General features: G+C 64.4%; 810 protein-coding genes, 11 pseudogenes and 3 riboswitches (1 of these 824 cut by a window edge). Of the genes and pseudogenes, 360 read left to right on the top strand and 461 right to left on the bottom strand.

Going from position 1 to position 922,746, the window contains the following annotated elements; translation table 11 throughout:
• From ACSHT2_RS33440 to ACSHT2_RS33420, 5 genes are all read right to left on the bottom strand, one after another.
• Window positions 1-6,654, bottom strand: partial view of an amino acid adenylation domain-containing protein gene (locus ACSHT2_RS33440; protein WP_440639275.1) — the 5' portion only. 3,093 nt of this gene lie to the left of the window's left edge; the window shows 6,654 of its 9,747 coding nt (coding positions 1-6,654); its start codon is at window positions 6,652-6,654; its stop codon lies beyond the left edge, outside the window.
• Window positions 6,655-6,711: 57 nt separating this feature from the next.
• Entirely contained in the window at window positions 6,712-7,680 is a 969-nt protein-coding gene (locus tag ACSHT2_RS33435) for a TauD/TfdA family dioxygenase (protein ID WP_440639274.1), read from the bottom strand.
• Window positions 7,649-8,404 (bottom strand): thioesterase II family protein, encoded by a 756-nt coding sequence (locus ACSHT2_RS33430; RefSeq protein WP_440639272.1) that lies wholly within the window; start codon window positions 8,402-8,404, stop codon window positions 7,649-7,651. The genes ACSHT2_RS33435 and ACSHT2_RS33430 overlap by 32 nt, the downstream gene beginning before the upstream one ends.
• Window positions 8,405-8,425: 21 nt before the next feature.
• Window positions 8,426-8,653 carry an MbtH family protein gene (locus ACSHT2_RS33425; protein ID WP_440639271.1) on the bottom strand — a complete coding sequence of 76 codons (228 nt, stop codon included), beginning with the start codon at window positions 8,651-8,653 and terminating at the stop codon, window positions 8,426-8,428.
• 355 nt (window positions 8,654-9,008) lie between these two features.
• Window positions 9,009-11,384 carry a TonB-dependent receptor gene (locus ACSHT2_RS33420; RefSeq protein ID WP_440639270.1) on the bottom strand — a complete coding sequence of 792 codons (2,376 nt, stop codon included), beginning with the start codon at window positions 11,382-11,384 and terminating at the stop codon, window positions 9,009-9,011.
• Between the two features lie 463 nt (window positions 11,385-11,847).
• On the opposite strand from ACSHT2_RS33420, the gene ACSHT2_RS33415 reads away from it, so the two are divergent.
• Window positions 11,848-12,087, top strand: coding sequence for a hypothetical protein (locus ACSHT2_RS33415; RefSeq protein WP_440639269.1), 240 nt, complete (start codon window positions 11,848-11,850; stop codon window positions 12,085-12,087).
• Window positions 12,088-12,283: 196 nt separating this feature from the next.
• Here the strand turns inward: ACSHT2_RS33415 and ACSHT2_RS33410 are convergent, their stop codons facing one another.
• From ACSHT2_RS33410 to ACSHT2_RS33345, 14 genes are all read right to left on the bottom strand, one after another.
• Window positions 12,284-13,126, bottom strand: coding sequence for an urease accessory protein UreD (locus tag ACSHT2_RS33410; protein ID WP_440639268.1), 843 nt, complete (start codon window positions 13,124-13,126; stop codon window positions 12,284-12,286).
• Entirely contained in the window at window positions 13,123-13,773 is a 651-nt protein-coding gene (gene ureG / locus ACSHT2_RS33405; protein ID WP_440642985.1) for an urease accessory protein UreG, read from the bottom strand. Before ureG ends, ACSHT2_RS33410 begins: the two co-directional genes overlap by 4 nt.
• A complete protein-coding gene (ureC, locus tag ACSHT2_RS33400) occupies window positions 13,770-15,476 on the bottom strand; it encodes an urease subunit alpha (RefSeq protein WP_440639267.1) in 1,707 nt (568 codons plus the stop codon). Before ureC ends, ureG begins: the two co-directional genes overlap by 4 nt.
• 2 nt (window positions 15,477-15,478) lie before the next feature.
• Window positions 15,479-16,177: an urease subunit beta gene (gene ureB, locus ACSHT2_RS33395; RefSeq protein ID WP_440639266.1), complete on the bottom strand. Its 699-nt coding sequence runs from the start codon at window positions 16,175-16,177 to the stop codon at window positions 15,479-15,481.
• Between the two features lie 16 nt (window positions 16,178-16,193).
• Window positions 16,194-16,874, bottom strand: coding sequence for an urease accessory protein UreF (locus ACSHT2_RS33390; RefSeq protein WP_440639265.1), 681 nt, complete (start codon window positions 16,872-16,874; stop codon window positions 16,194-16,196).
• Window positions 16,864-17,316, bottom strand: coding sequence for an urease accessory protein UreE (gene ureE / locus ACSHT2_RS33385; RefSeq protein ID WP_440639263.1), 453 nt, complete (start codon window positions 17,314-17,316; stop codon window positions 16,864-16,866). The genes ACSHT2_RS33390 and ureE overlap by 11 nt, the downstream gene beginning before the upstream one ends.
• Window positions 17,317-17,349: 33 nt before the next feature.
• Window positions 17,350-17,652 carry a putative quinol monooxygenase gene (locus ACSHT2_RS33380; RefSeq protein ID WP_440639261.1) on the bottom strand — a complete coding sequence of 101 codons (303 nt, stop codon included), beginning with the start codon at window positions 17,650-17,652 and terminating at the stop codon, window positions 17,350-17,352.
• On the bottom strand, window positions 17,652-19,166 hold the full coding sequence (locus ACSHT2_RS33375; RefSeq protein ID WP_440639260.1) for an amidase: 1,515 nt from the start codon (window positions 19,164-19,166) through the stop codon (window positions 17,652-17,654). The genes ACSHT2_RS33380 and ACSHT2_RS33375 overlap by 1 nt, the downstream gene beginning before the upstream one ends.
• Window positions 19,167-19,250: 84 nt before the next feature.
• Complete coding sequence (locus ACSHT2_RS33370; protein ID WP_440639259.1) at window positions 19,251-19,952, bottom strand: ABC transporter ATP-binding protein; 702 nt, start codon at window positions 19,950-19,952, stop codon at window positions 19,251-19,253.
• The gene (locus ACSHT2_RS33365; RefSeq protein WP_440639258.1) at window positions 19,949-20,677 is read right to left on the bottom strand and encodes an ATP-binding cassette domain-containing protein; all 729 of its coding nucleotides are present in this window, start codon (window positions 20,675-20,677) and stop codon (window positions 19,949-19,951) included. The genes ACSHT2_RS33370 and ACSHT2_RS33365 overlap by 4 nt, the downstream gene beginning before the upstream one ends.
• 2 nt (window positions 20,678-20,679) lie before the next feature.
• The gene (locus ACSHT2_RS33360) at window positions 20,680-21,744 is read right to left on the bottom strand and encodes a branched-chain amino acid ABC transporter permease (protein WP_440639257.1); all 1,065 of its coding nucleotides are present in this window, start codon (window positions 21,742-21,744) and stop codon (window positions 20,680-20,682) included.
• Complete coding sequence (locus ACSHT2_RS33355; RefSeq protein ID WP_440639255.1) at window positions 21,744-22,610, bottom strand: branched-chain amino acid ABC transporter permease; 867 nt, start codon at window positions 22,608-22,610, stop codon at window positions 21,744-21,746. The genes ACSHT2_RS33360 and ACSHT2_RS33355 overlap by 1 nt, the downstream gene beginning before the upstream one ends.
• Window positions 22,611-22,670: 60 nt before the next feature.
• On the bottom strand, window positions 22,671-23,909 hold the full coding sequence (locus tag ACSHT2_RS33350; RefSeq protein WP_440639253.1) for an urea ABC transporter substrate-binding protein: 1,239 nt from the start codon (window positions 23,907-23,909) through the stop codon (window positions 22,671-22,673).
• Window positions 23,910-23,974: 65 nt separating this feature from the next.
• Entirely contained in the window at window positions 23,975-25,024 is a 1,050-nt protein-coding gene (locus ACSHT2_RS33345; protein WP_440639251.1) for a substrate-binding domain-containing protein, read from the bottom strand.
• A gap of 245 nt (window positions 25,025-25,269) precedes the next feature.
• On the opposite strand from ACSHT2_RS33345, the gene ACSHT2_RS33340 reads away from it, so the two are divergent.
• Window positions 25,270-25,725, top strand: coding sequence for a MarR family winged helix-turn-helix transcriptional regulator (locus ACSHT2_RS33340; RefSeq protein ID WP_319326346.1), 456 nt, complete (start codon window positions 25,270-25,272; stop codon window positions 25,723-25,725).
• A gap of 79 nt (window positions 25,726-25,804) precedes the next feature.
• Here the strand turns inward: ACSHT2_RS33340 and ACSHT2_RS33335 are convergent, their stop codons facing one another.
• A complete protein-coding gene (locus tag ACSHT2_RS33335; protein ID WP_440643047.1) occupies window positions 25,805-25,975 on the bottom strand; it encodes a hypothetical protein in 171 nt (56 codons plus the stop codon).
• A 428-nt stretch (window positions 25,976-26,403) separates the two neighbouring features.
• On the opposite strand from ACSHT2_RS33335, the gene ACSHT2_RS33330 reads away from it, so the two are divergent.
• Entirely contained in the window at window positions 26,404-26,631 is a 228-nt protein-coding gene (locus tag ACSHT2_RS33330; RefSeq protein WP_440639250.1) for a cold-shock protein, read from the top strand.
• A gap of 39 nt (window positions 26,632-26,670) precedes the next feature.
• Here ACSHT2_RS33330 and ACSHT2_RS33325 read toward each other — a convergent pair whose 3' ends face one another.
• The 4 genes from ACSHT2_RS33325 to ACSHT2_RS33310 all read right to left on the bottom strand — a co-directional run bounded on the left by ACSHT2_RS33325 (window position 26,671) and on the right by ACSHT2_RS33310 (window position 31,551).
• Window positions 26,671-27,417: a hypothetical protein gene (locus ACSHT2_RS33325; protein WP_440639248.1), complete on the bottom strand. Its 747-nt coding sequence runs from the start codon at window positions 27,415-27,417 to the stop codon at window positions 26,671-26,673.
• 420 nt (window positions 27,418-27,837) lie between these two features.
• The gene (locus ACSHT2_RS33320) at window positions 27,838-29,022 is read right to left on the bottom strand and encodes a glycosyltransferase family 4 protein (protein WP_440639246.1); all 1,185 of its coding nucleotides are present in this window, start codon (window positions 29,020-29,022) and stop codon (window positions 27,838-27,840) included.
• 38 nt (window positions 29,023-29,060) lie between these two features.
• A complete protein-coding gene (locus ACSHT2_RS33315) occupies window positions 29,061-30,194 on the bottom strand; it encodes a radical SAM/SPASM domain-containing protein (RefSeq protein ID WP_440639244.1) in 1,134 nt (377 codons plus the stop codon).
• Between the two features lies 1 nt (window position 30,195).
• Entirely contained in the window at window positions 30,196-31,551 is a 1,356-nt protein-coding gene (locus tag ACSHT2_RS33310; RefSeq protein WP_440639242.1) for a glycosyltransferase family 4 protein, read from the bottom strand.
• A 347-nt stretch (window positions 31,552-31,898) separates the two neighbouring features.
• Here ACSHT2_RS33310 and ACSHT2_RS33305 point away from each other — a divergent pair, with 347 nt between their 5' ends.
• Together ACSHT2_RS33305 and ACSHT2_RS33300 are read left to right on the top strand one after the other, a co-directional pair.
• Entirely contained in the window at window positions 31,899-34,040 is a 2,142-nt protein-coding gene (locus ACSHT2_RS33305) for a type I secretion system permease/ATPase (RefSeq protein ID WP_440639240.1), read from the top strand.
• Between the two features lie 66 nt (window positions 34,041-34,106).
• Window positions 34,107-36,140, top strand: coding sequence for an HlyD family type I secretion periplasmic adaptor subunit (locus tag ACSHT2_RS33300; protein ID WP_440639238.1), 2,034 nt, complete (start codon window positions 34,107-34,109; stop codon window positions 36,138-36,140).
• A 195-nt stretch (window positions 36,141-36,335) separates the two neighbouring features.
• On the opposite strand, the gene ACSHT2_RS33295 is transcribed toward ACSHT2_RS33300, so the two are convergent.
• From ACSHT2_RS33295 to ACSHT2_RS33285, 3 genes are all read right to left on the bottom strand, one after another.
• Window positions 36,336-37,697: a DUF4910 domain-containing protein gene (locus tag ACSHT2_RS33295; protein ID WP_440639237.1), complete on the bottom strand. Its 1,362-nt coding sequence runs from the start codon at window positions 37,695-37,697 to the stop codon at window positions 36,336-36,338.
• A gap of 27 nt (window positions 37,698-37,724) precedes the next feature.
• The gene (locus tag ACSHT2_RS33290; RefSeq protein WP_440639235.1) at window positions 37,725-39,014 is read right to left on the bottom strand and encodes a methyltransferase domain-containing protein; all 1,290 of its coding nucleotides are present in this window, start codon (window positions 39,012-39,014) and stop codon (window positions 37,725-37,727) included.
• A gap of 115 nt (window positions 39,015-39,129) precedes the next feature.
• Window positions 39,130-39,711 carry a dTDP-4-dehydrorhamnose 3,5-epimerase family protein gene (locus ACSHT2_RS33285; RefSeq protein WP_440639233.1) on the bottom strand — a complete coding sequence of 194 codons (582 nt, stop codon included), beginning with the start codon at window positions 39,709-39,711 and terminating at the stop codon, window positions 39,130-39,132.
• Window positions 39,712-40,281: 570 nt separating this feature from the next.
• Here ACSHT2_RS33285 and ACSHT2_RS33280 point away from each other — a divergent pair.
• Window positions 40,282-41,691: a glutamate-1-semialdehyde 2,1-aminomutase gene (locus ACSHT2_RS33280; protein WP_440642984.1), complete on the top strand. Its 1,410-nt coding sequence runs from the start codon at window positions 40,282-40,284 to the stop codon at window positions 41,689-41,691.
• Window positions 41,692-41,816: 125 nt separating this feature from the next.
• Here the strand turns inward: ACSHT2_RS33280 and ACSHT2_RS33275 are convergent, their stop codons facing one another.
• The 5 genes and pseudogenes from ACSHT2_RS33275 to rfbF all read right to left on the bottom strand — a co-directional run bounded on the left by ACSHT2_RS33275 (window position 41,817) and on the right by rfbF (window position 46,341).
• The gene (locus ACSHT2_RS33275) at window positions 41,817-42,089 is read right to left on the bottom strand and encodes a helix-turn-helix domain-containing protein (RefSeq protein WP_440642983.1); all 273 of its coding nucleotides are present in this window, start codon (window positions 42,087-42,089) and stop codon (window positions 41,817-41,819) included.
• A 96-nt stretch (window positions 42,090-42,185) separates the two neighbouring features.
• Window positions 42,186-42,482: pseudogene (locus ACSHT2_RS33270) on the bottom strand (hypothetical protein); the annotation flags it as partial.
• Between the two features lie 913 nt (window positions 42,483-43,395).
• Entirely contained in the window at window positions 43,396-44,166 is a 771-nt protein-coding gene (locus ACSHT2_RS33265) for a LuxR C-terminal-related transcriptional regulator (RefSeq protein ID WP_440639232.1), read from the bottom strand.
• 260 nt (window positions 44,167-44,426) lie between these two features.
• The gene (locus tag ACSHT2_RS33260) at window positions 44,427-45,485 is read right to left on the bottom strand and encodes an NAD-dependent epimerase/dehydratase family protein (protein WP_440639230.1); all 1,059 of its coding nucleotides are present in this window, start codon (window positions 45,483-45,485) and stop codon (window positions 44,427-44,429) included.
• A gap of 13 nt (window positions 45,486-45,498) precedes the next feature.
• Window positions 45,499-46,341 carry a glucose-1-phosphate cytidylyltransferase gene (rfbF, locus tag ACSHT2_RS33255; RefSeq protein WP_440642982.1) on the bottom strand — a complete coding sequence of 281 codons (843 nt, stop codon included), beginning with the start codon at window positions 46,339-46,341 and terminating at the stop codon, window positions 45,499-45,501.
• 326 nt (window positions 46,342-46,667) lie between these two features.
• Here rfbF and ACSHT2_RS33250 point away from each other — a divergent pair, with 326 nt between their 5' ends.
• The 4 genes from ACSHT2_RS33250 (at window position 46,668) to ACSHT2_RS33235 (ending at window position 53,469) form a co-directional block, all read left to right on the top strand.
• On the top strand, window positions 46,668-47,324 hold the full coding sequence (locus ACSHT2_RS33250; RefSeq protein ID WP_440639229.1) for a hypothetical protein: 657 nt from the start codon (window positions 46,668-46,670) through the stop codon (window positions 47,322-47,324).
• A gap of 732 nt (window positions 47,325-48,056) precedes the next feature.
• Window positions 48,057-50,546, top strand: coding sequence for an Ig-like domain-containing protein (locus ACSHT2_RS33245; RefSeq protein ID WP_440639228.1), 2,490 nt, complete (start codon window positions 48,057-48,059; stop codon window positions 50,544-50,546).
• A 393-nt stretch (window positions 50,547-50,939) separates the two neighbouring features.
• Window positions 50,940-51,959: a glycosyltransferase family 2 protein gene (locus ACSHT2_RS33240; RefSeq protein ID WP_440639226.1), complete on the top strand. Its 1,020-nt coding sequence runs from the start codon at window positions 50,940-50,942 to the stop codon at window positions 51,957-51,959.
• A 223-nt stretch (window positions 51,960-52,182) separates the two neighbouring features.
• Complete coding sequence (locus tag ACSHT2_RS33235) at window positions 52,183-53,469, top strand: lipopolysaccharide biosynthesis protein (RefSeq protein ID WP_440639225.1); 1,287 nt, start codon at window positions 52,183-52,185, stop codon at window positions 53,467-53,469.
• Window positions 53,470-54,093: 624 nt separating this feature from the next.
• Here the strand turns inward: ACSHT2_RS33235 and ACSHT2_RS33230 are convergent.
• Window positions 54,094-55,074: a glycosyltransferase family 2 protein gene (locus ACSHT2_RS33230; protein WP_440639223.1), complete on the bottom strand. Its 981-nt coding sequence runs from the start codon at window positions 55,072-55,074 to the stop codon at window positions 54,094-54,096.
• Window positions 55,075-55,087: 13 nt separating this feature from the next.
• Complete coding sequence (locus ACSHT2_RS33225; RefSeq protein ID WP_440639222.1) at window positions 55,088-56,728, bottom strand: hypothetical protein; 1,641 nt, start codon at window positions 56,726-56,728, stop codon at window positions 55,088-55,090.
• Window positions 56,729-56,843: 115 nt separating this feature from the next.
• On the opposite strand from ACSHT2_RS33225, the gene ACSHT2_RS33220 reads away from it, so the two are divergent.
• From ACSHT2_RS33220 to ACSHT2_RS33205, 4 genes are all read left to right on the top strand, one after another.
• Window positions 56,844-58,085, top strand: a complete 1,242-nt coding sequence (locus ACSHT2_RS33220) for an O-antigen ligase family protein (RefSeq protein WP_440639221.1) — start codon at window positions 56,844-56,846, stop codon at window positions 58,083-58,085.
• Complete coding sequence (locus tag ACSHT2_RS33215; protein WP_440639220.1) at window positions 58,086-59,105, top strand: hypothetical protein; 1,020 nt, start codon at window positions 58,086-58,088, stop codon at window positions 59,103-59,105.
• A gap of 192 nt (window positions 59,106-59,297) precedes the next feature.
• Complete coding sequence (locus tag ACSHT2_RS33210) at window positions 59,298-60,185, top strand: hypothetical protein (RefSeq protein WP_440639218.1); 888 nt, start codon at window positions 59,298-59,300, stop codon at window positions 60,183-60,185.
• A 251-nt stretch (window positions 60,186-60,436) separates the two neighbouring features.
• On the top strand, window positions 60,437-61,786 hold the full coding sequence (locus ACSHT2_RS33205; protein ID WP_440639216.1) for an undecaprenyl-phosphate glucose phosphotransferase: 1,350 nt from the start codon (window positions 60,437-60,439) through the stop codon (window positions 61,784-61,786).
• Between the two features lie 77 nt (window positions 61,787-61,863).
• Here the strand turns inward: ACSHT2_RS33205 and ACSHT2_RS33200 are convergent, their stop codons facing one another.
• A complete protein-coding gene (locus ACSHT2_RS33200; protein ID WP_440639215.1) occupies window positions 61,864-62,079 on the bottom strand; it encodes a hypothetical protein in 216 nt (71 codons plus the stop codon).
• A 150-nt stretch (window positions 62,080-62,229) separates the two neighbouring features.
• Between ACSHT2_RS33200 and ACSHT2_RS33195 the strand changes: the two genes are divergently transcribed.
• The 20 genes from ACSHT2_RS33195 to ACSHT2_RS33100 all read left to right on the top strand — a co-directional run bounded on the left by ACSHT2_RS33195 (window position 62,230) and on the right by ACSHT2_RS33100 (window position 84,274).
• On the top strand, window positions 62,230-63,480 hold the full coding sequence (locus ACSHT2_RS33195; protein ID WP_440639214.1) for an ABC transporter substrate-binding protein: 1,251 nt from the start codon (window positions 62,230-62,232) through the stop codon (window positions 63,478-63,480).
• A 120-nt stretch (window positions 63,481-63,600) separates the two neighbouring features.
• A complete protein-coding gene (locus ACSHT2_RS33190) occupies window positions 63,601-64,428 on the top strand; it encodes a helix-turn-helix domain-containing protein (RefSeq protein WP_440639213.1) in 828 nt (275 codons plus the stop codon).
• A 193-nt stretch (window positions 64,429-64,621) separates the two neighbouring features.
• A complete protein-coding gene (locus ACSHT2_RS33185) occupies window positions 64,622-65,632 on the top strand; it encodes a branched-chain amino acid ABC transporter permease (protein ID WP_440639211.1) in 1,011 nt (336 codons plus the stop codon).
• A 1-nt stretch (window position 65,633) separates the two neighbouring features.
• Window positions 65,634-66,716, top strand: coding sequence for a branched-chain amino acid ABC transporter permease (locus ACSHT2_RS33180; RefSeq protein ID WP_440639209.1), 1,083 nt, complete (start codon window positions 65,634-65,636; stop codon window positions 66,714-66,716).
• The gene (locus tag ACSHT2_RS33175) at window positions 66,709-67,491 is read left to right on the top strand and encodes an ABC transporter ATP-binding protein (protein ID WP_440639208.1); all 783 of its coding nucleotides are present in this window, start codon (window positions 66,709-66,711) and stop codon (window positions 67,489-67,491) included. The genes ACSHT2_RS33180 and ACSHT2_RS33175 overlap by 8 nt, the downstream gene beginning before the upstream one ends.
• Complete coding sequence (locus ACSHT2_RS33170) at window positions 67,484-69,694, top strand: ABC transporter permease (protein ID WP_440639207.1); 2,211 nt, start codon at window positions 67,484-67,486, stop codon at window positions 69,692-69,694. The genes ACSHT2_RS33175 and ACSHT2_RS33170 overlap by 8 nt, the downstream gene beginning before the upstream one ends.
• A 3-nt stretch (window positions 69,695-69,697) precedes the next feature.
• Window positions 69,698-70,531 carry a phosphoenolpyruvate hydrolase family protein gene (locus tag ACSHT2_RS33165; protein WP_440639206.1) on the top strand — a complete coding sequence of 278 codons (834 nt, stop codon included), beginning with the start codon at window positions 69,698-69,700 and terminating at the stop codon, window positions 70,529-70,531.
• Window positions 70,532-70,557: 26 nt separating this feature from the next.
• Window positions 70,558-73,458 carry a flotillin domain-containing protein gene (locus ACSHT2_RS33160; protein ID WP_440639205.1) on the top strand — a complete coding sequence of 967 codons (2,901 nt, stop codon included), beginning with the start codon at window positions 70,558-70,560 and terminating at the stop codon, window positions 73,456-73,458.
• 9 nt (window positions 73,459-73,467) lie between these two features.
• Window positions 73,468-73,905, top strand: a complete 438-nt coding sequence (locus tag ACSHT2_RS33155) for an SRPBCC family protein (protein ID WP_018318067.1) — start codon at window positions 73,468-73,470, stop codon at window positions 73,903-73,905.
• A gap of 2 nt (window positions 73,906-73,907) precedes the next feature.
• Window positions 73,908-74,351, top strand: a complete 444-nt coding sequence (locus ACSHT2_RS33150; protein ID WP_440639203.1) for an SRPBCC family protein — start codon at window positions 73,908-73,910, stop codon at window positions 74,349-74,351.
• A gap of 2 nt (window positions 74,352-74,353) precedes the next feature.
• On the top strand, window positions 74,354-75,172 hold the full coding sequence (locus tag ACSHT2_RS33145) for an FAD binding domain-containing protein (protein WP_440639201.1): 819 nt from the start codon (window positions 74,354-74,356) through the stop codon (window positions 75,170-75,172).
• Window positions 75,173-75,178: 6 nt separating this feature from the next.
• A complete protein-coding gene (locus tag ACSHT2_RS33140) occupies window positions 75,179-75,655 on the top strand; it encodes a (2Fe-2S)-binding protein (protein ID WP_440639200.1) in 477 nt (158 codons plus the stop codon).
• Between the two features lie 12 nt (window positions 75,656-75,667).
• Entirely contained in the window at window positions 75,668-77,260 is a 1,593-nt protein-coding gene (locus ACSHT2_RS33135) for a xanthine dehydrogenase family protein molybdopterin-binding subunit (protein WP_440639199.1), read from the top strand.
• Window position 77,261: 1 nt separating this feature from the next.
• Complete coding sequence (locus ACSHT2_RS33130) at window positions 77,262-78,284, top strand: xanthine dehydrogenase family protein molybdopterin-binding subunit (protein ID WP_440639197.1); 1,023 nt, start codon at window positions 77,262-77,264, stop codon at window positions 78,282-78,284.
• A gap of 9 nt (window positions 78,285-78,293) precedes the next feature.
• Entirely contained in the window at window positions 78,294-79,175 is an 882-nt protein-coding gene (locus ACSHT2_RS33125) for an AAA family ATPase (RefSeq protein ID WP_440639196.1), read from the top strand.
• Window positions 79,172-80,290 carry a vWA domain-containing protein gene (locus ACSHT2_RS33120; protein WP_440639194.1) on the top strand — a complete coding sequence of 373 codons (1,119 nt, stop codon included), beginning with the start codon at window positions 79,172-79,174 and terminating at the stop codon, window positions 80,288-80,290. The genes ACSHT2_RS33125 and ACSHT2_RS33120 overlap by 4 nt, the downstream gene beginning before the upstream one ends.
• Entirely contained in the window at window positions 80,287-81,171 is an 885-nt protein-coding gene (locus ACSHT2_RS33115) for an amidohydrolase family protein (protein WP_440639193.1), read from the top strand. Before ACSHT2_RS33120 ends, ACSHT2_RS33115 begins: the two co-directional genes overlap by 4 nt.
• 30 nt (window positions 81,172-81,201) lie before the next feature.
• The gene (locus ACSHT2_RS33110) at window positions 81,202-82,050 is read left to right on the top strand and encodes an MBL fold metallo-hydrolase (RefSeq protein ID WP_061882122.1); all 849 of its coding nucleotides are present in this window, start codon (window positions 81,202-81,204) and stop codon (window positions 82,048-82,050) included.
• 19 nt (window positions 82,051-82,069) lie between these two features.
• Window positions 82,070-83,644, top strand: coding sequence for an isochorismatase family protein (locus ACSHT2_RS33105; protein WP_440639192.1), 1,575 nt, complete (start codon window positions 82,070-82,072; stop codon window positions 83,642-83,644).
• Between the two features lie 3 nt (window positions 83,645-83,647).
• The gene (locus tag ACSHT2_RS33100; protein ID WP_440639191.1) at window positions 83,648-84,274 is read left to right on the top strand and encodes an FMN-dependent NADH-azoreductase; all 627 of its coding nucleotides are present in this window, start codon (window positions 83,648-83,650) and stop codon (window positions 84,272-84,274) included.
• A 29-nt stretch (window positions 84,275-84,303) separates the two neighbouring features.
• On the opposite strand, the gene hydA (ACSHT2_RS33095) is transcribed toward ACSHT2_RS33100, so the two are convergent.
• The 5 genes from hydA (ACSHT2_RS33095) to ACSHT2_RS33075 are packed head-to-tail and all read right to left on the bottom strand — an operon-like array spanning window position 84,304 to window position 89,081.
• Window positions 84,304-85,764 (bottom strand): dihydropyrimidinase, encoded by a 1,461-nt coding sequence (gene hydA, locus ACSHT2_RS33095; RefSeq protein ID WP_440639189.1) that lies wholly within the window; start codon window positions 85,762-85,764, stop codon window positions 84,304-84,306.
• Window positions 85,725-86,456 (bottom strand): maleate cis-trans isomerase family protein, encoded by a 732-nt coding sequence (locus tag ACSHT2_RS33090; protein WP_440639188.1) that lies wholly within the window; start codon window positions 86,454-86,456, stop codon window positions 85,725-85,727. Before ACSHT2_RS33090 ends, hydA (ACSHT2_RS33095) begins: the two co-directional genes overlap by 40 nt.
• Before the next feature lie 9 nt (window positions 86,457-86,465).
• Window positions 86,466-87,242, bottom strand: coding sequence for an ABC transporter ATP-binding protein (locus ACSHT2_RS33085; protein ID WP_440639187.1), 777 nt, complete (start codon window positions 87,240-87,242; stop codon window positions 86,466-86,468).
• Window positions 87,242-88,093: an ABC transporter permease gene (locus tag ACSHT2_RS33080; RefSeq protein ID WP_440639186.1), complete on the bottom strand. Its 852-nt coding sequence runs from the start codon at window positions 88,091-88,093 to the stop codon at window positions 87,242-87,244. Before ACSHT2_RS33080 ends, ACSHT2_RS33085 begins: the two co-directional genes overlap by 1 nt.
• Window positions 88,077-89,081, bottom strand: a complete 1,005-nt coding sequence (locus tag ACSHT2_RS33075; RefSeq protein ID WP_440639185.1) for an ABC transporter substrate-binding protein — start codon at window positions 89,079-89,081, stop codon at window positions 88,077-88,079. The genes ACSHT2_RS33080 and ACSHT2_RS33075 overlap by 17 nt, the downstream gene beginning before the upstream one ends.
• A 128-nt stretch (window positions 89,082-89,209) precedes the next feature.
• Between ACSHT2_RS33075 and ACSHT2_RS33070 the strand changes: the two genes are divergently transcribed.
• Together ACSHT2_RS33070 and ACSHT2_RS33065 are read left to right on the top strand one after the other, a co-directional pair.
• Window positions 89,210-89,989, top strand: coding sequence for a GntR family transcriptional regulator (locus tag ACSHT2_RS33070; protein WP_440642981.1), 780 nt, complete (start codon window positions 89,210-89,212; stop codon window positions 89,987-89,989).
• 3 nt (window positions 89,990-89,992) lie between these two features.
• A complete protein-coding gene (locus ACSHT2_RS33065) occupies window positions 89,993-90,742 on the top strand; it encodes an aspartate/glutamate racemase family protein (protein ID WP_440639183.1) in 750 nt (249 codons plus the stop codon).
• Here ACSHT2_RS33065 and ACSHT2_RS33060 read toward each other — a convergent pair whose 3' ends face one another.
• Window positions 90,743-92,122 (bottom strand): amidase, encoded by a 1,380-nt coding sequence (locus tag ACSHT2_RS33060; protein ID WP_440639182.1) that lies wholly within the window; start codon window positions 92,120-92,122, stop codon window positions 90,743-90,745.
• 88 nt (window positions 92,123-92,210) lie between these two features.
• On the opposite strand from ACSHT2_RS33060, the gene ACSHT2_RS33055 reads away from it, so the two are divergent.
• From ACSHT2_RS33055 to ACSHT2_RS33040, 4 genes are read left to right on the top strand one after another with little or no spacing between them, the layout of a single operon-like run.
• Window positions 92,211-93,305, top strand: coding sequence for an ABC transporter ATP-binding protein (locus ACSHT2_RS33055; protein WP_440639180.1), 1,095 nt, complete (start codon window positions 92,211-92,213; stop codon window positions 93,303-93,305).
• A 30-nt stretch (window positions 93,306-93,335) separates the two neighbouring features.
• A complete protein-coding gene (locus ACSHT2_RS33050; protein ID WP_440639178.1) occupies window positions 93,336-94,382 on the top strand; it encodes an ABC transporter substrate-binding protein in 1,047 nt (348 codons plus the stop codon).
• A gap of 2 nt (window positions 94,383-94,384) precedes the next feature.
• Window positions 94,385-95,248: an ABC transporter permease gene (locus ACSHT2_RS33045; protein WP_440639176.1), complete on the top strand. Its 864-nt coding sequence runs from the start codon at window positions 94,385-94,387 to the stop codon at window positions 95,246-95,248.
• Window positions 95,248-96,063, top strand: coding sequence for an ABC transporter permease (locus ACSHT2_RS33040; RefSeq protein WP_440639174.1), 816 nt, complete (start codon window positions 95,248-95,250; stop codon window positions 96,061-96,063). Before ACSHT2_RS33045 ends, ACSHT2_RS33040 begins: the two co-directional genes overlap by 1 nt.
• Here ACSHT2_RS33040 and ACSHT2_RS33035 read toward each other — a convergent pair whose 3' ends face one another.
• On the bottom strand, window positions 96,064-96,399 hold the full coding sequence (locus tag ACSHT2_RS33035; RefSeq protein WP_440639173.1) for a hydroxyisourate hydrolase: 336 nt from the start codon (window positions 96,397-96,399) through the stop codon (window positions 96,064-96,066). It abuts the gene before it with no gap.
• A gap of 26 nt (window positions 96,400-96,425) precedes the next feature.
• Here ACSHT2_RS33035 and ACSHT2_RS33030 point away from each other — a divergent pair, with 26 nt between their 5' ends.
• Both ACSHT2_RS33030 and ACSHT2_RS33025 read left to right on the top strand, forming a co-directional pair.
• Window positions 96,426-97,622 (top strand): MFS transporter, encoded by a 1,197-nt coding sequence (locus tag ACSHT2_RS33030; protein ID WP_440639172.1) that lies wholly within the window; start codon window positions 96,426-96,428, stop codon window positions 97,620-97,622.
• On the top strand, window positions 97,603-98,970 hold the full coding sequence (locus ACSHT2_RS33025; protein ID WP_440639170.1) for an amidase: 1,368 nt from the start codon (window positions 97,603-97,605) through the stop codon (window positions 98,968-98,970). The genes ACSHT2_RS33030 and ACSHT2_RS33025 overlap by 20 nt, the downstream gene beginning before the upstream one ends.
• Window positions 98,971-99,098: 128 nt before the next feature.
• Here the strand turns inward: ACSHT2_RS33025 and ACSHT2_RS33020 are convergent, their stop codons facing one another.
• Both ACSHT2_RS33020 and ACSHT2_RS33015 read right to left on the bottom strand, forming a co-directional pair.
• A complete protein-coding gene (locus ACSHT2_RS33020) occupies window positions 99,099-99,353 on the bottom strand; it encodes a hypothetical protein (RefSeq protein WP_440639169.1) in 255 nt (84 codons plus the stop codon).
• Window positions 99,350-100,204 carry a helix-turn-helix domain-containing protein gene (locus ACSHT2_RS33015; protein WP_440639168.1) on the bottom strand — a complete coding sequence of 285 codons (855 nt, stop codon included), beginning with the start codon at window positions 100,202-100,204 and terminating at the stop codon, window positions 99,350-99,352. The genes ACSHT2_RS33020 and ACSHT2_RS33015 overlap by 4 nt, the downstream gene beginning before the upstream one ends.
• 509 nt (window positions 100,205-100,713) lie before the next feature.
• Here ACSHT2_RS33015 and ACSHT2_RS33010 point away from each other — a divergent pair.
• The 6 genes from ACSHT2_RS33010 (at window position 100,714) to ACSHT2_RS32985 (ending at window position 107,240) form a co-directional block, all read left to right on the top strand.
• Window positions 100,714-102,537 (top strand): PAS domain-containing sensor histidine kinase, encoded by a 1,824-nt coding sequence (locus ACSHT2_RS33010; RefSeq protein ID WP_440639166.1) that lies wholly within the window; start codon window positions 100,714-100,716, stop codon window positions 102,535-102,537.
• A complete protein-coding gene (locus tag ACSHT2_RS33005; protein WP_028179426.1) occupies window positions 102,534-103,205 on the top strand; it encodes a response regulator transcription factor in 672 nt (223 codons plus the stop codon). The genes ACSHT2_RS33010 and ACSHT2_RS33005 overlap by 4 nt, the downstream gene beginning before the upstream one ends.
• A 106-nt stretch (window positions 103,206-103,311) precedes the next feature.
• Complete coding sequence (locus ACSHT2_RS33000; RefSeq protein WP_440639164.1) at window positions 103,312-103,689, top strand: response regulator transcription factor; 378 nt, start codon at window positions 103,312-103,314, stop codon at window positions 103,687-103,689.
• A 175-nt stretch (window positions 103,690-103,864) separates the two neighbouring features.
• Complete coding sequence (locus tag ACSHT2_RS32995; RefSeq protein WP_440639162.1) at window positions 103,865-105,733, top strand: FUSC family protein; 1,869 nt, start codon at window positions 103,865-103,867, stop codon at window positions 105,731-105,733.
• Window positions 105,730-105,933: a DUF1656 domain-containing protein gene (locus tag ACSHT2_RS32990; protein WP_440639160.1), complete on the top strand. Its 204-nt coding sequence runs from the start codon at window positions 105,730-105,732 to the stop codon at window positions 105,931-105,933. The genes ACSHT2_RS32995 and ACSHT2_RS32990 overlap by 4 nt, the downstream gene beginning before the upstream one ends.
• Window positions 105,934-105,944: 11 nt before the next feature.
• Window positions 105,945-107,240 (top strand): biotin/lipoyl-binding protein, encoded by a 1,296-nt coding sequence (locus tag ACSHT2_RS32985; RefSeq protein ID WP_440639159.1) that lies wholly within the window; start codon window positions 105,945-105,947, stop codon window positions 107,238-107,240.
• Window positions 107,241-107,589: 349 nt separating this feature from the next.
• On the opposite strand, the gene ACSHT2_RS32980 is transcribed toward ACSHT2_RS32985, so the two are convergent.
• The 9 genes from ACSHT2_RS32980 to ACSHT2_RS32940 form a co-directional block, all read right to left on the bottom strand.
• Window positions 107,590-108,525, bottom strand: a complete 936-nt coding sequence (locus tag ACSHT2_RS32980; protein WP_440639157.1) for an ACP S-malonyltransferase — start codon at window positions 108,523-108,525, stop codon at window positions 107,590-107,592.
• 9 nt (window positions 108,526-108,534) lie between these two features.
• A complete protein-coding gene (locus ACSHT2_RS32975; protein WP_440642980.1) occupies window positions 108,535-109,485 on the bottom strand; it encodes an AEC family transporter in 951 nt (316 codons plus the stop codon).
• Window positions 109,482-110,363 carry a triphosphoribosyl-dephospho-CoA synthase MdcB gene (gene mdcB / locus ACSHT2_RS32970; RefSeq protein ID WP_440639156.1) on the bottom strand — a complete coding sequence of 294 codons (882 nt, stop codon included), beginning with the start codon at window positions 110,361-110,363 and terminating at the stop codon, window positions 109,482-109,484. Before mdcB ends, ACSHT2_RS32975 begins: the two co-directional genes overlap by 4 nt.
• Window positions 110,360-111,040: a malonate decarboxylase holo-[acyl-carrier-protein] synthase gene (gene mdcG, locus ACSHT2_RS32965; RefSeq protein ID WP_440639155.1), complete on the bottom strand. Its 681-nt coding sequence runs from the start codon at window positions 111,038-111,040 to the stop codon at window positions 110,360-110,362. The genes mdcB and mdcG overlap by 4 nt, the downstream gene beginning before the upstream one ends.
• Window positions 111,015-111,737, bottom strand: coding sequence for a biotin-independent malonate decarboxylase subunit gamma (mdcE, locus tag ACSHT2_RS32960; protein ID WP_440639153.1), 723 nt, complete (start codon window positions 111,735-111,737; stop codon window positions 111,015-111,017). Before mdcE ends, mdcG begins: the two co-directional genes overlap by 26 nt.
• Window positions 111,724-112,662 carry a biotin-independent malonate decarboxylase subunit beta gene (locus ACSHT2_RS32955; RefSeq protein ID WP_440639152.1) on the bottom strand — a complete coding sequence of 313 codons (939 nt, stop codon included), beginning with the start codon at window positions 112,660-112,662 and terminating at the stop codon, window positions 111,724-111,726. The genes mdcE and ACSHT2_RS32955 overlap by 14 nt, the downstream gene beginning before the upstream one ends.
• Entirely contained in the window at window positions 112,659-112,976 is a 318-nt protein-coding gene (gene mdcC / locus ACSHT2_RS32950; protein ID WP_319326233.1) for a malonate decarboxylase acyl carrier protein, read from the bottom strand. Before mdcC ends, ACSHT2_RS32955 begins: the two co-directional genes overlap by 4 nt.
• Window positions 112,977-112,985: 9 nt before the next feature.
• Window positions 112,986-114,632: a malonate decarboxylase subunit alpha gene (gene mdcA, locus ACSHT2_RS32945; protein ID WP_440639151.1), complete on the bottom strand. Its 1,647-nt coding sequence runs from the start codon at window positions 114,630-114,632 to the stop codon at window positions 112,986-112,988.
• 172 nt (window positions 114,633-114,804) lie between these two features.
• Entirely contained in the window at window positions 114,805-115,590 is a 786-nt protein-coding gene (locus ACSHT2_RS32940; protein ID WP_440639149.1) for an alpha/beta hydrolase, read from the bottom strand.
• A 254-nt stretch (window positions 115,591-115,844) separates the two neighbouring features.
• Between ACSHT2_RS32940 and ACSHT2_RS32935 the strand changes: the two genes are divergently transcribed.
• The 6 genes from ACSHT2_RS32935 to ACSHT2_RS32910 all read left to right on the top strand — a co-directional run bounded on the left by ACSHT2_RS32935 (window position 115,845) and on the right by ACSHT2_RS32910 (window position 123,156).
• Window positions 115,845-116,204, top strand: coding sequence for a hypothetical protein (locus ACSHT2_RS32935; RefSeq protein WP_440639148.1), 360 nt, complete (start codon window positions 115,845-115,847; stop codon window positions 116,202-116,204).
• Window positions 116,205-116,362: 158 nt separating this feature from the next.
• Complete coding sequence (locus ACSHT2_RS32930) at window positions 116,363-116,839, top strand: hypothetical protein (RefSeq protein WP_440639147.1); 477 nt, start codon at window positions 116,363-116,365, stop codon at window positions 116,837-116,839.
• 20 nt (window positions 116,840-116,859) lie between these two features.
• On the top strand, window positions 116,860-118,032 hold the full coding sequence (locus ACSHT2_RS32925; protein ID WP_440639146.1) for an efflux RND transporter periplasmic adaptor subunit: 1,173 nt from the start codon (window positions 116,860-116,862) through the stop codon (window positions 118,030-118,032).
• Complete coding sequence (locus tag ACSHT2_RS32920; RefSeq protein ID WP_440639144.1) at window positions 118,029-121,172, top strand: efflux RND transporter permease subunit; 3,144 nt, start codon at window positions 118,029-118,031, stop codon at window positions 121,170-121,172. Before ACSHT2_RS32925 ends, ACSHT2_RS32920 begins: the two co-directional genes overlap by 4 nt.
• Window positions 121,159-121,617 carry a thioesterase family protein gene (locus tag ACSHT2_RS32915; protein ID WP_440639142.1) on the top strand — a complete coding sequence of 153 codons (459 nt, stop codon included), beginning with the start codon at window positions 121,159-121,161 and terminating at the stop codon, window positions 121,615-121,617. The genes ACSHT2_RS32920 and ACSHT2_RS32915 overlap by 14 nt, the downstream gene beginning before the upstream one ends.
• 57 nt (window positions 121,618-121,674) lie before the next feature.
• On the top strand, window positions 121,675-123,156 hold the full coding sequence (locus tag ACSHT2_RS32910; RefSeq protein ID WP_440639141.1) for a sensor histidine kinase: 1,482 nt from the start codon (window positions 121,675-121,677) through the stop codon (window positions 123,154-123,156).
• A 23-nt stretch (window positions 123,157-123,179) separates the two neighbouring features.
• Here the strand turns inward: ACSHT2_RS32910 and ACSHT2_RS32905 are convergent, their stop codons facing one another.
• Window positions 123,180-125,468 carry an FdhF/YdeP family oxidoreductase gene (locus ACSHT2_RS32905; protein WP_440639140.1) on the bottom strand — a complete coding sequence of 763 codons (2,289 nt, stop codon included), beginning with the start codon at window positions 125,466-125,468 and terminating at the stop codon, window positions 123,180-123,182.
• Window positions 125,469-125,717: 249 nt separating this feature from the next.
• On the opposite strand from ACSHT2_RS32905, the gene ACSHT2_RS32900 reads away from it, so the two are divergent.
• The gene (locus tag ACSHT2_RS32900) at window positions 125,718-126,965 is read left to right on the top strand and encodes an oxalate decarboxylase family bicupin (RefSeq protein ID WP_440639139.1); all 1,248 of its coding nucleotides are present in this window, start codon (window positions 125,718-125,720) and stop codon (window positions 126,963-126,965) included.
• Between the two features lie 97 nt (window positions 126,966-127,062).
• Here ACSHT2_RS32900 and cydB read toward each other — a convergent pair whose 3' ends face one another.
• The 9 genes from cydB to ACSHT2_RS32855 form a co-directional block, all read right to left on the bottom strand.
• Complete coding sequence (gene cydB / locus ACSHT2_RS32895) at window positions 127,063-128,049, bottom strand: cytochrome d ubiquinol oxidase subunit II (RefSeq protein WP_440639138.1); 987 nt, start codon at window positions 128,047-128,049, stop codon at window positions 127,063-127,065.
• Between the two features lie 2 nt (window positions 128,050-128,051).
• Window positions 128,052-129,452 carry a cytochrome ubiquinol oxidase subunit I gene (locus tag ACSHT2_RS32890; RefSeq protein ID WP_440639137.1) on the bottom strand — a complete coding sequence of 467 codons (1,401 nt, stop codon included), beginning with the start codon at window positions 129,450-129,452 and terminating at the stop codon, window positions 128,052-128,054.
• A gap of 28 nt (window positions 129,453-129,480) precedes the next feature.
• Window positions 129,481-130,416 carry a YoaK family protein gene (locus tag ACSHT2_RS32885; protein ID WP_440639136.1) on the bottom strand — a complete coding sequence of 312 codons (936 nt, stop codon included), beginning with the start codon at window positions 130,414-130,416 and terminating at the stop codon, window positions 129,481-129,483.
• Complete coding sequence (fdhD, locus tag ACSHT2_RS32880) at window positions 130,340-131,176, bottom strand: formate dehydrogenase accessory sulfurtransferase FdhD (RefSeq protein WP_440639135.1); 837 nt, start codon at window positions 131,174-131,176, stop codon at window positions 130,340-130,342. The genes ACSHT2_RS32885 and fdhD (ACSHT2_RS32880) overlap by 77 nt, the downstream gene beginning before the upstream one ends.
• Before the next feature lie 3 nt (window positions 131,177-131,179).
• Window positions 131,180-131,770, bottom strand: coding sequence for an HdeD family acid-resistance protein (locus tag ACSHT2_RS32875; RefSeq protein WP_440642979.1), 591 nt, complete (start codon window positions 131,768-131,770; stop codon window positions 131,180-131,182).
• A 192-nt stretch (window positions 131,771-131,962) separates the two neighbouring features.
• On the bottom strand, window positions 131,963-132,538 hold the full coding sequence (locus tag ACSHT2_RS32870; RefSeq protein ID WP_440639134.1) for a histidine kinase dimerization/phosphoacceptor domain -containing protein: 576 nt from the start codon (window positions 132,536-132,538) through the stop codon (window positions 131,963-131,965).
• A gap of 86 nt (window positions 132,539-132,624) precedes the next feature.
• Window positions 132,625-133,125, bottom strand: a complete 501-nt coding sequence (locus ACSHT2_RS32865; RefSeq protein WP_440639132.1) for a Dps family protein — start codon at window positions 133,123-133,125, stop codon at window positions 132,625-132,627.
• Window positions 133,126-133,234: 109 nt separating this feature from the next.
• A complete protein-coding gene (locus ACSHT2_RS32860; protein WP_440639131.1) occupies window positions 133,235-133,798 on the bottom strand; it encodes a cytochrome b in 564 nt (187 codons plus the stop codon).
• Window positions 133,795-134,847 carry a catalase family peroxidase gene (locus ACSHT2_RS32855; RefSeq protein WP_440639130.1) on the bottom strand — a complete coding sequence of 351 codons (1,053 nt, stop codon included), beginning with the start codon at window positions 134,845-134,847 and terminating at the stop codon, window positions 133,795-133,797. Before ACSHT2_RS32855 ends, ACSHT2_RS32860 begins: the two co-directional genes overlap by 4 nt.
• 908 nt (window positions 134,848-135,755) lie before the next feature.
• Between ACSHT2_RS32855 and ACSHT2_RS32850 the strand changes: the two genes are divergently transcribed.
• Together ACSHT2_RS32850 and ACSHT2_RS32845 are read left to right on the top strand one after the other, a co-directional pair.
• Window positions 135,756-135,998: a hypothetical protein gene (locus tag ACSHT2_RS32850; RefSeq protein ID WP_440639128.1), complete on the top strand. Its 243-nt coding sequence runs from the start codon at window positions 135,756-135,758 to the stop codon at window positions 135,996-135,998.
• 233 nt (window positions 135,999-136,231) lie between these two features.
• On the top strand, window positions 136,232-136,465 hold the full coding sequence (locus tag ACSHT2_RS32845; RefSeq protein WP_440639127.1) for a hypothetical protein: 234 nt from the start codon (window positions 136,232-136,234) through the stop codon (window positions 136,463-136,465).
• A 323-nt stretch (window positions 136,466-136,788) separates the two neighbouring features.
• Here ACSHT2_RS32845 and ACSHT2_RS32840 read toward each other — a convergent pair whose 3' ends face one another.
• The 6 genes from ACSHT2_RS32840 to ACSHT2_RS32815 all read right to left on the bottom strand — a co-directional run bounded on the left by ACSHT2_RS32840 (window position 136,789) and on the right by ACSHT2_RS32815 (window position 145,329).
• Window positions 136,789-137,499, bottom strand: a complete 711-nt coding sequence (locus tag ACSHT2_RS32840) for a hypothetical protein (RefSeq protein WP_440639125.1) — start codon at window positions 137,497-137,499, stop codon at window positions 136,789-136,791.
• Window positions 137,496-138,782, bottom strand: coding sequence for an efflux RND transporter periplasmic adaptor subunit (locus ACSHT2_RS32835; protein WP_440639123.1), 1,287 nt, complete (start codon window positions 138,780-138,782; stop codon window positions 137,496-137,498). The genes ACSHT2_RS32840 and ACSHT2_RS32835 overlap by 4 nt, the downstream gene beginning before the upstream one ends.
• A complete protein-coding gene (locus tag ACSHT2_RS32830) occupies window positions 138,779-141,961 on the bottom strand; it encodes an efflux RND transporter permease subunit (protein WP_440639122.1) in 3,183 nt (1,060 codons plus the stop codon). The genes ACSHT2_RS32835 and ACSHT2_RS32830 overlap by 4 nt, the downstream gene beginning before the upstream one ends.
• 64 nt (window positions 141,962-142,025) lie before the next feature.
• Complete coding sequence (gene rpoH / locus ACSHT2_RS32825) at window positions 142,026-143,063, bottom strand: RNA polymerase sigma factor RpoH (protein WP_440639120.1); 1,038 nt, start codon at window positions 143,061-143,063, stop codon at window positions 142,026-142,028.
• Between the two features lie 146 nt (window positions 143,064-143,209).
• The gene (locus ACSHT2_RS32820) at window positions 143,210-144,634 is read right to left on the bottom strand and encodes an ATP-binding protein (RefSeq protein ID WP_440639119.1); all 1,425 of its coding nucleotides are present in this window, start codon (window positions 144,632-144,634) and stop codon (window positions 143,210-143,212) included.
• A gap of 17 nt (window positions 144,635-144,651) precedes the next feature.
• Window positions 144,652-145,329, bottom strand: a complete 678-nt coding sequence (locus ACSHT2_RS32815; RefSeq protein WP_124158495.1) for a response regulator transcription factor — start codon at window positions 145,327-145,329, stop codon at window positions 144,652-144,654.
• A gap of 485 nt (window positions 145,330-145,814) precedes the next feature.
• On the opposite strand from ACSHT2_RS32815, the gene ACSHT2_RS32810 reads away from it, so the two are divergent.
• The 3 genes from ACSHT2_RS32810 to ACSHT2_RS32800 all read left to right on the top strand — a co-directional run bounded on the left by ACSHT2_RS32810 (window position 145,815) and on the right by ACSHT2_RS32800 (window position 147,783).
• Window positions 145,815-146,060, top strand: a complete 246-nt coding sequence (locus tag ACSHT2_RS32810) for a hypothetical protein (RefSeq protein WP_440639118.1) — start codon at window positions 145,815-145,817, stop codon at window positions 146,058-146,060.
• Between the two features lie 265 nt (window positions 146,061-146,325).
• The gene (locus ACSHT2_RS32805) at window positions 146,326-146,709 is read left to right on the top strand and encodes a hypothetical protein (RefSeq protein ID WP_440639117.1); all 384 of its coding nucleotides are present in this window, start codon (window positions 146,326-146,328) and stop codon (window positions 146,707-146,709) included.
• A gap of 213 nt (window positions 146,710-146,922) precedes the next feature.
• Window positions 146,923-147,783 (top strand): alpha/beta hydrolase, encoded by an 861-nt coding sequence (locus tag ACSHT2_RS32800; protein ID WP_440639116.1) that lies wholly within the window; start codon window positions 146,923-146,925, stop codon window positions 147,781-147,783.
• 132 nt (window positions 147,784-147,915) lie between these two features.
• Here ACSHT2_RS32800 and ACSHT2_RS32795 read toward each other — a convergent pair whose 3' ends face one another.
• From ACSHT2_RS32795 to ACSHT2_RS32750, 10 genes are all read right to left on the bottom strand, one after another.
• A complete protein-coding gene (locus ACSHT2_RS32795; protein ID WP_440639115.1) occupies window positions 147,916-148,263 on the bottom strand; it encodes a Rieske (2Fe-2S) protein in 348 nt (115 codons plus the stop codon).
• A complete protein-coding gene (locus ACSHT2_RS32790; protein WP_440639114.1) occupies window positions 148,235-148,939 on the bottom strand; it encodes an ABC transporter ATP-binding protein in 705 nt (234 codons plus the stop codon). The genes ACSHT2_RS32795 and ACSHT2_RS32790 overlap by 29 nt, the downstream gene beginning before the upstream one ends.
• A complete protein-coding gene (locus ACSHT2_RS32785; protein WP_440639113.1) occupies window positions 148,932-149,714 on the bottom strand; it encodes an ABC transporter ATP-binding protein in 783 nt (260 codons plus the stop codon). Before ACSHT2_RS32785 ends, ACSHT2_RS32790 begins: the two co-directional genes overlap by 8 nt.
• On the bottom strand, window positions 149,714-150,760 hold the full coding sequence (locus tag ACSHT2_RS32780) for a branched-chain amino acid ABC transporter permease (protein ID WP_440639111.1): 1,047 nt from the start codon (window positions 150,758-150,760) through the stop codon (window positions 149,714-149,716). Before ACSHT2_RS32780 ends, ACSHT2_RS32785 begins: the two co-directional genes overlap by 1 nt.
• Window positions 150,757-151,629, bottom strand: coding sequence for a branched-chain amino acid ABC transporter permease (locus tag ACSHT2_RS32775; protein WP_199751317.1), 873 nt, complete (start codon window positions 151,627-151,629; stop codon window positions 150,757-150,759). Before ACSHT2_RS32775 ends, ACSHT2_RS32780 begins: the two co-directional genes overlap by 4 nt.
• A gap of 332 nt (window positions 151,630-151,961) precedes the next feature.
• A complete protein-coding gene (locus ACSHT2_RS32770; protein ID WP_440639110.1) occupies window positions 151,962-153,116 on the bottom strand; it encodes an ABC transporter substrate-binding protein in 1,155 nt (384 codons plus the stop codon).
• 74 nt (window positions 153,117-153,190) lie between these two features.
• Window positions 153,191-154,378, bottom strand: a complete 1,188-nt coding sequence (locus ACSHT2_RS32765; protein WP_440639109.1) for a xanthine dehydrogenase family Fe-S subunit — start codon at window positions 154,376-154,378, stop codon at window positions 153,191-153,193.
• Window positions 154,375-155,211 (bottom strand): FAD binding domain-containing protein, encoded by an 837-nt coding sequence (locus ACSHT2_RS32760; protein WP_440639108.1) that lies wholly within the window; start codon window positions 155,209-155,211, stop codon window positions 154,375-154,377. Before ACSHT2_RS32760 ends, ACSHT2_RS32765 begins: the two co-directional genes overlap by 4 nt.
• Window positions 155,208-157,601, bottom strand: coding sequence for a xanthine dehydrogenase family protein molybdopterin-binding subunit (locus tag ACSHT2_RS32755; RefSeq protein WP_440639107.1), 2,394 nt, complete (start codon window positions 157,599-157,601; stop codon window positions 155,208-155,210). Before ACSHT2_RS32755 ends, ACSHT2_RS32760 begins: the two co-directional genes overlap by 4 nt.
• 9 nt (window positions 157,602-157,610) lie before the next feature.
• A complete protein-coding gene (locus tag ACSHT2_RS32750; protein ID WP_440639106.1) occupies window positions 157,611-158,888 on the bottom strand; it encodes an amidohydrolase/deacetylase family metallohydrolase in 1,278 nt (425 codons plus the stop codon).
• A gap of 156 nt (window positions 158,889-159,044) precedes the next feature.
• Between ACSHT2_RS32750 and ACSHT2_RS32745 the strand changes: the two genes are divergently transcribed.
• Together ACSHT2_RS32745 and ACSHT2_RS32740 are read left to right on the top strand one after the other, a co-directional pair.
• Window positions 159,045-159,539 (top strand): MarR family winged helix-turn-helix transcriptional regulator, encoded by a 495-nt coding sequence (locus ACSHT2_RS32745; RefSeq protein WP_440639105.1) that lies wholly within the window; start codon window positions 159,045-159,047, stop codon window positions 159,537-159,539.
• A gap of 266 nt (window positions 159,540-159,805) precedes the next feature.
• Window positions 159,806-161,224, top strand: a complete 1,419-nt coding sequence (locus tag ACSHT2_RS32740; protein ID WP_440639104.1) for a cytosine permease — start codon at window positions 159,806-159,808, stop codon at window positions 161,222-161,224.
• 27 nt (window positions 161,225-161,251) lie between these two features.
• Here the strand turns inward: ACSHT2_RS32740 and treZ are convergent, their stop codons facing one another.
• Complete coding sequence (treZ, locus tag ACSHT2_RS32735; RefSeq protein WP_440639103.1) at window positions 161,252-163,081, bottom strand: malto-oligosyltrehalose trehalohydrolase; 1,830 nt, start codon at window positions 163,079-163,081, stop codon at window positions 161,252-161,254.
• A 184-nt stretch (window positions 163,082-163,265) separates the two neighbouring features.
• Here treZ and ACSHT2_RS32730 point away from each other — a divergent pair, with 184 nt between their 5' ends.
• From ACSHT2_RS32730 to ACSHT2_RS32710, 5 genes are all read left to right on the top strand, one after another.
• Window positions 163,266-163,547 (top strand): DUF3606 domain-containing protein, encoded by a 282-nt coding sequence (locus ACSHT2_RS32730; protein ID WP_440642978.1) that lies wholly within the window; start codon window positions 163,266-163,268, stop codon window positions 163,545-163,547.
• A gap of 20 nt (window positions 163,548-163,567) precedes the next feature.
• Window positions 163,568-165,805 carry a glycogen debranching protein GlgX gene (gene glgX / locus ACSHT2_RS32725; RefSeq protein ID WP_440639102.1) on the top strand — a complete coding sequence of 746 codons (2,238 nt, stop codon included), beginning with the start codon at window positions 163,568-163,570 and terminating at the stop codon, window positions 165,803-165,805.
• A 300-nt stretch (window positions 165,806-166,105) separates the two neighbouring features.
• Entirely contained in the window at window positions 166,106-166,342 is a 237-nt protein-coding gene (locus ACSHT2_RS32720) for a DUF3551 domain-containing protein (RefSeq protein WP_319326160.1), read from the top strand.
• Between the two features lie 66 nt (window positions 166,343-166,408).
• On the top strand, window positions 166,409-166,903 hold the full coding sequence (locus tag ACSHT2_RS32715; protein WP_440639101.1) for a patatin-like phospholipase family protein: 495 nt from the start codon (window positions 166,409-166,411) through the stop codon (window positions 166,901-166,903).
• Between the two features lie 764 nt (window positions 166,904-167,667).
• Window positions 167,668-167,850, top strand: coding sequence for a hypothetical protein (locus ACSHT2_RS32710; RefSeq protein ID WP_440639100.1), 183 nt, complete (start codon window positions 167,668-167,670; stop codon window positions 167,848-167,850).
• 39 nt (window positions 167,851-167,889) lie between these two features.
• Here the strand turns inward: ACSHT2_RS32710 and ACSHT2_RS32705 are convergent, their stop codons facing one another.
• Window positions 167,890-168,360: a metallophosphoesterase family protein gene (locus ACSHT2_RS32705; RefSeq protein ID WP_440639099.1), complete on the bottom strand. Its 471-nt coding sequence runs from the start codon at window positions 168,358-168,360 to the stop codon at window positions 167,890-167,892.
• A gap of 217 nt (window positions 168,361-168,577) precedes the next feature.
• Between ACSHT2_RS32705 and ACSHT2_RS32700 the strand changes: the two genes are divergently transcribed.
• Complete coding sequence (locus tag ACSHT2_RS32700; RefSeq protein WP_440639098.1) at window positions 168,578-168,787, top strand: hypothetical protein; 210 nt, start codon at window positions 168,578-168,580, stop codon at window positions 168,785-168,787.
• 26 nt (window positions 168,788-168,813) lie between these two features.
• Here ACSHT2_RS32700 and ACSHT2_RS32695 read toward each other — a convergent pair whose 3' ends face one another.
• The 10 genes from ACSHT2_RS32695 to ACSHT2_RS32650 form a co-directional block, all read right to left on the bottom strand.
• Window positions 168,814-169,815, bottom strand: a complete 1,002-nt coding sequence (locus ACSHT2_RS32695) for a formate dehydrogenase subunit gamma (protein WP_440639097.1) — start codon at window positions 169,813-169,815, stop codon at window positions 168,814-168,816.
• Window positions 169,816-169,855: 40 nt separating this feature from the next.
• Complete coding sequence (fdh3B, locus tag ACSHT2_RS32690; RefSeq protein WP_027571966.1) at window positions 169,856-170,452, bottom strand: formate dehydrogenase FDH3 subunit beta; 597 nt, start codon at window positions 170,450-170,452, stop codon at window positions 169,856-169,858.
• A 13-nt stretch (window positions 170,453-170,465) separates the two neighbouring features.
• Complete coding sequence (locus tag ACSHT2_RS32685; RefSeq protein WP_440639096.1) at window positions 170,466-173,408, bottom strand: formate dehydrogenase subunit alpha; 2,943 nt, start codon at window positions 173,406-173,408, stop codon at window positions 170,466-170,468.
• A gap of 14 nt (window positions 173,409-173,422) precedes the next feature.
• The gene (locus ACSHT2_RS32680) at window positions 173,423-173,632 is read right to left on the bottom strand and encodes a twin-arginine translocation signal domain-containing protein (RefSeq protein ID WP_440639095.1); all 210 of its coding nucleotides are present in this window, start codon (window positions 173,630-173,632) and stop codon (window positions 173,423-173,425) included.
• Between the two features lie 29 nt (window positions 173,633-173,661).
• Window positions 173,662-174,441, bottom strand: coding sequence for a molecular chaperone TorD family protein (locus ACSHT2_RS32675; RefSeq protein ID WP_440639094.1), 780 nt, complete (start codon window positions 174,439-174,441; stop codon window positions 173,662-173,664).
• A 132-nt stretch (window positions 174,442-174,573) separates the two neighbouring features.
• A complete protein-coding gene (locus ACSHT2_RS32670; protein ID WP_440639093.1) occupies window positions 174,574-175,185 on the bottom strand; it encodes a DUF3306 domain-containing protein in 612 nt (203 codons plus the stop codon).
• Window positions 175,182-175,697, bottom strand: coding sequence for a DUF3305 domain-containing protein (locus ACSHT2_RS32665; RefSeq protein ID WP_440639091.1), 516 nt, complete (start codon window positions 175,695-175,697; stop codon window positions 175,182-175,184). Before ACSHT2_RS32665 ends, ACSHT2_RS32670 begins: the two co-directional genes overlap by 4 nt.
• Entirely contained in the window at window positions 175,694-176,701 is a 1,008-nt protein-coding gene (locus ACSHT2_RS32660; protein WP_440639089.1) for a DUF6352 family protein, read from the bottom strand. Before ACSHT2_RS32660 ends, ACSHT2_RS32665 begins: the two co-directional genes overlap by 4 nt.
• Entirely contained in the window at window positions 176,698-177,237 is a 540-nt protein-coding gene (locus ACSHT2_RS32655) for a DUF6505 family protein (protein ID WP_440639088.1), read from the bottom strand. The genes ACSHT2_RS32660 and ACSHT2_RS32655 overlap by 4 nt, the downstream gene beginning before the upstream one ends.
• On the bottom strand, window positions 177,234-177,941 hold the full coding sequence (locus ACSHT2_RS32650) for a biotin/lipoate--protein ligase family protein (protein WP_440639086.1): 708 nt from the start codon (window positions 177,939-177,941) through the stop codon (window positions 177,234-177,236). The genes ACSHT2_RS32655 and ACSHT2_RS32650 overlap by 4 nt, the downstream gene beginning before the upstream one ends.
• Window positions 177,942-178,138: 197 nt before the next feature.
• Here ACSHT2_RS32650 and ACSHT2_RS32645 point away from each other — a divergent pair, with 197 nt between their 5' ends.
• Window positions 178,139-180,109 (top strand): 4Fe-4S binding protein, encoded by a 1,971-nt coding sequence (locus tag ACSHT2_RS32645; RefSeq protein WP_440639085.1) that lies wholly within the window; start codon window positions 178,139-178,141, stop codon window positions 180,107-180,109.
• A gap of 40 nt (window positions 180,110-180,149) precedes the next feature.
• Here the strand turns inward: ACSHT2_RS32645 and ACSHT2_RS32640 are convergent, their stop codons facing one another.
• The gene (locus ACSHT2_RS32640; protein ID WP_440639084.1) at window positions 180,150-181,439 is read right to left on the bottom strand and encodes a c-type cytochrome; all 1,290 of its coding nucleotides are present in this window, start codon (window positions 181,437-181,439) and stop codon (window positions 180,150-180,152) included.
• A gap of 495 nt (window positions 181,440-181,934) precedes the next feature.
• Between ACSHT2_RS32640 and ACSHT2_RS32635 the strand changes: the two genes are divergently transcribed.
• Complete coding sequence (locus tag ACSHT2_RS32635) at window positions 181,935-182,171, top strand: hypothetical protein (RefSeq protein WP_440639083.1); 237 nt, start codon at window positions 181,935-181,937, stop codon at window positions 182,169-182,171.
• 230 nt (window positions 182,172-182,401) lie between these two features.
• Here the strand turns inward: ACSHT2_RS32635 and ACSHT2_RS32630 are convergent, their stop codons facing one another.
• From ACSHT2_RS32630 to ACSHT2_RS32580, 11 genes are all read right to left on the bottom strand, one after another.
• A complete protein-coding gene (locus ACSHT2_RS32630) occupies window positions 182,402-183,397 on the bottom strand; it encodes a Bug family tripartite tricarboxylate transporter substrate binding protein (protein ID WP_440639081.1) in 996 nt (331 codons plus the stop codon).
• Between the two features lie 173 nt (window positions 183,398-183,570).
• On the bottom strand, window positions 183,571-184,332 hold the full coding sequence (locus ACSHT2_RS32625; protein ID WP_440639080.1) for an SDR family NAD(P)-dependent oxidoreductase: 762 nt from the start codon (window positions 184,330-184,332) through the stop codon (window positions 183,571-183,573).
• 35 nt (window positions 184,333-184,367) lie between these two features.
• A complete protein-coding gene (locus ACSHT2_RS32620; protein ID WP_440639079.1) occupies window positions 184,368-186,107 on the bottom strand; it encodes a nitrilase-related carbon-nitrogen hydrolase in 1,740 nt (579 codons plus the stop codon).
• Between the two features lie 13 nt (window positions 186,108-186,120).
• Complete coding sequence (locus tag ACSHT2_RS32615; protein ID WP_440639077.1) at window positions 186,121-187,110, bottom strand: acetamidase/formamidase family protein; 990 nt, start codon at window positions 187,108-187,110, stop codon at window positions 186,121-186,123.
• Window positions 187,111-187,143: 33 nt separating this feature from the next.
• On the bottom strand, window positions 187,144-187,872 hold the full coding sequence (locus tag ACSHT2_RS32610) for an ABC transporter ATP-binding protein (protein ID WP_440639076.1): 729 nt from the start codon (window positions 187,870-187,872) through the stop codon (window positions 187,144-187,146).
• Window positions 187,865-188,581: an ABC transporter ATP-binding protein gene (locus ACSHT2_RS32605; RefSeq protein WP_440639074.1), complete on the bottom strand. Its 717-nt coding sequence runs from the start codon at window positions 188,579-188,581 to the stop codon at window positions 187,865-187,867. Before ACSHT2_RS32605 ends, ACSHT2_RS32610 begins: the two co-directional genes overlap by 8 nt.
• Window positions 188,581-189,627, bottom strand: a complete 1,047-nt coding sequence (locus ACSHT2_RS32600) for a branched-chain amino acid ABC transporter permease (RefSeq protein ID WP_440642977.1) — start codon at window positions 189,625-189,627, stop codon at window positions 188,581-188,583. Before ACSHT2_RS32600 ends, ACSHT2_RS32605 begins: the two co-directional genes overlap by 1 nt.
• A gap of 33 nt (window positions 189,628-189,660) precedes the next feature.
• Window positions 189,661-190,533 (bottom strand): ABC transporter permease subunit, encoded by an 873-nt coding sequence (locus ACSHT2_RS32595; RefSeq protein ID WP_061883165.1) that lies wholly within the window; start codon window positions 190,531-190,533, stop codon window positions 189,661-189,663.
• A gap of 94 nt (window positions 190,534-190,627) precedes the next feature.
• Window positions 190,628-191,881: an urea ABC transporter substrate-binding protein gene (locus tag ACSHT2_RS32590; protein ID WP_440639073.1), complete on the bottom strand. Its 1,254-nt coding sequence runs from the start codon at window positions 191,879-191,881 to the stop codon at window positions 190,628-190,630.
• A 10-nt stretch (window positions 191,882-191,891) separates the two neighbouring features.
• Window positions 191,892-192,557, bottom strand: coding sequence for an ANTAR domain-containing response regulator (locus ACSHT2_RS32585; RefSeq protein ID WP_440639071.1), 666 nt, complete (start codon window positions 192,555-192,557; stop codon window positions 191,892-191,894).
• Window positions 192,554-193,714 carry a transporter substrate-binding domain-containing protein gene (locus ACSHT2_RS32580; RefSeq protein WP_440639069.1) on the bottom strand — a complete coding sequence of 387 codons (1,161 nt, stop codon included), beginning with the start codon at window positions 193,712-193,714 and terminating at the stop codon, window positions 192,554-192,556. Before ACSHT2_RS32580 ends, ACSHT2_RS32585 begins: the two co-directional genes overlap by 4 nt.
• Window positions 193,715-194,369: 655 nt before the next feature.
• Between ACSHT2_RS32580 and ACSHT2_RS32575 the strand changes: the two genes are divergently transcribed.
• A complete protein-coding gene (locus ACSHT2_RS32575; RefSeq protein WP_440639067.1) occupies window positions 194,370-195,506 on the top strand; it encodes a GNAT family N-acetyltransferase in 1,137 nt (378 codons plus the stop codon).
• 28 nt (window positions 195,507-195,534) lie between these two features.
• On the opposite strand, the gene ACSHT2_RS32570 is transcribed toward ACSHT2_RS32575, so the two are convergent.
• Together ACSHT2_RS32570 and ACSHT2_RS32565 are read right to left on the bottom strand one after the other, a co-directional pair.
• Window positions 195,535-196,758 (bottom strand): FAD-dependent oxidoreductase, encoded by a 1,224-nt coding sequence (locus ACSHT2_RS32570; RefSeq protein WP_440639066.1) that lies wholly within the window; start codon window positions 196,756-196,758, stop codon window positions 195,535-195,537.
• Window positions 196,759-196,832: 74 nt separating this feature from the next.
• A complete protein-coding gene (locus ACSHT2_RS32565; RefSeq protein ID WP_440639064.1) occupies window positions 196,833-197,135 on the bottom strand; it encodes a hypothetical protein in 303 nt (100 codons plus the stop codon).
• 84 nt (window positions 197,136-197,219) lie between these two features.
• On the opposite strand from ACSHT2_RS32565, the gene ACSHT2_RS32560 reads away from it, so the two are divergent.
• From ACSHT2_RS32560 to ACSHT2_RS32550, 3 genes are all read left to right on the top strand, one after another.
• Window positions 197,220-198,566 carry a lipopolysaccharide biosynthesis protein gene (locus ACSHT2_RS32560; RefSeq protein WP_440639063.1) on the top strand — a complete coding sequence of 449 codons (1,347 nt, stop codon included), beginning with the start codon at window positions 197,220-197,222 and terminating at the stop codon, window positions 198,564-198,566.
• A 238-nt stretch (window positions 198,567-198,804) separates the two neighbouring features.
• Window positions 198,805-199,980, top strand: a complete 1,176-nt coding sequence (locus tag ACSHT2_RS32555; protein WP_440639062.1) for a glycosyltransferase family 4 protein — start codon at window positions 198,805-198,807, stop codon at window positions 199,978-199,980.
• Window positions 199,981-200,009: 29 nt separating this feature from the next.
• The gene (locus ACSHT2_RS32550; protein WP_440639060.1) at window positions 200,010-201,545 is read left to right on the top strand and encodes a glucosamine inositolphosphorylceramide transferase family protein; all 1,536 of its coding nucleotides are present in this window, start codon (window positions 200,010-200,012) and stop codon (window positions 201,543-201,545) included.
• A 55-nt stretch (window positions 201,546-201,600) separates the two neighbouring features.
• Here the strand turns inward: ACSHT2_RS32550 and ACSHT2_RS32545 are convergent, their stop codons facing one another.
• Window positions 201,601-202,524, bottom strand: a complete 924-nt coding sequence (locus tag ACSHT2_RS32545) for a LysR family transcriptional regulator (RefSeq protein ID WP_319326106.1) — start codon at window positions 202,522-202,524, stop codon at window positions 201,601-201,603.
• 107 nt (window positions 202,525-202,631) lie between these two features.
• Here ACSHT2_RS32545 and ACSHT2_RS32540 point away from each other — a divergent pair, with 107 nt between their 5' ends.
• The 11 genes from ACSHT2_RS32540 to ACSHT2_RS32490 all read left to right on the top strand — a co-directional run bounded on the left by ACSHT2_RS32540 (window position 202,632) and on the right by ACSHT2_RS32490 (window position 213,500).
• A complete protein-coding gene (locus tag ACSHT2_RS32540) occupies window positions 202,632-202,955 on the top strand; it encodes a Dabb family protein (RefSeq protein WP_440639059.1) in 324 nt (107 codons plus the stop codon).
• Entirely contained in the window at window positions 202,952-204,031 is a 1,080-nt protein-coding gene (locus ACSHT2_RS32535; RefSeq protein ID WP_440639057.1) for a maleylacetate reductase, read from the top strand. The genes ACSHT2_RS32540 and ACSHT2_RS32535 overlap by 4 nt, the downstream gene beginning before the upstream one ends.
• Before the next feature lie 4 nt (window positions 204,032-204,035).
• Entirely contained in the window at window positions 204,036-205,409 is a 1,374-nt protein-coding gene (locus ACSHT2_RS32530; protein WP_440639055.1) for an amidohydrolase family protein, read from the top strand.
• Between the two features lie 21 nt (window positions 205,410-205,430).
• The gene (locus ACSHT2_RS32525; protein ID WP_440639053.1) at window positions 205,431-206,333 is read left to right on the top strand and encodes an NAD(P)-dependent oxidoreductase; all 903 of its coding nucleotides are present in this window, start codon (window positions 205,431-205,433) and stop codon (window positions 206,331-206,333) included.
• A 15-nt stretch (window positions 206,334-206,348) separates the two neighbouring features.
• Window positions 206,349-207,233, top strand: a complete 885-nt coding sequence (locus tag ACSHT2_RS32520) for an intradiol ring-cleavage dioxygenase (RefSeq protein ID WP_440639051.1) — start codon at window positions 206,349-206,351, stop codon at window positions 207,231-207,233.
• A 54-nt stretch (window positions 207,234-207,287) separates the two neighbouring features.
• Complete coding sequence (locus ACSHT2_RS32515) at window positions 207,288-208,682, top strand: FAD-linked oxidase C-terminal domain-containing protein (protein WP_440639050.1); 1,395 nt, start codon at window positions 207,288-207,290, stop codon at window positions 208,680-208,682.
• Window positions 208,679-210,202, top strand: a complete 1,524-nt coding sequence (locus tag ACSHT2_RS32510; protein ID WP_440639049.1) for a sugar ABC transporter ATP-binding protein — start codon at window positions 208,679-208,681, stop codon at window positions 210,200-210,202. Before ACSHT2_RS32515 ends, ACSHT2_RS32510 begins: the two co-directional genes overlap by 4 nt.
• On the top strand, window positions 210,195-211,145 hold the full coding sequence (locus ACSHT2_RS32505) for an ABC transporter permease (protein ID WP_440639048.1): 951 nt from the start codon (window positions 210,195-210,197) through the stop codon (window positions 211,143-211,145). Before ACSHT2_RS32510 ends, ACSHT2_RS32505 begins: the two co-directional genes overlap by 8 nt.
• The gene (locus ACSHT2_RS32500) at window positions 211,142-212,119 is read left to right on the top strand and encodes an ABC transporter permease (RefSeq protein WP_440639047.1); all 978 of its coding nucleotides are present in this window, start codon (window positions 211,142-211,144) and stop codon (window positions 212,117-212,119) included. Before ACSHT2_RS32505 ends, ACSHT2_RS32500 begins: the two co-directional genes overlap by 4 nt.
• A 42-nt stretch (window positions 212,120-212,161) precedes the next feature.
• A complete protein-coding gene (locus ACSHT2_RS32495) occupies window positions 212,162-213,136 on the top strand; it encodes a sugar ABC transporter substrate-binding protein (RefSeq protein ID WP_440639046.1) in 975 nt (324 codons plus the stop codon).
• Window positions 213,137-213,212: 76 nt separating this feature from the next.
• A complete protein-coding gene (locus tag ACSHT2_RS32490; protein ID WP_271526241.1) occupies window positions 213,213-213,500 on the top strand; it encodes a YciI family protein in 288 nt (95 codons plus the stop codon).
• A gap of 3 nt (window positions 213,501-213,503) precedes the next feature.
• Here ACSHT2_RS32490 and ACSHT2_RS32485 read toward each other — a convergent pair whose 3' ends face one another.
• From ACSHT2_RS32485 to hydA (ACSHT2_RS32425), 13 genes are all read right to left on the bottom strand, one after another.
• Window positions 213,504-214,481 (bottom strand): ABC transporter ATP-binding protein, encoded by a 978-nt coding sequence (locus ACSHT2_RS32485; protein WP_440639045.1) that lies wholly within the window; start codon window positions 214,479-214,481, stop codon window positions 213,504-213,506.
• Window positions 214,478-215,467, bottom strand: a complete 990-nt coding sequence (locus ACSHT2_RS32480; RefSeq protein WP_440639044.1) for an ABC transporter ATP-binding protein — start codon at window positions 215,465-215,467, stop codon at window positions 214,478-214,480. Before ACSHT2_RS32480 ends, ACSHT2_RS32485 begins: the two co-directional genes overlap by 4 nt.
• Before the next feature lie 19 nt (window positions 215,468-215,486).
• Window positions 215,487-216,410 carry an ABC transporter permease gene (locus ACSHT2_RS32475; RefSeq protein ID WP_440639043.1) on the bottom strand — a complete coding sequence of 308 codons (924 nt, stop codon included), beginning with the start codon at window positions 216,408-216,410 and terminating at the stop codon, window positions 215,487-215,489.
• Complete coding sequence (locus ACSHT2_RS32470; RefSeq protein ID WP_440639042.1) at window positions 216,407-217,348, bottom strand: ABC transporter permease; 942 nt, start codon at window positions 217,346-217,348, stop codon at window positions 216,407-216,409. The genes ACSHT2_RS32475 and ACSHT2_RS32470 overlap by 4 nt, the downstream gene beginning before the upstream one ends.
• Before the next feature lie 17 nt (window positions 217,349-217,365).
• Window positions 217,366-218,967, bottom strand: a complete 1,602-nt coding sequence (locus ACSHT2_RS32465; RefSeq protein WP_440639041.1) for an ABC transporter substrate-binding protein — start codon at window positions 218,965-218,967, stop codon at window positions 217,366-217,368.
• A gap of 142 nt (window positions 218,968-219,109) precedes the next feature.
• Window positions 219,110-220,780: a nickel ABC transporter ATP-binding protein NikE gene (nikE, locus tag ACSHT2_RS32460; protein WP_440639040.1), complete on the bottom strand. Its 1,671-nt coding sequence runs from the start codon at window positions 220,778-220,780 to the stop codon at window positions 219,110-219,112.
• The gene (locus ACSHT2_RS32455) at window positions 220,777-221,625 is read right to left on the bottom strand and encodes an ABC transporter permease (protein WP_440639038.1); all 849 of its coding nucleotides are present in this window, start codon (window positions 221,623-221,625) and stop codon (window positions 220,777-220,779) included. The genes nikE and ACSHT2_RS32455 overlap by 4 nt, the downstream gene beginning before the upstream one ends.
• Entirely contained in the window at window positions 221,622-222,656 is a 1,035-nt protein-coding gene (locus ACSHT2_RS32450; protein ID WP_440639037.1) for an ABC transporter permease, read from the bottom strand. The genes ACSHT2_RS32455 and ACSHT2_RS32450 overlap by 4 nt, the downstream gene beginning before the upstream one ends.
• A 28-nt stretch (window positions 222,657-222,684) precedes the next feature.
• The gene (locus ACSHT2_RS32445) at window positions 222,685-224,304 is read right to left on the bottom strand and encodes an ABC transporter substrate-binding protein (RefSeq protein ID WP_440639036.1); all 1,620 of its coding nucleotides are present in this window, start codon (window positions 224,302-224,304) and stop codon (window positions 222,685-222,687) included.
• Between the two features lie 97 nt (window positions 224,305-224,401).
• A complete protein-coding gene (locus ACSHT2_RS32440; protein WP_440639035.1) occupies window positions 224,402-225,838 on the bottom strand; it encodes an NAD(P)-binding domain-containing protein in 1,437 nt (478 codons plus the stop codon).
• Window positions 225,835-226,584: an SDR family oxidoreductase gene (locus ACSHT2_RS32435; protein ID WP_440639034.1), complete on the bottom strand. Its 750-nt coding sequence runs from the start codon at window positions 226,582-226,584 to the stop codon at window positions 225,835-225,837. Before ACSHT2_RS32435 ends, ACSHT2_RS32440 begins: the two co-directional genes overlap by 4 nt.
• A 1-nt stretch (window position 226,585) precedes the next feature.
• On the bottom strand, window positions 226,586-227,560 hold the full coding sequence (locus ACSHT2_RS32430; RefSeq protein WP_440639033.1) for an NAD-dependent epimerase/dehydratase family protein: 975 nt from the start codon (window positions 227,558-227,560) through the stop codon (window positions 226,586-226,588).
• A gap of 16 nt (window positions 227,561-227,576) precedes the next feature.
• Window positions 227,577-229,046 carry a dihydropyrimidinase gene (gene hydA / locus ACSHT2_RS32425; protein WP_440639031.1) on the bottom strand — a complete coding sequence of 490 codons (1,470 nt, stop codon included), beginning with the start codon at window positions 229,044-229,046 and terminating at the stop codon, window positions 227,577-227,579.
• 56 nt (window positions 229,047-229,102) lie between these two features.
• Between hydA (ACSHT2_RS32425) and ACSHT2_RS32420 the strand changes: the two genes are divergently transcribed.
• Window positions 229,103-229,765 (top strand): aspartate/glutamate racemase family protein, encoded by a 663-nt coding sequence (locus ACSHT2_RS32420; protein WP_440639030.1) that lies wholly within the window; start codon window positions 229,103-229,105, stop codon window positions 229,763-229,765.
• Here the strand turns inward: ACSHT2_RS32420 and ACSHT2_RS32415 are convergent.
• The 8 genes from ACSHT2_RS32415 to ACSHT2_RS32380 form a co-directional block, all read right to left on the bottom strand.
• The gene (locus tag ACSHT2_RS32415; RefSeq protein ID WP_440639029.1) at window positions 229,762-230,421 is read right to left on the bottom strand and encodes a flavin reductase family protein; all 660 of its coding nucleotides are present in this window, start codon (window positions 230,419-230,421) and stop codon (window positions 229,762-229,764) included. The genes ACSHT2_RS32420 and ACSHT2_RS32415 overlap by 4 nt on opposite strands.
• Before the next feature lie 5 nt (window positions 230,422-230,426).
• Complete coding sequence (locus ACSHT2_RS32410) at window positions 230,427-231,359, bottom strand: N-carbamoyl-D-amino-acid hydrolase (RefSeq protein WP_440639028.1); 933 nt, start codon at window positions 231,357-231,359, stop codon at window positions 230,427-230,429.
• A gap of 112 nt (window positions 231,360-231,471) precedes the next feature.
• Window positions 231,472-233,154, bottom strand: a complete 1,683-nt coding sequence (locus tag ACSHT2_RS32405; protein WP_440639027.1) for a long-chain fatty acid--CoA ligase — start codon at window positions 233,152-233,154, stop codon at window positions 231,472-231,474.
• A complete protein-coding gene (locus tag ACSHT2_RS32400) occupies window positions 233,151-234,446 on the bottom strand; it encodes an aminotransferase class III-fold pyridoxal phosphate-dependent enzyme (RefSeq protein ID WP_440639025.1) in 1,296 nt (431 codons plus the stop codon). Before ACSHT2_RS32400 ends, ACSHT2_RS32405 begins: the two co-directional genes overlap by 4 nt.
• 10 nt (window positions 234,447-234,456) lie before the next feature.
• The gene (locus ACSHT2_RS32395) at window positions 234,457-236,037 is read right to left on the bottom strand and encodes a hydantoinase B/oxoprolinase family protein (protein ID WP_440639023.1); all 1,581 of its coding nucleotides are present in this window, start codon (window positions 236,035-236,037) and stop codon (window positions 234,457-234,459) included.
• Entirely contained in the window at window positions 236,034-238,043 is a 2,010-nt protein-coding gene (locus tag ACSHT2_RS32390; protein WP_440639022.1) for a hydantoinase/oxoprolinase family protein, read from the bottom strand. Before ACSHT2_RS32390 ends, ACSHT2_RS32395 begins: the two co-directional genes overlap by 4 nt.
• A gap of 449 nt (window positions 238,044-238,492) precedes the next feature.
• The gene (gene pdxR / locus ACSHT2_RS32385; RefSeq protein ID WP_440639021.1) at window positions 238,493-240,016 is read right to left on the bottom strand and encodes a MocR-like pyridoxine biosynthesis transcription factor PdxR; all 1,524 of its coding nucleotides are present in this window, start codon (window positions 240,014-240,016) and stop codon (window positions 238,493-238,495) included.
• Between the two features lie 78 nt (window positions 240,017-240,094).
• Window positions 240,095-241,528, bottom strand: coding sequence for an NAD-dependent succinate-semialdehyde dehydrogenase (locus ACSHT2_RS32380; RefSeq protein ID WP_440639020.1), 1,434 nt, complete (start codon window positions 241,526-241,528; stop codon window positions 240,095-240,097).
• Window positions 241,529-241,797: 269 nt separating this feature from the next.
• On the opposite strand from ACSHT2_RS32380, the gene ACSHT2_RS32375 reads away from it, so the two are divergent.
• The 3 genes from ACSHT2_RS32375 to ACSHT2_RS32365 all read left to right on the top strand — a co-directional run bounded on the left by ACSHT2_RS32375 (window position 241,798) and on the right by ACSHT2_RS32365 (window position 244,204).
• Window positions 241,798-242,616: an AraC family transcriptional regulator gene (locus ACSHT2_RS32375; protein WP_440639019.1), complete on the top strand. Its 819-nt coding sequence runs from the start codon at window positions 241,798-241,800 to the stop codon at window positions 242,614-242,616.
• 106 nt (window positions 242,617-242,722) lie between these two features.
• Window positions 242,723-243,415 (top strand): O-methyltransferase, encoded by a 693-nt coding sequence (locus tag ACSHT2_RS32370; RefSeq protein WP_440639017.1) that lies wholly within the window; start codon window positions 242,723-242,725, stop codon window positions 243,413-243,415.
• Between the two features lie 105 nt (window positions 243,416-243,520).
• Window positions 243,521-244,204 carry a siderophore-interacting protein gene (locus ACSHT2_RS32365; RefSeq protein ID WP_440639016.1) on the top strand — a complete coding sequence of 228 codons (684 nt, stop codon included), beginning with the start codon at window positions 243,521-243,523 and terminating at the stop codon, window positions 244,202-244,204.
• On the opposite strand, the pseudogene ACSHT2_RS32360 reads toward ACSHT2_RS32365, so the two are convergent.
• Together ACSHT2_RS32360 and ACSHT2_RS32355 are read right to left on the bottom strand one after the other, a co-directional pair.
• Window positions 244,201-244,785, bottom strand: a pseudogene (locus tag ACSHT2_RS32360) (PepSY domain-containing protein); the annotation flags it as partial. The gene ACSHT2_RS32365 and the pseudogene ACSHT2_RS32360 sit on opposite strands and share 4 nt — an antisense overlap.
• Before the next feature lie 21 nt (window positions 244,786-244,806).
• Window positions 244,807-247,182, bottom strand: a complete 2,376-nt coding sequence (locus ACSHT2_RS32355; protein WP_440639014.1) for a TonB-dependent receptor — start codon at window positions 247,180-247,182, stop codon at window positions 244,807-244,809.
• Window positions 247,183-247,281: 99 nt separating this feature from the next.
• Window positions 247,282-247,483, bottom strand: a riboswitch (cobalamin riboswitch).
• A gap of 72 nt (window positions 247,484-247,555) precedes the next feature.
• Here ACSHT2_RS32355 and ACSHT2_RS32350 point away from each other — a divergent pair.
• On the top strand, window positions 247,556-248,128 hold the full coding sequence (locus tag ACSHT2_RS32350) for a histidine phosphatase family protein (RefSeq protein WP_440639013.1): 573 nt from the start codon (window positions 247,556-247,558) through the stop codon (window positions 248,126-248,128).
• Window positions 248,129-248,134: 6 nt separating this feature from the next.
• On the opposite strand, the gene cobT is transcribed toward ACSHT2_RS32350, so the two are convergent.
• From cobT to cbiE, 8 genes are all read right to left on the bottom strand, one after another.
• Window positions 248,135-249,187 (bottom strand): nicotinate-nucleotide--dimethylbenzimidazole phosphoribosyltransferase, encoded by a 1,053-nt coding sequence (gene cobT / locus ACSHT2_RS32345; protein WP_440639012.1) that lies wholly within the window; start codon window positions 249,185-249,187, stop codon window positions 248,135-248,137.
• A gap of 10 nt (window positions 249,188-249,197) precedes the next feature.
• Window positions 249,198-249,947, bottom strand: coding sequence for a precorrin-6A synthase (deacetylating) (gene cobF / locus ACSHT2_RS32340; protein ID WP_440639011.1), 750 nt, complete (start codon window positions 249,945-249,947; stop codon window positions 249,198-249,200).
• A gap of 46 nt (window positions 249,948-249,993) precedes the next feature.
• A complete protein-coding gene (locus ACSHT2_RS32335) occupies window positions 249,994-250,671 on the bottom strand; it encodes an energy-coupling factor ABC transporter permease (RefSeq protein WP_440639009.1) in 678 nt (225 codons plus the stop codon).
• Window positions 250,672-250,708: 37 nt separating this feature from the next.
• Window positions 250,709-250,927, bottom strand: a riboswitch (cobalamin riboswitch).
• A gap of 45 nt (window positions 250,928-250,972) precedes the next feature.
• Window positions 250,973-251,704: a uroporphyrinogen-III C-methyltransferase gene (cobA, locus tag ACSHT2_RS32330; protein ID WP_440639008.1), complete on the bottom strand. Its 732-nt coding sequence runs from the start codon at window positions 251,702-251,704 to the stop codon at window positions 250,973-250,975.
• Window positions 251,701-253,011: a cobyrinate a,c-diamide synthase gene (locus ACSHT2_RS32325; protein WP_440639007.1), complete on the bottom strand. Its 1,311-nt coding sequence runs from the start codon at window positions 253,009-253,011 to the stop codon at window positions 251,701-251,703. The genes cobA and ACSHT2_RS32325 overlap by 4 nt, the downstream gene beginning before the upstream one ends.
• The gene (gene cobM / locus ACSHT2_RS32320; RefSeq protein ID WP_440639006.1) at window positions 253,011-253,793 is read right to left on the bottom strand and encodes a precorrin-4 C(11)-methyltransferase; all 783 of its coding nucleotides are present in this window, start codon (window positions 253,791-253,793) and stop codon (window positions 253,011-253,013) included. The genes ACSHT2_RS32325 and cobM overlap by 1 nt, the downstream gene beginning before the upstream one ends.
• Window positions 253,790-254,158: a cobalamin biosynthesis protein gene (locus tag ACSHT2_RS32315; protein WP_440639005.1), complete on the bottom strand. Its 369-nt coding sequence runs from the start codon at window positions 254,156-254,158 to the stop codon at window positions 253,790-253,792. Before ACSHT2_RS32315 ends, cobM begins: the two co-directional genes overlap by 4 nt.
• Window positions 254,155-255,336 (bottom strand): precorrin-6y C5,15-methyltransferase (decarboxylating) subunit CbiE, encoded by a 1,182-nt coding sequence (cbiE, locus tag ACSHT2_RS32310; RefSeq protein ID WP_440639003.1) that lies wholly within the window; start codon window positions 255,334-255,336, stop codon window positions 254,155-254,157. Before cbiE ends, ACSHT2_RS32315 begins: the two co-directional genes overlap by 4 nt.
• Here cbiE and ACSHT2_RS32305 point away from each other — a divergent pair.
• On the top strand, window positions 255,335-256,081 hold the full coding sequence (locus ACSHT2_RS32305; protein WP_440639001.1) for a cobalt-precorrin-6A reductase: 747 nt from the start codon (window positions 255,335-255,337) through the stop codon (window positions 256,079-256,081). The genes cbiE and ACSHT2_RS32305 overlap by 2 nt on opposite strands.
• On the opposite strand, the gene cobJ is transcribed toward ACSHT2_RS32305, so the two are convergent.
• The 7 genes from cobJ to ACSHT2_RS32270 are packed head-to-tail and all read right to left on the bottom strand — an operon-like array spanning window position 256,057 to window position 263,964.
• Window positions 256,057-256,791, bottom strand: a complete 735-nt coding sequence (cobJ, locus tag ACSHT2_RS32300; protein WP_440639000.1) for a precorrin-3B C(17)-methyltransferase — start codon at window positions 256,789-256,791, stop codon at window positions 256,057-256,059. The two genes, ACSHT2_RS32305 and cobJ, sit on opposite strands and share 25 nt — an antisense overlap.
• On the bottom strand, window positions 256,788-257,519 hold the full coding sequence (locus ACSHT2_RS32295; protein WP_440638999.1) for a precorrin-2 C(20)-methyltransferase: 732 nt from the start codon (window positions 257,517-257,519) through the stop codon (window positions 256,788-256,790). Before ACSHT2_RS32295 ends, cobJ begins: the two co-directional genes overlap by 4 nt.
• Before the next feature lie 2 nt (window positions 257,520-257,521).
• Window positions 257,522-258,151: a precorrin-8X methylmutase gene (locus ACSHT2_RS32290; RefSeq protein WP_028177790.1), complete on the bottom strand. Its 630-nt coding sequence runs from the start codon at window positions 258,149-258,151 to the stop codon at window positions 257,522-257,524.
• Window positions 258,151-259,314, bottom strand: coding sequence for a precorrin-3B synthase (gene cobG / locus ACSHT2_RS32285; RefSeq protein WP_440638998.1), 1,164 nt, complete (start codon window positions 259,312-259,314; stop codon window positions 258,151-258,153). The genes ACSHT2_RS32290 and cobG overlap by 1 nt, the downstream gene beginning before the upstream one ends.
• Window positions 259,311-262,559 carry a cobaltochelatase subunit CobN gene (gene cobN, locus ACSHT2_RS32280; protein WP_440638997.1) on the bottom strand — a complete coding sequence of 1,083 codons (3,249 nt, stop codon included), beginning with the start codon at window positions 262,557-262,559 and terminating at the stop codon, window positions 259,311-259,313. Before cobN ends, cobG begins: the two co-directional genes overlap by 4 nt.
• A complete protein-coding gene (gene cobW / locus ACSHT2_RS32275; RefSeq protein ID WP_440638995.1) occupies window positions 262,559-263,593 on the bottom strand; it encodes a cobalamin biosynthesis protein CobW in 1,035 nt (344 codons plus the stop codon). The genes cobN and cobW overlap by 1 nt, the downstream gene beginning before the upstream one ends.
• A complete protein-coding gene (locus tag ACSHT2_RS32270) occupies window positions 263,590-263,964 on the bottom strand; it encodes a DUF1636 family protein (RefSeq protein ID WP_440638993.1) in 375 nt (124 codons plus the stop codon). Before ACSHT2_RS32270 ends, cobW begins: the two co-directional genes overlap by 4 nt.
• Window positions 263,965-264,058: 94 nt before the next feature.
• Window positions 264,059-264,277: riboswitch (cobalamin riboswitch) on the bottom strand.
• Between the two features lie 39 nt (window positions 264,278-264,316).
• On the opposite strand from ACSHT2_RS32270, the gene cobO reads away from it, so the two are divergent.
• Together cobO and ACSHT2_RS32260 are read left to right on the top strand one after the other, a co-directional pair.
• On the top strand, window positions 264,317-264,952 hold the full coding sequence (gene cobO, locus ACSHT2_RS32265) for a cob(I)yrinic acid a,c-diamide adenosyltransferase (protein WP_319326013.1): 636 nt from the start codon (window positions 264,317-264,319) through the stop codon (window positions 264,950-264,952).
• A 12-nt stretch (window positions 264,953-264,964) separates the two neighbouring features.
• A complete protein-coding gene (locus ACSHT2_RS32260) occupies window positions 264,965-266,413 on the top strand; it encodes a cobyric acid synthase (RefSeq protein ID WP_440638992.1) in 1,449 nt (482 codons plus the stop codon).
• On the opposite strand, the gene cobD is transcribed toward ACSHT2_RS32260, so the two are convergent.
• Both cobD and cbiB read right to left on the bottom strand, forming a co-directional pair.
• Window positions 266,402-267,367: a threonine-phosphate decarboxylase CobD gene (gene cobD, locus ACSHT2_RS32255; RefSeq protein ID WP_440638991.1), complete on the bottom strand. Its 966-nt coding sequence runs from the start codon at window positions 267,365-267,367 to the stop codon at window positions 266,402-266,404. The two genes, ACSHT2_RS32260 and cobD, sit on opposite strands and share 12 nt — an antisense overlap.
• A gap of 11 nt (window positions 267,368-267,378) precedes the next feature.
• Window positions 267,379-268,320 carry an adenosylcobinamide-phosphate synthase CbiB gene (cbiB, locus tag ACSHT2_RS32250; protein WP_440638990.1) on the bottom strand — a complete coding sequence of 314 codons (942 nt, stop codon included), beginning with the start codon at window positions 268,318-268,320 and terminating at the stop codon, window positions 267,379-267,381.
• 126 nt (window positions 268,321-268,446) lie between these two features.
• On the opposite strand from cbiB, the gene cobU reads away from it, so the two are divergent.
• The 5 genes from cobU (at window position 268,447) to ACSHT2_RS32225 (ending at window position 272,438) form a co-directional block, all read left to right on the top strand.
• On the top strand, window positions 268,447-268,950 hold the full coding sequence (gene cobU, locus ACSHT2_RS32245) for a bifunctional adenosylcobinamide kinase/adenosylcobinamide-phosphate guanylyltransferase (RefSeq protein ID WP_440638989.1): 504 nt from the start codon (window positions 268,447-268,449) through the stop codon (window positions 268,948-268,950).
• Window positions 268,947-269,729: an adenosylcobinamide-GDP ribazoletransferase gene (cobS, locus tag ACSHT2_RS32240; protein WP_440638987.1), complete on the top strand. Its 783-nt coding sequence runs from the start codon at window positions 268,947-268,949 to the stop codon at window positions 269,727-269,729. Before cobU ends, cobS begins: the two co-directional genes overlap by 4 nt.
• A gap of 4 nt (window positions 269,730-269,733) precedes the next feature.
• Window positions 269,734-270,366 (top strand): 5,6-dimethylbenzimidazole synthase, encoded by a 633-nt coding sequence (gene bluB / locus ACSHT2_RS32235; protein ID WP_440638986.1) that lies wholly within the window; start codon window positions 269,734-269,736, stop codon window positions 270,364-270,366.
• 421 nt (window positions 270,367-270,787) lie between these two features.
• Window positions 270,788-270,955, top strand: a complete 168-nt coding sequence (locus tag ACSHT2_RS32230; RefSeq protein ID WP_319326005.1) for a Flp family type IVb pilin — start codon at window positions 270,788-270,790, stop codon at window positions 270,953-270,955.
• A 493-nt stretch (window positions 270,956-271,448) separates the two neighbouring features.
• On the top strand, window positions 271,449-272,438 hold the full coding sequence (locus ACSHT2_RS32225; RefSeq protein ID WP_440638985.1) for a phosphatase PAP2 family protein: 990 nt from the start codon (window positions 271,449-271,451) through the stop codon (window positions 272,436-272,438).
• Window positions 272,439-272,546: 108 nt separating this feature from the next.
• On the opposite strand, the gene ACSHT2_RS32220 is transcribed toward ACSHT2_RS32225, so the two are convergent.
• Window positions 272,547-273,458, bottom strand: a complete 912-nt coding sequence (locus ACSHT2_RS32220) for a LysR family transcriptional regulator (protein WP_440638984.1) — start codon at window positions 273,456-273,458, stop codon at window positions 272,547-272,549.
• A 129-nt stretch (window positions 273,459-273,587) separates the two neighbouring features.
• Between ACSHT2_RS32220 and ACSHT2_RS32215 the strand changes: the two genes are divergently transcribed.
• Complete coding sequence (locus ACSHT2_RS32215; protein ID WP_440638983.1) at window positions 273,588-274,526, top strand: ring-cleaving dioxygenase; 939 nt, start codon at window positions 273,588-273,590, stop codon at window positions 274,524-274,526.
• Window positions 274,523-275,164, top strand: coding sequence for an alpha/beta hydrolase (locus ACSHT2_RS32210; protein WP_440638982.1), 642 nt, complete (start codon window positions 274,523-274,525; stop codon window positions 275,162-275,164). The genes ACSHT2_RS32215 and ACSHT2_RS32210 overlap by 4 nt, the downstream gene beginning before the upstream one ends.
• A 141-nt stretch (window positions 275,165-275,305) precedes the next feature.
• Here the strand turns inward: ACSHT2_RS32210 and ACSHT2_RS32205 are convergent, their stop codons facing one another.
• Window positions 275,306-276,280 (bottom strand): magnesium transporter CorA family protein, encoded by a 975-nt coding sequence (locus ACSHT2_RS32205; RefSeq protein WP_440638980.1) that lies wholly within the window; start codon window positions 276,278-276,280, stop codon window positions 275,306-275,308.
• 453 nt (window positions 276,281-276,733) lie between these two features.
• The gene (locus ACSHT2_RS32200) at window positions 276,734-278,242 is read right to left on the bottom strand and encodes a tetratricopeptide repeat protein (protein ID WP_440638979.1); all 1,509 of its coding nucleotides are present in this window, start codon (window positions 278,240-278,242) and stop codon (window positions 276,734-276,736) included.
• Window positions 278,243-278,382: 140 nt separating this feature from the next.
• Between ACSHT2_RS32200 and ACSHT2_RS32195 the strand changes: the two genes are divergently transcribed.
• Both ACSHT2_RS32195 and ACSHT2_RS32190 read left to right on the top strand, forming a co-directional pair.
• A complete protein-coding gene (locus tag ACSHT2_RS32195) occupies window positions 278,383-279,042 on the top strand; it encodes a DUF1003 domain-containing protein (protein WP_440638978.1) in 660 nt (219 codons plus the stop codon).
• Between the two features lie 523 nt (window positions 279,043-279,565).
• Entirely contained in the window at window positions 279,566-279,730 is a 165-nt protein-coding gene (locus ACSHT2_RS32190; protein WP_440638977.1) for a hypothetical protein, read from the top strand.
• A gap of 186 nt (window positions 279,731-279,916) precedes the next feature.
• Here ACSHT2_RS32190 and ACSHT2_RS32185 read toward each other — a convergent pair whose 3' ends face one another.
• From ACSHT2_RS32185 to ACSHT2_RS32120, 14 genes are all read right to left on the bottom strand, one after another.
• On the bottom strand, window positions 279,917-280,216 hold the full coding sequence (locus ACSHT2_RS32185; RefSeq protein ID WP_440638976.1) for a hypothetical protein: 300 nt from the start codon (window positions 280,214-280,216) through the stop codon (window positions 279,917-279,919).
• A 268-nt stretch (window positions 280,217-280,484) separates the two neighbouring features.
• Window positions 280,485-281,981: an ABC transporter substrate-binding protein gene (locus ACSHT2_RS32180; RefSeq protein WP_440638974.1), complete on the bottom strand. Its 1,497-nt coding sequence runs from the start codon at window positions 281,979-281,981 to the stop codon at window positions 280,485-280,487.
• A gap of 57 nt (window positions 281,982-282,038) precedes the next feature.
• Window positions 282,039-283,049, bottom strand: coding sequence for an ABC transporter ATP-binding protein (locus ACSHT2_RS32175; RefSeq protein ID WP_440638972.1), 1,011 nt, complete (start codon window positions 283,047-283,049; stop codon window positions 282,039-282,041).
• Window positions 283,046-284,059: an ABC transporter ATP-binding protein gene (locus ACSHT2_RS32170; protein WP_440638971.1), complete on the bottom strand. Its 1,014-nt coding sequence runs from the start codon at window positions 284,057-284,059 to the stop codon at window positions 283,046-283,048. The genes ACSHT2_RS32175 and ACSHT2_RS32170 overlap by 4 nt, the downstream gene beginning before the upstream one ends.
• A 2-nt stretch (window positions 284,060-284,061) precedes the next feature.
• A complete protein-coding gene (locus ACSHT2_RS32165; RefSeq protein WP_440638970.1) occupies window positions 284,062-284,955 on the bottom strand; it encodes an ABC transporter permease in 894 nt (297 codons plus the stop codon).
• Window positions 284,952-285,902, bottom strand: coding sequence for an ABC transporter permease (locus ACSHT2_RS32160; protein WP_440638969.1), 951 nt, complete (start codon window positions 285,900-285,902; stop codon window positions 284,952-284,954). Before ACSHT2_RS32160 ends, ACSHT2_RS32165 begins: the two co-directional genes overlap by 4 nt.
• Before the next feature lie 99 nt (window positions 285,903-286,001).
• A complete protein-coding gene (locus tag ACSHT2_RS32155) occupies window positions 286,002-287,423 on the bottom strand; it encodes an amidase (RefSeq protein ID WP_440638968.1) in 1,422 nt (473 codons plus the stop codon).
• A 120-nt stretch (window positions 287,424-287,543) separates the two neighbouring features.
• Window positions 287,544-288,479, bottom strand: coding sequence for a carbohydrate kinase family protein (locus tag ACSHT2_RS32150; protein WP_440638967.1), 936 nt, complete (start codon window positions 288,477-288,479; stop codon window positions 287,544-287,546).
• A 137-nt stretch (window positions 288,480-288,616) separates the two neighbouring features.
• Window positions 288,617-290,533, bottom strand: a complete 1,917-nt coding sequence (locus ACSHT2_RS32145; protein WP_440638965.1) for a nitric oxide reductase activation protein NorD — start codon at window positions 290,531-290,533, stop codon at window positions 288,617-288,619.
• Between the two features lie 10 nt (window positions 290,534-290,543).
• A complete protein-coding gene (locus ACSHT2_RS32140) occupies window positions 290,544-291,353 on the bottom strand; it encodes a CbbQ/NirQ/NorQ/GpvN family protein (protein ID WP_440638964.1) in 810 nt (269 codons plus the stop codon).
• A 61-nt stretch (window positions 291,354-291,414) separates the two neighbouring features.
• Window positions 291,415-292,761, bottom strand: coding sequence for a cbb3-type cytochrome c oxidase subunit I (locus ACSHT2_RS32135; protein WP_440638963.1), 1,347 nt, complete (start codon window positions 292,759-292,761; stop codon window positions 291,415-291,417).
• A 37-nt stretch (window positions 292,762-292,798) separates the two neighbouring features.
• Complete coding sequence (locus ACSHT2_RS32130) at window positions 292,799-293,251, bottom strand: c-type cytochrome (protein ID WP_131870107.1); 453 nt, start codon at window positions 293,249-293,251, stop codon at window positions 292,799-292,801.
• A gap of 96 nt (window positions 293,252-293,347) precedes the next feature.
• The gene (locus tag ACSHT2_RS32125) at window positions 293,348-293,608 is read right to left on the bottom strand and encodes a cytochrome C oxidase subunit IV family protein (RefSeq protein ID WP_440638962.1); all 261 of its coding nucleotides are present in this window, start codon (window positions 293,606-293,608) and stop codon (window positions 293,348-293,350) included.
• Between the two features lie 2 nt (window positions 293,609-293,610).
• Entirely contained in the window at window positions 293,611-294,186 is a 576-nt protein-coding gene (locus tag ACSHT2_RS32120) for a cytochrome c oxidase subunit 3 family protein (protein WP_440638960.1), read from the bottom strand.
• A gap of 170 nt (window positions 294,187-294,356) precedes the next feature.
• On the opposite strand from ACSHT2_RS32120, the gene ACSHT2_RS32115 reads away from it, so the two are divergent.
• Window positions 294,357-294,512 carry a hypothetical protein gene (locus tag ACSHT2_RS32115; protein WP_091892367.1) on the top strand — a complete coding sequence of 52 codons (156 nt, stop codon included), beginning with the start codon at window positions 294,357-294,359 and terminating at the stop codon, window positions 294,510-294,512.
• Window positions 294,513-294,600: 88 nt separating this feature from the next.
• Here the strand turns inward: ACSHT2_RS32115 and mmsB are convergent, their stop codons facing one another.
• The 16 genes from mmsB to ACSHT2_RS32035 all read right to left on the bottom strand — a co-directional run bounded on the left by mmsB (window position 294,601) and on the right by ACSHT2_RS32035 (window position 312,500).
• The gene (gene mmsB / locus ACSHT2_RS32110) at window positions 294,601-295,791 is read right to left on the bottom strand and encodes a multiple monosaccharide ABC transporter permease (RefSeq protein WP_440638957.1); all 1,191 of its coding nucleotides are present in this window, start codon (window positions 295,789-295,791) and stop codon (window positions 294,601-294,603) included.
• On the bottom strand, window positions 295,788-297,365 hold the full coding sequence (mmsA, locus tag ACSHT2_RS32105; protein WP_440638955.1) for a multiple monosaccharide ABC transporter ATP-binding protein: 1,578 nt from the start codon (window positions 297,363-297,365) through the stop codon (window positions 295,788-295,790). Before mmsA ends, mmsB begins: the two co-directional genes overlap by 4 nt.
• 193 nt (window positions 297,366-297,558) lie before the next feature.
• Window positions 297,559-298,629, bottom strand: coding sequence for a multiple monosaccharide ABC transporter substrate-binding protein (gene chvE / locus ACSHT2_RS32100; RefSeq protein ID WP_271526313.1), 1,071 nt, complete (start codon window positions 298,627-298,629; stop codon window positions 297,559-297,561).
• A gap of 72 nt (window positions 298,630-298,701) precedes the next feature.
• Window positions 298,702-299,580 carry an SMP-30/gluconolactonase/LRE family protein gene (locus tag ACSHT2_RS32095; RefSeq protein WP_440642976.1) on the bottom strand — a complete coding sequence of 293 codons (879 nt, stop codon included), beginning with the start codon at window positions 299,578-299,580 and terminating at the stop codon, window positions 298,702-298,704.
• On the bottom strand, window positions 299,580-300,656 hold the full coding sequence (locus ACSHT2_RS32090; RefSeq protein ID WP_440638953.1) for an aldose epimerase family protein: 1,077 nt from the start codon (window positions 300,654-300,656) through the stop codon (window positions 299,580-299,582). The genes ACSHT2_RS32095 and ACSHT2_RS32090 overlap by 1 nt, the downstream gene beginning before the upstream one ends.
• Window positions 300,657-300,658: 2 nt before the next feature.
• Complete coding sequence (locus ACSHT2_RS32085) at window positions 300,659-301,585, bottom strand: Gfo/Idh/MocA family protein (RefSeq protein ID WP_440638951.1); 927 nt, start codon at window positions 301,583-301,585, stop codon at window positions 300,659-300,661.
• A complete protein-coding gene (locus ACSHT2_RS32080; RefSeq protein ID WP_440638949.1) occupies window positions 301,582-302,358 on the bottom strand; it encodes a FadR/GntR family transcriptional regulator in 777 nt (258 codons plus the stop codon). Before ACSHT2_RS32080 ends, ACSHT2_RS32085 begins: the two co-directional genes overlap by 4 nt.
• Window positions 302,355-303,335 (bottom strand): galactofuranose ABC transporter, permease protein YjfF, encoded by a 981-nt coding sequence (gene yjfF / locus ACSHT2_RS32075; RefSeq protein ID WP_440638947.1) that lies wholly within the window; start codon window positions 303,333-303,335, stop codon window positions 302,355-302,357. Before yjfF ends, ACSHT2_RS32080 begins: the two co-directional genes overlap by 4 nt.
• Window positions 303,332-304,324 carry an ABC transporter permease gene (locus ACSHT2_RS32070; RefSeq protein ID WP_440638945.1) on the bottom strand — a complete coding sequence of 331 codons (993 nt, stop codon included), beginning with the start codon at window positions 304,322-304,324 and terminating at the stop codon, window positions 303,332-303,334. Before ACSHT2_RS32070 ends, yjfF begins: the two co-directional genes overlap by 4 nt.
• Window positions 304,321-305,865, bottom strand: a complete 1,545-nt coding sequence (locus tag ACSHT2_RS32065; protein ID WP_440638943.1) for a sugar ABC transporter ATP-binding protein — start codon at window positions 305,863-305,865, stop codon at window positions 304,321-304,323. The genes ACSHT2_RS32070 and ACSHT2_RS32065 overlap by 4 nt, the downstream gene beginning before the upstream one ends.
• Window positions 305,866-305,986: 121 nt before the next feature.
• Window positions 305,987-306,952 carry a galactofuranose ABC transporter, galactofuranose-binding protein YtfQ gene (gene ytfQ / locus ACSHT2_RS32060; RefSeq protein WP_440638941.1) on the bottom strand — a complete coding sequence of 322 codons (966 nt, stop codon included), beginning with the start codon at window positions 306,950-306,952 and terminating at the stop codon, window positions 305,987-305,989.
• A 403-nt stretch (window positions 306,953-307,355) separates the two neighbouring features.
• Complete coding sequence (locus ACSHT2_RS32055) at window positions 307,356-308,528, bottom strand: fumarylacetoacetate hydrolase family protein (protein ID WP_440638939.1); 1,173 nt, start codon at window positions 308,526-308,528, stop codon at window positions 307,356-307,358.
• A gap of 111 nt (window positions 308,529-308,639) precedes the next feature.
• Window positions 308,640-309,617, bottom strand: coding sequence for a HEAT repeat domain-containing protein (locus ACSHT2_RS32050; protein WP_440638937.1), 978 nt, complete (start codon window positions 309,615-309,617; stop codon window positions 308,640-308,642).
• Between the two features lie 2 nt (window positions 309,618-309,619).
• Window positions 309,620-309,853, bottom strand: a complete 234-nt coding sequence (locus tag ACSHT2_RS32045) for a 4Fe-4S dicluster domain-containing protein (RefSeq protein WP_007593252.1) — start codon at window positions 309,851-309,853, stop codon at window positions 309,620-309,622.
• 28 nt (window positions 309,854-309,881) lie between these two features.
• On the bottom strand, window positions 309,882-311,624 hold the full coding sequence (locus ACSHT2_RS32040; protein ID WP_440638936.1) for a fumarate reductase/succinate dehydrogenase flavoprotein subunit: 1,743 nt from the start codon (window positions 311,622-311,624) through the stop codon (window positions 309,882-309,884).
• 102 nt (window positions 311,625-311,726) lie between these two features.
• Complete coding sequence (locus ACSHT2_RS32035; RefSeq protein ID WP_440638935.1) at window positions 311,727-312,500, bottom strand: ferredoxin--NADP reductase; 774 nt, start codon at window positions 312,498-312,500, stop codon at window positions 311,727-311,729.
• A 205-nt stretch (window positions 312,501-312,705) separates the two neighbouring features.
• Here ACSHT2_RS32035 and ACSHT2_RS32030 point away from each other — a divergent pair, with 205 nt between their 5' ends.
• The 5 genes from ACSHT2_RS32030 to ACSHT2_RS32010 all read left to right on the top strand — a co-directional run bounded on the left by ACSHT2_RS32030 (window position 312,706) and on the right by ACSHT2_RS32010 (window position 317,379).
• Window positions 312,706-313,002 carry a gamma-butyrobetaine hydroxylase-like domain-containing protein gene (locus tag ACSHT2_RS32030; protein ID WP_440642975.1) on the top strand — a complete coding sequence of 99 codons (297 nt, stop codon included), beginning with the start codon at window positions 312,706-312,708 and terminating at the stop codon, window positions 313,000-313,002.
• Between the two features lie 223 nt (window positions 313,003-313,225).
• Window positions 313,226-314,002 (top strand): Crp/Fnr family transcriptional regulator, encoded by a 777-nt coding sequence (locus tag ACSHT2_RS32025; protein WP_440638934.1) that lies wholly within the window; start codon window positions 313,226-313,228, stop codon window positions 314,000-314,002.
• Window positions 314,003-314,183: 181 nt separating this feature from the next.
• Window positions 314,184-315,605, top strand: coding sequence for an ABC transporter substrate-binding protein (locus ACSHT2_RS32020; protein WP_440638933.1), 1,422 nt, complete (start codon window positions 314,184-314,186; stop codon window positions 315,603-315,605).
• The gene (locus tag ACSHT2_RS32015) at window positions 315,602-316,510 is read left to right on the top strand and encodes an ABC transporter permease (protein WP_319325937.1); all 909 of its coding nucleotides are present in this window, start codon (window positions 315,602-315,604) and stop codon (window positions 316,508-316,510) included. The genes ACSHT2_RS32020 and ACSHT2_RS32015 overlap by 4 nt, the downstream gene beginning before the upstream one ends.
• A complete protein-coding gene (locus tag ACSHT2_RS32010) occupies window positions 316,507-317,379 on the top strand; it encodes an ABC transporter ATP-binding protein (RefSeq protein ID WP_440638931.1) in 873 nt (290 codons plus the stop codon). Before ACSHT2_RS32015 ends, ACSHT2_RS32010 begins: the two co-directional genes overlap by 4 nt.
• Before the next feature lie 131 nt (window positions 317,380-317,510).
• Here ACSHT2_RS32010 and ACSHT2_RS32005 read toward each other — a convergent pair whose 3' ends face one another.
• The 7 genes from ACSHT2_RS32005 to ACSHT2_RS31975 all read right to left on the bottom strand — a co-directional run bounded on the left by ACSHT2_RS32005 (window position 317,511) and on the right by ACSHT2_RS31975 (window position 323,799).
• Window positions 317,511-318,569 carry a YeiH family protein gene (locus tag ACSHT2_RS32005; protein WP_440638929.1) on the bottom strand — a complete coding sequence of 353 codons (1,059 nt, stop codon included), beginning with the start codon at window positions 318,567-318,569 and terminating at the stop codon, window positions 317,511-317,513.
• 111 nt (window positions 318,570-318,680) lie between these two features.
• Window positions 318,681-318,899: a hypothetical protein gene (locus ACSHT2_RS32000; RefSeq protein ID WP_194388310.1), complete on the bottom strand. Its 219-nt coding sequence runs from the start codon at window positions 318,897-318,899 to the stop codon at window positions 318,681-318,683.
• Window positions 318,900-319,065: 166 nt separating this feature from the next.
• Entirely contained in the window at window positions 319,066-319,779 is a 714-nt protein-coding gene (locus ACSHT2_RS31995) for an ABC transporter ATP-binding protein (RefSeq protein ID WP_440638927.1), read from the bottom strand.
• Window positions 319,776-320,531: an ABC transporter ATP-binding protein gene (locus ACSHT2_RS31990; protein WP_440638925.1), complete on the bottom strand. Its 756-nt coding sequence runs from the start codon at window positions 320,529-320,531 to the stop codon at window positions 319,776-319,778. The genes ACSHT2_RS31995 and ACSHT2_RS31990 overlap by 4 nt, the downstream gene beginning before the upstream one ends.
• A 2-nt stretch (window positions 320,532-320,533) precedes the next feature.
• Window positions 320,534-321,553 (bottom strand): branched-chain amino acid ABC transporter permease, encoded by a 1,020-nt coding sequence (locus ACSHT2_RS31985; RefSeq protein WP_440638923.1) that lies wholly within the window; start codon window positions 321,551-321,553, stop codon window positions 320,534-320,536.
• Complete coding sequence (locus ACSHT2_RS31980) at window positions 321,550-322,452, bottom strand: branched-chain amino acid ABC transporter permease (protein ID WP_061883279.1); 903 nt, start codon at window positions 322,450-322,452, stop codon at window positions 321,550-321,552. Before ACSHT2_RS31980 ends, ACSHT2_RS31985 begins: the two co-directional genes overlap by 4 nt.
• Before the next feature lie 87 nt (window positions 322,453-322,539).
• The gene (locus ACSHT2_RS31975) at window positions 322,540-323,799 is read right to left on the bottom strand and encodes an ABC transporter substrate-binding protein (protein ID WP_440638920.1); all 1,260 of its coding nucleotides are present in this window, start codon (window positions 323,797-323,799) and stop codon (window positions 322,540-322,542) included.
• Window positions 323,800-323,971: 172 nt separating this feature from the next.
• Between ACSHT2_RS31975 and ACSHT2_RS31970 the strand changes: the two genes are divergently transcribed.
• The 3 genes from ACSHT2_RS31970 to ACSHT2_RS31960 are packed head-to-tail and all read left to right on the top strand — an operon-like array spanning window position 323,972 to window position 328,010.
• Complete coding sequence (locus ACSHT2_RS31970; protein WP_440638918.1) at window positions 323,972-325,465, top strand: AMP-binding protein; 1,494 nt, start codon at window positions 323,972-323,974, stop codon at window positions 325,463-325,465.
• A complete protein-coding gene (locus ACSHT2_RS31965) occupies window positions 325,462-326,103 on the top strand; it encodes a TetR/AcrR family transcriptional regulator (protein ID WP_440638916.1) in 642 nt (213 codons plus the stop codon). Before ACSHT2_RS31970 ends, ACSHT2_RS31965 begins: the two co-directional genes overlap by 4 nt.
• Window positions 326,100-328,010, top strand: coding sequence for a flavin-containing monooxygenase (locus ACSHT2_RS31960; RefSeq protein ID WP_440638915.1), 1,911 nt, complete (start codon window positions 326,100-326,102; stop codon window positions 328,008-328,010). The genes ACSHT2_RS31965 and ACSHT2_RS31960 overlap by 4 nt, the downstream gene beginning before the upstream one ends.
• A gap of 140 nt (window positions 328,011-328,150) precedes the next feature.
• On the opposite strand, the gene ald is transcribed toward ACSHT2_RS31960, so the two are convergent.
• Window positions 328,151-329,266 (bottom strand): alanine dehydrogenase, encoded by a 1,116-nt coding sequence (gene ald / locus ACSHT2_RS31955; protein ID WP_440638913.1) that lies wholly within the window; start codon window positions 329,264-329,266, stop codon window positions 328,151-328,153.
• Window positions 329,267-329,411: 145 nt separating this feature from the next.
• On the opposite strand from ald, the gene ACSHT2_RS31950 reads away from it, so the two are divergent.
• The 5 genes and pseudogenes from ACSHT2_RS31950 (at window position 329,412) to ACSHT2_RS31930 (ending at window position 333,782) form a co-directional block, all read left to right on the top strand.
• Window positions 329,412-329,891, top strand: a complete 480-nt coding sequence (locus ACSHT2_RS31950) for an Lrp/AsnC family transcriptional regulator (RefSeq protein WP_197965164.1) — start codon at window positions 329,412-329,414, stop codon at window positions 329,889-329,891.
• Window positions 329,892-330,029: 138 nt separating this feature from the next.
• Window positions 330,030-330,521: a (2Fe-2S)-binding protein gene (locus ACSHT2_RS31945; RefSeq protein ID WP_440638911.1), complete on the top strand. Its 492-nt coding sequence runs from the start codon at window positions 330,030-330,032 to the stop codon at window positions 330,519-330,521.
• A pseudogene (locus tag ACSHT2_RS31940) lies at window positions 330,518-330,679 on the top strand (FAD binding domain-containing protein); the annotation flags it as partial. The gene ACSHT2_RS31945 and the pseudogene ACSHT2_RS31940, both read left to right, overlap by 4 nt.
• A gap of 174 nt (window positions 330,680-330,853) precedes the next feature.
• The gene (locus ACSHT2_RS31935; RefSeq protein WP_440638909.1) at window positions 330,854-333,211 is read left to right on the top strand and encodes an Orn/Lys/Arg decarboxylase N-terminal domain-containing protein; all 2,358 of its coding nucleotides are present in this window, start codon (window positions 330,854-330,856) and stop codon (window positions 333,209-333,211) included.
• Window positions 333,212-333,218: 7 nt separating this feature from the next.
• Window positions 333,219-333,782, top strand: coding sequence for an N-acetyltransferase family protein (locus tag ACSHT2_RS31930; RefSeq protein WP_440638908.1), 564 nt, complete (start codon window positions 333,219-333,221; stop codon window positions 333,780-333,782).
• A gap of 3 nt (window positions 333,783-333,785) precedes the next feature.
• Here the strand turns inward: ACSHT2_RS31930 and ACSHT2_RS31925 are convergent, their stop codons facing one another.
• The gene (locus ACSHT2_RS31925) at window positions 333,786-333,998 is read right to left on the bottom strand and encodes a hypothetical protein (protein WP_319325908.1); all 213 of its coding nucleotides are present in this window, start codon (window positions 333,996-333,998) and stop codon (window positions 333,786-333,788) included.
• Window positions 333,999-334,153: 155 nt separating this feature from the next.
• On the opposite strand from ACSHT2_RS31925, the gene ACSHT2_RS31920 reads away from it, so the two are divergent.
• Window positions 334,154-335,095 (top strand): ornithine cyclodeaminase family protein, encoded by a 942-nt coding sequence (locus tag ACSHT2_RS31920; RefSeq protein WP_440638906.1) that lies wholly within the window; start codon window positions 334,154-334,156, stop codon window positions 335,093-335,095.
• 73 nt (window positions 335,096-335,168) lie between these two features.
• Here the strand turns inward: ACSHT2_RS31920 and ACSHT2_RS31915 are convergent, their stop codons facing one another.
• Both ACSHT2_RS31915 and ACSHT2_RS31910 read right to left on the bottom strand, forming a co-directional pair.
• Complete coding sequence (locus tag ACSHT2_RS31915) at window positions 335,169-335,618, bottom strand: flagellar basal body rod protein FlgC (protein ID WP_440638905.1); 450 nt, start codon at window positions 335,616-335,618, stop codon at window positions 335,169-335,171.
• A 122-nt stretch (window positions 335,619-335,740) separates the two neighbouring features.
• Complete coding sequence (locus ACSHT2_RS31910) at window positions 335,741-336,790, bottom strand: hydroxyacid dehydrogenase (RefSeq protein ID WP_440638903.1); 1,050 nt, start codon at window positions 336,788-336,790, stop codon at window positions 335,741-335,743.
• A 244-nt stretch (window positions 336,791-337,034) separates the two neighbouring features.
• On the opposite strand from ACSHT2_RS31910, the gene ACSHT2_RS31905 reads away from it, so the two are divergent.
• The 3 genes from ACSHT2_RS31905 to ACSHT2_RS31895 all read left to right on the top strand — a co-directional run bounded on the left by ACSHT2_RS31905 (window position 337,035) and on the right by ACSHT2_RS31895 (window position 338,660).
• Window positions 337,035-337,601: a thiamine pyrophosphate-binding protein gene (locus ACSHT2_RS31905; protein WP_440638901.1), complete on the top strand. Its 567-nt coding sequence runs from the start codon at window positions 337,035-337,037 to the stop codon at window positions 337,599-337,601.
• Between the two features lie 8 nt (window positions 337,602-337,609).
• A complete protein-coding gene (locus tag ACSHT2_RS31900) occupies window positions 337,610-338,206 on the top strand; it encodes a thiamine pyrophosphate-dependent enzyme (protein WP_440638900.1) in 597 nt (198 codons plus the stop codon).
• 76 nt (window positions 338,207-338,282) lie between these two features.
• A complete protein-coding gene (locus tag ACSHT2_RS31895; protein WP_440638898.1) occupies window positions 338,283-338,660 on the top strand; it encodes a VanZ family protein in 378 nt (125 codons plus the stop codon).
• Window positions 338,661-338,700: 40 nt separating this feature from the next.
• Here ACSHT2_RS31895 and ACSHT2_RS31890 read toward each other — a convergent pair whose 3' ends face one another.
• From ACSHT2_RS31890 to ACSHT2_RS31840, 11 genes are all read right to left on the bottom strand, one after another.
• On the bottom strand, window positions 338,701-339,084 hold the full coding sequence (locus ACSHT2_RS31890; protein WP_440638896.1) for a DUF1236 domain-containing protein: 384 nt from the start codon (window positions 339,082-339,084) through the stop codon (window positions 338,701-338,703).
• A gap of 114 nt (window positions 339,085-339,198) precedes the next feature.
• The gene (locus tag ACSHT2_RS31885) at window positions 339,199-340,086 is read right to left on the bottom strand and encodes a 2-hydroxy-3-oxopropionate reductase (protein ID WP_440638894.1); all 888 of its coding nucleotides are present in this window, start codon (window positions 340,084-340,086) and stop codon (window positions 339,199-339,201) included.
• Between the two features lie 103 nt (window positions 340,087-340,189).
• Window positions 340,190-340,975 (bottom strand): hydroxypyruvate isomerase, encoded by a 786-nt coding sequence (gene hyi, locus ACSHT2_RS31880; protein WP_440638892.1) that lies wholly within the window; start codon window positions 340,973-340,975, stop codon window positions 340,190-340,192.
• An 11-nt stretch (window positions 340,976-340,986) separates the two neighbouring features.
• Window positions 340,987-342,777 carry a glyoxylate carboligase gene (gene gcl, locus ACSHT2_RS31875; RefSeq protein ID WP_440638891.1) on the bottom strand — a complete coding sequence of 597 codons (1,791 nt, stop codon included), beginning with the start codon at window positions 342,775-342,777 and terminating at the stop codon, window positions 340,987-340,989.
• Between the two features lie 152 nt (window positions 342,778-342,929).
• Window positions 342,930-344,732, bottom strand: coding sequence for an adenine deaminase C-terminal domain-containing protein (locus ACSHT2_RS31870; protein ID WP_440638890.1), 1,803 nt, complete (start codon window positions 344,730-344,732; stop codon window positions 342,930-342,932).
• Between the two features lie 85 nt (window positions 344,733-344,817).
• Window positions 344,818-345,618 carry an NYN domain-containing protein gene (locus ACSHT2_RS31865; protein ID WP_440638888.1) on the bottom strand — a complete coding sequence of 267 codons (801 nt, stop codon included), beginning with the start codon at window positions 345,616-345,618 and terminating at the stop codon, window positions 344,818-344,820.
• Window positions 345,619-345,671: 53 nt separating this feature from the next.
• Window positions 345,672-347,171 carry a tripartite tricarboxylate transporter permease gene (locus ACSHT2_RS31860; protein WP_440638886.1) on the bottom strand — a complete coding sequence of 500 codons (1,500 nt, stop codon included), beginning with the start codon at window positions 347,169-347,171 and terminating at the stop codon, window positions 345,672-345,674.
• Window positions 347,171-347,656 carry a tripartite tricarboxylate transporter TctB family protein gene (locus ACSHT2_RS31855; RefSeq protein WP_440638885.1) on the bottom strand — a complete coding sequence of 162 codons (486 nt, stop codon included), beginning with the start codon at window positions 347,654-347,656 and terminating at the stop codon, window positions 347,171-347,173. The genes ACSHT2_RS31860 and ACSHT2_RS31855 overlap by 1 nt, the downstream gene beginning before the upstream one ends.
• Window positions 347,653-348,621, bottom strand: coding sequence for a Bug family tripartite tricarboxylate transporter substrate binding protein (locus ACSHT2_RS31850; RefSeq protein ID WP_440638883.1), 969 nt, complete (start codon window positions 348,619-348,621; stop codon window positions 347,653-347,655). The genes ACSHT2_RS31855 and ACSHT2_RS31850 overlap by 4 nt, the downstream gene beginning before the upstream one ends.
• 108 nt (window positions 348,622-348,729) lie before the next feature.
• The gene (locus ACSHT2_RS31845; protein ID WP_440638882.1) at window positions 348,730-349,572 is read right to left on the bottom strand and encodes an IclR family transcriptional regulator; all 843 of its coding nucleotides are present in this window, start codon (window positions 349,570-349,572) and stop codon (window positions 348,730-348,732) included.
• Between the two features lie 150 nt (window positions 349,573-349,722).
• Complete coding sequence (locus tag ACSHT2_RS31840; RefSeq protein WP_440638881.1) at window positions 349,723-351,852, bottom strand: acetate--CoA ligase family protein; 2,130 nt, start codon at window positions 351,850-351,852, stop codon at window positions 349,723-349,725.
• A gap of 350 nt (window positions 351,853-352,202) precedes the next feature.
• Between ACSHT2_RS31840 and ACSHT2_RS31835 the strand changes: the two genes are divergently transcribed.
• The 3 genes from ACSHT2_RS31835 to frc all read left to right on the top strand — a co-directional run bounded on the left by ACSHT2_RS31835 (window position 352,203) and on the right by frc (window position 356,048).
• Window positions 352,203-352,898, top strand: coding sequence for a GntR family transcriptional regulator (locus tag ACSHT2_RS31835; protein WP_440642974.1), 696 nt, complete (start codon window positions 352,203-352,205; stop codon window positions 352,896-352,898).
• 73 nt (window positions 352,899-352,971) lie between these two features.
• Window positions 352,972-354,705, top strand: a complete 1,734-nt coding sequence (gene oxc / locus ACSHT2_RS31830; RefSeq protein ID WP_440638880.1) for an oxalyl-CoA decarboxylase — start codon at window positions 352,972-352,974, stop codon at window positions 354,703-354,705.
• Between the two features lie 65 nt (window positions 354,706-354,770).
• A complete protein-coding gene (frc, locus tag ACSHT2_RS31825) occupies window positions 354,771-356,048 on the top strand; it encodes a formyl-CoA transferase (protein ID WP_440638879.1) in 1,278 nt (425 codons plus the stop codon).
• A 310-nt stretch (window positions 356,049-356,358) separates the two neighbouring features.
• On the opposite strand, the gene bioB is transcribed toward frc, so the two are convergent.
• Window positions 356,359-357,360 carry a biotin synthase BioB gene (gene bioB / locus ACSHT2_RS31820; protein ID WP_440642973.1) on the bottom strand — a complete coding sequence of 334 codons (1,002 nt, stop codon included), beginning with the start codon at window positions 357,358-357,360 and terminating at the stop codon, window positions 356,359-356,361.
• A 184-nt stretch (window positions 357,361-357,544) separates the two neighbouring features.
• Here bioB and ACSHT2_RS31815 point away from each other — a divergent pair, with 184 nt between their 5' ends.
• Entirely contained in the window at window positions 357,545-358,234 is a 690-nt protein-coding gene (locus ACSHT2_RS31815) for a hypothetical protein (protein WP_440638878.1), read from the top strand.
• Between the two features lie 173 nt (window positions 358,235-358,407).
• Here the strand turns inward: ACSHT2_RS31815 and ACSHT2_RS31810 are convergent, their stop codons facing one another.
• The 4 genes from ACSHT2_RS31810 to ACSHT2_RS31795 all read right to left on the bottom strand — a co-directional run bounded on the left by ACSHT2_RS31810 (window position 358,408) and on the right by ACSHT2_RS31795 (window position 364,380).
• Window positions 358,408-360,513: a tetratricopeptide repeat protein gene (locus ACSHT2_RS31810; protein WP_440638876.1), complete on the bottom strand. Its 2,106-nt coding sequence runs from the start codon at window positions 360,511-360,513 to the stop codon at window positions 358,408-358,410.
• A gap of 335 nt (window positions 360,514-360,848) precedes the next feature.
• Entirely contained in the window at window positions 360,849-361,301 is a 453-nt protein-coding gene (locus ACSHT2_RS31805; RefSeq protein WP_440638875.1) for a DUF2721 domain-containing protein, read from the bottom strand.
• Between the two features lie 34 nt (window positions 361,302-361,335).
• Window positions 361,336-361,611, bottom strand: a complete 276-nt coding sequence (locus ACSHT2_RS31800) for a hypothetical protein (protein WP_440638874.1) — start codon at window positions 361,609-361,611, stop codon at window positions 361,336-361,338.
• 75 nt (window positions 361,612-361,686) lie between these two features.
• Window positions 361,687-364,380 carry an arylsulfatase gene (locus tag ACSHT2_RS31795; RefSeq protein ID WP_440638872.1) on the bottom strand — a complete coding sequence of 898 codons (2,694 nt, stop codon included), beginning with the start codon at window positions 364,378-364,380 and terminating at the stop codon, window positions 361,687-361,689.
• A gap of 314 nt (window positions 364,381-364,694) precedes the next feature.
• Between ACSHT2_RS31795 and ACSHT2_RS31790 the strand changes: the two genes are divergently transcribed.
• The 4 genes and pseudogenes from ACSHT2_RS31790 to ACSHT2_RS31775 all read left to right on the top strand — a co-directional run bounded on the left by ACSHT2_RS31790 (window position 364,695) and on the right by ACSHT2_RS31775 (window position 368,540).
• Entirely contained in the window at window positions 364,695-365,747 is a 1,053-nt protein-coding gene (locus ACSHT2_RS31790; protein WP_440638870.1) for a SphA family protein, read from the top strand.
• 199 nt (window positions 365,748-365,946) lie between these two features.
• Window positions 365,947-366,390 (top strand): SRPBCC family protein, encoded by a 444-nt coding sequence (locus ACSHT2_RS31785; protein ID WP_440638869.1) that lies wholly within the window; start codon window positions 365,947-365,949, stop codon window positions 366,388-366,390.
• A 294-nt stretch (window positions 366,391-366,684) separates the two neighbouring features.
• A pseudogene (locus ACSHT2_RS31780) lies at window positions 366,685-367,948 on the top strand (serine hydrolase domain-containing protein).
• 142 nt (window positions 367,949-368,090) lie between these two features.
• On the top strand, window positions 368,091-368,540 hold the full coding sequence (locus tag ACSHT2_RS31775; protein ID WP_440638867.1) for a c-type cytochrome: 450 nt from the start codon (window positions 368,091-368,093) through the stop codon (window positions 368,538-368,540).
• Window positions 368,541-368,580: 40 nt separating this feature from the next.
• Here ACSHT2_RS31775 and ACSHT2_RS31770 read toward each other — a convergent pair whose 3' ends face one another.
• Both ACSHT2_RS31770 and zigA read right to left on the bottom strand, forming a co-directional pair.
• Entirely contained in the window at window positions 368,581-369,894 is a 1,314-nt protein-coding gene (locus tag ACSHT2_RS31770) for an Hsp70 family protein (protein WP_440638865.1), read from the bottom strand.
• Between the two features lie 122 nt (window positions 369,895-370,016).
• Window positions 370,017-371,222 carry a zinc metallochaperone GTPase ZigA gene (zigA, locus tag ACSHT2_RS31765; RefSeq protein WP_440638863.1) on the bottom strand — a complete coding sequence of 402 codons (1,206 nt, stop codon included), beginning with the start codon at window positions 371,220-371,222 and terminating at the stop codon, window positions 370,017-370,019.
• Window positions 371,223-371,485: 263 nt separating this feature from the next.
• On the opposite strand from zigA, the gene ACSHT2_RS31760 reads away from it, so the two are divergent.
• The 15 genes from ACSHT2_RS31760 to ACSHT2_RS31690 all read left to right on the top strand — a co-directional run bounded on the left by ACSHT2_RS31760 (window position 371,486) and on the right by ACSHT2_RS31690 (window position 389,009).
• On the top strand, window positions 371,486-371,623 hold the full coding sequence (locus ACSHT2_RS31760) for a hypothetical protein (RefSeq protein WP_167406555.1): 138 nt from the start codon (window positions 371,486-371,488) through the stop codon (window positions 371,621-371,623).
• A 459-nt stretch (window positions 371,624-372,082) separates the two neighbouring features.
• Window positions 372,083-373,087 carry a Bug family tripartite tricarboxylate transporter substrate binding protein gene (locus tag ACSHT2_RS31755; RefSeq protein ID WP_440638861.1) on the top strand — a complete coding sequence of 335 codons (1,005 nt, stop codon included), beginning with the start codon at window positions 372,083-372,085 and terminating at the stop codon, window positions 373,085-373,087.
• An 86-nt stretch (window positions 373,088-373,173) separates the two neighbouring features.
• A complete protein-coding gene (locus ACSHT2_RS31750) occupies window positions 373,174-373,671 on the top strand; it encodes a tripartite tricarboxylate transporter TctB family protein (protein WP_440638860.1) in 498 nt (165 codons plus the stop codon).
• Between the two features lie 43 nt (window positions 373,672-373,714).
• Complete coding sequence (locus ACSHT2_RS31745; RefSeq protein WP_440638859.1) at window positions 373,715-375,214, top strand: tripartite tricarboxylate transporter permease; 1,500 nt, start codon at window positions 373,715-373,717, stop codon at window positions 375,212-375,214.
• 409 nt (window positions 375,215-375,623) lie between these two features.
• Window positions 375,624-376,913 carry an oxalate/formate MFS antiporter gene (gene oxlT, locus ACSHT2_RS31740; protein WP_440638857.1) on the top strand — a complete coding sequence of 430 codons (1,290 nt, stop codon included), beginning with the start codon at window positions 375,624-375,626 and terminating at the stop codon, window positions 376,911-376,913.
• Between the two features lie 256 nt (window positions 376,914-377,169).
• The gene (oxlT, locus tag ACSHT2_RS31735; protein WP_440638855.1) at window positions 377,170-378,492 is read left to right on the top strand and encodes an oxalate/formate MFS antiporter; all 1,323 of its coding nucleotides are present in this window, start codon (window positions 377,170-377,172) and stop codon (window positions 378,490-378,492) included.
• Between the two features lie 178 nt (window positions 378,493-378,670).
• Entirely contained in the window at window positions 378,671-379,099 is a 429-nt protein-coding gene (locus ACSHT2_RS31730; protein WP_440638854.1) for a CBS domain-containing protein, read from the top strand.
• A 225-nt stretch (window positions 379,100-379,324) separates the two neighbouring features.
• A complete protein-coding gene (locus tag ACSHT2_RS31725) occupies window positions 379,325-380,344 on the top strand; it encodes a 2-dehydropantoate 2-reductase (RefSeq protein ID WP_440638852.1) in 1,020 nt (339 codons plus the stop codon).
• Window positions 380,341-381,129 carry a fumarylacetoacetate hydrolase family protein gene (locus ACSHT2_RS31720; RefSeq protein ID WP_440638850.1) on the top strand — a complete coding sequence of 263 codons (789 nt, stop codon included), beginning with the start codon at window positions 380,341-380,343 and terminating at the stop codon, window positions 381,127-381,129. The genes ACSHT2_RS31725 and ACSHT2_RS31720 overlap by 4 nt, the downstream gene beginning before the upstream one ends.
• A gap of 460 nt (window positions 381,130-381,589) precedes the next feature.
• Window positions 381,590-381,793, top strand: a complete 204-nt coding sequence (locus ACSHT2_RS31715) for a hypothetical protein (protein WP_440638849.1) — start codon at window positions 381,590-381,592, stop codon at window positions 381,791-381,793.
• A 56-nt stretch (window positions 381,794-381,849) separates the two neighbouring features.
• Complete coding sequence (locus ACSHT2_RS31710) at window positions 381,850-382,500, top strand: hypothetical protein (RefSeq protein WP_440638847.1); 651 nt, start codon at window positions 381,850-381,852, stop codon at window positions 382,498-382,500.
• A 379-nt stretch (window positions 382,501-382,879) separates the two neighbouring features.
• Window positions 382,880-383,875, top strand: coding sequence for an NAD(P)H-dependent flavin oxidoreductase (locus ACSHT2_RS31705; RefSeq protein ID WP_440638845.1), 996 nt, complete (start codon window positions 382,880-382,882; stop codon window positions 383,873-383,875).
• Between the two features lie 25 nt (window positions 383,876-383,900).
• Window positions 383,901-384,869 carry a quinone oxidoreductase family protein gene (locus tag ACSHT2_RS31700; protein WP_440638843.1) on the top strand — a complete coding sequence of 323 codons (969 nt, stop codon included), beginning with the start codon at window positions 383,901-383,903 and terminating at the stop codon, window positions 384,867-384,869.
• A gap of 209 nt (window positions 384,870-385,078) precedes the next feature.
• Window positions 385,079-386,452, top strand: a complete 1,374-nt coding sequence (locus ACSHT2_RS31695) for a cation-efflux pump (RefSeq protein ID WP_440638842.1) — start codon at window positions 385,079-385,081, stop codon at window positions 386,450-386,452.
• A gap of 226 nt (window positions 386,453-386,678) precedes the next feature.
• Window positions 386,679-389,009, top strand: coding sequence for a PAS domain-containing sensor histidine kinase (locus ACSHT2_RS31690; protein ID WP_440638840.1), 2,331 nt, complete (start codon window positions 386,679-386,681; stop codon window positions 389,007-389,009).
• A gap of 224 nt (window positions 389,010-389,233) precedes the next feature.
• Here the strand turns inward: ACSHT2_RS31690 and ACSHT2_RS31685 are convergent, their stop codons facing one another.
• Window positions 389,234-390,127, bottom strand: coding sequence for a LysR family transcriptional regulator (locus tag ACSHT2_RS31685; protein ID WP_440638838.1), 894 nt, complete (start codon window positions 390,125-390,127; stop codon window positions 389,234-389,236).
• Between the two features lie 224 nt (window positions 390,128-390,351).
• Between ACSHT2_RS31685 and ACSHT2_RS31680 the strand changes: the two genes are divergently transcribed.
• Genes ACSHT2_RS31680 through ACSHT2_RS31660 form a run of 5 tightly spaced genes read left to right on the top strand, consistent with a single transcriptional unit; the run spans window position 390,352 to window position 396,317 of the window.
• On the top strand, window positions 390,352-390,825 hold the full coding sequence (locus ACSHT2_RS31680; protein WP_440638836.1) for a formate dehydrogenase subunit gamma: 474 nt from the start codon (window positions 390,352-390,354) through the stop codon (window positions 390,823-390,825).
• Window positions 390,822-392,378 (top strand): formate dehydrogenase beta subunit, encoded by a 1,557-nt coding sequence (locus tag ACSHT2_RS31675; protein WP_440638834.1) that lies wholly within the window; start codon window positions 390,822-390,824, stop codon window positions 392,376-392,378. The genes ACSHT2_RS31680 and ACSHT2_RS31675 overlap by 4 nt, the downstream gene beginning before the upstream one ends.
• 10 nt (window positions 392,379-392,388) lie before the next feature.
• Window positions 392,389-395,262: a formate dehydrogenase subunit alpha gene (fdhF, locus tag ACSHT2_RS31670; protein WP_440638832.1), complete on the top strand. Its 2,874-nt coding sequence runs from the start codon at window positions 392,389-392,391 to the stop codon at window positions 395,260-395,262.
• Between the two features lie 4 nt (window positions 395,263-395,266).
• A complete protein-coding gene (gene fdhD / locus ACSHT2_RS31665; protein WP_440638830.1) occupies window positions 395,267-396,094 on the top strand; it encodes a formate dehydrogenase accessory sulfurtransferase FdhD in 828 nt (275 codons plus the stop codon).
• Window positions 396,084-396,317: a formate dehydrogenase subunit delta gene (locus ACSHT2_RS31660; protein ID WP_319325799.1), complete on the top strand. Its 234-nt coding sequence runs from the start codon at window positions 396,084-396,086 to the stop codon at window positions 396,315-396,317. Before fdhD (ACSHT2_RS31665) ends, ACSHT2_RS31660 begins: the two co-directional genes overlap by 11 nt.
• On the opposite strand, the gene ACSHT2_RS31655 is transcribed toward ACSHT2_RS31660, so the two are convergent.
• From ACSHT2_RS31655 to ACSHT2_RS31590, 14 genes are all read right to left on the bottom strand, one after another.
• Complete coding sequence (locus ACSHT2_RS31655; protein WP_440638828.1) at window positions 396,274-399,261, bottom strand: bifunctional [glutamine synthetase] adenylyltransferase/[glutamine synthetase]-adenylyl-L-tyrosine phosphorylase; 2,988 nt, start codon at window positions 399,259-399,261, stop codon at window positions 396,274-396,276. The genes ACSHT2_RS31660 and ACSHT2_RS31655 overlap by 44 nt on opposite strands.
• Entirely contained in the window at window positions 399,258-400,712 is a 1,455-nt protein-coding gene (locus tag ACSHT2_RS31650) for an ATP-binding protein (RefSeq protein WP_440638826.1), read from the bottom strand. Before ACSHT2_RS31650 ends, ACSHT2_RS31655 begins: the two co-directional genes overlap by 4 nt.
• Window positions 400,696-401,376 carry a response regulator transcription factor gene (locus ACSHT2_RS31645; RefSeq protein WP_440638824.1) on the bottom strand — a complete coding sequence of 227 codons (681 nt, stop codon included), beginning with the start codon at window positions 401,374-401,376 and terminating at the stop codon, window positions 400,696-400,698. Before ACSHT2_RS31645 ends, ACSHT2_RS31650 begins: the two co-directional genes overlap by 17 nt.
• Before the next feature lie 275 nt (window positions 401,377-401,651).
• Complete coding sequence (locus ACSHT2_RS31640; protein ID WP_440638822.1) at window positions 401,652-403,229, bottom strand: Do family serine endopeptidase; 1,578 nt, start codon at window positions 403,227-403,229, stop codon at window positions 401,652-401,654.
• Between the two features lie 222 nt (window positions 403,230-403,451).
• On the bottom strand, window positions 403,452-404,795 hold the full coding sequence (locus ACSHT2_RS31635) for a methyl-accepting chemotaxis protein (protein WP_440638820.1): 1,344 nt from the start codon (window positions 404,793-404,795) through the stop codon (window positions 403,452-403,454).
• A gap of 113 nt (window positions 404,796-404,908) precedes the next feature.
• Window positions 404,909-405,391 carry a cytochrome c-type biogenesis protein gene (locus ACSHT2_RS31630; RefSeq protein ID WP_440638818.1) on the bottom strand — a complete coding sequence of 161 codons (483 nt, stop codon included), beginning with the start codon at window positions 405,389-405,391 and terminating at the stop codon, window positions 404,909-404,911.
• 4 nt (window positions 405,392-405,395) lie between these two features.
• Window positions 405,396-407,378 (bottom strand): heme lyase CcmF/NrfE family subunit, encoded by a 1,983-nt coding sequence (locus ACSHT2_RS31625; protein WP_440638816.1) that lies wholly within the window; start codon window positions 407,376-407,378, stop codon window positions 405,396-405,398.
• Complete coding sequence (gene ccmE / locus ACSHT2_RS31620; RefSeq protein WP_440638814.1) at window positions 407,375-407,902, bottom strand: cytochrome c maturation protein CcmE; 528 nt, start codon at window positions 407,900-407,902, stop codon at window positions 407,375-407,377. Before ccmE ends, ACSHT2_RS31625 begins: the two co-directional genes overlap by 4 nt.
• A gap of 37 nt (window positions 407,903-407,939) precedes the next feature.
• On the bottom strand, window positions 407,940-409,046 hold the full coding sequence (gene ccmI / locus ACSHT2_RS31615) for a c-type cytochrome biogenesis protein CcmI (RefSeq protein WP_440638812.1): 1,107 nt from the start codon (window positions 409,044-409,046) through the stop codon (window positions 407,940-407,942).
• Between the two features lie 130 nt (window positions 409,047-409,176).
• Window positions 409,177-409,446 carry a hypothetical protein gene (locus ACSHT2_RS31610; RefSeq protein WP_319326378.1) on the bottom strand — a complete coding sequence of 90 codons (270 nt, stop codon included), beginning with the start codon at window positions 409,444-409,446 and terminating at the stop codon, window positions 409,177-409,179.
• 98 nt (window positions 409,447-409,544) lie between these two features.
• Window positions 409,545-410,945 (bottom strand): hypothetical protein, encoded by a 1,401-nt coding sequence (locus tag ACSHT2_RS31605; RefSeq protein WP_440638810.1) that lies wholly within the window; start codon window positions 410,943-410,945, stop codon window positions 409,545-409,547.
• 160 nt (window positions 410,946-411,105) lie between these two features.
• Complete coding sequence (locus ACSHT2_RS31600) at window positions 411,106-412,482, bottom strand: ATP-binding protein (RefSeq protein ID WP_440638808.1); 1,377 nt, start codon at window positions 412,480-412,482, stop codon at window positions 411,106-411,108.
• 106 nt (window positions 412,483-412,588) lie between these two features.
• Window positions 412,589-413,263 (bottom strand): response regulator transcription factor, encoded by a 675-nt coding sequence (locus ACSHT2_RS31595; RefSeq protein ID WP_011085905.1) that lies wholly within the window; start codon window positions 413,261-413,263, stop codon window positions 412,589-412,591.
• A 244-nt stretch (window positions 413,264-413,507) separates the two neighbouring features.
• Window positions 413,508-413,663, bottom strand: coding sequence for a hypothetical protein (locus ACSHT2_RS31590; RefSeq protein WP_196232375.1), 156 nt, complete (start codon window positions 413,661-413,663; stop codon window positions 413,508-413,510).
• 231 nt (window positions 413,664-413,894) lie between these two features.
• Between ACSHT2_RS31590 and ku the strand changes: the two genes are divergently transcribed.
• The 6 genes from ku to ACSHT2_RS31560 all read left to right on the top strand — a co-directional run bounded on the left by ku (window position 413,895) and on the right by ACSHT2_RS31560 (window position 419,792).
• Window positions 413,895-414,878 carry a non-homologous end joining protein Ku gene (gene ku / locus ACSHT2_RS31585; RefSeq protein WP_440638806.1) on the top strand — a complete coding sequence of 328 codons (984 nt, stop codon included), beginning with the start codon at window positions 413,895-413,897 and terminating at the stop codon, window positions 414,876-414,878.
• Window positions 414,879-414,937: 59 nt separating this feature from the next.
• Window positions 414,938-415,174 (top strand): hypothetical protein, encoded by a 237-nt coding sequence (locus ACSHT2_RS31580; RefSeq protein WP_440638805.1) that lies wholly within the window; start codon window positions 414,938-414,940, stop codon window positions 415,172-415,174.
• A gap of 264 nt (window positions 415,175-415,438) precedes the next feature.
• Window positions 415,439-415,603 carry a Flp family type IVb pilin gene (locus tag ACSHT2_RS31575; protein WP_271528502.1) on the top strand — a complete coding sequence of 55 codons (165 nt, stop codon included), beginning with the start codon at window positions 415,439-415,441 and terminating at the stop codon, window positions 415,601-415,603.
• A 138-nt stretch (window positions 415,604-415,741) separates the two neighbouring features.
• The gene (locus ACSHT2_RS31570) at window positions 415,742-417,283 is read left to right on the top strand and encodes a thymidine phosphorylase family protein (RefSeq protein ID WP_440642972.1); all 1,542 of its coding nucleotides are present in this window, start codon (window positions 415,742-415,744) and stop codon (window positions 417,281-417,283) included.
• Window positions 417,280-418,200, top strand: coding sequence for a ribose-phosphate diphosphokinase (locus ACSHT2_RS31565; RefSeq protein ID WP_440638803.1), 921 nt, complete (start codon window positions 417,280-417,282; stop codon window positions 418,198-418,200). Before ACSHT2_RS31570 ends, ACSHT2_RS31565 begins: the two co-directional genes overlap by 4 nt.
• Complete coding sequence (locus ACSHT2_RS31560) at window positions 418,197-419,792, top strand: MBL fold metallo-hydrolase (RefSeq protein WP_440638802.1); 1,596 nt, start codon at window positions 418,197-418,199, stop codon at window positions 419,790-419,792. Before ACSHT2_RS31565 ends, ACSHT2_RS31560 begins: the two co-directional genes overlap by 4 nt.
• Window positions 419,793-419,815: 23 nt before the next feature.
• On the opposite strand, the gene ACSHT2_RS31555 is transcribed toward ACSHT2_RS31560, so the two are convergent.
• From ACSHT2_RS31555 to ACSHT2_RS31545, 3 genes are read right to left on the bottom strand one after another with little or no spacing between them, the layout of a single operon-like run.
• Window positions 419,816-420,448 carry a hypothetical protein gene (locus ACSHT2_RS31555; RefSeq protein WP_440638800.1) on the bottom strand — a complete coding sequence of 211 codons (633 nt, stop codon included), beginning with the start codon at window positions 420,446-420,448 and terminating at the stop codon, window positions 419,816-419,818.
• Between the two features lie 8 nt (window positions 420,449-420,456).
• Window positions 420,457-422,712, bottom strand: coding sequence for a xanthine dehydrogenase family protein molybdopterin-binding subunit (locus ACSHT2_RS31550; protein WP_440638799.1), 2,256 nt, complete (start codon window positions 422,710-422,712; stop codon window positions 420,457-420,459).
• 1 nt (window position 422,713) lies between these two features.
• Entirely contained in the window at window positions 422,714-423,178 is a 465-nt protein-coding gene (locus ACSHT2_RS31545) for a (2Fe-2S)-binding protein (protein ID WP_440638797.1), read from the bottom strand.
• A 270-nt stretch (window positions 423,179-423,448) separates the two neighbouring features.
• Between ACSHT2_RS31545 and ACSHT2_RS31540 the strand changes: the two genes are divergently transcribed.
• Together ACSHT2_RS31540 and ACSHT2_RS31535 are read left to right on the top strand one after the other, a co-directional pair.
• Window positions 423,449-425,197, top strand: a complete 1,749-nt coding sequence (locus tag ACSHT2_RS31540; RefSeq protein WP_440638795.1) for a thiamine pyrophosphate-requiring protein — start codon at window positions 423,449-423,451, stop codon at window positions 425,195-425,197.
• 201 nt (window positions 425,198-425,398) lie between these two features.
• Window positions 425,399-427,879, top strand: a complete 2,481-nt coding sequence (locus ACSHT2_RS31535) for a GAF domain-containing protein (RefSeq protein WP_440638793.1) — start codon at window positions 425,399-425,401, stop codon at window positions 427,877-427,879.
• Between the two features lie 7 nt (window positions 427,880-427,886).
• On the opposite strand, the gene ACSHT2_RS31530 is transcribed toward ACSHT2_RS31535, so the two are convergent.
• Complete coding sequence (locus ACSHT2_RS31530) at window positions 427,887-429,467, bottom strand: MDR family MFS transporter (protein ID WP_440638791.1); 1,581 nt, start codon at window positions 429,465-429,467, stop codon at window positions 427,887-427,889.
• A gap of 155 nt (window positions 429,468-429,622) precedes the next feature.
• Window positions 429,623-430,138: a YcgN family cysteine cluster protein gene (locus ACSHT2_RS31525; RefSeq protein WP_440638789.1), complete on the bottom strand. Its 516-nt coding sequence runs from the start codon at window positions 430,136-430,138 to the stop codon at window positions 429,623-429,625.
• Window positions 430,139-430,433: 295 nt separating this feature from the next.
• Here ACSHT2_RS31525 and ACSHT2_RS31520 point away from each other — a divergent pair, with 295 nt between their 5' ends.
• From ACSHT2_RS31520 to ACSHT2_RS31485, 8 genes are all read left to right on the top strand, one after another.
• A complete protein-coding gene (locus ACSHT2_RS31520; protein ID WP_440638788.1) occupies window positions 430,434-432,722 on the top strand; it encodes a transglycosylase domain-containing protein in 2,289 nt (762 codons plus the stop codon).
• Between the two features lie 10 nt (window positions 432,723-432,732).
• The gene (locus tag ACSHT2_RS31515; RefSeq protein WP_440638786.1) at window positions 432,733-433,311 is read left to right on the top strand and encodes a DUF1214 domain-containing protein; all 579 of its coding nucleotides are present in this window, start codon (window positions 432,733-432,735) and stop codon (window positions 433,309-433,311) included.
• A complete protein-coding gene (locus tag ACSHT2_RS31510) occupies window positions 433,308-433,892 on the top strand; it encodes a DUF1254 domain-containing protein (protein WP_440638785.1) in 585 nt (194 codons plus the stop codon). The genes ACSHT2_RS31515 and ACSHT2_RS31510 overlap by 4 nt, the downstream gene beginning before the upstream one ends.
• A 445-nt stretch (window positions 433,893-434,337) precedes the next feature.
• Window positions 434,338-434,721, top strand: a complete 384-nt coding sequence (locus ACSHT2_RS31505; protein ID WP_440638784.1) for a DUF2946 family protein — start codon at window positions 434,338-434,340, stop codon at window positions 434,719-434,721.
• 194 nt (window positions 434,722-434,915) lie between these two features.
• On the top strand, window positions 434,916-437,207 hold the full coding sequence (locus ACSHT2_RS31500) for a TonB-dependent receptor (RefSeq protein ID WP_440638782.1): 2,292 nt from the start codon (window positions 434,916-434,918) through the stop codon (window positions 437,205-437,207).
• 797 nt (window positions 437,208-438,004) lie between these two features.
• Entirely contained in the window at window positions 438,005-439,939 is a 1,935-nt protein-coding gene (locus ACSHT2_RS31495; protein ID WP_440638781.1) for a TonB-dependent receptor, read from the top strand.
• Complete coding sequence (locus ACSHT2_RS31490) at window positions 439,936-440,724, top strand: DUF4198 domain-containing protein (RefSeq protein ID WP_440638780.1); 789 nt, start codon at window positions 439,936-439,938, stop codon at window positions 440,722-440,724. Before ACSHT2_RS31495 ends, ACSHT2_RS31490 begins: the two co-directional genes overlap by 4 nt.
• A gap of 226 nt (window positions 440,725-440,950) precedes the next feature.
• On the top strand, window positions 440,951-441,358 hold the full coding sequence (locus ACSHT2_RS31485; protein ID WP_440638779.1) for a GFA family protein: 408 nt from the start codon (window positions 440,951-440,953) through the stop codon (window positions 441,356-441,358).
• A 68-nt stretch (window positions 441,359-441,426) separates the two neighbouring features.
• On the opposite strand, the gene ACSHT2_RS31480 is transcribed toward ACSHT2_RS31485, so the two are convergent.
• From ACSHT2_RS31480 to ACSHT2_RS31435, 10 genes are all read right to left on the bottom strand, one after another.
• A complete protein-coding gene (locus ACSHT2_RS31480) occupies window positions 441,427-441,909 on the bottom strand; it encodes a hypothetical protein (RefSeq protein WP_440638778.1) in 483 nt (160 codons plus the stop codon).
• A gap of 191 nt (window positions 441,910-442,100) precedes the next feature.
• The gene (locus ACSHT2_RS31475) at window positions 442,101-442,583 is read right to left on the bottom strand and encodes a DUF411 domain-containing protein (protein ID WP_440638777.1); all 483 of its coding nucleotides are present in this window, start codon (window positions 442,581-442,583) and stop codon (window positions 442,101-442,103) included.
• A 54-nt stretch (window positions 442,584-442,637) separates the two neighbouring features.
• Window positions 442,638-443,249, bottom strand: a complete 612-nt coding sequence (locus ACSHT2_RS31470; RefSeq protein ID WP_440642971.1) for a class I SAM-dependent methyltransferase — start codon at window positions 443,247-443,249, stop codon at window positions 442,638-442,640.
• 111 nt (window positions 443,250-443,360) lie between these two features.
• Window positions 443,361-446,552, bottom strand: a complete 3,192-nt coding sequence (locus tag ACSHT2_RS31465) for an efflux RND transporter permease subunit (protein ID WP_440638776.1) — start codon at window positions 446,550-446,552, stop codon at window positions 443,361-443,363.
• Complete coding sequence (locus ACSHT2_RS31460; RefSeq protein WP_440638775.1) at window positions 446,549-447,970, bottom strand: efflux RND transporter periplasmic adaptor subunit; 1,422 nt, start codon at window positions 447,968-447,970, stop codon at window positions 446,549-446,551. The genes ACSHT2_RS31465 and ACSHT2_RS31460 overlap by 4 nt, the downstream gene beginning before the upstream one ends.
• Window positions 447,971-448,053: 83 nt before the next feature.
• On the bottom strand, window positions 448,054-448,446 hold the full coding sequence (locus ACSHT2_RS31455) for a FixH family protein (RefSeq protein ID WP_440638774.1): 393 nt from the start codon (window positions 448,444-448,446) through the stop codon (window positions 448,054-448,056).
• Between the two features lie 101 nt (window positions 448,447-448,547).
• Entirely contained in the window at window positions 448,548-448,913 is a 366-nt protein-coding gene (locus ACSHT2_RS31450) for a hypothetical protein (RefSeq protein ID WP_440642970.1), read from the bottom strand.
• Between the two features lie 203 nt (window positions 448,914-449,116).
• Complete coding sequence (locus ACSHT2_RS31445) at window positions 449,117-450,304, bottom strand: MFS transporter (RefSeq protein ID WP_440638772.1); 1,188 nt, start codon at window positions 450,302-450,304, stop codon at window positions 449,117-449,119.
• Window positions 450,289-451,653: an FAD-dependent oxidoreductase gene (locus ACSHT2_RS31440; RefSeq protein WP_440638770.1), complete on the bottom strand. Its 1,365-nt coding sequence runs from the start codon at window positions 451,651-451,653 to the stop codon at window positions 450,289-450,291. The genes ACSHT2_RS31445 and ACSHT2_RS31440 overlap by 16 nt, the downstream gene beginning before the upstream one ends.
• A gap of 48 nt (window positions 451,654-451,701) precedes the next feature.
• Window positions 451,702-452,019 (bottom strand): ArsR/SmtB family transcription factor, encoded by a 318-nt coding sequence (locus ACSHT2_RS31435; protein ID WP_100230259.1) that lies wholly within the window; start codon window positions 452,017-452,019, stop codon window positions 451,702-451,704.
• Window positions 452,020-452,146: 127 nt separating this feature from the next.
• Here ACSHT2_RS31435 and ACSHT2_RS31430 point away from each other — a divergent pair, with 127 nt between their 5' ends.
• The 4 genes from ACSHT2_RS31430 to arsC all read left to right on the top strand — a co-directional run bounded on the left by ACSHT2_RS31430 (window position 452,147) and on the right by arsC (window position 454,556).
• Entirely contained in the window at window positions 452,147-452,509 is a 363-nt protein-coding gene (locus ACSHT2_RS31430; RefSeq protein ID WP_440638768.1) for an ArsR/SmtB family transcription factor, read from the top strand.
• Window positions 452,502-453,029 (top strand): arsenate reductase ArsC, encoded by a 528-nt coding sequence (locus ACSHT2_RS31425; protein WP_370114498.1) that lies wholly within the window; start codon window positions 452,502-452,504, stop codon window positions 453,027-453,029. The genes ACSHT2_RS31430 and ACSHT2_RS31425 overlap by 8 nt, the downstream gene beginning before the upstream one ends.
• A 2-nt stretch (window positions 453,030-453,031) precedes the next feature.
• Window positions 453,032-454,087: an ACR3 family arsenite efflux transporter gene (arsB, locus tag ACSHT2_RS31420; protein ID WP_440638766.1), complete on the top strand. Its 1,056-nt coding sequence runs from the start codon at window positions 453,032-453,034 to the stop codon at window positions 454,085-454,087.
• A gap of 67 nt (window positions 454,088-454,154) precedes the next feature.
• Complete coding sequence (gene arsC, locus ACSHT2_RS31415) at window positions 454,155-454,556, top strand: arsenate reductase (glutaredoxin) (protein ID WP_440638765.1); 402 nt, start codon at window positions 454,155-454,157, stop codon at window positions 454,554-454,556.
• Window positions 454,557-454,644: 88 nt separating this feature from the next.
• Here the strand turns inward: arsC and ACSHT2_RS31410 are convergent, their stop codons facing one another.
• Window positions 454,645-455,406 carry a hypothetical protein gene (locus ACSHT2_RS31410; RefSeq protein WP_440638763.1) on the bottom strand — a complete coding sequence of 254 codons (762 nt, stop codon included), beginning with the start codon at window positions 455,404-455,406 and terminating at the stop codon, window positions 454,645-454,647.
• 17 nt (window positions 455,407-455,423) lie between these two features.
• Window positions 455,424-455,612: a hypothetical protein gene (locus tag ACSHT2_RS31405; protein WP_440638762.1), complete on the bottom strand. Its 189-nt coding sequence runs from the start codon at window positions 455,610-455,612 to the stop codon at window positions 455,424-455,426.
• A 253-nt stretch (window positions 455,613-455,865) separates the two neighbouring features.
• Here ACSHT2_RS31405 and ACSHT2_RS31400 point away from each other — a divergent pair, with 253 nt between their 5' ends.
• Window positions 455,866-456,825 carry a DUF2336 domain-containing protein gene (locus ACSHT2_RS31400; protein ID WP_440638760.1) on the top strand — a complete coding sequence of 320 codons (960 nt, stop codon included), beginning with the start codon at window positions 455,866-455,868 and terminating at the stop codon, window positions 456,823-456,825.
• Window positions 456,826-457,062: 237 nt separating this feature from the next.
• Here ACSHT2_RS31400 and ACSHT2_RS31395 read toward each other — a convergent pair whose 3' ends face one another.
• The 4 genes from ACSHT2_RS31395 to ACSHT2_RS31380 all read right to left on the bottom strand — a co-directional run bounded on the left by ACSHT2_RS31395 (window position 457,063) and on the right by ACSHT2_RS31380 (window position 460,391).
• Window positions 457,063-457,407 carry a DUF1491 family protein gene (locus tag ACSHT2_RS31395; protein WP_440638759.1) on the bottom strand — a complete coding sequence of 115 codons (345 nt, stop codon included), beginning with the start codon at window positions 457,405-457,407 and terminating at the stop codon, window positions 457,063-457,065.
• Between the two features lie 53 nt (window positions 457,408-457,460).
• Window positions 457,461-457,673, bottom strand: a complete 213-nt coding sequence (locus tag ACSHT2_RS31390) for a hypothetical protein (protein WP_319325693.1) — start codon at window positions 457,671-457,673, stop codon at window positions 457,461-457,463.
• A gap of 155 nt (window positions 457,674-457,828) precedes the next feature.
• Window positions 457,829-458,530 carry a peptidoglycan-binding domain-containing protein gene (locus ACSHT2_RS31385; protein ID WP_440638757.1) on the bottom strand — a complete coding sequence of 234 codons (702 nt, stop codon included), beginning with the start codon at window positions 458,528-458,530 and terminating at the stop codon, window positions 457,829-457,831.
• A complete protein-coding gene (locus ACSHT2_RS31380; RefSeq protein WP_440638756.1) occupies window positions 458,523-460,391 on the bottom strand; it encodes a PAS domain-containing sensor histidine kinase in 1,869 nt (622 codons plus the stop codon). The genes ACSHT2_RS31385 and ACSHT2_RS31380 overlap by 8 nt, the downstream gene beginning before the upstream one ends.
• Before the next feature lie 410 nt (window positions 460,392-460,801).
• Between ACSHT2_RS31380 and ACSHT2_RS31375 the strand changes: the two genes are divergently transcribed.
• On the top strand, window positions 460,802-461,239 hold the full coding sequence (locus tag ACSHT2_RS31375) for a DUF5330 domain-containing protein (RefSeq protein WP_440638755.1): 438 nt from the start codon (window positions 460,802-460,804) through the stop codon (window positions 461,237-461,239).
• 67 nt (window positions 461,240-461,306) lie between these two features.
• A complete protein-coding gene (locus ACSHT2_RS31370) occupies window positions 461,307-461,735 on the top strand; it encodes a SufE family protein (RefSeq protein WP_440638753.1) in 429 nt (142 codons plus the stop codon).
• A 4-nt stretch (window positions 461,736-461,739) separates the two neighbouring features.
• Here the strand turns inward: ACSHT2_RS31370 and ACSHT2_RS31365 are convergent, their stop codons facing one another.
• Together ACSHT2_RS31365 and ACSHT2_RS31360 are read right to left on the bottom strand one after the other, a co-directional pair.
• Complete coding sequence (locus ACSHT2_RS31365; protein ID WP_036005917.1) at window positions 461,740-462,156, bottom strand: MucR family transcriptional regulator; 417 nt, start codon at window positions 462,154-462,156, stop codon at window positions 461,740-461,742.
• Window positions 462,157-462,301: 145 nt separating this feature from the next.
• A complete protein-coding gene (locus tag ACSHT2_RS31360) occupies window positions 462,302-463,126 on the bottom strand; it encodes a DUF308 domain-containing protein (RefSeq protein ID WP_440638752.1) in 825 nt (274 codons plus the stop codon).
• Window positions 463,127-463,439: 313 nt separating this feature from the next.
• On the opposite strand from ACSHT2_RS31360, the gene ACSHT2_RS31355 reads away from it, so the two are divergent.
• Together ACSHT2_RS31355 and ACSHT2_RS31350 are read left to right on the top strand one after the other, a co-directional pair.
• Window positions 463,440-465,089 carry a glycosyltransferase family 39 protein gene (locus ACSHT2_RS31355; protein ID WP_440638750.1) on the top strand — a complete coding sequence of 550 codons (1,650 nt, stop codon included), beginning with the start codon at window positions 463,440-463,442 and terminating at the stop codon, window positions 465,087-465,089.
• A gap of 185 nt (window positions 465,090-465,274) precedes the next feature.
• Window positions 465,275-466,054, top strand: coding sequence for a class II aldolase/adducin family protein (locus ACSHT2_RS31350; protein ID WP_440638749.1), 780 nt, complete (start codon window positions 465,275-465,277; stop codon window positions 466,052-466,054).
• A 408-nt stretch (window positions 466,055-466,462) separates the two neighbouring features.
• On the opposite strand, the gene ACSHT2_RS31345 is transcribed toward ACSHT2_RS31350, so the two are convergent.
• From ACSHT2_RS31345 to ACSHT2_RS31335, 3 genes are all read right to left on the bottom strand, one after another.
• Window positions 466,463-467,857 carry a M20/M25/M40 family metallo-hydrolase gene (locus ACSHT2_RS31345; protein WP_440638747.1) on the bottom strand — a complete coding sequence of 465 codons (1,395 nt, stop codon included), beginning with the start codon at window positions 467,855-467,857 and terminating at the stop codon, window positions 466,463-466,465.
• Between the two features lie 23 nt (window positions 467,858-467,880).
• Window positions 467,881-469,209, bottom strand: coding sequence for a glycosyltransferase family 87 protein (locus ACSHT2_RS31340; RefSeq protein WP_440638746.1), 1,329 nt, complete (start codon window positions 469,207-469,209; stop codon window positions 467,881-467,883).
• 155 nt (window positions 469,210-469,364) lie between these two features.
• On the bottom strand, window positions 469,365-470,987 hold the full coding sequence (locus ACSHT2_RS31335) for a helicase HerA-like domain-containing protein (protein WP_440638745.1): 1,623 nt from the start codon (window positions 470,985-470,987) through the stop codon (window positions 469,365-469,367).
• 345 nt (window positions 470,988-471,332) lie between these two features.
• Here ACSHT2_RS31335 and ACSHT2_RS31330 point away from each other — a divergent pair, with 345 nt between their 5' ends.
• From ACSHT2_RS31330 to ACSHT2_RS31285, 10 genes are all read left to right on the top strand, one after another.
• On the top strand, window positions 471,333-471,698 hold the full coding sequence (locus ACSHT2_RS31330) for a DUF2267 domain-containing protein (protein ID WP_194388471.1): 366 nt from the start codon (window positions 471,333-471,335) through the stop codon (window positions 471,696-471,698).
• 25 nt (window positions 471,699-471,723) lie between these two features.
• Window positions 471,724-472,131, top strand: a complete 408-nt coding sequence (locus tag ACSHT2_RS31325) for a DUF4332 domain-containing protein (protein ID WP_319325669.1) — start codon at window positions 471,724-471,726, stop codon at window positions 472,129-472,131.
• A gap of 125 nt (window positions 472,132-472,256) precedes the next feature.
• Window positions 472,257-473,117, top strand: coding sequence for a dihydropteroate synthase (gene folP / locus ACSHT2_RS31320; RefSeq protein WP_319325667.1), 861 nt, complete (start codon window positions 472,257-472,259; stop codon window positions 473,115-473,117).
• On the top strand, window positions 473,114-473,482 hold the full coding sequence (gene folB, locus ACSHT2_RS31315; protein ID WP_028176687.1) for a dihydroneopterin aldolase: 369 nt from the start codon (window positions 473,114-473,116) through the stop codon (window positions 473,480-473,482). Before folP ends, folB begins: the two co-directional genes overlap by 4 nt.
• Before the next feature lies 1 nt (window position 473,483).
• Complete coding sequence (gene folK, locus ACSHT2_RS31310; RefSeq protein ID WP_440638744.1) at window positions 473,484-473,975, top strand: 2-amino-4-hydroxy-6-hydroxymethyldihydropteridine diphosphokinase; 492 nt, start codon at window positions 473,484-473,486, stop codon at window positions 473,973-473,975.
• Between the two features lie 81 nt (window positions 473,976-474,056).
• Window positions 474,057-475,928 carry a methylmalonyl-CoA mutase family protein gene (locus ACSHT2_RS31305; RefSeq protein ID WP_440638743.1) on the top strand — a complete coding sequence of 624 codons (1,872 nt, stop codon included), beginning with the start codon at window positions 474,057-474,059 and terminating at the stop codon, window positions 475,926-475,928.
• Window positions 475,925-476,389, top strand: coding sequence for a GFA family protein (locus ACSHT2_RS31300; RefSeq protein ID WP_271528561.1), 465 nt, complete (start codon window positions 475,925-475,927; stop codon window positions 476,387-476,389). Before ACSHT2_RS31305 ends, ACSHT2_RS31300 begins: the two co-directional genes overlap by 4 nt.
• A 23-nt stretch (window positions 476,390-476,412) precedes the next feature.
• A complete protein-coding gene (scpA, locus tag ACSHT2_RS31295) occupies window positions 476,413-478,569 on the top strand; it encodes a methylmalonyl-CoA mutase (protein WP_440638741.1) in 2,157 nt (718 codons plus the stop codon).
• A 34-nt stretch (window positions 478,570-478,603) separates the two neighbouring features.
• Complete coding sequence (locus ACSHT2_RS31290; protein WP_440638740.1) at window positions 478,604-478,894, top strand: nucleotidyltransferase family protein; 291 nt, start codon at window positions 478,604-478,606, stop codon at window positions 478,892-478,894.
• Window positions 478,895-478,916: 22 nt separating this feature from the next.
• Window positions 478,917-479,696 carry an RsiV family protein gene (locus ACSHT2_RS31285; protein ID WP_440638738.1) on the top strand — a complete coding sequence of 260 codons (780 nt, stop codon included), beginning with the start codon at window positions 478,917-478,919 and terminating at the stop codon, window positions 479,694-479,696.
• Window positions 479,697-479,703: 7 nt separating this feature from the next.
• On the opposite strand, the gene ACSHT2_RS31280 is transcribed toward ACSHT2_RS31285, so the two are convergent.
• Window positions 479,704-480,183 (bottom strand): SRPBCC family protein, encoded by a 480-nt coding sequence (locus ACSHT2_RS31280; RefSeq protein WP_440638737.1) that lies wholly within the window; start codon window positions 480,181-480,183, stop codon window positions 479,704-479,706.
• A 217-nt stretch (window positions 480,184-480,400) separates the two neighbouring features.
• Here ACSHT2_RS31280 and ACSHT2_RS31275 point away from each other — a divergent pair, with 217 nt between their 5' ends.
• The 6 genes from ACSHT2_RS31275 to ACSHT2_RS31250 all read left to right on the top strand — a co-directional run bounded on the left by ACSHT2_RS31275 (window position 480,401) and on the right by ACSHT2_RS31250 (window position 486,773).
• Complete coding sequence (locus ACSHT2_RS31275; RefSeq protein ID WP_440638736.1) at window positions 480,401-481,396, top strand: tripartite tricarboxylate transporter substrate binding protein; 996 nt, start codon at window positions 480,401-480,403, stop codon at window positions 481,394-481,396.
• 84 nt (window positions 481,397-481,480) lie between these two features.
• Window positions 481,481-481,954, top strand: coding sequence for a tripartite tricarboxylate transporter TctB family protein (locus tag ACSHT2_RS31270; RefSeq protein ID WP_440638735.1), 474 nt, complete (start codon window positions 481,481-481,483; stop codon window positions 481,952-481,954).
• Between the two features lie 7 nt (window positions 481,955-481,961).
• A complete protein-coding gene (locus ACSHT2_RS31265) occupies window positions 481,962-483,470 on the top strand; it encodes a tripartite tricarboxylate transporter permease (RefSeq protein WP_440638734.1) in 1,509 nt (502 codons plus the stop codon).
• A 62-nt stretch (window positions 483,471-483,532) separates the two neighbouring features.
• Window positions 483,533-484,519 (top strand): methylmalonyl Co-A mutase-associated GTPase MeaB, encoded by a 987-nt coding sequence (gene meaB / locus ACSHT2_RS31260; protein ID WP_440638732.1) that lies wholly within the window; start codon window positions 483,533-483,535, stop codon window positions 484,517-484,519.
• A complete protein-coding gene (locus tag ACSHT2_RS31255) occupies window positions 484,516-485,172 on the top strand; it encodes a pyroglutamyl-peptidase I family protein (protein WP_440638730.1) in 657 nt (218 codons plus the stop codon). The genes meaB and ACSHT2_RS31255 overlap by 4 nt, the downstream gene beginning before the upstream one ends.
• Before the next feature lie 230 nt (window positions 485,173-485,402).
• Window positions 485,403-486,773: a TIGR03808 family TAT-translocated repetitive protein gene (locus ACSHT2_RS31250; RefSeq protein ID WP_440638729.1), complete on the top strand. Its 1,371-nt coding sequence runs from the start codon at window positions 485,403-485,405 to the stop codon at window positions 486,771-486,773.
• Here the strand turns inward: ACSHT2_RS31250 and ACSHT2_RS31245 are convergent.
• The 4 genes from ACSHT2_RS31245 to ACSHT2_RS31230 all read right to left on the bottom strand — a co-directional run bounded on the left by ACSHT2_RS31245 (window position 486,770) and on the right by ACSHT2_RS31230 (window position 491,142).
• Window positions 486,770-487,468 (bottom strand): TIGR03809 family protein, encoded by a 699-nt coding sequence (locus ACSHT2_RS31245; protein ID WP_440638728.1) that lies wholly within the window; start codon window positions 487,466-487,468, stop codon window positions 486,770-486,772. The two genes, ACSHT2_RS31250 and ACSHT2_RS31245, sit on opposite strands and share 4 nt — an antisense overlap.
• Before the next feature lie 686 nt (window positions 487,469-488,154).
• Entirely contained in the window at window positions 488,155-489,864 is a 1,710-nt protein-coding gene (locus tag ACSHT2_RS31240) for a S8 family serine peptidase (protein WP_440638726.1), read from the bottom strand.
• A gap of 16 nt (window positions 489,865-489,880) precedes the next feature.
• On the bottom strand, window positions 489,881-490,576 hold the full coding sequence (locus ACSHT2_RS31235; protein WP_440638724.1) for a hypothetical protein: 696 nt from the start codon (window positions 490,574-490,576) through the stop codon (window positions 489,881-489,883).
• A complete protein-coding gene (locus tag ACSHT2_RS31230) occupies window positions 490,573-491,142 on the bottom strand; it encodes a sigma-70 family RNA polymerase sigma factor (RefSeq protein ID WP_319325639.1) in 570 nt (189 codons plus the stop codon). Before ACSHT2_RS31230 ends, ACSHT2_RS31235 begins: the two co-directional genes overlap by 4 nt.
• 425 nt (window positions 491,143-491,567) lie before the next feature.
• On the opposite strand from ACSHT2_RS31230, the gene ACSHT2_RS31225 reads away from it, so the two are divergent.
• Window positions 491,568-492,725: a GGDEF domain-containing protein gene (locus tag ACSHT2_RS31225; RefSeq protein WP_440638722.1), complete on the top strand. Its 1,158-nt coding sequence runs from the start codon at window positions 491,568-491,570 to the stop codon at window positions 492,723-492,725.
• 63 nt (window positions 492,726-492,788) lie between these two features.
• Window positions 492,789-493,892, top strand: coding sequence for a DUF2336 domain-containing protein (locus ACSHT2_RS31220; RefSeq protein ID WP_440638720.1), 1,104 nt, complete (start codon window positions 492,789-492,791; stop codon window positions 493,890-493,892).
• A gap of 109 nt (window positions 493,893-494,001) precedes the next feature.
• Here ACSHT2_RS31220 and ACSHT2_RS31215 read toward each other — a convergent pair whose 3' ends face one another.
• Window positions 494,002-494,640, bottom strand: coding sequence for an NrsF family protein (locus ACSHT2_RS31215; RefSeq protein ID WP_440638718.1), 639 nt, complete (start codon window positions 494,638-494,640; stop codon window positions 494,002-494,004).
• 2 nt (window positions 494,641-494,642) lie between these two features.
• Complete coding sequence (locus ACSHT2_RS31210) at window positions 494,643-495,188, bottom strand: sigma-70 family RNA polymerase sigma factor (protein WP_440638717.1); 546 nt, start codon at window positions 495,186-495,188, stop codon at window positions 494,643-494,645.
• A 290-nt stretch (window positions 495,189-495,478) separates the two neighbouring features.
• On the opposite strand from ACSHT2_RS31210, the gene ACSHT2_RS31205 reads away from it, so the two are divergent.
• From ACSHT2_RS31205 to ACSHT2_RS31190, 4 genes are all read left to right on the top strand, one after another.
• Window positions 495,479-496,153 carry a hypothetical protein gene (locus tag ACSHT2_RS31205; RefSeq protein ID WP_440638716.1) on the top strand — a complete coding sequence of 225 codons (675 nt, stop codon included), beginning with the start codon at window positions 495,479-495,481 and terminating at the stop codon, window positions 496,151-496,153.
• Between the two features lie 145 nt (window positions 496,154-496,298).
• Window positions 496,299-497,078 carry an enoyl-CoA hydratase gene (locus ACSHT2_RS31200; protein ID WP_440638715.1) on the top strand — a complete coding sequence of 260 codons (780 nt, stop codon included), beginning with the start codon at window positions 496,299-496,301 and terminating at the stop codon, window positions 497,076-497,078.
• 187 nt (window positions 497,079-497,265) lie between these two features.
• Window positions 497,266-498,696, top strand: coding sequence for a TolC family outer membrane protein (locus ACSHT2_RS31195; protein WP_440638713.1), 1,431 nt, complete (start codon window positions 497,266-497,268; stop codon window positions 498,694-498,696).
• Window positions 498,697-498,932: 236 nt separating this feature from the next.
• Entirely contained in the window at window positions 498,933-499,844 is a 912-nt protein-coding gene (locus ACSHT2_RS31190) for an amidohydrolase family protein (protein WP_440638712.1), read from the top strand.
• A gap of 3 nt (window positions 499,845-499,847) precedes the next feature.
• Here ACSHT2_RS31190 and ACSHT2_RS31185 read toward each other — a convergent pair whose 3' ends face one another.
• The 3 genes from ACSHT2_RS31185 to ACSHT2_RS31175 form a co-directional block, all read right to left on the bottom strand.
• Window positions 499,848-502,964 (bottom strand): efflux RND transporter permease subunit, encoded by a 3,117-nt coding sequence (locus ACSHT2_RS31185; RefSeq protein WP_440638711.1) that lies wholly within the window; start codon window positions 502,962-502,964, stop codon window positions 499,848-499,850.
• A gap of 29 nt (window positions 502,965-502,993) precedes the next feature.
• The gene (locus ACSHT2_RS31180) at window positions 502,994-504,238 is read right to left on the bottom strand and encodes an efflux RND transporter periplasmic adaptor subunit (RefSeq protein WP_440638709.1); all 1,245 of its coding nucleotides are present in this window, start codon (window positions 504,236-504,238) and stop codon (window positions 502,994-502,996) included.
• A 145-nt stretch (window positions 504,239-504,383) separates the two neighbouring features.
• Window positions 504,384-505,784: a CoA transferase gene (locus ACSHT2_RS31175; RefSeq protein ID WP_440638707.1), complete on the bottom strand. Its 1,401-nt coding sequence runs from the start codon at window positions 505,782-505,784 to the stop codon at window positions 504,384-504,386.
• Between the two features lie 139 nt (window positions 505,785-505,923).
• Here ACSHT2_RS31175 and ACSHT2_RS31170 point away from each other — a divergent pair, with 139 nt between their 5' ends.
• On the top strand, window positions 505,924-506,211 hold the full coding sequence (locus tag ACSHT2_RS31170) for a hypothetical protein (RefSeq protein WP_124160822.1): 288 nt from the start codon (window positions 505,924-505,926) through the stop codon (window positions 506,209-506,211).
• A 198-nt stretch (window positions 506,212-506,409) separates the two neighbouring features.
• On the top strand, window positions 506,410-507,180 hold the full coding sequence (locus ACSHT2_RS31165) for an SDR family NAD(P)-dependent oxidoreductase (RefSeq protein ID WP_440638706.1): 771 nt from the start codon (window positions 506,410-506,412) through the stop codon (window positions 507,178-507,180).
• Window positions 507,181-507,454: 274 nt separating this feature from the next.
• Here ACSHT2_RS31165 and ACSHT2_RS31160 read toward each other — a convergent pair whose 3' ends face one another.
• From ACSHT2_RS31160 to ACSHT2_RS31145, 4 genes are all read right to left on the bottom strand, one after another.
• On the bottom strand, window positions 507,455-508,144 hold the full coding sequence (locus tag ACSHT2_RS31160; protein ID WP_440638705.1) for a hypothetical protein: 690 nt from the start codon (window positions 508,142-508,144) through the stop codon (window positions 507,455-507,457).
• Between the two features lie 136 nt (window positions 508,145-508,280).
• On the bottom strand, window positions 508,281-511,739 hold the full coding sequence (locus ACSHT2_RS31155) for an error-prone DNA polymerase (protein ID WP_440638704.1): 3,459 nt from the start codon (window positions 511,737-511,739) through the stop codon (window positions 508,281-508,283).
• Window positions 511,736-513,331, bottom strand: coding sequence for a Y-family DNA polymerase (locus ACSHT2_RS31150; RefSeq protein WP_440638703.1), 1,596 nt, complete (start codon window positions 513,329-513,331; stop codon window positions 511,736-511,738). The genes ACSHT2_RS31155 and ACSHT2_RS31150 overlap by 4 nt, the downstream gene beginning before the upstream one ends.
• Window positions 513,228-514,016 (bottom strand): ImuA family protein, encoded by a 789-nt coding sequence (locus tag ACSHT2_RS31145; RefSeq protein WP_440638701.1) that lies wholly within the window; start codon window positions 514,014-514,016, stop codon window positions 513,228-513,230. The genes ACSHT2_RS31150 and ACSHT2_RS31145 overlap by 104 nt, the downstream gene beginning before the upstream one ends.
• A 162-nt stretch (window positions 514,017-514,178) precedes the next feature.
• On the opposite strand from ACSHT2_RS31145, the gene ACSHT2_RS31140 reads away from it, so the two are divergent.
• Both ACSHT2_RS31140 and ACSHT2_RS31135 read left to right on the top strand, forming a co-directional pair.
• On the top strand, window positions 514,179-515,414 hold the full coding sequence (locus ACSHT2_RS31140; protein WP_440638700.1) for a putative DNA modification/repair radical SAM protein: 1,236 nt from the start codon (window positions 514,179-514,181) through the stop codon (window positions 515,412-515,414).
• Window positions 515,414-516,856, top strand: coding sequence for a UdgX family uracil-DNA binding protein (locus ACSHT2_RS31135; RefSeq protein WP_440638698.1), 1,443 nt, complete (start codon window positions 515,414-515,416; stop codon window positions 516,854-516,856). The genes ACSHT2_RS31140 and ACSHT2_RS31135 overlap by 1 nt, the downstream gene beginning before the upstream one ends.
• Window positions 516,857-516,939: 83 nt before the next feature.
• On the opposite strand, the gene ACSHT2_RS31130 is transcribed toward ACSHT2_RS31135, so the two are convergent.
• Window positions 516,940-518,109 carry a M20 aminoacylase family protein gene (locus ACSHT2_RS31130; protein WP_440638696.1) on the bottom strand — a complete coding sequence of 390 codons (1,170 nt, stop codon included), beginning with the start codon at window positions 518,107-518,109 and terminating at the stop codon, window positions 516,940-516,942.
• A gap of 173 nt (window positions 518,110-518,282) precedes the next feature.
• On the opposite strand from ACSHT2_RS31130, the gene ACSHT2_RS31125 reads away from it, so the two are divergent.
• From ACSHT2_RS31125 to ACSHT2_RS31110, 4 genes and pseudogenes are all read left to right on the top strand, one after another.
• Entirely contained in the window at window positions 518,283-519,902 is a 1,620-nt protein-coding gene (locus tag ACSHT2_RS31125; protein ID WP_440638695.1) for a GMC family oxidoreductase, read from the top strand.
• Window positions 519,903-519,932: 30 nt separating this feature from the next.
• On the top strand, window positions 519,933-520,814 hold the full coding sequence (locus ACSHT2_RS31120) for an alpha/beta fold hydrolase (protein ID WP_440638694.1): 882 nt from the start codon (window positions 519,933-519,935) through the stop codon (window positions 520,812-520,814).
• A pseudogene (locus ACSHT2_RS31115) lies at window positions 520,801-521,051 on the top strand (type II toxin-antitoxin system RelE/ParE family toxin). Before ACSHT2_RS31120 ends, ACSHT2_RS31115 begins: the two are co-directional and overlap by 14 nt.
• A gap of 13 nt (window positions 521,052-521,064) precedes the next feature.
• Complete coding sequence (locus ACSHT2_RS31110; RefSeq protein ID WP_440638692.1) at window positions 521,065-521,370, top strand: HigA family addiction module antitoxin; 306 nt, start codon at window positions 521,065-521,067, stop codon at window positions 521,368-521,370.
• A gap of 8 nt (window positions 521,371-521,378) precedes the next feature.
• Here the strand turns inward: ACSHT2_RS31110 and hpnO are convergent, their stop codons facing one another.
• Complete coding sequence (gene hpnO, locus ACSHT2_RS31105) at window positions 521,379-522,770, bottom strand: aminobacteriohopanetriol synthase HpnO (RefSeq protein ID WP_440638691.1); 1,392 nt, start codon at window positions 522,768-522,770, stop codon at window positions 521,379-521,381.
• Window positions 522,771-522,912: 142 nt separating this feature from the next.
• Between hpnO and ACSHT2_RS31100 the strand changes: the two genes are divergently transcribed.
• The gene (locus tag ACSHT2_RS31100) at window positions 522,913-523,557 is read left to right on the top strand and encodes a DUF2147 domain-containing protein (RefSeq protein WP_440638689.1); all 645 of its coding nucleotides are present in this window, start codon (window positions 522,913-522,915) and stop codon (window positions 523,555-523,557) included.
• On the opposite strand, the gene ACSHT2_RS31095 is transcribed toward ACSHT2_RS31100, so the two are convergent.
• On the bottom strand, window positions 523,525-526,113 hold the full coding sequence (locus tag ACSHT2_RS31095) for an MMPL family transporter (RefSeq protein WP_440638688.1): 2,589 nt from the start codon (window positions 526,111-526,113) through the stop codon (window positions 523,525-523,527). The two genes, ACSHT2_RS31100 and ACSHT2_RS31095, sit on opposite strands and share 33 nt — an antisense overlap.
• Window positions 526,114-526,566: 453 nt before the next feature.
• Here ACSHT2_RS31095 and ispH point away from each other — a divergent pair, with 453 nt between their 5' ends.
• Window positions 526,567-527,493 (top strand): 4-hydroxy-3-methylbut-2-enyl diphosphate reductase, encoded by a 927-nt coding sequence (gene ispH / locus ACSHT2_RS31090; protein ID WP_440638687.1) that lies wholly within the window; start codon window positions 526,567-526,569, stop codon window positions 527,491-527,493.
• 35 nt (window positions 527,494-527,528) lie between these two features.
• Entirely contained in the window at window positions 527,529-528,689 is a 1,161-nt protein-coding gene (hpnH, locus tag ACSHT2_RS31085; protein WP_440638685.1) for an adenosyl-hopene transferase HpnH, read from the top strand.
• A gap of 247 nt (window positions 528,690-528,936) precedes the next feature.
• Here hpnH and ACSHT2_RS31080 read toward each other — a convergent pair whose 3' ends face one another.
• Together ACSHT2_RS31080 and ACSHT2_RS31075 are read right to left on the bottom strand one after the other, a co-directional pair.
• On the bottom strand, window positions 528,937-529,497 hold the full coding sequence (locus ACSHT2_RS31080; protein ID WP_440638683.1) for a hypothetical protein: 561 nt from the start codon (window positions 529,495-529,497) through the stop codon (window positions 528,937-528,939).
• Between the two features lie 67 nt (window positions 529,498-529,564).
• Window positions 529,565-529,921, bottom strand: a complete 357-nt coding sequence (locus ACSHT2_RS31075) for an ATP-binding protein (protein WP_440638682.1) — start codon at window positions 529,919-529,921, stop codon at window positions 529,565-529,567.
• A gap of 193 nt (window positions 529,922-530,114) precedes the next feature.
• On the opposite strand from ACSHT2_RS31075, the gene ACSHT2_RS31070 reads away from it, so the two are divergent.
• Window positions 530,115-530,528, top strand: a complete 414-nt coding sequence (locus ACSHT2_RS31070) for a cupin domain-containing protein (protein ID WP_440638681.1) — start codon at window positions 530,115-530,117, stop codon at window positions 530,526-530,528.
• Between the two features lie 180 nt (window positions 530,529-530,708).
• Here the strand turns inward: ACSHT2_RS31070 and ACSHT2_RS31065 are convergent, their stop codons facing one another.
• The 6 genes from ACSHT2_RS31065 to ACSHT2_RS31040 all read right to left on the bottom strand — a co-directional run bounded on the left by ACSHT2_RS31065 (window position 530,709) and on the right by ACSHT2_RS31040 (window position 536,865).
• Window positions 530,709-531,458 (bottom strand): phosphorylase, encoded by a 750-nt coding sequence (locus ACSHT2_RS31065; RefSeq protein ID WP_440638679.1) that lies wholly within the window; start codon window positions 531,456-531,458, stop codon window positions 530,709-530,711.
• Window positions 531,455-533,407: a squalene--hopene cyclase gene (shc, locus tag ACSHT2_RS31060; protein ID WP_440638677.1), complete on the bottom strand. Its 1,953-nt coding sequence runs from the start codon at window positions 533,405-533,407 to the stop codon at window positions 531,455-531,457. Before shc ends, ACSHT2_RS31065 begins: the two co-directional genes overlap by 4 nt.
• 52 nt (window positions 533,408-533,459) lie before the next feature.
• On the bottom strand, window positions 533,460-534,728 hold the full coding sequence (hpnE, locus tag ACSHT2_RS31055) for a hydroxysqualene dehydroxylase HpnE (protein ID WP_440638675.1): 1,269 nt from the start codon (window positions 534,726-534,728) through the stop codon (window positions 533,460-533,462).
• Window positions 534,728-535,567: a presqualene diphosphate synthase HpnD gene (gene hpnD / locus ACSHT2_RS31050; RefSeq protein WP_440638673.1), complete on the bottom strand. Its 840-nt coding sequence runs from the start codon at window positions 535,565-535,567 to the stop codon at window positions 534,728-534,730. Before hpnD ends, hpnE begins: the two co-directional genes overlap by 1 nt.
• On the bottom strand, window positions 535,557-536,441 hold the full coding sequence (gene hpnC / locus ACSHT2_RS31045) for a squalene synthase HpnC (RefSeq protein WP_440638671.1): 885 nt from the start codon (window positions 536,439-536,441) through the stop codon (window positions 535,557-535,559). Before hpnC ends, hpnD begins: the two co-directional genes overlap by 11 nt.
• Before the next feature lie 190 nt (window positions 536,442-536,631).
• A complete protein-coding gene (locus ACSHT2_RS31040; protein ID WP_319325597.1) occupies window positions 536,632-536,865 on the bottom strand; it encodes a cysteine rich repeat-containing protein in 234 nt (77 codons plus the stop codon).
• 458 nt (window positions 536,866-537,323) lie between these two features.
• Here ACSHT2_RS31040 and ACSHT2_RS31035 point away from each other — a divergent pair, with 458 nt between their 5' ends.
• Window positions 537,324-537,821 (top strand): hypothetical protein, encoded by a 498-nt coding sequence (locus tag ACSHT2_RS31035; RefSeq protein WP_440638670.1) that lies wholly within the window; start codon window positions 537,324-537,326, stop codon window positions 537,819-537,821.
• Window positions 537,822-537,963: 142 nt separating this feature from the next.
• On the opposite strand, the gene ACSHT2_RS31030 is transcribed toward ACSHT2_RS31035, so the two are convergent.
• From ACSHT2_RS31030 to ACSHT2_RS31015, 4 genes are all read right to left on the bottom strand, one after another.
• Window positions 537,964-540,330 (bottom strand): efflux RND transporter permease subunit, encoded by a 2,367-nt coding sequence (locus ACSHT2_RS31030; protein ID WP_440638668.1) that lies wholly within the window; start codon window positions 540,328-540,330, stop codon window positions 537,964-537,966.
• Between the two features lie 209 nt (window positions 540,331-540,539).
• A complete protein-coding gene (gene eutC, locus ACSHT2_RS31025) occupies window positions 540,540-541,325 on the bottom strand; it encodes an ethanolamine ammonia-lyase subunit EutC (RefSeq protein ID WP_440638667.1) in 786 nt (261 codons plus the stop codon).
• Window positions 541,326-541,331: 6 nt separating this feature from the next.
• Entirely contained in the window at window positions 541,332-542,918 is a 1,587-nt protein-coding gene (locus tag ACSHT2_RS31020) for a B12-binding domain-containing radical SAM protein (protein ID WP_440638665.1), read from the bottom strand.
• A 150-nt stretch (window positions 542,919-543,068) separates the two neighbouring features.
• Complete coding sequence (locus ACSHT2_RS31015) at window positions 543,069-544,451, bottom strand: ethanolamine ammonia-lyase subunit EutB (RefSeq protein WP_440638664.1); 1,383 nt, start codon at window positions 544,449-544,451, stop codon at window positions 543,069-543,071.
• A 224-nt stretch (window positions 544,452-544,675) separates the two neighbouring features.
• On the opposite strand from ACSHT2_RS31015, the gene ACSHT2_RS31010 reads away from it, so the two are divergent.
• Window positions 544,676-546,415 (top strand): methyl-accepting chemotaxis protein, encoded by a 1,740-nt coding sequence (locus ACSHT2_RS31010; protein ID WP_440638662.1) that lies wholly within the window; start codon window positions 544,676-544,678, stop codon window positions 546,413-546,415.
• Between the two features lie 275 nt (window positions 546,416-546,690).
• Here ACSHT2_RS31010 and ACSHT2_RS31005 read toward each other — a convergent pair whose 3' ends face one another.
• Entirely contained in the window at window positions 546,691-547,494 is an 804-nt protein-coding gene (locus ACSHT2_RS31005) for an IclR family transcriptional regulator (protein WP_319325585.1), read from the bottom strand.
• Window positions 547,495-547,675: 181 nt separating this feature from the next.
• Here ACSHT2_RS31005 and ACSHT2_RS31000 point away from each other — a divergent pair, with 181 nt between their 5' ends.
• The 8 genes from ACSHT2_RS31000 to arsA all read left to right on the top strand — a co-directional run bounded on the left by ACSHT2_RS31000 (window position 547,676) and on the right by arsA (window position 557,949).
• A complete protein-coding gene (locus ACSHT2_RS31000) occupies window positions 547,676-549,229 on the top strand; it encodes an ABC transporter substrate-binding protein (protein WP_440638660.1) in 1,554 nt (517 codons plus the stop codon).
• 67 nt (window positions 549,230-549,296) lie between these two features.
• Window positions 549,297-550,214, top strand: coding sequence for an ABC transporter permease (locus ACSHT2_RS30995; protein WP_271528620.1), 918 nt, complete (start codon window positions 549,297-549,299; stop codon window positions 550,212-550,214).
• A gap of 4 nt (window positions 550,215-550,218) precedes the next feature.
• Window positions 550,219-551,124: an ABC transporter permease gene (locus tag ACSHT2_RS30990; protein WP_319325581.1), complete on the top strand. Its 906-nt coding sequence runs from the start codon at window positions 550,219-550,221 to the stop codon at window positions 551,122-551,124.
• Window positions 551,121-552,143, top strand: coding sequence for an ABC transporter ATP-binding protein (locus tag ACSHT2_RS30985; protein ID WP_440638659.1), 1,023 nt, complete (start codon window positions 551,121-551,123; stop codon window positions 552,141-552,143). The genes ACSHT2_RS30990 and ACSHT2_RS30985 overlap by 4 nt, the downstream gene beginning before the upstream one ends.
• Window positions 552,140-553,129 (top strand): ABC transporter ATP-binding protein, encoded by a 990-nt coding sequence (locus tag ACSHT2_RS30980; RefSeq protein WP_440638657.1) that lies wholly within the window; start codon window positions 552,140-552,142, stop codon window positions 553,127-553,129. The genes ACSHT2_RS30985 and ACSHT2_RS30980 overlap by 4 nt, the downstream gene beginning before the upstream one ends.
• Entirely contained in the window at window positions 553,126-554,643 is a 1,518-nt protein-coding gene (locus ACSHT2_RS30975) for a M81 family metallopeptidase (RefSeq protein WP_440638656.1), read from the top strand. The genes ACSHT2_RS30980 and ACSHT2_RS30975 overlap by 4 nt, the downstream gene beginning before the upstream one ends.
• A gap of 292 nt (window positions 554,644-554,935) precedes the next feature.
• Window positions 554,936-556,123: an acetyl-CoA C-acyltransferase gene (locus tag ACSHT2_RS30970; RefSeq protein WP_440638655.1), complete on the top strand. Its 1,188-nt coding sequence runs from the start codon at window positions 554,936-554,938 to the stop codon at window positions 556,121-556,123.
• A 71-nt stretch (window positions 556,124-556,194) separates the two neighbouring features.
• On the top strand, window positions 556,195-557,949 hold the full coding sequence (arsA, locus tag ACSHT2_RS30965; RefSeq protein ID WP_440638653.1) for an arsenical pump-driving ATPase: 1,755 nt from the start codon (window positions 556,195-556,197) through the stop codon (window positions 557,947-557,949).
• Window positions 557,950-557,969: 20 nt separating this feature from the next.
• Here the strand turns inward: arsA and ACSHT2_RS30960 are convergent, their stop codons facing one another.
• A complete protein-coding gene (locus tag ACSHT2_RS30960; RefSeq protein WP_440638652.1) occupies window positions 557,970-558,212 on the bottom strand; it encodes a hypothetical protein in 243 nt (80 codons plus the stop codon).
• Between ACSHT2_RS30960 and ACSHT2_RS30955 the strand changes: the two genes are divergently transcribed.
• Together ACSHT2_RS30955 and ACSHT2_RS30950 are read left to right on the top strand one after the other, a co-directional pair.
• Window positions 558,202-558,675 carry a response regulator gene (locus tag ACSHT2_RS30955; protein WP_440638651.1) on the top strand — a complete coding sequence of 158 codons (474 nt, stop codon included), beginning with the start codon at window positions 558,202-558,204 and terminating at the stop codon, window positions 558,673-558,675. The genes ACSHT2_RS30960 and ACSHT2_RS30955 overlap by 11 nt on opposite strands.
• A 32-nt stretch (window positions 558,676-558,707) precedes the next feature.
• Entirely contained in the window at window positions 558,708-559,142 is a 435-nt protein-coding gene (locus tag ACSHT2_RS30950; RefSeq protein ID WP_440638649.1) for a response regulator, read from the top strand.
• Window positions 559,143-559,301: 159 nt separating this feature from the next.
• On the opposite strand, the gene ACSHT2_RS30945 is transcribed toward ACSHT2_RS30950, so the two are convergent.
• From ACSHT2_RS30945 to ACSHT2_RS30915, 7 genes are all read right to left on the bottom strand, one after another.
• Window positions 559,302-560,264: an alpha/beta fold hydrolase gene (locus tag ACSHT2_RS30945; protein ID WP_440638648.1), complete on the bottom strand. Its 963-nt coding sequence runs from the start codon at window positions 560,262-560,264 to the stop codon at window positions 559,302-559,304.
• Between the two features lie 141 nt (window positions 560,265-560,405).
• Complete coding sequence (locus ACSHT2_RS30940; protein ID WP_440638646.1) at window positions 560,406-561,635, bottom strand: acyl-CoA dehydrogenase family protein; 1,230 nt, start codon at window positions 561,633-561,635, stop codon at window positions 560,406-560,408.
• 238 nt (window positions 561,636-561,873) lie between these two features.
• Window positions 561,874-563,085: an ABC transporter substrate-binding protein gene (locus ACSHT2_RS30935; RefSeq protein WP_440638644.1), complete on the bottom strand. Its 1,212-nt coding sequence runs from the start codon at window positions 563,083-563,085 to the stop codon at window positions 561,874-561,876.
• Between the two features lie 192 nt (window positions 563,086-563,277).
• Entirely contained in the window at window positions 563,278-563,853 is a 576-nt protein-coding gene (locus ACSHT2_RS30930; RefSeq protein ID WP_440638642.1) for an HdeD family acid-resistance protein, read from the bottom strand.
• 152 nt (window positions 563,854-564,005) lie between these two features.
• Window positions 564,006-564,902, bottom strand: coding sequence for an alpha/beta fold hydrolase (locus ACSHT2_RS30925; protein ID WP_440638640.1), 897 nt, complete (start codon window positions 564,900-564,902; stop codon window positions 564,006-564,008).
• A 36-nt stretch (window positions 564,903-564,938) separates the two neighbouring features.
• Window positions 564,939-565,766, bottom strand: a complete 828-nt coding sequence (locus tag ACSHT2_RS30920; protein WP_319325557.1) for an HD domain-containing protein — start codon at window positions 565,764-565,766, stop codon at window positions 564,939-564,941.
• Between the two features lie 218 nt (window positions 565,767-565,984).
• A complete protein-coding gene (locus ACSHT2_RS30915) occupies window positions 565,985-566,884 on the bottom strand; it encodes a LysR family transcriptional regulator (RefSeq protein WP_440638639.1) in 900 nt (299 codons plus the stop codon).
• Between the two features lie 154 nt (window positions 566,885-567,038).
• Here ACSHT2_RS30915 and ACSHT2_RS30910 point away from each other — a divergent pair, with 154 nt between their 5' ends.
• The 5 genes from ACSHT2_RS30910 (at window position 567,039) to ACSHT2_RS30890 (ending at window position 572,164) form a co-directional block, all read left to right on the top strand.
• Window positions 567,039-568,190, top strand: coding sequence for an ABC transporter ATP-binding protein (locus tag ACSHT2_RS30910; RefSeq protein WP_440638638.1), 1,152 nt, complete (start codon window positions 567,039-567,041; stop codon window positions 568,188-568,190).
• The gene (locus ACSHT2_RS30905) at window positions 568,183-569,130 is read left to right on the top strand and encodes a carbohydrate ABC transporter permease (RefSeq protein ID WP_440638637.1); all 948 of its coding nucleotides are present in this window, start codon (window positions 568,183-568,185) and stop codon (window positions 569,128-569,130) included. The genes ACSHT2_RS30910 and ACSHT2_RS30905 overlap by 8 nt, the downstream gene beginning before the upstream one ends.
• Complete coding sequence (locus tag ACSHT2_RS30900; protein ID WP_440638635.1) at window positions 569,127-569,963, top strand: carbohydrate ABC transporter permease; 837 nt, start codon at window positions 569,127-569,129, stop codon at window positions 569,961-569,963. The genes ACSHT2_RS30905 and ACSHT2_RS30900 overlap by 4 nt, the downstream gene beginning before the upstream one ends.
• 28 nt (window positions 569,964-569,991) lie before the next feature.
• On the top strand, window positions 569,992-571,272 hold the full coding sequence (locus ACSHT2_RS30895) for an ABC transporter substrate-binding protein (RefSeq protein WP_440638634.1): 1,281 nt from the start codon (window positions 569,992-569,994) through the stop codon (window positions 571,270-571,272).
• A 67-nt stretch (window positions 571,273-571,339) separates the two neighbouring features.
• The gene (locus ACSHT2_RS30890) at window positions 571,340-572,164 is read left to right on the top strand and encodes a phosphodiesterase (RefSeq protein ID WP_440638632.1); all 825 of its coding nucleotides are present in this window, start codon (window positions 571,340-571,342) and stop codon (window positions 572,162-572,164) included.
• 283 nt (window positions 572,165-572,447) lie between these two features.
• On the opposite strand, the gene ACSHT2_RS30885 is transcribed toward ACSHT2_RS30890, so the two are convergent.
• From ACSHT2_RS30885 to hpaR, 11 genes are all read right to left on the bottom strand, one after another.
• The gene (locus ACSHT2_RS30885; protein ID WP_440638629.1) at window positions 572,448-573,485 is read right to left on the bottom strand and encodes a cytochrome-c peroxidase; all 1,038 of its coding nucleotides are present in this window, start codon (window positions 573,483-573,485) and stop codon (window positions 572,448-572,450) included.
• 106 nt (window positions 573,486-573,591) lie between these two features.
• Window positions 573,592-574,338 (bottom strand): cytochrome b/b6 domain-containing protein, encoded by a 747-nt coding sequence (locus ACSHT2_RS30880; protein ID WP_440638627.1) that lies wholly within the window; start codon window positions 574,336-574,338, stop codon window positions 573,592-573,594.
• 269 nt (window positions 574,339-574,607) lie between these two features.
• The gene (locus ACSHT2_RS30875; protein WP_440638625.1) at window positions 574,608-575,486 is read right to left on the bottom strand and encodes a transglutaminase family protein; all 879 of its coding nucleotides are present in this window, start codon (window positions 575,484-575,486) and stop codon (window positions 574,608-574,610) included.
• Window positions 575,483-578,005, bottom strand: coding sequence for a circularly permuted type 2 ATP-grasp protein (locus tag ACSHT2_RS30870; protein WP_440638624.1), 2,523 nt, complete (start codon window positions 578,003-578,005; stop codon window positions 575,483-575,485). The genes ACSHT2_RS30875 and ACSHT2_RS30870 overlap by 4 nt, the downstream gene beginning before the upstream one ends.
• Before the next feature lie 27 nt (window positions 578,006-578,032).
• Window positions 578,033-581,302, bottom strand: coding sequence for a DUF2126 domain-containing protein (locus ACSHT2_RS30865; RefSeq protein WP_440638622.1), 3,270 nt, complete (start codon window positions 581,300-581,302; stop codon window positions 578,033-578,035).
• 271 nt (window positions 581,303-581,573) lie between these two features.
• The gene (locus ACSHT2_RS30860) at window positions 581,574-582,878 is read right to left on the bottom strand and encodes a methyl-accepting chemotaxis protein (RefSeq protein ID WP_440638620.1); all 1,305 of its coding nucleotides are present in this window, start codon (window positions 582,876-582,878) and stop codon (window positions 581,574-581,576) included.
• Entirely contained in the window at window positions 582,856-583,377 is a 522-nt protein-coding gene (locus ACSHT2_RS30855; protein ID WP_440638619.1) for a PAS domain-containing protein, read from the bottom strand. Before ACSHT2_RS30855 ends, ACSHT2_RS30860 begins: the two co-directional genes overlap by 23 nt.
• 186 nt (window positions 583,378-583,563) lie before the next feature.
• The gene (locus ACSHT2_RS30850) at window positions 583,564-585,087 is read right to left on the bottom strand and encodes a UxaA family hydrolase (protein ID WP_440638617.1); all 1,524 of its coding nucleotides are present in this window, start codon (window positions 585,085-585,087) and stop codon (window positions 583,564-583,566) included.
• A gap of 96 nt (window positions 585,088-585,183) precedes the next feature.
• Entirely contained in the window at window positions 585,184-585,960 is a 777-nt protein-coding gene (locus ACSHT2_RS30845; RefSeq protein ID WP_035709283.1) for an HpcH/HpaI aldolase family protein, read from the bottom strand.
• 162 nt (window positions 585,961-586,122) lie between these two features.
• Window positions 586,123-587,208 carry a malate/lactate/ureidoglycolate dehydrogenase gene (locus ACSHT2_RS30840; protein WP_440638615.1) on the bottom strand — a complete coding sequence of 362 codons (1,086 nt, stop codon included), beginning with the start codon at window positions 587,206-587,208 and terminating at the stop codon, window positions 586,123-586,125.
• 117 nt (window positions 587,209-587,325) lie between these two features.
• Window positions 587,326-587,856 carry a homoprotocatechuate degradation operon regulator HpaR gene (hpaR, locus tag ACSHT2_RS30835; RefSeq protein WP_440638614.1) on the bottom strand — a complete coding sequence of 177 codons (531 nt, stop codon included), beginning with the start codon at window positions 587,854-587,856 and terminating at the stop codon, window positions 587,326-587,328.
• 111 nt (window positions 587,857-587,967) lie between these two features.
• On the opposite strand from hpaR, the gene hpaH reads away from it, so the two are divergent.
• From hpaH to ACSHT2_RS30805, 6 genes are all read left to right on the top strand, one after another.
• The gene (hpaH, locus tag ACSHT2_RS30830) at window positions 587,968-588,774 is read left to right on the top strand and encodes a 2-oxo-hept-4-ene-1,7-dioate hydratase (protein WP_440638612.1); all 807 of its coding nucleotides are present in this window, start codon (window positions 587,968-587,970) and stop codon (window positions 588,772-588,774) included.
• Window positions 588,775-588,804: 30 nt separating this feature from the next.
• A complete protein-coding gene (locus tag ACSHT2_RS30825; protein ID WP_440638611.1) occupies window positions 588,805-589,203 on the top strand; it encodes a 5-carboxymethyl-2-hydroxymuconate Delta-isomerase in 399 nt (132 codons plus the stop codon).
• Window positions 589,196-590,734, top strand: coding sequence for a 5-carboxymethyl-2-hydroxymuconate semialdehyde dehydrogenase (hpaE, locus tag ACSHT2_RS30820; protein ID WP_440638610.1), 1,539 nt, complete (start codon window positions 589,196-589,198; stop codon window positions 590,732-590,734). The genes ACSHT2_RS30825 and hpaE overlap by 8 nt, the downstream gene beginning before the upstream one ends.
• A gap of 125 nt (window positions 590,735-590,859) precedes the next feature.
• Complete coding sequence (hpaD, locus tag ACSHT2_RS30815; RefSeq protein WP_440638609.1) at window positions 590,860-591,843, top strand: 3,4-dihydroxyphenylacetate 2,3-dioxygenase; 984 nt, start codon at window positions 590,860-590,862, stop codon at window positions 591,841-591,843.
• On the top strand, window positions 591,843-592,712 hold the full coding sequence (locus ACSHT2_RS30810) for a fumarylacetoacetate hydrolase family protein (RefSeq protein WP_440638608.1): 870 nt from the start codon (window positions 591,843-591,845) through the stop codon (window positions 592,710-592,712). Before hpaD ends, ACSHT2_RS30810 begins: the two co-directional genes overlap by 1 nt.
• A gap of 25 nt (window positions 592,713-592,737) precedes the next feature.
• Window positions 592,738-594,366, top strand: a complete 1,629-nt coding sequence (locus ACSHT2_RS30805; protein WP_440638607.1) for a thiamine pyrophosphate-dependent enzyme — start codon at window positions 592,738-592,740, stop codon at window positions 594,364-594,366.
• Here the strand turns inward: ACSHT2_RS30805 and ACSHT2_RS30800 are convergent.
• The 5 genes from ACSHT2_RS30800 to ACSHT2_RS30780 form a co-directional block, all read right to left on the bottom strand.
• Entirely contained in the window at window positions 594,344-595,588 is a 1,245-nt protein-coding gene (locus ACSHT2_RS30800; RefSeq protein ID WP_440638606.1) for an MFS transporter, read from the bottom strand. The genes ACSHT2_RS30805 and ACSHT2_RS30800 overlap by 23 nt on opposite strands.
• Before the next feature lie 54 nt (window positions 595,589-595,642).
• On the bottom strand, window positions 595,643-596,296 hold the full coding sequence (gene alkB / locus ACSHT2_RS30795; protein WP_440638604.1) for a DNA oxidative demethylase AlkB: 654 nt from the start codon (window positions 596,294-596,296) through the stop codon (window positions 595,643-595,645).
• Between the two features lie 9 nt (window positions 596,297-596,305).
• Window positions 596,306-597,052 (bottom strand): 2OG-Fe(II) oxygenase, encoded by a 747-nt coding sequence (locus ACSHT2_RS30790; protein WP_440638603.1) that lies wholly within the window; start codon window positions 597,050-597,052, stop codon window positions 596,306-596,308.
• A 154-nt stretch (window positions 597,053-597,206) separates the two neighbouring features.
• The gene (locus ACSHT2_RS30785; RefSeq protein ID WP_440638601.1) at window positions 597,207-597,893 is read right to left on the bottom strand and encodes a DUF2848 domain-containing protein; all 687 of its coding nucleotides are present in this window, start codon (window positions 597,891-597,893) and stop codon (window positions 597,207-597,209) included.
• Entirely contained in the window at window positions 597,886-599,235 is a 1,350-nt protein-coding gene (locus ACSHT2_RS30780) for an amidase (RefSeq protein WP_440638600.1), read from the bottom strand. The genes ACSHT2_RS30785 and ACSHT2_RS30780 overlap by 8 nt, the downstream gene beginning before the upstream one ends.
• Window positions 599,236-599,413: 178 nt before the next feature.
• Between ACSHT2_RS30780 and ACSHT2_RS30775 the strand changes: the two genes are divergently transcribed.
• From ACSHT2_RS30775 to ACSHT2_RS30760, 4 genes are all read left to right on the top strand, one after another.
• Entirely contained in the window at window positions 599,414-599,827 is a 414-nt protein-coding gene (locus tag ACSHT2_RS30775) for a Zn-ribbon domain-containing OB-fold protein (protein WP_440638599.1), read from the top strand.
• 3 nt (window positions 599,828-599,830) lie between these two features.
• Window positions 599,831-600,970 (top strand): thiolase C-terminal domain-containing protein, encoded by a 1,140-nt coding sequence (locus ACSHT2_RS30770; RefSeq protein ID WP_440638597.1) that lies wholly within the window; start codon window positions 599,831-599,833, stop codon window positions 600,968-600,970.
• Window positions 600,971-601,076: 106 nt separating this feature from the next.
• On the top strand, window positions 601,077-601,991 hold the full coding sequence (locus ACSHT2_RS30765) for an SDR family NAD(P)-dependent oxidoreductase (protein WP_319334213.1): 915 nt from the start codon (window positions 601,077-601,079) through the stop codon (window positions 601,989-601,991).
• Between the two features lie 116 nt (window positions 601,992-602,107).
• A complete protein-coding gene (locus ACSHT2_RS30760; RefSeq protein WP_440638595.1) occupies window positions 602,108-603,271 on the top strand; it encodes an SMP-30/gluconolactonase/LRE family protein in 1,164 nt (387 codons plus the stop codon).
• 81 nt (window positions 603,272-603,352) lie between these two features.
• On the opposite strand, the gene ppc is transcribed toward ACSHT2_RS30760, so the two are convergent.
• On the bottom strand, window positions 603,353-606,151 hold the full coding sequence (gene ppc, locus ACSHT2_RS30755) for a phosphoenolpyruvate carboxylase (RefSeq protein WP_440638594.1): 2,799 nt from the start codon (window positions 606,149-606,151) through the stop codon (window positions 603,353-603,355).
• A 1,018-nt stretch (window positions 606,152-607,169) separates the two neighbouring features.
• On the opposite strand from ppc, the gene ACSHT2_RS30750 reads away from it, so the two are divergent.
• On the top strand, window positions 607,170-607,814 hold the full coding sequence (locus ACSHT2_RS30750) for a cation transporter (RefSeq protein ID WP_440642969.1): 645 nt from the start codon (window positions 607,170-607,172) through the stop codon (window positions 607,812-607,814).
• 1,898 nt (window positions 607,815-609,712) lie between these two features.
• Here the strand turns inward: ACSHT2_RS30750 and ACSHT2_RS30745 are convergent.
• The 5 genes from ACSHT2_RS30745 to ACSHT2_RS30725 form a co-directional block, all read right to left on the bottom strand.
• On the bottom strand, window positions 609,713-610,519 hold the full coding sequence (locus ACSHT2_RS30745) for a transglutaminase-like domain-containing protein (RefSeq protein ID WP_440638592.1): 807 nt from the start codon (window positions 610,517-610,519) through the stop codon (window positions 609,713-609,715).
• 306 nt (window positions 610,520-610,825) lie between these two features.
• Window positions 610,826-611,230 carry a YccF domain-containing protein gene (locus ACSHT2_RS30740; RefSeq protein ID WP_239622281.1) on the bottom strand — a complete coding sequence of 135 codons (405 nt, stop codon included), beginning with the start codon at window positions 611,228-611,230 and terminating at the stop codon, window positions 610,826-610,828.
• 90 nt (window positions 611,231-611,320) lie between these two features.
• A complete protein-coding gene (locus ACSHT2_RS30735; RefSeq protein WP_440638591.1) occupies window positions 611,321-612,124 on the bottom strand; it encodes an enoyl-CoA hydratase/isomerase family protein in 804 nt (267 codons plus the stop codon).
• Window positions 612,125-612,222: 98 nt separating this feature from the next.
• Window positions 612,223-613,767, bottom strand: coding sequence for an acyl-CoA synthetase (locus ACSHT2_RS30730; RefSeq protein ID WP_440638590.1), 1,545 nt, complete (start codon window positions 613,765-613,767; stop codon window positions 612,223-612,225).
• 162 nt (window positions 613,768-613,929) lie between these two features.
• Window positions 613,930-614,739: a crotonase/enoyl-CoA hydratase family protein gene (locus ACSHT2_RS30725; protein ID WP_440638588.1), complete on the bottom strand. Its 810-nt coding sequence runs from the start codon at window positions 614,737-614,739 to the stop codon at window positions 613,930-613,932.
• 106 nt (window positions 614,740-614,845) lie between these two features.
• Between ACSHT2_RS30725 and ACSHT2_RS30720 the strand changes: the two genes are divergently transcribed.
• Both ACSHT2_RS30720 and ACSHT2_RS30715 read left to right on the top strand, forming a co-directional pair.
• Window positions 614,846-615,718 (top strand): SDR family oxidoreductase, encoded by an 873-nt coding sequence (locus ACSHT2_RS30720; RefSeq protein ID WP_440638586.1) that lies wholly within the window; start codon window positions 614,846-614,848, stop codon window positions 615,716-615,718.
• A 229-nt stretch (window positions 615,719-615,947) separates the two neighbouring features.
• Complete coding sequence (locus ACSHT2_RS30715) at window positions 615,948-617,525, top strand: fatty acid--CoA ligase (RefSeq protein ID WP_440638584.1); 1,578 nt, start codon at window positions 615,948-615,950, stop codon at window positions 617,523-617,525.
• Between the two features lie 192 nt (window positions 617,526-617,717).
• Here the strand turns inward: ACSHT2_RS30715 and ACSHT2_RS30710 are convergent, their stop codons facing one another.
• A complete protein-coding gene (locus tag ACSHT2_RS30710; RefSeq protein WP_440638582.1) occupies window positions 617,718-618,992 on the bottom strand; it encodes an acyl-CoA dehydrogenase family protein in 1,275 nt (424 codons plus the stop codon).
• Window positions 618,993-619,205: 213 nt separating this feature from the next.
• Here ACSHT2_RS30710 and ACSHT2_RS30705 point away from each other — a divergent pair, with 213 nt between their 5' ends.
• Window positions 619,206-619,985 (top strand): enoyl-CoA hydratase-related protein, encoded by a 780-nt coding sequence (locus ACSHT2_RS30705; protein WP_440638581.1) that lies wholly within the window; start codon window positions 619,206-619,208, stop codon window positions 619,983-619,985.
• A gap of 200 nt (window positions 619,986-620,185) precedes the next feature.
• Here ACSHT2_RS30705 and ACSHT2_RS30700 read toward each other — a convergent pair whose 3' ends face one another.
• The 3 genes from ACSHT2_RS30700 to ACSHT2_RS30690 are packed head-to-tail and all read right to left on the bottom strand — an operon-like array spanning window position 620,186 to window position 622,338.
• Window positions 620,186-620,563: a DUF6285 domain-containing protein gene (locus ACSHT2_RS30700; protein ID WP_440638579.1), complete on the bottom strand. Its 378-nt coding sequence runs from the start codon at window positions 620,561-620,563 to the stop codon at window positions 620,186-620,188.
• Between the two features lie 3 nt (window positions 620,564-620,566).
• Window positions 620,567-621,553, bottom strand: a complete 987-nt coding sequence (locus tag ACSHT2_RS30695; protein WP_440638577.1) for a phosphotransferase family protein — start codon at window positions 621,551-621,553, stop codon at window positions 620,567-620,569.
• Window positions 621,550-622,338, bottom strand: a complete 789-nt coding sequence (locus tag ACSHT2_RS30690; protein ID WP_440638576.1) for an enoyl-CoA hydratase/isomerase — start codon at window positions 622,336-622,338, stop codon at window positions 621,550-621,552. The genes ACSHT2_RS30695 and ACSHT2_RS30690 overlap by 4 nt, the downstream gene beginning before the upstream one ends.
• 179 nt (window positions 622,339-622,517) lie before the next feature.
• On the opposite strand from ACSHT2_RS30690, the gene ACSHT2_RS30685 reads away from it, so the two are divergent.
• The 6 genes and pseudogenes from ACSHT2_RS30685 to ACSHT2_RS30660 all read left to right on the top strand — a co-directional run.
• Window positions 622,518-623,297 (top strand): SDR family NAD(P)-dependent oxidoreductase, encoded by a 780-nt coding sequence (locus ACSHT2_RS30685; RefSeq protein ID WP_440638575.1) that lies wholly within the window; start codon window positions 622,518-622,520, stop codon window positions 623,295-623,297.
• A 127-nt stretch (window positions 623,298-623,424) separates the two neighbouring features.
• Window positions 623,425-623,805 carry a VOC family protein gene (locus ACSHT2_RS30680; RefSeq protein WP_440638574.1) on the top strand — a complete coding sequence of 127 codons (381 nt, stop codon included), beginning with the start codon at window positions 623,425-623,427 and terminating at the stop codon, window positions 623,803-623,805.
• A 292-nt stretch (window positions 623,806-624,097) separates the two neighbouring features.
• A complete protein-coding gene (locus tag ACSHT2_RS30675; RefSeq protein ID WP_440638572.1) occupies window positions 624,098-625,375 on the top strand; it encodes an acyl-CoA dehydrogenase family protein in 1,278 nt (425 codons plus the stop codon).
• A 315-nt stretch (window positions 625,376-625,690) separates the two neighbouring features.
• Window positions 625,691-626,308 carry a flavin reductase family protein gene (locus ACSHT2_RS30670; protein ID WP_440638570.1) on the top strand — a complete coding sequence of 206 codons (618 nt, stop codon included), beginning with the start codon at window positions 625,691-625,693 and terminating at the stop codon, window positions 626,306-626,308.
• Between the two features lie 16 nt (window positions 626,309-626,324).
• Window positions 626,325-626,582: pseudogene (locus ACSHT2_RS30665) on the top strand (GNAT family N-acetyltransferase); the annotation flags it as partial.
• Window positions 626,583-626,648: 66 nt separating this feature from the next.
• A pseudogene (locus ACSHT2_RS30660) lies at window positions 626,649-627,053 on the top strand (GFA family protein); the annotation flags it as partial.
• Window positions 627,054-627,330: 277 nt separating this feature from the next.
• Here the strand turns inward: ACSHT2_RS30660 and yghU are convergent.
• Together yghU and ACSHT2_RS30650 are read right to left on the bottom strand one after the other, a co-directional pair.
• Window positions 627,331-628,206, bottom strand: a complete 876-nt coding sequence (gene yghU, locus ACSHT2_RS30655) for a glutathione-dependent disulfide-bond oxidoreductase (protein ID WP_440638569.1) — start codon at window positions 628,204-628,206, stop codon at window positions 627,331-627,333.
• Between the two features lie 235 nt (window positions 628,207-628,441).
• Window positions 628,442-630,097 (bottom strand): flavin-containing monooxygenase, encoded by a 1,656-nt coding sequence (locus ACSHT2_RS30650; RefSeq protein ID WP_440638567.1) that lies wholly within the window; start codon window positions 630,095-630,097, stop codon window positions 628,442-628,444.
• A 254-nt stretch (window positions 630,098-630,351) separates the two neighbouring features.
• On the opposite strand from ACSHT2_RS30650, the gene ACSHT2_RS30645 reads away from it, so the two are divergent.
• Window positions 630,352-631,485 (top strand): nitronate monooxygenase, encoded by a 1,134-nt coding sequence (locus ACSHT2_RS30645; protein WP_440638565.1) that lies wholly within the window; start codon window positions 630,352-630,354, stop codon window positions 631,483-631,485.
• A 137-nt stretch (window positions 631,486-631,622) separates the two neighbouring features.
• A complete protein-coding gene (locus ACSHT2_RS30640) occupies window positions 631,623-633,128 on the top strand; it encodes an acetyl-CoA acetyltransferase (protein ID WP_440638563.1) in 1,506 nt (501 codons plus the stop codon).
• A 149-nt stretch (window positions 633,129-633,277) separates the two neighbouring features.
• Here the strand turns inward: ACSHT2_RS30640 and ACSHT2_RS30635 are convergent, their stop codons facing one another.
• From ACSHT2_RS30635 to ltnD, 8 genes are all read right to left on the bottom strand, one after another.
• On the bottom strand, window positions 633,278-634,474 hold the full coding sequence (locus tag ACSHT2_RS30635; protein WP_440638561.1) for an efflux RND transporter periplasmic adaptor subunit: 1,197 nt from the start codon (window positions 634,472-634,474) through the stop codon (window positions 633,278-633,280).
• Window positions 634,461-637,640 carry an efflux RND transporter permease subunit gene (locus tag ACSHT2_RS30630; RefSeq protein ID WP_440638560.1) on the bottom strand — a complete coding sequence of 1,060 codons (3,180 nt, stop codon included), beginning with the start codon at window positions 637,638-637,640 and terminating at the stop codon, window positions 634,461-634,463. Before ACSHT2_RS30630 ends, ACSHT2_RS30635 begins: the two co-directional genes overlap by 14 nt.
• 168 nt (window positions 637,641-637,808) lie before the next feature.
• Window positions 637,809-639,503: a methyl-accepting chemotaxis protein gene (locus tag ACSHT2_RS30625; protein WP_440638558.1), complete on the bottom strand. Its 1,695-nt coding sequence runs from the start codon at window positions 639,501-639,503 to the stop codon at window positions 637,809-637,811.
• Between the two features lie 226 nt (window positions 639,504-639,729).
• On the bottom strand, window positions 639,730-641,418 hold the full coding sequence (locus tag ACSHT2_RS30620; protein ID WP_440638557.1) for a methyl-accepting chemotaxis protein: 1,689 nt from the start codon (window positions 641,416-641,418) through the stop codon (window positions 639,730-639,732).
• 295 nt (window positions 641,419-641,713) lie between these two features.
• Window positions 641,714-643,405: a methyl-accepting chemotaxis protein gene (locus ACSHT2_RS30615; protein ID WP_440638555.1), complete on the bottom strand. Its 1,692-nt coding sequence runs from the start codon at window positions 643,403-643,405 to the stop codon at window positions 641,714-641,716.
• 168 nt (window positions 643,406-643,573) lie between these two features.
• Window positions 643,574-644,845, bottom strand: coding sequence for a 3-oxo-tetronate kinase (gene otnK / locus ACSHT2_RS30610; protein ID WP_440638554.1), 1,272 nt, complete (start codon window positions 644,843-644,845; stop codon window positions 643,574-643,576).
• Complete coding sequence (otnI, locus tag ACSHT2_RS30605; RefSeq protein ID WP_440638552.1) at window positions 644,842-645,624, bottom strand: 2-oxo-tetronate isomerase; 783 nt, start codon at window positions 645,622-645,624, stop codon at window positions 644,842-644,844. The genes otnK and otnI overlap by 4 nt, the downstream gene beginning before the upstream one ends.
• A gap of 15 nt (window positions 645,625-645,639) precedes the next feature.
• On the bottom strand, window positions 645,640-646,557 hold the full coding sequence (gene ltnD, locus ACSHT2_RS30600) for an L-threonate dehydrogenase (RefSeq protein WP_440638550.1): 918 nt from the start codon (window positions 646,555-646,557) through the stop codon (window positions 645,640-645,642).
• Between the two features lie 104 nt (window positions 646,558-646,661).
• Between ltnD and otnC the strand changes: the two are divergent.
• Window positions 646,662-647,336, top strand: a pseudogene (gene otnC / locus ACSHT2_RS30595) (3-oxo-tetronate 4-phosphate decarboxylase); the annotation flags it as partial.
• 373 nt (window positions 647,337-647,709) lie between these two features.
• Here the strand turns inward: otnC and ACSHT2_RS30590 are convergent.
• From ACSHT2_RS30590 to ACSHT2_RS30565, 6 genes are all read right to left on the bottom strand, one after another.
• Window positions 647,710-648,414 (bottom strand): ABC transporter ATP-binding protein, encoded by a 705-nt coding sequence (locus ACSHT2_RS30590; RefSeq protein ID WP_440638549.1) that lies wholly within the window; start codon window positions 648,412-648,414, stop codon window positions 647,710-647,712.
• Window positions 648,398-649,129, bottom strand: a complete 732-nt coding sequence (locus ACSHT2_RS30585; protein ID WP_440638547.1) for an ABC transporter ATP-binding protein — start codon at window positions 649,127-649,129, stop codon at window positions 648,398-648,400. Before ACSHT2_RS30585 ends, ACSHT2_RS30590 begins: the two co-directional genes overlap by 17 nt.
• Window positions 649,126-650,109 carry a branched-chain amino acid ABC transporter permease gene (locus ACSHT2_RS30580; protein ID WP_440638545.1) on the bottom strand — a complete coding sequence of 328 codons (984 nt, stop codon included), beginning with the start codon at window positions 650,107-650,109 and terminating at the stop codon, window positions 649,126-649,128. The genes ACSHT2_RS30585 and ACSHT2_RS30580 overlap by 4 nt, the downstream gene beginning before the upstream one ends.
• Window positions 650,109-650,942, bottom strand: coding sequence for a branched-chain amino acid ABC transporter permease (locus ACSHT2_RS30575; RefSeq protein ID WP_440642968.1), 834 nt, complete (start codon window positions 650,940-650,942; stop codon window positions 650,109-650,111). The genes ACSHT2_RS30580 and ACSHT2_RS30575 overlap by 1 nt, the downstream gene beginning before the upstream one ends.
• Window positions 650,943-651,138: 196 nt before the next feature.
• Window positions 651,139-652,383 (bottom strand): ABC transporter substrate-binding protein, encoded by a 1,245-nt coding sequence (locus ACSHT2_RS30570; RefSeq protein ID WP_440638544.1) that lies wholly within the window; start codon window positions 652,381-652,383, stop codon window positions 651,139-651,141.
• A gap of 89 nt (window positions 652,384-652,472) precedes the next feature.
• Window positions 652,473-653,288, bottom strand: a complete 816-nt coding sequence (locus tag ACSHT2_RS30565; RefSeq protein ID WP_440638542.1) for a putative hydro-lyase — start codon at window positions 653,286-653,288, stop codon at window positions 652,473-652,475.
• A 120-nt stretch (window positions 653,289-653,408) separates the two neighbouring features.
• Between ACSHT2_RS30565 and ACSHT2_RS30560 the strand changes: the two genes are divergently transcribed.
• The 4 genes from ACSHT2_RS30560 to ACSHT2_RS30545 all read left to right on the top strand — a co-directional run bounded on the left by ACSHT2_RS30560 (window position 653,409) and on the right by ACSHT2_RS30545 (window position 657,705).
• Window positions 653,409-654,326 carry a LysR family transcriptional regulator gene (locus ACSHT2_RS30560; RefSeq protein WP_440638541.1) on the top strand — a complete coding sequence of 306 codons (918 nt, stop codon included), beginning with the start codon at window positions 653,409-653,411 and terminating at the stop codon, window positions 654,324-654,326.
• A gap of 118 nt (window positions 654,327-654,444) precedes the next feature.
• Window positions 654,445-655,695: a Zn-dependent hydrolase gene (locus ACSHT2_RS30555; RefSeq protein ID WP_440638539.1), complete on the top strand. Its 1,251-nt coding sequence runs from the start codon at window positions 654,445-654,447 to the stop codon at window positions 655,693-655,695.
• 12 nt (window positions 655,696-655,707) lie between these two features.
• Complete coding sequence (locus ACSHT2_RS30550; protein WP_440638537.1) at window positions 655,708-656,619, top strand: NAD(P)-dependent oxidoreductase; 912 nt, start codon at window positions 655,708-655,710, stop codon at window positions 656,617-656,619.
• A 12-nt stretch (window positions 656,620-656,631) separates the two neighbouring features.
• Complete coding sequence (locus ACSHT2_RS30545; RefSeq protein WP_440638535.1) at window positions 656,632-657,705, top strand: malate/lactate/ureidoglycolate dehydrogenase; 1,074 nt, start codon at window positions 656,632-656,634, stop codon at window positions 657,703-657,705.
• An 82-nt stretch (window positions 657,706-657,787) separates the two neighbouring features.
• On the opposite strand, the gene ACSHT2_RS30540 is transcribed toward ACSHT2_RS30545, so the two are convergent.
• Window positions 657,788-658,861 (bottom strand): tartrate dehydrogenase, encoded by a 1,074-nt coding sequence (locus tag ACSHT2_RS30540; RefSeq protein WP_440638533.1) that lies wholly within the window; start codon window positions 658,859-658,861, stop codon window positions 657,788-657,790.
• A 154-nt stretch (window positions 658,862-659,015) separates the two neighbouring features.
• On the opposite strand from ACSHT2_RS30540, the gene ACSHT2_RS30535 reads away from it, so the two are divergent.
• From ACSHT2_RS30535 to ACSHT2_RS30525, 3 genes are all read left to right on the top strand, one after another.
• Window positions 659,016-659,792 carry an SDR family oxidoreductase gene (locus ACSHT2_RS30535; RefSeq protein WP_440638531.1) on the top strand — a complete coding sequence of 259 codons (777 nt, stop codon included), beginning with the start codon at window positions 659,016-659,018 and terminating at the stop codon, window positions 659,790-659,792.
• Between the two features lie 86 nt (window positions 659,793-659,878).
• Window positions 659,879-661,297, top strand: a complete 1,419-nt coding sequence (locus ACSHT2_RS30530) for an amidase (RefSeq protein ID WP_440638529.1) — start codon at window positions 659,879-659,881, stop codon at window positions 661,295-661,297.
• A gap of 10 nt (window positions 661,298-661,307) precedes the next feature.
• Window positions 661,308-661,958 carry an aspartate/glutamate racemase family protein gene (locus ACSHT2_RS30525; protein WP_440638528.1) on the top strand — a complete coding sequence of 217 codons (651 nt, stop codon included), beginning with the start codon at window positions 661,308-661,310 and terminating at the stop codon, window positions 661,956-661,958.
• Here ACSHT2_RS30525 and ACSHT2_RS30520 read toward each other — a convergent pair.
• Window positions 661,955-662,602: a TetR/AcrR family transcriptional regulator gene (locus tag ACSHT2_RS30520; protein WP_440638526.1), complete on the bottom strand. Its 648-nt coding sequence runs from the start codon at window positions 662,600-662,602 to the stop codon at window positions 661,955-661,957. The genes ACSHT2_RS30525 and ACSHT2_RS30520 overlap by 4 nt on opposite strands.
• A gap of 137 nt (window positions 662,603-662,739) precedes the next feature.
• Between ACSHT2_RS30520 and ACSHT2_RS30515 the strand changes: the two genes are divergently transcribed.
• From ACSHT2_RS30515 to ACSHT2_RS30495, 5 genes are read left to right on the top strand one after another with little or no spacing between them, the layout of a single operon-like run.
• Complete coding sequence (locus ACSHT2_RS30515) at window positions 662,740-662,949, top strand: ferredoxin (RefSeq protein ID WP_440638524.1); 210 nt, start codon at window positions 662,740-662,742, stop codon at window positions 662,947-662,949.
• Window positions 662,950-663,005: 56 nt separating this feature from the next.
• Window positions 663,006-664,226 carry a cytochrome P450 gene (locus ACSHT2_RS30510; protein ID WP_440638522.1) on the top strand — a complete coding sequence of 407 codons (1,221 nt, stop codon included), beginning with the start codon at window positions 663,006-663,008 and terminating at the stop codon, window positions 664,224-664,226.
• A gap of 34 nt (window positions 664,227-664,260) precedes the next feature.
• Window positions 664,261-665,583, top strand: coding sequence for an MFS transporter (locus tag ACSHT2_RS30505; protein WP_440638520.1), 1,323 nt, complete (start codon window positions 664,261-664,263; stop codon window positions 665,581-665,583).
• Between the two features lie 3 nt (window positions 665,584-665,586).
• The gene (locus ACSHT2_RS30500; RefSeq protein WP_440638518.1) at window positions 665,587-666,246 is read left to right on the top strand and encodes a sulfite oxidase-like oxidoreductase; all 660 of its coding nucleotides are present in this window, start codon (window positions 665,587-665,589) and stop codon (window positions 666,244-666,246) included.
• Window positions 666,247-666,271: 25 nt separating this feature from the next.
• Complete coding sequence (locus ACSHT2_RS30495; protein ID WP_440638516.1) at window positions 666,272-667,495, top strand: bifunctional alpha/beta hydrolase/OsmC family protein; 1,224 nt, start codon at window positions 666,272-666,274, stop codon at window positions 667,493-667,495.
• 111 nt (window positions 667,496-667,606) lie between these two features.
• On the opposite strand, the gene pdxR (ACSHT2_RS30490) is transcribed toward ACSHT2_RS30495, so the two are convergent.
• Complete coding sequence (pdxR, locus tag ACSHT2_RS30490) at window positions 667,607-669,055, bottom strand: MocR-like pyridoxine biosynthesis transcription factor PdxR (RefSeq protein ID WP_440638514.1); 1,449 nt, start codon at window positions 669,053-669,055, stop codon at window positions 667,607-667,609.
• 81 nt (window positions 669,056-669,136) lie between these two features.
• Between pdxR (ACSHT2_RS30490) and ACSHT2_RS30485 the strand changes: the two genes are divergently transcribed.
• The gene (locus ACSHT2_RS30485) at window positions 669,137-670,051 is read left to right on the top strand and encodes a DMT family transporter (RefSeq protein ID WP_440638512.1); all 915 of its coding nucleotides are present in this window, start codon (window positions 669,137-669,139) and stop codon (window positions 670,049-670,051) included.
• On the opposite strand, the gene ACSHT2_RS30480 is transcribed toward ACSHT2_RS30485, so the two are convergent.
• From ACSHT2_RS30480 to ACSHT2_RS30405, 16 genes are all read right to left on the bottom strand, one after another.
• The gene (locus tag ACSHT2_RS30480; protein WP_440638510.1) at window positions 670,030-671,085 is read right to left on the bottom strand and encodes a YeeE/YedE family protein; all 1,056 of its coding nucleotides are present in this window, start codon (window positions 671,083-671,085) and stop codon (window positions 670,030-670,032) included. The two genes, ACSHT2_RS30485 and ACSHT2_RS30480, sit on opposite strands and share 22 nt — an antisense overlap.
• A 47-nt stretch (window positions 671,086-671,132) precedes the next feature.
• Window positions 671,133-672,137, bottom strand: a complete 1,005-nt coding sequence (locus tag ACSHT2_RS30475) for a quinone oxidoreductase family protein (RefSeq protein WP_440638509.1) — start codon at window positions 672,135-672,137, stop codon at window positions 671,133-671,135.
• A gap of 51 nt (window positions 672,138-672,188) precedes the next feature.
• Window positions 672,189-673,520 carry a phenylacetate--CoA ligase PaaK gene (gene paaK / locus ACSHT2_RS30470; protein ID WP_440638507.1) on the bottom strand — a complete coding sequence of 444 codons (1,332 nt, stop codon included), beginning with the start codon at window positions 673,518-673,520 and terminating at the stop codon, window positions 672,189-672,191.
• Window positions 673,521-673,563: 43 nt separating this feature from the next.
• On the bottom strand, window positions 673,564-674,013 hold the full coding sequence (paaI, locus tag ACSHT2_RS30465; RefSeq protein ID WP_440638505.1) for a hydroxyphenylacetyl-CoA thioesterase PaaI: 450 nt from the start codon (window positions 674,011-674,013) through the stop codon (window positions 673,564-673,566).
• A 101-nt stretch (window positions 674,014-674,114) separates the two neighbouring features.
• Window positions 674,115-675,197 carry a 1,2-phenylacetyl-CoA epoxidase subunit PaaE gene (gene paaE / locus ACSHT2_RS30460; protein WP_440638503.1) on the bottom strand — a complete coding sequence of 361 codons (1,083 nt, stop codon included), beginning with the start codon at window positions 675,195-675,197 and terminating at the stop codon, window positions 674,115-674,117.
• A gap of 2 nt (window positions 675,198-675,199) precedes the next feature.
• Entirely contained in the window at window positions 675,200-675,703 is a 504-nt protein-coding gene (gene paaD / locus ACSHT2_RS30455) for a 1,2-phenylacetyl-CoA epoxidase subunit PaaD (protein ID WP_440638502.1), read from the bottom strand.
• Entirely contained in the window at window positions 675,697-676,473 is a 777-nt protein-coding gene (gene paaC, locus ACSHT2_RS30450) for a 1,2-phenylacetyl-CoA epoxidase subunit PaaC (RefSeq protein WP_440638500.1), read from the bottom strand. Before paaC ends, paaD begins: the two co-directional genes overlap by 7 nt.
• Window positions 676,473-676,760: a 1,2-phenylacetyl-CoA epoxidase subunit PaaB gene (paaB, locus tag ACSHT2_RS30445; RefSeq protein ID WP_028135228.1), complete on the bottom strand. Its 288-nt coding sequence runs from the start codon at window positions 676,758-676,760 to the stop codon at window positions 676,473-676,475. Before paaB ends, paaC begins: the two co-directional genes overlap by 1 nt.
• 10 nt (window positions 676,761-676,770) lie before the next feature.
• Window positions 676,771-677,763 carry a 1,2-phenylacetyl-CoA epoxidase subunit PaaA gene (paaA, locus tag ACSHT2_RS30440; RefSeq protein ID WP_319334060.1) on the bottom strand — a complete coding sequence of 331 codons (993 nt, stop codon included), beginning with the start codon at window positions 677,761-677,763 and terminating at the stop codon, window positions 676,771-676,773.
• A gap of 76 nt (window positions 677,764-677,839) precedes the next feature.
• Complete coding sequence (gene paaX / locus ACSHT2_RS30435; protein WP_440638497.1) at window positions 677,840-678,706, bottom strand: phenylacetic acid degradation operon negative regulatory protein PaaX; 867 nt, start codon at window positions 678,704-678,706, stop codon at window positions 677,840-677,842.
• Between the two features lie 196 nt (window positions 678,707-678,902).
• Window positions 678,903-679,673: an esterase/lipase family protein gene (locus ACSHT2_RS30430; protein WP_440638495.1), complete on the bottom strand. Its 771-nt coding sequence runs from the start codon at window positions 679,671-679,673 to the stop codon at window positions 678,903-678,905.
• 203 nt (window positions 679,674-679,876) lie between these two features.
• Window positions 679,877-681,163 (bottom strand): DUF445 domain-containing protein, encoded by a 1,287-nt coding sequence (locus ACSHT2_RS30425; RefSeq protein WP_440642967.1) that lies wholly within the window; start codon window positions 681,161-681,163, stop codon window positions 679,877-679,879.
• Window positions 681,164-681,279: 116 nt separating this feature from the next.
• Window positions 681,280-681,735, bottom strand: a complete 456-nt coding sequence (locus tag ACSHT2_RS30420; protein WP_440638493.1) for a phasin — start codon at window positions 681,733-681,735, stop codon at window positions 681,280-681,282.
• Window positions 681,736-681,950: 215 nt separating this feature from the next.
• Window positions 681,951-682,544, bottom strand: coding sequence for a GNAT family N-acetyltransferase (locus ACSHT2_RS30415; protein ID WP_061878178.1), 594 nt, complete (start codon window positions 682,542-682,544; stop codon window positions 681,951-681,953).
• Complete coding sequence (locus ACSHT2_RS30410) at window positions 682,541-683,623, bottom strand: PHA/PHB synthase family protein (protein WP_440638491.1); 1,083 nt, start codon at window positions 683,621-683,623, stop codon at window positions 682,541-682,543. Before ACSHT2_RS30410 ends, ACSHT2_RS30415 begins: the two co-directional genes overlap by 4 nt.
• On the bottom strand, window positions 683,620-684,000 hold the full coding sequence (locus ACSHT2_RS30405) for a hypothetical protein (protein WP_194388722.1): 381 nt from the start codon (window positions 683,998-684,000) through the stop codon (window positions 683,620-683,622). The genes ACSHT2_RS30410 and ACSHT2_RS30405 overlap by 4 nt, the downstream gene beginning before the upstream one ends.
• Window positions 684,001-684,166: 166 nt before the next feature.
• Here ACSHT2_RS30405 and ACSHT2_RS30400 point away from each other — a divergent pair, with 166 nt between their 5' ends.
• A complete protein-coding gene (locus ACSHT2_RS30400; RefSeq protein WP_440638489.1) occupies window positions 684,167-685,081 on the top strand; it encodes an alpha/beta fold hydrolase in 915 nt (304 codons plus the stop codon).
• A 96-nt stretch (window positions 685,082-685,177) separates the two neighbouring features.
• On the opposite strand, the gene ACSHT2_RS30395 is transcribed toward ACSHT2_RS30400, so the two are convergent.
• From ACSHT2_RS30395 to ACSHT2_RS30370, 6 genes are all read right to left on the bottom strand, one after another.
• Window positions 685,178-685,852 carry a spermidine synthase gene (locus ACSHT2_RS30395; RefSeq protein WP_440638488.1) on the bottom strand — a complete coding sequence of 225 codons (675 nt, stop codon included), beginning with the start codon at window positions 685,850-685,852 and terminating at the stop codon, window positions 685,178-685,180.
• A 54-nt stretch (window positions 685,853-685,906) separates the two neighbouring features.
• Window positions 685,907-689,140 (bottom strand): bifunctional cytochrome P450/NADPH--P450 reductase, encoded by a 3,234-nt coding sequence (locus tag ACSHT2_RS30390; RefSeq protein ID WP_440638486.1) that lies wholly within the window; start codon window positions 689,138-689,140, stop codon window positions 685,907-685,909.
• A gap of 115 nt (window positions 689,141-689,255) precedes the next feature.
• On the bottom strand, window positions 689,256-690,251 hold the full coding sequence (locus ACSHT2_RS30385; protein WP_440642966.1) for an alpha/beta fold hydrolase: 996 nt from the start codon (window positions 690,249-690,251) through the stop codon (window positions 689,256-689,258).
• A 10-nt stretch (window positions 690,252-690,261) separates the two neighbouring features.
• The gene (locus ACSHT2_RS30380) at window positions 690,262-691,812 is read right to left on the bottom strand and encodes a wax ester/triacylglycerol synthase family O-acyltransferase (RefSeq protein ID WP_440638484.1); all 1,551 of its coding nucleotides are present in this window, start codon (window positions 691,810-691,812) and stop codon (window positions 690,262-690,264) included.
• A gap of 47 nt (window positions 691,813-691,859) precedes the next feature.
• Window positions 691,860-692,660 carry an esterase/lipase family protein gene (locus ACSHT2_RS30375; RefSeq protein WP_319334028.1) on the bottom strand — a complete coding sequence of 267 codons (801 nt, stop codon included), beginning with the start codon at window positions 692,658-692,660 and terminating at the stop codon, window positions 691,860-691,862.
• A complete protein-coding gene (locus ACSHT2_RS30370) occupies window positions 692,660-692,917 on the bottom strand; it encodes a DUF6489 family protein (RefSeq protein ID WP_440638483.1) in 258 nt (85 codons plus the stop codon). Before ACSHT2_RS30370 ends, ACSHT2_RS30375 begins: the two co-directional genes overlap by 1 nt.
• 304 nt (window positions 692,918-693,221) lie before the next feature.
• Here ACSHT2_RS30370 and ACSHT2_RS30365 point away from each other — a divergent pair, with 304 nt between their 5' ends.
• The 12 genes from ACSHT2_RS30365 (at window position 693,222) to ACSHT2_RS30310 (ending at window position 706,960) form a co-directional block, all read left to right on the top strand.
• Window positions 693,222-694,817: an ABC transporter substrate-binding protein gene (locus ACSHT2_RS30365; protein ID WP_440638482.1), complete on the top strand. Its 1,596-nt coding sequence runs from the start codon at window positions 693,222-693,224 to the stop codon at window positions 694,815-694,817.
• Between the two features lie 104 nt (window positions 694,818-694,921).
• Complete coding sequence (locus ACSHT2_RS30360) at window positions 694,922-695,902, top strand: ABC transporter permease (RefSeq protein WP_440638480.1); 981 nt, start codon at window positions 694,922-694,924, stop codon at window positions 695,900-695,902.
• Window positions 695,903-695,912: 10 nt separating this feature from the next.
• The gene (locus ACSHT2_RS30355; RefSeq protein WP_440638478.1) at window positions 695,913-696,884 is read left to right on the top strand and encodes an ABC transporter permease; all 972 of its coding nucleotides are present in this window, start codon (window positions 695,913-695,915) and stop codon (window positions 696,882-696,884) included.
• 13 nt (window positions 696,885-696,897) lie between these two features.
• Window positions 696,898-697,884: an ABC transporter ATP-binding protein gene (locus ACSHT2_RS30350; protein WP_440638476.1), complete on the top strand. Its 987-nt coding sequence runs from the start codon at window positions 696,898-696,900 to the stop codon at window positions 697,882-697,884.
• Window positions 697,881-698,870 carry an ABC transporter ATP-binding protein gene (locus ACSHT2_RS30345; RefSeq protein ID WP_440638475.1) on the top strand — a complete coding sequence of 330 codons (990 nt, stop codon included), beginning with the start codon at window positions 697,881-697,883 and terminating at the stop codon, window positions 698,868-698,870. Before ACSHT2_RS30350 ends, ACSHT2_RS30345 begins: the two co-directional genes overlap by 4 nt.
• Before the next feature lie 81 nt (window positions 698,871-698,951).
• On the top strand, window positions 698,952-700,757 hold the full coding sequence (locus ACSHT2_RS30340; RefSeq protein WP_440638473.1) for a gamma-glutamyltransferase family protein: 1,806 nt from the start codon (window positions 698,952-698,954) through the stop codon (window positions 700,755-700,757).
• Window positions 700,758-700,767: 10 nt separating this feature from the next.
• Entirely contained in the window at window positions 700,768-701,478 is a 711-nt protein-coding gene (locus ACSHT2_RS30335) for a DUF1028 domain-containing protein (RefSeq protein WP_440638471.1), read from the top strand.
• The gene (locus ACSHT2_RS30330; RefSeq protein ID WP_440638470.1) at window positions 701,475-702,464 is read left to right on the top strand and encodes an ABC transporter ATP-binding protein; all 990 of its coding nucleotides are present in this window, start codon (window positions 701,475-701,477) and stop codon (window positions 702,462-702,464) included. Before ACSHT2_RS30335 ends, ACSHT2_RS30330 begins: the two co-directional genes overlap by 4 nt.
• Window positions 702,464-703,570: an ABC transporter ATP-binding protein gene (locus tag ACSHT2_RS30325; RefSeq protein WP_440638468.1), complete on the top strand. Its 1,107-nt coding sequence runs from the start codon at window positions 702,464-702,466 to the stop codon at window positions 703,568-703,570. The genes ACSHT2_RS30330 and ACSHT2_RS30325 overlap by 1 nt, the downstream gene beginning before the upstream one ends.
• A 17-nt stretch (window positions 703,571-703,587) precedes the next feature.
• On the top strand, window positions 703,588-705,099 hold the full coding sequence (locus ACSHT2_RS30320) for an ABC transporter substrate-binding protein (RefSeq protein ID WP_440638466.1): 1,512 nt from the start codon (window positions 703,588-703,590) through the stop codon (window positions 705,097-705,099).
• Window positions 705,100-705,130: 31 nt separating this feature from the next.
• The gene (locus ACSHT2_RS30315; RefSeq protein WP_440638465.1) at window positions 705,131-706,072 is read left to right on the top strand and encodes an ABC transporter permease; all 942 of its coding nucleotides are present in this window, start codon (window positions 705,131-705,133) and stop codon (window positions 706,070-706,072) included.
• A 3-nt stretch (window positions 706,073-706,075) separates the two neighbouring features.
• Window positions 706,076-706,960 (top strand): ABC transporter permease, encoded by an 885-nt coding sequence (locus ACSHT2_RS30310; RefSeq protein ID WP_440638463.1) that lies wholly within the window; start codon window positions 706,076-706,078, stop codon window positions 706,958-706,960.
• A gap of 27 nt (window positions 706,961-706,987) precedes the next feature.
• Here the strand turns inward: ACSHT2_RS30310 and cnbZ are convergent, their stop codons facing one another.
• The 9 genes from cnbZ to ACSHT2_RS30265 form a co-directional block, all read right to left on the bottom strand.
• Window positions 706,988-707,734, bottom strand: coding sequence for a 2-amino-5-chloromuconate deaminase CnbZ (gene cnbZ, locus ACSHT2_RS30305; RefSeq protein WP_440638462.1), 747 nt, complete (start codon window positions 707,732-707,734; stop codon window positions 706,988-706,990).
• A 9-nt stretch (window positions 707,735-707,743) separates the two neighbouring features.
• The gene (locus ACSHT2_RS30300; RefSeq protein WP_440638461.1) at window positions 707,744-708,988 is read right to left on the bottom strand and encodes an adenylate/guanylate cyclase domain-containing protein; all 1,245 of its coding nucleotides are present in this window, start codon (window positions 708,986-708,988) and stop codon (window positions 707,744-707,746) included.
• Window positions 708,985-709,374, bottom strand: coding sequence for a response regulator (locus ACSHT2_RS30295; RefSeq protein WP_440638459.1), 390 nt, complete (start codon window positions 709,372-709,374; stop codon window positions 708,985-708,987). The genes ACSHT2_RS30300 and ACSHT2_RS30295 overlap by 4 nt, the downstream gene beginning before the upstream one ends.
• Entirely contained in the window at window positions 709,371-711,977 is a 2,607-nt protein-coding gene (locus ACSHT2_RS30290) for an ATP-binding protein (protein WP_440638458.1), read from the bottom strand. Before ACSHT2_RS30290 ends, ACSHT2_RS30295 begins: the two co-directional genes overlap by 4 nt.
• Window positions 711,978-712,104: 127 nt before the next feature.
• Window positions 712,105-715,200: a MexW/MexI family multidrug efflux RND transporter permease subunit gene (locus ACSHT2_RS30285; protein WP_440638456.1), complete on the bottom strand. Its 3,096-nt coding sequence runs from the start codon at window positions 715,198-715,200 to the stop codon at window positions 712,105-712,107.
• A 68-nt stretch (window positions 715,201-715,268) separates the two neighbouring features.
• Window positions 715,269-716,462: an efflux RND transporter periplasmic adaptor subunit gene (locus ACSHT2_RS30280; RefSeq protein ID WP_440638455.1), complete on the bottom strand. Its 1,194-nt coding sequence runs from the start codon at window positions 716,460-716,462 to the stop codon at window positions 715,269-715,271.
• A 1-nt stretch (window position 716,463) separates the two neighbouring features.
• Entirely contained in the window at window positions 716,464-717,150 is a 687-nt protein-coding gene (locus tag ACSHT2_RS30275; RefSeq protein ID WP_440638453.1) for a TetR/AcrR family transcriptional regulator, read from the bottom strand.
• A 156-nt stretch (window positions 717,151-717,306) separates the two neighbouring features.
• Window positions 717,307-717,897, bottom strand: a complete 591-nt coding sequence (locus ACSHT2_RS30270; protein WP_440638451.1) for a thiamine pyrophosphate-dependent enzyme — start codon at window positions 717,895-717,897, stop codon at window positions 717,307-717,309.
• The gene (locus tag ACSHT2_RS30265) at window positions 717,894-718,436 is read right to left on the bottom strand and encodes a phosphonopyruvate decarboxylase (RefSeq protein WP_440638450.1); all 543 of its coding nucleotides are present in this window, start codon (window positions 718,434-718,436) and stop codon (window positions 717,894-717,896) included. The genes ACSHT2_RS30270 and ACSHT2_RS30265 overlap by 4 nt, the downstream gene beginning before the upstream one ends.
• 105 nt (window positions 718,437-718,541) lie before the next feature.
• On the opposite strand from ACSHT2_RS30265, the gene ACSHT2_RS30260 reads away from it, so the two are divergent.
• From ACSHT2_RS30260 to ACSHT2_RS30250, 3 genes are all read left to right on the top strand, one after another.
• A complete protein-coding gene (locus tag ACSHT2_RS30260; protein ID WP_440638448.1) occupies window positions 718,542-719,774 on the top strand; it encodes a cytochrome P450 in 1,233 nt (410 codons plus the stop codon).
• A 228-nt stretch (window positions 719,775-720,002) separates the two neighbouring features.
• Entirely contained in the window at window positions 720,003-721,217 is a 1,215-nt protein-coding gene (gene rocD, locus ACSHT2_RS30255; protein ID WP_440638447.1) for an ornithine--oxo-acid transaminase, read from the top strand.
• Window positions 721,218-721,647: 430 nt separating this feature from the next.
• Window positions 721,648-723,108 carry a Spy/CpxP family protein refolding chaperone gene (locus ACSHT2_RS30250; RefSeq protein WP_440638445.1) on the top strand — a complete coding sequence of 487 codons (1,461 nt, stop codon included), beginning with the start codon at window positions 721,648-721,650 and terminating at the stop codon, window positions 723,106-723,108.
• A gap of 339 nt (window positions 723,109-723,447) precedes the next feature.
• Here ACSHT2_RS30250 and ACSHT2_RS30245 read toward each other — a convergent pair whose 3' ends face one another.
• From ACSHT2_RS30245 to ACSHT2_RS30205, 9 genes are all read right to left on the bottom strand, one after another.
• Window positions 723,448-724,311, bottom strand: coding sequence for a sugar phosphate isomerase/epimerase family protein (locus tag ACSHT2_RS30245; protein ID WP_440638444.1), 864 nt, complete (start codon window positions 724,309-724,311; stop codon window positions 723,448-723,450).
• Entirely contained in the window at window positions 724,311-725,501 is a 1,191-nt protein-coding gene (locus tag ACSHT2_RS30240) for a dihydrodipicolinate synthase family protein (protein WP_440638443.1), read from the bottom strand. The genes ACSHT2_RS30245 and ACSHT2_RS30240 overlap by 1 nt, the downstream gene beginning before the upstream one ends.
• Window positions 725,502-725,510: 9 nt before the next feature.
• Window positions 725,511-726,662, bottom strand: coding sequence for a Gfo/Idh/MocA family protein (locus ACSHT2_RS30235; RefSeq protein WP_440638442.1), 1,152 nt, complete (start codon window positions 726,660-726,662; stop codon window positions 725,511-725,513).
• Window positions 726,659-728,056 (bottom strand): hypothetical protein, encoded by a 1,398-nt coding sequence (locus ACSHT2_RS30230; RefSeq protein ID WP_440638441.1) that lies wholly within the window; start codon window positions 728,054-728,056, stop codon window positions 726,659-726,661. Before ACSHT2_RS30230 ends, ACSHT2_RS30235 begins: the two co-directional genes overlap by 4 nt.
• A gap of 242 nt (window positions 728,057-728,298) precedes the next feature.
• On the bottom strand, window positions 728,299-729,141 hold the full coding sequence (locus ACSHT2_RS30225; protein ID WP_440638439.1) for an ABC transporter ATP-binding protein: 843 nt from the start codon (window positions 729,139-729,141) through the stop codon (window positions 728,299-728,301).
• Window positions 729,142-729,280: 139 nt separating this feature from the next.
• Window positions 729,281-730,273 carry an ABC transporter substrate-binding protein gene (locus tag ACSHT2_RS30220; protein ID WP_440638438.1) on the bottom strand — a complete coding sequence of 331 codons (993 nt, stop codon included), beginning with the start codon at window positions 730,271-730,273 and terminating at the stop codon, window positions 729,281-729,283.
• 54 nt (window positions 730,274-730,327) lie between these two features.
• Window positions 730,328-731,137, bottom strand: a complete 810-nt coding sequence (locus ACSHT2_RS30215; RefSeq protein WP_440638437.1) for an ABC transporter permease — start codon at window positions 731,135-731,137, stop codon at window positions 730,328-730,330.
• A 286-nt stretch (window positions 731,138-731,423) separates the two neighbouring features.
• A complete protein-coding gene (locus tag ACSHT2_RS30210; RefSeq protein WP_440642965.1) occupies window positions 731,424-732,083 on the bottom strand; it encodes a TetR family transcriptional regulator in 660 nt (219 codons plus the stop codon).
• A 248-nt stretch (window positions 732,084-732,331) separates the two neighbouring features.
• On the bottom strand, window positions 732,332-733,180 hold the full coding sequence (locus tag ACSHT2_RS30205; RefSeq protein WP_440638436.1) for a VOC family protein: 849 nt from the start codon (window positions 733,178-733,180) through the stop codon (window positions 732,332-732,334).
• Between the two features lie 212 nt (window positions 733,181-733,392).
• Between ACSHT2_RS30205 and ACSHT2_RS30200 the strand changes: the two genes are divergently transcribed.
• Both ACSHT2_RS30200 and ACSHT2_RS30195 read left to right on the top strand, forming a co-directional pair.
• A complete protein-coding gene (locus ACSHT2_RS30200; RefSeq protein ID WP_319333938.1) occupies window positions 733,393-734,286 on the top strand; it encodes a sugar kinase in 894 nt (297 codons plus the stop codon).
• Window positions 734,287-734,303: 17 nt separating this feature from the next.
• Window positions 734,304-735,218, top strand: coding sequence for a ribokinase (locus ACSHT2_RS30195; RefSeq protein ID WP_440638435.1), 915 nt, complete (start codon window positions 734,304-734,306; stop codon window positions 735,216-735,218).
• A gap of 4 nt (window positions 735,219-735,222) precedes the next feature.
• Here ACSHT2_RS30195 and ACSHT2_RS30190 read toward each other — a convergent pair whose 3' ends face one another.
• Window positions 735,223-736,443 (bottom strand): NAD(P)/FAD-dependent oxidoreductase, encoded by a 1,221-nt coding sequence (locus tag ACSHT2_RS30190; protein ID WP_440638433.1) that lies wholly within the window; start codon window positions 736,441-736,443, stop codon window positions 735,223-735,225.
• Window positions 736,444-736,671: 228 nt separating this feature from the next.
• Here ACSHT2_RS30190 and ACSHT2_RS30185 point away from each other — a divergent pair, with 228 nt between their 5' ends.
• Entirely contained in the window at window positions 736,672-737,466 is a 795-nt protein-coding gene (locus ACSHT2_RS30185) for an enoyl-CoA hydratase/isomerase family protein (protein ID WP_440638432.1), read from the top strand.
• Window positions 737,463-738,038 carry a histidine phosphatase family protein gene (locus ACSHT2_RS30180; protein ID WP_440638431.1) on the top strand — a complete coding sequence of 192 codons (576 nt, stop codon included), beginning with the start codon at window positions 737,463-737,465 and terminating at the stop codon, window positions 738,036-738,038. The genes ACSHT2_RS30185 and ACSHT2_RS30180 overlap by 4 nt, the downstream gene beginning before the upstream one ends.
• A gap of 67 nt (window positions 738,039-738,105) precedes the next feature.
• Here ACSHT2_RS30180 and ACSHT2_RS30175 read toward each other — a convergent pair whose 3' ends face one another.
• Window positions 738,106-739,824 carry an IlvD/Edd family dehydratase gene (locus tag ACSHT2_RS30175; protein WP_440638430.1) on the bottom strand — a complete coding sequence of 573 codons (1,719 nt, stop codon included), beginning with the start codon at window positions 739,822-739,824 and terminating at the stop codon, window positions 738,106-738,108.
• Window positions 739,825-740,322: 498 nt separating this feature from the next.
• Here ACSHT2_RS30175 and ACSHT2_RS30170 point away from each other — a divergent pair, with 498 nt between their 5' ends.
• Window positions 740,323-741,300, top strand: a complete 978-nt coding sequence (locus ACSHT2_RS30170; protein ID WP_440638429.1) for a hypothetical protein — start codon at window positions 740,323-740,325, stop codon at window positions 741,298-741,300.
• Window positions 741,301-741,318: 18 nt separating this feature from the next.
• Here the strand turns inward: ACSHT2_RS30170 and ACSHT2_RS30165 are convergent, their stop codons facing one another.
• Window positions 741,319-742,251 carry a LysR family transcriptional regulator gene (locus ACSHT2_RS30165; protein WP_440638428.1) on the bottom strand — a complete coding sequence of 311 codons (933 nt, stop codon included), beginning with the start codon at window positions 742,249-742,251 and terminating at the stop codon, window positions 741,319-741,321.
• A 105-nt stretch (window positions 742,252-742,356) separates the two neighbouring features.
• Between ACSHT2_RS30165 and ACSHT2_RS30160 the strand changes: the two genes are divergently transcribed.
• The 5 genes from ACSHT2_RS30160 to ACSHT2_RS30140 are packed head-to-tail and all read left to right on the top strand — an operon-like array spanning window position 742,357 to window position 745,133.
• Window positions 742,357-743,169, top strand: coding sequence for an SDR family NAD(P)-dependent oxidoreductase (locus tag ACSHT2_RS30160; protein WP_440638427.1), 813 nt, complete (start codon window positions 742,357-742,359; stop codon window positions 743,167-743,169).
• 30 nt (window positions 743,170-743,199) lie between these two features.
• Entirely contained in the window at window positions 743,200-743,733 is a 534-nt protein-coding gene (locus ACSHT2_RS30155; protein WP_440638426.1) for a YkgB family protein, read from the top strand.
• A gap of 51 nt (window positions 743,734-743,784) precedes the next feature.
• Window positions 743,785-744,231, top strand: coding sequence for a cupin domain-containing protein (locus ACSHT2_RS30150; RefSeq protein ID WP_440638425.1), 447 nt, complete (start codon window positions 743,785-743,787; stop codon window positions 744,229-744,231).
• Entirely contained in the window at window positions 744,224-744,679 is a 456-nt protein-coding gene (locus ACSHT2_RS30145; RefSeq protein ID WP_440638423.1) for a carboxymuconolactone decarboxylase family protein, read from the top strand. Before ACSHT2_RS30150 ends, ACSHT2_RS30145 begins: the two co-directional genes overlap by 8 nt.
• 43 nt (window positions 744,680-744,722) lie before the next feature.
• Window positions 744,723-745,133, top strand: a complete 411-nt coding sequence (locus ACSHT2_RS30140) for a cupin domain-containing protein (protein ID WP_440638422.1) — start codon at window positions 744,723-744,725, stop codon at window positions 745,131-745,133.
• A 7-nt stretch (window positions 745,134-745,140) separates the two neighbouring features.
• Here ACSHT2_RS30140 and ACSHT2_RS30135 read toward each other — a convergent pair whose 3' ends face one another.
• Window positions 745,141-745,965 (bottom strand): NAD-dependent epimerase/dehydratase family protein, encoded by an 825-nt coding sequence (locus ACSHT2_RS30135; RefSeq protein WP_440638421.1) that lies wholly within the window; start codon window positions 745,963-745,965, stop codon window positions 745,141-745,143.
• Window positions 745,966-746,054: 89 nt separating this feature from the next.
• Between ACSHT2_RS30135 and ACSHT2_RS30130 the strand changes: the two genes are divergently transcribed.
• Window positions 746,055-747,032, top strand: coding sequence for an SMP-30/gluconolactonase/LRE family protein (locus tag ACSHT2_RS30130; RefSeq protein ID WP_440638420.1), 978 nt, complete (start codon window positions 746,055-746,057; stop codon window positions 747,030-747,032).
• A gap of 220 nt (window positions 747,033-747,252) precedes the next feature.
• On the opposite strand, the gene ACSHT2_RS30125 is transcribed toward ACSHT2_RS30130, so the two are convergent.
• Window positions 747,253-748,683, bottom strand: a complete 1,431-nt coding sequence (locus ACSHT2_RS30125; protein ID WP_440642964.1) for an aldehyde dehydrogenase family protein — start codon at window positions 748,681-748,683, stop codon at window positions 747,253-747,255.
• Between the two features lie 249 nt (window positions 748,684-748,932).
• On the bottom strand, window positions 748,933-751,296 hold the full coding sequence (locus tag ACSHT2_RS30120; RefSeq protein WP_440638419.1) for a transketolase: 2,364 nt from the start codon (window positions 751,294-751,296) through the stop codon (window positions 748,933-748,935).
• Window positions 751,297-751,428: 132 nt separating this feature from the next.
• Between ACSHT2_RS30120 and ACSHT2_RS30115 the strand changes: the two genes are divergently transcribed.
• On the top strand, window positions 751,429-751,890 hold the full coding sequence (locus ACSHT2_RS30115; protein ID WP_440638418.1) for an Lrp/AsnC family transcriptional regulator: 462 nt from the start codon (window positions 751,429-751,431) through the stop codon (window positions 751,888-751,890).
• 87 nt (window positions 751,891-751,977) lie between these two features.
• A complete protein-coding gene (ppk2, locus tag ACSHT2_RS30110; RefSeq protein WP_440638417.1) occupies window positions 751,978-752,898 on the top strand; it encodes a polyphosphate kinase 2 in 921 nt (306 codons plus the stop codon).
• A gap of 111 nt (window positions 752,899-753,009) precedes the next feature.
• Here the strand turns inward: ppk2 and ACSHT2_RS30105 are convergent, their stop codons facing one another.
• From ACSHT2_RS30105 to ACSHT2_RS30055, 11 genes are all read right to left on the bottom strand, one after another.
• Window positions 753,010-754,089 carry a zinc-binding dehydrogenase gene (locus ACSHT2_RS30105; RefSeq protein WP_440638415.1) on the bottom strand — a complete coding sequence of 360 codons (1,080 nt, stop codon included), beginning with the start codon at window positions 754,087-754,089 and terminating at the stop codon, window positions 753,010-753,012.
• Between the two features lie 60 nt (window positions 754,090-754,149).
• On the bottom strand, window positions 754,150-755,091 hold the full coding sequence (locus ACSHT2_RS30100; RefSeq protein WP_440638414.1) for a DMT family transporter: 942 nt from the start codon (window positions 755,089-755,091) through the stop codon (window positions 754,150-754,152).
• A gap of 184 nt (window positions 755,092-755,275) precedes the next feature.
• Window positions 755,276-756,115 carry an aldo/keto reductase gene (locus ACSHT2_RS30095; protein ID WP_440638413.1) on the bottom strand — a complete coding sequence of 280 codons (840 nt, stop codon included), beginning with the start codon at window positions 756,113-756,115 and terminating at the stop codon, window positions 755,276-755,278.
• Between the two features lie 18 nt (window positions 756,116-756,133).
• Window positions 756,134-757,030: an SMP-30/gluconolactonase/LRE family protein gene (locus tag ACSHT2_RS30090; RefSeq protein ID WP_440642963.1), complete on the bottom strand. Its 897-nt coding sequence runs from the start codon at window positions 757,028-757,030 to the stop codon at window positions 756,134-756,136.
• A gap of 231 nt (window positions 757,031-757,261) precedes the next feature.
• The gene (locus tag ACSHT2_RS30085) at window positions 757,262-759,967 is read right to left on the bottom strand and encodes a nitrate reductase (RefSeq protein WP_440638411.1); all 2,706 of its coding nucleotides are present in this window, start codon (window positions 759,965-759,967) and stop codon (window positions 757,262-757,264) included.
• A 15-nt stretch (window positions 759,968-759,982) separates the two neighbouring features.
• Window positions 759,983-761,200 carry an NAD(P)/FAD-dependent oxidoreductase gene (locus tag ACSHT2_RS30080; RefSeq protein WP_440638410.1) on the bottom strand — a complete coding sequence of 406 codons (1,218 nt, stop codon included), beginning with the start codon at window positions 761,198-761,200 and terminating at the stop codon, window positions 759,983-759,985.
• 10 nt (window positions 761,201-761,210) lie between these two features.
• A complete protein-coding gene (locus ACSHT2_RS30075; RefSeq protein ID WP_440638409.1) occupies window positions 761,211-761,639 on the bottom strand; it encodes a globin family protein in 429 nt (142 codons plus the stop codon).
• Between the two features lie 129 nt (window positions 761,640-761,768).
• The gene (locus ACSHT2_RS30070) at window positions 761,769-763,148 is read right to left on the bottom strand and encodes an MFS transporter (RefSeq protein WP_440638408.1); all 1,380 of its coding nucleotides are present in this window, start codon (window positions 763,146-763,148) and stop codon (window positions 761,769-761,771) included.
• Window positions 763,149-763,489: 341 nt separating this feature from the next.
• The gene (locus tag ACSHT2_RS30065) at window positions 763,490-764,284 is read right to left on the bottom strand and encodes an ABC transporter ATP-binding protein (RefSeq protein WP_440638407.1); all 795 of its coding nucleotides are present in this window, start codon (window positions 764,282-764,284) and stop codon (window positions 763,490-763,492) included.
• 13 nt (window positions 764,285-764,297) lie between these two features.
• Window positions 764,298-765,194, bottom strand: a complete 897-nt coding sequence (gene ntrB / locus ACSHT2_RS30060; protein ID WP_440638406.1) for a nitrate ABC transporter permease — start codon at window positions 765,192-765,194, stop codon at window positions 764,298-764,300.
• Window positions 765,195-765,254: 60 nt separating this feature from the next.
• On the bottom strand, window positions 765,255-766,577 hold the full coding sequence (locus ACSHT2_RS30055) for a CmpA/NrtA family ABC transporter substrate-binding protein (protein WP_440638405.1): 1,323 nt from the start codon (window positions 766,575-766,577) through the stop codon (window positions 765,255-765,257).
• 671 nt (window positions 766,578-767,248) lie between these two features.
• On the opposite strand from ACSHT2_RS30055, the gene ACSHT2_RS30050 reads away from it, so the two are divergent.
• The 3 genes from ACSHT2_RS30050 (at window position 767,249) to ACSHT2_RS30040 (ending at window position 770,573) form a co-directional block, all read left to right on the top strand.
• Window positions 767,249-768,088: a formate/nitrite transporter family protein gene (locus tag ACSHT2_RS30050; protein WP_440638404.1), complete on the top strand. Its 840-nt coding sequence runs from the start codon at window positions 767,249-767,251 to the stop codon at window positions 768,086-768,088.
• 60 nt (window positions 768,089-768,148) lie between these two features.
• Window positions 768,149-769,885: a protein kinase domain-containing protein gene (locus ACSHT2_RS30045; protein WP_440638403.1), complete on the top strand. Its 1,737-nt coding sequence runs from the start codon at window positions 768,149-768,151 to the stop codon at window positions 769,883-769,885.
• A gap of 145 nt (window positions 769,886-770,030) precedes the next feature.
• Complete coding sequence (locus tag ACSHT2_RS30040; protein ID WP_440638402.1) at window positions 770,031-770,573, top strand: 2'-5' RNA ligase family protein; 543 nt, start codon at window positions 770,031-770,033, stop codon at window positions 770,571-770,573.
• Between the two features lie 127 nt (window positions 770,574-770,700).
• On the opposite strand, the gene ACSHT2_RS30035 is transcribed toward ACSHT2_RS30040, so the two are convergent.
• Window positions 770,701-771,618 (bottom strand): intradiol ring-cleavage dioxygenase, encoded by a 918-nt coding sequence (locus ACSHT2_RS30035; RefSeq protein ID WP_440638401.1) that lies wholly within the window; start codon window positions 771,616-771,618, stop codon window positions 770,701-770,703.
• A gap of 163 nt (window positions 771,619-771,781) precedes the next feature.
• On the opposite strand from ACSHT2_RS30035, the gene ACSHT2_RS30030 reads away from it, so the two are divergent.
• Window positions 771,782-773,056: a serine hydrolase domain-containing protein gene (locus tag ACSHT2_RS30030; RefSeq protein WP_440638400.1), complete on the top strand. Its 1,275-nt coding sequence runs from the start codon at window positions 771,782-771,784 to the stop codon at window positions 773,054-773,056.
• A 66-nt stretch (window positions 773,057-773,122) separates the two neighbouring features.
• Here the strand turns inward: ACSHT2_RS30030 and ACSHT2_RS30025 are convergent, their stop codons facing one another.
• The 3 genes from ACSHT2_RS30025 to ACSHT2_RS30015 form a co-directional block, all read right to left on the bottom strand.
• Complete coding sequence (locus ACSHT2_RS30025; protein WP_440638399.1) at window positions 773,123-774,442, bottom strand: TRAP transporter large permease; 1,320 nt, start codon at window positions 774,440-774,442, stop codon at window positions 773,123-773,125.
• Window positions 774,439-774,954 carry a TRAP transporter small permease gene (locus ACSHT2_RS30020; protein WP_440638398.1) on the bottom strand — a complete coding sequence of 172 codons (516 nt, stop codon included), beginning with the start codon at window positions 774,952-774,954 and terminating at the stop codon, window positions 774,439-774,441. The genes ACSHT2_RS30025 and ACSHT2_RS30020 overlap by 4 nt, the downstream gene beginning before the upstream one ends.
• 82 nt (window positions 774,955-775,036) lie before the next feature.
• A complete protein-coding gene (locus ACSHT2_RS30015; RefSeq protein ID WP_440638397.1) occupies window positions 775,037-776,035 on the bottom strand; it encodes a TRAP transporter substrate-binding protein in 999 nt (332 codons plus the stop codon).
• 379 nt (window positions 776,036-776,414) lie between these two features.
• Here ACSHT2_RS30015 and ACSHT2_RS30010 point away from each other — a divergent pair, with 379 nt between their 5' ends.
• From ACSHT2_RS30010 to ACSHT2_RS29980, 7 genes are all read left to right on the top strand, one after another.
• Window positions 776,415-777,863 carry a sensor histidine kinase gene (locus ACSHT2_RS30010; protein WP_440642962.1) on the top strand — a complete coding sequence of 483 codons (1,449 nt, stop codon included), beginning with the start codon at window positions 776,415-776,417 and terminating at the stop codon, window positions 777,861-777,863.
• Window positions 777,864-778,043: 180 nt separating this feature from the next.
• Complete coding sequence (locus ACSHT2_RS30005) at window positions 778,044-778,865, top strand: FadR/GntR family transcriptional regulator (RefSeq protein WP_440638396.1); 822 nt, start codon at window positions 778,044-778,046, stop codon at window positions 778,863-778,865.
• Window positions 778,866-779,016: 151 nt separating this feature from the next.
• Entirely contained in the window at window positions 779,017-779,838 is an 822-nt protein-coding gene (locus ACSHT2_RS30000; protein ID WP_440638395.1) for an ABC transporter permease, read from the top strand.
• Entirely contained in the window at window positions 779,835-780,641 is an 807-nt protein-coding gene (locus ACSHT2_RS29995; protein ID WP_440638394.1) for an ABC transporter permease, read from the top strand. Before ACSHT2_RS30000 ends, ACSHT2_RS29995 begins: the two co-directional genes overlap by 4 nt.
• Window positions 780,638-781,396: an ABC transporter ATP-binding protein gene (locus tag ACSHT2_RS29990; RefSeq protein WP_440638393.1), complete on the top strand. Its 759-nt coding sequence runs from the start codon at window positions 780,638-780,640 to the stop codon at window positions 781,394-781,396. Before ACSHT2_RS29995 ends, ACSHT2_RS29990 begins: the two co-directional genes overlap by 4 nt.
• On the top strand, window positions 781,393-781,725 hold the full coding sequence (locus tag ACSHT2_RS29985; RefSeq protein ID WP_440638392.1) for a hypothetical protein: 333 nt from the start codon (window positions 781,393-781,395) through the stop codon (window positions 781,723-781,725). Before ACSHT2_RS29990 ends, ACSHT2_RS29985 begins: the two co-directional genes overlap by 4 nt.
• 4 nt (window positions 781,726-781,729) lie before the next feature.
• Window positions 781,730-782,785 (top strand): ABC transporter substrate-binding protein, encoded by a 1,056-nt coding sequence (locus tag ACSHT2_RS29980; RefSeq protein ID WP_440638391.1) that lies wholly within the window; start codon window positions 781,730-781,732, stop codon window positions 782,783-782,785.
• Window positions 782,786-782,895: 110 nt separating this feature from the next.
• On the opposite strand, the gene ACSHT2_RS29975 is transcribed toward ACSHT2_RS29980, so the two are convergent.
• Together ACSHT2_RS29975 and ACSHT2_RS29970 are read right to left on the bottom strand one after the other, a co-directional pair.
• Window positions 782,896-783,627: a cytochrome c biogenesis CcdA family protein gene (locus ACSHT2_RS29975; RefSeq protein WP_124159513.1), complete on the bottom strand. Its 732-nt coding sequence runs from the start codon at window positions 783,625-783,627 to the stop codon at window positions 782,896-782,898.
• Window positions 783,628-783,830: 203 nt separating this feature from the next.
• The gene (locus ACSHT2_RS29970) at window positions 783,831-784,097 is read right to left on the bottom strand and encodes a hypothetical protein (protein WP_440638390.1); all 267 of its coding nucleotides are present in this window, start codon (window positions 784,095-784,097) and stop codon (window positions 783,831-783,833) included.
• A 481-nt stretch (window positions 784,098-784,578) separates the two neighbouring features.
• On the opposite strand from ACSHT2_RS29970, the gene ACSHT2_RS29965 reads away from it, so the two are divergent.
• The 4 genes from ACSHT2_RS29965 (at window position 784,579) to ACSHT2_RS29950 (ending at window position 787,519) form a co-directional block, all read left to right on the top strand.
• The gene (locus tag ACSHT2_RS29965; RefSeq protein WP_271530016.1) at window positions 784,579-785,628 is read left to right on the top strand and encodes a LysR family transcriptional regulator; all 1,050 of its coding nucleotides are present in this window, start codon (window positions 784,579-784,581) and stop codon (window positions 785,626-785,628) included.
• Window positions 785,629-785,657: 29 nt separating this feature from the next.
• Window positions 785,658-786,029, top strand: a complete 372-nt coding sequence (locus ACSHT2_RS29960; RefSeq protein ID WP_014497036.1) for a helix-turn-helix domain-containing protein — start codon at window positions 785,658-785,660, stop codon at window positions 786,027-786,029.
• 282 nt (window positions 786,030-786,311) lie between these two features.
• A complete protein-coding gene (locus tag ACSHT2_RS29955) occupies window positions 786,312-787,133 on the top strand; it encodes an enoyl-CoA hydratase (RefSeq protein ID WP_440638389.1) in 822 nt (273 codons plus the stop codon).
• 104 nt (window positions 787,134-787,237) lie between these two features.
• The gene (locus ACSHT2_RS29950; RefSeq protein WP_440638388.1) at window positions 787,238-787,519 is read left to right on the top strand and encodes a hypothetical protein; all 282 of its coding nucleotides are present in this window, start codon (window positions 787,238-787,240) and stop codon (window positions 787,517-787,519) included.
• Between the two features lie 34 nt (window positions 787,520-787,553).
• Here the strand turns inward: ACSHT2_RS29950 and ACSHT2_RS29945 are convergent, their stop codons facing one another.
• The 8 genes from ACSHT2_RS29945 to ACSHT2_RS29910 all read right to left on the bottom strand — a co-directional run bounded on the left by ACSHT2_RS29945 (window position 787,554) and on the right by ACSHT2_RS29910 (window position 796,544).
• Window positions 787,554-788,633, bottom strand: a complete 1,080-nt coding sequence (locus ACSHT2_RS29945; protein WP_440638387.1) for an isocitrate/isopropylmalate dehydrogenase family protein — start codon at window positions 788,631-788,633, stop codon at window positions 787,554-787,556.
• 126 nt (window positions 788,634-788,759) lie between these two features.
• Window positions 788,760-789,827, bottom strand: coding sequence for an alcohol dehydrogenase (locus tag ACSHT2_RS29940; RefSeq protein ID WP_271530020.1), 1,068 nt, complete (start codon window positions 789,825-789,827; stop codon window positions 788,760-788,762).
• A gap of 83 nt (window positions 789,828-789,910) precedes the next feature.
• Entirely contained in the window at window positions 789,911-790,882 is a 972-nt protein-coding gene (locus ACSHT2_RS29935) for an ABC transporter ATP-binding protein (RefSeq protein ID WP_440638386.1), read from the bottom strand.
• On the bottom strand, window positions 790,879-791,871 hold the full coding sequence (locus ACSHT2_RS29930; protein WP_440638385.1) for an ABC transporter ATP-binding protein: 993 nt from the start codon (window positions 791,869-791,871) through the stop codon (window positions 790,879-790,881). Before ACSHT2_RS29930 ends, ACSHT2_RS29935 begins: the two co-directional genes overlap by 4 nt.
• Window positions 791,868-792,740 carry an ABC transporter permease gene (locus ACSHT2_RS29925; RefSeq protein ID WP_440638384.1) on the bottom strand — a complete coding sequence of 291 codons (873 nt, stop codon included), beginning with the start codon at window positions 792,738-792,740 and terminating at the stop codon, window positions 791,868-791,870. Before ACSHT2_RS29925 ends, ACSHT2_RS29930 begins: the two co-directional genes overlap by 4 nt.
• Window positions 792,727-793,677 (bottom strand): ABC transporter permease, encoded by a 951-nt coding sequence (locus ACSHT2_RS29920; protein WP_440638383.1) that lies wholly within the window; start codon window positions 793,675-793,677, stop codon window positions 792,727-792,729. The genes ACSHT2_RS29925 and ACSHT2_RS29920 overlap by 14 nt, the downstream gene beginning before the upstream one ends.
• Window positions 793,678-793,684: 7 nt before the next feature.
• Window positions 793,685-795,220 (bottom strand): ABC transporter substrate-binding protein, encoded by a 1,536-nt coding sequence (locus tag ACSHT2_RS29915; protein WP_440638381.1) that lies wholly within the window; start codon window positions 795,218-795,220, stop codon window positions 793,685-793,687.
• A gap of 127 nt (window positions 795,221-795,347) precedes the next feature.
• On the bottom strand, window positions 795,348-796,544 hold the full coding sequence (locus ACSHT2_RS29910) for a CaiB/BaiF CoA transferase family protein (RefSeq protein ID WP_440638379.1): 1,197 nt from the start codon (window positions 796,542-796,544) through the stop codon (window positions 795,348-795,350).
• A 192-nt stretch (window positions 796,545-796,736) separates the two neighbouring features.
• Here ACSHT2_RS29910 and glgA point away from each other — a divergent pair, with 192 nt between their 5' ends.
• Window positions 796,737-798,152: a glycogen synthase GlgA gene (gene glgA / locus ACSHT2_RS29905; protein ID WP_440638377.1), complete on the top strand. Its 1,416-nt coding sequence runs from the start codon at window positions 796,737-796,739 to the stop codon at window positions 798,150-798,152.
• 156 nt (window positions 798,153-798,308) lie between these two features.
• Here the strand turns inward: glgA and ACSHT2_RS29900 are convergent, their stop codons facing one another.
• Entirely contained in the window at window positions 798,309-799,256 is a 948-nt protein-coding gene (locus ACSHT2_RS29900; protein ID WP_440638375.1) for an oxygenase MpaB family protein, read from the bottom strand.
• A gap of 79 nt (window positions 799,257-799,335) precedes the next feature.
• A complete protein-coding gene (locus tag ACSHT2_RS29895) occupies window positions 799,336-800,472 on the bottom strand; it encodes a DUF3734 domain-containing protein (protein ID WP_440638374.1) in 1,137 nt (378 codons plus the stop codon).
• Window positions 800,473-800,673: 201 nt separating this feature from the next.
• On the opposite strand from ACSHT2_RS29895, the gene ACSHT2_RS29890 reads away from it, so the two are divergent.
• On the top strand, window positions 800,674-801,561 hold the full coding sequence (locus ACSHT2_RS29890) for a LysR family transcriptional regulator (protein WP_440638372.1): 888 nt from the start codon (window positions 800,674-800,676) through the stop codon (window positions 801,559-801,561).
• Between the two features lie 56 nt (window positions 801,562-801,617).
• Here the strand turns inward: ACSHT2_RS29890 and ACSHT2_RS29885 are convergent, their stop codons facing one another.
• Both ACSHT2_RS29885 and ACSHT2_RS29880 read right to left on the bottom strand, forming a co-directional pair.
• Window positions 801,618-802,334 carry a peroxiredoxin-like family protein gene (locus tag ACSHT2_RS29885; RefSeq protein ID WP_440638370.1) on the bottom strand — a complete coding sequence of 239 codons (717 nt, stop codon included), beginning with the start codon at window positions 802,332-802,334 and terminating at the stop codon, window positions 801,618-801,620.
• Window positions 802,335-802,417: 83 nt separating this feature from the next.
• Window positions 802,418-802,702, bottom strand: coding sequence for a hypothetical protein (locus ACSHT2_RS29880; RefSeq protein WP_440638369.1), 285 nt, complete (start codon window positions 802,700-802,702; stop codon window positions 802,418-802,420).
• A gap of 238 nt (window positions 802,703-802,940) precedes the next feature.
• Here ACSHT2_RS29880 and ACSHT2_RS29875 point away from each other — a divergent pair, with 238 nt between their 5' ends.
• Both ACSHT2_RS29875 and ACSHT2_RS29870 read left to right on the top strand, forming a co-directional pair.
• The gene (locus tag ACSHT2_RS29875; RefSeq protein WP_440638368.1) at window positions 802,941-803,423 is read left to right on the top strand and encodes a cupin domain-containing protein; all 483 of its coding nucleotides are present in this window, start codon (window positions 802,941-802,943) and stop codon (window positions 803,421-803,423) included.
• Between the two features lie 144 nt (window positions 803,424-803,567).
• Window positions 803,568-804,770: an MFS transporter gene (locus tag ACSHT2_RS29870; protein ID WP_440638367.1), complete on the top strand. Its 1,203-nt coding sequence runs from the start codon at window positions 803,568-803,570 to the stop codon at window positions 804,768-804,770.
• Here ACSHT2_RS29870 and ccoS read toward each other — a convergent pair.
• The 10 genes from ccoS to ACSHT2_RS29820 form a co-directional block, all read right to left on the bottom strand.
• On the bottom strand, window positions 804,767-804,934 hold the full coding sequence (ccoS, locus tag ACSHT2_RS29865) for a cbb3-type cytochrome oxidase assembly protein CcoS (protein ID WP_008138466.1): 168 nt from the start codon (window positions 804,932-804,934) through the stop codon (window positions 804,767-804,769). The two genes, ACSHT2_RS29870 and ccoS, sit on opposite strands and share 4 nt — an antisense overlap.
• Complete coding sequence (locus tag ACSHT2_RS29860) at window positions 804,934-807,123, bottom strand: cation-translocating P-type ATPase (RefSeq protein WP_440638365.1); 2,190 nt, start codon at window positions 807,121-807,123, stop codon at window positions 804,934-804,936. Before ACSHT2_RS29860 ends, ccoS begins: the two co-directional genes overlap by 1 nt.
• Before the next feature lie 11 nt (window positions 807,124-807,134).
• Window positions 807,135-807,620 carry a FixH family protein gene (locus ACSHT2_RS29855; RefSeq protein WP_319333800.1) on the bottom strand — a complete coding sequence of 162 codons (486 nt, stop codon included), beginning with the start codon at window positions 807,618-807,620 and terminating at the stop codon, window positions 807,135-807,137.
• A gap of 17 nt (window positions 807,621-807,637) precedes the next feature.
• A complete protein-coding gene (ccoG, locus tag ACSHT2_RS29850; protein WP_440638364.1) occupies window positions 807,638-809,104 on the bottom strand; it encodes a cytochrome c oxidase accessory protein CcoG in 1,467 nt (488 codons plus the stop codon).
• A gap of 118 nt (window positions 809,105-809,222) precedes the next feature.
• The gene (gene ccoP, locus ACSHT2_RS29845) at window positions 809,223-810,098 is read right to left on the bottom strand and encodes a cytochrome-c oxidase, cbb3-type subunit III (RefSeq protein ID WP_440638363.1); all 876 of its coding nucleotides are present in this window, start codon (window positions 810,096-810,098) and stop codon (window positions 809,223-809,225) included.
• 6 nt (window positions 810,099-810,104) lie between these two features.
• Complete coding sequence (locus ACSHT2_RS29840; RefSeq protein ID WP_028179361.1) at window positions 810,105-810,269, bottom strand: cbb3-type cytochrome oxidase subunit 3; 165 nt, start codon at window positions 810,267-810,269, stop codon at window positions 810,105-810,107.
• 13 nt (window positions 810,270-810,282) lie between these two features.
• Complete coding sequence (gene ccoO, locus ACSHT2_RS29835) at window positions 810,283-811,017, bottom strand: cytochrome-c oxidase, cbb3-type subunit II (protein WP_440638362.1); 735 nt, start codon at window positions 811,015-811,017, stop codon at window positions 810,283-810,285.
• A 12-nt stretch (window positions 811,018-811,029) separates the two neighbouring features.
• The gene (gene ccoN / locus ACSHT2_RS29830) at window positions 811,030-812,679 is read right to left on the bottom strand and encodes a cytochrome-c oxidase, cbb3-type subunit I (RefSeq protein WP_440638361.1); all 1,650 of its coding nucleotides are present in this window, start codon (window positions 812,677-812,679) and stop codon (window positions 811,030-811,032) included.
• Window positions 812,680-813,016: 337 nt separating this feature from the next.
• Entirely contained in the window at window positions 813,017-813,442 is a 426-nt protein-coding gene (locus tag ACSHT2_RS29825; RefSeq protein ID WP_319331986.1) for a CBS domain-containing protein, read from the bottom strand.
• Between the two features lie 38 nt (window positions 813,443-813,480).
• Complete coding sequence (locus ACSHT2_RS29820; protein WP_440638360.1) at window positions 813,481-814,314, bottom strand: universal stress protein; 834 nt, start codon at window positions 814,312-814,314, stop codon at window positions 813,481-813,483.
• 215 nt (window positions 814,315-814,529) lie between these two features.
• Here ACSHT2_RS29820 and fixL point away from each other — a divergent pair, with 215 nt between their 5' ends.
• The 4 genes from fixL (at window position 814,530) to ACSHT2_RS29800 (ending at window position 817,930) form a co-directional block, all read left to right on the top strand.
• Entirely contained in the window at window positions 814,530-816,047 is a 1,518-nt protein-coding gene (gene fixL / locus ACSHT2_RS29815) for a sensor protein FixL (protein ID WP_440638359.1), read from the top strand.
• 3 nt (window positions 816,048-816,050) lie between these two features.
• Window positions 816,051-816,668 (top strand): response regulator FixJ, encoded by a 618-nt coding sequence (gene fixJ, locus ACSHT2_RS29810; protein ID WP_440638357.1) that lies wholly within the window; start codon window positions 816,051-816,053, stop codon window positions 816,666-816,668.
• A gap of 43 nt (window positions 816,669-816,711) precedes the next feature.
• Window positions 816,712-817,128, top strand: a complete 417-nt coding sequence (locus ACSHT2_RS29805; protein ID WP_440638356.1) for a response regulator transcription factor — start codon at window positions 816,712-816,714, stop codon at window positions 817,126-817,128.
• A 103-nt stretch (window positions 817,129-817,231) separates the two neighbouring features.
• Window positions 817,232-817,930, top strand: a complete 699-nt coding sequence (locus ACSHT2_RS29800; RefSeq protein ID WP_319331979.1) for a helix-turn-helix domain-containing protein — start codon at window positions 817,232-817,234, stop codon at window positions 817,928-817,930.
• A 66-nt stretch (window positions 817,931-817,996) separates the two neighbouring features.
• On the opposite strand, the gene ACSHT2_RS29795 is transcribed toward ACSHT2_RS29800, so the two are convergent.
• The 4 genes from ACSHT2_RS29795 to ACSHT2_RS29780 are packed head-to-tail and all read right to left on the bottom strand — an operon-like array spanning window position 817,997 to window position 823,879.
• The gene (locus ACSHT2_RS29795) at window positions 817,997-819,283 is read right to left on the bottom strand and encodes an MFS transporter (protein WP_440638354.1); all 1,287 of its coding nucleotides are present in this window, start codon (window positions 819,281-819,283) and stop codon (window positions 817,997-817,999) included.
• Between the two features lie 23 nt (window positions 819,284-819,306).
• Window positions 819,307-819,828, bottom strand: a complete 522-nt coding sequence (locus ACSHT2_RS29790) for a PRC-barrel domain-containing protein (protein WP_440638353.1) — start codon at window positions 819,826-819,828, stop codon at window positions 819,307-819,309.
• Window positions 819,829-819,851: 23 nt separating this feature from the next.
• Window positions 819,852-822,056 (bottom strand): amylo-alpha-1,6-glucosidase, encoded by a 2,205-nt coding sequence (locus ACSHT2_RS29785; RefSeq protein ID WP_440638352.1) that lies wholly within the window; start codon window positions 822,054-822,056, stop codon window positions 819,852-819,854.
• Window positions 822,057-822,115: 59 nt separating this feature from the next.
• Complete coding sequence (locus tag ACSHT2_RS29780) at window positions 822,116-823,879, bottom strand: ABC transporter ATP-binding protein (protein WP_440638351.1); 1,764 nt, start codon at window positions 823,877-823,879, stop codon at window positions 822,116-822,118.
• A gap of 276 nt (window positions 823,880-824,155) precedes the next feature.
• On the opposite strand from ACSHT2_RS29780, the gene ACSHT2_RS29775 reads away from it, so the two are divergent.
• Window positions 824,156-825,226, top strand: a complete 1,071-nt coding sequence (locus tag ACSHT2_RS29775; protein WP_440638350.1) for a glycosyltransferase family 4 protein — start codon at window positions 824,156-824,158, stop codon at window positions 825,224-825,226.
• Window positions 825,227-825,253: 27 nt separating this feature from the next.
• Here ACSHT2_RS29775 and ACSHT2_RS29770 read toward each other — a convergent pair whose 3' ends face one another.
• From ACSHT2_RS29770 to ACSHT2_RS29745, 6 genes and pseudogenes are all read right to left on the bottom strand, one after another.
• A complete protein-coding gene (locus tag ACSHT2_RS29770) occupies window positions 825,254-827,197 on the bottom strand; it encodes an alkyl/aryl-sulfatase (RefSeq protein WP_440638349.1) in 1,944 nt (647 codons plus the stop codon).
• A gap of 122 nt (window positions 827,198-827,319) precedes the next feature.
• Window positions 827,320-828,477 (bottom strand): diguanylate cyclase domain-containing protein, encoded by a 1,158-nt coding sequence (locus ACSHT2_RS29765; protein WP_440638348.1) that lies wholly within the window; start codon window positions 828,475-828,477, stop codon window positions 827,320-827,322.
• A gap of 163 nt (window positions 828,478-828,640) precedes the next feature.
• Window positions 828,641-829,921 carry a TRAP transporter large permease gene (locus ACSHT2_RS29760; protein ID WP_440642961.1) on the bottom strand — a complete coding sequence of 427 codons (1,281 nt, stop codon included), beginning with the start codon at window positions 829,919-829,921 and terminating at the stop codon, window positions 828,641-828,643.
• Between the two features lie 219 nt (window positions 829,922-830,140).
• Window positions 830,141-830,617 (bottom strand): annotated as a pseudogene (locus ACSHT2_RS29755) (TRAP transporter small permease); the annotation flags it as partial.
• 150 nt (window positions 830,618-830,767) lie between these two features.
• A complete protein-coding gene (locus tag ACSHT2_RS29750) occupies window positions 830,768-831,769 on the bottom strand; it encodes a DctP family TRAP transporter solute-binding subunit (RefSeq protein WP_440638347.1) in 1,002 nt (333 codons plus the stop codon).
• Window positions 831,770-831,966: 197 nt separating this feature from the next.
• Window positions 831,967-832,737 carry a methyltransferase domain-containing protein gene (locus ACSHT2_RS29745; protein WP_440638346.1) on the bottom strand — a complete coding sequence of 257 codons (771 nt, stop codon included), beginning with the start codon at window positions 832,735-832,737 and terminating at the stop codon, window positions 831,967-831,969.
• Window positions 832,738-832,878: 141 nt separating this feature from the next.
• Between ACSHT2_RS29745 and ACSHT2_RS29740 the strand changes: the two genes are divergently transcribed.
• From ACSHT2_RS29740 to ACSHT2_RS29720, 5 genes are all read left to right on the top strand, one after another.
• Window positions 832,879-833,622 (top strand): SDR family NAD(P)-dependent oxidoreductase, encoded by a 744-nt coding sequence (locus ACSHT2_RS29740; RefSeq protein ID WP_440638345.1) that lies wholly within the window; start codon window positions 832,879-832,881, stop codon window positions 833,620-833,622.
• 237 nt (window positions 833,623-833,859) lie between these two features.
• Complete coding sequence (locus ACSHT2_RS29735) at window positions 833,860-834,462, top strand: TetR/AcrR family transcriptional regulator (RefSeq protein WP_440638344.1); 603 nt, start codon at window positions 833,860-833,862, stop codon at window positions 834,460-834,462.
• A 238-nt stretch (window positions 834,463-834,700) separates the two neighbouring features.
• Window positions 834,701-836,287 (top strand): ABC transporter substrate-binding protein, encoded by a 1,587-nt coding sequence (locus tag ACSHT2_RS29730; RefSeq protein ID WP_440638343.1) that lies wholly within the window; start codon window positions 834,701-834,703, stop codon window positions 836,285-836,287.
• 65 nt (window positions 836,288-836,352) lie between these two features.
• The gene (locus tag ACSHT2_RS29725) at window positions 836,353-837,777 is read left to right on the top strand and encodes an amidase (RefSeq protein WP_440638342.1); all 1,425 of its coding nucleotides are present in this window, start codon (window positions 836,353-836,355) and stop codon (window positions 837,775-837,777) included.
• A gap of 30 nt (window positions 837,778-837,807) precedes the next feature.
• Window positions 837,808-839,082 carry an aminotransferase class III-fold pyridoxal phosphate-dependent enzyme gene (locus tag ACSHT2_RS29720; protein ID WP_440638341.1) on the top strand — a complete coding sequence of 425 codons (1,275 nt, stop codon included), beginning with the start codon at window positions 837,808-837,810 and terminating at the stop codon, window positions 839,080-839,082.
• 226 nt (window positions 839,083-839,308) lie between these two features.
• On the opposite strand, the gene ACSHT2_RS29715 is transcribed toward ACSHT2_RS29720, so the two are convergent.
• Window positions 839,309-840,370, bottom strand: coding sequence for an isocitrate/isopropylmalate dehydrogenase family protein (locus tag ACSHT2_RS29715; RefSeq protein ID WP_440638339.1), 1,062 nt, complete (start codon window positions 840,368-840,370; stop codon window positions 839,309-839,311).
• Window positions 840,371-840,555: 185 nt separating this feature from the next.
• Here ACSHT2_RS29715 and ACSHT2_RS29710 point away from each other — a divergent pair, with 185 nt between their 5' ends.
• On the top strand, window positions 840,556-841,944 hold the full coding sequence (locus ACSHT2_RS29710; RefSeq protein ID WP_440638338.1) for an MFS transporter: 1,389 nt from the start codon (window positions 840,556-840,558) through the stop codon (window positions 841,942-841,944).
• 37 nt (window positions 841,945-841,981) lie between these two features.
• Here the strand turns inward: ACSHT2_RS29710 and ACSHT2_RS29705 are convergent, their stop codons facing one another.
• Window positions 841,982-844,174 carry a hypothetical protein gene (locus ACSHT2_RS29705; RefSeq protein WP_440638337.1) on the bottom strand — a complete coding sequence of 731 codons (2,193 nt, stop codon included), beginning with the start codon at window positions 844,172-844,174 and terminating at the stop codon, window positions 841,982-841,984.
• Window positions 844,175-844,378: 204 nt separating this feature from the next.
• A complete protein-coding gene (locus ACSHT2_RS29700) occupies window positions 844,379-845,998 on the bottom strand; it encodes a B12-binding domain-containing radical SAM protein (RefSeq protein WP_440638336.1) in 1,620 nt (539 codons plus the stop codon).
• A gap of 341 nt (window positions 845,999-846,339) precedes the next feature.
• Between ACSHT2_RS29700 and ACSHT2_RS29695 the strand changes: the two genes are divergently transcribed.
• The 7 genes from ACSHT2_RS29695 (at window position 846,340) to soxA (ending at window position 852,565) form a co-directional block, all read left to right on the top strand.
• Window positions 846,340-846,789, top strand: a complete 450-nt coding sequence (locus ACSHT2_RS29695) for a (2Fe-2S)-binding protein (RefSeq protein ID WP_440638335.1) — start codon at window positions 846,340-846,342, stop codon at window positions 846,787-846,789.
• Window positions 846,790-846,800: 11 nt separating this feature from the next.
• Window positions 846,801-848,987: a molybdopterin cofactor-binding domain-containing protein gene (locus ACSHT2_RS29690; protein WP_440638334.1), complete on the top strand. Its 2,187-nt coding sequence runs from the start codon at window positions 846,801-846,803 to the stop codon at window positions 848,985-848,987.
• A 105-nt stretch (window positions 848,988-849,092) separates the two neighbouring features.
• Complete coding sequence (locus tag ACSHT2_RS29685; RefSeq protein ID WP_440638332.1) at window positions 849,093-850,364, top strand: NAD(P)/FAD-dependent oxidoreductase; 1,272 nt, start codon at window positions 849,093-849,095, stop codon at window positions 850,362-850,364.
• A 192-nt stretch (window positions 850,365-850,556) separates the two neighbouring features.
• On the top strand, window positions 850,557-851,000 hold the full coding sequence (gene soxX, locus ACSHT2_RS29680; RefSeq protein WP_440642960.1) for a sulfur oxidation c-type cytochrome SoxX: 444 nt from the start codon (window positions 850,557-850,559) through the stop codon (window positions 850,998-851,000).
• 4 nt (window positions 851,001-851,004) lie between these two features.
• A complete protein-coding gene (locus ACSHT2_RS29675; RefSeq protein WP_440638331.1) occupies window positions 851,005-851,472 on the top strand; it encodes a SoxY-related AACIE arm protein in 468 nt (155 codons plus the stop codon).
• Entirely contained in the window at window positions 851,472-851,789 is a 318-nt protein-coding gene (gene soxZ, locus ACSHT2_RS29670) for a thiosulfate oxidation carrier complex protein SoxZ (RefSeq protein ID WP_440638330.1), read from the top strand. The genes ACSHT2_RS29675 and soxZ overlap by 1 nt, the downstream gene beginning before the upstream one ends.
• Window positions 851,786-852,565: a sulfur oxidation c-type cytochrome SoxA gene (gene soxA / locus ACSHT2_RS29665; protein ID WP_440642959.1), complete on the top strand. Its 780-nt coding sequence runs from the start codon at window positions 851,786-851,788 to the stop codon at window positions 852,563-852,565. The genes soxZ and soxA overlap by 4 nt, the downstream gene beginning before the upstream one ends.
• A 52-nt stretch (window positions 852,566-852,617) precedes the next feature.
• Here the strand turns inward: soxA and ACSHT2_RS29660 are convergent, their stop codons facing one another.
• The 3 genes from ACSHT2_RS29660 to ACSHT2_RS29650 all read right to left on the bottom strand — a co-directional run bounded on the left by ACSHT2_RS29660 (window position 852,618) and on the right by ACSHT2_RS29650 (window position 856,249).
• Window positions 852,618-854,285: a regulator gene (locus ACSHT2_RS29660; RefSeq protein WP_440638329.1), complete on the bottom strand. Its 1,668-nt coding sequence runs from the start codon at window positions 854,283-854,285 to the stop codon at window positions 852,618-852,620.
• Window positions 854,282-854,995, bottom strand: coding sequence for a cysteine hydrolase family protein (locus ACSHT2_RS29655; RefSeq protein ID WP_440638328.1), 714 nt, complete (start codon window positions 854,993-854,995; stop codon window positions 854,282-854,284). The genes ACSHT2_RS29660 and ACSHT2_RS29655 overlap by 4 nt, the downstream gene beginning before the upstream one ends.
• 306 nt (window positions 854,996-855,301) lie before the next feature.
• Window positions 855,302-856,249: a hypothetical protein gene (locus ACSHT2_RS29650; protein WP_440638327.1), complete on the bottom strand. Its 948-nt coding sequence runs from the start codon at window positions 856,247-856,249 to the stop codon at window positions 855,302-855,304.
• 163 nt (window positions 856,250-856,412) lie between these two features.
• Between ACSHT2_RS29650 and ACSHT2_RS29645 the strand changes: the two genes are divergently transcribed.
• Window positions 856,413-859,889, top strand: coding sequence for an indolepyruvate ferredoxin oxidoreductase family protein (locus ACSHT2_RS29645; RefSeq protein ID WP_440638325.1), 3,477 nt, complete (start codon window positions 856,413-856,415; stop codon window positions 859,887-859,889).
• 141 nt (window positions 859,890-860,030) lie between these two features.
• Here ACSHT2_RS29645 and ACSHT2_RS29640 read toward each other — a convergent pair whose 3' ends face one another.
• From ACSHT2_RS29640 to ACSHT2_RS29625, 4 genes and pseudogenes are all read right to left on the bottom strand, one after another.
• A complete protein-coding gene (locus ACSHT2_RS29640; protein WP_440638323.1) occupies window positions 860,031-861,764 on the bottom strand; it encodes an FAD-dependent oxidoreductase in 1,734 nt (577 codons plus the stop codon).
• Window positions 861,765-861,823: 59 nt separating this feature from the next.
• Window positions 861,824-862,835: pseudogene (locus ACSHT2_RS29635) on the bottom strand (S1C family serine protease).
• Between the two features lie 130 nt (window positions 862,836-862,965).
• Window positions 862,966-863,415, bottom strand: coding sequence for a hypothetical protein (locus ACSHT2_RS29630; protein WP_440638322.1), 450 nt, complete (start codon window positions 863,413-863,415; stop codon window positions 862,966-862,968).
• Between the two features lie 195 nt (window positions 863,416-863,610).
• Entirely contained in the window at window positions 863,611-865,209 is a 1,599-nt protein-coding gene (locus tag ACSHT2_RS29625) for a GMC family oxidoreductase (RefSeq protein WP_440638320.1), read from the bottom strand.
• Window positions 865,210-865,410: 201 nt separating this feature from the next.
• Here ACSHT2_RS29625 and ACSHT2_RS29620 point away from each other — a divergent pair, with 201 nt between their 5' ends.
• On the top strand, window positions 865,411-866,199 hold the full coding sequence (locus tag ACSHT2_RS29620; RefSeq protein ID WP_440638319.1) for a thermonuclease family protein: 789 nt from the start codon (window positions 865,411-865,413) through the stop codon (window positions 866,197-866,199).
• A 316-nt stretch (window positions 866,200-866,515) separates the two neighbouring features.
• Here the strand turns inward: ACSHT2_RS29620 and cyoD are convergent, their stop codons facing one another.
• Genes cyoD through ACSHT2_RS29600 form a run of 4 tightly spaced genes read right to left on the bottom strand, consistent with a single transcriptional unit; the run spans window position 866,516 to window position 870,363 of the window.
• The gene (gene cyoD / locus ACSHT2_RS29615; RefSeq protein WP_440638318.1) at window positions 866,516-866,902 is read right to left on the bottom strand and encodes a cytochrome o ubiquinol oxidase subunit IV; all 387 of its coding nucleotides are present in this window, start codon (window positions 866,900-866,902) and stop codon (window positions 866,516-866,518) included.
• Window positions 866,899-867,540, bottom strand: a complete 642-nt coding sequence (locus ACSHT2_RS29610; RefSeq protein ID WP_440638317.1) for a cytochrome (ubi)quinol oxidase subunit III — start codon at window positions 867,538-867,540, stop codon at window positions 866,899-866,901. The genes cyoD and ACSHT2_RS29610 overlap by 4 nt, the downstream gene beginning before the upstream one ends.
• Window positions 867,540-869,540 carry a cytochrome o ubiquinol oxidase subunit I gene (gene cyoB, locus ACSHT2_RS29605; RefSeq protein WP_440642958.1) on the bottom strand — a complete coding sequence of 667 codons (2,001 nt, stop codon included), beginning with the start codon at window positions 869,538-869,540 and terminating at the stop codon, window positions 867,540-867,542. The genes ACSHT2_RS29610 and cyoB overlap by 1 nt, the downstream gene beginning before the upstream one ends.
• Complete coding sequence (locus ACSHT2_RS29600) at window positions 869,530-870,363, bottom strand: cytochrome ubiquinol oxidase subunit II (protein WP_440638316.1); 834 nt, start codon at window positions 870,361-870,363, stop codon at window positions 869,530-869,532. Before ACSHT2_RS29600 ends, cyoB begins: the two co-directional genes overlap by 11 nt.
• Before the next feature lie 260 nt (window positions 870,364-870,623).
• Between ACSHT2_RS29600 and ACSHT2_RS29595 the strand changes: the two genes are divergently transcribed.
• The gene (locus ACSHT2_RS29595) at window positions 870,624-871,424 is read left to right on the top strand and encodes an SDR family NAD(P)-dependent oxidoreductase (RefSeq protein WP_440638314.1); all 801 of its coding nucleotides are present in this window, start codon (window positions 870,624-870,626) and stop codon (window positions 871,422-871,424) included.
• A gap of 291 nt (window positions 871,425-871,715) precedes the next feature.
• Here ACSHT2_RS29595 and ACSHT2_RS29590 read toward each other — a convergent pair whose 3' ends face one another.
• Complete coding sequence (locus ACSHT2_RS29590) at window positions 871,716-873,053, bottom strand: PQQ-dependent sugar dehydrogenase (protein ID WP_440638313.1); 1,338 nt, start codon at window positions 873,051-873,053, stop codon at window positions 871,716-871,718.
• A 226-nt stretch (window positions 873,054-873,279) separates the two neighbouring features.
• Here ACSHT2_RS29590 and ACSHT2_RS29585 point away from each other — a divergent pair, with 226 nt between their 5' ends.
• From ACSHT2_RS29585 to ACSHT2_RS29575, 3 genes are all read left to right on the top strand, one after another.
• Window positions 873,280-874,482 (top strand): urate hydroxylase PuuD, encoded by a 1,203-nt coding sequence (locus ACSHT2_RS29585; RefSeq protein WP_440638312.1) that lies wholly within the window; start codon window positions 873,280-873,282, stop codon window positions 874,480-874,482.
• Window positions 874,483-874,627: 145 nt separating this feature from the next.
• Window positions 874,628-875,485, top strand: coding sequence for a VOC family protein (locus tag ACSHT2_RS29580; RefSeq protein WP_440638311.1), 858 nt, complete (start codon window positions 874,628-874,630; stop codon window positions 875,483-875,485).
• A 78-nt stretch (window positions 875,486-875,563) separates the two neighbouring features.
• The gene (locus tag ACSHT2_RS29575; RefSeq protein WP_440638310.1) at window positions 875,564-875,839 is read left to right on the top strand and encodes a hypothetical protein; all 276 of its coding nucleotides are present in this window, start codon (window positions 875,564-875,566) and stop codon (window positions 875,837-875,839) included.
• Here the strand turns inward: ACSHT2_RS29575 and ACSHT2_RS29570 are convergent.
• Window positions 875,836-876,867: a L,D-transpeptidase family protein gene (locus ACSHT2_RS29570; protein WP_440642957.1), complete on the bottom strand. Its 1,032-nt coding sequence runs from the start codon at window positions 876,865-876,867 to the stop codon at window positions 875,836-875,838. The genes ACSHT2_RS29575 and ACSHT2_RS29570 overlap by 4 nt on opposite strands.
• Before the next feature lie 181 nt (window positions 876,868-877,048).
• Here ACSHT2_RS29570 and ACSHT2_RS29565 point away from each other — a divergent pair, with 181 nt between their 5' ends.
• A complete protein-coding gene (locus ACSHT2_RS29565) occupies window positions 877,049-878,011 on the top strand; it encodes a lytic transglycosylase domain-containing protein (RefSeq protein ID WP_440638309.1) in 963 nt (320 codons plus the stop codon).
• 268 nt (window positions 878,012-878,279) lie between these two features.
• Window positions 878,280-878,741 (top strand): NUDIX domain-containing protein, encoded by a 462-nt coding sequence (locus tag ACSHT2_RS29560; protein WP_440638308.1) that lies wholly within the window; start codon window positions 878,280-878,282, stop codon window positions 878,739-878,741.
• A gap of 77 nt (window positions 878,742-878,818) precedes the next feature.
• Here ACSHT2_RS29560 and ACSHT2_RS29555 read toward each other — a convergent pair whose 3' ends face one another.
• Window positions 878,819-879,802 (bottom strand): Bug family tripartite tricarboxylate transporter substrate binding protein, encoded by a 984-nt coding sequence (locus tag ACSHT2_RS29555; RefSeq protein ID WP_440638306.1) that lies wholly within the window; start codon window positions 879,800-879,802, stop codon window positions 878,819-878,821.
• Between the two features lie 427 nt (window positions 879,803-880,229).
• Between ACSHT2_RS29555 and ACSHT2_RS29550 the strand changes: the two genes are divergently transcribed.
• Together ACSHT2_RS29550 and ACSHT2_RS29545 are read left to right on the top strand one after the other, a co-directional pair.
• A complete protein-coding gene (locus tag ACSHT2_RS29550) occupies window positions 880,230-880,880 on the top strand; it encodes a hypothetical protein (protein ID WP_440638305.1) in 651 nt (216 codons plus the stop codon).
• Window positions 880,877-881,152, top strand: a complete 276-nt coding sequence (locus tag ACSHT2_RS29545) for an HGGxSTG domain-containing protein (RefSeq protein WP_440638304.1) — start codon at window positions 880,877-880,879, stop codon at window positions 881,150-881,152. Before ACSHT2_RS29550 ends, ACSHT2_RS29545 begins: the two co-directional genes overlap by 4 nt.
• 60 nt (window positions 881,153-881,212) lie before the next feature.
• On the opposite strand, the gene ACSHT2_RS29540 is transcribed toward ACSHT2_RS29545, so the two are convergent.
• Window positions 881,213-881,395 carry a hypothetical protein gene (locus ACSHT2_RS29540; RefSeq protein WP_440638303.1) on the bottom strand — a complete coding sequence of 61 codons (183 nt, stop codon included), beginning with the start codon at window positions 881,393-881,395 and terminating at the stop codon, window positions 881,213-881,215.
• A gap of 727 nt (window positions 881,396-882,122) precedes the next feature.
• On the opposite strand from ACSHT2_RS29540, the gene ACSHT2_RS29535 reads away from it, so the two are divergent.
• From ACSHT2_RS29535 to ACSHT2_RS29520, 4 genes are all read left to right on the top strand, one after another.
• Complete coding sequence (locus ACSHT2_RS29535) at window positions 882,123-883,367, top strand: MFS transporter (RefSeq protein ID WP_440638302.1); 1,245 nt, start codon at window positions 882,123-882,125, stop codon at window positions 883,365-883,367.
• Between the two features lie 33 nt (window positions 883,368-883,400).
• Window positions 883,401-884,594 carry a M20/M25/M40 family metallo-hydrolase gene (locus tag ACSHT2_RS29530; protein ID WP_440638301.1) on the top strand — a complete coding sequence of 398 codons (1,194 nt, stop codon included), beginning with the start codon at window positions 883,401-883,403 and terminating at the stop codon, window positions 884,592-884,594.
• A gap of 74 nt (window positions 884,595-884,668) precedes the next feature.
• Entirely contained in the window at window positions 884,669-885,757 is a 1,089-nt protein-coding gene (locus tag ACSHT2_RS29525) for a mandelate racemase/muconate lactonizing enzyme family protein (RefSeq protein ID WP_440638300.1), read from the top strand.
• Window positions 885,758-885,956: 199 nt separating this feature from the next.
• Window positions 885,957-887,105 carry an amidohydrolase gene (locus tag ACSHT2_RS29520; protein WP_440638299.1) on the top strand — a complete coding sequence of 383 codons (1,149 nt, stop codon included), beginning with the start codon at window positions 885,957-885,959 and terminating at the stop codon, window positions 887,103-887,105.
• A gap of 5 nt (window positions 887,106-887,110) precedes the next feature.
• On the opposite strand, the gene ACSHT2_RS29515 is transcribed toward ACSHT2_RS29520, so the two are convergent.
• Entirely contained in the window at window positions 887,111-887,356 is a 246-nt protein-coding gene (locus ACSHT2_RS29515; protein WP_440638298.1) for a hypothetical protein, read from the bottom strand.
• 62 nt (window positions 887,357-887,418) lie between these two features.
• Between ACSHT2_RS29515 and ACSHT2_RS29510 the strand changes: the two genes are divergently transcribed.
• Window positions 887,419-888,141 carry a DUF72 domain-containing protein gene (locus ACSHT2_RS29510; RefSeq protein WP_440638297.1) on the top strand — a complete coding sequence of 241 codons (723 nt, stop codon included), beginning with the start codon at window positions 887,419-887,421 and terminating at the stop codon, window positions 888,139-888,141.
• A 107-nt stretch (window positions 888,142-888,248) separates the two neighbouring features.
• On the opposite strand, the gene ACSHT2_RS29505 is transcribed toward ACSHT2_RS29510, so the two are convergent.
• The 4 genes from ACSHT2_RS29505 to ACSHT2_RS29490 form a co-directional block, all read right to left on the bottom strand.
• Complete coding sequence (locus tag ACSHT2_RS29505; RefSeq protein ID WP_440638296.1) at window positions 888,249-889,601, bottom strand: ferredoxin reductase family protein; 1,353 nt, start codon at window positions 889,599-889,601, stop codon at window positions 888,249-888,251.
• Between the two features lie 207 nt (window positions 889,602-889,808).
• On the bottom strand, window positions 889,809-892,127 hold the full coding sequence (locus ACSHT2_RS29500) for a heavy metal translocating P-type ATPase (protein WP_440638294.1): 2,319 nt from the start codon (window positions 892,125-892,127) through the stop codon (window positions 889,809-889,811).
• Between the two features lie 146 nt (window positions 892,128-892,273).
• A complete protein-coding gene (locus ACSHT2_RS29495) occupies window positions 892,274-892,534 on the bottom strand; it encodes a hypothetical protein (protein ID WP_440638293.1) in 261 nt (86 codons plus the stop codon).
• 361 nt (window positions 892,535-892,895) lie between these two features.
• Window positions 892,896-893,147 (bottom strand): hypothetical protein, encoded by a 252-nt coding sequence (locus tag ACSHT2_RS29490; RefSeq protein ID WP_440638292.1) that lies wholly within the window; start codon window positions 893,145-893,147, stop codon window positions 892,896-892,898.
• Window positions 893,148-893,406: 259 nt separating this feature from the next.
• On the opposite strand from ACSHT2_RS29490, the gene ACSHT2_RS29485 reads away from it, so the two are divergent.
• From ACSHT2_RS29485 to mgtA, 5 genes and pseudogenes are all read left to right on the top strand, one after another.
• Complete coding sequence (locus ACSHT2_RS29485; RefSeq protein WP_440638291.1) at window positions 893,407-894,087, top strand: helix-turn-helix domain-containing protein; 681 nt, start codon at window positions 893,407-893,409, stop codon at window positions 894,085-894,087.
• Between the two features lie 364 nt (window positions 894,088-894,451).
• Complete coding sequence (locus ACSHT2_RS29480) at window positions 894,452-894,745, top strand: hypothetical protein (protein ID WP_440638290.1); 294 nt, start codon at window positions 894,452-894,454, stop codon at window positions 894,743-894,745.
• A 435-nt stretch (window positions 894,746-895,180) separates the two neighbouring features.
• A complete protein-coding gene (locus ACSHT2_RS29475; protein WP_440638289.1) occupies window positions 895,181-895,645 on the top strand; it encodes a hypothetical protein in 465 nt (154 codons plus the stop codon).
• Between the two features lie 47 nt (window positions 895,646-895,692).
• Window positions 895,693-895,899 carry a hypothetical protein gene (locus ACSHT2_RS29470; protein ID WP_440638287.1) on the top strand — a complete coding sequence of 69 codons (207 nt, stop codon included), beginning with the start codon at window positions 895,693-895,695 and terminating at the stop codon, window positions 895,897-895,899.
• 203 nt (window positions 895,900-896,102) lie between these two features.
• Window positions 896,103-898,648, top strand: a pseudogene (gene mgtA, locus ACSHT2_RS29465) (magnesium-translocating P-type ATPase).
• An 81-nt stretch (window positions 898,649-898,729) separates the two neighbouring features.
• Here the strand turns inward: mgtA and ACSHT2_RS29460 are convergent.
• Together ACSHT2_RS29460 and ACSHT2_RS29455 are read right to left on the bottom strand one after the other, a co-directional pair.
• On the bottom strand, window positions 898,730-898,927 hold the full coding sequence (locus ACSHT2_RS29460) for a hypothetical protein (RefSeq protein ID WP_440638285.1): 198 nt from the start codon (window positions 898,925-898,927) through the stop codon (window positions 898,730-898,732).
• Between the two features lie 199 nt (window positions 898,928-899,126).
• Complete coding sequence (locus ACSHT2_RS29455) at window positions 899,127-899,345, bottom strand: DUF6894 family protein (RefSeq protein ID WP_319331897.1); 219 nt, start codon at window positions 899,343-899,345, stop codon at window positions 899,127-899,129.
• Between the two features lie 356 nt (window positions 899,346-899,701).
• Here ACSHT2_RS29455 and ACSHT2_RS29450 point away from each other — a divergent pair, with 356 nt between their 5' ends.
• Window positions 899,702-900,040, top strand: coding sequence for a hypothetical protein (locus ACSHT2_RS29450; protein WP_440638284.1), 339 nt, complete (start codon window positions 899,702-899,704; stop codon window positions 900,038-900,040).
• Between the two features lie 64 nt (window positions 900,041-900,104).
• On the opposite strand, the gene ftsH is transcribed toward ACSHT2_RS29450, so the two are convergent.
• The 4 genes from ftsH to ACSHT2_RS29430 all read right to left on the bottom strand — a co-directional run bounded on the left by ftsH (window position 900,105) and on the right by ACSHT2_RS29430 (window position 905,279).
• Complete coding sequence (ftsH, locus tag ACSHT2_RS29445; RefSeq protein WP_440638283.1) at window positions 900,105-901,949, bottom strand: ATP-dependent zinc metalloprotease FtsH; 1,845 nt, start codon at window positions 901,947-901,949, stop codon at window positions 900,105-900,107.
• 153 nt (window positions 901,950-902,102) lie between these two features.
• Window positions 902,103-902,789 (bottom strand): ABC transporter ATP-binding protein, encoded by a 687-nt coding sequence (locus ACSHT2_RS29440; RefSeq protein WP_319331893.1) that lies wholly within the window; start codon window positions 902,787-902,789, stop codon window positions 902,103-902,105.
• The gene (locus tag ACSHT2_RS29435; RefSeq protein WP_440638282.1) at window positions 902,782-904,008 is read right to left on the bottom strand and encodes an ABC transporter permease; all 1,227 of its coding nucleotides are present in this window, start codon (window positions 904,006-904,008) and stop codon (window positions 902,782-902,784) included. The genes ACSHT2_RS29440 and ACSHT2_RS29435 overlap by 8 nt, the downstream gene beginning before the upstream one ends.
• Window positions 904,005-905,279 carry an efflux RND transporter periplasmic adaptor subunit gene (locus tag ACSHT2_RS29430; RefSeq protein WP_440638280.1) on the bottom strand — a complete coding sequence of 425 codons (1,275 nt, stop codon included), beginning with the start codon at window positions 905,277-905,279 and terminating at the stop codon, window positions 904,005-904,007. Before ACSHT2_RS29430 ends, ACSHT2_RS29435 begins: the two co-directional genes overlap by 4 nt.
• A gap of 270 nt (window positions 905,280-905,549) precedes the next feature.
• On the opposite strand from ACSHT2_RS29430, the gene groL reads away from it, so the two are divergent.
• The 7 genes from groL to ACSHT2_RS29395 all read left to right on the top strand — a co-directional run bounded on the left by groL (window position 905,550) and on the right by ACSHT2_RS29395 (window position 909,860).
• A complete protein-coding gene (groL, locus tag ACSHT2_RS29425; RefSeq protein WP_440642956.1) occupies window positions 905,550-907,172 on the top strand; it encodes a chaperonin GroEL in 1,623 nt (540 codons plus the stop codon).
• 78 nt (window positions 907,173-907,250) lie between these two features.
• On the top strand, window positions 907,251-907,469 hold the full coding sequence (locus ACSHT2_RS29420; protein ID WP_440638279.1) for a ChaB family protein: 219 nt from the start codon (window positions 907,251-907,253) through the stop codon (window positions 907,467-907,469).
• Window positions 907,470-907,715: 246 nt separating this feature from the next.
• Window positions 907,716-908,237: an Hsp20/alpha crystallin family protein gene (locus ACSHT2_RS29415; RefSeq protein WP_440638277.1), complete on the top strand. Its 522-nt coding sequence runs from the start codon at window positions 907,716-907,718 to the stop codon at window positions 908,235-908,237.
• A gap of 79 nt (window positions 908,238-908,316) precedes the next feature.
• Complete coding sequence (locus tag ACSHT2_RS29410) at window positions 908,317-909,039, top strand: CBS domain-containing protein (protein WP_440638276.1); 723 nt, start codon at window positions 908,317-908,319, stop codon at window positions 909,037-909,039.
• Window positions 909,040-909,062: 23 nt separating this feature from the next.
• Window positions 909,063-909,242: a hypothetical protein gene (locus ACSHT2_RS29405; RefSeq protein ID WP_124159616.1), complete on the top strand. Its 180-nt coding sequence runs from the start codon at window positions 909,063-909,065 to the stop codon at window positions 909,240-909,242.
• A gap of 224 nt (window positions 909,243-909,466) precedes the next feature.
• Entirely contained in the window at window positions 909,467-909,667 is a 201-nt protein-coding gene (locus ACSHT2_RS29400) for a hypothetical protein (protein ID WP_440638275.1), read from the top strand.
• A 28-nt stretch (window positions 909,668-909,695) separates the two neighbouring features.
• Complete coding sequence (locus ACSHT2_RS29395; protein WP_440638274.1) at window positions 909,696-909,860, top strand: hypothetical protein; 165 nt, start codon at window positions 909,696-909,698, stop codon at window positions 909,858-909,860.
• Window positions 909,861-909,910: 50 nt separating this feature from the next.
• Here ACSHT2_RS29395 and ACSHT2_RS29390 read toward each other — a convergent pair whose 3' ends face one another.
• The gene (locus tag ACSHT2_RS29390; protein ID WP_440638273.1) at window positions 909,911-910,669 is read right to left on the bottom strand and encodes a CBS domain-containing protein; all 759 of its coding nucleotides are present in this window, start codon (window positions 910,667-910,669) and stop codon (window positions 909,911-909,913) included.
• A gap of 116 nt (window positions 910,670-910,785) precedes the next feature.
• On the opposite strand from ACSHT2_RS29390, the gene ACSHT2_RS29385 reads away from it, so the two are divergent.
• The 3 genes from ACSHT2_RS29385 (at window position 910,786) to ACSHT2_RS29375 (ending at window position 914,013) form a co-directional block, all read left to right on the top strand.
• On the top strand, window positions 910,786-911,508 hold the full coding sequence (locus tag ACSHT2_RS29385; protein WP_440638272.1) for a c-type cytochrome: 723 nt from the start codon (window positions 910,786-910,788) through the stop codon (window positions 911,506-911,508).
• Between the two features lie 164 nt (window positions 911,509-911,672).
• Window positions 911,673-913,067, top strand: coding sequence for a GH1 family beta-glucosidase (locus ACSHT2_RS29380; RefSeq protein WP_440638271.1), 1,395 nt, complete (start codon window positions 911,673-911,675; stop codon window positions 913,065-913,067).
• A 4-nt stretch (window positions 913,068-913,071) separates the two neighbouring features.
• The gene (locus ACSHT2_RS29375) at window positions 913,072-914,013 is read left to right on the top strand and encodes a 1-phosphofructokinase family hexose kinase (protein WP_440638270.1); all 942 of its coding nucleotides are present in this window, start codon (window positions 913,072-913,074) and stop codon (window positions 914,011-914,013) included.
• Here ACSHT2_RS29375 and ACSHT2_RS29370 read toward each other — a convergent pair.
• A complete protein-coding gene (locus ACSHT2_RS29370; RefSeq protein ID WP_440638268.1) occupies window positions 913,991-915,133 on the bottom strand; it encodes an SbmA/BacA-like family transporter in 1,143 nt (380 codons plus the stop codon). The genes ACSHT2_RS29375 and ACSHT2_RS29370 overlap by 23 nt on opposite strands.
• A 119-nt stretch (window positions 915,134-915,252) precedes the next feature.
• Here ACSHT2_RS29370 and ppsA point away from each other — a divergent pair, with 119 nt between their 5' ends.
• A complete protein-coding gene (ppsA, locus tag ACSHT2_RS29365; RefSeq protein WP_440638266.1) occupies window positions 915,253-917,673 on the top strand; it encodes a phosphoenolpyruvate synthase in 2,421 nt (806 codons plus the stop codon).
• A 124-nt stretch (window positions 917,674-917,797) separates the two neighbouring features.
• Here the strand turns inward: ppsA and ACSHT2_RS29360 are convergent, their stop codons facing one another.
• Together ACSHT2_RS29360 and ACSHT2_RS29355 are read right to left on the bottom strand one after the other, a co-directional pair.
• Window positions 917,798-917,992 (bottom strand): hypothetical protein, encoded by a 195-nt coding sequence (locus ACSHT2_RS29360; RefSeq protein WP_440638264.1) that lies wholly within the window; start codon window positions 917,990-917,992, stop codon window positions 917,798-917,800.
• A gap of 24 nt (window positions 917,993-918,016) precedes the next feature.
• Window positions 918,017-918,838 carry a universal stress protein gene (locus tag ACSHT2_RS29355; RefSeq protein ID WP_440638262.1) on the bottom strand — a complete coding sequence of 274 codons (822 nt, stop codon included), beginning with the start codon at window positions 918,836-918,838 and terminating at the stop codon, window positions 918,017-918,019.
• A gap of 154 nt (window positions 918,839-918,992) precedes the next feature.
• Here ACSHT2_RS29355 and ACSHT2_RS29350 point away from each other — a divergent pair, with 154 nt between their 5' ends.
• Both ACSHT2_RS29350 and ACSHT2_RS29345 read left to right on the top strand, forming a co-directional pair.
• Window positions 918,993-919,679 carry a CBS domain-containing protein gene (locus ACSHT2_RS29350; protein WP_440638260.1) on the top strand — a complete coding sequence of 229 codons (687 nt, stop codon included), beginning with the start codon at window positions 918,993-918,995 and terminating at the stop codon, window positions 919,677-919,679.
• Between the two features lie 37 nt (window positions 919,680-919,716).
• Window positions 919,717-919,929, top strand: a complete 213-nt coding sequence (locus ACSHT2_RS29345; RefSeq protein ID WP_370138679.1) for a hypothetical protein — start codon at window positions 919,717-919,719, stop codon at window positions 919,927-919,929.
• 434 nt (window positions 919,930-920,363) lie between these two features.
• On the opposite strand, the gene ACSHT2_RS29340 is transcribed toward ACSHT2_RS29345, so the two are convergent.
• Window positions 920,364-922,118 (bottom strand): glycoside hydrolase family 17 protein, encoded by a 1,755-nt coding sequence (locus ACSHT2_RS29340; protein WP_440638258.1) that lies wholly within the window; start codon window positions 922,116-922,118, stop codon window positions 920,364-920,366.
• Window positions 922,119-922,746: the final 628 nt, after the last annotated feature.

The raw sequence follows: 922,746 nt of genomic DNA, 5'->3' as shown, positions 1-922,746 counted from the left end.
AACCTGGTTCACATAGGAGCCGTTGGCACCGTCACGCAGCGCATGGAACAACATGCCCTGCTGCATCGGGGAGAGCGGATAGATGTCCTCGACACCGCGAAGATCCAAGGTCGTGGCTAGCCGATCGAGGTCAGCCTGAGCGAGCCCCGACAATGGAACGTCGGACGGCGTGACGCCAACCGCTCCATTGCAGCAATGCGCGACCAATTCGCGCAGCGCATCCTGAAAGTGCGCTGCCAGCCGCTCGATCGTGGCCTGCCGGTAGCGCTTGCGTCCGTACCCGAAAGACAATTCCAGCCGGCCGTCGCGCACGAGAGCGTTGATGTTCAGCCATCCGCGCATGGGCGCCGCGGCGCTGCGCGAGGGACCCGCGTTCTCCGGCGCGAAAGAGAAGCGATGTGTGGCGCCAACGCTCGCGTCGAACCGGCCCAGATAGTTGAAGACGATCTGCGGCTCCGCCAGTTGCACCAGGGCATGGCGCTGCTGCTCGGAGCCAATGTGGCGCAGCACGCCATGACCGAGCCCGCGATTTGGAATCGCACGCAACCTCTCCTTGACCGCCTTGATCAATGACGCCTCGTCGGCGCCTGCATCGCTCAGCCGGACCGGAAATGCCGTCGTGAACCAGCCGACGGTACGGGATATGTCCGCGCCCGGGAAAATATCCTCGCGGCCGTGGCCTTCGAGCTCCACAGTGACCTCGTCGTGTCGGCTCCAGCGCGACACCGCACGCACGAGACCGGCCAGCAATAGGTCGTTGACCTGGGTCCGATAGGCGGCGGGCGCCTGTTCGAGCAGCCGCAACGTCAAATCGGCATCGAACACCAACGAAACTTCGCCGCCGTCACCGACGCGATCGATGCCGCCATGGTCATCGTCACACGGCAAGCGCCTACCGGCACCGCAATCCAGCCAATAGGGCAATTCGGCCGCGATCTCCGCAGTCGCCGAATAGGCATGCAGCCTCTCGCTCCACGAGCCATAGGAATCGCTCTTCGGAGGCAGCATGACCGGACTGCCGCGCTGCAGCTGGTCGTAGGCCGACGCCAGGTCTTCGACCAGAATGCGCCAGGACACGCCATCGACGACGAGATGATGAATCGCGAGCAGCAGCCGTTGGCTGCCGTCCAAGAGGTCCATGCCTACGGCGCGCAGCAGCGGCCCTGTAGACAGCGAGAGGCTCTCCTGCGCGGCGCGGGCGAGCTCCGCGATCTCCGTCGCGCCGCCGACGTCCGCATGAATCCATAGCAGTTCGGAGGACGCCGGCGCCGGGCCCTGCTCCGCCCGCCAGGCGCCATCCACTTGCTTGAACCGCAGGCGCAATGCATCATGATGCTCCACAATGGCAGCGAGCACGCTTCGCATTGTCTCCCAGTCGACTGGCATGTGGGGCAACAGCAGAACCGCCTGGTTCCAGTGATCCCGGTTGCCGATATCCTCGGCGAAGAAGCGCGCCTGGATCGGCGTCAGGTGACGCATTCCAGATGCAGTGGCGCCGCCGGTCGACGCCTTCGCCTCTGGATTCTCTTTCTTCGCACTCGTCCCCGTCGATATGACGGCCACCGCCGCCAGTCCGGCAACCGTCTGCTGACTGAATATCTGCTTCGGCGTCAGGCGGATGCCGCGCTTACGCAGGCGGGCGATGATCTGCAGGCTGAGGATCGAATCGCCACCGAGCTCGAAGAAATTATCATTGCGGCCCACACGCTCACGACCGAGCAGATCGCACCAGACCGCCGCGATCGCGACTTCAATGTCTCCCGCAGGTGGGGCATAGCCGGCGGACGCCTCGTCTTCCTCCGGCACGGGCAAGGCGCGACGATCGATCTTTCCATTGGGCGTCAGCGGCAATCGCGCCAGCATGACGACGTGTGAAGGCACCATATAGTCCGGCACGATCGCAACCAGCTGTTGCCTGATTGCGTCGGCGTGCAGACCAGCGCCACTCTCGGGCACACAATAGGCGACCAGCTCCTGGCGTTCGGCATTCGCCCCGATCGCGCGCGGGACCACCACCGCATCGTCGATTCCCGGCAGCGCCTTGATGACGCGCCTGATCTCGCCGAGCTCGATGCGATAGCCGCGCAACTTGATCTGATCATCCGTGCGGCCCAGGAATATCAGCCGGCCCGCTTTGTCGCAGCGGACACGATCCCCCGTTCGATAGAGACGCTCGCCTGCTGCCGTGAACGGATCCGGCACGAAGCGTTCCGCAGTCAGGGCAGCCGCACCGCGATAACCGCGAGCGAGCCCAGCACCGCCGATATAGAGCTCTCCAACAACGCCGATCGGCACTTCGTTCAGTGCGTCATCCAGGACATGGGCGCGCAGATTGGCTATTGGCAGACCGATCGGAACCGGGTTGTTACCGCGTTCGGCCGAGCACTCATGCGTCGCCGCACCGACGGTCGTTTCCGTAGGCCCATAGTGATTCAGAATCCGGCATTCCGGACGCAAGCGCCGGACTTCGTCGAGCAGTGCCTGGTCGGAAGCCTCTCCGCCCAGGATGAGCGCCGCGCGAGGCAGAAGATCGGCCGTCCGCGAGGCCTTCAGCAGCCCTCGCAGATGGCTCGGCACGATCTTGAGAATGTCGACCTCGCCTTCGCGCATCGCTTGGGCGAATGCATCCGCGTCGAACACGGCATCCGGAGGCAGCAGATGCAGCGTCCCGCCGGAGGCGAGTGCGCCGAACAGGACGGTGTGACCGAGATCGGCCGCCACCGTCGAAACCATCGCCAAGTTCGCTGACGGACGCGGCTCCAGGCGTTGGAGCAGAGCCTGCACATAGTTGGCCAAGGCGTTGTGCGAAACGCTGACGCCTTTCGGCACGCCGGTCGATCCCGAGGTATAAATGACGTAGGCGGTCTGCTCCGGGTGTATCGTCGCGCCGACCGGCAGGCTCGATACGTCCTCGCGCGAGGCTTCTGCCTCAGCATCCAGCACCAGACAACCGAGCCCTCGCGTTTCAGACAACTTTTCATCCGCCGCCAGTATGATGTCGATGCCACTGTCTGTCAGGATGCGGCGGACGCGCTCCAGCGGCCATTTCGGATCCAGCGGGACGTAAGCGCCGCCGGCCTTCAGCACACCGAGCAAAGCAACGACGAACGTTGGCGAGCGCTCGATCCACAGCGCGACCGCTGTCTCGCGCGCTACGCCCTTGGCCCTGAGCACATGCGCGATACGGTTCGACCTGCGCTCGAGATCCGCGAAGCTCAGTTGCTCCTGGCCGCACCGGACGGCCGTGGCGGTCGATCGATCTGCGGTCGCCGCACCGTAAAGGCTGACGACGTCGGTGAAGTCGAATGCGGCGGCCTCGCTCGGCACGGTCTGCCGGTGCCCTTCGTCGATGACGAGGTCCGATATCCGCTGCTCGGAATTGTCGGCTATCTGGCGCAGCATCGAGCCAAATTGCGCAGACAGCCGCGCGATGGTCGGACGATCGAACAGTTCAATGGCATAGTTGAACGTGGCCTTCATGCCGACGCCGCTGTCGATAACGTCGAGCGCGAGATCGAAATGCGCCCCCGCGAGATCGACGATGTCGATTTCGGCGGTGAGCCCTTCGACGCCGGCGAATCCTTCCGGCGCTGTCATGTAGTTGAACTTCGCCTGGAACAACGGATTGTGGCCACCGCTGCGTCCGGGCCTGAGGCCTTCAACCAGCATTTCGAAAGGAAGGTCCTGGTGCGACAGCGCCTCGACCACCGATTCCTTAACCTGATTCAGCAGGCTCGGGAAGCTCGCTTCGCCGGCAATCTCGGCTCGCAACACCAGCGTATTGACGAAACATCCGATCGATCGCTCGAGCTGCGTATGCCGGCGCCCTGCGATCGGCACGCCGACGCGCAGATCGCTCTGCCCGGTGTAGCGATGCAGCAGCGCGTAATATGCACCGAGCAGCAGCATGAAGATGCTGACCCGCTGCCTTCCGGCGATCGCCCGGAGCCGGGCGGCGAGCACGCCATCGATCGCAAGACCGATCGTCTCGCCGGCATGGCTCTGGATTGCCGGGCGCGGCCGATCATGCGGTAACGCCAGGACAGGATGAACATCGCCGAGCTTCGCGCGCCAATACGCGAGCTGCCGATCGCCCTCGCCTCCCGAAAGCCAGTTTCGCTGCCAGGCCGCGAAATCAGCATATTGAATTGCCGGGATCGCCGGCGCGCCGGCGCCCTGACCGATACCGCTGCGATAGAGAGCGGCCAGCTCTTCGAGCAACACGTCGAGCGATCGGCCATCGACGATGATGTGATGGGCGAGCAGCAGCAGTTCGTGCGTGTCGTCCGCGAGCCGAAGCAACACCGCGCGCAACAGCGGACCATTCACGAGATCGAACGGCTTGGCGAGCTCGGATCGCTTGAGTTTCTCAGCGCACTCGGCGCGTTCACGCAGAGAATGGGAACGAAGATCCTCGTCCCGGATGTCGATCCTCATCACATCGTGGATGAGTTGCGTTCCACGACCGTCCTTGGCGGCGAACGTGGTGCGCAATATTTCGTGACGACGGACGATCTCGCCGAGCGCGCGCGACAGCACGGCATGGTCGAGCAGCCCCTTCAAACAAATTGTGCTTGCAACGGTGTAGGCCGTCCCGGCCGGATCCATATTCCAAAGGAACCACAGCCGCTCCTGCGCGTGCGACAGCATCGCGCGATCGGCCGACGCGGCCCACGGGATCGGCGGTAGCGTCCGCCCAGCACCAGTGCCCACCAGGACGTCGATCCGGCCAGCGATGGCCGCGAGCGTCGGCGCGTCGAAGAAGGTGCGCAGCTCGATCTCCACGTTCAGGCGATCGCGGATCGCCGCGGCGACCTGGCCGGCTGCGATCGAGTTTCCGCCCAGCACGAAGAAATCGTCCTCGCGATGCACCGTCGCGACGCCAAGTGCATCGCACCAGATCGCGGCGACGGCGCGCTCGGTATCGGTCGCCGGCAACGTCAACGTTGCGCTGCCGCGGCGACGCCCCCTCTCGAACACCATGAAGCTGTCGAGCGTGTTGTCGGCGAGGCGTGCCGCGCAGGCGGACCGCTGCAGCTTGCCGCTCGTGGTCAGCGGCATCGCTTGCGGGTTCAACAGAACGATCACGGCCGGATATTCCTGCGCCTGCCGGAGTACCGCTTCGCCGATCGCATGTGCGAGCGCTTCCGGATCGCTGCGCTTGAGCACGGCGCGGCTGAACTCCGCCGCCACGCCGATGGCTTCACGCCCGTCCATTTCGACCGGAAAGGCGGCAACTCGCCCGCTGCGGACAGTCTCGACCTCGGCTTCGATCGCCTGTTCGACGTCCGTCGGATAGACGTTTTGCCCCCGAACGATCAGCAGGTCCTTGAGGCGCCCGGCCACGACCAGCCCGCCATCGCGAATGAAGCCGATGTCGCCGGTCCGCAGCCAACGTGCGCCATCCCGCTCGACGAAGGCTTGGCGCGTCGCCTCCGAATTCTTCCAGTATCCAAGCCCGACACTGGGGCCACTCACCCAGACCTCGCCGACCTCATCGGCCTCGGTCGCCGCCGATCCGTCGACGCGCATGATGCGTATAGCGTGATCTAAATCCGTTCGGCCGCATGCCACGAGGTCGGTGCCTTCGCTGGCAACCGCGATACGGCCTGCGGCGAGTTCCGCGGTGTCGAGCGTATAGCTGACGGTGTCAGCGGTGATGTCACCGGCCGTGACCAGCAGCGTCGCCTCGGCGAGACCATAGCAAGCCGTCAACGCCTGGCGATTGAAGCCAGCCCGCGCAAACCGGTCACCGAACTTCTCGAGGGTGGTCCGGCGGACAAACTCCGAGCCCGAGAACGCGAACTTCCACCGGCTCAAGTCCAGTCGACTGATGGTCTCGTCCGAAATGCGGTCGGCGCACAGCGAATACGCAAAGTCGGGACCGCCGCTCATCGTGCCGCCGTGACGATCGATCGCCTCGAGCCAGCGGCGCGGCCGCTCCAGGAAATTCCGCGGTGACATCAGGACGCCGGTAAAACCCGTGAACAGCGGGTTCAGGAGTCCGCCGATCAATCCCATGTCGTGATAGAGGGGCAGCCAGCTCACAAAAACGTCGTCGGGCGCGCCACCGGCAACCGCTTCAATAGCTCGCTCGTTGGCAACCAGATTGCCATGGGAGACACAAACGCCCTTCGGCTGCGAGGTCGACCCGGACGTATACTGGAGGAACGCGATCGCATCGGCCGCGGGTCTTGTCTCGCGCCAGTCCGCTGCGAGTTCGGACGGAATGGTATCCACCGCGACAATCTGCACGCCACTCGGTGCGGGCAGCGTCACTTCGATGAGATCTTGCACAGCCGCCTCTACCAGGATGAAGCGCGGCGCCGCATCCCGCAGGATGCCGTGGAGACGTCCTGCATAGCGCTCGGGGCCGCCCTCCGGCGGATAGGCCGGAACGGCGATCACGCCCGCGTACAGGCAGGCATAGAACGCCACGGCATAGTTGATCCCGCTCGGAAGCAGGACGACCGCCCGCTCGCCTGCACCACCCGTCTGCTGCAGCCATGCAGCCAGCGCCCTAATCCGACCATCGAGCGCGGCAAACGTCAGCTCATCGGCGACGTCGTCGCCTTCCAGGAACCGCAACGCCACCTTCTCCGGTCGCAAGGTGGCGTGCTCCCGCAAGCGTTCGACGAGGTTGGCTCTGTCCATGTTTTCGAATCCCTGTCCGGCCGCGAGCCGGAAATCCCCACTGACGATTGCCGCCGATCACCCCTGCCGATGAGCCTCGGCCATCGCGACAATCACCTTGCGCGGGCCCTTGAACGGAGCACGCGCATGCGCCGTGAGCATGTTGTCCAGCATCACGACGTCGCCGGCTTGCCAGGGAAAGCTGATCTTGTGCTTCTCGAGAACGGCTCGGACCGATGACAGCGTCTCATCGTCGATGGCAGAACCATCGCCGTAGAAGACGTTGCGTGGCAAATCGGCCTCGTCATCGACCACCTCGAGCAGACTCTCGCGGACCTCAGGCTCGAGATTGGAGACGTGAAACAGATGTGCCTGGTTGAACCAGACCCACTCACCCGTGACCGGATGCTGCGCCGTGCCCTGACAGATCTGGCGCGTACGGAGCTCGCCATCCTCCTTCCATTCGCATTCGATGTCGTGGCGAGCGCAGTAAGCCTCCACCTCCGACCTGGAGCCGGTGCCGAACACCTGTTTCCAGTCGACGTCGAGCCCGTTGCCGTAGTTCCGCACATACATCACCCCCTTGTCGGCAAACCGTTCGCGAATAGCCGGCGGCATGTCGCGATAGATAGCTCGGCTGTCGGCGATCGGCGTCTCCCCGCCTTCCAGCGCTGGCTGCATGCAATAGAACCAAATCTTCATCGGCCAATCGCGGGTATAGGCCTGCTCGTTATGCAGCGGGATATGCTGGTGCGGCGGGTATTCCGTGGAGGTGTATACCCCGGAGGTCACCTGCGAACGCGGCGTCGATCCGAACTCGTAGGTGAGCAGCGGATGACCGAAATCGGCCGCGAAGGCTCGAAACGCATCGGGACCATCGAGCGAGAAATCTCGGAACACAATGCCGCCGCTCTGGATCAGGTGCCTGTCGATCGTCTCGCGCAGCATGGGAAGTGCTTTGCCGAGCGGCTGCCCGGCCTCACCGGCCTTGAGCAGCAGGGGAAGTGCTCTGCCCTCAATGAGTGGTTGGACGGAGAACGCGCTCATGATCCTCACTCCGATGCAAATCAATCGATCGCCCCGATTGCCGGGCCAGCGCCGCGCCGATCCGCTCGATCAACTCGGCCTGCTGCGTGTGAATGAAGAAGTGATGACCGGGCAGCATATCGAGCGTGAATGACGCGGAGGTCTCCCGCCGCCAGGCCTCGAGCGCTTCGCAGCGGGTCTCGTCGTCCGCTCCGGCAAAGACGTGCACGGGGCACGGCAAGGGACGACGCGGCCGATAGACGTAGGCCCCGCACATCAGGAAGTCGGCGCGGAGCACCGGCAACGCAGATCGCATCAGCTCTGCGTTCGACAGCGCCTCGTCGGGCGTGCCCTGAAGATTACGCAGCTCCTGCATCAGTGCATCGTCGCTCAGCGCCTCGCGCCACTTGCTGCCATCTCGAACCGCAGGCGCTTCCGCACCGGATGCGAATAGAACGGCCGGCGCAGCCGCGCCGCGATCGAGCAGACCGTGCGCGAGCTCGAATGCGATCACGGCACCGAGACTGTGCCCGAACAACGCGTAAGGCCCGTCGAGCCGGCCGCCGAGCTCGCCAGCGAGCTTCGCGGCCAATACGTGCGGATCAGTTGTCAAAGGCTCATCGATGCGCGCTCCGCGCCCGGGCCACTCCACCGGCCGCACGTCGATCCACGATGGCAGCAGCCTGCGCCACCGCGCGTAGAACATGGCGCTGCCGCCGGAGTAAGGCAGACAAAGAAGCCGCATCGGAAGACCAGGCTCCGCCGACTACACCGACCGCTGAGGCGTCGCGTCGTCCATGAATTTGCGCAGGCTGAGCGGGCGCATGTCGGTCCACACCTGCTCAATGTGGTCGAGACATTCCTTTTTGCTGCCGGTCTTCCCCACCGCCTTCCAGCCCGCCGGAATCGCCTTGAACGTCGGCCAGATGGAATATTGCTCTTCGTGATTGATGACGACGGTGAAGGTGACGTCGTCTCTGTCGAACACCATCATGGCGCGATCCTCTTTCAGCAAGCGAAAGCAGAGACATTTGAGTAGGTCAGAAGCAGACGATGGTCAAAGCAATATCGACGCGACTTTTTTTAAGACCTCAAAACTGGCGACGCGGAGACACAATGCAACCTCCGCGCTTGCGCGCCAACGCGCAGGAAAATATCGAGATTTCAGGACACGTGGCAGTTTACTGCGATTCTAACTGGACAAGCAGGAACTTTTCGGATGCGGCATGATCGCGCGTTCTGTCGCGGGATCTTCTTCATCGCAGTGTCATGAATTACGTTGCTCATGTCGAAACAATGCCGCCGCGGATCGTCCGCGGCGGCATGAATTCCGACTCCAAGACAGCGATTCAGAAATTGAACGTGGTAGACACCAGATAGGTCCGAGGCGCACCAAGCGTGATAACCCCGCTATATGCCGAGGCCCAGTAGGCCTTGTTGCCGACGTTCTCGATATTGGCACGCACGACGATCGGCTTTCCGTTCCAGGGGGACGTAAAGGTGTAGCGCGCCCCGATGTCGACACGTGTCCATTCGGGCAACGTCAGCGTATTCGTGACGTTGACGTACTGCGAGCCCGTATAGATCACCCTGCCCGTTAACGTAAGACCCCGCACGAACGGCGTATCCCATTCCGCGCCCATATTGACATTCACCACGGGCACGCCGACCGCACTCTTTCCGTCGTTGATCCCACCCTGAGTTTTCTCTTGCACACCATCAATCAGGGCGACGCCGCCGAGAACGCGGATGTCGGGAGTGATCTCGCCGAACACGTTGAGCTCCGCACCCCGATTGCGCTGTCTGCCGTTGAGTTGCTGGGTCGCGGTAACGCCGGACGCCACCGAAATGATGCTCGGTTGACTGATGTCGAATACGCTCAACGTCGTCGTGAATCGACCTGCGTCGATCTTCATGCCCACCTCGGCCTGCTTCGTCTGCGCGGGCGGAAACACGGTTCCAACGTTTGCAAACGCGCCGCTGACCACAACGGGGGTCTGAAGGCCTTCGATATAGTTCGCATAGAGCGCGACATTTTCGACCGGCTTGACGAGAACCGCATATGCGGGGCTCCAGACGGAGGTGTCTCGTTCCGGACGGCTCGATGCCGGTGTCAGGAAGTTCGTCACTTCCGTTCCAGCGGTCTGACGGCGAACGCCAAGTGTGAACTGAACGCGTTTGTCCAGGATCGACATGGTGTCGGAAACGCCGACACTCGACAGGGACACTCCTGTGGACTGGCTGGCGGACAAGGTCGAGAAGTTGGGCTTCGCTATGCTCGTCGGCTCGGTGTACAGATTCCAGAAGATCAGATCGGCAAGAGCACTGTTCGAGCGGGTCCAGACGTTCTGATTGTAGGTCCGTTCGTTGATCGAGTAGTTGACATTCAGCGCATGATTAACCGGACCAGTATCTGCCGTTGCCCGGACACCGGCCTCACCTGCCAGCGTCTCGAATGTTTCCTTGCCGGCAAATGGTCGCGACCACAACCCTCCCAACTGGGACACGCCGGGCGGAGACGTCAATGCCCCCGGTGCCACATTGGAGATGTTGGGAGATGGATAGGCGTAGTTGATGTTGCTGTCGTGATAGCCGAACGCCCCATACGCGGTTATCCAATCGGTGACATCCACTTCGCCTCTGGCGGTCGTGAAAAAATCGGTCGGGGCATAGTAGGCCCACGGGACCTGGAAGTTCAGCCCGGCTTTTGGTGGTGGAGGAATGACCGTCGTTGTGGTCGGGACATTGAAGAAGCGCAACGGTGAGCTCAGATTGTCCGCTTGGTAGCCGATATCGACGGCCGCACGCACGCGCTCTCCGCGATAATCGAGGCCAAGAACTGCGTTTCCAAATTCATCGTTCTGACGGTTCCAGGGCGTGTTGCCGTTCGAGTAAGTGCTATTCAGGCGAACACCCCACTCCTTGTGCTCACCGTAGCGGCGGCTCACGTCAATATTCTCGCCGAACTGCGATTTCGAAACGTAGGTTGCCGTGAGCTGCGTAATGTCCACGTCGGGCGCATGCTTTGTGATCAGATTGACGCTGCCACCGACCGCACCACCGCTTGCGACGCCGGTACCACCGGCTGTCATACCGTTGAGGAGCGCACTCGGCCCCTTCAGCACTTCGACGCGCTCGACGAAATTTGCTCCCGTAGAATAATAGGGAGCGATTCCGTACAGTCCGTTCAGCCCATAGTCGCCGCTGTCATAGTAGAAGCCACGAATGAAGAGACCATCCGCACCACCGCCCGCCGCTTGAATGGCCCTGACGGAGGGATCGTTGGCGAGAACGTCACGGATCGTACGGGCCTGCTGGTTCTGTATCAGCTCCGCCGTATAGCTTGTCTGGTTGAACGGCGTGTTCATCACGCCGCGATTGCCGAGAAGACCGAGACTTCCGCCGCTTGCGACCTGGCCGCCTGCATAGGCGGGCGGCACCGTGCCGAGCGTGCCGGTCGAAGGCACCACGTAGGGAACGGGCGCGGCCTGGCGCGGAGCCGCCGCGGCGACGGATCTCTGTCCCCGCGATGCGCGGGTCGACTGGGACCTTTGAACGGACTGCCGTGCTCTCGGCTTGGGTGCATCGACGGTCACCGGCGGCAGGTTCGTTTGCGCAAACGCTTGCTGAAGGTCACCCGACGATTCCAGCGACAGTGCGAGATAGCTCACCGCTCCAAGCGATAGCGTACGCACAATTTTCCTGGCCGAGAGTTCACGCGTCATTCCTGCACCCCAATTCCACTACAGGTCCCCGCGCTTCCTAACATACGCGGGTGCTCCGAGAAGGGATGGAGAACTAGAAGTTATCTAAGGTTGTACGACAGACCATCTCGATTTGAGGACTCGGTCTCGCCTCCAGTGGAGCCGCCACACTTTGAATGTTTCTATTCTGAAATCGTTCTAATCATTGATCTGGATACGGCAGGTCGCGCGACACTCTGCCGGCTCTGTCTCGAATTTCCCGTCTCGCCAAGCAGGTTGCGTATCGCTCGCGTGAACATTCCTGCGCCAATTCCTATCAGTTCATCGAGAAAGTCGTCACGCGATTCATGAAGCACGAGATGCTCCTCGCCCGAACATCGCGGCCTTGGATCGCGCGCCAGAATGGCCGAAGTCCTCAGAGCCGCGCAGTGGATAACCATGCGCAGGATGTCGTCCGCTTTTCCAAATCTAGTTCGCTTCTTAGATGGACAACGACATCGACATCGTTTGTGCAATGATTGAACACGTCGCGATAGGCGATGCCCACGTTCAGTCCCTGATCGGACGCTACGCACCGAATCAAGATTTCCGCTTCCGGGCCGCCTCGTTCCATCACCGCGTCGGTCGGGTGTTCTCATTGTCGCTCATAGCTCGCCATGCCTCGGATGCCAATCTAGGCAAAGTTGAAGCGTACGGGCGGCTAATTGGAAAAAGGCTTGAGTAGCGACCAGCATCGCCCGCGGCCGTGCCGCCGGTCTTGCGGACTTTTGGCTTTGGCCTTTGGCGTCAGCTTTCAGATTGTCACGTCGGGGCAGTGGTCCGTCACCGTCGGGCTCGTCATAAGCGATGAGCCCTTCCTTAAACGGCCCGTCCATCGCCCGATCTGGAGGTGCGTGATATCGTGTTGGATCAAAGGGCGCCTAACCGGTGGCGGACAGGTTCTCAGAACGGAGTTGGTCCACTATTGCTTCGCGGTAGATTGGTTTGATGTTCTCAAAAGCTTGACGGAGATATCTCAAGTCCAGGGCAGCGAGACGGATCGCGAGTCCCGCCTGCGCCGGCGACGCGCTCACTGCGCCATAGAGCCCTTTGATTCGCTCAAGCGCTGCTGTTAACTTCCCTTGTAGCTTCCGCAGATCATGTGCAGGGGGCAGCACAATGAATACTGATCCGAAGGCTCCGTAGCCACAGAAGATGCGGCGGTCCGGACGAAACAAACGCGTCCGCTCCATCAGTAGCGGCTCGCCGCCAGATCTTCTCAGGCAAAACGTCGACTCCAACTCCCGGAAGTAGCGCGCTCCGCCACAAGGGTCGTGCATCGTGAATGCATCGAAGATCAACGCATAGGCGTCGGTCGCGCAGTCAAGTTCGATCGTCTGTGACAATGCCGCATCGGGAAACAGGATCCGCGGCTCGGGCAGATATTCGAGACTGGCGCTGCTCGCGACATCAAGCCTCACCGTCTCGACCGCGCGCACCGTGGGGTCGGCGCGATGAACCGACGTCGCGCCCTGATTGGTCAGGCAAACGGCCGTCCCGGGGCCAAGCATGAGGCGTTGTGCAAGGCTGTCCTCTCCGTGAACTGCCCCGCTTGCCGTCTGCACAATCACGCTGAGGCAATCCGGCCGATCTGGATCGACATGAAAGCTGCGCGTGAGCACAAATGGCCAAGCGAACATCCGTCGGTCGATCACAGTACGGTCGGCACGCCGAACGAAGCTCAGATCGAGTCGCGCTGCGTCGCTCGCCGTTGCGTTGTTCATGTCCTGAACAGCACGTCGCGCTCAAGGAGATCGACGATCGATTCGATACCCTCGCCGCGGCGACAGTTGGTAAGCAGTACCGGACGATCTCCGCGGACGTCCAATGCGTCGCGATGCATGCACTCCAAATCCACGCCAACGTAAGGCGCCAGATCGACCTTGTTGATGACAAGAAGGTCGGCGCGAATGACACCCGGACCGCGCTTGCGCGGAATATCGTCGCCTCCGGCCACATCGATCACAAACATCCAAAAGTCCGCCAGATCGCGCGAGAACGTCGAGGCGAGATTGTCACCACCACTTTCGAGCAGGATCAGCTCGACTCCCGGGAAGCGACGTTCGAGCTCATCTGCGGCTTCAATGTTAAGCGTGGGATCCTCGCGAATGACGGTGTGCGGACACGCACCCGCCTCGACCGCCGACACCCGTGCCGGATCGATCAGCCCGGAGCGCCTGATCCGTTCGGCGTCCTCGGCCGTGACGAGATCGTTGGTGATGACGGCGATATCGATGCCCCGCGCAGTGAGTGCTGGAATCAAGCACTCCACCAACGCAGTCTTGCCTGAACCGACCGGTCCTCCGATTCCAACCCGTGCGGCTGCGATCCGTGGCTGCGCCAGTCCATTGCTGAGCGAGGCCCGGCTCATCGGAGCATATACCGTCTCGCCAACGGCACCTTCGTCGCTGGCGGGCACATCAGAAGCTTCCCATCAGCACGAACCTCGAACGTTTGTGGGTCGACCTCGACATGCGGCGTCGCGGTGTTGCGCAACATGTTTGACTTGCGCAATTTCCGTACATTCTTGATCTGGACGGGGGCACGTTCGAGGCCAAGCTTGCGGGTCACATCGGCATCCATAGCGAGCTTCGACATGAAGTTGACGCCCAGTCTTTGCGGTGCGGCACCGAGCGCCCCCCACATCCGCTTCTGGATCATCGGTTCCGACAAACCGAGGCTGCCGTTGCCGTCGCCCATGGCTGCCCAGACGACGAAGCCGTTCTTGATCACCATATAGGGCTTGATGCCGAAGGAAGCGCGTGGCCAGAGAATGAGATCGGCCATCTTGCCGGGCTCGATCGAACCGACCAGGTTATCGATGCCCACCGCGATGGCCGGATTGATGGTAAGCTTGGCAATGTAGCGCTTGATGCGCTCATTGTCCGCACGTGCCGTCTTTTCCTCGGGCAGACGACCGATCCGATCCTTCATCACGCTCGCCAGCTGCCAGCACTTTGCGACGTTCTCCGCGAGGCGGCCCATGCCTTGCGTATCCGTGCCGAAGATCGATATCGCCCCCATGTCGTGCAGAAAGTCTTCCGCCGCCATCGACTGGGCGCGCACCCGTGCCTCACCGAACATCACGTCCTCGGGCGCATTGTAATTGAGCTGATGACAGATCATCGTCATCGGCACGCCCTCTTCCATGCCGTAAGACGTGTACGGATTGGTCGGATTGGTCGACGAGGGAATAACGTTGTCCCACGACACAACCTTGAGCAGGTCCGGGGCGTGACCGCCGCCGGCGCCCTCCACGTGATACATATGGATGGTGCGGCCCTCGACGGCCGCCATCGTATCCTCGCAGAAACCGTATTCGTTGATCGAGTCGGTGTGGAGGTGAACCGCGAAATCATTGCGATCTGCCGCAATGAGGCTCTGGTCAATCACTGCGGGGGCGGCGCCGAAATCCTCGTGAATCTTCACGGACATGCCGCCGGCCGCAACCGCTTCCTCGATCGCCTCGGGATTGGACCCCGCACGTCCGAACAAGGCGAAATTGAGCGGCGAAAATTCGATCGCCTGAAGGAAGCACGCAAAGGTCGAAGCGGCCCCACTGCCGACATCAAAGACCGGCCCTGATCCGTTCCCGACCAGGGTGGTCGTCCCACCGGAAAGCGCATGGTCGGATTGCTCGGGCGAGATCAGGTGCGCGTGCGACTCAATGGCCCCGGCGGTGACGATGAAAGGACCGCCAGCAATCGGCGCCGTAGTGTGACCTACGACCATGTCGGGATGCACATCGGGCATCACGTCGGGATTTCCGGCCTTGCCAATGCCAACGATGCGCCCGTCACGGATGCCGATGTCGGCTTTAACGATGCCGGCAACTGCGTCGACGATGGTGGCGTTCTTGATGACGACGTCAAGAGCCTTGTGTGAGGCAGTCCTGTAGGCGTTGACGCCTTCGCCATCGCGCAGGTTCTTTCCCGCACCAACCAGCAATTCGTGCCCGTAGGTGGTGTAGTCGTGCTCGATCTCGGCGAGTAGACTGGTGTCGGCCAATCGCACGAGGTCACCCTTGGTCGGTCCGTAGAGCTCGCCGTAGGCTCTGCGTGATAGTATGGCCATGGTCAGGCTCCCAGATAGCCGCGGGCGCGAGCCCGCTTCAGCGCATCATCCCTCGCCGACGGCGCATCCAACGAACCGTTGACGAGGCCCGCCTGCCCATGCACGACGCGATCACCCGAAATCGGAACAAGCCGCACGGACTTGGTGACCCCCGGCTCGAAACGGATACCGGCCCCCGCGGGACGGTCGACTTTCCTGCCCCAGGCTGCCGCGCGATCGAAGAGCAAGGCACGATTGACCTCGAAGAAGTGGGTGTGGCTGCGAACCTGAACGTCACGGTCGCCGGTATTCGTGACATCGATAGTGATCGCGGCCAGGCTTGCGAAACTCTCAATGTCCCCATCGCCCGCGATGATCTCACCGGGCACGATATCGTCTACGACAGATGTGTCACTGGGACCGATCGGCTCGAAAAGCGCCATCACCTTGGTACCTTCCGCGAACATGCATTCGATATAGAGCATCGGAATCATCTGTCCGACGCCGGGCTCGACGTCGTCCCACGTCAACAATCGGCCTGCCATGTCGCGGATCTCTGCATAAGGCACGTTACGGCGCGCCGCGGTCATGACCTCGTCTGTAATGTAGGCGACCGCCTCCGGATGGCTCAGCCGGATTCCAAGTGACCGATTGCGGCGCGCCATTTGCGCGGCATTGAAGATGACGAGGCGATCCATCTCGGTCGGTGAAAGGTTCATCATGGAAACGCATCCTCTCTCAAGTCGTGAACATGCGGACGTGTCGCAGCGGTCCACGCGAAACCGCGATGTCGATGAACGGCGTGAAGCTCGCAGGCAGCGCATCGGGCGGCGGAGTTTCCTCAAGCAGTCCCGCCAACAACATGCGTGCGGCTTCCTGGCTGCGCTGCGCCTCGATGTGGCCGACAATCCCGAGCCGCACGGCTGCACTGACGAGGCCGGTTACGAGCGTCCAGCCCGAGACCAGTTCTGCTGCCTCCAGGCTGAGCCCCGCGTCCCGGCCGACGACGGCCTGCACAACGGCCAGATGGCCCAGCCTGGTGTCCGACGACACCAAGCTACGGTAGGCGACCGATAGCGGTCCATCGAGCTTGAACCATACCCCGAGTAGCGCCCTGCCTGCCCGCCGCGATCCTTCCCGCATTTCGGCCGAAGGTGTTGCCGCCTCAGCCAGGCGATCCCCGCGCGCGATGGCTACACAATCCTCTGCCCGAAAGGCCTGCCGCAGCAGAACACGGTCCATACTCGCCCAGCGCCGCTCAAGCTGGTCAGCAATGATCCGATCGAGTTCGTTGCGATTGGCTAGCATGCCGTCTGCAGCAAGTCCTTCCAGCCCCCAGGAGAATGCAAAGCCACCGGCCGGGTAGGCACTGTCCCCGAGCTGCAACAAAGCCAGCGTCTGCAACCTGTCAAACAGCATCGCTCTCCACGATCTCGCCCGCCTCGAGCAGCGGCTTAATTCGTGCCCGGTAAGTGTCGAGCGGCCCGTCCAGAAGGACAACAAGGAGATCGCCCTCGAAACGAACCCGCCAATGCAGATTTCCGGCATTCCAGCCGAGCTTCAGCGCGGCAGCTTGGCTGACTGGCTTCAATCGCCAGCATTCCTGCTCGCCGAAGCGGACAATGATGGCGCGATCGTGTGCGAGAAATAGCAGCGCCCCGTCGACCAGGTCCTCGTCCCGGCCCAGGCTGACGGCGCAATCGGTTCCGCGATCGGTCGTCAAGCGAAAGCGCTTGCGGCCAGCGTCGGACGGCGGCACGAACAAGAGCTCGATCCCGCCGTGATGTTCGACGTGGTGGAGACGATCTGCATAGGCCGCGTCGTCGGATCGTCCGATGATGCCATGAAGCCGCAACGTCACGATATTCTCCCGTAAATGACGAATGAGACCAGCTCACCGCATTTTTGCCGACACCTCCTTCGAGGTCACCAATGTGACCTCGCCATCCAGGATGGGCTTGGCAATTCCGAAGAAGGTCGCGACGACCGCCGAACCGTTGTGGCGATCCATCGCGGCCTTGTCGGCAAATCGCTCGTACGTCGTGAACACACGCGGATCTTCTTCGCTCTGCGAGATGAAAAATCCGATCGTATCAGGCTCGTTATCCGCGACATTTTCGGCGACGGCTATCAACGCGTCGCGCATCGTGATCTCGTGCCCGGACTTTGCCTTGATGACGGCGGTGATCGTGATCATCAGAATTTCTTCCAATCACCGTCGGCTTCGAAGGCGCTGGCCGCCTGATAGATGGTCGCCTCGTTATAGTCCTTGGCGATCAGCATCAGGCCCACCGGAAGACCGTCCGACAGGCCGCAGGGAATGGTCATCGCGGGATGGCCGGTAACGTCGAACGGACTGGTCGTGGCCGTCATTTCAAAGGCACGCTGGACGATTTCGGAGAGCGGCGCATCCTTGGCCGGGATCGGCGTGGCGACACAGGGCAAGGTCGGCATCAGTAGCAGATCGTAAGAGCCGAATACTGCGTCATAGGCCGCCTTGGCAGCGATCGCGATGTTGCGTGATTTGGCATAGTAACGACCGCGATAATGGCTGACGCCCCACTGCCCAACCAGCATGGTGAGCTTGAGCGTTTCCGACAGGTCGTCGGCACGGCTACGCCAACCGGAATGGGCGTCGAGCAGGCCCACGTCATAGAGTCCCTTCCAGTTGAAGCCCATGCCGTTGCCGATCATCATCTGGACCAGGAAGCCTTCCAGCGTGATCGGGTTCCAGGCCGCTAGTGCATGAAGATGTTCGGGAATCGAAACTTCCGACACGCTGGCGCCGAGCTTTGCGAACCGCTCCGCACCGGCCTTCACCTTGGAGGCCACCCCTTCCTGCATGTTCGCAACGGCAAATCCTTCCTGGAGGATACCGATCTTCATGCCTTTGACGCCCCTGCGAAGCATCTCGGTGTAGCTCGTCACCTTCGGCGCATATTGGCGCGGATCGAGCCCGTCGGGCCCGGCCAGTACCTCCAGCAACAGCGCGTTGTCGGCGACGTTGGCCGTCATCGGGCCGGTGTGGTCGATGGTCGATTCGATCGGCATTACGCCCGTATACGGCACGAGCCCGTGCGTCGCCTTCATGCCGTAGATGCCGCAATAGGATGCCGGGATACGGATCGAGCCGCCTTGATCGCCGCCGATCGCCATGTCGACCTCGCCGGCTGCGACCAGCGCGGCGCTTCCCGACGAGGAGCCGCCGGCCGAATACCCCATCTTGAGGGGATTATGAACTGGTGCAGGATTGGAGGTATGGCTGCCGCCCGACAGGCAGAAGTGCTCGCACACGGCCTTGCCGACGATGGTGCCGCCGGCATCGAGAATGCGGGTCACGATCGTTGCGTCGGCGGCGGGAATGAAGCCTTCGAGCGTGGTCGAACCGTTCATCATGGGGACGCCGGCCAAGGCGACGTTGTCCTTCAGCACGATGGTACGACCCGCGAGCTTGCCGGTGGCTGCGCCCTTGACCTCGGTTTTGATCGCCCACGCGCCGTACTTGTTGTCCTTCGGCATCGGCTTGGAGCCCGGCATGCGCGCATATTTGACTGGCGGCAGCGGGTTCGGCAGCTCGTCGATGACGTCGTACGCGTCGAACATCCCGCCCATCAGCGCAAGATAGCTTCCGGCTTCTTCGACCGTCATGTTCATGTGCAAGCTCGCGGCGAGCTCGGCAACATCTTCGGCAGTCGGGCGTTTGATAGACATGAGTCATCCTTTCTTGAGAAGCCAAGCTGGCAACAACAGAATCAGCGATCGTAACGACCGGCGCGGCCGCGCCGGAAATTGAACCTAGTTTGGATGCATGGCGCTGTCCCGAACCAGAAGGCTTTCTCGGTCGAGCTCTCCGGTGATGCGCCCTTTCTGGATATTGAGGATCCGGTCCGACAGGGATGTGATAAAATCGAGGTTTTGCTCGACGACGATCAGCGACAAGTTCCACCGCTTCTTCAGCGCGAGCAGCGTCTCGACGATCTCTTCGATGATCGATGGCTGGATACCCTCGGTCGGCTCGTCCAGCAGGATCAGCCGGGGTTTCGTGCAGAGACAGCGCGCCAATGCCAGCAACTGCTGCTCACCGCCCGACAGGGCCCCACCACGCCGATCGAGCAGTCGCACCAGGCGCGGAAAGTCCTGAAGCACCGCGTCGATGACCGATCGGTCCTCCTTCGGCGCCGCCGCCAGGCCCATTCGCAGGTTCTCAAGGACGCTCAGGTCCGGGAATATCTCTCGTCCTTGCGGCACAAGTCCGATCCCAAGCCTGGACCGCTCGTGTGGCTTAAGATGGGTAATCGGCTTGCCGGCGAACGTGACGGTGCCACCAGTCGTCGGCAAATGCCCCATCAGCGCACGCAGCGTCGTGGTCTTGCCCATGCCATTGTGGCCGAGAATGCCGAGATATTCGCCATCCTGAACCGTCATGTCGAGACCAAACAGGATTGGGATGCGGCCGTAACCGGACCGCAAATCGCTGACCTCGAGAAGCGCGCTCATGCCGCCACCTTCTTGCCGAGATAGACGTCGCGCACGCGCTGATCGGCCATGACCTTGTCCACGGTGTCTTCGACCAGCACCCGGCCTTGATGAAAGACCGTCACCTTCTTTGCGATCTGCTTGATGAACTCCATATCGTGCTCGACGACGATGATGGCGCGGGTCTGATTGATCTCGCGGATGATGGCGGCAGTGTGCAGGGTCTCCTCGTCGGTCATCCCGGCGGCCGGCTCATCGAGCAGGATCAATTCCGGCTCAGCCGCAAGCACCATGCCGATTTCCACCCATTGTCGTTGGCCGTGTGACAGCGTCGCCACGATGCGATCTGCATGATCTGTCAATCGGATCATTTGCAACACCGCATCGACCGCGGGCCCCTGGGCGCGCGGCGTCGCTTTCCGCCGGACGGCGAGCCAGATGTTCTCTCGCACCGAGAGACCGTTGAAGACGTTCGGCACCTGGGTCTTGATGCCGATTCCCATGCGGGCGATCTCGTGCGACAGCTTGCCGGCGATCGGCTGGCCGCGAAACGCAATTGCGCCCGAAGTTGGAACCAATTGTCCGGTCAGAGTCTTGAAGAACGTGCTCTTGCCGGCGCCATTCGGTCCGATCAGACAGCGCAGCTCCATCTCTTCCAAAGTAAAAGTGATGTCGTCATTGGCGACTACGCCGCCAAAACGCATCGTGAGGTGCTCGGCCTTGAGCAGGGGTACGAGGTCCGCCATGGTCATTCGGCTCCGGCCATGTGGGACGCGGCCACCGACGGCGATAACTGCTCGTCTGCAAGTTGCGCCTTCGGTTTCGATACGGGCACGAGCCGCATCAGCAGGTCGCGCGCCGTCGGCACCAGTCCCTTGGGAAGCAGCAGCACAAAGACGACCAGCACGGCGCCGAGCACGAGGTTAGAATTCAGAGCCTGCTGCGAGCCGATATAGGCGACGATGTATTCGATGAGCACACAGCCAACGATGGGACCAAGCAAGGTACCAAGCCCACCCACCGTGATCCAGATGATGATCTCCGCCGACAACGACAGGCTGAAGATGGTCGGCCCGACGAACGCGCCCCAATTGACGTAGAGCGCACCGGCGAGACCCGCGATCGCGCCGCTCAGAATGAAAGTGAGCAGCTTGACCTTCCGCGGGTCGTAACCGAGCAGCGAGGCACGAACCTCGTTCTCACGCACCGCCACGATGACGCGTCCAGCCGGAAGGGACAGCAGCAGACGCAGCAGCAGGAATATCCCGAGCAAGGTCCCACCCGTCACCCACCAGGATTGTTCGGGCGACAGGATTTGGTCGGGATAGAATGGGACATTGAAGGTCGGCACTGCCGGAATGCCATTGAAGCCGCCGAGCAATGCCTTGCCAATCCTGTACTCGTCGCCCGAGGTCGAGTTGACGCAGTTGAACAGGATCAGCGTTACGGTGAGCGTGATCACACCGAGATAGACGTCGGAGATACGGCCGAAGAAGATGAAGTAGCCGAGGATCGCGGCGAACAACGCGGGAATGATAATGGCGAGCAGGATCGACGGCGTGGAATCCTGAAAATTGATCGCTGATATCGCGTAGGCATAGCCGCCGAGGCCGAAGAAGGCCGTCTGTCCGAAGGACAGGATGCCGCCAAAGCCCCAGATGAAGGCGAGGCTGAGCGCCAGCACCGCCATTGCCGCGAACAACGTCAACTGCATCATTGCGAACAGCTCGATGACGCTCGGGATCAGCACGATCGCGATGATCGCGATGAGGACGGCAACCGCCTGAGCCACAAGGCGAAAGCGGACGGTCATTACAGATTCCCCTTGAAGAAGCGGCCGGAAATTCCCTGCGGCAGCAGGCGGATCAGCACGATCGCCGCCGTGAACACCAGGACCTCGCCATAGACCGGCGTGGTGAAGAAGGCGCCGACCTGATTGACAGCACCGAACAGGCTCGCCGCCGACATCGTCCCCGACAGAATGGCGGCGCCTCCCCCGACGACCGTCATGAAGGCCTTGGCGACGTAGGCGCCGCCCATGCCGGGCGTGATACCCGAAACCGGAGCCAGCAAGCCTCCGGCGAGCCCAGTGATGGCCGCTCCGACCGCGAACGTGCTCATGTAGACCCGCGCCGGATTGACGCCCAGCGTGGCCGCCATTGCGGGGTTCTGCATCGTGGCGCGGGCGATCAGGCCGAAGCGGGTGTAGCTCATCACGCCATAGACCACGGCCATCATCACGATCGCCATCCCGGCCAGGAACAGCGTGTAATAGCTTGACTGATACGACCCGATCGAGAAACCGCCGAGCGGGGTCGGCACACCCTGCTGCGTGTTGCCGTAGATCGTGGTGATAATTCCGATGATCAACAGGCTCAACCCCCAGGTCGCAAGCATCGAATCTACGAGGCGACCGTAGAGAAAGCGAATAAGGCAGCGCTCGATGACGAGACCGACGAGACCGACAAAGAGCGGAGCAACGACCAGCATCGCGATCCAGATATTGACGCCCGCATTGGCCGATACGACAGTCGCATAGGCGCCGAGCATGATGAACTCGCCATGGGCGAGATTGATGATCTTCATCATGCCGAAGATGATCGCCAGTCCGAGGCACAACAGGAACAGCGACGATATCCCATTCAGGACGTCGAGCGCGACGATGAGGTAGATCGCCATTCTTGGATTCTTTCGCCCCTCAAGGCAGCGGGCCCCGCCGCTGGGCGAGGCCCGACTGTGTCAGAGATTGATGATGTACTGCTTGGTGTCGTTCGGGTTCTTGACGAGATCGCAGACACTAGCAGTATCGGCCGGCTTGACGTCCGAGTAACTCTCCAGCACCGACCATTTGCGGTCCTTCACCTCGGCGAGAAATGCATTGCGGGTGGTGTGATGGGTCGGCTTGTCCAACGTGACCTTGCCGCTCGGGCCCTCGAAAGCGATCCCGTCCTCCAGCGCGGCGATCACCTTCATGCGATCGATGCTGGCGGCTTTCTTTACGCCGGTGGCCCAAAGCATGACGCCCTCATAAGTGCAGGCAGCCAACTCGCTGACATAGGGTGAGTCGGGGTGGGCCTTCTTGATCTTCTCGACGAAGCTCTTCGAGGCCGGCGTGGTAAGCTCCTCGAAGTAGCCATAGGCGCCGAGAATGGAATCGCTTTCGGCCGCATCGAGTGTGGTCGGCTCGTTGACGAGACCGAAAGTGGTCGACGCGATCGGAATCTTGCCCTTCATGCCGGCCGAGGTCCATTGCCGGTAGAAGGCCGTATGATTGCCGCCGACCAGTGCCGACAGGATGAGGTCGGGCTTTGCCGCCTGGATCTTCGAGATGGTCGTACCGAAATTGGTGACGTCGAGCGGGAAGAAGTCGGTCGCCAGCACCTCGCCGCCATTGTCCTTGACGTACTTCGTCATCCACTTCGCGGTGATCTGACCGTAATTATAGTCGGCGGCAATGATGTAGGCCTTCTTGCCCGCCTTCTTCATCGCGCTCGGCACCAGCTTTTCCACGGTCTGCGCAGGCGTTGTGCCGGTGCAGAAGGTGTTGCGATCGCAGACGCCCCCCTCGTAGAGAACGTTGTAGAAGTACAGCACCTTGAAGCGATCGAAGGTTGGGCGCACTGCCTCGCGCGAGGCCGAGGTGATGCCGCCATGAACAACATCGACCTTGTCTTTCACCGCAAGTTGCTGAGCAAATTGCGAGTACATCTGAATATTTGACTGTGTGTCGTAGTGGATCACCTTCAACGGCCGGCCCAACAATCCGCCGCCGGCATTGATCTCATCCACGGCAAGCTGGAGCGCGTAGACCATGGGCGTGCCGGACGCTGCGATCGGACCAGACTGGTCATGAAGGCTGCCGACGACGATCGGGTTTTCGGCACCAAAGGCGCCGGAACAGAAGATTGCAGGCGCAGCAACCAACGTCGTCGTTGCAATTGCTGATCGCTGCAGGAAGCGACGGCGGGAGAAAGTCATAAACGTCCCCATCAGTTCTTGAGATGGAAAATATTAAGAGTACAATATTTGAAAAAGCAAGCGTTTTATCGCCGAGCAACGATGGAGAAATCGTACCCATCGAGCTCAGCCAGATAGATGGGATGGCGGCCGCCGACCACCGATTGCGCCAGGTCACCTCGTGCCGTGCGTCGCTGGAACGTCCTTCCGTACAGGCGCGTCAATTTGCGCGTGTCGAGGCTGGCGGCCTCCTCGATCAAGGACGCGAGCGAGTAAATGCCTTCGTAGCAGGACTCACCAAAGGCATTCACGGGAGGCGGACTATCGCCGAATGCCGTATGATAGCGCTCCAGAAACGCGCCATTGTTGCGCGAGCTTATTGAGCCAAAATAGCTCGATGCGGCGTAGAGATTCTCGGTTTCGTTCAAACCGAGTCCGTACACGACGGTCTCGTCGACCGCCGAGGAAAATCGCAACACGCGCGAACTAAGCCCTGCCGCGTAGAAGGCCCGATTGAATGCGATGCAATCGTCTCCAAGGAAATACGGGAGAACGACGTCCGAGTGCGTTGCCTTGATCCGCTCCAGGATCTCGTCGAAGTCGTGTTGGCCAACAGGCAAGTAACATTCACCCGTCACCGTGCCGCCAAGACAGGCGATCAACGCACGCGCAATCTGAAGGGATGAGCGAGGCCATACGTAATCATTGCCGCAGAGAAAATAGCGGCGTGCACGCCTCGTTTCCGAAAGCCATTGAATCGCGGGAATAAGCAGCTCTTCGGCTGTCTCGCCGGTCGCCATGACGTCAAGCGCCGATGAACGGCCCTCGAACTGCGGGGTATATATGAACGGAACGCGACCACGGGCCGCGCGCGCCACGAAATCGCGCGCGAAGCTCGGCAACATTCCGACGATGCCGTCGACACAATCGATTTCAATCGCATCGCGCGCGGCCCGTCCTGCGCTCGGGCCGGTTTCTCCGGCGTTCACGACGTGCAATTCGACGGGCCGTCGCAGGACTCCGGACACTGCGTTAATCTCGTCGACGGCCAGGCGTCCGCACGCCTCGGCTGACGGGGCCCAAAGCCCCGCGGCGCCGCTCTGCGGGATGAGCAAACATATCCGGACGCTACGCAACGATGGTGTCTCCGCACTTTCCGTGCACAGAACACTCACGAATCGTGCCAACGACAAACTGTGCCGCTACTGCCCGTTTGACGACGAAAACGCTCTATCCCGAAGGGAACATGCCTTTTTTCGAGGCGCCAGCCGACGCATTCGCCCCTTCCCTAGGCATTTGCGCGTAAATCTGCTTTTCGCTTGCTCCTCGTTACATTCCAAGGCAAATATTGAAATCTCAAATAATTCGCTGAGGGTGCAACGTGGACCTCCCCGAACTCATCCGAGGTGTGAATCGCCGGCTTGAGCAGATGCTGGAAGCGGAGCTCAAGCCACGAAGCATATCTCTTCACCAGTACCGCGTGCTCGAGGCGCTGACCGACGGAAACGGGCTGCCGATGGGCGATCTGGCAACCCGTCTCTTGGTCGACGGTCCAACGCTCACAAAGATTATCGACAAAATGGTCGAGTCGGCGCAGGTCTACCGCGCTCCCGATCCACATGACCGGCGCAGGGTACTGATTTTCCTCTCGCAGCGAGGGGCAGAGCAATTCAAAGACATCGGTCCAATTATCAAATCCATTCAGCAGAACCTTTTAAACAGGCTGGGGGCATCAGATGCCACAGTTCTGACGAGCCTGCTCTCGGAGCTGCTTAGTGACCGTGCCTCTGCGCATTCATACCCTGTTCGCGGACATGAAACACTGATCTACGATTGATGCCCTACACCCGCGGGCAGCTTCGTCGCTGCGGAGTACAGTCCGATCCCGCTAACTCCAGTCTTCAACATTGTGATCGTCAAGCCACGATGGTGTCGGCGGCGACTGCGATGGCAAGGCCGCGGAAGCTCCTGATCGAGGCCCAGCGTTTGATGGCCGACCACCACGGCGTCGTTTGCAGCATGAGCCGCTCGGGCAACGTCTGGGACAACGCGCCGATGGAGAGCTTCTTCTCCTCGCTCGCAGGCACACGACCATCGGCTATCTCAACCCGGTTGAGTTCGACCGCAACGGGGATTAGCTTAACCGGCTGTCCATCAAACCGGCAGCAGCTCACCCGACGATTGGATCGCAATCAATTTTCACTGAGTTTTGCAGCCAGAGCGAAATGCGGCGCAGCCCTCCAAGTTCATCGGCCAACGCAGTTTCTTGAGACGCTTGCGCCTACAGCGTATGCAAACCAGGAGGCACATCTGCACATCAACGCGGAATATTGGCTACGCGCGCAGCAAGACACGGCTTATTGAGAATGTGAGGCTGCGCGCTTTCGATCCCGAGTTCCGGATTTTGCGTGGCATTTTGCAGCACCGGCTCAATCTAGATGAACGAAACTCAGCCCCTCCCCCGACTAACGCGTAGCAAGCGGGGTTAAAGCAAGTAGAGGTCTAGGTTCGACGTATGGCTAACGGATTCGTGGTCTGGTTCAACAAGTTCAAGGGCTACGGCTTCATAAGGCCCGACGGCGGAGGCAAGGACATATTCGTTCATATGTCCGCCGTCGAGGAAGCTGGACTGTCAACGCTCATCGAAGGACAAAGAGTGAGCTACGAACTCGTCTCCATTGCAGACAGGGTAACAGCCAGTCGTCTGCGCGTCGGAACCCATGACTCCAAATCTGAAGGATGAATGCAATCTTCTTGCTATCGATAGTTCGACCTCTTCGTGTCACTTCCGGCTAGAGCGGAGTTGGAGGTTCTCGATCATGTCGTTGTAACGACCAATGAGGTCTACCAGCTCGCCCTCATGGCGCGACAAGAAACCAGCAATGCCGGAACCAACGATTTGTATGGTCGCGTCGATTTGTTCCAATAGCTCGCGCCGCGCAGCGTCACAATACTCCACAACGAGTACGTCAGCATTCGCCAGCTCGCTTGCGATCCTCATGGTCGCCAACGTTGACGCTTCGCACTGCGGCATAACTTCGAACCAACGATCTGCCCGCGTGCTCCGCTCAACCGCTTGAGGAGAGTCATCAGCAATATTCCTTTCGACGTCGATAGAAAGCAACTCCAGCGTTTCGATGTGAAGGCGATCAAGCTCAGTCATGGACCGATCAAACATGCTGCTCAGCTGCGTGAGCTGAAGCCACGCGAGCCTCAAATGTTGATACAGCGACAATTGGTTATGGATCCAGGGATAGTTGTCGGCAACAACCCGACAAACAATCAGATCGCCGTACACGGTCCGCAGACTGAGTAGCGCTGCAAGCTCAGCTTTCAGGCGCTGATGAACGGCAGATATCCCCCCTTTCATCTGCTCGGGCACGAACTCGAATGACGGATCGGACAAACGCATTAGTCCTTCACCCGCCAGTTCGATGATCGAAGCAATTCGCTGGTCAATCTCACCGGTCGTTAGCGCATCCACCCTGCTCATTTTCACATAATCCAGCAACGCCCGGCGCATCGACACCTGGCCAGCTTCATTGGGCTGCGAATCCCCAATGCGGAGCGTCTCAGGGTTCCACGGCTTTCGGAAGCCCCAATCTATGTCTATTATCTAGGCAATGGGAAGAGATCCAGCTTGAGCCGGCGGCCGGTCGGATCCGGTCGCAGAGCTCGTGGCTAGCCAAGATTTCGATCGCGGGCTGCTGCGGGCTTTGGACGCCACGCCCCTCGACCATGACCGGCGCCATCGCCAATAGTTGCTGGACGACGACAAAAGCCGGGATCTCAGAACTGAGAACCGGGGACGCCCGACCTGAAATCGGGCTCTGAGCAGCCGCCACAATCCGCTGCGCCGCCGGCCCGGCGCCACATCAGTTCAAGCGGATCAACGCATGGGGGGGCCAATAAGCGGCCAGATCTTCTCGTCGAGCGCGCAGGCAACACCTCAATTGTTGGCTGGTCTGCCGTACGCCGATTGTTGCGAGCTTGCGCTGCCGGCCCAGCTTGCGCGCGGCAGATTACCTTGCTGCCGTTTGCGGCCGAGCAGGTCATCGTAAATATCCAGCGTTCGCAATGCGATATCGGACCAATCGTACCGCACGGCGCTCTCGCGGCGTACTATTTCGCGCTCGGTTGCGCTCAGGCGCGTCTTCGTCAGGGCTAGCAGCTTCGCACCCAACTCCTCACAATCACCGACATGGAAAATGTGTTCGGGATCACCCACCACCTCCAGGTTGGGCGCGATATCGCTAACCAGCACCGGCAATCCATAGCTAAGCGCTTCAAGCAGCACGATCGGCAACCCCTCATGCGACGACGGCAGGACGAACAGCGCGGCGTGGGCATAGAGTTGTCGCAAGCCGTCGCCGGTCTGAAATCCGGCCATGACAACATTCTGGTGGCCGGCCGCTTCTCTAACCAGCTGATCTGCGTACTCGTTCCGGTGGTCGATCTTTCCAACTATGGCGAGTTTCCATCCCGGCAGTGCCGCAGCCAGGAATGCGCGCAGCAGATCGAGTTGTCGCTTCTCAGGAACAAGCCGGCCGACCGTCAATACGTATCGTCCTGGCTCCAATCCCAACTCGACCACCTTTTCGCTTTGCTGTGGCAAGTCCGAGAATACCACGCCATTCGGCACCACTTCGCAGGGTTTGCCATACTTGGACATGACCAGGTCACCAATGCTGCGGCTGACCGCGATGCGCTTGCTGGCGTAGCGCATTCCGAGAGCTTCGCCGGTCCTCAGCACCATGCGCGCCGCCCACCCCCATTTTTCTCGATTGTAGTCCTCGCCATGATGCGTGACGACGACCCGCAGGCCGACAACGCGAAGCAACGGCGTTACAATTGCAGGACCTATGCCATGAATGTGGACCAATGCCGGACGCCGCACCATTGCAACCAGCGCGCAAACAACGGAGTGGAGCAGAGTCTCGAGGTACTTGTTGCTTAGAGTCCACAGCCGCAGTACCCGCACTCCCCTCCATACTTTGGGGACATCCGACGCAACATAGGGTGACCGCATGCAGACGGTAACCCGCCTGCCGAGCTCGACCACCCTTGGTGCAAGATTTTCTGCATGTGTCTCGATACCACCCTGAACTTGAGGGAAGCCACGGAAGCCGAACATGTATATCTCACGCCTGCTCATCTGGACTTCCTCTCAATCTAATTGTTCATAAAGCTTCGCAACGGGTAATGCTCGTCCGGGGTCACGCGGCCTTTGACCAGCCGGGCCTTGACGGTCTTGTTCAAAAACGACGTCCGCTCGACGTGCGGCGACGGGCGCACGTCGGAATAATTGATGTAACTATCAAAGCATATGTTCCTGCCGATCGAAACCTTGAGCTTGTTCTTGATGACCCATAGCAGCGGGTCGCTTTTCGGAAGCTGCGGGACCAGGTTGGACCGCATCGCGGTCCGCGCGGTGGTCACCATCCAGCAGTTCTGTCCACAGCCCGCGACCTTCTTCCGCGTCTGCTGAGCGGTCTCGCTGTTCATGATCTCGTTCCATGATTCCCGCGCAAGATTTCCCATCGGCAGATCCGAGCGGACGTTGCAGGCCCACACGTCAGACCAGGGATCGATAAAAGCGAAATCCTTGCCTGCGGTGCATGGGATCAGCCGATCATGACCAAGAATCTTCTCGATCAGGCCAAGATTCAGATAGGCCCGAAACCAGTTCTTTGGCTTCGGACTTCGCAGCATCGCCGAAATGAGCCCCTCAACCTTCCGCGCGACTGCCTTCCGATCGTAGAAGTAATTATCGTTCTTGTAGAATTGCCACGCATTGTGAAGCGCGGAGGTTGCCAGCTCGAATCCCTCCTTGCGAGCAAACTCGTAGACGTTGACGAGCTGATCGACGTTCTCGTCCTGGATGACCATGGCAAAGCCGAGGTCTGTGCCCCCTGCTTCGCGCAGCATACGAAGCCCAGCGATCTTGGTGTAGTAACCGTCCTTCTCGCCGCGGATTCTGTCGCTCGTCTCCTGATCGCCCTCGAGCGAGAAGCGGACCTTGATATTGGGGTGCTTCTTGATGATCGGAACGAGACGCTCCGGATGCAGCCCGTTCGACGATATCTCCGTCACTCTTGCCTTCGGATAGAGAAGATCGATCATCTCGCCGAGGTCTTTGCGAAGCGTCGGCTCTCCACCCGACACATTCAGATTGTCGAATCCGGACGGAAGCTTCGACAGCGTGGCCAGCGACACCTCTTCCTTCGGCTCGGTCGGATTCTGCCAGATGTAGCACATCTGACACTTGGAGTTGCAGCGGAACGTGGAAATGACGGTAAGGTCCATTTTATGATCCAACTTTCCTGTGTGAGCCGGCTGATGCAATCAGATCCTCGTATAGCGAGAACAACGCCGAGCCATGTTCCTCGAGCGAGTACTCGTCCTCGACGATTCTCCGTGCGTTGCGACCGAACGCTTCGCGACGGCTGCGATCAACGAGAAGATCTCTGACTTTTTCGGAGAGTTGAGACGCATTGCCGGGATCAAACAACAGACCTGTCGTCCCGTCCCTGACCATCTCGGGAATTCCGCCGATGCGCGACGCAATTATCGGCTTACCGTGCGCCATCGCTTCGAGGATCGAGAGCGGGCTGTTCTCGTGCCAGACTGAAGGCACCACGATCACCCCGGCTTCGCTGATCGTTCGTTCAAGGTCGGTGCCCGTAAGATGCCCCCTGAACTCCGCCGCAGGGTACTTCCGCCGAAACTCATCGAGAAGCGGCCCAGTGCCGGCGACTACCAGCCGCCAGGCGCCTCGAGCTGTGGCATGAGCCTTAAGGAGATCCTCAACGCCTTTCTCGGGCGACAGGCGACCAAGATACAGCGCGTATCCGTCGTCGCCGACCGACGTATCGATGCGCGATGCATCTATTCCATTCGGAATATGAACCACCTTAGCCGCACCGAACCGACGGACGATGGCTTCATACATGAACCTGCTCGGCGCAATGAATTTTTCGACGCGATGATAGCTTCCGAGCAGCGCGTGATAGCGCGCCTCTGCCCAAAGCAGAGCGCTGCGCCCAAGAGAACCATCGGCGCAGCGGCGCGCGAGAATCGTCTCGAACGCGCCGTCCCCGCATCTTGTACACACCTGCCCGTTGCTGAGCTGCGTGTACACGGGGCACACCGGCTTGTAGTCGTGAAGTGTGAGAACGACGGGAACCCCCATATCCGCGGCCGCCGTGACGATTGAGGGGGTTAGCTGGTGATAGATGTTGTGACAGTGCAGTACATCCGGCTTCTGATCTCGGATGAGGCGCCTGATTTGCGACACAGCTTCGGATGAATGAATAAAGGACAACGCCGATCTCAGCTTTTCGCGTCTGGATGATGCGCGATACGATTTCTGCGAAACGAAGTACGATTGGAAGCGTGATGGAATATTTCGATCGTCGTTCATGGAGAACTCGACAACGTCGACATTCCGCCTGCGCATCAACTCCATCTCGTCGAACATCACGACTTCGGAGCCGCCGTTACGAAAGAAGAACTTGTTCGCAAACAACACTTTCAGAGCGCGTCGACCCGATCCGTCAGACCGTTCTCGTCTCCAGGACGGAACCTCTGTCTCCGGACCCAGCCTCGAGCGCGCCACCGAAACAGCGACATCGTCGGTGAGATCGAACGAAGGCTCCGTCATCGCCGCGGTCCTCGTCTAAAGATCGAAACAGGCCGCGCTGCAAGGCGGACACCAACGCCTGCAGAATGGTGTTCGGTCAGGCGGTGCAAGGTTGATCTCGTCGCAACTACAACCATCGGCAGGATGATAGGCGGCCGCTATGCGCCGATATTGACGGCCGTCAACTTGGTACCGGTGCGCGACCTAGGATGAGGCTGGCCCATTTTCTCGTCGGAATGCTGCCCAATTCTGCGGATACCGGCTGCGTCCAGGACGCGCTCGAGCGTCAAAACGACATATCTTCATGATCAGCGAGAACTGCACCGTGACTGCCGGAGCGCAACTGCTCGATACAATGCGGAGCCAGGATGCCCGAGCACCTTGAGCCAACTGGCGCAACCCCCGATCAGGGGTTGATCGCGTTGGTCATGATGCTCCGATTTAACGGCCTTGCCGTAGATCCTGAGCGCATCCGTCATCAATTCGGGACGATTATCAGGGTCGCCGAGGTTCTCCGCTGTGCCAAGGAACTTGGGCTGAAGGCCCGTGTCGTCAGGACCAGTTGGTCTAGGCTTTCCCGTCTGCCGATGCCCGCGCTCGCCATCCTTCGAGAGGACAGATTTCTCATCTTCGGAAAGGCCACCGACGAGCGGGTCATCGCGCTCGAGCCGGGTCGTCCACAACCGGTCATGATGTCGCGGATGGAACTCGAAGCCATCTGGGACGGCGCGGTCATTCTGATGACGCGTCGAGCTTCTCTTTCCGATCTTGCGCGGCGTTTCGACATAACGTGGTTTCTCGGCGCAATTCGAAAATACCGCCGATTGCTCGTCGAAGTCCTTGCGGCATCGTTCTGCCTTCAGCTGTTTGCCCTCGTATCGCCGCTCTTCTTCCAGGTGGTCATCGACAAGGTTCTCGTGCATCGCAGCATGAGCACGCTGGACGTACTCGCCATCGGCCTCGTAGCGACCGCGTTGTTTGAAACGATCCTTGGTATTCTACGTACGTACCTTTTCTCTCATACCACCAACCGAATCGACGTCGAACTCGGCGCTCGGCTGTTCCGTCACCTGTTGGCGTTGCCGATCGGCTACTTCCAGGCACGGCGGGTGGGTGACTCTGTCGCGAGGGTCAGGGAACTCGAAAATATCCGCAATTTCCTGACGAGCTCGGCTCTGACCTTGATCATCGACCTGTCCTTTTCGGTTGTCTTCATCGCAGTGTTGGCCTTCTACTCACCAACGCTCACCCTGATCGTTCTCGCCTCCCTTCCGGTCTATGTCGCGATTTCTGCCGGAGCGACGCCTTTGTTTCAGCGACGGCTCGACGAGAAATTTCAGCTGGGTGCGGAGAACCAGGCCTTTCTTGTTGAGAGCGTCACCGCCATGGAAACGCTCAAGGCGATGGCCGTCGAGCCTCAGATGCAGCGCCGCTGGGAGCAACAGCTGGCCGGATACGTCGCGGCGAGCTTTCGTGTCATCAGCCTGGCGAACGTATCCAGCCAATCGGTCCAGCTTGTGAATAAACTGGTCGGCGTGGCCATCCTCTATTTCGGCGCCCGGTTCGTCATGGCTGGCGATCTTACCGTCGGCGAGCTGGTTGCCTTCAATCTGATCTCCGGTCGCATCAGCGCTCCGGTCCTTCGATTGGCTCAAACCTGGCAAGATTTTCACCAAGCCAGACTCTCGATCGCGCGCCTCGGCGACATCCTGAATACAGAGCCGGAACCGGTTTACAGCCCCGGAAAAATGGCGCTGAGTAGCATCCGAGGCGATATTGCGTTCGAACAGGTGACCTTTCGCTACCGCATCGATGGGCCAGAGATCCTTCGGGATGTGCAGCTGCACATTCCGGCAAGGCAGGTCCTTGGAATAGTGGGCTCCTCGGGATCGGGAAAGAGCACCTTGGCCAAACTGGTGCAGCGCCTGTATATCCCGGAGCGAGGCCGGGTTCTGGTCGACGGGATCGACGTGACTCAGGTCGACCCCGCCTGGTTGCGCCGACAGATTGGTGTCGTTCTCCAGGACAGCGTCCTCTTCAACTGCTCGATCAGGGAAAATATCGCTTTCGCAGATCCCGGGACATCGACGGAGCGTGTAATTGAAGCAGCCACGATGGCCGGTGCACACAATTTCATTCTACAGCTACCGAACGGATACGACACCGTAGTCGGCGAACGCGGGAGCAGCCTGTCGGGCGGACAGCGTCAGCGCATTGCGATCGCACGCGCGCTCGTGACCGATCCCCGGATCCTGATCTTTGACGAGGCGACCAGCGCACTCGACTATGAGAGTGAGCACATCGTTCAACAGAACATGGCAAAGATCGTACAGGGCCGCACCGTACTCATCATCGCGCATCGGCTATCGGCCTTACGAATGGCCGACCGGATCATCACGATTGAAGATGGCCGCCTGGTCGAGGATGGTCCTCATCAGCAGCTGGTCAAGAGCGGAGGACGTTACTCAAAGCTTTACCGCCTACAGTCGGGCTTCCATGACCTTACATAGTCCGCATTTCGCGAGCGATACCAACAGGCGAGACGGTCGAGCTCACGTCAGCATTGACGAGGCCGCATGAAACAGACAACCGCAAGAACGTTCGACGATCCGGGGTTGTTTGTGCTCGACCTCCTGCTCCGACTGCGTGGTGTCGACAGCAGCCTCGACCATATTCGCCAGCGCTTCAATCATGCGCCCATCGATGTCCCGGAGATGCTCGCTTACGCGAGGGAGCTTGATCTTTCTGCAAGCTGTGTCCTGACCGATTGGGATGGACTGTCGGCATCGACCTTACCCGGCATCCTGCCGATTCGCGGCGGAGGCTTTCTCTTGCTCGGAAGGGTGCATGGCCACGAGGCTGTGGTGATGACATCTGGCGCCGAGAGGCCGTCTATCATTTCCAGACACGATCTCGAGGCGAATTGGGACGGGCGACTGGTCGTGGTCGCACAACGACGCGCCCTCACCGTTCGGCTCCTGCGCTTCTCGCGATACTGCCTGGAGTTCATCCGGCGTTCAAAGGAGCGCTCCCTGATCGTCTGGGCACGGCTGGCTGGTATGCTTTCGTCTCTCGCCGATCGCGCGCCAGCAATGTTCAAGCAGCGGCCAGCCGCGCCGACGGAGCCTCCCCGGAATGCGACCAGCGGGAGCGCCGTCATTGTATTCGCGGATCACGCACGCAAGCTCGGACGCGCCGTCGCGGGGCTGACGCCTTCCCGCGGGACTCATCCGAGCGAAGCACTCGCATTCCTCCCGGCAGCGCTCGAAATCGTCGAGAGTCCTCCTTCGCCGGTTGGACGTACCATCGTCATCAGCATCACGGCCGGTTTCGTCGTCGCGTTGCTCTGGGCCAGCCTTGGCACCATCGATATTGTCGCTATCGCTCCCGGCAAGATCATTCCGAGCGATCGAACCAAGACCATCCAGCCATTCGAAACCGCCGTTGTGCGAGCAATCTACGTTCAAGATGGCCAAACCGTCAGAGCCGGCGAGCGCTTGATCGATCTGGATGCGACCATGTCGGCCGCAGAACTGAACCGCCTCAAGAGCGACCTAACGAGTGCGCAGCTCGACGCCGCCCGTTTGACGGCGTTGCTGTCGAACAAGACTGATCCAGCTTCGGCGTTCAGCCCGCCACCGTCGACCACACCTGCCCTGACCGAGATGCATCGTCGCTTTCTCGTCAGCCAGAACACCGAGCAGGCCGCCAAGATTGCCGCGATCGACCGCCAGATCTCGCAAAGGGAAGCTGAACGAGCCACTTCGAAGGCGTCGATCGACAAGCTGAAGGCTACAATCGGTCCGCTGCAACAGCGCGTCGAGATACGCGAGCAGCTGTACCAGAAGGAACTCGGATCCAAGCTGCAGTATTTGGCGGAGTACCAGGAGCTAGTCGGCCAACGGCAGGAAATACTCGTTCAGCAAAGCCGATTCAGCGAAGCGGATGCCGCCATCGCGGTCCTGGTGGAGACTCGCAACAAAACCATTGCCGAGTACGAACGCGCATTGTTCGAGGAACTCGCAAAGGCGGAACAGAAGGCTGCCGGCCTGAGCCAGGACGTCATCAAGGCCGAACGGCACACCGGCCTGCAAAATCTGACGGCACCGATCGACGGCATAGTACAGCAGCTCGCCGTTCACACGGTTGGGGGTGTGGTCACTCCGGCGCAACCAATCATGATGATCGTTCCAATCGACAGCAATCTCGAAGTGGAGGCCATGATCTCGAACCAGGATATCGGCTTCGTCGAGGCGGGCCAGGACGCCGCCATAAAGATCGATACCTTCAATTTTACCCGGTACGGACTGCTACATGGCAAGGTCCTTAGCATCTCCCAGGACGCCATTCCGCGCAACAAGCCACCGGAGAACAGTAACGCGAAGTCTTTCGGTGCCGGGACAACAAGCAGCGAACCCATTGGACAGGAGCTTGTCTACGCGGCGCGGGTGTCGCTCGACCGCAGTTACATGAACATCGAGAACAAGCGTGTCAGCCTTTCTCCCGGCATGGCCGCCACCGTCGAGATCAAGTCTGGATCGCGCAGTGTCATCAGCTATCTCTTGTCACCGATCATGCGGTACAAGCAGGAAAGCCTGCGGGAGCGGTAGCGTGTGAGCACTATGAAAGCGCACTCGCCGCCAACCCGGCAATGAGCGCCGCCCTTTGGATCACGAGCTCTCGCTGGTCCGGGAATGCTCAAGTTCGACCTGCTGGTGAGCGACTTCCAGCGGACACCATCAACTCGTCACCCTTCAGCAGTCTCAACCTCCATCGGCGACGAAACACCACCCGCCCTGACGAAACTAGCTTGTCAGGCCCGGCTCGGTTTGCTTGATGAGACCAGCTCGGCTCAGCGCGGCGGCCGCTCCCTTTATCACCGCCCAAGGCAACTTGGATCGTTCGGCGATGTCGAGGAGTGAATGATCTCCGTCCGACATGTTCAGGACCCACAGCAGCCCCATCTGGAAGTCTCCGGCCGCGAGCCCGCCCAATCCACCGTAAAGGCCATAATTGCCCAATTTTGGCTCGCAGAATGGCTTTTCGTTCCGAAAGCAGGCGTTGTTCTCGATGACATCGATCGCTGCTATCGCCTTCGTTAGAGTATCGTACAGCGCAGCAGGGCGAACGAAGTCCAGATTGTCGGCCGAGCTGTGATACTCCGCGAATTTACCGAAGGGCGTTCGCATCACGGTCCCAATCGGCAGGTTAAAGCCAGGCGAGCAATATTGCCGCTCGTCGTAGCCGTAAGGTGAGAACTCCTGAATCTCGTAGGGGTCGCCGCTCTGCTCAAGCACATAGGACCAGGCTCGATCGATCTCTGTGTTGCCGCGGCGGCTCCTTTTGTAGGTCATCGCCCCCGAATCGCCGGCGCAGGTCAACACAAATCCGTGCTTCACCCGACCGACATGAGCTTCGTTGAGCGCCAACCAGGTGATCGCTCCGATAGTGCCGGGGATAAAGACGAAGCGATAGGTATACCTGAGCTCCATCCTCCGCAGGTACTGCGCCAGCGCGGTTGCGACCGCGATCCCGGACAGGTTGTCATTGCAGAGCGACGGATGACAGATATGGCACGAGATCAGCACCTCGTCCGAGGTGCGGCCGAGCAGTCTCAAATCCCCGTAGGTCAGATGGCCTGAGGCAAGATCCGCATCGATACAAATCTCGTAGTCACCGTCGGGCATTGCCAATAGTTGATTGTGCGGCAGACAGAAGCCCCAGGTCTTCTGGTAGTAGCTTGTCCGATAGGGGATCCAGTCCGGCTTTTCCGGATCCGAGTAGAGGTGAGGCCTGAGCTCGTCGAGCGTCATGTGCGCCCTCACCGGTACGCTGTAACCAAGAAGATGCAGGTTCGACTTCTTGAAGTCGATCACGCGCTCGCCGGCGCTGTTCTTGACGTATGCATCACGCACGTTCCACTCCGGTGGAACGGTCCAATCAAATACCTGGAGGCCGGACGGTACTTCGCACGTGGTAAGCGGGATATAGTTTCGGATGAGATCGATCGTTCTTCGGGTCCCCTCTCCCGTTATGCTGCGGGAGATGGGATACATATCTGCGATAAACTCGTGGAGTGCACGTCCGGTCTTGTCTGCTGATAGGTCAACGGCCGCGTCACTCTCCCTGAGATCCGCGAGGTCTGCATGCCCTGCGATATCGTCCATGCGTCCTCTCCCTTGGATCCTATGGGCTCAATCCACGATCCTGGGCTCTGGAATCGGCACCACGAACTGAGCTCCCCAGCTGCGGGCGAACGACAATTGGCTGACGATCTCCCGCTTTAGGTTCCAGGGTAGAATGAGTATGTAGTCCGGCTTTGTCACGTTGATGCGTTCAGGCTCGAAAATTGGAATGTGAGATCCCGGCAACAACGACCCCTGCTTGTGCGGGTTTCGGTCGACCGTATACTCAATGAGGTCCGCGGTAATGCCGCAGTAGTTCAAGAGAGTGTTGCCCTTGGCAGGGGCGCCGTACCCGACGACGCGCTTGCCCTGTCGCTTTGCCTCTTCAAGAAACGACAGAAGCTTTTGCCTGGTTTCCAAGGCGCGCTCTTCGAACGCGTCGTAGTGATCAAGATTGGCATATCCGGCGTCGATTTCGCGACGCCTGAGATCCAGGACCCGGTGGGAGATCGGATGCCATCCCTTGTTGGCGTGCTGAGCATAGATTCGCAACGAACCACCATGGGTCGGCAACTCTTCGACATCAAACAGCGTCAGGCCATGTGCTGCAAAGATCTTCTCGACGGCGATGAACGAGAAGTATGAAAAATGCTCGTGATAGATCGTGTCGATCTGACATTCGTCGAACAGGCGCATCAGATGGGGGAATTCCATCGTGATAACCCCCGCATCAGCGAGAAGAAGGCTCATGCCTTTGACGAAGTCGTTCAAGTTTGGCACGTGAGCCAGGACATTGTTTCCAATCAACAGATCGGCGCGCAGCCCCTCGCGTCGCAAGGTACGGGCTGCGCGTTCGCCAAAAAATTCCACACGCGTCGGAATGCCCTTCGCGCGCGCCACGGCAGCGACGTTCTGAGCCGGCTCGATGCCCAGAACCGGCACATCGGCCTCGACAAAATATTGCAGCAAATAGCCGTCGTTGCTTGCGATCTCGACGACCTTGCTGTTCGCCCCGATTCCGAACCTGTCGATGACTCGCGTGACGTAGGACTTAACATGCTGCAGCCATGAATCGCTGTAGGATGAAAAGTAGGCATAGTCTCCAAAGATGTTCTCCGGCGCCTCCCATTCCTCGAGCTGGACAAGGAAGCACTCGCCGCAGACATAGGCCCGTAATGGAAAGAAGCGCTCGTCCTCTTTGGCTTTCTCGTTCCGAAGATAGGAGTTTGCCAACGGGGACATTCCGAGATCGATAAACACACGTTCAAGAGGCGCACTGCAGAAGCGACAACAGCTCAACTCCGTTGCACGTGCAGTTGGTGCTTTGACGTTAAGGGTGGATGCCGCTTCTTTCAGCATTATATGGCTCCTGCCGGTGGCAATCTGTGATGTCACCGACACGCTAACGTTGGTCGGAGCAGAGCTATTGACGGTCGTCAAGTCACGTTCGGCTTTTCCAAACGTGGGGGCTCACCTACGACCTCGTGGGGACAGCGATATTCATGCGGGCCTTCAATTCGTCCCCGATATTGCTGTGGGGCTTCCATGCCCTGTCACGATCCGAGAGCACGCGCACCTCTGCCGGCCAGGAAATCCCAAGCGAGGGATCATCATGCGGCAACCCGCCCTCCGCGCCTGGCGTGTAATAGTTGCTGATCAGATAAATCAACTCCGTATCGTCAGTGAGCGTGATGAATCCGTGCGCGAAGCGCTCTGGTATGTAGAGCCCGCGGCCATTGTCCGCGGAGAGATTCACGATGACATGTCGCAAATAGGTTGCCGATTCCGGCCGCAGGTCGACGATCACGTCGGCCACCGCCCCCTTGGTGCATCGGACATACTTGTTTTCTGCCGCGGGCGGATACTGAAAATGCAGGCCCCGCAGGGTACCGCGTTTTGCGTTGTAGCTGATACTTGCCTGCGCGACGGCAGGCTTGAGACCGTGCGCCAGGAATGTGTCGGCGCAAAACACCCGAGCGAAGTATCCTCGGTTGTCCTGATGCCTGTCTATCTCCACGGTGTAGGCGCCCGCGAGGATTGTTTCGGAGAATATCATGCGGTGAATGAGATGGCTGGGCTGCTATAGGAACACGATCCAACAAAGCTTGACGGCAAGCCACAGCAGGGCCAGGTCCCACGCAACGACGCTAACCAGCGCAACTGCGATACCGAGGACGGGCCAGTCGAGAGCTCGGCTCGCAGCTTTCGCGGCCCTGAACTGGGTTGCATAGCTTGCGGTCCTGAGTTGATCGAATTCAGACATTGCCCGCTCAATCTGTGACGTGACCTCACGACACCTTAGCCAGACCGGGGCTCGATAATCTGACGAAGCTCAATAACGGCGGCTATGCGACGGTGGCATCCAAACGATGCTGTGGGACAGTGTGTGATGCCCCCGCCCCGGCCGCTGCGTCCGTCCAGCCAGGCGCTGCGCCAAAAGGTCGAGTATTCTTGTGCGTCGCCCGAGCGCACCTGCAGCAATTGGAAAGATCGCCTGGAATCCTGGTCGCCGCTGATAGCAAAGTTGAGAACCCTCAAATACGGGAACCTTCTTGCATCCTCAAATGTGGCGCGGGCGGCGCGCAACGGCATTCTTCATCAATCACGCGTTGAGAGGGACTTGACAATGAATATTCGGTCGCGTTTTTTCTCCGAAGAGAACCCGGACAACTTTGCAAGGTCAGGAGAGCTGCGGCTTCGAGCGCGGGCTGCGATCCCGGGCGGAGCACATACCTACGCGAAGGGCGACGATCAGTATCCGCTCCTTGCGCCAGGCTTCATCTCGAGAGGCTTGGGCTGCCATGTATGGGACGTCGACGGCAACGAATTTATCGAGTACGGAATGGGACTGCGCGCAGTGTCGCTGGGCCATGGCTTTCCAGCCGTCGTGAAAGCCGCAGTTGAGCAATTGTCTCGAGGCACAAACTTTACACGACCATCGGCACTCGAGGTCGGATGCGCCGAACGCCTGATCGAGCTCGTCCCCGGCGCCGACATGGCAAAGTTCACCAAGGACGGATCAACGGCCACGACGGCTGCAATCCGGCTTGCCCGAGCTTACACGGGCCGGGACATGATAGCGCTTTGCTCCGATCAGCCCTTCTTCTCTTACGACGACTGGGCGATCGGCGCGACACCGATGAACGCCGGCGTTCCCCAGGCCGTGGCGCAGCTGACACAGGGATTTCGGTACAATGACCTGTCCTCGGCGGAGGCGCTCTTTGCGCAGCATCCGGGTCGGGTAGCAGCCCTGATCCTCGAAGCCGAAAGAGAGGTCCCGCCGGCGCCGGGATATCTCGCCACGCTGCGTGAACTCTGTCATCGGAACGGCGCTCTCTTGATCATGGACGAGATGATCACGGGCTTCCGATGGCCGGAGTGCTCCGCCCAACGTCACCATGGAGTTGAGGCCGACCTATCGACGTTCGGCAAGGCGATGGGCAACGGCATCGCAATCTCTGCGCTGCTCGGCAGACGCGAGATCATGGAGCTGGGTGGCCTCGACCATGATCGCGATCGCGTCTTCCTGCTTTCGACAACACACGGTGCCGAGACTCACGCTTTGGCTGCGGCCCTGGCCGTCATGAACACCTATCGTGACGAACCAGTCATCGAGACGCTACACCGCCAAGGAAGTCGCCTGAAGGCCGGCATCGAAAGCTCCGCGCAGCGCCACGGACTAGCCCGGCATTTCAAGCTCGTCGGCCGGACGTCCAATATGGTCTATGCTTGTTGTGATCGTGACGGAGTGCCATCGCAGACCTTCCGCACATTGTTTCTCCAGGAGACGATCCGCCGCGGCGTGCTAGCGCCCTCACTGGTCACAAGCTATTCGCATAGCAACGATGACATCGACCGAACCATAGAGGCGATCGACGGCGCATTCGCCGTATATCAGAAGGCGTTGGAGGACGGGCCGGAAGCCCATCTGATCGGCCGACCGGTCGCGCCGGTGTTCCGCCGACGAGCCACTTCGACTTCGGCTGGAACGCCGAGAGCGAAAGTTCGCGGTTCAAGCGAAGCGAAAGCCAGTTGATCGATCAGGGACTGGCACGCGGCGAGTTGTATTGTAATGGCCGAAATCTGATCACGTCGGCATCCAAAGACCCCGCCGCGAACACAAGGAACGGTTCGCGGCGAGATGCTCAAGACATGATCGGCCTAATCAAGTCCTCGCCCGTTGGAAATCCGCGCGAGCCCTTCGAGATCGGTGAACTTGATCGTCTTGCGATTGGGAAGGTCGATGACCTTCTTCGCCTTGAACTCGGCCAGCGTACGACAGACCGTTTCGAGCGACGTTCCGACGTGATCTGCGATATCAGCCCGGGGCAACTGAAGTCGGAGTGCGCCAGGACGCTTGGGGTCTGCAGGCAAGTGTGGGCGAATGCGCAGCAACAGCCAGGCGATGCGCGCCACACAATTCTTCTGGCTCATGGTCATCACCAAGGTGAGGGTATCTGCCAGGACCTGATGGGCACCACAGGGCTCATCGCTCCGGCAAACGCCAGAAGTCCGCGATCGGATAACGCGACAATCTGTCACGGCCTCCGCAGTAAACTGCTGATGGGTTGAATGGGTCGGCATGACGACATCGCCGGGCCAATAGAAAGCGAGGATCTGGCGATTTCCGTTCTCGAGAAGGCGGACTGCCCGTACGACTCCCTCGACGATCTCGATCTTCTGAGCTTCTTCCTCTCCCTCCCAAAAGAGAGCTCTGCAGCGAGGTACGAAGGACGTAGACGGGCGTCGAAAATCGGGAAGCTTGTTCGATTTATAAACTTGTGAGGGGGGGTTACCATTCTGGAGGAAAGTAGATTCTGTAAACATTTGAAATCACCTCAGGACGTAATCCAATACCTGAAGTGTAGGCTTACTTGATCCGAAGGATATTCAGGCTAAAGCGTTAGGATTATGCCGGTTCCGCATAAGCCGGTTGGACTAGTCCGTCAGTCGTCAAAATTATTCGCTGCCTATGCGGCATTCAAAAGCGCAAAAAACTCATGCTACTTCGCGGAAAACGTGCTCACGCGTGTATCAACTCTGCCTGCTGTAAAAGCGCCTTTTCTGTGGTCAGATTATTGGGAAGAGTTACGTTTTGTGACGAGCGGTTGTCCTTGCCGCATGACATCCTTCGAAGCTGCGAGCCTCACGAGAGGTTCCCACAAATTCCATCACAGCCAGTCGCCTGCGCCAGAGCGTTGCTCAGGAGGTTGCCCCAGCAGCGCTGCCAGCTCGCGTCAAGAACCTTGCCCTTGCGAGGTCCCCGAGACAACGCCAGGAAGGCCACGTGGACCTCGAGGAGAACGAACTTCCGTGGGCCGAGACCTCGCTCCGGCCGCCGCTGTTGGCGCCGACCACAACGATCACCGGGACGATGCATCCCTGGCGGCGTGCCTTCTACTGATGTGACGTCGAACCACGGATGTGGCCAGTCACCTTCGACCGGACGACAAGTTTTTGATCTTGTTCATCCGCGCGCGTGCGGAGCTCCATGATACTGCGGATCGTCGGTGGCGCCTCGGTTGCGTTGGCGTATGGCAATCCGATCCCACTGGTGACTCTCCAGCGTCCACCACAAGGCCGCCGAACCGCAACGACGAGATCTCAGGCGCTCGGGAACGGCTTTGCTGCACCGAGCTTACACCATCACCGGGACGCGGCCTCCGGGAAGCCATCTCCAATAGGTGGCCGCCAAACGAGACTCTACTGCCAAGCGCGCACAGGTTGGAAAATGCGCCGATCACCCGGCTGGTCTTCGAAAGACAAACCTGTCCGTGGGCGGCGCCCATCGATCACCAACGATCGGCTCTGAGCCTGGACCTGAGCCATTACCCCCGTCCATCGCGAACCTCTTGCTTGTCATTCTGCGAGGCAGCTTGTCCCTGGGCCCGACCAATTTCGCGGCGATAAAGGCCGCCTCCGTCCGATTACGAGCACAAAGCGCGCGCAGGAGCGCCGCTGTATGGATCTTGCTGGTTCCTTCCGCGATACTCAGTTCGCGCGCAATCTCTTTGTTCGACATTCCCTGAGCCAGCAGCGGAAGAATTTCGCTCTGCCGGCGTGTTAATCGCAGAGCCTCCAAATTGAAGTTGACGGTCTGTGGGGGCTCTGGTCGGCTCACATCATCATCCGCCAACCATCGCGGAACATAGATGCGCCCAGACAGCAGATCGCCGACCGCGGACAGCAATTCCTCATCCGACTGAAGCTTGGGCAAGAATCCATGAAAGCCAGCCGAAAGACATTTCAACACATCCGAACGGCTGCTCGAACCCGACATCACTGCAATACGAGTTGCGGGCCTCAAGTCGACGACTTCCGAGAGGACCGCGAGCGAACGTTGGTTGAGACAACCAAGGTCGATCAGGATCAAATCGATGCTTGTCTCAAGCTCGCAATTCTCGAGCTTTGACGCGTCAATGACGCGGGACTTCTCAAAACGGGCCTCCACCACATCTCGGAGGCCACTGCGGTAAACACTATGCTGATCAACTATTAGAATGACAGCCACTGCTCAATCTCCGAACAATCCCGTACTTCTTACCCGGGACTCTCACATCGTTGGCAGTCTGAAACAAAGAAACGACAATATGAATTCGATACCTTGCTCGGTATTCCTTCCCTTCTGCATTGCGGAAAATATTATGTTTAGTTGGGAAAGAGTCAACTGATTATGAAGATTTGTTTCCCGACGCGGCCGCGCCGATGGGCCCGATATGGTTCCCTCGGCGTCGGCAGACAAATACGTGAACCTTTTCGCCGCAGAGCACACTAAGTGCGCGCAATCGCCGGAAGGAATTCGGGAATTGGCGTCCATCGCAAGTGAGGATCCAACTGCTCGGTGTGCTGCAGGTGGCGAAGCTCTGACAGGCGCGTAAATGGCGCGGCATTGAAGGTGGCTTCGTCCAGTTGGATGCGCTGGAATACCCCCCTTAACTGTCGCGCACCACGTTGCGCATTCCACTGGCAACGAAAACTCGGCATGTGGGCCTTGATCTTCGCAAAGGAGACCCGATAGCTGCGATTATCTGGACCACTCGGACCGAAGGAAAGATCGCAACCGGTGAAGGTGTCGTTCACGATCTCCGCGATCTCTCGCACCGTATAATTCTGACTTTCATCGCCGACATTGAACGCCTCGGCGCAAACCGCTTCGCGTGGCGCGATCAAAGCGCACAGGATAGCCTGACAGATGTCCTCGATGTGGACCAATGGGCGACAGGGGGTGCCGTCGCTCATGACGCGAATCTTTCCCGTTGTGAACGCCCACCCTGCCAGGTTGTTCAAGACGAGATCGAAGCGCTGTCGGGGGGACGCTCCGAACGCGGTGGCGTTACGTAGAAGCACGGGCGTGAACCGGGAGTCAGTCAGTTCGACGAGGTCGCGCTCGACGAGCACCTTGCATCGCGCATAGGCCGTCTGAGGCTCGCAAGAGGACGTCTCGGATTTCACCTCGCTGCCCGCCGCTCCATAGATGCTGCACGAGGACGCATAGATGAATCGGCCGATGCCCGCCTGTTTGCATTTGCGGGCAAACTCTACGGAGCCACGATGGTTGATCTCCATCGTGATCGCAGGATCATTCTCTCCCAGCGGATCATTAGAGAGCTCCGCCAGGTGGACCACAGCGTCAAAGCCCTCCAAATCAGACGGTGACAGCTGCCGCGTGTCGCGCGACATGACCATTGGACGTGTTCTGCCGTCGTCGAACAGCCAGCCGCGGCGGTAGAGGCCGGTGTCGATCCCGATTGCATCGTAACCCTGCTCAAGCAACCTCGGGCCGAGCACCGCTCCGATATATCCGTCAGCTCCAGTGAAGAGAACGCGCATCTGATTCATCTCCTCAAAGGGTTGCCCGATCGGGGATTGCAGGGGACTGTACCTTGGTGCTTTCATTCGCGGTAGCGCCCTTGTTCCAGACGCACCAGGGTGGATCTCCACTATCCCAGAGATCCTGCAGAACGGCCTTGTCGCGCAAGGTGTCCATGTTCTGCCAATAACCACGGTGCCTGTAGACAGCCAGTTGGTCCTGCTCGGTCAGACGGGCGAGCGGCTCGTTTTCCCAGCTCATGCTGTCGTCGTCGATGAGATCGAGGGCCTGAGGTTCGACGACGAAGAAACCACCGTTGATGACCTGACCATCGCTCGCGTCCTTCTCGCGGAAGCCGGCCGCGCGGGGGCGGTCAGACGAGAGATTGATCGCGCCAAAGCGGCCGGGCAACTGGACCGCGGTGACCGTCGCCAGGGCGCCCTGTTGATGGTGGAACTTGATGAGCGCGCGTATGTCGACGTCGGCGACCCCATCGCCGTATGTCATGCAGAAGGTCGAATTCCCGAGATGCTCGCGCACTCGCTTGATGCGTCCGCCGGTCATCGTCTTCTCTCCGGTATCGACCAGCGTCACCTGCCAGGGCTCCGATCCGTTTCGATGCATTTCGATACGGTTGCGCTGAAGGTCGATCGTGAAGTCTCCCTGATGAGACAAGTAGCTCATGAAATAGTCTTTGATCACCGCACCCTTGTAGCCACAGCAAATGACGAACTCGTTCAGGCCGTGATGGGAATACAGCTTCATGATATGCCACAGGATCGGACGACCGCCGATTTCAACCAGCGGCTTCGGGACCACCGAAGTGTGCTCGCTCAATCTCGTACCGTAGCCACCGGCGAGAATAACAACCTTCATAGGGATCTCCTGTCCTAGGTTCCCGACCGAAACATGCGCAGATGCATTTTCGGATGGCGCAGTTCGAACCGTAGTTCGCTGCGGCACGACCGAGTTGATGACCGTCAACTCGGCAAAGCGGCGTCGGTCGATGCCGCGCACCGCGTCATCACAAGCGTTCGCGCCCATGACGATCTGACGTTCGTCAACTTGCCGATCTGAGCTACCAATGTTCGAAGTTCGAGGCGAACGCCTACTACCCTGGCGGGCACGCGACGAGGTCGATTGGTGACAAGTGGGAAGCGGCGAAGAGACGACCCGCAGGATTCGATCTCCTGCGCGTCTCATTGGCGGTCGCCGTCATCCTTTGTCACTCAGCCGCAGTCTGCTGCGGTCTGCCCGCCGAACAATTGTTCTATGATGGCCTGTTGAAGCCCGTTGTCCGGCTCATCGTCCCCGCTTCCCTCCCCCAGCGGACTCCTCGTTGCAGGAAGCCTCGAGCAGAACGGCCTGCTGGCGTTCATCACGCTGCGGGTTATCAGATATTCCCTGCTCAGACGTTTGCGGTCCTGTTCGTTGCAACCGCATTGGCGCTACGTGACATTGTTGGCGGGCGGCCCGCCTCGCCTGCCGCTCCTCCGGGCGGGATGCTGGCTCTCGCCTTCCTGTGCGGAGTGGCGCTGTTCCTCAATCGAACCCGGATCGCTTTTTCGCGCCGGCTGCTTCTCCTCAGCCTTATCGGGTTCGTTGCTTCCGTGCTCGCCTCGAACCGCAACAGAGAGGATCTGGCCGCACTCTTCGTCAGCTATCTCGCGGTGTATCTCGGATTACCTCAATTTTCAACGTCGGACCTGTCGCTCGGCGGCCGATTGCGCATGGCATCTACCTTACGCATTTACCGTTCAGCGGACGGTTGCCCAGCGCGCGAAAGCCAATCACCTGATGCCTTTCGTATCGAGGCCCTTTCGGCGAACCACAGAAGAGAGGCCATTCTTCACACTTAGCTCCAACGTTTCCGATCGAGTTGACGATGCTCAAGAGTGAGCGGCGCAATGGTAGCGGACGCGGCAACCTCTCGTCGCACCGATTCTGGCCACCACACTCCGATGCCCGAAGTCTCAAATATCAGAGGCTGCATGCGCCTCGCTGAGGCGGGACAATTGGACGCAACGCGCTCACGTGTAGCCACTGCACAGTGCGCGAAAGACGAGAACGGCCGATATTTCCTCGCGATAGCAGGGCTGGCGATCCATCGGCTGCTGCTGCCTCGAGAGGTAAACGCGACCATATGACGGCAATGATGGGAGAGCGCCTCACTGCCACCCCATTCGGCAACAAATCAATCACATTGACGACAGATTCTGTTGCAAGCGTGAACTCGCGAAATGCGCCGGCATACATTTGCAGGTCTCTGACGACCGGTTGCAATAAGTGAGTGCAGTCACAGAAGCTGCGAAGAGTTCATCGCGACACGGTCGATTGAACTTTTTCTGGCTTGGTTCATGCTTGCGGGGAAGGCTCAGGGTGATTCGGTAAGTCCGATTTCGGTAGTGCAAGAGATGGCCGCAGGGCGTTCGGCCCAGCTCTTGCAATTCTCGAGTATCAGCAGAAGCAGCAGGCGAGCGGCGTGAGGTCGAGCATGCGTTCTGGCTGTCCGCCTTCGCGGTCGGCGTCGAACGCTTGTCTCACAACACAGTCATCTCACATCACACATTCGAACGACTAGGAAAGGTGCAATGGGGATTTCGTTATCAGAGCTGATCAAACAGAACACGCTTGGGCAGAGCGAGGGTTATCCTTCCGGTGTTCCGCACAGCTACAATTGGTACAAGGGTTGGAATCCTGATGGACTGTTGACCCCGCCTGCCGGCTTCACGGCGGTCGAAGGTTGGGGGCAAGTCTATACGGAGGAAGGGGCTCCCGCGTCCCCAAATGCCGACATCGAAGTCGCGAACGCAAAAACCTACGTCCATATCAAGGAGACCGGCCAGTGGTTGCTGGTTCAGGACCAGTCAAAGCTGGGAATCGGAGGCGGACATTTCGTCCCTGATTTCAGCGGTAACTCAGGTTACCCGATGAAGGTGACTTCCCTATCGAACGGAGCGGTGAGCTTTGATGCGCCTTCGGCCGGATACAACGATCATTTCTGGTATGGATCGCGTGGGACCTATGCGGCTGGTACGGTCGACGGCGTTTACGTCCAGATGGACATGAGGCAGACCGACCCCAACGCGAAGCTGGTGGGTATGGTTGGCGTGGACTGGTGGCGCGACGCGTCAGCGCCGTATCTTAACGACCACAGCAACAATCCGGGTGTTGGAAGCAGCAACTGGGTTGAGCTATCGACCCAATGGAAGACGATCGGTTACTATTCCATGAGCACTTCGGCGTTCCAGGCAAACTTGCCGCCGCCGCTGCTTGGGTCCACTCAACCGCCTCCAGTCGAGTCTCCTGACACGTTAGCACCGGCATCGCCCAAGATAGTCGCAATCACGCCGGATGCGGGTACCGTCGGAGACCGGATCACCAATGCCAAGCAATTGACGTTGAACGGAACGGCAGAAGCGGGCAGCACCATCAAGATATTTGAGGGCTCGACCGTAGTCGGTACGACCAAGGCCAATTCGAGTGGCACTTGGAGCCTGACCACCGCCCAATTGGCAGATGGGAACCATGCCTTCACCGCGACCGCCACAAACGCTGCAGGCAAGGTCAGTCCACAATCGGCCTCTCTTGCCATGCGGGTGGACACGCTCGCGCCGGTAGCACCCAGGATCACGGCATTCACACCGGATACTGGTACCGTCGGGGACAAGGTGACCAACGTCAGCCAATTGACGCTGACTGGCACAGCGGAAGCAGGCAGCACGGTCAAGGTCCTTGAGGGAACGACCGTCGTAGGTACGACCCAAGCTAACGCAGGGGGCGCCTGGAGCCTGACAACGGCCCAGTTGGCTGTCGGGAACCACGCGTTTGCTGCGATGGCCACCGATGCTGCAGGCAATGTCAGCACGAAATCTGATGCCCTGAATGTGACGGTGAGCGCGCCCGTCATCTCACCGCCGGCAAACGGAAAGAACTTGCTGGTCAATGGGTCGTTCGAGACGACGGACTCGTCGCCCCTCGGTGACGGCCGCTGGGGAGCTTACAAGTCGATTTCGGGCTGGACCGCGATCTCCGGCGGCACGATAGAGCTCTGGAACAATCTCAATGGAGTCAGGGCGAGCGATGGTGGCAATTTTGGCGAGCTCGACTATCTCGGTGCTCAAGATGGATTCTACCAGGACGTAAAGACCGTCGCGGGACAAGTTTACCAACTGTCCTTCGATGCACGCTCGCGACCCGGATTCACCGGTGCAACCTGCTCGATCGAGGTGTTGTGGAATGACTCGGTCATCGCGACCGTTCCACCTGGCAGCGACTGGACCGCCTATGATTTCAAGGTCGTGGGCACTGGCAGCAACGATCGCCTGACCTTCCGCGAAGTGGCCAGCCAAGGTAGCGATGGTTTGGGTGCCCTCTTCGACAATATCGAGCTCACCGCCGCCACAGCGGCACCAACCACTCCGCTACCGGAGCCTGCGGATACGAATCTCCTGTTGAACGGGTCTTTCGAGTCATCTTCGCTGGCGCCCGGCGGCTGGGTGGCCTTCGATGCCATTCCAGGCTGGCACGCCATCAGTGGCGGAACCATCGAGCTCTGGAATGATCTGAACGGCGTGACAGCAAGTGACGGCGCCAATTACGGCGAACTGGACTATGTCGGAGCCCGTGATGGACTTTACCAGGACGTGAAAACGGTGGCCGGTCAGCAATATGTTCTTTCCTTCGACGCACAATCACGGCCGGGGTTCTCAGACTCGACATGTTCGATCGAAGTCCTCTGGAATGGCTCGGTCGTTGGGGTAGTTCCGCCAGACGCCGACTGGAAGAACTATGATTTCACGGTGACCGGGACAGGCGGACAAGACCGCCTGACATTCCGCGAGGTTGCGAACCAGGGTAGTGACGGGCTTGGTGCGCTCTATGACAATGTGTCCCTGGTTGCTAAGCCGGCAAACCCTGCCTCGGCGTCCCTGCTGAGCAGCGCAAGCCAGGCAGTCGCGCTGATGAACCAGTACACCGCGACCGATGCGATCACTACCGGTGCGGTGACGAGTGGTCCCCTTGCAACCGACACGACCACTTTACTCTCGCAGACGCTCTCGTTGCCGGCACAGCACTAATTTCCGGCGATAGGCCATAACCAAATCGCGGGGCGCCGTTTACGGCCCCCGCGTGTTGCGCTGCGACCGCCCGCGAGGAGCGCCCTCCATCCAGCAAGTGCCGCTCTACGAGACCCTAGCAGAATTGATAGCCGTCAACTCGGACATGCCTGTTTCATCTTAGATGATGCTGGGCGCGCCCATTGCCGTTAGCCGTCCATGACTTTTGTACGATATCGCACATGGAAGGAGCCGGCCATGCATTACAGCAAGTCCACTTCCGTTCGGAAGCCAAGCAACACCGGGTCGAGCCTCTCGTGGCGGTTGCCGCGGCGACAGGCCTGACAATCGAAATCCATGACACACTTGGGAAATATCACGGAGCGTTCGCCCGCGAGCCATGCTAACAGGGCCGTGAGGAGCGTACTTTCGGCAAATTCGGACCATCCTTACGTCACGATTGCAATTCCTACATACAACAGGGCCGCGTTGTTGAAAGGATGCATCGCATCTGCCTTGGCGCAGACCTACCCTCATTTCGAGGTTCTCGTCTCGAACAACGCCTCGCCGGACGATACGGCACAGATCTTGGGCGAGTTTGGCGACCTGCGATTGCGCGTCATCACCCAGGAAACGAATATCGGCCTGCTCCCGAATTGGAATGCGTGTCTCGCGAATGCCCGAGGCGACTACATCATCTTCGTATCCGATGACGACAGGATCATGCCGGCGCTGCTCGAGCGATGCGTGACGCTCATTCGCCAACACCCGCAACTTCCGATCGTCATTACCCTAAGCAATTTACACGCGGCCTCACTCGGTCAAACGCGTTCCCCGCGCGTCAGCCGGACTCTCGATACCGGCGTTCGGGACGGCACAGCGATTCTGAATGCGTTCCTCACTGACCAGATCACCGTCAATATGTGCGGCGTGGTGATGCGCACCGCCCTTCTGCGCGAACGGGGCGGCATCCCGCTCGATCTGCCGCACACCGCCGACGTCGCTGCATGGGCGCCGCTGCTGCTTCTCGGCAAGGCCGGTCTCGTCAACGAGGCCTGCGCAACCTACACCTATCACGACGATTCCGAGACGGCTCGATTGGGGGTGGAACGGCTTCTGCTCGACGGACGCAAGGTCGCTGATTTGATCGCGCACACTGCGGAGACTTGTGTTCAGGACACACAGCTGCGCAAGACCATCCAGCTCCAGGCTTGGCGTTGCTTCGCACGTCGCGGGCTGATCGCGCTGACAGACGTTCGTAGGAACGGAGCAAGCATGCTCGATATGTTGAGCATGGCCTGGCACTTTCGCCGCGATCTCCACGGCGTGAGCCTGCAAGCTGTCCTTCGCTTCGTTGTTGTCGCCCTTTGTCCGCCGCATCTCGCCGCTCGCCTGCGTCGTCTGAGGCGCAGCACCCCGGAACAACTCGCTTAGCGGCAACGGCACGAGTTATGGTCGGTCTCCCCGCACACGATTCCGATACCAAGTGCAAAACGGTCGGCCACAATTTATCGGCTTGAACCGTTATTGATAGGCCTCAAATTCGTCCGGCTCTTGCACCCATAGGCTGACCCTAGATTCACTGGTTTTCCGATCAAGCGGACCGAACGCAAGATCAAGGCGATGGTGACGTTATGCCTAATTCACTGCCTGCATCATGAGCACACCAGCTCTGCCCGGCTCACCCAGCCGCCTCCTCGTCGATCTCATGGTCATGGCCATGCGGGCGAGCGTCATGGGCTGCAAATTCGGTCTCGCCCTGTTCATTGCCCGCTATCTCGACTTGTCGTCGCTGGGTCTTTATGGCCTCGCCGCCGGCGCGATCGCAGCCGTTCCAACCGTGGTCAATCTTGGCATGAACCACCTGCTGATGCGCGACGCCGTCACGGCCTCCACCAGCGAAACGATCGACGGCATGCGCCACCATTGGTGCTTCGTGGCCTTTGCGTACGCCGTCCTTCTGACGATCACGACGCTGGTCACCGTCCTCTTCGGCACGCCGCCTCTCTGGATCATCATCGTCGCCGTGATCATGTTCGAGCATGTTGGCAACGACATTTTCTACCTCCTTTCCAGCCTGCAGCGCCACGTCTGGGCAAACGGCATCAGCTTCATCCGCGGTGCGGCCTGGATCCTGATTTATGTTCCACTCGCTATCTGGGACCCCAGCTTCAGATCTCTTACGTATCTGTTCGGTTTCTGGTTGTTGGGAGGCGTTGCCTCGGTGGGGCTGTTCGCATCCCTGAGCCGGTCATGGCCATGGCTGGCATCCTTCTCTCAGCCGTTCAGACTTGCGGTAATCACCGACGCGATCCAGAAGTCCTTCCTCATGCTGCTGAGCGACCTCGGCTTTATTACGAGCCAATATATCGACCGCTACCTGATCACACTGTTCCTGGGTTTGAAAGTCGCCGGCATCTACTTCCTCTTCTGGACGGTCGGCAATTCTGCAACCACCTTCCTGGCTCTCGTCCTCCAACAAAAGCAACGCCCATCGCTGATCAGCGCATATCGGACTAGCGGCCCCTCCGCGCACCGCCAGTTGGCCTGGCGCTTCCTGCAGACAACCGCACTCGCGACTGCTGCGCTCAGCACGGTGATCGGATTGACTTTCCAGGTGCTCCTGCCATGGGTCGCTCAGCCTGCGCTCGTCGCCCAGTGGCCGGCATTCTGGTTAATCGTAGCTGGACTGGCGGTCCGCTATATGGCCGATTTCGGCGCCTTGGCCTTGTTTACAGCGCATTTGGACCGTCTGACAACGGTCACGAACCTGGCCTCGGTAGGCATTCTGGTGTTAGTGCAACTGGCGCTGCTGCCGATTGCCGGACTCCATGGCGCCGGAGCAGCAATCCTGCTGACGTCGCTTATCATAGCACTATGGCGCTACTGGTTGCTGTTCGGCTTCCCGAACTCGAACGTCTTTTCTCGGCGAGTGGGCGCCTAATTGCAGATTCGGGGCGATTCCAGAAATGTTCAGCAATTAGTCGTCGCTAAACCCATTGGGCGTAGTCAGTCCGCCTAAGCAGGCAATCTACCTCGAGCAGCGACGCGGGGATCCCGGGAGTAATACGTCACCGGACGCAACTGGCTCAACGTAAAGCCAGCCTCGCGCATGAGGCGGAGCGCTTCGTCGAACTTCCAGGTATCCTCATAGAGATGGATCAGCAATTCGAGTTTACACCCCCGCGCGGACGCCTTCCCAAATTCCCTGCGTATCAACCTTCAAGAATACACGCTTGCCGGCAAACTCCTCAAAACACGAATCGAGCGTGGCGATCTTGACCTTTGTCGATGCGAACTACTTCGGATTCGTAGATGCTGTTCCGACCAATTTCGGTCTGGTTGGCTATCGAACTCATAGCCGCGTTCTTGCTCGCATTCATCGTGCGCGAACTGCCCCTCGTTCGCCCCGACATCCAGAACAAGCCTCACTAAACGAGATTAAAGGAACTCCGCCAAATCGGATGATGACGGCGACTTTCGTAGCTGGCCGACCTCACAAACGATGCTCCTGCCAATTTCAGTCAAGCGGCCAGGCCGTTGATCTTGAGCAGGTGGAGCAAACGGCTCACCGCCAGCCGAATTGGCTTCGACGCCATCTCACGAGCGTTGACAACATTGCTCTCCCCACCTGGGTCCGCCGCAGGCCGACCTTCACCAGATCCACGGCCGGCGATGGAAGTGGAGGCATCAGGTCATCGCGCGTGAGGAACATTCCATCGCCCCGATCAACGTCACATTCGGCCGCCTCCCTCACGCGATCGCGCCAGGAGGCCAGCTCATGCACGGGCATCGGGTCCTTATCTATCCAGTCAGACCGCCCACCCTTCGCGAGCGCTCGGTTCGCCTCGTGCTTGAACAGTCCCGGCTGTTGTTGGCGTATCGCCAGTCGCTTGGATATCTGCGCCGGCGAGCGATATGGGAAATGCTTCAAACGTATCCGCGATGACAATGTCCGCCCGCGGTTGTGGGGCCAGATCAGTCCACCCCAGCGCAGATCCCTCCGATGGCGAACGAAGCGCGGCTCGCTCCAATTGTTCTGATAGTATCTGAGCCGCTCTTGCACGGGACGGGCGAGCCATGCCGCCGGATTCTCTTCGTAGTTCTTCAAATCGGCATCCGTGAAGTAGAAGTTCATTGTTGCCGAAAAGACGAAGCCATAGCTTTGGGGCACGTTCCCAAGAAACTGTGTCGGGTCATCGATAAAGAACTCGTCGGCATCGAGCCTGCACCACCAGTCCCCCGGCGACGCTACATACCGTCGGGCCTCAAATATCTCTCCGCGGAGTTCATCGGTGAACGTGCGATCGTCGTGGCCAACGAGCTCGATCTTGGGATAGCACTTCGCGAGGTCCTGAAGCGTCTCCCAGGTTCCATCGGTGCTTCCATTGTCGAAAACGAAGATCCGATCGCTCCATTCGAGAGCCGCTTTCAGCGTCTCGCCGACAATGTCGTTCTCGTCTCGAACACAACAAATGCTGAATATTTTCATGTCGGGATTGCCCTTGGTACCGGCGGCGGCTACCGACGTCTCACACGGCGCGCGCATGACATCACTGTTCTCACCCCCTTAACGGAGGCATTCTGGATGATCGCGCATCACTCCCGACACCGCCCTCCTCGTAGTCGGCCCGCCCGGCAGCATGTAGCCCCCTCACGCCATCTCCTCTTTGAGCAGCCATTAACAAGCTCTTGATAGGATCGTGATCTTCAGCGCCGGTGACCGAGCTCGACGCCGGATGCATGGTGGTCTTGGCAAGCGCGGGACCGAAGATGGCGCCTAAGCCGAGCAGCACTCCGCCAGCGGCCGCCAACGCGATCAGATGCGAGACCTGCGGAAACACAGGCGCTGTCGGCGTTATGGCCTTCTGCACCACTCTAAGGCTGGAGAGCTGGCTCTTCTTGGCAACCTCGGAGCTGATCTGCTCTTCGAGAATACGAGCTGCATACTGTGCAGCGGCAGACGATGCGGTCGTGAGAACTCGTTTCAATCTTCCGTACTCTGCTTCCTTCGCGGAAAGCGAGGCCAGCTCCGCGTTCACCTTCTCGAGCTCCATGCCGAGTTGATTCAGGAGCTCCGTCTGCCCATTGAGTTCGGCATTCAGCTTCATCAGCGTTGCCATGTTGTCCTGGTAAACCTTGATCAGAAGTATCGGCGGCTGCTCCTCAAAATGCTCAGGCGGCTTGGCGACCGAATCAAGACTCTTACGGCCGTCTTGCCCTCCGAGCGTAGTCACCATCCGACTTACGGCCTTGTTCTGGGCAACGGGCCGCAATATGGCCAACTGATCGGCGATCGACAGTTTCTGTCCCTTCTTGTCCTCGATCGCTCCTCGCGTCGTGGCAATCAGCGCAGACAGATCGCTAGCGCGTTTGAGCAGCAGCTGCCGCTGGTCGTCGACGGCATAGATTGAGGCTTCGACGGAGAAGCGCTTCAGGCCCGCAGCTGCGATCTCGGCCTCCTCCTCCAGCCGCTTCGTTTGTTGCTGGAAGAACTCCTGTGCACCTGGCATTTGCACGTCCAGGCTTTGCACCGTGACCAATGCGCTCGCGAGCTCGTTCAAATAGCTCGCGGCGACCACCGGATTCTTGTGACGGAACGTTATCCTCAATAGATCAGAGCGCCCCTCCTGTTTCGCATTCACGCGGTCTCGCAAGCTGAGAATCCCCGCCTGGTTACGCTCGATATCCTCTTCGGTCTCGTCGACGGGCTTCGCCCGCGCCTTCGGTTCTGCAGATTCCTTGGCGAACACGTCCCGAAGATCAATCTCCTTGCCCCAGGCCATAAACCTGGCCAGAAGCGTTGGATTTGCGTCGGACGATAGCCTCTCGTAGCCGACGTTCTTCGCCGCCTCCAGGATGACAAGATCGATCTTGGCGATGCGCGACAGGGATTCCATTCGACTTTGGAGGTCAACGCCTTCCCCGAATGGCGAGGCTGCGTTGCTCGAAGATCGCTCCTTGATCCCCTGCCCGGCACGGAGCAAGACATATGCCTCGTAACGGTCTCCAACCGCTGCGTAGTAGAGAAAGGCCGCGCCGGACGTCAGCAATAGGCACAGATATATGACCCATTGCCGCCGCCATAGCAGACCGAACGCTCTGGCGAATGCACTGCTCGTGTCACGTTCCACCGCCGGCTCCACTTCTTTTGACGGCTTAGGGTCTACCGAAGCGTTCGGGCAGGTATTGACGACCGTCAACTCAGACTTGGCAATTCCCGACAACTTGGGCCGACCGGTCGGTCCCTGGCAGGTCGCTCCCGCTCGGAGTGGCGCCGCGGAACCGAAACCTTCAGAAGCGCGGAGTACGCCTGCCGTGAACGATCTGGCTCTGGGAAGAGAGGGTACACCGCACCTCGCTTCCGGTTCGATGACCATGCACGGTCGCTTCTTCGTGGTGACCTGCTTTGGCCTTGTGTTCCTGAACTTCCTGACCTTTCTCTATCACTTCACCGGATCGACCATATTCAACGTCCTGAGCAATTCGACGAGCCTGCTTCTGATCCTGTGGTCTGCGCGCCACGTGCTGATCGCGAACGACAGGAGCTACTTCTACAACCTTCTCTTGGCGCTTGCCTGCATCTTCACAGGTGCCAGCTACCTGGTGAACTTTGGTTCCTTTGAGCTATCCGATGGGTTGAAGCTCGTCTCAATCTACTCATTCTACGTCGCCGGCCGCGGCATGGCCGAGCAGATACAGCCAGCCGAAAAGCGTTGCATCTACGTGCTTGCGGCACTGCCGCTCCTGTTCAAGGCGATCGGCCAGACTCAAGTCTACACCGGCATCGAGTATCCCGACGTGTTCTCCTACTTTCCGAACACAAATACGGCAGCGCTATACTTCTCCGCCTTACTGTTTGCCCTTTCTCCCTGGTTCGGAAATAAGGTCTTGATTGCCCAGTTCGTAAACGCCGCGATCATGAACCGTGTCGGGCCCGCCCTGGCGACCATCATCTCGATTGGCCTCTGGTCCTTTTTTCCATTGCGACCACAAATCTTCGTCGTGATCATCCTGTTGGCGTGCGCCAGCGTCGCCGCCTACGCCCTGGGCGCGCTCGATCGACTGATGACAGGTTTGAACGCAATCTCGGTCATCTGGAGCCTCGACCCCAGCACTGTCGCCAGAATGACGACGAAGCAATTGATCGATTTGACCGGAACGACGGACATGTCCGCGTTCTTCCGCATCAGCCATTGGACGAACATCTGGCAGATATACTCGTCGCTGGGGCTCGGCGGAATATTGTTCGGATATGGTGCGAGTCAGACCGGCATCCTTACCGTCTTGCCGCTACCGCCGCACAATGACTATCTGCGCGTCTTGGCAGAGTATGGACTTCTGAATTGCATTGTTTTCGTCGTCTTCGTCTTCAGCATCGTGTTTTCACTGAAGGATCGGGCTGCCAAGACGATGTACACAGTGCTTCTCATCTACTTTCTCTCCGAAAACCTCATCGACAATTTCACGTCGATGGCGCTGTTCTTTTCTTACGCGGGCCGGTTTACGTCTCCGAAATGGCTGGAACGCAACTCGTCCGGCGCGAGCAAGAAAGCGTAATTGATGGAGTTCTCACTTTCCGAACTCATCAGGCAGAACACTCCCGGGAACAGCGAAGGCTTTCCCGCAGGCGTGCCTCCGAGCTATAATTGGTACCAAGGTTGGAACGATGGCGGGCTCTGGTCGCCGCCCGCAGATTTCACCGCGGTCGAAGGCTGGGGACAAATCTATCCGAAGGTAGGGGCACCACCCTATTCAAATCCGGGCGCGACGGTCGAGGTCGCCAACGCCAAGACCTACGTTCGCATCAAACAAGCCGGCGAATGGACGTTAGTCCAGGACCAGTCGAGAACGCAGCTGACTGGGGGACATTTCGTCCCGGATTTCGCTGGCAACGTCGCCATTCCCATGAAGGCGACCCCTCTGACCGGTGCGACGATCGCTTTTGATGTGCCCCCGGCCGGTTACAACAACCACTTCTGGTACAAGGCGCGCGGAACTTACCCGGCCGGTGCGGTGGATGCCGTCTACGTTCAAATGGAGATGAGGGTCACCGATCCGAACTTGCATCTCGTGGCTATGGTAGGCGCCGACTGGTGGCGCGACGCGCAAGCGCCCTATCTCGACGATCACAGCAATAATCCAGGCGTCGGTAGCACCAACTGGATCGAACTTTCGACCCAGTGGAAGACGATCGGATTCTATTCCATGAACGCTGATGGCTTTCGCGCGAACCCAGCTCCGCCGCTGCGCGACTTGGTGAGGGAGACGCCGCCCACGCGCCCTCCCACACCAACGCGGAGCGGCGAGAACTTCATCCCGAATGAGCCGGATGGACCTGCCTCCACCTCGAGAGAGCAAAAACACACCACCACAAACGGAACCGCCGAATCTCCACTCGCGGAAGAGATCTGGCTTCAGTCGATCAACTCCGGTTCACGCGCCATGCTTGCCTATCCAATCACAGCAGTCCAAGCCTTATCGAACGACTGCCTTTTGGCTTTCGCCCTGACCATGGGAGCACTGGCCAAGGTGCGCTGGAGCAACCTGCAGAGTCGCAAACGTTTAGACCGGGCGTGACGAGCATTACGGCTCCAGGCGTGCACCGATCTATCGGCACCCCAAATCGCATGCCCATTCTTGACGTTCGTCAACTCTGCAGCGCCACCAATGCCTACGATATGAAAAGACGTTTAACTGGTTATGGGTCGGTCTATGTCTGGCACCTCCCATTTGATCCCGTCCTGCTCGCCGCCCGCTGCTATTGCGCGCATGATTTACATCCTCGAGCGATCCGTCTCGGGCTTGCTCCTGCCACTCGGTCTCATCGGAATTCTGGCCGTCTCTCCGAAGAGTGCCGATGCGGCCAGCGGGGGATCGAACGCCGTCACCTCCGTGGGTCTCGCCTCGAGTGTCATCGAGCAAAACAGCATTGGTTACAGCCAGGCATATCCAGCAGGTGTCCCCAAGACTACTTCCTGGTGCAACGGCGCCTCAAAGCCCGAGAACGGCGAACCTCCCGCCGACTTCACTGCCGTCAGCGGAATGGCATCAATATTTCCAAAGTTTGGGACGACCACACCGAACAAGGACGGCAAGATCCTCGTCGCCAACGGAAAGACATATGTACGCCTTCGCAGCACGAAGGAATGGATCCTGGTACAGGATCAGGCAGAGAATGAGTTCGTCGGAGCGCATTTTGATGCGATGGTCCCCAAGAATGCTGCTGTCGAGATGAAGATTGAAGTTCAGACGGATGGAGCTACCCTTGTTGACGGTCCCCCTCCCGGCCGCAACGACCTGATGTGGCTCGTGAGACGCGGCGGCTTCGCCGCCGGAGCTGTCGATTCTGTCTACGTTCAGATAGACATGAAGACGACCGACCCCGAAATGAAAGTGGTTGCCAACGTTGGAGCCGACTGGTGGCGTTCTTCGGACTCGCCGCACAGCGGCGCCAATAATCGGGGGGCCGGCAACAGCAACTGGGTCGAGCTCTCCCCCAATTGGTCAACACTCTACTTCTTTTCGGGCAGCACAGCGCAGTTTGTCGCAGACCCACCCCCACCCCTGGCTGAGTCTCCGCTTCCTGTTACAGCCACCAGCACGCGACGCACTGCAGCCGGACCCTCGCCGTGTCTGCGGACCTTGGCGCCGCGATAGGTACACTAGGTACAGTTCATATTTGCGATCGCCGTCTTCGAAATGTCGCGAGGAGCTACACCGATATCATCGGACCTGTAACCTCTCGATCTAGGCTTTTGAACGCACCCTCGCTTTAGCCAATGCATTGCCACGTGACGTTTTTTGGAATGAGGCATTTAATGTCATTAACCACATACGGTTCGAAGTCCTCATCCTCGATGTTGATAAGACGCGGCGTCTCACTACAGAGACCGCTTCAATTTGCCGTTATGGCAGGCGACTTCCTGCTCATTTTGCTCAGCTATGTCGCCGCCAACCTAGTTCACCGCAAGTTCATAACGACACTGGCCGAGCGAGAACTTTCCGTCGGTGTCGCGTTGCTTGTGGCGACCGCATTCGTCGCGATCGCGTTTTTCAGGGGATGCTACGATAACCACAACCTGACCAATACGAACTGGCAGTTGCGGAAGGCCTCATCCGTCTGGCTTCTCTCGCTTGCGATTCTTGTATTCTCTGCCTTCCTGCTGAGATCGACCGCCGAGCTGTCCCGTATCACCATCGTTCTGTTCGCAGTAATCGGCCTCGCTGGTCTCGGCGCGCATCGCGTGATCTTGCGATTCGCTCTGATCTCTTCTTTCGCGCGGAGACACTCCGTCAAACGAAGGGTCGTGTTGATCAGCGGAGAGCCGCTCGACTTTACCGCAATCCGCTTCAAGGATTTGCGTAGGAACGGCTTTCAGGTGGTACGCCACTTCGTTCTGGACGCTACGTTGAAGTCTGACGACGCAGCAATGGAGCGCGAGCTGGCGAACATCATTCGAAATTCGCGCGGAGCAGGCGTCGACGAATTCCTTCTGGCCTTCAATTGGCGCGATCTGCCGCTGTTTCAGCGCCTCAGCCAATCTCTGCGCCAGGTACCAGATCCGGTTCGTCTCCTGCCAGATCTTGAGATCGCCGACCTTGTGTCGCGGCCGTTCACGCCCGTAGGCGACTCTGTGGTGATCGAAGTCCAGAGAGCGCCTCTTTCGGTCAGCGAACGAGCCTTGAAGCGCAGCGTCGATATCTGTCTAGCCTCGCTCGGCCTTCTATGCCTCGCACCTCTACTCGCCATGACGGCGCTCCTAGTCAGGCTCGATTCGCCAGGCAGCATCATTTTCCGTCAGACACGCCGGGGCTTCAACGGCGAGTTGTTTGATATCTGGAAGTTCCGCAGCATGACGGTGTCGGAGAATGGCTCCGAGATCAAGCAGGCCAGCAAACAGGATGCGCGGGTTACCCGGGTCGGGCGGATCTTACGCAAGACCAGCATCGACGAGTTGCCTCAGCTGTGGAACGTGCTGCGCGGAGAAATGTCGCTGGTGGGTCCGCGGCCGCACGCTCTCGCGCATGACAACTACTACGATCAGATGATTGGCAACTATGCCTGTCGTCGCCATGTCAAACCCGGCCTTACGGGTTGGGCTCAGGTGAACGGTCTCCGCGGCGAGACACCGACCATCGAGCTGATGAAGAAACGCGTTGAGTACGATGTCTGGTATGTCACCAATTGGAGCATTTGGTTGGACATTCGCATCATGATCCGGACCGTAGTAACGCTCTCGGGTCAGGACGTTTATTGAGGCACTGGTGATCGTAGGCTCGCCTACGCCAGCTCGATGCCCTGCTCGAATGCTCGAACCGAGTTGCGCTCGCGCAATCAATCAGCGCCAGCTACGAGCGGTTTGGTCAGGGTCGATCGGGTCCTGGTTCGCGACGCGTTGCGCTTGGCGATTCCGCCGCGGCAATCGTCGGTGCGCGGATCGGCATCACGATCATCGGCGGACGACGACTTGTTCAGGCCGACCGCGACAGGATCTTTCTGCGGCACGAGCGCCTGCTGCACCGCGAAAACCACCTGCGCCGCAGCATTCAAAAATGAGACTGCCAGTCAAGCCGAACGAGACATCGATGCGTGCACCGCATTCGACTTCGGCTAGCTTCCCTCTAAAGCCGAGGCCTTCGAGAGCCACGGGCGTCGCGCAGGTCGGCGCGGCAACAAAACGACGACACAGGGGAGGAGCAAATGTCGAAATGCAGCATGGGACTGCTCGCGTTGAGCAGCCTGTTTCTTTCAGGCGCAGCAATCGCCCAGGAAAAGATCAAGGTGGGCGTGACCGCAACACTCGAAGGCACTTACACAGTGCTTGGCGAAGATGGGATGCGCGGCCATCAGACGGCACTTAATGTGTTGGGCAAGAAGATCGGCGATAAGGAGCTCGAATTCATCGTCGCCTCGACCGATGCAACGCCGGACTCAGCCGTGCGTGCTGTGCGCAAGCTGATCGAGCAGGACAAGGTCCAGATCCTGCTCTCGCCGCTCTCCGGCGACGAGGGCATCGCGGTAAAGAACTTTGCGAAAACCCATCCCGAGCTGACCTTCATCAACGCAGCGTCCGGCGCGCAGGAAACCACCTATGTCGATCCGGCCCCGAACTTCTTCCGCTACAATATGGACGGCGCGCAGTGGCAGGTCGGTCTCGGCAAATACGCCTATGAAGAAAAGAAGTATCGTAAGATCGCGACGGTTGGCGAGGACTATTCCTTCATCTACACCCAGGTGTTCGGGCTTGTGCTTGAATTCTGCGGCCTGGGCGGACAGGTCACCAACCGACAATGGGTTCCGCTCGGCACCAAGGATTTCGCCTCGGTCATCGCCGCCCTGCCCGACGACGTCGATGCGATCTATCTCGGTCTCGGCGGCGCCGACGCCGTCAACTTCCTCAACCAGTATCAACAGGCCGGCGGCAAGGCCCATCTGATGGGCGGATCCATCATGATCGACCAAACCATCCTCTCGTCCAAGGGCAACGCCAAGAACGCGCTGATCGGAACCATTGCGGCGAGCGGCCAAGCCGACACCTGGGAGGATCCAGGCTGGCAGAAGTTCGTGAAGGCCTATCAGGATGCCTTCCCGCCCAACAAGCGTTTCCCAAGCCCTTCGCTGCTGGCCACCAACTACTATGATTCAACCATGGCGCTGATCCTCGCGCTGCGCCAAGTCAATGGCGACCTCTCCAACAACCAGGCGAAATTCAAGGAAGCGCTGGCGAAGATCGAGCTCGATGCGCCGAACGGCAAAATCAAGCTCGACTCCAACCGCCAGGCGATTGGCACCAACTTCGTTACCGAGGTCGTCGACGACGGCAAGGGCGCGCTGTTCAGCAAGGTCGTGAAGGTGATTCCGAACGTGAACCAGACGCTCGGCTACGATCCGGCCGTCTTCTCCAAGATCGGACTGCCGAGCCGTACCGTCCCGGAATGTAAGAAGTACTGACGCATCACCTCGGCAGTACGCAATCGGGGGCGACTTGCTGACGCGGTCGCTCTCCGCTCTTGCAATCTCGTCGGCGTTGTTGAACGCTGGCCGAAAAGAGAACATTCGGGAGGGGAAGGCATGAGCCGTGCGCTCGCCGTCTTCCATGGCCGGTTCGGCCGGGCGACGGTTTACCAGTTGAACCGCCCTTTCAATATCCACGCCCATCGTGAAGGTCATCTGATCTTTCATGTCGGCGGCATGCCCGCATGCATTGATGTCTCCAACGGGCATTTTGATCTCACCGAATCGTCCGTCGTCGCCGTCAATCCGTGGGAGCCGCACAACTTCCTGCCGGCCGATCTCGATGGCGGCGCCATCTTTTTCGTACTCTACGTCAACGCCGAATGGTTTGCGCCCGATGCTTCGGGCAGCGACCGGCTGCGCTTCGGCCGCACCCAGTTCAGGCGTACTCCTGCACTCGACAAGCATATCAGGCGGACCGCCGCGCTCGTGTGCGGCGCACCATCGCTCTCCAGTCTCGATTCCGAGCTGAGGAGGCTGATCGATATCTGCTATGATGAGAGCTGGCAGCAGGCCGATATCGCGCGCGATCCGCGCGCAAGCGGCTCCGTCACCGACTTTCGCGTGCGCAAATGCATCAAGATGATGTCGGAAAGCCCCGGCGCCGAGATCGAGCTTGACACCATCGCGCGCGAATCCGGCCTGTCGCGGCCCCACTTCTACCGATTGTTCCGCGTGCAGACCGGCCTCACGCCGAACCTCTATCTCAATACGCTGATCATGGAACAGGCGCTCGAAGCGCTGGTCGCGAGCGAAACGCCGATCGCCGACATCGGCTACGATCTCGGCTTCTCCTCGCAAAGTGGATTCACCCGCTTCTTCGCCGCCAATGTGGGGATGGCCCCGACCGATTATCGTCGCGCAGCCAAGGTTTTGCGCGCCTGAGCGCGGGCCACGAAAAGATACTCACGATCAAACGCCGCCGTCGCCGCCCGGGTAGGATGTAGGCAACGCGATCCCGAGATGATCGCGACCGACGGGAGCGCACGTCCATGGCAAGGCCTGCAGCCGCTGCAAGGCTGTTCGACCTGCATTCAGTGAACCTTCGGCCTGTGGCCCGGACAACCGGACGGCGCATATGAGCCGCTTTGTCGAACGCCATCCCGCTTGGGCGCTGATCGTGATCATTGCCATAGCCGTCGCGCTCTGGCTGATCTTCGCGATCTGGCCGCCGGGTCTCGAACAGGCCGTCGGCCGCAAGCGCGTCTTCCTCAACGCCGTCTTCAACGGCATCACGCTCGGGGGCCTCTACTTCCTCGTCGCCAGCGGCTTCACGCTGATCTTCGGCCTGATGCGCAATGTCAATCTCGCCCACGGCTCGCTCTATCTGTTCGGCGGCTATGTCGGCTACGCCGTCAGCGCCTCGACCGGGTCCTGGGTCCTCAGCTTCATCGCCGCCTTCATCCTGACCGCCCTCGTCGGTGTCCTGCTTCAGGTCATCGTATTCCGCCGAATGGAGGGACAGGATCTCAGGCAGACCATGGTGACGATCGGGCTTTCGATCGTGTTCGCCGACCTCATGCTGTGGGCCTGCGGCGGCGACTTCTACCAGATCCAGACCCCGAACTGGCTGATCGGGCCGGTGGAGCTGCCACTGATCACCGCGATCAAATCCTCCGGCGAGCCGGTCTATCTCAGATATCCCTCGGTGCGGCTCGTGATCTTCGTGGCGTCCGTGGTCATCGGCGTGGCGATGTGGCTCGCGCTCAACCGCACCCGGATCGGCATGATCATCCGCGCCGGCGTCGACGATCGCGATATTCTGGCTGCGACCGGTGTGCGTATCCAGCTCGTCTTCGTTCTGGTGTTCGCGTTCGGCGCCGGACTCGCCGGTATCGCTGGCGTCGTCGGCGGCACCTTCCAGTCATTGTCGCCGGGCGAGGACATTCGCTTCCTGCTGGCTTCCCTCGTCGTCGTGATCGTCGGCGGAATGGGCTCGATCCCCGGTGCGGCCCTCGGCGCGCTGATCATCGGCCTCGCCGAGCAGCTCGGCTCGGTCTACATCCCGACCTACGCCATCGTCGTGACCTTCCTGATCATGGTGCTGGTGCTGGCGATTCGGCCGCAAGGCCTGTTGGCGAGGCGCTAAGATGTCGCTCGCTCACGATGCCCGCGTTGCCGTTCGCCCCGCCGCCGTGGCGGAACGCCCGACGCGGTTATGGCCGGAAGTCAACCATCCCGCCGCCTGGATCGTCGCGGCCGTTCTCCTGATCATGCCGTTGATCGCCAACGGATTCTTCCTGATCGAAATTTTTGCGACTACGCTGATCCTCGGCATCATGGCACTGAGCCTGATGTTCCTCGCCGGCTATGGCGGCATGGTCAGCCTGATGCAGCTCACCATCGCCGGTTTCTCGGCCTATATGGTCGCCGTGTTCGGCGTCAGCGGCAACGCCAATATCAGCCTCGGCTGGCCATGGTGGCTCGCTGTGCCGATGGCGTTGGCGCTGGCGACCGCCTTCGGCACGCTCGGCGGCGCGCTCGCGGTGCGCACCGAAGGCATCTACACCATCATGATCACGCTCGCGATCGGCGCGGCCTTCTACTATTTCACTAACCAGAACTGGGCGATCTTCAACGGCCATACCGGCATCAATACCGTGGCGACGCCGCACTTCTGGGGCGTCAACTGGCGCGCTGACATTCCCTTCTACTATGTCGTGCTCGCGGTCGCCGCGCTCTGCTATTTCGCGGTCGAATACCTCTCGCGCGCGCCCTTCGGACTTGCACTTCAGGGGGTGCGTGACAATCCGCGACGCATGGCCGCGCTCGGCTTCAACGTCAACGCCCACCGCGTCGCAGCCTATGCGTTCGCCTCCTTCGTGGCTGCGCTCGCCGGCGTCCTCCAGGTCTGGAACTATCGGCAGATTTCGCCGGGCACGGTCAGCGTCGGCGCCTGCATCGACGTGCTGATCATCGCGGTCGTCGGCGGCATCACGCGCCCGATCGGTCCCTTCATCGGCGCGCTGATCTTCGTGCTGCTCCGCACCTTCGCGCTCGACTTCCTGGTCCGGCTTGGGCTCGACGGCAACCGCTTCCGCCTGCTGATCGGGCTCGGCTTCCTCGCCATCGTGTTCTGGTCGTCGGATGGCGTCATCGGCCTATGGCAGCGTTGGCGTCAGAGCCAGCGCCCCCGAACGGATCGCCCAGGCGGAGGACGCGGCCATGGATAGCATCGCTCAACGCCTCTCCGCCGTTGGCGCCGGTGCCGCTCTCGAGCTGCGAGGAGTGACACGGCTGTTCGGCGCGCTGTCGGCGCTGAGCGACGTCACCATCACCGTGCGTCCGGGCGAGCGGCGCGCCGTGCTCGGCTCGAACGGCGCTGGCAAGACCACGCTGTTCAACTGCATCACCGGCGACTTCCCGCCCTCCTCCGGCACCATCCGCTTCTTCGGCGAGGACGTCACGCACTTCCCGCCCTATGAACGCATCCGCCGCGGGCTACGCCGGACCTATCAGATCTCGGCGCTGTTCCCCGGCCTCACCGTGCAGGACAACGTCTATCTCGCCTGCCGCGGCGTCTCGCGCGGGCGCTTTTCGTTCCTGCGTCCGGGACAGAACGATGTCTTGATGCATGCGGCGGACAACCTCGTGCAGGCCGTGCATCTTTCCGCCGTGAAGGACCAGCGCGTGGCCGAGCTCGCGCACGGCCAGCAGCGCCAGCTCGAGATCGCGCTCGCGCTCGCCGGCGCGCCGCGCTTCGTCCTGTTTGACGAGCCGGCTGCTGGCCTGTCGCCGACCGAACGGGCCGAACTGATCGAGATCCTGACCTCGCTGCCCGCGCATATCGGCTACATCATCATCGAGCATGACATGGACGTTGCCTTGCGCGTCGTCGAGAGCGTCACGATGATGCACAACGGCCGCATCTTCAAGGAGGGCCTGCCGGAGGAGATCCAGTCGGATCCCCAAGTGCAAGAGCTCTATCTCGGAGGCGGCCATGAATGAGGCCCGCCGCAGCAGTGCAGCACTCGAGGTCCGCGGCCTCGACGTCTATTACGGCCACTCCCACGCGCTGCAAGGAGTCGATCTCACGCTGGAGAGCGGCGTGTTCTCCGTTGTCGGCCGCAACGGCATGGGCAAGTCCACCCTGTGCAAGGCCATCATGGGTCTGGTGGAGGTGAGCGGCGGCTCAATTCGCGCCCATGGCGAGGACATCACACGGAGGCCGCCGGCGCAGATCGCCCGTCTCGGCGTCGGCTATGTGCCGCAAGGCCGCCGGCTCTGGCGCTCGCTGAGCGTCGACGAGCATCTGCGGCTCGCGGGAGGCATGCGCTCCGGCGCCTGGACCGTCGAGCGCATCTACGACACCTTCCCGCGTCTCGCCGAGCGCAAGGATCACGGCGGCGGTCAACTCTCCGGCGGCGAACAGCAGATGCTGGCGATCTCGCGCGCACTGCTCACCAATCCTCGTTTGCTGATCATGGACGAGCCGACCGAGGGCCTCGCGCCCGTCATCGTGACTCAAGTCGAGGAGATGCTGCTGCGGCTCGGTGAGGACGGCGACATGTCGGTGCTCGTGATCGAGCAGAATATTGGCGTCGCCACCGCAATCTCGCGCAACGTCGCGATCATGGTCAACGGCCGCATCAACCGCATCATCGACTCCGCGCGCCTTGCCGCGGACCGCGAGCTTCAGCAGCGCCTGCTCGGCGTCGGGCTTCACGCCGATCTCGAGCCCGATGTCGACGTCGCCGCATTGGCCGCCGAAGCGAAGCCGACGCCGGCACCACGCCGCGACGGACCGGTTCGCATCTACGTCTCCAACCCGACGCTCCCGACGCGATGGTCGCAACCAGTGCCGATCGCGCGCATCGAAGCCGCGGCGCGTACGCTCTCGACGCAAGTCGCACGGCTCGACGACACGGCGCGGCGCAAGCGCGAGCCGGTGGCGGCCCAGACCTCGGGCCCGCCTGTCGTGCTGGTCGTCGGCACACTCGACACCAAGGGCCCCGAGCTGCGCTACATCCGCGACATCATCGCGGAAAGTGGACTGCGCACGCGGCTGGTCGATGTGTCGACCAGCGGCAAGCATTCGTCGTGCGACGTCTCCGCGCAGGAGATCGCGCTGAATCACGGCCGCGGCGGCTCCGCCGTGTTCGGCCCGGATCGCGGCACCGCTGTGACGGCAATGGCCGATGCATTCGCCAGTTGGCTGCGGCGCCAGGGCAATGTCGCCGGTGTGATCTCGGCCGGCGGCTCGGGCGCGGCGTCGCTGGTGGCGCCGGCCATGCGCACCCTTCCCGTCGGCGTGCCTAAGCTGATCGTCTCCTCCGTCGCCTCCGGCGATGTCGGGCCCTATGTCGGACCAGCCGACATCACCATGATGTACTCGGTCACCGATGTGCAGGGGCTGAACTCGATCTCGCGGGCGGTGCTGGCCAACGGTGCCAATGCGCTTGCCGGCATGGTGAAGGCGCGGCTCGAGGCGCGCGCCGCAACGGCGCGCGAGCCACGCGGCCTGCCCTCGGTCGGCATCACCATGTTCGGCGTCACCACACCGGCGGTTCAGAAGATCGCGGCGGAGCTGCGCGATGATTTCGAATGTCTCGTGTTCCACGCCACCGGCGTCGGTGGCCGTTCCATGGAGAAGCTCGTCGAGTCCGGTCAGCTCGCCGGCGTGATCGACCTCACCACGACCGAGATCTGCGACCTGCTGATGGGGGGTGTGTTTCCTGCGACGGAAGATCGTTTTGGCGCGATTATCCGCAGCCGCCTGCCCTATGTCGGCTCGGTTGGCGCGCTCGACATGGTCAATTTCGGTGCGCCGGACACCATTCCCGAACGATACCGCAGCCGCAAGTTCCACGTTCACAATCCGCAAGTGACGTTGATGCGGACGACCGCCGACGAGAACGAGCGCATGGGCCGCTGGATCGCCGATCGGCTCAACCAGATGGACGGCCCCGTGCGCTTCTTCCTGCCGGAGGGCGGCGTCTCCGCGCTCGATGCGCGAGGCCAGCCGTTCTGGGACCCGGAGGCTGACGCTGCCCTGTTCCGTGCGCTGGAGCGCAACGTGCGGCAGACCGGCAACCGGCAGATCATTCGCGTCCCCAAGAACATCAACGATCCCGACTTCGCCGCCGCCATCGTCGGCGCGTTCCGAACCCTGTTCGGCCGCGCTGGCGCGCGACGGAGACTAGCGAGGTGACCGATGGCCAGATTTGAACGCGCAGCCCTCCTGAAGAAGTTTCGCGACATGGCGAGGCGCGGCGTGCCGATCGTTGGTGGAGGTGCTGGCACCGGGCTGTCGGCCAAATGCGAAGAAGCTGGCGGTGTCGATCTCATCGTCATCTACAATTCCGGCCGCTATCGTATGGCTGGCCGTGGCTCGCTCGCGGGCCTGATGGCCTACGGCGACGCCAATGCCATCGTGCTGGAGATGGCCTGCGAGGTGCTCCCCGTGGTGGGCCAGACCCCGGTGCTCGCGGGCGTCAACGGCACCGATCCATTCCGCGACATGGATGTCTTCCTCGACCAGCTGAAGGCGCTTGGTTTTGCAGGCGTGCAGAACTTCCCGACTGTCGGCCTGATCGACGGCACCTTCCGGGCCAATCTCGAAGAGACCGGCATGTCCTATGCGCTCGAGATCGACATGATCGCGAAGGCACACGACAAGGACATGCTGACCACGCCCTACGTGTTTAGCGAGAAAGAGGCGACCGCCATGGCGATCGCCGGCGCCGACATCATCGTCTGTCACATGGGCCTGACGACCGGCGGCACTATCGGTGCGCACACCGCGCCAAGGCTCGGGGACTGTCCCGCGCGTATCGACACCTGGGCTTCCGCAGCGCTCAGCGTCAACCCGGACATTCTGGTGCTCGCGCATGGCGGTCCGATCGCGGATCCCGCCGACGCCGATTTCATCATGAAGAACACCCGCCATTGCCACGGCTTCTACGGCGCCTCCTCGATGGAGCGACTGCCGGTCGAGCGGGCGCTGACGGAGCAGGTACGTCAGTTCAAGGCGATCGGCGCGCGGTAACGCCGGAAGGTTCGAGGGAGGGAAAGATGTCAGGGATGCTGGTCGGTGAATTGATCCTCTGGCTGATCGTCGCGATCGTCGTGATCGTGGTTGGCGTCTACATCGTGAACTGGCTCTACCATCGTTCCTCCAAGGAGACGTCGTTCGTCCGGACGGGTTTCCTCGGCGAACGCGTGGTGATCAATGGCGGCGCCTTCGTGCTGCCATTCATCCACGATTTCACGCCGGTCAACATGAACGTGCTGCCGATGGGTGTCGTGCGTTCCCGGCAGGATGCTGTGATCACCCGCGACCGCATGCGCGTCGACATCGAGGCCGATTTCTACGTCCGTGTGCAGCCGACCCGGGAGGCCGTCTCGATCGCCGCGGCGACGCTCGGCCGCCGCACCATGGCGCCGGAGCAACTTCATGCGCTGCTCGCCGGAAAATTCATCTCCGCGATCCGCTCGGTCGCCTCCGAGATGACCATGGAAGAGATGCACGAGCGACGCGGCGACTATGTCGCGCGCGTCAAGACCGAGGCGGCGGAAGCCCTCGCCCAGAACGGCCTCGAGCTGGAATCGGTCGCCATCACCGATCTTGATCAGACCGACCTCGAATTCTTCAACCCCTCGAACCGGTTCGACGCCGAGGGTCTGACCCAGCTGATGCAGGACATCGAGGCCAAGCGGAAGCTGCGCAACGACATCGAGCAGGACTCGATGATCAAGATCCGCGCCCGCAATCTGGAGGCCGAGCGGCAGGCGCTCGAGATCGAGCGCGAGAGCGAGACCGCGCGCCTGGAGCAGGAGCGCGACATCGAGATGCGCCGCGCGCTCCAACGGACGGAAGTCGCCCGCGAACGGGCACTCCGCGAGACCGAGGCCGAACAGGCGCAGATCTCTGCCCGCGAGACCATCGAGCGCGCCCGCATCGCCAATGACCAGGCGATCGCCGAGACCCGCATCGCCTCGGAGCGCGAGACCCGCCAGAAGGAGATCGAACGGACCCGCACCATCGAGGAGAAGGAACTGCTGGCGCGCGAGGAGATCGAGAAGACCCGGATCGCCAACCAGCGCGCGATCGACACCACCCGCATTGCCTCCGAACGCGAGGTGCGCCAGCGCGAGATCGAGCGGATGCGCACGGTCGAGGAAGCCGAGATTGCGGCCCGCGAAGCCATCGAGAAGGCGCGGATTCAGCAGGACCGCGTCGTCACCGATGCGCGGATCGCCAACGAGGAAGAGACGAGGCGCCGCGAGATCGAGCGCACCCGCGCCGTCGACGAAGCCGAAATCGCCGCGCGCGAGGCGACCGAAAAGGCCCGCATTGCCCAGACGATGACCGTCAATGTCGAGCGCATCTCCTCCGACGAGCGTACCCGCGCGCTGGAGATCCAGCAGGTGCGCATCATCCAGGAGGCCGAGATCGAGGCGCAGCGCGCGGTCGAAGCCGCCCGCATCGCCCGAGAGCGAACGCTCGCCGCCGAGCGTATCGCCGCCGAGCAGAACACACGGCAATTGGAAATCGAGCGAAACCAGGCGCTCGACGTCGCCGGCATCGCCGCACGCGAGGCCACCGAGGCGACGCGTATCGCCCAGGAAGAACGTGTCCGTTCGCTGGAGATCGCCCGCAACCGCGCCGTCGAGGAGGCCGATATCGCCTCGCGCGAGGCGATCGAGGCGGCCCGCATTGCCCAGGAGAAGGCGGTTGCGGCCGAACGCATCCAGGCCGAGCGCGCAACCCGCGCACTGGAGATCGAACGGACCGGCGTATTGGAGGCGGCCGAGTTGAAGCGTCGCGACGCGATCGAGCGTCAGCGTATCACGGTCGACCTGGCGCTCGAGGCCGAGCGTATCAATTCCTCGAGGCAACGCGAGGTGCTCAACATCGAGCAGAAGAAGGCGATCGAGATTGCCGACGAGGACCGCGTCATCGCCCTCTCGACCAAGCGCTCGGAACGGATCGATGCCGACCGCCAGGTAAAGCAGGCCGAGATCGTCGCCCGCAAGGAGGTCGAGACCACCGATGTCTCCCGAGAGCAGGCGCTGGAGGCGGCGCGCATCGAGCGGCGACGCGCCATCGAACAGCTCGAGGTCGCCCGCGTCCAGTCGCTGCAGGAAGCCGAAATCGGCGCGCGCGAGGAGGTCGAGCGTGCCCGCATCGCCTCCGACCGAGGTCTCGACGAAGCCCGCATCGGCCGCGAGCGCGAGCTGCGCAAGCTCGAGGTCAATCGCGAGAAGGAGGTCGAGACCGTCCTGATGGAGAAGGCGATTGCGATCCATCTGAAGTCCCTGGAGGAATCTGCGGCCAAGGCGTCGGCCGAGGAAGCGCGCATGCGCGCGACGGAAGCTACCGAGCGCGTCGTCACGGCGCGGGAGAGCGAGATCGCCAAGCGGCGCAAGACCGTCGAAATCCTGCTCGCCGAGAAGCAGGCCGAGGAGACGCGCATCGCGGCCGAAGCCGAGCGCGTGCGCTCGGCGGTCGAGGCCGAGGCGCAGCGGATGCTCAACGAGGCCGAGAACGTGCTCACCGACCAGGCGCGATACTCGCTGTTCCGGCGCAAGCTGCTCGACCGCATCGAGGGCATCGTGCGCGAGAGCGTCAAGCCGATGGAGAAGATCGAGGGCATCCGCATTCTCCAGGTCGATGGCCTCAACGGCCACGGAAATGGCAATGGCGGCCGCAGCGCCACCGACGAGGTGATCGACTCCGCCCTGCGCTACCGGGTTCAGGCGCCGCTGATCGATTCCATCCTGTCGGACATCGGCGTCGAGGGTGGCAGCCTCTCGAAAATGCCGGGCCTGATCCGGGAGGCCCGCGACATGCAGGGCATCAAGGAGTCCGCACGCAAGAGCGGCGGTGCCGGCGACAAGCCGGTGGCCTCGCCGCCTGCGGTCGACGGTGGCGAACCGCCGGCCGAGCGCGGGCCGAGGAAGAAGAGCTGAGGTCGCATCATGGCCCGCGTCTACGTCTCCACCGTCGTCAACGCCCGCAACGACCGCGTCTGGGCACGGGTGCGCGATTTCAACGGCTTGCCGAACTGGCATCCGGCCATCGCCGAAAGCCGGATCGAGGGTGGCGAGCCCGCCGACAAGATCGGCTGCGTCAGGGATTTCCGCCTGCGCAACGGCGATCGCATCCGCGAGAAGCTTTTGGGCCTCTCCGACTACGACATGTTCTGCACCTATTCGATCCTGGAATCCCCGATGGGCGTCGAGAACTACGTTGCGACGCTGCGGCTGACGCCCGTCACCGACGGCGACCAGACCTTCATGGAATGGACCGCGGAATTCGATTGCGCGCCGGAGCGCGAGACGGAGCTCGTCAGCAACATCGGCGGCGGCGTGTTTCAGGGCGGCTTCGACGCCTTGAAGCGTGTGTTTGGAGGTTAGCCGTGCCGCATGTCGTCAAGAGCACGATCCTGAACACGCCGACAGAGGCGGTGTGGAGCGTGCTGCGCGATTTCAACGGGCACGATCACTGGCATCCCGCGGTCGCGACCTCCGCCATCGAACGCGCGCAGTCGGCCGACAAGATCGGCTGCGTCAGGCGGTTCAAGCTCAAGGACGGCTCCGAGCTGCGCGAACAGTTGCTCGCGCTGTCCGACCTCGAACAGACCTTCAGCTATTGTCTGCTCGATACGCCGATCCCGATGTTCAACTACGTCGCCCATGTCCGCCTGCTGCCGGTCACCGATGGTGACCGCACCTTCTGGCATTGGGAATCCCGCTTCACCACGAAGCCCGATGACAGGGACCGCATCGCCCACATGGTCGCGGAAGACATCTACCAGGCGGGATTCGAAGCGATCCGCCGCCATCTGAAGGAGGCCGCCTAGCCATGGCTGTGACCGTAAAGACCTTTGCCAGCGCCAGCGAAGCGGCCGGGGCGATATCCTCAGATCGCAGCGCCCGCTATCTCGGCGGCGGTACGCTGGTGATGCGGGCGCTGAACGAGGGCGATGTCGCGATTTCGACGATCGTTCGTGCGCAGGACCAGGCACTGGCCCGGATCGATGCGTCCGGCCCCCGCATCACGCTGGGCGCCGGCGTCACTTTCGCGCGCGTCCTCGCCGAACGGGACCTCGCCTTCCTGCATGCGCCCGCCCGCTCGATCGGAGGCCCCGCTGTGCGCAACATGGGCACCGTCGGGGGCAATCTGTTCGCGCCAAACCCCTACGGCGACTTCACCGTGGCGCTGCTGGCGCTCGACGCCACGGTGGCGGTGCAAGGCGGCTTTGGCGCCCGCGACATCGCGATCGAGGAGTTCCTGCAATCACGCGAGCGGCAATCCGGAGCCTTGGTGCTGTCAATCTCCTGCACGCGACCGGCCAGCGCGGAGGCCTTTCGCTATCGCAAGGTTGCCCGCATCAAACCGAAGGGCGGCTCGGTCATCACGCTTGCCGCTCATCTGCCAGTCAGCGGCGGCCGCATTGCCGGTGCTCGCGTTGCGCTCGGCTCGATGGCGCCGACGCAGATCCGCGCCAAGGGGGCGGAACGCGCGCTCGAGGGGCGTTCGCTGGATGCCGCGACCATCGCGGCTGCCGCATCCGCGGCGACCGAGGGAACATCGCCGTCGGATAATGCGCTCGGCAGCGCCTGGTATCGCCGCGAGATCGTCGGTGTGCATCTCCGTCGTTTGCTGTCCGGCCAGGAATAGAGCTCCATGTCCAAGACTCCTCTTCAGTTTCGTCACAACGCTCGGGACGTCGCGATCTTCGTCGACGGCGGCACCAACCTGCTGGTCGCCCTGCGCGACCTGATCGGCGACATGACCCCAAAATTCGGCTGCGGCCAAGGCGGCTGCGGCACGTGCAGCGTGCTGATCGACGGCGAGCTCCACCTCTCCTGCCTGACCCTGGCCGAGAGCGTCGCCGGTCGCTCCGTCGAGACGCTCGACGGCCTCAAGCAGGGCCCGAACCTGCATCCGCTCCAGCGCGCCTTCGCCGACAATTTTGCCGCCCAGTGCGGCTATTGCACACCGGGCATGCTGATGGCCGCAAAGGCGCTGCTTGACCGCAATCCCTCCCCGAGCCGGGCCGACGTGATCGAGGCGATCTCCGGCAACATCTGCCGCTGCACCGGCTACGAGCCGATCATCAACGCCATCCTCGCCGCCGCCGGCGGCCGGGTCAGCGCCTAGAGGGACGCGACCATGCTGGAACTGCGCAAAGACATCTTCGCCGACGAGCGCGACGACAACCTGAATGAAATCGGCAAGGGCACCCAGCGCCAGGACATGCTCGGCCATGTCACGGGTACGTCCAGCTATTTTGGCGACCACAAGCTGCAAGGCATGCTGCATCTGAAGGTCGTGCGTTCGACTCAAGCGCATGCGAGACTGCGTCGCATCGACACCACGGAAGCGGAGCGCTCGGGGGGCGTACGGCGCATCATCCGCGGCGCCGACGTGCCACGCAATCTCAACACGCTGCTCAGCCTCATCAACTTCGGGAGGGACGACGAGCCGTCGCTTGCGGTCGACAAGGTGCGTTACAAGGGCGAGCCGATCCTTGCCGTCGTCGCCGACAGCGAGCGCGAGGCCTTCGAAGCCATCGCCAAGGTCCGGATCGACTACGAGCCGCTGCCGACCGTATTCGACGTCGAGGACGCGCTCAAGCCGGGCGCGCCGGTGGTCAACGAGACCTATCCGAAGAACGCCTTCATCTATCATGACGTCTACGATCACCAGCGCCTTCGCTTCGGCGATGCCGATGCGGCCCTTGCGACCGCCGACCACGTGCTCGAACAGCGCTACCAGATGTCGCCGATCGAGCACGCGCCGACCGAGACCAATGGCGCCATCGCGGCGCCCGACACCAACGGCCGCTACGTGGTTTACACCTCGACGCAGGCGCTGTTCTTCTCGGTCGACACCTGCGCCAAGATTTTGGACGTGCCCTCCAACACCTTCCACTTCATCGGCGGCACCGTCGGCGGCGGCTTTGGCGGCAAGGTGGACACCTTGACCGAGCCACTTGCGATCCTCGGCGCGATGCTGACCGGACGTCCCGTCCGCTACGTGTTCGGGCGCGAGGAGGAGATGCAGTACGGCCCGCCACGCGGCGCCGAGCGCATCTACATCAAGGACGGCGTGATGCGCGACGGCCGCATCGTCGCGCGCAAGATCCGCGCCTATTTCGACAGCGGTGCCTATACGCGGCTCTCCAGCTATGCCGCGGTGAAATGCGCCGCACATCTGCCTGGTCCCTACACGATCCCAAACGTCTATGGAGACGTCTATTGCGTCTTCACCAACCGCACGCCGGCAACCGCCATGCGCGGCTTCGGCGTCACAGCGATGGACTTTGCGATCGAATGCCAGATGGACAAGCTGGCAAACCTCGTCGGCATGGACCCGATGGAGTTCCGCATCCTCAACGCCTATCGCGACGGCGACATGAAGGCGCACCGGCGCGAGGCCAAGAACACGGCGCTGATCGAATGCGTGCAGGTCGCCGCGGAAAAGGCCAAATGGCCGATCCGCGACGAGTTCAGGCGCGCGTCCTCACGCAAGGACGGCGGCGGCAGCCGCGCCGTGATCCCGCCAACGCCGGCGGATGCGCGTGCGAGGGCGACGGCTCCGGCACAGCAGCGCACCAGCTACGATCGGCTCCCGCCCACCGTCACCCGCGAACCGCCGCGCGAGCCACCTCCGCCGGCGCCACCACCTCCCCCGCCGCGGCCGGCCACGCCATCGCATGGCGCGACCCGCTTCTCCTCCGTGTTTGGTACAAGGAGACGCTGAGATGACCCGGCATCGCGGACGCGGCATGGCGTCGATCAACTATCCCATCGGCATGAACCTCGGCGGCGATCCCAGCCAGGCGCTGGTGCATTCCAATCCGAGCGGCAAATTCACGGTGGCTTTGTCGTCGATCGACCTCGGTCAGGGCATGAAATCGGTGACGCGGCAGATCTGCGCGGAGACGCTGGGCGTGCCCGTCGAGGACGTCTACGTCGACACCGCCGATTCCGACACCGGCCCGCACTGCATGGGCTCGTTCGCCTCGCGCGGCACCCATCGCGTCGGCAACGCCGTGATGGCTGCGGCGCGCGAGGCGCGCGGCGTGATGATGGAGGCAGCGGCCGAGGAGCTCGAGGTCAACGCCGCCGATCTCGAACCCGACGGCCGCGGCAACATCCACGTCAAGGGCGCCCCGCACCGCTCGATCTCGACCAAGGACGTCGCGATCGCCGCACAGTTCAAGCAGGGCAAGACCATCTCCGGGCGCGGCATCTTTCTCGTCCCCCTCTCCAATGTCGATCCGGAGACCGGCGAGATGTCGCCGGCAACATGTTATGCCCATGCCTGCCTCGTCGCCGAGGTCGAGGTCGACGACGAGACCGGCGAGGTCGCAATGGTCCGGATGGACTCCGCCTATGAGCTCGGCCGTGCGCTCAACCCGCGCCTGGTCGAGCAGCAGCTAGTCGGTGGCGCCTGGATGGGCGTTAGTCACGCACTCTACGAGACGCCAGAACCCTACTACCCCGATCCAGCTCACGGGCCGCGCGACTTCGTCGAATATCTGATGCCCGGTCCCGGCGACATCTGCCCGCACGACATCGCGGTGCTGGAACGTCCCGCGCCCGACGGGCCGTTCGGGGCCAAGGGCCCCGGCGAGATGTGCGCCAATCCGGTGCTGCCGGCGGTCGCAAATGCGATCTTCAACGCCGTCGGCGTTCGGATCGACGATCTGCCGATCACGCCCGAAAAGGTGCTGCGAGCGATCAAGGCCCAGGGCGGCGCGCGGCCGCAGGCAAGGCGCTGAGGCCAGCCAATGGCGGTTCGCAGCAACATTGCCGGCATCGATAGCCCCGAAGCGCTGGAGAAGGCGCTTCGGGCAGCCTACTACCTTGCCGACGAGGGTCTTGCGACCGCGGCCTATCTCGGACTCGCACTTGGCAAGCCGCTGCTGCTCGAGGGTGCACCCGGCGTCGGTAAGACTGAAGCCGCGAAGGCCATTGCGGCCGTACTCGGCCGGCGCCTGATCCGCCTGCAATGTTACGAAGGCATCGACTCCTCCGCTGCGCTCTACGAATGGAACTATCCGCGCCAGATGCTCGCGATTCGGCAGGCCGGCGACGACAGTATCGACATCTACGGCGAAGCCTTCCTGATCGAACGGCCGATGCTGGCGGTGCTCCGCGCGCCCGATTCCACCGTGCTCCTGATCGACGAAATCGACCGTGCCGATCAGGAGTTCGAAGCCTTCCTGCTCGAATTCCTCTCGGACTTCCAGATCTCCATCCCCGAGCGCGGCACGATCCGCGCGGCCGAGCGTCCCGTGGTCGTGCTGACCTCGAACCGGACACGCGATTTGCACGAAGCTCTGCGCCGCCGCTGTGTCTATCACTGGATCGATTATCCTACCGCCGAACGGGAGGCACGGATCATCATGATGCGCGCTTCCAGCGTCGCCGAAACCACGGCGCGCGCCGTCGTCGCCGCCGTCGAGAAACTGCGGCGCGAGCCGCTGAGCAAGGCGCCCGGCATCGCCGAGGCTGTCGATTGGGCCGAGGCCGCGACGCTCCTCAACAGGGGCGGCGCGCGCTGGCCGGACGCCTTCAAACGCTCGATCGGCGTAGCGCTGAAGGATGAGGAAGACCTGCACTTCATCGCACCCCGGCTCGATGCCATGCTCGCGGAGGCGACCGCATGAGCACCGAGCTGCAGCTTCCGCGCGCTGCCCGCATCTTCGTTTCCTTCGCCGCGCTGCTGCGCGTCAACGGCTTCGCCATTGCGCCGGAGCAGACCACCGCATTTCTTACCGCAATCGCACTGCTGGGCCCGCGCGACCTCGCCGACATCAGGCAATCTGCGCTCGCCACCCTCGCCCCGCCGCCCGAGCGCCGCGCCACCTTCGACCGGCTGTTCGACCTCCATTTCCGCGGCAGCGAGGCGATCGAGCATGCCGAAGACGGCGAGGACGACGAGACCGTCCGTCTCCAGGAGGAAGGTCGCGGCGACGAGGAGCCCCTGCTCTCCGACGATGCCAATGAGTCCGGCCTTGCCGCGACGCGCGCCGAGGCGCTGGTCGAGCGGCGCTTCGCCCAACTCTCCACGATCGATGCGCTCCGGCGCCTGGCACGAGAGGCCCCTCGCCGCCTGCCGCGGCGACGCGGGCACCGCCGCATGCGGGCACGCCGCGGCCCCTTCGCCGATCTCCGCCGCACCTTGCGCGACAGCGTCCGCAGCGATGGCGAGATCCTGCGTCTCGGCCATTTGAAGCGGCGTCAGCGCCCGAGAAAAATCCTGCTGCTGATCGACGTTTCCGGCTCGATGAAGACCCGCACCGAAGAGAACATGAAGCTCGCGCACGCACTGGTGCAGGCCGCTCCGAACGTCGAGGTCTTCACCTTCGGCACGCGGCTGACCCGTGTCACCCGCGCGCTGCGGCTGAAACGCCGCGAGCAGGCGCTGAATGCGGCAGCGCATCTCGTCAGCGATTGGGACGGCGGCACCCGCATCGGCGACGCGCTGCAAGCCTTTCTCGCGGTCCCGCGGTTCGGCGGCTACGCCCGCGGCGCCGCCGTGGTCATCTTGTCCGACGGACTCGAGCGCGGCGAACCGGACGCCCTTCGCGACGCCGTCGCGAAACTGTCGCGGCGGGCTTGGCGCCTGAGCTGGCTGACGCCCCTCGCGACAGGCCCCGGCTTCCGCCCGCAGACCGAAGCGCTGGTCGCGATCGAGCGCTTCGTCGACGATCTCGTGGACGGCGGATCGAGCGCCTCGATCGTCGCCCATGTACTGGCCCTGGGAAGGAGAGCGGCGTGAACGATATTGTCGACGGCCATCATCACATCTGGCGGCAGGCCGATCTGCCCTGGCTGACCGGCCCCATGCAGCCCCGCATCTTCGGCCCCTACGAGCCGATCCGGCGCGATTATCCGATCCAGGAATATCTCGACGACCTCAAGGGCACCGGCGTCACCCGCTCCGTCTACGTCCAGACCAACTGGGCCAATGACCGTTTCGAGGACGAGGCTGCCTGGGTGCAGCAGACGGCCGATGAGCACGGCTGGCCGCACGCCATCGTCGCCTACGCCAACTTCGCAGCCGACGACGTGCGCCCGCAGCTCGACCGCCTCAGACGCTATCCACTGCTGCGCGGGGTGCGCATGCAGCTGCATTGGCACGAGAACCCGCTCTACCGCTTTGCGGCTCGCTCGGATCTTTGCGCCGACCCCATGATCCGCCGCAACGTCGCGCGTCTCGCCGACTACGGCTGGAGCTTCGATCTGCAGGTGTTCACGCCACAGATGCCGGAGGCCGCGGAGCTGGCCGACGCTTGTCCAGAGGTGACCTTCATCCTCCAGCATGCCGGCATGCTGGAGGACCTCTCACCGTCTGGCCGCAGCGCCTGGCGCGCCGGCATGGCGCGACTTGCGGCCTGTCCGAACGTGGTCTCGAAGCTCTCAGGTCTCGGCACCTTCATCCATCGCAACGATCCCGCGCACATCGCCGCCGTGCTCGCCGACACCGTCGCGATCTTCGGCGCCGAGCGCTGCCTGTTCGGCTCCAATTTCCCGATCGAGAAATTGTGGACCAGCTATCGCGAGCTGGTTGGCGCGTTTCGCGCGGCTGCCGCGCCGCTGAGTCCCGCGCAACAAGACGCGATCTTCAGCGCGACCGCGGCGCGCGTGTATCGGCTTTGAAAGAAAAGAAGCAAGGCAGGAGGAAACCGAATGGCGCTGGAGATCAAGATCCTGGACTACGGCGATATCGAACTGGAATCGAGCTTCCTGGTGCTCGGCCGCGACTGCGGCCGCACCCGCCGCGTCCTCACGCTCGGCTTTTTGATCCTCGGCGGCAAATATCCGGTCGTGGTCGATACCGGCTATCGTTCCAACCAGATCATGGAGACGCTGGGCATGCGGGGGCTTCAGTACCATGAGAACATGATCGAGAACCAGCTCGCGCGCCACGGCGTGCGCATGGGCGACGTCCGCTTCGTCTGCCACACGCATCTGCACATCGACCATGCCGGCAAGGACGATCTGTTTCCGATGAACACGACCGTCGTGCTCAACCGCAAGGAGCTCGAATATTCCGTCTCCGGCCTGATGCATCCGCAATATCCGGCCCCCGACATCAAGCACCTGATCGACCGCCTGCATACCAAGAGCGCGCTGCGCTTCCTGGACCTCGAGATCACCGGCCCGATCGAGCTGATGCCTGGCGTCTATTGCGACGCCGCCAATGCGCACACCGAGGGCTCGATGAACATCATCGTCGAGACCGCCGACGGCATCGCCACCATCTGCGGCGACGTGATCTACGATTTCAACGACCAGATCGTCACCCCTTTCCATGAAATCCACGATTGGGAGCCGCGCACCACCGGCAACCACGGCACCAGCAAGCGCGCGGAAAAGGCGGCGATCAAGAAGCTGCTGAGCAGCTCGCGCTACCTGCTCCCGGTCCACGACCGCCCCGCCAAGATCGAAGGCGGCAATGTCGTGGGACGTCTGCACGATCAGGTCCCGGGCCCGATCGTGCAGTCGCTGCCCGAGCGCAACTGGTTCCCGGCCTGATGTTGTCGAGGATCAACCGATGACGCATGTGACGTTGCGAAGCGAGTTCGACAACCTGATCGACCCCTATGCACCGGTCGCACAGATCGGCACCGGCTTCGATTTCACGGAGGGGCCGATCTGGCATCCGGTCGATCATTATCTGTTGTTCTCGGACATGCCGGGCGATGTGCGCCGGCGCTGGGATGCTCGACGGGGCGTCGTCGAAGTCAAGCGCCCGTCGAACAAATGCAACGGCATGACCTACGACGCCGAGCTCAACCTGATCGTCTGCGAGCACGCGACATCGTCGCTGGTCCGCGAACGCCCCGACGGACGACGCGAGGTGCTGGCCTCGCATTTTGGCAGCCAGGAGCTCAACAGCCCGAACGATCTCTGCGTGCACTCTTCGGGCGCGATCTATTTCTCGGATCCCTGGTACGGGCGGATGCCTGTCTATGGCGTCGAGCGGCCGCGCCAGCTCGGCTTCCAGGGCGTCTATCGGGTCGTGCCCGGCAGCGAACCGAAGCTTGTGGTGGAGCGAAACCTGTTCGATCAGCCGAACGGGCTGTGCTTCTCGCCGGACGAGAAGCTGCTCTATGTCAACGACACCGTGCAAGCCCTGATCCGCGTATTCGACGTCAACAACGACGGTTCGCTCTCGAATGCACGGGTGTTTGCGAGTGGCATCAAGTCCGAACTCGAATCCGGGCTGCCCGATGGCATGAAGTGCGACCAGCACGGCAATATCTGGGTCACTGCACCCGGCGGCGTCTGGGTCTATTCGCCGCGCGCCGAACTACTCGGCAAGGTCCGCGTGCCGGAGCTGGTCGCCAATCTTGCCTGGGGCGGGCCGGATTTCCGCACGCTTTATCTCACCTCGACGCATTCAGTGTACGCAATCCCGACCAGGGTCGGGCCCCGCCACGAGCCCTACATGAGCGGCAGGCGCACCGGCGGCGGAGCAGGCCCGAGCTCATCGCCAGCCTCGCCTGTTCTGACCGAAGGCGAGATGCGGCTCGATCCGCAGCGCTGCGCCATGATCATCCAGGATCTTCAGAACGACGTCATCATGGACGGCGGCGCTTTCGCCGAGTCAGGCGCGCCGGGTCATGCAAAGCAACAGCATGTCGTGGAGAATGTGCGACGTCTGGCGGAGGCCGCACGCGCCCGCGGTGTCGCCATCATCCATGTCTGGTTCGTCGTTGAGCCCGGCGCCCCCGGCGTCACGCTGAATGCACCATTGTTCGAGGGCCTCGTCGATAGCAAGGCGATGGTGCGCGGAAGCTGGGGCGCATCGCCTGTCTCCGGCCTCGAGCCGCGGCCGGGCGATTTCGTCGTCGAGAAGATGCGCATGAGCGCCTGGGAAGGCACGCGGCTGGAGACGATTCTCAAGGCCACCGGCCGCGACATGATCATCAATACCGGCGCGTGGACCAACATGTCGGTCGAACACACCGCTCGCACCGGTGCTGACAAGGGTTATTTCATGATCGTGCCCGAGGATTGCTGCTCGACGATGAATTCCGACTGGCACAATGCCTCGATCAATTTTGCCATGCAGAACGTCGCGGTCGTGACCAGGGCCGATACCGTCATCAGAGCGCTGGGATGAGCTGTGGCGAAGCTGCTGCATCTGACCTGCTCGCCCCGCGCCGATTCCGAGTCGAGTGCCGGGGCGCGCATCTTTCTCGACGGATTTCGCCAGGCGCGCCCGGATTGGGACGTCGACGTCATGGACATCTGGCGCGAGCGGATGCCGGAATTCACGGGCCCGATCGTCGAAGCCAAATATGCACGCATGAAGGCTCAGGCCTTCAACGACACCCAACGCGACAGCTTCGCCGAGGCCGAGCGAATGGCGCTGCGTTTTTCGCTTGCCGATCGCGTTCTGATCTCGACCCCGATGTGGAACTTCGGCATCCCCTACAAGCTCAAGCAGTGGTTCGACATCATCGTCCAGCCCGGGCTCACCTTTCGCTTCGATCCGTCGCAGGGATATTTCCCACTGCTGCAGGATCGGCCGACACTTGTAATCCTCGCCAGCGGCAGCGATTTTTCCACCGGCATGAACCGCGGCCGCACCGATATGGCAACGCCTTACTTACGGGAAATCCTGCGCTTCATCGGCATCAACAATGTCCGTTTCGTTCTGATCGGTCCAACCACCGGACCTCAGCAGCCGATCGATGCCGCCCGTAAAAGAGCCCATCAACGCCTCGCTGCAATGGCCACGACCTTCTAGAACTCCGCCTGACGGCGCATCGAGCTGGATCAGAGCAGGCTCGACTTGCCCCGGCTCAGCACATTACCTGCCCCCTTGGCGCCGACGATCCGACCCTGGTGATAGACCACTTGGCCGCGGGCGATCGTCGTCACCGGCCATCCCGTGACCTCGAAGCCTTCCCATGGCGTGTAGTCCGAGCCGTGATGCAGATCGGCCTGCCGGATCGGCTTCTTCAATTTGGGATCCCAGAGAACGATGTCGGCATCAAAGCCGACGCCGACCGAGCCCTTGCGCGGATAGAGGCCGTAGATCCGGGCGTGGTTGGTCGCGGTCAGCTCGACGAACTTTTGCAGGGTGATGCGTCCCTTCGAGACGCCCTCGGAGAACAGGATCGGCAGCCGGGTCTCGACGCCGGGGATACCGTTCGGCACCCAGCGGAACGAGGTGCGCGCATTCGGCGTCAGCTTGCCTTTGGGATCGTCATAGCGGAACGGGCAGTGATCGGACGAGAAGGTCTGGAACACGCCAGTCGTGATGCCCTCCCAGATCGCGTGCTGGCTCTCGACGTCGCGCGGCGGCGGCGAGCAGACATATTTCGCGCCTGATATGTCCATGTTCAGGCCCTTCATGTCTTCGGCCGTCAGCGTGATGTATTGCGGGCAGGTTTCCGCATGCACTGGCAAGCCGCGCTGCTGGGCCCAGCGCACCTGCTCCATCGCCTCTCGGCCCGAGACGTGCACGATCATGATGGGAACGCCGATCACCTCGGCATGGCTGATGGCACGATGCGTCGCCTCGCGCTCGACGGCCTGGGGCCGCGAGGTGCCGTGATAATAGGGCGCGATATGGCCTTCACGTTCCAGCTTGCTGGTGAGAAAGCGGATGGCGTCGTAGCCCTCGCAATGGACCATGACCAGCGCCTCCTCGCGGCGCGCCACCTCGAACACCTCGAGCAGCTGCTTGTCGCTGAGCACGAGGTCGTCATAAGTCATGAACACCTTGAACGAGGTATAGCCGTCCTTGACGAGAGCCGGCAGCTCCTGGCCGAGCACGACCGCAGTCGGATCGGAAATGATGAGATGGAACGCCGTGTCGATATAGCACTCGCCTTCGGCAAGCTTGCGGTAGTTCTCGACGCAGGTCCGCAGGGAGGTGCCCTTCTCCTGGAGCGCGAAGGGCAGCACCATGGTGTTGCCGCCGGCAGCAGCCGCGCGCGTCGCCGAGGCAAAGTCGTCGGCCATCACCACATCGGGGCCCGACGGCTGGGAGATGTGGACGTGGCTGTCGATGCCGCCCGGCAGCGCGAGCAATCCCGTCGCATCGATCTCGCGTGCCGCGCCCTCGATGCTGTCTGCAATGCTGACGATACGGCCGTCACGAACGCCGATATCGGCGCGAAACTCGTCGCTGGCCGTCACGATGGTGCCGCCGCGAATGGCGAGATCGAGCTGCGTCACTGAGGCCTCCGTCACTTGATGGCTGGCATTGTCTGGAAGATCCGGCCCCATTGCGCAAGGGCCGTCATGTCGCCGCCGGCGAGGCCGAGGGATCGCCAAAGCGTCACCGCGACCGAGTCGAGCACGGCGATGTCCAGCTCCCGCTCCAGCGTGGCCGCCAGCGCGGCGCCGTCGAGGTTGGTGCAGAGGATGACGATCGCGTCGGCACCCTCCGCCGCCACGGCCCGGATCATCTCGGCGATCGTCGCAGGTGTGACCTCGCCGAAAGAAAAATTGTCGCGCAAGCCGAGATGCCGCTCGGCATGCGGCGCGACTCCCTCCCCGGCCCAGACGTCCACGATGCGTTGCTGCACGTCATCGGTGTAGGGCGAGACCAATCCGACACGTCTGGCGCCGAGCGCGCGAGCGGCGTCAATGCAGGCAAGCGTGGACGTTGTCGCGGGGATACCCGTGCGCGCCGCGATCGCTTCGCACAGGCTTCTGTCGCGGCCGATCCCGAGCCAGCTCGCGGAGGTGCCGTTCCAGGCGATGGCGTCAACCTTGGCATCGGCCAGCAATTCCGCGGCCGGAAGCATCACGGATACGTCAAACTGGTTCAGTGCGGCGGCGTCGAGCGCAATCTCCGTGACGCGGAAGCGCGAGAAATGCGCAGTGACGCCGGGAGCGCCGGCCAGCATGGCGCTGGTGACGGGCTCAAGCACCGAATTGGAGGACGGCGTGATCATGCCGAGACGCTTGCGCATGCCGAAACCTTACGACGCCTGAGCAAAGCGCGTCGACTCCTCGCGGATCAGGGACAGGATGTGGCGCTTTGCGTCGTTGAACTCGGGGCTGGTGATATCGCGCGGGCGCGGCAGGTCGAAATTGACGGCCTCCCGGATCCGCCCCGGCCGCCTGGTCATCACCACGATCTTGTTGCCGAGCACCAGCGCCTCGTCGACACTGTGGGTGACGAACACGATGGTGCAGCGGCGCTTCTGCCAGATCGCGACCAGTTCCTCCTGCATTTCGAGCTTGGTCTGGGCATCCAGCGCCGCGAACGGCTCGTCCATCAGGATGACGCTCGGGTTCATCAACAGTGCGCGGGCGATGCCGACGCGCTGATTCATGCCGCCCGACATTTCGGCGGGATGATGATGCTCGAAACCGCGCAGGCCGACGAGATCGATGAACTCCATGGCACGGTGGTGCCGCTCGGCCTTGGCGACGCCCTTGAGCTTGAGATGGAAGGCGATGTTGTCGATTGCCGTCAGCCACGGCATCAGAGTCGGCTGCTGGAACACCACGCCACGGTCCGAACCGGGCCGCTCCACTTGCTTGCCATCCACCAGCGTGCGGCCGGAGGTCGCCTGCTCGAAGCCGGCGATGATGTTGAGGAGGGTCGACTTGCCGCAGCCCGACGGGCCGAGCAGGCAGACGAAATCATTAGCCTCGATGTCGAGATTGATGTTGTCCAGCGTCAGCAGGTCGCGGCCGCGCCGCTTATCGGAGAACACCTTGACGATGTTGCGAAGCTCGATTGCCGCCATCAGCCCGCCCTGCCCTGCACGGTGGTTGTCTGCTGCCAACGCAGCGTGCGCGCCATGATCGCCTTGAGGCCGAGGTCGGAGAGATAGCCGAGCAGCCCGATCGATATCATCGCCGAGAGGACGATGTCGTAGCGCAGGAAGTAGTAGGAATCCCAGAGCACGTAGCCGAGGCCGCTCTTCACCGCGACCATCTCGGCCGTGACCGTCAGCATCCAGGCCGAGCCGACCGCGATGCGCAGCCCAGCGAAGATCGACGGCAACGCCGCCGGCAGCACGATGTCGGTCAGCATCTGCCGACCGTTGGCGCCCATCATCGCGCCGGCCCGCACGAGATTGTGGTCCACGGTCTTGACGCCATGAATACTGTTCATCAGCACCGGAAAGAAGGCGCCGAGGAAGACCAGGAAGATCGCCGGCTTGTCGGCGATCCCAAACCAGATGATGGCGAGCGGAATCCAGGACACCGGCGGGATCGGGCGCAGCATCTGCAATGTCGGCTCCAACATCTTCTCGAACAGGCGCGACCAGCCGATCGCGACCCCGGCAACGATGCCGAGCGCGCTTGCCAGCGCAAAGCCGCCAAAGACGCGAAGAGCGCTGGCGAGTGCGTCGCGCAGCCAGTGGCCGGAATAGGTCTGAGTGGTCTCGTCGAAGCCGAACACCCAGTCGCCGAGCGCATGCAGCACCGCACTCGGCGCGGGCAGCAGCGCGGATGGAAGCAGGCCACTGCGGGCAAACGCCTCCCAGCCCGCAATCAGCAGCGCGGGGACGACGAGGCGTTCGAGCCCCTGGAACGCTCGCGTCAGCCGGAACGTCGGCCGCGCCGGCGAGACGTCAGTAACCGAGGTCATTCTTGGCCTTTCCCGTGGCCTTTTCCAGGAACGAATAGTCCATGTTCTTCTCCGCTTCCGCGGAGACGTCCTTGGAGATGTACTTGAGGTCGCGCATCATCGCCGCGATCGCCAGCGTCTGCGAACGATGGATCGCGGGATCGGGCGATGCATTTTTCAGCGCCTCGGTCGCGACCGTCTTGTCGAGGCCGGTGAGCTTGTTGATGACGTCGACCCACGGCGCCTTGTCGGCAATCAGTTTGTTGTCGAGTTCGACCACGGCGCTGACAACGCCCTGGACGCCGGCGCGCTGGCCCGCGATCACGTCGGAGCGGGTGACGATCAAATTGGTCAAATTGCCTGCGGCCTGTTCATACGGCAGCACGAAGTGCTTGCCGGCACCGGCGAGCCGGATCTGCGATGCAAACGGCTCGACCGAACAGATCATATCGACCTCGCCGCGCTGGAGTGCTGCGAGATGATCGGACGGATTGGGGATGTTGATGAACTGAACGTCCTTGTTGGGATCAACGCCCTGCTTGAGGAACGCCCCGCGCATGTGGATGTCCTGCGCATTGCCGCGGGAAGCCGCAACCTTCAGCGGCTGGCCGCCGCTCTTCGCCTTCGCAACGGTCGCCTTGAACGTGGCCCAGTCCTCGGGCGGCAGGCTCAGCTTCACGGAGGACAGGCATTCCGAGCCGCCATTGATCTGTCCGGACACGGCAACGACATCGAAGCCTTTATCGAGCGCGGTGATGTAGTGGAGATAGGTGACCTGCGCGACGTCGATGCTCTTCGATATCAAGGCGGTGAGAACGTCATTCCCCGAGTTGAAGCCGGTGGCCTCGACCTCGACGCCCTTGGCCATGCCTGGGATCAGCGACATCGGCAGGCAGTGCGCGCATTTGGCGTAGCCGAGCTTGATCTTCGCCGTCTGCGCCGAGGCGAGATCGCTTCCGCCTAGCATTGCCGCCATTGCCACTAGACCCAGTCGCAAACTCGTCCGCATCGCTTACTCCGCTTCGAAGGCGCGATATCCGCGCGTTGCGCAGGATCATCCGCCGCCCTTCGCCGCAGCGCAATCCATTTTCTGCATGCTGCATACAATTTGCGCGTTGTGCTATTGTTTTCAGCGAGATACGTCGGTATTTTAGGCAAGCCAACGAGCCGGAAACGGCTAAGATCAACCTGAAAAGTGAGGCATGCGTGCAGCCAAAACCGGAAGCGCCAAAGGGACGAAAGTCGCCCAAACTCAAGCGGATGGGCCTGCATGAGCGTGCCGCGGCGCGGATGCGGACGATGATCATTCGCGGCGAACTGCCGCCGGGTTCGCAGACCCAGGAGACCTGGCTGTCGAAGGAGCTCGGCGTGTCGCGCACCCCCTTGCGTGAGGCGATGAAAGTGCTTGCCGCGGAGGGGTTGATCGAGCTTCGACCCAACCGCAGCCCGCGCATTGCCGATATCGCGGCGGACGGCATCTCGGAATTGTTCGAGGCGCTCGCCGGTATCGAGCGACTCGCCGCCGAGCTCGCTGCGGAGCGCGCGACCGAGCGCGACCTCGCCCGCCTGCGCACGCTTCAGGCCCGCATGGAGGGTCATCACCGCAACGGCAAGCTGGACGACTATTTCGCCATCAACGGGGAGATCCACAACACCATCGTCCGCATGGCCCGCAACACGCCGCTGCGGGAAGCTCACGAAACGCTGATCTCCCGGGCCGAGCGCGCGCGATATCTCGCCCTCGGCGCCGATCGCCGCTGGAGCAATTCGGTCGACGAGCACGCCGATATCCTGGCCGCCCTCGAAGTGCGCGACGGCGAAGCGGCCGGCCGGCTGCTCGGCGCGCATGTCGCGCGCACCGGCACGGCCCTGCTCGAAGTCCTCGCCGCCTCTCAAACAAAGCGGACGGCGGCCTGAACCATGAAGCTGCTGTTGCTCAACCCGAACACCAGCGCCGAGATCACGCACCTGATGATGGGTGTCGGGCAGCGCGCGGTCTCGCCCGGGACGGAGCTGATCCCCTGCACCGCGACCCGCGGCGTGCCCTATATCGCGACGCGCACCGAGGCGCAGATCGGCGGGGCCATCGCGCTGGAGATGCTGGCCGAGCAGCACAAGACGGTCGATGCCGCGATCATCGCGGCCTTCGGCGATCCCGGCCTGTTCGCCGCGCGCGAGACCTTCGACATTCCCGTGGTCGGCATGGCGGAAGCGGCGATGCTGACCGCCTGCATGGCCGGGCGGCGCTTCGCCATTGTCACCTTCGCCCAGGCGCTTGGCCCTTGGTACGAGGAATGCGTCCGCGCCCACGGGCTGTGGGAGCGCTGCGCCGGCATCCGCATGCTCGATACGCCTTTTCAGGCCGTCTCCGAGGTCGGCACCGAGAAGGAGGACGTGCTGGTTGATCTCGCCCAGCGCGCCATCGTCGAGGATGAGGCCGATGTGCTGATTTTTGCGGGCGCCCCGCTCTCGGGCCTCGCCGAGCGCGTCGCCGACCGGATTTCAGTCCCCGTAGTCGACCAGGTCATTGCTTCAGTGAAGCAGGCCGAGGCGCTGGTGGCCCTGCGCCTGCGCAAGGCAACGGCGGGCACGTTCCGCCGGCCCGCCGCCAAACCGACCCTTGGTCTCGCCGCTGCGCTCGCCGCCCGGCTCGAGCATCGCGACAGCTGATCAGAAAGGCGGCCGCCGATGCGAAAAACCCAGTTCGTTCTCGAGGACACGGCCGAAGGCAAACAAGCGGGATTCGCCGCCCGGCGGCGCGATGATCTGGATGCCGAAGGGCAGTTCGCTCGCTTCTCGTCGTACTGGCATGGTCAGGACCGGAAAGCCGACCAGGGACACGATGAAAGTGACCGCGAGATAGTCGATCGGCGTCTCCAAAGCCGCCCCGTCAATTGCGGTGACATCGCCGATCTCGTTCGGCCAGGGGAAGACGGACGCGGCCGGCGCAATCAAGAAATCGGTACGGATGAACAGCTCGCGAAAGCTGCGGTAGATGGCGGTACGACGCCGTTCGGCGTTGAGGTAATCCTGCGCCGAGAGGTTCGCGCCGGCTTCGATATTCCAGATCACCGTCGGAGTGAGCTCCGCACGCCGGGTCCTCAGCAACTCGCCATAGCTGTTGGCGATGTGCGCGGCGCGCAGCATGCGGAAGGTTTCGACCGCGCCGATACAATCGGGCGAGGACGGCACGACGTCGGCAACCCTGGCCAGCGCCTCACACGCGGTAGTGAACCGCGCGCGAACGTCGCGTGCGACCGGTGCGACACCGAAATCGGGTGTGACGGCGATCCGGGGACGTCCAGCGATCGACCAATCGTCGCTGCTGACGCCGATCGATACGGGGTCGCGCACATCGCTTCCCTCGCACACGGACAGCGCAAGCGCGAGGTCATCGACACCGCGAGCAAGGAAACCGTGCGTGGCGAGCATGTCCCAGCCGAGCGGACGGAGCGGCGACGGAATGCGGCCGGGCGTCGGCCGGATCGAGGCGACGTCACAGAAGCTTGCGGGCGTGCGCACCGAACCGCCGAAATCGGTGCCGTGCGCCAGCGGCACCATGCCGGCCGCAACCGCGACGGCAGAGCCGCCGGACGACCCGCCGGAGGTCAGCGAGAAATCGAAGGGATTTCGCGTCGGTCCGCACAATCTGTTGGTACAGACCGCACCGAAGCCGAACTCCGGCGTGTTGGTCTTGCCGAGAATAATCGCGCCGGCGCGGCGCAGCCGCGCGACCACCAGATCGTCCTCCGCCGGGATATAGTTGCGGAACAGGGCCGATCCATAGCTGGTCGTCAGCCCAGCGGTGTCCGTAAGGTCCTTGATCCCAACGGGCACGCCGTGCAACGGCCCGGTCGGCGCAGGCGCCTCATCGCAGATTTGCGCGGCGCGACGGGCCCCCTCTGCGTCGACCGTGACGAATGCCGCCAATTGCACGTCACTGTGCGCAATCCGTTCGAGATGGGCATCGACCACCTCTCGCGAGGACAGTTCGCGCTTCGCGATGGCGCGCGCGATGGTTGTGGCGGAGAGGTCGCAAATCGATGTCATCGAGCCACCATGCCAAAACCCGCGCCGAAAAGCGACAGGCGCGGGCACGAGACTTGCTTACTCTTCTGGGGCAACGGGAGGCAACACCATGGCTGATGCGCCAAGCGGGCGTTCGCTCGTCGTCGACGCGGTCACTCACCGCTATCCGAGCGGCGCACTCGCGGTCGAGGACATCAATCTCGACATCAAGGGCGGCGAGATCATCGCCCTGCTCGGTCCGTCCGGCTGCGGCAAGACAACGCTCTTGCGTATCATCGCCGGCTTCATCGCGCAGACGCAAGGACGGATCATCATCGGCGACGACATCGTAGACACGCTGCCGCCGAACCGCCGCGCGGTCGGGATCGTGTTCCAGAACTACGCGCTGTTTCCGCACCTGTCGATCAGTGAGAACGTCGCTTACGGCCTCGCCGCCCGCGGCATCGACAAGGCGACGCGCCAGCGCGAGGCGCAACGCCTGCTGGAGCTGGTGCAGCTGCCTGCAATGGCCGAGCGGCTGCCGCGGCAGCTCTCCGGCGGCCAGCAGCAGCGCGTCGCGCTCGCCCGAGCGCTCGCGATCAAGCCGTCGATCCTACTCCTCGACGAGCCCTTTGCCGCGCTCGACAAGAATCTGCGGCTCGACATGCAGATCGAGGTCAAGCGGCTGCAACGCGTTTCCGGCATCACCACGCTCATCGTCACTCACGATCAAGAAGAGGCGCTGTCGATGGCGGACCGGGTCGCCGTGCTGAGCCACGGCAAGCTCGAACAGTTCGGCACACCGTCCGACGTCTACGACCGGCCGCAGACCTTGTTCGTCAACACCTTCGTCGGTTCGACCAACCGCATGCCCGGCGTGGTGGTCTCGGCGGACCGTACCGCCGCCAAGATACGCCTCGACGCCGGCACGGAGATCATCGCGCGGCCCGCTGGCGGAGCGCTCCGCGAAGGTGGCCGCGTCACCGTCTGCATCCGTCCCGAGCATCTGCAATTCGTCGGCGACGAGACCGGCTTTGCCGGCGTCGTCGGCATGTCGCTGCCGCTGGGAGCCACTGTCGTGCACGAAGTCACCACTGCCGACGGCTCCGGCGTCAAGGTCTCCCAGGCGCGCATCGGCGAGACGCGCGCCCTGGAGAACGGTGCCGCGGTGCGCCTCGCACCGCTCGCGCCGTCGCTCGCCAACGCCTTTCCCGCAACGCTTTGAAATGCAGTCATAGTCCAAATGGAGTTCGACATGATCCTCAACCGCCGAAGCCTGCTGACCACCGCCCTCACACTCGGCGCCATGAAAGCGTTTCCCGGACTGAGCTTCGCCCAGGCCCGCCCACTGGTGTTTGCGACCTTCACCGGAAGCTGGGAGGAAGCGCACAAGGCGGTGCTGGTGCCGGCCTTTCGCAAGGCGAACGCGGACGCTGCGATCGTGCTCGACCCGATGCTCTCGGTCGACCAGATCGCGAAGGTCAACGCCGCCAAGGCCAATCCGCCGATCGACGTGATGCTGCATGATCCCGGTCCTGCTCTCGTCGCCATCGGCCAGGGCCTGGTCGAGCCCTATCCGGTCGAGAAGAGCGCCTACTACAAGGACCTGATCGCCGAGGCACAGGAACCGATGGGCCCTGCCCCGTTCTTCCAGGTCGTCGGCCTCACCTACAATCCGGAAGCCGTCAAGACGCCGCCGACGTCGTGGGCCGATCTCTGGAAGCCCGAATTCAAGGGCCGCGTCGGCATCACCAACCTCAACTCGACACTCGGCACCGGATGGCTGGTCGAGATTGCCAAGATGCGCGGTGGCTCCGAAGCCAATGTCGATCCCGGCTTCAAGGCGCTGGAAGAGCTCAAGCCCAATCTCGCCGCGGTCGCCGCCAATCCTGGCGCGCTCGCGACCCTGTTCCAGCAGGGCCAGATCGACATCTCGCCAGGCAATTTCAACGCCATCCAGATCCTGAAAGCGCGCGGCGTGCCGGTCGAGTTCGTGGCGCCGAAGGAAGGCGCCATCGCCTTCAAGACCACGATCCACATCGTCAAGAACTCGCCCAACCGCGAGCTCGCCTTCAAGCTGATCGAGGCCGCGCTGACGCCCGAAGTGCAGACCACGCTGATGAACCCGCCCTATCTGATCGTGCCGACCAATTCCAAGGTCACGATGGGCGGCGAGATCGCGCGCGTGCTGGCCAAGGACACCGTCGAGCTGAAGAAGAAGTTCGTGTTCCAGGACTGGAAGAAGATCAACGAGCAGCGCTCGGCCTGGATCGAGCGCTTCAACCGCGAGATCAAGATCTAACAATGGGTGCAGCGCCGGCATCACGAGATGTGACGTCCTACGGGATGGGATTGGCAGCGCCGCTGGCGCTGTTCTTCCTTTTCTTCTTCGTTGCGCCGCTGCTGCAACTGTTCTGGCTCTCGCTGCACAACGACACGGCCGGGCTCCATTGGGGGCTCGGCCAGTACCTGCACTTCCTCACCGATCCATTCAGCCTGGGCGTGCTCGGCTCGACGCTGCTGCTGGGCGCCGAGGTAACCGCCGTCTGTCTCGTGCTCGGCTTTCCCATCGCGTGGCTCTATCAACGAGTCGGACCAAAGCTTCAGACCATCATCATCCTGATCGTGCTGCTGCCGCTTTTGACCAGCGTGGTCGTCCGCACTTTCGCCTGGATCGTCATCCTGGGCCGCCAGGGCATCATCAATGCGACACTGCAATCGCTCGGGATCATCGATACACCGTTGAAGCTGCTTTACACACAGTTTGGCGTCGTGATCGCTCTGGCACAGGTGCAGATGCCCTTGATGACCCTACCGCTGATCACCGCGCTCGGCCGCATCGACCCCAATCTCAACGATGCGTCCTGCTCGCTCGGCGCCGGAAGCTGGCGCACCTTCTTCAGGATCGTGCTGCCGCTGTCCCTGCCCGGCGTGATCGCCGGCTGCACGCTGACCTATGCCGCCGCGATCACCGCCTTCATCACCCAATCGCTGGTCGGCGGCGGGCAGATGCTGTTCATGCCGATGTATCTCTATCAGCAAGCCTCCACGCTGCAGAACTGGCCGTTTGCTGCGGCGATCTCGATCATCTTCCTGCTCGCCGTGCTCGCGGTCGTCTCGGTCTTCACCACGCTCGGCCGCCTGTCGCGCGGCTATGGAGGAGCGTGATGAGCGGCCGCAGGCGTACCCTGGAAGCCCTGAGCTTCGAGCTGGTCATGACCGTGATCGCGCTGATCGCACTGATCATCATCATCGCGCCGTCACTGATCGTTGTGATCGTCTCCTTCACGAGCGGCTTCTCGCTGCGCTTCCCGCCGCCGGGCTATTCGCTGCGCTGGTATATCGAGCTCTGGAATGCCTGGCAGCTGCATTTCGCGGCCAAGAACAGCCTGATCGTGGCGTTGTGGGCGACCGGCCTCTCCGTCGTGCTCGGCGTCGCGGCCGCGCTCGCGATCTCGCGGTCGCGGACGCTGTCCGCACGGCTGCTCGATTCCCTCTTCATGTCGCCGCTGGTCTTGCCGGCGCTCGCCTTCGGCCTTGCCGCCCTGATGCTGTTCTCGCTGGTCGGCCTGCCGGTGTCGCCGCTGACGCTGGTGATCGGACACACCGTGGTCTGCGTCCCCTATGTCGTGCGAAACACGGTCGCGGCCCTCGCCCAGCTCGAGCCGACCCTGCTCGAAAGCTCGGCCGTGCTGGGGGCAAGCCGTCTCTACACGTTCCGCCGCATCGTGCTGCCGCTGATCCGGCCCGGCATCATCGCCGGCGCCTTCATCGCCTTCATGTCGTCCTTCGACAATGTGCCGGTCTCGCTATTTCTGCGCGATGCCGCGACCGACATGCTGCCGATCCGGATGTGGCAGGACCTCGAGGGCAAGCTCGACGTCACCATCGCTGCGCTGTCGGGCGTGCTGATCATCGCGACCGTCGCGCTGGTCGCGGTCATGGAGCGCGTCACCGGCCTGTCGCGGCGGCTGACGAACTGATCAGGCGCCGCGGAACAGCGAATAGCCCCAGCGCGTGAATTTCAGCGGCAGATGAAAATGCTCATCGACATGCTTTATGCGGAAACGGAACGGCGACACGGTCAGAAAGCCGTCGCTGTCACCAAAGAACTCTCCGAGATGAAACAGGACCTCGTACTCGCCTGCCGTCACACCAACGCCTTGCGCGACGGCATGATCGAGCACGCCATTGGCGCCGAGTCTCCCGTCGGCGATGCGCGAGGAGTCCGGATCGATCCGCCAGATCTCGACGCGCAGCCCCTGCGCGGGGCGCCCGCTCGCCACATCGACTGCGTGAATGGAAATGCCGCCTGCCACGATGTACCTCCCATGAGCACGCCGCCATGGTAGACGGAAACGCGGCCGTTCGACCAGCACCCGCATTGCTGCCCGCCCTTGGCGCGATGACCTCGCTGCAGGCCCTCGTTGCGCTTGCCTTGTTCGCGCCTGGCGTGGTCGCGCCGCGCGCCCATATCGAGGTCTGGCAGCTCTCGATGTTCTCCTGCGCCGTGTTCGCCGTCGGCATCCCAGCCTCGTTCTGGGGCGGCAGCTTCATCGCGCGGGTTGGCTCGCTGCGGATCGCGAGCCTGTGCGCGGCGGCCATCGTCGTCGGCATGGCGCTGGCCGCGCTCGGATCGACCGCCGCCCTGCTGGCCGCGGGCCTCTGCCTCGGCTTTGCCATGGGGCCCGAGACGCCGGCGAGCGCGGCGCTGCTGGCACGGCTCGTGACCGCCGAGCGCCGCGCCTTCGTCTTCTCCGTGCGCCAGACCGGCAACCAGATCGGCGCGGTCTGCGGCTCGCTGGCGCTGCCCGCGATCGCCATCGCGTTCGGGCCGGCCTGGTGCTATGCGGCCGTTGCTGCCTTGGCGCTGCTGGCAATCGCGCTGTTCGAACGGCTGCGGCCAGCCTACGCCGGCAAGCTCGTCCCGCCCCCGAAGCTCGATCTCCGCGCGCGGCTGGCGCTGATGACGGCAGACCGACGCATCGCGATGCTGGCGCTGGCCTCGATGCCGTTCAGCGCGATGCAGGTGTCGCTCAACACCGTCTTCGTCATGCTCGGCACCCGCGAGCTTGGCCTTAGCCATATCGAGGCCGGCATGGCGCTAGCCTGCGCGCAGGCCGGCGGGCTGGTCGGACGGCTCGGCTGGGGCTTCGTGGCGATGCGCCTCAATGCTTCGCGTATGGTGCTCATCGTCATCGGCCTCGGTATGGCCTTCTGCGCCGCGCTGCTGGGCCTCGAAGGCGCCTCACTCGGCCGTACCGGTCAGTTCGCAATTGCGGCATTGTTCGGCCTGACGGCATCGGGCTGGAACGGCGTTTTCATCGCCGAGATCGCCCGCCTCGCGCCGCAGGACCGGATCGGCGAGACCACCGGCGCGGTGCTGACCGCGTCCTATGCCGGCCTGCTGGCGGCACCCGCGCTGGTGTCGATCCTGGATGGTGTGGCCGGCCTCGGCACAGCCTTCTTTGCCTTGGCCTGCCTGGCCCTCTGCGGCACGGTGGCGCTGATCTGGGGAGGCCATGACAATGCCAGCGCATAATGCCCGCGGGATCACCGCCGATGTCGCCGCTGGACGGACGAGCGCCGTCGAGACTGCAAAGACCGCGCTCGCGCGCATCGAGACAGCCAGGAAGTTGAACGCGGTCGTCACGATCGATCCCGAACGCACGCTGGCCGACGCTGCGGCGGTCGACGATCGCCTGCGTGCCGGCGAGACAATGCCGCTCGCCGGCGTCCCCGTCATCGTGAAGGACAACATCTGGGTCGGCGGCTGGCGTGTGACGCAGGGCTCGCGCCTGTTTTGCGATTTCATCGCACCGCACGATGCCATCGCGATCGAGCGCCTGCGCAAGGCCGGAGCGGTCGTCGTCGGCATCGGCGCAACATCCGAGTTCGCCTGCAAGGGCGTCACCACCTCGCCGCTGTATGGACCAACGCGGCATCCCCTCGATCCTGCGCTGACCCCGGGTGGCTCGTCGGGGGGCCCGGCGGCTACAGTTGCGGCCGGCCTCGTGCCGCTCGCGATCGGCACCGATGCGGGTGGCTCGAGCCGCAGGCCGCCAGCCCATGTCGGGGTCGCCGGCTTCAAGCCGTCCTATGGCGCGATTCCCTATGGGCCAGGTTTCGCCGAGCCCTTCTTCGGCCTCTCCGTCATCGCACCGATCGCATCTGATGCGGCCGATATCGCACTGGCGTTCGAAGCCATGGTCGGCGCTGATCCGCGCGATCCGGATTCTGCCGTCGTGGGGCAGCGGGCCGAAGACATCGGCGGCCAGCGCATCGCGTTCTCGCCGCGCCTCGGCCTCGATGTCGCGATTGACGACGTCGTCGCGAATGGGCTCGCCGCCGCTATCGACCGTCTTTCCGCGGCGGGTTTGCGCATCACACAACGCGATCCCGTCTGGCCGGCAGGCGCCACGGAAGACGCCATCATGCCGCTTCAGCATGCGGGTCTCGCGGCGCTCTATGGCGACTCCTTCCGCAAGGATCCGACCGTCTTCGATCCCGATGTCGCCAAGCAGATCGAGCGGGGTCTCCTCTGGTCGGGTGCGGAGGTCGCCGGAGCGCTGCTCGCGAGCGCCGCGATCGCCAATGCCTTCGCAGCCTTCTTCACCGAGGTCGACCTGCTGCTGACGCCCACCGTTCCATGCGTCGCGTGGCCGCTGACGCAACTCGGCCCGGACATGATCGGTGGAAAAGTCGTAAGCCCGCGTGCCCACGCGGTGTTCACGCCCTTTATCAATCATGCCCACCTGCCGGCGATTTCGATTCCGTGCGGAACGGATCGGTGCGGGCTTCCATTCGGCCTTCAGATCATCGCCGCGCGCGGACAAGACCGCTCGCTGCTCGGAGCAGCGCAAGAGATTGAGGCCATCCTGCGAGTGTAAGTCCTGCCGTCACTGAGCGGCACATCGACCTCGAACCCTGCTCGCCATGCGCATCTCGGAGCGCTCGGCAATAATGGGCCCGTCGAGCCGACTGCGGAACCGCTCGTATCGGTCCAATGCCTTCTGTTTCAAGGCTGCGGGATCGCCTCCTCGATCGACCGGTCCATCAATGCATAGTGCGCAATGCCTCCGACAATAGTCCTGCAGAAGTTCAGAGTGAAGCGACCGTAAAGAGCGCCTAACCCGGATCCTGAGGTTGCAAAGCGATAGGAGGCACCGAGGACACGAGCGATCTCGAACAATCCCATGAGCTCGTGGTACACCAGCGCCGACTGAATGCCGAGCAGCGGCAGCAACAGGGCCTGCATACCGACGCCACTCATGACACCCTCGCTTCGGGGCGCGGCAGCGGCAGGAATTGCGCAAGATGAGCACTCCTCCACTGATATGGCGTATTGCCGGCGAAGCGCTTGAACACTGTCGTGAAATGAGCCTGCGTCTGGAACCCGACGGTCAAGGCGATGTCGACGAGCGAGATGTCCGGCCGCTGCAGCAATTCCTGAGCACGCTCGATCCGCCGCTTCAGCAAATATTCGTGCGGCCGCATGCCGACGGCCGCCCGGAACTGCGCGGCGAAGTGCATCCGGCTGAGGCCGGCAACGGCAGCCAGATGCTGCAAGGTGACCTTCGCCTCCAGATTGTCGTCGATGTATTGCATGACGCGCTTGAGGCGCCATTTTTGCAGCGACCGCACCGCCCGGCAGGCGTGCCCTGCGCGGTCACTCTCGGCCGGCTCGGACTGGCCTCGTCCGACCGTCGTCCCCCCGCTGGCCTTGCGGGTCAGAATGGCCAGGCGCAATGCGTCGACGAGAATGGCGGAATGCGGATTGTGCATGGCTTTGGTTGCCGCGAGGGCATCCGAGAGGCGCCGCATCACCGGGTCCGCGCCCTCCTCCGCACCCGTCTCCCGATCGGACTCTGCGGACGCGTGCGCAAGGCGTTTCGCGGACACCCTGAAGCTCGGCCCGCCACTGGCAGATCCCTGCACATCCGGTGCTGGTGGCTCGATGGCCAGCGCAACATCCAGATGCACGAGGGAGAGCATCACCGCCTCCTCGCCGGAGCGCGACGAACGTTTCGATAACCGCAGCTGCGGGCCGTCGATGGGAGAGACGTCCATCGTGGCGGCGACATGATCCTTGGCATTTTGCGAGTATGATATCTGCAGCGACATCGTCGAAGCTCCTTGTCCCAATTCGCACCAGCAATGCCTGGCCGGCTTGTCCGAATGCTATGGGAGCAGAGTAGTTCGGCGATCCGCCCGCTCCATTCTACGCGCGGGTGCATGGATAAGGTCTCGGGTTGACCGCGTCATACGTAGGTATGATCCCGGGCGAGAGGGCGAGCGGAACACTTCGCCTGCATCTACCCGAGGCCTGCAGCTCCGCCCGCCTGCGGTAAGTTGACGCGTCCGCGACCGGCAAAATCACCGATAAGCCGTGTTCCGCTGGGGAATCTCCGTGCCGGCGCCCACGCCGGATCGACTATCCACGAGGTCTTCCAAGAGAGCACGAAAATCAGCTGACGGGATATTGTGGGCGCGATCAAATCGCGGCATCAACGCCGCTGCAATGAGAAGAAGCCCCGCCTGCGACGATGACGAACTTTGATCGGCCCACAGGTTCATCCATGAGCCGCGCCGGTTTGCGGTTCTGGTCCGCCGTCCTCGCCCTTGCGGTCTTCATGGTCGACGTGCTGACGCCGCTCGAGGGCGCGGTCGCGGTTCTCTACGTCGTTGCGATCCTGCTCGCTGCGAGTACGAACCGGCGCAACGACATCATCGTCGCCGCGATCGGCTGTGCCGCCCTGACGGTCACGGCGTATCTGTTGTCGCATGATCACGAGCCCATCGGCTCACCGGCCCTTCGTGCCCTGGTGAGCCTCGCGGCCATCGCCATCACCACGCTGCTCGCGCTCCAGAATCATGCCGCAACCAATCGTCTGGCGGCGCAGGCGCGCCTGCTCAACCTCTCGCATGACATGATTTTCGTCCGCGATCGCGCCGGCGTGATCAATTTCTGGAACAGGGCCGCGGAACAGACCTACGGCTGGTCGGCCGACGAGGCGCTCGGGCAGCTCGCCGACAAGCTTCTGCGAACCAGCTATCCCGACCGGAGGGAAGCCATCGAGGCCACCCTGCTCGATACGGAGCGATGGGAAGGCAGGGTTGAACAGCGCACGAAGACTGGCGCCACCCTCGCGGTCGATGCCCGCTGGGCCCTGCAACACGACCATCTCGGCAAACCCGTTGGAGTGCTCGAAACGCACACCGACGTCACGGACCACGTGGCGGCGCACAGCGCGCTGGTGCAGAGCGAGCAGCGATACCGCCGAATGTTCGACGCAAGCCGGATCGGCGTCGTCGAGGAAGACTGGAGCGGACTGCGGACCGCGCTGGATTCGTTACCTACCCGAGGCGCGGAACTGCGCGATTACCTGGCACGACATCCCGATTTCGTCCGTCATGCCCGCGGACTCGCCAAAATCACCGACGTCAATCCTGCCCTGCAGAAGATGGCGGGGGCAAGCAGCTCTGCGGAATTCATCCAGAACGTGGACAAGCTGCTGGGCGAGAACGATCGCAGTTTCCTCGACGCGCTGGTGGCATTCGCGGAAGGAGAGCGGTTCCACGAAGGGGAGACCGAGCTCGTGCGCCTCGATGGACGCAAGGTTCCCGTGCTGTTCACGATCACCTTTCCGCCTCAATCCGACGAAGATCATAACGTGCTCGTCTTCGTCGTCGACATTACCGAGCGCCGGCAGGCGCAGGATGCGCTGCTCGCGGCGCAAGCCGAGCTCGCTCATGCTGCGCGCGTGGCAACCCTCGGCGAGCTCAGCGCGTCGATTGCGCATGAGGTGAACCAGCCGCTCGCGGCGATCGTCACAAGCGGCGAGGCCGGCTTGCGGTGGCTGCGGCGCGACGTACCCGACCTCAAGGAGGTCACGACGTCGATCGGCCATGTCGTCGCTCAGGGGCGCCGCGCCAGCGAGATCGTGACCCGCATCCGCACCTTCCTGAAGAAGGACGCGCCCCAGCGGGATATGCTGCAAATCGGCGAGATCATCGAGGAGGCGACTGCACTGGTCGCGCGCGAACTCGCCAAGGACAAGGTCACCCTCACCGTCGAGTCGCAGCCCAGCCTGCCACCGATTCGCGGCGACCGGGTCCAGCTGCAACAGGTCCTGGTCAACCTTCTGATCAATGCCGGCCAGGCCATGTCAGGCCAGCCCGGTTCCCGCACCATCACGCTGCGCGCCGGCAGCGAGGACAGTGAAACCCTCGCCATCATGGTACAGGATAGCGGCCCGGGCATCCAACCTGAGGACCTGCCGCGCCTGTTTGATCCGTTCTTCACGACGAAGGATGGCGGAATGGGCATGGGGCTTGCGATCTGCCGAACCACGGTGGAAGCTCACGGCGGCCGGTTGTCGGTGGCGAGCACTCCGGGCTCGGGAACGACATTCCACCTGACATTGCCATTTAGCCAAGAACACGCTCTGCCATGACACGACCAAACCAGGCGCAGCCGCCCGCCCAACCCTCCAGTGCATTGGTGATCGTCGTCGACGACGACGAAGGCATCCGCGCCTCGCTCGACAGCCTGTTCCGATCCGTCGGCCTGCAGACGCGCCTGTACGGCTCGCCCGCCGAATTGCTGGCCGGCTCGCTGCCCGACGGTCCCGGCTGCATCGTGCTGGACGTCCGCCTCCCGGGCGTGAGCGGGCTCGATCTGCAGAGCCAGTTCGTCCGGCAAGGCATCAGCTATCCGATCATCTTCATGACCGGCCACGGGGACATTCCGATGTCGGTGCGTGCCATGAAGGCCGGCGCCGTCGACTTTCTTTCCAAGCCGTTTCGCGACCAGGACATGCTGGATGCCGTGACCGCGGCGCTCGAGCGCGATGCGCAGCACCGTGCCGAAGCCGCGGCCAAGGAGGACATCCGCGCCCAGTACGAGACCCTGACAGCGCGCGAACGCGAGGTGATGGGCCATGTCACCGCCGGCCTGATGAACAAGCAGGTGGCGGCCCTGATCGGCCTCAGCGAGATCACGGTCAAAATCCACCGCGGGAACGTCATGCGCAAGATGGGGGTTAGGTCATTGGCCGACCTCGTTCGCAAGGCCGAGGCGCTCGGAGTTTCCCAAACCCGCAGGACTACGGACCAAACCTGAGTATAATTTCGGCGGTCCGGGCCCCGGGTGCATAAGGCGTTATCGGCCGCGCAACGGGAGATATCCTCCTTGCCTTGCGGAACACCGCGGTCAGGATTGAGCGCAAATGGCCAAGACCCCTGTGATTGCAATTGTGGACGACGACGAAGGCGTTCGCGCTTCGCTTGCGAGCCTAGTGCGTTCGCTCGGCTACGAGGCCGATGCCTACGAGTCCGGCCTGGACTTCCTGCGGAATGCGCCGGGAGACGATCCGGCATGCATGATCACCGACGTGCAGATGCCGGTCATCACAGGCGATGAGTTGCAGGCCCAATTGAATGCCGCCGGCCGCCGCTTCCCGATCATCTTCATGACCGCATTTCCAAGCGAATCCGTGCGCCAGCGTGTCATGGCTGCGGGCGCGCATTGCTATCTCGACAAGCCCTCCAGCGGCGATGAGATCATCCGCTGCCTCGAAGAGGCGCTGGCAGGCCACGCGCCGTAGCCCGTCTATCCGTCCCTGGCGCAACAGCCCTCTTCCCCAACCAGACGTGCATTCCGGCAACTGGGTTGGTGGACCGGAAATACCGGCAAGCCCTGCAAACCTCATAGTCTGCGTCGACTTTATGGATTTCGGTCGGGCGGCACGCTCTGCCGAGAACGGATGGGGCTGGATTCCCGTGAACACCACCAGTGCTGCCGCGCCGTCCGCATTGGCCTTCGCCGGCTTCCCGGCGAGTTCCTGGGCTTTCGCGTTGCGGGTATGGCTGGCGATGATGCTCGCACTCTATGCGAGCTTCTGGCTCGAGCTCGAATCCCCCTCGTCGGCGGCCTTGACCGTGGCGATATTGGCCTTGCCGACACGCGGTCAGGGCATGGAAAAGGCCGGCTACCGGCTGCTCGCGACGGCGATTGGGGTCATGGCATCGATTGCGATCGCCGGCGTGTTTTCTCAGACCGACGGTCTCCTGCTCGCCGTGCTCGGCATCTGGGTCGGGCTCTGCGTCTATGTCGCCGCCATGCTGGACGGCAATCGCGCCTATGCGGCGGCGCTCTGCTGCATCACCGTCGCCCTGATCGCCATCCAGCAGATCGACACGCCGCTTCAGGTGTTTCCGACCGGCATCGCGCGCGGTGCCGCCATCGGCATCGGGGTCCTTGCGGTGGCGCTGGTCAACGAGGTGCTGGCCGCGCCGGACTATCATCCGGTGCTGGCAGGCCGCATCGAGGCGCTTCACCGCCGGGTCACGGACCTCACGCAAGGTACCGAGCATGCCTCCGCAGCGACTGCGGCGATCCTGCTGCATGACATCGCGGCGGTGCGTCCGGAGATCGCCAGCCTTGCGACCGAATCGAGCATCGGAACGGCGAGATCCGAGGCCGCGCGTTCCGCGTTGGTCGACCTCGTCAGCGCGTTTTCTCTCGGCCGCATGCTCGCGGCGCTTCCCGCCACCTCCGCCGCGCCCCCCCACACAGCTGGGTTGATAGCGATTACCAGATCCTGGCTCCGGGCCGAGATCAGCCGAAAGAACGCGCAGGTGCGTAGCAGCCTCGATGCACTGCATGAAGGGAAGCGCCCGTATCATGCATGGCGCGCGCCGCTCTACCGCTCGCGCCGCATCGCGGCAGAAACCGGCGCACGGGCCGCGATCTCGTTCGCGCTGATTGGGCTCTTCTTCGTGTTGACAGGCTGGCCGACCACCGAGCTCTGCCTCTCGCTCGTCGCAGTGATCCTCGGCCTCGGCTCGACGGCGCCCGCGCCACGCACCTTCACGATGGTGACAGTAATGGCGATGCCGATCGCCTGCGCGCTGGCCGGCATCCTGAAATATTTCGTCTTCAACGGCGTGTCCGAATTTCAACTGCTGGCGATCGGTCTCGCGCCTGTCGTCATCGGCTTCGCGCTGCTGATCTCGTTGCCGAACCCGCTGCTGTCTTCCCTCGGCCGGCTCACCCTGGTGTTCACGATCGCCGTACTCGCACCGACCAATCCGCAGAGCTACGACCCCGAGGTATTTCTCGTGACGAGCTTCTTTGCCTGCCTGTCCTCCCTGCTAGTGCTCGCAGCCCAGATGCTGCTGCCTCCATTGTCGGGCGACCAACGAGTTCGTCTGCTGCTGCGAGAGGCCAGGTGCGAGCTGGGCCACCTCCACCGCTGGGAAGTTCGAGACCTCGCGCCAGAGGAAGCCGCGTTTCGCGACGCGGCGCGAATCGAACAGATTCTGACCGCAAACGGCGCCTTCGCTCTCAATGGCGATAATGCAGCAAAGGCGATGCGCTGCTTCGACCAGGCTGAGAGCTTGCGGCGCTGCGGCACCGAACTGCAGCAGCTGACGCAGGAGCCGCTCGCCCGGGTGGTGCAGGACGCGCGAGAGGCCCTCGCCCAGCGCAACGGTGCCGCGATCCTCGCTGCTGCCGAGGCGATACGCCAAGTGGCATCGCGAAGCAACTTGTCTGCCAATTCGGCCATCGCCGTGCTGGTTCCGGCAAGCACCGTATTTGCACCGTCGCAGTCTCCAACCGCCCCCAGCCAAGGCAAACAGTCATGACGAACACATATCGGGAGTTCGTCGTCGGTGGCGTGCTCATTGCCCCCATCGTCTCCTATGCCGCAATCGCGCTGCTAGCGTTCCTGATGCTTCGCCCGCTACTGCGCTTCGTCGGCTTCGCGAGAGTCTTCAGCAACCCGTCGTTGGCCGAACTTTGCCTCTACGTGGCGATGTTCGGCACGCTCGCGCTGTTCTTCTAGGGAGAAGTGCCATGGAAGCTACCCTGCCTCGGGACGTCACCCCGCTTCATGGCGATGCCCCAGCCGAAGCACCGGTCGTTGCCGCGGACTCCGTGGACGGTTCAAACGCGCCGGAGACCGTGGCGCGCGACACCAGCGATCGGACACTGGACAGCATCAGACCTTCGGCCTGGGCGACGCCCGCCACGAGGCCACTGCGCCAAGCGGTCGGCCGTTTCATGCGCGGTGCCGGCAAGCACCTTGCGACTCTCGGCATCGCACTTGTCGCAGTTCTCATAGCGGCGGCGACCTGGCAGCACTACGTCACCGCGCCCTGGACACGGAACGGCAGCGTCCGCGTCCAGGTCGCCAACGTGGCGCCGCAGGTGGCAGGCAAGATCGTGGAGCTTCGGGTGGCCGACAACCAGTTCGTCCACAAGGGCGACGTCCTCTACGTGATCGATCCGTTCGACTTCCAGGTGGCCGTCCGGGTTGGCAAGGCTCTGGTCGACCAGCGGGCGGCGGACCTCGTGGTGAAGCAGGCCGAGTTCCACCGCCGGCAGCACCTGTCCGATCTTGCGACGACGCCCGAAGAACAGCAAATCTATGCAGGCAACGCGGCGCAGGCGAAAGCTGCCTACGAGGCTGCGGCGCACCAGCTCGCGCAGGCGGAGCTGAACCTGAAGCGCACGAGCGTGGTCAGTCCCGTCGATGGCTACGTCACCAACCTCTTGTTACGTGCGGGAGACTATGCCGTCACCGGCGTCAGCAACGTTTCCGTGATCGATTCCAACAGTTTCTGGATCGACGGCTATTTCGAGGAAACCAAGATGGCGCGGGTTTGCATCGGCGATCGCGCCGAAGCACAACTGATCGGCTATCCCAAGCCGATACTGGGACATGTGAAGACCGTGACGCGCGGCATCAGCGTGTCGAACGCCGCCGCAGGCACACAGGGCCTGCCCGCCGTGGACCCGATCTACACCTGGGTGCGGCTCGCGCAACGCGTACCGGTTCGCCTCGCCATCGACACCGTGCCACCCGATGTGCCGCTCGTCTCCGGCATGACAGCGACGGTTACGATCCGGCAGCCCGCCGGGGACGAGGGCCAAACCTGGCTCGACCGGTTCCGCGCGAACTTCGTCGATCCCGTCTCCGATCTGTTCGGCGCAGGCCGCCCGCCTCGTCCGGACTGCCTGAAGGCGACATCACAGCAGGGCCCCGAGGTGGAAGCACTTCCCTATACGCGCGAGCCCGCGGTTCCGCCGGCAGAGACGATCGCACCCGGCCTGACACCCGGCATCGGCGCCTCGCCACGCCTGCCCTGACACGTGCGCGCTGGCGCAGCGCCATCCGGAACACGTCGGGCCTCGTCCAAGTTCTCAGGCGGCGGACTGACGTCGGCACGCAAAGGCCCCATCTCGCGTGCTGCGCACGGGCCCCTCGTAAATCATGCGAAATGAGAAGCGGCGGGGGTTTATGAAATACTCTCGCTGCGGGATCGGCGATGGTGTGCATGTTAAGTGACTGAGACCCCCAAGTCACGGCTCGAGCCTCCCTCCTCCCTAGGCATACGAGCATTCTAGGGGCCGTCCTCCCCCAAGGGACGGCCCCCTTTTTTCGACAGCACAAAGCGCGATTGAGGGCATCGTCCCGATCGGGACTTGCCGGCGCTAGCTAGAGGCTGACCTGACGCGTGAGCCAGGTGCGGACACCCTCAAGGCTCCTGAAATCATCCAGCGCGTGCGCCGGAAGTCCGGGCGCGATGTCCGCAACCATGCCGCTCAGCGCATGTCCCGGCCCGAGTTCGAGAAACCCCGTCGCGCCCGCTTCGACACAGGCTTGCAGGCAATCGGCCCATTGCACGGTCTGCGAGATCTGCGCTGCGAGTTTGTCGAGACCAGTCTCGCGCGAGACGACCGGAGCGGCATCGATTCCGCTCAGAATGCGCGCACCGCTCCTCGGCGGGAATATCACCGATGCCTCGCGCAAGGTCTCACGAAAGACGGCAGACGCCACGGCGAGCCGTTCGGTGTGGGAGGCGACCTCAACCGGCAGCGCGACGATCCTTGCGTGCATCGCCCGCGCGTCTCGGGCAAACTCGCCTAGCGCCTCACGACCGCCGCCAACGACAAAGGCATCGCCCGGATTGACGATGGCAACCGCCGTGCCGTGACGCTCGCAAAGGCGATCGACCTCGTCCCGGGAAGGACCGCGGACGAAGATCAGTCCGTCACCGGCGCGCGTGGCCGCATCCATGGCCTCTGCGCGGCGCACCACCAGATCGAGCGTTGCGGTCGCATCGAACAAGCCGCCGACACCCCAGGCCGCGACTTCGCCGACACTATAGCCGGCAATGATGACGCCACGCGGAATGACATCTGCGAGCGCACACGCCGCAGCGAGCGGATGCAAGGTGCAGAGAATCTGGCCGCCACGGTTGCGGTGCAGAGCCTCATCGGCTTCGTCGCGGACGAAATCGCGTGGATCCCTGCCACCGAGCAATGCCGCCGCGTGCGCAAACAGGTGCGCGGCCTCCGGCGCGCCGCCCGTGAGGGCGAACATGTCCCGATGCTGCCTGCCTTGCCCCGAACAAAGGATCGCCAATGTCATGGTCGCGCCCTAGTGTGGAAAGAGCAGCGCGATCACAATCGCCAGCGTCGGGACGCTGAATGCGGTGCTGGCGATAACCATGGATCCAACCCTTGCGGAATCCAGCCGGTAGTTGACCGCGAACAAAATCCCGAAAAAGCCCGACGGCACGGCGGCGAGCAGAATGGCCGTCTTCGCTGCATCCTGCGCGATCGGAAGGACGAGAATGACCGCGACAGCCAACAACGGGCGGACGATGTCCGAGGCCACCGTTGCAGCGCTGATCTTCCAATCCAGCCGAAACGATTGCGCCGACAGAATGGCTCCGGTGAGGAACAGGGCGACGCCGGCAGCCGAACTTCCGATCAGCGCGAGGCTCGCATGAGCCAGCGCGTCGAGGCTCACATCCGACAACGAGAATACGATGCCGAGCGCGGGCGCGAGCACCACCGGCTTGGTGATCGCGCGCCGAATTGCCGTCAGGACCTGCCGCGCCGCCATTTCTTCGCCACGAGCCTTGGCGGCACCCATCTCCGCTACGATCAGAGTCAATGGGCTGATGAGGATCGAGCCCGCCGCCAATGCAACGGCAACCGGAACGGCGCCGGTTGGCCCCACGACTGAGGTCATGATCGGAAGACCCACCCCGGCGAGATTCGGGAAGCCAATCGTCAGCGCCTGCAGGGACGCCTCGGACTGGGAAAGCTTGGAGAGCCGACGTGCGGCGAAATACCAGGCAAGATAGAGCAGCAGCATCGTGACGCCGAGCACCAGGAAGAGCGGGACCTGCTCGATCATCTCACGGCGCGACGCTGAGGCGGTCGCGGCGAACAGCGAAGCGGGCAGTGCAAAATCCATCACCAGCGCGTTGAGAGCGTCGACATGGAGATTGTCGACGACATGAAGTTTGCCGGCGGCGTATCCCAGCAACAGAACGAAGAAAACCGGCACGAGCGCCATCAGGATTGCATTGGACATCATCGGCATGGGCTTTCATGGGCGTCGACAAAGAGCGTCATCGCAAGCAGATCGGCCGATCCACCCGGGCTGAGCCGACGGGCGACGAAGCTGTCATGGATCAATTGCGCCAGCGTACGCCAACCAGGCGCGCTGACGCCGCCGGCGTCGATGAAGCGGCGCGCCGCATCATGCGCAAAGCGAAGGCCGTCGACCCCACCGCGATGCAGGAGGTTGGTGTCTTCTACGGAGGCGATCAGGGCAAAACATGCCTCGACCCGGGCGGCTTCCGTATCTTCCGGCTCGGCATGCGTCGCTCTGCGCAGCGCCGGCAATCCGACCAGGTAGATGCTGGGAAATCCGTTCGCGGCCTCGGTACGCGCACCGCCGGCATGAAAACGGCGGCGGGCCACGCTGCCGTGGCTGTGCAACAGCACCGGACCGTCGAGGATGCTCTCGCCCCAAAGGCGCCTCACGACCTCGCCAAGCGAAAGCTCGGGCTCGACCAACCCGCCGGCCCTCGCACCGGCCGCCGCACACAACAGGCCGAGTCCGAAGATGGCGCCGCGATGCGTGTTGACGCCCGAGGTCGCTGCAAACATCGCGCGCTCGGCCTCGAGGCCGATGATCCGCAGCCGCCCCATGCCGCAACCGCGCGCGCCCGCATCGGCTAGGCGCTGAAGATGGGGCTTGATGGCCGCGGCGCTGCGACGGAACGTGCCGGCATCCATATCAACGTGACTGCCATTGTCGATATGACTTACGAGCCCCGGCTTCGGCCAGGTCTCCAGCTCCTCGACGAGGCAGCGGGCGGCGATGGCGCCGATGGCGGAAACGTCGGGCGCGATGCGTGCCCGACGCGGAACCGACCTCTCCAAACCTCGTACAGCCGCGGTGATCATGATCCCCTCGCTCCCGAAATGAATCGATTCCTGTCGAGCAGGATCACGCTCTCGATGCTCTTCACCAGAAGCTCGCGCGCGCCACCGTGGAGCTCGCGCCAGTTCACGGCAGCACCATCGGCGCGCATGAGTTCACCATCTAGCCGCATCGGCGCCTCGATCTCGATCGCAGCCACATCGGCGACGAAGCGATCGACGTCGGTTTCACGGCGAAACTCGAACAGCACATCGAGGTCCGATCGGTCTGTCACGTAGTCGAGCCCGGTCAGCGATTGCCAGGCCAGGCTGCCGAAGACGCGCGCGTCCACCGAGTGACGAAGCTCCAACCGGTCGAGCCGATCGAGCGTCGGCCACCAGTTGCGCGGTGCGTAAGCCCGCGCCTGCCGCAGCGACGGCGGCCTCGCGACCGAGGCGACCTGGCCGATATCAACCAGGAGGGAGATCCGCTTCTTGCCGGCCGAGGGCGGCAAGGGCAGGCCCAAAGCAAGACCGGCTTCCTCGCATGGCAGGGCGCGCCGCCTGATCGCCGGCCAGCCCATTCTGGACCAACGTGCGACCAACACGTCGGTAGCGAGATCGCTGCGCGCTTCCAGCATCGCGCGCCACCCTGCCGGGCTGACGAAGACGAGGTCATGACGACCCGGTGAACGCTCACCGTGCTTGCAGGGCCAGGTCACGAACACGCTCCGCAATATCAGCGGCTTTCAGCCTGCCACCGCGCGCCTTACCGAGCGCATCCCGTTGGTCTCGCCCGGCCGGCATGTCAGCCAGCAGCGCCTCCAGCTGATCGGCAAGCGAGGCGGCATCGCTCCATGTCATGTGAACCGCGCCCATCTGCATGAGATTGGACAGCCCCGGCGCGAACACCGGCGTCGACTTCGCCTTCTCCTCAAGCGCTTCCATCGACAGCTTGGTGACCTTCGCCATCGACGGCAGATCCATCACCGCGGGGTGTGCACCGGGCAATCCGACAAGCACGCGAGTTGCAAGTCCCGTCGCAAGCAGAGCGCCCGCCGCCGAGTGGCCGTAGAGCAGGCCGATAGTCGGGCGGCCGTTCATGTCCGCGTGGATCAACACCTTCGCCAGATGCGCGAGGAATTCGTTCAGCCCAAGCAACTCGTCGCGCTTGCTCATGCGTTGGCTGTCGCTGTCGACGAGCACCAGGATCGGACCAGAGTCCCGGCCGATCGACGCCAGGAGATGGCCGGACAATCTGATCGCCTCGTCGACGCCCAGTGCGGTTCGATCCGCGACACCAAGGACGAGCATTTTGTCGCCGCGTCGCAGCGTCGCCGAGCCGAGAAGGACGCCTTTGTCGTTCTTGATCTCATGGCCGTCGGGGAAGAGTGAGGCGAGAATGTCATCGAGCGTCACGGCTGGTCCTCCCGATCCTGTCGGCGAGCGTAATGAACTGTTCGGCCGGCAACTCCGGAACCGTTTCAGCATGCGCGATGCCTTGCGCCGCCCAGATGTCGACGGCATCCAAGCAGGCACCGTAGCGGCTTAGCCGGTCGGCAAGCCGCTCCTGCTCTGCCTTCAAGCTGTCGAGGCCGAAAGGTCCGATCAGACCCAGCAGTTCCAGCGCGGCCTCGCGAAAATCCTGCACGTTGTCATCGGCAAAGACGTCGGCGGCGCCGAGCAGCCGGCGATGCTTACCGCCCATGGTGCGCCAGACCAGCGCGCGGTCGCGGGAGTCGAACTCCTCGACGCCGCGATTGGTCTCGATGACTTCGGGGCCGGACACCGCAATGCGCCCGGGTTCAGACACGGCGAGCGCCGAACAGCAGCCTGCGATCAATCCACCTCCGCCGTAACATCCGGACCGGCCGCCGATCAGGCCTATCACCTTCACGCCGGCGCTGCGCGCCTCCATCACCGCGCGCATGATCTCGGCAATGGCGAGCTCGCCGGCATTGGCTTCCTGCAACCGGACGCCGCCGGTGTCGAACAGGATCAGGACCGGGACCGAGGCGATCTGGCGCGCCGCGCGGAGCAACCCGGTCAGCTTGGCGCCGTGCACCTCGCCGAATGCGCCGCCCATGAAACGTCCCTCCTGTGCGACGACGAACACCGGCGAGCCATCGAGGCGGCCATGGCCGACGACGATGCCGTCGTCGAACTGCTCGGGCAGATCAAAAATCTTCAGATGCGGACTGACCTCGCGCTGCTCCGGACCGATGAACTCGACGAAGCTGCCGGCGTCGAGCAGCAACTCCAGCCGCGTGCGGGCCGACGCTTCGTAGAAGCTGGTGCTGCGGGCGCGCTCGGCCGGTGTGATGTCCTTGAGTGGTGCGGTCATTGGCCGTTCTCCGTGATCGATCGCACCGCCTGCGCCAACCGAAGCGAGACCGTATCGGGGCGCGCGCCGCCATCGTTGATCGAGAATCTCAGCCCGCCGGGCGAATAGCGCTCGACGAAATCGCCGATTACAGCGGTCCAGACCTCGCCGAAGCCAACCGCCGCGGTCCTGATCTCGATGGCGCATTCCGCATCCGGCAGGACGCGTTCCACCAGCACCTCCAGATTGCCCGAGGCGACAACGCCGACGATCGCGCTCTGCCTGGTGCCGCCGGCCCTGGTGCGAACGCTGTGCTCAAACCTAAGATCTTCCATGACCCCTCCTCACCAGTTCCTGAATTTCGACGGCGGCGCGTAGAGTCCGCCGGACCAGCGCACGAGATCCTTGATGGAGCGCGCTGCGAGCAGGCTGCGATCCGCATCGAGCGGATTGATGCCGATATCCTCCGGGCGGCGGATCACCCCGCGTTCGCGCAAGTGCGTGACCATGCCGTGATCCCGCCGACGGCCGACATCGGTGTAGCCGGCAACGCCGCGAATGGCCTGCTCACGCTCCTCCGCGGTACGGCACAGCAGGAGGTTGGCCACGCCCTCCTCGGTGACGACGTGCGTGACGTCGTCGCCATAGATCATGATCGGCGCGAGCTCGAGCTCCAGCTTCTCCGCAAGTTCGATGGCATCGAGCTTCTCGACGAACAGCGGTACGTTGTTGTCTCCGAACGTCTCGCCGATCTGCACCACCAGTTTGCGGCCGCGGCGCATCAGGGAGGAGCCATCAGGATCAGCCTCCGCTCCGGCTTTCAACCAGGGCTCGCTCGGATGACGCCGGCCGCGCGCATCCGCTCCCATGTTCGGTGCACCGCCGAACCCGGCGATGCGGGAGGTGGTGACGGTCGACGAATTTCCCTGCAGATCGATCTGCAAGGTGGAGCCGATGAACATGTCGCAGGCATAGAGCCCGGCGGTCTGGCAAAAGGCGCGGTTGGAGCGCAGCGAGCCGTCGGGGCCGGTGAAGTAGACGTCGGATCGGGCGCGGATGTAGTCATCCATGCCGACCTCCGAACCGAACGAGTGGATCTGGCGGACCCAGCCGGATTCGATCGCGGGAATGAGTGCGGGATGCGGGTTCAAAGCAAAATGGGTCGCGATTTTGCCTTTGAGGCCAAGCCGCTCGCCGAAGGTCGGCAGCAGGAGCTCGATCGCGGCCGTACTGAAGCCGATGCCGTGATTGAGCCGCTGCACGCCATAGGGAGCATAGATACCCTTGATCGCGAGCATCGCGGTCAGGATCTGTCCCTCGGTGATCGCGGCCGGATCGCGCGTGAACAGCGGCTCGACGAAGAACGGCTTGTCGGACTTGACGACGAAGTGGACGCGATCCGCCGGGATGTCGACCCGGGGAACCTGCTCGACGATCTCGTTGACCTGGGCGATCACGATGCCGTCCTTGAAGGCCGTTGCCTCCACCACGGTCGGCGTGTCCTCGGTGTTCGGACCGGTGTAGAGATTTCCGTCATGGTCGGCGCTGACGGCAGCGATCAGCGCGACGTGCGGCGTCAAGTCGATGAAGTAGCGCGCGAACAGTTCGAGATAGGTGTGGACCGCGCCCAGCTCGATCTTGCCGCCGAACAGCATGCGCGCGATGCGGGCCGATTGCGGCCCGGAATAGGCATAGTCCAGCCGCTTCGCGACGCCGCGGTCGAACAGATCCAGATGTTCCGGAAGAACGACGCCCGACTGCACCATGTGCAGGTCGTTGACCCTGGAGAGATCGACCGCGAGCAGCGCGCGACTGAGCAGATCGGCCTGCTTCTGGTTGTCGCCTTCCAGGCAGATCCGATCGCCCGGCCGGATCACAGCCTCGAGCAGGCGCGTGGCATTGCCCGCTTCGACGACTTTGCCGCGGGCAAGCTCGGCACCTGCAGCGATGCGGGCATCACGCCTAGCGCGGTTGTTCTGCCAGCTCGTCATGGCCTCTGCTCCTTGGCGCGCATCACCGTCACGGTCCGGTCCGCGATTGGTGCTGATCGTCTCGATCAGGTTGATTGAACATTCCGGATGGGCAGTCAGGCCGGCGGGAGTGCTGCCTCTCCCGCCGGCCCTCCTTCCGCCGGCCGTGCGTCAGGACCGGCAAGATGCGGCCTCAGCGGGTGACCGGTTGATCGATGCTGCGCGCTGCGCGCGTGATGACAGCCGCCACTTCCTTGGGATGTGACTCGTAGACCGAGTGGCTCGCGCCCGGGATCACCGTGGTATGGCTCTTGGCACGCTCGTAGTACCAGCGCTCCAGATCGGGATTGATGATCTGGTCGCTGCCAGCAACGATGCCCCAGCTCGGCTTGGTCTTCCACGCGGCCGCCGTCAGTGGGGTGCTGAACACCTGTGCCGCGGCCAGGACCTGGGAGCGTGCCACGAACTCGGCGCGCTCACGCGGCAGATCGGGCGCGAACAGTTTCGGGAACTGCACGGGATCGAGATAGGTGAACTTGTCCGGCGTGACCTTGATGACGCCCTCGGTCTTTCCAAGCACGCTCGGCGTCTTCTTGCCCAGCGCCGATTCATCCTCGCCGACGTCGGGGGCGTGCGCGGCGACGTAGACAAGGCCTGCGACTTTGGGATGGACGCCGGCCTCGGTGATGATCGAGCCGCCATAGCTGTGGCCGACGAGGAGTGTCGGACCATCCTGGAGATCAAGAATCCGCTTCGCCGCCGTGACGTCGTCGGCGAAGGACGTTTCCGGCTCCTGCACCATGGTCACGCGGAAGCCTTCCCTGGTCAGGATTTCGTAGACCGGCTTCCAGCCCGATGCATCCACCCAGGCGCCGTGCACCAGGACGATGTTCTTAAGGGGGTCCGCACGCGCCGGGGCGACGCTCGCGAACAGGGAAAGGGCTGCAGCAAAGGCGAGACCTGCGTTGAGGTGTTTCATGTCGGGATCACTCCGGGTTGGAACGATGCGACAATACGTTGGCCGCTTGCCTGCGTATTTCGGCAAACAACGGCCCTTGCCACTTCGCACGCCGGGAGTTATCGGCCACAGCTCTGATCCAGCTCATGCTCCGGTTTCTCTGATGGCACGATCTCGTGCACATGCAAAGCAGCCGACGTTCGCAAGCGAAAGACAGCGCGTATCGGTCCTGTCATTCGCGACAGACGTCCGCTACCGACACGAGAGGATCGACAATGACATCGAATTCACTCATCCGGATTTCAGCCGCCACTATATTCCTCCTGCAGGCGGCATCCCCGGCTCGTGCTGCGTCCTGCGAGGATTCGGTCGGGCGTGTCCAGGCACAGCTGGACGCCGCGATTGAGAAGAATGCCGGCGCACATGGCTGGAGTCCGGAGAGCCTCGACGCCTTGCGCGGTCATCAGCCGACGCCGCGGTCGCTGGCACAGGCGGAAGGCGCGAGCGGAGTGCACCTTCGGCTCGCGCTCGATGCCCTCGACCGCGCACGCGCCGCGAGCCGTTCCAGCGACATCGCCACGTGCCGCCGGGAGCTGTCCGAGGCAAAGCGACTGCTTCGGAAGCGGCCCCAATGATCCCGAAGGCGATCGTGCGGCCAGACAGCGGGACGTGCGTTCAGGGAATACCGGCACGCCGGCCGCTCCCTATCGTCCCGCACAAATGAAAGGATCCGGAGCAGCCCATGCGAGAACAGCTCTCCTTGAATAGGTTCAGATGCCGCCGATTTGCATCGATGCATCTGGGCGTGGCGCTCGCAACCAGCCTGATATGGCTGATCCCGGCCGCGGCAAATGCGCAGATGACGCTGCCGACGACGCTGCCCCCTGTCGGCATGTCTGCAACCTCGCCGCTCAACCTGAGCGCCACGCGGCCTGAAGGCATTCCGCTGGGCTCGACCGAAATCGCCACGCCCGGCGTATCCCCGATCAATCCTTCGCAAGCAATGACGAACTGCCCCCTATCAGGCAATACCGGATCGTCGGGAGCCCTGTTTGACGGCGGCGGGCTCTCCGGAAGCCCGTCACTCGGCTGCCCCAACGACACGACGACCCAATCGGCCCTGCCTCCCTCGACATCGGCGGTCGGACGCGTCGGAATTCCGCTCGGATCCACCGAGCTCGGCGGCGCCGGAATCAGCCCGTCCCTGCCGGTGCCCGGTCCTACCTCCATGGGCAGCACGAGTTCAGTCAGCGTTTCCGGCAATCCCTGAGATCAAGAAGGACCATCACCGTGAAACGGAACCTCACCATTGCGCTGGTTGCTCTCGCCGCGATCCTGATCGGCGCAGGCCTCTGGTTCTTCGGCACCGACCACAGGCCGGCCGTGGCAGCCGCGCCGGTGCCCGCTGCCGTGCCGGTCGTCGCAGCCACCGTCACCGGCAAGGACGTCCCGATCTACTTGCGCGGCATCGGCACCGTGATCGCGTACAACACCGACGTCGTGCGCAGTCAGATTCAGGGGCAGATCGTCAAGATTGCCTTCACCGAGGGACAGACCGTCAAGGCCGGCGACCTGCTCGCCCAGATCGATCCTCGTCCTTACGAGGCACAGATCGAGCAGCTGACAGCCAACCGCGACAGGGACCAGGCGCAACTCGTGAACGCCGAGGCCAATCTCTCACGCTACAATCAGCTCGGCGACAAGGGCTACGCGACCCCGCAATTGATCGAGACGCAGACGGCGCAGGTGGCGCAGCTCAAGGCCGCCGTCAAGGCCGACCAGGCGCAGATTGATCAGGCCAACGTCCAGCTCAGCTACACGCGCCTGACGTCGGCCATTCCCGGCATCACGGGCGTCCGCCAGATCGATGTCGGCAACGTGATCCATCCGACCGATCCCAATGGCCTCGTCGTCGTCACCCAGATCGAACCGATCTCGCTGCTGTTCACCCTGCCGCAGACCGACCTGCCCGTAATCCAGGAGCACGCTGCAAAGGGATCGCTGAAGGTCATTGCCTACAGCCAGGACAACAAGATGAAGCTCGACGAGGGCACGCTGCTGCTGGTCAACAACGAGATCGCAGGAACGACCGGTACGGTCCAGCTCAAGGCGGTGTTTCCGAATCGTGAGCACCGCCTGTGGCCGGGCCAGCTTGTGAACGCGCGCCTGCTGCTCGAGATTCAGAAGGACGCGCTCACTGTCGCGGGCTCGGCCGTGCAGCAGGGACCAAACGGCAGCTATGTCTATGTCGTGACCGACGGCCAGACGGCGGCCTTGCGCCCCGTTCACGTCGCACAGATCAGTGATGGTCAAGCTCTGATCGACCAGGGGCTGAAGTCAGGTGACGTGGTCGTGGTCGACGGCCAGTATCGGCTGACGGAAGGCAGCCGCGTCCGGGAACTGCATGGCAAAGCTGCGCAGGAAGCCGACCTGCAGAGCGCCGTGCAGGACGCGATCCCATGAACCTCTCGGCGCCATTCATCCTGCGACCGATCGCAACCGCCCTGCTGATGGCCGGCCTGCTGCTGTGCGGCCTTGCGGCTTATCCACTGCTGCCGGTCGGTGCGCTGCCGAACGTCAATTACCCGACGATCCAGATCTCGGCGCAACTGCCCGGCGCCGATCCGGGCACCATTGCTTCGTCGCTCGCCACACCGCTCGAGCAGCAGCTCAGCCAGATCCCCGGCATCACCCAGCTCACCTCGTCCAGTGCGCTCGGCGTGGCCCAGCTCACCGTGCAATTCGAACTGTCGCGGACGGTGGACAGCGCGGCGGTGGACGTGCTGGCCGCGATCAATGCCGCCAGCCCCTTCCTGCCGCCGAACATCCCCTACCCGCCGACGATCAGGAAGGTGAATCCGGCGGAGACGCCGATCATGCTGATCGCGCTGACGTCGGACTCGCTGCCGCTGACCACGGTCGATGCCTATGCGGAAAATATCCTGTTGCCGAAAATTTCGCAGGTGCCCGGTGTCGGGCTCGTCGGCATCGGCGGCCAGCAGAAGCCGGCGATCCGTGTTCGCGTCAATCCGCAGGCGCTTGCTGCCCGTGGCATCGGCCTCGAAGACGTTCGCAACGTGATCGCCGGCGCCAATGTCGACCTGCCCAAGGGCACGCTCAACAGCCCGCGCGTCACCTACACGCTGAACACCAACGATCAGCTGCTGAAGCCCTCCGCCTATGAAAACCTCATCATCGCCTATCGCAACGGCTCGCCGGTGCGAATCCGCGATATCGGCACTGCGATCGAGGCGCCGGAAAACGACCTCCTGGCCGGCTGGTACGGCAAAGAGCGCGCCATCATTCTGGCAGTCCAGCGCGTGCCCGGCGCCAACGTGATCGAAACCGTCGACCGGATCAAGAAGCTGCTGCCGCAGCTGCAGGCTTCCGTTCCGCCGGCGATCAAGGTGACGATTGCCGCCGATCGCACCGCCACCATTCGCGCCGCGATCTCCGACGTTCAATTCACGCTGATCCTGACGGTCGCCCTGGTGGTGATGGTCATATTCCTGTTCCTGCGGAATTTCTGGGCCACCGTCATTCCCGCGATCACTGTTCCCCTGGCGTTGATCGGAACGTTCGCGGTGCTCTATGTGCTTGGCTACAGCCTCGACAACCTCTCGCTGATGGCACTGTCGATCGCGGTCGGCTTCGTGGTGGACGACGCCGTCGTGGTCATCGAGAACATCGTGCGCCATCTCGAACAGGGCATGACGCCGCTGGAGGCCGCACTCAAGGGCTCCGCCGAGATCGGCTTCACGATCGTCTCCATCACGCTTTCGCTGATCGCGGTGTTCATTCCGCTCTTCCTGATGGGCGGCTACGTCGGCAAGCTATTCCAGGAATTCGCCGTCACCATCACCGCCGCGCTACTGCTGTCGTTGGTCATCTCGCTCACCCTGACGCCCATGATGTGCGCGCGCCTTCTGAAGGACGATTCGCGAAGGAAGCACGGCCGGATCTATCTCCTGTTCGAACGCGGCTTCGATGCCCTGCTTGCGCTCTACGCGCGGGGCTTGCGTGTGGTGCTGCGGCATCGCTTCGCGACGCTGCTCGTCATGCTCTCGACCGTCGCGTTGACCGGCTACCTCTACGTGATCATCCCGAAGGGTTTCTTTCCGCAACAGGACACCGGACAGATCGTCGGCATCACCGAGGCTGCCCAGGACATCTCCTTCCCCGCGATGTCGGAACGACAGCAGGCGATCGTGGACATCCTCTCAAAGGATCCCGCGATCCAGTCGGTGGCGAGCTATATCGGTCCGGGCGGACCGACCGCGACGCTCAACCAGGGACGCATCTTCATTGTGCTGAAGCCGAAGCCGGAGCGCAAGGCGAGCGCCGATCAGGTGATCAACCGGCTGCGCCCGCGACTCGCCCGCATCCAGGGCATCACGCTCTACATGCAGGCGGCGCAAGACATCACGATCGGCGCACGCTTGTCGAAGACACAATATCAATACACCCTGACGGATGCCGATTCCAACGAGCTGACCAACTGGTCGGCGATCTTCCTGGAAAAGCTCCGCGCGCTCGACCTCATCAGCGACGTCGCAAGCGACCAGGCCAATGCCGGCCCACGGCTGGAGGTCACCGTCAATCGCGAGGTCGCCTCGAGCTTCGGCATCCTGCCCGCGACGATCGACAATGCGCTTGACGACGCTTTCGGCCAGCGCATCGTCTCCACCATGTTCACCTCGCTGAACCAGTACCACGTCGTGATGGAAGTCGATCCGCGCTTCCAGTACGGGCCCGAAGCGCTCAAGGACATCTACCTGAACTCGGCCTCCGGCCAGCAGGTCCCGCTCAGCACGCTGGTCCATGCCGTCATCAAGCCTGCGCCCATCCTGATCAACCACCAGAGCCTGTTTCCCTCGGTGACGATCTCGTTCAACCTGCGTCCAGGCGTCGCGCTGGGCGATGCGGTGACGGCGATCCAGAAGATCGAGAAGGACATGGGAAAGCCCGCCTCGCTGTCGACCTCGTTCCAGGGCAACGCCCAGGCCTTTCAGTCCTCCCTGTCCGGCACGCCGCTGTTGATCGGGGCCGCGTTGATCGTGATCTACATCATTCTCGGCGTCCTCTATGAGAGCCTGATCCATCCGATCACGATCCTGTCGACGCTGCCCTCGGCGGGTATCGGCGCGCTGCTGCTGCTGCTGGCGGTCCACATGGACCTCAGCGTCATTGCCATCATCGGAATCATCCTGCTGATCGGCATCGTCAAGAAGAACGGCATCATGCTGGTCGATTTCGCCCTCGAAGTGGAGCGCCGGCATGGGCTCAGCCCTGAGGAGGCAATCTACCAGGCCTGCACGCTGCGCTTCCGCCCGATCCTGATGACCACGATGGCTGCGCTGCTCGGTGGCGTGCCGCTGATGATCGGCTCCGGCACCGGCGCGGAGCTGCGCCAGCCGCTCGGCTACACAATCGTCGGCGGACTGATGCTGTCGCAGATCCTGACGCTCTACACCACGCCAGTTGTCTATCTCTATCTCGATCGGCTGGGCAACTGGTTCACCGGGCGCAAGCCGCAGGCCGCCGAGACACCCACCCCATCCAAGACCGAGGCAGAGACGGAATTGAGTCATGAATCCGCTTGAGAAGGTGACGACCGGCATGACCGCCGAAAAACTGGTGACCGTCACGAGCGAGATGACCGTCGGCCATGTGGTGCCGGGCATGCCTGAAGTCTACGGCACGCCGATGATGATCCTGCACATGGAAATGGCTGCCGGATCGGCGGTTCAGCCGTTCCTTCACGCAGGTCATGTCAGCGTCGGGATGATGGTCAATATCCGCCATCTGGCCGCGACAGCGGTCGGCCGCACGGTGCGCGCGACGGCACGGGTCGTCGCGATCGACGCCAGAAGCGTCCTGTTCGAGGTCGAGGCCTGGGACGGCAGCCGCAAGATCGGCGACGGCACCCACCGCCGTGGCGTCGTCAATGTCGCCGAGTTCGAGCGGCGATTCGGCGTCACGAGGCCAACCGCCGAGATGGCCCCGGATCGCACCCAGCAAGCCCGATCGCAGTTTCGTGCGTTTTGACAAGACGCCTGCGAAAACACAAAAGACCTCCCGTCGGCGGCGCGCTAGACCTTCCGCATGATGCTCGAACGCCTGGATGGCTCACCCCCCGTACAGCCCCAGCGATGGTGGCGGCGTTTGCTGCCGATCCAGACAATACAGGATCGGATTCTGCTGTGGGCTTGGGGTAGCCTTGTTCTGACCCTGCTGTCCTTCGCCTGTTCACTGCTTGGCGACAATTTCACGGCGATCGCTTTCGCTGCTTTTTTGGCCGCTTCGCTGACGCTCGTCGGCGCGATCATGGATATCACGGCCCTGAAGAAGACCAATGCCGAGCTGGAGCGGAGCGAGCAGCGCTACCGCCAGCTGTTCAGCCGCATGCCGATCGCATTCCGGCAGCTCGACGCCAGCAGACTCGTCGCGCTGTTCCGAAAACTGCGTGCCGAGGGCGTCAAGGACCTCGGCGCCTATTTCGACAGCCATCCCGAATTCCTCCGCACCTGCATGGATGCGCTCACGTTTCAGGAGGCCAACGAACGAGCCATCCAGATGTTCGGGGGAGGCGTCGAAGGCTTCGTTGGACGTTCCATGGCGGACACCTGGAGAGAACGGCCCGATACGTTCCGCCGGGCGATGGAGTCCCGCTATCGCGGCGAGACCAACTTCGAGGAGGAGACCAAGATGGTCACGTGGGACGGTCGCATCGTCGACGTTCTCTTCACGACCGCGCGCGTCGGCCCTATCAATGATCTCGAAATAAGCCTGGTCGGCACGATCGACATCTCACAGCGTCTTCGCGCCCAGCAGAAGCTCCAGCAGGTACGGGCCGAGTTCGCGCACGCCGCGCGGGTCTCGATGCTCGGCGAGCTCACCGCATCCATCGCCCACGAAGTCAATCAGCCGCTCGCAGCCATCGCCACCAATGGCGCCGCCGGACTGCGATGGCTGAATAGGCCCACTCCCGATATCGTCGAGATCCGCAAGACCATCGAAAACATCGTCGTAGATGCGCAGCGGGCGGCGAAAATCGTGGCACGCGTTCACGGAATGGCTTCGCGGAGGGCCCCCGAACAGGCATCCCTGTCGTTTGACGAAGTCATTCGCGAAGCGCTTCTCTTCCTCCGGCATGAACTCGAATCCCGCGCGGTGACGATCGTGCACCGGCCCGACCCGAGCGCGCCCCAAGTGCTCGGTGATCGCACCCAGCTCCAGCAGGTGATCGTCAATCTGGCCATCAACGCGGTGCAGGCGATGACCCAGGCCGGATATGACGATCGCCGGATCGTCATCAGCACGGTCACGCCCGACGCGTCGACACTGTGCTGCTCTGTTGAGGACAACGGGCCTGGCATCGCTGCCGAACATGTCGGCCGGCTCTTCGACAGCTTCTTTACGACCAAGGAGACCGGGATGGGCATGGGACTGCCCATCTGCCGGTCGATCGTCGAAGCGCATGGAGGCCGGATCGGCGCGGAAGGCAATGGCGCGCACGGCGGAGCCCGCTTCTGGTTCACACTGCCGGTCTCCGTCCGGGCGGATGCGCCGCGCTGCGATGCGTAATCGCAACGCGCCCAGCGCTGGCTCTATTCCCCGGCCGCCGCCGAGCGCACAAGGCGGATCGGAACGCCCTTGTATGACGGCGTGAAGCTGAGGGGATCCCGGGCATAGAGCGGGACCAGCGGATTGGTCTCCGGATAGTATGCGGCACAGCAGCCGGTCGGGAACGAATAGGCCACGACGCGGAAGTTGCGCACGATACGCTCGGCGCCATCGGTCGATGCGGTTATCAGGTCGACGCGGTCGCCGTCGACCAGTCCCCGCTTCTTCAGCTCATACTCGTTGAGGAAGACCACGTCGCGCTGGCCGAACACACCGCGGTAGCGGTCGGACATCGAGTAGAGCGTGGTGTTGTACTGGTCGTGGCTGCGTATGGTGGTGAGCCAGAGGGAATCGGCATCGCTCTGCGGGTCTTCGCCACACCCCGGGAACACCAGGAAGTTCGCCTTGCCCGACGGCGTCGCCCAGATCCGCTCGCGCGCCGTCGATGTGAGGTGGAAGCCGCCGGGGACACGAATACGGGCATTGTAGCCCTGGAAGATCGGGAACACCGCCTCGATCGCATCGCGGATCCGGTCGTAGTCGGCAACGAAGCCGTCCCAGTCGACCACCGTGCGCTCCCCCAGCGTCGCCTTGGCGACGCCGGCAATGATCGCGACCTCGCTGCGCAGATGCTCGGACGCAGGCTTGTTACGGCCTCCGGACGCATGCACCATCGACATCGAGTCCTCCACCGTGATCGACTGTGGCCCCGACGCCTGGACATCGATCTCGGTGCGTCCGAGGCATGGCAGGATCAGAGCCGCGCGGCCATGGATCAAGTGGCTGCGGTTGAGCTTGGTCGAGACGTGGACGGTGAGATCGAGCCTGCCAAGTGCCGCCTGCGTCGCCTGCCAGTCCGGAATGGCTGCGGCGAAATTGCCGCCCATCGCGAAGAAGGCCTTCACCTCGCCGCGGATCATCGCCTCCAGCGCTGTCACGACGTTGTGTCCCGGCGCGGCCGGCGGCTTGAAGCCGAAGCGTTGCTCCAGGCGCTCGAGGAAGTCCGCCTTGGGAACCTCGGTGATCCCCACGGTGCGATCGCCCTGCACGTTGGAATGGCCTCGAACCGGGCAGACGCCGGCGCCTTCGCGCCCGACATTGCCGCGCAGCAGCGCGAGATTGGCGATCTGCTGCACATTGTGCGCACCGCGCCAGTGCTGGGTGATGCCCATACCGTAGACGATGATGGCGCGCTCCGCCTTCATGTACGCGCCGGCCGCATATTCCATGTCCTCGCGCGTCAGGCCGGACTGACGTTCGATGTCGGGCCATTGCGTGCGCTTGAGATCGTCGATCAGGGCTTCAACGCCGACGGTGTGACCGCGAATGAAATCCCAGTCCAGGATCTCCGGCTGCTCGGCGGCGCGGGCGGCCTCGTCCGCCTCGACCAGGATCTTCATGATCCCTTTGAGGACAGCGACGTCGCCGCCGACCCGCACCTGGAAGAGCTTCGAGCTGATCGTCGTCGAGCTCAGCGTGATCATCTCGATCGGGCTCTGCGGCGCCTGAAAGCGCTCCAGCGCACGTTCGCGGAACGGATTGAACGAGACGATCGACGCGCCCCGACGCGCGGCATTGCGCAGGCTGGTCATCATCCGCGGGCTGTTGGTGCCCGGATTCTGGCCGAAGATGAAGATGCAATCGGCCTTGTCGAAGTCCTCCAGCAGCACCGTGCCTTTGCCGACCCCGAGCGAGTGCGGCAGGCCGACGCTGGTCGCTTCATGGCACATGTTCGAGCAGTCGGGGAAATTGTTGGTGCCGTATTCGCGCACGAAGAGCTGATAGAGGAAAGCTGCTTCGTTCGAGGTGCGCCCGGAAGTGTAGAACTCCGCCATGTTCGGATCCGGCAGTGTCCTGAGCTCCCGTCCGATCATGTCGAACGCAGCGCTCCATTCCACCGGGAGATAGCGGTCGGATGCGGCATCATAGGCCATCGGATGCGTGAGCCGCCCGACCATTTCGAGATCATAGTCGCTCCAGCTTGCGAGCTCGGTGACGCTGTGCTCCGCGAAGAATTCCGGCGTGCAGCGCTTTGACGTCGCCTCCCATGCGATCGCCTTGCCGCCGTTCTCGCAGAATTCGAACGACGAAGTGTGCTTCGGATCGGGCCATGCGCAGCCGGGACAATCAAACCCCTGCGGCTGATTCATCCGGCTCAGCGTCGCCGCGCCCTTCAGCGGCACCCGCTGCACCAGAAGCGCCTCGCTGAGCGCCTTGAGTGCACCCCAGCCGCCGGCAGGTTCACGGTAGGGACGAACCGATTTCGTGGTCATTTCGATGTCTCTCGATCTCGCGCTTCTGCGGGTCAGTTAAGGATCACGCGGGCGGAGCCGTCTTTTCAAAACGAAGCCGAATTTCTCAATTGCACACGTTCGAACCCGGCCGGCTTGCCGCAACAGCCCGTGCATTCCGGCAAGAAGAGCGCCGTTCGCGGAAGCTGAAACGGCAAGCGGAAACTAGGCTGGGCGGTTGAAGCCCCGTCGTGACAGAGGGCTTTGGACAATCTTCAGGAGCGACCCAACATGTTCTCACGACGTGATCTGCTGGCTATGTCCGCGGCAGGCGCCGCCATGGTCGGCGCAAGTGCGCAGGCCGCAAGCTTCGGCAATCCGGACGAGCCACCGCAAGGTGCCGTAAACGCCACGAGTCCAGGAAGCCTGACCGATCCCGGTCCGCAGAATCCCGCGCTGGCCAAGCAATTCCCATCGGTGCAGAGCCCGCCCGCGACCGATGTCGGCGGCCTGCCGATGGATTGGGCCTCGTTCAACAACGCGCCGAAACGCATCCAGAATGGCGGCTGGGCCCGTCAGGTCACTGTCGAGGACTTCGCCATCTCCAAGGAGATCTCCGGCGTCAACATGCGGCTATCCGCCGGCGGCATCCGCGAGCTGCATTGGCATCAGGCCGCCGAATGGGCGATCATGACCTACGGCACCTGCCGCATCACGGTGCTCGACACCCAGGGGCGCCCCTATGTCGCCGACGTCAAAGCCGGCGACCTCTGGTATTTCCCATCGGGCGCGCCTCATTCGCTGCAGGGATTGGGTCCCGACGGCTGTGAGTTCGTGATTTGCTTCGATGACGGCCACGCCAATGAATTCAACACGCTGCTGGTGACGGATTGGCTCGCCCATACCCCGCCCGAGGTCCTGGCGAAGAATTTCGGCGTCCCAGCCGAAGCCTTCGCGAAGATCCCGCTGCACAATCTCTGGATTTTCCAGGGGACCGTGCCCGGCGATCTCGCCGCCGATCGCGCCGCAGTCGCCAGGCACGCCGAAGCGCCGCCCTACCCCTTCGTCCACTCGCTCGGCGGCTCGACCCCGGTCAAGGAGAGCTCTGCCGGAAGCATCCGCGTCGCCGACAGCAACAACTTCAAGGTGTCCACGACCATCGCCGCGGCGCTGGTGACGATGCCGCCGGGAGCGGTCCGGGAAATGCACTGGCACCCGAACGCCGACGAGTGGCAGTACTACATCAAGGGCAAGGCGCGGATGACGGTGTTCGACACCGGTCCGAACGCGCTGACGACGGATTTCGCGGCCGGCGACATCGGCTATGTCCGGCGCAATCTCGGCCACTATGTCGAGAACGTCGGCGACACCGAGCTGCAATTCATCGGCGTGTTCCGTGCGCCGCGCTACGAGGAGGTCTCGCTCTCCAACTGGCTGACACACACGCCGCCCAAGCTCGTCGCCCAGCATTTCAACATCGACGAGAAGCTGATCGCGCAATGGCCGGACAACAGTCCTGGCGTCATGCCCAAGTCCTGAAGCCGCTCAACGAGAGCGGTTCAGCGAAAAAGGCGCCGGAAACGGCGCCTTTCTTCTTGTCCGCTGTAATTCGCGGCAAGTTCGAGCCGTGCAGCCGTCAGTAGTGGTCGACGGCGGGGGCAGACTTGCCGCGGAAGACACGATAGCCCACCGCGAGATAGAGCAGCATCAGCGGAAAGACGAACAGGCCGGCGCCCCAGAACATGAATGCGAGACTTGCATGAGGCGCCGCGGCCTCGTCGATCGTCACGACGAACGGGATCATATAGGGCCAGAACGACAGGGCGAGCGTGCCGAACGCCGCCGCGAAGATCAGCGCGACCATGTGAAATGGCCAGTAATCGTCGTGGCGCAGGACACTCGTGGCGAGCACGGCAGCGGCACAGGCGCCGACGAGCGGAAACAGGAACAGATAGGGCCGGTCGGTCCAGCGCTGCAGGATCGGCAGATGTTCGGCAAGCGCATAGGCGAAGACGACGATCAGGAAGATCAGGACGCCGATCGCCAGCGGCGGGATCTGGCGCCGCGCGGCATCCCGAACGAGACCATCGCACTTCCTCACCAGCCAGCAGGCGCCGAGCAGCGAATATCCGAAGCAGAGTCCGATCCCGCACAGGGTAGAAAAGACGGTGAGCCAGCCGAACGTCCCGCCGGCGTAGTCGCCGTTGGAGAATTGAAGTCCTTCCACGAGCGCGCCCACCATCGCGCCCTGCATGAAGCTGGCGGCAAACGAGCCCGCGACGAAGCTGACGTCCCAAACCCAGCGCGAACGAAGCGCCTTGCCGCGAAACTCGAACGCCACGCCGCGCAGGATCAATCCGAGCAGCATCACGACGACAGGGATATAGAAGGCTGACATCACCGTGGCGTATGCCAGCGGAAACGCGCCCCACATGATCACGCCGGTGACGACCAGCCAGGTCTCGTTGCCATCCCAGACCGGAGCGACCGTGCGCAGCATCGCCTCCCGGCTCGCCTCGCTGCCTGCGAGGCCGAACAGCATCCCGACCCCGAGGTCGAAGCCGTCCAGAAGGAGATAGATCAGGATGCTGATGGCAAGAAGCGCAACCCAGAACGTCACCATGGCTATTCTCCCGCCTCGACGATTGTCGGCATTTTGTCGGCGAGCGACATCGGCCGGTTGGGCACGGGAACGTGCAGCGGCTTGCCGCCGAGTCCCGCCGGTCCGGCGCGCAAGAGCCGATAGATGTAATAGGTTCCGAACGAGAAGATGAAGGCGTAGACCGCGACGAAGAGGATCAGTGAAGCCGTGGCGGCCGACGCGGTCAGGAACGGCGTCACGGCATCTGCCGTGCGTAGCACCCCATAGACCGTCCATGGCTGGCGGCCGACTTCCGCGGTGTACCATCCCGTGAGGATGGCGATCCAGGGCAATGGAAAGCTGAGAAAAATGCCCCACATCAACAAGCGGCTGCGCTCGAGCCGATGCTTGAGCCCGAGCCAGGTCCCGAGCCAGGCAAGCCCCAACATCACGAAGCCGCAGCCGACCATGATGCGGAAGGCAAAGAACGGGATTGCCACCGGCGGGCGGTCCTGCGGCGCGAAGCTGCTCAGGCCGATCTCCTTCGAGCTCAGGCTCATGCTTGCGATAATGCTGCCGAGCACCGGGATCGAGATGGCATATCTGTTCGACTCGGTGCTTGAATCCGGGATTGCGATCAGCACCTCCGAGGCCGGTTGCTCGTCATGCCAGCGTGCTTCGATCGCGGCGAACTTGGCCGGCTGGTGATCGTGAACGTAGTCACCGACGAGATGCCCGATGAACAGCTGGACCGGAAGCAGCACGGCCGCGAGTGCGAGGCCCATGCGCAACATCACATGCGCCTCGGGCCGATAGGTCCGCCGCAGCACATACCATGCGCCGGTCGCCGCCACGCAGAACGCGCCCGTCAGATAAGAGGCGAGCAGCATGTGCGGAAACCTGACCCAGACCACCCGGTTGAAGATGATCTGCGCCCAATCGTCAGGCACGAACTGGCCGTTTTGCAGGACATAGCCGGTCGGCACCTGCATCCAGCTGTTGTTGACCATGATCCAGAACGCCGACAGCGTGGTTCCGAGCGCGACCATCGCGGTCGAGAACAAATAGAACCAGGGCGGCACCCGAGACCGTCCGAAGATCAGGATGCCGAAGAAACCCGCCTCCAGCATGAAGGCGGTGAACGTCTCGTAAGCCAGCAGCGGACCCTGGATCGGCCCTGACATCTTCGAGAGCACGCTCCAGTTCGTTCCGAACTGGAACGCCATCACGACGCCCGATACGACGCCCATGCCGAAGGCGACGCCGAAGATCTTGAGCCAGAACTCGAACAACGTCCGGTACACTGGCCTGCCACTGTACTGGTGCATCGCTTCGAGCACAGTCAGCCAGGCGGCAAGCCCGATCGTGAATGCCGGGAAAATGATGTGGAACGAGATGGTGAAAGCAAACTGCAGCCGGGATAGGAGAAGCGCCGTTGGATCCATGGGTAAGCCCCCTCTTTTCTCACGCTCGCTACGCGAGCTTGTCCGCGGAAACGGACACTTCACCGAGGCTGACTGTCTCTTTGCGGAGGTCGTTCATCCCTGGCTCTCGCGGCGGTAGATCTCGGAAAGTGTCATCAAGGCACGTGCTGGAAATGATACGTTGCGCCCGGCAGGCCTGCTTTCGCGAACGAACGCCCCTTTGCCGAATGGCATGGCTCCGCAAGCACAGCAGCAGGGCGCACGCCGACAATGCGATCGGCACCGCAATACTGGCCGCCCCGAGCCACGTCGTCGCATAGCCGCCGAGGGCTGCGCCGCAGAGGAATATCAGGCAGAGCACGAGCATGGCCACGCCACCACGTAAGGCGTCGCGATCGGAGGTCGACACGAATTGATCGATAGCGCGCAACATGTTGCCCGTCACGGTGACGGAGAGATAGCTCCAGCGATCGAGGTGCCTGAAGCTGGCCGACTGCAGCGCGATACCAAAAGAGATTCCGAGGATGGCGATCGGATCGGGGATCCGATGCAACAACAACATCGCTGCCGCGAGGCAGACGATATGCGCAGTGAGACAACGCAACGGCGCCTGGATGCGGACCGCCACCCAGGCGCCGAGAACAAAGCCGACGATCGGCAGCAGATGGTGCGCCGCTTGCTGCCATCGCCCGGACAGGGCGTCGATGCCAAGAAAGACGACATTGCCGGTTTGCGAGCTCGCGAACACACCACCGAGCGAGAGCCAGGTGAAGGCATCGAGGAAGCCGCCCGAAAAGGTTAGCAGAGCAGCAACGAGGAGCGATCGTTCCGGAGCATAGGCAACGGCGCGCAATTCGGCCGCGGCGTCCGGAGATGCAGCCTGCATCGCCATGCTGATCGGCCCAGTGTCAGCCCCCCGCGCGCGGCGCAGCCTCGTCAGGCAGCAGAACGCGTCGCGGGTGCGTGAACACACCGTATCCGTCATCGCGGGCAATCGCCACAAGCGTGATGCCCGCTTCCTTCGCGGTCTGGATGGCGAGCGCAGTCGGAGCGGATACGGCGACGACGACCGGCACGCCCATCATCGCCGCCTTCTGCACCATCTCGACCGAGACGCGGCTCGTCAGGAGCACGGCGCCGTCGCCGGCCGAACCGCCGTCGCGGAGGATCGTACCCGCAAGCTTGTCGAGAGCATTGTGGCGTCCGACGTCCTCCCTGACCGGGCCAATGCCGGTGCGAGGCGTCCAGAACGCCGCCGCATGAACGGATCGCGTGTGCTGATTCAATGTCTGGAGCGGAGACAGGGCCTGCATCGCGTTCAGCAGATCCCGTGCGCGGAAGACAATGCTACGATCCCGCACCCGCGAGGGCGCGCGGCGCGCCTGTTCAAGGCTTTCGATGCCGCATAGCCCACAGCCGACCGGACCGCTGATGGCTCGGCGTCGGGCGGCCAGAGAGGCCGCGCGGTCACCATCGAGCCACATCCGCACCTCCACGCCGAGATCGTTTGGGATCAGATCGATGCTCCTGATTTCGTCTCTTCGTCTCACGATGGCTTCGGTGAGGCTGAAGCCGATGCCAAAGTCCTCGAGATCAGCGGGCGTTCCCATCATCACGGCCTGGGTCGAGCCGTTATAGGTGAGCGCGATGGCCGTCTCCTCGGCAATCAGCCGCGAGGTCGCCCGCGTCTGACCGCCGCGCCAGGCAATCTCCGAGTGCCGTGTGAAAGTCGAACCCGTCATCATGGCTCACACCGTCGCCGGCTGGGCCGCGTGCCGGGAAGCCCGGCTTCTGAGCGCCATCCCGAATGCAATGAAACCCCAGCCCTGGAAGATCAGGTCGACCACCAGCATCGCACCGAGCAGCCACAGACCGATCCCGGGCCAAGCCGCCACCAGCACAACGCCGACGCAGAATGTCAGAACACCGGCGGCGACGATCCAGCGCCAACCCGCAGCTGGTCGCATCTGAAATCCTACCCAGACCCGCATGGCACCGGCGACGACGAGGAAGGCACACACCGCGAGAGACAGCGTGAACGAGGCGAGCACCGGATCATACAGGATGATGATCCCGGCCGCACCGTAAACAACGCCCGCGAGCAGCCAGAACAGGAATCCCCGCATGGCGCGCACCGAGAAGGCATGCACAATCTGGAAGATGCCCGCGGCGGCCATGGTGACGCCAATGACCAGCACGGAGGCGAGACTGGCGGCCATCAGATTTGCGGACGCAATGCCACCGAGGACCAATTCGCCTGCGCCCAGCGCAACGAACCAGCCCCATTTTCCGCTGATCGCGTGGATGGCTCTTCCGAGCGACGCCTTCGAATTCGACATATCCGTCATGGCTTGACCCTTGCACGTATGACCGCTTTCCCGGTCATGAATGAAAGCAAGCGTACAAGCGGGTCCACGCCCCATCTTTCGCAAAAACGACGATATTGTTGATCTGCACGATGCGGAGCGTTGGCGCGGTGAGCTTGCGGGGCACGACCGGGACGTTTCCCGTCGTCGCGCGTCGGGAGCGCGCTAGCTCCGATGCGGGATCTCGATGACGGTTCTGGCTCCGTCGGGTCCGAAGCAGATATCCATCGTTCCATTCAGACGCGCAACGAGCATATCGACGATGGAACGGTCGAGCCGGGGCCCGCCCTCGTCGGTTGTCCCATTGTCGACGACGCAGCACGTGACCGAACTTGCCGTTCCCCAGACTTCGAGCCGGATGGCGCCGGTCCCCTCGAAGGAGATGCGGCGCGCCGAGGCGGTGATCAGTTCGAAGACGATCATGCCCAGCAGCCAGCACCGCTCGGAGTTAATCTTGAGCGGCTGGAGCAGGAGGGAAAGCGCGATGCCTTCATACTCAAGCCGTGAGCGGCTGATCGACCTGCACAATTGCTGGAGGTAGGACGCCAGATCGATGGTCGTGACGAACTGGGGCATCTGCAATGCGTGGTGGAGGCACACATGGCTTTCCAGTCGATCCTGCACGGAAGCGAGTATCACTCTCGCCTCCGTGCCGTCGCAGCGACGGGTAGCCTCCGACAGGAACTCGATCACGGACACGAATTCGTCCTCGATCTGATGGGCGAGCTCGCGCAGCAGCATGCGCTCCGCGTTTGCGCCGCTATCAGGCAAGAGCTCCGAGAGACTGCTCATCCTTCACCCGCCTCCCGGCCGAACGGCTCGCCTTCTTACGAATTCGGCCCGCTCCGCCCGGTCTCGTACAGGAACCAGATCCGCCGTTCCGTCTCGTCGATCCAGTTCTCCAGCAGGCTTGCGGTGGCAACATCGCCATATTCGTCGCAGAGCTCGTGGACCCGGCGCATTTCCCGTGTCAGCTGCTGATTGTCGCTGCGCAGCTCGGCCAGCATATCCTGCGGATCGACATAATCCGCGTCGTTGTCGAGAATGCGCTGCTCGCGGGCGATGTGACCGATCGATCGCAACGTGGTGCCGCCGATCTTGCGCGCGCGCTCGGCGATATCGTCGGTCATGGCGAAGATCTGCTCAGCCTGCTCATCGAGCATGAGATGGTAGTCGCGAAAATGACTGCCAGATACGTGCCAATGGAAGTTCTTCGTCTTCATGTACAGCGCGAAAACGTCGGCCAGCAGCGCTCTCAACGCGGCGGGAACGTCACGGTTCGCATTGGCTCCCAGATCCGTTGGGCTCTGCAGGTCTGCTTTGGTCATGGTTGGCTCCTTGTTGGAAAGTGGACAATTTCTAGCCGGAGGACGGGCAGCCGGTCTTTCCGTGCCGAAGCATCGTTCCCGGATTGCACGCCCGCCGGCGCGCGATCGCTTATTCGGTAGGCTTCATCTGCTGACGCTGCGGCAGAGGCGACATCGTCCCGAACACGCCATCGCGACGGATCAAGGCGTGGAACAGCACGGCTGCCAGATGCAGCAGCACGAGGGCGAAGAACGTGAGCCCCAGATAGACATGCGCATTCCAAAACAGCGTGTGCGCGTAGTCACTCTGCGGCAGCAACGCCGGAATTTGAATCCCGCCGTACAGGACGACCGGATAGGCCGCGGCCCAGAGCATGCCGAGACCAAGCAACGGCATGACGATCATGAAGCCATAGAGCGCCAGATGCGACAATCGCGCTCCCAGCTTCATCGCCGGCGGAAGGTCGGCCGGCAGCGGCGGCGCGCCGAGATGAAGTCGTAGCGCCAGCCTGACCAGGACGAGCACGAGGAGCACAACGCCGAGCGTCTTGTGGATCAGGATGAGCGGCAGGTATTTCTGCGCCACGGTGGACACCATGCCCACGCCGATGAAGAGCATGGCGATGATGCAGAGCGCCATCAGCCAGTGCAGCAGCCGCTGGATCGGGGCGAAGCGTTGCGGGACATCGGTCATGGCTTGGCAACCTCGGTTCTCGGATAGTCGCTGGCTTCGGCTGCGCGCAGATCGTAGGATTTGCGGTAGACGGACGAGCGCGCAGCCGGGAAGGGATCGTCCGACACCCGGACTCCCTGCGGCAGCACGGTCGGATCGAAGTTGATGTCGCGACAGGGTCCATCCCGCTCAGGTTCAATTCGCTGCACGACCAGCGTTCCGACCTGCACCTTGCGCCGGCTCTCCGGCCAGGCTTTGCTCGGATCAGCGGTCGGATCGCCCGGCTCGGCCACAGTGGTGACCATGGTCCACCGTTGCGGCGCGGACTTCACCCGGGTCGTGATCTCCTGCTCGAGAAAATCCGGGCCGCGCTTCTCCAGCTCCGCCTGGGTGATGGCAGTGGGCTCCGCCGTGGGCACCAGCGACCACCGCACGGTGTGCTCATCGCCCTTCGCGTTCGTGAAGACGAAGCTGTTGAGACTGTTATACGAGTCCTCCGCGTAGCTTCCGGTCCAGGGCGCCGCCTTCGCCCAGGCTGCGAAAGCGGCGAACTCCGGATTTGCGCTGATGAACGTCTTCATCGCCTCCGGATCCTTCTTGCCGGCCGCAACCAGCAGATCGTGAAACGCGTCAGGCGTGGACACCGCAAAGAATGGCGGGTTGATCATCGCCATTCGCCACTCCTCTCCGTCCGCCGCCGATATCTGGAGCCCCATGCCGCGCACGCGCACGGTCGCGTCCACCGCGTTCGGATCGGCCGTACCGAGATTGAAACGGCCCAGAACCGGATAGCGGCCCTGCACGAACACCTTGGCGCGGGACAGCTCGACACCATTTCCGTTCGCTTCGAACATGCCGGTGAAGCAGATTCCCTTGGCATGATTCCGCCGGTGCCCCAGCGGCGGGCCGCTCGGAGGCGTCAACGCTGCAATCATGCGATCCGGCGTAAGACGCCCCGGCGTGAGCCACCCCGCGGTATACGCAAAGGCGGCGGCGCTGCCGCCGACCACGGCGGCAATCAGAACGAGCCATCCAAGGCTCGAACGCTCTACTCTACCTGGCTGATCCATCAAGTCCTCTCGCAACGCGGCGGCCGCCCGGCGCTCGAACGCGCGCAGCTCTCCGCTCGATGACATGAGCGGAACTTAGCGGACCGCCGCTATACCGATCTTCCCAAACGCACCGTCAATTTCGTGAAGGCACGCACTTTCTGAATACCGTGAGGCCCTGCCCCGCCCAATCACGAGGGCTGCGCGGTCGCGTGCAATCCCGATACAAGCGCGCGGAATGGCAAGATCGCCTCAATTCGTCATGGCATCCTGATCCGGCAATGAGGCGTCGAAACCGTCCGCGCACTTCTCCGTGACGGAGTGCTGAGCGGCGAGCGCGTTGCGGAACGTTCCGGAGCACGGGGGATGCGGTGCTTGCCGAGGCCGCAATGTATCCGATCGGTGGATCGGATGACGCCCCCGGGGCATCCGCTGCCGCTCGAAGAGAGCTCATCCCCTCGAACGATGAAGTCGCCGCTGGACGAATTACTTCTGGCCCTGCCGGGCATTCTCACCGAGCGCACCGCCACTTGCCATCAACATCGGCGAGCCGCCGCCGCGGGCGGACGCGACGCCGGAGAGCACAAACCAGGTTACAACAGTGCAACGAGATTGACCTCATGGCTCGCAGTCCCGCCTGATGCGTCTAGAACCGGGCACCGCGCGCGATCTGACCATCGCACGATGACGCGATCGATTCTGACATCGCTGACGGAATTCTGTTCGACGACGTATGAGGTATTCGTCGAAAGCCTGGGCTCCATGTCTTGCACTCGGCCATCTTCTCGCAACAGTGATGCCCAATCGCGGGCCTTGCGGACGAGGCGGCTTATATATCTGAGCATAGAATACAATTCTGGAAACGCCGTCAGCCGAGCAGCGATCCCCACAAAGCGACTCTCCGCACGAGATAGCAATGGAGACTCGCTATGAATGCATTCAAGATCCTGATCGCCTCGGCGCTGATCTCAACTGCGACAGTGTCGTCGGCCTCCGCCGCCTGGTCCTTCGCGGACCAGGAGCCCGCAACCTTTGCCTCGATGTATCCCGACCGCGACGTGCTGAATGGTGGTGCGTTGACCCCGGCAGGACGAATGGGGCTCGAGCGCCCCGGTGGCGCGGCTCCCGTGTTTGGCGCGGTTCAGGTTCGCAACCACCACTGGCGCCGATGACAAGCCGAACGAGCAATCAAGTACAGCTACCAGATTCAGATGACCATCGTTCACGTCTCGAACGGAGTACGACCGCGCGATGCGGCGTACCCGCGGCGTGGATGTGCATGCATCCCCTTCGTGCAACGACGAAAATGATCGTTCAATTGATACTGCCGATCCGGCGCACGCATGCACATGTCTGATGCGCGAGCCGAGGCGTTCCCGGCGTCGCTTTGTCAAGGAGATGTACGATGACTACACTGAAGCTGTTCTCGGCCGGGTTGATCGCTGCGGCCATGGTTGCTTCCCCGGCGATCGCGCGTGAAGGCCATACGAACGCGCGGCGGACGAATGTCGATGCCTACGCGTCGGCTCAACGTGTTCCGGTTACCTCCAAGCGCGGTTGCACGCGGGCTCCGGACGTCGGCGCCTATGCATCTGCCCCGTGGCGTCGACCGCCCTGCGAGCCCAAGTCCGGCTATTGAGCGCACCGGCCGGACAACGCTGCCTCGGCAGAACGCAATTGCGCGTGCTGAACTGAACCGGGTCGTTGCGCGTCTCGGGGCCTTTTGGCTTACGCGGAAAAGAGGAATGGCAGCTCCTCATGCTGTCATTCCTCCAGTTCGATCGACAACTCTCGAGTCGTCCGCTCTGTCACCGCCGCTGCACGGGCGATGGAGGTGCCGACATCAGGAATGATTGCCGCCGCCCGGCAGAGCGGCGACGACCGTTTCGGGTGACGCATCCATCCTTCTGTCGCGATGGTCGCGACATGGCGATGCGGCGGTTGCGCTGCACGGCTGCCCCTTCAGCACCCCGGCGGCAAGATCGGCGAGACTCCCGGCGTCGGCGCCGCACCTGACGCGTTGGCCGGCAGCACTGTCGCAGGAGATGCCAGATTCATCGTCATGCTTTCCGCACAGGTCGAGGTGTTGGGGCTGGGCGCGACCACAGCACTTGGATCGATGCCCGTTCCGACGTCGCCGCTGATCGCGACCGGGATCGTACCCGGCGGCGGCCCGGCCTGCACTTGCGGGATCGAGAGCGGCAAACTTGCAGCGCTCGCCACAGTCCCGCCCGGCGTTGAGCTGCACGCCACCGTCACTCCTGTCCCTGACGGCGCGGCCGCGGAAATTGTCCCGATCGAGCTCCCGTTTTGTCCCATGAGCGGTATGATTGGAGCAACATTGCCCGTCGTCGGCGACCCCGTGCTCGATGCGGTCGGCATTGTGGGCATCGACGTCGGAGACATCGGAGACGTCGATGGTGGCGCACAGACGACGACCGTACCTGGCGTCGTCGGATCCGAGGCGAGCGGAACGGGTGCCAGCGTGGTGTCGGGCGCGCCCTGCACGGTCGTTGCGGAGAACGGACCTGGGCTATTGAGCGGTGAGGTGACGATCGCGCCCGGTACGGTCGGCAGGCTCATCGCCGTGCTGCCGGTCGTTGCGACCTGGGCTTGGCTCGCAGAGCAGCCGAGCAGCACGGCGGCGAACGCCGCGCAAACGATGCGGATCATGTCTGCCCTCCCTGGCTCGCCTCATTCTTGCGAATGGAGACGTGGCTGCCCTCCACCAGATTGACCGCCGGATTGAGCACGACTTGCTCGCCGGGCCGCACACCTTCGCGCACTTCCACCGACGTGCCGAAATCTCGCGCGATCGAGACCTTCTGCAAATGAACGGTGCCGTTGCGCACGACTGCGACATGAAGGCCGTTCTGGTCGAAGACCAGCGCGTCGGCCGGAATCGACATCGACGGCGTCTTGCGCGGGATCGACAGTTCGACCGTGCAGTAGATGCCGGGGTTCAAGGCGCCATCGGGATTGGGCACGTCGATCTCGGTCAGCAGCGTTCGGCTTCCCGGCTGCAGCGCATTCGCGATGCGCGTGACCTTCCCTGGAAATACCCGGTCCGGGATCTCGGGAACGTGAATCTCGGCCTCGACGCCCGGCGCGATGCCGAAGGCCTCGTCCTGCGGCACGAAGACTTGCGTTCGGATCACGTTTGAATGCATCAGCGTGAACATGAAGGTCGATCCCGCCTGGACGAGGCTGCCATTGTCCACGTTGCGTTGCGTGATCACACCGTCGAACGGTGCCACCACGCGCTGGTAGGCCTTCTCCTGCTGAAGGACACGAATCTGCGCCTCCTGCGCCGTGATGTTCGACTGTGCGACGCTCACGGCCGCCTGCTGGGCGCGCAGCGTGAGACGGTCGTTGTCGCCTTGCTGGGCCGTCAACCAGCCCTGCTTGACCAGATTGCTGTCCCGCGTGTTGGTGACGTCGGCAAGCTCACGACTTGCCTGCGCCTGCTGCAACGCAGCCTGGTTCTGCGCGAGCGTCGCCTGCGCCTGCGCGATCTGCTGGTCGAGTTCCGGCGCGGTGATCTCCGCAAGCAGATCGCCCTGCTTCACGTGATCGCCGATGTCGACGTAGCGCTTCTCGATGTAGCCGCTGGCCCGTGCGAAGATGTTCGCCGCCTCGAATGCCGTCGTCGTCGCCGGCAGGGTGACCTTCATGAACTCGCCGCTGGCGCGGACCGTGGCCACCCGAACCTCCGGAACGGCGGTCCTGATCTGCTCTGCCGATACAGCCAGATCGCGTGCGGCCTGATAATGTCGCCAGCCGCCCACGCCGAGACCGCCGGCAAGGAGCAGCAACATGGCGCCGCCGAGCCATGCGCCGCCGTACCGGCGGCGCGGTCGCGCGTCCTTGCCTGGCAGCTCCACGATGCGGCCGCTTTCCGCATCGGGCGGCTCGCTCACGTCGTGGCTGTTGGTCCGCACGCGAACATCGCTCATTCCGGAGACTCCTCGAACACGCCGTGGTGAGGCTTGCCGTCGTTGCGCTTGCGTAGCCAGGCGAAGAGATAGGGCACGATCAGCAATGTCGTCGGCGTTGCGAACAGCAGCCCGCCGATGACGGCACGGGCGAGCGCCGCGTTCTGCTCCTCGCCCGGGCCTCCTATCGCCATCGGGATCATTCCCACGATCATCGCGGCAGCCGTCATCAGCACGGGGCGAATTCGCGTGCGGCCCGCGCTCAGCGCAGCCTCGAACGCGGTGTGCCCATTCAGTTGCGCGTCACGCGCGAAGGTCACGAGCAGGATGGAGTTGGCCGATGCGACGCCCACCGCCATGATCGCGCCCATCAGTGAAGGTACGTTCAACGTCGTCCCCGTGATGAACAGCATCGTCACGATACCGCAGAAGGTCGCAGGCAGCGCCATGATGACGACAAAAGGGTCGCCGAAGTTCTGGTAATTCACGACCATCAGCAGATAGACCAGGATGGCGGCAAACAGCAGCCCGATCCCGAGGTCGCGGAACGATTGATGCATGCTCTGGATCTGCCCCAGGACTTGAATCGAATTTCCCGGCTGGAGCTGCTTTTGAAGCGTCGACGTGACCTTGTCGATATCGGCAGAGACGCTGCCGAGATCGCGCCCCTGCACGCTCGCATAGACGTCAAACACCGGCTGAACGTTCGCCTGGTTCAAGTTCGTGGGCACCGTCCCCCGCTTGAAGGTCGCGACATTGCTGAGCAGGCCAGGCACCGTCTGCCCGCTCGCAGCCGACGAGGCCGACACCGGCGTGTTTCCCAATGCGTTGAGCGAGTTGGCCCTGTACTCCGGCGTCTGAACGGCAAGATAATAGGGGATGCCCGACGTCGGATCGGTCCAGAAATTCGGCGAGACCTGGGCGGACGAACTGAGGCTGACATTGATGTTGGTTGCCACCGTGCTGGCATTGAGCCCCAGCTGTGCGGCCCTTGTGCGGTCGATGTCGGCGTAGAATGCGGGAGCGTCGACCTCCTGTTGAAGATGCGCGTCAACGACTCCCGGAATGGCCGCCAGGTTCTTTTGCAGCTCCTTTGCCACGGACAGATTGTTGGCGCCGTAGCCGACGGTACGGACGTCGATTTGCGCCGGCAGGCCGAAATTCAGGATCTGGGTGACGATATCCGCCGCCTGGAAATAGAAGACGTCCTCGGGGAATGCCGCCGGCAATACCTGGCGCAGCTTCTTGACGTAATCCGCGGTCGGCCTGTGGCCGTCCTTGAGCGATACGAGGATCGTGCCGTCGTTCACTCCTATCGTCGAACCGTCGGTGAATGCCAGATTGTAGGGACGCGCCGGCAGACCGATATTGTCGACGATCAGCCCACGATCCCGGTCCGGAATGACTTCGCGGATCTTGTCCTCGACCGCCTGGAAGATGGCCTCGGTGCGCTCGATCCGGGTCCCGGCGGGCGCACGAACATGGAGCTGGATCTGACCGCCGTCGATCAGGGGATAGAAATCCCTACCCACGTAGACGAACATGACGGCCCCGAGCGCCAGCACGAGCACGGCAGCGATCGGCACGATGCTGCGGCTCCGGAGCAGGGTCGTCAGGAGCTCGGAATAGCCGTCGCGCAGGCGCTCGAAGCCGCGCTCGAACGCGGCGGACGCGCGCGAGAACATGCCGGACGAACTCTCGCCCTCGCCATGGCGCCTCTCGCCCTTCAGCAGCAGACCGATCGTGATCGGCGTGAGAGTCCGCGACAACCCGTACGACGCCAGCATGGCAAACACCACCGCTAGGCCGAGCGGCGTGAATAGGTATCGGGCCGGTCCTTCGAGGAATATGACCGAGGTGAAGACGCAGCTGATGGCGAGCGTGGAGACGAGCGTCGGTACGGCGATTTCGGCCGCGCCATGCAGCGTCGCTTGCGACAGCGGCATCCCCTCCTCAGTCCAGAGCCGATGCGTGTTCTCGATCGTCACCGTCGAATCGTCGACCAGAATGCCCACTGCGAGCGCCAGCCCACCCAGCGTCATCGTGTTGAGGGTCTCGCCGAGGAAATGGAGCACGATGAGCGAGGACAGCATCGCGAGCGGGATGGAGATCAGGACCACGAGCGTCGACCGCCACGATCCCAGAAATGCCAGGATCATCAGCGCCGTGAGACCGGCCGCGATCGCTCCTTCGCGCAGCACACCGTCGACGGAGTGGGTGACGAAGACCGATTGGTCGAACAATTCGCTGATCTTCAGCCCGGCCGGCGCCGACGCCCGAATCGACTTCAAGGCCTGCTTGACCCCGTTGACGACGGCAAGCGTCGAGGCGTTGCCATTCTTGATCACGCTGAGCAGAACCGAACGGTGACCATCCTCGCGCACGATATTCTGCTGGACCTGCGATCCGTCCCGAACCTGGGCGACATCCTTCAGCAGGATCGTCGCGCCGTTCACGAACTTGACCGGGATCATGTTGAGATCCTTGATCGAGGCCGGCGTCGCGTTGGTTCGCACGGTGTACTGGGTATCGCCGATCTTCGCCGTTCCGGTCGGCAGCGTCAGGTTCTGGGTATTCACCGCATTGACGATGTCGAGCGGCGTCAATCCGCGCGACGACAGCTTGTTCGGGTCGATGTCGACCATGATCTGGCGATACTTGCCACCCGCAGGCGTCGGCAGCGTCACTCCTGGAACGGGAGCCAGTTGCTGCCGGATCCGGTAAATGCCAAAATCGTAAAGCTGCTCCTCGTTCAATTTGTTGGACTCGAGGCTGAGCTGCAGTACCGGTACGCTCGACGCATTGAACTGAACGATGACGGGCGGCTGAATGCCCGGCGGCATCAGGGCGCGGATGGCGTTCGTTGCCGATACGATCTGCGAGATCGCGAGATCCAGATTGACGTCCGGCTGGAAGTAGATCTTTTGAACCGACAGGCCATTGAGCGTCTGCGCTTCGATGTTCTTGATGCCGCTGACATTGGCACTGATCGAATACTGGCTATACGTGGAGACGCGCTGCTCCATCTCCGGGGTCGAGAGACCGGTATAGCTCCAGATGACGGTGACGACGGGAATGCGGATCTCGGGAAAGATGTCCGTCGGCATCGACCAGACCGAGATGCCGCCCAGAAACAGGATCAGCGCCGCGAGCACATAGAATGTGTGCGGAAACCGGAGCGCAAAGCGGACAATTCCCATGGAGACGACTACCTGCAGCAGGTTGCGGGAAATTTCAGTTCAGATGGCGACGATGCTTGACCGTTCAAATGAGAACGAGTTCAGCATCGCTACCTCTCGATCGCTCACGTCGCGGCGAACGCCTCGCACTCGAGATACTGTCGGGATAAGTGGGTGGCGACAGAGACGACGCCACGCGCCGCCCCTGTCCGCGGGCGGTCGCCGCTGGCTCCTGGGTGGCACGGATGGCGGCACGCCTGACCTTGGCAAAGGCGCGAATCTCGATCTGCCGGACGCGCTCGCTGGAGATCGAAAGCTCGCGGGCGAGCTGATCGAGCGTCGGGGGATGCTCCGCCAGCCGCCTTGCCTCCAGCACGCGCCGCTCGCGCGACGTGAGGCCATTCAGCGCAATGCGCAAGGCATCGGTCCGATATTCCATCTGATCCTGATCGGCAAGGACGGTCTCGGCGTTGCTCGCCTCGTCCACAAGCAAGGCCTCCCACTCGGTACCTTGCTCGTCACCGCCAACCCGCGCATTCAGCGATAGGTCGCCGTGCAGGCGGCAATCCATCTCCATCACGTCGCGCGCCGAAACTTCGAGCTTGGTGGCGATCGCCTCGGCGGCATCAGGGGTAAGCCGCGCCATCCCGCCTTGGCCGGCCTTTCTCATCTCGCCGCGAAGCCGGAAAAACAGCTTCTTTTGAGCGGCCGTCGTTCCGATCTTGACCAGCGACCAGGAGCGCAGGATGTATTCGTGGATGGCGGCCTTGATCCACCACGTCGCATAGGTGGAAAATCGCGAATTTCGGTCGGGCTTGAACCGCGACGCGGCAATCACCAGCCCGAGATTGGCCTCGGCCATGAGATCGGCGAACGGAAGGCCGTATCCCCTGTAGCTCCGCGCGACCTTGGCGGCGAGCCGGAGGTGGCTCGTGACGAGCGCGTTCGCGGCATCGCCGTCTCTCGTCTCCTGCCAGCGACGCGCAAGCTGCTGCTCCTGCTCGCGTTCGAGCAGGTCGTATCGACCGATGACTGACGAATACGCATTGAACACAGCGGCCGCCGTACGCCTGCCCGGCACGGCCGTATCGATATTGCTCAAACCCGCGTGTCGCGTTCGCATCCTTTGCTCCCACGTTCGAACCGCAAACGGAGCGTAAGAGGCCTCCGACTGACGGCGCCAGTAAATTGGACTTAACTAGCCTGAATTCGCTTTCAGATATCTCGCTGCTCTTTCCGCTTCGCACGTGTCGCACATGGCACCTGTGGTCACATCGGCGCGAGGCTCGCGTGAAGCGAACGAGCCGGTGCGGAAATCGCGGCTTCGCGTGATGTCGCGCCCGTCCTGGCGAGGATCTCCACCCGTCCGCCGGGTGCCGGGCAAATGGTCAGGCAGAAGCCGTGCAGCTTGACGATGGCTGCGACGAGGCTCAGTCCAAGTCCCACTCCCGGCGTGTTGCGCATCTTGTCGGAGCGATAGAATCGGCGCAGCACCGCTTCGCGCTCCCCCTCGCCGATGCCGGGCCCGGTATCGATCACGCGCACGAGCGCGGCCCTGTCGTCCGACACCAGCTCGAGCGTCACTCTTCCGCCCGCGGGGGTGAATTTGACGGCATTGTCCACGAGATTGGCAACCGCCTCGAATAGCAGGTCCCGATCACCCCGCACCTGCACCTTGCCGTCGATCTCGACGTCGATTTCGATACCCTTGTCTTCGACGATGGGTTCGTAGACGTCGCACACCTGTCGCAGGATCTCGTCGAGCGCGACGTCGCCGAAACCGGCCGTCCGGCTGCTGCTCTCGATTTCGGCCAGGCGCAACAGCGCGGTGATGATTGCGAGCGATTGGTCGATTCCGGCCATTGCCTTGTCCACGATGTCCTGAAGGTCCTCCAGCGTGGCTGCGTGCGAGCGGCCGCGCTCCAGCGCCAGGCGGACTCGCGTGAGCGGCGTCCTGAGATCGTGAGCGATATCGTTGCCGACACCGGCCAGCGCGTTGATCGTGGTCTCCATTTCATCGAGCATGCCGTTGACGATCCTGGCCAGCCGCGCGAACGGATCGTCGGCGTTGGTCTGTGGGAGCCGCTCGCGGAGATCGCCGGCCACGATGCGCTGAACCCTCTGATTCACCTGCTCCACGCGCCTCTGGGCGCGAACGCTCAGCCAGGCCCCGGCCAGCAGGCAGAGGCAGAATGCCGGCAGCAGACCGAGCAGCAGCGCCTGCCCGACGACGTTCGATATCTCGCGCGTCTCGTCGACGTTCCTCCCAATCACCAGGATATGGCCGTTGCCCAACCGCCTGCCGGCGGCTTTGACAACGGTATCGCGAACCGCCGACGGCCCGGTCCGTGCGAACCGCACGCTCTGGACCGGCCCGCCGAGATCGAGCCGTGATGGCAATCGCCCGATGTTGCCGGCAAGCGGAGTCCCCGCTGCATCGAACAACCCGGCATATTGCACGCCCCTGGAATCCTGCTTGAGATGATCGGAAATCGCGTCGATGAGGCGGCCGGGCGGCAGCTCGGCCATGAAGTTGAGCTGCGTTGCGATCATGCGGTCGGATCGCACGATCAGGTAGTCGTCGATCTTCCAGTAGATGAAGGCGAATAGCCCGACGACGAACAACGCCAGCATGGCCGCCATCGCAGCGGCCCAGAGGAACGTGTTGGAGCGAATGAACTGAATCTGGCGCATCGATCCGCCGGACCTGTTTAGCGAACGCGCAGCACGAAGCCGGAGCCGCGAACGTTGTGGATGAGCGGCGTCTCGCCGGGACCGTCGACCTTGTGACGAAGGCGGCCCATGTGCACATCGATGAGATTGGTGGTCGCCGGGACGAATTTGTAGTTCCAGACCTCCTCGAGCAGCATCGCGCGGGTGAGCAGCTGATCGCTCCGGCGCATCATGTATTCGAGCAGACGGAATTCGCGCGGCAGCAGATCGATCTCGCGCTCGCCTCGCCGAACGGTCCGCTCGATCAGGTCGAGTTCCAGCGGCCCGGCGCGCAACGTGGTCTCGCGGCTGTCGATCGGACGCCGCAGCAACGCCTCCACTCGCGCGACGAGCTCGATCAGCGCGAACGGCTTGGTGAGATAGTCGTCTCCGCCGACGCGCAACCCGCGCACCCTGTCGTCGACCGCGCCGAGCGCACTCAGCACCAGGACGGGCGTCCTGACCTGGTCCTTGCGCAGGGCCTCGATGACGGTCAACCCGTCCATTCCGGGCAGCATGCGATCGACGATCAGGGCATCGGGAGACGATTCGCGCGCCCGATCGAGACCGCCTATTCCGTCAGGCGCCCATCGCACCTCGAACCCGCGCTCGGTGAGTTCGGCGACGATCGCGTCGGCGGTCTCGGCATCATCCTCGATCAGGAGTATCCGCGTCATTGTGCTGGTCCCACGTCCTGCGAGGCCTCGAGGCCGGCGGCGAAGCATGGGCTCGGTGATCCGCGACGACATGTTCAATGCCCGCCCGGGCCGAACATGCGAGGCAGGACCGGCACGCGACGCACCGCGCTCTCGCAAGAGAAGTAATTCTGCGGGGAATGAAGCTCCATTAAATTGCATGTCAGGGAGCCCGGAAGCGCGGCCACCGCTGGCGCCGGTGTGAAGGCGATCGAATGTGCTGTCGCGATGATCATCTCTCATCTCCATGCAGCAGGACGTTGCAGCAGATATGTCCTCAGCGAGGCCGCCGTTACGCGCCGACATCGGGAACGTTGCGAGTTTGCACGATCGTGCTTGCCGGCAAGGACGGGATCACGGGCCGTTGAAGGCGGGTGAGCAATTCGTGCATTTTGTCGACGCGCGCTCGTCCGCACCTCCTTCGCAGGCCGGCTTGGACTGCCAGCTGTCATCAAAGGAGAAGCCAAATGACCACTCTCAAGCTCTTGTCGACCGGACTGATCGCAGTCGCCATGCTCGGCGGACCCGTCATGGCGCGGGAAAGCCATTCCGGCGCCCGGCCATCCGCCATGCAAGCCGATCCGGTTGCATCGGACGGGCCGATCTATCAGGTCGACCGCGCCTGCGTTCCAGCGCCGCGTGTCGGCGCGTTTGCGACGGCGCCGTGGACCGGCAACAACGTTCCCTGTGAGCCGGGCACCGGCAGCTTCTGATCCCGACGACGTCGCGGCCGGCCGGGCAGCTCGCTCGGCCGCCGCCGCTCAGCGATGGGGACGGGCCTGACACTGAGCCCGTCCCCGCCCGGTGGTCGCGTCGGCAGATCACCTCGCCGATGCGCAGCGCCCCGCTCCTGAAATCGAATTCAGTGGGATTGCCGCACGACCTTCCTACCTTCCCTTCAAGACGGGATTTGCTGACGGCACGACGCTGAGGCGACGGCATCGGCGGCCGGGCATCCGGACACGAAAGGAGTTTCTCATGAAACGAGCATTGATGATCATGGCGACAGCGGCGCTTGCCTCAGCGCTGGCGGTCGGAACAGCCGAGGCACATGGCGGCGGTGGCGGTGGCCACGGCGGCTTCGGTGGCGGACATATGGGCTTTGGCGGCGGCCACATGGGCTTCGGTGGCGGCGCGCATTTCGGCGGCATGGGACATGCCGGCGGATTCGGCGGCGGAGCCCGATTCGGCGGCGAGCACCTCGGCTTCGGCCATCATGTCGCAATCGGCGGCCTGCGGCAGCACGCGTTTCACCGCTTTGACCGCTTCCGGTCCGGATATGGATTCTACGGCGCCTATCCGGATTGCTATGACTGGTACGAGCTGCATCCGGGCCAACCGTTGCCGCTGAGTTGCAGCTAGGTCCGCACGCACGGTGCCGATCGGTCCGGACCACGCGAGCGCGCGGTCCGGATCGATCCAATATCGGCGGATGGCGCCTGTGCGTCATCTCGGGAGGATGCTGGCATGCCGGATGCATCGAGTGAGGTAAGCCGGATTGCATCCACGCACGGAATCGCCGATCCAAGTTGGACAGGCGCGCCACCCGGGGGCGCAGGCGCAACGGAGAGTTTCATGGCTGAGAACGCTCATTCGACAATTCGGGCGCCCGACCCCCGTGGCAGGTGGTCCGAGCTGTCCCAGGCAGAACGCGATGCTGCCTATGACAACAACGCGGCGGTCAAGAACAGCGCGGCCCTGATCGCCGAGCGCAACGAGGCCTCCAGCCGGCTGCGGGGCACTCTGAAGTCCCACCTCGACCTGCCCTATGGCGAGCGGGCCAACAACAAGATCGATCTCTACCCCGCCGCCAGGCCGGATGCGCCCTGCCTGGTGTTCCTGCACGGCGGCTATTGGCAGCGCAATTCGCGCGAATTGTTCGCCATGCTGGTCGAAGGCGTCGCCGCGCATGGCTGGTCGGTTGCCATACCCGGCTATTCGCTGGCGCCCGAGGTGTCGCTGACCGATATCGTCGGCGAAATCCCGCGCGCACTCGACTGGCTCGCCGCGCATGGCGCGTCCTATGGCATCGCCGGGCCGGTCGTGCTGTCGGGCTGGTCCGCCGGCGCCCATCTCGTTGCGATGGCGCTCGATCATCCGCGCGTCCACGCGGGGCTGGCGATATCAGGCGTCTATGATCTCGTGCCGATCCGCGATACCGGGCTGAACAAAGCGCTGAAGCTGACGGATCAGGAAGTCGCCACGCTGTCGCCGCTTCGCCTGCCCGTAACGCAGAAGCGGCTCGACATCGCCTATGGAAGCAACGAGCTGCCGGCCCTCGTGAACGATTCAATCGATTTCCACGAGAAGCGCGCGGCAGCCGGAGCGCCGGGCAAGCTCATCGCGGTCGAAGGCGCCGACCATTTCACCATCCTCGGGGCGCTGCGCCGGCCGGACGGCATTCTCGTGGACGCCGCTCGGCGACTGCTGGACTAAAGACTGCGAAAACAACCCCATGCACAGTAGAGATGCCGTTGTTTTCAAACGCAAATTTTTGAGGGCAGAACGACGCCGCCACTGCTTTGACTTGTCGGGCAAAACAGGGGCATAGTGGCACCATCGCCCCGATCATCGCTGCTGCACCTCGATCGAGATTCGCTCGTCCGTGACTCGCACCGGATAGAGCCGCAGCGGCGGGCTCGGCCATCCCACGTTGATCGCTCCGTCGCGCAAATCGAACGATGCCGCGTGGCGCGGGCAATACAGCCGCCCCGCTCTCACCTGCCCAAGGCCGAGATCCGCCTGTTCGTGCGGGCACGCGCGGTCGCACGCAACGATATCGCCGTCGTTCCAGATCACGAGCATATCGAGGCCTGCGACATGGACGCGAACGATCGTCTCAGCCTTCAGCCGGTCGAGACCGCAGACCGGAGTCCACCCGGCCCCATCACCCACCGAGATAGGCCTTGCGCACATGCTCGTTCGCGATCAGCTCGGAGCCGGCTCCGGACAGCACGATACGACCGTTCTCGAGCAGATAGGCATGGTCGCACATCTCGAGCGCGGCGAAGGCGTTCTGCTCGACCAGCAGCACCGTGGTGCCGGCATCGCGGATGCCGCGGATGATGGCAAAGGTGCGCTCGACGATGTTGGGCGCGAGCCCGAGCGATGGCTCGTCGAACATGATCAGCCGCGGTCGCGACATCAGCGCGCGCCCGATCGCAAGCATCTGCTGCTCACCGCCGGACAACGTCCCCGCCGCCTGCCGGCGCCGCTCGGCGAGCCGCGGAAATTCCGCGTAGATTCGATCGCGGTCGGCCGCAATCTCACCCGAACCACGACGGAGGTAAGCCCCCATGTCGAGATTCTCCTCGACGCTCATGTGTGGAAACACGCGCCGCCCTTCCGGACAATGCGCGATTCCGCTCGCCAGCACGCGCGGGGGCCTCGCCCCGGTGATGTCGATGCCCTCAAACCGCATCAGGCCCGAGCGTGGCGGCACGAGGCCGGAGATCGCGCGCAACGTCGTGCTCTTGCCGGCGCCATTGGCACCGATCAGCGCGACCAGCTGGCCGGCCTTCACGTCCAGCGAGATGCCGCGCAGCGCGGTGACGCCGTCATAGCCACAAACCATCTCGCGGATCTCAAGCACGTCCCGCTCCATGTCCGAGATAGGCCTCGATCACCGCCGGATCGTTGCGGATCACGTCGGGGGTCCCTTCCGCGATGATGCGGCCGTAATTGAGCACCACGATGCGATCCGAAACGGTCATCACCATTGGCATGTCGTGCTCGACCAGGAGGATCGTGATGCCGCGGTCGCGGATGCTGCGGATCAGCTCGACGAAGCGGTGGGTCTCCGAGGCGTTCATGCCGGACACCGGCTCGTCGAGCAGCAGCATCGATGGTTCCGCCGCGAGCGCTAGCGCGACACCGACGAGACGCTGCTCGCCGTAGGACAGTGAGCCCGCGGCATCGTGCGCTCGGCGTTCGAGCCCAACCCATTCCAGCAGTTCGCCCGCCCGCTGCCGCAGCCTGCGCTCCGAGGCGCGCGCGCCTGGCAGGCCGAGGATGGCGTCGAGCAGCCGGACCCGGCCCTGGCGGTGCAGGCCGATCAGCAGATTGTCGTGGACGGTGTCGTTGGGGAATACGCTGGTGCGCTGGAAGGTACGGATCAGACCGAGATCGGCGATCTGGTGCGGCTTCAAACCGGCGAGCGCAGCGTTGCGATAGGTCACGCGGCCGGCGCTCGGCGTCAGGAAGCCGGTCATGACGTTGAAGGCGGTGGTCTTGCCGGCGCCGTTCGGCCCGATGAGGCTGACGATCTCGCCCTCCCCGACCGTGAAACTCATGTCGGAGATTGCGACCAGGCCGCCAAAGCGGACCGCCACCTGATCGATCGTCATGGCAATGCTGCGCGCCGTCATCACGCCGGCTCCTTGGCAGCGGTCTCGGCCAGAGCGACGGGCGGCAGCGCCGTCCTCCCGTTCCGTCGCCGGCCAAATCGCTGCGCGAGCGAGGGCACGATGCCACGCGGGACCACGAACAGGATGGCGATCAGCACGCCACCATAGGCGATCCACTGCGCTTCCGGCGCCATGACCGGCCGCAGCGCGACCGGAAGCAGCCCGAAGATCAGGCCGCCGACGACGGGCCCAGCCAGCGAACCCTTGCCGCCGCTGATCACCATGATCACCATGGTGACGGTGTTGATGAAGGCGAACACTTCGGGATCGATGATCCGGATGTAGTGCGCATAGAGGCTGCCGGCCGCACCCGCGATCGCCGCCGAGATCACCGCCGCGGTTGTCAGCGTCCTGGTCACGTCGATGCCGACGGAGACCGCCAGCGTCTCGTTCTCCATCAGCCCGCGCATCGCGCGGCCGAAATGCGAATGAACGAGGCGCGCGATGAGGAGATAGGCGATGAGCGCGACGACCAGCACGAGATAATAGTTCTGCATCTTGGTGCGCAGCGTCAGCTCGCCAAAGCCTGGCAAAGGCAGCGCGATAGAGGGAATGTTGGTCAGCGCCAGCGGCCCCTGCGTCAACTCGACCCAGTTCAGCGCGACCAGCCGGACCACCTCTGCAAAGGAGATCGTGACGATGACGAAATAGGCGCCGCGGACGCGGAACGAGAGCAGCCCGACGAAATAGCCGCACAAACCAGCAATGACGATCGCCAGCACGAAGCCCGCGATCGGCGGCCAGGGTTCATGAACAAGGCGCACGCCTCCGGGCAGGCCGATATCGAAACCGAGCGAGGTCGGCGCACTGACATAGGCGCCGATGCCGAAGAAGGCGATGTGACCGAGGCTGAGCTGGCCGGTGAAGCCGAGCAGCAGGTTGAGGCTCATCGCACCGATGACGAAGATCCCGGTCGTGATCAGCGCATTCAGGAGATAGGGATCGCGCAGCCAGAGCGGGATCGAGACAAGCACCGCGACGGCGAGAATGGTGATGATCGCTCTCATCCGACGCGCTCCGCACGCGCGAACAGGCCGGTCGGCCGGAAGATCAGCACCGCGATGATGATGAGGAAGCCCATGGCATCGCGGTAGCCCGACGAGACGTAACCGGCGCCGAGCTCTTCGGCGAGCGCCAGGATGAAACCGCCGATCACGGCGCCCGTGATGTTGCCGAGGCCGCCGAGGATGACGATGGCGAAGGCCTTCACCGCGGCGAGATCGCCCATCTGCGGGAAGATCACATAGACCGGCCCGAGCAGGGCGCCCGCGGCGGCGGCCAGGCTGGAGCCGATCGCGAAAGTCGAGGTGTAGATCATGTCGACATTGACGCCCATCAGCGAGGCGGTGTCGTGGTCCTGGAACGTCGCCCGCATCGCGCGGCCGAGGCTGGTCTTGTTGATCAGGAGATACGTCACGAGGATCAAGAGGGCCGCGGCGGCGAGAACGAACAGCCGCAGCCAGGACACCGACACCGGACCGAGCACCAGCGGCGCCTCCGGAAACGGCGTTGCCACCGATTTGGCGACGCCGCCCCAGATCCACAGCGTGCCCGACTGCATCGCGATCCAGGCGCCGATCATGACCAGCATCGTGGTGTCGATGTCTGAGCCGCGCAGCGGTCGCAGCAATGTCAGCTCGATGACCGCCCCGAGCAGCCATCCGGCCAGCACGGCCACGGGCAGCGCGAGAAAGAAGTTCAGCCCGAGCTGCTGCACCACGATGAACATGATGTAGGCCCCGAACGTGTAGAGCACGCCATGCGTGAAGTTCACCACGTTCATGATGCCGAAGATCAACGTGAGCCCGATGCCCAGCAGCGCATAGGTGCCGCCGAGCACGAGCATGTTGATCAGATGCTGGAGGAATTCGCTCAAGACCGTTCCCGTCTGTTCTGGATGGCGGCGAGGGCCGCAACGTGCCGCCCTCGCCCGGGATTGACTGATGCTAAAGCGGAATGGCTTTAGGTTGGATCGATGACCGTGGCGGCTCGTTCACCTCTCCCGCTTGCGGGAGAGGCGTAGGCCGCCTTCGGCGGCCGTTTGGGGAACGCCGAGGCGACGCCTCGGCTGTGGCGGAGCGCCGGGTGAGGGCTTTCTCCTCTTGGCGACAATCCCATTGCGGAGACACCCTCTCCCCACCCTCTCCCGCAAGCGGGCGAGGGAGCGCACCTCCTTCGTTGCTGCATCGAACCTAATCTCATCGCGCTTTAAAGCGTCTTCATCCCGACCTTGCCGTCGTTGATCTCGATGAGATAGACGTTCGGCTGGCTCTGCCCGCTCTCCTTGCCCTGGGGACCGGACTTGCGGAACACGATGTCGCCGTTCAGCCCCTTGATGTTGATCTCCCAGAGCGCGGCCTTGATCGCGGCAGGCTCGGCCTTGCCGGCCTTCTCGATCGCGGCCGCCGCGGTGCGGATGCCGTCATAGCCGCGGAAGCTCTCGGTGCAGCCGGCGAAGTCGAAGCCGCGCTTCTTCCATTCCGTGATGAAGTAATTGGTCGCTTCCGGATTCGGCGTCTTGTCCGGGAACCAGGGCAGGAAGGTCGTCAGATGCATGGTGCCGTTGGCGGCAGCTCCCGCCTGGGCGATGATCTGGTCCGGATTCTGCGAGCCGCCGGTGGTGATGATGCGCTTCTTCAGGCCCAGCGCAGCCGCCTGCTTGAAGATCAGCGTCAACTGATCGACCGCGGTCGTGACGATGACCGTCTCGGAATCCGAGCTCTTGATCTTGGAGAGCTGGGCGCTCATGTCCTGCGCGCCCTGGTCCATGGTCTCGACTAGGCCGATGCTGATCCCCTTCTCCTTCATCATCTTGCTGAAATCCTCGGCGGTGCCGCGGCCCCAGTCGTTGTTGATGACGAGGAAATCGACCTTCTTCAGCGCGAGCTTGTCGACGATGCCCTTGAACGCCGCGGCCTCCACCGCCGAGGGCGGCGAGATGCGGAAGATGAAGGGATTGCCCGTCGTCGTGATCTTGCCTGAGGACGAGGTCTCGACCACCATCGGGGTCTCGTATTCCATCAGCTTCGGCATCACCGCGAGCGTCAGGCTCGAGCCCCAGGCGCCCATCAGCACCGGCACCTTGTCGCTGGTGATGAGCTTTTCGGCGACGGCGGCAGCTTCCGTCGGGTTGCTCTTGTTGTCCTCGATCACCAGCTCGATCTTCTTGCCGAGGATGCCGCCCTTGGCGTTGATCTCGTCGGCGGCGATCTTGGCGCCGTTGACGACGTAAGTGCCGGAGGCTGCGAACGCGCCGGTGAGCGGCTCGTTGACGCCGATCTTGATGGTCTGCGCCCCCGCGGCGCCGCCGAACAAGGCCGTCGCCAGCGCGATTGTCCGAACCAGTCCGAGTGCTCGTGTCATGTTGTCTCTCCAATCCAACGCTGTTGATGTCTAGGCAGTCCAGGCTTCGTCACTTCCGGTGTACGAGCACACCGTCACCCCGCCTCGCTCCGGCGGCCAAAGATGCAGGCGATCCGTGCGCGCAAAACGTCCGACGCAATCGACCAGAAGCTCAGCTCCGCCGGCGTCCCCGGCCCTGACGGCACGCCGGACATGTGGCGATCGAGATTGGCGGCGAACTCCGCGACCAGGCGCCGAGCGAGATCCCGCACCAGGCCGGGACGGCCGATCTGGGCCAGCATTCCCGTGAGCGTGTAGCCGATCGACAGTTCGACCGCGGTCGCCGCACCGCCTTCGAGCGGAAGCAGGCGATAACGGATCTCGCCTTGCGTTGCCGAATGGCTGCGGTGGTCGGTGCCGATGCCGACGATGCGCCCGGAGAGCGACGCGGGATCGCGCTCGACGCGCGCTGCACCCTCGAAGGCCGCGGCGATCGGCCCGAGCTTCACGCGGATCGCGCCCTCCACGCGCTCCGGCTTCGGCGGCGATGTCAGCGATACGCCAGGAAGGCAGGCGGCAATGCCCGCGATATCATCGAACATCGCGAACACCTTTGCCGGTGCGTGCGGCAGCGTGAAGCGCTGGTCGAGAATGGTCGCCGGGGTGAAATCGGGAATGGTGCCAGGCGCGACGCTCTCGGACGCCGGAGCCGCCACCGTGTGCGCAGGCTGCGGGTCGTATCGGCCGGATTCAGCTCGCCCCGAGCCAGCCGGACCGAGGACGGTCCTGCCGCCGTCGACCAGCGGCGCGACATTGCGCGCGCGCCTCGCCTCGATCACGGACTGCACCGCGCGCACGATGCCGACATAGCCGGTGCAGCGGCAGAGGTTGCCGCTGAGACCGACGCGAATGCGCCGCTCGTCGGCATCGGGCAGCCGCAGCACGAGGTCGCGGGCGGAGACCAGCATCCCCGGCGTGCAGTAGCCGCATTGCAGGGCATGCTCGCGGGTGAATGCGGCACGCAGCTCGGTCGTGACCTCGTCCTCGTCGAGGCCCTCGATCGTGGTGACGTCGGCGCCCTCGCAGGCCGCCGCATAGGTGATGCAGGAGCGCGCCGGCACACCGTCGAGCAGCACGGTGCAGGCGCCGCAGACGCCGTGCTCGCAGCCGAGATGCGTGCCGGTCAGGTCGAGCTTTTCGCGAACGAAATCGGCAAGGCTGGTGCGCGGCTCGGCCGACAGCTCCACCGCGCGGCGATTGACGTGAAGCGCGATCGTGCTCATGCCGCGGCCTCCTGGACGGCGCGCTTCAACACGCTGACATGGATATGGCGCTGCGCGGCATCATCGATGCCGGCCTTTGCCAAAAGAGCGTCCGCAGCGCGGACGTCGAAGCGCTGCCTGTAATCGGCTGCAATCCGGCCGCCGAACAGCTCCGCGGCGTCGGTGATGACCAGGGGAGTCGTGTCGATCGCGCCGATCACGATGCGCGCCGAGGCCGCGGCGGGATCGATCAGGACCGCGCCGATGGCATGGGCGAACTCGCCCGTCTTGCGGCAGCTCTTGGCATAGCCCCAATGCGCCGATGCCGATCGCGCCGGTACGTGCACCGCCTCGACGATCTCGCCCGTATGCAGCGCAGATTCCAGGGCACCAACCACGAACGTTTCGACTGGCATCGTGCGTGCACCGGCAAGACTGCGCAACGTCACCCGCGCACCCAAGGCGGCAAGTGCCGAAATCCAGTCCGCGGCGGGATCGGCATGGCTGAGCGAACCGCCGATCGTGCCGCGGTTGCGCACGGCGCGATAGGCAATGTTGGCCGCGACGCCGCGCATCGCGCCGCGGGTCACGTCAGCCGTGCGGCCGTCTTCGATATCGGCATGCGTGACCAGGGCGCCGAGCACGAGCTCGCTGTCGGAGACCTCGGCGCGCTTGAGCTCGGCAAGGCCGGAAATATCCACGATCAGTTCCGGCTGCACCAGCCGCAGATTGAGCATCGGCCCGAGCGACTGGCCGCCGGCGATGATTTTTGCCGAGCCGCTGCTGGCTGCCAGCATCGAGAGTGCTGCAGTGAGATCGCGTGGGCGTTCATAGGCGAAGGGAGCCGGCTTCATGCCGCACTCCTTTCGGTCGCGCGGGCGGCCAGCACGGCCGCGACGATCCGGTGGGGCGTGATCGGCGACTGCATCAGCTCGACGCCGAGCGGGCGCAGCGCGTCGTTGACGGCATTGGCGATCGCGGCTGGCGGCGCAATCGCCCCGCCCTCGCCGATGCCCTTCACGCCGAACTGCGTATAAGGGGATGGCGTCTCCATGTGGTCGAGGCGCGCGGCGGGAACCTCGGTCGGCCCGGGCAGCAGATAGTCGGCGAGCGTCGTCGCCAGCGGCTGGCCGGAGGCGTCGAACGGCATTTCCTCGTAGAGCGCGGTGCCGATGCCTTGCGCGAGGCCGCCATAGATCTGGCCGTCGACGACGAGCGGATTGACCAGCACGCCGCCGTCTTCGACGATCACGTAGTCAAGGATCTCGACCTCGCCGAGATCAGGATCGACCGCGACCACCGCCGCATGCGCGGCGTAACTGAAGGTGCCGCTGTCGCGCACCGGCTTGTAGCCTTGCGTCACTTCCAGCCCGCCGGGATCGACGTCGGCCGGCAGATCCTGCGGGCGGCGGTACCAGGTGTGGGCGATCGCCTTCAGGCTGATGCTGCCATTGACGCCGCGCACCTCGCCGTTCTGCAAGACCACCGAAGCAGGATCATGCTGCAACAGCTTGGCGCCGATGCGCCGGGCGCGTTCGCCGAGCTCGCGGCAGGCAGTGGCCACCGCGCCGCCCGCCATCACCATCGAGCGCGAGCCCCAGGTGCCGGTCGAATAGGGCGTCATCGCGGTGTCGCCGAGGATGATGCGGATCTTCGCGACATCCACCCCAAGAATCTCATGGGCGACCTGGGCAAGCGTGGTCTCCATCCCCTGGCCGTGCGAATGCACGCCGACGCGCAGTTCGAGGCCGCCATCGGGCGTCAGCCGGGCCGAGGCCTGCTCATGGCCCGGAACCATCGGAATGCCCCAGCCGGAATAGACCGACGTGCCGTGGGCGGCCTGCTCACAATAGATGGAGACGCCGACGCCGATGCGGCGGCCGTCGGCTTCTCCCTTGCGCTGGCGTCCACGAATGGCATCGATATCGATCTGTGCCAGCGCGCGGCGCATCGCTTCCGGATAGTCGCCGCTGTCAAAATGCTTCCTGGTGATGTTGTCGAACGGCATCTGCTCCGGCCGCACCAGATTGCGTAGCCGGACCTCGCCGGGCTCGAGCCCGGCCTCCGCCGCCACGAGATCGAGCATCAATTCCAGCGCGAAGCAGACGCCGGTGCGCGCCACGCCGCGATAGGGCAGGATCGGACATTTGTTGGTGGCGACCGAGAAGGTGCGGCAGCGATAGGCCGGCATCTTGTAAGGACCCGGCAGGATGCTCGCGACCTGCGCGGCTTCGAGGCAGGCCGAGAACGGATAGGACGAATAGGCGCCGGAATCCACCGTCGCCTCGCAATCGATGCCGCGCAGCGTGCCGTCGCTGTCAGCATAGACCGTGATCCTGTAATGGTGCTCGCGGCAATTGGAGCTGGCGACCAGATGCTCGCGGCGATCCTCGAGCCAGCGCACCGGGTGGCCGCAGCGCATCGTCAGCCAGGACAGGCAGACCTCTTCGGGCAGCAAAATGCCCTTGTGACCGAAACCGCCGCCGACATCGGGCGAGATGACGCGGATCCGGCCCTCCTCCATGCCGAGACATTCGGCAAGGCCGCTGCGCGTGATGTGCGGCATCTGCGCCGCGGAGTGCAGCGTCAGCTGGTCGAGTCTCGGATCGAACGTCGCGACGACGCCGCGGCCTTCCAGCGGCGACATGCACTGCCGCGCGGTCGAGATCTCGCGCGTCACCTTGATCGGCGCATCCAGCGCGGCTGAGATGTCGACCTCGTAGTTGGTTTCGAGGAAGACATTGTCGCCCCAATGCTCGTGCACCAGCGCCGAGCCGGGCTCGCGCGCTTTCAGCATGTCGTAGACCGCGGGCAACTCTTCGAGATCCAACGTCACGGAGGCCGCGATGTCCTCCGCTTCGGCACGTGTCGGCGCAAGGCACATCGCGACGAGTTCGCCGACCTGCCGGACCTTGCCGGTGGCGAGCACCGGCTGCTCGGAAATCTTGAAGCCGGGAAGCCCCGAGACCGCGCGGATGGGCTTGATGCCGGCGAGATCGGCCGCCGTGTACACGCTGCCGCGATAGCGATCAGGCACATGAATCCCGCGGATGCGGGCATGCGCCAGCGGGCTGCGCACGAAGGCGACATCCTGAAGGCCCGCGAGCCTGATGTCGCCGACATACTGGCCGCGGCCGCGCATCAGGCGATCGTCCTCCTTCCGAGGCAGCCGTGCGCCCACGCCCTGCCCGGACTTCCCAGAAGGAAATTCTCGCTCGTTGCGCACGCCGGCGTTCTCCTTCACCGCCCGCCCTTATGCCGCGACAGCTTGCGGCAGGATCGGCGCAACCGCGTCGAAGCGCGTGCCGGCGCGCAGGCAGAAGGCCGGCTGCAGCAGGCGCTCGGCGATCACCTCGTTCTTCTCATTGTCCTTGAGGACGAAGCGGCCGTTCTGCTCCGAGAGCACGGAGACGTCGGCATCCATGCCGACCTTGAGCGCGCCGATCTCCCCGCTGCGGCCGAGTATTTTGGCGGCATTGGAGGTGACCATCGGCACCACCTGCTCCAGCGACAGGCCGAGCGCCATCATCGAGCTCATCGCCTGGACCAGGCTGAACTTGGCCTGGCCCGCGAACGGATGGTTCTCGTCGTCCTCATGCTGGTCGGGCGTCCCGGCCGGCGCGGGCACGTGGGTGTTGTAGCCATGGATGTCGGCGCCGAGCGTGGTCGGAATAATGCCGGCGGCGATCGCCTTCTTTGCGAGCCGATAGGAGAAATGGCTGCCGTGACCGACATCGACCTTCAGGCCGCGGTCGAGCGCAGCCCGGATCACCGGATGCACCTCGCCCTCGCGATTGACGAAGCCGCCGGGATGGCGCGTGAAGGGATGGGCGAGAATGTCGCCCTCGCGCAAGAGCGGAATGACGCGGGTGAGGATGGTGTCGGCATCCTCGCCATTGGCGCCGCTCTCGGGCAGGCCCCAGAGCTGGCCGAAATGCACATAGACCGGCAGATCGGCGCGCTTGCCGATCTCCGCCGCCATCTCGATGACGCGAATGCCCCAGCGCGCGAAGCCGCCGATCTCGGCATGGGCCTTGATGCCGCGCACGATGTCGAGATTGGCGGTCGCCGCCTTGACGGTCGCGTCGATGTCGACGCCGTCGGGGCTGTAGAGCTGCGGATAGAAATGCCCCTCGAGGCCGCCGACGAGATAGGCAGACAGAAAGGCATAGACGCGCGAGGCCGCGGGCTCGGCAATGAAATGGCGAAAGCCCGGCAGCGTCATGCAGGACGGACCGCCCTGGTCGACCAGCGTCGTCACGCCCGACTGCACGCCGACCATGTCGGGGTTCATGCCGAAGCGGCCGGAGACATATTGATAGACATGGGCGTGAGTGTCGATCAGCCCGGGCAGCACCAGCTTGCCGCTGACGTCGACGACCGCCCTGGCGCTGGTCGGCAGAATGTCGGACGCAACCGCTGCAATCTTGCCGTTGCGGATCGCGACATCCTTGATGCCATCGATCCCGGAGGCCGGACAGATCACGCGACCGCCTCGCAGCAGAAGGTCGAAGCTGGCAGTGACGGACATGATGCTCTCCTCTTCTTGCACGGGCGACGGCTTCGCCCGAATTACGAAGCATGCTTCGCATTTTGACAAAAGCAAGCATCGTGCCATGATCCTGATGTGGCAGGCGCACTCGAATCGAGCTAAGCGCGGCAGGGTTTCGGCTTGGGAGAGTGTGCATTGCGGCAGGCGAAGACACGTCGCGGCGGGACGAGGCACCGCCCCTGGCCCTTGTCGGAACGGCCCGGCTATCTGATCCGCCGGCTGCATCAGATTCACGTCGCGCTGTTTCAGGAAGCCTGCGGCGAATTCGAGGTCACGCCGCTGCAATACAGCCTGCTCTCGGCGCTGGCGGTGCGCGGAACCGCCGATCAGACCACTTTGGCGGCCGATATCGCACTCGATCGCACCACGACGACCGGCGCCCTGAAGCGGCTCGCCGCCCGAAACCTGGTCGAGCGCGCGGTGAACAAGGACGATCGCCGGGCCCGGCTGTGCCGGCTGACACCGGCCGGAGCCGCGCTGCTGGTCAAGATCGAGGGCGCGGCGCGACGGGCGCATCGTGCGACGCTCGGCGATCTGAGCCAGCGGGAACAGGCGCTCTTCATCGAGATGATGCAGCGCATCGTGGCCGGCCACCCCAGTCGCGACAGCGCCGCTGCCCTATTCGATTAGGAGCCACTGCTGCGCTTTTGAGTTGGGCTGCTCAATTTATCATCGTACCGCTGCCTGGCCGAGCAACATCGCCCGCCTCTCACCGGCGCGCCAGACGTGCCGCAGCGTACTCACGCGCAAGATCGGCCAGCGCTTGAAAACGCAGTCGCATCCGGCGCGACGCGCGTAGCCGCCGGCGTCGACGCCCGCGTGCCGGGCCGCTCCGCAATTCCATGGCACGATTTATGCTGCGATGATGCGAAGCGTGCTTCGTATTGGGGGATGTCATGACGGATTCCGAACTTCGCGCTGATATTCACAGCATCGAGCCAATTCCCGACGCGGACCGGGACTCCACCGGGCCGCAACAGATGTGGATCTGGGCCGGCGCCAACATCGCGCCGGTCAACTGGGCGCTCGGCGCGCTCGGCATCATTCTCAAGCTCGGGCTGATGGAGACCATCGCGGTCATCGTGCTCGGCAACATCGTCGGCTGCGCGATCTTCGCGACCTTCACGGTGATGGGGCACAAGACCGGCGTCAACCAGATGGTGCTGAGCCGGTCCGCGTTCGGCGTGCGCGGCGCCTATCTGCCGAGCATCCTGATGTTCCTGATGACGCTGGGCTGGATCGGCGTGAACACCTACTTCCCGGTGAAGGTCTCGATGGGCATCCTCGGCCAGTTCGGCATTCCCGACACATGGCTGGTCCAGCTCGTCGTCATCACGCTGGTGATGGCGGTGCAGGTGCTGATCGGGATCTACGGCTTCTATGCGATCCGCACCTTCGAGAAATACACGGTGCCGCCGACCATCGCCATCATGGTGCTGATGAGCGTGCTGGCCTGGACGCAGCCCGGCGTCGTCAACTGGAACCTCACGACCTCGCTGCCGCCCGGCGCGCATCTTGCGATGCTGACGCTGCTGACGACCGCGATCGGCGTCGGCTGGGGCATCTCCTGGGTGACCTGGGCCTCCGACTATTCGCGCTTCGTGCCGAGAAGCGTGCCGTCGAAATCCGTGTTCTGGTACAGCTATGTCGGCATGTTCGTGCCGACGGTCTGGCTCGGCATTCTCGGCGCGACGATCGCCTCGACGACGCTGGACACGGACCCCGCCAAGATGGTCAGCGCGGTGTTCGGCGGTCCCGTCAGCATCCTCGTCCTCCTGATGGTGCTGCACGGCCCGATCGCCACCAACATCCTCAACGTCTATTCGGCGACGCTGGCGGCGCTGAGCGCGGGGCTGAAATTCTCGCGCTTCTGGCTCACCGTCATCGTCGGCATCGCCGGCTATCTGGTCACCTTGTATTTCATCTTCGCGCCGTCCTTTGCGAAGGCGTTCGACAACTGGATGATCGGCCTCTTGCTTTGGATGAGCCCGTGGGCCGGGGTGGTGCTCGCCGACTTCTTCATCAAGCGCAAGGGCAGGATCGACGTCGCCGAGCTCTACCGGTCGCCGGAGACCAGCGCCTATGGCGACATCAATTGGGCCGGCATGATCGCGTTCTTCGCCGGCCTCGTCGCCGGCTGGCTGGTGCAGGACGGCCTGGTCAGTGCGCTGCAGGGGCCGATCTCGATCAATCTACTCGGCGGTGCCGATCTGAGCTGGCTGTTCGGGATCGGAGTTTCGGGCCTCGTCTATCTTGCGCTCGGCAAGTTCGCGACCTCACCGTCATCGGTCGTCGCGAGCAGTGCTGGCAGGTAGCGAGAGGACACGGACCTCGTCCCGCGATCAGCCCTTCTGGCGAAGCCTCACGATCATGTCGCCGGGCACAAGTGCCTCGGCGGCATGGGGGTGCAGTCGCCACAGGCTTTCGCCCTCGACCAGCGGCGGCATGGGAAGTGAGTGGCCGGCGAAGTTGGCGACGATCTGCAGAACGTCGCCCCTCTCCGTCTGCCAGCGCACATCCGCGCCGCCCGTGCGGGGATCCGCGCCCAATAATTGTCGCTGCGCCGAAACGAAACCCCGTTTGACGAGCGGCACGATCTTCTCACGCCGTATCGCCAGCAACTGCGCTGTCAGCTCTCGAAACCTCGCGCCGGCAGGAGATTGATCGATGCTCGTCCAATCCAGCTTGGAGGCCAGGAAGGTTCTTTCGTCGCACGGGTCCGGAATTCTGGCGCGCGTTTCAGGGGTTGCGAAAGCCTTGAAGTGCGAAAACTCCCTGCGGCGGCCGTCCCGTGTCAGCTCGGCCGCTTCGCCCGTCCAGTCTGCAAAGAACAGGAAGGGCGTGTCGGCGGCGGCTTCCTCACCCATGAACAGCATCGGAATGTGCGGGCTCAGCAGAACCAGCGCCAGGGCGAGCTCCAGCTTTTCCGAGCCGACCAATCGGGAAAGCCGCTCCCCGAATGCGCGGTTGCCGACCTGGTCGTGGTTCTGGGCGAAGAAGATGGTCGCTTCGGGCGGCAGATGGGCGCTCGGCTCGCCGCGCGGCTCCTGGTGCAGAGGAAAGACTTCGCCCTGATAGGCAAAGCCTTCGGTCAGGGATCGCGCGAGATGTTCGAGCGGCTTGTCTGCGAACGCCCGGTAATAGCCTTCGCCCTCGCCCGTGAGCAGCACGTGGAGCGCGTTGTGAAAATCGTCGCCCCACTGCGCGTCGTAGTAGCTCGCGCGTCCCTGCGAACGCGCGAGCAGGTGCGCCTGATTGGCCTCGTTCTCCAGCATCAGATGGACGTGCCGGCCCACCAGCTGACTGCGCACGGTCTCGGCTAGTTCGATCAGGAAATGCCGGTCGGAATCGTCCTTCAGCGCGTGGACCGCGTCGAACCGCAGACCGTCGAACCCATAGTCGCGCAGCCACATCAGGGCATTCTCGATCAGGAACCCGCGCACGAACGCACCGTCGTGACCTTCGAGGTTGACGGCAGGCCCCCAGCCTGTGGTGTGGCGCGCGGTGAAGAAATTTTCCGCATAGAGGTGCAGATAGTTCAGCTGCGGCCCGAAATGATTGTAGACGACATCGAGATAGACCATGATTTCGAGAGCGTGCGCGGCCTTCAGCAGACGCTTGAGATCCTCCGGCCGGCCATAGCGGGCATTCGGCGCGTTCAGGAGCACGCCGTCATAGCCCCAATTGTGCCGGCCGGGGACGTCGTTGAGCGGCATCAGCTCGATGGCGGTGATGCCGAGATCGCGAAGATAACGCAGCCTCTTCTCGACGCCGGCATAGGTGCCCTCCTCGCTGAAGGTGCCGACATGCAGCTCGTAGATCACCGCCTCCGCCCAGGGACGGCCCGGATAGAGAACCGGGTCCCTCAGTGCGGCGGTATCGATCACCTCGCTTGGCGCGCCGACGTCGTCCGGCTGGAAGAGCGAGGCGGGATCAGGAACGACGAGGTCTTCGTTGATCCTGAACTGATAGCGCGTGCCGGCCCGCGCGGTTTGGCTCAGCAGCTGATACCAGCCATCGTCATCGCGCGGCATCCCGCGGGGCGGCTGGCCGACTTCGAGCAGTTCGACCGATCGGGCCGTGGGCGCCCATAGGTTGAACGAGACCCCATGATCGACGATCTGAGGACCATGGCGCCGACTTTGCTCGGCCGTTCCCAGTCTGTGCCTCAAACCCGTCCCCTTTCACCCGCATGCCCCGCCTCGGCATGCTTCGAGATCGCTTGCACCCGTCCGGACCACAAAGCGGAGCTGAGTGCGTTCGTTCCTCCACGGCGTCGACGCCGGACATTTGCAGCACGTGGAGGAACGGAATCAGCGGCGCGACGGTTACCCTCGTACACAGGAGCTGTTCGCAATGCGCCGCCCGAAACCGCAAGCCATCCGTAACAAACTGGACCTGACCGACCGCAGCCAGGTGCGCCTCCTCAGGAAGCGCCTCGGACTGTCGGACGCGGAGCTGACCGTGATCGTCGGGCGGATGGGCAACTCGATTCCGGCCATCAGCAAGGAAGCGGCTCAGCAAAGAGCCAACGCGCTGCCCAAGCCGGCGGACGTGGCGCCTGCCGCCGTGATCGCTTCGGCGACCGCCGGCGAGCAGACGACGACCGAGGTCGCAGCGACTGCGCCGTCATCCTGACGGACTATTCGGGGGGAAGGATGGACCAACCAATACATTCAGACGACGCCCTGACGCGGGCGGCCTCGAGCCTGCGCCGCACCCGGATCACCGAGGGCAGACCGTTTCCGCTCGGCGCCACCTGGGATGGACTCGGCGTCAACTTCGCGCTGTTTTCCGCGCATGCCACCAAGGTTGAACTCTGCCTGTTCGACGATACCGGCGAAACCGAGCTCGAGCGCATCGAGCTTCCCGAATATACCGACGAGGTCTGGCACGGCTATCTGCCCTCCGCCCGCCCCGGGACCGTCTACGGCTATCGCGTCCATGGCTCTTACGTGCCCGACGCCGGCCACCGCTTCAATCCCAACAAGCTCGTGCTCGATCCCTACGCCAGGCAGCTCGTCGGCCAGCTTCGCTGGGGACCGGAGCTGTTCGGCTACCGGCTCGACCATGCCGACAAGGATCTCTCCTACGACGAACGCGACAGCGCGCCCTTGATGCAGAAATGCCGCGTGATCGATCCCGCCTTCACCTGGGGCGCATCGCGCAAGCCGGAAGTACCGTGGGAGCGGACGATCGTCTACGAGATGCACGTCAAGGGTTTTACCCAGTTGCATCCGCTGGTGCCGGAAGCCGACCGCGGCACGTTCTCGGGCCTGGCACATTCGGAAGTCCCGGCCTATCTACGCTCGCTCGGCATCACCAGCGCCGAGCTGCTGCCTATCCATGCCTTCGTCGACGACAGCTATCTGGTCGAGAAAGGCCTGCGCAACTACTGGGGCTACAACTCCATCGCCTTCTTCGCGTCCGATCCGCGTTACCTCAAGACGCCGTCCGCGAACGAGTTCAAGGCCATGGTCAATCAGTTTCACGCCCACGGCATCGAGATCATTCTCGACGTCGTCTACAATCACACCGCGGAAGGCAACGAGCTCGGCCCGACCCTGTCGTTCAAAGGCATCGACAATGCCAGCTATTACCGCCTGCTGCCGGACAAGAAGCGCTACTACATCAACGACACCGGCACGGGAAACACCGTCAATCTTTCGCATCAGCGCGTGCTGCAACTCGTCGCCGATTCCTTGCGCTACTGGGCGACCGAGATGCGGGTCGACGGCTTCCGTTTCGACCTCGCCACCATCCTGGCGCGCGAACCGTATGGCTTCGATGAGGGCGGCGGCTTCCTCGACGCCTGCCGCCAGGATCCCGTGCTCTCCAGCGTCAAGCTGATCGCAGAGCCCTGGGATATCGGACCCGGTGGCTACCAGGTCGGTCGGTTTCCGCCCGGTTGGGCCGAGTGGAACGACAAGTTCAGGGACACGGCGCGCGCCTTCTGGAAGGGCGACCCGGGCACGCTGGCCGACTTTGCCAAGCGCGTATCGGGATCCGGCGACCTCTTCAACAAGCGCGGACGGCGGCCCTGGGCCAGCGTCAACTTCGTCACGGCCCATGACGGCTTCAACCTGAACGATCTCGTCTCCTACAACGACAAGCACAACGAGGCGAATGGCGAGGACAATCGCGACGGTCACAGCAACAACCACTCCTGGAACTGTGGCGCCGAGGGGCCGACCGACGACCCCGAGATCACCGCGCTGCGCGAGCGCCAGAAGCGGAATCTGCTGGCGACGATGCTGCTCTCCCACGGCACCCCGATGCTGCTCGCCGGCGACGAGTTCGGGCACACCCAGAATGGCAACAACAACGCCTACGCCCAGGACAACGAGACCACCTGGCTCGGCTGGATGGGTATCACTGCGAACGGCCGCAGCCTTCGCGAATTCGCCCGCAAGCTGATTGCGACCCGCAAGGCGTTCCCGATCCTCTACCGCAGCCGCTTCCTGGTCGGCTCGCAAAACGAGGAGCTCGACGTCAAGGACGTGACCTGGTTGTCGCCATCCGGCGAGGAGATGACGACCGAGCAATGGCAGGACGGCAATGCCAAATGCTTCGGGATGCTGCTCGACGGCCGCGCGCAGGAAACCGGGATCAAGCGTCGGGGCTCGGATGCGACCATGCTGCTGGTCTACAACGCGCATCATGATGTCGTGAACTTTACCCTGCCGGAGGTCACCGACGGGCGCAGCTGGCTGACCCTGATCGACACCAATCGGCCTGACGCGCCCATGGCCGAGTTCGAGTTCGGGCACGCCTTCGCGGTGACTGCCCGCTCGCTCGTGATGTTTGGCCTCGCGAATGATACCATCGCGACGCGACGCCTACGCCACGGGCTCGGCGCACTGCTGGACGTCGCCGATACCCCTCTGCCGGGCTAGCTAGACCATGATCCGGAAAAGTAGGCAGCGGTTTTCCGAAAAGATCATGCTCGAACAATAACCTAAAACGCGATGACGATTGATCCTGATCTCATCGCGCTTTAGGCTATCCGCCGCCTACTCGCGATCGGCGATCATCTCGCCGAGCACGATGTCCGGCGAGCGCACCTTAGCCGCGATGCGCACCGAGCGACGTTACATGGGTTGATGGCTCGCCTCAAATGACGAGCATGCGCGCCGCGCGCGCCATTGGAACCCCGCATCACGAGCCGCGTTCAATGTCGGAATTGGAGACCCAAGATGAAACATCTATTGCTCACGGCGACCGCCGCTCTCGCGATCATGGGCAGCTTCGCCTCCTCGACCGCCGCGGTGGCGCAAGATCGCTACTGCCTTCAGGGCCGGATCTGGGGCTATCCAGGCAATTGCCAGTTCGCCAGTTACGCTCAATGCATGGCAACCGCATCGGGAACGAACGCCTATTGCGGCATCAATCCCCGTTACGCCTATGCGCGCCGTTACAGAGGATACCGGTGATCAGCCTGACTTCCAGGCTGGCAAACGGCGGCGGATTTGCCTGATCGCGCTGAACCGGGTGGCGCAATGGCAGCAGAGCTGCTGCTCACCGCTGTCGTCTTCTCCGGCGGTCTCGGCCTCGGTGCATGTCATGCCGGTGTGTTTGAAGCGCTCAGCTCTCTTCGCTCACCGATCGATCGGGTGACCGGTTCATCGGCAGGCGCCATCACGGGGGCGCTGATCGCGGGGAGCCCGAGCGCCGATCGGCTAAGTAACCTGCGGGGCTTCTGGCACTGGCCAGATCGCGTGCCTGCAATACCATACGCCAGCCGCATCTCTTTGCTTGGCTCAGCTCGATCGATCAATGCCCGCCTCCTCGGTCATACCGGCTTCTTCCATCCCCGCATCCCGATCCCGGCATCTCACTTCGGCGGTCTCTACGATCTCGGCCCGACCCGCGAACGCCTTCAGCAGATGATCGCTTTCGGACGTCTGAACGGCGGCGATCCGCGCATCACGATCTGCGCCACGGACCTCGAAAGCGGCGATGCCGGACGAGCCGGCGTCCTGATCATCCGCTAGCATCCCTTGCAGATGCTCTTGATCTTTCGATCGGCCTCGGAATTCTGCGAACTCTCTGACCGGATCTGATCGTCGCCCGGCAAGGAGGGCCCCGGGGTGACCGTGCCGTCAATACGTCCTATGTTGGTGCCCCCCGCCGGATTGCCGGGCCGTCCCACGGTGATCGATCCCCGCGGGCCGGGTCCACCGCCAGATTGCGCGGTTCCGGCCGCATTGGTTCCAGGAGCCGACGAAGTGCCGCCGCTACCTCCGAGGGCAGCGGCTCCTGTGCCTCCTCCGGCACCGCCGCCCGAAGCTCCACCGCCTCCCTGTCCCGATGCGGGTCCGATGGAAACACTTGCCAGCGTGACGACCAGCACGAGGTTCGGCACGCGCATTGCCCCTCTCCTGTCGCATCTGTTCTGCCGAAGCATCATCGATCCTGCTGATAGCCCTGGTTGGTCGTGTTCTGCTTGATGTTGCCGTGACGTCCCTGGGTGTCGAAATTCTCGCGGCCCGGTACTCGTTCTTCCGCCACGGTCGCCGGATCCGAACCAGGTCCTTTATTGCTCCGCTGCTCTTCGGGTACGGGAGGCATTCTTGACATTTCTCGCTCCAATGTCGGTCTTCGACATGAGAAATGAGCAGGCGCCGCGGTCGTTCCCGCGCCGATTGCCGCAGCGCGGGCGCATGCAACGGCCACGGGGAACGAGCTGCCGTTGCCTGGGTTGGTCAGCAGACCGAGCGCGGCCATAGATCATCGTGCGAACTCGCCAGGAGAATATATGCCAAAGGCCACCGAGAACGATCCGCGAGAGACACCGCTTGACGACCCGCGCCAGCAGACGGACATGCCTACTCACCGCCAAACGAATGAGCCCTGGCAAGGCAATCCCGAGAAGGACCAGATTGATCCGAAACGGCCGCCGCTGGACCTGGAGCGTTGGCACAAATCAAATACGCATTAGGCAACAGCCACAATTATGGCAGTGCCTGTGTCTCTCGCGTCAACCCCGGTCGAGATCATGAATGACAGTCCGTAGCGGGCCGCCCGGATCGAGCTCAAGCGTCGCCAGCGTAATCGGCAGCTTGAAGCGTCGCTTCCCTGCACTTCCCGGATTCAAGTAGAGCACGCCTTCGGCGGTCTCGATCCGCACGCGGTGGGAATGGCCGGACACCACGACGTCGACCCCGAGCTCCGCGGGATTGATCGTCAGTTCCTTTAGATCGTGCAGGACGTAGAAGCAGCGGCCAGCTAGGCGCAGCGTTCGAGTTTCAGGAAAACGTTCCGCCCAAGCACCGCGATCGACATTTCCTCTGATCGCGGTGACCGGCGCGATCCGGCAAAGTCCGTCCATGACGGCCTGGGCACCGATGTCGCCGGCGTGGATGATGTGCGAGACGCCGGCGAGGCAACGCTCCGCCTCTGGCCTCAGTAGTCCATGCGTATCGGAGATCACCCCAATCCTGAACGTCATGTCAGCTCATGCTTCGATGCAAGACGTCGGCCTCTCTGCCCAGTTGCTGCACCGCCTGCGCATCGGTGACGTCAGTCGGAACAACCAACGCCCGGCCTCCGAGCCTCACATTCGCGCTCCGTTTCAACGCATGTGGAACCGATCGCTGTGAAGTGGCTCACATCCGGCCGGACAATCTGGATGTATTCGTCATGCCGGGTGGAGATGGCAGACGGAGATGCGCATGAAACCCCTCATGCTCTCGCTCATTGCAGCCATGCTTCTCGCCGGTGCGGCCAGCAACGTGTTCAGGTCGCATACGGTGTTCCATTTCGGTCAGCACGGCATGGCATCCATTCAAGACATGCAGACAGGCCAGGCGAACAAGCTTCCCGAGCAGGAGCTGCAGGACCGCTCCGTCCTGTTTGCGAAAGAGCCGGCTCAGTAGGCCGGAGCGCCCGCGTCGGGCTCCGCTTATTCGGCCGCGGCCGTTGCGGGTTGCGGTTGTCCGTCGTTCGGTCCGGTTCGCGCCTTCTGCTCGTCGAGCCAGAGGCTATGGTGCTCGCGAGCCCAGTTGACGTCGACTTCGCCCGAGCCCATGGCCTCGAACGCGCCTTCCATGCCGATGGTGCCGATATAGATGTGCGCAATCATCGCCGCGACGAACAGGACCGCCACGATCGAGTGGACGATCTGGGCTATTTGCATGCCCTCGATCCCGGTGCCGTAGAACGGGAACATCAGCGCATAGCCGGACGCTGCGACGAGTCCGCCGCCGATCACGACGATCCAATAGATCATCTTCTGGCCGCCATTGAAGCGGTAGGCCGGCGGATGGTCATGTCCGATCAGGCCGCCGCCGCGCTTCGCCCATTCGATATCCACCTTGCTCGGGATATTGCCGCCGATCCACATCAGGAAGATCAGGACGACGCCGATGGTGAACGGGAAGCTCAGATAGTTGTGAGCGTACTTGGCCCATTGCGACCATTCCGAGAAAGCCTCGAAGCCGATCAGCGGCAACAGCAACGGCCGGCCGAACGTGATGTTCAGCCCGGAAATGGCGAGGACGATGAAGCAGCTTGCCGTCATCCAGTGCACGAACCGCTCGAAGGCGTTGAAGCGCACGATGGTGCGGCCCGACCGTCCGGCTTCGAGACGCACCATCCCGACGGTCAGATAGAAGATCACGATGGCCACGGTCACGCCGAGGATGGCAATGCCGCCGATCCATCGCAGCGTCACATTGCGGAATTCCCGCCATTCCCGCCCCTGCGGCTGCTCGAGAACGCGGGAGCGCTGATCGGGAATGCTGACACGGCCCTGGATGCGGTTGAGCTCCTGCAGAAGCTGCTGCTCCTTGACCGCGCTCGCGGTCGGGTTGACCTGCTGAGCACTCGCGGGCACCACCGTCATCAAGAGAAGCAGCGCCCAGGCGCCCAACGCCAGACGAATGAACCTTCCAAACGTCGTCATCACGTCCTCCCCGGTATTGCGCGCCCTTCGGCTGCCCACGTCAGGACTCGATTGTCTCGCGATAAGCGGTCTTCCAGCCCCATGCGCCCGAGCCATAGCCGCGCTTCATGACGCGCTCCTTGTAGATCTGCGCAATGATCTCGCCGTCGCCCGCAAGCAACGACTTGGTCGAGCACATTTCGGCACATAGCGGCAGCTTGCCCTCGGCCAGCCGGTTCGCACCGTATTTCTCGTACTCCTCCTTGCTGCCGTCGGCCTCCGGGCCGCCGGCGCAATAGGTGCATTTGTCCATCTTGCCGCGTGAGCCGAAGTTCCCGACCTTCGGGTATTGCGGCGCGCCGAACGGGCAGGCGTAGAAGCAATAGCCGCAACCGATGCAGAGGTCCTTGGAGTGCAGCACCACAGCATCGGCCGTGGTGTAGAAGCAGTTCACCGGGCAAACGGCCGCACAGGGCGCGTCCGTGCAATGCATGCAGGCCATCGAGATCGATCGCTCGCCCGGTTTGCCGTCGTTGATGGTGACGACGCGGCGCCGGTTGATGCCCCAGGGCACCTCATGCTCGTTCTTGCAGGCGGTGACGCAAGCGTTGCACTCGATGCAGCGATCAGCGTCGCAGAGAAATTTCATCCGAGCCATGTGCGTGCTCCTCTCAGGCTGCGACGATCTGACAAAGCGTGACCTTCGGCTCCTGCATGCCAGTTGCAGGATCGTAGCCGTAGCTCGTGATCGTGTTGGCGCTCTCGCCCAGCACGATCGGATCGGTGCCGGCGGGATAGTTCTTGCGCAGGTCGGCACCGCCGAACCAGCCGCCGAAATGGAACGGCATCCAGGCGACCCCCTTGCCGACGCGTTCGGTCACCAGCGCCTTCATCCTGGCGCGGGAATTGTTCTCGGCACCGCTCACCCAGACCCAGCCGCCGTCCTTGATGCCGCGATCGGCGGCATCAGCCGGGCTGATCTCGATGAACATGTCCTGTTGCAATTCGGCGAGCCATGGATTGGTGCGGGTTTCCTCGCCGCCGCCTTCGTATTCGACGAGACGCCCCGAGGAAAGAATCAGCGGAAACTGCTTTGCGATCCCCTTTTCCACCGCCGCCTTCTGCACCGAGAAGCCGATATTGGGCAGGCGGAACTGCTTGGCATCGGGCAAGGTCGGATATTTCTCGACGAGATCGACGCGCGGCGTGTAGATCGGTTCGCGGTGCACCGGGATCGGGTCCGGCAGGCCGAACGCATTCATGCGTGCCTTGCCGTTGCCGAAGGGCACGCAACCGTGCTTCAGCGCGACGCGCTGGATGCCGCCGGAGAGGTCGAGAGCCCAGGACACCGCGTCCGGATTGGCCGGATTGACCCTCTGGATCGTCGCCATTTCAGCCTCGGTGAGATCCTTGTCCCAGCCGAGCTTCTTCAGGCTTGCCAGCGTGAATTCGGGATAGCCGTCCTCGATCTCCGAGCCCTTGGAAAAGGATTTATCGGCCAGCAGGCTCACCTTCCGCGTCGTGCCGTCCGGCAGCTTCTCCTCGCGTTCGATGCCGAAGCGCGGACGGAACGCGCCGCCGCCGTCCATCACGTGCAGATTGTTGTTGTAGAGCAGCGGCGAGCCGGGATGCTTCACCTCGGGCGAGCCCCAGCACGGCCAGGGCAGGCCGTAATAGTCGCCGCCGACCTCCGGATCGTCCTTGGGCGCACGCAACGTCACCAGGTCGAACTTGTGCTGGTTCTTCATGTGCGCCTTGATGCGTTCCGGCGACTGCCCGCAATAGCCGGTCGACCAGCTTCCGCGGTTGATCTCGCGTAGCACGTCCTCGGCAACTGGGAGATTGTTCTCGACCTTGATGTTCTTGAACATCTTGTCGGCGAAGCCGAACTTCTTCGCCATCAGATAGATGATCTCGAGGTCGTCCTTGGACTCGAAGATCGGCTTGACGATCTGCTCGCCCCACTGCATCGAGCGATTGGAGGCGACGCGCGATCCCTTGCATTCGAACTGCGTGGCCACAGGCAGGATATAGACGCCATCCTTGCGTCCCGCCTCGACCGCCAGAGACGCCCAGGTGGTAGGGTGCGGATCGGCGATCACCAGCAGCTCCAGCGCCTTCAGGCCCTTCAGCGACTCCGGAATGCGGGTGATGCTGTTGCTGGCGTGGCCTTGCACGAATACGGCCTTGACGTTGTCCTTTTGTGCGACATCGGCCTTCGGCAACAGCGCAGCATCGAACCACCGCGTCAGCGGGATGCCTGGCGTCTCCATCAGCTTCTTCTCGTCGAAGCGGGAGACGAGATAGTCGTAGTCGACCTCCCAGACCCGAGACCAGTGCTTCCAGGCGCCCTCCGCGAGGCCGTAGTAGAACGGCAACGTCACGATATCGAGGCCGACGTCGGTCGCGCCCTGCACGTTGTCATGGCCGCGCAGGATGTTGGCGCCGGCGCCGGCCCTGCCGACATTGCCGGTCATCAGCAGCGCGATGCAGCTCGCCCGCACGTTGGCGGTGCCGACCGTGTGCTGGGTCTGGCCCATGCACCAGATGATGGTCGCGGGCTTGACCGTCGCGAACATCTTGGCGACGCGCTCGAGCTGCGCGGCGGGCACACCGGTGACGCGCTCGACCTCTTGCGGGTTCCACTTCTCGACCTCCTTGCGCAGGTCGTCGAAACCGTAGACGCGCTGGGCGATGAATTCCTTGTCCTCCCAACCGTTCTTCAGGATGTGCCACATCATGCCGTAGAGGACGGGAATGTCGGTGCCGGGACGGATCCGGACATATTCGGTGGCATGCGCCGCGGTGCGGGTCAGGCGCGGATCGAAAACGACGAAGTTCGCCTTGTTGAGCTCCTTGGATTCCAGCAGGTGCTGCATGCTGACGGGATGCGCTTCCGCGGCGTTGCTGCCGATGAACAGCATCGTCTTGGAGTTGCGCATATCGTTGATGCTGTTCGTCATCGCGCCGTAGCCCCAGGTGTTGGCGACGCCGGTGACGGTGGTGGAGTGGCAGATTCGCGCCTGGTGATCGGTGTTGTTGGTGCCCCAGAACGCGCCGAGCTTGCGGAACAGATAGGAGCCCTCGTTGGTCATCTTGGCCGAGCCGAGCCAATAGACGGAATCGCTGCCCGACTTCTCGCGAACCTGGAGCAGCTTGTCGCCGATCTCGTTCACTGCCGTGTCCCACGACACGCGCGTCCACTGCCCGTTCACCAGCTTCATCGGATAGCGCAGGCGGCGGTCGCTATGCACGAGCTCGCGCACCGAAGCGCCCTTGGCGCAATGCGAGCCGCGGTTGATCGGCGAATCCCAGCTCGGCTCCTGCCCGATCCAGACTCCATTGAGCACTTCCGCCGTCACGGTGCAGCCCACGGCGCAATGCGTGCAGACGCTCTTCTTCACGGTGGCGCCGGCCGCGAGCGGGCCGGCAGCGGCCGCTTCCGCCCTGCGCACGTTGACGACGGGCATGGCCCCCAACGCTGCGAGAGCGCCACCGGCCAGGCCGGACTTGCGCAGGAATGTGCGGCGATCAAGTCCCCCGCCCTGGCCCGCAAGGGATTCGGCGACGGAACCTCGGCGATCGGAACGCTGGTGTGTTCGCTTGATAAGCACGGGCAGCCTCCCTCTCAGGCCGGATAACGATTGACGCGGTAGAACGCCTTTACGTCATCGGATTCCCTGTAGCGCGCCTTGCGCTTCTCATCGTTGCTTTCGCTGTCCGCCTGCGCGGACCCGACCAGCGGTGTCGCAAGCGTCGCGCCGACACCAGCCGTGCCCAAGCCGACTTTGCGAAGGAAATCGCGGCGTCCGACCTTTGCTTTCGTCTCGTCACTCATCGCAGCTCTCCTGGACCAAGGCGCCTCGGTCAGTTGGCGAATGTGAATGCTTCCGTCTCGATCTCGATGAAGGTACGACCGAGCGCGCCGACCGCCCGATAAAAACGGGCATCGCCGGCGCTCTCGATGTCGGCGAATAGCCGCCCCATCCACGGCGACACATGCCTTTCGAAGAAAGCGCGCTGCGCCTCGGGCGAGGCACCGAAGCGGCCGTCGGCAAGGCCCGACATGATCTCGCACAGGATGGCGGCGTGATCCTCGGGTTCGGAATTGTTCGCAACCCGCTCGATACCGAGCGTCGTCAGGTCACCGCGCAGGCGCGACAAGGGCCGTTCGTTGAGAAAGCCCGTGAGATAATAGGAGGCATAGGGCAGCAATTCGCCGCGGCCGAGCCCGACGAACAGATCGAAATATTCCCGCTCGACTTTCGCGGCGACGGCGCTCGATGCGGCATCGGACAGTGCCGCATGCGCGCGTCCTAGAGGCGTCGCGTCACCGCTCAACGCAGCGAGCTGATCCAGCAGGCGTTTCGACGGAGGCGCAGATAGCAGCGTTGCCAGCAGCGCGTATTCCTGCGCACGCGCTGCATCGATGGAGTCGACGAGCTCGGCGGAGCCGGCTTGCTCGCCGTAGAGATCGGGCCGCAGATCGATCCGGGAAATACCAGTGGCGGTTTCGACTGCAATCACCCGCTGTGCGGGCACGCGGGTCCAATTCGATACAGAGGGTTGGCTGATGCCGATTTTGCGCGCAAGCTGAGCAATGCCGCCTGCAGCGTCGATCGCGCGATCAAGCCCGTCATCACGCACGTGGACCTCCCATCCAAGTCCCGTCTGCTGATTATTGCCTTTTCTTACAAGGCACTAAGGAGAGCGTAATCCCGGCTCCAAGGACCGTCAATCATTGCCATAGCCTCGGACTATAGCCTTTGGTCGTGCTCCTCAGCGCGGCAGTGCACCGCCGTGCGTACGAGGCCTGATGGGCTCGGCATCATCCGCAGATATGTCGGACGCCGTCGGTTGCGCTGCAACAGGGATTGCCAGGTGCTCTGTCTCATCCGGCGGCTCACCGACATTGGAAACCACTGTCACATCGGCTTGATGCAATTCGGCCGAAGAATCTGCTGCTTCGATCGACGCCTCGGAAAGAGACTGGGCCGCCTCGCGCACTCCGCCGACAATGCGATCGACCAGTGCGGCCAGTTCCTCCGACGAGCAATCCAATGGTCCAAAACCCGGCATCGCGGTCGGGTCATTGAAGTCCCATGCATTCTCCGCAAGCCCGACGAAGTCGCGAATGGCGGGATCGGTCGCCCAGGCGCGGCGAAGAGCCGCACGGCTCAACTCCCGAGGAATACCCTTGCTGAGGAAGGCCGTGATGTCGGTCGCAGCATTGATTTCGTCGATCGACGGCAGCCTCGAGAGGTCGAACTCACCCTCGTCGTCCGTGACCTCGGACGGCGGCGTGGGCTGCGCCGCGGCAGGCTTCGCCGGCTCCGCTTGCGATTCGCGTTTGCGGCGCGACCAACGTGCAAGGAACTCCTCCTCACTCATTCCTGTCCGCCTTCATGCTCGCGCCGTGCCAGCGCCTCCGGGTCGGCGCGGCGCCGCTTGCGCTTGACGAATGCCCGCTCGACATGGTGCTCCGCCACGAAGCTTTCAATCGCTTCGCGCAGCACCTCCGGCATCGGCACGGCCTCGACGAGATTGTCGGCGGCTTCGGTAAAGCCTTCGCCCTCGGCGGGGTCGGCGGTCACCGCGGTGACGGCATAGGGCCAGGCGCCTTCCGAAGGCGACAGCACAGTCCAGATGCTGGGACTGCCGGAAGCGAGATTGTCGCGATAGCGCGCCGTCTCGGACGGATAGAGATCGACGGTCGCGCTTCCGGCATAAAACAAGGTCGAGCCGTCCTGCTCGCGAAGCACGGTCCAGGGTTGTGTCGCCGGCTCGTCTGGCAGGACGGCAATTCCGCGCCAGATGAAATCGACCCACGGGGAGTCAGCCTTGCGTCGCTCGACCACGACGCCGACGGCAATCGAGAGGGAGGGCAGCGCCGCAGGGCTCATGTCGCCATCTCCAGGTGCTTCACCGGCAGCCCGGTCAGCAGATTCTGTGGCTTCATCCGGAGCTTCTGATCCGCCGTCATCGACAGGATCAGGTAGACCGGTTCATCCCCGACATCGTCAAGAGCACGGCTCCAATCCGCAAATGTCAGGCGGAACAGCGCGAGCACACGGTCGGCGTCGCGCTCGCCGAGTTCTTCGCCGTGCCACAGACGGTCGCCGAGCCTCGTGGCGTCGGCATCGAGCCCGACATACCAGGTGAGCCGTGCCTCATGCAGCGCGCGCAGCGGCTCGATCATGACGTCGATGCCGAGCAGATGGGAGAGCCAGCGCGTCATCACCTGCGCCAGGGCAACCGGCCCGCGGCCGCCGGCCGTAAGGTCGAGGGCCATGTCGAACTGGTCGCTGCGCTGCCAATAGGCCGCGGCATTCTCCTCGCTCAAGACCTCGACCACGGCATCGGTGGTGGCGCCCAGCATTGACATCAGAGAGAGCACCGGGGTCGGGCTCCGGCCGCCGACGATCTCCTCGTCGCCGAGCAACAGGGCGTGCTCATGCGGCAGGACGCGCTGGGTCCGGAAGAACAATTCGGCCGCGCGCAGCACGAACGGGTCGTCGCAGTCATCGAGCGCGTTCCGCAGGATGACGTGCACGAGCTGGTTGACGAACAGCGGCGGCAAATCGTTCGCGCCTGATCGCACCGATGCAAGATAGGCGGCTTCGAGCGTCGGATGCCGCAACAGAAGATCGCGGAACGCCAGCACCAACTGCCAATTCTCCCTGGCATCGGCATCGACCATCCCGGCGATTTCGCCGGCGCTGACCGCCTGGCGCGGGTCGGCGAGCAATTCGCGGTGCAGCCGGCGTTCGACCGGGCATGCGTCGTCCGGCGGCATCATCTCGGGACGGGCAAGATAGGCCTTGAGGAATTCGTCCGTGACGCGGAGCCCACCGCCCTCGTCGCGATCGAGCAGATGATGGCCACAGGCGATCCAGAAATCGTTCATCGGACAGTCGGCTCCCGGCCCAGATCCGCAAGCCTGAGATCGCCGTCAGGCTGGACCTCGTCCTCGATTTCCATGAACGAGAACGCCTTGCCGTGCCCTTGCCCTTGCCGGAGTTGCAGCCGGCGGAACGACTCGCGGACCTCGCCGTCGCTCGAGGTGCGGTGCACTGCAATGAGAGAGCTGATCGGATGGCTGCAGAGCGACCGCGCGAAAGCGACCTCCTCTTCCGCGGCAGTCTTCGCCACCGCCATGTCCGGCGCACCGAAGCGATCGACGAGTTGCCTGGCAAGGAGATCGACCAGGCTGCGACAATCGTCTTCGGTTGCCGGAACGATCTGCGCCAGCGTCGACCAGCCCCAGGACTGCACCCCGAGGAAACCGCCGCGAAACGCCGCGCGCGCCTTGCCCTCAAGCCTGGCAGCGTCGTGATCCCAGAAGCGGAAAGCGCCTGAGACGGCCCATTCGCCCGGTTCCGCCGCCACGTCGAAAACGAAGGTGTCGGAGGGGTCGAGCGCGATGGTGCGCAGGAGCTTCACAGGCGCGGTCCTCCGAGGGCCGGATCGAGCCAGGACGGCGTCGCGAGCGCCTGCACGAGGTCGCTTCGCTGGATCGTGTCCGTCCCGATACGGCGCGTCAGGACATCGCCGCAATCGTCAATGCGCTGAACTGTCTGCCTTTCGCGCGGCATCCGAGTGAGATACTCGCGCCCGACGCTGTCAAAGCCGTCGACCCGCCAGCCATCCAGCGCCAGCATCAGGTGCCGGGCAAAGCTTTCCGTGATCTGCGCCGCGCCAGCCTCGCCAAAACCTTCCTGGTCGAGTGCCGAGGCCAGCGGGTGGACGCCCGGATCGTCATCGTTCATGGCAACCGTCCGGATCATGGCCCCGAAGACCAGCCAGGGCGGCGGCGCAGCCTCGTCGGCTGCGAATGGCCAACCCATTCGTCCGCCGCCGACCAGCCCCCCGTCGATCCTGACCGCATCCGGCCAGCCGATCGTGATCGGCTTGCTCGGCGGCGCATAGGCGCGAAGTGCATCGGTGAGCGCGACCATGCCAGCGTAGAACGCGCGCCGCGCGCTGCGTAAGGGCTCGGCCGGCTCCAGCACCACGGCGAACTCTGCGAGGTCGAAGCGGCCGACATAGACCAGCGTGCCGGCACCGGCCTCCGGTGCGATGCGGCATGCATGGGCAAAGGCATCTCCGCTCTCGCGCAATCGCACCAATGTGAACGGCGGCGGCAAGTGAATAGGTTCCGCCAGGGAAACATGGTTGACTGGGGTCGACGACAGGCCGTCCTCCGCTTTCCTTTTCTTCCCGCTGGATAATGTCTATACGAGGCGAAGGGCCGGCGCGAGTCCGTCGTCGGCGTCCGAATGGCGGAGGGGTTAACCTGGAGCAGCCGTCGAAGACCGTCCTGATCTGCTCGTGCGAAGACACGATGCCCCTCGACGTGGCTGCGATCCGGCGCGGATGCCCGAACAGCGAGGTCAAGAGCTTTCGCCACCTCTGCGGTGCGGAGCTCGATCACTTCCGCAAGTTTGCCGCGGCAGACGGCGTGTTGACGGTCGCCTGCACGCAGCAGGCAGCGCAGTTCTCGGACGAGGCCGGCGAACGGGCTGATGCGATCAGCTTCGTCAACATCCGCGAAACGGCCGGCTGGTCGCGCGACGGCGCGCATGCCGGCGCGAAAATGGCCGCCCTGCTCGCATCCGCCTCCATCCCCGCCCCGGACTATCCGCTCATCACCTTGTCGAGCGAGGGCGTGATCCTGATCTACGGGCGCGATGAGGCCGCGATCGAGGCCGGCCGCCTGCTTGCCGATCACCTCGACGTCACGGTGATGCTGAAGCAGCTCGATGACACGGTGCCGCCAGCTGCAACGATCTTTCCGATCGTGAAGGGCATGATCCGCTCCGCGAAGGGACATTTCGGCGCGTTCGAGCTTGCGATCGACGACTATGCACGTCCCCGCCCCTCCTCGCGCGATCGTTTCGTGCTGGACCCGCCGCGAAACGGGGTCACCTCGCGCTGCGATATCGTCCTCGATCTTTCCGGCGATATGCCGCTGTTTCCTGCCCACGACCTGCGCGACGGCTATCTGCGAGCCGACACGAAAGATCCCGCTGCGGTGCTCCGCGCCGTGCTGACCGCGCGCGATCTCGTCGGCAGCTTCGACAAGCCGAAATATGTCGAAGTTGCGCCTGCGCTCTGCGCCCATTCGCGCTCGAAGCGCACCGGCTGCCATCGCTGCCTCGATCTCTGCCCGACCGGAGCGATCACGCCCGTCGGCGATCATGTCGCAATCGACCCGAACATCTGCGCGGGCTGCGGCCAATGCGCAGCTGCCTGCCCTACCAGTGCGGTATCCTACGCGCTGCCGCCTGCCGATGCGCAGCTCCAGAGACTTCGCGCCATGCTGCTCGCCTACCGCGAGGCCGGTGGCGCGAATGCAGTGCTGCTCTTTCATGACAGCCCGCACGGCACGCCTCTGATCGATGCCCTCGCGCGGCATGGCGACGGCCTGCCTGCGAACGTGCTTCCCTTTGCCATCAACGAGCTCACGCAGGTGGGGCTGGAAGCGATTGTCGGCGCCTTCGCCTATGGCGTATCGGCCGTGCGCTTCCTGCTCCGTGCCAAGCCGCGCCACGATGTGACCGGACTGTCGCAGACGATCGCAATGGCCGAAGCGATCCTCGGCGGCCTTGGATTTGCGGGCCGTCGCCTCGCCACCATCGAAACGGAAGATCCCGATGCGCTCGGCGAGCATTTGACTGACATCGGGACGCTCGCGGCCGTCGCGGCGCCCGCGACCTTCAAGACCGTCGGCAAGCGGCGTGACCTTTTGCGGTTCGCCCTGAGCGAACTGCATCGACTGGCGCCGCAGCCGGTCGACGTGATCGCCCTGCCACAGGGGGCGCCGGTGGGCGCGATCACCGTCGACACCAATGGCTGCACGCTGTGCCTCTCCTGCGTCTCGGCCTGCCCGACCGGCGCGCTACGCGACGATCCCGAGCGGCCCGTGCTGAAATTCATCGAGGATGCCTGCGTACAATGCGGCCTGTGCCAGAGCACCTGTCCGGAAAAGGTCATCAGCCTCAAGCCGCAGATCGATTTCCGCGCGGCGCGCGCTCCCGCCGCGATCGTCAAGGAAGAAGAGCCCGCACTCTGCGTCCGCTGCGGGACGCCCTTCGGCGTCAAAAGCACGATCGACCGCATCGCAGCCAAGCTCGAAGGCCGGCACTGGATGTATCCGGCCGGCGACAGGCGGATCGAGGCACTCAGGATGTGCGCGGACTGCCGCGTCGTCGTCATGAGCGAGCAGCAATTCGATCCTTTCAAGGGCGTTCCGGAACGAACGCCGCCGCGGACGACGGATGACTATCTACGTCAGCGCGACGGCAAGGACTAAACTGGACGAAAAAGCATTTTCGCAGGGACAGAAGGGGCAGCTATCGCGACGTGGCGCGGGCCAGAAACTCGGTGAGCGCGCGTCGGTCCTCGGCCGAGCCGATGCGCTGCTCCGGCATCTTGGTGCCGGGGGTGTAGGCATTCGGCCCGATTTCGAACAGTCTTGCGACCGTTTCCGGCGTCCAGACGATGTCCATCGTCTTCAGCGCATCGGAGAAGCGATATCCCGGGAGCGAAGCGATCCTGCGGCCGTATAGTCCCGCAAGTGTCGGACCCGCACGCTGCACCTCCTTGTCCGACAGCGTGTGACAGGCAACACACGCCCGGAATACATCGGCGCCATGATCGCCGACATAGGCGGCGAGCGGATCGGCGGGTGTGCCGATCAGACCTGAGCCGATGGGATCGCCGGTGCGCGCATTCCAGCGCCTGATCCTGCCGTCCGCACCACCCGTCATCAACGTCTCGCGATCCGGAAGGAAGGCGACCGACCACACCGGCAGCCCGGGCCCAACCAGCGTGCGCAGCAGGTTGCGCGACTTGCGATCGATGATCGCCACCGTGCCGCCGATGCCGGCCGCAGCGATCAGCGCGCCGTCCGCCGACATCGTCAAGGCCACCACCGGTGTCGGACTGGCGGCGAACTCGCCGCTGACCTGGCCGTCCTTGGTCAGCATGCGCAGCGTGCCATCGACCGCGCCTGTGACGATTTCACCATCCGGCGCCACCGCCACCGCGTTCAGCGGCGCCGGCAACGTCACGATTTCAGGCTGGCCATCCGGCAAACGCCAGATCCGCAGCGCAAGATCGTAGCCGACGCTGACAAGCCTGCCGTCCGGCGCGAAAGCAACGCCGTTGACATTCTGCGTATGCCCTTCGAGCACGCGAGACGTGCCGTCCGACAGCGACCAGAGCCGCACCGTCCGGTCCCATGAAGCCGATGCGAGCAGCGCCCCATCGGGCGACACAGCAAGCGCCGCGATCGGAGCGGCATGTCCCTCCAGCACCCGGTCCGGCTCCAGCCGGCCCGCCGTCCACACCGCAATTCGTGCGTCGGCACCGGCCGTGATCATGCGGCGGTCCTTCAGAAAGGCAACGGCATTGACGCCACCGGCATGATACCGCAGCACTTGCTCTGCAGTATCCGTCTTGAGCGACCAGCGGATGGCCGCCGTGTCGAAGCTGCCGGAGAGAAGGTCGTCCCCATCCGGGGAAATGGCGAGAGCCCGTATCGGGCCACCGTGCCCGACCATGTCGGCGTGCACGGATGATCCGGCAAAGATGGCCCACAGCGTGATGGCCACCTTCGTGCACAAAGGTGATCTGTTCATTTCCGGCCGGCCCTGCTTGACATTCAGCCCCTCAAGATTGCCAGAACAGGCGGCCGAAATGAATATCCGGGACGGTTCTACTTGGGCGGCGCCGTCGTGGTTTTGGACGATCCCTCAGGAGCGGCCTGCATTCCAGGCGGACTCTGGCCTTGGGGACTTTCAGCCGGCGCACCACCCGAACCTGTATTGATTGGGCCTGTCCAACCTTGCGGCTGTGCCTGGCCCTTGTCTTCGGGTGGGGTTTGCCTCGCCGATGAGTTGGTTTGCGCGGGCTGGGCCCAGGCGCTTTCAACAAGGCAAAGTGCTGCGAAGCACAAAATCGCTCTCGGTAATTTCACGCAGGGTCCTCCGATGCGCTCACTAAGCTTGCAAGAAACTTGCAAGGCCTGCTTCCGTTCCGAATCGTGCACCGCAACAGCCCAACTCGCGCATCCTCCGCTTGAATGCCGATAGCCCGGACACTAGACTCTGGCTGCTCACGTCAGGGAAAACCGCATGCAGGGGCGGACGGGGCCGATTCAGCGGATGATTGCGCGGCTGCGCGTTCTTGGTGCCCTCGATGGCTTGCAAGATCCCGCCGCGCGAGACGCCTCCCCATTCCTCTTCCTCGTTGCCGTCGTGCTCGCGCTGCTGCTCGCAATCCTGGAAATCGATTTGAACAGCGCCGGGCTTCAGTCCCTTGGCTTGATGGACAATGCGTTTTCCGCCGATCCCGTGTTCAAGAGCCCATAGGAGATGCCTTGGTGCGGATGCCTTGGCGCGATCGACCGCTTGCTCGCGACACGCCGTGTCGTATAGATGGCTTTGATGTTCCAATCGAGGGAGGCTGAGGATGAAGGCTTTTTTGCTTGGCTGCGTCGCGGCCCTGGTCATCGCGATTGCGGGGATGGAAGTCTTGAATCGAATCCAGGAGCCCGTCGCTCAGGCGTTTTCTACGTCCGCGGTACGACTCTGAGAAGCGCTCAGTCGCGCTTGAGCCCGATCGACTTGACGATGGGAGCCAGGCGGACGAGCTCGTCCTCGACCAGACGCTGAAATTTGTCGGGGTCTGAATCGATGTCCGGCTCCAGACCTTGCGAACGATAGCCTTCCTGCAATCGAGGATCAGCCATCGCCGTGCGGGTCGCCGCAGCGATCCGCTCCACGATCGCATCCGGGGTTGCTTTTGGAGCAAACAGGCCAAACCAGCCGGCATATCTGAGGCCGGGCATGCCGGATTCGATGACAGTCGGAACTTCCGGCGCACCGCTCAGCCGCCGGACGCTCGTCACGGCGATCAGCCGCAGCTTGCCCGCAAAGTGCAATTGCAGGTTCTGGCTCGAGACCACCGCAATGACCGAGTTGATCTGGCCACTGACGAGGTCGTTGGTAGCGGCGGCCATGCCCCGGTAAGGGACGTGGATCAAATCCGCCGCAAGACCGGATTGCTGCCTGAACATCTCTCCGACGAGATGATTCCCGGTGCCGACCCCCGGAGTGCCATAGGAAAGCCCGCCCGGATTCGCCTTCGCAAAAGCTGCCAGCTCCCGCAGGTCCTTCACCGGCAAGGACGGATGAACAGCGAATGCAAGCGTGCTTGTTATCAGCCGATAGATGGCGCGGAAATCGCGAATCGTGTCGTAGGCAGGCTGCGCCGAGGACAAAGGAATCGTCACCTTCGTGCTGCCATTGCCGAGCAGAAGCGAGTAGCCGTCGGGAGCACTCTGCGCCACCGCGGCGGAGGCGATCGCACCACCGGCGCCGCCGATATTCTCGACATAGACCGGGCCGAGCAGCGGCGCGACCCTGTCGGCCCAAGGACGGCCGATCTGATCACCCGCAGCGCCCGCCGAATAGGGAATGACCAGCTTGACGGGGCGGGAGGGGTAATCGTCGGCGGTCGCAGCGCCGGGCCAGGCGGCCAGCGCCGTGAGCCGCGCCGCCGTATCGAGCAGTTCTCGCCGTGAGAGAAGGGACATCTTCTGCGTATTCGGGACCGAGCTGATTGTCTGGCACGAATAAGGGCGCCCGAAAATCCGCGCGGGGAGATCGCTGCCCTGCACAATGCGGGCAGCAGCAGCCGCGCTGGCCCAGCGCGATCACACGGTCAATTATGACGCGGGTGACAGATTTGCGTTTCAGCGCTCGCGCCTCAGAATTGCACACCGCGCGTCAGGGCACCGTCGACGACGAGGTTCGTTCCTGTGATGAAACTGGCGGCGCCACTTGCGAGAAATACGACGGCGTTCGCCATCTCCTGCGGCGTACCCATCCGGCCCGTGGGATTGAGCGCAAGCGCCGCCTTGTAGAGCTCGGGATTGTTGTCCTTGATGGTGTTCCAGACACCGCCTTCGAAATAGGTGTTGCCCGGCGAGACCGTGTTGGCGCGGATGCCCTTGTGCGCGAGCTGATTGGCGAGACCCTGCGTGTAGTGGATGATGGCGGCTTTGAAGGTGCCGTAGGGGCCGGCCGCGAAATCGACCTCGCGACCGGAGACGCTGGAGATGGCGACGATCGCACCGGCGCTGCTCTTCTCCAGATAAGGCATGGCCGCGTTCACCAGCCGGACCGTGCCCATCATGTCGGTCGAGAATTCCTTGGCCCAGCTTTCATCGTCCTGCCCGATGGCGAGCGCGCTCACATTGGCCACGACGACGTCGATTCCGTCCAGTTTGGTCGCCATGTCGACCACCCAGGCCTTGAGTGCCGCACCATCGGACACGTCGACCGCAGCGCCAAAGGCCGCGACGCCTTTGCTCTTGAGCGCTGCAACGGTGCTATCGACGTCCGCCTGATTGCGCGCACAGATGCCGACATTTGCGCCCTCGGCGGCAAAGGTCTCCGCGATCGCACGGCCTATCCCCTTGGTGCTGCCGGTGACGAGAACCTTGGCGCCCGCAAGTCCTAGATCCATGATCGGCTCCTTTTCTTCCCTGTAGATTTACACGTTCAGTGGTTATTTGCCATTGCCCTGACCAACCCTCGATAGCTGTGTGGCATTCGCATCGAAACGAGGTCCTTTCGTCGCACGACGTTGGTCGGGTACACGCTGTCCAGATTGGTGGTGTCGACGACAGCTGTAGCAAGGCTCGTGCCGTCCGCTGCAATCGCTTCGCGGCGGGGGAATTCGAACGTATCGGGACCGAACACGCCGCTCAGGCCGGGATAGCCGCCTTCGGGATCGAATACATTGGCAAACGCAAGGAATACGTTGTTCTCGCCAGCGCGGACCCGGAAGTGATGCCAATGATGCGGATCGGCGCCGGTCGGGATCGGTGCCGGCTGCAGAACGGACGTCCCCGGGTGTGGCGAACCGAAGGGTCCCTTGACCGCCGCGCAGCATGCGATGATGTCGCAGCCGCGAAGTGCGAGGACCCTCCCCGCTTCCGGAAACGCAGCATCGTGGCCGATCAGGAGGCCTACTCGTCCGATCGGCGTGTCGACGACGGTCCAGTCGTCGCCCGCTGTGGCCCAGCTCCGCTCCTCTTCGGTCAAATGCGTCTTGCGATAGAGCGTGATCTTTCCATCCGGCGCGATCAGGCAGGCGCTGTTATAGACGGCATCGCCCGCGCGCTCGGCCATCCCACAGACGATGTAGATCTGGAGTTGCGCAGCGAGCGCGCGCAGGTCCTCTGTGGCGGGGCCCGGTATCGGCTGCGCCGATCTCGCCGGATCTGCGAGGCCAGTGACCGCGAGTTCCGGGAATACGACGAGCACCGCGCCGTCGGCCTTGGCCTGCCGCGCAAGGTTCGCGATCGCCTCGAGATTTCGCGCAATACTGTCGCTGGGTGCGAATTGGGCCACGCCAATGCGCGAGCGCACGCCTTCAGGCCAGGGCTCGTGGCCATAAAGGCCGAAGAAATCGCGCGGATTCCAGCTGAAGGTGTCGGTGAGCAGCTCCGGATAAAGCTCGGGCCGGCGTTGAAGGAAGACAGGTTCGCCCAGCACGCGGCGTGCTCGCGCGACATCGAGATCGATCTCGGCAAGCGCGAACCCGTCGCCCTTGTCGAGAACCGTGATCACCTGGCCATCCGGCGCGATCACACAGCTTCCGCCGCTGAACTGGACGGTGCGCTCGAGACCCCAGCGGTTGCTCTCGATCACGTAGCAGCCGTTCTCGAAGGCACGGCTGATCCAGTAAGGCGCCGGCGTTCGCTCCGCGAGCCAGTTGGAGATATGGCAAATGACGTCCGCGCCCCCCAGCGCCATCAGCCGCGCGGTCTCCACGAAATGGATGTCCATGCATATGAGGAGCGCGATCCGTCCGATCGGCGTGTCGAAAACCTGGTTGTGCAGGTCGCCCGCCGCCGCCCATTTCGGTTCGGAGATATAGGGATGCGTCTTGCGATGGCGGCCGACGATGCCATCGGGCCCGACGAGCACGGCCGTGTTGAAGTAAATGTCGTCCTCGTCGACTTCGGGCATGCCGACCACGATGTAGCAGTCATACTTGCGTGCCAGCGCTACAAACCGGTCGGTGGTCGGCCCCGGAATTCTTTCGACAAAGGGCCGAACCTCGGCACGGTCGAACCAGCAATACCCCGTGGTTCCCATTTCCGGCGTGACGATGAGCTTCGCGCCGGCCGCCGCCGCCTGCTCACAGAGTTCGAGCAAGCGCGCGATGTTGCGCTCCTTCTCGAACATGATCGGCTCGAATTGGACGGTGGCGACCTTGTGTACGATGGACATGAGCTGGCTGGCCTCAACCGAGATACGACTTCTTGATGGAGGCGCCGAGCGTATACTTCGGATCGACCATGTTGCCGAGACGCACCCGGCCGGCCTGGGTCAGCAGCATGTAGGCATCGATCTCGTCGAAACCGTAGTCCGTCGCCATCCAGCGGCAAAGCTCGCGATAGGCGATGCGAGCTGCATCTTCCATCGGACGCGCCGAGCCGATCGTCATGATGAAGTCCCTGGTCTCCAGCCGCGGCCAGGCGATGGTCCACCCCTTGATCAGGTCGACCTGCACCGTGGTCACGGTCGGATGCTCGATGGCGACGCCGCAGAGCTCGCCGTCGCCCTGCGCCGCATGGCAGTCGCCGAGATAGAGCAACGCGCCCTTGGTGTTGACGGGCAGATAGATGATGGCGCCGACGCTGATGTCGGGCAGATCCATGTTGCCGCCATAGTAATCCGGGACCAGCGACGAGATCGCCTCGATCTCCGGCGATGTGCCGATGGTGCCGATGAAAGGCTCATAGGGCAGCGTGATCTTGTCGTTCCATTTGGTGCCGGTCTTGGCGTCGATCTCCAGCTTCTTGACCCGCTCGGGCAGCGCCGGATTGAGCAGCGCTGTGTTGCCCGTACTGACCAGGCCACCGAATTCCGGCATGATCACCGTGGTACCACGCGGCTGCGGCCCGCGCGGCACGATGCTCTCGATATAGACCGCGAGCGTGTCGCCTTTCTCGGCGCCGTTGACGTGGATCGGCCCGTTCTGCGGATTGAGAAACGGGAAGTTGAGAATCTTCGACGGGCTGTCGGTCTCCTTCTTGATGGCGCCCTCGAACGCGTCATGCGTTTCGGCGGCCACCACCGCGCCCGGATCGACCGTCAGCACCGGCTTCACATAGGGGCCGTAGACATAGTGGTACTTGCCCTGCTCGCTTTCCGTAATCGTGTACTCGGTGCCGCGCTCGCCCTTGGCGACGCCCTTGCGGGCCATGATGGAGTCTTTCTGCCAGGACATTTGCTTTTCTCCTTCTGTCGTTGGCCTAGGTCTTCAAACCGCAAGGTGACGGCGCATCTCGGCCGCGTCGTCGAGCGCCGCGCGATCGAGGTTCGCGACGATGCGTCCCTTGTCCATGACGTAGCAGCGCTGCGCCATGGCGCGGATCATGTCGAGATTCTGCTCGACCAGGATGATGGTCACCCCGGTCCTGCGGTTGAGCTCGACCATGTTGCGCGCGATGTCCTGGACGATGTTGGGCTGGATGCCCTCCGAGGGCTCGTCGAGCAGGATGAGGTTCGGGTCGGCGATCAGGACCCGTCCGATCGCGAGTTGCTGCTGCTGGCCGCCGGACATGGTGCCGGCGCGTTGATGCCAACGCTCCTCGAGGATCGGAAAGGCTTCGACGATCTTGCGCCGGCCCGCGTCGGGAATGCCGCCGCCCTTGATCGCTGCGCCGACCGCGACGTTCTCGCCGACGGTCAGCCGCGGAAACACGTCGCGCCCCTGCGGCACATAGCCCATGCCGAGGCGCGCCCGCTTGTGCGCGGGAAGAGACTCCACCGCCTCGCCGCGATAGACGATCGAGCCGTCCATGACCGGCACGAGCCCGATCAGGCTCTTCATCAGCGTGGACTTGCCGACGCCGTTACGACCGATGACGGCGACGATCTCCCCTTCCCGCACCTCGATCTCGAGCCCCTGGAGCACCGGTTTGCCGCCATAGCCGGCGCGCAGGCCCAGCGTCGACAGGATGACTTCCTTGCGCGGCACATCAAGCATGGGCCTGCCCCAGATAGATCGCCGCCACGCGTTCGTCGGCCACGATCTCGTCGATCGAGCCCTGCGCGAAGACCTGCCCGAGATGCAGCACGGTGACGCGGTGCGCGACCTGCCGCACGAAGGCCATGTCGTGCTCGATCGCCAGCACCGTCATGCCGCCGGCATTGAGCCGCTGCACCATCTCGCCGGTCATGTGGGTTTCCTCGGGCGACATGCCGGCGGTGGGCTCGTCCAGCAGCAGAAGGCGCGGCTTCAGGCTGACCGCCATGCCGATCTCGAGCCATTGCTTCTGGCCATGGCTGAGATTGCCGGCGATCTGCGCCTGCTCCGATTCCAGCCCGAGGAAGGCCAGCAGCCGGCCGATCTCCGCTTCGAGCTCTGCCCCGCGATGCCGGCTCTGCAGGGCGATCTCGAGATTCTGGCGGACCGACAGGCCCTTGAAGACGCCGGGCACCTGGAACTTGACCGAGAGGCCGCGGTGAATCCGCGCAAAGGATTTCAGCGCAGTGATGTTCTCTCCGGCGAAGAGAATGTCGCCGCTGCCAGGATGATGCTCGCCGAGGATCAGGCGAAACAGCGTACTTTTGCCGGCACCGTTCGGGCCGATCAGGCAATGGATCTCGCCAGCTTGCAGCGTGAGATCCACGGAATTGGTGACGTGCAGACCACCGAAATGCTTGTTCAACTGACGCAGTTCGAGCAGCGACATCAGCCGGCCCTCTGCGTGAAGCGGGCGGCGATGCGGCCGAGCCAGTTCATCACCCCGAGCACGAGACCGTTCGGGGCGATTAGGACCGTGAGCACCAGCAGCACGCCCATGAAGACCAGCGCGTACTGGCTGCCATAGATGGTGAGCGCCTGGAACGCGGCGAGCACCACCAGCGTGCCGATCACGGTCGACGTCAGGTCGCTGCGACCGCCGACTGCGACCCAGATCAGCGGCAGCGCCGCGGCCGTCATGCCCATGCTCGACGGCGTGATGTACTGCCCCCACACCGTGTAGAGCACACCCGAGATTCCCGCGAGCGCGGCGCCGATGACGAAGGTGATGAGCTGGTACTTGCGTATGTCGTAACCCAGCATCTCCGCTCTCTCGGGGTTCTCACGGATCGCGACGATGACGTTGCCGAAAGACGAGTTCATCAGGATGCGCAAGGCCAGATAGACGAAGACGAGGAGGCCGAGCACGAGGTAGTAGAGCCCGATGTCGGCGAACAGCACGATCGGCTCCCCCGGCCAGGGGATGGTCAGCGGCGGCATCGCGCTCATGCCGTTGAAGCCGTTGAGCCGCGCAGCTCCGATGTGCCATTCCGGCCCCGCAGTCTGTGCCATGAAGCGTTCCAGCATCAGGGTCACTGCGAGCGTGACGATGCCGAGGAACACGCCGGCGATGCGGCCGAAGAACATGAAATAGCCGAGCAACACCGCAAATAGCGCAGCGATCGCCACCGCAATCACCAGCGCCAGCAGCGTGAAGCCGTAGGCGGAGCCGAAATTGATGGTGAGGATGCCATAGCCATAGCCCGCGATCCCGAAGAAGGCGGTCTGGCCGAAGGAGAGCGAGCCGCCATAGCCCCAGATCACGCACAGGCTGAGCGCGATGAAGACCCAGACGAAGAAGTAGACGGTGTTGCCGACCGTGTAGCCGTCGCTGAACAGCGGATAGGCGAGCGCGACGGCGAGCACGAGGGCGAAGAGGCCCCAGAAGGCCGGACCGCGACCGACGGTCTGCGGGCCTTCGAGGCGGCGAAACATTGCGAGGAGACCGGTCACGACGCCATCACTCCGTCAGGTGCGCTCGCGCAGCACGAAGCCGGAAATGCCTTTCGGCAACACCCGGACGACGATGATGACGGCGACCAGGAGGCCGATCTGGCCGAACAGCTGTCCCTGCCAGGACGTCATCACCGACTTCACCACCGCGAGCACGCCGCCGGCCGGTGCCGTACCGAGGAAGACGTCGGCGCCGCCGATCACGACGGTGACGAAGGCCTCCATGATGAAGGTCGCGCCCATGGTCGGCACCAGCGTCATGGTCGGCGCGTAGAGACCGCCGGCAAGACCGGCGAGCCCTGCCCCGCAGGCAAAGGTGAGGCTGTAGACCAGGCGCGTATCGACGCCGAGCGCCGCCGCCATATGCGGCACCTGGATGGTGGCGCGCGCCAGCACGCCGAAGCGGGTCCAGTTGAACAGCGCATAGAGCGCGGCGAGCACGCCGAGTGCGGCACAGAACAGCACGATGCGATAGATCGAATAGGAGTAGTCGCCGACCTGGAAACTGCCGAACGGCGTGCCGACGCCTGCCATGGTCGATCCGACCATGATCAGCGTGCCCTGCGTAGCGATCAGGCTCAGCCCCCAGGTGGCGACGATGGTATCGAGCGGCCGGTCGTACAGATGACGAATGACCGCGAGCTCCACGACGACGCCGACCAGCGCCGACACGAGCGTGCCGGCGAGTATCCCCAGCGGCAACGGCAGGCCGGCATGCACGGTCGCGGCAGTGACGTAGGCGCCGCACATGATGAACTCGCCATGGGCAAGATTGATCACGCCCATCATGCCGAAGATCACCGCGAGCCCGCAGGCCGAGAGCACCAGGAATGCGAAGGCGTCGCCGAATTGATAGAGCGCCGAGAAGACGTGGGTCGCAATGTCCATGTATCAACCAAGAAGTGCGAGGATGCGGCAGTGCCGCCACAGATGTCCGTGATCGCCCCGGCCAGCCGCGAAGGCCGGGGCGACCTGCCGCCGGTCAGGGCTTCGGCGGAGGATTCGAGGGCGTGTACTGAGCCATCGGATCCTTCTTGGTGAGATCGCAGCCGGCATCGCCCAGCCAGTACGGCTTGATGTCCTCCCAGACCTTGGGGAAGGAGATCGAGTGATCGGCACCGACCTTCGCGAGATAGATCGTGTGCGACATGTGCTGGCTCTTCGGGTCGATGCAGACCTTGCCCTCCGGCGCGTCCATGCAGACGTCGCCCGCCGCGATCACCTTGCGGATCTCCTCGCGCTTGGTCGACTTCGCGCGCTCCACCATCTGCTTGTAGAGATAGACGGCGAGATAGGAGTTCTCCGCCTCCTGGTTCACATAAGGCTCGCTCGGGAACTTGGCCTTGAACTTGGCGTAGAACGCCTTGCTCTTGGGCGAGTCGATCTCCTCGATGTAGTTGGTGGTGACGTACATGTCCTTCAGGCTCGGCGGCTTGAAGCGCTTGTGCTCGTAGCCCTGCCCGACATTGACCGAGGAGGCCATCGGCAGGTTGACGTTGGCGGAGGCCGCCTGCTCATAATAGGAAGCCTGCGCGGTGCCGACCAGCAGCGTGACCACGAAGTCCGGCTTGGCCTTCTGGATGTTCTGGATGCTCTGCGAGAATTGCGATACGCCGAGCGGGATGAACTCCTCGCCGGCCATCTTGCCGCCGTTCTCCTTGACGATCTTGCGGACCCACTCCGCCGAGATCTGGCCGAAATTGTAGTCGGCTGCGAGCGTGTAGACGTTCTTGCCGTACTTCTCCATCATGTAGGGGATGAGCGTCGAGAACTGCTGCTCGGGCACGGCGCCCGTCACGATCATGTGGCCGTCGCAGACGCCGCCTTCATACTGGTTGTTGTAGAAGGCAAAACCGTTGAACTGGTCGACGATCGGACGGTACGCCTCGCGCGAGGCCGAAGAGAAGCCCGCGAACACGACGTCGACCTTGTCGCGCTGGAGCACGCGCCGCATGAACTCCTGGTAGCGGGTGTTGTCGGATTGCGTGTCGTAAGCGACGAGCTCCAGCGGCCTGCCCATGATGCCGCCGGCCTTGTTGATCTCGTCGGCGGCGAGCTGGATGGCGTGAACCTTGCCGATCGTGGCCGCGGCGAAATCGCCGGACTGATCCTCCAGCACGCCGAGCTTGATCGGGTTTTCCGCCGCGAGCGCCAAGTGTGATCCAAGGGGTGATCCGAGGACAAGCGTCCCCGTGAGGGCTGCGGCGCGCAGCCCCCGCAATACAGACTTGCTCATTTTGCTTCTCCTAGATGGCCTGCTTGTTGCCGCCTTGCAGCGCAATGCCGGTCGTGCGGCTGGACGTGTCGGGCGGCTTCGCCCGCTTGCTCAGAAACTCCTCGCAATAGAGTTCCATGTTCTGCCGCGCGCGCATGCTCTCGCGGCGGAGCTGGGAATAGGCACCTTCCTCGTCGAGGTCCTCCTGCCGCATCAGCAGGATGACGGCCCGGATCACCGCGCGGCGGCCGCGGCGGCGCTCCTCGAGACCTTGCAGGCGCTCATACATCTCGGCGCGCAACAGGAACTGGTTGATGCCCATGAACAGGGACGTGTAGACCGCGCCGCCATGCACCGGCTTGCGCAGGAACGAGGTCGCGCCCAGATTGACCAGCGCCTTGAGCCGGCTCGGCGCCTCGACGCCAACGAGGCCGATCACCGGCGCCGGCGGCAATCGCGAGGCAGGATTGACCTCGATCGCCACTGCGCCTTCGAGATCGCCGTCGATGAACAGGATGTCACGGTCGGCCTGCAGACTCGCAACATCGATCTGAGCGCGACCGTCGACGATTTCCGGGTACTCCGTGGAAACGCCGAGCTTGGCCAGCGTCGTTTCGAGCGCGCTCTCCCACCCTCCTCGCCTGGTGACGACGATGGCACGGCCGCCCTTGAAGTTCTGCAGCAGTCGGGAGCTCATGATTGCACCACCTTCAAATGTGGAGAGCGCATTGCGCTGGCAAAGCGCGGCGACGACTGAACGAGATAGGGATCCGGCGCGATCGGCTCGCGGGATTCCAGCAGCACTTCGAACTGCCCGCTGGCGGTCGACCGGCCGATCCGAGGCGTGAGCCAGGCGTGGAAGGTCTGGCGGTCGATGCGGACCTCGCCTTGCGGCGCGTGCAGTCGCTGGTCTGCCACGGCGGCGCGTACCGTGCGGGCGTCGTCGGTGCCGGCCTGCGACAAGGCCGCTCCGAGCAGCTTGACGGCGATGTAGGACGCTTCGGCGTCCGCCGACGAGACCGGTCCATCCGGAAAGGACGTGGTGTAGGCGCGAATGAAGGCGCCGTTTTCCGCCGAGTTCAGCGAAGAAAAATAGACACTGGAGGACAGATGTCCATCGATCGCATCCGGGCCGATCTCCGGCAATTCGGGCTCCGACAGCGTGCAACTCGCGACCGGGATTTCCGCGGCCTGATCGATGCCGCGCGCGCGGCAGGCGGCCCGGAACGCCCGGAAGAACGCGTAAGCGCTGGTGCCGATCAGATTGTTGAAGACGAAGTCGGGACGCTGGTCGATGATCGCCGCGATCACCTGATCGACCTCGGTATCGCCGACGGAGAGATACCGTTCGGCGAGCACGGTGCCACCGCGCGCAGTCAATGCCTCTCGGAAGATGCGATTGTTTTCCCAGGCCCAGATGTAGTTCGAGCCGACGCAGAAGGCGCGCGAACCGAGGCGGGATGCCAGGTAGTCGACGAGTGGCAGCACGTGCTGGTTCGGCGCTGCGCCGGTGTAGATGACGTTATCGGAACTCTCGAATCCCTCGTAGTGAGACGGATACCACAGCAGTCCGTCGAGCTTCTCGAAGCACGGGATCACCTCCTTGCGGCTCGACGAGGTGTAGCAGCCGACCACATGCCGGACGCCGGAGCCGAGAAGCTCGAGACTCAGCGAGCGGTAGCTCGCGAGGTCGCCGGACGGATTCACGACCACCGGTTCAAGCGCAATATCGCCACCGCTCGCGTTGATCTCGCGAAAGGCGAGCAGCGCCCCGTTCAGCATCGACCGCGCGACGACGCTATAGGACCCCGTCGTCGAGAGCATTACACCGATCCGATATGTCGTCCGCGCCATCACTCGTTCCAAAATGAAAAAGGCGCCCATCGGCCGTTAAGCCGAGGGCGCCCTCGCCGCCAACCGAGCACGCGAAACCCGCGCGATGTTGGAAATGGTTGAAGCTCGCTGCGTTGACGGGCTGAACTGCCCAACGCTTGCGTAGCACGGTCGTTGAGATCAGTTACGAAGTCAAGCGCGTTATTGCAGCGAAAGCTGCTACGATTCGTATCGTGGTGCAGCAAAACTGTGCAGCCGATCCGAGGCACCGCCTCGATGCGCCGGAGACATCACGGCACGCCTGAAGCTCTGTTTTCAAGCCTGACGTGCGCTATCGAAGGTTGGGAGGTCGAGCCTGCCGATGGACCCGTGCCAAGCCAAGTCGCCGGCACTTTCCACGACGAGCGACGGGCATCTCTGTCGGCTTCGGATTCGTCGGCGGTATGAATTCCAGCCGGCGAGGCGTCATCTGGCATCAAGCGGCCACCGCATAATCTCATTCTCAGCCTTCGGTCCATGCACCTCCGGCATATTAAGAGCCTGGTAACGATAAGAACGTCGTTGAACTCATTAATGCAAATCGCACGCTGCCGGTGTCTGCCTCGTAACGACCTTGCTATAAGCGCAGTCAGGCGCGATCGACGCTCGCGAATTGACCTGGCTTCATTGATTGCTCATGAACAAGCTTAGCAACACGTTCGACATCGTCGTCGAGCAGTCGTTCGACTTTCTGTCTCCGGAATATGCAGAGCTGTTTGATCGCTCGGCCGCCACTGCGTTCCAGCATCCGGTCTGGCTGCATAGCCTCTACACCAGGCTCGCGCCGGAAACGGGCGCAACTCCTCTGGTCGTCGTGGTCCGCCACCGCGCGACGGGGGCCCTCGCGATGGTGCTGCCCCTGCTCCGGATCCGGCGCGGTCCGATACGAACCGTCGAGTTCGCCGACCTCCGCGTTTCTGACTACCTGGCGCCGGTTTGCAGCCCGGACGTGTTCTCGCAACTGCTCGACGACGCGGCTGCGTGCGCGCAGATTCGGCGCCTTGTCCGTCCTTTCGATCTGCTCCGAATGGTCAAGCTGCCCGACGGACGGCTTCCGATCGAAGACCTCCTGGCTGCGTCACGCCGCGTAGCGATGGACACCAATGCCTACGCGACGGTCCTCGTCGCGCCGTTCGAGCAATGGCGTGCCAGCACGCTCGATCGCTCCTATCAGAAGGAGCTCGCAAAGAAACGTCGTCAGCTCGAGAAGAAGGGCGCGCTGAGCTTCTCGTGCTGCGGCGACAGCGCGTCGGTGCTCGAGGCGCTGGACGTCATGAGGAAGTTCCGGGGTCCGCGCTTTCACGCACAGGGCGACGGAGACCTGCTGCAGCGCCCCGAATACTACGGCTTCTATTCCGCCGTCGCGCTTGGCGGCCTCGGTTCCTTTGTCCGCCTCTATGCCATGAAGATGGACGGCGAAGTGATTGCCGCCGTGCTCGGACTATGCCACCGGGGCAGCTTCCTCATCATCATGAGCGCCTTCGACATCGCCGGCTACAAGAGCCAATCCCTTGGCGCGCTGATGTTCGAGCAGGTGGCGCGGGACTGTATCGAGCGCGGAGATCAGATGCTCGATTTCACCATTGGCGACGAGCCATACAAGAAATTGTTCGGCGGGCAGCCTTCGCCGATGTGGGCGGTGACGCAGGCCGGCAGCGCCGCAGGCGCCATCGCCCTGTTCGCGCTGAAGCAGGCTCCCTGGCTCAAGCTGGCGGCCAAGCGGCTATCGGACTTGAGACTCCAGCCCGCGCGCACCCCAACTCCCACGCGCTGACCGACGGCACGCGAAGGAGGAGCAGAACTCAGGCGCGCAACGCGCCGCGGACACGCCCGAGCCAACCGGGGTGCATCTGATCGACGCGATGTGTCAGACTGCGCCGCAGGAAGTGCAACCGTCGCCGCACGTCCCAGCCGATGTCGTTGCGGGATGTCAGGGCCTGCCGGAAGCGCGCCATCTTCAGCGACTGCTGGTCCGCGGCGATCTTGTCGCGATCGGAATAGAACTGCGAGATCTTCTCTCGGCCCATGCCTGCGGTCATGAGCCACCGCGGCGCGTATTCGGTGCAAAGACGGTCGACGTCCACCAGCAGGCGGGCGACACCCGTGCCGGCGGCGGGACAGTTGGTCTGGAACGCATCGCCGATGAGCACGACGCCGGACTGGAGATGCCCCTCGACGACAGTCAGATCCATCACCCAATTCTGGACCCGGTCGGTCACGCGGAAATCGCCGAGGTAGTCCTGCAATCCCGGCAGCAGGCGCAAGACTGTCGCTTCCGGTTCGCGACGCAACTCGCGCATGATCGGATCGGTCGGATCGCGAAACATGAAGAGATTGGCCCGCGTGCCGGTACGGACCGGAAACAGGCTGAGATAGTCGATGCCGTCCGCCGTGCGTTCGCCATAGCAGGTCAGCGCCTCGAAATCGAACGGGGTGCCGTCCCGGCGAGCGATCGTGAAGCCGAACGAGACCGAATGGCGCTCGGCCAGCACGCGCCGCCTGATGCCGAGCTTGTAACCCAGGACTCCCGCCATGCCAGTGGCCAGAACAACGAGGCGCGCTGTGACGCGCCGTCCGGAGGCCAGTTCGAGATGCTGGACATCGTCGCTGTTGCTGATCGCCGTGACCTCGTCGACGATCAGGTGGGATGGATCGGGGATCTGGCGACGCGCCATGGCGACGAGATCGGCATAGGGGAATCCGTAAGCCTGGCCGACGCTGACATCGACCACTTTGCCCTCCCGGATGTTGAGCACCTGGTCATATCGGCAAGCGACGTCCTCAAGCGCGTTGAGAAAGCCCAGCTTGCGAAACAACTCCAGCTGATGGCCGCCGATCTTTTCGACCCGGAATTCGTCCGGATAGATCGCGCGCTTGTCGACGAGAGCAACGCGATGCCCCGCCCGCGCCAGCACGGCCGCCGCCAGCGATCCCGCAAGGCCGCCGCCGACAACGGCGATGTCGGAGACGATCGTTGCCGTCTCGCCCTCATCGATCGGCTCGGTCACGGCTCCATCCGTCATCATGGCTTCGGCTCCAGGTTCACGGAGGTTCCAGTGCAACTCTCCCGCCTGATGTCGCATCGCGGAGCCGAGTGCGATCATTTCCGAAGATTGAGGTTAATGACCGGAAGCGGCGGGCGCGCTGCCGCCGTTCCGGCACGCGTCTTGCTCGAGATGCTCCGTAGATTCCGGGTTCCGACATCCCGGCGACCGATCCCGCGCCATTCCGCACTCGAACGGCCGATCTCGCCTTCTTCGGTCGTCCATGCAGAGCTAAGCCGTCGGTCGGTCGAGCTGGACTTTGCACCAACCAGGACAATGAGGACGATAATGTTCCAGAGTGAAGCAGCCGACGTAGCCGCGCTATCGTCGCGGCCGGCGAGATCCTGCATCTCGTCCATTAACACTCGCGCCGTTGCAGCATGCTAGGTTGTCGCCGGTATCGGAACACGTCTCTTCAGGGGAACGCAGCCCCTTAAACCTCCATGATCGAAGTCATCCTCCAGTTCATGCGGCGCGATGTCACGCGCGGTGTTGCCGGGACCATCCTCCTCAAGGTTGGCAGCGGCGTGCTCGCGTTTGCATTGTTCTCGCTGGCGGCACGAACGATGTCGCCCGATGGCTTCGGCATCTTTGCGACCTGGCTCTCCGTCGCCCAGATCGCAGCCGTCCTGGGACTGGTCGGCCAGGAATCACTGCTGGTGCGATTCCTCAACGAGTATCAGGTCAGTGAGAGGCCGGACCTCACCAAAGGCGTCCTCCTGTCGAGCTTCAAGATCGCCTCGGTCGCAATGCTGATCGTGATCGCCGGGATCGCCATCGTGGCAAGCATGAGAGGCGACTGGTGGCTGCTGATCCTCGTGGTGTCGGCCTATACGGCCGTCAACGCCGCAGTGATGCTGGGGAGCCAGATTGCTCGCTCGCTGGTCAGCATTCTCATGGGCGAAGGAAATCGCGAGTTCTTCTGGCGAGTCATCGTCGTCCTGTTCCTGCTCGCCATGCTGCTCAGCCATCGGCAACTCGATCCCACCGAGTTGATCGCGGTGATGACGATGGCCATGTCGGTGGGCCTGATTGCGCAGATCATTTCGATCGCGCGAGTGCTGCCGGATTTGCGCGGTACGCCGGCGCGCACCGAGACGTCCCGCTGGCGATCGAGCGCTCTTCACTTCTGGCTCGCATCCATCCTTGAAGCCGCAAACCAGTATTTCGACGTCATTCTGGTCTACTGGATGCTGGATCCGACGACCGCCGGAATCTACTTCGCCGCCTCGCGCCTCGCCAACATCTTCGCCATGCTGTCCGCAGCGCTGTACACTTTCGGCGCGCGCCGGCTTCCGTCACTGTATTTCAGCAAGAACCACCGGGAGTTCGAGCGGACCTTGCGATTGATGGCGGAAGTGACCGCGCTTTGCGTTGTCGCGGGTCTCGCCACGATCTGGATCGGCGGCCCCTATCTCCTCAACCTGTTCGGACCTCATTTCACCGCACAGCACTCGGTCTTGATCGTGCTCGCAATCGGGACCGCCATCCAGGCGGCAGGCGGCCCATCTGCTGCGATCCTGCAGCTGACCGGCCATGAACGAATCTATGTGCCGGTCGTTGCCGCCAACGTGGCGCTACGGCTCGTGGGATTTATCGTCCTCATTCCCTGGCTCGGCGTGCTTGGCGCGGCGATTTCGGCGACGGTGTCGCTCGCGCTCGCGACCATTGCCCTGAACGTCCTCTGCCGCCGGCGATCCGGGGTGGATCCTTCGGTCCTCGTGCTCTTGCGCTTCTCTGCTTCGAGGCGTGGCAACTATGCAGTTCGCGGCGCGGATTCGAGCGATTAGGTGTCATCAGGCCGCGGCTCGGGGAATCCGCAGTCACACGCCGGCAGAGTGCAAGACCGATTGGTTAACGCACTCGCCGCGCACCATCCAGGAAACAGCGGAAATGCCGCGCGAACGATGTCGTTGCAAAGGCCTCGCATTAACTCCGTTTGTTGCTAGCCGATGTCCACGCGATACCCGCATGATAGGTACGGAGTTAAGAAGGTGAAGATTTCGTTTCTTTAGCGGGTCGGGGTCCGTGCTCCACTATCAGCCGAACAAGGAATTGGGCGAGACGAGCGCGACGGCTTTGGCGCCGTCAAGCAACGGCGGGCCGAAACCGCACGTGCTTCTCGCGCAAACCCAGGCCGAGAACGCCGGTGCGCAGGAGATCTCGCGGCTTCTCGGCGCCGGGCTCACCGCTCGCGGCTACCGGGTCACCCATCTATTCTTCTTCCGCAAATCGGACTCTTTCGATGAACCGCCGGATACGCTCTACTGCGCGCCGAGCCGGCCGGGCAATCCGGTGGCGCTGCTGCGGATGCTGCGGACGCTCGGCCGCCATATCAGGGCCACGAGGCCCGACGCCGTCCTGACTTTCCAGCATTTCGGCAACGTCATCGGCGGTGGCGTGACGCGCCTTGTCAGCCGTGCACCGGTTGTCGCAAATCAGGTTTCATCCGCGCTGTCGATGAGCTGGCCGGTCCGCACCGCCGACATCGTCATGGGCAGCCTCGGCTTCTTCGACTGCATCACGCTCAATTCGAAGGACATGCAGCGCGAATATTCGCGCTACCCCGCGGCCTACCGCTCGCGCATGGTGCATGTGCCGCACGGCTTCGACGACAAGGCCCTCACCCTGTCGAAGGAGGCTGCACGACATAAGTTCAACCTGCCGCCGGACTGCGTCCTGCTTGGCTGCGCGGCAAGGCTGCATCCGCACAAGCGGCTCGATATGGCGATACGTCTATTGCCGGATCAACCATCCTGGCACCTTGCGCTTGCCGGCCAGGGCGCCGACGCGGCCCGACTGAGACAGCTCGCGAACGACTTGAACGTCTCGGACCGACTGCATTGGCTCGGGGAGATTCCTCCCAGCCGGATGGCGGACTTCCTGGCCTGCCTGGACGTGTTCGTGTTTCCGACACAGGCTGAGACCTTCGGTCTGGCCGCTGTCGAGGCCGCAAACGCCGGTGTTCCCTCCGTCGTGACCGATCTTCCCGTCCTGCGCGAAGTATTGTCCTACGAAGGGAGACCGACCGCACTCTTCGTCGATACCTCGGATCATGCGGAGCTCTCCGCAGCCGTCTCCACGCTGTTGACGGACAAGCACCTGAGCGACGAACTGCGACAAAACGCCAAAGGCCTGAGATTGCGCTATTCGGTAGATGCGATGGTTGACGAATACGTTCGTATTCTCGATCAGGTCATTTGACATGATCCGTTGAAACAGATTGGCTCGACATGATCATCGAGTTTCGCTGTGAACGCGACTACGCGCGGCAATGGATGGCCCGCGAGACGCTGTCGATCGACGGCCGGGACGTGCCTGTGCGAATCATATGGGCGCCAACGGCGGAGCCGCGGCCCGCGGGACTCGACGCCCTGTTCGAACTCGAACGCGTGGTGCTGCGCAAAGGCAAACATGGCGGCGCAGACAGGCTGAAGATTATTTCGGAAGGGGCGCAGGCTTGCGGCGGCACCGCCGACATGATCGTCGATTTTACGGGCGCCGCGCGGGATCCGAGCTGCTCTGCCCGGCTGTATCTGCGTCCGCTGTTCAACGGAGTCGCGGGCGAAAATGCCGCCCTCGCCGCCATTCTCGCCGGCGACTTGCCCGTGATCGACATCGTCAACGAGGTCGATGGCTCGGTCCTCGACCGCGGCCATCCATCGGGAGAAATTGCCGCGGGCCTCAGCGGCGCGCTCGAAACGGTCATGGCGCGAACCCTGACCATGTTGGCGGCGATCCTGTCGGGAAGACCGCGAGTTGTACCGCAGCTGGCGCGCCCCGCTGGAAATGGCTTGCGCCGCGGACCCGTCGGCTATGTCGCTCGCGGCCTTGCCGTATCGATCGCCAAGGAGATTTATCGCCTCTGCTGCTATGCCCCGCATTGGCATATCGGATGGCGCTTCAACGACGGCGCGGGCGTCTGGCAGACCGGAGATCTATCCGGCCCAGGCTGGAACGTTCTGGGGGATCCTGGAAACCACTTCTACGCCGATCCCTTTCCGATCACGTGGCAGGGACGCACATTCGTCTTCTTCGAGGATCTCGATCACCGCGTCGGAAAAGGCATCATTTCGGCGATCGAGTTCAATGACGCGGGGCCGGTCGGCGAGGTGATGCCGGTGCTGGAGGAGCCCTGGCACCTCTCCTATCCGTTTCTGATCGAAGACGATGGCGAGCTGTGGATGATCCCGGAGAACTCGACGCGCGGGGACGTCGCCCTCTACAAATGCGTTCGGTTTCCGGACAAATGGGAGCGATATGCGACGCTCCTTTCCGGCCTCGAGCTGGCCGACGCCACGATCACGCGGCACAACGGCCTGCACTATCTGTTCGGCGCCTGGCGCGACGGAACGGGTGGCTATTCGGATTCCCTGGCAATCTACTACGCCGACCGCCTCTTGGGGCCCTGGTCGGCCCACGCCAGCAATCCGGTCTTGATCGACCGCGCAAGCACGCGGCCGGCGGGGAATTTCGTCACCCTCAATGACAAATTATGGCGACCGGTCCAGGACTGTACCGATGGATACGGCGCAGCGCTCGCCTTGGCGGAAGTGGTCGAACTGTCGCCGACGGCGTTCAAGCAGATCGTCCGCCACTCACTAAAACCCGGACCGGCATGGCCCGGCAGGAAGTTGCATACCTTGAACCGCTGCGGCCGGCTCGAGGTGATCGACGGATCGCGCGTCCAACCCAAGACGAGTGCCTTCGCGAGTCAATTTCCGCCGACCGTCTTGTCTGCACGAACGAGCCCGAGTTCCGCTGTTTGATCTGCGTTTCGCTCGCCGACCCGCTCACGGCGATCAGAATTCTCGGGTGGGCCGCTCACTTCGCCGCGTCGATCCAGATGCCGGGCTGCGAATGCTCGCGGATGTGGCTGACCAGGAAGTCCGAGAACACCCTGATCTTCGCGGGCAGCCTGACGCGGTTTTGATAGGCGATGTTCATGGTGAGCAGAGGCAGCTCCCAGCCCATCAGGACCGGCACCAGCCGGCCGGCCGCGATATCACCCTGCACGATATAGAGCGGCTGGATCAGGATGCCTAGCCCTGCACGCGCTGCGCCACAGATGATCTGGCCGTCATTGCTGTCGAGCGTCGGCGCGATGCGGATGGTCTGCGTCGTGCTGCCCTGGCTCAGCCGCAGCGAATAGGGATCATTGGCGAGGTTGTAGATCAGCATATTGTGGCGGGCGAGATCGGCGGGATGCTCCGGCCAGCCGTGCTTCTCCAGGTAGGAGGGAGCCGCAGCCAGCACGCGGTGCATCTGGCCGATCCGGCGGACGATGATGTTGGAGTCCGGTTCGTGTTCCCGCGTGCGGATCGCGACGTCAATGCCAGCTTCGATGAAGTCGGGATACCGGTTTGCGCTGATGATCTGCACGCTAAGATTGGGATAGAGCGCGCGGAAGGCGGGCAGCATCGGCGCGAGATAAATCATCGCGAACGACAACGAGCTCGTCACGCGCAGCATGCCCTTGGGCGACAGCGCGCGGTCGGAGACGGCATCCTCAGCCTCAGCCAATTCGTTCAAGAGCGTGCCGCAGCGCTGCAGCAGCTCTTGTCCTGCTTCGGTCAGCCATTGCCGGCGCGTGTTGCGCTCGATCAGCCGGACCGCAAGCCGCTCCTCCAGCGCACTGAGATGACGGCTGACAGCCGCGTTCGACATCCGCAGCGCTTCGGCAGCTTTGGACAGGCTGCCGAGTTCAGCGGTTTTGGAGAAGACCTCGAGTTGGAGAAGCCGGTCCATTTTTTCGCAAACAGGAAAAGAGACTTACAAAGTTTGACCTTTATTTCCGATTTCTGCAAGGCAAAATGGCGCCAACAAAGCACTATCGCAGGCGAGGAAACTGGGAAATGTCGGGCCCGATCAGGCACATCGTGATGTGGCGGCTGCGCGGGGAGACCCCCGAGGAGCGCTCCGCCGCGCGGGTCAAGGTCAAGACCCTGTTCGAGGGCCTCAAGGGCCGGATCGACGGCCTCACCCATATCGAGGTCGGCCTCGACGTCAGCGCTGTCGACTATGCCTGCGACGTCGTCCTGTTCTCCGAATTCACCGACCAGGCGGCGCTTGCCGCCTACGCCCACCATCCGGAACATCTGCGCGTCCGCGAGGCGTTGGGCGACTTGCGGATCGGACGCTTCCAGGTCGATTATCCCATCAAAGAGACCGGCGCATGATCGGTTCGTTCACCTTTGAAAACCTGCCCTGCCGCGTCGTGTTCGGCAGCGGAACGCTGGCTTCCGCCAAGGCCGAGGTCGAGCGGTTCGGCGGCAAACGCGCGCTGGTGCTGACGACGCCGCAGCAGGAGGCGCAAGGCAAAAGCTTGGGCGCCGCGCTCGGCCCGCTCTACGCCGGCCTGTTCTCCGGTGCGACCATGCACACGCCGGTCGAAGTCACGGAACGCGCGCTCGCGGCGCTGAAGGCGTGCGAGGCCGATTGCGTCGTTTCGCTTGGCGGCGGCTCGACCACGGGCCTCGGCAAGGCACTGGCCTTGCGCACCGGCGTCAACCAGCTCTGCATCCCCACCACCTATGCCGGCTCGGAAATGACGCCGATCGTCGGCCAGACCGAGAACGGCCTGAAAACCACGATCCGCGACGCGGCCGTGCTGCCGGAGACCGTGATCTACGATGTCGATCTAACCCTGACGCTGCCGGCGAGCCTTGCCGCAACTTCCGGCATCAATGCGATCGCCCATGCGGTCGAGGCGCTCTATGCCCGCGACGCCAATCCCGTGACATCGCTGATGGCGGAAGAAGGCATCAGCGCGCTGGCACGCGCCCTGCCCGCGATCGCCGCCAAGGCCAACGACCGCGAGGCCCGCACCGAAGCTCTCTACGGCGCGTGGCTGTGCGGCGTCTGCCTTGGCACCGTCGGCATGGCGCTGCATCACAAGCTCTGCCACACGCTCGGCGGCACCTACGACCTGCCGCACGCCGAGACCCACACCATCGTGCTGCCGCATGCGCTGGCCTACAACGCACCGGCGGTGCCCGAGGCGATGGCGCGCATTTCGCGCGCGATCGGCGCTGCCGACGCATCGCAGGGGCTTTTCGAGCTTGCGAAGCGGCTGGGTGCGAAGGTCGGGCTGCGTGATATCGGCATGCCTGAAAGCGGCATCGACAAGGCGGCCGACCTCGCCGTCACCAATGCCTACTGGAATCCGCGGCCGCTCGAGCGAAACGCCATCCGCGACCTGATTGCACGCGCCTGGGCCGGCGAGCGGCCGGGCACCGTCAAAGCGGCGGCGTGAAGCGATGCGGCGCACACTGATCAAATCAGCCACCGTCATCAGCATGGATGACGCGATCGGCGACCTTTCGAGCGGCGATGTGCTGGTCGAAGGCAGCCGGATCGTCGACGTGCGCCCGTCGATCGACCTCGGCAGCGGCGCCGCCGAGACCGAAACTGTCGACGGCGCCGGGCGCATCGTCATCCCCGGCCTGATCAACGCGCACATGCACACCTGGCAGACGGGCCTGCGCGGCTATGCCGCGAACTGGACGCTGCTCGAATATTTCCGCCGCATGCATGCCGGGCTCGCGACCGTATTCCGGCCCGAAGACATCCATATCGCGACGCTGGTCGGCGCGCTGAACCAGATCAATCACGGCGTCACCACGCTGGTTGACTGGTGCCACAACAATCCGACGCCTGATCATACCGACGCCGCCGTGCGCGGCCTGATCGAGAGCGGCATCCGCGCCGCCTTCTTCCACGGTTCCCCAAAACCCGAGCCGAAGCCGGGCGAGCCGCATTTCTCGGAGATCCCGCATCCGCGCCGCGAGGTCGAGCGGCTGCTCGCAGGTCCCCTCGCCGACCGCGACGGCCTCGTCACGCTCGGTCTTGCGATCCTTGGTCCGCATTACTCGACGCTCGACGTCGCCATGCACGATTTCCGCCTGGCGCGAGAATTCGGGCTGATTGCATCGATGCATCAGGGCGGCGGTCCGGCCAAGACGCCCGGCGGCTGGGAGCAGCTGATCGAGGCCGGCCTCGTCGGCGCGGGCGTCAACATCGTCCATGGCAACGATCTGCCCGATGAACTCCTGGACCGAATGATCAATCTCGGCGTGTCCTTCTCGGTGACGCCTGAGAACGAGATGATCCAGGGCCACGGCTTCCCGATCACCGGACGCCTCCTGAAGCGCGGCGTTCGGCCGACCATCGGCATCGATCTCGAATCGGTGCTGGCAGGCGATCTCTTCTCCGCCGCGCGCATTGCGCTATCGATGCAGCGAGCGCTCGACAATGCGGAGTCTCGCAAAGTGAGCGGCACCATTCCGCCAACCACGACGATTCCCGTGCGCGAGGCGCTCCGCTGGATCACGACGGAGGGCGCGCGCATGCTCGGCCGCGAGAGGCAGATCGGCTCGCTGACGCCGGGCAAGCTCGCCGACCTCGTCGTCATCAACGCCTCCGATCTCAATCTAGTCCCGGTGCACGATCCAGTCGCGACCGTCGTGATGCAGACGAGCCTCGCCAACATCGAGGCCGTGATGATCGGCGGCGCCTGGAAGAAACGGAACGGCCGGCTGCTGGCCGAGGGGCTGGAGACGAAGAAGGAACTGCTGGCGCAATCCGGCCGGCGGCTGGTGCAGGACATCGAACGACAGAGACGGGTCGCCTAGCGAAGCCAATGGACAAGAACAATGACTGACGCTCTGAAAAACGTGGCTTTCATCGGGATCGGCAAGATGGGTCTGCCGATCTCGGCGCTCGTCATCAAGGCCGGGTATGCCGTGACCGCTTTCGATCAGAGTGCCGCACGGCTCGAGGAGGCACGCGCACTGGGCGTTTCGGTTGCCGCTTCGCCGGCCGCCGCCGTGAGCGGCAAGCCGGCCGTTGTCACGTCCCTGCCCGATGACGCGGCGTTACGCGGCGCGCTGCTCGGCCCCTCCGGCCTCATCGCCGCGATGGCGCCCGACGCTGTGTTGATCGAGACCAGCACCGTAAGCGTCGAGGCCTCGACCGAAGTTGCGGCCGCAGCGCAGGCGCGCGGCATTGCCTATCTCCGTTCGCCGGTCTCCGGCAATGCCAGCATCGTCCACACCGGCGCGCTGACCTGCTTCGTCTCGGGGCCGAAGCAGGCCTTCGACCACGCAAGGCCGCTGTTCGCAGCCTTTACCCGCGCGCAGACCTATCTGGGGCCGGCCGAGGAAGCCCGCTACGCAAAACTGTCCGTCAACCTGATGATCGCGGTGTCGGCCGCGATGATGGCGGAGAGCCTGGCGCTGGCGCGCAAGGGCGGCATCGCCTGGCAGGACATCCTGAAGGTGCTCGACGACAGCGCAGTTGCCTCGCCTATGGTGAAGTACAAGACCGCGCCGCTGCGGACTCGCGACTTCGAGTCCACCTTCTCCTGCAAGCAGATGGCCAAGGATCTCGATCTCATCCTCGATGCCGGGCACGCCGTCGGCGTGCCGCTTCAACTCGCGGCGCAAGTGCGCGAGACCTATAGCTCGCTGGTGGCGCAGGGCGACGGCGACACCGACTTCATCGCAACCGTCAAGCATCTCGAACGACTGTCCGGCCTCGGCGAGCCGAAGCTGTGATCAACGGAGGCACGCATGCGTAACTTCAACGAGAACACGATCACCGATGCGGTGCTGGAGCGGATCGCAGGGGCGACCGATCCGCGCATCAAGCAAATCAGCGAGGCCTTGGTGCGTCACCTCCATGCCTTCGTCCGCGAGGTGCGGCCGACCCAGAAGGAATGGGAGTACGGCATCGACTTCCTGACCCGCACCGGGCACATGTGCGACGACAAGCGCCAGGAGTTCATCCTGCTGTCGGACACGCTCGGCGTCTCCATGCTGGTCGACGCCATCAACCATCCGGTGCCGGAGGGCGCGACCGAAACCACGGTGCTCGGCCCGTTCTTCGTTCAGGCCGCACCGGAGAAGGACAGCGGCGCTGACATCTCCGGCCCGATGGAAGGCGATCCGATGCTGGTGACCGGCTCGGTCTCGACCGTCGACGGAAAGCCGCTTGCGGGTGCGATTGTGGACGTCTGGCACTCCGACGATGACGGCTATTATGACGTGCAGCAACTCGACGAGATCGGCGATCTCGCGATGCGCGCCCGCTTCCACACTGACGCAAACGGCCGCTTCCACTTCTGGTCGATCAAGCCTGCAGCCTACCCCATTCCGCATGACGGCCCGGTCGGCGAGATGCTGGAGGTTCAGGGACGCCATCCCTGGCGTCCGGCGCATGTGCACTTCATGATCTCGGCACCAGGGTTCGAAAAGCTCGTGACTCATGTGTTCGTCGCGGGTGACCAGTATCTCGACAGCGACGTGGTGTTCGGCGTCAAGGACAGCCTGATCCGGGAGTTCGTCCGCCGCCCCGCCGGCCGTGCGCCGGATGGTCGCATGGTGGACACCGAGTATTTTCATCTCAACTACGATTTCGGCCTGAAGCAGGTCGCGAGCAACGCGAGAGCCGCTTAAGCTGGGTTACGGACCAACAAGAGTCCGGCAACAGGGAGCAGACGGGAGCTGAGGATGGGACCGCGGGTCAGCACGGGCATATTGGCCGAGCGCCTCACCGGCATGATCGGCTCGCGCGCGAGCGTTGCGCGCGGCGTGCTCGATCAGCATGGGCAGAGCGAATCGCATTATCAGAGCCTGCCGCCCGATATCGTCGTCTTCCCCGAGACCACGCAGGAGGTCGCGGACATCGTCAAGCTCTGCGCCGGCGCGGGCATGCCGATCGTTCCGTTCGGCGCCGGCACCTCGCTCGAAGGCAACGCGGCCGCGGTCGCCGGCGGCGTCTGCTTCGATTTCGCGCGCATGAACAAGGTTCTTGCAGTGCACGACAGCGACATGGATGCCGTGGTGCAGCCCGGCATCACGCGCAAGCAGCTCAATGCGGAGCTGCGCAACACCGGCCTGTTCTTCCCGATCGACCCGGGCGCCGACGCCTCGATCGGCGGCATGACCTCGACGCGCGCCTCCGGCACCATGGCGGTGCGCTACGGCACCATGAAGGACAATGTCATGGCGCTCGAGGTCGTTCTGGCCGATGGCCGCGTGATCCGCACCGCCCGGCGCGCGCGCAAGTCGGCAGCCGGCTACGACCTGACGCGCATGTTCGTCGGCGCCGAAGGCACACTCGGGATCATCACCGAGATCACGCTGAAGGTGCATCCGGTACCGCAGGCGATCTCGGCCGCTGTGTGCAGCTTCGACACCCTGCACGATGCCGTCGATACCGCGATCTCGGTGATCCAGTCGGCGATCCCCGTCGCGCGTATCGAGCTGCTCGACGACGTCATGATGCGCGGCATCAACGCTTATGCCAAGCTGGGCTATCGCGAGGCGCCCACCCTGTTCTTCGAATTCCATGGCTCCGAGACCTCCGTCGCCGAGCAGGCCGAGGCCGCGCAAGCGATCGCGGCCGATCATGGCGGCCACGGCTTTGCCTGGGCCAAGGCGCCGGAGGACCGCAGCCGGCTCTGGCATGCGCGTGACAACACGCTCTATGCCGGTCTCGGCCTGCGGCCCGGCGCGCGGGCCGTGATCACCGATGTCTGCGTGCCGATCTCGCGCCTCGCGGAATGCCTGACCGAGACGCGGCGCGACGCGGACCAGCACGGCTTTGTCGCGCCGATCGTCGGCCATGTCGGCGACGGCAATTTCCACATGCTGATCCTGATCGATCCGGCCAAGCCGGAGGAGGCCGAAGGCGCCAAGGCGCTGCAGGCCCGCATGGTCGCCCGCGCCATCGCCATGGACGGCACCTGCACCGGAGAGCACGGCATCGGTCTCGGCAAGATCGGCTATCTCACCGACGAGCTCGGCGAAGCTGTCGACGTGATGCGACAGATCAAGACCGCTCTCGACCCTGATGGACTGATGAACCCCGGAAAGATCTTTGCTGGCGGAGCCAAGGCATGAGCGACGCACTTCCGATCGAGGTCACCTCGCCCACACCGCTGCTGGAGCTGCGCGGCATCAGCAAGGAGTTTCCCGGCGTCAAGGCGCTGGATGACGTGTCCTTTGCCGTCCATCCCGGCGAAGTCCACATGCTGCTGGGCGAGAACGGCGCCGGCAAGTCGAGCCTTATGAAGGTGCTGTGCGGCGCCTACCGCGCCGACGCCGGCGAATTCTATTACAAGGGCGAGACGGTCGCTATCGATTCCACCGCGGACGCGCAGAAGCTCGGCATTGCCGTGATCTTCCAGGAATTCTCGCTGGTCCCTCATCTCGACATCGCCCAGAACATCTTCCTGGGACGCGAGCCGAAGGGCCGGATCCCCGGTACCATCGACCGCCGGAAGATCTTGGCTGATGCGAGGCGCGTGCTCGGCACGATCGGCTTCGACATCGATCCCTCCACCACCGTCGACAAGCTCGGCGTGGCGCAGCAGCAGATGGTCGAGATCGCGAAAGCGATCAGCCAGAACGCCCGCATCCTGGTCATGGACGAGCCGACCGCAGCGCTGTCGGACCGAGAGACCGAGCTGCTGTTTGCGCTGATCGCGCGGCTGAAGGCCGACGGCGTCTCCATCGTCTATATCTCGCACCGTATGGCCGAGGTGTTCGCGCTCGGCGATCGCATCACCGTGCTGCGCGACGGCCGCCGCATCGACGGCGTCCGTCCCGCTGACGTCACGCCGGACCAGCTCGTCCGCATGATGGTCGGCCGCAACGTCGACATGACCTATCCGCGCCATTTTGCCGACAAGCCCGGCGACCTCCTGCTCGAGGTCAAGGGTCTGACGGCGCCGACCGGCATCTCGGACATCAATATCGAGGTGCGCCGGGGCGAGATTGTCGGCCTGTGCGGCCTCGTCGGCTCCGGTCGCAGCGAGGTCGCGCGCGCCATCTTCGGCGCCGATCCCGTGACGTCAGGCGAGATCATCTTCGACGGCAAGACCATTTCCGGCGAGCCGGACCTCGCTGCCCGCCGCGGCATCGCGTTGATCCCGGAGAGTCGCAAGAGCGAGGGCCTCGCGCTGCTGCGTTCGGTGAGCGACAATCTGGTGGTGTCGGCGCTGCGGAAACTGTTCCCGAGCGGCCTGTTCGACCAGCGCCGCGCGCAGCGCACCGCCGACGGCCTGATCCGGCAGCTCCGCATTGCGACCCCGAGCGCACGCCAGACCGTCGGCCTGCTCTCGGGCGGCAACCAGCAGAAGGTCGTGATCGGCAAGTGGTTGGCTGCCGGCTCAAAGCTGTTCATTTTCGACGAGCCGACGCGGGGCATCGACATCGGCGCCAAGTCCGAGATCTTTGCGCTGATCGACCGCCTCGTCGCGGAAGGCGCGGCGGCCCTGATGATCTCGTCCGAGCAAGTCGAGATCTGCCATGTCTGCGACCGCGCCTATGTGATGCGCGAGGGGCGCATTGCCGGGCACCTGACGCGCAACGAACTGACGGAGGAGAACATCGTGCGACTGGGGATGCATCATGCGTGAAGCCGCGATCGTCTCGGAGCCCAATCCGCTGCAACGCATTCCCGGCGTTGCCATGGTGCTGGTGCTGCTGATCGCGCTGTTCAGCGTGATCGCGCCCGGCTTCCTGTCGGTCGCCAATCTCTCCAACGTGCTGGTGCAGTCGACCATCCTGACCATGCTCGCGCTGCCGATGACGCTCATCATCATGACGGAGGGGCTGGATCTGTCGATGGGCGCGGTGCTGACGCTGACCTCGCTCTGCGTCGCCATCGTGTCGCTCGCGACCAAGTCGATGCTGCTCGGCTTGGGTGCCGGCCTGCTGGTCGGCACGGCCTTCGGCCTCGCCAATGGCTGGCTGGTCGCGATCGTGGGCATTCCGCCCTTCGTCGCGACGCTGGGCACGCTCGGCATGGCGCAGGGGCTGTCGCTGATCGTCAGCGACGGCCAGAGCGTGGTCGGCATTCCCCACAGCGTGCGCGACATCTACTCGGCGACGCTTCTCGGAGTTCCCGTTCCGATCGTGATGGCGCTGGTGACCTACGCGGCCTTCCACGTGCTGCTGTATCATACAAGGTTCGGCACCTACATCTTCGCGCTCGGCGGCAACCGCGAGGCGCTGCGCTATGCCGGTCTCTCGCCGAACCGGCTCCTGATTGCCGTCTACGCGATCGGCGGCGCGATGGCTGGCATCGCCGGTCTCTTGATGACCGCGCGGATGAACTCCGGTCACCCCACCGCCGGCCTCGGCCTCGAATTCGATGCCATCGCCGCGGTCGCCGTCGGTGGCACCTCGTTCGAGCGCGGCAATGGCTGGCTGCTCGGCACCCTGCTCGGCGTCCTCTCGGTCGGCGTGCTACGCAACGGGCTGAACCTGATCTCGCTGCCGTCCTCGGTGCAGGTCGCAAGCGTCGGCGTCCTCGTCATCCTCGCTCTGTTCCTCGACGGCCTCAGGAGCCGCGCATGACCGACATCACCAAGGGCGCTATCGCGCCGCCCCGCTCCTTCCTGTCGCAGGACGCGATCCAGGTGTTCTATCGCCTGCTCGCGGCGCTCTTGATCTGCGCGGTGCTTGCCGTGCTCAGCGATTCCTTCCTGAGCCTCGGCAACATCCTCAATGTGCTCAGGCAGGCGAGCCTGACCTTCTTCATCGCCTCCGGCCTGACGCTGGTGGTGCTGACCGCCGGCCTCGATCTGTCCGTCGGCGCCAATGTCGCGCTGTCCGCCTGTATCGCCGGGACCGTGATCCACACGACCGGCTCGCCGGCGCTCGGCATCCTCACCGGCCTTGCCTGCGGCGGCATCGTCGGCATGCTCAACGGCATCATGGTCACTGCGCTGCGCATCCCCTCCTTCATCGCCACCTACGGCATGCTCTGGGTGCTGAACGGCCTCACCTATTGGTACATGGCGGGTGAAACCCTTCACGGCTTCCCGGCAGGCTTCCGCCAGATCGGCAGCGGTTACCTGTTCGGCCTGCCGATCCCGGTCTACCTGCTGCTGGTGTTCCTCGGCATCGGAACGTTGTTCGCGCAGCGCACGATCTGGGGCCAGGAAATCTATGCGATCGGCGCCAATCCGGTCGCGGCGCGGCTCTCGGGCATCCCGGTCGCACGCCGCCTGCTTCTGGTCTATGCCGTCTCCGGCACCATGGCAGGGCTCGCCTCGATCATCTTCCTGTCGCGGCTCAATTCGGCCGAGGCCGACATCGGCGAAAGCCTGACGCTGCCCGCGATCGCGGCCGTGCTGATCGGCGGCACCTCGCTGTTCGGCGGCGTCGGCACCGTGTTCGGCACCTTCATCGGCGCGCTGATCCTGACCCTGGTGCTGAACGGCATGAACCTGCTCTCGGTCAGCGCCAACTGGCAGCCGCTCGTCACCGGCGTCATCGTCATTCTCGCGGTCTGGCTCGACATGAAGACCCGCCGCCGCGCGCAATGAGCACTTAGAAGTCCAACAAGCAAAACGAGGGATGGAGGCAACATGAAACGGAAACTTGGCTATCTGGCGCTGCCGCTGCTGATGGCGGCCGCGTTCACAACGCACGCGCGCGCCGACGGCGAGACTATCGCCGTCTTCACCAAGAACCAGACCAATCCGTTCTTCCAGACGGTGCGGGTCGGCGCCGACAACATGGCGAAGAAGTTGAACGCGAAGACGCTGCAATACATCCCGACCAAGCCGGACTCGATCCCCGAGCAGCTCAGCCAGATCGAGGACGTCGTGGTCAAGAAGCCGAGCGCGATCGTCTTCACGCCGGTCGATTACAAGGCGATGGTACCGGGCGTCGAGAAGATCAACGAGGCCAAGATCCCGGTCGTCAACATCACCGACCGCTCAGCGGGCGGCAAGTTCTTGTCCTTCGTCGGCGCCGACGATTACAGTCTTGGGCTGGAGACCGCGCGCTTCCTGCTGAAGACCCTGGGCGGCAAGGGCAACATCGTCATCATCGAGGGCGTCAAGGGCTCGCTGACCAATGTCGACCGCGTCCGCGGCTTCAACGACGCGCTGAAGGAGAATCCGGGCGCCAAGCTCCTGGCCTCCCAGCCCGGCAACTACCAGCGGCTCCAGGCGCTCCAGGTCATGGAGAACCTGATGCAGTCGAACTCGCAGATCGACGGCGTGCTCGCCGCCAACGACGCGATGGCGGTCGGCGCGATCGAGGCGCTCGACGGCGCCAACCGCAAGGCGCAGGTGATCGGCATCAACGGCACCAAGGAGGCGATCGACGCGATCAAGTCCGGCAAGCTGTTGGCGAGCGGCGACTACAACGGCTTTGCGCAAGGCTGCCTCGGCACCATGATGGCGATCCGCTCCTTGCGCAATCAGCCCGTCATCAGCGAGATCGTGCTGAAGCCGACCGTCATCACCAAGGACAATTACCAGCCGTTCGACGTACCGCTGGAGCAGCGGACCTGCCCGACCTTCGAGGACGCCGGCAAGCTCGGCACAAAGTAGACCGCCCGATCACGTCAAGTCTGGACGGCCGCCCCCGCGGCCGTCCCAAGAACCGAAGCAATAAACGGAGACCACCATGCTGTTCGCCATTCACGCCCTCGACCGCACCGGTGCGCTGCCCACGCGGCTCGCCAATTACGACGCGCACAAGGCATTTCTGAGCGACACCTCGCGCTTCGGCGTCAAGATCGTGATGTCGGGACCGCTGGTCTCCGATGACGGCCAGGCGATGATCGGCAGCCTGTTCCTGATCGAGGCACCTGGCCGCGCCGAGGTCGAAGCCTTCAACCGCGCAGATCCCTTTGCTGCGGCGGGCATCTGGGAGAAGGTCACTATCACGGGCTTCCTGCGCCGGCAGGGTTGAATCCTACGGCAGCTCTTCGAGGTGACAGGCCACCCACTGCTCGGCTCCGGTCGTGCGGAGCGTCGGTTCCTCTGTCCGGCAGCGGTCGAAGACGAACGGGCAACGGGTGTGAAAGCGGCATCCGTTCGGCGGGTTAATCGGGCTCGGCACGTCGCCCTTGAGAATGATGGGATTGCGCTGCGCCCCGGGCTCCGGCAGCGGCACCGCCGAGAGCAGCGCCTTGGTGTAGGGATGCCTTGGCGCGGCAAAGATCTCGCGGCGCGGTGCCACTTCCACGATCTTGCCGAGATACATGACCGCAACGCGATGGGTCATGTGCTCGACGATCGCGAGATCGTGGCTGATGAACAGCAGCGCGAGGCCGAACTCGCTCTGGAGATCCTGCAGCAGATTGACGATCTGCGCCTTCACTGAAACGTCGAGCGCGGAGACCGCCTCGTCGCACACGATCAGCTCGGGTTCTGCCGCGAGCGCGCGCGCAATGCCGATGCGCTGACGCTGGCCGCCGGAGAATTCGTGCGGCCTGCGGTTCAGCGCCTCGCGCGGCAGGCGCACGGTGTCCATCAGCGATGTGACGCGAACCTCGAGATCCTCCGCAGACTTGGCGAGGCCGAAATTGCGGATCGGCTCGGCGAGAATATCGCGCACGCGCATGCGCGGATTGAGGCTCGAGAACGGATCCTGGAACACAACCTGCACGCGCCGGCGCATCTGGCGCATCGTGCTCGGCGCAGCGTCGTCGATCCTCTGGCCGTCGAGGATGACCTGACCCGAGGTGATCTCGAACAGCCGCAGGATGGCACGGCCGACCGTCGATTTGCCGCAGCCGGACTCGCCGACCAGCGACAGGGTCTCGCCCCGCGCGATCTCGAACGACACGCCGTCGACCGCATAGACGAACTCGGACTTGCGCCCGAACAGGCCGGTCTTGACCGGAAAGTGCTTCTTGAGGTCGTTGACCTGGAGCAGCGGAGGACTCATGCCGCGACGGCTCCCTTGGCGGCGTAATGACAGGCGGCGACGTGGCGCGGGCCCTTCTCTTCCAGCCCCGGCGCATATTGGCGGCAGAGATCGGTCGCGAGCGCACAGCGTCCGGCAAAGACGCAGCCGGTGATCGGCTTGCGGAGATCCGGCACCTGCCCGGGAATCTCGGCGAGCCGCCTCGCGGTGCCGGACAGCGACGAACCGAGCCGCGGCACCGCACCGAGCAGACCCTGTGTATAGGGATGACGCGGCGAACGGAACAACTCGGCGACCGGCGCCTCCTCGACCTTGCGGCCGGCATACATCACCATGACGCGCTCGGCGATCTCGGCGACGACGCCGAGATCGTGGGTAATGAGGATGATCGCGGCACCCACGCGGCGCTTCAGATCCAGCATCAGCTTGAGAATCTGAGCCTGAATCGTGACGTCGAGCGCGGTTGTCGGCTCGTCCGCAATGAGAAGCTTCGGATTGCAGGCGAGCGCGATGGCGATCATGACGCGCTGGCGCATGCCGCCGGAGAGCTGGTGCGGATATTCACGCACGCGGCGTTTCGGCTCGGGAATGCCGACCAGCGCCAGCATCTCGATCGCGTGGGCCTCGGCGGCAGCCTTGTCGAGGCCCTGATGGATCATCAGCGTCTCGCGGATCTGGCGGCCGACGGTCAGGACCGGATTGAGGCTCGTCATCGGCTCCTGGAAGATCATCGAGATGTCGTTGCCGCGGATCGCACGCATCTCGCGATCGGACAATTTCAGCAGGTCCCTGCCCGCAAAGCGGATGCTGCCTGCGATCCTGCCCGGCGGCTCCGGGATCAGCCGCATCAGGGACATCGAGGTTACCGACTTGCCGCAGCCGGACTCGCCGACGATGGCGAGCGTCTCGCCCTCGTTGACATGGAAGGACACCCCGTCGACGGCGCGATTGATGCCGCCCGGTGTGCGGAAATGGGTCTGGAGGTTCTCGACTTCGAGCAAAGCCATCGCGATCAGCCTCGATCCATCAGAGGCTCTTGGCCATGCGCGGGTCGAGCGCATCGCGAAGGCCGTCGCCGAGCAAATTCACGGCGAGGACGGTAACCGACAGAAACGCCGCCGGGAAGAACACGATGTAGGGCTTCACCTGCCACAGTGCGCGGCCCTCGGCCATGATATTGCCCCAGGACGGGATGGTCGGCGGCGTTCCGGCACCGATGAAGGACAGGATCGCCTCGGTGATCATGGCGCTGGCGCAGATATAGGTCGCCTGCACCAGCATCGGCGCGACCGTGTTGGGCAGGATATGGCGGAGGATGATCATTGGCGAGCGCGTGCCGCAGGCCACGGCCGCATCCACATAGGGCTGCTCGCGAAGCGACAGCACCACACTGCGGACGAGGCGCGAGACGCGCGGGATTTCGGCAACGGTGATCGCCAGGATGACGTTGCCGACGCTGCCGCGCGTCAGCGCCATCAGCGCGATCGCGAGCAGGATCGGCGGGATCGACATCAAGCCATCCATGAACCGCATCAGGATGCCGTCGGCCCAGCGGATGAATCCGGAGATCATGCCGATGGCGAGACCCGCCGCGGATGCGAAGATCGCGACCGACAGGCCGACCGTGAGCGAGACGCGCGCGCCAAACAGCACGCGGGAATAGATGTCGCGGCCGAGCACGTCGGTGCCGAACCAGAAATCGGCCGACGGCGCCCGTGTGCGCTTGGCGGGCGCGAGCGCGGTCGGATCGACCGTACCTAGATAAGGCGCGAAGACCGCGATCAGCACGAGCGTCAGCAGCAGCGCGCCGCCGATCGCGACCGTCGGATGGCCGCGCAAGAGGCCGACGAAGCCGCGCCGGATCGCGACCGGGCGCAGGATTTCAGGCAGCTGCGGCGCGACGACGAAACCGGCCGGCAGCGATTGCGGATTGACGGTCGTATCGGTCAATAGCGGATCCTCGGGTCAACGAGCGTATAGACGACGTCGATCATCAGATTGACGAGGACGTAGACGAAGCTGAACAGCAGCACGATGCCCTGGATCACCGGATAGTCACGGCGCAGGATCGCATCGATCGTGAGGCGGCCGAGGCCGGGGATCGCGAACACGCTCTCGGTCACAACCGCGCCGCCGATCAGGAGCGCGATGCCGATCCCGATCACGGTCACGATCGGCACCGCCGCGTTCTTCAGCGCGTGAATGAACAGGATGCCGCCCTGCCCGAGGCCCTTGGCCTTGGCGGTGCGGATGTAGTCCTGCTGCAGCACCTCGAGCATGGCCGCACGGGTGATACGCGCGACCAGCGCGATGTAGACGCAGCCGAGCGCGACCGCCGGCAGGATGAGGTTCTCGAGCCACGGCCAGAAGCCTTGCGTGAGCGGCGTATAGCCCTGCACCGGCAGCCATTCCAGCTCGAGCGCGAAGATGTAGGCGAGTATGTAGCCGACCACGAACACGGGCAGCGAGAATCCGAATACGGCAAAGCCCATGATGACGCGGTCGATCAGGCTGCCGGCCTTCCACGCCGCCACCACGCCGAGCGGCACCGCCACCGCGATCGTGAGCAGAAGCGTCACGATCATCAACGACAGCGTCGGACCGAGACGCTGCCCGATCATCGCCGAGACCGGAAGATTGGTGAAGATCGAGGTGCCGAGATCGCCGTGCAGGATGCGCCAGACCCAGCCTCCGAACTGGACCAGGAACGGACGGTCGAGGCCGAGGCTCTGCCGGATGCGCTCCACATCCTCCGGACTCGCCTGGTCGCCTGCGATCACCACGGCCGGATCACCCGGCGCGATGTAGAGCAGGCTGAACACGAACAGCGCGACGATCGCCATGACTGGCAAGGTCGCGACGATGCGACGGAGGATGTAGGAGAGCATCTGGCCTCAGCACACGATCATGCAGACTTCGACACGCCCCAGAAGAACGGCAGCGGCCCCTTGGTGATGCCGGAGACGTTCTTGCGCCAGGCGGTGTAGCTCAGGAAGAAGCCAGTCGGCGCGTAGACGACGTCATCGAGCGCCGCCTTGTTGAGGCGGCCGATGGCGGCCTTCTCCTCGTCGAGATTCTTGGCCTCGAACCAGGACGCGACCTCCTTCTCCGTGCCGGGGCTGTTCGGCCAGCCGAACCAGGCCTTGTCGCCGTTGGCGCGAATGGCGGTGTACGGGGCGGGATTGATGCAGTCCGCGCCTGCGTGCCAGGTATGGAACATGTTCCAGCCACCCTGTCCCGGCGGAGTCTTCAGCGCGCGCCGCGAGCCAACCGTGCCCCAGTCGGTAGCGACGAAGTCGACATTCATGCCGAGCTTCTTCAGCAGGTCCGCGGTGACGTCGCCCTGCGCCTTGGTTATCGGCTGGTCCTGTGCCACGAGGCACGTCACCGGCTGGCCGGAATAGCCGCTCTCGGCCAGCAGCTTCTTGGCGGCATCGAAATCGCGCTTGCCCTTCAGGATCTCGCCGCCGGCTTCGCTGTAAAGCGGCGTGTCGGGCGTGAAGAAGCCGGGCAGCGGCTTCCAGAGTGCCGTGTCGTCACCGACGATCGCGCGCATATAATCTTCCTGGCTGAGCGCCATCAGCACCGCACGCCGCGCCCGCACGTCATTGAACGGCGCAAAGAGATGATTCATGCGGAACGAGCCGATATTGCCGAGGGGATCGCCGATATCGACGCTGATGTTTTTGTTCTTCTTCAGGACCGGAACGAGGTCTGCAATCGGGTTCTCCCACCAGTCGACCTCGCCGTTCTGCAACGCCGCGGCTGCCGTGGCCGGGTCCGGCATCACGATCCATTCGACGCGATCGACCAGGATCTGCTTGCCGCCCGCAAGCCAGGATGCCTTTTCCTGCCGCGGCACGTAATCGGTAAACTTCTCGAACACCGCCTTCGCGCCGGGCACCCACTCGCCCTTGGCGAACTTCATCGGCCCGGAGCCGACATAGTCGGTGATCTGCTTGAACGGATCGGTCTGCGCGATGCGCTCCGGCATGATGAAGCCGCACGGCGAGTTGTTCTTGGCCAGCGCGTAGAGCATCTTCGGGAAGGGCTGCTTGAGCACCCATTTGAAGGTGCGATCGTCGACGGCCGTCAACTCCTGCTGCAGCGCCTTGATCATCAATCCCATCGGATCGCGCGCCGACCAGCGCGTCAGGCTTGCAACGACGTCCTTGCTCAGCACCGGCTCGCCGTCATGGAACTTGAGTCCCGGCCGCAGTTTGAACGTCCAGGTCGTGCCGTCGTCGGTCACCTCCTCGGACTCGACCATCTGGCGTTGCGGCTGCAGCGAGGAATCGATGCCGTAAAGCGTGTCCCAGACCATCGCGGCAGCATTGCGCACGACATATTGCGTACCCCAGATCGGGTCGAAATTGGCGAGATTAGCCTGGGGGACGAAACGAAGGGTCCGGGCGGATGCGCCTTGTGCAATCGCCGGCGCCGAGAGGCCGGTCAATGCCAGACCGCCCGCGCCGGCCAGTCCCTTCAATACGGTCCTGCGATCCATGAAGTCCTCCAGTAATGCCGTGATGCCGGCCATCGCTGGCCAAGGGCAAAGTGAAACCGAGCCCATTTGCAAGCAAATGGTATGCCACTAAATGCCCCTTCGCCAGCGGGATCTCATCGCCCCTTCTTGGCCGGTCCAGGCTTCAAAGGGCGGCGGCCAGCGTCGGTCCTGTCTCGATGTGCGGGATCGCCTCGACCAATTTGCGCGTGTAGTCGGTCTTCGGATTGTCGAACAGCGCCCGGCTTTCGCCCTGCTCGACGATGCCGCCATTGCGCAGCACGATGGTGCGGTCGCAGAGCATGCGCACCACGTTGAGATCGTGGCTGACGAACAGCAGCGCGATGTCGTTCTCGCGTCGCAGCCGATCGAGCAGTTGCAGCACCACCGCCTGAACCGAAACGTCGAGCGCAGCGGTCGGCTCGTCCAGCACTAGGAGCCGCGGCCGGCAGGCGATGGCGCGGGCGATGCCGACGCGGGCCTTCTGCCCGCCGGAGAGCTGATGCGGAAACCGAGATAGCAGATCCAGCGGCAGCCCAACGCGTTCCGCGCATTCTTCCACCCGCTTGCGCAGCGCCTCACCCGCACGCATGCCGCCGAGCCGCGTCAAGGGATGGGCAATACAATCGAACGCGGTAAAGCGCGGGTTGAGACTCTCGTTCGGATCCTGAAAGACCATCTGGATGTCTTTGCGCAATGGCGAGCGGTGAAAATCACGCGACGCCACGTGCCCGATCGACTGCCCGTCGAACACGATATCGCCTTCGCTCGGGTCGATCAGGCGACAGATCATCCGCGAAGTCGTGCTTTTCCCCGATCCGGATTCGCCGACCAGCCCGACGCTCTCGCCGCCGGCCATCGTCATCGAGAAGTCGGCAACCGCGGCAGAGCCCTGGTCGAAGCGCTTTGCGAGCTTCCGCACTTCCAGGAGCGGCGGCGTGCCGTGTGCGGGCACCGGCCGTGGCTTGCCGAGAACGGCGGTGTAACGCTCTCTCTCCTCCTCCGTCACGAGGTCTTCGATCCGTGACGTCGCCGTCGGCGATGCCGCAACCAGGCGCCTCGTATAGGCGTGCTGCGGCGAGCTGAAGAGCGTACCGGGGCTCGCCTCCTCGACGATGCGGCCACGCTCCATCACGGCGATGCGGCGGCAATAGCGCGCCGCGAGACCGAGGTCATGCGTGATCAGGATCGTCGCCATGCCTCGCGCGGTGGCAATGTCTGCCAGAAGATCCATCACCACCTTCTGCGTGGTGACGTCGAGCCCTGTCGTCGGCTCGTCGGCGATCAGCAGCGCGGGATTGCAGGAGATCGCAATCGCGATCATGACGCGCTGGCACATGCCTCCGGAGAGCTCGTGCGGGTAGGCGTTCATCCGCTGCTCGGGATCCCGGATCTGAACGGCGCGCAGCAAGTCCAGCGCCTCGGCGCGCGCGGCCTCCTTCGAGATGCGCTTGTGCGTGAGGATCGCGTCCGCGATCTGCAATCCGATGGCCCGGATCGGATTGAGCGCCGCCCGCGGGTTCTGGAAGATCATCGACATCGCGGCGCCCTGGAGCTGACGGAGGTCATCGCCCCTGAGCTTCGTGACGTCCTGCCCGCGAAACAGGATCTTGCCGCCGGTGACGCGCCCTGCGGCATCGAGCAGCCGCGTCGTCGCAAAGCCCGTGACCGACTTGCCCGAGCCGCTCTCGCCGACGAGGCCGAGCATCTCACCGGCCTTGACGGTCAGCGTCACGCCGCGCACGGCCTCGACCATCCCGCGCCGCGTCGAGAAGGCGACGTGGAGGTCGTCGATCCTGAGCAGATCCTCGCTCATGTGCGCATCCGAGGATCGAGAATGTCCCGCATCCCGTCGCCGAGAAGATTGAAGCACAGCACCGCCATCATCAGCGCAAGGCCCGGAAAGGCCACCAGCCACCACCGCCCGGTCGAGATGAAGCGCGCGCCTTCGGCGACCATGATGCCCCATTCCGGCGTCGGCGGCTTGACGCCGAGGCCGATGAAGGACAGGCCGGCCGCGTTCAGAATCGCCCAGCCGAGATTGAGCGAGATCTGCACCGCCATCGCCGGCAGGATGTTCGGCAGCAGGAAGCGCAGCACCACGGAAAAATGGCTCTCGCCGCAGGCGCGGGCCGCCTCGACCCAGCCGACATTGCGCCTGACGTTGACCTCGGCCCGCGCGAAGCGGATGTAGAAGGGAAGATTGATGATCGCGGTCGCGATCACGATGTTCTCGATCCGGTTGCCGAGCGCAGCCACCATCGCCATCGCCAGCACGAACAGCGGGAACGCCATCATCACGTCGACGAAACGGCCGACGGCGCGATCGAGCCGGCCGCCGGCATAGCCGCAGAACGCACCGACCACGGCGCCGATGACGAATGAGATGCCGACCGCGGAGACGGCGATGGCAAGGTCCAGCCGCGCGGCGATGATGAGACGGCTGAACACGTCGCGGCCGAGCTGATCGGTGCCGGCCAGATGCGCCGCGCTCGGCGGCAGCAGGGCTTCCGAGACGTTCGAGGCCACGGGATCGTAGGGCACCATCCAGGGACCGAAGATCGCGACCAGGACGAACAGCGTCACCCCGGCAGCGGCGACAGCCGTGAGCGGGTTGCCGCGCAGGATCCAGACCGAGTGGCGGAGGGTTGCACTGATCATTCGATCGATACCCTGGGATCGGCGATGCCGTAGCAGATATCGACCACGAGATTGACCAGCACGAACAGGCTTGCCATCAAAAGCACGAAACCCTGCACCGGCGCATAGTCGGAGGACAGCAGCGCATCGAGCGCATAGGAGGCAACGCCCGGCCAGGAGAACACCTTCTCCACCAGCACGTTCGCGCCCAGCATGGTCGAGAACACGATGCCCGCGATGGTGACGACGGGAAGGATCGCATTGCGCAGCGCGTAGGTCACGACCACCTTGCGCCAGGACAATCCGACCGAGCGCGCCGTGCGCACGAAATCGCTCCCAAGCGATACCAGCATCGAAGCGCGGGTGATCCGCGCCAGGGGCGCGATCACGAATAGGGCCATGCTCACCGCCGGCAGGATCAGCTGCTTGCAGGCCGTCCACCAGCCCTCAAAATCGCCGGCGAGGAGGAAATCGACCAGCAGGAAACCGGTGTGCTGCGGCGGCAGCGAGGCGAATACGTCGATCCGCCCGGTCGGATCAGGCGCCAGCCCGAGCAGATAGTAGAAGACGTAGATCAAGAGCAGGCCCGAGACGAAGGTCGGCACGCAGACGCCGAGCGCGCAGAACAGCCGCACGCCGTGGTCGACGATCGATCCCGGCCGCAAGGCAGCGACCACGCCGAGCGGCACCGCCGCGATCAGCGCGAGCAAGAGTGCGGCGAAGGTCAGCTCCAGCGAGGCCGGCAGCCGCTCGCGCAGATCCTTGAGCACCGGCTGTCCCGTCATCATGGAGCGGCCGAGATTGCCGTGGCCGATGTCGGAGAGATAGAACACGAGCTGCTCCGGCACCGACTTGTTGAGCCCCATCTGCTTGCGGATCTGCTCGATCTCCTCCTTGCCGGCGTTGGGCCCCGAAGCGAAGAACACCGCGGGGTCGCCCGGCAGGACGCGCATCAGCAGGAAGGTGAAGACCAGCACCCCGAACAGAGCCGGCAGCGACGACAGAAGCCGCCTGCCCGCCCGTATTATCGTTGCACCAAGACCGGTCTTCACTTTTCGGCACCTCTCCTGCTTTCGGAAGCTACTTGCGGCTCAGATTGCGATAGTCGACCTGGCGGTGGAACTCGTAGGTGTAGCCTTCGACGGTGGCCGCCATCACCGCATCTTGATTTGGCTGCCACAGCATGATCTGCGGCATCAGGTCGAAGTGCATCGCATTGAGCTTGCGGCCGGCCTCCTCATACTTGGCCTTGTCCGGCTCGAAGCGGGCTCCCTGCGCGATCGCGGCCAGGTCGGGATTGTTGATCGACGAATAATTCCAGCGCTGATTGCCGGTATAGAAGTTGCGGTAGAAGTAGTCCGTCGAGGGCAGCCAGGCGACGATGCCTTCGGTGAAGAAGGGCAGTTTCTTCTCGTTGATCAGCGTCGACATCTGCGCGTCCGGCAGCTTCTGGATGTCGACCTTGATCCCGATCTTGCCGAGCGACTCCTTGATCAGCGCCGCCATCGGCTCCGCCTGGGAGGCCCACCCGACATTGAAGCTGAAAGTGGTCGAGAAGCCCTCCGGGAATCCGGCGGCCTTGAGATATTCCTTTGCCTTGTCGAGGTCGAGCTTGACCGGCTGCTGGAACGGATAGATTCCGTTCAGCGGTTTGCCGTCCGGCCAGCTGGCGCCGTACAGCGGCATGCCGCGGCCGAACAAGGCGGCCTTGAACATGTCCTCGTAGGGCAGCGCGAACGCGATGGCGCGGCGGACGTTGACGTTGTCGAAAGGCGGGATCTGGTTGTTCATCGAGACGTAGGTGATCGCATTGTATTGCGGCGTCGAGACCACCTTCAGCTTGCCCTTGGCTTCGAGCGACTGGACGTCGCTCGCCTGGAGATCGAGTACGATATCGGCATCGCCGCGTTCGACCAGATTGGCGCGGGTCGCCGGCTCCGGCACCGATTGCACGATGATGCGCTTGAAGAAGGCGGGCCGGTCGGGAGAACCGCGGTTCCAGGCCTCGTTGCGCTTGAGGGTCACCTGCTCGCCGGGCTTGAAACTCTCGACCACATAGGCGCCGCTGCCGGCGGTGTGCTCCTTTAACCAGGCCATCGCCCACGGATCGTCCGCGGTCGCATGCTCCTTGGCCAGCTTCGAGTTGATGATCATCGGATAGACGGTGGCGAGATTCGGCAGCGCCAGCTTGTCGGGCTTCGGCAGCGTCACCTCGATCGTCAGGGGATCAATCACCTTGAACTGGTCGGCCGAGGTGAGCGATCCCGTCAGCAGCTGCGCCTTGCCGAGGATCGGCGCGGTGACGCAGCGATCGAGCGACCATTTCACGTCCTCGGCGGTGACGGACGAGCCGTCCTGGAACTTGGCGTCCTTTCGCAGACGGAAGGTGATCTTCAGGCCATCGGGGCTGACGTCGTAGGATTCGGCGAGCTCACCGTTGATGGTGTCGAGATCGAACACCCATTTGCCGTTGAGCTGCTTGCGACCGAACGATACCAGCCGATCGTAGGTGCTCATGCTGAGCCCGAAGGATTCGCGGGTCGCGCCGGGGATGTTTGGATCGAGCGTGTTGACCGATGCGCCGGTCACATAGCGCAGCGTTTCCGCCCTGGATTGCGCATGCGACGGCGCGGTCGCGATCAGCAACAGCGCGGTGGTGGCGAGGATCGTGGTCGCGGATCTGAAAGACACAAAACGCATTCGTTTTCCCTTGAATTGTCGAACAGGAAGGTCGCCAAGGCTGGTCAAGAAAGAAGCAAGTTGCGCGCCAATCTTCGCTGCGGCGGGGCATGGATGATCATCGCTGCTCCTCCGTCTTTCGCGCCGGCCGGGTGACCACCGCCTGCGGCACGTCGTAGGCGCTGAGCGAAGCCCAGTGCCGTTCGACATCGGCGCGGAACAGGCCGCGTGTCAGGCCATTCACGAGCTTGGGCACCGCGGTGGTCATTGCGTTGATCGACGATCCCGAGGCGCCAAAGCTCATGGTGGAGGCGATGGCGAAGAGATGTATGTCGGAGATCCACGGTGTCTTGCCAGGCACGCGCTCGGTGAAGGCGTAATCGTCGGCGAGATAAGGAAAGCGGCCGAGCCGTTCGTTGCGCTCGCTCGGAGGTGGCTGGTAGCGGTCGGCCCAGGTGGCGATGTTACCGGCAAATCGGCCGAGTTCGCCGCGGCCGGCAAAGTTCATGTCGATGCCGGTGCCGCAAATGACGAAATCGGCGGTGATGGCGCCGCGCGGCGTCTGCAATTCGATGCGGTTGCCGGTCTCGCGCGTCGCCTCGATCGGTGCGCCCTCGTGCAATGTGAAATTGGCGTGACGCGCACAGCGGTCATAGGTTGGCTGCGGAAATCCCTCCCGCATCTCGAGGACCTTGCGCATGAAGCGCCAGCGCCAGGCATCATCGAGATCGCTGAGATGACGCAGGAAGCCGCGGAAGGTCAGCCAGCGATAGGGCTGGATCACCTGGATCTGCGCCCGGCGGCACAGCAGGTGCACTTCGGAGGCACCCGCCTCCAACGCGGTGGCCGCATTGTCGAAGGCGGACGCGCCGGCGCCGATCACGACGACGCGCTTGCCGCGAAGGCCTCCGAAATCGATATCGTCGGCGACGGTCGCAACCGAGCTCGCCGGCAGATGGCGAAGTGCCTCCGGAATCATCCAGCCGCCCATCCCCTCCTGTCCCGTCGCCAGCACGATCTTGCGCGCATGGAGCGTCTCGACCTCTCCTGCCCGTTTGACGCGCGCGGCGAGCAGGCCATCGGCCGCCGGCGCAATCTCCAGAAGCTCGCAGCCATTGCGCACCGGCAATCCGATCGTGCGCCTCAGCCAGAGCAGGTACTCGGCCCAATGCGCGCGCGGAATCAGATTGAGCGTCTGCCAGCTCTCCTTGCCGAACCGGGCCTCGTGCCAGGACTGGTAGGTGAGGCTCGGGATGTCGAGGTCCGGGCCGGTGTAGTCCTTCGGGCTGCGCAGCGTCGGCATCCGGGCATAGGTGAGCCAAGGCCCTTCCATCCCCTCCTCGGCCTTGTCCACGAGCAGGATGTTGCTGACGCGGGAGCGCATCAGGCCGAAGCCGATGGCAATTCCGGACTGGCCGGCGCCGACGATGAGCACGTCCAGCGCCGGCTTGCCATCGGGCCCTGTCTTCGGTTCGAGCCACGCGGCACCGGGATGCGCGATCATCGCGAGATCGGCGCGAATAGCGGCCTCGAGCTCTGTCAGTGCGTCACTCATGCCGCAAGCCAGCCTCCGTCGACCACCATCACGGTGCCGGTCGTGAACGAGGACGCATCGCTGGCAAGATGCAGCGCGGTCTGCGCGATCTCCTCCGCCTGGCCGAACCGCTTCATGGCGTGGCGGCTGCGCGAGGCCTCGCGCACCTCGCCCGAATTGGCGTGACGAGCGAAGCTGCGGCGAAGCATCGGCGTATCGATCGCGCCCGGCGCGATGGCGTTGACCCGAATGCCGTCCGTTGCGAAATCCACCGCCATCGTCCGCGTCAGGCTGACGATGGCACCCTTGGCGGCGATATAGGCGCTGTTGCCCTTGCCGCCGGCCATCGCGAGCTGCGATGCCAGCGTGATGATCGATCCACTGCTCTGCCGTTGCATGTGAGGCACCGCGGCCCGCGCCCACAGCCAGGTGCCGCCGACATTGGTGCGGAACACCGCATCCCAGTCTTCCACGCTCGTCGTCAGCACCGTACCGCCGCAGGAAAAGCCGGCCGCCGTCATCAGGACGTCGAGCCGGCCGTGCCGCGTCATGACATCGCCGACAACGGTCTCGGCGAACGCGGCATTGCCGACGTCGCCGACATGGGTCGTGGCCTCGCCCGCCAAGCGAAGCGTTTCCTGAAGGCCCGCGGCATCGCGATCGACCAGAGCGAGACGCACTCCTTCCTCTGCAAACAGTTTTGCGCTGGCGCGGCCAATGCCCGAGCCGGCCCCCGTAATGATGGCGGTGCGCCCTTCCAGCCGCATGTCAGATCCCCTCCTTGTGCTGCACCCACCAGGCGCTCATCGCAGCGGCGGACTCGGCACAGCCGAACCGCGCACGCCAGCCGAACTCATCGGCCATCCGTGCAACCGAGAGCGGTGCACGATCGCCGCCATGCAGCTTGATGACGGTTGTCTCGCCCGGGTTCGCAAGCCGGCAGTGCAGGCCGGGATGAAGTGCAGCAAAGGCCTCGCCCCATTGCAGTGCCGACCAGGCCGCGCCGCTGGAGATATTGTAGAGACGATGGCGTGGCCGCTCGGCCTCGATCAGCACAGCCACGGCCTCGGCGGCGTCGACGGCGTAGGTCCAATCTTTGAAGCCTGGGCCCGGCATGATCGCCGGCTCGCCGCGAGCGAACGCCGCCAGGATCTGGAATTGAAGGCTGGGCGTATCGCGCACCGCGCCGGCCCGCTCCCAAGGGCCAAACACGGCGCTCAGCCGCACGCTGAGGAAATCGCCGCCAAAGAGCTCGGCATGGCGCGCTACGGAGCGTTCCGAGGTAAACTTGCTGATGGCGTAGAACGAGAGGGGATCGCAGGCCGTTTCCTCGTCCAGGACTTGATGACGCTGGCCGGCGGCGCCATAGGCCGACGCCGAGGACAGATTGACCACGCGGCGAACGCCGTGACGGATCGCCGCTTGCAGGATCGGGATCTGGGCCATGACGTTGATCTCGAGAACGCGCGCGGGCGATGCCCGTTCGAGGTCATCGCCCGCGGTGACGGCGGCGCCCAGCACGATAGCGTCCCATCCTTCAGCGATGAGGGCGTCGATACCGGCCGCATCGGTGATATCGACCTGAACGACCTTGAGCCGCTCGCGATAATCGGCCAGCGATCGCCGCGCAGCCGCGGGAAGCGAAGCGCGGTCATACAGCGTCACCTCATGGCCGCGCGCGAGCAGCACCTCCGCGAGATTGAGGCCGACAAAGCCGGTACCGCCGAAGACCACGATCCTCATCGTGCGCGATCCACCGTCACAGCAACTTTGCCCCAAAATTCCGTTCCGGATCCATGTCGGCGACGAGCCGGCCGGTCGGCTTCGCCGCCTCGCCGCCGCTCCGCGCCAGGAATTTTCCGCTGCCGGCGCTCGCGAGGCACTTGTTGCCCTCGATAACCATGCGGCCACGCGAGAGCACCGACACCGGCCAGCCCTTCAGCTTGCGGCCCGCGAACGGCGTGTAGCCGGCCAGATCGTGCATCATCTCGTCTGATATCGTGACCTCGCGGTCGGGATCCCAGATCGCGATATCGGCATCGGCGCCGACGGCGATCGAACCCTTCCGCGGATGCAGATTGTAGATCTTTGCCGGCGCCGTCGCGGTCAGCTCGACGAACTTTTCCAGGCCGAGGCGTCCCTTCGATACCATCGCGTCGAACAGCAGCGGCAGCCGCAGCTCCAGTCCCGGCAGGCCGTTCGCAACCTGCTTGAAGTTCGGATTGGGACCGGCGCGCAGCTTGCCGGTTTCGTCATAGCGATACGGCGCGTGGTCCGACGAGATGGTCTGGAGGTCGCCGAGCGAGAGCGCCTGCCACAGCGCCTCCTGGTCGGAATGCGTGCGCGGGGGCGGGCTGCACATCCATTTGGCGCCTTCCGCGCCGGGCTTGTCGAGATCGCCTGCAGTGAGGAACAGATATTGCGGACAGGTCTCGGCGAAGACCTTGAGCCCCTGCCCGCGCGCATCGCGGATCACCTTGGCGCCTTCGGCGGTCGAGACGTGGAAGATCATGATCGGCTGGTCGATCAGCGCCGCCATGCCGATCAGCCGGGTGAAAGCCTCCGCCTCCGAAACGCGGGCGTGACTGACGGCGTGGTATTTCGGCATCGTGTAGCCGCGCGCGAGCAGGCGCTTGACCATCCAGGCGATGATGCCGTGGTTTTCGGCATGCGCGCACAGCATCGCGCCGGACTGGCGGGCGGCGAGTAGGATGTCGAGCAGCGGCTCGTCATCGACCTTGAGCCGGTCGTAGGTCATGAAGATCTTGATCGAGGCATGCCCCTGCTTCACCAGCGCGGGGATGTGCTCCTCGACCGTCTCCTTGGTCGCGTCCGCGATGATCATGTGAAAGGCATAGTCGATCACGGCACCTTTCTTTGCGAGCGCGTGATAGTCCTCCACCACCTGCGGCAGCTTCATCCCGACATGCTGGGCGGCAAACGGAATCACCGTGGTGGTGCCGCCAAAAGCGGCAGAGACGGTCGCGCTCTCGAAAGTGTCCGCGTTCATGATACCGGCGGCGGACAATTGCTCGATATGCGCGTGGCTGTCGACGCCGCCGGGCAGCACCAGCTTGCCGCGCGCGTCGATCTCGCGCTTGGCGGCCGGAAGGCCCTTCCCGATGGCCGCGATCGTCTCGCCGGAGATCGCAACGTCGGCTTCGAACACGTCGGTGGTGGTGGCGACGCGGCCGCCGCGGATGATCAGGTCGTAAGCGGGTTCAGTCATGAGGCGCTCCGTGATAGGCTTGAGGCACGACATCGCAATTTCGCAGGAAGACCATCATGTCCCGGCCGCGCATTCTCGTCATCAATCCGAACTCCAACCACAAGGTCACGCAAGGGCTGGAGGATGCGCTGAAGCCGCTCGACTTCGAGGGCGGGCCGGAACTGGTCTGCCAGACGCTGGCCGAGGGTCCCTTTGGCATCGAGAGCCAGGCCGACGTCGACAGCGTCGCGATGCCGCTGCGCCGGCTGGTCGAGAGCGACAACAGCTCGGCCGCCTTCATCATCGCCTGCTACAGCGATCCCGGACTGCAAGTCTGCCGTGAAGGTACCGACCGCCCCGTGTTCGGCATTGCCGAGTGCGGCGTGCTCACGGCGCTCGCTCGCGCGGAGACCTTCGGCGTCATTGCGATTGCCCAGCGATCGATCCCGCGTCACATGCGCTATCTCAGGCAGATGGGATTGACCGACCGCCTCGCCGGCGAGCGGCCGCTCAACATGAGCGTTGCGGAAACCGCCTCGGGCGAAGGCACGCTGGCGAAAATGATCGAGATCGGCCGCGCGCTGCGCGACGAGGACGGCGCCCGCGCCATCGTGATGGGCTGCGCCGGCATGGCGCGTCACCGCCGTCCGCTCGAAGACGCGCTGCGAATCCCCGTGATCGACCCGACACAGGCGGCCGTCACCATGGCGCTGGGTACGGTGCAGTTCTCGGCTCACTAGGCGTCCTTCAGCTCTTTGGCGTCCTGCCGCGCGAGCCATTCCGCATGGCTCTCGCGGACAAGCGCAAACGTATCCCGCTGCGTCGTGTAGAGATTGCCGAACATGCGGCCGATCGGCCGGTAGGCATCGAGATCGACATACATGTTGGCGGTGTCGACGAGGCCCTCGCGGGCGTGCACCCTGAGCACCTCGCCAACCAGCAACTCGCGATCCGGTGAGAAGGTCAGCACCACATGGCGCCGGCATTCCAGCGCGAACGGCGCCGCGGCGAGGCGCGGCACCTTCACATCGATCGACGGAAGCGTGGCAAGCCCGGTCGCGGCGACCTCGCTGTCGCCGGACGGGAAATCGACCGCGCAGTCGTTCATCGCCACGGAAAGCGCTTCATCCACCATGTGCACGACGAACTCGCCGTCGCGATGGATGTTGCGGGTCGTGTCCTTCGGGCTGTGATCCGGCTTGTGCTGGAGCCCAAGCACGACCAGCGCGGGGCTTTCCGAGAAGACGTTGAAGAAGCTGAACGGCGCGGCATTGACAGCTCCGTTCTCGTCCAGCGTCGTCACCAGCGCGATCGGCCGCGGCACCACAACGCCGCAGAGCAGCTTGTAGCGGTCACGCGCGTCAAGCTCGCGCAGGGGGATGCCTCTGTCCGCCATCGGCGTCACGTCTCCGGCGGCGGCACCGCGCCGGTCTGACTGGTGATCAGGCCGTAATGCTCGATGCGGCGATGCCGGGCGAAATCGAAGATCGTGGTCTTGCCGAAGACCGTGGCATCGAGGTCGCAGGCGTGGACCAGGACCTCGTCCTCCTCCGTCTTCGCTTCGGCCACGATCTCGCCATTGGGATCGACGATCAGGCTGCCGCCGAACAGCGGGTGGCCGTCCTCGACGCCGGCCTTGGCTACCGCGACCACCCAGGTCGCGTTCTGGTAGGCGCCGGCCTGCACCGAGAGGCGGTTGTGGAACAGGCGCTTCTCGACGCCCTCCTCGCTCTTCTCGGCATTCACGGATGGCGTGTTGTAGCCGATCAGCACCATCTCGACGCCCTGCAAGCCCATGACGCGATAGGTCTCGGGCCAGCGGCGGTCGTTGCAGATCGCCATGCCGATGATGCCGCCCAGCGTACGCCAGACCTTGAAGCCGAGATCGCCCGGCTCGAAATAGCGCTTCTCCAGATGCTGGTGCGATCGCTTGGTGTCGTATTCCACATGGCCCGGCAGATGGACCTTGCGGTACTTGCCGACGATCTTGCCGAACTTGTCGGTGAGAACAGCGGTGTTGAAATGATGGCCGTCGGGCGTCAGCTCCGCGTAACCGAAATTCATCGCCATTCCGTGCTGAGCCGCACGTTCGAACAGCGGCCTTGTCGCCGCGTTCGGCATCTCCCGCTCGAACCAGACGTCGAACTCGGCCCGGTCCTCGACATACCAGCGCGGGAAGAACGTCGTCAGCGCCAATTCGGGATAGACGATCAAGTCGGCGCCCTTGCTCTTGGCCTCGTCCATCAGCGCGATCATGCGCTTGACCACGGCCTCGCGGCTGTCGGCTTTCTGGATCGGGCCCATCTGGGCGGCGGCGACATTGACGATGCGCATCAGCGAATTCCTGATCTCTTCACGAATTTCCTGGCGAGGCTGGGGATCGCAGCTTCAAGGGCGTAGCGGCAGCATAGCGCCGCCTTGCGTCCGTTTTCCAGCCAAGCAGATTTCATGCCGTTCGCCCCCATTCGGCGTCCTGCAACAGCCGCCAGTTGATCTTGTTGCTCGCGGTGCGCGGCAGCTGGTCGACGAAGACGACCGCGCGCGGCGCCTTGTAGCTCGCCATCACGCCGCGCGCCCAGCCAACGATGTCATCGGGCGATGTTGTTGCCCGCGCCGCCTCATCCAGCACGACGAGCGCCTTGACGGTCTCGCCGCGGTATTCGTCCGGCGCCGAAATGATGCAGCACTCCCGGATAGCGCGGTTCTGGTACATCGCGGCTTCGACCTCGGCCGGCCACACCTTGAAGCCGCTGACATTGATCATGCGCTTCAGGCGATCGACGGCGAAGAAATAGCCTTCGGCGTCACGGTAGCCGAGATCGCCCGTCCGCAGAAACCGCTTGCCGTCAAGTTCGATGAAGGCCTCAGCATTCGCCTGCGGCCTGTTCCAATAACCTTGCAACACCTGCGGTCCGTGCACGACGATTTCGCCGACCACGTTGTCGCCGAGCTCGATCAGGCTCTCGGGATCGACGACCCTTGCGTCGGTCTCCTGCACGGCGATGCCAAGGCACTGCCGCTTCGGCGCCGCCATCGGGTTGAGATGGGTCGGCGACATCGTCTCGGTCATGCCGTAGCCCTCGACGAAGTCGAGCCCGAAGCGTCCCTTGAGCCGTTCAGCGACCGCGGTCGGCATCGCCGCGCCGCCGCCGGTCAGAACCTTGAGCTTCGCAAAGCATTTGTCGCGAAACCGGGCACTGGCGAGCACGTCGACGATCATGGTCGGCGCCGCGTTCCAGAACGTCACGCCATAGGTTTCGAACAGGTCCGGCAACAGATCCTTGTCCCAGCGCGCCATCAGGAGCAGCGTGGCCCCAGTGACCATCGCCGCATTCATCGAGCCCTGCATGCCCGCAACATGGAACAACGGCATGAAGCCGGTCATCACGTCGTCGCCGCCGAGCCCATACCAGCGCGCCTGCAACACGGCGGTGAACAGCGCACTGCGATGGGTATGCATGCACGCCTTGGGCTTGCCTGTGGTGCCCGACGTGTAGGGCAGGATCATGAGATCGTCCGGCCCCGCAGTCATCACACCTGGCTGCAAGCCTTGTGCGATCGCGGACGACCAGGAATGCCAGCCCGGCGATGACGGCACCTCGGCCGGCGCTTCCGTGACGCATGATGGCAGCGTATAGGGCGTCGCGGCTGGAATCTCGTCGCGATACTGCGCGACAATCGCATGCCTGATGGCCTCGCCCAGCAGCGGGGCAAACACATCGCTCAGTTCGCTACCGATGATCGCGGCCTTGGCCCCGCTGTCCACGGCGATATACGCGATCTCCGCGGTCTTGTTCATGGGATTGACGGGGACGATCACGGCGTCCGCCCGCATCACCGCGTAATAGGCGATGAGATATTGCGGCGAGTTCTGGAGCGCGATCATGACGCGGTCGCCGCGCTTCACGCCGCAGGCACCTTGCAGGAACCCGGCCATGGCATCGACACGGTCGCGCAGCTCGGCGTAGCTCAGGCTCGCGCCGTAAAACAACGTCGCCGGATGCGACGGTCGTTCACGTGCTGCACGCGCCAGCGCGTCGTAGAGCGTTCCCTCCGGCATGGCGAGATGCCAGGGCTCATCCGCCGGCCAGGCCGGCGACCGGCGTGGCGTTGCGTGATCCGCGCTCACCCGTGCTCCTCGTCAGCAATATCGAGTCCGTGATCGAGCGCGTCCAGAAGCTGGTCAGCCTCGCGCTCGGAAATGACGAGCGGCGGCGCCAAAAACAGCGAGGTCTGCTCGCCGCTGGTGCCGATCACCGCACCGGCTTCCAGCGCCCGCTCCGCAACGCGCGAGGCGATCGGCACTTCCGTGGTGTCGGCATGCCAGGTCCGCCAGTCCGGCCCGTGCAGTTCCACCGTCCAGTGCAGCCCCTGCCCCGCGACGCGCTGCACGCTCGGATGCTTCTGCGCGATCGCGAGCAGGCGGCGGATGAACAGCTTCTCGAGCTGCTGCACACGCTCCAGAATCTTGTCGCCCGTGACAACCTTCAGGTAGGCGCTGACGGCCGCCATGCTGATGGGATGGCCGCGCAGCGTGCCATAGTTTTGCCAGCTCGTCCCCTTGAGCCGCTCGACGATGTCCCTGGACACCACGACCGCCGCCACCGCCGCCGCGCCACCGCCGAGCGACTTGCCAAGCGTGACGATGTCCGGGCGGCTTTGCGCCCCCTGGAACGCGAACCAGCGGCCCGCGCGCCCGGCGCCGGTGACGACCTCGTCGGCGATCCAGTAGGAGCCCGCCTGCCGCGCGCAGCGCGCCACTTCGTCCTGATAGGCGCCGTCGTAATAGATACCGCCCTGGGTGTAGTCGATGATGGTTGCCGCCGTGTCCGAGAGCAGCCGCGTGGCATCCGCGAGATATTCGCTCGGCGGGGTGTTGTTGGCGGGTGCACCGTAGATCGCGCCATCCGGCGCCGGCAGGATCCGTACCGGCGCCATCGGCGCCGGCAGCTTCGAACCACCGGCATGCACCGCAAGCCCACCATGCCATTGCGGCTGCACCGTCATGCTGCGCGACAGGCCGGTGATGCCATGATAGGCGCGCTCGCGCGTCGCCAGTGCCGAGCGCTGCGTCAGCGCCTGGCAGAGCGACAGCGCCATGTCGTTGGCCTCGCTGCCGCTGATGCAGAACCGCACCGCGCCGACCCAGTCCTCCTCGCCCTTGAAAGCAGTCGTCATCAGATCGTCCGCGGCCTGCTCGCGGCCGACCCAGGTCCAGCCCTCGTTGACGACGGGCGTATCCGCCGCGCGGCGGATCGCCTCCACCATTGCGGGATGGCGATGGCCGAGGCCGCCGCCGGTGTTGCTGCCGTCGATGAGCTTGCGGCCATCGGACAGGTGGAAGTAGACGCCCTCGCCGCCGACCACGGCCATCGGCGCGCTGTCGCCCGCATTCAGGCCGGTTCGCAACAATCTGCTCATCGCAATCCCCTCACTCTGCGGCCGCGGCGCCATAGCCGCCGCCACCACACATCTCGATCGTGACGAGATCGTCTTGCTGCAGCACCAGATTGGATTTGCCGTCGATCGCGACGTTCGCGCCATGCCTGACCAGCGAGATGCGGCAGGCCTTGCCGGATTCGCCGCCCTGCATGCCCCAGGGCGCAATCACCATCCGCTCGATGCAAGTCGTCAGGTGCATCGAGGGCGCCAGGATGCGGTAGGTACGGACGGAGCCGTCACCACCGCACTGCGCGCCCGCGCCGCCGGATTGTCGGCGGATCGCCTGCTGCTCCAGCCGGATCGCGTAATTCGCTTCGATCACCTCGACCGGCGTATTCGAGGTGTTGGACAGATGCACCCGGGTTGCCGACATGCCGGCCCGATCGTGGCGCGCGCCTTCGCCGCCGCCGTGAACCTCGTAGAGCATCTTCCACGATCCGTTCGGCCGCGGCTCCGCAAAGAACAGCACGCCCGCGGTGGTCGCGCCGCCGGCCGACAGCCGCTCCGGTATCGTGTCCTGCATCGCGCGGAAGATCGCATCGACGATCCGCATGGAGGTCTCGTGGTTCCCGGCGGCGACGGACGCCGACCAACCCGGCTCCAGGATCGAGCCCGGACGCGTGATGATGGTCAAAGGCCTGAGCGCGCCGGCGTTCTGCTGCATGTCGCGCCCGCTCATGATGCGCGCGGCATAGGCGACGGCCGAGCGCGCCATGAACGGCGTCGTGTTGCAGAAATTGGAGACACGGTCGCAGCTTCCCGAGAGGTCGAAGGTCGCCTCGTCGCCGCGAATGGTGATCTTCACATGGATGCGCGCCGGCGCGTTGTTGTCGCTGCCGTCGTCGAGGTAGTCCTCGCCCTCATAGACGCCGTCCGGAAGGTCGCGCAGCGCCTCGCGCATCTCGATTTCGGAGAGATCGTGCAGACGCGACTGCGTCGCCATGAACACCGCCTTGCCGTGCTCGCGGCAGAGCTCGATGATGCGCTTCTCGCCGGCCTTAGTGGCCGCGATCTGCGCCAGAAGATCGCCCTCGCAGGATTCGGGATCGCGCACGTTGGCCTTGAGCAGCTGCACGATCGGCACATTGACGCCGGTGGCAGTCGCGATCAGCACCGGCGGAATCCGCATCGCCTCCTGGAACGTGTCGATCGCCTTGGCAAAATAGCTGCCGGGCCAGGTGCCGCCGATGTCGGGCCAGTGAGCAAGGCTGATCGCAAACGCCACGATCTCGCCCTCGACGAAGACGGGCCGCACGACCTTGACGTCGTTGAGATGATTGCCGCCGAGCGCGCCGACATTGTAGATCAGCACGTCGCCGTCGTTCAGGCTGTCACGCGGCACCACCTTCAGCAGTTCGGGAACGGTGTAGGCCATCGCGCCGAGATGGATCGGGATATCGCGGCCCTGGCCGACCAGGCCGCCACGGCCGTCGGTGACCGCCGACGACAGGTCGCCCGCCTCGCGGAGCAGCGGCGAGCGCGCCGAGCGCGTCATCACCAGGCTCATCTCCTCGGCCGCGGCGGAAAGCCCGTGCCTGATGACCTCGACGACGAATGGATCGAGCTTCATGCCCTCCTCCGCGTCAGGAACAGATTGCCTGTTGCATCAGGTTTCGCCTGCCAACCGGGCGGCACGACCACGGTCGACCATGCGTCTTCAATGATCGCCGGACCGCTGACGATCTCGGTGAGCGCCGCGCGGTCGACGATCGCTGTCGCCGTCTCGCGGAGACCATCAAACGAGCAGACACGCGTGCCGGTGGACACCGCCCTCACCGCCGTCGCCGGCCGGCTCACGACGGTTGTCGACGGCCGGCGGGCCTGCACCCGCACGGACTCGATGACGCAAGGTTCGCCGGTCGCATAGCCGAACAGCTCGTGGTGCCGCGTCAGGAAATCCTGCTTGAGCTTGGCTGCATCCAGTGGCAAGGCGAAAGGCACCGGAATCGCATCGTTCTGCGCCGCATAGCGCATCAAGGCCACCAGCTCGACCTGGATCTCCGCGCTCGCAACGCCATTGGCGAGCAGCGGCGCCGAGGCATCGACAATCAAGGCTTCGATCCGCTCCGATACGCGTGCGAGATCGATGCCGTCGAGGGCGGCGCGAAGCGTCTGTTGCTGCAGGAAGCTGAAATCGGCGGTGAGACAGCCCAGCGCCGAGAAGGCGCTGGATGCACTGGGCACGACGACCTCTGCGATCCCGTAGAGATCGGCGAGACCCGCGGCATGCATCGGGCCGCCGCCGCCGAAGGCGAGCAGCGTGCAATCGCGCCCGTCGATGCCGCGCTCGACCGTGACGCGGCGAAGCGCACGGGCCATGGTCGCGTTCGCGACCTTGATGATGCCGAGCGCCGTCTCCGTCAGGCCCAGTCCGAGCGCGCTCGCGATCGGCGCGATGACGCGCTTGGCTGCCTCGACGTCGATGCCAATGCGGTCACCAAGCCTGGTCTCGGGATTGAGATAGCCGAGCACGGCGTTGGCGTCCGTAATGGTCGGCTCCGTGCCACCGCGGCCGTAGCAGGCCGGACCCGGCTCGGAGCCGGCGCTCTCCGGCCCGACCGTCAGGCCGCCGGGACCGTTGCGCACGATCGATCCGCCGCCCGCGCCGATCGAATGCACCGCGAGCATCGGCTGGCGCAGCGGCTTGTCGCCGAGCATGCGGCCGTCGGTCATCTCGGCCTGGCCGTCAACGATCAGGCACACGTCGGTCGTGGTGCCGCCCATGTCGAACGTCAGCATCCGCGAGGTGCCGAGCTGGCGCGCGATGCTGACGGACGCCGAGACGCCGGCGGCCGGTCCCGACATCGCCATCACCAGCGGCCGACGTTTCACCGCCGAGATGGGGATCATGGCGCCGGCGGAATGAAACACCTGCAATCCCGGCCCGATCGGCAGCCGCTGCTCCAGTTCGCTCAGATACTCGACCGCGATCGGCATCGCGGCCGCGTTGAACACGGTCGCCGAAGTCCGCTCATACTCGCGTGCCTCGGGGTTGACCTCGTGCGATAGCGAGACATGGGCGACGACCTCCTTGAGGCGCTCGCCGAGCATCTTCTCGTGGACCGGATTGGCGTAGGCGTGAAGCAAGGCCACCGCGACACTCTGCACGCCGGTCTCCTTCAGCCAGGCCAGCAGACGCTCGATCTCCGCTTGTTCCAGCGCCTTCAGCACCCGGCCCTCGTGATCGAGGCGCTCGGCAAGCCCGAAGCAGCGTTCGGGCGGCACAAGCGGCGGCGATTTCGGCGGAATGTCGAGCCGATAGAGATCGCGCCGGCGATAGCGCGCGATCTCGAGCACGTCGGCAAACCCTTCGGTCGCGACCAGCGCGACCTTCGGCAACCGGTTCTCGACGATCGCGTTGGTGACGCGCGTGGTGCCATGGACGAAGCGCTTGACCTCGCTCTTGCGCAGGCCCACCGCCTCGATCGCCTCCAGCATTGCCTGAACCGGCGCCTGCGGGCGCGACGGCACTTTTGCGATCCGGGCCTCGGCGGAATCGCGCCTGATGGCGATGATATCGGTGAAGGTGCCCCCGATATCGGTGCCGACTTCCCAGTGACTCTCGAAAGCGCTCATGTGTGGAGTCAGCTACGCGAGACGTCCGAACCGGACGCCGGGCCCTTCCCGTCCATCGCAACCTCGAATGCCGATCCGAGAGCGCTCATCATGCATCCCCTGTCATGCCACCGTCTGCGAGCGTGCGACAGAGCTGTGGCCCTCCGATAGGTCCAGAGTTGTCGCAATTCGCTGGGCCAGCCGGCGGCCGGCGCAGCACGCCGCAACACGGGATGCACGTTTTTGTGCAGCATTGCCTGCACAGACAGCACGCGAGCGCGCGCTGTTCCACGCCGGTAACGTGCAGCGCACCACGGATTTCTCTGAGCAAATCGCGATGTCTGTTGCCACCCCAATCCGAACGACCGAGATCAGCTGTCTAATTTGCAGGCGATCAATCGGCAGAGCCGGAGTTCCGCCTGCCTATGAGCTATGCATGGTCGTCGGTTCAGCTTCTCTTTATTGTACGATCAATAAGAGAGCGCATTGGGCGGGTCGGACGGTGCGTTGTGAGAACCATCTCCGATGCAAGCCGCGATTCTCGCAAGCAGCGGCGCGGCATCCTCGACGCGCAACCGCCCGTATCCGAACACCAGACCTTGCCGCGTCGGCCGTTCCAGGAAATTCTGCGACAGCGGTTGCACGTGGATGCCGGCCTGCTTCAGGACCGCGACCGCTTCCCGATCGTTCATCCGCGCCTGCATTGCGTCGGTGAACTGCGCCACCAGGTGCAGGCCGGTGACGGCGGAGGACACGGTGAGATCATCCGGCATCAACGCTCCGATCGCGTCGATCAGAGCCTTTCGCCTCGCAGCATAGATCCGCCGCATTGCGCGCAGGTGCCGCAGCAGATGCCCCTCCCGCATGAATTCCGCCAAAGCGAGCTGTCCGATTCCGGATGTGTGCACGTCGATGCGCGCGCGGCCCTTGGCGAATCCTTCGATGAAGTGCCTGTTCGCGACGAGGTATCCGAGCCGCAGGTTCGGCATCATGATCTTCGAGAAGGTGCCGAAATAGATCACCCGGCCCTCGCGATCGAGCGAGCGCAGCGAGGCGATCATGCTGTCCTGATGCCTGAACTCCGAATTGTAGTCATCCTCGATCACCCAGACGTCGTTCTTGTTCGCCCAGTCGAGAAGCTCGAGCCGCCGCTCCAGGCCCATGCTGACGCCGAGCGGATATTGATGCGATGGCGTCACCACGATCAGGCGCGCGCCTGGTGCGCGCCGAATTCCTTCCGACACGACCAGCCCCTTGTCGTCGACCGGAACAGGAACGAGCTTTGCGCCGGCCGCGGTGAGCGCCCATCGCGCCTCGACGAAGCCGGGCTCCTCGACCCAGACCTCGTCGCCGGGATCGAGGATCATCCGGCTGCAGAAATCCAGCGCGCCCGACGTGCCAGAGGTGACGACGACCTCGTCCGGCGAGCAGACGAGACCCCGCACCGAGCCGAGAAAATTCGCGATCTCGCTGCGCAATCGCGGATGGCCTTCGGGCGGAAGATCGAGGCACTCCTGCTCTCTCGGATTTTGCCAGGCCTGGCGCAGCAGGCGCGACCAATCCTTGAAGGGAAAGGTCGAGATGTCAGGCGCGCCCGGACTGAACTCCGACGGCCAGTTGGTCTCGTAGTCGAAGGCGAGCAGCGATCGCCAGCGCTCCGACATGTGGGCCGGCCTGGCCGCAGACAATGCGGACGATGGCTCGGCATGAGGCGCCGCCACCGATGCCACCATGACGCTGCCGCGCGGCGTCGATTCCAGATAGCCCTCGGCGTAGAGCAGATCCCATGCCGTGAGCACCACGGTCCGCGAGCAACCCAGTTCGCGCGCGATCTCGCGCGAACCGAGAAATTGCGTTCCTGAGGGAAAGGCGCCGCAGAGAATACCCTCCCGGATATGCTTCGCGATCTGCAAGTGCAGCGGCACCGCGGAGGTCCGGTCGATATGTATCCCGGCAAGAGATACACGCTTGCTCGGATGACGGCTGTTGTTCATGTCTCGCCTGACAGGCAACGCAGGTACTGTCCGCTGTCATTCCGGGGGCACGCCCCGGAATGACAGCGCGACTCTTCCTTACGCGCTCGCCTGGGTCACGAACTTCGTGTTGAGATACCCCTCGATCGCCTCGAGGCCGCCCTCGGAGCCGTAGCCGGAATCCTTGATGCCGCCGAACGGCACTTCAGGCAGCGCGAGGCCGTGATGGTTGATCGAGACCATGCCGCTCTCGATGTCGGCACCGATGGCCTGCATCGTCTTGGTCGAGGTGGTGTAGGCATAGGCCGCGAGGCCGTAAGGCAGACGGTTGGCCTCGGCCACCACCTCGTCATAGCTGCGGAAGGAGGTAATCGGCGCCACCGGGCCGAACGGCTCCTCGTTCATGATACGCGCGTCGCGCGGCACGTCGGTGAGCACCGTCGGCTCGAAGAGGAAGCCTTCATTGCCGATGCGCTTGCCGCCGGCCTTGACCTTGGCGCCGCGCTGGACCGCGTCGGAGACGAGGCCCTCCATGGCGTCGACGCGGCGCGGATTCGCCAGCGGTCCCATGCGCGTGTCCTTGTCGAGGCCATTGCCGACCTTGAGGCTCTTGGCCGCCGCCACGAACTTGTCGACGAAGGGCTCGTAGACGCTCTCATGCACCAGGAAGCGCGTCGGCGAGACGCAGACCTGGCCGGCGTTGCGGAACTTGTTGGCCGACAGGATCTTGGCGGCGTTGTCGAGGTCCGCGTCCGCGAACACGATCGCCGGCGCGTGGCCGCCGAGCTCCATCGTGACGCGCTTCATGTGCAAGCCCGCAAGCGCGGCCAGATGCTTGCCGACGGCAGTCGAGCCGGTGAAGCTGATCTTGCGGATGATCGGGTGCGGAATGAGATACTCCGACACTTCCGCCGGCACGCCGAACACCAGCTGCACGACGCCGGCCGGAATGCCCGCATCCACATAGGCCCGCACCAGCTCCATGCAGCTTGCAGGCGTCTCTTCGGGTCCCTTGACGATGATCGAGCAGCCCGCGGCCAGCGCGGCCGAGATCTTGCGCACCGCCTGGTTGATCGGGAAGTTCCAGGGCGTGAAAGCCGCGACCGGGCCCACCGGCTCCTTGGTCACGAGCTGGGTGACGTTGCCCATCCGCGGCGGCACGATGCGGCCATAGGCGCGGCGCGCCTCTTCCGCGAACCAGTCGATGAGGTCGCCGGCCAGCATGGTCTCGCCCTGCGCTTCCACCACCGGCTTGCCCTGCTCCATGGTCATCACGGGCGCGATCTCGGCGGCGCGCGATCGGATGATGTCGGCGGCCTTGCGCATCAGCTTGTAACGGTCGAACGGCGAGGTCTTGCGCCAGATCTCGAAGCCGGCCTTGGCCGCCTCCAGCGCGCGGTCGAGATCCCCACGCGAGGCATGCGGGGTCTTGCCGATCGGCTGGCCGGTGGCGGGATTGAGGATGTCCTCCGACTTGCCGGACGAACCATCGGTCCACTCGCCGGCGATGAACATCTGAACTTTCGGGTACATCCGTGCTGCCTCCTGCATGATTCTCGGTCTCCGACGGGTCTGGCGCCGCCATCTGAAGCCGGCGCAGAGCTACACCGAAAGACAGGCGACGAAAAGGGATCAGTGATGCCGCCGCGGCGCATCACTGACCTTCCCGGGCACCATCTCGCGGAGGCAAATCCACGGTTAGAACCGATCGAGATTAGGGCGGCGCGCCTTGCAAGTCGCACCCGCGGGCCAGATATTGCCGGGAGCCAGTCAATCGCATCCAAATCGGTCATCCGCCCACCATGCCCTTCTTCCGGCTCGACAACGGCGACCTTCGTCCCGATGCATCCATAGATTTCAACCCGGAGGACGTGCCCCGCGCCATCGCAGCCTTCGGCGGCGAGATGGTCACGAAGGGCACGGAGGTGGCCATGCACGCCCATAGCAAGGACGAGCTCGTCCTGGCCCGGCGCGGCATCGTCAGGCTGGAAGCCGGGCGAGACATGTGGATCGTGCCGCCGCGCTGCGCGGTCTGGATTCCCGGCCATGTTGCGCATGGCGTGAGCGTCGCTGGAAATGTCGAGGTCTATTGCCTGTTCCTGGAGCCGAATGCGGCACCGGCGCTGCCTCGGCAATGCTGCACGCTGACGATCTCCCCTTTGCTGGAACGTCTGCTGGTCCATGTCACGCACATGCCGGCGCTCTACGACCTCGACGGACCAGACGGGCGGATCGCGGCAGTGCTGCTGGATCAGCTCTCGCTGGCGCCTGTCGAAGAGCTGCGTTTTCCCATGCCGGCCGATTCCAGGCTGCGCAGGATCGCGAGCGCGATGATGGCCGACCCTTCCGACCGCGCGACGATCGGGGACTGGGGCCGGCGCATGGCCGTTGCTCCCAGAACCCTCACCCGTATCCTGCAACGCGAGACCGGCATGAGCTTCGGCCGATGGCGCCAGCAGCTCCACATCCTCATCGCGCTTCAGCGCCTCGATCAGGGGGCATCGGTGCAGGCTGTGGCGCTCGATCTCGGCTATGAGGGCGCGAGCGCCTTCGTCACCATGTTCCGCAAGGCGCTCGGCAAGCCGCCGGCGCGGTATCTGGCCGAACGCCGCACGCACTGACCTGAAATCGCAATCGATTGTCCCGTTCGCGGAATGCGACCCGCGGGACGATCCCGTATGCAGGCTCCCGAGCGCCCGGCGGGCGCATTCTCAAGGAGCTCGACACATGGATTCGATCAGCAGCGGCCTCGTCGCGGACGTTCTCGAACGCCTCCACCGGGAAGCGGATGCGGCCGATGCGCCGCTCGCGCAAGCTGTCACGAATGAGGCGAACAGCCGCGAGGAGATGATCAGCCAGGTCATCGCTGCCGAGAACCGCGATCTGGAAGGAATTTACCGCGGATTCGCCGGCAACTTTCTGAGCGTTTCTCCGCGGTTTGGACGCTTCCTTTACATGTGCGCCCGCGCCTGCAAGGCGAAGCATATCGTCGAGTTCGGCTCTTCAATGGGGATTTCCGCGATCTACATGGCGGCGGCACTCCGCGACATGGGCGGCGGCCGCCTGATCGGGACGGATATCGAGCCTGGCAAGATCGAGCGGGCGCGCGCGAACCTCGCAGCCGCGGGACTCGCCGATCTCGTCGAGTTTCGGCTCGGCGATGCCCGCGAAACGTTCAGCTCCGGCCTTACGGGCGACATCGATATGGTGATGCTCGACGGCGCCTTCACGCTCTATCTTTCCGTGCTCAAGCTGCTCGAGCCACAGCTCCGCCCCGGCGCGCTCATCGTCGGCGAGAACGCCTTCGAGGAAGCTTCAGGCTACATCGACTACGTCCGCGATCCCCTGAACGGCTACCTCACGCTATCACTGCCGTTCGATCCCGCCCGCGGCAACGAGCTCAGCGTCAGGACGAGGTAATCCGCACGTCCGCGCACTTTCAATGACAGGAGCAAGGCTTTGAACCAGCCCGACCGACCGCAGATGTCCAAGCCATCGAAGCCGCCGCAAGGAGCGGTCGCGCGCATGTTGCTGCAATGGCTGATGCGCCCTGCGCGCATCGCCGAGGTCGAGACGCTCTCGCCTCGCTTTCGGTCCATCGAGCTCGAAGGCGATGCCCTCAAGGGCGTCGCATGGACCATCGGCCAGAAAATCCAGGTCGCGATGGGAACCGGCCTGAGTGCGCGGACCTACACGCCGATGTGGTGGGATCCGGAGAAGGGCCGGACGCGGCTGTTCGCTTTCGCGCACGGGAACGGTCCCGGCAGCCGATGGGTAGGCGGCTTGCGCCAAGGCGATATCTGTTGGTTCTTCGGCCCACGTCGCTCGCTCGATCTTTCCGCCCGAAAAGCGCCGACGGTCTTGTTCGGCGATGAAACCTCGTTCGGCGTTGCTTCAGCGCTCCACGGTGGTCCACAGCTGGATGGTGCAGTTTACGTATTCGAGGCTTCGGATGCCGCGGAGGCAGATTCCGTCCTGGCCGCCATCGGCCTCGGCAGCGCTACACTGATCGTGCGCAGCGCCGACGACGCCCATCTGCCAGCTGTCGAAGCCGAGCTGTTGCGCTTTGCCGCGAGTTCGCATTTCGTCCTGACCGGCAAGGCTTCGTCGATCCAGCGCACGAGCCGGGCCCTGAAAGCCGCTGGGGTCACTGCATCGCGGATGAGCACCAAGGCCTATTGGGCGCCGGGCAAGACTGGGTTGGATTAGCGCAAGCGCCTCCAGCCGATGACGACGCCAGTCATGGAGAACACCAGTCCGAGCGCGCAGAGCCCTACGATCAGGACATCGCGCCAATGTGGGTGTGCCATGAGGACCGGAACGTCGAACGTATGCAGCGCATTGTAGACCCAGCGATAGGTCCGCCGTGAAGTATCCAGCCGTTGCAGCACACTGCCATCCGCGCCGTCGATGTCGAACCAAAGCTGGTTGCACCGGAAGCGATAGACCGGAGCACCCCGGACGGCCGATCGCACGAGATAGACGTCGTCACCGGCGACAACGGACGGCGCGTCGCAGCCCGGGGCCAGACGCACCGTCAATTCCGACGCTTCGCGCGGGCTGAAGTACTCTGCTTGTTCGTCCGGCGGCACGCCTCCCCTGATCAGCGTCTGACGACCGAGGGCAACCCGATCGCGCCGATAAATGTCGCCGTTGAAGGCAAACCATTCGATCTCGCGACCCGAAGGGGCGATTGGCTGCCGATCGAATGACGGCGCGTCCCTCCAATCCGGCGCGGCCTTCATCACGCCAGCCTCTGTCGGCGTCAATTGCCCGCGCGAGAACGATCGCGCCCATCATGCGTTCAGCGCCTACCATTTGAACGCGGCCGAGACCTCGTAGGTGCGCGGCGCGCCCAGCAGGATCTGGTCGGGGTAGAACGGATCGCCCCAGATCGCATAGCGCTTGTCGGTGATGTTGCGGATGCGGAAGGTCAGGCGGGCCTGGTCCACCGCATTGAACACCGTCTTGGGAATGTCGACGAAGGCATAGACGTCGGCGACCGTGTAGGCCTTCATCGTCACGACGTTGGCATCGGTGTTGTAGCGGTCGCCGACGTGGCGGCCGGTGATGCCGAGCTCCACCGGCCAGGGTGTGAAGAACCGATACGACGCGCCGGCATTGGCCACGATACGCGGCACGTTCGGCGGCGTGTTGCCGGAGAACGAGCCGCCGGCGAAATCGTAGTCGGCATAGCGGGCGTCGACATAGGCGATGTTGCCCCATAGCCGCAGCGGCTCGATCGGCCGCACCGCCGCGGCAAATTCGACGCCCTTCGACTCCTGTCGTCCGGCAATGTTGAGCTGCATGCCGCCGGCCGCCGCGTAGACGTTCTTGCGCAGGATGTCGTAGGCCGAGAACGACCATTCCGCCCTATTGTCCCAGAACAGATGCTCGACGCCCGTCTCGTAGGTGCGCGCGGTCGTCAGGTCGAGCGGCTGGGTCGGCCCAAGCAGGAAGATGTTGTTGGCGGCGATATCGGCGCCGGTGGCGTACTGGCTGAAGAAGGTCAGGCCGGGAACGGCCTCCCAGGTGTAGCCGATGCGGCCGGTCACGGGCGCCCAGTCTTTCGTGAACGGAAAGCCTGCCTTCTCCTGCCCGCTCACGTTGGTCGAATTGCGGTCGAGCCCGATGTGCTCGACGCGGAGGCCGCCGACCAGCGCGAAGCTGCGCGTGAGCTTCAGCCGGTCCTCGAACGAGAGCGCTTCGTTGTCGATGCGCGCGGTCTGCTGCTGGGTCGTGAGCAGGCCGTAGTAGCCGCGATCGGGATCGACCAGCGAAACGGAATCGCCTGGAAAGTTTGCCGCGCCAGGCCTGACGAAATCGAGATAGCTTGACGAGACCGTCGTGACCAGGCGGTTGTCAAAGCCCGCGACATTCGTGTCCCAGATCAGGTCGGTGATGTTGCCGACCAGACGCTGGCTGTGCGCGACATAGAAGCGCTCGCGATCGACCAGGTTCGTGGTGGAATTGAACGCCTCGATCTCGTTGTTGAACCAGGTCCGCTCTGCGCCATAGCCATAGGCCTGGCTCTTCAGCGTCAGGTCGGGCGCCAATTTCAGCTCGAAGCCGCCGCGCAGCCACACTTCCCGCGCGACGTTATGGTTGTCGAGGACGTTGTAGTTGGTGTTGAAGGTGCGGTCGTCGATGGTGACGGCACCGAGATTCGTTCCGTTGTAGTTCGAGACGTAATTGCCGGAGACGATCCCCGTCGTTGCATGCGAGCCGCTGAAGGCGATCGGCACCAGCGGCGCGCCCCAATAGGCCTTGGAGCGATCCTCGCGGTACTCGATCGCGCCCCAGATCTTGAGACTATCGGAGACGCGGTAATTGAGCTGGCCGGACGTGCCGAACGTCTTGACGTTGGTGTCGTCGGCAAAACCGTTGAGGGCGGAGCGGAAGATGTCAAAGCGATAGTCGAGGCCCTGCACATTGGTGCTGCCGCCCGAGCCGTAGTGCGCGCGGAATGAGTTGAGCGAGTCCCAGGAGAAATCGGCTTCGTTGCGGATCGGTCCGGTGTGCGGCTGCTTGGTGACGAAGTTGATGGCGCCGCCGGCGGCGCCCTCGCCCGAGATCAGCGAGGCCGGGCCTTTGAGGAATTCCACGGCTTCCAGATTGGCGGTATCCACGATCCGCGAGGTCATGTTCTGCGGGCCGATCTTGATGCCGTTGTAGAGCGTGTTGATCTGGCTGTTGGTGAAGCCGCGCATGGAGAAGGCCGCGGGCTCGGCCGGATTGTCGCCGGAGGTGACGCCGACGGCACCCTGCGCCACCTCTGAGACCGTTCGATAACCCTGCTCGCGCATGGTGTCTGCGGAGATCACCTCGACTGTTGCCGGCGTTTCGCGCACCGTCAGGCCGAGCCGCGAGGCGCTTTCGGCCACCACATTGCTGTTGAGCGGCGTCTGCGCCGTCGCAGCTGGCGCGCTGGGCTTGGGCGGAGCCGATACGGTCGCTGGCCGGCGCGCAGCTGCACGGCGCGCGCGCTGCGCTTCATGGCCGGCTGGCTTGGCCTGCCTGCGAGGTTGGGCCGGAGACACTTCGACCGGCGGCAGCGGCTCGCGGGCCTGTTGCGCCAGGGCGACGGGAAGATCAGCGGCCGCAAAGGACGTGAACGCAGCAGAGGCGAGCAGGAAGCGGCTCGGCCGTAAGATACAGATGGAAGACACGATGCGAAACCTCGGCATGACGTCAGTGGCACGTCACAGCGAACGAGGTCTCATCTATTGGCCTTTCAGGCCGTCCGATGAAGCCGAATGTCTGTACTCCCCGACCGACATCTTCGCGTGCGACCACGGCTGACGGCAGGTCTCCTGGCTCGCGGGTCATCACCGCTTCGTCGCCTTCCCGGGACCGAGGACCCAGTGGCTTGTGACGAAGGATTATCCGCTTACAGTTGCGGGGGCAGCCGCGGCCTTGGGGACAACGTCCCCGCACCGCATTCCCTTTTCATCCCCTCTCGGGGAAACCGTCGCGATCATCTAGGAATACCATCATGACAGAGTCAATGCGCCAGTTGCGGCGTTGTGACCACAGCGACCAACTTCCTTGGAGATGAGCATGGAAGGCGAGACCTTCCTCTGGCTGATAAGGCACGCGACCGTCGAGGGCGTGGCGGGGGCGATCCATGCTGCTGATGCGCGGGCGGATCTCGGCGATCACGCATCGCTGGTGGCTCTGCGGCAGCATTTGCCGCCGGATGCCAGCAGCTATGCCAGCCCGTCGCGGCGCACGGTCGAGACGGCGCGCGCATTGGGGCTCGAACCGGAATTGGTCAGCGAATTCCGCGAGCAGGACTTCGGCGACTGGACCGGCCGTCGGCATGACGAACTCGCCGCGACCGGTGGCGAGACTTACGCGCAGTTCTGGCAGGATCCGGCGCACGAACGGCCGCCGAACGGCGAAAGCTTTGCGGATCAGGTCGCCCGCGTCCGGCTGGGTCTGTCGCGGATCGGGGCCGGATCGGCAACGCTTGTCGTGCATTCCGGCACCATCCGCGCCTCGCTCTGCATTGCACTGGACTTGACGCCGCAGGCCGCCTTGCGCTTCGTGATCGATCCGCTGTCGCTGACCCGGATCGACCGCCTCGCGGCGGGCTGGCGTGTCGTCTCCGTCAACCAGCGCGTGGCGTGAGCCGCATCAGGCCGGGCGATCCGGCACGTTGGCCTGCGCGAAGGTCGTCATACTGTTGTGAAGCGCGCAGGCCAATCGGACCAGCGGCAGCGCGATGGCCGCGCCCGATCCCTCGCCGAGCCTGAGATCGAGGCTGATCAGCGGCTGAACGTTCAGCGCGCGCAACACCAGCCGATGCCCCTGCTCCGCCGATTGATGCGAGGCGAGCTGGAACGGCTGGCAGGACGGATTGAGACGCGCCGCCGCCAGCGCCGCGACGGACACGATGAAGCCGTCGATCAACACGGGAATGCGGGCTTGCGCGGCCGCGATCATCGCGCCTGAGATCGCCGCGATCTCGAGGCCGCCGACGGCGCACAGGATCTTCTCGACCGAGGCCCCGGCGACGCCGTGGCGTGCGATCGCCGCATCGATCACCCGTGCCTTGTGCGCGCGGCCGGCCGCATCGACGCCGGTGCCGCTGCCCGCGATCTCCCCGGCGCTCACGCCAAGCAGGCTCGCCGCGATCGCCGCTGAGGTCGTGGTGTTGCCGATGCCCATCTCGCCGAGGATCAGGAGATCGGGCTGACTGGCCTCGGCGCGCACCACCGCGCGCTGGCCTGCCTCGAAGGCAAAGGCCAGGTCCGTGGGCGTGAGCGCAGGCTCGACGCTGAAATCGCGCGTGCCGCTGCGCGGCTTGTCGGTGACGACGCCCGCCATCTGCTCCTGGGCCAGCGTGCCGGCATCGACCACCTCCAGGCTCGAACCCAGCTCACGCGCCAGCACCGAGATCGCCGCGCCGCCGGACGCAAAATTCGCCATCATCGCGATCGTCACGGCTTGCGGATAGGCTGACACGCCCTGCGCGACGATGCCGTGATCGCCGGCAAAGATGATGATCGGCACCCGCGAGGCGCGGGGCTGCTCGGTCGCCTGCAAGCCCGCAAGCTCGATCGCGAGCTGCTCGAGCCGGCCGAGCGCGCCGGTCGGCTTTGTCAGCTGCGCCTGCCGCGCAATGGCCGCCTCGCGATGGACCGCGGAAACCTCGGGGCAGTTCTGGTAAACCCATTCGGGAAGCATGCGGCCTCGCTTACGCCCTACGCTTGAGAATATAGCTGTCCATGATCCAGCCGTGCCGCTCGCGTGCTTCCTGTCGCGCGATCACGATGTGCGGACCGACCTCGGTCAGCGCGCCTGACATGATGATCTGATCGGGCATGCCGAGATAGGCGCCCCACCAGATATGCAAACGCTCTGGATCGAGCGACTGGAACGCCGTGCCGCCGTCGAGCATCACCACCACGGTATCGACACCTTGCGGCCAGCCGCCGTCGCGCAAGCGCCGCCCCGTCGTAACCAGGAACGGCTCGCCGATGTCGTTGAGCGGCAGCGCATGCGCCGCACACAGCGCCTGGATCGAGGTGATGCCGGGTACGACCTCGATCTTCGGCAACGGATTCAATCGCCGCGCAATGCGCAGCGAGGAATCGTAGAGCGACGGATCGCCCCAGATCAGCAGCGCAACCTTGCCCTCACCTTCGAGATGCCTCGCGATGGTCTGCGACCAGGTCGCGGCAACCGCATCGTGCCAATCGTCTACGCCTTTGCGGTAATCAGCTTCACCGGCGTCGCGCACGGGAAGGTCGAATTCGGCGATGGCCGTCTTGTCGCTGGTGAGCACGTCCGCGCAGATCGTTCGCCGGAGATCAGCGAGATCGGACTTGGCAGCCCCCTTGCGCGGGATCATGACGAGATCGGCCGCGTTGATGGCACCGATCGCGGCGCGCGTGAGCTGCTCGGGATCGCCGCAACCGATGCCTATCAGGGAGAACGTGAGCATCGCGAGCGCGACGGGCGGCCGCAGCGGCCGCCCGTTCGCTTGTCTCTCAGGCCGCGTTGTGCAGGCGCGGAGTGACGAGGCCGGGCGCGGTGACGCCGCGCAGCGACTTCGCCAGCGCCAGCACTGCGAGGTCTGCCAGCGGCTCGATCACGATGACCAGCGCGTAGGAGGCCGCGAAGGTCGCGATGTTGGCGAGGTTGCTCATGGCAAAACCGGAGCCGTAGAGCGCCCAGAACGCCACCCAGGCGACAACACCCGCTTGATAAGTCGTCGACAGCGCCAGCGCCTGACCGTACTTCAGATCGACATAGGCGGTGTTACGCGAAATAATGCGCGTGGCGATGGCCTGGATCGCGAACAGCGGCACCAGCAGCGTGGTGACATTCATGCCGTATTGCGGCAGGTCAGCGGGCTCGAACAACAGACCCTGGAGCAGCAGGCCGAACGCGAGGCCGAAGGCCGCGGGCGCAGCACCAAACAGCAGGAACAAGGTCGAGCCCAGGATGAAGTGCACTTCGGAGACGCCGACCGGGAAGTGCGGCAGGACCTGGAAGAAGGTGAAGACGAGGCCGGTAGTGGTCAGGGTACGCGCCGCGAACGAGCCGACGCCCTGCGTGCGAACGGTTTCGGCCGCAAGCTTCAGCGCAACGCCGCCTGCGGCGATGCCGGTTGCGTAACTCAATACGAGCTTGGCGCCCGTGACGATTCCCGGTTCGATATGCATGGCTCAATTCCTTCCTGCCGTCACACCCGACGGCCTTGGTCTCAAAACGTGCAGGGCCGGTCTCCTGGCTCGCGGTTCACTGGGTTCTCCGGCCTTCCCGGACCTTGCGGCCCAGTGGCGATTCGGAGCCCCTCACCGCTTACAGTCGCGGGGGCGGCTGGGGTTTTGGGCGCCGCAACTGGGTCCGCCCACCCCCATTCCCGATTATGCTCCGGCGCTTTGCGCCGCGTCGAGCACCATGCCACTCCTGTGTGCGCCTTTCGCGGGCCGGGCGTCAAGAGGCGAAGGGCGACCGCGGCCGTCATGACGGATAATCGCCTGCCAGCGCGCCGATCAGGATCACGGCCGCCGTGGACGCGGCGCCGCCCCGCGCAAGCTGCTCGGCGAGCTCGGCGATGGTGGTGCGGACCAGCCGCTCGTCGGGACGGCCGAGGGATTCGGCAAACAGTGCAGGCGTGTTTGCGGCGAGGCCGTGCGCGATCAACTTCGCGGCAAGCGCCGGAAAGGTGCGCCGGCCCATATAGACCACGGTCGTGGCCTCGGGATCGGCCAGCGCCGCCCAGTTCAGATTGGACGGCAGCTCGCCGCTGACATCGGCCCCCGTGATGAACTGCACCCGGCGGGAGGTATGCCGACGGGTCAGGGGAATGCCGGCCTGGGCGGCGGCGACACAAGCGGATGTGACGCCAGGAACGATCTCGTAGCCGATGCCGGCTTCGCGCAGCGTTTCCAGCTCTTCCTCGAGCCGGCCGAAAATGCCGGCATCGCCGGACTTGAGCCGCACCACGCGCGCGCCTGTCGCGGCATAGTCGACCAGGAGACGGTTGACGTGGTGCTGCTTGGTCGAGGGCCGCCCTGCCCGTTTTCCCACCGCGACGAGATTGGCGCCGGGCCGGGCCAGATCCAGAATCGCGCCGGAGGCGAGGTCGTCATAGAGCACGACGTCGGCCTCGCGCAGCCGCGCGGCGCCCCTCACCGTGAGCAACTCGGGATCGCCGGGTCCGGCTGAAATGAACCACACGAATCCTCTCACCGGTCCTCCGCGATCAGATGAAAGAACGTACCGGTGGCGTGGCCGCGCCGCGAGCCGGTCTCGGCCATGGCGGCGCCCGTCGCATCGTGCACGACCGCGAGCGGCGCATCCGGCTGCGCGACGATCGTCGAATAGTGGAACTCGTGACCGCGCAGGCGTGCACCGGGCTGATGCCCCGGCATCGGCGCAGCCAGTTCGGCGAGACGATAGCCCAGATGCATGCGGCGTTTGGCAAAGCTGGTCTCGAGGCCAAGCAGGCCCGTCATCTCATGACGAAGGCCCTCGGCATCGGTGAGGCTCGTGCCCATAACCATATAGCCTCCGCACTCGCCGTGCACCGGCCGTGTCTCGGCGAAGGCGCGCAGGCCGCTTCGAAAGCGCGCATTGGCCGCGAGCTTGCCGGCGTGCAGCTCGGGATAGCCGCCAGGAAGCCAGCAGACGTCGGCGCTCGCGTCAGGCACTTCATCGGCAAGCGGCGAGAATGTCGAGATCTCGGCGCCCGCCGCGCGCCAGGCCTCCAGCATGTGCGGATAGACGAAGGAGAAGGCCGCATCGCGGGCGAGCGCAATGCGTTGCCCGGGTGGCGCGACGTTGAGACCGTTCGCGTCAGGTTGCGGCGACCAGCGAGCCGCCGATCGCAGCACGGCATCGAGATCGACATGCTCGGCGACGAAGCGCGCGGCCTCGTCGATCAGCTGGCCGATCTCGGCCCGCTCCTCGGCCTGCACCAGGCCGAGATGCCGCTTCGGCAGGCTGATCTCGGCATGACGCGGCAGCGCGCCGAACACGGCGATGCCGGCCTCGTTGAGCGCACGTCGCACGAGATCTTCATGACGTGGGCTGGCGACGCGGTTGAGCACGACACCGGCAAGTCGCACGCCGGGACGGTAGTCGCGAAGGCCCGCGGCGATCGCAGCCGCCGTCTGCGCTTGCCCCGAAGGATCGATCACCAGAACCACCGGCCAGCCCAGCATCTCCGCAATGTCGGCGGTGGCGCCGGTGCCGCAAACGCCGCGCGCGGCGACACCGTCGAACAGGCCCATCGAGCCCTCGGCGAGCACGATATCGGCGTCGGTACCTCGGCTGACGAGATGCTCGATTCCTGCGCGGTCCATCGCCCAGCTATCGACATTGACGGAGGCGCGGCCCGTGGCGGCGGCGTGGAACGCGGGATCGATATAGTCGGGCCCGCTCTTGAAGCACTGCACGTTCAATCCGCGATTGCGCCACGCGCGCGCGAGCGCCAGCGTCAGCGTCGTCTTGCCGACACCGGAAGCCGGCGCGGAGATGACGAGCCCTGCGGCCATCACGATGCCTCCGGAAAACGCGGCTCGGCGCCGACCGGCCGATAGCGGCGGTCGTAGTCGGCGGCATAGAGACGGCTCTCGTCGAAATCCGCAGCGCCAAGCGTCCTGCCGACCAGGATCAGCGCGGTGCGCTCCATCTCGCCGCCCACAGCGGCATCAAGACTGCCGAGCGTCGCGCGGACGATGCGCTGCTCCGGCCAGCTCGCGCGCCAGACGATCGCGACCGGGCAGTCCGCGCCGTAATACGGCGCCAGCTCGGCCACGACCTTGTCGAGCAGGTGGATCGACAGATGGATCGCCAGTACCGCGCCGGTCGCTGCGAATGCGGCGAGCTTCTCGCCTTCGGGCATTGCGCTGGCCCGCCCCGGCGTGCGCGTCAGCACCACCGTCTGGGCAAGACCGGGCAGCGTCAGCTCGGCCCCCAGCGCGGCCGCGGCAGCCGAGAAGGCCGGCACGCCCGGCGTCACCGAATAGGGAATGCCGAGCGCACGCAGGCGGCGAAGCTGCTCGCCCATCGCCGACCAGATCGAGAGGTCACCGGAATGCAACCGCGCGACATCCTTTCCTTCCGCATGCGCGGCGGCGATCTCCGCGATGATCTCGTCGAGCGACAGCGGCGCGGTGTTGACGATGCGCGCCCCCGGCGGGCAATGCGCCAGCACGCCCTCCGGCACCAGTGAGCCCGCATAGAGGCAGACCGGAGAGGCCGCGATCAGATCACGGCCGCGCAGCGTCAGCAAATCGGGAGCGCCCGGGCCGGCACCGATGAAATGCACCGTCATGCGCCGTCTCCTTCCGCGATCGCGGCGGTCGCGGTGCGATCCTGCGAGACAACCCGCGTCGCAATCAGCCGCGCGCGAGGACCGGCGGCTGCGAGCGCCGCGGCCTCGGCAACCGATCCCGTCCCGAACTTCTCCACGACGAGCTTCGACTGCGTCGGCGTGTCGATGCCGGCCAGCCTGTCCGCCGGAACCGCCTTGATCGGTATGCCGCATTCACGCGCGAGCTCTTTCAGCGCCTCCGCGTCGGCCTTGTCGCTGACGGTTGCAAATGCTGCAAGACCTTCGGAGCCGCCGGCTGTCGCGAGCGCCTCGCGCAGCGAGGCGAGCGTCACATCGCTCTTGAATCCCAGACCGGCGACCTTCATCGGACCGCACTCCATTGCACCACCGGCCGCGTCGCTTCCCAGGATCGGTAGCGGCCGAGCGGGGCGGCATGCGCCAATTCGACCCGCATCAGCTCGCCACCATGGCGCTGATGCAGCTCGCCGAGCAGCGCCTCCGTCTCCAGCGTGACTGAATGTGCAACCAACCGCGCTCCAGGCGAGAGGCGCGCCCAGACGGCATCGAACATCGCGCTATCAAGGCCGCCGCCGATGAAGACGGCATCCGGCGGCTCCAGCGCAGCAAGGGCTTCGGGCGCCTTTCCCGAAACGATGACGATCCGATGCGCCAATCCGAACGCGGCTGCATTGCTGCGAATGTTCGCGGCGCGATCTTCGCGCTGCTCGATGGCCGTGGCCGTCCCACCGCACAGCCCCCACTCCACCGAGATCGAACCCGAACCGGCGCCGACGTCCCACAGCCGTTCGCCGGGCCGCGGCGCCAGCGCCGAGAGGGCGAGCGCACGCACCGGCCGCTTGGTGATCTGGCCGTCATGGACGAAGAGATCGTCCGATAATCCCGAACTGCGGGAAATACCCTGGCCTCCCCGCGCCTCCACCGCCACCGCAACCAGATTGCCGGCAATATCCGCGGCAAAGAGATCGGCGCGATGCTGGTCGATACGCTCGCGCGGGCCGCCAAGCGCAGCGAGAGTCCACAGGAGTGAGGCGCCCCATCCGCGTTGCGTCAGCCACTTCGCGAGATCGCCCACCGCCGCTGCGTCGCGCACCAGGCAGATGATGCGTGCATCTTGCGCCAAATGCGGCATGAGACGCTCGAACGGCGCCGCATGAAGGCCGAGGCACGTCACGGACTCGAGGCGCCAGCCCAGCCGCGCAGCCGCAAGCGAGAATGTCGACGGCGCGGGGTGCGCGATCCACTCGTCGCCACCGAGCATCTCGGCGAGGCTCGCGCCGGCGCCATGCCAGAACGGATCGCCGGAGGCGAGCACCGCCGTCGGCCGGCCACGGCAGCTCAGCACGATCTTTGCGTCGAACGGCACCGGCCATGGGCGGCCGCGGCTGCCGGCTTCCGCAAGCGCAAGGTGGCGCTCGCCGCCGAAGACGGTTTCAGCCTCGGCAAGCGCCTTTCGGCTTGCCTCGGACAGCCCGGCAAGGCCATCTTCACCGATACCGATGATGGTCAGCCAGGGATCAGACATGACGCGCGCCCTCATTCTGGGCGGGACCTCCGATGCGAGCCTGCTCGCAGCGGAGATCGCGCGTGCCGGCATCGACGCCGTCTATTCCTATGGCGGCCGCACCCGCGCGCCGGCCGACCAGCCGCTGCCGACCCGCATCGGCGGTTTCGGTGGCGTGAGCGGGCTGGCCGATTACATTCGCCGCGAAAATATCACGCATCTGATCGACGCGACGCATCCCTTCGCCGCCGAAATGAGCCGCAACGCGATCGTGGCGTGCGCGGAGACCGGCACGCCGATGATCGCGCTCGAACGCTCGCCGTGGACAAAAGCGCCCGGTGACAGCTGGATCGAGGTGGCAGACGTCAACGCGGCCGTCGCCGCGCTGCCCGTGGCGCCTGCAAACGTGTTCCTCGCCATCGGCCGCCAGCACATCGCACCGTTCGCGAGCAAGCCGCAGCATGCCTACACGCTGCGCTTCGTCGATCCCCCCGAAGCGCCCCTGCCCTTCTCCGCCGACGTGATCGTGTCGCGTGGACCCTTCACCCTCGACGGCGAGCTGGACATGCTGCGCTCGCGCGACATCGCGTGGATCGTCGCCCGCAATTCCGGCGGCGACGGCGCGCGCGCCAAGATCGACGCGGCTCGCATGCTTGGCTTGCCCGTGATCATGATCTCGCGACCACGACTGCCCGAGCGGCTGCGGGTCGAGAGCGTGGCCGAGATCATGCAGTGGCTCGGTCATTCTACCCGCCTCGGCGCATAGACCCAGGGGCCGACGCGGCGCGTCTGCGAATTGCCGACGATCACCAGCGTGCGCATGTCGGCCATCTCGGGCGTCGCTTCGTCCAGCGTCACGGTGTCGATCTTCTCGTCAGCCGCGCTGATCGCGCGCGCGAAGATCACCAGGCGCTCGCCGCAACCGGCCTCACGAAGCACCGCAAGCGCCCGGCCAAATCCTTCCGGCCGGCTCGCCGAGCGCGGATTGTACATCGCAATGGCAAAATCCGCTTCCGCCGCGAGGCGGAGGCGTTTCTCGATCACCGCCCACGGCTTGAGATTGTCGGAGAGATTGATCGCGCAGAAATCATGACCGAGCGGCGCGCCGGCACGCGCGGCCGCCGCCAGCATCGCGGTGATGCCGGGCAGCACGCGGATCGGCAGCGCCTGCCATTGCGGCGCCTGTTCGAGCGCCTCGAACACGGCCGAGGCCATCGCGAACACGCCGGGATCGCCGGAGGAGACGACGACGACCTCCCCGCCTTCCGCAGCAAGTCGCAAGGCCTCGCTCGCGCGTTGCAGCTCCTCGCGATTGTCTGACGGATGCAGGGTGAGCCCAGGTCGCGGTGGCACGCGGGCGACATAGGGCGCGTAGCCCAGGATGTCGGTCGCGGCGGCAAGCGCCGCCGAGACTTCCGGCGTCACCAGCGTATCGCTGCCCGGTCCGAGTCCCGCAATGGTCAGCGTGCCCGTCATTCGGCCGCGTCCAGATGCCGGCCCTTGCCGTGCACCAGCACGATCGCAAAATAGGGGCAATCGGCGGCATCAATCTCGGCGAGCCGCACCACGCGCTCGCCCGGCATGGTGCCGCGCTCGACCAGCCAGGCATCGCCCAGCCGGCCGGCGGATGCGAGCGCACGGCGCACCTTTGCGATGTTGCGGCCGGTCTTCATGACGACGAGCGCATCGGAATCGCGCATGCGCCGCTCGAGCTCGTCCTCGGGGAGCGTGCCCATCAGCACCGTCGTCACGTCGTCGCCGAGCGCGATGGGCTGCCCGACGCCGTTCCAGCAGCCGACCATCCCGGGAATGCCGGCGATCACGTCGATCTCGACACGGCCTTGCAGGCGCGTGTGCAGATGCATGAAGGAGCCATAGAAATACGGATCGCCTTCGCAGAGCACGACGACATCGACCGCGCGCGCGAGCCGCGCCAGGCGCTCCGCCCACTCGTCGTAGAAGCCGGCGAGCAGCTGCACGTAGTCGGGACTGTCGAAGGCGATCTCCGTGGTGACAGGATATTCCATCGGATATTCGGTGACGTCGGCCGCCAGCATGCCCTCGACGATGCGGCGCGCTTGTCCGGGCCGTCCCTTCTTGCGGAAATAGGCGACGTGCTTTGCACCGCGCACGGTGCGGTCGGCCCGCACGCTCATCAGATCGGGATCGCCGGGACCGAGACCGCAGCAGATGATGCGTCCCATGGCTATTCGCTCCGGCTCGCCAGCGCGTTCACGGCAGCAACCGTGATCGCGGAGCCGCCGAGGCGGCCCTCGACCGTCAGCGCCGGCACCGGCGGATCGGCCATCAGCGCGGCCTTGGACTCGGCGGCACCAACGAAACCGACGGGACAGCCGATGATCGCCGCCGGCCGCGGGCAGTCGCGATCCTCCAGCATGTTGAGGAGATGAAACAGCGCGGTCGGCGCGTTGCCGATCGCGACGATCGCGCCTTCCAGATGCGGCCGCCACAGTTCCAGCGCCGCGGCCGAGCGCGTGTTGCGCATGGATTGCGCGAGCGCAGGAACGGACTCGTCTCCGAGCGTGCAGATGACGGCATTGGCTGCGGGAAGTCTTGCGCGTGTAATGCCTTCCGAGACCATGCGCGCGTCGCACAGGATCGGCGCGCCCTTCTGCAAGGCCGCGCGCGCGAGCGTCGCCATGCCCGATGTGAAGCGGATATGCGCCTCCAGGCCGACCATGCCGGCGGCGTGGATCATGCGCACCACAACCGGCTCCTCGTCCGGCGTAAAGCGCGCAAGATCGGCCTCGGCCCGAATGGTCGCGAAGGATTGCCGGTAGATCGCCGCGCCGTCGGTCTCGTAAGTGTGCGGCATCAGTTCCCTCCGATCAGGATGGAGGGATCGCTGACGATGTCCGCGCCGCTCAGCCCGCGCAGGACCGGCTCGTCGCGGGTCGAGCCGTCGCGGACGAGATCGAAACCGGCATGCGTCGCAATCAACGTGACCGCAGCCGTGCCGGAATGGGCGCAGCCCTTGCCGCAGCCGGAGACGTGGAGCCGCACATCGGCGGCAATGCGCGGCGCCAGCGCTGCTGCGAGTGCGCGCGTATCGGCGTGAGCTTCCCGGCAGCGCGGCGCGCCGCTGCAGGCGATCACGCGCAGCGCCGGGTCGTACGGCTCGGTGATGAGGCCCGCCGCGCCCGGCATCTCGCGCTTGCCCTCGCTGAGCACCATCCGCCAGGGCGTCATGCGCAGCGCATGTCCGCAAGCAGAGAACTGACGGAGCGTGGCGTGCAGCAACTGCCCGAACGCGACGCCAACCATCGCGCCTTGCGGATAGTGCCCGGGCCGCGCCGCGGCCATGACGGGCGCCGGCTCGGTCTCGCCGCGCAGCGATTGAGGCAACGCCGCATCGGACGCGATGTGGGCCGCCATGCGCCCTCGCCCGTCCCTCGCGCCGCCGGAGATGATGAACCAGCTTGCGAGCGCCAGCGCCGTGCTCACGGCCTGTCCGCGTGCGACGGAGCGGCCGAGCCTTGCGCCGTCGGCCCGCACCAGGAGACGGCCCGAGCGGTCGCGCTCGATACGTATGTCGGCGGAATCGCCAGCCAGAACGCGCGACCTTCCGTCATCGACGGCGAAGCCGAACTTGGTGGGAAGCGCAAGGCCGGAATCGGCAAGCGCCTCCTCGAGCTCCGCGGCGAGCGACTGCGTTTCGTCGCCATTGCTCCAGAACGGCGTCACCAGGATGTTGCGCCGAGCTTCGATGTCAGCGTCGGGATCGAGCAGCTGGAGTCGCGCAAGGCCGTCGAGCAACGGAAGATGGCCCTCCTCCTTGACACCCCTGATCTGGAGATTGGCCCGGCTTGTGACGTCGATCAGACCGTTGCCGAAGCGTTCGGCCAGTTCGGCCAGACCTGCAATCTGTGGCGCTTCAAGTCGCCCTCCGAACGGACGCACCCGCACCACGAGCCCATCGCCCGATAGCATCGGGCGCAGCGCGCCGGGACACCAGCCTTTGACCGCGGCCGCGCTCATGAGGCCTCCCGCAGCGCCGCCGCGATCGAATTGCGGCGGGTTCGCCAGAGTGAGGCTTCGTGCAGACGTGTGAAGCAGGTCTCCATCGCGGCGAGCGCGGACGGATTTTCGCGGGCCATGAAGGCCCGGACGTCGTCGTTGCCGAGCGTAGCATCGTAGTAGAGGTCGAACAGATGCGGCGGCACGGCGCCGGCGAGATGCGCGAAGGCGGCCATGTGCTCCAGCGTCGCGGTGATCTCGGCGGCGCCGCGAAAACCATGCCGCATCATGCCGGCGATCCACGCCGGATTGACCGCGCGTGCCCGGACGACACGTGAAATCTCCTCCGTCAGCGTGCGCGCGTGGGGCTCGTCAGGCCGCGTCGCGTCGAGGTGATAGAGGGACGGCGCGCCTGCACCAAGGTGCGCTGCAGCCGCAGCTACGCCTGCTTCATGTGCGGCATAGTCGGCGGCAAGCAGCAGATCGGTTTCGGGCAAGTCCTGGGTATGGACAAAAGCATCTGCGGACGCGAGACGCGACTCGATGCCGGTACGATCCGGCTGCATCGTGCCATCGACCGAGAACGCCCAGGACGATGCCGACAACCAGGCTTCGCCGGCCGCCTCGCGCGTCTCCGGCGTGAAGGCATCCGGAATCGCCGAGAGGCCGACGCCATATTGTCCGGGCCGCGGCGCGAACACGCGGGCCGCGCGATTGCGATACGGATTCTCGTCGCCCTCGTCCTCACGCGCCGCGAGCGCCCCGGAAGCGGCTTCGAACAATTGCGCAAGACCCGTGAAGACATCGCGGAACAGGCCCGACACGCGCAGCGTAACGTCGATGCGCGGACGGCCCAGCTCGGCCGGCGCGATGATGACGTAGCCGGTGACGCGGCCGGAGGCGTGATCCCAGCGCGGCGCAAGGCCGGCCAGGTGCAACGCCATGGCGAATTCCTCGCCCGCGGTACGCATCGTCGCCGAGCCCCAGAGATCGACGATGAGGCCCTTCGGCCAGTCGCCATGATCCTGCAAGTGACGGCGGAGCAGCTCTTCCGCGAGCTTGATGCCTTGCGCATGCGCAGACGGCGTCGGCACCGCGCGCGGATCGACGGCGAACAGATTGCGCCCGGTCGGCAGCACGTCTTGGCGTCCACGATAGGGCGAGCCCGATGGGCCCGGCGCAACGCGCCGACCCGTCAGCGCAGCAAGCAGCGCATCCCGCTCCGCATCACCGCAAGCGCCGCGGCCGAACACGTGCAGGCCGTCGCCGAACTGGCTCTCCTTGAGATCGCAGACGAAGCGATCGATCCGCGGAATCGCTTCGGCAGGTGCGGCCGTTGCGTCCAGGCCGAGATCCTCTTCGAGGCCGGCGGCACGGGCCTCGTCGCGGATCGCGGCGATCAGGCGCTGGCGGCGGGCGGGATCGAGACCGTCGGCGGTCGAATATTCATCGAGCAGCCGTTCGAGCCGGCGCAGGCCTTCCGGCACCGCGGACATTGCGAGCGGCGGCGGCAAATGGCCGATCGTGACCGCGCCGATACGCCGCTTGGCCTGCGCGGCCTCGCCGGGATCGTTGACGATGAAGGGATAGATGATCGGAAAATCGCCGATCAATGCCCCCGGCCAGCAGCTCGATGACAGCGCCACGGATTTCCCGGGCAGCCACTCCAGCGTGCCGTGCGCGCCCACGTGCACGACGGCATCACAGCCCTGTTGCCTGAGCCAGAGATAGAAGGCGACGTAGGCATGGCGCGGCGTGCGGGCGAGATCGTGATAGTCGGCATCGCGCGAGGCCGCTTCGCCGCGTTCCGGCTGAATTGCGATAATCGACCGACCACATTCGATCGCAGCGAAATGGAACGCGCCGTCGCGGCAGCTCGGATCGTCATCCGGCGCGCCCCAGGCTTGCGCGAGATCGTTCTGCAAGGATTGCGGCAGGCGCGAGAGCGCCGTCCGATACTCGGCGACATTCCAAATCAATTGCTGCGTGAGCAGCGTCTCGCCGAGTGCATGGACTGGAGCAACAGCGAATCCGGCCTCAGCGAGATCGGACAACAACGCTTCGACCGAAGCCAGCGCATCGAGACCAACCGCATGCGCGATCTGGTGCGGCCGGCCGGGATAGTTCGACAGCACGACCGCCAGCCGCTTCTCGCCGGCCGGCGTCTCGGCAAGGCGCCGCCAGGCCGCGACGCGCGCGGCGACGGCCTTCACACGCTCCGCATCGGGCGTGTGCGCCAGATGCGAGAATTGCAGATCCGGATCGCGCATCGCGGCCGATTTGAAGCTCACGACGCCTGCGAACAGGCGTCCATCGACCTCTGGCAGCACCACATGCATCGCAAGGTCGCCCGGCGACAGGCCGCGCAGCGATTCCGCCCAGTCCTCGCGCCGCGCCGTGGAGAGCGCGACCTGAAACACGGGGCACGCCGCGGCATCGAACGGCGTCGTGCCGTCATCGCCGATCGCAGAGAACGCCGTTGCATTGACGATCGCGGCGGGAGGATCCTGCGCAAGGCGTGTGCGTAGCCAATCCGCGACGCCGGGGGCCTTCAGCGAGCCGACGAATACGCCATACGCATCAAAGCCGCGCTCGCGCAGCGCCGCAATCAGGGCATCGACCGGTCCCGTGTCCGCAGCAGTCAGATAGGAGCGATAGAACGTCACCAGCGCGCGCGGCTTCGCCTCGGCACTGGCCGGCGCCGCAATGACGCCGCGATCGGGATCATAGAAGCCCATCTCGGGCACGGTCAACTCGCCGACGACCGGTCCCGCATAGAGGCCAGAGGCCAGCGCGAGCTGCGCGATCGCAGCTTGCGCCGCGACCGGACCGCCGGTGTCGCAGAGCACCTTGAGCCGGCGCAGCGTCGAAACCGGCAACGTCGAATACGAATCAAGCCGGGTGTCGTCGCGACCATCGGCCGGCAGCACGGCCAGCGCGATGTTGCGGTCCTTGGCGAGCTGTTGCAGGGCGGCGAGGCCGTACGGCCAGTAGGACTCGCCGCCGATCAGGCGCACGAGGATGCCGCGCGCCTGCGACAGCGTGCGCTCGATATAGGTGTCGACCGACAGCGGATGACGCAGCTCGGAAAGATTGGCGAGCCGCAGTGACGGCAGGCTGTTCCGGCCACGCCGCCAGCCGGCCGCGAACGCCGCAAGATCGGAATCCGAATACGAGAGCACCACGAGATCGGCCGGGTCCTGGCCGATGTCTCTTGGTGTCGCGGTCTCCTCGAGACCGCGGCTCTCGCGGAAAACGACGTGCATCAGATACCAAGTCCTGACCTGATCGCGGCCTCGTCGATATCGCCATGCTCGCCGATCACGACGAGCTTTGACTGCCTGATACCCGCGCCCCAGGGCTTGTCGAACTGGTGGCGCACGCGTTCGCCGACCGCCTGCAGCAAGAGGCGCATCGGCTTGCCCGCGACCGCGATATAGCCCTTGGCGCGCAGCACGTTCTGCTCGCGCGCCAGACGCTGGACAGAGGCGACCAGCGCATCGACATCCGTGACTTCCGGAAGATCGATCACGACGGAAGCGAAATCGTCATGCTCGTGCTCCTCTTCGCCGTCATGATGCGAGGGGCGCGCGGCGAGATCGTTCTCTGCAGCAGCGCCAAGGCCGAGAATGACGCGCGCATCGATCGCGCCGTCGGTGACGGGGAGCATCGGCACGCGGCGCGGCATCTCGGCGGCGATCGCCGCCTTGGCAGCTTCGATGCCGGCGCTGCCCGCAAGATCAGCCTTGGTCAGCAGCACGATGTCCGCGCAGGCGATCTGGTCCTCGAACACTTCCGACAGCGGCGTCTCATGATCGAGATTCTCGTCCCCCGCGCGCTGCGCTTCGACGGCAATCGGGTCCGGCGCGAAGCGGCCGGCCGCAACAGCCTCGGCATCGGCCAGCGCGATCACGCCGTCGACGGTGATGCGCGATCGGATCTGTGGCCAGTCGAACGCCTTCAGCAGCGGCTTCGGCAGGGCCAGGCCCGAGGTCTCGATCAGGATGTGATCCGGCCGGACCGGGCGCGCCAGCAATTGCTCCATGGTCGGGATGAAGTCATCGGCCACCGTGCAGCAGATGCAGCCGTTGGCGAGCTCGACGATGTTCTCCTCCGGACAGTTCGCGTCGGCGCACGACTTCAATATCTCCCCGTCGACGCCCTCGCTGCCGAACTCGTTGACGAGCACGGCGAGCTTCTTGCCATTCGCGTTGGCGAGCAGATGCTGGATCAGCGTGGTCTTGCCGGAGCCAAGAAAACCGGTGACCACCGTGACCGGAACTTTTGCGAGCGAGTTCATTCGGCGGCCTCCGGCACGATGGCAATGGGGGGAATGCGGGCAAGCGACTGCTTGCGGAAGATTTCCGGGCGGCTACGCCAGGGCACGAGGCCATCGGGCGCGGCCGCATAGGCCGCTGCGCCTGCGACCACGTCCTGCGCATTCGTCTCGGAGAGACGGCCATAGACATAGGACCAGCGGCCGGGCGCGCTGAGCGCGACCGAGCAGCCCTGGCTGCAGGCCGACAGGCATTCGACGGGAACCACATCGACGCCGTCGGGCACGCCGGCGTCGAGGATCGCGCCATGCAATCGCTTGCCGGGCGTCGTCTCGCCCTCGCCAAGCGTCTGGCCGCCGCGGCAGGTGATGCAGACATGAAGTGTGACGGTCATCGCCTCTTCCAGGATAAAGAGCGGGAGGCGAGAGGCACACGGACCCTGACTCAAGAGGCCGTTTCCCCGTCGCGGAACACCCCGTCCGCCGGTCCAAAACTCGTCCGCGCTGGCAGGTCTCCCGGCTTGCGGAGCAGGGCTTTGCCCTTCGATCCCCGCCTTCCCGATTCCCGCGGGAATCAGTGGCTTCGGGCATCTCTCCGGTCACGGTCGCGGGGGCGGCTGCATTTTGGACCCAATCTTGCGGATTCGGACCCTATCGCATTCCCTCTTCGCCTGTCGTAGGACAGGAACCAACGCCGGGCCACCATTTGCCGGTGGCTGCCACTTGTCAAGCCGAAGGAATGGTACGATGACGCCTGAACCGGATACCCGAACGGGCGAGGAAACCGACGCCCGGCACGCCCAAAAGATGGCGAAGAAGAAGGCCGCCCGCGACAAGATCATGGCGACCAAGAGCGGCGAAAAGGGCCTGATCATCGTCCACACCGGCGCCGGCAAGGGAAAATCCTCCTCGGCCTTCGGAATGATCGTCCGCTGCGTCGCCCATGGCCTGCCCTGCGCGGTCGTGCAGTTCATCAAGGGCGCCTGGGACACCGGCGAGCGCCGCCTGCTCACCGGCCATTTCGGCGATCTCTGTCAGTTCCACGCGATGGGCGAAGGCTTCACCTGGGAGACGCAGGACCGCGCCCGCGACATCGCCGCCGCGCGCGCCGGCTGGGAGAAGGCCAAGGAACTGATCCTCGATGAGAGCTTGCGCATGGTCGTGCTCGACGAGATCAACATCGCGCTGCGCTACGATTATCTCGACATCACTGAGGTGGTCGACTTCCTGACCACGCAGAAGCCGCCGATGACGCATGTCGTGCTCACCGGCCGCAACGCCAAGGACGAGCTGATCGAGATCGCCGACCTCGTCACCGAGATGACGCTGGTGAAGCACCCGTTCCGCTCCGGCATCAAGGCGCAAGCCGGCGTCGAGTTCTGAGACTCGTCGGCGATGACGCGCGCATTGATGATCCAGGGAGCCGGCTCGGACGTGGGCAAGTCGCTCATCGTCGCCGGCCTTGCGCGTGCCTTCACGCGGCGCGGCCTGCGCGTGCTGCCCTTCAAGCCGCAGAACATGTCGAACAACGCGGCCGTCACCGTCGATGGCGGCGAGATCGGCCGCGCCCAGGCGCTACAGGCGCTCGCCGCCGGCGTCGAGCCGCACACCGACATGAACCCGGTGCTGCTCAAGCCCGAGACCGATGTCGGCGCGCAGGTCATCGTTCACGGCAAACGCATCGCGACGGCGCGTGCGCGCGACTACGCCGCGATGAAGCCGTCGTTGATGGGCGCAGTGCTGGAGAGCTTCGAGCGGCTGAAGGCGCGCGCCGATCTCGTGCTGGTGGAAGGCGCCGGCAGCCCGGCCGAGGTGAACCTGCGCAAGGCCGACATCGCCAATATGGGTTTTGCACGCAAGGCCGACGTGCCGGTCGTGCTGGTCGGCGACATCGACCGCGGCGGCGTCATTGCCCAGCTCGTCGGCATCAGGGCGGTGATCGATCCCGAGGACGCCGCGATGATCCAGGGCTTTGTCATCAACAAATTCCGCGGCGATCCCACGTTGTTCGACGACGGCTACAGGCTGATCGAGGAAAAGACAGCCTGGCGCGGCTTCGGCGTGCTGCCCTGGTTCGCGCGTGCCGGCGAGCTGCCGGCCGAGGATGCGCTCGGCCTGCGCGATGCGCGCAAGCCGGGCCAATGCAAGATCGCCTGTCTCGCTCTGTCGCGGATCGCCAATTTCGATGATCTCGATCCGCTCAAGCTCGAGCCGGGCGTCGATCTCCTCATGGTGCGTCCGGGCGAAGCCATTCCCGGCGATGTCAGGCTCGTCATCATCCCGGGCTCGAAATCCACCCGCGGCGACCTCGCCTTCCTGCGCGCGCAGGGCTGGGACATCGATCTGCTCGCGCACCACCGCAGGGGCGGCCATGTGCTGGGCCTCTGCGGCGGCTACCAGATGCTCGGGCACAGCATCGCCGACCCCGACGGCATCGAGGGCCCTGCGGGCGAGACACCGGGCCTCGGACTTCTGGACGTGAAGACGGTGATGAGCCCGCAGAAGACGCTGACGCGGGTTGCGGCCGTGCACGCCGCCACCGAGCAGCCGATCGAAGCCTACGAAATCCATATCGGCCGCACCGACGGCCCCGATCGCGCCCGCCCGTTCGCGAAGCTGAATGGCGAGCCGGAAGGCGCGATCTCGCAGGATGGCCGCGTGCAAGGCAGCTATCTGCATGGCCTGTTCACGTCGGATGATTTCCGCAGGGCGTTCCTGGCCAGGCTCGACATTCCCGCAGGCGACGAGCCCTATCGCGCCAGGGTCGAAAGCGCGCTCGATGCCCTCGCCGATCATATCGAAACCCATCTCGACGTCGAAGGCCTGCTTGCGCTAGCGCGCTAGGACCTCGGCAAAGCGCGCCCATTCGTCTTCGCTGCCGGGAAGCCCGAGGCGCAGCCATGTCGGTTTCTGCGCAAAGACGCGCGACCAGATTTGGCGACGCGCAAGCTTCTCCTGTGCGGCACGCCCGTCAGGCGTTTCGTACAAGCGAAACAGCGGCGTGCCGCCGACAAGCCGCCAGCCTTGCGCCTGCGCCATGTCGTCGAGGCGGCCGCAGTCGCGCGCAAGCCGCGCGGACGTGGCCTCGGCCCAGGCCTGGTCACGCAAGGCGCGACAGCCGATCGCGATCGCCGCTCCCGAGACCGGCCATGGACCAGACATCGCCGCGAGCCTGGCGACGTCTGCGGCATTGCCGATCGCGAAGCCGAGGCGCAGGCCGGCAAGGCCATAGAACTTTCCGAAGGAGCGCAGGATCAAAAGTCCCGGCCGACCCGCTTCCGGAGCGAGCGACGACTGCGGAACGGCATCCGCAAAGCTCTCGTCGACGACGAGACGGCCGACGCGCGGCAGCATTGCCAGCAGATCCCTTGGCATATGATTCCGGCCGTCGGGATTGTTGGGATTGACGATGATGGCGAGATCCGCGCCCGCCAACGCGTCAAGCTCCGCGACCTCCCGGACATCCCAGCCTGCAGCCGACAGGACCCCTGCATATTCATTGTAGGTGGGCGCGAGGATGCGGGCGCGACCAGGCGGCGCCAGTTGCGGCAGCAATTGAATGGCGGCCTGCGCGCCGGTCATCGCAAGGACCGGTGCGCTGGTGCGGCAGGCCTGCTGCGCAGCCCGATGCAGCGCCTCGATCTCGGCACGCGACGGCAGCGCGCTCCAAGCATGCAAGCTCACCTCACCCACCGGATAAGGCAGCCGGTTGATCCCGGTCGACAGATCGATCCAGTCCTCCGCGCGTCCACCAAAACGCTGCTGGGCCTGATCCAGATTTCCACCGTGCTCGCGCATGCCCCGTTGTTTCACGCGAAAGCCAGGACCGCAAGCAGGCCGGCGAGCAGCAGCATGGCGCGACGGTACAGCGTCAGTGCCTCGTCGATGTCGGAGGCGCGCGGATCGCGCGCACCTTCGTTCAGCCAGGGCTCGTTCGTGACGCTGCCGTGATAGATGCGGGGGCCGCTGAGCCGCACACCGAGCCCGCCCGCCATGGCCGCTTCCGGCCAGCCGGCATTGGGCGAGCGATGACGGCGCGCATCCCGCGTCATGCACGACAGCGCCTCCGATCTTCGCGGTGCCAGCATCACGAAGAGAAATCCCGTCAGCCGCGCCGGAATGAAATTGGCGACATCGTCGATGCGCGCCGCCGCCCAGCCGAACGCTTCGTGCCGCTCGCTGCGATGGCCGATCATGGAATCGAGCGTGTTGACGGCCTTGTAGCCGAGGATTCCGGGCAAGCCGAACAGCGCGCCCCAGAACACGGGCGCCACGATGCCGTCAGAGGCGTTCTCCGCGAGGCTCTCGATCGCCGCGCGCGCGATGCCGGCTTCATCGAGCGCCGCTGGATCGCGGCCGACGATGCGGGACACCGCGTCGCGTGCAGCAGCGATGTCGCCATCCCGCAACGGGGCTGCGACGGCGGCCACATGATCATGCAACGAGCGCAGCGCGACCAGAGGCCAGGCCAGGATGCCCACCAGCATGATTTGAATCCAGCCTGAGGGAATCAAGGATTGAAGCCCCAAGCCGAGCGCGACCGCGAGCGCGATCACCGCGAGCGCGCCGGCAACGCCGGCAGCACGGCGCAACGCCGGCGGATCGGATGCGCGATTCCAGGCGGTGTCGATCGCGGCAATCAGCCAGCCCAGCCAGGTGACGGGATGTCCGATCCGCGCGAACAGCCACGACGGCCAGCCCAGAAGGGCATCCACCGCCATCGCCACTGCCATGGCCCCCGCAAATTCCACGCAAATCTCCCGTCTCGCTCCGCCCCTGTTGCGCAAGACGGCGGCCGAGCGCAAGCCCCTCGCCGCCTGATTTCGGCTTTGTCTTTGGGCGCGTTTGATGATTAGTGCTTGCGACAGGAGACCTTCATGGCCGTCATCTTGATCACCGGCGGAGCGCGATCGGGCAAGAGCACCCGGGCGGAAGCGCGCGCGCGCAGCTTTCCCGGCCAGCCCGTCTACATCGCAACCGCCGAGGCGCTCGATGGTGAAATGGAGCAACGCATCGCACGACATCGCGCGCGGCGCAGAACCGATTGGATCGAGCGCGAGGTCCCGCTCGATCTCGTGCCGTCGCTGCTCGCAACCGATGGCGGGGGCGCGAGGCTGGTGGACTGCCTGACGCTGTGGCTCTCCAACCTGATGCATGTGGCGCGCGACTGGGAGCACGAGGTGAATGCGCTTGCCGCCACCCTGCTCCGTCTCAAGAGCCCGGTCGTGCTCGTCACCAATGAGGTCGGCCTCGGCATCGTGCCCGACAACGCGCTGGCGCGAAGCTTCCGCGACGCCGCCGGGATCATGAATCAGATCATTGCCGATGTCGCCGACGAGGTCGAGTTCATCGTCGCCGGCCTGCCGATGAAGCTGAAATGATCCCGCGCGCCGAGCTCTTGCGAGAGGTCGTCGCCGATCTCAGAATCGCAGCGTCTTTCGTCACGATCCTGCCCGTCGCATCGTCGAAGCCCGCCGGCGACGGCGCGATCGCGCGCGCGACCTGGGCTCTGCCCGTCGCGGGATTGCTGGTCGGCCTTGCCGGCGCGTTGATCTACAAGATCTCCATTCGCTTCGGACTGACACCGAGCCTTGCCGCCCTGCTCGTGCTGGCGACGACCGCCTTCATCACCGGCGCGCTGCACGAGGACGGACTTGCCGACACCGCGGACGGACTCGGCGGCGGCCGAACGCGCGAGCGCAAGCTCGAGATCATGCGCGACAGCCGGATCGGGACCTATGGCGTCTGCGCACTGATCCTGTCGTTTGGACTGCGCTGGAGCGCCCTTGCGGCGATCGCCGATCCATGGGCCGTCACGCTCGCGCTGTGCGCTGCGCACACTGCTGCCCGCGCCGGCGTGCCGGCCTTCATGTCACTGGTCGCGCCGGCGCGGACTGATGGGTTGTCGGCCGGCGCCGGATCGCCGCCGGGCCGCAGCGTCGCCATTGCCTTCGCTGTTGGAACGCTCGCACTTGCCCTGGCGTTGGGGCCGGGCAAGGCGCTGGTCGGCCTGGTCCTGCTGTCGCTCGCCGGCCTGATGCTGGCGCGGCTTGCCATCCGGCAGATCGGCGGGCAGACCGGCGACATCCTCGGGGCGTACGAGCAGACTGGCGAGATCCTGATCCTGCTGGTCGCCGCGTCCTTCCAGATGGGACATTGACCTCATGGTCGAGTTCGACGACGCCTTCCGCCGGCACTTGCGCGAGCTGTTCGTGTGGCGCCGCGACGTGCGCCGCTTTCGCAGCGACCCATTGCCGGCCGGCGCCATCGATCGCCTGATCGAGACGGCCTGCCTTTCGCCCTCGGTCGGCCTCAGCCAGCCCTGGCGCTTCGTCACCGTCGACGACGACGCGCGGCGCCGGGCCGTGACCGACGATTTCAAGGCATGCAACGCCGACGCGTTGAATTGCTATTCCGGCGAGCGCGCCGCGCGCTATGCCACGCTGAAACTCTCGGGTCTCGAACAGGCCCCCGGTCACCTCGCCGTGTTCGCGGACAAGGCCAGCGACATCGGCCACGGCCTCGGTCGCGCGACCATGCCGGAGACAACCGAATATTCCGTGGTCTCCGCGATCACCGCGATGTGGCTCGCCGCGCGCGCCGAGGGCATCGGTCTCGGCTGGGTGTCGATCCTGAGCCCGGATCGGATCCACGCCATTCTCGACGTGCCCGGCTCCTGGAAATTCATCGCTTATCTCTGCATCGGCTATCCGGAGATCGAATGCGATCGGCCCGAGTTGGAGCAGGCGAAATGGGAGCACCGGCGCGGTGCGGACGAGTTCACGCTGCGGCGCTAAAGCATGATCCGGAAAAGTGCGCAGCGGTTTTCCGAAAAGATCATGCTTAGACAACAACCTAAAGCGCGATGACGATTCATCCTCATCGCATCGCGCTTTGGGATAGCACGACCGCTCGTCTGGGCGGCCTCATCGTCGGCTCGAGGCACAGCGTGGCTGGGTCGAAAGCGTCGACTTCCGCCCGAGCTCCCTTCGACCTTCGGCTCGCCGGACAAGACTGAAGACGGCCGTTCCCGACATACGATCTTGCGCAGCAGACGGCCGCGTTCCTAACCACGCGGCTTCCAGCAACCGTGTGAAACATTCGAGTTGGATTCAAATTAACGGTTCGGATTCAAGCCTCCTTAATTCCTTCACGAGTAGAAACAAGTTGTTACAACCGATTGTTACACGCTAACACAACAACTATAAGGAGACGAACTTGCATACGTTCAAGAGGTTCCTGGCTGACGAAAGCGGCGCTACGGCTATCGAATATGGCCTGATCGCAGCAGGCATTGCGCTTGCTATCATTGCTGCCGTCAAGAACACCGGCACGGCATTGAGCGGCGTATTCACGAGCGTCAACACCAAGCTGACTACGCCCTAACCTTCCCGAAAAGCGGGGCGGCCCAGCCTCCCAGCGCCGGACTGCCGGAGATCCGAGCTCCACGGACACTTTGGTAAGTCCAACGCCGCCCTGCTTCCCTCTTCAAAGCCAGCGTGCCCGTGCCACCCTCATCGGCGGCGGATATCGATCTGCCCGAAGTCACGCACTGGGACCAACTTGTCCTGCGGCAGGCCCATCGCGGCAGTCGGCTGCGTCCAGGGACCGGAGGTCGGGGTCGCCCGGCTTACCCATCATCGGCAGGTTGCGACCCGGAGCGGCCCCTGGGCGCCAAGCCGATCAGGGCGCACTTCTCCGCAGGAAGAGGCTTTCGGTTGAGGCGTGGAGCTGGGCCGCATCACTTTCAAGTAGTGCAGGTCATCATTCATTGACCTTCCTACAAAGGCAGCTTCTCGGCTGGCCGCGCATTAAGGATTCCTTTGTGGGGCGATAGGTAGCTCTCCACCTAAGCAACCTTAGGATGTGGAAATGAAAAATGCACGACCGGTCGAACACGGATGACCGATTGCTGTCCACCATTACGTGGCAGGCCACCTTGGCGATCGCTCTGTTGGCGGCGCTCTCGCTCAGCCTTGTGGGTTTAAGCTGCAACATTGAGGTGTCAGCCGAGACCCTCGTGTTGATGTCATTCTATGCGTTCTTCGCGATATATTTCAGTTTCGTTCGGCCGAATTCGAAGATCGCGCGCGTTCTCATCTGCTTTGGTCAGCTCGTTGTCGTAATCCTCATGGGAATCTTGCTGAGCTACGCCGCATCCACAGTGCAGCTGCCTTACCGCGACGCGCATCTCCACGCTATGGATCAATGGCTTGGATTCGATCGCGCTAGCTATCTCGCTGTCTTGAACAGGCACGATGCACTCCGCAACGTACTTTCCCTCGCCTACAACTCCATGATGTCGCAAAACATCTTGGTGTTGGCCGCCGCCATTCTGACCCGACGGCTTGACCGATTGCAGTTCTACATCATCGCATTTGCGGTTGCTGTAACGGCGACCGCCGCAATTGCATGCTTCATTCCGGCCGCAAACGCGATAATCTATCTGGACAAAGCTCCTACTGAACTATCAACCTTGCCGGGCGGCGGGCACAGCTATTTCCCTGTCCTCGAAGGGCTTCGCAACGGAACGCTACGCGTCATTGATTTTCGGGCCGTGGAGGGGCTGATCTCCTTCCCGAGCTTTCACACGGCCAATGCCATCTTGTTTGTTTGGGCTCTTTGGCCGATCCGTATCTTGCGCTTCTTTCTCGTTCCCCTGAATCTCCTTCTCATCGCCGGGACGCCACTCTGCGGCGCGCATTATGCCGTGGACGTCATTGGCGGCGCTGCTGTGGCATGCGGAGCCATTGCTGCAACGACTTGGCTCGTCCGGGCGCATTGCCGGAGCAACGACCTCGTGCAAGCTATTCCCTCACCGATTGATTGGAGGCCATTGCTGCACCCGATCGGGTTCCCACCCGACTAGGTACTGGACGATCAACGCCGGTCGAGCGCAAGCTGCTGCCCGAAGTCTACCAACCGGGCCAAGCAGACATCGGCCGGCTGGCCACTCGATGCGTTCAGGCCCCGCGTCTCAGCGCGTCCGCACCCCCGCTTCGTCCTCCCGGCCAAACCGCTCGACCAGAAAATCGATGAACAGCCGCACCTTCACCGACAGATGCCGCGTCGGCGGATAGACGGCGTACAGCGCGAGTGGCGGCGCAGAATAGTCCTGGAGCACGACGCGCAGCTCGCCTTTCCGCACGGCATCTGCTGCGATGAACTCAGGGAGCAGCGCGAGCCCCCTGCCCTTGATGGCGACGTCGCGCAGCACCTCGGCATTGTTGACGCAGAGCGACCAGGCCGGCTGGATCCAGTGATCGCCATCGGCGCCGGTGAGCTTCCACTGGTTGCCGGTGAGCAGGAAGCCGTAGGTCAGCGAAACATGTTCGCGCAGATCCTGCGGATGTCTGGGCGTGCCGTGGCGCGCGAGATAATCGGGCGAAGCGCAGACCATGCGCGCCACCGGCATGATCTTGCGCGCGATCAGGCTGGAGGATTCCAGCTCCGCGATCCGCAGCGTCACGTCGAAACCGTCCTGCACGGGGTCGAGCAGATCGTCGCTGAGCACGATCTGGAGCTGAAGCTCGCCATAGCGCGCCATGAAATCGGCGAGCACCGGTCCGAGCCGCATGGTGCCGAACGACATCGGCGCATTGACGCGCAACAGGCCGCGCGGCGCCGACTGCGCTTGCGCCACGGCCTGGTCGGCGGCCTCGATCTCCGAGAGGATCACGACCGCGCGCTCGAAATAGCGCTGGCCGTTCTCGGTCGGGCTGGCGTGACGCGTGGTCCGGTTCAACAGCTGGACCCCGAGGCTCTCCTCGAGGTCGGCGATGTATTTGCTGATCGCCGAGCGCGACAGCCGCAGCTGGCGGCCGGCTTCTGCAAAGCTCCCGCTTTCGACCACCTTCACGAAGGCCCGAAGGCTGCCGAGCTTATCCAAGGCCTCGTCCCGGCGATTGTTTCCAAATCGTAGACATAGCCGTCATAATTGCATGGATTGTCTCCAATCCAAAGCGGAACAATATTTCCAGCCAGAGCAAGACCGCTCCCCGAATCTTGGAGGACGACAATGTCTGGACTGCACCATGTCACCGCGATCGCCGGCGATCCCATCAGGAATTTCGGCTTCTACACCCGGGATCTCGGCCTGCGCTTCGTCAAGAAGACGGTCAATTTCGACGATCCCGGCACCTATCATTTCTACTATGGCGACGAGACCGGCCGCCCCGGCACCATCCTGACCTTCTTCCCCTGGGCGGGCGTCTCGGCCGGACGCCGCGGCGTCGGCGAAACCCATCAGACCGCCTTCCGCGTGCCGCAGCGCTCGCTCGGCTACTGGACGCAGCGCTTCACCGAGAAGGGCATTCGCTACGAAGCCCTGGAGAAGCGCTTCGGCGAGTCCGTGCTGCCGTTCACTGATCCAGATGGCATGGCCCTGGCTCTGGTCGGCATCCCCGGTGCCGAGAACGAGCCCGGCTGGAGCAACGGCGACGTGCCGGCCGAGCACGCCATCCGAGGTTTCCACGGCGTGACCTTGCTGCTGGACAGCGCGGCGAAGACGGCCGCCGTCCTCACCGACGTGTTCGGCTTCAAGGAGACCGGACGCGAAGGCTCGGTGATCCGCTTCAAGGCTTCAGGAGATGCCGAAGGCAGCGTCGTCGATATCTACGAGGCCAAAGGATTCCTGCGCGGGCATCAGGGCGGCGGCTCGGTGCACCACATCGCCTTCCGCGCGGCTGACGATGCCGAACAGGGCAAGATGGCGCAGAAGCTCGTCAGCAATCACGGCCTGCATCCGACCGAGCAGCGCGACCGCAACTACTTCCGGTCGATCTACTTCCGCGAACCCGGCGGCGTGCTGTTCGAGATCGCGACCGACATCCCCGGCTTCGCGGTCGACGAGCCCGTCGCGACGCTGGGGCGTGAGCTGAAGCTGCCGAGCTTCCTCGAACAGCATCGCAAGCAGATCGAGGACGTTCTGCCGAGCCTGGAAGAGACCGTGTCATGACCGCAAGTGCATTCATCCATCGTTTCGAGCCCGCGACCGGCGCGGGCTCCCCTCCTCTGCTGCTGTTGCACGGCACCGGCGGCGACGAGAACGACCTGCTCGGGCTCGGCAGGATGATCTCGCCCGGCTCCGCCCTGCTCTCGCCGCGCGGCCGCGTGCTCGAGCACGGTATGCCGCGCTTCTTCCGCCGGCTCGCCGAGGGCGTGTTCGACGAGGACGACGTCCGCCGTCGCGCGCACGAGCTCGGCGACTTCGTCGCGGAGGCGCGCCAGCGCTACGGCATCGCCGCGCCGGTCGCGGCCGGCTTCTCCAATGGCGCCAACATCGCGGCCGCGTTGTTGCTGCTGAAGCCGGACGTGCTCGCAGGCGCGATCCTGCTGCGCGCCATGGTGCCGCTGTCGGATCTGCCCGAGGCCAATCAGCTGAAGGCGCAGCTCGGCGGCAAGCCTGTTCTGCTGCTCTCCGGGCAGGCTGATCCGATCGTGCCGGCGAGCAATTCGGCACGGCTCGCGGCGCTGCTGTCGCAAGCAGGAGCGCGCGTGACCCACAAGGTCCTGCCGGCAGGCCATCAATTGTCGCAGGCCGACGTGACGCTGGCCCGCGACTGGATCGGCAACGTCGACGCCAAGGCCGCATGATCAAACAGCGGCGCATCGTTTTCGATCGGTGCGCCGCTGCTTAAAGCATGATCCGGAAAAGTGCGCAGCGGTTTTCCGAAAAGATCATGCTCAAACAATAACCTAAGGCGCGATGACGATTCGTCCTGATCTCATCGCGCTTTAGTCGAACCAGCCGCGCCGCTTGAACCAGATCAGCGGCAGCACGCCGCTGGCGATGATGGCGAGCCAGGCCAGCGGATAGCCGAAGGTCCAGTCCAGCTCGGGCATGTGCCTGAAATTCATGCCCCAGACGCCGACCAGGATCGTCGGCGGCACGCCGACGACGGACACGATCGTCAGGATCTTGAACAGCTCGTTCTGCTGGATGCTGATGAAGCCGAGCACCGCATCGAGCAGCAGCTGGATCTTGTCGGACAATCGCGTCTCGTAGTCGCTGAGCGAGACGACGTCCTTTGACACGGCCTCGAGGCGCTTCTTCGACGAAGCCGTGACCCACTCGCTGCCGACATCACCGGCAAACGAGGCGATGCGACCCACCCCAAGCAGAACATCGCGTGCCTTGGTGAGCCGGTCGGCCAGCTCGCCAACATTCTCCAGGGCCTCGCGCATCCTGCGGCTGGAGCGCACCGCACGCTGGGTGTGTACGAGCCCTCCCTTGAAAACACCCCGCGAAAGCTGATCGACCTTGGTACCGAGATGCTCCAGGACATCGGCACCGCGATCGATCATCGCCTCGAGCAGGCTGGCGAACACGCACATGCCGTTCTCCAGGCTATCGTCGGAGCCGATGCGCTTGCCGATGTCGTCGAAGATCGGCAGCCCTGCGAAGCGCACCGTCACCAGCACGCGCGGGCCGATGACGAATCCCACCGGCGTGATCTCGGCCTCGTTGTCCTCGGTGAGCCGAACCGCCGGCGAGCTGAGATAGAGCGTGCCGTGGTCGAAGATCAGGCGGCTCGACGCCTCGATCTCGCTGAGGGACTCTTGCGAGGGAATGCGGATACCGAGCAGTCGTTCGATGAACTGCTTTTCCTCGTCAGTCGCGTTCAGGAGATCGGCCCAGATGATCTCCGAGGGCATTTCCGCGCCGATGCCGTGCCAGTCGTCGGACGGCCACCTGTACAGCTTGAGCAAGAATCGTCTCCGCGACCGCATCGTCATGCCGGACGGTGCATCCGGCCGTCATCTGCCGACTAAGGCATGATGGTTCCAAACGTTCAATACCCTTGGGGTGACAGGAGGAGGACTCTTGGCGTGCAAAAGACGACATGGGCCGGAGCGGCTGCAGCGTTTGCCAAGGGCTGGGCGCCACTTATCTGTCTTGGCATGAGAGCCTGATGACGATTCCTTCCTTTGCGTCCATCGTCCTGGACTTTCTCATTTTCGCGCTCGGCCCTCTAAGACTCACCAGCATGGCGCGAACCTCGCCATAGGTCACGGTTAATGTCTGTCGGATCAAAGGCTGCCTTTGGCAGCGCGAATTACGCTGTTCGGCGCGCGTTCCGGAAACTGCCCCCGCCACGGGCCAGAAGGAGACTTAATTGCTGCTCTTGTCTGCCCGTAAACCAAGCCAAGTTTTCTATCGCCTCATTGCTCTCGAACGCCAGCTTTTCTGAGTCCTTCGACGATGTCGTCGTACTCACGACGAAACTGCGGATTGCTCGAACGTGCGTAGCCGATTTGCCGGAACCACTGGATCGTGAAGTCCGGTCGGATTGCACTCAATTCGACCAATACTTGCTGGGCCATTTCCAATTGGCCAGTGGCTCCATAAGCTGAAATCAAATCTACATACGGAAACCAGTCCAATTTATTCAAATTGATGGAGCGCCTGCATTCCTCAATACCTTCCTTGTATTGGCGCAGATGGACATGAGCATGACAGAGGAAAAAGCGCCAAGTGCCAGCGGACGGATCTTTGGGGCTTAGGCGCAAAGCAATCTGAATCGGAGAAAACGCTTCGCCCGCGCGTCCCGCCGTAATAAGTACGGCCCCCTTGGATGCATATGCGACGGGAGAATTAGGATCGATTTCCAAAGCTGCGTCGTATTCAGGTAAGGCTTCCTCAGGATTTCCGTAGTTCAAAATGTTTCCCTTGGCTACGTGCGCGGTTGCGGTCGCCGGGCGTTTTGCAAGAACTTGATCAACTAGCTTGATCGCCCTCCTTTTGTCCTCGACTACGGATGATGACCAACCGTAGATCACGTCATCCGCTATGCACAACGTCTTGCCGATCATTGCATCAACGTTGTCGGGATCCAAGCGCAGTGCGCTGTCAAACAAGTCGTTTGCCTCCGCATTGGTTAGCTTGGTCCGGGGGCCATAGCGCTTCGCCCAGCCGCGCATGCTGAAATCCGCAGCGTCTGGATTGGTTGGCCTGTCCATTTGGCTGCGCCGGCTTTCGGCCTGGATGAGTTCGACGTTGAGAGAGCGGGCGAGCCGAGCCGTGACCTGGTCCTGCAAGGCAGCAAGATTTATCCGATCGCCGTCAAAGCGGTCCGACCAGACGTCGCGACCAGTCGACAGGTCGGAAAGTGATACGTTCATACGGACCCGATCCCCGGCCCGCTGCACCGCGCCCTGTACCGCCCATCGGATACCAAGGTCCTTGCCGAGCGTCTTGAGATCGACCTGCCTATTCTTATAGGTGAAAGCCGTCCCGCGCCCGATCACGAATGTGTCGGGCATTTGCGCTAGGTCTGTCGTCAGATCGGTCGCAATGCCGTCGGCGAAATAGTCCTGCTCCGCATCGTTGTTGAGGTTTGCGAATGGCAGGACAACGAGGGACAAACGGGGAGCAACGTCGGGCCGGGCCGTAGCCTGTTTCTGCGTTTTTTGGCTTTCCGGAAACACGTCTGTGCGGAGCGTCTTCCAAACAGTCCAGTAGCCGACGAGGCCGCCCGCGATCGCACCGACGGCGGCAATCGAGGCGAGCGCGCCGCCGATCAACTGCAATCGTGCCCGCAAGCGAGTCCTTAGACTGCGGTCGGATGGCGGCTTCCCCGATTGCTCCTCATCAGATGCCGCTTTCTCCGGCTGCTCATTATCGGATGGCGGTTTGCCAGCTGGGCCGTTGGAGACTTCCAAGTTTGTCACCATTGCCTCCCCGCACGGGTCACACGCCCGGACCTCTAACACTAGCAGAATTGCACGGCTTCAGGTCGGTCAAGGCTTCTGACTCATTCGCGCTTTTTCTGAAGTTGTCGCCTCGACAATCGCCGGTCCACGAGGTCCGAATGGATGTCCGCACCGGGGCGGCCAGGAGCGGCCGTGGCGATGCGCAATTGCCATCTGACTGCAACTGGAGCGGGGAGCAACGAAGGGCGCTCACTCGCCTGGATCTCTCATTATCGGGGATGCAAATGAACAGCGAACAAAGCCACAGAATACACCTGAGTGTTGAGGACCAGCAGCGGTTGCAAGAACTTCGTGCGCAGAAGCCGGCACGCAACATACCCAGACCTGCCCTGACGCCGGGAGCGATGCTGGCTGACCGGGTTGCCGAAACGGTTGGCTCCTGGCGCTTCATCATCATCCAGAGCGTACTACTTGGCATCTGGATCGCTCTCAACATGATAGCGTTCATCAATCATTGGGACCCTTATCCCTTCATCTTGCTGAACCTGGTCCTTTCTTTCCAAGCAGCATATGCGGCGCCCATCATCATGATGAGCCAGAATCGTCAATCCGAGATTGACCGCAGACATGCGGAGCACGACTATCGAATAAATGTGAAAGCCGAGCTCGAAATCGAATTGTTGCACAACAAGGTTGACGCCCTGCGTGAGCAGGAGATCCTGCAGTTGCTCAACATCATTCAACGTTTGTCCGCTCACCTTGCGCCCGAGCTTGTTGCAGCTATCGAGGCCGAAGCCGTGCCGAGCAACCCTGGATGATCCTGCTTGCCGCGCACCGATGCCGTGCTTCCGAATACTGGCGGTCAGCGCTCGCGCAGACACGACTAAAAAAATGATGCGAATAGCGCCTCGCATAAGGTTCGGGGCCCCCGCCATTGCTCCGAGCGCAAGCTTCAGTGCTCACGTCCCTTAGGGTGCCCGCCAAGCCGTCGATCATGTTCTTGACCCAACGGTCGTCGCCCGCGAGGGCTTCAATTTTCAGTTTCAGCTGATCATCATCCGTCAACGGCAACGGAGGCGGCGGATCGTCTTTTTCAATGAACATCATCACTGGACCCCTCAAAAGGCAAGTCTCTCCTGACGTCTATGGTTCCGGAGTTACTCTATCGCCCGGCTTGCAGGTATGGATTGTGTCCTTGGATCAGTTCCGCAAATCATCCTTAAGGGACAGCGCCGCTGAGGCATCTTCTCATCCGCCCAACAATAAGCCTTGCATCGCGTGCGCAATGGGTAGCTGGTGTTAGCCTCAGCGCGCCAGGCTGCTCAACCGACGGAGGGCGCAATGCAGAACTACGTAAACCACGAAAACATCAGACGTTATGAGAAGCTCATCGCCATCAGTGAAGGTGACCCGTCACGCGATGAAGCACGGCATAAGACGCTGTTACGACTCCTGGCCGAGGAAAAAGCTAAGGACGTAGGGCCGGATGACTGGCCTAACACCTGAACTGGGACCGCCCATTGGCATCAATCCAACTCGGCTCTGAGTTCCGCTCCGGGTTACAAGGCGACATTCCGGGGACGTAGTCGTGCGCCCGCTTTCTCCCCGAAAGCAGACATCCGAACTTTTTTTGAGCGTCCCTACCGAGCGCACCTGCTCGTCGGCAAGCACGCGAGGAGTACAGGTTGAACTCTAGCGCGCGCGCAAGCCGGGCGGCGGCTTGCGCATGTCGGAGGCCCGCTCATAGGCGTAGGCCAGGCGCAACAGCTTGTGCTCGCTCCAGACGCGGCCTGCGAAGGTGACGCCGAGCGGATGGTCGGGCGTGTCCTTGCAGTCGACCCCGGCGACGAAGCCGCACGGCACCATAACGCTGGGATAGCCTGCCCCGGCCGTCGCACTGACCTGCCCGCTGGCCAAGGCATGGGCGATATCGCTCATCGTTGCATTGTCGAATTTCAGTGTGGCCGGCACCTCGGCGCTGACGGGCGCCACGCCGATCCCGGCATCGCGGCGGGATGGTTCTTCACGGCTGCCTCGCCTGACGGCACGTCCCTGACCGTGAGGTCGCGAGGGTGCCATCATGCCAGTGTTTTGCCCGACGGGTCAACGTCTCGGCGCATCGCGTCGACCATGAACTGCGCAACGCGCAAGCCGTTGAAATGACTGCGCCCGGCTACTGTGCATGGGGTTGTTTTCTCATTCTCTTGTTTGGAGCTGCCCTCTCCCACGAGCGGAGGGGGCACAGCAACGGACGCCGCCCCTACTCCCAATACCAGGTCGAGAAATCGTTCTCGTATTGCGGCACGTCCTTCCAGACGCCCTTCAGCTTCTTGTTGGTGATGGTGATCAGCTGCGGCTGATACAGGAAGCCGGCGACCGCGTCGGTCGCCAACATGCGCTGGGCGTCGCCGAGCAGCTTGGCGCGTGCCGCCTCGTCCGGCGTCGACACGATCCGCTTGTAGAGCGCGTTGAACGTCTCGTTGTTGTAGCCGAGGTAGTAGTCCGGCTCGGTGATCTTGACGAGGTCGAACGGCTCGACATGGCTGACGATGGTCAGCTCGAAATTGTGCGGGCCGTTGGGCGCGAACACCTGCGACAGCCACTGCGCCCATTCGACGTTCTCGATTCTGGCGACGATGCCGACCTTGGCGAGTTGCGCCGCCAGGATCTCGCCGCCCTGCCGCGCATAGGACGGCGGCGGCAGCTTAAGCGAGAGCTCGAGCGGCGTGGTGACGCCGGCCTCGGCGAGCAGCTTCTTGGCCTTCTCGGGGTCGTAGGGGTTGATGCCGGTGGCGTCGACATAACCGAGCGCGCCCGGCACATAGAAGCTGCCGATGGGCGTGCCGAAGCCATCGACGGCGCCGTCGATCATCGCCTTGCGGTCGATCGCGGCGAGGATCGCGCGGCGAACGCGGACGTCGTCGAGCGGCTTCTTCTTCTCGTTGATGCCGACGATGGTCTTGGCCCGGGAGCCGCCGACCAGAACGGTGAAGCGCGGGTCGGCCTTGAACTGCGCGATGGTCCGCTGCGCCGAGACGCGCGGGAACGCGTCGACGTCGCCCGAGAGCAGCGCCGCGGCCTGCGCCGCAGGGTCCGAGATGAAGCGGATCGTCACCTTGGACAGCTTGACCGCGGCGGCGTTGCGGTAGTCGGCCCATTTGGTCAGCGTGATCGAAGAGCCCTTGGCCCAGGCGCCGAGCTGGTAGGGCCCGGTGCCGACCGGCTGCGTGATGTTGGTAGCCGCGCTCTTCGGCTCGACGATCGATCCGCTCGCCTGCCCCAGCAGGAACGGCAGGTTCGGCTCGCCATATTTCATGGTGATCACGACCGTGTCGGCGTCGGGCGCCTCGACCTTCTCGAAGGCCTGGAACAGGCTCTTGTCCTTGTTGGTGCTGGTCGGTACCGCGTTGCGCTCGAACGAGAACTTCACCGCGGCGGAATTGAACGGCTCGCCATTGTGGAATTTGACGCCCTTGCGCAGCTTGAACGTATAGGTCTTCAGGTCGGGCGAAGCGGTCCAGCTCTCGGCCAGCAGCGGCGAGACCGAGCCGTCCTCGTTGATCTTGGTCAGCGTCTCGTAGATGTTGTAGAGCGTGACCTCGGCGATCGCGGCAGCGGCGGCATTGGTGGGATCGAGCCCCGGCGGCTCGAGCGCCATCGCCGTGACGACGCTGTCCTTCTTGCCCTGCGCCAGCACCGGCAAAGGCGCCGCGGCAAGTGTGAGGGCAAATGCGACGATCGATAGTTTCCTGAACATGCGTAACTCCCCGGCCCGTTCTGTTCTTAAGCCTGCGCCAATCCTCTGCTCCGGACACTAACCTTCCATGGCCGCCTGCGGCAACGCCATCACGGCCTCGGCCTTGTGGCAGGCGGCAAGGTGCCCCTCACCGACCTTGCGTAGCTCAGGCAGAACCTCGCGGCAATGCTGGTCGGCGAGCGGACAGCGCGCGACATAGGGGCATCCGGCCGTTGCCGCCGATTGCGAGGTGATCGCCTGGCCTCCGAGCCGCCGCCGGCCACCGCCGGCGCGCACCCGCGGCACAGCCTCCAACAGAGCCCGCGTATAGGGATGGGCGCCGTGCTCGAACAGGTCTTCCGGCCGACCCTGCTCGACGATCCGGCCGAGATACATCACCGCGACCTCGTCGCAGAGATAGTCGACCACGGCGAGGTCGTGGCTGATCAGGATGTAGCTCAGGCCGAACTGTTCCTGGAGGTCCAGCATCAGGTTCAGCACCTGCGCCTGCACCGAGACGTCGAGCGCGGAAACAGGCTCGTCGGCCACGATCAGCTTCGGCTGGGTGATCAGCGCCCGCGCGATCGCGATGCGCTGGCGCTGGCCACCGGAGAATTCGTGCGGATATTTGTCCATGTCAGGATCGCGCAGGCCGACCTGGCGCAGCACAGTGGCAACGCGTTCGCGGAACGTGGTGCGGTCGGCGCCTTCGAGCACGGTCAGCGGCTCGGCGACGATGCGCGCGATGGTCTGGCGCGGATCGAGCGATCCGTAGGGGTCCTGAAACACCATCTGGAAATCGCGCCGGGCGCGGCGCAGCTCGTCCGCGGAGATGCGGTTGAGATCGCGGCCGAGCAGCGCGACCTCCCCTGACGTCGGCCGCTCCAGCGCCATCACCAGCCGCGCGAAAGTCGACTTGCCCGATCCGGATTCGCCGACGACGCCGAGGCTCTTGCCGGCGGCGACCCGCACGCTCACGCCGTTGAGCGCACGCACCTGTCCCGGCGGCCGGAACAGGCTTTCGCGCGGCAGCGCGTAACGCTGCACCAGATCCTTCACGTCGAGAAGCGGTTCTGCTGCGGCAGTCATGCGGTCAGCGCTCCGACGCGCTCTGCCATCGACACGTCCGTCCTGATGCAGCGCACGAGGTGGCCGGGGCCGACGTCCACCATCGGCGGCAACGCAGCGCGGCACCGATCGATCACCAGCGGACACCGATCGGAGAAGGTGCAGCCGGACGGCAAATCGGCGAGTTCCGGCACTGTGCCCGAGATGGTCTTCAGCCGCGTCCCCTTGCGTGCGCCGAGCTTCGGCCGCGCGCGAAACAGGCCCTGCGTGTACGGATGTCCCATGCGGCGGAACACCTCGTCGGTCGGCCCGCTCTCGACGACGGTGCCGCCGTACATCACCATCATGCGCTGCACGTTCTCGGCGATGACGCCGAGATCATGCGAGATCAGGATTATCGACATGCCGCGCTCCTCCACGAGATCGGCGAGGAGGTCGAGGATCTGGCCCTGGATGGTGACGTCGAGTGCGGTGGTCGGCTCGTCCGCGATCAACAGGTCGGGCTCACAGGCGAGCGCCATGGCGATCGTGATGCGCTGGCGCTGGCCGCCGGAGAACTGATGGGGATAGGCGTCGACGCGCCGTGCGGGATCGGGCAGCCCGACGCGGTCGAGCAAGGCGATCGCCTCGCGCCGCGCCTGCGCCGCCGAATAATTCTTGTGACGCCGCAGCGGCTCGGCGACCTGGTTGCCGATCGTGTGCATCGGATTGAGCGCGGTCATCGGCTCCTGGAAGATCATGCTGATGCGGTTGCCGCGCAGCCGGCAATAATCGGCGTCCGAAAGCCCGACGAGCTCCTTGCCATCCAGCTTGATGCTGCCGGTGACGGCCGCACTGTCCGGCAGCAGCCCCATCAACGACAGCGCGGTGACAGACTTGCCGCAACCGGATTCGCCGACGAGCCCGAGCGTCTCGCCGCGCTGGAGAGCGAAGCTGACGCCGCGCACGGCGTGTGCCAGCCCGCGGCTGGTGTTGAGGCGAACGCCGAGATCGCTGACTTCGATCAGCGGCATGGTTGCGGGATCGGCCATCGTCACCGCTCCCGCGCCAGTCTGGGATCGAGCAGGTCGCGCAATCCGTCACCAAGGAGATTGAGGCCGAGCACGGCGACGGCGATCGCCGCACCCGGATAGACGGCGAGCATCGGCGACTGGAACAGCAGCGTCTGCGCATCGTTCAGCATCCGCCCCCAGGATGGCTGCGGCGGCTGCGTGCCGAGGCCGAGATAGGACAGCGCGGCTTCGGCGAGGATGGCGAGCGCGAACTGGATGGTGACCTGCACGATCAGGATCGACAGGATGTTGGGTAGCACGTGCTCGATGGTGATGCGAAAGCGCCCCTTGCCCGCCGCGCGCGCGGCCAGCACGAATTCGCGCGCCCAGATCGCATTGGCCGAGCCGCGCGTCAGCCGCGTCAGTGTCGGGATCTGGAAGATGCCGATCGCGATGATCGAGGTCACCATGCCAGGCCCTACCACCGCGGCGAGCATGATCGCCGAGAGCACGGCCGGAAAGGCGAAGGTAAAGTCGGAAAAGCGCATGATGATCTCTTCCGTCCAGCCGCGCCGGGCCGAGGCGATCAGGCCGAGCGTGACGCCGAAGGTGAGACCGATACTGACGGCGATGACGCCGACCATGATGGTGGATCGGGCACCGGCGAGCAGCAGCGAGACGATGTCGCGGCCGAAGGAATCGGTGCCGAGCCAATGCGCCGCCGAGGGCGGCCGGAGCTTCGATGCGATGTCGATCTCGTAAGGAGACCAGGGCGTCCACACCAGTGACAGCAGCGCGGAGCCGAGCACAAGGAGGCTGAGAACACCGCCCACGACAAAACTGCGGTGGCGCAGCGCGCGGACCCAGAACGCGCGGGCCGGCACACGACGCGTCGCGAGCGGCATGTCAATCGGAGTGGCCACGGGCGCACTCACAGGTCGTGGACCTTGATACGGGGATCGATGAAGGCGTAGAGCACATCGACCACGAAATTGACGATGACGACCATGGCGGCGAGCAGCATCACGCAGTTGCGCACCACGATCAGATCGCGGTTGGCGATCGACTGGAAGATCAGGCGGCCGAGGCCCGGCAGGTAGAACACGTTCTCGATCACGATGGTGCCGGCGAGCAGATTGGCGAATTGCAGCCCCATCACCGTCATCACGGGAATCATGGCATTCCGCAGCACGTGGCGCCACAGCACCTCGCGCTTGCCAAGGCCCTTTGCGCGTGCGGTGCGGACGAAATCCTCGCGCAGCACTTCCAGCACCGCCGAGCGCGTGACGCGCGCGAGAATCGCGGCCTGCACCACCGCGAGCGAGATTGCGGGAAGCAGCAGCGACTTGATCCCTGGCCAGATGCCGTCCTCCCAGCCGCCAAAGCCGCCCGCCGAGAGCCATTGCAGGCGCACCGAGAACAACAGCACCAGCAGGATCGCGAACCAGAAGTTCGGCAGCGCGATGCCGATCTGGGTCAGCGACATCACGCCGACGTCGCCGAGCTTGTTGTGATTGGCGGCGGTATAAATGCCGGCGGAGAGCGCCAGCGTTACGGTGATCGTCATGGCCATGATCGCGAGCGGAATGGTCAGCACCAGCCGCTCCGCGATCAGGCTGGCGACCGGCGTGCCGTAGGCATAGGAGTTGCCGAGATCGCCGACGAGCAGCCCCTTGATCCAGTGCAGATAGCGGACCGCGAGCGGCTGGTCGAGCCCGAGCTTGACGGTGAGCGCGCGCACCGCATCCGCCGATGCATCGGCGCCCATCAGCATCTGCGCGGCATTGCCGGGAAGCGCGTCGAGCACCAGGAAAATGATGAGGGACGCGCCGACCAGCGTCGCCAGCAAGGTCAGGACACGTCGGAGGACAAAGACGCTCATGCGCGCTCGGTTTCAGGGCTCACCCACGGCACGATCAACATGTCCGGACGCCGGAGGCAAGTCCTTTGCACGCACGCCCCTTGCTGCATGCCCTTCTTCTCAAGTCGGCCAGCGGGACAGAAGATCGCTTGAAGCCTCGAACAATGCGCTCGCGCGCAGCAATTCCGCATCGTCCCGGAAGCGGCCGACGAGCTGAAGTCCGATCGGCAGGCCGTCGCGGGCAAAACCCGAGGGCAGGCTGATCGCGGGATGGCCGGTCATGTTGAAGGGCATGGTCCAGGGGAACCAATGCGGCCGGACGCTGTCGAAATGCGCCCCGTCGATCTCGATGCTGCCGAACAGATCCTGCTCGATCGGCAGCGCGGTGCGCGTGAGGGTCGGCATCGCCAGGAAGCGCCCGCGCGCAAGCAGCGATTGCACGCGGCGGAACAGCGCGGTGCGCGCGAACATCGCCCCCTGGTAGTCGACGCCGCTGACTTCGGTGGCGAGCGTAAGCTGCTTGAGAAAGGCCTCGCTCAGCTGGCCCTTGTGCTCGGCCGCAAGTTCTGCAAAGCGCGTGCGCCAGACGGTGTGGTTGATGGCGCGCCAGATCGGCTCGATGTCGAAACCATCGCCGGAGAACTCCTCGAGCTCGGCACCGAGCCCTGCAAGCCGGTCGAGGCTCGCTCTGAACTTGGCGGCGACCTCAGTGGACACCGGCCGGCCCGGCGGCGTCAGGCAATAAAGGATCCTCTGCCCGCGCAGGTCGCCGCGCGGGGCGGCAGTGCCGATGAAGTCAGGCACGGGCACGCCGATCGACCAGGGATCGCAGGCATCCTCACCGGCCATCGCCTGCATCATCAACGCGGTGTCGGCGACCGTGCGCGTGGTCGGCGTGACATAGGTCTGGTTGCCGAAGACATCGAGGGCCTGGCTGTGCGGGATCACGCCGTTGCTCTGCTTCAGCCCGACCACGCCGTTGCAGGCGGCCGGAATTCGCGTCGAGCCGCCGCCGTCGGTCGCGATCGCGAGCGGCGCGATGCCGCTGGCAACAGCCACCGCCGCGCCGCCGCTGGACCCGCCGGAGGAACGTTCCGCGCTCCACGCGTTGCGGGTGCGGCCGAACAAGGGCGAATCCGTGAGACACTTGCTGCCGAACTCCGGCGTCGTGGTCTTGCCGATCAGGATCGCGCCCTCGCTGCGCAACCGCGCCACCGCCACGGCGTCCTCGCTCGGCACATTGTCCTTGTAGGGAACGGCGCCGAAGGTGGTCTTGACGCCTTTGGTGTTGACAATGTCCTTGACGGTGACGGGGATGCCGTGCAGCAGGCCGAGCGGTTCGCCGGCCATCACCTTGCGCTCGGCTTCGCGCGCGACCGCCATTGCCTCGTCACCGCAGATCGTGATGAAGCAGTTCAGCTCGGGCTGGAGCGCCTCGGCGCGCGCGAGCGCGGCGCGGACAATTTCAACCGGCGAGACCTTCTTGCTGCTGATGTGCTCGCGCAGTTCGGTAGCGGAAAGTAAACAGAGATCGTTGGTCATCAGGACAGGCTCGCATCGGGACGCACGACCTTGCCAGTGCGGACCTATCCTGTCCATTTCAGCAGGCGCATGGCCGCACTCCGCCGGGACATCCCGGACATCGCGAGGCCATGACGCGGTCTACCAATTCCAGCTGATCTCGCTGCTCCAGGGCGGATCGGCACCCGGACGGGTGCAGGTCAGGCCGGCGCAATTTGCCGCAAAGGACAGTGAGCGGCGGAGCTCGTCCGCTCCGATGGCCTTCAATTGCGGCCGAGCGATGCGCCCCTGCTTGTGCAGAGCGAAGAGCAGCGCCGCCTGAAAGCTGTCGCCCGCGCCAATGGTGTCGGCGACCTCAACCTTCGGCGCGGCGACTTCGATCAGCCCTGCCCCCGCATGCCACGCAATCGCGCCATTGTTGCCGCGGGTGATGACGATGAGGCTTGGCCCCTGTTCGAGCAGCGTGCTCGCGCGCCGATGGTACGGCTCGTCTCCGAAGAGATAGGCGAAATCGACGTCCGACATCTTGATGAGATCGGCGCTTCCCGCGAACTCGGCCATGCGCGCGAGATAGGCCGGCTTGTCGCTGACGAGGTTGGGGCGGCAGTTCGGATCGAACGAGATCATGGACGACGCCCGCGCGTCTGCGATCAGCGCCTCGGTCTCGGCCGCGCCCTGGTCGTTGACCAGCGTGGTCGAGCCGACATGGACGGCTTCGACGCTTGCGAATGGAATGGACCCGCGCCGGTAGGTCCAGTTCCGCGTTGCGGTCTCGGCATCGTAGAACGCGTAGTGCGACTCACCCGCGACGATACGGACGAAGGCGAGCGTGGTCTGGCGATCGCTGCGGGTGGCGAGACTGATATCCACATTGGAGGCCGTCACATGATCGGCGATCATCCGCCCAAACAGGTCGGTCGAGATGCCGCCGACGAAACCGGCCGGCGCGCCCAGCCGCGCCATTCCGATCGCGACATTGAGGCAGGAACCACCGACCGCCGGCATCAGGGCTTCGCGTCCCTCAGTGTTTCGTGTTGGCACGAAATCGATCAGCGCATCGCCGCAGGCAATCAGCATCCGCTTCAACTTCTCGCGATGTCGCGCATCGTCACGCGGCTACCGCGATCGACCTTGGCCTTCTGATCCATCCGGCCATTCGATCATATACCCAATTCCTGAGCAACAGTTCGCACCTGGCTATATTGTTCTAAGCCTCAATGCGCCACCTGCCGGTAGATCGCCGGCAGCGCCGCCGGCAACCGCCTGATGTTGCCGACGATGGCGTAGCCACCGCGCCCGAACAGCGTCGGAAAGTAGGTTTGTGCCGCCGCGTCGATCGTCACGCCGAAGACCGCGATGCCGAGCCGACGCGCTTCCTGCACGGATTTCCTGGTGTCTTCGACCGCAAAGCGCCCCTCATAGTGGTCGACGTCGTTCGGCTTGCCGTCGGTGAGGACGAGCAGCAGCTTCCTGCGTTGCGGCTGGCGCGCGAGTTCGGCCGAGGCGTGGCGTACCGCCGCGCCGATCCGCGTGTAATAGCCGGGCCTGAGCGCCCCGATGCGGCGCTCGACGACTCCGCTCATGGGTTCGCCGAACGCCTTGACAGTTTCGAGCCGCACCCAGGAACGTCGACGCGAGGTGAAGGTCAGGATGCTGTGATGATCGCCGCAAGCCGACAGCCCGTGCGCGAGCACGAGCAGCGCTTCCTTCTCGACATCGAGCACGCGATAGCCGTCGACCCAGGCATCGGTCGACAGCGAGACGTCGACCAGCAGCGTGACGGCGAGATCGTGCCCTTGGGGGCGCATCGCGACATGGATGCGATCGAGCGCGCCGCCGCTCCCGGCACTCAGATCGCACCGCGCGCGCACCAGCGCGTCGAGGTCGAGATCATGTCCGTCGCTCTGGGCACGCATCATTTCGTGACGCGGACGCAGGACCTCAAAGCGGCGGCGCACCTGGCGAATGTGTCGGCGCATGGCGTCATCCGCCGTCCAGCTCTCGCCTTCCTCGGACGCCACAGCCCCGAGCACCCGGCAATGATCCGGCAGGTAGGAGTTGCTGCGATAGTCCCATTCAGGATAGGTCAGGTCCGCATTCAGCTGCGAGGCGTCGAGGGCCTCCGGCGGCAGGTCGAGATCGAACTTGAGCCGGCTCGCCGGCTTGCCGCTGCGGCGGCTGAGCGTGATCTCCTCGAGATCGTCGGCTGCCTTCTGCGCATCCTCGTCCTCGCTGTCATCGGCCGGGCGATCGACATTGACCATCTCGGCCATCGCGAGGATCTTCTCGAACCGGTTGAGCACGAAGGGATCGCGACGATTTGCATAGTCTTCGCGCTCGCGGACGGCGAAGCGCTTTCGGTCGTCCTTCGCCGCGGCCTCCGCGCCCGGTGCGCATTCGTCCTCGCCCGCATGTGCGGGTGAGAGCTCGCGCGTCCAGCAATCGCCCCAGAGCGGACACGGCAGGATCGAGCGATAGCCCGGCGGCGCCCTGTCCGGCAGCGGGCCCGTCCCCATCATCGCCGGCCACAGCCTGCCTGCAGGCGCTTTTCCGGTTCCGAGCAGGGCCAGGACGATCTGCTCGATCTCTTGCTCGATGCGCGGCAAAGGACGACGAGGCCGGACCTCGGCGGTGGCGGCGGCAAGCTGCGCGTAATCGGCGACGAGCCCTGGGAATTGCGTGAGCACCCAGACCGCGGTCTCGCTCGCCCGCCGCAACACCAAAAGGTCCCGCCGCAGCGGATCGGCTTCCGCGATCGCCTCCATCGGCGCGGCTGCGAACCATGCCGCAAGCCAGCGATAGAGCGCTGCGTTCAAGACCCGGTCGGGAAAGATCGCGATGCGATCGGGTAGGAAGATGGTTGCGGCGTCGCGGCCCGGCTGCTCGAGTCGCTCGTCTCCGAGGCCGATACGCTGCCGCCAGCCGAGACGATGGCCTGCCCGGCGTGCGCCTGCGCTCGCGATCTGAACGCCGGTCTCGCCGCCAAGCGCGCGGAACATCACAGCGAGCCGGCTCCTCACCTCTGCGAGCGTGACGGCGTGGTCGTCGTGAATCGGGTAGCTCGAAGTGCCGCCGACCATCCGATGCCAGGCGCGACCGACCGTTTCCTCCAGTTCGAGGAAGTCGAGCATCGGACTGGCCTCACCCGATCACGGCACGGACGACGTCGAGCAGCGCCGCCTTGACGTCGGCATCGTCCGTCAGCGGCTCGATCATGCCGGCAAGCACTGCATCGGCGATCGGCGTACCGGCGGCGATCAGGGTCGCGCAATAGATCACGAGCCGGGTCGAGACGCCCTCCTCCAGATCGTGTCCCCTCAGTGCGCGCAGCCGGCCAGCCAGCCCGACCAGCGGCCGCACGCGCTCCGGCGGCAGTCCGCTTTCGGCGGAGACGACGGCGATTTCCTGTTCGGACGGCAGGAAGCCGAATTCGATGGCAACGAAGCGCTGCCGCGTCGAGGGCTTGAGCGCCTTCAGCAGCGTCTGATAGCCGGGATTGTAGGAGACCACGAGCATGAAGCTGTTCGGCGCCGCAAGCTCCTCGCCTGTGCGCTCCAGCGGCAGGATACGGCGATCGTCGGTCAAGGGATGCAGCACCACGGTGACGTCCTTGCGCGCTTCCACGACCTCGTCGAGGTAGCAGATGCCGCCCTCGCGCACCGCGCGCGTCAGCGGACCGTCGGTCCATACCGTGTCGCCGCCCCGCAGCAGATAGCGACCGGTGAGATCGGCTGCGGTGAGATCGTCGTGGCAGGCGACGGTGTGGAGCGGCAATCCGAGGCGCGCCGCCATGTGCGCGACGAAGCGCGTCTTGCCGCAGCCGGTCGGCCCCTTCAGCAGGACCGGCAGCCGGTGCCGCCAGGCGTGCTCGAACAGCGCGCATTCGTTGCCGCTTACGACATAGGCCGGCAGCTCGGGCACCGAGGTGACCTCGTGAAGGGCAGCTTTCATGATCTTTCTCCGGACTTTCCAGGAAGCTGGCGACCGCGGAAACCGCGGCCGCCAGTTGCATCTATTCAGCCGGCTGCAATGCGCCGGGGATGACCGCCTGCCTGGCGCGACCGGGCACCAGCACGGCCCAGACGAACATCAGCGCGGAGATCGCGACGAACGCGCCGGAGCCGAGCCGGACCCAGTAGAACATTGCGAGCTGGTCCTGCACGTCCATGTAGCCCTGGCCGAGCACGCGCTGGAGGTGAACCTGGACCACGCCGGCGAAGGTCAGCGCGAAAGTCATCACCATCATGGCAGTGCACATGATCCAGAAGCTCGCCATGCTCAGCCACTGGTTATAGGGCGCGCGTCCCCTGATCTGCGGGATCGCATAGGCCATGACGGAAAGATTGAGCATCACATAGGCGCCGAAGAAGGCGAGATGGCCGTGCGCCGCGGTGACCTGGGTACCGTGGGTGTAGTAGTTCACCGAGGACAGCGTGTGCAGGAAGCCCCAGACGCCGGCGCCGAGGAAGGCCATCACCGAGCAGCCGACCGACCACAACAGCGCGGCGCGGTTCGGATGCTTGCGGCCGGCTTTCCAGGTCATCTGCACGGTGAAGATCACCATGGTGAAGAACGGTGCCACCTCGAGCGTGGAGAACAGCGATCCGATCCATTGCCAGTAGCCGGGCGCACCGATCCAGTAGAAGTGATGGCCGGTGCCGAGAATGCCGGAGAACAGCGCAAGGCCGATGATGACGTAGAGCCACTTCTCCACGACCTCACGGTCGATGCCGTTGAGCTTGATCATGAGATAGGCGAGCACGGAGGCCATGATCAGCTCCCAGACGCCCTCGACCCAGAGATGGACGACGTACCACCAGTACATCTTGTCGACTGCCAAATTCACAGGATTGTAGAAGGCGAACAGGAAGAAGATCGCAACGCCCCACAGGCCGAACAGCAGGATGTTCGTGATCGTGGTCTTGCGGCCCTTCAGTGCCGTCATGGTGACGTTGAACAGAAACATCAGGCAGACGACGACGATGCCGACCTTGATGATGAAGGGCTGCTCGAGGAACTCGCGTCCTTCGTGATAGTGGAAGAGATAGCCGACCACGGCCACGCCTGCTGCGCCGAAGAACATCCAGAGCTGGATCTTGGCCAGCAGCGGGCTGTACAGCTCGGTCTCGGTTTCCTCAGGCAACAGGAAATAGGTCGCGCCCATGAAGCCGATCAGCGACCACACGATCAGCGCGTTGGTGTGGATCATCCTGACGATGTTGAACGGCAGGAGGGTCGACAGCGTGTTGGGCAGGACGTAGATCGTCCCTGCGACGAGGCCGAACAGGACCTGCGCGAGGAACAGAGCCAGCGCGCCGTAGAAGTACAGCATCGCGACTTTCTGGGTCTGATATTTCATCTCGGGTCTCTCTGTCTTGGAAGAGGAAACAGCGTGCTCAGCCGGCCTTGTTCGGCGGCCATTCCTGGCGCTTGATCTTGCTGGTCCATTGCAGGAAGTCGGCGAGATCGTCGAGCTCCTGGTCGGTGAGGTTGAACTGCGGCATCTGCCGCCGGCCTGGCGCGCCCGAGGGCTGCGATTGCATCCACGCCTTCAGTGTCTCGCGCGCGGCGGCGGGGTCCTCGTTGCCGCCCCAGCGATCCCAGACATTGCCGACCTCAGGCGCGAAATAGGCGCCCTCGCCCAGCAGGGTGTGGCAATTGATGCAGGAGTTCTTTTCCCAGACATGCTTGCCGCGGGCGACCGACGATGTCAGCGTCGTGGCGTCGGTCGACGTCGTGGCCATGTAATAATGGCTGTGCGCCGTCAGCCCTATGAAGATAGCGAAGAAGAAGGCCGAGCCGCCGTAGAAAACATTTCGAGCGGCCGACTTGGTCAGGCGTTCAGCCATTGCCAATCCTTTCCGGTTTGATTCCTGCGAAATCGCGATGGTGTGATTTATTGCCGCTTTGCCCGGTCCGTTCTTTGTCAGGGCGCAATGAACGCATCAGATCAGGGCGACGACGGCCGAGGCGAGCCAGGCAAGCAGCAGGACGATCAGGATCCAGCTCGCGACGAGGCCACGCCAGAGCACGGGCACGGCGCGTAGATCCATGAAGTCGAGCGCGATCCGGTGGCCCTTGAGTGCGGCGAAGGCGAGCAGCAGTGCGTTGCCGAGCAGCGGCCGCGGCACCAGTGGTGGCAGCAGGATGGTCGCAAGCGCGAGGCCGATCAGCACGATCCAGGTGATGTCGATACGATCCGGCATCGTCATTTCACCAGATAGAGAATTGGGAACATGACGATCCAGACCAGATCGACCATGTGCCAGAACGCCGTTGCCGTCTCGACGCCCGATATCCCGGCTCGGCGGCAGACCACGGCGAGGACGACGATGCCGAGGCCGACATGCAGAAGATGGAAACCGGTCAGGAGGAAGTAGAGCGTGAAGAACGGGCTGGTTTCGAATCCGACGCCTCGCCCGATTTCGTCCGCATATTCGGCGAGCTTGATCGCGATGAAGAGACCGCCGAGCGCCATCGCGCCGAAAATCCAGTATCGCGCCACCGGCCGTTCCCCGACACGCGCGGCCTTCGCCGCTTTTGCCGCCGCCCAGCCGCTGGTGACCAGCACGACGGTATTGAGGCCAGCGAGATTCGAATCGAGTGCTGACTGCCCGGCCGCGAACAGCGCTGGGTGGATCGCGCGGGTGACCGAAAAGGCGCCGAGGAACAAGCCGAAGGCGACGAGCTCGCTGAAGATCAGCACCCAGATCATGGGATCGCCGGGGAGATCTTCCAGAATTCCCCAGCCGCTTTCCTGTTGTTCGCACTCGGCCGTCGACATCGTCTTTCCGGATCAGGACACCGGCCAGACTTAGCCCGGCCGCCCGGTTCCGAGTTTGTCGCCGGACAAACTATGGAATTGCGGGGCGCTTGTTTGCGCCGACGCAACGTCCGACCGGCCGGATCGCAGTACGAACCAGCTTAAAGTTCCACGGAATGGCGAATGATCACATGAGTGATGCACAGATCGGGTTGATGACCGCCACACCCATCATCATCGCCTTCGCCATCGCGCTCCGGCGAATGGGGGTATTGTCGACGGTGGCGACCGTATCGGCGGTGAGCCTCTCCGTCGCGATCGCGGCGGTGTTGTTCACGACGCAGTAGCGCGTGGGAGAACTTTCGTGCCCCGGACGCAATGCAGCGCGCCGCTCCCGCGGCGTGATGCGCTGCAGAGCGGGGACACGAGCAGTTACTACCGCCGCTGATTATACACGTCGATGCACACCGCCCCCAGCAGCACCAGGCCCTTGATCACCTGCTGGTAGTCGATGCCGATGCCGAGGATGGACATGCCATTGTTCATCACGCCCATGATCATGGCGCCGACCACGGCACCGCCGACCCGCCCCACCCCGCCATAGGCCGAGGCGCCGCCGATGAAGCAGGCGGCGATGACGTCGAGCTCAAAGCCGAGACCCGCCTTGGGCGTCGCGGTGTTGAGGCGCGCGGCGAAGACGAGGCCGGCGAGCGCGGCGAGCACGCCCATGTTGACGAAGGTCAGGAAGGTCAGCCGCTCGGTCTTGATGCCCGACAGGCTTGCCGCCTTGGCGTTGCCGCCGACCGCATAGATCTGCCGCCCGATCACGGTGCGGCGGGTGACGAAACCGTAGAGCGCGATCAACGCGGTCATGATGACCAGCACGTTGGGCATGCCGCGATGCGAGGCGATCAGATAAGTGAAATAGAGCACGGCGCAGGCCAGCAGGATGCTCTTGCCGAGGAAGAACCCATAGGGCTCGATCTCGATTCCGTGCGACTGCTCGCGCGACCTCCCCTTGGCGCTGGCGTAGACCAGGCCGAGCGCGAGCACTGCGCCGATCAGCATGGACGTCGGATGGAGCGTGCCGGCCTCGGGCAGCAGTTCCGGAATGAAGCCGGAGGACAACTTCTGGAAGGTCGGCGGGAAAGGTCCGAGCGACTGGCCCTGCAGTACCGCAAGTGCAAGACCCTTGAACACCAGCATGCCCGCCAGCGTGACGATGAAGGACGGGATCTTGAAATAGGCCACCCAATAACCCTGCGCGGCGCCGATGGCGGCACCGACCAGAAGGCAGGCGATGAACGCGAGCGTGTAGTCGACCTTGTAGGTCACCATCAGCACCGCGGCGACGGCGCCGATGAAGCCTGCGACCGAACCGACCGAAAGATCGATATGGCCGGTGACGATCACCAGGAGCATGCCGAGCGCCATGATGACGATGTAACTGTTCTGCAGCACCAGATTGGTGAGGTTGAGCGGCTGCAGCAGCGTGCCGCCGGTCACGACCTGGAAGAACAACATGATCGCGATCAACGACATCAGCATGCCGTAGTTGCGCAGATTGTTCTTGATGAAGCTGCCGTGCCGGCGCTCCTCGGGCAGCGACACCGTCTTGTCGGTCATGGCTGCGATCCTCCCATCTCCGCGGCCTCAGGCACGCCGTTTCCATTGCTTCGTTCGTTGCGCATGATGGCGCGCATGATTTCTTCCTGCGTCGCCTCGGCGCCCTTGAATTCCCCGACGAACGCCCCGTCGTTCATCACGCAGATGCGGTCGCAGATGCCGAGCAGCTCGGGCATCTCCGAGGAGATCACCACGACGCCGCGGCCGGCCTCCGCCAGTTCGTTGATGATACAGTAAATCTCGTATTTGGCACCGACGTCGATGCCCCTTGTCGGCTCGTCCAGGATCAGCACCTTGGGGTCCGTCATCAGCCATTTCGACAGCACCACCTTCTGCTGGTTGCCGCCGGAGAGCTGGCCGGTCTCCTGGTAGACGTCGGAGCAGCGGATGCGCATCCGGTTCCGGTAGTCGCTGGCGACCTTCAGCTCGGCGATGTCGTCGATCACCCGCCTGGGTGCGACCTGGTCGAGGCTTGCGAGCGTGATGTTCTTGCGGACGTCGTCGGCGAGGATCAGGCCGAGTTGCTTGCGGTCCTCGGTGACATAGGCGAGGCCGGCGTCGATCGCGGCCGCGACGCTCGGCAGTGCGATTTCTTGGCCTTCGAGCCGGATGCTGCCGCTGATATTGGTGCCCCAGGACCGGCCGAACAGGCTCATGGCGAATTCGGTGCGGCCGGCCCCCATCAGGCCGGCGATGCCCACGACCTCGCCTCGCCTGACGCTGAAATTGACGTTCTTGATCACCTGTCGTTCGGGATGGATGGGGTGATAGACCGACCAGTTCGCGACGTCGAGCACCGGTTCGCCGATCTTCGCGTTGCGCTCCGGGAAGCGGTGCGCGAGATCGCGATTGACCATGCTGCGGATGATGCGGTCTTCCTGGATCGGCTCAGCGTGACAGTCGATGCTGTCGACGGTACGGCCGTCGCGCAGCACCGTGATGTGGTCGGCGACCTTGGCAACCTCGTTGAGCTTGTGCGAGATCAGGATCGAGCCGATGCCCTGCTCGCGGAAGGCCATCAGACGTTCGAGCAGCGCGGCGCTGTCGGCTTCATTGAGGCTCGCCGTCGGCTCGTCCAGAATCAGCATCCGCACCCGCTTGGACAGCGCTTTCGCAATCTCGACCAGCTGCTGCTTGCCGACGCCGAGATCGGTGATCAGCGTATCCGGCGATTCCTTGAGGCCGACCTGGACCAGCAGCTCGCGCGTGCGCCGGTAGATCTCGTCGCGGTCGATCACGCCGAACTTCGACGGCGGATGCGACAGGAAGATATTCTCCGCGATCGACATCAGCGGGATCAGCGCCAGCTCCTGGTGAATGATGATGATGCCGAGCGCCTCGGAATCGTTGATGTCGCGGAAGCGCCGCTCCTCGCCTTCGAAGATGATGGTGCCCTCGTAGCTGCCATGCGGATAGACCCCGCTGAGCACCTTCATCAGCGTCGATTTGCCGGCGCCGTTCTCGCCGACGAGGGCATGGATCTGCCCGGCGTGAACCGAGAAGTTGACGTCGCGCAGCGCCTGCACACCGGCAAAGCTCTTGCTGACGTTGCGCATCTCCAGCATGGCGGTCATCGGATCATTCTCCTGGACTTTTCCACGTCGTCATGGCCGGGCTTATCCCGGCCATCCACGTGCCACCGCTTGCGAGGAAGGCCGTGGATGCCCGGGACAAGCCCGGGCATGACGCCGTACGTGGACATACGCTTCGTCCCTCATAGAGAGCTGCCTCTCCCACGCACGCGGGGAGAGGAAAAAAGAAACAGTCTCACTGGAACTGCGACTTCTTGTAATAGCCGCTGTCGACCAGCACCTTCTCCCAATTGTCCTTGTAGACCACCACCGGCTTCAGCAGATAGGACGGCACGGTCTTGACGCCGTTCTCATAGGTCTTGGTGTCGTTGACGGTGACCTCCTTGCCGGCGAGCGCAGCGTCGACCATGTCGGCTGTCACCTTGGCGAGGTCGCGGGTGTCCTTGAAGATGGTCGAATACTGGTCGCCGCGCAGCATGGCCTTGATCGATGGCACTTCGGCATCCTGGCCCGAGATAACAGGCATCGGCTGGTCGGCACTGCCATAGCCAACGCCCTTCAGCGAGGAGATGATGCCGATCGAGATGCCATCATAGGGCGACAGCACTGCATTGATCTTTTTGTTGCCGTAGTAGGCGCTGAGCAGATTGTCCATGCGCGCCTGTGCGGTGGCGCCGTCCCAGCGCAGGGTCGCGACCTTGTCCATACCCATCTGGCCCGAGGCGACGACGAGCTTGCCGCCGTCGATGTAGGGCTTCAGCACGCTCATGGCGCCGTTGTAGAAGAAGTAGGCGTTGTTGTCGTCGGGCGAGCCGCCGAACAGCTCGATGTTGAAGGGACCCTTGCCCTCCTTCAGCCCGAGGCCTCTTTCGATCGATTGCGCCTGCAAGACGCCGACCTGGAAATTGTCGAAGGTCGCATAATAGTCGACGTTCGGCGTGCCGCGGATCAGGCGGTCATACGCGATCACCGTGATGCCTTTTGCTTTCGCCTGCTTGAGCACGTCCGACAGCGTGGTGCCGTCGATCGCCGCGATCACCAGCGCTTTCGCGCCCTTGGTCACCATGTTCTCGACCTGCGAGAGCTGGTTCGGGATGTCGTCCTCAGCGTATTGCAGGTCGGTGTTGTAGCCACGCTCCTTCAGCACCTTGACCATGTTGTTGCCGTCGTCGATCCAGCGCGCCGAGGATTTTGTCGGCATGGCGATGCCGACGGTCGCCTTTTGGGCGAAGGCGGTGACGCCTGTGGCCATTGTGGCAGCGCCGGCCAGCGCCAGCGCGAGGAATGTCGTCTTCAGTTTCAGCATGTTTCACTCCCTTGGGTGTCAGACTGTTTCTTCGTGACGTCGAGAACGTGGTCGTGGGATGCCTCTGGTCTCCTATGCGAGCTTGACGTCGGGCTCCGCGCGTCCGCGCGCGGATGCCTCCAACAAGAAAGTGCAACCGGCTTGCGGATCGGCGGCGCGCGCAGTCGCGTCCATGTCCTGCCAGGCCGAGGTGACGAGCAGGCGCGACAGATCCGGGCCGACAAAGGCGGGACAGCTCGCCTGCTTTGCCGGCACGCTGAGTGAGCGCAGGCGCTCGCCTTGCGGAGAATAGACATCGATCCGGCTCGCGCCCCAGCACGCGTTCCAGATGTTTCCTTCGGCATCGCACACCGAGCCATCGAAGCCGCCGATGCCGCTGTGGCGCAACAGCACCTCCGGCTCGCCGCGCGGCAGGCCGCTCGCGGGATTGAGCGACACCGCGTAGAGCACGGCGCGCGCGCTGTCGGCAAAATATCCGATCGTTCCATCCGGCGAGAAACAGATCGAGTTGGGAATACTGATACGGGGAAACAGCAGCGAGATCTTGCCGCGGTGGAACGCGTAGATCGCGCCTGCCCCCGGCTCCGCCTTGCGTCCCATGGTGCCAATCCAGAACGTGCCGGACTGATGCACCCGCGCGTCGTTGGAGCGGGTCGCGGGATTGTCGGCTTCGAGCGGACAGAGCAGCGTCATCGCGCCATCGGTAAGCTTGCGGATGTAGAGACCGTCCTCGGCGACGATCAATTGGCGTTCCGCATCGATGCGTCCCAGCGCGCTCGCCATCCGGCCGAGCGCGTGGACGCGGATGCTCCCGCTGTCGAGCTGCGCCTCGAACAGCAGCCCTTCGCGGATGTCGAACCACCAGGCGGTGTCGGTGGTCGTGTCATAGGTCGGCCCTTCGCCGAGATGGCAGGGATGGTCCGAGAGCACAGTCGTGGGCACCTGTTCCATCATGGTGACCTCACTGAAAAACGATAGACCGTATGATGGCGATAGACTTCGCCGGGGTCGAGGCGCGGGCTCGGGAAGTCCGGCCGGTTCGGCGCGTCCGGCCAGATGTGAGGCTCCAGGCACATGGCGTCCGATTGACGAATGAGCTTGCCGCCCTTCCCCGAGATCGTGCCATCGAGATAGTTGCCGGAATAGACCTGGAGCCCAGGCTGGTCGGTGAGCAGTTCCATGATCCGCCCCGCGCGCGGTGCCTCCAGCCGCGCCGCGAGCCCGAGCTTGCCGTCGCGCCTGAGGCAATAAGTGTGGTCATAGCCTCTGCCGCTCTGCAATTGCTGATCGCTCTCACGGATACGCTCGCCGACCGGCCGCGGCTCGCGGAAGTCGAACGGCGTGCCGGCCACCGGGCGTGGCGGCTCCGGCAGCGGAATGGCGGTGGGATCGATCGCGAGGAAATGCTCGGCGGCGACGGTCAGCTCATGGTCGAGAACGGATCTGCCCGACGTTGCACCTTCCAGATTGAAGAAGCTGTGGTTGGTCAGGTTGACGATGGTCGGCCGGTCCGTCCGCGCCTCCATGATGAGCGAGAGTTCGGCCGGGCCGGTGACGCGATAGGTCACGCGCACGTCGAGCCGGCCGGGATAGTTCTCCTCACCATGCGGGCTGACATAAGTAAGCGTCACCGCGGGTTCGGCGCCCTCGTCGAGGTCCGCAATCTCCCAGAGCTTGCGATCGAATCCGTCGAGGCCGCCGTGCAACGCATTGGGGCCGTTGTTGACGGCGAGCTGTACCGTCTCACCGTCGAGCGAAAACTGCCCCTTGGCAATGCGGTTGGCGTAGCGGCCGACTGTTGCACCGAAAAACTTTCGTTCGGCGAGATAACCGGCGAATGTGTCGTGGCCAAGCACGACGTCGTCGAGGCCGCCCCGGGCATCCGGCGCGATCAACGCCTGAAGGACGGCGCCATGGGTGATGATCCGCGCCTCGAAGCCACCCTCCCCGCGCAGCACGATGCGCTCGACCTTGCGGCCATCCGGCAGCGCCCCGAAAGCGTCTCTGGTGATTTTTGATGCGGCCATGTTCAGTCCACAAACGGCTCGACGATCGTGCGCTTGCCCAGCAGGAAGGCGTCGGCGACGAGACGCAGCGGGGTCAGGTCGACGTCACTCGCGCCGGTCGCCGCGAGTTCGACGAAGCGCCGGTAGAGTCCGCGATATTCCTCATCGGGCGCCTGGGCAAGCACCGTGCCGTCGACGGCCATACGCGCGCCACCGCTGGACAGAGTCATCCGGCCCTGATCCGTTTCGACGACGATATCCCAGCTCTGCGGCCCGGTCTGGCGGAAATCGAACTCGGCGGTCACGGGCAGACCGCTGATGTCCGTCAGTGTCAGGTTCGCCGCGATCGGCGCCTGGCAATTGGCCGGGAAGGCCAGCTCGGCCGCGGTGACGAACACGGGCTTCGGCAGAATCCTGGTCAGGATCGACAGCGCATTGATGCCGGGATCGAACACCCCGAGGCCGCCCGGCTCCCAAATCCAGGCCTGGCCGGGATGCCAGACGCGGACGTCTTCCTTCCAGCTGATGTGCACAGAGGCGATGCGACGCTCGGCAAGCCATTGCCGCGCCGGCTCGACCGCTGGCGCATGGCGCGAATGCCAGGTCGCAAACAGCGTGCGCTTCGCCGCCGCCGCCATTGCGATCAGCGGATCGAGCTCGGCAACGCCGGCGCCGGGCGGCTTCTCCAGCATGACATGCTTGCCGGCGACGAGCGCGGCTACGGCCTGGGCCCGGCGCACCTGCGGCGGCGTGCAGAGCGACACCGCATCGATCGGCGGCCCGTGCTCCAGCAGTTCCTCGATGGTGGCAAAATGCGGCAATTCCGGCAGCGAGGCGTTGCGGCTGGCGACGGCCGCCAATGTCGCGCCCGGCACCACGGCGATCGCGCCGACATGCTGGTCACGCGCGATCTTGCCGAACCCGACGATGGCGATGCGAAGGTCTGTCACGCTTGTTCTCCAGTATCCGCCGACGGCAGCGCCTCGGCAGGCGCGGTCTCGATCGCGGCACCCTCATGGCGATGCATTCCGTTGTGAATGACGAAGACCATCGCTTCGGCGGCGGCATCGGCGTCGCGGGCCGCGATGGCATCGACGATCCTCTGGTGCCACAGCAGCACAGCGTCGCGATCCTCCGGCTCAACCGGGGCGCTGAGCAGGAAGGACGCGCGCAGCGCGGCCTCGATGACGTGCCCAATCGAGCGCATGAACAGATTGCCCGAGGCGCGCGCCACGGCCACGTGAAGCGCGAGATCTGCATCGGCAAAGCTCACCGAGTCGGATGCCTCACGCCGCATGCGCTCCATGCTGCGCCGGAGCTCGGCAAGGTCTTCCTCCGACCGCCGCGTCGCCGCGAGCATGGCCGCGCGCGGCTCGACCGCAAGACGGATCTCGGCGAGATCGTTGAGGAAGCGCTTGTCGATGCCGGCGTCGAGGTGCCAGGCCAGCACATCCGCATCGAACATGTTCCAGGCGCCGCGCTCGCGCACGACGGTCCCGACCCGCGCCTTGGTGGTGAGCAGGCCCTTGGCGACCAGTGTCTTCACGCTCTCCCGCAGCACCGGTCGCGACACGCCGAACATCGCGATCATCTCGGCATCGCCCGGCAGGCGCGTGCCTTCCGCATAGCGGCCGGCGATGATGTCGACGCCGATCGAACGGGCCACCTCCGCATGGTTGGAGTGGGCCCGCCGCGTCGGAATGACGAGGATGCGCGAGGTCATGACGCCGCTCCTGCGCTCTTGGCCACCGGCCGGCGCGCCAGCGCGACCAGTCCCTGCTGCAAGGCGATGAACACGAACAGTAGCACGCCGGTCGCGATCTTGGTCCACCAGCTCGACAATGTGCCGTCGAAATTGATGTAGGTCTGGATCAGGCCCTGGATCAGCACGCCGAGGAAGGTGCCGATCACCGAGCCCTGGCCGCCCGTGAGCAGCGTGCCGCCGATCACGACGGCGGCGATGGTGTCGAGCTCGACACCGACAGCGGAGAGCGAATAGCCGGCGCTGGTGTAGAAGGAGAAGACGATGCCGGCGATGCCAGCGAGCAGGCTCGACAGCATGTAGATCTTGATCGTCATCTTGCCGACGGCAACGCCCATCAGGCTCGCGGTGGTCCGGTTGCCGCCGAGTGCATAGACATTGGCGCCGAACCGGGTGAGATGCAGAAGCAAGGCGCCGCCGATCACGATCACGAGCATGATGATCGCGATCGCGGTCAGTCGCCCCCCGCCAGGTATCCGCAGCGCGAAGTCCGACACGGTGGAATAGACCGGGGCGGTGATCGGCACCGATTCGGTGGAGAGCAGGAAGCTCGCGCCGCGCGCCAGGAACATGCCGGCAAGCGTCACGATGAACGGTGGCAAATCGAAGACATGGATCACCGCGCCCATCGCCGCACCGAAGGCCGCCGAGAGCACGAGAATGGCGACGAAGGCGACCAGCGGCGGCATGCCCCAGCGCTCGATCGCGAGCGCGACGAACACGGTGGTGAAGCCGATCACCGATCCGACCGAAAGATCTATGCCGCCGGAGATGATCACAAATGTCATGCCGGTCGCGACGATGCCGAGGAAGGCGTTGTCGGTGAGGAGATTCCCGACCACGCGCGTCGAGGCGATATTGGGAAACTGCATCGCGCAGAGCGCGAAGCCCGCAACGAGCACGATGGCCGTGATGAGGACGGGCGGCAGGCCTTTCATGCTTTGGTCCTCCGCAGCCGCATAGCGATGCTGGCGAGCCCCGACAGTTTCGGTGATTGCAGCAGCAACACCGCGAGCACCACCACCGCCTTGACCAGCAGGTTGAACTCCGGCGGATAGCCTGACAGCAAGATGCCAGTATTCATGGTCTGGATGATGAGCGCCCCCAACACGGCGAGCACGAGGCTGAAGCAGCCGCCGAACAGCGAGGTGCCGCCGATCACGACCGCGAGGATGGCATCGAGCTCGAGCCAGAGGCCGGCATTGTTGGCATCGGCACCCATGATGTCGGCCGCCGCGATCACGCCGGCGAGCGCGGCGCAGACGCCGCACCAGACGTAGACCGAAAGGATCATGGCGCGGGTGCCGACGCCGGCGAGCTCGCTCGCCCGCGCATTGCCGCCGGTTGCCTCGATCAGCAGCCCGAGCGCCGAGCCGCGCACCACTGCGGCGGTGAGGATCAGCATGCCCAGGGCAATCACGACCGGCACCGGCAGGCCGAGTACCGAGCCATTGCCGAGCCAGACCAGGTCCGGTGAGGAAAAAGTTACGATGCGCCCCTCGGTGACCAGCTGGGCGATGCCGCGTCCCGCCACCATCAGGATCAGCGTCGCCACGATCGGCTGCATGCCAAGCACGGCGACGAGGAAGCCGTTCCACAAGCCGCAGACGAGTCCGGCGCCAAGCGCGGCCGCCAGCACGATCGGCAGCGCGTAGCTGTCGGCGAGGCTCGCCGCGATGGCGCCCGAAATCGCCATGACGGCGCCGACTGAGAGATCGATGCCGCGCGTCGCGATCACCAGCACCATGCCGAGCGAGAGCAGCGCCACGGGCGTGCCCCGATTGAGCACGTCGATCAGGCTGCCGAAGAGACGGCCATCCTGAAGCCGCATGTCGAAGAATTGCGGGGATACCATGCGATCGACCGCGAGAACGATGATCAGCGCGAGGATCTGGGCAAGGCCGCGGCGCGGCAACAGCGCGGTCATGCCCGGCCCTCATGCGCGGTCGCGGCGCCATCGGCGGCGATCGCCGCGAGAATGTTGCCAACGTCGATCGCCTCTCCAGCGAGCTCCTCGACATGGGCGCGGTCACGTAGCACCACCACGCGATCCGAATAGGTCACGATCTCATCGAGCTCGGAGGAGATCACCAGCAGCGTCAGGCCGTCGTCGCAGAGTTCGCGGATCAGGCGGATGATCTCGGCATGCGCGCCGACGTCAATGCCGCGGGTCGGCTCGTCCAGCACGAGGAGCCGCGGCGAGGTCGCGAGCCAGCGCGCCAGCAAGACTTTCTGCTGATTGCCGCCAGACAACAGGCCAACGGGGCGCTCGGGATCGGCCGGGCGGATGTCCAGCATCTTGACGTAGCGGCGCGCGATCTCGTCCTGCGCGCGCCGCGACAGCGGCAGATAGAGGCCGCGCTTGGCCTGGAGCGCGAGCACGATGTTCTCGCGCACGCTGAGCTCGGCAACGATGCCGTCGGTCTTTCGCTCCTCCGGACAATAGCCAAAACCGTGGCGCACGCCGTCGCGCGGCGACTGCAGCCGCACTGCCGCGCCTTCCACCCTGGCCTGCCCGCGATCGGCGCGTTCGGCGCCGAACACCAGCCGTGCCGTCTCGGTCCGGCCCGAGCCGAGAAGTCCGGCAAGGCCGACGACCTCGCCATGGCGCAGCTCGAGATTGAACGGCGCGACGTAGCCGGCCTTGCCGTAGCCTTCGAAGCTCGCGCAGATCTCGCGCGCCTTATGCTCGGAGGCAGAAGCCCGCGCGCTGGTCGTCTCCGCAAGCTCGCGACCGAGCATCATACGGATCAGCTCGAGGCGTGGCAGCGAGGCGGTCTCACGCTCGCCGACCGGGCGGCCGTTGCGCAGCACGGTGATGCGGTCGGAGATCTCGTAGACCTGGTCGAGGAAGTGGCTGACGAAGACGATGCCGATGCCACGTCGCGCGAGCTGGCGCATGATGCCGAAGAGAATCTCGACCTCATGGCGGTCGAGGCTGGCGGTCGGCTCGTCCAGGATCAGCACGCGCGCGGAGAGATCGACGGCGCGCGCGATCGCGGTGACGTGCTGGATGGCCACCGAATAGTTGCCGAGAGGCGCGGCGACATCGATATCGAGACCGAAATCCGCAAGCAGCGCCTTGGCGCGGCGGCGCATCTCGCCTTCGCGCACGATGCCGAAGCGCATCGGCTGGCGGTCGAGGAACAGGTTCTGCGCCACCGACAGGTTCGGCAGCAGGTTGACCTCCTGGTAGACGCTGGCGATGCCGGCGCCAAGCGCCGCCTTGGCCGAGCGCGGCACGACCTCTTCGCCACCGAGCCTGACAGTGCCGGCATCGCGGGGAAACACGCCGGTGATCACCTTGATCAGCGTGGACTTGCCGGCGCCGTTCTCGCCGAGCAGCGCATGGATCTCGCCGGCGCGCAGCGTGAAGTCGACCTCCTGCAGGGCACGCACGGCGCCAAAGCTCTTGCTGATCCCGCGCACCTCAAGGAGCGGCGGAGCAGGATCGGGGCTGTTTTCCATCGCAACGTCACTCCCGCCGGCGTCCGCTTATGATGCGGATGCCCAGCCTATTCGTTCGCGCAGCGGTTTCGAAAGGGGGGACCGCCAGGCCGCAAGAAGCAGCCCGGCGAGGCGCGCCACCTCAGTAACCGAGGCCCTTCTTGCTGTCGTAGATCTTCTGCGGATCGTCGGCGGCGGTATAGAGCTTGGACTCGGTCTGGATCCATTTCGGCGGAACGGTGCCCTTCTCCTTGAAGGCCGCGATGGCATCGAGCGCGGGTCCGGCCATGTTCGGCGTCAGCTCGACCGTGGCATTGGCCTCGCCCGCGGCCATCGCCTTGAAGATGTCGGGCACGGCGTCGATCGAGACCGTGAGGATATCCTTGCCGGGCTTGAGGCCGGCTTCCTTCATGGCCTGGATCGCGCCGACCATCATATCGTCGTTGTGGGCATAGACCGCGCAGATCGACTTGCCGCCGCCTTCGGCCTTGATGAAGCTTTCCATCACCTCCTTGCCCTTGGCGCGGGTGAAGTCCCCGGTCTGGCTGCGCACCACCTTCAGGTTCGCGTGCTTGGCGATGGCGGTGTCAAAACCCTTCTTGCGGTTGGCTGCGACGCTGGCGCCGACCGTGCCCTGCAACTCGACGATGTTGCAGGCCTTCGTCCCGACCGTCTTGGCGAGCCAGTCGCCGGCAACGGCGCCTTCATGCACGCTGTCGGATGTCACGGCGGTGAGATAGAGGTCCTTGCCGGAAGGATCGATGTCGCGGTCGAGCAGCACGACCGGAATCTTCGCCTCCTTGGCTTCCTTCAGCACCGAATCCCAGCCGGTCGAGACGACGGGCGCGAGGAAGATCGCATCGACGTTCTGCGCGATGAAGGAGCGGATCGCCTTGATCTGGTTCTCTTGCTTCTGCTGCGCGTCGGCGATCTTGAGATTGACCTTCCGCTTGGCAGCTTCCTGCTTGGAGACCGAGGTCTCGGCCGCGCGCCAGCCGGATTCCGATCCGATCTGCGAGAAGCCGATGGTGAGCTGGCCGGCACTGGCGGGCGCCGTGAGCAGCAAGGTGGCCATGGCGCTGGCCGCAAGGAAGGCTTTAGGGGTCATCAGGCGTGTCTCCCAAGATGTTATCCGGGGGCACCGATTGGTAGCATGGCACCCGCAGGCCGGCCTTTGAGGCGGCGGAAGGCACTATTTCACGGAAGTTTGGTTCCGACTAGTCATATTATTTGACTATTTAGCGGAGAACGCGGCTTGGCGAAGCGGCCCGTTTATGACACGCGCAGAGCGATTTTGTTCCGCAGATACAACGCGGGGATGAAAGAGATTATGGGAGCTGCTGCGACAGCGACGGTCGCTGCCCCGCCCGGTTCTTAAGGGCCGCGACGAGCTTCGCTCGCGCTGAAAGGGGTGGGCTCAGGGGCTCTCTCCACGCAAACGGTGAAAGACACCCCACACCTCTCGTCCGCGCCGTGGTCCCCTCACCCGCATGCGGGGAGAGGCACAGAAACTAGATCAGCTTCCGTTGCGCCAGGTTCTTCATCAGCGCGCCGATGCCAAACGTCCACGGCTCGCACTCGTCGCTGGTGCGCATGCGGTTGACGAGCTTGCCGAGCTGGGGTGCAGAGATCGTGACGATGTCGTCGCGCTTGTGGGTGAACCCCTGCCCTGGCGCATCCCGATCCTTTACGGGTGCGAACATGGTGCCGAGAAAGAGAACGAAGCCATCAGGGTATTGATGGATCTTGCCGATGGTCTGCGCGACCAGATCGGTCGGATCGCGGCTGATCTTGCTGATCGAGGAATGGCCGTCGAGGACGAAGCCGTCCGTGCCCGTGACATTCAGTCCAATGTCCAGCCTGCGCGCGTCGTCAAGCGTAAAACTGTCGTCGAACAGGCGCAGCAGCGGACCGATTGCGCAGGACGCGTTGTTGTCCTTGGCCTTCGACAGCAGCAGCGCCGAACGGCCCTCGAAATCGCGCAGGTTGACGTCGTTACCGAGCGCCCCGCCGACGATCTTGCCGCGGCTGGAGACGAACATCACCAGTTCGGGCTCCGGATTGTTCCAGGTCGATTTCGGATGCAGGCCGGCATCCATGCCGGTGCCGACCGACGACAGCGTCGGCGCCTTGGTGAAGACTTCGGCGTCGGGACCGATGCCGACCTCGAGATACTGGCTCCAGGCGTTCTGATCGATCAGCACCTGTTTCAAGTGCATCGCCTGGTCCGAGCCCGGCTTGAGCTTGGACAGATCGTCGCCGATCAGCCGTGTGACTTCTCTGCGGATCGCCTCGGCCGAAGCCGGATTACCCTTGGCCCGCTCCTCGATGACGCGTTCGAGCATCGAGATGGCGAAGGTGACGCCCGCAGCCTTCAATGTCTGGAGATCGACCGGTGCAAGCAACCACGGCTTTTTCGGGTCACGCCCGTCGGGTGCAGTGTTGGCAACAATTGCTTCGAGATCGCCGATGCGTTCACCCTCGGCCGCAGCAAGCGCCTGGGCGGGATTGTCTTCTTCGCAGAGCGCGCTGATGGTCGGGAATCTCGCGGTGACATCGAACACGCCGTCGCCGCGCACGGCGACCACGGCCGGACCATTGACCTGCGGCAGCCAGACGCGGCCGGCCAATGTTCCCCGCGTGCCATCCTCGGGGAGCAGATCCTTCACAGTCAATGTCGTCATGGCCGGCGTCCTCGCTGTTTCTAAGGACCGGCCGCGCTCGAAGACGGCCGATCGCATTGGCGAAGACCAATAAACGTCTGGCGGGGGAAGTCCAGAGCGGCAACGAGGCCGCTATGCCCCTGCCCGCGCCTTGCGGGCCGCGATCTGCTGAAGCGCCCAGCGTGCGTTCTTACGGACATCGGGATCGGGATCGTCGGCGATCACGGCCAGGAACGCCTCGCCGTCGGGATGGGCGATCTCGCCGAGCGCGGCGGCCGCCTCCTTGCGCAAGTTCGCCTGGTCATAGTTGACGCAATTGCCAATCGGGCGCACCGCGCGCTCGACCTTCATCTTGCCGAGGCTGCGAATGGCCTTGAGCCGCACCTGCCAGAATTCGTCGGCGAGCGAGCTGACGAGCTGATCGGCCGCGAGCGAACCGTTGGCGTTGAGACCCAGTGTTTCCGCAGCCATCTCGCGAACCATCCAGTCCGAGTCCTTCAGCGCGCGCGTGATCGTCTCCGCCGCGGGCTTCATCTGCGAGAAAGCCAACGCGCTGACCGCGGCGCGGCGGACATGGGCGTCGGGATCGTTGATCAGCGCGGTCAACGCCGGGATCGATTCTTCCAGCTTGAGGAAGCCGATCACGCCGATCGCCTGCACGCGCACGGCGGCGTCAGTGTCCTGGAGTGCTTCCAGCGCCGGCTTCAGCGTGTCCTTGCAGCGCAATTCCTTCAGCGCACGCAGCGCGCCCATCCGGACGAAGGCGTGCGCGTGCTTGACCAGCGGCAGGATGATTTCGGCGCAGGCCGGATCCTTGAACTCGGCCATGCTGTCGGCCGCCGCCGCCGCGACGATTCTCTCGGGGTCGACCAGCAGCTTCACCAGCGCGCTCGCGGCTTCCGGCCCGTCGAACTCGCCGAGCGCCATCGCGACCTGCTGGCGCACGCCGCTGTCGGGATCGGCGACCATCTTGGCGAGATGCGCGACCGCGGCGGGATCGCCGGAATGGCCGAGCGCGATGATGGCGACGCGGCGCTCTGCGGGATCGGCCGCCTGCAGCCGCTCGTCGGCGTCTTCGAGGTCGTCATAGGACTCGAACGGGCTCGACATGATCACCTCAACAAATAAGGAATGTTGACGGTGACGGCACCGGTCGGGCAATCTGCTTCGCAGGGCATGCAATACCAACACTCGTCATAGGCCATATAGGCCTTGTTGGTCATGTCGCTGATGCGCAGGACGTCGAGCGGGCACACGTCGACGCAGACGGTGCACCCCTTGTCGGCGATGCATTTGGCGTCATCGACGACCACCGGAACCGATGTCTGATAGGATGCGAGAGGCATTTGATGTCTCCTGTTGTGTTCTGGTGCGTCAGGCCGAGGCGCGGATGCGCTGCTTGTCGTAGAGATCCTTCTCGTCGTCGGCGATCGGCACCACATAAGGCTCGACGGCGCGTTTCTCGCTGGTCATCTTGCCGTCGCGCTTCGACAGCAGCGTGTGGCAGAACCAGTTTTCGTTGTCCTTCTCCGGGAAATCGGTGCGCCAGTGATAGAGGCCCCAGCGGCTCTCCTCGCGATAGAGCGAGGCGTGCGCGGCCATGTCGGCGCAGTCCATGATCGACTGCACTTCGAGGGCGCGGAGCAGCTCGTGCGCGTTGCGCGCGATCATGCGCTCCTGCATGTCCTCGCGCGCCTCGGCGAGGCGGCGCATGCCGAGCTCGTACTTGCGCGTGACCTTCGGCGGCTGGAGATAGTCGTTGACCAGGCGCCGGGTCTTGTACTCAATCTGGTTCGGCGGAATACCGTCCTCGCGCTTGGTCGGCGCCATCACGCGCTCGCGCTCGATCGCGACGTCGGCGGCGTCGAACTCCGCGAAGTCATGGCTGTCGGCGAACTCCATCGCGTCGATACCGGCCACCGAGCCGTTGGTGAAGGCGCCCAGCATGTAGTTGTGCGGCACGCTCGCCATGTCGCCGGCGGCGTAGAGGCCAGGCACGGTTGTGCGCGCATTGTCGTCGACGAACACGCCGGAGGCGCTGTGACCGGAGCAGAAGCCGATCTCCGAGATGTGCATCTCGATGGATTCGCTGCGGTAGTCGACACCCCGCCCCTGCTGGAACAGGCCGCGCGTCGGACGCTCAACCTTGTGCAGCGTGGATTCGATCTCGGAGATAGTATCGGGGTGAAGATGCTTGAGCTGGAGGAACACCGGCCCCTTGCCGGACAGCAGCTCGTTGTAGAACTCCAGCATCATCTGGCCAGACCAATAGTCGCATTCGATGAAGCGCGAGCCTTCGTTGTTCGCCGTATATGCGCCGAACGGACCCGCGACATAGGCGCAGGCCGGACCGTTATAGTCCTTGATCAACGGGTTGATCTGGAAGCATTCGAGATTCGCGAGCGCGGCGCCGGCGTGATAGGCCATGGCGTAACCGTCGCCGGAATTGGCCGCATTCTCGTAGGTGCCGAACATGTAGCCCGACGTTGGCAAGCCAAGGCGTCCGGCAGCGCCCATACAAAGGATCACGGCCTTCGCCTTGATCACCAGCATCTCGGCCGTGCGGGTGTTGACGCTGACGGCACCGGCGATGCGGCCATCTGCAGATTTGAGCAGCCGCGTCGCCATGTAGCGGTTGGAGATCAGGATGCGGGCGCGGCGGAGCTGGCGGTACAGCGCCTTCTTCACGGTCTCGCCGTTCGGCATGGGCAGAACGTAGGTGCCGATGTGGTGCACCTTCTTGACGGCGTAATCGCCGTTCTCGTTCTTCAGGAAGCGGATGCCAAAGCTGTCCAGCTCCTCGATGATTTTGTAGCAGCTCTGCGCGTATTTATAGACCGCCTTCTGGTCGACGATGCCGTCGTTGGCGATAGTGATTTCCTTAGTGTACTGCTCCGGCGTCGCGTAACCTGGGATGACTGCGTTGTTCAGCCCGTCCATGCCCATCGAGATCGCCCCGGAGCGCTTGACGTTGGCTTTCTCGAGCAGAACGACATTGGCCTTCGGGTTCTTCAGCTTCGCCTTCAGCGCCGCCATCGGGCCGGCGGTGCCGCCGCCGATCACCAGCACATCGCAGGAAACCTCCGAAAGTCCGTCGACGATCTGATCTAGTGCCATCACTTGCTCCTGGTTCGCCGATAGTCGGCGCCTTTGCGTCAGATTTGTTCAGGGGACGTCCGGGCGATAGCAATTAGTTGTCGCCGGGATGCGATTTGCGCCTCAGCGCTCGACGAAGGCCTTTTCGATGACGAAATGGCCGGGCTCGCTATGATTGCCCTCCACGAAGCCGCGCGCCGAGAACATGTCGTGCAGTTCCTCCAGCATCGCGGGGCTGCCACACAGCATGATGCGGTCGGTCTCGATATCGAGGCCCGATTGCCCGATGTCGTCGAACAGTTGGTTGGAGGCAATCAGATCGGTGATGCGGCCGCGGTTCCGGAACGGCTCGCGCGTCACCGTGGGATAGTAGACCAGCTTGTCGCGGATCAGCGGGCCGAAGAACTCGTGATTGCGCAGGCCCTCGACGACGTGTTCGCCATAAGCGAGTTCCGAAACCTGGCGGCAGCCATGGGCGAGCACGATGGTCCCGTAGTTCTCGTAGACATCGGGGTCCTTGATCAGGCTGGCGAACGGCGCCAGGCCCGTTCCGGTCGAGAGCAGCAGCAGACGTTTTCCCGGAATCAGATTGCCGGTGATCAGCGTACCCGTCGCCTTGCGGCCGACCAGGATGACGTCGCCTTCCCTGATCTTCTGGAGGCGCGAGGTCAGCGGGCCGTCCTGCACCTTGATCGAGAAGAATTCGAGCGCCTCCTCGTGGTTGGCACTGGCCATGCTGTAGGCCCGCATCAACGGCTTGCCCCCGACCTCCAGCCCGATCATCGCGAACTGGCCGTTCTGGAAACGAAAACCGGGATCGCGGGTTGCGGTGAAGCTGAACAGGGACTCGGTCCAGTGCCTGACCGACAGAACCGTTTCCTTCTGAAATGCGCTCATGCTTTCTCCTTCGCGATCGATGGCGCAGAAGGTTCCGGAGAGCGGCGAGTCCGGCAATGTGGAAGTGGAATTCCTGGTCGATTAGTTTCACATTTCGCGAGCGATGACTGAAGAGACGGCACGCGATCACGCCTGCGCCAGCAATTAGTTGCTATTCGTACGCGCCCGCGCCGACATAGAAAGAAGTCGGAGGTTCGTCATGACCATGACCTTGGTGGCACCGACCATCGCCGACTATGAAGCCAGCGCTGATCTCACCGCGCTGCTGGTCCGCACCACACAGGACGACGCGCTCAGCGTTTCTGCCGAAACACTCCGCCTCTCCTGCAAATGCGCCCACTGCACCCGTGCCCGCTTCGACGGTCGCTTCCCCGACCGATTTCCCGGCATCGCCATTACCGAGATCGGCGATCTCGGCTACGGGCTGAACATCTCGTTTTCGGATGGGCACAACCGCGGGATTTACCCGAAGCCCTATCTGCTGAGCTTGGCGGGGCAGTAGGTCAACGCTGCCTTGAGGACGGTTCGACAGCGGCCGCAAATTCCACAGTCAATCCCCGCGAAAGCGGGGAATCCAGTACACCGCGGCACCTCCGTATCCCATTGACGCCTCTGGAATACTGGATCGCCCGCCTTCGCCGGCGATGACACCGGTGTAGGCGGCCCCACCCCATCTGGCACGGACATTGCTCCTCTTTAGAACGATTTGAACGTTCCGGAGGCAGATGATGTTGCAGGCCGCCAATGTGGTTCGTGGGCCCATTCCCCCGACAGTCCGGCCTGCCGGCAGCTCCTCGCTACTGCTGACCGAGAACCAGCAATGGATCGGCGGGCCGCCGCCGCTGATGGACAAGCTCTCACCGCGCGAGCGGGAGCTGGTGCTCAAGCAGGGCCGCCGCAAGGTGCTCAACCGCGGCCAGACGCTGTTCAGCCAGGGCGGCAAGCATGACGGTATCTGGCTGATCGAGAGCGGTCGCATCCGCGTGTTCTACACCTCGCCGCTCGGGCGCGAGATCACGCTCGCTTATTGGCACATCGGCAATTTCGTCGGCGGGCCGGAAGTGTTCGAGGGCACTGTGCATCAATGGTCCGGCGTCGCGTCCAGCAATTGCAGCGTGGTGCACCTGCCCGGAAAGGAGTTGCGATCGCTTGCCGCAGAGATCCCGAACCTCGCGATCGGTCTCATTGAAGGCCTCACCTTCAAGGGCAAGTGCTACTCGGCGCTGGCGCAGATGCTGGGAACGCGCTCGATCACGCAGCGGCTTGCGCACCTGTTGCTGCACCTCGTCGAGCTCTATGGCGTCGACGACGCCGACGGCACTGTGATCGCCGCTGCCTTCACCCACGCCGACATCGCCCACATGGTTGGCGCCACGAGGCAATGGGTCACGATCAGCCTGAAGCGCATGCAGGAGAAGGGAATCGTGCTGACCAAGCGGTCGCAGATCGTGATCTGCCGGACCGACGTGCTGGAGGAGATGCGCGGTCACGCAGCTGACTAGACGAATTTGCGGCCAAGGCCGATGCACAGGCAAGCGGCTTTATAGTGCAGGACTGCCCAAGGAGTATGCAATCAGCTTTTCCCGGCAACTAATCGACTGCGACAGCCACTCCGGATTTGCCCTGTCCACGCCCTCACCCAATCATGGCAACCACAGCACATCCAACCGAATGAGGATGAGAATGGTCCGCCATCTTCCCACACTCTCGATCGCGATGTCGGTGACGTCGCTGGCGCTACTCGTCACGCAACCGGCCTCGGCGGAAACCGTCACGCTCGGCATCGGAACGCAGGACACCACGACCAACACGGTGACCGCCGGCGTCGTCATCCGCCAGTTGCGTCTCCTTGAAAAATACCTGCCGAAGGACGGAAAATACGCCAACATCAAGTTCGAGCTGGAGTGGCAGAATTTCACCTCCGGTCCACCCGTCACCAATGCGATGATGGCGAACAAGCTCCAGATCGGCATGATGGGCGATTATCCGCTGATCGTGAACGGCTTCACCTTCGAGAGCAATCCGGAGAGCAAGAGCCGGCTAATCGGCATTGCCGCCTATAGCCTCTCCGGCTCCGGCAATGGCCTCGTCGTCCACAAGGACTCGCCCTACTACGAGCTCGCCGATCTCAAGGGCAAGCTCGTCAGCGTCCCCTTCGGCTCCGCCGCGCACGGCATGGTTCTGAAGGCGATGCAGGATCGTGGCTACGCATCCGATTTCTTCCAGCTCGTCAGCCAGAGCCCGGAGGTCGGCTCGACCAATCTCCAGGAGAAGAAGATCGACGCTCACGCCGACTTCGTCCCCTTCGCCGAGCTGCTGCCCTTCCGCGGCTTCGCCCGAAAGATCTTTGACGGCGTCGAGACGAATTTGCCGACCTTCCACGGCATCGTCGTCCGCACCGACTTCGCCGAGAAATATCCCGAGGTCGTCGTCGCCTACTTCAAGGCGCTGATCGCCGCCAACCAGTGGCTGCGCGAGGACCCGAAGCTTGCCGCGGAAAAGATCCAGGAGTGGACCGGCATCAACAAGGAAGTCGTCTACATCTTCCTCGGCCCCGGCGGCAATATGACCACCGATCCCTCGATCAAGCCGGCGCTGATCGATGCCGCGGCCGCCGACGTCAAGGTGCTGCAGAACCTCGGTCGCATGAAGGAATTCGATCCGAAGAAGTGGGTCGACGACAGCTACATCCGCAAGGCCTATGCCGAGATGAAGCTCGACTATGACGCGCAGCTTGCGAGCACCAGGAATTACGAGGTCTCCGGCGAAGACGCCTTCTGCAAGAAGCCGATCGCCGACCCGCGTAAGGCCGGCGAGGTCTGGGTCGACGATGCCGGAATCATGCCCTTCTCGTCAGCCAGTTGCACGCTCGGCGCCTACGCCGACTACAAGGCCAAAGGCAAGAAGATCAACGTCGCTTACGTCTTCGATACCACCCGGGGTATCAAGCTGTTCGCCGACCAGGCCTTCTTCGCCGTCGGCAATGGCGATGTCGCACCGTTCCTGCTGAAGAAGGACGCCGAGGCATACGCGGCCAAGATCAGCGGCAAGGTGCTCGGTTTCGATGACGCGGTGAAGGCGGCGGTCGGCGGGGGCAAGACGTGAGCAGTCCCGCCCTCGTCAGACATCCCGAGGATAGCATGCCGGCAACAGCCATTGCAGAGGCGGGCCCCGCGCCCGCCCCCACGCCGCCCGCAACCCCCGCCTCCTTCGGTACGCTCACGCTGCGCTGGTACCGGCTCAACCAGGGCCGGCTGCGCGCCACCGCGATCGGCATCGCCTCGCTGATCGCCTTCCTCCTGGTCTGGCATCTGCTCACGACCTATCGCGTCGTGTTCTTCGTGCGCTTCACCAACGTGCCCTCGCCACTCGCGGTCTATGCGAGCTTCACCACGGCGATCCACGACCCCAAATTCCTGATGCATATCCTGCTGAGCTGCCGGCGCATCTTCATCGGCTTCTCACTCGCAGCCATCGTCGGCGTGCCGCTCGGCCTGATCATGGGGCGGTTCAAGCTGGTGCACGAGGTGATCTTCCCGGTCGCCGAAGTGCTGCGGCCGATCCCGGCGATCGCCTGGGTGCCGATGGCCATTATGCTGTGGCCGACCAACGAGCAGAGCATCGTATTCATCACCTTCCTCGGCTCGTTCTTCCCGATCCTGGTCAACACGCTGCACGGCATGTCGCTGGTCGATCCCGTTCTGGTCCGCGCCGCGCAATGTCTCGGTGCGCGCGAGCGGTCGATCTTCCGCGAGGTGTATTTTCCGGCCTCGCTGCCGCACATCTTCACCGGCCTTACCGTCGGCATGGGCGTCGCATGGGTGTCGCTGATCGCCGCCGAGATGATCTCCGGTCAGTACGGTATCGGCTACTTCACCTGGGAAGCCTATTCGCTGGTCCAGTATGCCGACATCGCGCTCGGCATGATCGCAATCGGCGTGCTCGGTCTTGGATCGAGCCTGCTCATCAGGGGCGCGGGACAATTGGTGATGCCGTGGAGGTCGACATGAGCGAAGCGCTTGCGAACACGTCGAAGGGCCACATCGATGTCAGGAACTTCTCCCTCGCCTACGAGACGATCGAGGGACCCGTTCAGGCCGTCACCGATACGCAGATCCATGTCAAGCCCGGCGAGTTCGTCTCGATCGTCGGTCCCTCCGGCTGCGGAAAATCGACGCTGCTCAACGCGGTCGCAGGCTTCCTCAAGCCGACAACGGGCATCGTCACCGTCGATGGCGACCGCGTCAACGGCCCCAGCGCCGAACGCGGCATGGTGTTCCAGCAATATTCGCTGTTCCCCTGGAAGACGGTCCGGGAGAACGTCGAGTTCGGCCTGAAGATGCGCGGCATGCCACGCTCGCAGCGCGAACGCGCCGCGCGCACGCTGCTGGGGCTCGCGGGGCTCGAGGCGTTCGAGAAGCACTATCCGGAAAAGCTGTCCGGCGGCATGAAGCAGCGCGTCGGCATCGTCCGCGCGCTCGCTACGGGACCGAAGGTCCTGCTGCTGGATGAGCCCTTCGGCGCGCTCGACGCGCAGACGCGCGTCATCATGCAGCAGATCCTCACCAACATGTGGCAGCGGCTGAAGATCTCGGTGCTGTTCGTCACCCACGATATCGACGAGGCGATCTTCCTCTCCGACCGCGTCTACTGCATGACCGCGCGGCCCGGCTCGATCAAGGCGGAGATCCCGATCCCGCTGGAGCGGCCGCGGCAGCAATCCATGATGATGTCGTCGGAGTTCCTGGCGCTTCGCCGCGGGCTGATGTCGCTGATCCGCGAGGAGAGCCTGAAGGCAATGGGCGGCGAGATCAACGACATGGGCATGCAGGGTCTGAACATCGAGTTGCACGGTCATTCGCTCGCGGATGTGATCTAGGCGCCGCCGACACACTTGATTTCGCAGGGCAGGCGAAGCGAAGCGTGCCCACCATCCTCACCACGAATGTGGATCCACGGTGGGCACGACGCATTCGCGCCTTTGCCCACCGTAGGGCTGTCTTGTTCCAATCACTTGAACCAATGCACCAGCGCGAGGCTGATGCCGAGCAGCAGCAGCAGCGAGAGCGTGACGGCTGCCGTCACCCTGCCTCCGACATTGGCGAGCACGCGGACGTCGACGCCTAGGCCGAGTGCGGCCATCGACACCACGGTGAGAAAACCGGTGATCTTCGTCACGGGGCCGACCACCGTCGCCGGCACGATCTCGAGGGAGCGCAGGGTCGCCAGCGCGAGAAAACCGAGGATGAACCACGGGACCAGGCGAAAGAAGCCGACATTGGTCTTCTTGGCATCGCTCTGCCAGCGCGAGGCAATGAGGGAAAGGCCGACAACGACGGGCCCGAGCATCAGGACGCGCATCAATTTCACCAGCGTGCCGATCTGCGTCGAGACGAGTCCGGCCGGCACCGTGGCGGCCAGCACCTGCGGCACCGCATAGACGGTGAGGCCCGCGAGGATGCCGTATTGCGTGGCCGACAATTGCAGCAGCGGGATCAGGAGCGGCAGGCCAAGCACCATCATCACGCCAAGGATGGCGGTGAAGGAGATCGAGGATGCGATCTCGTCGTTGTTGGCGCCGATAATCGGCGCCACAGCAGCAATCGCCGAATTGCCGCAAATCGAGTTGCCGCAGGCGATCAGGATCGACAGACGTGGCGACAGACCCAACAGACGGCTGAGGCCAAAGGAGACACATAGCGCGATCACGACGACGGCCGCGATCGAGGCGAGAAGCGCGATGCCCGAGGCGGCGATCGCGGCGAAGCTGATCGAGGCTCCCAGCAGCATGACCGCGACCTCGAGGAGTTGTTTTGCGCTGAAGGCGATCCCGGCCTGCCATCGCGGCGCCGGCTTCCAGAAGCTGCGGAGCGCCATGCCGAGCAGGATCGCCATGACGAGCGCTTCGACATAGGGATGCTCGAACATACCCAGTTCGGCGCGCTCCAGCAGGGCGGAGACGCCGGCGACCAGAACGCACAGGAGAATGCCGGGAATCAGCGCCGCAATGCGGCTCGCGGCTGTGGCCGGCTTGGCGTCGGCCGGGCTGGATGCTTGATTCTGCGACACAAATCTCTCCCCGAGGAGAAAGATTTATACGCAGTGCGACCCGGGAGGGAAATAAGTTTTCGACATGTCAGGCCCCGGGGGAAGTTCTATCCTCAGCCCGGAATAACCGCCTCAGAAGATCAGGCTCTTGGCGAGCGAAGCGACGCGGCTGAAGCCGTCGTAGACGCCGGGTTCGAAGAAAGCGGCGCGGGCAAGCACGATCCCCGCAACCAGCGACCAGAACAGACCGGTGCCGGCACGCAGCAAGAGCTTCGACGTACGCGACCGCGGCTGGGTGTCCGTCGCGGACACCAATTGCTCGCCGAAGGGTTCAAATCCGGTACGTTCCATGGCTCTGGCCAATCCATCAAATTCTGATGGGAATGTCGTCGTTTCGGCCCCAAACGGCAATGGAAGCGATTGGCGTTTTTGTCCTCTCGAAGGAAAACTCCTTCCGTCCGACAATCTCAGGACAATAGTTTTCTTCTTCCGGCCTATTTGGACACCAGCGTCCGGCTTAAAGGGCCAGATAGCGGCGCCGGATCGGCTCGTTGGCCTTCAGTTCGTCGATGCCGGCGGCGTAGACGATCTGGCCCTTGTCGATGACGGTGGCATGGCTCGCCAGCCCGAGGCAGAAATGCATGTTCTGCTCGGCGATCAGCACGGTCGATCCGAGTTGCCGGAGTTGTCGCAACAGTTCGCCGATCCGCTGCACGATGATCGGCGCGAGGCCCTCACTCGGCTCGTCCAGCAGCAGCAGCGCCGGATTGCCCATCAGCGTGCGTGCGATCGCCAGCATCTGCTGCTCGCCGCCCGAAAGCCGCCCGGCAATGCGATGACGCAGCGGTTCCAGGAGCGGAAAGACCTCGTAGATGCGCTTGATCGGCCATTCGTCCTGGCCGTCCGGTCCCTTCTTCCTCCCGATGACGAGATTGTCCTCGACCGTGTGCTCCGGAAAGATCTGGCGGTCCTCCGGCACGAAGCCGAGGCCCGCGCGCGCGATGGTGTGCGGCTTAAGACCGGAGATCACGGCTCCGCGCAGGCTCACCCTGCCCCGTCGCGGCGGCGCCAGCCCCATGATCGCCTTCATCGTCGTCGACTTGCCGGCGCCGTTGCGGCCGAGCAGCGCCATCGTCTCGCCTTGCCGCACGGAGAGACCAACGCCGAACAGGATCTGGCTGGTGCCGTAATAGACGTCGAGATCGGCGACTTCGATGACGGCGGTACTCATGCGGCGGCTCCCGCATGCTCGGTGCCGAGATAGGCGTCAATCACGGCGCTGTTGTTGCGGATCTCGTCGGGTGTGCCGGTCGCGAGGATTCGACCGTAGCACAGCACGACGATCTTGGGCGCGATCTTGAACACGATGTCCATGTCGTGCTCGATGAAGACGACCGTGATCTTCTGGGTCTCCCAGAGCTCGCGCACCTTGTCGATCATGCGCCAGCGCTCCTCCGGTCCCATCCCGGCGGTCGGCTCGTCCAGCAGCAGCACCTTCGGTTCGAGCACGAGCGCCAGGGCGATGTCGAGCAGCTTCTGATCACCGTGCGACAGGGTCGCGGCCGTGCGATGGCGTTTGCTCGCCAAACCCAAGAGCTCCATCACGTGCTCGGCGCGGTCGCGCGTCTCGGGCAGGGGAAAGCGCTTGTGCAGCATCGCGGAGGTGCGCTGGTCGGCGCTGACTGCCGCGAGCATGGTTTCCTGCACCGTCAGCGACTTGAAAATGCTGGCGACCTGGAAGGCGCGGCCGATACCGTGGCGCACGATCTCCGGCGGCGAGCGGCCGGCGAGATCGATGCCGTCGAGCAGAACCTGGCCGGAATCCGGCTTCAAGGCACCAGTGATCAGATTGAAGAACGTGCTCTTGCCTGCGCCATTCGGGCCGATCACTGCAGTGAGCGAGCCGTCGGGAAAATCGAGCGAGACGTCGTTGGTCGCCTTCAAGCCGCCAAACGACTTCGCGAGGTTGCGGATCTCGAGCATCGTTAGCGCCCCTTGCCTGCATCGCGCCGGTGCGAAAACCATTCGGCGACGAAATCCAGGAGGCCCTTGCGCAAACCGAGCGCGAAAAACAGGATGACGACCCCAAGCACGATGCCGTGGTATTCGGTGAACCGCGTGACAGTATCGTTGAGCAGCAGAAACAGCACGGTGCCGACCATCGGACCAAGAAAGGTGGAGACGCCGCCGAGCATGTTGATGAAGATGCCCTCCCCCGAGATCGTCCAATAGGCAAATTCCGGATAGGCGCCGGACACGAACAGCGCCATCACCATGCCACCCATCGAGGCGAACAGCGCAGCCAGCACGAACACCGTGAGCTTGGCACGCCAGACGTCGATGCCTAGAAAGCTAGCGCGCGTGGCGTTGTCGCGGATCATGCGCAAGGTGTAGCCGAAGGGCGATTGTGCGATCTGGCGCATCGCAAGCAGGCCGACGATGAGCAGCGCGCAGCTCGTGACATAGAGATGGACATGATTGGACAGATCGATGCCGAGAAAGACGGGCCGCGGGATGCCGCCGCGCAGGCCCTGATCGCCGCCAGTGAACGAGGCCCAGGACAGGATGGTCGAGTGGATCAGCATCTGGAAGGCGAGCGTGACGAAGGCGAAGTAGATCTCCTTCAGCCGCACGCAGATCGCACCGATGACTGCCGCGAAGACCGCCGTGACGGCCAATGTCGCGACGAAAGCCACCGGAATCGGCACGCCGAGCTTCTGCATGATCAGGCCGAAGCTGTAGGCACCAAGGCCAAAGAACATGCCGTGCCCGAACGAAGTCAGGCCGGTGTAGCCGACCAAGAGGTTAAGCGAGGTCGCAAACAGACCATAGGCGGAGCAACGGATGACGAAATCAAGCAACGCCTTGCTGCCGGTGAATAATGGCAGGCTCGCCAGCACGGCAAAAGCGATCAGCGCGATCAGCACGTCGCGGTAGCGTTGCAGCACGGCGCCGCTGCGCACCGGCACCAGCGCTTGCGCGCGGCCGGCCTCGAGTTCGGTCATGCCGCCTCCTTGCCGAACAGGCCGGTGGGCTTTGAGACCAGCACGATCACCATGAACAGATACATCAGGCCTTCCGTGAACAGGGGAAACCCGAGCGAGCCGAAGGAACGGATCAGGCCGAGCAGCAACGCCCCGATCAGCGCGCCCAGGATCGAGCCCATGCCGCCGATCACCGTGACGATGAAGGACTCGATCAACACCGAGAAACCCATGCCGGGCGTGAGCGAGCGCACCGGCGCGGCCAGCGCCCCGGCAAGGCCCGCCAGCATGCCGCCAAGCGCAAACACGCCGCCATAGATCAGGCCGGTGTTGATGCCGAGCGCCGAGACCATGCCGGGGTTATGTGCGGCTGCGCGGATCACCTTGCCGATCCGGCTGCGCGACAGCCCGATGCCGAGCACGATGGCGGCGAGAAGCGCGACACCGATCAGCAGCAGATAGTAAGGCGGGACCACGCCTCCGGCGATGAACAGCGGCATCACCTGGAAGGCCGCCGGCATGCCCATCGCCTTGAACTCGGGCCCCCAGATGATGCGCACGACGTCATCGAAGATCAGCACGAAGGCGTAGCAGACGAGGAGCTGCATCAAGACGTCGGCGCCATAGACGCGGCTCATGAAGACACGCTCGAAGATCAGGCCGAGAACCGCGGTGCCGGCCGCGCCTGCAAGCATCGCCAGCGCAAAACTGCCGGTGAGCTGATAGGCCGTCATCGCGAAATAGGCGCCGAACATGTAGAAGGCGCCGTGGCTGAAGTTGACCACCTTGAGCACGCCGAAGATCAGCGTCAGCCCGACGGCGACGAGGAACAGCAGCATGCCGATGATGAGGCCGCTGGTGGTTTGCGTCACCAGGCACGCGGAACTGGAGAGACAGCCGGCAAGCGCATCGAGATCCACGGGAGCACTTTCATTGCGACGCGCCTGACGCGGCGCGGAAAACGAAACGACGGCGGAGACGGTCGCCCGTCCCCGCCGCTTGCGCGATCAGGTATAGCCCTTACTCTTCTTCCACTCGGCTTCCAGCTCGAAGATGGTCTTCCAGTCCCCAGCCTTGACTTCGGGCACGTAGGGCTCCTGTGGGATCGTCGTGCCCCAGCCGATGGCGTAGCCGACGAGGGTGTGATCGTCGCCGCGCATGGTCACGGTGCCGTCGGCACCGAACGGGCACTTGATGGTGAGGCCCTTCAACACCTCTGCGATCTTCTTGCCGTCGGCCGAGTTCGCCTTCTTCGCAGCTTCCGCCATCAGCATAATTGCGGTGGCATTCTCCCACGACCAGTTGGTCGGATATTCATTGAACTTTGCCTTGTAGGCATCGCCCCAGGCAGCATTCTCCGGCGTGGTCGGGAAGGTCTTGATGTAACGGTTGCCGGAGTGGATGCCCTTGGGCAGGTTCTTCACCACGGTGAGCGCAGTGTAGTCAGCCATATTGACCGCGAACACTTCCATCTGGCCGAACATCGCGTAGATGTTGGCCTGGTCGATATAGGAGGTGAGATCGCCGCCCCACAGGCAGGAATAGAGCGCCTGGGGTTTGGCTTGCAGGATCTTCGTCACCACCTCGGTGTAGTCAGGCTGGAACAGCTTCGGCCAGGACTCGCTGATGATCTCGACCTCGGGCGCGAAGCGCTTCAGGTACAGCGTGAACTCCGCCGTGGTGTCGCGGCCATAGGCATAATCCGGCGAGCAGGTCGCCCATTTCTTCAAGCCCTTCGCCTTGGCGATCGCCGCGGCATAGCCGCCGCCGACGATGGAATCGTGCACGCCCTGTCGCGCGGTACGGAACGCGTTGGGAATGTGCTGCTTGGGATCGGCGGTCAGAGCCGAGGTCTCCGAATTGGTGTGAATGCAGAAGACGCCGAGATCGCGCGCGACCTCGTGCACCGCGAAGGCGCCGGAGGAGGCTTCGGCATCGATCATGAGCTCGCAGCCGTCGGTGTTGACGAGCTCACGCGCGACGCGGGCGGCTTCCTGCGGCTGGCCCTTGGAGTCGCGGATCACCATCTCGATCTGGCGGCCGGCGAGCCCGCCGGCGGCGTTGACCTTCTCGACTTCGAGCATCACCGCATTGCGCGAGGACGTGCCGAGCTGCGCGACGCGGCCCGACAGGATCGTCGGCATTCCGATCTTGATGGTCTTGGCTTGCGCACGCGCCACCCAGGGCGCGGCAACACTCATCGCACCAGCGCCCATCAGCGCCAGTGTGGAACGGCGGCTGATGCCCGGCGTGCGGGTCCTCGTCATTTTCCCCTCCCTCTTTCGGGTCGGCGTTTCCTGATCCCTGTCGGAGATCGTCTCGTCTCCGTGTCTCGAAGGATTTCAGAGGTAGGGGGGTGACGTCAAGCCAAAGATGAATTACGAGTCAGAATTCATCGGGGAAGGAAGCGAGGCCAGGAACTGGCCTAAACCAGCGCAAATGATCAATCTGTCGAGCTTCATCGCCTTTCATGCCCGACGCACGCCGGAGCGACCCGCGCTGAAATATCGCGGCGAGGAGATTTCCTACGCGGCGCTTAATGCACGCGTCCGAAAGGCCGCCGGCTGGCTCGCCGCGCAGGGCATCGGCCCCGGCGATGTCGTCGCTGTATTGATGAAGAACAGCGCGTCGTTCCTGGAGCTGGTGTTTGCGACCAGTCATCTCGGCGCAGTCTTCCTGCCGATCAACTTCCGCCTCTCGCGCGATGAGGTCGGCTACATCGTCGGCAATGCCGGCGCGCGCCTGCTGATCGTCGATGAGGAACTGGCGGCGAATGCCGCGGGCGCGAAGATTGTCGTGCTCGATGAAGCCGCGCAGCACAGCGTCGTGCGTCTCGCGAGCAACGCTGCACCCGTGCCGATGCATCCGCGCCAGCCATCTGACTTGATGCGGCTGATGTACACCTCGGGCACGACCGATCGGCCCAAGGGCGTGATGCTCTCTTACGACAATTTCTACTGGAAGTCCGCCGACCAGACGATTGCGCTCGGCCTCAGTGCCGAGACGCGGCTTCTCGTCGTCGGCCCGCTCTATCACGTCGGCGCGCTCGATCTGCCGGGCATCGCCGTGCTCTGGCATGGCGGCTTCATCCGCATCGAACGCAATTTCGAGCCGGAGACGGCGCTCGCGGCGATCGCGGAAGACAAGCTCAACGCCGCCTGGTTCGCGCCGGTCATGACCACGGCGATGCTCACCTGCCCGACGCGCGATCGCTACGACGTCTCCAGCCTGACATGGGCGATCGGCGGCGGCGAGAAGACGCCGGAAGCGCGCATCCGCGCCTTCTCCGAATACTTCCGCAACGCGCGCTACATCGACGCCTATGGCCTCACCGAGACCGTCGGCGGCGACACCTTTATGGAAGCCGGCCGCGAGATCGAGAAGATCGGCTCCACGGGCCGCGCCATTGCTCATGTCGAGATCGAGATCCGCGATGAGGACGGCAAGGTCGTGCCACCGAACGTCAATGGCGAGATCTGCCTGCGCGGGCCGAAGATCACGCGCGGCTATTGGAAGGATCCGGAGAAGACGGCCTCGGCCTTCTTCGGCGACTGGTTCCGCAGCGGCGACGTCGGCTATCTCGACGACGAGGGCTTTCTGTACCTGACCGACCGCAAGAAGGACATGATCATCTCCGGCGGCGAGAACATCGCCTCCTCCGAGGTCGAGCGCGTCATCTACGATCTGCCCGAGGTACGCGAGGTCGCCGTGATCGGCCTGCGCGATGCGCGCTGGGGCGAACGGCCGGTCGCCATCGTCGTGCTCGCCGAAGGTGCGCACCTCGAGCTGCCTGACCTCATCGAGCACTGCCGCGCGCGGCTGGCGAGCTTCAAGGTGCCGAAACAGCTCGTCGTCCGCGACAGCCTGCCACGCAATCCAAGTGGAAAGATCCTCAAGCGCGTGCTGCGCGCCGAGTTGGAGACGTCCGAATGACGCAAGTTAACGCCAAGGTGACAAAGCTCAACCGCGTCGAGCGCAACGCCTGGACCAAGCAGAAGATCTTCGAGGCCGCCACCAAGGTCGTGGGCAGATACGGCTATGCCGAGGCCTCGGTCGCCCGCATCACCGAGCAGGCCGGCGTCGCGCAGGGCACCTTCTACAATCATTTCGAGAACCGCCAGGAATTGCTCGACCAGCTCCTGCCCAAGATCGGCCTCGACATGGTCGAATTCATCCGCGCTCGCACCGGCACGGCGGACGCGGCACGGCAGGAGATCGCGCGCTTCTCCGCGTTCTTCGACTTCATCCGCGAGGTGCCGGAGTTTCTGCGCATCCTCAACGAGGCCGAGTTCTTCGCGCCGATCGGGTACCAGAAGCATCTCGACAACATCTCGGTCGCCTATGTCCGCATCCTGCGCAGGGCTCGTCTTGCAGGCGCGATCGAGGACTACAGCGACGAGGAATTCGAGGCGATCGTCCACATGCTGATGGGTGCGCGCGGCTATCTCAGCCGCCGCTATTCCTATTCGGAAAGCGGCGTCACCGCTGTCCCCAATCACGTCATCTCCGCCTATCGCAAGCTGATGACGCGCGGCCTCTTCACTGCCTTCGGAGATCAGGACACGCCATGAACATCGAATCTCCGCACAAGCCGCTCGACCTCGCCTCGGCCATCGCTGAGGGCGATATCCGTTGCCTGCTGATGGTGCTGGTGCACATGACCGGCGACGAGAAATGGCTGGAACCGCCATACTTGCCCAAGCGCGATATCCGCCTCATCCCCGATCCCGAGGCCGGGGTGCCGCACGACATCCAGAACGAGATCCGCGCCGCCGTGGTCAAGCTCTTCGCCGACGGCACGCCAAAGCCCGTCATCACCGACCCCGGCGAGGAATTGCTGCTGAGGATGATGCGCGCCTGCCTCGGCGAGAACGTCGCGCCGGAATATGCGCCCTTGATGCGCGAAGAGATGGGCTTTGTGGCGCGCGAGGCACGCTGGGCGGCGCGCCCTTCCGACGAGAAGCTTGCGGACCAGCACGTGCTGATCGTCGGCGCCGGCGTCTGTGCCATCGCGCTCGGCGTGGCGCTCGGCCATCTCGGCATCCCCTACTCCATCGTCGAGAGGAACGAAGAACTCGGCGGCACCTGGTGGATCAACCGCTATCCCGGCTGCGGCGTCGACACGCCGAACCACTCCTATTCGTATTCTTTCGGATCGCGCAATGCCTGGACGCGCTACTTCTGCCAGCGCGAGGAGCTGCTCGGCTATTTGCTGAAGGTCGCCGACGAATACGGCATCCGCAAGCATCTGCGCGTCAACACCGAGCTGACCTCGTCGCGCTGGGACGAAGGCAGGCGGCGCTGGATCTCCACGCTGAAAACGAAGAATGGCGACGAGACCTTCGAATCGACAGCGCTTGTCTCGGCCATCGGCCAGCTCAACGATCCCTCACGCGCCCGCTTCGAAGGCGAGGACAGCTTCAAGGGAACGATCCTGCATTCAGCATTGTGGTCCGATGACATCAACGTCGAGGGCAAGCACGTCGCCGTGATCGGCACCGGCGCCACCTCGATGCAGTTCGTGCCTTCGATCGCCGGCCGCGCCGCCTCGGTCACGGTCTACCAGCGCAGCGCGCAATGGGCTCGCCCGGTGAAGGGCTATGCCGACCCGATCAGCGAGGGCGCGCGCTGGCTGTTGGCGCATCTGCCATTCTATGTGCAGTGGTACCGCTTCAACATGTTCTGGCGCTACGGCGATGGCCTCCTGCCCTTCCTCCGCAAGGACCCGGCCTGGCCGCATCCCGAGCGCGCCGTCAACAAGGGCAACGACCGGCACCGCCAGGAGCTGACGGACTTCATCCTGTCGGAACTGCAGGGACGCCCCGACCTGATCGAGAAATGCGTGCCGACCTACCCGCCCTATGGCAAGCGCATCCTGCTCGACAACAACTGGTTCAAGACTTTGAGGCGAGACAACGTCGAGCTCGTCACCGAGGCGATCAGCCATTTTGACGAAAGCGGCATCGTCACCGCCGACGGCAGGCAGCGCCCGGCCGACATCATCGTCGTCGCCACCGGCTTCAAGGTGACGGAGATGGCTGCGCGCCTCAATATCAGCGGACGCGGGGGCACGAATCTGCGCGAGGCCTGGACCAACGACAATCCGACCGCGTTCCTCGGCCTCACCGTGCCGGGCTTTCCAAACTTCTTCTGCATGCTCGGTCCCAATTCAGGACCGGCCCATGGCGGCAGCGTCATATTCCAGTCGGAATGCCAGAGCCGCTACATCTCGGCGTGTCTCGTCGACATGATCGAACGAGACATCGCCGCGATCGATGTCCGTCAGGGCGTGCTCGACGAGTACGTCCGCAAGGTCGATGCCGAGCACGAGGCGATGATCTGGACCCATCCGGGCATGAGCACCTACTACCGCAACAGCAGTGGCCGCGTGTTTTCGGCGATGCCGTGGCGGTTCGTGGACTACTGGCGCATGACGCACGACCCCGATTTGGGGCAGTACAAGCTGACGGAGGCGTGAAGCAATCTGTTAGCATTGACTGTGGCCGACGCTCAAGTTGCGCTCGACCCACATCGTCATTGCGTGCGAAGCGAAGCAATCCAGAGTCTTTACGCGGAGGGATTCCGGATTGCTTCGCTCGAAATGACCGGGGGCGGCCCTTACGCCGCCAGCCCGCTCCCAACGGGGGCGAACTCCATCCCGAGGCTCTCTGCCACCGCCTTGTTCGTAATCCGGCCGCGATGCACGTTCAGTCCGTTACGCAAATGCGGGTTCTCCAGCACCGCGGCAAACCCCTTGTTCGCGAGCATCAGTCCGAACGGCAGCGTTGCATTGTTCAGGGCCTGGCTCGAGGTCACCGGCACCGCGCCCGGCATGTTGGCGACGCAATAATGCACGACGCCGTCGACCTCATAGGTTGGCTCAGCGTGCGTGGTCGGATGAGAGGTCTCGAAGCAACCGCCCTGGTCGATCGCGACATCGACCAGCACGGCGCCCGGCCGCATCGACTTCAGCATGGCGCGCGTGACAAGCTTCGGAGCACTGGCGCCCGGCACCAGCACTGCACCGATCACGACGTCGGCGGCGAACACCTCGTCCTCGACCGATTCAATGGTCGAGAAACGCGTGCGCACGCGTCCGGCAAAGAGATCGTCCAGTTCGCGCAAGCGCGGAATCGAGCGGTCGATCACGGTGACTTCGGCACCGAGGCCGGCGGCCATGCGCGCAGCCTGCGTTCCGACCACGCCGCCGCCGAGCACGACGACGCGCGCCGGCTGCACGCCCGGCACGCCGCCCAGGAGCAAGCCGCGGCCGCCGGCCGAGCGCTTGAGCGCGGCGCCGGCGGCCTCGATGGCGAGGCGGCCGGCGACTTCGCTCATCGGGGCGAGCAGCGGGAGGTGACCGCTCGCATCGGTGACGGTCTCATAGGCGATCGCGGTGCAGCCGGAGTCGATCAGGCCCTTGGCCTGCTCCGGATCCGGCGCAAGATGAAGATAAGTAAACAGGATCTGGCTCTCGCGGAGCTGGACCCATTCGCTCTTTTGCGGCTCCTTGACCTTCACGATCATCTCGGACCTGGCAAAGATCTCGCGGGCGGTCTCGGCAATGGACGCCCCTGCCCGCCGATACATCTCGTCGGGCGCGCCGATGCCACTGCCGGCGCCGGTCTCGACCGTCACCTGGTGCCCGGCGGCGACATACTCGCGGACGGCGCCCGGGGTGAGCCCGACGCGATATTCCTGCACCTTGATCTCCTTGGGCACACCGACACGCATCCCGAGCTCCCTTGCCAACGCACTGATTCCACTCATTCATCGTAGCGACGGCGCCCGTTTGGTTTCGTGCAAATATCCGCTAGGTTCGGCACGCGCGCGCCGGTTTCCGGCGCAAAAAGTGCCCTTTAACGCTGGAAACGAAACCTTGGCCCTCGACCGGAAAGACCTCGCGATCCTCGCGGAACTCACGACCAATGCGCGGGCCAGCCACACCGAGCTTGCCAACAAGATCGGCCTGTCGAGCACGGCGCTTGCGCGGCGACAGAAGGCGCTGGAGGACGACGGCTACATCCAAGCCTACCAAGCCGCGCTCGACCTCGCCCAGTTCGGCCTCACCACCACTGTGCTGGTTCGCATCGCGCTGGAGAGCCAGAGCGACGATGCGCTGAAGGCTTTCGAGGCGGAGGTGGTGAAATGCCCCTCCGTCGTGCGCTGCTTCCTGATGTCGGGCACCGACGATTACATCCTGATCGTGCTCGCCCGCGACATCCAGGATTTCGAGCGCATCCACCGCACCGAGCTGTCCCGCCTGCCCCGCGTCGCGCGCGTGCAATCGAGCTTCGCGCTGCGCGAGATCGTCAACCGCGCGGTACCGACCGTGGTTTTCGGGGAGACGAAGCGCTGACCTCGTTCGTCCCAACCGGAGAACCGGTCGGGAACCAAGCAGCCCGTCATCCGTTGGGCGCTATTGGCCAGCGGCGGCAATCATCCTCGCGTCACATCCACAATCTGCCCAGCTCGGCCTTTCCGCAGGGAACAGACCATGGCCGACATCACGGATCAGATCCCCGAACGCATTCCGATCAACCTCGTCGTCAATGGCGCAAGGCGCACACTCGAGGTCGTGCCGTGGACCACGCTTCTGGATGCCCTGCGTGACCGCCTGGAGTTGACCGGCACCAAGAAAGGCTGCGATCACGGCCAATGCGGCGCCTGTACCGTGCTAGTCGACGGAAGACGGGTCAACTCCTGCCTGACCCTCGCCGTCATGAGGGATGGAGCTGAGATCACGACGATCGAAGGCTTGGCCAAAGACGGCACCCTTCATCCCCTGCAACAGGCCTTCATCGACCATGACGCCTTTCAGTGCGGCTATTGCACGCCGGGGCAGATTTGCTCGGCGGCCGGCCTGTTGGCCGAAGGCCGAGCGCGGGATGCCGACGAAATCCGGGAGCTGATGAGCGGAAATCTCTGCCGCTGCGGCGCCTATCCCAACATCGTGGCTGCAATCGAGCAGGCAATGAGCCGGTCATGAACAACTTCCAGTATTTCCGCGCAAGCGACGTCCCCGACGCCATTCGCCTAGTCGCCGCCGATCCAGGCGCGAAGCTGATTGCCGGCGGCACCAACCTGATCGACCTGATGAAAGAGAACGTCGAACGGCCCTCCCGGCTGATCGACATCTCCCGCCTGCGAACGCCGTCTATCATGCCACCGGCAAGCGCATTCGGCGCTTCCCGATCACGCTGGACAAGCTGATGGACTGAAGCCGCAGGTATTCGAACCTTCCCGCGGTTCTCGGCTCCTGTCATCCAGCTGTCATCGAATGTGCCGAGAGCTGTGTCTCCGCCACACTCGGGAGCCGACATGGACTATTTCAAGCGCTTCAATTTCCTGTTCGCCGCACCCATGTTCGATAGCGACGACCTCGAAGGCGTTCGCTTCAACCAGATCATCGAGGAAATCCAGCGCTCCGGGTTCGAGGTGGTCCGGGCCCGCAAGCTGGAGGATGCCGAGATGGCGGTGCAGACCGATGCGGCGATCGGCTGCATGGTGGTGGACTGGGGCAAGAAGGGCCTCGAGGGCAAGACATCAGCGTTGATCAACCTGATGCGCCGCCGGGGCCTCGACTTCCCGATCATCCTCCTGATCCGTCGCAAACGGTTCGAGGATCTGCCGGTCGAAGTGCTCGATTTCATCGACGGCTATGTCTTTCTGTCCGAGGAGACGCCGCCCTTCATTGCCAAGAACCTGATCAGCCGTCTCAAGCAATATGCCGAGACGCTGAAGACGCCGTTCTTCGGCGCGCTGGTCGACTATGCCGAGGAAGGCAACCAGCTCTGGACCTGTCCGGGCCACAATGGCGGTGTGTTCTACAACCGCAGCCCGATCGGGCGCGTGTTCGTCGAGCATCTCGGCGAATCCGTATTCCGCGACGACCTCGATAATTCCGTGCTCGATCTCGGCGACCTCCTTACCCACGAAGGTCCTGCGTTGAAGGCGCAGAAGGAGGCTGCGCAAATCTTCGGCGCGGAAAAAACCTACTTCGTGCTGAACGGCACGTCCACCTCGAACAAGGTCGCGCTCGGCGCCCTCGTCACCGACGGTGATCTCGTGCTGTTCGACCGCAACAACCACAAGGCGGCCCATCACGGCGCTCTGATGATCAGTGGCGGCGTCCCCATCTACGTCCCGACCGTCCGCAATGCCTGGGGCCTTATCGGCCCGATGCGCTGGGACATGCTCGATGAAAAGGCCCTGCGCGAGGCCATCCGCAGCCATCCGCTAGTCAGGGATCGCGACGCCTGGTGCAAGGAGCGGCCGTTCCGCGTAGCCGTGGTCGAGCAGTGCACCTATGACGGCTCGATCCACAGCGCCGAGATGATCCTGAAGCGCATCGGCCATCTCTGCGAGTACATCCTGTTCGACGAGGCCTGGGCCGGCTTCATGAAATTCCATCCGCTCTATGCCGGTCGCTTCGCCATGGGGCTGGCCAATCTTCCTCCCGAGGCCCCCGGCATCATCGCGACCCAGTCGACCCACAAGCAGCTGGCGAGCTTCTCGCAGGCCTCGCAGATCCACATCAAGGATCGTCACATCCGTGGCCAAAAGCGCCGCGTCGAGCATCGCCGCTTCAACGAAAGCTTCATGCAGCACGCATCGACGTCCCCCTTCTATCCGCTGTTCGCCTCGCTCGACGTCGGTGCGCAGATGATGAAGGGTCGCTCCGGCGAAGTGCTGTGGGACGACACGATCCGGCTCGGCATCGAGCTGCGCAAGAAGATCCGGGCGATGCGCCGGGAGTTCGAGGAGAAGGAGCAGAACCCGGAGCGGCGCTGGTTCTTCGAGCCCTTCGTTCCAGATCGGGTCGCCATTCCCGATGTCAGCCGGCCCGGCGCCGTCCACAACGTCGCCTGGGAGACGCTCTCCACCGACGAGTTCGCGACCAATCCCGCGCTGTGGCAGCTCTCTCCGGACACCAACTGGCACGGCTTTCCCGATCTCGTGGAAGGCTTTGCCATGACCGATCCGAACAAGCTGACCTTGCTCACACCCGGATTCGATCGTGCGACCGGCGCCTATGCCGAGCACGGCATCCCCGCACCTGTCGTCGCGCAATACCTGCGTGAAAACCGCATCGTCCCCGAGAAGAACGACCTGAACTCCCTGCTCTTCCTGCTCACCCCCGGCGTCGAGGCGAGCAAGGCCGGCACGCTGATCTCCGGCCTCGTCGCGTTCAAGAGGCTGCATGACGACAATGCGCTGCTGGCCGACGCGATTCCGGAATTCCATCAGCGGCGGCGGGCACGCTACGCAGGCGTGCGCCTGCGCGATCTCTGCGGCGAGATGCACCGCTTCTTCCGCGCCGCCGACGTCAGCGCACTCCAGGCGAGGCAGTTTATGCCCGAGCACATGCCCGAGATCGCGATGTCGCCCCGCGATGCCGCGCGCTATTTGTTCCGCAACGATGTCGACTATCTGCCGATCGAGGCAATCGCCGGCCGTATCGCCACCACACCCTTCGTGGTCTATCCGCCCGGCATCGCCACCATCGTGCCCGGCGAGCGGCTGACGGAGCGGGCCAAACCCATGATCGATTATCTCAAGATGTTCGAGACCTGCTTCAACACCTTCCCGGGCTTCGACGTAGAGATCCAGGGCGTCTACAAGGAGATCGATGCTCAGGGGCGCATCGGGCTCTACACATACGTCGTTACCGAGTAGGGTGCCGATGAACGAGACAGCTGCGCGCGCGAGTGATGAACCCGTCCTGGTCAGGCCGTCACGCGAAAGCGATGTCGAAGCGATGCTGGCGATCTATCGCCATCACGTTCGCAACGGTGTGCCGCGCGATGTCGAGGGAACCGGCGCGCCGGAGCCGGATGATCTGCGGGAGCGGCGCAAAAACCTGAAGCAGACCCGCCTGCCGCATCTGGTCGCGACCTATCGCGGCGAGGTCGTCGGCTATGCCTATGCCGTGCTGTTCCGCAAGCGCCCCGCCTATCGGTACGCGGCCAAGCATTCGATCTACGTCCACCACGCGCATCTCGGCCGCGGAGTCGGACGGCTATTGCTCCAGGAATTGATCGATGCCTGTGCGGCGGCCGGCTTCCGCCAGATGATCGGCTATATCGATGCCGACAACGCGCCGTCGCTGGTGCTGCACGAAAAATTCGGCTTCTCGCGCGGCGGCCTGCTCCACGGCGTCGCCTATCGCAACGGCCGCTGGTCCGACACCGTGATGGTGCAGCGATCGCTCGGCGCCGGCACGACAACGCCTCCGCCGGGCCGGTAGGCCTTACGACGGAAAGTCAGCCGGTCTCACATGGATGCGGTCGGCATGTAGCGACCAGTCATGCAATGCCTGGTCCTTGCAGAATCTCGCTTTCGCCCGCTCCTTGGCCTCATTCTCGTCGGCGGCATCGATCTCAAGCGTACCCTGGCAAACCTCACTCTGCCGGCCGCATTCACCGAGTACGTCCTTCATGAACTTGACGACATAAGTTGACATGGGACCTCCTGCTGCCCTCGCAGCACTCTAGTCCCATTTAGGGCGGAGCGGGGAAGGAGATTTTGAGGCGGATCAAGGCGGAGCGGACAATCCATTGCGGAACCTGCCGGCCGGGGATAAGCCGGAATGCCGGCCGCCCCCATGAGGATCTTGCCTTGCACTTTGTCTCCGACACCGAAGTCACGAAAGTTCTGACGTTTCCGATCCTTATTGCCGCGCTGGAGGAGGCCCATCGCCGGCCGAAGATGGAAGTCCTGGACGCCTTTCTCGGCGGCGAGGGGGCGCAATACGTCGTCCGCAGTGCCGTCGATCCCGGCCGCTACATGGCGAGCAAGATGTTCACCAGCTTCCCGGCCAATCTGGCGGGGGGCAAGATGCCGGCCGTGCAGGCGGTGTGCGTGCTGTTCGACGGCACCAACGGGACGCCGCTGGCGGCGATGGACGGAACCGAGATCACGCACTGGCGTACCGCTGCAGACTCCGCGCTGGGCACGAAGCTGCTCGCCCCGCCCAGTCCCGAGACGCTGCTTTGCGCCGGTGCCGGGGAGATGTCCGCGTGGCTGATCCGGGGGCATCGTACCGTGCGACCGTCGCTCGAGCGCGTGCTGATCTGGAATCGGAGCCCGGAACGGGCCGCTGATCTCGCTCGGCGTTTGGCGAAGGACGGCGTCAAGGCCGAGACGATCACGGATCTCGACGCGGCGACGCGAGAGGCTGACGTGATCACCACCTGCACCCGCGCGCATCAACCGCTGATCAAGGGCCGGAACTTGCGGCCGGGCACGCATCTGGACCTGGTCGGCGGCTACACGCCGCAAACGCGCGAGGCTGACGACGATGCCGCCAGGTTGTCGCGCGTCTTCGTGGACCGGCGGGAATCGGCCTTCCATGGCGTCGGCGACATCCTGCAGCCGATCGCCAGCGGTGCGATCAGCGAGACCGACGTCCTCGGCGATCTCTATGATCTCGCCAGCGGCAGCGCGCAGGGACGCATCTCACCGTCCGACATCACCTTCTTCAAGAACGCGGGCGGCGGCCATCTCGACCTCATGACCTGCGAGGCCGTGTTCAAGCAGCTCGGCACCAGGTTCGGATAGACGCCCTACCCCTGGCATCTCGCCGGTGGAGGCGGACGAGCGAAGGCAGGCGGGACAGAGCCGACATCAGCCATCACGTCGTGATGTCGAGCAGCGACTCCGTCGTTTCCGAGTAGGCTTGAATGACCTTCGCATTGGCGACGAAGCTGTACTTAGCGGCCGCCAGCTCAACGAATTCGCGGGCGATATCGACATTCGGCGCTGCGACCAGGCCGTCCTGGTTTGCGAAGGGGGCGCCTGGGTCGGATTGTGCGATATAGCTCGGCGAAACCGTCGACACGGCCGCGATCGTACCGCCTGGCATCGAGCCACTCGATTGGTCGACCTGATCGACGCGCAACGGCACATAAGCCGCGGGATAAGTCGAACTCGTGCTCAAGCTGCCTGCACCGGCCGACGCGGCAGATCCGTCTGATGCTGGCAGCGGTCCGGTCGTGCGGATGTTGGCGATATTGCTCGCGGCCACGTTCACGCGCAAACTTGCCGCAGAAAGTCCGGATGTCGCAATCGAAAAGATGCCCATGGACTTTCAACTACAGGACAAGTGATACGCGTTCACTTATCCGGTCGATAAGATGCGGCGCTTTGGCTTTTCATCGTGGTAACCAATTATCGGAGCGCATCCAACTTGGCGCGGCCGGCCCCTTACCCGGGCGTCACACCAAAAGCCTGCTTGAAGCGCTCCGCATAGCGCGGCCAGACTTCGGGATTGATGATGCGCGGCGGGCGCTTGCCGTCGAGCACATCCAGCACCTGCTCGGCGGCGATGCGGCCCATGTTCTGGCGCGCCTCGATGGTGACGCCTGCCGTGTGCGGGCTCGCCAGCACGTTGTCGAACTGGAGCAGCGGATGCTCCGGCGGCGGCGGCTCCTTGGACCAGACGTCGAGGCCGGCACCCGCAATGCGCTTGTCGCGCAGCGCCTGAAGCAACGCGTCCTCGTCGTGGATGAAACCGCGAGCCGTGGTGATGAAATAGGCATGCGGCTGCATCAGCGCGAATTCACGCACGCTGATCATGTTCCGGCTACCCTTGTTCAGCGGGCAGGAGATCGAGACGAAATCGGCGCGGCGCAGGAGCTCGTCGAGCTCGACCTTCTCCCCGTTCCGCTCCGCCATCACCTCGGCCGACAAATACGGGTCGTAGGCCAGCACCGTCATGCCGAGCAGGCCCTTGCACAGGGCGGCGATGCGCCGGCCGACATTGCCGAGGCCGACGATGCCGACGGTCTTGCCCTCGACCTCGTTCCCGACGAGCTCGTTGCGGTTGACGTCGCGCTCGCGGCGCAGGCGGCGATCCGACTGGATGATGCGCTTGGACAACGTCAACATCATCGCCAGCGCATGCTCGGCAACCGAATGGGCGTTGCCGCCGGACTGGTTGACGACCAGCACCCCCGCGTCCGTGCAGGCCTCGACGTCAACAGGGTCGAAGCCCGCGCCATTGCTGGAGACCAGCAGCAATTTCGGCGTCCGCTTCAGAAAGGCGGCATCGACGTGGAAATGCGGCGCCAGTTCGTCGCGCGCCGCGCCGATCTGGTAGACATGGGCCGCACTCAGGATCGGCGCATAGAAATCTTCAGGGCTCTCGTTCTCGATGCGATCGAGCCGGACGTCGGGCCGCGCCTTCAGAATGTCGATATAGATCGGATTGGCCAGGTATTTGACGTAGAAGACGCGCTTGTTGTTGACGGACATCAGGACCCTTCCGGCTCGTTCGCGAGGGAGCTCGGCAAGGTCGGCGCGATGCGCTCCCTCCGGTGCTTCCTCCCGCTTTTTCGTTGCCGCATTTATGACATGGCGGTGCCGGCCACGGCAGGCCGTCTGGCGCAGATCACGGTGCCGGCGCGGACATGTTGACAATCCCTCTACCTGCGTCAAGTTCGGCGGGCCGCCGCAACGGCCAGAACCAAGAAGCATGCGCGGCTGAAGGGAGAACGCAATGGCGATTGCGGAACAACAGACCTCGCCCCAGGCGGCTCAAGGCTCCAGCGAAAGGAGCTGGCACGGCATCGTCCTGCAAACGTTGAAACGGAACGAGATCAGCCTCATCCCTTACGTGCCCGACCGCGTTCTGACGCCGCTGATCAAGAACCTGCACGCCGACCCCTTCTTCACCACCTTTGCCACCGCCCGCGAGGAGGAAGCGGTCGGCATCGTCTCGGGCGCCTGGATGGGCGGACGGCGCGGCGCGGTGCTGATGCAGACCTCCGGCTTTGCCACGCTGGCCAACGTGCTGGCCTCGCTCGCGGTGCCCTACCAGATCCCGCTGATCATGTTCGTGTCCGAGCGCGGCACGCTCGGCGAGTTCAACTACGGCCAGTCGCTGGTCTGCCGGACCATGCGCCCGGTGCTCGATTCACTGGCGCTGGAGCACCACACCATCACCCGGCTCGACGAGCTCGAATTCATCACGGACCGCTCGATCAGGCAGGCCGTCACCACGCAGGCGCCGGTGGCGCTGATCCTCAACCCGCTGCTCACGGGCGGCAAGGTCTTCGACAAGTGAGGCGGGTCATGAACACGCGCAACACCAAGGTGATGAACCGCTTCGACGTCACCTCGCGCCTCGTCGCGAAGCTCAAGCACGAGGAAGCCGTGATCGGCGGCATCGGCAACACCAATTTCGATCTGTGGGCGGCCGGCCACCGCCCGCAGAATTTCTACATGCTGGGCAGCATGGGGCTCGCATTTCCGATCGCGCTCGGCGTGGCGCTGGCGCAGCCCGGCCGCCGCGTCTTCGCACTCGAAGGCGACGGCTCGCTGCTGATGCAGCTCGGCGCGCTGTCAACCATTGCAGCCCTGAAGCCGAAAAACCTGACGATGATCGTGATGGACAACGGCGTCTACCAAATTACCGGCGCGCAACCGACACCGGCAGCGAACGTCGCCGACATCGTCGCCATCGCCATCGGCTCCGGCCTCGCCAACAGCGCCTGGGCCGCGGACGAGGAGGATTTCGAGCGGCTGGTCGACGATGCGATGGCTGCCACCGAGCCGGGCTTGATCGCGGTCCGGATCGACGACAAACCGGGCGTGGGCACCACCCGCCGCGACCCCGTGCAGATCCGGGAACGCTTCATGCATGGACTCGGCGTGCGCGAGCCACTTTAACATTTTGTCATTAACTACACGGCGATCTGATACCGACCTCGCGACAACCCCGCCAGATCCGTGCTAAGCGGTCGGAATGTCCTTTTTCATGCGTACCATTGCCTGGTTGCTCGCGGCCGCCGTCACTTTCGCCACCCTAGGTCCCCCCGGCCTGCGGCCTCATTCCCACCTCGGTCAGGACGGCGAACACGCGCTCGCCTTCGTCCTGGTGGGACTGGCGTTCGGCCTCGCCTATCGGCGACGACGTCTGCTGATCGCAGCGGCCGCGGTCGTGCTGATTGGCGTGCTCGAGCTGATGCAATTTTGGGCACCTGGCCGCCATGCGCGGCTGGAGGATTTTCTGGTCGATGCCGCCACTGCCTGCCTCGGCTTTGCGCTCGCCGCCGCGGCCGATTGGCTGCTCACGCGCTTTCGCACAAGCTCCGCCGTGACAAGCGAAGGCCCCGCGGAGTGACATTCCGCAGGGCCCCATTCGACGCATAGGATTGCGCCGATCAGTCGATGATCTTGACGACGCGTCGGGTGCGCGGCTCGACGATCACGCGGCGATCGTTCACGACCGCATAGCGATACTCGGTGTAGTTCGGCACGGGCCGCAACACCACGGTCGGGGGAAGCGGCTCGCCAACCACGACACGCTCTCGAATCACCACGGAATCGTCACGCGGGATCCCGCCCAGCACGGCATTCGGAATTTCGAGACCGGCGCCGACGGCCGCACCAACGGTGCCGCCGACCATCGCGCCGATCGGGCCACCGATGTCGCCGCCTGCGCGCGCGCCGTCCGCGGCGCCCTGGGCGGTCGTTGACTGGGCGAAGGCTGCGCTCGACGCCAGCAGCGAGACGGCAGCGAACGTAATCGCAAGACGGGTTTTCATGTGCTTATGTCTCCAGTGATTGTCCTGCGCCTTCAACCGCGGGGCGGGAGCATTGTTCCGGTTCCCTACGGCCAAAGAAGCGACAGTCTCTGAAGACTGTTACGCGGTAACACATCAAGCTGCGGCGATCTCGTGCCCCGCCATCAGTTCCAGCGCTCGCACCATCGCCGAATGATCCCACGCTTTGCCGCCATGCGCCGCGCAGGACGAAAACAATTGCTGCGCCACTGCCGTGCTCGGCAGCGACAAGCCGAGTGAGCGAGCGCCTTCGAGCGCGAGGTTGAGATCCTTCTGGTGCAGCTCGATGCGGAATCCCGGATCGAAATTGCGCTTCACCATGCGCTCGCCATGCACTTCGAGGATCCGCGACGAGGCGAAGCCGCCCATCAGCGCCTTGCGCACCAGCGCTGGATCCGCGCCGGCCTTGGATGCGAACAGAAGCGCTTCGCTCACGGCCTCGATCGTCAGCGCGACGATGATCTGGTTGGCGACCTTCGTCGTCTGGCCGTCGCCATTGGCGCCGACATGCGTGACATTCTTGCCCATCTTGTCGAAGATCGGCTTCATGGTGCCAAAAGCCCGCTCCGGCCCGCCGACCATGATGGTGAGGCTCGCAGCTTTCGCTCCGACCTCCCCGCCCGACACCGGCGCGTCGAGATAGTCGGCGCCGAGCGCCTCGATCTTCTTGGCAAACTCTTTCGTCGCCAGCGGCGAGATCGAGCTCATGTCGACCACGACCTTGCCCTTGGAGATGCCGCTCGCAACCCCGTCCTTGCCGAACAGCACGGCTTCGACATGCGGCGTATCCGGCACCATGATGATGACGGCGTCCGCCTCTTCCGCGACCTGCTTGCCGGAGTTGCAGGGAATGCCACCGGCCGCGATCAGCTCGGGGGCAACAGGCGCGACGTCATGCAGGAGAACGCGATGGCCCGCGGCCAGGAGGTGGCCGGCCATCGGCCGTCCCATGGTGCCAAGTCCGATGAAGCCGATGTTGGTCATGTCTTCGTTTCCTCTCGATCTTGCCAAAGTCGATCCACGGGCTCGGTGCACCTCTCCCGCGTGCGGGAGAGGGAGCGCACCGTCACCGTGGCTTCGATATCCTCTACGTCTCGAACGTCTGTGCCGCGTGCCAGGACAGGCCTTCGAGCGTCGTGGTGCGGGGCTTGTATTCGCAGCCGATCCAGCCGCGATAGCCGATCGCGTCGAGATGGCGGAACAAGAAGGGATAGTTGATCTCGCCGGTGCCGGGCTCGTGGCGGCCGGGATTGTCGGCGAGCTGGATGTGGGCGATCTCAGGCAGATATTCCTGCATGGTGCGGGCGAGATCGCCTTCCATGATCTGCATGTGATAGATGTCGTACTGGATGAAGAGGTTGTTCGATCGCACTTCCGAGATCAGCTGCACCGCCTGCTCGGTCCCGTTGAGATAGAAGCCGGGAATGTCGAGCGTGTTGATCGGCTCGACCAACAGCTTGATGTTCTCCCGCGCCAGCGTCGAGGCGGCAAAGCGCAAATTTCCGACCAGGGTCTCGTTCAGCTGGCGCGGGTCCGCATCGACAGGCGCGATGCCGACGAGGCAGTTGAGCTGCTCGCAATCGAGCGCCTTGGCGTAGTCGATGGCGCGGAATACGCCGTCGCGGAATTCACTGACGCGATCGGGCAGGATGGCAATGCCCCGCTCGCCCGCCGCCCAATTGCCGGCCGGCAGATTGTGCAGCACCTGCGTCAGCCCGTGGGCCTCCAACTGTTCGCGCAGCTGCGCCTTGTCGAAATCATAGGGAAAGAGATATTCGACGCCGGCAAAGCCGGCCGCCTTCGCAGCAGTGAAGCGGTCAAGGAAGGGCATCTCGTTGAAGAGCATGGTGAGGTTGGCGGCAAACTTCGGCATGATGCTCTCCCCTATTCCGCCGGCTGCAGCACGCCCGGGCGCGCCCGCTCGACCTCGTCAAGCGGAAGGTCCAGCACCTCTTCGAACTCGACGATGTTGTCGATCTCGGTGCCCATCGCGATGTTGGTGACGCGTTCGAGGATGAACTCGACCACCACGGGCACGCGATGCCTGGCCATCAATTCGCGCGCGGTCACGAACGCGGCCTGCGCGTCCTTCGGATCGGTGACGCGGATCGCCTTGCAGCCGAGCCCTTCGGCGACCGCAACGTGGTCGACGCCGTAGACGCCGATCTCGGGTGCGTTGATGTTCTCGAACGAGAGCTGGACTTGATAGTCCATCTCGAAGCCGCGCTGGGCCTGGCGGATCAGGCCGAGATAGGAATTGTTCACGACGACGTGGATGTAGGGCAGATTGAACTGCGCGCCGACCGCGAGTTCCTCGATCAGGAACTGGAAGTCGTAGTCGCCGGAGAGCGCGACGATGTCGCGATCCGGGCACGCCGCACGCACGCCGAGCGCGGCGGGGAGCGTCCAGCCGAGCGGTCCCGCCTGTCCGGCATTGATCCAGTTGCGCGGCTTGTAGACGCCGAGGAATTGCGCGCCGGCGATCTGCGACAGGCCGATCACGGTGACATAAGTGGTGTCGCGGCCGAACGCCTTGTTCATCTCCTCGTAGACGCGCTGCGGCTTGATCGGCACGTTGTCGAAATGGCTCTTGCGCAGCATCGTCTTCTTGCGATCGCGGCAGGAAGCGGGCCACGCCTGGCGCTCGCGAAGCCTGCCTGACCGGCGCCACTCCCTGGCGACGGCGACGAACAGTTCGAGCGCGGCCTTCGCATCCGAGACGATGCCGAGATCGGGATTGAACACGCGCCCGATCTGCGTCGGTTCGATATCGACATGCACGAAGGTGCGGCCCTTGGTGTAGGTCTCGACCGAGCCGGTGTGGCGGTTGGCCCAGCGGTTGCCGATACCGAGCACGAAATCGGATTCCAGCAGCGTGGCGTTGCCGTAGCGGTGGCTGGTCTGAAGCCCGACCATGCCGGCCATCAGCACATGGTCGTCGGGGATCGCACCCCATCCCATCAGCGTCGGCACGACAGGCACATTGGCAATCTCGGCAAACTCGACCAGCAGATCCGCGGCGTCGGCGTTGATGATTCCGCCACCCGCGACGATCAGTGGGCGCTCGGCCGCATTGAGCATCTCAAGTGCCTTCTCGACCTGCTTGCGCGTGGCAGTGGGCTTGTAGACCGGCAGCGGTTCATAGGTCTCGTCGTCGAACTCGATCTCGGCCAGTTGCACGTCGAGCGGCATGTCGATCAACACCGGCCCCGGCCGGCCCGAGCGCATCACGTGAAAAGCCTGGCTAAATACGCGCGGCACTAGCGCGGGTTCGCGCACCGTCACCGCCCATTTGGTCACGGGCTTTGCGATCGACTCGATATCGACCGCCTGGAAATCTTCCTTGTACAGCCGCGCCCGGGGCGCCTGTCCGGTAATGCAGAGGATCGGGATGGAATCGGCGATCGCGGAATAGAGCCCGGTGATCATGTCGGTGCCGGCCGGCCCCGAGGTGCCGATGCAGACGCCGATATTGCCGGCCTTGGCCCGCGTATACCCTTCCGCCATGTGCGAGGCACCCTCGACATGCCGCGCCAGGATGTGGCGGATCGAACCGCGCTTCCTGAGCGCCGAGTAAAGCGGGTTGATCGCGGCCCCGGGGACCCCGAAGGCAGTCGAGATGCCTTCCTTCTCCAGGATACGCACGGCAGCATCGATAGCTCGCATCTTCGCCATATCGGACCTCGCTTCAGTTGCGTCAGCGAGCGAGATCATCAGGCGGGCAAGATGCAATCTCAACGAGATCGGTTTTATTTTCCACGATGCGGCAACCGCGGAGAAATCACGGCGGTCTCAATCGGTTAGATCGAGGAATGCGTGAAATCGGATCACTCGAACAGCGGTGCCAGCTCCATCTGCGGCACCAGCACGAGCCCCTTGTCCGTGATGCGAATTTCCGGAATAACCGATAGGGGAATCAGATTGAAGCCCATGTAGGGGATGGTGCAGCCGGCCTCCGCCCATTCCTTCTTCAGCACCTTCATTTCTTCCGACACTTCGGTGACGCGCTTGTCGGAGAGCAGCCCGGCAATGGGCAGCGGAACCAGCGCCCTCACCTTGCCGTCGGCGACGACGCAAACGCCGCCCTGATGCTCCTTGATCGCAGCGATTGCCACCTGCATGTCCGGCTCGTTGGTGCCGGCGACGATGATGTTGTGGCTGTCGTGACCGACGCTGGAGGCGACCGCGCCGCGCTTCAGGCCGAAATCCTTGAGAAGGCCATGGGCGACATTGCCGGCCGACTTGCCGTGGCGCTCGACGACCGTGACGAAGCAAAGTCCGTAGCGGGCGAACAGGGATGGCCAATCCTTTGCAGGTTCGATCGCGACCTTCTCATGGATCAGCATGATGCCGGGCAACGCGGTCTTGATCGCATTGACGGTGCAGGCCTTCGCCGGCAGCTCCGGCGTCAGCTTCAGCTTCTCCGGAAGCTTCACCGTGGCGTAGGCGGCTCTCGGATATTGATAGCGTTGCGACAAGGCCTGATCGAGAAGCCCGGTGATCTTGCGGTTCTCGACCACGAGCTCGCCGCCGTACCAGGTACATTGCGGCTTGAGCTGGTCGTCCATCAGCACGAGATCGGCGCGGCGGCCGCCACCGAGCCCGCCGATATCGCCATCCATGCCGAAGCGGGTCGCGCCATGCAGCGAGCCCATCGACCAGGCCTGCTCCGGCGACATCCCCGCCTTCACCGCCTCGCGCACCACCCAGTCGAGACCGAACAGCAGCAGATCGTCGGCATCGCGATCATCTGTGCAGACCGCCGTGCGCTTGTGCGAGGCCCCGAGTTCGGTGATCGTGCGGATCGCCTGCGGCAGCGAATGCCAGGGCGTCGTCGGCGGGCCGCCGCGCAGGAACACCCAGACGCCGGCGTCGAGCAGATCGTCAGCGATGTCGCGGTCGATCGCCTCATGGGTATCGGTGACGCCGCTCGCCGCATAGGCGGCGACGAACTCGCGGCCGTAGACATGGCCGGACACCGGCCGTCCACGCTTCAACGCGGCCGCCAGGATGGCATGGCTGCGCTCGTCGCCCATGGTGACTGGCACGAAATCCATCTTTTCGCCGAGTGCGACCGCCTCAGGCCAGCGATCGAACAGGCCCGCGATCTTGTCCGGCGTGAGGTCACCGCCCGCCGTCTCCAGTTCTGCCGAGGTCGCAGGAACCGTCGACGGCACCGTCAAGAAGATCGAGAGCGGCGCCTCGCGTGCGTCCTCCAGCATCGCCTCGACGCCGGCGATATCCATGACGTTGCCGATCTCGTGGCTGTCGCAGAAGATCGTGGTGGTTCCGTTGAGCAGCGCGGCTTCCGCGTAGGCACAGGCCGTCACCATCGAGGATTCGACGTGGATGTGCGGATCGACCAGCCCCGGCGCGATGATGCCGTCGGCCGCATCATAGAGCGGCACGCCGCTCCAGACCTTCTTCGCCGTGCCGGCTGGCTTCACCGCGGCAATACGCCCGCCAGTAATCCAGACCTCGCGGTTCGCGTGGATGCGCTCCGAATAGGTCGAGAGTACCCGCGCGCCCGTGACGACGAGATCGGGCGCAACGCGCGCCGAGGCGACGTCGGCGAGGCGCCGCGTCATGCTGTGCAGCGGCGCAACGGAGAAACGGGTGAGTCTGGTCATCTGGGCTCCCGGGTGACGTTACGGCCCAGCCATGGTTACGCCCGGCCCCACCCCGGGCAAGCTCAAATATAGCGGCAGGACCCGTTTACGTCTTCGGCGCCGAGACGCCTGCTGCCCCCGCGCCCGAAGCCCTGCGCGGGTTCCGCCTTCGCCTCGGCGGTGCGGCAGCGGGCTTGACCCGAATGCGCATCGACCGGCCTTTTGGCTCATCGATCTCGAACGCATTCGTCTTTCGCACGAGGTCGCTCAACTTGCGGGAGCCGTAGGTTCTCGAATCGAAATCGGGGGCGAGGTTGGTAAGCCCTTTTCCGACTTCCCCGAGAGAAACCCATCCGTCTTCGCTTTCCATCTGGGCGATGACTTTCTTGATCATGGGGATGGCTGCCTCGGGGGGTTGAAGTAACGGCGACCTCGCGGCGGCATCCTGGGTGTTCGCCGGGGCGGCAAGCAGGTTCTCCGTGTAGACGAATCTCCGGCAGGCCTGCCTGAAGCTTTCCGGCGTCTTCTGCTCGCCGAACCCGAAGACGTCGACACCCTGCTCACGGATGCGGGCGGCCAGACGGGTAAAGTCGCTGTCGGAAGACACCAGGCAGAAGCCGTCGAACCGGCCGCTGTGAAGCAGGTCCATCGCGTCGATGACCAGGGTTATGTCGGACGCATTCTTTCCGGTCGTATAAGCGAATTGCTGCTGCGGGATGATGGCGTGCTTCGACAGAATGTCGGCCCAGCCCCTGGAACGCGCATTGGAGAAGTCGCCGTAGATGCGTCGGACGCTGGCCTCGCCGATCTTGGCAATCTCCTCGAAAAGTCCATCCGCGATCTTGGCCGAGGCATTGTCGGCGTCGATCAGGACGGCCAGACGAGGCGAGCGAAGTTCCGACGGCATGGCATTTCTCCACGGGATGAACGCAGCATTAGAACATGCGTGCGGCGGAACGGCTAATCCTCGTTCGCCTTGAATCGCCCGAGCCCCTTCAGCACGAAGGGCGCCAGCAGCGCGATCAACGCCAGCGCCAGCAGCGTCGCCGAGATCGGGCTTTGGACCAGTGTCATGGGATCGCCGAGGCTGATCGCAAGTGCGCGACGCAACTGGCTTTCGGCGATCGGGCCGAGGATCAGGCCGACGACCACGGGAGCGATCGGAAAATCGAACCGGCGCATCAAAAAGCCGAGCACGCCGAAGCCGGCCAGCATCGATAGCTCCACTACCGACGGCTTGGCGGCGATGGTGCCCATGGTCGCGAAGACGAGGATGCCGGCATAGAGCCAGGGCTGCGGAATCGCGAGCAGGCGCACCCACAGTCCAACCAGCGGCAGGTTGAGCACCAGCAGCATGCAGTTGGCGATGAAGAGGCTCGCGATCAGACCCCACACGAGATCAGGCCGCTCGGCGAACAGCAGCGGCCCCGGATTGAGGCCGTATTGCTGGAAACCCGCCAGCATCATCGCGGCGGTCGCCGAGGTCGGCAGCCCGAGCGTGAGGAGTGGCACCAGCGTGCCGGCGGCGGAGGCGTTGTTGGCCGCTTCCGGTCCCGCCACACCTTCGATCGCGCCCTTGCCAAATTCTTCGGGGTGTTTGGTCAGGCGCTTCTCGGTCGAATAGGACAGGAAGGTCGGAATCTCGGCGCCACCCGCAGGCAGGGCGCCGATCGGAAAGCCGAACATGGTGCCGCGCAGCCACGGTTTCCACGATCGCTTCCAGTCTTCTTTTGTCATCCACAGCGAGCCGCGCACCGGCTCGAGCTTCTCCTCGGTATGGTGGCGGCGCGATGCGACATAGAGCGCCTCGCCCACCGCGAACAGGCCGACCGCGAGCGTCGTCACCTCGACGCCGTCGAGCAGCTCGGGGATGCCGAACGCAAGCCGCGCCTGGCCGGTCAGCTTGTCGATGCCGACGAGGCCCAGCGTCAGGCCGATGAACAGGCTGGTCAGGCCACGAACCGGCGAATCTCCGAAGGTCGCCGAGACCGTGACGAAGGCAACGCACATCAGCGCGAAGTAATCCTCCGGGCCAAAGCGCACGGCGAAATCGACCAGCCACGGCGCAAGGAAGGCGAGTCCGATGGTGGCGATGGTGCCGGCGACGAAAGAGCCGATCGCGGAGGTCGCAAGCGCCGGCCCGCCCCGGCCGGCCTTGGCCATCTTGTTGCCTTCGAGCGCGGTCGCCATCGAGGCGCTCTCGCCGGGCGTGTTGATCAGGATCGCGGTCGTCGAGCCGCCATACATGCCGCCATAATAGATGCCGGCGAACATGATCAGCGAGCCGCCGGGATCGAGCTTGTAGGTCACCGGCAGCAGCAGCGCGACCGTCAGTGCCGGGCCGATGCCGGGCAGCACGCCGACGGCCGTGCCGAGGAACACGCCGATCAGCGCATAAAGCAGGTTCATCGGCTGGACGGCGACCGCCATGCCGTGGGCCAGCGCGGCAAAAGTGTCCATCACAGCAGTCGCTCCAGGGGCCCGGCCGGAAGGCTCAGCGTCAACAGGCGGTCGAACGCGAGATAGATGAGGGTCGACATCACGAGGGCGATGATGCTGTCGACCAGGATGGCACGGCGCCCAAACGCCGCCGACGTCGTCACGAACAGCGTGGACGTCGCCAGGATGAAGCCGCCGCCGAAGCCGATGATCGCAATCAGCAGCGCAAGACCAATGAGGATCAAGACCACCGGCACGGGATCGGCGCTCTCGCGCGCCGGCAGGTTGCCGCGTAGCGCGTCGATGAAATTGCCGATTGCGAGCAACGCAAGGCCGGAGGCGACCACAACCGGCATCGCCTCGGGCCCCATCCCGTACATCGCGGCGGATTGCAGGCCGCGTGCATCCCAGACCAGCACCGCGGCGAGACCTGCGAGCAACGCAGCGATAACGAGGCCGGCGCGGTCGACGCGCCGCGGCGGCTGCGCAGGATCGCCGGAGGTCATGACTTGACGAGGCCGACCGATTTCAGCACGTCGGTAACGCGCACCGTTTCCTTCTTCAGGAAATCGGCGAAAGCGCCGCCGCCGAGATAGGCGTCCGCCCAGCCTTTCTGCTTGAGGATCTCCTTCCAGGCGTCGGACTTCACCATCTTCTCGACAGCATCGCTCAAGGTCTTGCGCTGCTCCGGCGTGATGCCGGGAGGCGCGACCACCGAGCGCCAGTTGGCAATCACGAGGTCAATGCCCTGCTCCTTGAAGGTCGGAATGTCGCTGCCGGCGATGCGCTTCTCCGAGGTCACGCCGATCGCGCGCAGCTTGCCGGACTTGATCTGCCCTTCATATTCGCTCAGCCCCGAAATGCCCGCGGTAACCTTGCCGCCGAGGATCGCAGCCAGCGACTCGCCGCCGCCGGAGAACGGGATGTAGTTGATCTTCCTCGCATCGGCGCCGACGGCGCCGGCGAACAGCGCTGCCATCACATGGTCCACACCGCCGGCCGAGCCGCCGGCGAAGGTGACCTTGGCGATATCAGCCTTCACCGCGGCGGCGAGATCCTGCGCATTCTTGATCGGCGAATTCGCGGGAACCACGATCACCTGGATCTCCTCGGTGAGGCGGGCAATCGGCGTCACCTGCTCCAGCGTCACCGGCGACTTGTTCATGGCGAGCGCGCCCACCATGACGAAGCCGCTGACCATCATCTGATTGCCGTCGCCCTTGGCACCATTGACGAACTGCGCGATGCCGACGCTGCCGCCTGCACCGGGAACATTGGTGACCTGCACACTGCGCGCGACGCCAGAAGCCACCAGCGCCTGCTGCATCGAGCGCGCGGTCTGGTCCCAGCCCCCGCCCGGAGCTGCCGGCGCCATCAGCTTGAGCTCGAGCTGCTGGGCAAAGGCCGGATTGGCTGCCGCCAGGGTCAGCGCGACGGCCGCGCCGAAAAGGCGCGAGGGAAATCGAAACATGGGGGCATCTCCAGGCTCATGCGGACGTTTGCCGCATTGTGTCGTTTGGTCGCATATCAGCCAAAACGGCCGAGGCTGTCCAGTGACATCCCCCAGGGCTTCTTTTGGTCAGCGAGGCTCCGGGATCGCCCCGCCAAGCGCGGCCGTCAGTTCGGCAGCGACATCCCGGATGATTTGCCCGATCTCCGGCAACCGCTGATCGGTCAGCCGGCCGGTCATGCCTGAGACTGAAATCGCCGCGAGCGGCTCGGCGCGGTCGTCATAGACGACCGCCGCAACGCAGCGCAGGCCCATGCAGGCCTCTTCATCGTCGAGGGCGTAGCCCTGCTTGCGGATCTTTTCGAGTTCCTTGAACAGGTCGCTCGGCCGAACGATCGACTTCTCGGTCAGGCGAGGCATGCCGTGATGGCGGATGACGGCGCCGACTTCCTCGTCCGAATAAGTCGCGAGCACGGCCTTGCCGACGCCGGAGGTCACCATGGGAACGCGGCCGCCGACCTTGGTCAGCGAGCGCATGATCTCGCGGCTTTCCATGCGGGTCAGCACGATGATGAACTCATCGTCGACCACGGCGAGATTGGCCGTCTCGCGGGTGAGATCGCGCAGCTTGCGGAGGTATGGAATCGCCTGCGCGGAGAAATTGCGCCGCCGCGCGAAGCTGGCGCCGACGGTGAAGCTGCGCACGCCGACATGCCATTTGGATTCGGCACGGTCGAATTGCACGAAGCGGCGGCTTTCGAGCGTTGCGAGCAGTCGGTGCACGGTGGACGCCGACAGGCCGGTGCGGATCGCGAGATCGCTGAGGCGATAACCTTCGTCGTCCTCGGCCAGCGTCTCGATGATCGACAGCGCGCGGTCAACGGACTGCACGCCACCGTCGCGGCCCTCGTGATCGGCTTCCGCGACCGACTTGGGCTCAAGCGATTTGCGCCGGATCACGTTCTTGCTCATCGCGACCTGCCGCTTTGGAATTCGTCATTCCGGGATGGTCCGAAGGACCAGACCCGGAATCTCGAGGTTCCGGGTTCGATGCTGCGCATCGCCCCGGAACGACTTACCCTGCAAGGCGCCGCTTCGGACTGCCGAAGCGGCGTCAACGCCTCAGAGCAGCCCTGCCCCGCGCGCCCACTTGTACTTGGCGCCGAGGACCTCGACCGGCAGCTCGGTCGAGTAGGCGTAGGCTGGGATTCCGTTCTGGTAGAGATATTCCGCGGCTTCCTCGACCTCGACGTCGCCGGCGAGCGAGGCGACCATGGGTTTCACGAAGCCCTTGGCCTCCATCTCCTTCTTCACCTCGACCATGTTGCGGGCGAACACCATCGGCGGGGTGACGATGGTGTGCCAGTAGCCGAGGATCAGCGCGTGGATGCGCTCGTCGGATAGGCCGAGCTTCACCGTGTTGACGTAGGTGATCGGCGGCTCGCCGCCGGTGATGTCCACAGGATTTCCGGCCGCACCGAACGGCGGGATGAACTTGCGGAAGGCCGCATCGAGATCCGGCGGCATCGACATCAGCGACAGGCCGTTGTCGACGCAGGAGTCCGAGAGCAGCACACCCGAGCCGCCGGCCCCGGTGATGATCAGCACGTTCTCGCCCTTCGGCGTCGGCAGCACCGGCACGCCACGGGCGAATTCGAGCAGCTGGCGCAGGGAGCGAGCGCGGATCACGCCGGACTGCTTGAACACGTCCTCATAGATGCGATCGTTACCGGCGAGCGCGCCGGTGTGCGAGGATGCAGCCTTGGCACCGGCCGAGGTGCGACCGGCCTTAAGCACGACCACCGGCTTCTTCTTGGAGACGCGCTTTGCGGCTTCTGCAAAGGCGCGGCCGTCCTTGAGGTCTTCGCAGTGCTGCGCGATCAGGTTGGTGTTGGGATCCTGCTCGAAGAAGGCGAGCAGATCGTCCTCGTCGATATCGGACTTGTTGCCGAGGCCGACGATCGCCGAGACGCCCATCTTCGCTGAGCGCGAGAAGCCGATGATGGCCATGCCGATGCCGCCCGACTGCGACGACAGCGCTGCGTGGCCCTTGACGTCGTAAGCGGTACAGAAGGTCGCGCAGAGATTGGCGGGCGTATAGTAGAAGCCGTAGATGTTCGGCCCCATCAGGCGGATGTCGTACTTCTTGCCGACCTCGACGATCTCGGCCTGCAGCTCCGGCGCGCCGGCTTCGGCGAAGCCCGACGGGATCAGCACCGCGCCCGGGATCTTCTTCTCGCCGCACTCGGTGAGCGCCGCAGCCACGAACTTGGCGGGGATCGCGAACACCGCGACGTCGATCACGCCGGGCACGTCCTTGACGCTCTTGTACGCCTTGTAGCCGAGGATCTCGGCGGCCTTGGGATGGATCGGATAGATCTCGCCCTTGTAGCCGCCGTTGATGAGGTTCTTCATCACGGAGTTGCCGATCTTGCCGTCCTCGGCGGAGGCGCCGACCACGGCGACCGCCTTCGGCTGCATGATGCGGTTCATCGCTGCGACGATCTCTTCGGTCGGACGCGGCTTGGGCTTCGGCTTGTAGGCGAAGTCGACGACGATGCGCACATCCGCGGCGGTCGCGTCCTTCGGCGTCGCGAACACCGGGTTGAGGTCGAGCTCGACGATTTCGGGGAAATCGGTGACGAGCTGCGAGACCTTGACGATGACGTCGGCGAGGGCGTTGCGGTTCACCGGCTCGCCGCCGCGCACGCCCTTCAAAATCTCATGCGCCTGGATGCCGTCGAGCATCGAGAGCGCGTCTTCCTTGGTCGCGGGCGCGAGGCGGAAGGTGATGTCTTTCAACACCTCGACCAGCACGCCGCCGAGGCCGAAGGCGACCAGCTTGCCGAACGAGCCGTCGGTGATCGAGCCGACGATGACCTCGGTGCCGCCCGCCAGCATCTGCTGCACCTGGACGCCCTCGATCTTGGCATCGGACTTATATTTCTTGGCGTTGGAAAGAATGGTCTCGTAGGCCTTCTCGGCCTCTTCGGTGGTCTTGAGACCGACGATGACGCCGCCGGCTTCGGTCTTGTGGAGAATGTCCGGCGAGACGATCTTCATCACGACCGGGAAGCCCATGGACGAAGCCATCTTGCCGGCCTCGCCTGCCGACTTTGCCACGCCCTCCTTCGGCACCGGAATGCCGTAGGCGTCGCAGACCAGCTTGCCCTCCGGCGCCGTCAGGCTGGTGCGGTTGTCCGCCTTGACCTGGTCAAGCACCTTACGGACGGCTTCTTTGGAATTGGACATGTGGCATCTCCCTTGACCTGAGTTCGTTCTTTTCAAAGCGCGCGCGTGGTTAGCGGCTGCCCGTGATGCTTGCCATTCGCCGCGCTCTGTTCCATGCGGCGGAACGGAGTGGCATAAGCCCGAGGTTACTCCGCCGGCTTGGATCAAAAATGGCTGGCGATGGCATTTGGTATGCCAGAAGCCAACTTGTCAAGCTGGCGGATGTCTTAGAACGCCGCAAAAAATCGTCAGCTTGACATTCTGGCATGTGGTATGCCAAAAACTTTCCCGTTAATATTCCTGTAAAAGACGACTCCCACTGGAGGAGATTCGTCGTGTCACTACGCAAACCAACCAAGGCGTTGCCGAACATGGCCGAGGCAGACATCGCAATCGTTCGTATTGCCCCGGAGAGCAGCTTCAAGAACAAGGCGTATGACGCCTTGAAGGAAGCCATCCTCAAGATGGACATCTACTCGACGCCCGAGCCGGTGATGCTCGACGAGCGCGCGCTGTCCGAACGGCTCGGCGTCAGCCGCACGCCGATCCGCGAAGCGATCGCGATGCTCGAGCAGGACGGATTCGTAAAGACGGTACCGCGCCGCGGCATCATGGTGGTGCGAAGGACCAAGAGCGAGATCGTCGACATGATCCGCGCCTGGGCGGCGCTGGAGAGCATGGCCGCGCGCCTCATCACCACCACCGCACGCAAGAAGGACATCACGGCGCTGCGCGACTTCTTCAAGGATTTCGGCAAGGACCGCATGCCCGAGGATCACGTCGAGGAGTATTCGCGCGCCAACATCGCCTTCCACCAGGCGCTGATCTCGCTGTCGGAATCGCCCGTGCTGGTCGACCTCACCAACGACCTCCTGCTGCACGTGCGCGGCTATCGCCAGCTGACCATCGGACGCAAGGACCGCACCGCGACGTCGCTGCCCGAGCATCTCGGCATCATCGAAGCGCTGGAAGCGCGCGACACCGAGCTTGCCGAGAAGCGCGCCCGCGATCACACCCTCGGCCTCGCCGCTTACGTCGAAGCGCACGGCCAGGAACTGTTCACGTAGCAATTGACCTAGCAAACGTTCACCAGAAGGGCGAAGCACTCGCCCCAGTACTGAGACCAGGGAGACAAGGCCCATGCTGAATACCGCGACCAAGTCCGAAGCACCGGGCACCGAGCAGGAACTGACGGATGGTTTTCATCTCGTCATCGACGCGCTCAAGCTGAACGGCATCAACACCATCTATAATGTGCCGGGCATCCCGATCACGGATTTGGGCCGCATGGCGCAGGCCGCCGGCATTCGCGTGATCTCCTTCCGCCACGAGCAGAACGCCGGCTATGCCGCAGGCATTGCCGGCTATCTCACCAAAAAGCCCGGCGTCTGCCTCACGGTGTCGGCGCCCGGCTTCCTCAACGGTCTCACCGCGCTCGCACATGCCACCACCAACTGCTACCCGATGATCCTGGTCTCGGGCTCCTCCGAGCGCGAGATCGTCGACCTGCAGCAGGGCGACTACGAGGAGATGGACCAGCTCGCGATCGCAAAGCCGCTGTGCAAGGCGGCCTATCGCGTGCTGCACGCCCAGGACATCGGCATCGGTTTCGCGCGCGCCATCCGCGCCGCGGTCTCGGGCCGTCCGGGCGGTGTCTATCTCGACCTGCCGGCAAAACTGTTCGGCCAGGTGATGAACGCCGAGGCTGGCCAGAAGTCGCTGGTCAAGGTGATCGACGCGGCGCCCGCGCAGATCCCCTCGCCTGCTTCGGTGAAGCGCGCGCTCGACGTGCTCAAGAGCGCGAAGCGCCCGCTCATCATCCTCGGCAAGGGCGCGGCCTACGCGCAGGCCGACGAGGAGATCAAGACTTTCGTCGAGAAGAGCGGCGTGCCGTTCCTGCCCATGAGCATGGCCAAGGGCCTCCTCCCCGACACCCATCCGCAGTGCGCCGGCGCGGCCCGCTCGACGGTGCTGAAGGACTCCGACGTCGTGATGCTGATCGGCGCGCGGCTGAACTGGCTGTTGTCGCACGGCAAGGGCAAGAGCTGGGGCGAAGCGCCGAAGAAGTTCATCCAGGTCGACATCGAGCCGAAGGAGATGGACTCCAACGTCGAGATCGTCGCGCCCGTCGTCGGCGACATCGGCTCGGTCGTCTCCGCGTTCAACCAGGCGCTTGCGTCGGGCTGGACCGCCCCGCCCGCCGAATGGACCAAGGCCGTGTCGGCCAAGCGCGAAGAGAACGTCGCCAAGATGGCGCCGAAGCTCATGAACAACAAATCGCCGATGGACTATCACGGTGCGCTCGGCGTGCTGAAGAACGTCATCAAGGAGAACCCCGAGGCGATCCTGGTCAACGAAGGCGCCAACACGCTCGACCTCGCCCGCGGCGTCATCGACATGTACCGCCCGCGCAAGCGGCTCGACGTCGGCACCTGGGGCGTGATGGGCATCGGCATGGGCCAGGCGATCGCGGCCGCGCTCGAGACCGGCCATCCCGTGCTCGCAGTGGAAGGCGACTCGGCCTTCGGCTTCTCCGGCATGGAGATCGAGACCATCTGCCGCTACAACCTTCCGATCTGCGTCGTCATCTTCAACAATGACGGCATCTATCGCGGCACCGACGTCAACAGCGCCAACGCCGACCCGGCGACCACGGTGTTCGTCAAGGGCGCGCGCTACGACAAGATGATGGAAGCCTTCGGCGGCGTCGGCGTCAACGCGACCTCGCCGGACGAGCTCAAGCGCGCCGTGAACGAGGCGATGAAGTCCGGCAAGCCGACGCTCATCAACGCGGTGATCGATCCGGCCGCAGGCTCGGAGAGCGGCCGTATCGGCAACCTCAATCCCCAGAGCGTTCTGCAGAAGAAGAAGTAAGTCCACCCCTCAACCCTTTACTCCCTGCCGGGTGCAGGGGCAGACAAAGAGTACGGAGCAACACGATGACCAAAGCGCTCACGGGCGTTCGCATTCTCGACTTCACCCACGTTCAATCAGGACCGACCTGCACGCAGCTGCTGGCCTGGTTCGGCGCCGACGTGATCAAGGTGGAGCGTCCGGGCGTGGGTGACATCACCCGCGGCCAGCTGCAGGACATCCCGAACGTGGACAGCCTGTATTTCACCATGCTCAACCACAACAAGCGCTCGATCACGCTCGACACCAAGAACCCCAAGGGCAAGGAAGTCCTCACCGAGTTGATCAAGCAGTGCGACGTGCTGGTCGAGAACTTCGGCCCCGGCGTGCTCGACCGCATGGGCTTCCCCTGGGAGAAGATTCAAGCGATCAACCCGAAGATGATCGTCGCCTCGATCAAGGGCTTTGGCCCCGGACCGTACGAAGACTGCAAGGTCTATGAGAACGTCGCGCAGTGCACCGGCGGCGCCGCCTCCACCACCGGCTTCCGCGACGGCGTGCCGCTCGTCACCGGCGCGCAGATCGGCGATTCCGGCACCGGCCTGCATCTGGCGCTCGGCATCGTCACCGCGCTCTATCATCGCACCCACACCGGCAAGGGCCAGCGCGTCACCGCCGCGATGCAGGACGGCGTGCTCAACCTCTGCCGCGTCAAGCTGCGCGACCAGCAGCGCCTCGCCCACGGGCCGCTCAGGGAGTACAGCCAGTTCGGTGAAGGCGTGCCGTTCGGCGATGCCGTGCCGCGCGCCGGCAACGATTCCGGCGGCGGTCAGCCCGGCCGCATCCTGAAGTGCAAGGGCTGGGAGACCGATCCCAACGCCTACATCTACTTCATCACCCAGGCTCCGGTCTGGGAGAAGATCTGCGACGTGATCGGTGAGCCCACCTGGAAGACCGATCCGAATTACGCCAAGCCGGCAGCCCGCCTGCCGCGCCTGAACGAGATCTTCGGCCGGATCGAGCAGTGGACGATGACCAAGTCCAAGTTCGAGGCGATGGAGATCCTCAACAAGGACGACATCCCCTGCGGCCCGATCCTGTCGATGAAGGAGATCGCCGAGGACCAGTCGCTGCGCGCGACCGGCACGGTGGTCGAGGTCGACCACCCCACCCGCGGCAAGTACGTTTCGGTCGGCAATCCGATCAAGCTGTCGGATAGCCCGAGCGACGTGCAGCGCTCCCCGCTGCTCGGCGAGCACACCGACGAGATCCTGCGTTCGGTGCTGGGCTTCAGCGACCACCAGGTCGCCGAGATCCACAAGTCCGGTGCGCTCGACCCGCCGCAGAAGCAGGCCGCGGAGTAAGCGTGCTCGCATTGAACGAGACGAAAGGGCCGCCCGAAGGGGCGGCCCTTTTTGCTTGGGAAGGCGGCGCTGACAGACGCATCAACGAAAACAAGGAAAAACAACCCCATGCACAGTAGCCAACCCCTTGGTCGCAAAGACATTTCTTTTTAACAGAAATATCTTCGACGCGTCGGGCAAAACAGGGGTAGTATGAACTGATCCAAAAGAGGCTTCGGCTGTCGTTCCTTTGTCTGGCGTCGATCTCGAACGGACAACGGCCACGCGCAATCGAGAATGGCGCTCCGGGCCTTTCCACAAGGACGATGCCTCAAAGAGCTTCCAGCCCGAGCCGGCGGAACAGCTTTCGATCGGTCTCGTCCTGCGGATTGCCCGCCGTCAGCAGCGTGTCGCCGACGAAGATCGAGTTTGCGCCGGCAAAGAAGCACAGCGCCTGCATCTCGTCGGTCATGGCCGAGCGTCCTGCCGAGAGCCGCACGAATGAGGCCGGCATCATGATGCGCGCCAGGGCGACGATGCGCACGAACTCGATCGGACCGATCGGCGGCGCCTTCGCCATCGGCGTTCCCGCAATTGGGATCAGCATGTTGATCGGCACGCTCTCCGGCGCTTTCGGGAGGTTGGCGAGCGTGACCAGCATGTCGACGCGGTCCTGTTCGCTCTCACCCATGCCGAGGATGCCGCCGCAGCACACTTTCATGCCGGCCTCGTGGACATGCGAAAGCGTATCGAGACGATCGGCGAATGTGCGGGTGGAGATGACGCTCGGATAGTAGCGCTCCGATGTATCGATATTGTGATTGTAGTAGTCGAGCCCGGCCGCGCTCAGCCGGTCGGCCTGCCCGCGGTCGAGCATGCCGAGCGTCATGCAGGTCTCGAGCCCAAGCTGCTTCACGGCACCGACGACCTCGACGATGGCATCCATATCGCGCGGCTTCGGATTACGCCAGGCCGCTCCCATGCAATAGCGCGTCGCGCCACTCTCCTTGGCTTTGCGCGCCTCGGCGACGATCTTCTCGACCTCCATCAGCTTGGAGGCCGCAACAGCTGTTGAATGATGCGACGACTGGCTGCAATAGCCGCAGTCTTCCGGGCAACCGCCGGTCTTGATGTTCAGCAGCCGACTCAACTGCACGCGATTTGGGTCAAAATGCTCGCGATGCACGGATTGTGAACGGAACAGCAGATCGTTGAAGGGAAGCTGATAGACCGCCCAGGCATCCTGGCTGGTCCATTCCTGCGTTGCCGCGCAAGCCGAGGATTTTTCTTGTGAGGGGATTGATTTGATCTCCCCTTCTTTCGCGCCGAGCATCACACATCTCCTGACAATGCGGCGGGACCATCGCTCGACCGCGAGTTTGCGCCAGCCGCAAGGCCGCTTTCGCTCGTGAGTTGGACGAGAACAATAGCGGAATTGTGGCTCAGCTCGTCGAGCGCAAACACCTTGCCGCCGCTGTTGGCGTTGAGGCAAACTGCCCGCAAAAAAGGAGGTCAGCATGTCACTGCTCGGCAAGGCCGCCGTCGCGATGTGGTGGAGCGTTCGCGCCGATCAGCGCGACGAGTTCGGCGATTGGCACTCGCATGAGCACTTTCCGGAGCGGATGAGCATTCCCGGCTTCCGGCGGGGATCGCGCTGGAGCAGCACGACGGATGCCGAGGGCTTCTTCGTGCTCTACGAGCTCGAGCAATACGAGGTGCTCACGTCGCAGGAATATCTCGACCGGCTCAACGCGCCGACGCCGTGGTCGAGGACGATGATGCCGCATCATCTCGGCATGGTCCGCAGCCAGTGCCGGATCGTCAAGAGCTTTGGCGGTGGCATCGCAAGCTCGCTGGCCACCATCAGGCTTTCGCCGCAAGCTGGACGCGATGCAGAGCTGCAGGCGTACCTCCTCGATACGCTCGGCGCCCTTGCGTCGAAACCGGGACTGACGGGCGCTCACCTCCTCCTGACCGATACACCGAAGACGAGTTCGCCCACCACGGAACAGCAGACCCGGGGAAAGGACGGCGCCGCCGACTGGATCGTGCTGCTGTCGGGTTACGACGCCGATGCCGTCGAGCGTGCCGTGATCGCGCAGTTGGCGTCATCGGTGCTTCATGCGGCGGGCGCTCAGAATCATCCGACGGAGGGCCGCTACCGGCTGGCGTTCACGATGACGCCACAGGACGTGGCGGCGATTTGACATCGAAGTAAGGCCAGCCGCCGCCTGCCTTCGGCGAAAGCCCGACAGCGCGGGCGGCTCTTCCTGGCACAACTAAAGCGCGATGCGATGAGGATGAATCGTCATCGCGCTTTAGGTCGTTGTTTAAGCATGATCTTTTCGGAAAACCGCTGCGCACTTTTCCGGATCATGCTTTAACGCTTGAGCTCTCTGATGAGGTTCGCCAACCGTGGATCGTCAGGCCGGAGGAGCGCCAGTCGCTCGGCATAACCCAGCGCGGCCGCGATGTCTCCCTTCTCCCTGCTGACGTTCAAAGCGGCTGAAAGCAGCTCCAGATTGTTCGGATGACCCCGCAGGCTCTGGTTCAGCACAGAAAGTGCATCGTCACGCCGACCGATCCCGTTCAGTCCTACAGCATAGACGTAGGCGTACCGCATTTGGCCGGGGTCAAGAGAGGCAGCCCGACGCAGCTCGTCGAGGGCCTCCTCGCTGCGCTTCTGGCGCACGAGTGTCAGACCAAGCGCGTGGTGGAGAGATGCGTCCTGCCCCGACGCGGAAAGCGCTTCTCGCAGGATTTTCTCGCCGTCACTGTCGCGTCCGAGTTGCCGGTACAGGTCGGACAAGTTGACGGCGGCCGCCGCAAACGAGGGATCGAGCCTGAGGGCGGCGCGGTATTCGGCTTCCGCCGCGCCGGGATTGGCCTGGCGCAGGAAGAAGTTGGCAAGCGCCGTTCGCGAATCCGGCCGATCAGCATTCAGCTTCTGCGCATCGACGAATTCGGCAGCCGCGCGCGCGAACTGGTCACGATCGGCCGCTGGCTGGCGCGCTGGAGGCACGGCGGCCAGAAGTTCGGCGGCGCGAATGCGCACACCACGCACGGCATCGCCCAGCCGCGGCGAGGCGAGCGGCCAGAGCTGATCGGCGGGCGCTCCTTCGAGCCGATCGAGCACACCGAGCCTCACGAGCGGATCGGAATCGGAAAGCCCATGCCGGATCAGATCAAGAATTGGTTCGGGAAGCTCCGCCAGCGCGCTGGCCCGGACGATCCCGGGAACGCTGGCCGATTCGGCGATTGCGGCGAGCTGCGCATGCGCGTCGGCAGCCTCGCTCCACGCAGCATGAAACGCACGCGCATAGGTCTGGTGGCCCCGCCGCTCCGGCCCGAACCAACCCTCGATCTGATGCGCTGCCCAGGCCGCTGGCTTGTCGCGATGACAGTCGTTGCACGCATTCGGTGCGCCCGTCTGCTCCGAGAGATCGGGACGCGGAACGCGGAAGCCGTGGTCGTGGCGGCGATCGAGGATCATGTAGCGGCGCTCCGGCATATGGCAGGCCGGACAGCCCAGCGGCGGCGAGACATGGGCGTGGTGCCGGTGCGCCGCGGACTCATATTTGGCGGGCGTATGGCACTGCGAACAAACGCCGTCTCCGGGCGCCTTCAACGTTGCGCTGTGCGGGTCGTGGCAGTCGCTGCAGGTCACGCCCTTGGCGAACATCCTGCTCTGTTTGAACGGCGCATAATTGTAGGTCTCCTCGTCGTCGCGCATCTGGCCGTCGGCATAAAAGCGGTGTCGGTCGAGCAGCGATACGCGGTGTGTGTCAGAGAGCGGTCGGCCCGGTATCCAGTTTTCCGATAGCTGCCCGCGGCGCGCGTGGCAGCGCCCGCAGGTCTCGACCTCCTTGCGCAAGCCAGGTGGCGGCGCGCTGCGTACCGGCGTCAATTTGCCCGCGGATGCGGCCCAGGTGATGCCGGTGCGCTCGTCGAAGCGCACCTGCAGGCCATCGTCAGGGCCGCGCGCCGCCGGGATGGTACGAGCCCAGGTGACGTGGCGCGAGCCAGCACCGTGGCACGCCTCACAGCCGACGCTGATCTCGGAAAAGGTGGTCGCGAAGCTGTCCCGGTCGGCATTGTAGCCCTTGTTCACGTTCGTCGAATGGCACTCCGCACACATGAAATTCCAGTTCTGGTTCAACTTCGTCCAGTGCAGGGAATCGCTGCTGGTGACGGCGTTGTCCGGGTAGAGATGAAACCAGCGCTGACCGCCCTGCTGTTTCGGCCGCGTGTCCCAGGCGATGGACAGAGCCTGGACGCGGCCATCCGGGAATTGGATCAGATATTGCTGCAGCGGGTCGATGCCGAATGTGTATTTCACCTCGAAGGTTGCGAGCTTGCCGTCAGGCCCATCGGTCTCGACCAGGAACTTGTCTTTCTTGCGAAAGAAGCGCGAGCGGGTGCCGGCGTAGTCGAAAGTCGCGTCGTTAAAATCGCCGCGCACGGACTGCGCCGTCGCGTGATCCATGGCGCGGCGGTGCTGCGAGGTCCGCCAGAGCCTTGCTTCCGCTTCGTGACAGCCAGCACAGGATTCGCTCCCGACGAAGGCCCGTTCGGCAGGCGCTGACGTCTGGACGGGAGCCTTCGATGGTTCGAACCACAGCAGTCCGCCGGCGATCGCGGCAACAACTGCGCTCGCGCCGAGGATCCAGCGCCTCGTAGCGCCGTGAGGGACTTGCAGCGGCCGCGGCCCGGACTGCACTGGTTCGGGCGCTGGCGCCTTGCCGAGCTTGTCGCCCTTGCGGTTCTTTCGCGAGCCTCGTGTCACGTCTGCTTACCGCTCCAGCCGTTCCGCCACTCGGCTTACACGTGAAGGTCATTATCGTGAAGCGCAATTCTGGTTTCGCACGCCAGATCGACGAGGGCGGCGCTGAACATCAGCATGGCCACCATGAACAGGATCGCCACGCCGTGTTCGTGTGCGATTTGCAGGAGCGCGCAGATGAATGCAACGAAGATGATGAGCGCCGTGAGGATCGCTGCGACGACGGAGCAGACCAGCGACCGGTTCAGAAGCCGCGCCCTTTCCCGAAGCCGCGGCAGATCGCCTTTCAGGAAGACTCTTGCAGAATCGCCTGCGGGAATGCCGTTGATGAACTGCGAGCGGTCGATCGCTCGGTTAACCCGTGAGATCACGACCGAGATGAACGCACCGACCGCGCCGAGCAGAAATGCCGGAGCAGCGACATTGGCGATGATGCGGCCAAGTTCGTCGATCGAAGGTGTGATTGGGATCAGATCGGTTACGCTTTGCATGTTGCCGCCGTTCGATGCGGTACCGCGCGCGGCGTCACCGCAGCGGTTCGACCTTGGCGGCCATGTCCGGCGCGCGGCTCACCCGATAGCTTGCATTGCTGCATCTGAGCACCCAGACCGCATGATCGGCCCTCGAGCGCGCGGTGTCCTTCGTCGCGCCGAGCGCCTTGTCACACGTAAACCCCTGCGACCGGATCTGTGCGGCGAGCATGTCCTGCACCGTCTCCGCGCCCTGCGCCGCAGCGCGGCCGACAGTCAGGGCGTCGATCAGTGCAAGCGCTGAAAGGAAGATCCAACGGCCGTTTGTCATGAGCTTCTCCGATCGCGCATCGCGTGCATTTGGCCGACGGGAAGCCGGTTGGCTTCCCGTCGGTGTCGCGCCGAACTATCGGCGAACACATTCCTGAACGAACTTGACCCGGTCCACCATGCCAAGTCCCTTTGCCTCGGCATTCTTGCGGCAACCCTCGCGCTTGTCGATCCGCAACTGGATCTTCTCGACCAGATTGAGGCCGATACTACTGGAGACCTGGGGTACCGCCGAGGCAACTTTTCCGGCATCCGCAGACGGGCCGTCGCCTGCCGCACGCGCGGCTTCCTCCATCCGCTTGATATCAGCCGGGCTCAGCTTGGGTCGGTCGATGTCCAGGGCGATCCTGTTGATCTTGCCGGTGAAGGCAAACGGTGCCTGGTAGTCGTTGTCGTCGACCGTCGTGCCGGTGTCTGAACCGATGTCCAGTGCTTCGTCCCATTGCAGGATGAAGGGAAGCGTGTGCTCCATCTTCTCCGTCGCCACCACATTGCCGTCGACCTTCAATGTGCCGGTGCCGCCCTTTCCGATGCCGCTGTAGTCGCCGAACAGCATGGTCGCTGTGCCGAGACCGTCATACGTGAAGGCAAACTCGATCACGTGCTTGCCCGGCGTGAGCTCCGCCCCCTCCCAGCGCACGCGCTTGAGGTCAACGAGGTTCCAGGTAAAGACGGGCTTGTTCTTGAGGACATAGAACCCATACCCGCCGAAACGGCCGCCCTGGGTGATCAGCATGCCCTCGGCACCGCCCTGCGGAATCTCGACGTCCGCCTTGAAGACATAGGACGCATTGAGCAGGCTCGGCGCGTCGCCGTTCGGCGTGCCGGTGAGCGGTCGCGTCCAGACGAAGCTTGTCCGGCCGGCGCTGAGGCTCGGGCGCGGCGTAATGATCCTGGTAGCCATTGAGCTGTCGAGCGGCAGCACCTGATACTTCTCGGCTTCCTTCCAGAACAGCGCCTGCAGCTCCTTCAACTTGTCAGGATACCTGGCGGCGACGTCCTCGGCCTGCGTCCAGTCGTTCTTCAGGTCATAAAGCTCCCAAGGGTAATCGGCAGGGCTTGGCAGCTTGACGCCTCCAGTCACCCACGGCGGCCGCAACACCTTGGTCGAGGCGATCCAGCCGTCATTGTAGATCGCGCGATCCGCAAACATTTCGAAGTACTGGATCTTGTGGGTCGACGGCGCGTTCTCATTGTTGGCGTCGAACGTATAAATCATGCTGACGCCCTCGATCGGACTCTGCTTGATACCGTCGACGATGTCCGGCTGCTTGATCTTCGCGGCCTCGAGGACGGTCGGCACGACGTCGATGACGTGGTGGAACTGGCTGCGGATGCCGCCCTTGTCCTTGATCACCGCCGGCCAGGAGATCGCCATACCCTGGCGCGTGCCGCCGAAATGGGAGACAATCTGCTTGGTCCAGGAGAACGGCGTGTCAAAGGCCCAGGCCCAGCCGATCGACATGTGGTTGTAGGTACGCTCGGTGCCCCAGACGTCGTAGAAGTACTTGAGCTGCTCCTCGACCGACGGGTTGATCTGGTTGAACATCGCCACTTCGTTGGGCGTGCCGTTCGGCTGCCCTTCGGCGCTGGTGCCGTTGTCGCCTTCAATGTAGATGATCAGGGTGTTGTCGAGCTTGCCGAGATCGTCGATCGACTGGATCACCCGGCCGATTTCGTCGTCGGCGTAGGCGGCAAAAGCGGCGAACACCTCCGCCTGACGGATAAACAGCTTCTTCTCGTCGGCGGAAAGCTGGTCCCACTCCTTGATCAGGTCCTTCGGCCACGGCGTGAGCTTGGCGTTCTGCGGGATGACGCCGAGCTTCTTCTGGTTGTCGAAGATTGTCTCGCGCAGCTTGTTCCAGCCCTGGTCGAACAGGTGCATGTCGCCGATCTTCTTCACCCACTCCTTGGTCGGATGATGCGGCGCATGCGTCGCGCCGGGCGCGAACTTGATGAAGAACGGGGTGTCGGGCGACAGCGCGTTCATGCGGTTCACATAGTCAATGGCGTCGTCCGCCATCGCCGTCACCAGATTCCAGCCGGGATTTCCTTGGTAGGGATAGATTGCCGTGGTGTTGCGAACGAGATTGCCGGGCTCCCACTGATTGGTATCGCCACCCATGAAGCCGTAGAAATATTGAAAGCCCATGCCGGTCGGCCACTGGTCGAATGGGCCGGCCTGGCTCGCCTGGTATTCCGGCGTGTTGTGGTTCTTGCCGAACCATGCCGTATGATAGCCGTTGTCGGTCAGGATGCGGCCGATCGTGGCCTTGTCCCTGGTGATGATGCTGTCGTAACCGGGGTAACCGGTTGCCTGCTCGGCAATCACGCCGTAGCCGGCGGAATGATGATTGCGTCCGGTGATCAGCGCGGCGCGCGTCGGCGAGCACAGCGCCGTTGAATGGAAATTGGTATAGCGCAATCCGCCTTGCGCGATGCGGTCGAGTGCAGGCGTTGGAATGACGCCGCCGAACGTGCTTGGCACGCCGTAGCCGGCATCATCGGTGATGATGAGCAGCACGTTTGGTGCGCCCTTCGGCGGCACCACGCGCGAGGGCCAGAAAGGTGTCGAATTGCGCGCATCGCGCTCGATCTTACCGCCGAATTTCTGCGGAGGCGGCGGCAGCTGATCGCCGGGAATAGTGATGGTCGCCGCAGGCGATCCGGGCGGCGGCGCAGCTTGTTGGACTTGTTGTGCCAATGCTGGCGCCGAAATCGCAAAGGTCAGTGAAAATGCGACAAGAAAAAAGGATCGGGCAGTGCTCATCGCAATTCCTCCCTTCAAATGAGGCGCCATCATTTTCCAACGGCCAGAAAAAGGCTTGATATGGATCAACAGATCAAGATGACGGATCAGAAGCGGAGATGTTGGAGACAGAGGAGCGGCGTCCGAAAATTCCCGGGAGCGCATCTCAATGCCCGTTGGTATCATAACGCTGCAGTGTTGTTCCGTTACCACATCTGACTGCCGAATATTCCCGGCGCAACGGAAGCTATGGCCTGCCCCTCGCCTGGATCATACTATCAGCAGCAAATCAGGCGCGCCCAGGAAGCTGATCTGGTGTTTCGGGAGGGGTCACCATGCGAGTGACGAAGGCGTTTGCCGGCATTGCATTTGCGGCCTTTGCATCGATACCGGCGATAGCCTTGGCCGATGAAAGCGGCATCAGCTTCTGGATTCCCGGCATGTTCGGCAGCCTTGCCGCGACACCTCAGCAACCGGGCTGGACGACGGCTGCGATCTACTATCACACCTCGGTGTCCGCCGGCGGCGACGTGGCGCGCGCACGCGAAATCCAGATCGGCCGCATCCCCGCAAACTTGACGGCCACGTTGAACGCGAACCTCAACGCGAATGTGGATCTAGGCCTGTTGAACGCGACCTACGTCTTTGCAACACCGGTGCTGGGCGGCCAGGCCTCGGCCACCCTGATGGGAATCTACGGTGCAAACACCACCACGCTCAACGGATTGGTGACGGGTACGCTCGCAACGCCGCTGGGCTCTATTCCCTTCTCGCGCTCCGATTCCATCAGCGATTCCGTGACCGGCTTTGGCGACCTGATCCCGCAATTCGCGCTGCGCTGGAATGCCGGTGTCCACAACTACATGACCTACATCACCGGTGACATCCCGGTCGGAGCCTACCAGTCGTCCCGGCTCGCCAACATCGGGCTCGGGCATGGCGCGATCGACGCGGGCGGCGGCTACACCTATTTCAATCCGCAGACCGGACATGAACTGTCCGGCGTGCTTGGCTTCACCTACAATTTCAAGAACACCGACACGCAGTACCAAAGCGGTGTCGACATGCACTTCGACTGGGGCGCCTCCCAGTTCCTGAGCAAGCAGGTGCAGGTGGGGCTCGTCGGGTATTTCTACCAGCAACTCGGGTGCGACAGCGGATCCGGCGATCGCGTCGGCTGTTTCCGCTCGAGGGTGGGCGGGGTCGGCCCACAGATCGGATTCATCTTTCCAATCGGCGACAAACAGGGCTATCTCAACTTTAAGGGATACAAGGAATTTGCCGCCGAAAATCGCCCCGAAGGCTGGAACGCGTGGGTGACCTTTGCGATCTCGCCGGCCGCACCGCCGCGGGCAGTGACGCCGACGAAGCACGTCATCACGAAGTGACGGGCGTTCACGATGACGCCGGTCGAGTGGCGGCTGTCTAGCCGGCTCGCGCCAGACCATCTGCCGCCAGCGCTCCCGACAAAAGCCATCAAAAAATCCAAGCTACCATGTCGGGCCGGCCGAGCCTCGTTCGTCCTCGGGACATGAATGGGCAACGGACGCGCGCGCCGGAGCCATCAATTCGTGAGGAACAAGAAACATGCCCAATACCATCCGCCTGCACCGCGTCCTGGCCACCAGCCCGGAGAAAGTCTATCGCGCCTTCCTGGAGGCCGATGCGATGGCGAAATGGCTTCCGCCAAACGGCTTCACCTGCGCCGTGCATCATTTCGAGCCCAAGGTCGGGGGCACGTTCAGAATGTCATTCCGGAATTTCACCACGGGCAACGGCCATTCGTTCGGTGGCGAATATGTCGAGCTCGTCCCCGGCGAACGCATCCGCTATACCGACAAGTTCGACGATCCCAATCTGCCCGGCCTGATCGAGGTGACCGTGATCCTGAAGAAGGTCTCGGTCGGAACCGAAATCGACATCACGCAGTCGGGCATTCCGGATGTCATCCCGCCGGAGGCCTGCTATCTCGGCTGGCAGGAATCGCTGCGGAATCTGGCCAAGCTCGTCGAGCCCGAGATCAATCAATAGGCTGGACGCAATGGCTTTGAGCCGGGTTGATGTGAGCCGCGGGCTCGACGAGCCTCCCCCGCTTGGGCAGGGCTATCGCATTCGAACGCGACTTCCCTGTGGCCGTCCTTAGCCTCGTCCTGAGAGACCGCCATCGGGTGAGTGCAAAACGGTATCCGACGGCGGCGCGGCAGGCGCCTTCCCGCCTGCGTGCTGGCGCTCCCTGCAAATTGATGCCCCTTGTGCCGGTTGAGCGGGAGGCTACACTCGGGAGGAATCGGGAGGGGGTTGATGAAACCATTCCAGGCGTTGCGGATGATGGCCTGTGGCGCGCTGCTCGTTGCGGCCGCAGCAGCTTCGGCCCGGGCCGAAGGGACTTTTGAGATTCCCGCGGGAGCACATTTCAACAAGGACAAGCTGGCAAAACTCGACGAGTTCTTCCGCAACGAAGTGGCGACGGGGAAAATTCCCGGAGCGATCCTGCTCATCCAACAGCACGGCAAGCCGGTCTATCACCAATCCTTCGGCGTGCAGGACGTGGAGTTCGAAGGCTCCGATCACCGACCACACCATCTTCCGCCTGTTCTCGATGACCAAGGCCATCACCAGCGTGGTTGCCGTGCAGATGATCGATGAGGGCAAGTTCTCCCTCGACGACCCGATCGCAAAATACATTCCGTCGTTCGCAAATGTGAAGGTCGGCGTCGAGAAGGCAGCCAGCGACGGTACCAAGACGCTCGAACTGGTGCCGCCGAACCGGCCGCCGACGGTGCTCGACCTGATGCGTCAGACCTCCGGCGTCACCTACGGCTTCTACGGCGACAGCCTGGTCCGCAAGGCCTACAAGGCTGCCGACATCTATGCCGGTGATTTCGACCTCGCCGAGTTCGCCGAGCGGATCGCAAAACTGCCGCTGCACAATCAACCCGGCGCGCTCTGGCAGTATGGCCATTCCACCGACATCCTGGCGCGGATCATGGAAATCGCGTCCGGGAAGTCCCTGATGGAGGTCGAGAGGGAAAAGCTGCTCGATCCGCTCGGTATGAAGGACACGGGCTTCTTCGTCGGCGACCCCGAAAAGCAGAAGCTGCTCGCCAAGCCGATGCCGAACGACAGCGATTTCCGGGTGGGACGCGAAAACGACCCGACCAAGCCGAAGAAGATGATGTACGCCAGTGGCGGCATGGTCTCGACGATGGCGGACTACGCCCGCTTCGCTCAGATGCTGCTCAATGGCGGCACCTACGAGGGCAAGACCATTCTCAGCCCCAAGGCGTTCAAGCTGCTGACGACGGATCAGGTCGGGCCCGGGTCGGGCGTCGAGCGGGACTTCTTCTACTTTCCGGGAGACGGCTTCGGCTTTGGGCTCGGCCTCGCCGTACGCACCGATCCGGGCAACGCCAAACCGCCGCCGCCGGGCAATCTGGGCGAACTGAAATGGGACGGCGCCAGCGGCTGCTATTTCGTGATCGACCCCAAGCAGGACATGTTCTTCGTCTTGCTCGAGCAGACTCCCTCGGAGCGCCAGCGCATCCAAAGGACCGTCAAGCAGCTGATTTATGAGGCCATGGAGAACTGACGACGTCACGTCGGCGAGCGAGCGACCGCGCAAGGCCATGTGCGCGCTTCAGTTCTGGCTGTGCGGTCTTGATGTGCGTCAAACTGTCTAAAGGGCAAAACGGCTAGGAGCAGGAGTCTTCCCTGCCGGCCTCGGAGGCGAGATGATGAGATCTGCTATCGAATGGTTGATCATTGCCGGTCTTGCCGCTGGTTTCGCTGCTGCCGCCAAGGCCGAAGAAGTCGACATCGGGAAGGCGGAGTTTCAGTCTTCATGCGCGAGTTGTCATGGCGCCGACGCAAAGGGCAAAGGACCGGTCGGCGGCCAGCTCAAGACACCGCCTTCCGACCTGACCATGTTGGCCAAGAACAACAACGGGGTGTTTCCCACCAACGCCGTTTACGAGACCATATATGGGTCGAAATCAGTCCCGGCTCACGGCACGCGTGAAATGCCGATCTGGGGAGAACGGTTCAACCCCATCGTCAGCCTGCCTCACGCCGTCGATCCCACTTATTGGCAAAAGGCCGGGCCGCAGCAAAACCCGGAGGTCGTCGTGCGGACTCGCATTCTCGCCGTGATCGATTACCTGAATCGAATTCAGCAGAAATAGCGACCGACATCGTCGCCGCAGGGACGCTGCTCGCCGCCTGCTACGCGACCTGATTTGCCACCCAGCGATCCGAATCGGGACTATGTCCGATCAGCGCAAGCCCGTAGGCGATCGACTCGAACTGGTCGCCTGACATCAGCCGTTCGTTGCCGAACCGCTCGGCGAAAAGTTTCCGGACGGCCGGCACAAAAGACGTGCCGCCGGTCAGGAACACCTTCTCGATCTCGCGCGCGGTGATGCCGGCCTCGCCCAGCACCTTGTCGACGGTCGCCCCCAACCGGGCGATATCGTCGGCGATCCAGGCTTCGAAATTCTTCCGTGTGATGGCCGCGCCGATATCGACGCCGCCGCCTTTGAAGCGGAAGTCCACCTCGTCCTGCGCCGACAGCGCGACCTTGGCGTCGGACACGGCGCGGTAGAGCGAAAAGCCGAGGTCGAGATCGACGATGGTGATGAAATCCTCGAGCAGATCAGGCTTCAACGCAGTGCGCGCAAGCTCGCGGAGCTCGCGCAGATCGCCGTTGCTCTTCATCATCGCGAGCTGATGCCAGCGCGCGAGGTTGGTGTAGTGGCCGCTCGGGACCGGCAGCACCTTGTCGAACGAGCGAAAGCTGGAACCTTTGCCGAGCCGCGGCGAGACGACGTGGTCGACGATGCGATAGTCGAAGGTGTCGCCGGCAATACCGATGCCGGCATGGCCGAGCGGCTCGGCGCGAAGGCTGCCGCCCGCACGCGAGAAACGCATCACGGAGAAATCGCTGGTGCCGCCGCCGAAATCGGCAACCAGCACGGTGGCATCCCGCTCCAGCCGGCGCGCGAAGGAGAACGCCGCGCCCACGGGCTCGTAGACATAGCGCGCGTGACCGGCGCCGAGCCGCTCGAACGCGGCCCGGTAGCGCTGCATCGCCAGCGCCTCGTCGGGATTGCCGCCGGCGAAGCGCACCGGGCGACCGACCGTGATATTGGCCGCCTCGAAGCCGAACTTCCCACCGCCATGGCGCGCCAGCGTCCGCAGGAACGCCGCCAGAATATCCTCGAACTTGTAGCGTTGCCGGAACACCTGGGTGGTGTTGAAGCTGCTGCTCGCCGCAAACGTCTTGAACGACTGAAGGAAGCGGTAGACGTGGCGGCCTTCGAGGAACTGCTCGATCGCCCACGGGCCGCCCTCGGCCTGGGCGCCGGCGCCCGGCCGGTCCTCCCAGAAGCACAGGGCCGACACGTAGACGCTGTGGCGCTGTCCGCCATGATCGAAGCGGATGGCCTCGACCCGGCGGTCGTCCGCCGCAAGCGCGACGACCGTGTTGCTGGTCCCAAAATCGATGCCGATCGAGACGGCGGGCGAGGCGCTCGACATGAACACTCTGACAGATGATTGGAAAGGGGGCAGAGCACTAACGGCTTTGCCGCCCCCTTGCAAGACCTGGCCGGAGATGGTCGCGCCCGAACCTCACGGCGAGACTCTGGTATTCACGTCGATCAGTTGGACTGATCGCCTCGACGCCAGGCCGGAAAAGGATCGGCGAGAGCGGACCATGCGGCGATGTCCATGGTGGACGTTTCCGGGACAAGACATGCGTCCAGCCTGCGGCGGAGCTCGGCTTCGTCCATGCCGGGGCCGATGAACACGATCTCCTGGCGGCGATCGCCATACACCTTGTCCCAATACTGGCCGAGCCGCTTGCGCCAGCCCTCATCGTTCGGCCACCGCTCCTTTGGAACGCTCGCCCACCAGAAACCCAGCGCTTCGGTCCGCACGATCGCTCCCGCCTGGCTGATCTCGCCGAGCCATTGCGGCCTCGTCGCCAGCCAGAAATGACCCTTCGCCCGGATCACGCCCGGCCAGGCCCCCTTGACGAACTTGTCGAACTTCGACGGATCGAACGGCCGGCGGGCGCGATAGACGAAGTTCTTCACGCCATATTCCTGCGTTTCAGGCACGTGGTCGGCGAAACCGTAGAGCTCCTTGTACCAGAGCGGATGCTGCTGGGCCTTCTCGAAGTCGAAACGGCCGGTGTTGAGCACGCGGTCGAAGGGCACGCGGCTGTGGTTGGCCTCGATGATGTCGGCTTCGGGATTCAACGAGCGGATGATCTGCCGTGCCACCTCGCGCTGTTGCGGCGAGGCATCGTCCACCTTGTTGAGCACGATCACGTCGGCGAACTCGATCTGCTCCACGAGGAGATCGACCAGCGTCCGCTTGTCGCCGTCCAGCGCCTCGCCGCGCTCGCCGAGGAACTCGGTCGAGGAATAGTCCTTCAGCAGGTTGGCGGCGTCGACCACCGTCACCATCGTGTCCAGGTGGGCGATGTCGGAGAGGCTTTCGCCCTCTTCCGAGCGGAAATCGAACGTCGCTGCGACCGGCAGCGGCTCCGAAATGCCCGTCGATTCGATCAGCAGATAATCGAAGCGCCCGCTTTCGGCGAGCGCACGTACTTCCCTCAGGAGATCGTCGCGCAGAGTGCAGCAGATGCAGCCGTTGGTCATCTCCACCAGTTTCTCATCAGTCCGCGAGAGGTTGGCACCACCATCGCGGACCAGGTCCGCATCGATGTTCACCTCGCTCATGTCGTTCACGATCACCGCCACTTTCAGGCCGTGCCGGTTGTTCAGGACGTGGTTCAGCAAAGTGGTCTTTCCAGCCCCTAGGAAGCCGGACAAGACGGTGACGGGGAGTTTGCGCATGGAGATCGAACAGCCTTTTGAGCGGGATAGGTCGAGGACGGCGAGACACGGCATCTCACTATGTTATGTTATAACATAACATTCTCTGTTCGATAGAGCGTGTCAAGGGTGGCCTGCCCGCCCCAGGGCTCACCGACCATGCCGCAATGCGGAAGAATAAATGCTGCTATGCAAACAAGAGTATGGAAGCTGGCATCTGGTATACATAAACTGCCCTTCGAAATGAGACAGCGAGAGTGACTGTCTCAAGAAAGGGATTTCCGATGTCCAAGACCGCTTCCGTTGCCCTCGCCCCCTCCTCCTCGCTGTTTGCTCGCCTGATGGCCGCGATCGACAGCTTCCTGATGGCGAGCGCCGAGATCTCCAATCACAACGGCGACCTGCCGCGTTTCGGTCTGTAAGAAGGCCTTGTCCGCCCGCTAAACGGCGGGCTCACGTCCCCGCCGACCTCCAAGCTCGATCCAATGGCCCCGCATGTCGGGGCCATTTTCTTTTGCCTCCTTGCCTGGCTTGCGACCATAACTGCGACAATTGGTCCGCCGGGCCGACCGCCGATCCGATTGTTAGGTCACTGGCATCGCGCATACCATTGGACAAGCAAGAACGATTGCACACCCCAGGGTGTAAGGCGGGGAAATATAACGCAAGACGGGAACGGCCAATGGGCACGCGTGCCGCGAGCCCTGGCGGAACCTTAGCCGAAAGCAGCGGATGCCGCGCGTTGTCCCTGCTCATACAGTTTCTATCGGCACTGCCATGGGAGATCGACCGCAAGGGTGACACCAGGCATCTGAATCGAGATGGGCTTACGCAAGTCGACAAAGAGCGGCTGCGTTGAGGTTCGACAGGGAGAGAAACAAATGAAGCCATCCGTTCTGAATGTCGCTTTGGCGGCAATCGCGATGTCGTGCGCCAGCACCGCAAGCCGTGCGGCCTGGGAGCCGGTCCGTCCGGTCGAGTTCATCGTGCCCGCGGGCACCGGCGGCGGCGCCGATCAGATGGCACGCACCATTCAGGGCATCGTCACCAAGCACAATCTGATGAAGCAACCGCTGGTCGTCATCAACAAGGCCGGCGGCGCGGGCGGTGAAGGCTTCCTCGATGTGAAGACGTCGTCGGGCAATCCGCACAAGATCATCATCACGCTGTCGAACCTGTTTACGACCCCGCTGGCGACGGGAATTCCGTTCAACTGGAAGGACCTGACGCCGGTCGCCATGCTCGCGCTCGACGAATTCGTGCTCTGGGTCAACGCCGAAAAGCCGTACAACAGCGTCAAGGACTACGTCGACGCCGCGAAGAAGGCACCAAGCGGCTCGTTCAAGATGGGCGGCACCGGCTCCAAGCAGGAAGACCAGATCATTACGGTCGGCATCGAGAAAGCGGTCGACACGAAGTTCACCTACATCCCCTACAAGGGCGGCGGCGAAGTCGCCGTCCAGCTCGTCGGCAATCACGTCGATTCAACCGTCAACAATCCGATCGAGGCGGTTGCGCAATGGCGCGGCGGCAAGCTTCGTCCGCTCTGCGTCTTCGACGCCCAGCCGATGGCCTATGACGAGCCGATCGCCGAGGGCAAGGCCTGGAAGGATATTCCGACCTGCAAGTCGCAGGGCCTCGCGATGGAATATCTCATGCTGCGCGGCATCTTCATGTCGCCCAAGGCCACGAAGGACCAGGTCGAATACTATGTCGAGCTGTTCAAGAAGGTCCGCGCCACGCCGGAATGGCAGGATTTCATGAAGAGCGGCGCCTTCAACACGACCTTCATGACTGGCGCCGACTACGCCAAGTGGGTCGAGGCGGAGGAGAAGCGCCACCAAGGCTTGATGAAGGAAGCCGGCTTCCTCGCATCGGCGAATTGAGCCGCGACATCGACGACGGCTGAGGATGCTGCTCGTCCTCACGCCCGCCGCGACCGCGAAAGACCGCGTTTCCGCCTGGAGGTCCCATGACTGAACGATCCGGATCCGAATCTGGCCCGGCACACAAGACGCTGGAAATCGGCATGGCGCTGCTGATCGGCGCGTTCGGCCTGGTCGTGATCTTCGGGAGCCTGAAGGCCGGCATCAATTGGGGCGCGGAGGGCCCGCGTGCCGGGTTCTTCCCCTTCTATATCGGCGCCACGATCGTCGGAGCGAGCGCCATCAACCTCTGGCATGCGCAACGCGACGACGACGGCCGACTGTTCGCAGAATGGGGACAGCTGCGCCAGGTCATGAGCGTCGTCGTGCCGACCGCGATCTATGTCGGCTCGATGCCGTTCATCGGCCTCTACGTCGCCTCGATGGTCTTCATCGCCTGGTTCATGCGCCGGCTCGGCGGCTATCGCTGGCTGACGACCATCGCGGTCGCGGTCGGCATGCCGGTCCTGACCTATCTCGTTTTCGAGCGCTGGTTCCTGGTCCCGCTTCCCAAGGGCCCGTTCGAGGAATGGCTCGACCTGTAAGGGCCGCGTCGTCATTTCCGTCACTGCTGCAGGACGTATCGACATGGAAGAGTTGGCCAATCTGTTTCACGGCTTCGCGGTCGCCCTGCAGCCCTACAACATCATGCTGATGATCATCGGCATCACGCTCGGGGTCATCATCGGCGTGCTGCCGGGGTTAGGGGGCGCCAACGGCGTCGCGATCCTCCTGCCCCTGACCTTCAGCATGCCGCCCACATCGGCGATCATCATGCTGTCCTGCATCTATTGGGGCGCGTTGTTCGGCGGCGCCATCACCTCGATCCTGTTCAACATCCCCGGCGAGCCATGGTCCGTGGCGACCACCTTCGACGGCTATCCGATGGCGCAACAGGGCAGGCCCGGCGAAGCCCTGACCGCCGCCTTCACCTCCTCCTTCGTGGGCGCGCTGTTTGCCGTCATCATGATCACGCTCGTCGCGCCCCTCGTCGCGGGCTTCGCACTGCGATTTGGTCCGGCGGAGAAGTTCGCGGTGTACTTCCTCGCCTTTTGCAGCTTCGTGGGCCTGAGCAAGGAGCCGCCGTTCAAGACAATCGCGGCGATGATGATGGGCTTCGCACTCGCGGCGGTCGGCCTGGATTCGATCACCGGACAGTTGCGGCTGACCTTCGGCGTCACGGAGTTGCTCAACGGATTCGACTTCCTCATCGCCGTGATCGGCCTGTTCGGCATCGGCGAGATCCTGCTGACCATGGAGGAAGGACTGGCGTTCCGCGGCGGCAATGCGAAGATCAACCTGCGGGTCGTGCTTCACACCTGGCGCGAGCTGCCCGCCTATTGGATGACCTCGCTGCGCTCCTGCCTGATCGGCTGCTGGATGGGCGTCACGCCCGCCGGCGCAACGCCGGCCTCCTTCATGAGCTACGGCATCGCCAAGCGCCTGTCGCGACGCGGCAACAATTTCGGCAAGGGCGAGATCGAAGGCGTGATCGCGCCGGAGACGGCGGCGCATGCCGCGGGCACCGCCGCCCTGCTGCCGATGCTCTCGCTCGGCGTGCCGGGCTCCCCGACCGCCGCCGTCCTGCTCGGCGGATTGTTGATCTGGGGCCTGCAGCCCGGCCCCATGCTGTTCGTCGAGCAGAAGGAGTTCGTCTGGGGCCTGATCGCATCGATGTATCTCGGCAACCTCGCCGGCCTCATCGTCGTGCTCACCTGCGTGCCGATCTTCGCCGCGATCCTCCGCGTGCCCTTCGGCATCATCGCGCCGCTCATCCTGGTGCTCTGCGCGATCGGCGCCTATTCGGTGCACAACAGCACCTTCGACGTGATGCTGATGCTGGTGTTCGGCGTGCTCGGCTATCTCCTGAAGAAGTGCAACTACCCGCTCGCCCCGCTGGTGCTCGCCATCGTGCTCGGCGACAAGGCCGAGGAAGCCTTCCGCCAATCGCTGCTGGGATCGCAGGGATCGCTCGGGGTGTTCTTCTCCAACGGCCTCGTCAGCACGATCATGGCGCTCGGTCTGGTCGCCTTGTTCTGGTCCGCGATCCAGGAAGGCTATAGCCGGCTGCGCATGTCGATGGCGTGAGGCGCGATCTGCGCGATCAGGGCCGCCCACGCCAAATTGCCGCAGGTCGGACTTCTGGAATATAGAATTCCAAGGAATTGTGCGGTCGCCGACCGACCGCGCGTCGGCGGGCGCGAGCAGCGCATGCGTGGAAAATCCCCAGACGCGCGGCCTTTTCAACAGCGGTCTTGCGGCGTCGCGACGACACAAAAGTAATCGCAGAATCAATCGGTTGATCAGGATCAGCCGCCATTTCCGCCGACACGCCGGCAGCGATTGGGGCTTTACAATCCCCCAGTGATTGCGCATGTGAACGAACCCGCGTTATTTCGCCGCACCTCCCGTCCTTCGCTTGAATCTTGGCATAATGAATACCAGGATGCGGGCAGCGCATGCATAAAAATGATCGGCGCATTCGGGAGGGTTTTTAATGACGGACATGGTGCAGTCGGCTGCGGCCCCTAGTGCCGCACGCGTAAGCGATGCCTATCGCTGGGCGCAATTGGCGATCGGTGTGGCGGCGATGGTGATGATCGCCAACTACCAATATGGCTGGACGTTCTTCGTCCCCGACATCCAGAAAAAATTCGGCTGGGATCGCGCGTCGATCCAGTGGGCGTTCACCCTTTTCGTCTTGTTCGAGACCTGGCTGGTGCCGATCGAAGGATGGTTCGTCGACAAATACGGCCCGCGGATCGTCGTGCTGGTCGGCGGTGTGCTCTGCGCCATCGGCTGGGCGATCAACGCGCAGGCCACCTCGCTCAACGGCTACTATCTCGGCATGATCGTCGCAGGCATCGGCGCCGGCGGCGTCTACGGCACCTGTGTCGGCAATGCGCTGAAATGGTTTCCGGACAAGCGCGGACTTGCCGCCGGCATCACTGCCGCGGGCTTCGGTGCAGGCTCTGCGCTCACAGTCGCGCCGATCCAGGCCATGATCAAGGACAGCGGCTTCCAGACCACCTTCCTCTATTTCGGCCTCGGGCAAGGCATCATCATCTGCATCCTCGCCTTCTTCCTGCTCGCCCCGAAAGCGGGCCAGGTGCCGAACGTGGTGGCGAACGCCAATCTGCTGCAGACCCGGCGCAACTATCAGCCGACCGAGGTGCTGCGTCAGCCGATATTCTGGCTGATGTACTTCATGTTCGTGATCGTCGGCGCCGGCGGGTTGATGGTGACCGCAAACCTGAAGCCGATCGCAGCCGACTGGAAGGTCGACAACGTGCCGGTCACGCTGATGGCGGTGACGATGACGGCGGTGACCTTCGCGGCCACGATCGACCGCGTGCTCAACGGCCTGACGCGTCCGTTCTTCGGCTGGATCTCCGACATGATCGGCCGCGAGAACACGATGTTCATCGCCTTCGGCATGGAAGGGTTCGGCATCTGGATGCTCTACCTCTGGGGCCAGGATCCGATCTGGTTCGTGCTGCTCTCGGGCTTCGTGTTCTTCGCCTGGGGTGAGATCTACTCGCTGTTCCCCTCGACCTGCACCGACACGTTCGGCGCCAAGTTCGCGACCACCAATGCCGGCCTGCTCTACACCGCGAAGGGCACCGCCGCGCTGCTGGTGCCGATCGCCAACTACATGCAGCAATCGTCCGGCACCTGGGACAGCGTGTTCATCATCGCGGCCGGCGCCAACATCCTGGCTTCGCTGCTGGCGATCGCGGTGCTGAAACCCTGGCGCAAGATCGTGGTCGCGAAATCGACCATCTGACCGCTCCACCACAGCTCACGCGAGCACGACGCCCGGCCTCACGGCCGGGCGTTTTCGTTTGGCCCGAAGACCGCCGCGATTCTCCGACCTCGGAACGCGCCGCATTTTGTGACCGAGGAGCCAAGATTGGGCTTGCAAACTGGAATATGGTATACCAATCTCCGGATGACGCCTGCGACGATAAGACACAACATTTGCGACATCAGGTCACCTTGGCAAGCTGATGTACGACAGACAGGCGCGTTGGGAGGTTCTGATGATTTCCAGCCCGGATGGCGCCGTCACCGCCGCGCCGCTTCGCACAGGTTTCCGTTGGCTCCAGCTCGGCATGGGCATCGTCTGCATGGCGATGATCGCCAATCTGCAATATGGCTGGACGCTGTTCGTCGATCCGATCGACGCCGCCCATCATTGGGGGCGCGCCGCGATCCAGCTCGCTTTCACCATCTTCGTGGTCACCGAGACCTGGCTGGTGCCGATCGAGGCCTGGTTCGTCGATAAATACGGCCCGCGTATCATCGTCATGTTCGGCGGCGCGATGATCGCACTGTCCTGGATTCTCAACTCCTACGCCGACAGCCTCACCCTGCTCTACGCGGCCGCGATCGTCGGCGGCATGGGCGCGGGCGCAGTGTACGGCACCTGCGTCGGCAACGCGCTGAAATGGTTTCCCGATCGTCGCGGCCTCGCGGCAGGTGCGACCGCCGCCGGCTTCGGCGCGGGCGCCGCGCTCACGATCGTGCCGATCGCGAGCATGATCGTCGCTAGCGGCTACCAGCACGCGTTCCTCACCTTCGGCATCGGCCAGGGCGTCGTCGTGTTCGTGCTCGCCTTCTTCATCCAGCCGCCGCGGGTCTCGATTCCGCCGAAGAAGAAACAGCTCAATCTGCCGCAGACCAAGATCGACTTCACCCCGCCGCAGGTGCTGCGCAGCCCTGTTTTCTGGGTGATGTATCTCGTCTTCGTGATGGTCGCTTCGGGCGGGCTGATGACCGCCGCGCAGATCGGCCCGATCGCGCACGACTACAAGATCGCGAATACGCCGGTGACGCTTGCCGGCTTCCAGATGGCGGCATTGACCTTCGCAATCTCGCTCGACCGCATCTTCGACGGGTTCGGGCGCCCCTTCTTCGGCTGGGTCTCCGACACGATCGGCCGCGAGCCCACCATGTTCATCGCCTTCGGCACCGCTGCTTTGATGTTGCTGACGCTGTCGGCCTACGGCCACGTGCCTGTTGTGTTCGTGCTCGCGACCGCAGTCTATTTCGGCGTGTTCGGCGAAATCTACTCGCTGTTCCCCGCGACCTGCGGCGACACCTTCGGTGCGAAGTTCGCAACCACCAACAACGGCATGCTCTACACCGCGAAGGGCACGGCCTCGCTGCTCGTCCCGCTCACAAGCGTGATCTCCTCCGCCTATGGCTGGAAGGCCGTGTTCGTGGTGGCGGTGGCGCTGAACGCAATGGCCGCGCTGATGGCGCTGCTCGTGATCAAGCCGCTGCGCCGCGCCTTCATCCTCGGCAAGGAAGCCGAGAGCACCGACGCCGCCACCGGCACTGCGAAGACTGAAACGGCGTAAGCCACCACACGCTCTGCGTGATTGAGAAGGGGGTGCAGCGATGCGCCCCCTTTCTTTTTGGTCCACGACAAACGTCAGCATGGCTGTCGCAAGATTTTTCGGATCAGCCAAATCCAGCGCTTGACGATTGGCATTATGTATACCACACTTCCCTCGTCACTCACCCAGGGAGGTTGCAATGCTGGTCGGAGACATTCTGCGCAAGAAGACGCCGCGCGTTGTCACGGTGCGTATGAACGAGACGGTGGGTATCGCGGCCAAGCTGATGCGCGCCAACAACATCAGCGCGCTGGTGGTGAAGGACGTGGTCCGCTCCGAGGGCAACACCGCAGTCGGCATGTTCACCGAGCGCGACGTGGTGCGCGCCGTCGCCGAGCACGGCGCGAACGCCGTCAATGTCAAGGTCTCGCAGCTCGTCTCGGTGCAGCAGCTCGTGTCCTGCACCTCCTCGGATCCGATCGAGCACGTCCGCCATCTGATGAACCGTCATCACATCCGCCATCTTCCCGTGATCGACGAATACAGCCTCATCTCCGTCATCAGCATGCGCGACATCGCCGCGGCGGTTGACGAGGCCCTCAACGGCACGCCGCAAGCCGCAGCCTAAAGCGGAGCCTCACGTCCAGCCACGGAAGAGCTGCGCCCCCTCTCCCGCTTGCGGGAGAGGGTGGGGGAGAGGGCTGCCTCCGCTGGGGAGACTCCCCAAGAGGATGGAGTCTTCGCCCGCCGCGCTCTCCGAACGCGCCGACCTCTCCCGCAAGCGGGAGAGGTGCAGGGAGCCTGTTGCCTGATCGATCCAACTGACTGCCAATCTTGGTCCCGCGAGGATTTCATGAAGATCTGCATCTACGGCGCCGGCGCGATCGGCGGATATCTCGGGGTTCAGCTCGCACGCGCGGGCGCCGATGTCAGCCTGGTCGCACGCGGCGCGCACCTTGCCGCGATGCGCGAGCGCGGCCTGACGCTGCTCGCGGGCGAGGAGCAGCACACCGTGCATCCGCGCTGCACCGACGATCCCGCCGAGCTCGACGTGCAGGATTTCATCATCATTACGCTGAAGGCGCATTCGATCACCGGCGTGATCGAGAAGATGCGGCCGCTGCTGGGACCTCACACCCGCATCGTCACGGCCGTCAACGGCATTCCCTATTGGTACTTCTACAAGCACGGCGGGCAATACGAGAACTCGACGCTGGAGAGCATCGACCCCGGCGGACGGCAGTGGCGCGAAATCGGCGCCGAGCGCGCCATCGGCTGCATCGTCTATCCCGCCACCGAGATCGAAGCGCCCGGCGTGATCCGCCACGTTTGCGGCAACAACTTTCCGCTCGGCGAGCCTTCCGGCGAGATCACTGATGACGTGCAGCGTCTCGCCGGCCTGCTCGTCGCCGCCGGGCTGAAGGCGCCCGTGCTCGACCGCATCCGGGACGAGATCTGGCTGAAGCTGTGGGGCAATGTCTGCTTCAACCCGATCAGCGCGCTGACCCACGCCACGCTCGACGTGATCTGCACCGATCCGGCGACGCGCGCGCTGTCACGGGCGATCATGGTGGAGACGCAAGCCATCGCTGAGAACTTCGGCGTCAAATTCCGCGTCGACGTCGAGCGCCGCATCGAGGGCGCCCGCAAGGTCGGCGCGCACAAGACCTCGATGCTCCAGGATCTCGAGCGCGGCCGGCCCATGGAGATCGACCCGCTCGTCACAGTGGTGCAGGAGATGGGCCGTCTCACCGGCATCGCAACGCCCGCGCTCGACTCGGTGCTGGCGATGGTGACCCAGCGCGCCCGCATCGCCGGCCTCTATGACGCGGTCTCGACGCCATCGGATCCGCGCGCACTGGCGGTGGCATGATGGCGAGCGAGATGAAGAAGTGGCTCCGCTTCCGGAGCAATGGTGCGACCGGCTTCGGCACGCTGAGCCCATCGGGCATCAGCGTGCATGAGGGCGAGATGTTCGGCCGCAACACCGCTACCGGCAAGACGCTGACGCTGTCGCAGGTCGAGCTGCTCGCCCCCTGCGCGCCCAGCAAGATCGTCGCGCTCTGGAATAATTTCCATGCGCTCGCGGCAAAGCTCAACCAACCCGAGCCGCCGGAGCCGCTCTATCTGCTGAAGGCCACCACCAGCATCGCCGCCCCCGGTGCGGTGATCCGCCGCCCCTCCTCCTACGACGGCAAGACGACCTATGAGGGCGAGCTCGGCATCGTCATCGGCAAGGCTTGCGCGCGTGTGTCGCCGGCGGAAGCGGATAGCTTCATCTTCGGCTACACCTGCGTCAACGACATCACCGCCAACGACATCCTGACGCGCGACCCCACCTTCCCGCAATGGGCCCGCGCCAAGGGCATCGACGATTACGGCCCGTTCGGCCCCGTCATCGCGACTGGCCTCGATCCGGCCAGGCTCACCGTCCGCACCATCCTTAACGGCGCGGAACGGCAGAACTATCCGATCTCGGACATGATCTTCAGCGCGCAGGAGTTGGTCAGCAGAATCTCCCACGACATGACCCTGCTCCCCGGCGACCTCATCGCGGTGGGGACCTCCGTCGGCGTCGGCGTGATGAAGGAGCCGGTGAACACGGTCACCGTCGCGATCGACGGCATCGGTGAGCTGACCAACGAGTTTCGGCTGTAACCACTCTCTCCGTCATTCCGGGGCGACGCAAAGCCGAGCCCGGAATGAAGGGCTCGCCGGCTAATTGCCCCCGCAGCGCAGCAAAATTGATCCGCCGCAAGTCGCCCGTCGCGACCACCCCTATCCTTCCCGTAAGAAATCAATCTCTGATGCAAGGGAGGACGCCATGACGAATGCCGGCAATGCACTTTTGTGGACGGCCCTTTACTTCGCTCTCTCGTTCGCTGCGATTTTCGTGGTTTGGTTCGCCGAGAAGATACGCTCGAGCATCCTCGGGAAACGATAAGCCGAGGCGCGTCTTCATCTCCGAAACATTCGGACACATCACATCTACGCGCGCCCGACATATGCCGCCAACATGTCCCGCGCCTGCCGCAACTTGGACGCATTCGGCCGCCCTTCTGTGAGGTGTGTCTGGGGGCACGGCGGTGCCGTGTTTGGACCAAACCTTCAGGGGTATATGACTGTGAAGAAGATTGTATTTGCTCTCGGTGCTACGCTCGTTCTGGTGACGGCTGCAAACGCTGCGGATCTGCCTCGCCGGCAGCCCGTGCCGGCCTATCCGGCAGAACAGGCGCCGATTGGCAAGATGCCGATTGGCAAGAGCCCGGTTGGAAAGGCCCCGATCGGCAAGGCGCCCGGCCCGGTCGCGGCGCGCTACTGACGCGCAGCGGAATACGCGCCGAATCTGCGTAGCGGCCGACAGTCGAGGGGTATGTCGTGACGAACAAAGCTAATCGATCGGGATCCTGCATCCTCGCGGGCTTCGCTGTTGCGGCTATGCTCTCATGCACGACGCCCTCGGCCTCGGCCCACGAGGCAAACAGGCGTGCTGCCGATGCGAACGCGCTTGCCATGACCGACGGCGCCTCGCGACCTCAGCCGCAATCGACGCGGCGCTCGGTCGCGCGCGCGGAGAAAGGCCCCTATTACGTCGACTTCCGCGCGCGTACCGCCGCGAGCTGGGGCCATGCCTTCGTCTGGTACGGCAAGACCAGCGAGCGTGCCGTGGAGGTCGCAGGGCTCACACCGGCCGGCGACACGCTTGCTTACGTGCTTGGCCACATCACCTTTGTGCCGTCCGAGACCGGCGCGAGCTACGGCGATCTCGATCCGGAATATCTGACCGCGAGCTATCGCGTCTATCTGAACGAAGCCGACGCCAAGCGCGTGTTCGCCTACATCAAGAAATTGCAGGCGAACTCACCCGTGTGGAACGCGGAGACCGCCAACTGCACCGGCTTCATCGGCGACATCGCCGAGTTCATGGGATTGCAGGTCCCCAACCGCTGGCAACGCCCGGAAAACTTCGTCAACCGCCTCAAGGAAATGAACGGCGGCCGGCAAATGGTGCGGCTGTCGGCGGAGTAGCTCTTTGCTCCATACTCGTTGTCATTGCCCGCGAAAGCGGGCAATCCAGTATTCCAGAGACTGCGAGGCTAGGGCCGAGAGGCCACGGCGTACTGGATGCCCCGGTCCCGTCTCCGCCAAGGCTACGCCGGGCCCACAACGGCGCTCGGCCGGCAAAGCTTCAGCGAAGACGGCAAGCCGGGGCATGACGATGGAGTTTGAGGAAAGAGCTTGCGCCATCAGGAGCGGCGCATTCGAATTATCCGCCCCACGGAATCCCCCCGCCCCTCGCATGCCATCCCGTGCCCACCGCAGGCCCCGCTGATAGACATTTGCCGACCCGGGCGGCATCCTCCAGCCATCAACCGATAACAGCGCGGCACGCAGGGGGAAACATATCATGTTGCAGACACGGTTCACCAAACTCGTCGGGGTCGAGCACCCGATCGTCCAGGGCGGCATGCAGTGGGTCGGCCGCGCCGAGCTGGTCGCAGCCGTTGCCAATGCCGGCGCGCTCGGCTTCATCACGGCACTGACCCAGCCGACGCCGGAGGATCTGACCAGGGAGATCGCGCGCTGTCGCGACCTCACCGACAAGCCGTTCGGCGTCAACCTGACCATCCTGCCCGCGATCAAGCCGCCGCCCTATGCCGAATACCGCGCCGCCATCATCGAGAGCGGCATCAAGGTGGTCGAGACCGCCGGCAACAAGCCGCAGGAGCATGTCGGCGAGTTCAAGAAGCACGGCGTCAAGGTCGTGCACAAATGCACCAGCGTGCGCCACGCGCTCTCGGCCGAACGGATGGGGGTCGATGCCATCTCGATCGACGGATTCGAATGCGCCGGCCACCCCGGCGAGGACGACACCCCCGGCCTGATCCTGATCCCGGCCGCCGCCAACAAGGTCAAGATCCCGATGATCGCCTCGGGCGGCTTTGCCGACGCCCGCGGCCTCGTCGCGGCGCTGGCACTGGGCGCCGACGGCATCAACATGGGCACGCGCTTCATGGCCACCAAGGAAAGCCCGATCCACCAGCTCATCAAGGAGAAGATCGTCGCCAATGACGAGCGCGAGACCGAGCTGATCTTCCGCACCATGCGCAACACCTCGCGCGTGGCGAAGAACGCGATCTCGACCAAGGTCGTCGCGATGGAGAAGGAGGGCGCGAAGTTCGAGGACATCCGCGAGCTCGTCGCCGGCGCCCGCGGCAAGATGGTCTATGCCACCGGCGATTCCGACGAAGGCATCTGGTCGGCCGGCCAGGTGCAGGGCCTGATCCAGGACATCCCGAGTTGCGCCGAACTCGTCTCCCGCATCGTGCGCGAGGCGGAAGCGATCATCCGCGGCAGGCTGGACGGCATGATCGTTCAGCCGCAACGTGAAGCGGCGGAATAGTCACGGCAAGAAGCGAGAGTGATTCATGAAGGCTTACGTCTACGGCCCTGGTGGCGCTACGATTTCCGATGTCGTTCAACCAAAACCTAAGGGCACGCAGGTGCTGGTCCGCGTCCGCGCCTGCGCCCTGAACCGAGCCGACACCGGCATGCGCAAGGGGCACGCCCATGGGGCGGCCGGCGGGGTCGGCGCCGTGCTCGGCATGGAATGGGCCGGCGAAGTCGCCGAGCTTGGGCCGAATGCCAAAGGCGTCAAGATCGGCGACCGCATCATGGGCTCGGGCAGCGCGGCGTTTGCCGAATATACGCTGGCCGATCACGGCCGGTTATTCCACGCGCCCTCAAACATGAATTTCGAGGAGGCCACCACTCTCCCCGTCGCGCTCGCGACCATGCACAACGCCGTCGTCACCGTCGGCGGGGTGCAGGCTGGCCAGAGCGTGCTGATCCAGGGCGCGAGCTCCGGGGTCGGCCTGATGGCGATGCAGATCGCCAGGCTCAAGGGCGCAAAGCTCGTGATCGGCTCGTCGACCGATGCCACTCGCCGCGGCCGGCTGAAGGAATACGGCGCCGATCTCGCCATCGATAGCTCCGATCCCAAATGGGTCGACGAGGTGCTGAAGGCGACGAACGGGGAAGGCGTCGATCTCATCGTCGACCAGGTCTCGGGCAAGATCGCGAGCCAGAACCTCGCCGCGACGAAGATCAAGGGGCGCATCGTCAACGTCGGCCGGCTCGGCGGCACCCACGCCGATTTCAATTTCGACCTGCATGCGGCCCGCCGCATCGACTATGTCGGCGTCACCTTCCGCACCCGCACCATCGAGGAGGTCCGCGAGATCTTCGAGGAGGTCCGCAAGGACATCTGGGGCGCGGTGGAATCGCGCAAGCTGCAGCTGCCGATCGACAAGGTGTTCGCGTTCGACGATATCGATCAGGCGTTCGAGCACATGGAGGCGAACAAGCATCTGGGGAAAATCGTCGTGACGCTGTGAAGGTTGCGGCAGTGAGACAAGAGCGGAGCGACGCTCTCTCCTCTCGTCATGGCCGGGCTTGACCCGGCCATCCACGCCTTTCCCTCTTGTGCAGAAGAACGTGGAAGCCCAGGCACGACGACGTTGGGGGATACGCTCCTGCAAGTCACTTGCGACAACGGCTGTGGATCGTCGCTTGATGTTCACCCATGGGCTGCTAAATCCCCGCCATGACCTCCCAGCACAACAAGACCTCGGTCGCCGCGATCTCGATCTTCGCCAGTGGCGGCATGGCGGCGGCGAAGTTCGCGGTCGGGATCGCGATCGGCTCGCTGGCGCTGATCTCCGAGGCCCTGCATTCCTCGATCGACCTGGTCGCGACCATCATCACCTGGGCGGTGGTGCGGGTGTCCGACAAGCCCGCGGACGACGAGCACCATTACGGCCACGGCAAGCTGGAAAGCGTCTCCGCGCTTGGCGTCACCGCCCTGCTCTACGTGCTCGCCGGCGGCATCCTGGTCGAGGCCTATAGCCGGCTGAGCGAGGGAACCCCGCCGCCGACCATTTCGGCCGTTCCGTTCGTGGTGCTAGTGATCGACATCGCCGTCAACCTCTGGCGCGCCCGCGCCCTGCACCGCGCCGCGCTGGAGACCAGGAGCCAGGCGCTGGCGGCGGATGCGCTGCATTTCGCCTCCGACGTGATGGGCTCGTTCGCCGTGATCGTGGGCCTTGTCCTCGCCGCCCTCGGCTTCTGGTGGGGCGACGCGGCAGCAGCCGCGGCGGTCGCCGTGATGATCGCCCTGCTCGGACTGCGCCTGGCCGGCTCCACCGTGCAGACGCTGGTCGACCGCGCCCCGGAAGGCGCGCAGGAGAAGGCCACCGCCGCGATCCGCGGCGTGCCGGGCGTGATCGACGTCGACCGGCTGCGCGTGCGCATGGTCGGAGCGACCACATTCATCGACACCATCGCGCAGGTGCCGCGGACCTATCCGATCGACCGCGTCGAGGAGATCAAGCGCAGCGCGCAAATCGCCGTGGACAAGGCGTTCGGCGACGCCGACCTCACCTTCACCGCCGTCCCCGTCGCACGCAACAACGAGACCGTGCGCGACCGCATCATGGTGATCGCGCACAATTCGGGCCTCGCCGTTCACCATGTCACGGTCCACGATCTCGGCGCCAAGCTGACCGTCAGCATCGACCTCGAGGTCGACGCCGACATGCAGCTCGAGGCCGCCCATGACGTCGCCAACACGCTGGAGCGCAACATCCAGGAGGAGTTCGGCGAGGACGTCGAGGTCGACGTTCACATCGAGCCATTGGAACCGGAGCTGCCGTTCGGCGTCGATGCCGCACCGGAACGGGTGCAGACCATCGCCGCCGCTCTGACGGAATATGCTGCCGGCGGCGAGATCCACGACATCCATAACGTGCGAGTCCGCGACACCGACGCCGGCGAAATCGTCAACTTCCACTGCCGCGCGGCACCGTCGATGAGCGTGATCAAGGTGCACGAACAGGTCGACGCGATCGAGCGCGCGTTGCGGCGTGCGTTCCCGAGCGTGAAGCGCGTAATCAGTCACGCCGAACCGCCGCGCGCGTGACGCAGAGCGCACGCGGAGTCACACGTTCTCGTTTCGGACTCCTCGCGCACGCGCGTTTGCGGACAGCCGATGCGCAAACTGCGCGTTGGATAAGAATAATTTCGCGTTAACGATTCGTTGACTCTCGACAGCCCGCGAAAACTGGATTCAAATCAGTGTGATTCGGAAGCGACGTGGGGCTGCTTCCGAGCTTCAGTTGCAAGCAGGTTTTCAGGGGGCCGAAGGCATGTCGCGTGCAGACGCCGCGAACGCATGCGTCCAATCCGATTCGATCAAGGGATTGGCGCAATCGATCGCGAAACCTGCCTATCATCGGCTCTTGATCGCGGAGCCGGCGCTGCGCCGCGCCGTGCCGACACTCATCATCGCATTTCTGATCACGATCTGCCTCGGTGCATTCGTGCAGGTGGTCGACCAGACGCGCCAGAAGCGGCTGGTGATCCGCCACGACATTTCGGCGCTCGCCGACCTGCTCGCCGAGCGCATCGACCGCCTCACCGCGGTACGGCAGGAGCGGCTGAAGAACGTCGAGAGCCTGCCGGCGCTGTTGCCGGATCTGATCCCGTCCTGGGGCACGGCCTCGGGCCGCCATGTCATCGTCACCTCGGCCGGCGTCGACCGCCGTATCCTCGCCCGCATCCCGGCCGACAGCGACTCCGTCGGCAACGACCGCCTGCTCGATACGATCACGACCGCACAATTGATGGCGGCGCCGCTACGCGACGGCAACGTCTCCGACCTGACGCTGCCGAGCGGCAACGCCGCGATGGCGACCTCGCGGCAGATCAAGTCGCTGCCCGGCTTCGTCACCGTGATCCAGGAGCGCAACGAGCCGATCTGGGGCTCGGACGCCGCGCTCTCGGTGACGCTGTCGGCGACCACCGGCTTCGTCGTCCTGATCCTCGGCTTCGCCTTCCACTGGCAGTCGACCCGCGCCCGCGAGGGCGACCTCATCAACGACGCCGTGCGCGGCCGCATCGACACCGCGCTCAACCGCGGCCGCTGCGGGCTGTGGGACTGGGATCTATCGCGCGGCCGGATCTTCTGGTCGCAGTCGATGTTCTCGATGCTCGGCCTCGACGGCCGCAACGAGCTCCTCACCTTCGGCGAGGTCAACGCGCTGGTGAAGTCCGACGACATCGACCTGTTCGCGATCGCCGACCAGCTCATCTCCGACGAGATCGACCACATCGACCAGACCTTCCGCATGCAGCATGTCGACGGCCACTGGATCTGGCTCCGCGTGCGCTGCGAGAAAACGCGCGGAGCGACCGATGACAGCGTGCACCTGATCGGGATCGCGGTCGACATCACCGAGCAGAAGAGCCTCGCGGAAAAGACCGTGGAAGCCGACCTCCGACTGCGCGACGCGATCGAGACCATTCCGGAAGCCTTCGTGCTGTGGGATGCGAGCGATCGCCTCGTGCTCTGCAACTCGCACTTCCAGCGTCTGCACAGGCTGCCCGACACGGCCGTCATTCCCGGCACTTCCTACGAGACCGTGCTCGAGGTCGGCCGCATGCCGGAGGTGCGCACGCGCCACAACGAGACCGCTGCCCAAGGCCCGGGCGCGCGCACCTTCGAGGCGCAGCTCGACGACGGCAGCTGGCTGCACATCAGCGAGCGCCGCACCAAGGACGGCGGCTACGTCTCGGTCGGCACCGACATCACCCGCATCAAGGAGCACGAGCAGAAGCTGGTCGACAACGATCTGCGCCTGCGTGCCACCGTCATCGACCTGAAGCGCTCGCAGGCCGCACTGGAGCGCCAGGCGGTCGAGCTCGCCGACCTCGCCGAGAAGTACCAGCGCGAGAAGACACGCGCCGAGGAAGCCAACCAGACCAAGTCGAAGTTCCTGGCCAATATGAGCCACGAGCTGCGCACGCCGCTCAATGCCATCATCGGCTTCTCCGAGATCATGGGCTCGGGCATGTTCGGCGAGCTCGGAAGCGAAAGGTACCAGGAATACTGCCAGGACATCCTGACCAGCGGCCACTATCTGCTAGAGGTCATCAACGACATCCTCGACATGTCCAAGATCGAAGCCGGTCGCATGAAGCTCGACATGGAAGAGCTCGACCTCTCGAAGACGCTTGCGGAATCCCTGCGTGTCGTCACCGGCCGTGCTCAGGACAAGCACCTGACGCTCGACGCCGACATCGGAAAATCCATCTCCGTCGTCGCCGACCGCCGCGCCACCAAGCAGATCATCGTCAACCTGCTCTCCAACGCCGTGAAGTTCACGCCCGACGGCGGGCGCGTCGTGGTGCGCAGCCGGCAGTTCGACGACAGGATCGTGCTGATGATCGCCGACACCGGCATCGGGATCGCGCCGCATTCGCTGGCGCGGCTCGGCCGCCCGTTCGAGCAGGTCGAGAGCCAGCTCACCAAGACCTATCACGGTTCGGGCCTTGGCCTCGCGATCGCCCGCTCGTTGGCGCAGCTCCACGGCGGCTCGATGCGGCTGCGCTCCAGACTCGAGGTCGGCACCGTCGTGCGCGTGACCCTGCCGCGCGACGCGATCAAGGCGGCGTCCGGGATACCGGCTGCCGCGTAGCACTTCCTGTAACTTCGAGTGGCTTTAGGTTGAATCGGTTGCCGCGGCTCGGACACCTCGCCCGCTTGCGGGAGAGGTCGCGCCGAAGGCGCGGGTGAGGGCTTTCTCCTCTAGGGGATTATCCCATTGCGGAAACACCCTCTCCCCAACCCTCTCCCGCAAGCGGGCGAGGGAGCGCACCGCCGGTGCAGCAATCAGATCTGATCACATCACGCTATAGATCTCTACAATTGCAGCTTCGGCGCCACTTCCCGCGCGACATTGACCAGCGCCGCGATCAGCGGCGTCATCGGATCGCGCTGCGGGATCACCATGCCGATGCTGTAATTGACATCGGGATCGACGATCGGGATCGAACGGACGGTGTCGGAAAGGCCGAGCGTCTCGGCGAGCTTGGCCGGCATCACGCTCGCCCAACGCCCCGTCTTCACATGCGTGAACAGCACCAGCAGCGAGTTCGAGGTCAGCGTCGGCGTCGCCTCCGCGCCGACCGAGCGCAATGCGCGGTCGATGATGCGGCGGTTCTGCATGTCGGGCGTCAGCAGGCATAGCGGCACCTGGCCGACCTCCTTCCAGGTCACCGTCTCGCGGTCGCCGAACATCGCATCCGGCGCGGTCAACAGACGATAGCTCTCGTTGTAGAGCGGAATGGTGCGCACCTTGCCGATCGGCTCGTTCTCGATGTAGGTGAGCCCCGCATCGACCTCGAGATTTTCGAGCAGCCCCAGCACCTCGGACGAGGTGGTGGACTGGATGCGGAAGCGCACATCGGGATGCTTGGCGCGAAACGGCGTCGTCAGCGAGGCGACCATACCGAGCACGGTCGGGATCGCGGCGATGCGGATCTCGCCGGAGAGCTGATGCTTCAGCCCGTTGATCTCGTCGCGCATCGCGCGGGCATCACCCACGATCCGCCGCGCCCAGTCGAGCGCCCGCTCGCCTTCCGGGGTAAATCCCTGGAAGCGAGACCCGCGCTGGACCAGCATCACGCCGAGTATCTCCTCGAGCTGCTTGAGCCCGGTCGACATCGTCGGTTGCGTCACGCCGCAGACCTCCGCCGCGCGTCCGAAATGCCGCTCCTTCGCCAGCGCCAGCAGCAGTTCAAGCTTGTCGATCAACCGGTTATCCCTTCGGCTTCTGTGGTGGCATGCAAGCTAGCACGCCCGCCCCTTCGCAACACGCAAAAACCGCCTGCGGGAACGGCTTCGATAGCCATTTGAAATCGGGCGATCACGCTTGCCAATCGATCCGAATTCGCAATCGCAGCACGGGACAGCTTTATTGATCTTCGAATGATTCCAAATAGTTTGGGAGCAGGAAACGCTCCGGTTGAGAATGAAGAATGACAGCGGTTTATGATTGGGACGAGACGCGCGCCGCCGGGATCATCGCCAAACATGCCGGGCAGGAAGGCGCGACGCTCGTCATCCTGCATGCGCTTCAAGAGGCGTTCGGCTACGTGCCGGAGGCGGCGATTCCCATGGTGGCGAAAGCACTCAATCTGTCGCGCGCCGAAGTCCATGGCGTGTTCACGTTCTACCATGATTTCCGCCACAAGCCGGCCGGCCGCCATGTGCTGAAGCTGTGCCGTGCGGAAGCCTGCCAGGCGGCGGGCGGCGACGCGCTGGCTGCGCGCGCCGAGGCCAAGCTCGGCGTCTCGCTCGGCAACACCACGGCCGACGATCGCGTCACGCTGGAGCCGATCTACTGCCTTGGCCTGTGCGCGACTGCGCCGTCCGCGATGCTCGATGGCCGCCTCGTCGGCCGGCTCGATCAGAAGCGCCTCGATGCGCTGGTTGCGGAGGCGCAGCGATGAGCATCCGTCTATACGTCTCTCGCGACGCAGGCGCGGTCGCCGTCGGTGCCGATGAAGTTGCGCTGGCGCTGGAACAGGCCGCAGCCAAGCGCGGCGTTGCAGTGGAGATCGTCAGGACCGGCTCGCGCGGCATGTACTGGCTGGAGCCGCTGGTCGAGGTCGCAACGCCCCAGGGCCGCATCGCCTTCGGGCCTGTCACCGAGACCGACGTGCCCTCGCTGCTCGACGCGCTCGCCGGCAACACGCCGCATCTCCTGCGGCTGGGCGCAACCGACGAGATCCCCTGGCTCAAGCGGCAGACCCGCCTCACCTTCGCCCGTTGCGGCGTGATCGACCCGCGCTCGCTCGACGACTACCGCGCCCATGGCGGCTACAAGGGCCTCGCGCGCGCGCTCTCGCTTGGCTCGGACGCAATCCTCGACGAAGTCACCGCATCGGGCCTGCGCGGCCGCGGCGGCGCAGGCTTCCCGACCGGCATCAAGTGGAAGACGGTTGCCCAGGCCAGGGCCGACCGCAAGTTCATCGTCTGCAACGCCGACGAAGGCGACAGCGGCACCTTCGCCGACCGCATGATCATGGAAGGCGATCCGTTCCTGGTGATCGAGGGCATGACCATCGCCGGCATCACCGTCGGCGCGTCCAAGGGCTACATCTACATCCGCAGCGAATATCCGCACGCGGTCGAGGCGATGAACGCGGCCATCGTCGCGGCCAGGCGCGGCGGCTACCTCGGCACAAATATCGGCGGCTCGAAGCAAGCCTTCGATCTCGAAGTGCGCGTCGGTGCCGGCGCCTACGTCTGCGGCGAGGAGACCTCGCTGCTGGAAAGCCTCGAAGGCCGCCGCGGCATCGTGCGCGCCAAGCCGCCGCTGCCGGCGCATCACGGCCTGTTCGGCAAGCCGACCGTGATCAACAACGTGCTGTCGTTCGCAGCCATCCCCTTCATTCTCGCTGAAGGTGCCAAGGCCTATGCCGATTTCGGCATGGGCCGCTCGCGCGGCACGATGCCGATCCAGCTCGCCGGCAACATCCGTCACGGCGGACTGTTCGAGACCGCCTTCGGCGTGACGCTCGGCGAACTCGTCGACGATATCGGCGGCGGCACGTTCACGGGCCGTCCAGTCCGTGCGGTCCAGGTCGGCGGCCCGCTCGGCGCCTATTTCCCGCGTACGCTGTTCGACACCCCGTTCGACTACGAGGCCTTCGCTGCGCGCGACGGCCTGATCGGCCATGGCGGCATCGTCGTGTTCGACGACAGCGTCGACATGCGCAGGCAGGCGCGCTTTGCGATGGAGTTCTGCGCCATCGAATCCTGCGGCAAGTGCACGCCCTGCCGGATCGGCTCGACCCGAGGCGTCGAGACCATCGAGAAGATCATCAAGGGCGAGCGCGTCAGCGAGAACCTCGCGCTCGTCGAGGACCTCTGCAACACCATGAAATTTGGCTCGCTCTGCGCGCTCGGCGGCTTCACGCCCTACCCCGTGCTCAGCGCATTGAAGCATTTCCGGGAGGATTTCGCACCGGTACCGACCACGCTTCAGGCCGCGGAATAGGAGAACGACAATGTCTCTGATCGAAGAACTCGACTTCGGCACGCCGCGCTCGAAATCGGAAACGATGGTGACGCTGACCATCGACGGCAAGGAGGTTACGGTGCCCGAGGGCACCTCCATCATGCGTGCCGCGATGGATGCTGGCCACCAGATTCCAAAACTCTGTGCGACTGACATGGTCGACGCGTTCGGCTCCTGCCGTCTCTGCCTCGTCGAGGTCGAGGGCCGCGCCGGAACCCCGGCCTCCTGCACTACGCCTGTGATGCCGGGCCTGGTCGTGCACACCCAGACCGAGCGGCTGAAGCAGCTGCGCAAGGGTGTGATGGAACTCTACATCTCCGACCATCCGCTCGACTGCCTCACCTGCGGTGCCAACGGCGATTGCGAGTTGCAGGACATGGCCGGCGCAGTGGGCCTGCGCGACGTGCGCTATGGCTATGAGGGCGAGAACCACGTCTTCGCCAAGACGGACGGCTGCACCAACGACAACTGGATGCCGAAGGACGAGTCCAATCCGTACTTCACCTATGATCCCTCCAAGTGCATCGTCTGCTCGCGCTGCGTCCGCGCCTGCGAGGAGGTGCAGGGCACTTTCGCGCTGACCATCTCCGGCCGCGGCTTCGACAGCCGCGTCTCGCCCGGCATGAGCGAAAGCTTCCTCGGCTCCGAATGCGTCTCCTGCGGCGCCTGCGTGCAGGCCTGCCCGACCGCGACGCTGACGGAAAAATCCGTGATCGAGATCGGCCAGCCCGAGCATTCCGTCGTCACCACCTGCGCCTATTGCGGCGTCGGCTGCGCCTTCAAGGCCGAGATGCGCGGCGAGGAAGTGGTACGCATGGTGCCGTACAAGGACGGCAAGGCCAATCGCGGCCATTCCTGCGTCAAGGGCCGCTTCGCCTGGGGCTACACCAACCACAAGGAACGCATCCTCAAGCCGATGATCCGCGAGCGCATCGAGGATCCCTGGCGGGAGGTGTCATGGGACGAGGCGTTCTCCTTTGCCGCCACCAGGATGCGCGGCATCCAGACGAAATACGGCCGCGACGCCATCGGCGGCATCACCTCCTCCCGCTGCACCAATGAAGAGACCTATCTGGTGCAGAAGCTGATCCGCGCCGGCTTCGGCAACAACAACGTCGACACCTGTGCCCGCGTCTGCCATTCGCCCACCGGTTACGGCCTTGCCACCACCTTCGGCACCTCGGCAGGGACGCAGGACTTCGACTCCGTGGAAGACACCGATGTCGTGGTCATCATCGGCGCCAACCCTGCCTCGGCTCACCCCGTCTTCGCCTCGCGCCTGAAGAAGCGGCTGCGGCAGGGCGCAAAGCTGATCGTGATCGATCCGCGCCGCACCGAGATGGTGGAGTCTCCGCATGTGAAGGCGCTGCATCTGCCCCTGCTGCCCGGCACCAACGTCGCGGTCATGACGGCGCTGGCGCACGTCATCGTCACCGAAGGGCTCGTCAACGAAGCCTTCGTGCGCGAGCGCTGCGACTGGAGCGAGTTCGAGGAATGGGCCGCCTTCGTCGCCCAGCCGAAGAACAGCCCTGAAGCAACCGCCATCCTCACCGGCGTCGATCCCAGGGATCTGCGCGAGGCAGCCCGCACCTACGCGACCGGCGGCAACGGCGCGATCTATTACGGCCTCGGCGTCACCGAGCACAGCCAGGGCTCCACCACCGTGATCGCGATCGCCAATCTCGCGATGGTAACAGGCAATATCGGCCGCCCCGGCGTCGGCGTGAATCCGCTGCGCGGCCAAAATAACGTTCAAGGCTCCTGCGACATGGGCTCGTTCCCGCACGAGCTGCCCGGCTACCGCCACATCTCGGGCGATACGGTGCGCGAGCAGTTCGAGGCGCTGTGGAACGTCAAGCTCAACCCGGAGCCCGGCCTGCGCATTCCCAACATGTTCGATGCCGCGGTCGAAGGCACCTTCATGGGCATCTACGTGCAGGGCGAGGACATCCTGCAATCCGATCCCAACACCTCGCACGTGGTGGCGGCGCTGTCGGCGATGGAATGCGTCATCGTCCACGATCTCTTCCTGAACGAGACCGCGAACTACGCCCACGTCTTCCTGCCCGGCTCGAGCTTCCTCGAGAAGGACGGCACCTTCACCAACGCCGAGCGCCGCATCCAGCGCGTGCGCAAGGTGATGACGCCGAAGAACGGCATGGCCGACTGGGAGGTCACCATCGGCCTTGCCAAGGCCATGGGCTTCGAGATGAAGTACAATCACCCCTCCGAGATCATGGACGAGATCGCGGCGCTGACCCCGACCTTTGCCGGCGTCTCCTACGCCAAGCTCGACGAGCTCGGCTCGGTGCAATGGCCCTGCAACGAGAAGGCGCCCGAGGGCACGCCGGTGATGCATATCGATGGCTTCGTCCGCGGCAAGGGCAAGTTCGTCGTCACCGAATATGTCGCGACCGACGAGCGCACCGGCCCGCGCTATCCCCTGCTGCTCACGACGGGTCGCATCCTCAGCCAGTACAATGTCGGCGCGCAGACGAGGCGCACCGAGAACGTCGTCTGGCATTCCGAGGACCGCCTCGAGATCCATCCGCACGACGCCGAGCAGCGCGGCGTGCGCGACGGCGACTGGGTGCGGCTGAAGAGCCGTGCCGGCGAGACCACGTTGCGCGCGGAGATCACCGACCGCGTCGCGCCCGGCGTCGTCTACACCACCTTCCACCATCCGGACACGCAGGCCAACGTCATCACGACCGACTATTCGGATTGGGCGACCAATTGTCCCGAATACAAGGTCACCGCGGTGCAGGTCTCGCCCTCGAACGGCCCGTCCGACTGGCAGAAGGCCTATGACGCACAGGCGCGGCAGTCACGCCGCATCGTGCCGGCCGAAGCCGCGGAGTAACCGCATGCACGTGCCGGTTCAGGCCATCGACCGCGAGATCTGGCGTGATGGCATCGCATCGGAGGGAACAAGGCTGATCCCCGAGGAGACGCCGCTGGCGCTGACCTATAATGGCGGCACCTACGCCGTCATGATGGGGACGCCGCAGAACCTGGAGGATTTTGCGGTCGGCTTTAGCGTGAACGAAGGCATCGTCGGATCGGTCGACGACATTCGCTCTCTCGACGTGGTCCGTCTCGACGACGGCATCGAGCTGCGGATGTGGTTGGCATCGGAGGATGCAGCCCGCATCAGCGATCGCCGTCGTCACATCGCCGGACCCACCGGCTGCGGCATCTGCGGCATCGAGTCCATTGCCGAGGCGGTGCGGCCGGCGGCCGTGGTGCCGCAGGGGCAGACCTTCACGCCGGAGCAAATTATGACGGCGATGCAGGCCATCGCGCCCTTGCAATCTATCAATATGCAAACCCGCGCCGTTCACGCCGCCGCGTTCTGGGCCTCTGCAGGCGGCATCGTCGCGCTGCGCGAGGATGTCGGCCGTCACAACGCGCTCGACAAGCTCGCCGGGGCCCTGGCGCGCAGCCGCGCGGATGCGCGCGGCGGCATGGTGCTGCTGACGAGCCGGGTCTCGGTGGAGATGGTGCAGAAGACGGCCGCAATCGGCGCCCCCGTGATGATCGCCGTGTCCGCACCGACCGCGCTCGCGGTACGTACGGCGGAATCCGCCGGCATCACGCTGATCGCGATCGCGCGGCAGGACGGGTTCGAAATATTTTCGCATGGCAGCCGGATCGTCGCGCGCCATGCCACGGAGGTTGCCGATGTCGCCTGACCGCCTGATCTACATGGCCAACCAGATCGGCAAATTCTTCCAGAGCCAGGGCCATGACAAGGCCGTGCCGGGGATTGCCGAGCACATCAAGAAATTCTGGGATCCCCGGATGAAGCGCGCGATCTTCGCCCATCTCGATGCGGGCGGTGCGGGCCTGGCGCCCGATGTGCGCGAGGCCCTCACCTCGTTGAAGCAGGCGACGTCCCTTCCAGCAGCGCCCTGAACACGCGCCGCACCTCGCTTTGCGTTTCCTTCACACGCGCCTCCAGCGACGAGAAGTCCGGCGCGTCGCCCGCGCGCGCCATCACGCGCAGGAGGTCGGTGCCGGCGGTCTCCGGCTTGAAGCGCTCGCTGACGCAAAGCCGCAGGATCTGCGTCAGGTCGTGATAGAGCCGCGCCGCGGCACGCAGGATCTCGGTCTCGGACTGTGCGAGCACACCGAGCCTGCACGCATTTTCCAGCACCTGCATGGTGCTGACGTCGAGAATGTCCGGCTTCTCGTGGGCATGCACGAGCTGGAGATATTGCGCGATGAAGTCGATGTCGACCATGCCGCCGGCGGCATGTTTGATATCCCAGCAATCGGCCTCGCCCTTCTCCTGCGCGATCGCGCGCCGCATGTCGGCGACGTCGTTGGCGGTGATCGCGGGATCGCGGCGGCGGATCAGGACATCGCGGATGACGCGCTCGATCCGCTCCCGGAATTCGGGCGACGCCGACACCACGCGCGCGCGAGTCAACGCCATGTGCTCCCAGGTCCAGGCCTCGTTGGCCTGGTAGTCCGCGAATGAAACGAGGCTCGAGGCCACCGGGCCGGCGCGCCCAGACGGCCGCAGCCGCATGTCGATCTCGTAGAGCACGCCGTAATTGGTGCGCGTCGTGAAGGCGCTGATCAGGCGCTGGGTGAAGCGCGCGAAATAATGCGCGCCCTGAAGCGATTTCGGCCCATCGGAGTCCGGATTGTCGCTATCGAAATCGTAGAGCAGGATCAGGTCGAGATCGGACGAGGCCGTCATTTCGCGGCTGCCGAGCCGGCCCATCGCGATGATCGCGGTCTCCTGCCCCTTGATCCGGCCGTGCTGGGCGGCAAAGCGATCGGCGACGAGGCCATGCACGGTGTGCACGATTCCTTCGGCGACATCGGCAAAGGCCGTGCTCGCCTGCTGCGCCGAAACCGTGCCGGACAGGATTCGCGTGCCGATCAGGAACAGGCTCTCCTGCCCGAACAGGCGCAGGCGATCGAGAAACTCTTCGTAGGAGTCCGCGTCTCGCACGGTGGTCGCGAGCCGGCCCGACAATTCCTGCCTGTCGGGCATGGCGCCGAAGAAGCGCGGATCGATCAGGCCATCCATGAGCTGCGGCTGCCGCGCCAGCATCTCGCCAAGCCGGGGCGCCGCACCCAGCACCAGTGCCACCAGCGCGACGAGATCGCGGTTCTGGCCGAGCAGCGTGATCAGCCGGCCACCGCGCTGGAGCGCCCCGAGGAAATGATCGAACGCCACGACGGCGCGATCCGGCTCCTCGGCATGGGCAAGGCCGTCGATCAGAGCCGGCACGAATTCGACGAAGGCGCTTCGCGTCGCCTCATTGCGGAATACGCGATAGTCGCCGGTGATCCAGTCGCGCACCGTCTGCGCGACGGCGGCGGGCTTCTTGAAGCCGAGCGTCGCCAGGTGCTGGAGCAGACGCGGATCGTCGGGACCCGCACTGTAGTCGAGCGCCGGCAGCCTGGCCGTCCCGGTCGGATCGTCGCCCTCGAACAGTTTCTCGTAGTGACCCTGGACGATCTGGAGCTGGTGCAACAGGTCGCGCGCAAAGGCGTCGCGATCCTGATAGCCGAAGAACCACGCGAAGCGCTCGACCGCTTGCTTGTCCTCAGGCAGCGTATGGGTCTGCTCGTCGGCGATCATCTGGAGGCGATGCTCGACCCGGCGCAGGAATTCATAGGCCGTCGTCAGTTCGTCGCGCGCCGCCAAGGTGATCCAGTTGCTGGAGGCGAGGACGTCGAGCGCCCTAAGCGTCGGCCGCACCCGCAATTCCGGATGGCGGCCGCCCGCAATCAGCTGCTGAGTCTGCGCGAAGAACTCGATCTCGCGGATTCCGCCGCGCCCGACCTTGACGTTATGTCCCTCGACCGCGACCTCGCTCTGGCCGCGATAGGTTTGCATCTGCCGCTTCATGTCGTGAACGTCGGCAAGCGCGGCGAAGTCGAGATGCTTGCGCCAGACGAATGGCGCGATCTCCGCAAGCAGCGCCTCGCCGGCCCTGGCGTCGCCGGCACAGGCCCGCGCCTTGATCATCGCGGCGCGTTCCCAGGTGCGCCCTTCCCGCTCGTAATAATGCAACGCGGCGTCCCGCGAGATCGCCACCTGTGTCGAGGACGGATCGGGCCGCAGGCGCAGATCGACCCGGAAGACGTAACCGTCATAGGTGCGCTGCTGGAGGATGCGCGCCATCCCCTGCGTCACACGGACGAAGAACGGCTGCGGCTCGATGTCCGCCCCGAGCGTCGTCGCATCGGGATCGAAGAACACGATCAGATCGATGTCGCTGGAATAGTTCAGCTCGCCGGCGCCCATCTTGCCCATCGCGAGCACGATCAGCCCGCAGCCCTCTTCGGGCGCCTCCGGATTGGGCGGCGAGAGCTTGCCGCGTGCGGCTTCCTGCCGCAGCAGATATTGCAGCGCCGCCTGCACGGAGGACACAGCAACATCGGTGAGCGCCGCCGTCACCCGCATCACCGGCCAGACACCGCCGATGTCGCACAGCGCGATCAGCAGCGCGGCCTCCGCCTTCATCCGGCGAAGCAGCCGCATCACCTCGGCCTCGTCAGGTGCCGCGAGCACCGCGCCCCTTGCCTCAGCGATCAGTGCGGCGAGATGCGTATCCGGATCGCATTCGAGCAGCCGGATCAGGCGCAGGGCATCGGCGCGCGCCAGATCGAACAGATAGGGCGAGAATTCTGCGATCCCGGCCAGGATGTTGCGGGCGAAGGGATGGCCCAGGAGCACGTCCAGACGGGCTGATTGGGCCGGCTCGAGCTCGGCCAGCCAGCTTTCCAAACGTCGTTCGTCAGTTGTGGAAGCGGCAATATGGGGAGCCTCCGCGAAGCGTGCGGCCAGCCTCTCACCATGCTTGTCCGCGTTTCCCGGCGCGGAATGGTTCATGCCACCTTCTGTGGCACATCCGGCATTGGCGGAGCAACCCTGTCGCCCGCGCGCGCCGGCAGCACCAGCGTGGCGACAAGACCGGGATGGGCATCGCCCAGCCGCAATTCTCCGCCATGCAGCGTGGCAACAGCCGAGGCGAGGCTGAGACCGAGGCCGGAGCCCGGCAGCGTGCGGCTCGCCTCCAGCCGGACGAATCGCTCGACGGCATGCTTGCGGTCGCCTTCGGGAATGCCGGGGCCGCGATCGGTGACGCTAAGCAGCACCTGATCGCCTTCACGCCGGGCCTCGATCGTGATCTGCCGGCTATCCATGCTGACCACGGTTCCCGGGGGCTGCGAAGCAGGCTGGCCGTATTTGATGGCATTCTCGACCAGATTGGCGAGCGCCTGGCTGATCAACTCGCGGTTGGCATGAACCGGCGTCGGATCTGCCTTCACCTTCAAGGTCATGCCGTCGTCCTCAGCCAGGGGCTCGTAGAGCTCGTGGATGCCATTGGCGACCTCGGCGGCGTCGAAATCATCCATGTTGCCGCGCGCCTGTCCGGACTCGGCGCGCGCGATCATCAGAAGCGCGTTGAAAGTGCGGATCAGCCCGTCGGATTCCTCGATGGTCCGCTCCAGCGCGGCGCGGTAATCGGCCTCGCAGCCTGATCTCGCCAGCGCCTCCTCGGCCCGGTTGCGCAGCCGCGTCAACGGCGTCTTGAGGTCGTGGGCGATGTTGTCGGAAACCTCCTTCAGGCCCGCCATCAGCGCCTCGATCCGCTCGAGCATGGCGTTGAGGTTTTCGGCGAGGCGATCGATCTCGTCGCCGCTGCGACCCACGGGCAGGCGCTCGCTGAGATCTCCGGTCATGATCCGCTGCGCCGTGCCGGTCATCGCGTCGATGCGCCTCAGCACCCTCCGCGCGACGAAAATGCCGCCGGCGAGGCCAAGCACGACCACGATAAGGACCGACCATTGCGCCGCCTTGGCGACGATGCCGAACAGGCGCCGCCGCTCGGCGAGATCGCGGCCGATCAGCAGGCGGAAGCCGTTCTCCAATTCGGTGACGCGAACGAGCGCGCGATGGTCGCGATCATCCGTATCCTCGATGCGCCGGTAGGCGGTCTCGGACCAGCCACGGGTCGCCATCACGCCGGGCGCGAGCGAGCCGACATTGCCGGCAACCGCCTGCCCGGTCGGGGTGGTCACGAGATAGAGGTTCGCGCCCGGGCGCAGCGCCCGATATTCGATCGTCCGCACGAGGCCAAACAGGCCGCGGCGCCCGTAGATCTCGTTGATCTCCGAGGTTTCGGCATTGACCGTCTGCGTGATCTCCTCGGTGATCAGCCGCCGCGTGTTCCAGGCGAAATAGGCCAGCAGCGAGGCCGCGAACATCGCGAACAGCAGCAGATAGACCAGCGTCAGCCGGAACGCCGTGGTGCGGACGAGTTTACCGAATGCCGTCACGGATCATGTATCCGGCGCCGCGGATCGTGTGCAGCAGCGGGCGCTCGAAACCTTTGTCGATCTTGGAGCGGAGCCGCGAAATGTGCACGTCGATCACGTTGGTCTGCGGATCGAAATGATAATCCCAGACGTTCTCGAGCAGCATGGTGCGTGTCACCACCTGGCCGGCGTGCTTCATGAGATATTCGAGCAGGCGGAATTCGCGCGGCTGGAGCGTCAGCTCGTCCTTGCCGCGGGCGACGCGATGCGACAGCCGGTCGAGCTCGAGATCGCCGACACGGTAGAGCGTGTCCTCGGCCGGGCCGCCGCGGCGGCGCGACAGCACTTCGACACGGGCCAGAAGTTCGGCGAAAGAATAGGGCTTTGGCAGATAATCGTCGCCGCCGGCACGCAGGCCCTTGATGCGGTCGTCGACCTGCCCGAGCGCGGAGAGAATGAGCACCGGCGTCGTGTTGCCCTTGTCGCGCAGTGCGCCGATCAGCGAGAGGCCGTCGCGCTTGGGCAGCATGCGATCGACCACCAGCACGTCGTATTCGCCGTTCTCGGCCATGGCGAGGCCTTCCTCGCCGTCAGCGGCGTGGTCGGCAATGTGTCCGACTTCGCGAAACGCCTTGGCGAGGTAGTCGGCGGATTCGCGGTCGTCTTCGATGATGAGGAGGCGCATCGTGCGTTCGGCGGCGGTCAAGGAGGTCAACCTTCTCTAAACATGGCGCGAGCGGCAACGGCATGCAAGCCGAGCGGGAGGGTCTCGAAGCAGGAAAAAGGCGGGCGGTGAAGCTGGGGGGACCTCACCGCCCTAGGCCTTCCGACGGAGGGGGGCGTAATTCCACCGGAAGGTAGACAGGGGAAGCCAGCGTTGCGCTGCTTCCCCGAAGGGCACCGGCGGCGGGGGCGACTGATGCCGGCGATACCCTTCATCTCGTAGGCCTCCTTAAGGCCTCAGCCTTTGGCGAGCGGCACCGCGACGAAGCGCGACTGGCCGCCGCTCTTCACGCGCATCAGGACGCTGTTCTTGTTGTCGGTCCGCGCCGCGTTGATGGCGTCGCGGACTTCGCCCGCGGTGGCCACGCTCTTGCCGCCGACCTCGAGAATCACGTCGCCTTCCTTGAAGCCGCGTTCGGCCGCGGCGCTCTTCGGATCGACTTCGGTGACGACGACGCCTTCCTTGCCGGCGCCGGCAACGGAGTTTGCGGGCGCAACGGTCATGCCGAGCTTGGGCACGTCGGTGCCGCGATTGGCATGCTTGCCGCCGTCATTGTCGGTATCGGCCTTGGCCTCGACCGTGTTCGGCAGCTGGCCGAGGGTGAGGTTCACGACCTTGTCCTGGCCCTTGTGCAGCACGTTGAGCTTCACGGTCGCGCCTGGCGCCATGCCGCCGATGGTGCGGGCGAGCTCACGGGCGTCCTTGACGGATTCGCCGTTGACCGCCGTGATCACGTCGCCGGACTCGATGCCCGCCTTGGCGGCCGGACCGTTGGTCTGCGGCTCAGCCACCAGAGCGCCTTCGGCCTTCTTCATGCCGAGGCTGTCGGCGATGTCCGAGGTCACGGGCTGGATCTGAACGCCGATCCAACCGCGGCTGACCGAGCCCTTGTCCTTCAGCTGCGCGACCACGCTCTTGACGGTATTGGCCGGAATCGAGAACGCGATGCCGACGCTGCCGCCGGAGGGCGAGTAGATCGCGGTGTTGACGCCCATCACCTCGCCGTTGGTATCGAAGGCGGGACCGCCGGAATTGCCCTTGTTCACGGGCGCGTCGATCTGGATGAAGTCGTCATAGGGGCCGTTGCCGATGTCGCGGCCGCTGGCCGAAACGATGCCCGCGGTCACGGTGCCGCCGAGGCCGAAGGGGTTGCCGACCGCAAGCACCCAGTCGCCGATCCGCGGCTTGCTGTCGGCAAGCTTGGCGAACGGGAAGTTCGAGCCGCCCTCGACCTTGATCAAGGCGAGGTCAGTGCGCTGGTCGGTGCCGATCACCTTGGCGGTGTAGGTCTTGCCGTCATCGGTGGTGACCTCGACCTTGTCGGCGCCGTCGACCACGTGGTTGTTGGTCACGGCATAGCCGTCGGCCGAGATGAAGAAACCGGAGCCCTGGCCCTGCACGACGCGGCCGCGGCCGCCCTTCAGGCCCGGGAAGCCATCAGGACCGCCGAAACGGCGGAAGAAGCGCTCCATCGGCGAGCCCGGCTGGAACGGCGAGGAGGAATCATCGCCGTCATCGTTGCTCGCGATCTTCTCCTTGATGTTGACCTTCACCGAGATCACCGACGGCTTCACGCGTTCGACGATGTCCGCAAAACCGACGGGACGCTCGACCTTACGAACCTCGTTGTTGACCTGCGCATGCGCCGGGCTGGAGAACAGGTCGGCCGGCGAGGTCGAGGGGCTGAAGCCGTAGACAGCCGCGCCGAGGCCGGCGACGACCGAGGCCATCAGCGCGAGCTTGCGCGCAGAGAACACCGACCGGCGCGGCTGCCGGTACGACGGAAGATTCGAAAGGTCGGGACGTTCGGTCATGCAGAAATCTCCAGGGCCTTGAATTCTTTTGGTACCGGATGCCAGCACCTTACGGACCTGAAGATGGGGGCTCGCGCCTTACCGTGCGCTGGCTGGGCGGTTAAACTTTCGTAATGAAGGGGATAAGGCGGATGCGGCAGTTTAGCGCATACCGAAAATCGTGGTCTTCCAGGAACTTAACCGAGTTCCCGGAACGGCGCATGAGCGCAATTTCTGGCGCGCTCAGCTCGCCCTGACACTGACGATGAACTCGTCGACTTCGCGCTTCAGGGTCTCGGCCTGCTGCGACAGGTCAACCGCCGAATCCCGCGCCTCGTCGGCCATGCGGCCGGTCTCCGCGGAGGTCGAGGTGATCTGGACGATATGGTTGGAGACGTCGAGGGTGCCGCGCGCGGCGTCCTGGGCACTGCGCGTGATCTCCTGCGTGGCGTTGCGCTGCTGGGCGGTGTCGATCTCGATGCCGGACATGATCGACGAAATCTCCGACAGCGTCCTGGAAATACCGTCGATCGCGCCGCGGGTCTCCGCGGTGATGCCCTGAATGCTGGCGACATGGGAGGTGATCTCCTCCGTCGCCTTGCTGGTCTGATGCGCCAGATTCTTCACCTCGGAGGCGACCACGGCAAACCCCTTGCCCGCCTCCCCGGCTCGGGCCGCCTCGATGGTGGCGTTGAGCGCCAGGAGATTTGTCTGCGATGCGATCGCCTGCACGAGCTGGACGACCTCGCCGATCTTGTCGGCGGCATCCGACAGCGTGTGGATGGTATCGCGGCTCTTCTCCGCCTGGGACGCCGCACCCTCGGCGCGCTGGGTCGCATCCGTGACGCGGCGGCTGATCGTGCCGATCGAATTCGTCATCTCCTCGGCAGAACCCGCGACCGTCTGCACGCTGGCGCTGGCCTGGCTCGCGGCGCTCGCGACCACATTGGCCTTGGTGCTGGTGTCGTTGGCCGTCCGCGACAGCGTCTCGGCGTTGGTCTTCAGATGCACGGCCGATGACGCCACGCTGGCGACGACGCTGGCGACGAGATCGTCGAAGCGCTTGATCCGATCGTCCAGGAATTTCGACCGCTCGGCCTGATGCTGCGCTTCGCGCAGCTGCTGCTCGGAGAGGCGGCGCCGCTCGAGGCCGTTGGTCTTGAACACCTCCAGCGCACCGGCGAGCAGGCCGATCTCGTTGGTGCGACCGAGCCCGGGAACGGGCGTCTCGAACTTCTGGTCGGCGACCTCGCGCATGGCATGCACGATCGCCGCCAGGGGACTGAGAATGCCGTTGCGCACGGCGAACCAGGTGGTGAGGCAGATCGCGGCGGCGACGACAGCAATTATGCCGCAGGCGACCAGGAAATAGGAGAACGCGGTCTGCGCCTGCTGATAGATCTGCATGGCATGGTCGCGCACGGGGCCGCTCAGTGTGGCGAAGTCGGAGGACAGGCTGGTGATCTCGTTGTTGAGATAGAGCACCGCGATGAAGCCGGTGCCGCCGCCGATGCCCAGCAGGAACAATAACGCAGCGACGACGGCGCCGACCAGGAAGCGGATCGTCAGATTGCTGTTCGCGAACATCGGGAGGACTCGGAGGCTGGAATCGATCTCGCGACAAGCTTCCAGACAAAGGTCAAAATAGCATGAAGCGCGCGGCAGCGGCCGCAGCCTCCGTTCCATTTTGTGGTTGGACGTCAGGAAGATTTGGCATCGTCCGACATCAACGCAGCGAGCCGCGCCTCCTCCTCGGGCGTGAGCGGCGCCGCCGGTACGTCTGCACCGCTTCGCGCGCGGCGCCGGATCTGCAGCCACAGCGCCAGGGCCCCGCCGAGCAGCAGCACCGGCCCGAGCAGCCACAGCAGAAGATTCTGTCGTTCGAAGCGCGGTTTCAGCAGCACGAACTCGCCGTAGCGCGCCACCAGGAAATCAAGCACCTGAGAATTGCTGTCTCCGGCGGCGATGCGCTCCCGCACCAGGAGCCGCAGGTCGCGAGCGAGCGGGGCGTCGGAATCGTCGATCGACTGGTTCTGGCAGACCATGCAGCGCAGCTCGCGCGACAGCTCCCGCGCGCGCGATTCCTTGGCGGGGTCCGACATGATCTCGTCGGGCTGGACAGCGTGGACCGCAGGCAACGCCAGCAGCATCAACGCGACGAACGCGGCCATCATCCGGTGCATCGGATCACTCTGCAGGCTGGAGGCGCTGCTTGGCCCGCGCCGGCTTCGGCGCGCCGACCCGCAGGCGGCGGTCGGAGAGCGAGAGCACGCCGCCGAACGCCATCAACACCGGCCCCCACCAGATCAGCAGCACCATCGGCTTGTAATAGATGCGCACAGCGATGGCGCCTTCGGCGGTGGCATCACCGAGCGAGACGTAGAGCTGGCTCGCGCCGCGGGTCAGCAGCGCGGCCTCGGTCGTCGACGACCCGCGCGTGGTGAAGCTGCGCTTCGACGGCGTCATGACCGTGAGCGCCTCGCCATCACGGCTGATCTTGAACTCGGCGATCATCTCGCGGTAGTTCGGGCCCTGCCGCTGAAGCAGCCCGTCGAGCTTCAGGTCATAGCCGGCGACATGGGCGACGTCGTTCGGCTTCATGGTCGCGATGTGTTCGCTGTTCCAGGTGGTCTCGCAGACGATCCCGATCAGCGCGACGCCGAGGCCGGCATGCGCAAACGCCGTGCCCCAGGCCGATCGCGGCAGGCCGCGCGCCCGCTGCAGCACCGTTGCGAACGGCAGACGAACCAGCCCCGTCCGCTCGACGATGTCCGTGACCGCACCGGCGATGACGAAGACACCGAGCCCGATCGCGAGCGGCGCCAGCGTGCTGCCGCCAGTCGCCCAGCCCCAGGCGATGGCGACGGCGACAAGCCCGGCAACGCCGGCCGCGAGCAGGCGCTGCGTCACGCCGAGCAGATCGCCGCGCTTCCACGCCAGCATCGGCCCGAACGGCACGGCAAGCAGCAACAGCGTAAACAGCGGAGCGAAGGTGAGGTTGTAAAAGGGGGCGCCGACCGACATCTTGAAGTCGGCGAGCATCTCCATCGCCAGCGGATAGAGCGTGCCGAACAGCACCACCGCGCAGGCCACGGTGAGCAGCAGATTGTTCAGCACCAACGCGCCCTCGCGCGAAACCGGCGCGAACAGGCCGCCCTGCTTCAACGACGTTGCGCGGCCAGCGAACAGCGAAAGGCTGCCGCCGATGAACAGGCAGAGGATCAGCAGAATGAACACGCCGCGGGTGGGATCAGTGGCGAAGGCATGCACGGAGGTGATGACGCCCGAGCGCACCAGGAAGGTGCCGAGCAGCGACAGCGAGAAGGTCAGGATCGACAACAGGATGGTCCAGACCTTCAGCGCATTGCGCTTCTCCATCACCAGCGCCGAATGCAATAGCGCGGTGCCGGCGAGCCAGGGCATCAGCGAGGCGTTCTCGACCGGATCCCAGAACCACCAGCCGCCCCAGCCGAGCTCGTAATAGGCCCAGTAGGAGCCCATGGCGATGCCGAGCGTCAGGAAGATCCAGGCGACCAGCGTCCACGGCCGCACCCAGCGCGCCCAGGCCGCGTCGATCCGTCCCTCCATCAGCGCCGCAATGGCAAAGGAGAACGAGATCGAAAAGCCGACATAGCCGAGATAGAGCATCGGCGGATGCACGGCGAGACCGATGTCCTGGAGCACCGGATTGAGATCGCGGCCCTCGACCGGCGGGTTCGCGATGCGCAGGAACGGATTCGATGTCACCAGGATGAAGAGATAGAAGGCGCTGGCGATCCAGGCCTGCACGGCCAGCACATGCGCGCGCAGCGACAGCGGCAGATTGTTTCCAAAAGCAGCAACCAGCCCGCCGAACAGCGCGAGAATCGACACCCACAGCAGCATCGAGCCTTCATGGTTCCCCCACACGCCCGTGATCTTGTAGAGCAGCGGCTTCGTCGAGTGGGAGTTCTCGTACACGTTGGCGACGGAGAAATCCGAATTCACGTGCAGCATCACGAGCGCTGCGAACGACACACCGACGAACAGGAGCTGCGCCAGCGCCGTGGAGCGCGCCACATTCATCAGGGCGGCATCGCGCAGGCGCGCGCCGACCAGCGGCACGATGGACTGAATCAGTGCGAGCCCAAGCGCCAGCACCAGCGCGTAATGTCCGGATTCTGCGATCACCGCATCGCTCCTTGCGGATTGCCCTGTGCGGTCGTGGCCGCAGGCTTGGCTCCCTCAGGAGCCTTGATGCCGTCAGAAGCCTTGCCGCCGTAATCGTCCTTCCAGTGCCCCTGCTTCTTCAGGGCATCGGCGACGTCCTTGGGCATGTAGGTCTCGTCGTGCTTGGCAAGGACCGTATCGGCCTTGAACACACCGTTGGCGTCGAGTGCGCCTTCGGCGACCACGCCCTGCCCTTCGCGGAACAGGTCGGGCAGGATGCCTTTGTAGGCGACCGGCAGCTTTGCGTTGCCGTCGGCGACCTCGAAGGTCACCGCGAGATTGTCGCCGCGCTGCAGCGAGCCCGGCTGGACCAGCCCACCGAGGCGAAATCGCTTGCCCGGCTCGACGTGCTTCTCGGCGACCATGGTTGGCGTCGAGAAGAACACGATGGAGTCGCGAAGTGCGTTGAGCACCAGCGCGGCCGCGAGCGCGAGCACGGCGAGCGAGCCGCCGATGATGGTCATACGTCGCTGCTTGCGCGTCATGGCGTATCCGTTCTCCGCATCTCTCGTCCCGAAATCGTCATCCGCCGAGCCCGAGAGTCCTCAGGCCGTCGTTGAGCTGGCGCAGCCGCTCGGCGTCGCTGGCAACCGCCTGCCGGGCATCGGCCGATGCCCCCATAGCCTTGTCTCGCTCGCCCATCACGAGATAGGCGCGCACCAGACGCAGCCACCCCTCGACATCGTCACCGTTCTGCTTCAGCCGCGTGGCCAGACGATCGACCATGCCGCGCACCATCGCGTTGCGATCGCCTTCGGCCATATCCTTGGAAGCAGCAACCGTCTCATCTGACAGCGCGGGCATCGTGCCGCCCCGGCCGACGCGCGCGAGCGATGACTGCACCAGCGCACGCCATGGCGCATCCGCGGGCGCCTTCGCAAGCAGCGCGCGCCAGATCGTGGCTGCATCGCCCTTGCGGCCGTCCTGCTCGGCGGCAAGACCCAGGAAGTAGTTCGCCTTGGGATCGTCGGCGTTCAAGGCATGTGCCCGCTCGAATTCGGCCTTGGCCTCGGCGGTCACCACGCCGCCGGCAGCAGCCGAGATCGCTTCGCCGAGATCGGACCGGCGCTCCGCGCTCTCGCCATTGTAGGTGAGCGAGTTGCGATAGGCGCGCACTGCGTCGTCGAAGCGGCCGAGCCGCTCCAGAACCGGCGCGAGCACGTTCCAGCCGCGCCCGTCGGTCGGATTCTTTTCCAGATGTTGCTCGACCTGAACGACGAGGCTCTCGAGCGATTGCGCCACGCCGGACCCACGCTCCCGCTGCGCCAGGGGAAAGTCCTGAAGCCGCGGTGAGCCGAGCGGCATGTAGACGCCGACCGCAACGAGCGGCAGGCCGGCGAGCGCCAGCACGGCCGCCGCACGGCGCCATTTGAGGTTCGACTTCGGCGCCATTGCGGGCTCGCTGGCTGCCGCCGCGAGCAGCCTGCGGCTGATCTCGACGCGCGCAGCCTCGGCCTCCGGCGCCGGGATCAGCCCTGCGGCGAGATCACGCTCGATCTCGGCCAACTGGTCCTTGTAGACCGCGACCTCGCTGCCCTGATCTTGCGCGCCGCTACTGCGACCAAGCGGCCAGAGCACGGCGAAAATCGCCGAGACCGTCATCAGCGCGAACACGAACCATAGCGTCATCTGGCAAGCTTCCGGCAGCGCACGAACCGCGCCTATAGGTGCCTTTACACCACGGGCGGACGATGCGGCAATTGACAATTGTCAATGCGTGCGGCCGCATACAGTCCCGAAATGGTGAAAATCCAACAGCTTAGCCGATCTCGAAGTCCGAACTTCGCGCCGCGTCCTCGCCGTGCCCGTTGAAGGCCCTCAGGAAGTATGTTCCCGGCTTGATTGCATCGGGCAATCTGATGCGCAACGCTCCCACCGGAACCCGAGATGCAACCCTCGTGATTGTCTCCGGCAGTTGCCGATCGCTTGCCTTCTCGACCAACACGACCTTGGCGCCAACCATCAGCCTTTGATATTTGGCAACGATGACGCGGTTCTCAATCTCGATGGAGCTGATAATAGGTTTCATGCGCCCACAGATAGAAATTCCCCGGACTCGCTCGGGGACCGTACGGCGCGCCATCGGCATGGTCAACTATAAATTGTGACGACGAGATTTGCGCTTAATCAGCCCGCGCGCGACGATTTGCGCTCGCCTGTGAGTGCGTTTTCCGCGGCCCGGCTCATCAACGAGGCGTAGTCGTCGCCGAACAGCACCTGGCAGAAGCGGATCGCGGCCTGCACCTGCTGCTGGCGATAGGCGCGGACCTTGTGATCGGCGGCGCGCAGCGACTGCACCAGCTGCTCGGTCGAGCGTTCCACATATTGCTGGAGATCGGAATAGGTGCGCAGCGTCACCTCGTTGATCGCAAGCTCGCTCGCATAGTTGCGGCATGTCGCGACGAAGTCGATCAGCGCCACCGCTTCCTCCACCTCCGTGCTGTCGACCCGCGCGCCCGGCGGAATGTCTTTCTCGGGGCGCTGGCGCAGGATGCGGCGAACGCGACCGGGAACGCTGTCGATCTCGGATTGCAGCGCATTGGAGATGTCGGCGCGGATCGACGTCAACTGCTTGCCCCAGGCGGAATCGTTGCGCAGGTCGAGCTCGGTGCGCAGGCCGCGCACGCCGTCGTGCAGCGTCTTGAGATTGTCGGCGACGTTGTCGAAATGGCCGCGCTTGATGTCCATGCGAAGGATCGCGGCCACGCAGGACAAATCATGCAGCGCGATCGTGACGGCGACGCCATAAGGCGTTGCCGCCACGCGGATCTCGTCGTCGGACGCGGCAATCTTGATGGCGAGGCGGATGATCTGCCAGGGGGCGGTCATGCGCTGCACGACCATCGAGAGCGCGAAGGGCAGCATCTGCGGCGTCTGAAGCGCGGGAATGTTGAGCGCTGACGTCACCGAGGCGATCTGGGGATCGCCGAAGGTGCGCAGGAAGCGCGGCAGCCTCTCGTTCACGGTGGCGACGGCCTCGCGGACCTGGAGTACCGCACCCACCGAATAGAGATCCTCGATCACGTTCGGCGGGCCGACACGGGCCAGCGCGCGCGATTTGTCGCCCCCGCCCGGCCCGGTCAGCTCGAAGATGGCATCCGCGGCCACCGTCTGGAGCTTCTGCGCCAGGGCTTCGACCTGCCCTGCATCGTCCGACGGCATGCGCGACAGCAGCGCCTCGAATTCGTTCACCTTGTCCGGCGCGCCGTCACGGCCGAGCCACTGCCAGATCGGCTGTAGCGAGGAGCGGCGAATCTGGCCGACCCGGAGCGGAGTGCCCGCCTCGACCAGGAACGGTTCCAACACCTGGAACAGCAGCCGGGATAGATCGTCGGTGCGCGGCGGCGGAGCCTCGTCGACTTCGGTCTTGCGGACGATCTTGCGCAGTTGCTCGAGCACCAGGGTCGCGACAGCCGTGTCCTGGCCGCGCTCCAGCGCGCGCTCGAATTCCCGCATCAGCAGGGCCTGCGCCTGCGGCGGGAGCTGCGCGAGATATTCCCTCAGCCGCTCGATCGATGTCTGGCTCATGCGCCCGGGTAATGCACGGTAAAATGGCGGACATGCGATGCGTCCGGGCGCGATCATAGGACGCCCCACTTAAGAAGCCGTTTAGGAAGTGTGTCCGAATGCCCCTGGTTTCCTCCGGCCGGAGATCGACGAAGACGAAAAATGACGTCGAAACAATGAACTACAGTCCCGGAAGGACCAATTCGGCGCGCAGGCCGCCGGTCGGCGCAGCACCGAGCGAAAGGCTGCCGCCATAGAGCGCGGCGAGATCGACCACGATGGAGAGGCCCAGTCCCGATCCGGGCTTGGACTCATCGAGCCGCTGGCCGCGCCTGGAGACCTGCGCGCGCTCCGCTTCCGACAGGCCACGGCCGTCGTCATCGACGATGATCCGCAGGCGCGGACCCGCACCCGCCTGGAGCGGCGCCTCGACCAACACCTCGATGAGGACGCGCGAGGCCGCCCATTTGCAGGCATTGTCGACGAGATTGCCGACCATCTCTTCCAGATCCTGTCGTTCGCCGCGAAATTTTGCCGACGGATCGGCCTTGGCTTCGACGACGATGCCACGATCGCGATAGATCTTCTCCATGGTCCGCCGCAGCGCCTCGATGGCAGGCGCCACCTCCGTCACGGTCGCGACCACGGAGACCCGCGCCGCAATGCGCGCACGCTCGAGATGATGGGCGACCTGGTCGCGCATCAGGTCCGCCTGCTCCATCACCTTGGCCGCGAACGGATCGGCCAGGTGGGCGCCGGCCTCGTTGACGATGACCGAGAGCGGCGTCTTGATCGCGTGGGCGAGATTGCCGACGTGGGTGCGCGCGCGCTCGACGATCTCGCGATTGGCATCGATCAGCGCGTTGGTCTCGCGCGCCAGCGGTGCGATCTCGACCGGGAATTCACCCTCGAGCCGTTCCGCCCGGCCGGAGCGAATGTCGGCGATCGACTCCGAGATGCGCTTGAGCGGTGCCAGGCCGAAGCGGACCTGGAACACGGTCGTCAGCAGCAGCACGATGCCGAGCGCGGTGAAGGTGCCGCCGAGATAATAGTCGAAGCTTCGCGTCTCGTCGAAGATCTCGGTGTCGTCGCCAGCGACGCTGACGAGAAATTTGCCGTCGGCACCGAGATCGACCGGCCGTTCCACCATGCGCAAATTCTGCCCCTCCGGGCCGTCGACATAGGCGAGGCGGATGCCGGCGGCGGTGAGCTCGGCGCCCTGATCTTCCAGCTTCGGCAGCTTCTTGTCCCAGAGCGAGCGCGAGGAGCGCACCTCCGGCTTTTCGGTATCGGTGCGCGTGATCTGCCAATACCAGCCGGACAGCGGCAGATCGAACAGGGGCTCGCCGAGCGACTGGAACTGGCGGTCCGGCGGCTCGTCGGGGGTCGCGACCTCGGCGATGAGGGTGCGCAGATAAAGATTGAGCCGGCGATCGAACGCGCGCTCGGTGGCGTTCTTGTAGACCGACGACAGCACCACGCCAGTGATGGCCAGGATCACCACGAGCCAGGCGGTCGCCGACAGGAACAGTCGGTTCGCAAGCGAGCTAGCGGCCATCGGAACGGTCCCGGGACGGGCTGGAAGTCAGGTCGTCGGAGGTCATGGGCCGACCAAGGCCCGTGTCAGGGCGGCCGTCAAGCCCGGACGGCGCGAAGTCCAGGCCTCAAGCGCCCGGCGCAGGCGGCGGGGTCAGCAGGTAGCCGAGGCCCCGAACGGTCTGGATGATGTCGACGTCGAGCTTCTTGCGGATACGGCCGACAAAGACCTCGATGGTATTGGAGTCGCGGTCGAAATCCTGGTCGTAGAGATGCTCGACCAGCTCGGTGCGCGAGACTACCCGCCCGGAATGGTGCATCAGATAGGCCAGAAGCCGATATTCGTGCGAGGTCATCTTGACGGGATTGCCCGACACGCTGACCCGGCCGGTCCTGGTGTCGAGGGTGACGGGACCGCAGCTGAGTTCGCTCTGGGCGTGGCCGGTCGAACGGCGCAGCAGGGCGCGGATGCGCGCCAGCACCTCCTCCAGGTGGAACGGCTTGGCGACATAGTCGTCGGCGCCGGCATCGAACCCCTGCACCTTGTCGCTCCAGCGATCGCGTGCGGTGAGGATCAGGACCGGCATGGTGCGGCCGTTGCGGCGCCAGGCCTCCAGCACCGAGATGCCGTCCTTCTTCGGCAGGCCGATGTCGAGCACCACGGCGTCATACGGCTCGTTGTCGCCGAGATAATGCCCCTCCTCCCCATCGAAGGCCCGATCGACGACATAGCCGGCGTCGGTCAGCGCTTTGGTGAGCTGGCGATTGAGATCTGGGTCGTCCTCAACAACGAGCAGGCGCACGCTTCTCTCCAAAGATCGACTGCAAGAACAGGCTGCATGAACACCGCCAGAGATGAACAATTCCGGCGTGAACTGAATATGAACGCGGGGAACCGGCCTACGTTACTTTTTGGTCATATAGAACCTGTCGCAAGCCAATGCGACTGCGCCCGCCATGCCGCGGGACGAGCCGGCGGCATGGCGGGCGCAATGTGCCGCGTTGCGCGGCGAGCCGGGGGGCCCCGGCGTCCGGATCCGGCCGTCGTCAGGTCCGGAAGAACACGAACCAGACGACGGCGAGGATCAGGATCGCAAGCCCGGTCGAGATGGCGAGCAGCGCCGCCACCGAAGGCCCGGGCTCGCCCTGGCGCGCCTCGGTCGGAGTTTCCACGATGCGCTTCTGCTCTCGCGTGGTTGCCATGGTGACCTCGATCTGTGGCTGTCGCTTGCGATGGCCGCGACTTTCCTCGCGGCTATGAAGTGCCGGGGCAACGCGTGATCCCGGGCGATGTTCCGGATCATGGGCCCGCCCGGCAACACGGCGCAGGCGGCGATTAACGCCGTTGCAAGATTCCGGGCCGGCGGTTGCTATGATTCGCACCTGGGCGATGTTATCCTTGGCGCTTGTCCTCTGTTGCGTCTGGAGTAGCCCATGGCCCCCCGCGCCAATTGGAAGGGTTTTCTGCGTCTGTCGCTCGTGACCTGCCCGGTCGCGCTCTATCCGGCCACCTCGGACACCGAGAAGGTCTCGTTCAACCAGATCAACCGCAAGACCGGCCACCGGATCAAGTACCTCAAGGTCGACGCCGAGACCGGCGACGAGGTGACCTCCGAGGACATCGTCAAGGGCTACAAGGTCGACACCGACACCTACATCGAGGTCACCAAAGACGAGCTGGACGAGATCGCGCTCGACTCCACCCACACGATCGAGATCGACGAGTTCGTGCCGAAGGCCGACATCGACAACCGCTATCTGATCCGCCCCTATTACCTCGTGCCGGACGGCAAGGTCGGCCACGACGCCTATGCGGTGATCCGCGAAACCATCCGCAGCATGGACAAGGTCGCGATCGGCCGCGTGGTGCTGACCAACCGTGAGCATATCATCGCGCTGGAGCCGCTCGACAGCGGGCTGATGGGCACGCTGCTGCGTTACCCCTACGAGGTCCGCAGCGAAAAGGAATATTTCGACGACATCCAGGACGTGAAGCTCACCAAGGACATGCTCGACCTCGCGAAACACATCGTCGAGAAGAAGTCCGGCGCGTTCGAGCCAGAGCTGTTCGAGGATCATTACGAGACCGCCCTGATCGATCTCATCAACAAGAAGCGCAGCGGGACGCCGATCACCGCGAAGGCCGCACCGAAGACCGGCGGCAATGTCATCAATCTGATGGACGCGCTGAAGAAGAGCATCGCGAACGAGAAGGACGCTGCTCCCACGGCAAAGCTCGCCAAGGAGACCACCAAGGGCAAGAGGCCGAAGAAGCGCGTCGAGGGCCAGCGCGAGATGCTGCTGCCGATCGCCGGCAAGGGCGGCAAGGACGCCGCGGCGAAGACAGCGACCAGGGAAGCGACCAAGGACACTTCGAAGAAGGCCGACAAGCCGGCGCGGGCGAAGAAGGCCGGCTAGCGGCATCCCCCCGCGATCGCGCCGTGATGTCTCTCCTCGTCGATCAGGCGGCCTGACATATGCCCTGGTCGACGGCGTTCGACGATCCCGTTCGCATGGGCAACAAGCGCAAGTTGCTCACGCTTCAGGATGCGGCGGACTACATCATGCAGCTGCCTGAGGACACCCAGCACGCGGAGCACTGGCAGACCGCCATCGAAACCTTGATCAATGCCGCCGAGATGGGCGGCGGCTGGGTGATGTTCGCCCGCATCGCCATGTTGCGGGCGCTGAATGCGGACGGCCGGAGCGGATGAAGCGCGATGGAAATGTCCTCAACAATCGGTTAAGCGGCCGCACGATCAGGCCTTGACGGGCACTGCGTCGGCGCAACCCGGGGGCTGCCGTTAGGATCCACTTGGAGGGATCGAAGGAACCTTAATTTAATGAATGCCGTCGTATGAGCGAAAGCGCGATGGCTCCGGCTTAATTCTTCCGGCGTGCACAAAGACATAGTCGATCGATTTGCGAGTCCAATACGGGCGCGACCATACATTGGATCGGATGAACAGGAGTTGGCAATGCGTTTGCTGAGGTCTTTCCTTGCCGATGAGAATGGCGCAACCGCAATCGAGTATGGCCTGATCGCCGCCGGGATCGCTCTGGCAATCGTGACCGTCGTGAACAACACGGGTGGCGCGCTGCTCAACAACAAGTTCAACTCGATCAGCTCGGCGATGAAGTAACGGCCGCCCCGGCCTGCGTAACGGCGCGCCGCGCTCCTCGCCCATGTCCGCCGGGCCCGCGGGCCATGATCTGGGTCAACAGCATCAGGAGTGGGACGCTTAAGCATGGAGGCCCAACTCCCTGCTGCCGGCCTGTCCATGCATCCAGACCTTCCGCACTCCCAACTGAAGATCCGCCGCGTCCGCCTCGATACCGGCCGCGAGAACGTCGTCGTCGTCTCCCGGCACTCGAAGGCGCTGCGCGCGGAGATCTTCCGCGGCTTCAGCCGCGTCGAGCTTCGTCGGGGCGACAAGGTTCTGCTGGCGACGCTGCTGATCACGGATGACGATACGCTGGCGGCTTCGGACGAGATCGGCCTCTCCGAACCTGCATTCCGGCGCTTTGCGGAAGCCGTCGGCACGCCGGTCACGGTCAGGCCCGCCACGCCTCCCGAGAGCCTGGAAGCCGTGCGCGCGAAGATCCGCGGACGGACCTTGAGCCAGGCCGAGATCGGCGCGATCATCAACGACCTCGCACATTACCGCTACTCCGACATGGAGATCGCCGCCTTCCTGATCGGTTCGGCCAGCTTCATCACCAGCGACGAGCTTCTCGCCCTCACCGGGGCAATGGCCCAGGCCGGCACGCAATTGGTCTGGCCGAACCCTATTGTCGTCGACAAGCATTGCATCGGAGGCATCCCCGGCAATCGCACCTCGATGGTCGTGGTGCCGATCGTCGCCGCCCATGGCCTGCCGATCCCGAAGACCTCCTCGCGCGCCATTACCTCGCCCGCCGGCACCGCCGACACGATGGAGGTGCTGGCACGGGTGAATGTCGGCGTCGAGGAGATGAAGGCGATCGTCGCGGCCTGCAACGGCTGCCTGATCTGGGGTGGGCACGTGAACCTGTCGCCGGCCGACGACGTCCTGATCTCGGTCGAGCGCCCCCTGAGCCTCGATACCCGCGAGCAGATGGTCGCCTCCATCATGTCCAAGAAGATCGCGGCAGGCTCGACCCATCTGTTGATCGACATTCCGGTCGGGCCGACCGCGAAGGTCAGCGGCGGCGTCGAAGCCATGCGGCTGCGAAAGCTGTTCGAATTCGTAGGCGACCGCTTCGGCCGCTCGGTCGAGGTGATCACGACCGACGGAAGCCAGCCGATCGGCAACGGCATCGGGCCGGTGCTCGAAGCCAACGACGTCATGGCGGTGCTCGGCAACGAACCGGCGGCGCCGCGTGATCTGCGCGAGAAGTCGCTCCGGCTCGCCGCCCATCTCCTGGAATACGATCCGAAGCTGCGCGGTGGCGCCGGCTATGCCCGGGCGCGCGAACTGCTCGACAGCGGCGCGGCGCTGAAGCAGATGCAGAAGATCATCGATGCACAGGGCCCCTCGACCTGCAGCAACGAGCTGGGACCGCTCAGCTTCGACGTCAAGGCGATGCATGACGGCATCGTGTCCGCCATCGACTGCCTGCGCCTGAACCGCCTCGCCCGCACCGCCGGCGCGCCGCTCGACAAGGGCGCAGGCATCCGCCTGCTCAAGAAGATCGGCGACCGCGTCGAGCAGGGCGAGCCACTCTATCGCGTCTACACTTTCGACCACCCCGAGCATGATCTGGTTGCCGACGCCGCCGCCGAAGAGACCGGTTACCTCGTCAACGGTCACGAAGCCCTGCAGGGCACGACGACGCCGTGAGCACGATCGCGCTCCAGACATTGCCGTGCGGCGTCGATGCGGCGAAGCGCCTCGCGGCGCGGCTTGGGCTTGCCTGCGGCGAGATCGCCGTGCATCGCTTTCCGGACGGAGAACTGCGCGTCGCAGTCGCGCCGGCGACCGACACTGCGATTCTCTACGCCTCGCTCGATCACCCCAACGACAAGCTGATCACCCTGCTCTTCGCCGCGGAAGCCCTGCGCCGTAACGGCACGAAGCGGCTGGTCCTGGTCGCGCCCTATCTCTGCTACATGCGGCAGGATGCTGCATTTCATGCGGGCGAGGCCATCAGCCAGCGCGCCATGGGCCGCCTGCTTGCAGCGACCGTGGACCGCGTCGTCACCGTGGATGCGCATTTGCATCGCACTCCCGATATCAGGTCCGTATTTCCTGGTATCGAAGCGGAGAATCTGTCCGCCATGCCGGCCATCGCGAACGCGCTGGCGGCGGGCAGCATCGATCCAGCGACCGTCGTGATCGGGCCCGACATGGAGTCCGAGCCCTGGGTGAACGATGTCGCGAACCGGTTGCGACTGCAGCATACGGTGGCGCGAAAGACGCGGCACGGCGATCATTCCGTGGCTGTCAGCTTTGCCGATCCCGCCCTGCTCTCGGGACGACCGGCGCTCCTGGTGGACGACATCGTCTCCTCCGGGACGACGTTGACGGCCGCAGCGAAGGCGCTGACAGCAATGGGCGCGACCGCCGTCGATGCGGTCGTGACGCATGCGCTGTTTCCACCCGCGATGATCGCGGTATTCACTGAGGCCGGCATACGGTCGATCCGCTCGACCGACAGCGTGCCGCATCCGACCAATGCGATTGCGCTCGACGAGATTCTCGCGGCCGCGTTGCGGTCCGAACTGGCCATGACACAGCTTCCGGAGACGACGACATGAGCATCACCGTTCGATTTTGCGGCGCCGCCCGCACCGTGACCGGCTCGAGCTACCTGTTCCAGACCGCGACCGGCCGCTTCCTGGTCGATTGCGGGCTGTTCCAGGGCCAGAAGACGCTGAAGGAGCTCAACTACGGCGCCTTTCCGTTTCGCCCCGCCGATATCGATGCCGTGCTGCTCACGCATGCTCACATCGATCACAGCGGATTGCTGCCGAAACTCGTGCGCGCAGGATTCGAGGGACCGATCCTGGCGACGCGCGGCACGATCGACCTCTGCTCCTACATGCTGCCCGACGCCGGCAGCATCCAGGAATCCGAAGTCACCCAGCTCAACCGGCGCAACGCCTCGCGCGGGCGCAAGGAGGTGCAACCGATCTACACGCAGGCGGATGCGATTGCATCGCTCCAATCGTTTCGCCCGGTCGACTATGAACGCTGGACCGACGTGATCCCGGGCGTCCGCGCGCGCTACTGGAACGCCGGCCATTTGCTCGGCTCCGCCTCGATCGAGCTCGAAATCGCCGAACAAGGTTCGGCGCGTCCGCTGCGCGTGCTGCTCTCGGGCGACGTCGGACCGGAGGCCAAGCTGCTCCAGCCCGATCCCGAAGCACCGACCGATTTCGATTACGTCATCTCGGAATCGACCTATGGTGACCGGGTGCGTGAGGCCACGACACCTGCACTCCGCCGCAAGCACCTCGCCGCCGAGGTACGCGATGCTGCGGTGGCCGGCGGCGCGCTGCTGATTCCCGCCTTCGCGGTCGAGCGCACCCAGGAGCTGATCGTCGATCTCGTCGATCTGATGGAGCACGGCGGGATTCCGACCGCACCGATCTTCCTCGACTCGCCGCTCGCGATCCGCGCGACCGAAGTGTTCCGCCGGCATGCCGATAGTCTCGACCCATCCGTCGATGCCACCCGCCTGCTCAACTCGCCGCATCTCAAGTTCACCGAAACCGTGGACGAGAGCAAGGCGATCATGCGTCTCAGCGGATTCCACATCATCATCGCCGCGAGCGGCATGTGCGATGCCGGCCGTATCCGCCATCATCTGAAGCGCTGGCTGTGGAACCAGCGCGCGACCGTGCTTCTCGCCGGTTTCCAGGCCAACGGCACGCTCGGCCGTTTCCTCCAGAACGGGACCAAGGCCGTGCGGATCCAGGGCGAGGAGATCAAGGTCGCGGCCCGCATCCGCATGATCGACGAATATTCGGGTCATGCCGACGGCGCCGGCATGGCCAGCTGGATCGCGGCGCGCCGGCCGATCGCCCGCGGGCTGTTCCTGGTCCACGGCGAGGAAGGGGCGATTGCGGGGCTCGCCGAGCGCGTGGCCGAACGCATCATTCCCGCAGCCAAGGTCTACCAGCCGATGCTGGACGACATCTATGAGCTCGCCGCACCCGAACCGCGCGTGCTCGACGCGGATCATCGCCGGCGGCTCGCGCCGGAGGCCGTGACCCGTCTCGACTGGCACAACGAGATGTCCGAGCTCGTGCTCGACATCAACGATCGCGTCGCAGCCGCCGCCGACGACCGCGCCCGCGGCGTCATCATCCGAAGGCTGCGCCGCGCGTTGGAGGAGAAGGCGTAAACGCGGCACTGCCCGCGCAGTCGTCAGTTCGGACAGGGTTGTCCGGCTGCTCCCCACATCGCCATGTCCTTGACGTGATCCTCGAAGGTGCCCGGCGGCGTCGAGCGGCCCGCTCCGGGCGCCCAGCCCCGCGGGATGAAGCCGTTCAAGGATGCATCGTGCCGCAAATGTTCAACAAGGCCAGCGGCGTCACGGCCGCCATTGCGCTTGGGGTCCTTCATCTGCGCGCATATCTCGGCACCACTCTTGCCGAACCAGATGAAAGCCACCGGGGCGAGCTGCCAGTCGATACCGGCGCGCGGAGGCGACGGTGCCGGCTCGTTCGCCTGGGTGGAGGTCATGTGACAGGTCGAGCACGGGATCGCCTCCGCGCCGATGCGGCTCTCGCCGCCATGGATGTTCATGCCATGCGGGCGGGGCCTGGTTTCGCCGGCCGGCGTCCAGATGGGTATGGCCTTGGCATCGACATGGCAGTTTGCACACCGGGGATGGGTCACGACGGCCTCAATCCGCTTCCAGGCCTCCAGCCCCTCGGCGCGGCTGACGCTGCCGGGCGGCAGCACGTCCTTGCCGGCCTCGTCCTTGGCTGCAACAATCCCGGTGAGCGCCGCGATGGCAGAGGCTGCGAAGACGACCGCAATCGGAGATCTCCTCATGGCTCGCCTCACACGAAGTCGATGAACTTGTTGAAGGGCATTTCGCGGATGCGCTTTCCGGTGGCCGCGAAGATCGCATTGGCGAGCGCAGGCGCGGCGGGCGGAACCGGCGGCTCTCCGATGCCCCTCACCTTCGGATCGTTCTCCAGCCCGCGAACTTCGATGACCGGACATTGATAGATCCGCATGGCTTCATGGTGGTTGTAATTGGTCTGCTGCACCGCGCCCTTTGCGTAAGTGAGCTCGCAATTGATCGCATGGCCGAGTCCCCAGACGACGCCACCCTGCACCTGGCTCTCGAAATTGACGGGATCGACGACCTTGCCGACATCGGCCGCGACCCAGACCTTGTCGATCCTGATGCCCCGGTCCGTGGCCGTCACCTCGACGACTTCAGCGGTCGGTGTGCCAAACGATTCCACGAAGGCAACGCCCCGTCCTCGGCCGTTGCCGAGCGGTCCCTTCCAATCCGACATCTCCGCGACCGTCTCCAGCACCTTGCGATAGTGCGGCACGGTGCACATCGCGATGCGCGCCTTCATCGGATCGAGACCAGCCGCATGGATCAGTTCGTCGATGAAGCTTTCCGTGAAGAAGCCGGATGTCGAAGCGCCGACCGAACGCCATGTGGTGCTTGGCGACAGTCCCTGCGCCTCGTAGCTCGTGGCCCGGAAATTGGGGATGTCGTAGTAGACGTTCCACAGGCCGGCCGCCAATTGCCCATCGGGATCCTTCGAGGGCGTGCCCGAACGCTCGAGCAGTCCCTTGAGCGGCGTCGTCGAGGCCAGCTGCAGATCGGCGGCGACAATTTTGCTCTTGTCGACGCTGCCGCGATGCCGCGCGATCGCAATCTGCCGCGGAATGTCCTGAAGGAAATCCTCCTCGCGCGAAAAGACGAGCTTGATCGGCGTGCCCTTCATCTGATTGGCGATCTCGGCGAGAACGCGGACGTTCTCATACTCGAGACGATGGCCAAAACTTCCGCCGGTCCACTGGTTGTGGAAGGTGATCTGTTCCGGCTTGAGGCCGATCGCGGTCGCCGCGACATATTGCACGAAGCGCGGGCTCTGATGGCCAACCCAGATCTCCATGCCCTTGTCGGTAACGAGGCCGATACCGTTCAGTGGCTCGAGCGGCTGATGCGCCACATAGGGTGCGCGATATTCGGCCTCGACGAGCTTGCCCTTCTTCAGGCCGGCTTCGATGTCGCCGGTTTTTCGCCACTCCTTGCCCAAAAATTCCGGCTTGAAAGAGGATTCCAGCACCTTCCAATGGTCGGCCTGCTCGGCCGGATAGGCCGAGGGCGCCCACTCGCAAGCGATGGCGTCGACCGCCTTCATCGCGTACCAGCTGTTCGTGGCGATCACCGCGACGCCATTCCTGATTTCGAGGATCTTCCTGACACCCGGCATCGATTGCGCCTTGCCGGCGTCGTATGACTTCAGCGGCTGCCCCTTGTTGGGGTTCAGCTTGACGGAGGCATACAGCATGCCCTCCGTTTTCAGGTCGATGCCGAACTTCAGCTCGCCCATCACTTTCGAGCGGACGTCGAGCCGCATCATCGGCTTGCCGAGCATGCGCCATTTGGACGGGTCGCGCGGCTGCGCATCGAGCACCGGCGGAATTTTCGACGCCTCCGCCGCGAGGGCGACATAGGGGATCTTGGTTCCGTTGGGCAGGATCACATGGCCTGATTCAGTGCGAAGGTCGGCCACCGCGACGCCCGAACGTTTGGCCGCAGCGGCCTTGAGCGTCTCGCGCGCGACCGCACCGGCAACACGCAGCTTGTCATAGGTGTCCGGCAGCGTGCTCGACCCGCCGGTCATCTGCAGGCCGGATTGTCTCAGCCATTCGAGCGTCTTGGCACGCGCCTCCTCTGCGGCCGGACTTTGATCCGCCGCCACGAACGGCGCGAACTCGTCGGCGAAGCCGGTGTTGAAGTAGGCCGGGCTGGGCCCCGCGAACCGGATTTCGAACTGGCCGGGATCGAGGTCCATCTCTTCGGCGATCATGATCGGCTGCACCGACCCGACGCCTTGGCCGATGTCGGCATGCTGCGCGATGAGCGTGATCTTGTTCGGGCTAATCTCGACCCAGGGATTGAAGGTCACCGAGTTCGGCCCCAGGCCGGCGGTCAGCGGATTGTCGCCGGCGACGCCGGTGGCAGCTTCAGCACCGGCGTAGGCGCCGAAGGCGATGCTGCCGGCGATTGCGGCGGAGCCAAAAACGAAAGCGCGGCGGGAGAGGCTCTGCATGTGGCCCATCTCACTTCTCCGCCATCTTCCTTGCGGCCGCCGCATGGATCGCCGCCCGGATGCGCGGATAGGTGCCGCAGCGGCAGAGATTGCCGGACATCACCTGATTGATCTCCTCGTCCGTCGGCTGGGAGATCAGTTCGAGAAGCGAGATGGCCTGCATGATCTGGCCGGTCTGACAGTAGCCGCATTGCGGGACCTGATGTTCGATCCAGGCCTGAAGGACCGCGTGCTGATCTCTGTTCGCCAACCCTTCGAGCGTCACGACCGACTTGCCCGCGACCTCGCCGATATGCGACTGACAGGATCGGACCGCCATTCCATCGATCTGGACCGTGCAGGCGCCACACTGTGCGACCCCGCAGCCGTATTTGGGACTGGTGATGCCGAACTCGTCACGCAGCACCCAGAGCAGAGGCATCTCGGGAACGACGTCGACCCTGTGCTTGATGCCGTTGACGGTGAGCTCGATCATGTCGATCCGTCCTCCGCAATATCAACGATAGCGTGCCTTCGAAGCTTGAAGGCTGTCAAACCGAATTCCGACTGCACCCGCGCACAATTTCGAATTCGCACGACAACGATTGCGGATGTGAACTCGGAGGCAAATGGATGCGGTGAGCTGCCTATTTCGATAGCAGCGCATGAGTGCGCCTTGCCGTCGCGCGACATCTTGATCAACGTCGAGCCGACACGGCGAATTGCAGAGCAGCGATGGAGAACCCCTCCTCCGCACGCGTCCTGCATGGCTGACCTACCTGCGGGTGCGATCAGCCGCGCTTTACGCCTCTCCAATTTCCTGATCCTCTCTCTCCAATCGGCCGGGACCAACCGGCCATGCCCCAGGGAGAGAGACGCCATGAAGCTCGGGACCGCGATCGCGGAAATCATGAGGCGCGAGGGGATCGAGATCCTCTGCGGCTATCCGGTCAACCATCTGATCGAGCACGCGGCGAAAGCCGAGATCCGCCCCGTCATGGTGCGACAGGAGCGTGTCGGCATCCACATGGCGGATGCGATCTCGCGGGTGACGTCGGGGCGCAGCATCGGCGCGTTCTGCATGCAGCATGGGCCCGGCGCGGAGAACGCGATGGGCGGCGTCGCGCAATGCTTCGGCGAGTCCGTGCCGGTGCTGGTGCTGCCGATGGGCTATCAGCGGCGGCTCGCCCATATCGAGCCGAACTTCAATTCCAGCGAGGCGATGAAGCCGTTCGCGAAATCGTCCGAGCCGATCATTCTGGCCGCGGAAGTCGCCAACATCTTCCGTCGCGCCTTCACCAAACTGAAGAACGGCCGCGGCGGGCCGGTGATCGTCGAAATCCCCTCCGACATGTGGAACGAGGAGGTGCCGGAACCGCTCGACTACACGCCGGTGCTGCGCACCCGCTACGGCGCCGACCCCGTGCATGCGAAGGAAGCGGCCAACCTTCTCGTCAACGCGAAGCGGCCGGTCATCTATGCCGGCCAGGGCGTGCACTACGCGCAGGCCTGGCCGCAACTGAAACGGCTCGCCGAACGGCTGGCGATCCCCGTCACCACCAGCCTCGGTGGCAAATCGTCGTTTCCGGAAACGCATCCGCTCTCGCTCGGCTCCGGCGGCCTTGCGGTGCCGCGCGCGGTCCCGAAGTTTCTGAGCGAGGCCGACGTCATCTTCGGCATCGGCTGCTCCTTTACCGAGACCAATTTCGGCATCGCGATGCCGAAGGGCAAAGCCATCATTCACTCCACGCTCGATCCCAATCATCTCAACAAGGACGTGGAAGCGAAAATCGGCCTCGTCGGCGACGCCTCCCTCGTGCTCGACGCGCTGCTGGAGGAGATCGGCAAGACCGTCACCACGGATCGCGACGCCTCGGCGGTCGCAGCCGAGATCGCGGCCTCGCACAAGGAATGGCTGGCGAAATGGATGCCGAAGCTGACCAGCAACGACGCACCCTTGAGCCCGTATCGCGTGTTGTGGGACCTCCAGCACACCGTCGACATCAGGAACACCATCATCACCCACGATGCCGGCAGTCCGCGCGACCAGCTCTCTCCGTTCTGGAAGGCGGTCGAGCCCCTCACCTATCTCGGCTGGGGCAAGACGACGCAGCTCGGCTACGGCCTTGGGCTGGCGATGGGCGCCAAGCTCGCAAAGCCCGACAAACTCTGCATCAACGTCTGGGGCGATGCGGCCATCGGCTTCACCGGCATGGATTTCGAGACGGCGGTGCGCGAGCGCATCCCGATCATGTCGATCCTGCTCAACAATTTCTCGATGGCGATCGAATTGAAGGTGATGCCGGTCTCGACCGAAAAATATCGCTCGACCGACATTTCCGGCGACTACGCCGCGATGGCGCGCGCCTTCGGCGGCTACGGCGAGCGGGTGACCAAGCCGGAGAACATCGTGCCCGCGATCAGGCGGGGCATCCAGAAGACGCAGGAAGGCATCCCGGTTCTGCTGGAGTTCATCACCAGCAAGGAGACCGAGGTCTCGCGGCCGGGCACGTGAGCGCCCTTGAGCATGGTGGCATTGAGCCCAACTGGTTAGGCCGCATCCCGACGGGGAGAGGTGTTCCCGGCTGCTGGCTTTGACACTTCAATCGAGTTCATCTCGGTTCGGTGCCGCTGTCGTCGACGCTGGCTCCGGCCGCAGGGGATGTGATAATCCGGCCCGGTGCCGCGCATGTCGCGGCATCAAGCCGGATTGCGAATGACGAACCCTCCGAAGAATATCGCCGATGAACTTGCAGCCGAGAACGCGCGGCTGCGCGGCGAGCTTGCGATTGCACGGGATCGCCAGAGCGCTAGCGCCGAGATCCTGCGCACCATCGCGGCCTCGCCCTCCGACGCGCGACCAGTCTTCGCGGCGATCGCCTCCAGCTCGAAGCGCCTGCTCGGCGGCTTCTCCGCCACCGTGCTCCAGTTCATCGGCGACGAGCTGCACCTCGTGGCGTTTACACCGACCAGCCCGGAGGCGGACGAAGGGCTGAGGGCCGCGTTCCCGCGCAAGATCGCGGACTTCCCGACCTTTGCCCTGGTGCGCGACGGCGAGACGATCCAGTTTCCGGACAGCGAGGCCGCCGACGTTCCGGAGCTGAACCGGGAGTTGGCGCGGCTGCGCGGCTTTCGCAGCGTGCTGTTCATGCCGCTGATGAACCGGGGCGCGCCGGTCGGCATGATCAGCGTCACGCGCGCTGAGCCCGGCGCGTTCGCGCCCGACCTCGTGCAGTTGCTCCAGACCTTTGCAGACCAGGCGGTGATCGCGATCGAGAATGCGCGACTGTTCAATGAGACGAAAGAGACACTCGAACGCCAGACCGCCACCGCGGACATCCTGAAGGTGATGGCGGCCTCGCCGTCCGACATGCAGCCGGTATTCGAAGCGATCGCCGTCAACGCCAACCGGCTGATCGGAGGCTTCTCCACCGCGGTGCTGCGTTACATCGATGGCGCCGCCCACCTTGCGGCGTTCACGCCGACCGATCCGGCTGGCGACCGCGTGCTCCAGGCCTCGTTCCCCGTGCCGTTCGCACAATTCCCACCCTATCAGCTCGTTGCCAATGGTGTCGCCGCGCAACTGCCCGACACCGAGCTCGAGCCGGCCGCACGCGACATCGCGCGTGCGCGGGGCTATCGCAGCATGCTGTTCACCCCGCTGATGAGCGAGGGCGAAGCCATCGGCATCATCATTGCCACGCGCCGTGCGACAGGCAGCTTCGCCGAGCATCATGTGCGGCTGCTTCAGACCTTCGCCGACCAGGCGGTGATCGCGATCAAGAATGTCAGCCTGTTCAACGCGATCGGGGAAGCGCTGGAACGTCAGACCGCGACCGCCGATATCCTCAAGGTGATCGCGGCCTCACCATCGGACGTCACGCCGGTGTTCCAGGCCATCTCCGACAGCGCCAAGGCGCTGATCGGCGGGCACTCCTCCACCGTCACCCGCGTCATCGACGGCATGCTGCATCTGGCGGCCTTCACCACCGACGTCGAGGCCGGCAACGCCGATCTGCTCGGCTCCTTCCCGGCTCCGCTGTCGGCGTCAGGCATTCACAGCCGGGTGGCAACGAGTGGAGAGTATGCATTCCGTAGCGACATGCAGAACGAGCCCGGCCTCACCGAGGCCATGAAGGAACTGGCGCGGACCCGAGGCTATCGCAGCATCCTCGTGGTGCCGATGCTGCGCGATGGCGTTGCGATCGGCACCATCGCCGTCACGCGGCGGGAGCCCGGTCAATTTCCGGAGAAGGCGGTCAACCTGCTCAAGACCTTCGCCGACCAGGCCGTGATCGCGGTCGAGAACACGCGCCTGTTCAACGAGGTGCAGGACCGCACAAGCGAGCTCGCCAGATCGCTGGACGATTTGCGCGCCGCGCAGGACCGGCTGATCCAGACCGAGAAGCTCGCATCCCTCGGCCAGCTCACCGCGGGCATCGCGCACGAGATCAAGAACCCGCTCAACTTCGTCAACAATTTCGCCTCGCTGTCTGCCGAGCTGACCGAGGAGCTGAACGATGTGCTCGCGCCGATATCGCTCGCCGAGGACGCGCGCGCGGACGTCGAGGAGCTGACGGGCCTCCTGAAGGACAATCTGGCAAAGATCGTGCAGCACGGCCGCCGCGCCGATTCCATCGTCAAGAACATGCTGCTGCATTCGCGCGAGGGCGGGGGCGAGCATGGGCTGAGCGACATCAACGCGCTGGTCGAGGAAAGCCTCAACCTCGCCTATCACGGCGCGCGCGCCGAGAAGCCGGGGTTCAACGTGACGCTGGAGCGCGAGCTCGATCCCGCTGCCGGACAAGCGGAAGTGTTTCCCCAGGAGATCACCCGGGTGCTGCTGAACCTGATCTCGAACGGCTTCCATGCGGTCGCAAAACGCAGGGCGGACGGCACCGCCGACTACGCCCCGGTGGTGCTTGCCGCGACGCGCGACCGCGGCGACAGCGTGGAGATCCGCATCCGCGACAACGGCACCGGAATTCCGGACGAGGTGAAGGAGAAGATGTTCAATCCGTTCTTCACCACCAAGCCGGCCGGCGAAGGCACCGGCCTCGGGCTGTCGATGAGCCACGACATCGTGGTGAAGCAGCACGGCGGCACGATCGACGTCGCGACGGAACCTGGCGTGTTCACCGAATTTACGATCCTGCTGCCGCGGAAGAGCAGGTTCCCGGATGGAAGCGGCGGCTGAGCCGTCTCTACTCCGCCATCTCGACGTGCTTGGTGACGGCGGGCCCGGCCAGCGGCCGCTCTTCCATCATGATCAGGCACAGCGCGGCTGCGGTCATCAGCGCGGTGGCGGCGCCGAACACGTAGCGGAACGCGTGCCGCATGTCGTCGGCAGGTATCACCACGGCGACGGCGGCATGATGCTCGCCAGCGAGCGGGATGTCGGTGCCGAGCGCGATCAGCAGGATGGCTGCGAAAGCCGCGACCGTGAACGAGGACATCAGCGAGCGGAAGAAGTTCAACGCGCCGGTGATGGTGCCGACCTGGGGCCGCGCGACAGAATTCTGCACCGAGACCACGCAGACCGGAAAGGTGGTGCCGAGGCCGAGCGCGAACGCGGCCATCAGCGTCAGCAGGCCCCATAGCGGCAGCGTCGTCAGCGTGAGACCAAGGCCGCACAGCGCGGCCCAGGACGTGCCGATGATGGCGACGCGCTTGTAGTGCTTGGCCCGCGCCATCGTACGCCCGGCAATGGCCGCGCCGCAGGTCGAGACGGCAGCCAGCGGAATCAGCGCAAGGCCAGCCTCGCTGGCGCTGAGGTGATAGACGGACTCGTAGTAGAGCGGGAGCTGGACCGTGAGGCCCGTGATCGCGCCAAGCGCACAGCCTCCTGCCATCAGCCCGAACGGTACGACACTTCCGCCGAGCAGCGGCAGCGGCAGGAACGGCTCGTCCGCCCGCCGCGCGTGCCAGACGAAGGTGACGACGAGTGCAACCGCGCCACCCACCATCGCGAGCACGGTCGGCGACAGCCACGGATAGCGCGTGCCGCCCCAGGTCAGCACCAGCATGAAGACGACGGCGGAGGCCATCAGCAAGACGCCGCCGAGCCAGTCGACCTTGCGCTTGCGGTGGAACACCGGGATCTTCTTCATCTTCGGCAGCAGAAGCGCGATCGCGGCGGCCGAGAGCGGCAGGTTGATCCAGAAGATCATCGACCAGTGCAGATGCTCGGCGAACACGCCGCCGATGACCGGGCCAAGAATGCCGCCGACCATCCAGACGCTGGAGAAATAGGCCTGGTATTGCCCGCGCTCGCGTGGGCTCACCACGTCGGAGATCACGGTCTGCACCACGGGCATGATGCCGCCGCCACCGAGGCCCTGAAGGCCGCGCGCCAGGATCAGCATCGGCATGTTCGGGGCGATCGCGCACAGCACCGAGCCCGCAACGAACAGGCTGAGCGAGATGATGATCATGACGCGACGACCATAGATGTCGCTGAGCGTGCCGAACACCGGCGCGACCGCAGTCGAGGCGAGCAGATAGGCTGTGATCACCCAGGAGAGATTGGAGACGTCCTGGAACTGTCGCCCGATGGTCGGCAGCGCGGTCGCCACGATGGTCTGGTCGAGCGCTGCCAGGAACATCGTCAGCATCAGGCTGATGACGATGGTGCGGACCTCGTCGGAGGTCAGCGGCACCGGCGGTGCGATGGACGGAGCGTCATCGACGCTCAACACCTCGCCGGGGAGGCGGGACAGCTCGTCGGCAATGTCGTCAGGCAATGTCTTGACGTCGGCAGCGCTCTGCCGTTCGAACTTGTTCATCTCGATCGGATGTCATGTGGCGGCGCAACGCCGCGAAGGATTCGTTCTATGCAATCCAATGTAGACAGCAAAGTTCTTCCCAGGCAGGCACCATGGCGCATGGGTGCATCCCGCCCCGGGGTCATCCCGAACACGTGATCTCAAAGGGCGGAGGATCAGTCCCTGGGGCGCCGCTTCAAACGGGCCCGTTTCGGCAGCACGGCGGGCCATTGCACGATGTGGTTCTCGAGATCCTCATCCGGGATCTCTTCCTCGCTACCCTCTACGCGGCCGCGGACGGAAACGCCGGCTTCATGGACGGTGTTGGGGTCGCCCGAAACCAGCGGATGCCACCAATAGAGGTCGCGCCCCTCGGCGACGAGCTTGTAGCCGCAGCTCGGCGGCAGCCAGTTCAGGGTGCGGACATTGGCCGGGGTCAGGCGGACGCAATCCGGAACCTTGTCGGAGCGATTCGGATAGTCCTTGCAGGCGCAGCTCCCCCCGTCGAGCAGCTTGCAGCCGACATGGGTGAAGTAGATCCGGCCGGTGTCCTCGTCTTCGAGCTTGTTCAGGCAGCAGCGGCCGCAGCCGTCGCACAGGCTTTCCCATTCGGACCCCGACATCTCTTCCAACGTCTTGGTTTTCCAAAAGAATTCTTCCTGGCCCGAAGGTCGTTTGGGAGCTGCGGTCATGCGCCTCAACAAAAATTCGAAAAAGCTACGGCGACGCCATCTAGGCGGCGCGGCCGCAAGGGTGCAAGCGAGGCCTCTTTGAAGCCCGTAATGAACCGGGTCAATTAGGCCTGTTGTTCAAAATCGCGAGCGTGACCATTGGTTTATGGGCCCCGCTCGGCTAGAAGGAACAGCAAGTCCCTCGGATGCTGGCCGGGCGCCTTGCTTGGGTTTGCCGCAACATTCCCTCAAGACGTCTCGATGCCGCCCCGGCCGGGTGCTTGAACGCTTTCGAAGCAAGCCTCAAGGGTTCTAGGTGCGCCAGATCATACCACCGCATTGGAAGCAGAGGGTCCGGAATTTCTTCCTCGACCTCGATGCGCGCATCGACTCCTCGCTGTTCTCCTCGGCCAAGGGCATCCGCGAGCTCTACGAGCGCTACTCGACCTTCATGGACCGGTTCTATGTCGGGCGCTGGAAGCGCTGGGTGTTCATCGAGCCGCTGTCGGAGGCCGCGACGCTCGGGCTCGGCGGCCTGGTCGTGATGCTCACCCTCGCCATCCCCGCCTTCCGCGAGACCGCGGACGAGGACTGGCTGAAGAAATCCGATCTCGCGGTGACCTTCCTCGACCGCTACGGCAATCCGATCGGCAGCCGCGGCATCAAGCACAACGACTCGATCCCGCTGGAGGATTTTCCGGATGTCCTGATCAAGGCGACGCTGGCGACCGAGGACCGCCGCTTCTACGAACATTTCGGCATCGACATCGCCGGCACCGCGCGCGCGCTCGTCACCAACGCCCAGGCCGGCGGCGTGCGCCAGGGCGGCTCCTCGATCACCCAGCAGCTCGCCAAGAATCTGTTTTTGAGCAACGAGCGCACCATCGAGCGCAAGGTCAACGAGGCCTTCCTCGCGATCTGGCTGGAATGGCGCCTGACCAAGAACGAGATCCTCAAGCTGTATCTCGACCGCGCCTATATGGGCGGCGGCACGTTCGGCGTCGACGGCGCCGCGCATTTCTACTTCAACAAGTCGGCGCGCGACGTGACGCTGGCGGAAGCTGCGATGCTCGCCGGCCTGTTCAAGGCACCGACGAAATACGCCCCCCACATCAACCTGCCCGCCGCGCGCGCCCGCGCCAACGTCGTGCTCGACAACCTCGTCGATGCCGGCTTCATGACCGAGGGTCAGGTGTTCGGCGCCCGCCGCAATCCGGCCTTCGCCGTCGACCGCCGCGACGAAGCTTCGCCGAACTATTATCTCGACTACGCTTTCGACGAGATGCGCAAGCTGGTCGACACGTTCCCGAAGTCCTATACCGAGCGCGTCTTCGTCGTGCGCCTCGCCATCGACGCCAACGTGCAGAAGGCCGCCGAAGACGCGGTCGAGAACCAGCTGCGCCAGTTCGGCCGCGACTATCACGCGACGCAGGCGGCGACCGTCGTCGCCGATCTCGACGGCGGCATCCGCGCCATGGTCGGCGGCCGCGACTATGGCGCCAGCCAGTTCAACCGCGCCACCGACGCCTATCGGCAGCCCGGCTCCTCGTTCAAGCCCTACGTCTACACCACGGCGCTACTGAACGGTTACACGCCGAACTCGATCGTGGTCGACGGCCCCGTCTGCATCGGCAATTGGTGCCCGCAGAATTATGGCCATTCCTATTCCGGCTCGGTGACGCTGACGCAGGCGATCACGCGCTCGATCAACGTCGTGCCGGTGAAGCTGTCGATCGAGATCGGCCGGCGGGATCAGCCGAAGGCGCCGAACCCGGCCAAGATCGGCCGCGCCAAGATCGTCGAGGTCGCGCGCCGCTTCGGTCTCAAGGCGCCGCTGCCCGATACGCCGTCGCTGCCGATCGGTTCGGACGAAGTCACCGTGCTCGAGCATGCCGTCGCCTACGCGACCTTCCCCAACCGCGGCAAGGCAGTGACGCCGCATGCGGTGCTCGAAGTGCGCACCGGCACCGGCGACCTCGTCTGGCGCTGGGACCGCGACGGCCCGAAGCCGCGGCAGGCGATCCCCGCTTCCGTTGCCGCCGACATGGCCGGCATGATGAGCCACGTCGTCAGCGAAGGCACCGCACGCCGCGCCGCGCTCGACGGCATTCCGACCGCGGGCAAGACGGGCACGACCAATGCGTATCGCGACGCCTGGTTCGTCGGCTACACCGGCAACTTCACCTGCGCGGTCTGGTACGGCAACGACGACTATTCGCCGACCAACCGCATGACCGGCGGCTCGCTGCCGGCGCAGACCTGGCACGACATCATGCTCGCGGCGCATCAGGGCGTCGAGGTCCGGGAGATCCCCGGCGTCGGCATGGGCCAGAAGCTGCCGCCGCAGCACATAAGCAACGCGCAGGCCAATGCGGCACCGAAAGTGCTGGAGACCAAGCCGGGGCCGCCGCCGGTGCTGACCAAGCGCGGCGCCGACGTCCTGGTGCGCGTCGAGAGGCTGCTCGATGATGCGGCCAAGACCGCGAATAAATCCGCGGCCGACGACAGCAAGTCGGCCAAGCCGTCCTCGGCGACGAGCGCGCTCGCCTTCCCGCAGAACTATGCGGAAGAGAACGTCAACCCGTCCGCCCCGCGCAAGAACTGATCGAAACCCCGTGCGGCTGATCCTGATCACATTGACGGCGCTGCTTCTCGCGACGGTGGTTGGCGTCGGCGCGACCTGGATGACGACGACGCGCGGCACCGAGATCGGTGCGCTGACCATCGGCGCCTGGACCGCGCGGCCGCGCACCGGCACTGCCGACGTCGATCCCTATTCGCGCGCCACCATCGTGCGCAACGGCGAGCTGCCGATCGGCACCGGCGACGGCGTCGCTTTCACCGCCACCACCGACGACAAGAAGAAGGCGCTCGACGGCCGCTGCGATGTCGTCATCTCCGGCGTGACGCCGCCTGCGCGATTCTGGACGCTGACGCTGTACGATCGCAAGGGCCATCTCGTCGCCAATTCGCTGCAGCGCTACGGCTTCACCAGCCAGGAGATCGTCCGGCAGTCCGACGGCTCGTTCGAGATCCGCATCGCCTCGCGCTCCCGTGCCGGCAACTGGCTGCCGACCGGCGGCATCGAGCGCTACGCCTTGATGCTGCGCCTCTACGACACCCCGGTCGGGGTCGCAATGCGCACCCAGCGCGATGCGCCGATGCCCAGCATCACGACGGCGGGCTGCTCATGATCCGGCTCATGTTCACGATCGTTGCCGGCGTGGTGCTGGGCCTCGTGGTCCATCTCGTCAGCGTGCTGGCGCTGCCGCGGATCGCGACGCAGGATGCCTATTCGCGGCTGACGCCGATGACGAAGGTGAACGCCGTCACCCAGCTTCCGCTCGCCGACCCCAACACTTCGCCGATGCCGTTCATGGATCCGGCCTTTGCGCTGGCGATCTGCCGCTACGATCTGTCGGGCGGACCCATCAAGCTGACGGTGCCCGTCAGCCAGGCCTACACCTCGGTGACGTTCTACACCCGCAACGAGATCGCCTATTACGCCATCAACGACCGCTCGGCCGGCAAGAAGGTGATCGAGCTCGACCTGATGACGGAAGCGCAGCACAGCGAGCTGCCCGAGGACGAAGAGGTCACCGCGGCCGACCGGCTGATCATCGATTCCCCGAGCACGACCGGACTGATCCTGATGAAGGCGCTCGCGCCCGAGCCCGGCCTGATGCCGCAGGCGCAAGGCTCGCTCGCGGCCGCGACCTGTGCGCCGCAGACCGAGCCGCCGGCCAAGGCCGAGGCGCCGCGCCGCCGGCGGTGAGCGCGGCCATAGCGGCAACGCAAAACGAAAACTGCGAAAACAACCCCATGCACAGTAGCCGGAGCATTGAAATCATTATGCTCTTCGGTCAGCGACGCCGAAGCTACCGGGCGACGCGTACGCTCCTTTGACTCGTCGGGCAAAACACCGGCATACTGGCATCATCGAAAGTTCGTCACACCCGCGCGGAGCAATCCGCCGCGGGTTTTTTCATGCTCGAGTGCCGGCGGACCCAGCGGCCGAAACTGCGATCTCGTACGTCGATCCAGCAAGCGTGCGAAAGCCGACCCGCATCCCGTCGTTTTCCCGCGACCACACAGCGGCAGGATATCACCGCCACTCGACGTGGTAGCCGAGCCACACAACGAGATGCTGGGCACGATCCGGCCTCTGCGCGTTTGACTCGGTCTTGCGCTGTGATACCTGTGCCGCAGGGGGCAGGTGAATGACAGGGTTCGCTCACAAGCGACGGATCGGCCGGGGCGCTGCTTTTGTTGCAGCCTATGCCCTGGTCTTGAATGTCATCCTGTCCAGCATGCTGGTCGCCAGCATCTCCCCTCTCGCCGATGCGGCGGCTCAAGAGCTCTGCATCAGCAGCGACAACGGAGATGCCGCTCGGACCGATGCGGACAAGCACGGCAAAAAGACGAACGTACACTGCCCGCTCTGCGTGGGACACCACGTGTCCGGCGCTCTGCCGCCGCCTCAACCCACGTTGACCGATCGCATCCCGCTCACGGCGAGTGCGGTCTACTCGTTTCGGCAGCGGATCGTCGCCTACGCGCGATCTTTCGACCATTTGTCGCGTGGACCACCCGCACTGACCTGATGTTGCCCCCAGGCCGGCGCGAACATTCGCGCTCCCGGCTCTGATCGCATGCCTGCCTCCAGCGGCGGGGCGTGCGCGCAGAGCTCGAGCGGGCTCGGCCATCGCTCATTTCCGACATCATCGGCAGGGCCGCCAGCGCGCGCCCCGCTTCCGTCATGCGCCAGCGTGATCGCTGGCCTCACATAGAAGCGCTCATGTCCAACACATCAACCAGCCTGCGCCGGTCCATCCTGGCCGCGACGACGGCGCTCATCTCACCTGCCCTGCTTTGTGCGACTTCGCTGCTTCCGCCTTTCGCCACAACGGCCTCCGCGCAATCGGCGGAGCGGCTGCCACCCGTGACGGTCAATTCTCCGCAACAACGCAAACGAAAGCCGCGAGGCGTCGTCACGGCCGCCCCGCCCGCGGCAGCACGGAGCGGAGACATCTCTGCGCCAGATCAGAGTCCGAGTTCAGTGCCCGCATCCGCCAGCCTGCCGCCAAAGGCGGGTTTCGATCGCGGCCTGTCGTCGAGCGACTCCGCCTCTCTCGTCACTGACCTGCCCGGCGGTGCGGCATGGGGTGCCGGCGGCGTCTCGAGCCTGCCCGCCATCAACGGATTTGGGGCCGACCGGCTGCAAGTCGCCGTCAACTCGATGCTGATCAGCCCCGCCTGTCCGAACGAGATGAATCCGCCCCTGTCGTTCGTCAATCCGGCGATGATTGCGAAGATGCGGGCCTATCTCGGCGTCGGACCTGTATCGGTCGGCGGCGACTACATCGGCAGCCGTATCGACGTCACCACTGCACCGCCGGCTTTCACGCCGGCACAGGCCGGCTGGGTGGCCAGCACCCGGCTTTCGAGCTTCTTCCGCAGCAACGGCAACGCCTATGGCGTCGATGCAACTGCAACCCTGGCCAACCACGACACGAGCGTCACCTACACGGGTGGCTGGGTCCGCTCGGGCAATTACAAGGCCGGCGACGGAACGACGGTCAAGTCAACGCTCTACGAGACGCAGAACCATGCCATCAGCATCTCGAAGCAGACGTTCGGCAATCTCTTTACCTTCCAGATTGGCGGCCAATTCATTCCGTACCAGGGCTATGTCAACCAGTACATGGACATGGTCTATAACCGCGGCCTGTATGCAAACGGCCGTTACGAAGGCGTGTTCGACTGGGGCAAGTTTGAAGCCAGCGCCTTCGTGCACCAGATCCGGCACACCATGGGATTCATCGCCCCCGACAAGATCGGCGACATGCCGATGGACACCAAGAGCCTCGACATCGGCTATGCGCTGAAGGCGACCGTTGCGCTCTCCGGCCATGACCTGCTGCGGGTCGGCAACGAATTGGCGCTGAACCGGCTCGACGACTGGTGGAATCCGGTGGCGGGATCGATGATGATGAGCCCGAACACGTTCATCAACATCAACGGCGGCACGCGCGACCGCGTCGGCGCGTTCGTCGAATGGGAACGCCATTGGGACCGGCAGTGGACCTCGATCGTCGGCCTGCGCAACGACGTGGTGTGGATGAACACCGGCAACGTGCAGGGCTACAATGCGATGAGCTACGGCGCGGATGCGGCTGCCTTCAACGCGCTCGACCGTGCCCGCACCGACGTTCATGTCGACGGCTCCGCCCTCCTCCGCTACGATCCGAACGACATGAGCCAGTACGAATTCGGCTTCGCCCGCAAGACGCGCTCGCCCAATCTCTACGAACGCTACGCCTGGTCCACCAATGCGATGGCGATGAAGATGATCGGCTGGTTCGGCGACGGCAACGGCTATGTCGGAAATCTGGACCTCAGGCCGGAGAAAGCTCACACCGTCAGCTTCACTGCGGGCTGGCACGATCCTGCGCAACGGGTCTGGGGCGTGAAGCTCACGCCCTATGCCAGCTATGTGCACGATTACATCGATGTCGATCGCTGCTCGACTGCGAGCTGCCTCGCGAGCAACCCCGCGAACCTGACGGCGAACACCGGCTTTGTGTACCTGCAGTTCGCCAATCACGACGCGACGCTCTATGGCATCAATGTCGAGGGGCGGCTGACCGTATGGGACAATCCAATCCATGGTCAGGGGCAGGTGCGCGGCCTGATCGGCTATGTTCGAGGTCAACGAACCGATGGCGTTGACCTCTATCACATGATGCCGATCAACGCGAAACTCGCGCTCGACCATCTCCTTGGCGGCTGGACCAACAGCATCGAACTGCAACTCGTCGGCTCGAAGGATCAGGTCAGCCAGGTTCACAACGAGCTCACGACACCGGCGTATGCGCTGCTCAATTTGCGTACGGGTTACCAGTGGCAGCACGTCCGGCTGGACCTCGGCATCGATAATCTGTTCAACCAGAACTACTACCTGCCATTGGGGGGCGCCGATCTGGTCGACTACAAGGTCGTCTCGATGATGGGGTCTTCGGCCGCTTACGGCTACAACGTGAAGGGACCCGGCCGCTCGTTCAACGCGCGGCTCAGCGTCAGCTTCTGACCGGACCAGATGCCACGCGACGATATATTCGCAATCGCCGCGTGGCGGACCGGGGCTCCCGAACGTCCGTTGCGCGAAGCCACCGTCCAGTCGCGGAAACCGCCCATGCGCTGTCACTGCCGCTGCCGACTGCGCCGACTGATCGGGAATCTGGAGCAACGCGGACTTCTGCAGAAAGCCCTGGGGACAAACGCCATGTGGTCGGCCATGAACCGGTCACGGTGTCACCGGTGGTTTCCAGGGGTGGACAGCGTCTTTCCACAGGCACCGCTATCGCGAGGTGCCGATGCGGCTGCGAACACCCGACGTCCAAACACGCAACACCCTGAATCCCGTCAGCTTTCCCACCGCACGCGTCCAAGCCCGCTGTGATTGGCCCGCAACTTGCTCATGCAAGTATGATGATCGACTCAAGTCGTCATACTAATGTATGACCACCTACACGAAACATCACATCGCCTGCCGGAGACCGTCGCACGGCGTCGATGTGATAGCGGGGGGCTAAGTTGCGTAGAATTTCCTGGCGCCTGGTTCTGGCCGGCATCGCGTTATCAGGCGCTTCGGCCTCAGACTCAGTTCACGCCCAGACGGCACCGGCGGGATCTGTGGCCGGGTCCTTGCCGCCGGTTACGGTCGCGGCGCCCGAGGCGGCCCCGAGACGCAGACGGCGTGCAGAGCCTCCGGCAAGGACAAGCGCCGCGCGCCGGGCGCAGCAGTCGCAGCCTTCATCGCAGCAGCAATCGAGCGCGGGCCTCTCCGCTGGCGCGACGCCGGGACGGGCCGACGTATCGAGCGCGGTGACCGCGCTGCCGGCGGCGGTGACGGTGATGGACGCACCGGCAATCAGCCGGCTGGCGGTTGCAACCTATGGCGACCTGTTCCGCTCGCTCCCCGGCTTCAATGTGTCCAACTATGGCCAGGGCGGGATCGGCTACGGGCTTTCGCTGCGAGGCTATACCGAATCCGAGCACGGCCGCGACATCGCCTATTATATCGACGGCGTTCCGCTCAACGAGGTCTCCTCGCTGCACACGCCGAACTATGCCGACCTCAACGTGCTGTTTCCGGAAACCGTCAAGAGCATCGAGATCGTGCGCGGGCCGTTTTCCGTCGAGTACGGCGACTCCAATATGGGCGGCTCGGTCAGCATCACGACCAAGCAGGCCGAACCCTTTGCCGGCGTCGGCGTCTCCGGAGGCACGCAAGGCACGGCGCGGGGCGTTGCGACCTACAGCACGACCCAGGGCGCGTGGCTGCCCTATCTGGCGTTCGAAGGGTATCACACCGACGGCTATCGCGATAACAGCTTCATCAATCGCTACAACTCGTTCAACAAGGTCACGACGACGCTTCCGGACGGCGCCACCGTGTCGTTCCGTGCACAGGCCTACGGCACCGAATACGGCTCGCCCGGCTATGCCAGTCGCGACGCCATTGCCGCCGGAACGGTCTCCGAACGCACGGCGACCAATCCGACCGACGGCGGCAACAAGCAGCTCGAAAACCTCGTCACCAATTACAGCTCCGGCGCACAGGACCAGGAGCTGAAAGGCACCCTGTTCGTCAGCCACCAGTTCTCGAACCGGTTCGCGGATTTCGGCGGCGGCCAGCGCGTGCAGCACGAGGACCGCACGATGGTTGGCGGCCGCGTCAGCAAGGTCTGGAGCGGGGCCATCGGCGACGACATCCCCGTGCAGGTCCTGCTCGGGAGCAACTGGCGCACCGATTTCATCGAGGCGTTCCAGGCGCCGACCATCGCACGCGCGGTCTCCGGCCCGGCCGCAGTCAATGTCGGATTGACCGAGACGAACATCGCCGGCTTCGGTCAGGTCCAGGTCAAGCCGCTGCCATGGCTCAAGTTCACGGCCGGCGGGCGTTACGACCAGTTCTACTACGACATCAACGACCGCATCACGCCCGGCGGCACGCCGAACATTTCGAACGGCATCGCAAGCCCAAAGGCCGGCGTCGCCATCACGCCATTCAAATGGCTGGAGCTGTTCGCCAATTACGGCGAGGGTTTCCGCAGCATCGACGTGCCCGCGGAGCTGATCGGCAATCCCGGCATTCAGCCATTCAAGATCGTCAGCCGCGAGGGCGGCGTCCAGTTGACGTTCGATCGCTTCAGACTGCTCGCGAGCTATTGGACGACGGACTCGGCCAACGAAGCGTTTCAGGCGGCGCCCGGTCTGCCCGTGACGTTCCTGGGTAAAGCCCAGCGCAACGGATACGACGTCGATGCCCGCTGGTTCGCGATCAAGGATCCCGTCGACAACGTCTCGCTATTCGCCAACTATGGCGGCGTCTCGGCTTACCTCATCGACGCGGCGCCCTCCTACTTCGTCCCGAACGTGCCGAGCTACGTCGCCAATGTCGGCGTTGACTTCAACGTCGCGACGGTTAATGCGCAAGTCCTGTCCGGTTCGGCCTATGTGACCTTCGTCGGCAGGAAGAACCTGACGCAGGACGGCCTCATCACGACCTCGCCCTACTCCCGCGTGACCGGCAAGCTCGCCTATTCCTGGCCCGAGGGGTGGACCGCGTTCACGCAGGCGACCTGGTATCCCGGTGATCGCCTCAGCGAAATCGCCATCAATTTCGGCGATCCCGTCGGCGCAAAAACGTCCGACATTTTCGTCAGCGCGCAGCCGACAATCGCCGTGCTCGCGGGCGTTTCGTATCGTTTTCCGACCGTGATGGCCGCGATAACTCCAAAGCTGGTGACCAAATGAACCGTATCTTCCCTCGTCTCGCCCACACGCTGCTCGCGACCGGACTCGTTCTCGGTCCGATAGCCTCCGCTTCCGCGCATGATGTCTGGCTCACGTTCTCAGGGCCGGTCACCGCACGCCGCGCCATCGTCAACTACGGTCATCCGGACGACCGGCCGCCGGCTTTCGCGGACAAGGTCGTCGACCTCTTCATGGTGACGCCGAAAGGCCGCAGCTCGCTGCTCGACGGACTTGCGGGCGCATCGGACAACGGCATCCAGATCGCACGAACAAAACCGTTCGACGATGCCGGGCATACGCTGCTCGCGGCGCGTTACGACAACGGATTCTGGGTCAAGACGACAGACGGCCTCTATCGCAACGCCACCCGGCGGCTGGTGCCTGACGCCACCGAAAGCTTCTGGTCCGGAAAGTTCGCAAAGGCGATCACAGGGGCTGACTCACCGTGGCAGGAGGTGCTCGGACACGACCTCGAGCTCGTGCCGCTCACCGATCCAGCCAAGGCGAGGCCAGGCGAGACGCTCAAGGTCAAGGTGCTGTTTCGCGGCAAGCCTCTCACTGAGGCGGAGGTCGAACGTGGCGACGGCAAAACGGTCGTTGCGGAGAACGACGTTCCGAAATTCAGGACGGACGCCGAAGGCGTGGCGACCGTTCCCATCGCCAAGCCGGGTCCCCATCTGCTGGTGATCGATCATCGTGCGGCGCCGTCCATCACGCCGGATCAGGCGACAGCCGACCTCTACAATGCGACGCTGTGGTTCAACGTGGCGGCCAGGCAGCGCTAGCGCGGTCCTCGTCCTCGACCTGGTCGTGACGGCTGACGATCCTCGGAAGCGCGGCGTCGGCGCTCTCGCGCGGAACCGGCCGTGCCCATTCTCCGGAACCGATCTCGCCCAACGCACGATGGCAGCAGCTGTCACGCGACAGTAGGACGCAACTTCAAGTCGCTTGCGCTGTTGAAGCCGCCCGGCGCGATGGCTATCGATTCAAAAAACTCGATCGGAGGAACGCATGAGCACTATCACCGGCGGCTGTCACTGCGGCGCAATCCGTTATGAGGTCGAGGGCGACGCGATCGTGCATGCGCTGTGCCACTGCCGAGATTGCAGACTTCACGCCGGCGCGCCGGTCGTCGGCTGGACGATGTACGCGGACGATGCCGTCAAGGTGACCAAGGGCGAGCCGAAGGTGTACCACTCCTCGGAACATGGCCGGAGGCACTTCTGCGGCGACTGCGGCACCGGTCTGTTCTATTTCAATGCCAGCATGTTGCCCGGAATCATCGACATCCAGAGCGCGACTTACGACGATCCCGAGGCCGTGCCGGCGACGATGCAGATCCAGGTCGCTGAGCGTCTTCGCTGGATGGAGCATGCGCACGAGCTGCCGGCGTTCGACCGCTATCCTCCACAGCCGTAGCGGCGGCAGATGACACCGGCTCTCTTGGCGTCATCCGGGGATTGGCGACGCTCGGCTCGTGCGCCGGCTCATTGATGGTGGCGGTGGCGCTGCGTAGCACCGTCGGACGTGTACCCGCGCAGCTCGGCGTATCTTGCCAATTGTGCCTGGTCGAGAACCGCCGCGGCGCGCAGGTGATATTTGAGATGGGCCTGCCGCAGTTCGCCCTGCGTCCTGGCGATCGCCGCGGTGGCAGATTCCAGACTCTCGACCGTGATCGTACGGCTGGCGAACTGCCGATCCAGATCCGCCTCCTTCTCGATCAATCTGCCGCCGATGGGAGTGGTCTCGGCCTTCATCTCGGAGAACATCTCCTCGACCTTGCTCCGTTGCTCCGGGTTCAATTCCAGTCGGGCCGCGAGTGCGAGCCCCATGCCGCGTCCCGCCTGCAGATCGCCAATTTGCTGGTCCGAGAGCGCCTTGATGTGGCGGGACTTCATACCGGCATACGGTGTCTGCGCCCAAGCGGCAGCCGGCGCGAGCAAGGCGATGATCAAAACGACGATCTTCATGACTTTCCACCCCTGTTGCAGGACATCAACCAATCATGACTCGGCGATGGCGTAAACGGCCGCATCGTCTTCGAAGCCCCCACGGCCGTCGGTATCGAAGCCCGGCCGGTGATCTACGCGGGACCTTCGGCGGGCTGCGATCTCGGTTTCCATGACGCCGGAGGCCGGGAGCGCTCGTTCGTCAAGGGACCTCAACCGATCGCCTGCGAGCCGATGAAGCGCATGAATGCCCTTTGACCACCGGCACCGAACAGCACGACCGTGTAAGGCTGCGGCGTGCCGCCTTCCATCCCGGGCGATCCGACCGGCATGCCCGGCACGGCGAGCCCCTTCGCAATGGGACGCTCCGAGAGGAGGCGCCGCACGGCTGCGGCCGGCACGTGCCCCTCGACGAGATAACCCGCGACCTCTGCCGTGTGACACGCGACCAGGTCCGAGGGAATGCCGAGACGACTCCGAACCGCGTCGAGATCGGCAGTCTCCTCCACCTGGACGGTAAATCCCGCGTCCCGGAGATGTTTCACCCAGCCGGCGCAGCAGCCGCAGCTCGGATCCTTATGCACCGTGACGGTGGTTTCTTCGGCCTGCGCCGCCACCGCAGGCCCGGCAAGAACTGCCGCCGCCATCAGCCCTACAAGCGACCGACGGGTCATCACATGTGCGCGTTCCTTCATCTTCGGCTTCCTTTCGCTTCATCGTTGGATCTCAAGGTCGGAGCGTCGCAGGCATCAACGAGGGCTCGCCTGGCCCTCGTACATAAACGTCATGGGCTTCAGCCCGTTCATATATCCGGTGCGCATCTCGTCGATGCGAAAGCCGTTCCGGGTCAAGACGTCGGCAATGTCCCGATTGAGATGACAACCGCCCGAGATGCGCGTCCACGCGGGGGTCAGGCGATCTTGCCACCAGCGCACGCCCGGTTCGGGCGCGCGGCCATGCTCGACGAAGACCAGCTTCCCTCCCGGTTTCAGCACGCGCCGCGCCTCTGTCATCGCGCGATCGACGTCCGGAATGCTGCACATGGTCCACGTCGTCAGGACCGTGTCGATGCTGCGGTCCTCGATCGGAATCGCCTCGGCCGAAGCTTCAACGAGATCGACTGGAGTTTCCGGATGTGGCGCGTGCCGCGCCATCTCGAGAAGCTTTGGAGCGGGTTCGAGCCCCACAAGCTGCGTCACCGTAGGCCCGTAGAACGGCAGGTTGCGGCCGGAGCCGACGCCGATCTCGAGGACCCGGCCCTGAGCCGCACGGGTCGCGCGTTGCCGGTAGGGCGCAAGTTCCTTGTTGCGCATCGCAAGGTCGCAAAGCCGCGGAAGAATGACGTCGTTGTAGAAGCCCATGCGCGCATCTCCTGGCATCGCCGCCCCCAATACTAGAACGATGACGATCAATGCGGTGATCAATTCCATCGTCCCAACGTTCCCGCCACGATGTCGTTATCATGGCTCACCTCATTCGGCAGACTCCAGCACCCGCAATCTCGCACCGATCGGCTTTGACATTTCGGTCGGTTGTCCCTTGTCCTCGGCCTCAGGAGGCAGGTGGAAGCCCTTGACCAGCCCGAAGAGCGCCGGGATCACGATCAACGTCAGCAGCGTCGACGACGTCATCCCGCCGATCATCGGCACCGCGATGCGCTGCATGATCTCCGAGCCTGTGCCTGTGCTCCACATGATCGGCAGCAGGCCCGCCATGATGGCGACCACCGTCATCATCTTGGGACGGACGCGCTCGACGGCGCCCTCCATGATGGCCTCGTGGAGATCCCGCCGGGTGAAGACCCTGCCCTCGGCGCTGCGCTTCGCCTTCAGCCCGGCCAGCGCGTGCTCGAGGTAGATCAGCATCACCACGCCGGTCTCGGCGGCGACACCGGCGAGCGCGATGAAGCCGACCGCGACGGCGACCGACAGGTTGAAGCCGAGCCACCACATCATCCAGATGCCGCCGACCAGCGCGAAGGGCAGCGACAGCATGACGATGAGCGTCTCGGCCATGGCCCTGAAGTTCAGGTACAGCAGCAGGAAGATGATCGTGAGCGTCACCGGTACCACGATCTTCAGGCGGGCGGCGGCGCGTTGCAAATATTCGTACTGACCGCTCCAGACGACATAGTATCCTGGCGGAAACTGGATGCTGTCCGTCACCGCGCGTTGCGCGTCGGCGACGTAGCTGCCGATGTCGCGATCGCGGATGTCGACGTAGACGTAGGTCGCGAGCTGGCCGTTCTCGGTCCGGATCGAGGTCGGCCCCCGCGCCGGCTCGACCTTCGCGACCTCACCGAGCGGCACCGCGCCGCCCGCCGGCATCGGCACCAGGATATCGCTGGCGATGGCCTTCGGGTTGTCGCGCAGATCGCGCGGATAGCGCATGTTCACCGTGAACCGCTGCCGGCCTTCAACCGTCGTCGTGACCGTCTGACCGCCGAGAGCGGCCGCGATGGTGTCCTGAACGTCCTGGATCAGGATGCCATAGCGGGCAAGCGCCTCGCGGTCCGGGACGATCTCGAGATAGTACCCGCCGATGCCGCGCTCGGCGTAAGCCGAGGACGTGCCCGGGACGGCCTTGATCACCCGTTCGACCTGCTTCGCCAGCCGGTCGATCTCGACGAGGTCGGTGCCCATCACCTTGACGCCGACTGGCGTGCGGATGCCGGTGGACAGCATGTCGATACGGGCCTTGATCGGCATGGTCCAGGCGTTGGAGACGCCCGGAAACTGCAGCGCCTTGTCCATCTCCGCGACCAGGCTGTCGATCGTGACGCCGGGACGCCATTGCTCCTTCGGCTTCAGGTTGACGATGGTCTCGAACATCTCGGTCGGCGCCGGATCGGTCGCGGTCGCCGCCCGTCCCGCCTTGCCGTAGACGGACGCGACCTCCGGGAACGACTTGATGATGCGGTCCTGCGTCTGCATCAGTTCGGCCGCCTTGGTGACCGAGATGCCGGGTAGCGTCGTCGGCATGTAGAGCAGCGTGCCCTCGTTCAGCGTCGGCATGAACTCGGTGCCGAGCTGCCGGGCCGGCCAGATCGTGACGGCGAGCACGACGAGCGAGGCCAGGATCACTAGCGTCTTGGCACGCAGCACGCCCTTGATGACCGGCCGGTAGATCCAGATCAGGAAGCGGTTGATGAAATTCCTGTGCTCCGGCACGATCCTGCCGCGGACGAAGATCACCATCAGCGCCGGCACCAGGGTGACGGACAGCAGGGCCGCAGCAGCCATCGCGAAGGTCTTCGTGAACGCCAGCGGGCTGAACAGCCGCCCCTCCTGCGATTCCAGCGTGAAGATCGGCATGAACGACACGGTGATGATCAGCAGGCTGAAGAACAGCGCAGGACCGACCTCGGACGCCGCGTCCATCAGGATCTGGACGCGCGACTGACCGGGCTCGGCGCGCTCGAGGTGCTTGTGGGCGTTCTCGATCATGACGATCGCGGCATCCACCATGGCGCCGATCGCGATCGCGATGCCCCCCAGGCTCATGATGTTCGATCCCAGGCCCAGCAGCTTCATGGCGCCGAACGCCATCAGCACGCCGACCGGCAGCATCAGGATCGCGACCAGCGCGCTGCGGACATGAAGCAGGAACACAACGCAGACGAGCGCGACGACGATGCTCTCCTCGACCAGCGTGTGCTTGAGCGTATCGATGGCCGCGTAGATCAGGTTGGAGCGATCGTAGACCGGGACGATCTCGATCGACTTCGGCAGGCTGCTCGCGATCTCCTCGAAGCGCTTCTTGACATTCTCGATCACGTCGAGGGCGTTGACGCCGAAGCGCTGCAGCACGATGCCGCTTGCGACCTCGCCCTCGCCGTTCAGCTCGGCGATGCCGCGCCGCTCGTCCGGTCCGAGCTCGACATTGGCGACGTCCCGAAGCAGCACCGGCGTGCCATTGCTCGTCTTCAGGACGATGTTGCCGAGATCGTTGATGCTCTTGACGTAGCCCTTGCCGCGAATGACGTATTCGAACTCCGACAGCTCGACCGTGCGCCCGCCGACATCGGCGTTGCTGGCGCGGATCGCCTCCCGGATCTTCTGCATGCTGATGCCGCGATCGCGCATCCGCTGCGGATCGAGCACCACGTTGTATTGCTTGACGAAGCCGCCGATGCTGGCGACCTCGGCGACGCCTTCGGCCTTGGCCAGCGCGAACTTCAGATTCCAGTCCTGGATCGTACGCGTGTCGGCGAGGTTCAACTCCCTCGACATCACGGCGTATTGGTAGACCCAGCCGACGCCGGTCGCGTCGGGCCCGATGGTCGGGGTGACGCCGGCGGGAAGCCTGGACGACGCGCCGTTCAGGAACTCCATGACGCGCGAGCGTGCCCAGTAGATATCGGTGCCGTCCTCGAAGATCACGTAGACGAACGACACGCCGAAGAAGGAGAAGCCGCGCACCACCTTCGATTTCGGCACGGTCAGCATCGCCGTCGTCAGGGGATAGGTGACCTGGTCCTCGATCACCTGCGGCGCCTGTCCGGGATATTCGGTGTAGACGATGACCTGCGTGTCCGAGAGGTCGGGGATCGCATCCAGGGGCAGGTGAAGCAGCGCGTAGAAGCCGGCGGCGGCCGCAAAGCCGGTGCCGAACAGCACCAGCAGCAGGTTGCGCGCCGACCAGGCGATGATGCGGGCGATCATTTGTGCTCTCCCATCGCATGGCCCGCGTCGGAGGCTTGAGGAGCAGCCTCGGCAAAGCCTTTGAGCGCGGCCTTCAGATTGCTCTCCGCATCGATCAGGAAGTTGGCCGAAGTGACCACCGCCTCGCCGTCCGCAAGACCGTCCCGCACCTCGATGTAGCCGCCGCCGCGCCGGCCAAGCTTCACTTCCCGCGGCTCGAAACGCCCGTCCCCCTTGTCGACGAGAACGGCCTGGCGCGTGCCGGTGTCGAGCACCGAGCTATCCTGGATCGCCAGGACGGGCGCGCCATCTGCCGTGTCGATGTCGGCATCGACATACATGTCCGGCAGCAGCACCGCGTCGGGATTGGCGAGCTCGATCCGGACGCGAACCGTCCGGGTCTCGCGGTTCACCTGCGGATAGATCACGGCGATCTTTCCGGTGAACGCCCGGCCGGGAAAGCTTCGCGCGCGCACCGCAACGGACTGCCCGACCGCGATATTGCCGAGATCGCGCTCGGCGACGTCGACAAGCGCCCAGACCAGCGAGATGTCCGCGATGCGGAACAACACGTCGCCTGGATTGGCACGCATGCCTTCGATCGCGTTGCGCTCGAGAATGACCCCGTCGCGCGGCGCCGACCAGTGGATGGTGACGGGCGCGACGCGCGTTCTCTCCATCCCGACGATGACCTGATCGGGAACGTCGAGATTGACCAGCCGTTGCCGCGAGCCGCGGCCGTAGACCTCGATCCCGCCAATTGTTTTGGAATTGATCGTCGAGAGATATTCGGCGGCGGCAGAGGCGACCGCAGAACTGTAGATTTCCATCAAGGGCTGGCCCGCCTTCACGCGGGTGCCGGTGGTGACGTCCGCGACCTTCTGCACGAAGCTTTCGGCGCGCATCGCGATCACCGACACGCGGCGCTCGTCCAGCTGGATCGTGCCGGGCGCCTTCACCAGAACCCGGATCGACCGCCGCGCCACCGGCTCGGACTTCACGCCGCTGCGCTGGATCTTGCCGGGTGACAGCTTCACCGTTCCATCGTCGACATCGTCGCCTTCGTAAACGGGGACATAGTTCATCCCCATCGGGTCCTTCTTCGGCACCGGCGAGGTGTCGGGCAGCCCCATGGGATTGCGGTAGTAGAGGATCTTGCGCGACCCCGCCTGCTGCTGCGGCTTCGGCTCCGCCGGGGCGGCCTGATCGTCGTCGTAGACCGGCAGATAGTCCCGCCCCCGCTCGTCCTTCCTTGGCCCGGCCGACCAAAGCGGTGCACCGCTCGGATCGCGGTAGTAGAGCGCAGTTCGGGCGCCGCCTGCTGTGGCCGAGGCGACCTCGGCATGGACGGACCAGCGTCCGTCGTTCATGAACCAGGACGCGCCCAGGGCCAGGCTGCTGGAGAGCGCGAGTGCGGTGAGAAGACCTTGCGTGTTCATCGCCAGATAACCGCGCGCCCAGGGCGCGCGTCCATGTGAGTGGGAAAGAGAAGTTCGGGCGCCGTCCGGCGGCGCCCGAAGGCTCACTTCGTCGCCTTGACGATGACCTTGCCGGTGACCGTGTCAGGCTCGCCCTGCACCTTCGCCGCGAGCGTGACCTGGTAGCGGCCGGCCATCGGCAGGTCCGTCTTGAAGGCGTAGACGCCTGGCTCCCTGGACGGCAGCGGTGCGACGGCCGACTCCATCTCGGCCATGCCGTCCGGCGCCATGTCCACGCGCGTCCTGAAGATGACGGCATCCGCAACCGGCTTGCCGGTCTGCCTGTTGGTCAGGCGAATGGCGAGCGTGACGTCGTCGCCCTTCTTCATCTCGGGATTGACCGGCTCGAAAGCGTAATCGCCTGCGCCCGCCATCGCGACCGAAGCGGCGAGCGAAAGGGTGGCGGCAACAGCCGCGGTGCTGAACCTGGAAAGCATTGTCTTGTCCTCATGAATTGATCTCGACCGTGACGCATGAAGCGAGCACGTCAGTCATCGTCGCGCGCAGGCGTGCTGCACGCGTCGTTGGCTTGGCGAGATCAGATTCGAGGAGGCCGGAAGGGAGGGCTGCCGCCGAGCAAGGAGACGACCTGGTCGGCGGGAATGGCGGTTTTCCCCGCCGCTACGGCAAGAAATTCGAAGGCCAGCGGACGGATGTCTGCAAGCGCGACGGTGCCGCCGACGCAGCAGAAGCCCATCCCGCATTTGTACGCGCCGGTGTCGGAGCCCGTTCCCTTCATGTCGGGACAACAATCGTCCATCGACATATCGCCGTCGCCGCTCATGACCATGGCCGGCTGCATGTCGTGCGACGACATGGCGAGGCCAGAAGCGGACGCGCCAGCCGGCAGCATCGCCAAGGATATGGCGATGGCGAATGCCAGGATGGTACGGACGATCCGCATCAAATCTGCTTTTACTGTTGGGACACTTTCTGGAACCGCAGCATTTGTAACATATCCTGCGGTCGAAAGCATTCTTTGATCCGGGTCAAGCATTCGTGACCGGGGCTCCGATCACCCCGAGCGGACGCGTTGCAATCCCGGCCGCGAGCAGGTCCCCGCCTCAACCGCCGACAGGCCGAAGCCGACCGTTGGATGCAAGGGATTCACGTCGTCCGATCTGCACGAAGCAGCAGCAGCGCGACGAAGGCGGAGACCGAGGCCAGTGCGCTGATCCAGAGTGCGCTGCTGCCGAAATGCTCCACCATCAGTCCCAGCGCAAGCGGCGCGAAGGCGCCTGTTGCCCGCGAAGGCAGCGAGATCACACCGACACGCCTGCCGAACCCCACCGGCCCGAACAGCGCCAATGGCAGCGTACCACGGGCAATGGTGATGATGCCGTTACCAGCGCCATATAGCACCGTGAAGGCCGGCGCGAGCCAAGGGCCGCCCGCGACCAGTGCAAGCACGCCGATCGGATTCATGAGCATGGCAAGCCTTGCCGAGAGCAGCGGATGAAACCGGCTGAGCCATCCTGCCTCCAGAAGGCGGGCGCCGACTTGCGCAGGCCCGACCAATGCTCCTGCGAACAGGGCCTGTGCCGGCGTGGCGCCGAACGCAACCAGCATGGTCGGCAGAATGGCCGAGACTCCGGAGCTGACGAAGCTTGCCGCCGCAAAGATGTACGCCAGCAGCATCATTGCGAAGGTCTCGCTCTGGCCGCCGGATTGTTGGGTCGCGCCGGTGCCCGGCCGGGAGTCCTGGTCCAATGGAGCGGCACGGGGCAGAGAAAGGTTGAGCGGCAATGCAACGCCGATATGGATCGCCGCCCAAACCTGGCAGGCAACGCGCCAGCCGTACTCCGAAGCGAGCCACGTCGTGAGAGGCCAGCCGAGGGTGCTGGCGAAGCCGGCGATCAGGGTGATGCCGGTGATCGTTCCTCGCGCATTGGCGCCGTAGATGCGCGCAAGCGTCGCGAACGCCGCTTCATAGATGCCCATGCCCATGCCGATCCCGAGCAGGATCCAGGCCGTGATCAGCAGCGCCACACCATGGGACACGGACAGCAGGAGCAGGCCCGCCGCGAAGACGAGGTTCGAGACGGCAAGCAGGCTGCGCCCTCCGAACGTGTCGATGGCATGCCCGACTCTCGGGCCGAGCAGGCCGGAGATGACGAGCGCTCCCGACAGCGCGCCGAACAGGTAAGTCGGCGCAAGACCGAGATCGTGCGCAATCGGCGCAGCCAGGATCGCCGGGAGATAGTAACTCGACGCCCAGGCAATGGTCTGGGCGCTGCCGAGCGCGACGACGACAGCGAGCGGGCTCGCAGTGCCTCCCGTCATGAGCAACCGCATCCCGCGCCGCCTGCCTTCCTGGCCGATTCATCGGCCGCACAGCAGGCTGAGGGCTCGGCCTTGGCCGGGCCGCCGCAGCATCCCGCTGCGCCGGCGGACTCGACGCCACCACGTGTGCAGACGCCGGTCTCGGGCAGCACGAGCTCGACCCGTGCGGCAGCCTCCTTGTCGCCCGCGATGTCGGCGACGATCGACCGGACCTGCTCGTATCCGGTCGTCATCAGGAAAGTCGGCGCCCGGCCGTAGGATTTCATGCCGGCGAGATAGAAGCCCGGCTCGTCATGCGCGAGCTCGCGAGCGCCGTGAGGCCGCACCGTTCCGCAGCTATGCTCGTTGGGATCGATGAGCGGCGCGAGCGCGACGGGCGCCTCGATCGCCGGGTCGAGCCGAATCCGCAGCTCGGACAGAAACGAGAGATCGGGACGGAAGCCGGTCGACACCACCAGCTCATCTGCAACCACACTCCGCGCGCCGCAGCAGGCACCTGCCGAAATCCTGAGACGTCCTTCGGCCTCCGAAAGATGGGTGACACCGAAGTTGGCCTCGACTCGAATCCTTCCGGCAGCCACGAGCGCCGCGAAGCTGGATCCCAGCTCGCCGCGCGCGGCAAGCTTGTCGTTGCTGCCGCCGCCGAAGGCCTTTGCAGGATCGTCGCCGCGCAGCAGCCAAACGGGCTGCGTGCCGGGCACTTCCTCGGCGAGCCGCGCGAGGTCGATCAGCGTGCCCAGCGCGGAATGGCCGGCACCGAGCACGGCCACGGTCTTGCCGGCATATCTGCCGCGATCTGTGCCCCGCACATCCGGCATGCCATAGGCGATGCGATCCGTGCGCTCGCGTTCGCCGATCGCAGGCAGACCGTTGCTGCCCGCCGGATTGGGCGAGAACCACGTGCCCGACACGTCGATGACGGCGTCGGCGCGCAGCACCTCGGGGCCCTTGCCGTTCTGATAGCGGAGTTCGAAAGGCGCCTGCTCGCGGCCCCTGGTCTTCGCCTTGTCGAAGCCGACGCGGCTGATGGCCGTGACGCGGCTCGACGTCCGGATCGTCTCGCGCAGCGGCGTTCGCGTTGCGAGCGGCGCGAGGTAGCGCTCGATCAGCTCGCCGCCGGTCGGATAGGATTGAGGATCGGGCGAATTCCAGCCGGTCGGCGCGAGCAGGCGCGCCGCCGCCTTGTCGACATTGAATTCCCATGGCGAGAAGAGTTGGACGTGCTGCCACTGCCGCACCGCATGCGCGGCCTCGGGTCCGGCTTCGAGCACCACGGGGGACATGTCGCGTTCGAGCACATGCGCGGCGGCTGCGAGGCCGACCGGCCCCGCCCCGATGATCGCTACCGTCTTCTTCTCCATTGCGAACACTCCATTCTTCTAGAATTATGGAATAAATAGCCAAATGAATCAGGCTGCCGTCTGAGCGTCCTTACACCCGGCTTCGTCCGCACAGCACTCCGCGACCAGGAAGTCGACCAGGCCCCGCATGGCGTCGAAGTTGGCGTGGCAGATCAGGGTCGTCGATTCCCTGATCTGACTGACCAGTCCGACCGAGACCAAGGTCTTGATGTGGTGCGACAGCGTTGACGCCGGGATCTTCAGCTTGTCCTGCAAGCGGCCAACCGGCATGCCCGCGTGCCCGGCCCGGACCAATGCGCGGTAGATCTGAAGCCGGGTCCGATTCCCCAGGGCTTCCAAACGTGCTGCTGCGTCATCGATCTTCATGGGCGGCCACGATGCACACGCGCACATCGACTGTCAAACGCTATTTCTAGAACATTCGAAATAAGAACTCGCGGGGTGACGGGATTTCGGGTTGACGCGGTCCACATAATTCCATAAATCTGGATATATGGAAACAGAAGAAGCCGTCCTGGCGCTCGCCGCGCTGTCTCAACCGACCCGCCTTGAGGCGTTCCGGATGCTGGTCAGGCACGAGCCTGACGGTCTTGCGGCCGGCGACCTCGCGCGCCTGCTGGAAGTCCCCCAGAACACGCTCTCGGCGCATCTGTCGATCCTGAGCCGCGCCCGCCTCGTGTCTTCCGAGCGGCATAGCCGCTCGATCATCTACCGCGCCAACCTCGGAGAATTTCGCGACATTGCAGTCTTCCTGCTGCGCGATTGCTGCGGCGGACGGCCGGAAGTCTGCCAACCCGTCGTCGAGTCTTTGCAATCGTGCTGCGCTCCCAAGCGAAAGGAGAAGGCCCGTGCCTGATCGCGTCTACAATGTGCTGTTCCTCTGTACGGGCAATTCAGCCCGATCCGTGCTCGCGGAATCGATCCTTCGCAAGGACGGTGCCGGGCGCTTTCGGTCCTTCTCCGCAGGGAGCACGCCGAAAGGCGCAGTGCATCCGCTGGCGCTGCGCACGCTGCAGAGCATGGACTACCCGATCGACGGGATGCGCTCGAAGAGCTGGCTGGAATTCGCAGCCGCCGATGCGCCGGTGATGGATTTCGTTTTTACCGTCTGCGACAACGCAGCCGGAGAAGCATGTCCCGTCTGGCCGGGTCAACCGACGACTGCGCATTGGGGCATCGAAGATCCTGCGGCCGTCGAAGGCACCGAGATCGAAAGACTTGCGGCCTTCTCGCGGGCCTTCCGCTACTTAAAGAACCGGATCGGCGCGTTCGTGAACCTGCCCCTCAGCGGCATCGACCGGCTTTCGCTGGGGACCAAGCTTCGGGAAATCGGCCGCTCCGAGGGGGCAACGTCCGGCAAAAGCGACGTGGCGTGACGATGGGCATCTTCGAACGATACCTCACTTTGTGGGTCGCGCTTTGCATCGTGGTCGGCGTGGCACTGGGACACGTCATGCCCGGCTTCTTCGGCGCGGTTGCAGCCGCCGAGGTCGCCAGGGTCAACCTGCCGGTCGCGATGCTGATCTGGCTCATGATCGTGCCGATGTTGTTGAAGATTGACTTCGGCTCACTGGGCCAGGTCCGGGAGCATTGGCGCGGCGTCGGCGTCACCCTCTTCATCAATTGGGCCGTGAAGCCGTTCTCGATGGCGCTGCTGGGCTCCTTTTTCATCGGTCACCTCTTCGCACCGTGGCTGCCGTCCGACCAGATCCCGTCCTACATCGCCGGCTTGATCCTGCTTGCGGCTGCACCCTGTACTGCGATGGTGTTCGTATGGTCCAATCTGTGCGAAGGGGAGCCCCACTACACTCTGAGCCAGGTCGCACTCAACGACGTGATCATGGTTTTCCTGTTCGCGCCACTCGTGGGATTGCTGCTCGGAGTGGCCTCGATCAGCGTCCCCTGGGACACACTGCTTCTGTCCGTCGTGCTTTACATCGTGGTTCCCGTGATTGTCGCTCAGCTGTGGCGCAAGGTGCTGCTCCGAGGCGGCGATGCCAGCTTCAACCGCGTCATGCGGATGCTGCAGCCTCTCTCGCTTGTCGCCCTCCTCGCGACGTTGGTGCTGCTCTTCGGCTTCCAGGGAGAGCAGATCGTCAGACAGCCCGGCGTCATTGCGATCCTTGCCGTCCCGATTCTTGTGCAAGTCTATCTCAATGCGGGCCTGGCCTATTGGCTGAGCCGGCGGTTCGGCGTGGCCTGGTGCGTCGCGGCTCCAGCTGCCCTCATCGGCGCGAGCAACTTCTTCGAGCTGGCGGTCGCCGCCGCGATCAGCCTGTTCGGCCTGGACTCCGGCGCGGCGCTGGCGACCGTGGTCGGCGTCCTCGTCGAGGTCCCGGTGATGCTGTCCGTCGTCCGCATCGTCAAGGCCACGCGGGGCTGGTACGAAGCGGGCGCGGGTAAAGTCCAGACGGCTGCCGAGGCCCGCCAATGAACTCATCATTTGCCGGCGGCGGTGCGGCAGCGACGGATGCCGGTCTGCCAGTCACGGAGACAGGTCGATGAGCGTCACGATCTATCACAACCCGGCTTGCGGCACCTCACGCAACACCCTGGCGATGATCCGGCAGAGCGGTGTCGAGCCTGTCGTCATCGAGTATCTCAAGACGCCGCCGTCGCGGGACAAGCTCAAGGAGCTGATCGCGGCGATGGACGTTCCGGTCCGTGCGCTGCTGCGCGAGAAGGGAACACCGTACAAGGAGCTCGGCCTGGACGATCCCAAATGGACCGACGACCAACTCCTCGATTTCATGATCGCCCATCCCATTCTCATCAACCGTCCGGTCGTTGTGACGCCGAAGGGCACGCGGTTGTGCCGACCGTCGGAAGCCGTGATTGATCTCCTGGACAATCCCGTCGGCCGCTTCGTGAAGGAAGACGGCGAAGTGGTCGAAGCGCGATAGGCTTGCAGCGCCTCCTCGCGCCAGCCGATTGCCCGGCGCGCAGAAGCTCGTGACCTCTCGCGAAGATCAGCTTTTCGTGCTGGCGCGGTCAGCCCTTCGAGATGACCGCCCGGCCGTAGGGCGGCTGTGCCGCGACCGGGGGATTGGCGGTCTGGGCGGCGAGCTCGCCGATCAGGCGATCGGCGTCAGCGGCCATGCCGTCGGGAGCCTGGATCACCAGGCGCTCCAGCGCCCAGCGGTAGGACGAGACGCGCTGCTCCAGGCACTGCTGCACCCACTGCACGATCAGCGAGTTCTCCTGCATGCGCGCGACCGCGTCCTCCCTTTCCCTCGGCGAGAGCGCGGAGACGCGCGCCATGCTGGCATCGCGCTTCCTGTCGAGATCGATGACGCGGATCGCGCTGGCGAAAAACGGCTCGAACCGGGTGATGTCGTTGCGGACGTCCTCGATCAGCTGCGCATAGCGCGAGGAATGCGAGCGGTGCGGCTCGTCGATCAGCGTGCGTCCGTACATGGTGCGGTCGAACACGACCTTCTGCCGCCAGGGCGACGGCAGCGCCTTGTAGTCGCCGAACACGCTCTTCCAGGCCGGCCGCGACAGCGGCGGCTCGATCATGGGATAGGCGAGGTCGCGAAGCTGGCGCTCCTCGTCGGTGAGCTGGAATTGCGAGGGCTGCAGGCCGACGCTGGAGGTGACCTCCGCCCCCAGCCAGCGATGCATGTCGTCGCTGCGCATGTCGGCGCGGGTGCGGCCGAAATCGCCGCCGCTGCAGGCGCAGAGCCCCGCGCCTAGCAGGGCGAGCAGGACGGCCGAGAGGACAGGCCGGATCTGGCGGATGGATTCCGGCATCGCATGAAGCCGGGATGTCAGCGACGACGACGACGGCGTCTCGGCGCTGTGCCCTGTTCCGGCCCGCGATCGCCGCTGGTTTCGTCCGCCTCGCGCTCGATCCGGATCACGGGAAGGATCAGCACCGTTCCCATGTCCGCGCGCGGAGCGAGATCCCCCGACGAGCCCACCCGGCGACCGGCCGGAAATTCGATGATGGTCCCCATGTCAGCTCTCTCAATTGCCGCGCGACCGAACGCGCCCCAGCAACATTCGTTCATTAAGATCAGTTCATGGTTAACGGGGTGTAAACGCGGCCTTCGGACCGTAACCACACGGGTCGGGCGCGGCGTCCCGCTGCGGCACGACGACCCCTTGAATTCCAGAGTCGGCTTCACGCCTCGTTTTCCTTAACGAGGCTTTAAAAGAACCTGCGCTAGACTCGCTCGCGAGTATCTTTTCCGAGTTGCGTACGCCTCCATGACCAAGTCGCTGTTTCCCGGATTCGACGGGCTGATGACCCTGTCCCGTCGCGAAGGTGTCGATGTCCGTCCGACGCTGCTGCGCGTGCTGACCGACCTGTATGTCCAGACCGGCACCCACAGCGACGACGAGCAGCGGCAGTTCGTCGAGCTCGCCACGCGGCTGATCGACCAGGTCGACGATGCGACGCGCGCGGCCGTCAAGGCGCGGCTCGCGGTCTATCCGCAGACGCCGGTCCCGGTCCTGCAGAAGCTCGGGCTGGTCGCGACGCAGGAAGGCCGCAGGGTTCCATTGCCAAGGGAGATTCCCTCTCCGGCGCGCGCGCCGACCGAGGCCGAGCAGCGCATGGCCGCCGACATGGCGATGCAGCCGAAGGAGGCGGCCGAGATCCACGACATGTTCTTCCGCGCCGGCGCCCCCCAGCGCGCGCTGATCCTGCACAATCTGGCGCAGACCCCGCTGAAGGCCGCCCCTCGCATCCCGACCGTGCGCGCCAAGCGCGCGATCCAGATCCTGGAGATGGCGGCGATCGCGGGCGACGTCGAGAACTTCACCTTCGAGCTCGGCGACAGCCTGATCCTGCCCTCGCGCGTCGCAGCCCAGATCGTCGACGATGCCGGCGGCGAGGCGCTCGCGGTCGCCGCGCGCGCGCTCGACATGCCGAGCCCGGTCTTCCAGCGCATCCTGCTGTTCTTCAAGCCGGAGATCGGTACGTCCGTGAACGCCGTGTACCGGCTGTCGCGGCTCTACGACCGCCTCGCCGAGCGCTCGGCGCTGGTGATGCTGGCGGCCTGGCGCGGCTCGACGCTCGCCGTCACGCGCGCAAAGTACCAGGCAACGCTGCATGACGGCGAACGCCAGCGCGCGCGTGCAGGCGCGAGCCAGACGCGGCCGGGCGCGCAGCCGGGCTCCGCGCCAACTGTGCGGAAGGGCACCGGCGGGTCGTCGGACCGCTGACTGCTCGCGCTCAGGCGCTGACCGTATGTGTGAGGCGCATGATGTCTCCCAAGCTCGTCATTGCCAATGCAGCAAGCGACACGTTTTCCCTTGTGCCCCGGACGCAGCGCAGCGCCTCTTCGGCGGTGCGCTGCAGAGCCGGGGCCCATTTCGCCGCGTCGATTCATGCTGCTTTCTGGGTCCCGGCTCTGCACGGCAACGCTGACGCGTTGCCGCTTGTCCGGGACACAGCAGCAGTTACGTCTTCGCCAATTCCAGAAAATGCCGCCCCGCGCGATCCTCGGTCTCGACGATCCACGCATCGGGATCGAAGCGGATTTCCTTGATCAGCCGCTCCTCGATCGTGTGCTCCGGCAGAGGCTGCGGCGACATGGGCACGAAGAAGCGATCGATGGGCCGGCCGTCGTCATAGACGGTCTGCGGCGCCGGCGCATACAGCATCGCATTGCCGTCGAGCAGCGACACCTTGACGAACACCGCGCCCGCTTCCTCGGCGCCGCGGCGTCGCACGGCGCCGTACACGCCCTCGGTCTGGCAGCGGCGCAAGTAAGCCGCCACCCAAATGTTGGATTTCAAACGCATGAATTCGACGATAGGCCAGCACGAGGTCTCACGCCAGCCTCACGTCGTCCGTCTCACGCCTTGCGCGCGCCGCCCTGGCCGCCGCGAATCTGGGTCGCGATGAAATATGACAACGGTATCGCGAGCGCGAACCCCACGGCCACGGCATAAGGGATGTTCCTGATGGCATCGGCGGCAAAGCTCGGCACCATCAGCACCACGATCAGGCTGATGCCCGCCAGCGTCGTGCCGAGCATGATCCAGACGAGAATCGAAACCTTGAACATGACGACCTCTCTTCGTTGATGAGGATGAGCTATCATGTTCCCCGAAGTCGCCGGGCGTCATTGATCCCACGCAAATCGCGCTCTTGCGGATCTGGTCTGTTGTGCAGGCGTCAGACGCCGGAATTGATTTGCATCAATGCCGGTTTGACGTGCGGCTATTCAACGGGATGTCCGATCGCAGCAGCGAGTTCGCGCAGCAGCCGATCGGACACCTGGCCGGTGACGGGCATCTTGTGCTCGCGCTCGAACTTCTGGATCGCGGACTGGGTCTCTCCGCCCATCGTGCCCGTGATCTTCAAATTGCCGTAGCCATATTCGGACAGCGCGCGCTGCACGCCGGCGATACGTCGCGCGGCCGGGCTTTGCGCCGGAATCGGCGCCGGCGGACGCAGGGCCGCGGGCGGCGTCGAGGTCGTCGCCTTGACCAGGCTGGTCATCGGATCGTTCGAGCGCGTCGAGGCGGTCGCCTCGACGGGCTTTTCGGGCGCCTTTTCGGCGGCACGCTCGGCAGGTTTGGGCTCGACGCGGAACTCCGTCGCTCGCGGCTCGAGCGGCGAGGTATCGGCGCCGACGGGGCGCGGACGCGGCAACGGGTTCGACAGCGGCACGGACGACGGCGCGGGAAGATTGATCACCGTGCCGAACATCGGCGCGGGGTGCCGGCCGGTCTGCAGGAACAGCGCATTGGCAACGATCGCACTGATCGCGGCGGCGGCGACGAGGCCGGCCAGCGTATCCTTGGGGCTATGCAGCAGCACGCGCATCACGAGGTTGCGCTCGGTCTCGACATCGACGACCGCGGCCTTCGCGCCACGGCGGCGCGGAGCGGCTTCATCCTTGGCAGACTTCCTAGGCACTTTTCTTCACCAGAGCGGGTTGGTCCTGAGACTGGTCGTGAGTTTGGTCCTGAAGGTCCTGGCGCAGCACCGGCGTCAACGTCGCGATCTTGCTCTCGGCCGGCCTGACCTGGGGCGGCGTGTAGACGAGCGGCAGCTTGACGGTGACGGCGGTGCCCTCTCCCAACCTGCTTTGTACCGTCAATTCGCCGAGATGCAACGCCACGAGACTCTTCACGATCGAAAGCCCAAGACCGGTGCCTTCGTGACGGCGCTGATAGGTCCTGCCGGCCTGGAAGAACCGCGCGCCGATGCGCTTGAGGTCGTCGGGTGCGATGCCGACGCCGGTGTCGCTGATGCGCAGCGTCAACTGCGAACCCGACACCGCGGCTGATACGGAGACCTGACCGCCGCGCTCGGTGAACTTGATGGCATTGGCGACGAGGTTGAGCACGATCTGCTTGAAGGCCCTGGGATCGCCGGTCATGACGGGCAGGTCCTGCGGCGCGTCGGTGATCAGGTCGATGCCGTTCTCCCGCGCCTTCAGCGCCAGCAGATTGCAGCAATGGAGCAGCGAGGCGCGCGGCGCGAACGGCTCGGACGCAATCTCGAAATTGCCCGACTCCATCTTCGACATGTCCAGGATGCCGTTGACGACCGACAGCAGATGCTGGCCGGAATCGTTGATGAGCTGGGCGTATTCCTTGCGCTGGGCCGCCCCCAGCATCAGGCTCTGCTCCTGCGCGATCATCTCGGAGAAGCCGATGATGGCGTTGAGCGGCGTGCGCAGTTCGTGGCTCATGGTGGCGAGAAAGCCGGTCTTGGCGGCATCGGCCGCCTCGGCGGCGCTGCGCGCCTGATCCAGCGCCTGCTCGAAAAGCTTGCGGTCGGTGACGTCGCGCATCACCGCGACGACTTCGACCTCGCGGGTGGAATCACGATCCGTATGCTGGCGGCCGAGATCCGGGTCGAGCGGGCGGCAGCGCATCTCGACCCAGATGAAATCGACCTCACCGCGCTCGGAACCAACAGGCTCACGCCGCAGCCGGAACTCGACGCTGCCGACGTCGCCGCGCGCCGCATCCGACAGAGCGGTGAGATAGGCCGGCCGGTCGGCGACATGGACGCGGTCGAACAGGCCGTGGCCGAGCAGTTGCGCCACTTGCACGCCGAGCATGGCCTCCACCGCCGGCGAGATGAACTGCACCGCACCGTTGGGCTGATGACGCGAAATGACGTCGCTCATGTTGCGCGCGAGCAGGCGGTAACGCTCCTCCTCGCGCGACAAGAGCGCAACGCTGGTGCGCGCCAGCGATTCCGCGCCGAAGGCGAGGCCTGCGGCATAGAGAGTCGCGGACGCAACGCCGAGGGCCATCAGCACGCCGCGCTCGGCCGCGCTCGGCTCCTCCACCGGCAGCCAGCCGAGCTGGCCGATCAGGATCAGCATCCCGGCGCAAGACAGCGCGAGCAGCGAAGCGAAAGCCACGACGCGGCGCGAGGCCGACAGCGCAGCTTCGAGGGGAACCACGACCAGCCAGACCGCGGCGAATGATTGGATGCCGCCCGTCGTGACCGCGACCGCCATGATCAGGCCGACGAGCGCCAGCGACGACAGCACATGCGCGCCTTCGTAGCGTCCGGTGCGCGAAAGGAACCAGGACAGCATGATGGGCGCGATCAGCCAGGCAAAGGCCGCGACCTCGACCGCGCTCGGCGCACCACGCATGGCGAGATATACCGGGAATGCGGCAAAGGCGGCCAGGCTGCCGAGCAGCCGCGGCGCCATGAAGGCACGATGGCGCGCTCGCATCAGCGCATCGTAGCGCGCGGAGGGATGCAGCAGCGCATCGAGACAATCGCGGATGATACTCAAAACTGTCACGGGTCTCGCGCTTCGGCTCAATCGTCTCTTGGAAGACGCGCCGGAACGCCTCCTTGTCGTTGAGCCACCGTGTCAGAGCGACCTTAAACGAGTGCTAAGGCGGTGCCGCGTGCGGCCGGACACCGCGCGATCGCGAAGCTTTTTAGACGATTTGGCGACGTCTTCGGTCAGGATGGTGAACACAGGGTTTCACCTTCCACCGCATGGTTTCGAATTGGTGGATGCGGGCGGCCGGCAGCATCGCGGGCGCGGGCGTCAATCGAAAATTTACGACACCGTCGCCCTCGAAGAATCCTGCGTAAATTTTCCGCGAATTAAGCTCAAGGCAATCACTTGCGATTTATCGAGAGTTGCTAGGCCCGACTTCCGCGGAGATCGCCGCGGGCGGAATCCAACGGACAGGTCGCAAGATGCGCTTTCTGCTTCGCATCACATTCTGGCTCGGGCTGGTGCTGGTGCTCCTGCCGCGGGACAAGACGCCCGAATCGGAGAAGCTGCCGCAGATCGGCGCCGCCGACGCGGTGCAGGCTGCGACTGCGGCCGTCTCCGACATGACCCAGTTCTGCAAGCGCCAGCCGGCCGCCTGCGAGGTCGGCGGACAGGCCGCGACCATCATCGGCCAGCGGGCCCAGGACGGCGCGAAGAAGCTCTACCAGATCATCAACGACAAGAAAGAGCAGATCACCAACGACAAGAACGAGAAGACCGACCACAAGAAGGCGCCCGACCATACCGGCTCGATCGCCATGGCCGGCGAAGGCGACAATGCCGCAAGCGAGGCGCCGCGCGACACCCTGACTCAGGACGACCTCGCGCTGGAATGGCGCGGACCTGAGGTCTCGAATTAGCGGCCAAGCCCTATCGATTTCACGGCTTCGCGACCTTATATTGGCCTGAACGCGAACACGGGCCAGCATGACGACGATCGACGAAATCAGGGACAATTTCGAGCTTCTGGACGACTGGGACGACCGCTACCGGTATGTCATCGAGCTCGGCCGCACCCTGGAACCGATGCCGGAGGCGGAACACTCCGCCTCCAACAAGGTGCAGGGCTGCGTCAGCCAGGTCTGGCTCCAGAAGCTGGTCGACCGCGGCAATGGCGAACCGATCCTGAGATACCGCGGCGACAGCGACGCGCATATCGTGCGCGGGCTGGTCGCGATCGTGCTTGCGCTCTATTCGGGCCGCACGCCGCAGCAGATCCTCGCTACCGACGCGATCGCCGTGTTCAACGAGTTCGGCTTCCGCGATCATCTGACGCCGCAGCGCTCCAATGGCCTGCGCTCGATGGTCGAGCGCATCAAGACCGACGCAAAAGCGGCGCTCGCGGCGGCGTCGTAGGAAATTACTTCCGCTTCCGCTGCTGCTGTCCGAGGCCCATCTGCTTGGCCAGCTGCGAGCGTGCCACCGCATAGTTCGGGGCGACCATGGGATAGTCGGCCGGCAAGCCCCATTTCTCCCGGTATTGCTCCGGCGTCATGTTGTACTGCGTGCGCAGATGGCGCTTCAGCGACTTGAAACGCTTGCCGTCTTCCAGACAGACCAGATAATCGGGCGCGATCGACTTCTTCAGCGACACGGCCGGCTTTGCGGGCTCGAGCGGCGCCGTCTCGGTGCGGCCGGACGACACCCGCACCAGGGCGCCATGCACCTGGCTGATCAGGTTCGGAATCTCCGCTGCCGGCGTCGGATTGTTGCTGAGATAGGCCGACACGATGCTCGCTGTCAGCTCGATGAAATTCTTGGCCCCCGCGTCCGACATCTGCCGCCCTCCCTCGCCTTGCGTCTCACGGGATTGACGACGCCAGAGTATTCCATGTCAACAACACGTTCGGCAGAAACAGGACAACTGACGACGAGGCGCTGATCACTGGTGAACAGCGCCGCTTTATTTATGCGCAGCGGTCTCAAGCGCGCTGGTCAAGATGGGCGCGGAGCTCGTCGATCGAGCCAAAGCGCATCATGCCTTCCGGCATCTGCGCCTCGATCGAGCCGTCGGAATAGAGCGAATAGGCCATGCCGTCGACGACGCCGGATTTGAGCACGGTCACGGGTGCCGGCTCGACAGGTGGCGGCGGTTCGGGTGCAGGCGGCGGGGCGGCTTCCGCAAAGGTCGACGGGGAGCGCGGCGGCGGACGGCGCGGGGCCACCGGCGGCTCCTGCGGGCGCATACGGTCCGGCTTCGGCCAGGCAACGTCAAAGCTCGCAGGCGGATAGTCCAGGGCCTCACTGGGCTCCGCAGGCGGCTGGGGCGCACCTTCAGTGGCCTTCGCCTCCGCGCGCTCGCGTTCCTTGCGCGAGGTCGAGGTGAACAGCAGGTTGCGCCGGCGCGGCGCTTCCGGGGCAGGTGGCGGCGCAGGAGCTTCAGCCTCCTGCGCGCCCTCGACGCGCGGACGCTCGCGCGCAGCAGCTTCGCTCTGCCACGGCGGCGGCCCTGCGGACGGTGGCGCCGGCTCGGGCGCGGTCGTGCCTGATACGGCGAGGCCCGGCAGCACGGGCCTGACCCGAACCTCGGACGGCGCGACCGCAGCGGCCAGCCGGCGCGCGATGCCCTTGAGCTCGAGCACCACGAGATACAGGCCGACCAGTAACATTCCGGAGCAGACGCCGATGGCGCCGGAGATTATGAGAGTTCCTCCGAGGCTGAATTCCCTGATCGTCAGGCCGAAAATGATCGCAAGGAGACCCGCCAGGAAGGCGCAAATCCCCACGATCAACAATGCCAAGTTCATCGAACTCACCCCCGGCCGCGCATCCACACGCGACAACCGCTACGCCACGATACCGTCATACGATGTTCCACGCCAACGGCCAATTGTAGGCGGTGTTCCTAAAGGGAAGGAAATCAGGGACTTATTCACATTCCCTTCAGCTCCGGCTCGGTACTGCTCGGAGCGCTCTGAAGCAACCGGAATTACTGCGTCGCATCAGGATTTTAGCCATAATGCCCAATTACTTGGTAATGGAACTGCGCTATAGGGGAACCGGGGAGCAGGCCCGCGCGCACCAGCAGGGCCAAGAGGGGATTCCGGGGCACCGATAGCCATGACATCCATCACGACTTCGGTGATCGACACGCCTCTGCGGCGCTCGGTCGAACGGACCTGCGACGATCTCGCCATGCTGGTGCTGGCTGCAGTCGCCGTCATCGCAGGCTTGACCTTCCGCGACTACGGGCTCGGCTGGGACGACTACACCCACGCTGAATATGCCGACCTGCTGCTGCGCATGTTCGGTTCCGGCTTCAAGGACACCGCGGCGCTCTCCTTCGCCAATCTCTACATGTATGGCGGCGGCTTCGACATGGTCGCGGCCCTCCTGCACAAGGTCATTCCGCTCGAGCTGTTCGAGACGCGCCGCCTGCTTGGCGCCATCGTCGGCGTGATCGGCCTTGCCGTGACGTGGCGGCTCGGCCGCCGCGTCGGTGGACCTCTTGCGGGCCTTGCCTCGCTCCTGCTGCTCGCGCTCTGCCCGATCTTCTACGGGCACATGTTCATGAACCCGAAGGATGCGCCCTTCGCGGTGGCCATGATCATCCTGATGCTCGGCCTCGTCCGTCTCGCCGAGGAATATCCGCAGCCGTCGCCGCGCACGGTCCTCATCGTCGGCCTGGGTGCCGGCCTTTCGCTGGGCTGCCGCATTCTCGGCGGGCTCGCACTGGTCTACGCCGTGCTCGGCTTCATACCGCTGTTCCTGGAGGAATTGCGCACTGAAGGTTTGCGCGAGTCGGTCCGCCGCTTCGCCCATGTCGTCTATGTGCTGCTGCCCGGCCTCGTGCTCGGCTACCTCGTGATGGGCCTGATCTGGCCGTGGTCGATCATGGAGCCCGGCAATCCCTTCGAGGCGCTGACCTACTTCTCGCATTTCTTCGAGAAGCCGTGGAAGGAGATGTTCGACGGCGCGATCGTGTCGGTGCCCGACATGCCCTGGTCCTATCTGCCGACGCTGTTCGCACTGCAGCTACCCGAGGTCATGCTGGTGCTGACGGCCGGCGCCGTGTTCAGCACCTTCGCCATGCTGCCGCGGCGCGGGGTTCCGGCCCGCCGCAAGACCATCCTCTTGATGCTGACGCTGGCTGCGACCCTGCCGCTCGCGATCGCGATGGTGAAGCGCCCGGCGTTGTACAACGGCATCCGTCATTTCGTCTTCGTGATCCCGCCGATGGCGGTGCTCGGCGGCGTCGCGTTCGCCTGGGCCATGGAGCGCCTGCGCGCCAATCACCGCACCTGGCAGCCGGTCGTGCTCGCCACCTTCTGCTTCGGCCTCGCCCTGTCGCTCGCCGAGATGATCCGGCTGCATCCCTATCAATACACGCATTTCAACCACATCGCCGGGACCGTTCGCGGCGCCGACGACCGCTTCATGCTGGACTATTGGGGCCTCGCCTTGAAGCAGGCCTCCGACGGATTGCGCGAGCAGCTCGTCGAGCGCCAGGAAGTGCCGCCCAGCAATCGTAAATGGAAGGTTGCGGTCTGCGGTCCGCAGCGCCCGGCCCAGGTCGCGCTCGGGCCCGACTTCACCATCGGTTGGGATTCCAACGCGGCCGACTTCGCCATGACGCTCGGCGAGTTCTACTGCAAGGGCCTCACCGCGCCCGTCATGGTCGAGATCAAGCGCGACGACGTGGTGTTTGCCCGCGTCTACGACATCCGCGGCCGCGGCATTTCCAGCCTGCTGTCGATCCCGGCGCCGTAACGATTTCCTCCTCGGCGTAGCCCGGATCTCGTGGCGCAATCGCGGAGTCTTTGGCCGGGCTCCCCGCATTCCGCCTGCGCTCCATGCGGGCTACGCTTGACTGCCGCGCTTTGATCGCCTTGCTGCCGATCACCGCCAAGACTAGGCTCCCTCCCCGCAACAACGATGTTTCGGAGAGATCAGCCATGTCGCCAGCGGAAGCGCGCCTTAGGGAAGTGCCGTCGAACATGACGGAGGCGGAGTGGCAACAACGGGTCAATCTGGCCGCCTGCTATCGCCTGGTCGCGCTGTACGGCTGGGACGATCTGGTCGACACCCATATCTCCGCGCGCGTGCCCGGCCCCGAGCATCACTTCCTCATCAATCCCTACGGGCTGATGTTCGACGAGATCACCGCTTCCAGCCTCGTCAAGGTCGACCTGCACGGCAACCAGCTCTCCGAGAGCGAATACAGCATCAACCCGGCCGGCTTCACCATCCATTCGGCGATCCACGAGGTGCGCGAGGACGCGATCTGCGTGCTGCATCTCCACACGCTCGACGGCACTGCGGTGTCGAGCAGCGCGGAAGGCCTGCTGCCGCTGAACCAGACCGCCCAGCTCGTCACCCACGACCTCGCCTATCACGACTACGAAGGCATTGCGCTCGACCACGACGAGCGGCCGCGGCTGCAGAAGGATCTCGGCGACCACAACCACATGCTCCTGCGCAACCACGGCACGCTCACGGTCGGCCGCTCGGTCGCCTCCGCCTTCGAGCGCATGTATCATCTCGAGCGCGCCTGCTCGATGCAGGTGCGCACGCGCGCGCTAGGCACGCCGGTCTATCCGGTCGACGATGTCGCGATCGACAAGAACGCCGAGCTGCTGTCGAACCGCGACCGCGCCGAGCTGCGCGCGACCAACCTCGTGTGGCCGCCTTTGCTGCGCAAGCTCGATCGCGTCAATCCCGGCTACAAGTCTTGAGATATTTTGGATCTGGTGTAGAGTAGCGCCCAACGAACCTCTACGCCTTTTGGAATGAAACGCCGCCCAATCCCGGGCGGCGTTTTTATTTGGACCGTTCGTCACAATACATCACCGTCACCCTGAGGTGCTCGCCTCTTCGGCGAGCCTCGAAAGGCGACGGCCCGGCTGCATCAGGGCCGTACATCCTTCGAGGCTCACCGTGAAGCGCGTTGCGCTCCACGGCTCGCACCTCAGGATGACGGGAGGCGCAGTTCGGTCGTTGCAAGTTTCGCAGTCTGGGCAAAGCGACTTGTCCGCCATAGCTCGACGAGCGACGGCGGAAGCGTGCGCGACACTTCTATCGATCCAAGGAGAGATCGTGGGCACGGCGCTTTGCGCCTTTGCCCACCCTCCGGCACCGTACCGCTACTTCACCTCCGCCAGCGCGGCGAGGATGCGGGCCCAGGAGCGGATGCCCTTCTGGAAGCTCCGCAGGTCGTATTTCTCGTTCGGTGAGTGGATGTTGTCGTCGTCGAGGCCAAAACCCACCAGCAGCGAGTCGAGGCCCAACGTGCGCTTGAAGTCGGCGACGATCGGGATCGAGGCGCCCGAGCCCATCAGCACGGTCTCCTTGCCCCACTCCTCGGCCAGCGCCTTGCTGGCGGCGGCGAGCGGCTTCATGGTCCAGTCGAGCGCGACCGCAGGCGCGGCGGAATGGTCGCCGAACTCGACCTTGCAGTCGCCGGGAATGCGCGCCGATACGTAGTCGCGGAAGGCCTTGCGGATTCTCGCGGGATCCTGGCCCTGCACAAGGCGGAACGACACCTTGGCCGAAGCATGTGACGGGATCACGGTCTTGGAGCCTTCGCCGATATAGCCGCCCCAGATGCCATTGACGTCGCAGGTCGGACGCGTCGAGGCCTGCTCGACCAGCAGCCTGCCCTTCTCGCCAGCCGGGAGCGACAGCCCGACCGGCTTGAGGAAGGTCTCGGGCGTGAATTCGAGCTTCTTCCACTGCTCCAGGATGTCGGGCGGCGTATCCTTCACGCCATCATAGAAGCCGGGAATGGTGATGCGGTTGTCGTCGTCGAACAGGCCGCCCAGAATTTTCGTGAGCACCCGGATCGGGTTCATCGCGGTGCCGCCGAACACGCCGGAATGCAAATCGCGATTGGCCGCGGTGATCTTCAGCTCTTCATAGAGCAGGCCACGCAGCGAGGTCGTGATCGCCGGCGTGTTGCTGTCCCACATGCCGGTGTCGCAGACCAGCACGTAGTCTGCCTTGAACTCGTGCTTGTTCGCCTCGATGAAGGGCACGAAATTCTTCGAGCCGACCTCCTCCTCGCCCTCGATCAGGAAGGTGACGTCGACCGGCAGCGAGCCCGTCACCTTCTTCCAGGCGCGGCAGGCCTCGACGAAGGTCATCACCTGCCCCTTGTCGTCCTCGGCGCCGCGCGCAACGATGATCTTGCGGCCGTCGGCGTGATCCGCGACAACGGGCTCGAACGGCGGACGGTGCCAGAGATCGAGCGGGTCGACCGGCTGCACGTCGTAATGGCCGTAGAACAGCACGTGCGGCCGTCCGCCCGCTCCGGTCCTGCCGACGACGGCGGGATGGCCCGCGGTCGGCCTCACCTCGGTCGCGACACCGAAGCTGGCGATGTCCCTGGCGAGATGCTCGGCCGCAGCCCTGCAATCATCCGCAAAAGCCGGATCGGCCGAGATCGACTTGATCCGCAACAACGAGAACAGGCGCTCCAGGCTGTTGTCGAAATCCTTGTCGATGTGGTCGAGCACGGATTGAAGCTGCGTGTTGGACATTGTCGTGTTCCTGATTGGGGGTCTCAAGCTGTCTGCGCTTTTAACGCCGGCGCGGCGCCGGAGCTAGCCGCAACCGGCGGATGCCGGATGTGCCAGGCGAGACTACCTGCGAGGACGGCCGTCGCGGCGAGATTGTTGCCCCAGGCCTGGATGACTTTGGGAAACCACGGCAGCGACAGCAGCATCAGGATGCCGGCAGCCCCCAAGGCGAGCCAGGTTCCCAGGCGCACAGGCGCTCGCTCGTCGAAGGCGGCGCGATGGATCAATACCGTGATCGGGAAGAACAGCCACATGAAGTAGTATTGCCGGGCCAGAGGCGAGGCCACCGTGATCAGGCAGAACAGAATGCCGAGCTCCTCGGCATCCGAGCGCGCCGTTCGCCGCGCCTGCCCTGGCATGATCGCGATGAAGCCGAGCCCGAGCAACGCCGAAATCGCAAGCACGATCCAGTTCGCCGTCCTGTAGTCGACCTCGACCACATTCATCGTGCGCGGCGGCTTGCTGGGATCGTCCTGATTGTAGTTGATCGGCCGGACCAGGCGATGCGTGACGGCGATGAGGGACTGGTTGACCCACGACCAGTTCTGCTCGTCACGCTGGCCAAAGCCTTTTTCCGAGTTCGTCCCGACCATGCCCTGGTACCAGGTCGCGAGTTCGGCCGCGTTGCGCTCGAAGCCGCGGATCGGCGCCGGCACGACATAGAGAAGAATGCCGGTGAAGACGATGGTGCTGACAAAAGCCGCCCACCTGCGCCGCCAGAGCAGATAGGGCAGCACGGCGATCGGAAACACCTTGATGGCGGCGGCGAGCGCGAACATGAAGCCAGCGAGCCACGACCGCTGATGCCGCAGGCTCCAGAACCCATAGAGCATCATCGCCAGCAGGACGAGATTCGGCTGGCCGAGATCGAACATGTCGAACACGAAGGCCACAGTAACCAAGACCGGCAGCGCTTCCAGCCAGCGGCCAGGCTTGCGGTCCGAACCGGCCATGACTTGGGAGAACGTCCCGGTGTACCACCACGCCACAGCATTCAAGATCGACAGGACGACATAGAGCGGAATCTTGCCGAACCAGGTCGGGATCGCCAGCAGGATCGCCGGCAGCGGCGGATAGATGAAGTCGAAATAGTCGCGGGCCGTGGCAGGATAGAGCGGCCCACCCTGCAAGACCTGCTGTCCGGCCCAGTACCAGAGCAGGTAGTCCTTGGTCTTGCCGTGGCCGAAAATCTCGGGGACGAGCACGTCGGCCGTAAGGACGACGCAGCAGAACAGAAAAAGCACATCCAGCGGCGCACGCGGCGACAGACGTCTGGGCGCTTCAGGCTTGGCTAAGGGGGCAGGCGGGGTCAAGGTGCGGTCCGGTGCGGCGACGAAACAGGACGTAGCAGACCGGCGGAGGCTTGGAGAGCCCCCTCACCTGAATGTGTGAACGTTCGGCCCCTCCCAGATCAGGGGAGAGGTCGATGGGCTCGGTGGACGAATTGCCTTCCCGTCAGGCGTTCTGCCTACCGCCGCAGCAATCCGCCGAGCGCGCCGCGGACCAGCGTGCGGCCGATCGAGCCGCCGAGCTGGCCACCGACCGACTTGCCGATATTGGCGGCCATCCCGCCGATCACCTGATTGGTGACCGATCGCGTCACGTCCCGCGCAATGACCTGGCCGGTCGACAGACGGCCTCGCTTGACGTTGGTGCCGAAGATGGTGCCGACGATCGAGCCGATCTGGCCCAGGATGCCGCCGCCGCTTCCACCCGCTGGACTGTCCGCTGTGGCCGCCGTGTCGGCGATGCGCTTCTGGAGCATCTCGTAGGCGGATTCGGAATCGACGGCGGTGTCATATTTGCCCTTCATCGGGCTTGCCGCCATGATCGCCTTGCGCTCGTCCGGCGTGATCGGTCCGATGCGGGCCGACGGCGGCCGGATCATCACCCGCTCCACCATCGACGGCGTGCCGTTGCCCTCGAGGAAGGACACCAGCGCCTCGCCCTTGCCGAGCTCCGTGATCGCCTTGATGGTGTCGAGCTTCGGGTTGGGCCGGAAGGTCTGCGCCGCAGCGGCGACCGCCTTCTGGTCGCGCGGGGTGAAGGCACGCAACGCGTGCTGCACCCGGTTGCCCAACTGTCCGAGCACGCGGTCGGGCACATCGATCGGGTTCTGCGTCACGAAGTAGACGCCGACGCCCTTGGAACGGATCAGGCGGACCACCTGCTCGATCTTGTCCAACAGCGCCTTGGGCGCATCGTTGAACAACAGATGCGCTTCGTCGAAGAAGAACACGAGCTTCGGCTTGGGCAGGTCGCCGGCCTCGGGCAGTTCCTCGAACAACTCCGACAGCAACCACAACAGGAAGGTAGCGTAGAGCCTGGGGCTCTCCATCAGCTTGTCGGCAACCAGAATGTTGACGATGCCGCGACCGTCGCTATCGGTCTTCATGAAATCCTTCAGCTCCAGTGCCGGCTCACCGAAGAATTTCGTTCCGCCCTGGTTTTCCAGCACCAGGAGCTGGCGTTGAATGGTTCCAACCGTCGCCTTGCTGACATTGCCGAAGCTCTGCGCGGCCTTGCGGATCTCGGCAAAGGGATCTTCCTCGGCATCCGCTGCCTTCTTGCCGCTGGCGGGAACGATCGCATCCAACAGCGACCGCAGATCCTTCATATCCAACAATGGCAGAAGACTCTCGTCCGCAACACGGAAGGCAACGTTGAGCACGCCTTCCTGCACGTCGTTCAGGTCGAGCATGCGCGCGAGCAGGAGCGGCCCCATTTCCGTGACAGTCGCGCGCACGGGGTGGCCCTGCTCGCCGAACACATCCCAGAACACCGTCGAGAACTGATCGGGCTGGAATGTCAGCCCCATTCCGGTGGCGCGCTTGAGGATGAAGTCCTTGGCCTCTCCCAGCTCGGAGATGCCGGAGAGGTCGCCCTTGATGTCCGCCGCAAAGACCGGCACACCGGCGCGCGCAAATCCTTCCGCCAACACTTGAAGCGACACGGTCTTGCCGGTTCCGGTCGCGCCCGTGACGAGGCCGTGGCGATTGGCGAGCGCCAGCGTCAGCCATGCCTGCTCGCTTCCCTTGCCGACGAAAATCTTGTCGTCGGTATCGCCGAGCTTGCTGTCCTGTGCGGTCATTATTCTCTCTGATCTCTCTGCCGAGTTTCGCGTATTGAAACTCGAATGCGCCAGTTCCGTAGTTTAACGCATGTCGCACACCGATTAAAACCGTTCAACGCGCCCCGAGCATGCGACATTGTCGGACACGAATGGGCAACATCAGCCGAAAGTAGGAACGGGGTATTCGCAGCGCGGCAATTTTTTGCCGATTCGATCTCGGCTCTTGCACGGCTGCAACACTTTTCGCGCGTTCGAGGATGAATCGCGACCGCGCGTGCGTTCATCGCTTGAATTTCACATCACACCGGCTCAAGATCAATTTTCGAAAGCAATACTCCGGCGTGCAACCGGCTGAGGGGCCTTATGGACGAGCTGATCGGACGGCTGGCGGCAAACGCCAGCATAGATGGTGCTGTCGCTGAAAAAACCGTCGGCATTATCCTGGGCTTCCTCCGCAGCGAGGGTCCTTCCGAGAGCGTGCAGGCTCTGATCGACCAGATCCCAGGAGCGGAAGCTGCAATCGAGGCGTCCAGGAGCGGCGGCGGCCTGTCGCGGCTGATGGGTGGCGGCTTGATGGCGGTCGGCACGCGCCTGATGGGCCTGGGACTCGGCATGTCCGATATTCAAAAGGTCGCCCGTGAACTTTTCCGCTACGGGCGAGACAAAATCGGAGCGGATCAGATGGGCAAGATCATCGCTGGGACTCCGGGCCTCAGCCAATTCGCCTGAAGCCACGCATTTCACACCGAGTGTCATGACATATCCAATCTCCGAGATTGAGGGCCTGTCGACCTTTGCAGCCAACAAGTTGAAGGCGCAAGGAATCCGCACCACCGACGCGCTGCTCGAGGCGGCCTCGACCGTGAAGGGCCGCAAGGCGCTTTCCGCCAAGACGGGCATCAGCGAGCAGTCGCTGCTGGAATGGGCCAACGTCTCCGACTACATGCGCATTCCCGGCATGGGCAGGGCCAAGGTCGGCCTGGTCCGCGCCGCGGGCGTCACCACCGTGCGCGAACTCGCCTATCGAAATCCGGCGAGGCTCGCCCAGAGCATGCGCGAAGCCAACGAGAAGAAGAAGCTCGTCCGCATCCTGCCTTCCGAGAAGTCGGTCGGCGACATCATCGCCAAGGCCAAGAAGCTGCCGCCGAAGATTACGTATTAGGGCGGTTCTTTCCGCACCCTGTTTCGTCCAGCGAGCGTTACGCTCGCTCTCGTGTCCCGGACGCGCTGCAACGCCCCTCCAATCCCGTCTTGACTCCCCCTGCCCGACCGCGCAAAGCGGGCCGCATGAACGCCTCGCTTTCCCCTTCCGTCCCGCCGGCCGGCTCGGCCGGGATCGACGCGCTTCGGACGCTGCTGGAGCGGCCTCTTCCTGCGGTGATGGGCGTGCTCAACATCACCCCGGATTCCTTCTCCGACGGCGGCGCGTTCATCGCACCGGCGCGGGCGCTGGAGCGGGCGCGGGCGATGATCGCCAATGGCGTCGACATCATCGATATCGGCGCCGAATCCACCCGGCCCTACAAGGGTGCCCGGCCGGTCACCGCGGAAGACGAATTGGCGCGGCTGAAGCCGGTGCTGGCCGACGTGGTGGCGCTCGGCGTGCCCGTCTCGATCGACAGCATGAAGGCGCAGGTGGTGGCCTTCGCGCTCGACCAGGGCGCGGCGATCGCCAACGACGTCTGGGGCCTGCAACGCGATGCCGACATGGCGCCGCTGATCGCCGCAAGAGGCGCTCCCGTCATCGTCATGCACAACCGCGACAGCGTCGATCCCGCGATCGACATCATTGCGGACATGAAGGCGTTCTTCCGGCACTCGCTCGATATCGCCGCGCAGGCCGGCATCGTGCGCGGCAAGATCGTGCTCGATCCCGGCATCGGCTTCGGCAAGACGGCCGAGCAGAGCATGACCGCGCTGGCGCGGCTGCGCGAACTGGACGTGTTCGGCTTGCCGATCCTGGTCGGCGCCTCGCGCAAGCGCTTCATCGCCTCGGTGTCGCCGTCGGAACCATCGGAGCGGCTCGCCGGTTCGATCGCGGCCCATCTGATCGCCGCGCAGCGCGGCGCGAAGATCATCCGGACCCATGATGTCGGCGAAACCCTGCAGGCCCTGCGGGTGGCGCATGCAATCGAGAGCAAGCAATGACCGATACGATCTTCGTCACCGGCTTGTCGATCCATGCCCGCCACGGCGTGATGGATCACGAAACCGAAGTCGGCCAGCGTTTCGTCATCGATCTCGAACTCTATACCGACCTGTCCGAGCCGTCGCGCAGCGACCGGCTCGCGGACACGGTGTCCTACGCCGACGTCGTGGCGACGACGACGGCGGCGTTCAAGAACACCAATTACAAGCTGCTGGAGCGCGCGGCCGGCGCGGTGGCCGACGCCATCCTGTCGAACTTCCCGCGCGTCCGCGCCGTGAAGATCACGGTGCACAAGCCGCATGCGCCGATCGCCGCGATCTTCGACGATGTCGGTATCATGCTGACACGCTCGCGGCACCCCTGAGATGGCGAGCGTGCTGATCGCACTCGGCGGCAATGTCGGCGATGTCCGCGCGACGTTCGGCAAGGCGATCGCCCATATCTGCGGCATGGCGCAAGGCGCGCTGATCGCCCGCTCCTCGGACTATGCCACCCCACCCTGGGGCGACGAGGACCAGGATCCCTTCATCAACGCCTGCATCGAGATCGAGACCGGTCTCGATCCGCACGCGCTGTTGTTCGTGCTGCAGAAGGTCGAGCAGAAATTCGGCCGCGTGCGAACCAAGGAGCGACGTTGGGGCCCGCGCACGCTCGATCTCGACATGATCGCCTATGACGACGTCAGCTTGCAGAAGCCCGACCTGACGCTGCCGCATCCCCGCCTGTTCGAGCGCGCCTTCGTGCTGGTGCCGCTGGCCGAAATTGCGCCCGAGCGCGTGATCTCAGGCATTCGTGTGCGTGACGGCCTCGCCAGCGTCTCGACGCAAGGCATTGAGCGGCTTCCGGATACCGGTTAACCAAAAACAACCGTTTGCAGGGACGGTCTGCCGTGGCAATTTCGCCTGCGAATAACGAGACGTTTGGGAGCCCCTCGCCGCATGACCTCCGTGACTGACGACCTGCCGCTGGCGGCGGATTTTCCCAAGGCGACCGTCGAGGACTGGCGCAAGCTGGTCGACGGCGTGCTGAAGGGCGCGCCGTTCGAGAAGCTGGTCGGCAAGACCTATGACGGCATCAAGATCGATCCGCTCTATCCGCGCGCCAAGGGCGTTGCACCCGTGCTGGGACGGCCGCCGGCTGCGCCGTGGCAGATCGTACAGCGGATCGACCATCCCGACGCGGCGCTCGCGAATGCACAGGCCCTGGCCGACCTCGAGAACGGCGCGACGGGGCTCGCGCTGGTGTTCGCCGGCGGCAGCGGCGCACATGGCTTCGGCCTGGAACCTTCGGCGGACGCGGTCGCAAAGGCTTTGAAAGACATTCATCTCGACGCCGGCATCGGCCTCGAGCTTCAGATCGGCCCGCAATCGCGGATGGCCGCGATCCATGTCGCGGAATATGTCAAGAGCAAGGGACTCGATCCCGCAGCCTGCAACATCCGCTTCGGGCTCGATCCGCTCGCGGCCGCCGCAATGTGGGGCCACAGCCCCTATACCTGGGACGAGATCGTTCCTGCCATTGCCGAGGCCATCAAAGGCCTCGTCGCGCTCGGCTTCAAGGGACCGTTTGCGTCCGCCGACGGGCGCGTGATCCATGATGCCGGTGGCTCGGAGGTGCAGGAGCTTGCCTTCGTGCTCGCCTGCGGCATCGCTTATCTGCGCGCGATCGAAGGCGCCGGCATTCCCCTCGAGCAGGCGCAGGGCATGGTCTATGCGCGGCTTGCAGCAGATGCCGACCAGTTTCTGACCATGGCCAAATTCCGCGCGCTGCGGCTGCTGTGGGCGCGCATTGAAACGGCCTGCGGGCTGACGCCAAAGCCGCTGTTCATCGCCGCCGATACGGCCTGGCGCATGCTGACGCAGCGCGACCCTTACGTGAACATGCTGCGCGCGACGATGGCAACGTTCGCGGCCGGGCTGGCCGGCGCCAATGCGATCACCGTGCTGCCGCATACGCTGGCGCTCGGCCTGCCCGATCCGTTCGCGCGGCGCGTGGCGCGCAACACGCAGCTTCTCTTGCTGGAAGAAAGCAACCTCGCCAGGGTCAGCGATCCCGCGGCGGGCGCAGGCGGAATCGAGACGCTGACGGCGCAGCTTTGCGATGCCGCCTGGGCGCTGTTCCAGGAGAGCGAGAAAACCGGCGGCGCCTTTACCGCGCTTCAGCAGGGCGTGTTCCAGAGCAAGGTGGCGGCCGCGCGAAAGGCGCGCGATGCCAACATCGCAAAGCGCCGCGACGTGCTGACCGGCGCCAGCGAGTTTCCGAACCTGCATGAGAGCGAAGCCACCGTGTTGAAAGCGACACCGGTCGCACTCGCTCCCTACGGCGAGCCAAAATACAAGTTCGATGCGCTGCCGCCGATCCGTCTGGCGGAACCGTTCGAGGCGCTGCGCGACAAATCCGACGCGGCGTTGAAGGCACGTGGCGCGCGACCAAAGGTGTTCCTGGCCAATCTCGGCACGCCCGCCGATTTCACGGCGCGCGCCACCTTCGCAAAGAGCTTCTTCGAGGCCGGCGGCATCGAGGCCCTGGATAGCGAGGGCTTTGCCGATCCGGCCAAATTGGCAGCCGCGTTCAAGGCTTCAGGCGCGGAGCTTGCCTGCATCTGTTCCAGCGACAAGGTGTATGCGAGCCAGGCGGAACCCGCCGCACGGGCCCTGCAAACGGCAGGCAGCAGACTTATCTATCTGGCGGGCCGCCCGACTGATGCGGAGGCGGCGCTGCGGGCCGCCGGCGTCACGGGTTTTGTCTTCGCCGGAGGCGATGCGCTTGCGACACTGCAAGACGCCTATCGACGGATGGAGCAGCCATGACCGACACCAGCAAACCCGTTCTCACCGGCGGCTGCCAATGCGGCGCGGTGCGCTTTGCCGTCATGACGGCGCCGACCAGGATCTCGATCTGCCACTGCCGCATGTGCCAGAAGGCCGCCGGTGCGCCATTCGCCTCCTTTGCCGACATCAACAAGACGGACTTCGCCTGGACCAAGGGACAGCCCTCGTTCTTCCGTTCCTCCACCATCGCCGAGCGCGGCTTTTGCGCCGCCTGCGGCACGCCGCTGAGCTTCGGCCGCATCGACGGCGACCGCATCGAGATCATGACCGGCACCTTCGACCGCCCCGACCGGGTGATCCCGACGCGGCAGTTCGGCACTGAATCCCGCCTCGGCTGGGTGGTCGGCATCGCCAACCTGCCGAGCCAGACCACGCAGCAGAATTACGGACCGGAGAAGATGGCGACCATCGTCAGCCATCAGCATCCGGATCATGATTGAGCGTCTATGATATGGTTGAAACCATGAGCCGCATTCCCAATTTTGCCGATGTCGCTTTCCAGCGGGCCGCCATTGCCGCGCCGTCAGGCAGCGCCGAACCGTGGCTGACACCCGAGGGCATTCTGGTGAAGCCCGCCTATGGCGAGACTGATCTGGCCGGGCTCGATTTCCTCGAGACCTATCCGGGCATCGCGCCGTTCCTGCGCGGCCCCTACCCGACCATGTATGTCAACCAGCCCTGGACGGTCCGGCAATATGCCGGCTTCTCCACGGCGGAGGATTCCAACGCGTTCTACCGCCGCAACCTGGCGGCCGGGCAGAAGGGCCTCTCGGTCGCCTTCGACCTCGCCACCCATCGCGGCTACGACTCCGATCACCCGCGCGTCGGCGGCGACGTCGGCATGGCCGGTGTGGCCATCGATTCCATCTACGACATGCGCACGCTGTTCGCGGGCATTCCGCTCGACCAGATGAGCGTGTCCATGACCATGAACGGCGCGGTGCTGCCGATCCTCGCGCTCTACGTCGCCGCCGCCGAGGAACAGGGCGTTCCTCCGGAAAAGCTCTCGGGCACCATTCAGAATGACATTCTGAAAGAGTTCATGGTGCGCAACACCTACATCTATCCGCCGGCGCCCTCGATGCGGATCATCTCGGACATCTTCGCCTACACCTCCACGAGGATGCCGAAGTACAATTCGATCTCGATCTCCGGCTATCACATGCAGGAGGCCGGTGCGACGCAGGACCTCGAGCTCGCCTACACGCTCGCCGACGGCGTCGAATATCTGCGCGCCGGCCTTGCCGCAGGGCTCGACGTCGATCGTTTCGCTCCCCGCCTGTCGTTCTTCTGGGCGATCGGCATGAACTTCTTCATGGAAGTCGCCAAGATGCGCGCCGCCCGCCTGCTCTGGGCGAAGCTGCTGAAACCGTTCAACCCGAAGGACCCGCGCTCGCTCTCGCTGCGCACGCACAGCCAGACCTCGGGCTGGTCGCTGACCGCGCAGGACGTGTTCAACAACGTGATGCGCACCACGGTCGAGGCAATGGCCGCGACGCAGGGCCACACCCAGTCGCTGCACACCAACGCGCTCGACGAGGCGCTCGCCTTGCCGACGGATTTTTCGGCGCGGATCGCCCGCAACACCCAGCTCTTCCTGCAGCAGGAGAGCGGCACCACCCGCATCATCGATCCCTGGGGCGGCTCGTATTACGTCGAGCGGCTCACGCGCGACCTCGCGGCGAAGGCGTGGAGCCACATTCAGGAGGTCGAGGAACTCGGCGGCATGGCGAAAGCGATCGAGGCCGGCTTGCCGAAGCTGCGCATCGAGGAAGCTTCGGCCAAGACCCAGGCGCGGATCGATGCCGGCAAGCAGGCGGTGATCGGCGTCAACAAGTACAAGCCGACCGACGAGGACAGAATCGAGATCCTGAAGGTCGACAACACCAATGTCCGCCGGCTTCAGATCGACAAGCTCAAGCGGCTGAAAGCCGAGCGCAACCAGAAGGACGTCGATGCCGCGCTTGCCGCGCTGACGCGCTCGGCTGGCGAAGGCAACGGCAATCTGCTCGCGCTCGCCATCGACGCGGCACGGGCGAAGGCGACCGTCGGCGAGATTTCGGACGCGATGGAGAAGGTGTTCGGCCGGCACCGCGCCGAGATCAAGTCCATTACCGGCGTCTACAAGCGGGAGGCGTCCAGCATGGGTAACCAGGTCGAGAAGGTTCAGGCGCTGATCGACGCGTTCGAGGAGGCGGAAGGCCGTCGCCCGCGCATCCTGGTCGCCAAGATCGGCCAGGACGGCCACGATCGCGGCCAGAAGGTGATTGCGTCTGCCTTTGCCGATATCGGCTTCGACGTCGACATTGGGCCGCTGTTTGCCACCGCCGACGAAGCCGCGCGGCAGGCGGTCGAGAACGACGTCCACATTCTCGGCGTCTCCTCGCTCGCCGCCGCCCACCTCACCGCCGTGCCCGAATTGAAGGCCGCGCTGAAGAAGCAGGGCCGCGACGACATCATGATCATCGTCGGCGGCGTGGTGCCGCCGCAGGACTACGACGCGCTCTACGCCGCCGGCGCGGAAGCGATCTTCCCGCCGGGCACCGTGATTGCGGAAGCGGCCGAGGAGCTGATCCGCAAGCTGAATGCCCGGCTCGGCCATAGCGAGGCGGCCGAGTAGATGATAGACTGGCCGCAACCGGCCAGGTGTGTCCATGACACGTGACGAGATCATCGCTGCGATACGCGAGAATGCGGACGCCATCAAAGGCAAGGGCGTCTCGAAGCTTGCCATTGTTGGCTCGCGGGCCGGCGAAGATTACGACAGCGACATCGACATTCTGCTCGAGATCGAACCGGATACTTCTTTTTCACTGCTCAAGCTGATCGATATCGAAAATATCATCGAAGATGCGACCGGCTTGCAAACGCAGGCAACCGTTCGCCGCTCGACGTCTCCCCGCTTTGCGCCGCACAGCACAGACGACATTGTCGAAATATTCTGACGCTCACGCAGGAGCACTATCCTTGAAGTTCATCGCTGGTTTGAGCGTCGCCCTGGCGCTGAGCGCAACGTGCGCGTTTTCCGCCCTCGCCGCCGACCCCAAACCCGACGCCGTCGTCAAGACCAAGAGCATCGAGGCGCGCGTTTTCCTCGACGACAGGATCAAGGCGGATGCGGCGCTGGCGGCGGATTGCCTGGCCGAAGGCAGGAAATGGCTCGATAAGAATGCGGCCGAGGCCGCGGCCTCACGCAAGCAGGATCCGCAGTTCTTCAAGGACGGTGGCTGGGACTTCGAACGCAAATATGAAATCCGCTCCGTCGTTGCCGACCGCTACATCAGCATCCTCCGCAACGACTACATGAACACCCGCGGCGCGCATCCCAATTCGGACGTGAACACGATCCTGTGGGACAAGGCCGACAACAAGCGCATCTCGATCCGCCCGTTCTTCACCGAGACCGCCGACAACGGGGCGACCATGAAGGCGATGGTGAAGGCCGTGATCGCCTCACTCAAGGCCGAGAAGACAAAGCGCGGCACCAGCGAGACCGCGACTGACGAGTGGTTCAAGGAACTCGCGCCGAGCCTGCTCCGGATCGGCGCGGTGACGCTCGCGCCCTCGACCGAGGCGGGCAAGAGTTCCGGCCTCACCTTCCACTATCCGCCCTACGCCGTCGGTCCCTACGCCGAGGGCGAGTATGTCGCCTTCGTGCCGTGGGAGACGCTGAAACCCTACCTGACCGCGGAAGGCACCCGCATCTTCGGCGGTGCGCGGCCGAAGGGCGACGCGGACAGGCCGTGAGTGGTCGCTAACTCGATCGCGGACGGGCCCGAGCCAATGCCCGCGCCAGTGAATCCGTCCAATCAGGAATCCAGGAGGCAAACAGGGCCTGCCAGCGATCGGCATCCGCAGGCTCCGTCTCGAGGGTGACCGACCATTCGATGAGGGTGCGATCGCCCGCGATGATCGGACGCAGATGCATGGTGCCTTCGTAGCGCGCCGGCGCCGGGCTCCGGCCGCCGTCATCTTGCGGATATGGCAGCGCTTCGAGGCCGGCATAAGTTAGGGTGTGCTGCCGGTCCGAGTGATCGACCAGGCGCTGACGGATCCAGTTTCCGAGGTAGCAGAAGCGCCTGACGGCGCCAACTTCATCGCCGCGCTTGTCGTCTTCGATCACGCTCTCGCTCACCCCGTCGATATAGGCGGGATAGTTGTTGAAGTCGCGGATTAGCGACCAGACTTCGTCCAGCGGGTGATCCAGCACGGCGCTGTAATAGGCTCGGGTCATCGGTGGCTTGCCTTGGCTTTCGCTACGCGCTGAGGTTGGCCGTTCGCGCGGGCGAAACCCACCCGATTTCCGACTGCCCATCCGCTGGCCGTCCAACTTTCACGCACAATGCGGCGATCTCGTTGGTAGCGCTATCTTGCGGCGGCTCTGCAAAGCCGACTAGAATGTCGCCATTGACAAGAGCGCCCGGCGTCACGGGCGCCGCTGGGAGGCATTCATGTCCAAGATTTCGCGCCGCACCTTTGCGGCTTCGTCTGCCGCCGTCGCGGCATCCGCCGCTTTCGGCTTCAAGCCTGCGCTCGCCGATGACGCCTATCCCACCCGGCCAATCCAGCTGATCTGCCCTTGGGGTGCCGGCGGGGGAACCGATGCCACCGCGCGCATCGTCGGCGTGCTCCTCGAAAAGGAATTTGGCCAGCCGGTGAACGTCGTCAACCGCACGGGCGGCTCCGGCGTGGTGGGCCATTCCGCGATCTCGACCGCCGCACCGGACGGCTACACGCTCGGCATCATCACCGTGGAAATCGCGATGATGCACTGGGCCGGCCTGACCCAGCTCACGCCTAAAGATTTCACACCGTTGGCTCTGATGAACGAGGATCCTCCGGGGATCCAGGTCAAGGCGGATTCAGCGTACAAGACCGTGAAGGACCTTGCGGACGCGATCAAGGCCTCCGCGCCCGGCAAGTTCAAGGCCTCCGGCACCGGCCAGGGCGGCATTTGGCATCTTGCTCTGGTGGGCTGGCTGAAGGCCATGGGCCTGCCGCCGAACCAGGTGGCATGGGTGCCCTCCAATGGCGCTGCTCCGGCGATGCAAGATCTTGCCGCGGGCGGCATTGATTTCACCACCTGCTCCATCCCGGAGGCCCGCGCGATGATCGACGCTGGCAAGGCACGCAGCCTCGCCATCATGGCCCCGAAGCGCGCAGCGACGTTCCCTGATGTGCCGACCCTCAAGGAGGCGATGGCCGTCGACTATACGACCGGGGCCTGGCGTGGCTTCGCCGGGCCGAAGGGACTTCCGCAGCCGATCGCAACCAAACTGACGGCTTCGCTGAAGAAGATCTTCGAGTCCAAGGAATACAACGAGTTCATGTCGTCGCGCGGCTTCGGCGTCGTATGGAACGACGCCTCCGGCTACGCCGCTTTCATGGACAAGTCGGACGCGCAGATGGGCGAAGCCATGAAGGCCGCCGGTATCGCAAAGACCTGAAGCCCGGCTGAAAGACCCTAACCGCCCAGACTTCGAGACCGCGCCGTCCGCGGCGCGTCTCGCTTCGATCCCAGGGAGCCGCCATTGCGCGCCAACGATGCTATCGCCGGCGTGGTGCTCATCATTCTCTCCATCGTGATGATCGCCCTGACCGCCAGCTTCCCCGACTTTCCCGGACAAAAGTACGGCCCATCGCTGTTTCCGCGCATCCTGAGTGCCGGATTGATCGTCTGCGGCGGGATCTTGATATGGAATGGATTGACCGCGCGGCGCATGGGCGCACCGTGGGTCGAGCTCGCGCCATGGGTCAAGGAACCACGCCGCCTTGCCACGTTTTTTCTCGTGCTTGTTCTGTTGCTGCTCTACATCTTCGCGGCCGAAACGGTCGGCTTCATTCCGCTCGCCCTGCTGTTTCTCGTGACACTGTTCCTCTGGCTCGGCGTGCGGCCGTGGATCGCCGCGGTCACTGCGCTGGTCGGCACCTTCGCGATCTATTGGTTCTTCGCCACGCTGCTTCGCGTGCCGCTGCCGCGTGGCTGGCTGAATTTGATTCTCTGAGGTCGCCATGAACGCCCTGCTCGAAGCGAGCCGCCTGATCTTCGACCCCTATGTTCTCTGGGTGATCGCCGCATCGGCGGGGTTTGGCATGTTCGTCGGCGCAATGCCGGGTCTCACCGCCACGATGGCGACGGCGCTGCTCGTACCGGTGACGTTCTTCATGGACCCAGTGCCGGCGCTCGGGGCGATCGTCACCGCAACCGCCATGGCCATCTTCGCCGGCGACATTCCGGCGGCGCTGCTCCGCATTCCAGGTACGCCGGCGTCGGCCGCCTACACGGACGAGAGCTACGCGATGTCCAGGAACGGACAGCTCGACCTCAATCTCGGCGTCAATCTGGTGTTCTCGGTTCTGGGCGGCTTCGTCGGCGTCGCCATCCTGATCGTGTGCGCGCCGGCGCTGGCCGAGGTCGCGATCAATTTCTCCTCGTTCGAATATTTCTGGCTGGCCCTGCTCGGCCTGACCTGTGCCGTCTTCATGACCAGTGACGTGCCACTGAAGGGAATTACCTCCCTGCTGTTCGGACTCGCCGTCAATTGCATCGGCATCGATCCCGCAGCAGGCTATCCGCGCTTCACCTTCGGCAGCGTCGAACTTCTGCAAGGCATCAGCTTCATTCCCGCGATGATCGGCATGTTCGCGCTGTCCGAACTGCTCCGCGGCATGGTCCACTCCGATGCGACGGGAGCCGTCATCGCGCAAAAGATCGGCAATATATTCAGCGGCGTCTTCGGCGTCTTCAAGCGCTACTGGTTCAACTTCCTGCGCGGGTCGGCCATCGGCGTCCTGATCGGTGCACTCCCCGGAGCCGGCGCCGACATCGCGGCCTGGATCTCGTTCGCGATCTCGAAGCGCTTTTCGAAAGAGCCGGAAAAGTTCGGTACCGGCCATATCGAAGGTATCGTCGATGCGACCTCGGCCAACAATTCCGCACTCGGGGGCGCCTGGATCCCGGCGCTGGTTTTCGGCATTCCCGGCGATTCCATCACGGCGATCGTGATCGGCGTTCTCTACATGAAAGGGATGAATCCGGGGCCGACCGTGTTCCTGCAAAACCCGCAGTTCATCTACGCCGTGTTCATCATATTCATTCTCGCCAACATTCTGATGCTGCCGCTGGGGTGGATTGCGATCAAGGGCGGCAAACAGCTGTTGCGGGTGCCGCGGAACGTGCTCCTGCCGGTGATCCTGATGTTCTGCCTGGTCGGATCCTACGCCATGACCAACTCGGTCTATGGCGTTATCATGATGCTGGTCATGGGCCTGATCGGCTGGCTGATGGAAGAGCACGGCTTCCCGATCGCGCCCGCCATCCTGGGTCTCGTCCTGGGCGAGATGCTGGAACAAAACTTCATGACGTCGATGATCAAGGCAGACGGGGCGTTCATCATGTTCTTCGAGCGGCCGATCGCCGCCACCCTGGGAGTCGTGACACTGCTGATCTGGGGCACCATGCTGTGGCGCGGGATCAAGGGAAGACCTGCAACTGTGAGCCAAGTAGCCCCGGCACCCTGATGGGGCAATCGGAGCGCGCGCGAACCTCTCGCCTGCGTCGGCCGACCGTTGTACATCAGGGCATGATTCAGAAGGCCAATCTCGACATCAAGACCCTCGCCGAGGAGCTCCGCGCGGGCAGCCGCGCGGCGCTCGCCCGCGCCATTACGCTGGTCGAGAGCCGGCGCGGCGACCATCAGGCGCTGGCGCGCGAGCTGGTGCAGATGCTCCTGCCCGACACCGGCAAGGCGTTTCGCGTCGGCATCACCGGCTCGCCCGGCGTCGGCAAATCCACTACCATCGACGCGCTCGGGATATATCTGATCGAGCAGGGCCACAAGGTCGCGGTGCTCGCGGTCGATCCGTCCTCGGCACGCAGCGGCGGCTCGATCCTCGGCGACAAGACGCGGATGGCGCGGCTGTCGGCCTCGAGCGATGCCTTCATCCGCCCCTCGCCATCCTCCGGCACGCTCGGCGGCGTCGCGGCGAAGACGCGCGAGGCGATGCTGCTGTGCGAGGCGGCCGGCTTCGACGTCGTGCTGGTCGAGACCGTCGGCATCGGCCAGTCCGAGACCGCGGTGTGCGACATGACGGATTTCTTCCTGGCCCTGATGCTGCCGGGCGGCGGCGACGAGCTGCAAGGCATCAAGAAGGGCCTGGTCGAGCTCGCCGACATGATCGCCATCAACAAGGCCGATGGCGACAATCTCAAGCGCGCCAACATCACCGCCGCCGACTATCGCGGCGCGCTGCATATTCTCAGCCCCCGGTCCGAGCATTGGCATCCGCCCGTTATCACCTATTCGGCGCTGGCCGGCACCGGCATCGCCGAGCTTTGGCAGAAGGTTTTGGACCACCGCAAGGCGATGAATGCGTCCGGTGACTTCGCCGCACGGCGGCGCGAGCAGCAGGTGAAATGGATGTGGTCGATGCTGGAGCAGCGCATGCTGGCAAGATTGCGCAGCGAGGCTTCGGTGCGGACCAAGGTCCGGAAGATCGAGGCCGAAGTCGCCGAGGGCCATCTCACGCCGGCGCTCGCCGCCGAGCGCATTCTGGAGTTGCTGCAATGAGCGACAAGCTCCGCATCCTCCTCACCGGCTTCGGGCCATTTCCCGGCGCGCCCTACAATCCGACTCAGCCGCTGGTCGCGCGGCTGACGCAGCTGCGCCGGCCGGCGCTCGACGATGTCGAGCTGTCGAGCCACATCTTCCCGGTCACCTATGCTGCCGTCGACCGGCAATTGCCTGAAGTGCTCGCGACGGCGAAGCCGGATGCGCTCTTGATGTTCGGCCTCGCGGCGCGCACGCCCTATTTGCGTATCGAGACCCGCGCGCGCAACGCCGTCACCATGCTGTGGCCGGATGCCGCCAACACCCGGTCGAGCAAGCGCGGCATTGCCGGCCATGCCGATGCGATGACGTTCGGCCCGCACACCGCAAGGCTGCTGCGCGCCGCGCGCCTCACCGGCATCGACGCGCGTCCCTCGCGCGATGCCGGCGCTTATCTCTGCAATTACCTGAGCTGGCGCGCGATCGAGAACGTGAAGGCCGGCGGTCCGCGGCTTGCGGCGTTCATCCACATCCCCCTGCTGGCACGCAACGGCGCGGCGCGGCGCAAGGGCGCAGCCCGGATCACGCTGGAGGAGCTGGTGGATGCGGGGGAAGCGATGCTGATGGAGATGGTGCAATTGGCGCGGAAGCGGCGGAACACGCCGGCTTCGTAGGCTTGGCAAAGGCCCCTGGGCCGTGCCCACCATGCATCCGCAGTCGTAGCAATGATGGTGGGCACGCTTCCTGCCTTCGCTCGCCGAGCTACGGCGGACAGCTCGCTTTGCCCGCCCCAGGGCACCGTCTTTGGGTAAACATTTAACCCTACCACGAACAATCCCCGCGACCTCCGCTGCCCTGCGCTACCTAACCATGGCGGACCCCGCGTCCGCCGGAGGACGCCCTCATGGACCTCAATCGCCGCTATCTGATCGGAGCCTCGACCGCGGGCATCGCCGGCGCGCTCGCCATGCCGGCCGACGCTGCGCGCGCGGCGCCGCTGACGTCCCTGCTCGGCCGCGACGCCACGCAATATGGCGTGCGCCCCGGCAGCAGCGAGGATCAGACGCGTGCGCTCCAGCGCGCGATCGACGAGGCCGCACGGGCACAAATGCCGCTGGCGCTGCCGCCGGGCGTCTATCGGACCGGGCTGTTGCGGCTTCCGAATGGCGCGCAACTGATCGGCGTGCGCGGTGCGACCAAGCTGGTCTTCACGGGCGGAACCTCGATGATCCAGAGCGACGGCTCCGATGCGATCGGCCTCACCGGCATCACCTTCGACGGCGGCAACATTCCCCTGCCGCCCCGGCGGGGGCTGATCCATGTTCTCGGCGGTCGGGACATTCGCGTCGCCGATTGTGCGGTTACCGGATCCGGCGGCAGCGGCATCTGGCTCGAGCAGGTCGCGGGCGACGTCTCCGGCAACATCTTCACCAACATCGCGGTGACCGCGGTGGTCTCGTTCGACGCCAGGGGCCTCAGCGTTTCCCGCAACACCATCATCGGCACCAACGACAATGGCATCGAGATCCTGCGCACCGCGATCGGCGATGACGGCACGCTGGTCGCCGACAACCGCATCGAGGACATCAAGGCCGGACCCGGCGGCTCGGGCCAGTACGGCAATGCCATCAACGCGTTTCGCGCCGGCAACGTGATCGTGCGCGGCAACCGCATCAGGAATTGCGACTATTCGGCGGTGCGCGGCAACTCGGCCTCGAACATCCACATCACCGGCAACAGCGTCAGTGACGTGCGCGAGGTCGCGCTCTATTCGGAGTTTGCGTTCGAAGCCGCGGTGATCGCCAACAACACGGTGGATGGCGCAGCCGTCGGCGTCTCCGTCTGCAATTTCAACGAGGGCGGCCGCATCGCGGTGGTCCAGGGCAACATCATCCGCAATCTGATCCCGAAGCGGCCAATCGGCACCGCACCGGACGACGATGCCGGCGTCGGCATCTACATCGAGGCTGACACATCGGTCACCGGCAACGTGATCGAGAACGCGCCGTCCTACGGCATCGTCGCCGGCTGGGGCAAATATCTGCGCGACGTCGCGATCACGGGCAACGTGATCCGCAAGGCGCTGGCCGGCGTCGGGGTGTCGGTGATGCCGGGGGCCGGCACCGCGCTCGTCAACAACAACATGATCTCGGAAACGCCACGAGGCGCCGTGGTCGGGCTCGACCACGCGCGGGCGGTGACGTCGGATCTGTCGGCCGACGGCGCGCAACGCTTTGCGCAGGTAATGGTCGGCGGCAATGCGGTGCGACGTTAGAACGCGTTCCGCAGCAGCGGGTACTTCGCTTCCAGCCCGTCGAGGCTGAAGGTGAATTCGACGACGCGCTCGGGGGCTGCGACGATTTCGGTGGCGGGCGGAGCGAACTGCGGCAGAAGCGTTGCCATGGCGGCCGGCGTGGGGACCTGCCGTCTCACGGCAGGTCCGCTTATCGGCACCCTCGCAACGGGAGCATTGAGGGGCGGCATCTCGGCGGGGGCGGTAAACGAAGCCACCGCGGCAGGTGCAGCGGGCGGCGGCATCGCGACGGGTGGCAACACCGGCGCGATCGGCGCCTCGGTGATCTCCGCGAGCACGTCCGGTTTCTGATCGAGCCTGAGCGGCATTGCGGTCGCGTGAGCGATATGAACGGCCTTGGGCTGGACGGTCTGCGCCTGCTGCTCGCGCGGTGCCATGCGGGGCATCGTCGCCGGCGACCAACCGAATGCAGGGGTCACGCTTGCAGCCGCCTCGGCGACGTCCCCGCCGGTTGCGAGCGCGCGCCAGGTCTGGACGGCGCGCTTGGCTTCCTGGATGTTTTCAAGGAACGCGATCTCTGAATGATACCGGCGCCAGCGGCCGGTCTCGAACATCTCGGAGAGATGTTGCAGGCGCTGTTCGGCGAGAGCGCACCAGCGCGCCGCGATGGCGCGGCCCGCGGCCGCGTCGCGAACGAACTCTTGGCGATGTGTCATGAACCAGCCCGTCAGGATAAAATACGGACGCGGGGACGCAACGCACACGAATCAATTTGGACGCGACATGAATATTTTGTGGAAAAGATTTGACTTGTCCAGCAGCGACACGGCTTTCGTCATCAAATACCGTACTCATCCGGGAATTTTCTGCATTTTCGAGTCAAGCTTCGCACAAGCATAACCGAGTTGCGGCGCGTTGCACGTGCGACGGCCCGCGGACGCCCGGGCGATCCTCAACCGCAAGCTGAACGAATGCGGAGCGTCAGAAGACCGGATGCCTAAAGCGCGATGCGATGAGGATGAATCGTCATCGCGCTTTAGGTCGTTGTTTAAGCGTGATCTTTTCGGAAAACCGCTGCGCACTTTTCCGGATCATGCTTTAGAGCGTCGGTTCCGATTTGAATCTGAACCGACGCTCCAGATTCTTGTTTTGACGCGTTTTCGTCACGCGAACCGGCGTCCACTTCGCTCAAAAGCGCTCTGAAAAGAAAAGACCCGTCCGGGGGGACAACCGGACGGGTCGAGCCATATGGGCGCTTGGGGTGGATGGGCGCTCGCGCCTGATATGACTGATGGGGAGGGATGACCGCTCCCACATCAGTTGGTCGTGGCAGCTGGCTGAACGTTCAATGCGAGGGTGCGCTTTTTTGGCCGTCGGCCTGCGCGCATCCTCGTCGCAGCCGCTATCGCGCCGCCGGTCTATCTGCCTGAGAAACCGCGGATTTATTGTCCCCGCCGGACAGCGATGGTTGCTCGATCGCACGGCTGCCGGGCTCGTCGCGACGCTTCTCCGCATCTTCACGTTTTGTTGTACCGGACGCAGCCGCAACCGGCGTCGCGCTGTCGGCGGGAACGGCCATGACCGCGGCAAAGGCGTCAGTCTGCCCGTCTCCGAAAAGGTCGTCACGTCCGGGTGAGCCGAGGTCGCGCGCGGTCTTTGCCAGCGTCATGCGCAGAGCCTCCGGCTTCAAGGCGTGGTTGCGCTCGAGGAGCAGCGCCGCCACGCCGGAGACATAGGCGGCCGAGAACGAGGTTCCCGAGGTCATCTGGTATTTACCGGCGGGTGCCGGCAGGAAGATGTCGACGCCGGGGGCTGCGACCGCGATGTAGTTGCCGCGGTTGGAGGCGGAGAACAGCCTGTCCTGCTGATCCGTCGCGCTGACCGCGATCACGTTGGGATTGGCAGCCGGATAGAGCGGCGGCGATTTCGCGCCGGCATTGCCGGCTGCCGCGATCAGCACGAGGCCGCGCGCGGCCGTCGCCGCGATCGCGCGCTCGATGACCGCGTCCTTCGGGCCGGCAAAGCTCATGTTGACGATCTGCGCGCCGTGCTCGGCGGCGTAGTTCAGCGAGCGCAGGATGATGTAGGACGAGCTCTCGGAGCCGCCATTGGCGCCGCCGAAAGCCCGGATGGCGATGATGCGCGCCTGGGGCGCGCTGCCCATCAGGCGGGCATGCGCCACGATGGCGCCGGCGATGCCGGTGCCATGGACGTGCGGCCCCTCGCTACTGCCGAGCGCGTCGAAATTGTCGGCGACAGAATTGGCGAGTTCGGGATGCTTGGCATCGATGCCGGAGTCGATCACGGCAACCGTAACGTTGGCTCCGTGCGCCAGCGTATGCGCCTGCGGCAGGCGGAGTTTCGCCAGCGCATATTGCGCGGGATCGCCCTCGACCGGCACGGACGATTTCTGGTCCTGGAGCACGTAGCGGAAGTTCGGTTGGACCGAGCGCACGCTGCCGTCGGCTGCGAACTCACGCCGCACCGTTTCGGCAGGCCGGCCGTCGGTGATGCGGAACAGACCGAACGTCGCCCCGATCAGCGGAAAGTTCTCGGATGCGACGCGCGCAAGGCCGTGGCGACGCGCAAGCTCGTCGGCCTCCGTCACCGACAGAGTGCCGTCGATCTCGGCGACGAATTCGTTGGCGAAGCTGCGCTGGTTCACCGCGACCGACGTGTTGTTGCCGCGCCCCTTGCGAGCGGTCTTCTTGCCCGATTTTCCACTGCCCTCGCCGCCCGCGTTCGGCTGTGCCAGGCATTCGCCGTCGGCAGCCCGATGGGGCGCCGAGCAGGCCGGGTAGAGGTTTGGGGAGTAGCGCGCATAAGGCAGCACCGGCGTCGGTCCGATCCGCGCCGAAGGAATCCGGGCGGTCGTGATCGGACGCGGGGCGCGATCGACCGACACCGCCCTGGCGGATAGGGTCGGGCTGACCCGCGGGGCGATGTTCGGGGAGATCGTCGGGGTGCGCGAGGGAACGCTGATCGTAGGCGTACGCATGATCGCCTGCGCCTGCGCAACCTCGACGCCGAAACAAGATGCGACCAGAAGGACGGCCCCGATGGATGAGGCGTAGGCCCCGGCACGCACCCTGCTCTCGGACTGGCCCGTCATCGGCTCGGCGGCGCGCCTAGGGCGCCGCGACGGCGAGGTTGACAAACTTCTCGCGCTGCATCCTGCCGAGCAGCGAGGCGAGCTCGTCCTGGCTCATCGCCTTGTCGAACTGGAGGCGGAACATGCCGCCCTTGGCGTCGCCGATGATCGAAGCCTGGTAGCTGTCGAGCAGCGCGGTGATGTCGGCGACGCGTGCCTCGGGCGTGAATCGCACCAGCGCGCGCGCCGGCGCGGCCGTGCTACCAAGTTCGCGCGTGATCGGCGCGCTGGTCGAGATCGAAGCCGTCTGGAAGGTCGCCGGCTGGTTCTTCATCAGCACGGCGCCGATGATTCCGGCTTGCAGCACGAGTGCGATGGCGCCGAGGCTCGCCGACCACGCCAGCGTGCGCGGCGACAGGCTCGCGAAGAACGTCGAGATGCGCGTCGACAGCGGCAGCGAGCCGCTCGCCCGCGCCGGCTCAGCGTCCATCGCGGCGAACAGCTTCTGCATCGCGCGCGCCGACGGAGCACCCAGGCTCTCGTTCAGATGGATGGTCTCTGCGTACTCGCCGCGGACCGCGGCATATTGCCTGGCAAGCTCGGGATCGCGCGCCAGCGCTTCCTCGACGCGGCGCGCATCGCGCGCGCTCAGCGTGCCGGCGGCGTGCCACGGCAGCAGCAGTTCAATTTCACTGGGCTCTTGCTCCAGCATCTTCTTGCTCAATGCCATCATGGCCAGCCTCGCTCAACGCCGGCTGCCTTCAGCAGTTCGGCCAGTTTCTTGCGCGCATAGAACAAGCGCGTCTTCACAGTGTTCTCCGGAATTCCGACGATTTCGGCCACCTCTTCCACGGACTTCTCGTGGTAGTAGACGAGATCGACGATTTCCCGGTGTTCCGGCGAGAGGCCCGTCAGACACTCCCGCAACGCCTCACTGGTATCCTTCTTCTGCACCACCGTTTCCGGATCGTCGGACGTATCCTCGATCGCGTTGGCGGCTTCTTCGTCCAACTCAAAATCCTTCCTGCGCCGGAGCGCAGACAGGGCCTTGAATCGGGTGATTGCCAGCAGCCAGGTGGAAACCGCTGATCGGCCTTCGAACTTGCCGGCTTGACGCCAGACGTCGAGAAACACCTCGCTGATGAGGTCTTCCGCCGCCTGCTCGTCCCGCACGAGCCGCAGTCCGAACCTGTAAACCCTTACATGGTGCCGCCCGTACAGCACTTGCATGGCGAGCCGGTCACCTTGAGCGATCCTGGCGATCAGGACCTCGTCGGAAGCCGCCTGTGTCGCGCTCAATGGCCGTCTCGCAAAGTTGGTCGGGTCGATGCGGCGGACGGTTCGACGGGGGGGGCAAAATTGTTCAAGTTACCGCAATCGTGCGGGAGCGAGTGTGAGCTACCCCACATAGGCGCATTTTTGCCGTCCCATCCGCGGCGATCAGCGGCGTCAATCCAGATCGGTAACATAATACTGAGATACTTTCCCTGCGGAAGGCACAGGCACCGGCCTAGTCCGGTTCCATAGCAGCCCTGCCCAGGTTTGTCGCACCAAGCCCTGCTTTGGCTCGATCGTATCGCACACGATGCATGATCGCCGGCAAGAATCGCACGAGGGCTGATCATCTTGTTCCGTGCTGCACGGTTCGGATTCGGTTCCAAAGGATACCAAACCTAAAGGCTTGCCACGTAGATTTTGCGCTGACATCCACCATTGGCGGGACCATGAGCACGGCCGCGACGTCCTTTCCCGAGAGGAATGCCGCAGAGGTCGCGGACCTCGTCCTCGCGCCCGAGACGGCCGCTCCCGAAGTCAGGGCGCGCCGAGCCCGGCAACGCCGCCAGATGTATGTCGGCCAGGTCGCGAGCTACTCGCTGGGAGCCTCGGTCCTGCTGCTCTACGCTTATGACGGCACGATCTCCATGGGAGTTCCGTCGCTGTTCTGGCTCGGCGGCGTCCTGATCATCGGTACGTTCACGGTGCTGTCAGAAGCCGGTTTCGGCGACCGGTTCGAGGATCATTACCTCACCGTCTATCAGATCTCGGCGCACATGGCGCTGCAGCTGGTGTTCCTGCTCGCGGTGCCGACGGTCGGGGTCGCGTTCCTCGCAGTGTTGTTCCTGATCTTCGCCTTCGGCACGCTGCGTATGACGTCGAGCCAGGCGATGCTCACCTGGGGCCTTGCCACCTGCGGGCTCGCCATGGTTTTCCTGGGCTCGGACCTGCCGATCGGGCTGCCGGTCACGACCCGGCTGCAGCGAGCCGCCTCGATGCTCTGCTTCGTGCTGGTGATCGGCCAGTGCGCCTTCCTCGGCCTGTTCGGCGCCACCCTGCGCAAGATCCTGTACCGGCGCAGCATCGAACTGAAGGCCGCCTATCAGCGTATCGAGGAGCTGGCCGAGCTCGACGAACTCACCGGCGCCTACAACCGCCGCTGCATCATGCGGCTTCTAGATGCCGAGATCGAAAAGTCGCGTCAGGCATCCACGCCTTGCGCGATCGCGCTGATCGATATCAACTGGTTCAAGCGCATCAACGACACCCACGGCCATCCCATCGGCGACGAGGTGCTGCGTACCTTCGCGATCACAATTTTCGCCAATCTCCGCCCGGCCGACAGTTTCGGCCGCTACGGCGGTGAGGAATTCCTGCTGCTGCTGCCGGACACGTCGGGCGACGTCGCACATCGGATGCTCGAGCGCTTGCGCGGCATCGTTGCCGATCTCGACTGGAACGCATTTTCTCCGGGTATGAGGGTGACCATTTCCGCGGGCGTCGCGACGCTGCGCGACATTGATACTGCCGACACTCTTCTCGCGCGCGCCGACCGCGCGCTCTATTCCGCCAAGGCGCAAGGGCGCAACTGCATTTTAACGAACTGACCAATCCATTTTTTCCCGGTGCGACAGAAGCCGCTGCCGGGTCGAACGCTCCAGGACAGGGCAATGAGATCCAGATCCGCAATACCATCCGAAAACCTGCTCGAGGAATTGCAGGCCGCCCTCTCGCACGGCACCGTTGCGCGCCGGGTCGAGACGCTGCGCCGTGTCACCGATCTCTTCGCGGGCAACGCAGTGGACTATTCCGACGACCACATCCGCGTGTTCGACGACGTGTTCCAGTGCCTGATAGGGCAGATCGAGACGTCGGCCAGGGCGCTGCTCGCCGAACGCCTCGCACCGATCGCGGCTGCGCCGCCGAAAACCATCCGCACGCTCGCACTCGACGAGGTCATCGAGGTCTCCGGCCCGGTGCTGTCAAGATCGGAACGGCTGGACGAGGCGACGCTGATCGAGATCGCGCGCACCAGGGGCCAGGCGCATCTCAAGGCGATCTCGCTGCGGCGGATGCTGTCGGAAGCGCTGACCGACGTGCTGGTGATGCGGGGCAATGAGGACGTGGTGCAGTCGACCGTCAGCAATCCGGGCGCGCGGCTTTCCGAGGGAGGTCTCACCGAGCTCGTCATCCGCGCCGAACGCGACGACGACCTCGCCAGCTGCATCGGCCTGCGGTCCGACCTGCCGCGCCATCACTATTTGAGGCTGGTCGCCAAGGCATCCTCGAGCGTGCGCAGGAAGCTTGCGGCCGCGCATCCCGAGCTTGCGGACGAAGTGTCGAGCGTAGTCCAGCAAGCGGCCCAGCGGGTTCGCGCCGCCGCCATGACGAAGCAGACCGAGATGGCCCGCGCGCTGGTGAAATCGCTGCACGACGACGGCCGCCTCAACGAGCTCCAGGTCACCGCCTTCGCCGAGCAGGGCAAGTTCGACGAGACCAATGCGGGGCTGGCTGCACTCGCGGGCGTCGCGGTCGAGACCGCCGAGACCATGATGATCGAGAGCCGCACCGAGGGCGTGATGATCCTCGCCAAGGTCGCTGGCATGCAATGGTCGAGCGTGCGTGCCATCATCGCCATGCGCGAGAAGCTATCCGGCGGGTCGCAGACCGACATTCTGACGCTACGCGACACCTATGAGGCGCTGCGCCCATCGACAGCGCAGCAGGTGCTGCGCTTCCACCGCATGCAGCTGGGCGCAACGCCGGCGGCGTGAAGCCGGCACGCTCAAGCGCGATGAGATCAGGATGAATCGTCATCGCTTCAGATTATTGTTTGGGCATGACCCTTTCGGAAAACCGCTGCACACTTTTCCCGATCATTCTCTAATAGCGCAGGACCTTCGATCCCACCAGCGCGCCGATCGCGGTCACCACCGCGGTCGCGAGCGTGTACCAGGTCGCGACGAACAGGGGCGAGTCGTCGGTGCAGTGCGAGGCATAGAGGGTCGCGGCGAGGCCGGCCGACACCAGCCCGGCGAGCGCTCCGGCGAGCGCGGGGCGTGACGGCGCGCCGTGGCGCAGGCCGAACAGCGCCCCCGCAAGCAGCGGCAGCGACATCGCAGGGATCGCGACCAGGCACATCCTGGAGTTCTTGCCCATCAAGCGCATCGTCATCGGCATGGCCGGGGCCATCATCGCCTCGCTGCCGATCGCAACCGCCAGCAGCCCGACCGGCAGCAGCAGCAGCCAGGCCCAGCCGCGCAACAGGGCTTCGGGACGCGACAAATGCAGGCTGATGATGATCGCGGGGATTGCGAGCGACAGCGTCACCGCGAACTTCATGTCGAAGAACGGGTTGTGCATGGCGCTCATCACGTCGGCGCGCACGCCGAGGAATGTCGCAAAAAACAGGATCGGAAAGGGCGCGGCCACCAGCAGCGCCATGGTCAGCACGGCGCCGACGCGTGGAGCGCGGTGCGCGTTGTCGGCTGCGAGCGAGCGAATGAGTTGATCGGTGTCCATGACTAATGGTCCCGCAGTTTGGCCGTCAGCGCGGCAAGTCCGCGATGCAGCGCGACCCGCACCGCACCCTCGCTCATCGATAACTTTGCCGCCGTATCCTTGATCGAGGCGGCCTCGACCGCGATCGATTGCAGCACGTCGCGCTGACGCTGCGGCAGCGTGCCCAGTTGAGCGGCGACCTCGCCGGCCGACGCGATCTCCTGCGGCACCTCGCCCGGCAGCGCCTCGGCAAAGTCGTCGATGTTGACGAACACGCGCTTGCCGCGCCGGCGGAGCGTGTCGATCAGCTTGTTGCGGCCGATCGCAAACAGCCAGGGCGCGAAGGGGGCTTCGCTGTCCCAGGTGTGCCGCTTCAGATGCACCGCCAACAGAATCTCCTGCACGATATCCTCGGCCTGGTCGGGAGGCTGACCTGCCCGCGCCAACCCGCGCCTCGCGGCAGCGCGCAGCACCGGCGTGATTGCCTTCAACAAGCGACGATACGCCGCGTCATCGCCAGCTATGGCCGACCGCATCAGGCCGGTCCATTCGTCCTCACGTCCGCGCACGCGCGCCCCTCATCATGCAATTCGGCCGCTCTTTCAATTTGTTACGCGGACATCCATCAGATCACGAATTCGTGATGACTGGCCAAGCCACGCGATCAATGCGGCCGCAGAGATCTCCGACGGCTCATAACACCGATCAGCCCGTACCGCATCCGGCGGCAACAATGCAAAGCAGTTTGCCCCGTTTTTGCCGGGTCTAACCCGAAGATTCCTATTTTTTGCCCCGCTGTCGTCACGCCCCAGGGTCTCTGTTCGTCGCCGGGACGGGCGGAATTGGGGAGATCGTCAAGATGATGAAAGCCAGCGCACGCGCGGCCCTGATTGTCTCGGCCGGGCTTTTCCTGCTGTTCGGCGGCATTGCACAGGCGGCGTCGAGTTCGGCCGCAGGCAATAAACCGGACAGCGCGGAGAAGCAGGCCGACACGGCCAAGCACCGGCGCCATGATTCGCGCCGCACCGGCAGCAGCAAGACGGCGCAGAAATCCGACGACAAGGCCGACAGGAAGGGCGCCGCGGCAAGGACGGACGAGGCCAGGAACGACAGCAAGAACGACAACAAAACCGGCAATGGGGTGCCGACGTCGAGCCAGATGCCGCCGGAGGTCGCCAATGCCAACGCGCAGCTCGCCACCGATACGCCGACTGCTGCGGCCGCCTCGGCGATGACGAACCGCGCCAACGACAATGTCCAGGCTGCAGCCGACAATACCAACGTCGCGCCCCCCGAAAGCCAAGTCGTCGCGCCCGATCAGCTCAACGACATCGATCGCGCCGTGCAACAGGAGAACCCGCCGGCGCAGAAGGCGGTGATTGCCGCAACCGAGGCGCAGCCGCGCCCCGCGCCGGTGATGGCAAGCAGCCAGCAGAGTTCGGCCTGGGACCAGAGCTCGCTGATCGGCAAGATCTTCATCGGCGTCGGCACGCTGCTGACGCTGGCGTCCGCCGCGCGGATGTTCATGGCGTGATTGCCGGCCGATTTCCGGCCCGAGTACCGGCCTGACGGACCTCGTCCGGAACGCGCCTTTCGTCGCGTTCCGGCGGCCTGTAGCCCCTTGAAGCCCACCGCGCCAGCGGGCACATTGCCTGCCCAATCAAAAGCGTGGGTGGAGCATGAGCACGTTCGAACACATCATCGTCGAAAGCAAAGGCGCGGTCGGCATCGTCAAGCTGAACCGGCCGAAGATGCTCAACGCGCTCTCTTTCGGCGTCTTCCGCGAGATTGCCGCGGCGGTCGACGATCTCGAGGCCGCTGACGCCATCGGCTGCATCGTCGTGACCGGCAACGAGAAGGCCTTTGCCGCCGGCGCCGACATCAAGGAGATGCAGCCCAAGGGCTTCATCGACATGTTCTCCGAGGATTTCGCCGCAATCGGCGGCGATCGCATCGCGCGTTGCCGCAAGCCCACGATCGCGGCGGTTGCCGGCTATGCGCTGGGCGGCGGCTGCGAGCTCGCCATGATGTGCGATTTCATCATCGCCGCCGACACCGCAAAGTTCGGCCAGCCCGAGATCACGCTGGGCACTATTCCCGGTATCGGCGGTACCCAGCGCCTGACGCGCGCGATCGGCAAGTCCAAGGCAATGGATCTCTGCCTCACCGGCCGGATGATGGATGCGGCGGAAGCCGAGCGCTCGGGCCTCGTCAGCCGCATCGTACCCGCTGACAAGCTGATGGACGAAGTGATGGCGGCAGCCGAGAAGATCGCCGCGATGTCGCGCCCTGCGGCCGCGATGGCCAAGGAAGCGGTAAACCGCGCCTTCGAGACCACGCTCGCCGAGGGCATGAGCGTCGAGCGCAACCTGTTCCACTCGACGTTTGCGCTCGAGGACCGCTCCGAGGGCATGGCTGCGTTCATCGAGAAGCGCAAGCCGGTGAACAAGAACCGGTAAGGCAAACCGGTAAGGCTGGTGTAAGGCCCTGCCGCGTTCCCGCGGGAACCCTGTGACGGAGCTGCAACAAGCACGGATTTCATGGGGGTTTTCCCCGCGGCAGTTTGCCTGCGGGACCTCGGCTGGTTTAACAGTTAAGAGGACCGCCGTCGGCGGGGGCGGACAGCCGGGAATTTCGCGGGAACATATGATTGGGCGTATCGCCAGAGCTGGTCGCGGGGTGACGCGGCATCGATCGGGCGTGGGTCCCGCGTTTGCGACATGGACCACGCTGGCGCTCTCGTGCGCCCTGCCCTCCGCCGCCTGGGCCGAAGCTCTGCCGGAAGCGCTGGCCAAGGCCTACCAGACCAACCCGCAGCTCAATGCCGAGCGCGCGCGCCAGCGCGCGACCGACGAGAACGTGCCGCAGGCGCTTGCCGGCTACCGGCCGCAGATCCTGGCCAGCCTCAGCGCCGGCCTTCAATCGGTGCGCAATCTGTTGCCCGACAACACCATCCAGACCGCCAACCTGAAACCCTGGATCATCGGCGTCACTGTGACGCAGACCCTGTTCAACGGTTTCCGCACCGCCAACAGCGTGCGGGCCGCCGAACTCCAGGTGCAGTCGGGACGCGAGGCGCTGCGCAATGTCGGCCAGGGCGTCCTGCTCGATGCGGTCACCGCCTACACCAACGTGCTCGCCAACCAGTCGCTGGTCGAGGCACAGCGCTCCAACGTCGCCTTCCTGCGCGAAACACTGTCGGTCACCCAGCGCCGCCTCAACGCCGGCGATGTCACGCCGACCGACACCGCGCAGGCCGAGGCCCGCCTCAACCGCGGCCTTGCCGATCTCAACGCGGCCGAGATCGCGCTCGCCGTCAGCCAGGCGATCTATGCGCAGGTGGTCGGCAATGCGCCGTCGCAGCTTCGGGCCGCCGAGGCCGTCGACCGCTATCTGCCGAAGAGCCGCGAGGACGCCATGACGATGGCGATCCGCCAGCATCCGGCGGTGATGGCCGCAAGTTTCGACGTCGATGTCGCCTCCACCAACATCCGCATCGCCGAAGGCACGCTGCTGCCGAGCGCCACCATCCAGGGCAGCGCAAGCAAGAGCCGCAACAACGACCCGACGCTAGGCACCCTTGCCGAAGACCAGGCCTCGATCGTCGCCAACGTCACCGCTCCGATCTATGATGGCGGTCAGGCCGCGGCGCAGACCCGGCAGGCCAAGGAGATCACGGCACAGAGCCGGCTCGTGCTCGATCAGGTGCGCAACCAGGCGCGCACGGCGGCGGTCAGCGCCTGGGTTGCCAATGAAGGCGCGAAGGTCGCGGTCTCGGCCTCGGAGTCCGAGGTGAAGGCGGCGACCGTCGCGCTCCAGGGCGTGCAGCGTGAGGCGGCCGGCGGACAGCGCACGACCGTGGACGTCTTGAACTCGCAAGCCGATTTGATCCAGGCCAAGGCCCGCCTCATCGGCGCGCAACGCGACCGCGTGATCGCCTCGTACACGCTGCTCAGCGCCATCGGCCATCTCGACGTCAAGACGCTGCACCTGAACACGCCGGACTATCTGCCCGAGGTGCATTACCACCAGGTCCGCGACGCCTGGCATGGCCTGCGCACGCCATCGGGGCAATAGCAGCCGACGCGCAGCGTCCCCTGCGCTCTGCTCCCTCGCCGTCTTGACGGCGTCCGGTCGGGCGCGTTGACGACTCACATCCGCTTGCGGACCTTGTTGAGCAGCTATGCAGCCAAGCTCAGCAGCTGACCCGGCCGATCTGATACTGTCCCAACAGCATTTCCAAAGAACGAAACAGGCAGAGGCATGCACAGCCGACGCGCGTCCTGCTTGCCTCTCTTGCCGCCGGAGTAGCCATGAACAGCAAAGCCCGCGCCCGTGCGGCGCAGCCCGCAACGCCGATCAATTTCGACGTCCCGGCGCATGCCTGCGACTGCCACACCCACATTCACGGCGATCCCGAAAGATTTCCGTTCTTCGCGGGGCGCGTCTATACGCCGGAGCCGGCGAGCCCCGAAGAAATGGCGGCGCTGCACAAGGCGCTGCATATCGAGCGCGTGGTGATCGTGACGCCGAGCGTCTACGGCACCGACAATTCCTCCACCTTGTTCGGCATGAAGGCGCGTGGTGCGACCGCGCGCGGGGTCGCCGTGATCGACGACAAGACCACGGAAGCAGAGCTCGACACGATGCAGGCGGAAGGCTTCCGCGGAATCCGCATCAATCTGGCGACCGGGAGCATGAATGATCCCAATGTTGGCCGCGCTCGCTTCACCACAGCCGTCGAGCGCGTGAAGGCGCGCGGCTGGCATGTGCAGCTCTACACGACGCTGGCCATGATCTCCGCGATCAGGGATCTCGTGCTCGCGTCGCCCGTGCCCGCCGTGTTCGACCATTTCGGCGGGCTCGAGGCCCCACTTGGGCTGGAGCAGCCGGGATTTTCCGACCTGATCGCCCTCGTCGAGTCCGGCAAGGCCTATGTGAAGGTCTCCGGCGCCTATCGCTCGTCGAAGCTCGCACCCGACTATCAGGACATGGTGCCCTATGCTCGCGCGCTGATCGCGGCCAATGCGGACCGCATCGTCTGGGGCACCGACTGGCCGCATCCGGATTCCAGCCGCGTCGAGGGACGCAAGCCCACCGACATCGCGCCTCTCTATCAGATCGACGACGGCCGCCTGCTCAACCAGCTTCCGGTGTGGGCGCCGGATGCCGATGTGCGCAAGAAGATCCTGGTCGACAATCCGGCGCGGCTCTACGGGTTCTGACAGTCAGCGCGCGCGGCGGGAGAAGAACGAGATCAGGACCGGCAGGGTCACCAGGATCACGACCGGCGCCAGCATCATGCCGGTGACGACCACGACCGCGAGCGGCTTCTGCACCTGCGAGCCGATGCCCTCCGACAGGGCCGCCGGCAACAGGCCGACGCCCGCGACCACGCACGTCATCAGCACGGGCCGGAGCTGAAGCTCGCCGGTACGCACCACCGCGCTCATGCGGTCCATGCCCTCTTCGATGAGCTGGTTGAACTGCGACAGGATGATGATGCCGTCCATCACGGCGATGCCGAACAGCGCAATGAAGCCGATCGCGGCGGAGACGCTGAAAGCGGTGCCGGTGATCAAGAGCCCCAGCACGCCGCCGAAGATCGCCATCGGAATCACGCTCATCGCGAGCAGCGTGTCGGTCATCGAGCCGAAATTGAACCAGAGCAGCACGCCGATCAGCGCCAGCGAGATCGGCACCACGATCGAAAGCCGCCGGATCGCGTCCTGGAGATTGCCGAATTCGCCGACCCACTCCATGTGCGAGCCCGGCGGCAGCTGCACCTGCTCGGCGATCTTGTCCTGCGCCTCGCGAATGGCGCTGCCGAGATCGCGCTCGCGCACCGAGAACTTGATCGGCAGATAGCGCTCCTGCTGCTCGCGATAGATATAGGCCGCGCCGGAAACGAGGCTGATGGTGGCGACCTCGCTCAGGGGAATCTGCGTGACGATGCCGTTCGGCCCCGGCGCGCCGATCCGCAAGTTCTGGATCGCCTCGGCACTCCGGCGGTATTCCGGCGCGAGGCGAACGATGATCGGGAAGTGGCGGTCGCTTCCGGGCTCATAGAGGTCGCCGGCGGTGTCGCCGCCGATTGCGACCTTGATGGTGGCGTTGATGTCGCCCGGGGCAAGGCCGTAGCGCGCGGCCTTGGCGCGGTCGATGTCGATCTGGATGGTCGGCTGCCCGAGCGAGGTGAACACGCCGAGGTCGGTGACGCCCTGTACGGTGGCCAACACCGATTTGATCTTGTTGGCGGTGTCGGTCAGCGCCTGGAGGTCGCTGCCGAACAGCTTGATCGAGTTCTCCCCCTTCACGCCTGAGACGGCTTCGGAGACGTTGTCCTGGAGATATTGCGAGAAGTTGAACTCGACGCCGGGAAAGCGGTCGTCGAGCTGCTTGAGCAGCTGCGCGGTCAGCTCTTCCTTGTCGCGCGTGCCGGGCCACTGGCTCACGGGCTTGAGCGGCGCGAAGAACTCGGCATTGAAGAAGCCGGCAGCGTCGGTGCCGTCATCGGGACGGCCGTGCTGCGACACGACGGACTCGACCTCGGGCCGGGCGCGGATCACCTTGCGCATCTCGTTGACGTAGCTGTTGCCCTCCTGGAGCGAAATGGTCGGCGGCAACGTGGCACGGATCCAGAGATTGCCCTCCTCCAGCTTCGGCAGGAATTCGAGGCCGAGCAGCCGGCTGAGCGCCACCGTCATCAGCACGAGGCCGGCCGCACCGCCGAGGACGATGTTGCGATTGGCGACCGCCCAATGCAGCAACGGCGAGTACAACCGGTGCAGGATCAGCATCAGCTTGGTCTCGGTTTCCTCGACATGCGCGGGCAGGATGATCGCGGACAGCGCCGGCGTGACGGTGAAGGTCGCAAGGAGCCCACCGGCGAGCGCATAGGCATAGGTGCGGGCCATCGGCCCGAAGATGTTGCCCTCGACCCCGGACAGCGTGAACAGCGGCAGGAACGCCGCGATGATGATCGCCGCGGCGAAGAAGATCGAGCGTGAGACGTCGGCGGCCGCGCTGAGGATGGCATGGCTCCTCATGCCGAACAGCGTCTCGGGCGACATGTGCTCGGATCCCGAGACCGGCGTCGTCTGCGTCAGGCGACGGAAGATCGCCTCCACCATGATGACGGTGGCATCGACGATCAGGCCGAAATCGATGGCGCCGACCGACAACAGGTTTGCCGATTCCCCGCGCAGCACCAGGATGATCACGGCGAAGAACAGCGCGAACGGAATCGTGGCGCCGACGATCAGCGCGCTGCGGAGATTGCCGAGGAATATCCACTGCAACAGCACGATCAGCAAAATGCCGACAACCATGTTGTGCAGCACGGTGTGGGTGGTGAGCTCGATCAGGTCGCCGCGGTCGTAGATTCGCTCGATGCGCACGCCGGGCGGCAGGATGCTGGAGTTGTTGATGGTTTGCACGAGCTGGTGGACGCGCTTGATCGTTGGCGAGCTCTGCTCGCCGCGGCGCATCAGGACGATGCCTTGCACGATGTCGTCGGTTTCGTCGAGGCCGGCGATGCCGAGACGTGGCTTGTTGCCGACGGTGACCGTTGCGACGTCCTTGACCAGCACCGGATTGCCGCCGGTCTGCGCCACCATGGTGTTGGCGAGGTCGTCGATCGAGCGGATCAGGCCGACGCCGCGCACCACGGCCGATTGCTGGCCGATATCGACGGTGTTGCCGCCGACATTGACGTTGGAATTGCCGACCGCCTGGAGCAATTGCGGCAGGGTCAGGCCGTTGGCAACCAGTTTGTTGAAGTCGACCTGGAGCTCGTAGGTCTTGCTCCTGCCGCCCCAGCCGGTGACGTCGATGACGCCGGGCACGGCGCGGAAGCGGCGCTGGAGAATCCAGTCCTGGATGGTCTTGAGGTCGAGCACGCTGTAATTGGGCGGGCCGACCAGGCGATAACGGAAGATTTCTCCGATCGGACTGAGCGGGGAGATTTGCGGCTGCACGTTGCCCGGCAGCGGCGCGAGTTGCGCCAGGCGGTTCAACACCTGCTGCAACGCCTCGTCATAGGTGTAGGCGAAGGAGAACTGGAGTTTGACGTCGGAGAGGCCGTACAGCGAGATGGTGCGGATGGTGGTGAGGTTCTTCAGACCCGCGACCTGGGTCTCGATCGGGATCGTGATGTAGCGCTCGATCTCCTCGGCCGACAAGCCCGAACTCTGCGTCACGATGTCGACCATCGGCGGGGTCGGATCGGGATAGGCCTCGATGTTGAGCTGGTTGAACGCGATCAGGCCGCCGATCAGAACGGCTGCAAACATGCCGACCATCAGCAAGCGCCGATTGACGGCAAGGGCAACGAGACGATCCATTCAGGTCTTCAACTTCTTGGGGTCGTCGATCAGCTGCCGGAGGCCGCGCGGTCGATGAACAGGCTGCCTTTGGTGATGATCTGCTCGCCGGGCTTGAGATTGCTGGTGACCTCGACGAGGTTGCCGTTGATGCGACCGATCTTGATCTGGCGCAGCTCGACCGCCTTGTCCTCGCGCGCGACCCAGATACGGACGTTCTCGGCTTCATAGATCAACGCCTGCTTCGGCACTGCCGGCGCGGCGCGGTCGCCGGCCGAATAGATCGTGACGTTGGCAAACATCTCCGGCTTCAGCAGGCCGTCCTTGTTGTCGATGGTCGCGCGAACCATAAGGCGGCGGGTGCCGGGGTCGATCGCGGCGGCGACGTAGTTGATCTTGGCGGTGAACGGACGGCCCGGCAGCGCCATCACGTTGACGGTGATGTCCTGGCCGATGCACACCGCGGCTGCGTCGCTCTCGCGCACGAAGGCGGTGAGCCAGACCGTGGAGAGATCGCCGATCACGAAGACCGGATCGCTGGCGCCGGAATTGACGTACTGCCCGGGCCCGATCTTGCGCTGCACGACCGTGCCGGAGATCGGCGAGTAGATCGTGATCTCCCGATTGATCGTGCCCTTGTCCTGGAACGCCTTGATTGTCTCGTCGGTGAAGCCGAGGATACGCAGCTTGTTGCGCGCGGCTTCCAGCGCCGTCACCGACGAGCGCATGTCGTTCTGCGTCTGGACCTGGGTTGCTTCCGCCTGCTGATAGTCCTTCAGCGGAATGGCATGGCCCTCATAGAGGTCCTTGGCGCGCTTGAACTGGATGTCGGAAAGCTCGAGCGACGATTTCGCCTTGTTCTGCGAGGTCATCGCCGCGATGAAATCGTTCTGGGCCTGCACGGTGTCGGCGGCCTCTATCGTAAACAGCGGTTGACCTTGCTTCAGCATCTCACCCGGCTTGGCCAGCAGCTTGGTGACCCGGCCCGCATAGGGCGAGAACACCGGCGTCGAGCGGTCCTCGTCGACCGCGACCTTGCCCTCGGTGACGTACTCGGCTCGGAAGCTCTTGGCCTTGACCGGCTCGATCGTCAGCGTCGCCCATTCGGACGGCGTGGGCGTGAAGGCCTGCGCATTCCTGCGCGACTGGCTGGAGATCTCGGAGTGCTTTTTTTGCTTTGACCCCGAAGAAAGGAAGCCGTAGGCGCCCGCACCGGCAAGAGCGAGTAAAACTACGGATGCGATCACCCGTTGTTTTGTAATCGCATGCAATCGCTTGGTATTCTCAACTACCATGGGGCCCGGTCGTGTCTGCGACGATCTCGGCAAATGACTGCCGCATCGGTCGCGCTAATAGTGCCGAATTGGGATTTCAAACAACCTTAAAAACGCTGGGTCCCTTGCGGTTTGCGTTAAAGTTTTGCGACGTGTCAGCTTCATGTCAGCTTCGCGCAGGCCATTGTGCAGGATGACTGCCGAGTGGCATCGCGGGACGGCTCCATTGTGCCGGCGTCTTCGACAGCACTGCCGAATGACGCACCGCTTTCAACGTGCCGAAGCCAGATGGCATGCTTTCGATGAACGCAGCATGTACGGCCTCGCCCGTAAGATCCGGGGTATTCAGTCCGCTGTCGAGCCGACCGAGATTCCACAACCATCGTCCGGTCTGCGCCAGCGAGACGCGCACGTGCCAGCTGCCGCCTTCGCGGGCCTGGCGCGACCTGGCCATCATCGCGCCGAACGCCATCAGATAGCCGGTGGCGTGGTCGAGGATTTGCGCCGGCAATTCCTTCGGACCGTCGATGCCGGAAGCCTGCCCCTCGGCGTGATTGAAGCCGGTCGTCGTCTGCACCAGCGAGTCGAAGCCGCGCCGCTCGGCCCAGGGGCCGGCGTGGCCATACGCCGACAACGTGACATAGACGATGCCGGGATTGATTTGCGCTGCGTCCTCCGGCGCGAAGCCGAGGGCGGCAAGCGCACGCGGGCGATAGCCTTGCGAGAAGATGTCGGCGTCCTTGAGCAGCTCGCACAGCTGCGCGCGCCCGAACTCGCTCTTCAATTCGATGAAAGTGGTGAGCTTGCCGCAGCCGGTGTCGATGGTGAGCCAGGGAATGGCGGGCAGCTCCGGCCCTGACACCAGCAGCACGTCCGCGCCGTGCGCGGCGAGCGTGCGACCGGCGACGGGGCCCGCGATGACGCGGGAGAGATCGAGCACACGAAGACCTGAGAGCGGACGATCGCCTTTTGGCCACGGCTTCGGCGGGGCCTCGCCGATCCTCTCGATCGAGACTAGCGGCAATTGCGCGAGCGCACGCGCCTGCGGTAAGGCGGACCATTCGTCGTACGATCGCATCAGGGCGACGACACCGCCTGCGGCGTAAGCTGCAGTCTCGAAATCCTCCCCCTTCCATCGCATCAACGCCGCCTGCACCTTCTCGCGCTCCGCCTCGCAGCCGAGTACCTCGCAGACGGCGTCGCGGTGATGCGGGAAATTGGTGTGGCAGCGGACGAAGCGGCCATCGCCGGTCCTGTAAACGCCGGCGATCGCGTCCCAGGCCGGCGGGGGCGGCTTGTCGTCGACGCGCAAATAGCGCTCGGAACGACATTCGGCGACGGCGTGGCGCATGTCGACGGAGACGTCCTGCGCCTCGCCGCTGCGCAGTCGCCAGATTTCGGCGGCGGCGAGCCCGGCGGCAGCTATCGTCGTCTGGCCGGCGACGGCGACGCGAAACGAGGATGGGATTTGTGGCTCGGTGCCGGTCAGCCGCACGCGATCGAGCGCAGCCGCATCACCGCCGGCGGAGGTCCAGATACCCTTCAGAATGTCGGCGGGGCTTTGCATGGCCGGTGTCCTCCCTTGAAGCTTGAGCATGATCTCCGCGCAAACGCGGTCCACGTTTGTCGCGATGGAAAACGGCTGCACACCTTTCCGGATCATGCTCTAATTTTCGCGACCATTCATCAGCACAAGAAGGAATGCAATGGCCGCCATCGATCCCCTCACCGCAGGCGCCGTGTTCGTCGCAACGGCGGCCACCGACGCGGTCTATGTGATGTTCACCTCGGCGGTGATCGCGCGCAAGCGCGTGCCGGCGGCGAACTGGAGCGCGGTCTGGTACCTGCTCTCCTCCTACGCGGTGATCAGCTACACCGATAACGCGTTCTATGTCGCGTTCGCGGCGATCGGCTCCTGGGCCGGCGCCTATGCGTCGCTGACCTTCCTGCATCGCCCGCCCGGCGGTCCGCCGGTGGGGGCGGCACCGGAGTAGGCGAGCGCTGCGGCGCCGTCGTTGCGAGCGCAGCAACTTGTCCGCCGAGGCCCTCGGCGAAGGCAGAAGCAATCCGGAATCGATCCAAGGCAGCTGGATTACTTCGTCGCAAGAGCCCCTCGCAATGACGATGTCGAGGCTTCTGCGTATCGTCTGAAACGGTTACACTCACTGCGACCAACACAAGGAAAACCAACAATGGATCTCGGTCTCAAAGGCAAGAACGCCATCGTCCTCGGCGGCACGCGCGGCATCGGGCGGGCGATTGCGGCGACGCTGGCCGGTGAAGGCGCCAATGTCGCGGTGTGCGCGCGTAACGCCGATCAGGTTGCGGCCACTGTCGCAGAGCTGAAGGCGAGCGGCATCAAGGCTACCGGCAGCCCGGTCGACGTCACCGACGGCGCGGCGCTGCAATCCTGGATCGAGAATGCAGCGAAGGAGCTCGGCGGCGTCGACTTGCTGTTCTCCAATGCGGGCGCGATGGCGCAAGGCAGCGATCCCGCGTCTTGGGAGCAGAATTTTCGGCTCGACGTGCTCGGCGCCGTGCATGCGTTCGATGCCGCACGACCGTTCCTCGAAGCCAGCGGCGCGAGCCGCGGCGATGCGGCCTTCGTGATCATCTCGTCGATCGCGGCGGCTCAGGCGGACACGGCCAGTTCCTACGGCCCGATCAAGGCCGCGCTGATCCACATGGCCAAGGGGCTGGCCCGGCAATATGCGAAGAAGAAGATCCGGGTCAACGTGGTCTCGCCCGGCACGGTCTATTTCAAGGGCGGTGTCTGGGAGATGATCGAGCAGAACATGCCCGAGCGCTACAAGGATGCGATGAGCCGCAACCCGACGGGACGCATGGCAACGCCCCAGGAGATCGCGAGCGCGGCGGTGTTTCTGGCAAGCCCGGTGTCGGGATTCACGACGGGATCGAATCTCGTCGTGGATGGCGCGATCTCGAACCGCGTGAATTTTTGAGGGGGCACACTGTCATCGCCCGGCTTTGACCGGGCGATCCAGTACTCCGAGACAGTTGTGGTTCAGTCGAGAAGCCGCGGCGTACTGGATTCCCCGCCTTTGCGGGGAATGACGACTGAGAGTGTGGCGCGCGATCTCTCGACAAACTCGGCATTTGCGGGCCAACGGATCGCGTAGCGCGGCCCGATGACGGGCTCAGCGAAGAAATCCAGAGTCTTTCCGGGGAACAGTCTGGATTGCTTCGCCGCTTCGCTCTTCGCAGAAGCACAGAGGCTTATTGGGTGGATACGCGCGAACGCCGCCTGCGAATGAGCCACATTGCAAATTGTATGAGCCAATCCGGTACGTTCAAATAGCGCAATGTATCAATCTGGCCCTGGTCTTCGCGGCTCCGAAAGCTGGCGTCGGAAAGGTAGGTCTCGTCGCTTTCACACCACTCCAATGTACGAACGATTTCCTCCAGCATGAGCCCGGTGTCGGGCAGCTTCTTGAGAAAGCTGAGCTCGCGCCGAAGACAGGCCGCCTCGATTCGATAGCGGCTCGATTCCTCATAGATGATCCCCCATCCGTCTAACCGTGCATGGGTCGCTTCATGGACGATGGTAGAGGCGATCCGCTCAGGCGTCATTGTCTCGTTGAGAACGTAACGTTCATCGAGGGCGCAGGCGTTTAGTGACCGATCATAGTGCGCCTGGGCGCTGGGGAGCAGATGTACCCATATTCGATCGAGATTGCGGGAGATACGTGAGTAGTTGAGTGTGTCGTGACGCTTGATGAGTTGGAGCGCCTCTTCCACGCGGCGCAACGCCGGGTAAGGCTTGCTTTCGGTTGTCCCGATCCAAAGCCCGTCGATCATGCTGCTCTTGGAGAACCAGAGGCCCAGCCTGTCGATGCGGGAGGGTCTTCGATCCTGCTTTACGGCGACGGCGAGGCCGCGCGATCGTTGCGGCGCTTCCAGCTGCAAATATTGACTCCCGCCGTGTCAAAATGGGCACTACGAATGATAGGCACGCCTCGCTTTCAGGTTGCTTAGAGACTCGATTCAAATCGTATTGATCGTTGGGCAGGATCGGCCGATTCCTGCGGTTGTTCATAATCCCTCAATGAAAATCCCGCGAGGGCGGCAGGATGCGGACGTCGCGGGGGTGGCGGATTTTTTGCGCGGGCATGTCCGTGAGGGCGCGAGGGTCGTCGTTGAGCGGCTCGACCACGGTGGCGCCTGCCGGCACCGGATGCTTGCCGCCGAGTGCATCGTTTGCGAGGCCGACCAGATCGTGCGAGCGGTCGACCATGCGCTGGGCGATGAGATGCGTCACCTTTTCGGGGCTGCTCTGGATATAGCCCTCGACCAGGATGAGGCGCGCGCCCATCACCTCTTTGCGGTACTGCTCCATGATCTTGGGCCAGACCACGACATTGGCGATGCCGGTTTCGTCCTCCAGCGTCATGAACACGACGCCGCTGGCGCTGCCCGGCCGCTGCCGCACCAGGACCACGCCGGCGCAGCGGACGCGGCGCCGCTCGTTCTCGTGACTGATGTCCTTGCAGGCGACGATGCGCTCGCGCGAAAACATCTCGCGCAAGAATTCCATCGGGTGGCCCTTCAGCGACAGCCGGATGGTCTGGTAGTCCGCGACCACCTGCTCGGAACGCGGCATCGCCGGCAGCGGCTTTGCGCCTTCGTCCGGCTGCTCGCGCGCGGTCGCCGCCTCGAACAGCGGCAGCGGCACGTCGTCGGGCAACCGTCGCACCTGCCACAGCGCTTCGCGGCGATCGAGCCCGAGCGAGCGGAACGCATCGGCATCCGCCAGCAGGATCAACGCCCGCTTGGGCAGGCCGGTGTCGCGGGCGAAGTCTTCGAGCGAGGTGAAGGGACGGCGGCTGCGTGCCGCGACGATGCGGTCGGCCCAGTCGGGCACTCTTTCCATGTTGTCATTCCGGGACGCGCCTCTTGGCGCGAGCCCGGAATCCATACTCCCGATCGGGGTTATGGATTCCGGGCTCGACGCTGACGCGTCGCCCCGGAATGACGACTGGGAGCGCTTCAGCCTCTCCTCATCCTCATCGAGCCAGTGAAAGCCGTCGATCTGGCGAAAGCCGAGGCGCACGGCGCAATGTTTGCCGCTCCCTTCCTCCAGCGTGTTCTGCGCAAAGCTGTAGGACACGTCGATGTCGCGAATCTCGACGCCGTTCTTGCGGGCATCGCCGACGATCTGCGCCGGCGCATAAAAGCCCATCGGTTGCGAGTTCAACAAGCCGCAGCAGAAGGCGTCGGGATGGTAGTGCTTCAGCCACGACGAAATGTAGACCAGTTGCGCAAAGCTCGCGGCATGACTCTCAGGAAAACCGTAGGAGCCAAATCCCTTGATCTGGTCAAAGCAGCTTCTGGCGAAGTTGGGGTCGTAGCCGCGCGCCACCATGTTGCCGATCAGCTTCTCCTCGTATTGGCCGATGGTGCCGACATTGCGGAAGGTCGCCATCGAGCGGCGCAGGCCGTTGGCTTCCTCGGACGTAAAATGTGCAGCCTCGATCGCAATGCGCATCGCCTGTTCCTGGAACAGCGGGACGCCGAGCGTCTTGTGCAGCACCTTGTAGAGCTCGTCCTTGTCGCCATGCTCCGGTGACGGCGAGGGATAGCTCACCTTCTCAAGCCCGTTTCGCCGCCGCAAATAGGGATGCACCATGTCGCCCTGGATGGGCCCGGGGCGCACGATCGCGACTTCGATGACGAGATCGTAGAAGGTCCGTGGCTTCAGGCGCGGCAGCATGTTCATCTGCGCGCGGCTCTCGACCTGGAACACGCCGAGCGACTCCCCGGCGCACAGCATGTCGTAAACCCTGGGATCGTCCTGCGGAACACTCGCCAGCACAAAACGCTCGCCCTTGTGCCGATCGATCAAGTCAAGGCACTTGCGGATGCAGGTCAGCATGCCGAGCGCCAGCACGTCGACCTTCATCATGCTGAGCGCGTCGACGTCGTCCTTGTCCCATTCGATGAAGGTGCGGTCGTCCATCGCGGCGTTGCCGATCGGAACATAGGTGTCGAGCCGGTCCTGGGTGAGCACATAGCCGCCGACATGCTGGGAGAGATGGCGCGGGAATTCGATCAGCTCGGTCGCAAGCTCGACCGCGAGGTTGATCATGGGATTGTTGGGATCGAGCCCGGCCTGCCTGACCTGCATGTCGTTGAGGCCCTTGCCCCAGCTGCCCCAGACGGTGTCGGCGAGCGCGGCGGTGACGTCCTCGGTCAGGCCCAGCGCCTTGCCGACGTCGCGGATGGCGCTGCGCGGGCGATAATGGATGACGGTAGCGATGATCGCGGCACGATGGCGGCCATAGCGGCGATAGACATATTGCATCACCTCCTCGCGCCGCGAATGCTCGAAATCGACGTCGATGTCGGGCGGCTCCAGTCGCTCCTTGGAGATGAAGCGCTCGAACAACAGATCGACCTTGGTCGGATCGACCGAGGTGATGCCGAGCACGTAGCAGACGGCCGAATTCGCCGCCGATCCCCGCCCCTGGCACAGGATGTTCTGGCTGCGTGCATAGTGCACGATGTCGTGCACGGTGAGAAAGTAATGCGCGTATTTCAGCTCGGCAATCAGCGCGAGCTCCTTCTTCAGCGTCGCGCGCAGCTTGTCGTCGATCTTGCCGCCGAAATATTTGTCGACACCGGCCCAGGTCAGATCCTCCAGATGCCCCTGCGCGGTCTTTCCCGGCGGCACCGGCTCGTCGGGATATTGGTATTTGAGCTGGTCGAGAGAGAAGTCGATCTTGTCCGCAAAGTGCATGGTCTCCGCGATCGCATCGGGGAAATCGCGAAACAGCCGCGCCATTTCTCGCGGCGTCTTCAGGAACCGCTCGGCATTGGCCTCCAGCTTCCGTCCGATCGCATCGATCGTGGTCTTTTCCCGGATGCAGGTCAGCACGTCCTGGAGAGGACGGCGCACGGGATGGTGATAGAGCACCTCGTTGGTCGCAAGCAGCGGCACCCGAGCTTTTGCCGCGAGATCATCGAGCCGCGCCAGGCGACGCCTGTCGTCGCCGCGATAGATCAGGCTCGCCGCCAGCCACACGCCCTCGGCGCGGCTATCCCTGAGCTTTGAAAGAACATTCAGCGCCTGAGCGGGCTCGAAGCGATGCGGCAACGTCAGGACCAGCAGCTGGCCTTCCGAAAACTCCAGGAGATCGGCGAAGGCGAGATGGCATTCGCCCTTCTCGATCCGCGTGATGTCGTCGCCGCGCTTGCCCCGGGTGAGAAGCTGGCACAGCCTGCCATAGGCGGCGCGGTCGCGCGGATAGACCAGGATATCGGGCGTGCCGTCGATGAAGACGATGCGCGCGCCGATCAGCAATTTCGGCTTGTGCAGCACTTCGGCATTGTCGAGCTCCTTGTAGGCCCGCACCACGCCGGCGAGCGTGTTGTGGTCGGCAATGCCGATCGCGGGGATGCCGAGGATGCTGGCCTGATGCACATAGGCGCGCGGATCCGAGCCGCCGCGCAGGAAGGAGAAGTTGGTGGTGATGCCGATCTCGGCATAAGCGGGCGTGGTCATGCGAAGAGACCGTGCACATACCAGTTGGGGGAAACGGGCTTGCCTTCGCCGTCGAACGTCTCCCCCTCGTAGAGACCGTCGCGAAAGATCCAGAAACGCAGGCCTTCGGCATCCTCGATGCGGAAATAGTCCCGCGTCAGTTGCTTGCCGTCCTGCCGCCACCATTCCATGGCGATGCGCTCGGGCCCCTCCACCCGCACCACCGCATGCAGCGCGCGGCGCCAGGTGAATTGATGCGGCGGACCATCCGGCACAGTCGCGAACGGCACCTTGATCGGCTCCGGCTTGTCGAACAGCCGCAAGGGGCGCAGCGGCGGCTCGCTCTCGGCACGCGCCGGCCATTCGGCTTGCATGGCAGCCGTGAGATGATGCTGCGCCGGCGCGGCCAGCACCGCGCTTTCAGGGATATGGGTGTCCTTCGGCAGGTGCACGACGACGCGCTTTCCGCCGATGCGCGCGGCGATGCGGTCGATCAGCGCAGCAATCTCGTCATTGTCGTGGACATGCGCATCGAGATCGCGCTGCTCCTGCACCACGATCTCGGTGCGGCTCGCCGACAGCCGCACCATGTCGAAGCCGAAGCCGGGATCGAGGGGATCGGCGAGCGCATCGAGGCGTTCGCGGAACAGCCGGTCGATCACGGCGCTTCGCGTCACGGGGCGTCCGGTCTCGACCGTGATCGCGCGCACCACGCCGTCGGTGCGGAAGAAGGCGGCCTCAAGTCGTCGTGCGCCTTTGCCCTGCTTCTCCATGGATGCGATCAGCGTGTCCGCCAGCCGCGACAGCGTCATCGCGATCATGGTGTCGGTCGCGATCGGCTCGGCGAAGCGCTTCTCCACGATGTAATCGGGCAGCGGCTTGCGCGGGTTGATCGGCGCATCGCCCTGCCCCAGCGCATGCGCGAGCAGCGTGGAGAACCGCGCGCCAAACCGCGCCGTGATCTCGTGGGAACTGCGCGAGGCGACATCGCCGATGGTCTTCAGCCCGGCGCGCCGCAGGCCGGTCGTGATCGCCTCGCCCGCCCCGAGTGCGGACACCGGAAACTGGTCGATCGCAGCCGCCTCCCCACCATCTGCAACGATGGTTCCCGTGGCCTGCCGCGTCAGCGTGCGCGCGCAGACCGAGGTCCCGGCAATCGCAGCGCTGACGGCAAAGCCCTGGCGCGCCAGCGCCCGGACTAGCGTTTTTAGCAGCGCGGCTTCGCCGCCGAACAGATGCGCGCAGCCGGTGATGTCGAGGAACAGCCCGTGCGGCGCATCGAGCGCCACCAACGGCGTGAAGCGGTCGCACCAGTCGGCGATATCGCTGAGCGTCTTCGCATCGGCCACGATATCGGCATCGAACACCTTCAGGTCAGGACACATCGCCCGCGCATTGGCCAAGGGGTGGCCGATATACAGGCCGAGGCGCTCGGCGGCCTCGTCCAGCGCATGGATCACCAGCGCATTGTTGTCCTTGATGACGACGATGCTCGGCTCATGATTGGCTTCACCCAGCCCGGCGCTGCTGAAGAACCGCTGGATCCTGTCGATGGGCAGGCGCGGCAGCCACAGGCTGAGGATACGTCGACGGTTCACTGAACTGGCACTCATCACAATTCCATTCCATGATCCACCGGCCGCATGGGCCATGACGATTGCGCAAGAGTTCGGCATCGAACACCGGCGCGCCCCAAACACTCCAAGCCGGCCCCGGCGGCGAATGCGCCGCACGCAGCATCCATCGCGTCTCCGCGGTCGAAGGCAGTGGCTGCGCGGCCATCCGCAGCAAGAGGCCGGTAACGCCGGAAGATTGCGCGGCGAGCGTCAATTTGCGGCTCGCCACGAGATCGAACTGTCTGATCTCGCCCCAGAGCTCGAGCACGACGGCGCCCAGCGCATCGCAGGCGAGCGCATCGGCCGAGGTGCGCAGCGCGCTCTCGACATCGGCGGCACGCACCATCACCACGCGGCCCGGATCGAGGCCGAGCTCGGCTAGCCCGCTCATCGACAGCGCGCCCGTCTCTATCTCCGAAAAATCCTGCCGCACCCACAGCAGCGGCCGACGCGCGCTCACGCGTCCCGCAAGGCCCATGGCGAAGCCGGTCGCGGCAGCGCCCTGACGCCCCTCGCAAAACACCTCGTGGATCGCCGCGCGCGCGAGCCCCCCCTTCAGCGCGCTGTCGGCCTCGCCATGGCCGAGCGCGACGCGATCGTGCTGATGCACGATTTCCGCCGTCTCGATGCGTTCGATCTGGCCGCGCAAGGTCGCAAGCGCGCTGTTGCGTGCGCCGCTCATGCTCGCCGCTCCTTCAGGAATTGGTGCCGTGGCCTTCAAAAGAAGAACCAACGGCTGGCTCATTTGTTCATGATATGTTCTAATATAAAGCTAACGGGGCCAGAAGAGTCAATCGAATTGGCGCTCGATCGGATTCGTGAGCTGAATCAAAGGGATTCAAGGATGGACGTACAACGCAAGCTGGAAATCCTGGCGGACGCCGCCAAATACGACGCGTCCTGTGCCTCCAGCGGCACCGAGAAGCGGGATTCCAGCGACGGCAAGGGGATGGGCTCGACCGCGCCCAGCATGGGGATCTGCCATTCCTACGCGCCGGACGGACGCTGCATCTCGCTGCTCAAGGTGCTGCTGACCAACGCCTGCAATTACGATTGCCTCTATTGCGTCAACCGCGCCTCCTCCAACGTGCCGCGCGCCCGCTTCACCATCGACGAGGTCGTGAAGCTGACGCTCGACTTCTACCGGCGCAATTACATCGAGGGCCTGTTTCTCTCCTCCGGCATCATCCGCAGCCCCGACTACACCATGGAGCAGGTCGTCAGCGTCGCGCGAAAGCTGCGCGAGGAGCATCACTTCCGCGGCTACATTCACCTGAAGACCATTCCCGAAGCCGACGACGCGCTGATCGCGGAGGCCGGCAAATATGCCGACCGCCTCTCCATCAATATCGAGATGCCGCAGGAGACCAGCCTGCAGCAATTCGCGCCGGAGAAGGACGTCCGAGCGATCCGCCGCACCATGGGCCGGTTGCGGCTGAAGCTGGACGAGGCCGAGGAAGATCGCAGCACGAAGACGAAGGCCAAGGCGCAACGCTTCGCGCCAGCCGGCCAGAGCACGCAGATGATCGTCGGCGCCGACGCGGCCTCCGATCACACCATTCTCCACACCAGCGCCAATCTCTACGGCGCCTACCGGCTGCGGCGCGTTTATTATTCCGCCTTCAGTCCGATTCCCGATGCCAGCCGCGCCTTGCCCCTGCGGGCGCCGCCCTTGCTGCGCGAGCACCGGCTCTACCAGGCCGACTGGCTGATGCGGTTCTACGGCTTCGACGTCGGCGAGATCGTCGACGACAACGCGATGCTGCCGCTCGACATCGATCCCAAGCTGGCCTGGGCGCTGCGCCATCGCGACCGCTTCCCGCTCGACGTCAACCGCGCCAGCCGCGAGGAGCTGCTGCGCGTGCCGGGCTTCGGCACCAAGGCGGTCGAACGCATCATTGCGACGCGGCGCACCACCACGATCCGTGTCTCCGATCTCGCGCGGCTGCACGTGCCCCGCAACAAGGCGCTGCCGTTCATCGTCCTCAGCGATCACCGCCCCTCGCCACATCGGCTCGACGGGGCGCGGCTGATCGAACGGTTCAAGCCGAAGGCAATGCAACTCGGATTTGGCTTCTGATGCAGTATATCACCCTCGATACCGAAACCGATTTCGACGGCTGGCGCAAAGCCGCCCGCACGCTCGTTCTACATCATGTGGAGCCGCGCGATGTCACCTGGGCCGTGCGAGGCGGCGAAGCGGAGTTGTTCGCGCCACCCTCGCCGTCTCCGATCCTCGAGGTGAATGACGGCACCTTCAACGTATCAGCAAAATTCGTCGAGCTGGCCAAGACCGCAATCCTGCACCGCGATATCAAGCGTTTTGCGATCCTCTATCGCCTGCTCTGGCGATTGAAGGACAATCACGACCTCATCGAGGTTGCGACCGATCCTGACGTCGCGCAAGTCACGGCCATGGCAAAGGCGGTCCATCGCGACGAGCACAAGATGCACGCCTTCGTCCGCTTCCGCGAGATCGGCCGGGAACGCCAGGCGCATTACGTCGCCTGGTTCGAGCCGGAGCATCACATCGTCGAGCTCGCCGCGCCGTTCTTCGCCAAGCGCTTTGCCGACATGCCCTGGTCGATCCTGACACCGGACCTCTGCGCGCATTGGGATGGCCACGCACTTTCGTTCGCATCCGGCGTCAGCAGGAGCGAAGCACCGAGCGAAGACCGGCTGGAAGAAACCTGGCGGCGCTACTACGCCAGCATCTTCAATCCGGCCCGGCTCAAGGTGAAGGCGATGCAGGCCGAAATGCCGAAGAAATATTGGAGGAACCTGCCCGAGGCTTCGATCATTAAGCCTCTGATCGAGGACGCCGAACGCATGACCGGTGCCATGATCGCCAATGCCGCAACCGATCCGCGCAAGCCTCAGAAGCGGCCGGAGGCTCCGATGAAACGCAAGCCAGCTGCCGACGATCTCGAAACGCTCCGCGAGGAGGCCGCGCATTGCCGCGCCTGCCATCTCTATAAGGACGCGACCCAGACCGTGTTCGGCGAAGGCCCGAAGTCCGCCAACATCATGCTGGTCGGCGAACAGCCCGGCGACAAGGAAGACCTCGCCGGCCATCCCTTTGTCGGTCCCGCCGGTCAGATGCTCGACCGCGCGCTGGAGGAAGCCCGCGTCGACCGCAAGAAGGTCTATGTCACCAACGCGGTCAAGCACTTCAAATTCGTGCCGCGTGGAAAGATCCGCCTGCACCAGAAGCCGAACACACCTGAGATCCGGGCCTGCCGGCAATGGTACGAGCGGGAAGTTGCGGCAATCCAGCCCGATCTCATCGTGGCGATGGGCGCGACCGCCGCGCAAAGCGTGTTCGGCAAGATCACCCCGATCGGCAAGAACCGCGGCCGGCTCATAGACCTTCCCGACGGACGCAAAGCACTCGTGACGGTGCATCCGTCCTATCTGCTGCGGCTGCCCGATCCTGAAGCCAAGGTGCTGGAGTATCAGCGCTTTGTCGAGGATCTGAAGATCGCCGCTGCCTTGCAGAAGAAGGCCGCCCGGGCTGCCTGATGTCCCGGCCCTTTGCATTCAAGTCGTCATTCCGGGGCGGCCGCAGGACCGAACCCGGAATCTCGATATCCTGACGTCGGTAGTCAGGCCGCCAGCGATTCCTCGACCAGTTTGACCCAGTAGGACGTGCCGTAGACGATCGCCGCGTCGTTGAAATTGTAGGCGGGGTGATGCAAGCCGGCGCTGTCGCCGTTGCCGCAGAAGATGAAGGCGCCGGGCCGCGCTTCGAGCATGTAGGCGAAATCCTCGCCACCCATCAGCGGTGCCATGTCGTGCACATTGGCTTCGCCCGCAACCTGCTCGGCGATGCGCCGCGCCACTTCGGTCTCCGCCGCATGATTGTTCACGACGGGATAATTGCGCTTGTAGCGCAGGTCGATCTTGGCGCCGGTGATCTGCGCCACGCCTGCCACGACTTCACGCACGCGCTTCTCGACCAGCTTGCGCACCTCCGGCGATAGGGTGCGGATCGTGCCTTTCAGCGTCGCGGTCTGCGGAATGACGTTGCGGGCGTTGCCGGCGTGGAATTCACAGATCGAGATCACGGCCGATTCAAGCGGATCGACGCTGCGCGCAACGATCGACTGCAGTGCCGTGATTACCTGCGCACCGACCAGCACGGAATCGACGCATTTGTGCGGACGCGCGGCGTGGCCGCCGACGCCCTCGATCATGATGTCGACCTCGTCGGTCGCTGCCATGATCGGACCCGGCCGGATCGCGAACGAGCCGATCGGGATGCCCGGCCCGTTGTGCATGCCGTAGACCTGGTCGATGCCGAAGCGCTCCATCAGGCCGTCCTTGACCATGGCCGCGCCGCCGGCGCCGCCCTCCTCGGCCGGCTGGAAGATCACCACGGCATCGCCGGCGAAGTTGCGGGTTTCGGCGAGATAGCGGGCGGCACCTAGCAGCATCGCAGTATGGCCGTCATGGCCGCAGGCGTGCATCTTGCCAGGGTTCTTGGAGGCGTAAGGCAGATTGGTCTGCTCCTCGACCGGCAGCGCGTCCATGTCGGCACGCATGCCGATCACCTTGAGCCCCTCGCCGGCCGGCTTGTTGCCCTTGATCACTCCGACCACGCCGGTCTGGCCGAGGCCGGTCACGACCTCATCGCAGCCGAACTCCCGCAGGCGATCCGCGACGAATGCTGCGGTGCGGTGGACGTCGTACAGCAGCTCGGGGTGCTGGTGGATGTCCCGCCGCCAGGCCTGGATGTCGGGCTGAAGGTCGGCGACGCGGTTCACGATAGGCATGGAGGGTCTCGAGCTTTGTTGGAATAAAGACCTCTCTACCATGCAAGCGCCGGTCCACCCAACCGGCGGAGGGTCCGGGGTAGCTCTGTTCTCTCGTCATGGCCGGGCTTGTCCCAATCCGCTGCGTCTGCCTATTAGACGGAACGCAAAGTGACCATCCGGGTGGAAGCAGAATGCCAAGGCGGCTCGAAGGTGAGTTTGACTACATCGTCGTCGGGGCCGGTACGGCCGGCTGCATCGTCGCCAACCGGCTCTCGGCCGATCGCAACAACCGCGTCCTCATCCTGGAAGCCGGCGGCGACGACAATTGGATCTGGTTCCACATCCCGGTCGGCTATCTCTTCGCCATCGGCAATCCCCGCTCGGACTGGATGTTCAAGACCGAGGCCGAGCCTGGCCTGAACGGCCGTTCGCTCGCCTATCCCCGCGGCAAGGTGATCGGCGGCTGCTCGGCGATCAACGCCATGATCTCGATGCGCGGACAGGCCGCCGACTACGATCATTGGCGCCAGCTTGGGCTGACCGGCTGGGGCTATGACGACGTGCTGCCGCTGTTCAGGCGGCTGGAAGACCACTTCCTCGGCGCCAGCGAGCATCACGGCGCCGGCGGCGGCTGGCGCATCGAGGCACCGCGGCTGTCCTGGGCCATTCTCGACGCCGTCGGCGATGCCGCCGAGGAGATGGGCATCAAGCGCATCCCGGATTTCAACACCGGCGACAACGAAGGCACGAGCTATTTCCACGTCAACCAGAAGCGCGGCCGGCGCTGGTCTTCGGCGCGCGGCTTCCTCAAGCCCGCACTGAACCGCCCCAATCTGCGGCTCGAGAAGCATGTGCTGGTCGACCGCCTCATCATCGAGCAGGGCCGCGCCGTCGGCGTCCGCTTCATCCGGAACGGCGAGATCGTCGAGGCGCGTGCGAAACGCGAGGTCATCCTCTCTGCAGGCTCGATCGGCTCGGTGCAGGTGCTGCATCGCTCCGGCATCGGACCGGCCGACTGGCTGTCGCCGCTCGGCATCGACATTGTCATGGACAAGCCGGGTGTAGGGCGCAATCTCCAGGACCACCTCCAGCAGCGCGCGATCTACAGGGTCGAGGGCGTCCGTACGCTGAACGAGACCTATTACAACCTCTTCCGCCGCGGCCTGATGGGACTCGATTACGCCTTCCGCCGCCGCGGTCCTCTGACCATGGCACCGTCGCAGCTCGGCATCTTCACGCGCTCGGATGCGACTCGCGCCCGCGCCAACATTCAGTTTCACGTGCAGCCGCTGTCGCTCGACAAGTTCGGCGATCCCCTGCACCGCTTTCCCGCCATCACCGTCAGCGCCTGCAATCTGCAGCCGACCTCGCGCGGCATCGTTCGCTTGCGCGCGGCGACACTAGATGAGAAGCCGATCATCGCGCCGAACTATCTGTCGACCGATGACGACCGCCAGGTCGCCGCCGACGCCATTCGCACCACGCGGCGCCTGATGCAGCAGAAGGCGCTCGCAAAGTACCAACCAAGCGAATATCTGCCCGGTCCCTCCGTCGGTGACGACGACGCCTCGCTGGCCAAGGCCGCCGGCGATATCGGCACCACCATTTTCCACCCCGTCGGCACGGCGAAGATGGGTGCGGCGAACGATCCGATGGCGGTGGTCGACGAGCGCCTGCGCTTCTACGGCCTCGGAGGCTTGCGCATCGTCGATGCCTCGATCATGCCGACGATAACCTCGGGCAACACCAACACGCCGACGGCCATGATTGCGGAGAAAGGGGCCACGATGATCCTGGAGGACGCGAAGTAAACCAACCCTCAGCGCATCACTGCTTCACCCATGATCAATCCGCACCGTTTTTCCATCGGCCCGGCCGACGCAGAGATCGCCATGTTGCAATGGGGCGCGCGCGGAAGGCCGCCCGCCCTCCTCCTGCATGGCACCGGCTTCGTGGCCGATGTCTGGGACGAGGTCGCGCGAGAGCTTGCATCGACCTACACCGTCTACGCGCTCGACCGCCGCGGCCACGGCGCCAGCCACAAGCCCGGTGCTTATCACTTCCTGGATTACGCCGACGACGTCTGCCGGGTGATCGATGCGCTCGATCTCCGAGACGTCTACGGCATTGGCCACAGCGCGGGCGCGACCGACCTGCTGCTGGCAGCAAAAATGCGACCGGGATCCTTCACACGCCTGTTCGTGATGGAGCCGACGGTCATGGATCCGCGCACGGCGCGCTCCGCGGATTTGAGCGGGGAATCCCTCGCCCGCGTGCAGGGCACGCTGCGCCGGCGGGCTGAATTCGACAGCGCCGACGCCGTGTTCGCGCGCTACCGCGAAGCGCCAGCGTTTGCGGATTGGACCGAGACGTCGCTATGGGCTTATGTACGCCACGGCTTCACGCGGCTCGACGACGGCCGCGTCCGGCTCTGCTGCATGCCCGAAATCGAATCCGCTATCCTGCTTCCGATCTATGAGGCGATGGAGCAGGTCTATGTTGGCGACGCCCGCGGCAATCCGTTTGCCTCGCTCGTCGAGATCGGCTGTCCCGCGCGCGTCACGACCGCGGCGAAGTCGGACCCGATCTACAAGGAGATGGCATCGCGCGCCGTGTCACTGATCCCAAGCGTCAGCACGCTGGTCTTTGAGGGCGCCGGGCATTGCGTGGCGCAGGAAGTGCCGGGGCGCGTGGTCGAGGCCCTGAGGGATTTTTCGAAATAGATCTCGCGCCCCGGACGCGGCGCAGCACCATAAGCGCGCTTACGCGCACCGGAAATTGCGTTATCTGCACGCTGCGGGCGACTTGGTGACTTGCGCGCCCCGCCCGGCAATCGCCTCGAGGCTCTCGCGGGTGATCGCAAGGGACAGCGTTCGATCCGGATCAACGATCAGTTCCGAGTGTGCTTCATCTGGACCGCACAGGGCCCAGTTGACGTCGAGATCATGGATTATCACTAAAGGAAACGTGACGATGGCCAAGAAACTCAAACCCATACATCCTGGCGAGGTTCTGCGTGAGGAATTTCTGATCCCGTTGAGCATGTCCGCCGGTGCGCTTGCCAGGACATGTGGCCTGCCACGCACGCGTATCGAGCGGATTGCGAGTGAGCAGACCGGAATCACCGCTGACACAGCACTTCGTCTGGCCAAGGCGCTCGGCACGACCGCCGAATTGTGGCTCAATCTCCAGAATGCTTACGACATCCAGATCGCCAAACGCGATCTGGGCAAAGCTCTCGACCGCATCGAGACAGTGAACAAGCCAAAGGCGGCGTGAGACTCGGCCTACGCCGACCTTCTCACCGCGTTGTCCACCAGCGTCTTGCCGAGCGACCAGATCGCGCCGGGGACCTTGTGGCTGCCCGCGATGACGTCGTCGAAGGCACGCTCGATCCAGCGGCAGTCTTCCTCAGTGATGGTCAGCGGAGGCAACAGCTTGATGGTGTGGCTGCCGTGGCCGGCGACTTGCGTGAGGATCTTGTGGTCCTTGAACAGCGGCACGGTGATGAGCTGGCAGAACAGGCCCTTGTTGGCGGTCTCCAGCACGTTCCAGGAGGCGCGCAGGCGCAGCGACTTCGGCGGGCCGAACTCGACGCCGATCATCAGGCCCTTGCCGCGCACTTCCTTCATCAGCTCGTAGCCGGGCACCATGCGCGTCAACGCGAGGCGCAGCTCGGCGCCGCGCTTGGCGGCGGACTCGATCAGCTTCTCGGACTCCATGACGTCGAGCGTGGCAATGCCCGCGGCCATGGCAAGGTCGTTCTTGGAGAAGGTGGAGCCGTGCACCACCGCCCGGTCCATCTGGTTGAAGATCTTGTCGAAGATGCTCTTGCGCGTCAGCACGGCGCCGACCGGCACGTGGCCGCCCGATAGCGACTTCGACAGCAGCACCATGTCGGGCTCGACGTTCCAGTGCTCGACCGCAAGGAAGCGGCCGGTCCGGCCCATGCCGGTCTGGATCTCGTCGGCGACGAACAGCGTGCCGTACTTCTTGCAGAGCGCGGCCGCGCCGGGCAGGAACTCGTCGGTGGGCATGTTGACGCCCTTGCCCTGGATCGGCTCGACGACGAAAGCGGCAACCTCGCGCGAGGCCAGGGCCTTTTCCAGCGCAGCCAGATCGTTGAACGGGACCGGCGTGCAGCCCGGCAACAGCGGCTCGAATCCGGTGCGGAAATTCGAGTCGCCGGTCAGCGACAGCGCGCCATAGGTCAGGCCGTGGTAGCCGTGGGCGCAATAGACGATGCCGGGACGGCCGGTCGCGCCACGCGCGAATTTGATCGCGGCTTCGACGCATTCCGCGCCGGAATTGGCAAAGAACACCTTGTCGAGATAGGGAACGTATTTCAGCAGCCGTTCGGCCAGCACGCCGGCGAGCGTCGAGACGTCGAACTGGACGAGGTTGGGCAGATCGGCATCGAGCACGCTCTTGAGCGCATCGCGCATCACAGGATGATTGCGTCCGATCGCAAACACGCCAAAGCCGGACAACAGGTCAAGGTAGCGAGCGCCCTCGCGATCGTAGAGGTACTGCCCCTGCCCCTTCTGGAAGCCGACATCATAGCCGATGGTCTTGAGAACTCGGACGAACTGCTCGTTCAGATACCGGTTATGCAGGGTGCTGCGCTGGGCCTGACGGTCCGCGAATAGCTGAGACATGTCTGGATTTGGGCTGTGCATCCGCTACATACTTCGATTGGAGGCCGACTCGTCAACTGAAAACGGACCGCCACTGAAAACGCTCTGTGCGGCCTTTTGCCCTTTTTCGGACCATCTTCGCAAGCACAGCTTTTAGATCATGTTGCACTGCCAAGGAACTATCATGCGTTTGGCCCTTTACACCGGACTAATACTGGCTGGCGGTTACACCTGCCTGACACCCGCGCTCGCTGCAGACCCGACCGGCGACTGGCGGGTGGCCGACAGCGTTGCCAACATTCGTGTCGCCCAATGTTATGGCAGCATGTGGGGCGCGGTCTCCTGGGAAAAGCAACCCGGCGGGCGCGACGAGAACAATCCGGATGTCTCGAAAAAGAACAGGCCGACGCTGGGCATGGCAACCCTGATCGACATGAAGAAGAAGCCCGGTATCGATCAGTGGGAAGGACAGGTCTACAACGCCAAGGATGGACAGCTCTACAGCGCGACCATCACGCCGGCTGGTCCCGACCAACTCGAAATCAAGGGCTGCGTGATGGGCTTCCTCTGCGGCGGCGAGACCTGGACCCGGGTCGGCCCGCCAATCCCCTCGAGTCCTGCCAACGCCATGGCCAAGGGCGCGCCGAAATCCAGCGGCGCGGCGCCGAAGCCTCAGGGGGCGCAGGCAGCTCAAGCGACGACAGGCGCCACGGCGCCTGCGCCTGCAGCTCCGAAGGCTGCTGGCGCCGCCAAGCCCGGTCAGAAGAGCGCCGCCGACCCCGTCGGCGACATCTGCCTACTCCCTGAGATTGCGGGGTTTGCCCATTAGGGCCGGCTGAAACAGCAGCACGGCGGCCAGCGTCGTGACCAGCGAGAGTGCCAGCAGCTTGCCCATGCTGGACGTGCCGGGATGGCTCGACAGCCACAGGCTGCCGAACGCTGTTGCCGTCGTCAGCGCGCTGAAAAAGATCGCGCGCGTGAGGCTGGTCTGGAGCAGGTTTGTTCTGCCCGAGCGCCACGCGACGACATAATAGATCTTGAAGGCGACACCGACGCCGAGCAGCAGCGGGAATGCAACGATATTGGCGAAGTTCAGCGGCAGGCCGATCAACACGCAGATCTCGAGCGTCACTGCGCCGGCAACCAGAAGCGGCACCAGCGTCATCAGCACGTCGACGAACCGGCGTAGCGTGATCCACAGCAGGAGCCCGATCACCACCAGCGCGTAGATGCCGGCGTGGATGAACGCCTTCACCACGGTGTCGCCGGACTTCAGGATCGAGACCGGTCCGCCGATCGCGGTCGGCTCGGCCGCGAGCACCGCCGCCGCGAATTTGCGCAGCGTATCGTTGTCGTTGGGATCGCCCTTGGGCAGCGCCTCGACGCGGATGATGCCGTCCTTGCTCTTCCAGGCGTTCACGAGCTCGGGCGGCAGCGACTTCAGGGTGACCGGCTCGGCCTGCATGGCGTTCCTGAGCTGGTCGAACACGATCTTCATCGGCGTGACGAACACGTCCTGCGCCTTGTTGCGCGTGGCCTCGTCGCTATCGGCGAGCTTTTCGAGCGCGTCTGCAAGACGGCGCGAGGCGACCGCACCCGGCCCCTTCGCGTCACCCGCGGTCCGGCGCAGATTGTCGACTGAAGATTTCAGCGACTCGACATTTTCCTGATCCGACGGCGCCGCATCGATCTGATCGGGGTTCAGCGCAGGGTTGAGCACCTTGGCGCCTTGCGCGATCAGCTTCAGCTTCGGCGGCTGATCCTGCGGCACGAAACTGTTGAGTGACATCACCCGCAGCACTTCGGGCACTTTCTCGAGCCTCGCCTCGACCTGCCTCGCCTGCTCCTCCGACGTCGTCATCACGTTGATGGCATTGGCGCCGGTGTTGGGATCCTTGCGCAAATCGAGGAAGGTGGCGATCGATTCGGCCTTCGGGTTGCGCAGGTTCATCGGGTTGAAGTCGAACTTCATGAAGTAGAGCAGCGGCAGGCCGCCCAGCGCGAGCAGCAGCGTGCCGCCGACGATCAGCACGCGATGCTTCTCCAGGAAGTGATCGAGCGGCGCCAGGAAGGCGTAGCCGACGGGCTCCGGCTCGCCGGGCGGGTTCAGAAGCTTGAGCAGCGCCGGCAGCACGGTGATGCTGGACACGAACGCCACCAGCATGCCGACACCGGCGATCTGTCCGAGCTCCGAGATGCCCTTGTAGTCGGTCGGCATGAAGCAGAGGAAGCCCGCCGCGGTGGCCATCGCCGCGAGCGACAGCGGCACCGCCGAGCGCTTGGCGGCCAGCACCAGCGCGCCCGAGAGGTCATTGTGCTTGTAGCGCTCGGAGCGATAGCGGACGCTGTACTGGATGCCGAAATCGACGCCGAGGCCGACGAACAACACCGCGAACGCGATCGACAGCAGGTTGAGCGAGCCGACCATCATCAGGCCGGCCGCGGTTGTGATCGCGAGGCCCACGAAGAGATTGACGAACACCGCAAAGATGATCTTCGCCGAATGCAGCGCCAGCCACAGGATGAGCAGCACGACGAGGACGGTACCGACGCCGTTGACGACGGCTCCCTCCTGGACGGTCGCGTATTCCTCGTTGGCGATCGGGACCGGGCCGGTCAGGCGCACCCGCGCCTGGTATTTGGTGGGAAAGTCCAGATCGGCCGCCGCTTTCCGGATCGCGTTGGTCGCGTCCTTGCCCGGCTCCAGCGCGTTGTAGTCGAGGACCGGCTTGAACTCGATGAAGGCGCGCTTGTCCGAATCCTTCAACGGCTCGTCGCTGACGAGCTCGCGCCAGGAGAAGCTGGCATTGCCCTTGTTGAGCACGGTCTCGACGGTCTGCGCGATCAGGTTGAATGGTCGCTCGGTGTTGTCGAGCTTGACCTGGCCTCGCTTGACGCCGGCAAGGCCGGTTTCCAGCGCCCCGGTGAGGCCGCGGATCGAGGGATCGCCGGCCATGATCTCGATCAGGGGCGCGGCGGATTCGAACTGGCCGGTGGTCTTGGCGACTTCTTCCGTCGGCAGGAACAGCAGTCCATTCTTCTCGAAGAACTCGCCGCTACCGAGTTGCTGCATCGACTGGAAGTTGGTCTTGTCGTCCTTCAGCCTGGCATAGAGCGCGTCTGCTGCGGCGCTCGTCATCTCCGGCGTCCGGGCCTCGATCACAGCGAGGATCGTTTCGTTCTGGTCAAACGCCTGGTCGAATTGCTGGTCACGTTTGCGCCAGTCGAGATTCTGGGAAATCAGCGAATTGATGTCGGTGTTGATGGCGAAGTGGCGCGCAGTGTAATAGCCCGCCCCCACCGACAGCAGGAGCCCGAGAACGACGACGAGGGAGGCAAACCGGGTGCAGGCCCTGACGATGGCAACGACTACGCTTTGCAGCACTTCTTTTCTTTCTGCGGTTAAACAGCTTGCCGGAAACGCCCGCTGTTTATCGGAGTTCCCGGGCGAAACCTATTGCTGTTTTGAGTGGTTCTCGCCGCGCGAAGGTTCGAGGTAAACGGCGGGAGACCGTGGCAAAATCATGCGGGCGGTCGGTATAGCCGGGGACTTGAGGCGGGAAAGTGACGAAGAACGATGCACCTATGTCGCGCATCTGCGCACAGGGCGCATCCTACCATAATACCTAAAAAGTGAGCTGTCGGCGTTCCCGTCTTTCCTTTTTGCCGATTTTTTGACACAAAGTATTGCGCCTCCATGCGCCGGGAGCCGTTGAGGGTGGGTGGCTACCGCATGCGCGAACCAATGGTGCGGATATTGCAACTCATTGGTCAGTAGCGGGGTGCCGCCGGGGACTTACGAGAGCGGATTTGGTGCAACTTGCGTGATGGGCGTCCAATGGAAGTTTATCTGGCGCAACCGCGCGGCTTCTGCGCGGGCGTGGTGCGTGCGATCGAAATCGTGGAACGGGCGCTGGAGAAGTACGGCCCGCCCGTCTACGTGCGCCATGAGATCGTGCATAACAAATACGTCGTCGAGAGCCTGAAAAGCAAAGGTGCAATCTTCGTCGAGGAACTCTCCGAGGTTCCGCCGAAGGCAGTGACGGTCTTCAGCGCCCACGGCGTCGCCCGCAGTGTCGAGGAAGAGGCTGCCGCGCGCGACCTTCCGGTGCTCAATGCCACCTGTCCCCTGGTCACGAAAGTTCACAATCAGGGGAAGCGCTACATCGGCAAGGGCCGGACGCTGATCCTGATCGGCCATGCCGGCCACCCCGAGGTCGAGGGCACGATGGGCCAGGTCCCGGGGCCGGTGCAGCTTGTCCAGAGCGTCGAGGAGGTTAAGGCGCTCACATTGCCGTCGGATACGCCAGTGGCCTACATCACCCAGACCACCCTGTCGGTCGACGACACCAAGGACATCATCGCGGCCCTTAAGGCCCGCTTTACAGATATTCAAGGCCCGGATATCCGGGATATCTGCTATGCGACACAGAACCGCCAAACTGCGGTAAGGGATTTGAGCAAGCTGGTCGACGTGATCCTGGTGGTGGGCGCTGCCAACAGTTCGAACTCGAACCGGCTCCGCGAAATCGGCACTGAGGCCGGCGTCGCGAGTTATTTGATTGCCGACGGCAGCGAGCTCAATCCGGAATGGTTGAAGGATGCCAGGACCGTCGGCGTCACGGCCGGCGCTTCGGCGCCCGAGGTACTCGTGGATGACGTGATCGAAGCGATGCGGCGGATCGGACCGGTCAAGGTCTCAGTGCTGCCGGGCCGCGAGGAAAACATCGAATTCCGGCTTCCGGCCCAACTGGCTGCGAGCTGACCCACCCGAATTCAAAGCCCAGAAAGAAACCTGTAATGGCTATCCCGTTCTTCAAGGAAATGCGTATCGGCGGCTATTTGCTCAAGCAGAAACTGCTTGGCCGCAAACGCTATCCGCTCGTGCTGATGCTGGAGCCGCTGTTTCGCTGCAACCTCGCCTGCGTCGGCTGCGGCAAGATCGACTATCCCGACGCGATCCTCAACCGTCGCATGACGGCGCAGGAGTGCTGGGACGCCGCCGACGAGTGCGGCGCGCCGATGGTCGCCATTCCCGGCGGCGAGCCGCTGATCCACAAGGAGATCGGCGAGATCGTGCGCGGCCTCGTCGCGCGCAAGAAGTTCGTCTCGCTCTGCACCAACGCGCTGCTGCTCGAGAAGAAGCTCGATCTCTTCGAGCCCTCCCCTTACCTGTTCTTCTCGGTGCATCTCGACGGCCTGCGCGACCACCACGACAAGGCCGTGTCGCAGAAGGGCGTGTTCGACCGCGCGGTGTCCGCGATCAAGGCGGCCAAGGCGCGCGGCTTCACCGTCAACGTCAACGCCACCATCTTCGACGGCCATCCGGCCGAGGAGATCGCGAAATTCCTCGACCTCACCGTCGAGCTCGGCGTCGGCGTCTCGATGTCGCCAGGCTACGCCTATGAGCGCGCGCCGGACCAGGAGCACTTCCTCAACCGCACCAAGACCAAGAAGCTGTTCCGCGACGTCTTCGCGATGGGCAAGGGCAAGAAGTGGAACTTCATGCATTCCGGCCTGTTCCTGGACTTCCTCGCCGGCAACCAGGAATACGAGTGCACGCCCTGGGGCATGCCCGCGCGCAACATCTTCGGCTGGCAGAAGCCCTGCTACCTGCTCGGTGAAGGCTACGCCAAGACCTTCAAGGAGCTGATGGAAACCACCGACTGGGATTCCTACGGCACCGGCCGTTACGAGAAGTGCGCCGACTGCATGGCCCATTGCGGCTACGAGCCGACGGCCGCGACCGCAGCCCTCAACAACCCGCTGAAGGCGATGTGGGTGTCGCTGCGCGGCATCAGGACCACGGGTCCGATGGCGCCCGAGATCGACATGAGCAAGCAGCGTCCGGCGCAGTACATCTTCTCGGCGGAAGTGCAGAAGCGCCTGTCGGAGATCCGCAAGGACGAGGCCGCCGCCGCGCAGGAGAAGGCGGCGCAGAAGGCTTCGACGGCCGCGTAAGCGCGCACCCCCAAGTCATAAAGCGAGGGCTCGACCGCTGCCGCGGTCGAGCCCTTTCTGCTGGCGAAATTCGTGAGCTTCCTGAAGCAAATTGGCTGCGCTTCCAATCGGAAGTCCCGCAACAGTTTGCCCGTAGCACGCAAGACATTCCGCCTTACGCTTTCGCAGGCATCTCTGAACGGCCGTGCTTCCGAATTGACTTTGCAGGCGCGAAGATTTCATCGACGTCATGCTTCGCGGCGCGGGATTAGCGCCAATAGTAGGCTCGTGGGGCGTGATAGTAGGCCCATCGTGCATGGTACCAAGGCACGTAGTAATAAGCGCGCGGGCCGTAGACGATGGGGCGGGCCGCATAGACGACCGGCGCTGGCGGGTAGGCTGCTGCCGGCGCTACGTAGGCGGGGGCGGCGGCAGCCGCGCCGACGGCAGTCCCCACCGCTAGTCCGGCTGCGGCCGCCCCGGCAGCACCCGGGCCATAATAGTACGGAGCGCCGCCCGCTCCCCAGCGCGACACCGTGCCCTCACGGGTGACGGAGTTGCCGTTCGGCCCGGTGGTGGTGCGGCTACCCGTGCAGACGCCGCCGCCACAGGAAACTGCCCCCTGGCGGCTTACGCTGTTGCCGTACGGACCGGTGCGCGTGATCTGCCGTGAGCAGGTTCCGTTGGCGCAGCTGCCCGAGGCGTTGACGGACGCTGTTCCACGCCATCCCGATACCGAGCGGCTGCGGGTCCAGGCATTGGCGTCGGCGACGACGGCCACCGACAGCACGCCTGCGAGGACGGACATGGTCAGGAGCTTCTTCATCATGGCATTCTCCGTGAACGAGTTGACGGCCATGCGCTGCGGCAGGTCCGTTTCGGGGAGAATGCGGGAACTATGTCAGCCCCTTATGATCACGAACCATCGTTTGTTGGATTTTGGTCACGACGTGTAACGCGCTGTAGGAACCTGGCCTGACAATTCGCTTGTCTCGCCCCGACAATCGCCCGCGGCAATACAAGCGTTCAGCTTGCAGCGAACACCGGCAGCCGGACGGAGAAGCGCGCGCCGCCAGATGGCGCATCGTCGATGGCAATGGTCCTCCACAGACCTCGACCAGGCTGCGCACAACAGCGAGGCCGAGGCCCGCCCCGCCGGTGCACCGATTGCGAGACTGCTCCAGGCGCACGAAGGGCTCGAGCAAGATATCGCGTTGACCGACCGGAACGCCGGGACCTTCGTCGTCAACCATCAAGAGAAGGAATTGCGGTGACAGTGCTGTTCAAGACGACATGTATCCGCAACATCGTTGCATTGGTAACGACACTGAAGGAGACAGAGATACTTTTGTAGCGGGCGACATGCATCCACTCCCACGGGATGGTCGCCGCCGTCAGCGCCTTTGGCGCATCGGCTATCTGCGACGACTACAAAGGAGACGCAATGTGTCAAAGTTGAATTACCGCGGACTGCCAGGAATTGCAGCGGGTCTTGTTCTGCTTGTTTCGCCGACCCTGGCGGAAAATGTTCAGGCAGCCGATAGCGCGAAGGCTGTGAAGGTGACTCCGATACTCACGACTTTGAACACATCGAGCGGACAGCCAATCGTGATGCCGCAGAAGGACGTGCAGATCTCCGTTTCAACCTATGACATCCCGGCGGGCGCGAAATTGCCTGAGCACAAGCACCCGCATCCCCGCTATGGCTACATGCAATCGGGTACGCTGCGGGTAACCAATCTCGACATCAACAAGACCGAGACTTACAGTGCCGGCAGCTTCATTCTCGAAGCTGTCGATCAATGGCACAAGGCAGAGAATATCGGGAGCGAACGGTCAAGCTCCTGGTCATCGACGTGAAGCCGAAGGGCGCAGTTGCTACGGTCCTGAAGGCCGACTGAGCGCTTCAGAGCGACGAGGGCGCGGCGCCTGGCCTGCACGCACACTTGGCAGTCAATGCAAAAAGCTCCGACCTCCAATGGAGATCGGAGCTTTCGCCTGTTCCGTCGTCGCTTGTTCTCTTCAGCTGGAAGACACCGCTCAGGCCGCCTTGGAGACCAGGGCCTCGCTCTCGGCAAACTCCGTCCCGATCAGATAGTCGCGGCAGCCGCGCAAGCTGCGCAGCGCCCGATTGAAGTCGATGCCGGTCGAGACCAGCGCATGCAACGTGGTCGGGTTGCGCACGATGCCGCGCAGCACGGCAGCGAGATCGATCTGGCCGTTCGGCTTGATCGCGGCGCGGGCGAGCGCCGGCAGCGCGCGATGGGCGGGGTCGCTGATGACGCGGACCGCGGCGAAGGGCAACCCGGCTTCCGCGGCATAGGCGGCCGCGATGTGGCTCTCCATGTCGACGGCGAATGCCCCCGTCTCCGAATGCAGCGCCGCTTTGCAGGACCGCTTCGTGACCACCTCCTCGGCGCCGGCGAGGCTGCCGCGCACGACGCGGCGGCGGCCCGAGGTCAGGCGCTCGATCAGGTCGTCGCCGAGCGACAGGCCGGCGGCCCAGCGGGCATCGCCGGACAGCACCTCGGTCGCCAGCACGACGTCCCCGGACCGCAGCGTCGGGTCGAGCCCGCCGGCCACGCCGAAGGAGATCACGCCGCGAATCGTATCAGGATCCACCACCGTCAGCAGCGCCCGCAACTGGGTCGGGCTGCTGGATGAACAGATGACCGCCATTCCGGGCCCGGCCGCAATGCGGGCCTCCTGAACCAGTCCGGTCACGATCAGTATCGGCCGCGGGTCGATGGCATTACCCGCGGTGAAATAGTCCCCCGTCCCCAAAGTCACATTCCGACCCCTACCACCCTGCTGTTGGTGTTCCGCAAGTTCCGATACCGCGCCAACGCCCACAGCGGAAAGAACTTTGGGTAACCATGATAACGGAGATAGAATACACGGGGAAAGCCTGTGGCGGTGTACCGCTGCTCGTCCCACAGTCCTTTTTTGTTTTGTGTTGCAATCAGGTACTCCACCCCGCGGGCGACGGCGGGGTGATCAACCTCGCCTGCCGCCATCAGGGCAAGCAAGGCCCATGCCGTTTGCGAGGCTGTCGAGGGGGCAGCCTCCCATCCCTTGTAGTCCAGCCGGTAGCTGACGGCGTCCTCGCCCCAGCCGCCATCCTGGTTCTGGATCGAGGTCAGCCAGTCGGCGGCCTTCCGGATCATCGGGTCCTTGTGGTCGACGCCGGCCATGTTGAGAGCGCACAGCACCGACCAGGTCCCATAGATGAAGTTCATGCCCCAGCGGCCGTACCAGGACCCCTCCGGGTGCTGGGTCTTCCGCAAGTACGCGATCCCGTCGGCCACGTGCTTGCTGGTCTTTTCGGTCTCGCCGAGCTGCGCCAGCATCGAGACGCAGCGCGCGGTGACGTCCTCGGTGGGCGGATCCAGCAGCGCGCCATGGTCGGAGAACGGGATGTTGTTCAGGTAATATTCGAGATTGTTGACGTCGAAGGCGGCCCAGCCGCCGTCGTCGCTCTGCATGCCCGCGATCCACTCGCGGCCACGGGCGATCGCGTCGTCATAACCGGTCGCGCCGTGCTCCCGGCGCATGCGGTCCATCGACATCACCACGACCGCGGTGTCGTCGAGGTCAGGATAATGGGCGTTGTTGTACTGGAAGGCCCAGCCGCCGGGGCGGACGTCGGGCCGCTTCGCGGCCCAGTCGCCCTTCACCTCGAGCTCCTGCTTCGGGATCAGCCAGTCGAGGCCCTGCTTGGCGGCGGGCACCGCCTTGTCTCCACCGGCCTCCAGCAGCGCGTGGGCGGTCAGGGTCGTATCCCACACCGGCGAGACGCAGGGCTGGCAATAGGCCTCGTCGTCGTTGATCACGAGCAGCTTGTCGATGCCCCGCCGCGTGATCGCGCGCGGCGGAAAGTTCTCGTCCTTGCCGAGCGCATCATACATCATGACGATGTTGGCCATGGGCGGATAGATCGCGCCCATGCCGTCCTCGCCGTTGAGCCGCTCCTCGATGAAGGCGAGCGCGGCATCGATCGCGCGCTTGCGCAGGCTCTTCGGAAACAGCGGCTCGATCACGCGCAAGATGGCATCGAGCGAGCGGAACAGCAGGAACCAGGCCATGCTCTGGTGCGGCGCCTTCGCTGTTATGCCGATCGAGCGCGGGTCCTGGAGGAACAGCTCGTCGATGCCGACGCCCTTCGGATTCTTCGCGCGCGGCTTCAGCGCGGCGATCACCATCAGCGGCACCATGGTGGTGCGCGCCCAGTACGAAATCTTGTTGAGGTGGAACGGCGACCAGAACGGCAGCAGCACGATCTCGATCGGCAGCACCGGCACCGCGCGCCAGGTCACGACGCCGAACGTCGCCAGCAGGAAGCGCGTGAAGACGTTGCTGTTGATCGCGCCGCCGCGGGCATGGATCGCCTCGCGCGCACGCACCATGTGCGGCGCGTCGACAGAATCTCCGATCATCTTCAGCGCGAAGTAAGCCTTCACGCTCGCGCTCATGTCGAACTCGCCGTCATGCACGAGGGGCCAGCCGCCATGGGCGCCTTGAACGCGGCGCAGGTAATTGCCGATCTTGGCCTCGAGCACGGTGTCGACCGGCTCTGCGAGATAGTGGCGCAGCAGGACATACTCGGCCGGAATCGTGCAGTCAGCCTCGAGCTCGAACACCCAATGGCCGTCGGACTGCTGGAAGCCGAGGACGCCTTGGGTGGCCGACGCAATGCTCGATTCCAGGGTCTCGCGGCTGGTCGCGTTCACGGAATCCATGTCGCTCGATTGCTCCGATAGTCGATTGAAAATTGGCCGGGACATTTGCCCGTCAGGGCCGCTGTGCGGCCAGAACCAGATCGGCAGCGCGATCGCCGGACCGGACCGATCCCTCGATGGTTGCCGGCAATCCCGTAGCAGTCCAGTCGCCGGCAAGGAACAGGTTTTTCAGCGCAGTGACCGGCCCCGGGCGCAGGGCATTCTGCGCCGGCGTGGCGGCAAAAGTGGCGCGGCGCTCGCGCACGATCTGCCAGGGGGGCAATTGCGGCGGCAGCTCACCGGACACGCCGCCAGCCTTGCAGACGTCGCTCCAGATCGCCTGCGCGAGTTCCTCGCGCGGCATGTCGACCAGACGGTCGCCATTGCTGATGGTCACGGATAGCCGGTTGGGGAACGCGAACAGCCATTCCACCACGCCGCCGATCACGCCGAGGATCGGCGCCGAACCCGGCGGCGGCTCAAAACGGAAATGCGCATTCACGATGGCGCGGAATTCGGTCGGAGTCTTCAGGCCGGGCAGCAGGCTCGCGGCGGCGCGCGGCGGCACCGCCATCACGACGACATCGCCCTCACCGATCTGGATCACATCCTCGCCGCCGAAATTCAGCGCGCCGATCTTGCCGTCGGTGGTCGCAAACGAGCGCAGCTCATGGCCCAGCTGAACCGAGTGGCCGCGCTCCTGCAAGAACTTCACCGCAGGCTCGATCAGCACCGCGCTGAGACCGTCGCGCGCGATCAAGGGACGGCAGGCCTGCCCGCCCGCGAGCAGCGTCTCGCGCACGATCGCGCCCGCAAGCCCCGCCGAGCCCTCGGGCGGATCGACGTTGAGCGCCGCGAGCAGCAGCGGCTGCACCAGACGCTGATAGAGGATGCCTTCGCAAGGAATGGACTTGCCGACCAGCGTCTCCTCCGACGCCCAGATCAGCGGCGCCAGCTTCAGATAATCGGTGAGGCCCGTGTCGGGCACGCGGCGGCTCTCGTCGAGCACCCAGGTCGGCAGCCGGCCAGCGCCGAGATCGATCTGCCAGCGCTGCCCCGTCTTGATGTCGACGAAGGGAAACTGCGCGCTTTCAGGGCCGACGAGGCCCGCCTCGGTGCCGATCGCGCGCGCATAGGCACGCGCATGACTGTTGCCGGACAGCAGCAGATGATTGCCGTTGTCGATGGTGAGATTGGTGGCGCCGTCGAAATAGGAACGGCAGCGGCCGCCGGCCTGGTGTGTCGCCTCGTGCACGGCGACCTTGAAGCCGGCATTGGCGAGCCGCACAGCGGCGGAGAGGCCGGAAATTCCAGCACCGATGATATGAGCTGTCTTTTGCATCAGATGAGAGCGTAGCGGAGCAGGATCAGGATGCGTGTGATCTTCGATACACGCACCGGCTCGCGCGGCGCGGTGAAGCCGCGCGCGATCAGCAGGTCCAGAATGGAATGATAGTATTTCGACATGATCCGCGGCGCGCGCACCGCGCGGCGCTTGTTGCGGTTCATGATCTCGTCCGACTTCTCGAAATGCACCTTCGCACGCTGCGCCAGCGGCAGGCAGACCTTCGGCAGCGCGCGCTCGGCGATCACGCGGTCCGGATCATTGGAGGTGATGCCGGCATGCAGCAGCGCTTCGCGCGGCAGATAGAGCCGGCCGAGGCCCGCATCCTCGTCGATGTCGCGCAGGATGTTGGTGAGCTGCAGTGCGCGGCCGAGATGATACGCGAGCAGGATGCCGTCTTCCTCGGGCATTCCGAACACGCGCACCGACAGCCGCCCCACGGCGCTGGCGACACGGTCGCAGTACAGATCAAGCGTTGCCATGTCGGGCGCGCGGATGTCGTGCGGCACATCCATTTCCATGCCGTCGACGATGGCGAGGAAATCCTCGCGCTTGAGCCCGAAGGTCTTCACCGAGGCGACGTAGTCCTTCAGCCGCGGCGGCGGATGGCCCTGATAGAGCGCATCGATGTCGTTGCGCCATTGCTGAAGTGCGGCGAGCCGTTCCTCCCGCGGGCCGTCGGAATCGGCGATGTCGTCGACCTGGCGGCAGAAGCTGTAGATCTGGAACATCGCTTCGCGCTGGTCACGCGGCAGGATGCGCATCGCGGCATAGAACGAGCTGCCGGATGCGGCCGAGCCGTAATTGGCGCCGGGCGTGGTCGCCTCAAGCGTCATGTGCAGTCCCCGGTCTGGAAATGGCCTTGCGTCCGATCGCGCGGCGGCCGACTTCGCCGATCATCCCGGCGAGGCTGAAGGCGAGCAGCTCGAACTTGTTCAGATGCACGCGCTCGCGCAGGGGATCGCGCACCTTCAAGAGGCGCACGATGCGGTCGGCATAGGCCTGGATCACCGAAATGTCGACGCCGAGGCGAAAATCCCTCACCTCCGCGCTCAGCGACTTGCTCTGCTTGAGGAGCGCTTCATTGCGCGCGGCAAGCGCCTGAAGGCAGGCCAGCATCGCCGGCGGTGACTGCTCAAGCCCGAGCTGCTCGACGGAGGCGCCGCTCGCGGCCAGCGCATCGCGCGGCAGATAGACGCGGTTGAGCTCGCGGAAATCCTTGCCGCAATCCTGCAGGTGATTGTTGATCTGGAGCGCCGCGCAGAGCGCGTCCGATGCGGCCCAGGTCGCGGTGCTCTCGCCGTGGACGTCGAGCATGAACCGGCCAACGGGCATCGCCGAGTAACGGCAATAGTGGATGACCTCGTCCCAATTCTCATAGCGCAGCTTGGTCACGTCCATGCGGAAGGCGATGAGCACGTCGAGTGCATGCCGCGGCGCCATGCCGCGTTCGGCCAGCGCGCGGCGCAGGGTGACGGCTTCGGCCTGGGTGTCGCCCTTGCCGAGCAGTTCCGCCTCGAGCAGATCGAGAAAGCTAAGCTTCTGGTCGGGCGGCAGCGTCGCGTGGTCGGCGATGTCGTCGGCGGTGCGGACGAAATTGTAATAGGCCAGGATCAGGGCGCGATGACGCGGATGAATGATCCAGGACGCGACGGGAAAATTCTCGTCGCGGTCACCCTTGCCGGATCGCAATTCGCTCGCAGAGGTCATCGAGGGCTGGTTTACAATCGTTTGGACAGGAAGGCTTTTCGCTCGCGCGGGCTCATGCCGGCAATGCCGCCGCGGCCCCCATATAGGGGAATACGGCCGCAAAACCAATCCTGTCTGTCGATGGCCGCCCTCTGCGGATCGGACCCCAAAGACGGGTCCGGGATCCGCCTTTGGGAGCCACTAGCCAAGCTTACTGGTTGTTGTTCTTCAGCACCTGGTCGCAGGCCTGCGAGATCTTGGCCCGGTTCTCCTTGAGGCAGGCCAGGATGGTGAAATCGCCCTGATCGATGACCGGGCGGCAGAATTTCTGCACGTCGCGCGTGCAGGCCTTCTGCTCGGCGTCCGTGCCACGCCCTGGCTGGGCAAACGCCGCGGTCGAAAGGGATGCCGACAGCAGGGTGAGAGCGACGAGAAGATTACGCATTGTATTCCTTCATTCTGACGGCAGAATCGCACCGGACCCGGACTGCACAGGGCGGACGACCGGAGCGGATTGTTCTGATGGCAAGTCGCCGCAGGAGTGGCGGCCCGGAGAAGGCACAAGCACCGGCAAATGCGGCCAAATTGGCACCGCAGCCGCCGAATCCGGCCTTCCCCGCGCCTTCATTCGCAGATGTAAGAGGTTGATACTACGTCATAATTCAGAGAATCTGCGTTTTACTGCACACCTGTTGCAGCGCTGCATCTGTCCGCCGTGCTTTTCCCGCCAGAAAGATGCCGAAACAAGGCAAATCGGCGGATCAAGGCTAGCGCTGGACGTCGTGAGCCGCCATCTCTGGCGGCTAGGCTTTGAACCTGACACTGGCTCGAAGCACTAAACTTTCGATGTGGCGAGACGTTCTCGATCGTAAGCGAGCGTCGTTCCAAAACGGGATATTTGCGATGAAATTCATTGGGCGAACTGGACTGGCAATCAAGGCGGCCGGCATCGGGGCGGCGCTGCTCTTCTCGATTTCGGCGAGCCATGCTCAGTCGTCCGGACCGTTTGCCGGTTTCGATGGCGCATGGACCGGCACCGGCACGGTGTCGTTGTCCGACGGCTCCACCGAGCGCATTCGCTGCAAGGCGGACTACAAGGTCGGCGGCAGCGGCCTCAACCTGAAGCAGGCGCTGCACTGCGCGTCCGACAGCTACAAGTTCAACCTCACCAGCGACGTGACGAGCCAGGGCGAGCGCATTTCCGGCAATTGGAGCGAGTCCAGCCGCAACATCTTCGGCAATCTGCAGGGCACCGCCGGCGGCGGCCAGATCGACGTGTTCGTCGAGGCCAACGGCTTTGCCGCCAACCTCTCGCTGCGCACCAACGGCAGCAAGCAGACGGTGCAGATCAGCTCCAAGGGCGAGATCCGCGGCGTCAACATCACCATGACGAAGGGCTGACGCCCTTCCGACGTTGAGGAATGAGCCTCCGGTTCTCACGAGCCGGGGGCTTTTTGCTGAAGACGCGATGAATGGGGCCAGTGCGGTGCTGACGCAGGCCCGGGGTCCGGAAGGGCTTCCGACGCAGGGACGCGAATGCCGCTCAGATCGCCCGCTTGTCGGCCCCCTGCAACTTCGCGTGCAGATTGATCAGCCACATCGCAGTCGGCCGCAGGATGAAGAGGTCGGCGACGAGGGCCATGACCATCGAGAAGGCGCTGAGCCAGCCGAACAGCCGCAGCGACGGCAGGTCCGAGAACACGGTGACGACGAGTCCGCAGGCCAGCACCACCGTGGTCAGGATCAGCGCCGGACCGACCAGCACCGTCGCCCGTTCCACCGCGAGCGCCGAGCCGACGCCCGGCTTGCTCTCGAGCCTCAGACGGTTGAGGAAGTGGATGGTGGCGCTCAAGCCCAGGCCGAACGAGACGGTGAGCGCGACGACGCTGGCGAATTGCAGGCCCTCGCCCATCGCCCACAGCACCGTTCCCGACATCACCACTGGGAAGATGCCCGGCAGGATACAGGCGAACATCACCACCCAGGAGCGGAAGGCGAGGCCGATGAAGATCGCGACCAGCGCGAATTCGATGGTGAGGCCGTGGTTCAACTTCTCGATCATGCTGGCCGAGTTGCGCGCAGCGATAGCGGCAAGACCCGTCACCGCAATCTCGTAGCCGGGATGCTTCTTGCGGACGGCGTCGAGCTCGTGGTCGAGCTTGTCGACGATCGGCAGGAGCTGGCTGGAATCCTTGTCCGGTACGCGGCCGGCGACCACGACGGCGTCCTGCTTGGCATCGATGAACCGCCGCACCAGGTGCTCGGGGATGACGTTGACATATTCCTTCAACGTCGCGACGTCGGCGCTGCCCGCCTTCTCGGCCAGCCAGCGGCGCAGCGTCTCGAGCGACCAGACGTTGCCGACACCGGCCGTCTTCTCCACGGTCGCATGCACGTCGGCGATGGTCTGGAGCGTCTCCGGCGAATAGAGCGTTTCGCCCTTGGGGAATTGGATCAGCACGTTGACCGGGTTGGCGCCGGTGAGCTTGGCATCGAGCCGGTCGCTGGCGGCGACCGCCTGACGCTTGTCCGGCACCTGGTCGGCGAGCCGGTAGCGCGGCTCCAGATTGGCATAGATGACGCCGAGGCCGCCGACGAACAGCACCGCAATCAGGCTGAACAGGCCGGGACGGCCCACCATACGCACCGCAATCCAGTAGCAGAAATTGCGCAGGGCCTGGACACCGGCATCTGCGCTCTGGAACTTGACGGCGAACACCTTCTCGTTGCGCACGAGCAGCACGCCGAACACCGGCACCAGCGACAGCACCGCGACCAGCGCGATGATGGTGGCGGCGAGCCCGGCCTCGCCGAACTTGCGGATCAGGTCGGAGTCGGAGAATTGTAGCGCGATGAAGGAAATGCCAGCCGTGCCGTGCGTCAGCACGCAGGCGGGTCCCACCACCAGCACCGCGTTCTTGAACGCGGTGAACTTGTCCTGTCCTGCGATCAGCCGGTCGCGCGCGGCGAAGGTGAGCTGCATCGAGTCCGAGAAGCTGATGACCATGATGAGCGGCGTCATCACGTTCAGGAACATGTTGAGGTTGAAATTGGCCCAGCCGAGCGCGCCGAGCGCCAGCAGGATCGCGATCATCGGCGGGAATGCCGCCGCGACCATGAACGAGATCTTGCGGAAGAAGATGATGGCGATGATGCAGCCGGCGAGAATGCCGAGGATGTTGTAGGTCAGCCCGTCGCGCTCGACCGCGTTGCGGATCTCGAGCTGCATCACCGGAACGCCGGAGAGCTGCACGTTGAGCCCGGTGTCGCCGAGGTCCTCCTTCATCAGCGCGCGGATGTCGGCGACGGTCTTGGTCAGCTTGTTGGAGGCGACCACCTCAGGATCGAGCGAGAGCACGATCAGCGCCAGCGTACCGTCCTCCGACAGCAGCTTGCCGCGGATGATCTCGTTGTTTTTGACGGTCTCGATGAACTTGTTGTACGCGTCGCCCTCCGGCAACTCGGGCGGGAACAGTGCCGCCGGCAGCTTGCCCGGGGCCGGCGCCTGACGCGCCGAGAACAGCGAGACCAGTCCGCGCGTGCCATCGACCAGTTGCAGGTCGGTGACGAAGTCACGCAGCTTCTCGAGGTTGCTGCGCTCCAGGAGGGTCTTGCCTTCGACCACGACGAGGACGTCGAACTCCTCGGCCGGGAACTTCTTCGTCACCTCTTCATACTGCTTGAATTCGCGGGTGTCGGAACGGAAGAGCTGCGACAGCGAATCGTCGATCTTGATCCGGTGGATGCCGAACACGGCGCCGACGATCAGCGCCAGCAGGACGATGCAGGAGACGATCGGCGCCCGGACGGCGATCAGCCCGAGGCGCTCCAGCCCGAAGGCGATCGAGGACGCAGGTCCCTGCTCGACCTTGTCGACATGAACCTCATTCTCGCTGTGCTTTTCGAGCATGCCTTGTCCAGTTCCTAAATCGGCTCGGTCTTGAGAGCTTGTTGCGCCCCGCGAACGGCTTGAAAACGCCATACCAATGGGAGGCTTGCCCTTTGAAAATGCGCGGAAAATCGCCGCGAGGGGTTTAGCAGGTCAACAGGTCTTCTCGCAAGCAGGCGAAGCGTGGCCGAATCGATCAAGAAGCGGCGATTTCGGGTCCCGACCGCCTATCATCCCGGCGACGCTGTGCCAATCTGGCGCGGCACCCGGTCCGCGCTCTCGTCCTTCAGAGCCACGCCGGTGGTCTCCCGGGCGAGCCCCTCACGGACGAGCCAGGCGATTTTGAAGGCGGCCTCGTCGTAGCTCAACCCGGCGTGATGGATGTTGGACACGCAATTGCGTTCGGCATCGGTGCGGCCGGGCTTCGGGGCGAAGGTCAGATAGGCGCCGAGACTGTCGGGCGCGGACAGGCCGGGGCGTTCGCCGATCAGCATCGCGACCATGCGCGCACCGAGAATGGCGCCAATCTCGTCGCCGAGCGCGACGCGCGCGCCCGATGCGACAACGACGTGGCCGATCGCGACGTCATTCCCTTGCGCAAGCAATGGCAGCAGACGCCCCACCACGATCGCCGCATGGGCGTCAACCGCCGCCGCGGACAGGCCGTCTGCGATCACAAGCGCGAGCTGGCACGGCGCCGAGGCGCTTCGTGCCAGAAGTTGCACCGAGCCGGGTTCAAGCTGTCGCCCCAGATCCGGCCGCCGCAGATAATCGCTGCGGTCGACCGCCTGGCTCCTCACTTCGGTCACGGCAAGCCCAAGCGCGCCGAGATCGGCGACCAGACGCGGCACATTGAAGGCGGCATGCACGGCATCGCGCGCGCGGGCATGGTCCAGCGTGAAATCAAGCAGCGCCCTCGTCGGCATGCTCGCGCCGCTGCGCCCGAGCGCGACGCGCGCGGGCGTGAACGCCCGCAAATCGAGGGTCGGGCGGCGCGGCGGAGCCGGATCAGACATATCGCATCATTCGGCGGGAACGGCGGCTTCGCGCAGGCGGATCGAATAGTTCGAGGCGTTCTGCTTGCCGCTGGAGGCCGCGCGCGCAAAGGTGATGAGATGGTGCGCGATCAGCGTGCAGCCGATCAGGCCTTCGATGTCGCCGCGCTTGATGCGTCCCAGCGCGAACTTCCAGAACACGCGCCTGTAGTCTCCGAGCACGCCGACCTTCCAGAAAATGTTGCGCAACATGATGAGACCGCGCCGGATGTTCGGCCAGGTCTTCATCTCGTCCGGCACCGGCATCTTGAGTCGGCGCGCGTAAACATTGTCGCATTGATACTGATAGCGCGCGTAAACCTTCTCGGGCGCGTAGGCGACCGCCATCGCATGCTTCCAGGATGCGACGACCTCGTCATAAGGCAACAGGAAGTCGACGTTGGAATCGCGACCGTCGTCGTCGACCAGGCGGCCCTCGCGCTCCAGACGATCCCATAGCGGCGTCTTCGGCAGCGCCTGGAGCAGGTTGATGGTGAGCAGCGGAATCCGGGACTCCTCGACGAAAGAGAGGAGCGCCTCCGACGTGTTCGGCTTGTCGGTGTCGAGTCCCATGATGATGCCGGACACGACCTCCATGCCGTAGGAGTTGATGGTGCGCACACCCTCCAGGATCGGGACCATCATGTTGTGGTCCTTCTGCATCGCCTTCAGCGCATCAGGGTCGGGCGTCTCGATGCCGCAGAAGATGGTGACGAAATAGGCCTCGCGCATCTTCTCGAGGATCTCGGGCCTCTTGGCGATGTTGAGCGTCGCCTCACAGGCGAGCCGCACCACGTAGCCGGTCCGCTTCTGCCATTCGATCAGATGCGGCAACAGGTCCAGCGCCGCCTTGCGGTTGCCGATGAAATTGTCGTCGACGAAATAGACCGTGTCGGTCATGCCGCATTCGCGCAGTCGGTCGAGTTCGGCGATGATCTGCTGCGGCGACTTGATGCGCGGATTGCGGCCGTAGAGGCCGGGGATGTCGCAGAACTCGCACTGATAGGGACAGCCGCTGGAATATTGGATGCTGCCGAGGAAGTACTTCTTCACGTCCGCGAGCTCGTAGGCCGGGATCGGAAACTCCGTCATCGGCACGCGATCCCTGGTGGTCAGCACCACCTGGGCCTCGGGACGTGAGGTGTCGCGCGACAGGATCTCGATCAGCTGATTGGTGGCGTCGCCGAGCTCGCCGACATGCAGATAGTCGAAGGACGGATAATAGTCCGGGCAGGCGCTGACCGAGGGCCCGCCAAGCGCAACCGGCAGATCGAATTCATGGGCGCGGCGGCAGATGTCGTTCATCTGCTGGCGCTGGATGTGCATGCCGCTGACGAAGACCGCTTCCGCCCATTCGAATTCCTCCTTCGTCGTGCGGCGCAGGTTCTCGTCGACGAATTTGACCTGCCACTCTTTCGGAAGGTAGGCGGAGATCAGCAGCAGCCCCTGCGGCGGCATGAAGGCGCGGACGCCGTCGGTCAAGGGATAGGAATGCTCGAACGTGCCGAAGGACGAGGTGTAGCGCGGAAACACGCAGAGAATCCGCCGGGACGTTCCGTTACTTTCAGCTCGCATCAAAGCTCCCCCGCCACGCTCGACCGATAGTGCGGAAATTGCCAGCCAGACACAGGGTAATGCTGTCGCCGGAATTTCTCAATATTGTGGCACAAGCATAATTCCGGGGAGCGCCGATGGTTTCATCGGAGGGAGAGCTGGCCGGCCGCCTCACGCGATCAGCCGCGAGGCAAAATCCGGCAGCAGGCCTGCATCGCCGGCCAGACGGAAATCGGCGCCTGTCATTCCCGAGCGCGCCAGCCAGTCGTCGAATTCCGGCGCGCGGCGCAAGCCGAAGACGTCGCGGACATAGAGCGCGTCGTGAAAAGACGTCGACTGGTAGTTCAGCATGACGTCGTCGGCGCCGGGGACGCCCATGATGAAGGTTACGCCGGCGGCGGCGAGCAGCGTCAGGAGATTGTCCATGTCGTCCTGGTCCGCCTCGGCATGGTTGGTGTAGCAGATGTCGACCCCGAGCGGTAGCCCGAGCAGCTTGCCGCAGAAATGATCTTCCAGTCCCGCCCGGATGATTTCCTTGCCGTCATAGAGATATTCCGGGCCGATGAAGCCGACAACGCTGTTGACGAGCAGCGGGGCAAAAGCGCGGGCGACCGCATAGGCGCGCGCCTCGCAGGTCTGCTGGTCGACCCCGTGATGGGCGCCCGCCGACAGCGCCGACCCCTGGCCGGTCTCGAAATACATCACGTTCTGCCCGACCGTGCCCCGTCGCAGCGACAGCCCGGCCTGCTGGGCCTCTTTCAGGAGCGCGAGGTCGATGCCGAAACTGCGGTTGGCCGCCTCTGTGCCGGCGACCGACTGGAAGACGAGGTCGACGGGCACGCCCTGCCCGATCAGCGACAGCGTCGTCGTGACATGGGTCAGGACGCAGCCTTGCGTTGGGATTTGCAGCCGCGCGATGACCTCGTCGAGCAGCCGCAGCAATTGCGCGATGACGGCGGGATCGTCGCTCGCGGGATTGATCCCGATGCAGGCATCGCCGGCACCCAACAGAATGCCGTCGAGGATCGAGGCGGTGATGCCCCTGGCATCGTCGAACGGATGGTTCGGCTGGAGCCGCGTGCTCATCCGCCCCTTCAGCCCGATGGTGTTGCGGAAAGCGGTGGTGACCTCGCATTTCCGCGCCGCCAGGATCAGATCCTGATTGCGCATCAGCTTTGACACTGCGGCCGCCATCTCCGGCGTCATGCCGGGCGCCAGCCGGCGCAGGATGTCGGGCGTTGCAGCATCGGACAGCAACCAGTCGCGGAAGGCCCCGACGGTGAGCGATGCCACCGGCGCGAAGGCCCTGGCGTCATGGCTGTCGATGACGAGGCGGGTGACCTCGTCGGTCTCATAGGGAATGACGGCTTCCTGCAGGAACTGGCCGAGCGGCACATCCGCGAGCGCCATCCGTGCCGCGATCATCTGCTCGGAGCTGGCAGCGGCGATTCCGGCCAGCCGGTCGCCGGAGCGCGGCGGTGTCGCCTTGGCGAGCAGGTCGCGCAGATCTGGGAAGGTGTAGGTCGTGGCGTCGATGCTGTGACGGTAGACCAAGGGGCCTCTCCGGGGTTGGTCGGCCAACGGCCGACTCCAGGACTATCCTGAAACTATAGCTTGGGATCAAGACGCTGAAATTTCTTGCCTTTCGTTCGACCAAGGACGAAGGGCGCCGACGGGCGCGTTAACGCCGCATCCACCTTCCTCCTGCAGACTTATGCATCAATTCTACACGACCCCGCTCACCGGCCGCTTCAGGCCATTCCGGGCTCCTGAACACCATGACATTAGACCGATCTGGGAATGCCACCAAGCTGGCAGGCCGTTTCACGCTTGCCGCCAAGCTCTACGCGATCTTCGCGCTGTTCGCGCTGCTCACGGCCGCGATCGCGATGCTGTCCGACTACAACAGCCGCCGCAGCGCCGACCTGACCAGCGCGATCGAGACGGCGAATGCCGCCGCGCTGAACGTCGAGCGGGTCAACTCGCTGGTCTATGCGGTCGTGATGGAATCGCGCGGCGTCTACATGTCGACCGAGCCGGCCGTGGTGAAGAAATACGGCGAGGGCCTGCTCAAGTTCAACGCGCGGATCCTCGACGTCGTGAAGCGTTGGGAGACGATCGTCAAGGCCGACGATGCCGAACAGTTTGCCACCTTCAAGAAGCGCATCGAGCAGTTCGTCGAGTTCCGCAAGGAGCTGGTGCGCCGCGGCGTCGAGATCAATGCAGCCGCCGGCCGCGAATGGGGTGACAACGACGCCAACCGCGCGGTGCGCTCGGCGCTGAACAAGGATCTCGAGGCGCTCTCCAAGGTCTATGCCGAGCGCGCCAGGCAGATCGCGCAGCAGACCGAGACCAATCGCGAATTGTCGTTCGTGCTGACCTGCCTCGGCGGCGTGGCGCTGGCTCTCGTCGCGATCGGCATCGTCATCATCGCCCGTTCGATCGCCCGGCCGCTCGCCTCGATCACCGCCACCATCAAGCAGGTCGCCGACGGCGCCGAAAACGTCGTGGTGCCGCACTCCGACCGCACCGACGAGATCGGCGCACTGGCCCGCGCCATCCAGGTGTTCCAGGACGCCATGGGCCGTAACCGCAACCTCGCCTCGCAAGTGTCGCACGACGCCGCCGCGCGCGAGGAGCGCGCCCGCCACATCGAACGATCCGTCGAGCAATTTCGCGAGGCGATCGGCGCGATCATGCGCGGCCTCAGCGACAACGCCTCGGTGATGCGCGAGACCGCGCAGACCATCACCCGCGTCACCGCGGACGCGAACAGCCGCGCCGGCACGGCGGCGAACGCCACAGAGCAGGCCTCCCACAACGTCACGGCGGTGGCGGGCGCGGCCGAAGAACTGTCGGCCTCGGTGGTGGAGATCGGCCGCCAGGTGCGCCAGAGCGCCGGCGCGGTCGAGCAGACCGGCCAGCGCACCGAGAAGTCGATCTCCGAGATCGAGAGCCTCGCCGCGGCCACGCAGCGCATCGACGGCGTGCTCAGCCTGATCCAGGCGATCGCCGAGCAGACCAATCTGCTCGCGCTGAACGCCACCATCGAGGCCGCGCGCGCCGGCGATGCCGGCCGCGGCTTCGCCGTCGTCGCCCATGAGGTGAAGGCGCTCGCGGGCCAGACCGCCAAGGCCACGGCCGAAATCAGCGAGAACGTCTCGATGATCCAGGCCTCGACCCGCAACGCCGTCGATGCCGTCCGCGAGATCGGCGGCGCCGTCCGCGAGATCAACGAGGTCACCTCGGCGATCGCCGGCGCGATCGGCCAGCAGGACGCCGCCACGCGCGAGATCTCGTCCAATGCGCAATCGGCCGCGCAGGGCAACGAGACGCTTGTGGCGAACATCTCCTCGCTCCGCGACGCCATCGGCGAGACCGACACGGCGGCATCCTCGGTGCTGACGGCGGCGAGCAGCCTGACGGCGACGGCGGACACGCTGTCGCGCGAGGTGGAGAAGTTCTTCCAGAACTTGCGTTCGGGGGCGGCGGACAGCCGCCTCGCCAGGGCGGGATGACAGGGCGTGCCCGCCCGCGAAGCGGCGGTGGGCACGCTCCAAACAAAAGACTGAAAAACAACCCCATGCACAGTATACGGGCGCAGCTTTATCAATGGCTTGGCGACCGGGTTTAACGATTACGGATTTTACGAATCGATTTGAACTCGTCGGGCAAAACACCGGCATGATCTCATCATGGTGATGGCGTGCCGCTTTGCACTCTCCCGGCCCGAGCGCCTCCGTGGCCTGGCCCGGCGATGAGGCCTGCCGATCTCCGCTCAGGACAAACGTTGTCAGCCCAGCGCCTTGCGAGGACGTGAGATCAGGCGCGCGGCTTCCATGACCTGTGGCGCCAGCTTCTCGCGCACTGCGTCCAGCGTCCATGTCGCGGTGGAGACTGAACTGTGTACTGCGCCCAATGGGCGCCCCCATTCGTCCGTGATCGCTGAGGCGACGCCGATCTCGCCGAGCAGCACTTCCTGGTTGGACACGCAAAAACCATCGAGGCGCGCCTGTTCGATGATCTCCAGAATGCGCATCCGGTCGGTGATCGTCATTGGCGTAAGAGCATGCAGCGCCCGCGAGTCCAGCAACGATTCAACCTCGGACACGGGCATCTGGGACATGATGGCGCGCCCGCCAGAGGCGCAATAGGCAGGTTGCCGCCGCCCGACCAGTGCGGCGGCGACGTTCATGCGATGCGCCGGCAGGCGAGCGATGTAGATGATCTCGCTGCCGTCGAGCTTGCCCATGTTGAATGTCTCGCCGGTACGCTCGCTGGCATCGATCAGATGCAGCAGACCGTCGTTGATCAGCGGGTCGGTGATGAGAAAGCCATGCGCCAGGTCGAGGGCGCGCACCGTCAAGCGGTAGCGCCGCGACTCCGGATTCTTCTCCAGATAGCCGAGCGCCGTCAGCGTGTGCGTGAGCCGCTGCGCTGAACTCTTGCCGAAGCCCGTGGCAGTGCCGATCTCGCTGAGACTCATCGGCGCCATGCGACCGGCCACGACGTCCAGGACTCGCATCGCCCGCTCGACGGCGGCGACGTAGAGACCATCGCCCTTATCGTCCTGCCTGCTCCCTGCCGGCCGTCCCATTAATTCCTCCCGCCTCGTGTGCTTGCGACCCAAAGTAGCGCACTGCAACAAATGTTTGACGTGTTCCAGCAAATGTGGAAGCTTTGGTATCGCTGCGACGCTATCAAATATCGCCTATCGATACAACAGCCCGATGCTGCGGGATTTGTGGTGGGCATGACCGAACGGAAAGGCAGACAGGATGCTTCAGGATTTCCGACTTTCGCGGCGCCTGCCGCCTCTCGCGACCGGAGTGGCACTCGCGCTCGCCGTCGGTGCCGCGGCACTCAGCCCATCGCCCGCCATGGCCGGCAAAGCCAACAACACCTTGACCTTTGCACTGGATCAGGAGGTCGAAGCAGTCAATTTCTATCAGAGCACCAGCCGTGACGCCCTGATCCTCAGCCGATTGATCTGGGACACCCTGATCTACCGTGATCCCGTCCACGGCGAATACAAACCCGCGCTCGCGACATCGTGGAAATGGGTCAATCCAACCATCCTGGATCTCGACCTACGCAAGGGCGTGACCTTCCAGAACGGCGAGCCGTTCGACGCCGACGACGTCGTCTTCACGATCAACTACTTCTCCAGCCCCGAGGCCAAGCTGAAGAACGCGTCGGTCATCTCGTGGATCGACCACGCCGAGAAGCTGGGCGACTATCAGGTTCGCCTGGTCCTCAAGAAGCCCTTCCCGGCCGCGCTGGAATATCTCTCCAGCCCGCTGCCGATCTATCCGAACGAATATACCAAGAAGGTCGGCCAGGAGGGCATGGAAGCGCATCCCATCGGCACCGGCCCCTACAAGGTGACCGAGATCGTCAAGGGGCAGTCCATATCCTTCGCGCGTAACGATCACTACTGGAAGGAAAGCCCCAAGGGGCAGCCGCAGATCGCCAAGCTCGTGATGCGCACGATACCCGACAAGAATACCCAACTCGCCGAACTGATGACCGGCGGCATCGACTGGATCTGGAAAGTCGAAAAAGACCAATCCGACGCCCTACGTTCCGCACCGAACATAACGGTCAAGGACGCCGAGACGATGCGCATCGGCTATCTGACCTTCGACGCGGCCGGCAAAGCCGGCGCCAGCCCGCTCAACAAGATCGAGGTGCGCCAGGCGATTTCCTATGCGATCAACCGCAAGGCCATCGTCGACAACCTGATCGCCGGCGGCGCGCGCGTCGTTCACAGCGCCTGCTTCCCCGAGCAGTTCGGCTGCGACCAGACGATCAAGCGCTATGACTTCGACGTGGCCAGGGCGAAGGAGCTGCTGAAGGCGGCAGGCTACCCGAACGGCTTTTCCATCACGCTCGATGGCTATCGGGACCGCGAGTTGGCGGAAGCAATGGTCAGCGACCTGGCGCGTGTCGGCATCAAGACGAACCTGAACTTCGGCAAATACGCCGCGGTCCGCGATGCGATCCGCAGTGGCAAGTCGCAGATGGCCTTCATGACCTGGGGCTCGAACTCGATCGGCGACGTCTCGGCCTCGACAGGCGTGTTCTTCAAAGGTGATGCAGAAGACACCTACAACGACGCCGAGGTGAAAGCCGACCTGACGAACGGCGACACGCAGACGGATCCGGCCGCGCGCAAGGCGGCCTATTCCAAGGCCCTGCGCCGCATCGCCGACCAGGCCTACTGGCTGCCGCTGTGGTCCTATCCCTACACCTACGCCTACACTTCAGAGCTCAACTTCACGCCCACCTCGGACGAGATTCCGCATTTCGCCCAGGCCAGCTGGAAGTAACGAAGCGCGGGGCTCGTGGGGACACGCGGTCGCCTCCGCCGGGGCCGCAAGCATCTGAAGGGCAGACATGTTCGGCTTTCTCGTCAAACGCCTGGGATTGGCCCTGCTGGTCGCCATCACTGTTTCGGTGGTGGCGTTCGGCCTGCTGCGCGCCTCGGGCGACATTGCTGTGGCAGTGGCTGGCGAAGGGGCGACACCAGCCGACATCGCGACCGTGCGTCGTCAGTTCGGCTTCGACCGCCCGCTACCAGTCCAGTACCTCGATTGGGCCGCCAAGGTGCTGTCGGGCGATCTTGGTCGCTCGGTGTATTTCCACGTTCCCGTGCTCGAACTGATCGCCGAACGGCTCCCGGTGACACTGGCGCTTGGCGGGCTCGCCCTCGCCTTCGCGATCCTGCTGTCGATCCCGCTCGGTGTGATCGCCGCGCTCAGGCCGAACAGCCTGCTCGACCGCGCGTGTCTGTGGATTGCGGTTTTCGGCCAAGCCATGCCCAGCTTCTGGTTTGCATTGATGCTGATCCTGGTATTCGGCGTGTGGTGGCGGCTGTTGCCGATTTCGGGGACCGGAAGTGTGGCGCACTACATCATGCCGGCCATCGCGCTCGGCTACTATGCGGCGCCGGCGATCATGCGGCTGACCCGTGCCGGCATGGTCGAGGTACTGGATTCCGACTATATCCGCACCGCTCGCGCCAAAGGCCTGAGGACTGGCAAGGTGCTGTTCAAGCACGCCCTGCGCAACGCCGTCATCCCGGTCGTTGCCCTGGCTGCAGTGCAGTTCGGCTTCATGCTGAGCGGTTCGATCGTGATCGAATCTGTCTTTGCGATGCCCGGCGTGGGCGAACTTGCCTGGATCTCCCTGCAGCGCTCCGATTACACCGTCGTGCAAGGCATCGTGCTGATGCTCTCCGTCATCTACATCTTCCTCGCGCTGCTCGCCGACCTCTTCAATGCCTGGCTCGACCCCAGGATCAGGGTGGCCTGACGCCATGAGCGATGCAACTGCGACACCCCTGACCCGCGAGACATTCGTACCGCTCACTCCCTGGGCGCGGATGCGCCGCCGGGCCCTCCGCCACGGAGGCGTCATGTTGGGCGGCGGCCTGCTGATCTCCTGCATCGTCGTCGCCCTGGCTGCGCCCTGGCTGGCACCCCACGATCCCTATGCCCAGGACCTGACCCGGCGATTGATCGACCCGGTGTGGGCCGCCAAGGGTAGCTGGGCGCATCCGCTGGGCACCGACCAGCTCGGCCGCGACTATCTCAGCCGCATGATCTACGGCTCGCGCGTATCGCTGATCATCGGCCTGGTGACGATGGTGATTTCCGGCCTCATCGGCACCGCGATCGGCATCGCGGCCGGCTATTTCGGCGGTCGCGTCGACCACGTGGTGAACTTCGTCGTCACGACACGTCTGTCGATGCCGGTGATCCTGGTCGCACTGGCGGTCGTCGCCATCGCGGGCAGCTCCCTGCTCATCGTGGTGCTGGTGCTCGGCCTCCTGCTCTGGGACCGCTTTGCGGTCGTCATGCGAAGCGCCACCCGTCAGGTACGCGATCTGGAGTATGTGATTGCCGCGCAAGCCGTGGGCATGTCGGTCTGGCGCATCATCTGCTCGGAGATATTACCCAACGTGCTCGGCGCCTTGATCGTCGTTGCCACCCTGGAAATGGCACACGCCATCCTGCTGGAAGCTGCCCTGTCCTTTCTCGGCCTCGGGGTACAGCCTCCGACTCCATCCTGGGGCCTCATGGTTTCAGAGGGGCGCAGGGTGATGTTCGTCAAGTCCTGGCTCATCACCATTCCGGGGGCCGCGTTGTTCCTGCTGGTCCTGGCCATCAACCTCCTGGGCGACGGCCTGCGCGACGTCATGGCACCGGAGGGGCGGTCATGAGCGAAAGCATGGCGACGACCGGGACTGCGATCAACGCGCCGCTCCTCGTGGTCAAGGATTTGCATGTCGACTTGCCGCTGGAGCACGGCATGCTGCACGCCGTGCGCGGCATCTCCTTCGACGTCAAGCGCGGCGAAACGCTTTGCATCGTCGGCGAGTCCGGTTGCGGCAAGTCCATGACCTCGTTGGCCGTGATGGGCCTCCTGCCACGCAAGGCCCAACGTAGCGCGGCGCAGCTGACCTTCGACGGGCAGAACCTGGAGCGGATGTCGGACCGACGCATGGCGGCGTTGCGCGGCAACCGCATGGCGATGATCTTCCAGGAGCCCATGACCTCGCTGAATCCGGCCTACAGCGTCGGCGACCAGTTGATGGAGGCGCTGCTGTGTCATCGCCGCGCCGGCCGCCGAGAGGCGCGCGAGCGCGCCATGCATCTGCTGGAGCGGGTTGGCATCACGGCGTCAGAACGGAGACTTGCCCAATACCCCCACCAGCTTTCCGGCGGCCTTCGTCAGCGCGTGATGATCGCCATGACGCTGATGTGCGGACCGGAGCTGATCATCGCCGACGAACCGACCACTGCGCTCGACGTTACCACGCAGGCGCAGATCCTGCACCTGCTGCTGGAGTTGAAGCGCGAGATGGGTCTCGCGCTGGTCCTGATCACCCACGATCTCGGCGTCGTCGCCCGCGTCGCCGATCGTGTCGCCGTGATGTATGCCGGCGAGATCGTCGAGACTGGCACTGCGCAGGAGATCTTCGGCGCGCCCCGGCATCCCTATACCAAGGGGCTGCTCAGCTGCATTCCGGTTCCGGGGCGCACGCAACCCGGCAAGCATCTCGGCAGCATACCGGGCATCGTGCCCTCGCTCATCGGTCCCCTGCTGGAATGCGGCTTCCGCGAGCGCTGCAGCCAGGCGCACGATCCTTGCCGGCGGACCGTGCCGCTCCATCCCCTCGGTCCGGAGCACGCGGTGCGTTGCGTTCTGGCCCATGACGGCGCAGCGGTCCCGGCATGAACGAACAGTCACCCATCCTCGAGCTGCGCGGTGTCACTCGCAATTTCCGGGTCAGCCGCGGACTGATGCGCGGGACGGCGACGCTGAAAGCCGTCGACGACGTGTCGCTGAGCCTGCGCCGCGGCGAGGCGCTGGGCCTGGTCGGCGAATCCGGCTGCGGGAAAACGACACTGTCGCGCATCCTGCTCGGACTGCTGGCGCCGTCGTCCGGCGAAGTGCTGATCGACGGCCAGACGCTCGCCGCAGCCGATCCGAAAGCGCGGGCCCGCCGCATCCAACCGGTGTTCCAGGACCCCTACTCGTCTCTGAACCCGCGCAAGACCGTGTCGCAGATCGTCGCCGCGCCGCTGGACGTCCACGCCATCGGCACCTCCGCCGAACGAGAGCGGACGGTCGCCAGGACACTCGACCTCGTGGGACTGCCACGCCGCGTTGCCGACAGCTATCCGGGCCAAATGTCGGGCGGCCAGCGGCAGCGGGTGGCCATTGCGCGCGCCCTTGTCATGGCACCCGAGGTGATCATCTGCGACGAGCCCACCTCGGCCCTCGACGTCTCGGTCCAATCCCAGATCCTCAACCTGCTGCTTGATCTGCAGAAGGAGCTGGGCCTCACCTACCTGCTGATCAGCCACAACCTCGCAGTGGTCGAGCATATCGCCAACCGGGTCGCGGTCATGTATCTCGGCCGCATCGTCGAGGTGTCCTCGACTACGCGCCTCTTCGCCGAGGCTCGTCACCCTTACACGACCGCCCTGCTGCAATCGGTTCTGACCCCGGAGCCCGGCCTCGGCATCCCGGACACACATCTCGGCATCTCCTATCCGAATCCCATGGACCCGCCCAGCGGCTGCGCTTTCCATCCTCGCTGTCCCGCCATGATGGACGTTTGCCGGCATCAGCGCCCGGAACCGCTGCGCGACGACCATGGGCGCGTCGAGTGCCATCTCCGGCCACGGCATAAGCAAGACCAAGAAGGAAACCCATGAGCCAGACGCGACGCGTTCTCTCGGCGCAAATCGCGCACGAGACCAACACCTTTTCGATCGTTCCCACGACGATCGAGGACTATCGCAAGCGGCTGTTTCTCCTGGATGCCGAGATCGCCGCGGCGCTGACCGACACCAGGATGGAGATCGCCGCGCATCTGGCCGCAGCCAAACGTTACGGCTGGACCCTGGTCCAGCCGGTCGCCGCCGCGGCCACCCCATCCGGGAAGGTGACGGCCGAGTGCTGGGCCGAACTGCAGCGCCTGATCTACGAGGCCTGCGAAACGGGCCCGCTCGACGCCATCATCCTCGCATTGCACGGCGCGATGGTGACCGAGACCGACGACGACGCCGAGGGTGCGCTGCTCGAAGGATTGCGCAAGCGTCTGGGCGAAACGATCCCGATTGCGGTGACGCTCGACTTGCATGCCAACGTCACCGAACGCATGGGCCGGCTCGCCAACATCATGCTGCCCTACCGAACCTACCCGCATATCGACCAGTATGAGACGGCGTTCCGCGCCGCTGAACTGCTGCAGTCGGCGATGGACGGCACGATCCGCCCGAAAGTCTTCCGCCTGCAGGGACCTCTGCTCGAAGGATGCAATCACGGCCGGACCCAGGGCGGCGTGATGAGCGACCTGCTGGCGCGCGCCGCGGACATGCAGGCGCAAACGCCCGGCCTCTTGTCCGTCGATGTCTGCGCGGGCTTCAGCCTCGCAGACATTGCCGAGGTCGGCCCCAGCGTTCAGGTCACCTACGATGCCTCCCACAACGCCGCCGAGGCGGCCGCGCGGCAGGCCGCGGCCGCGCTCAACGACGAGATGTACCACCGGCGCGCCGAGGTCACCGTCGCGGTGCTCGACTTGCCGACCGCGACGAAGCTTGCCGTCGCAGCCGCAGCGGATGTCGCGGACACCCGTCCCCTCGTGATGGCTGACTGCAGCGACAACCCGGGTTCTGGCGCCTACGGCGATGGTGTCCGTCTATTGGAGGCGCTGCTGCAGGCGGAGGTCGGAAGCGTGCTCTTCGGTGTCCTCGGCGACCCCGAAACCGCGGCTCGCTGCCACGCCGCGGGCCTTGGAGCCAGCCTGGATGTCGTTGTCGGTGCCAAGCGCCATCCCGCCAGCTACGGACCCCCGCTCAAGCTGACCGGGCGGGTGACCGGCCTGTCGGACGGCGCCTTCGTATGCGAGGGGCCGATGAATGCCGGTCAGCCCATGTCGCTCGGGCCCGCGGCCTTGCTCGAGGTCAACGGCATCTCCGTCGCAATTTCGACCAACACGCTGCAGACCTACGATCAGGAAATGTTCCGAATTCTCGGAGCAGAACCGGCTCAATTCCGGATCGTCGCGGTCAAGTCTGCGCACCACTTCCGAGCTGCCTTCGGACCCATGGCCAAGGAGGTGATCCTGGCCGATAGCGGCGGCCTTGCCACCAATGACCACACCAAGCTTTCCTACCGAAGAGTCCGCCGTCCCATCTGGCCGCTCGACGAGATCATGCCGGGTTGACCTGTCCGCTCGGGCTTCTGCTCGACGGCGCGCCGATCGTCGCGCAGCCGAGGCCTATGGCCCTATCCCGCCGCGCTTGATCAGCTCCTTGCGCACGGCGGCAAGATGCATCCGATCCGGCCTGTCGCCGATGCGGATGAAGCGCTAGCCCGCCTGAAGCCGAGATCGGACCATTGATCGGATTGGTTCCTCCGGTCCGTTGATCCATCTCAACAGAGCCTCGGCCAGGTCGTTCATAAACTTCGCAAGATGCCCCATCGCAGAGCGATGCAGCGAGAGCGAGAGATGACCAATGGCCAATAAGGAAGTCGTGATCTGTTCACCCGTGCGCACCGCCATCGGCACGTATGGCGGCACGCTGAAGGATTTTCCGGCCGCCGATCTCGGCGCCGTGGCGATCCGTGCAACGCTCGAGCGCGCGAAGCTGTCGCCCGGCGATGTCGGCACTATCGTCATGGGCAACGTGATCCAGGCCGGCAACAAGATGAATCCAGCCCGGCAAGCGGCCATCAATGGCGGCGTCCCCGTCGCTGTTCCGGCGCTGACAGTCAACCGGGTCTGTGGCTCGGGTGCGCAGGCGATTGCAAGCGCTGCCCAGGAGGTGATGCTCGGGTTCGTTGACAGCGCGGTTGCCGGCGGCATGGAGAACATGGACCGCGCGCCGTATCTCATGGGTTCCGGGCGCTGGGGCTATCGCATGGGCGATGCGAAGATCTTCGATGCGATGCTGATGGACGGCCTGAATGACGCCTTCTCCGGGCAACATTCCGGATGGCATACCGAGGATCTCGCAGCCTCGCATCAGATCACCCGCGAAGAGCAAGACCGTTGGGCCGAACGCTCGCAGAAGCGATTTTCCGCGGCCCAGGCTGCCGGCAAGTTCGCCGCGGAAATCGCTGCAGTCGAAATTGCCTCCCGCAAGGGTCCAACACATTTCGACAAGGATGAGCACAACCGGCCCGATACAACGATGGAAAGCCTCGGCAAGCTGAAGCCAGCGTTCCGCAAGGACGGCACCATTACGGCCGGCAACGCGCCCGGGCTCAATACCGGCGCGTCGGCGATGATCGTCGCCGATCGCGCCTGGGCCGACAAGAAGGGTTTGCTGCCGATGGCGCGTCTGGTTGCCTACGGGATAGGCGCTGTCGAACCAGGCATGTTCGGCTTGGGGCCGGTGCCGGCAGTGAAGCAGGCGCTCGAACGGGCCGGCTGGAAGGTATCGGATGTCCAGCGCATCGAGATCAACGAAGCCTTCGCGGCCATCGCAATTGCGGTTGTGAAGGACCTGGGTCTCGACGCCAGTATCGTCAATGTGGAAGGCGGTGCGATCGCGCATGGTCATCCGATCGGGGCCAGCGGCGCGGTCCTGACCACTCGATTGCTGCATTCGATGAAACGCGACGGTATCAAAAAGGGTATCGTCACTCTTTGCATCGGCGGCGGCCAGGGCATTGCGCTTGCGCTTGAATCGATCAATTGAGCAATACTCACGCGACATCCGGACCGATCGGATCATGTCGCGTGATCTCTGCGGCATGAGGACTGCCTATATTGCCCCACTTTCGCGCGCTGACCGCCCCGACCCCATATCTGTTCTTTACCGGCAAGGGCGGAGTCGGCAAGACCTCCCTTGCGTGCGCCACGGCCGTTAGCCTGGCCGACCGCGGACTGCGCGTCCTTATCGTCAGCACCGACCCTGCGTCGAATCTCGACGAGATGCTCGAGGTCACTTTGACCGATCGCCCTACCCCGGTGCCAAACGCGACCGGACTTTCGGCGATGAATATCGATCCCGAGGCTGCGGCCGAAAACTATCGCAGCAAAGTGCTTGAACAGCTCGGACCGGAGGTTTCTCCTGACGAGCGATCGACTGTGCGCGAGCAGCTCTCCGGCGCCTGCACCACCGAAATAGCTGCCTTTGACGAGTTCGTGGGACTGCTGGACGGCGATATCGCGGGGTTCGATCACATCATATTCGACACCGCCCCGACCGGTCACACGTTGCGGCTCCTGAGCCTGCCAAAGGCATGGACCGGCTTTCTCAAGGACAACGATCGGGGAGCATCCTGCCTCGGGCCGCATTCAGGTCTGAAGATGCAGGAAGACCGCTTTCGCAAGGCGCTCCAAGCCTTGGGCAATTCCAAGCAGACCACCATCATTCTGGTCACCCGCGCCGACCGGGGTGCGATCCGCGAGGCGGCCAGAACGGCGGCCGAACTTGACGCGCTCAATCTCTCGAACCAGCTTCTCGTGGTGAACGGGCGCTTCCATGCCACGGACACGACCGATGTCGTTGCAGTTGCCATCGAGCGGGATCAGGACGAGGCACTGGCCGCAATGCCTGCATCGCTCACGAAACTGCAGCGCGACGAAATACCTCTGCTTGGGTTCGACATCGTCGGCCTGGTGGCTCTGCGGGCACTTTTGTCGCCGACCCATCAGCCACCGCTTGTATCCACCGAGCCCGGCACTGAACCGGTCGACCTGCCGGGCCTGGATCGGTTGGTCGATGATATCGCGCAGGGCAAGCATGGCCTCATCATGGTCATGGGTAAGGGGGGCGTCGGAAAGACGACGATCGCCGCGGCCATCGCCGCGGGATTGGCCAAGCGCGGTCATGCCGTTCATCTCAGCACGACCGATCCCGCAGCTCACGTCAGCTTCGTCGTCGATGGCGTCATGCCCGGTCTGACGGTCGATCGGATCGATCCCCGGGTTGAAACGGAGCGGTATGTCGCAAAGATACTGGCGAGCCGGGGCCGGGACCTGGACGAGCAGGCCAAGGCTCTGCTGCTCGAAGACCTCGCTTCGCCGTGCACGGAAGAGGTCGCCGTGTTCCACGCCTTCTCACACATTGTTGCGGAGGGCCGGAGCGCTTTCGTCGTGCTCGATACGGCGCCGACGGGCCACACGCTCCTTCTGCTGGACGCGACCGGCGCCTATCACCGCCAGATGACAAGCCAGGTTGCACCGACCGGTGCAGGACGTATCGTTACCCCGTTGATGAGGCTGCAGGACCCGAACCACACAAAGGTTATCCTCGTGGCGCTGCCGGAGACGACGCCGGTTTCCGAGGCCGCCTCCCTTCAGGATGACTTGCGGCGTGCCGGCGTCGAACCATACGGCTGGGTCATCAACAAGAGCCTCGCCGTCTCGGGAACTCGCGATCCCCTGCTGCGGCTTCGGCTCGATCGAGAGCGAACGCAGATCGCTCGCGTTCGGAACGGGCTCGCAAAACGCGCCTTCATCGTCGGGTGGCGAGCAAAGCCACCAATCGGTGTGGAAGAGCTGCGTAGCCTGTCATGAGTGTGATGTCTGCTGCAGGGTCAAAAGGCGAAGTGCGCCTGTGCGATCTCGCGGGCGGAGTGCGCGATATTCTCACGTACCGAGCCCTGCTCGGCCAGCGGCTTGCCGAAGGCTGCGCGCGACGCTGACCGCTGGCACATCTTCGAGCGCGCTGGGTACAGCCGATCGACCGCGTTGCAATGATCGATGCGGCTGGGGGCCCGCAGTTGTTGGGCTTTAACATACGCTATGGCTCCCGGTGGCAGCACCAGCTTGAATGACAAAAATCGCTGCCTGGAACGAACCCTCCCGCGAACGGTTGTTTCCGGCCAAGCTGTTGAATGGGTGTCAAAAGTGACCACGGGCAGGATGCTGGATACCGACACCAATCCCCTTTCGAAAGCTCCTGTCCTGCTCGTAGAGGACGACGTTCTGGTCCGCACCATGGTGTCGGACGAGCTGAGAGCGAACGGGATTTCCGTGATCGAGTGCGGCGACGCGGATGAAGCTCTGGAGGTTCTTCGATCGAGAACCCAGGTTTCACTCATTGTCACTGACATACAGATGCCGGGATCGATGAACGGGGTCGGCCTCGCGAGCGTCATCAAGCGTGAATATCCCGAGCTGAAGGTCATAATGACGTCATCCGAACGGCCGCCCGATGGCGCCAAGTTCGATCATTTCGTCGCGAAGCCGTGGGATATTCCCAACGTTATCCGGCACATCAAATCGATCGTCGGCGCATAGGAACGAAGACGACCGCTTGCCGGTTGTTGGGCATGCAGATCGATCGAACCACCGCTACCCGCACGATTGTACTCGCAGAACAGGACGTCCTGGTGCGCATGTCGCTCGCCGACTATCTGCGAGGGTGCGGGTACAAGGTGCTGGAGGCGCGATCCGCTGACGAGGCGATCCGGTTGCTCGAAGACAGCGGCATCCCGACACACGTCGTGATCAGCAGCATCGAGCTGGCTGGTGACGAGTTCGGAATCGCGAAATGGCTCAGGGATCATCGGTCCGATCTCGAATTGCGCCTCACCGGCACCACCAAACGAGCCGTCGATGTTGCGGCATCGCTGTGCGACGGAGGGCCGCTTCCGGCGCCGTACAATGCTCAAATTCTCCACCGCCGAATACTGCGATTGATGGGCGGGCGGCGGCCGCGCCCCCACGAAGGACACGGGACGATCGCGAAAGTATCGAAGATATGACTCAGTTGGAGACACTGGCTTGACCGCCACGTACCGCTCGCCGTCGATCCCACAATATCCCTACCCCATCACCCCGCCCCGCCGGATCAGCTCCTTGCCCACCGCGGCCAGATGCATCTGGTCCGGACCGTCGCCGATACGGCTGAAGCCGCTTGCCCGTCATTTCCCGTCGAGGAAAGCGCGCACCTTGCTCACGGTCTGCGTGGGCTGCTCTTCCATGATCCAATGTCCGGAGCCGGTGATGATGCCGCCGTCGACCTTGGTGCCGACTTCACGCATGATCGCCGCTTGCTGATTGCCAAAGGACTTTTCGGCGCCAAGGGCAAGGATCGGCATAATCAACTTGTTCCCGGCAAAAACCTTGTTGTCGGTAGCGTCCTTCCCGAACGCCGCGAACTGCTCGAAGGCGTAATGCATGTTACCCGGCCGGGCGTATAGTTTCGCATAATGGTTGCGCGTCGCTTCGTCGATTGCCTTGGGATCAGCCGACAGCTCGTTGTAGAACCGGTCGAGATAGATGCGCTCGCGGCCCTTGACCAAGCGATCGACGTCAGGGCCGCGGAAATTAAAATGCCATAGCATGGGGCTTTTCAGGATTTCGTCCCAGGGACCGATGCCGGGCAGCGGCGCGTCGATGACGACCCATTTGGTGATGCGATCGGGATATTGCGCCGCGAGCGCATAGCCCACCATGTTGCCGATGTCGTGCGTCACTAGATCGGCTTTCTGGACGTTGAGCTTGTCCATCACCATGGCGATGTCGACACCCTGATTTTTCTTGTCGTAGCCCCCTGCGGGGTGGGACGACAGCCCCATACCGCGCAGGTCTGGAACGATCACGGTGTGGTCCTTGTAAAGCGCCTTGGCGAGCGGCGCCCACATGTCGCCCGTGTCGGCGAAGCCGTGCAGGAGTACGACAGCCGGTCCCCGTCCGCCAACGCGGACATGCAGGGTGACGCCGTTGACCGAAATACGCTCGATTCTGAAATTCGCGGGAAAAGGCTCGACCGCTGCAAGCACGGATGGGCCGCTACAGATGATCAGGATGGTCAGGATGGAGGCGAAAATGGCCGCGATGGATCGCGCGCCGGACGTCCGGCTGCTCGGGGCGGAACTGTACATTATTGATCTGCTCGCTTATGTGCCGAGCGCAACAACGTCGGCAGTGACGCACCAAATAATCCGGTCCATCAAAGCATACCATGCTACCTGCTGACCAGATGGGGCAGTCATTTTTACGCGAGCCCCTGGGAAGCTGTCTGCCTACCCCATCAACCCGCCCCGCTTGATCAGCTCCTTGCCCACCGCAGCCAGATGCACCTGATCCGGCCCGTCGCCGATGCGGATGAAGCGGGCGTAGACGTAGGCACGCGCGAGGAACGTATCCTGCGAGACGCCGGCGGCGCCGTGGATCTGGATGGCGCGGTCGATGACGCGCGCGGCCATGCTGGGGACCACGATCTTGGCGGCGGCGATCAGGTCGCGCGCAGCCTTGTTGCCGTCGCGGTCCATTTTGTCCGCGGCCTGCAGCGTCAACAAGCGCGCCTGCGCGATCTCGCAGAAGGAGTTTGCGATGTCCTCTCGCACCGAGCCCTGCTCGGCGAGCGGCTTGCCGAAAGCCGTGCGCGAGACCGCGCGCTGGCACATCAATTCCAGCGCGCGTTGGGCGCAGCCGATCAGCCGCATGCAGTGGTGGATGCGGCCGGGGCCGAGCCGGCCTTGCGCGATCTCGAAGCCGCGGCCCTCGCCGAGCAGGATGTTCTCGGCGGGCACGCGGACATTCTCGTAGACGATCTCGGGGTGGCCGACCGGCGCGTCGTCATAGCCGTAAGTGAGCATGTCGCGGACGATGCGCACGCCGGGCGTATTCTTCGGCACCAGGATCATGGATTGCTGGCGATGGCGGTCGGGATGATCCGGCGCGGTCTTGCCCATCACGATCAGGATCTCGCAATCCTCGTTCATCGCGCCAGGCGTGAACCATTTGCGGCCGTTGACGAGATAGTCGCCGCCGTCGCGGCGGATCTCGCACTGGATGTTGGTGGCGTCGCTGGAGGCAACCTGCGGCTCCGTCATCGAGAAGCCGGAGCGGATGCGTCCCTCCAAGAGCGGCTTCAGCCAGCGCTCCTGCTGCGCCGGCGTGCCGTAGTTCGCCAGCACCTCCATGTTGCCGACGTCGGGCGCCGAGCAATTGAACACCTCGGGCGCCCAGAGGATGCGGCCCATGATCTCCTTCACGGGCGCATATTCGAGATTGGTCAGGCCCGTGTTGTTAAGGTCTTGGCCATGCTCGCCTGACAGGAACAGGTTCCAGAGCCCCTGCTCCCGCGCCAGCCGCTTCAGGTCCTGCAAGACAGGCGGCGTCTTGTAGCGCGATCCTTCCGGCTTCACCTGCTCGTAATAGAGCTCCTCGACCGGCTCGACATGCGTCCGCATGAACTGGCGCACGCGGTCCTGCAGCTCGAGCGAACGGGGAGAGTGTTGAAAGTCCATGGTGGTCTCCTGTTGGAGCCGAAGGAAATCGCACGTGGCGGTCGACGGAGCGCACGCCTCGCCCTTCGAGACGCCCGCTTCGCGGTCTCCTCAGGGTGAGGCTCAGCGGCGTTCGCGCCTGTTGAACCTGACCCGTTGAAGCCGCCGCCGCGCACTCCGCCCTCATCCTGAGGAGCCCGCGAAGCGGGCGTCTCGAAGGATGCGCGCCGTCATCGACGGCGATAGCGGCACATTCCCATCACGTCCCGCGCAGGAGCTCGCTCGCCACGACCCAGTCGTTGCCGTTGAACTGGAGCATATAGCCGTCCTTGATCGGGCGGAAATCCTGCGGCGTGGTGTTGAGGGTGATGCCGGGCATCAGCAGCGACAGCGGCACGTTCTTCAGGTTGGCGGCCTGCGCCATGATGCTCTCGCGTGTCAGGTTGTCCTTGCACTGCCTCAACAGGACCACCAGCGCCTCGGCGACGGTGTAGCCATAGAGGCCGGCGACGTTGTTGACGTCGGCATTGGGCAGGCGGCGCTTCATGAAATCGATATAGGCCGTCATCGCCGGATCGTCCTTGGGCTCGGCGACGAACGGCTTGAGCGAACCGAGCGACAGCACGCCCTTGCCGGCGTCGAGACCGGCCGGCACCATCACGGTGGCCTTGTTGGCACAGCCGCTGGCGAGGAAGCGCGTCGGCTGCCAGCCGACCTCATGGGCTTTTCGGATCGCCTGCGCGCAGGCGCGCGGCGTCACCGAATAGATCAGGAAGACGTCGGCCTTGGTGTTGGCCAGCGTCAGCACCTGGGAATCGACGGTCGGGTCGGCGACCTCGAAGCTCGAGGCCATCGCGATCGCCTTGTCGGCGTCGGCGCCGAGCGCCTCCTTGACGCCGCGCAGATATTCCTTGCCGGCATCGTCGTTCTGATAGAGCACCGCGAAGCGCGCATTCGGGTTCTTGGCGCGGGCATAGGCGACGTCGATCGCGGCCTCGCTGGTGTAGTTCGGCGCCCAGGGCAGCGCCATCGACCAGGGCATGTTGGTGGGATCGTTCCACTTCGAGGCCGAGCTGATCAAGAAGAGCTGCGGCACCTTGTTGCCGTTGAGATACTTCGCGATCGCCGAGCTCGGCGCGGTGCCCATGGTCGCGAAGATGAAGGCGACGCCTTCACCCTCGACGAGGCGCCGTGCCGCTTCCATGGTCTTGGGCGGGGAGAAGGCGTCGTCCAGCGAGATCAGATTGAGCTTGCGGCCGTTGACGCCGCCTTTCTCGTTGATCTCGTCGAAATAGGCGGAGATCACCCGGCCGGTGATGCTGAGCGGCGAGGCCGGGCCGCTATAGGGCATGGTGTTGCCGATCTTGATCTCGGTGTCGCTGACGCCAGGACCGTAGGATTTCTGCGCGCAGACAGGGGCGGACACGCAGGCGGCAGCCAGCGCTGCGGCCAGGGCCAAAGCGGCTTTCATAGTTTCTCCCACTGATTATCGCCGCGCGAGGCAGTCACGCGGCGTGCTGCTTTTCGTCAGCGCGTCAGATCAGCGGAGTTCCACAAGACGGTCTTGCGTCGAGTTGCTGATGGCTCGGCGTCGGCTTAGCGCATGAGTCAGAACTTCACCTCCCCATCGGAGAGGCGATCAGAAGCCTGCGCGCGCCTGCGCCTAGCCTCGCCGCTTCAAGCCAAAGCCGAGGCTGATCCAGCCGGCACCGGCCATGATCAGGTCGATACCGAGAAACAGGCCGAGGATGTAGACGCTGTTCACGGGCCAGCGCGCCACGATGAGCAGGCCGAGCAGCAACGTGATCGCGCCGGAGAGCGCGACCCACACCCACGGACTCTCTCGTTTCATGCTGAAGGCGAGAAACAGCCTGACGGCGCCCGAGGCGATCAGCGATGCCCCCAAAAACAGCGTCAGCAGGACTGCCGCGAACAGCGGATTCGTGAAGGTCAGGAAGCCGGCGACTATATAGAGCACGCCGAGCAGCGCCCAGATCAGGAATTTGCCCCAGCTCTTCACCTGGAATGCGCCGATCACCTCGGCGACACCGGCCACGATCATCATCGCGCCAACCACGATCACGCTCGCCACCGTCGCCATCACGACGCTGCCGAGCGCGACGAAGCCGGCGATCAGATAAACGACGCCGAGCGCGACGATCCAGCCCCATTTGGCATGAAGCGCGGCGATACCCGAGCCGAGGCTCGCATGGTGAGACGTATCCGAAGCACTCGTCATGGCCGCCACTCCTGTTGCAAAGCCCGGAGGCACAATTCAAGATAGCACGAACCGGACCGGGGCGACAGCCAGCAGAACACTCCTCACCGGCAGCAACATTGACGCAAATCAAGATCGAATGCAGCGAATCCGTCTGCCATGTCCTGCAATGATCAGGCGCGCTCGGCAGCGTTGCGAATGTCGAGCACGGCCTGGGCCCATTCGGCGGGCCGCTCCTGCGGCAAGTTATGGCCTGCATCCTTGAAGACGCGCCGCTCGAAGAATCCCTCGAACTTGCGCGCGTGGTGGGCGGTGCCCGGATTGACGCCGTCGCTGTCGCCATCGATTGCAATCGTCGGGACGCGGATCGGCGGCTGCGCGGCAAGCCGGGCCTCGATCGCAGCATAGGCGGGGTCGCCCGCCACCAGCGCATAGCGATGGCGGTAGGAGTGGATCACGACATCGACGAAATCAGGATTGTCGAAGGACACAGCGCTCGTCTCGAACGTCGCGTCGTCGAACGCCCATTTCGGCGACCACATCGTCCAGAGCTGGCGGGCAAAGCCGCGGCGGTTGCGCTCCAGCGCGCGGCGGCCGCGTTCGTTGTGGAAGAGATATTGATACCAGAGCGCCGCCTCCTCCGGCGGCGAGGCCGGCTCCATGGCGCGGGCGATGTTCTGGATGTTGTAGGAATTGCCGGAGACGAGCCCGATCACGCGCTCCGGATAGAGCGCCGAGACAACGCAAGCCGCACGCCCGCCCCAGTCATAGCCACCGACGATGGCGCGCTCGATGCCGAGCGCATCAATGAAGGCAAGAAGATCGGCGCCAAGGGCTGCCTGCTCGCCGGAGCGCAGCGTCCCGGCGGAACGAAACCGCGTCGGGCCGTAGCCGCGCAGCCAGGGCACCAGCACGCGCGCGCCTGCCTCGGCAATGATCGGCGCGGCGTCGGCGTAGGCGTTCACGTCATAGGGAAAACCGTGCCCGAGGATGCAAGGCCAGCCGTCCGGCACGCCGTATTCGCGATAGGCGATGTCGAGGACGTCAGTGGCGATGGTCTTCTGTTGCATGCATGTCTCGCGGAGCGATCGCGATCGTAGCCCGGCCTATCTCTGCGGACCGGACAGCGAGATGTCGCGTTCGGCGCGGAACACATTGCTGTAGAGGTTGGCGATCCATTGCCGGCCGATCTCGGTCTTATTGAGATAGCCGATCTCGGTCTGGATGTGCGGTGCGACGCTGTTCCAATAGAATTGCGGGTAGCGGTTCACGATGTCGGCGGGCGAGTCGTAGCCGAGCTGACGGTTGATGCCGACCTCCTCGAACTCGTAGTAGAGCGCGTTGGCCTTGCGCAGATAGTTGGGATCGCCGAGCTGGCCGATGAAATCGGCCGCGCGCAGGATCGAGGCTTCGTCGTCATATTCCTGCCCTTCGCGGGCCGGAAAGCGCGTCCCCTCGATGGCACGGGCGATGCGGTCCGGGTCGAGGCCGGGAATGTGTCGGAGCCGCCGCGTCACATAGAGCTTCGACCGGTCAACGTGATACATCATCAAGCTCGCGTCCGACGCGCCACGCGGCAACGAGACCTTGGTGTCGGCCGCATCGATCACGAAGCCGTCGACGTCGTCCTCCTCGAACAGCCCGCGCACATAGCCGATGTCATGGGCGAGGCAGGCGATCAGGACATGGACGTAATCCTCGGCCGACAGATGCGTATGAAGACTCCGGCCGCGGAGGATCGCCTGGGCTGCCAGCGTCACCAGCATCGTATGCTCGATGTTGTGGTAGAGCGCATCGCTGTTGCCGATGCATTCCATCGCGGTACGGGTCGCGCTCTCGACGATATTTGCAGAAGTCTCATCGTACCGGCGACGCATGAACTTACCGAGGAACTGCTCCAGGGATTCAGCCGCCAGTCTCGGTAAGGTTATCATGGATGCAGCCCCGTCCGCCGCTCGTGTCCCATGCCACTCCCGACGTCTCGTTCTTGTCTTCGACGCGGCGGGGAGCATAGCTCATCTTGGGCCAGGGTAACCAACTTCCGGAGCAAAAATACGTAAATATCTTGTCGTCCCGCTGCGCAACATCACGGCTGTCGTCACAGTCAACAACAACCAAAGGTGGCTGGAAAGCCCCGGACCTGACGGCCGCGTCAAGGCGCGGCCAGGATGTCGGCGCCGTCGGTCGTGCGCGAGAGACTTCTGGCGAGATAGAACAGCTCGACCAGCTTGCCGCGTTTGCCGGCCAGCGAGAAGATGTATTCGGGCGAATCCGCCTCGATCTCCGCGATCGCCACCTTCGCGATCCGATCGATGCGGCTCGAGCCGTGCTCCCAGACGAAGCCGACACCGAGCCGGTTGGCAACCGCCTCCAGCATCCCCTCGCGCGTATTGACGATGATCGCCGGAGTGGCGCGCAGGTTGACGACGCGAAACGCCCTGTCCACGGCGCGCTGGGTCGCGGAATCCCGGGTGCGAAAGACCAGCGGATATTGCACGAGGCCGGCGATCGACACGCGCGATTGGCGACTGAGCTCGTGAACGGGATGACAGATCGCCACGACGCGCTGCTGCACGCAGGGCTCGCGCCGGAAGCGGTTGTCCTGCGGCACCTCCGGCAACACGGCGACGTCGACACGCTGGTCGACCACCGCGGCCATGATCGCCGACCAGCTGCCGATCTCGATGTTGATCTGGATCTTCGGATACAGATTGCGGAACGCCGCGATCAGCGCCATGCCCGGCATGGCATTGCCGAGCCCGATGCGAAGCTCACCCCCCGTGAGCTCATCGCGCTGCTGCAGGATGGCCAGTGCGTCCGCCTCGATCGCCTGCATGCGGCTCGTCGCTGCGTAGAGCCGCCGGCACAGCGGTGTCGCGATCAGACTCTGGCCGTGCCGGTCGAACAGTGCAACCGCGAACTCGGCCTCCAGATCGCGCACGAGCTGCGCAACTGACGGTTGCGACACCCTCAATCGCCTTGCGCCGGCCGCAAAGCTGCCGGTCTCGAACACCGCATTGACCGCCCGGACACGCGACGAGGTCAACGCCACCACAACACCCCCAAAATCGATACTCCCCGTCCCCTGGACCCGGCAAAACCAAAACCTGGGATGACCATAGGGACTGCCATTGACCGTAATGTGAATGTCAGATGCGCTCCCTACTCCTTGTGCGCCGCAACAGGCCAGCAGGGGACCAGCGCGCATGGCGCAAATCGAACTTTCCGCGATCCGCAAATCCTTTGACGGCACCGACGTCCTGAAGGGCATTGATTTCCGAATTGAGGACGGCGAGTTCATCTCGCTGGTCGGTCCTTCCGGCTGCGGCAAATCGACCCTGCTCCGCATCATTGCCGGGCTCGAACCGCAGAATTCCGGCCAGGTCCACATCGACGGCCGCGCCGTGGATGCCATCCGCCCGAGCGCGCGCAACCTCGCGATGGTGTTCCAATCCTACGCGCTCTATCCGCATCTGAGTACCTTCGACAACATTGCAGTGCCGTTGCGGATGCGGCGCCTCTCGGCGCTCGAACGGCTGCCGCTGCTCGGAACGCTGCTGCCGGGCCGACGCGCCAAGGAACGGCACATTCGCGCCGACGTCGAGGGGATCGCCGAGCAACTCGACATCGCTCCATTGCTGCGGCGCAAGCCCGGGCAATTGTCGGGTGGACAGCGGCAACGCGTCGCGGTCGGACGCGCCATGGTGCGCGAGCCGCTGGCTTTCCTGTTCGATGAACCGCTCTCCAATCTCGACGCAAAGCTGCGCGTCCATATGCGCGCAGAGCTCGCCGAGCTGCATCGCCGCCTCAAGGCGACGTTCGTCTACGTCACGCACGACCAGGCCGAGGCGATGACGATGTCGAGCCGGATCGCCGTCATGATGGGCGGCGAATTGATTCAGGCCGGGACGCCCGCGGAGATCTACAACGATCCCGACGACATCCGTGTTGCCGAATTCATCGGCAGCCCCAAGATCAACGTCCTTCCCGGCCGGATCCGGAAGGACGGCGGCATCGACGTGCTGGGGACTGCCCTGAAGCTTGCGTGCAGTGCGGCGGCCGGCGAATGCCGTGTCGGCGTCCGCCCGGAGCGGATCGACCTCGGCACGGGGCCGTTCTCCGGAACCGTCGTCCATCTGGAGAATCTCGGCGCCGAGGCATTCGTGCACCTTGCGATCGAAGGCCCCGGATTGCGCCTGATCGCGCGGCTCGCGGACGTCAGGCACTTGCCTGCGATGGCCAGCTCCGTCGCCTTCGGTTTCGCCCCCGACGCGGTGCGGATTTTCGATCCGGCCGGCAAGCGGATCGAGCTCAGAGTGGAGCAGCCCGAGCGCATCCGTGAGCCCGCCCATGTCTGACGGCTCCATGACGATTGGCGCGGTCGCCGTTCCCGCAGGCGCGACACGGCGCACATTGTCGGCCCACGGCAGCCGACGTACATACTCCGCTTACGCCCTGGTGACGCCGGCCGCGGCGCTGATGCTGATCATGCTGCTTGGTCCGCTCGCCGGCGTGATCGCCCTCTCCTTCACCGACTATCAGCTCGGCGCGCCGCATTTCTCCTGGATCGGGCTGGCCAACTACCAGGACCTGTTCGCCGACAAGGTGTTCTGGATCGCACTGCGCAACACGCTGGCTTACGTCGTGATCGTGGTGCCCGGCGCCGTGATCGCAGGCCTTGCGATCGCGCTCCTGATCCAGAGCGGCACCAGCCTGCGCAGCCTCTACCGGACGATCTATTTCCTGCCCGTCATGGCGACCCTGATCGCGATGGCCGTCGTGTGGGAATTCATGCTGCACCCGCAATTCGGCCTGGTGAACGGGATGTTGCGCGGCGCGGGCCTGCCGGCCTTTGCCTGGCTGCAGGACAGCAGCACGGCGCTCTATGCGCTGTGCGCGATCGGCATCTGGCAGGCGGTCGGCTTCAACATGGTGCTGTTCCTCGCCGGCCTCGTCTCGATCCCCAAGCAGCTCTACGAGGCGGCCGAAATCGACGGTGCGTCGAGCGGCTGGGCCCGCTTCCGCCTCGTGACCTGGCCGATGCTGGGGCCGGTCACGACCTTCGTGGTCGTGATCTCCGGCATCCGCTCCTTCCAGGTGTTCGACACCGTGCACGTATTGACCAAGGGCGGCCCGTCGAAATCCACCGAGGTCCTGATCCACACCATGTACACGGAAGGCTTCGAGTTCTTCCGTTCAGGCTATGCCGCCGCGATCACCGTCGTCTTCCTGGTCTTCGTCCTCCTGCTCACCCTGGTCAAATCGTGGCTCGCCGATCGCGGCGTGCATTACACATGAGCTACGCGCATCCCATCCCGTTCCGGGCGATCCTCCGCCACGTGCTCCTGATCGCGGGCGCCGCGCTCATGCTGGCACCCTTCATCTGGATGATCTCGACCGCGTCCAAGCCGCAGACCGAGATCTTTTCCAGCGAGCTGCACCTGATCCCGCACCAGTTCGCACTGGCGGAGAACCTGCGCGAAGCCTTCGCCAAGGCCAATCTCCTGCGCTTCCTGATCAACGGCGTCATCGTCACGGTCTCGATCTTCGTGCTGCAGATCATGGTGGCGCTGCCGGCGGCCTACGCGCTCGCGAAACTTCGCTTCCTCGGCCGCGAGACGCTGTTTGCGCTCGTGCTGTTCGGGATCCTGATCCCCCCGCAGGCGACCGCGGTCCCCGTCTTCCTGATGCTGCACAAGGCCGGCCTGCTCGACAGCTATGCCGCGCTCGTCCTGCCCTTCACGATCTCGGTCTTCGGCATCTTCCTGATGCGCCAGTTCTTCAAGACCGTGCCGGACGATCTCGTCGATGCCGCGCGCATGGACGGCATCTCCGAATTCGGCATCGTCTGGCGGGTGATGCTGCCGGCCGCGATCCCGGCCGTCACCGCCTTCGGCATCTTCTCCGTGGTCGCGCACTGGAACGATTACTTCTGGCCGCTGATCGTGCTCAACAGCGAGCAACTGCGTACGCCACCGCTTGCGGTCGCGCATTTCCGCAACAGCGAAGCCGGCACCAGCTACGGCCCGCTGATGGCCGCGGCAATGGTGATCATCGCGCCGCTCGTCATCGCTTTCCTCTTCGCCCAGCGCCGTTTCATCGAGGGCATCACCCTCACCGGGATCAAGTAACCACCTCACCTCAAACAGGAGTCTATCCATGCTGAAGTCCATCATCGCCGCGGCGGCTCTGTCGCTAGTGGCCGGCTCTGCCCTCGCGCAGACAAAAACCGAGATCGTGATGCAGTATCCCTATCCGGAGCTGTTCACGGAGACGCACAAGCGCATCGCCGAGGAGTTCGCCAAGGTGCACCCGGAGATCAAGGTTACGATGCGGGCGCCTTACGAATCCTACGAGGACGCCACCCAGAAGGTGCTGCGCGAAGCCGTCACCAACCAGATGCCCGACGTGTCCTTCCAGGGACTGAACCGCATCCGCGTCCTGGTCGACAAGAACATCCCGGCCGAGCTCGGCGGCTACATCGCGGCCGAAAAGGACTTCGACAAGCAGGGCTTCCACCAGGCGATGTATGACATCGGCACCGCCGGCGGCAAGGTCTACGCCCTTCCCTTTGCGATCTCCCTGCCGATCGTCTACGTCAATCTCGACCTGGTGAAGCAGGCCGGCGGCGACGTGAACCACCTGCCGAAGAGCTGGGACGAGCTGATCGCGCTCGCCAAGAAGGTCAAGGCGCTCGGCAACGACACCAACGGCGTCACCTATGCCTGGGACATCACCGGCAACTGGCTCTGGCAGGCGCCGGTCTTCGCGCGCGGCGGCACCATGCTCAATGCAGACGAGACCAAGGTCGCGTTCGACGGAGCGGAAGGCAAGTTCGCCATCAACATGATTGCGCGGCTCGTCAACGAGGGCGGCATGCCCAATCTCGACCAGCCGTCGATGCGCGCTGCGTTCGCGGCCGGCAAAACCGGCTTTCACATCACCTCGACCTCGGACCTCAACAAGGTCACGCAGATGACCGGCGGCAAGTTCGCGCTGAAGACGATTCCGTTCCCGGATGTCGTCTCTCCGAGCGGCAGGCTGCCGGCCGGCGGCAATGTCGTGCTGATCCTCGCCAAGGACAAGGCCAAGCGCGACGCCGCCTGGGAAGCGGTGAAGTTCTGGACCGGCCCCAAGGGCGCCGCGATCATGGCGGAGACCACCGGTTACATGCCGCCGAACAAAGTCGCCAACGACGTCTATCTGAAGGACTTCTACGTCAAGAACCCCAACAACTACACCGCGGTCAGCCAGCTCCCGCTGCTCACCAAATGGTACGCCTTCCCCGGCGACAACGGCCTGAAGATCACCGATGTGATCAAGGACCATCTCAACTCGATCATCTCCGGCGCGCGCGCCAAGGAGCCCGAGGCCGTCCTCGCCGACATGACCGCGGACGTGCAGAAGCTGCTGCCCAAGACCACCGGCGCGGCGCGCTGAGCGTCCCGACATCCGCCGGCACGGGGTGCTCCGGCACCCCGTGCCGCCTCAATGACTGGAGATAGCGATGAAACTGCTTCATCTGAGCGACATTCACCTGACGGCGCCCGGCTCGACCATCGGCGGCCGCGATCCGCGGGTCAATTTCGAACGGGCGCTGGCGCATGCGCTGAACGATCATCATGACGCTGAACTGATGGTGATCACCGGCGACCTCTCGGATTGGGGCGATCTCGCCGACTATCATTGGCTCAAGCAGCGCATCGACGAATATCCGCTGCCGATCCGGCTGTGCATCGGCAACCACGACCGGCGCGCCGCCTTCCTGAGCGTCTTCCCCGACCTCGCTGACGACAACGGCTTCGTCCAGGGCATCCACGATACCGCCGCCGGCCGCTGCCTGTTCCTCGACACCGCCCATCCTGAAACGCACGCCGGCCGCTATTGCGAAGATCGTCTTGGCTGGCTCGAGGCACGGCTTGCCGAGCATGACGGACCATTCCTGCTCTTCATGCACCACAACCCCATGCCGGTGCATCTCGGTCCCCTCGACCAGATCCGCCTGCTCGACGAAGCGCCGTTCCGGCGTCTCATTGGCCGCCACCGGGCAAAGATCCGCCACGTCTTCTTCGGGCATTGTCACTTGCCTCTTGCCGGTTCGGTGGCAGGAATCCCCGCCTCGTCGCTGCGCGGCACCAACCATGCGAGCTTTCCGCTGTTCTCCGAGACCACGCTGTTGAGCGCGTGCGACCTGCCGCAATCCTATGGAGTCGTCTTTTTCGGCGGGGACTATGTGACCGTGCACATGGTGGAATACGGCTACGACGGTCCCATCCGCATCGAGGGTTCACCCGACTATCAGGCCTGGGATCGCGAGACCATGGTTCGATGACCGACGGGCGCCGACCATTTTCCAGGGCGTGTACTCCCGCGCGGCACTTCTTGTAGAGTCCGCTCCACCTCTATAGCGGCGCGTTGGCGTCCCTCACCCTAGGTCGGAGATGGGCCAGGAAGAGACATCAGCCAAGTTTCATTTTTTGATCTGTGGCGCAAACCGAAAGGCCGCCTAAGCGGGCGTGGTGCGACCTGCCAGAGCGAATGAAAGCCCAGCCACGGGAGCCGGGCTTCGTGAAATCGCCCTGAGGAATAGAGCGGGGAAGAACCGATAACCCCGATCACGGCTGCGGTCGGGGCGTGCTCGCCACGCTTGGCGGAAGGATGGGGTACGTCACCTTCGGTTGTTCACCGGTCAAGCTGTCGAGGAAGGTGGTGATCTTGTTAATTTCATCGTCCGTCAGCTGAGTGCCTAACTGACTGGTTCCCATCACCGCGACCGCCTGGCGTAGATCCCAGGCTTTCCCGGTGTGGAAATAAGGCGCCGTCAGAGCGACGTTCCGGAGCGTTGGAACCTTGAAGACGTACTCATCACTCGGAGTTTTGCTGACCAGGAAACGGCCCTTATCGGCGGGTGGCAGGAACTCGGCACCCGGCTTCTCAACCACGCCGAACGGGGCGTACATGCCGCCGCCGACGTTGATGCCGTTGTGGCAGGCCGAGCATCCCTTATCCATGAAGACCGCTAGGCCCGCTTTCTGCGTCGGCGAAAGCGCGTCCTGCTCGCCCCTCAGGAAGCGGTCGAACGGCCCGTTTGGCGTGATCAGCGTCGCCTCGAATACGGCGATGGCCTTTTGCGCATTGGCAAGCGTGATGGGGTCCGACTCGCCCGGGAAAGCCTTGGCGAATAGGTCGCCATAGCCCGGAATGCCTTTCAGCTGCTCGGCCACATGCGTCGTTGGCGACGCCATCTCGACCGGGTTGGCCATTGGCCCGCCGGCCTGCTGTTCGAGATCTTTGGCCCGGCCGTCCCAAAACTGCACTTTGTTGAATACCGCATTCAAGACCGTGGGAGCATTGCGCCCGCCACGCTGCCAGCGATGGCCGATTGAGGTGGGTTCGGCGTCAGCACCGCCGAGCCCGATGCTATGACATGAGCTGCAACTGATGGCATGACTCGCGGAGAGCCGGGGGTCGAAGTACAGCATCTTGCCGAGTTCGACCTTACCGGGGGTCGCCACGTTACCCGGCAGATCTGGCGGAGCAGTCGGGATCGGCTCGAACTGCTGCTTCGCCTTCGCCAGCAGATCGTCCTGTGCCAGAGCGGAGGATGCAAAGAGGCAACTGACGGATAGCAATGCGACGGCGTATCTGATCATGGCGAGTCCTCATCTACTGGTACTGGCGTTGGGCCTTCCTGCCGGACTGACGGGCGGCGCGAACGGGCATAATTCAAATACCCAAAGCGCCGGACTTCCTTCGAGCTTAAACGTCTTGCGGTGGGCGGTTGAGAATCTTTCGGCCAGTAAACATCGCCGACGTGATGCTTCCACCCTCGTGAATTTCGGTCACGATCACCGCTATCAGATGCAGCAGGATGACGCCCGCGAGCACATAGAACGCATAAAGATGGATCGTCACGACGGGGCCTCGAAACGCACGCATGGCCTTGTAGGCGGTTTGATCCAACGTCTCCGCGGCGAGGGGCGAGACCATTGCCGGATCAATCCCGCCTGCGGCGACCCAACCGGCGAACCATCTTCCGAATGGCGGCCAGAATAGATCGGTGCCCGCCAGGATCACACCGGTCGCGGCTTGCAGCACGAGCAGCAGCAGGAGAACTGCGATTGCGAGGCGTGCCGCGGGATTATGCCCGACATATTCTTGCGGCTCTCCGCTAAGAAAGGCACTGCCGTAAGCGCGCAGCTTGCCCCAAAAGCTGGAACCATAAGGCAGGATTGCGCTCCATCTGGCATAGCGGTTGCCGAAGAATGCCCAAACGAAGCGCCAGATCAAATTCAGCCCCATGACGTAGCCGAGCACGACATGGATTTCTTTGAGCAGGATCTTGCCGTTGGCGGCGAGCCCCAGCGCGTCGTCGTTCAGCAGGATGACTCCAACGATCATCAGACCGAGCGCGGTGAGCGCGTTGATCCAATGGAACCACCGCGTCGGGGCATCCCATACGTCGTAGGCGTGAAGATGCTCGGTTGACGTGGAGAGCTGCGGCATTGGCGGACACCTGCCTCAATAAGAACGCGGCACGACTGTTTGCGGGCCGCCGCTATAACCGTGCGGCCTCCTTCGCTGCCATTGCGAAGGCAGAAAAATAACATCACAGAAATCGGCGAGCGCCGTGATGCAGATCAATGAGTCACTAATGTTCCAACCGGGACATTGCTCCCATCCTCTTGTCCGCTTCGGGTCACAAGCTGCCGATGACATTCAAGATGGCAGACTTCCGCTTTGCGTTGGTAAGCCGATGCTTATGAGTACACGCCCTACTCCACCTGCAGCACGTCGACGGCGACGCCGAGCTTCTGCTTGTGCGAGCCGACGATGATGCCGTCGACCGGCGAGACGTCGGAAAAATCGCGCCCCATTGCAAGCACGATGTGATCGTTGCCAACGAGGACATCGTTGGTCGGATCGAGATCGACCCAGCCAAGCTCCACCCCGCACCACAGCGACACCCAGGCATGGGTGGCGTCGGCGCCCTGCAGACGCGGCCGGCCCGGCGGCGGAATGGTGCGCAGATATCCGCTGACATAGGCCGCCGGCAGGCCGAGCCCGCGCAGCCCCGCAATCATCACATGGGCAAAGTCCTGGCAGACGCCGTGACGCTTGTCGAAGACCTCGTCCAGCGGCGTCGAGATCACCGTGGCCTTGGGGTCGTAGCGGAACTCGCTGCGGATGCGATGCATCAGATCGACCGCGCCTTTGAGGATGCCCGCGCCGGGCGCAAAGCTTTCCGCGGCATAGGCGCTGACCGGGCGCAGCACCGGCACCAAGGGGCTCGCAAAGACATAGCCGACGGGTGAAGCCGGCCCGAGGCTCGTCGCCTCGAAGGCAAGGTCGCGAATGCTCTCCCAGGACGGGCTCGACGCAACACGTGGCGGCGGCTGGCGCGACACCGACACGCGCGCGCGAGAGTCGATGCGCAAATTGCGATGCGCGGCTTCGATCACGACGCTCTCGGTGAGCGTGCCGAAGAAGTCGCGCCGCACATTGCGCTCGGCCGGGCGCGGATGGATCTCGAGATGGTGCGAGATCAGCTCCTGGCCGCCGCCGCTTCTGGGCTCCAGCCGCAGCGTGCAGCGGGCGAAGCTGACGGGATTCTCATACTCGTAGGTGGTGACGTGACGGATGTCGTAGATCACGCCAGCCCCGTCAGCTTTTCCGGCCGGCTGGCATTGGGACCGTGCGGGAAGTAATGCTGCCCGATCGCGTCGGCAAGGCTGAGCAGATCCTGCTCCAGCGCGAACAGGGTCTTCACCTCGAGCTTCTCGGCCTCCGCGGTCGCGAGCATCGCCTGCATCGCCACGGCGAGCCGCTGCGGCTTCTCGATCAGGCCGTGCTCCTTCAGGCTCGGCAGCGCGGCAATGTGCTCGTTCAGCGTCGTCACCTGGAATGCCACCGACCGCGGATTGTAGCCGTCGAGCACGGCGAGGTCGCGCACCGGCGCCAGGATCGGCGCCAGCAGATAACGCGAGCGGTAGGTGATCTGGCAATCCACCAGCGTCAGCAGGATGTCGAGCTCCTCGTCGCCGGCCTCGTCATAGGCGAACTGGCGCGTGAAGCGCGTGGTGTTGATGGCGCGTTCAGTGCGGCGTCCGATGTCGAGGAAACGCCAGCCGGCGGCGCGGTTCATGTTCTCCTGCGCGAGGCCCGCGAAGCTCGCAAGCTCCTGCAAGGTCAGCTCGGCTGCGCTCAACACGCTGTCCTCGTCCTCGACCTCGTAGGCAAGACGCTCGGCCATCTCGGTGATGACCTGCCAGGCATCGGGCGACAAGCGCTCGCGCAAGGAGGTTGCCGTGCGCTGTGCCGCGCGCACCAGCGACAGTGCCGAGCCGAAACGCTCCGCGCTCTGCAACGCTTCGGCAGTGATGCGCCCGGGAGTCGCCCGCGATGTCTGCGAGATCGCGCCCCAGGCCACCAGCAGGCGCTGGATGCGTTCGGCCGATTGCAGCGAGGCCGCGGTCCCCTTGTTGGGCCCGCTCGGCGAGCCCAAAGCGCGCACCAGCCGCAGCGTCGCTTCGGCGCGTTCGAGGTAGCGGCCGAGCCAGAACAGATTGTCGGCGGCGCGGCTCGGCAGCACGCCGGCGATACGGCGGATGCGCACCTTGTCGGTCGCCGGCAGCAGCGTCGCGGTCGGGACCTGCTTGTCGGAGACCACCCAGACGTCGGCGGCGCGCGCGCCGTCGCCCATCGAGACCGCGCGCGCATCGGCCTGCTCGGCGATCCGGCAGAACCCACCGGGCATGATGGCCCAACCGTCGGGCGTGGCGGCCGCGAACACGCGCAGCACGAACGGACGCGGCGTGAGCTGGCCCTGCTCCCACACCGGCATGGTCGAGAGCCGCACCACTTCCTGGCCGACATAGTCCATGCCGCGCGCGGTGATGGCGTCGACCAGGCGCCGGCGGTCGGCGGCATCCAGCTCGCTCGCGAGCACCGGACCGTTGCTGTCGAACCCGGGCACACCGCGCCGGTAGGCGCCCTCGATCGCGACCTCGTCGAGCCGCGCCAGCACCTCGTCGCGCGCCGCGCGCTGGCCGCACCACCAGGTCGCGATGTGCGGCATCTTCAGGTCTTCCCCGAGCAGGCGTCGGCTTAGCGCCGGCAGGAAGCCGAGCAGCGCCCGCGCCTCCAGGACGCCCGAGCCCGGCATGTTGGCGACGACGACGCCGTCCTTGCGCAGCACGTCGATCAGGCCGGGGACCCCGAGCCGCGAGGAGGCATCGAGCTCGAGCGGATCGAGCGAGTTGGAATCGACCCGGCGCAACAGCACGTCGAGCCGCTTCAGGCCGGCAACGGTGCGGATGTGGACGCGGTTGTCGCTGACCGCGAGGTCGTCGCCCTCGACCAGCAGGAAGCCGAGATAGCGCGCCAGCGTCGCATGCTCGAAATAGGTCTCGCTGAAGCTGCCGGGGGTGAGCACGCCGATCCGCGGCTCGTCGCGGTCGGCGCGCGCACGAAGGCTGTCGCGGAACGCCTCGAAGAACGGCGCGACGCGCGGCACGTTCATCGACTTGTAGAGGTCGGAGAAGGCACGCGAGAGCACCAGGCGGTTCTCCAGCGCGTAGCCCGCGCCCGATGGCGCCTGGGTGCGGTCGCCGAGCACCCACCAGCGGCCGTCGGGGCCGCGGCCGACGTCGGCGGCATAGATCGAGAGATAGCGCCCGCCGGGCGGCGGCACGCCGCAGACGGGACGAAGATATTCGGGGCTGCCGGCGATCGCGGCCGCCGGCAGCGCGCCTTCGGCAACGAGCCGGCCCTCGCCATAGATGTCGCGCAGCACACGCTCCAGCAGCTCGGCGCGCTGGGTGATGCCGGCGCAAAGCTGCTGCCAGTCGGCCTCGTCGATCAAAAGCGGCAGATGGCTGATCGACCACGGCCGGTCGGCGCCGTCGCCGGGCGCGCGGTAGGTGACGCCGGCCTCGCGGAGATGGCGGTCGGCCATGCCGAAGCGCCGTTCGATCTCGTCGGGCGCCAGCGCGCCGAAGGCGTCGAAGAAGCGGCTCCAGACCGCGCGCGGGGCGCCGTCCGGGCCTAGGAACTCGTCGGGGATACCGGGCAGCCGGCTATAGTCGCGGACCCATTGCGCGAGGCGGCGCTGGCCTTCACGCTGGCCTTGCGTCTTCGCCTTGTCGTCCTGTTCGGCTGCGCCCTCGCCCATGCGCGTCTCCCTGCCCCCGCATCATACTCATTGCAGGAGCGGGGTCCGCAAGTCGAGGGTCAGCGGAAACTCATTTGTGCGTTCCTCGGGCGGCGGTTGCATCGGACCCGGGGTGTGGCCGTGGTCCTGGAAGCGCGCCAGCCGCCGCGCCTCCGCCTCGTAGGTGTTGACCGGCTTGGTGTCATAGCTGCGCCCGCCGGGATGGGCGACGTGATAGACGCAGCCGCCGAGCGAGCGGCCGTTCCAGGTGTCAATCAGATCGAAGGTCAGGGGCGCGTGAACGGGGATGGTCGGGTGCAGGCCGGAGGCCGGCTGCCAGGCCTTGAAGCGGACGCCGGCCACGGCTTCGGTCGAGCGGCCCGTGGGGGTCATCGGCAGGCGGCGGCCGTTGCAGGTGACGATGTGACGGCCCTCGACGAAGCCCTCCGCCTTGACCTGAAGCCGCTCGACCGACGAGTCGACATAGCGCACGGTACCGCCGGCCGAGCCCTCCTCGCCCAGCACATGCCAGGGCTCCAGCGCCTGGCGCAGCTCCAGCGTCACGCCGCCATGATGGATGCGGCCGAAGGCGGGGAAGCGGAATTCGAGCTGGGCCAGATACCATTCCGGATCGAACGGGTAGCCGAACTGCTTCAGCTCGGTGAGCACCTCCAGAAAATCGTTCCAGATGAAGTGCGGCAGCATGAAGCGATCATGCAGCGCGGTACCCCAGCGCACGAACTTGCCGGCCTGCGGCTCGCGCCAGAATCTTGCGATCAGCGCGCGGATCAGGAGCTGCTGCGCCAGCGACATGCGCGGATCGGGCGGCATTTCGAGCGCGCGGAATTCGACGAGGCCGAGCCGCCCGGTCGGGCCCTCCGGCGAATAGAGCTTGTCGATGCAGATCTCGGCGCGGTGGGTATTGCCGGTGATGTCGACGAGCAGATGCCGGAACAGGCGGTCGACCAGCCACAGCGGCGCCTGGGTGCCCGGCGGCGGCACATGCGAGAGCGCGATCTCGAGCTCATAGATGCTGTCGTGGCGGGCTTCGTCGATGCGCGGCGCCTGACTGGTCGGGCCGATGAAGAGGCCGGAGAAGAAATAGGACAGCGAGGGATGCCGCTGCCAGTACAGCACGAGGCTCTTCAGGAGATCAGGACGGCGAAGGAACGGCGAGTCCTGCGGGCTCGAACCGCCGACCACGACGTGATTGCCGCCGCCGGTGCCGGTGTGACGGCCATCGACCAGGAAGCGGTTGGCGCCGAGTCGGATCTTCGCTGCATCCTCGTAGAGTCCGGAGGTGATCTCCACCGCGTCGCGCCAGCTCTTCGCCGGCTGGATGTTGATCTCGATGACACCAGGGTCGGGCGTCACCTTGATGACCTCGATGCGCGGATCGAATGGCGGCGGATAGCCCTCGACATGGACCTGCAGCTGCATCTCCTCCGCGGTGGCTTCGAGCGCGGCGACCAGTTCGAGATAGTCCTCGATGCGCTCGACCGGCGGCATGAAGGCGCAGAGCACGCCGTCGCGGACTTCGACCGACATCGCGGTGCGCACCGGGACGGAGGTGTTGAGATGCTCGGGCGCGGCCCGCGGCGGGGATTCCGGACGCGCGGCGAGCGTGAACACCGGCAGCTTGTCGCGCGCTTCCATCGGGTCCTGCTCGACGATGTAGGGATATTGGTTCGGCGGGACGTGACCGAGCGAGCCGATCGGCAGGCGCAAACCGAGAGGCGAATCGCCCGGCATCAGGAACAGGTGATTGCGCCGGAGTTGCCAGCGCTCGCTGCGCCAGCGCGGCGGCGCGTTCCAGCGCTGCACCGGCAGCACGAAGCCGCGCGGTGTGTTGAGGCCCTCGTCGAACACCCGCGCCATCCGCGCGCGGGCTTCCGGATCCGACAATTTGGAATCGGAGGGATCGACATTGACGGGAAGCTCGGCCTCCTTCTGGAGCCAGTACGCCGTATCTTCGTAAGCCGGGATGATGTAGCCGGCATCGAGGCCGAGCCGGGCCGCCGCGCCTTCCATGAAGGCCTCGGCGTCCTTCACCTCGGCACGGCGCGGATTTTCGAACTTGGCAATGAGGTCGGCGTTCTTCCAGATCGGCACGCCGTCCTTGCGCCAGTAAAGGCCGAAGGCCCAACGCGGCAGACTCTCGCCCGGATACCATTTGCCCTGGCCGTAATGCAAAAGCCCGCCCGGCGCGAAGCGCGTGCGCAAGCGGCGGATCAGATCGTCACCGAGCGCGCGCTTGGTCGGGCCGACGGCGTCGGTGTTCCATTCCGCCGCCTCGAGATCGTCGACCGAGACGAACGTCGGTTCGCCGCCCATGGTGAGCCGAACATCCTGCGCGGCCAGATCGCCGTCGACCTGCTCGCCGAGATCGTCGAGCCGCGCCCACGCCTCATCGGAAAAGGGCTTTGTGATGCGCGGCGCCTCGCGGATGCGCCGCACGCTCATATCGAAGGCGAATTCGACCTCGGCAAAGCCGGCACCGCCCGAGATCGGCGCCGCGGAGCGATAGTGCGGCGTGGCGGCGACGGGGATGTGCCCCTCGCCGGCGAGCATCCCGGAGGTCGCGTCGAACCCGATCCAGCCCGCACCCGGCAGATAGACTTCGGCCCAGGCGTGCAGATCGGTAAAGTCGTTCTCGACTTCGGGCGGTCCCTCGATCGGATCGATGTCGGGACGGATCTGGATGAGATAGCCGGAAACGAAACGCGCGGCGAGGCCGAGATGGCGGAACGTTTGGATCAGCAGCCAGGCAGAGTCGCGGCACGATCCGGCGCAGGACGACAGCGTGTCCTCAGGCGTCTGCACGCCCGGCTCCATCCGAATGATGTAGCGGATCTTCTTCTGGAGCTCCCTGTTGAGGTCGACCAGGAAGTTGACGGTGTTGGGGGCTTCAGTCGGGATCGAGTCGAGATATTGCGCGAACAGGCGATCGGGCTTGACGGTCTCGAGATACGGCGCCAGCTCCGTCTTGAGATCTTTCGGGTACTCGAACGGAAAACTGTCGGCATAGGGCTCGACGAAGAAGTCGAACGGGTTGACCACGGTCATCTGCGCCGTGAAGTCGACCTCGAATTTCAGCTCGGTGGCCTTCTCCGGAAAGACGTAGCGCGCGAGCCAGTTGCCTTGCGGGTCCTGCTGCCAGTTCACGAAATGATTGGAGGGCGTGACCTTGAGCGAATAGCTCAGGATCGGCGTGCGCGTATGCGGCGCCGGCCGCAGGCGGATGGTCTGCGGGCCAAGGTCGATCGGGCGGTCGTATTTGTAGTGCGTGACGTGATGTAATGCGACGTAGATCGACACGGGGTACGATGCTCCAGCAGCTTTTTTGAGCAGAACACCTGAGCTCAGCGCGATCAAGCACTAACAACGGGCAGGCCGTGCCTAGGAAGTATCCGCCTCCTAGCCCCGTAGCCCCGGGGGGCGATCGCTTATGACATGAGAGTTTGGCGCACCAAAGCATCCACAGCGTCATGGCCGGGCCGTCCCGGCCATCCACGGCCATCGTTTGTGGCGTCAAAGAACGTGGATGCCCGGGACAAGCCCGGGCATGACGACCTCATCTTGTAGAACGTTACGCCGCGGACGTCAGCCGCTGCAAGAACTGCGTCACCTCGCGCCGGAGCGTCTCGACCTCGCCATGGACGCGTTCGGAGGCGCTGTTGACGCGGCCGGCCACGCGGCCCGTATCGGCGGCGGCTTCGCTGATGCCGGTGACGTTGGAGGAGACCTGCGAGGTGCCGACGGAGGCTTCGTGAACGTTGCGGGCGATCTCGCGCGTCGCGGCCCCCTGCTGCTCGATCGAGGCGGCAATCGAGGCCGTGATGCCGTTGATCTCGGCGATGGTCTGCGCGATCGCCTCGACGGCCGCAACCGAAGTGGTCGTCGATTGCTGCATCTCGCCGACTTTGGCGCTGATCTCCTCGGTTGCCTTCGCGGTCTGGTTGGCGAGGCTCTTGACCTCGGAGGCCACCACCGCGAAGCCGCGGCCGGCCTCCCCGGCACGAGCCGCTTCGATCGTGGCGTTGAGCGCCAGGAGGTTGGTCTGCTCGGCGATCTCGCTGATCAGCTTGACGACGTCGCCGATCTGCATCGCAGCGCCCGCCAGCGTGCGGATCTCGCTGCCGGCACGATTGGCTTCGTTCACCGCCCGCCCGGTGCTCGCGGTCGAGCCAGCGACCTGCCGGTTGATCTCAGCGATCGATGAGGCGAGCTGCTCCGCGGCGCCGGCGACGGTGGCGACGTTGCGCGAAGCCTGGTCGGACGCAGTGAGCACGCCGGAGGTCTGCCGGCTGGTCTTCTCCGCCGCTGCCGCCATCTGGCCGGCGTCGGATTCGAGATCGGTCGCGGCGCCCATGAGGCCGCCCGCAACCGCGTCGAGATGCGTGCCGAACTCCCGCGCGAGGCCGGCGATCTCCACAACGCGGCGGCCGAGGCTGTCGGTGCCGGCATTGATGACGACCGCCGAGCGGCGGAACGAGCCGGGCAGCCCCCGCGCGAGGATCTTGCGGAAATACTTGCCGCGGCTCGCATAGTCCATCGACGCCGAGGTCTCGCGGACGAAGGCGTCGGTGATGTCGAGCATGTCGTTGACGGATTTCTGGATCGCTCCGATCCGCCCGGCCTGCCGCTCACTCATGATGCGCGCTTCGAGATCGCCATGAGCCGCCTTGCGGCACACATCAGCCACCTCATCGACGGCCACCGCCGTCCGATGCTGGCACCATACGGCATAGCCGAGCAGCACGACCGTCGCGCCGAGCAAGACAGCACTGCTGATTCCGGTTACACCGAGAAGCGAGAGAACGAACGCAACGACGGCAAGAACACACGCGAGCGCGGTCGCTCCCTGCGCCTTAGAGAGAGAGCACAAATTCATCGTAACCGACACCCTGTTGCTTGAGCAGCCCGACCATCGCCTCGAAGCTCGCATGCATGCCGTCCTTGGCATTGGCATGCCGCGCCTCTTCCGCGCACAACGTCTTGTAGATCGGCTTGATGCGCTCGATCTGCGCAGGATCGGGCTTGCGGCGGTTGGAGTGATAGCCGACGATATTGCCACGCTCGTCGAATGTCGGCGTGACGTGGGCGAACACCCAGTAATGGCTGCCGTCCTTCGCCAGATTGACGACGTAGGCGAAGATCTCCTGCTTGGACTGGAGCGTGTCCCACAGCAGCTTGAAGACGGCGCGCGGCATGTCGGGATGGCGGATCATGCTGTGGGGAGCGCCCATCAGCTCCTTCCACGAGTACTTCGCCATCCGGATGAAGACATCATTGGCGTAGGTGATGCGACCTTTGAGATCGGTCTTCGATACAATCAGCTCCTCTTCACCGAGGAGATTTTCCACGCCAGTCGGCCGTATCGCACGCGTCATCGTTGACGAATCCTCACGAAGGGCAGCACTCCTCGAAGGAGCGGCCCGCATCGCTCTAGGATTACGACAGGAAACATTAATCATAGATGAGCGCTGGAAGCCGCGAGGCCGCGTAGCGCCTCCGTAGATTTACGGACTGGCCCTGCTCGTCCTGCAGAATTGCGCAGCAAGGCGCACTGGGCGCAACTACATTGTCGCGCCGAGCACCCAAGGCGCGAACTCGGCGCCGCCGAAATCGAAGCTCTCGCTTTTGGTCGGCTGGCCCGAGGCCGTCTTGAGGATGAGATCGAAGACGCGCTGGCCGCACTGCGCGACGCTCTCCTCGCCCTCGAGGATGGTACCGCAATTGACGTCCATGTCCTCTTCCATACGCTTGTACATGGGCGTGTTGGTGGCGAGCTTGATCGAGGGCGCCGGCTTGCAGCCGAACACGCTGCCGCGGCCCGTGGTGAAGCAGACCAGGTTGGCCCCGCCGGCGACCTGCCCGGTCGCAGCCACCGGATCGTAGCCGGGCGTGTCCATGAAGACGAAGCCCTTCTTGGTGACGGGCTCGGCGTAGCGCAGTACCTCCACGAGGTTGGTGGTGCCGGCCTTGGCCATCGCGCCGAGCGACTTTTCCAGGATGGTGGTGAGACCGCCGGCCTTGTTGCCCGGACTGGGGTTGGCGTTCATCTCCGCGCCTTCGCGCGTCGTGTACTCGTCCCACCAGCACATGAGATCGACCAGCTTCTCGCCGACCTCGCGGCTGACGGCGCGGCGCGTGAGCAGGTGCTCGGCGCCGTAGGTCTCCGGCGTCTCCGACAGGATCACGGTGCCGCCGTGGCGCACGATGAGATCGCTCGCCGCGCCGAGCGCCGGATTGGCGGATACGCCGGAATAGCCGTCCGAGCCGCCGCATTGCAGCGCCACGGTGAGTTCGCTTGCCGGCACCGTTTCGCGCTTGACCTTGTTGGCGTCGGCGAGCGCCTCGCGCACGAAGGCAATGCCCGCCTCCACCGTCTTCCGGGTGCCGCCGACCTCCTGGATGTCCATCGCTCGGAGGCGGCCGGCGAGCTTCTGCTCTTCCATCAGGCCGCCGATCTGGTTCACCTCGCAGCCGAGGCCGAGCACGATCACGTGGGAGAAATTGACGTGCCGCGCATAGCCGCCGAGCGTGCGGCGGAGCAGCGCCAGGGGCTCGTTCTGCGTCATGCCGCAGCCGGTCTTGTGGGTCAGCGCGACCACGCCGTCGACGTTGGGGAAGTCGGACAGCGGGTTGTCGCCGGTGAAGGGATTCTTCTTGAAGACGTCGGCGACGAGGCTCGCGACATGCGCACTGCAATTCACCGAGGTGAGGATGCCGATATAGTTGCGCGTGGCGATGCGGCCGTCCGGGCGGCGGATGCCCTCGAAGGTCGCCGGCAGGTCGAAGTTCGGCGTCGGCTTCACGTCGGCGCAATAGGCGTAGTCCTTGGCGAAATCACCCATGCCGCAGTTGTGCGTATGCACGTGCTGGCCCGGCGCGATCGGCGCCGTGGCAAAGCCGATGATCTGACCGTAGCGCCTGATCGGCTCGCCCTCGGCGATCGGCTTGATCGCGACCTTGTGGCCGGAGGGAATGCGATCGACCGTGGTCACGCCGTCAGCCACGCTTGTTCCAGGCGGCAGGCTCGCGCGCGCGATCACCACGCCATCATCGGGATGCAGGCGGATGACGGGGCTGATGGTCATGGGTGTCTCCTTCGGAGGCGAATAGCGAACGGTGAGTAGCGAATGGAAAAGAGAGCGGCGCCATTCGCCACTCCCTATTCGCCATTCGCCCGGAGCTCAGGCCTTGCCGCCTGAATCCTTGCGGGTCGCGTTGACCTGCATCTTGGCGTAGGTCGTCATCAGGCCGACCTCGTTGGACAGCGTCACCAGCTTGAAGCCCATGTTGATGGCGCGCGCCGCGCCCTCCGCGCCGCTACAGTGGATGCCCGGGTTCAGACCGCGCTTGCCGCACTCCTTGATGATCTTCTCGTAGATCGCGAGGATCTCCGGCTCGCTGCGGTCGAGCTTTGGCTCGAGGCCGTAGGAGAAGCCGAGATCGGACGGGCCGATATAGACCCCGTCGATGCCTTCGACATCGAGGATCGCTTCCATGTTCTCGACCGCGGTCCGGGTCTCCATCATCGGCAGCAGCACGATCTCGTCGTTGGCCGTCTTCTGGTAGGAGCCGGCGGTGCCGTACATGCCGGCGCGGATCGGGCCGTTGGAGCGCACGCCCTTCGGCGGATATTTGGAATAGGAGACGAGGTTCCGGGCTTCCTGCGGCGTGTTGACCATCGGGCAGATCACGCCATAGGCGCCGCCATCTAGCACCTTGCCGATGATGCCGGGCTCGTTCCAGGGCACGCGGACCATCGGCGTGATCGGATGCTTGTCCATGGCCTGGAAGCACTGCACCATCGACAGATAGTCCTGTACGCCATGCTGCATGTCGACGGTGACGCTGTCGAAGCCGCATTGCGCGACCATCTCGGCCGAGAAGCCGGAGGGTATGGCAAGCCACGCGTTGACGACCGCCTTGCCCGACTTCCAGATCTCTTTGACTTTATTCGCCACGTTGCCTTCCTTCTTTGTTGATCTCACTCACTGTCGTTGCGAGCCACCGGGTCCGCGCGAAGCGCGGCCCGATGACGGGCTCCGCGAAGCAGTCCGGAATTTCTCCGCGATGGCACTCTGGATTGCTCCGTCACTGGCGCGCCTCGCAATGACGATACACGTCTAAGCCGTCGCCCTCTGGATGCTGACTTCGCTGACGCCGACCTCACGGGCGGTGTTCACTATTGCCGCCCAGGTGTCATCCGGCAAGGGGATGCCGTTCCGGGTCCGCTCAGCGCGGGTCTTTCGCTCCGGATCGCCCGGAATCAGCACCTGATCGACCCCGGCCATCGGCTTGGTGGCGCGGATGAAATCGACGTAGCGCGAGACTTCGGCGTCGAAAATGTTCGAGGTGTCGACCACCTTCGGATCGACATAGAACGCCAGCATGCCGTTGGCAAAGCGCCGCCCGCCCGAGGTGGCGCCGGTTCCGGTCAGCGCGCCGCCCAAGAGCTCACACATGAAGGCGAGCCCCGATCCCTTGTGCTCGCCGAAGGCGCGGATCGCGCCCGTTCCCTTGGTGTGATCGCGCGGCCCGTCCGGCGTGTAGGGGCCGTAGAGCACGGCCGGATCCTCGCCCAAGGTCCCGTCGGAATCGACCAGTGCGCCCTTCGGCAGCTTCTTGCCGCCGCGGCTCGCGACCAGCACCTTGCCCTCGGCGACGACCGAGGTCGCAAAATCCAGCACGATCGGATCCTGGCCCTCACGCGGGATGCCGACGCAATACGGCGCGGTCGACAGCCGCTTCTCGACGCCGCCGAACGGGGCGACCAGCAGCGAGCCCGCGGCATTGACGAAATGCACCGAGATGAGACCTTCGGCGGCCGCCATCTCGGCCCAGTCGCCGACGCGGCCGATATGACCGGCGTTGCGCAGCGCGACCGCGGCAAGCCCAGCCTTCCTGCACTTCTCGATGCCGATCTGGACCGCCTGCGGCGTCACGGTCTGGCCATATCCGAACTTGCCGTCGACCACCGCGAGCGAGGGCGTGTCGAGCACGACCTCCGCGTTCTGATTTGGGACGACCGATCCGGTCTTCTGCCAGCGGATATAGACGGGAACGCGGATCACGCCGTGGCTGTCATGGCCGGTCAGGTTCGCCGTGGTCAGATAGGTGGCGATACGCCTGGCCTCCTCCGGCGAGGACTGCGCATGCGCGAAGACTTCGGCGACGAAGTCGATCAGCTTCTGGACCTGAATGGTGACCATGACGGCCTGTCTGCCTCTCCCCGACGCCGACTTTGCAGCGATCGGCTTGGGCGGCACTTGAGCGAAAAAACGCGACCATGTCCATGGCCGTTGCCGCATGGGAGCGCATATCTGCTTTCACTCCTCGGGACTTGCTTCCTCGCTGGCGCCGAGTCCCGCAAGACTCCGTTCGAGCTCGCCGAGCATCTCCTGCAATTCGGCAAGCTTACGTGTGCCAAAGCGTCGCGTGATCTCCGCGTAGATCGCTTCCGAATTCGGTGCCACCGAGGCCATCAGCTTCACGCCGTCTTTCGAGATCGAGACCATGCTGCGGCGCTGATCCGCCTTGGCGGTCTTGCGCTCGATCAGGTTGCGGGCCTCGAGATCGCGCAGGATGCGCGACAGGCTCGGCCCGAGCAGGAAGGCGGTGCGCGCGAGTTCCGTGACCTCCGCCGCCTCGATGGAAGCGAGCGCGCGCAGGATGCGCCATTGCTGCTCGGTCAAGCCGTGTTCGCGCAGCGAGGGACGAAACTGCCGCATCACCGCCTCGCGCGCCCGCAGCAGCGACATCGGCAGCGAGCGCGAGAAGTCGCGCATCGGCACCTGTCTTGCGGCAGGTCCTGCGGCAGGCGCGCCTCCGTTGGCGGGATCGGCGGATTTCTTCGTCATGACGCCCCTTCAAGCCGCAGAATGTTTGCAGCGCAGCAAGCCTGAATTGTGCTTGACGTATTCACTTAACATGTTAAGTATCTCCCGGCACCACGATTTGTCAGACTAAAGATGGCGCTTTCCGACGACGATATCCGAGCTTGCGCGAGGCGTCTGCACCAGGCGGAGAAGACCCGCACGCAGATCCGGCAGCTGTCACTGGATTTTCCCGAGATCACCATCGCCGATGCCTACGCGATTCAGAAGGCCTGGGTCGAGGTCAAGATCGCCGAAGGGCGCATCGTCAAGGGCCACAAGATCGGCCTGACCTCGAAGGCGATGCAGAGCGCGCTCAATATCGACGAGCCGGATTCCGGCGTGCTGCTCGACGACATGTTCTTCGCCGATGGCGGGATCGTTCCGACCGAGCGCTTCATCGCGACGCGCGTCGAGGCCGAGCTTGCCTTCGTCATGAGCAAGCGACTCTCGGGACCCAATTGCACGATGTTCGACGTCCTCAACGCCACCGACTTCGTCGTGCCGGCGCTGGAGATCCTGGACACGCGGATCGAACGTGTCGATCCCACCACGAAAACGACGCGAAAGATTTTCGACACCATCGCCGACAACGCGGCAAATGCCGGCATCGTGCTCGGAGGACGGCCGATCCGGCCGCTGGACGCGGACCTGCGCTGGATCGGCGCGCTCTGTTTCAAGAACGGCCAGTTGGAAGAGACGGGCCTTGCCGCCGGCGTGCTCAATCATCCCGCCACGGCCGTGGCCTGGCTCGCCAACAAGATCGCGCCGCTCGGCCTTGCGCTGGAGCCCGGCCAGGTCGTGCTCGCCGGCTCCTTCATCCGTCCGATCGAGACCCGCAAGGGCGACACAATTCAGGCCGATTATGGCGCCTACGGCTCGGTGAGCTGCTACTTCGCCTAGGCGAACAAGAAGACAGGGAGTGAAACCGCGATGCCGCATTTCACGATCGAATATTCGGCCAATCTCGATGACCGCCTCGACATCGGCGCCGTCTGCGAGGTCGTGCGCAATGCGGCGGTCGAGACCGGCATCTTCCCGCTCGGCGGCATCCGCGTTCGCGCCATCCGCTGCGAGCACTATGCGATCGCCGACGCAAGGCAGGACTACGGCTTTCTCGACATGGTGCTGCGCATCGGCGAGGGCCGCGATCTCAAGACACGTCAGAACGCCGGCGAGCAAATCTTCCAGGCGCTCTCAAGACATCTCGATCCCGTCTTTGCCGCCAGCAAGTTCGCTCTGTCGTTCGACATGCAGATCAACGACAAGGACACCAGCTGGAAGCGCAACAACATCCACGACGCCCTGAAAGCGGAGGCCGCCCATGGATAAGCCCACGCCGAAAGCCGATGTATTCCAGGCCAACCGCGACCGCGCCGCGCCGCTCTTGAAGACGCTGCGCGCGGACGGCATCGGCCACATGATCGACGGCAAGGTCGTCGCCTCGATCTCGGGCGAAACGTTCGAGGCGAAATCGCCGGTCGATGGCGCCGTGCTCGCAAGCGTCGCCCGCGGCAATGCGGAGGACATCGACGCTGCGGCCACGGCCGCTGCGCTTGCGTTCAAGGCCTGGCGCGACATGGGGCCCGCGATGCGGCGCAAGCTGCTGCATCGCGTAGCCGATGCGATCGAGGACAATGCCGAGGACATCGCGGTGCTCGAATGCATCGACACCGGCCAGGCCTATCGCTTCATGGCCAAGGCCGCGATCCGCGCCGCGGAGAATTTCCGCTTCTTCGCCGACAAATGCGCGGAGGCGCGCGACGGCCTCAACACGCCGAGCGACGAGCACTGGAACGTCTCGACCCGCGTGCCGATCGGCCCGGTCGGCGTGATCACGCCCTGGAATACGCCGTTCATGCTCTCGACCTGGAAGATCGCTCCTGCCCTCGCTGCGGGCTGCACCGTCGTGCACAAGCCGGCCGAATGGTCGCCGGTGACGGCTTCCATTCTGGCGAAGCTCGTGAAGGAAGCCGGCGTGCCCGATGGCGTGCTCAACACCGTCCACGGCTTCGGTGAAGACGCCGGCAAGGCGCTGACCGAGCATCCCGCCATCAAGGCGATCGGCTTCGTCGGCGAAAGCGCGACGGGCTCGGCCATCATGATGCAGGGCGCGCCGACCCTGAAGCGCGTGCATTTCGAGCTCGGCGGCAAGAACCCGGTGATCGTGTTCGACGATGCCGATCTCGACCGCGCGCTCGACGCCGTCGTGTTCATGATCTACTCGCTCAATGGCGAGCGCTGCACCTCGTCGAGCCGCCTGCTGATCCAGCAGAGCATCGCGGAAAAATTCGTGGAGAAGCTGACCGCGCGCGTGAAGGCGTTGAAGGTCGGCCATCCCCTCGATCCCTCGACCGAGATCGGACCGCTGATCCACGAGCGGCACCTCGCAAAGGTCTGCTCCTATTTCGACGTCGCGCGCCAGGACGGCGCGACGATCGCGGTCGGCGGCAAGGCCTATGACGGCCCCGGCGGCGGACACTATGTCGAGCCGACGCTGGTGACCGGCGCGCATGGCAAGATGCGCGTGGCGCAGGAGGAGGTGTTCGGGCCATTCCTCACCGTACTGCCGTTCCGCGACGAGACTGACGCGATCGAGATCGCCAACGACATCCGCTATGGCCTGACCGGCTATGTCTGGACCAACGACATGGGCCGGGCGCTACGCGTGGCCGATGCGCTGGAAGCCGGCATGATCTGGTTGAACTCGGAAAACGTCCGCCATCTGCCGACGCCGTTCGGCGGCATGAAGGCCTCAGGCATCGGCCGCGACGGCGGGGATTACTCGTTCGACTTCTACATGGAAACCAAGCACGTCTCGCTGGCCCGGGGCACGCACAAGATTCAGAAGCTGGGAATGTGATCGTCATTCCGGGGCGTGCGCAGCACGAACCCGGAATCCATTCATCCACCAACACTGCTGCACGATGGATTCCGGGTTCGGCTCTTCGAGCCGCCCCGGAATGACCGAGCCGAGGGGAAACGCACATGCCCGTACCGCAACACGTCTTCGAGCCGCCGTTCAACATCATCCGCTCCAGCCACATCGTGCTCGACGTCACCGACCTGAAGCTGAGCCGGGAGTTCTACGAGACCATCGTCGGCCTGCATGTCGAGGATGCCGACGACAATGTCGTTTACCTGCGCGCGGCCGAGGAACACCAGCATCACTCGCTGGTGCTGCGCAAGGCGGCAGCGCCGGCCTGCGCGCGGCTCGGCTTCAAGGTCGGCAACGACAAGGATCTCGACAAGGCCGCCGCCTTTCTCTCCGAGAACGGCCTTGCCTGCGCCTTCGTCGACCAGCCGTTCCAGGGCCGCACGCTGCAATTCACCGATCCCTTCGGCTTCCAGATCGAGCTCTACGCGTCGATGGCCCGGCGGCCCCATCTGCTTCGTCGCTACGATCTCTACAGGGGCTGCCATCCGCAGCGGCTCGACCATTTCAACGTCTTCGCCGCCGAGGTGCAGGACACGATGGAGTTCTACGCCCGGCTCGGCTTCCGTCTCACCGAATATGCCGAGGAGGACGGCCCGAACGGGCGCATCGCCGCCGCCTGGATGCATCGCAAGGGCAACGTCCACGATTTCGCCATCACCAACGGCAAGGGTCCGCGCCTGCACCACTTCGCCTACTGGACGCCGACGGCGATGAACATCATCCATCTCTGCGATGTCATGGCTTCGCAAGGTTTCGTGAAGAACATCGAGCGCGGGCCGGGACGCCACGGCATCTCGAACGCGTTCTTCCTCTATGTGCGCGATCCCGATGGGCACCGGCTCGAGCTCTACACCAGCGACTATTTCACGGGGGATCACGACCACGAACCGCTGCGCTGGTCGCTGCGCGATCCGCGCCGCCAGACATTGTGGGGCGCGCCCGCCCCCCGCTCCTGGTTCGAGCAGGGCTCGCCGTTCACAGGCCAGGCTGTGCGCGAGCCGAAATTCGTGGCCGACGTGCTGGTGGCGGATTGATGACCCGCCCCCGCCTCGCGACCTATTCCGTCAAGGGTGCAAGCCGCTACGGCGCCGTCGTGGACGGCGGCATCGTCGATCTCTCCGCGCGTTACGGCAAGGACTATCCGACGCTGCGCGAGGTGATCGCGGCCGGAAAGCTCTTGAGCCTTGCCGAAGAGGCTGCCGGCCGCGCACCCGATCACGCGCTCAGCGAAATCACCTGGCTGCCACCGGTGCCCGCGCCGGAAAAAATCATCTGCATCGGCGTCAACTATCCCGACCGCAACGCCGAGTACAAGGACGGCCAGGACGCGCCGAAATATCCGAGCATGTTCATGCGCTCACCGCGCTCCTTCGTCGGGCACGACACGCCGCTGGTGCGGCCGCGCGCGTCCGCGCAGCTCGACTATGAAGGCGAGATCGTGATCGTGATCGGCAAGCAAGGCCGGCATATTCCGGAGAGCGCCGCGCTCGAACACATCGCCGCGCTTACGCTGTGCAACGAGGGCTCGGTACGCGACTGGCTGCGCCACGCCAAGTTCAACGTCACCCAGGGCAAGAACTTTGACTCCAGCGGCAGCCTCGGCCCGTGGCTCGTGCCCTACACATCGGAATCGCAGATTGCGGACATTCGTCTCACCACGCATGTCAACGGCGAGCTCAGGCAGGACGATCGCACCAGCCGGTTGATGTTTCCGTTCCGCTATCTCGTGAACTATATCTCAACCTTCGCAACCCTCGTCCCCGGCGATATCATCGTCACGGGCACGCCGACCGGCGCGGGTGCGCGGTTCGATCCGCCGCGGTACCTGAAGCCCGGCGACGTCGTCGAGGTCGAGGCCGAGGGCATCGGACGCCTGCGCAACGGCGTCGTCGACGAAGCCTGAACAATCATCGAAGTGGAATAACCAGATGACCACCCTCACCGGCGGCGAAGCGATCGTAAGCGGCCTGGTCGCCCATGGCGTCGACACCGTGTTTGGCCTGCCCGGCGCGCAGGTCTACGGCTTGTTCGACGCCTTCCACCAGGCCCAGCTCAAGGTGATCGGCGCGCGGCACGAGCAGGCCTGCGGCTACATGGCGTTCGGCTACGCGCGCTCCAGCGGCAGGCCCGGCGTGTTCAGCGTGGTGCCCGGCCCGGGCGTGCTCAATGCCAGCGCGGCACTGCTCACTGCGTTCGGCTGCAACGAGCCGGTGCTGTGCGTCACCGGCCAGGTGCCGACGCAGTTCCTCGGCAAGGGCCGCGGCCATCTGCACGAGATGCCGGATCAGCTCGCGACCTTGCGCACCTATGTGAAATGGGCCGACCGGATCGAATATCCCGGCAACGCGCCGACGATCGTGGCGCGCGCGTTCCAGGAGATGATGTCGGGACGGCGCGGCCCCGCCTCGGTCGAGATGCCCTGGGACGTCTTCACCCAGCGCGCGGATACGGCGGCAGCTCAAGTGCTGGAGCCGCTGCCCGCACCGCGGCCCGACCCCGACCTGGTCAAGCAGGCAGCCGCGCTGATCAAGGCGAGCAAGGCGCCGATGATCTTCGTCGGCAGCGGCGCGATCGAGGCGGGCGAGGAGATCCTCGAGCTCGCCGAGATGATCGATGCGCCCGTGGTCGCCTTCCGCAGCGGCCGCGGCATCGTCTCGAACGCGCATGAGCTCGGTCTCACCATGGCGGCTGCCTACAGACTGTGGCCGACGACTGATCTGATGATCGCGATCGGCACCCGCGCGGAGCTGCCGGCCTCGGGCTTTCGCTGGCCGTATCAGCCGCAGGGGTTGAAATCCATTCGGATCGATATCGACCCGGCTGAGATGCGCCGGATCGTCTTCGATGCGGCTATTGTCGCCGATGCCAAGGCCGGGACGGCCGATCTCGTCGCCGCCGTGAAGAAGGCCGGCTATGCCAAGAGCAGCAGCCGGCGCGGAGAGATCCGCGAGGCCACGGCGTCAGCGCAAGCTGAGATCCAGCGCATCCAGCCGCAGATGGCCTATCTCAACATCCTGCGCGAGGTGCTGCCGGCCAACGCGATCGTCACGGATGAATTGTCGCAGGTCGGCTTCGCCTCCTGGTACGGCTTCCCGGTCTACCAGCCGCGCACCTTCATCACCTCGGGCTACCAGGGCACGCTCGGCTCGGGCTTTCCGACTGCGCTCGGCGCGAAAGTCGCCAATCCCGACAAGCCGGTGGTCGCCATCACCGGCGACGGCGGCTTCATGTTCGGCGTGCAGGAGCTTTCGACCGCCGTGCAGTTCAACATTGGCGTGGTCACGCTGGTGTTCAACAACAACGCCTATGGCAACGTCCGCCGCGACCAGCGCGAACGTTTCGACGGCCGCGTGGTGGCATCGGACCTCGTCAATCCGGATTTCGTCAAGCTCGCGGAGTCCTTTGGCGTCGCGGCTGCGCGCGTCACCGCGCCGGATCAGTTCAGGGCAGTGCTGGAGAAGGCACTGGCCCATGGTGGGCCGTATCTGGTCTCGGTCGAGGTGACCAGGGATTCGGAAGTAAGCCCCTGGGCGTTCATCCACCCGCCGAAGCCTTGAGCTGAACACCGCCCTGGAGCCGCGCGGCCGCAATCACCAACAGGCCTGCGCCTGCGACCGACCAGCAGGCGACCGGCGCCCAGTGCAGCAGCGGCGCGTATTCCGGCATCTTCTGCAGGCCGCCCGCGACCGCCGCCATGCGCGCGAAGGCGCCGAGCGCGAGCGCCGAGAACACGAGGCCCGTGACCTTTCCCTCCGCGCCGGTCGAGCCGATCGCAAGCGCGGCCGAGACCGCGCTCATCAGCATGCAGCCCCACGCAGCGCCGGCGAGGAACTGGGCGACGATCAGCGTATTGAGGCTGCCGGCAAGCTCCGCCACGACAATCGCCACCGCACCGAACAGTCCGGCGGCGCCCATCACGATCAGGCCGCCCCGGTGCTTGACGACCAGGCTCGCCGGAAACATTGCGATGTTGAAGCCGATCCAGAACACCGGCATCAGCCATTGCAGCTCGTCCGGCTCGGCGAATCGCAGATAGAACGGCGCGCTGTTCATGGCGAAATGCAGCTGATAGCCGAGCGCGAGCGCCACCATCGCGACGATGAAGGCGATCGGGACGAGGCCCAGCGGCTTCGCCGCCTCGGCCGGCGCCGGCCGCGCGGTGTCGCGCGCCACGTCGTGTTCGATCCGTGACAACCCCAGCGCCGTCAGCAGCAGCACCGCACTCGATATCACGAATGGCAGCCGCGCATCGTGATCGCGCAGCACTACGCCGAGATAGGGCGAGACGGCGCCGGCGACGCCATAGCCCAGCATGGCCAGCGCCGCGAGGAACGGCACCTTCGGCATGGCGCGGTACTTGCCGAGCAAGGTCAGCGGCGGCGCGCGCAGGGCCGATGACGTGATCGACCAGACCACGATCAGCACGATCAACCATACCTGCGCGCCCGCGCCGATGCCGGCCACGAAAGGCAGCGCGACGAAGGCGGCGCAGGAGATCGCCGCCAGCACGCCGACGAACAGGCCGAGCCTTCCGACGACGGGCGCGAGCTTGTCGGCCGCGATCCCCATCGCGGTATCGGCGATGGTGAAGATCGCCTGGTCCAGCATCAGGATGAGGATCACGGCCGCCGGCGCAAGGCCGACATCCGCTGCGAGCTTCGGCAGGTAGACGACATAGGTCGTCCAGCCCAGCGTGAACACGAGTTGGAGCACGGCCAGATAGAGCCCCGTGCGCGATGCGCCCGTGCTCGCGCCGGTCGAGACCTGTGCAGTAGTCATGTCGCCGCCCCCCTCGCAGCAGTTTAGACGACGGCGGTGCCTCTTGGGAATGCCTCAGAGCACCTTGCGGAAGGTCAGGTTGATGCGCCGCCGTCCGAGCAGCGGATGCTCGCCGTCGGCAAGCGGCGCCACACCGTGATAGGCGAGCCTGCTAGTCCCGCCCCAGACCACGACGTCGCCATGGACGAGCCGGAAGCGGCGCGGCTTGTCGCTGCGCGCCATGCCGCCGAACAGGAAGGTCGCTGGCAGCCCGAGCGAGACCGAGACGATCGGCGCCGCATAGTCCAGCTCGTCCTTGTCCTGATGCAGCGACAGCCGCGTGCCCGGCTCGTAGCGGTTGACGAGGCAGGCGTCGGGCGCAAAGCCCGCGAAACCGCCCTGCTCCGCAGCGCGGCGCGCCAGATCGCGGAACACGGGCGGCATCGCCGGCCATGGCGCGCCGGTGCGCGGATCGACCGGATCGTAGCGGTAGCCGGTGTGATCGGTGATCCAGCCGCGCTCGCCGCAATTGGTCATCGCCACCGACATCTGGTAGCCGCCGGGCGTGGTCATCCGCCGGAATGGAGATTGCGCCACGATGGCGCGCACCGCTTCGATCAGCTCGCTCTCGATCGGCTTGACGAAACCGCGCAGCAGCACGGCGCCGTCCGCGATCTCCTCACGCGACGGCTGCGCCTCGGCAACACTGTCGAACAGATCACCCGTCAATCGCAGCGCTCATTTGGCATCATGAAAGATCACGCCCAGCGTATGGCGCTGGCCGGACCGGATACGGCTGACGCCATGGCGCAGGTTAACGCGGTAGATGCCGCGTGTCCCCTGCACCGGGCGGTGATGCACAGCGAAGGCGACGGCGTCGCCCTGCGCGAGCGGCACGACCTCGGCACGGGACTGCATGCGCGGGCGCTGCTCGGTCAGCACGAACTCGCCGCCGGTGAAATCGCGGCCGGGCTCAGAGAGCAGGATCGCGACCTGGAGCGGGAACACGTGCTCGCCATAGAGGTCCTGATGCAGGCAATTGTAGTCGCCGTCCCTGTATTGCAGCAGCAGCGGTGTCGGACGCGCCTGTCCCGCCTCGTGGCAGCGCTTCAGGAAGGCGGCGTGATCTCCGGGATAGCGGATGTCGATCCCCATCGCCTCGTTCCAGCGATTGGCGACGCCTTGCAGATGCGCGTAGAGCGCCGGGCGGAGCTGCGCGATCACGTCGGGCAGCGGATAGGAGAAGTACTTGTACTCGCCGCGGCCAAAGCCGTGGCGGCCCATGACGATGCGGCTGCGGAAGTGCGTGTCGTCGGGATAAAGCGCGGCGACGGCGCGGCATTGATCGGGCGTGAGCAGGCCCTTCAGAACGGCGCAGCCCTGGGAGTCGAGCTCGGCGGTGATTTGCGGCCAGTCGAGGGCGTCGACATGGGCGGCGAGGTCGGGAGCGAAGGATTGGGCTGATTTTCGCGCGGTCATTGTCATAGCAATCACCTTTGCAGCCCAACGTTCACCCCGCCACCCGATTTCCGACTCTCTCCCCGTCATTACGCCGCGAAGCAATGCAATCCAGAATCCCTCGGCGGAACCAGTCTGGATTGCTGCGTCGCAAGGGCTCCTCGCAATGACAGCGGAGACGTCAGCCTCTCACCGGCAGCGTCACGACATCGTAGCCGTGCTTGATCGTGCGCTTCAGCACGGGGTCCTCCAACTCGAAGTCGAAGCGCTCCGCCGGGCGGATGCCGCCCTTGGCGGCGAAGGTGCCGCCGAACATGGCGCAGCCGTCGGGAAGCTTCCCACCCGGAAAGCCGCGTGCGATGAGCTCCGTGACCGGCAACATCGCATCCAGCGTGCCCTCCTGGTAGAGCACGCGCTCGCCCTTGATCGTGGCGAAGGAGCGCAGGATCATCTTGTCCCAGTGGCCGATGACGTCCTCCAGCTCCCACAACGTCGAGGCGATCGGCTTGTCGCACATCTGTTTTGAGACAGTGACGTTGTAGGCCTCGACCTTGCGGTCGGTGTGGTCTGAGCCGCAGCCGACGAACATGCGGCCCTGCCAGCCGATCAGCACGAATTCGACCTCACCGGACGAGTCGCCGCCGCAGCATTCGATGCGGTCTTCCTGGGTCAGCCGCCGCGCCGAGGCGCGATAGTAGATCGGCGTCGAGGCCGGCCGGGCAATCCCCATGGCTTCCAGCTCGGCGATGTGCTTGTCGCGTGCGACCGTGTCGCGGCCGGTCCAGCCGGCGATGACCATCTGGTCGATCGCCAGCGTCAGCGGCGTGGTGGTGTCCTGGGCATCGACGGTGAAGGTCAGGTCAAACACGGATCACGGCCTCCATGCCGGCAGCCAGTTCGAAAATGCGGCGGTCTGATCCGCCCGCGCCTGCCAGCATCAGGCCGACCGGGACGTCGCCCTCACGATGCGCAGGGATCGAGATGGCGCAGCCGTCGATCATGTTGATCAGGGTGCAGTTGCGCAGCGCGCGCAGGTTTTGAGTGGTGAACGCCTTGTCGTCGGCGAGATCCGCGATCTTCGGCGGCGTGTTGGCCGTGGTCGGCAGCACCAGCGCGTCATAGGGTGCAATGCGCGCATTGACGCGGGCGATCAGCGAGCGGCGCTCGTTGAGGAGATCGATATAGTCGGCCGCGCTCTGTGCCTCGCCGCGCATGATGCGCACGGACACGCGGGGATCATAGACGTCGCCCTTGGACGTGATCAGATAGCGATGCCAGGCATAGCTTTCAGAGGCCGCAAAACCGCCTTTGGCGTTCATCGGGCCGACATCGTGGAACTCCGCCATCTCGATGCGCTCGATGATGGCGCCGTGATCGGCCAGCGTCTTCAGCGCGCGCTCGAAGGTTTGGGCCACTTCTGCGTCGAGATCATCGAGCGCGATCGTGGTGGGCACCGCGAGCCGCATGCCCTTTACAGGGCGCGGCTTCAGCGGGACGATCGGCTCGTTCGCCAGCACGGCGTCGAGTATGGCACAGCAGCTGACCGATCGCGCCAGCGGGCCGATGCTGTCGAGCGAGAACGACAGCGGCACGGAGCCGTCGAGCGGCACGCGGCGCTGCGTCGGCTTGTAGCCGACGATGCCGTTGAAGGCGGCCGGAATCCGGCAGGAGCCGCCGGTGTCGGTGCCGAGCGCGCCATGCGCCATGCCGTCGAGCACGGACACCGCCGCGCCCGAGGACGAGCCGCCGGGCACGTGGCCTTCGGCCCGGTTCCAAGCGCCCTTCGGCGTACCGTAATGCGGATTGATGCCGATGCCGGAATAGGCGAACTCTGTCATGTTGGTTCGGCCGATCACGACGAACCCGGCCCTGCGCAGCCGCGCCACCGTTGCGGCATCCTGCTCGGCCGGCGGCGAATCGTCCAGCGCGCGCGAGCCGGCGCGCGTCACCTGGCCCTTGATGTCGAAGAGGTCCTTGATCGAGATCGGGATGCCGGCAAAGCGCGACGGCGCCGCCTTGGCCTTGCGCAAGCCGTCCATTGCATCGGCCGCCGCCAGCGCGGCGTCGTTGTCGACATGGATGAAGGCGCGCTGGCCCTCGCCGGCGGGATCGGCGATCCTGGCAATGCACGCCTCGACCAGCTTGCGGGAGGTCGTGCGGCCGCTTTCGAGGTCTTCGGCGAGCTTCGCCAGTGTCGGAAAATTGGGCATGTCTGTCTCACGGAATATTGACGCGCGCAATCTATAGCGCCGGCTCAGTTCGACACAAGCATTGTGCGCATGATGGCATGCATGCGCATTGCTGGACCGTTGACGCACTATAGTCGATTGTCGCATCAAGATCGAAACAGGCGGGCGCGAAGCCTGTCTTTTGGGAGGAGCCGCCAATATGGCCGAACCGCAGCGCGCGCGACCGAAACCGACGCCGGAGACCCAGCATTTCTGGGAGGGGACGAAAGCGGGCGAATTGCGCCTGCAGCGTTGCGATGCCTGCGCGCATGTCTACTTTCCGCCGCGCCCGTTCTGCCCCTCCTGCGCCTCGCGCAAGGTCAGCATCTTCAAGGCGAGCGGCAAGGGCTTTCTCTACAGCTACGTGATCAACCATCGTCCCGCCGCGCCGGGCTTCACGCCGCCTTACGCCATCGCCGTGGTCGAGCTCGACGAGGGCCCGCGAATGATGAGCAACATCATCGACTGCCCGCAGACGCCGGAGGCGCTCGAGCTCGACATGAAGCTCGAGGTCGCGTTCCAGGAGCTCGACGACAAGATCACCCTCCCCGTCTTCCGTCCGGCGAAGGGATAAGCCATGCGCAAGAACCAGGTTGCCGTCGTCGGCGCGGCCGAGACCACCGAGCTCGGCGTCATCCCCAACGCCTCGCAGCTCCAGCTCCATGCGGACGCCGCGCTCAACGCCATTGCCGACGCCGGGCTGAAGCTGTCCGACATCGACGGCTTTGCCACCGCGGTCGAGACGCCGCAGCAGGTCTGCCACTATCTCGGCATCAAGCCGACCTGGGTGGACGGCACCTCGGTCGGCGGCTGCTCGTTCATGCTCCACGTCCGCCATGCCGCCGCGGCGATCGAGGCCGGCCTGTGCAAGACCGTGCTGATCACGCACGCCGAGAGCGGCAAGTCGATGATCGGCAAATTGCCGCGCTCGACGCCGCCGGACAGCCTCAACGGCCAGTTCGAGGCGCCCTATGGCGTCTACGGTCCGCCCAGCATGTTTCCGATTCCCGTGCTGCGCTTCATGAAGACCTGGGGCATCACCCACGAGCAGCTCGCCTCGGTTGCGGTAATGCAGCGGGAGTGGGCGGCGAAGAATCCGCGCGCGATGATGAAGGACCCGATCACGGTCGCCGACGTGCTCAACTCGCGCATGATCGCCTATCCGTTCCGCCTGCTCCAGTGCTGCCTCGTCACCGACGGCGGCGGTGCGCTGATCCTGACCTCCGCGGTCCGCGCCAGGGACTTTCCGCGCAAGCCCGTCTATATCATGGGCACCGGCGAGAGCGTGGAGACGCCGATGGTCAGCCAGATGGAGACCTTCAATTCCTCGCGCGCGTTCAAGACTGCAGGGCCGCTGGCGTTCAAGGAGGCCGGCATTGCCCACAAGGACGTCGATCATCTCATGATCTACGATGCGTTCGCGCATCTGCCCCTGTTCGGCCTCGGCGATCTCGGCTTCATGCCGTACGAAGAAACCGGCCGGTTCATCGCGGACGGCAACACGCGGCCTGGGGCTAAGCTGCCGCTCAACACCAATGGCGGCGGCCTGTCCTACATGCATTCGGGCATGTACGGCATGTACGCGCTCCAGGAGAGCGTGCGCCAGATGCGCGGCATCGCGCCGGCACAGGTGCCGAACGCGAAGATTTCGGTGTGCCACGGCGTCGGCGGCATGTTCGCCGCAAGTGGCACGATCGTGTTTACGAACGAGAGGTAATTTCTCGTCGTTCCGGGATGGTCCGAAGGACCAGACCCGGAACCTCGAGATTCCGGGTTCGTGCTTCGCACGCCCCGGAATGACAGAGACAACAGGAGGCCCCCACATGAGCAAATCACTGCAAGACAAGGTCATCATCGTCACCGGCGCAGGCCGCGGCATCGGGCGCGAGATCGCACTGCTGTGCGCGGCGGAGGGCGCCAAGGTCGTGGTCAACGACCCCGGCGCCGCCGCCGACGGTGCCGGCTCGAACGCTGCTCCGGCCGAAGAAGTGGTCGAGGAGATCAAGAAGCGCGGCGGCACGGCGGTCGCCAATTTCGAGTCGGTGGCCGAGGCGATCCCCGCCAGCAAGATCGTGAAGACGGCAACCGATCATTTCGGCCGGCTCGACGGCGTCGTCAACAATGCCGGCATCCTGCGCGACATGATCTTCCACAAGATGAGCGTGGAAGCGTTCGAGGCCGTCATCAAGGTGCATTTGATGGGCTCGTTCTACGTCTCGCACGCCGCGGCCCGCATCTTCCGCGAGCAGGAGTCGGGCTCCTTCGTGCACTTCACCTCGACCTCCGGCCTGATCGGCAACTTTGGCCAAGCCAATTACGCCGCCGCCAAGCTCGGCATCGTCGGCCTCTCCAAGTCGATCGCGCTCGACATGGGCCGCTTCAACGTCCGCTCCAACTGCGTCTCGCCCTTCGCCTGGACCCGCATGATCGGGACCATCCCGACAGAGACCGAGGCCGAGAAGGCGCGCGTCGAGAAGATCAAGCAGATGGGGCCGGAGAAGATCGCCCCGCTCTGCGGCTATCTGCTCGGCGATTCCGCCAAGGACGTCACCGGCCAGATCTTCGGCGTGCGCATGAACGAGATCTTCCTGTTCAGCCAGAACCGTCCGATCCGCTCGGTGCAGCGGAGTGAAGGCTGGACGCCGCAGTCGATCGCCGAGCACGGCATGCCGGCACTCAAGGGTTCGTTCTACAAGCTCGACCGCTCCGCCGACATCTTCACCTGGGATCCGGTCTAGACGGATTCCGGCTATTGCTGCATTGCGATCTCCGGTTGCCCGGCCGGAGATCGCCCGCTTTACGCCCGATTGCGGGCCGATGGTTTGCTCCCAACGAAAAAAATCGGGAGTCGACCATGACGATACCCCTGCCCATCACCAACGATGCCGGCGAGCCCGTCCTCGCCCGCCGCACCCTGTTGAAGGGCGCCGCCGCGGTCGCGGCGACGGGCATGACCATCAGCGCCGCCGGCGCAACGTCCGTGGCGCCCTTCGGCCAGACAGGCGCGCCGACGATTTCGACGACGCCACTGCCCCTGGGACCGTTGCCGGGCAGCCGCTACCCGGACGCTCACCTGGAATCCGCCAAGAAGGGGCCGCCAACGTTCGGGCCCTCCGGTTTTCCGGCCTTCGCCGGCACGATGGCCGTCGAGCGGGTCGCGACCGGTTTCCGCTGGGCCGAGGGACCGGTGTATTTCGCAGCAGGGCGATACCTGTTGTTCAGCGACATTCCGAACAACCGCATCATGCGCTTCTCGGAGGACGACGGCCATCTCAGCGTCTACCGGCAGCCATCGATGAACTCGAACGGCAACACCATCGACCGCGAAGGACGCCTGATCACGTGCGAGCACAGCGGCCGGCGCGTGACGCGGACCGAACTCGACGGCTCGATCACCGTCATCGCCGACAAGTTCAACGGCAAGCGACTGAACTCGCCGAACGATGCGGTCGTCACGGCCGATGGCGCGATCTGGTTCACGGACCCCGTTTACGGCATCGGCGGCTTTTACGAGGGAATCAAGGCCGCGCCCGAGCAGGAGAAGAAGAACGTCTACCGGGTTGACCCGAAGTCGGGAGACGTCAAGGTCGTCGTCGATGATTTCGTGGAGCCCAACGGCCTCACGATCTCGCCCGACGAGAAGAAGCTCTATATCTGCGATACCGGCTTCACCGACGGGCCGGACAACCCTTCGCATATCCGCGTGTTCGACCTCGACGTGGCCGCAGGCAAAGTCTCGAACAGCAAGGTCTTTGCCGAGATGCCAAAACCGGGCATCACCGACGGCGTCCGCTGTGACACCGAAGGGCGGGTCTGGTGTTCGGTCGGCTGGGGCGATCCCAACGAAGACGGTGTGCGCTGCTACACGCCATCGGGCGAGCTGCTCGGCAAGATCCATGTTCCGGAGACCGTGGCCAACCTGTGCTTCGGCGGTCAGCAGCGAAACAGGCTCTACATCTGTGGCTCGACGTCACTCTATGCCGTCTACACCAGTGTGCAGGGCGCAATGAAGCCGTAAGAAAAGCGAATGGCGAGTTGGGAGTAGCGATTAGTTGGCAGCATGCTTGCCTACCTTCTACTCGCCATTCGCTACTCGCCCCTACCCCGTATTCCGCAACCCCGCCGAGATGCCGTTGATGGTCAGCTGAATGCCGCGCAGCACCTGCTCGTCCGGGTTCTGCGCGCGGTGTTCCTTCAAGAGCTCGACCTGCACGTGGTTGAGCGGGTCGAGATAGGGGAAGCGGTGGCGCACGGAGCGTTCCAGGAGCGGGTTGCCCTGGAGCAGGCGGTCCTGGCCCATGATGTCCAACAGCGTCTCGATGCAGGAATGCCATTCGCGGCGGATGCGGCCGAAGATCTTTTCGCGCAAGGCTTCATCGGGCACGAGCTCGGCATAGCGCGATGCGATCGCGATCGAGCTTTTCGCCAGCACCATGTCCATGTTCGACAGCAGCATGCGGAAGAACGGCCATTCCTGGTAGAGTTCTTTCAGGAACGGCATGCCCTTGTCGGGATGCTCGGCGATCCACTGCTCGACTGCGCTGCCGAAGCCGTACCAGCCCGGCAACATCAGGCGGCATTGCGCCCAGGAGAACACCCAGGGGATGGCGCGAAGGTCCTCGATGGCGCGGGTCTTCTTGCGCGAGGCCGGGCGGCTGCCGATGTTGAGCGTCGCGATCTCGTTGATGACGGTGGAAGCCCAGAAATAATCGACGAAGCCGTCGGTCTCGTAGACCAGGCCGCGATAGGCCTTGAACGCGAGGTTCGACAATTCGTCCATCGCGACCAGATATTCGCGGCGCGGCGCGCTCTGGCGCGGGTGCAGGAGACTCGTTTCCAGCGTCGCGGCGGCGAGGATCTCCAGATTGTTGCGGCCGACCTCGGCATTGGAATATTTCGACGAGATGATCTCGCCCTGCTCGGTGATGCGGATCTGGCCGTTCACGGCGCCGCCGGGCTGCGCGATGATGGCGTCATAGCTCGGGCCGCCGCCGCGGCCGACCGAACCGCCACGGCCGTGGAACAGGCGCAGCCGCACGTGGTGTCGCTCGAACACCTCGACGAGGCCGATCTCGGCCTTGTAGAGCTCCCAGCCTGAGGTGACGAAGCCGCCGTCCTTGTTCGAATCGGAATAGCCGAGCATGACCTCCTGCACGCTACCGCGGCTGTCGACCAGCCGGCGGTAATCGTGCAGCGACAGCATGCGGTCCATGATGCCGGATGAGGCCTGCAGATCCTCGATGGTCTCGAACAGCGGCACGATGTTGATGGCACTTCGGCCGGAGGGATGGACGAGGCCGACCTCCTTCAAGAGCACGGCGACCTCGAGCATGTCCGACATGCCCTTGCACATCGAGATGATGCATTGGGGGATGGCGTCCGAGCCGAACTTCGCATGCGCTTCCGCGGCGGCATGGAACACGTTGAGCTCGCCCATGGTCTCGTCGCTGTACTTGACGAATGGCGAGACCAGCGCGCGCGTCGAGCGCAATTCGTTGGTGAGCAGCGAAATGCGCGCGTCCTCGCCGAGCGCAAGATAGGACATGCCGGGATTGGCGGCGTCCATCAGCTCGGCGATGGTGCGTTCGTGCACCGCCGAGTTCTGGCGGATGTCGAGCCGGGCGAGATGGAAGCCGAAGCAGTCCACCGCGCGGCGCAGCAGCCGCAGCCGGCCGCGGGCGATGACGCGGGCGTTGTTGGAGATCAGCGAGCGGTGCAGCACGTCGAGATCGGCCTGCAGCTCCTTGACGCTGGCGTAAGGCGCCGCTTTGCCGACCGGCCGGCGTGTGATCTCGACCTCGAGCATTTCGGCGGTTGCGGTGAGCCGGGCATAGATGCCGGACACCGCGAGACGATAGGGCTCGCCGCTCCGGTGCGGCGAGGTGTCCGGCGAGCGCTCCGCCAGGTTGCGCAGTTCCTCGGAGACATCGGCGAGATGGGCCGCGATCGACAGCTCGGAGCCGAGCACGTGCAGCTCGTTCAGATAGAACTGCATCACCCGGCTCGACTGCAGCCGCAGCGTGCCGCGCATGACGTCGGCGGTGACGAAGGGGTTGCCGTCGCGGTCGCCGCCGATCCAGCTGCCCATGCGCAGGAACGAGGCGAGCTCGCTGGCGGCCGCTTCGCCGCCCTCCTCCAGCTTGTCTTCGAGCGCGTTCACCAGCCGCGGCACCTCGCGCAGGAAGGTGTAGTCGTAGAAGGACAGGCCGTTGGCGACCTCGTCGAGCACGGTCAGCTTGGTCCGACGCAAGAGATTGGTCTGCCACAGCGTCAGCACCTCGCGGCGAAGCTGCTCGTCGCTGGCATCAGCCTCCTCCGCGGTCAACGCGACCCGCTCGCGGCGGTCGAGCAGGCCAGCGACCTCCATCTCGCGGTCCATGGTGCTCTTGCGGCGGACTTCGGTCGGATGCGCGGTCAGCACCGGGCTGACCAGCGCGGTCTTGAAGAAGTTGCGGAGCTGATCGGGACCAATGCCCGCCGCCTTGGCATGCGCCAACGTCTCGGCCAGCACCCCGGCGCCGCCGTTCTTGGCGGCGCTGCGCGCGCGCATCTGGCGGATGTTGTTCTGGTCCTCGGCGATGTTGGCGAGGTGCGAGAAATAGCTGAAGGCACGGACGATCCGCACCGTCTCGGAGATCGACATGCTGTCGAGGATCTGCTCGAGCTCACGGCGGGCGAGCCGGTCCTCGTCGCGGTGGAACCGGATCGAGGTCTGCCGGATGCGCTCGACCAGGTCGAACAATTCGGCGCCCTCCTGGTCGCGCACGGTGTCGCCGAGAATGCGCCCGAGCAGGCGGATGTCGTCCCGCAGCCGCGCGTCGGCCTCCAGCGCCTGGACGTCCTCAGGGCGGTTGGGGCGGGGTTCAGTGCTGTCGGATGGTACGGTCTGGAGGGACATGGCTCGCTCCTTGGTTCGAGCTCGCTTGGATGCCCGGCAACGGCGAGTGTGCGATATTTTTCTGCCGCAGTGCAAGATGAACTTGGTGGCGTCGCGGCAGGGCTGGGGTGATGATCGCGTGTCCCGGACAAGCAGCAACGCCGCAAGCGTTGCTGCGCCGAGCCGGGACCCAGAAGCCACAGAGCACATTGCCGCAACATGGGCCCCGGCTCTGCAGCGCATCACGCCGCGAAGAAGCGGCGCGCTGCGCTGCGTCCGGGGCACGAGAGATTGCTGCAATCTCACCAATGGACATAGTCTCGCGGTCTCGCGGCCGGTTTCGCCCGAGCTTTGCTGTCCGTTTCGCCCTCATCGAGATGAAAGGGCGCAGGGAAGGCCGGGCGCCGGCTGGCACCCAGGGTCCGCACGCGACAAAGCGCACGCGGGGTGACCACAGGTGTTGCCGGGACATCCCGGCCTTCCCTGCGCAATGGTTTTACGGCTTATGGCGTGCTCTCCCCGGGGAGCGATGCACTATTGCCCCCGTCGTCTTGCGGATGACTGATGCGCGCGCCCGGTCGGGGCGCTTCACCACCGCAAGCCTTGACACACAGACCCCGGGTGTCAGGACCACACGCTTTTGCCGTCCGCGGACGTCCCTCCCAAACCATTCGAAAGCTCGCGCGTGCTCGCCCCCGACGCCGGAAGAGACGCTGTGACGGCGCCGTGTCGATCCCGCGGATCGCGATGACTCACGGGCCTCGCCCGCCCTGTCACCCCGTCACGCGCCGGCGCCGCCGCGTCCATCGCATCCCGGCCGACGTATCGTGACGATCGCGAAACGCCCCTTTGACGGGCCGGGATATCCTGCGGTTTAACCGAAGTCGCGAATTCGGTCAATCAGAATGTTTTCCAGTCCCTCCCCTTGACCTGCATGTGGTGTGATTTGCCCGTCGGGCAGCGCGAGGAATTGCGTGCGCAGCCCGACCGAGCGCGCAGTGGACTAGCAACACGCCTCGATCCATCTTATCTTCGAGCCATGAATGACTGCTGTTGCGCTCCACCGCCCTTGAACCTGGGCGCGAACAAGACGCGGGATGCCGCCTACCGGCGGGTGCTCTGGACTGTGCTTGCGATCAACAGCGCAATGTTTGCCGTCGAAGCGGTTGCGGGTCTCGCTGCCGGTTCGGCTTCGCTGCAAGCCGACTCTCTCGACTTCCTCGGGGACGCCGCCAACTACGCCATCAGCTTGCTCGTTGTCGGCATGGCGCTCCGTCATCGTGCGGGCGCCGCCCTTGCGAAGAGCGCCACGATGGGCTTGTTTGGCGTATGGGTCGTGGCGACTGTCATCTGGCATATTCTACACGGAACGCTTCCGAGTGCTTTTGCGATGGGCACCGTCGGAGCTGCCGCTCTCGCCGCAAACGCAGCTTCGTTCGGACTGCTTTGGGCTTATCGCCAGGGTGATGCGAACATGCGATCCGCATGGATCTGCACGCGTAACGACGTGCTGGGCAACCTCGCTGTGCTGCTAGCCGCGGCTGGCGTGTTCGGGACCGGCACGGGTTGGCCTGACATCATCGTGGCGACAGTCATGTCGTTGCTCGCGCTTCAAGGGGCGATGGTCGTCGTCCGGCATGCCATCGGAGAGCTGCGGATTAGCCGACTGGCGGCGGCTGAATAGTTGAGCCGCCAAAGTCTCTTCTGGATCGAAGGCTGCCATCGTCAGCATGACGTGACCTTGTCGGCTTGCATCATGGAAGCCGCTGTCGCGGCGCTGTGTGCACTTCCCTTGTTGCCAGAGATTCGAATACCGGGTCTTCATCCGAAGGCGGCAAAGCCATAGGCCGCGCTGCCGCCGATGGCCTTTTCGCCGGCATTGTCGAACGATATCTGCTGCATATCCGTGTAGTTCGGCTTTGGGCCCAGCAGCTGACGTTCACTTCCGCTCGCTCTCCTCAGGTGCCGGATCGCTCCCTTCAATCCTGAAGTCGATCACGTCGGACAAGAACGAGGCCGGAATTCAAGATGGCGGCTGTAGTCCCGGCGAGGTCAACCATTTGTTGAGCTCTCCGGCAACATCGATCTGCCTGGCCTTTTGCAGAAGCTCCGTGCGGCGGACGCCAACGGGCATCCCCTTGGCCTGTAGGCGGAGATTGCTCGCCTCTTGCGCAAGGCGGTATTCGAATGTCAATGATTGTCTAGGGGACCGTTGAGCCGGCATGTTTGACGCTCCGCTGCGGAGTTGAGCGGGAGCGCAACTTGCGTTCACACCACCGATAGATGCCGAGGGGCCGCTCGATGGTAGCGGGACAGTGCGCCCTTATCCGCCGAATAGCGAGCGCCTTGTTTCGGTTCCTGGCAGGAACTATTTGCGAATTGCCGGGCGCCGGTCGCCGGTCGCTGGCTGACTGATCTGTCCGGCGGTGCTGACTGGGAGTAACTCTCTTGCAGTTTAGCGTGTCTATTGGTGCAGCTGACCTCTGAGCAATTTGCTGATCGCACGTTGGGCTGCGCTGACAGCCTCCGCTCGATCGAAGGCGATTCCCGTTCTGGGAGACCGACCATCTCGCTCAAACGACCATTTCCAGCCCGACGGATTGATCGTCTGGATTACTGTGTATTCAACACCCTGATATTCGTGCGCCATCGTTACTCTGCGTCGGATCAACCCGTAAGTCGCTCAATCCTCTTTCGTCATTTGATTGGGCCTCTGAATTGGAGCGCACGTGATCGGGCACGCTCGCGCGATCGCGAAACTCAGCAACCGCGACAAATATTCTTCAGCTTTGCGGCGGTCCGGGCCTCTTCCGCAAGGAATGGGTCCTCGTATCCTGACGACGAGGCAATGCCGGATTCGGCAGGTTTCCTGGTTTTTGGTGGAAATGCCGCATCGTAGCAGGAGAGGCGTGCACTGGTGCTCTCGATCGCACGGCAATTCGGTTCCGCGGCGGAAGCGGCCAACGCAGGTGCGCCCAGTGCCGATGCCAGAAGGAGCGCCGCCGTCCATGCGCCTGGTCGGGCTATCCTCATGCTGAACATCCCATCGCTATTTGCTTTTGCTGGCCCAAGACGGATGCTCGCCAGTCCAGGCCGGAAGAGCATCCCACTCGGCCCAACGCATCCGGCGCTCCTCACCTCCGACCCTCACGAAAACAAAGGGCGCATCGTCCCGGCCAGTCTTCGAACCAACGAAGATTGCCGGAACCCCGTAGGCATCCCGGATGATGGCCGTGTTTGCCATTTTGGGCTCCCGTTTGGCTTGAACTGGCTCCAGCGCGCGGTTCGCAGTTCTGACGCAGGGTGATTGAACGGACTTGCCGCTATAGAATAGCCGTCACCGCAATCAGCAGTACGAGGAAGACCGGCACCAACAAAGGTGGTACGAGCCACTCACGGATATCGAATCTCTCGGAATTTGACATCTGACCGCCTTCTCTCGGGTTGAGGCGGGAGCGCGAAGCTCTCAGTCACCGATAACAGCCACGTAGCGCGCGGTGATGCCAACTGTGTAGCAGTCCTCCGACCAATTAGCGAGATCAATCTCAGCCGACTGGTACGCAATCGCCCGGTGCGAGCGCCTTACACAAGTTCATCAGTCCACACCTTGAAGCTGACGAGCGTGTTGGGTCCGAAAGTGTGGACGATCGGAACATCCGCCGCATCGCGGCCTTGAGCGATCAGGACGCGGCCAATTCGCGGAGTGTTGTTGCGCGCATCGAAAGTGTACCACCGGCCGCCAAGATAAGCTTCGAACCAGCCTGCAAAGTCGCCGGAGGCATGAGGCGGCGGGATGCCGATATCGCCGAGATAGCCGGTGCAATAGCGCGCTGGAATGTTCATGCAACGACAGAATGCAATGGCAAGATGCGCATAGTCGCGGCAAACGCCCTTGCCCTCGTTGAATGCTTCCCAAGCCGTCATGGTGGGCCGCGCGTGCTCGTAGCCGAACGCGATGTGATTGTGCACGAAATCGCAGATCGCCTGGACCCGCGGCCAACCCGGCGCCGCTTTCTCGAACAGCTTCCATGCGATGTCGGAAAGGCGATCGGTTTCGCAGTAGCGGCTGCCAAGCAGATAGACGATGGTATCGGGTGGGAGATCCTCCACCGCGTACTGCGTGGCGGAAGGCGCGATCACGTCGGGTAGCCCGCTATCGCGCACAATACCGTTGGTGGAAAGGCGCATGCGGCCGGCGGGTGCAACGAACCGACTGCACCAGTTTCCGAAACCGTCGCGGTAGGGGGTGATCGGCACGGCAGGCTCGGTGGTGAGGTAATCCGGCACAATGATGTCGGACGCCCGGGTGAAATGAACGCCGACCACGGCAATCAATGGTGTGACTTGCTGGAAGTCGTAGATCATTTCGAAGCCAACACGTATTTTCATGCTTTGACTCGAATTGGCAGCGCAGATGATTCGTATTGGCAACGGCGGCCGGCGGTTCGTTGCTTCAAAGCAGGGGCTTCCTTGATGATGGCCGAGATCGAACTTCCAGACCTGCTAACGACGCTCCGGCCGCGACCGTGACTGTCCCGCTGCTCGCGAAGATTCTGTCTCCGTCGAGCCAACATCCGCCAGGGAGCGGCGTTCCGCCGTTTCTGGAAATATCTCGGCGTGAGTGGAGAAGGCAAATCGGCTCCGGGTGGGCGACTTCCGCTGTGCCGCCGGACGCCGACCTTGATGGGCACACGCCTAAGCCGGCACGATCACCTTGCCGATCGGCCAGAGTGCGATGCCCGCGAGCTTCAGATGCGCCCAGGCGAAGGGGATGCCGATGATTGTGATCGCGAGGACCAGCGCGGTCAGAACGTGGCCGAGCGCCAGCCACCAGCCCGCGAGCACGAACCAGATGATATTGCCGATCACGCCGAGCGGACCGGTGCCGATATCGCTCATCCCGGTGACCTCGTCGCGCCGCACCGCCCGCGAGCCAAATGGCAGCAGCGTGTAGACCGCGATGTTGAACGCCGCCCGCGCCCAGGGCAGGCCGATGATGGTGATGGCCATGATGATCGCGGCGACCAGCCAGCCGAACGCCATCCAGGCGCCACCGATCAGGATCCAGAGGATGTTGAGGAGAATGGAAACGGGTGCCATGGGATCATTCCGCGGTCAGTGATCCCGTTTGTATAGGCTTAAAATCTGTCCGTGCGAAGACAGCATCCGCTGGATGCAAGCCGGGTTCAGCTACCGCCCCTCGAATTTCGGTTCGCGCTTCTCCATGAAGGCCTTCATGCCCTCGGCCATGTCCTGGGTTTTGAACAGCGGCAGGAGCTGGAGATAGACATGGTGGACGTGATCGGAGAAGGTCTCGTTGAGGCCCATCCGCATCATACGCTTCGAGGCCTGGACCGCCAGCGGCGCGTTGGCCGCGATTTCGCGGGCAATGGCAGTGGCGCGGTTCATCAATTCGGCATCAGGCACGACCTCGTTGGCGAGACCCCATTCGACGCACTCGCGCGCGCTCAGCGTGCGGCCGGTAAAGATCAGCTCGGAAGCCTTCGCCCAGCCCAGCATGCGCGGCAACAGCCAGGTGCCGCCGGATTCCGGCACGACGCCACGCTTGACGAAGGCAGCGGCAAGCTTGGCGGATTCCGCCATGACGCGGATGTCGCAGCCGAGCGCGGTGTCCATGCCATAACCGGCAGCGCCGCCGTTCACGGCGCAGATCGTCGGCTTGTCCATCGCCTGGAGCACCGTGGGCGGCGTGTTGCGGAGATTGATCGTGGTCGGCGATGACGCCGCGCTGAGGCCGTTGCCGTCGCGCTCCTTTCGCAGGTCGAGGCCGGCACAGAACGCCCTGCCCTTGCCGGTGAGGATCACGACGCGGACGTTGCGATCTTCATTGGCCTCGGTCAGGAGCCGCGCGAGATCGTTCAGCATCGGGCCGGAGATCGTGTTCATGCGCTCCGGCGCGTTTAGCGTGATGGTCGCGATGTGGTCTGCGACCTCATAGAGGACTTCCTTGGTCTCGCTTCTCGCATCGCTCATGGCAGCCCCCTCCATTGTAGCCCGGATGAGCGAAGCGGCATCCGAGACTTTACTGTCATCGTCCCGGGTATCGCTTCGCTCACCCGGGCTACGATATGTCAAATCTTCCGGCCCGCCTGCTCCCAATAGGGATCGCGCAGGCGGCGTTTGAAGATCTTGCCGGAGTCTTCGCGCGGCAAGCTGCTGCGGATCTCGATGTGCTTGGGCACCTTGTAGTCAGCGAGCGAAGTCTTCAATCGCGCACGAACATCGAAAGCATCGAGCGTGACGCCCGCCTGCGGCTCCACCACCGCCATCAGCGCCTCGCCGAATTCGGCGTCGGGGATGCCGAACACCGCGCAATCATGCACACCGGGCACGGCATGCAGCACCGACTCGATCTCGGCCGGATAGATGTTGACACCGCCTGAGATCACCATATCGCGCTTGCGATCGCAGATGAAGACGTAGCCATCCTCGTCGATGTAGCCGACGTCGCCGGAGGTGATGAAGCCGTCGCGATCGATCTCGGCACGCTTCTCCGGCTTGTTGTGATAGGTGAAATCGGCCATCCCGGCCATGCGCGAATAGATCTCGCCGATTTCGCCGACGCCAAGCACGCGTCCGTCCTCGCCGATGAAGCGCAGCTCGGCGCCGGGCGAGATCTTGCCGACGGTGCCGGGCTTCTTGAGCGCATCCTCCGACGTCGCGAAGGTCACGGCGCTGGATTCGGTCGAGCCGTAGAATTCGTAGATCACCGGACCCCACCACTCGATCATGGCGCGCTTGACGTCGGCCGGACACGGCGCGGCGGCATGGATGACGTGGCGCAGCGAGGAGACGTCGTACTGCTTGCGCACCTTCTCCGGCAGCTTCATCAGGCGGATGAACATGGTCGGCACCATGAAGATGGTGTCGATCCTGTATCGCTCGATCGCTTCCAGGAATTCCTCCGCCTCGAAGCGCGGCATCAGCACCAGTACCCCGCCGAGCTTGCCGGCGCGGATGCCGAAAGAGTTCGGCGCGGAATGATAGAGCGGGCCCGGCAGCAGCGCGCGGGCGCCGGGCTTGAGCCCATAGATCATCGCGCGCATGCGCTCGCCGGCGGCTTGCTGCTCCGGCGTCGGTGCGTTGCGCCGCACGCCCTTGGGGTGGCCCGTCGTCCCCGAGGTGTAGATCATGTTCATGGGCTGCGGCACGGCCGGGCCGTCATAAGGCTGGTGCTGCACGAGCCATGTCTCGAAATCGGTCGCGAAATCAGGCGTCGTCCGATGATCCGGATCGATTCTGTAGTTGGACTGGATTTCCGGCGGCGTCGGCACGCTGAGCACGGTGACGCCACCCGGAATCGCATCGCGTAAGCCGTGCAGCATGTCGGCATGCGCGATCAGGACTGCGGTGCCGGAATCCGTGAGGACGTAGTTGATCTCTTCGGGCTTGAAGTGCCAGTTGATCGGCACGCCATAGGCGCCGAGCCGCATTGCGGCGTAGGCGGTCTCGAGGAAGGCGATGTCGTTGCGCATCAACATGCAGACGCAATCGCCTTGGCGTACGCCGAGCTTGGCGAGGCCGGAGGCGAGGCGGTCACTACGGTCAGCGACCTCGGCGTGGGCACGGCGGCGCTCGCCGGAGACGATGCCGAGGAATTGGGGCGTTTCGCTCATTGTTGTTTTCCGATCTTTCGTCGGGTTGAAACGTGGCTACCACTCAGGCCGTCATTCCGGAGCGATGCGAAGCATCGAACCCGGAATCCATTTTACGGCAGAGCATGCGGCTCGATGGATTCCGGGCCTGCGCCTACGGCGCATCCCGGAATGACGGAGAAACTAATCCGCGAACTTCGGCGCGCGCTTCTCCAGATTGGCGCGGACCGCCTCGGTCTGGTTGGCGCTGCCGATCAGCTTCTGCTGCTCGACCGATTCGGCCAGCAGCGCCGGGCCTGGATCGACCGCAAGATTGTTCAGCATCCGCTTGGCCGCGCGGATCGCATCGGGACTCTTGCCGGCGATCTCGCGCGCGACTTCGAGCGCGGCCGCGCGCGGATCGTCGCAGATGCGCGTGGCAAGGCCGTAGGTGATAGCCTCCTGCGCCGAGAAGATGCGGCCGGTGTAGGTGAGATCGCGCAGGATGTCGTCGCGCACGAGCGAGGCCAGGATCGGCGTGCCCGCCATATCAGGCACGAGACCCCATTTGATTTCCATCACCGACATCCGCGCATCGGGGGAGAGAAAGCGCATGTCGGCGCCGAGCGAGAGCTGGAAACCGCCGCCGAAGGCGACGCCATGCACGGCCGCGATCACGGGCACGGGAAGCTGGCGCCAGCCCCAGACCGCCTGTTGCGGGAAGTTGGCCTTGCCATGCGTGCGCGCCGTGAGATCGCGATTTTCGCCACCCGGAATTCCGTTGCCGCCCTTCTCTTTCATGGCGGCAAAACGTCCCATGTCGAGCCCGGCGCAGAAAGCGCGGCCTTCACCTGAGAGCACGACGACACGCACGCCTCTTTCCTTCGAAAGCCGGTCAGTTGCGGCGACGAGGGCCTCGAACATGGCCTGATCCAGCGCGTTCATCTTGTCGGCGCGCACCAGGCGCACGTCGGCGACGCCTTCCGAGATCGAGATCGAGACGCGCTCTTCCATGGACGAATTCTCCCCTGTTCTTGACCGGTTGCCGCTTTACAGGACGCCGGCGCCCGGATTTAGTCAATCGACCAATTAACTGACAATCCCTACGGGGGAAACAGCCATGTTCAAGGAAAATCTTCTGGCCGGCCGGCGCATTCTGGTGACCGGCGGCGGCACGGGCCTCGGCAAGTCGATGGCGGCGCGCTTCCTCCAGCTCGGCGCCGACGTGCACATTTGCGGCCGGCGCAAGATCGTCTGCGACGAGACCGCAACCGAGCTGATGGATCTCCATGGCGGCCGCGTTACCAGCCACGGCGTCGACATCCGCAACGCGCTCGCAGTCGAGGAGATGGTCGAGAACATCTTTCGCGAAGCTCCGCTGACCGACCTCATCAACAACGCCGCCGGAAATTTCATCTCGCGCACCGAGGAGCTGTCGCCGCGCGGTTTCGACGCGGTCGCCAACATCGTCATGCACGGCACGTTCTACGTGACGCATGCCGTGGGCAAACGCTGGATCGCTTTGAAGCAGCCCGGCAACGTCGTCTCCATCACCGTGACCTGGGTGCGCAACGGCTCGCCCTATGTGGTGCCGTCGGCGATGAGCAAGTCGGCGATCCACGCCATGACGATGTCGCTGGCGACCGAATGGGGCCGCTACGGCATCCGCCTCAACACCATCGCGCCGGGCGAAATCCCGACCGAGGGCATGAGCAAGCGCATCAAGCCGGGCGACGAAGCCGGCGCGCGCACCAAGGCGATGAACCCGATGGGCCGCGTCGGCACCATGGAGGAGCTGCAGAACCTCGCGGTGTTCCTGATCTCCGGCGGCTGCGACTGGATCAACGGCGAGACCATCGCCATGGACGGCGCGCAGGCGCTCGCCATGGGCGGCAATTTCTACCAGCTTCGCGACTGGAGCGAAGACGACTGGAAAACCGCGCGCGAGAGCATCATGGCGCAGAACGAGAAGGACCGGGCGAAGCGGGGGTGATCTCGTGCCCCGGACGCAGCGCAGCGTGCCACCTTCGGCGTGGTGCGCTGCAGAGCCGGGGCCCAGATTTCTTGCACATGGATAGAATGGGTCCCGGCTCTGCGCAGCAGCGCAAGGGCGCTGCAGCGCGTCCGGGACTCGAGAGCGCCGGTCCGCTCTACCATCTTGTCTTCAACTGTGGATGACGCCAAACTCCCAGGCACAAAAAACAAGACGTCACGGGAGAAACATGTCCACACAGCCATTGGCGAATCTCGCCGACATGGTGCGCGAGCGCGCGAAGAGCCGCGGCAACGCCATCGCCTATGAATTCGAAGGCCGCACCACCAGCTTTGCAGAGTTCGATATCAAGACCAACAAGGTCGCCAACGCGCTTCTCGCGATGGGCGTGAGGAAGGGCGAGCGCATCGCCTATCTCGGCAAGAACAGCGACCTCTATTTCGAGCTCCTGATGGGCGCGATGAAAGCCGACGTCGTCATGGCGCCGGTGAACTGGCGGCTCGCAGGCCCCGAGGTCGCCTTCATCGTTGCGGATTGCAAGGCGCCGGTGCTGTTCGTGGGACCGGAGTTCATCACGCTGGTCCGCCAGATCAGGGACCAGCTCCCCGCCGTGCGCACCATCATCACCACCGAAGGCGGCGCGCCGGAATGGCAGGATTTTACGGCCTGGCGCGATGCGCAGAGCGGCGACGACCCGAAGGTGCCGATCGACAGCAAAGACATCGCCATCCAGCTCTACACCTCGGGCACGACAGGCAAGCCGAAGGGCGCGATGCTGAGCCACGCGAACTTCCTGAACCTGGTGCAGACAGGCAATGCCGAGGACAAGCCGGAGTGGAACCGGTGGTCGACCGACGACGTCTCGCTGGTCGCGATGCCGATCTTCCACATTGGCGGCTCCGGCTGGGGCGTGATGGGGCTCTATCATGGCGCGCGCGGCGTGATCGCGCGCGAGTTCGATCCGAGCAAGGTGCTGGATTTCTTCGAGCAGTCCGGGATCACGAAGCTGTTCATGGTGCCGGCGGCGATGCAGTTCGTGGTGCGGCAGCCGCGCGCGAAAACCGTCGATTTCTCGCGACTGAAGTACATGCTCTACGGCGCCTCGCCGATCCCGGCGGCGCTGCTGAAGGAATGCATCGAGGTCTTCAAATGCGGCTTCGTGCAGATGTACGGCATGACGGAAACGACGGGCACGATCGTCGCGCTGCCGCCGGAGGATCACGTCGAGGGGCTTGAGCGGATGCGCTCGGCCGGCAAGGCGCTGCCTGGCGTCGAGATCGCCATCCTGGACGCGGACGGCAAGCCGCTGCCGCCGCGCCAGGTCGGCGAGATCGCAACGCGCTCGGGCTCGAACATGGCGGGCTACTGGAACCTGCCTGAAGCGACCGCCGCGACGCTGCGCAGTGACGGCTGGCTGCGCACCGGTGATGCCGGCTACATGGACGAGGACGGCTTTCTCTACATTCACGACCGCATCAAGGACATGATCATCTCCGGCGGCGAGAACATCTACCCCGCCGAGGTCGAGAGCGCGCTGTGCGATCACCCCGATGTCGCCGAGGCCGCCGTGATCGGCGTGCCCGACGACAAATGGGGCGAGGCGGTGAAGGCCGTGGTGGTGATGAAACCGGGCAAGGAGGCGACCGCCACCGACATCATCAACTTCACCCGCGAGCGCATCGCCGGCTACAAGACGCCGAAGAGCGTGGAGTTCCTGCCGGCGCTGCCGCGCAATCCTTCGGGCAAGATCCTGCGACGGCAATTGCGCGAGCCCTATTGGGCGGGGAAAGATCGAAGGGTGAATTGATCGCGCTCTATCCACGACGTCGTCCCGGGGCGCGCGCAGCGCGAGCCCGGGACCCATAATCACAGGAAGTGGTTTTGCGAAGACTTGGAATGCCCGGCTCGCCCCAAACCGCTCCCTGGGGTATGGGTCCCCGCCCCTGTGCGCAATTGCGCACTAGGCGGGGACGACCGTGCGGAGAGATCCGCGCAAGTCTCAATGCTTCCCCGGCCCCATATAGCCGAACAGGAATCCCGCAACCTTGCGCATCTGGATCTCCTCGCTGCCTTCGGTGATGCGGTAGCGCCGGTGGTGGCGATAGATGTGCTCGAACGGCTTGTGGCGTGAATAGCCCATACCGCCGTGGACCTGCATGGCACGATCGGCGGATTCGCAGCAGAGACGGTTTGCCCAGTAGTTGCACATGGAGACGCGGTCGGAGAGCGTGCGCTCGATCTGCTCCTCGGTGAGCTGGTCCATCTCCCAGGCGGTCTTGCGGATCAACAGGCGCAGCATCTCGGCTTGGGTGGCGAGCTCGACCAGCGGGAACTGGATCGCCTGGTTCTCGGCGAGCGCCCTGCCGAACGGTTTTCGCTCGCGCGCGTATTTGACGCTCTCGTTGATGCAGTAGACCGCAGCGCCCAGCGAGCTCGCCGCCTGGCGGATGCGGTTCTGGTGCACGAAGCACTGTGCCAGCGACAGGCCGCGGCCGACTTCGCCGAACAGCGCATCCTCCGGAACGAAAACGTCGGTGAAACTGACGCGCGGATGGTCGGTCGGCATGTTGAAGGTCCACATGTACTCTTCGACCTTCACGCCATGGCTCTTCGCGGGCACCAGGAAGCAGGTGATGCCGCGGGCATCGCCGCCGTTGCCGCTCGTGCGCGCGAACAGCGCGCAGTGCGTCGCGACGTGCATGCCGGTGGTCCACATCTTCTCGCCGTTGATGATCCAGCCCTTGACGTTGTCGCGGGTTGCCGGCACAGCGCGCGTCTCCATATGGGTCGCGTCCGAGCCGTGATGCGGCTCGGTCAAGCCAAACGTGATGCGGTACTTGCCCCTGATCGAGCCGTCGATCATCGCCTTCTGGTCATCGCGGCCGTAGCGGTCGAGCATGGTGACGACGGGGAAATTGCCGACGATCGAGTGCTCGTTCTGGAGATCGTTGTGCAGGCCGAGGCCCTTGGCGGCAAAGTGCTCGCGGATCACGGCCATCCAGAGGTTGGAGCCGTCCTTGCCGCCATATTGCTTCGGCACCGGAAAACGCAGGTGACCGGCCGCGTCGGCGAGATCCTTGGCCTTGCGCAGCAGCGCTTCCCATTCGTGACGCGGCAGGCCGCCATTCTCGAAATCGGTGCGCGCCCATTCGCGGCGGTGGTCGAAGAAACGGATGTTGTCGTCGGCCTCTTCCAGCGGCTTGATCTCGCGTTCGATGAAACGGTCGAGCTCTCCGAGATAGGCGACGAGATCGGCAGGCAATGAGAAATCCAAAGCTTCTCTCCCGGATTGATTTTGTCGTTTTGTGTTAAGGCGCTAGGCGCACTCATGCTTCGCACAATTAAGGTGAGAAGAGCGCGTGCAAGTCAAGCAAGCCGAGGCGTGTGGCGCGCGCAAGGCGCATTGCGCAATTCGATGGTGCTCTGCCGCCAGCGCGCGGTAGTATGTCGTCAAATATTCCTTCACGAGAAAATGCGGGAGCGCGCGATGGAGCTGAAATTCTCAAAGGTGGAACGCAAGGGGCCGATCACGATCGTCACGCTGTCGCGGCCCGAGGTCTACAACGCGCTGCACACCGATGCGCATTTCGAGCTTCAGAAGGTGTTTGACGATTTCTCTGGCGATCCCGAGCAGTGGATCGCGATCGTCACAGGCAGCGGCGACAAGGCGTTCTGCGCCGGCAACGACCTGAAGTGGCAGGCGGCGGGCGGCAAGCGCGGCTGGGACAAGGGCGGCTTTGCCGGCCTGACCTCGCGGTTCGACTGCGACAAGCCGATCATCGCTGCGGTCAATGGCGTCGCGATGGGCGGCGGCTTCGAGATCGCGCTGGCGTGCGACCTGATCATTGCGTCGGAGAACGCGACCTTCGCCCTGCCCGAGCCGCGCGTCGGCCTCGCCGCCCTCGCCGGCGGCCTGCACCGCCTGCCGCGCCAGATCGGGCTCAAGCGCGCCATGGGCATGATCCTCACCGCGCGCCATGTCAGCGCCAAGGAAGGGCTCGAGCTTGGCTTCGTCAACGAGGTGGTGCCGCAGGGCGAGGCCCTGACGGCCGCGCTTCGCTGGGCCGAGATGATCAGCAAGAACTCGCCGATGTCGATCCGGGCCTCGAAGCAGGCGATCCAGAAGGGACTTGGCGTGTCGCTGGAGCAAGCGATCGAGGAGCAGCGCGAGTACCCTGCGGTGAAGGCGATGGTCGCCTCGCAGGACTACATCGAGGGCCCGAAGGCGTTCTCGGAGAAGCGGCCGCCGAAATGGGTGGGGAAGTAGGTATCCTCGGTCTCCGCGTCATGGCCGGGCTTGTCCCGGCCATCCACGTCTTGAGGCGCGGTACGAAGAACGTGGATGCCCGGGACAAGCCCGGGCATGACGAAGCGGAGAGCGGCGCAACCGTCTCGACATCGTCATTGCGAGCGCGGCGATTGCTTCGTCGCAAGGGCTCCTCGCAATGACGGAGAATGCCGCGGAGCCTACGCCCCCCTCGACAACTCGCGCTTGTACGAGGCGTAGTTCGGCTGATCGACCGCGAGCTTGTCCATCGTGGTGGCCCACAGATGCTCCGCCAGCCCCGGCGTTGCCAGATCAACCTCGCCTTTGGCGATACGCTCGGCGAGCACGCGGTTGAGCTCTGTCACCGGTCCGTCCATGCCGAGCAGCGCGCGTAGGCGCTCCACTTCCGCAGCATCGCTCCCCTCTTCCCGCGTCAGCTGCCGCGTCACGAGATCGAGGATGTTGACGGCGACGCGCAGCTTGAAGGCCTGGTGGCCTGAGATCAGCGGCGTGAGGTCGTTGCGAAGGAAATCGGCGACCGCTTTCGTCAGCTCGATCGGTGTCGGTTCGTCCTGCATCCGTCAACTCCCGCGCGGCGCCAAGAGCCGCAACAGATCGATCTCGGTCTCGGAGGCCCGGCGGCCGATCATGGCCCGTTCCATCGAATGGTCAGGCCCTTCGCGGAATCGCTGCATCATGCCGCCGCACATAATCCCCCAGCGCAGCGTGCCCATCACTTCCCAGAACTTGACGCGCTCGGGATCGACTTTTCGGCCTGCCGCTTCGTAGCCGGCGAACAGCTCCTCGCGTGCGCCAAAACCGCCGACCGGCTTGTCGATCTCCCCGAAGCGCCAGGAGTTCACACAGACCCAGCCGAGATCCTCCATGGGATCGCCGAGATGGGCGAGCTCCCAGTCGAGCACGGCACGCACACCGTCGGCGCCGATGATGAGATTGCCGTTGCGGAAATCGCCGTGCACCAGCGTGGTCTCGGTCGCGGGACCGGGATCGTGGTCGCGCAGCCAGCGCAGCGCCAGCTCGAACACGGGCTTGGGCCAGTTCAGGCTGCGATAGTCGCGCTCGAACTCGCCGATCTCCTTTGCCGCCGTCATATGCCGCAATTCGGGCAGCCTGTTCTGCGGCAACCTGTGCAGCCCCGCGAGAATGCCGCCGATCTGCCGCGCCAGAAGCGGCCGCGCCGTGGCGAACTCGTCGTCGCGCAAGATCTTGCGCGCGATGGTCTCGCCCTCGACCCGCTGCATGATGAAGCCGGTGCCGAGATCGTCCTCGACGGTCAACACATGCAGCACGCGCGGCGACGGAACGCCGGCCTCGAAGGCGAGCTGCATCAGCCGCGCTTCAGCGGCAAGGCCCGCCGCGCGCGTTGGCGCCGCGCCATAGCCCTTCGGCGAGCGGCGCAGGATCGCGCCGATCACACCATCGGGATGCACGATGTCGAAGCGCCAGGTTTCCTGGCTGGCGCCGCCTGACAGCTTTGCGGCCCCGGTGACGCCGGTCGCCCCGCTGCACCAGCGCACGACGCTGCGGGAGAGTTCGGCCTCGATCATTTGCCCTTGAACTGCGCGGGACGCTTCTCAAGAAACGCGCCGACGCCTTCGCGAAAATCCTGGGTGTCGCCGGCGCGGAGCTGGCACTGGAACTCGAGATTGAGCTGATCCTCGAAGGAATTTTCCGGGCTGTCCCAATAGAGCTTGCGGATCAGCGACAGCGCGACCGTCGGGCCGCTGGCGAGATCGCGCGCGAGCTTCATCGCCTCCTCCATCAGCACGCCGTCGTCGTAGACGCGGTTGACGAGGCCCCATTCCAGCGCCTTCTCGGCCGGCAGGCGCTCGCCCATCAGCGACAATTCGATCGAGCGCGCCCGGCCGACGAGACGCGGCAGGAGCCAGGTCGAGCCGCAATCCGGCACGAGGCCGATGCGGCGGAACGCTTGCAGGAAATAGGACGAGCGCGCGCACAGGATCATGTCGCCGAGCAGCGCGAAGCTCATGCCGGCGCCCGCGGCGGGGCCATTGACCGCGGTGACGATCGGGCAGTGCAGATTGCGGATGCGGCGCAGGAAAGGGTGAAAGCCGGTTTCCAGCGTCAGGCCGGCCTTGGTCTTCTTCGACTGATTGTTGCGGCCCTGGAGATTCGCACCGGTGCAGAATGCGCGACCCGCGCCGGTCAGCACCACGCAGCGCACCTCGTCCTTCTTCTCCTCGATCGCATCGAGCGCCTCGGCGAGACCTCCCAGCATGTCCACGGAGACCGCGTTCATCACCTCCTGATGGTCGAGCTTGAGGATCGCGACGGCGCCATCGAAATCGAGCGTGACGTGTTTGAACTGCATGGTTTCCTCGTCAGTTGCGGCCCGCGATAGTTTCGCAGACCGGAATTACTCTTGCCGGGGCGCATATTTGATTTTTGTCGCGACCTTGTCCATGGTGATCGGAGCATAGCAAGCAATCTTGTGCGCAGCGGCTGATACGCCTCATGCCAGGAAGTCTTGCCAAGAACAGGAAACGCGCCATGAACCTTTTCGACCTCACCGGCCGCGTGGCCGTGATCACCGGCGGCAATGGCGGCATCGGGCTCGGCATTGCGCAGGCGCTCGCGGCGCAAGGCTGCAACGTCTCGATCTGGGGCCGAAATGCCGACAAGAACAAGACCGCTGCCGCGAGCATGGCCGGCCTTGCCGGCAAGGTCGACACCCGCGTCTGCGACGTCACCGACCCGGCCTCGGTCAATTCCGCGATGAAGGCGACACTCGACACCTTCGGCCGGGTCGACGGCTGCTTCGCCAATGCCGGCATCGGCGGAGGCGGCCGGCGCTCCTTCATCGAGCGTACCGAGGAGGAATGGCGCACGATGTTTGCGACCAATCTCGACGGCGTATTCCACGCGTTCCAGGCCGCGGCGAAGCACATGACCGAGCGCGCCAATGCCGGCGATCCCTTTGGCCGCCTCGTCGCGACCTCGAGCCTCGCCTCGATCTTCGGCACTGCGCGCAACGAGCATTATGCGGCAACCAAGGCGGCGATCAACGCGCTGGTGCGCGCGCTCGGCGTCGAGCTGGCGCGCCACGGAGTCACCGCGAATGCGATCCTGCCAGGATGGATCAAGAGCGACATGACCGCAGGGCTCATGGCCAACGACAAGTTCGTCGCCAACGTCATGCCGCGCATTCCGACGCGGCGCTTCGGCGAGGCATCCGATTTCGGCGGCATCGCGGTGTATCTGATGAGCAAGGCGTCGTCGTATCACACCGCCGATACGTTCGTGATCGACGGCGGCTATACGGCGTTTTGAGATCTCGCAGGGTGGGCAAAGGCGCTCTTGCGCCGTGCCCACCACAAGCCCTGCGAGTGTGGTGGTGGGCACGCTGCGCTTTGCCCACCCTGCGGTTTCTGTTTGTGAGCGCAGAGGGAACGGGCAAATGTTTTCACACGTCATGATAGGTACCAACGACCTCGACAAGGCCAAGGCGTTCTACGACAAGCTGCTCGGCACGCTCGAAGTGCGGCCGGCCAGGGTCGACGGCCATCGCATCTTCTACATCACCAAGACCGGCGTGTTCTCGGTCTCGAAGCCGATCAACGGCGAACCGGCGACCTGCGCGAATGGCGGCACGATCGGCTTTGCCTGCAACTCACCCGAGCAGGTCGACCAATGGCATGAGGCCGGGGTCGCCGCCGGTGCGACATCGATCGAGGATCCGCCCGGCATTCGCCAGGGGCCGGGCGGCAAGCTTTATCTGGCTTACCTGCGCGACCTCGACGGCAACAAGATCTGCGCCATGCACCGGATGCCGAGCTAGCTAAGCCACCGCTGTCATGCCCCGGCTTGACCGGGGCATCCAGTACGCCGCGGCCTCTCGGTTCAGTCACGACCGTCTCTGGAATACTGGATCGCCCGATCAGGTCGGGCGATGACAGCTGGGATCGCGGCGCGGGCACATCCAGCCTTCGGCAACATTCAAACAACATTTCAAACGACCTCGCGATATTGCAGTCGCGTGGCATGGCTCGCGTGACAAAAGCGCGCTCGCACTTTGAGCGCGCTGCGACTATTCTCGCGCCCAGCATGATCTCAGAGACCCGGGAGGAACAATGACAAAACACACCTACATTCCCCGCACCACCAACTACACCCTCAGTCCCGGCGACGAGCTCAACGACCTCCGCATGTCGGACCAGGTCCGTCCGCTCTATGACCACGTCAAGAAGTTCATCCGCGACACCGTCGAGCCGATGTCGGTCGAGTTCGCCAAGGCGGGCGAAGGCAAGGAGGATCGCTGGAGCTTCACGCCAAAGCAGCTCGAGGTGCTGGAGAAGGCCAAGAACAAGGCCAAGCAGGAGGGCTTGTGGAACTTCTTTCTGCCCGACGACGAGACCGGCCAGGGCCTGAAGAATCTCGACTATGCCTATATCGCGGCCGAGCTCGGCAAGAGCCCGCTGGCCTCCGAGACCATGAACTGCTCGGCGCCCGACACCGGCAACATGGAGGTGCTGGAGCGCGTCGGCACCAAGGAGCAGAAGGAGAAGTGGCTGAAGCCGCTGCTCAATGGCGAGATCCGCTCGGCCTATGTCATGACGGAGCCGAACGTCGCCTCCTCCGATGCCAAGAACATCTCGACCACGGCCAAGCTCGTCGGCGACGAATGGGTCATCAACGGCGAGAAATATTACATCTCCGGCGTGGGCGATCCCCGCTGCAAGATCCTGATCGTGATGGTGAAGACCAATCCGGACGCGGCGCCGAGCAAGCAGCAGTCGCAGATCCTGGTGCCGCGCGACACGCCCGGCGTCGAGGTGCTCGGCCCCATGTACGTGTTCGGCCAGGACCACGCCCCGCGCGGCCACATGCACATGCGCTTCAACAACGTGCGCGTGCCGAAGGAGAACATGCTGCTCGGCGAAGGCCGCGGTTTCGAGATCTCGCAACTCCGCCTTGGGCCGGGCCGCATTCATCATTGCATGCGCACCATCGGCAAGGCCGAGAAGGCCCTCGACCTCATGGTGCAGCGTGGCCTCACCCGCGAAGCCTTCGGCAAGAAGATCGCCCATCTCGGCGGCAACATGCAGATCATCGCGCAGGCCCGCTGCGAGATCGAGGCGATGCGGCTGATGGTGCTGAAGGCCGCCAAGGCGATGGACGTGCTCGGCAACAAGGAAGCCCGCGTCTGGGTCTCCATGGTCAAGGCCATGGTGCCGGAGCGCGCCTGCAAGATCATCGATCAGGCGATCCAGATGCACGGCGCCACCGGCATCTCGCACTGGACCCCGCTCGCCGAAATGTACCAGGACGTGCGTCACCTGCGCTTCGCCGACGGTCCGGACGAGGTGCACTGGATGGTGGTCGGCCGGCACGAGCTGAGCATGGCGTGAGCTCTTCTTCCCCCTCTCCCCGCTTGCGACAGGGCCATCGCATATGATGTGCAGAATGCAGCGGCATCGGCAGTGGGCTCCCTCCCCCGCTTGCGGGGGAGGGTTGGGGAGAGGGTGTCTCCGCGCTGGGATTATTGAGATTAACTGAGGACGTCCCTATGCGGCGAGAGCCCTCACCCGCCGCGCTCTGCGAGCGCGTCGGCCTCTCCCGCAAGCGGGAGAGGCGGAGCAAGCCTGCAGACAGTCCCCGTGTAATTCATATGCGATAGCCCTGCCGCTTGCGGGGAAAGGCGAAGATCCCAAACAGGAGCCATCATGGACTACGCCGCCAGCGACCTGACGCCACGCGAGCGCTACAAGGTGCTGACCTCCTTCATTTTGCCGCGGCCGATCGCGTGGGTGACCTCGCTCGGGCCGACCGGCGTGGTCAACGCCGCCCCGTTCAGCTTCTTCAACGCCTTCTGCGAGGATCCGCCGCTCTGCATGTTCGCGGCCAACCGCAAGCCGAACGGTCAGGACAAGGACACGTTCCTCAACATCCAGCGGACCGGCGAGTTCGTGGTCAACCTCGCCGACGAGCCGCTGGCAAGAGCGATGCACGAGAGCAGCGGCGATTTTCCACCTGACATCGGCGAGCCCGACTATCTCGGGCTGAAGCTTGCACCGTCGACAAGGATCGCGGTCCCGCGGCTCGCCGACGCACCCTGGGCGATGGAATGCAAGCTCTGGAAACTGATCGACGTCAATGACGACCGCCGCCTCATCATGGGCGAAGGCATCCACTTCCACATCCGCGACGAACTGTGGGATCCCGCGGCGATGCGGGTGCACATGGACCGCTATCACCCGATCGGCCGCATGTTCGCCGACCGCTATTGTCGCACCGATGACCGCGTGGTGTTCCCGGCGGCGGAGGGTGTGAGGACCGAATAGCGAACCCAGGAGCGAGATGATGCCGGAAGCCTTTCGGGACAACGAAGAACGCCGCCGGTTCGAACTCGAAGTCGACGGGCCGATCGCCTACATCACCTACCGCAAGAGCGAGGGGGCCATCTCGCTGGTGCACACTGAGGTGCCGCCGGAGCTCGGCGGCCGCGGCATCGGCTCGAAGCTCGGCCGCGCCACGCTGGATGCAGTGCGGGCGCAGGGGCGCAGGCTTTCGGTCGAGTGCGATTTCATCCGCAATTTCATGCGCAAGAACTCCGAATTCAACGACCTCCTCGCCGAGGGTGAGCACGTCCATGCGGAGCCGCAGGCGAGCTATCGCGCCGGCTGCTTCTGCGGAGCCGTCGAGGTCGAGGTCACCGGCAAGTCGATGTTTTCAGGCTATTGCCATTGCACCGACTGCCAGACGTGGTCGGCGGCGCCGATCAATGCGTTCAGCCTGTGGAAGTCGGACAGTGTGCGCATTACCAGGGGCGAGGCAGAGCTCGGAACATTCAACAAGACCGAGCATTCCTACCGAAAATTCTGCAAGCGCTGTGGCGGCCACGTCATGACCGAGCATCCACGGATGCGGCTGGTCGACGTCTACGCCAATCTGCTGAAAGGCTACCAGCACCAGCCGACCCTGCATGCGAACTACGCGAGCAAGATGGTGTCGGTCAGGGATGGCTTGCCGAAATATGCCGACTTGCCGGCGGAGCTCGGCGGCTCCGGCGAAATGCTGCCGGATTGAGGCGCGAGGCTCGCTGCGCGAGCGCTCTGCAGGCTCGCCCCGCATTGGCAGAGCTATCGCATAGACCCGCTGCGGCGCGGCCTGTGCGCGCGCCTCGTCCTTCGAGACGGCGCTTACCTCCTCAGGATGAGGCCAATCAGCGTCTCCGCAAAGTGCATCCGCGCACTCTTTACCTCATCCTGAAGAGTCCGCCGAAGGCGGGCGTCTCGAAGGATGGCCGCACGAAATACTCTGAATGGCCCTGCAGCAAGCAGAGAAGGTGAAGTAAGCCACCGCCTCACGTCGCGAGCGCGAGCTTGTCCTGGGTCTTGGTCTCGAAATCGCTGACGTCGTGGCGTTCGTGGAGCTGGCTGGCGGGATCGCCCGAGACGCGGTTGACCATGCGGCCGCGCTTCACGGCCGGACGCTTGGCGATCTCGTCGGTCCAGCGCTGCACGTTCTTGTAGTCCTGCACCGAGAGGAATTCGCCGGCGCCATAGACCAGCCCCTTGGCGAGCGCCCCATACCAGGGCCACACCGCCATGTCGGCGATGGTGTATTCCTTGCCCGCGAGATATTCGTTGTCGGCGAGGCGGCGGTCCAGCACGTCGAGCTGGCGCTTGACCTCCATGGCGAAACGATCGATGGCGTATTCGATCTTGAACGGCGCATAGGCGTAGAAATGGCCGAAGCCGCCGCCGAGATAGGGCGCGCTGCCCATCTGCCAGAACAGCCAGGACATCGCCTCGGTGCGTGTCTTGATGTCCTTCGGCAGGAAGGCGCCGAATTTCTCGGCCAAGTAAAACAGGATCGAGCCGGACTCGAACACGCGGATCGGCTCCGGACCGGAGCGATCCATCAGCGCCGGGATTTTCGAGTTCGGATTGATGTCGACGAAGCCGCTGCCGAACTGATCGCCGTTGCCGATCTTGATCAGCCAGGCGTCGTATTCAGCGCCCTTGTGGCCGAGCGCGAGAAGCTCCTCCAGCATCACCGTCACCTTCACCCCGTTCGGCGTCGCCAGCGAATAGAGCTGCAAGGGATGCTTGCCGACCGGCAGCTCCTTGTCGTGGGTGGGGCCGGCGATCGGGCGATTGATGCTGGCGAACTGCCCGCCATTCTCCTTGTTCCAGGTCCAGACTTTGGGCGGCACGTAGGCGGGGGCGTCGGTCATGCGAGGGCTCCGGGAGAAAGATGCGTCTGCATTAATTAGCTTGCGAATGGCCGATGACAAGGCCCCGGAAATGCATTGCCCGGCGGGGCAACTCTACGTTTCGTCATGGCACCCCCTCGCCGACGTCATTCCGGGGGCGCCCAGGGCGAACCCGGAATCCATCGCACCGCCTGGAATGCCTTGAGAAATGGACTCCGGGTTCTCGCTTCCGCGAGCCCCGGAATGACGACGTCACCTAGGATGCCGCGGCCTGTGGCTGCTCCTCGTGCTTCATCACGAATCCTTCATATCCCTTCGCCGCCACCTCGTCGCAAATCCGGCGGTAGACGCCGACGCCGCCGATATAGGGCATGAAGATGCGCGGCTTGCCCGGGATGTTGGCGCCCATGTACCAGGAATTGGCCTGCGGATAGAGCGTGCCCTCGGCGACCTCGTTGACGTGCGCGACCCATTTGTCCTCGGCCTCCCCGCTCGCCTCGATCGTCGTGAGGCCGCGCATGCGCATGTGGGTCAGGCACTCGGCGATCCAGTCGACATGCTGCTCGATCGACACGATCATGTTCGAGAGCACCGACGGGCTGCCGGGCCCGGTGATGATGAAGAGGTTTGGAAAACCCGCGCTCATCAGGCCGAGATAGGTTTTGGGTCCCTCGGCCCATTTCTGGTTCAGCGTTTGCCCGCCACGGCCCAGAATGTCGATCCTGGCGACCGAGCCGGTCATGGCGTCGAAGCCGGTCGCCAGCACCAGCGCATCGACCTCATGGTCCTTCCCCTCGACGCGCACGGCATTTGCCGCGATCTCTTGAATCGGATTGGTCTTGATGTCCACCAGCGAAACGTTGGGCCGGTTGAAGGTCGCGAAATAGTCGGTGTCGACGCAGATGCGCTTGGTGCCGATCGGGTGGCTGCTCGGCTGAAGCAGCTTCGCGGTGTCAGGATCCTTCACGATCTCGGCGATCTTGCCGCGCACGAAATCCGCCGCGGTGTCGTTCGCGGCCCGGTCGAGGCCGAGATTGTTATAGGCATACATGAAGGTGAGCCCGCCGCGCTCCCAGCGCGCCGAATACTCTGCGCGCCTGATATCGTCATTGTCATCGAGCGCGCCACGATCTGGCTGCTCGGTATAGATGCCATTGCGGGCGACCTCGCGGGCGAAGCGACGGATCTCCGGATAGCTCTTGCGGAACGCGTGGCGTTCCTCATCGGTGAGCGCGGCGTTGCGGGCGGGAACGGAGAAATTCGCGGTGCGCTGGAACACCGTGAGATGCTTCGCCTGCTCGGCGACGACGGGGGCCGACTGGATGCCCGATGATCCCGTGCCGATCAGGCCGACGCGCAGGCCCGTGAAGTCGACCTCTTCGTGCGGCCAGTTGCCGGTGTGGTAGACGGGCCCCTTGAAGTTCTCCAGGCCCTTGATGTCCGGCTTGCGCGCGTTGGAGAGACAACCCGTGGCGAGCACGACGAATTTGGCTTCGACCGTCTTGCCGTCCGAGGTCGTCACCGACCAGCATGTCGCGCACTCGTCGAACGCGGCACGCTCGACGCGCGTGTTGAACTGGATGTCGCGGCGCAGATCAAAGCGGTCGGCGACGTGGTTGGCATATTTCAGGATCTCTGGTTGCGGCGCAAAGCGTTCGCTCCAGTCCCATTCCTGCTGGAGCTCTTCGGAGAACGAATAGGAATACTGCATGCTCTCGACGTCGCAGCGCGCGCCGGGATAGCGATTCCAGTACCAGGTGCCGCCGACGCCGCCGCCCTGCTCGTAGACGCGTGCGGAGAAGCCGAGCCTACGCAGGCGATGCAGCATGTACAGGCCGGCAAAGCCGGCGCCGACGACGACCACGTCATAAGCTTCGGCGGCGCGGGCCGGGTTCGATTGCGCTGACGACATCGGTTGGCGCTCCCTGATTTTTCTGTTGTTTGCGAGCCAGCATTTGCTGTCGCTCTCGAAAGCGCAAGAGGCAAATCGGGCGGCTCTGGGCTGCTTATTTTATGCAGCGGAATGGCTCGTCCGCTTCGCGGCGCCTGCACGCAAGATGCGCGACCAAATCCTGCTTGGCATCGCGGATGGCGATGCGCTAGCGTCGAGCGGCTTCGCATGCAAAGCAAGAACAGCAACGCGAAGGCTGCTGCCGGGAGAGGGTCATGAAATCGCCGATCTGCGACATGCTGGGCATCGAGTTCCCGCTGCTCGCTTTCAGCCATTGCCGCGACGTCGTTGCCGCCGTCAGCCGCGCCGGCGGCTTTGGCGTGCTGGGCGCGACCGTGCACACGCCGGAGACGCTCGAACGCGAGCTGACATGGATCGACGCGCATGTCGACGGCAAGCCCTACGGCATCGACGTGCTGATCCCCGAAAACATCTCGACCGCGGGCGAGAAGGACGTCACCTGGAAGAGCCTGGAAGCGCGGGTACCGCAAGAGCATCGCAACTATACGCGCGATCTCCTGAAGAAGTACGACATCGAACTCACCACCACGGAGGTCGCGGACGACCAGCCGCAGCCGTTCGATGCGAAGACCGCGCTTGAGCTGCTCGAAGTCTCTTTTCGTCATCCGATCCGCCTGATCGCCAACGCGCTGGGCGTGCCGCCGAAAGCGATGATCGAGATGGGCAAGAGACACGGAGTCCCGGTCGCAGCGCTTGTCGGCGCCAAGGAGCACGCGCTGCGCCAGGTCGCGGCCGGCGTCGACATCCTCGTGGTGCAGGGCACCGAGGCCGGCGGCCATTGCGGCGAGGTCTCGACCATGGTGCTGGTGCCTGAGGTGATCAAGGCGATCAAGACGATCCGCGCGGTGCCGGTGCTGGCGGCCGGCGGCATCATGACGGGACGGCAGATGGCCGCCTGCATGGCGATGGGCGCGGCCGGCGCCTGGACAGGCTCGGTGTGGCTTGCGACCGTCGAGGCGGAGACCACGGAGATCTTTCGCGAGAAGATGATCGCGGCCTCCTCGCGCGACGCCGTGCGCTCGAAGGGCCGCACCGGCAAGCCGGCCCGGCAGCTCCGCTCGGTCTGGACCGATGCCTGGGACCGTGCGCCCGAAAGCCCCGGCGCGCTGCCGATGCCGCTGCAAAGCATCATCAGCCGCGACGCCTTCAACTCCATCGACCGCGCGGCGGCGAGCGGGAATGCGAAAGCTCGCGATCTCGTCAGCTATTTCGTCGGCCAGGGCGTCGGCCTGATCGACAGCGTGAAATCGGCCGGCGCCGTGGTGCAGGAATTCAAGGAAGAGTTTGCGGATGCCGTCGAGCGCATGAATGCGCTGGTGGCGGAGTAGGTGCAGACCCTCATGGTGAGGAGGCGCGCAAGCGCCGTCTCGAACCATGAGAGCCCGCGGCCCATCCTTCGAGACGCCTGCTTCGCAGGCTCCTCAGGATGAGGTCGAATATATCTGAGAGAGAAGAAGCAAGAACAATGACAATTTCCCCAGACCGCATCCCCGTCATCGTCGGCATCGGCGAGATCGTCGACCGACCCAAGGAGATCACCGAGGGCCTCGAGCCGCTCGATCTGCTCGAACAGGCCCTCCGGCGCGCCGAGGCCGATGCGGGCGCAAAACTGCTCGGCGAGGTGCAGTCGCTCGACGTCGTCAATTTTCTGAGCTGGCGCTATCGCGACCCGGAGAAGCTCTTGGCGCAACGGCTCGGGATCGAGCCCGCGCATTGCTATTACGGCCCGGTCGGCGGCGAGAGCCCGATCCGCTACATCCACGAGGCGGCAAAGCGCATCGCACGGGGCGAATGCAGCGTCGCGGCAGTCTGCGGGGCGGAGGCGCAGTCGACCGCGACCAAGGCGGAACGTGCGAGCGTCAAGCTGCCATGGACCCCGTTCGCGCATGACGTCGAAGAGCCCAAGCGCGGCGCGGCGTTCCAGAAGCCGCTGGCGGTCAAGCTCGGCGTATTCCGCCCCGTCACGGTCTATCCGTTCTATGAGGCGGCCTCCTCCGCGCATTGGGGCCAGACGCCGCGCGAGGCGATGGCGGAGTCCGGTGTGCTGTGGTCGCGCTATTCGGAAGCCGCCGCGCAAAATCCGAATGCCTGGCTGAAGCGGCGCTATGCGCCCGAGGAGATCACGACGCCGACCGCCGACAACCGCCTGATCGCGTGGCCCTACAACAAGCTCATGGTTGCCAACCCGAGCGTCAATATGGGCGGCGCGCTGCTGCTCACCAGCCTTGCCAAGGCGCGTGCGGCCGGGATCCCCGAGGACAGACTGGTCTACCCGCTCGGTGGCGCCTCGGCCGAAGAACCGCGCGATTATCTCCTGCGCGACCAGTTCTACGAGAGCCATCCGCAGAACGCGGTGCTGAAAGCCATGATGGACCTCGCCGGCGGCGACGGCAGAAAGTTCGACGCGATCGAGCTCTACAGCTGCTTCCCCTGTGTGCCCAAGATGGCGCGGCGGACGCTTGGCCTGGGCGCGGACGTGCAGCCGACCGTGACCGGCGGGCTCACCTTCTTCGGCGCGCCGCTCAACACCTACATGACGCATGCGGCCTGTGCGATGGTACGGCGCCTGCGCGACGGCGCCAAGCTCGGCCTGCTCTACGGCCAGGGCGGCTTCGTCACCAAGCACCACGCCTTGGTGGTGTCGAAGACCCCGCCGCGCGAGGCGCTGGTGCAGGAGACGAGCGTTCAAACGGAGGCCGACCGCAACAAGCGCGCGGTGCCGGAGTTCGTCACCGAGGCCTCGGGCAAGGGCAAGGTCGAGAGCTTTACGGTGCTCTATGGCCGCAGCGGCGATGTCGAGCATGGCGTGGTGATGCTGCGCACCGAAGATGACCGGCGCTCGCTGGCGCGGATTCCGGCGACCGACGGCGTGACGCTGGCGCATCTGCTCGATATGGATCGCACGCCGGTCGGCTCACTCGGCGAGATCGCGATGGCCGCGGATGGCGTGCCGGAGTGGCGGGCGGCGTAGTTAGCCCTCGTGTCCCGGACGCGGTGCCGCGCGAAGTGCCGCTCCGCAGAGCCGGGCCCCAGAAAGCGACACGGCACCGCAAGGAGAGATGGGCCCCGGCTCGGCAGCGCACCACCTCGTACTGCGCTGCGTCCGGTCACGAGATCGTCTCAGCTCCGCGGCGCCTGCTTCTCCGAAGCCGTGGCCGGCTTGGCCTTGGCGCCAGCCACACGCACCGCATCGCCATCCGACAGACCATCCGGCGGCGCGGTGATGACGCGGTCATCAGGCGCGATGCCCGACGCGAGCTCGATTTCGCGGCCGAGATCGCGCGCGATGGTGACCGGCTTGAACAGCACCTTGTCGTCGGACCCGACCGTCGCCACACGCAGGCCGCTACCGTTGAAGATCAGCGCGCTGGCGGGGATGCTGAGCGGCGCGGAGCCACGCTGGAGGCTGAGCTTCACGCTGGCATAGCCGCCGGGCATCAACTCGCCTCTGGAATTGTCGAGCCCGAGCTGCATGCGCGTGGTGCCGGAGGCGACGTCGACGGCCTGCGATGAAGCCTCCACCGTCGCCTGAAAAGTCCGGCTGGGATATTCCGGCAGCGTGATGATCGCCTTGGCCCCGATCTTGATCGCCGGCACGTAGTTCTGGGGCACGTTGACGTAGACGCGCAGCTTGGTGATGTCAGAGATCACGAACATCGCCGGGCCCGAGCCGCCGCCGGCATTGATCAGCGCGCCGACGTCGGTGTCGCGCGCGGTGACGACGCCGTCGAACGGCGCTGTGATCTTCTTGTAGCCGGCGAGCGCTTCCAGGCGCTCGACATTGGCCTGCCCCGAATTGACGGCGGCCTTCTTGTTGGAGAGGTCGGCGGTGCGCTCGTCGATCTCCTGCGCGGAAACGAAGTTGGAGGCGACCAGCGTCTTGCGCCGGTTCAGCGTTGCTTCCGACAACCGGGCGCTGGCCTGCTGGCTGGTGAGGTCGGCGCGGGCTTGCAGCAACTGCTGATCGAGGTCGGGCGCCTCGATCTCGGCAATCACCTGGCCGGCCTTGACGCGGGCGCCGATGTCGGCACTCCAGCTCTTCAGGTAGCCCGACACGCGCGCGAAGATCGGCGCGCGATAGTAGGCTTCCAGCCGGCCCGGCAGATCGATGGTCGCGTTGAGGTCCTTGGCATTGGGCAGCGTCACCGCCACGCTGGGAACGGCCTGATCGTCGGTCCATTCTTTCAGCTTGGAGCCCTGCTCCTCGCGGGCACGGATGCCGGTGCCGACGACAAGGCCTGCCGCAATCAGCGCCACCACGCCGAAGATGCCCAGTTTCCGGTGCGACACCGGGGAGCGAGGTTCAGTGGGCGACATGCGGAGTCTCCAATGAGGCGGCGGCTTTGGCGCCTTGTTTCTTGTGAACCATGCTGAACACCACGGGAACAAACATCAGCGTGGCGAATGTTGCAAAGATCAGGCCGCCGATCACGGCGCGGCCCAGCGGCGCATTCTGCTCGCCGCCCTCACCTAGCCCCAGCGCCATAGGCGCCATGCCGATGATCATGGCGAGTGCGGTCATCAGCACGGGGCGGAACCGGACGAAACCGGCTTCGAGCGCGGCGGCGACGGGATCGCCGAGTTCCTCGTAACGCTCGCGGGCGAAGGAGATCACGAGCACGCTGTTGGCGGTGGCAACGCCCATGCACATGATGGCGCCGGTCAGCGCCGGCACCGACAGCGTGGTTTCGGTCATGAACAGCATCCAGACGATGCCGGCGAGCGCGGCCGGCAAGGCGGTGATGATCACGAACGGGTCGGACCAGGACTGGAAGTTCACGACGATCAGGAAGTAGATCAGCACGACGGCCCCGAGCAGGCCGAACAGCAGGCCGGTGAAGGCGCTGTTCATGGTCTGCACCTGGCCGAGCAGCACCACGGAAGAGCCTTTCGGCACATCCTTGGCGGTGTCGGCGATCAGCTGGCGGATGTCGGCGGCGACTGCACCGAGATCGCGGCCGGAGGTCGTCGCAAAGATCTGCACCATCGACTGGATGTCGTATTGCGAGACGACCGCGCTCGACGCCGAGCGCTTGATGTCGGCGATGCCGCCGAGGATCGGCGATTGCGCATTGCCGGCGGCGGTGATCGGCAGCGTCTGCAGCGCACTGAGCGAGTCGATCTGGTATTGCGGCGTCTGCATCACGATCGAGTAGGACACGCCGTTGTCGGGATTGAGGTAGTAGGTCGGCGCCACCTGCGAGGAGCCGGCGAGATTGACCACGAGGCTGTTGGTCACGTCGCGTTCGGTCAGGCCGACATATTGCGCGCGGGTGCGGTCGACATCGATGTTGAAGGTCGGATTGTTCGGCGACTGCTGGATGCGCGCATCGGCAACGCCGGGAATCTTGCGGACCTTCGCCAGCAGGCTGTTGGCATAAGCGAAATTCGCGCTGACATTGGCGCCACGGATTTGCAGGTCGATCGGCGCCGGCGCGCCGAAATTCAGGATCTGGCTGACGATGTCGGCCGGCAGGAACGCGAAGCTGACGCCGGGGAACAGCCGCGGCAGCTGCTCGCGCAGCACGCGGACATGCTCCTCGGTCGGCCTATGGCCTTTCTTCAGCTTGATCTGAATGTCGCCATCCTGCGGGCCGATCAAGCCGGTGTTGTTGTAGGTCATGTTGATGCCGGAGATCGGCATGCCGATATTGTCGGTCATGGTCTCGATCTCGCCCGGAATCAGCTTGCGCACCGCCTTCTGCACGTCGGCGAGCTGATTGGCGGTCTCCTCGACGCGGGTGCCGACCTGGGTGCGGACATGCATCAGGATGTTGCCGGCATCGACGGCGGGGAAGAAGTTGCGCCCCAGGAAAGGCACCAGCGCGAAGGACGCGCCGACGATGCAGAGGAAACCGATGACGAACACCGCCCGGTGCGCCAGCGCAAGGCCGAGCAGGCCGTGATAGAAGCCGCGGATGCGCTCGAACCGCGCCTCGAAGCCGCGCTGGAACCAGACCAGAGGATTGCGCGACTTCGGCGGTCCACCCTCGTGATGGACGTGCGCCTGCAGCAGATAGTTCGCCATGGTCGGCACCAGCGTGCGCGACAGGATGAACGACCAGATCATCGCGAACATCACCGCTTCGGCCATCGGCACGAACAGGAAGCGCGCGACGCCGGTGAGGAAGAACATCGGCACGAACACGATGCAGATGCAGAGCAGCGAGACGAAGGCCGGCGTCACGATCTGGTTGGCGCCGTCGAGGATGGACTGCTCGACCGGCTTGCCCTGCTCCAGATGGTAGTTGATGTTCTCGATCGTGACCGTGGCATCGTCGACGAGGATGCCGACCGCGAGCGCGAGGCCGCCGAGCGTCATGATGTTCAACGTCTCGCCGATCGCCGACAGCATGATGATGGCGCCCAGCACCGACAGCGGGATCGAGACCGCAATGATGATGGTCGAGCGCCAGCTGCCGAGGAACAGCAGGATCATGACGCTGGTGAGGAGCGCCGCGATCACGCCCTCGAGGGCGACGCCTTGAATCGCGCCGCGGACGAACACCGACTGATCACCGATGAAACCGATCTTCAGTGCGTCGGGCAGCTGGTCCTTGACGTCGATCACCTTCTGCTTGATGCCGGAGATGATATCGAGCGTCGAGGTCGCGCCCGCTTTCAGCACCATCATCAGCACCGAGCGGTTGCCGTCGACATGGACGATGTTGGTCTGCGGCGGATTGCCGTCGCGCACTGTGGCGACGTCGCGCACATAGACCATGGCGCCGTTGACGGTCTTGATCGGCAGATTGCCGAGTTCGTCGATCCGGAGCGGCGAGTTGTTGAGCTGGATGTTGTACTCGAACTGGCCGATCTTCTGGGTGCCGACCGGTGTGATCAGGTTCTGGGCGGCCAGCGCATTGGCGACATCCTGGCCCGAGAGGCTGCGGGCCTGGAGCGCGGTGGGGTTGAGGTCGATCTGGACCTGGCGCTGCTTGCCGCCGAACGGATAGGGAATCGCCGCGCCCGGCACCGTGACCAAGGGCGTACGAAGCTGGTTGATGCCGATATCGGCGAGATTTTGCTCGGTGAGCCCGTCGCCCGACAGGGCCACCTGAATGATCGGGACGGTGGAAGCCGAGTAGTTCAGGATCAAGGGGGGCGTCGCGCCCGGCGGCATCTGCTTGAGCAGCGTTTGCGAGATCGCGGTCACCTGGGCGTTGGCGGTGCGGATGTCGACGTTGGGCTGGAAGAAGATCTTGATGATGCCAAAGCCGTTGTAGGAGTTGGCGACGATGTGCTCGATATCATTGACCGTGGTCGTCAGCGCGCGCTGGAAGGGCGTGGTGATGCGGCCGGACATCTGGTCCGGCGGCAGCCCGGTGTACTGCCAGACCACGCCGATGACGGGAATACGGATATCCGGGAAGATGTCGGTCGGGGTTCGCAGCGCCGCGAGCGGTCCGATGATCAGCAGCAGCAGCGCGAGCACGACGAACGTATAAGGCCGGCTCAGGGCAATACGGACCAGAGCAATCATGCGCCAGGCAATTCCAGGTCAAGCGAAATGAGGAATCCGCCCCCACGGCGATCCCCTTTCCCCCTTTACCTGAGCACCGCCGGAAACGCTAACAACCAGAACTATCCTGCATTCACTTCCCTGCTACCGCACTGCGAAACCGACATCGCAGCCATGCGGCCGCGCGCCTTAGGCAGCACGGACCGAGTCCAGGAACTTGCCGACTTCGAGCTTGAGGCGGTTGGAGTCGCGCGACAGCATCTGCGCCGCAGTCAGCACCTGCGAGGACGCCGAGCCGGTTTCGGAGGCGCCGCGCTGGACGTCGCCGACGTTGGACGAGACCTGCTGCGTTCCCCGGGCCGCCTCCTGAACGTTGCGCGCGATCTCCTGCGTCGCCGCGCCCTGCTGCTCCACGGCCGCTGCGATCGCCGAGGCGATCTCCGACAGACGCGCGATGGTGCCGCTGATCTCGCCGATGGCGCCGACTGAATCCTGCGTCGCCGCCTGAATGCCGCCGACCTGCTGGCCGATCTCGCCGGTGGCCTTGGCCGTCTGCTCGGCGAGCGCCTTGACCTCGGAGGCGACCACCGCGAAGCCCCGACCGGCCTCGCCCGCCCGCGCCGCCTCGATCGTGGCATTGAGCGCCAGCAGGTTGGTCTGGCCGGCAATCGCATTGATGAGCTCGACGACGTCGCCGATCCGCGATGCGGCCCGCGACAATTCGCTGACACGTTCGGTGGTAGCGTGGGCCTGACTGACCGCCTCGTTCGCGATCCGGGAGGAATCCTGCACCTGCCGGCCGATCTCGCGCACCGAGGACGACATCTCTTCGGCGGCCGAAGCTACCGAATGGACATTGGTCGAGGCTGCTTCCGAGCCGGTTGCGACCGCCGTCGCCAATTCCTGCGCCCGGCCCGCGGTCGAGGACAGCGTCGAGGCCGAAGCCTCGAGCTCCGTTGCGGCCGACGACACGGTCTCGACGATCTCGCCGATCGCGGCCTCGAAACCGTCGGCAAGCTTCGTCATGTCGGCCTTGCGCTGTCCCTCGGCCCGGCGCTGCACCGCCTGCACCTCGTCGCGGCTGAAACGGATGATGGTTTGCACGGTCTGAAGGTTGCGCAGCGCCTCGCCGATCTCGTCGTCGCGCTCGATGACGATGCGGTTGTCGAACTTGTCCTGCACCAGGTTGATCAAAGTGTCATTGAGCTGCCGCATCGGCCCCTGGATCGCCCGCATGGTTGCAAGGCCGGCGAAGCCGCCGATGGCGGCACCGACGACAGCCAGCAGCGACAGGATCAGACCGGTCGAGCCGCCGGTGGAGAGCGCACCGCCGATGCCGAGCGCGAGCATGAACAGCGCCTGGAGCAACATCATCGTGACCAGGCGCGCCTTCAGCGTCCCGGTGAAGATGCTGAAGCGGTCGAACAGCGAGCGGCGGCGGATGATGCCGGCGTCGATGCGATAACCATGCGGCTTCTTCTCGCGGATTGCAGCGTAGACCTCTTCGGCGAGCTTGCGCTGGTCGGCCGGCAGCTTGGTGCGGATCGAGGTATAGCCCTTGACCTGGCCGTTCTCTCGGATCGGTGAGGCCGTCGCCAGCACCCAGTAGAAGTCGCCGTTCTTGCGGCGGTTCTTCACTGCGCCGAGCCAGGGCTTGCCGCCCTTCAGCGTATCCCAGAGATTATCGAACGCCTCCGGCGGCATGTCGGGGTGGCGGACGATGTTGTGCGGCTGCCCCATGAGTTCCGCCGACGTGAAGCCGGCAGCGGCAATGAAATCCTCATTGAAGTAGGTGAGCTTGCCCTTGAGATCGGTCCGCGAAACGATCAGCGTCTCGTCACTGACGGGATATTCGACGGCCGTGACCGGAAAATTCTTGCGCATCGGGGTCCCCCCAAAATACCGATTCAGTGTGAAATCAATGGGAACCCGCCCCTTGCGGGGCTGCCCCCGCCCAACACTCGTAAATCCGGTTTAACCTTCCATGAAACGGCGCGCCCGTAAGATTACTGGCAAAGCCTCCGAATGCTTGCTTCAAGCGACATCATACCATCGAAAAAAAGAGCGGCGCTTTCGGCGCCGCTCGGGGGTTTGATCGATGGACCGTGCTTTACGCAGCGCGGACGTTGGTCAGGAACTTGCTAACCTCGGTCTTCAGCCGGTTCGAGTCGTTCGACAGCATCTGCGCCGCCGACAATACCTGCGAGGAGGCCGTGCCGGTCTCGGTCGCGCCGCGCTGCACGTCGGTGATGTTCGACGACACCTGCTGCGTGCCCTGCGCCGCCTGCTGCACGTTGCGGGCGATTTCCTGCGTCGCCGCGCCCTGCTCTTCCACCGCCGCTGCAATCGCCGACGAGATCTCCGACAGACGCTCGATGGTCGAGGAGATCTCCTTGATCGCGCCCACCGAGTCGTTGGTCGCCGCCTGGATACCGGAAATCTGCTGGCCGATCTCGCCGGTCGCCTTCGCGGTCTGCTCGGCGAGCGCCTTCACCTCGGAGGCGACCACGGCGAAGCCGCGGCCGGCCTCGCCGGCACGTGCGGCTTCGATGGTGGCATTCAGCGCGAGCAGATTGGTCTGGCCGGCGATGGTGTTGATCAGCTCGACGACGTCGCCGATGCGCGCGGCAGCCTTGGAGAGCTCGCTGACGCGTTCGGTGGTGGCGCGGGCCTGACCGACGGCATCGCCCGCCATCCGCGCCGATTCCTGCACCTGACGGCTGATCTCGCCGACCGACGAAGCCATCTCCTCCGTCGCCGAGGCCACCGATTGCACGTTGGTCGAGGCTTCCTCCGAAGCGCCGGCCACCGTGGTTGCCAGCCGCTGCGAGCGTTCGGCCGTACCCGTAAGGCTGGTGGCCGACGCCTCGAGCTGGGTCGAGGCGGACGAGACCGTTCCGATGATCTGACCGACAGCGCCTTCGAAATCGTCTGCGAGCCTGATCATGTCTTGCTTGCGTTGCTCCGCATTCCGTCGCTCGGCTTCGATCTGTTCCGCCTTCAAGCGCTCGACCTCGATCGCATTGGTCTTGAACACCTGAACCGCCTGGGCCATCGCGCCGATCTCGTCCTTGCGTTCGGTGCCCGACACGACCACCGATGTGTCACCCTTCGCAAGAAGGCCCATCTCCGTGGTGATGCGCTGGATTGGGCGGGTAACCGCGAACGCAACGCCGAAGGCGCCCACAAGCGATAGCAGAAGGGTGACGAGGCCCCCGATCAGCATGGACAGAGTTGCGTTGCCGGACGCAGCGTCGGCAGCCGCGGCCCGCACCGACAACAACGATCGCTCTTCCTTGTCCATCTCCTGCACCACGGCGCGCAAGCCATCCATCGCTTTCTTGCCGGCGCCGGATGCTTCGAGCTCGCGGGCCTTTGCCTGAGTTGCCGGATCCTTCATCAGCGCGATTTCGCGCTGCGCGATGTTGGTCGCCCAGTCACTGGCGAACGCCTTGACTTGATCAAGGCGCTTCTGCTGCGTCGCGTTATCCGAGGTCAGGCTGCCGACCTTGGCCGCCGCCGCCTGAAACTGCTTTTGCCCGGCCTCATAGGGGGCGAGAAAGCCGGTATCGCCCGACACGAGATAGCCGCGAACACCGGTTTCCTGATTGACCATGGCGCTGACAAGGCCGGAAAGCTGCTCAAGCACCTCGTAGGTATGAACGGTCATTTTCGCCGTCGAGTTCATCACGCTCAGCGAATTGTAGATCGCCCCGGTGCTGCCGGCGACGACCAGGCAGATCGCAACAAACACCGCAGAAACCTTGATGGAAATGCGCAGATTATTGATCCAGGACATCAGATACCCCAAGCTTGCCGGTGCACCAATTGCTCGTCGAGCGCACAGCTCCCCCGAGTTGCGCACGAAGTTCGGCCCTGTCTTTATGCGCGCGACATGTGATGAAACCATTAGTCATACTCCGCATTCCTACGGAGCTATTGCGGAGCAAGGCTCCGCATTCTTACTGGACTATCGGAAAATGGAAGGTGGGCCACTCGACTGCAGGCTCGGGGCCCATGTGCGGCTCCGAGCCAAGCTATCAGCGGCCGCCGAATGAGCCGCGCCGCTCTTTTGGCGGCTGAATCACGACCAGTCAGGCCGCGCGGACGTTGGTGAGGAACTTGCTAACCTCGGTCTTCAGCCGGTTCGAGTCGTTCGACAGCATCTGCGCCGCCGACAATACCTGCGAGGAGGCCGTGCCGGTTTCGGTCGCGCCGCGCTGCACGTCGGTGATGTTCGACGACACCTGCTGCGTGCCCTGCGCCGCCTGCTGCACGTTGCGGGCGATTTCCTGCGTCGCCGCGCCCTGCTCTTCCACCGCCGCTGCAATCGCCGACGAGATCTCCGACAGACGCTCAATGGTCGAGGAGATCTCCTTGATCGCGCCCACCGAGTCGTTGGTCGCCGCCTGGATACCGGAAATCTGCTGGCCGATCTCGCCGGTCGCCTTCGCGGTCTGCTCGGCGAGCGCCTTCACCTCGGAGGCGACCACGGCGAAGCCGCGGCCGGCTTCGCCGGCACGTGCGGCTTCGATGGTGGCATTCAGCGCGAGCAGATTGGTCTGGCCGGCGATGGTGTTGATCAGCTCGACGACGTCGCCGATGCGCGCGGCAGCCTTGGAGAGCTCGCTGACGCGTTCGGTGGTGGCGCGGGCCTGACCGACGGCATCGCCCGCCATCCGCGCCGATTCCTGCACCTGACGGCTGATCTCGCCGACCGACGAAGCCATCTCCTCCGTCGCCGAGGCTACCGATTGCACGTTGGTCGAGGCTTCCTCCGAAGCGCCGGCCACCGTGGTTGCCAGCCGCTGCGAGCGGTCAGCGGTCGCAGTCAGCGTCGAGGCGGAGGCTTCGAGCTGGGTCGAGGCCGACGACACGGTCTGGACGATCTCGCCGATCATCGTTTCGAATTCGCGGGTGATGTTGTCGACACGGCGGCCGCGCTCGATCTTGGCTTCTGCGTCGACCGCGGCGGCTTCGTCGGCGGCCTTCTTGGCGATCAGGGCTTCCTTGAAGATTTGGAGCACGTCGGCCATGGCGCCGATCTCCGTCTTCTCGCCGCGATGCGGGACTTCGGCGGAGAGGTCGCCCTTACCCAGCGCCTGCATCGGCTCGATGATCGAGTTTATGCCGCTGGAGACGTCTCGGACGAGATAGAAGCTGACGCCGATACCAACGACGACGGCGGTGCCGAGAATGATCGAAACCAGCATGAGCGCGAAGGAATAGCTGTCGGCCGCATTCTGCGCCGCCTGTTCGCCGCTCTTGGTATTCAGCTCGATGTCCTTGGTCAGGATCTCATCCGCCTGAAGCCCGATCTTGTTGACCGTCTTGGAGTTGAGTTCCTGGGCCTCGCGCGGGAGCTTGCCGGCCTCCTTGCGCGACAACGCCATCACCTCCTCGGTTCCTTTCTTGTACTCGTCCCAGAGCTTGGACCATTGGTTATAGAGAACGCGCTCTTCCGGAGAGCTGATCATTGCCTCGTACCTGCTGCGCACCTTGGCGAGCGCCTCCGTCACGGTGGCGGCGGTCTTCTCCACCGCAAGCTTGTCCTCCAAGGCTTCAGCCAGCATGTGCTGGCGCACCACGTTACGATACGTGATGACGCTGGCGCGAAGGTCGCCGATCACCCGCACGCTGGGCAGCCAGTTTGTGGTGATGTCGACGGTATTGGCATTCATCGACCGCATCTTCATGACGGCGAGCAGGCCCATGCCGGTCATCGCGACCAGCAGGAATGCCACGACACTGATGATTTTGGTGCGGATGGAGAGTCTGGCAAACATAATCGGGTCTCGTTGTACTGGCGCGGGCGCGCGTCCGGAGTTTTACGAATCAACCAAAGGGAGCAGCGCCGACATCCAACACCAGAGCACTTGTGCAGATGTTAACTACGACTCCGTGCGAGTACGGAGCCCGAAAGAAATGAACAGGCAGCTAAAAATGTCCTGCGCTCAGCGCATGAGCCCAAGTGCGTCGGAGAAAAACTCTGCTCCGCCGAAATTTCCGGACTTCAGAGCGAGCAGCATGTCGCTTTCGGCGCCGACCGCGCGCAGCACTGGCACGCCCGCGGCGATTTCCACTCCCACGAGAAATCCGGGAATCTTCAACCGATCGACAACGGCCCCGGACGTCTCGCCGCCGGCAACGATCAGTCGCCGCACGCCTGATTTTACGAGGCCTTCTGCCATATCGGCCATGGCCTGCTCGATCGCATCGCCGGCGGCGTCGCGACCGTGGCGCGCCTGTAGCGCGGCGACCTGATCGGGTGTCGAGCTCGATGCGATCAGCACCGGACCTTCCGCAAGCCGCGGCTTCGCCCAGTCCAGCGCGCGCTGTGCTTCGCCGGCCCCCGTAATGATACGGTCCGGATCGAGATGAAGCACCGGCATGATGCGTTCGGCATTGGCGATCTGCTGAAGCGTCGCCTGCGAACAACTCCCGGCAAGGCATGCCGCCGATCCGCCGACCGGCGCGCCTGCATCACTGGTCGCCGTTGCCCTGACCTTTCCGGTCGATACCAGCGCCCGCGCGAGTCCGAGGCCGATCCCGGAGGCGCCGACCGACAGCCGATGTTCGGCGGCGACGAGACCGATGGTCTCGAGGTCGCGGTCGAAGACGGCGTCAATGATCGCGGCGCCGATGCCCTTGGCCGCGAGCTCGGCCAATCGCGCCCGCACGGCCTTCGCGCCGCGCGTCACGGTGGCGAGATCGACGAGGCCGATCTGCGTCCTGCTCTGGCGCGCCAGCACGCGCACCAGGTTCGAATCGTGCATCGGGTTGAGCGGATGGTCCTTCAGCGGGCTCTCGTTGAGCGGCACGGCACCGACGAAGAGGTTGCCCTGGTAGACGGTACGGCCTGTTTCCGGGAACGCCGGCGTCACCAGCACGACAGCTTCGCCGCAATCGGCGCGCAACGCGTCCATCACCGGGCCGATATTGCCGGCATCGGTGGAATCGAAGGTCGAGCAGATCTTGAACAACACGTGGCCCGCGCCGCGGCCGCGCAGCCATGTTTCAGCGGCGCGCGAGCGCGACACCGCGAGGCCGGCTTCGATCGAGCGGCTCTTCAGCGACACCACGACGGCATCGACCTCGGGCAGCGCGAGATCGTCCGCGGGCACGCCGATGGTCTGCATGGTGCGCAGGCCGGCGCGCGTCAGCGTGTTGGCGAGATCGGACGCGCCGGTGTAGTCGTCGGCGATGCAGCCCAACGCAAGTGTCACGACTTCGCTCCAGCGTAAGGCCTGAACCAGGCGAGCCCATCGGTGGTCTTGCCGCGGGGATTGTATTCGCAGCCGACGAAGCCGGTATAGCCGAGCCGGTCGAGCTCTTCGAACAGGAACGGATAGTTCAGTTCCTCGCCGTCGGGCTCGTTGCGCGAAGGGATGCTGGCGATCTGGACGTGGCCGATGATCGGCATCATCTCGCGCAGCCGCATGGTGACGTCGCCATGGATGATCTGGCAGTGATAGATGTCGAACTGGAGTTTCAGGTTCGCAAGCCTCAGCTCCTGGATCAGGTCCCGCGCGAAGCCGAAATCGTTGAGGAAGTAGCCGGGCACGTTGCGCGCATTGATCGGCTCGATCACGACGTCGATGCCGTGCGGCGCGAAGAATTCCGCGGCCCAGGCCACCGATTTGTAGAACGCCTCGATCGCGACGCGCTCGCCGCGGTTGGCGATGCCGGCCATCAGGTGCAGGCGCTTGACGCCGGTCTCCTTGGCATAAGGCAGCGCCGTCTCCAGGCTCGCCTTGAGATCGTTGAACCGCAAGGGCAGCGCCGCAAAGCCCTTCTCGCCGGCGTTCCAGTCGCCCGGCGGCAGGTTGAACAGCGCCTGTGTGAGGCCATTGCGCCTGAGCCTCTCACCGATCGCCTCGGCCGGATGCTCATAGGGAAACAGGAACTCGACCGCGGTGAAGCCGGCTTGCGCCGCGGCGTCAAAGCGGTCGAGGAACGGCACCTCGGTGAACATCATCGAGAGATTGGCGGCAAAACGGGGCATCGGAGTTCCTCTTGCTTATTTGTCGCCGGGCAGCTTGACGCCGGTGACCTGCGCGTACATGCGCGCCACCGACGCGTCGTCGTCGCGGCCCATGCCGGCGGCTGATGTCATCAGAAACATCTGGAGCGCGGCGGCGGAGACCGGCACAGGGAATCGGGCAGTGCGTGCCATGTCCTGAATGATGCCGAGGTCCTTGACGAAGATCTCGACCGCGCTGCGCGGCGTGTAATCGCCGTCGAGCACGTGCGGCATGCGGTTCTCGAACATCCAGGAATTACCGGCCGATGCCGTGATCACCTCATAGACCTTGCGGATGTCGAGGCCCTGCTTTGCCGCGAACGCCATGGCTTCGCTGGCGGCGGCGATGTGCACGCCGGCGAGCAATTGATTGATCATCTTGAACGCAGCCCCTTGCCCGGCGGCATCGCCGAGCTCGTAGAGTTTTGCCGCCATGGCGTCGAGCGCGGGCCGCGCTTTCGCAAAAGCGGCGGGACTGCCGGAGGCGAGGATCGTCAGCTCGCCTTGCGCGGCGCGTTGCGCCCCGCCGGAGATCGGCGCATCGAGATAGTGTCGGCCGGTCGCCTCAAGCTGCTTGGCAAGGCGCCGCGCCACGTCGGGATCCATGGTAGCCGAGGATACGAAGACGCTGTCCTTCGGCATGGTCTCGGCGGCACCATCCTTGCCGAACAGGATCGCCTCGGTCTGGGCGGCATTCACGACGACGCTGACGACGATATCGGCCTCCTTGGCCGCTTCGGCCGGCGTCCTGGCCCCCGCACCGCCATCCTTCACGAAGCGCGCGACGGCCTCAGCCGAAACGTCGCAGCCGGTAACGGCATGGCCGACGCGCTTCAGCGAGGTCGCCATGCCGTATCCCATCGAGCCGAGCCCGATGACAGCAATGCGCTGATTTTGAGAGGTGGAGGCGGACATGCAACTGACCCTTGCGAACGTTTCCCGGATGGCTGCCCTTTGCGGCGGCTCAGCGAACCGATATCACGGCTTGGCCGCGCTGCCAAAGCGTGAGACAAGCGGGCATGACGGCCATGAGCAACGAAACACGGCTGCGCGAGGATATCTGCCGCTTCGGACGGTCCCTGTTCGAACGCGGACTGACGCCGGGCTCCTCCGGCAATATCAGCGTCAGGATGGACGACGGCGGCTGGCTGGTTACGCCGACCAACGCCTCGCTCGGCTTCCTCGATCCGGCGCGGCTGTCGCGGCTGGATAGAACGGGACAGCTGATTTCGGGCGATGCGCCGACCAAGGAAGTTCCGCTGCACACCGCGCTCTACGACACACGCGGAAGCGCGCGAGCGATCGTGCACCTGCACTCCACCCATTCGGTCGCGCTCTCGATGCTGCCCGAGATCGACCCGCGCGCCGCGCTGCCGCCGATGACAGCCTACTATCTGATGAAATGCGGCGCCACCGCGCTCGTGCCCTATTACCGCCCGGGCGATCCCGCGGTTGCGGATGCAATCAAGGGGCTGGCGGGGAAATATTCATCGGTGCTGCTCGCCAATCACGGGCCGGTGGTCGCCGGCGACACGCTGGAGGCCGCGGTGTTCGCGACCGAGGAGCTGGAAGAGACGGCGAAGCTGTACCTGCTGCTGCGCGGGATGAATCCGCGGTACCTCTCGCAGGAGCAGGTGACGGATCTGGTGAAGGTGTTCGGGGTGACGCTGCCGGAGCATGGCGTACACGAACACGAGCGACGGTCTGTGGCCACACCGTCAGACGCGGAGGTGGAAGCTGCGGCCGACATCCTTGATAAGGCGGGGCGCCATCATCGTTGGTGGGACAAGTCGGTAAAACCGTACACCGACCCAATCGCCAAAAGCGAGTTTGAAGGGATTGTGGAACAGATGCTGATCGCTGCATCGAAGTCGCGATCTCGATCGTGATCCTGGCCCGCTGCGCGCCACACACACCGCCGTCATCCTGAGGTGCGAGCCTTGCGATGCAATTGCATCGCAAGGTGAAGCCTCGAAGGATGGACTACAGGCGCTCGCGGCCCATTCTTCGAGGCGCGCGAAGGGCGCGCACCTCAGGATGATGACTTCGATTGCGGCAGCAATCCAGTTACAGCCCGAGATACGCCTTTCGCACATCCGGATTGCCCTTGATCTCGCTTGCTGCGCCCTGCATCAGCACGCGGCCGGTTTGCAGGATGTAGGCGCGGTCGGCGATCTCGAGGCATTCGGCCATGCGCTGCTCGACGATCAGCACGGTCATGCCGGCGTCGCGGATGCGCTTCACCGCCTGGAAGATCTCATCCACCAACTTCGGCATAATGCCCTGCGAGGGCTCGTCCAGCATGAGGAGCCGCGGACGCGTCATCAGCGCGCGGCCGATCGCGAGCATCTGCTGCTCGCCGCCGGAGAGCGTCTCGGCGCGCTGCTCCAAACGTTCCTGAAGACGCGGGAACAGCTTGAAGACGAGATCGAGCGGCTCCTCACGGTTGGTTTCGCCACGGTAGAGATAACTGCCGAGACGCAGATTGTCGCGCACCGACAGGCGCGGGAACAGGCGGCGGTTCTCCGGCACATAGGCGATGCCAGTGGCCGTAATGTGATGCTGCGCCATGCCGTCGAGGCGCTTGTCGTCGAACGTCACCGTGCCCGAGCGCGGACGCTCGGCACCGGCGATGGATTTCAGCAGCGTCGACTTGCCCGCGCCGTTGGCCCCGGCGACGCAGACGATCTCGCCCTTCTGGACCTCGATCGAGACTGCGGAGATCGCGACCAGGCCCTGATAGGCCGTCGTGACTTCACGCACCGACAGCATGACGATCTCCCAGATATGCGCTGATCACCTTGGGATCGCGGACGACGTCTGCGGGCTTGCCCTCGACCAGCACCTTGCCCAGGTCGAGCACGATGGCGCGGTCGACCAGCGGCATCACGATCTCCATGACATGCTCGACCATCAGCACGGTGATGCCGGCATCGCGCACCTTGCGCACGAGCGCGACACCGGTCTGCGCCTCCGTGGGCGTGAGGCCGGTGAGGACTTCGTCGAGCAGCAGCAGCTTCGGTTCGGTCGCCAGCGCACGGGCAACTTCGAGACGGCGCTTCTCGGCCGGCACGAGATCGCTCGCGAGCACGTCGGCGCGCGCGGCAAGGCCGGTGAATTCCAGCACCTCATGCGCCTTGCGGCGCGCCTCGCGCATCACGGTGTTGCGCACGAGAGCACCGACGATCACGTTGTCGATCACCGTCATGGTCTCGAAGCTCTTGACGACCTGGAAGGTCCGGCCGATCCCGCGCTGACAGCGCTCGGCCGCCGGCATGCGGGTGACGTCCTCGCCATCGAATAGAATCGAGCCTTGGGTCGGCGGCAGCACGCCTGCGATGAGATTGAACAGCGTCGACTTGCCGGCACCGTTCGGGCCGATCAGACCGACGATCTCGCCGCGGCCGACCGAGATCGAGACGTCGCTGTTGGCGATGAGCCCGCCAAAGCGCTGCCAGACGCCGCGGGTTTCAAGGAGCGCACTCATCGCGTGGCTCCCTTTGCTTTCGAACGGGAGAACAGGCTCACCAATCCCTGCGGCAGGGCCAGCGAGATCAGCACGATCAGCGTACCGTAGACGATGAGATCGACGCCGCGCCCGGAGCCGCCGATATAGGAGCGCGTCAGCTCCGTCATCGGGATCAGGATGGCGGCGCCAAGCACGGGACCCCAGAGGGTGCCGATGCCGCCGAGCACGGCCGGCAGCGCCATCAGCAGCGAGAACTGGAAGCCCATCACGCTTTCAGGATCGATATAGGCGAGAAACTGCGCGTAGAAGGCACCGCCAATGGCGACGAGGAAGGCCGAGACGGCGGCCGCGCCCATCTTGGAGGTGAAGACGACGACGCCAAGGCTCTCGGCCGCTTCCGGATTGTCCTTCACCGCGCGCCACCAGAAGCCCCATTTGGAATCTTCCAGCCACCAGGTGACGAACCAGGCGAGGCAGCACAGGCCCAGCGCGAAATAGAAGTACGGCAGCTTGGTGCGCAGGAACTGGAATTTCAGCCAGCTGTCGCCGCGGATCGGAATGGTGATGCCCATCGCGGCTCCCGCCCACTCCCAATTCTGGAACAGGAGCAGACCGATCTCGGCGATGACGATGGTCGCGATCACGAAGTAATGGCCGCGCAGGCGGAAGAAGGGATAACCGAGTCCCATCGCGATCAGGGCGGCAATCACGCCGCCGCCGAGCATGCCGAACCAGGGCAGCACGCCGAACTTGGTGAACAGCAGCTCGGTGGTGTAGGCGCCGATGCCGAAATAGAGCGCGTGTCCGAGCGAGATCTGTCCGCAATAGCCGGACAGGATGTTCCAGCTCTGCGACAGCGCCGCATACATCAGCGTCAGGATCAGGATATTCTGGACGTAGACGTCCTTGACGAACAGCGGCGCCAGTGCGGCGATCCCGGCCAGTCCTGCGGCGATGATGAGGTCGCGGCGGCGCCGCCCTGCAAAATTCTTGTCCATCACATCGACCCGAACAGGCCGCGCGGCCGGATGAAGACGACGAGGAGATAGACGGCGTAGATGCCAACCGACTTCAGCGAGGGCGGCAGCACCAAGGCGGTGACCGCCTCGACGAGGCCGACGATGATGCCACCGGCAAATGCACCGAACACGCTGCCGAAGCCGCCGAGTGCCACCGTGACATAGGCGATCAGCGCGAAGGACGCGCCGACGTCGGGGTAGATGTAGAAGAACACCGCCATAATCGCGCCGGCGAGACCGACCAGCGCGGCGCCGAGGCCCCAGCCGAACGCGAACACGCGGTTCTTGTCGATCCCGACGAGAGCCACCGCACCGGGATCTTCGCGGGTGGCTTCGATCGCGCGGCCGAAATCGGTGCGGTGGATGAAGAAGTAGAGACCGGCAAAGGCGAGAACCGAGACCAGCGCGCCGACCAGCTGAGGCTCCGGCAGGAAGATGCCGGCAACCGAGATGGTTTTACCGCCGAGCCAGGACTGCGGAATGCTGCGATAGTCCGGGGTGAAGAAGAACTGCGCGAGGCCGCGCATCACGATGGCGAGACCGAAGGTGGAGAAGATCTGCACCATGCCGGCATTGGCCTTGGCCCGCATGGCGAAGCGGACAATGAGCAGGTAGATCACCGCTCCGAAAACGAAGAGCGCCGCGGCGACCAATGGCGCCGACAGCAAGGGGTCGATGGCGAAGAACGCGAACAGAAAGAAGGACAGATACATCGCGAGCATCAGGAACTCGCCATGGGCGAAGTTCGTGACGTCCATCAGGCCGAAGATCAGCGCGAGACCGACCGCGATCAGTCCGTAGAGCAGGCCCATGAGGAGGCCGCTCGCGAGACTCTGGATAATGGCTTGGGCTGTCAAAAGTCTGTCCCCCGAAATAGATCCTCATCCTGAGGAGCGCGCATCAGCGCGCGTCTCGAAGGATGGCCCAGCCCTCGTCCTTCGAGACGCGGGCTACGCCCGCTCCTCAGGATGAGGGCGGGAGCTACGTCTGAGCTCCCGCTTCCCACTCTTACTTCATCGGCCAGATCGCCTCGGCGATCGCGGCTTGCGGCGGGAAGATGGTGACGAACTTGCCGCCGACATATTGCAGCAGCACCGGATTGGCATCGTTGTTCTGGCCCATCTCGTCGAACTTGACGCGCTTCCAGGGCATGATGGTCTGCTCGCCCGGAATGTCGGTCGCGGCCAGCGCGTCGCGGATCTTCTCGCCGTCGGTCGACTTGGCGCGGTTGATGGCATCGGCGAGGATGATCAGGCCCATGAACTGGCGCGAGGTGAGGTCGTTGAAATCCTTGCCCGACTTCGCCTTGAACATGTCGTTGATCTTGCCGACCATCGGGCGCTTCTGCGCGAGGTCGAGCGAAAAGGTGCCGCGCGAGATCACGCCTTCGAGCTTGTCGCCGACGGCATCATAGAGCGCCTTCTCGGAGAAGCCGGCGTCCTGCGCCACGATCGCATTCGGCTTGTAGCCGAGCTCGGCCATGGTCTTGACCAGGAGGATACCGTCCGTGGTGTAGCTCGAAGGCATCAGCACGTCGGCATTGGCGGTCTTGAGCTGCTGCACCTCGGCCGAGAGCGAGGGCGAGTTGGCGCGATACTTGATGTCGGTGACGATCTTGTAGCCGCGCTCACCGGCGATCTTGGCCTGGGCATTGCCGGAGTCGGTGCCGAAGATGGTGTCCTCGTGGAACAGCGACAGCGTCTCGATCTTGGTGCCCTTCTTCTTCATGGCATCGAAGAAGTCGAACATCGCGGCCGAGTACATCTCGTCATGCGGCGCAGCGCGGAAGTAATATTTCAGGCCGCGGCGATGCAGGCTGGGCGATGAATTGTCGGCGGACACGAACGGGACCTGGTAGCGTTCGCAGATCTGGCTGACGGTGACGGCAACGGCGCTCTGATAAGTGCCGATGATCGCGCAGACCTTCTCCTGCGTAATCAGGCGCTCGGCCTCGGCTCGGCCCTTCTGCGGATCGGCCTGGTGGTCGGCGAACACGAGACGGACCTTCGCACCGCCGAGGCCCGGCAGCCCTTCGCCCTTGGCCAGCGGCAGATCGAAAGCGGAGTCCTTGTTGATGACTTCGAGCGCGGTCTCATAGGCCTTCTGCGCGTCGACGCCCTGCTGTGCGCTGCCGCCGGAGAACGGATAGATCACGCCGATCACGACTTCCGAGGCCTGTGCGCGCGCTGCCAGCGGCACGAGAGCGGCAGTGGCGGTGGCTCCCAACAACACGTCGCGGCGAGTGATCGTCATGGCAAAGTCCCCTGTTGTCGAATTTCGGCTGATCGAATGAAGCGATTGATGGATGCGGTAAAGCCTGAAGAAGCAGCAAACGCTGCCTACTAAATCACGGCCATGTTTCTGTTCTTCAGATCCGTCACCAGCATCAGGCCGGGCGAATGCGTGATCGCGAACGGGAGCTTCGCGGCGTTGATCACCGATTGCGGCGTCACCCCGCAGGCCCAGAACACCGGAATCTCGTCGTCGGCGACCGGCACCGGATCGCCGTAGTCGGGCTTCGCAATATCCTTGATCCCGATCAGGTGCGGATGGCCGAGATGCACGGGCGCACCGTGCACGGCGGGATAGCGTGAGGTGATCTGCACCGCGCGGATCGCATCGGCCGGCTTGAACGGGCGCATCGACACCACCATCGGACCGGCGAACGGACCGGCCTCGCCGCAAGGAATGTTGGTGCGATACATCGGCACGCGCACATTGTGCTCGATGTGCCGGATCGGCATGCCCTCCTCGAGCAGGGCCTCTTCGAACGAGAACGAGCAACCGAGCACGAAGGTGACGAGATCGTCACGCCAATGCTTCTTCACGTCGGTCGGCTCGTCCACGACTTCGCCATCGCGCCAGACGCGGTAGCGCGGGACGTCGGTGCGGATGTCGAGATCGGCGCCGAGCGAGGGGATATGCGGACTGCCGACATCGGACATGCCGATGATCGGGCACGGCTTCGGATTGAGCTGGCAGAAGCGGTGAAAGGCGCCGGCATATTCGGCAGGCAGGATCGCGAGATTGCCCTGGACAAAACCCGGAGCGACTCCGGCGGTGGAGGCGACCAACCCCTCGCGGTAGGCGAGCCGGGCCTTGCGGCTCGGAAGGGCGTCGGGCGTTTCAGTTTGCTGCGCTGCCACCAAAACAGTCATGTGATCGACCTGCCTATAAACTCGACAAAGACAAGCCAACACCAAGCGTGCTATAAAGTCTAATCGTCGTTTCTAATCAATATCGATAAATCCCATTTATCGACTGAGGTATTCCTTCCAATGCTGGACTTCAAGTCGATCGAGACGTTCCTATGGGTTGTGAAGCTCGGCAGCTTCCGTGGGGCCGCACAAAGGCTCAACACCACCCAGCCGGCGATCTCGCAGCGCATCGCCCAGCTCGAGCGCGAGATGGGCGTGAAGCTCCTGAACCGCGATCATCGCGTGGCCTCGCCGACCCCCAGCGGGCGACAGATGATGATCTATGCCGAGAAGCTGATCGGTCTGCGCGCCGCCATGATGGCGGAGATCGGCGACCGGTCGGCGATGCGCGGCGTGATGCGCCTCGGTGTCGCCGAGACCATCGTGCACACCTGGCTGCCTCGTCTCGTGAAGAGCGTGAACCAGGTCTATCCGAACCTCTCGCTGGAGATCGAGGTCGACATCACGCCGAACCTCACCGCGCGCCTGCTTGCGCAGGAAATCGAGCTTGCTTTCGTCGTCGGACCGCTGTCCGCCTCGGGCGTGCACAACCGCGTGCTCGCCGATTATCCGATCGGCTTTCTCGCAAGCCCTTCACTCGGGCTCGGCGCGGGCCCTGTGACCCCGTTGGAGCTGGCGCGCTTTCCGATCATCACCTTCCCGCGCAAGACCAAGCCTTACGAGGTCGTGCGCGAGGTGTTCGACCGGCCGGAGCTGCCGCCGATCCGGCTGCACGCCTCCGCCTCGCTCGCGACGGTCATCCACATGGCGGTCGAGGGACTCGGCATCGCCGTGATCCCCGACGCCATCGTCGAAAACGAGCTCGCCGACGGACGGTTGCAACTGCTCGACACCGATCTCGCGATCGCGCCGCTGACCTTCACCGCAAGCTGGCTCGCCTCGCCCGACATCGTCGCTGTGGAGCGCGTCGCCGAGCTTGCACGGCAGATTGCGCAGAGCAGCCTCGCGGTTGACGCGCCCGCGCAGGCGCGTCATTGAAACAGCGCCGGGTTTTCTACCGTCATTCCGGGGCTCGCGCAGCGAGAACCCGGAATCTCGAGATTCCGGGTTCGCCCTTTGGGCGCCCCGGAATGACAGCGATCAATGGAAGAGACGCATGAGCCGAGCCGCCACCAATCTGCAAATCGATTCCGCCCGCCTATGGGGCTCCATCCACGACACCGCGCAATTCGGCGCGACCGCCAAGGGCGGCGTGCGGCGGCTGACGCTCAGCACCGAAGACAAGCAGGTCCGCGACTGGTTCCGCAAGGCCTGCGAGGACGCGGGACTGGAAGTCCACGTCGACGCGCTCGGCTCGATGTTCGGCCTGCGCAAGGGACGTGACATGTCGAAGCCGCCCGTCGGCATCGGCTCGCATCTCGATACCCAGCCGACGGGCGGCAAGTATGACGGCATCCTGGGGACGCTCGGCGCGCTGGAAGTGATCCGGACGCTGAACGACGCCGGCATCGAGACCGAGGCGCCGATCTGCGTCGTCAACTGGACCAACGAGGAAGGCTCGCGCTTCGCACCTGCGATGATGGCCTCCGCCGCCTATGTCGGCGACTTCACCACCGACGACATTCTGTCGCGCAAGGACGCCGAAGGCATAACCGTCGGCCAGGCGCTCGACGGCATCGGCTACCGCGGCGACAAGCCGGTCGGCTTCCAGAAGCTCGGATGCTTCGTCGAGCTGCACATCGAGCAGGGTCCCATTCTGGAGGCGGAAGGCAAGACCATCGGCGTGGTCGATTCCGGCCAGGGCGTGCTCTGGTACGACGGCAAGATTTCCGGCTTCGAGAGCCATGCGGGTTCGACCCCGATGCCGCTGCGGCGCGACGCGCTGGCTACGCTGTCGGAAATCGTGCTGGCGATGGAGGCGATCGCGAAGAAGCACGGGCCGAACGCGGTCGGCACCATCGGCGAGGCCGTGATCGCAAATCCCTCGCGCAACGTCATTCCCGGCGAGATCGCCTTCACCATGGACTGCCGCAGTGCCGACGGCGCCATCATGGATGCGCTCGATCGCGATCTTCGTGCGGCTATCGCCGAGATCGCGGCACGCCGCAAGGTCGAGGTCAAGATCGACCTGGTCTGGCGCAAGCCGCCGACCCATTTCGATCCCAAGCTGATCGCGGCGGTCGAGAACGCCGCGAAGACGCTGGGCTATTCCTCTCGCCGCATCACCTCCGGCGCCGGCCACGATGCCTGCAATCTCAACACCGTCATGCCTGCGGCGATGGTGTTCGTACCCTGCAAGGATGGCATCAGTCACAACGAGCTGGAGGACGCCACACAAACCGACTGCGCTGCGGGCACCAACGTCCTGATGCATACCGTGCTGGCGATTGCCGGCGTCGCGTCCTGATCGGAGAGAGCCATGCGCGGAGTTTTCGTCGACGCCAATGAAGCCCTCGCCGTGATCATGGAGCGGCTGGAGAAGCCCGGCGATCCCAAGGTGCGGATCCACAGGGATCCCGATATCAGGCCGGAACAATACCCGGAAATCCTCGACGGCGCCGAGATCGCGATCGTCGACCACACCGCGCTTCCCACCGACGTGGCGAGGAAATGCACGGAGCTGAAGCACGTCGTGTTCCTCGGCACCGGCGCACGCAGCTACATGAACCCGGAGGAGCTCGCCGAGCTCGGCATCTCCGTGCATCTGATCAAGGGCTATGGCGACACGGCAGTGGCCGAATGCGCGATCGCGCTGATGTGGGCCTCCGCCCGCGTCATCGCGATGATGGACCGCGAGATGCGGGCCGGCAACTGGCTGCGCGAAGACGGCATGCAGCTCACCGGCAAGACGCTCGGCCTGATTGGGTTCGGCGGCATTGCCGCCGAAGTCGCACGCATCGCGACCGGCTCAGGCATGAAGGTGATCGCCTGGAACCGCTCGCCCAAGAGCTATCCTGGTGTCGAATTCACCGATCTCGATACAGTGCTGGCGAAGAGCGACGTCGTCTCGCTGCATCTGCTGCTCAACGACGAAACCCGCGGCATGATCACGCGCGACAAGATCTTCGCGATGAAACGTGGTGTCATCCTCGTCAACACCGCCCGCGCTGCGATCGTCGACGAAGCCGCCATGATCGACGCGCTGAAGTCCGGCCACATCCGCCATGCCGGCCTCGACGTCTTCAATACGGAGCCTCTCCCCGGCGATCATCCGCTGACGAAACTGCCGAACGTGACGCTGTCGGCGCATTCGGCCTTCCGCACGCCGGAGGCGAGCGAGAACCTGATTGAAGCGGCCTGGGTCCACTGCCGCCGGATCGTGAAGGGATAAGAGCAACAACAAATGGCTGACTATCGCACCATCAAGGCCGAAGCGCTCACCAACGTCGTCCGCGCCATCGTCCAGGCCGGCGGCTCCTCGGACCGAGAGGCCGAGCTCGTGTCGACCAATCTGGTCGAGGCCAATCTCAAAGGCCACGACTCGCACGGCGTCGGCATGATCCCGCGCTACGTCCAGAGCGTCACGACGGGCGGCCTCGCCGTGAACCAGCACGTCAAGATCGTGCTCGACACCGGTCCGCTTCTCACCCTCGACGGCCTCACGGGCTATGGCCAGGTGATCGGCCATGAAGCGATGGAGCTGGCCGCCGAGCGCGCCAAGCGCAATGGCGTGTGCCTTGTCGGCCTTTCCAACGCGCACCACATCGGCCGCATCGGTCACTGGGCCGAGCAGTGCATCGACCATGGGCTGGTCTCGATCCATTTCGTCAACGTGATCTCGCGGCCGATCGTGGCGCCCTGGGGCGGCAGCGATGCCCGTCACGGCACCAACCCGTTCTGCGTCGGCATCCCGCGCAGGGGCAAGGAGCCGATCGTGCTCGACTTCGCCACCAGCAGGATCGCACAAGGCAAGACCCGTGTGGCCCACAACAAGGGCGCCGAGCTTGAGCCCGGCACCATCATCGACAATGAAGGCAAACCCACGGTCAATCCGCGCTACACCGTGATCCCGCCGCACGGCGCGATCCTGCCGTTCGGCGAGCACAAGGGCTCGGGGCTCGCGCTGGTGTGCGAAATCCTTGGCGGTGCGCTCTCAGGCGGGCAAGTGGTCAAGGGCCCGTCCGACGGCAAGTACAACGTCCTCAACGGCATGCTCTCGATCGTCATCGACCCGGGCAAGCTCGGCACCGGCGAGAACCTCGCGCGCGAAGTCGAGAGCTTCGTCGCCTGGCACACCGGCTCGCCGCCCGCTGCCGGCGTCGACAAGGTGAAGATCGCCGGCGAGCCCGAACGCGAGACCAAGAAGAAGCGCCTCGCTGAAGGAATTCCGGTCGACCCCAACACCTGGCAGGAGATCCTGGAGGCCGGCAAGAGGTTCGGACTGGACCAGGCGGCGATCGAGAGGATCGCGGGCTAGTCGCTGTCTGCAGCGCGGGAATGGAAAAGCCATTTCCCGCGCTGCGCTCCCTCCCCCTTCTGGAAGAGGGTGAAGTATTGCCTCAGTCCACCATCTCCGCGACCGCCTTGCCGCAGGCGGTGGTATCGGCGTTGCCGCCGAGATCCTTGGTGCGGAGCGTGCGTTCGGCCAGCGTGCGCTCGATCGCATCGACGATCGATTTTCCTGCTTCCTTCTCGCCGAGATGCTCGAACATCATGGCGCCCGACCAGATCATGCCGATCGGGTTGGCGATGCCCTGGCCGGCGATATCGGGCGCCGAGCCGTGCACCGGCTCGAACACTGAGGGGAAATCGCCCTCGGGATTGATGTTGCCTGATGGTGCGATGCCGATCGTGCCGGTGCAGGCCGGGCCGAGATCGGAGAGGATGTCGCCGAACAGATTGGAGCCGACCACGACGTCGAACCAGTCCGGATGCAGCACGAAGTTCGCCGTCAGAATGTCGATGTGGTACTTGTCCCACTTCACGCCCGGAAACTTCTTGGCCATCGCCTCCACGCGCTCGTCCCAATAGGGCATGGTGATCGAGATGCCGTTGGACTTGGTCGCCGAGGTCAAATGTTTCTTCGGCCGCGACTGCGCGAGCTCGAAGGCGAATTTCAGGATGCGATCGACGCCGATGCGGGTCATCACAGTCTGCTGGGTCACGAACTCGCGGTCGGTGTCGGGGAACATGCGGCCGCCGACGGAGGAATATTCGCCTTCCGTGTTCTCGCGCACCACCCAGAAATCGATATCGCCGGGCTTACGGCCCGCCAGCGGCGATGGCACGCCGGGCATCAGCCGCACCGGGCGAAGGTTCACGTACTGGTCGAATTCGCGGCGGAATTTGATCAGCGAACCCCACAGCGAGACGTGGTCCGGGATCTTGGCCGGCCAGCCGACCGCGCCGAAATAGATCGCATCGTGCTTGCCGATCTTCTCCTTCCAGTCATCGGGCATCATCTGGCCGTGCTTCTCGTAATAGTCCCAGGACGAGAAGTCGAAATGGTCGAAATGCACGGAGACGCCGTGCTTCTTCGCGGCCACCTCCAGAACGCGCAGACCCTCCGGCATGACTTCCTTGCCGATGCCGTCGCCGGGAATGACTGCGATCCGGTATTGCTTCCTGCTCATCGAGAACGTCCTTGGTTGGTCCGGCAGCCGCCGCGTTTTGATCGCAATGCAATGGACCAAAGTCGCGTGCGGTGCAACGCTGCACTGCAATGTTGACCATGGCGCGGCCGAACGCCTACTGATTTGCTCCTTTTCCTATCCTGCGAGTACCCCCATGGATCTGCATCTGCGTGGCAAGCGCGTCCTGATCACCGGCGCGTCCAAGGGCATTGGCGCAGCGGCCGCCGAGGCGTTTGCCGAGGAAGGCGCGCATCTCCTGCTCGCCGCCCGCAGTGGCGAGGCGCTGACGGCGCTGGCCGACCGTCTGCGCACCGCACACCAGATCGACGCCGCAACGAGCATCGTCGATCTGCGCAAGGAAGATGACGTGGCGCGGCTGGCGAAAGAAGCCGCCGACATCGACGTGCTCGTCAACAATGCCGGCGACATCCCCGGCGGCTCGATCGACAAGATCGACGAGGCAGCCTGGCGGCACGCCTGGGAATTGAAAGTGTTCGGCTACATCAACCTGACGCGGCACATCTATGCGCGGATGAAGGCGAAGGGCGGCGGCGTCATCGTCAATGACATCGGCGCGGCCGGCGAAAAATTCGACGCCGACTACATCTGCGGCAGCGCCGGCAACGCCGCGCTGATGGCCTTCACGCGCGCGCTCGGCGGCAAGAGCCTCGCCGACAACATCCGCGTCGTCGGCATCAATCCCGGTCCCGTCGGCACCGATCGCCACGTCACCCTGCTCAAGACGCGGGCAAAGCACCAGTTCGGCGACGAGAGCCGCTACAAGGAATTCCAGAAGAGCCTGCCGCTCGGCCGCCCTGCGCATGCGCGCGAGATCGGCGACCTCATGGCGTTCCTGGCGTCGGATCGCTCTGGCTACACGTCGGGCGTGATATATACGGTGGACGGCGGCATCAGCGCGGGGTGGGGATAATTGCTCCGAAATTTTAGGCACCATCGTTCCGGGGCGATGCAAAGCATCGAACCCGAAATGACAATCAAGCGATAGGAGTACGATAATTGTCTCAAGACCTGATCCGCGAAACCGCATGCGCCGTCGTCGACAAGCTGCGGTCCGGCGACGTCTCGCCGCTCGAGCTCCTGGATGTGCTGGAGAAGCGCATCAAGGAGGTCGACGGCAAGGTCAACGCGCTGCCGATACTGTGCTTCGATCGCGCGAGGACCAACGCGAAAGCGCTGATGCAGAAGCCGGCGGGCGCGCGCGGGCTGCTCGCGGGCCTGCCGGTGCCGATCAAGGATCTCACCGACGTCGCGGGCGTGTTGAACACGCAGGGCTCGCCGATCTTCAAGGACAACATTCCCGCGAAATCCGACCTCATGGTCGAGAACCTCGAGGCGAACGGCGCGGTGGTCTACGCCAAGTCCAACACGCCGGAATTCGGCGCCGGCGCCAACACCTTCAACGAGGTGTTCGGCGCGACGCTCAATCCGTGGGATACGACGAAATCGGCAGCGGGCTCCTCCGGCGGCGCGGCCGTGGCGCTCGCAACCGGCATGGCTTGGCTCGCACAGGGCTCCGACATGGGCGGCTCCTTGCGCAACCCTGCCGCCTTCTGCGGCGTCGTCGGCATGCGGCCGAGCATCGGCCGCGTCGCCCATACCCCAAAATCAGGTATCGATCGCAATCTCGGCGTGGTTGGCCCCATGGCACGCAACGTCGAGGATCTCGCGCTGCTGCTGGATGCCATGAGCGGCGACTATGCGGACGATCCGTTGTCGCTGCCCACCCCTGCAACCTCGTTCCTGTCGGCGGCACAGGCGGGCAAGAAGCCTAAGCGCATTGCCTATTCACCCGACCTTGGCATCACGCCGGTCGATCCAGAAGTGAAGGCGATCACGCGCAAGGCCGCGGAGCGCTTCGCGGAAGCCGGAGCCATCGTGGAGGAGGCGCATCCGGACTGGCGCGAGGCGCATGAATGCTTCCACGTGCTGCGCGCGTTCGATTTCGCGATCACCAAGGCCAACCTGCTGCGCACCAAGCGCGACATGCTCAAGCCCGAGGTGATCTGGAACATCGAGGAAGGCCTTAAGCTCACCGTCGATCAGCTCGCGCGCGCCGAGGCGCAGCGCGTCGGCATGACTGCGCGGGCGGTCGAGTTCTTCAAGACCTACGATCTCCTGCTGGTGCCGACGACGATCGTGCCGCCCTTCCCGATCGAACACCGCTATGTCGCCGAATGCGCCGGCAAGAGGTTCGACAATTACGTCGAGTGGCTCGGCATCGTCTACGCTATCACGCTCGCCTGCTGTCCTGCGCTCTCGCTGCCGTGCGGCTTCACGGCGTCGGGCCTGCCGGTCGGTGTGCAAGTCGTCGGCGCACCGCGGGCCGACGCACAGGTGATCGCCGGCGCGAAGGTGCTGGAAGACATTCTGGGCCTGCGCGGCACGACGCCGATCGATCCGAAGGTGAAGAACTGACATATACCTGATGACGAAACCGCCTCGCGTCGCCCTCATCCATGCGCTCAAGCACTCCATCGCGCCGATCGAAGCGGCATTCGCGAAGGCGTGGCCCGAGGCACGGCTGATGAACCTGCTCGACGACAGCCTGTCTGCGGATCTGGCGCGCGACGGCGCGCTCACCGATGCCATGACCGAGCGCTTCCTCGCGCTCGGCGATTACGCAGCGGCGACGGGAGCGGATGGCATCTTGTTCACTTGTTCCGCGTTCGGCCCCTGCATCGAGGCGGTCGCGCGCGCACATGCGTCGATGCCGGTGCTGAAGCCGAACGAAGCCATGATCGAACGCGCCGTGACCATGGGTCAGCGCATCGGCCTGCTCTCGACCTTTCCGCCGACGCTGGTGTCGATGCCGCCCGAGTTCCCTGCCTCCGTCCAGATCGTGCCGAAACTGGCCGAGGGCGCGCTGGCCGCGCTCGACCGGGGCGACCGTGCCGCACATGATTGTCTGATCGCGGAAGCCTCGCGCGATCTACGCCATTGCGACGTCATCGCGCTCGCGCAATTCAGCATCGCCGCGACTGCGCCGCTGGTTGCGGAGGCCACTGGCCGCCCGGTCGTGACGACGCCGGACAGTGCCGTCGACAAGCTGATGAGGCTGCTGAGGGCGAAGGCTTAGGCGCCGGCCTTTGTCCGGCGCTGCGCATCCTTGATCGCCACCGCGAGCGCAGCTTTCGTCTCGTTCACAAAATCCTCGACCAGATCCTCGCGCGTGGCATGCGCCGCCTCGCCGGTGAACAGGCCCTGCTCGGCCAGCATCACGACGCCGTGCAGCGCCGCCCAGATCTTGAGCGCCTGCCGTTCGCGCAAGTAGCCGACAGCGGGAGCTTCCAAAGCTTCGATCACGAGCGCGAAGGTCTCCCGCGTCGCCTCGTGCAGCTCGCTGCCCTTGGCCGCGCAGGACACGGTGCGCGAAGCGAACATCAAGCGGTAGATCCCATTGCGGCGCAGACCGAAATCGAGCGTCGCCAGCGCGAGGCGCGAGAGTTTCGACTGCTTCGACGGCTTTGCCATCGCCTCGCGCAGAAGCGCCGAGAGTTGCCGGAATGCCTCCGCCGTGACTGCCGCGAGCAACGCCTCGCGGTCGGCAAAATGCCGGTATGGCGCCGGCTGCGAGACGCCGAGCTGCTTGGCAAGCGCCTTGATGCTGATCGCCTCGGCGCCGCCCTGCTCCGCCTCGTGCAGCGCGGCCCTGATCAAGGCATCGCGGAGATCGCCATGGTGGTAGGTCTTCTCGGGCTTGCGGGCGAGTTGTGAACGCATGTTGAGGCGGAGCCTATAAGTTTGCGCTTGACAGGGGAAGCCCGCCGCGAATGTAATAGCATATAACTTAAATAGAACTCAGATGAGGAAACGCGCCGCCCTTCGGGCCCTGCGCGCACACGTCCAAGGAAGCCGCAATGTCAGAGCGACTGAAGGTTCACGTCGATCCGGAGAAGTGTCAGGGCCATGCCCGCTGCAAGGCACTCGCGCCGGAGCTTTTCGAGCTCGACGAATATGGCAACGCGCACGAAGCCGGCGACGGCACCGTCCCGCCGGGGCTCGAGGACAAGGCCTGGCTTGCGAAATCCAACTGCCCGGAAATCGCAATCGACGTGATCGAGGAGTAGCGCGGCCGCGGCCGCCCCGCGTGCTTTCAGCGAACACGAGCCAAGGGATTCCTGCCATGTCCGACGTCAACCAGCCCGCCGCCCATCCGCCCGTGACCGACTGGGTCCATGATTTCGACCACACCGATCCGCAATGGACGGAGGACCCCTTCCCGATCTGGGACGAGCTGCGCGCCGCGAGTCCCGTGGTGCACACGGAACGCTTCCTCGGCTGCTACCTGCCGACGACCTATGAAGCCGTACGCGAGATCGCCAACGACACCGAGCACTTCTCCTCACGCCGCATCATCGTCCGCGATGTGCGTCCCGAGGTCGCCAGGAACGCGGCCCCGCCGATCACCTCGGATCCGCCCGAGCACAAGCCGGCCAAGCAATTGCTGCTGCCGCCTTTCACGCCGGACGCGATGAAGAAGCTCGAGCCGCGGGTCCGCGCCATCTGCAACGAGCTGATCGACGACTTCATCGCCGACGGCAAGGTCGACGCTGCCGCACGCTACAGCAAATACATCCCGGTTCGGGCGATCGCGCACATGCTCGGCATCCCCGAGAGCGACAGTGACTTTTTCATCAATTGGATTCACATGATCCTTGAGCTCGGCATCAAGGACGAGAGCAAGCTGCTCCAGGCCGTGCAGGAGATGACGGCCTATTTCGGCGGCCACATCGAAGCGCGCAAGAACAAGCCCACCGACGACCTGATCTCCTATCTGATGAACGCCCGGGACAAGGAAGGCAATCCGCTCGAAGACTCCCATGTGCTGGGCTCGCTGCGCCTGCTGCTGATCGCCGGCATCGACACCACATGGAGCGCGATCGGCTCCTCGCTCTGGCATCTCGCCAGGACGCCGGCCGACCGCGCGCGGCTGATCGCCGAGCCCGGGCTGATCCCGACCGCGGTCGAGGAGCTGCTGCGCGCCTATTCGCCGGTGACGATGGCGCGTGAGGTGGTCAAGGAAACCACGGTCTCGGGTTGTCCGGTGAAGCCCGGCAACATGGTGCTGCTGTCGTTCCCGGCCGCCAACCGTGACCCCAAGATGTTTCCGGATGCTGACAAAGTCGTGATTGACCGACGCGAGAACCGCCACGCCGCGTTCGGTCTCGGCATCCATCGCTGCGTCGGTTCCAACCTTGCGCGAATGGAGATGCAGGTTGCGCTGGAGGAATGGCTGAAGCGGATTCCGGATTTCCGCCTCGATCCGGCGGGCACAGTGACCTGGTCGCAGGGCACGGTGAGAGGCCCCCGGCAGTTGCCATTTTTGCTCGGAAAGGCGATGTAGGCCTTCCCCAGACGAAGGAAGCGGAAGGCCGGACGTGACAGAGCAAGCAATCAAACCGGCCTCCGAGCATTTTGACGTTGCCGACGCCGAGCGGCGGATCAAGGCGATCTTCATCGGCTCCATCGGCAATCTCGTCGAGTGGTACGATTTCTACGCCTATACGGCATTCGCGCTCTACTTCGCCCCCGCGTTCTTCCCTGGTCACGATCCCGTCGTCCAGCAATTGAACGTCGCCGTCGTATTCGCGGCGACCTTCCTGATGCGGCCCCTGGGCGGCTGGTTCTTTGGCTATCTCGCTGATCATTTCGGCCGCCGCATTTCGCTTACCCTGTCCGTCGTCTTCATGTGCTTCGGCTCGCTGATCATCGCGCTGACGCCGACCTATGCCACGATTGGCTTCGCCGCACCGGTGATCCTGGCGCTCGCTCGCGTCATCGAGGGCCTCAGCCTCGGCGGCGAATATGGCGCCAGCGCCACCTACCTCAGCGAAGTCGCCGACCCCAAGCACCGAGGCTTCTATTCCAGCTTCCAGTACGTGACGCTGATCGGTGGCCAGCTCACTGCGATCATTGTGCTGCTGCTCCTGCAAAAGGTCTTCCTCACCCCGGAGCAGTTGAAGGACTGGGGTTGGCGTATCCCCTTCGCGATAGGCGCAGCGCTCGCGATCTTTGCCGCGGTCATGCGGCGCGGCCTGCACGAGACCGAGGCGTTCGAGGAGGCCAGGAAGGTGGTGAAGCCGACCGGTTCGCTCGCCAACCTCTTGCGATATCCGCGCGAGCTCTTGCTGGTCGTCGGCCTCACCGCCGGCGGCACTGCGGCGTTCTACACCTTCACCACCTACATGCAGACCTTCGTCAAGCTTTCGGTCGGGCTGACCGAGGACCAGACCACTTTCGTGATCTTCGGCACGCTGATCTTCGCGACCATCCTCCAGCCGATCTACGGCGCGATCTCCGACAAGATCGGCCGCAAGCCGCTGCTGATCTTCTTCGGTGTCGCCGGCACCCTCGCGACCGTACCGCTCTTGATGACCCTGAAGGAGACCAAGTCGCCTTTCATGGCGTTCATCCTGATCTGTGCCGCCTGGCTGTTCGTGGCCGGCTACACTTCCATCAATGCGGTGGTCAAGGCCGAGTTGTTCCCGACCAATGTCCGCGCGCTCGGCGTCGGCCTGCCCTATGCCATCACAGTCTCGATTTTCGGCGGAACGGCGCCGGCGATCGCGCTCTATTTCAAGAGCATCGGGCACGAGGAATGGTTCTATTTCTATCTCAGTGGCATCATCTGCCTGTCGCTGATCATCTATGCTACCATGCGCGACACCAAGAACGCCTCCGCAATGCATCGCCACGAGTAGGCCATGACCGACGAGACGCCGTCCGACAGCAAGCTGACGCGCACCAAGGAGAAGTGGGCGCGCGAGGGCCGCTTTCTCACAGGGAAGATCGCGCGGCCGGAGGATCAAAGGCTGCCACCCGGCCAGCACCTCACCAAAGACTGGCCGGTGCTCGATCTCGGCGTCGTGCCGCCGGTCTCGCGCGAGCGCTGGCGGCTCGACGTCTACGGCGCGATCGAAACTCCCGTGTTCTGGACCTTCGACGAGTTCATCGCACAGAAGCAGGCGCAGTTCACCTCCGACATCCACTGCGTGACGACCTGGTCGCGCTATGACAACGAGTGGGAAGGGCTTGCGACGTGTGAGCTGCTCGCGGCCTGCCAGCCGCGCGAGGATGCGCGCTTTGTCGTGCTGCATTCCTATGACGGCTACACCACCAATCTCGCGCTGGAAGACTTTGCCGCCGAGGACGCGCTGCTCGCCCATAGCTGGTCGGGCAAGCCCCTGAGCGAGGAGCATGGCGGTCCGGTGCGGCTGGTCGTGCCGCACCTCTATTTCTGGAAGAGCGCCAAATGGCTCCAGGCCATCGAATTCCTGACCGAGGACGCGCCGGGCTTCTGGGAAGTCCGCGGTTATCATAACCGCGGCGATCCCTGGGCCGAACAGCGCTATTCGGGCGATTAGGTTCAAGCAAGGACGGGGGAAGCCCATGCCGACGGAACGCTTTCAATTCACTGGAGAAGGCGGCCATCAGCTCTCGGCCGCGCTGGAGCTGCCTGACGGCGAGCCCGCGGCTTTCGCGCTGTTCGCTCATTGCTTCACCTGCGGCAAGGACACGCTGGCGGCCAAGCGCATTGCGGTCGCGCTCGCCGCCAAAGGCATTGCGGTGCTGCGATTCGACTTCACCGGACTCGGCTCCAGCGAGGGCGATTTCGCCAATACGACGTTCTCCTCCAACGTCGCCGATCTCGTGCGCGCGGCCGATCATCTGCGCAGCGTCCGCAAGGCGCCGTCCGTCCTGATCGGCCACAGCCTCGGCGGTGCCGCGATCCTCGCGGCGGCAGGACAGATCCCCGAAGCCAAGGCGGTTGTGGCCATCGCGGCGCCTTCCGATCCCGCCCACGTCACCGGTCTGTTCAAGGAGCATATCGACAATATCCGCATCCAGGGCGAGGTCGAAGTCTCGCTCGCGGGACGTCCGTTTCGGATCAGGCGTGAATTCCTCGATGACATCGCCGAGCGCGAGCTGATGAAGGACGTCACCGGCCTGCACAAGGCGCTGCTGGTGATGCATTCGCCTGTCGATGACACCGTCGGCATCGACAACGCGACAAAGATCTTCGTTGCGGCGAAGCATCCCAAGAGCTTCGTCTCGCTCGATCATGCCGATCATCTGCTGACGAAGCCCACTGACGCGCTTTACGCGGCCGACGTGATCGCGGCCTGGGCGAGCCGTTACATCGACACCGCAAAGCCCGCGAAGGTGGTAGATCTCCCTAAGGCGCCGCGCGAGGTCGTGGTGCAGGAGACCCGCAAGAGCAAATTCAACCAGATCATCACAGTCGGGCCGCATCGTCTCGTCGCGGATGAGCCGGTGGCGGCCGGCGGCGAGGATACGGGTCCCGGTCCCTATGATTTCCTGCTCGCCGGCCTCGGCGCCTGCACCTCTATGACCATGCGCCTCTATGCCGATCGCAAGTCAATGCCGCTCGACCGCGTCACGGTCACGCTGAAGCACTCCAAGATCTACGCCAAGGACTGCGCGGAGTGTGAAACCCGCGAGGGCATGCTCGACCAGATCGAGCGTGACATCACGATGGACGGCGCCCTCGATGCCGAGCAACGCAAGAAGCTGATGGAGATCGCCGACAAGTGCCCGGTGCACCGGACGCTGACGTCGGAGATCCGCATCGTGACGAAGGCGATTGATTGACGCGGCCGTCTAAAGCGCGATGCGATGAGGATGAATCGTCATCGCGCTTTTAGGTCGTTGTTTAAGCATGATCTTTTCGGAAAACCGCTGCGCACTTTTCCGGATCATGCTTTAGAAGCACGATGCCATCGTCCGCACGGCCGCGCTGATCTCGCTCTCGTGCCAGGCCGCAAAGCCGAGCAGCAGGCCGTGATCGCGGGGCCGGCCAAGCGCCAGGCTGGACAAGGCGCGCATCTCGACCCCCGCCGCAACCAGCCGCTTCACCGCCGCCTGATCAGTGCGACCGCGCTTGAAGCGGGCGACAAGTTGGATGCCTCCAGGGGGCACTTCGATCGAGAGCATCCCGCCCAGCTGTCGCTCCAGTTCCTCGACGAGGTGATCGCGGCGCGCGTGATAGAGCCGGCGCATCCGGCGCAGATGCGCGAGAAAATAGCCGTCAGCAATGAACTCGGCGAGTGCCTCCTGGATGTGACTTGAAGCGATCAGCCCGATATGCCTCTGCGCGATCTCCAGGGTGCTGGCCAGTGCCGGCGGCGCGACGAGATAGCCGAGCCGGATATCCGACGTCATCGCCTTCGAGAAAGTGCCGACATAGAATACGCGGCCATGGGCATCGAGTCCCTGCAAGGCCGGCACCGGCCTGCTGTCATAGTGGAATTCGCCGTCGTAGTCGTCCTCTACGATCCAGGTCTTGCCGGGCCTGCTCAGGCTGAGAAACTCGGCGCGGCGGGCCAGCGACATCAGCCGCCCGGTCGGATGCTGATGCGAGGGCGTCATGAAGATCAGCTTTGGTGCCGCAAGCCCCGGCATCCGTTGCATACCCTGCTCGTCCAGTCTGATACCGGTCACGCGTGCACCGGACGCCCGGAAGGCAGCCGCAGCACCGGGATAACCGGGATCCTCGACCCAGACGTCATCGCCGGGCGTGACGACGGTCGCGGCAATCAAGGTCAACGCAGCCTGCGCGCTCGGCAGGATCATGATCTGGTCTGCGGTGGCCCGGACACCCCGGCTGGTCGCCAGATAATCCGCGAGCACCTCGCGCAGGCGCGTCCGGTTAATCGGGCCGAGTTCGCGCCTGGCTGCACGCACGGCATTGCGGCGCAAGCAACGCGCCCAGACCTCGTCCGGAAACTCTCTGAAATCGCCGTGCCCCGGACGCAACGGCCTTAGTGATGCCTGATAGGACATCGGCCAGTCGGTCTGCTTGAGATTCGAGGCCCAGGGCGACAGTCGCGGCTTACCGGAGCGTTCGCGCGCCGCAGCAGCACCCGCTCCTATCCTACGTCCGCCTCCGTCGACCGTGACCACCGGACGGCGGCCGCGCGACGCCTCAATATATCCCTCGGCGGCAAGCTGCTCGTACGCATAAGTGACGGTGTTGCGGGAGACGCCGAGATCGCCCGCGAGCCGACGGCTCGACGGCAGCGCCCGGCCCTTGCCGAGACGGCCGCTCGCGATCAGGTCTCTAAGCTGGCTCGTCAACTGCGTCACCAGCCCCGCGTCGTCCGTCCGTTTCAATTCGACCAGAGCGGAGATCACGTCTTCCAGAACTGGCATCTTGCTATTCTCCGATCTGGTACTTTTTCAGGTACCAGCGCAATGCTATCCGGCGAACTGAACTGCTTCAAGGACTCCGAGATGAACTCACTCTCATCCCGCGCGGCCGTCGGCCTCTTCCTCATCGTCGTGCTGGCCTGGGGTGTGAACTGGTCGGTGACGAAGCAACTCGTGCAATTCGTTTCACCGCTATGGACCGCCGCGATCCGAAGTTGGATCGCGCTGGTCGGCCTCATCACGATCCTCGGATTGAGCAAGAATCTGGTGATCCCGGAACGACGCGATATTCCCGTGATCCTCAGCGTCGCGCTGCTGCACATGACGCTGTTCTCAACCCTCGTCGCCGCGGGCCTGCGCTTCCTGCCCGCGAGCAAGGGCGTCGTGCTCGGCTACACCACGCCGCTCTGGGTCGCACTCGCCGCGCCCATGCTCGGAAAGGAAGCGCTGACCGCGCCCAAGCTTGCCGGCGCTCTGCTCGGACTGATCGGGCTTGCCGTCATCCTGAATCCGTCCTCGATTGACTGGACCAATGCAGGAGTCCTGCTCGGCGCCGGGATGGTCATCCTCGCCGCGATCTCCTGGGCCGCGAACATCATCTATATCCGCGCGCATCGCTGGATCGCGTCTCCGCTCCAGCTCCTGCTCTGGCAGGTGCTCGTGGCCACGGCCGTGCTATCGACACTGGCGATGATCATCGACGGGCTGCCGCACGTCGAGTGGTCATGGAGGCTTGTGTCGCTCTTCCTGTATTCGGGCCTGATCGGGACGGCGCTGGCCTATTGGGCGATGTCAATGGTCAACAAGAGCATCTCGGCGCTGACGACGTCGCTCGGGACGACTGCGACGCCGCTTGTCGGCATCGCCAGTGCCGCGATCCTGCTGAGTGAGCCGATCGACACGAGCCTTGCCATCGCGGCCGGACTGATCGTCACGGGCATCGGCCTTGCGACGCTAGGCGATCGACTGCTGCGTGGTCAGGCCACTGCGAGGGGTTGAACCCGCAGCGCACCGCGCAGGCCCGCCGTCGTGCCGAGCAGGATGCCGGCGAGCGCCACGAACGACCCCAGCGCGAGCGTCGACACGCCGGTGAGCCCCTGCCCGATCGAGCAGCCGAACGCCATCACGCCGCCGATGCCCATCAGCGCCGCGCCGCCGCCTGAGCGCAGCATGTGGCGCGGTGAGGAATAGCCCTCAAGCTTGAAGCGGCCCGTAGCAAGCGCCGTCGCCAAGCTACCGGCGAAGACACCGGCCACCGTCGCGATGCCAAAATTGAGCGTCAGCCCGGTGGAAAGCATGGCGTACTGCAGCGCATCCGCAATCGGCGCGATGAAGGTGAGCGAGGTCACCGGGACGGGGTTGAAGTCGTCAGCGCCGAGATAGCCGGTGACGTACCAACCGCCGGCGACGAGCAGGCCCACAATGACACCTGCCGCGATCTGCCCCGGCGAACGACGAAACGCCGAGTGCGCGAAAGCGAACAGGATCAGCGCGACAACGGTCGCGGCGGCGGCAAGCGCGCGCGAAAGCGATTCCGTGAGACCGAGCATCACCAGCACGGACGGCAGCGAATTTGCGCTGACGGTCGTTTGCGAGGCCTGCACCAGCGCGATACGCGCCGGCGCGATCAGGCCCTTCAGCGTCATCTGCGCGGCAATGGCGAGTACGATCACGACGACGAAAGAACGGAGATTGCCGCGGCCGAGCAGTACCAGCGCCCGCGAGCCGCAGCCGTTCGACAGCACCATGCCGTAGCCGAACAGCAGGCCGCCGAGGAAAAGCACAGGCACTGAGAATGACTGCTGCAGATAGATCGACTTGCCGAGATCGACCATGCCGTTACCGGCAAGAAACTGGCTCGCAGCGATCGCAACGGCGATCGCCAGCGCATAGCTCCGCGCCAGCCGCCCGTCACCCTCCGCCAGAAAGCCTCGCATGCTGCTCATCAGGCAGAAACCGCTGAGCAAGCCGACAGCGCCGTAAACGAGCCCGATGACGAGGCCGGCAAGTATGACGAGCTGCGCAGATTCCATCGATTGTTCTCGGGCCTCTCGACGTTCTCCGTCATTGCGACGGTGCGTTATGGCTTCAGGATGACCCGGTCGCGCGAGGAGCCCGCGACGGCGACAAAGGCCTCCTTGGCGCGCTCGAGCGGATAGATGGCATTTGGCTGGATGGGGAACGGTTTCAGATGTCCGCTTGCAAAGCCCGGGCCGAGGTCGCGCAGCACCGCGCCTGTGGCGGCCGACGACAGTCCCAGCGTGTCGATGCCGACATAGGTGTGCTGGCCGCGATAGAATTCGAGGATGTTGAACTGCACGATGCGGTCGATCGCGGCGATCAGGATCTGGCGGCCACGCAACGCAAGCGATTTGTGCGCAGCCTGGAAGTAGGGATCGCCGACCGTGTTGAAGACGATGTCGGCGCCCTTGCCGCCGGTCAATTCGCGCACGCGCGCGGCAGCGTCAAGGGCGGAGGCGTCGATCACCTCGACCGGCGCGTTGCTGTGCCCTTCATAGGCTTCCGCCCTGCGCACCACGCCGATGACGCGCGCGCCCTGCCAGGTCGCGATCTGCACTGCCGCCTGGCCGACCTTGCCATTGACGCCCATCACCAGCACGGTCTCGCCGCTCTTCGGCACGCCTACGCGGCGAAAGCCCTCCATCGCGGTGACGAAGGGCACGCCGATGCCGGCGGCCTCCTCCCAGGACACGGACCTGGGCTTCTCCACGACAGCATCGGCTTCGACGACGAGATGGCTAGCATGGGTGCCGTCGCGGCGGATGCCGAGATCGCCGGACGAGCCGAACACGTCGCGGCCGACAGTTCCGGACGGCCCATCGATCACCACGCCGGCGTAGTCGCGGCCGGGGGTCCTGGGAAACACGGCATAGGGCATCAGCCCGGTCGCAGCCTTGACGTCGGATGGATTGACGGCTGCGGCTCTCACCTCGATCAAAACATCGTTCAGACCGCGCGTGAGCGTCCGGCGCTCGACGACCGGCGCAAGCGCCGAGGCGTTTTCAGCTTTGGCGTCAAGGCGCACGCAGCGCGCCTCGACGGCTTTGGTACCGGCTGGTGACATCGAAAGACCCGCGATTTCTCGCGGGCCTTGTCGCCTTTGGGACGGGTCAAGTCAATCCTTCGGGCGCTTGTCGTAGAGCCGCTTGGCCTTGCCGAGCGAACGTTCCAGCGTGGCGGGCGCAACCACCTGCACTCTGGAGCTGATCCCGATCGTGTTCTTGATGTGGGTCGAGATCCGGTCGGCATGGTCGAGCAGACCTCGGCCATCCCAGCTTTCGGGCCGCGCCTCCGCGATGATGGTCAGTTGGTCCATGCGGCCTTCCCGGGTGAGTTCCAGGATGAAGTGCCCGCCACACCAATCGGTCGCAAGCAACACCTCCTCGATCTGGGTCGGAAACAGGTTGACGCCGCGCAGGATGATCATGTCGTCCGAGCGGCCCGTCACCTTCTCCATCCGCCGCATGCCGGGCCGGGCCGTGCCCGGCAGCAGTCGCGTCAAATCACGGGTGCGATAGCGGATCACCGGAAAGGCCTCCTTGGTGAGCGAGGTGAAGACGAGCTCGCCCTTCTCCCCATCCGGCAGCACCGCGCCGGTCTCGGGGTCGATCACCTCGGGGTAGAAATGGTCCTCCCAGATGTGCAGGCCGTCCTTGGTCTCAATGCATTCCTGCGCGACGCCGGGGCCGATCACCTCGGAGAGACCGTAGATGTCGGTCGCGTCCATGTCGAAGGCGTCCTCGATCTCGCCGCGCATCGCATTGGTCCAGGGCTCGGCCCCGAAGATGCCGACCTTGAGCGAGCACTGGCGCGGGTCGAGCTTCTGGCGCTTGAACTCGTCGAGGATCGCGAGCATGTAGCTCGGCGTCACCGTGATGATGTCAGGGCGGAAGTCGTTGATGAGCTGCACCTGCCGCTCGGTCATGCCGCCGGAGATCGGCACCACCGTGCAGCCGAGTTTTTCGGCGCCGTAGTGCACTCCTAACCCGCCAGTGAAGAGCCCGTAGCCATAGGCGTTGTGGATGATCATCCCGGTGCGCCCGCCGGCGGCGCGGATCGAGCGCGCCATCACCTCCGACCAGGTATCGATGTCGCGCTGGGTATAGCCGACGACGATCGGCTTGCCCGTCGTGCCCGACGAGGCATGCACGCGCACCAGCTGTTCGCGCGGCACGGCAAACATGTTGAAAGGATAATTGTCGCGCAGGTCCGTCTTCGCGGTGAACGGAAATCTTGCAAGATCCGACAGCTCGCGGAAGTCGGACGGATGCACGCCGGCCTTGTCGAAGACCTTGCGATAGTGCGCCACGTTGTCGTAGGCGTGCTTCAGCGACCAGGCCAGCCGCTGCTTCTGCAGCGCCATGATCTCGTCGCGCGAGGCGCGCTCATGTGCGTCCATCTCGGCGCTATAGGTACTGGCACCTTCCTTGAGCCTCGTCAGAGCCATCCTCGTTTCCCCACATTGGTTTGTTCTTTTGCTTATTGGTCTCTTATTCTTCTTGCGGAGGCAGCCACGTGCCGGGAATGACACGCGAATGCCCGCGGAATTCCGCAATGACGGCGTCACCTACGGTGACACGCACATCGTAGATGCCGGAGCGGCCACCACGGGTGACCTCCCGCGCGTTGGCGACGAGGCGGTCGCCGAGCTTGCCCGGCTTGATGAAGGTGATCTGCCCCTGCGCCGCCACCACGCGCTCATTGCGCGAGTTGCAGGCAAACGCGAAGGCGGAATCGGCGAGCGTGAAGATGAAACCGCCATGGGCGATGCGCTGGCCGTTGACCATATCCGGCCGCACCGTCATGGCGAGCGTCGCGAAGCCCGGGCCGATCTCGACGATCTCCATGCCGAGACCCTTGGAGGCATCGTCCTCCACCCACATCGCGTCAGCGCAGGCGCGGGCAATATCCTCAGGCGACAGGGCGGCTTTGACGTTCACGCGCTTCTCCGGGCCAGATGCTTGCACATGATGTTCTGCTGGTTGGCTCAAGCTGTCAAATAATGCGACGCATTTGCATCCACGGGGTCTGATCCACCCGATCAGACATGGTCATAGTCGACAACGACCCGGTCGGACGATGGCTTCGCCTGGCAAGTCAGGACGAAGCCGGCCTTCAACTCCCACGGTTCCAGCGAATAGTTGATGTCCATCGGCGCTTCGCCCTCGACCAGCTTTGCGCGGCAGGTCGAGCACATCCCGCCCTTGCAGGCGAAGGGCAGATCGACCCCGGCGCGCAATGCGGCATCGAGGATCGCTTCGTCCTCTGCAACCGGCACGTCGCGACGCTTGCCGTCGATGATCAGCGATGCGATCGCCTTCGGCGGCGCGCCTGGCGCCACAGCCTTCTTCGGGCGCGGCTTGCCGCCGAATTCGGAGACGAAGCGCTCGACGTGGATGCGTTCGTCCGCGATGCCGAGATCGCGGCAGGTCACCTCGATCTCCTCGCTCATGCCGAGGGGGCCGCAGATGAAGACGTGATCGACGCTCCCCGCCGGCACCAGCGAGCGCAGCAGCACCCTCACCTTGTCGCCGTCGAGCCGGCCATGCAGGATCGGGATGTCCTGCTCCTCGCCGGAAATGACGTGGAAGAGCGAGAGGCGATCGATGAAGCGATCCTTCAGCTCCTCGAGCGCTTCGAGGAACATGATGTTGTCGGTGGTGCGGTTGCCGTAGAACAGGAAGAAGCGGCTGTCCGGCTCGCGGGCAAGCACACCCTTCACGATCGACAGGATCGGAGTGATGCCGGAGCCGGCGGCGAAGCCGACATGGATGCGCGGGCTATCTGCCGCGGGGACCACGCCGAAGCGGCCGGTCGGCGTCATCACGTCGAGCTCATCGCCGCTTTTCAGCTCGTCCGCCGCCCAGCTCGAGAACGCGCCGCCGTCAACCTTCTTCACGGCGATGCGGATCTCGCCGTCGTCGGGGCCGGAGCAGATCGAATAGGAACGGCGTACCTCTTCGCCATCCAGCATGGTGCGGAGCGTGAGATACTGGCCGGGCGCAAAGGCGTAATCGCCGGCGAGTTCGCCGGGGATGGCGAAGGTCATCGAGACGGCGTCGGACGCCTCGCGGCGGAGGTCGTTGACAGCCAGGCGATGGAAGCGCGGTGCGGCTGCGGACATGGTCAATGACACTTGAAATAATCGAAGGGTTCACGGCAGGCCTTGCAGCGCCACAGCGCCTTGCAGGAGGTCGAGCCGAATTCGGACAAAAGCTCGGTCTTGTCGGAGCCGCATTGCGGGCACGCGATGGCCTGCTCGCCGAACAACGTGCGGCGCGAGCTCGAGGCCTGCGGCGGCGCAATGCCGTAGGCGCGCAGCTTGCGGCGGCCCTCCTCGCTCATCCAGTCCGTCGTCCAGGCCGGCGACAGCACGGTGCGCACCTTGGGATGATGAAAGCCGGCGCGCTCCAGCGCGATCTCGATTTCGAGCGCGATCATGTTCATGGCGGGACAGCCCGAATAGGTCGGCGTGATCGCGACCTCGACATGATCACCGTCGAGCGCAACCTCGCGCAGCACCCCGAGATCGGCGATGGTCAGCACCGGGATTTCGGGATCGACCACGCTTGCCGCAGCGTCCCAGGCCCGCCGGCGCAGATCGCTATCGCGCTCTACTGCAGTCACCATGTCAGCCCCGGGAAGGTGCGCTGCATCGACTGCAGCTCCGACAGGAGGTGGCCGAGATGCTCGCTGTGCCGGCCGGACCGACCACCCTGCTGCATCCAGTCATTCCGGGGCAGCTCAAGTGTCGCTTCGCCGACGACGTCGGACAGCGTCGTCAACCAACGACCGCGCAAGCTCGCCGGATCAATGGCGATGCCGGCCTGGATCAGGGCGCGCTCGCCGTCGTCGACCGAGAACATCTCGCCGGTGAAGGCCCAGAGATGATCGATCGCGGCCTGCGCCCGTCGATGGCTTTCATCCGTGCCGTCCCCGAGCCTGATGATCCATTCCGAGGCGTGGCGCAGGTGATATGCGCTCTCCTTCTCCGACTTCGCGGCAATGGCGGCAAGCGTCGTGTCGCGCGAGCTCATCATGGCACGCCAGTAAAGGTCGGCGAAGGCGGAATAGAAGAACTGCCTCACCAGCGTCTGGGCAAAGTCGCCGTTCGGCTGCTCAACCAGCAACAGATTGCGGTACTGCCTGACGTCGCGGAGATATGCGAACTTGTCCTCGTCGTTCTCCTTGCCTTCGACCTTCGCGGCGTAGGTGTAGAGCTCGCGTGCCTGACCAATGAGGTCGAGCGCAATGTTGGAGAGCGCCATGTCCTCTTCCAGCATCGGCGCGTGCCCGCACCATTCCGACAGCCGGTGGCCGAGGATCAGCGCATCGTCGGCGCGGCGCAGAGTATAGAGCACCAGCGGTGTTTCGGAGACCTGGATGTTGGCCACGGCCATCACATGTGCCCTACTTCTTCCGGCACCTCGTAGAAGGTCGGATGCCGGTAGATCTTCGACTCCGCCGGCTCGAACATCATGCCCTTCTCGGCGGGATCGCTCGCGGTGATCGCGCTCGATGGCACGACCCAGATCGACAGGCCCTCGCCGCGGCGGGTGTAGATGTCGCGGGCGGCTTGCAGCGCCATGGTCGCGTCGCTGGCGTGCAGCGATCCCACATGCTTGTGCGCGAGCCCGTTGCGGCTGCGAATGAAGACCTCCCACAGCGGGGTATTCGGCGTGGTCATATTGATCTCCCTATTCGGCAGCTTGCGCGGTCTGACGCCGCGCGCGCTTGGCGGCATAGGCGGCTGCCGCCTCGCGCACCCAGGCGCCCTCCTCGTGCGCCTTGCGGCGCGCGGCCATGCGGTCGCGGTTGCAGGGGCCATTGCCGGCGAGCACCTGCTTGAATTCGGTCCAGTCGATCTCGCTGTAGCGCCAGTGTCCGTCCGCATCCTGCGTCATGCCGGGATCGGGAATGGTGAGGCCGAGATATTGCGCTTGCGGTACGGTGGCATCGACAAATTTCTGGCGCAGCTCGTCATTGGAGAAGCGCTTGATCTTCCACCTCGTCGAGGTGTCGCTGTGCTGGCTCGCGACATCCGGCGGGCCGAACATCATCAGCACCGGCCACCACCAGCGGTTCAGCGCGTCCTGCGCCATCGCCTTCTGCTCGTCCGAGCCGCGGCACAGCGTCACCATGATTTCGTAGCCCTGGCGCTGATGGAACGACTCCTCTTTGCAAACGCGGATCATCGCGCGCGCATACGGGCCATAGGAGCAGCGGCACAGCGGAATCTGGTTCATGATCGCCGCGCCGTCGACCAGCCAGCCGATCGTGCCGATATCGGCCCAGGTCAGCGTCGGATAATTGAAGATCGAGGAATATTTTGCCTTGCCGGCGAGCATCGCGTCGACCAGCTCTTCGCGCGAGGAGCCGAGCGTCTCGGCTGCGGCGTAAAGATAGAGCCCGTGGCCGCACTCGTCCTGCACCTTGGCGAGCAGCGCGGCCTTGCGGCGCAACGTCGGCGCACGGGTGATCCAGTTGCCTTCGGGCAGCATGCCGACGATCTCGGAATGGGCGTGCTGGGAGATCTGGCGGGTGAGCGTCTTGCGGTAGGCCGCCGGCATCCAGTCGTTCGGCTCGATGCGTTCCTCGGCATCGATGCGGGCCTGGAACTGAGCAGCCTTGGCCGCGTCCTCGAGACCGCGATCGTCGGTCTCGGCCGTGTTCAGCGCCTGGGTATACATGCGCATCCTCCCGATTTATTGGGAGGCAATATATAACAGAAATTATCTCATGCAAGATATTTCTGTAACACAACAATCAAGCATCGAACCTCCGTTTCAGCAGCTTCAGGGCCGCCGGCAACGGCCCCTTCTGGTTGATTGCATGGCTGTCGAGCCATTGTTCCGATGGAGCGAGGAGCGCGCGATAGATCTCGCCGCAGAGCGCGCGGGCCGCCCTTCCCGGCCAATCCGCCGGCAGCAGGCTCTCGGGCAGCAGCGGGTCACGCAGCACGACACGGCGATAGTAGTGGATCAACAGAATCCGTGCGGTGAAGGCATCGGCATCGGACAATTCCGTACCGCGCGCGATCGCGGCACGGAGCGGCTCGAACGTCTTCATGAATTTCAGATAGGCATCCGCGGTGCGATCGAGCGGCCAGCTCGCGCTGAGCAGACGCCGCCCGCTGTCATCCTCCGCCGAGACTTCGAGACGGATGGCGCCAGCAGCCTCGTCCGGCACCGGCACGCCCGACGGCGCGACCCAGACGCCTGGCAGCGGACTGCCGAAGCCGGCATTGCGCAGCGCCTCACGCGAGGCGTCGCGGTCCTCGCCATTGCCGATCAGCAGCAGCTCGAAACGGCCGGTCCAGTCCGATGGCGGCGGATCGTAGATGTGGCGCGTGGCAGCTTCGAAGGTCTGCCGACCCTTGTCGGCCAGGCGATAAAAACTGTTGCGCCCGACCTTTTCGCGCGTCAGCCAGCCGTCGGCAGCAAGCCGCGACATCGCGGTGCGGACGACACCGCTGTCGATATCCAGGCTTTCGAAGAATTCCAGCAGCGTCCCCAGCCACACGGAGCCGCCGCGCGGCACGATGGCGTCGCCGAATACGGTGATGACGATGGAGCCGGTGCGCGACGGCTCGCGCTTGAGCTGGTCGATGATGCGGGAGAGCGGATGCGCCATGCGCGAGGCATAGCGCGTTTGATGCGAGCCCGACAATGGACGCGAGCACCAAATGCGAGAACCGGGCTCGTCCTTCGAGACGGCGCTTCGCGCCTCCTCAGGATGAGGTCTACCTCTTTTGCGCGGCGTCAGCAGCTCTCACCCCTCATGGTGCGAAGCGCGGCACAGCCGCGCGTCTCGAACCATGCAAGCACGCTTACCTGTGCGGGTCGGGATAAACCACGCTGCGCCAACCGCTGCGATCGAATGGGCGCCACTGGCCCTCTTTCTGCGCGAGCCGGTCGGCTACGGCATAGACGACGGCGGGATGATGGCCCATTCCGCAATGGCTGCTCTCCACCTCGATGCTCTCGGTCTGCGCGCCCGTCTTCTCCACGCAGCCGCGCCAGGCGCAAATGCCGTCGGTACGGCTGAAGATGGCGGTGGTCGGCACCGGCGGTGGAGCGGCGAGCTCGCCGCCGAACCGCGGATCGACCTCGTCGGACTTCCGTCCGCTCGCCCATTCGTAGACGCGCCAGGCGTTGGTCGAGCGCGGATCGCCGGCGAAGGGACTGCCGAGCGTGATCACCTGGCGCACGCGCTCCGGCATCATCTTGGCGAGCTGGCGCGCATAGAGGCCGCCGAGGCTCCAGCCGACCAGGCTGATCCGGCGGCCGTGCTTGTCGCTGAGCTCCTGGACCAGGTCGACCATGGCGTCCTGCACGCCCTCGCGCAGGCCGTAATTGCGCCCCTGGCGCCAACCGCTCACCGCATAACCCTTGCTTGTCATAAACGCGCGCAGCGCGCCCGTCGACGCATCGGAAGCCACGAGGCCCGGCAGCACCAGCACCGGATGCCCATCACCGCGTGGCGCGAGGCTGAGGAGCGGCAGCGCGCCGAGGAATGCGCCGAACTCGTGAAGCGCGCGCCCCTCCAGAAACATCAGGGTACGGGACGGCGGACGCAGCGTCTGGGCGGTAGCGGTCATCGATGTTTCCCCTGGGAAAACTTCCTGGAAAGGACGCCGGCTGCGAAGCCGGCAAATGGGCATGAAATTCCAATGCACCGGCTTGTCGAACGTTCCGCAGCGCAACATGAATCAGCTAGGCGGCCGGTTCCCGACATTCAAGCGGGAGAGATGCGGGGCGGCAATAGGCCCACGCGGTAATGCTAACGGCTATGACGCAAAAGTCACAACAATCGAAGCAGGAATTCCGCGGAGTAGAGCGCGAGACCGGCGAGACCGCCGATCAGCGAACCATTGAAGCGGATGTATTGCAGGTCGCGCCCGATGTTGATTTCGATCAGCGCAATCAGCTGCGTCATGTTCCACGCCTTGACCTGATCGGAGATGAAGGTGGAGACGCCGCTCTTCTGGTCGGCAACGAAGCTGCGCAGCACCCTCACCAGGCCATTGTTGATCTCGCCACGCAGTTCGGCATCGCCGGCGAGCGCCTCGCCGGCCGCGACGAACATGCCGGCGAGATGATGCTGCAGCACCTGCGTCTCGCCGCTCGCGCTGCGCTCGATGAAGGAGCGCGTGTTGGCCCAGACGGTGCGGGCGAGTTCGACAAGCTCGGGACGCGCGAGCAGATCGCGCTTCAAGCCGTCGATGCGATCGATATAGGCTTGATCGGTGCCGAGCCGATCGACGAAGCTCAGCACCATGCGATCGAACTCGCCGCGGAACGGATGCTTGGGATCGCTGCGCACCTCATTGAAGAAAGCGGTGGCTGAGGCCACGATCTTGTTCACCAGAAACTTGTCGGCGCGATAGAGCCTGAGCAGGGTCGGCAACTCCGCGCGCACTTTCTCGCGGATCATCGCCATCGTTTCCTTCTGGTTCAGCGTCTCATGCATCATGCGCAGGAGATCGTCGAACAGGATCTGGTGCCGCCCCTCCGCCACGAAGCCGCGCAGCGTGCCGGCGGCGAGCGGCGCAAGGTCAATCGCCTGGAGCTGCGAGGACAGGCGGCGGATGATGAAGGTCATCAGGCCGGAGCTTTCCGTGGCGGAAACGGCCTCCGGCAACAGGCGCAGCGCGAAGCGCGCCAGATCGTCACTGCGCTTGCGGTCACGCAGCCAGTCCGCGACGAAGGAGCCGAAATCGATTTCCTTCAGCTTGGCCTCGACGGGGCCGGCCTCGAGGAAATGCACCTGGATGAATTCGCCGAGCTTGTCGGCGATGCGGGCCTGATTGCTCTGGATGATCGCAGTGTGCGGGATCGGCAGGCCGAGCGGCCGCTTGAACAGCGCGACCACCGCATACCAATCGGCGAGGCCACCGATGGTCGCGGCTTCCGCGAAGGCTGCGACGAAGCCGAACACGGGATGCACCGGAAGAAGCCATTTCGCGACAATGAAGAGCAGAAGCGTCGCGGCCAGCACCAGCGTCGCCAAGGTTTTCACGCGGCGCAGCTCGGCCGCGCGTTCGGCATCGCCGGGGGTATCGAAGGAGAAGGTGGCGGGTGGAGTCATCATTGCATCACACTATTCGTCATTGCGAGTCACTCCGGTGGCTCGCAATGACGATAGCGCAAAAACAAAGGCCCGCCGAAGCGGGCCTCAAATTCAGTTTCTACTCAGGCGCCAAATCAGGCGGTCTTGTTGTAGACTTTGGCGAAATTGTCCTGAGCGGACTTCGCACCGTTGGCGGCGAGCTTGCCGAGATAGTCGGCGGTCGCCTTGGCACGCGAGACGAACACTTCGCCGCGGGAGCGGAGCAGGCTCGACTGGATCTCGACGGCTTCGCTGATCGACTTTGCCGACGCGAGCTTGTCGATGCCCGAGAAGAACGCCTCGGCGTCCTCGTAGATCGCCTGCTGGATATTGCGGCTGATTTTGCCAGCCTCGGCGACGGATTCGGCCACTGCGTTCTCGACAGCGGCGGTCACCCGCTCGGAGCCGGCGAAGGCCTCGGCGGCACGGTCCTTGGCAGTGTTGGCAGTCTTCTTGACGAATTCGCGGGCGGCCTCGGGAACCTCCAGATTCTGGATGTTCTTGAAAGCGTCCTTGAAGCCCTCGAAAGCGGTGTTGGTTTCAGTGGTCATGGGGTTCTCTCCATCCTCATTGATCTGAGCTATGGCTCACCCCGTCCTCATGGGCCCGGGGCACCATCTGTATGACATAGCTAATTGTGCGTTGCAACATACTTGTTGCAACGCAACATCACGAAAATGTGATGAGCCTCAGCAAAAGGCATCATGATGCCTCTCTAGCCAAACGTTCAAGCGATCGGCCCGATTTGAATGCTGAGCGGGCGCTCTTAGTGCTGAACAGCGCCCGGCACCCCATACGCCTCCATCTGGGCCTGGACCTGCGCGATGTTGTGACCGAGCACGACGATGTCGTGGGTTTTGCCATCGACATCCCGGACATGGTCGCGCAGCAAAGCCTCGGCCTTGAAGCCGAGGCTTTCGAACAGGGCGATCGCCGCCTGCTGATCGACGGTCATCTGGACCGAGAGCTTCTCCAGGCCGGCGCCGAGCGCGAGTGCAAAGGTCTCCTGCGAGAGCGCCTTGCCCACTCCCTTGCCGCGGACATCGGGCGAGACCACCATCCGTATCTCGCCGACATGCGGCGACCAGGAATGCGGATCGCGCACCAGCGTGCCGCAACCGACCACCCTGCCCTCTCTCACCGCGAGCAGGCTCTGAATCGCGCCGCGCTCGATCTCCTTGACCCATGCCGACAGCACCTTCGGCTCGCTGATGTTGCGGGGGAGGAACAGCAGATCGTGGGTCGGCAGGCCCTTGCCGAAGGCCAGCACCGCGGCCTCGTCCGCAGGCGACATCAAGCGGATCTCGATATCGCCGGCCTCGGTCTCGACCTGACGCGGATAGGAACGCTGCTCACTCATGTCGATCTCTTTCCCAGCCAGGAATCCAGTTTCGGCCACAGCCGCTTCACCGCGTTGGCACCCGCCACGAGAGAGACGTGACCACCCTTCAGGATCACCTCCTCCTTGTCGGCGGAGCCGACCTTGGCGATCAGATGTTTGGCGGCCTCATACGGCACGATGTGGTCGTGCTCAGCGACCGCATGCAGGATCGGCACCGTGATGTCTTCCAGCTTCGCCGGCCGGCCACCAACCGACATGGTGTCGTTGAACAGCTTGTTTTCCCACATCAGGTCCTTGGTGATGGCGCGGAAATATTCGCCCGCCAGCGGCAGCGTGTCGGTCGCCCAGCGGTCGAACATGCGGTAGGACTTGACGAACTCGTCGTTCCAGATGTTCTCCCAAAGCTGGATCTGGCTCACCGTGCGCGAGGCCGGGCGCAGCATCTCGAACGAGGACAGGATCATCTCCGGCGGCACGTTTCCCACGCTGTCGACGAGTTGGTCGACGTCGAAATAGCGGCGGTCGGAGAAATTCGAGAACAGCTTCATCTCGCGGAAGTCGATCGGCGTGGTGAAGCAGATCAGGTTCTTCATCGGCCCATCATTATGGATCGAGCCGTAGAGCAGCGACAGCACGCCGCCGAAGCAATAGCCGACGACCGAGACGTCCTGCTCGCCGGAATCGGCTTGCACGCGGCGGATGCAGTCCGGGATGAAATCGAGGACATAGTCCTCCATCCGCAGGTTCTTCTCCTCCGGCCGCGGCGCGGTCCAGTCCAGCATGTAGACGTCGTAGCCGCGCCTCAGCAGGAACTCGATGAAGCTCTGGCCGGGCACGAGGTCGAGGATGTAGCCGCGGTTGGTCGTCGCCATCACGATCAGCACCGGCACGCGGTAGATCTCGTCCGACATCGGCCGGTAGTGGTAGAGGCTCATGGTTCCGCGCGAATGCAGCACATCCTTCGGTGTCGAGCCGAGCGAAGGGCCCGAGGTCGAGAAATACTCGACGCCCTTGATGCTGCGCTGGATCGCGCGCTGCACCTCGGACTGGATGCGCTCCGGGATGGACGCGAAATCAAGTCCCGCCGGCGCATTCATTTTTGGTCTCCGCCTTCGGACGGCGGACGTTTCGTGCGCGGCGGTCGCGGAGCGGCGCCGCCCTGCTGCGCACCCGAGCTGGCCGACATCTGGCTCAGCATCGACTTGATCTCGCCGAGTTGGCCTTCAATCGACTGAAGCCGCTCCGCGATACCGGTCATCTGCTCGCGGCTCGGCAGGTTCATGGAGAGCAGGTATTTCTCCATGAGATCGCCAAATTGCTTCTGAGCACCTGCAGCAACGCCGCCGGCGCGGTTCACGGCTTGCGAGAACTCGGGCGTCTCCATCGCCTTGGTCGCGAAAGAGTTGAAACCCTTCTCCATCTCGCCGACCATCTTCTGCCACAAGGCGACCGGATCGGTGATCTTGTCGGTCATCAGCGTCCTCCCATGCGGAGGGCTTCGCACCCTTCTCTTCTCGCCATACCACACCGTCACGAGATGCCGGTCAACCGGCAGGCAGCGGGCGCAGTGTCGCGCTCGCGGCTTCTTTGCGGAACGAAACCGTGCGATACAGCAACGACCAGCAGGAGGGACCGCGCCCGTGACCGCCCATCAGCCGCCCCACACCGTCCGCGCCAATGGCATCGACATCTGCTACGAGATCTTCGGCAATGACAATGCCGAGCCGCTGCTGCTGATCATGGGGCTCGGAGCGCAGATGATCCATTGGGACGACGGGTTCTGCGAGCAGCTCGCCGCGCGCGGCTTCCGCGTGATCCGCTTCGACAACAGGGACATCGGCAAGTCGAGCCATCTCACGGGCGGCAAGCGCCTGACCCCGCTCGAGCTGCTGAAGCTGCGTTTCCTCAGGATTCCCGTGGCCGCAACCTACAAGCTGATCGACATGGCCAAGGACACGGTCGGCTTGATGGAAGCGCTCGGCGTCAAGTCGGCGCATCTGGTCGGCGCCTCCATGGGCGGCATGATCGCGCAGGAGGTGGCGCTGTCGTTTCCGCATCGCCTGCGCTCGCTGACCTCCATCATGTCGACCACGGGCAATCCGCGCGTGCCGCCGCCGACACGCGAGGCCGCCGCGATGCTGATGGCGCCGCCGCCACGGAGCAAGGAGGAATTCATCGCTCGCTTCGGCCAGACCTGGAAAGTCTTGCGCGCCGGGTCCTTTCCGGAAGAGGAAGCACTCGACCTTGACCGTGCCGAGCGCGTATTCGCGCGCGGGCTCAATCCGGCCGGCGTTGGTCGGCAGCTCCGCGCCGTGCTGGCCTCCGGCAGCCGCAAGGGTCGCCTGCATAGCGTGAAGACACCGACGCTGGTGATCCATGGCACGGTCGATCCGCTGGTTCATCCCGAAGGCGGCAAGGACACGGCAGCGTCAATCCCGAATGCCAAGCTGTTGATGATCGAAGGCATGGGTCACGCCCTGCCGATGCGCTTCTGGCCCGAGATCATCGGCGCCATCGACAAGCATGCGCACGGCGCGGCGGCGCAGGCCGCCTGAAGCGCGATGCGTTTAGAATGATCGTCATCGCGCTTCAGGTTGTTGTTTAAGCATGATCTTTTCGGAAAACCGCTGCGCACTTTTCCGGATCACGCTTTAGTTCTTCCGCGCGATCCAGATCACGTGGCGCGCGCCGCCGCCTCTGCCAGTGGCGCGGACGTTCACCTCGTTGACGTCGAAGCCGGCGGTACGGAGCCGCTTGGTGAAGGCCGGGTTCGGGCCCGACGACCACACGGCGAGCACGCCGCCAGGACGCAGCGCTGTCTTGGCCGTCTTCAACCCGCTCGCATCATAGAGCGCATCGTTGCCTTTCCGCGTCAGCCCTTCCGGCCCGTTGTCGACGTCGAGGAGGATGGCATCGAAGGCGGACCGCTTTGCCCGGATAATTTCGCCGACGTCGGTCTCCAGGATGCTGACCCTGGCATCATCGAGACTGTCGCCGAAGACCTCCGCCATCGGGCCCCGCGCCCAGGCGACGACCGCGGGCACGAGTTCGGAGACCACGATCTTCGCCTTAGCTCCAAGCACGGCCAGCGCCGCCCGCAGCGTAAAACCCATGCCGAGGCCGCCGATGAGGACGACGGGCTTTGCAACCTTCTCGATCTGCTTCGCCGCGAGCGTCGCCAGCGCGGCCTCGGAGCCCGACAGGCGATTGTTCATCAGCTCATTGGTGCCGAGCTTGATCGAAAACTCCTTGCCCCGCCTCATCAGGCGGAGCTTTTCGTCGGAGCCGGGGATTTCTGCGGTGTCGATCTTTTCCCAGGGAATCATGGGAGACGTTTAACATGATTTGCTGCGCAGGCTCGTAGCCCGGATGAACTCCGCCTACCCGCCCGCCCAGACGTCCAGCACATACCGATTCTTAGCGCCCATCTCCTCGATCCACCGGGCACTCGCGGCCGCGTCGCTCCCGCTCTTCTCGCGATGGATCGCGACCAGCGCTGCCTTCACGTCGGGCTCCATCCTGCCACCATCGCCGCAGACATAGATGATGGCGCCCTGCTCGATCAGCGGCCAGACCCTGTCCTTCTGCGCGGCGAGCACATGCTGCACATAGGTCTTCGGCCCGTCCGCGCGCGAGAATGCCGTGAAGAGCTCGGCGATGCCACCTACCGCCAGTGCCTTCAGCTCGTCGGCATAGAGAAAATCCTGGTCGGGATGGCGACAGCCGAAGAACAGCATGGCCGGCCCGAGGACGGCACCCTTCGCCTTGCACGCGGCGCGCTCCTGAAGGAAGCCGCGGAACGGCGCAAGCCCCGTACCTGGGCCGATCATGATGATCGGCACGGATGAATCATCGGGCAGCCGGAAGCCCGCCTTGGTCTCGCGCACCGTCGCGTAGATCACATCGCCCGCACGTCGGTTGCCGAGGTAGTTCGAGCAGATGCCTTTGTAGACACCACGGCCAGAGGCGGCCGGCCCCTCGACCACGCCGACCGTGATGCTGCAACGCGCCGGATCGACCGACGGCGAGGAGGAGATCGAGTAGTAGCGCGGCGCCAGCAGCGAAAGCATCTCGAGATAGACGTGGAACGGCAGCTCGCAGGCTGGATAGTCCAGCAGCAGGTCGAACACCGATTTGCGTTTGGCCAATATCTCGCTGCGGTAGCGCTCGAGCGGCTCAGCCTCCTCGCCGACGAAGGCCAATAGCTTCGGCTTGGTGACAGGGCAGCGGGTGTGCTCGGCCATGATCTGGATCTGCTTGCGCGTCGCGACCTGCTGCAGCTCGACAAACTCGCTGAGCAGGCGGCCGACCGACACCGCTTCGCCGACCGGCAATTGCGCACGACGGCCTTCGGCGACCTGCAATCTGATCTGGTCGGCCGGCAGGAAACCGAAGCGGCGGGCCACCGAATCCACCAGCGTCGGATCGTTGCGCGGAACCACACTCAAATGATCTCCGACGCGGTAGGTGACGTTGGACGGCAACTGCACCTCGATGTGGCGTGTCGAGCGCTCCGAGGGATTGGGGCCACTCTTGTTCTGGAGCTCGTCATTGACCAGCACCTTCATCGCCGCAGCGCCGCCCTGGGCGACGATGGCGTTGACGGCGGTCACGGCCACCGGCTCGATCGCGTAGAGCGGATCATCCTCCGCCGTGCGGGTGAAATTCCAGTCGATACCGAACTCCTTGGTCGCGACCTGGGCCGCCGCCGGGAACCATTTCCGAAACTGGCCGTCGAGATCGCTACGCGCATCGCCCTCGCCGCGCGGATAGACCGCGCGCGCACCATGGGCCGACAATTGCTCGTCGATGAAGCGCGGCACCGACTGGTAGGTCGCGGCCCAATCGCTGTTGCCGCAGCCGAACACGGCGTAGCGCACGCCGGCAAAGGCATCCTTCGGCAAGTCGCTGCCAAGCCATTTGACGAACTGCGTCGCATTGTCAGGCGGCGCGCCGTTGTAGGAGGCGCAGATGACTAGCACGCCGCCCTCTTGCGGCAACCTGCCGACATAGTCGTCGAGCGGGCCGAGATGCACGGCGAAACCGTTGATCTCCGCAAGGTCGGCCATGCGCGTGGCAAGCTCCTCGGCGGTGCCGAGATTGGAGCCGTAGAGCACCAGCATCGGCGTGTTATGGCCGGGCCGCGTCGTCGGCTGCCGCGGGGCCTTTGGCGCCGGGGCCGCGGCGACAGGACCGCCATAGGCGCCGCGCTCGCGATCGGCACGCGGACGCACCTTGATCTTGAAGCCTTCCGGCTTCATCGTCAGCGTTTCCTTCAGATGCATCTGGTAGCGCTGGTGGTCGATCAGCCTGAAGCGCTGCAGGATCATGCCGAGTGCGAGCGCAGCCTCGTGCATGGCAAAGCCACGGCCGATGCAGGCGCGCTGGCCGTTGCCGAACGGCTTCCACGCATTGATCGGCCGCTTGGCCTCCGCCTCGCGGCTGAAATTCTCGGGATCGAACGCGTCCGGATTCGGCCCCCAGACAGAGGGATCGCGATGCAGCGCGGTCACCAGGATGGTGGTGAAGGTGCCCTTCCTGAGCTTGTACTTGCCGCCACCGATGGTCTCGTCCTTGAGCGGCGAGATGCCGTAGGCCGGCGCCGGCGGCCACAGCCGCAGCGCCTCTTTCAGGATCTGCGTGATATAGGTGAGCTGCGTCACTTGCTGATAGGTCGGCTTCGCATTGACATCGGGGCCGAAGACGCGATCGACCTCGTCATAGGCCTTCTTGAGAATGTCGGGGTGCTTGAGCAGCGCATAGAGCGTGTAGGACAACAGGCCGCTGGTGGTCTCGTGGCCCGCGATCAGGAACGTGTTGATCTGGTAGCGGATGTTGACGTCGTCGAGCTGCTCGCCGGTCGCGCGGTCGACGCCGGTCATCATCGCGGCGAGCATGTCCTTCTTGTCGTCGATGCCCTCCGCGATCTTGCGACGCTCGGCGATGATCTCGTCGACCATCTTGTTCATGAAGGCGACGTCTTCGGCGAGCGTCTTGCGGCGCTTCTGCATCCAGAGCTGCTCGAACGGCAGGCCGCGCGTCATCATGATGGTTTCGAGCGAGCGCACCAGCGATTCGACGAAGGGATGGTAGTCACGCCGGTAGAACGAATTGAAGCGATAGTCGAAGCCGCACAGGCCGATCGTGTCCAGCGTCAGCGCGGTCATGTCGTGGACGACGTCGATCTCGTCATCGGCGTTGAGCCGCTCCCATTTCTGGACCAGCTGCTCGGCGATATCGACCATGCTGCCGTGGTAGGACTGCATGGCGCGGTTGCCGAACGGCTGAAGCAGGATGTTGTGCGCCTTGCTCCAATTCGGCTCGTTGGTATCAGCCGTGAAAAGGCCGTCGCCGCCGACCGCGCGCACGCGCCGCAGCGCACCGCGCACCGTCTTGTCGAACCGCTTCTCGTCGGAGAGCTCGTCGACGAGATCGTGGCCGGAGACGACGACGATCGGCGAGCCCATCATGTCCAGCCAGAAGATCGACCCCAGCTCCTTCGCAAGCCGCGTCAGGTGCTGCACGGGCGCAGACGAATCCAGCGACAGCATGTTGCCGACCACCGGCTTGGTCGGCGGATGCGGGATCGGGTCCAGACGGTTCTTGGATGACATGAAAAGTGCTTCCCCCTCGCCCTGCGTCATTCCGGGATGGTCCGAAGGACCAGGCCCGGAATCTCGAGATCCCGGGTTCGATGCTATGCATCGCCCCGGGATGACGACTGCGTCGTCACCCAAACCGCCTTCTACGCCATTCGATCAGCTTGGCGCTGACCTCTTCCGGCTTCTCCTGCTGCGTCCAATGGCCGCTGTCCTTCACGAGATACTTCTCGAGATCGGCGATCAGCTGCTCCATACCATCGGCCGCCGAGGGCGGCAGCACGGCATCGTTCTCGGCCATGATCATCAATGACGGGAGGTGGATGTGATGATCCAATCCCTTCGCGCGCTCCCAATTGCGCGTGAAATTGCGATACCAGTTGATGCCGCCGGTGAAGCCGGTTTTCGTGAACGTGTCGACGAACACTTTCTTCTCCTCCGCCGACAGGATCGGGGTGCGCGGATCGAGCTTGGCATCATAGGCTGCGATCATCTGCGGAAATGCCAGATTGGTCTTTGACGAGGCGCCGACGCCGCCGATCGGCGGCTCCTCCGGTTTCGCCGCGGGCCGCGGCAGCGGCTTGCGCATGAAGGCATCGAACGTCTGCTCGACACGGCTGCCAAAGATCCTGTCCGGCTCGCGGGCGGGGTCCTGGAACTGGACGATGTACATCTGATCGCCGAAGCGCTGGCGAAACAGGGCAATGGGGTCGATCGGCGCGCGGTCCCAGTGCGGCGTGTTGACGCCGACGACGCCGGCGACGCGCGAGGGGTGACGCAGCGGCATCTGCCAGACCACGAAGCCACCCCAGTCATGGCCGACGAAGATCGCCTTGTCGATGTTCAGGTGATCGAGCAGACCGACGAGATCGCCGGTCAGATGCTCCATGTCATAGGCTTCGACCGGTTCGGGCCGCTCGGTCGCGCCATAGCCGCGCTGGTCCGGCGCGATCACGCGGATGCCGGCCTCGCTCAGCGCCTTGATCTGATGACGCCAGGAGAAGGCGAGCTCCGGCCAGCCGTGACAGAGCACGAGCGGCGGTTTGTCATCGGCCGGGCCTGCCTCGTAATAGCCCATGCGGATTCCGTTCGTCTGCGCGAACTTGAGCGGCGGCATTTCAATCATCATGACTTCCCTATTCCGCCGCGCCCTTGATGTCGGCGGCCGGCGGCGCATACGCCGCCTCCAGCGCGGCAAACTCCTCAGGCAGCATATCGCACATCACCTGCACATGCGGAATGATGTTGGCGCCGACGATGAAACCGAAATCCAGTTGGTCGCGATAGCTCTGCACGGTGATGTTGAGCGCCTGCCCGTGCGTCGAGATCGAGACCGGGAAGATGTGCAATAGCTCGGCGCCGGCCGCATAGAGCGTCTGCCGCGGCCCGGGCACGTTGGACACCGTGATGTTGGCGGCCGGCGGAAGCACGTCGGAGAGATTCGATCGGCTGTAGAGCAGCGCCAGGATCTGCACCATGATCGGCGCCCCGAGCATCGAGACGTTGGAGACCTGGGGCATCAGCGCGCGCAAGGGATGCGACATCTCCTTGGACTTGGTCGATTGCGCGATGATCGCCTCCAGCCGCGCCTTGGGATCCTCGATATTGGTCGCGATCGCGCAGATCATGCCGAACACCTGGTTGTTGGCCTCGGTGTTGCCCTCCTCGCGCAACGAGATCGGGACGGCGGCGGTCAGCGATTTCGTAGGCAGCGTGCCGTATTGCCGGAGATAGCGGCGGACCACGCCGGAGGCGAGCGCCAGCACGACGTCGTTGAGCTTGCCGCCGGCCTGTTTGGCCAGCGCCTTCGCCCGCGACAGCGAGATCGAAACGCCGGCAAAGCTGCGCTCGGATGAGATCGTCTTGTTGAGCATGGTCGGCGGCGACACCATGCTGGCGAGGCTCTCGCGCGACTTGGGATCGGCGACCTTGCCGAGCACGTCGGAGACGCTCTTGAGCACGGCCGGGATGTTGCCGGCGAAGCGCACCGCACTCTCGATCTGGTACATCGCATTGTCGAACAGGATCGAGCCGATGTCACTCTTGCCAGTGCGCGGCAATTGCAGGTTCTTCGCCGCCGCCGAGGCATCGAGCGGCTGGCTGAACAACTGCTGATAGGAATCGAGCAGGTTCGCGGCGATGTCGCGCGGCTCCTGTCCGGGTTTCGCTCCTGCCGTCGGCGGATCGACCTTCCGCGGGATCGGCGAGATATCGTAGATCATGTTGGTCAGCGCAGCGCCCGCGCCGCCATCGATCGCGGCATGATGCATCTTGGAATAAAGTCCGACCTCATTGTCCTTCATGCCTTCGAACACGTAGAACTCCCAGAGCGGGCGGGCGCGGTTCAAGAGCTTGGCGTGCATCCAGCCGACGATGCGTTCGAGCGTGGCGCGGTCGCGCGGTTGCGGCAGGCTGGCGCGAAAAATGTGACGATCGATGTCGAACTGATCATCCTCGACCCAGGATGGATGATCGATGTCGAGCGGCGCCTTCTCCAGCCGTGCCTTGAGGATCGGCGCGATGTGCAGGCGCGAGAGGATCATCGCCTTGAAGTCTTCGAAGAAGTCGCCCTTGTAGTCGTCGGGCAGGCGAAAGATCGCCATGCTGCCGACATGCATCGGCATTTCAGGCGTTTCCAGATAGAGAAACGACGCGTCCAGCGACGACAGCTTCTTCCCGTCTGCCATGGTTCCCTCCCGCAAGATTTGACGGGCGCCTTAGGCGGCGCTTCTCATCAGGCGGATACTGCCTGTTCCGGCGGGGCATATGCAATGGCAAACGGCCCTGCCCGGTCAAATGGCCGGAATTCCCCCTCCGGTTGCGCCAGGCGATCCGCCACGGCCCACAGCGCCGCGGGGTTGACCCCGAGCCCGATATGGCTCGCCAGGTGCACCTCGATGTTCTCGGCACGCGCGGAGGGACGAAGCAGACAGGTCCGCCAGTTCACCACACCATCGGCGCGCGAATAGATCGACGTCGTCGGCACCGGCAGGTCGCCTGCAATCGCCTCGCGCGCTTCGGCAAAATCCTCGACCCGCTCGCCGGACAGCGCTTCGTAAAGCCGCGTCGCGTTGGTCGCCCGCACGTCGTTCGCAAAAGGGCTGCCGAGCGTGATGACGTAGCGGACCTTGTCGGGTGCCCAAAGCGCGAGATCGCGGGCATAGACGCCGCCGAGGCTCCACCCGACCAGGCTGACCTTGCGTCCGCTCGCGGCATGGATTTCGGTCAGGCGGGTGCGCAGCGAATCCCGCATCCGCCCGAGCCCGCCGAGATTGCGGCCCATCCGCCAGGCATGTGCCTCATAACCGAGCTCGCTGAGATAGCGCCGCATCGGCACCATCGAGAGGTCGCTGGCGAGAAAGCCCGGCAGCGCCAGCACCGGATGGCCGTCGCCCCTCGGCGCGCGCATAAGGAGCGGCGACAGCAGCAGGCTCGCATTCAATTCGAACAGTCCACGGGCTTCGGCCAGCAGCAGGCCGAGACCTGGCGGACGAAGCCGGCCCGACTCCAGCGGCCCGTCCGGCCCGGGCGACATTATTTCTTCTTGTCGCCGCTGCGAGAGCCGCCGAGGCCGGCCATCGTGACGAACATGTCCTGAAACCGCTCGGCGATCTTGGGATCGAAGGTGAACCAGCTCTGGATCAGGGATTCAGGCGACACCTTGTCGATGTTGCTGAGGACCTGCTGCTGCAACTTGTCCATCACCGCCGTCTGCATCGGCGCCACGTCCGGCAGACCGAAAAACTGGCGGGCCTCGAGGGGGGTGCAGTCGATTTCGATGTTAACCTTCATGTCCCCTCCAGATGAGATTCGAGCGGCCTGTCGGAGTATCGCCGCGAGTTGTGGTGCAACGCAAGCGACCTGATGCCGGCGCGACATGCCCCGTCCTGCAATCAGCCGGTATGGTCAACCAAAGTCGGAAGGCACGGTCCTCCATGCCTGGCGACACGGTCAGCATTGCTGCACAGCGGTGCAACTTGGCGCGTTCCTTGCTGGAATGGCGCTTGCACGGGTCGAGAACTCTGGGCAACATGGATTAGTCAACCCCGCCGAACAATCAAAAATCACCGGCGTGGCAGTGCGGAGAGGGTCAAGAATGTCAATCGGTCAAAGTCTGTTTGCGGCGACGCTCGCCGGTACGCTTGCGTTGGCAATCTCGCCGGCGTCAAGCCAGACGCTACGTTATGCCAACCAGGGCGACCTGAAGTCGCTCGATCCCTATACCCTGAACGAGAGCACCACCCACGCCCATCTTGGCCACGTCTATCAGGGCCTCACCGCGCGCGACAAGGACCTCAAGATCATTCCGGCACTGGCGGAAAGCTGGGAAACGCCGGAGCCGACCCGCTGGCGCTTCCATTTGCGCAAGGGCGTGAAATTCCACAACGGCGATCCCTTCACCGCCGACGACGTGCTGTTCTCGGCCGACCGCGTCCGCAAGAAGGGGTCAAACATGCAGACCCGACTTGCGCCCGACGTCAAGGTGGTCAAGGTCGACGACTACACCGTCGATTTCATCCTGCCCTCGCCCAATCCCATCCTGCATTCGTCGTGGGATGTCTGGTACATCATGGACAAGAAATGGGCCGAGCAGAACAACGTCGTCGATCCGACGCCGGTGGCGGCGACCACGCCGAGCTACGCCTCGCTGCACGAGAACGGCACTGGCCCCTTCATCATCGAAAGCCATCAACCAGGCGTAAAGACGGTGTTCAAGGCCAATCCCAATTACTGGGGCAAGGTCGAAGGGAACTTGAAGGAGATCATCTTCACCCCGATTGCTTCCGACGCCACCCGCGTCGCCGCGCTGCTCTCGGGCGAAGTCGACGTCATCGAGCCGGTGCCGATCCAGGACATCTCCCGCGTCGATTCCAGCCCGAATGCCCAGGTGCTGAAGGGGCCGGAGCTCCGCACGATCTTCATCGGCTTCGACCAGACCCGCGACGAGTTGCTCTACTCCAACATCAAGGGCAAGAACCCATTCAAGGACGCCCGCGTCCGCGAAGCCTTCTACAAGGCAATCGACATCGAGCTGATCAAGACGCGCGTGATGCGCGGCCTGTCGACGCCGTCGGCGCTGATGATCGCGCCGGAACTGTTCGCACTGTCCAAGGAGTTCACGCGGCCGAAATTCGATCCTGAGGGCGCAAAGAAGCTCCTGACCGAAGCCGGTTACCCCGACGGATTCGAGGTCACCATGGATTGCCCGAACGATCGTTACGTCAACGACGCCGCGATCTGCCAGGCCGTCGTCGGCATGCTTGCCCGCATCGGCGTCAAGATCAACCTGCTGGCGCAGCCGAAGGCGCAATACTTCGCCAAGGTCCTGAAGCAAGGCGGCTACCAGACCTCGTTCTACCTGCTGGGCTGGACGCCGAGCACCATGGATTCCCATAACGTGCTCTACGACATCATGGGGTGCCGTAACGATGCGAAATCCTCGCGGGGCGAGGCGAATCTCGGCGGCTATTGCAACAAAGAGTTCGACGCCATCACCGACAAGGTGCTGATCGAAACCGACACCGCCAAGCGCAACCAGCTGATCAAGCAGGCCTACGAAATCGGCATCAAGGACTGGGCCTACATTCCGCTGCACCAGCAGGCGCTGGCCTGGGGCGTATCGAAGAAGGTCAACCTGCCGCAGCGCGCCGACAATCTGGTCATGTTCCACTGGGCGACCAAGAAGGAATAGCGTCAGTCGAACACAAGGTCCCGGCCGCGTGAGGCGTCCGGGACCATTCCTTTTCCGGCTGACAAAGATGTCGGCCGCACGCACACCCAAGGACGGTGGAAGGCATGCTCGCTTTCACTCTTCGCCGCGCCGTTCAGGCCATCGGCGTCATGTTCGCCGTCGGCATCATCGCGTTCTCGATGTTCCGCTTCGCCGGCGACCCGGTCAACCAGATCGTCTCGATCGACACTTCGGCGGCCGAGCGGGCGATCGTGCGCAAATCGCTCGGCCTCGACGATCCCGTGCCGGTGCAGTTCGTGCGCTATTTCGCCGATGCCGCGCAGTTCAAGTTCGGCGTCTCCTACCAGTTCCGCCAGCCAGTCTCGGCGCTGTTGATGGAGCGCATGCCCGCGACACTGGAGCTTGCGATCTGCGCGACGATCTTCGCGATGGTGTTCGGCATCCTGATGGGCGTCTATTCGGCGCTCAAACGCGACACTGTTCTGGCAAAACTATTCCAGGCCGTTTCGCTGATCGGCATCTCGCTGCCGACTTTCCTGATCGGCATTCTCCTGATCTATCTGTTCGCGGTGACATTGGGCTGGTTGCCCTCGTTCGGCCGCGGCGAGGTGGTCAAGCTCGGCTGGTGGACGACGGGCCTGCTGACGCTGTCCGGACTGAAGGCACTGATCATGCCCTCGATCACACTCGGCCTGTTCCAGATGACCCTGATCATGCGGCTGGTACGCGCGGAGATGCTGGAAGTGCTGCGGACCGACTATATCCGCTTCGCCCGCGCGAGGGGGCTGACCACCCGTGCCATCCATTTTGGCCATGCGCTGAAGAACACGCTGATTCCGGTGATCACGGTGGCCGGACTTCAGTTTGGCTCGGTTATTGCATTTTCCATCATCACCGAAACCGTGTTCCAGTGGCCGGGCATGGGACTTCTATTCGTCCAGGCCGTGCAAAATGTCGATATCCCGATCATGGCCGCCTACCTGCTGATGGTCTCGCTGATCTTCGTCACCATCAATCTGGTGGTCGACATTCTCTATACCGTGGTCGATCCGCGCCTGCGCTCGACCGTCGGTCGCGCCGCATAAGGCAGCCTGCATGTCCGACGCAGTCGTCTCCAATTCCGACAAGCAGGGCGCGCAGCCGACGCATGCCGCCCAGAGCTGGCTCACCCGCGCGCTCGATAGCGATCTCTTCTATTCGTTCCGGCGCTCCAAGCTCACCATGGTGGCGGCGACCATCACGGTCGTGTTCTTTCTGCTGGCGATCTTTGCATCCGTGCTTGCGGTGCAGAACCCGTTCGATCCGGCGCAACTGCAATTGATGAATTCGCGGATCTCGCCACTGTGGACCACCGACGGTCAGAGCCCGTTCCTGCTCGGCACCGACGAGCAGGGCCGCGATGTGTTCTCTGCCATACTCTATGGCATGCGCATCTCGCTCGCCGTCGGCGTCGCCGGCGTGATCTTCGCCGGCGCGCTCGGCATCGGGCTCGGCCTGATCGCCGGCTATTTCGGCGGCGCAATCGACAGCGTGATCATGCGGATCGCCGACGTGCAACTCACCTTCCCCGCCATCCTCATCGCGCTGCTGGTCAACGGCATCGCGAAATCGATCCTCGGCAACCGGCTCGATGCCACCAGCATGCTTGTCGTGCTGGTGATCTCGATCGGCCTGAGCTTCTGGGTGGGGTACGCGCGGACGGTGCGCGGCTCCGTGATGGTCGAGAAAAGCAAGGACTACGTGGCTGCCGCGCAGCTGATCGGCCTGCCTGCGCCGAAGATCATGCTGCGGCATGTGCTGCCGAACACGATGGGTCCGATCCTGGTCATTGCCACGATCAACCTCGCACTCGCCATCATCACCGAGGCGACGCTCTCCTTCCTCGGCGTCGGCCTGCCCGACACCATGCCATCTCTCGGCACGCTGATCCGCATCGGCAACAATTACCTGTTCGCCGGCGAATGGTGGATCGTCGCCTTCCCCGGTCTTGCGCTCGCCGCATTGATCCTCTCGATCAACCTGCTCGGCGACTGGCTGCGCGACGCGCTCAACCCGAAGCTTCGATGAGTACGCCTCGCCCATGATCGAACCCGTTCTCTCCGTGCGCAACCTCCAGGTGGAGTTCGCCTCCCGCCGCGGCACGCTGCGCGCCATCGACGACGTCTCCTTCGATATCGCCAAGGGCGAGGTGCTCGGCGTCGTCGGCGAATCCGGCGCCGGCAAGTCCGTCACCGGCCTCTCGGTGATCGGCCTGATCGATCCGCCTGGCCGCATTGCCGGCGGCGAGATTCGTCTCGCGGGCCTGCGCATCGACAATCTGCCGCCGGAGCAGATGCGCCGTATCAGGGGCAAGCGCATCGGGATGATCTTCCAGGACCCGCTCACCTCGCTCAATCCGCTGTACAAGGTCGGCGACCAGATCGTGGAGACGATCCGGACTCACCTCAATCTGTCGGAGCGGTCGGCGCGGCGCCGCGCCATCGACCTGCTCGCCGAGGTCGGCATTCCCGCACCCGAAAAGCGGATCGACGGCTATCCCCACGAATTCTCCGGCGGCATGCGCCAGCGCGTGGTGATTGCGCTCGCGATCTGCGCCGAGCCGGAGTTGATCATCGCGGACGAGCCGACCACCGCGCTCGACGTTTCCGTGCAGGCCCAGATCATCTCGCTGATCAAGCGGCTCGGGCGTGACCATGGCACCGCAGTAATGCTGGTGACTCACGACATGGGCGTGATCGCGGAGACCTCGGACCGCGTCGCGGTGATGTATGCCGGCCGCATCGCGGAGATCGGCCCGGTGCAGGATGTCGTGAGGAACCCGCTGCATCCCTACGCAAGGGGCCTGATGGGCGCGATCCCGACGCTTGCGGGCGAGGACAAGCGCCTCGTGCAGATTCCCGGCTCTATGCCGCGGCTGTCGGCGATCCCGCGCGGCTGCTCGTTCAATCCGCGCTGCGCCTTCGCCTTCGATCGCTGCCGCGTCGAGCGGCCGGAGCCGCTGCCGCGCGGCGCGCAATCGGTCGCCTGCCATCTCTATGACAATGTGCCGGCGGAGAGCGCGGCATGAGCGTTCCCTTCGTCCAGGCCACAAATCTGCGCCGCGTTTTCGACGTCTCAAAGCCCTGGCTCAACCGCGTGCTCGAAGGTGGCCACCTCGAATATCTCAAGGCGGTGGATGGCGTCACTTTCGACATCAAGAAGGGCGAGACGTTCGCTCTGGTCGGCGAGTCCGGCTCCGGCAAGACCACGGTGGCTCGGATGGTCGTCGGCCTCCTGCCGCCGAGTTCCGGCGACGTCCTGATCGACGGCGTCTCGATGACCGATCCGCGGCAGGCGCCGGCGCGGCGCAAGCTGCGCCGCCGCATCCAGATGATCTTCCAGGATCCCTATGCAAGCCTGAACCCGCGCTTCCGCGTGGATGCCATCATTTCCGAGCCGATCCGTGCCTTCGACCTGATCCAGGGCGAGCGTGACATCCAGGCCCGCGTCGGCGAGTTGCTCAGCCTCGTCGGCCTGCATCCCGACGACCGCCTGAAGTTTCCGCATGAGTTTTCCGGCGGCCAGCGCCAGCGTATCGCGATCGCGCGCGCGCTCGCCTCCGATGCCGAGTTCATCGTGTGCGACGAGCCGACCTCCGCGCTCGACGTCTCGGTGCAGGCGCAGATCCTGAACCTGATGCGAGACCTCCAGGACAAGTTCGGCCTGACCTACATGTTCATCAGCCACAACCTCGCCGTGGTCCGCCACATGGCGAGCCGCGTCGGCGTGATGTATCTCGGCCGCATCGTCGAGATCGCGGAAGGACGCGAGTTGTTTACCCGCCCGCGCATGCCCTACACCAAGATGCTGCTGGGCGCGGTGCCCGATCTTGCCATGAGCGGCCGCCAGCGCATTCCGGTCAAGGGCGAGATCCCGAACCCGATCAATCCGCCCCCCGGATGCGCCTTCAATCCACGCTGTCCACTCGCGTTCGATCTCTGCCGCAAGGAGACCCCGGAACTGATCGACGGCGTCGCCTGCCACGCCGTCAACACCGCGCCGGTCCCGGCGTGACGCGCGCGTGCCATGCAGCCTGTGCATTTGGCGACGGCGTGGCCCTGTGATCAATTGCGCGCGCCGCAAATGGGGTAGCCTATGACCAGCAAGATCAATCCCGATCCATTCACGACGAGGCCCGAGATCGAAGGCACATTCGGGGTCGTCGCCACCACGCACTGGATTGCGACCGCCGTGGGCATGGCTATCCTGGAAAAGGGCGGGAATGCCTTCGATGCCGGCGTTGCGACCGCCTTCACGCTCCAGGTGGTCGAACCTCATCTGAACGGTCCCGGCGGCGACGTACCCGTCATCGTCCATGACGTGAAGCGCGGCCGCACCGAGGTGATCTGCGGTCAGGGCCCTGCCCCCGCGCGCGCCACCATCGCACATTACAAGAGCGAAGGTCTCGACATGGTGCCCGGCACCGGCCTGCTCGCGGCCTGCGTTCCCGGCACTTTCGAATCCTGGATGATGCTGCTGCGCGACTACGGCACGATGCGCGTGCGCGACGTGCTGGAGCCCGCGATCTCCTACGCCCGCGACGGCTATCCGTTGGTCGAACGCGCCTGCGCGACGATCCAGACCGTCGAGCAGTTGTTCCGCAAGCATTGGCCGACCTCGGCCGCGGTGTATCTTCCCAACGGCGAAGTGCCGAAGCCCGGCACGCTCTTCACCAACAAGACGCTGGCCGCAACCTACGCCCGCATCCTCGGCGAAGCCGAGAGCGGCGGGGGCGGCCGCGACGCCGAAATCGAGCGCGCGCGCAAAGCCTGGTCGCAAGGCTTCGTCGCGGAGGCCATCGACAAATTCTGCCGGACGCAGGAGGTGATGGACGTCAGCGGCTCCCCGCACCGCGGCGTCCTTTCCGCCGACGACATGGCGCGCTGGCAGCCGACGGTCGAGGCACCGCTCACTTACGACTATGGCCGGTACACCGTCTGCAAGGCCGGTGTCTGGAGCCAGGGCCCCGTCACGCTCCAGCAACTTGCGCTACTCAAGGGCTTTGCGCTCGACGGGCTCGATCCGACCGGACCGGAGTTCATCCATCTCCAGATCGAATGCGCCAAGCTCGCCTTCGCCGACCGCGAGAAATTCTATGGCGATCCCAAGTTCAACGAGATTCCGATCGGGACGCTGTTGTCGGATGCCTACAATGACGAGCGGCGCAAGCTCATCACCGACAGGGCTTCGCTCGATCTCCTCCCCGGCTCGGTCCAAGGCTTTGGCGGCGAGGTCAAGCTGCGCCGCGCCGAGGGCCAGCGCGAGGCCGTCGGTGCGCTCGGTGCCGGCGAACCGACGGTCGGGCGCTTCGGCGAGGTGCGCGGTGACACCGTGCATTTCGACATCATCGACAAGGCCGGCAACATGGTGTCCTCGACACCATCGGGCGGATGGCTGCAATCCTCGCCAATCATTCCGGAGCTCGGCTTCTGCCTCGGCAGCCGCGCCCAGATGTTCTGGCTGGAGGAAGGGCATCCCGCCGCGCTCGCTCCGGGCAAGCGGCCACGCACGACGCTGTCGCCGACCATGGCATTGCGCGATGGCGAGCCGTACCTCGCCTGGGGCTCGCCCGGCGGCGACCAGCAGGACCAGTGGATCACGCAGTTCTTCCTGCGCCACGTTCATTGCAATCTGAATCTCCAGGAGGCAATCGACGCGCCGGCCTGGCACTCCGAGCACTTCCCGATCTCCTTCTGGCCGCGCACCGCGCGCCCCGGCGTGCTCGTGGTCGAGAACCGCGTGCCGAAGGCGACGATCGAGAACCTGCGCGAGCGCGGTCATATCGTCGAGGTCGGTCCCGACTGGTCGGAAGGCCGCCTCACCGCGGCCTCGCGCGTCGGCGTGCGCCGCCGCGCCGCCGCCAATCCGCGCGGCATGCAGGGCTACGCCGCAGGACGATAGAAGGCAGCACATGACCTGGTCGATCATCGCGCGAGACCCTGCCACCGGCCAGTTTGGCATTGCGGTCGCGACCCGCTTCTTCGCCGTCGGCGCGCGGGTTCCGTACATTGCCGCCGGCCTCGGCGCCCTCGCAACGCAGGCCTTCGTCAACCCCTATTACGGCATCGACGGCGTCAAGCTGCTGCGGAAAGGTTTGAACGCGCACGACGTGCTCGCCACCCTGCTCGCGAGCGACGACGGCCGCGAAAGCCGCCAGATCCACATCATGGATGCCAGCGGCGCCATCGCCGCGCATACAGGGCGCGATTGTGTCGACTGGTGCGGCCACATCGCAGGCAGCGGCTTCTCGATCGCGGGCAACATGCTCGCCTGCGCCGACGTGCTCGACGAGACGGCAAAGACCTACATCGCCAATGACAGCCTCCCCTTTCCGCGCCGCCTGCTCGCCGCGATGCGCGCAGGCGAAGCCGCCGGCGGGGACAAACGCGGCAAGCAGTCCGCCGCGCTGCTGATCCACGGCGAGGAGGAATGGCCGACGCTCGACATTCGCGCCGACGACCATCCCGATCCCCTCGGCGAGCTCGAGCGGCTCGAAGATGTCAGCCACGAGCTCTGGGTGCACTTCCGCGCCTCCATGCCGACGCGGCAGAATCCGGCCGGCAACACTGATCGCAGCGTCATCGACGCCAGCATTGCCGCCGCCCGGGCAAGGCAGTCATGAGCACGAGCCCCCTCATCGAGATCAGGGATCTGCGCATCCGTTTTCACGGCGACGACGGCCGCATCACCCACGCCGTCGACGGCGTCGATCTCAGCGTCGCCAATGGCGCCACGCTCGGCCTCGTCGGCGAATCCGGCTGCGGCAAGAGCGTGACCTCTCTTGCAATCATGGGCCTCTTGCCGAAGCAGAGCGCGGAAATATCGGGCGCGATCCGCTTCGACGGTTTCGACCTGCTGAAGACCCCGGACCAGACGCTGCGCGACCTCCGCGGCAACCGGCTGGCGATGATCTTCCAGGAGCCGATGACCTCGCTCAACCCGAGTTTCACCATCGGCGACCAGATCATCGAGACGATCCTGCGCCATCGCGGCGGCTCGCAACGAAGTGCGCGCGAGCGGGCGATCGAGCTGCTGCGCCGCGTCCACATCCCATCGCCCGAGCGGCGCATCGACGAGTATCCGCACAAGCTCTCCGGCGGCATGCGCCAACGCGTGATGATCGCGATGGCGCTGGCCTGCGATCCGCGCCTGCTCATCGCCGACGAGCCGACGACCGCGCTCGACGTCACCCTGCAGGCCCAGATCCTGGAGCTGATGCGCGAGCTGAAAGCCGCGAGCGGCGCCGCGATCATCCTGATCACCCACGATCTCGGCGTCGTCGCCGAGGTCTGCGACGAGGTCGCGGTGATGTATGCCGGCGAGATCGTCGAGCGCGCGCCGGTGGACGAGCTGTTCTCGGCGCCTCAGCATCCCTACACCGTCGGTCTGCTCGGCTCGATCCCCCGGCTCGACCATCGGGCCGAGCAGCTTGCGACGATCGAAGGCATGGTCCCGAACATGGCGCAGCCGCCCGCCGGTTGCCGCTTCTCTGCGCGCTGTCCCTTCGTGCTGGATGCCTGTACGAAGGCGCCGCCGCCGCTGCTGGAAGTCGGCCCCAGGCACCTCTCGCGCTGCATCCGCGCGCCGCTCGAACTCCTGGTGTCGTGATGGCCCTCCTCGAGGTCGAAGGCCTGGTCAAGCATTTCGTCGCCGAGCGATCACTGTTCGGCCGGGCGCTGGCGCATGTCAAAGCGGTCGATGGCGTCAGCTTCTCGCTGGAAGCCGGCAAGACGCTGGCGCTGGTCGGCGAGTCCGGTTGCGGCAAGTCCACTGTCAGCCGCCTGGTCTTGCGGCTGATCGAGCCGGACGCCGGCACGGTTCGCTTCGAGGGCCGCGATCTGCTCTCGCTCGATGCCGGCGGCTTGCGCGCCTTCCGCCGCGAGGCGCAGATCATCTTCCAGGATCCTTACGCCTCGCTCAATCCGCGCATGACGGTCGGCCAGATCCTGACCGAGCCGCTGGCGCTGCACGATCTCGTTCCGGCGCCGCGACGATCCGAGCGCGTCGCCGAGCTGCTGCGGCTGGTCGGGCTCGAGCCGCGGCTGGCGCGGCGCTATCCGCATGAATTCTCCGGCGGTCAGCGCCAGCGCATCGCCATCGCGCGCGCGCTCGCGGTCGAGCCGAAGCTGATCATCTGCGACGAGCCGGTCTCGGCGCTCGACGTCTCGATCCGCTCGCAGATCCTGAACCTGCTGCGCGAGCTGCAGGACAGGCTCGGTCTCGCCTACATCTTCGTTTCGCATGACCTCGCCGTGGTCAAGCACATCGCCGACCACGTCGCGGTGATGAATCTCGGCCAGATCGTCGAGACCGCGGAGGCGGACGCGCTGTTCGCCGCGCCGCGCCACCCCTACAGCCGGGCGCTGCTGTCCGCGATCCCTGTGCCTAAACCGCGGGCAAAGAGCAGCCGGATTGTGCTGCAGGGAGAGATCCCCAGCGCGATCAATCCGCCGCCGGGATGCCGCTTCCACACCCGCTGCCCCTATGTGGTCGATCGCTGCCGCAGCGAAATGCCTCAGCTCGTCGCGGATGGCATCGGACATGCAACGGCCTGCCACCGAACACCGGAACTGCCCTCCTCGGAGGCGATCGTCCCCATGGACGGCGGCTTCTCGCCGGTCCTGGAAAAACTGGTCGCAGCCTTCAGCGGCGGGCCGGAAGCAGCACGCGGCGGCGGGGTTAGTTCATTGGGAGCGGGCCCCACATCGCCGTGAAACAGAGGTTGAGAACGATGAGCCTTGTGCGTTTGACAATCCTGGCGTCGGCATTGCTGACGTCGCTCGCGGGCACAGCCCAGGCGCAGACTACGCTTCGCATCGGCATCGCCGAAGACCCCGACATCCTCGATCCCAGCATCGGCCGCACCTATGTCGGCCGCATCGTCTTCTCTGCGTTCTGTGACAAGCTGTTCGACATCGACGAGAAGCTCAACATCGTGCCGCAGCTGGCGTTGTCCTACGAGACATCGGCCGACGGCAAGGCCATGACGATCAAGCTTCGGCCCAACGTGAAGTTCCACGATGGCGAGCCGCTCGACGCGGAAGCCGCAAAATTCTCGATCGAGCGTCACATGACGTTGCCGACCTCGTTCCGCAAGTCCGAGCTCGCCAGCGTCGACCATGTCGAGGTGGTCGATCCCCTCACCATCAAGCTGGTGCTGAAGACGCCCTACTCGCCGCTGATCGCTCAGCTCACCGACCGCTCCGGCATGATGGTCTCACCCAAGGCTGCGAAGGAGGCCGGTGACAAGTTCGGCCTGCATCCGGTCTGCGCTGGTCCCTACAAATTCGTCGAGCGCGTCCAGCAGGACCGCATGGTGTTCGAGAAATTCGCTGATTACTGGAACAAGGACAACATCCACATCGACCGCGTCGTGTTCCAGCCGATCGTCGACGCCACCGTGCGCCTCGCCAATCTGAAGTCCGGCGCGCTCGACCTGATCGAACGCGTGCTCGCCACTGACATCAAGGACGTCCGCGCCGATTCCCGGCTCGTATTGTCGACCGCGCCGGAGCTTGGCTATCTCGGCCTGACCATCAACATCGGCAACGACAAGAACAAGGGCCCGCTGAGCCAGTCGGCAAAAGTCCGGCAAGCGCTGGATCTGTCCATCGATCGCGAGGCTCTCAACCAGGTCGTGTTCAACGGCGAGTTCACTCCGGGTAACCAATGGGTCAGCCCGACGCATCCCTATTACCAGAAGGCATTCCCGGTTCGCGGCCGCGACGTTGCCAAGGCCAAGGCGCTCCTGAAGGAAGCGGGCGTCACTTTGCCGGTGACGGTGGACTACATGATTCCGAAGGGCGCGGAGAACGAGGCCGTCGCCCAGGTCGTCCAGTCGATGGCGGCGGAAGCCGGCTTCGACATCAAGATCCGCGCGGTCGAATTTGCGACCACCTTCAAGCAGGCCCAGGCCGGCGAGTTCCAGGTCTTCCAGATCAACTGGAGCGGCCGGATCGATCCCGACGGAAATTCCTACATCTTCATGCGCAGCAAGGCGCCTCAGAATGATGGAGGTTATTCCAACCCCGAGGCCGACAAGCTTTTGGAAGAGGGGCGAGCGACAGCGAACGTCGACGAGCGCAAGGCGATCTACGCCAAGCTGACCAAGATCCTGCTCGACGACCTGCCGATCATCTACATCTATCACCGCACGCTCCTGATCGCGCACACCAAGAAGCTCGAGGGTTACCGGCAGATGCCCGATGGCCTCGTTCGCGTGGTCGGGCTGAAGTTCAAGTGATCGCGACAGCGCCCCTGAGGCGACCGGCACCATGCTGAACTTCCTCGCCCGCCGCATCGCGCAGATCGTGCCGACACTGTTCTTCGTGTCGGTGCTGATCTTCTCGTTGCAGCAATTGCTGCCGGGCGATCCCGCGCTGGTGATGGCCGGCGAGGAACGCGACCCCGCCGTGATCGAGCAGATCCGCCAGCAATACAAGCTCGATCAGCCGATCCCGGTGCAATACGTCTACTGGCTCAGGGGCGTGCTGACGGGTAATTTCGGCGAGTCGCTGCGCAACAAGATGCCGGTGCGCGAACTGATCGCGCAGAAGCTGCCGGTCACGCTCCAACTCGGCTCGATGGCGATCCTGATCGCGTTCTTCATCGGCATTCCCGCCGGCATCATCTCCGCGGTGAAGAAAGGCACGGCCTGGGACTACGGCGCCAATCTGTTCGCGCTGTGGGGCATCTCGACGCCGAACTTCTGGCTCGGAATCCTCTTGATCTTCCTGTTCTCGATCAAGCTCGGCTGGCTGCCGGCCTCGGGCTACGTGCCGCTGACAGAGGACTGGCGCGCGAGTCTCGCCGCCACCATCATGCCGGCCTTCGTGCTCGGCAATGCGATTTCCGCGATCCTGATGCGACACACCCGCAGCGCCATGCTCCAGGTGCTGGAGAGCGACTATGTCCGCACCGCTCGCGCGAAGGGCCTTTCCGAGCGCTCGGTCATCCTCAAGCACGCCATGCGCAATGCACTGACGCCGATCATCACGCTCGGCGCGCTCGAGCTCGGCACGCTGCTGTCGGGCGCGGTGCTGACCGAGCAGATCTTCTCCATTCCCGGCTTCGGAAAGCTGATCGTCGACGCCGTCTTCAACCGCGACTATGCGGTGGTGCAGGGCGTGGTGCTGGTGACCGCCACCGTCTACATCACGCTGAACCTTGTTGCCGACGTCGCCTATATCCTCGTCAATCCGCGGCTGCGAGGCTAACCCATGACTGACGCCGCCCTGCCCGGTCCCGTCACCCAAGCCTACGAACTGGATAGCCCGGCCCTCCGCGCACGTCGGCGGCTGTTCAAGCGCAAGGCAGCGGTGTTCGGGCTTGTCGTGATCACAACATTCATTCTTCTCGCAGTCCTCGCGCCACTCGTCGTGCCCTACGACCCCATCGCGACGAGCTGGGGGCTGGTGCGCAAGCCGCCGACCGCGGCGCACTGGTTCGGCACCGACGAGCTCGGCCGCGACATCCTCAGCCGCGTTGTCTACGGCGCGCGTGCCTCCTTGCTCGCGGGCCTCATCTCGGTCGCGATCGCGCTCGGCATCGGCGTGCCGCTCGGCCTTCTCGCCGGCTATCGCGGAGGCTTCACCGATGCGCTGATCAGCCGGATCACCGATGCGATGCTGGCCTGCCCGTTCCTGATTCTGGCGATCGCGCTCGCGGCATTCCTCGGGCCGAGCCTCGGCAATGCCATGATCGCGATCGGCATCTCGGCCACCCCGATCTTCATCCGCCTGACCCGCGGCCAGGTGCTCGTCGTCAAGGCCGAGGACTATGTCGAGGCTGCGCGGGCGCTCGGCAATCCGCCGTGGCGGATCGCGTTCTCCCATATCCTGCCGAACATCCTGCCCGCGCTGCTGGTGCAAGCGACGCTGTCGATCGCCGCCGCCATCATCGCGGAAGCCGCTCTGTCCTTCCTCGGCCTCGGCCAGCAGCCGCCCGCGCCGTCATGGGGCAGCATGCTCAACGCCGCGCAACGCTTCCTGACCCAGGCGCCCTGGATGGCGATCTGGCCCGGGCTTGCGATCTTTCTCGTGGTGCTGTCGCTGAACCTGCTCGGCGACGGCTTGCGCGACGCGCTCGATCCGCGGCAGCGTTGAGGCTGGATCGGGACTCCCTTCGGCGGATCAAATCACCATTTCCCGCATCACTCGCCGGCAATCCATCTCGTATTCGAGATCGACCACCGGCGGCCGGGCAAAATGCCAGGTCAGGCCGGAGCGCAATGCGCCGCGGCGGACCAACTCGTCGACCAGCGCGTGGTGAAAGTCGTGCACGGAATAGGCCTGCACGCCGGTCGTGTCCTTCCACCCGAAGCCGAAGGCCGCCATCCGACTCTCCATTTGCGAGGTCGTGGTGAAGCGAACCTTCTCCCGCAGGCCTTCCGGACTGAGGTCGCGGTAACGCACGGTGCGCTCGACATAGGTGCCGCTGCCCTCACGGGCCTCTGCGCCGCCGGCGATGACGAAGCTGGGCGCGTTTGACTGTGTCGGGCGCGTGAAGGAGAACGCGTAGAAGGACGGCTCGGACGGCGGATCGATCTCCGGACAGACATTGCTGCGCGCCACCGGATTGGTGGTGCCGTCGAAGATACCCCACTCGGCGAGCGTCTTCACATAGTGCAAGTTGAACGTACGAAAGCCTTCCTCGCTGAAGGCCGCCGGTGAACGCAACTCGCAGGCGCAGAATGCCGTCAACGGACGCCCCGCCTCCTGGATGAACTTTGCGGCCAGCGCAAAGCCTTCCGCGAGCGGCACCACGCGATCGAACCGGACGCGCTCGATCTCATAGCCCTCATCCGCAGCGGCGCCGGCGGAATACTGGAACACGGATGGAATGAAACGATAGTTGCCGGCGGAGAATTCGCGCGTCATGATGGACTCCTATTCCAATTGCATGCGAATGCCCTTGGCGCCGTTTAGCAGGCGCTTCAGGTGAAGACCGGCCAGCGGATCGTCGGCATGCATCCCGACCAGCGCGGCAAAGGCCGGCATGGCGGCGGCATCGCCGGCCTCCATCTTGGCAAAAGCTTCGGAATATTGCGCCGTCGCCAGGGCTTCGAATTTCGCCTGGGGCAGCGGTTCGAACGCGCGCAGCGGCTCGCTGCGTCCGCGCAGCATCAGGTCGCCCACGGGACGACCATGGAAGTTCGCAGCCCCCTTGGCCACGCTGGCACTGACGCAGATGCGCGTTCCCAGATGCTTGTTGGCGGCCTCCAGCCGCGACGCCGTATTGATGGTGTCGCCATAGGCCGTGTAGTCGAAGAAGCGGTTGCCGCCGAAATTTCCGACCAGCGCGGGGCCAGCATGGACACCGATGCGGGTGGTCCCGAAATTCACGCCTCTCGCCTTCCAGCGCGCCGAAAAGTCCTCCGCCCAGGCGTCGAGGTCATGGGCGCAGGCGACTGCACGCGTCGCATAGTCCGGCTGGTCGCCGGGTGCGTTGAACAGCACCTGGATCGCGTCGCCGATGATCTTGGCGACCGTCCCCTCATGAGCAAAGACAATCTCGGTCATGCCGCCGACATATTCGTTGAGAAGCTCGCCCAGCGTCTGCGGGGCCGCGGTCTCGACCAGCGAGGTGAATCCGGTGATGTCGGTGAAGAGGATGGCCACATCGCGCCACTGCACCTCCATGCCGTCGACATCCGCCGCCAAGCGCCTTGCGATCTCCGGCGAGAAGAAACGCGACAGCGAGGCATGGGCGCGCTCGGCTTCCATCTGGCGTCGCCGCACTTCGCGCAGCATCTCCACATGACGAATGGTCTTCTCGATCGTGGTCTCCAGATCGGCGAAGTCGATCGGCTTGGTCAGGAAGTCGAACGCGCCACGGTTCATGGCGATGCGGATGTTGCTCATGTCGCCATAAGCCGAGACGATGATGGTCGACTTCTTGTCCTCGGTCTCCTGGAGCTTCGCCAGCAGCGACAACCCGTCCATCCGCGGCATGTTGATGTCGGAAACCACCATGTCGACATGCGGGTTCTGCTCGAGCGACTCCAGCGCTTCCAGGCCGTCGCGCGCGAATATGAGAGCGAGCTGCCCATCGCGAATCTGCCTGCGGAATTTCTGCAGGATCAGCGCCTCGAGATCAGGCTCGTCGTCGACGAAGAGGATGGTCGCAGTCATGCGGCTTGCTCAAGCCTCGTGTCGATCTCCTGCCGCAGCAGCGCGAAGTCGATCGGCTTGGTGAGAAGCCCGACGGCACCGTGCTCGATCGCCTTTCGGCGCGTCTCTGCGTCGCCATAGGCCGTGATCATGATGACGGGAACGTCCGGATGCGCGGCACGCACCTTCGGCAGCATGTCCAGCCCGCTCATGCCGGGCATGTTGATATCCGACAGGATCAGGATCAGCGAGGGATCGCGAACCTCGGCAGCGCGCTCGAGCGCCTCGGGGGCCGAGAGCGCGAACTCCATCTGGAAGCGACCGGAGCGCAGGTCGCGCCGGAACTGCTGCCGAAACAGCGCCTCGACGTCGGGCTCGTCATCGACGACCAGGATGTAGACGTTCAAGACTTGCCTCCAAGTGTACTGCCAGGTGTACTGCCAGCCGTGCTGCCTGTTGCCATCGTCCGCGGCAGGGTGATGATGAATTCGGTGAATACACCAGGCTCGGTGTTCACGTCGATCGTGCCGCCGTGTTGCTTCACGACGATGTCATGAGTCATGGACAGTCCGAGCCCCGTGCCCTCGCCGGCCGGCTTGGTGGTGAAAAAGGGATTGAACATCTTCTCCTTCACCTCCGGCGGGATGCCCGTGCCGTTGTCGCGGATCCGGATTTCGACGCTGCCGCCGAGATTCTTCGTTGTCGCGCTCAAGGTGGGCGCGAAGCTGTCCCCCTCGCTCTCCTTGCGCTTGGCCGCTGCGTAGAAGCCGTTCGAGATCAGGTTGAGGAAGACACGCGTGATCTCCTGCGGATAGATATCGACCATGCCGGCAGCGGGATCGAACGCGCGCTGGAGCGTGACGTGGAAGGCCGGTCTCTCGGCGCGCGCGCCGTGATAGGCCAGATTGAGGCTTTCCTCCACGACGGCATTGATGTCGACGGCGCGATGCTCGCCGGAGCCCTCGCGCGAATGCAACAGCATGTTCCTGACGATGGAATCGGCGCGCTTGCCGTGCTGCACGACCTTCTCGAGGTTGCCCCTGAGCATCCCGGTCAGCTCCTCGACCTCCTCCCTCGTCTTGCCGTCGAGCGAGGCCGATTGCAGGATCTCGTTGAGCTCGTCGATCAGCTCCGTCGAGACCGCGGAGAAATTGTTGATGAAGTTGAGCGGGTTCTTGATCTCGTGGGCAATGCCCGCCGTGAGCTGGCCGAGAGACGCGAGCTTCTCGGTCTGGATCAGGCGATCCTGGGCGGCGCGCAGTTCATCGAGCGACTGCGACAGCTCCCGGGTGCGTTCCTGGACCTCTTCGAACAATCGGACATTCTCGATCGCGATAAGGGCCTGGTCGGCGAATGTAGTGGCGAGTTCGATTTGCTTGTCGCTGAAGGGCCGCACCATATGCCGCGTCAGGACGAACACGCCGATTGGGGTTCCCTCCCGAAGCAAAGGCACACCCAGCATCGTACGTACGTTTGAACGCCTTCGCACGGACGAGGGTGCATATTCCGGATCGGCCTGCACATCCGGGACATGAACCGTCTTCGCGTCGAGCAGCGTCCGCCCGACCACACTTCCTCGTTCGGGTACCGAAGCAAATGTGCGAAGCTTGTTTTCCTGCTCCGCGTCAAGCCCGCAGCTTGCCGCCAGGTGGAAGACGCCAGCACTGGGGCGAAAGATCGTTCCTTCGTCCGCGTCACACAAGCGGGCCGCCGACCCGACAAGGGTGTTCAATACGGTTTGCAGGTCGAACGCCGAACGGCTGATGACTTTGAGCACGTCGGCGGTCGCGGTCTGCTGCTGCAACGACTCGCGGAGTTCCGCCGTCCGCTGCTCGACCTTGTTCTCGAGATCGGCATAGGATTCCTGCAAGCGCACACCCATGTCGTTGAACTGGTCGGCGAGCTCTTCAAGCTCGTCGCCGGTTTTGATCGAGATGCGCTGCGAGAAGTCACCGCCCCCGATCCGTTCGGCGCCGCTGCGCAGTGCCTGGATCGGCCCCACCATGCGGCGCGCGAGAAATATCCCCGCAAGCACGGCAAAGATCGACGCCGCGAGCAACACGACCGCAAGCCGCTGCAGCGACGCATAGAGCGCGGCATAGGCCTCCTCGACCGGCAACTCGACGAACATGGTCCAGTGCAACGGCTCGATCGGGGCCGATGCGGTCAGCACCTTCTGGCCCTGGATGTTGCGCGCTTCGGAAAGCGCCTCGGTGACGGTACCGCTCCCGGCCAGCGCGGCCCGCACCTGCGGGAGTCCGGACATGTCGGTATTGCGCAGGACGAGGCTGATGTCGGGATGCGCGATCAGTCGTCCCTCCGGACCGACCACGTAGGCGTGTCCGTGCTCGCCGACCTTGATCTGGGACACAACGTCCCAGATCAGCTTGAGATTGACCTCCGCGATGCTGACGCCGGCATCCCTGCGCACTCCCGCCAGCGCCAGCGTCATGTAGGGCTCGGATTCCCGGCGGAAATAGACCGGGCCGTAGTAGACCTTGTGCGCGACCGCCTCGGTGAACTTCGGATCGCTCGACAGGTCGATCCCGCTGTCGAGCGCGTCCATCGCCAGACGTGAGACCCGCAGCCGCTCCTTGCCGGTCGAATCCACCTGGGCAAGCTCGGTAATCGCAGGCACCTGGCGCAGGAGGCGTAGCGCGTCGAACCGGCGCTGCTCGATCGAACCACCCGACCAGGGCAGTTGCGTAGTCCAGCCGAGCTGGCTCTCGATCTCCTTGACGAACTGGCCGATCTTGGCCGCAGCCGCCTCGGCCTGCTCATGCTGGACCCGGATCAGCGAAGCCTTGTGCTCGCGATAATAGAAGAAGACCTCGAACAAGCCATTGGCGAGCAGAGCGATGGCGACGACGGCCACGAACAGCGCGACGTATTTGGTGAACAGCCGCATCCTGATTCCGCGGCCCGCCGTTTCGCCGAACGCGACTTCGCCTGGGGCCACGCTCGGCAGCGTCCCGGCTCGGGCTGTGTCGGGGTGGAGGGAAAGGCTCATCCCGCGAAACCTAGCAAGAAGACCGGACCTTGTCTCTCGCAAGCGCGGCAAAGGGTTTGCGAGCGACAAACGAAAAGGGCGGCAGCGGATAACCGCTGCCGCCCCTGGACTGGCTTGCCTCGCGGCCTCAGGTCGGCCGCAGCGCCTTGGAACCGAGGTCAAGCTCGTTGACCTGCTTGTTCCGCTCCGAATCGGCCGCCGCGCGATGGTCGGTCGCCAGCACCACATAGACCGCCGGCAGCACGAACAGCGTGAACAGCGTGCCGATCGACATGCCCGCCACGACGACCAGACCGATCGAGAAACGGCTGGCCGCGCCCGCGCCGGTCGCGGTCAGGAGCGGGATCAGGCCGGTGACCATCGCGGCCGTCGTCATCAGGATCGGCCGCAAGCGGATGCGGGCCGACATTTCGATGGCGGAGCGGCGGTCGAGCCGCTCTTTGACCTGGAGCTCGTTGGCGAACTCCACCATCAGGATGCCGTGCTTGGTGATCAGGCCAACCAGGGTGAGCAGACCGACCTGGGTGTAGATGTTCATGGTCGCCACGCCGAAGAACAGCGGGATCAGCGCGCCGACGATCGCCATCGGCACCGAGATCATGATGACCAGCGGGTCCCGCAGGCTCTCGAACTGCGCGGCCAGCACCAGGAAGATGATGATCAGCGCGAAGCCGAAGGTGATCGCGAGCTGATTGCCTTCCTGTACGTATTGCCTGCTGTCGGCCAGATAGTCGTGGCTGAAACCCTGCGGCAGCTTCTTGGCCTCGCCTTCGAGGAAGTCGACCGCCGCGCCGACAGTCACGCCCGGCATCGGCACGGCCGAGAACGTCGCCGAATTGAGCTGGTTGAAGTGGGTCAGCGAATTCGGGTCGGTCTTGGTCTCGATCGACACCAACGTCGACAGCGGAAGCTGCTGGCCGGTGTTGGTCGTCACATAGAAGCCCCCGAGCGATTCCGGCGACAGCCGCTTTGCGCGAGGCACCTGCGGGATCACCTGGTAGGACCGACCTTCCAGATTGAAGCGATTGATGTAGTTGCCGCCAAGCAGGACCGCGAGCGTAGCGCCGAGGTTCTGCATGTTGACGCCGAGGTCCTGCGCCTTGATGCGGTCGATCGTGACCTTCACGTTGGGCTGGTTGTAGGCGAGGTCGCTGTCGGAGACGATGAACATGCCGCTCTTGCGCGCGGCCTCCTTCAGCTTCTCCATCTGCTCATAGACGGTCTGGAACCCGGCGGTGGAGTTGATCACCATCTGGATCGGCAGGCCGCCCGGACCGCCTGGCAGCGGCGGCAGGTTGAACGCGAACGCCTGCACGCCCTCGATCTTGGAGAGCTCGGCCTGCACCAGCGGCTTCAGTTCGATCGACGAGCGCTTGCGCTCGTCCCAGGGCTTGAGAAGCATGCCGGCAATGCCGCCCTGCGGACCGTTGATGCCGTTCAGCACGAAGCGCAGATCGGTCTCGGGGAATTTCTGGAACTCCTTGTCGAGCTTCTCGCCGTAGAAATCGACATAATCGATGTTGGCGTATTTCGGCGCCTTGGTCACCGCGAACACGATGCCCTGGTCTTCTTCGGGCGCCAGCTCCTTCGAAGTATGCATGTAGAGGAAGCCGACCAGCCCGAGGATCGTCACCGCAAACAGGCCGGTGATGGCCTTGTAGTCGAGCGAACGATCGAGCCTGCGGCCATACCAGCGCGTCATCGCGCCGAACACCCGGTTGACGAGCTTGGCGAAGCGGCCCTCCTCGGTGTTCTTCAGCAGCATCGAGCACATCATCGGCGACAGCGTCAGCGCGATCACGCCCGACACGATCACCGAGCCCGCGAGGGTGAAGGCGAATTCGCGGAACAACGAGCCGGTGAGGCCGCCGAGGAAGCCGATCGGCGCGTACACCGCCGCGAGCGTGATCGTCATGGAGATGACGGGACCCACGATCTCGCGCGCACCTTGCAGCGAGGCCTGAACCGGTGTCTTGCCCTCCTCAAGGTGGCGATGGATGTTCTCCACCACGACGATGGCGTCGTCGACGACGAGGCCGATCGCCAGCACCATCGCGAGCAGGGTCAGGAGATTGAAGCTGAAGCCCAACGCCAGCATCAGGGTGCAGACGCCGATCATCGACAGCGGAATGGTGACGACGGGGATGATGACCGAGCGCAGCGAGGCCAGGAACAGGAAGATGACCACGATCACGATGATCACGGCTTCGCCCAGCGTCTTCTCCACCTCGTCGATCGAGGACTGGATGAACTTGGTCGAGTCGTAGGCGACCTTCATCTTCATCGAAGGCGGCAAATTCCGCTCGAGTTCAGGGAACAGCGCGCGCACACCCTTGACCAGCGTCAGCGGGTTGCCCTGCGGCGTTGCCTGCACGCCGATGAAAATCGCGTGCTCGCCGTTGAAGGCAACACTGGCGTCCGTGCTCTGGGCGGCAAGCTCGACGGTGGCGATATCCTCCATCCGCACGAAGCCGCCGTCCTTGGCCTTGACGATCATCTTCTTGAACTGGTTGACGTCGGTGAGGCCGGTATTCGTCGAGACGTTCGAGACGATGAGATAGCCCTTGGTCTGGCCCGCCGCAGACTGGAAGTTGTTGGCGGTGATTGCCGCGGCAACGTCCGCCGGCGACACGTTGCGGCCGGCCATCTTCACGGGATCGAGCCAAAGACGCATCGCGAAGGTCTGGCCGCCGAGAATGTCGGCCGAGGCGACGCCGTCGACGGTCGACAGCACCGGCTGCACCACGCGCGTCAGATAATCGGAGATCGCCGAACCGGACAGTTCCTCGGACGAGAAACCGAGATACATCACGGCCGTGGTCTGGCCGGTGGTCTTGGTAACGATCGGGTCGTTAGATTCCTTCGGGATCAGGTACTTCACCGAATTCGTCTTCGCCAGCACCTCGGTGAGTGCCTGGTTCGGATCGAAATTCAGCTTGATGTAGACCTGAATCGTGGAAGTGCCGAGCACAGAGGACGAGGTGATGTAGTCGACGCCCTCGGCGGAGGCGACTGCCTGCTCGATCGGCGTGGTGATGAAGCCCTGGATCAGGTCCGCGGACGCGCCGGGATAGACGGTCGTGATGTTGATGACCGTGTTCGACAGCTTCGGATATTGCCGAATCGGCAGCACCATCGCCGCGCGCAGGCCGATCAGCAGGATCAGCAGGCTGACGACGACCGACAGAACCGGGCGCTTGATGAAAATATCGGTAAGGGCCATCGCGGCGATCTCGATTTCTTTGTCTCAAGAGACGTGATCCGGCCGAGCCGGATCACGCGAGGATGTTGTCAGTAGCGCGGCGGCTGCGCCGGGATCGGCGGAGTCGGGTCGGTCGAGATCGATACCGGCGCGCCCGATTGCAGCTTGAGCTGGCCGACGGCGACGACCTTGTCGCCCGCCTTCAGGCCCTTGAGGATTTCGACACGACCCTCGACCCGGTTGCCGGTCTGCACGAAGGTGCGCACCGCCGAGAGGCTGGTCTTGCCGTCCGCTTCCTTTTTCTCGGCGACCACGAACACCGAGTCGCCGTACAGGGTGTAGTCGACCGCCGTCTCAGGCACGGTGATCACGGCCGGCTTGTCCGGCAGCACCACGGTCGTGGTCACGAACATGCCGGGCTTCAGGATCTTCTCCGGATTGGCGATCGTGGCCTGCACGCGGATGTTGCGGGTGTCGGTCGAGATCTGCGGCTCGATCGTGGTGATCTTGCCCTCGAAGGTGCGGCCCGGATAGGCGTCGACCTTGAGCCGAACGGCCTGGCCGACCTTGAGGTTGCCGGAGTCCTTTTCCGTCACCGTGAAGTTGGCCCACAGCTCGGACAGATCGGTCAGCGACACGATCGCCGTACCTGCCGTCAGATATTGGCCGACCTCGACCTTGCGCACGCCGAGATCGCCGGAGAACGGCGCGCGCACCAGCTTCTGCGAGATCAACGCTTCGGTCTTGGCGATGCCCGCCTGCGCCTGGTCGTAGGCGGCCTGCGCGCTATCGACGGTCGCCTGCGGACCAAACTGGCGCGAGGCCAGTTGCTTGGCGCGGTCGAGCGACAGCTGCGCGACGGTGGCCTGCGCCTTGAAATTGGCGAGGTCGCCCTGCTCCGGCGCGTCGAACAGCTGCACCAGCGGCGTGCCGGCCTCGACGCGCGTACCCGGCACGAACTTGATCTCCGTGACGCGCCCGTTGACGTCGGCGCTGACGTCGACCTGATGCACGGCGACAAGGCTGCCAACCGCGGTGAGCAGGTTCGGCACCACCTCGGACTTCGCCTCGGCTGCGCTGACGGCGGTCGGCGGCGGCTTGTTGTTGGCGAAGAACTGCTGGATCATCTGGCCGCGGAAATAATTGAACCAGACGAGGCCACCGACGAGCGCGGCCAGAAGCGTGCCGACGATGATGAACCAGAGCACCGGCCGGACCGGACGCTTGGGAGCCTTGCTGTCGATCGGTTCGCCCGAAATCTTGTGTTCGGTTACGATGTTCATGTCATGCACTTTCTGCAATCGCCGCCTTGCCGGCATCCGCGGCCTGATCGCGGCCCAGATGCGAAGCAATTGCGGCGTCGTTAAGTCCTATACCCCTCAGGAGAAACTCACAGAGCTGCCGCTCCAGGTGGTTCGCCTTGCCGTAAGCGAGACAAGGCGTGGCCGGCAGCCTGGTCAGCGCCGCGGTCATCACCGCATGATGCGCAAACCAGAACAGGTTGAGCGGATCGCCAGCGTAGGGCCGCGCATCCCCGGCGGCCACGGCGCGCTCGAGCGAGCCGACAAAAGCCGCCCCAATCAGTGTCTGGATCTTGGCATATAGCAAACGCGCGAATTCGCCGTCATCCAGATGGCTCGTGGCCATCAGTCGCAGGCGCTGGGCCTCTTCCTGATCGGGACCATCGGCAATGTGCAGGAAATGCCCGACCATCCTGCGGATCACCTCGACCAGCGTGGCGGTCGATGGCTCCCGCTCGAGAAGCTCGATGAATGCCGGATCCGCTTCGCATTCGTCGCTGAGAATTTCTGCATAGAGCGCCGCCTTAGACGGGAAATGCTTGAACAGCAGCGCCTCGGAAATGGCAGCGGCGGCCGCCACGCTCTTCGTCGTGGTGCCGGTGTAGCCATGTCGGGCAAAGCAGCGCTTCGCGGCACCGAGGATCAATTGACGCCTCAGGTCGCTCGTCATACGCAATGAGCTCATGGTGGGTGAGTAAACACTCACCCACGCAGAAGTCAAGCACTATGTTGCATCGCAACCTGAGTGCGCTGCAAATTCACGGGAAATTCCCACCACTACTCGGGCTGCTTGCAGAGTGAACCACCCCTCCGACAGCAGCGCCGGCTAGATCGGCTGGAAGCCGAGGTCGCCGCGGATCCGGTTGAGGATGTAGGTCCCATCCCGGCTCGGCAGGATCCGCTCCAGGCTGGCGCTATCGATCTTCACATTGGCAAAGCGCGGCCCGGCCGAGACGTCGTGGACGGCTTTGGCAAAGGCCTCGACCTCGGCAATGGTCGTGACGGCCCGGCTGTCCGCAATGCCGCATGCCTTGGCGACGCCGACAAGGTCGGCAGCGGCCGAGGTGTGGCTGGTCTGCCCGCCGGTCTCGCCATAGGCCTCATTGTCGAGCACTGCGATCGACAGGTTGGGCGGCTTTTGCAGGCCGATGGTGGCGAGGCTGCCCATGCCCATCAGCATCTCGCCGTCGCCGGTGATGACCAGCACGGGCAGCTTCGGCTGCGCCAGCGCGAGGCCGAGCCCGATCATCGCGGCGCCGCCCATGCCACCCCACAGGTAGAAGTTGCGCGCATGGTCGCCGGCCGCGCACATGTCGTTGGTGGAGGCACCCAGGCCGCCGATCGCGACGACGTCCTTGCGGTCCGCGAGCAGCGTGGACACCACCCGGCGGCGGTCGAGGAGATTGGCCTTGCTCATTTGGTGAAAACCTTGGCGCCGATCAGGCGCTGCGACAGAAGGACGGCGGTCGGGGTGAGCGCGTTGTAGGCCTGCGCCGCGGCGGCTTCGAGCACGGCGGGCACCTCGGCTGCGTTCGAGGCGCGCAGCACCTTGACGCCGGAGAGCTCGAACACGCCCTGCGTGGTCGATCCCATCGGCACCTGCCACGGATTGAACTCGCCCCACTCGCCGCGCATGGTCACCAGGGTGAGGAACGGAAAGCGCAGGATCGGGATCAGCGACAGCATATTGATGCAATTGCCGACGCCGCTCGACTGCATCAGCAAAACGCCACGCTGTCCGCCGGCCCAGGCGCCGGCGAGCAGCGCCACGCCCTCCTCCTCCGTCGTCAGCGGAATGCCGCGCATGGTGGCGGAGTCCAGCACGCGCTGGATCAGCCTGGAATGGCCGGCGTCGGGCACATACGGCACCTGCCGGACGTCGAAGCGCTGCAATGTCGCGAAGATATCGTCGGGCCAGTTCGGGGCCGTGTCGGCAGCGTCAGTGCGTGCGTGCATTTTCCTGTCCGGTCGGCTAGCAAGGTGGAAAGACTGTAGACGCATGCACGCACCGACCAGAACAACAAAAACGGCATAACGGCTTTAACCGGCGAGTATAACGGGATGAACGCAGATGCGAAGGCGCTGGCGGCCAGCTTCGACCTCGAGAAGCTGACGCCGGAGTTTTACGACAACCCCTACCCGACCTATCGTGCACTGCGGGAGAACGAGCCGGTCAAGCGCCTGCCGAACGGCACCGTGTTCCTGACCCGCTACGACGATCTCGTCACTGCCTACAAGAACACAAAGTCCTTCAGCTCGGACAAGAAGCGCGAGTTCGCGCCGAAATACGGCGACACCCCGCTCTACGAGCACCACACCACCAGTCTCGTCTTCAACGACCCGCCCTCCCACACCCGCGTGCGCCGCCTGATCATGGGCGCGCTGTCGCCGCGCGCGATCGCGAGCATGGAGGGCGACCTCATCAAGCTGGTGGACGGCCTGCTCGACGCTATCGAAGCCAAGGGCGCTTGCGAGCTGATCGAGGATTTCGCTGCTTCAATTCCCATCGAGGTGATCGGCAATCTACTCGACGTGCCTCACGAGGAACGCACGCCGCTGCGCGACTGGTCGCTCGCGATCCTGGGCGCCCTCGAACCCGTGGTGTCGCCCGAAGCGGCAGCGCGCGGCAACAAGGCGGTGACGGATTTCCTCGCCTATCTCGAAACGCTGGTGGCGCGGCGGCGCGCCAAGCCGGGCAATCCCGAGCGCGACGTGCTGACGCGGCTGATCCAGGGAGAAGGTAACGGCGAGGAGAACGGCGAGCGGCTCACCGAGAAGGAGCTGCTGCACAATTGCATCTTCCTGCTCAATGCCGGACACGAGACCACCACCAATCTGATCGGCAACGGCCTCGTGGCGCTGGACCGTCATCCCGACCAGAAGCAGCGGCTGATCGACAATCCCGACATGATCAAGACCGCCGTCGAGGAGATGCTGCGCTACGAGAGCTCGAACCAGCTCGGCAACCGCATGACCACGGAGCGTGTCGAGCTCGGCGGCGTCGTGCTCGATGCCGGCACGTCGGTGACGCTGTGCATCGGCGCGGCCAACCGCGATCCCGCGCAGTTTGCGGACCCAGAGCGCTTCGACATCGCACGCGCGCCAAACAGGCACCTCGCCTTCGCCACCGGCGCGCATCAATGTGCCGGCATGGCGCTGGCGCGGCTGGAAGGCGCCATCGCGATCTCGCGCTTCCTGGCACGCTTCCCGAACTATGCCGTGAGCGGGCAGCCGGTGCGGGGCGGACGGGTGCGGTTCCGCGGGTTCTTGAGCGTGCCCTGCGCGATCGGCTGAGGCCTCCAAACAAAAATGACGAAAACAACCCCATGCACAGTAGAGGCTGGGCCGACGAACGACACCTTGTGGTTCCGCAGAACTATCGGACGTTTCAGGCAAATCGGGCTGCGCCACGCCATCGGCGCATGAAGGCTTCCAAGCCGGCCGGCGAATACCCAAATCAAGCTGAAGACCGCCGGTGCAGTCAGTTGAGGACCCCCGCGCGCAGCAATGGAGTGACGACAGATGAGCTCGTCGGTCATTGATTTCATCGCAACAGAAGCACGGTTTGGCGCCCATAATTACGAGCCGATCGGGGTCGTCCTGTCGCGCGGCGAAGGTGTCTGGGTCTGGGATACCGAAGGCAACCGGTATCTCGATTGCCTCTCGGCTTATTCGGCGGTCAGCCAGGGCCACTGCCACCCCAAGATCCTGGCGGCGATGGTCGAACAGGCGCACAGGTTGACGCTCACCTCGAGGGCCTTCCACAACGACCAGCTCGCCTTGTTCTACGAGGAGATCGCAGCGCTCACCGGTTCCCACAAAGTGCTGCCGATGAACAGCGGCGCAGAGGCGGTCGAAAGCGCGATCAAGTCGGTCCGCAAATGGGGCTATGAGGTGAAGGGTGTGCCGGACGGTGCGGCCGAGATCATCGTCTGCGCCAACAATTTCCACGGACGCACGCTGGGCATCGTCGGCTTTTCAACCGACCCCGAGACACGCACACATTTCGGGCCGTTCGCGCCGGGCTTCAAAATCATCCCGTTCGGCGACGCCGCGGCGCTGGAGGAGGCAATCACCCCAAACACGGTCGCCTTTCTGGTCGAGCCGATCCAGGGCGAGGCCGGTGTCGTCATTCCTCCAGCCGGCTATTTCACGAAGGTGCGGGAGCTCTGCACCGCCAACAACGTGATGCTGGTGCTCGACGAGATCCAGACCGGGCTCGGCCGCACCGGCAAGCTACTCGCCGAACAGCACGAGGGAATCGAAGCGGATGTGACGCTGCTCGGCAAGGCCCTGTCCGGCGGCTTCTATCCAGTGTCGGCCGTGCTCTCGAACAACGACGTGCTCGGGACTTTGAGACCCGGGCAGCATGGTTCGACCTTCGGCGGCAACCCGCTTGCCTGCGCGGTGGCGCGCGCGGCAATGCGCGTGCTGGTCGAGGAAGGCATGATCGAGAACGCGGCCCGGCAGGGCGCGCGCTTCCTGGAAGGCTTGAAAGACATTCGTGCCAATACGATCCGCGAGGTACGCGGACGCGGCTTGATGCTGGCGGTCGAGCTGCACCCCGAGGCCGGCCGCGCTCGCCGCTACTGCGAGGCGCTTCAGGGCAAAGGCATCCTCGCCAAGGATACCCACGAGCAAACGATCCGCATCGCTCCGCCGCTGGTGATCACAAGCGATCAGGTCGACTGGGCGCTGGAGCGGCTCGCCACCACCCTGACGCAGGACTTCTCTTGAGACTGCCTGCGTCGGAAGATCGCAATGCCGGCCGTGGCCAACAACGAACGATTCCGCCAGCCGTGCGTTGAACGTCGTGGGCGATTACGAGCTGGGAGCCACAATCATGCTTCCGCGTGGCGTTTGCCTTGTGGCTGTTTCAGTTGGTGTCTCGATGCTGGCGGTGAGCGTCGGCGCGTTCGGCCAGGGACATGGAAGGGGCGGGCCAGCGGGTCCAGCCGCAGCGCCGGCGGCACGGCCAGCAGCACCACCGGCCATGGCTCGCCCGGTGGCGCCGCCAGCCATGGCGCCACGTCCGGCGCCGCGTATTGCCTCACCGCCCCCCCGCCCGACACCACATTTCGCTGCACCGCCACCGCGAGCGGCCCCGCGCGTGGCAGCGCCGCGGCCCGAATTCCATCGCGCGCCGGCAGCACCGCAACGTCCGGCCATGGCACCGCGGCCGACGCCGCACATCGCAGCCCCCTCGCGGCCCAGCGCACCGCCGGCCGCGAGCGAGCGGCTGTCGCAGCGCAATCAGACTGAACAGCGCGCGCAACAGCACCAGCAGCAAATTCAGCAGCGCCAGCAGATGGTGCAGCAGCGGCAGCGCGAGACGCTGTCGCGCCAGACCACGGAGCGTCAGACCCGCATCGAACGCCTCCAGCAGCGGGTGCAGCAATTGCAATCGCAAAAGGTGGAAGGCGCGCGAGCGCAACGCGAGCAGCAACGGATGCTCCAGACCCAGAACCGCCTGCTCGGCCGTGAGCAGCGCGCGCAGCAACTTGACCTGGCGCGCCAGCAGCGGCTCGGACTGCAGGCTCCGGCCGGGCGCGCCGCGGCGACTGTGGCCGCCGTGCAGGCTGCCGAGCGCGGGCGGTTCGCGGCGCGCTTCCGCGAGCATGCCACTCCGCAGACCCAGGCGGCCCTCGTCGCTCGCCAGAGCGGCTGGGCGCCCCGGCAAGCCTGGCGTCACCGTCATCCCGCGGTGTTCGTGGCATGGCTTGGGCCGGTGTTCTGGCCTTACGCTTATTCTGACATTTTCAACTATACGTTCTGGTCCTATGCGTACGAGCCCGGCTATTGGGCCTACGCCTATGACGATTTCGTCGATACCGTGTTCTGGGGCGGTGACGGCCCCTATTCCGCCTTTGCCAGCACCACCCCGTATGACTATCCGCAAGCCGGCGGCAGCCGCGCGCGTCCGCGCGCCAACGTGAGCCCGCAGACGCTACGCCAATTATGCGGCACACCGGACAAGGGCGTAACCGCCTGGCCGCTTGCCGATATCGCGCGCGCGGTGCAGCCGACGCCGGAGCAACGCGCACTGCTCGACGAGTTGAAGACCGCGGCGGCCAACGCTGCCGGCGTGTTCAAGGACTCCTGCGCGGAGACCTATGCACTGACTCCGCCTGGCCGCCTGCGCGCGATGATGAACCGCATCAGCGCGACCCTGGAGGCCGTCAAGATCGTGCGACCGGCACTGGAGAATTTCTACAACTCGCTCAGTGACGAACAGCAGGCCCGCTTCAACGCGCTTGGCCCCAATGTCGGCGACCGCTCGTCCCAGCAGCAGGAAGCGAGTAGCGAGAGCTGCGACGATCCGAAGTCCGGCCTGACCCAGTTGCCGATCCAGAGGATCGAGGCTGTGCTGCACCCTGCAGGCAAGCAGAAGGAGGCGCTCGACCGCCTCGGCGAAGCAACGGCGAAGGGCGTTCAGGACCTGCAGGCGGCCTGTCCGAACGATGTGCCCCTGACGCCGGTCGGACGCCTGGAGGCGATGCAGCACCGGCTCGAGGCCATGCTGACGGCTGCCAAGCTGGTCGAACCTGCGCTGGACGAGTTCTACGCCACGCTGAGCAGCGAGCAGAAGGCGCGTTTCAACACCTTACAACAGGTCGCAAGCCCGTGAGGGCAACGCGCGCCTGACCTAAGGCATGATCCGGAAAAGTGCGCAGCGGTTTTCCGAAAAGATTATGCTTAAACAACAAACTAAAGCGCGATGACGATTCATCCCAATCGCATCGCGCTTTAGAGCACGATGAAATTTGGCTCGGTCGGTTGTTCCAGGTTCACCTCTCCCCAGCGGGGAGAGGTCGGATTGCGCAGCAATCCGGGTGAGGGGCCGCAGCGATCGGTGAGACCTGATCCCCTCACCCGGATCGCATCTTTCGATGCGATCCGACCTCTCCCTACGGGAGAGGTGAACGCGCCGCTAGCTAGCATCGATTCAACCCAAACTCATACCGCATTAGACCACCGTCTTGTGCCGCGCGATGCAGGTGCGCAGCACCTCGTCGATCGGCTTGCTCCACCAGTCGTTGGAGAAGATCTCGATCTCGGAATAGCCGGCAAAGCCCTGCGCTTCGACCGCTTGACGCACCGACTTGATGTCGATGACACCGTCGCCCATCATGCCGCGGTCGTTGAGGATGTCTTTCGTCGGCACCAGCCAGTCGCAGACATGGAACGCGAGCAGGCGATCCTGGCCGGCACGCGCGATCTGGCCCATCAGCTCCGGATCCCACCAGATGTGATAGACGTCGAGCGCGACGCCGAGCATGCCGCTGCGATCAGGGTCGAGCCGGTCGCAAATGTCGAGCGCCTGCTTCGTGGTGTTCACGCAGGCGCGGTCGGCTGCATAGGCCGGATGCAAGGGCTCGATCGCCAGCGGCAGCCTCGCCTGCCGGGCGTAGTCGAGCATCTCGGCGAGCGCTTCCTCGACCTGCCCGCGCGCCACCGCGATGTCCTTCGAGGCTTCGCTGCCCGGCCGCGAATATTGCGGAAGGCCGCCGACCACGAGGACGATGCAGGGTGCGCCCAGCGCCTTGGCCTCGTCGACGCAGCGTCTGTTGTCGTCCCGCACCTCGCCCCGACGCGAGGCGTCCGAGGTGAACATGCCGCCGCGGCAATAGCCTGACAACTTGAGGCCGGCCTCGCGCACGGCGCGCGCGGCGCGCTCGAGACCGACGGCAGCGACCTGGTCGCGCCAGGGATCGATGGCGCGGATACCGTGCTTCGCACAAGCATCGATGATCGCGACGAGGTCACCCTGCTTGCGGACCGTTGCGGTGTTCAGCGACAGCCAGCGGTGGTCGGACGAGAAATCGCGCATCAGGACTCCAGTCCGTGCGAGGCGAGCACCGTCTTCATCCGCCGCGTCGCCAGTTCCGGATTGGAAAGCAAACCGGCCTGATCGGCCAGACGAAACAGCTCGGCCAGATGCAGCATCGAACGCGCGCTTTCCTGGCCCCCGACCATGGTGAAATGGTCCTGGTGGCCGTTGAGATACGCCATGAACACGACGCCCGTCTTGTAGAAGCGCGTTGGCGCCTTGAAAATGTGGCGCGACAGCGGCACGGTCGGCCCGAGCACGTCGTGGAAGCCGGTCTCGTCGCCGGCCGCCAGCCGCGACAGCGCGTAGGACGCCGCCGGCGCGATCGCGTCGAAGATGCCAAGCAGCGCGTGCGAAAAGCCTTGGCTGTCGCCGGCGATCAGCTCGGCGTAATTGAAGTCGTCGCCGGTGTACATCTTGATGCGCTTGTCGAGGCGCCGGCGCATGTCGATCTCGCGCTGCTTGTCGAGCAGCGAGACCTTGACGCCGTCGACCTTGGCTGCGTTGCCGTTGATGATGGCGACCGCCGTGTCCATCGCCTTGTCGAGATCCCTGGTGCCCCAATAGCCGGTCAGCGCGGGATCGAACATGTCCCCGAGCCAGTGAATGATCACGGGCTCGCGAACCTGCGACAGCACGCGATCATAGACCTTGGCATAATCGTCCGCATTGCGGCCAAGCTTGGCCAGAGCCCGCGACGCCATCAGGATGATGCGACCGCCGACCTTCTCGACTGCCGCGATCTGCTCTTCGTAGGCACGGATCACATCGTCGAGGCTTTTCGCATCCTCCACCGCGAGGTGATCGGTGCCGGCGCCGGAGAACACCAGCGCATTGCGGCGCTTGGCGGCGGCGACCGAGCGCGTGATCAGCTCCAGCGACGTCGGCCAGTCCAGGCCCATGCCGCGCTGCGCGGTGTCCATGGCTTCGGCGACGCCGAGACCGAGATCCCAGACGTGCTCGCGGAAGGCGATGGTCTTGTCCCAGTCGACGGCGACCGAGAGCCAGGGATCGTTGTCGGCGAAGGGATCGGCGACGGTGTGCACGGCGGAGAAGGCGATGCGGTTCAGCGGTCCCTCGAGCCTTGCGGGAAACGTGCGCGAGGCGGCGAGCCGGTAGGTCTCGATCGAGCGATCGGCCTTCGGCAGCTTCAACGACAATGACGACATTGGCAGGACGGGTTTGTTCATTGATCCCCCTCAGGCCTTGATCGGGGCGACGTCGATCCAGCGCCGCTCCTTCCAGCTCTTCAGTGCGCATTCGGCGAGTTGCACGCCCTTGGCGCCTTCGAGCAGCGTGAACTTGTAGGGCGCATCCTCGTAGACGTGGCGGATGAACATCTCCCACTGCTCCTTGAAACCGTTGTCGTAGGTGACGTTGTCGGGCAGCTTCTGCCAGTCACCGTAGAAATCGTGCAGCCGCTTCTCGTCGGGATTCCACACCGGCCGGGGCGTCGCCTGCCGGGCCTGGATCATGCAGTCGGAGAGACCCGCGACCGCCGAACCCAGCGTGCCGTCGACCTGGAAGGTGACGAGGTCGTCGCGATAGACGCGCGTCACCCAGGACATGTTGATATGGGCGATCACGCCGCCCTCGAGCTGGAACGTCGCGTAGGCGGAATCGTCGGCAGTCGCCTTGTACTTCTTGCCCTGCTCGTCGAAACGCTCGGGAATGTCGGTATTGCCGATGCAGACCACGCTCTGGACGCTGCCGAAGAGGTTGTCGAGCACGTAGCGCCAGTGGCAGACCATGTCCAGGATGATGCCGCCGCCGTCCTCGTCGCGGTAATTCCACGACGGTCGCTGCGCCTCCTGCCAACCACCTTCGAACACCCAATAGCCGAACTCGCCGCGCACGGAGAGGATGCGGCCGAAAAAGCCGGAGTCGCGCAGGAAGGCGATCTTCTTCAGCCCCGGCAGGAACAGCTTGTCCTGCACCGTGCCGTGCTTGACGCCCTTGGAATTGGCGAGCTTGACGACTTCGAGCGCCTCTTCAAAATTCGTCGCGATCGGCTTCTCGCAATAGACATGCTTGCCGGCATTGATGGCCTGGGTCAGGAGGCCGGGCCGCGCCTGCGTGGTCGCCGCATCGAAGAACATGGTGTCGTTCTTGTCGGCGAGCGCCGCATCGAGGTCGGTGGTCCAGCGTGTGATGTTGAAGCGCTTGGCAAGCGCCTCGACCTTCTCGGCGCTGCGGCCGACCAGGATCGGATCGGGCATGACGCGGTCGCCGTTCTTCAGGCGGACGCCACCCTGGTCGCGGATCGCGACGATCGAGCGGATCAGATGCTGGTTGAGCCCCATGCGGCCGGTGACGCCGTTCATGATGAGGCCGAGGCGTTGGGTGGTCATGCCGATTTCTCCAAGAGTGATTTTGGCTGTTCGAGCGGGCGGAGCGCCGACCAGTCCGGATGGACCGACGTCGCAAAGCCCGTCGCGTGAAGCGATCCCGTCAGGAGATCGCCGTCGTGAATGGAGAGCCGGATGCCGTGCCCGGCATCGGCGTAGAGATCGGGATGCGCAGCCGCGAAGGCCGCAACTTCGGCTGCCGGCGTTTCGCCGAAGCCGTCGACATAGTGATGGCCGTTACGTTCGGCGTGAGTGATGCCGAGGAAGGCACCGAGCGCGAGGTCTTGCTGTACGGCGAGGCCAGCCTGGCAGGTGAGGTCCTCGCCGGTCACGAAGAACGTTTCGCCTTCCGCGCTCCATTTCGCCGCGCGCGTCGCGTTGACGATGGATTTGTAGAGCCCCTTGCAGGATTTCGACGAAATACCGCGATAGCCAAGTGCGCGCGCTGCCGGGAACGCATCGTAGGAATCGTCGGCCTCGTCGATGATGAAGCCATGCGCAGCGAGTTGGCCGAGCGGCGACTGCCTGGTGACGTCCCGTGGCATCGGCTGTTCGACATAAAGCAAACGCGACGCGATCGGTCGAAGGGCAGCGTCACGATCGAGCCGATCCATCAGCGCGTGCAGCACCGTGAGATCGCTGTACTGCTCGTTCGCATCGAGAGTCACTTTGGTGTCACGGCCAAGCGTTTCGAGTTCTTTTCCGATGCGCGCCAGCCGCGCCACATCGGCCACGGGATCGCCCGACAGCTTCAGCTTGAAGTAATTGGCACCGGCGTTCTCGCTTGGATCGGCAACGCCGCCCTCGCCCTCGACGGGATCATCGAGGCCGACGGTATGCCTGATCGCAACGCGCGGCAGCGCCTTGCGACTGGAAAGAAATGCGGCAATCTCCGCATCCTTCAGGTCGGGCGACAGCCGCGCATCGATGCCGGCAATGTTGCCGGCCATGCCGTCGAAGAAGTTCGTCCCCACCGCGCGCAGGAGCGCATCGAGGATCGCCTTGTCGATCTCCGCGGGGCCATAGGCTGCCGCGAGCGGCGGAATGTTCTTCTTCGCGCAAATCGCGACCTGGGCGCCCATGCACGAGGCATGCAGATCGAACGCGGTCAGATATCCGGTCCGCGCCAGATAAAGGCCGCGCGCGATCTCCAGCGATTGTCTCAGCCCATCCACCGTCTGCGCCGGCGACAACTCCGGCCGCTTGTCGAACCATTTCGGCACCAGAAGCTCGGCGCTGGCGCCGACGGCACCTCCCCTGCCCTCGACCTCGATCTCCACCCGCACGAACAACTGCGGCGTCGCGTTGATCGTGATCGCACCGAAGCGGAACGGCCGCGCGAACTGCACGGGACGTTCGAAGAAGGCGATGTCTCGCAGCTTCAGGCGGGGTGACATGGCTTTAAAACAATGCGAGCTGAGTTTGATACGACCGGCATGGCCGCGGGCGACTCGCCTCTCCCGCTTGCGGGAGAGGCCGACGCGCTCGGCAGCGCACTTGCGCGCCTGAGCGCGGCGGGTGAGGGTTCTATCCTCTTGGGGAGTCTTTCCAGCGGAGACACCCTCTCCCCAACCCTCCCCCGCAAGCGGGGGAGGGAGCGCACCGTGCTTGTGGTGGCTCCAGAGAACATCACTCGCACCTAGTCCAATGCACCTTGCGAGAAGAAGTGCTTGCGGATGCGCTGCACGAGCTCGGTGAAGACAGGATCGGCCATCACGTCGAGCGAGCGCGGGCGCGGAAGCGGCACGTCGTAGATCGCGGCGACCGCGCCTGGGCGCTCTGTCATGACCAGGACGCGGTCGGCAAGGAATACGGCCTCGGGAATCGAATGCGTGATCAGCAGCACGGTCTTCCTGGTCTCGCGCTGAATCCGCATCAATTCGACATTCATGCGCTCGCGCGTCAGCGCATCGAGTGCGCCGAACGGCTCGTCCATCAGCATGATCCGGGGATCGTGGACCAGCGCGCGGCAGATCGAGGCGCGCTGCTGCATGCCGCCGGAGAGCTGCCAGGGCAGCTTCTTCTCGAAACCTTCGAGCCCGACCAGCTTCAGAAGCGCCTTGGCGCGTTCGAGATATTTTTGCCGGGGCAGCCGCTTCATGTCGATCGGCAGCATCACGTTGGACAGGATGTTGCGCCATGGCAGCAGCAGCGCGTTCTGGAAGACGATGCCGACGTTGCCATGCGGCGCCGTCACCTTCTCGCCCTCGACGTGGATCTCGCCCGATGTCGGCGCCAACAATCCCGAGATCAGCTTGAGCAGCGTGGACTTGCCGCAGCCGCTTGGGCCGACCACGACGAAGAACTCGCCGTCGTTGATGTGGAAGTCGAGCGGCCGCAGCGACGGCACGTCGCCGTCGCGCGTCCGATATGTCTTCGACACGCCTGACAGCTTGATGCCCGAGGCATCGCCCGCCCGGTCGCTCACCAGTCTCAGATGGGCGGCCGGCTGCATGGGAAATATCGCTTCTGCTGCTTTCATTCGATCAAGTCCGCTCGACGATCCGAACCGTCATTCCGGGATGGTCCGAAGGACCAGACCCGGAATCTCGAGATTCTCTGGTGCGCAAGGGCGCACCAGAGTTCGCCCTTCGGGCGCCCCGGAATGACGATGACTGCATTCACGAGCCGCTCTTCGGCAGATAATCGTTGGTGTAGAAGGCCTTCGGGTTCTCCTTGGCCTTGGCATCGAGGCCGCCATATTCGACCATCAGGTTGACCGTATCAATCATGTTCTGGTCGGTGACCTGGAACGGCCGCTTGCTCTTGGTTTCCGCGGTCCGGTAGAGCGGAATGGTCAGCTCGAAGCCCTGCGTCAGGGTGTCGATCTTGCCGCCCTTCGGGTTGGCATCGAGGATCGCCTGTGCCGCTGCCTTCGGCTCCTTCTCGGCGGCTTCCACCGCCTTCGTCGTCGCCGACATGAAGCGGCGGACGAGATCGGCATTGGCCTTCACATAGTCGGAATTGGCAATGATGCCCGACGACACCATGTTGATGCCATAGTCGGCGAACTTGATCGGGTAGACGTCCTTGCCGGTGGCATCCTTGATCTTCATCGACTGGTCCATGACGTAGCCGAGCAGCAGATCGGCCTGGCCATTGATGACGGCGTTGAGCTTGGTCTGGCCGTCGCCTGCAACGGTCTTGAAATCGCTTTCCTTCAGGCCGGTCTTCTTCAGGAACAGCGGCCAGATCTGCGTCATGGAGTCGGCCGGCGTGATCGCCACCGTCTTGCCCTTGATGTCCTCGGGCTTCCTGATGTTCTTGTCGACGAAACCCATCGCGGACATCGGACTGGTCTGCAGCAGAACGCCGGTCGCAACCACGGGCGCACCCTTGATCGCAGCGCGCATCATGGTGGGGACGTCGACATAGCCGAAGTCCGCGGTCTTGGCGGCGACGGCCTGCGTGGTCGCAGCCGAGCCGCGGCCTTCCTGGATCTCGAGGTCGATGCCTTCGGCAGCATAAATGCCCTTGGCCTTGCCGTAATAGAACGGCGCGTGCTCGCCATAGACGTACCAGTTCAGCATCAGCACGACCTTGTCGGCCGCCTGCGCCGGCATCGCCGCGAACGCCATCAGCGCCACTGATGCAGCCCCAATCCACCGCTTCATCGTCACTCTCCCTTGCCGTTGTTGCGTCGGCCGTTGGTGGCCGCTCGTTGCTATCTAGGACGCAAAGATCACGTCCTCGCGCTGGCTGACATGCCAGGGAATGACCAGCTTCTCGATCTGGTCCACGATCCAGAACAGGATCACGCCGAGCAGTGCCAGGATCACGAGTGCCGCGAACATCGTCGGCAGGTCGAACGTACCGATCGAGCGCTGCAGCACATAGCCGATGCCGGAATTGGAGCCGACAAACTCGCCGACGACGGCGCCGACCACGGCCAGCGTCACCGAGACCTTGAGGCCGGAGAAGATCGCCGGCAGTGCGTGCGGCAGGTTCACCGCGCGGAACACCTGCAGGCGGCTGCCCTGCATCGCGCGGGCGAGATCGACCATGTCAGGATCGACCGACTTGAAGCCCTGCACGGCCGAGACCACCACGGGGAAGAAGCCGAGCAGGAACGCCGAAATGACCTTTGGAATGATGCCGAAGCCGAACCAGACCACGAACAGCGGCGCGATCGCGATCTTGGGCACGGATTGCGAGAACACCAGCAGCGGATAGACGTAGCTCTCCACCGTCTTCGAGCCCGCGATCAGCATCGCGACGGGAATGCCGAACAGCGCCGACAGCAGGAAGCCGCAGACGGTCGCATAGGTGGTCGGCCAGGACTGGCGCAACAGCTCCGGCCATTCGGTGCGAAGCACTGCGACGACATCGAGCGGCGACGGGATCTGGTAGGCGGGGATCTTGAACAGGCGGATCGCCAGATCCCAGGCGACGACGATGAAGACGAGGAACAAAAACGGCCGAATCCAGGCCGCATTCAGCATCTTGGACACCGCACCTTGCGGCTTCAGCTCGGCCAATTCCCGCTCCCGGCATTTTCTTCGTTGCGGGCAGAAATTAACCCGTTGGATAAATACTGTCCAGAGCTTTCCCTGTGACGTTTTGCGCTGGGGTTCCGGCAGCGGAAGCCACGCGAGGGATGTGAGGGAATGGCAGCAGGATCGTGCGCCCGATCTCCGGTGTCATTCCCCGCGAAAGCGGGGAATCCAGTACGCCGCGGCTTGTCCGCATCCTACCAACGTCTCTGGAATACTGGATCGCCCGATCAAGTCGGGCGATGACAGAGGAGATTGGGAAAAACAGCGACTACGCCGTCTGCGCCACACGCGCACTAGACGTCGGCGCTTTCGCGATCTCGAACAGTGCCACGGACTGCCCTGTCAGCGCGGCGAGCACGAGGCCGACCATATGGGCCAGCCGCTCGTCCTTGGCCTTCTTGTCCAAGAGGTCGCGGCCGAAGATCACGCTGAGCGTCGCCGAATTGGAAAGATAGAAGAAGCTCAGGGCCGCGATCGAGATGTAGAGCTGCACCGGATCGACCGCGACCTGGAAGTCGCCGCTGTCGACGCCGCGCCGCACCACGGTGCGGATCATCTCGACGAAGGGCGAGTGCATCGACTTGACCTTGGTCGAGCGCTTCAGGTGCTTGGCCCGCGCGAGGTTCTCGGTCTGGAGCAAAGACAGGAACTCGGGATTGCGCAGGAAGTAATTCCAGGTGAACTCGATCAAGCGCCTGATCGCCTCGGGCGGATCGAGATGCTCGAGATCGAGCCCGCGCTCCTCGCTGCGAATCTTGTCATAGGCGCCTTCGAGAACCGCGAGATAGAGCTCGTCCTTGTTGCCGACGTGATAGTACAGCATGCGCTTGTTCGCGCCGGCCTTCGCCGCGATGCGGTCGACGCGCGCGCCGGCGAGCCCATGGGCGGAAAACTCCTGCTTGGCGGCTTCGAGAATGCGCAGCCGCATCCCCTCGGGGTCGCGCTGCCATTTCAGAGTTCGCTTTGCCTTCGCCTTTGCCAAACCGGGTGCTCGCTGGGTGGTCGGGCTACGCGTGTAACACGGGAGCGGGCGTTTGAGAACGCAAGGGTTGCTGGTTGCCTCCGTCATTCCGGGGCGCGCCCTCTTGGGCGCGAGCCCGGAATCCATCATGCGGCAGAGTCGGTGGATGAATGGATTCCGGGCTCGTCGCTTCGCGACGCCCCGGAATGACAGGATCAATCCACCGGCTTCGGCGAGCGCTCCAAGAGCACCGTCTGAATCCCGCAAGTGCCATTCCGCACCGTCATGATCCGCGTGCCCGGCTTGCGGCCATTGCGGACTTCGCTGACGTCGAGGCCGGCAGCGATCAGCCGGGCGCGGGTGGCGTCGATGTCGGCGACCCGCCAGCTCAGGCCCCAGAGTCGGTCATGCGCGAGGTCACTGCCGGCCACGGGCCGGCGCACCACCTCGACGATGAGGTCGCCGCAGCGGAAGAACATCAGCTGGCCCCAGTCCTGGTGCGAGCGGTCGAGCGCGAGATCAAGCCCGAGCCGCGCGCCGTAGAGCGCGGCGGCGCGCTCGGAATCCTCGGTGGTGATGACGACGTGGTCGAGCGCGTCGATCGGCGCGATGTCGGTCGCGACCGACTTCGGACGCTCGTCGGCCAGTTCGAGGAAGAACATGCGCACGCCGCGCGTGAGCTCCGTGGCGGCACGCGTGCGCTTCCAGTGCAGAACGGCATCGCTGACGGCGTCGCTGCTTTCGACCTCCGCAACGGGGTCCGGCCTCAGGGCCACCCGCTCCAGCCGCCGGTGCATCTTGCCGATGTCTGCGACGCGAAAGCACAGGCTGGCGAGCACGCCCTCCTGGTCCTCGAGCAGTGCGCGCATGCGGTCGGCGGTGACGCTGAAGCCGCTCGGCGCCATCAATTCGATCGTCATGTTGTCGAGGGTGAACAGCACCCGGTCAGCGCCCTCGCCGGAGTTCTGCCAGGCCGGCGCGCGGGCGAGCAGCGTCTGATAGGCCGCCTTGGCCGCACCGATATCGCTCACCAGAGCGACGATGTGATCGAGGCCGGTGATCATCCTGCACCCTTTTGATCGACTTGGAACCCATGGACCGACAGACGGCCTTTGTCCGGGCTTGGCATTGGCCCGACATGGTCGTATTCCGGCACCATGCTGACCTCAAGCGCTTCGGGCGGCAGTTTTGCGAATAATTTCAGCGTCCCTCCGGAGCGGAACCGGTGCTAGAGTAATCCCGCCGGCCGGGACCACAAGCGCATCACGGACAAGCAATGCAGGCTCTCTTCATCGGACAGACCTATATCGACGTCGTCTTCATCACCGACCACATGCCGACCGGCGACGAGAAGCACGTGGCCTCGGACTACGCGGTTTCCTTCGGCGGCAACGCTGTGACGGCGGCCTTCTGCTGCGCCAAGCTCGGCATCGTACCGGATCTCATCGCCACCGCAGCCAATGACTGGCTGGGGCGCATGTTCCAGGACATGTGCGCGAAGTACGGCATCTCGCTGCATGGGCGCAAGGTCAACCAGTCCTCGCTCTCCTTCATCATGCCCAAGGATGGCAAGCGCGCAATCGTCCGCTGCCGCGACGACGAGCACATCCATCCGTTCCCGATGCTCAATCTCGGCGGCTGCCGCGCGCTGCATGTCGACGGCCATCAGCCGGATGCCGCGATCTACTACGCAAAAGTCTGCCGCGAGGCCGGCATCCTGACCTCGCTCGACGGCGGCGGCCTGCGCACCAACACGCATGAGCTGCTCGAATTCATCGACGTCGCGATCGTCGCCGAGCGGCTGTGCGAGCAGATGGACCTGACGCCGGAGAAGATGCTCGACTACCTCAAGGGCCGCGGCTGCAAGATCGGCGGCGTCACCATGGGCGAGAAGGGCCTGCTCTGGTACGACGAGACAGGAACGGTGCAGGTGATGCCGGCGATGCCGATCCCGCGCGAGCGCGTCATCGACACCAACGGCGCCGGCGACGTCTTCCACGGCGCCTATGTCTATTCCTACCTCGCCCATCCCGGAAAAAGCTGGCGCGAGCATTTTGATTTCGCACGCGCCGCCTCGACCTTCAAGATCCAGCGCCTCGGCAACGAGGCCGGCCTGCCGACGCTCGTCGACATCGCCAAGGTCAGGCACGAGTTCGAGGTCAGGGTCTAGCGGTCACAGGGATCAAGATGGGACGTGTCTTCGTCGCCGGCAGCATCAACATGGATGTGGTGGCGACCGCCGATCGCCATCCCAGGGTCGGCGAGACCGTCGCCGGCCGCCAGGTGCTGTATTTTCCGGGCGGCAAGGGCGCGAACCAGGCGGTCGCGGCATCACGGCTTGGCGCGCGGACCACGCTGATCGGACGGCTGGGGAAGGATCCATTCGGAGGCGAGCTGAAGGCCTTCCTCGGCGAGCAGGGCATCGATCTCGGCTATGTCGTGGAGACGGCGGAGGCCCACACCGGCACGGCCATCATCACGGTGGCGGAGGCCGACAACACCATCGTCGTCATTCCCGGGGCGAACGGGCTTGTCGCCACTGACGACGTCGACGTCGTCCCGCTGCTGGCCGGCGACGTCGCCGTCAGCCAGTTCGAGATTCCGCTGCCGGCCATCGCCGCGTTCTTCAGGCGCGCCCGTGCCGCCGGAGCGACGACGCTGCTCAACCCCGCACCGGCGCAGGCCATGTCCCGCGAGCTGCTCGCGCTCGTCGACATCCTCGTGCTGAACGAGACCGAGCTCGGCTTCCTCGCAGGGAGCGGGCTCTCCGAGAGCGACGAGGCGGGAAGGATCATTGCCGTGGCGCGGCAGCTTCAAGCGCGCGAGGACCAGACCATCTGCGTCACGCTCGGCAAGCGCGGCGTGCTCGCGCTGGCGGGGCGCGAGGAGATTGCCGTGCCCGGCCGCGCGGTGAAGGCGGTCGACACCACAGGCGCCGGCGATTGCTTTGTCGGCGCGCTGGCCGCGCAACTCGCCGACGATGTGCCCTTGCGCGCCGCCCTCGCCTTCGCCAACGCCGCCGCCTCGATCAGCGTGCAGCGGATGGGCGCCGGGCCATCGATGCCGACGGCCGCGGAGGTGGCGGCGGTTTTGCCGCGCTAAGCGCTCACGCCAGTGCGCTCTTCAGGTCGAAGCTCTCGTCCGCGGCCTGCTCTGGCGTGATCGAGCGGTCCATCGCCTGCAGGCGGCGGCCGAACATGTGATCGCCGGCGCGGTTGATCGATTCGATGCCGAGCAGCTTGTCGCCCTTGTAGCAGAAAGCAGAGAACGCCTTCCTGGCGGGGTCTCCGCGCAGCACGACGCGGTCGTAGCCGGTGGTGAGCCCAGCGATCTGGAGCTTGTCATCGCCCTGGTCGCTCCAGAACCAGGGATGACCAACGTAAGGCTTCTTGTCGCCAGTCAGCCGTGCCGCGAGGCAACGGGCGTGATCGGTGGCGTTCTGCACCGATTCCAGCCGCAGCGATCCGCCGAAGCGCGGGCTCGCGAACAGCGCGCAATCGCCGATCGCGGAGATGTCTGGATCGGCCGTCGCAAGATATTCGTCGACGATGATGCCGGCCGCGACCTGCAGCCCCGCCTCGGCCGCGAGCTCGATGTTCGGCAGCACGCCGACGCCGACCACGACGAGATCGGCCGGCAGATGCCGTCCGTCGCTCAAGGAAACGCCGGTGACCTTGCCGCCCTCCGCCTCGATCGCGGTGGCCTGCACACCCAAGTGAATGCGGATACCGGCCTCGCGATGGCGTTCTTGGAAATACTCCGAGACCTCTGATGTCACCGCGCGCGCCATCACGCGCGGGGCGAGCTCGAGCACGTCGACCTCGAGGCCCTTGATCCGCGCGGTGGAGGCGAATTCGAGTCCGATGAAGCCGGCGCCGATGATCACCGCACGTGTCTTCGACGGCATGATCTTGCGCAGCGCCTCGCTGTCGTCGAGGATGCGCAAATATCTCACGTCGGGCAGATTGGCATTGGGCAGGTCGAGCAGGCGATTGCGCGCGCCGGTCGCCAGCACGAGGTGGCCGTAGGCCAGCGTCTCGCCGGATTCGAGATGCACCTTGTGCCCCGCGCGGTCGATCGAGGCGGCGCGGCCCGCGATCAGCTCGATCTTCTGGTCCTGATAAAATTTCTCCGGCCGGAACATCAGGCTCTCCGGTCCGGCAGAGCCCTTGATGTAGGCCTTCGACAGTGGCGGGCGCTGATAGGGCAGATGCGCCTCGTCGTTGACCAGGCAGATGCGCTCCGAAAAGCCGGCTTGGCGCAGCGATGCCGCGACCTGATAGCCGCCATGGCCTGCGCCGACGATGATCACCGGACCGCCCGTCATTGGACAGCCCATTTCCGGAAGACACGAGCGTAACCCATGCCGTCTCCTCTCTCGCTGATTTTGGTTTGCTGGCCTTAGGAGGAGCCGGCGCTCGTGTCCGTTCCCTGGCGAAGGCGAGCCCATTTGAGCCTATCGTTCCGCCCGGCGCAAGGGCGGCGGCTGGGGATTGTCACCCCTCGCCTTCTGCGATTTAGTTCGAGTCTCGACCTCCTGCCGGGGATTTTCCAGATGACCGCTCCCGTCTCAAAGCCCGATGATCCCGCCCTGCTGCGGGTCGACGGCCCGATCGCGACCATCACGCTGAACCGCCCTGCTGCGTTCAACGCGATCAACCTTGCAATTGCCCAGAAGCTCGAACAGCTCGCGGCCTATATCGAAGCCGCGGACGACATCCGCGTCGTCGTCCTCGAAGGCGAGGGACGCGCGTTCTGCGCCGGCGGCGATCTGCAGACGATCGGAGCCGCCGCCGAAGCCGGCACGGTGACGCCCGTCGTCGGCGAGCTGCTCAGGCACTATCATGCCTTCATCGAGATCATCAGGCGCATGCCGAAGATCTCGCTGTCCAGCGTGCACGGCTCGGCCGCCGGCGCCGGCATGGGCCTCGCCTTCGTCACCGACCTCTGCATCGCCGCGGAGGACGCCAAGTTCACCCCGGCCTATGCCAAGATCGGGGTGTCGCCGGATGGCGGCTCGACGGTCGGCATCGTCGGCACGGTGGGCTCGCGCCGCGCGCTGCAGATTTTTCTCGCCGAGGACAATTTCACCGCGCAGCAGGCCTATGAATGGGGCCTTGTCGCCAAGACCGTTCCCGCAACCGAGCTGAAGGCGGCGACACGGCAGCTTGCCGAACGGCTGGCGCAGAATCCGCCGGCCGCGATTGCCGGCACCAAGCAGCTGGTCTACCAGGCCGCGACCACGCCGGTGAAGCAGCAGCTCGATGCCGAGGAGCACAAGATCATCATGGCGATGAACACGGAGGCGTTCCGCACCGCCGTGAAGAAGTTCACGAGCAAGTCGAAGTGACGAGGCCCGCGCGCACGTTCTACGGCCTCCGTCACGGTGCGACCGACTGGAATCGCGAGGGGCGATTCCAGGGCCGCACCGACAATCCGCTGAACGACGATGGCCTGCGACAAGCGCGCGAGGCCGCGCACGTGCTGCGCGGCGTCGGCATCAGCCGCATCGTCGCAAGCCCCCTGGTACGCGCGGCGCGGACGGCCGAGATCATCGCGGACGTGATCGCGGTGCCGCTCGCGATCGACGACGGCATCATCGAGTTCGATTTCGGCAGCTTTGAAGGCCTCCCCGTCCGCGACCTTATGATCAAGCACGGCGTCAAATCCGCGACGGGTCTCGTGTCGATCCTGCCGGCCGACGGCGAAAGCTGGGACGCCATGGCCGGACGGTCGCTGGCCTGCGTCTCGGGGTGGCTCGCGCGCCATCCCGACGATAATCTCCTGTTCGTCTGCCACGACGCCGTGATGCAAGCCATGGCAAACGCATTATGTGGCAGCTATTTCAAGAACAGCCACGGCACGCCGTTCCGCTACCTGCACGAAGACGCGCTGTGGCGGATCGAGCAGGTCGTTACCTAGGACAGATGCAGCCTGTCTCCGCCGGCAATTTGAAGCAGCCGATCCGAGCGTTCGTTCGCGCGGCCGATCAACGCTTCTCCGTCTGCTTCCCGGTCCTCTGCATGAAGTCGAAGTCGCAGCCCTCGTCGGCCTGCATGATGGTCTCGTTGAACAGCCAGGCGTAGCCGCGCCGCGTTTCCTCAGGCACGGCGGCCGGCTTCAGCGCGGCGCGGCGCCGCTCCAGCTCGGCGGCATCGACCAGCAGCTCGATGCTGCGCCTTCCGACGTCGAGGCGGATCATGTCGCCGTTCTGCACCAGCGCCAGCGGCCCGCCGACGGCGGATTCCGGCGTGATATGGAGCACGATGGTGCCGAACGCGGTGCCGCTCATGCGCGCATCCGAGATGCGCACCATGTCCTTGGTGCCGCCGCGCGCAAGCTTCTTCGGGATCGGCAGATAGCCCGCCTCGGGCATGCCCGGCGCGCCCTTGGGGCCGGCGTTGCGCAGCACCAGCACGTCGTCGGCAGTGACGTCGAGATCGGGATCGTCGACCCGCAAGGTCATGTCCTCGACGGATTCGAAAACGACTGCCCGCCCGGTGTGCTGCAACAGTTTCGGGCTCGCGGCCGACTGCTTGATGACGGCGCCGCGCGGCGCGAGATTGCCGTGCAGGATGGCGAGGCCGCCCTCCTTCTTGATCGGATTGTCACGCGAACGGATGGCGTCCTGCCCAGGCACGTCCTCCGCATTCGCCACGACATCGCGCAGCGTCTGGCCCGAGATGGTCCTGGCATCGAGATCGATGAGATCGCCGAGTTGCGCCAGCAGCTTCGGCATGCCGCCGGCGTGATGGAAATGCTCCATGTAATGCTCGCCGGACGGCTTGAGATCGACCAGCACCGGCACCTCGCGGCCGATCTGATCGAACACTTCGAGATCGAGCCGGTGCGGCGAGCGATGCGCCATCGCGGTCAGATGGATCAGGCCATTGGTCGACCCGCCGATCGCCTGGAGAACGACCTGCGCATTCCTGAAAGACGCAGGTGTCAGCAACTCGCTGGGCTTCGGCCCCTTCGTCTTCGCCATCTCGGCGGCCACCTTGCCGCTCGCCTCGGCGAGACGGAAACGCTCGGCATGCGGCGCCGGGATCGTCGCGCTCATCGGCAGCGACAGGCCCATGGCTTCGATCATGCAGGCCATGGTCGAGGCCGTGCCCATCACCATGCAAGTGCCGACCGACGGCGCGAGGCGCCCGTTCACCGCCTCGATTTCGGCATCGTCCATGTCGCCGGCGCGATATTTGGCCCACAGCCGACGGCAATCGGTGCAGGCCCCCAGCACCTCGCCCTTGTGATGGCCGACCACCATGGGACCGACCGGAATAACCACCGTCGGCAGATCCGCGCTGATCGCCGCCATCACCTGCGCCGGCAGCGTCTTGTCGCAGCCGCCGATCACGATCACCGAATCCATCGGCTGGGCGCGGATCATCTCCTCGGTGTCCATCGCCATCAGGTTGCGCAGGTACATCGAGGTCGGATGCGCAAAGCTTTCGGCGATCGAGATGGTCGGGAATACGAACGGCATCGCGCCAGACAGCATCACGCCGCGCTTGGCGGCTTCGATGATCTGCGGGACGTTGCCATGGCACGGATTGTAGTCGCTATACGTGTTGGTGATGCCGACGATCGGGCGCTCCAGCGCGTCGTCGGAGTAGCCCATCGCCTTGATGAACGCCTTGCGCAGGAACAGCGAGAAGCCGGCATCGCCGTAGCTGGTCAAACCCTTGCGCAAGCCACTCGTCATCAGGTCGCTCCCTTCAGCTTTGTCGTCGTGGTAAGGCCAGCCCCCTAATTGTCAATAAGCCGAGTTGCAGGCCTGACGCTTGGTGGCCGGGCCCCTCCTCAAGCGAGCATCTCACAGCACGGCTCGTCGCAGGTTCAACTCCCGAAATTGATCCTGCGTCCGATCTCGACGGCCCCCGAACGAGTGCGGAGCGCTCCGGTTTTCCAGCTTCTCCGGCGCGGATTGGGTGGAACTCGGCGCAACTCCAATTCTCATGGTGCAAGCAGCTGAACTTCGCCGACCGCCAGCACCGGTGCGTCATCAGCAGACTTCCCTCGCACTTCGGGCCAGCTGGGGGGAACAGATTGAACGCAACTAAGAATGATTAGCAAGTAGTTGCATCCCTCGCGAAACTGTGAAATCTTGTTGCGAATGACTTGCAGTCGCAGGGGGTTGCGCGCGAACCCAAAGCCCCCTGCGTCGATCAGTGCCCTGGTTTGCGTAGGTTGGTGGTTTGTCGTGGTGAGAAAATCGAGCTTCCCGGGCGCAATAGCGGCGGTAGCCATCGTCGCCGGTCATCTGGCGAGCTGCGTCTCCGCCTCCGCTGACGAGGGCGCACGCGGCCTCGCATATGCCGCTCCCTGGCCCGGCTCCACACCAGGCCTCGGCGTCAACAAGCTGGCGGGCGGGTTGCCGTCGACCCATGCGGACATCGACACCGAGCACATCTTCGGCTTCAGCATGGGCTCCGACATCGGCAAGCCCGGCGAAATCGAGGTCGAGTTCGAGAATGTCGGCGCGTTCGGCAAGCGCTCCGGCACCTACGCAGCCTGGGCCAATCTCAACCAGGTCAAATACACGGTCTCGGACAATTTCCGGATCGCCCCCGGATTTGCACTGAGCGGACAGCGCATCAACGGCGTTCCGGGCCTTGCCGATCATTCGGATGTCGCTTTCAGCGGCGCCGCGCTCGAACTGCGCTACAAGCTGGTCGATCGTGCCGTCGCCCCCTTCGGACTGACCCTCCATGCGCAGCCCGGTTGGAGCCGGATCGACGACGCCAGCGGCATGCACATCGCGCAATATGGCGCAGAGTTTGCCGCGCTGTTCGATCGCGAACTGGTCAAGGACAGGCTGTTTGCGGCCTTCAACGTCTGGTACGGGACTGGCGGAACCCGCGAGATCGCGACCAATCTTTGGCGACACGATTCCGAGATGCAGCTCCAGGCAGCGATCTCGTACGCAGTGCAGCCCGAACTCGTGCTCGGCCTCGGCGTTCGCTACGCGCGGGCCTATGACGGCGGCGCACTCGACCGCTTCGTAGGCGATGCAGTCTTCGCTGGCCCGACCTTCTCCTACACCATCTCGAAGGAAGTCGGCATCTCCGGCACCTGGCAGATGCAGGTTGCAGGCAGCGCGGTCGGCGACAACCGCAGCCTCAACCTGGAGCAGTTCGAGCGGCACCAGGCGCTACTGCGTCTCAACCTGCATTTCTGATGTCCGCGCCCGACACAGCTACGCCCGTTGCTTCCGCGACGCCACGTCCCGGGGCATGTCGGCCAGGCGCGCCCTCAGGCGCGGTACTGCAAAATCGAGAAAGGCTCGCAGCTTGGCCGGCATGAAGCGGTTGGGCGAATAGACGAAGTTGACCGGTTGTGGCGGGGGCTGAAAGTCCTGCAGAAGCGCGACGAGATCTCCGGACCGCAGCGGCTCCGCGACGAGGTACGAGAACGCGACGGTGACCCCAATGCCTGCGCGTGCCGCATCGAAGGCCGATTCGAGACTGCTCGCGATGAAGCGTGACCGCACGGGCACCGCATACTCGGTCTGCCCCCGTTTGAACCTCCAGATGTTCGGCGACTGAAGCGGAGGATAGCTGATGCAGTCATGCGCAGAGAGATCGTCGGGAGACTTCGGTATCCCGCGCAATTCCAGATAGGCCGGACTGGCGCAGGCCACGCGGCGAATTTCTCCCGCTCGCACGGCGATCAGGCCGCTGTCGGCGAGATCCCCGACGCGAAGCGCGACGTCAATGTGCTCGTCCAGGAGATTGAGCGTCCGGTCCTGCAAGTTGAGCTGAACGTCCACTTCCGGGAATGCCGCAAGAAACTCGGCTAGAATTGGCTGCAGGCACAGGCGACCGAGTGCGACGAGTGTCGTGACACTCAGATCTCCGCGCGGCGTGGTGTATTCGCCCGAGGCAACGCGCTCGGCCTCGGCGAGATCGGCAAGAATTCGCTTGGCCGCGGCGATGTAGGAGCGCCCGGCATCGGTGGGAACGAGGACGCGGCTCGATCGGTGAAACAGCTTGGTGCGCAGGTGCTCCTCGAGTTCCGACACCTTCCGGCTCACCGTTGCCAGCGGCATTTTCTGACGGCGTGCGGCGGAGGACAGGCTGCCGGCCTCCGCCACCGCCAAGACCACCGACATGCTTTCGAGACGATCCATCTGGGTACTTCCATATTCTGGAAGGATAGATCCCGATTTTGCCAGATACCCGTCATTTCCGGAAGCACCTATTCCTCTCCGCATCGAAACGGAGAGGAGACGAAAATGACCCAGACCAGAAAAGGCACTGCCCTCATCACCGGTGCTTCGACCGGAATCGGGGCGATCTACGCCGATCGCCTGGCGAAGCGCGGCCACGACCTCATCCTCGTTGCGCGCAACAGGCAGCGGCTCGCATCGCTGGCGCGCAGGCTCGCCAATGAAAGCGGCCGCAGGGTGGAGACGGTGGAAGCCGATCTCACATCCCCTGCCGACCTGCGCCATGTCCAGCAACTGCTCAGAACCGAGCCCGGCATCTCGGTGCTGGTCAACAACGCCGGCGTCGGTGCCTCAGCTCCGCTGATCGCTTCCGACGTCGAGAAGATGGAGGACATGATCCGCCTCAACGTCGGCGCGCTGACGCGCCTGACCTACGCGGCGGTCCCCGGATTCATCGACCGCGGCCATGGCACCATCATCAACATCGCCTCCATCGCCGCGATCGCGCCGGAGCTGCTCAACGGCGTCTACGGCGGCTCGAAAGCCTTCGTGCTCGCCTTCACCCAGTCGCTCGTTCACGAGCTCGCCGGCAAGGGCATCCGCGTGCAGGCCGTGCTGCCGGGCGCCACCGCGACCGAGTTTTGGGATGTCGCCGGGACGCCGGTTCACCAACTGCCTGCCGGGATCGTCATGTCGGCCGACGACATGGTCGACGCGGCGCTCGCGGGTCTCGACCTCGGCGAGGTCGTGACGATCCCGGCGCTGGCCGACAAGTCCGCGTGGGATCGCCACGAGAGCACGCGGCTCGCCATGATGAACAAGCTCTCGAGCGCCATTCCCGCCCCTCGCTACAACCTGCACACGCACGTGAATGCGTGAGCGAAACCCAGCATCAAAACGGAGACAACCATGTCACGCATCATCAGCCACGCGCCCACCTCACCCATCGCGCTGAGCCGCACCATCAGCTGGCGCGACCAGTCTGAACGCCTGCTCGCCTACGCCGAACCGGTCAGCCGGATCGGTCTCTATGCATCGCTTGCAATCATCTATGCCTGGTTCGGCGGGATGAAGTTCACCGACTACGAAGCACAGGGGCTGGTTCCTCTGGTAGAGAACAGCCCACTGTTGCGCTGGTTCTACGCGCTGTTTTCGGTCCGCGGCTTCTCCACCTTTCTCGGCTTCGTCGAACTGAGCATCGGGTCTTTGATCGCGCTTCGGCTGGCAAGCCCGATCTATTCCACAGCCGGCGGCCTTCTCTCGGCCGGACTGTTCGTCACGACGCTGAGCTTCATGATCTCGACGCCTGGCGTCGTCGTGCCGGAGCTCGGGGCGCCCGCGATCACGGTCGCTCCGGGCCAGTTCCTGCTGAAGGACGTCGGCCTACTCGCCGCTTCCTTCTGGGTATTCACGGACTCGCTGAAGGCCGTCATCCGCAGGTGAGAACTCACCCCACAGCGCAACAGACACGAATTCGAAAACAGGAGACCCTCCATGAAAGTGCCATTCATCTTCGGGGCGGCTTTCGCTGCAATTGCCATTGCGGGTGCGGCACCCAGCGCCGCCCACGGCATCGGCGAAACGGTCACGCCGCACTTCGAGCAATCGATCCCCAATATCCCGGGCAAGTCAGTCGTCGCCCTGGTTGTGAACTACGCACCCGGCGGAGCGTCGCCTTCGCACATCCACGCCAAGTCGGCCTTCATCTTCGGCTACGTGCTGTCAGGCGCAATCGAATCTCAGGTGAACGACGGACCCAGACGGGTCTACCGCACCGGTGAGAGCTTTTACGAGCCGCCGGGCTCCCGTCATCCCGTCAGCCGCAATGCGAGCCGGTCCAAACCCGCAAGCCTGCTCGCAGTGTTCGTCGTCGACAGCAGCGAGAAGGATCTGACCACTGCCGTCCAGCAGAATCATCATCAAGGAGAGAAACATGAGTAAGCGTCTCGACTACAACCAGATCGCGCCGGCCGGCATCAAGGCGCTCGGCGGCGTCTACGGCTACGTCCTGCAGAGCCGGCTCTCCGCCACGCTGATCGAGCTGGTTTATCTGCGGATCTCGCAGATCAACAATTGCGCCTACTGTCTCGACATGCACACGCGCGACCTGCTCAAGAAGGAAGAGAAGGTCGAGAAGATCGCGTTGCTGCAGGCCTGGCGCGAGGCCGGCAATCTCTTCGACGAACGCGAACAGGCTGCCCTGGCATGGGCGGAAACGGTGACACGGGTTGCCGAGACGGGCGTGCCCGACGAGGCATACCAGGCCGCACGCGCCGTGTTCGAGGAGCGTGAGCTTGTGGACCTCACGATCGCCATCAGCCTGATGAATGCCTACAACCGCATGGCCATCAGCTTTCGCGCAACGCCGGCGGCTGCCGCCGCCGCCTGATCGACACCCGCGCAACATCGCGCACAACCGAAAGGCCATTCACATGAAGAGATATGGAATCATCGTTGCGGCGGCGCTGATCGCCGCAACCAGCCTGACTTCGCTCGCCGCACGATCCGAGGAGCCACGGCTGGGAGACATCAAGCGCACCCATCTCATGAAGGAAGCTCTGAGCGTCCCCGGACGCGAGGTCGTCCAGGTCCGCGTCGACTTTCCTCCGGGCGTCGTCGCCGTCAGGCACAGTCACCCGGGCGAAGAGCTCGTCTATATGATCGAAGGCGAGCTGGAGTATCGGTTCGACGGCAGGCCGCCGGTGATCCTGAAGGCCGGCGACGTGCTGCTCATTCCTCACGGAGTACATCACGCGGTGAAGAACGTCGGCAGCAGCAACGCGGCGGAGCTTGCGACCTACATTGTCGAGACGGGCAAGCCGCTGTTGACGCTCGGCAGGTGAGCCGCTTCTAACGCTTGGTCCAGTCGATCACGCCGCCTGGGTCGGCATCGAACTCCATGCTGCAGAACGTGCCGCCCTGGAAATAATCGCCGACCGGGTCCGGCTTCAGCTTGGCCTGCTCCGCCATCGCGTGCTCACGGAAATCTTCGGCGCGGCCGGTCGGGCGATAGCCGAGCTCGTAGGCGCGGTGATTGTCCCACCAGGCACGCTCGTTGAAAGAGGCACCGTAGAAAACCTCGAAATGGATGTCGGGATGCTCGAGCCCGATGCGGCAGAGCTGCACGAGGTCGTCGGGCTTGAGCCAGATCGAGAGCCGGCGCTGGTCGAGCGGCATGTCGCCGAAATTGCCGATGCGCAGGCAAGTCACCTTCAGGCCATGCTTGTCGGCATAGAGCGCGCCGACGGCCTCGCCGAACACCTTGCTGACGCCGTAGCGGCTGTCGGGCCGCGCAGTGACGTCGGTGCCGATCCTGTGGTGGCGCGGATAGAAGCCGACGGCGTGATTCGACGAGGCGAACACCACGCGCTTGACGCCCTTGCGGTAGGCCGCCTCGAACAGATTGTAGCCGCCGATGATGTTGGCCTGGAGGATTTGATCCCAGCTGCCTTCGACCGAATAGCCGCCGAAATGGAGGATGCCGTCGACGCCCTCGCAAATCGCTTCGCATTGCGCGAGATCGGCGAGGTCGGCGGCCTTAAATTTCTCGTTCGCGCCGAGATCGGCCGGCGGCTTGATGTCGGAGAGCAGCAGATCCGGATAGATCGGCGGCAGCAGTTTCCGCAGGCTGGTGCCGATTCCGCCCGAAGCTCCCGTCATCAAGATGCGCGGCATGTCTTCCCTCGCCTGTGCTGACCGATTTGCGGTCACATGTCTCTAATGATAGCAGGTTTGTCCAGAGGGAACGAAACGAGAGAACCGACATGAATGAGGCATCGTCCCACACCCAGGAACGGCCAGGCTGGCGGCCGGCCAGCTACTATCCCGATCCAGCCATTCACGCACTCGATCCTCGCTTCGAAAAATACTGGCTGAAATTGTCGGCGGTGGAGCGGCTCGCGACCGGGCTGCGCTGGGCCGAGGGGCCGGTGTGGTTCGGCGACGGGCGCTATCTCCTGTGCAGCGACATCCCGAACCAGCGCATCATCAAATGGGAGGAGGAGACCGGTGCGGTCAGCGTGTTCCGCAAGCCCTCCAATTTCGCCAATGGCAACACGCGCGACCGCCAGGGCCGGCTCGTCACCTGCGAGCATGGCGGGCGGCGCGTGGTGCGCACCGAATATGACGGCAGCATCACCGTGCTGATGGATCAATTCAACGGCAAGCGGTTGAACTCGCCGAACGATGTCGTCGTCAAATCGGACGGCTCGATCTGGTTCACCGATCCGACCTTCGGCTTGCTCGGCAATTACGAGGGCTACACGGCAGAACCCGAGATCGAGCCGAACGTCTACCGGCTCGATCCCGCGACCGGCAAGGCGACGATCGTCACCGAAGGCGCGCTCGGTCCGAATGGGCTGTGCTTCTCGCCGGACGAGAAGATTTTGTATGTCGTGGAATCGCGCGGCGTGCCGAACCGCAAGATCCTCGCCTATGACGTCTCGCCTGACGGCACCACGATTTCCAACAAGCGCGTCCACATCGATGCCGGTCCCGGCACGCCCGACGGCATGCGCTGCGACATCGACGGCAATCTCTGGTGCGGCTGGGGCATGGGCGATCCCGAACTCGACGGCGTCGTGGTGTTCGCGCCCGACGGCGTCATGATCGGCCGCATCGCGCTGCCCGAGCGCTGCGCCAATCTCTGCTTCGGCGGCGTCAAGCGCAACCGCCTGTTCATGGCGGCGAGCCAGTCGATCTACGCGCTGTATGTGAACACGCAGGGGGCGCTGGGGGGATAGGCGCTTCTCTCTCTGGCGTCATTCCGGGGCGCGCCTCTTCGGCGCGAGCTGTGGTGCGCGATTGCGCACCTGAGAATCCATTGTGCAGCAGAGGCGGCGGACAAATGGATTCCGAGTTCGTCGCTGACGCGACGCCCCGGAATGACGAAAGGAGAGAGATCAACAAAAACGCCGGAGCGGTTTCCCGCTCCGGCGTCATGTTTTGATCAGGCGATAAAGCTTACGCCGCGTTGAAGCCGGCGACGGCCTTCACCTCGAGGAAGTCCTCGAGGCCGTACTTGCCCCACTCGCGGCCGTTGCCCGACTGCTTGTAGCCGCCGAACGGCGCGGTGCGGTCGTTGGGCACGCCCTGGAGGTTGACGTTGCCGGCGCGGATCTGACGGCCGACACGTTTGGCGTCCTCGACGGTCGCACCCGTGACGTAGCCGGCGAGGCCATAGGGCGTGTCGTTGGCGATCTGCACGGCATCGGCTTCGTCCTTGGCGCCGATGATGGTCAGCACCGGTCCGAAGATCTCTTCGCGGGCGATCGTCATGTCAGGGGTGACGTCGGCGAAGATGGTCGGGCGGACATAGAAGCCCTTGTTGACGCCCTCGGGCAGGCCCGGGCCGCCGGCGACGAGCGTTGCGCCCTCGTCGATGCCCTTCTTGATCAGCCCCTGGATCTTGTCCCACTGGCCGCGATTGACCACGGGTCCGATGGTGGTGCCTTCGCCGCGGGGATCGCCGGCCTTGGTCTTGTCGGCGACGGCCTTCGCGATCGCGGCGACTTCCTTCATCTTCGACAGCGGCACGATCATGCGCGAGGGCGCGTTGCAGGACTGGCCGGAGTTGTTGAACATGTGCATCACGCCGCCGGTCACCGCCTTCTGAAGGTCGGCGCCTTCGAGGATGACGTTCGGCGACTTGCCGCCGAGCTCCTGGCTGACGCGCTTCACGGTCGGCGCCGCGCGCTTGGCGACGTCGATGCCGGCGCGGGTCGAGCCGGTGAAGGAGATCATGTCGATGTCGGGATGCTCGCTCATGGCGGCGCCGACCTCGGGGCCGAGACCGTTGACGAGGTTGAACACGCCTTTGGGCACACCGGCTTCATGGAGGATTTCCGCGAAGATCAGCGCCGAGGTCGGCGTGAACTCGCTGGGCTTCAGGATCATGGTGCAGCCGGCGGCGAGCGCGGGCGCGACCTTGCAGGCGATCTGGTTCAGCGGCCAGTTCCAGGGCGTGATCATGCCGACCACGCCGATCGGCTCGCGCAGCACCATGGCGGTGCCGACCGGCTCCTCGAAATGATAGTTCTTGAGCACGTCGAGCGTGGTCATGAGATGGCCGAGGCCGGCGCCGGCCTGGAGCTTTTCCGCCATCGGCAGCGGCGCGCCCATCTCGTCGGAGACAGCAGCGCCGATCTCCTTGAGACGGCCCTTGTAGACCTCGATGACCTTCGACAGCAGCGCAACGCGCTCCTCGCGGCTGGTCTGGGAGAAGGTGGCAAAGGCGCGCTTGGCGGCGGCGACGGCCTTGTCCACGTCGGCCTTGGAGCCCAGCGCAACCTCGTACATCGCCTCTTCCGTCGCCGGATTGACCACGGCGGTGGACTTCTTGACGGCGGGATCGACCCAGGCGCCGTCGATGTAGAATTGCATGCGATTGACCATCATTAACCTCTTCTTGGGGCTTGGAGGGGGCGTTTCGGCAGGCATCCTTGCACGAAAGCGCCGGCAATTGAACCCGCCATATGCGGGGCCAGCGTTGCGGCGAGCGGAGGCTATATGAGCCGATGGCGGGAACGTGGCAAGATTCTCTCAGCAGTCATTCCGGGGCGATGCGAAGCATCGAACCCGGAATCTCGAGATTCCGGGTTCGGCTCTCCGAGCCGCCCCGGAATGACACCGTGGCTACCTCGACTACACCGCCATCTTCCGGTGCAGCACCGGCGCACCGGTGGTGAGGCTTTCGGCCGCATCGATGATGGCGTTGGCATCGATGCCATAGTGCCGATACAGATCGGCGATGCTGCCGGTCTGGCCGAACTGCTCGACACCGAGCGCCTCGACGCGGTGGCCACGGACGCTGCCGAGCCAGCCGAGCGCGGCAGGGTGGCCGTCGATCACGCTCACGATGCCGCAGTCGCGCGGCAACGGCGCCAACAGCTTTTCGATGTGGCTGAGATGCTGCACGCCGCGGCGGTCGCGCCGCAATTTCCGCGCGGCGGTCCAACCGGCATGCAGGCGGTCCGCCGAGGTGACCGCGAGCAGGCCGACGTCGCGGCGGCTCTCGCCGATGAAGCCTGTGGCCTCGATCGCCTCGGGCGCGACTGCGCCGGTATAGGCGATCACGACTTCGGCATTCGGGCCCGGCTTGCGCAGCCAATAGGCGCCGTCGGTGATGCCCTGCCTCAGCTCCGGCGTCATGATCCGCTGCACCTGCTCGATGCTGCGCGTGGAGAGGCGCAAGTAGACGGAGCCGCCCTCGCCGGGATCGCGCTGCATGTGATCAAAGCCGAAGGCCATGATGACGGCGAGTTCGTCGACGAAGGCCGGCTCGAATGAAGCCAGGCCATCCTGTGCCATGCCGATCAGCGGCGTCGCGATCGACTGGTGCGCGCCGCCCTCCGGCGCGAGCGTGATGCCGGACGGCGTCGCCGCCACCATGAAGCGGGCATCCTGGTAGCAGGCATAGTTCAGGGCATCGAGGCCGCGCTCGATGAAGGGATCGTAGAGCGTGCCGACCGGCAGCAGCCGCTCGCCGTTGATCTGGTGCGACAGGCCGAGCGCGGAGAGCATGATGAACAGGTTCATCTCGGCAATGCCGAGCTCGAGATGCTGGCCCTTGGGCGAGGCGTCCCAATTGTAGGTCGAGGGAATTTTCTCGCTGCGGAATAAATCCGCCTTCTCGGCGCGCGCGAACAGCCCGCGGCGGTTGACCCAGGGACCGAGATTGGTCGAGACGGTGACGTCGGGCGAGGTTGTGACGATGCGCCTCGCCAGCTCGCTGTCGCTGCGCGCGATCTCGTTGAGCACGAGGCCAAAGCCCTGCTGGGTCGACATCTGCGGCGATGGCTTGAAGGCGAGCTGCTGGGGCACCTCGACGACGGGAGCCGTCAGCCGGCGACCGTCCTGGTTGAACGGCACCCGCGCGAGGAAAGCTTCGAGTTCGGCCGCATCCTGCGCCAGCCCCTCGAACTTGTCCCATTCATGCCCGGGCCGGATGTTCTGGCTGTCGCGGTACTTCTCCATCTGCGCGACCGTCATCAGGCCGGCGTGGTTGTCCTTGTGGCCCTGGAACGGCAGGCCGACGCCCTTGATGGTGTAGGCGATGAAGCAGACCGGGCGGTCGTGATCGATGGAGTCGAACGCCTCGAGCATGCTCGCCATGTCGTGGCCACCCAGATTCGACATCAGCGCGAGCAGCTCCTCGTCGCTGCGCTTGTCGATCAGCTTCGTGATCGGACCCTGGTCGCCGATCTCGTCGTGCAGATGCTTGCGGAAGGCCGCGCCGCCCTGGAAGCACAGCGCCGCATAGAGCGCGTTCGGGCAGTTGTCGATCCAGCGCTTCAAGGCTTCGCCGCCGGGCTCGGCGAAGGCCTCGCGCATCAGGCGGCCGTACTTCACGATCACCACGTCCCAGCCGAAATTGCGGAACATGGTCTCGAACTTTTCCCAGAGCCCCTCGCGGACGACGGCGTCGAGCGACTGCCTGTTATAGTCGACCACCCACCAGGTGTTGCGCAGGCCGTGCTTCCAGCCCTCTGCCAGAGCCTCGAAGATGTTGCCCTCGTCCATCTCGGCGTCGCCGACGAGGGCGATCATCCGCCCTTCGCGGCGGTCCTTCATCCAGCCATGCGCCTTGACGTAGTCCTGCACCAGCGAAGAGAACAGTGTCTGCGCGACGCCGAGGCCGACCGAGCCGGTGGAGAAATCGACGTCGTCGACGTCCTTGGTGCGTGACGGATAGGACTGCGCGCCCTTGAAGCCGCGAAAGTTCTCCAGCTTCTCGCGGCTCTGGCGGCCGAACAGATACTGGATGGCGTGGAACACCGGGCTCGCATGCGGCTTCACCGCGACGCGATCTTCGGGGCGCAGCACGTGGAAGTACAGCGCGGACATGATGGTCGCGAGCGAGGCGGAGGAGGCCTGGTGTCCGCCGACCTTGAGGCCATCCGCATTGGAACGGATGTGGTTGGCGTGGTGGATGGTCCAGGACGACAGCCACAGTGCCTTGCCGGCGAGCGCGGTCAGGGTATCGAGGCGAGCGGGGTCAACGGGCATGGCGATGCTCCGGGAAATAAGCACCGATCATACGCCTTGGAGACGCGCCAGATTTCTCAATTTTTCGCGCCGCACCCGCGGATATTGGGATATTTTGCCAATAAGACGCCTTCTAACCCAGGTTTCATCCCAATGCCCGACCTTGATGTCATCGACCGGAAAATCCTCAGCCACCTCCAGAACGACAGCCGGATGACCATGCAGGAGCTCGCCGACAAGGTCGGACTCTCGGTCTCGCCCTGCCATCGCCGGGTCAAGCTCTTGGAGGAGCGCGGCGTGATCTCGCGCTATATCGCGACCGTCGACCAGAAGGCGCTCGGGCTGCATGTCAGTGTCTTCATCTCGATCAAGCTGGCGCGGCAGAAGGAAGAGGACCTCAATCGCTTCGCCCGCGCGATCTCGAAATGGGACGAGGTCCTGGAGTGCTATCTGATGACCGGCAATCGCGACTATCTGCTCCGCGTCGTCGCCGCCGACCTCGCCTCCTACGAGACGTTCCTCAAGACCAAGCTAACCCGGCTCGACGGCATCGCCTCGATCGAGTCGAGCTTTGCGCTGAGCCAGGTGAAGTACTCGATCGCGCTGCCGGTGTGACCTCCGTCGGCGGGATCGCATGTCACATGGACGCAACAAACCCCGCCGATGGTCGTTGTGACTGGTATCCGAGCCGAGAGAAGGACCATGACCGCATCCGATCGAAAATCCGAGATATCCAAGCGCGAGCGCATCATCCAGGAAATGGCCGACGATCTCGACGAGGAACTGGAGATGGAGCTGGATGATACCCGTCTCGACGAGCTCCTAGACGAGGCCGGAACGCTGAAGCCGACGGTCGATCGCAGGCTCTATTTCCGGGAACTGCTTCGCCTCCAGGGCGAGCTCGTCAAGCTCCAGGACTGGGTGCAGAGCGAGAAGAAGAAGGTCGTGGTGCTGTTCGAGGGCCGCGACTCCGCCGGCAAGGGCGGCGTGATCAAGCGCATCACCCAGCGACTCAATCCCCGCATCTGCCGCGTCGCGGCGCTTCCGGCGCCGAACGAGCGCGAGCGCACGCAATGGTACTTCCAGCGCTACGTCGCGCACCTGCCGGCCGGCGGCGAGATCGTGCTGTTCGACCGTAGCTGGTACAACCGCGCCGGCGTCGAGCGCGTGATGGGCTTCTGCTCGGAGGACGAATATCAGGAGTTCTTCAAGTCAGTGCCGGAATTCGAGCGCATGCTGATCCGCTCCGGCATCATCCTGGTCAAGTACTGGTTCTCGATCACCGACGACGAACAGCAGTTCCGCTTCACCATGCGGATCAAGGATCCCTTGAAGCAGTGGAAGCTGAGCCCGATGGACGTCGAGTCCCGCAGTCGCTGGGAGGCGTACACCAAGGCCAAGGAGACGATGCTCGAGCACACGCATCTCCCGGATAGCCCATGGTGGATCGTCGATGCCGTGGACAAGAAGCGCGCCCGGCTCAACTGCATCGCGCATCTATTGACTCAGATTCCGTACCAGGAGGTCGCGCGGGCTCCGGTGATGCTGCCGGCGCGCGTGCGCAACCCCGACTATCAGCGAGGCCCGGTCCCGCCGGAGATGTACGTGCCGGCGAAATATTGACGAAGTCTCATAAGATGGGCAAAGCCCAGCGTGCCCACCATGCGAGCGCGGCGTCTGAAGGTGGGCACGGCGCAAGAGCGCCTTTGCCCGCCTCACAAGACGACGACACTCCTACCGCCATGGCTGCACGATGATCTTGGTGTGCATCTCGGGATTGGCGAGATCGGCGAACGCCTTGGCGACTCCGTCGATGCCGACTTCGGCCGTCACCATCGCGGCGGCATCCACCTGCCCTTCCGCGATCAGGCGCAGTGAGCTCGCGAATTCGTCCGGCGTGTAGCCGAGCACGTACTGGACGCTCAGCTCCTTCATGATGCCGAGCATGGGCTCGCTTCTGTCGGTCTCCATGCAGACGCCGACCACCACGATCCTGGCATCGCGCGGCGCGCCTTCGAACACCTGTTGCAACAGCCCGGGCACGCCGACGCATTCGAAGATGATCGCGGGCTTCAGCGCCGGCAGCATGGCCTGTAACGGCGGCCGCGCCGCCTTCTCGGCCTCCGACATCTGCGCGTGCTCGGCCCAGGTCGCATAGGGCTGCGACACCCTGGGATCGACCACGACGTCCGCGCCCAGCTTCGCCGCGAGCGCGCGCCGGGCCGGCGAATAGTCCGCGGCGACGATCGGATGCAGGCCCTTGAGCCTGAGCGCGGCGATCACCGCCAGCCCGACCGGGCCGCAGCCGATCACGAGCGGCACCTCGCCGCCGCTTATGTGGGCCTTGGCGACGGCGTGAACACCGACCGCCAGCGGCTCGGTCAGCGCGGCATGCTCCGGCGCAAGACCGTTGGGGACTTCGAGCAGCAGCGCTTCGCTGAGCAGCATCGCCTCGGCGTAGCCGCCGATATTGTCATTGGAATAGCCGATGCCCTGGATACCCTCGGCCGTCAGCAGCGCAGGCAGCGAGCAGACGCGGGTGCCGGGCTTGAGCTTGCGTTCGGTGCCGGGACCGTAGTCGACGACCTCGCAGCAGAACTCGTGGCCGAACACGACGTCACGAGAGAGGTCCATCGGCTTGCGGCCGGTCTTCCGCGCCATCTCCACCATGCGATGGGCATGCTGGCGCGCGTGCAGGTCGGAGCCGCAGATGCCGCAGGCGAGCGTCCTGACCAGCACCTGGCCGGGGCCCGGCTTCGGCTCGGCGATCCGGTCGACGACGATCTCTCCGTTCCTGAAAATCGCGGCCCGCATCCGGCTCCTCCCGTATTGTTTGGAGCGCTGATACCACGACGCACGAGCGGCGAACTTGCGTCAGGCGTTCGGGGAACGCTCTTCCAGCACCAGGAGCTGGGCGCGGCGGACGCGCTCGCGATGGGCGATGTAGAGGCCGCTGGCGACGATGAAGGCCGCGCCGGTAATGGTCCAGACATCGGGCACTTCGCCGAAGATGAAGAAGCCCAAAATGCTGACCCAGAGCAGCTGCGTGTAGGAGAAGGGCGCCAGCACCGAGGCATCGCCGTAGCGATAGGCGAGGACGACGATCCATTGGCCCGCGGTCGAGGCGACGCCGATGAAGATGCCGAGCGCGACCGCGGTCCAGGATGGCGTGACCCAGACGAACGGCACCAGCGCGGTCAGGATCGCAAGGCCCGTCAGCGAGGAATAGGCCATGGTGGTGACGACGGCTTCGCGCCCGCTCATCATGCGCGTCAGGATCAAGGTGCCGGCCCAGCATGCCGCCGAGACCAACGGAAAGAATGCGGCGGGGTGAAACGCGCTGGTGCCCGGGCGCAGGATGATCAGCACGCCGATCAGGCCGAGCGCGGTCGCGAGCCAGCGCCGCATGCCGACCTTCTCGCCGAGGAAGACGATCGAGAGCGCGGTGACGAACAGCGGCGCAACGAAGCCGGTGGCGGATGCCTCCGCGATCGGCAGGAAGCCGAGACCCGTGATGAAGAACAGCGAGGAGCCAAGCAGCGCCGCCCCGCGCATCACGTGAAGGCCGGGACGCTTGGTGCGCATCGCATAGAGCGGCGAGGCGGGCAGCATCACCGGCGTGAACAACAGCGTGAAGGTGAGGAAGCGGATCCAGGTGATCTCGATCGAGGGCAAGCTCGTCGACAGATATTTCGCGGTGACGTCGGAGCAGCCGAGGAACACCGTCGAGAGCAGGATCAGTGCGATGCCTCTGAAGGGATGATCGACGCGCGCGGGTGCGCGGCGACCGACATGCTTCCTCTCGGGCATGGACATGGAAATACTGTCGAGCCTTGCGGCTGCGGCTGGCGGCGGGGTCACGGCTGGAACTCGGGAAAAATGCGAATCGAGCAGCCTAAAAAACGACAAAAGCGCCGCGTTCACAACTTCCGAAAACAGGATGCCGATATGCGCAGGCCGCCGCGCGCGTCAATGCTCCGTTAATATTGCCCGTTGTGCACTACAGCATGGGCAGGCTGCGCGGCTTCGGCCCGCGCGGAAACGCCGCGTCAAGCGCCGCAATCTCGTCTTTCGTCAGCACGAGATCGCCTGCGGCCGCATTTTCGCCGGCATGTTCCGCCGACGAGGCCTTCGGGATCGCGAACACCGTAGTCGCACGGGTGAGGAAGCTCAGCGCGACCTGACGCGGCGTCGCGCGACGCGCCTCCGCGATGCGCGCCAGCACCGCGCCGCCCTTGCTGCCGCTTGCGGGGAAATCATCGTGACCGAACGGCGAGTAGGCAACGACGGCGACGCCGTGCCGCTCGCACCACGGGATCACCGCATGCTCGATCGCGCGCTCCTTCAGATGATAGAGCACCTGGTTGCAGGCGATCCTGCCTTCGCCGGCGACCTCGAGGATCTCATCGAGATCGTCGGCGTCGAAATTGGAGACGCCCCAGGACTTGATCTTGCCTGATTTCACCAGCTCCTCGAACGCAGCGACGATGTCCTCGAGTGGATAGGAGCCGCGCCAGTGCAAGAGATAGCAGTCGAGCCGGTCGGTCTTGAGCCGCTTCAGCGAGCGCTCGCAGGCGGTGATGGTTCCGCGGCGCGAGGCGTTGCTGGGCAGCACTTTTGAAACGAGGAACACCTCGTCGCGCCGGCTCGCGACCGCATCCGCGATGACGAGCTCGGCATCGCCATACATTTCGGCGGTGTCGATATGGGTCATGCCGAGATCGAGCCCGCGCTGAAGCGCCGCGATCGCGCGCTTGCGGTCGCCGTGGTCGAGATACCAGGTGCCCTGCCCGATGACGGAGACGTTGGCGCCGGTCTGGCCGAAGGGATGTGTGTTCATGCTATTTCTTCAGAGGCTCTAGAGATCGCTGATGTCGGCAACCAGCACGCTGCCCGTCGCCGACTCCGTGATATAAAGCCGATCCTTGTTCGCGCCACCGATCGCGACATTGGTGCAGTTCGGCCCCGCGCAGGATTTGATCCGCGCGATCAGTTCGCCGTTGGGCGCGAACACGAAGACGTGGCCGAGCGAGGCGTGGCCGACGAACAGGCGGCCCATGGCATCCATGGTCATTCCGTCAGGACCGCTCGTGCCGAACAGCGAGCAGAAGCGGCCGACCTTGGACACGCTGCCGTCCTTCATGAAGGGCAACCGCCACACCGCGTTGTCGCGCGTCATTGCGACGAACAGCACGGTTTCGGTCGGGTCGAGCACGAGTCCATTCGGGCTGATGCCGGTGTCGATCAGGCAATCGAGCCTGCCGCTCGAGGCGAGACGATAGACCCGGCCGCTGGGGTCGTGCAGGCCGGTCTGGCCCTGATCGGTGAAATAGACGTCGCCATTGGTGGCGAGGTGGAGATCGTTGCAGCCGCGGAACGATTCCGAATTGCGCGCAGTCAGCACCGGTTTGATCCGCCCGGACTTCGCATCGAGCTCCATGATGCCGTGCATGTAATCGGCGACCAGGATGCGGCCGTCGGATGCGATCTTCAGCCCGTTCGGCCAACCCTCATATTCGGCGACCTGCGACCACTCGCCGTCACGCGCGATACGAAAGATGCGGCCGAAGGGAATGTCGACGATGTAGAGGTTGCCGTCGGCATCGAACGACGGCCCTTCGATGAAGCTGTCGGTGGCAATGCCCGGCCGGTTGGCATCGGCCCAATCCGTCCGCACGCCCTTGCGGCGGAACTTGTCGGGCATTGCGGAGAAGACTTTCGTCTCGATCAGGCGGGGCGGCGTTTCCAGGTACATCATCGTTGTTGTGATTGCAGAGGGGGAGCGCGGCAGCATAGGGCACAATCGACGGCGCGTCGATTGGCGTGGGCGGCATGGCGCCTCGCCCTCATTGTCATTCCCCGCGAAAGCGGGGAATCCAGTACACCGCGGCCTCACCGCTTGATCAAAAGTGTCTCGGCGTACTGGATCGCCCGGTCAAGCCGGGCGATGACATCGAATATTCGGCGACGCCCCAGAAAAGCAGCCCTACCCCGCCGCGCCAGCGACCTTCACCTGCTTCGCCGGCACCGCCTCGGTCGTCGCGATCAGGCGCTTCAGCTCGGGGATGCAGGAGCCGCAATTGGTGCCGGCCTTGAGCCTGGCACCGATCTCGGCGGCCGTGCGCGCGCCGCCAGCTATGGCGTCGCAGATGGTGCCGCGGCCGACGCCGAAGCAGGCGCAGACGATCGGGCCGGTCGAGGCGGCGCCCTCTATCGACTTGCCGGACAGCAGCATGCGACGCTGCTCGTCGGTCACGCGATCGGCGGCGAATGCGCTTTTCACCACCTCCCAATCGCCGGCGTCGTGCGCGGGTCCGACGAACAGGCAGGTCTCGATACGGTCGCCTGCGAACGAGGCCGCACGATAGACGCCGCCACCGAAGTCGCGGTACTCGGCAACGTCCTCGCCGGCAACACCATCGAGCCAGGCCGGCCAGCGGGCGAGATCCGCATTGTCGGCAAAGAGATAACCGAAGCCGCCGGCGACCGTGACGCGCGTCCACAACAGGTTCTGCGGCAGATCCAGCGGCTTGCGCGACAGCGCGAAGCCGCGGAAGACGAATTCGTAAGACGCGATCGCAGCCGGCGTCGCCTTGGCCTCCGGCTGGCCCGAGAACGGATCGGTGAACGACTGCACCAGCGCGCCGACGCGGCCGTGCGAGGTGTTCGTCGCGCTCCAGTGGATCGGCGCGAACAGTGCGCCGCGCTGCTGCCGTTCACTGACGACGGCCTTCAGGATGCACTGGCCGTAGTCGGTGGTGATGCGGGCATAGCCGTCATGGGCGATGCCGTATTTGCTGGCGTCATCGGGATGAATCTCGACGAAGGGCTCCGGCAGATGCGCGCCCAGGCGCTGGCTGAGACCCGTGCGCGTCATGGTGTGCCACTGGTCGCGGATGCGCCCGGTGTTGAGCCTCAGGGGACGCGACGGACCGGTCTCGCTGCGTAGCGCCGGCACCTCCGGCGCGACGAAGCGGCCCTTGCCGTCATTGGTGAAGAACCCGCCGCTCGCAAAGAAGCGCTCGCCGGGCGTCTGCCCCTCGCGCGCGGGCCATTGCACCGGCTTCAAGGCGTCGAACGCTTCGTCGGAGACCGAGCTCAGCGCGCCGATATCGAAATCGCGGCTGCCATTGTTCTCGAAGGCCGAGAGTGCGGCGTGCTCGCGGAAAATATCGGCGGCGGATTTGTAGTTGAAGCTGCCGCCGAAACCGAAACGTTTTGCGATCTCGCTGAGAATCCACCAATCGGGGCGCGCCTCGCCCGGCGCCGGCAGGAAGGCGCGCTGGCGCGAGATACGCCGCTCGGAATTGGTCACCGTGCCAGACTTCTCGCCCCAGGCCAGCGCCGGCAGCAGCACATGCGGACCGGCCTCGATCGTGTCGTTGGAGAGCACGTTCTCGGAGACCACGAACAGTTCGAGCTTCTTCAGGGCATCGCGAACCATGTCGGCATCCGGCAGCGACACCGCCGGGTTGGTGCCCATCACCCACAGCGCCTTGACCTCGCCGCGGTTGATGGCCTCGAACAATTGCACCGCCTTCAGTCCCTCATGGGTGGCGATGCGCGGTGCCTTCCAGAACCGCCTGACACGATCGATGTCGGGCGGCGTGAAACCCATATGGGCGGCGAGCTGGTTGGCGAGCCCGCCGACCTCGCGGCCGCCCATCGCATTGGGCTGGCCGGTGAGCGAGAACGGCGAGGCACCGGGCTTGCCGATGCGCCCCGTCGCAAGATGGCAGTTCAGGATGGCGTTGACCTTGTCGGTGCCCTGCGCCGACTGGTTGACCCCTTGCGAATAGAGCGTGACCACCTTCTCGGTGTCACGGAACATCCTGAAGAAGGTAGCGACATCTTGCTCGGAAAGGCCCGTGGCAAGCGCGGTCGCCGTGACGCCGCCGGCGATGTTGCGCGCACGCGCCAGCGCGTCGTCGTATCCGCTGGTGTTCTGCGCGATGTAAGCCCGATCGAGCGCGCCGCTATCGGCGAGATGTACGAACAGGCCCGAGAACAGCGCCGTGTCGGTGCCGGGCTTGAGGCCGAGGAACAGGTCGACATCGCCGGCGGTGTCGGTACGGCGTGGGTCGATCACGATCATGCGCGCGCCACGCTCCTGCCGGTTCTTCAGCATGCGCTGGAACAGCACGGGATGGCACCAGGCCGCATTCGAGCCGACGAAAACGAGCAGATCGGCCTGGTCGAGATCCTCGTAGCAGCCAGGCACGGTGTCGGCGCCGAAGGCGCGGCGATGGCCCGCGACTGAAGAGGACATGCAGAGCCGCGAATTGGTGTCGACGTTCGCCGTGCCGACAAACCCCTTCATCAGCTTGTTGGCGACGTAATAGTCCTCGGTGAGGAGCTGGCCGGAGAGATAGAAGGCGACCGCGTCGGCGCCGTCCCGCGCCACGATGTGCTGCATGCGATGGGCGACATGATCGAGCGCATCGCTCCAGGCGACGCGCTCCAGCACGCCCTTGCAGCGGATCATCGGGTAGAGCAGCCGGCTTTCGAGCCCGACGGTCTCGCCGAGCGCGGAGCCCTTGGAGCACAACCGGCCGAAATTGGCGGGGTGGTCGGGATCACCGGCGATAGCCGCCCCGCCCTTGCCGTCGGGCGTCGCCAGCACGCCGCAGCCGACACCGCAATAGGGGCACGTCGTCTTGGTGGTGCGGAGCGCGGGATCGATCGCCGTCATCGTCAAACAACCTTGTCAAGCAGCCTTGGAGGGACGCGCGAGCGCGCGGCCGAACATCATGTCGGTGCGGATCGTAGCGACCTTGTCGCGGTCGCGGATCAGTTCGAGATACCAGAGCGCATCGACGGTATCGCCGATCAGCACGGCGCCGGTGAGCCGGCCGTCGGCAATCACGAGCTTCTTGTAGGTGCCGCGGCTGCGGTCCGACAGCACGAGGCTCTCGCTGCCCTCCCCGCCCATGAAGTCGCCGGCGGAGAATACGCTGACGCCGGAAACCTTCAGATTGGTCGAGACCACGCTGCCCTGATAGGCGGCGGGGCGGCCGGCAAGATGCCGCGCCAGCACGCGAGCCTGCTCATAGGCGGGCTCGACCAGGCCATAGCAGCTACCGCGATGCTCGGCGCATTCGCCGAGCGCGAAGATGTCGGGCGAGGAGGTCTGCATGGCGTCGTTGACGACGATGCCGCGATTAACCGCGATGCCCGCATCTTTCGCCAGGACGACGTTCGGCTTGATGCCGGCTGCGAAGATCACGGCGTCGGCCTCGATGCGGCTGCCGTCGGCGAGTTCCACGGCTTCGACATGGCTCTCGCCGTGGATGCGGGCCGTCGACGCGTTGAGCAGGATGCGGATGCCCTTGCGCTCGACCAGCGTCTTGAGCAGGTCGGCCGCGGGCGCATCGAGCTGACGCTCCATCAGCCGGTCCATCAGATGCAGCAGCGTCACGGGGGCGCCGGCCTTGGCGAGACCGTAGGCCGCCTCCAGCCCGAGCAAGCCGCCTCCGACCACGACGACGCGCTTCTTCGCCGCGGCCAGCGTCAGCAGCAGGTCGACGTCGCGGGTGTCGCGAAAGGTGTGCACGCCGGAGAGATCGGCACCCGGCACGTTGAGCCGCAGCGGCGTCGAGCCGGTGGCGAGGACGAGCCTGGAATATTCCATGCTCTCCTCGCCTTCGATCTTCAGCTCGCGGCGGCCGACATCGATCTCGGTGACGCGATAGCCGTAGCGCACCGTGACGCCGCGATGGCGCCACCAGTCGGCCGGCCGCAGTTCGATCTCGTGCGAGCCGGTCTCGCCGGCCAGCACGGAGGAGAGCAGCACGCGGTTGTAAGCGAGCCGCGGTTCTTCGCCGATCACGGCGACCGCGTAGCGGCCGAGCGCGGTCTTGGCGAGCTCGTCGACCAGACGCGCGGCCGCCATACCGTTACCGACGATGACGAGCGGTTCACTCACAAGGCATCTCCTATTCGGCGGCCTGCGCTTGTGCGCCATAGGCCTCGGACATCATGTAGCCGGACAACACGCCGTAGGCGTCGGTCCAGGCCTTGGCGAGTTCGGGCGTCCAGGCTTCGCCAAGACCCTTCTCCAGGGTCCACAGCAAGGTCGCGCCGACCACAGGGTAGTGCTCGGCCTTGGCGCCGTAGGCGACGTGGCGCTTGGCGAGCGCGGAGGCCGCGGGAAGAATCGACTCCAGGCTCGACAGGCCGCCGACCACGGCAGCGAGCATGCCCATCAGCTTCTTGCGCTGCTCGGTCATATCCTCGGGAAACATCGCGCGCACCGACGGCGCCACCTCGAACAGGCGATCGTAGAACAGCACCGCGGCCTGCTCCGATATCGGCGCGACCTTGGAGAAGCTCTGCTGAATGAGGGCGATCTGTGCTGGCGTCATGATGTTCTCCTGTCTGTTTCGGTCTGCCTTCGTCCGCGCCATTGCGGAAAAAGTTCATGGATCAAACGTCATCAGAGAGACTTCTCCCCGCGTACGGAGGGAAGCGACATTCGTGCCAAGTGGTCACGCTCACACACGCGCTCCGGCGAGGCTTGGCGCGCCTTCACCCTGCGGGCTGCGACGCAGGTAGAACCACCAGGTCAGAGCGAGGCAGGAGGCGTAGAAGGCGAGATAGATCGCGAGCGCGAGCTGCGGCCCGCCGGTCATGGCGATCGACTTGCCGAAGCCGCTCGGGATCAGATAGCCGCCGACGGCACCGATCGCGCCGATGAAGCCGACTGCTGCGCCGCTCTCGATGCTCGCGGTCTTCAGGGCCGGCGCCCGCGCCGCGTCGCCCTTGCCGCGCACCTTGAACAGGTTCTCCTCGCGGAAGATCGAGGGGATCATGCGGTAGGTCGAGCCGTTGCCGATGCCCGTCGTCACGAACAGGATCAGGAACATCGACAGGAAGCCGACGAAATCCTTCTGCCCGGCGTAGTAGAGCACGCCGACCGTGGCGCCCGCCATCACGATGAAATTCCAGAAGGTGATGATGGAGCCGCCGACCCGGTCTGCGAGCCAGCCGCCGAGCGGACGCGACAGCGAGCCGACCAGCGGACCCAGGAAGGCGATCGAGATCGTCACGGTGGGGAATTGCGTCTTGATCAGAAGCGGAAACGCCGCGGAGTAGCCGATGAAAGACCCGAACGTGCCGATGTAGAGATACGCCATGATCCAGGTGTGCTTGCGCTTGACGATCGCAAGCTGGTTCTTCACCGACGATTTCGCCGTGGTGAGATTGTTCATGAAGAACACCGCGCCGAACACCGCGATCGCGATCGGCAGCACCCACATCAGGCCGGCATTCTGCAGGAAGATGCCGTCGACCGGCGTGGCCTGGAACAGGTTGAAGACGGCGAGCGTCATCAGGATCGGGGTCAGGAGCTGCACGCTGGAGACACCGATATTGCCGCCGGCGGCGTTGAGGCCGAGCGCCCATCCCTTCATCCGGTCGGGGAAGAAGAAGGAGATGTTGGTCATGCTGGAGGCGAAATTGCCGCCGCCGAGACCCGCGGTCGAGGCGATCAGCAGCATCAGCCAGAACGGTGTGTCGGGCTGGCTCACGAAATAGGCGAGCGACAAGGTCGGAATGAACAGGATCGCCGCGCTGAAGATGGTCCAGTTGCGGCCGCCGAACGTCGTCACTGCGAAGGTGTAGGGAAAGCGCATCAAGGCGCCGATCAGGCCCGGCACGGCGACGAGCTGGAACAGCTGGTCGGTGGTGTAGTGGAAGCCCGCCTGCGGCAGCTTGGTGGTGACGATGCTCCAGATCAGCCAGACCGAGAAGCCGATATGTTCGGCCACGATCGACCAGATCAGGTTGCGCCGCGCGATCGTCTTGCCAGTCGCGTTCCAGAACGCCTCATCTTCGGGGCGCCAGTCAGAAATCCAAGTGGGACTCTTCGTCATTGCATATCCCTTCCAGTCTCACCGCTGCGTCGTTGCAGGCTCAGCCTCCGGCCACGGAGGCGCGCTCCGAGGCTTCACCCCGGTGGCGAGTTCACGATGCTGATTGATGATGTTGAGGGACGTCGTCGTTGGCGTCGCGCAAAGGCGTTTCAATTTCCGTGCCAGTTGCGCGCATCCTGGAAGCGCAGGGATTTCAGGATGTTGTTCGTGTCGCCCGAAATGTTCGCAGGGCTTTCTCGCACGCCAAATTTGCGATTCGCTCAATCCTTGTGCGACGCACAAGGATTGAGCGGGGTGTCGATTATTTGGGCGCGTGCATGTCGTTGCGCTAAACTCTTCGCTTACGCGGCCTCGACGAAGCGGTGACGCTCGTAGAGGAATTCGAGCACGCGCTGGCGGCACTTCAGATAGGTGGTGTTGGTCGCGAGATCGAGCCGCTTGCGCGGCCGCGCCAGCGGCACCTCCAGCACCTCGCCGATGCGCGCGCTCGGCCCGTTCGTCATCATCACGATGCGGTCGGACAACAGCACGGCCTCGTCGACGTCGTGGGTGATCATCAGAATGGTGTTGCCGAGCTTCTGATGCAGCGCCATGACCGAGTCCTGCAAGTGGGCGCGGGTCAGCGCGTCGAGCGCGCCGAAGGGCTCATCCAGCAACAGCACCTTCGGCTCCATGGCGAGCGCCCGCGCGATGCCGACGCGCTGCTTCATGCCGCCGGAGATTTCGGCAGGACGCTTGTCCCTGGCATGAGCCATCTGCACGAGGTTGAGATTGTGCATCACCCAGGCGTCTCGCTCGGCGCGGGACTTCGTCTTGGCGAAGACCTTGTCGACGCCGAGCCTGACGTTCTCGTAAACGGTCAGCCAGGGCAGCAGGCTGTGATTCTGGAACACCACGGCACGATCGGGCCCCGGCGAGTTCACCTCGCGGTTTTCCAGCAGCACGCCGCCCGTGGTGGCGCCGGTCAGCCCTGCGATGATGTTGAGCAGGGTCGACTTGCCGCAGCCGGAATGGCCGATGATCGAGACGTACTCGCCCTTCTCGATCGTGAGATTGATGTCCTTCAGCACCTCCGTGGTGGCGGCGCCGCGGGTGAAGACCTTGTCGATGTGGTCGAGCTTCAGATAAGCGGTCATGTCCCCTCTCCTCTCAGTTCTGCGCGGTGCCGCGGGTGACGAACTTGCCGAGGCCCGCGATCAGGCGGTCCAGCACGAAGCCGACGATGCCGACATAGAACAGCGCCAGGATGATCTCGCTGATATGCGAGGAGTTCCAGGCGTCCCAGATGAAGAAGCCGATGCCGACGCCGCCGATCAGCATTTCCGCCGCGACGATCGCAAGCCACGACAGGCCGATGCCGATGCGAAGGCCCGTGAAGATGTAGGGCGCCGCCGCCGGGATCATGATCTTTGCGAAGAACTCGAGCGGATTGAGCTGCACCACGGCCGCGACGTTGCGGTAGTCCTGCGGGATGTTGCGGATGCCGACCGCGGTGTTGATGATGATCGGCCAGATCGAGGTGATGAAGATGACGAAGATCGCCGAGGGCTGGCCGTCGCGGAACGCCGCGAGCGACAACGGCAGCCAGGCGAGCGGCGGAATGGTGCGCAGCACCTGGAACAACGGATCGAGCCCGCGCATCGCCCAGACCGACTGCCCGACCAGCACGCCGAGCGCGATGCCCGCGATCGCCGAGAGCGAGTAGCCGAAGGCAACGCGCTGGAGACTGGCGGAAAGATGCCAGAACAGGCCCTTGTCGATGCCGCCATGGTCGAAGAACGGATCGAGGATCAGCTCCTTGGTGTCCGTGAACACCTTTGACGGCGGCGGCAGCGCCGAGCCGGCGCGGCGGCAGACCAGCTCCCACACCAGCGTGAGCAGCGCGATCACGACCAGCGGCGGGATCACGCGCGCGGCCGTCTCCCGTGCCATGCGTGCGTAAGCTTCACTGCGAGGCGGACGCTTCGGCGTCATCGTAACGACCGGCGCGGCACCGACCGCAGGCATCGCGGTCTCAATTTCGATCTTGGCGGCAGGCATATTCATCGCAATATCTCTCCGGCTCCAAAAAACGATGCGGCCACCCGAAGGCGGCCGCTGGCTCCATCAGACTTCGACGCGCTTGATCGCAAGCGACTTCAGATAGGCGGCCGGATTTTCCGGATCGAACACCTTGCCGTCGAAGAAGGTCTCCTTGCCGCGCGAGGTGGAGGTCGGAATGTCGGCAGCCGCGACGCCGAGGGTCTTGGCCGCGTCCTTCCAGAGGTCCTCGCGGTTGACCTTGGCAATCAGCGCCTTGGTGTCGAAGTTCGGCTCGTACTTGCCCCAGCGGATGTCCTCGGTGAGGAACCAGAGATCGTGGCTCTGGAACGGATAGGAGGCATGGTCGCGCCAGTACTTCATGATGTGCGGGGAGTTCTCGACCACCTTGCCGGGGATGCCGTAGTCGAACTTGCCGGCGCTGCGGTCGAGCACGTCCTCGACCGGGCAGTTCATCCACTGCCGCTTGCCCATGATGGCGGCGAGCTCGGCCTTGTTCTCGGCCTTGTCGGCCCATTGCTGGGCTTCCATCACCGCCATCAGCAGCGCCTTCGCCGCCTTTGGATATTTGTCGACGAAGGCGGCCCGCATGCCGAAGGACTTCTCCGGATGCTTGTTCCAGAGCTCGCCGGTATTGACCGCGGTATAGCCGATCTTCTGATGGATCAGCTGCAGGTTCCAGGGCTCGCCGACGCAGAAGCAGTCCATGGTGCCGACCTTCATGTTGGCCACCATCTGCGGCGGCGGCACCACGATGGTCTCGATGTCCTTGTCGGGATCGATGCCGCCGGCGGCGAGCCAATAGCGGATCCAGAGATCGTGGGTGCCGCCGGGGAAGGTCATCGCGGCCTTCACGGCCTTGCCGGAGGCCTTCTTCTTCTCCAGCGCGGCCTTGAACGGCGCGGCATCGACGCCGAGCTTCAGGTCGGCATATTCGTTCGCGACGGAGATGCACTGGCTGTCGAGGTTGAGCCGCGCCAGGATGTACATCGGCGTCGGCTGGTTGTTCTGCGTCACCTTGCCGGCCGAGATCAGATACGGCATCGGGGTGAGGATATGCGCGCCGTCGATGCCGTTGCCCTCGGAGCCGAGCACGAGGTTGTCGCGCGTCGTGCCCCAGGACGCCTGCTTCTGCACGTCGGTGTCGGGCATGCCGTATTTGGCGAACAGCCCCTTGTCCTTGGCGACGAAGAGCGGGCCGGCATCGCTGAGCGCAATGAAGCCGAGCTTGGCGCCCTTGACCTCGGGGCCCGCGTCCTGCGCGAAGGCGCCGGCAGGGAAATTCAGTTTTGCGGCCGCGAGAAGTGCGGCGGTCGAGCCGGTGGCCTTCAACAATTGACGGCGGCTGAGGCCGGTCATTTCCGAGGGCCGGCGGGTGCGCTTGATCATAGGCTGTGTCGTCCTTTGCGTCTGTGCGGAATGATTTGCGACTGTGCGCGCGAGCGGCCCGTCCGTCCGGTGGCGCCGACTTTGGCGCATGCGAACGCGCGACGGGGGAACCCCCGTCTGGTGGCGTCAGCAAATCGGATGAGAATTCTCGCGGGACGGCTTCAATGGCGTCAGCCTGGAACCATTCAAGCTTCATGCCAAGCTCAACGCTGTCAAAGTCAGTTATAAATCAGTGCCTTATGCCGACCGAGCCAAACTGTCGCACGCCAGTTCCGCATCCGAAATTTGCGACCTGCACAAGCCTTGTGCGGCGCACAAAGCTTGTGCAAAAGCTTAAGTAAAAGGCCGGCGCGGCGTCAGAATCAGATTGAGCAGAGCGGTATCGCATTGAAATTGCTTGATGTTTCTGGTGTGCCGCGCCGGCACGCAATTTGCATTTCTTTCGCCGTCAACGAAGACTGCGGCTCGCCGCATTGATGCAGCCTCTGGCGGCAGCATCCCGGAAGCTCACCTGCTTCGCGGCCCTCCCGGCTCAAAGTCCTCGTGACGCGATTCCCGAAGCTTCCAGATTTTCCATAGCCCTCGTGCGCGGCAGGCCAGCCCCGCCGATGACGTTCAGCCGCGCTCTCCGGAGCGTGTCGATCTCACTTACGAAGCAAAAGGAACCATTGATGTCGTATCTCGCGCCTTCGGAATTCGTCACCAAGATGGTGGATACGGGCGAGTCCAAGATCTTCATGTCCACCCGGGATACCATCATCCGAGCCTATATGGCGGGCGCTATCCTGGCGCTGGCGGCCTGGTTCGCCGTGACGATCAACGTCAACACGGGCCAGCCGCTGATCGGCGCACTGCTGTTTCCGGTCGGCTTCGTCATGCTCTATCTGCTTGGCTTCGATCTCCTCACCGGCGTCTTCGTGCTCTCCCCGCTCGCCTTGATCGACAAGCGCCCGGGCGTCACCATCGGCGGCGTGCTGCGCAATTGGGGGCTCGTGTTCGTCGGCAACTTCGCCGGCGCCTTTACGGTGGCCTTCATGATGGCTTTCGTCACGACGTTCGGCTTCACCCAGGGGCCCGACAAGGTCGGCGCCGCCATCGGCAACATCGGCGAAGGGCGCACGCTGGGCTATGCCGCGCACGGCGCGGCAGGCATGGCGACTCTGTTCATGCGCGGCATGCTCTGCAACTGGATGGTCTCGACCGGCGTCGTCGGCGCCATGATCTCGACCTCGGTCCCCGGCAAGGTCATCGCGATGTGGATGCCGATCCTGGTGTTCTTCTACATGGTGTTCGAGCATTCCGTCGTGAACATGTTCCTGTTCCCGTCGGGCCTGATGCTGCACGCCAAGTTCTCGATCATGGACTATCTGATCTGGAACGAGATCCCGACCGTGCTCGGCAACCTCGTCGGCGGCCTCGCCTTCACCGGCATGACCCTCTATGCCACGCATGTCATGACCCTGCCGAAGCGCCAGGCCGGCAAGGCTGCGAAGCCCCGCGTTGCGGCCTGATCGAATCCGTCTCGACAGGGGAGCCTCGCCCGAGCACGGTGAAGCTCCCCTTTGCCGGTGATGACGATGACCCGCGGACTCCAGATCTCGGTCGGCCAGCATTCCGACAAGGGTCGCAAGCCCATCAACCAGGACTTTCACGGCGTCCTGATTCCGGAAGAGCCGCTGCTCAGCCTGAAGGGCATCGCGGCCGTCCTCGCCGACGGCATCTCTTCCAGCACGGTGAGCCAGATCGCCAGCGAGTCGGCGGTCAAGAGCTTCCTGATGGACTATTACTGCACGTCGGAATCCTGGACGGTGAAGACCTCCGCCCGCCGCGTGCTGGACGCGACCAATTCCTGGCTGCATACGCAGACGCGCAAGAGCCAATATGCCTATGACCGCGACAAAGGCTATGTCTGCACCCTCAGCGCCATGGTCATCAAGGCGACCACCGCGCACATCTTCCATGTCGGCGACTGCCGCGTCTACCGCGTCGCCGGCAAGACGCTCGAGCAGCTGACCGACGATCACCGCATCATCGTGTCGTCGGAGCAGACCTATCTCGGCCGCGCGCTCGGCATCAATCCGCAGCTCGAGATCGACTATCAGGCGTTCGAGGTCGAGGCCGGCGACACCTTTCTGCTGGCGACCGACGGCGCTTACGAATTCGTCGACGCACGCTTCGTCACGAGCGCGCTGAACGAGCATGCGGGCGATCTCGACGCGGCCGCGAAGGCCATCGTCGGGGAAGCCTACCGGCGCGGCAGCGACGACAACATCACCGTCCAGATCCTGCGCATCGATGCGGTGCCGCAGCGCGAGCCGGCCGGCATCTTCAATCAGACCGCACAATTGCCGGTGCCTACGCTGCCGGAACCGCGCGCGATGTTCGACGGCTACCGGATCGTTCGCGAGATTCACGGCAGCAGCCGCAGCCACATCTATCTTGCCGTCGATGTGGAGACCGGGGAACCGGTGGCACTCAAGCTGCCGTCGGTCGACCTACGCGACAATGCCGCGTACTTGAAGCGCTTTCTGATGGAGGAGTGGATCGCGCGCCGCATCGACAGCCCGCACGTGCTGAAGCCGCTGTTGCAGTCGAGGCGGCGCAGCTATCTCTACGTCGCGACCGAATTCGTCGAGGGGCAGACCCTGAAGCAGTGGATGATCGACAATCCGCGCCCCGATCTCGAAACCGTCCGCGGGCTTGTCGAGCAGATCGCCGCGGGCCTGCGCGCCTTCCACCGCATGGAGATGCTGCATCAGGACCTCAGGCCCGACAACATCCTGATCGACAAGACCGGCACCGCCAAGATCATCGACTTCGGATCGGTCAGGGTGGCCGGCGTCGCGGAGGCCGCGCCTCGCGAGGAGGTCGACGAAATCCTGGGAACGGTCCAGTATACGGCACCGGAATATTTTCTTGGACAGGGCGGCTCACCGCGCTCCGACATGTTCTCACTCGCCGTGATCTGTTACCAGATGCTGACGGGAAAGCTGCCTTATGGCACACAGGTTGCCAGGATCCGGCGCAAGGCGGACGTGCGCAGGCTCCGGTATCGCCCGGCGGACGAGGACCGCAATGTGCCGGCCTGGGTCGATGGCGCGCTCAGGCGCGCGCTCCATCCCGATCCCTACAAGCGGCACGAGGACCTGTCCGAATTCGTCCACGAGCTTCGCACGCCCAACCCGGCCTATCTCGACACGCGGATCACACCCCTCTTGGAGCGCAACCCGCTGATGTTCTGGAAGGTGACGTCGGCGGCGCTCGCCTGCGCGGTCATCGTGCTGCTGGCGCTGCTGCACGCGCGATAGGAGCGCTGTCGATGGAGACGTAGACATCAGCTTCTGGCAGGCAAACGGACATACGAAGGCCGGTCAGAATCATAGCGCTGATGACCCATTGCAGACCTCAGACGCGCAGCTAAAGTCGTAAGAACTCCTACAGTCAGAGCGATCGATGGCGATAGCGATCAACGTACGAGCCGATGGCGACTCCTCTAGCGAGGTCGAACAGCTATGGGATCAGGTTGCGGCATTCGAGGACGAGCCCTCGATGCGCACTCTCGGCTACCGGCCACATTTTACGTTCGCGATCTATGACTCGCCTGCAATTGAGGAGGAGACCGCACGGCAAGCAATGCTGCGCGCAGCGGCGAGCGAAGTGCAACTCCGCATCGAGTTTAGGCGCGTTCGATGGTTTGTAGGACCGCCCCTTGTTCTTTGGATGGAGCCTGTGGACGATTCAGCCCTCAGGAGGTGGCACGCTTCGGTCAGCGCAGCTATCGATCCAGCCTATTGCCGGCTCCATTATCGGCCGGGACAATGGACACCTCATTGTACGCTTGGCACCCGCATCATTGATGGAAGGCGCCATGACGCCATCGCCTTCGCCGGCTCGTTCAACCGAAGTATCTCGGTGTTGTTTGACGCTACGGACTGCGTCGTTTTTCCACCCGTGCGGGTAGTTGCAGAACAGAAACTGCCGGTAGGCCTGCCCTAGGTACGAGGGTCGCTTCTGGCCCAACTCGGATATCGAGGCGCACTATTGCGCTGCTATCGGAAGCACTGCGGGCGTCGTACACACGCCCTGACCGTCGCACGGTGATGTACGCCTCAGCGCCGCCCCCTCACGCCGGCTCTGCCGCTTTCGTCCCCAGCGGCTTCGGCGCCATGCCGCCGCCCGGCTTGAGGTGGAATTCGTAGCTCATCAGGTGCCATTGCCCGTTCGCCTTGGTGCCGTCGGGCATGTCGAGGTCGTTGCGCGGCTCGACTTTGGCGATGAGATCGTCCTTGACGCCGAACACCACGTCCGAGTCCAGATATTTGTCGCCACCGATGAAGACGTGGGTGATCAACGGCTCATAACCCTTCGCATTGACCAGGAAATGCACATGCGCGGGGCGCATCGGGTGGCGATTGGTCTGCACGATCATCTCGCCGACCGGGCCGTCGGTCGGGATCGGGTAGCTGCAAGGCAAAATCGTCCGGAAGAAGAAGCGCCCGTCGCTATCCGTGATGAAGCGCGCCCGCGCCGAGGCGCCGATCTCATCATAGTTCGGCTTCTGGGAATCGTAGAAGCCGTCATCGTCGGCATGCCAGACGTCCACGGGAACGTTCGCGAGCGGCTTGCCCTTGAGATCGGTCACGCGGCTCTGCACGAACATCTTCTCGCCGGTGAGATTGTGCGGCGAGATGTCGGTGCCGTGCGCGGTCACCTTGTGCTCGCCGACATAGAACGGGCCGAGCACCGTGGTCTGTGTGGCGCCCTCGCGGTCGCGGTGGTTGACCGCGTCGACCAGCATGGAGACGCCCAGCACGTCGGACAACAGGATGAACTCCTGGCGCGTGTCGGTGCATTTCTGCCCCGTCCGGGTCAGGAAATCGATGGCGTATTCCCATTCCTCGAAGGTCAGGCCGGTCTTGCTCACGTAATCGTGCAGCGACTTCACCAATTCCTGCAGCAGGAATTTTGCCCGCGTATCAGGCGTCTGGTCGAAGCTCTTGACGACGGCTTCGGTGAGTTCGGTCTCGTTGAACTGGGTCATGATGCGTTGCCCTCGCGTTTTTCTCGTTGGCCCGGGCGGGCTCCCTGGAGGCGTTCCGAGGCCGAGCCTACACCAGTCGGCCCGACCGCGTTAAGCGCAACCGACTTGGAATGGGGCCGCCATTTCGGTATCAACTTTCCGACAAAACGTCCCGGAGGAACTGATGCTCGCCCCCACCCCCGCCTCGCCCGAATCCGTCGGCATGTCCAAGGCCGCGCTTGACCGCGTCGACGCGCATCTGAAGAACCGGTACATCGATGCCGGCCGTTTCCCGGGGACCCAGCTTCTCGTCTACCGCCGCGGCAAGATCGCTCACAGCTCGGTGCAGGGCTTTGCCGATGTCGAGCGCAAGGTGCCGGTGAAGGACGACACCATCTACCGCATCTATTCCATGACCAAGCCGCTCACCAGCGTCGCCTTCATGATGCTGGTCGAGGAAGGCCTCGTCGCGATCGACGAGCCCGTCGCCAAGTACATTCCGGAATGGAAGGATCTCGGCGTATTCGTCGCCGGCACCTACCCGGCCTTCCTGACCCGGCCGCCGTCCCGGCCGATGCTGATCGTCGACCTCCTGCGCCACACCTCCGGCCTGACCTACGGTTTCCAGCAGCGCTCCAATGTCGATGCCGCCTATCGCAGTGAGAAGATCGGCGAGGTCGAGAAATCAGGCACGCTCCAGACCATGATCGAGGGCCTCGCAAAGATCCCACTGGAATTCTCGCCGGGCGAGGCCTGGAACTACTCCGTCTCAACCGACGTGATCGGCTACCTCGTCGGGAAGATCTCGGGGATGCCTTTCGAGCAGTTTCTCAAGCAGCGGATTCTCGATCCGCTCGGCATGACCGACACCGGTTTCCACGTGCCGGCCTCGAAGGCGCATCGCTTCGCCGCCTGCTACTCGGCGGACCCCGGCGGCGGCATGACCTTCCACGCCGGCCAGCGTCGCGAGGGCCTCACGCTGCAGGACGATCCGACGACGAGCTCGTTCCTGTCACCGCCCTCCTTCATCTCCGGCGGCGGCGGGCTGTGCTCGACGGTCGCCGACTATCTCACCTTCTGCCGCGCCCTGCTCAATGGTGGTGAGCTCGGTGGTGTCAGGCTGATCGGGCCGAAGACGCTGGCGCTGATGACGATGAACCACATCCCGGGCGGACGCGCGCTGCCGGAGGTGTCGCGCTCGCTGTTCTCGGAAGCCACCTATAACGGCATCGGCTTCGGCCTCGGCTTCGCCGTCACCATGCGCCCGGCCGAGACGCTGATCGCCGGCAGCCCAGGCGAGTACAATTGGGGCGGCGCGGCCACGACCTCGTTCTGGATCGATCCGGCCGAGGAGCTGATCACGATTTTCATGACGCAGGTGCTGCCGTCGAGCGCCTATCCGATCCGCCGCGAACTGCGCAGCGTGGTCTACGCGGCCATCACCGAGAGCAATCTGTAACCGGTGGAATCGATCCCGCGGCCGTCCGCCGCGGGATCGCACTCTCAGAAGCTCATTTGCCGGCGCTCATTTCAGCATCTCCGGCACGATCAGACGCGGCAGGAACAGTGACACGCTGGGCCAAACGATGACAGCGGCCAGCACGAGCAGCATCGGGATCAGCATGATCACCGTGTCCTTCAGGGCATAGCGCAGCCGCACGCCGGCGATCGAGCAGGCGATCATCAGACATAGACCATAGGGTGGCGTCACCAGCCCGAAGGCCAGCGATACGATGGAAATGATCGCGAACTGGACCGGATGGAGATCCACGGACTTGGCGAGCGGCTCCAGCACGGTCCCGACGATGATGATCGCCGGGATGGCGTCGAGGAAGCAGCCCACGACCAGAAAACAGAAGGAGATGAAGAAGCCCGCCGCAACGGCGCCCATGCCCCATGTCGAGACGTTGGCCAGCAGCTCTTGCGGGATCTTGTAGTAGGCGAGCAGCCAGCCGAACGCGCTCGCAGTGCCGACACAAAACAGCGCCACGCCGGCAAGGCGGCCGGTGTCGAGCAAGGCCTTGTACAACTCGCGTGGACCCGTCTCGCGGTAGAAGAACGTCGAGAGCGCGACGGAATAGAGCACCGCGACGCAGGCGGACTCGGTCGCGGTGAACCAGCCGAGCAGAATGCCGCCTACGACGATGAACGGCGTCATCAGCGCCGGTATCGACCGCCAGATGGCGGATCCCATCTCGACCCAGGTCGATTTCGGATAGGTGGGGTAGCCCCGGCGCACGGCATAGATGTGCACCGTCACCATCTGCGCGCCCGCGATCAGCAGGCCCGGCACGATGCCGGCCAGATACATCGCCGCAATCGAGGTCGAGATCAGCCCACCCCACACGATCATCAGGATCGACGGCGGAATGATGACTGCAAGCACCGCCGACACCGCGGTGATGGCGATGGAGAACGAAAGGTCGTAGCCCTCCTTGTTCTGCGCATCGATGAAGATCTTGGATTGGCTCGCCGCATCGGCGGTGGAGGAGCCCGAGATGCCGGCAAAGAACACCGACAGCACGACGTTGATCTGCGCCAGGGATCCCGGCCAGTGCCCGACCATCGAGCGCGACAGCGCCACGAGACGATCGGTGATGCCACCGATGCTCATCAGGTTCGCCGTCAGCAGGAAGAACGGCACCGCGAGCAGGATGAATGAATTGTACGCATTGAAGGTCTCCTGGGCGAGCATCATCGGCGACAGGCGCGGCTCGATCAGCAGAATCGGCACGCAGGCAAGGCCGAGCGCGAAGGCGACCGGCACGCGCACGATGAGCAGGCCGATGAAGCCCCCGAACAGCACCATCGCGGCCTGTCCGGCAGAAAGTACCGTGCCGCTCATCTCTGTGCCCCGACCAGAACGCGCATTTCATTGATGATCTGTTCACCGGCAAAGACGATCCACGTCAGTCCGGCCACGGGCCAGGCGACGTGGATCAGCCAGAGCGGCAGATCGGCCAATTCCGACGTTCTGTTCCAGGCGAAGCGTGTGAATTCAATCCCGGCCCAGACAAACACGAAGGCCAGCGCCAGCACGCCGAGCCGTGCGAGAATCCGCACCGCGGCCTCCGACCGCCGCGACAGGTCGGGCCACACGTCCACCTCGAAATGCTGCGCTTCCCTCACACCGACCATGGCCCCGATCATGATCGTCCAGATGAACAGGAAGCGCGCCATTTCCTCCGTCCAGATGTAGGACGGAATGAAGGGCGTGTAGCGTGAGATGATCTGCAGCGTGACCGGAATAACGAGGATGCCGACGCAGGCGGCCAGCAGGAATTCCAGCAATTTCGCATAGGCCGCGGTGACGCGACGCCACAGCGACGGTGTGGACGGGACGGGCATGTCGGACATTGGGGCTCCGTACGGCGCTCATCCGCCAGGTCCGGGCAGGAAGCGGGGCCTGCCCGGACGATCGCCGGCGGACAGAGCGACCTCAGACGACGTTGATCTTCTCGAAGATGCCTTCCGCGCCAATCTCCTTGGCGTAGGTGGCCATCACGGGGTCGGCGAGCTTCTTCATGGCGTCCCGCTCTTCGAACGGAACGCGCTTGAGCTTGCCGGCCTTTTCGAGCGTGTCGAGCTTGACGACCTCTTCGCTCGACTCCAGCTGGCGGCCGTAGTCGCCGGCCTCCTTGCCGGCCTTCATGATCGCGTCCTGCAGATCCTTCGGCAAGGTCTTCAGCGTCTTCACCGAGAAGCAGATCGGCCGGATCGACACGGCGTGCTGGGTCAGGTTGAGATGCGGGGCCACTTCGTAGAACTTCATCGCCTCGACACCGGCCGCCTCGTTCTCGCCGGCCGATATCACCCCGTTCTGAATCGCGTTGTAGATCTCGTTATAGGCGATCACGGTCGGGCTCATGCCGACGGCCGCAAACGTCTTCGACCAGATCGGCGCCCCCTGCACGCGGACCTTGAGCCCCTTGAGATCGGCGAGATTCTTGAGCGGCTTGTTGGCGAAGATGTTGCGGATACCCCCGCCGGCATAACCGATCAGAACGACCTCGGCCTTGGCCGCGACCTCGTCGGCAATCGGCGCCAGGATGTTGGCTTCGACGACCTTGTTCATGTGCTCGATGCCCTTGAACACGAAAGGCGCATCGATGAACGGGGCCGCCTTGGCGAAGGTCGACATGTGAGCCGGCGAGACGATGCCGTAATCGACCGCCTTGCCCTGCGACATGTACTCGAAATACTGCTTCTCGAGCCCGAGCGAGGAGTTCTTGTGCAGGGTGAAGTTGACCGGCTTTCCGTAGTTCTTCTTCACCAGCTCCTCGAACCGGATCAGCGCCCGGTTGAAGGCATGGTCGTCATTGAACTGGACCGCGCCGTTCAGCGTGATCGGAGATTGCGCCCTGAGGATCGACGGCATGCCAAGCGTGGCCGCCGCAGTGGTTGCACCGATACCAGCGAGAAATGACCTTCGCTTCATCGTCTCCCCTCCCTTTGATGCTCCAGCCCTGTCGCCGGGCCGTGAGCGCAGCCGCAATGCGGCTTGCGAGAGGCGAGCCTATGAAAAACCGCAGCGCGACGGAAGTCATTTCGCTTGGGCTGGCGGTGCTCTTCGTCGCGGGGCTACTCCTTCACGACCTGTTGCACTGCAACTTGCGCTCCTGCTGGCGCGTGGCAATTCGAAGGGCGGCTTGCGTCCGGCCATCGCGAGGCGGTCGCGAAAATCGTGGCGCAGCGCAACTCGCGACCGTATGGTCTGCGCAAAACCATAGTCCGGCGCCGCTGCGCTGGAACCGGGACGCCCACGCTTGTCAAAGCTCACCCTGCCGGTCCGGCTCGCCCTCCTAGTCGCGGGAACGATGTTGCCGCTGATCGTCTTTGCGGTCGGCCTTGCCTATTCCAACTATCGCCAGGATCGCAGCGAGGCAACGCGCCGGGTGCTGGAGACGGTGCGAAGCATGCGCCTCGTGCTCGACTCCGAGGTACAGCGGATGACGGGCGGCTTGCAGGTGCTCGCGCTCAGCAATTCCTTGCAGGGCGGCGATTTCGAGGGCTTCCGTCGGCTGGCTGCCGAGTTCACGAGCCAGTATGGCATCGACAGCGTCCTGCTGTTGGCCGACAGATCCGGCCATCAGCTGTTTTCGACGGCCACGACGCAAACAGCGGACTTGCCCCCGCGCAACAATCGCGAGATCGTCGAGCGCGTATTTGCAAGCAAGGCGCCGCAATATTCCGACCTGTTCCTCGGTTCGACGAAGAAACGGCTGATCGTGACCGTGGAAGTTCCCGTACTGCGCAATGGCGAGGTCGCCTATGCACTCTCCTTCAGCCCGCCGGTCGCGATATTCCAGAGATTGGTCGAACAGCAGCGGCCGAACGATCAATGGACGGTGTCGCTGCTGGACACCAAGGCTCGCGTGTTCGCGCGCACACCCAACCCTGCCGAGACGTTCGGCAAGCAGGCTTCCGGCGCACTCTACGATGCGATGTCCCGGACGCCGGAGGCCGCGCTTTCGACCGTCTCGCTCGACGGCGTCGCGCTGTCCTCCGCCTTCACCAGATCGCAGCTGACCGGCTGGACGGTCGTGGCCGGCGTCACCGAAAGCTCGCTGATCGCGCCGCTCTGGCGCGACATCGCGATCACAAGCCTGATCGGCGGCATCCTGCTGCTGGTCGGCCTCACCTTCGCGGTGCGGATGGCGACCACGATCGCGCGCGGAGAGATGCTGCACAATCTCCTGATCGAGGAGCTCAACCATCGCGTCAAGAACACGCTCGCCCTGATGCAGGCGATCGCGGTGCAGACCTTCCGCAGCGCCAGCCGGGACGAGCGGACCAAGTTCGAGGGCCGGCTCGGCGCGCTGGCCGAAGCGCACAATCTCCTGAGCCAGGAGAAATGGGCGGGCTCGGAGCTAAGGGACGTGATCGTCCGCGTGCTCCAGCCGTTCCTGCTGAGCAATTCCGACCGCATCCGCATGGCCGGCCCGGTCGTACCGCTGTCGCCGCGGCTCGCCGTGGTGCTGTCGATGATCGTGCACGAGATCGCCACCAACGCCGCGAAATACGGCGCGCTGTCCAACGAGACCGGCCGAGTGACGCTGGACTGGGAGGTCGTCGCTGATGTGCCGAAACCGCGACTGCGGCTGATCTGGACCGAAACCGGCGGGCCGCCGGTGACGGCGCCGATACAACGCGGCTTCGGCTCGCGCCTGATCGAGCGCAGCGCGCGCGACCAGCTCGATGGTGAGGCAACCGTCGACTTCCTGCCGCGCGGCGTGGTCTGCACGGTGATATGCACGCTGGACTAGTCGCCGTGATGCAGGCGTCCCCAAGCGCATATCGCAGCGCAGCACAGTCACGCTGCGACAATTGCGCTTGCCCGCCCCCAATCATCCGATGTTAAACATCGGATGATTGTGAAGCTGCCGTGCGTGGCAGCCAACGACAAATGAACCGGCCGCGACAGGCCGGACGGGAGAAACGTACGAGTGGCAGGAGCGCGCCCGAGCCCCGTCGACAAACTGATCAAGCCCGGCCGCATTCGCGCCGTGCTGACGACGCTCGGCCGCGAGATCGCCCAGGATCTCATTCCCGTCGGAACGACCCTGCCGCCAGAGCCTGAACTCGAAACCCGATTCGGCGTCGGGCGCGGCGTGGTGCGCGAGGCCATCAAGACGCTTGCCGCGAAAGGCCTCGTCAGCGTGCGGCCGCGCCACGGCACGCACGTGCTGCCGCGCCACGAATGGAGCCTGCTCGACCGCGACGTGCTGAGCTGGCTCGTCGGCCAGGACGAACCGGATCGCGACCTTCTGCTGGCGATCCAGGAGGTGCGCTCGATCATCGAACCTGCAGCCGCAGCTCTCGCCGCCGAACGCGCCACCAGGAACGACCGCTGGCGGATCGACACGGCCTTGGCCGCGATGCAGACTGCAAAGGACCAGGCCAGTGCCCTCGCCGCTGACAAGGCATTCCATCTCGCCATCCTGGACGCGACCCACAACCCGGTCCTCCAGGGCTTTCGCGGCGCGATCGATACCATCCTGAGTACCGTCTTCACCGTCGCCGTCGTCAGCACCGGCGGCTGGTTCAGGGATAATCTGCCGAACCACGTGGCGGCGGCGCGAGCCATCGAGAGCGGCAGCCCGGAGAAGGCGCGCGCCGCGATGGAACGCCTGCTGGGCTACACCCGATTGAAGCTTTCGAACCGGAAGACGGCCATCGCCGCGGCGACCCGTAAAACGGTCGGATCGGCCGTGCGCTCGCCCAAGAAAACGAACCTCAGGAACACGAGAAAACGCCATGGACCGTGACACGAAGGGCTCGGCACAGATCCTAGCTCCGCCCGGGATCGCGAGAGGCGCCACCGACGGAGATATGCGATTGCGCGAGACGTGGTTACGATGTCGGGAATGATCAGCGTGAAATGCCGGCACAGGCATAGCTGAGCGTCAGGGAGGTCAAATGCAGGTGACGGGCAGTCTGAAGGGTCGATCGTCGCGGCTGATCCGCAGCGTCAATTCGCTGGCGGGCGCTGCGATGTTCGTCGCGCCGCTGCTTGCGCTGGTCGCGATATGGGCGATCGTCGTCCCGCTGTTCAACGTCAATCCGCGCGTGTTTCCCCCGGTCGCTGCGGTCGGCGCGGCCGCGCTGGACTCGATCCGCGACGGCACGTTGTTCGCCCATGTCGGCGCGAGCCTCTTGCGTGTCGGCCTGGGTACACTGATCGGGATCGCCACCGCCGTGCCGCTCGGCATCGCCATGGGCGTCAGCCCGACGGTCGCGGCCTTCCTGACGCCGCTGTTCCGCTTCTTCTCGGTGCTCGCCGGCATTGCCTGGATTCCGATCGCGACGCTGTGGTTCGGCTACGGTTTTGGCGCCATCGTCTTCGTGATCTTCAACGCCGTGTTCTTCGTCGTCGCCTACAACACCCTGCTCGGCGTCAGGACTATTCCACACACGCTGCGCAATGCTGCCGCCTCGCTCGGCGCCGGCCGCTGGGCGCTGCTGACCGAAGTGCTGCTGCCGGGCGCGCTCCCCAACATCGTCACCGGCATTCGGACGGGCCTTGGCTTCGCCTGGCGCGGGTTGATCGCCGCCGAGATGATCGCGACCAATGTCGGGCTCGGCTACATGCTGTTCGTCGCGCGCGACTTCTACCGCACCGAGGTGATCGTGTTCGGCATGATCGTGATCGGCGTGCTCTGGCTTCTGATCGACCGTCTGCTGCTGGTCCCGCTGGAACGCGCGACCATCGAGCGCTGGGGCATGGTGAGGCGCGCATGAATCTGATGCTGCAAATCTGGGCCGGCTATACCCGCCTGACCCAACGCTGGCCGGGCATCTCCGCCATCATTCCCTTCATCCCGGTGCTGGCGCTGTGGGCGGCGGTCAGCGAGTCCGGATTGTTTCCTCGCGCGTTCTTTCCGGGACCGGGTGACGTGACGCGCGCGTTCTTCACGCTCACCTACAAGGGCATCCTACCGGATTATCTTCAGGACAGCCTGATCCGGCTCGCGACCGGCGCCGCCGTCGGCATGGCGCTCGGCATTCCCTTGGGCATCCTGATCGGTACAAGCCGCTGGGCGCACCGAATCTGCTGGCCGGTGCTGCTGTTCTTCCAGGCCATTGGCGACATCGCCTGGCTGCCGATTCTCTTGATCTGGTTCGGCTTCGGATTGACGACGATGACTTTCGTCATCGTCTACACCGTGCTGTTCCCGGTCGTGCTCAACACCGTGCTCGGCGTCGAATCCGTGCCGCGGGACCTCGCGCGCGCCGCCTTGAGCCTCGGCGCCTCGCGCGCGCGTGTGCTTTGGGAGGTGACGCTGCCGGGCGCGCTGCCCAACATCATCACGGGCCTGCGCAACGGGCTCGGCTACGGCTGGCGCGCGCTGATCGCGGTCGAGATGATCGTCGGCACCTCGGGCATCGGCTTCATGATGTTCGATGCCCGCCGCGCCGGCTCGACCGTCGAGATCCTGCTCGGCATGATCATTCTCGGATTGCTCTGGTACATCGTGGACGCCTGGATCCTCGCGCCGATCGAGCGCGCGACCGGCCAGCGTTGGGGATTGGTGACATCATGAAGACGCTCTCGCTGCGCAATCTCGGCAAGACCTATTTCGATCCCTATGCGGGCGCGCATGTCACCGCCGTCCACGACGTCTCGCTCGACGTCGAGCCCGGCGAGTTCATCTCGGTGGTCGGCCCCTCCGGCTGCGGCAAGACGACGATCCTGAACATGATCGCCGGCTTCATCCCCTATTCGAAGGGCGACATCCTGCTCGACGGCAAGCCGGTGCACGGGCCCGGCCCCGAGCGCGGCGTCGTGTTCCAGTCCTTCGCACTGTTTCCCTGGAAGACGGTGCTCGACAATGTCGGCTTCGGCCCGAAGATGCGCGGCGTGCCGAAGGCCGAGTGCGACCGCATCGCGCGCGAATATCTCGCGCTTGCCGGGCTCTCGCACGCCGCGCACCGCTATCCCAACGAGCTCTCCGGCGGCATGCAGCAGCGCGTAGGCGTGGTACGCGCACTCGCCAACAATCCCGACGTCCTGCTGATGGACGAGCCGTTCGCCAGCGTCGACGCGCAGACGCGCATGACGCTCCAGGAGGAATTGACCCGCATCTGGCAGGAGCGGAAGCCGACGGTGATCTTCATCACCCACGACGTGGCGGAAGCGGTGTTTCTCGCCAACCGCGTCGTCGTGCTGTCGAAGGGACGCGTGCTCGACCAGATCGCGGTCGACCTGCCGCGGCCCCGGGTCTGGGACGACCTCGTCAAGGACGACCGCTTCAAGCAGCTCTCGGCGCGCGTGCTGCAGATGGTGCGCGCAGCATGAGCATCGCCTCCGAGGTCTTGCGCTCGCCCAAGGGCCGCATCGTTCTCGGCGCGATCGCCGCATGGGCGCTGTTTCAGCTCTGGCTGACGATCGCGGCGCCGGGAAAGATTTCGCCGGAGCTCACCGGCACGTCGGAAAAGGTCAACGTGCAGATCGAGCTGCCGTTCATGCCGGAGCGCTTCCACGTGCTCGCGTTCCAGCAATACGGACGCGTCTCGGGCACGGACGAGCATTCGATCGAACTGCGCGGTGTCAAAAGAACGGACCTCAACGCCGTGGCCCGACCTTACTGGGTCACGGCGGTGGGGCCGATAAAAGAGGGAGGCTGAGGATATGAAACGACTCTTGCTGCTTGCGATCGCGCTTCTAGCCGGCATGGTGCCGGCGAGCGCCCAGAACCTGACGAAACTGAAGGCCGGCATGGTCACCGGCATCGACCAGATCGGCCTGCCGATCGCGCTCGAGCGCGGCTTCTTCGAGAAGCGCGGGCTCGACGTCACGATCGCGCGCCCCTACGCCACCGGCGTCGACGCGCTGAACGCATTGCAGGCCGGCGAGAGCGAGATCGTGCAGGTCGGCGTGCCCATGATCGGCGCCGTGCTGCGCGGCATGGACCTCGTCGCGCTCGGCAATTACAGCGGCAACGCCACCAAGGCCGGCTCCGACGCGACCATGGCGATCATCGCGCGCGAAGGCTCAGGCATCGTCAAGGGCGACCTGTCGACGCTGAAGGGCAAGAAGATCGCGGCGTCCTTCGGCACGATCAACCATCTCTACATCCTGGCGACGCTCGAGAAGGCCGGGCTGAAGCCCGACGACGTGACGCTGGTCAACACGCCGCCGCCGGACATGACCGTCGCCCTGCTCGCCAAGGGCATCGATGCATTCTCGGGCTGGGACCCCTGGCCGATCGTCGCCGGCAAGGATGTGCCGGGTGCGGTCGAGATCATCCGCGGCGGCGACGTGATCTCCTATATCGGCTTCAACGTCGCGCTTCGCCCCTGGGTGCAGGCCAATGGCGAGACCATCGAGAAATTCCTCGCAGCGGTCTCCGAGGCCGACCAATGGATGCGCAAGAACCCGAAACAGGCGGCGCAAGTCGCCACACGCTGGATTCCGGGACTCAAGCAGGAAGTCGCCGAGGCGGCGATGCAGTTCAACATCCAGCAGGCCGACCGCCGGCTGTCGGCGAACAATTACCGCGCGCTGTGGAGCGCCGAGGACCGGCTCTCCCGGCTCGGCATCCTGAAATCGACCTTCGACGTCAATGCGCATATCGAGCCGAAGCACATTCTCAAGGTCATGAAGGATCGTCCCGAGCTGTTCGCCGACCTGCCGCCCATCCCGGAGACGGCGGCGATCACGCCGGGCTATGTGTTCAAGCCCTGAGCCGGCCGCGCATATCGAGACCGGTGCGTTCAGTGCGCCGGTCTCGCCACTGGATTATTGTTCGATCACGGCCTTTCGGAGAACCGCTGCGCGGTTCTCCGAAGCGCGATCTAACCGATCGTCTGCAGCGCCGGAAACGTCTCGAGCAGCCAGATGCTCACATTCGAGACCGCGCCGGTGAGAAAGCCGATGCCGGTGATCACCATCAAGACGCCCATGGCGCGCTCGACATTGACGAGGTGGCCCTTCATGCGCGCGAACAGCGCTGAGAACTGCTCGATCATCAGCGCGGCGAGCAGGAAGGGAATACCTAGCCCCAAAGAATAGACCGCGAGCAGACCGGCGCCCTTGGTCACCGTGGCTTCCGCCGCGGCGATCGAGAGGATCGCGGCGAGGATCGGCCCGATGCAGGGCGTCCAGCCGAAGGCGAAAGCAAGGCCCATGATATAGGCACCCCAGAGGCCGACCGGTTTGGGGATCGGCAGCCGTCCCTCGCGCATCAAGAGGCCGATGCGCGTCAGGCCGAGGAAGTGCAGGCCCATGATGATGATGACGATGCCGGCGAGAATCGACAGCTCTGCCGACCAGGCACGGATCAGCCCGCCGACCAGCGAAGCGCTGGCGCCGAGCGCCACGAACACCGTGGAAAAGCCGAGCACGAACAGAAGCGCCGACATCATGATCGCGCGCTTGGAGGTTGCGACCGGCTCGTCGCTCTCGACATGCTCGATCGTGGCGCCCGTCAGGTAAACCAGATAGGGCGGAACCAGAGGCAGGACGCAAGGCGAGAGGAAGCTGACGAGGCCGGCAATCATCGCCGCCGGGATCGAAACATTTTGCATGACGCAGTCGGAGCCATCTCTGGTGCCGGCGCGGCACGCGGGGATGCGCGCAGCCCGGAGCACCGGCTCTGGTGTAGCGGATGCCGGAGAATGCGCAACAGAGGCGCACGAAAACCAAGGCTCCTCCCGATGCCGTCCGTGATCACAGATGCGGCATCGGGACGCGCACAAACCTCGCCAAAAAGCGAGATTCGGCGGCGCGGCTACTTCACCACGCGGAGCAGCGGACGCCGGGGCTGGTCCTGCGTCTGCTTGGAAGGGGTCGGCGGCTCGCTCATGGCGTTCCGCAGCATTTCGTCGCACAGCGCCTTGAGATCGGCACTGTCAATTCCTTTCAGTTTCATCCGCACGTCGAGGATGACAATGGACAGCATCTCGGCCGACTCACGGCTGTTGCACTCATGGAGAGCCCTGCGGCACTCCTCGAGCCTTTCCAGCACTGACTGCAACTGTTCGTCTGAATGCGACACTTGCGTTCTTTCCGTTAACTCGGCCTGCGAGGCGTGTCTGTGGCGCCCCCTTTGGCCCGCATGAGAGACCAAAGATAGCACGAGGCTACTGCGCCTCCGAACCTGATTTCACTGTGTTTCTGCCGTGGGACCGCGGTTCCGGTCGCAACCGCCCTGCAGCACCATTGGTCATCACCGAACTGGTCCGGGAGCAAACGCCTTGCGCGGTGCGATCGATCCATCGCGGGAGATGGCATCTGCCTTCCCACGAGAATTTCCATCGCGGACAGCGCCGGCAATCCCGCAGCCATTTCACGGCTCGCAACGGAACTCACGCCACACCCCCCAGCCGGGCGAAAGCCTGCCCGATCCCAACCGAAGACAGCACTCCAATACCGCCCACAAGTTGATAAGGATGACGTTCAAAACTCGTCATTCCCCAACCCGCCGTGGTTGTGGTTTGCGTCAGATTCTGCCACTTTAGCTATCTGAAGGAAATTGTATGCACTCCTTGGCGGCAAGGGGCGTTCCGCTGGCGGAACGCCCAAAAACAAACCTCAGCGGCCTCTCGGATTGGGATGCGGCCCGCATATTCCTGGAGGTCGTCCGATGCGGAAGTTTCCGCTCGGCGGCCGAGCGCTTGTCGCTGTCGATCAACGCCGTGCGCCGGCGGATCGACGATTTCGAACGCCAGACCGGCACCACCCTGTTCACCCGCGACGTCCACGGCACCCATCTGACCGACGAGGGCGCCCTGGTGGTCTCCGCCGTCGAGCGCATGGAGGCGGCCACGTTCGACGTGCTGCGCGCCAGCGATTCGATGGCCAACGCCTTGTCCGGCGAAGTCCGTGTTGCCGTCACCGAAGGGCTCGGCACGTTCTGGCTGGCCCCGCGCCTGGTCGAATTCCAGCAGGCCTATCCGAAGATCCTGGTGGACCTGCATTGCGCGATGCGCTCGGCCGACGTCTCGCGCCATGAGGCCGACGTCGCCATCCATCTGTCGCGTCCCTCGGCGCTCGACGTCAAGCTGGTGCGACTCGGCCGCATGCATCTGATGTTCTGGGCCTCCGAGAAATACATCGCAAAGCATGGCGCGCCGCGTTCGGCGGCGGAATTGATCAAGCATCGCCTGGTCCTGCAATTCGCCGACCAGCTCGCCGCCAAGGAATCCTTCGAAAGCTTTTTCCCTGGCGTTCCGGAACGTGACCTTCTGGTCATGAAGACCAATGTCTCGAGCGCCAACTACTGGGCGGTCGCGAACGGCGCCGGCATAGGCGTATTCCCGAGCTATGCCATTGCGCTTGGCGGGAAGTTGATTCCACTGGAGGTCGAGCTGAACCGACCGCTCGATATCTGGCTGTCCTACCATCCCGGTAGCGGCCGTATTCCGCGCGTGCGGCACATGATTGACTGGCTGATCGAGGCTTTCAATCCGGCTCGCTTCCCGTGGTTTAAGGAAGAGTTCGTGCACCCGCATGAATTCAAGGACTCGTATATGGGCGAACCCCTGACCCAGCTCTTCGGGGGATTTTCAACCGAAGAACAAAGGTGAGAACAGAGATGAAAGCAGCGGCAAAAAGAATGAAGCAGCGCAGTGCCGGCAAGCCGGACATTGAGCTTGGCAAGCGGATCCGTCTGCGGCGCGTCGAGATGAAGATCTCGCAGGCCGAGCTCGGCGAGAAGCTGGGTGTCAGCTTCCAGCAGGTTCAGAAATACGAGAAGGGCGTCAATCGCGTCGGCGCGGCTCGGCTTCAGCAGATCGCCACCGCCCTCGATGTGCCCGTGACCTTCTTCTACGACGGCGACAACAAGGCCCGCGAAGTCGAGAGCCTGCTCTTCCTCGACTCCGCCTTCAGCCTCCGCCTGCTGCGCGCCTACAGCAAGATCAAGGACCAGACGGTACAGCGTCAGCTCGTCTCGCTGATGGAATCGATCGCAGCGAACGAAGCCTGAGATCGGCGGTCTGGCCTTTACGGCCGACGTTCAATCCGCCGCGTCACGGGGGCGCGGCTGGATTGAACGAGATCCGACGAGATATGTCTCGCGCCCGCGCGCACGCGCGCGGTCTGTTTCGGAGCGGCCTGGCCGCCCTTTGGCGGTTTGCCGCCATTCGTCGAACATGGCGCGCCATGCAATCGCAGCACAGGCGGATGCAAGCTCTCCTCCCCTGCGCCGGTTGACCGCGGCGGCGGCGGCGCCGCACATTGCGCTCGGCCACCGACAAGCGAGCGCGCGATGCCCGACATTTCCAGCACGACCGAAACACCTTACGCCGACGGCAAGATCCTCAAGCACACAGCCAGCGGCGTCGGCGTGATCACCTTCAACAATCCCGACAAGCGCAACGCGATGTCGCTGGAGATGTGGGAGGGATTTGGCGAGGCACTGACCAGCCTGCGCGACGACGAGAAGGTGCGCGTCGTGATCCTGCGCGGCGCCGGGGGCAAGGCGTTCGTCTCGGGCGCCGACATCAGCCAGTTCGAGAAAGTCAGGCACAATGCAGCGGCGTCGGAGGAGTACGCCAGACGCAGCGCCGCCCAGCGCGCGCTGCTCGCCGACTATCCCAAGCCGACCATCGCCTGCATCGACGGCTATTGCCTCGGCGGCGGCATGCAGGTCGCGATGCTCGCCGACATCCGCCTCGCCTCGCACGACAGCCAGTTCGGCATTCCCGCGGCCAGGCTCGGCATCGCCTACGGCTATGACGGCTTGCGGCATCTGGTGTCGCTGGTCGGCCCGGCCTGGGCGCGGCTTCTGATGTACACGGGCATGCGGATCGATTCCGCCGAGGCGCTGCGCATCGGTCTTGTCGAGCGCCTGTTCCCGGTCGACGAGCTCTGGGGCGAGACCATGGCGATCGCCGAGTCGATCGCGCAAAACGCCCCGCTCGCGATCAAGGCCGCCAAGATCACCATTGCGCAGGTGCTGAAGGACGAAAGCGCGCGTGACATGGAGGCGATCAAGGCGATCGGCAACGCCTGCATGGACTCGGAGGATTTCCGCGAGGGTCGGCAGGCCTTCATGGAGAAGCGCAAACCGAAGTTCCGGGGTCGCTGAAGCTGAACCCGCGTTCAGGTAGATTAAATTCCTCGTGCAACTCAACACAGCCGCAACCACTTGATGTCGCGAAAGTTCTCCCGCCACCAACAAGGGAGATTACGATGACACTGAGATTTGCTGTTCTTGGTCTGGCTGCCGTCGGCGGTGTGGCCTTCGCGTCGGGACCGGCCCTCGCGGCAATGCCGAACGGCATCCCACAGGCCGACAAGATTGCAAGCGGACCGGCCGCTGACGTCGATCAGGTGCGGTGGGTGTGTAACCCCTGGGGCCGCTGCTGGTGGCGCCCGAACTATTATCGCGCCTACGGCTATTACGGCGGCCCGCGCTTCTACGGCCCGCGTCCGTGGGGCTGGCGTCATCACCATCACTGGCGCCGCTGGTGAACGACAAAGGGGCCCTCGGGCCCCTTTCCTTTGATTACAGGGCCGCGAGCAACGCCTTCGTAATATCCGCCGTGCCGTTGCTGCCGCCGAACTCCATCGGCTTGATGCCGCCGGCATAGACCTGGTCCACCGCGCGCTCGATGGTCTCGCCCGCCTCGGCCGCGCTCTCCACGCCGTGCTTGTCGGCGAGCCAGTCCAGCATCATCGCCGCAGACAGGATCATGCCGGTCGGATTGGCCTTGCCCTGCCCCATGATGTCGGGCGCGGTGCCGTGGCACGGCTGGAACACCGCGTACTTGTCGCCGATGTCGGCCGAGGGCGCCATGCCGAGGCCGCCGATCAGGCTGGCGGTGATGTCGGAGACGATGTCGCCGAACATGTTCTCCATCACCATCACGTCGAAATCCCAGGGACGCTTCACCAGCATCGCCGAGCAGGCATCGACATAGAGGCGGTCGGTCTTTACCTCTGGATGCTTCCTGGCGATCTCGTCGAAGATGCCGCGGAAGAAGGCAAACGCCTTGAACACATTCGCCTTGTCGACGCAGGTGAGCATTCCCGGCTTGCCGCGCGCCCTGCGCCGTTCGGCCAGGCGAAACGAGAACTCGAACAGGCGCTCGGACGTCTTGCGGGTGATCACCATGGTCTCGCGGGCGTCCTCATGGGTGACGACGCCCTTGCCCATCGAGGCGAACAGGCCTTCGGTCGATTCCCGGATGACGACGAGATCGATGCCGCGCTGGTCGGCGCCGACGATCGGGCTCGGCACGCCCGGAATGAGCCGCGCCGGACGCACGCCGGCATAGAGATCGAAGATGAAGCGCAGCTCGATCTGCGGCGCGATTTCGGTGTTGTCAGGGTAGCGCACCGACGGCAGCCCGCAGGCCCCGAGCAGAATCGCATCCGCCTCCTCGCACAGCCTGATAGTCGAGTCAGGCATCGATTTGCCGGTCGCGAGATAATGGTTGGCGCCGGCCGGCGCCTCGGTGAAACGGAAGCGCAGGCCGGACTTCTCGCCGACCTTGCGCAGCACCTCGAGCGCCGGCGCCATGACCTCGGGACCGATGCCGTCACCGGCGAGCACGGCAATGTGGAAGGCGTTGTTTGCGGACATGGGATTTTTACTCTCTCCACCGTCATGCCCGGGCTTGACCCGGGCATCCACGTCTCGATGCTGTCTCTGTGGCCAGGCGTGGATGGCCGGGTCAAGCCCGGCCATGACGACAAACCAACGATGAAATTACGGCGTCAGCACCGTGCGCCCGACCACCGCGCCCTGCTGCAACTGCACCAGCGCGTCATTGGCTTTGGCGAGCGGTTGCCGCGTCACCGGGATCGGCGGCACCTTCTTCGTTCGCACGAGCTCCAGCAATTCCTGCGTCTCGCGCAGATTGCCGACATAGCTGCCCTGGATCGTCACGGCCTTGATCGGAATCAGCGGCAGCGCCCAGGTCGCACCGCCGCCGAACAGGCCGACGATGACGAGCTTGCCGCCCTTGGTGAGGCAGTCGAAGCCGAGCTGCGTCGTCGCGGCATTGCCGACCAGATCGATCACGGCGCGGATCGGACCGCCCGCCTTCTTGGCGAGCTGCTCGAGCGCATCCGGCGCCTTGGGATCGACGGTCGCCAGCGCGCCGGCCTTCTCGGCGGCCTCACGCTTCTTCGCGTCGATATCGACCATGATCGCGCCCTTGCCACCCATGGCCTTCAGCAGCGACAGCGCCATCAGGCCGAGGCCGCCGGCGCCGAACATCACGATCGGCGTGTCGAAATGCTGCTCGACCTTCTTCAGCGCGCTGTAGGTGGTGACGCCCGAGCAGGCATAGGGCGCGGTCGTCGCGGGATCGAGCCCCCGGAGGTTGAGCAGGTAGCGCGGATGCGGCACCAGCATGTGGTCTGCATAGCCTCCGTCGCAATAGACGCCGAGCGAGCGCGGCGTCAGGCACATGTTCTCGTCGCCGGCCAGGCACGTGGCGCATTTGCCGCATCCGATCCAGGGATAGACCAGGCCGACATCGCCGACCTTCAGATCGCCCTGGTCGGTCGGCTTCACGTCGGGACCGAAGGCAAGGACTTCGCCGACGGTCTCGTGGCCCATCGTGAGCGGCAGGTTGATGCCGCGGTCCTTCAGTGACAACGGCTTGCGGCCATGGCCGAGATCGTAGCCGCCTTCCCAGATGTGGAGATCGCTGTGGCAAACGCCGGCCGCCTTCACCTTGATCAGCACCTGCGTGCCCGATGGCTGCGGCGTCGCCTCGTCTACCTCCTGCAGCGGCGCCTTGAAATCGGCAACCTTGAAACTCTTCATTGGCGTCCTCCCGGAATGCTTCTCGTTCGCTGCGCAGCATGCCATGGCCGGCGAGACGAGACAAACCCGGGAGCGGTCTTAGTTCAGGCCAGCGGATGATGGCAAGCGGCGAACTGGCCGGGTACGATCTCGCGCAACTCCGGTATCTCCGCGCTGCATCGCTGATCGGCCCGCGGGCAGCGGGTGCGGAAGCGGCAGCCGGACGGCGGCGCAATCGGTGATGGCGGCTCGCCGGTCGCCACGCTCTCGGCGGGACGAACGTCCGGATCGGGCACCGGGATCGCCTGCAGCAACAGGCCGGTGTAGGGATGCGCCGGCCTTGCGAACAATTGCTCTGACGGCCCGACCTCGCAGAGCCGGCCGAGATACATCACCGCGACGCGATCGCTGACCGCTTTGACCACCGCGAGGTCGTGTGCGATGAACAGCAGCGTCAGACCGAAGCGCGCCTTCATCTCCTCGAGCAGGTTGAGGATCTGCGCGCGGATGGAAACGTCGAGCGCCGAGACCGGCTCGTCGCAGACGATGAACTCCGGGTTGAGCACCAGCGCTCGCGCGATGCAGATGCGCTGGCACTGACCGCCGGAGAACTCGTGCGGCAGGCGGCCCGCCACCATATCAGGATCGAGCCCGACCGCGGAGAGCACTTCGTGAACCCGCCGCTTGCGCTCGGCGGCATCCTTGACGCCGGAGATGATCAGCGGCTCGGCCACGATGTCGCCGATGCGACGGCGCGGATTGAGGGAGGCGATCGGATCCTGGAAGATGAGCTGCGCGCGGCGGCGCATCCTGCGCAGCGCCTCGCCCTCCATGGCCGTGAGGTCCTCGCCGTCGAACAGCACGCGACCAGATTTGGCGCGGCGCAACTGCAGCACCGCGCGTCCCAGCGTCGACTTGCCGCAGCCGGATTCGCCGACCAAGCCCAGCGTCTCGCCGCGTGCGACCTCGAGGCTGACACCGGAGACGGCGTGCACCGTCTTGTTGCCGAGACCATATTCGACGACGAGATTGTCGACATTCAGAAGCGGCTCGGGGCGCACGGCAAGCTGCATCATGCGCCGATTCTTTCCGTCATTCGGATCGGATGGAAGCAGGCATAGAGGTGCCCGGGCATCTCGGCACTCTTCAGCTCGGGCTTGATCTCACGGCAGCGCTCCCCGACATAGCGGCAGCGCGGCGCAAAGGAGCAGCCTTTCATCGGCCGTGTCGGATCGGGCGGGCGACCGGAGATGGCAGGCAGCGGCGTATGCGGCGCGGTCTCCAGCTTCGGGATCGCGGCCAGCAGCGCCTCGGTGTAGGGCATGTGCATGCGCTTGAACAAGGCCTGTGTCGGCGCACGCTCCACCACCCGGCCCGCATACATCACGGCGACCTCGTCGGCACGGCCGGCGACGACACCGAGATCATGGGTGATGATGATCATGGCCATATGCCGGCGGCGCTGCTCGCGCGCCAGCAGATCGAGAATCTGCGCCTGGATGGTGACGTCGAGGGCGGTGGTGGGCTCGTCCGCGATCAGCAGTTTCGGCTCGCAGGACAATGCGATCGCGATGGCGATGCGCTGGCGCATGCCGCCGGAACATTGGTGCGGATATTGCGCAAGCCGCTGCTCCGGCGCGGGAATGCCGACGGCCGCGAGCAGCTCGATGCTGCGCTTGCGCGCCGCCGGGGCGTCCAGCTCGAGATGCTCCTGAATCGTCTCAATCAATTGCGTGCCGATGGTCAGCACCGGATTGAGCGAGGTCATGGGGTCCTGGAACACGACCGCGAGATCGCGCCCGCGCAGGCGACGCAGTCTTTCAGGCGCGAGCCGCACTAGGTCCTGGCCATCGAACATCACGCGCCCCGTCAGCTTCGCCTTCTTCGGCAGCAGCTGAAGCACCGCGCGCGACAGCATGGTCTTGCCGCAGCCGGACTCGCCGACGATTCCGAGCGTGCGGCCGGCCTCCAGCGACAGATCGACATGATCCACCGCGCGCAAATTGCCGCGCGGGGTCGGCAGCTCGACCGCGACGTCCTCGATCGTCAGCAGCGGCGCGTTCACAGCGCCCCCTGACGCGGATCGGTCAGTGCCCGCAAGGTATCGCCGACGAGATTGAATGCCAGCACTGTCACAAACAGGGCCGCCGCCGGCAGGAAGGCGAGTCGCGGCGCGACATCGAGACTCTCGCGCCCCTCGCCGATCATGCTGCCCCAGCTCGCCATCGGCGGCGGCACGCCGAGACCGAGGAAGGACAGCGCGCCCTCGACCACGATGGTGACGGCGACGCCGAGCAGGAAAAAGGCGAGCAGCGGCAGGATCACGTTCGGCAGCAGCTCGCGGAGCAGGATGCGCGCATGGCTGGCGCCTAACGCCTCGGCGGCGATCACGAACTCGCGCCGCGCCAGGGTCAGCGTCGCCGCGCGCGCCACCCGCATGAAGGCGGGAATGCCGAGCACGCCAAGGATCAAGGTGAGATTGGGAATGGACTGGCCGAGATAGGCCGTCACGGCGAGCGCGAAGATCAGCGGCGGAAAGGCGAGCAGCACGTCCATGCTGCCGACCACCAGCGTCTCGAACCTGCCGCGGAAATAGCCGGCCAGCAGCCCGAGCGCACCACCGACAATGAGGCCGATCATCGGCGCAATCAGCCCCACCGTTAGCGACACCCGCGCACCAAAGATCAGGCGGGCGAGCTCGTCGCGGCCGAGCCCGTCGGTGCCGAGCCAGTGCTCCGCAGAGAACGCGGCGCGGCGCTCCAGCATGTCCATGTCTATAGGGTTCTGCAGCGGCAGCACCGGCGCGAGGATTGCGAGCGCAAGAATGATCGCGACCCAGCCGCTCGCGAGCCAGAACAGGAAGCCGAGCTTGCGCCTGCCGCGAACGGGCGCGGACGCTGCCTCGTCCTGAATTGACAGCTCAAGCGTGGCCATGGCGGATCCTCGGGTCGAGCACGGCGTAGAGCATGTCGACGATGAAATTGACGATGACGAAGCCGCAGGCGACCAGCAGCACCACGCCCTGGAGGATGACGAGGTCGCGGGTGTAGATCGCGCCGACCAGCAGCCGGCCGATGCCGGGCAGCGCGAAGATCGATTCCACGATCAGCGTGCCGCCGAGCAGGCGGCCGATATTGATGCCTGTCACCGTCACCAGGGTCAGCGACGAAGGCTTGAGCGCATGCACGAACAGGATACGGGATGGCTTGAGGCCTTTTGCTTTCGCTAGCGCGATATAATCCTCCTGCAAGGTCGCGATCATGTCGGAGCGCAGCACCCGCATGATGCCCGGCCATTCCGCGAGCGCCAGCGTCAGCGCCGGCAGCACGAAGAAGCGCAAATTCGCCAGCGGCTCCTCGGTGAACGGCACATAGCCGGTCGCGGGCAGCCAGTGCAGCTCGACCGCGAACAGATAGATCAGCAGGATCGCGGTGAGAAAAGAAGGCATCGACAGCATGGCGAAGGCGCTGCCGGTCATGAAGCGGTCGAAGGCGCCGCCGGCGCGCGCGGCACAGGCGATCGCAACGGGAACGCCGATCAGGAGCCCGATGAATTCGGCCATCAGCATCAGTTGCAGCGAGACCGGGATGCGCTCGGCTACTGCCTGCAACACCGTCTGCCCGGTCCGGAACGAACGGCCGAGATCGCCCTGCAACACGTGGCCAAGCCAGCTCAGGTAACGCCACCACAGCGGCTGATCCAGCCCCATGTCACGCCGCAGCGCCGCGACATTCTCCGGCGTCGCCTGGTCGCCGAGGATGACCAAGGCGAGATCGCCCGGCAGCAGCGCGGCGATCAGGAAGGTGAGCAGCGAGACGGCTAGCAGAACCGGCAGGATGGCAAGGAGCCGCCGAACGACGAAGTTCAGCATCGCGTGGTCATTCCAGCCAGGTGTTCGAGACGTCGATCACGCCGTTGTAGATCTTCGGAAAGCCCTTCAGCTTGGCGCTCGACAGCGCGTAATAGGTGTTCTGGAAGGTCCAGAACCAGATCGCCTCCTTGTTGATCAGGCGGCTGATGGCGCAGTAGTCCTCGGTACGCTGGCCGAGGTCGGCGGTGACGCGCGCGTGGTCCAGAAGCTTGTCGAGCTCGGGATTCGAGAAGCCGGAGAGCGCCAGCGGGCTGCCGCTGCGGAAGTTCGCGTACATCTGCGGATCGGGATCGGCGAGATCGACGATGCGCCACGGTGTCAGCTGGAACTGCCGCGTGAAGGCACGCGACGGAATGGTGGCCTGGTCGACCTGCTCGATCTCCATGTTGGCGCCGACGCGCTTCCAGAACTGCTGGAGCACCTGGCCGATCATGCGGCCGCGGGGCGTCGCCGTCACCAGCATCTTGAACTCGACCGGCTTGCCGTAATCCTTGATCAGCGCCTTGGCCTTCTCGACGTCGAACGGCAGCGCGCCGTCGTCCTTGCACTTGACCCAGGAGCCGTCGCCGTAAGGATTGCTCGCGGGCCGGCTCAGGCCGTTGCTGATCGCCTGCGACATCTTCGGACGATCGATCGCCATCACCAGTGCCTGGCGCACGCGGACGTCGTCGAACGGCGCGACCTTGGTATTGAAGGCGTAGACCGCCGCACCCGAGCCCTTGTAGGTGTGCACGGTGAGCTTGGGGTCCTTCTGCGCCTTCATGATGTTGTCGGCGTCGTTCTCGTCGTCCCAGATGATGTCGGCCTCGCCCGATTGCAGCGAGGCGAAGCGCGACTGCGCGTCAGGCAGCGGCTTCAGGATGATGCGATCGAGATAGGGACGGCTCTTGTCCCAGTAGTTGGGATTCTTCTCCAGCACCATGCGGTCGCCAGCCGTCCAGGATTTCAGGATGTAGGGACCGGTGCCGACGGGATTGCGATTGTAGTCGTCACCCTTGGTCTTCCAGGCGGTCGGAGAATGCACCACATTGTTCTGGCTCTGGATGGTGATCACCGCCGGCAGGTTCACGGAGGGGTCGGTGAGTTTGTAGACGACGGTATACTCGTCCGGCGCCAGCACCTCCTTGACGTTGGTGATGTAGAAGGCGCAGCGGCACTTGTTGGCGGGGTCCTTCTGCCGGTCGAAGTTCTCCTTGAAGGCTTGCGCATTGAACGGCGTGCCGTCGTGGAATTTCACGCCCTGGCGCAGCTTGAAGGTCCAGGTCTTGTAGTCGTCGGAGTGGGTCCAGGAGACTGCGAGCTTGGGTACGGGCTCGCCCTTGTCGTTGAGCGTGGTCAACGTGTCGAAAATCGCGGCGGCAGCGGTGTTGGTGGACGTGTCGTAGACACCGACCTTGAGGGGATCGAAGCCCGGGATATCCAGCTCCTGGCCGACCGTGATGCTGCCGCCCGGCTTCTGCGCCTGGGCGGGCACGGCCAGCGCAAACGCCGCAACGAGGAGAATCGGCACGTGCTTACGCGTCGCGGCAGCAATGTTCGTCATGGTTCCTCCCGGGATCCCTCGTCCGATGTTTCGGATCGTCGACTTGAGGGCGAGATTGGCGACAAATGCTCGCCACGGCAAGAGGAACGCACAGGACTTCAAGCGCCGCATGCGGCGGCGATGTTGCTCAATATGTCTTGGCTGTTTTGCCTGGCGGAATTGGCGCATCGCCCGCGAGGCCGATCTCGTCGCGCAGCGCATCCGTGTGCTCGCCAAGCGTGGCCATCGTCTTGCCCGGTGTGGTATCGGCGCCGGACATCCGGAACGGTAAATTGAGCACCCGGAACGAGCCACCCCCGTCCTGCACCTCGGAAAGCGCCTGCCGATGCGCGAGCTGCGGATCGGCCAGCGCCTCGGACACGGTGCGATAGGCCGAGGCCGGCACGCCGGCAGCACCAAGCGCGAGCAGGCATGCATCGGTCGTGAGCCGACGCGACCAGACTTCGACGCCATCCATCAAGTCCGCCCAGTTCTCGCGGCGCGCGGCGTAGGTGGCAAAGCGCGGATCGGATATCCATTCGAGGTGTCCGATCACGCCCATCAATCCCTGAAACGTCTTCTCGCTGGCGACCGTGATCATGACATAACCATTTCCCGTTTCGGTCGGGCCGAACATCGGGCGCGGCGGCGGCTTCACCGCGAATTGCGCGCTCTGCAGTTCGATCACGGTCAAGGTCAGCATCGATTCCAGCATGGAGACATCGATGTGCTGGCCGAGCCCGGTGACCGTGCGCTGATAGAGCGCCGAGGCGATCGCGCCAAAGCCGTAGATGCCGGTGACGACGTCGGCATGGTAGATACCGCAATAATCGGGACGGCTGCGGCCTGGCTGGTAGGCCAGATGCGCCATGTCGTAACCGGAAGCCGCATGGATCACGGGAGCGTAGGCCGGCAGTTCGGCCGAGGGGCCGGTCTGGCCGTAGCCGGAGATCGAGCAGTAGATCAGCCTCGGGTTGACCTGATACAGCCTGTCGTAGTCGAGCCGCAGTCGGTGCATCACGCCAGGGCGGAAATTCTCCACCAGAATGTCGGCCGTCGCGGCCAGCCGGCTCACCGCCTCCCTGCCGTCCTCGGACTTGAGGTCGAGGACCACGCTCTTCTTGCCGACATTGAGCTGGCCGAACACGGTGCTGCACCCCTTGCGCAGCGGCGGCCGGGTCCGCATCGTCTCTCCGCCGTCGGTCTCGATCTTGATGACCTCGGCACCCATGTCGGCGAGCATCCGCGTGCAATGGGGGCCGGCGATGGTGGTCGAGAAGTCCAGGACCCGCAAGCCCGCCATGACTTTTGTCAACGTCCCCTCATGCTTATCTGATAGCTGCATGTCTGCTCACGCCTTGGGTCTCGTAGGAACCAACGAAGTGCTTTGTTGTTGATGCGGCGACCCTAGAGGGCGGCGGCCGAGTAGGAAAGTGTTTAGCGGACGGACGCGTCGCGTGGGCGGGCTTGGGAATTCCAGGACAACTGGACCCGTTCTTGCATAGCAGCAAGCGGGATCGGAAGAGGGCAGCTGTTCTTGAGGGTCTTGTTCGTCACCACAGAGTTGGATGACTTCGTCCGCGTTGGCGGACTGGGCGCCGTTTCCGCCGCCCTTCCCCGTGCGCTTCGCTCCTTCGCCGATATCCGGATCATGCTGCCCGGCTATCGCGACATCATCGAGCAACTCACGCATATTCAGATCGTTGGCCGCTGTCCTGCATTCGCGGAGATGCCGGCCTGCTCGCTCGGCCGGGCCGCGACCAAGGACGGGCTGCCGGTCTATGTGCTGTTGTGCTCACAGCTCTACGACCGGCCCGGTAATCCCTATGGCGACGAGTCCGGACGCGACTGGCCCGACAACGACATCCGCTTCGCGCGCTTTGCCTCGGCAGCGGCTGAGCTCGCCATGGGCAAGCTGGACAAGAATTGGGCAGCAGATCTGATCCATGCCAATGACTGGCAGGCCTCGCTCGTACCGGCGTACCTTACCTGGCGCGGCGCAAAGCTGCCGTCGATCCTGACCATTCATAACCTCGCTTATCAGGGCCTCTTCCCGAAGGACTCGCTGCGGCGGATCGGCGCACCGGAGAGCTCCTTCCACATCGACGGCGTCGAGTTCTACGACCAGGTCTCCTTCCTCAAGGCCGGGCTGGTCTACGCCTCGCACCTCACCACCGTCAGCGGCACCTATGCGCGGGAGATCACCACGGCCGAATTCGGCTGCGGCCTGGAGGGCCTGCTTCGCATCCGCTCCGATGCGGCCGAGCTCACCGGCATTCTCAACGGCATCGACGAGAGCTGGGATCCGCGCTCCTGCGCCCAGCTCGCCCAGCAGTTCGGCGCCGGCGACTGGGCCGGTAAGAAGGCCAACGCGGATTACGTGCGCAAGCAGTTCGGGCTTGCGGTCTCGCGCGGCCCGATGTTCGGCATCGTCGCGCGGCTCGTGCACCAGAAGGGCATCGACCTCGTGCTGTCGGCGGCAGACGAGATCGTCGACGCCGGCGGGCAGATCGTGGTCATCGGCTCCGGCGAGCCGGCACTCGAGCAGGCCCTGATCGACGCGCATCGCCGCCGCCCCGACGCCATCGGCGTCGTGATCGGCTTCAACGACGCCCAGGCTCGCCGCATCTTCGCCGGCAGCGACTTCACGCTGATGCCGTCTCGCTTCGAGCCGTGCGGCCTCAGCCAGATGTATGCCCAGCGCTTCGGCTCGCTGCCGATCGGGCACCAGACCGGCGGTCTCGCCGAGACCATCACCGACGGCGAGACCGGATTCCTGTTCTCGAAGCCCTCGCGCGAATCCTTCCTGGGCGGCGTCCGCCGGGCCTTCTCCGCCTTCATGACGCAGGACCAGCTCGATACCATGCGCCGCAGCGCCATGGGACGATCGTTCTCCTGGAGCATCTCGGCCGGCAGCTACAGCGCATTGTACCGGAAGCTGGCGTCGGTGTGAGGCGCCGCTGTCATTCCGGGGCGCGCCGCTTGGCGCGAGCCCGGAATCCATCGTGCGGCCGGAATGCTCTGAGAAATGGATTCCGGGCTCGCGCTCCGGAATGACCGAGGAATGACGGCGGGCCGTGAACTGCACGGATAACCGACTTCCAAGACCCTACTTCCCGCGTACGTCCATCTGCGGCCGTCCGATCCAGGCGCGGTTGAGACAGCGGGTCATCCAGTCGGGCTGCGTCTCGCCCCGCAGCCGCGCCTGCGCCTCCTGGTAGGGGCCGACATAGCGCAGCCTGTCAGGCAATTTCGGATAGACGCGCCTGATCCATCGCAGGGCATTGTCGGCGGATCGGATCTCCCGCTCGTCAAGCTCGAAACCAAACCCGGCGCGCAAGCGCTCGGGCAGCATCCTCGCCGTGAGCGCGCGATACCATGGCGGTGGCCGCAACCACGGACGCGCGCCCGTGAAGATCTGCGTGGCGATCTCGCGTGCCGCCGTGCTGACGGTCAGCGTGTCCGACTGCGCCATCGCCGCAGTGTAAGCGGCGAATCCCGCCCAGTCCGCGGGCAGGTCATTCCCTGTCAGCCCGAACAGGGCACCGAATATCCGGCTCTCGGCCCAATAGCGCTCGCGCTCTTCCGCCGAGAGCGGCGGCAGAACGAGGTCATGCGCCATCAACGCGGTCTCGACCAGCGTGGCGTGAACCCAGCGCAGCGCCGGAATGTCATTGGCGCAGTAGCGCGAGCCTGCCGCGAACGGGCCGACGGTCTCGGGCATCTCGCCGACGATCATGCCATGACGCCGGTGCAGCTGCCGCGACGCCAACAGCGCCCGGTCGAGCGAGCCGAACACCATGGCGAAGACGATGTCGAAGGTGCGATGGAAGCGGCCGATCGGATCGGCAAAGGTGTTGGAATGCTCGGCGATGGCGGCTGCGACCCAGGGATGGGCGAGCTGCAGCAACAGCGCGCGGCCGGCGCCGAGGAAGATCACGGCCTCACGATCGATCCGCCAAGTGACGGAGTCCGGGCCGAACACGCCCGCAACCGGGCCCGCCGCGTGAGCGCGGACCTGTTCGAGGGACAGTTCCAGATCTTTCCCGGAAACCAATTGCGAGAACCTTCGACTGCGGGCCAAACACCGACGATCCGCAAGGCCCGTGGCAATTCGATGAAGGGGGATGCGGCCCCTATTCCGCCGCCATCGGCATCTCGTCCATATGCTCGTGCAGCACCACGCCGGCGAGCGGATCGAATTCGCCGATCCAGGGCTTGCGCGCCAGAACCGACTTCGTATGAGCATAGCCAGCGTGCCACCGCCGCGTGATCCCGGACGGACTGAAATCGATATCCTTGGTATGGGTCTCGCGCTCGAGCTGCGGCGCCAGCAGCCGCACCACATGCATGCGGGTCGGGCAACCGTAGCTCGTCAGCTCACGCACGGCGGGATCGTTGCGCTCGCTCTCCGGAAGCCGCTCCGCAAGCTGGTTGATCACATGGCGCAGGCGATGCGCCTGCTGCTGTCGCACGATCTGGCTCGCGATGCGGCTGGAATATTGCACGTCCTTGTGCCGGTTCAGCACCTCGGCCATCGTGGTCGGCTCGGGCCCGACGGGATTCCACAGATGCACGGAGAAGATGAGCGAATCCTTGCGGGGATTGTCGTCGAACACCGCTTCCGTCGGCGTGTTCGACAGGATGCCTCCGTCCCAATAGAGTTCACCGTCGATGCGCACGGCGGGGAAAGCCGGCGGCAGTGCGCCCGAAGCCATCACATGCTTCACCGTCAGCTCGCCGTCCCGGCTGTCGAAATAACGCATTTCGCTGGTGCCGACATGAGCCGCACCGACCGTCAGGCGCGGCGCGCAGCGATTGGCCAGGTCGAAATCGACGAGCTCCCTCAGAGTCTTCTCCAGCGGAGAGGTCGAATAATAGCCCGCGTGATCGGCACCCAGTGGATAGGAATCTCCGACATGCGCCAGCGCATTGGGCCGGAAGAAACCTGGAATGCCGTGGGTGACGGTCGACCAATAGGCCAGCTTCTCGTTGAAGCCGGGAAACGCGGTGCGCCAGTCCCAGACCGGCGTCTGCTCCATCCGCTTCCAGAACTCCCTCAAGCGCGCGAGCCGTTGCTCCGGCGCGTTGCCCGCGATCAGGCTCGCATTGATGGCGCCGATCGAGGTGCCGATGACCCAGTCCGGCTCTATGCCGGACTCATGCAGCGCCTGGTAGACGCCCGCCTGATAGGAGCCGAGAGCACCGCCGCCCTGGAGCACCAGCACGATCTGACCTGGGATCTCCGCAGCTGTGCCCTTGATGCCGTTCATGCTACGCTCCTGGTGAGCCCGCACCGGTCGAATTTTCGTCTGACGCGGCGGTGTTGTTACGCGCGATCATTTTAGGAGATCGCGGGGCTTTTTGGAATGCCGGTTGGCTTCCGAGTCCATACGTCCGCGCTATCGCGCCGAGCATGTCATTTCCCGCCCCGATCGGCTAGATTTGAAGCCGATCCTGCTGGGAGCCGATCCATGGAAATGCACCAGGTCCGCTATTTCCTCGCGGTGGCGCAGCTCTTGAATTTCACGCGCGCGGCCGAGGAGTGCAACGTCACGCAGCCGTCGCTGACGCGCGCGATCAAGCAGCTCGAGGCCGAGCTCGGCGGCGACCTGTTCCGCCGCGAACGGCCGGCGGCGCAATTGACCGAGCTCGGCCAGCGCATGCATCCGCTTCTGAAGCAGTGCTATGACGCCGCCGCCGGCGCACGCTCGCTCGCCTCCTCGTTCAAAAGCGGCGAGATCGGCGCGCTCCGCATTGCGCTGACGCATTCGATCGACCTCGCCCTGCTCATTCCGCATCTGAACGAGATCAAGCGGCAGTTCAACCGGCTCGAGTTCCGCTTCCTGCGCGGCACGAGCCGGGAGGTCGGCGATTTCCTGAAGAAGGGCGAAGCGGAGCTCGGCATCGCCGCCGAGATTGATGAGGCCTGGGACCGCCTCGACGTCTGGCCGCTGTTCACCGAACATTTCGAGCTCGTCGTCGGCGATGGACACCGGCTGGCCGGCCGCGTCAGCGTCGATCTGGACGATTTGCGATCAGAGCAGCTGCTGAGCCGAACCTTCTGCGAGCACTCGGGCCGCATCTCCGCGAGCCTGCGCGAGCGCGGCCTCGACATCGAACTTGGCCACGAGGTCTCGAACGAGCGCGATTTGATCGAGCTGGTCGAGGCCGACATGGGCGTCGCCATGGTGCCGCACACCTCGCCCGTGCCGGAGCGGCTGACGCGCGCCGCAGTCGCGGGGCTGGACGCCCGCCGTACCGTCAACCTTTATGGGGTCGCGGGCCGGCAACGCACGGCCGTAGGCAATGCCGTGATGCGCATGCTGCGCGGCGCCGACTGGCGGGAGATCGCGGGGTAGCGCGGACGCTGCTTTCCTTTTCGCTCTCGTAGGCGAGAAGTAAGAAAGTGCGCGCCTCAGCGCTCCCGGCTCGCGCTCTCCAGCGCTTCGATCAGGTCGTCGATCTCCATGCGCTTGCGAAAATCTGGATCGACGAAACGGGCTTTCACGATGCCGTCGCGGCCGACGACGAACACGGCCGGGATCGGCAGTATCCAGCCGTCATTGCCGTGGAATTTCGCCATGTCCTGATAGGACAGCAGCTGCTGGATCTCGGCGCCGAGCCAGATCGCGAGATTGAGCGACAGCGCGTAGCCGTTGTCGAGATCGGTCAGGATCGGAAACGGCGCGCCGGATTCGGCCTTGAGCTGCCCGGTATATTCCTGCGTCTCCGGCATGATCGCGACGACCTGCGCCCCCATCACCCTGATGCGGTCGAGCGCCTGGACCACGGCGCGCACATTGAGCCGGCAATAGGGGCACCAATGGCCGCGGAAGAACATCACGGCGAGCGGACCGCGCGCCAGCAGCGAGGGCAGCGCGACGAGACGCCCGCCCTCGTCAGGCAGCATGAACGACGGCATTGCGTCGCCCGGGCGCGGCGCCGCCGCGCCACCGCCGTTTCCGTCCAACCGCGCCACCAGGCGATCGACCGCCTCGCCATAGGCCGGGAAGACTTCGCGGCTGGCATCGGCATAGGCGCGGAGCTGTTCGTTCAGCGTGCCGTCCATGTCGCGGCAGCGCTGGAAGGCGAGCCTGAGCTGTTCGGCGTCGGCTGGCGAGAGAGACGTCATCTTTCTGCTCCGGCATTCCTGGGGCGAATACTAGTTTCCCGGTTCGGCCGCCCGCAAGAGGCGGCCGCGATGCCAGGATCGGTTCAGTTCACGTAGAAGTTGCCGGTGGGATCGAGCCGCCCCGAGGCAGAGTACAGCGTGCCGTTGTCCGTGAAGAAGACCGTGTTCTCGGGTACCTTCTTCGCGTGCTTCATCATGGCCTCGTGGTTCTTCTCGGCCGGTGCCATCGCCATCGCCGACATCTTGCCGGGCCCGCCATAGACATAGGCCATGCCGGCCTTGAAATCCCAGGCAGCCTCCGAGAGGGCCGATGTGGCGATGACCGCAAACGCGGCGGTGGCGATCAGGGTCTTGGACAGTCTTGTCACGGGATGCTCCTCCGGATTGACGTGAACGCCCGCCAATCGGGCGCTTTGCCATCGAACGGCGGAAGCTGCGCAAGCGGAAATGCCGATCCACAATCGGTTCGATAGCCGCGGCGTATCGGCATAGCGCTGAGCTATTGCACCGAGAGCGAAAGGGCATTTCAGGACGAGCCGTGGCTCAAAGAAACTCCTGCCGCAGCCGGCGACCAGCGAGGTTGCGGCCAACACAGGAGACCTCCCCATGTTCACGAGCTACGCTCTGTCGCGCCTGACCTGGCCAGGCCTTGCAATCGTCGGCGCGCTGATCCTCTCGGCGCAGCCGGTATTCGCCGGCGAATGCCCGGCTGGCAAGATCAAGCCGAACGCGCAGCAGATGGTCGACCACAAAGCCGTCGGTGTTACCGACGTCACGCTCGGGGCGATCGATCTCGGCAAGCAGCCGGCGCATATCGAGGGCCGCGAGCTGCGCTTCCGCAAGCTGACAATCGAGCCCGGCGGCATCGTGCCCTGGCACAGCCATGACGACCGCCCCGCCCTGATCTTCGTGCAGCAGGGCGAGATCGTCGAATACGCCTCCAATTGCGTCGATCCGATCGTGCACAAGGCCGGCGACATTCGCCCCGAAGTCTACGGCACCTCGCATTGGTGGAAGAATCTCGGCAAGGACACCGTCATTCTCTACGTCGGCGACGTCCGCAAGGATCCCAACGATCATCACATGTAACGAGCGCCGAGTGTGCCGTCGTTCCGGGGCGCGGAGCGAACCCGGAACCTCGAGATTCCGGGTCTGGTGCTCCGGCCCGCGCTGTGCGCGTCCCGTCCGCACCAGCCCGGAATGACCACTATCGTTGGAGGAGAAGCCATCTCAATGACCGAACTTTCCGCTCCCATCAAACAGGACGTAATGACCTTGGAGGCGCATTCCCCCGGTCTTGCGCTTCGCTCGCTCGTGATCGGCCTCACCGCCTTCCTGACCGTCGTCGATCTCTTCGCGACGCAGGCGATCCTGCCCTCGCTGACGCGGCACTACGGCGTCACCCCCGCAGCGATGGGCTTTGCCGTCAATGCCAGCACCTTCGGCATGGCGGTCGCCGGCCTCGTCGTCGGCTTCTTCAGCCCGCATATCGACCGGCGGACCGGCATCCTGCTCAGCCTGACGCTCCTTGCGATTCCCACCAGCCTGCTGGCGTCCGCGCCAGATCTTGTCGTCTTCACCGCTCTGCGCGTGGCACAGGGTCTCTGCATGGCGTCCGCCTTTGCGCTCACCCTCGCCCATCTCGGCGAGCAATGCAGCGCCATGGACGCCGGCAGCGCATTTGCCGCCTACATCACCGGCAATGTCGCCAGCAATCTCATCGGCCGACTGATCTCGGCGGCCGTTGCCGATGGCCTCGGCCTTGCCTGGAACTTCTATTTCTTCGCGGGGCTCAATCTGGCCGGCGCGGCGCTGGTCTATTTCACCATCCAGCGCGTGCAGCCGATGCATGCGATGATGCCGGCGGCGTCGCCCTTCTCCGCCACCATCGCGCATTGGCGCGATCAGCGGCTGCGCGCCGCTTTCGGCATCGGCTTCTGCATCCTGTTCGCGTTCATCGGCACCTTCACCTTCGTCAATTTCGTGCTGGTGCGGCCGCCGCTGTCGCTCGGCATGATGGATTTGGGCCTCGTCTACTTCGTCTTCCTGCCGTCCATCGTCACCACGCTTCTGGCCGGCAGGGTGGCCGCACGGCTGGGAACGCCGCCCACGATCTGGAGCGCGCTCGCTGTCGCCGGGCTGGGCCTGCCCTTGATGCTGGCGCCGCATCTGGGCGCGGTGCTTGCCGGCATGGTTCTGGTCGGCGTCGGCACATTCTTCGCGCAGGCCGCCGCGACGGGCTTCGTCGGACAGGCCGCAACCGACAACCGCGGCATCGCCAGCGGGACCTACCTTGCGTGTTACTTCTGCGGCGGGCTCGTCGGCACAGCCGTGCTCGGCCGGCTGTTCGATGCTTTCGGCTGGCAGTCCTGCGTCGCCGGTGTGGGCGTGGCGCTCGCGCTAGCGGCCTTGTTGAGCTTCGCCCTGAAACCCTAGCGTTTGACCGGGGCCTCCTGCGGCGGCTCGTCGTCGGCGATCGCGCGCCAGGCGGCGCCGTCGAGATCGTCGTATTGGCCGCTGCGCAGCGACCAGAGGAAGGCGACGAGACCGGCACCTCCGAGCATCAAAGCCAGCGGGACCAGGATGACCAGGATCTCCATCACACGATCTCCCGCGAGGCGCTGCGGGCACGCAGCGAATTCAGCATGACCAGGATCGAGGATCCGCTCATGGCCGCTGCCGCGATCAGGGGCGTCACGATGCCGCTGATCGCGACCGGAACGGCAAGCACGTTGTAGCCGATCGCAAGCCAGAGGTTCTGCCGCATCAGGTGCAGCGCCTTGCGCGAAGCATCGATCGCGGCAACCACGGGGGCGAGCGGCCGGCCGAGGAAGACGAGATCGGCGGTGGCCTGGCTGAGATGCGCGGCCGAGATCGGCGACATCGACACATGGGCAGCCGCCAATGACGGCGCATCGTTCATGCCGTCGCCGACCATCAGCACCTTGGCGCCGCGCTGCTTCAGCTCTTCGATCCGCGCGATCTTGTCGGCCGGCGTGACGCCGGCGCGCCACTCGGGAATGGCGAGCGCGTGCGCCGCCGCCTTCACCGCCGGCTCGCGGTCGCCTGACAGGATCTCGATGCCGATGTTGCGCGCCTTCAGGGCCGCGACCACGGCCTGCGCATCCGGACGCAGACCCTGGCGTACCGAGAGGACGAATTTGTCGCTGCCCTTGCTGAAGGCGACGATGGAGGCTTCGGGATCGAGCGTGGCGCCGCCGACCAGCGCCTCGGCACCGCAGAAGGACGGACGGCCGAGGCGAAGCTCGACGCCGTCCACGGTCGCGCGGACGCCCTGCCCGGGCTCCTCGACCGCGCCGACGATCGGAGACTTCGCATCGGCAGCCTGAGCGACGGCGGCAGCGACCGGATGATGGCTCGACAGCGCGAGCCGGCCGGCGAGTTCGAAGATGTCGGCGGGGATCTCGGCCGCATTCATCACTTCGAGATCGGGCAGCGTCAGCGTACCGGTCTTGTCGAAGATGACATGGTCGGCTTCTGCCAGCCGCTCGATCGCGTCGCCGGAATTCAGCAGCACCCCGGACTTGAACATCGCGCCGGAAGCGATCGTCTGCACGGTCGGAATGGCAAGGCCCAGCGCACAGGGGCAGGTAATGATGAGGACGGCAACGCCGGTGACGATCGCATCATGCCAGCTCGCGCCGGCGATGACCCAGCCGAGGATGGTCAGAAGCGCGGTCGCATGCACCACCGGCGCGTACAGCCGCGAGGCGCGGTCGGCGAGCCGCATGTAGCGCGAGCGCGCCTGCAGCGCGTTGTCCAATAGCCGCGTGATCTCGGCGAGCAGCGTCGCCTCCGAGGCGGCCGAGACCCGCACCCGCAGCGTGCCCGAGATGTTCATCGATCCCGCATAGACCGGCGTGCCCTGTTCCGCCGTGACATAGAGCGTCTCGCCGGTGATCAGGCTCTGGTCGATCTCGGAACGCCCCTCGATCACGGTGCCGTCGACCGCGCAGCGCTCGCCGGGCCGCAGCAGCACGATGTCGCCGGGGTGGATGGCCGCCACCGGCACTTGCGAGATTTCGCCGGGACCCACGAACTTCGCAGCCGTCTCCGCTTTCAGCGCTGCGAGATTGCCGGCGACCGCGCGGGTCCGCCGCCGCATGTTCTGGTCGAGGAAGCGGCCGACCAGCAGGAAGGTCAGCAGCATGATCGCGGCATCGAAATAGGCGTGCTCGGCGTGATTGATGGTCTCGACCACGGACATGCCGAGCGCCAGGATCACGCCGAGCGAAATCGGCACGTCCATGTTGGTGGACTTGGCGGACAGCGCGCGCCAGGCCGAGCGGAAGAACGGCTGGCCGGCATAGGCCGCCGCCGGCAGCGCGATCAGCGCCGACAGCCAGTGGAAGAAGTCGCGCTGCTCGGGCAGCATGTCCGAGACGTTGCCCGACCACACCGGGATCGACAGCATCATCACGTTCATGGTGGCGAACGCCGCGACGCCGAGACACCGCAGCAGGAAACGCGATTCGGCGACCTCGGCCTCCTCCGCGCTCTCGGTCTCGAACGGATAGGCCTTGTAGCCGAGCTCCTGGAGGCGATCGATGAAACGGCCAGGGTCGAGCGTGCCCGCCTTCCATTCCAGCGCGACGCGGCGGTCGGTGAGGTTCACGCGCGCCAGCGTGACGTCGGGGATGGCGGACAGGCCGCGTTCGATCTTGGCCATGCACCCGGCGCAGTGAACGCCTTCGACCGCGAGATCGATGTGCTGGATGCCCTCGCCCGCGCTCCGGATGTAGTGCGAGAAATCCCGCGTGACGTGCATGACGAAGCCCTTCAGTTCAGGATTACGCGGTTGCGCGACAGGAACACGCGCGCTCCCCGCGACTCGCCCTCGATCACCAGGTCCCATTGGCCCGGCGCGACGGACGCGGCACTGCCGCGATAGAGGCCGATGCCGGATTCGGTCAGCTCGACGGCGAGATCGGCGCGCTTGTCGGTCGGCCGCTCCAGCCGGCCGCCGAACTTCAGCCCGGAGATCGGCTGGCCGCCGGCATCGCGGGCTTCGACCTGGACCGATGCGCCGCCGTCGTTGCGGCGCTCGATATGGGCGTTGACCTTCCATTTGCGCGCGGCCTGGTCCTGCGCCGCTGAGATCTCGCGGTCATAGACGAGGCCCGCGGCGTAGGGGCTGTCGACGTCGGTGCCGGGCAGCGTCGCGATCGCGAGCTTCATCATGGTCGCGTTGACGCCGATCACGACGCCGAAGAATGCGACCAGCATCAGCAGGACCTTGGTTCCGGTCAGAGGCTTGGAAGCCATGGCAGTCTCCTGATCCTTTAAGGCGAGACGAAATTGTCGGTGGCGGAAGCGACGACGCCGAGTCCGATGTCCGTGACGTGGAAGTGGACCGGAATCGACTTCTCCGGATTGTTGTCGACCGGCGCGGTGACGAGAAGGCGGAACTCGCTCGTCGAGTCGCGCGGGATCACGATCATCGGCCGATCCGGGGTCACCGAATCGACGCCGACGACGTGAATGGTCGAATTGACCGGCCCGTCGGCGTCGATCGCGACGACGCGGTCATAGCCGCTCTTGTTGAGCAGCCGCACCGTGTAGGCGTTGCGGATCGAGCCGTCGCTGAGCTTGACCGCAACCGGATTGCGGTCGTGCAGCACGTTGACGTCGAGCAGACTGCGGGTCGCGAGCGTGTAGATCATGATGCCGCCGACCGCCGCGATGATCGCGCTGTAGACGATGGTGCGGGCGCGGACGATGCGGTAGATCGGCGCCTTGCCTTCCTGGCGGCGGTGGATGTTGATGTCGTTGTCGTAGCCGATCAGGCGCGTCGGCCGGCCGATCTTCGCCATCACGTTGTCGCAGGCGTCGATGCAGAGCCCGCACTGGATGCATTCGAGCTGTGGTCCGTTGCGGATGTCGATGCCGGTCGGGCAGACCGCGACGCATTGGTAGCAGTCGACGCAATCGCCGACCTGCTGGCCGAGCGCGCGCAGCTCGGCCGCCTTCTTGACCGACGTGCGCTTCTCGCCGCGGTCGTAGCGATACGTGACGTTGAGCGCCCATTCGTCCGTGAGCGCCGCCTGGATCCGCGGCCACGGGCACATATAGGTGCAGACCTGCTCGCGCATGAAGCCGGCGAGGAGGTAGGTCGTCGCGGTGAGGATGCCGATCCAGATATAGGCGATCATCGGCGCCTGGAAGGTGACGAGCTCCTTCACCAGGGTCGGTGCATCGTTGAAATAGAGCACCCAGGCGCCGCCTGTCCACCAGGCGATCATGAGCCAGATCGAATGCTTGAGCACGATCTCGGAGATGCGCTCCAGCTTCAGCGGATCGGACGATTTATCCTTCTTCATCCGCTCGCGCCGGTCCCCCTCGACCAGACGTTCGACGGCATAGAACAGGTCGGTCCACACCGTCTGCGGACAGAGATAGCCGCACCAGATGCGGCCGCCGACCGAGTTCATCAGGAACAGCGCCACCGCGGCCACGATCAGCAGGCCGGTGAAGTAGTAGACCTCCTGCGGCCACAGCTCGATGAAGAAGAAATAGAAACGGCTGTTGGGAAGATCGATCAGGACCGCTTGGCTGGGGGCGCCGAGGCCCCGGTTCCAGCGGACGAACGGCAGGAAATAGTAGACGCCGAGGCAGATCGCCATCAGGGCCCATTTGATCCGCCGAAACGTGCCCGAGACGCTCTGGGGGTACACCTTCTTGCGCGCCGCGTAGAGCGGCCCGCTGTCGTCCGCAGGCTTCAGTTCGTTCGGATTGACGGCCTTGTTCATCGCTGAATCTTTCAAGAGGTGCGATTAAACCTAGACCCGACGCCGGAAAGTCCCTTGATCCAACGCAAACGGGGGCGCTTTTCTTCGCCCCCGCCGGAAGTCGTCGGTCATGGATCGGCTATTTGCCGCCGCCGAGCGAGTGGACATAGACCGCCATCGCCTTGATGGTGGCGGGATCGAGCCGGCCTTCCCAGGCCGGCATCACACCGGCGCGGCCCTGGCCGATGGTTTCGATCAGGCTCGCCTCGTCGGAGCCGTACAGCCAGATCTTGTCGGTCAGGTTCGGTGCGCCGAGCTCCTGGTTACCCTTGCCGGCATCGCCGTGACAGGCGGCGCAATTCTCCGCAAAGATCTTCTCGCCCTTGGCGGCGTCGTAGCCGTTGCGGGTCGAAAGGCCAGACAGCGAGCGCACGTAATTGGCGACCGTGACGATCTCGTCCGGCTTCAGCACGCCGTCCTTGCCGAAGGCGAGCATCTGGCCCTCATGCGTCTTGGCATGACCGGAACGCGCGCCGAACTGGATGGTCTGCATGATCTGGTCGAGCGAGCCGCCCCACAGCCAGTCGTCGTCGTTCAGGTTCGGATAGCCCTTGGCGCCGGCGGCGCCGGAGCCGTGGCACGGCGCGCAATTGTCGCCGAACACGGTCTTGCCCTTGGCGCGGGCGAGCGCCAGCAGAGCCGGATCCTTCTCGATGTCGGCGAGCGAGGCCGCACCCAGTGCCACCATCTTGTCACCGCGGATCCTCTCGAGGTTGGCGAGCTCGACCGCGACGTCTGCGCGCGAGGAGTAGCCGAACACGCCGATGGTGTTGCTGGAGATCAGCGGCCAGGCCGGATAGACGATCCAGTAGCCGATCGACCAGACGATGGTGAGATAGAAGGTGATCACCCACCAGCGCGGCAGCGGCGTGTTGAGCTCCTTGATGCCGTCCCACTCGTGTCCGGTCGTGGACGTGCCGGAGACGGAATCGATGTCGCTAGAATGATCGGTCATGGTTCTCTACTCCTCCCGCAACGGCAGGTGCGCTGCTTTATCGAACACAGCCTTGTTACGGGGCCAAAAAGCGTAGGCGACGATCGCGAGAAAGATCGCGACGAACACCGGTGTCCAGATCGTCGTCACGAGATCGGACGCAAGATTATGGACGGTCAGGATGGCTTTCATCGTTCATGCCTTCTCAGCGAAGATTGGCTTTCTCGTTGTAGATCTTGAAGTCGACCAGCGTGCCGAGCATCTGCAGGTACGCGATCAGCGCGTCCATCTCCGTCGGCGTGCCGACCTTGCCGTCGAAATTGCGCACGACGGCCTTGGCATAGCGCTTGCCGAAGGCATCGGTGCCGGCATTGTCCGGATCGGCCTGGGCCTTCAGGTCGGCGGCTGCGTTGGCGATCTGCTCGTCGCTATAGGGTACGCCGACGGTCCTGAGCGTGCGCATGTCGCCTGAGATCGCATCCGGGTCGATCTCGGTCTTGCTGAGGAACGGATAGCCCGGCATCACCGACTGCGGCACGATCGCGCGCGGGTTGGTCAGATGGGTGACGTGCCAGTCGTCGGAATATTTGGCGCCGACGCGGGCGAGATCCGGACCGGTGCGCTTGGAGCCCCACTGGAACGGGTGGTCGAACATGCTCTCGGCGGCGAGCGAGAAGTGACCGTAGCGCTCGACCTCGTCGCGCAAGGGCCGGACCATCTGCGAATGGCAGAGATAGCAGCCCTCGCGGACATAGATGTTCCGTCCGGCGAGCTCCAGCGGCGTGTAGGGCCTAACCCCGTCGACCTTCTCGATCGTGCTCTTGAGGTAGAACAGCGGCGTGATCTCGACGAGACCGCCGATCGCGATCACCAGCAGGATGCCGACGACCAGGATGATCGAGTTCTTTTCGAAGATTTGGTGGCGTGTCCAGAACGACATTTCTTTAGCTCCTCATTCCGCCGGCTGAAGAGCGACGGGCATCTGGACTTCCGCCTCGCCAACGCGAACCGTCATCCAGAGATTGTAGGCCATGATCAGCGCGCCGATCAGGAACAGCCCACCGCCGGCGGCGCGGATGATGTAGAAGGGATGCATCGCCTCGACGGTCTCGATGAAGGAATATTCGAGGAAGCCGAGCGAGGTGTAGGCGCGCCACATCAGGCCCTGGAGGATGCCGGACACCCACATCGCCGAGATGTAGAGAACGATGCCGAGGGTGGCGATCCAGAAGTGCCAGTTGACGAGCTTCAGGCTGTAGAGGCCCTTGCGATTCCAGGCCCACGGCACCAGGCAGTAGAGCGCGCCGAAGGAGACGAAGCCGACCCAGCCGAGCGCGCCGGAGTGCACGTGGCCGATGGTCCAGTCGGTGTAGTGGCTGAGCGAGTTGACCACCTTGATCGACATCATCGGGCCTTCGAAGGTCGACATGCCGTAGAAGGCGACGGAGACCACGAGCATGCGCAGCACGGGATCGGTGCGCAGCTTGTCCCACGCGCCCGACAGCGTCATCAGGCCGTTGATCATGCCGCCCCAGGAGGGCATCCACAGCATGATCGAGAAGGTCATGCCCAGCGTCTGCGTCCAGTCCGGCAGCGCCGTATAGTGCAGATGGTGCGGGCCGGCCCAGATGTAGAGGAAGATCAGCGCCCAGAAGTGGATGATCGAGAGCCGGTAGGAATAGATCGGCCGCTCGGCGCGCTTCGGGATGAAGTAGTACATGATGGCGAGGAAGCCGGCGGTCAGGAAGAAGCCGACCGCGTTGTGGCCGTACCACCACTGGAACATGGCGTCCTGGATGCCGCCCCAGGCGACGTAGGACTTCGAGCCGAACACCGAGACGGGGAGCGCCGGATTGTTGCCGAGATGCAGGACCGCGATCGTCACGATGAAGGCGAGATAGAACCAGTTCGCGACGAAGATGTGCGGCTCCTTGCGCTTGAAGATGGTGGCAAGGAACACGAGCAGATAGGCGACCCAGACGATGGTCAGCCACAGATCGGCGTACCATTCCGGCTCGGCATATTCCTTCGACTGGGTGACGCCGAGCAGATAGCCGGTGCCGGCGATCAGAATGAAGAAGTTGTAGCCCACCACGACGAACCACGGCGCGAGGTCGCCGGCAAGGCGCGCTCGGCAGGACTTCTGCACCACGTAGAAGGAGGTCGAGATCAACACGTTGCCGCCGAAGGCGAAGATCACGGCGGAGGTGTGCAGCGGCCGCAGGCGGCCGAAGCTGGTCCAGGGCAGATCGAAGTTCAGCGCGGGCCAGGCCAGCTGCGAGGCGATGATGAGGCCGACGAGGAATCCGGCAATGCCCCAGAACATCGCCATGAAGGCGGAGAACTTGATGGGCCCCATGTTGTAGTTCGGGCGGCCGTTGATTTCCTGGGGCGGCAGCGCCGCCGGCCGTTCGAAGTAGCGGTTGACGATGAAGAACACCGCAGCCAGGCTCGCCGCCGCGCCGAGCGCGGCATGGAAGGCGAAGGGCGCATCGAGCGCCTTGGCCGAGGCGATCACGCAAAGGAAAGCGGTGACTGCGAATACGACAGCCAAGCCGCTTTCACCGATGGTCATGGATTTGGAGATGGAGGGCTGGCTCATGCGGATTCTCTCTGAAAGAACTCGCTGCCAGAAATCACATTCACCCTCGCGGGGAATTGATTGAAATCAAGCTGGATGGATTTCTGTTAATGTGAGCCACGCCGGCAGTTGAAGTGCCCTTTCCCCCTTGTGGTAGAAGGCAGCGAGAAAGGCGCGGCGAACTCGTTTGGGTGAGGAGTCAGCTCCGCAGTGAAAATGTCTCCGTGGAGACAGGCCGCTCATTCGGCCATAGCCGGCGTTCTCGAGGACGGGCGGCCGAAGGCAGCCTGTGCCACCAGCTCCCACAAGGGTAGAAGGGAAGAAGAGAAACCTCTCCGTAAAATCACGGAGATCCTCCTCACTCCCGCGCCGTCGCCTTGAGCGCCGCGATGACGTCCTCGCGGGCAATGATGCCGACCAGCTTCTGTGCACCGTCGAGCACGATGATGCTCCTGATGCGGTGCTCGACCATGATCTGGAGCACACGTGTCAGCCGCGTGTCGGGGCTGACATAGATGAACTCGGGAGTCATGACGTCGCCGATCTTGCGTCTCATCAGGTCATCGTAGCGCGGCAACATCTGGCTCGGCGTGAAGGCGAAGCACTTCAAGATGTCGAACTTGGTGACGATACCGACCACCTGCCCGTCGTCTTCGACCGGATAGGAGTTGAAATCGTCGGCCTCGAACATCTCGCTGAGCTGAAACAAGTCGAGGCCGCGCTGCACCGTTTTGACGTTGCGCGTCATGTAGCCGTCGACAGTCTGTTCAAGAAATTTATACACGACGCGTCCTCCTCGATTCGATACCGACCGGCCGACGGTCAGTGCGACAGCAGCACGCTGCGGGCGGTTTGCGTGACCAGATGCTGGGTGACGCCCCCGAGAATCAGTTCGCGAAACCTCGAATGACCATAAGCGCCCGCGACGATCAGGCCGGCGCCGACGTCGCCGGCGACCTTCTCCAGATGCGCCGCGGGGCTTTCGTCTCTTGCGGCCTCCGAGACGCGTGCGGTCGCGGTAACGCCGTGACGGCCGAGCCAGGCGGCAACGTCGATGACGCCGGCCATCACGGCCGAACGGTCGTTGCCCTGCTCTGGAATTTCAACGATGGTGACGTCCCTCGCCTTGCGCAGCATCGGCAGCGCGTCGGCCACCGCCCGCCGCGCCTCCGGCGCGTCCTTCCACGCCACCAGCACGTTGCGCAGGTCGAGCCAGTTGACCCGATCGGGGACGACGAGAAGCGGACGGCCGGCCTGCAGCACCAGATCCTTGGGGCTCGCGAGCGAGAAAGCATCGGAGAAGGCCGGGCTCCGCCCTCCGCTGACGACGATGTCGGCGCAACGCGCCTGCGCCAGGACGAATCGCGTCGGAAAATCCATCGCGTTGCGCCACTCGACGTGCCCGCCGCGATTCTTCGTCGCTGCGCGGAATTGTGCTTCCAGGTCGGCCAGCCGTCGCTTGACCGAAGCTTCGCCCTCATCGATCAGCGCCTGCGCCTCGGTGCCGTCGGCGAAATAGAGCGGCGGCGCGAACTGCGCCGCGGCGACTCCGATGATGGCAGCCTCGAATCGCTCGGCGAGCTCCCCCGCGACCTGAAGACGCGCCTCGTTAGGCTGATCGAGAGCCAAGCTGACCATGACGGTCGCGTATGTCATCGGGTATCTCCAGCATCACCAAATTTGATCGAATCCTAAACCTGCTGCCGCGCGACAGGCTGAGATAGATCAAAACAAGCGCTTCTGGCTCCCTCGTCGTTCAGTAGGAAATCCGCCAGCGAATTCAACGTCTGCGCTTGCCTCGGAGCGAGCCTTGGGCGAAATTGCGGGAGCGGTAAAGGTATCCTGCCTCCCGCCGAGGATAGGAGCAGAGCTTGACGCCGACCCGTGTGACCCATCCAACAGACGACGGTCGGGGCGAGCATTTCCGGGGCCGCATCGAGGGATTCGGGGTGGGCACCTGGGACTTTGACCTGCGGACGCGCGAGCTTGAATGGTCGGAGATGGCCAAGCGGCTGTTTGGCCTCGAGCGGGACCAGGCCGTCAGCTACGACCTCTTTCTTTCGCTGCTGGAACCGGGCGATCGGGACCACCTCCTGAAGGAGATCGGGCGCGCCTCGGAAGGCGGCGGGGGACTTGACCTGTCCTTCAAGGTCGGCGGCGCGTCCGGAAACGGCCAATGGATCCGAGCCAGGGCCGGCGTGATCCGGGACGATTCGGGCACGCCGCGCCACCTCAGCGGAATATTCCTCGACATCAACGAGGAAAAGCAGCTCGAGGAGGCCCTGCGCTCCCAGGAGAGTCATCTTCGCTCGATTCTCGAAACGGTGCCCGACGCCATGATCGTCATCGATTCACGCGGCATCATGCAGCTCTTCAGTAGCGCCGCGGAGCGGCTGTTCGGCTACAGCAGGCAGGAAGCCATTGGTCGGAACGTGAGCATTCTCATGCCTGAGCCCGATCAGTCGCGTCACGACAGCTATCTTGCGCGCTATCTCAGGACGAACGATCCGCACATTATCGGCATCGGCCGGATTGTGACGGGCAAGCGCCGCAACGGCACGACTTTCCCGATGCACCTCTCGGTCGGGCAGACGCAACGCGCGGGCGAGCCCCATTTCACCGGCTTCGTACGGGACCTCACCGAGCACCAGCAGACCCAGGCGCGGCTGCAGGAACTGCAAGCCGAGCTTGTGCACGTGTCGCGGTTGACCGCAATGGGCGAAATGGCCTCCGCTCTCGCCCACGAGCTCAACCAGCCGCTGGCGGCGATCAGCAATTACATGAAGGGATCGCGGCGCCTCCTCGCGGGCAGCAGCGATCCCAACACGCCGAAAATCGAGAGTGCGCTGGATCGGGCGGCGGAGCAGGCCTTGCGCGCCGGCCAGATCATCCGCCGGCTGCGCGACTTCGTGTCCCGCGGCGAGTCGGAGAAGCGGGTCGAGAGCCTGTCCAAGCTGATCGAGGAAGCCGGCGCGCTCGGGCTCGCCGGCGCGCGCGAGCAGAACGTGCAGCTCCGCTTCAGCCTCGATCCCGACGCCGATCTCGTCCTCGCCGACCGCGTGCAGATTCAGCAGGTGCTGGTGAACCTGTTCCGCAACGCGCTCGAAGCGATGGCGCAGTCGCCGCATCGCGAGCTCGTCGTTGCCAACACCCGTGTCGGCGACGACATGATCGAGGTGGAGGTCTCAGACACCGGCATCGGCTTCCGGGACGACGTCATTCCAAACCTGTTCCAGACCTTCTTCACCACCAAAGACACCGGCATGGGCGTGGGACTGTCCATCAGTCGCTCGATCATCGAGGCTCATGGCGGCCGCATGTGGGCCGAGAGCAACGCGGCGGGCGGAGCGACATTCCGCTTCACCTTGCCGGCAACCGACGAGAGTTGAATCATGGCGACCAAGGGAAATGTCTACGTCATCGACGACGACGCAGCGATGCGGGACTCGCTGAACTTCCTGCTGGATTCCGCCGGCTTCGACGTCACCCTGTTCGACGACGCGCTCGCCTTTCTCGAAGCCCTGCCCGGCCTCGACTTCGGCTGCGTCGTCTCCGACGTGCGCATGCCCGGCCTCGATGGGATCGAGCTGCTGAAGCGGATGAAGGCGCAGCAAAGCCCCTTCCCGATCGTGATCATGACCGGTCATGGCGACGTGCCGCTCGCGGTCGAAGCCATGAAGCTCGGGGCAGTCGATTTCCTGGAAAAACCGTTCGATGACGACCGCCTCACCGCCATGATCGATTCGGCGATCCGCCAGGCCGAGCCCGCCGCCAAGAACGAAGCCGTCGCGCAGGACATCGCCGCCCGCGTCGCGTCCTTGAGCCCCCGGGAGCGTCAGGTCATGGAAGGGCTGGTCGCGGGCCTTTCCAACAAGCTGATCGCCCGCGAATACGACATCAGCCCGCGCACCATCGAGGTCTATCGGGCCAACGTCATGACCAAGATGCAGGCGAGCAGCCTCTCGGAACTGGTCCGGCTGGCGATGCGGGCCGGCATGCTCAACGATTGAGGCAGGTCAAGGCGCCTTCCCGGCGCCGTGCTAACCAGCCAGCATGATCGAGGTCAGCTCACATCGTGCGCGGCTGCCGTCCTCCCCACAACTCACCGTCTTTGTGGTCGACGATGATGCCGCCGTTCTGGGATCCCTGCGGTTCCTGTTGGAGACCGACGGCTTCGCCGTGCGGACCTTCAGGACCGGCACGGCGCTGCTCAACGTCGGCGGCGCGCCCGGGCCGGACTGTTACGTCATCGACTACAAGATGCCGGACATCAATGGCATCGAGCTGACCGGGCGCTTGCGCAAATCCGACCGCGACGCGCCTGTGGTCCTGATCACCGGCTATCCCGACGAGAACATCTCGGCCCGGGCGGCGACGGCGGGCATCAAAGACGTGGTTTTGAAGCCGCTTCTCGAAGAAAACCTGGTCAAGTGCATCCGCCACGCCATCCAGGACCGCCCCCGCGCCTGACCTACGGGATTCTACGTAAGGCCCCCCCCTTAAGATATCGCTCGAAATTTTCGAAGCCTCCGATACCGCGTACGAAAGCGTCATCACAACGGAGATGGCGCAGATGCTGACCCAGACGCTCAACACCCAGGCGATCAACACCCACATTGTCGGCAAGATTGCTCCTGCCCATCCTGTCACCGACCAGTTCGGCGCAATCACCGGCCATGTCGGCCTTGTCGCCACGGAATTCTCCTATCGCAAGGACGAGGAGATCTATGGCGAGGACGAGCCGTCCGAATATGTCTACCAGGTCGTCTCGGGCGCAGTGAGCAGCTACAAGCTCCTTTCCGACGGCCGTCGCCAGATCGGCGCCTTCCATCTTCCCGGCGACGTGTTCGGCCTCGAATCCGGTCCCACTCACCGCCTCGCCGCAGAAGCCATCATCGATACCACCGTGCGCCTCGTGAAGCGCGCGAGCCTCGAGAAGGCCGCCGGCACCGACGTGCAGGTTGCCCGCAAGCTCTGGGCGATGACCGCCGGTGAGCTTCGTCATGCCGAGGACCACATGCTGCTGCTGGGCCGCAAGACCGCGATGGAGCGCGTTGCGACCTTCCTGCTCGAGATGGACCGCCGCCTCGCCGTTGCCGGCATGATGGCGCTGCCGATGTGCCGCCGCGACATCGGCGACTATCTCGGCCTCACCCTCGAAACCGTCTCGCGCGCACTGTCGCAGCTTCACGCCCAGGGCATTCTCGGCTTCTCCGGCGCCCGCCAGATCGTGCTGCGCAACCGCCAGCGCCTGCACAATCTTGACGCCTGATCGGTTTTCTCCCCCCGTGACTTGGCCGGCCGAACCCGCTTCGGCCGGCCTTTTCTTTTGCCGCGGTCATGCCGTGCGCCGGGTTTCCGGCATCATCAGCAGGATCAGAAGGAGCCCCGTTGCGGCGACGCCGGACAGTCCGATAAAGGCAGTGGCATTGCCGAACTTGTCGCTGACATAGCCGCCGAGCACCGTGCTCAGCGATGCGCCGATGCCGGTCGCAGTCCCCACGATCCCCTGCGCCAGGTTGAAATGGCCGCTGCCGAAGGCGACGTCGGCCACGATCAACGGAATCATGACGGCGAACACCGCGGCGGTGAAGCCGTCGAACACCTGCACCAGCACCAGCAGGTAGGGATCGCGCACGGTCGCAAACAGCAGTCCGCGAATCGTCAGGGCGCCGAATCCGATCAACAGCAAGGGCCGCCGGCCCCACACTTGCGCCTGGCGCCCGACCATCGGCGACAACAGCGCCACGATCGCCTGCGGAACGATGATGCAGGCGGCGACGAGCACGGTCGCCCATTGGCTCGACCGCGCCGTCACCGCGCTCGCGATCAGCGGCATCATCGCGGCGTTCGCGAGCTGCAACAACAGCACGCTGAGCGCGAAGACGATGAGCGGACGCTGCCGGATCAGGTGCCAGATATTGGTGTCGCCGCGGTCGGCGGCTTCAGGCGGCATCTCGCCGTGACAGCGCCTGATGTCGACTTCGTTCTCGCGGATGCGCGACAGCGCGATCAGGGTCGGAATCGCGAGCAGGAAAGTGACCAGGAAGACCGAGCGGCTCGACAGGAGATAGCCCGCGGTGCCCATCACCGCCGCCGCGACGCCATTGCCCAGCGAGGCGAAGCGTGCGTTGCGGCCGAGCCGCTCGCCGATCGCGAGCGGGCCGACGAGCCCAAGGCTGATCGCGGCGATCGCCGGCCCGAGCACGCAGCTCGCCGCCGCGTGCAGGGTGGCCGCGGCGACCACAACGGGGAAGATCGGCATGGCGGCATAGGCAAGCGCGCAAGCGCCGATGGTCGCAATCGCGAGGCCGGCGACCAGACGCTCCGACTTCGCGGCATCGATGATCGCGCCGCCCGGCATCTGCCCGATCAAGGCGACGATGCCGCCGATCGACAGCACGAGGCCGATCTCGACCTGGGTCCATTTCTGCGTCGTCAGATAGACCGCGATGAAGGGACCGAAGCCGGTCTGCACGTCGGCGAGGAAGAAGATGAACCAGTCGAGGCCGCGCAGGCTCTGGCGCGAGGGCGCCGGAATACCCGCGGCCGACGGCGCAGCGACGTTGTCCCGTTCGGCGCGGGCGCTGCGATCCGCATGGTTCGGCTTCCTTGACAACAGCACAGGCGGTGGGCCCTCCCGGCACCTCACTGGATCGCTTGCAGCGGCTGAAGGCTGCCGGACGCGCCGAGCACGACGATCGGCGTGTCTTCCTTGTATTCCGGCGCGGCCGCGACCTGCGCCTTGGTCAATTCCAGCGTGATGCTGTCCTTCTTGTTGGCGATCTTGCCGAAGCGCAGCGCGTTCCAGTCCACCACGATCTTGCGGCTGCCGACGCCGAGGAAGCCGCCGAAATCGATCGCCGCAGCGCGCACATGGCCGGCGCGATCGACGATGACGTCGACGATACGGCCCATGTCCTCGCCGGCGGCGCTGCGAACGTCGCGGCCGAGCACCCCGTGGGCCTCGCTCGCACCGATGATGGTCACCGAGGGCGGCGGCGCGGCGTCCTTGGGCGTCACCGGAACGGTCGAGACCGGCGGCTGTGCCGTCGGCGGCGCATTCGCTTCATTCGGGCCTGCGGGCTGATTCTCCGCGGCACGCGACGGTGCGACCGTCAGGGCAACCACGATCGCCACGCTCAGGATCAACGCTCCGATCGCACGCATGACACCCTCCTCACGATGCAACGCTAGCGCGCCAGCACGATCGAGACCTGGATCTGGCCGCGTGTGCGCATCACCTCCAGCGCCACGTCGTCGTCGTGGCGGCTGACACGAAGATCGACGCTTGATTCGCCGAGGCGCAGATCGCGCAGGATCACCTCGTTGAGGAACGCCGGCAGATGCGGATTGCGCAGGCGAATCTCGCCGCGCGCCACGTCGAACTCGAGGCCGAGCGCCGCCTCCAGCAGCGTGAACGGCGTCGCGCTGGCCCAGGCCTGCGGCGCGCAGGCGACCGGATAGAGCGTCGGGCCGCGCCGCTTCTCGCGCCGGAAGCCACAGAACAATTCAGGCAACCGGCGCAGATCCATATAGGTCGCCGCATCGAACAGCCCCTTGAAGACATGGGCCACCGAATGCTTGAGGCCGTAGCGCGCGAGCCCGAGCGCAATCAGCGCATTGTCGTGCGGCCAGATCGACCCGTCGTGATAGGACATCGGATTATAGCGCACCTCGCCTTGCGCGACGGTGCGGATGCCCCAGCCGGAGAAGAAATGCGGCCGCATCAGATCGGCGGCGACGAGGCGGGCGCGATCCTCGCGGATTATGCCGCTGAACAGGACCTGCCCGGCGTTCGAGGTCCGCACCTTGCAGGGCCGCTTCTCGCCGTCGAGCGCAAGTGCATAGGTGCCGAGTTCCTCGCACCAGAACGCCTCCTCGAAGCGCTCGGCGAGTGCCCTGGCTTCGGTCTCGAGCTTGCGTCCCCAGTCCGGCTTGCCGAGCCGAAGCGCGCAACGCGCGGCGAGCTGCTTGGCCGCAAAGACGTAGCCCTGGACTTCCGCAAGCGCGATATTGCCCTCTGCAAGCTGGCCGTCGGCATGGAAGATCGCGTCGTAGGAATCCTTCCAGCCCTGGTTGGCCAGCCCCTTCTCGGTCGCGCGCTGGTATTCGACGAAGCCGTCCTGGTCGGGATCACCAGGGCCGTCGATCCAGGCCAGCCCCGCCTCGATCGCCGGCCACAGCTCGATCAACGTGGCCTCGTCGCCGGTGCGCTCGAAATAGCTTCCCGCGAGCAGCACGAACAGCGCGGTCGAATCGACGCTGCCGTAATAATGCGCGAACGGCACCTCCCCGAGTGCCGCCATCTCGCCTCCGCGCATCTCGTGCAGGATCTTTCCCGGAGCAGCGTCCGCGAGCGGGTCGATCGCCCTGGCCTGGAAATGCGCGAGCCGGCGCAGGACGCCCTTGGCGACGCGCGGATCGACCCAGAGCATCTGGAGCGCCGTGATGAGGCCGTCGCGACCGAACGTCGTCGAGTACCAGGGGATGCCGGCATAGGGGTATCGCCCCTGCGGCGTCTCGGTCATCAGCATGTTGAGGTCGGCCATGGCCTGGCACAGCACCTCGTTGAAGATGTTGTTGGAGGTCTCGATGCTGGCCGCGCCCATGGTCAACTGCCGCATCTCGCGGCGGTGCGCCAGCAGCCCTGGGAAGAACCGCACCGGCTTTTCCGTCACCGGCCGGTTGCAGGACACGGCCACGAACAGCGATTTGGCCTGATGCGGCTCCAGGTCGAGCTCCCAGGTCGCGGCATTTGCCGAGAGCCGCGTCGGACGCGGGTCGAAATGCAGTCCGGTGGCCCGTTCGGCCTCGTCGAGGCCGCGATATTCGAACAGGACGTCGGTCGGCCCGAGCAGCCGGCTGGTTCCGATCCCGCGGCGCGGCCGCCGCTCCCCGCGGACCTCGAACAAGTCGGCGAAGTCGTTGCCGAACAGCAGCGTCAGGTCGACGCTGGCGCGCCGGTCGCCATGGTTCTGCACGCCGATGCGCTGATAGGCCGTGCCGCGCCACAGGAAGATCGTGCGCACGATGTGCAGCAGGTCCTTTTGCAGAACGAGGCTGCCCTGCCGGTAGATGTCCGGATTGGTGAGGTCGACGGTCAACGCGGAATTGTCGTCGCGCAGGTTCGAGCCGAGCAGCAGCGGCTGGAGATCGTCGAGCACGAGCTCGAGCCGCGCGAGGTAGCGCGTATCGTGATGGAACAGGCCGTCCGGCCCGCCGGCGGATGCGCCGATGTCGCCATGGCTGTCGAGCACGATGAAAGTGTCGTCGTGCTTGAGCGAACGCCGTGGCCGTGCCGACGGCCCCGTCATCGGGATATAGAACGGCTGTTCCGCGACCTGTTCCGAGGTCCGCGTCACGGAGACGAATTGGGTGACGGCTTCGGCCGACATGAGCTGCTCCCCTGCGCCTGTTTCAAAACGCAACCGACTCGACAAACGCGACTGTTGGTTTACGCGGCAGCTTGCGCGAGCCGACTCATTTCCTGCGTGACCAGCTCACGATAAGGCCCGTGGCCCTGCATCAGACGCTCGGGCGAGCCGTCCTCGATGATCTTACCATTTCGCAAGACGACCACGCGATCGAAATTGCGCAGCGTCGCCAGCCGATGCGCGATCGCGATCACGGTGCGGCCGCGCATCAGGCGCGACAGCGCCTCGCGGATGGCCTCCTCGGATTCGCTGTCGAGCGCGGCAGTCGCCTCGTCCAGCAGCAGGATCGGTGCATCCTTCAGGAAGGCACGCGCGATGGCGATGCGCTGGCGCTGGCCGCCGGACATCTTGACACCGCGGTCGCCGACCATGGTGTCGAGGCCGTCAGGCAGGCTCTCGACGAAGTCGCAGCGCGCCGCGATCGCCGCACGCAGCACCTCGTCGTCGGTCGCGCTCGGCCGGCCATAGCGGATGTTCTCGCGAATGGAGCGATGAAACAAGGAAATGTCCTGCGGCACGACGGAAATCGCCTCGCGCAGGCTCAGCTGCGTCACCTTGGAGATGTCCTGGCCGTCGACGGTGATGCTGCCCTCGTCGACGTCGTAGAAGCGCTGGAGCAGCGTGAACAGGGTCGACTTGCCGCCGCCGGACTGCCCGACGAGGCCGACGCGCTGGCCCGGCTGGAGGCGCAGGCTGAACCGCTCGAAGATCTTATCGCCGCCGGGATAGCCGAAGGTGACGTTGTTGAACGCGATTGCAGCGCCGCTCTTCACCAGCGGCTCGGCCTCGGGGTGGTCGCGCAATTCGTGCGGCACCAGCAGCGTGGCGATCGCCTCGGTCAGGCGTGCGACGTGCTGGGTGACGTCGACCAGCGCCACCGCAAGATCGCGCGTGGCGCTCAGGATGGAGATGCCAAGCGTACAGACGAGCACGACATCGCCGGTCGTCGCCTGGCCCTTCTGCCACAGCGTGATGGCCCAGGCCATCAGTGCGATCGTCAAAAGCACGGTGATAGCGGCATGCAACAGCCGCAGCTTTTCCAGATAACGCAGGCTGCGGCTTCGCGCGGCGAGCTCCCGGTTCACCGTCGCGTCGAACCGCTCATGCTCGTGGCCGATGCCGCAGAAGGCACGGACCAGCGGCATGTTGCTGATCACGTCGATCATCTCGCCGTCAACCACCGCGGCCTTGTCGGCGAAATCGTCATGCAGCGGCTTGCCGGCGGCTGCCAGATGGAACATCGCAACCACCATGCCGCCGGCAACGACAACCAGGCCGAGGGCCATGTAAGGACTGACGGTTCCAATCAGCGCAATTGCCGCAATTGTGGCGATGCACGGCGGCAACACGTTCCAGACGAACATGTTCTCGACGGTGAACACCGCGTTCGACGTCGCCGTGATGCGGCTGGTCAGCATGCCGGGCATCCGGTCCGAGAAGTAGCTCGGCGCATGCCCGGTCAGATGACGAAATATGTCACGGCGCAAATCACCCGTGACACGGACGAAAGTGAAGCTCGCCGTCCAGCTCGCGATCCGCCACAGGAAGTTGTCGGCCGCGATCAGCGACATGAGAAGAATGAATGCCAGCCATACGCTGCCGCCATGCCCCGGTCCGGCGGACAGGCTGTCGACCAGGGATTTGACGCCGTACTGGGTGCCCACGGAGCAGGCAACGGCCGCCACGACGGCGGCCAGGATCACCGAATGCGAAGCGAGACGACGCCGGAGATAGCGCAAGACAAAGGCAAATGGCCTGCGCGCGTATCCAGAAAGCTGATCCATATGGCTATCGCCCCGTTATGCTGATTTTCGTTTCGTTACTGGTCGAGTGAACATCGACCGCTTCGCCTCGGTTCCCGGGCAACGCCATCACGACATGCGGATGCGGGCGATGTGCGAAGAACTAGTGGCAGCATCGCGACGGTCCCCCGACGTGTCGAATATGTAACGTTCGGAGGAAGGAACTTCGCAGGTGCGGGAACGTTCCCTTGGCTGGGCATAGCCGGTGCCGATGTACGGGGGCTTTCCAACGTTCATGATCGCAGAGGAGATGGTGAGATGCGCATCGCGCAGGTAGCTCCGTTGACGGAGGCTGTTCCACCCAAGCTGTATGGCGGCACCGAGCGGGTGGTGCATTGGTTGACGGAGGAGCTGGTAGCCCTTGGACACGACGTAACATTGTTCGCCAGCGGCGACTCGCAGACGTCGGCAAAGCTGGATGCGTTGTGGCCGAAGGCGCTCCGTCTCGACGGTTCCGTGCGCGATCCCAATGCGCTGCACATGGTGCTGCTGGAGCGGGTGCGGCAGAAGTGTGACGACGAGGAGTTCGACTTCCTCCACTTCCATCTCGACTATTATCCGTGGTCGCTGTTCCACCGCCAGCCGACGCCATTCGTGACCACGCTGCACGGCCGGCTCGACTTGCCGGAGCATCAGCCGGTCTTCAACACCTTCTCCAAGATTCCCGTCATCTCGATCTCCAACGCGCAGCGGCGGCCGGTGCCGCAGGCGAACTGGGTGACGACCATCCATCACGGCCTGCCGGAGAATCTGCTGACGCCGAAGCCGGCGAAACAGGAATATCTCGCCGTGCTCGGCCGCATCGCGCCGGAAAAAGGCGTCGACCGCGCCATCAAGATCGCGACTCATTGCGGCATTCCGCTCAAGATCGCGGCCAAGGTCGATCGCGCCGACCAAGATTATTACGACGAGCTGATCCGGCCGATGATCGAGAACAATCCGCTGGTCGAGTTCATCGGCGAGATCAGCGATCACGAGAAGTCGGACTTCCTGAGCGGCGCGCTCGGCCTCCTGCTGCCGATCGACTGGCCGGAGCCGTTTGGTCTCGTCATGATCGAGGCCATGGCCTGTGGGACGCCGGTGGTCGCCTTCAACCGCGGCTCGGTTCCGGAGATCGTCGACGATGGGCTGACCGGCTTCATCGTCGAGGACGTCATCAGCGCCGCCGGTGTGGTGAAACGCCTGGCGCAACTCGACCGCACCGCGATCCGCAAGCAGTTCGAGACGCGCTTCACGGCACGGCGCATGGCGCTGGATTATCTTGCGGCCTATCGCAGCCTGACCGAGGCACAGGCGCCGCGGATCAAGCTGGTGAGCAGCGCGGAGTAAGGGCGGTCCTCACCGCAAGGCACACTGTCATGCCCCGGCTTGACCGGGGCATCCAGTACGCTTCGGCTCGACGATCTCGAACATGCGCGGGAATTCGTCCATCAGGCCCATCAGCTCGGCTAGCCGCATCGGATTGCCCGATAGCTCGATCTTGCCGGCGGCGACCGCTTCCGGAAAGCTCGTCAGCTTCGCGATCACCTCGTCGAGCGTTGAGCGCGCGAGCGTGAAGCTGGCGTCTGCATTGTCCGCCTGCACGCCCTCGGTGTAAGTGAGCGCGCAATTCTCCAGATTGAGCACGAAGGTCTCGCCGGTGTCGGAAAAGCGCCAGTTCAAGACGATGTGCTTGCCTTCCGCCCTGGGACCGTTGAGGCGGATGCCGAGCACGTCCCAGAGCTGGGAGGTGCGCAGCGCGGCCAGTGTTTCGCGCGGCATCGGCGGGCGCGCCGGCACCTTCGGCATGCCCTGGCGCAATTCCTGCGCGCCGAACAGGTAGGCATTGCGCCAGGTCGCGCTCTCGGCGGCATAGCCGAGCTGCTCCAGCGTATCGGCCAAGAGTGCGCGCGCCGCCGCATTGTCCGGCTCGGCAAAGACGAGATGGCCGAGCGCCTGCGCGACGAAGCGGAATTCACCCCTGTCGAAATCCGCCGCCGCCCGCGCGAGGATGGCGTCAGCCCCGCCCATGTACTCGACATACTTCCTGCCCGACTCGACCGGCGGCAGCGGATCGAGATTGACCGGATTGGCATCGTACCAGCCGAGATATTTCTGGTAGATCGCCTTCACATTGTGCCGGATGTGGCCGTAGTAGCCGCGGCCGTGCCAGGCGCCTTCCAGGCTCTTCGGCAGCTGGATCGTTTCGGCGATTTCGGCTGCGGTCAGGCCGTGGTTCATCAGGCGGATGGTCTGGTCATGCGCGAACTTGTAGAGGTCGCGCTGCTGCCGGATCATCGTGCCGATGCGCTCGCGTTCCCACACCGGCCAGTGATGCTGCCCGCACATCGCCTCGGCCTTGCCGTCCCAGAGCTGCAAGGCCTCGCCCAGATATTTCGACCAGGCCAGCGCGTCACGCACGTCGGCGCCGCGGAACGGCAGCAGATTGTGGAAATTGTGCGTGCAGTTCTCGGCGAGGTTCAACAGCTTGTAGCGCGGGACGAAGAAGTGCATCTCCGCCGGCGCTTCGCTGTTCGGCGCCATCTGGAATTCGAATGCGACGCCGTCGATCACGCGCGTATCGCCGGTCGCCATGATCAGATCCGTGGGGCGCAGCAGCGCGACCGAACCTGCCGCCATCGACTTGCCGAGGCCGCAATCGACCTGCCCGCGCACGCCCTTGGCGAGAAGGGGTCCGAACTGGTACTGCGCCCGGCGCAGCATCGCAGGTCCTGCGATGATGTTCTCGGAGACCGCATGCTCCATGAACAGGTTCGGCGCGATGATCGGCACGCTGCCCGTTGCGAGCGCATCGTCCTCCAGCACGCCGCGCGCGCCGCCCCAATGGTCGGTGTGGGTATGGGTGAAGACGATCGCCGCGACCGGCCGCATGCCGCGGTGCTTGAAGTAGAGATCGAGCGCGGCGCGGGCACCTTCGATCGAGGTCAGGGTGTCCACGACGATGACGCCGCTGTCGCCCTCGATCAGCGTCATGTTGGCGATGTCGAGCCCGCGCACCTGGTAGACGCCGGGCACGACCTCGAACAGGCCATGATGCATGTTGAGGCGCGACTGCCGCCACAGGCTCGGATTGACCGTGGGCGGTGCCTGCTCAGCGGCGAGAAAGCCGTAAGGTTCGAGGCTCCAGACCGTCCGCCCTTGCGGATTCGTGATCGCCGCGTCCTCGACGGTGCCGAGAAAGCCGCGCGCGGCGTCGTCGAAATCCCGTGTGTCGGAAAACGGCAGTGCGTTCAGCATCGCATCGTGCTGCGCGATGACAGACGGCGATGCGTCCTTCGGCTCGCTGCTGGATTCCGTCATGTTGCTCCTCCCCGCCTGATGCACGGCATCTAACCGCATCTTGCGGTCGATTGCCATTGGAGGAGACGAAGGAAATGGAGCGAGATGCCTTCTCGCTTCCCCATGAGGAGAGGGTGCACCGTCTAAGCAGCTACGCCTTCAACGGCCTGGCGCGATGCCGTGGCGTTGTCCGGCATCCGCAGCTCGCTGGCCAGCACGTAGCCGCCACGATTCTGCTTGGCCCGGTACAGCGCCTTGTCCGAGCGCGACAACAGCGCCTCTGCGGTTCGGCCGTCGTCCGGCGCGACGGCGACGCCGACGCTCGCACCGAGATCGATCACCTGTCCGTCAACCTCGTACGGCCTGCCGATCGATTGCACGATCCGCCGTGCCATCGCCTCCGCGTCGGACGCGGCGCGCTGCACCAGGACGAACTCGTCGCCGCCCATGCGGATCACGAGGTCGTCAGGCGCGGCCAGCGCCTTGAGCCGTCCGGCGACCTGCTTCAGCAGCGCATCGCCGGCGGGGTGGCCGAACCGGTCGTTGGCTTCCTTGAAGCGGTCGAGATCCAGCGTATGGACGGCAACCATCCCGGCCGACAGCATCACGGGCAAATCCCTCGCCAGCACCGAACGATTGGACACGCCGGTCATCGGGTCGGAGCGCGCAAGTTGCTCGAACTGGCGCTTGAGCGTGATCTGGCTGATCGAGGCGTTGAAGCTGAGCCGAACCATCTCGAAGCTCGCGACCACGTACATCAGAATGAGGAGACCGAGCCCGACATGGCGGAGATCGGGTTGCATGAAGCTCACGATCGCGGCAGGCGCGGCGATCGCGGCGAGATCGAGCAGCGCCGCGACGGGACGCAGCGCCAGCCGCGCCACCACGCCGGCGCCGAAGCCGAAACCGATGCCGATCGCCATCACGCAGCAGAGCGCATCGCCCAGCACGATGCTGCGCGCGGCAAACACGCCGAGCACGAGGGCCGTTACCACGGTGCCGGCAATGTAGCGCCGTTCCCAGTGCACGGCCTCGGCCCTGCCGAGCCGTGGCGGAGCCGCGAGGCGGCGGCGGAATGCAAATATCTCGGCGAGACGGACAACCGCCACCACCACGCCGGCGACCGCCAGGCCGGCCGTCATCATGTCACCGGTCTCGTAGGTCGTGATGGCGCCGACCATCGCCTGGCAGGCGGCCACGAGAATGGTGGGCATCATCGTGCCGTGAAGGCCCGTGATGACTTCCAGATGGACGGCGTCCGAAATCGACGCCGGTCCGGATTCCATTCTGTTGAAGAACATGCCAGCTCCCATCCACTGGCATTTATCTACCGAAGACCCGTAAAGATGCGTTCGCTACTCAAGGATCGCATTTGAGCGCGCGGATTTACCGCGCATTAGCCATGTCTCGCCCCAGGGCGGACGGAGACGCATGCTCATCGTCTCCGTCCCCGCCACGCGGCGGCTACATGCCCAGCAAGCGAGGCAGCCAGAGCGACAGGCCGGGCCAGTACGTCACCACCACGAGGAATCCCAGCATGGTCAGGAGCCACGGCCACACCGCGACCGTAAGCTCGGTGATACCCATCTTGGCGATGCCCGAGGCGACGTAGAGGTTGAGACCGACCGGCGGATGGCACAGTCCGACCTCCATGTTGACCGTCATCAGGATGCCGAAATGAATCGGATCGATGCCGAGCTTGATCGCGACCGGAAACAGGATCGGGGCCATGATCAGGATGATCGAGGACGGCTCCATCACGTTGCCCGCCACCAGCAAAAGCAGGTTGACGAGCAGCAGGAAGCCGATCCACCCCAGGCCCTGGTCGATCATCCATTGCGCCAGCGCCTGTGGCACGTTCTCGTAGGTCATCAGGAACGAGAACAGCACGGCGTTGGTGATGATGTAGAGCAGCATCGCGGAGAGGTTCGCCGATGACAGCAGCACGCGCGGCACGTCGCGCAGCTTCAGATCCTTGTAGATGAACACGGCGACGATGAAGGCGTAGACCGCGCTGACGGCGGCCGCTTCAGTCGGCGTGAACAGGCCGCTGTAGATGCCGCCGATCACGATCACGATCAGCAGGATGCCCCAGATCGACTTGCGGAACGCATCGAGCCGCTCGAGGAAGGTGGCTTTCCGCATCCGCGGATAGTCGTTGCGCCACGCCCGATAGAACGTCGTCGCGCCGAGCAGCGAGGCAAGGATGAATCCCGGCACGATGCCGGCGATGAAGAGCTTGCCGACCGAGCTGTTGGTGGACACGGCATAGAGCACCATCGGGATCGACGGCGGGATGAGAATGCCGAGCGAGCCTGACGTCGTGATCACGCCCGCGCCGAACCGCTTCGGAAAGCCCTGCGCGACCATGGCGGGAAGGATCACCGAGCCGATCGCCACCACGGTTGCCGGCGAGGAGCCGGAGATCGCGGCAAACAACGCGCAGGCGACCACGCCCGACAGCGCCAGACCGCCGTACCAATGGCCGACCAGCGAGGTTGCGAAGGTGATCATCCGTCGCGCCACGCCGCCATGGGTCAGGAAGTTGCCGGCGAGGATGAAGAACGGGATCGCCATGATCTCGAAATTCTCGATGCCTGTGAACAGCTTCAGCGCCACCGATTCCGTTCGCACGTCGGTCAGCGTGAACATGAAGCTGAGCACGGTGAGACCAAGCGCAATCGAGATCGGCATGCCCGTGAGCATCAAGGAGAGCAGAAGCGCGAACACGATGAAGACGCGCAGGCCCTGCGGCAGCGTGATGAGGTGGCCGGCATGCGCGAAGCACAGGGCGACGATCAGGACCGGCAGCAGCATCAGAATCCAGCCGAGCGGGCTGCGCTCGTCCCGGACGACCTGGCTTGGCGTGACCGGGGCCGGATGCACCGGGTCTACCTCGACCCCCTCGACGCCTGCCATGTCGTGATGCGGCAGCTCGCCGGTGCGATAGAACGACCAGGCGACCTGCAGGAAGCGGAAGCACATCAAGCCGGAGCCGAGCGGGATCGTGAGATAAACCATCCACATCGGCGCTTCGAGATCGTTGGATTGCTGGCCGCTCTGCCACATGTGACCGACGAACGCGGCCCCGAAATAGCCCACGATGGCGGTGAAAAGAGCGCCGCATAACAGACCGAAAGTGATGATGCGCCGGCGCGAGCCGCCGGGAAGGATATTGACCAGCACGTCGACGCCGACATGAATGCCCGTGCGCACACCATAGGCGGCACCGAACTTCGCCATCCAGATGAACATGTAGATGCAGAGTTCCTGCGCCCAGGACAGGTCGAGCGCGGCAAGCCAGACGAACGCCGCGCGCGCGGGGACGGCGAGGAAGGCCAGGTTGCGGGCTTCCGCCCATTTGGCGATGTCGATCGACAGCCCGGCACCGTAGCGGTGCAGCACGGCGACGAAGATGAGCGAGGTCGCAGCCGCGATCATCGTCGCGATCAGCCACTCCTCGAGATGATCGAGAAAACGATTCAGCGCGCGCAGCAACTTGGTCCCCCCCAGATTGGATCATTCAAGCGCAACGGCCGGAAGTGCGATCACTCCCGACCGTTGGTATTGTTCTTATTAGGGCGCAGCCCGTCAGTTCATCTTGACGTCGAGTTCCTTGGCAACGAGATCGAGCACCTCCTGCCCAACCCGCCCCTTTGCCCATTTATACGTCGGCTGCATCGCCTCCTGCCAGGCCTTGCGGTCGGCGTCGGTGAGATAATGCAGATTGGTCTTGCCCGTCTTCTTGATCTCGGCCAGCGCGTCCTCGTTCTCCTGGCGCGCGATCGAGTTGGTGTAGTCGGTCGCCTCCGCCATCGCCTTGTCCAGCTTGGCGCGGATATCGGGCGGAAGACCTGACCAGAACTTCGAATTGACGATGACGGCATATTGCAGATGCGCGTGATAAGATACAGTGATGTCCTTCTGCACCTCGTAGAACTTCTGCGTCAGGTAGTTGGACGCGGTGTTCTCGCAGCCGTCGACCACGCCCGTCTGCAAGGCCTGGTAGACTTCCGAGAACGCCATGATCTGAGGGATCGAGCCCATGATGCGGAGATATTGGTCGGTGACCTTCGATCCGGAGATACGGAACTTAAGGCCCTGAAAATCGGTCGGCTTCATCAGGGGACGGTTGGCGGAGAGCATGTGGAAGCCGTTGTCCCAATAAGCGAGGCCGGTGATGCCCTTGGCCTCGAGCTTCTGGAACAGCCACTTGCCGATCGTGCCCTTCATCGCGTTGGAATAGGTCTGGTCGTCCTTGAACAGCCAGGGCAGGTCGAGCGCCTCGAACTCCTTGATGCCGAGTGGCGCGAATTTGGCCGTCGAGGGCGCAAGCATCTGCACCGAACCGAGCTGAAGCGCCTCGATCTCCTCCTTGTCCTTGAAGAGCGTGGAGTTCGGGTACACTTCGACCTTGACCTTGCCGTCGGTGTATTTCTCGGCGAGCTCCTTGAATTTCAGCGCGCCCTTGCCCTTCGGGGTCTCGTTGGCGACCACGTGGCTGAACTTGATGACGATAGGACTCTGGGCGTGGGCGATGGCGGGAGCCACGAGAACAGCCGCGGCGGCGACCGCGGTAAGCAGCTTGCGCATGAACGTACCTCCCAACAACTCTGAAACCGGGTTTTTCTTGTTTTTCAGGTCACTCCTGGCAGCAATCCGCTACCCGAACAACTAGACCTAAGCCCAATTTGCCGCAGCCAAGCTAACGCGACGACCGCTGCATGCGCAACCCGGCGCCTGCGCGCGTCCAAGGGAACGAGCGCTTATGCCGCAATGCGGGAGTGCAATCAGCCTTTGCGCTGGGCGACCATGAAGAGGCGCCGGAACGGGAACAGCGTCTGCCCCGCCGCATTCTTCGGATAGGCCTTTGCGACGCGCATCCCATAGGCGGCTTCGAACGCGATCTTCTCCTCGCCTTGCAAGACGTCGAGGTAGCGCGTCAGCCAGGTCCCCTTGGTCCACTCCCTCACGGGGTTCTCGCCCTCGAGCACCTGGAGATATTCGGTCTCCCAGATGTCGATGCTGGCTGACATCGGCGCAAGCAGATCGTGATAGAAGGCGGGCCCCTCGACCGGCGGCGGGGTGACGAGATGCTCCAGCTTGGACCGCCACGGACCATCCAGCGCGGTCTCGCCGATCAGCACATGCGAAGGCGCGGTGAAGTTGCGCGGCATCTGCACCGCTAAGATACCCCCACGCGTCACCTTCTCCATCAGCGACGGAAACAGTGCCGCATGATTGGGCAGCCAGTGCAGTGCGGCATTGGAATAGATCAAGTCGTACTGCCCGGCGGGACTCCAATGGCCGAGATCCTCATGTGACCATTCCACGTCCGGCGCGGCCTTCCGCCCCGCAGCGACCATCTCCGCCGAGCTCTCGACACCGGTCACGCGCGCATCCGGCCAGCGCTCCTTGATCAGCTTCGTCACGTTGCCGGCGCCGGCGCCGAGATCGGCGATCGCGCGCGGGGCAAAATCCGGAATCCGCATCAGGAGGTCGACGGCGGGCCGGAGCCGATGGCCGGAGAACTTCAGATATTGCTGCGGGTCCCAGACCATCGTGTCAGCCTTTTCTTTTTCGTGTTTCCTTCGCCGAAGCGCTTGGTTACCACTGCTCGTCTCGGTTCGGCAAATCGCCGCACGCGGGACGGGGCAGGAAACGAACAGCAAAGCGCAAGGCAACCAAGAGAGCGTGCGACCATGGACCTCGGGCTAAAATCGAAAACCGCTGTCGTCACTGGCGCGAGCATCGGCATCGGCCGCGCCATCGCCAAGGGCCTGGCGGCGGAAGGCGTGCGCGTCATCGGCGTGGCACGCCGCACCGACCTGCTGGCGGAGCTGGCGAAAGAAGTCGGCGGCGGATTGATCACGCCGTTCGAGCAGGATGTGATGGCCAAGGACGCCGCCGAGAACATTGCGGCCTTTGCGCTGAAGGAGCTCGGCCATGTCGACATCCTCGTCAACAATGCCGGCGGCAGCCGTCCCCTCCCCGTCGATGCGCCCGACAGCAAATGGGACGAGGCGATCGCGCTGAACTTCACCAGCTATCGCCGCATCGCGCATGCGCTGCTGCCGCGGATGATCGAACGCAAATGGGGCCGCATCATCAACATCACCGGCAAGTCCGAACCGGAAGGCCTCAACGCCGCCTTCGCCGCCAAGGCCGCCGTGCACGCCTGGGCCAAGGGCCTGTCGCGTGAGATCGGTGCGCACGGCATCACCATCAACTGCATCCCGCCCGGCCGCATCATGAGCGAACAGATCCGCCGCAACTACGCACCGGATTATCGCGAGCGCTTTGCGGAAGAGGAAATCCCGGTCGGCTATTGGGGCGAGCCGGAGGACCTGGCGGCCCTCGCGGTGTTCCTGGCCTCGCCGGTGGCGCGCTACATCACGGGCACGGTGATCCCGGTGGATGGGGGATTGCGGAGATACCAGTTCTAGGGCGGGTGACAGACGACCGCGACGATCCGCGACCGATGCGATGCGACGGCTTCACGTCGGCTGCGCCGGTTGATCTGGCCAAGTGGTTGATGGTAACTACGGTGACCGGTACACGCCCGGCTGTCGAAGAGCGCAGTTCATTTCAGTGTTTCGCGCCGTGCTTCGTCTGAATCTCTGTGCGTGATGGCGAACAGTTTGGGGAACGGCAAAGAATTGAGTGCTGGACGTCGTTCGCCGATGCGCAAGCGCGGTCGCGAGCGGCTTCAGCTTCTGCTCGATGCCACCGCAGACCTGCTCGCCGAACGGCTGGACGAGGATATCAGTCTCGCTCAAATCGCCGAGAGAGCAGATGTGCCTCTCGCCTCGGTCTATCACTTCTTTCCGAACCGAGGCGCCGCCTTTGTAGCCCTGGCGCAACGCTACCACGCCGAGATCGCGGCACGCGCCGCGGGCCCGGTTCATCCTCGTCCCCAGACCTGGCAGCACTACATCGCCAACAGCCAGAAGGCCGGCGCAGCGCATCTGAACCGCAATCCTGCAGCGCTGCGCCTTTTCATGGGCGCAGGTGTCAGTGTCGAGGTGAGAAACACGGATCTCAGCGGCAACGCCCATCTCGCAAAGCAGCGTACCGCCTATCTGCGCGCGACGTTCGACATGCCCAAGGTACCGGATCTGGAGAAATGGGTCGCGGTGTCGATCGCGCTCGTGGATGGAATCTGGGCGCTATCCTACAGCCTCCATCGATCCATCACCCCGGAATATCTCGAGGAATCGATCAGATGCTCCATCGCTTATTTGCGATGCTACCTGCCGGAAATCGTCGAACGGCGCGCCCCCTGAACCTGCCTTTAGTCATATAAAATTCTACTATCTTTGGGACGCCGACGCACCCCTGCTTCCGCAGTGGGCGGCTCTGTGACCACTTTGTGCTCATATTTCCCTATGATCGTGAAAATGCAGGGATCTTTCCTTGGAGAATGCGCCCAAAGACTCCGCTTTATAATCGAAATTAATATCAATATCATTCCGCGCATGGTGAGGTCCGCGCCCGATCTCCGTTTCCCCTGAAAGGAGTGCCATGAACCGCCGAGACTTCTTGAAAGCCGCAACCGCCACGGCAACGGCCACAGTTGCAGCGCCTCGCCTCGCCTCGGCGGCGGGTGAGAAGGTCCTGACCTTCGTTCCGCAATCCGATCTCACTTTGCTCGATCCTGTGCAGACGACGGGGCTTGTGACCCGCAACCATGCACTGCTGGTGTTCGACACGCTCTACGGCGTCGATGAACGTTTCGAAGCACAGCCGCAGATGGTAGCTGGTCACGAGATCGACCGCGACGGCCTGCGCTGGACCTTGACGCTGCGGGAGGGATTGAAGTTTCACGACGGAGAACGGGTCCTGGCGCGGGATGCCGTGGCCAGCATCAAGCGCTGGTGGAGCCGCGACGTCTTCGGTGGAGATCTTCGCAGCGCCACCGCTGAACTCTCCGCAACGTCCGACAATACAATCGTCTTCGACCTGAAGAAGCCTTTTCCCTTGCTGGCCTATGCGCTGGGCAAGCCATCGAGCGTGTGCCCCGTCATGCCCGAGCGCTTCGCGCTCACGCCGGGCACGGAGCAGGTCAAGGAGATGATCGGCAGCGGACCGTTCCAGTTCGTGCCGGACGAACGCATCGTCGGATCCCAGGTCGTCTACAAGCGGTTTGACGGCTACGTACCGCGACCGTCAGGCACCGCCAGCTTCATGGCCGGCCCCAAGACCGTCCACCTCGACCGCGTGATCTGGCGCGTTCTGCCGGATGCGGCGACGGCCGCCGCCGCCCTTCAGGTCGGCGAAGTCGACTGGTGGGAGCAACCGACTCCGGACTTGTTGCCGCTGCTCGCCAAGCGAGGCAACATCAAGGTCGAGGTCAAGGACACCGGCGGCTATCTCGCGATGATCAGGCTCAATCATCTCGTTCCCCCCTTTGACAATCCCGCAATCCGTCGCGCCATCCTGTCGGCCATCAGCCAGACGGAATTCATGACGGCCGTCATGGGCACCAATGGCAATTTCTGGAAGGACAATGTCGGCTTCTTCCTGCCCGCCTCCCCCTTCGCAAACGATGCCGGCATGGACGTCTTCGCGGGGGCGCCGGACTACGCCAAGGCCAAGCGTGATCTGCAGGCGGCGGGCTACAAGGGCGAGCGTATCGTCTTCGTCGTCCCGGCCGACCTCCACGCCCTCAATTCCATGAGCCTGGTCGCCGCCGACATGTTCAAGAAGATCGGCCTCGAGGTCGACTACCAGGTGTCCGATTGGGGCACCGTGTTGCAGCGCATTGCGTCGCAGCGCCCGCTCGACCAGGGCGGCTGGAGCGCATGGTGCAATTACGTCCCCGGCGCGTCTGCGATCAATCCCGCCGCTCACTCCTATCTCAGGGGCATCGGCAAGGCCGGCACCTTTGGCTGGCCGAGCAGCGAGAAGATCGAGGCCCTGCGCCTCGCGTTTCTGTCGGCCCAGGACGACAAGGAGAGACAGCGTCTGGTTCGGGACATCCAGGCGCAGGCCATGCAGGACACCCCCTACCTGCCGCTTGGCTATTTCGCGCAACCGGCCGCATACTCCCAGAAGCTCAGCGACATTCCCGTGGGCTTCTCCCAGTTCTACGGTGTGAAGAAGGCCTGATCCCCAGAGCCCGTCGATCACACCTCGACCCATGCAATCAACGCCTCGGTGGGATGGCCGAAAACATGAACGACTTGCACGCCGAATTGGGTTACGCAACCGCGCTGGAACTGAAGGCGCGCTTTGAACGCCGCGAGCTCTCGCCGGTGGAAGCCGTATCGGGCGTCCTCGACCGGATCGCGGCGCTCGAGCCGGCGATCAACGCGTTTTCCGTGGTGATGAGAGACGACGCATTGGTGGCAGCACGGGACTCCGAGCGGCGCCTGCGCAGCGGAGAGGCTCGGCCTCTCGAAGGAATTCCCGTCACGATCAAGGACGCCTTCGGTGTCGCCGGCTACGAAACGGCGACCTGCACGCATGCGCTGAAGGGTCCTGTTGCCCGCGAGGACAATGTCGTCGTGGCGCGACTGCGCGATGCCGGCGCGATCATCCTCGGCAAGACCACGATGTCCGAATTCGGCTGGTCCGGCATCAGCCGCAATCCGGTGACGGGCGTGACGCACAACCCATGGAAGCGCGGCTTCAATGCCGGCGCCTCGTCTGCAGGCGCAGGCGCAGGTGCAGCGGCCGGCTACGGACCGCTGCACCTCGGCTCGGATGGAGCCGGCTCGATCCGGATGCCGTCCCATTTCTGTGGCGTCTTCGGCTTGAAGCCGACCTTTGGCCGGGTTCCCTACGCGCCCGTCTCCAACAACGACTACGCCACCTATATCGGCCCGATGACGCGAACCGTTGCCGATGCCGCGCTGATGCTGGAGACAATGGCCGGCCCGCATCCGCTCGACCACACATCCTGCGAAGCGGCGCCCGATGCCTACCTCGCGAAGCTGAAGGCCTCGATGAAGGGCAAGCGCATCGCCTTCAGCCCGGATCTCGGTCACGCCCGCGTCGATGACGAGATCGCAGCGATCGTTGCATCGGCGGCCAAGGTCTTTGCCGGAGAGCTTCAGGCCGAAGTGGAGGTCGTGACGCCGCCGTGGGGGTCGCAGGGACCGGAGCTCGGGCGCTTCTTCTGGGCGGCTCTCTGGGGGCGCCGGGCCGGACTGCTGCCGGAATGGGAGGGCAGCATGGGCAGCGACCTCGTCGCCTGCATTCGCGAGGGAGCCAACTATTCCGCGACCGAGTACATGAACATGCGCGAGCGCAAATTCGCGTACGTCGCGGAGATATCGAGCTTTCTCGAGGATTGGGATTATCTCGTCACGCCGGTCGCCTCGGTTGCGGCCTTTCCCGTCGAGCGGGTCAGGCCGGAACATTGGCCCGAGCACGATTGGGATTGGCTCGAATGGTCGGAATTCCTCTACCCTTTCAACATGTCGAGCCACCCGGCGGCGAGCGTGCCTTGCGGCATGACCCGCGCCGGCCTGCCCGTGGGCCTGCAGATCGTCAGCCGTCGCTTCGACGATCTTGGCGTCCTGCAGGCAGCCGCCGCCTTCGAGGCTGCAATGCCGTGGGGACAGCGTCGTCCCGACATCGCGATGCCGAGCTGACGCGCGGCCCCAAATCCGACAGGACAATCCATGATGAGAAATTCGAAGGACTCCGAACTGCGCGAACGCGCACGGCAGGTGATCCCGAAGGGCATGTATGGTCACGAATCTGTCGCCCTTCTTTCAGAGGACTTTCCGCAGTTCTTCTCGCGAGCCGAGGGAGCCTATCTCTGGGACTGCGATCACAACCGTTACGTCGACTACATGTGTGCGTTCGGTCCCAATCTGCTCGGCTACCGGCACCGCGGCATCGAGGAAGCCGCACGGGCTCAGGCCGCGATGGGAGACACCATGACCGGTCCCTCCGAGGCCATGGTCGTGCTTGCGGAAGACCTCGTATCGATGATCGGGCATGCGGCCTGGGCCATGTTCTGCAAGAACGGAAGCGATGCGACCTCGATGGCGATGGTGACGGCACGGGCTTATCGGGATCGCCGCAAAATTCTCGTCGCGAAGGGCACCTATCACGGCGCCGCCCCCTGGAACACTCCCAACATGAAGGGCATCACGGCGGAGGACCGGGCCCACATCATCTATTTCAACTACAACGACCTCGACAGTGCGACGGAGGCGTTTCGCAAGGCCGCCGGCGACGTCGCCGGCGTCTTCGCGACGCCATTCCGTCATGAGACGTTCAACGACCAGTACGCGCCCTCGGCCGAATACGCGCTTGGACTGAGGAAGCTCTGCGATGATGCGGATGCGTTGCTGATCCTCGACGAGGTACGCACCGGCTTTCGCCTCTCGCGCGACTGCAGCTGGTCGGTGCACGGCGTTCAGCCCGATCTCAGCGCATGGGGCAAGGTGCTCGCCAACGGCTATCCGATCTCGGCCCTTCTCGGCTCGGAGAAGGCGCGCAGCGCAGCGTCCGGCATCTACGTCACGGGATCCTTCTGGTTCTCCGCCGTGCCGATGGCGGCGGCGATCGCGACCCTGCGGGAGATCCGGACAACCGATTATCTCGAACGGATCGTCGCCAATTCCACGCGGCTGCGCGCCGGGATCGCGGCGCAGGCCTCCGCGCACGGCATTGCGGTTCGCCAAACCGGACCGTCGCAGATGCCACAAATCCTGTTCGACGACGATCCGGACATGCGGAAGGGTTACTTCTGGGCCGGCTTTGCAGTTCGATCCGGGGCCTACCTTCACCCCTATCACAACATGTTCTTCAACGCCGCCCTGACGACGGACGACATCGACAACACGCTCGACATCACGGATAGAGCCTTCGCCGAACTGAAGCGGCGCCTGCCCTCCCTGCCCGCCCAATCGAACGAGCTCGTGCTGCAACGCCTCGGGCGGTGAAGGCGGGGGATGACTTCCGCCTGAGCCAAACGGGGGACGGTTGCAGCCGTGTCCTCTTGCGGCAAGCGCTGCCAGCGTTTTGCCCGACGGGTCAACTTGGTCGCAACAGCGACTGTCGCCGCAACGACGATTCGAAAAACCCTTGTCGATCAGGGACTCGCCTACTGTGCATGGGGTTGTTTTTCGACTTTTGTCTTGAGCCCGCAAAAAATGCACTCGGCGGCACTCACCCCGCCTGCAGGATCTCCGCGATCGCGGCCCCCGCCGCGATCGTCCCGAGCTTGCCGCCGACGTCGCGCGTGGCCCTGCCCTCGCCGATCGCCTTCGCCACCGCTGCCTCGATCGCGCGCGCAGCCTCCTCATAACGCACGGCGCCGCTGTTCTCGCCGTGCCAGGCCAGCAGCAAGGCCGACGACAGGATCAGCGACACCGGATTTGCGACGTCCTGCCCCGCAATGTCGGGCGCCGAGCCGTGCGCGGCCTGCGCCATCGCATAGCGGTCGCCGACATTGAGCGAGCCGCCGAGGCCCAGGCTGCCGGAGAGCTCCGCCGTGAGATCTGACAGGATGTCGCCGAACATGTTGGTCGCGACGATCACGTCGAAGCGGTCGGGGTTGCGCACCACATGCGCCATCATGGCATCGATGAGGATGTCGTCGACCTCGAGGCCGGGATAGGTCTTTGCCGCCGCGCGGCAGAGGTCGAGGAACATGCCGTCCCCGATCCTGAGCACATTGGCCTTGTGCACGACGGTCAGATGCTTGCGCCGCTTCATCGCCAGCCGGCAGGCGGCGTGCGCGATGCGCTCGCAGCACGCCCGCGTGATCCTTCGCAGCGAGATCACGACGTCAGGCGTGACCAGCATCTCGCCATTGCCCTGCTCCATGTTGCGGTCGGCGTAGAATCCTTCGGTGTTCTCGCGCACCACGACGAGGTCGAACTCGCCGAGGCGGCCGGGCCGCCCGGCATAGGTGCGCGCGGGCCTGACATTGGCGTAGAGATCGAGGCTCTTGCGGAAGTGCCGCGACGGATTGATCTCGCCATGCGCCTCGTCCTTGAAGTCGAAGGTCGCGGTCGGCCCCAGGATCAGGCCATCGGCGGCGCGGACGATGTCGAGCAGTTCGGGACGCACGGTGGTGCCTGATAGCTTCAGGCTCGCGTGACCGACCGCGTGCTCCTCCAGGCGCAGATTGAGCTGGAAGCGCTCCGACGCCGCCCGCAGCACGCCCGATGTCGCAGTCGTGATCTCCGGCCCGATGCCGTCACCGGGCAACACGACGATGTGCATGGCGCTCTCCTGAGATTGCAACAGCCGCCGCGATCATACGCCGGTGGATGGCATCAGCGCCCAACCTGCGCGCATACACAGCATGCGCGCTTGTACCTGTGGCAGGCAGCCCGGCCGTAGTACATGCCGGGAGACCCTAAAGTCCCGCCGCCGGAGCAACGCGCGAACGCAATGACAACCAGGCAATGACAATCACGTTACCTGCCGCCACGCGCGAGCCCGATCACACCATGTCCGATGGCCTGCCGGCCGGCCAGCGGCGCTGGGCCATCGTTGCGATCTTCACCGCGCTGGCAATGGCCTCGCTCGACACCGCGATCGCCAACATCGCCCTGCCCGCCATCGCCGCCGATCTGCATGTGAGCCCGGAGCAGTCGGTCTGGGTCGTCAACGTCTACCAGATCGCGCTGGTCGCGACGCTGCTGCCGCTCGGAGCGCTCGGCGAGATCGTCGGGCACCAGCGCATCTATCTCGGCGGCCTCATCCTGTTCACCATCGCCTCGCTGTTCTGCGCGGTGGCGTGGTCGCTGGACAGCCTGCTCGTCGCGCGCACCCTGCAAGGGCTCGGCGCGAGCGGGATCATGAGCGTCAACACGGCGCTGGTGCGCTTCGTCTATCCCGGCAAGATGCAGGGCCGGGGTTTCGGCCACAACGCGCTGGTGGTCGCGACCGCCTTTACTTTCGGGCCGTCCATTGCGTCGGCGATCCTGGCGGTCGGCCCGTGGCCCTGGCTGTTCGCCGTCAACATCCCGTTCGGCCTCGTCGCGATCGGCATCGGCTTTGCGATGCTGCCGAAGACCCCGCGCGCCGATCACGGCTTCGACTTTCTCGGCGCGATCCTCGCCGTCGCCTGCCTTGGCCTGTTCATCACCGGCATCGGCAGCGCCGCGCACAATTTGTCGCCGGTGGTCGTGGGCATCGAACTGGTCACCGCCCTCGCGCTCGGCTTCATCCTGACGCGCCGCCATGCCGACCATCCCGCGCCGATGCTGCCGATCGACCTGTTCAGCCGGCCGATGTTCGCGCTGTCGGCGGCGACCGCGGTGTGCTCCTTCGCCGTGCAGGGCCTCGCCTTCGTCTCACTGCCGTTCTACTTCGAGGACGTGCTCGGCCGCTCACAGGTCGAGACCGGTTTCTTCATGACGCCCTGGCCGCTGGTGGTCGGCATCATGGCGCCGATCGCGGGGCGCCTCTCCGACCGCTATGCCGTCGGCCTGCTCGGCGGCATCGGCCTCGTGCTGCTCGGCCTCGGCATGGCGCTGCTCGCCATGCTGCCGGCCAATCCTGCGATCCCCGACATCATCTGGCGCATGGTGATCTGCGGCATGGGGTTCGGCTTCTTCCAGGCGCCGAACATGAAGGCGGTGATGTCAAGCGCGCCACCGCACCGCAGCGGCAGCGCCTCGGGCATCGTCGCCACTGCGCGCCTGACAGGGCAGACGACCGGCGCGGCGCTCGCCGCAGCCTGCTTCGCGCTCGCGGGTCATGACGGTGCGACATTGGCGCTGGCGCTCGGCGCAGGCTTCGCCGCGCTCGGCAGCGTGATGAGCTTTTTGCGACTGGCAGTGAAGTAGACCGGACACTTTCGCGCGCTTCATCAGCAGCCGGCTGTCACGGAGCCTTGTCCGCGATCGGACGGCTCGCGACTGCCGCCGCATCGAGCGGCTCGCATTTGATCGTCCGCGTCAGCCTTGGCGGCCCTGTCCAACCCGCGGTCTCGCTCACGGGCACAAACGTGCTCCCTTCCGGCGCCAGGATGATCGGCTCCGACTTCAGGCAGAGATCGGGAAATGCGATGCCATGGCCGCCGGCTTGGGTGAATCGCCCGACCAGCATCTGGGAGGCCTGCATCCGCGTCGCCGGCGACGCCCGCATCGTACGCTCGGGATCGAACGCGCGGTAGCACGGCCAATCGGTGTGGTTCGGTGCGAACTCGTACACGACCTGGCACGCCGCTCCGGCCGATTTCACGAAGGGCATATTCGAAGGCGCCGCGGCATCGCGTTCGAAAACCAATGTCTGCAGCGTCAACGCTTCCGTCGTCGCGCCGGACGTGACGGGCTTGCCCGGTTGGACCGCAATTTCTCCGCGCGAGAACACCAGCTTGGTTCTGGGTCGCGCATCCCTGGTCTCCAGCACCAGCATGGGCCTCTCCGCCCAGGAGCGATCCAGGTCCACCTCGCCGTTGCCCATCATCAGCTGCACATTGGCGACGGAGGGCTTGTCCTTGGCGAAATCGATCATGCGAAGGTGCACGCTCGACTTCGCCGCCTCGAGGCTCAGGAAGCGCAGGTCGTCCACCTTGCGCGTGATCGGCATCATCGGATCGAAGCGATCGTCGATGTTGAACCGGACGATCTTCTTCAGCTTGGCCGGGAGAGGCCCTCTTGCGGCGAGCGGCGGTGCAACGTCGATCACAAGCAGGGCGCCTTCGGGCGAAAAGGTATTGCCAAAGGCGCGCTGCCAGGCGGCGGTCAGCAGCGAGTCCGTCTGCTGGGCGATGTCCCGCGCGAAATAGATCTGCTGCCCGGGACGAACCAGCGGAAAGTTCTGAAATGCGCCGAGCGCCGCGCCCTTGCGGACCTCCGTTTCGGGGAAGGTGACGCATTTGGACTGGTCGTCATGGTCGGTCTCCTCGACCTTCCGGGACGCAGAGCGCGAACAGAAGCTCAGATGGTGCTCTGTCGCTTTCTGTGGGCTGGCCGAGATCGCATAGAGATCCGAACTTCCGGGTACTTCCATCGGAAGCGGAGAGGTCGCGAACATGTCGACTTCCACGCGGGTCAGCGATGGGCCCGCATCGACCGAGCAGAGATCCCGGGTCGGCAAGGTATTGGTGAGGAGTCGCGCCGCATCGGCGCTGACGACACAGGATATGCTGTTCTCCGAGTTGTTCCGGCTCATCCAGATCAGATGGTTCTTGCCCGCTCCATCGACCAATAGATGCGGCGCCGCGTGCCGCCGGCGTGGCGGCAACCAGACCGGCATGGTTTCGGTCAGCATGGGCACGCGCCTGAGCAGCACGTCCGGCAACCGCGTCACCCCGACCGAGCGCAGTTCGGCGCTGACGGCGTTGGGATCGGTGGTCCACTCGAGAACGGGAACCGTCGCGCAGGTGATGCAGGTCACGGCCAGATTGGACCGAAGGTTCTCGAACATGAGAATGACCTGATCGGGGTCACCGGCGTATTTGGCCGGTGCGATCGCCTTGAATGGATGATCGACCACGCGGCTGACCTGAAACCCGTTCGACCGCGACGGATCCGAGTCGAATTCGAAATAGGTCGATCGGTCCCAGCCGCGATAGGCGTCGTATCCTCCGAGACTCACGCCGGCCAGAACCATCTTGGAATCGGTCTGACAGCGCGCCGCGCTGCTCTCCTGACTGCTGTTTCGTATGTAGACGCACAGCCGAAAAGCCGCGTTTTGCAGAATGCGGTCGCAATCGTTCTGGTTATAGCCGTAGGTCGCAAGGCCGTGGCGATAGCACAGGTCGTGAAAGACGCAGGCCTGCCTGAAGCGCTGCAGGACGAGATGGCGCTTCTGGTTGGAATCCGTCCCGCCGTCGAACAATATGTTGGCCCAGGGCGGCAGGCTGCAGTTCAAGCCCTCGCCGCTGCCACCGATGGTACTGACGACGTCCGGCCCCGATTGAAAGGCGGTGACCGTGGCGGGCATCTCGCCGTCGGTGATGTCGTCGACGTTCTTGTAAATGGAATCGGCGATGAAGGAAGGCAGATACACGAAGGCCAGAACCGCCACGGCAATCAATGCAATCGACCAGCGGATCACCTTCCTGAACATGGCTCAACCCCGTTAAAGCCAATCCGGCAATGACGCAGCGGCGCACCGAAATCATGGCAGGCCCGGTGTCGTCCTGATGACGATCAGCTTGAGGTTGTTCGGCTGTCAAGCCGGGATCTCACACATGACAGCCACTTTGATTGCCGGAAGGACAGCCCGGCGGCGCATCGAAGCGCCCGGCGGTCCCCATCGGCTCTCCGGATGTCAGGCCAGATGTCGAACCTCGGTCGCGTCCGCAGCCACGACGGGATTGTGCATGTGCTCGTCGAGTGCGGCCAGGCGCTCATCGATGGCCGCGATCACCTTGCGCGAGAACGGTCCGAGATGCGCGTAGGCCGCGATCATCTGCACGGCGATGCGCGCGGACGACGTATCGCGCTTGGCGCAATTCATGAAGGTTTGCCAGAGCGGCCCGCGTGCCTCGGGAAGGGCGGTGACCACCTTGTGCACCGTCTCCATCGCCCCGAGCCTGGCGCGGATATCTCCTTCGGCGAGTTCGGGGCGCTGCCTGGATCGGTCGAGCAGCGTCATCAGGCGGTCGATGCGTCCCGCATAGGCCGCCGGGCTGTAGATGTGCTCCAGCACCCGCTTGTAGTCCATCAGGATGTCGCGCAACGGGCGGGCCGGATCGAAGTTGATGCCGGCCGTGCACTGATCGGCGCCGATGGTCGGCGCCACATCGTGGCCCGGATGCAGCCGGCCTTCGCGCTCCAACCGGCGCGTGAGCTGCGTGTTCGGCAAGGCATAGAGCAGGCCGACCATGGCGACGGGAATCCCCGCCTCCTCGATGAAATCGATCATGGCATCCGCCATCGAGACCTTCTCATTGTCGAAGCCGACGATGAAGCCCGCGGTGACGAGCATGCCGGCGGCGTAGATCTTGTGGATGCTTTCCGCAATGTTGCGCCGCGTGTTCTGTTTCTTCCGCATCGCGACCAGCGTTGCCGGATCCGGGCTTTCGATGCCGACGAAGATGCCGAAGAAATTGGCCGCTCCCATCAGCTCCAGCAGCTCCGGATCGTCGGCGAGGTTGACCGAGGCTTCCGTCGAAAATTCGAAGGGATAGCCGTGCGTACGCTGCCATTCTGCGAGCTTCGGCAGGAATTGCCGCAGCGACTTCTTGTTGCCGATGAAATTGTCGTCGACGAAGTCGAGATGGCCGCGGTAGCCCATCCGGTAGAGCGTCTCGAGCTCGACGAACATCTGCTCGATCGTCTTGGTTCGCGGCACGCGCCCGTAGAGCTCGATGATGTCGCAGAATTCGCAGGTGAACGGACAGCCGCGCGAATACTGCACACCGAGATAGAGATAGTCCTCGAACTTGAGCAGGTCGAAACGCGGCACCGGCGTCTTGGTGACGTCGGCCTGGAATTTCGGCGCGGTGAAGACGCCGGACCGCGCGCCGCTCTCCCACGCCGCGATGAATTCGTCGATGACGCTCTCGGCCTCGCCGAGCACCCGGAAGTCGGCGCGCTCATAGATGTGGGGGCTCGAGGTGGGATCGGGACCGCCGACGACCACCGGCTTGCCAGCGGCGCGGCAGAGCTCGATCAGGCGCAGCGTGTCGGCCTGCTGCGGCATCATTCCGCCGGTGAACACGACGTCGGCCCAGGCGAGATCCTCCTCGCCGAAGGACGCCGTATTGCAATCGACCAGCCGGACCGTCCAGCTCTCGGGCAACATCGCGGCAACGGTGATCAGGCCCAAGGGGGCGGCAGGGCGCTTGACGCCCATCACTTTGCAGGATTCGCCAAAGCTCCAGAAGGACTCTGCCGAGAACAGCGGGTAGAGCATGAGCACGTTGCAGGGACTCGGCACGTTCATGGAACTCCTTTTGTGTCGGCTCAGTGTACCAAAGCGCCGGCGTCTTGCATCCCGGCAAAAAGGACAAACTGTCGCCGCTGCGCAGGGCGCGATCGGGCCTGGAACCGGCCTTCACGGCCGGACGTCGCGTAAAGCCGCGGATTGGCGCCCATGGAACAGACGTCAACCCGAATCGACTGGCGAAGGGATGAGCCAAAACAGCGCTCCGGTCCATACTCTCGCGCGGCCGAGCAATGCATCCCAGTTAGCCCTCGGAGTGTTGATTTGAACAGTTCCAATTTGCCGGACAGATTGCGCCCCCTGAGTTCAATCGGTGGATTGTGTCAATCAGGGGACTTGCGATGGCAAACCTTACGATCAACGGAAAAACTTTCACTCTCGATGTCGAGCCGGATACGCCGCTGCTCTGGGCGATCCGCGAGAATGCCGGCCTGACCGGCACCAAATACGGCTGCGGCATTGCACAATGCGGCGCCTGCACGGTTCATATGGACGGCGTGGCGATGCGCTCCTGCGGGATCTCGGTCAGCGAGGCCGAGGGCAAGAAGATCACCACGATCGAGGGGCTCGCCTCGGGCGATGCGCTGCACAAGGTGCAGGACGCCTGGATTGCCCAGGACGTGCCGCAATGCGGCTATTGCCAGAGCGGCATGATCATGGCGGTGGCGGCGCTGCTGAACGAGAAGCCGAAGCCGACCGACGCCGACATCGACGAGGCCATCACCAACATCTGCCGCTGCGGCACCTTCCAGCAGGTGCGCGAGGCGATCCACACGATCGCAAGCGCGTAAGGAGCCGCCCCATGAACAAGCACGTCTCTCTCAAGATGAACCGTCGTGCCTTCGTCATCGGCAGCGCTGCTGTCGGCGCTGGCCTCGCAATCGGCCTCGACATTCCCTTCGGTGGCCCCGCCGTGGTGCGCGCCGCCGACGGCTCGCCCGAGATCGGCGCCTGGGTCGTGGTCAGGCCCGACGACACCGTGGTGATCCGCATCGCCCGTTCCGAGATGGGCCAGGGGTCGCTGACCGGTCTCGCCCAACTCGTCGCCGAGGAGCTCGAATGCGACTGGACCAAGGTCACGACCGAATATCCGACCCCGGGCCAGAGTGTCGCGCGCAAGCGCGTCTGGGGTGATTTTTCCACCGGCGGCAGCCGCGGCATCCGCTCTTCGCAGGACTATGTCCGCAAGGGCGGCGCCACCGCGCGCGTGATGCTGATCCAGGCCGCCGCCGATGCCTGGAAAGTGCCGGCCTCCGAATGCACGGCCGCAAACAGCGTCATCACCCATACGCTCTCGGGCCGGACCACGACCTACGGCAAGGTCGCCGAGGCCGCAGCCAAGCTGACGCCTCCGGCGGACGTCAAGTTGAAGGATCCGAAGGACTGGAAGCTGATCGGCAAGGGCGTGAGGCGGCTCGACACCGTCGACAAGACCACCGGCGCCATGATCTACGGCGCCGACATCAAGCTGCCGGGCATGCTGAATGCCGCGATCAAGGACTGCCCGGTGTTCGGCGGCAAGCTCAAGAGTTTTGACGAAGCCAAGATCGCCGGCTTGAAGGGCGTCAAGAAGGTGGTCAAGGTCGGCGATACCGCGGTCGCCGTCGTCGCCGATACCTGGTGGCACGCCAAGACCGCGCTGGAAGCGCTGCCGATCGTCTGGGACGAGGGCGACAACGCGAAGGTCTCCAGCGCGTCGATTGCGAAGTGGCTGGCCCAGGGACTCGACGACGCGCAGCCGGCCTATGTCGGCAACAAGAACGGCGATGCCAAGGCCGCGATCGCCAGCGCCGCGAAAAAGGTCGAGGCCGTCTACAGCTATCCCTACCAGAACCACGCCACGATGGAGCCGATGAACGCCACCGCGCTCTACACGGCGGACAAATGCGAGGTCTGGTGCGGCACGCAGAATGGCGAGGCGGCCTTTGCTGCCGTGCTGGAGGCTTCCGGCCTGCCGGCCGAGAAGTGCGATGTGCACAAGGTGATGCCAGGCGGCGGCTTCGGCCGGCGCGGCCAAACCGACTATGTCCGCCAGGCGGTCATGATCGCCAAGCAGATGCCGGGCACGCCGATCAAGCTGTTGTGGTCGCGCGAAGAGGACATGGCGCAGGGCAGGTATCACCCGATCACCCAGTGCAAGATGACCGGCGCGTTCGACGCCGACAACAATCTGATCGCGCTGCACTATCGCCTGTCCGGCCAGTCGATCCTGTTCTCGCTTCGCCCCGAAGCGCTGCAGAACGGCATGGATCCCGTCGCGTTCCAGGGCGTCGCCCAGTCCGGAGACGCCGCGTTCGGCTATTCGGTGCCGAACCTGCTGATCGAGCATGCGATGCGCAACCCGCACGTTCCGCCGGGCTTCTGGCGCGGCGTCAACGTCAATCACAATGCGATCTACATGGAATGCTTCATGGACGAGCTGGCCCAGGCCGCAGGCCAGGACCCGCTCGAATTCCGCCGCAAGCTGATGGGCCATCACCCCAAGCACCTCGCGGTGCTCAATGCCGTGGCCGAGAAGATCGGCTGGGACACGCCGGCGCCGCAGGGCGTCTATCGCGGCATCGCGCAGGTCATGGGCTACGGCAGCTATGTCGCCGGCGCCGCGGAAATCTCGGTGACCGACGGCAGCAAGATCAAGGTGCATCGCATCGTCGCCTCCACCGATCCCGGCTACATCGTCAATCCGGCGCAGGTGGAGCGGCAGATCGCGGGCTCTTTCGTCTATGGCCTCTCCGCGCTGTTCTATGGCGGCTGCACCGTCAAGGACGGCAAGATCGAGCAGACCAACTTCGACACCTACAACTCGATGCGCATCAACGAGATGCCGAAGGTGGAATCGGTGATGGTGCCGAGCGGCGGATTCTGGGGCGGGGTCGGCGAGCCGACCATCGGCGTCGCGGCGCCGGCGGTGCTCAATGCGTACTTCGCCGCGACCGGCAAGCGCATCCGTTCGGTGCCGCTGCGCGACCAGAACATCACCTTCGCGTAAAGCATGATCCGGAAAAGTGCGAAGCGGTTTTCCGAAAAAGATCATGCTCAAACAACGACTCGCGGCGGCCACGGCGGCCGCCGCAGCATTTTCCGGACAAGCCTCATGAATGCGCCGGTGACGCGGCGGAATGCCATATTCGGCATCGCCGTCGCGGTCACATCGCTCGCCGCACCTTCGATCCTGCGCGCGCAATCGGCGGGCCGCGTCGTCGTGGTCGGCGGCGGCTTTGGCGGCGCAGCTTGCGCCCGGGCGCTCAAGCGTGCCGACGCGACATTGAAGGTCACCCTGATCGAGCCGAACGAGACCTACATCTCCTGCCCCTTCAGCAACGAGGTGATCGCGGGCCTGCGCGAGATCGAGGCGCAGCAGTTCGGCTACGACAGGCTCGCCGCAGCCGGCATCACCGTCGTCGCCCAGGCTGCGACGGCCATCGACAGGCAAAAGCGTAGTGTGACCACGGGCGATGGCACCGCGCTTGGCTATGACCGGCTCGTGCTCTCGCCCGGCATCGACTTCCATCTCGATGCCCTGCCCGGCTACGACGAGGCCGCGTCGGAGACGATGCCGCACGCCTGGAAGGCCGGCGCGCAAACGCTTCTGCTGCGCAGGCAATTGGAGGCGATGGCGGACGGCGGCATGGTCGCCATTGCCATCCCGGCCAATCCCTCTCGTTGCCCGCCCGCGCCTTACGAGCGCGCAGGGCTGATTGCGCATTACCTGAAGACGAAGAAGCCGCGCTCGAAGGTTCTGATCCTCGATGCCAAGGACACTTTCTCCCAGCAGCGGCTGTTCGAGAAGGCGTGGAAGGAGCTCTACGGCGACATGATCGAACGCATCGCATTGTCGCAAGGCGGCCGCGTGACCTCAATCGATGCCGCGACCAAGACCATCGTCACCGAATTCGGCAACTACACCCCTGATGTCGCCAACGTCATCCCACCGCAACGCGCCGGCCGCATTGCCGGGATTGCGGGCGCTGCGGATGCGACCGGCTGGTGCCCGATCGATCCTGTCACGTTCGAGTCGAAACTTGTCCCGAACATCCACGTCATTGGCGACGCCTGCCTTGGCGGCGGCATTCCGAAATCGGCCGCCGCTGCAAGCGCACAGGCCAAGGCCTGCGCCGCTGCGATCGTTAGCCTGCTCGCCGGCCGCACGCCCGAAGCGCCGCGGTTGACAGGCGTCTGCTACAGTACCGTCGCGCCCGGCTACGGCTTCTCGCTCGCCGGCAACTACCAGCCCAGGGGCGACATCTTCGCCGAGGTCGAGGGCGGCGCGACCAGCCCGGTCGATGCGCCGCGCGAGCTGCGCGCCCGCGAGGCGGCTGAAGCCGAGCGCTGGTTTCAGACCATCACGGCGGACACCTTTGGCTAGGGCAAGATGAGAGCAGGCTGTCACCACGAACAAGGTGCGCCCCCTCCCCCGCCTGCGGGGGAGGGTTGGGGAGAGGGTGTCTCCACCCGCGAGAACCCCCAAGAGGAAAGAACCCTCACCCTCGCCTTCGGCTCGACCTCTCCCGCAAGCGGGAGAGGTAAGTGGAATGCGCGGCTCGATCCCTCGTCTCATATTCAGTCGCTTATCGCTGCGGTGGTCACGCTAAGCCTTGCACTCTCTGTCAGCGCGAGAGCCGAAGAACTCTTGCCCTACACAATCGTCGACGACCGCATTCCAGCCTCGCTCACAGGCTCCCCCGGCGATGCCGCGCGCGGCCGCGCTCTGGTGCTGGCGCGCACGACGACCTGCATCCTCTGCCATTCCGGCCCATTCCCGGAAACGCGGTTCCAGGGTGACCTCGCGCCTGATCTCACCGGCGCCGGGAACCGGTGGTCGGTGAGCCAGTTGCGGCTTCGACTGGTCGATGCCTCGCGCTTCAACCCGGAGACCATCATGCCGTCCTATTATCGCACCGACGGCCTCGTCCGCGTCGGACGCAGTTTCACCGGCAAGCCGATATTGTCGGCTGCGGAGATCGAGGACATCGTGGCCTTTCTTGCAACGCTTCGGGACTAGGTTCATGCCAACCACGCGACGACAATTCCTGAGCCTCGCCGGAGGCGTAACGGTCGCCGGCACCATCCCGATCGTCACCCTGCGGCCGCTCGAGGCGACACCGGCGATGCTCAACGCCGCAATCCGCAACGTCGTCGGCGAAGCACAGATTCGCAGCGGCAGGGTGAAGCTCGACATTCCACCGCTGGTCGAGAACGGCAACACGGTGCCGATGACGGTGAGCGTCGCAAGCCCGATGACGGCGGACGACCACGTCAAGAGCATCCACGTCTTCAACGAGAAGAACCCGCAGCCGAACATCGGCAATTTTTATCTCGGCCCTTCCTCCGGGCGAGCCCAGGTCTCGACCCGGATTCGGCTTGCCGATACCCAGAACGTGGTCGCGATCGCGCGTCTCTCCGACGACACGTTCTGGCAGATTGCCGCCGACGTCGTCGTGACGCTGGCCGCCTGCACCGAGGAGGTGAACTGATGGCCGCCCTCATCAACGTTCCAGCAAAGGCCAGACGGGGCGAGATCATCGAGATCCGCACGCTGACCTCGCACATCATGGAGACCGGTTTCCGCCACACCGCCGACGGCAAGCTGGTGCCGCGCGACATCATCACGAGCTTTGCCTGTCGTTACAACGGCACTGAGATTTTTCGCGCCGATCTGTTTCCGGCGATCGCGGCGAACCCGTATTTGTCGTTCTTCACGGTCGCGAAGGACAGTGGCAAGTTCGAGTTCGAATGGATCGGCGACAACGGCTATTCGACGACCGCGTCGGCATCGATCACGGTCGAATGATCTCCTGGCGCGCGATAGCGGCGGCAACCTTGTTCGCCGCAGCCCCTGCCCTGCTCGCCGGTGAAATCACGCCCGATGCACGCCGCTCCGGCTACACCTTCATGGGCCCGGACACGCGCGCCATGCAGGACGACGACACCACCAATCCCGGCATGCTGTTCGTGCTCGACGGCGAAGCGCTCTGGGCGAAGAAGACCGGCAGCACCAACAAAGCCTGCGCGGATTGTCATGGCGATGCGCGCAGCAGCATGAAGGGGGTCGCCGCGCGCTATCCCGCCTTCGACAAGGCACTCGGCCGTCCCGTCACGCTCGATCAGCGGATCAATCTCTGCCGCGCCGATCATCAGCAGGCGACGCCGTTGCCCTACGAGGCTCGCGATCTGCTCGCATTGTCCGCCTTCATCGCCCACCAGTCGCGCGGCACCGCGATCACGGCCGGTGACGATCCAAAGCTCAAGCCCTTTGTCGAGCAGGGCCGCGCGCTCTTCATGCAGCGCGAGGGCCAGCTCAACCTCGCCTGCACCAACTGCCACGACGACAATTTCGACAAGCGCCTCGCCGGCGCGCCGATCACGCAAGCGCAGCCGACCGGCTATCCGCTCTATCGGCTGGAATGGCAGACGCTGGGATCGCTCGAGCGGCGGCTGCGCAGCTGTATGACCGGCGTCCGCGCCCAGGCCTATGACTACGGTTCGCCCGAGCTGGTCGCGCTCGAGCTCTATCTGATGTCGCGGGCGCGTGGGCTGCCGATGGAGACACCGGCGGTGCGGCCCTGAAACGGGAGCGGCAGGGCGATCGCCCGGCCGTTTCGTCGAATTGGAGCCCGCCCTACTCCGCCGGCGCGGCCGACATCTCCGGATGCGCGGCATAGTGTTCGCTGGCGCCGAGTTTGCCGGCGGCGAACAGGCCGGCGGCCATCGCGGCATAGGCCAGCGCCACAGCGGGCGTCACACCAAAGCCGCCGCCGATGCCGACGGCTTCGCCGTGCATGAAGCCGAAATAGGTCAGGATCGCCCCGACCAGCGCAAAGGCGGACGCCTTCTCGAAATCGCGCTCAATGATGAAGACGCCGATCGCGCCGAGGACCAGGCCGCCGAGGATGGAGCCGCCGCCCATCACCTCAAGCCCATGATAGAACACGCCCTGCTGCGGCAGCGCGGCAATCGCGGCGGCCTTGACCGCATCGGCCTTGTCCGCCGCCAAGCCGCCGACGGTTGCCGCCGCGTTCATGGTGGAGCCCAGCATGGTGTCGATCTGAAGCTTGGCCCAGGCGGCCAGATGCGGCGTCAGCGCCAGCACGATCGCGGGCGCGTGCTTGACCGGCGTGGTCTGGAACGCCTGCGCACCGATCAGCATGCCGATGTAGAGAAGGATCGGCGAGATCGCGACGACGGGCACGAGTGCCAGCAGCACCGAGATGATGCCGAACCAGGACAGCACGACCACCATGATGCCGGTCGCTGCCGAGTAACCGATCCGACCGCCCATCGCCTTCCAGCCGGGATGGCCGATATAGACCGCGTTGATGAAGGGATTGCCCATCAGGCAGCCGATCAGGCTGACGACGCCGTCGGCGGTGAGCACGCGCGTGGTCGGATATTCGTCGCCGGCCGCTTCCGCGCTCTCGACATTGTCCATGGCCTCGACGAGGTCGTAGATCCCGAACGGAATGGCGGTGACCAGGATGATGCCGAGGAATTCGAAGCCCGAGAAGACGTAGCCGACGGCCGGGATCGGCACCGAGAAGCCGAAATTGGCGAAGGCTGCGCCGACGCCTTTGAGGCTCAAGCCGCCAAGGTCGAGCCCGAACAGGTTCGAGCCCCAGGCGATAATCATGCCGGCTGCGATCGCGACGAGGCCCGCGGGAATGCCGCGCCAATATTTCACACCGCCGAACCAGCTCACCAGGATGATGGCGAAGCAGACGAGACCGATCTGCGGCGTCATGTACATTTCGAGCGCCGGCCGCATCGAGATGAAGGTGACGGAGACGCCGGCAAGCGTGCCGAGCAGCGCCGCGCGCGGCGTGATCCTGCGGATGAAGGGCGCGATGAAGCCGCCAATCATGAGAATGAAACTCTGGAAGAACACCCAGACGAGGCCGGCCGACCAGCCCTTGAGCGGGTCGCCGGTCTTCAGGGTGATCGGCAGCATGATCACGAAGGTGACGATGAACATGTGCGGCACGCTGACGCCGGAGGGGAGCGCGCAGACGTCGTTGCGGCCGGTCTTCTGGGCAAGGCGATAGGCGAGATACGCATAATAGAAGGTGGACAGGCACATCATCAGCCCAAGCGCGGGCAGGATGCGGCCGAACACGAGGCTATCAGGCATCTTCAGCACGAAGCGCAGGAGGCCCGTGAGCACCAGCATGTTGACGAGGATGTTGGTGCCGAAGCCGAAAAGCGCGTTCCAGTCGCCCGATGTCCATAGCGCCGGCTTGAACTCGGACGTGTTCAGATCAGGTTTGCCGGCCGTCCCCGTCAATGTGCTCATGATGTTACCCCTAAAGTGGTCGAACTCTTCATCGCCTCCAAGACTGCGGCTGAATCCGCGACCCAGCCGAAGATGCCGCCCTGGGCCTTGATCATCTTCAGGCCCATCTCGTGAAATTCGGGGAAGTAGGATGCGCAGCCGTCGGAGATGACGACGCAGCGATAGCCGCGGTCATTGGCCTCGCGTACGGTGGTGTTGACGCACACTTCTGTCGTGACGCCGCACACCAGGAGATTCTCGATACCGTATTTCTCCAGGACATCGCCGAGCTCGGTGGCGTAGAAGGCGCCCTTTCCCGGCTTGTCGATCACGATTTCGCTGTCGAGCGGATAGAGCTCGGGAATGATGTCGTGGCCGGCCTCACCGCGAATGAGGATGCGTCCCATCGGACCGGGATCGCCGATGCGAAGGCTCGGCGCGCCGCGTTCGACCTTCGCCGGCGGCGCGTCGGAGAGATCGGGCAGATGCCCCTCGCGCGTGTGGATGACCAGCATGCCGGTGTCGCGCGCTGCCGTCAGCACCGCGCCGATCGGCTTCACCGCGCGTGCAAGCTGGCTGACGTCGTTGCCGAGCGTTTCACCGAAGCCGCCGGGCTCCATGAAGTCGCGTTGCATGTCGATGATGAGAAGCGCGGTGGCGGGCCAGTCGAGCTTGATCGGCTCGGGCTCGGCGCTGACGACGCCCTTTGTCGGCTTGGCTGAGTTCAACATGACGCAGGCCCCGCGAGAACTCTCTGGCCAGGAGTTCTGCAAGCGCCGTGCCATTGTGTACAATTGCGGAGAAGGGCCGGTTACGAGAGAATTCGTTGTGCAGTCAGACGGTTACGATCAGGGTCGACGGCTGCTTATTCCCTGTGCGACGGCTTTGCGACGTGCAATTGCTTAAAGGATGAGCGGCCTCCGCCGTCATTCCGGGGCGCGCGTAGCGCGAGCCCGGAATCCATCGGGCCGCAATACATGAGGCAAAATGGATTCCGGGCTCGACGCTTCGCGTCGCCCCGGAATGACGACAAGAAACTACCGCCCGTACAGCCGTCGGTACTCGTCCTCGTACGGTGCGTACGAGTCCTTCAGCGTCGCCATGTTCAGCAGCATGGTCGCCACCATCGCGCCCGTCTTGTCGAACACGCGTGTCTTCACCCAGGCGCTCTCGGTACGTCGGCTGCCGGAGAGCGCAACGACCTCGCGCTCGACTTCGTACGCCTCGTCGACGAAGAGCGGGCCCCTCACGAGGCGGATCTCCTGGTCGGCGAACAGGCCGACGGCCGGGCCCTTGGCCGGCAGCGGATCGTCCTTGGAGCGGTACTGGAACAGCACGCTCAGCATCTCCATCGGGATGATGGGCTTGGCCCAGGGATTGTCGGAGCCGGAGTAGTAGGGCGAACTCTCGGTGATGACGGCGAGCTTCTGTCTGAGTGAGAACGGGTAGAGGTCGCCCATGGTCTGATCGAAGGCCATGCGCACCGACTGCCGCTTGCCGGTCTGCGCCACCTTCACATCGCGCAGGATCACCGGATCCGTGAGCGGCTTGAGCTCGCCGAGGCGCGTCTCGAGCGCGGTCGCAACCGGCGCATCGCCGGCCGAGGCCGTACCGCGCAGCACCTCGATGCCGTCGCGCTTGACCATCTGAATCTGGCACTGGCTCGTGCCGGGCAATGGCTTCGACAGGATCGCCTGCACCTCCTCACCTTCGTAGCAGACGCTGCGATAATGCGCGGAAAGGCAGCCCGTCTCGAACCAGGCACGCCCCCATAGCCGTTCGCCGAGCGGTGCGAACTGGCTGAAATGAGTCGGTCCTTCGATGGTGCCGCCCTTGAAGCCGAGCTTCTGGGCGGTGGCGTCGTCGTGGATGGAGGCGTGCGCGTCGTAGGTTTGCGCTTGCAGCATCTGACGCGGCTGGCGCCACGGCCCGATCAGCGCCTCGGCCGTCTCCGTGATCTCGGTATCGAATGCGTTTGCGGTCATGGTGCTCTCCACAGGAAGCCATGACTAGCAGGAGCGCCACGGATGCGGCCAGCGATATTGACTTCGCCGGCCCATGCTTTTGACTGTCACAATTCGCGTCGCGCAGCCGCAATCCCTCCCGCAGCGCAAACCCCACGCCGAACGAAAGACAAGGACTCCCGAAATGACGCTGATGCAGGTCGAGCTGGACGATAAATACCGGCTCGAATCGAGGCGGATCTTCCTGTCCGGGACGCAGGCTCTGGTTCGGCTGCCCATGTTGCAGCGCGAACGCGACCGGCTCCAGGGGCTCAACACCGGCGGCTTCATCTCGGGCTATCGCGGTTCCCCGCTCGGCATGTACGACCACGCGCTGTGGCGGGCGAAGTCGCACCTCCAGCAGCACGACATCGCCTTCGTGCCCGGCCTGAACGAGGACTTAGCTGCAACCGCCGTGTGGGGCAGCCAGCAAGTCGGCCTGTTTCCCGGCGCCAAGGTCGATGGCGTGTTCGGCATCTGGTATGGCAAGGGCCCCGGAGTCGATCGCTCGGTCGATGCGCTCAAGCATGCCAACGCGGCCGGCACCTCGCTCAATGGCGGCGTGCTGGCGCTTGCCGGCGACGACCATGGCTGCCAGTCCTCGACCTTGGCTCATCAGAGCGAGCAGGTATTCGCGGCGGCGCTGATCCCCGTGATCAATCCCGCGACGCTGCAGGACTATCTCGACCTCGGCCTCTACGGCTTCGCGCTGTCGCGCTTCTCCGGCTGCTGGGTCGGCTTCAAGGCGATCAGCGAGACCGTGGAAAGCTCCGCGTCGATCTACAGCGATCCCGAACGCATCCAGATCAAGCTGCCCGACGATTTCGAGATGCCGCCCGGCGGCCTCAACATCCGCTGGCCCGATCCGCCGCTCGACGCCGAGAAGCGCCTGTTCGGCCCGAAGATGGCCGCGGTGCAGGCCTTCGCCCGCGCCAACCAGCTCGACCGCATCGTGCTCGATTCCAAGCCGGCGCGGCTCGGTATCGTTGCGACCGGGAAAGCCTATCTGGACTTGCGCCAGGCCCTCGCCGATTTAGGCATTACGGACAAGGATGCGCAGGATCTCGGTCTTCGCATCTACAAAGTTGCCCTGACCTGGCCTCTCGAGGAAAGCGGCGCCAAGCGTTTCGCCGAAGGCCTTCAGGACGTGCTGGTGGTCGAGGAGAAGCGCGGCTTCATCGAAGACCAGCTGATGCGCATCCTCTACAATATTGACGCATCGAAGCGCCCGACCGTCACGGGCAAGCGCGACGAGCGCGGCGCGCCGCTGCTGCCAGGCGAGGGTGAACTGACGCCGACCATCGTTGCCTCCGCGCTGGTGGCGCGACTGCGCAAGCTCGGCCATCACAGCCCGGTGCTGGAGCAGCGTCTCGCCCGGCTCGAGGCGTTCGACAATCCCGCCACCACCGGCACGCAGATCAAGCTGGCGCGCACGCCGTTCTTCTGCTCGGGCTGCCCGCACAACACCTCCACGCGCGTGCCGGAGGGCAGCCGCGCGATGGCCGGCATCGGCTGCCACGGCATGGCCCTGAGCATGCCGACCCGCCGGACAGACCTGATCTCGCATATGGGCGCCGAGGGCGTGAACTGGATCGGCCAATCGCCCTTCACGAGCGAGACGCACATCTTCCAGAATCTCGGCGACGGCACCTACACCCATTCCGGTCTTCTCGCCCTTCGCGCTGCGTCTGCCGCCGGCATCAACATCACCTACAAGATCCTCTACAACGATGCCGTCGCCATGACCGGCGGCCAGCCGGCCGAAGGCGCCTTCAACGTCGCGCAGATCGCGCATCAGGTCTGGGCCGAAGGCGTCAAGCGGCTCGCGATCGTTTCCGACGATCCGAGCAAGTACCCGCCAGGAAACTACTTTCCGCAAGGCGCAACCATCCATCACCGCCGCGAGCTCGATGCCGTGCAGCGCGAGCTGCGCGACATCAAGGGCCTCACCGTCATCGTCTACGACCAGACCTGCGCCGCCGAAAAGCGCCGCCGCCGCAAGCGCGGGCTCTATCCCGATCCCGCCAAGCGCGCGTTCATCAACGAGCTCGTCTGCGAAGGCTGCGGCGACTGCTCGCAGGCCTCCAATTGCGTCTCGGTGCAGCCGCTGGAGACCGAATTCGGCCGCAAGCGCCAGATCGACCAGTCGAACTGCAACAAGGACTTTTCCTGCGTCGAGGGCTTCTGCCCGAGCTTTGTCACGGTGCATGGCGGAACGTTGAAGCGCATGAAGACCTCGGCGGTCGATTCCGGGCAGCTGTTCGCCGATCTGCCGCTGCCGCCGGCGCGAGAACTCGACGGCCCCTACAACATCCTCGTCACCGGCATCGGCGGCACCGGCGTCATCACCATCGGCGCGCTGCTCGGCATGGCCGCCCATGTCGACGGCCGCGGCTGCTCGGCGCTGGATTTCACCGGCCTGTCGCAGAAGAACGGCGCGGTGATGAGCCATGTGCGCATCGCTCCGAAGCCGGAAGACATCTCCGCCGTCCGCATCACCACGGGCGGCGCCGACGTCATCCTCGGCTGCGACATGATCGTCTCGGCAGGTCCCTCCGCGCTCAGCCGCGCCGAGCGCGGCGTGACGAAGGCCTACATCAACGCCGACCTGCAGCCGACCGCGAGCTTCGTGCAAAACCCCGATCTCGACTTCGAGATGGGCACGATGCAGACCGTGCTGCGCGACGCGATCGGCGACAAGAATCTCGACATCATCGATGCGACGGGCATTGCCGCCGCGCTGATGGGCGACAGCATCGCAACCAATCCCTTCATGCTCGGCTTCGCCTTCCAGAAGGGCGCGATCCCGCTGTCGCTGGAGGCCCTGCTCCGCGCCATCGAGATCAACGGCGCCGCGATCGAGATGAACAAGCTCGCCTTCACCTGGGGCCGTCTCGCCGCCCACGACATGTCGCGGGTGCGCAGCGTGCTCCAGTTCAAGAGCCGCGCATCCGCGCCAACGAAGTCGCTCGACGACATCATCGCAACCCGCGCCGAGTTCCTGACCGGCTATCAGGACAAGGCTTACGCCGACCGCTATGTCGCGGCGGTCGCAAAGGTGCGCAAGGCGGAGAGCGCCGTTTCGCCCGCGTCGACTGAGCTGACCGAGGCCGTCGCGAAGAACCTGTTCAAGCTGATGTCCTACAAGGATGAGTACGAGGTCGCACGGCTCTACACCGACGGCAGCTTTGCCAGGAAGGTGTCGGAAAAGTTCGATGGCGATTTCACCCTGAAGTACCACCTCGCCCCACCGATCTTCGCGAAGCGCGACAAGGTAACCGGTCATCTCCAGAAGCAGGAGTTCGGAGGCTGGATGATCCACGCCTTCCGCGTTCTCGCAAAGCTCAGGTTCCTGCGCGGCGGCCTGCTCGATCCGTTCGGCCGCACCGAGGAGCGCCGGACCGAGCGCAAGCTGATCGCGGATTATCTGGCGATCATCGATCAGCGGATCGTCGGGCTGCAAGCGGCGCAGATCCCGCTGCTGGCCCGGCTTGCACGGATGCCCGAGACGATCCGCGGCTTCGGCCACGTCAAGGAAGCCAATATCAAGCTGGCGGCGGCCGAGACGGCGCGGCTGGAAGCGGAGCTCGAGAACAGCCGCTTTGCGGCCGCTGCGGAGTAGGAGAAGGCGTTTCGCCACACTCTCGGTGTCATCGCCCGGCTTGACCGGGCGATCCCGTACTCCGAGACGGCTGTGATTCCTCGATGGGCCGCGGCTTACTGGATGCCCCGCTTTCGCGGGGCATGACAGCGGTGGGGACGGCTAGACTGGTGTCGTGGTCATCCTTGGTGGCAGCGCCATCGCAACACTCCCCTCCGCCAGATGCCGCCCCGCGATGTACCCGAACGTCAGCGCCGGCCCGAGCGTGATGCCCGAAGCCGGATAGTTGCCGTTCGTGATCGAAGCCATGTCATTGCCGCAGGCGTAGAGGCCGGCGACCGGGGTGCCGTCCTTGCGCAGCACACGCGCTTGCGCATCCACCGTCATGCCGATGGCCGTGCCGAGATCCGCCGGATGGATGCGCAGCGCGAAGAACGGCGCGTGGACGATCGGCGCGACGCAAGGATTGGGCTTGTGAGCGGCATCGCCGAGATGGCGCTGATAGATGGTGCTGCCGCGACCGAATTCGGGATCGCGCCCCTCCTTCGCACCGGTGTTGTAATTGGCAATCGTCGCTGCAAGCATGGATGGCTTGATGCCGATCTCGACTGCGAGCTGCGCGACATCCGCCGCCTCGATCAACTCACCGCTCCTTACGTAGCGTCGGTAATTGCACGTGAATGGCTTGATGCGGCCGAGGCCGTAGGCCCACAGGAACAGGCGGTCGCAGATCAGGTGGAACGGCTGGTCCGGCTCACCATTGGCCTCGCGCAGCATGGCCAGCACGAACTCGTGGTGGGACAGCGCCTCGTTGACGAAGCGCCGGCCGGCCGCATTGACGGCGATCACGCCGGGCTTGGCGCGATCGGTCACCATGTGCGGGAACACGCCGCGACTGCCATCAGTGCGGCGGAACAGCGAGGCCGGGACCCAATAGGCTGCGCTCGTCGCGTCCGTGTTGAGCGCTGCACGGACTGTAGTCGCAAGCCGAAGCCCGTCGCCCGTCGCAGACGGAGCGGCCGCCGAGATAAAACCTGCACCGGCCGGGAAGAAGCGTTTGCGCAAGCTCGCATCGTGCGAGAAGCCTCCGGTCGCGAGCACGACGCCGCGGCGCGCCGCGATCAGGCGGTCGCGGGCGCCGTGGCGGATCACCACGCCGGCGACGCGCTCGTCCCGCATCGGTAAGCCCTCGACATCAGCGCTGAAGAGGATCTCGACCTGCCGCGCCAGCAGCGTGGCATACAGCCGCGCGGCGAGCGCATTGCCGAGATGCAATGTCGTCCCGCGCGGCGATCGCAGGCGCTGCCACGCATATGCGGAAACCAACTGCGCCGCGCGCAAGGTCGAGCGCAGCGACGTTCCGATCCGGCCCAGATGCGGAATGTCGAGGCGGCTGACCATCATCCCGCCGAACCGCGTGCACTCCGGCAGCGGTGGCCGCAATCGCGCGAAACCTTTTCCCAGCCGGGCGCCGTCGAAAACAACCGGCTCCAGCACGCGGCCGCCGGGCGTCGCCCCCAGCCGTTCCGGATAATAGTCCGGACAGGCCTTCACCGGCTGGAGGCGCACCTCGGTGTTGGCTTCGAGATAGGCGATCGCCTCGGGCCCGCGCGCGAGGAAGGCGGCGCGCAGGCCGGCATTGCCGGGCTCGGGGACCGTGCTCGACAGATACCGGACTGCATCGGTGACGCTGTCGGAAAGTCCCGCCTCTTTCATCTTGGGGTTGGCGGGGATCCAGACCATGCCGCCGGACCACGCGGTGGTGCCGCCGACAAAGGCGGTCTTCTCGATCACCAGCACGCGCAGGCCTTCAGCCGCGGCGACGGCCGCGGCCGTCATGCCACCGGCACCGGCGCCGATCACAATGACGTCGTAGGTCTCGTGCGCCGGCATCATGCGGCAAGCTTCCGTGAGCGAGGCATGACGGTGTCATACCCCGCCCAGGCGCCCGGGCGCTAGCGCGCCTTCTTGCGCTCGATCGGATCGATATCGATCGCTCGCAGGCGGCCGAGCCGCAGCACGTCCATGGCGAGCCGCCGGCCGATCCGGTCGCGGTCGAGCACGCGGATCAGATCATCGACGCCATTGATCTCGACGCCGTCGAGCCTGATCACGACATCGCCGGGCAACAGGCCCGCCTTGGCCGCGGGTCCATCCGGCTCGATCTGCATCAAGAGCGCGCCCATCTTGTTCTCGACGCCGGCCAGCACCGCGTGCCGCCGCGGGACCGGCGCGGTCTGGCCGGCAACACCGATATAGGCGCGGCGGACATAGCCGTGGCGGATGATCTCCGACAGCACGAATTGCGCGGTGTTGCTGGCGACCGCAAAGCAGATACCTTGCGCGCCGTTGATGATGGCGGTGTTGATGCCGATCACCTCGGCATTCGACGACACCAGCGGGCCACCCGAATTGCCGGGATTGAGTGCGGCATCGGTCTGGATCACGTCCTCGATGGTGCGCCCGCTCACCGAGCGGATCGAGCGCCGAGACGACGCCGGCGGTCACGGTCGATTCGAAGCCGAGCGGATTGCCGATCGCGATCACCAGCTGGCCGCGGCGCAGGCTCTTGGAGTTACCTAACGCGGCATAAGGCAAGTGGCGCGCGCCATTGGCGCGCAGCAGCGCAAGATCGGTGTCGGGATCGACGCCGAGCACCTGCGCGTCGCCGACATGGCCCTCGACGTCGCGCAGCCGAATTTCCTTCGAACTGCCGACCACATGGCTGTTGGTGAGGACGAGCCCATCGGGCGAGATCACGATGCCCGAGCCGAGCCCGCCGCGCTCGCGGCCGTTCGGCACCTTCGGCCCGGTCTCGACGCGCACGACCGCGGGACCGACACGGTCGGTCACGTCGATCACGGCATTGGAATAGGCGTCCAGCAGGGCCCCGTCGTCGACAGGGGCAAATGCTGTCGCTCGCGATGACGGTGCGTCATCGACGATGTCTGAGGTGAAGTCCAACATGGCAAGAGTCCTTGAGGCTCACACAGATGGTGGCCTGCACCTGCTCGCGCAAGTGCCCGCTTGGGACGCAAGGGTGGGCTGCCAAGACCGGGCTGGGCTGCCCCAAGGCGGGGCTGCGAGGGCAGGGCTGCTAGGGGGCCCGCTTCAGAGAGCCGCCTCTCGCCTTGACCGGGTCGAGCAGCGACCAGTCCCCATCCGGGAGCACGTGCCCTTTGGGGAACGGCGCGCGCAGCTCCAGCCCGAGCGAGCGCAGCACGCGGTCGTCGCGGTAGTAGCATTGCAGCACGACACGGACGAGCGTTGCTGCGGCGACGCCGCCGGAGATACGGAACTGCTGGGCAACGCCGTCGCGCGCGGCGGGCTCGAGATCGGCCAGCGGCATGCCGGCGAGCCGAGCCAGATGATCAAGTGCCGCCACGACCTGTTTGGTGTCGCGACCGAGCGTTGCGATTATGTCGGCCTGGATGATGTCGTCATCGGCACCGGGCACCTTGTACTCGTCGCTGGCAGGAATGATCATCGCCGCAATGGTGCGGAGGTCGTCACGCTGCCGCAGCGTCAGGGAGAGTTGATCAGACATTGTGTCCTCTTCCAAGGCTCGTGCGGCGATGAAGGTCTGCTCCCTCCCCCGCTTGCGGGGGAAGGTTGGGGAGAGGGTGTCTCCACAGAGGGGATCCCCCAGAGGAGAAAACCCTCACCCGGCGCGTTGCGCCGACCTCTCCCGCAAGCGGGAGAGGTGCACCGAGGTCGTCGCTCGCTTGGATCCACATCATTCTCAATCGAACAAATTGGCGAGGCGCTGCTTCATCTGGTCGGCGATGTAGAGCGCGAGGGCCTGGATGGTGGACGTCGGGTTCACGCCGCCCGAGGTGACGAAGATGCTGCCGTCGACGATGAAGAGGTTCTTCACGTCGTGCGAGCGGCCCCATTCGTTGACCACGGAACGTTCGGGATCGGTGCCCATTCGCGCGGTGCCGAGCAGGTGCCAGCCGCCCCAGGGAATCGGATTGTTGATGCAGATGTCGGTCGCGCCGGCGGTCTCGAGAATCTCCCGGCCGCGCGCCAACCCGTGCTCCATCATTTTCCGACTGTTCTCGCTGATCGCATAGTCGACCTTCGGCGCGGGGATGCCGTGACTGTCCTTCAGCACGGGATCGAGCGTGACGCGGTTGTGCTCCTCGGGTAGATCCTCGCAGATCGCCGACACCGCGAGCCGATGACCGTTGAGCTTGCGGAACACGCGATGATGGTCGGCGCCCCATGGCAGAATGCCCTTCTGCTCGCTCGCGACCGCCTCGAACACCGGTCCAGCGCCGCGGCCGAATTGGATGCCGTAGCCGCGCACGAAGCCGCGCGACAGGTCGGTGTCGTAAAACTCCTTGCTCCACAGGCAGGTCGGCGGCGCGCGATTGCTGTCGGTCGGCTCCTTCACAAATCCGTAGATCTGCGCATAGGGATGAAACATCAGGTTCTTGCCGACGAGGCCTGACGAATTGGCAAGGCCATCGGGGAAGCGGCCGGATGCGGAGTTCAGCAGCAGCCGCGGCGTGCCGACCCCGTTGCAAGCGATGATGACGACATGCGCGGGCTGAAACTGCTCGACGCCGTCCTTGTCGTAGTAGACGACGCCCGAGGCCATGCCGTTCTCGTCGGTGGTGATCTCCCGCACGCGGCAATGGGTGCGCAGCTCGACGCCGGCGCGGATCGCTTGCGGCCAATAGGTGATGTCGGTGGAGGACTTTGCGCCTTGCGCGCAGGCCGGCGTGCAATGACCGAGATTGATGCAGCGCGCCCGGCCCTCATAGTCCATGGTCGCGACCGTCGTATCCGACGGCCACCAGTGCCAGCCGAGCTCGTTCATGGCCTTGCCGATGATGGCGCCGGACAATCCGAGCGGCTGCTGCGGCATCGGCGGATGCGTCAGCGGCGAAAGCGGATCGCCTGACAGGCCGGACGTGCCCATGATGCGGTCGTTCTCTTCGAAGAACGGGGTCAGCGCGTCGTAGTCGATCGGCCAGTCGTCGGCGACGCCGTCGAGCGTCTTCACCTTGAAATCGGAGGGATGCAGCCGCGGCCAGTGCGCGGTGTACATGACCGTCGAGCCGCCGACCGCATTGTAGTTGACGACCTTGATCGGGGAGTTGTCGTCGTTGATCGGGTAGTCCTCGGGCCGGCCGCGGACATTGGGGCTCGACGACCACTCGCCGTAGAATTTGGCCTCCCAATCCCGGCCGGTGCTGGGATATTCCGCCGGGTTCATCCAGCCGCCCTGCTCCAGGCAGAGGATGTGCATCTTGGTCTCGGCCAGCGACCACGCCACCGCCGCGCCTGAAGCGCCGGCGCCGATGATCAGGACGTCCACGGGGTCTTTCATCGCAACCTTTTCCTCCCCCCTCGCCGCTTTCCGGGCGATTCGGCCTTTCGCGGTCAGCGAGGCCGGCGAACGATAGGGTCAGAGCGACGGCCGAGTAAAGCCGCGAGGCCGGAATGTCGCACTTCGCAGGGTGCAGACCATTGGTATCGCCACATCCCGATGCTAGGAACGAGACGCACGAGCCATCGATAGCGAGACCGTATGTCCTTCCGAAATTTCATTGCCCGCGCCCGCGCTTTTGCGCTCGTTTCGTTTTTCGCCTTGTCCGGATTTCTGGGCACCTCCAGCCCTGCCTCGGCGCTGACCGGCGCCGCGACGGCCCGCGACGGCAACTCCATCCAGCTCGGCGACGTGACCTATCGGCTGGACGGCGTCGATGCGCCCGAGCTGGACCAGGTCTGCATCGACGATCACGCCGATGCCTGGACCTGCGGCATCGAGGCCCGCGATCAGCTGACGAAGCTGATCAGGGGACGCGTGGTGCGCTGTGACGATGTCGGGCCGGAAAAGAGCTTTGGCAAGCGGCACCGGGCGATCTGCACGGCCGAGGGCGACAAGTCGACTTTGAACGAACAGATGGTCAGGCTCGGCTTTGCCGTCGCCCGGGAGCCGATCAAGGCCAACGTCAAGCCCGCCGCGGCCGAAGCCAGGACAGCCGCCGCCGGGATCTGGAAGGGCTGTTTTGTTGCACCGCAAGATTTTCGCACCGGCAAGAAGGACGGCACACTCCTGGGCACCGCCTGCCGGCCCGACCGCGATAAAGAGATTCGCGCCGTGCTGTTTCCGGAGGAACTGACGATGCCGCCCAGTTGCAGCATCAAGGGCAAGCTTGCAGTGCGCGCCCGCGTCACCGGCAATATCGGCATCTATCATTTGCGCGGCTGCCCGAGCTATCCCGCGACCACCAAACCCGACCGCTGGTTCTGCTCGGAGGACGACGCCCAGGCTGCCGGCTTCCGCAAGGCCTATAATTGCCGCCGGCCAAAGTGAACGAACGGTTCCAGCACCCGTGAGTAGTATTCCGGCTACGTATTGATCCGGAATTGAACTTTATCGGAAGTTGCTGCATTTGTATGCGTACGCGAGCGCCTTGCGCGAGCGTTTCCTTGGCAGCAATCCGGCTCCGGCCCGATTGCCTTTGCTCGGGCGTTTCCTCCCAGACTTGGCCGCTTGTCACAGGCAAGCGGCCCTTCTTTTTGTGCGCCGCTGCAAGCCGAGGCGCCATGCCCGGGGACAAGCCCTGACGCCCTGGGGAACATCAGCGCTCCAAATGCACCCGAGACGCCTTGATACGATCGTTGCGCTATCACTGCATCCGCATGATCTGGTCCATCGGCGGCATGTTCGCGTTGAGATGCGCCATGATCCAGACCGTCCCGCCCACCACCAGGAAGACGACCAGCAGCCCGAAGGCGAGCGCCAGCACGTTGTTGGTGTTGTCGGGGCCCGTGGTGATGTGCAGGAAAAATACGAGATGCACACCCATCTGTGCGATCGCAAGCACGATCAGCGCGACGGGAATCGAGGGCTGCCAGACCAGATCGGTGCCGGCGATGAAGAACGAGGTCGCCGTAAGCAGCAGCGCAAGCACGAGCCCGACGACGTAGCCGAGGATCCTTGCGCCGACACTGTGCTGCTCTTCCTCGCCCGGTGCGAGGTCGTGTTTGACCATCCCATGCGTCTGTTCACTCATGGCGCACTCCCGAGCAGGTAAACGACCGAGAACACCGCGACCCAGATGATGTCGAGCGCATGCCAGAACAGCGCAAAGCACGTCATCCGGCGCAATATGTCGGCACGAAAGCCCTTTGCGAAAACCTGGGCCATCATGGTGAGGAGCCACAGGACGCCGGCGGAGACGTGCAGGCCGTGGCAGCCGACCAGCGAGAAGAACGCGGTCAGGAACGCGCTGCGCGACGGACCGTAACCGCGGGCGATGAGATCGGCGAATTCGCGGAACTCGAGGACGAGGAATATCAGCCCGAGCACGCAGGTCACGGTCATGCCGAGATAGAACCAGAGCCGGTTGCGGACGTCGGCGGCGATGCTGGCCATGCCACAGGTGAAGCTCGAGAGCAGCAGGCAGACCGTCTCGATCGCGACATTCCTCTGCTCGAAGATCTCCGCGCCCTTGGGGCCGCCGGCAGTCTGGCCGGACAGCACGGCATAGGCCGCGAAGAAGCAGGAGAACATCACGATGTCGGAGAGCAGGAAGATCCAGAAGCCGTAGGCGGTCACGATCCGCTTCGGCGCGGGCCCGGGATGCTCGATGACGACGCCGATGTGATGGGGATCGGCGCGGGCGTGGTCGGCGGTCGCGGTCATCGCCATCAGACCGCTCCCGCCATGCTGACGAGGCTGCGCCGCTCTTCGAGATTGGCGCGGTCTATCGCTGCGACCTCGTCGGCCGGGATGACGTACTCATCATGGTCGCGCCAGGCGAACACGACGAAGGTCGCGAACGCGCCGATGCCGCCCAGGATCACCATCCACCAGATGTGCCAGATCAGCGCGAAGCCCATGATGGTGGCGAAGAACGCGCAGACGAAGCCGGTCGGCGAATTGCGGGGCATCTCGATGTCCTGATACTCGGGCTCTTCGTGCTCGAGCGATTGCTGCCGGGCACGGGCCTTCATCTCCCAATAGGCGTCCTCGCCGCGCACATCGGGATTGAAGGCGAAATTGAACACCGGCGGCGGCGACGAGGTCGCCCATTCCAGCGAGCGCCCGTCCCAGGGATCGCCGGTGCGGTCGCGCAACGCCTCGCGATTGCGGATGCTGACCACGAGCTGCACGATCTGGCAGATCACGCCGATCGACAGCACGGCCACGCCGACCGCCGCAACGATCATCCAGGGTCGCCACGCAGCGACGTCGTAGTGTTGCATTCGGCGCGTCATGCCGAGCATGCCGGCGATGTAGAGCGGCATGAAGGTGACGTAGAAGCCGAGGAAGGTGAACCAGAACGCGGCCTTGCCCCAGCGCTCGTCGAGGCGGAAGCCGAACGCCTTCGGAAACCAATATTCAAAGCCGGCGAAGGCGCCGAACAGCACGCCGCCGATGATGACGTTATGGAAGTGCGCAACCAGGAACATGCTGTTGTGAAGCATGAAGTCGGCCGGCGGCACCGCGACGAGGACGCCCGTCAATCCGCCGATGATGAAGGTGACCATGAAGCCGACCGACCACAGCATCGGCGTCGCAAACCGGATGCGGCCGCCATACATCGTGAACAGCCAATTGTAGATCTTCACGCCGGTCGGTATCGCAATGATCATGCTGGCGATGCCGAAGATGGCGTTGACGTCGGGCCCCGCCCCCATCGTGAAGAAATGGTGCAGCCAGACCATGAAGGAGATGACGCAGATCGCCATGGTCGCCAGCACCATGGAACGATAGCCGAACAGCGCCTTGCCGGAGAAGGTCGATACCACCTCGGAGAAGATGCCGAAGGCGGGCAGCACCAGGATGTAGACCTCGGGATGGCCCCAGGCCCAGATCAGGTTCATGAACATCATGACGTTGCCGCCGGCCTCGTTGGTGAAGAAGTGGAAGCCGAGGTAGCGGTCCAGCAGCAGCATCGCGAGCGTTGCAGTGAGGATCGGAAAGGCCGCGACAATGAGAAGGTTCGAGGCCAGCGTGGTCCAGCAGAACATCGGCATGCGCAGATAGTTCATGCCCCTCGTGCGCAGCTTCAGCACGGTCGTGACGAGATTGATGCCGGCCACCAGCGTCCCGACGCCGGAGATCTGCAGCGACCAGGCGTAATAGTCGACGCCGACACCGGGCGAGTAGGCCAGCTCCGACAGCGGCGGAAAGGCGAGCCAGCCGGTGCGCGCAAACTCCCCGACCACGAGCGAGACGTTGACCAGCAGCGCGCCGGTCGCAGTCAGCCAGAAGCCGACCGAATTGAGCGTCGGAAACGCCACGTCGCGCACGCCGAGCTGGAGCGGCACGACGAGATTCATCAGCCCGATCACGAACGGCATCGCCACGAAGAAGATCATGATGGTGCCGTGCGCCGAGAAGATCTGGTTGTAGTGCTCCGGCGGCAGATAGCCCTGCGACTGATAGGCGATCGCCTGCTGGATCCGCATCATGATGGCGTCGCTGCCGCCGCGCAGCAGCATCACCGAGGCGAGCAGGATGTACATGACGCCAATGCGCTTGTGATCGACGCTGGTGATCCATTCGCTCCAGAGATAGGGCAGATGTCCCTTCGCCACGACCCACGTCAAGACGCCGAGGATTGCGACCAGCACCATCGCGCCGGCGACGAGCGGAATCGGTTGATCTAGCGGAATGGCCGACCAATCGAGCTTACCGAGCATCATGGCCTCCACTGTGCGACCGGCCTGCTTCGGATGCGAGCTCCGGCCCCGGCCCCGGCGGAATGTGCTGGCTCGCGATCAGGTCGAACAGCCGCGGATCGTCCAGGCGGTAGACAGGTCGGCCCTTCTCGATGCCCTGCTGCATCAGCTTCTTGTAGGTGTCCGCATTCAGCACCGCATCCGCCTTCGCCGTGGTCGCGACCCATTCCGGAAAGGCGAGCGGCGAGACCACGTTGACGTCGAACATCATGTCGGGAAAGCCGTCGCCGGAGAAATGCGCGGACAGGCCCTGGAGCTTGCCTTCAGTGTCGGCGCGCAGGTTCAGCTTCGTCACCATGCCGTTCATGGTGTAGATCATGCTGCCAAGCTGCGGGATGAAGAACGTGTTCATCACGCTCGACGATGTCAGCTGGAAATTCAGCTCGGCGCCCGCAGGCACCGTCAACGTGTTGATGGTGGCGATGCGCTGGTCCGGATAGATGAACAGCCATTTCCAGTCGAGCGACACGGCCTGGATCCGCACCGGGCTTCCGGTGCCCGGCACGGGCGCGGCCGGATCGAGCTGGTGCGAGCCGATCCAGGCGACGCCGCCGAGCAGGATGACCGTGAGTGCAGGGATCGACCACACCACCATTTCGACGCGGCCGGAATAGACGAAGTGCGGCTGGTAATGCGCTTTCGGATTCGAGGCGCGAAACCAGAAAGCAAAGCCGAGGATCGCGATGATGGTGGGCACCACGATCACGAGCATGATGAAGACGGAATCGACCAGAATGGTGCTGTTGCCCGCAGCCACGGGCCCTTGCGGATCGAGCAGATTCATCGGCAAGCCACTGGCGGTTGGGAGCCCCCGGACCGAGCCTAGCGCGGGAAAGGCTCCGGCCGCAAACGCTGCGACCTCGGAACGGTTCCTGGACTGCAAGGGTCAGTCATGCGCGACAGGCCGGCCGCAACATGCAATTCCATGTGATGTCAATGACATGCACGCAGGCGCCACGCCCTTCTCTCCGGACGGGGCGATTGCTAATCTGCACGAAAATAAACAATGGGACGAATGGTGCCCGTGCCGGGGAGTGAACCGAGATGCGCTTGAAGGACAAGGTCGCGATCGTCGTCGGGGCCGGGCAAAGTCCCGGCGAAGGCATGGGCAACGGCCGCGCCACCGCGCTCACCTTCGCGCGCGAAGGCGCGAAGGTCTTGTGCGTCGACCATCACCTGGAGTCGGCGCAGGAAACGGTCGGGATGATCACCGCGAAACTCGGCACCGCCGCGGCCTTCGAGGCCGACGTGACCAAGGCTGCCGACATCAAGGCGATGGTGGCCGACGCGCAATCGCGCTGGGGCCGGATCGACGTGCTGCACAACAATGTCGGCGTCAGCCTGTCCGGCGGCGACGCCGAGCTGCTGCAACTGACCGAGGAGGCGTTCGACCGCGTCGTCGCCATCAATTTGAAGAGCTGCATACTCGCCGCGAAGGAGGTGATCCCGATCATGCGCGCTCAACGAAGCGGCGCCATCATCAACATCTCCTCGATGGCCGCGATCACGACGTATCCTTATGTCGCCTACAAGGCGACGAAATCCGCGATGATCGCCTTCACCGAACAGCTCGCCTATCAAAACGCGGAATACGGCATTCGTGCCAACGTCATCCTGCCCGGCCTGATGAACACGCCGATGGCCGTCGACACCCGCGCCCGCGAATGGCACAAGACCCGCGCCGAGGTCGAAGCCGAGCGCGACAGCAAGGTACCGCTGCGCGGGAAGATGGGCACCGGATGGGACGTCGCCAACGCCGCGCTGTTTCTGGCGTCGGACGAGGCGAACTTCATCACCGGCGTAACGCTGCCAGTGGATGGTGGTGCCAGCGTGCGACGGGGGTAGGTCGTTCTTCTCCCTCTCCCCGCACGCGGCAGGGCTATCGCATATGAGATGTGGCTATGGGCACCGACTGTCTCCACAGCGTCATGGCCGGGCTTGTCCCGGCCATCCACGCCTTTCCAGCACAAAGAACGTGGATGCCCGGGACAAGCCCGGGCATGACGACCTCTGCAAAATTCAAATGCGATTGTCCTGCCCGCAAGCGGGAGAGGGAGCCCAGTCCCGACGCCGAAGCATCATTCACACCATATGCGATAGCCCTGCCGCACGCGGAGAGAGGCGAAGCATGCTCGCTCACCGCGAATGCGTCACCCGCCAGATCGTGCCGTTGCCATCCTCCGAGATCAGCAGCGAACCATCCTTCGCCACGGCGACGCCCACCGGACGCCCCCACACCTCCGAGTCGCTCACCACGAACCCCGTGACGAAATCCTCGTACTCTCCGGTCGGCTTGCCGTCTTTCATCCGGATGCGGATCACCTTGTAGCCGGTGCGCTTCGAGCGGTTCCAGGAGCCGTGCTCGGCGGCGAAGGCGTCGCCCTGGTATTCGGACGGAAACTGCGTGCCCTGATAGAAGGTCATGCCGAGCGAGGCCGAGTGCGGCTGGATCAGCACGTCCGGCACCGTCACCTTGCCCTTCAGGTCCGGGCGCGCGCCGGCGTGGCGCGGGTCCTCGTTGCCGCCGATGTAGAACCACGGCCAGCCGTAGAACGCGCCCTCCTTCACGCTGGTCACGTAATCGGGGACGAGATCGTCGCCGAGGCCGTCACGCTCGTTGGTCGAGCACCAGAGCAGACCGGTCTGCGGCTGGATTGCGAGGCCGACGCAGTTGCGGAGGCCGGTGGCGTAGATCTTCCGCTCCTTGCCGTCAGGATTGAAGGCCAGCACGGTGGCGCGCTCGGTCTCGCTCGCCCAGGCCGCACCGAGCGGCTGCGTTCTCGACCACGCCTCCAATCCACCCGGCGGCGTGCCCATGCCCTCGGCGACATTGCTGAGCGAGCCGACCGAGACCAGCATGCGCTTGTTGTCGGGCGTGAAGACGATATCGCGGGTGGAGTGGCCGCCGTCATGCGGCAGGCTCGCCACGATCGTCTCCGCCTTGCCGCGCGCCTTGAGATCGCCGGCCTGATAGGGAAAGCGGACGACGCCGTCGGTGTTGGCGATATAGACCCATTGCGGATTGTCGCCATTCGGAAAGAACGCGATGCCGAACGGCTGCCGCAGTCCACTGGCGAACACCTCGTTGGTCGCGACCTTGCCGCCCTCTCCGGCGCGCAACACACGGACATTGCCGGCCCGTGTCTCCGCGACGAAGACGTCGCCATTCGGCGCGACGCGTATGATGCGGGGTGCGCGCAGGCCTTCGGCGAACAGCTCGACCTTGAAGCCTGCGGGCACCTGAAGCGCGGCCTCCGGCGGACGCGGCACCACGCGCGACGAGCTCGCAACCGACCGCGTAGCGCCGGGCCTGACCAGATCCTGCTGCCGGATCAGCCTGACGGTGCCCGGCTTGTCGGCCCGCCAGTCGCCATAGGCGCCCTTGCCCTGCAACACCGGCTCGGCCTGCGCGCCGGCCGCAACTGCAACCAGCAGCCCCGCGGATATCGCCGCGGACGAAATCCTGTTCTTCACGTCGCCTTCCTCTCCACCTGTACGTACCGGGCGTCAACGCCGTTCGTCCGCAAACGTTCTGCGGCAGGTCAAGCACCCGTCGCATTCGACGTCAGCTCATGCCCGCACGATGCGCATCAGGTGCACCCATCGTACTGGAAAACACCGCGGATAGATGCGACACATTGTAAGGGTACGGTGCGGTCATCAAAGCTGCGACATCGCTGTCGCGACTGATGGGAAGATCATGTGGGGATCCGTCATATCGGAATGGGCGAGCCTGCTGCTGCGCTGGCTGCACGTGGTGGCGGCGATCGCCTGGATCGGAAGTTCCTTCTATTTCATCGCCCTCGACCTCAGCCTCAAGCCCAGGAGCAACCTGACGGGCGACCTGCCTGACGGCGTGCAGGGCGAGGCCTGGCAGGTTCATGGCGGCGGCTTCTACCGGATCATGAAGTATCTGGTGGCCCCAAGCCAGATGCCGGACGAGCTGACCTGGTTCAAATGGGAAGCTTACACCACCTGGCTGTCCGGCTTCGCGCTGATGGTGGTGGTGTATTATCTCGAGGCCGATCTGTTCCTGGTCGACAGGTCGATCCTCGACCTCACGCCCTTCCAGGCCGGCCTGTTCAGCTTCTGCAGCCTCGCGCTGGCATGGCTGCTCTATGAAGCCGCCTGCCGCACCGGGCTTGCGCAGCGCGAGCTGCCCTTTGCCATCGGCGGCTACCTGTTCCTGGTCGCGCTGACCTACGCCTTCACCCACGTGCTGAGCGGCCGCGGCGCCTTCAACCAGATCGGCGCGATCATCGGCACCATCATGGTGGCCAACGTCTTCGCGCTGATCATCCCGAACCAGAAGAGGATCGTCGCCAGCCTGATCGCGGGCCAGGCCCCCGATCCAAAGCTCGGCAAGGCAAGCAAGGAGCGTTCGGTCCACAACAACTATCTGACGCTCCCCGTCGTCGTGCTGATGATCAGCAACCACTATCCCCTGCTCTACGCCACGCGCTTCAACTGGATTATCGTCGCGATCATCCTGGCACTGGGGCCGGTGATCCGCCACTTCTTCAACGAACGACACGCGGGGCGCAAATCGCCGTGGTGGGTGTGGGGCGTGGCGGCAATCGGCGTGGTCGCGATCCTATTCCTCTCCGCCGCCGGCCCACGCGAGGTCAAGACAAGCGCGCTGCCGGCACAGCCGACGCTCGCCAATGTCGAGGAGATCGTGATGTCCCGCTGCAGCATGTGCCACGCGGCCGAGCCGGTCTGGGCCGGCATCGCGACCGCCCCGAAGGGCATCCTGCTCGACGCGCCCGGGCACATCCATCGCAACATCCGCCTGATCGGCCGTGTCGCGGCCTGGTCGAATGCCATGCCGCCGGGCAACATCACCGAAATGACCAGCGAGGAGCGCGCCGTCCTCGCCGCCTATCTCGCGCAGGCGCGCTGACCCGCCTCGCACGAGGGTGCGTCGCGCGGAATGAAATTCCGCATCTGCCGCTGAATTGAAAATGACTTGACCACCTAACCGGCGTAGACATGACCGGCAGCCGCTGGCGCGGCCCAAAATCAGCTTGCAATCGGGGAAAAGAACAGTGGCCCTCAAGAACGTCATCGGTATCGACCACGCCGTGGTCATGGTTCAGGACCTCGACAAGGCCGCCGAGAACTACAGACGGCTCGGCTTCACCGTGTCGCCGCGCGGCACCCACAGCGCGCATATGGGCACCGGCAACTACACCATCATGTTCGACCCCGACTATATGGAGCTGCTCGGCGTGCTCGCTGCGACCGAGCAGAACGCGCCGGCGCGCGCGTTCCTCGACAAGCAGGGTGAGGGCATCGAGCGCATCGCTTTCACTGCCATCGATTCCGCCGCGGGCGCGGAGGAGATCCGCGCACGGGGCCTGACGCCGATCGGCCCGACCGATTTCGAACGGCCGGTGACGCTGCCTGACGGCACGGTCTCGGCGGCGAAATTCCGTACCTTCATGTGGCCGACCGCGGAAGCGCCCGGCGGCGTGCGCATCTTCGCGTGCCAGCACAGGACGCGGGAGACCGTGTGGATTCCCGAACTGATGCAGCACGCCAATGCGGCCAGGCGGATCAAGCAGGCGCTGATCGCAACGCCCGAGCCGGCGCAGGAAGCCGCGCATCTCGGCCGGCTCATCGACCGCGCGCCGAAAACCGAGGCGGACGGCGCGGTCACAGTGCCTTCCGGCGGGGATCGCGCAGACTTCGTCTATCTGACGCTGGACCAGCTCGGCAAACGCTATCCCGGCGTGCCGCTGACCGGTCTCTCCGAGCGCGGCGGGGCCGCGCTGGTGCTGGTCAGCAGCAATCTGGCGGCGACGGAGAAGGCGCTGGGTTCAGCCGCTGTCCGCAGCGGCGATGCGATCTGCGTGCCGCCGGCCAAGGCCAACGGCACCCTGCTCGCCTTTGTTGCCGGCTGATTTGAACTAATTCTTTAACGGGTGTTTACCCCGGCCGCTCTAGGATTCCCCGCAATCCAAGTCGCCGGAACCATACGCATGTTCAAAGAGGGATCGCCGATCGCCTATGACGCGCCGGCCGAATTGAAGAAGTGGCCGTCGCTGAAGGGCGAGAGGCAGAACGATCGGGGTCCGCCCTATCTCGTCTACAACGGCACGCTCGCCGAATGCGTCCGCGAGCTCATGGGCAAGCCGATCAAAGGCATCTCACTCTACGATATCATGACGAGGCCACAACCGGCCTTCGACCAGACCGTGCTGTCGCCCGGCGATGCCGCCGAGATCGCGATGCGCAAGGATTTCCCCAAGGACTAGTTCGAGGCACGCTTCGCCGCGTTCCCGCCCTGCTGCTCCGAGGAGGTATCCGTCGGCGCATCGAGGAAGACGACGGGCGTGCCACGCTTGACGTTTTCGCCGATCACACGAGCGTCCCAATTGGTCAGCCTGACGCAGCCGTGAGACGCCGACTTGCCGACCTTGTCGGGCTCTGCCGTTCCGTGGATGCCATAACCCTGCGCCGACAGGCCGATCCAGTACGCTCCGACGGGATTGTTCGGACCCGGCTTGATGTCGAACGGCCGTTTGGATCTGACGCTCTTGAACTTGTAGTCGGGATTGTAGCGATAGGTCGGATTCTCGTGTGTGCCGGTGACCTTCAGCGTCCCCGTCGGCGTCGGGCGATCCGGACTGCCGACTGACGCCGGATAGAACGCCAGCAGAGCGCCGCTTGCGTCGAACGCCTTCAACGTCCCGTTCTTCTTGTCGACATCGAGCCGGGCCATGCGCGGCAGCTCTCGCCGTGCCGGAACGTTTGCAACGACGATCGTCTCTCCCACCTTGTCGAAGGCCTTGCCCGGGTTGATCGCCCTGAGCAGATCCGCGCTCATGTGGAATTTCTCGGCAAGCCCTTCGAGAGGGCTGGTGTAGCTCAGCGCCTTCAGCGACGTCATGTCGTCGAGCTTGCTCGGCAACTCCTTCAGGAACGGCCCTCTCACGTCAGCGTCGGCGATCTCGTAGTCGGCGACGATGGGTCCCTCGCTCGCCGCCGTCAGCTTGTCCCAGAGCTCCGGCGCTATTGCCCTGTCGGATGCGATGCCGTTCTGCGCCGCGAATGCCTTGAGTGCCTTCTGCGCGTTCTCGCCGAGCTTGCCGTCAATCTCGCCGGGCGAGAATTGCGCACGATCGAGCAGGACCTGGAGCTTCACCACCGCCGGATTGAGCTTGTCGGTGGCCGGCTGCTTCGCGGGACGGACAGCGTCATTGACGGCACCCGGATCGAGATTGCCCGCAAGCGCCGGGCCGATGAACCACAGCGAAACCACCGCGCCCAGCATCGATCGCATCGTCATCGCGCATCCCACTCGCAAGCGGCCTGCAAGGCCGCGGAGGGTTTCACTTCGGGAACACCGTAGTAACCGAAGGAACCGACGAGATCGCAGCTTTGCCGTAATCGGACGGTTAAAAACTCCTTGTCGCCGGCGCATCGCTGGCCGTTCATCCCACAGTTCGAGGTTGTCTCCGCAAATGCGATTTGTCGTCGCGGCTTGCGCCGCATTCCTGATTCTGATGTGCGACCTCGATCCGTCGGCATCCCGGCAAGCTTCACCGTTCCACACCACCATTGTTCAGAACAATCATGCCTCGCCACTTGTTCCGGTGGTCGAACTCTTCGTCGCCAGCGTGCAGGCCATCGAGTTCGCGAACGCGCACGCGGCCTATGAGCAGGTGATCGAGGCACCGCGCGCAACCGAGCCGGCGGTACAAGCTCCGGTTTCACCAACCGACCAATTCTGTCACGCGCTTCGTGAAGCCGCCGAGTCCAGTGGCATTCCGGTGCCGTTCTTCGCGCGCCTGATCTGGCAGGAGAGCCGCTTCAAGTCCAACGAGGTCAGCCATGCCGGCGCGCAGGGCGTCGCGCAGTTCATGCCGGGGACGGCCGCCGAGGTCGGGCTCGACGATCCCTTCGATCCGATGAAGGCCCTGCCTGCGTCGGCGAAGTTCCTGCGCAAGCTTCACGACGATTTCGGCAATCTCGGCCTTGCGGCGGCGGCGTACAATGCCGGCCCCGGCCGCGTCCAGAAATGGCTTGCCAGAGAGAGCGAGCTGCCGCGCGAGACGCGCGACTATGTCCGGATCATCACCGGCACCAAAGCCGAAGACTGGATCGAACGGTCGGAGGCGCTGGCGATCCGCATCGACCTGCCGCACGAAGCACCGTGCGAAGGCATCGGCAGCCTCTCCAAGGCCAAGGACGTCGCCTGGGTTCCGGTCAACCTGACGCCTTCGGTCGCGAGCATGATTCACAAGGCCGAGCTGGTCGCCACGCGGGTGGCGACGAGCCGCTCACGCAAGCGGCTCGCAACCCTGCTGCGGAAGAATCCCACGACCCACGGCAAGGCCCGCAGCCGGATCGCGACACGCGCCGCCGGGGAGAAGGCGAAGACGCGGGCCGTTCGCGTGGCCGCTCGGGAACGCTCTTCGATTTGATCCGAAGATGGAGAAGCCGCTCGATGGAGCGGCAGAACCGCAGCCGCGATATTGCGGAACGATTTCCACGACGACGGACGGCAGCGGACCGGGACGGCGGTGTCTGCTCAGACTTCGCGGGCGTGCCGGGCGATTGCGCAAAGACGGTGGTTGCCAACAGGCGGATCGTGGTTCACTCCCTTTCGTCAAATGAACGTTGCCTAGGCGAAAGCGCTCCGCTCCACTATTTCCCGAGCGAAGGCCGCGCCACTTTCCTGCGGAACCTGAGATGCCATCGAAGAGTGCCGGAATCATCGCCTATCGGAAGCGCGGAGAGATCGAGGTTCTCCTCGTTCATCCCGGGGGCCCGTTCTGGCGCAACAAGGATCTAGGTGCGTGGTCGATTCCGAAGGGCGAGTATGCGGACGCAGAAGATGCGGAAGCCGCCGCACGACGGGAGTTTTCCGAGGAGCTTGGCCTCGAGGTGACGGCGCCGCTGACGGCGCTGGGTCAGGTCAAGCAACGCGGCGGGAAGGTCGTCACCGCGTTCGCCGCCGAACTCGACATCGACACGGCCAGCATTCGCAGCAACACGTTCGAGATGGAATGGCCGCCTCGCAGCGGCAAGCGGCAGACGTTCCCGGAGGTCGACCGCGCCGCATGGTTCACGCTCGAAGCGGCGCAGGGGAGGATCAACGCAGGACAACGTCCGCTGCTTGACCAGCTGGCGCAGCTGGCCAGCAGCGGATAGGCTGTCGCGATCCGCCGCTCACACTTGCCGGAGAGGATAGAGAGCCCGCGGCGCGATGCCCCAATTCGAGCGGAGCCCTACTCCGCCTTGATGTTCGCGGCCACGACGACCTCGGCGAGATCCTTTGTCTCCTTCGCGATCTTCGCGGCGTAGTCGGCCGGGCTGAGCACGCTCACGACGCCCTGCGAGCCGAGCTTCTCCGCGACCGCCGGATCCTTGGCAGCAGAGACGATCTCCCGGTGCAGCGTCTCCAGGATCGGAGCGGGCGTCGCCTTCGGCATGAAGAAGCCGACCCAGAACGAGATGTCGAAGCCGGGATAGCCGGCTTCCGCGACGGTCGGCACATCAGGCAGCGCGGGCAAGCGTTCGGCCGACGACACCGCGAGCGCGCGCAGCTTGCCGGCCTTCACGAGCGGCACGGCGGAGAGCGGATCGAACACCGCCAGCACCTCCTGCGCGAGGATGCCGACCTCGGCGGCCGAACCGCCGCGATAGGGCACGTGGATCATCTTGATGCCGGCCTTCTGGCCGAGCAGCTCCATGGCGAGATGGGCGAGGTTGCCGTTGCCACCCGAGCCGTAGGCGAGCGCACCGGGCGCGGCCTTGGCCGCGGCGACGAGATCGGCGACGGTCTTGATATTGGCCGTCTTGGGATTCTCGGGATTGACGACGAGCACGAGCGGCGCCGAGACGACCGTGGTCAGCGGCGCAAAGTCTCCTTGCGGGTCATAGCGGGCGTCCTTGAACAGCGTCTTGTTCAGCGTGATCGTGGACGAGTTGCAGGCGAGCATGGTGTAGCCGTCAGCGTCAGCACGCGCGACGCCTTCGGCGGCGATCATGCCGTTGGCGCCGGCGCGGTTCTCGACCACGAAGGGGTGCCCGAGCTTGTTGCCGAGGCGATCGCCGATGATGCGCGCGACCACATCGACCGGGCCGCCCGCACTGAAGCCGACCATGACCTTGACCGGACGCACCGGGTATTTCTGCGCCAGGGCCTGCGTCGACAGCGCAGAAGCGCACAATCCGGCGATGACTGCCAGCAGGCGGACCGTTCGTTGCATTCGTTCTCTCCCAGGCCTCACAGCGCCGCTTGTGCATGTTTGTTCGTGCGACGCATTCGAAGATCATGAATAGCGGCCACGCCGGATTTCGCAATCGCGTTCGGGCGCCGGCATTCCGCCGCACGGCACGTACGACCCCTTCCAAACAAAAAATGCGAAAACAACCCCATGCACAGTAGCCGGCACTTGCGAGAACAAGGACTTAGGCAGCGGGAAGAATTTTTTCGGATTTACGAAATCCATTTTGACTCGTCGGGCAAAACAGTGGCATGATGGCATCATCGCAACGATCGTGAGCGTCACGGCCTGCTCGACCAGAGCCGCCCCGACGCGGTTGCGCGTAAACCCCTCATGGACATCCCGAAATTCGCATTCGCACGCAGCGGCGAGCGGTCGCTCGCGCCTGCGCTGTCAAAGGACACAGCACATGACGACAGCACCAAGCCGCCACGTCGCCTCGCCACTCGCGGCAAACGCTCGCAGCGGTCCCGCCGTGAACCCGCGCATAAGACTCTACAAGCGGCGCATCGCGATCAGCCATCCCGACCCGCAGGCCGGCGAGCGGCTGCTGGCCGAGGCGCTGGGCGCCGCCGACCGCGACGCGTTGCACGGCATGCTGAGGCAGCTCGTCAAGGCGAGCGCGATCGGGCAGAAGCCCGATGAGGCCAACCTCGCCTTCATGATCTCGACGATCAGGAGCATCGCGCCGAAGGATTCCATCGAGGCCATGCTGGTCTCCCAGATGGTCTCCGTTCACGTGGCGGCGATGCGCTGCGCCTGCCGCCTCGCCTGCACGGACGATCTTGCGCAGCAGGAGAGCGTCGCCCGCGCATTGACTCGGCTCTCCCGCACCTTCGCCGCCCAGATGGAGGCCCTCAACCGCCACCGCGGCAACGGCGAGCGTCCGATCACGGTGCAGAATTTGTCGGTGCAGGATGGCGGTAGCGCAATCATGGGCAACGTCACGCAGCATGCGCATCTGATCGTAGGCGAGCCCGGTACCGCGACGGAGGCGGGACAGATCCCGTCCCAAGCCGGCGAGCGCGAACAGACCCTCGCCAACCGAGGCTTCCCGTGAGCGGAAATCACATCCGCAACACCGGCGCGATGATGGCAAGCCCACGCTGCGGGGCCACGACGCGCAACGGCACCGCCTGCCGCGCGCCGGCGGTGCAGGGCAAGCCCCGCTGCCGCATGCACGGCGGCGCGTGGAGATCAGGCGCGCCGATAGGTAATCAGAATGCGCGGAAGCATGGCGCGTTCGCCCAGGATGGGATTGCGGAACGGCGGGCCATACGCGAGTTGCTGGGCGAGACGCGGAAGCTGTTGGCCGAGATCAAGTCAGGCTGACGGCGGAGAAGCAACGCGGCGACTTGATCGAGATGAATCATCCGATCGCCCGCGGCAGAGCTAGCGTGTCGAGCTCTCAGGATCGAGGGCGGTAATCTGCAGCCCAGCCTCGTTCAGCGCATCAGCGATCTGCTTCGCCAGCAGCTTCGCTTCTTCAATTCCGATCTGAGCGTCGGGATGTTCCTTGAAGAAGGCGCAAACCGTCGTTGCGATGATGGTGTTGACCTGGTGCGCATCAACCATTTGCGGCTCGCGAATCGCAGACTGCTTCACCGGATCGGCGATGCGTCAGCGTGCAGAACGGAGACGGTCATCGCAAGCCAAAGAACGAAAGAACGGCCGCGATCACAACGACTAGTCCTACGAGGTAAATCAGGCCGTTCATTGCAATTCTCCTTCCCAAGAGGACGAGTTGAATCTATTCGGGGCTCGCGGGCGCGTTCTTGGCATTACACTGCTGAATGGCCAGCCTTTCGAGCTCCACTTCCTTTTCTATGGCGGCCAGAGAGGTACCGATCTTGTCAACGATCCTGGCCAAATCGGTAGCGGAGATGCGAAGCCGTCTTCGGACGGACTTTACCTGCTCCGCATTCGCAAGATCGAGCGTCGTGCGAATGGGCCGTGGCGGTCTCGAGCACAGCATGAGCTGACCTCCTGACCGGGGCAAGCGCGATGACGTCCTTTTTGTTCCTATCGTCCGCCGGCCGGAAGGCCTCACCTCCCTGTCGTCGCGGCTCAAATGGCGGCGCAACCAGACACCGGCCGAGCCGATCCCGGAGAGAAGCAGGAATGCTCCTTGTCCGCTCTCGGCGAGCCGCGTCACGAGCTGATTGCCGGCTGCCCGAATCTGGTCTTTCGCGCGGCGATCCAGAGAGGCCACAATTCGGAATGAGGGGGTCCCGCTCCCACCATTGGCGCCCGCCTCGCCATCATGTAACCCCACCCCAAACCTCCTCGGGACGGGACGCTCATGACCACAGCCGCCAACGACGCGGGCACCGCCACCCGCGCGCTGATCTTCGCGCTCGTGGCGCTCGCCTGCGGGCACATGCTCTCGACCTTGCTGCGCACGATTCCGGCGGTCAGCCTCGATCTGATGGCCGCGGATTTCCACATGGAGCCGCAGGCGCTGGCGAGCCTCACGTCGATCTATCCTTTCGCCTTTGCGGCCGCACAGATCCCGGTCGGGGCGGCGATGGACCGGTTTGGCGTGCGGCCGGTGTCGCTCAGCCTGCTCGCGGGGACCGTGCTCGGCGCGGTGGCGTCGGGGTTCGCGACGGGGCCGGAAAGCTTTGCCGTCGGGCAGCTGCTGCTGGGCGTTGCCACCTCGGGCATGCTGATGTGCCCGATGACGCTGGCGGCCAAGCAATTGTCGGCGGCCCGCTTCGGGCTGTGGTCGGGCGCGATCCTCTCGATCGGCAATATCGGCATGCTGCTGTCGTCGAGCCCGCTCGCTTTCGTGGTGGACGCCTACGGCTGGCGCGCCGGATTCTGGATGTCCGCGATTGGAGGAATCGCGGTGGCGCTCGCGGTCTTCGCGCTGGTCCCACACCAGCCGGCCGAGCACAAGGACGAGTCCTCGCCGCTGGCGCAGATGATCGAAGTGCTCAGGCTCGGCCTCTCGCGCCCGCTGCGCGGGCTGATCGCGCTGGCGCTGGTGTCGCTGGCGACCTCGCTGGTGCTGCGCGGTCTGTGGGGCGGGCCGTGGCTGATGGACGTCAAGGGACTTTCGCGGGTCGAGGCCGGCAACCAGCTCGGCGCGTTCACGCTGGCGATGATCGCAGGTCCCCTGTGCATCGGCATGATCGACCGCAGGCTCGGCCGCCGCCGTGCGCTAGTGGCGGGCTCGCATATGGCCGGAGCGGTGCTGCTGGCGCTGATGGCTCTTGGCGCGCCGCATTACGCGGTCTCGGTGCTGTTCGGCCTGCCCGTGATGCCGCCACAATACGACCTCGTGCTGTTCGTGCTGATCGGGCTTGCGACCTCCGCCCAGCCGCTGCTGTTCGGCATGTCCAGGCAGCTCGTCGATGCGCAAACCGCGGGCAAGGCGCTCGCGGCCGTCAACCTCGCCTTCTTCCTCGGCGCGGCGCTCATGCAGTCGGTGACCGGCGCGGTGGCGGCGCTCGCGGGCTTGCCGGCCGTGCTGCTGTTCATGGCTGCCATGCTGGCCTTGGGCGTGCTGATCTTCTTGGCTTACACCTCGCCGAACTCATAGGATGACGCGCCCCGCTCGCCAAAGGAATCACTCATGCCCGTCGACACCAAGGCCGCCACCGACCGCCTCATGCGCTTCCTCGCCGTCGAGGGCGTGACCGGACAGGAGGCGGCGATCGGGCGCGAACTTGCCGCCGCGCTGAAGGAGGCCGGCGTGCCGGCGAAGGCGATCCGGCTCGACGATGCCAATACCCGCATTCCCGTGCCGACCGAGACCGGCAACCTCATCGTCGACCTGCCCGGCCGCGGCGCGCTGCACAACCAGCCGCGCATCATGTTCATGACCCACATGGACACCGTGCCGCTCTGCGCCGGCGCGAAGCCGAAGAAATCGGGGCGCAAGATCGTCAACGAGGCCAGGACCGCGCTCGGCGGCGACAACCGCTGCGGCTGCGGCGTGCTGGTGACGCTGGCCGCCGAGCTTGCCAGGCAGAAGCTCGATCACCCGCCGATCACGCTGCTGTTCTGCGTGCGCGAGGAAAGCGGGCTCTATGGCGCGCGCCACGTCAGGCTGGACGAGCTCGGCTCGCCGGTGATGGCCTTCAACTATGACGGCGGCGCCGCCTCCAACGTCGTCATCGGCGCGGTCGGCGCCGATCGCTGGAGCGTCGAGATCTTCGGCCGCGCCTCGCATGCCGGCGTCGCGCCGGAGCGCGGCATCTCCTCGACCATGATCATGGCGCTCGCGCTTGCGGACGTGAAGGCCGGCGGCTGGTTCGGCAAGGTGGTGAAGGGCAAGCGGCAGGGCACCAGCAATGTCGGCCCGGTTACCGGCGGCGAGGGCCGCCCGGCGGGCGATGCCACCAATGTCGTCACCGATTACGTGCATGTGCGCGGCGAAAGCCGCAGCCATGACGGCAAGTTCTTCAAGGAGATCACCAGGGCCTACAAGGCCGCGTTCGAGAAGGCGGCCAAGAAGGTCACCAACGCGCAAGGCAAGTCCGGCAAGGTCAAGTTCAAGGCGGAGACGGACTATTATCCGTTCCGCATGAAGGACAGCCAGCCCGTGATCAAGCGCGCTGTCGAGGCCGTGTCCGCGGTCGGCGGCACGCCGAACGTCCGCACCGCCAATGGCGGCCTCGATGCCAACTGGATGGTCCGCCACGGCATTCCGACCGTGACCTTCGGCGCGGGGCAGAACGAGGCGCACACGATCGACGAATGGATCAACCTCGACGAATACGACCGCGCCTGCGCGCTGGCGCTGCAACTCGCGACGATGCGGTGAGCTGCCTTGCGCGGTGGGCGCTTGCCGGGCCGCGCCCATCGTCCTAGCCTGCAAGAAAAAAGCAGGAAGGAACCATGGCGCGCATCGCAACGACCGAATCCGCCCTCTACCGGATCCCCCTCCCCGTCACGCTGTCCGACTCCACGCATGGCGAGATCGCGGCGTTCGAGCTGATCACCTGTCGCATTCGCGATGCCGACGGTGCCGAGGGCGTCGGCTACACCTACACCGTCGGGCGCAATGGCGGGGCAACTGCGGATATCCTCACGCGCGAGATTGCGCCGCTGGTCGAAGGGCGCGAGGCCGACGACACCGAATCGATCTGGCACCACGTCTGGTGGGCGCTGCATTATGGCGGCCGCGGCGGCCCGGTGGTGCTGGCGCTCTCCGCGCTCGACATCGCGCTGTGGGATCTGAAGGCGCGGCGCGCGAAGCTGCCGCTGTTCCGCCTGCTCGGCGGCTTCGATGCGGGCGTGCCGTGCTACGCCGGCGGCATCGACCTCGATCTCTCCGTCGATGCGCTGCTCGCGCAGACCGACGGCAATCTTGCCAAGGGATTTCGCGCCATCAAGATGAAGGTGGGCCGGCCCGACCTGAAATCCGACGTCGCGCGCGTCTCCGCGATGCGGCAGCATCTCGGCGACGGTTTTCCGCTGATGGCGGACGCCAACATGAAATGGACGGTCGAGGAAGCGATCCGGGCCGCCCGCGCGTTCGTTCCCTATGACCTCACCTGGCTCGAGGAGCCGATCATTCCCGACGACGTCGCCGGGCACGCCCGCATCATGCAGGCCGGCGGCGTGCCGATCGCGGCGGGCGAGAATCTGCGCTCGCTGTGGGAATTCAAGAACTACATCGCATCAGGCGCGGTGTCCTATCCCGAGCCCGACGTCACCAATTGCGGCGGCGTCAGCGCCTTCATGAAGATCGCGCGGCTCGCGGAAGCGTTCAACCTGCCCGTCACCAGCCACGGCGCGCACGACATCACCGTGCACCTGCTCGCGGCCTGTCCGAACCGCTCCTATCTGGAGGCGCATGGCTTCGGGCTCGACAAGTACATCGAGCATCCGCTGGTGCTGAAGGACGGCCTTGCGCTGGCGCCTGATAGGCCCGGCCACGGCATCGGTTTTGACTGGAAGGGACTGGCGAAGCTGGCGGCGTAGGACTGTAACGACGTCCGTCATGCCCGGGCTTGTTCCCGGGCATCCACGTTCTGCGTACTGTGAAGCAAGACGTGGATGGCCGGGTCAAGCCCGGCCATGACGATGTGGCTGCACGCGAGGCATTCCATGGCGCCTGATGCGGGGCACGAATAATCCGCTATGGTGGCCGCAAGCCGACACTTTGCGAAAGACGCCCATTTTGACACCCGAACTGCACGAGAGACTGACACGGTGGCGCCAGCACCTTCATGCGCACCCCGAACTGTCGCTTCAGGAGAAGGAGACCGCCGCCTTCGTGCGGGAACGGCTCACTGAACTCGGCATTCCGTTCGAGGCCGGCATCGGCGGGCACGGCATCGTCGCGACATTGACGCGCGGCCACGCACGGAGCCGGGTCGGGCTGCGCGCCGACATGGATGCGCTGCCGATCACCGAGGACACCGGCCTCGCCTACGCCTCTGAAACATCGGGCGTGATGCATGCCTGCGGACATGACGGCCACACCGCCGCGCTGCTGGGCGCGGCCGCGCTGCTCGCCGCCGACAGCAGCTGGAGCGGCACGGTCGATTTCATCTTCCAGCCGGCCGAGGAGGGCTTTGGCGGCTCGCGCGCGATGGTCGCGGCCGGGCTGTTCGATCGTTTCCCGATGGAGCGGATTTTCGGCTTCCACAACTGGCCGGGCCTTGCCGCCGGCACCATCGCGGTCCACGACGGCGTCGTCATGGCCTCCGGCGGGCGCATCACCATCACCATCGAGGGCCATGCCGGACATGCCGGCATGCCGCATCTGACGCGCGATCCGGTGGTGGCGGCGGGGCACCTGATCGTGGCGCTGCAATCGGTCACCTCGCGCAGCGTCGATCCGCTCGACACCGCCGTGCTGTCGCTGTGCACGATCGAAGGCGGCACCGCGCCGAACCAGATCGCCGGGCGCGTCACCATCCGCGGCACGCTGCGCTACCATCGCGAGGCGGTCAAAGACACCCTCCTCGACGGCATCGAGCGCAGCTGCGCCGGGATCGCGACCAGCTTCGGCGTCAAGGTCACGCCCGAGATCGTCATGGGTGTCGGCGTCGTGATCAACACGCCGGCCGAAGCGGACCTGGCCCGCATCGCCGCGGAGAAGGTGCAGGCGCCCGTGCGGCGTGACCTCGCGCCGAGCATGGCCGGCGAGGATTTTGCCCATTATCTGCAGCAGCGGCCGGGCGCCTTCGTCTGGATCGGCAATGGGCCCTTGCGCGACGGCGCGGAGCTGCACGGCCCGCGCTACGATTTCAACGACGCGATTCTGCCGGTGGCGTCCGGCTGGATGGCCGAGGTCGCCAAGGCGGCGCTGGCGTCCAACTAGAATATTCAGGAGATCTCGCGCGGCAACCTCCAGCCCGGCTTCGGCTCGAACGTCTCCTCGATGCGCTCGACGTGATAGCCTGCCGGCAGACTCCGGCCGCCCTCCTCGTCCGCGGCCGGAACGTCGGTGACGAGGCCCTCGATCAAGGCGGCTTCCCACACCTCCTTCTCAGTTGGAAAGGGATTGCCGATCTGCTTGTTGCCTTCGAACAGCGCGTACATCGGTTCCGGTCCTGCGTTGATCAAGCTCACGAGCAACGTATCGGCCGCACGGACGTTCCCTCCGGGAAATGGCAACGGATGGAACGTGAGACATGGCGCGCGTTCTGATCGGAACCTCCGGCTGGCACTACGCCTCCTGGCGAGGCCCGTTCTTTCCCGAGGGCGTGACGCTGAAGGAGCAGCTTCGCTACTATGCCGGGCAGTTCGACACCACGGAGCTGAACGGGGTGTTCTACCGCACGCCGACGCCGGAGGCGGTGAAAGGCTGGCGGGAGCAGACCGGCCGCGACTTCGTGTTCGCCTGGAAGGCGTCCAAATTCATCACGCACTGGAAGCGCCTGTCGGACCGCTCCGTCAACAGCCTCGAGCTGCTGGAGGACCGCATCTCGAGGCTCGGGGGCAAGGCCGGCCCGATCCTGTTCCAGCTGCCGCCGCAATTCGAGGCGAACGCGGACCGGCTCGCCTCCTTCTTCAAGCTGTTGTCGCGGAAACGGCGTTACAGCTTCGAGTTTCGCCATCCGAGCTGGTATCAGCCGCGCATCCTGCGGATGCTGGCGGATGAGAATATTTCGCTGTGCCTGTCCGACCATCACGATGCGCCGGCGCCGTGGAAGCGCACGGCGGATTTCGTCTATGTGCGCGGACACGGACCGGGCGGGCGCTATCACGGGCACTATACCAAGGCCACGCTGAAGCAATGGGCCAAGCGCATCAAGTCGTGGAAGCGGCAGGGCTGCGACGTCTACGTCTATTTCGACAACGACCAGAAGAGCGCAGCGCCGGCCGATGCAAAGGCGTTGAAGCAGTTGCTGTGACGCCAAGCGGAATGGCGATCAAGCCTGATCTCATCCCACGCTGGACAATGCCGCATCGCCGCAGTCCGGAGCCGGTTTCCGGAAGTGGGAAGCTCGTGCGACTTTGGTTATCGCATCGCGAACAGCTCCTGATGAAACCGCTGCTCGACAGGGAAGCCGTGCGCGCCGAAGTCTCGCCTGAGCGCTTCACCGAAGGCGGGCGGACCACAGAACCAGATGCTCGCCTCGCGCCATTCCGGTACGGCTTCGCGAATGCGTTCGCCGGTCAATCGTCCATCACGTGCGTCGACAAGAACGTGGAGCCGGACATCGGCTGACCGCGCATCTGCTGCGAGTTTTCCGAGAGCCTCCTCGTCGACATCAGTCGTGGTGTGAAACAGGTCGATCGGCTGCGCCACAGTGCAATTCGGAGCATCCTTCGGAATGGTCATCTGTTTCATGCGAGCGACGAAGGGCGTGATGCCGATGCCGCCGCCGATCCAGATCTGATGCGAGCAATCATCGTCGAAAGTAAAGCAGCCATAGGGCCCTTCTACCCTCACATCCTGTCCGACACGGAGCGTCTCCCGCAGCCGGCTGGTGTGGTCCCCGAGCTCCTTGGTGATGAAGGTGATCCTGGGATACTCGGCGTGCCAGCAGGAGGCGATCGTGTAGGGATGCGCGCCTTCCGACATATCCGACGTGGCGAAAGCGAACTGGCCCGGCTTATGCCCCGGCCAGCCATGGGGCACCTCGATTTCGGTCTCGATTGCCCTGACGCCGGGATAATATCTGAGCGCGGTGATCCTCCCTTCGACCCGGCGCCCGGCGCCAATGCGCCGCAAGAGCGCAAGAGCCGCCGCCCATGTCCCGCAGGCAAGCAGGGCCCCCATGATCCACCCGAGCGGCGACATCCAGTAACTGAACTTCATCAGCGTGACCGCGTGAAAGACCAGCACCAGGTAAGCAACGGCGAGGAGCCGATGGGTCTTGTAGAACAGCCGGTACGGGAACACTTGAATGAGCGCCAGAGCGATCAGCACCACAGTGCCGTAGAAGGCCCACTCGCCGAGCCCCTCCGCCGGTCCACGCAGGCTTGCAAGGAAAGCCGCGATCGGATTTTCGATGGTCGGCCTTGCCCCACGCTCCGGACGCGCCAGCCATCCCAAGCCGACCGCCCATTTCGGGCCGCTGGCCCAGAGCCAATGGACAATTGCAGCCACAAGGGCCGTGATGCCGAGCCATTTGTGCAAGCGGTACATCTTGTCGAGGCCGCCCAGCCATGCCTCCGGCCAGCGCGGTCGCAGTGCGAGAATCATCGCCATGCTCATGCATCCGATTGCCAGGACGCCGCTTAGCTGCACCATCCTCTCGCGAAGCGGGAAAAAGGGGCCCGGCCCGAACGGCTGAGGCTCCACAACGAGCCACAGCAGGACCAAAACCGCCAGACTGCCCCAAAATGCCCGCTTGAGATTCTGCATGTGGCGCTCTCTCGTGATGATATGGGTGCCAGATTGCCCCTGATTGCGCAGCGCCGCATTGAGCTGACTCAAGGCTGCGCGCCGTCAGTTGCACCGCCAATCTACGAAGCTCTGGCGCTGCGTATCCAAACGCAGATCGACTGCCGGCTTGCGGCGAAAGACGTGCCCAGCTCCGCACATCGTCGCGCGAGCCGACGAGGCTGCCGCCTATGCGGCCACGGCCTCGTAAATGTCCTCCTCCTGGGCAGTGTGCATGCGTACCAACGTCTCGATCGCCTCGATCACTCGCTGAGCGTCTCGAACGAGATAGCGGTCGATCTTCTCCGACGGCAGATCCTCCGCGATCCGCGCGAGTAACCGCGCGAGATGCAGTATCTCCCGATGCGCACGGCTCATGGCAGAGAGCCCGTGGCGGTCGCGCAGCACTTCCGTAAGCTTCGGATAGATGCTGTCTTCATCCTCGCGCTCGTGAGCCACGACGCTGCTCTGGACCAGCCGGTTGGCTTCTCCGATCATGGCAGCGGCAGATTCGGGCATCACATCGTCCAGCGCATCGACGATCTGGCGCAAGCGGTCGAGATCCCTGAAGAGGGCCTGATGATCGTGATGCAATGTCCGCCCCTGCTCTGCGCTGATGCGCGGGCCGCTCCTGACGAGGGACGGAGTGAGGGCCCGCAGCGCGTTCAGAATGACGGCGACATCGATCACCTCCTGAACGATCGCAGCGGGCACGGGCTTGAGCCAGCCCACGGTGGCAGCGACCATTGCGACCAGGGACAATCCCATGCCGACAAGGATGCTTTGCAGGGCAATGCGCCGCGCCTGCTGCGCAATGATGATCGCTTCGCCAACCCGGTCGAGCCGGTCCGCGAGAATCACCACATCTGCCGCCTCGGACGAGGCGCTCGCACCGCGCGCGCCGAGCGCGACCCCGATGTCGGCCACGGCCAGCGCAGGCGCGTCGTTGATGCCGTCGCCAACCATGATGGTCGGATGCAGCCGCTGTTCGCTACGCACCGCCTCGACCTTGTCCGAAGGAACGCGGTCGGCCAGCACGGCATCGAGATCGAGCGCTGCTCCGATGGCCTGCGCCGCTGCGGCGCGATCACCCGTGACCATCACCATCCGCACTACGCCGGCATCGCGCAGCAGCCTGATCGCTCGTGGCGTGTCGGCCCGCAGTTCGTCGGCCAGCAGCGCCGCGCCAATGGGACGGCCGTCCACCGCGACAAAGACGATCAGCGCCGAGCGCCACGAGGCACGTCGAATCGCCCGCAGCTCCCATGGCGATGGCCCGGCATGTGAGAGAAGCATCTCTCGCGAGCCCACCGTGACCTGGCGTCCGTCGATCAGGCCGCTCAGGCCGGAGCCCATGGTCTCCTTGACATGTTCCGGCGGCTTCAGCTTGAGGCCCCGATCGACGGCCGCAGCGACCACGGCCTTCGCAAGCACATGATGCGAGGCTTGCTCGAGCGATGCGCCAAGCGTGAGGACTTCGTCCGGGTCCTCGCCCGGAGCGACTTCTACAGAAAGCAACCGCGCCCCGCCCACCGTCAGGGTACCGGTCTTGTCGAATAGCACGGTGTGCGCGCGGGCCAACGCCTCCAGCGCTCCACCGCCCTTGACCAGGATGCCGCGGCGGGCCGCTTGCGCGACCCCGGCGATGAAGGCGACGGGTGCGGCCAGAATCAAGGGGCAAGGCGTCGCCGCCACCAGCACGGCAAGGCTGCGGGTCAAGTCGCCGGAGATGTGCCATGCCACAAAGGCGATGACGAGTGTCACCGGCAGGAAGATCAGCGCATACCGGTCGGCCAGCCGCACGAAGGGGGCTTTCGCCGTCTGCGCCGCGGTCACCATGCGGACGATGCCGGCATAGGTGCTCTCACCGGCCGCCGCGGTCACGATCAACTGGAAAGCCTCACCCGCATTCAGTGAACCAGAAAGAACGGCGCTTCCACGCGTCTTCTCCACCGGGATCGGTTCCCCTGTAACCGCGGACTCGTCGATTGTGGCGGAGGCCGAACCAACGACACCGTCGACCGGCACGATCTCGCCGGCCTGCACCAGAAGCTCCTCGCCGACCGACACCGCCTCGATCGGAACATCCTCGATGCACTCGTTGGATTTGCGATGTGCCTGCCGCGGTGCGCGATCAACCAGCGACCGCAGGTCACGCTCTGCCCGTGCGATCGCGATCTCTTCCAGTACGTTGCCACCGGAATACATCAGCGCGACCACAGCCCCGGCGAGCGGCTGTTCGAGCACCAATGCCGCGCTCATCGACAGCAGCGCGATCGCGTCCACTCCGACGCGGCCCCGCAGAAGATCCCTGACGATGGAGACCGCCAGTCCCGCAATCACGGGCACCGTGCCGAGCGCCCATGCGAGGTCGGCCAGATCAGGCCGGCCCGCGGCTCGCGCGAGAATGCCTGCGGTCAGTCCCGCGATTGCAATCGCAACCAGCGTCCATCGCAAGACCCGATCAAACGACACGGCTTGGTTTCCACCGCTGGCCACACTGGACATACATGATCTCTTCCGAAACCAGCTTCGCCGGTCGCGCCGGGTCAACGCGATCGTGGCGCGATGGAGGCCGGAAGCGACGGCCGCGAGGCGACCGGAACGACGTAAAAGTTCATTTGGCGCGGCGGCCCGTCCTTCGATTTCGCTCTCTATTGTTGAGGAGCGGAGCTCTTGGTCCCGTGCATGAACACCATCATCTCTTCCCGGGTGAGCTTCCCATCCTTGTCGCTGTCCATGGCCTTGAATATTCGTTCGTGAGCGACCTGAAACTCCAATAAGGAGACGTTCCGGTCACCATCTGCGTCTATCAGCGCGAAGATGATGCGAAACCCGATCGGCGGCCCCATCCTGTCACCGCCCGTCGTGCCGTGCCCCTTCATTCCCGCCCCCATCATTCCGTGCCCCATCATTCCCATCATATCCCCACCCCGCATCGTGCGCTGCCGCTCTGCGGATTGGCTTGTGGGAGAGTTCGTCTGCGGTGACGCGGGCGCCTGGTCCTGTCCTGGATGATGGGCCTCATGGTCCGCCGGCGATTGAGCCAAAGCTGTGTGGCCCAAGACGGCAAACAGTAGCGTTGCAGCAATGGTTCGGCCTCGCATGGCGTTTCCTCCGGCTTTGGGTTGTAGCGGAACAGTGTCGAACCTCACCAGGTTCGCCTTGACCCAAGTCAACATGTGGCTTCTGGAAAGAAGTCCTATCCTGGCTCAATGGCCATCTTTGGCGTTGCGCAGGATGATACTGGCATCGCGAGGGACGGCGCGGACGTTCTCAGCTTTCGGTGGACGTGAGCGCTTGGCGCGGCATGCGCGACGGGGCTTCGTCGGATGATCGACGACGCCGCTGACCGCCCCCTTCTTCGCTCAGCATCTTGCCGCTGGCGATGTTGACAAAGTGCAACGAGCCGCAAGAGGGACATCGGACGGAGACGTGCGTGTCCGCGGCTCCCGACGTTGCGTCGGGAAGCCAGTGCTGCACGTTCATGCCGGTGCGGGGGCATTTGAAGATGACGTTGCGGTCCATGCTGCCCATATGCGCCCGCCGCTCCGGCATTGAAATTGCGGGCCAATACTTAGGCAACTGTCCTGAACGGATCCATGCGGGAGTGGCGAGGATATCGCGCAGCGCTCGCGCGCAAACTGCCGATCGAGAGCGGTCAGTCGAGCGCTTCCGGCCACGCCGACTTACGCAAACATACGTAGGGACATCGCCCTACGAATCCTCCCTCAATATCCGGGCATGATCGGCTGGCGTATTTGAGCTCCATCAAAAGGAGATTCCGATGCTGGCCACCGCCCTCAACGTCAATCAGCCGCTTAGCCATAAAACGACCCAGGCGTCCCGCGTGTCCGATCCATTCGCAGCCATGGCAGGACTGGTCGCGAGCGAGTTCTCCTACCACAAGGACGAAGAGATTTTTGGCGAAGACGAGCCGGCCGAATACGTCTACCAGGTCGTGTCGGGTTCCGTCAGGACGTACAAGCTGCTGTCGGACGGGCGGCGCCAGATCGGGTCATTCCATCTGCCCGGCAATGTCTTCGGCCTGGAATCCGGAGCCAGCCATCGCCTCGCGGCAGAAGCGATCGTCGATACGACAGTGCGTCTCGTGAAGCGCGCGGCGCTCGAAAAAGCCGCGACCACCGACGTTCAGGTCGCGCGTAAATTGTGGGACATGACGGCCGCCGAGCTCAATCACGCCGAGGATCACATGCTGCTGCTGGGCCGCAAGAACGCCATGGAGAAGGTCGCGGCGTTCCTTCTCGAAATGGATCGCCGGCTGGCGGGCGCGGGCATGCTGGCGCTCCCGATGTGCCGCCGGGATATCGGCGACTATCTCGGGCTGACGCTGGAGACGATTTCTCGCGCACTGTCCCAATTGCACAGCGGAGGCATTCTCGGCTTTTCCGGTGCCAGGCAGATCGTGCTGCGCAATCGTCAGCACCTCAGGGACATGAACGCCTGATCACGCCCCTTGAGCTGGATCAAGACATGTTGGTGACACTGATTGTAGCGTTGTATCGGCATCGGGAACGCTTTCTGAGGTACCGCTGCCAGAAGGAGCGAAATTCGGATTCCTAGGCATTCCGGGCGCCGCCTTCATACACAGGTGCAGAAGACCGCGAGCATGGAGCAGGCCGGAGAGCGGCTCCGCCGGAGAGTTCGATGGAACGAAAGTCGGCAACGCGGGTTTGTTGGACGAGCTCGGACCCTAGATGGAAAAACCAAGCGAACAATCGGCCTCGGCGCTCCCATGGAGCCCGGGGCCGATTTTCGTCGAAGCCATAGGATCCTCCGGGCAAGGGAGTACGCCAATCAGGAGAGCCGACATGCTTGCCGACATTCACACCGACGATCTCACCGCGGTCGTGCGCCACGCACTGGAGACGACCCGCGCGACGACTGTTTGCCCCTTCCACCGCGACGTGACCATCCGTATCGGAGATGACGCTGCCGAGAGTCACGCCTTCGAGCGCGTCAAGCGGATCGTCAGAAGTGACGGCACGAATTGGGAGAAAGAAGCTGTCAGGATGGAGCTTGGCCGTCAGCTCGGAGCAGCCGCGGACGGCCGCTGCCCCAAATGCGATCCGGCGGCCTCGGGATATCCAGCCCGGCGCGAGTGAACCGGATCAGGCTGATGGAACTGGTCCCTATCCTGAACAGTGCGCGCAGTCCTCTTCGGAGGCCAGGATTCCCGTGAAACTGACAAAGCCGACCGCCTCCATCATCCGCGGGGGATCGCGGACGGATAGCCCGTCGGCGGACGAGGGCGATGATCGTCAGCTTTCGCCATCAGCCGAGAGGCGTCAGGTCATCGACGAGTACGCCGACAATCTGAGGAAGATCATCCGAAGACTTCTCGGAAGGCTGAATTGATCCCGCTCAGGCGCTTCGCGGCAAGGCACCAATTTCGAATTGACGGTCGGCGGCTTTGGAGAGACCGCCCGCGGGCGGCGGGAACGCGAAAGCTTGATTCAGCTCAAGCGCATGGAACGCGAGCCTGATAGTAAAGGGCGAAATTGACAGGGAATGCTCGGATGACGCTAAAACATTGGTGCGTGGTTCTCGCGATTTCGGCGGGTGCGGTCACATCCGCGATCGCTCAGTCCGACTTTCCGCCGTCCGCGAGCGCGAAACAAGAGGCGCCTCGCCTCGTCGAGGTCATGGGCATGGCGCAGGTTGAGCATCTCAAGCTGTGGTATGCAGGCAAGGCGAAGAACTGGGACCTGGCCGCGTATGAGCTGCGGCAGCTGACGAACAGCCTGGCCGAAGCAGCCATCTTCTATCCGGCGGTGCCCGTCAGCAATGTCACAACGATGAGGGAGCCGCTGCTCTCGGTCGCCGACGCGATCACGGCGGGAGATGATCGCAAGTTCGTCGCCTCCATGCGCGCGCTGACCGACGGCTGCAACGCCTGCCACACCGCGATGGGCCGCGGCTTCGTGACCATCGCCGTTCCGACCGGCGGGCAACCACCTGCCAACCAGATATTTTCACCATCGGCGAACAGCCGGAAAAAATGATGCGCTGAGGCAGCGCGCAGCTCGGAACATCAGCACGAGGAGGTGACATGCCGGCAGTCAGCTTTGCGCTCAGTCGCGCCCACAGCAGGAATATCGAGCGCTATCACCGCTTGCTGAAGACGCATCTCACCGACGTTGAGCGCAACTACATCGAATGGCGCCTGTCGCATGAACAGGCCGCCCTCGCCGCGATCGAGCGGCCGCATCAGGATGGTGCTCACCCAGACGCAGGTCGTGCTGTGTCCGTCTATTAGGAATCCTGTACGCGCATCGATTCAACCAAAGTTCATCCCACTCTCGGCTCCGTACGTCTCATTGTGGCGCTGCGGCACGGCGCATCGGGTCTACCGTTCACAACCTGTTTCACCCGAAACCGAGTTGAGCTGCATCAACCCGGGGATCGAGTAGCCTCTTAGCTTCGCCTGGCCCAGATGTCAGTGACCGGCGAGCCCTCCCAATGATCGCGCAATCCATTCCGGCCGAGGCGTTGGCTGCCGAGTTCTGGCAAGCGCCAAAGGACGAGCTCTGCCGCGCGCTCGGCTCAGGTCCGAAAGGCCTGACACAAACCGAAGCGAACCGAAGGCTGGCGGTCTTCGGAGCAAACCACGCCGACGCCTCCCAAAGCCGGTCAGCCCTGCGCAAGCTCGGCCAACGCCTCTGGAATCCGTTGATTGCGATGCTGCTGGCGGCTGCGCTCGTATCCGGGCTGAGCGGCGACATCGGCAGTTTTGCCATCATCGCGACCGTGCTGTCCCTGTCCATCACGCTCGATATCGTTCAGGAGCATCGCGCCGAGCGGACGGCCGACGCGCTGCGGGAATCTGTCGCCATTCAGGCCGACGTCATCAGGGACGGCAGGGACATGACCGTTTCGGTGACGGCTCTCGTCCCCGGGGACGTCGTGAAACTCCGCATCGGCGATCTGATACCGGCCGATGGCATCGTCCTCGATGCCCAGGAACTACATGTCAATGAAGCCCTGATGACGGGTGAGCCGTTTCCGGCCTTCAAGACGGACGCTCCCTGCTCGGCGGCATTGCCGGCGGACGCCACGAACGCCCTGTTCGCAGGGACCAGCACCGTGGGCGGAAGCGGCAGCATGTTGGTCGTGAGGACCGGAAGCCGGACGCGGTTTGGCGCGATCGCCTCGCAATGGCCGCCAACGCGCCGCCGACCGCTCTCGAAGAGGGCGTCCGAAGGCTCGGAGTGCTGATCCTTCGACTGACACTCTTTCTCACCCTCTTCGTGCTGATGACTCATCTCGTTGCGCATCGTCCCGCAATGGAGTCCTTCCTCTTCGCGGTCGCACTCGCCGTCGGCCTGACACCCGAGCTGCTGCCCATGGTGATGACGGTGACCCTCGCTCGTGGCGCACTGCGCATGGCGAAGCGAAAAGTCATCGTCAAGCGACTGTCCGCCATTCACGATCTGGGCGCGATGGACACGCTTTGCGTCGACAAGACCGGCACGTTGACGGAAGCCAGGATCACGCTGGAGGCGCATATCGATCCGCAGGATCGGCCCAGCGATCGCGTGCTGAGCTTCGCGCACCTGAACAGCACGTTCCAGGCTGGTGTCCGAAGCCCTCTCGACGACGCGATCCTGTCAGCGAGCCGCGATGGCCCGGACGGCTGGGTCCGGCTTTCGGAAGTTCCGTTCGACTTCGAGCGGAGGTGCTTGTCCGTTCTCGTCGCAAGGCAGGACGAGCACATGCTGATCGCAAAGGGAGCTCCGGAATCCATCCTGGCCCGCTGCGCCGCCGTGGAGATCGATGGCCTGGCGCATCCGCTCGACGCCGCATGGCAACGGAAGATGGCGGACATTCAGGCTCGATATGCGCGCGACGGCTTCCGGCTTCTTGCCGTCGCCATCAGGTCCATTCCGGCCGGGCAACGGACGATTGCCGTCGGGGACGAGACCAATCTGACCATGCTCGGCTTCTGTGTCTTCGCCGATCCGCCGAAGCAGGATGCGGCCTCGGCGATTGAAGCGCTCACCTCGCTCGGTGTGACGATGAAGATCCTCTCGGGTGACCATGACGCCGTGGTCTCGCATGTCGCGCGAACGGTCGGTCTTCCGTCGGAGCGCGTCATGACCGGAGCCGAGATCTCCGGGCTCACCGATGCCGCGCTCGTCGCCCGGGTCGATGACGTCGATCTGTTTGCCCGAATCGACCCCGATCAGAAGCGACGGATCATTGCCGCACTTCGCCACCGCAATCACGTCGTCGGTTTCATGGGAGACGGCGTCAATGACGCGCCGGCGATCCACGCAGCCCATGTCGGCATATCCGTCACGGGCGCGACCGAGGTTGCCCGCGCCGCCGCCGACATGATCCTGGTGACTCCCGACCTGTCAGTGCTTGCGGCCGGCGTGCGCGAGGGCCGCAGAACCTTTGCCAACATCCTGAAATATGTCCGAATGGGAACGAGCTCGAATTTCGGCAACATGCTTTCGATGGCCCTGGCGTCGATCGTTCTTCCATTCCTGCCGTTGCTGCCGCTGCAGATCCTGCTGAACAATCTGATCTACGATCTCTCCGAAATCGGCATCCCGTTCGACGAGGTCGACCGCGAAGACGTGGCCCAGCCCGAAACGTGGAACATGGCCGGCATCCTGCGCTTCTCCATCGTCATGGGAATGGCGTCCTCCCTGTTCGATGCGATCACCTTCGTCGTTCTCCTCGAGGTGTTCGAGGCGGATGCAGCACTGTTTCGAACCGGGTGGTTCGTGGAATCGATACTCACCCAGATCCTGGTCATCTTCGTCATCCGGTCTCGCCGCATGCCCTGGCGCGCGAACCGCCCCCACAACATCCTGATCGCGACGTCTGTCGGCGCCCTTCTCGCCGGACTGGCGCTTGCGCTCGGTCCGTGGCGCGGGCTGTTTGGCTTTACCGCGCTTTCAGGAGGAATAGTTGCGGCGATAATTGCCATCGCAGCTGTCTATCTGATCTCGGCGAACGTCGCCAAGCGCCTGGCAATCTCAGCGCCTGACACCTGAGGCAGTCGATCTGGGCCGATGCCGCGCGTGAAGGCGGCAGCGCACCGACCGGAGCCGCATTCAGCTGGAAGCAGAGCAACCCTACTTTGGAGGCTGAAGACCCCGAGAGTTGGCCCATTCGTCGAGGTGAGCTGCGACATCGGCCTGACGAACCTTCGCCAGCAGCTCGTCCTGCTCGCGGCCAGGCTTCAACCTGGCGGCCCGCTCACGAAGCTGTTCGGCCCACGCGGAAAGGCGCTCCTGAAACGATACGGTCTGCTTGACGTGCTGCCGCTTCATAGTGCTTCCCCCCTCCCAGGCACCTTCCGGTCAGCACCTGTTGGGCGAGGACACAAGCACTCCAACCCGGCGCTTTAGGTTAAGCTAGAAGCCGATCGGCCTGCCGCTTTGCGCCAAATCAATGAGGCGGCCGAATTCCGCGATGTGGGGCGATGGGCTCCGGCAGAGAGAGAGTCGCACTACATCCCTTTACCGGTGCTCAGATCACGTTTGAATAGATCTGTTCGCGGTGAACTTCCCGGCCGCTCTCGTCGATGACGACGATCTGGAGCGCGGGATGGCCTTTAGGTTTCTCTCTGCGCATCTTGTCGGCGAGAATCTTGCTGTGTGCAATGGCGGCACCGTCACTCACAAGCTCCAATCCTGACTTGTCGCGGACGGGCACGCCGTCCTTGATATCGAAATAGTAGGTGGGCATCGGCTCATTCCCGCGGCCCCACACAGCTTGGCTGAAATAATCATCGAAAAAAAGAGCCGCCGAGATGCGGTGGGATGAACCTCGGCGGCGACTTGGGGACGTAACCGTGGGGTCGGGTTACGCAAGTCGAATACTAACGAGCCCGCGAATCCCGGGCTTGATCGGCATCAAGCCCGATCTGCCGCGACATCTGTTTCGCGACTTGGATCGCCATTCGGGAAGATCAGGTACATTTTGGATGACCTGCTTCATATTCGCTATTATAATACCGCTATGACCTTGCCTACCCAAAGGCGTCGTCTTTCGCCGCCTGCCGTTGCGGTGGTAATATAGGGTTACATTGCGGGAAGTGCGCCATGCATAGCTACATCGCTCGGGCGAATGTCGATCATTACATCGCGCTGTTAAACGGCGCCGACCTCATGCCTGACCGCCGAAGCGCGATCACCAAGATGCTGATTTCCGAAGTGGACGGGCTCGGCCATGATCTGGAGCAACTCGAGTTCTTCGAGAATCGAGCCGCAACCGGACGCAAGCGCGTGGAGACCGTCGCGCATCTGCGCGACGGTTTTGCTTTCGGAACGCCAGAACGGCGACACGCAGAGGAGTTGCTGGTGAACATCGAGAATCTTCAAACTCTCCTGGAAGATACGTGTCATCGCCTGCGCAGGAAGATCAACTCGCGCGGCCTTTGATGGCCTCGGCAGGCTTGATGCGAGTTCCTGCAAAGCAAGCCGCGGCTGTTCATGCGTGGCGCAATCACGCCGCGACAGGCTTGCTCTCCTCGCTGCGCTTGCCTTGCAGCGGCGCGAACTGCTCGGACGTCACCGTTTCGTTCGCGATCAACAGCTCCACACCGGCGTCCAGGTCACCACGCCGCCGCTGGAGGATATCCCGGGCGCGGCGGTCCCCCTCCTCGATCAGGTTGCGGACGGCGAGATCGATCTCGCGGCCCGTTGCCTCGGCAGCCCCGACGATCTTGTCCTGGGCCGCCCCGAGAAACGCTTGCGGCTTGGGCGCATAGGTGCGTTGCCCCACCGTCTCGTCCATGCCGTACTTGGTCACCATTTCAATCGCGACCTCGGTCGCACGCTGAAGATCGTCGGCGGCGCCGGTGGAGATTGCGCCGTCGAAGATCAGACGCTCCGATGCGCGTCCCCCCATCAGCACCGCTATGCGGTTCTTGAGCTCCTCGATCGTCAGCAGGAACCTGTCCTCGGTCGGACGCTGGATGGTGTATCCCAATGCGCCGATCCCGCGCGGAATGATCGAGACCTTCTGCACCGGGTCGACGCCGGGCAGGCTGGCCGCAACGAGGGCATGGCCCATCTCATGATAGGCGACCCTGCGCCGTTCGTCCTTGCTGAGTACCCTGCTCTTCTTCTCGATGCCGGCCACGATCCGCTCGATCGCCGTGACGAAATCATCGAACGTGACCTCCTCACCGCTCCGTCTGGTCGCGGCGATCGCGGCTTCGTTGATGAGGTTTGCGAGGTCGGCGCCGGTAAATCCGGTCGTGAGTCCCGCCACCTTGTCGAGGTCGACGTCTTTGCCCATACGGATCTTGCGGACATGGACCTTGAGAATGGCGACGCGCCCGTTCTTGTCCGGCCGGTCAACCAGAACCTGCCGGTCGAAGCGGCCCGCGCGCAGCAGTGCGGGGTCCAGGATCTCGGGGCGATTGGTGGCCGCCAGCAGGATGACGCCGGCGCTCGGGTCGAAGCCGTCAAGCTCGGACAGGAGCTGGTTGAGGGTCTGCTCCTTCTCGTCGTAACCTCCGAACGACAGCGGCCCGCGGCTGCGTCCCAGCGCATCGAGTTCGTCGACGAAGATGATGCACGGTGCCGCCTTTCGGGCCTGCTCGAACAGATCCCGGACGCGCGCTGCGCCGACACCAACGAACATCTCAACGAATTCCGAGCCCGAGATCGAGAAGAACGGAACGCCGGCCTCTCCCGCCACGGCGCGGGCCAGCAGCGTCTTTCCCGTTCCCGGCGGTCCGACCAGCAATATTCCCTTGGGTACATGCGCCCCCAATCGGCCATAGCTCTTGGGGTCCTTGAGGAATGAAACGACTTCCTGGAGCTCGAACTTCGCCTCGTCCACTCCGGCGACATCCGCGAAGGTGACCTTGATGTCCTTTTCGACATAGACCTTTGCGCGGGATTTGCCGATCGCCATCAGCCCGCCCAGGCCCTGGCCGCCTCCCATGCGGCGGCCGATCCAGAACCAGATCACGAAGAAGGCGATGACCGGAAAGATCCAGGACAGCAAGCTCTGCAGCAGACCGCCACTGGGAACGCCGGTCACGCTCACGCCTTTTGCCGCGAGCTTCTCGGCCAAAGCCATATCGACCCGCGCCGTGATGAATGCGGACTTTCCACTCGGAAGCGGTTCTTTCAATTTCCCCTGAATCATATCCGAGCCGACGGACACCTCGGCGATCTTGTCCTGCGCAAGTAGCTGCTCGAATTGGCTGTAGGGAATGGTTTCGATTGAACTGTACGTCGCGAGCCCGAACTGCAGCATGACGAGCAGCAGGCCGCCTGCCAAAACAGCGGCCATGACCATAGTCTGCTTCCGTGAACCTTGATCGGACTCCACTCTGCTTCTCCCATCACCGTCGGCTGCGCTGTAAATGGTAATGGAGAACGGCGACCTCTGCTTGATTCAGGTCAACACCGCGGTCCCACACGACCGGGCCGATGAACTCGACAGGACTGACAGCACATGACGCTTGCGCTGGATTCCCAGCGTTCAATGCTGCGCAATCCGGCCGTCGACCACCTGGATGATGCGGTCGCAGCGGCGCGCGAGGTCCAGATTGTGGGTGACGAGCAGGAAGCTGGTGCCGCTCTCCCGATTGACCCGTCGCATCAGTTCGAAGACGGCATCGGCCGACTTCGAATCGAGATTGCCGGTCGGCTCGTCCGCCAGCACGAGATCCGGATTCATCGCGAGCGCCCTGGCCACGGCCACCCGCTGCTGCTGGCCGCCCGACATGTTGTTGGCAAGATTGTTTCCGAATCTCTCGAGACCGACCTCGGCAAGGAGGCGATCGGCCCGGGCCCCGATCTCGGCACTCGGAAATCCGCGGTCCGCGAGCATCGGCATCATGATGTTTTCGCGCGCGGTGAAGGCAGAGATGAGCAAATGATGCTGAAACACGAAGCCGATGGTGTGGCCCCTGAGATGCGTGAGCTCGTTGTCACCCAGCAGCCCGGTGTCGCGTCCCTTGATGAGGAGCCGGCCTGACGTCGGCCGATCGAGCAGACCGACGATGTTGAGCAGCGTGCTCTTGCCGGAGCCGGACGGACCCATCAAGGCCAGGAACTCGCCATGAGCGAGTTCGAGATCGATGTCGTGCAATACCTCGACCTCCGTCGGCAGGCCTACATTGTAGGCCTTGCAAACGCGCTCGAGCCTCAGGATCTCGTCAGCCACGGATCGCTACCACCGGATCGAGTTTCGCCGCGCGCACCGCCGGCGCTGTCGCAGCCAACAGGCCGGTGACCGTGGCGAGCACCGCCGTATAGATGAAGAGGTTTCGCTCCAGGATCAACGGAAAGAACTCGCTTCCATCCGCCTGGCGGGCAACAGCGTGCCAATAGATCAGCGCAAGGGCGCCCATCGTCGCGCCGAACAGCGAGCCAATAAAGCCGAGCAGACCACCCTGGAGCAGGAACACCCGCAGGATCTGGCCGCGCGAGGTGCCCATCGCCCTGAGGATGCCGATCTCCTTGGAGCGCTGGATCACCGAGACGATGAGCACCGCGGCAATGCCAAAGGCCACAGACAGGCCCACGAACACACGGATCAAGGTGTTCGTGTAGATCTGCGCCTGGACGGCGGTGTAGAACTGCGCGTTGGTGGCGATCCAGCTATCGGCCTCGACGGCCGTCGCGGCCTGGATCCGCCTGGCGATGGTTTCGGCCGCATAGATGTCCTTGATCGTCATGTCGATGGTGGTGACGCCGCCGATCATGCCGAGCAGAGACTGTCCGGTCCGCAGTGCGATGAAGGCCACGCGCTGATTGGCCCCCTTGTTGCCGAAATCGACCAGGCCGGAGATCGTCAGCACCCGGTTGGCAGAGCTTGCCGCCTGAAGGTTCAGCTTGTCACCCACAGTGGCGCCGAGATTCTTGGCGAGCTCGGTGCCGATGATGATGTCTTCGCTGGTCAGCCGCGCGGTGCCGGCGACGATGTAGTCCGGCACCTTGACGATGTTGAAATAGGTGTCCGGCTCGATTCCGGTCAGCGTCACCGCCCGGCTGGCGTCGCCGCGGATGGCCAGCGCGGATCCGGTAATGGTGGGTGAGACTGCGGTGACTTCCGGCATCGCCAGCATCTGGGCTCTGATCTTCGGCCACTGGTCGATCGAGATCACCCGCTGGCTCGGCCGTTGCACCACCGCGTCCTCGATCTCGCCGGCGGCGTTGCGCAGGGGGCGCGCGACCTGATCCGGCGTGAGGAGCTGGATCTGCGGCTGCGATGTCAGCACGCGCTTGATGAAATTCGCCTCCATGCCCGCGAGCATCGCCGACATGAAGACAATGACGCCAACGCCGATCGAAATGCCGCCGATGATGAAAGCGGTCTGTAATCTGCCCTCACGCAGGAAGCGCACGGCAGCGATCCACTCGAATGGAAGCCAGCGATTCATGGCAGGACGGGCCGCACGCGCTGCCCGGTCACCACGCCCGAGCTTTGCGGAATCGCGACGTCACCGGCTTCCAGCCCCTCGACGATCTCGATGTTGCTGTTGCCGCGCAAGCCGAGCTTCACCGGACGCTTGACCGCGCGACCGCCCTCCATGGTCAGGACCCAGGGCTGTCCGGACAGGACGTCATGGACCGAGCGAACGGGCAGCACCTTCGCATCGTCTTTCGCGGCAACCTCGATGTCGACCGAGACGGTCATGTCCTGGCGCAGCTCGTCGGATGGTTTCACCACCGTCAGCTTGACCTGAACGGTCGCGCGGGAAATGTCGATGCCCGGATTGATGTAGGAGACCCTGGCGGCAAAATGCCGGTCCGGGTAAGCATCCGCGGAAGCCAGCGCGTTCTGTCCGAGCGCGAGCTTCCCGAGATTGCGCTCGTCGATCTGCAAGACGAGCTGCAAGTCACCTGACGGCGCGAGCACGAGTAGCGCCTTTCCCGCCTGCGCCACGGTGCCGCGCTCGACGTTCCGGGTGATGAGAACGCCGTCGCGAGGGGCCACGATCGTGGCATAGCCCAAGCGGGATTCCGCCGTGTCCAGATTGGCTCGTGCCTGGTTGAGCTGCGTCTGCGCCATGACATAGTCGCTGCCGCCCGGGCTTGCGGTATAGACCTGGAACTCCGCCGCACGTTTCACGGCGCGCGCGACATCGAGCGTCTTCTGTGCGTCATCCAGGGCTGCCTTGGTCGCGTAGCCATTGTGTTCGAGCTGCGCCGTGCGGTTATAGGTCTGCTGGGCGTTCAGAAGCGTCGCTTGCGCTTGTGTCAGAGCCTCCTTCGCGGAGGGCAGCGTCAGCTCTTCGAGCTGCCTGATCCGGGCTTCGGCCTGGGCTACCGCCCCCTGCGCCTGGATCACGCTCGCTTTGAGTTCCCGTGCCTCCAGCGAGATCAGCGGCTGCCCCTTGGTGACCTTCTGGCCTTCATGCACCAGCACGTCCGCGACCGTGCCAGTGATCTGGCTGCCGATCTCGACGCGGTACGGTGTCTCGACATGCCCGCTCGCCACCACGGTCTCGATCAATCGCCCGCGCGCGACCTGGTCGACCACGACGGCAGGTCCGAACAGGATGCGGACGCCCTGCCAGGCACCAAGGGCGAGCAGAACAAGGATCGCGAGCACAAACCATTTGTGGGCGAGGACTCCTGACCACGCCGACGCGGCGGAGAGCCGGGTCGTGTGCTCCTGCTTCGAAACGGATAGTGTTTGCTCTACCATGACTCTGCGCTGCTGCGAATTCCGCCGAACTGAATACCGCACCGCCCCTGTTCCAGATTGCGCCAAGTCAACGCGCTGCCGGCAAAATGCGCGCTGTCTTAAAACATTGTCGCGTTTGCACCGATCGACGGCCTGTCGAAAGCACCGCCGCTTGGGAGCTTCGACGCTGATGTGCTCACGTTGACGAAGATCAATCCGGCTGCAGCTCACTCGTCCAAACTGGTCTGCAAAATCGCACTGGCAGCGGCAGCAAAGCAGAGGACATGTAAAATGGCGCACAAGCAGGTCCTGTTTCACTCGGCGGCTCGTGAAAAAATCTTGCGCGGCGCGTCCCTTCTCGCCGATGCCGTGCGCGTCACGCTCGGGCCGAAGTCGAAATCCGTCCTGATCCAGAAGTCGTGGGGCGCACCCATCGTGTGCAACGATGGGGTCACCATTGCCAAGGAATTCGATCTCAAGGACGCGGAAGAGAACCTGGGCGCCCAGGTGCTGCGGCAGGCCGCCGAGAAGACCGGCGATGTCGTCGGCGACGGCACCAGCACGTCGACCATCCTGGCCCATGCCATCCTCGCGGACGGCGTCCGGAACGTCGTCGCCGGCGCGAGCGCGATCGACCTCAAACGCGGCCTGGATCGCGGGACACAGGCCGCCATCGCCGCCCTGCACGCCATGGCGAAGCCGGTGAAGACCAGGGCGGAAAAGGTTCAGGTCGCCACGATCTCGGCGCACAACGACATCTCCATCGGCGAGCTGGTGGCGGATGCGATCGAGAAGGTCGGCGGTGACGGCGTGATCTCGGTGGAGGAGTCCAAGACCACCGAGACGCTGCTGGAAGTCGTGGAAGGCATGAAGTTCGATCGCGGCTTCCTGTCGCCCTACTTCGTCACGGATGCCGACCGCATGGAAGCCGTATTGCAGGATCCCTACGTGCTGCTCTGTGATCACAAGATCGGGGCCCTGCGCGATCTGGTTCCCCTGCTCGAGCAGGTCGCCAAGAGCGGCCGGTCGCTTCTGATCATCGCCGAGGACATCGAGGGCGAAGCGCTGGCGACCCTCATCGTCAATCAGCTTCGCGGCGTGCTCAAGGCATGCGCAGTCAAGGCGCCCGGATTCGGCGACCGGCGCAAGGCCATGCTGGAAGATATTGCCATCCTTACCGGCGCGCAGGTGATCTCGGAGGAGATCGGGCTCAAACTGGAAAGTGCCACCCTCCAACAGCTCGGTCGCGCCGCACGGGTGGTCGCCGACAAGGAGAATACCACCCTGATCGGGAGTGGCGGCGATCGCGCCCGTATCGACGCACGGCTCGCTCAGATCCGCGTCGAGATCGAGAAAGCCACCAGCGACTACGACCGCGAGAAGCTCGAAGAGCGCCTCGCCAAGCTATCGGGCGGCGTCGCCGTCATCCGGGTGGGAGCACCGACCGAAGCCGAGATGAAGGCGAAGAAGGAAGCGCTCGACGATGCGATCAGCTCGACCAAAGCTGCGGTGGCCGAGGGCATCGTGCCGGGCGGCGGGCTTGCGCTGCTCCGCACGATCGCGGCGGTGGCCAAGGAGGAGGCCACCTGCGAGGGCGACGAAAGAACGGGCGTGCAGATCCTGAAGCGCGCGCTCGAAGCTCCCGCGCGCCAGATCGCCGAAAATTCCGCAACCGATGGCGGCGTCGTCGTTGCCCGGATGCTGGCCAGCGAGGGCAATTCCGGCTTCGATGCCGCCCGGAAGGTCTATGTCGACCTCGTGGAAGCCGGCATCGTCGATCCGGTGAAGGTCGTACGGACCGCGCTCGAAAATGCGGTGTCCGTCGCAAGCGTGCTTCTTCTGACGGAGGCGACGATGACGGAGATTCCGGAGCCGAAGCGCGAGCGGCTGCCCGAGTCCGACATGGCAATGTAGCAGCCGCAGGCCTGCAGCGAACGCAGAGCCATCAGCCGTCGGCGCAAGAGGCGCAAAGATTCCGCACAGGATGCAACGATGCCCTATCGCTCGAACAAGGACCTTCCCCCTGGCGTACGGCACCACTTGCCACCTCATGCCCTGGACATCTACCGGGAGGCATTCAACCACGCCTTCACCTCGCATGCCGGGGACCTCCGGCAGGAAGAGATCGCTCACCGCACGGCCTGGGCTGCCGTGAAGCGCTCTTACGTGAAACTTGGCGACCAATGGTTGCCAAGGAGACCGGCTTCATAAACGCCCACATGTTCTCGACTGCCCCTACAGCCGAGAAACGTCTCTGGACCTGCCCCATTTTGCTCGACGCAGGAATGCGGAACGACGAGTTCCACACCCGCATGTGACATGATCGTCCTATGCGCTTCCGACGCATCCGATTTCGCGCGCGCAGCTCTTGAATTTGAGCGAAATCAACCAGTGCACGATGGCAGAGACTATCCTTCGTTGCGACCGGAATGGTCAAACTCGATGGAGAACATGATCATGGCGACCGAAACCAAACTTCCTGTCACCAAGACGTCCACCGCACCTGCAGCCGCCGGCGAGGCATGGCAGCCGTTCCAGGCGTTGAGAAACGAAATCGACCAGATCTTCGACGATTTCGGCAGCGGCTTCTGGAAACGGCCGTTCCGCTCGCTCGCACGGCTGGAGCGCGACCTGTCCAAGAACTTCAATGCGCCGGCCGTCGACATCGCCGAAAGCGACAAGGCCTACGAGATCACGGCTGAGCTTCCCGGCCTCGACGAGAAGAACATCGACGTCAAGCTCGTCAACGGAGGTCTCACCATCAGAGGCGAGAAGAAGGAAGAGACCGAAGAGAAGAAGAAGGATTACTACGTTTCCGAGCGCCGCTACGGCTCGTTCGAGCGCTACTTCGCGCTCCCGGACGGCGTCAACGCCGACAAGATCGAGGCGACGTTCAAGAACGGCGTGCTCAAGGTCGTCCTTCCCAAGACCGAAGAAGCTCAGAAGCCGGCCAAGACCATCAGTGTGAAGGCCGCCTGACGGCCCCCGATGCGAGGCTGCGACGGCCGCAGCCTCGCCTCACCCCCAGGAAACTCGCCAGCGAACTCGAGGACACACCATGCGCGCACATCATATCATGACGAAGGACCTCGTTGCCGTAACACCGCACACGACGATCGAGGAAGCGGCCAAGATCATGCTCCGAATGCACATCAGCGGCCTGCCCGTCATCGACGATGCCGGCAATCTCGTCGGCGTGGTCTCGGAAAGCGACTTCCTCCGCCGCAGCGAGATCGGAACCGGCCGCAGGCACGCCGCCTGGCTGAAGTTCTTCATGGGACCAGGACGCGCGGCTGCCGAGTTCGTTCACGAGCGCGGCCGCAAGGTGGAGGACGTCATGACAAAGCAGGTCGTCTCGGTGCAGGAAGACACAGATCTGGCCGAACTGGTCGACCTGATGGAGAAGAACGACATCAAGCGCGTCCCCGTGATGCGGGGCAAGACGCCCGTCGGGATCGTCACGAGGACGAACCTGCTGCAAGCCGTGGCGAGCCTCCTGCACGAAATTCCGGATCCGACCGCCGATGACGAGCACATTCGCGAGCGCATCACACGCGCGGTCAACGGCACGGACTGGCGTCCGATCGGCTTTGAGGTGAATGTCCGCAAAGGCGTCGTGCATCTGCACGGCCTCGTCACCACCGATGAGGCCCGTCAGGCCGCGATCGTCGCTGCCGAAAGCACCGCCGGCGTCAAGGAAGTTCACGACCATCTCTGCTTCGTCGATACCTATACCGGGCTCTATGTGGAATCGCCCGAAGACATGAAGGCCGCTGGCTGAGCTCCCCGCGGGTCGAGGTCAGCATGCTCGGATGGTTCGTTCGGATTCTCTTCGCCATAGCAGCGCCGATCACGGCGCTGTTCGTGGCACGTGACGCACTGAACTTCGGCTTGATCCAGACCATCGTGACCATGTTGCTCGTGACTGTCCTGGTCGGGCTGATTGCCGCCTTTACCGGGCGGGACCGACAGGCACCGCGCTAGTCGCCGCCGACCGGCTCGCCCGCCAAACCTGGGTGCGGAGCCGCCCGATGGCGTCGGCCGGCACAGCAAAGGTATGGCGATGAGCCGGTACCCCGGGAGTGCAGGCGTTGCGCGCTTTTCCGTGCGGCTACGGACATCACCTTAGGTGAAGCTCCCAAATTTCGGCCGGACAATTTATCCGCTAGTAAGGGTTCGTCAGCACGCACCGGCGCGGGGGCCTGCAAATGAACCACTCGATTTACACTGCGGACAAGGCAACGCATCTGAAAGTGGTCGTCAGCGGATTGCTTGCCGGCATCGCCGTCGCAGCGACCACGCTGACCGTGCACTTGGCCCAGCCTGAATCAGGCTTGCAGAAGGCGAAGACTCTGGCCGTCCATCAGGCACGTCCAATGCACGCACTGACCGAAATGGCCCAACGCTAGTCGAGATCGGCTGTTGGAGGATACTCAGATGACCAACGAGGCAATCAAGGCGCTGATGCTACTCGCGATGTATGGCATCCTCGAACTCGCGCTCTATGTTTCGTCGACCGCCAGAGCTGCCAAGCAGCCGGTCCGTTCGACACCCGGCCGGACTGCGAATCCCGATCTCACCCATCCGAGGACGGAAAACTAGGCCGATCCGCGCGGTCGCCCGTCGGGAGACGGCAGCGTCAGTGAAGATCGTTACAACGGTTCGTCATCGACCGTGGATGGTTCTGCCTGCAGCGAGACGAAGTCACCGCCGCCGTAATCGTCCTCCGGATCGGGACTGATCGATTCAAGGCACAGGCGGTCATCGACGCCGCGAACGCCTGAAGCGTTCTCGCAAGCCACGACAGCCGCCCGGCGGGCGTTGTCACCTTTGACGACGCCCCGCAGCGTCACGAAGCCGTCCCTGACGCTCACGTTCAAGCCGACGGGCTGCCAAGGCATCCCGGCCATCGCCGCGAGGACCGAACGGCGGATATGATTGTCGTTTTCCGAATAGCCGGGTGCGCCGGTCAACGGGCCGGCAACTGCGGACAGGAAGTCGGACCGGGTAATGATGCCGACAACGCGATCATTGCGCATGACCGGAACGTGATTCAGGTTTCGGCGCTCCATCAGGTCGGCAATCTCCTCGAGGGGAGTCTCTTCCCTGGTCGTCGCCGGATCACGCGTCATCACCTGCTCGACCTTGCGCCCGTGCTCCTTGACGAATTCGCGCGCGATTCGGTCCGTTCCGAGCAGGACGGTCAGCAGCCGGTTGCGCGTGTGCTCCGTTTCGAGCTCCGCCCGCCTGAGGAAGTCGCTTTCGCAAATGATGCCAACGAGCTTTCCCGTCGCATCCGTGACCGGCAGTCCACTGATGTGGTGACCGAGCATGACCCTGATGGCATCGGCGATCGAAGCCTCGGGCCGAATAGCTATCACTCGCCGGGACATTATCTGGTGCGCGCGCATGTCTTCAACTCCAGAGAGAACTCACAGGTAGTCGCCGCCCCTGACAGGGGCTTGATCGAGATCAACCGCCCGGCCGCGATCGAGGGCCATGCTGCCGTCGAATCTGGACATTGGGCATGCGCCTGCAAGCATTGTTCATGGCCGCGATCCTTGCGGCAGTCGCGGCGCCGAGCGCCGGAGCGCCGGCCGCAACGACGTCGGTCGACGTCTCTGCCGCGCTCTCCGATCTCATGACCCGGCTTCAGCTCCAGCATGCCAAGCTCTGGTTTGCGGGGAAGCTCAGCAACTGGGGTCTGGCGAGCTACGAGATCCAACGGATCGATGCCAGTCTCGAAGCGGCGGGCAAGCTCTTGCCCGACCCATCGCGGATCGCTCCTGCAAAGGTTCAGCTGCAAGCCGCACGCGAGGCGATCCGACAGAAAAACGTGCCTGCCTTCACCAAGGCCTATTCGGCCCTCACGAACGAATGCAACAGCTGCCATCGGGCCAGCGGCTACGCCTCGATCACAATCCAGGTACCGGTTCGCCCGCCTGTCACCAACCAATTGTTCGTCGATCAGGTCACCGAAGGCCGGGCGCTGGCCCACGCCTCCTGCGGAACCTGCCATATCGTCGAGGATGCCGCCAGGGAATCGCCCGCGTCCCGCCCCCCGGCGCCGAGCCTCATGGAGATCGTCAATCGTCCCTCGTTCTCCACCGATGACATCAGGCAGTTCCTGGCATCGGGCCACCGCAGGCTCGGACCTGACCAGGCCATGCCGAACCCGCGGCTCGCGGAGTACCAGATCGACGAGATCGTGGCGTACCTCGAAACGTTGAGAGCCGGCCCGCTGCGCTAAACCCGGCCCGCTCCACTCGCCCGTTGCAAGCCCCGGCGGTTGATCTCGGTCAAACGGTGATCGGCAAAGAGCAGCATTGTGGACCCAACACAATCTGAACAGCGCCATCGCAAGGCAGGCACATGACAATGACAGGCGGAGCCGCTCCCTCACCTCAGACGCGCGTGCCGGCAGCGAATTCATTTCTTTGGGGCGTCTCGACCTCGAGCTTCCAGATCGAGGGCGCTTCCCATGTGGATGGGCGCGGCGACAGCATATGGGACAGCTATTGCCAACAGAAGGGCCGCATCAAGAATGGCGATACCGGCGATATCGCCTGCGATCACTATCACCGCTACCGTGAAGACATCGCGATGATGCACGATATCGGCGTCGGCGCTTACCGCTTCTCGATCTCGTGGCCGCGCATCCTGCCTCGCGGTCGCGGGGCTGCGAACGAGGCGGGCCTCGATTTCTACGACAGGCTCGTCGATGCACTTCTGACTGCCGGCATAGAACCCTGGATCTGTCTCTATCACTGGGATCTGCCGCAGGCGCTGCAGGATCTTGGCGGCTGGCAGAACCGGGACATCGCGGGATGGTTCGCCGATTATGCTGCGCTGGCGGCCCGACGCTTCGGCGATCGGGTCAAGCGGTTCGCCACCTTCAACGAGCCATGCGTATTCACGCTGTTCGGATACGGTCTCGGCTGGAACGCGCCCGGCATTGCCGACAGGGGCGCCTTGCACCGAGCCATTCACCACGTCAACCTGAGTCACGGCCGTGCCATCGACGTCCTCCGGCAATCGGTGACCGACGCATCGCTCGGTGCCATTCACAACCGCCAGCCCTGTTATCCCGCCACTACGCGAGAGGAGGACGTTGCGGCGACGCAGCGCCTTGCGCCGTACTGGAATGACGCGTTCCCGTATCCGCAGCACTTTGCCTACTATCCCCCGGAGCTTGCCGAGGCCATCGAGCCTTACGTCAAGCCCGGTGACATGGCGCAGATCGCACGGCCGGTCGACTGGTTCGGGCTCAACCACTATTCGCCGCACTACATCAAGGCCGACAGCAATCCGATCGGCGCCGGCTTCGGTGCACCGCCGGATGGCGTACGCCGCACCACCATCGGCTGGCCCATCATTCCCGACGCGTTCCGCGATACGCTGCTGGACATCCACCGGCGCTTCGGGTTGCCGATCTACGTGCTGGAGAACGGAACCGCCGCGGACGATAAGCCGGACGATAGCGGCCGCGTTCAGGACACCGCACGAATTGCCTATCTCGACGCCTACACGAGGGCAATGCAGGAAGCGATGCGGGCCGGAGCCGACGTCAGGGGCTATTTCGTGTGGTCGCTGCTCGACAATTTCGAGTGGGCATCGGGCTATTCGCAACGCTTCGGTCTCGTGAATGTCGATTTTGCCACGCAGAAGCGAACCCCGAAGGCGTCGGCGCACTGGTATTCGGATCTCATTCGGTCGTCGCGACGGTCGCAAGTTGCCGCAGACCGCGCGGCGCTCGACAACGTGACGGCAACGCCCGGCGCGATGGCCGCCTCCACGGTGTCCAGCTGAGCCGATGAGCGCGATCCTCACAATCACGCCCAATCCGGCGGTCGACTTGTCGACATCGGTGGACAGGATCGTTCCTGTCGCCAAGCTGCGCGGCATCGGGCAGCGCCGCGATCCCGGCGGCGGCGGCATCAACGTTGCGCGCGTGGTCAAGCGCCTCGGCGGCAATGCCACCGCGCTCTATCCGGTGGGCGGCCTCACGGGAGACCTGCTGCGTCAATTGCTGGACAAGGAGGGCGTCGAAAGCCTGACCTTTCCGATCGCCGGCGAGACCCGGCAAGACTTCTTCGTCCGCGAGATCGGCACGGGCCAGCCCTATCGCTTCATCCTGCCAGGGCCGCCTCTTGCAGAGCACGAATGGCAGAGATGCCTTGCCCTGCTGTCGGCGCTGCAGCCGTTTCCCAGCTTCGTGGTTGCCAGCGGAAGCCTGCCGACAGGGGTGCCCGACGACTTCTATGCAAGGGTCGCAAGGATCGTCAAACAGCGCGGCGCCAAGATGATCCTTGATACCTCGGGTCAGGCCCTCGTTGCTGCGGTGGCGGAAGGGGTCGAACTGGTCAAGCCGAACCTGCGGGAGATGCGCGAGCTGGTCGGCCGCGAGCCGTCTGATCCCGCCGAATGGGAAGCTGCTGCCGGAACGCTGGTGCGCAGCGGCAAAGCGGCGATGGTCGCCCTTACGATGGGACATCTCGGCGCCGCGCTGGTGACGAGCGACCGCGTGTGGCGCGCCAAACCTCTCGCGATCGTACCCGTCGGCGCCGTTGGCGCAGGTGACAGTTTTCTCGGCGCGCTGGTCTACGCGCTGGCATCTGGAGCCAGCCTCGAACACTGCTTTCGACAGGCCGTCGCCGCCGGCGCCGCGGCCCTGCTCAATCCCGGCACAGAACTCTGCCGGCCCGACGACATCAAACGTCTCGCCGAGCAAGTCATTCTCTCGACAGCAATTTGACCGAGCCGGTCGGAAGCGTCGCGGACTCTGCCTGCTGCGGCGGCGTTTCCCGGTTGAGACGGTCGAGCGACAGCAGGAGACTGCCGACCCGTCCCAGCGACGACATCCAATCGGCAATACGCCCATAATTGTCGACAATCCAGTTGAACGAGGCCTGCACCAGCGTGAAAGCCGCGGCGGCTTGTGTGAGCTCGCCCAGTGTCATGGCCCCGGAGAGAAATTTCGGCGCGCAGAGCACCAGCCCGATGATCGGTGCCAGAAGCGAGTTGCCATGCGACACGATCGTCGTCCGCATCAGCTGCCAGCACAGGCGGCGCCACTGGTCCATGGTGGTCCTGAGAGTGCTGCGAAGGTCACGGCAGACTTCCGGCCGTTGCCCTTGCGGCGCGATGCCCTCCCCGATATCGCGGAGCTGGTGTGCCGCCGTGATCAACTCCGCCTCCGCCTGGTTCTTGATCTGAACCAGCCGGGTCAGCGGCGCCCCGACCGTCATCATCGCAATCGTCACGATGCTGGAATAGAGCGCCACCCCGACGACAAGGTAGCCCGGAATCCGGACGGAATGACTTCCCACAGGCAGCGCGATGTCGCCACCGACCGTCCAGAGGACCTGAATGAAAATGACCGCGCTGAGCAGCGCGGACACCAGTCCGAGCGCCAAGTCGATCGGCGCATCCGTTGCGATCCTGACGTCCTCGGCGATCCGGTATTCGGGAATCTGCTGCTCGCTCTGCACAGCCGCGAGGCGGGCATAACGGTCATCCTCGACCCAATAGTCGATCACCTTGCCGGTCAGCCATTCCCGCCATTTTCTCTGCACGGTCATGCGGCCCCAGACCGACGCCACGGCGAGCGTGATACTCCCGATGCACAAAGGGACGAGCAGGAACGCCTGCCCCCTCAGCCGCGCAGAATCGCGGCTCTCGAGCGCATCGAAGAAGTCGCGGTTCCAGTAATTGAAGCGAAATTGCACGTAGAGCTGGAGGATGACGACCGCCACCAATAGCACGCATAGCACCCATACGCGCCAAGCCGATGCTCCCCGCCAGAAGCCGGAGGCGCTCTGCCAGAATCGCGACCTCGCCCGCGAAGAGCCGTTCTCGTCTGGTTCGATCGTCATCAATGTTCACAGCTAGAGCCGGCATGTGCTGCGCACTTGATCTTTCGCAAGCCGACGGTGCCGAGATGCGCGAAAGTTATCGCCATTCAGACCCATTCTGCAGCGCGGGAGAATGCGCGATGGACGCATCGAGCTACATTCGCTGGTTCAGGGACATACGTCTTGCCGACGTGCCGCTGGTTGGAGGCAAGACCGCATCCCTGGGCGAGTTGTATTCGGCGCTGACGCCGGAGGGCGTCAAGATCCCGAACGGCTTTGCGCTGACCGCGGCCGCGTATCGGGACGCCCTGACCGAAGCCGGCGCGTGGGACAGGCTCGGCTCCCTTCTCGCCGGCCTCGACAAGCGGCGGATCGCCGATCTTGCCCGCCGTGCCGCCGCCGCGCGCGCGATCGTCTACGCGGCGACCGACCGGGAGGATCTGCGCCACCAGGTCAGACAGGCGTATCGGCAGCTGGAGCAGGAATACGGACGCAACGTCGCGGTCGCGGTCCGTAGCTCGGCCACGGCCGAGGACCTTCCGACCGCAAGCTTTGCCGGCCAGCACGACAGCTTTCTCAACATCCGGGGCGCAGACGGGCTGATGGAGGCCTGCCGCCGCTGCTTTGCTTCACTGTTCACGGATCGTGCGATCTCCTATCGGATCGACAATGGCTTCGATCACTTCAAGGTCGCGCTGTCGGTTGCCGTGATGAAGATGGTCCGCTCGGATCTCGCGGCAAGCGGCGTCACCTTCACGCTCGATACCGAGACCGGGTTTCGCGACGTCGTATTCGTGACCGGGGTCTACGGGCTCGGCGAGAATATCGTGCAGGGCGTCGTCGATCCCGATGAATTCTACGTCCACAAGCCGACCTTCAACGCCGGCTTCCGCGCGGTCCTGTCGCGCCGCCTGGGATCGAAGGCAAAGCGGATGGTCTACGGTCGCGGGCACAACACGACCCGGAACGAGGCAACGCCGGCGAACGCGCGCCAGAAATTCTGCATCAATGACAACGAGGTCTTGACGCTGGCCGAATGCGCGCTGCTCGTCGAGAAGCACTACTCGCAAAAAGCAGGCAAGCCGACCCCGATGGATGTGGAATGGGCCAAGGACGGCAGGGACGGTTCGCTCTACATCATTCAGGCCCGGCCCGAGACGGTCGCCTCGCAACGAAAGCCGGAGGAGCTCGAGAGCTATGTCCTGAAATCGCCCGGGACGGCGCTGGCCGAAGGCCGCGCCGTCGGGGAAAAGATCGCGGCAGGACGCATCCGGCTGATCAGGAACGAGCGGGATCTCCAGAAATTCCGCCCGGGCGAGGTGCTTGTCGCGACGGCTACGCGCCCGGACTGGGAGCCCGTCATGAAGCTCGCCGCCGCGATCGTGACCGATCATGGCGGCCGGACCTGCCATGCCGCCATCATCGCGCGCGAGCTCGGAGTGCCCGCAGTGGTCGGAACGGGCAGTTTCAGCAAGAGGGCGAAGACCGGCACGGCTGTGACGGTGTCCTGCGCGGAAGGTGACATCGGTCACGTCTTCGAGGGGACCCTGCCATACGAGGTCGAACGGACCGCGACCGAAAGTGTCCAGAAGCCGCGCACCGAAATCATGGTGAACCTCGGCAATCCCGAGATCGCGTTCAAGACCGCATCCCTGCCGAGCGATGGCGTTGGCCTTGCCCGTATGGAATTCATCATCAACCAGCATATCGGAATCCATCCGATGGCGCTCGCCTGCCCCGACAAGGTGACCTCAGTGCGGGACCGGCGGAAGATCAAGCTGTTGACCGCACGCTACAAGCAGCCGTCCGAATTCTTCGTCGAGCGGCTTTCGGAGGGCGTCGGCACCATCGCCGCCGCGTTCTATCCCCGGCCGGTGATCGTGCGCCTCTCCGATTTCAAGACCAATGAATATGCGAACCTTCTCGGCGGCGCCGATTTCGAACCTCGCGAGGAGAACCCGATGCTCGGCTTTCGAGGCGCCGCGCGCTACGCGCACCCCGCCTATGCGCAGGGGTTCGAGCTGGAATGCGCTGCAATGAAGCGGGTGCGCGAGGCGATGGGCCTCACCAATCTCAAGATCATGATTCCGTTCTGCCGGCGTGTCGAGGAAGCGCGCAAGGTCATTGCAGCCATGGCAACTCATGGCCTCAAGCGGGGCGAGAACGGCCTGGAGATATTCATGATGTGCGAGATCCCGAACAACGTCATCCTGATCGACCAGTTCGCGCAATTGTTCGACGGTTTCTCCATCGGCTCCAATGATCTCACCCAGCTGACGCTCGGCGTCGACCGGGACTCCGAGATCGTCGCCTTCGACTTCGACGAGCGAGATCCCGGCATGCTGCAAATGCTGTCGATGGCCGTCCTCGGCGCCAAGCGCAACCGACGCCACGTCGGCATCTGTGGCGAGGCTCCCGCCAACTATCCGGAGATCGCGAAGTACCTGGCTGAGCTCGGGATCGACTCGATCAGCGTGAATCCGTCGAGCGTGTTGCGGACCATCGAGATCGTCCGCGCCGCGGAGCGCGACAGCGGGGAAAGCCGGCGGGCTGCGGGCTAAAGCGCGATGAGATCAGGACGAGTCGTCATCGCGCTTTGGGCTACTGTTTAAGCATGATCTCCGCGCAAACGCGTTCCGCGTTTGTCTCGCGGGAAAACCGCTGCGCGCTTCTCCGGATCATGGTTCAGGAGCGCTTGTCCCTGCGATGTATGCCAAGCGCCTGACGCACCTCATCGTCCTCGAGGGCATCCTTGATCGCGCGATCGGCCGGCATGGTCTCAAGGACCGGTGCGTCGACCGGCGCGCCGCGATCAGGTCCGGGCGCCCCCGCCTTTCGCCTCGCCACGCTCTTCTTCGCCGCCTGACCATCCTTGTCCATTGCATACTCTCCTGTGACGTGACGTCAGTGCGACATCAACAGGCAGACCGGAGCTTGCTGCAGAAGGCTCTGCGTCATGCCGCCGAAAACCCACTCGCCCAACCGGCTGTGCCCATACCCTCCGGTCACGATGAGGTCGGCGCCGACGTCGGCAGCCAGCCGAACGAGGTAGCCCGCGTCAGGCTCGGCCGTATGCACACGCACCTCGTGCTGGCAGCTCACGCCATGACGCTGAAGATATCTGGTCACGTCCCGCACCCGGTCTCGCGCCGCATCCTGTTCGCTCGACGTGCAGATTTCGGCGACCGTGACCTGTGAAGCCCGGGTCAGAAATGGCAGCGCGTCCCGAACGGCCAAGCGCGCCTCCCGGGCGTCCTTCCAGCCGACCACGATCCGATCGCCCGACAATCGGGTGACGCCGTCCGGCACCGAGAGGATCGGACGGCCCAGCCGCAACATGGCTCCCGCCGCATCGAGGTGGCGTGAGTAATTCGGCTTCAGCTGGCTGCGCCTCACCACGACGAGATCCGCCGCCCTGGACTGCTCGACCAGGAACTCGGTCGGAAAGCCGATCGTCCAGCGCCATTCCACCTTTTCACTCGGCAGGCGAACGATGCGCCTGAACCACGCCTCCTTGTCCGAGAGCGTTGCGCGTATGCGATTGAGATCCTCCTCAGTCGTCTGTTCGATGATCACGCCTTCGGCGACGAACGGGGGATCTATCGCGATGGCTGAGACGCCGAGCAAGGCGGCTCCAAAGCCATTCGCGACCGTCTCGGCGACGGCAATCTGCCCTTCGTCCTGCTGTTCGGAATCGACGTAGACCATGACGCTGGCAAGAGACATGTCGTTGCTCCATTGCTCGAATGGGACTCTTATCTCGCGTTTCCCGATGGTCCCGTTGACGCAAATCAAGCGGTCCGGCCGCGCTCCTTGATCCCGATCAATCCGGCCGGCCCGAGAGGCGGCAAGATGCCGAAAGCCAACACGGAGGCCAGCCATGCAAGCACAGGACGTGATGATCGCCCCGGTGATGACTGTCGGCGGAAATGCAACCGTTCGTGAAGTCGCCAAGATCCTCCTCGAGCGCCGCATCAGCGCAGTGCCGGTCGTCGATGCCGACAACAAGATCCTCGGGATCGTGACCGAAGGCGACCTGATGCATCGAGCCGAATCCGGCACCGAGCGCCACTATGCCTGGTGGCTTCGCCTCCTGACCGGCGACGCGCAAATGGCGACTGACTACGTCAAGTCGCATGCGGTCAAGGTCGGGGATATCATGACCCGTGAGGTCGTGACTGCCACCCCCGAAACGCCGCTGAGCGACATCGCCATGCTGCTCGAGGAGCGTCAGATCAAGCGCGTGCCGATCGTCAACAAGCAGGGTCAGCTCGTCGGGATCGTCAGCCGGGCCAATCTGCTGCAGGCCATCGCGAGCGCCCGGCCGAAGCTGGAGATTTCACTTTCCGATGCGACCATCAGAAGGAAGTTCCTTGAAGAGCTCAAGAAGCAGCCTTGGGCGCATACGTTCAACCTGAACGCAACCGTCCAGAACGGCATCATCGACATCTGGGGCTTCGCGCCATCTGCGGCCGAACGCACAGCCATCCGCGTCGCGGCCGAGGCGATCCCGGGAGTCGTGCTGGTAAATGACCACTTGCTCGAAACTCCGGCTTTCGTTTACTGATGCAGGCCGGATCGCGTGCTCACATAGCGAGGATTTCATGCCCCACTTTGTCGTCAGCTTTCTGAAGAAGGTCGTCGGCGACCAAGGACAAGTCTGTGAGGCATGTCAGCGTACCATCGAGATCGATGCCGACGACGAAAAGGAGGCGGCGCGATTGGCGAAGCAGGAATTCTGCGAACTTCGCGCAATCCGGGACTGGTCGTTGCACGCCGACCGTATCGACGTGAGGCCGGCCGATTTCCCTTCCTGAGAGTAGTCCTGGTGATTGCGACGTGCGGATGAGCCTTCGTCGCGCTTGCCGGGCGACACTTCGCTGCGATATCCGCGATCTCAGGTTGGCGAGCGTTGCGGATCGCGCCACTCCTCGACCGACGCGATACGCTTCCGAAACAACGCGACCGTGTCGGCGAAGCTCGCGACACATCGGTGACTACGGGCGAAATTGTGCAGGCGATCAAGCGCGACATCGTTCAATCCGAACAAGCGCTCACGATCAGAGGCTTGCCGTACCAGGAGACCGTAGGCCTGAGGAATTGCCGCGTAGGCCGTTCATCTCCGCGCGGTCGCCCCGCGTCCGTCTTTGGCGAATGAGCATCGCCTGCGCCGGTGGTAGATTGACTGATCGAGCGATCTGAAGACATGGTTGTTCATATCGCTGCGGCTCCGAGGCGACCTCGATACCGATCAAGAGGCACGCGCCCGCCACAGCGTTGCGGCAAGCAGGAGATAGGCGGCGCAGGTCCACATCGCCTGCCAGTTCGCCGGCCCTTCGTTGAACCCCACATAGACCGCCGCTCCGACAAACACACCGGCAAACAGCGGCTCCGTCACAGGACGGCTTCCCTTTCCGGGCGGATTGAGCAGGGTCATGGCCGCGAAAGGAACCGCCGCCATGGTGAGTGGGGCAAAAGGAAAATCGATAAAGCGCGGGTCAAACACAAGCCCGAGTGCGGTCGCCGTGCCGATCACGACGATCACGATCAAGGCCCCCCCGTGCATGGTCACGAGCATCGATTCCGTCCGATAGCCTTTCGGGCCGAGCAATTCCTGAAAACTGGGCGGCGGGCGCCCCGACACCAGGGCGTTGGCACCAAACACCGGCGAAGCCGTCGCGGCCACCAGCAGAGAGCTCCACATGAGCCAGCCGCCGTACCCGACGCTTTCAAAGAACACCTTTTGGGCGGCCACGCCAAACAGGATTCCGGCTGTCGTCGCCGATACTGCGACCCCAAGCCATGAAGCCAGGCCAGGGCGGCCGGGCTTGCGACGCAAGGTCAACCATGCCACTCCGAAGACCAGGGTCGCGAGCGCAATTCCACTGCACATCTGCAGCTTCCAGAGCGGATAGTTGCTGACGGGGATGCCGGCAGGATATTTGAGCACGCGTTCCTCGCCTCCGAACAGGCCCCATGATCCGCCGACCGTGCCCTCGATCTCCCGCTTCCAGGATTCGTCATAGGCCTCGAACAGGTTGACGCGAAAATGCTCGCGTCGGGCAAGGTCGAGGACCTCCGAGACCACCCGGGCCTGATTGACAGGGGACGGCAACGCCGATTCCCGCATCCGTCCCTGGCTCGGCCAACCTATTTCTCCGATCAGGATTTCCTTGCCCGGAAAGGCCGCCGCGACCTGCCGGCGTATTGCGTCGGCGTGCTTGACAGCGGACTCAGCCGGGATTGGCACGTTCTCCCAATATGGCAGGATATGAATCGTGACGAAATCGACGACGTCATAGAGCTCACGATTGCTCAGCCAGAATTCCCAGACGTCGGCATAGGTCACGGGGACACTGACCTGCGCCTTCACCGAGCGGATCGTGTCGGCGAGATCGGATACAGTTATGTCCTTGCGCAGCAGCGTCTCGTTTCCGACCACGAGCGCGATCACGGTCCCGGGATATTCCCTGGCGAGGCGTATCGCCGTTGATATCTGAGTTCGATTCTTCTGCTGGTCCTTGTCGAGGAAAATGCCCTGGATGACCTTCAGCCCCGCTCTGGCCGCAAGTTCGGGGATCTGGTCGAGACCAAGATCGTTCGCATAGGTACGGATGCAGTCGGTTATCTCCGCCAGCTGGGCAAGATCCTCCGCGATCTGCTCACGCGATACCTGCGTCGCAGGCGAAAGTGACGTCTGATGGTTGCGGAATGGAGCGTATGAGATGCATTGCACCTTGTCATTCGGATCGATGGGTGCGCGCACCAGATGGACCGGCGTCCCCAACCACCACCACACGACGGCGATAACGCCCAGCGAAATCAGGAAGAGCGCGAGCGAAACGCGGAGAGCATCCGGGGGCTTTCCGACAGGCGCGACGTGACTGGTTTCCTCGCCTGGCGAGAGCAACAGCCTGGAGAACCAGCTTGCTTTCTGAGGATGGACCAACTGATCACACGTGAGGTGCCGCTTTTCACCTGCCGCGATGTCGCGGACGCGTCGCATTGCTTCAAGCGCGCGCCTGCGATCGCGACTGCATGAAAAGCAAGGGGATCATGCAATTGAACTGTTCAACGGTCGCTCCCGAAGAATTATAGGATCGCTCACATTTCCACAAGCCGGTTGCTTCAGGACAATTCCTGAAGTCGCTATGGATGACCGCCGGGAAGATCGCCGCTTGGCGATCTCCCTGAGATGCGATCTGCATATTCTCAGTAGCAGACGCGCACGCGGCGCCAGCGCCGACCATCCCACACGGTGCGGCGAACGCACGGTCCGTAATAGATGGGCCCATATGGTGCATAGTAAGGTCCTGGAGGATAGTAGACCGGAGCCGGATAGTATGGATACGGATATGGATATGGACCCCAATAGGGCCCTCCCACGGCGGCTCCAGCCAGAATGCCAGCGGCAAACCCGCCGATCACCCCCGCGGCGATCCGTCCATTCCTTGCCTCTGCTCCGGTCGGCATCAACGCTGCCGCGGCAATCACGGCAACGGCCGCTAGTGTGCTCAATTTTCCTACAATTCGCATGACTGTCTTCCTTCCCAGAACGGAAACGTTAGCAATTGAACAGCAGCCTTCGTTGCGTTCGATCAGAGCTGCAACGATTGGTCGAGCGGCCGCTTAGA

It is taken from the genome of Bradyrhizobium sp. PUT101, assembly GCF_052043945.1.
Taxonomy (GTDB): Bacteria; Pseudomonadota; Alphaproteobacteria; order Rhizobiales; family Xanthobacteraceae; genus Bradyrhizobium.
This window is presented reverse-complemented; position numbering and strand designations above follow the sequence as displayed.

Coding starts and splice junctions, on each gene's coding strand:
- ACSHT2_RS32530 (WP_440639055.1), top strand. CDS start 204,036: ATGCGGCGCACACTGATCAAATCAGCCACCGTCATCAGCATGGATGAC.
- ACSHT2_RS31235 (WP_440638724.1), bottom strand. CDS start 490,576: ATGATGGCATTGAGCAAGAAGATGCTGGAGCAAGAGCCCAGTGAAATT.
- ACSHT2_RS30900 (WP_440638635.1), top strand. CDS start 569,127: ATGAGCTACGCGCATCCCATCCCGTTCCGGGCGATCCTCCGCCACGTG.
- ACSHT2_RS32935 (WP_440639148.1), top strand. CDS start 115,845: ATGACATCGAATTCACTCATCCGGATTTCAGCCGCCACTATATTCCTC.
- yghU (WP_440638569.1), bottom strand. CDS start 628,206: ATGACCGACGCCCCCGCCTACGTGCCGCCCAAAGTCTGGACCTGGAAC.
- ACSHT2_RS29565 (WP_440638309.1), top strand. CDS start 877,049: ATGCGATTTGTCGTCGCGGCTTGCGCCGCATTCCTGATTCTGATGTGC.
- ACSHT2_RS33435 (WP_440639274.1), bottom strand. CDS start 7,680: ATGAGCGCGTTCTCCGTCCAACCACTCATTGAGGGCAGAGCACTTCCC.
- ACSHT2_RS31490 (WP_440638780.1), top strand. CDS start 439,936: ATGAACCGTATCTTCCCTCGTCTCGCCCACACGCTGCTCGCGACCGGA.
- ACSHT2_RS29875 (WP_440638368.1), top strand. CDS start 802,941: ATGTTCACGAGCTACGCTCTGTCGCGCCTGACCTGGCCAGGCCTTGCA.
- ACSHT2_RS31895 (WP_440638898.1), top strand. CDS start 338,283: ATGTCCTTTTTCATGCGTACCATTGCCTGGTTGCTCGCGGCCGCCGTC.
- ACSHT2_RS30885 (WP_440638629.1), bottom strand. CDS start 573,485: ATGATCAGATACGCCGTCGCATTGCTATCCGTCAGTTGCCTCTTTGCA.
- ACSHT2_RS30890 (WP_440638632.1), top strand. CDS start 571,340: ATGAAACTGCTTCATCTGAGCGACATTCACCTGACGGCGCCCGGCTCG.
- ACSHT2_RS32585 (WP_440639071.1), bottom strand. CDS start 192,557: ATGAGCTCCCGACTGCTGCAGAACTTCAAGGGCGGCCGTGCCATCGTC.
- mdcB (WP_440639156.1), bottom strand. CDS start 110,363: ATGATCACCGCGGCTGTACGAGGTTTGGAGAGGTCGGTTCCGCGTCGG.
- fixJ (WP_440638357.1), top strand. CDS start 816,051: ATGGCGACCAAGGGAAATGTCTACGTCATCGACGACGACGCAGCGATG.
- ACSHT2_RS32145 (WP_440638965.1), bottom strand. CDS start 290,533: ATGCTCGACTTCCTCGAACTGGAGGAAACGGTCGGTCGCGCCTGGCAT.
- ACSHT2_RS29705 (WP_440638337.1), bottom strand. CDS start 844,174: ATGTTCAGGAAGGTGATCCGCTGGTCGATTGCATTGATTGCCGTGGCG.
- meaB (WP_440638732.1), top strand. CDS start 483,533: ATGATTCAGAAGGCCAATCTCGACATCAAGACCCTCGCCGAGGAGCTC.
- ACSHT2_RS30790 (WP_440638603.1), bottom strand. CDS start 597,052: ATGACAATGACCGCGCGAAAATCAGCCCAATCCTTCGCTCCCGACCTC.
- ACSHT2_RS31200 (WP_440638715.1), top strand. CDS start 496,299: ATGAGCACGTTCGAACACATCATCGTCGAAAGCAAAGGCGCGGTCGGC.
- ACSHT2_RS32620 (WP_440639079.1), bottom strand. CDS start 186,107: ATGTCCATCGTACACAAGGTCGCCACCGTCCAATTCGAGCCGATCATG.
- ACSHT2_RS29790 (WP_440638353.1), bottom strand. CDS start 819,828: ATGCGTGCGATCGGAGCGTTGATCCTGAGCGTGGCGATCGTGGTTGCC.
- ACSHT2_RS32680 (WP_440639095.1), bottom strand. CDS start 173,632: ATGAGTGACGAGACGAAAGCAAAGGTCGGACGCCGCGATTTCCTTCGC.
- ureG (WP_440642985.1), bottom strand. CDS start 13,773: ATGAGCCGGGCCTCGCTCAGCAATGGACTGGCGCAGCCACGGATCGCA.
- ACSHT2_RS29745 (WP_440638346.1), bottom strand. CDS start 832,737: ATGGTCTGGGACCCGCAGCAATATCTGAAGTTCTCCGGCCATCGGCTC.
- ACSHT2_RS33045 (WP_440639176.1), top strand. CDS start 94,385: ATGGGTGCAGCGCCGGCATCACGAGATGTGACGTCCTACGGGATGGGA.
- ACSHT2_RS33165 (WP_440639206.1), top strand. CDS start 69,698: ATGGCCAGATTTGAACGCGCAGCCCTCCTGAAGAAGTTTCGCGACATG.
- fdh3B (WP_027571966.1), bottom strand. CDS start 170,452: ATGGCTCGGATGAAATTTCTCTGCGACGCTGATCGCTGCATCGAGTGC.
- ACSHT2_RS29775 (WP_440638350.1), top strand. CDS start 824,156: ATGCGCATCGCGCAGGTAGCTCCGTTGACGGAGGCTGTTCCACCCAAG.
- ACSHT2_RS30365 (WP_440638482.1), top strand. CDS start 693,222: ATGTCAATCGGTCAAAGTCTGTTTGCGGCGACGCTCGCCGGTACGCTT.
- hpnE (WP_440638675.1), bottom strand. CDS start 534,728: ATGCAAAAGACAGCTCATATCATCGGTGCTGGAATTTCCGGCCTCTCC.
- ACSHT2_RS31040 (WP_319325597.1), bottom strand. CDS start 536,865: ATGCGTAATCTTCTCGTCGCTCTCACCCTGCTGTCGGCATCCCTTTCG.
- ACSHT2_RS32225 (WP_440638985.1), top strand. CDS start 271,449: ATGCACGACCGGTCGAACACGGATGACCGATTGCTGTCCACCATTACG.
- ACSHT2_RS33040 (WP_440639174.1), top strand. CDS start 95,248: ATGAGCGGCCGCAGGCGTACCCTGGAAGCCCTGAGCTTCGAGCTGGTC.
- ACSHT2_RS31655 (WP_440638828.1), bottom strand. CDS start 399,261: ATGAACCATTCCGCGCCGGGAAACGCGGACAAGCATGGTGAGAGGCTG.
- ACSHT2_RS32490 (WP_271526241.1), top strand. CDS start 213,213: ATGCTGTTCGCCATTCACGCCCTCGACCGCACCGGTGCGCTGCCCACG.
- ACSHT2_RS33390 (WP_440639265.1), bottom strand. CDS start 16,874: ATGCTGTTTGACAGGTTGCAGACGCTGGCTTTGTTGCAGCTCGGGGAC.
- ACSHT2_RS31010 (WP_440638662.1), top strand. CDS start 544,676: ATGACATTAGACCGATCTGGGAATGCCACCAAGCTGGCAGGCCGTTTC.
- ACSHT2_RS30635 (WP_440638561.1), bottom strand. CDS start 634,474: ATGTCGCCCACTGAACCTCGCTCCCCGGTGTCGCACCGGAAACTGGGC.
- ACSHT2_RS32890 (WP_440639137.1), bottom strand. CDS start 129,452: ATGGATCCAACGGCGCTTCTCCTATCCCGGCTGCAGTTTGCTTTCACC.
- ACSHT2_RS30515 (WP_440638524.1), top strand. CDS start 662,740: ATGTCAGAGCGACTGAAGGTTCACGTCGATCCGGAGAAGTGTCAGGGC.
- ACSHT2_RS33105 (WP_440639192.1), top strand. CDS start 82,070: ATGACGCATGTGACGTTGCGAAGCGAGTTCGACAACCTGATCGACCCC.
- ACSHT2_RS32065 (WP_440638943.1), bottom strand. CDS start 305,865: ATGGAAAACAGCCCCGATCCTGCTCCGCCGCTCCTTGAGGTGCGCGGG.
- ACSHT2_RS33415 (WP_440639269.1), top strand. CDS start 11,848: ATGGACAACGACATCGACATCGTTTGTGCAATGATTGAACACGTCGCG.
- ACSHT2_RS32955 (WP_440639152.1), bottom strand. CDS start 112,662: ATGACCGCACCACTCAAGGACATCACACCGGCCGAGCGCGCCCGCAGC.
- ACSHT2_RS29410 (WP_440638276.1), top strand. CDS start 908,317: ATGCGCGCACATCATATCATGACGAAGGACCTCGTTGCCGTAACACCG.
- ACSHT2_RS30780 (WP_440638600.1), bottom strand. CDS start 599,235: ATGCCCAATTTTCCGACACTGGCGAAGCTCGCCGAAGACCTCGAAAGC.
- ACSHT2_RS29870 (WP_440638367.1), top strand. CDS start 803,568: ATGACCGAACTTTCCGCTCCCATCAAACAGGACGTAATGACCTTGGAG.
- ACSHT2_RS32035 (WP_440638935.1), bottom strand. CDS start 312,500: ATGAGCGCATTTCAGAAGGAAACGGTTCTGTCGGTCAGGCACTGGACC.
- pdxR (WP_440638514.1), bottom strand. CDS start 669,055: ATGCCAGTTCTGGAAGACGTGATCTCCGCTCTGGTCGAATTGAAACGG.
- ACSHT2_RS31345 (WP_440638747.1), bottom strand. CDS start 467,857: ATGTCCAACACGCAGCTTCAATCCGTGCTCGACCACATCGACAAGGAT.
- ACSHT2_RS33050 (WP_440639178.1), top strand. CDS start 93,336: ATGATCCTCAACCGCCGAAGCCTGCTGACCACCGCCCTCACACTCGGC.
- ACSHT2_RS31455 (WP_440638774.1), bottom strand. CDS start 448,446: ATGCTTTCCAGGTTCAGCACCGCGGCTGTTGCCGCCACCCTTTCGCTC.
- ACSHT2_RS33195 (WP_440639214.1), top strand. CDS start 62,230: ATGTCGAAATGCAGCATGGGACTGCTCGCGTTGAGCAGCCTGTTTCTT.
- ACSHT2_RS30155 (WP_440638426.1), top strand. CDS start 743,200: ATGTCACGCATCATCAGCCACGCGCCCACCTCACCCATCGCGCTGAGC.
- ACSHT2_RS32610 (WP_440639076.1), bottom strand. CDS start 187,872: ATGCTTGATGTGCCGCGCAAGGAAGTCATCCTGTCGACGCTGGGCCTG.
- ACSHT2_RS33060 (WP_440639182.1), bottom strand. CDS start 92,122: ATGACATCGATTTGCGACCTCTCCGCCACAACCATCGCGCGCGCCATC.
- paaA (WP_319334060.1), bottom strand. CDS start 677,763: ATGTATACCCAGGCGCTGAACACGGCCGAGACCGACGATCGCGGTCTC.
- ACSHT2_RS29610 (WP_440638317.1), bottom strand. CDS start 867,540: ATGGCGATGACCGCGACCGCCGACCACGCCCGCGCCGATCCCCATCAC.
- ACSHT2_RS31325 (WP_319325669.1), top strand. CDS start 471,724: ATGACATATCCAATCTCCGAGATTGAGGGCCTGTCGACCTTTGCAGCC.
- ACSHT2_RS31575 (WP_271528502.1), top strand. CDS start 415,439: ATGCGTTTGCTGAGGTCTTTCCTTGCCGATGAGAATGGCGCAACCGCA.
- ACSHT2_RS30680 (WP_440638574.1), top strand. CDS start 623,425: ATGTTTTCACACGTCATGATAGGTACCAACGACCTCGACAAGGCCAAG.
- ACSHT2_RS32210 (WP_440638982.1), top strand. CDS start 274,523: ATGACCGCAAGTGCATTCATCCATCGTTTCGAGCCCGCGACCGGCGCG.
- ACSHT2_RS30860 (WP_440638620.1), bottom strand. CDS start 582,878: ATGAATTTGTGCTCTCTCTCTAAGGCGCAGGGAGCGACCGCGCTCGCG.
- ppk2 (WP_440638417.1), top strand. CDS start 751,978: ATGACCGCATCCGATCGAAAATCCGAGATATCCAAGCGCGAGCGCATC.
- ACSHT2_RS30380 (WP_440638484.1), bottom strand. CDS start 691,812: ATGGCAGACGGGAAGAAGCTGTCGTCGCTGGACGCGTCGTTTCTCTAT.
- ACSHT2_RS30685 (WP_440638575.1), top strand. CDS start 622,518: ATGAACCTTTTCGACCTCACCGGCCGCGTGGCCGTGATCACCGGCGGC.
- ACSHT2_RS31440 (WP_440638770.1), bottom strand. CDS start 451,653: ATGGAGAAGAAGACGGTAGCGATCATCGGGGCGGGGCCGGTCGGCCTC.
- ACSHT2_RS33185 (WP_440639211.1), top strand. CDS start 64,622: ATGAGCCGCTTTGTCGAACGCCATCCCGCTTGGGCGCTGATCGTGATC.
- ACSHT2_RS31390 (WP_319325693.1), bottom strand. CDS start 457,673: ATGTTCAAGGTTTCGATTCTCGTCTGGATCATGCTCGGCACGACGCTG.
- ACSHT2_RS33075 (WP_440639185.1), bottom strand. CDS start 89,081: ATGCGGACGAGTTTGCGACTGGGTCTAGTGGCAATGGCGGCAATGCTA.
- ACSHT2_RS30300 (WP_440638461.1), bottom strand. CDS start 708,988: ATGACTGCGACCATCCTCTTCGTCGACGACGAGCCTGATCTCGAGGCG.
- ACSHT2_RS31680 (WP_440638836.1), top strand. CDS start 390,352: ATGACAGCGGTTTATGATTGGGACGAGACGCGCGCCGCCGGGATCATC.
- ACSHT2_RS30730 (WP_440638590.1), bottom strand. CDS start 613,767: ATGAGCGAAACGCCCCAATTCCTCGGCATCGTCTCCGGCGAGCGCCGC.
- ccmI (WP_440638812.1), bottom strand. CDS start 409,046: ATGACGCTATGGTTCGTGTTCGCGCTGATGACGGTCTCGGCGATTTTC.
- ACSHT2_RS31335 (WP_440638745.1), bottom strand. CDS start 470,987: ATGACCGCACAGGACAGCAAGCTCGGCGATACCGACGACAAGATTTTC.
- ACSHT2_RS33375 (WP_440639260.1), bottom strand. CDS start 19,166: ATGTCTATCAAACGCCCGACTGCCGAAGATGTTGCCGAGCTCGCCGCG.
- ACSHT2_RS32875 (WP_440642979.1), bottom strand. CDS start 131,770: ATGTCGAATTCGAAGGCGTCGCTCGGAAGAGCCATCCACGCGATCAGC.
- ACSHT2_RS29460 (WP_440638285.1), bottom strand. CDS start 898,927: ATGAAGCGGCAGCACGTCAAGCAGACCGTATCGTTTCAGGAGCGCCTT.
- ACSHT2_RS29855 (WP_319333800.1), bottom strand. CDS start 807,620: ATGGCTTCCAAGCCTCTGACCGGAACCAAGGTCCTGCTGATGCTGGTC.
- ACSHT2_RS31430 (WP_440638768.1), top strand. CDS start 452,147: ATGGAAACAGAAGAAGCCGTCCTGGCGCTCGCCGCGCTGTCTCAACCG.
- ACSHT2_RS30145 (WP_440638423.1), top strand. CDS start 744,224: ATGAGTAAGCGTCTCGACTACAACCAGATCGCGCCGGCCGGCATCAAG.
- ACSHT2_RS30500 (WP_440638518.1), top strand. CDS start 665,587: ATGACCGACGAGACGCCGTCCGACAGCAAGCTGACGCGCACCAAGGAG.
- paaD (WP_440638502.1), bottom strand. CDS start 675,703: ATGGTGACTGCAGTAGAGCGCGATAGCGATCTGCGCCGGCGGGCCTGG.
- ACSHT2_RS30840 (WP_440638615.1), bottom strand. CDS start 587,208: ATGGTCACCATTCAGGTCCAGAAGCTGATCGACTTCGTCGCCGAAGTC.
- ACSHT2_RS32510 (WP_440639049.1), top strand. CDS start 208,679: ATGAGCGACGCACTTCCGATCGAGGTCACCTCGCCCACACCGCTGCTG.
- cobM (WP_440639006.1), bottom strand. CDS start 253,793: ATGACGGTGCATTTCATCGGTGCCGGCCCGGGCGCTCCCGATTTGCTG.
- ACSHT2_RS31945 (WP_440638911.1), top strand. CDS start 330,030: ATGGCCGACATCACGGATCAGATCCCCGAACGCATTCCGATCAACCTC.
- ccoN (WP_440638361.1), bottom strand. CDS start 812,679: ATGAGCCAGCCCTCCATCTCCAAATCCATGACCATCGGTGAAAGCGGC.
- ACSHT2_RS30910 (WP_440638638.1), top strand. CDS start 567,039: ATGGCGCAAATCGAACTTTCCGCGATCCGCAAATCCTTTGACGGCACC.
- ACSHT2_RS30535 (WP_440638531.1), top strand. CDS start 659,016: ATGGATCTGCATCTGCGTGGCAAGCGCGTCCTGATCACCGGCGCGTCC.
- ACSHT2_RS30175 (WP_440638430.1), bottom strand. CDS start 739,824: ATGACGAGTGGCTTGCGCAAGGGTTTGACCAGCTACGGCGATGCCGGC.
- ACSHT2_RS29630 (WP_440638322.1), bottom strand. CDS start 863,415: ATGTCTGATCAACTCTCCCTGACGCTGCGGCAGCGTGACGACCTCCGC.
- ACSHT2_RS30985 (WP_440638659.1), top strand. CDS start 551,121: ATGAGCGAAAGCATGGCGACGACCGGGACTGCGATCAACGCGCCGCTC.
- ccoS (WP_008138466.1), bottom strand. CDS start 804,934: ATGGAGATCCTGGTCATCCTGGTCCCGCTGGCTTTGATGCTCGGAGGT.
- ACSHT2_RS31815 (WP_440638878.1), top strand. CDS start 357,545: ATGTCACTGCTCGGCAAGGCCGCCGTCGCGATGTGGTGGAGCGTTCGC.
- ACSHT2_RS30620 (WP_440638557.1), bottom strand. CDS start 641,418: ATGTCCTGGATCAATAATCTGCGCATTTCCATCAAGGTTTCTGCGGTG.
- ald (WP_440638913.1), bottom strand. CDS start 329,266: ATGCGTGTCGGTGTGCCCAAGGAGATCAAGGTGCAGGAATATCGCGTC.
- ACSHT2_RS30200 (WP_319333938.1), top strand. CDS start 733,393: ATGCAGGCTCTCTTCATCGGACAGACCTATATCGACGTCGTCTTCATC.
- ACSHT2_RS33380 (WP_440639261.1), bottom strand. CDS start 17,652: ATGATCACGATCACCGCCGTCATCAAGGCAAAGTCCGGGCACGAGATC.
- ACSHT2_RS32090 (WP_440638953.1), bottom strand. CDS start 300,656: ATGGCCGCATCAAAAATCACCAGAGACGCTTTCGGGGCGCTGCCGGAT.
- ACSHT2_RS30325 (WP_440638468.1), top strand. CDS start 702,464: ATGGCCCTCCTCGAGGTCGAAGGCCTGGTCAAGCATTTCGTCGCCGAG.
- ACSHT2_RS31590 (WP_196232375.1), bottom strand. CDS start 413,663: ATGGCAACCACGCGAGAGCAGAAGCGCATCGTGGAAACTCCGACCGAG.
- cydB (WP_440639138.1), bottom strand. CDS start 128,049: ATGGTGACGTTCTGGGTTGCGCTTCTTGCCATCAGCATCCTGATCTAT.
- ACSHT2_RS31100 (WP_440638689.1), top strand. CDS start 522,913: ATGCGTTTGGCCCTTTACACCGGACTAATACTGGCTGGCGGTTACACC.
- ccoP (WP_440638363.1), bottom strand. CDS start 810,098: ATGACCGATCATTCTAGCGACATCGATTCCGTCTCCGGCACGTCCACG.
- ACSHT2_RS32040 (WP_440638936.1), bottom strand. CDS start 311,624: ATGGCACTAGATCAGATCGTCGACGGACTTTCGGAGGTTTCCTGCGAT.
- ACSHT2_RS30935 (WP_440638644.1), bottom strand. CDS start 563,085: ATGAAAGCCGCTTTGGCCCTGGCCGCAGCGCTGGCTGCCGCCTGCGTG.
- ACSHT2_RS33410 (WP_440639268.1), bottom strand. CDS start 13,126: ATGAACAACGCAACGGCGAGCGACGCAGCGCGACTCGATCTGAGCTTC.
- ACSHT2_RS31745 (WP_440638859.1), top strand. CDS start 373,715: ATGGAAGAGTTGGCCAATCTGTTTCACGGCTTCGCGGTCGCCCTGCAG.
- ACSHT2_RS32730 (WP_440642978.1), top strand. CDS start 163,266: ATGCGCCGCCCGAAACCGCAAGCCATCCGTAACAAACTGGACCTGACC.
- ACSHT2_RS30195 (WP_440638435.1), top strand. CDS start 734,304: ATGGGACGTGTCTTCGTCGCCGGCAGCATCAACATGGATGTGGTGGCG.
- ACSHT2_RS32020 (WP_440638933.1), top strand. CDS start 314,184: ATGGTCCGCCATCTTCCCACACTCTCGATCGCGATGTCGGTGACGTCG.
- ACSHT2_RS30850 (WP_440638617.1), bottom strand. CDS start 585,087: ATGACCATCAGCCCCGTCATCCGCCTGCATCCCGATGATGGCGTGGTG.
- cyoB (WP_440642958.1), bottom strand. CDS start 869,540: ATGCTCGGTAAGCTCGATTGGTCGGCCATTCCGCTAGATCAACCGATT.
- ACSHT2_RS32495 (WP_440639046.1), top strand. CDS start 212,162: ATGAAACGGAAACTTGGCTATCTGGCGCTGCCGCTGCTGATGGCGGCC.
- ACSHT2_RS32480 (WP_440639044.1), bottom strand. CDS start 215,467: ATGGCTTTGCTCGAAGTCGAGAACCTCCAGACCCATTTCCGCACACCG.
- ACSHT2_RS31770 (WP_440638865.1), bottom strand. CDS start 369,894: ATGTCGAGCGCCTCGCCCGCCGTCTCGATCGGCATCGATTTTGGGACC.
- ACSHT2_RS32990 (WP_440639160.1), top strand. CDS start 105,730: ATGACGAACACATATCGGGAGTTCGTCGTCGGTGGCGTGCTCATTGCC.
- ACSHT2_RS32645 (WP_440639085.1), top strand. CDS start 178,139: ATGCCCCTCGACGTGGCTGCGATCCGGCGCGGATGCCCGAACAGCGAG.
- ACSHT2_RS31225 (WP_440638722.1), top strand. CDS start 491,568: ATGAGCACGGCCGCGACGTCCTTTCCCGAGAGGAATGCCGCAGAGGTC.
- ACSHT2_RS30895 (WP_440638634.1), top strand. CDS start 569,992: ATGCTGAAGTCCATCATCGCCGCGGCGGCTCTGTCGCTAGTGGCCGGC.
- ACSHT2_RS31990 (WP_440638925.1), bottom strand. CDS start 320,531: ATGCTCGAGATCCGCAACCTCGCGAAGTCGTTTGGCGGCTTGAAGGCG.
- ACSHT2_RS31145 (WP_440638701.1), bottom strand. CDS start 514,016: ATGAGCGGCGCACGCAACAGCGCGCTTGCGACCTTGCGCGGCCAGATC.
- eutC (WP_440638667.1), bottom strand. CDS start 541,325: ATGTCTGATCCGGCTCCGCCGCGCCGCCCGACCCTCGATTTGCGGGCG.
- ACSHT2_RS32350 (WP_440639013.1), top strand. CDS start 247,556: ATGGAAGGCGAGACCTTCCTCTGGCTGATAAGGCACGCGACCGTCGAG.
- hyi (WP_440638892.1), bottom strand. CDS start 340,975: ATGCCGAAGTTTGCCGCCAACCTCACCATGCTCTTCAACGAGATGCCC.
- ACSHT2_RS29415 (WP_440638277.1), top strand. CDS start 907,716: ATGGCGACCGAAACCAAACTTCCTGTCACCAAGACGTCCACCGCACCT.
- ACSHT2_RS32130 (WP_131870107.1), bottom strand. CDS start 293,251: ATGGCTGAACGCCTGACCAAGTCGGCCGCTCGAAATGTTTTCTACGGC.
- ACSHT2_RS30690 (WP_440638576.1), bottom strand. CDS start 622,338: ATGCAGTTCAAACACGTCACGCTCGATTTCGATGGCGCCGTCGCGATC.
- ACSHT2_RS32505 (WP_440639048.1), top strand. CDS start 210,195: ATGCGTGAAGCCGCGATCGTCTCGGAGCCCAATCCGCTGCAACGCATT.
- ACSHT2_RS32155 (WP_440638968.1), bottom strand. CDS start 287,423: ATGACCAACGATCTCTGTTTACTTTCCGCTACCGAACTGCGCGAGCAC.
- ureB (WP_440639266.1), bottom strand. CDS start 16,177: ATGATGAACCTTTCACCGACCGAGATGGATCGCCTCGTCATCTTCAAT.
- ACSHT2_RS29390 (WP_440638273.1), bottom strand. CDS start 910,669: ATGCGCGCGCACCAGATAATGTCCCGGCGAGTGATAGCTATTCGGCCC.
- hpaR (WP_440638614.1), bottom strand. CDS start 587,856: ATGACGAAGAAATCCGCCGATCCCGCCAACGGAGGCGCGCCTGCCGCA.
- ACSHT2_RS30975 (WP_440638656.1), top strand. CDS start 553,126: ATGAGCCAGACGCGACGCGTTCTCTCGGCGCAAATCGCGCACGAGACC.
- ACSHT2_RS32515 (WP_440639050.1), top strand. CDS start 207,288: ATGGGACCGCGGGTCAGCACGGGCATATTGGCCGAGCGCCTCACCGGC.
- folK (WP_440638744.1), top strand. CDS start 473,484: ATGGCGAGCGTGCTGATCGCACTCGGCGGCAATGTCGGCGATGTCCGC.
- ACSHT2_RS29655 (WP_440638328.1), bottom strand. CDS start 854,995: ATGTTGAACTCAGCCAAGCCGACAAAGGGCGTCGTCAGCGCCGAGCCC.
- ACSHT2_RS30645 (WP_440638565.1), top strand. CDS start 630,352: ATGAAATCGCCGATCTGCGACATGCTGGGCATCGAGTTCCCGCTGCTC.
- ACSHT2_RS32190 (WP_440638977.1), top strand. CDS start 279,566: ATGCAGAACTACGTAAACCACGAAAACATCAGACGTTATGAGAAGCTC.
- ACSHT2_RS29725 (WP_440638342.1), top strand. CDS start 836,353: ATGAACGACTTGCACGCCGAATTGGGTTACGCAACCGCGCTGGAACTG.
- ACSHT2_RS32520 (WP_440639051.1), top strand. CDS start 206,349: ATGCGTAACTTCAACGAGAACACGATCACCGATGCGGTGCTGGAGCGG.
- ACSHT2_RS29450 (WP_440638284.1), top strand. CDS start 899,702: ATGCATAGCTACATCGCTCGGGCGAATGTCGATCATTACATCGCGCTG.
- ACSHT2_RS31035 (WP_440638670.1), top strand. CDS start 537,324: ATGAAATTCATTGGGCGAACTGGACTGGCAATCAAGGCGGCCGGCATC.
- ACSHT2_RS31215 (WP_440638718.1), bottom strand. CDS start 494,640: ATGGACACCGATCAACTCATTCGCTCGCTCGCAGCCGACAACGCGCAC.
- ACSHT2_RS29660 (WP_440638329.1), bottom strand. CDS start 854,285: ATGAGCACATTGACGGGGACGGCCGGCAAACCTGATCTGAACACGTCC.
- ACSHT2_RS30235 (WP_440638442.1), bottom strand. CDS start 726,662: ATGACCACCCAACGCCTCGGCCTCATCATGAACGGCGTCACCGGCCGC.
- ACSHT2_RS33065 (WP_440639183.1), top strand. CDS start 89,993: ATGAAGCTGCTGTTGCTCAACCCGAACACCAGCGCCGAGATCACGCAC.
- ACSHT2_RS29595 (WP_440638314.1), top strand. CDS start 870,624: ATGCGCTTGAAGGACAAGGTCGCGATCGTCGTCGGGGCCGGGCAAAGT.
- ACSHT2_RS31845 (WP_440638882.1), bottom strand. CDS start 349,572: ATGAGCAAGAACGTGATCCGGCGCAAATCGCTTGAGCCCAAGTCGGTC.
- fdhF (WP_440638832.1), top strand. CDS start 392,389: ATGTCTCTGATCGAAGAACTCGACTTCGGCACGCCGCGCTCGAAATCG.
- ACSHT2_RS30555 (WP_440638539.1), top strand. CDS start 654,445: ATGAGCCGAGCCGCCACCAATCTGCAAATCGATTCCGCCCGCCTATGG.
- ACSHT2_RS31170 (WP_124160822.1), top strand. CDS start 505,924: ATGGCCGCCATCGATCCCCTCACCGCAGGCGCCGTGTTCGTCGCAACG.
- ACSHT2_RS29510 (WP_440638297.1), top strand. CDS start 887,419: ATGGCGCGCGTTCTGATCGGAACCTCCGGCTGGCACTACGCCTCCTGG.
- ppsA (WP_440638266.1), top strand. CDS start 915,253: ATGGACGCATCGAGCTACATTCGCTGGTTCAGGGACATACGTCTTGCC.
- ACSHT2_RS29625 (WP_440638320.1), bottom strand. CDS start 865,209: ATGAAAGACCCCGTGGACGTCCTGATCATCGGCGCCGGCGCTTCAGGC.
- ACSHT2_RS31720 (WP_440638850.1), top strand. CDS start 380,341: ATGATGGCGAGCGAGATGAAGAAGTGGCTCCGCTTCCGGAGCAATGGT.
- folP (WP_319325667.1), top strand. CDS start 472,257: ATGAACGCCTCGCTTTCCCCTTCCGTCCCGCCGGCCGGCTCGGCCGGG.
- ACSHT2_RS29800 (WP_319331979.1), top strand. CDS start 817,232: ATGCTGACCCAGACGCTCAACACCCAGGCGATCAACACCCACATTGTC.
- ACSHT2_RS31280 (WP_440638737.1), bottom strand. CDS start 480,183: ATGACCCGAGCCTATTACAGCGCCGTGCTGGATCACCCGCTGGACGAA.
- ACSHT2_RS31635 (WP_440638820.1), bottom strand. CDS start 404,795: ATGTTCGCGAACAGCAATCTGACGATCCGCTTCCTGGTCGGCGCCGTC.
- ACSHT2_RS30575 (WP_440642968.1), bottom strand. CDS start 650,942: ATGGGCCTGCTCTACGGACTGATCGCGGTCGGTCTCGCGCTGATCTTC.
- cobU (WP_440638989.1), top strand. CDS start 268,447: ATGGCCGTCATCTTGATCACCGGCGGAGCGCGATCGGGCAAGAGCACC.
- ACSHT2_RS30760 (WP_440638595.1), top strand. CDS start 602,108: ATGACGATACCCCTGCCCATCACCAACGATGCCGGCGAGCCCGTCCTC.
- ACSHT2_RS31000 (WP_440638660.1), top strand. CDS start 547,676: ATGCTTCAGGATTTCCGACTTTCGCGGCGCCTGCCGCCTCTCGCGACC.
- ACSHT2_RS31965 (WP_440638916.1), top strand. CDS start 325,462: ATGACGCAAGTTAACGCCAAGGTGACAAAGCTCAACCGCGTCGAGCGC.
- ACSHT2_RS32045 (WP_007593252.1), bottom strand. CDS start 309,853: ATGCCTCTCGCATCCTATCAGACATCGGTTCCGGTGGTCGTCGATGAC.
- ACSHT2_RS33290 (WP_440639235.1), bottom strand. CDS start 39,014: ATGCTGAAAGAAGCGGCATCCACCCTTAACGTCAAAGCACCAACTGCA.
- ntrB (WP_440638406.1), bottom strand. CDS start 765,194: ATGAATATGCCTGCCGCCAAGATCGAAATTGAGACCGCGATGCCTGCG.
- ACSHT2_RS32800 (WP_440639116.1), top strand. CDS start 146,923: ATGGCTGAGAACGCTCATTCGACAATTCGGGCGCCCGACCCCCGTGGC.
- ACSHT2_RS31355 (WP_440638750.1), top strand. CDS start 463,440: ATGACATCCATCACGACTTCGGTGATCGACACGCCTCTGCGGCGCTCG.
- ureC (WP_440639267.1), bottom strand. CDS start 15,476: ATGGCCATACTATCACGCAGAGCCTACGGCGAGCTCTACGGACCGACC.
- ACSHT2_RS30090 (WP_440642963.1), bottom strand. CDS start 757,030: ATGTACCTGGAAACGCCGCCCCGCCTGATCGAGACGAAAGTCTTCTCC.
- ACSHT2_RS33175 (WP_440639208.1), top strand. CDS start 66,709: ATGGATAGCATCGCTCAACGCCTCTCCGCCGTTGGCGCCGGTGCCGCT.
- ACSHT2_RS30315 (WP_440638465.1), top strand. CDS start 705,131: ATGCTGAACTTCCTCGCCCGCCGCATCGCGCAGATCGTGCCGACACTG.
- ACSHT2_RS31005 (WP_319325585.1), bottom strand. CDS start 547,494: ATGGGACGGCCGGCAGGGAGCAGGCAGGACGATAAGGGCGATGGTCTC.
- ACSHT2_RS30385 (WP_440642966.1), bottom strand. CDS start 690,251: ATGATTGAAATGCCGCCGCTCAAGTTCGCGCAGACGAACGGAATCCGC.
- ACSHT2_RS31795 (WP_440638872.1), bottom strand. CDS start 364,380: ATGAGCACTGCCCGATCCTTTTTTCTTGTCGCATTTTCACTGACCTTT.
- ACSHT2_RS30545 (WP_440638535.1), top strand. CDS start 656,632: ATGGCTGACTATCGCACCATCAAGGCCGAAGCGCTCACCAACGTCGTC.
- cobS (WP_440638987.1), top strand. CDS start 268,947: ATGATCCCGCGCGCCGAGCTCTTGCGAGAGGTCGTCGCCGATCTCAGA.
- ACSHT2_RS30250 (WP_440638445.1), top strand. CDS start 721,648: ATGGCACCGCGGCCGACGCCGCACATCGCAGCCCCCTCGCGGCCCAGC.
- ACSHT2_RS33010 (WP_440639166.1), top strand. CDS start 100,714: ATGGTCGACGTGCTGACGCCGCTCGAGGGCGCGGTCGCGGTTCTCTAC.
- ACSHT2_RS33190 (WP_440639213.1), top strand. CDS start 63,601: ATGAGCCGTGCGCTCGCCGTCTTCCATGGCCGGTTCGGCCGGGCGACG.
- ACSHT2_RS30855 (WP_440638619.1), bottom strand. CDS start 583,377: ATGACGCGTGCGATACGGCCGACTGGCGTGGAAAATCTCCTCGGTGAA.
- ACSHT2_RS32700 (WP_440639098.1), top strand. CDS start 168,578: ATGCGCATGAAACCCCTCATGCTCTCGCTCATTGCAGCCATGCTTCTC.
- ACSHT2_RS30010 (WP_440642962.1), top strand. CDS start 776,415: ATGTTGCCGCTGATCGTCTTTGCGGTCGGCCTTGCCTATTCCAACTAT.
- ACSHT2_RS33145 (WP_440639201.1), top strand. CDS start 74,354: ATGGCTGTGACCGTAAAGACCTTTGCCAGCGCCAGCGAAGCGGCCGGG.
- hpaD (WP_440638609.1), top strand. CDS start 590,860: ATGCCCGTACCGCAACACGTCTTCGAGCCGCCGTTCAACATCATCCGC.
- ACSHT2_RS30770 (WP_440638597.1), top strand. CDS start 599,831: ATGCGCAAGAACCAGGTTGCCGTCGTCGGCGCGGCCGAGACCACCGAG.
- ACSHT2_RS29355 (WP_440638262.1), bottom strand. CDS start 918,838: ATGTCTCTTGCCAGCGTCATGGTCTACGTCGATTCCGAACAGCAGGAC.
- ACSHT2_RS33015 (WP_440639168.1), bottom strand. CDS start 100,204: ATGTCGCTGCAGATATCATACTCGCAAAATGCCAAGGATCATGTCGCC.
- ACSHT2_RS30020 (WP_440638398.1), bottom strand. CDS start 774,954: ATGTCCGACATGCCCGTCCCGTCCACACCGTCGCTGTGGCGTCGCGTC.
- ACSHT2_RS33090 (WP_440639188.1), bottom strand. CDS start 86,456: ATGCGCAAGCGTCTCGGCATGATCACGCCGTCCTCCAATTCGGTGCTT.
- ACSHT2_RS31660 (WP_319325799.1), top strand. CDS start 396,084: ATGTCGCCTGACCGCCTGATCTACATGGCCAACCAGATCGGCAAATTC.
- ACSHT2_RS30550 (WP_440638537.1), top strand. CDS start 655,708: ATGCGCGGAGTTTTCGTCGACGCCAATGAAGCCCTCGCCGTGATCATG.
- paaC (WP_440638500.1), bottom strand. CDS start 676,473: ATGGCCGTGGCCAACATCCAGGTCTCCGAAACACCGCTGGTGCTCTAT.
- ACSHT2_RS29350 (WP_440638260.1), top strand. CDS start 918,993: ATGCAAGCACAGGACGTGATGATCGCCCCGGTGATGACTGTCGGCGGA.
- folB (WP_028176687.1), top strand. CDS start 473,114: ATGACCGATACGATCTTCGTCACCGGCTTGTCGATCCATGCCCGCCAC.
- ACSHT2_RS29555 (WP_440638306.1), bottom strand. CDS start 879,802: ATGCAACGAACGGTCCGCCTGCTGGCAGTCATCGCCGGATTGTGCGCT.
- ACSHT2_RS33330 (WP_440639250.1), top strand. CDS start 26,404: ATGGCTAACGGATTCGTGGTCTGGTTCAACAAGTTCAAGGGCTACGGC.
- ACSHT2_RS30025 (WP_440638399.1), bottom strand. CDS start 774,442: ATGAGCGGCACGGTACTTTCTGCCGGACAGGCCGCGATGGTGCTGTTC.
- ACSHT2_RS30335 (WP_440638471.1), top strand. CDS start 700,768: ATGACCTGGTCGATCATCGCGCGAGACCCTGCCACCGGCCAGTTTGGC.
- ACSHT2_RS32665 (WP_440639091.1), bottom strand. CDS start 175,697: ATGAGCCCTGCGGCGCTGCCCTCCCTCTCGATTGCCGTCGGCGTCGTG.
- ACSHT2_RS30870 (WP_440638624.1), bottom strand. CDS start 578,005: ATGGGCGAGGGCGCAGCCGAACAGGACGACAAGGCGAAGACGCAAGGC.
- ACSHT2_RS31030 (WP_440638668.1), bottom strand. CDS start 540,330: ATGCTCGAAAAGCACAGCGAGAATGAGGTTCATGTCGACAAGGTCGAG.
- ACSHT2_RS30050 (WP_440638404.1), top strand. CDS start 767,249: ATGTCGTATCTCGCGCCTTCGGAATTCGTCACCAAGATGGTGGATACG.
- ACSHT2_RS30405 (WP_194388722.1), bottom strand. CDS start 684,000: ATGACCGACAAGATCACCGATCCGGTCGCCTTGTGGCAGAAGATGGTC.
- ACSHT2_RS31835 (WP_440642974.1), top strand. CDS start 352,203: ATGGCCGAGGCAGACATCGCAATCGTTCGTATTGCCCCGGAGAGCAGC.
- ACSHT2_RS32575 (WP_440639067.1), top strand. CDS start 194,370: ATGAACAAGCTTAGCAACACGTTCGACATCGTCGTCGAGCAGTCGTTC.
- ACSHT2_RS33160 (WP_440639205.1), top strand. CDS start 70,558: ATGTCAGGGATGCTGGTCGGTGAATTGATCCTCTGGCTGATCGTCGCG.
- ACSHT2_RS32070 (WP_440638945.1), bottom strand. CDS start 304,324: ATGACCGCGCTGTTGCCGCGCCGCGGCCTTGCCCAGATCCTCGCGCTG.
- ACSHT2_RS32535 (WP_440639057.1), top strand. CDS start 202,952: ATGATCGGTTCGTTCACCTTTGAAAACCTGCCCTGCCGCGTCGTGTTC.
- ACSHT2_RS32900 (WP_440639139.1), top strand. CDS start 125,718: ATGTTCTCACGACGTGATCTGCTGGCTATGTCCGCGGCAGGCGCCGCC.
- ACSHT2_RS29675 (WP_440638331.1), top strand. CDS start 851,005: ATGCCAACCACGCGACGACAATTCCTGAGCCTCGCCGGAGGCGTAACG.
- ACSHT2_RS29370 (WP_440638268.1), bottom strand. CDS start 915,133: ATGACGATCGAACCAGACGAGAACGGCTCTTCGCGGGCGAGGTCGCGA.
- paaE (WP_440638503.1), bottom strand. CDS start 675,197: ATGTCCGCAGCCGCACCGCGCTTCCATCGCCTGGCTGTCAACGACCTC.
- ACSHT2_RS29485 (WP_440638291.1), top strand. CDS start 893,407: ATGCTGGCCACCGCCCTCAACGTCAATCAGCCGCTTAGCCATAAAACG.
- ACSHT2_RS30430 (WP_440638495.1), bottom strand. CDS start 679,673: ATGACCGCTACCGCCCAGACGCTGCGTCCGCCGTCCCGTACCCTGATG.
- ACSHT2_RS29715 (WP_440638339.1), bottom strand. CDS start 840,370: ATGCACATCGTCGTGTTGCCCGGTGACGGCATCGGGCCGGAGATCACG.
- cobJ (WP_440639000.1), bottom strand. CDS start 256,791: ATGACGGGCACGCTGACCATTGCGGGACTCGGACCGGGCAGCGATACG.
- ACSHT2_RS30925 (WP_440638640.1), bottom strand. CDS start 564,902: ATGCAACAGAAGACCATCGCCACTGACGTCCTCGACATCGCCTATCGC.
- ACSHT2_RS30695 (WP_440638577.1), bottom strand. CDS start 621,553: ATGATCGAGGCCGAACTCTCCCGCAGCGTCGTGCGCTGGTGCAGCGGG.
- ACSHT2_RS32295 (WP_440638999.1), bottom strand. CDS start 257,519: ATGGGACGCATCATCTGCTGCGGTCTCGGTCCCGGCGATCCCGATCTG.
- ACSHT2_RS32820 (WP_440639119.1), bottom strand. CDS start 144,634: ATGCGCCAGATTCAGTTCATTCGCTCCAACACGTTCCTCTGGGCCGCT.
- ACSHT2_RS33130 (WP_440639197.1), top strand. CDS start 77,262: ATGACCCGGCATCGCGGACGCGGCATGGCGTCGATCAACTATCCCATC.
- ACSHT2_RS31250 (WP_440638729.1), top strand. CDS start 485,403: ATGGACCTCAATCGCCGCTATCTGATCGGAGCCTCGACCGCGGGCATC.
- ACSHT2_RS32355 (WP_440639014.1), bottom strand. CDS start 247,182: ATGCCGAGGTTTCGCATCGTGTCTTCCATCTGTATCTTACGGCCGAGC.
- mdcA (WP_440639151.1), bottom strand. CDS start 114,632: ATGACGAGCTGGCAGAACAACCGCGCTAGGCGTGATGCCCGCATCGCT.
- ACSHT2_RS32080 (WP_440638949.1), bottom strand. CDS start 302,358: ATGACCTCGCGCATCCTCGTCATTCCGACGCGGCGGGCCCACTCCAAC.
- ACSHT2_RS32120 (WP_440638960.1), bottom strand. CDS start 294,186: ATGTCGACGGCCGAGTGCGAACAACAGGAAAGCGGCTGGGGAATTCTG.
- ACSHT2_RS32315 (WP_440639005.1), bottom strand. CDS start 254,158: ATGAAGGTCGCCGGTCTGGGATTCAAGAGCGATGTGACGCTCGCCTCG.
- ACSHT2_RS33155 (WP_018318067.1), top strand. CDS start 73,468: ATGGCCCGCGTCTACGTCTCCACCGTCGTCAACGCCCGCAACGACCGC.
- ACSHT2_RS31300 (WP_271528561.1), top strand. CDS start 475,925: ATGACCGACACCAGCAAACCCGTTCTCACCGGCGGCTGCCAATGCGGC.
- ACSHT2_RS30880 (WP_440638627.1), bottom strand. CDS start 574,338: ATGCCGCAGCTCTCCACGTCAACCGAGCATCTTCACGCCTACGACGTA.
- ACSHT2_RS30765 (WP_319334213.1), top strand. CDS start 601,077: ATGAGCAAATCACTGCAAGACAAGGTCATCATCGTCACCGGCGCAGGC.
- ACSHT2_RS32150 (WP_440638967.1), bottom strand. CDS start 288,479: ATGCTGATTGCCTGCGGCGATGCGCTGATCGATTTCGTGCCAACACGA.
- ACSHT2_RS33360 (WP_440639257.1), bottom strand. CDS start 21,744: ATGACCGTCCGCTTTCGCCTTGTGGCTCAGGCGGTTGCCGTCCTCATC.
- ACSHT2_RS31695 (WP_440638842.1), top strand. CDS start 385,079: ATGACCTCCCAGCACAACAAGACCTCGGTCGCCGCGATCTCGATCTTC.
- ACSHT2_RS29765 (WP_440638348.1), bottom strand. CDS start 828,477: ATGTTCTTCAACAGAATGGAATCCGGACCGGCGTCGATTTCGGACGCC.
- ACSHT2_RS33275 (WP_440642983.1), bottom strand. CDS start 42,089: ATGAGCCAGAAGAATTGTGTGGCGCGCATCGCCTGGCTGTTGCTGCGC.
- ACSHT2_RS31730 (WP_440638854.1), top strand. CDS start 378,671: ATGCTGGTCGGAGACATTCTGCGCAAGAAGACGCCGCGCGTTGTCACG.
- ACSHT2_RS32795 (WP_440639115.1), bottom strand. CDS start 148,263: ATGTGCGCAAGGCCTATCTCGGTGGGTGATGGGGCCGGGTGGACTCCG.
- paaK (WP_440638507.1), bottom strand. CDS start 673,520: ATGGCTCTGACGAGGCTCAAGGAAGGTGCCAGTACCTATAGCGCCGAG.
- nikE (WP_440639040.1), bottom strand. CDS start 220,780: ATGAGCGAGGATCTGCTCAGGATCGACGACCTCCACGTCGCCTTCTCG.
- shc (WP_440638677.1), bottom strand. CDS start 533,407: ATGGATTCCGTGAACGCGACCAGCCGCGAGACCCTGGAATCGAGCATT.
- ACSHT2_RS33110 (WP_061882122.1), top strand. CDS start 81,202: ATGGCGCTGGAGATCAAGATCCTGGACTACGGCGATATCGAACTGGAA.
- ACSHT2_RS32500 (WP_440639047.1), top strand. CDS start 211,142: ATGACCGACATCACCAAGGGCGCTATCGCGCCGCCCCGCTCCTTCCTG.
- ACSHT2_RS30565 (WP_440638542.1), bottom strand. CDS start 653,288: ATGACTGTTTTGGTGGCAGCGCAGCAAACTGAAACGCCCGACGCCCTT.
- ACSHT2_RS31610 (WP_319326378.1), bottom strand. CDS start 409,446: ATGAAACCTATTATCAGCTCCATCGAGATTGAGAACCGCGTCATCGTT.
- ACSHT2_RS30805 (WP_440638607.1), top strand. CDS start 592,738: ATGACCACCCTCACCGGCGGCGAAGCGATCGTAAGCGGCCTGGTCGCC.
- ACSHT2_RS31975 (WP_440638920.1), bottom strand. CDS start 323,799: ATGACGAGGACCCGCACGCCGGGCATCAGCCGCCGTTCCACACTGGCG.
- ACSHT2_RS30485 (WP_440638512.1), top strand. CDS start 669,137: ATGAACTCACTCTCATCCCGCGCGGCCGTCGGCCTCTTCCTCATCGTC.
- ccoO (WP_440638362.1), bottom strand. CDS start 811,017: ATGTCGTTCTGGACACGCCACCAAATCTTCGAAAAGAACTCGATCATC.
- ACSHT2_RS30015 (WP_440638397.1), bottom strand. CDS start 776,035: ATGAAGCGAAGGTCATTTCTCGCTGGTATCGGTGCAACCACTGCGGCG.
- ACSHT2_RS31510 (WP_440638785.1), top strand. CDS start 433,308: ATGATCCGGCTCATGTTCACGATCGTTGCCGGCGTGGTGCTGGGCCTC.
- ACSHT2_RS30720 (WP_440638586.1), top strand. CDS start 614,846: ATGTTCAAGGAAAATCTTCTGGCCGGCCGGCGCATTCTGGTGACCGGC.
- ACSHT2_RS30745 (WP_440638592.1), bottom strand. CDS start 610,519: ATGAAAATACGTGTTGGCTTCGAAATGATCTACGACTTCCAGCAAGTC.
- ACSHT2_RS31605 (WP_440638810.1), bottom strand. CDS start 410,945: ATGAGCCAGACATCGATCGAGCGGCTGAGGGAATATCTCGCGCAGCTC.
- ACSHT2_RS29750 (WP_440638347.1), bottom strand. CDS start 831,769: ATGCGCAAGCTGCTTACCGCGGTCGCCGCCGCGGCTGTTCTCGTGGCT.
- ACSHT2_RS30120 (WP_440638419.1), bottom strand. CDS start 751,296: ATGCCCGTTGACCCCGCTCGCCTCGATACCCTGACCGCGCTCGCCGGC.
- ACSHT2_RS32260 (WP_440638992.1), top strand. CDS start 264,965: ATGACGCGCGCATTGATGATCCAGGGAGCCGGCTCGGACGTGGGCAAG.
- ACSHT2_RS31075 (WP_440638682.1), bottom strand. CDS start 529,921: ATGGTTGACGACGAAGGTCCCGGCGTTCCGGTCGGTCAACGCGATATC.
- ACSHT2_RS31150 (WP_440638703.1), bottom strand. CDS start 513,331: ATGAGTGCCAGTTCAGTGAACCGTCGACGTATCCTCAGCCTGTGGCTG.
- ACSHT2_RS32380 (WP_440639020.1), bottom strand. CDS start 241,528: ATGTACCCGAAAGTTCAGATGTTCATCGCCGGCGAGTGGACCGATGGT.
- ACSHT2_RS30940 (WP_440638646.1), bottom strand. CDS start 561,635: ATGGACTTTCAACACTCTCCCCGTTCGCTCGAGCTGCAGGACCGCGTG.
- hydA (WP_440639031.1), bottom strand. CDS start 229,046: ATGACTGAACCCGCTTACGACCTGATCATCCGCGGCGGCCGCGTCGCC.
- ACSHT2_RS32195 (WP_440638978.1), top strand. CDS start 278,383: ATGGATGTCCGCACCGGGGCGGCCAGGAGCGGCCGTGGCGATGCGCAA.
- ACSHT2_RS29955 (WP_440638389.1), top strand. CDS start 786,312: ATGCCCGACATTTCCAGCACGACCGAAACACCTTACGCCGACGGCAAG.
- ACSHT2_RS33370 (WP_440639259.1), bottom strand. CDS start 19,952: ATGAGCGCGCTTCTCGAGGTCAGCGATTTGCGGTCCGGTTACGGCCGC.
- mdcC (WP_319326233.1), bottom strand. CDS start 112,976: ATGGAAGATCTTAGGTTTGAGCACAGCGTTCGCACCAGGGCCGGCGGC.
- ACSHT2_RS33135 (WP_440639199.1), top strand. CDS start 75,668: ATGCTGGAACTGCGCAAAGACATCTTCGCCGACGAGCGCGACGACAAC.
- ACSHT2_RS33305 (WP_440639240.1), top strand. CDS start 31,899: ATGCCCGAGCACCTTGAGCCAACTGGCGCAACCCCCGATCAGGGGTTG.
- ACSHT2_RS32590 (WP_440639073.1), bottom strand. CDS start 191,881: ATGAGCAAGTCTGTATTGCGGGGGCTGCGCGCCGCAGCCCTCACGGGG.
- ACSHT2_RS30355 (WP_440638478.1), top strand. CDS start 695,913: ATGTCCGACGCAGTCGTCTCCAATTCCGACAAGCAGGGCGCGCAGCCG.
- ACSHT2_RS30210 (WP_440642965.1), bottom strand. CDS start 732,083: ATGCGGCTGCGCATTCTCGAAGCCGCCAAGCAGGAGTTTTCCGCCCAT.
- ACSHT2_RS32980 (WP_440639157.1), bottom strand. CDS start 108,525: ATGACATTGGCGATCCTTTGTTCGGGGCAAGGCAGGCAGCATCGGGAC.
- ACSHT2_RS31855 (WP_440638885.1), bottom strand. CDS start 347,656: ATGACCTCCGGCGATCCTGCGCAGCCGCCGCGGCGCGTCGACCGCGCC.
- ACSHT2_RS30590 (WP_440638549.1), bottom strand. CDS start 648,414: ATGCTGTCGGTGCGTGAAGTCACGACGGCCTATCAGGGCCTGGTCGCG.
- ACSHT2_RS32630 (WP_440639081.1), bottom strand. CDS start 183,397: ATGTCCCTTCTCTCACGGCGAGAACTGCTCGATACGGCGGCGCGGCTC.
- ACSHT2_RS31800 (WP_440638874.1), bottom strand. CDS start 361,611: ATGACAAACGGCCGTTGGATCTTCCTTTCAGCGCTTGCACTGATCGAC.
- ACSHT2_RS29600 (WP_440638316.1), bottom strand. CDS start 870,363: ATGAATCTGCTCGATCCGCAAGGGCCCGTGGCTGCGGGCAACAGCACC.
- ACSHT2_RS32815 (WP_124158495.1), bottom strand. CDS start 145,329: ATGACGCGGATACTCCTGATCGAGGATGATGCCGAGACCGCCGACGCG.
- ACSHT2_RS30265 (WP_440638450.1), bottom strand. CDS start 718,436: ATGCACGCACGCACTGACGCTGCCGACACGGCCCCGAACTGGCCCGAC.
- ACSHT2_RS29530 (WP_440638301.1), top strand. CDS start 883,401: ATGCCCGTCGACACCAAGGCCGCCACCGACCGCCTCATGCGCTTCCTC.
- ACSHT2_RS31480 (WP_440638778.1), bottom strand. CDS start 441,909: ATGAAGATCGTCGTTTTGATCATCGCCTTGCTCGCGCCGGCTGCCGCT.
- ACSHT2_RS30285 (WP_440638456.1), bottom strand. CDS start 715,200: ATGGCCCTTACCGATATTTTCATCAAGCGCCCGGTTCTGTCGGTCGTC.
- ACSHT2_RS29840 (WP_028179361.1), bottom strand. CDS start 810,269: ATGAAAGCCATCCTGACCGTCCATAATCTTGCGTCCGATCTCGTGACG.
- ACSHT2_RS30905 (WP_440638637.1), top strand. CDS start 568,183: ATGTCTGACGGCTCCATGACGATTGGCGCGGTCGCCGTTCCCGCAGGC.
- ACSHT2_RS31155 (WP_440638704.1), bottom strand. CDS start 511,739: ATGACCACGCCCGCTTATGCCGAGATCGGCATCACCACCAACTTCTCC.
- ACSHT2_RS30280 (WP_440638455.1), bottom strand. CDS start 716,462: ATGAACATCGTAACCGAACACAAGATTTCGGGCGAACCGATCGACAGC.
- ACSHT2_RS32025 (WP_440638934.1), top strand. CDS start 313,226: ATGATGTTGCAGGCCGCCAATGTGGTTCGTGGGCCCATTCCCCCGACA.
- ACSHT2_RS31365 (WP_036005917.1), bottom strand. CDS start 462,156: ATGTCGGACGCGGGGGCCAAGAATTTCATCGAGCTGACAGCGAGCATC.
- ACSHT2_RS33245 (WP_440639228.1), top strand. CDS start 48,057: ATGGGGATTTCGTTATCAGAGCTGATCAAACAGAACACGCTTGGGCAG.
- ACSHT2_RS32545 (WP_319326106.1), bottom strand. CDS start 202,524: ATGGACCGGCTTCTCCAACTCGAGGTCTTCTCCAAAACCGCTGAACTC.
- ACSHT2_RS32930 (WP_440639147.1), top strand. CDS start 116,363: ATGCATCTGGGCGTGGCGCTCGCAACCAGCCTGATATGGCTGATCCCG.
- ACSHT2_RS30125 (WP_440642964.1), bottom strand. CDS start 748,683: ATGGTCAATCGCATGCAATTCTACATCGACGGCGCCTGGGTCGATCCC.
- ACSHT2_RS32605 (WP_440639074.1), bottom strand. CDS start 188,581: ATGTCGCTGCTCGAACTGCGTCAGTTGAACAAGCATTTCGGTGGTCTG.
- hpaE (WP_440638610.1), top strand. CDS start 589,196: ATGGATAAGCCCACGCCGAAAGCCGATGTATTCCAGGCCAACCGCGAC.
- hpaH (WP_440638612.1), top strand. CDS start 587,968: ATGGCGCTTTCCGACGACGATATCCGAGCTTGCGCGAGGCGTCTGCAC.
- ACSHT2_RS30995 (WP_271528620.1), top strand. CDS start 549,297: ATGTTCGGCTTTCTCGTCAAACGCCTGGGATTGGCCCTGCTGGTCGCC.
- ACSHT2_RS29550 (WP_440638305.1), top strand. CDS start 880,230: ATGACGACAGCACCAAGCCGCCACGTCGCCTCGCCACTCGCGGCAAAC.
- ACSHT2_RS32570 (WP_440639066.1), bottom strand. CDS start 196,758: ATGATGACGGATGGAGCCGTGACCGAGCCGATCGATGAGGGCGAGACG.
- glgX (WP_440639102.1), top strand. CDS start 163,568: ATGGACCAACCAATACATTCAGACGACGCCCTGACGCGGGCGGCCTCG.
- ACSHT2_RS32805 (WP_440639117.1), top strand. CDS start 146,326: ATGAAACGAGCATTGATGATCATGGCGACAGCGGCGCTTGCCTCAGCG.
- hpnC (WP_440638671.1), bottom strand. CDS start 536,441: ATGACCTCTGCGAGCGAATTGCGATCCGGCAAGGGTGACCGCGACGAG.
- ACSHT2_RS29575 (WP_440638310.1), top strand. CDS start 875,564: ATGTTCAAAGAGGGATCGCCGATCGCCTATGACGCGCCGGCCGAATTG.
- ACSHT2_RS31500 (WP_440638782.1), top strand. CDS start 434,916: ATGTCCAACACATCAACCAGCCTGCGCCGGTCCATCCTGGCCGCGACG.
- ACSHT2_RS29395 (WP_440638274.1), top strand. CDS start 909,696: ATGACCAACGAGGCAATCAAGGCGCTGATGCTACTCGCGATGTATGGC.
- ACSHT2_RS29345 (WP_370138679.1), top strand. CDS start 919,717: ATGCCCCACTTTGTCGTCAGCTTTCTGAAGAAGGTCGTCGGCGACCAA.
- ACSHT2_RS29455 (WP_319331897.1), bottom strand. CDS start 899,345: ATGCCCACCTACTATTTCGATATCAAGGACGGCGTGCCCGTCCGCGAC.
- ACSHT2_RS33055 (WP_440639180.1), top strand. CDS start 92,211: ATGGCTGATGCGCCAAGCGGGCGTTCGCTCGTCGTCGACGCGGTCACT.
- ACSHT2_RS31600 (WP_440638808.1), bottom strand. CDS start 412,482: ATGGCCGCTAGCTCGCTTGCGAACCGACTGTTCCTGTCGGCGACCGCC.
- ACSHT2_RS30990 (WP_319325581.1), top strand. CDS start 550,219: ATGAGCGATGCAACTGCGACACCCCTGACCCGCGAGACATTCGTACCG.
- ACSHT2_RS33020 (WP_440639169.1), bottom strand. CDS start 99,353: ATGAGTGGCGTCGGTATGCAGGCCCTGTTGCTGCCGCTGCTCGGCATT.
- ACSHT2_RS31475 (WP_440638777.1), bottom strand. CDS start 442,583: ATGAAGGAACGCGCACATGTGATGACCCGTCGGTCGCTTGTAGGGCTG.
- ACSHT2_RS30275 (WP_440638453.1), bottom strand. CDS start 717,150: ATGACGAGCGACCTGAGGCGTCAATTGATCCTCGGTGCCGCGAAGCGC.
- ACSHT2_RS29400 (WP_440638275.1), top strand. CDS start 909,467: ATGAACCACTCGATTTACACTGCGGACAAGGCAACGCATCTGAAAGTG.
- ACSHT2_RS29540 (WP_440638303.1), bottom strand. CDS start 881,395: ATGGTTGATGCGCACCAGGTCAACACCATCATCGCAACGACGGTTTGC.
- ACSHT2_RS29690 (WP_440638334.1), top strand. CDS start 846,801: ATGAACAAGCACGTCTCTCTCAAGATGAACCGTCGTGCCTTCGTCATC.
- ACSHT2_RS30920 (WP_319325557.1), bottom strand. CDS start 565,766: ATGATAACCTTACCGAGACTGGCGGCTGAATCCCTGGAGCAGTTCCTC.
- oxlT (WP_440638857.1), top strand. CDS start 375,624: ATGACGGACATGGTGCAGTCGGCTGCGGCCCCTAGTGCCGCACGCGTA.
- ACSHT2_RS31545 (WP_440638797.1), bottom strand. CDS start 423,178: ATGATCGAGCTCACCGTCAACGGCATCAAGCACAGGGTCGACGTCGTT.
- ACSHT2_RS29960 (WP_014497036.1), top strand. CDS start 785,658: ATGAAGCAGCGCAGTGCCGGCAAGCCGGACATTGAGCTTGGCAAGCGG.
- ACSHT2_RS29650 (WP_440638327.1), bottom strand. CDS start 856,249: ATGACCGCAAACGCATTCGATACCGAGATCACGGAGACGGCCGAGGCG.
- ACSHT2_RS32750 (WP_440639106.1), bottom strand. CDS start 158,888: ATGTCCGTCACTGCCAGCTTCGACCTTCTGCTGCGAGGCGGTCGCGTG.
- ACSHT2_RS31910 (WP_440638903.1), bottom strand. CDS start 336,790: ATGTCCGTCAACAACAAGCGCGTCTTCTACGTCAAATACCTGGCCAAT.
- mmsB (WP_440638957.1), bottom strand. CDS start 295,791: ATGACCGACAAGACGGTGTCGCTGCCCGAGGAGCGCCGGCACGGCAGC.
- ACSHT2_RS31750 (WP_440638860.1), top strand. CDS start 373,174: ATGACTGAACGATCCGGATCCGAATCTGGCCCGGCACACAAGACGCTG.
- ACSHT2_RS32435 (WP_440639034.1), bottom strand. CDS start 226,584: ATGCGGCTGGAAGGGCGCACCGCCATCATTACGGGGGCCGGCTCGGGC.
- ACSHT2_RS33235 (WP_440639225.1), top strand. CDS start 52,183: ATGAGCACACCAGCTCTGCCCGGCTCACCCAGCCGCCTCCTCGTCGAT.
- ACSHT2_RS29360 (WP_440638264.1), bottom strand. CDS start 917,992: ATGGACAAGGATGGTCAGGCGGCGAAGAAGAGCGTGGCGAGGCGAAAG.
- ACSHT2_RS31785 (WP_440638869.1), top strand. CDS start 365,947: ATGCCCAATACCATCCGCCTGCACCGCGTCCTGGCCACCAGCCCGGAG.
- scpA (WP_440638741.1), top strand. CDS start 476,413: ATGAGCCGCATTCCCAATTTTGCCGATGTCGCTTTCCAGCGGGCCGCC.
- ACSHT2_RS31725 (WP_440638852.1), top strand. CDS start 379,325: ATGAAGATCTGCATCTACGGCGCCGGCGCGATCGGCGGATATCTCGGG.
- cnbZ (WP_440638462.1), bottom strand. CDS start 707,734: ATGACGCGCGAATTCTCCGCCGGCAACTATCGTTTCATTCCATCCGTG.
- ACSHT2_RS32860 (WP_440639131.1), bottom strand. CDS start 133,798: ATGACCGATGTCCCGCAACGCTTCGCCCCGATCCAGCGGCTGCTGCAC.
- ACSHT2_RS30630 (WP_440638560.1), bottom strand. CDS start 637,640: ATGATTGCTCTGGTCCGTATTGCCCTGAGCCGGCCTTATACGTTCGTC.
- ACSHT2_RS32290 (WP_028177790.1), bottom strand. CDS start 258,151: ATGCCGCACACTTACGAGACCGACGGCGCGGCGATCTACCGGCAATCC.
- cobW (WP_440638995.1), bottom strand. CDS start 263,593: ATGAACTCGCTCGCAAAAGTTCCGGTCACGGTGGTCACCGGTTTTCTT.
- ACSHT2_RS33120 (WP_440639194.1), top strand. CDS start 79,172: ATGAGCACCGAGCTGCAGCTTCCGCGCGCTGCCCGCATCTTCGTTTCC.
- ACSHT2_RS31675 (WP_440638834.1), top strand. CDS start 390,822: ATGAGCATCCGTCTATACGTCTCTCGCGACGCAGGCGCGGTCGCCGTC.
- ACSHT2_RS32440 (WP_440639035.1), bottom strand. CDS start 225,838: ATGAGTGACGCACTGACAGAGCTCGAGGCCGCTATTCGCGCCGATCTC.
- ACSHT2_RS30225 (WP_440638439.1), bottom strand. CDS start 729,141: ATGAAAGCAGCAGAAGCGATATTTCCCATGCAGCCGGCCGCCCATCTG.
- ACSHT2_RS29730 (WP_440638343.1), top strand. CDS start 834,701: ATGAACCGCCGAGACTTCTTGAAAGCCGCAACCGCCACGGCAACGGCC.
- ACSHT2_RS31330 (WP_194388471.1), top strand. CDS start 471,333: ATGGACGAGCTGATCGGACGGCTGGCGGCAAACGCCAGCATAGATGGT.
- ACSHT2_RS29700 (WP_440638336.1), bottom strand. CDS start 845,998: ATGAACGTGCCGAGTCCCTGCAACGTGCTCATGCTCTACCCGCTGTTC.
- ACSHT2_RS31485 (WP_440638779.1), top strand. CDS start 440,951: ATGAGCACTATCACCGGCGGCTGTCACTGCGGCGCAATCCGTTATGAG.
- ACSHT2_RS32595 (WP_061883165.1), bottom strand. CDS start 190,533: ATGGACATTGCGACCCACGTCTTCTCGGCGCTCTATCAATTCGGCGAC.
- ltnD (WP_440638550.1), bottom strand. CDS start 646,557: ATGTCCGCCTCCACCTCTCAAAATCAGCGCATTGCTGTCATCGGGCTC.
- ACSHT2_RS31175 (WP_440638707.1), bottom strand. CDS start 505,784: ATGCAAAGCCCCGCCGACATTCTGAAGGGTATCTGGACCTCCGCCGGC.
- ACSHT2_RS32840 (WP_440639125.1), bottom strand. CDS start 137,499: ATGATCCGCATCGTTTGCGCGGCGTTCGCCGCCGTGCTGCTCGGCTGC.
- ACSHT2_RS33005 (WP_028179426.1), top strand. CDS start 102,534: ATGACACGACCAAACCAGGCGCAGCCGCCCGCCCAACCCTCCAGTGCA.
- ku (WP_440638806.1), top strand. CDS start 413,895: ATGGCCCCCCGCGCCAATTGGAAGGGTTTTCTGCGTCTGTCGCTCGTG.
- ACSHT2_RS31120 (WP_440638694.1), top strand. CDS start 519,933: ATGATCAATCCGCACCGTTTTTCCATCGGCCCGGCCGACGCAGAGATC.
- ACSHT2_RS30945 (WP_440638648.1), bottom strand. CDS start 560,264: ATGTACAGTTCCGCCCCGAGCAGCCGGACGTCCGGCGCGCGATCCATC.
- ACSHT2_RS32135 (WP_440638963.1), bottom strand. CDS start 292,761: ATGAAATATCAGACCCAGAAAGTCGCGATGCTGTACTTCTACGGCGCG.
- ACSHT2_RS31570 (WP_440642972.1), top strand. CDS start 415,742: ATGCATCCAGACCTTCCGCACTCCCAACTGAAGATCCGCCGCGTCCGC.
- hpnD (WP_440638673.1), bottom strand. CDS start 535,567: ATGACGCTTGAGGCGACCACGCCCGGCGCCAATTACGGCTCGGCCGCA.
- ACSHT2_RS32550 (WP_440639060.1), top strand. CDS start 200,010: ATGATCATCGAGTTTCGCTGTGAACGCGACTACGCGCGGCAATGGATG.
- ACSHT2_RS30585 (WP_440638547.1), bottom strand. CDS start 649,129: ATGAGTGCGCTCCTTGAAACCCGCGGCGTCTGGCAGCGCTTTGGCGGG.
- rpoH (WP_440639120.1), bottom strand. CDS start 143,063: ATGCGAACGCGACACGCGGGTTTGAGCAATATCGATACGGCCGTGCCG.
- ACSHT2_RS29500 (WP_440638294.1), bottom strand. CDS start 892,127: ATGTCCAGTGTGGCCAGCGGTGGAAACCAAGCCGTGTCGTTTGATCGG.
- paaB (WP_028135228.1), bottom strand. CDS start 676,760: ATGACCACGCCGAATACCCCGCTGTGGGAGGTCTTCATTCGCAGCCGC.
- ACSHT2_RS30495 (WP_440638516.1), top strand. CDS start 666,272: ATGCCGACGGAACGCTTTCAATTCACTGGAGAAGGCGGCCATCAGCTC.
- soxZ (WP_440638330.1), top strand. CDS start 851,472: ATGGCCGCCCTCATCAACGTTCCAGCAAAGGCCAGACGGGGCGAGATC.
- ACSHT2_RS32010 (WP_440638931.1), top strand. CDS start 316,507: ATGAGCGAAGCGCTTGCGAACACGTCGAAGGGCCACATCGATGTCAGG.
- ACSHT2_RS32430 (WP_440639033.1), bottom strand. CDS start 227,560: ATGAGGATCGTGGTCTTCGGCGGTACCGGCTTTGTCGGCCTCAATCTC.
- frc (WP_440638879.1), top strand. CDS start 354,771: ATGACCAAAGCGCTCACGGGCGTTCGCATTCTCGACTTCACCCACGTT.
- ACSHT2_RS32400 (WP_440639025.1), bottom strand. CDS start 234,446: ATGAGCAGATTGTTGCGAACCGGCCTGAATGCGGGCGACAGCGCGCCG.
- cobO (WP_319326013.1), top strand. CDS start 264,317: ATGACGCCTGAACCGGATACCCGAACGGGCGAGGAAACCGACGCCCGG.
- ACSHT2_RS32765 (WP_440639109.1), bottom strand. CDS start 154,378: ATGAGCACGATCGCGCTTCACGTCAATCGCCGCGCGGTGGAGCTGTCG.
- ACSHT2_RS30040 (WP_440638402.1), top strand. CDS start 770,031: ATGGCGATAGCGATCAACGTACGAGCCGATGGCGACTCCTCTAGCGAG.
- ACSHT2_RS33080 (WP_440639186.1), bottom strand. CDS start 88,093: ATGACCTCGGTTACTGACGTCTCGCCGGCGCGGCCGACGTTCCGGCTG.
- ACSHT2_RS33125 (WP_440639196.1), top strand. CDS start 78,294: ATGGCGGTTCGCAGCAACATTGCCGGCATCGATAGCCCCGAAGCGCTG.
- ACSHT2_RS30320 (WP_440638466.1), top strand. CDS start 703,588: ATGAGCCTTGTGCGTTTGACAATCCTGGCGTCGGCATTGCTGACGTCG.
- ACSHT2_RS31080 (WP_440638683.1), bottom strand. CDS start 529,497: ATGATGAAGAAGCTCCTGACCATGTCCGTCCTCGCAGGCGTGCTGTCG.
- ACSHT2_RS29495 (WP_440638293.1), bottom strand. CDS start 892,534: ATGATGGGGCACGGAATGATGGGGGCGGGAATGAAGGGGCACGGCACG.
- ACSHT2_RS31700 (WP_440638843.1), top strand. CDS start 383,901: ATGAAGGCTTACGTCTACGGCCCTGGTGGCGCTACGATTTCCGATGTC.
- ACSHT2_RS32625 (WP_440639080.1), bottom strand. CDS start 184,332: ATGGATCTAGGACTTGCGGGCGCCAAGGTTCTCGTCACCGGCAGCACC.
- ACSHT2_RS30825 (WP_440638611.1), top strand. CDS start 588,805: ATGCCGCATTTCACGATCGAATATTCGGCCAATCTCGATGACCGCCTC.
- ACSHT2_RS30725 (WP_440638588.1), bottom strand. CDS start 614,739: ATGGAAGAGCGCGTCTCGATCTCGATCTCGGAAGGCGTCGCCGACGTG.
- ACSHT2_RS32670 (WP_440639093.1), bottom strand. CDS start 175,185: ATGAGTGAGGAGGAGTTCCTTGCACGTTGGTCGCGCCGCAAACGCGAA.
- ACSHT2_RS29645 (WP_440638325.1), top strand. CDS start 856,413: ATGACGCTGATGCAGGTCGAGCTGGACGATAAATACCGGCTCGAATCG.
- ACSHT2_RS30675 (WP_440638572.1), top strand. CDS start 624,098: ATGACAAAACACACCTACATTCCCCGCACCACCAACTACACCCTCAGT.
- ACSHT2_RS31255 (WP_440638730.1), top strand. CDS start 484,516: ATGAGCGACAAGCTCCGCATCCTCCTCACCGGCTTCGGGCCATTTCCC.
- bluB (WP_440638986.1), top strand. CDS start 269,734: ATGGTCGAGTTCGACGACGCCTTCCGCCGGCACTTGCGCGAGCTGTTC.
- ACSHT2_RS30735 (WP_440638591.1), bottom strand. CDS start 612,124: ATGAGCGATGCGAGAAGCGAGACCAAGGAAGTCCTCTATGAGGTCGCA.
- ACSHT2_RS30140 (WP_440638422.1), top strand. CDS start 744,723: ATGAAGAGATATGGAATCATCGTTGCGGCGGCGCTGATCGCCGCAACC.
- ACSHT2_RS31400 (WP_440638760.1), top strand. CDS start 455,866: ATGACCAAGTCGCTGTTTCCCGGATTCGACGGGCTGATGACCCTGTCC.
- ACSHT2_RS32560 (WP_440639063.1), top strand. CDS start 197,220: ATGATCGAAGTCATCCTCCAGTTCATGCGGCGCGATGTCACGCGCGGT.
- ACSHT2_RS32940 (WP_440639149.1), bottom strand. CDS start 115,590: ATGAAACACCTCAACGCAGGTCTCGCCTTTGCTGCAGCCCTTTCCCTG.
- ispH (WP_440638687.1), top strand. CDS start 526,567: ATGGAAGTTTATCTGGCGCAACCGCGCGGCTTCTGCGCGGGCGTGGTG.
- ACSHT2_RS32920 (WP_440639144.1), top strand. CDS start 118,029: ATGAACCTCTCGGCGCCATTCATCCTGCGACCGATCGCAACCGCCCTG.
- ACSHT2_RS30425 (WP_440642967.1), bottom strand. CDS start 681,163: ATGACTCCACCCGCCACCTTCTCCTTCGATACCCCCGGCGATGCCGAA.
- ACSHT2_RS29470 (WP_440638287.1), top strand. CDS start 895,693: ATGCCGGCAGTCAGCTTTGCGCTCAGTCGCGCCCACAGCAGGAATATC.
- ACSHT2_RS30410 (WP_440638491.1), bottom strand. CDS start 683,623: ATGAATGCGCCGGCGGGACTTGATTTCGCGTCCATCCCGGAGCGCATC.
- ACSHT2_RS32865 (WP_440639132.1), bottom strand. CDS start 133,125: ATGACCAAAGCAGACCTGCAGAGCCCAACGGATCTGGGAGCCAATGCG.
- ACSHT2_RS32410 (WP_440639028.1), bottom strand. CDS start 231,359: ATGCGCATCGTCAATGTCGCCGCCGCCCAGATGGGCCCGATCCAGAAA.
- ACSHT2_RS30970 (WP_440638655.1), top strand. CDS start 554,936: ATGGCCAATAAGGAAGTCGTGATCTGTTCACCCGTGCGCACCGCCATC.
- ACSHT2_RS29885 (WP_440638370.1), bottom strand. CDS start 802,334: ATGACGTCTCTCTCGCCAGCCGACGCCGAACAGCTCAGGCTCGCCTTC.
- ACSHT2_RS30560 (WP_440638541.1), top strand. CDS start 653,409: ATGCTGGACTTCAAGTCGATCGAGACGTTCCTATGGGTTGTGAAGCTC.
- ACSHT2_RS32715 (WP_440639101.1), top strand. CDS start 166,409: ATGGCAGCAGAGCTGCTGCTCACCGCTGTCGTCTTCTCCGGCGGTCTC.
- paaX (WP_440638497.1), bottom strand. CDS start 678,706: ATGGCGCATCCGCTCTCCCGCATCATCGACCAGCTCAAGCGCGAGCCG.
- ACSHT2_RS30220 (WP_440638438.1), bottom strand. CDS start 730,273: ATGAAGCGGTGGATTGGGGCTGCATCAGTGGCGCTGATGGCGTTCGCG.
- ACSHT2_RS31755 (WP_440638861.1), top strand. CDS start 372,083: ATGAAGCCATCCGTTCTGAATGTCGCTTTGGCGGCAATCGCGATGTCG.
- ACSHT2_RS29910 (WP_440638379.1), bottom strand. CDS start 796,544: ATGCAGCTATCAGATAAGCATGAGGGGACGTTGACAAAAGTCATGGCG.
- hpnO (WP_440638691.1), bottom strand. CDS start 522,770: ATGCACAGCCCAAATCCAGACATGTCTCAGCTATTCGCGGACCGTCAG.
- ACSHT2_RS30525 (WP_440638528.1), top strand. CDS start 661,308: ATGACGAAACCGCCTCGCGTCGCCCTCATCCATGCGCTCAAGCACTCC.
- ACSHT2_RS32325 (WP_440639007.1), bottom strand. CDS start 253,011: ATGGCCGCAGGGCTCGTCATCTCCGCGCCGGCTTCCGGTGTCGGCAAG.
- ACSHT2_RS30030 (WP_440638400.1), top strand. CDS start 771,782: ATGCTCGCCCCCACCCCCGCCTCGCCCGAATCCGTCGGCATGTCCAAG.
- ACSHT2_RS32770 (WP_440639110.1), bottom strand. CDS start 153,116: ATGACACGAGCACTCGGACTGGTTCGGACAATCGCGCTGGCGACGGCC.
- ACSHT2_RS29740 (WP_440638345.1), top strand. CDS start 832,879: ATGGACCTCGGGCTAAAATCGAAAACCGCTGTCGTCACTGGCGCGAGC.
- ACSHT2_RS30240 (WP_440638443.1), bottom strand. CDS start 725,501: ATGAACAAACCCGTCCTGCCAATGTCGTCATTGTCGTTGAAGCTGCCG.
- ACSHT2_RS30390 (WP_440638486.1), bottom strand. CDS start 689,140: ATGTCATCCAAGAACCGTCTGGACCCGATCCCGCATCCGCCGACCAAG.
- ACSHT2_RS32115 (WP_091892367.1), top strand. CDS start 294,357: ATGAGTGATGCACAGATCGGGTTGATGACCGCCACACCCATCATCATC.
- ACSHT2_RS29995 (WP_440638394.1), top strand. CDS start 779,835: ATGAATCTGATGCTGCAAATCTGGGCCGGCTATACCCGCCTGACCCAA.
- ACSHT2_RS30075 (WP_440638409.1), bottom strand. CDS start 761,639: ATGACGCCAGCACAGATCGCCCTCATTCAGCAGAGCTTCTCCAAGGTC.
- ACSHT2_RS29420 (WP_440638279.1), top strand. CDS start 907,251: ATGCCCTATCGCTCGAACAAGGACCTTCCCCCTGGCGTACGGCACCAC.
- ACSHT2_RS31560 (WP_440638802.1), top strand. CDS start 418,197: ATGAGCATCACCGTTCGATTTTGCGGCGCCGCCCGCACCGTGACCGGC.
- chvE (WP_271526313.1), bottom strand. CDS start 298,629: ATGCTGAAACTGAAGACGACATTCCTCGCGCTGGCGCTGGCCGGCGCT.
- ACSHT2_RS30740 (WP_239622281.1), bottom strand. CDS start 611,230: ATGGCACCCGTTTCCATTCTCCTCAACATCCTCTGGATCCTGATCGGT.
- ACSHT2_RS29570 (WP_440642957.1), bottom strand. CDS start 876,867: ATGCGATCGATGCTGGGCGCGGTGGTTTCGCTGTGGTTCATCGGCCCG.
- ACSHT2_RS32635 (WP_440639083.1), top strand. CDS start 181,935: ATGCAGGGGCGGACGGGGCCGATTCAGCGGATGATTGCGCGGCTGCGC.
- ACSHT2_RS30480 (WP_440638510.1), bottom strand. CDS start 671,085: ATGGAATCTGCGCAGCTCGTCATACTTGCCGGCCTCGTCATCGGGCTC.
- cobN (WP_440638997.1), bottom strand. CDS start 262,559: ATGCACGTCGTTTTCCGCGAGAGCCGCGGTCTCGAGGAGACCGCGACA.
- ACSHT2_RS31530 (WP_440638791.1), bottom strand. CDS start 429,467: ATGAACAAGTTCGAACGGCAGAGCGCTGCCGACGTCAAGACATTGCCT.
- ACSHT2_RS31110 (WP_440638692.1), top strand. CDS start 521,065: ATGGCCAAGAAACTCAAACCCATACATCCTGGCGAGGTTCTGCGTGAG.
- ACSHT2_RS33315 (WP_440639244.1), bottom strand. CDS start 30,194: ATGGACCTTACCGTCATTTCCACGTTCCGCTGCAACTCCAAGTGTCAG.
- ACSHT2_RS32525 (WP_440639053.1), top strand. CDS start 205,431: ATGACTGACGCTCTGAAAAACGTGGCTTTCATCGGGATCGGCAAGATG.
- ACSHT2_RS29990 (WP_440638393.1), top strand. CDS start 780,638: ATGAAGACGCTCTCGCTGCGCAATCTCGGCAAGACCTATTTCGATCCC.
- ACSHT2_RS32720 (WP_319326160.1), top strand. CDS start 166,106: ATGAAACATCTATTGCTCACGGCGACCGCCGCTCTCGCGATCATGGGC.
- ACSHT2_RS31205 (WP_440638716.1), top strand. CDS start 495,479: ATGATGAAAGCCAGCGCACGCGCGGCCCTGATTGTCTCGGCCGGGCTT.
- ACSHT2_RS30045 (WP_440638403.1), top strand. CDS start 768,149: ATGACGATGACCCGCGGACTCCAGATCTCGGTCGGCCAGCATTCCGAC.
- ACSHT2_RS29490 (WP_440638292.1), bottom strand. CDS start 893,147: ATGGACCGCAACGTCATCTTCAAATGCCCCCGCACCGGCATGAACGTG.
- ACSHT2_RS30035 (WP_440638401.1), bottom strand. CDS start 771,618: ATGACCCAGTTCAACGAGACCGAACTCACCGAAGCCGTCGTCAAGAGC.
- ACSHT2_RS31465 (WP_440638776.1), bottom strand. CDS start 446,552: ATGATCGCCCGCATCATCGCCTGGTCGGCGCGCAACCTGCTGCTGGTG.
- ACSHT2_RS30085 (WP_440638411.1), bottom strand. CDS start 759,967: ATGACGGCGATCGATCCCGCGCTCCGCACCACCAAGACGACGTGCCCC.
- ACSHT2_RS29785 (WP_440638352.1), bottom strand. CDS start 822,056: ATGTCGGCCGAAGCCGTCACCCAATTCGTCTCCGTGACGCGGACCTCG.
- ACSHT2_RS29505 (WP_440638296.1), bottom strand. CDS start 889,601: ATGCAGAATCTCAAGCGGGCATTTTGGGGCAGTCTGGCGGTTTTGGTC.
- ACSHT2_RS31860 (WP_440638886.1), bottom strand. CDS start 347,171: ATGGACACTTTTGCCGCGCTGGCCCACGGCATGGCGGTCGCCGTCCAG.
- ACSHT2_RS33210 (WP_440639218.1), top strand. CDS start 59,298: ATGATTTACATCCTCGAGCGATCCGTCTCGGGCTTGCTCCTGCCACTC.
- oxlT (WP_440638855.1), top strand. CDS start 377,170: ATGATTTCCAGCCCGGATGGCGCCGTCACCGCCGCGCCGCTTCGCACA.
- ACSHT2_RS32780 (WP_440639111.1), bottom strand. CDS start 150,760: ATGAGAGCGATCATCACCATTCTCGCCGTCGCGGTGCTTGTCTCGATC.
- ACSHT2_RS32910 (WP_440639141.1), top strand. CDS start 121,675: ATGATGCTCGAACGCCTGGATGGCTCACCCCCCGTACAGCCCCAGCGA.
- ACSHT2_RS30520 (WP_440638526.1), bottom strand. CDS start 662,602: ATGCGTTCACAACTCGCCCGCAAGCCCGAGAAGACCTACCACCATGGC.
- ACSHT2_RS32420 (WP_440639030.1), top strand. CDS start 229,103: ATGTCCCGGCCGCGCATTCTCGTCATCAATCCGAACTCCAACCACAAG.
- ACSHT2_RS30290 (WP_440638458.1), bottom strand. CDS start 711,977: ATGAGCCTTTCCCTCCACCCCGACACAGCCCGAGCCGGGACGCTGCCG.
- arsB (WP_440638766.1), top strand. CDS start 453,032: ATGGGCATCTTCGAACGATACCTCACTTTGTGGGTCGCGCTTTGCATC.
- ACSHT2_RS33170 (WP_440639207.1), top strand. CDS start 67,484: ATGAATGAGGCCCGCCGCAGCAGTGCAGCACTCGAGGTCCGCGGCCTC.
- ACSHT2_RS33420 (WP_440639270.1), bottom strand. CDS start 11,384: ATGACGCGTGAACTCTCGGCCAGGAAAATTGTGCGTACGCTATCGCTT.
- ACSHT2_RS31195 (WP_440638713.1), top strand. CDS start 497,266: ATGATTGGGCGTATCGCCAGAGCTGGTCGCGGGGTGACGCGGCATCGA.
- ACSHT2_RS33300 (WP_440639238.1), top strand. CDS start 34,107: ATGAAACAGACAACCGCAAGAACGTTCGACGATCCGGGGTTGTTTGTG.
- ACSHT2_RS30950 (WP_440638649.1), top strand. CDS start 558,708: ATGCAGATCGATCGAACCACCGCTACCCGCACGATTGTACTCGCAGAA.
- ACSHT2_RS32580 (WP_440639069.1), bottom strand. CDS start 193,714: ATGGCGCGGACGACATATCGGATCGGTGTAATGCTCTCGACGACGGGG.
- ACSHT2_RS32660 (WP_440639089.1), bottom strand. CDS start 176,701: ATGAACGATTTCTGGATCGCCTGTGGCCATCATCTGCTCGATCGCGAC.
- ACSHT2_RS31630 (WP_440638818.1), bottom strand. CDS start 405,391: ATGCACCGGATGATGGCCGCGTTCGTCGCGTTGATGCTGCTGGCGTTG.
- ACSHT2_RS31790 (WP_440638870.1), top strand. CDS start 364,695: ATGCGAGTGACGAAGGCGTTTGCCGGCATTGCATTTGCGGCCTTTGCA.
- ACSHT2_RS31960 (WP_440638915.1), top strand. CDS start 326,100: ATGAACATCGAATCTCCGCACAAGCCGCTCGACCTCGCCTCGGCCATC.
- ACSHT2_RS31805 (WP_440638875.1), bottom strand. CDS start 361,301: ATGCAAAGCGTAACCGATCTGATCCCAATCACACCTTCGATCGACGAA.
- ACSHT2_RS29525 (WP_440638300.1), top strand. CDS start 884,669: ATGGCGCGCATCGCAACGACCGAATCCGCCCTCTACCGGATCCCCCTC.
- ACSHT2_RS30510 (WP_440638522.1), top strand. CDS start 663,006: ATGTCCGACGTCAACCAGCCCGCCGCCCATCCGCCCGTGACCGACTGG.
- ACSHT2_RS32740 (WP_440639104.1), top strand. CDS start 159,806: ATGACGGATTCCGAACTTCGCGCTGATATTCACAGCATCGAGCCAATT.
- ACSHT2_RS32305 (WP_440639001.1), top strand. CDS start 255,335: ATGACGCGCGCCCTCATTCTGGGCGGGACCTCCGATGCGAGCCTGCTC.
- ACSHT2_RS32335 (WP_440639009.1), bottom strand. CDS start 250,671: ATGCATATCGAACCGGGAATCGTCACGGGCGCCAAGCTCGTATTGAGT.
- ACSHT2_RS33430 (WP_440639272.1), bottom strand. CDS start 8,404: ATGCGGCTTCTTTGTCTGCCTTACTCCGGCGGCAGCGCCATGTTCTAC.
- bioB (WP_440642973.1), bottom strand. CDS start 357,360: ATGCTCGGCGCGAAAGAAGGGGAGATCAAATCAATCCCCTCACAAGAA.
- cobF (WP_440639011.1), bottom strand. CDS start 249,947: ATGCTCACGTTCTCCCTGATAGGCATCGGTTGCGGCGATCCCGAGCAG.
- ACSHT2_RS30625 (WP_440638558.1), bottom strand. CDS start 639,503: ATGCGCAAGAATTTTCCGGTCACGGCCGTCGAATATCCCGTCAGTGAC.
- ACSHT2_RS29340 (WP_440638258.1), bottom strand. CDS start 922,118: ATGCGACGCGTCCGCGACATCGCGGCAGGTGAAAAGCGGCACCTCACG.
- ACSHT2_RS29805 (WP_440638356.1), top strand. CDS start 816,712: ATGATCGAGGTCAGCTCACATCGTGCGCGGCTGCCGTCCTCCCCACAA.
- ACSHT2_RS30105 (WP_440638415.1), bottom strand. CDS start 754,089: ATGCGGGCCGCGATTTTCAGGAACGGAGAGATCGTCGTCGACCGGATC.
- ACSHT2_RS31350 (WP_440638749.1), top strand. CDS start 465,275: ATGTCGCCAGCGGAAGCGCGCCTTAGGGAAGTGCCGTCGAACATGACG.
- ACSHT2_RS31930 (WP_440638908.1), top strand. CDS start 333,219: ATGAACGAGACAGCTGCGCGCGCGAGTGATGAACCCGTCCTGGTCAGG.
- hydA (WP_440639189.1), bottom strand. CDS start 85,764: ATGGGGCCGGATCTTCCAGACAATGCCAGCCATCAAGTGACGGAGGCC.
- ACSHT2_RS29890 (WP_440638372.1), top strand. CDS start 800,674: ATGGAAATGCACCAGGTCCGCTATTTCCTCGCGGTGGCGCAGCTCTTG.
- ACSHT2_RS30615 (WP_440638555.1), bottom strand. CDS start 643,405: ATGTTTGCCAGACTCTCCATCCGCACCAAAATCATCAGTGTCGTGGCA.
- ACSHT2_RS31375 (WP_440638755.1), top strand. CDS start 460,802: ATGCGCTTTCTGCTTCGCATCACATTCTGGCTCGGGCTGGTGCTGGTG.
- ACSHT2_RS29975 (WP_124159513.1), bottom strand. CDS start 783,627: ATGCAAAATGTTTCGATCCCGGCGGCGATGATTGCCGGCCTCGTCAGC.
- ACSHT2_RS31265 (WP_440638734.1), top strand. CDS start 481,962: ATGAACGCCCTGCTCGAAGCGAGCCGCCTGATCTTCGACCCCTATGTT.
- ACSHT2_RS31925 (WP_319325908.1), bottom strand. CDS start 333,998: ATGTCAACTTATGTCGTCAAGTTCATGAAGGACGTACTCGGTGAATGC.
- ACSHT2_RS31645 (WP_440638824.1), bottom strand. CDS start 401,376: ATGCGCCTCCTCATCATCGAAGACGACCGCGAATCCGCCGACTACCTC.
- ACSHT2_RS31445 (WP_440638772.1), bottom strand. CDS start 450,304: ATGCGGTTGCTCATGACGGGAGGCACTGCGAGCCCGCTCGCTGTCGTC.
- ACSHT2_RS31525 (WP_440638789.1), bottom strand. CDS start 430,138: ATGACCGCAGCTCCCAAACGACCTTCGGGCCAGGAAGAATTCTTTTGG.
- ACSHT2_RS32785 (WP_440639113.1), bottom strand. CDS start 149,714: ATGACGGCGCGCAGCATTGCCATGACGATCGATCAGGTGGCGGTCCGC.
- ACSHT2_RS32905 (WP_440639140.1), bottom strand. CDS start 125,468: ATGACCACGAAATCGGTTCGTCCCTACCGTGAACCTGCCGGCGGCTGG.
- ACSHT2_RS33365 (WP_440639258.1), bottom strand. CDS start 20,677: ATGGCGGACCTCGTACCCCTGCTCAAGGCCGAGCACCTCACGATGCGT.
- ACSHT2_RS29480 (WP_440638290.1), top strand. CDS start 894,452: ATGCTTGCCGACATTCACACCGACGATCTCACCGCGGTCGTGCGCCAC.
- ACSHT2_RS31915 (WP_440638905.1), bottom strand. CDS start 335,618: ATGGGCATCTTTTCGATTGCGACATCCGGACTTTCTGCGGCAAGTTTG.
- ACSHT2_RS32835 (WP_440639123.1), bottom strand. CDS start 138,782: ATGAGCGATGTTCGCGTGCGGACCAACAGCCACGACGTGAGCGAGCCG.
- ACSHT2_RS32270 (WP_440638993.1), bottom strand. CDS start 263,964: ATGACCGTCACACTTCATGTCTGCATCACCTGCCGCGGCGGCCAGACG.
- cobG (WP_440638998.1), bottom strand. CDS start 259,314: ATGAGCGCGGCCGCGGTCAAAGGCTGGTGTCCCGGCGCGCTGCGCCCG.
- ACSHT2_RS30340 (WP_440638473.1), top strand. CDS start 698,952: ATGACCAGCAAGATCAATCCCGATCCATTCACGACGAGGCCCGAGATC.
- ACSHT2_RS31370 (WP_440638753.1), top strand. CDS start 461,307: ATGACGACGATCGACGAAATCAGGGACAATTTCGAGCTTCTGGACGAC.
- ACSHT2_RS32140 (WP_440638964.1), bottom strand. CDS start 291,353: ATGAAAGCTGCCCTTCACGAGGTCACCTCGGTGCCCGAGCTGCCGGCC.
- ACSHT2_RS29435 (WP_440638282.1), bottom strand. CDS start 904,008: ATGAATCGCTGGCTTCCATTCGAGTGGATCGCTGCCGTGCGCTTCCTG.
- ACSHT2_RS31865 (WP_440638888.1), bottom strand. CDS start 345,618: ATGCCGTCGGAACTTCGCTCGCCTCGTCTGGCCGTCCTGATCGACGCC.
- ACSHT2_RS30640 (WP_440638563.1), top strand. CDS start 631,623: ATGACAATTTCCCCAGACCGCATCCCCGTCATCGTCGGCATCGGCGAG.
- ACSHT2_RS31505 (WP_440638784.1), top strand. CDS start 434,338: ATGACAGGGTTCGCTCACAAGCGACGGATCGGCCGGGGCGCTGCTTTT.
- ACSHT2_RS33140 (WP_440639200.1), top strand. CDS start 75,179: ATGTCCAAGACTCCTCTTCAGTTTCGTCACAACGCTCGGGACGTCGCG.
- ACSHT2_RS31535 (WP_440638793.1), top strand. CDS start 425,399: ATGACGAACCCTCCGAAGAATATCGCCGATGAACTTGCAGCCGAGAAC.
- ACSHT2_RS32170 (WP_440638971.1), bottom strand. CDS start 284,059: ATGGCCGATCCCGCAACCATGCCGCTGATCGAAGTCAGCGATCTCGGC.
- soxA (WP_440642959.1), top strand. CDS start 851,786: ATGATCTCCTGGCGCGCGATAGCGGCGGCAACCTTGTTCGCCGCAGCC.
- ACSHT2_RS30700 (WP_440638579.1), bottom strand. CDS start 620,563: ATGCAGGACGAACCGACACCGATCGAGCTGACGAAAGCGGTCGCCGAT.
- ACSHT2_RS29720 (WP_440638341.1), top strand. CDS start 837,808: ATGATGAGAAATTCGAAGGACTCCGAACTGCGCGAACGCGCACGGCAG.
- zigA (WP_440638863.1), bottom strand. CDS start 371,222: ATGCGCAAACTCCCCGTCACCGTCTTGTCCGGCTTCCTAGGGGCTGGA.
- ytfQ (WP_440638941.1), bottom strand. CDS start 306,952: ATGACCCCTAAAGCCTTCCTTGCGGCCAGCGCCATGGCCACCTTGCTG.
- ACSHT2_RS30350 (WP_440638476.1), top strand. CDS start 696,898: ATGATCGAACCCGTTCTCTCCGTGCGCAACCTCCAGGTGGAGTTCGCC.
- fdhD (WP_440639135.1), bottom strand. CDS start 131,176: ATGATGACGGGTTCGACTTTCACACGGCACTCGGAGATTGCCTGGCGC.
- ACSHT2_RS30160 (WP_440638427.1), top strand. CDS start 742,357: ATGACCCAGACCAGAAAAGGCACTGCCCTCATCACCGGTGCTTCGACC.
- ACSHT2_RS29695 (WP_440638335.1), top strand. CDS start 846,340: ATGGCAAACCTTACGATCAACGGAAAAACTTTCACTCTCGATGTCGAG.
- ACSHT2_RS29980 (WP_440638391.1), top strand. CDS start 781,730: ATGAAACGACTCTTGCTGCTTGCGATCGCGCTTCTAGCCGGCATGGTG.
- ACSHT2_RS32975 (WP_440642980.1), bottom strand. CDS start 109,485: ATGATGTCCAATGCAATCCTGATGGCGCTCGTGCCGGTTTTCTTCGTT.
- ACSHT2_RS31245 (WP_440638728.1), bottom strand. CDS start 487,468: ATGACACATCGCCAAGAGTTCGTTCGCGACGCGGCCGCGGGCCGCGCC.
- ACSHT2_RS33320 (WP_440639246.1), bottom strand. CDS start 29,022: ATGTTCGGCTTCCGTGGCTTCCCTCAAGTTCAGGGTGGTATCGAGACA.
- ACSHT2_RS30370 (WP_440638483.1), bottom strand. CDS start 692,917: ATGAAGGTTAACATCGAAATCGACTGCACCCCCCTCGAGGCCCGCCAG.
- ACSHT2_RS29535 (WP_440638302.1), top strand. CDS start 882,123: ATGACCACAGCCGCCAACGACGCGGGCACCGCCACCCGCGCGCTGATC.
- ACSHT2_RS32160 (WP_440638969.1), bottom strand. CDS start 285,902: ATGAGCGTCTTTGTCCTCCGACGTGTCCTGACCTTGCTGGCGACGCTG.
- ACSHT2_RS29385 (WP_440638272.1), top strand. CDS start 910,786: ATGCGCCTGCAAGCATTGTTCATGGCCGCGATCCTTGCGGCAGTCGCG.
- ACSHT2_RS29770 (WP_440638349.1), bottom strand. CDS start 827,197: ATGACGGAATCCAGCAGCGAGCCGAAGGACGCATCGCCGTCTGTCATC.
- ACSHT2_RS32885 (WP_440639136.1), bottom strand. CDS start 130,416: ATGACGGATACGGTGTGTTCACGCACCCGCGACGCGTTCTGCTGCCTG.
- ACSHT2_RS31810 (WP_440638876.1), bottom strand. CDS start 360,513: ATGGATCACGCGACGGCGCAGTCCGTGCGCGGCGATTTTAACGACGCG.
- ACSHT2_RS29405 (WP_124159616.1), top strand. CDS start 909,063: ATGCTCGGATGGTTCGTTCGGATTCTCTTCGCCATAGCAGCGCCGATC.
- pdxR (WP_440639021.1), bottom strand. CDS start 240,016: ATGAACAACAGCCGTCATCCGAGCAAGCGTGTATCTCTTGCCGGGATA.
- ACSHT2_RS31840 (WP_440638881.1), bottom strand. CDS start 351,852: ATGTCCAATTCCAAAGAAGCCGTCCGTAAGGTGCTTGACCAGGTCAAG.
- ACSHT2_RS30775 (WP_440638599.1), top strand. CDS start 599,414: ATGGCCGAACCGCAGCGCGCGCGACCGAAACCGACGCCGGAGACCCAG.
- ACSHT2_RS32180 (WP_440638974.1), bottom strand. CDS start 281,981: ATGTTCAGGAAACTATCGATCGTCGCATTTGCCCTCACACTTGCCGCG.
- ACSHT2_RS29895 (WP_440638374.1), bottom strand. CDS start 800,472: ATGAACGGCATCAAGGGCACAGCTGCGGAGATCCCAGGTCAGATCGTG.
- ACSHT2_RS30415 (WP_061878178.1), bottom strand. CDS start 682,544: ATGAGTGAGCAGCGTTCCTATCCGCGTCAGGTCGAGACCGAGGCCGGC.
- ACSHT2_RS31850 (WP_440638883.1), bottom strand. CDS start 348,621: ATGTTTCGATTTCCCTCGCGCCTTTTCGGCGCGGCCGTCGCGCTGACC.
- mmsA (WP_440638955.1), bottom strand. CDS start 297,365: ATGACCGCCATGCTGGAGATGCGCAACGTCAGCAAGAGCTTTGCCGGT.
- ACSHT2_RS32125 (WP_440638962.1), bottom strand. CDS start 293,608: ATGCCGGATCGTATCGACATCACCTGGATCGTGCTGATCGGCCTCGCG.
- ACSHT2_RS32850 (WP_440639128.1), top strand. CDS start 135,756: ATGAATGCATTCAAGATCCTGATCGCCTCGGCGCTGATCTCAACTGCG.
- ACSHT2_RS29945 (WP_440638387.1), bottom strand. CDS start 788,633: ATGTCCGCAAACAACGCCTTCCACATTGCCGTGCTCGCCGGTGACGGC.
- cbiE (WP_440639003.1), bottom strand. CDS start 255,336: ATGTCTGATCCCTGGCTGACCATCATCGGTATCGGTGAAGATGGCCTT.
- ACSHT2_RS30000 (WP_440638395.1), top strand. CDS start 779,017: ATGCAGGTGACGGGCAGTCTGAAGGGTCGATCGTCGCGGCTGATCCGC.
- ACSHT2_RS30130 (WP_440638420.1), top strand. CDS start 746,055: ATGAATGAGGCATCGTCCCACACCCAGGAACGGCCAGGCTGGCGGCCG.
- ACSHT2_RS31705 (WP_440638845.1), top strand. CDS start 382,880: ATGTTGCAGACACGGTTCACCAAACTCGTCGGGGTCGAGCACCCGATC.
- ACSHT2_RS31240 (WP_440638726.1), bottom strand. CDS start 489,864: ATGACGGGCCAGTCCGAGAGCAGGGTGCGTGCCGGGGCCTACGCCTCA.
- ACSHT2_RS31165 (WP_440638706.1), top strand. CDS start 506,410: ATGGATCTCGGTCTCAAAGGCAAGAACGCCATCGTCCTCGGCGGCACG.
- ACSHT2_RS29710 (WP_440638338.1), top strand. CDS start 840,556: ATGACAATCACGTTACCTGCCGCCACGCGCGAGCCCGATCACACCATG.
- ppc (WP_440638594.1), bottom strand. CDS start 606,151: ATGTCCCTCCAGACCGTACCATCCGACAGCACTGAACCCCGCCCCAAC.
- ACSHT2_RS30185 (WP_440638432.1), top strand. CDS start 736,672: ATGACCGCTCCCGTCTCAAAGCCCGATGATCCCGCCCTGCTGCGGGTC.
- ACSHT2_RS33280 (WP_440642984.1), top strand. CDS start 40,282: ATGAATATTCGGTCGCGTTTTTTCTCCGAAGAGAACCCGGACAACTTT.
- ACSHT2_RS30570 (WP_440638544.1), bottom strand. CDS start 652,383: ATGACGATCACTCGCCGCGACGTGTTGTTGGGAGCCACCGCCACTGCC.
- ACSHT2_RS32695 (WP_440639097.1), bottom strand. CDS start 169,815: ATGACGACGTTTGGAAGGTTCATTCGTCTGGCGTTGGGCGCCTGGGCG.
- ACSHT2_RS32855 (WP_440639130.1), bottom strand. CDS start 134,847: ATGGATCAGCCAGGTAGAGTAGAGCGTTCGAGCCTTGGATGGCTCGTT.
- ACSHT2_RS30980 (WP_440638657.1), top strand. CDS start 552,140: ATGAACGAACAGTCACCCATCCTCGAGCTGCGCGGTGTCACTCGCAAT.
- ACSHT2_RS29685 (WP_440638332.1), top strand. CDS start 849,093: ATGAATGCGCCGGTGACGCGGCGGAATGCCATATTCGGCATCGCCGTC.
- ACSHT2_RS30345 (WP_440638475.1), top strand. CDS start 697,881: ATGAGCGTTCCCTTCGTCCAGGCCACAAATCTGCGCCGCGTTTTCGAC.
- ACSHT2_RS30395 (WP_440638488.1), bottom strand. CDS start 685,852: ATGATTCCCTGGGAAAAGATCGACACCGCAGAAATCCCCGGCTCCGAC.
- ACSHT2_RS32615 (WP_440639077.1), bottom strand. CDS start 187,110: ATGTCCTGGCAGAAAGACTCCATCATGGCCCGCAAGGGCGTCGCCAAG.
- hpnH (WP_440638685.1), top strand. CDS start 527,529: ATGGCTATCCCGTTCTTCAAGGAAATGCGTATCGGCGGCTATTTGCTC.
- rfbF (WP_440642982.1), bottom strand. CDS start 46,341: ATGAAGGTTGTTATTCTCGCCGGTGGCTACGGTACGAGATTGAGCGAG.
- ccoG (WP_440638364.1), bottom strand. CDS start 809,104: ATGAACAAGGCCGTCAATCCGAACGAACTGAAGCCTGCGGACGACAGC.
- ACSHT2_RS29985 (WP_440638392.1), top strand. CDS start 781,393: ATGAGCATCGCCTCCGAGGTCTTGCGCTCGCCCAAGGGCCGCATCGTT.
- ACSHT2_RS29375 (WP_440638270.1), top strand. CDS start 913,072: ATGAGCGCGATCCTCACAATCACGCCCAATCCGGCGGTCGACTTGTCG.
- ACSHT2_RS30420 (WP_440638493.1), bottom strand. CDS start 681,735: ATGACCACTGAAACCAACACCGCTTTCGAGGGCTTCAAGGACGCTTTC.
- ACSHT2_RS30270 (WP_440638451.1), bottom strand. CDS start 717,897: ATGAGCAAGGCCAATCTCCTCGACCGCCGCCGGGTGGTGTCCACGCTG.
- ACSHT2_RS31890 (WP_440638896.1), bottom strand. CDS start 339,084: ATGAAAACCCGTCTTGCGATTACGTTCGCTGCCGTCTCGCTGCTGGCG.
- ACSHT2_RS33000 (WP_440639164.1), top strand. CDS start 103,312: ATGGCCAAGACCCCTGTGATTGCAATTGTGGACGACGACGAAGGCGTT.
- ACSHT2_RS31775 (WP_440638867.1), top strand. CDS start 368,091: ATGATGAGATCTGCTATCGAATGGTTGATCATTGCCGGTCTTGCCGCT.
- ACSHT2_RS33230 (WP_440639223.1), bottom strand. CDS start 55,074: ATGCGCGCGCCGTGTGAGACGTCGGTAGCCGCCGCCGGTACCAAGGGC.
- ACSHT2_RS29620 (WP_440638319.1), top strand. CDS start 865,411: ATGTCCTTCCGAAATTTCATTGCCCGCGCCCGCGCTTTTGCGCTCGTT.
- ACSHT2_RS30150 (WP_440638425.1), top strand. CDS start 743,785: ATGAAAGTGCCATTCATCTTCGGGGCGGCTTTCGCTGCAATTGCCATT.
- ACSHT2_RS31305 (WP_440638743.1), top strand. CDS start 474,057: ATGACCTCCGTGACTGACGACCTGCCGCTGGCGGCGGATTTTCCCAAG.
- ACSHT2_RS30580 (WP_440638545.1), bottom strand. CDS start 650,109: ATGGACAAGAATTTTGCAGGGCGGCGCCGCCGCGACCTCATCATCGCC.
- ACSHT2_RS33025 (WP_440639170.1), top strand. CDS start 97,603: ATGACAATGCCAGCGCATAATGCCCGCGGGATCACCGCCGATGTCGCC.
- cyoD (WP_440638318.1), bottom strand. CDS start 866,902: ATGAGTGAACAGACGCATGGGATGGTCAAACACGACCTCGCACCGGGC.
- ACSHT2_RS32455 (WP_440639038.1), bottom strand. CDS start 221,625: ATGATCAGTGCAACCCTCCGCCACTCGGTCTGGATCCTGCGCGGCAAC.
- ACSHT2_RS32215 (WP_440638983.1), top strand. CDS start 273,588: ATGTCTGGACTGCACCATGTCACCGCGATCGCCGGCGATCCCATCAGG.
- ccmE (WP_440638814.1), bottom strand. CDS start 407,902: ATGACGCGCAAGCAGCGACGTATGACCATCATCGGCGGCTCGCTCGCC.
- ACSHT2_RS31760 (WP_167406555.1), top strand. CDS start 371,486: ATGTCCAAGACCGCTTCCGTTGCCCTCGCCCCCTCCTCCTCGCTGTTT.
- ACSHT2_RS31275 (WP_440638736.1), top strand. CDS start 480,401: ATGTCCAAGATTTCGCGCCGCACCTTTGCGGCTTCGTCTGCCGCCGTC.
- ACSHT2_RS32390 (WP_440639022.1), bottom strand. CDS start 238,043: ATGAGCGCTTTCGAGAGTCACTGGGAAGTCGGCACCGATATCGGGGGC.
- ACSHT2_RS30135 (WP_440638421.1), bottom strand. CDS start 745,965: ATGCCGCGCATCTTGATGACGGGAGCTTCGGGCGGAATCGGCACCAGC.
- ACSHT2_RS33205 (WP_440639216.1), top strand. CDS start 60,437: ATGGCAGGCGACTTCCTGCTCATTTTGCTCAGCTATGTCGCCGCCAAC.
- ACSHT2_RS32985 (WP_440639159.1), top strand. CDS start 105,945: ATGGAAGCTACCCTGCCTCGGGACGTCACCCCGCTTCATGGCGATGCC.
- ACSHT2_RS32600 (WP_440642977.1), bottom strand. CDS start 189,627: ATGTTTCGCCGCCTCGAAGGCCCGCAGACCGTCGGTCGCGGTCCGGCC.
- ACSHT2_RS30055 (WP_440638405.1), bottom strand. CDS start 766,577: ATGATCAAGCGCACCCGCCGGCCCTCGGAAATGACCGGCCTCAGCCGC.
- ACSHT2_RS30115 (WP_440638418.1), top strand. CDS start 751,429: ATGCCCGACCTTGATGTCATCGACCGGAAAATCCTCAGCCACCTCCAG.
- ACSHT2_RS32470 (WP_440639042.1), bottom strand. CDS start 217,348: ATGCTCTCCTACATCCTCCGTCGCATCGTCGCGACCTTGCCAGTCATG.
- ACSHT2_RS31935 (WP_440638909.1), top strand. CDS start 330,854: ATGGACTATTTCAAGCGCTTCAATTTCCTGTTCGCCGCACCCATGTTC.
- ACSHT2_RS30190 (WP_440638433.1), bottom strand. CDS start 736,443: ATGACGGGCGGTCCGGTGATCATCGTCGGCGCAGGCCATGGCGGCTAT.
- ACSHT2_RS32175 (WP_440638972.1), bottom strand. CDS start 283,049: ATGACTGCCGCAGCAGAACCGCTTCTCGACGTGAAGGATCTGGTGCAG.
- ACSHT2_RS32710 (WP_440639100.1), top strand. CDS start 167,668: ATGCCAAAGGCCACCGAGAACGATCCGCGAGAGACACCGCTTGACGAC.
- ACSHT2_RS31460 (WP_440638775.1), bottom strand. CDS start 447,970: ATGAACACGCAAGGTCTTCTCACCGCACTCGCGCTCTCCAGCAGCCTG.
- ACSHT2_RS31125 (WP_440638695.1), top strand. CDS start 518,283: ATGCCAAGGCGGCTCGAAGGTGAGTTTGACTACATCGTCGTCGGGGCC.
- ACSHT2_RS31715 (WP_440638849.1), top strand. CDS start 381,590: ATGACTGTGAAGAAGATTGTATTTGCTCTCGGTGCTACGCTCGTTCTG.
- ACSHT2_RS31540 (WP_440638795.1), top strand. CDS start 423,449: ATGGCTGACCTACCTGCGGGTGCGATCAGCCGCGCTTTACGCCTCTCC.
- fdhD (WP_440638830.1), top strand. CDS start 395,267: ATGCACGTGCCGGTTCAGGCCATCGACCGCGAGATCTGGCGTGATGGC.
- ACSHT2_RS31435 (WP_100230259.1), bottom strand. CDS start 452,019: ATGAAGATCGATGACGCAGCAGCACGTTTGGAAGCCCTGGGGAATCGG.
- rocD (WP_440638447.1), top strand. CDS start 720,003: ATGAGCTCGTCGGTCATTGATTTCATCGCAACAGAAGCACGGTTTGGC.
- ACSHT2_RS30650 (WP_440638567.1), bottom strand. CDS start 630,097: ATGTCGTCAGCGCAATCGAACCCGGCCCGCGCCGCCGAAGCTTATGAC.
- ACSHT2_RS30070 (WP_440638408.1), bottom strand. CDS start 763,148: ATGACGAAGAGTCCCACTTGGATTTCTGACTGGCGCCCCGAAGATGAG.
- ACSHT2_RS32415 (WP_440639029.1), bottom strand. CDS start 230,421: ATGGCGGACAGAGGCATCCCCCTGCGCGAGCTTGACGCGCGTGACCGC.
- ACSHT2_RS30540 (WP_440638533.1), bottom strand. CDS start 658,861: ATGAGCAGGAAGCAATACCGGATCGCAGTCATTCCCGGCGACGGCATC.
- ACSHT2_RS33030 (WP_440639172.1), top strand. CDS start 96,426: ATGGTAGACGGAAACGCGGCCGTTCGACCAGCACCCGCATTGCTGCCC.
- groL (WP_440642956.1), top strand. CDS start 905,550: ATGGCGCACAAGCAGGTCCTGTTTCACTCGGCGGCTCGTGAAAAAATC.
- ACSHT2_RS31395 (WP_440638759.1), bottom strand. CDS start 457,407: ATGCGTTTGAAATCCAACATTTGGGTGGCGGCTTACTTGCGCCGCTGC.
- ACSHT2_RS30670 (WP_440638570.1), top strand. CDS start 625,691: ATGGACTACGCCGCCAGCGACCTGACGCCACGCGAGCGCTACAAGGTG.
- ACSHT2_RS31130 (WP_440638696.1), bottom strand. CDS start 518,109: ATGCCTATCGTGAACCGCGTCGCCGACCTTCAGCCCGACATCCAGGCC.
- ACSHT2_RS32830 (WP_440639122.1), bottom strand. CDS start 141,961: ATGGGAATTGTCCGCTTTGCGCTCCGGTTTCCGCACACATTCTATGTG.
- ACSHT2_RS32760 (WP_440639108.1), bottom strand. CDS start 155,211: ATGAAGCCGGCTCCCTTCGCCTATGAACGCCCACGCGATCTCACTGCA.
- ACSHT2_RS31360 (WP_440638752.1), bottom strand. CDS start 463,126: ATGAACTTGGCATTGTTGATCGTGGGGATTTGCGCCTTCCTGGCGGGT.
- ACSHT2_RS31220 (WP_440638720.1), top strand. CDS start 492,789: ATGAGATCCAGATCCGCAATACCATCCGAAAACCTGCTCGAGGAATTG.
- ACSHT2_RS32395 (WP_440639023.1), bottom strand. CDS start 236,037: ATGAAGCTCGATCCATTCGTCGTCGAGGTCATCAGGCACGGGCTTTCC.
- ACSHT2_RS33085 (WP_440639187.1), bottom strand. CDS start 87,242: ATGGCGGCAATCGAGCTTCGCAACATCGTCAAGGTGTTCTCCGATAAG.
- ACSHT2_RS30705 (WP_440638581.1), top strand. CDS start 619,206: ATGGAGCTGAAATTCTCAAAGGTGGAACGCAAGGGGCCGATCACGATC.
- ACSHT2_RS29935 (WP_440638386.1), bottom strand. CDS start 790,882: ATGATGCAGCTTGCCGTGCGCCCCGAGCCGCTTCTGAATGTCGACAAT.
- ACSHT2_RS31140 (WP_440638700.1), top strand. CDS start 514,179: ATGGACGTACAACGCAAGCTGGAAATCCTGGCGGACGCCGCCAAATAC.
- ACSHT2_RS31905 (WP_440638901.1), top strand. CDS start 337,035: ATGGCGATTGCGGAACAACAGACCTCGCCCCAGGCGGCTCAAGGCTCC.
- otnI (WP_440638552.1), bottom strand. CDS start 645,624: ATGCCCCGTTTTGCCGCCAATCTCTCGATGATGTTCACCGAGGTGCCG.
- ACSHT2_RS29585 (WP_440638312.1), top strand. CDS start 873,280: ATGTGGGGATCCGTCATATCGGAATGGGCGAGCCTGCTGCTGCGCTGG.
- ACSHT2_RS32870 (WP_440639134.1), bottom strand. CDS start 132,538: ATGCTGCTGCGCGAGCTCGCCCATCAGATCGAGGACGAATTCGTGTCC.
- ACSHT2_RS33285 (WP_440639233.1), bottom strand. CDS start 39,711: ATGATATTCTCCGAAACAATCCTCGCGGGCGCCTACACCGTGGAGATA.
- ACSHT2_RS32365 (WP_440639016.1), top strand. CDS start 243,521: ATGTTGCTGCAATGGCTGATGCGCCCTGCGCGCATCGCCGAGGTCGAG.
- ACSHT2_RS31135 (WP_440638698.1), top strand. CDS start 515,414: ATGCAGTATATCACCCTCGATACCGAAACCGATTTCGACGGCTGGCGC.
- gcl (WP_440638891.1), bottom strand. CDS start 342,777: ATGGCGAAGATGCGAGCTATCGATGCTGCCGTGCGTATCCTGGAGAAG.
- ACSHT2_RS33260 (WP_440639230.1), bottom strand. CDS start 45,485: ATGCGCGTTCTCTTCACTGGAGCTGACGGATATATCGGAGCGGTGCTC.
- ACSHT2_RS31870 (WP_440638890.1), bottom strand. CDS start 344,732: ATGACCAGACTCACCCGTTTCTCCGTTGCGCCGCTGCACAGCATGACG.
- ACSHT2_RS32915 (WP_440639142.1), top strand. CDS start 121,159: ATGAATCCGCTTGAGAAGGTGACGACCGGCATGACCGCCGAAAAACTG.
- ACSHT2_RS32565 (WP_440639064.1), bottom strand. CDS start 197,135: ATGGACGAGATGCAGGATCTCGCCGGCCGCGACGATAGCGCGGCTACG.
- ACSHT2_RS29915 (WP_440638381.1), bottom strand. CDS start 795,220: ATGACGAACATTGCTGCCGCGACGCGTAAGCACGTGCCGATTCTCCTC.
- ACSHT2_RS32640 (WP_440639084.1), bottom strand. CDS start 181,439: ATGAACAGATCACCTTTGTGCACGAAGGTGGCCATCACGCTGTGGGCC.
- ACSHT2_RS31180 (WP_440638709.1), bottom strand. CDS start 504,238: ATGGTAGTTGAGAATACCAAGCGATTGCATGCGATTACAAAACAACGG.
- ACSHT2_RS30800 (WP_440638606.1), bottom strand. CDS start 595,588: ATGACTACTGCACAGGTCTCGACCGGCGCGAGCACGGGCGCATCGCGC.
- ACSHT2_RS31580 (WP_440638805.1), top strand. CDS start 414,938: ATGCCCTGGTCGACGGCGTTCGACGATCCCGTTCGCATGGGCAACAAG.
- ACSHT2_RS33425 (WP_440639271.1), bottom strand. CDS start 8,653: ATGATGGTGTTCGACAGAGACGACGTCACCTTCACCGTCGTCATCAAT.
- ACSHT2_RS29920 (WP_440638383.1), bottom strand. CDS start 793,677: ATGCTGAACTTCGTCGTTCGGCGGCTCCTTGCCATCCTGCCGGTTCTG.
- ACSHT2_RS32465 (WP_440639041.1), bottom strand. CDS start 218,967: ATGGATCGCAGGACCGTATTGAAGGGACTGGCCGGCGCGGGCGGTCTG.
- arsC (WP_440638765.1), top strand. CDS start 454,155: ATGAGCGTCACGATCTATCACAACCCGGCTTGCGGCACCTCACGCAAC.
- ACSHT2_RS30260 (WP_440638448.1), top strand. CDS start 718,542: ATGAACGCAGATGCGAAGGCGCTGGCGGCCAGCTTCGACCTCGAGAAG.
- ACSHT2_RS33350 (WP_440639253.1), bottom strand. CDS start 23,909: ATGACTTTCTCCCGCCGTCGCTTCCTGCAGCGATCAGCAATTGCAACG.
- ACSHT2_RS32705 (WP_440639099.1), bottom strand. CDS start 168,360: ATGACGTTCAGGATTGGGGTGATCTCCGATACGCATGGACTACTGAGG.
- ACSHT2_RS31885 (WP_440638894.1), bottom strand. CDS start 340,086: ATGACCAACATCGGCTTCATCGGACTTGGCACCATGGGACGGCCGATG.
- ACSHT2_RS31690 (WP_440638840.1), top strand. CDS start 386,679: ATGTCGCGTGCAGACGCCGCGAACGCATGCGTCCAATCCGATTCGATC.
- ACSHT2_RS31190 (WP_440638712.1), top strand. CDS start 498,933: ATGAACAGCAAAGCCCGCGCCCGTGCGGCGCAGCCCGCAACGCCGATC.
- ACSHT2_RS31985 (WP_440638923.1), bottom strand. CDS start 321,553: ATGACCGAACTCGAGGCCGGCCGCGCGCAAGCGCTGGTGCCGGTGCGC.
- ACSHT2_RS29940 (WP_271530020.1), bottom strand. CDS start 789,827: ATGAAGAGTTTCAAGGTTGCCGATTTCAAGGCGCCGCTGCAGGAGGTA.
- cobD (WP_440638991.1), bottom strand. CDS start 267,367: ATGCGCGAGCACGGTGGAAATCTGGATCAGGCCCAGCAGCGTTTTGGT.
- ACSHT2_RS30475 (WP_440638509.1), bottom strand. CDS start 672,137: ATGTCACCAGCCGGTACCAAAGCCGTCGAGGCGCGCTGCGTGCGCCTT.
- ACSHT2_RS32810 (WP_440639118.1), top strand. CDS start 145,815: ATGACCACTCTCAAGCTCTTGTCGACCGGACTGATCGCAGTCGCCATG.
- ACSHT2_RS29560 (WP_440638308.1), top strand. CDS start 878,280: ATGCCATCGAAGAGTGCCGGAATCATCGCCTATCGGAAGCGCGGAGAG.
- ACSHT2_RS30095 (WP_440638413.1), bottom strand. CDS start 756,115: ATGAACACACATCCCTTCGGCCAGACCGGCGCCAACGTCTCCGTCATC.
- ACSHT2_RS29430 (WP_440638280.1), bottom strand. CDS start 905,279: ATGGTAGAGCAAACACTATCCGTTTCGAAGCAGGAGCACACGACCCGG.
- ACSHT2_RS33310 (WP_440639242.1), bottom strand. CDS start 31,551: ATGACGGAGCCTTCGTTCGATCTCACCGACGATGTCGCTGTTTCGGTG.
- ACSHT2_RS32485 (WP_440639045.1), bottom strand. CDS start 214,481: ATGAGTCCTCCGCTGCTCCAGGTCAACGACCTCAAGAAGCACTTTCCG.
- ACSHT2_RS31020 (WP_440638665.1), bottom strand. CDS start 542,918: ATGCGAGCTGAAAGTAACGGAACGTCCCGGCGGATTCTCTGCGTGTTT.
- ACSHT2_RS32050 (WP_440638937.1), bottom strand. CDS start 309,617: ATGTCGAGCCCGTTCGAGTCCTATGACGACCTCGAAGACGCCGACGAG.
- ACSHT2_RS30100 (WP_440638414.1), bottom strand. CDS start 755,091: ATGTCCATGCCCGAGAGGAAGCATGTCGGTCGCCGCGCACCCGCGCGC.
- ACSHT2_RS29925 (WP_440638384.1), bottom strand. CDS start 792,740: ATGGCCACGCTTGAGCTGTCAATTCAGGACGAGGCAGCGTCCGCGCCC.
- ACSHT2_RS33180 (WP_440639209.1), top strand. CDS start 65,634: ATGTCGCTCGCTCACGATGCCCGCGTTGCCGTTCGCCCCGCCGCCGTG.
- ACSHT2_RS32370 (WP_440639017.1), top strand. CDS start 242,723: ATGGATTCGATCAGCAGCGGCCTCGTCGCGGACGTTCTCGAACGCCTC.
- ACSHT2_RS30065 (WP_440638407.1), bottom strand. CDS start 764,284: ATGACCGCTTATCTGAAGCTCGACCACATCGACAAGGTCTTCACCCGC.
- ACSHT2_RS30310 (WP_440638463.1), top strand. CDS start 706,076: ATGACTGACGCCGCCCTGCCCGGTCCCGTCACCCAAGCCTACGAACTG.
- ACSHT2_RS33295 (WP_440639237.1), bottom strand. CDS start 37,697: ATGGACGATATCGCAGGGCATGCAGACCTCGCGGATCTCAGGGAGAGT.
- ACSHT2_RS31550 (WP_440638799.1), bottom strand. CDS start 422,712: ATGGGCCACATGCAGAGCCTCTCCCGCCGCGCTTTCGTTTTTGGCTCC.
- ACSHT2_RS31470 (WP_440642971.1), bottom strand. CDS start 443,249: ATGGGCTTCTACAACGACGTCATTCTTCCGCGGCTTTGCGACCTTGCG.
- yjfF (WP_440638947.1), bottom strand. CDS start 303,335: ATGAAAGGCCTGCCGCCCGTCCTCATCACGGCCATCGTGCTCGTTGCG.
- ACSHT2_RS31995 (WP_440638927.1), bottom strand. CDS start 319,779: ATGAGTACCGCCGTCATCGAAGTCGCCGATCTCGACGTCTATTACGGC.
- ACSHT2_RS31290 (WP_440638740.1), top strand. CDS start 478,604: ATGACACGTGACGAGATCATCGCTGCGATACGCGAGAATGCGGACGCC.
- ACSHT2_RS30930 (WP_440638642.1), bottom strand. CDS start 563,853: ATGACGAGTGCTTCGGATACGTCTCACCATGCGAGCCTCGGCTCGGGT.
- ACSHT2_RS33355 (WP_440639255.1), bottom strand. CDS start 22,610: ATGGCGATCTACCTCATCGTCGCGCTCGACGTCCTGAATGGGATATCG.
- ACSHT2_RS30810 (WP_440638608.1), top strand. CDS start 591,843: ATGACCCGCCCCCGCCTCGCGACCTATTCCGTCAAGGGTGCAAGCCGC.
- ACSHT2_RS31970 (WP_440638918.1), top strand. CDS start 323,972: ATGATCAATCTGTCGAGCTTCATCGCCTTTCATGCCCGACGCACGCCG.
- ACSHT2_RS30750 (WP_440642969.1), top strand. CDS start 607,170: ATGAATGACTGCTGTTGCGCTCCACCGCCCTTGAACCTGGGCGCGAAC.
- ACSHT2_RS32445 (WP_440639036.1), bottom strand. CDS start 224,304: ATGCGTTTTGTGTCTTTCAGATCCGCGACCACGATCCTCGCCACCACC.
- ACSHT2_RS31405 (WP_440638762.1), bottom strand. CDS start 455,612: ATGGGGACCATCATCGAATTTCCGGCCGGTCGCCGGGTGGGCTCGTCG.
- ACSHT2_RS29640 (WP_440638323.1), bottom strand. CDS start 861,764: ATGATGCCGGCGCACGAGACCTACGACGTCATTGTGATCGGCGCCGGT.
- ACSHT2_RS31450 (WP_440642970.1), bottom strand. CDS start 448,913: ATGCGGATCGTCCGTACCATCCTGGCATTCGCCATCGCCATATCCTTG.
- ACSHT2_RS32055 (WP_440638939.1), bottom strand. CDS start 308,528: ATGACGACATTGACTGTGAAGGATCTGCTCCCCGAGGATGGCACGCGG.
- ACSHT2_RS32845 (WP_440639127.1), top strand. CDS start 136,232: ATGACTACACTGAAGCTGTTCTCGGCCGGGTTGATCGCTGCGGCCATG.
- ACSHT2_RS29780 (WP_440638351.1), bottom strand. CDS start 823,879: ATGGATCAGCTTTCTGGATACGCGCGCAGGCCATTTGCCTTTGTCTTG.
- ACSHT2_RS32000 (WP_194388310.1), bottom strand. CDS start 318,899: ATGGAACGTACCGGATTTGAACCCTTCGGCGAGCAATTGGTGTCCGCG.
- ACSHT2_RS30245 (WP_440638444.1), bottom strand. CDS start 724,311: ATGCGCGATTTCTCGTCCGACCACCGCTGGCTGTCGCTGAACACCGCA.
- ACSHT2_RS30375 (WP_319334028.1), bottom strand. CDS start 692,660: ATGTCGCCCGGGCCGGACGGGCCGCTGGAGTCGGGCCGGCTTCGTCCG.
- ACSHT2_RS32540 (WP_440639059.1), top strand. CDS start 202,632: ATGTCGGGCCCGATCAGGCACATCGTGATGTGGCGGCTGCGCGGGGAG.
- cobT (WP_440639012.1), bottom strand. CDS start 249,187: ATGCTTCCCGAATGGGTTTACCAGAACTGCCCCGAGGTTTCCGCGGTC.
- oxc (WP_440638880.1), top strand. CDS start 352,972: ATGCTGAATACCGCGACCAAGTCCGAAGCACCGGGCACCGAGCAGGAA.
- ACSHT2_RS30360 (WP_440638480.1), top strand. CDS start 694,922: ATGCTCGCTTTCACTCTTCGCCGCGCCGTTCAGGCCATCGGCGTCATG.
- ACSHT2_RS31185 (WP_440638711.1), bottom strand. CDS start 502,964: ATGGATCGTCTCGTTGCCCTTGCCGTCAATCGGCGCTTGCTGATGGTC.
- ACSHT2_RS30330 (WP_440638470.1), top strand. CDS start 701,475: ATGAGCACGAGCCCCCTCATCGAGATCAGGGATCTGCGCATCCGTTTT.
- ACSHT2_RS29860 (WP_440638365.1), bottom strand. CDS start 807,123: ATGCACGTCACGCGGGATTTCTCGCACTACATCCGGAGCGCGGGCGAG.
- ACSHT2_RS32030 (WP_440642975.1), top strand. CDS start 312,706: ATGACCTTGGTGGCACCGACCATCGCCGACTATGAAGCCAGCGCTGAT.
- ACSHT2_RS31555 (WP_440638800.1), bottom strand. CDS start 420,448: ATGAGGAGATCTCCGATTGCGGTCGTCTTCGCAGCCTCTGCCATCGCG.
- ACSHT2_RS31900 (WP_440638900.1), top strand. CDS start 337,610: ATGAACACGCGCAACACCAAGGTGATGAACCGCTTCGACGTCACCTCG.
- ACSHT2_RS30715 (WP_440638584.1), top strand. CDS start 615,948: ATGTCCACACAGCCATTGGCGAATCTCGCCGACATGGTGCGCGAGCGC.
- ACSHT2_RS31640 (WP_440638822.1), bottom strand. CDS start 403,229: ATGACCGAACGTCCCGACCTTTCGAATCTTCCGTCGTACCGGCAGCCG.
- ACSHT2_RS29735 (WP_440638344.1), top strand. CDS start 833,860: ATGCGCAAGCGCGGTCGCGAGCGGCTTCAGCTTCTGCTCGATGCCACC.
- ACSHT2_RS29820 (WP_440638360.1), bottom strand. CDS start 814,314: ATGACATACGCGACCGTCATGGTCAGCTTGGCTCTCGATCAGCCTAAC.
- ACSHT2_RS29950 (WP_440638388.1), top strand. CDS start 787,238: ATGACACTGAGATTTGCTGTTCTTGGTCTGGCTGCCGTCGGCGGTGTG.
- ACSHT2_RS32095 (WP_440642976.1), bottom strand. CDS start 299,580: ATGGAACAGGTGCCCACGACTGTGCTCTCGGACCATCCCTGCCATCTC.
- ACSHT2_RS30205 (WP_440638436.1), bottom strand. CDS start 733,180: ATGATCACCGGCCTCGATCACATCGTCGCTCTGGTGAGCGATATCGGT.
- ACSHT2_RS30230 (WP_440638441.1), bottom strand. CDS start 728,056: ATGTCACCCCGCCTGAAGCTGCGAGACATCGCCTTCTTCGAACGTCCC.
- ACSHT2_RS30165 (WP_440638428.1), bottom strand. CDS start 742,251: ATGGATCGTCTCGAAAGCATGTCGGTGGTCTTGGCGGTGGCGGAGGCC.
- ACSHT2_RS32375 (WP_440639019.1), top strand. CDS start 241,798: ATGCCCTTCTTCCGGCTCGACAACGGCGACCTTCGTCCCGATGCATCC.
- ACSHT2_RS31410 (WP_440638763.1), bottom strand. CDS start 455,406: ATGCCGGAATCCATCCGCCAGATCCGGCCTGTCCTCTCGGCCGTCCTG.
- ACSHT2_RS29965 (WP_271530016.1), top strand. CDS start 784,579: ATGCACTCCTTGGCGGCAAGGGGCGTTCCGCTGGCGGAACGCCCAAAA.